A 922,746-nucleotide genomic window follows, 5' to 3' on the forward strand; every position below is an offset into this window, starting at 1 on the left:
TTGCCGGACGGGTACGCTTGTTCCAAATAGTCTGCAACCAATTTCCGATTCTGCTCATCTGTAGCCAGACTGTGACTGCGAAGCCAGTTCATCATTTCCTCTAACGCCGCTTTTCTTGTAACTTCCGTCGTTTTCGTTTCCCGTGTTATAAGAGACTCATAGGAATAGCCTTTGAGATACAGCAGATGAAGCAAATATCCGAACTCCAAGTGCTTCGATTGGAAGGGCTGACCGGTGATGAGCGGCCAGATTTCATTCACCAAACTGATTTCCATGGAGCCTGCCGGCATACTGATATAACAATAATCCCGGGCGCATTGTAGAATCTTTTCGACGCTATCCCAATCCAGAATGACCGGACACATCGAGACAAAAACCAGATCAAAGGCATTACTCCAGTCTCTAGCCAGCACGTCAATATCTTCAAAAGGTTCGGGCACAATCTTTACCTGGTCATCGGCGAATTTTGTGATATTTTCCTTCAGCAGTTCGATCAAGGGTAGAGAGGATTCTACAGCAGTAACGCGGGCCCCCCGCTCTGCAAACGGCACCGAGAATACTCCCGAAGCGGCGCCAATGTCCAGCACAGACGCGTTGTTGAATTGAACTCCTTGTCCTTCAATCCAATTCATGATCCGTGTGGTCCGTTTTCTTCCCTCTTCATTAAACGATTGCTCATTGAAAGTCTTCGCCTTGTGATCAAAGGCACGGGTCGGGTCGGTTCCGGCCTTTTTCATCTTGTTCACAACACGTTCGCCATGTTCTTTCCAAGCCTTTTCCCAAATAGCCTCATTAAAAAAATCATTCATAACTTCCATCTCTCTTTCCGTTATAGTTTCTGGTTGCGGTTGTGAAACCCGTCGACGCTTCCAATGATCACCACATCGAAAGTTGGTTGATTCATTGGTTTTTTTCATTAATGGATCTACATTATCCATAATTATGATGCAAAACATGTATCCCTTATTGTTTAGTATACGCTCACTTCCCGAATGTTCCTGAGCCTGCTGTACTTCTGGAGAACAGCATGTCCCCTCCCCTCTTCCTAGCTCTTCTTCTTAAGATCGCTATTATTATGGATGTATAATATCCATGATAAACGAGTCAACTTCAATATGCAATACCATTTATTAGCCATAGTCTGCTTCTGCCTTATGCTGACATTGAACATTTAACAATCTAACTTTCGATGTACCCATCAAAAACGTAACGTTTACTTCGGGGGCTGAATGGTATAACCGATTGTTAGACCATAGCAAAAGCAGCCGATCATTCAGATCGGCTGCTTTATGCTCAGATGTCACATGAACCTATACTTTGGTCGCCCCTTTAAGATTGTCTATTGTTAAACACAGATACCATAAAATATAAGTAGGCGGCATGTAACAGCAATCCGACCGAAAAGAAAACGATTGCCAACATAGGTTCATTCTGCGTGATCAGATAGGGCACTTTTGCAGGCCAATACGTTGGGAGCCAAGCGCCTAACACCTGCCAAGCTCCTGGAACGAAGTTGGCCACCACAGGTCCGGCTATGAACAGCCCTCCTATTTTAGATAAGGCTAATCCTTCTACCTTGTTCGCTGAGAAAGCGGCAAGGAACAACGAGAATATTGGAGCTTCCGATGCCAGCAACAGCAAAACACCCAATTTAGCCCAGTGAATATCCGATAAAGTCGAAAAGGACAGATATAGAATGGATAATACGGTGCATAACAGAAAAGGAAGCGTCACTCTATATAGCAAATAACCTTTACGCATTAGTGGGGTAACCGCATAATATGCAATCACATTCTCGTCGCGTTCATCGAGAATAAGGAGACCGGTGAGCATTCCTGTCAGCATGGGGATCGTAACAATTAATAACGATGCCGCAAAGCCGCGATACGGCTCCAAATGAAACGAATAGTTTACATCGAGCCAATTAACGGCAACCGGGAATCCAAACCTCGATAGAAACAAAAGCAGCAGCGGACCGAACATAGCTGCCATCAGAACGGGATCCTTCCACGCATGCCGTAGATCCATGATCATGAGGGCTTTATATCTCTCCATTAATGCCCCCTCCTTCACCTACGCGCATCAACACATGTCGAGTATAGGATCGCTGCGCCCAGATGTAAGCCGCAAAGTTCCAAATCAACAGAATACATACGGAATATAGAACGCTGCCAATAGATAAGCCGTCACTGGGAGACACAAGTAACCGGAGAGTTCCTTCGGTTGGAAGGACGAGAAACAGGTCTTCATGCCACAATTGAAGAAAACTTAACAATGGAAGGATGAATGGCAGCGCGTAGACCTGCACCATCAGAATAAAACCGTTAATTGTCCGTTGGCGTGCCGCCACGCCAATCGACAGCAAGGTCATGAAGGTTGATGTTAATACAATACCGGCAGAAAAAGCAAGCGGATATTCCGGGAGGCTGCCGGTCGCCATATGAATCACCCAGCCTGCCGCAAGGGATAACACCGACAGGGACGCAGCCTTCGCCAGCAAATATTCCCGAATGTGTACCGGCGCTACAAACAACGGATCGTGGACGCCCTGGTCCCTCTCCAGCAGGACCATACCGCCTGCCATGATAAGCCCAAGGGCTGCGGGATCGCTGAATGTCAACACAATCGCTGTTGTCTCCTGGTAGGCCTCGGGTACGAATCGGAGCAAAATCCAATAACAGGTACAGACAAACATATAAACCCAATAGAATCCGTGGCGCCACTGGAAACGCAGATCGAATACAAATAAGCTTAGGCCCTTCATACAAGCTGCCTCCCGGTTACCTCAATAAAAATTTGTTCGAGCGACGCCTCTTGCGAATGAATGGTATCGAGGGGATAATCCTGTATCAGCTTAAGAAATTGGTTATTCTCACCGATGCCATCCAGAGAAAATACCGCTCCCTTTAATTCGCCATCCCTACTGTATTCGACTCGGACCTCCTTTCTTCCCTTACGAAGTTTCAACTCTCTGGGTGAATCGATTAATTTGATTTCACCGTCGACGATAAAGGCTACCCGATCGCAAAGTTCTTCTGCCGCTTGCATATTATGCGTTGTTATTAGAACCGTCTTGCCGGCAGCCTTTTTAGCAAGTATCAATTCCTTCATTCGGTGGGCATTGACCGGGTCTAATCCGGAAGTAGGTTCATCCAGAAATAGGATTTCTGGATCATGCTGTAACGCCCGACAGAAATTCAACCTCATCTTCATGCCCTTGGATAGCTGGGAAACCTTCATATTTGCGGCATCTGTTAGATCGACTTGTTCCAGCAATTTCATGGGATCCTCCGTCTCCCCCTTGTAAAGGGAACGAAAGAGCTTTAAATTGTCAAGAACCGAAAATTTACTGTAGAAGTTCGGGAATTCAAAAGCTACTCCAATTCGCTCATAATAATCGGGACCAGTATCCCTGATTTCGTTGCCCATGACTTTTATACTTCCTTGATAACCTTTCAGAACACCGATCAGCAGTTTTTGCGTCGTGCTTTTACCAGCGCCGGACGGGCCGAGAAAGCCAAAGATTTCGCCAGGCGGGATGACAAAATCAAGCCCATGCAGGGTGGGCTCTTTTCGATTCGGATACGTGTAATGAAGCCCTCTTACTTCGATCACAACGCTCCATCTCCCTTCAGCGCATTAGACACCGCAAGCATGCCGGCAGATAATAACTCGACTAGCAATTCGATCGTAGATGTAAATTGCTCCTCTCCAATCTCTTTTTGGTGCAGCGTAAGCAGTGCCAAGGATCTGATCATGCCCACGATGGATTCGGGTGCCGTACCAGGTAAAATGCCAGCCTTCTGCCAAGCCGTAATCACAGGCAAGAGCGCGTCTTGATCCTCCGTAAAGTTACGCTCCAGCAAGTCTTTCGGCAATTTCCTGAACAACAACTCCATCTCCCCGCGATCCATCATCTGGCGAAGCATTGGGCTCTCGTCCATCATCCTCAGTGAATATAAGAGAAACCGTTTAATGCTTTCCTTACTGCAAACCTCTTCAGGAGGGAATAAATCAAGAACGGCATTGCGAATTCGCTGCTCCTCCTCCAGAATCAGTTCATAATATAATTCCTCTTTCGATCCGAAAAACATGTAGAACGAGCCTTGGGCAATGCCGGCGGCCTTTGTCAGATCTTCAACACTCGTTTTGCGAAGGCCCGCCGTTTCGAAATGATGGCGTGCCTCCGTCAGCAGTTTTTGGCGTATCCATTCACGTTCTTCATCCGAGAATTTTTTGGGCATGTTGCATATCACATCCTTAATCAGGCCGTTTGTGATCCTGTGAATAATTTTATTTTATATTCATAAAAGTACTCCCTAAATCCCCATATGTCAATATATTTGGTGTTAGGGAGTCTTTAGGTTACAATAAATGGAGATTTAATCCTTTGATGAGGGGTGCCGTATGCATCATTTTAATGAGGTTTTCGTGCAGTTGCTGATTTTGCTTGCGATATCGATGGGTGTTATCTCGATAGCCAAAAAAATGAATCAGCCCTACTCTATTGCACTTGTTATTGTAGGCCTGCTGCTTGGTTTGATCCATGTGCCTGTGTTGGATGAAGCCGAATCGTTTATAACCCAATCGAATGTGTTTCAGGCAATCATTATCTCCCTGTTCCTTCCTATCCTTCTTGGAGATGCAACATTAAAGCTTCCGTTCTCGCATCTTCGTAAACAAGGAAAGCCGGTGATTGCCCTCGCGTTTGGCGGCACCTTGCTCTCTTTCCTTCTTATAGCTCTAGCCATGTATGGGTTTATGGGATTGCCTTTGATTGTTGCATTTACCTTTGCAGCATTGATGAGTGCCACGGACCCGATCAGTGTCATCTCCATCTTCAAATCATTAGGCGTACCGAAGAAAATTGTAACCATCATCGAAGGGGAGTCGCTGTTTAATGACGGAATTGCCGTTGTGTTATTTCAGATCTCCTCTGTTTATTTGCTCACGTACATGGAAATGGGTTGGGCGGGAATAGGCAGCGGTGTATTGCTCTTTTTGAAGTTTAGTATTGGCGGTATCGCTGTTGGAGGCGTGTTAGGATATCTGTTCTCACAGCTCATTCGCTTCTATGATGATTATCCGCTGGAGATAGCTTTCTCTATGCTCCTGTTCTTCGGAAGTTTCTTTATTGCCGAACATTTCCATGTATCTGGCGTCATTGCCGTTGTCGTGGGCGGCTTGATTTTTGGCAGTTACGGAGCGCGCATCGGGATGTCGGATACAACCAAGATGAATATTAATTCGTTCTGGGACGTCATCACGTTAATCGCAAATTCATTGATTTTTTTAATGATCGGTCTAGAAATCAAGCATATTAACTTCGCGGACAAGTGGGCGTTAATCGGAGCAGCCATTCTTATCGTTCTACTCGGAAGAACATTGGCCGTCTACGTAAGCTTGTACTTCCTGAAATCCTTCCCATCTTCATGGAAGGTGGTTTTGAATTGGGGAGGGTTAAAGGGCAGCTTGTCGATCGCTCTCGCCTTAAGCTTGCCCCCAACCTTCGACGGACGCGATGATATACTCGTTCTCACCTTTAGCGTTGTCCTTTTCTCACTTCTCGTTCAGGGGTTAACCATCAAACCTTTGGTTAAGAAGTTTGGATTAGCCAGCCCCGTGAAGGAAAAAGACGGGGCAGATATGTAAGAACCCTCCGTATAAGCAAAACAGAACATAAAACGAGTATAAGGTTCAGCCCCGGAGATCGAATTAAACGACTCCAGCTGAACCTTATTTTTTCGTATCCCGATTTGCAGATCGACCACTCTTAACCAATAAGCACTTTCTCTTCAGGCAACCGGTACTTTTGTTTGACTACTCTTTGCGACAGCGCGAAGGCCAGCGTTAAGGGGCCGAGTCTGCCGATGTACATGGTCAAAATGATGACTCCTTTACCAAAAGGAGACAGCTCAGGCGTCAATCCCATCGATAGGCCAACGGTGCCGAAGGCTGAGGTCACTTCGAACAGAACTTCCATAAAGTCCTTTTGCAAGCTATGCTCGCTTATGGTTAACAAGAATGTAGCGACAATCACAACGCTCACTGAGATCACCATGACGGCTATGGATCGGAGGATAATCGATTGGGGGATGCGTCGATTTAACAACTGCACGTCCTGCTTCCCCTTAATAATACTAATCAATGTGAATAACAGTACGGCAAATGTATTGGTTTTGATCCCGCCTCCCGTGGATCCGGAGGAAGCACCGATAAACATGAGGAAAATCATGAAAAACTGAGAAGTCGTCATCATCGCGGCTATGTCGATGGTATTAAACCCGGCCGTACGAGTCACCACGCCTTGAAAATAAGCCGCCCATACTCGCTCTCCCCAGCTCAAAGAGCCGAACGTACGGGAGTTGAACAACTCAATAATGAAAATTACGATAAACCCGGCTAAACATAGACATGCTGAAGTCGACAAAACGATTCTTGAATGAAGGGACAGCTTATTCCACCTTCTATGCTTCCATAAGTCCAGAACAACAGTAAATCCAAGCCCACCAATGATAAAAAGCAGGGTGATGACGATGTTGACCAGCGGGTCTCCCACATACCGGCTCAAACTGTCTGACCAAAGACTGAAGCCAGCGTTATTAAATGATGAGATGGAGTGGAACACCCCATAATAAATAGCTTGCCCCAAGCCCAGTTCCTCCTCCCAACGAACAATTAACAAGGCTGCTCCGACGAACTCGATAATGAGCGCAATCAGAAAAATACCTAGCGATAGCCTCACTACGCCTTGCGTTGATAATGCGTTAGTGGATTCTTGGAGGAGCAGTCGATTTTTCAGTCCAATTTTCTTTCCAAGCACAACGGCGATCAAAACTCCGAAGGTCATGAAACCAAGACCGCCGACTTGAATCAGGCACATGATCATGATTTGACCAAAAAGGGAAAAGTCGGTTCCTGTATCCACTACGGCCAATCCGGTTACGCACACTGCAGATGTTGAGGTGAACAAAGCGTTTAACCAACCTACACCTTCACCTGATGACGATGATATGGGCAAGGCTAACAAGATCGCGCCGATTACAATCGGTGCGGCGAAACCAAGAAGGATCAGTCGTGAAGATGATAGGTTAAACTGTTTTAATGATTTTAGCGGCTCCGATTTGCCTTTAGCCATCCTATTTTCCCCTTTCAGATACGACAGACCATGAAACCCCGTAGACTTCTTTGCGTAGTATATACCATAGTAAAGCATAATTTTTGCTGCAATCCAATGATATGATGTTGTTGACTGATCGCTAACTGTTTACTTTCAGCATGTTTTAGCATAATATTTATTACGATAAATTTCATACGCATGAATGCTTAATCCTCTATGAGGAACGGGGGAACCAACAAAGCGACTAAGCTTTAGGGGTGAATTCTTTCTGGATAAGAAGGAACGGGAACTCTCAATCCCGAATCCGACAGCTAACCTCGTCAGCGTCTTGGGAAAGAACACTCTTACTACTTTGACTTGTCCATGATCCGTACAGCCAAGGCCTAGAAGCAGATTTTTCTCTGCCTCCAGGCCTTTTTTGTTAAAGCTGTTGTGTTTAGAAAAGAAAGGAATGATTATTCTGCTTAACAATGAAAAGATACTGGTATGCGTGTATTACGGTCCAAACGGAGAACGTCTCATCCGTCGAGGCGGCGAATTAGCCAGACTTCTTCAGTGTCCCCTGTTTGTGTTGAGCGTTATACCCTTGCGTGAAGATGAGTTAGATCAGGCACAAGAAAGGTATATGGCTGAGTGGCAAATGAAATGCGACGAGTATGGGGCAACCTTCATTGTCAAAACGAATGAAGATCGCAAAGCTTCGGAAATCATAGCGGAAACCGCCAAGAATCATCAAATTACCCAGCTAATCATCGGACAATCCGGTCAAACGCGGTGGCAAGAAATTACGCGTGGTTCGTTTGTCAACGAACTCCTTAACCAGATCGGCGAAACGGATTTGCACATTGTAGCGGTTCAAAGGATGGATGATCAAATGGCTGACACCCATGAACGGGGAATTCGAGTCACTGTGTTCAGGGAGGGTTCTCATTATCTGCTTGGCGGTAAGGAATCCGGGGGCGATCCAATAGCCGAGGGTCTATTTTTCAAAGAGTTAAATACCGATTTTGACACCGGCTTGCTGAAAATAAAAACAGACCACGAGATCCAATATTTGAAAATAAGTCACGGAAAAGTGGTAGAGTCGTCTTTTTTCCAAAACAGAAAATTCTTTGATAAACCCGGCGATCAATAAAGAATGAGGGTGGAACTTGTGAGAAGAACATTTATGAATTCAAAAGATCGATATACACAACATTCCGCTCCTGACACAATGGAGTTGTTTATCAACAAGCTTAAAAAAAATATGAGTCCCCCTCAACTCGTCATGCTTGTCTTTTTCACTTTAATAATAATCGGGACCACATTGCTCGCGCTGCCCTACTCTTCCTCCACCGGGAGGTCAATTGGTCTGCTGGATGCTTTATTTACAGCCACCTCAGCAATATGCGTAAACGGGCTCGTTGTCTTGGATACCGGTAGTGTTTTTTCAACTTTTGGACAAGTCATTATCATGATCTTGATTCAAATTGGCGGGCTCGGCTTTATGACCTTTGGCGTTATGGTTGCCATTGTTCTGGGGAAAAGGATTGGCTTGAAGCAACGAATGATTATTCAGCAAACCACGCATTCGACCTCGGCACAAGGTTTGGTTAAATTATCCATGTATATGGTACTCATTGCATTCGCGTTTGAAGCCTTGGCTACGATTGTCCTTACGCTCCGTTGGCAACAGGACGTCGGGTGGGGACAGGCAGCCTACTACGCACTTTTCCATTCCGTTTCGGCATTCAACAATGCCGGATTTGCCCTGTGGTCTGACAGCCTTTCTCCCTTTGTCGGCGATCCGATCGTCAATATTACGATTGTCCTGCTATTTATCATTGGAGGCCTCGGCTATATCGTCATTGTGGATGTATTCCAAAAACGTTCATGGAAGAAGCTTTCGCTTCACTCCAAGGTTGTCCTAGTCGGAACAGGAACGCTGTCCCTGCTCGGTTTTCTATTTATATACTTTTTAGAGAGCTGGAATCCGTCAACCTTTGGCCAATTGAGCGAAAGCGAACAAGTGCTGGCTGCTTTTTTCCAAGGCATAACGCCTCGAAGCTCGGGGTTTAACACGATAGATATCGGTAGCATGCTGGCGGCTTCTCAGTTTTTCATTATTATTCTGATGTTCATCGGTGCTGCTTCCGGAGGAACAGGCGGCGGTATTAAGATCAATACCCTTGTTGTACTCATCCTAGCTACGATCCAAACCTTTCGCGGGGGCGGTCAAATCCATGCCTTCAAACGCAAAATAGCAGGAGAAACCGTCATGCGCGCCCTGGCGGTTGTCATGAGTTCTTTGGTGGTCGTGCTGGGCGTTTCCCTGTTGCTGACCATCTCCGAAGGTATGCTCGAAGAACACTTCTTGGAAGTGTTGTTTGAAGCGACATCAGCATTTAGCACCACCGGTTTGTCGATGGGATTGACAAGTGAATTGTCCCCCGTAGGGAAAGTCATTGTAACGATAACGATGTTTGCCGGTCGTCTGGGGCCCTTAACGCTGGCTTACGCATTGGCTCAGAAAAAACGCACATCCAAAATTGGTTATGCGGAAGATCATATCTTGATTGGCTAACTCAGGGTTCCCAATCAAGAATTTTCTTGTCCAATAACACCTTAACTTTTGGACACATATCCCTTGTTAAAGGAATTCTCTCAAAAGTGATGGTGTAGCCGTCTCTCAATAAATTCTACAGTTCGATCAACACCTCTCTCCTCTGAAATTTTATCTGACAGTGCCATTACATTGGCTGTCAATGTTGAATGACTGGTTAGCTCCGCTATTCGCTCAGCCAAACTGGCTACTGACATTGATTTTTCAGGAATCGGCTTTGTCGATACACCTAGCTCATACATACGCTTGGCCCAGAAGGGTTGATCCGCATTGAACGGGGATATGGTCATCGGCTTACCTGCTCTCAAAACGGCCGCTGTCGTCCCTGCTCCACCATGATGAATAACGCCTGCAGCTCGCGGAAACAGCCATGCATGCGGTGCTTCCTGTATACACAGGATGTTCTCGGCCCCATTACCGGATACTTGCATTCCACTCCAGCCAACCAGAATGATGCCGCGTTGCCCCGTTTGTCGTAAAGCCTGCATAGTCATCTCGAGCACATGATCCGGATGCTTTAGAGGCATGCTGCTATAACTGATAACGATTAGCGGGGATCCTGACGCGATAAAAGACTCCAACTCCCTTGGTGGGTCCCAATCGGTATCTTCCAGAAACCAAACCCCCTCCATACAGACGCGATCCTTCCATTTCGGATCAAATGGAATAATCGAAGGACTGCAACCGTAAAGCACCGGAATATCGCGTCCATTTACGTGCAGATCATCGGAGAATAGACTTCGTGGAGGTAAATGTAACGTATCTCTTCTCCATGTATTCAACAATTTTTTGAAGGATAACAGCATGAAACGGTTGAGATGATAGCTTTTTTCATTTAACCATCGATTCCTGAAGGTGAAAGGTAAAATGGGATTGGTGAAAGCGCCTGTCGGTGCAATGATCGGAATTGGATGGGCTGCAAATACGGGAATATTCAGCTTTTGGGCAATATCATATCCAGCGAATGCTTTGGGATGGTAGATGAGGCAGTCCGCATCTTGAGAAGCGGTCCACAGGTCATCGAGCATTTGCTGCATCATAGGATATATAAGCTTTTTCATCTGCTTCATAATCTCGAAGGGATTGCTGCCCAGCATGCGTTTCCCTTCTGCAGATTGGGCTAGTTTCATAATATTTGCCTGTATTGGCGCGAAACCGACACCATGCCCTCGAACGAAGCCTTCGAAATCCTGCGATGTGCATATAACCACGTCATGTCCGTTGTTCTGGAGACCTCGGGCAAGGGCAATGAACGGCTGTACATCTCCCCTTGTTCCGATGGTGAGCAACTTTATTTTCACTCTTTTCCCTCCTTACGATAAATGCCGTACCTTAATATGTCCAAATAGGGTTTCGTGTCTAAAGCCGCACTTGCCTCGAGTTCTCCTATAGATTTCTCGTCGTACCGTTTGGTCATTTGCTTCGTAATTAGAGATTCAAGGGAAAGCAATACGAATTCGATTGCTTGCTTGGGATCGATTCCTTCCCTAAAACGGCTCTGATCGATCCTGCTTGCCAGGAGGTGTATGGAATCCTTGTTCATCTGTTGTTGTTTGAGCAGAAGATCCGCTTTCAGCTCTTCCGGCATAATCAGAAATGTTTTAGCCATAAATCCAAACCTGATGGGGTCACTTTTAAATACATCCATCTTTTTTTGAGATAATTGCTCTATCGCCTGAAACAGATCCTCGGAGAGATCCATAGGTGACGAAGTCAGTGAATGGTAGTAATGCTTTAAGCATTCATCCACCACCGTTAAATACAACGTTCTTTTATCCGAAAAATAATGAAACAAAATTCCCTTGGATACGCCAGCTGCTTTGGTAATTTGATTGGTTGAAGCTCCTTCATAGCCCTTGTGATAAAACTCCACTAAAGCTGCTTGCAAAATGGTTTGTTTTTTATCTGGCTCCATTGGTTTGTACGCCACCCCACCGATTGACCACCTGGTCAATATCATTTTGACCAAATTGTATTACACATCGACCACCTGGTCAATAGTGTGATGACTTGCTTGCATCAAGCCAGGAAATCAGCGGCCACCTTGCGGTAAGACTCACGGATAAACACCAACTTCACAAACTAAGTCCGGAATAAAAAAAGAAACATGACAACATAATGTCATATTTCTCCGCGAACGACACGAAAACCTTGATCGGGGCCAAAGCCATTGGGATCGAACTTCCCTCGGAAGGATATCTCGTTGTTGGTAACGTCGCCGATCCAACCGCCGCCCTTCACTACCCGGAAGGAACCGCTTGGACTATCCAATTCGCCGTGCCAGTCCCAGCACCATTCCCTTACGTTTCCAGACATATCGTAAATTCCTAACTCGTTGGGTTTCTGGGTACCGATCGATTTTGTTTGATTCTGATTGCTCTCTATGATAGGCCAGTTCCAATCCCCAGATAGGTATTTGTCTCCGGCGTTTTTCCAATACCATGCGACCTCATCGGCATTATTGCTTCCGCTATACATGTAACCCTTGCTATTCTGACCTCCGCCCGCAGCGTATTCCCATTCCGCTTCTGTAGGCAACCGATAACCGTTAGCTCCCTCATTGATCGTGACGGTCCATTTGATATCATCGTTATCGTTCTTATTATTCGCATCCTTTTTCACCTTGTCTATGTTGTAATACGGATTCAAGCCCTCCTGGATACTTCTTTGATTACAATACTCCACAACGTCATACCAGCTCACCATTTCTACCGGCAAATGATCGCCTTTGAATGCAGATGGATTACTGCCCATTACTTCCACCCACTCTTTTTGGGTGACCTCATATTTGCCGATGTAAAAGTTCGATAAGGCTTCTTTTTTATCAGCATAGTTAGACTGGTTGTTCTTAAAGGTCCCGCCTTTCACCAATACCAAATCATCCTTCTTTTCAGGCTGATCTTGCGAACAAGCGCTGATCACAGCCATTGCTGCTATTAAAAGGAACATTATTAGCTTTCTCATTGATAATTTCTCCTTTAAGCTAATAAAAAAATGAGAGCCCATGTTGCCCGCAACTTGCCTGCCCGTTACGTCGAAGGCCGTTCGTCTCCGCGAAAAACGACCCGCAACGTATCCGGATTTAGGGCTAAACGAAGGGAACGGTCAATCGGATAGCCGAACTCCGTTTTCCTAAGAGATGCTCCCCTCCGTGTCCGTTAGTTGAGTTTACGGATGGCGATTGGCTACCATACCGTTACGTTAGAGCTTCCGCTGCTTTGATAACCCTCTGTTGCTAACACCTGATAAGACCAGCTGCTCCCCAGATTCATTCCTTTACTTGCCCATGCGTTCACGTGGTTGCTGAAAGTGATGGAGGAGTTGACCCCCGTAGCTCTTTTCGATTGTCGAACGCTCCAGTACTGGGCAAACGTTTGTGTTCCGTCAATGGAAGGTGCATTGTATCGCATGGTCGTATAGATGTCGTATGTGCCTCCATCACTTGTGACTGTCCCTTTATGTGTTCCGGTAGGTCGATAAGTACCCCAGCTATCTACGACGTAGTACTCAATGAGTGCGTTTCTCGTCCATCCGTAGAGTGTCAAATACCCATTGCCGGACGGTGACCAGACGCCGGCATTGTAGTTAATCGTTCGGTTAGGCGATCCGGTATTCCAGCCTTTGCCGACAACGAAATTTCCGGTATTTTGCCATGTCACGCTGTAATTACCGCCGGAGCCGTTAACAGCATTCACGGTTCCGCCCCCATCGGTCCAATTTTGCCAGTAGTCGGTCGCTGCACTTGAGGTTGTCGCAAACATACCAAAACTCATGGTTGCTGCAAAAATAACCGTCATCATTTTCTTTCTAAACTTAAACATAATCTACCTCCTCATATTGTCGAATTGTGCCTTGCGTTGATTTTCTTGGCTGTGCTTAGCATGCGATTTCCCTTGTATTTTTCCTTTTACCTCCTTTCCAAGTAAATTATAGAATGATAGCGGTTTCAAAACACTTAGCAAATTAAATATGATATCTAGATTATTTTACAATTTTAGGAACTTGCGAGGGCGGATAGATCATAAAAAAGACTGCCGGAATATTACCGACAGTCCTTCTATTTCACAAAAGTAGTATCCCCCTTATCCTTTTCCCTTGTTCCACCCGATGAATGGACAGTCTTTTCATGAATAGTCGCTCATCTGACCTCCGAACCCCTTCGGCTTTCTTCTTATGCCCATTATGATGAAGATGAGATAGATTACGATCGCAATCGAATCGATTAACGTATCCATAAGCGCCGATATGTCTTGTAATGCCGTTATACCAAGAATGACCAGCAGCCGGACGATCAGAAGCGATACGATGGTCCAGGCGGCGAAGTGGGTCTTTGATCGTTCACTTTGGAATGACATAAGAATGAACACAAAGCCGAAAATCAGATTTTCCGCCGTGATGATGTGCCATACATACATGAATACTGTTTGGGTGTCCATCGCTATCGCACTCACATGGAGCACTGGCAGCACAATGGATTGCCCGTTCCATGCGTGCGTAAAGGCGAACAGTATCGCCAGAAGGCCGGCAGTCAAAAAATAAAAATTCCTAACCTTAATGCCCATGACATCCCTCCTCAGATATTTCCGGTTCCTTCTTGTGAATAGAGCGGTAAAGCTCGCGAACGATTTCTGCCAGTTGTTGGTCGCTTTCATGATTAAAGTCCCTTAGCGTTTCGGCTGCTACGTCAAGCAACTGACTGACCTTTTCCAGATGGGCCATTTTCGTGCGCGTTTCTGCATTCTTGGCATCGAGGAACGAAGCAACCTCACGGCAATAAGCAGGGTCTACCTTCTCCTTCCTGTGGAATCCAAACGTTCCCTTCATCTCGTCAAGCGTGAAGTCCGCATACTGCATGATTTGGATATTCATCAATTCGATGAGGTCGTTCTTCGAATACCTGCGGTACCGATTGTCTTCACGGGACGGTGATACGATTCCTATCCGGTCATAGTACCGAAGCGTATCCTTTGGAATCCCAAGCAGCTGCGAAACTTCTTGTATAGAATAAAGTTTTTCCATGAATTCAAAATAACATCGGAGTAAGCTCCAATGTCAAGTCATAATGTATTTTCATTATCAGAACAATCAAGCAATCGTTGACATGAAGGCATATGATATCCAGGAGGGTAGTCTCAATTTTTTCGCCCACCTTTGCTGCCCTTTTCGCGCCCGCGTCAACGAGATCATCAGCCCTGTCCACGGCAAACGAATTAGGGGCTGATATCTTACATTCAGATAGGATGTGCTTCTTCCCCCACTCATCGAATCCAGAAGTTCAATCATGGTTCGACCCTTCGGTGTCAGCGTATATTCTACTCTAGGCCGAGGCTCCGGATACGATGTTCTATCGATGATTCCATCACGCTCAAGCTCACGAAGCTGTTCAGTTAATATTTTTTTCGAAATGGATGGTAAATGTCGCAGCAATTCGCTATACCGAACGGGGATTGAGTTTTTATACAAAAATCGATAGATTGGAATTTTCCATCTCCCGCTTAACATGGAAAACACGATCTCAACGGGACATTCATTTCGTTGAACAGGCATTACTTCGCCCCCCATTTTTATCCATAAGGTCAGGGTTCTTCTTAACGATCTCGGTTGGTCAACGGTCGTTGATTTAGGTGATATTCGGCAAAGCTTACTACAAGAATCAATCATGCTTGCATGTGTGATTAGTGAAATTCAACTGCAATCGCCAGGGTCATCCTTTGCCCTTTTAAGACATTAAGTGTAAAACAACTGACTGGACTATGACCTTAACTTAGCAAGTACTAGTGATTTTCACTTTCCGCTTGTTTTTTGATTGAATCCACAGTGAGAGTGAATGCTTCCGCTGCTTTATATGCATCTAATGCATTTTGAAGGCGTTTTACTTGCTGATTCAACTCGTTTCGATTGTCTTTGACCTTTATCATTGCACGTGCCACGTGAATCAGCTCTTCTTTTGCTGCGTTTATCGCACGATGATGAGCTTTTTCAATCATCTGTACGGCCATATGAGTGTAGATCGCCTCAAATTCCTTATCATCAATCCGCTGCTCACGGGCAGCCAAATCGCTCTCGCTAATTACCCAATCTCCAGAGTCGTTCTTCGAAGCGGCTAAGCGCCCATCATTTATCATGTTAAGAATCGTTTTGTAATGAACCCCAAGTAATAACGCTGCTTCTTTAGCATTCATTTTAAACACCTTCCCTTATCTCTTGTTATCCATATATTAAGTGATAATTAGAGGTAAGTAAACCGAGATATCTAATGAATGATACAAGAAAGAAGACTGCCGGCATTAGAGGCCGACAGTCTTTCTCTCTTCCAAGCAGTATACTCTTCATCCTATTCGCTGGACAATTCCTTAAGCGATTTGATTTTACCATGGGGATGCTGTTCTTGCTTTCGCGACTTCCAGGCAGCTTCTTTCCTTCTCTTCTGGTGAGCCATGACAGATATCCTCCTTTGGAAACTGAATTGTATACCACTTACTTATATTGTCATTCCTCAGCTCGGTTCATTCATGGAAATCATATAGAGTCAATTGTTTTAAAAACAGTTATGTACTCGATGGCTTCTCTCTTATACAGGTCATGATCGGAGAAGGTGTGCGGCCTATGATTTCCTTAACAGCCCATTTAGCTTCACTAATCGGTTGGGGAAAGCGTCCGGAAGACCACCCGGAGTCACGTTTGAGGTCTAGAGTGTGGGTGATCTTGCTTACCGGGTTGGCGACTTATATCCGCATTGCCGTCCGTTCGCCTCTATTCTTACTGGGCCGTTAATATCAGCGGTCCGTCCGACATGATTGCGATTGTATGCTCATATTGCGCCGACAGCTTGCCGTCAGCCGTTCTCGCCGTCCACTGATCGTCGTCGATCGTGATACGGAACGTACCTTCGTTGAGCATCGGTTCAATCGTAAACACCATGCCTTCCTTTAATCGAATGCCTTTGCCAGCTACGCCGATATGCTCGTAGTTCGGCTCCTCGTGCAGGCTCCGCCCGATCCCGTGCGCCAGCAGATCGCGTACGAGGGAGTACCCGTTCGATTCCGCATGCTGTTGAATCGCCGACGTAATGTCGCCGAGCCGGCCTCCAGGGATTGCCCGGGAGATCCCCAGATCCAAGCATTCCTTTGTCACCTTCATTAATTTCTGTGCTTCCGGCCGGATATTGCCCACCGCATAGCACCAGCATGAATCGCCGAACCAACCGCCGTATTCCACGACGATGTCGAGCTTCAACAAATCGCCGTCCATAAGCGCACGATTCGAAGGAATGCCGTGGGCCACCACATCGTTAACCGAAGTGCAGGTTTCTGCGGGGAAACCGTTATACCCTTTCGTAAACTGCTTGCCGCCGAGTTTGGTGATGTGTCTGGCAACAAAGTCATTGATTTCGCGGGTGGTGATCCCAGGCTCGATCAGTTTGGCAACCTCACGGTAGCAGTCCGCAACGATTTGGCCCGCCGGCTTCATCTCCTCGATTTCCCTAGGTGATTTTAAGATGATCATCTATGTTTATTCACTCCTTATACTATAATTTTAAAAACATGACGATATCCTTGGCCTCTTCGTGCAGCTTACCGCGGCGAAGCGAAAGCGAGGCGCAGCCGACCAAGGCGGCCAACAGCATTTCCGCGCGCTGTAGCCGATACAGCGGCTCTGCCGCGTTTCCGCCGGAAGCCGCAGCCCCGTCCTCCGCGCGCCCGGTTTCTAGCAGCTCGGCAAGAGGCGTGAGCACCTCCCGGCGAAAGGCGGCCAGGAGCGGGGCCGAGCGCGCTTCTGGCAGCGAGGCAAAGCTCTCACCGGCCAGCTTATGCAGCAGGTACAGGGCATGGTCCTCCGCCCAAAGCTGCAGCAGCCGGACGCCGGCTACCGCGACGGGGCCAAGCTCAGCGGCAGCGGCCGTTTCGCGGCTTCTCATACGGGAATCCGCGGCAGCCGACTTTCCGGTGTCCGGCGCAGCAGCCAAGCCGAAATGCCCGCCCGATGGCACCTCCCCCGAAGCCGATGCAAGCGGGACCTTCGACGGATTCTTCACCAAGGCTTCTAACGCAGCATCTAGCGGAGCCTTCAGCCATCCACCGTCCCGCTCCAACGCATCCCATAGCAGATCGTGGAGTAAATCGCCTTTATTGCTGTAATAATGATATACCGTGCCATAGCCGAGTCCCGCCTGCGCGGCCACATCCCGGATTTCCAGTAAAGGACCTTTATCCAAAAACACATCGGCAGCGGCTTTCCGGATTTGCGCCAGACGCCGCAGCCGGATCTCTTCGTTTTGTTCCTTCGTGCGTGGAGTCATCTAGTCTCGTCACCTCATTTATTTTTGACCTACTCTTATGTCAATATAAAACATCAGCTTGCGAATAACAAGAGATTAGTGGAAGATATTCAGCTCAACCTAGATATCGGTGCTTGACCATCGGGTTAACCTCGAACAAGCGACCTGGTTCAACATTGCTACACTAACGGTTGTCATAGTGTTTAATCGGCCCAAAAACGAAGCAAGCTTCAAACCTTAAAAGGCAGCCGGTCATACTGGTCGGCTGCCTTCAACGCATTATTCAGCTATCGTTCCAGCTCGCTTAGGATAGCTTAGCAATAGATTAGAGTTGTTCCTTTTCCTTCATCCATTCTTTGTATTCCGGTAAAGTATATTCATCCGTTTTTACCACAGCCCAATGATTGTTCTTATGTTCTAAGTAGAGCTTAATTAAATGCTCTCCTCCAGACTCATCAAAATCATCGCTCATATAAACTATACTTGCATGAATGAGAACTTCCACTTCATGATCACTTATCGTTTTCACTTTCATTCGTTCATAACCTTCAATGTTGTAATTGGCATCCAACAAATGAACATGTTGATTTAAGGATTCAACCTCATTTTTCTCTGTATTGATTCCTAGTTTGAGGTCAACATTCTCTTTAAGATCCGGGTAATGGTCCCATAAAATATGTATATCCTTGTTAACCACGGCTTGCGTTCTATAATACATGTACTCTCTGACTGGCGTTATATATTTTACCCAATCCGATGGTTCTGGCTCTACAAAACCTGCTAGATCTGATTCAGCAGTGAGGTTTTCTGTTGAACTCGTATTTTGCTGACACCCGATTAAAGATACGAATAGTACAATTATTATAGTTCTTAATAGTAAAATCATGTTCTCCTCCTTCATTATATGACGATCTTAATATGACTCCCCGAATCAAAATTCCAACCCCTCTTCTATGGTTCTTGACAACCATTTTACCACGTATTAGGAAACACGAGCATAACCTGCTTCACGACAATCCTGACCGTCCATTTATGATTCGATTCTGTTTCACGTCAGACAATCATCAAGATTGCTTATGAAACACAAAAAAATCGCCGAAATGGCGACTTTTTAGATCCCTGCTTTATGATTCTTGCGTGTTCTCGTCACTTTTGTATTCTAAAATATCTCCAGGCTGGCATTCCAGCGCTTTGCAAATAGCTTCCAACGTTGAAAGCCTAATGGCTTTGGCCTTTCCGTTTTTCAATATAGACAGATTGGCCATGGTTATTCCAACCCTCTCCGAAAGCTCGGTTACGCTCATTTTTCGTTTAGCCAGCATCACATCAATATTGATAATAATCGCCATAGTTATCACCTCAGACCGTCAAATCATTCTCAGATTTTATATCAATTGCCTCTTTTAAAAGCTTTTGAAGAACAGCAGCAAAAACGGCAATCACCATGGACGCAAAAATCAGTGCCATTCCGATGATTATGATGCCTGGGGCATCGTCTTTCTCCGCTATCAGATAGAAGAGCGGCATGCCTACCACAAACAAGCTGCTGATTATGGTTGCACAGTTTTTTATATTCTTTAGAACGCGTACGGATAATTCCGAGAAAGCTTTGTTCTTGTCAATATAGCCTAGAAGCTTATACGCCTGATACAAAGCAAAGTAAAACGGTATCGCGGTTGCATACAAATCGATGAAAACAAGATATCTCAAATAAGTATGATCTGGATACAATTCTGCAATAAATTCCGCTATCTCTGGTACCACAAATATGCACAGAGCTAGAACTGGAATTCCAATAAGAATTACAGCAATCCTTAAAAATAATGTGGACCCTCGTTTCATAAAAAAGCACCTCACTTCATGATTATGAAATTGATTTTAGCAATTTATTTATCGTTTTGCAATAAATAATTAATGTTTATGATTATATTTATATTGTTATACTGATATCTCCAAGGAAATACTTACATTGAAACGAAATCAATCTGAATCACCTCACTTACTGCCCCCCCTTACTACCACCTAAAAAATACACCCTAAATACGTGGGTGTATTTTTATGATTATTCAGTTCATTTTTCTATATAAGTTCATGGATGCCTTTAGTTATTTAAAATGGGTATTTCTCCAAGGAGTTTCTTCAGGTTGATGGAGTCCCACGGCAAATGCTCTGTTATACCTAACCCAACGACATCGGTTTCTTCTGATAGTTCTTTAATCAAACGCAGTAGTTGAGGCAATTGCATGGTTCCCTTAGGAGATAAATTAAAGGGTTCTTCCGGGTTGGCGAATAATACCGAACGAAAAGCCTTTGGATCAAGCACGTCTAAATCAAGATGAATAGCCAGGTGTTTAATGCCGCTTTCTTTGATCCATTCTTTTATAGAATCAGTGCTGCTCGCTAACTCCTTCGTTCCGGCCGTTCGAATACCAAGCCTTTGAATCAATTCCGTGTCCGGTTCTGTAGGTGCAACACCTAATCTTTGAAACGCTTCAGAAATTACAGCAACTTCTTCTTCTGTAGGAGCCGCTAATCCCGCAATAAAGACATTTTCAGGTTTTAGCGGGGTTTTCACATGTTTTGCGAACTCCTCATCTCCTTCTCCCAAAAGATTCCCGAGAGGTACTGCGTGCCCGTTATCATAGCCGACATAATTGACCAAATCAGAGTGAGCATCGATCCATACCAAACCTAATTCCCCACCGTACCGTTCGTTTAAATAGGCAAATGGAGCTTGTTCAACTAGGCAATCACCACCAAACATGATAACGCGATCCGGCTGATGAGCCTCAATAAGATGATGAGCGGCCTTTAGCTGTTCAAGCAGCTGTTGTCTTCCATTCATACCGTTCTCGTTTTCGAGCGGAGTTCCATCATAAGCTTGAACAGGTACACGGATAAGGGGTTGATCATTGTCCGGAGCCAGCCAAGCAAGCAGCTCGGCTCCAAAAGAGTAGTTCGGGTTGTTTCCTCCTTGCCATTGTGGCATTAACAGACGTATTGTTTTTTTAGTCATTTGTTTCTCTCCTTTACATCAAAGTAAGGTTAGTATAGACTGAGCACAAATATAAAAGTAGTACGCACATTTATGATAGGTACTACCCGAAAGGATAGTGTATCAGTATGAGTATGGAGGAATTTAAAGGTAAAGTTAAGAATGTCCAAGACACACCTTTTGGTTATACCATTTCGATTATTGGCGGCAAATGGAAAATGGTGATTATGTACCTCTTGGCTGAAAACCAAACGGTTCGCTTTAATGATCTGAAAAGACAAATAGGAGCGATCACTTACAAAACATTGAGCTCACAGCTCAAAGAACTGGAAGCGGATGGTCTGGTGACACGCAAAGAATATCCTCAAGTTCCGCCAAAAGTCGAGTACAGTCTTACAGATAAAGCGGAAACTCTATTACCCATTTTGGAACAGTTATGTGAGTGGGGAGTAAAGAACCAACATCATTGAGCCCTATTTTCTAGTTGCAAAAAAGCCGCATAAAATGCGGCTTTCAAGGGTTGATCCGTTGAAGCAGAGAATTAAAGTCGTAAAACGGTTATTAGCTCGTCGTTTTCGATTTCGCCGTTGTCACGGAAGCCGTAGCTTTCATAAAGCTTTTTGGCGGCTGCGTTATCAGCCTTATAAGAAATCCAGCAGTAATGTGCAGGCCCCGCAGGAAAGGTACGGACAAATCCCAAGATTTTTTTCATGGCTTCCCGACCATAGCCTCTGTTCTGGAATTGCTTGTCAATCATCAGCCGCAGGATGCAATAGCTGTCGTCTGCGATTGTCGGAAGTTCATATCCGGTGATTCTGTAGGTAATCATAACAAAACCAACCGGCTGCTCATCCGCGTAAATGGCAAATGGAAATGGCTGCCCCCCATTGGTTGCAAGGACATAACACGAAGCCACGCTCGATAAATTGGACGCTACGAAGCGCCGTTGATCTTCTGAGACCTCCAGATTAAATATGGCACGTCGGTTTTCCAACGTAATTTTCCTGAGTGTTATCATGCAAGGTTTCTCCCTTCATTATCTTGGGTTGATCGTTGCGCCGCGGTCGCTTGTATAACATACAATTTATCCAAAAAAAGTAATAGACTTATATTGAAATTTTTTATATACTATTATGTATCCATGCCTTTTTTAGGTTAGTATGAATTAACCGGCACATTATTGCGCCGGTTTTATTTTTTTGCTCATATAAGCTGCGTTTTAGCATTCCTGTTGATGGATCAACCAGATGAACGGTATCCCATTTTCATCGTTGCCGCTTATACATCTGTTACACCGCTTTCTGCTGACGGATATATAGAGGCAGAGGCTGAAGATACATTTAATTAAGTGAATCCCCTTAAAGCAGACATTGTTGAAAACCCATAAGGGAAACTAATCATCTTTAGGGGGTTATGAGGAAGAAGCTATTTAACCAACTCCGTATAGACCGTGGTTCCGCTATTTGTAAGAAAAGGTGCTGAACATAGGGTTAGGCGGACACAGGTTCCGCTATTGCCTGCAAATCACAGCAAAAAATAAGAAAAATCCGAGAATAACGGATTCTGTGTCCGCGAATCGGTGATTTTGGTACAGTTGTTGGGAAATAGCGGATCTCCTGTCCGCATACAGCTATGCACACCGTATATAGCTCTGTGCAGACCAACACATCAGACGCACGCGACATACAGCTATGAACACGGACACAATAGTGCACTCGCATATAGGTGTGCACATCAACACATCAGATGCACGACACATGCTGTCCACACCACATGCAGCTATGCACACCGTCACATCAGTGCACTCCACATACAGTTGCACATCAACACATCAGACGCACGCCACATACAGCTATGAACACGGACACATCAGTGCACTCCACATACAGCTGCACACTAACTCATCAGACGCACGCCACAAACAGCTGTCCACACGGACACAATAGCGCACTCGCATATAGGTGTGCACACATCACATCAGATGCAATCCCATACAGCAGTGAATACCGACACTTCAGATGCACACCACATACAGCTATGCACCAATACATCCTTGCACACTGTCCATCAATTGTCCGACGCGTTCACATTAATGAATCGGATTCCAGCTCTTTCGGGAAAATGGGGCTCCGCGCTTATCCATTATGTCCGCTTAGCCATTGTATTAGCGGAGAGGCTTTTGAAATTATAGAATCTGGATCATGCGTCGGTTCAAATTGCGGAAAGAAGTCAGGAAACATGGCAAGGTATTCGCTTACACACCATCGAACCGTCCAATTGATATCCGTTGACAATGGAATCCACTTGGAACCTTCATTTTTCCTTGCGACTTGCAATAATGCATAGGCATACCAACCACGGACGCCGCCTTCCGATTCCTGAGCTAATCGCTCCCAGAAAACCTCTCGCTCATATTCGTTTATGGGCTTTTCCAAAGCACAAACAGCGATTTTTCTTACGATTGGCGAGCGATCGAATGAATATTGCCATAAAAGGTTCCGTGAGCAAAGCTGCCTTTCCACGAGAGTAGATAGGGATATCGCCCTTTTGATGTCATCTTGGGAATGTAGTGCGATATGTGTGTCCCTGATCCGCAGGGACTGTAAAGCTACTTGGGGTTGATTCGTTATCTGACCCAATTCAATTGCGGTTTTTGTTTTGGCGACGTTAACCCTGGGGGCTAGATTATCGTAGCCATGTATACGATCACCGTATGTCGTCAACGCAGTGCGTAGAGTTGCTGCATCTAAACCTTGAAATGTAGACATTAGGTATGCTGCGACTCCGGTTACGAGTGTTGCTGCGCCTGATGTTCCCTCATAATAGGAAACGACATCTGCTTTTTTAATGAATTCACAAAAAGGAACGGTCAAGTATACTCGTGGTGCTAGAACGTCAGGCCTGAAGTGCCCCTCGGCATTTCGTCCATACGGTTCATCGGGAAATGGTACATGGATGTGGCGCTCTGCGTGGCCTCGGTCATTGTATCCCCCCACGGCTAGATATTCGCGAGGCGGCAACATATTCGCTGTTCTCGTTCTCGTATTCCCATTTGCACAGACCACAAGAACCCCACTTCTAACGGCTGAAGCTAGTGCCTGAACCGTGCTGTTTTTGCTTGTGCTTTTTAGATATACCTGATGATCTAGTGCATGCCATCCCGTACTTAATATGATTCGAATATTCCATTCTTTCTGCTTATTCAATATCCACTCGATCCCGGCTTTTAATCGTTCTCCTTCCCCAGTCTTGAACGCCCCGTGATTAAGCACGATATAATGTGCCGCCGGTGCAATGCCTATATGCGTTTTTCCTTGGAAAACAAAAGGTTTATGAGATAGTGCCAATAGTGTCATCAACCCATGCTCACCACTAGCGTCTTCATGTTCAACGGACTCTTCTAAAGCAATATTTCGGCATGTAATGGAGAAGTCGTCATGAACGGTGACGTATTGTAATCGATCGCCTAAATGCTGAAGTGCAGGATGAGGGGTAATTGTATCAATGATGACGATACCCATGTTTTTCCCGGATTCCGTAAAATCCGGAGCTTCTGAAAAGCCTAGTCGTGCCCACGTAGGTTCAGGTAATACTCTCATGGATTCATGCTCCTTCTAAAGCAATATACATCTTTAGCTTATTGCTTGATCATTCATTTGGCTAGTTGAATGAAGTAACAAAAAACAACCCCGAACCTAATATATCTTCGGGGTTGCAGTCTATAATAACATGTTTATATGTCGCTGATACGATTAAGCGCTATCTATTCTTTTAGCCTGATCCTCTCCATAAGTAAATGGATAACTTTCACTTCCTAGCAGCATTCTATAAGCGGTCCGAAGCCATTTTTGAAAATATATACTTTTATGGAGCAGCATCGCTTACCCGAGTGACATCATGACCATGAGCGGAACGCTGACCGCGCTGAAGTAAAACGTGTTAAATGCCGCCTTGTGGAAGGAAGACTTCCCAGCAGCTCTACGTAATTATCGAAACCCACAAAATAGCCGTCTACCGTTTAGGGAAGATAATTTAAGTAAAAAGTGGAGAAATATTAAAATATCTTAAATAGTGAACGCGGCCAAAAAATCCAATCCCTTCACCCCTCAAATCACATCAATTATGTTCCAATTGTAGCACTCATGTTTATACTCGGAGCACTTTTACGAATAGTCGTTTGACTACGCCTAAAATCCGAGGTTTCGCCCATGAAGAAGATATGAAAATCGTGTACATCCCCAGACGGTTTCCTCCCCATAGATCGGTAATGATGCCGTTTCCGATAACGGCTGTCTCGTTACTGCGCGTTCCGAGTAGATTCAATGCAGCTAAAAACGCTTTTTTCTTCGGTTTACCGGCTTCGAACAATGCTGGAATCTCATGGATCTGTCCGTGACCATGCATCGGTGGTTTGCTGTTAGAGACGATGATCACCTTAATTCCGTATCGGGACTGCATGTTATTCAGCCAATCTTTCATCAAATCGGTTAAGGATTCAGCATTTTTCGTCGTTATGGTATTGGTCCAGTCAAGGATGATCCCTTTAATACCTGCCTGCTGGAGTGTTTCTCCGTCAATCTCATATATCGAGCGCGCAATTTTCGATGGTTTAAAAATAGACATACATATCCTCCACTACCTTGATATAAGTGAGCCAATCGTGTATAGATTGCCTTCATTCTGTTAAAATCATACTTTTGAACAATCATTTCTCTTGGATGGTCTGTATGTTTAGTTTCACCTAAACAAAAAAGCCGCGATTTCCGCGACTTCATAAGCATGTTTGTTTTTTCCTTCCGACAGGTAAGGATACTCGCTGCCTGAACGACGTAATGTTCCGAATCGATATCGCACTACACATGACGTGTTCCAACGAATCGTCTACAAGGCACGACGTCGATCATGCAGAACGAGCAGAATGATCATAATCATCATTACACCTAAGATGATACCGGCCTCTGTGGTCAGCATCCGCAGCAGCGGGTACTCTGGCGAGAACTGCGAATCGGTACGAATAGCGGAAAAGAGATTATAAGAGAACAGCATGCCCGACGAAATCCAAGCCAATGCCATCGGGTACAGAAAACGCTGCGACCCACGCCGGGAAGTTAGCACCAGCAATCCCCACGCCCCCGCGATGGACCACGCTCCGGTACTAAACGTCAGCAGATGCCACCACACATCACGATCGTCCAATCTGGCCGGATCCATGCCGAGGGTGCCTCCGGCAGCCCAGAACACCTTAATGGTACCTAGCAGGATACAGCCTGCTCCAACCAGCCTGGACAATGTATGCTGCAGTACCCAAGTATTACCGGGCAACCTGCTATAGTCAATCGAATCACCGAACGCCTCCGGCCACCGTGTCTTCGCATACCCTGCGAAGGCGAGAGGCAGACAAATGCCGATGCCAACAAGCGAGACCATGACAAAGAATTGTTCGTACACCCAAACATCGGCTGCCCCTGCTTCCTGATCCCGAGTCATAGCTGCCGGTCCTAGCACCGGTGCCAAGACCAGCATGGGAACGAGCAGACCCGTGCCAACCCATACGGGGAAGGCAATTAGCCATGCAGGCAGGCGTTCACCCCACGGCCTGGTGAACGCCACTGCCAGTAGAATTCCGATCGCCGCAAGCACTGCGGTAGCTGCGTTGATCGCACGCCAACTAACGTCTCCCATTTGCTCGGTTGGTATGAAGTAACCGAGGCTCCATGCCAGTTTAATCAATAAATACGGCGTCACCGCTAGGGCAGCGCCATAACCACAAATTCTACGCATCTTTATCCATCGCGCTGTCTGGAGCTCTGCTGAAACTTTTTTATGCTCAATCTTCATGTTGGTTAACTTACCTCCTTAATAACTCAGCCTTCACTTTACACCCCATTCTACCTCCCTTATCGAAAGGCAAAGTGACCTCAAGTTTAAGTTTGGGTTAATTTCGTTTACGTGAAGCTGTAAACTCTCTATCCTGGATAGGTAAGCCAACGCTCAAAAAAAGAAGCTGCGTATAAGTCACTCTGAGCGACTTGTACGCAGCTTCTTCCCTGGTCTTCCAAAGAAAACGATACATGTATTCCAATAACAAACATAAAATCGATAACTAGCTCACATTCGTTTCAGCTACTGTTACCTTCTCATAGCTTAATCTGTCGCGTGAGTTATAACACTGCAACTGTTATCAATCCAAATATAAAACGCACTTCCGTCTGCGTCGGATTTCATTTCCCATTGCATCCCCATCTCCTTGGCCATCATCGATACAATGGACAAACCGATCCCTGCGCCTTTTTCAGGCGACTCGTTGCAGAAGCCCGGGCCCTTGTCGTTGATGACCAGCATCAGCTGCTTCTCACGATCAATCATTTGAATGCCGATGTAGCGACCCGCTCCCGCATGGCGTACTACATTCTGAAACACATTGTCCAGGATCCGGTTAAACCACAATGGATCCACATCCCATAATAACGTCTCATCAGGAAGCTCGACAAAGACATCAAATCCCTTAGCCTCGAATACTGGATACCACTGAGCCACTCGATTCCGGACTTCTTCTACAATATCAATCGGCTGTTTGTGCAGCGGATACTTCCCCGCCGATAACAACGTGTATGACAGAAGATTATCCATCAGATTACTGATGTCGTCCAGCTTATGCTCGATGACAGAAAGTGAAACCTGTCCTTGGGGAGAAGCAGGGTTATTGCGAACGGTATGGACATGTTGCCTGATGACAGTCAACGGGGTTCGAAGATCGTGGGAAATCGTTGAAATGAATTGCTTGCGCAGTTCCTCCTCCTCCCGCTCCCGTTGTTGACTTTCTTTGAGCTCCTTCACCATCCGATTAAACGAGCCTTCGAGTTCTCCGATCTCGTCGTTCTTCATAATCGTGACTTCGTCGGGAATTTCTTTCAATCCATTTACGGTCATCGCGGATTGGAGCCTGATCAGTCTTTTGCGAAGCTTAATGAAGAACAGCCATGACAGCATAAAGAAGCATACACAAATCATTAGAAACAGAAAGATGAGCGGCAGGTTTCCCGATAGCGACATCTCTGCATCAAGGATATGGGAATCCGGGAGCCGCATCACCATAAAGCCTTGCTTCGGATCGTTTCCGATGAGGGAGGTTAAGACCAGCGTTTCTTGATAACGGTCTTGCGCTCGAATCGAGAGAATATCCTCATAAGTCCATTGCTCAGGTATATCTTCCGAGAGGTCTCTGACTGCATTCGTCCTCCCTGACGGGTCCACCCAAAATATTTCAGCATCCGGATAGTCCTCGTTCAACTCTCCCAGTCTAGAAATAATCCTATCCCTACCTGCACCGTCCAGGTTGTCTGCCTCCTGCTGCCACATGCGGGTTATCTCTTCCGGACGATATACTGGATGATCGCTAAACATATAACCAGGTAAATAAAACAGGGCTGGAATGATCGGCCATAGCAGTAAGGCGGTCAAAATAAGGATCAGATATTTGCTCATTAACGAGCCGCGGATCTTCATGATCGCACCCGGTATCCTACGCCGCGGATGGTCTCGATAATTTGGGGGGAGCCGGAATCCAGCTCGATCTTCTCTCGCAGATGCCGGATATGCACATTCAACGTCTTGTCTCCGTTCAGATGCGGCTCGCCCCATACGGCTTCATAAATCTGCTTCTGGGTCAAAATATGATTCAGATGGTCCAGGAAATACATGAATATGTGAAACTGCTTACCTGTAAGCACAATCTCTTCCCCGGTTACGGAATTCCAAATACGGCTTCCTGTTCGGTCGATGATTAAATGCCGGATCAGAAGCTGTTCCGGTTCCGCAGTGACGGAGCGCCTGAGCAGGACTTGAATCCGGGCGGCCAACTCATCCGGATGAAACGGCTTTGTCATATAATCATCGGCAAAAGACAAGCCGGTAAGCTTATCCTCGATTGCGGTTCTGGCCGTAAGCATCAGGATAGGTACAGCGGGATTGATTCGTTTTAGCCGCTGACCGACCGTGAATCCGTCCAGACCCGGAAGCATAATGTCCAAAATGACAAGATCGCAATGTTCCATTGCTGCTTCCACATCATAGCCTGAACTCTTCCATATCACCTCATAGCCCTGGCTGATTAAAAACTCCTTGGACCAGGAACCGATTTCCTGATCGTCTTCAATGTACAAAATAGTAAATGTCTTCATCGTATGATGGACTCCTAAAAGTAATATATAGGTAGTCTAGCATATTATGGCTGTCAGGAGATCGGGAAATCCATCGGAAAAATTCACGTAAATCACCAAGCATCGTCATAAGTTCACAACATGGATTTGTTATTGTTATCAACAGCCGGGAAAATCAATGCAGGCACTGGCAATATTCATACAAGTTGGAGGATGAATCGGACGGGGTCTTATCGACTTCATCAGGCGACAGATTAACACATACATGGGAAAGGAACGGATTGGATATGAAAACAATCGATATCGTAAAAGAAAACCTGCTTTTCATTCTCGGTCTGGGCGCTTTAGCGCTTGTCAGACCCATCATGAAGATGACCGGGATCATGGAGCTGATCGGCCAAGCATTCGGCAGCATTCTGATGACGGTTCTCATCTCTTTGGCCTGGCTCATGCTCGTTCTATTCAAAAGAACGGCTTATCCCGTTGTCATTCTTGTTTTTGCGGGTTTGAGTTATGCCTTATTTGCTATCATTATCAGCGGGATTACCTCTCCCCTTATCGATGGAACATTGCAAGGTCCATTAACGAATCCGCTGGCAATGATAAGTGTCTTTGCAATAAATGCGGTTTGGGGCTTAATCGTTGGCGTAATTGCCAATGTACTGCGTCGTAAAGGGTAAATAGTCGATAACAAAGAAATGGCGGCATAGGGGAAACCCCCTGCACCGCCATTTCTTTATATGCAGCAGCTATTTGACCCCAACTACGATCACGCATACGGGTATGCCACTTCTGAGAACCCCCAACACCTGCTATGTTGGACAAGTCATGTGAATCCGTAATCTATACCACTGCCTGTTTCACGTGATGAAATTCCGCCAGCGCTTGACGTACGGCTTGAGGCGTATCGAGACGAAGTATGCGCTTCGCCAGCTCGCGGCATTCCTGACGATCCAGAGTAGCGAGCCTTTCCTTCATCCGGCTGAGACCACTTGCCTCCATGCTCCATTCGTCGAGCCCGAGTCCGAGTAAGAGCGGTGCCGCGAGCGGATCACCCGCCATACTTCCGCACATGCCGGTCCATTTACCGGCCGTGTGGGATGCCTCAATGACCGTGCGGATTAGATGAAGCACGGCTGGATGATAATAATCGTACAGGTGCGCGACATGTTCATTCATGCGGTCCGCCGCGACCGTGTACTGCACAAGGTCGTTCGTACCGATGCTGAAGAAATCGACTTCGCTCGCGAATCGTTCCGCCAACACGGCCGTTGAGGGAATCTCAACCATGATGCCAACTTCCATCTGCTCGTCGAACCGGATGCCGTCCTGCCTCAATTCCGCCTGCACTTCCGTCAGGATGGCTTTTGCCTGCCTCCATTCCTGCAGGCCGGAGATCATCGGGAACATCACCTTTACCGTTCCGAAGGCGCTGGCCCGCAGCACCGCCCTCAGCTGCGTGCGAAGCAGCTCCTGGCGTACAAGCCCTACCCGTATCGCACGGTAGCCCAGGAACGGGTTCGTTTCCTTGGGCAGCTGCAGATACGGAAGCTCCTTATCTCCGCCGATGTCCATCGTGCGGATGATTACGGGGCGGCCCTCCATCGTCCGGGCCGCTTCCTGATACGCACGGAACTGCTCCTCCTCGCCCGGCATGGCCTGGGCGTTCATGAACAGGAACTCCGTGCGAAACAGCCCTACGCCGTCCGCGCCCTGCAGGACGGCGGTCGAGGCTTCCGCGGCGCTGCCGATGTTCGCCGCGAGTTCCACGCGCACGCCGTCGGCGGTCACTGCCGGGCGCGCCGCGTACGCCTCGAGCGACTGCCTGCGCTCGAGGTCCTGCAGCATGCGGAGCCGATACTGCTCCGCTTCTGCCTTGTCCGGCCGGGCAACGCACAGCCCGGCGGATCCGTCGAGGACGAGCGTGTCGCCGTCCTCAATGCCGTCGACGCCGACCCCAGCGCCGACAATAGCCGCAATCCCGAGCGACCGTGCGAGAATAGCGGTATGCGAGGTCGCTCCTCCAGTGCGAGTAATAAAACCGATCACCAAGTCAGGGTCCAGCTGAACCGTATCCGATGGCGCCAAATCGTCGGCAACCAAAATTACCTGTTCGGTGATACCCGTAAAGCCGCGCGAATGCCCTGGCGACAGACAAGCGAGAAGACGATTGCCGATATCACGTATGTCTGCGGCGCGTTCCTTCATATAATCATTGTTCATGCCTTCCAACATGGAAGCGACCTGACTCACAATTTCGGCAACGGCCTTTGGCGCGGGCTCCAGTTTCTCTCGAACCCGCGTCTCCATCTTCGGATAGAAGGCAGGATCCTCCAGAAGCTTCCGCTGCCCCGCAAGAATACCGGCTTGCTCTTCGCCCACGGCTTCCTTCGCTTTTTCCGTCAGCGCATCCAATTGCTCCGCACAGCTGGCTTTGGCTTCACGGAGCTTGATAAGCTCGGCATCGATAGCGGCCGGTGTATCGGGAATATCCTTCTCATCGGGGCTGCTGTCGCTGCTTGCCCCCTGCGAAGGCTTGTAGATGTATGCCTTTGCGATCCGGATTCCCTCCGATACGCCGATTCCTTGAATATGCAGCTTCTTCATCAGGCTTCACCAAACTTGCTTTCGACTAGCTGTACCAGTGCTTCGACTACCTCTTGTTCTCCATCTCCATTAGCTTCGATGGTCACGACAGCCCCTTGTTCAATGCCGAGCGTCATCAGCTCCAGCATGCTTTTGCAATCCGCGGAGCGTCCTTCGCTAGTTCTCAGATGAACCTCTCCTCCAAACTGTCCCGCTTTTTCCGAGAAAAGCTGAGCCGGACGGACATGAAAGCCCTGCTCATTCTGTATGGTTACGGTTTGTGTGAACATGTCTTTCCTCCTCATCCTGTAACGGCCTGCCGAGACAATTTTCTTGCAGAAATCGCAGTTACGGCTTCACTCTTCCGTATCCCTGACGTTCGCGTGCTTGATCTTTGCCAGGCGGCCTGCTTTATTTATTGTTCAAGATCCTGCTCATGGGCAATTCGTATATATGCTAATAATGACTGCTTCCCGTTTAGGTAGGATGATTTTCGTTTTCGGACTTACGTTCATTTCGGAAGCTAAGCTATTTCTCGCTAAGCACATTCTTATCATGCCAGTAAAGCGATCCGTCCTTTATAAGCCTCAACCAGCGCTCTGTTGTGTTCATCGGAACCATCGATATTTCCGCTGAGAAATACGGGAGGATTGAAGCCTTTTTCAATCATAATCTCAATAGATTCGGCGAACAGGGAGTTCAAAATGAGGGCCCCGATCACCGTCGAGCTCGGCGTAAAGGGTACCTGGAGGCCCGGATGGCTCAATACGGCATCGCCCTTGACCGAGAAATTGTCGATCACCAGATCAACGGCATCCGCCAGATGCTTGCCGCTGCTGTGTCGGGAGGGCATGCTTTTGGAATATTCCAGAGAGGTAATGCCTACAGTAAAGGCCCCCTTCTCCTTCGCCATCAAAGCGACATCTACAGGAACGGGATTTCGCCCCGAAGTGGACAATACGAATACAATCTCGCCTTCGCGAATATCCTGCTTCTCCATAAACTCAACGGCAAGATCGTTTTGTCTTTCCAGCTCGGACGACCGGACCGCACCTTCATGAAGCATCAGCTTCTCAACCAGAATCGGACGAATCGGTACAAGTCCGCCTGCTCGGTAAAAGACTTCTTCGGTCAATATATGTGAATGTCCGCAGCCGAACAAGTGAATAATCCCGCCCTGCTGAATACAGGTCGCTACCTTCTCCGCCGCTTCACGGATCGGCTTGGCCTGCTCGGTTCGAACTTTGTTCAACAACCCGCCAATCACATCAAAATAGGTGTTCATCATCGTCTTTTTCACCTCGTTGTTCCTGTAATTGCAATGCTATCTGTTCTCTTCCGGTTGATCATCGGTTGACAATGCTCTTTTAGCCCGGAGAACCATCCCGGCCATCACTTCCAAACTGCGCTCGATGATTTTCTCCCCCTTCTCCCTCGTTGCCAGCGTTGCATCCCCAAGCACAGCAGTGGAAGTCATTTCCTCCCACGGCGTTGGCGTGCAATCCGCTTCGATCGGGATCTGCGGGGCACCATCGATCGCCTTGCTCATGTCCACATATTCGCCCGCGAGATAGAGCATATAGGATGTCTCGATTTCATCAGCATGCATATAGCTCGCGTGCGCAGCCGAAGCTTCTCGTACCAAAGCCGTTACTTCCTTCGTGCCAGGGTAAAAGAAATAGAACACTCTTAGTGCGGGCACCCGTTCGTATAACACTCTCGCAGCTTCCTTCAGTGCAACCGCATTGCCGAGATGGCCGTTCACCATGACGAAAATGCGGAATCCTTGCTGGTACAAGCTTTCGCCGATATCTGCTAACAGCCGGATGAGTGCTTCATTTGAGACGTTGATGCTCCCCGGGAAATTGCGCAAGCTCCACACCTGGCCATAGGGGAGGGTCGGCAGAACGAAGCTCTCTGTCCGTTCGGCTAATTTGTCCGCGAGTCTGGTCGCGAGCAGGTTATCCGTGCCCAGCGGCAGATGGGGACCATGCGCTTCAACGGCACCAATAGGAAGGATGGCAGCACGGAATTGGCGTATTTTATCCTTCACCTCATCCGAATTTTCGAGTTCGAATTTCATAGTGGCACCCCCCTTACTTTTTAAATGAAAAGCAGTTGGCCGGGTTGCTTACGAAAAATTTCTTCACCAGCTTTGGTCCGTCAAAGCCGTTTCGGTTCGCCTCGTCCACAAAGCGCGGTACCCATTTGGAAATAATGTACTCCAGACCGAGACCCTGATCGTAATGCTTGTAGTAGGTTTTCCGGGCGGTATCTCCGCTGATGAGGATTTGATCTTCGAAGCCTTTGCGGACAAGCTCCAGAATAAGCGAGATTCGGGTGCTTTCCGGTGCATACTTGATCTTGCCGATACCGTCGAAGCTCATAAAGGCCCCCGTTGCGGCGATCTGCTCGTGATAGTACGGGTCGGGATTGCGGTCCATATGCCCCAGACTCAAAAAAGACAGATCCACACCTTCGCTCTTCAGGAGCTCGATTTGCTCCAGCGCCATGGTGCCAACCTCGGTATGGGAATGAATGGGCGCCTTTGTCTCATGATGAGCGCGCGCTACAGCACGCAGCGTCTTCTCCTCCAGAGGCGTAATACGGTTATAGCCTGTCCCGAATTTAACCTGGCCTGCTTTGAAAGACGTTCCCTCCAGCCCTTCTTCAACCTCCCGGATGACGAAATCCGCCAGCTCGTTGATGCTTTTTGCTTCAATCCACTGGGCGTAGGTTTCATAGTGGCCGATCAGCGGTTTAAGCTCCTCTTTGATTTTGGCGTCCCACAGAAAGCTTTTGTTGAAGCCCGCCGTTCCTACAATATGAATGCCGGTTTCAACTGCGATTTCCTGTACCGCTTGAACATCTCGTCCATAATCGATGGCTGTAGCGTCCACGATCGAGCGTCCGCCGTGTTGTTTGAAGTCAAGAACGTCGAGCTTGGACTTCTCTTTATCGTCCAGGAGCAAATCGTCCTCGCCCCGTTCCTGCCAGTAGGCCGGACGGCATACGATATGTTCGTGGGAATACGTAAAGCCCAGTTTCTCTTTGCTGATATCTCCATGTAAAGTACGAATAAAGCCCATATCGTTTCTCCTCCACTCTCTATAAAATTGGAACCTGGCCAGATCTCTAAAAATGCGTGTTCAACATTCAATATTCAAAAGGTCAGCTGCTTTTTGAATAACCTCTAAAAGAACAGCTTCGCCAGGAAGTGCAAAATCGGCCCAATGATGAACATATCGGAATCGGCTGCCCACATGGCCGTATCCGGTACCGTCGAGGCGATAAAGAAGCGAACCATCAGAAACTGTCCCCAAGCAACCACGGTCGAAGTGATGAAGCCGCCAATAACAGCTCCGCGGACACCGCCTGTCGAATTCCCGAATACCCCCGCCGTAGCGCCGTGGAAGAATAAGACGATCATCGTTGGCACGAAAATGTATGAAACGGTGTTGCCAAGTACAAGCAGCCAGATAATCGCTCCGGCGAAAGCTCCCAGGAAGCCAAGAACCACCGCATTCGGCGCGTAAGGGTATACAACCGGCGCATCCAGTGCCGGTTTAGCGCCTGGTACCAGTTTAGTAGCGATCCCGTTGAAGGCCGGAACCAGCTCGCCGACAAACATCCGGACCCCCATCAGAACGATGGCGATTCCGCCTGCGAATGTAAAGGATTGGATAATGGAGTAGATAATAAAGTTCTGGTCACCCGATTGTTTCATCAGCTCCGCAGCCGCCGGTGTGCCCTTCGTCGACAGAATAATGGCCCCGATCAGGAACAAAACCCCCATGCTGAGTGCAGTGATGACGTTGGAATCGCGAAGAAACTCGAAGCCTTTGGGTACTTTGATTTTCTCGGAATCGTTGTTTTTGTTGCCGAATAATTTACCGAACAAGGCAGCTAGCAAGGCAACCGAGGCCGAGGTGTGACCAAGCGCAATGTTATCGTTGCCCGTAATTTTACGCAGGAACGGCTGAACCAGCGCCGGCTGGAATGTCCAATACACGCCAAGGACGACAGCGACCATAAGTACCAGCTTCCAGATCGGGATGCCGCTGGCCGCATGAACGATCACGCCCGCAAAAACGGTCGACGTCCAGAACATCATGTGTCCGGTCAGGTAAATAAATTTAAACCGGGTGAAGCGTGCCAGCAGAACGTTGATCAGAAAGCCGATGAGCATGGCGAGCGTAACGGCGCTGCCGAATTTGGAATTGAATGCCTCCTGCCCCATGAAGGTACCGAGGGTTCCGCTCTCCAATCCGAAGACTTCCTTCCACATCGGCTCGAATACATTCAAGGCTTTCACGATAACATCAGAGCCTGCACCGATGATGAGGAAGCCGATAATCGCTTTAAAGGTGCCGCTTACAAGCTGGCTCGTTGATTTCTTCTGAAGCAGAAGGCCGACCAGAACGATGAATCCGAGCAGAATGGCGGGCGTTCCAAAAATGTTGGTGGCAATCCAAAAAAGTACGTCCATATGCCCTCTCCCTTTCTAATGGTTTACAGCACTTCTTCCAGCTTCTGTTTGATTTCGTTAGTGTCGAAATAGTTGTTGACGATCACAATTTGGGCCGCATGCCCTTGAAGGCTTTGGGCCAGCTCGTTGCTTGTAATGATATAGTCGGCTGCGGTTCCGGATGCCGTTGACACGTCCGTGTGCTCCACGTCGGCACTTACTCCCATACCGCTCAGGACGTTCTCCACATTCATTCTCAGAATCAAACTCGTTCCTTGTCCAAGACCGCATACGCATAAAATTTTCATTGTTCGTTCCCCCTAATGAGTTGTTGGATTGTCTCAACATCCGTTGCATGCATGAATTGTTCAATGCTGCCCGGGCTGCTCAGCAAGGTGGTCAGCTTGCGCAGCATGGCGATATGCTCCGAACTTGAGGAGCCGCCAAGCGCAAATACAAGCTGTACCGGGTCGTTGGCCGCATGGCCGAATACGACCGGTTTCTTCAATCTAATCAGCGAGACGGACGCTTCCTTCACCCCATCCTCCGCACGGGCATGCGGAAGTGCGATATGGGGTGCAAGAACAAAGTACGGACCTCTTTCACGATAAGATTTCACCATGGCGTCGGCATAACGTTCTTCCGCCGCACCCGCTTTCGCCAGCAGTTCTCCCGCTAAGCGGATCGCTTCTTCGGCCGTCTCGGCCTCAACATCCAAGGCAATTAGCGACGGTTCCAAAAATTTCATTCTCATCTCTCCCAAATCCGGTATTCTAATCGATGCTAAAGACCGGTGTGTAATTGCTGCAGTATCTCTTCTTTCGTCTTGGCCTCTTTCAGACGGATCAGGCTCTCCTTCTCCCTGAGCAGGATGGTCAGCTCCGACAGCGCTTTGAGGTGGGATTCGCCGTCAATCGCAGCCAGTACCAGAATGACCTGAACTTGATGCCTTGCTTCTTCTGAGAAGGCGACAGGTTCCTCCAGCCGCAGCAGACTGATGCCCAGCCGCCGGACACCATCCTGCGGCTTGCCATGCGCAATCGCGATACCCGGAGCAACGACGATATAAGGGCCTAGCGCCTCGACTTTGGAGATCATCGCATCAATATAGGCTTCATCGATGCGCCCATCCTTCAGCAGGGGCTCGGAGGCATCGCGTACAGCGCTCCGCCAGTCGGCAGCTTTTCTTTTCATTTGGATCATCTGTCCGGTGAGCAGATCCGATAGAGATGGCTTGCGTGCTTCACTCAGCCATGTTTTCCCAACGGACAAGTAATGGTTCAGCTCCTCCGTAAGACCTGCTTCGTCCCTAACCACGGCGTATTTATGGACGATATCGAGCAGTGCTTGAACCGAGTACGCCGGGGTCTTAGAATTACGGCCGGCAACCATGTTGACCTGGTTCAGCAGGTGCTCCTTATCCTTATCGCTGAGAATCGGATTCACTAAGAGAACGGGCACTTTGCTATCCGGCAATGGGACCGTTGAGAAAATAAAATCAACATGGTCTTCATCAAAGGACTCGTAATTCCGCAGTGAGAGCACGGCCGTAATATCCACTGCCGAGAAAAGGTTCTCCAGCTGCGATTTCAGCATTCGCGAAGCGGAAATGCCGTTGACGCAAACGATGGCTGCCTGTCGCCGTACGGCCGGCTTCGTGTTCTCTCTGCGCAGCCAGCCGCCGAAATGCATCGCGAGATATCCGATTTCGTTGTCGTCAAGTTGACGCCCAACCAATTGTTCGAACGGAGCCGCGGATCGGCGGGTCAGCTCGAACACTTCCCTGTACTTGGATAGGATATTTTCGAGCAGCGGATTTTCAAGACCGAGTCCGTATACGATCCGATAATAAGCCGGCTTCAAATGAACAAGCAGATTCTCTTCCATCGTTTCTCTGTTCGGCAGGAATACGCAGGCGTAACGCTGAAAATCATCCGTCATCTGTCTGGTCACTTGCCGAAGCTGCTTAAGCACCTCTTCGGATCCGGTCATCTGTTCCATCCGGTTAACCCTGGCTCCCAGTAAATGCATCGTAAAGTAGCAAATCTCTTCGTCCGGGATGGAGACGCCGAACATTTGGCCAAGACCTTCGGCAAGCCCTGCGGCAACTTCGTACTCCGGTTTCCTCCGCAGCACGTTTCGTTCATCTTCATCTATCGAGATAAACTGTCCGGTCTGAATCCGCCTTACATATAACAGGAACCGTGCCGTCAAATGAAATAACATCTCATCCGTCAAATCTACGCCCAGCGTTATTTCGCTATCCGAAATCAGGCGATACACCCGCTTCAGGTGACCTGACTTCATAGGGGGAAATAAGACTTGGGCGAGATCCGGACTTTCCGATTCCGGATTCCGGTTAAATATCTGTTCCCAGCCGGCATGACCGAAAATCTGTCCGAAGTATTGGCTCAGGGCCTTCCGCTTGTCACGTTCCTCCCCATGTACGCCATAGCCCCGCTTGCGGTCGTAGGTTACTTTAAGTTTCGAGATCTTCATGTCCGACCGAACCATATTCAAATCCTTGAGTACGGTCCCTCGGCTAACCTGCAAAAGGTCCGTAAAATGATGAACAAAGAGCGGAGCCTCCGCCGATAACAGATAAAGCGACATCCAGGCCATTCTTTCCCGTGGGGACAAATAATACTGCTGTGTTTGAGGCTTCCCGGTAGACTGCGGAAGACCGGACCGGCTTTCATCCGGCAAATAATAGCCGACTGTCCTGACGTATTTGACCGGCGGAAGATGAACCGCTTTCAAGTAGTCGTTTATTTTTTCCATATCATAATAGACGGTTCGTCTGGAGATACCGACCTTCTGCATCAGTTCTTCCAGCGACACATAATCGGCTGCTTCATGAAGCAGCGTCAAAATCCGGGTACTTCTTTCGTCCAGAATACGGCATCAACTCCTTTGCCGTTTAGTGTGGTACCTTTTGCAATTCGATTATACCCACAGGCATTTCATGAAAGACAGTTCAATTCATGGAGACCCTTTTGTGCAAAAATGAACTCAAGTGGTTAAAGTTATGTAGACCGTCAACATACTTTTCATTAAATAACTCCGCGAACTTTTCAATTAAGTAGGTTATATGCACAAAAAAAAGCACAGGCGAAAAGGGCCCATGCAAGATTTTGTTTGCTTCCCGATTGCTATGTTAAATCAATGCCTCTGCATTCTGAAGTAAGTAACGTGCAGCATCGCTATGGACATGTTTGCCGCTCTGTGCTTGAATTTCGTGAATAAAACTGTTCAGTTCACCCTGGTCGAGCTTTGTCCTCAAGCTGTTCGCGATGCCGTTGTTGTCAATCCATCCGCCCTTCTCAAACCTTGCGACCAGCGCTTTGAGCGATTCTGTAGTCGCCGTCGTTTGGAAATCCACACTGGCTCTCCCCATATTTCCTGCTGAATCGTAAACTGTAAGTTCTAATGAATGACTGCCCACTGGCAATGTAAACAGTGGAATCGTTGCGCCTTGTTCCAGAGGCCGACCGTCAAGCAACAAAGTTATCTTCTTAGAATCGACGCCGGACAAATCATCGCTTACATCAAATTGCGGCAATAAGTCCTGATCAATACCGTAGCTTTCTGCTGCCGGATCGCCAAACGTAATAAGAGGGGCCTTTGTATCCAGATTAAATTCAATCATCTTCGCGGGCTCTAGGTTACCCGCATCATCCTTTGATCGATAGCTTATTGTATATTTGTCGTCTTCACTGAATGTAACAGGTTCAGTGTACGGCTGCCATGAACTTCCACCGTCCAGACTGTATACCGATGCGGTTACTTCTGATAATGAATCCTCCGCGGCCAACGATAGCGTTACAGGCTGGACATACCAACCGTTATCGCCGTCCGGCTTCTCCGGGGATAATGTCGCCAGCGTGTTTGGCGGAACCGTATCCTGCGGCTCGAACAGAAGCAAGGGCCGGTAAGCTGCATTCGTATGCTCCTTAGAGCCGTACATCACCCAGCCGGTCGAGCCATAGTTGGTCGTTTGAGCCAGCTGAACGGCGATTGTACGATCACCAGCCATGGCCGCATTCACTTGTGCCGTTACATCCAAGGTTGCCGGCGTCCCCGCTGCCGGGACGGTCCAGCTTCCGATTAGGCTGCCGGCGGCAGGCTTGTTGTTCCATGTCATGCTGCTTTCGGTCCATGCATGATTGCTAACTTCAAAAGCGACGCCTTGTGTGTTGGCAAGTCCGGCACTTGTCGGAACCAGGCGGATTTGCGCGCTTTTGACCTGATCCGGCAGATGAGATAAATCAAATTTCAAATAGGAGTACCTGTGATAACCTGCGTTGGGATCGTTTTTGATAACCAATTGATCGGAAGATCCGAAGTTCGTGTTTGCATAAGACCCGCTGCGTACGTAGACATCGTCGGAAGGCAAGATTGCGTATCCAAGCGTTACGAATAATTCATTGGATGCGGCGCTTTCGTTACCGGCGCCATTAAGTGCTTTTATCGTAAAATAATACGTTGCCCCGTCGGCTAGCCCTGTGACGGTATACTGGTTATTTCCGCTGACTGCGGATATATCCACAGTATTCGTATAGTTGCCGGGCGCTGTCCCGTAATCAATTCGGTATCCTGTTGCTCCTGCGCTTGCGGACCATTTCAGCGCAGCTGAACCGGGTCCTGGCAAGGCTTCGATCAATTGTGGCGCCACTGGCGGCGTCGTTGACCCTGTGCTCAGCTTAGCCAGGAACGTTTTCCCGATCGCTCCCGCCGTATTGACTTCCAATACCGTCGTCGGTGCAAACTGCTTCACTGTAACCCCCGGGTCGAGCCGCAACGCGCCGGTTGTCGCACGGTGAATTTCGACTTCAATAGTCCCTCCGTTTGCTTGGGTCGGATCTGAAACCCCGATTTGCAGCTCATCTCCGCTCTCAACGATGGTGACGGATGATTTCTTATTGCTAGTTAAGTAATCGGCTCCGTTCACTTGAACGGTTTCAACCGCATCCTTCCAAAAGTTGGCTCCGACCGCCATTTGATCGGTGGTCTCCATCACCGCCTGTACGTTTCCCGTGTTTTTCAAAACCGTAAAGCCCGGGTTCGCCGCATAACCGGCCGCCTCACTCGTTGTCGCCCCCGGATAAACGGCATAGGCATAGGAAGCTTGCACCGGATCGATACCGTGATTTAGCGCAAGGCTGGCGTATTGCGCGGATAGAAGCTTATCGCTTCCATCGGTGTTGATATCCTTCCAGGAGCCGGATCTCGTTTCTCGAAGACCATGGACCGTCGCCCCTCCAGGGAATACGTACGCGATATCCGCTCCGGGCTCGCTTCCAGACAGATGCGCCCACTGTACGCCTGTCATCGCCTCCGTCCACCCCGTCGCCGCAGGCTTAACCGTTCCATCAACCGTCAACGTATTTGAACCGTTCTCGTTCAGCTTGCGATTTTCAACGATCGTCTCTACTGATCGACCTCCGGTGCTCGAAATGTCGGATCCGAGCGCTATATATTTGTCGCCGAATAGAAACCATGACTTTTTGCCGGATAACGGAGTACCCGTGTTTTTCGACATCGAAAATTGCATGCCGACCGTACCGTAAGGGCCATCAATCGATGAACCGCCTACCCAATTCGAAGTATTGAATTTGAAGCTGAACGAGCCCACGCTCCCCGTAGAGCCGTCCGTAGTCGTTCCCGGTAATCTCACCGGATCAATCGTTGGCCAATAGGCCCCCGAAAACTGCGTCTGGTCCGCATTGTACATGTAGGCTGCGCCTGCGCCTTGCCACCATGGCTTGGTATTTTCGCCGTTGCCGTATTCAAAAGCCGAAATCCGCGTCGAGAACATACCAAGCGCCAGGCCGAAATCAGGCCTTAAGTGTACGGCGCGATCCATCCCTGCGAATACATGGGTATCGATCATATCGCCTGCGGGTTCAACGGATGGATCGCCAAGCAGTGCTTTGATTTTGCCGATGCTGAAAATGGACAGCCCCTCCGTATAACTCGGGAACGTTGTATCCGACATCATTTGGCCTTTGGCAATTTGGCGAACCGTTGCGGCATCCCGAGCGTTCAGGCCGTCGGCGAGCATGACGAGTGAAGCCAGGATTTTCCGTCCCGCCTGGTGATCCTGTGAACTTTCGCGCGATATCGCACGCCCTCGCACCGTATCCATCATCGCGCCTTTATACAGAAAAGGGCGGTAAGCCTCCGTTACCCAACGAATGACATTCGCGATATTCGGGTCCGTCACATCCCAACTCGAACCGCCTAGAAGATACAGCAGCTTCGCCATATCTTCGAGCAGAACGGCACCGTAGCTTCCTGTATACGCGACATAGTCATGCTGGATAAATGAACCGTCCTCGTAAAAGCCGTCCCTGCTCTGTACATACAACAACACCTGGCTGATCGCGTCACGGCCTTGCGCAATCTTGGCATCCGATTTATTCAGCACGCCGCGCAAAGAGACAATTAGCGCTTTATCAAGCCGATTCGCACCGGTCTCCCGGAGTGAAGGAGAATTTGTGCGATAGGTTGGATCCGGAACGAATTTGTCCAAAGCCTTCGTGTAGTTAGCTTTTTGCGTTGCGGACATTTGATCATAAATCAAGACCATCGCATCCGTCAGATTCATCGGCACGCCGATTTCCCAATCCCACCAATTTCCTGTCTCGCTCTTCGTTTCGTTATATTTGTTCGCATACATCCAGTCCAGGCCACTTAGGATGTCTGCAGCCAGCTGCTTATCCCCTTTGAGGGAAGACCCTGTTGTGGAATAGGCCAGAGCCATTTCCTTCAGCCTTACATAGTTGGATGAGATCGTGCTGGAGACACTCCAATTCGCCAGATCGCTCCACAGATAAGTTCGTCCGGCGTTTGTGTTCATCGCTGACCAGTGCTTGTTCGCGTTGGTTTCGATTTGGCTGATTTTCGCTGCAATTTCCGGGTCCGACGTGTCGATTGCCGTCCCCCCGGTCAAATATACATGCCACCTCTCCCTCAGCAAATCGAACTCGTCTGCAGCGCTTGATGCTTGTATCGGTCCGGTAAACAACAAAATGGGATACAGCATGAAACTGGTGAGAAGAGAAACCACCATGCATTTCCGCCAACGTAAATTCATCACAATACCACCTTCCATCATTCAAATTAGACTGCCAATGGTTAGCCCCAGCATCCTTTTGCATGAATTCCGTCTGTTTCATCACCCCCCTCCCGGCTTTAACGCCATCCGAATGATCCACTTCAGGCTTTAATAACAACGACAATCCTTGTTTTGTTATAAAATATCAACTTGCAAAATACGAGATCGAGAAAAAGCCACATTCAAATCCCCAGGTTGCATGGTGCATCACAACAACATTCTCAAAGAACGAGGTAGATTGAATATGGCTCAGTTTGAACGGAAGAATATTCGCAGCTTATTCAGAACATTTTTGGAATTCTATATTGGTGAAGAGAAATTGCGTGGGAAAGGGTAACTTACCGAGCATCCGGCTCATGCAGCGGCATTTCCGCGACAAGCCCGTCGCTTTGGCGGATCCATGTCTCAAACTGTCGCTCATGTTCTCTTAATCGAATGACTCTTGCGCCCGTCGGAAATTTGTCTTTGCGCACACCGTCTACATAACTAACGTAACGAGTAGACCTCCCATAACAAAGACGAATGCCTTGCAGTGTCCCGCAGTAATCATTCGAGTGATCATGTCCGACAAACGTGCCCATAACATCGCCCATCTCCACCATGGCGGCGAACAAGCCGGAGTTCAGTTCAGGCGAGCTGATCCATTCGCTACAGTGGCCCTCGCACACCTTCGTCTTCCACACCTCTTTGTATTCCGGGAGCGGAATATGGAAAAAAGCCAGTGCAGGCAAAGGCTCTCCACCATTTCGATCGGCTAATTGCCGAGATTCAGATGCATACCATTCGATTTGATCCCGGCGTATCCAATCGTATCCGCCCACCGCATCCATCGGTGAGTAATCACCGCTGTCTAGGAAGAACAACGAAGCTGCCGGCCTTCCCTTGGAATCGTCAACCGTCAGCACATAATTTCCGGCTCCGCTTACGCCCGGTGGATCCGGTTTGGCTACGCAATATTCATGCAGGAGCTGCTCCTCATGCATCCTTTTACGCGGTACGCTTCCTTCCGAGTCATGATTGCCAAACACAGCCGCCCATGCTACGCGGTTTTCCTCAGCGACAGCGACAGCGCTGCGGAACGATTGCAGCGGATCTTTACTTCTAGCGCTTGCCGTCAAGTCGCCTGCAAACACAACAAGATCCGGCTGCTCAATCGCAATGATTCTCTCCATCGTCGCCTTCGTCATCGAGTCGAGAAGCGGCGTCTCCGGATCGTGATCCTCAGCGTCAATAAACTCTACATCAGAAAACTGTACAATGACAAACGTTCCATCCTCACGAAACTTCAGCTTTTTCTCCAAGATATACCCGCCCCTTTGTCACATATTCCTTCCAATACCATAACCCGATCAAAACGAATACAGCAGCGCACGCCAAATACATCGATGTCACGCCATACTGCGAGCCGACCACCCAATAAATTAACGTCGGGCCGATCGCCGCCCCTAAATCGGTAGATACGGAATAAGCAGTCATGACTGTAATAACGGAAGTACTCTTCGCAGCGTCAGAAGCCATGGCGTCCATAATGGTGCCAAGCGCAGTGCTTGTGATCATGACAAAAATAACGATAACAATCCATATACCGAGCGGCAGCTGCCACGGAAGTAACGCATAACCCGCTGCCGCACCCGCAAGCGAGAGCATGAATAAAGGCAGCCTTCCTCTCGGCCCATCCGTACGCTGTCCGAACCATCGGGCCAAGAACGGCTCCCAAGCACAGCGAAGCGCTGTCAATACGCCGCCCAACACCGTGCTGCCGATGATCAGACCGAACCACGGGATTCCCTTTGGATAACTCGTATCAATGAGATACGTAAGCGTCGCGCCGAACACGGCGTGCAGCAAGGATATAATTAGTCCGCTTATCACGATTTTCTTTACCTGCAGCGACCATACCGTTTTTGTCTTACCGGGAGGTAATTCCAGTTGATGTGAGCTGGACGCTTTTCCCGGACTTATGGATGCCGCGATCAACGGAAGTCCGGCCAATGCCATCAAACCAAAGATGATCGAGACGGACTGCAGTCCGAGCATGGGTACGAGAAACCCTCCGAACAGCACGCCAACCAGGCTGCCCAGGCGCCACAATCCGTTATACGTTCCCATAAATCGCCCTCGATTGGTATCGTCCGAGTAACGAATGACGGTCAAATATCCGCCCATTCGCATCAAGGACCATGCAATTCCCCACACCGCCCGCAAAGCTATCCAAAGCACGAACCCTTTGAAGACGCCGTATCCTACTGTGGTAAGCGCCGCTAACAACACAGAGATGAATAGACCGGTTCGAAGCGACATGCGATGATACAGCCAGCCAATGACAGGATTAAGGGGCAGCCTTACTAGTCGGTTTACGGACAACAGCACGCCTACCTGCCAAAGGGCGTCCAGTCCCGCTTCCTTCCAATACACGGGGAGGACAATGTACAGCATCGAGTCGCCGAAGAGGGTTAGCGCCGTTACGATACCGACAATCCTAATCTGGCGCTGTTCTATCGCGTTGCTGCTGTCACTCGTCATAGGTCGACGATCAGGCCATCGTAAGCCACCTTAATGCCCGCGGGCTCGAAAGCGCGATCAAAATCATCATGCAGAAAATCGGAATTGTGTGTAAAGTGAGTCACGTATATAAGAGCGTCACGCCCAAGCGTACCTTCGTCCCGCCATACGCGCTGAACCTCCAGCACACTCTCAATCCCCATATGATTTGGATTTCGCTTATTGTTCGTATAGCTATGCGTACAATCAAGGATCGCCATATCGATCCTTTTGCGTTGAAGCCATTCCCAAGTATCGTCATGCGGCCATCCGGTGTCATTGCCGTAAAATAGCGTTTTGCCCCCTTTTTCTATGTAAAACAGCAAACAAGTTTCCATGGGGTCATGATTCGCAAGCAAAGGGGTGACTCGTGTATCGCCCAATGAAATCGTCTCGAACGGGCGCAATAAATGGAAGGCAAACCTGCCTCCAGCGTCCGGCCCCAGTGCAGTAACGGTCTGGCTAATGGCAACATCGTTGCCATAGATATGTAAGGGATGATCGATACCGTGCGCAAATCCTTCAACTCGGTTGTACAGATCCGACGGCTGAAAATGGTCGTAATGCGTATGCGTAAACAACAGGTGCTCAACCGCACCCAAGTCGATCCGATCACGGAGCGCCTGCATATGGGAATCTGCAGAATAATCGACCTTGATCAAATCGTCGATCAAAATAGAGCTTCTTGTTCGAATATTTTTTCCTCCAAGCGACCTCGCCTTGCTGCAGGCATCGCAGCGGCAGAACGGGTTTGGAAATCCTTCGGCTGCGGCTGTGCCTAGAAAATGAATCTTCACTGGTTTCTCCTCCTTTTGAAAAGCAATGGTTCATTTCTCGGTTCCTTGATTTGATACAAATAATACCACATATACACAATCAATCACATACATTATTTAATTAGGTGCAACTCTTTTTCTGCCGGAATCTGTTGAGTATAAATACTCTAGTTAATCGATAAACTGCCTGGTCGGAAGAACAGTAGAACTGTGTGAGCCATGTCGGAATATTAGAAACATACAAACACACACAAATACAACTCCATAACAAGCACTTTCAAAATATATAAAAAAAGATTCCTGGTTCGTGGAAACCAAGAATCGTTCATAGGATTTTTATTATTTGTATACGATTTCGATGCCGTTCTTGCGAAATTGTTCAACGATATCCCGGTCGATTTTGGAATCCGTCACAAACCGTTCGACTTCCGCTGCCCCGCATACTTTGATAAATGAATTTTGCCCGAACTTGCTGCTGTCTGCGAGGGCGATGCAGCGCTTTGCGTTCGCGAGCATTATTTTTTTCACTTGAATTTCGCCGACTCCGTAATCTGTAATCCCTGCTTCCAACGTAACCCCGCTCATACTCATAAAGAACAGATCCGCATGGAAGCGTGATGAAAACTCCTCCGCCAAATCTCCGATGATGCTTTGCTCTTCATGACGAATTACGCCCCCGGTCATAATCACCGTATATCCTGGCATCGAAACCAGTTCGTTGACGATCGGAAGCGAGTTCGTAATCACGGTTAATCGATCGAACTTGGCTTTCAGCGCCTTCGCAATCTGGGTGTTTGTCGTACTGGGATCAAGCGCGATGGACATCCCTTCGGTCACATAACGTACCGCGATTTGAGAAAGCTCCGCCTTCTCTTCCATATATATCGATTCGCGGATCGGCAGCGGGATTTCCCGGCTATAGTCGGGCTCCTTCAGAATCGCCCCGCCGTGCACCCGCCGCAGGTAGCCTTCGCTTTCTAAATATTCCAGATCACGTCTGATCGTCTCAAACGAAACTCCGAAATGCTCCATGAGCTCCGACGCTCGAATCGATTTGTCCTGATTCAGTTTCTGAATAATGATTTGATGCCGCTGCTCAGCAAACAACTGCTCCACTCCTTACTTGCCTAAACTTCTTAATTAGAAGTTTACCATAAAAAGCATGTAATCCTCCTGTTCTACCTGATTGTGCTATTTCGTTTAAGATCCAGCCCACACTTATTTTACAAATAGCTTCATCAACCGTATGTAAATCGGACTTATCATGTAGCCAGTCGGGTTAACTGAATATCTTTTACCCGTGTTCAGCTGCCGGATTCGGTCCATTTCTTCCTCGCTTAGGTCAAAATCAAAAATTTCGCTGTTTTCCTTTATCCTAATCAAATTTGACGATTTAGGGATGATAATAATTCCACGGTTTATATGCCAGCGTAATACGACTTGTGCAACTGACTTTTGATGATTACGGGCAATCTCAACGAGAACCGGATGCTCCAGCAAGGCCTTGTTTCCTTGTCCCAGTGGTCCCCATGCTTCATGCAGTATCCGATCACGATTCATATAATCATGCACATCGTGTTGTTGAAACTCTGGGTGCGTTTCGATCTGATTGATCATCGGTGATATCCGAGATTGCTTTTTGAGATGCTCCAAATGCTCGATTTCGAAATTTGCTACGCCGATAACTTTAATTCTCCCTTCCATGTACAAATCCTCCATCGCCGCCCATGCCTTCTCGTAATGAGGGCCAGCAAAATGAATCAAATACATATCGAGATACGTAACATTCAGTTTCCGACAGGTCTCCTCAAACGCCTTCTTCGTTGCGCGATATTCAAGATCGGTTGTCCATACCTTTGAAGTAATGAACAACTCTTCGCGTGGAAGACCGCATTGAGATCCATATTTTCCCTTGTTGACATAGCCGCGAATTTACGCGGCTATGTCAAACATAAACACCGATATATTCACACGTACTCAACTAGAGCCATTTAAAAAATCAATGTCGCATTCACGAAAGGCTTGACCATCATTCATCTCATATCGCCGTGAGCCCCTCTTTTTTCCGTAAAAAAGTACAGTAATGCCAGGATCGGAAATAGAACGCCAACCCACATCGCCGCTTTCCAGCCGCCCATGGCGTACGCCCAACCCCCGGCTGCGGAGCCAATGGCTCCACCCGCAAAAAAGATCGCCATATACATGCCGTTCAGCCGACTGCGCACCTCAGCTCCCAAAGCGAAAATCGCTCGCTGTCCCAACACCAAATTGGCGGACACACCCATGTCGAGCAGAATAGCAGCAATTACGAGGATAACGATAGAAAATATAGAACCTCCAGGAAACATAATCGGCAAAAGACCCGATAGAATCACCAGCGCGATGGACAATCCCGTTGCCGAACGTATCAGGCCTTTATCTGCAAAGCGGCCAGCAATAGGAGCCGCCGCCGCACCAGAAACCCCTGCCAAAGCGAAAAGTGCTACACCTGTTGAAGAAAAATGAAACACCGGACTCGTTAAAACGAGCGGAACCGTTGTCCAGAACAGACTAAACATGCCGAACAAAAACGCGTGATACAGTGCGCGGCGCCGCAGAATCGGCGTTGTCTTGAGCAGATGCAGCATGGATGAGATGATAACCGGATATTTGTCCTTCGTTTGCGGCTGCCTTGCCGGAAGGACTTTTGCCAATACAAGAGCCAGTACCAAGAGCATAGCGGAGGAAATCATAAAGATGGCATGCCAGCCGAAATATGTATCTACCATACTCGAAACCGGACGGGCCAACATAATACCCAATAACAAACCGCTCATTACGTTGCCTACATTACGTCCACGCGTCTCCTCAGGGGAAAGATGCGCCGCATATGGAACTAGGATCTGGGCCGCAACGGCCCCGACACCTATAAACAAGGAAGCGGCAAGAAACAGAGCCGCACTTCGGGCTTCAGCCGCGATGATCAAAACAATAGACGTCAGAATCAGCAGCATAACCACCAATTTGCGGTTTTCAAGCAAATCCCCCAAAGGGACGATAAATAACAAGCCGATCCCGTAACCGATTTGGGTCAGCGTCACGATCAGACCTGCGGCTTCCGAAGATAACCCGATGGCCGAGCTGATCGATTCAATTAAAGGTTGAGTATAGTAAAGATTTGCAACGATCAACCCACAGGCAACTGCAAGAATCAGCGTGATCCATGTTGATACGGATTTCTCCGGCATTTCCTTTTCGTTTTCAGACATTGATAAACACTCCTTTTTTATGAATTATTGCGTTATATTACAGGAACGTTCATTCCAGAATAGAGACAATTCCCCCCTCCTATGCTCATAAGCAAGGGGAAATCCTTTCAGGAATGATCATTCCAGTTTCCTAAAAAAATAGGTTTACAGCATCTCGAAGACCGCATCCATCATACCATGGACTTTATTAATATCGCTTTTGATTCTGGCCATTACGTTAATGCTATGGTTGAGGTTCAGGAGCAGGTACGATAACATTTTAATATCTTTCTCCGGGGCTATTTCTCCCGTTTCTTGCCCTTTCTTTAACGTCTCATAAAACAGCTGCTCCAATTCCGTAAAGCTTTGGCGAATCGTATTCTGCAAAGGCTCATCCACCGTATCCAAACCAACGGAAGCATTCGTAATCAGACATCCATTAGGGAAAGCTTCGCCGTGCGTGGCAAAAGCGTTCATGATATGCAGCTCGAAATACTGGCGGATTCCCGCGATCGCAGAAGTTGCATGTATCATTTGATCACGTTTTTTTTGCGACATTTTTTTATAATATTGGATGGCTTCGTAATACAGCGTCTGTTTATCCTGAAACGTTTCGTACATACTGGATCTGCTCAACTCCATGGATTCCAATAAATCCGGTATGCTTGCAGCCTCATATCCTTTTTCCCAAAAAACGATCATGGCTTTGCGCAGCACTTGCTCCCGGTCAAATTCTTTGGTCCGTCCCATCGATACTCCCTCCTTTTCTACATGAGTATATACCAATCGGAACGAACATTCCAGTATTTATTTTTAAACAGCAGAGGACGATCAAAATGATACGGACTGAGATGATCTTCAAACGGCCTTGGTTTTCCACAATGAAAAACATTCGTCTATTTAAATAGATTTTCGATGACCCCACGATCGAAGTCGTTTACAATTTTATATTCCTTGCCATACCTTTTGTGATTGCTCGAACCGTTATGGATTCGAACGTGGTCAGGGCTAAAGAAGTACATAGAGAAGGTCGGGCCATTTCGACCCTGAAACCAAACTTCATATTCTTCGCTACCGTAATCCACTCTGCTGGTTTTACGCAGTTTGACTTCGGAAAAGCTGTTCATAATCCGCTCAATCTCCGCAGGATCTGTAATTTGTATCTCTTGCTCGTTCGAACGGAACCGATTTTTCCTGACGCTCATATGGTTTATGGTCTTAGGCTCAATCAATTGATCGAGCACCATCTCCTTAAACGATGTTCTGTTTTGAGACGCCGAATATATCGTTGCGCTGATTAGAATCAGGACACAAATTGCCAGAAAGATATACCATGTACGCTTGTTCAGCCGCCATCTCCTCCCTCGTCTCGAAATAAAGCGTCCACTTTGATTATAACATCAATCACAGCCCAGAATTATCCAATATCCCAACCACATGTAAACAACATATAACCATGCTTGTTCTATCCTACCCTCCCATTTAGGATGACTGGAATTCGTCGATCAACGAAATCCCATGTATAATCCGCATCCTGCTATCCCTTAAAAAGTCGCGAGTCCAATCGTCTGGTTGACTTAAATCCCAGCTTCGGTGCATGCCGACGACTACGATAATTTCACGCAGCCTCAGGAAAAGCCCCAACTGATCCCTCCAGCCCTCAGGCATTTGACGGTTATCCTCTGTATAGCCTCGCTCAAAATGTTTCATGAAAAGCTCGTACTGCGCCTTTCGTTCAACTTTGGAATCTTCCCCAAATACATACAGCAGGTAATATAACTGGATCGCAATGTCTTCGACATACCAACTATACTGACATTCGTCAAAGTCGAAAAGCGTTAATTCCCCTGATTCATCAACCATAAAATTTCCTACATTGATATCTCCGTGTATCAAACCGAAATTATCAGTAGTAATACGGAGACTGGACAACTGTCTCTTAAGATCATCAAGCGCAAGAAGCATGGGTAGGTGCTCTTCCGGTATATATTTTTGGGCCTGTAAGAGGTATTCATTGTTTTCCCAAGTGTGCCTTTTTACCTTTTGTTTGTAACGCTTCGACAGTTCATGGAGACGGCCAGTCACGCGTCCACATTGCTCGTAAAGTAAGGGATTGCCTAGGCATTCCGGATATCCGATTTTACGACCAGGCGCATATCTGAAAGAGGTCACGTAGAAATCAATATGAGTTCCTCGGATTCGTTCGAAGTCGTTTCCATTCATCGAAGATAACGAGTCTGAGACCGCCAGCCCATTCTTTGATAGATAACGAATCCATTCTATTTCAGCTGCAAGTTCTTCTCCTGTGCGATGAGTGCTCGCTGTGAAACGGAGGATATATTTTATATCATTGCGATCATAGGAATATATAAAGTTTTGAAATCCTCCAAGGAAGGTCAGCTCCTTGGAGCTGACTCCGAACCGCGCTGCACCTTCATTGGCATGTTCGTCCAAGAACATTAATTTTACGTTTTGGTCCATACGCCCTCCTGTATGCGAATCCATATTCATATGCTCCATAACGGCGCGATATACGTATATAAAATATTGTGAGCCAGCATCCATGTCAATACCACCATAAGAATCGGACGGATGCCGGGCATGACAAACACCTGACGGATGGTCATTCTTTGATTTGCAGGCTGCCCGGGATAGTCCGGCACCTGCCACAGAACCCATCCAATTAATACGAGAGTCAGCAGAGACATGAGTCCGAATACAAGGCGCCAACCAATGAGGTCACCGAGCAAGGTGCCCACCGGCACACCGAGTGTAAGAGCTATCGGAGTGCCAACCATCGCGACTGCTAAGGCACGGCCTCTTAAAGCATCCGAAACCATACGCCGTGCGTACCCGGCAATCATCCCCCATGCGGCACCCGCAGATACGCCGGCAAAAAATAGAGCGACCAAAGTCAATACATAGCTGCTAGACAATGCGGTCATCGAGTTGAAGATCAAAAAACCTACAATAATGGCTAGCAGAAGCGAACGTCGTCTCATCCCTCCGGTAAACATCGCAAACGGGATTGCCGCCACAATGGAACCCAAAGCATAGGAAGTGACGAGTTGCCCGGCCATCCCTGTCGCAATATTCAAACCTCCCGCAATATGCGGCAGTAAACCCGCCGGAATGGTTTCTGTAAAAATACAAATAAATCCAGTCATCGCAAGCGCGAGCAGTGCTAACCAAGGAAGCCTGGCGACGGGCATGTTGCCCGTTTGTGCCGTACCCTTAGAAGATGATAATTGTGGCAAAATAGTTTCCTCCTCAAGAGCAAATTATTTATGGATCGATCATTCCACATATTAGATTGACCCTTCTCTCTTGTCAAGGACTTCTGGATCGATTAGTATAGAATTAGATAAAGGAGGGGCATTTATATGGCACGAACGGGACGTCCACGCGCTTTTAACCGTGACGAGGCAGTTGCTGCCGCCATGCTTCTGTTCTGGGAACACGGCTACGAATCCACTTCGCTAGCTCAGTTGCGTGCTGCCATGGGCGATATTTCTGCAGCGAGTTTTTATGCCGCTTTCGAATCAAAAGAATCCCTGTTCCGAGAAGTGATGGATCAATATATCTCTACTTATGGACAAGTCTCTGAAAGTTTCAGGGATACAAACCTGACATCAAAAGCGGCCATCGAACAAGGACTGCGACGATCGGCTCGAATGCAGACAGAAAGTTCCCATCCTCCCGGTTGTCTGTTGGTTTTGTCCGCCGTGAACTGTTCACCCGAGCAACAACATATCCGCGAGATGCTTGCCAAGGAACGGGCCAGAGTCCATGGTTGGCTAAAAGATTGTATCGAGCGGGCCGTAGCCAATGGAGAGTTGCCGGATTCAACGGATATCCCCATGCTGGTAACCTTATTTGAAACATTTCTGCAAGGAATATCAACGCAAGCCCGGGACGGTATTTCATACGAAGCAATGGATGCTGCCATCACTCAACTGATGAGCGTATGGGATGCCTTATCGACGCAGTCAGGCTAACGAGAGCATCATTTAACCATTAATGAACAATAAACCTGCTAGCCATAGCTAGCAGGTTTTGTTTTCTAACCATGCTTAATCTGTTGCTGAAAACCCGGTCTTTTCAGTAAGCATCGTATTTTTTCAGCCATCAAGCAGTGTAATGAGCTTTTGCAGGAGAACAGGCTCTTCGTTTTGGAATTCATCGAACCGAAGCCTCAGCCGATCAAACATTTCGTGGTCTTCGCGAAGTTCATGACGAATGTACTGATCTCTCAGCTTCATCGCCCTTTTGGTGATATCCTTGTAGCCAGCCACCAGCTCCTCGTCATACGGGATGATCGCCTCGTCCACCAAGTATCCGATCCGCTCGCTCATCATTTTTTTATGTTCCCAGAGCACATGAAGGTGTCTTACATCGTTACGGTCACCGAGCCGGGAATCGTTGCCCTCTGCGGCATCATAGTACAGCCGTAAATAGTCGTATACCTTGATTCCGAATGCTTCTTCGTTGTCCGAATTGTAATTGATCCGGTTGAGACGGGTCTCTCCGTTTAGATAATCGCGAAGTTGGTCAATCGCGGCAGTTCTATCAAAAGGATATGGAGAATGCGGCTCGTATTTATAAAAGTAAGTATGATGATCGGCCGTGAGCTTCTCCTTTAGAAGATGCCTCATGGACTGAACGGCGTCCTGAAACTCCCGGAACGGGATCTGCAAATTGCGGTATACTCCCGTACGATCGAACATCGACGCATTGAAGATCCTTTCGTCCCAATCGTAACCATATAGAAAAAGATGATGCGGGAACGGCTCTCTCTGATAGGAGGCCGCAGGCGATAATCTGGCTTCATCCAAAAACACAACGCAATAATAGCCGTTTCGGATCTGATCCGCGAAAAATTTCGGCCAAGCGTCCAATGCCAAACTCTCCAGAATCGTATAATTGACGGAGCAGGTGAGAAGAAACGGGTTGTTGAAATTCAGTTCGTTGGGCTTGCCCCGAAAAAAATCAAAGTAGTACTGCCTGCCGTCCTCCAGAAAGTTTTTTTTGCAGAACAGCTGGATAAAATTGCTGTAAAACCAAGGCTTCGTTTCTTCATGGATGCTGGTGATGGAAAGTGTGTAGGCCCACCGCAAAAATCCTTTAAGCGGCGGATTCACCACCGGTAGCTGAAACGCGTTCATCTGATTCTCCTCCTTTCTTACAAGTGATCCGGAATCGTGATAGCAGTCTTCCGACGATTTAACCCGACACGTCTACTTCCTTCTCTGATGCGAGAATGCAAGCTCAGCTTTTTCGCCCCACCAAACTGCCGGATTAACTGCTCGCGCTGCTGTAACCTTTCACTGTCTGTTTCCAGAGCAGCCGAACAGCTGCAAAGAGCAGAAGCGAAGCGATCAGCGCCAAGCCCGCATGGAGCCAGTTAATCTGCCCAAGCAGAAACATTGGTCCGAAATTGGTAATAAGGAACAGAGGAATAACAAAAGTCCCGACCCGCCGGACCCAGGCCGGGTATATAGCCATAGGGAAATTGTTGGCGTCCCAAACGGAATGCGCGATCTCCGACACAGAGCCCGTCTGGACGAACCAGAATGAAAGCAGCGCCGGGATAATCATCAGGCAGTAAGTGATGACAACGGAGACGAGCAGCAGCAGGGCAAACCCCGCTAGCTGCAGGAACGTCAGCGGAATATCCATCGCATGCCAGCCGATGCCGATCATGACGAACCCAACCAGAATATCAGGGATCGGCAGCGCCAAATCGACGTAACGCAAGGAAGCCATGAACTGAAGGGATACCGGCTTCGTCAGCATGAAATCAAGCGAGCCGTCTTTAACATATTCCGGAATTTTCATGAAATTTGTAAAAAACAGGCCGACATAAATTCCGGTCACCACCGTGTGCATGCCTATAAATAGAAGCAGCCCTTCGGGCGGTATGCCATCAACATGAAGATCGGTACGGAACACGACCAGCACATATAGCAGCTTGGCAAGCAGGTAGACGGATTCGACCAGCAGGCTCATCATAAAATTGCCCCGAAACTCCATTTGGGCGATGAGACAATTTTTGATGAATAAACCGTACAGACGCATGTATTTCCTCGTGATTTTAAACATATGCAACGTCCGCTACCCCCCTGCTGCCGAATATTTCTTCATGGAAATGCGCCACGTCAGACGGGATAACCAGAAGAACATCAGAATCCACCCACACTGGATGAGCAGCCCTTGGTACATAGCCGCCGCTTCCGCTTTGCCGCTGAGGATATTGACCGGAAAATAAATCGTGTACGGGAATGGCGTGTACTGAAGTGCCTTCACTACCGACTCCCCGAAGATCTCGAGCGGAAACATGCCTCCGCTTAAAATATTGACAAGTAAACTTGTAATGACAAAAAAATAAGAGATCTCATGCAGATAAAATGCACTCGCGCAGATGCAGTAAGCGATCAGAAAATTGAGCAAAAGCGCCCCCGACAGCGTAACCGCGAACAAGATCAGGCGTATGGCCTGGAGCTCCAGCACGCCACCTGCAGATGCGAACCCAATAATTCCGAAGAGCAGCAAAGCCGTAATCCCGTAGTAGATCGCCTTCTGACCGAAAAAAGATACCAGCCGATATCCGAAATAGCTGACCGGTTTGATCAAATACTTGTTAAGACCGCCGTTTTTGATATCGTCGGCAATCTGGTGCTCGAACTGAGTCGCGATCAGCTTGGACACCAATCCCGCCAAGATCGTATACAAAATAATTTGACCGTACGAATACGAGAACAGCGCAGCCTGACCGGAATGCCGGTACACCGCCGTCCAGATGAAATACTGGACAAGAATCGGAAACGCGGCCCCCACTAGACCAAGAAAAAAATGAAAACGGTACTCCATCGAATGCTGGACGCCCATTGAAAACACAGCCTTATACAATTTGCGTCTGTTCATCCGACGGATTCCTTGCGGTAGAGCATCGATATGCTCTCCTCGATCGCCACGTCCTCGATCGTCCAGTCAACGATCGGAAAGGAATCGAGCACGGCACGCGACACTTCCTTCAACCTGTACTTTGGCAGCTCCAAAACAGCGTTGTAGTCGTCTGCGCTGACGATTTTCCCGAATTTGGCCAACCGCTGCTCGGCAACGGGTTCGGAGAAATGCAGCCTTATAATTTTCTGCTCGTCAAAAAGATCGTTGATTTTGTGAAGATCACCGTCATACAGAATACTGCCTTCATTAATAATGATCGTCCGCTTGCACAGGTCCTCCACATCCTTCATGTAGTGGCTCGTCAGCAGGATCGACGCACCGAACTGTTCATTGTAGTATTTCAGAAACTCCCTGACCTTCTTCTGCGAGGGGAAATCGAGGCCGATCGTCGGCTCATCGAGATAAAGCAGCTTAGGGCGGTGAATCAGAGCGGCGATGAGCTCCATTTTCATCCGCTCCCCAAGGGACAGCCGGCGCACCTGCACATCCAGAAGGTCCTGCACATCGAGCATTTCCGATAGCTCGGCAAGACTCCGACGGTAGAGATCATCGTCCACGTCATAAATACATTTGTTCAAATAAATCGACTCGCTGGCGGGAAGGTCCCACCAAAGCTGGTTTTTCTGGCCCATCACAATGGAGAATAGCCGTTTGAACTCGTTCTTTCGCTCCCACGGCACATAGCCGAGTACAACGGCTTCCCCGCTCGTGGGATATAGAATGCCCGATAACATTTTAAGCGTTGTGGTCTTGCCCGCCCCATTGGGCCCGAGAAATCCGACACACTCGCCGGGACCGATATCGAAGGAAACGGATTTAACCGCTTCCTTCACCAGTGACTTGCGGGCAAATAAATTTTTTAATGAATGTTTGAGCCCGGCTTGTTTCCGGTAATACACAAACGATTTGTGCAGCTCCCGCACACGGATAAAATCCATCTCCGATCCTCCCAAACGTTTGCCTGATTTGCCTGATTGAACGGCATAAAGTTTAAACGCTTAAACTCCATTGTTATAAAGAAGTACGCATTTTGAGCAAATCGGCATCAGACCGCAGGCCAGCACCTCGCGCTGTTTCCGAAGATCTTCACCATGAAAAATATCCGCTACGCTATCTTCATACAGATTGCCGACGCTGAATTCCGGGAAAAACTTGCACGGATTCACCTTGCCGTCCGGCATTACGTCCATCCGGTTCGAGATCGAGAAGCACTTCGTGCGGTTCATGGCCGGTTTCTCGCTTCCCCGGATAAACCCTTCCACCTCTTCGGGCTCCAGTGCGGGCTGATAGCGTATCCGTACATTCCATACACGCGAATTGACACGTTTCAGCTCTTCGATCAGCGTGTCGAAATGGTCCGGCGAGATATGGAACTTGAAGGAGTGCCAGCTGTTCTTGTGGTCGTCCGCGAAGCGGGAGGCAAGGTGCGGGAAATGAGCATCGAAGTAGGCGTCCATTTTCTCCGCCGTCCCGGAAGGGATGTACCAAGGGAAGCAGAAATATACCGAATCTACGCCCATCTCTTCGAAGAATTCCATAAAGCTGTATAGCTGGCCGACCATCTGGTCATTTACCGTCAGAGCTACGGACACTTTGCCTTTGTACAGTCCCTGCTTTTGTAAATCCAGCAGCAGCTCTATGGCGTGGATCACTTTCTTGAACGTGCCTTTGCCTCTGATCGCGTCATTCTCTTTCTCGAAGCCTTCCAGGCTGACCAGCATGACCAGATTTTCTGACATTTTCAAGATGGAATCCAGCTTCTTTTCAATGAGGATCGCGTTCGTACAAATCGTTGTGTAACGGTCTTCTTTGGCCAGCAGCTCCGCCAGTTCATCAAACTTGGAGTAGAACAGCGGCTCCCCGCCCCACAGGAATACGCGCGATTTGCGTTCTCTCGTTTCGGCCAACAGCTTCTCCACGACAGGAATCTCGATTTCGTCGTTCTTTACTTCTTTGGCAAAGCCGTGATGGAAGCCTTCCGGATTCCATTCGAAGCAGTGCTTGCAGCGCAGGTTGCAGCCGTTATTAAGCTTGATCCCGATCTCATAAGGCACGGGGGCCGCATATGTCGGATCCTCCTTGAGCTTCCTTCCCGTTTCCGCGAGCGGCACCAGGGTTCTTTTCATATTGCGGAATGTTAGTTTATCAAACGTAACTGCTGTTTTCGGCTGCATAGATGTTCCTCCCATAATGGTTGATTTTGGATCGCTGCTCCAGCAAACATCTGCAAATCTCCTGCAGTTTAGGTTTTGAAAAATCCCGGGCTTTCCACTCCGCAAAACGGATACCGAAACCACGGGATTCCCAATAGGCTGAATTGTGAAGCTCATGGTCGCCGAACGGTTCCAGCATAACAAAAGGGATTCCGAATGCCAGCGAGTCGTTCAGGGTCGCTCCCCCCGGTTTGCTGATGATTGCGGCGCAATTACGCATCAGGTCCGTGTAAGCGGAATAACTCCCGAGCGGAAACTCCCGAAGAACACCATCTTGCCGGACATAACGAACCATCGGCGGAAACGTGTGACACCCCTGCGCATCCTTGCTCCACGGATCCCAGGAGGCCTCCGTTCCGAAATAGCGCGTAACCCCGTCGTCCTCCTTCACCTCGGAGGGATCATATACGATCACATCAAGGCTGTGGCCGAGCTTTTGAAGTTCTGAGATCGTCCCGGCATAGGTCCCGATCCCCCAGCCACCGCCATGGATCAGAATGCGTCCGGTACGCTGCGCATAAGGCAGAGGTGCTTCTTCGTCCGTAGCAAGGTAGCTGCCCGGCGAGAGCTTTGAAGGATCGTAGAACCAGACGTTGTCGTAGCTTAGGTATAATTGCTTGTGCACCTTATAAGACGGTGTATCAATCGCATCCAGCCGAATCAGTCGGATGTCCAGGGGGATCTCCGCAGCTTCCTTATAACGCTCCAGAATCGGCAGCCAGAAGCCGGTAAAGACCACAAAGCGGGTGACACCGGCCTGTTTCCAGCCTTCCAGCATCCTCCGAACCGTCTCCTCGTCCAGAGAAGAGTCAACGGGCTTGGCCAGCTTATGCCCCATACGGGCAACGGAGAAATCCGCGTGGAATGCTTTTTTGGTGGACCGAATCTTGTGCCGGACCTCTTCGTGATACAAGTTCTCCAGAACTTGAACGTCTGTTCCGACACCTCTGCTCTGCAGGAACATGTGCAGATGCATAGCCGGAATGTATGCGCCAAGAGAATTCCCGGACGCCAGCAAGGTAACCGAAGATGAATTCATGGGCAGCCTCCAAGTTCCAGATTTAGTTGTACACTTTAACGGACAAGTCGGCGAGCACCTGCCGCAGGCTTTCGACCAGTTGGCTGCGGTGTCTGTCGTCACGACCCACCACCGATACATACAGCCGCCCCTTCGGTACGCCTCGGTTGTTCTGTGCTCCTTCGGCGATACGGCGCCGGTTCAGAATCTCGTTCACCATGACGGTATTGGATGATAGCGGTACGATCCCGTAATCCCCGGGCGTTGTCAACAAAAGACCGGATTCGCGTAGAGCCTGCAGGAGTTTCCCGAATGTGAAGCCTTCCGGAAGACCGAGAGAGAAAAACGTAAGCCAGCCGGTATGGTGGTATGGTTCCGACCATTTATCGAGATAGGCGTTAATCAGTCCCATGGACTTGCGGGCATTGATCTCCACAAAGGAAACGACTTCTCCGTCTTCCAGTATCATGGAGTCAAAGCAGACGAAGCCGTGATAGCCGTCCTCGACCAAAGCCCGGAGCGCTTTCTCCATCACGGTAAAATAACCGGCGTTCTCAAGCATGCCGATAAAAGCTTCATCGGCTTTGATAGACCCGCTGTAGTTTTGCTGGTGATTCATCATCCGCTGTACGGAGATGAACTCCGTCTTTCCATTCTCCCGGATGAACCAGTGGGAACTGAAGTCGGTCACCTTTGGCAGCAAGGGCTCCTGCAGGAATTGAACCCGCAATCCGCTCCCCTCCTGTTTATGCAGATGCTCCGCGATCCTTCGCTGCATGGCTTCGCTGTCGATGAGCAGGTTGCCCTTGCCCGAAACACCGAAAGGGTCTTTCAGTAAATATGGCCCTCGTTTCAGAAGGGCAGTTCCAATTACCTCTATTTCCGCAGCGCTGTTTGCCTCCACGCCGCAGCTTTTCTCGCCAATTCTAGTCAGAAGTCTGCTCGAGTATATTTTGGAGTTCACACGCACAACCGTCTCCATGTCCGGTAATGAATTAAACGGTTCGGCAGCATGAAGGTAAGCTTCCGTTTCTGCTGTAATAGCGTAGGGCGATAAAATGTGTGCGGCGTTGGAGAACAAAGTCTCATCCGGTGATTGCCTTTGCCGTAAATCGTTAGCGGCATATATGGAAGGGATAGATTCCGGCAAGACCACCCCCTTTGAATAACCGGCAGCGGCAGTCTGCAGCATCCTGTTTGCCGGAAAAATGTCCTGAGTTTGTTCGGCTGCAAGGCTGAACAAACACTGTTTGAACACGTCCGATCCTGGTAAAGGTTTATCCTCTTCGTTCAAATCAAAGTGATAACGGGTCCGAAAAGAAAAACCCAGTCCGTTCAGGTATTCGTGCAGCGCAGGATCGATTTTGCAACGCGTGTAAAGGACGTCGTCCGGCCCGCAAAATGGAAAAAGCAGCTCGTCCATACATAGGACAATCGATTCTCGGTCCTTATCGGGCATCGCGGGCAGCCGGGCCAGCACCGGATCCCTCCACCGCGTTTCGGGATCGAAGGTACCCATCACGATTTTCGGAATCACACCAGGTTCATGGTTTGACATCTTCGTACAGAGGCTGCTCCTGCGATTGGCAGCTTTTCAGGAAAGTGATAAATGTGTCGATCGACTGGAGGTGTTCGTAATCGAATTGGTCATAGTCAATGACCACGTTTAACTGATCTTCGACTTTGAGCATAAACTGGATCATTTGCAGAGAATCGAGGCCTATATCGTTGTTTAGATCCGTTTCGGGGGACAGGCTTTGGCGGAGTTCCGGTTGGTCTTCCTTGATAGAGCACAAAATGTCTACGATTTTATCGTACATGACTACACTCCTTTAAAGGGTTGATATACGAGGTACAACCGAATCCTTACGATTAGAGATTCCATATGAATACAAACTCCTTAGATGATTCCCTCCTTTTTCCATAGTTACAATTATTATCTTCCCGGTGTTAAAATCTGTCAACCAAAAATATAACTGGATTCGATAGAGTAAACATGGCCGAATGCTGTGCCCGATCTCACGATAAAAAGGAGCTGTAACCTCAAAAGGTCACTAGCTCCTTCTACTTATGACGTAGCATATGCGTTACAGTGCCTTGGCAACAGGAAACCAGCCTGGGACACTATTTTAATGTTTCGTTTTGGTATGTCCATTTTCTGTCCAGGCATTGTAGCTTTAATCCGTCGCGGCCTCTTGCTCTTTCGGAAGCGGCATGCCCGCTTCAACCAAGCGTTTGTTGCGTGCGAAGAACACAGTAAGCACGAGCATAAACAGTCCGGTACCGACCAGCAGCCATTCAATTTTGACCACGTCGGCAAGCGGTCCGAATATCAGCATCCCGATGGGCATCATGGAAGTCGAGATCATCCCGAAGACACCGAATATTCGTCCCAAATAATTTTCGTCCACCTTCTCCTGCAGCATGACGGTGGTCGGCGTATTAAATATGGGCATCGCTCCTCCGAACACGGCCATGATGGCTAAGTAAATCCAGAATACAGGGACAATGCCGAGCGCAAAGGTGGATACCGCCATGATGAGGCTGGCAATCGCCATCGTATACACTTTATTTTTGAAGCCGCCCCATGACGCGATGATCCCTCCTCCTGCCATCATGCCGACGGAAAACGCGATCTCGATTGCCGTCAAGCGCCATACGTCGTCACCGAAGCTGCGGGTAACCTGCAGCGGAGTCAGAAAGGCAGCTGGTGCCATAAGCACAAAGAAAATAGCGAAGAAGATAAAAAAGGATTTTAAAAAGGCATGCTGTTTAATATATGCCAAGCCCTCCTTGAAGTCGTCCAGGTAGCCTGTGCTTTGCGTATCAGAAGCCTTTTTGTGCAGCGGAATTTTGAGAAAGACAAACAAGGTGAATATCGCGATCGCAGCCGTAACGACGTCGATAAAAAAGATCACCTCGATCGTTGCCATGGTGAGCAAAGCCGCGCTGACGATGGGCGCTACGAACATGGTCAGCGCTTGTAAGCTGCCGTTGATGCCGTTAACTTTGGTTAGCTTCTCTTGCGGCACGATTTGAGGCAATATCGCTCCGACCGCCGGTGTCTGAATGCCTGCCCCGAGTGCGCGTACGGCAGAAATGACAAACAGCAGCCAAACCGCTTGGTAGCCAAGCATAAACGTAATGGCCAATATCAGCGTAACCACCGCGATCATAGCATCCGCAATCATAATGAGTGATTTACGGTTGTAGCGGTCCGCCCAAACGCCTGCAAACGGCGACAGCAAAAACGTCGGAATGAATCCGCAAATAATATACAGCGTCATCATGAGGCCTGACTGCGTAGTCAGTGTAATGTACCACATAATGGCATATTGCACCAAGGCAGAACCAAACAGCGACAGTGTCTGGCTGCTTAAGAAGAGAATGATGTTTCTCTTCCAATGGATTTTCTTGTCATCTACGATTTCTGACATCGTCCCACCCTTTCGTGTATGATCTTAGGCGAATTATACTCATTTTAACTTAAAATGAAATGCGATATTTCTTCTTAATTGCTCATTTTATCGATTTATAATTCGCCTCAATGGATCGGCACGATTGGACAATGGCTTCAGACGGACTGAAACATGCTGTAACCCTCGTGATTCGATGATCGCGTATCTTCTTTTGAAGCAAAATAAATGGGGTTTGTCAGTGCCGCCATCGACAAGCCGTCGGCCAGATCGAGATTCCGCCAAATTTCAGCCCGCAAAAATCTCCTATGCATGGCGTTAACCATCAGTGTAACGCCTCCTTCCGAGTCAACAGAAGTTTCCTCCTCGAGACCGCGCTCGCTGTACAGACGAATCCGATCGCCCGGAATCAAATCATCCAGTTGAACGACCACCTCATGATCGGCGTGACCATAGGGCACTTCATCACCAATCCCGTATTCACCGCACTGAAGGGTGGCAAAAGGGCCATCTGGCGAATAAGTGATAACGACATGGCCTTCCGCAATACCGTTCAGCACGCCTTCCACCGTTTTTTCATCGGTCCAGACCCATACGCATGGCATCGCATGCTTCACATATGAGTCCGGTCGATGCACATCGCTTCCCCCTACGGCTACCAGACGTCTTCCGGTAACGAGCTGCTCCTGCCACCAAGAAAGCGCGCGTCTGTTGTGCTCTCTCCAAGGGCCGTTCCAAATTTCTACCCAATCGTAATCCACATCGAAATCCCATTCCCACGGGCAGTTATCGCAGTGCGTATGGTTGAGCACAATCTTAGCTCCCCGTTCGCGGGCGACTCGAAACTTCTCGTGCACATCGGATATTCCCGATACGCGAAAATCATCCATGGGGTTCGTCACGCCGAGAAAATTACTATGACCATAATTCGTCGTAAACTCCGTACCCGGTATCATCAGTACCGAGGTCCCGCGGGGATACGCAAGGTTTTGGCTGTTCGTATTGTGATCGGTCATGGCTATAAAATCGCAGCCCAAACTCTCCATCATGGCCGCATTCTCTTCGAGGGTATAAGTGCCGTCGCTATGAACGCTATGCGTGTGAAGATCTCCCTTCAGCCAGCGCGATGTCCTGAAGGTAAACTCGATTTCGATCGTGACCGTACAACCCTGAGCGGGAACCTTGTATGCGTTATGGAGAATAGCCCAATCTCCTGGGGCGAACCGTCCATGCAGGTATCCTGGAGTCGCTTGATTCAGACCGATGCTAAATTCATGACGTGCCCCTCCGCTCCAGCCTCTTACTCTCTCGGCGTCCCGGATCCCTAAATCAATGACGGCTTTTGGGGCTTCATCGCCGTGGGATTCCACCTGATAGCTCACGTGGATTTCTTCGACACGCTCCGGCATTTGAAACGGTACTTCGATGTATGTACTTAGTTCCGAATGCTCAATATATCGTTTGAAAGCTAATGTGTTCGTCCGCTCGATTCGTTTAGTCATACGACTGCCTCCTCAATTCTGCTTATTCTTTATTTGCGCCGACAAACATTCCTTTAACAAAATACTTTTGCACATACGGATAGATGATGATTAGCGGAAGAAGCGCAATGACGATCCCTGCCATTCTGACATTGGTCGTGATAAGAAAATTGCTCGAGGTCGAATCGGTATCGACAATGAGCGATTTCAACGCGATCTGCAGCGTATATTTGGACGAGTCATTTATATACAGGAGGGCTGGCGTGAATTGGTTCCAGCGGCTGACAAATTCAAACAGCGTAACTGTTGCCAGCCCTGCGCTCGCAAGCGGCAAGTACATCGTAAAGAAAATCCGAAGATCCCCGGCTCCGTCGATCCGCGCCGATTCCGACATCTCGTAAGGGACGCTCAAAAAGAAATTTCGCATGAGCATGACGCTGAAGCCGGATACGAAGCCGGAAAGTATGAGTGAGGACAACGTGTTCAGGAGTCCTAAATCCTGATTCACGATATACAGCGGGATCATGATCGCCTCGCTCGGAATCATCATCGTTAACAGGATCGCAGATAACATCCACTTTTTTCCGGGAAGCCCTTTTTGAATCAGCACATAGCCTGCCATAGAACTTAGGAACACATGACCTACGGTACCGACAACGGTCACAATGACATTGTTCGTAAATGGCAAATAAAGCTTCATGCGGTTCCATACCGTGGAGAATCCCTCCAGGCTGAATTCCTTGGGCCACAGTACGATCCCGGGCTGCATGGAAGCAAAATTCGATGAAAATGCAAGCGCAAGCGTATTTAAAAAAGGGATAACCATGGTTGAAACGAGCAGAAGGAGGAACAGAATATTGACCGCATCAAACACACGGCCCGGCAAGCTGATTTTATTCGTTGGTTTCATATACCGACTCACCCTTCATCGTAGCGGATCACCGCTCTTGTTACGTACGTTAGCGCGAATGTTGCCATAATCACCAGGAAGCCGGCCGCCGTAGCAGGTCCAACGCTAAATTCCAATATCCCCTTTTGGTAGGTGTACATCATAATGACATCGACTTTATTGGCAATGGCGCCGTTACTCATCACGAATATTTGATCAAACAAACGCAGGATTCCCAAAACGTTCAACATAATGACCACTTTCATGGTGGAGCGAAGCATCGGAATCGTTACATATCGTATCCTTTGCCAGCGACTGGCTCCGTCCATGCTCGCAGCCTCATACAGCGATGGATTGATGTTTACGATGGCGGCCAGGTACATAATGCAGGTATACCCCATTTCCTTCCAGCCAGAAGTCAGGATCATGACGGAGCGGGCATAACGGTCCGAGGACAGGAACCCGACCGGCTGACCGCCAAAGAGCTGGATGATTTGGTTCACGATGCCCGTATCCGGAGACAGCAGTAGAATCCACATCCCGCCTACGACAACCCAAGAGAATAAATGAGGTAAATAGACGATCATCTGGGTCATTTTTTTGAACCAGGCGGAAGCCACTTCATTTAAGGAGAGCGCAAGAATCAGCGGCAACAAGAAGTTGATGATAAAACTTCCGGCGCCGATCACGATCGTATTCTGAAAAACTTCCCAAAAAGCCGGATCCTTTAGCACACTCAGATAGTTATCGATGCCGATGAACGGACGATCTCCGATAAGCCGGTAATCTTGAATGCTGATAACAAGTCCCCGGGCAAGCGGATAAAAGGAAAAAATGAGGAAGTAGGCCAGGATAGGAAGCATCATAAAATATAGGGTTTTGTATTTGAATATGGCTTTCACGGAATTTCGCCCCCTTATTAAAAAAATAAAGAAGGGCGCGGCGTCATCACCGCCCCTCCTCTTCATGCTTTAATCGATATGTCCGCCTGCTTTAAGCTCTTCTCGCATTTTCTTTACGGCGTCGGCAGCCGGCATCTCGCCCATGATCGCTTTGAAGGAATATTCATTGATAATCTTCTCGGCATTCGCCCAGTTCGGAGGCGTTAATTCCAAGGAAGCGTATTGATCGACGAGATCCTGCGCTTCCTGGACGCCCGGCAGTTTACCGAAAGGCGGTTCGACGTTGCGGTTATACCAGAAAGGAACGCCATGGTCGGAAGCATGCTCTTTACCGGTTTGGGTCAGTTCGTATTTGCCGTTGGCAACCGTGTAATCCACATCCTTTATGCCTAAACTGCCCAGCGTAATACCTTCCTCGGAATGCCACCATTCAATGAATTCAAAGGCTGTTTTCGGATGCTCCGCATTGACGGGAATAACCCATACATCCGGATCGCCTCTGCGCAGCATGTGGTTGCCGTTCACGTCGGCTGCACCAGGCAAGCCCTTCGCTTCGAATTTCGTATTGGAATCTTGCTCGTGGCGCGTATTGTTCAGCATGCCTACCCAAGCATCCCAGTACGTAATCATGCCGACACGGTCGGTCAGGAACAGGTCTCGCATTTTACCGGTGTCGTTCGTGGTAAAGTTCGGATCCAGAATGCCTTCCTCAAAAAGCTTGTTCAGCCATTCATAAACCGGGATGGCCGCATCTGTAGAATATGGAACGTCCAGCTTGCCATCCGCCGTTTCCACATATCGTTGTTTCAAGCCCGCTGCGCTGAAGAATCCTTGCAGCTCATACATGCCGGCCGTGCTGAGTCCATACGTATCTTTTTTCCCGTTCCCGTCCGGATCTTGTTCGGTGAACGCTTTGAGGACGTTATAATAATCGTCCAGCGTTGCAGGCTCCGGCAGGTTTAATTCGTCCAGCCAGTCCTTGCGAACGATCGGCATCGTTCCTCCCTGATACTTGGTGAACACGCCGTAGATCTGGCCATCCTTCGTCTTTACTTGTTCCCACTCATTCGCGGGAATGACGTTTGGATCCGACAGTACCTTGGAGCCGTTCACTTGATCGGTCAGCGGCGTAAGAATTCCTTGTTCAACGAAGGTGGACATCTTCTCTTTGCTGATTTGCAGCAGATCGAACTTTTCACCTGAGGCGATTGCTGCAAGCAGCTTCTGGTCATAGTCAGCAGCCGGCTTGTTCATCGTTACCTTGATGCCGGTTAGACGTTCGATTTCTTGCTCGAACTGCGTATTCTCTTCAGGCGTTTTGCCGCCGATGACCCCCGTCATGATTTTGAGTGTGCGTTCTTCTTTCGATGCAGCTTGCGATGCGGCATTGCTGCCCTCCTGATTACTGCTGCCTGGACTCGGGGAACAGCCAGCAAGCATCCCACCGAACAGAGATACAGCCATGATCGCGATCATGAATTTGTTTTGTTTTACCAAGCTAACCACTCCTTATTCGTCATTAGGAAAGAACTTTGCAGGAATCCCTCACTACCAGCTGTGCGGGGATGATGATTTGCCTGTGGACACGTTTATCGCTTATTTTCTCGATCAACAGCTTGGCTGCTTCGGCCCCAAGCGTCTCTGCCGACAACTCCACGGATGTCAGCTTTGGATTCATATCTTGAGCTAAAATCGCATCATTGCTGAGGGCGATGACCGATAGCTGTTCCGGCACCTCAATATCCAGCTCCCTGGCTGCCCTCAGCACTCCAAGAGCTACTCTGTCCGTATCGGTAATGATTGCCGTATAATTCATGTTTCCATAGGTATTCATGATGGACATGTATCCGTATTCCGTACCGTTGGCATGCAGCCTGTGGTTGTAGTACAGCACGTACTCTTCGCGCATCGGCAGACCGTACTGGCGATAAGCTTCCAATAAGCCATGTTTTCGATCATAGGACACGGTCATATCGGAGGCTGCATTCAGAAAGAGGATGGATTGATGTCCTCCTTGAAGCAAATAATCTCCTACCTGATGAGCCACGTTCGAGTTGTTATTATCCACGTAGCTGATCGAATCGTCATATGGATCCGACCGACCCACCAGCACAAGGGGTGTGCCCATCATCAGATACCGTTGGATACGTAAATCATTCTTTCGCGGGTTTAGCAGAATGACGCCATCGACAGGATCCTGCGAATACATCGTAGGATCATCCTGCTCGGGTAAAGTGTCGAGCACTAAGCGGTAGCCCTGCTTGGAGCATTCCTTGATGACACCGTTAATCAACTGAGTATCGAAGGCCGTCATCGTCCCATCAGGCGGGAGAGGGATCTTGAGGCCGATGCTCATCGTCCTCTTGATCGCGAGGCTTCGGGCCAGATGATTCGGGAAATATCCCAGCTCTTGGGCTACCTTTAGTACCCGCTCCGTCACTTGCTGGCTGATCGGCCTTTTTTTGCTGAACACACTGGATACGGTCCCCTTGGATACACCAGCCCTCTTGGCAACGTCATCAATGGTAGCCATCTATGGTTGTTCCTTTCTCTAGCAAATTCTCATTGCCTGCCGGATCATTAAACCGGTTTAATAACCCTACGCCATTGATTGTAAAAAAGAATAATTTAATAGAATGCAGGTTTTTGTTAATTAAAAATTAAAATCTCTGCACCAGCTCGATGAAGGATGCTGCTCTCGTTTTTCCCGACAAACCAAAAAAAGTCGCCAACTAGGCGACTTAGTATACATGTAATTGATGAGACCCAACGCTATCGAGTGCGGGTTGAGCGTCATGATGAATACCCCAGCCATAACGCTTGCCCAAGGGACGAGGTTCGGAATCAAGGCTGCCCTTTGGAGAAAAACTTCTCGCGTGCGGTTGCTCTTTCCTTCTTCGAGATTTGACTGCGCTCCGCAAACACTTCGAATAACACATCCTCTTGCGTGTATCGGTAAGGGTGATTCGACAGCATCTCATACTGAACTATCGGTATGGTCTTAGACAGGTCTTGAAGACCGTTGACTTTATCATGATAAGTTTCCTTATGTCCCGAAATTAATAACAGCCTCAATCTGTCCTACCGGAGAAATCGAGACTGTTATGTTCTATTGCGACTTTTCGTACCCGTTTGTTCTTTGGCATCATGCGCATGTTATGGTCCTTTAAGGACTTAGATCAGTAAAAGGAATCTGAATCTCACTCACTCGTATAATACCTAATCAAAGCCTGCGTGCCTTTATCCTCAAATCCCTTCTCTGCCAGCTGGCGGTACAGCGATTCGGCGAGGCATAAGCCCGGCGTAACCAAGTTCATTCCCTTAGCGGATTCCAGCGCGATTCCCATATCCTTGATGAAATGCTTGATATAGAATCCCGGCTCCAGATTCCCGGCAATCATGCGCGGAGCCAGATTGCTAAGCGACCAGCTGCCCGCCGCTCCGCCCTCGATGCTCTTGAGCACGGTTTCGGGATCAAGCCCGGCGCTCTCCGCATAGGCCAGCGCCTCGCAGACTCCTATCATGTTAGAGGCAATGGCGATCTGGTTGCACATCTTCGTATGCTGGCCAGCGCCGGCTTGTCCTTGATGAACGATATTGCTTCCCATCGTTGACAGCAGCGGCTGCACCGCCTTGAAGTCTCCCTCTTCCCCGCCGATCATAATGGACAGCCTCGCTTCACGTGCACCCACGTCACCGCCGGAGACCGGAGCATCGATAGCATGGAGCCCTTTCGACGAGGCGGCTTCATAAATGCGGCGGGCAAGCAGCGGACTGGACGTCGTCATATCGATCAGATATGCCCCTTCCCTGGCATGCGCCACCAGCCCTTCCGGCTCTAAATAGAGTTCCTCGACATCCTTCGGGTAGCCCACCATCGTAATGATTACGTCGCAGGCCTGCGCCAGCTTTGCCGGGGTATCGTGCCAAGCCGCGCCGTCCGACACCAGCCGCTCCGCCTTGGAGGCGGTTCGCGTGTAAACGTGCAGCGCGTAGCCGGCTTTCTGAATATGCCCTGCCATACTGTGGCCCATTACGCCCAAGCCGATAAACCCTACGGTCGTTTGTTTCGGTGCGATTGTCATTATGTGATCCTCTCCTTTTTCTGTATAAGCCTAAGCCTGTATAATTGGTTTTCCTATCTTACCGACAGTCGATACTGCCGCGGAGACATCTGCAGAAAACGCTGAAAGGCCCGGTTCAGGTTCCGTTCGGAATAACCGACGATTTCGGCAATCTCCATGACCGTGTAATCCGTGTCCTTGAGCAGTTGCTTCGCCTTCTGCACTTTGGAGTTCATGACGTATTCGACAAAGGATACGCCCATCTCCTTCTTGAACAGCCGGCTGAGGTACGACGGGCTCACCCCCACCAGCTCGGCACAGTCCGCCAGTGAATGAGCACCATCGGGATGACGGCTGATATGGCCGCATACCCGCTGAACGATCAGGCGGGTGGAGCGGGTACGCAGGTCATGACTTATTTCCTGGTATAGCGGGAACAGGGCGCCGATGAACCAGTCATGCATTTCGCGTGAGGTCTGGTTCTCCTTCAGTTGGTCGAACAGATTACCTCCCAGCAACTCCAGCACGCCGGGACCTTTCTCCTCCATCGACTGGACAATGGCCGAGAGCAGCACGTAATAGCTCTGGAAGGTCACGTTGTACGACTCCGACACCCGAATCCGCCGGGAAAATTCATGCAGCGACGCCTCAGCCTGCGGCAGATCCCCATTCCACAAATATTCGATCATCTCCGATTCGATGTCTTTCGGATACATGAACACGGGATTACGCTCGATACGGATCATGTCTTCATAGAACAATACGGTATCCGCATCATGGAACAGACGATATTGCAGAGCAAGCTGCGCCTCCTTATAGGATTCTGCCGCCCGACTCAATGTTCCAGTATTGCCGATGCCGATGGACGCGGAAAAAGAAAGATAGCGCGCCAGCGACTGACTGACGGATTCCGCATAACATGCGAGGAGGCTGCGGAGCTCCTGGGAGGAAACCCCGGGCTCTCCCGGCCTCAGGAGCGCCACAGCTTCCCGGTCCTCCCGGTCCACCACGTAACCCTCCAACTGCCGGTTGTTTGCCAGCAGCTCGGACATGACGTTTTTGACCGCAAACACGATGACCGGGCCTTCGTTAGGCAAAAATCGCTTTTTTACCGGATTCTCGACTTTCACCACTATCGTGGCATATGGTCCGCTCATCGGAATCATGTGCTTCACGCAGCCCTCCTCCAGCGTGCCGGACCGCCACGAGCTTCCGGACAGCAGCAAACGCTGCAGGAACCGTTCCCGTAAATCGGGTTGAATTTTTCGAATGTAGCTGTTCAGGGATTCCGCCTGCTCGTTCAAGTAGCTAAGGGAGGAGCGGATGTACTCGATTTCATTCTCTTTGACGGAGCTATCCGCCCCGCTCCTGCCGTTTCTTCTCAAATGCTCCCCGTAACGAAGGAGCTGCTGGATCGGATTGTACGCTATTTTGGACGAGAACCAGGTGAGCAATACCGCGATCAGCATGAAGACGGACACCGACATGACGATCAGCACGCGGATCCACCTCAATTGCTCGATCATCTCCCGCTCCGGCATCCGGGACACATATAGACGGCCCATGGAGGTCTTGTAAAAGGCGACCAGTTCCTTGCCGTCCTCCCCGGTCAGCACGTCATGGCCGGACGTTTCCCCGCTCTCTACCAGAGATACCAAAATGGGGTCTTCTTCCGCGGCTTTTCCGATCTCGCTGCGTCCATCCGTATGCAGCAGGACCCGGTGATCGGAGTCCAGAATGGCCAGCGACTGCTCCTCCAGGGAAAGGGTATAGTTGTTCAAAAGGCTGCGAAGCGATTCCTCTTTCACTTGTATCAAGATGGTGCCTCTCGGTTGCCCCAGCACCATAACGGGAAGATGGCGGACGTAAGAGACGTGTCCGTTCTCCGTCGACTTCGGGAGGTGCATCCACCTCGCTCCGCCTTCCCTCGCCACGGCTTGCTCGATATCTTCTTTTCCCTTGTACCCGTCCAGGTGGACCAGGCCATAGGAATGCGACAGCAGCAGCCGGTGCCGAACATCGTAAAACAGGATGTCTTCGATCAGGTTATTCGTATTTTTGTGCAGCTGAAACAGCTTGAGCATATCCAATTGCTGCATGTAGTCCGTCTCATATTCGGGATTTTCCAGCGCGCTGCGAATCAGCGGACCGCTGGCAAGCTGAAGCGATTCATGCTCGATGCTTGTTATGATATTTTCGACGCGGTCCTTCAGCTGCATCAAGGACGCCATATTATTTTCCTGGAACTGGACCGTCAGCTTTTTCATGGAGAAATGGTAGTAGGCGCTTCCGGCTAGGATCACCGGAATTATAGCCGACAGGCATCCGAGCCAAATCAGACGCTTCAGATAGCGGTTCGCGGAGAACCAGCGGAGGAACGAGGTCTGAATATGCTGCCAAAGAGACTTCACGAATTTTCACCTCCGGTTCCCGCGGCAGGAACTGCCCTGCGGATCACTGTGCCATCCGCAACTCTCTACGGATGATCCTACACCTGTTATACTTCGTCCTCCCGCTTCCTCTATCCTTCCCCAACAGCGGTAACGGTGGGATTCAGCGGGATCCGAATGCACTCCCAAACCTCCAGCCGCGGCAGGGTGAAGTTCAATACGTCGTTCACTGCGAATCCTTCTATGCAGCCTCCGCCGATCAACATCTCCAGTTTAAAGCCGCTCCCTGTAGGCCATCTAGTCCCCGGTCTCAACCGGACCTCGATATTATGCAGAGGAATCGTCGCTGCAAGCGGCCTGCGGCCGGCTCCGTTCACGAAGTGGAGCAGCAGATCGCTGCCGCTTCGGAAGAGGGTCGCCTGCAGTCCAGGATACGGCGTTACCGACAGCTGCGGCTTCCCATCGAGCAAATGATCGATCGCGTTAGCCAGCAGCATCTCGTGTTCAGGCAGCTTGAATTCGCGAAGAAGCACACCCAGTGAGAACGTGAAATACATAGCGCGGCCGGCACCCCACGAATGCTCCAAAGCCAGCGGCAGATCGGTGCGGGAAACGGGCAGCGAAGCCCGCTCCGGCGGCGCTCCCACGCTTTCCGGTGGAGAAAACGGCGGCACCAGCGTCGCCAGTACCCGAACCGCTTCACTGTACGGCTGAACATAAGCGACATGGCCGCGGTGAGCGATCAGCGCGGTCCGTTCCATTCCCTGCTGCAGCGGATTGCCCTTCCCCCGCAGTTCCTCAAACCGCAAATACGAGGCCGTCAGGTATTCGCTTGTGAAGACTTCGGCCGAAATGCCGAGCAGATCATGGAGCGGCTTGACGCCGGCATCGGCGGCATCGGCGACAACGGAAGGAAGGGGACCTTCCGCAAGCAGCTGTCCGCCGCCATACACATAGCTACGCAAGTCATGGAGCAACAAAGGGGTGAATTCCGTTCCTTCAGGGGCCAACACCACCCGGTACCGGCTCAGATCCCAATCGTGCAGGCTCTGCGGGAGCAGTACGTCAAAGGGGATTTGCCGGTTGATCAGCGTTTCGGCCCAGCTCTGCGCCTCGCCGCGCTCGTTCCAGAGCAGGGCGGTTTCCGCAGCCGATACGGCCCCGTCCATATAGGCATCCAGCTTGGCGGCATGATGATTCAGCTCGGCTACGGTTTTCAAAATCCGCTGGTCTTCGATCGTATCGGGTATGCCCGTGACGGAGTGCCAGATCTGACCGCCGTTGGCCGGAATTTGAGCCAGCCAGAAGCGGTATTCCGCTACCGGAAGCCCGGTATGGCGCCAGTCCATGCCCGGGCAGGAATGCACGATGCCAAACGGAGCCGGCCTGCCCGGAACCGACCGCCCCACCTTGATGCTGAGAGCCGGCTTCCAGAATTCAGGGATCCGGGCATGGCCGAGCGAGAGTACGTCCTGCGGCTCCGTGCACAGCATGTCAGTGATCTGAACGCGCTTCGACAGATTGTCGCGGTGGAGGTTGTAGTATAGAATCATGGGCACCTCCGGCCTCTCCCGCTTGATCAGGTCATACATCGCTTCCATATTGTCATCGAAGCATCTCGCCGCGAAATCCGGCTCCAGCTCCCGCGAGGAATCCGGCAATTCCTTGCCGTACTGCTCCGCGTATTTACGCCTGCATCGCTCGCATCGGCAGAACACATAACCGGGGTTGTTAAAAAAAATGCCATCGATCGGATACCGCGACAACGCTTCGCGGAGCACCGGAGCGGCGACATCCGCATTGCGGTAGCCGCCGTTGATGCAGGTGGACATCAAGAGCGGCCACGGTCCGGGCCGTTCAGCCCCGATGATCTCCGGGCGGCCGCCCTCCTTGCGGACGAACCATTCCGGCCTTCGGAGATACGCACTGTCACCCGCTTTGCTGAAGTCGAACCTGGCGATAAAGCGAAGGTCCTCACGGTGACAGGCTGTGATCAGCTCCCCGAGCAAATCGCGCCCCTCAGGGAGATATCCGTTCACGGTATGGTACGGAACCTGCGTGTCATACCAGGCATATATGCCGCCTGTATTGAAGACCATCGCATTCGCCCCCATCTCCTTCAGCTGCGCGGCAAGCCGGGGGGGGTCGATGCAGTCGGTATCCTGGACCTGCATATTGGGCTGGATGACGCGCAGCGGTTTGTGCCACCAGAAGCGTTCCTCATTAACCTTCGTCATTGCCTTACCTCCTTCCTCATTTCAAACTGGCAACAAACGGTCGATTCACAAGGCGGAGACAGCCGGTTTGAACAGAGACTTCAACGATGCTGTCTCCTCCCGTTCTCCAACATATCCGCTCCAAAATGCGAGACCGTCCGAGCCGACTGTCCGTTACTCCCCGTTGAACTGCTTGTATGCTTCGGCCATTTGTTGGTACGCTTCCTGAATGTCCGGCTGGTTGTTCAGCTGATCAACGTATGCGCGAAACTCCTCCATTGGAATATGCCCGACAATCGCCTTTGTCACCATGGAAGCATATTCGTCGCTGTATTTAGGCCAGGTGCTGCGCCAGCCATCGGACGTGATGACGCGATAGTGGTCGATTTTTCCGATCTCGTCGTAATTTTCCACCTCTTTGATTTTGGCATCGTTAAAGGCTTTATCGCCGGAAGCGCTGATCACCTTGCCCCACTTGGCATAAGCCAGTACGCCCGCTCCCTTGCTCGTCGTATTGACTTCTTTGACCCCTTGTTCCGTCAGCACCTTCTGCCCGTCCTTTTCGGTGTAATGGACGCCTTCAATGCCGTAATAGGCAAAATCGGTCATTTCCTGGGACGCCGTCTGGTCGAAATATTTGAGCAGCTGCTTCACCTTCTCCTCAGGCACCTTCTTGGAGATGTAGAACCCGCCGGCTACGCCGGTTTCCAGACCGACCGCATAATCCCCTTTCGGTCCCTTCAAGGTCACGTTCAGGATTTTGGCATCCGGCTGACCGGACTTCTTCATCGCCTGCTCCCATTCATGATCCCACCAGATCGGACGGCCATAGGAAGCAGCTCGGTTCGTCTTGAAGAGCTCCTCCGCCTGGCTTTCCTTCATGACCGCATATTCCTTGGACATCAGGCCATCTTCGTACAGACCGCGCAGCCATTCCACCATCTCGACGTACTGAGGCGTAAGGGACGGACTCATCAGCCCTCCGTCATCGGTATAGGTCGGATTGTATACGCCGAAACCAGCCTGGAATGATGCGGGCGGGTTATTGATATATAGGAGACCTACCGTATCCTTCTTCCCGTTGCCGTCCATATCGGCATCGACGATCTTCTTCAATGCTTCCTTGTATTCTTCGAAATCGGTCGGAACCTTGATGTTCAGCTGCTTCAGCCAGTCCTCTCGTATTTTCAACCCGCCGTCGATCCTAGATCGGGACCGCGGCACCGCATAGATACTTCCCTCCACCGACAAATATTTCAGTGCATCTGGCGCAAGGTTACTTTTCAAGTTCGGATATTCGCTTAGATCCCCGAGGAAAGGGGTCAAATCCCAAAACGCGCCGTTCTGAATCGCCGTAATCAGCGTGGGACGGATCGGGTTCTGATAAGCCACGACCTCGGGCAAATCGCCGGAGGCCAGCAGTAAATCCAGCTTTGTGTCCAAATCGCCCGACGGCACCCATTCCACGTCCAGCTTGACGTTGGTGCGGCGCTCCCATTCCTTCCAATAGTCATTGTTCATGTCGGGGATTTCGTTATAGAGACCGGCAAACATTTTGATCGTCATCGGCTTGCCGCCCGTGTCTTCCGATTCCGGTCCCCCAGCCGTCTGCGGCTTCTCACCCGCCTGTTCGCCGCATCCGGCCAGCATGACGACAGTAATGAGGGCTGCGAGCCAGAACGTCCAGCATTTGTACGAGCTTCCCTTACTTGATGTAATTTTCATGTAAACCCCTCCTTATGGATGCTCATCATCCATCTATTGTTCTTGAAACAGAGTCCTGTCTCCTTCCCGCCTTTGCGGTAGGATAACGCTTTCAATCCAACCAGCCGCATATCCGATGCAGAGGGCATCCATGTGCCGTTTCCTTCATCAGCCTTTGATGGAACCCAGCATCACTCCTTTGGCAAAATGCTTTTGCAGAAACGGGTAGACAACCAGGATCGGTACCATCGCGAGTACGATTGAGGCCATCCGGATGGTCTCCTGCGGCACCACATTTTCGTCGCTTGCCCCGGCCTGGGCCACCGCCACCGAATTGGAATCGATGACCAGTGTTTTAATCAACAGCTGTAGCGTCCACTTGCTAGAATCCGATAAGTAAATCAAGGCGTTAAAATAGGCGTTCCAATGCCCGACCGCAAAGAACAGGGTGAAGGTGGCGATCGCCGGCATCGACAGCGGAATAATCATCCGCAAAAACACGCCCATATCCGAGCAGCCGTCCATCTTCGCGGAATCCTCCAATTCGGATGGAAGCGAATCCAGGAAGCTTTTGATAACGATCAAGCTCCAGGCGTTGGTCAGGCTCGGCCAGATCATCGACCAGTAAGAATTCAACAGGCCTAGTTCCTTGACCAGCAGGTAGTTAGGCACGATGCCCGGACTGAACACCAACGTGAAGATGACGAGCCCCATTACCCAGCGGTTGCCAGGCATGGACCGTTTCGTCAGCGCGTAGGCCATCGTAAAGGACACGACGATGTTGAGCACGGTACCGACGACCGTAATGAAAACGGTGCTCTTAAACGCATTCATAAAGCTATTGGTAGATAGAATGTACTTGTAGGACTCCAAGGACCACTGCTCGGGGAACAAATAAAATTTAAGCGGAACATAGACCTCGGGATCCGTAAAGGAAACGCTGAACACGTATAGAAACGGAAACAAGCATGCGACCGAGAACAAGGTGATTAGACTGTAGTTGACCCAATCGAACAAGCTTAGCCCTTTTTTTCGGATAACGAAGCTCACGCGGAATTCCCCCTTTCGTTTAGCATAATGGGTATACTGCAGACGCGGTGCAATCGGGTAATTGGAGGCTTAGTAAATCCCTTCATGGCCGAGCCGCTTTACGATTTTGTCGGCGGCCACGATCAGGACGAGCCCCACCAGCCCCTTGAACATGCCGACCGTCACCCCGATGCTTATCTTCCCTTGAAGAATGCCGTGTGTGTAGGAGTACGTATCGAACACCTCCGCCACCGAACGCACCAGCGGATTCATCATCAGCAAAATCTGCTCGAAGCCGGTGTCCGCCATGCTGCCCAGCCGAAGAATGAGCAAAATGATGATCGTTGGCCGGATTGCCGGAAGCGTGATATGCCAGATCTGTCGGAATCGGCCCGCCCCGTCTACGACGGCAGCTTCGTAGCGCTGGGGATCCACGCCCGCCATGGCCGCCAGGAAGATAATCGTTCCCCATCCGGCCTCCTTCCACATGCTTTGCGCCGTCAGCAGTCCCCAGAAGTAATTCGGATTGGACAGAAAGGAAACGGTATCCCTGCCGCTTTCGGCGATGAGTTTATTGATGATCCCCACGTCCGTCGACAACAGGAAGAACGTCATGCTGGCCACGACGACCCACGACAGGAAATGCGGCAGGTAAACTATGGACTGGTTCAGACGCTTGAAGCTCTCATGTCGGATTTCGTTCAGCATCAGGGCCAGCAGGATCGGCAGCGGAAAATGGAAGATCAGCGCAATCATATTGATCGCAAACGTGTTCCGCAGCATGATATAGAAGTTGGAGCTCGAGAACAGATCCGCAAAGTGCTTAAATCCCGCCCATTCGCTTCCAGCAAAGCCGAGAAACGGATTATAATCCTTAAAGGCCAGGAGCAGCCCCCACATCGGCGCGACTTTGAACAGCAAGAAGAAGAGCAGCCCGGGCAGCAGTAGCAAATAAATGACGCGGTGCTTGACGATGCGGGATGCGAGACTGCCCGGGCGAAGCGTTAGGCCCGGCTTCATGACCCCGCCCGCCCCTTGTCCGGCTCCTTGGGCAGGTTTAACAGATTTAAGCTTTGGCATCGCGGGAGATCAGCTCCTTTCGATCGCCGACAGGCACGGCCTGAAGCCAAATCGCTTCATAACGGCCGAGTTGCGGCAGCGTCACCGCCACGCGGTCTTGCGAGGTTTCCACCAGCGCATCGGAATCGGCACGGAGCAGCCTGCCCCTCGCTTCCGTGTTTCTTGGCAGCCGCAACTTTTGCGGCCAAGACCACGAAGCATTCGCTGCAGCGGTTTCGTCCACACGATCAACGGTCAGTTCCACCTGAACATCATATAACGGGAGCGGATTCATAAAGGTCGTCCCGTTATATCCGGAGAGATTCAGCAGCTGAACTAGGCATCCGCCCTCCTTCAAACGGTGAATGAACAACTCTAGACATGGAGGCGCGTTCGTAGTAGCAACCCGATTCGGCAAGATATCATGTAGCACGTCCGCCATTACCTGCCTGTAGTCCTCAAACCCGTGACGATAGTAGAGCTCGCCGGGATTCCAAGGCATATACACGCCGACTCGGACCGTTCCCTGCTTGCCGACCCGCCTGTGCAGCGCCAAACCGTAATCTGTTCCGGTGCGGTGGCCGTAAGCACGCTCCGGCGGTCCGAACGTGGACGGCTCGATGAATGGCAATCGGCACTCGGTCGTATCCGGGTCAAAGGCAACGCGGGCAAAGCTTCCTCCGGCGGCGATCCAGTCCCTGCCATGGGCAAATCCGGGGAAATGTGACTTGTCCGAAACGTCCAGATAAGCGCCCGGCTCCGATTGTTTCACGCCGGTGAACGAGGCCGCGAACCATTCCTTAAGCAGCTCCGGCTGCCGCTCCAGCGCCGTTCCCGATGCGACCAGCACCGCGCCGGCATCCATTGCCCGATTCAGCGCTCGCGCCGCCGCCACCGACAATTCCTGAACGCCGGGAAGAATAATTGCTCGCATATGCATTAGTTTGGACTCCATGGCCACCAGTTGTTCTTCCATCACCACGTCGAAGAGGACGTGCTCTTCCTTTAACATTTTAAACATACCTTGATACTCCGCTGCCGCTTCGGGGGCCGCTGGCTTGACGAGCACCGCTTCAGCCATGGAGCCGAGCTGTCCGAACAGCTCCTCGTGCTCCGCATGGTATCGGAAAATATCCTTCACCGTTTCGAAGCTTGCCTTGTCCGGGTATCCTTCGAATGCCCCGATGATGCAGAAATCCAGCCCCGATCCGCTTCCGATGCTTTGATATAAACGGATTGCATTTTCATTCTCGGATACTCCTGTGAACCGGTAGGTCAGGTCGATGGCGTTAATGCTGCAGTTGCTGATCAGCTTGTCATCCCAGCTGTCTTGTATAGACGCGACATTCTCCGAGGCTGAATACAGCCAAGGCGGGCCGCTCCTTGTCAGCGACGTATTCGATTCCTTGCGGACGATATCGACCCGGTGCGGGTGATACGTGCTGATGGCCACATTGGGCCGGAGCGACTTCACGAATCCGTGGATGCGCTCCAGTACTTCCCTTGCCGTCCGTTCCTGGAAGGAACGGTACAGCTCGTGCATCGGATGTTCGGGCCCGGTATACGCCAGCAAATCTTCGCCGGTCACTTCTCGAAACCGCAAGCGGCAGTTTGGGCAATAGCAAGGCCCATAGAAATTTCCGCTGTAATCCCAATGCTGGTAGCCGAACATATTGAAGAATATCCCGTCCACCGGATAACGCTCCAACACTTCTTGAATGCTCTCCAGCGACTTCACCTGCTGGTATTCTCCATTCAGACACGTATGAACGATGCCGTGATAATTGACCTCCCGCCCTTGCCGGTCCCGGTAAAACCATTCCGGATACCGCAACCACAACGATTCGTGCGCTTTACTGAAATCGAACCGCGCAATAAATCGCAATCCGTTAGCATGGGCTTTTTCCACCGCTTCCCCCAAAAGGTCCTTGGTTAAATAAGGCGTTACATATTGATGCATAAGCGATGATGGATAAAACGCAAATATGCCCCCGGCATTCATCATGAGCACATTCGCTTGAAACGACTTGAGTTCCCGAATCAAAAGATCCACATCCATATTGGCGTCCGTCTCGCGAAGATTATTTTGAATCAATCGGAGACGGTTCGTTGACCACCATTTCATCAGCATTCCCTCCTTTGCTTATGGTGTACGTCTACCATAATGGTGCTGAAGGCAGCAGAACAGGGACAATTCTTGCATGAACACGTAAGGAAAAATATGTCCGATTCGCGCATGGGGCGTAATCCAACGCGAGTTCCCTTATACCTGACAGTGCCGCGAAGTAAGGAGCAGGAGCTTATTGGTCATTTCTTGTTTTGCAGGAAAACCGCAATAAATGTCCCGTTCCAACATTTTCTGTATGGCGTATTATGCTTGCATGATCGATCGAGTTTACGGTTAAACATCCAAACGCTGAGTATGTTTTTCCTTTATACTCGTAACGAAAAAAAACTCACCCTAGGGTGAGTTCAGATTGTCGAGAAACCCTGCACTTTTTTCAAAGTACAGGGTTTCTCCCTTTTTAAGTGGTCAATTCAAGAGGGGAAATGGGGGATTACCCCCTGTTTTCCAGGCGATCCAAGTGGATCGCCATCTTCTTCATATTCTGCACGGTTGCTGTCATCAGAGCTTGTTCCCTGACGTTTTGCAACCCGCGCAACCGGCAATAGCGAAACCCATGGAGCTCTTTGGCATCCGCGAAGCTTCGCTCAATCGTTTCTTTTCGTTTTCGGTATAAATACTTGCCGGATCGACTGAGCCGGTTGTTTCGCACCCATTCCTTGCTGTCTTCCCAGACATGGCGCGTGACGACCTTGCGGTGATTCCGTGAACGGGTACATTGCTCCAGCATCGGGCAAGTCTTGCAGTGCTTCGGATCGGAGGCATATTGCCGGTATCCTTCTCGATTCGTGGTGCGATACAACAATTCATGCTGGAGCGGACAAATATAACGGTTACGCTCGGCATCATAGGTAAACTTCCACTTCGGAAATAAGCCTTGGGTCGGATGAAATCTCCGGTGAGCAATCACTCCAAAGATCCCCCGTTCCTGCAATCCTTTGCAGATGGGGGTTGTTAAATAGCCTGAATCCAGGGCAACGGCTTCAACTTCAAAACCAAATCGCTCTCGTTGGCGATCCAAACGCGACAAATACGGTACAGAATCATGGACGTTTCCCGGCGTGACGTGGACATCGGTAATCAGATTGTACTTCAAATCAACGGTCCGGTGATCTAAATAAAAGAATCCTTCCGGTTTCCCGTCGCGAATCATATAACCGCTATCCGGGTCGGTTTTGCTCACCTTGATTTCTTTCTTCTCGACCACATCCTCTCTGGGTTTTAAAGCTTTTTTCCATGCGCCTTCCGGTCGGCTTCTACTGCGCCATTGAGTTCGTCCATGTAATCTCGTGTGTTTTGTAGAACCTGCTGCTTGGTGTACTGGTGTTTGTTCGCATTGGCCTTCACATGCGTGGAATCCGAAACCAGGACTCGTCCGCCGACCATGCGATGCTCGATTGCCTGCAGCACAATCTCATCGAAGATATCTTGAAAGATATTAGTGTCTTTGAAACGAGTCCGTCGGTTCCAGCTAATGGTGGTATGGTCCGGAACTTTGTCTGTCAATCCCAAACCAAGAAACCAACGGTATGCCAGATTCGTCTGAATCTCGCGTTCCAGTTGACGCTCTGAACGGATGCCGTAAAAATAACCGAGGAAAATCATCTTAAATAACACGACAGGATCGATGGCTGGTCGCCCATTATCAGCACAGTAAAGCGGACGGACCTTTTCGTCGATGAAAGAGAAATCGATATACTTGTCCACTTTACGGAGCAGATGATCTTGAGGAACCAATTCTTCAATCGAAACAAACTCGTAAGCCTGCTGTTTTTCTCGGTTAGAACGCAACATATTTAACACCCTTCCGAACGGTTTATTTACTAATATTATATAGTATTAACGCGGTGTCGTGTTGAACTAAATACACAAAAAATAGCTGTCGAGACTTTCTCGACAGCCTGAACTCACCCTAGGGTGAGTTTTTTTTCAATCATGCGTGAATAGCCGAAATACGTCTCCGACTTCGATTACGCCAGGTTAATGCTTCGAATCGCTTCCATATTCACTTTCGGTTTGCGCTCGATCGTCAGCAAGCCGTTCACTTCCTGCTGAACGTCCGTAATTTGCGTATAGCAGAATCCGCTCACGTATGGCAAATTTTTAATCGCTTGCGTAATTCCTTCGTATCGCTTCAAAAATTCGTCCTCGTTACGAACTTGATTGCCGTAGCCCCAGCCCTCTTCGCTTGTAAAGGCGATGCCGCCGTATTCGCTGATGATCACAGGCTGGCCTCGATAGCCATACCCCTGCGCGAATGGATAACGATGCGTGTTATGCGCGAATTTATTGCCCAACAGCGCGTCTTTGTCCCGATATCGCTCTTCCAGCATAGCGCCTATCTCTTCATAATCGTGGAGTGTAATGATATCCGAAATCGTATGTTCCCAGCCGTCGTTCACGATGACCGGCCGCATCTGGTCGAATGCCTTGGTCAAATGATAGATCGACTCCGTAAATTGCTGCTGCTTGCGGTCGGTGGCGATGTCAGTTATCCCCCAGGACTCGTTGAACGGTACCCATGCAATGATGGAAGGATGATTGTAATGCTGTCGGACGACAGCCATCCATTCATTCGTGAATCGCTCAACCGCATCGTCCCCGAATTCGTAGGTTGACGGCATCTCCGACCATACCAGCAGCCCTTTGCGATCGCACCAATATAAGTACCGGGGATCCTCCAGCTTCTGATGCTTGCGCACACCGTTAAAGCCGAGGGCCAGCGTTTTGTCGATGTCTTCCAGCAGCGCTTCCTCCGATGGAGGCGTCAAATGCGTATCGTTCCAATAGCCCTGGTCCAGCAGCAGTCTCTGATAGATCGGCGTATGATTCAGTATGACCTGATCGCCTACGATCCGGATGCTCCGCATGCCGAAATAAGAATAGGCCGTGTCGACCGGCTTTCCGTTTTGCTTCAGAATCATCTCGACGTCGTATAAATTCGGATGGTTCGGATGCCACGGCTTGATCTTCCACTCGCCCACGGCCTCGTTAACAACGCTCACGTCAACTGCTACGGTGCCGCGCTCTACGCTCGTTTCCGTCGACCGGATCAGCTTACCGTCAAACCGGATGATGGTCTGCAGGGTCAATCCGTTGTAGTCCTGCCCAGCGTTACCCAGTTCGTAACAGAAGTTTGCCGACCCGCGTTCCAGCTCCGGCGTTATTTTTACCCGGTTGATATGAATCGGATTCACATACTCCATCCATACCGTCTGCCATATCCCTGTCGTCTGCACGTACCAGCAGCCGAAGTTGTCCTGCATCCACCGCTGCTTGCCTCGCGGTTGGGTACAGCTGTTGCTGTCCACGGCTCGAACGGTAATCCGGTTCTCCCGGCCGACCTCAACCGCTTCGGTAATGTCAAAGGAAAAGGCTGCGTATCCGCCCTCATGCGTGCCGACTTTGTGTCCGTTGACCCACAGGGTCGCCGAGTAATCGACCGCTTGAAAATGCAGCAGGATACGTTTGCCTGCTTCCTTGGCAGGTATGGCAACCATCCGCTCATACCATACGCAGGGATGGAATGATTCATCCGCAATGCCGCTTGCTTTCGTCTCGAACGCGAAGGGGACCGTAATTTTGCGGTCGGCTTCAAGACGGTCGTACCACTTGCCGCTCTCCCCTTCCCATGCATCGTCAAAACGGAAATCCCATTCCCCGTTCAGATTTTCCCAGTTTTCACGCACCAATTGCGGTCTAGGATAGTCTTTAATATATTTGTGCGAGCTAGACATTATGTTCCACTCTCCATCTTCTGTTAGTTTATCGTTTCTATTTCGTACCCATGGATTCCACCGTTAAGTCGCCGAGCTCGATCTGCTCTGCATGAACCGATCGCAGGCCTAATCTCCCCTGCATGAATGCCCGGGGATCATCATATGTCAGGATCGGCTCTTCCCCGTCCTGCACATATACGCGAATCGTGCCTCGTACCGCTTCAATTCGCAAGCTTGCCGGCTCGTTCGCTTTCAGCGAAACCTTGACGCTATGCAGTAATTCGGAATCGTAATTATGTTTGTACAGCTCAAGCTTCGTAGCGCTGACCGCAAGGAAATATCCCATTAGCGAATCACTCACTTGATCCCGGAAATCCGACTCGTTAGTCACTCGAAAGAGTACACCCGCCTGACCGGACGGATCGTCGCCCAGCTTCACGGTCGTTCGGATGCGATAATCGGTCCAAAGGGGGCTTCCGCCATACATCTTGGCATCGGAATTGGCCGCGCCGGCATACCCACCGTCCGTTTCGATCCATTGGCCGTGAACATCCTCGGAGCTTGTTTGTTCCAGAAGATTCTCCAATTTGAACGTTTGCATGTCGACCAGCTCGAAGTCCATCGTTTTCCATTCCATCGTATGGTCGCTGTCCAATTGAATGGCAAGGCTATGTAATCCCTTTTCGAGCTTTAGAGACCCAACCCGAATTTTAACCCAAGGTTCGCTACCGCTACCCGAGTAATGGCTGCCGTCAACTTTATAGTTTTCGACCTTCTTATCGTCCACGAGCAGCTTGAAGGATGTCGGCCCCATTCTGGCCTTGACCGTCAGGTCCAGCGCATACGTTCCGGATTCCGACACGTTCACGGCATAACGCAACCAGTCGCCTTTATCCGTCAGCGAAGCAGAATAGCTTCCATCCTCAGCCATCTTAATCGCCGTACCGTCCGAACCGCGCCATGCGCCTGCTTCCGATGGGTGGCGGACCGAGAAGCCTCTGCCTTCACCGCTTAAGTAGTGCACGGCTTCCATGCTGCCGGGAAGCGGCTTGGCCGTTTCGAAGTCGCTGCTGCCGGAGGCGTGATTCGAGAATGCCGTATACGAAAAGCTCGGCTCGCCGGTTTGGTATCGATAACCGATTTTACCTGGTCCGAACGGTACCGCCGATTGATCCAGCTTCAGAACGCCGTCCAGATAAACGCGCAGCCGATCTTCTCCGCGCTCGACGCGAATCGTGTGCAGCTTGGACCAATCCGTATCTGCGGGAAGCTCCACCGTGGCAAGCACCTTGCGGCTGCCGTCCTGCATTCTGCCTAAGGATAACCCGTTTTGCTCCGGATCGATTTCGGCGAACCCGTATTGATTCGCGTCCTGATACGCAAACAACGCGGCAACGGGGGCCTTCGATGGAACCAAGTTATATTCGGCAGTAAAGACTCCATCCGTGCTCACCTTGCTAATGATTTGTGCACTTCCTCCTGAATCCGCTGCTTCCCAGAGGCTTTGATCGATGGCTTCTGCGTCCAGCCTATCAGCAAAGACCGGCCCTCCCGGGACGGGCTGATCGTAATTCGTAGGCCCCAGAATCTCCATCTTGTCTCCGTTGAATACAAGCCGGTCGATGTTCATCCGACGTACGGGCGGGCCCTCCTGGGATCTTCCCGTCAAGTTATGATAGACGAGATAATAGGAATCCAGATCGGGCCCCATTACCGTCGAGCTGTGGCCAAGCCCGTAAAAGTCCGGCTTAGTGCTGATGACGAGCGGGTTGTTGGCCGGAATGGTGTACGGACCTAGCGCCGAATCATGCGACACGGCATAATGAATGCGGTAGCCTTTGCTGAATACATGATTCCCGGTATAGGTCATGTAATAGGTTCCGTTCCGTTTGATGATCATGGACCCTTCCGTCCAATGCCCCAGATAGGGCCCTGGGATCGTCTGGCCCACCCCGAATTCGGCGGGACCATCCATCGGAACGCCGACAATGCCCGACGAACCAGCATGGGTGAACAGCCAGGAGCCGTCATCGTCGATAAATACCGAGCCGTCAATGCTCATCCCAACGTTGTCGGAGATCCGTTCGAACGGGCCTGTCGGCGATTCGCTGCGAAACACATAATGCCCCTTTCCTGCCGGAGACGTATAGAGATAGAACCAGCCGTTCCAGTAAATCACTTCAGGTGCGTAGGCGCCGGTCGATACGGAATCCTCCGTCACCAGACCCGCATACCTCCAATCAACCAGATTGTCCGATATCCACGCCTTGATGCCCGTCCGGTGATCCTTTGTACTTACATACAGATAATAGCGGCCGTCATGCCGCAGTATATACGGGTCACCATTGCCGTAATCCTCCCATTCTTCCTCTAGGGAAGGAAAAGGATTGGCGTACATCTTTTCGTTGTAAATGTCCAAATCGACCGCCTCCGGTTTCGTTCTTGAATCGCATCCCGACAATGCCAATCCGGCCGCTAATCCTAACATGCCAAGACAACAAACGATCTTCGACAGGCGCGGCATACTTATTGGCATGTGTCTCACCCCTTGATTCCGCTGATTGCCATCGACTCGATAAAGTATCGTTGGCAAAAAAAGAACACGATGATCACCGGCACCATGGCGATGATGGCGGCGGCCATGATCATCGGATAATCCGACTGGCCAATGTACATCGCCTGCATGGAAGCGATCAGCACTTGAATCGTTTGCTTCTCGGGCGTATGCAGGTAAATCAGCGGACCGAGAAAATCGTTCCAGATGCCCATAAAGCCGAGGGCAGCTTGGGCGGCGAGCGCGGGCTTCATGATCGGCAGCGCGATCTTGAAGAAAATGCCCGGAAAGCTGCAGCCGTCGATCTTCGCCGCTTCAATCAATTCCGTTGGCATCGCGCTTTGCAAATATTGGCGGATGAAAAAGATGACAACGATGTTGCCGAACAGGCCAGGTATGATGAGCGGCAGCAGTGTATCCACCCAATCCAGCCTGGAGAATCCGATATACTGCGGTATCATAACGACCGAATACGGAATCATCATCGTCCCGAGCAAACCCATGAACAGCATGCCTTTGTAAGGAAATTCGAATTTGCCAAAGGCATAGGCCGACATCGCGGATATCAGCATCCCGATCGTCAGGACGATCACCACGATGATCAAGCTGTTCATAAATCCATGCAGCAAGGGCGACTCCAGCCAAACCTTCGCATAGTTGTCGAACGTAAACGGATCGGGAATCCATTGTGGAGGAATTTCAAATACGTTTCGCCGATCCTTTAACGAGGTCGATATGGTCCATATGAACGGTGCGACCATAAAGATCGAACCGCATAACAACAGCAGCAGCGACCAGAGGTCCGTCATTTTTTCCCGTTTCACAGATTTCCCCCCTAGTCTTGGTAAACCCAACGATTGGAAAGCTTAAATTGAATGAGCGTGACGATAAAGATGAGAATGCCCAGTACCCAGGCCACCGCGCTGGCATAGCCCATGTTGAAGTACTCGAACGCATGCTGGAAAATGTAGTAGACGACCGTAGCGCCGCTGTATTCCGGTCCGCCATCCACCGCAAGCACGTAAATCTGGCTGAATGACTGGAACGCACCGATGATGCCCATAACGATGACAAAAAAATGAATCGGCGTGAGCAGCGGGATCGTAATTCGCGTCAGCTTGTGCCATGCACCAGCGCCATCGATTTCCGCAGCCTCATAATACGTCGAGGAGATCGATTGCAATCCTGCAAGATACAGCACCATGTTCCCGCCGATGCCGCTCCACAGCCCGATCAGGATGAGCGAAGGCTTCACCCACTCCGGCTTGCCCAGCCAGTTAGGCCCCGTGATGCCGAATGTTTCCCACAGAAAGTTGTTGAGCAATCCGTAATCCTGATTCAAAATCCACTGCCACAGCAGGGATACCGCGATAATCGGCGATATGACCGGAAGGTAATAGATCGTTCGCATGAACGAGATGCCGGCGAATTTGCGGTTCATCAATATGGCCAGCAGCATCGACAGTATCATGCCGAGCGGAATGCCGATCATCAAATAGACTGTATTGTACAACGATTTGAACACTTTCTCGTCTTTCAATAGATCCTTATAGTTTGCGAGCCCCGTCCACTGCGGATCGGTAAGCATATCCCATTTGTGAAAACTGATATAGATCGAGAACAAGATCGGCACAAGGCCGAACAAAAGAAACCCGAGAACTGGCGGAGCGACAAACAGATACAACCACGCCAGCTCTCTTCTGCGATACCCGCCAAGCTTGGTACCCATATTTCATTCCACCTTCGCCTGTATTTCGTTATGACATGACAGGATATCCGTACGGCGGGGGGCGCCGATATGAATAATTGACGCCACCTGCCCTGACGGCATTATTTATTGCCTTTGTCGTACAGCTCCTGCATCTTCGGCTGGATCTGGGCCGTAAAGTCTTTCGCCGACATCTCACCGTTCCATACTTTGCTCGCGTTCTGGTTGAACATATCCATCCATTGCGTATCCTTAGAGAAAGCTACCACGTCCGGACGTCCGTAATCTTGGATAATATCGAGGAATACTTGACGTGTCTGAGGTCCTTTGTCCATTTCCTTAAATTCGCCTTCCGCCATGTCGATCAGATTAGGAACCGCTTGACCGAGCTGGTAATTTTCGCGCTGCCCTTGCTCATCCAGGGACAGGAAGGCCGCCAAGTCGAACGCTTCCTGCGGGTGTTTGGATTTCGCCGAAACGGCAAATCCCATCGAGCCGAGCCAGGTCGCCGTTTCTCCCGTATTCGGGCTTGCCGGCCACGCCGCAATGTCCCAACCGAAAGGCAGCTCCCAGAATGCAGGTTGATCCCAAGGGCCCATCGCAAACATCGCCAGTTGGCCGTTAATAAAGCGGGTATAAGCATTCATCGCTTGCTCGGCTTCCTGATTCGGGCTGACCTTATGCTTCAGGTTCAGGTCAGCAACAAATTGCATCGCCTCATAAAATTCGGGCTCGTTCACCTTGACCGTGCCGGTGGCGTAATCGATATATTCACCGCCGTTGCCCCACACCGCCGATTCCAGGCTGTAAGCGCCTACACCATATTGATCGGGCTTTCCGTCGCCGTTATCGTCGACCGTCAGCTTTTGGGCTGCTTCCAGCATGTCGTCCCAGGTCCATTCCCCTGCCGTTGCGGAAGGGTAAGGCACCCCCGCTTCGTCAAACAAATCCTTGTTATAGACAAATGACCATGGTCCTACGTCCTTCGGCAGTCCGTACACATCTCCGGCGCCAACCTTACTGCCGTCAAAGCGGTAGCGGTCCATCGCCTGCTTCCATACGTTATCGGGATTAAACAACGAGGTCTTATCCAGATAGGACTGAATGTTGAGAAGCGTTCCGGCTTCCGCGAAGCGGTAAAACTCGGGGCCCCCGACGTAGAATACGTCCGGAACCTTGCCGGAGCTGATCAGCGTCGTCATCTTCTGCGAGTATTCGCCTGGCGGTACCGAAGTGTATTTAACGGTGACGTGCGGGTTCTTCTCCTCGAAGGAAGCGATCAGCTTTTCGAAAATCTTTTTTTCGTTCGGATTGCCGTGGCCCATAAACTCAATCGTTACAGGTTCTTTAGGGTCCTTCCCGGCGGAAGCTTCATTGCCTGGTGATGAAGTGTCCGGGGTGGTTGGTGCAGCCCCGTCATTTGGTCCATTGCCGCCGCTGCAAGCGGTTAACGCGAACATCAGCAGCAGCATGATCATGCCTGCGAATTTGTTCTTCGATTTCATGCGATTCCCCTCTTCTTTAAAAGATGTGGTGTAAGCGCTTTACGAAATCATAGTAACTTATAATAATATAATTTTATATACTATATTTAGTATAAAATTTGTTTTTCGATCTTTCCCCTTATTCTTTCACCAGCATGACCGGCACCACGATTCTTCTCGCCTCAAAAGCCCCTTCGATCTGCTCAATTAGCAGCTCTACGGTCAACCGGCACATCTCCTCCTCGTTTTGGCGGATGTACGGCACATTCGGCAGATCCGGCGGATCGAACGTGATCAGCTCCAGTTCGTCCGGCACCTGCCTACGCGATGCAACTGCCGCTTTATAGGCATTTCTGCACAGCTCCGTATTGGCCGTAATGATGCCGGTAATATGGGGATTGTCATCTATAAACACTCTGATGTGTTCGACGGATTGACCCGATGCGATCTCATCCAGCGGGAGGAGACACCATAAGCTTTTGTCGATCGACAATCCATGCTCCAGAAATGCCTGCTCAAACCCTTGGGCCCTCTCGTCCGTCACCGTATTCGTAATTTCGGGAGAGATGAACGCGATAGACGAATGGCCTTTGTTAAGCAAATATTCAACGGCTTCCCTTGTGCCGTTTACGTTATCCGAGCTTACACTGTACGTCTTGATCTCCTTCAAGAACCGGTCGATCAGAACGAAGGGGAAACGGTCCAGCGAGAGCCTCAGAATCGAATCGTTGTAGGTCTCGTTTTCAACCGGAAAAATGATCATGCCGTCCACCCCTTGCTTGAGAAAGGACGAGATGACCTTGGATTCCTCGAGCTGGGATTCGCGCGTAATTCTCAGCATCACTTCATAGCCTGCGGCAGACGCATATTTCTCGATGTTATCCAAAAAACGCTGGTCCACTTTCGTTTTCATCGTCGGCAGCACTAACCCGATCCGCCCGCTTTTGCCCGGACCTGCCGTCCATTCTCCCAACTGATCAATCGCCGTGGCGTGCTCCGGCTTGCTCATGACAAAGGTGCCCTTGCCTTGAATCCGGACGAGCAAGCCTTCCTCCATCAGTCCAACCAGCGCATTTTTGCTTGTAATTTGACTGACGCGGTAACGTTCGGACAGTTCCTTCTCCGAAGGGACCCGGTCGCCTTCCCGCAGCTTGCCGATGGCGATCAGCCGCTTGATATCTTCCTGTATTTTTTTGTATAGCGGCAGAGATTTCAATGCCCATCACAACCTTTATAATTTAAATAGTATATTTAGTATATTATTATAATATAACTTCGCTTTTGTAAATGACTAAAACATCAATCGAGAGGATTCGTAAAGGAGTCTGACTGCCTTTATAGGATCTTTTTCTTGCGATATCGGGAAATGCCCAAGCTTCGAAATTTATACTTTCTGATATCTTCAAAAAAAGAAACGGTCTGAACTTAGTTCAGACCGTTTCTTGGCGGGCTATTTCATTGATTCTTAAATTGTACTAGGTGAAGTCGAGATCATTCCGGCCTTATCCACTGGACTGGTACGACTTCACGCCTTGGCTCGTGCGTACCGGACAATTGTTCCGACAGCAAATCGACGACACGCCGACTTACTTCATCCAATCGCTGACGGATGAAAGGAATGCCATCAAGATCCGGATCGTCAAACGCGGCCAGCTGAGGTTCGTTCCCCGCCCCCTTCCAAATCTCCCGAATGGCATAATGGGCATAGCGGGCCAATTCCGCGTTAACGGCAAAGACGGCAGTGATATCGCGCTGTTCGCTCAGGAAACGAACGACCTCCCGTTGTCCGTTCCCCTCTGCTATGGTCTCCAAATCCAGCATGCACCACAGTGTCTTATCTATAGGCAAGCCTTGTTCCATGAAAGCGGCCTCGAAGCCTTTGGCTCTTTCGTCCGTAACCGAATTTGTAATTTCCGGTGACAGGAAGGCAATGCGCATGTGCCCAGCAGCAAGCAGACTGGATATAGCTTCCCGAACGCCTGCATAATTGTCCGAACTGACGCTGTACGCCTTGATCTCTTTCAAGAAACGGTCAACAAGCACCAAGGGAACCCGGTCGAGCGACAAGCGCAGAATCGCGTTATTGTAGCTTTCCTGCTCGACAGGGAAAATGATGAACCCGTCGACTCCTCGTTCCTGGAACTGCTTGATCGCTCGGTATTCTTCCTCTTGTGACTCGCGTGTAATGCGAATCACAAGATCGTATCCCCTATCCGTACAATAGCGTTCCAGACCGTCCAGCAGCTGCTGGTCGATCTTGGTTTTCATCGTCGGCATAATAATCGCGATCGTCTTTTTCGTACCCGACTGTAGATGCGGCTCTTCCGGAATGACCAGCTCCCGAACGAAGGTGCCCTTTCCCCGATATCGCACTAACAAGCCTTCCTCCACCAAACCGTTGAGCGCGTTTTTGGATGTAATCTGGCTTACACCGTACCGCTGGGCCAAGTCCTTCTCCGAAGGTATCAAGGCTCCTGCTTGCAACTCGCCGCTCTGAATGCGCTGGCGTATATCGTTCTGAATACGTTTATATAACGGTTGCTCCATGTCTGACCTCTCTTTTTATGTCAGTCCCGAATGAAAAATAATATATATTTAGTATATCTTAAATGATATTAATTACGATACAATCCATTTTAGAAAGCGCTTTCTAATTCGGGTTGGGAGGTTAATTGCATATGAAACGGAACACAGGCTTCTGGAAGAAACCACTTTCGTTCATTGTTATGCTTGCACTTGCTCTAACGGCAATTCCATTGTCGCCGGTTCATGCCGCTTCATCAGGCATGGCATGGGCTTCGCAGCAGATTGCCATCTATACGCCGCCATCGGGAGGTGTATGGTACCCAAGGCTGCTCAAGCTTACGCCAAGCGAGTGGCTCGTATCCTTCGACACCAACGCTGGCGGTGGCAACACGCGCATTGTGGTCTCCAGAACGCAGGACGGTGGCTATACATGGAGCACTCCGGTCACAGCTGTCTCAAGCACCGCGGGCAATGTGGGGAACGGTCAAATGTTAAGGCTGCCGAGCGGGGAAATCTGGTTAGCCTATCGGCAGGTCGTTCAGAATGGCTCCACCTATGAGATCCAGCTTAATGTCCGGCGAAGTCTCGACGGTGGTCACACCTGGAGCGATTTACCGGGCGGATTGATCGGGAGTTCAACCGCCTCCAGCTTTAAAGGTTTGTGGGAGCCGCATTTGGATATGATCAACGGCACGATTGCCGTGCTTTATGCGGACGACAGTCCGGCAGCGGTCGGAACGACCGGCCTGCAAAATTTGTATATGAAGACCTGGAACGGAAGCGGCTGGGGCAGCCGGATCACGGTCAGTGACGGAGTTGCCGCCGGCTCCCGCGACGGCATGCCGGTCATCACGCAAATGAACGACGGGCGGTATATAACCGTTTTCGAAGCCTCGGACGTTGCCGGCCACCCTTTTGTCATCAAATATAAAATTTCGCCGGACGGCTTCAATTGGTCGGTTCCCCGTCAAACGATGTACGTGCCCAGCGGCAATGGCAAAAAAGCGGGCGCTCCGTTCGTCGTTAAGCTCGCCGACGGTCGTCTTATGGCTGCATTCCAAACAGATGAAAGCAGCGCCAACACGGGGGATCCTTACTCATCGATGTTTACGATGATCAGCTCCGATAACGGCGCGTCATGGCAGTACAAAACCAACGTGTTTCCGGTATCTGATACGAAATCCTCCAACTGGAATGCGCTAATGGCCGTTGATTCCACTCGTGTTGCTGCCGTCACCAGCGCAACTTATCCGTCAAACGGCATCTATCTGCGCTTCGGGCATACCGTAACACCGCCGCAAACCAATCTGGTTAACAATCCCGGCTTTGAAACAGCCAATGTGGCGGGCTGGACTACGTACGGCGATGATTACCCGAATCGGATTCTTATTCATGGAGCCAATGACGGCGTTGGACTTCCCGCTGCCGAAGGCTCATACTTTGTCGGTCTCGCAGGCACAAGCGGACCTTCGACCGCATATGTCGGACAGACGATTAGCGGTCTCGATAACGGCACGTATACGATGCGAGCACGCATGCGCAGCAGCGGGGGCCAGAACAGCTGTGTCATGGAAGTGAAGGAGTATGGAGGCAGCATGCTTCAAACCGGGTGTCCGGTGACGACGGCGTGGACACCTGTCACGATATCCAATATTCAAGTGACGAGCGGAAAGGCAACGATCGGATTTTACGTATCCAATTCGTCCTCTTCCCAATGGGCGGATATCGATCAGGTCGAGTTCTTCCGAAACTGACAGGAATATAACTTCCGGCTAAAATCAATCGTCTAAATGAAATGAATCCATTCAACGATGGAAGCAGTTAAGGATGCATTAAAGTTGGTTTTACTTTAGTTCCAGGGTCGTCCATAAGTCATCATAGATGACATAGGACGGCCCCTTCTCATTATAGTCAGCTAATATATCTACTTCATGCCCTATGTCAATATTCGTTGTATGAATGATCATCCCTTGATCTCGCCGGCTTACATCTCTCCATACATGGCTTCCGACACAAGAAACGCTGTACCGTCGTATTCGTACCGCAGCCGGACCGCGACCGGGAATTCGCCAGGCGAAACCTGTATCGGCACCGATGCATATAAGATGCCTCCCTCAACGTAATACCTAACCATGTTGCCAAGCGCGGGCTGATCCAGCCAATATCCCGCGTCTTCCTCCATATATTCAAATGTGCGAGTTACCCCGTCCAGCGTGAATTGAAAGATCCGTTTTCCCGCTTCTGCTGTCGCACTATAGCTAAGTCTGGATTTTACCGCAAGCACCGGATCGGCTGACATCACTTGTCTAAAATTTTCTGTCAGAAGTTTCAACTCCGATTCTCTAATGCTGGTACCGTAACCGGTTGTCAAAATGATTGCAAGGACATCCTCCTTGTTGTTTTTTGCAGGCAGCAACGCAACGTCCGGATAGTAGGTTTCGTTGCTCACATTCTTCCAATCATGAAAGGTGTGTTCCATGTCGCCATACTGAACGTGGATGGAGCGGATCATCCCTTCTTTTTGAACCAGAGTTCCTGTAATCTTCAGGCCAATCTCCGCATCCTCCTTTAATATCACGGTATTCCCCTGTTCGTCTCCAGCCTTGATTTCATTCATAGGCGCTCCCGTTTCGTCTATGTCTATTTGCTCAATAAGCGAGATTTTGTGCGAATCGTTACGGATGGTAACGTCTATCGTTTCCTCATACGTCATCGGAATCGAATCCCGCAGCAGCAGACGAAGTTGATATACAGTTTGTGCTTCTTCTGCGTTTATCTCCTTTACGTGCACTTCATACACCCAAGGGCTGGACACATCATAGCGGTCAAGCGGCCATTTCACCTCGGAATGCTCCCATATGTCAGGCGATGGGCCTCCCCAGATGCCCAGCTCTCGCTGTAAGAGTGCTGCGGCCAGTGTCACAATCGTACGGTCGTTAGCCTGTTTGACTTCATTTTTCGCAAGGTTCCACCAATCGAAGTCGCCTCCACCCCCAAGTAAGAAGCTGGATTCAAACGTTCCTCCTCCCTGTATAACTGGATTACCTGGACTTGGAGCTACCGGTTGGGGAATAGATGGGGCCTGGTTTCCGAACCAGACCCCAACGCCGAGCACAAGCAGCAAAGCTGGAACGATAACCACAGCGGCTCGGCTCCATCCAAAGCGGGATCGATTTTTTTCAACAACTTTAAGCTGTTTCTCCACGGCCTCCATCATGTCAGCCCCAAAGCGCCGATTCTTAAAAGGGGGGCTGGCCAGTCTCCGGTTCCAATCCGGCTTCCATTCATTCATCGTCGTTCGCTCCTTCCGAATCTGGCTGCAACCTTCTGTTTGGCTCTGTAAATTCTAGACTTTACCGTCCCTGGCGAAAGACCGGTAATGCCGGATATTTCCTCTATGGATAGCTGATGATGCACACTCAACACGAGGGGGTCTCGAAATTTACCGGGCAGCTTTAGAACCTCCTGCCACAGCTCATCCGCTTCCTCCTGTTTCAAATACTCCGACTCGGCAGATGGCGAAGACGTCGTCCCGTTCAGTCCATCACCCGGCGATCGCCCGCCGATCAGCACCACTCTGCGCAAAAACGCTCGTTTCATATAGGAAAGCGCTGTGTTTCGGGTGATTTTGAGCAGCCAGGTTTTGATGGAAGCCTCCCCGCGAAAGAAGGCAACCTTTTGATAAGCTTTAATAAACACATCCTGCGCGATATCATCCGCTGTATGTGAATTTCTGGTGATCACGTAAGCATAATTCCAGACATCCTCACCGTAGGATTCCATCAGCATCCCGTATGTCCGATATATTCAGTTCCGCAGAATGCTGTATCTGCATCTCCCTCAAGCTGTTCGCCCCCCTTACCAAAACAGACTCCATAAGGTCGATGAAAGTTCCCGAAATCAAATGAATATTATCCGGCAGTTTAATATGGAATGGTCGTCACCTTTACCGATTCTCCTATGAACGAAAAAGGACACCTGTTTAGGTGTCCCTCCGTTTGTTTTGTGCAAGCTGTTCAGACCTGCTTATCTGCGGCGATCAATAAGAAAATGGGGCGCCTTAATGCGTCATGCCATTCCGGATCCTCAATCTGCTCGCGTTCTGGTTTAAGTTCAGACATTTCCCTAAACTGGAATCCGGTTTTCACTAACGCATTTATCTGTGTGGCTATATTCCGATGGTACTTGGTAACATCATGATCAAGAAATCTAGATTGACGTCCTCCTTCCTCATGGTAGTGATCCAAAGGCCAATGCAGCTTCTTCCCGTCCGGGCTATAATACCAATCTTGTTCGGCCACAGCAGTAAACACTGGGTGTTCAACTGAAAAGACGAACGAACCTCCAACCGTTAGACTCTGATATACCTTTTTACAGATATCCTCGAAATCACGAATGTAATGAAGTGCAAGCGAACTAATCACGACATCAAACTCGTTAGCAGGGTAGTCATAGTCCTCTATTGCGGACTGCACATATTCTATATTCGTGTCATCGGTCATCAATCTTGCCCTCTCCAGCATGTTCCTTGAGATATCCACCCCGACCACAGACCTCGCATGCTGCTCTCTTACGTACCTGCAGTGCCACCCGAATCCGCAGCCGAGATCAAGCACCTTTTTATCACTAAGATCCGGAAACATCGATCGAAAGGCACGCCATTCTCCTGCACCTTCTAATCCTTTGATGGAACGGGGGAGTTGATTGTAATTTTCAAAAAATCCCTGATCGTCATACTTGTTTTGCTTCAACTTAAATCTCCCCTTCACGTTTTTGTAATTCCACCCCATTATATTGAGCCTATTTACATTTCTCAACGCCAGACTTTTTTCTGCTTTAAACGTGATCTTGGATCAATCATTCTAACTCAAACCGTTTATTCCATATCTTCATTCAGACGCAAGGTGAACACAAGTGCCCACTCCGTTTTTCTTAACGAATCCGTTGTAAGGTCCGCTGTATGTATTTCATTAGAACTTGTAGCATGCATGCCAAATACATGTACCGGCTGATCGATCGTAAACGAACGTGGGCGCGTATCCTGAATCAATCCTTGTGCCATCAACGTTTTGTCCCAAGGAATGGTAAAGGTAGTCAGGCTTGATCCCGAATGGGAATTGGTGTTGACTTTAATCTTTCTGAACTCCTCGAGACCTTCTTTGGATTCCGTGTCCACGGATATGATTAGTTCTACTTCGTTGCTGTCCTTTTGCTCGTCCGAACTGTAAAACAAATCTCCGATCGACCCTGCCGAATCTACCTTCTGCCCGTTCTTCCAAATATCAATATCCAAGCTGACATTAGGTTTATTTCCCTCATACTTTAATGTAAATGCACCCGTCATCGGACCGAGGAATAACTTAAACTTTGCTGCGTCCCCTTGGAACAAATCCACGGGTGTCAATTGGATCTCGGCAGCTGCCGAATTGTTCTCAGGTGAGATCTGCTCTTTGGTTCCTGCAAAGCACCCCGTTAGAATCATGAAGACAATCAAAATACACGCTTTAAATCTCAATGCACTACCTCCTTTAATCTATGCTATCGACGGTGCTACACTTGAATATCGCAGCCATCAAAAGGCAAACCTCTCTCAATCAGCTTAACAGCGTAGTCTATTGCATTCCGTTGGTCCTCTGTAAAGCTGCTCTCATCACCATTCCATTCACTTAACCACCAGAAGTAAGAACAAATATTTCTATACTCCATAAACAAGGGGATTGTTCGTTTCCAGTATTCGGAGAGCTGGTGTTCCTTCTCGTAACCCATGAGGAATTCATGCAAGAACTGTTGGGCAAACCTGCTTTTGGTGACACGATCTTCTGCATGCACTCCCCACCAAACGGCATGAGTGGCTGCTATTGCAATGTCTAACGAAAACCAGCCATAGATACTATCGTCAAAGTCAAAGACCGTTATTTCACTGTTGTTGATAAAAAAATTATACGGATGAAAGTCATGATGTATCAGTCCAAACGAATCGCTCCCCCTCGGCAGTGAATCAATCGTACTTTCCATGGAAATCAATTTTTCAAGAAGCATATAGAAATGGCCTCGCTGCAGATGAGGATTATTCATACTTCTTCTACTCCAGGTGTCTCTCTTCCCAAGGATGTCAGGTGGTTCATATGATGTCGACAGTCTATGCATCCTTCCCATGGTTTCTCCCCAATTCCTGAATATCTTCGGGCCCCATAACTGCTCATTGTGTTTATCAAAAAAACGACCTGCTGCCTCGTGAAAAGCAGTTGCGATATACCACTTATCTTCATCATAGAACACGGCCATTGATTCATGATTACATGTATGAATGGGTAATGAAGCACGTACACCGTTCTTTACTAAGTAATAAAGCCAATCCATCTCCGCCCTGATCTTCGGTGCATACTCGTGTGATTTCTGAGATAACCGCAAGATATAGGATTGATCACCCTTAGTAAAACGATATACTTCATTGGTCGAGTTGCTCAGGAAGATTAACGTCCTTATATTAAATTCAAAAGATTCCGCGGCTTGAAGCAATATCTTCGAGCTTGCCATTCATAATGCCTCCATTCTTATTAAGATCCTTATGATTTCGGAAGATACCCTTCGCGAACGCACGCAAACAGCCGTATAAGTTCGATTCGTTTGGTGCATTGTAGTAATGCAGAGATTACAAAGTTATCACAACATGGAGGGATCGTTTTGGCGAAGAGTAAACAGCATCAAGAAGCGCACGGGATTGGACAAGTAGAACAACAGCTGAATAATCAAATGGAGGCTGCCGAAGACATTCAAGGACAATCGAAACTGGATCAAGACATAAAAAAAGCCTCTCAACGCCGGGTTGATCCATTGAAAGACCCTTCAAAATAAGGAGCTATGTCATGAACAAACAAAGAGCGATTGAAATTTCGAAATCGGCCATTATGAAAAATGTAACTTATCAGGATACCCCTATCTTTATCCAGCATGTCAATGAGGATGAAACTGCCCGCGTCTATCCGATCGGAAACTCGGAGCAGGAAATGACCGTCCCTTTATCCAGTCTCACCGAGCATCCATAAGTATAGAAGACATTCACCCTAATATAATCAAACCCGAAATAACAAAATCCCATCCAGACTCGTCGGTGGGATTTTGTTATGATTCAAGTAGCACACAAGCTATTCCTTTATTTCAACGATGCCGGTACCTTTACTCCGAGGAGCTTCCCCTCTGCTTGGATGATGATCATACCGTTCGTCTTTAGGGTCGACTCGTGTAAATCTGATCCAGTCGTTACTTTAAAGACTGGCCGGGATGTCATCAAGTTGATGCCGAGTAGTGTACCGTTACGCTGTGCCCGGTATAATCCTTTCCCATACACATCAATCTGCGCAGCAGGTGCATCGCCGTTCCATCCGATCCGTTGACCATTTGCAAGTTTGGTACCGGCCAGCTCACCAGTCGATCTGTTATTGAAAATCAGCCGTTCCTGAACCAGTCCGATCAACTCCCAGTCGCCCCCATAAGGGCGAGGAAAAGTTCGCAGAGGAACCTCACCTTTCTTATAGGTGTCAAATTTGTATTCGGCCACCTTATTGCCCTGATCCATGTATAACTTCCCTTAGTTCATAAATAAGCCGCCCCCGCCGTACTCATATGGCGGCTCCCCCGTCATCTTCCAGCTATACTCTCGGCTGCTCTTCTTTACGCCTGTCTTAAGATTATATACATTTACGATCCATTTGCGGTCCGGAAGCGACTGATAATCAGCCAGCAATGGAGAATAATAGTCAACCGAATACACGAGATTGTCTTTGATATGAAGCGCTTCTCCCTGACCAAAATGGTCCCATAACTTCTTGCCCGTCTTTTTGTCATAAGCATTCAGTTGAATGGATGTTAGTGCTCCTTGTACATAGAACGTCCGAAGGATGACTCCATCCGCCTCCTGAAGGTAATCCGTGCCGTTTCCTTCTCCTGACGGCTCATTCATTTTCCATCGCAGCTTTCCTGTTGCCTTATCAAAAGCGAAAGTTGCGCTCCCTTTGATTGCATAGAGCGTATCATTAGTCGGCACCAGCGCTTCCGTTCGCAGGTGCGCATCCATAAAGATGGATGTGTTCGACTGCCATTTCAATTTTCCTGTCTTTGCATTCAGCGCGTATGGCTTCTGACCTGCCGATAGGCCGTAAATAACGCCATTATCATAAACAATATAAGGTTTCAGGTCTTTACCGTAGCTCCACAACCGCTTGCCTGTGCTCGCATCCATGACGATGAGTTTGTTTCCCGCGAATGCAAATACCTTCCCCTCTTCAGCAATGGCCTGGTGACCTGAAACATCGTTCTCGCCCATATTCAGATAATTGTCCACCTTTACCGTCCAGGAAGGCTTCAGTTCGGGTACCTCGATTGTTGATGAATTATGCCAGTTGCGTACCGAAACATCGGCCGTTTCTGCATTCACTTGCGAAGGTGGTACTACCAATACGCCCTGGACAGTAAGTATGCCTGCAGCGATGCTTGCAATGAGACGCCGTCGTAATCGAGCTTTGAGGCTTATACTTGATTGTTTCTTCTTGATGTTAAGCATGAATTCCCCTCCCATTTGTTATGGCTTCTTGCTTACGACCAATATAACGCTCAAAGAAGGGATAAAGTTCCAAGCGAGCTCTAAATAATCTTTAATGATCTAAAACGAGCTTCGCAAGGAGTTTGTCGGGATGGATGGCATATTCTCCCCAGCCGCTACCATCGAAGCTTGTTTCTAGCATTTTGTAATACAAGTCCTAATTATGGTGACTACGCCATTTTGAATACTAAAAAAGCTTGGGATCCTGAACAGGATCCCAAGCTTTTATGAGGGATATTATATTGTCTTACATGTTAACGCGTCGCTCATAAACTCTTCTTATAAGTTCTTCAATGATCTCATCAGGTGACCGGTCACCCAACCAAGTTTGGCCATACATTTGCAATATTTTAATGAGTGGGCCATCTTCCCAAAATCCGACGAATTCATCATTGAGATAAATCTTTTCTACGACATGCTGGTTCATCTCGTCCAGACATTCTTCCAGTACCGATTTCGCAATCGGATCGCTAATCCAATCGCTAATCAGGCTGAATTTATGAAATGATACTTCTTCCTTCCCAAATTCACAATACAATCGCTCGGTAATTCTTATATCGCGAGAAGAGCTGCCAAGTGCAATTTGGAAATAACCGCTCTCCGCTACCCAGCGGTTATATTTGGTATTGTAATAGGCAAAGTCTCTCTCTTCAAGTTCAAAGACGATCTGTTGTTTCTCCCCAGGAGCCAACTCGATTTTAGAAAATGCCTTCAATTCTTTCTCCGGACGCGTCCAGGTGCATTCTTCGTCATGCACGTAAAGCTGAACGACCTCTTTCCCTGTTCGGTTCCCGATATTCTCCAGCCAGAAAGAGACCGTGATCCCTGTCTCCGTTTGAGTTGTCTTCATATCCTTATAGGCAAACGAAGTGTAGGATAAGCCATGGCCAAACGGAAACTGCGGAGCGAGTTCCTTTCGATCGTAGTATCGATAGCCGATGAACAGCCCTTCACGATAATACAGCTTGCCGTTTTCACCGCGAATCCTCATATGTGAAGGATTGTCTGAAAGCTTAACCGGAAACGTCTCGGACAATTTACCGGAGGGACTCACCTGTCCAAACAAGATTTCAGCAATCGCTTTGCCCATGCCTTGTCCGGAAAGCCATGAGTGAATGACAGCGGGAACATGCTGAACCCAAGGACGCATCGCCAAGGCTGTTCCACTGCTGGTCACCACAATGCACTTCGGTTGTACGGCTGCAATCGCTTGAATAAGCAGGATCTGCTGTTCCGGCAAATCAATGCCCTTCAAATCACGCATCTCGGATTCTGCGTATTCAGGCTGGCCAACGAATATGACTGCGACATCAGATTTTGCCGCCAATGCGACACTTTCCTTGATCATTTCCTCATGGACGGAGTCATCTTCAGGGTAACCCTCAGCATAACTCAACTCAACGGAAGCTCCAGCCAACGCCTTCATTTCTTCAAATGGAATATCCACGCGTGTAGGCGTTACTTTTGCGCTGCCGGCTCCTTGAATTCTAGGTTTTTTGGCAAAACAGCCGATAACCGCAATGGAATGGGTTGACTCCGCATGAATCGGAAGGATGCCATTCTCATTCTTAAGAAGCACAATGCTTTCTGCTGCAGCTTTTCTCGCAAGATTGTGGTACTCCATATCGGATGCCGGAACAGCTTCCTCCATACCCGTTACACGTTCTACGAGTTTTAGAATACGGGCAACGCTTTTATTGAGCTGCTCTTCTGCAAGAGCTCCGCTCTCAACGGCTTTGATAATCGCTTTCGTGTTATAACCGGCAGGTCCCGGCATTTCGAGATCAAGTCCTGCTTTCAGTCCACGAATCCGATCATTCACGGCCGTCCAGTCTGAGATGACAACCCCCTCGTATCCCCATTCTTCTCTCAAGATATCATGCAATAGGTGTTCATTCTCGCTGGTATACGAGCCATTGAGCAAATTATAGGAGCACATGACGGTCCAGGGATCCGATTTCTTAATAATTCGTTCAAAGGCGCTTAAATAAATTTCGCGCAGCGTCCGTTCGTCTACTTCTGAACTCGTCACCATTTTCTCGAATTCCTGGTTGTTGCAAGCAAAGTGTTTAAGTGACGCCCCGACGCCTTTGCTCTGGAGGCCATTGATGAAAGCAGCGCCCAGTTCCCCTGTCAGGCAAGGATCTTCGGAGTAATATTCGAAATTTCTTCCCCCAAGCGGAGTCCGTTTCATGTTGATTCCTGGGCCGAGCAGCAATTCTACGCCCATCTCTTTGGATTCATTGCCAAGTGCTTCCCCGACTTCGTGCAGCAGTTCCGTATTCCACGAAGAACCGATAGCTGCGCCCGTGGGATAACAAGTTGCCGGAACATTCTCTGTCGTAATCCCCATTTCATCGTCACTGTTCGTTTTGCGGATCCCATTCGTTCCGTCATACATATGAACCGGCGGAATGTTGAGTCTCTCGATCCCCTTGGTCATCCACATATTTAATCCCGCACAGAGGGATGCTTTCTCAGTAAGTGACATTTCCTTTATCAATTCATTAATCGATGCCTTCATTTGTATTCATCCTTTCATATCAAGCTTCTTCTTGTAACTCCCGCTCTTTCTTCAATTCCTGCGCATCGTACAGTTTAAAAAACGGAAACCATACGGCGAACACAATCAGCAGGACAACGGCGAGCAGAATAAGTCCATTGAATCCGGACATGAGGTAAGTCGATACACCGATCGGCGTATACCACAGCTGGAAGATTTTACTCGGAATTTGTGCAAACCCCATATCAAGAGCTAGGTAGACGATGATGGGTGTAATAAGAGCATTGATCCACATAGGCACCATCAACAGCGGATTGAAAGCAACTGGCGCTCCATACACTACAGGCTCGTTAATATTAAATAGAGAAGGTATCAAAGTTGCTTTACCAATGGTTTTCAGTTTCTTGGATCTGGCAAACAGGAACCAGATCACAAGCGGTAAGGTTGCACCCATCCCTCCGATTCCAAGCCATCCGGAGAAGAAAGTTTCAAAGGTATTTATGTTGACGGGATCCAGTCCCTGCGCCACCAATGCGGCATTTTCTTCAATTGCCGGAATCCATATAGCATACCAGATGGGCATTAGAACCCATGGGCTGACTCCGAAGGAGTACAGCACAACTCCAATAAAGTTGAACAGAACAAACCCGAACAAGCTTTGCCCCATTGCATTAATAGGCTCAAATACGCTCACAATCAGTCCAAAGATATCAAAATGGAGCTGATACACAAGAACCCAGCCTAAACCCATAATCACGGCAATCGGAACTAGGAAGTCAAACCAATCCATAATAAACTCTGGCATGGAAGACCCTTTTTTAAAGAATGAGAACTTACCGCAGACATTCATGATGACGGCGATGAACACGCCGACAATAAGTGCCGTTACCATGCCCGCAGGACCGAAACGCTCAAGAACGAACTGAACGGTTCCGTCCTCGTTTACGACGGGATTAAGCAGCATGAGGAATAAGGATATGCCAGTCATTCCCGCCAGCAGCTTGATCTTGTGTCTCTCCTTTTTCTCCATGACCGTATACGGCGTTAGAAATGCAATAAACAAACCGAGAAGACCGAAGCTGAATGTTGTAATTGGCGTTAAATCCGGCATTCCAGGAATGAAGTCTTGCAAAATTGAAATCAAAGTAATAATGGAACCAATAAAGATCATCGGGATGGCGACCATAATGGCTTCTTGAATCGATGCTATCCAAATGTTATTTGTAATCGCATCCAATCTTGGCGCAAAGGATTCCGTCATCCATTTCATGAAACGCTTCATCTGTGTATTCCCTCCTGTGTTTCTGTTGTGGACATAGCTATAGTATAGATTCAATTGTTAACGCTTACTCGTTGTAAATTGCCTCGTCTATGGTCGTTTTTTGTTCATTTCTCGTCTTGGGAGCCGGCAAATCGAAGCTGCCTGGAATGGACAGCAAAAAACACCCCTCTCTTATAGAGCGGTGGTGTTCTTGAAGGTTCTAGTGTTTAAAACTGTTTCTCTAAAGTGAGCAATAGGACACCATGAGGTGGAAGAATGAGCTCTTTATACCACCCCTGATTCTCTAATATCTCTGTCCGGATGACCGGGCCGCTTCTTCCGCGAAGATACGCAAGTTCCTCCTCCGTCAAGATTTCGGGTGCCCCCATGCGAACCCACTCGTCAAAAACGGAGCCATGTTCCCGGTCCATCTGATAAGTTGTGCATTTATAGGCTCCTGAAAGATGAGGAATGTTGACTTGGAACACCTTGCTTCCCTTCTCTTCGAACACGCCGTAACGGTTAAGATTGGACATCTCCGACCAGTCCCCGCTTGAAAACATATGATCCATATGGACGTAATGATACAGCAGAAGCTGCATGCTCCCATCTTGATTCTGAGTGCCCACATAACCATCACCCTTAACGGTGATCTCTTCACCCAGCCTCTGAAGAAGCTCAAAGGCGTAATAGCTCGGCTTCTTAAGGCCATCCCGATTCATTAAACCAAAACCTCCGTAAAACGGAGAGGAGGGAACAAGACTTTCCTCAAACACATCCGTAAAACACCAGAAAGCCATGGCCTTTACGTCTCCCAATGTATTCATCGCATGATACATCACAAACGGGGCCATAAACATGGTATCATGCAGCAGATGCCGGTCATAGAGCGAAAAGTTCCATTCGGTAATATGCAGCTCCATATCGCGGAAAGACGCAAGCGCCATTTTGTCCTGCAATCGACGGATACTCTCCTTATAAAAGGTTGGTGGCATCATCTTCGTTAATATGTTCTGCTCTGCTTTAAGCTGAGGATATTCCGAATAGATATGAAAGGAAAAGAAGTCGAGGGGCACCTGACGTTTATTGCAATATGCCATAAATTCCTCGGCCCAGCTGTCGTTCCATATCGAACCATAACCTAAAGCAGGGCCTCCTGTTTTTAGTTCGGGAAGGACCGACTTGATCACTCGAACGGTAGATTCATAAAAAGAGAAGTATTCCTCTTTGCTACCTGCCCAGCAAACGCCTGATAAATCCGGTTCATTCCAGACTTCAAAGTACCATTGTTTTACTTCCCGAGCCCCATAGCGATTTAAGCAATGCCGAACGAACGCACGAACAAGCGCCTCCCATTTTGCCTGATCGGCTGGAGGGGAGATATTCCCTTTCCACCAGAATACCGTTTCGTTGGAACGGCTAAGCAGGGTCGGCATGAAACCAAGCTCCACGAACGGCCTGATGCCCAGCCCAATAAGAAAGTCATACAGCTTGTCAACATATGCCCAGTTATAGATGGGAGTACCGTCATCCTCTTCATTATATACCATCATCTCATCATTAAAGATGCCATGGAAACGTATGTATTCAAAAGGAATTCGTCCTTTAAGCTCGGCGAGCTGCCGACGCCAGTCATCGCGCAGTCCTTCAATTGCCCTGCCCGCTGTTGTGGTAACGTTCCAGTGCTTTTTGTACCCTGCTGACGACATTCCCGGCTGAATCTGAATTTGCACATGATCCGTAACAACCGCCGTTAACGGGTTTGCCCTGTCCTGTTCCTGAACCGACTTCTCTTCCAGATATCGATATAACGCCCCCATCGCATTGATCGTATCTAATTCATAATAGTCACCACTCGAGGACTCTTCATAGGTAAGCGGTTTTCGATTAGGCTTATCCTGAAGCGAGGCAGCGGCTTCACGATACGATCCTGGTGTGCAGCCGTACTTTTCTTTAAAGTACTTATTGAATAACTTCACGTTCGCAAAACCGCAATCCATGGCAATTTCGGTAATGCTCTTCTCAGTTCCTGATAACTCCGACTGGGCTTTCTCCAAACGGATCAGCGTTAAATACTTTTGGAAAGGAATACCGATTTTATCGGTGAAAAAGTGAGAAAAATAATGCAAACTTAAGTGCTCCTGTTCGGCCATCGTCTGCAGCGTTATTTTCTCTTTGTAATTTTGATCGATATAGGTAAGAACCCGATTCAACCTTTTATAGTCATAGCTCTTGCCGCCATCTTCAGCTTCCGGGTTGATTCCTTCCGCAAAATATCGCAATAAATGACCACATAATGTATGCAACCTTCCCACGGTAAAGCTTCGATAGCCTGGAGACTTCTTGTTCATTTCCCATACCATCTTGGCAAGCTCTTGCTTAATCGTGTCAAATCGGAAGCCGATCGGCTCAGCCTCAGTCGCTGAGTTACAAGAAATAAAAACGTTATTATGCAGCCATTCCGGACCAAACTGAAGCGTTAATAATATATTGTCATGGTTATTCTGCTCAAACTTATGGATCGACATGCTGTTCACCACAATGACATCGTCCTGATGCAGGGTATACTCCTTCTGATCAAGATGCATGATAACCGAACCTTGGAGCACATAGACAATCTCCACCTCTTTATGCCAGTGAAATGGAACCTGCTTCACGCTGTTGACAAACAGCTTAAAAGGCATATCCTCTTGGTGCTCGATAAATTCATATAGGTAACGCATCATTTGCCCTCATTTCAAATGAACTGCAAACGATATATCCTGATTCAACATATCGAATGCATTATAAAGTGACTCATAGATTACAAGTATGTTCTTAAATTATAGAAGCTTATCATTATAGCATGTATAGTTTACGACTTTTACATACATTAGAAAACAGGATATCCAGTACTAGATTCGTTGCATTGTAATAAAAATGCCTGCGGAGAAGTTTTTAAATGCTAGAATCACACCGTACATCGGGACATAGTTGTTGATGAACAAGTAGACGATTCCCGGCAGTGTCATTAGCAGCAGCCACTTATACTTCTTCAGCCTCTTCCTTAAATGAGACGAACCCCTCTGTTCCAGCCCCTTCTTCTGATAACACAATGGTGACTTCTTCTCATCCTGTTACACCTATTCCAAAACCACAGAAATACTATTGAAGTTTTTCATTGCAAAAAAAGGGTGCCCCAAGAGGTCCATTGACCTGGGGCACCCCACTGTCTGTGGTATGATGCTGTTCGTATGAATCCTTCCTCCACTCGCTGTTAGCCCAGCAAAGTCATGCATGATTAATATAAAACAAAACGTTTTCATAGTATCTTATAAACCTTTTATAATCCGATGTTTCTTTCAGTATAATTATGGTTGGATAAGCATTTACTTTGCGTTGTTTTAGTGCAGCTAATACGTTCTTCTGTTCAATGCAATAAAATTTGCCTTCTTTATACTGAATAAGAAGCGGTGGATCTTCATCGGTACCGTCATTCCCAGGCATGCTTCCATCAAGTTCGATGAGACGCAAGGGAAACTTAACGACACCGAAGTACAAACACTCTTTACTCATAAAATCATGTAAATCAGGAACTGCATTTTGGGTATGGAGCATATAACAATAAATCCATTCTTCGAGCATTCCGATATTCGCATACTGTACAGCGGATCGCACAGTTGGAGCATAAGTGAATTGTCGGTCATCTTTCTTCGAATAAATGATTTTCTTTATGGAATCCAAAGATAAAAAGTACTCGTCCGCAAGTTCCGAAACCGTTACTCCATTGGCATACTTGTTGCGAATCATAATGTTACGCCTCTGTAATTGATTTCGGTAACCCGACTTCTCCCCCCAGCCCCTTTTTTCCTCTCCAGTAGGGATATAAAGAAGTTTTCCTGCAGCGTATTTCTGAATTTCTTTCAATAAATTCTCAGGTATGATATCGCTGGCATTTTCATAATTCATAGGATCACCCTTTATAAGGCGTATATTCGATCCTTCAGTTGGCCGATAGATTTCATAATAGAATTGCAAGATTCTATATCATCGATTGATGCATGCCACCGCAAAACATCGATTCCCTTATAATAAGCCATGCATAAAAATCTTTCTTTAAAATCCGGTATGACAATGTTCCTTTTTTTGCAATACTCGAATAACAATTCAGGTATGTGCAAGTAAGGCTTATTTAAGTCCATAATGGCAAAATCTAAAAGGAAATCGCATATTCCCGATCTGCTCCAATCTGGGAAACCAACCGTCGTTTTTCCATCTGTGATCATGATTTCAAAAAACGTGTTATTGTTTACCAAATAACGTTTTCCTTCGCAATAATCAATTCTGGCGTCCATTTCCATCCAGTATTTTTCGACAAAGTCACGGTCTAAAATCGTTGTATCATAGAGTTCCTTCCAATTAAACCAATATCCTTCTTTATCTTCTGCAAATGTGTCGATTAGAAATTGCCTGCAGGTACTATACTCCGTTTTACAATCCTCGTTGAACTCACCATAGCCTTCTACTCCCGCTATGTCCGATGCACTAATTTCCAAGACTTTGTCAAAAAACAACTCGTAACAATCTGCAAACTGATCGGGGCTTATTTCATCAGCGACAAATCCATTGGGTGTCATGTTTACCTGATCCGAAAGCAGGGACTTGATTTTACTGTCTTTACTCATGCTCGTATCTCCTTTACACCAACAATTGTTATACACACATCAGCTGCGCACCTGATATGGGGTAATGATAACATTGGCCATGGATCGGATATAGGTAACGAATAGGTTTAGTCAACTTTACACCCGCCCCTTGTGATCACTTCAAATACTAACAAAAAAGTTTACCCTCAATCATCGTCCATTGCACTTGATACCTTTCATCCATCAGCACGAGATCCGCATCGTATCCTACCTCGATTTTTCCTTTGTGAGATAAACCTAGAATACGGGCCGGCGTAGTTGAAGCCATGTGCACCGCATCCTCCATTGAAATTCCGGTAGCTTCGGTCAGACGTAACGCTTCATTCATAGTCACGGTACTCGATGCTAAGGTGCCATCCGCAAGCCTTGCAATCCCCTCGGATACGGTGACGTGATGACCACCAAATATATAATTACCATCGCCTAATCCCATCGCCTGAAGCGCATCGGTAATAAGCACCATGCCTTCGGGCCCTTTGAGACGATGCATTAATCTGACAATGGCTGGATGTAGATGGACTTGATCAACAATCGCTTGCAGGCTTACATGCGGTTCTTCGAACGCGGCTACAATCAGTCCGGGATCTCGATGGTGAATCGGTCTCATGCCGTTAAAACAATGGGTTACATGACTCGCACCGGCTGCAAAAGCCAGCTTCGCTTCCTCGTAGGTGGCATCGGAATGAGCCACGGCAATCACAACACCCTGCTCTTTCAGAAAGGATATGAGCTCCAAGCCTCCAGGCAATTCGGGTGCGATCGTTACCATTTTAATGAGCGATCCCGCTTCCTGAAAAACACACTTCATTTCTTCCAGATTCGGGTGGCGAAGATATTTCTCATTTTGCATCCCTTTACGCTTCGGATTCAAATAGGGTCCTTCCAGATGAATGCCGGCGATCCTTGCTCCTTGTTCTCGTCCGATTACAGATTTGACACTGCGAATCATGTTCAGCAGGTCCTCTATCGTCGAACTCACAGAAGTCGCCAGAAACGAGGTGCATCCGGTTGCCGCGCAAGCGCGTGATACTTCTTGAATGCTGTCCTCGGTTCCATCCATCATGTCATAGCCATTGGCCCCATGAATATGAACATCGATCATTCCTGGTATGAGCCACATTCCATTCCCATCAATCAGTTCAGCATCACTTTCGATTTTATCAATTACTTGCGACGGTTCTATTCTCTTCAGCTTTCCGTTTGAAATCCAGACCGTTGCAGAAGGAAGTATTTGATGAGGTAGGTGGACTTTGACATGTCGAATGATTTTGTTATTCATTACTATAAGGCTCCTTCCTATTGGTTATGAGTTTGACATTCTATAAGCGTAATATTTTTGTTGTCTATTATTTCTTGTATGTCAATGGGAATCGATTGATCGGTTACAATAATATCCACATGATCAAAGTCTAACTTGAACCTCGATTTCACCGCGAATTTGGTATGATCCGCAACAAGTATGACCTGATCTGAGCGCCGAGCCATTTCTCTTTTCACCCGGACATCTTCTTCATATGGATAATAGATTCCGTCTGGCTGGATTGCCGTCGCGCCGATGAACGCCTTGTCGGCACGGATTTCACTGATTTTATCGATGACGGAAGGACCGTATAATAATCGATTATGGGTATGCAGATAACCGCCGAGCACGTAGATGCTCAGATCTTCTCTTTTGGAGAGTATCCCTACATTATCGATGGAATGCGTAACTGCTGTTATCTGTTTCGCTTGAATATGTTCCGCAACGAATTGTACGGTCGTAGATACGTCCAAGAAGACCGTTTCGTGGTCCCGAATCAGTTTAGCGCCATACTCGCCGATCACGTTCTTGCTCGTCGGCTCATCTATAAGCCGTTCCTGGTAAGAAGTCAGTTCCTTTTGCAGTTCAGGCAAGGCTACCCCTCCGTGCGTTCGAACAACTACTCCTTCCTGAACTAATCTGACAATGTCCCTGCGCGCGGTATCCCGCGACACTTGAAAGAACGAGCATATCTCTCCTACACTCATCGTTTTATGTTGTTTTAAGTAATCAAGAATTTTTACTAATCGTTCCTCTTGGAACATATCCAATCCCTCCTTGCCTAAGCATTTACATCTTATTTTTAAGTATATATAAGTAAATATTTACAATCAATAAGTGTATGTAAGTTATTATTGTATTACAAGTAAACATATGCAGCCCATTGACCTTTCTATTCCGACTATCATACCGTGAGGCTAATATTCGCTATTAGATAGAAAACAGGCAGGCCGCTTCTTGCATAGAAGCAGCCTGCCCTTACAATCGATGCATGAGAGCCAACTTAATAAGTAAACGACTGTTGTACCGTGCCAATTCGTGCGTTTGCATACTGAATATTATTACGTCTCATACTTTCAAACGCTTGTACTGCTGCATTGGCAACGTCAATATCTTGTGCGCTTGTTCCTCCGCTAACGCCAATGCCACCGACAACCCTTCCTTCATGAACCAGGGGGATTCCGCCGCCAAGGATCACGATTCTCCCCTGATTCGTCGTGTTAATGCCAAATGTAGCCCCGCCCGGAAGCGCGGATTGCGCTAAATTCGCTGTCGGCATTTGCATCGCTACGCTGGTCCAAGCCTTGCCGATGGCAATATCGATACCTGCTATTCTGGCATTGTCCATTCGATGAAAGGCAATGAGGTTCCCCCCTTCATCGACGATCGCTACATCAGAATTCAGACCCATTTGTCGAGCCTGATGTTCAGTAGTTTCCAATAACTTCTTAGCCGCAGTTAAAGTGAGTTGGTACATGGTAGCTCTCCTTTGCATAAAAGAAATACTACATTATATTGCCATTGCCTATATAGGTGAATTGCCCAATATCAAATTGCGGATAATGCACAGATTGATCAAACGCGATAAACTCCTTCTGTTTGGCTTCAAGCTGATCGAAAAATTCTCTTGCTGCATGGGAAAACGTCATATAGTCATAATCGCCCATGATAAAGTAGCACGATAATTCAAGTTTCGTTACAAGCGCTGGCAACGGATGTTCTATGACTTCCTGCAGCAAAACCTTTTGTGAAATTCGAACAAAGCTACCACAAAAAAACCGCTGATCTGGATACAGATCGGCGGCGTAGAAACTACCAGGAGGATAGTTCGGTCCTTTTCCAATTGTTTTGAGCAACGCAAACATATACATATTGATCGTCCCAAGAGATCTGTCCCTGGCTGCAGGCAGCAGTGGACGAAGCAGGTGTATGCTTTTCGCGAAGACGCAGCTTATCCCCGTTTACATCGAGCTTGGTGTCGGGTTCGCTCGTGCCAATCCCGATACTACCGTCGCTGCGCTGCATGGTGAGCGGGGAATCGAGCACTTCGCCGTCATCTCCATATCGTACGAACTGAAGGTTGGCTCCCGTATTGCCGCCCGCTTCCTCTAAACTGTCGGCCCGGACGGCCCACCTCGGTGTCGTCTCATTATCCTTGCCGACTGCACTTAACTGAATGTCCCGGTTCGTCCCGCTTTCGCCGGCTACCCGCAAAATACCGCTCATTACATTGAAATTGGATGAATGGGTTCGGATCTCGCTTATATCGGTGTCGAATGGAATTTCTAACCGGGTAAACAGCTGGTTGGGGTATTGACCTGTCGGGGACATGGTCGTCTCGAACGAGATATGCTTATGATCCTGCTGCTCCGGATTGTTTGCCTTATCATGGGAAATGATCGCCGTCTTGTCCTTTCCATTCTCGTCCATCCAGACGATCGCCGGCTTGGCCCTTTCCGCCGTCCATTGCAATCGAATCAGATCAGACTGATGTCCTTCTTGCTCGATCCATTTCTTGTCGGTGGACAAATGAAGGCGTTCATTGTGCGGAACGCGTATATCGTCGCCGACTTGCGCGGATTGTCCAAGCTTTGTTGTCACTCCCTGTTTCTGATCCGTACATCCTATGCCGAGCAAGAAGAAGCTCCCCATTATAATCATCATCGTCCTTAATAATTTCACGTTGTTTCCCTCCATTTATCGGTATGATTCGAGTTCATTCGTGTTCAAGAGCTAAAAACACTTTGTCTGATCGTATTATATCCAACACGCAGCGTACACCCATTTCACCAAACTTCCCGGAAAAATGATGCTTTTCGTCTATAAAGTTTTGACGTAGCTCGTCCGAAAGGTGTGCTTCGGTTGGTCATATAATACAGCCCAAACGATCAGGTTTTTATGGGCACAGGAAGAGGGACTTTTGGGTCACTTGGCAGTGACTCATCCTCAACAAAAAAGGATTTAATCATATCATCTCGAACATGATATTTCGGTGCATGGATTGCTAGGTTACATTGGTTACCGTCCCCTATACTCAATCTTGAAAGGATGGTCTGAATGGAATGGCTGGATCGTATGAGCAACGCTATGGAATATGTAGAAACACACCTGTCTGATACGATTGATTACGATATCGTGGCTAGAATTGCCTGCTGCTCGACATACCATTTTCAACGAATGTTTCCGTTCATAACGAATGTGTCGCTTTCAGAGTATATTAGGCGCAGGCGGCTGACCCTTGCCGCATTTGAACTGCAGCAGAGCGGTACAAAGGTCATCGATATCGCTTTTAAGTATGGTTACGAATCGCCTGAGGCATTTTCTAGAGCGTTTAAAAAAATGCACGGTGTGATGCCAATGTCAGCGCGCGACAAAGGCGTTACCCTGAAGGCTTATCCTCGGTTATCCTTTCATATTTCGATTCGAGGAGATGTTGAGATGAATTACAGAATGGAGGAAAAACAAGCTTTTGAGATGTTCGGTGTAACGACTGTTGTCAATAACGATGGCGATCATCCATTTATTGATATACCCGCTTTTTGGACTACGTGTGTAGCCGACGGTACCGTTGATCGAATCCGTACAGCTGCAGGTTTGGGGGAAAATGCTCAGATCCATGGGATGCTATACAACAAGCAAGGTGGGGAATTTTCCTACATGATCGGTTATTTATGCCCCAGAACGGCATGCCCGAAGGGTTTGAAAGGCTCTCTATCCCACCTCAAACCTACGCGATATTCTCAACCGGCCTCTACCCCGACGGGCAAAGCGGGATCCATGCATTGTGGAAGCGCATCTGGGCAGAGTGGTTTCCCACCTGCCATTACGAACCGGCAAATGGTCCTGAGTTTGAAATGACCTACGATAGAGGCAACAGCATGTATGAAATGGAAGTTTGGATCCCTGTCATTAAGAAGCCTGGATCTTAGGACGGAAAAGCAGCACGAGGGTCAATCACTCGTGCTGCTTTCATCATTCACTTGCGTGATTGAGCGCCTGTAAAAAAGCCGCCATGATAGGCGACTCTAACTCTTTATCGTTAAGCAAAAACGGGATACTTCCGGGCATATTGTTTGGACACCCGGTACAATTGCTCGACCTCCAACCGGTTGGTGGCACTGAACTCCTCATGATTTTTCGAACGGCAGCGATAGTTCGTCAGTACGCCCTCCAGCATGAGATAATACTTGGCGTTCACCGGGTAGAGCTGCCTTTCAAGAAATGACGACACACTTAGAAAATCGGACAGTTCCCCTGCCGCTTCCGGTTGACTTTCCCAATTCCGGAACAGCCACGTATACAACTCAGGGTGGAAGTTGGCCATCACGCCGCTGAAGCCGAAAGCGCCGATCCGGTAGCTGTCCAGAAGCGTAGCCGTGTTGGCGTTGAAGATTTTCAGACTCCCGCCTTGGACCGCCTCGAGTTTATCCCCGATCAGCCGCAGGTCGCAGCTCACGTCCTTGATAAACCGAAAGCGTCCGGTATCCGAGCATGTCTTCAGCATTTCGGGTGTCAGAAGGCGCCTATACGGGACTGGACACTCATACAATCCGAGAGGTACGTGTTCCGGAATGCGCGCGAGCAGCTTATCGAGATTCGCCAGCCACACATCATCGGATTCCTCAGCAGCGGCGAGCCGGTTCGTGATTAGGACCACGGCGTCGACGCCGGTTTCCGCGATTGCGTTCAGCTCCGCTACTTGATCATCAAACGCATCCGATACATGACCCGATGCAATGACCGGTACCCTGCCGGCCGCCTTCGCTTTGACGAAGGCGGCGATCAAAACGCGCTCCTTCAGGGTCAATGTATACATTTCGCTGGATTGACATACGGCAAACAGGCCGTCGGCCCCCCGCTCGATATACCAGTCGATAAGCCGCTCCAAGGCCTCGTAATCCACTTCGTTCTGCTCCGTAAACGGCGTTAGCATAACCGGCCAGTTGCCGTCGGTAATGATCTGATACATATGCGTCCCCTCCCGAATGGTTCGTATCAATGGTTGAACATTATTCTTTTGCTGTGAGTATATTTTGCGGTTCCCTTCCTTCGAATATATCCAGCAATGCCTGAGCGGTTATCATGCTGACCCGCGTATACGTCTCTAAAGTTTCGGCTGCGGTGTGCGGCGTCGCAATCAGGTTCCTGCTCTGCAGGATCGGATGGTCGGCGGATACGGGCTCGGACTCGTAGACATCGATTGCCGCTCCAGCAATGACTCCGGAAGAAAGCGCCCGCGACAGCGCCTGTTCATCGACGACGGCTCCTCTCGCGGTGTTAATGAAAATGGCGGATGATTTCATCCTCTCAAAAGCCTTGTCATTCATAATATGGCGCGTCTCTTTCAGGCTGGGTAGATGCATACTAACGATGTCGCTATGCGCCAGCACATGCTCGAAGGTTGTCATTGTTACGCCGTATTCCGACGCTTTGGCTGTATCTGGATACTTATCATAAGCGATAATCTCGACATCAAAACCCTTCAACTTCTTCGCGGTGAGCTGGGCGATATTACCGAACCCTAGAAGGCCGATCGTTCCCCCAGCAAGCTCGGAGCCGACAATGCGCTCCCATCCGCCGTTCTTCGTCGACCGATCCAGCGCCGGAATGTGCCGGCGGACCGAGATCATCAATCCGATCGTCAGCTCGGCCACCGCATTGGCATTGCCCCTTGGTACATTGGTCACTCGTATTCCATATTTCCTTGCAGCCACTAAATCGATATTGTCCACACCGACGCCGAAACGGGCAATGCCTTGAAGCTGCGGCGCAAGCTTGAATACCGCCTCATTCCATGTGTCCACGCCGGCAATGACGCCGTCGACCGATCCTACCACTTCCTTCAGCTCCTCGAACGTCAGCGGACGTCCGAAATGATTCTCGATAATCTCGCATCCATAGCTCTCGAGCAGCCGTTTCGCATCCGCACACAGTTTGGAATAATTCGTAGCCGTTACTAATACCCTTTTCGCCTTCATTATTTAACACCTCCTACCGTCATTCCGCTTACCATATATTTCGATGTGAACAAATACATTACGATGACCGGAATTGATGCAATGATGGAGCCGCCCATCAGGGGTCCCCATGCGAATACGTCGCCGACAATCATATCCGACAGTCCCAGCGTGATCGTCTTGTCTGCGCCTTTAGTGACAACGACCAAAGCGTACAAATATTCGCTCCAGCATAAAGTGAACGAAAAAATGAAGGTAGCCGCAATGCCTGGCGCCGATAATGGAAAAATGATGTGGGTCATCGTACGGATTCGCGAACATCCATCGATCATGGCTGCTTCCTCGATTTCATCCGGGATGGATTTGAAATAGGAAATGAGCATCCACGTAGCATACGGAATCGTGATCGTCGGATAAATCAGCATGAGGCCGTAAATGGAATTGTTAATGCCGATTGCCGTCACCAGCATGTACAGCGGGATAAACAGAACGGCTCTCGGCATCAGGTATGCATAGAGAATGCTCTTGGAGATGAAGCTTCTCCCCCTAAACTTGAGCTTGGAGATCGCATACGCTGCCAGCATGCTGACCGTGATCGAGAACAAGGATACGATCAATGAGACGAACAAGCTGTTTTTGATATTCGTCATGAAGCCCTTTTCGTTGATCAGCTTATCGTAGGCAGTGCCGAGAAATTCCTTCGGCCAAAACGAAGGCCTCATGGAATAAATCTCCCCGTTGGATTTGAAGGAGGTAATCACCATCCAATATAAGGGAAAGAGCGCGAATATTAGCAGCAGCGCGAGCGTCGAGTATACCGTAATTTGTTTGCCGAGCGAATTCTTCATCAAGATCACTCCTTACTTGTCGGACGCTAGCGAACGCTTGGTCACATAATGGATCAGCATGATCAGCGGCGGCAGCGTAATGAGGGATATCGCAATGGCTTTACCGAGACTCATGTTCAGAAAGCCGACGGTATAGCTAAGCGTGGACAGCACCTGCGTGCCGTTGTCCGGGCCGCCGCGTGTCAGAAGCCAGATGATCTCGAAATCGTTCAGCGTCCAGATGGTGGTGATGACGGAAGATAGAATGGTCACTTCTTTTACCGAGGGGAGCGTCATGTAGAAAAACCGCTTGACTGCTCCCGCTCCATCCAGCATGGCGGCTTCATACATCTCTTTGGACACCGTCTGCAGGCCGGCCAGAATGGCAATGCCCATGAACGGAATGCCGCGCCACACGTTGACGAGAATGACGGAGAACATGGCCAGGTCCGGTGTGGCCAGCCAGCCGACGGGACTGTCGATGAGCCCTGTTTTGAGGAGAATGGCATTCAGCACGCCTCCGACGTCGGAATAAATCCACTGCCAGGTAAATACGGAAACAATGGTCGGAATGGTCCATGGAAGAAACAGCATCACCCTAAAAAAGTTTCTGGCAACGATATTCTCGTTGAGCACGAGAGCCATAATCATCCCAAACACCGCTTTCAGAATAACCGCCACCATCGTAAAGACAGCCGTGTTCCATACCGCCTTCCAAAACACGGAATCGGTAAACAACTCCACATAGTTCCGCAGCCCGATGAATGTTTCGGGAACACCGACCACTTTATTCGTCAAGCTAAGATAGACCGCCCAGCAAAAAGGGAGCGCCATAACAGCCAGCAAATAAATTAGCACCGGACTCATGAGGAGGTAGGCCAGCCTGCTGCTTGTACCGCCTTGTTCCCGCCTAGGCGCCGGGGTATTCCCCGGTGTTGTTTGGACTTCCAAGCTTTTCATTGAGAGCACCTTCTTTCTGTTGCTTCAGGCTCGTCCGCAGCCACGGACCTTGCATCGATGCCTTGTATTCGGACTGCGGTAGCCTGATGCGCGGTTAAGTCATAACCCTACTTAACGTATACCGCCTCGATCTTACTCTGTAATTCGTCCACTGCTTGCTGGGCCGTGAAGCCTGAATCCAGCAGCATTTTTTGGAAGACGTCGTTGACATATCGAAGGTTATAAATCTCTCCAGCTTTCGGATTATACTCCCCAGGGTATCCAAGGAAAGCGAAATGTGCGATGGAGTCGACGAATCCTTTATTCTTCTCCTCCTGCCAGACGGATTCGTTTGCCAGATCCGTGTAGATCGGACCGGTCAATGGAGCCCCGTTCTGCACCCACTGGCCGTACCACGTTTTGTCCGTCATATATTCGATGAAGGATTTGGCGAGCTCCTTGTTCCGGGATGCCTTGAATATGCCCAGATTGTTGCTAATGCCAGGAACTACAGCTCCCTTCGGTCCTGCGGGCAGCATGGCGATCCCTGTATTCTCGTACAATTCGGGATTATCGTTCTTGATCGTCGCAGCCAAGCTGCCGACGTTGAAGATCATGGCCGATTGGCCGCTTAAATACGATTTGTTATTGCCGCTGTCATCCCATCCGATAGAGCTTGGAGGCGTAACTTTATCTTCGATGAAAATGTCCCTGATCAGCTGAATCGCCTGAAGTGTTTCGGGCGACTTCACCGCCACGTTCTTGCCGTCCTCGGTATCGAGAGAACCTCCGTAGGACCAGATGATCGCCCGGGTCAGCCATTCGGCATCCGAATTGCCTTTCCCGTAACCGAGCCCTGCACCGTATATCCCTTTGGAAGAATCCGTGAGTGCCCTCGCCATTTCACGGAACTCCTCCCAGGTTCCAGGCGGCTCGCTGTACCCGGCAGCCTGAAGCATGTCCTTACGGTAATATAAAGCCGTGGACTCGGTCCAGAACGGCACTCCGTATAACTTGTCCTCGAACGTTACGGAGGTTTTCAAGCTGTCCTGTATTTCCCCGTTTCCGTTCTCCACGCTACCCACAACGTCGGAAACATCCTCTAGAACGTCCTTGGCATAGAATTGTCCGACTTCCTGGTAGCCGAAGAAGGAGACGTCCGGCGTTGTACCCGATTCGATGGCTGCCGACCATTTCGGATAAAAATCCTCGTACGCGATAAACTCCACGTTGACATTCACGTCATGCTCTTCCCCGAACTGCTTTGCCCTCTCTTGGATCATCTGGTTCTGCTCTTCGAACATCTGCTTCTTCATCCAGAATGTCAGGGTTTCCTTGCCAGGCTCGGCATTCCCTGATCCGCTGCCTCCCGTTCCCCCTACGCTGCATCCTGCCATCAATATCATGACTAAAGCTGCCGTTACCCATCGTATGGAGTTTTTCTTCCTCTTCATCATGTTCACCCCTCAGCATATAGTGGAATGTCCTTACACCATTCATTGTAAGGGCTTCATAAACTGGGTTAAATGATATAGGCTTAACATCCGCTCTCCTTACTTAACATGATGACGCTATCGAAAGCAGCGGCCGAATTACACAAAAAAAAGCCCGCTTCCAGCGCAAACGCATGGCTGGAAACGGACGGCATACAGGCTTTATTAGGGCTTTCCGGCTTCCAAGCTGTTTCGGTATTCTTGGGGCGTCACGGAATAATACTTTTTGAACACCCGAATAAAATAGTTCGGGTTGTGGTATCCCAGCTTCAGGGCAACTTCGAAGCTCTTCAAGGAGTGGTCGGCCAGCAGTTCGGCCGCTTGCTCCATCTTCAACCGGAGCACATAATCACTTAAGTTCGATCCGGTCTCCATTTTAAAGAGGCGGGACACGTGAACCGGATGCATATACATATGATCCGCAATGGCTTGAAGGGAAATATCCTGAGACAGATGGTCCCGTATGAACCGTTTCATCCGGGACACGGAAGCGCTCCGGTCGCTGCGGGTTGCCTGTTCGGCGCTAGACTCCAGTAGAGGCAGCACTTGACCCACCCATTTGCCGAGCGTGGCCGCGGTTGTGCATTGCGACAGTCCCGTTACGTCCGCAAGGGACGCTCCGACGATATCGGCCAGACTGCGTCCGTTCTTGTGCGCATAGGCACTTAACGAGGAGTATATAAAGAAAAAGGCTTCGATTACATGCTCCTGCGATTGGCTGTGCGCGAGCGACAATTCCTTGAGGATCTGCTCAAGCTTCTCTTTGATCTGCTTCCAACTGCCGGATTCCAGCAAATGAGGGAGAAGCGGGGGCTCATAACACTTTTGCAAGGAACGGACCGGATGAAGCTCCTCTTCATCTTCTGCGTAAACGAACATATCACTGTGACTGCCGATATGGCGGCGCAAAGCGAAAAGACTGTCCTGGTACAGCTTTCGGACATCTTCCGGAAAGAAACCTCGTTTTCCTATCAGGACGGAGATCGTTCCTTTCAGGTAACGGCTGACGTTCATCTGTAACTGCGCCGCGAGATGCTTGAGTTCATTTTCCTGTGCATGCCCATGGGGGTGCATCCTGTCCGCCGATTCATCGCTTACAAAAACAAAAAAGACGAGATATCCGTGTATGTCCCTGCATCGCCACAACCGAAACCGTTCCCCGAAGATCTCGTCCGCCATGTTACCGATCGCGTACTCCATGATGGAGGAGTCATAAGGACTCATTTCCGTCAAGCGGTCCTCCATCCGTACGAGCATCAAGGCCGCTTGATTGCCGATGGCGGATTTCATTTCAAGCAGCTCCAGTTTTTCGGCCCAAACGTTCTTCGGTGATTTCATGCCTTGAAGCAGCTGATTCAGAAATTCGCCTCGAATTTGAGGCAGATTAGCTCGAAAAGCCTGAACCGCACGGTTGTAGGTTTCGCTGGACTCACGCTCCTGCCGCAGCGATTCCACAGCTCCGCCTACTTTTTCAAGCACGACTTCGTCGCTGACGGGTTTAAGCAGGTATTCGTAAGTGCCAAGCGTTATAGCTTCTTTCGCGTAAGCAAACTCGGCATAACCGGACAGCAGGATCGTTTTGATCTTCTTCCATCTCGATCTCGTAATCTCGATAAGCTCGAGCCCGTTCATCCGTGGCATCGTGATGTCGGAAATCATAATGTCGACCGGCTGCGTCTGCAGTATTTCCAGCGCTTCGAAAGCGGAGTATGCCTTGCGCACCTCATCAATCCCGATTGTCTGCCAAGGTATCGTATGCGCCAGCCCCTCTACTACGCTTGCTTCATCATCAACAATCAGCAATGTATACAACATCATCCCCCCCTTGCCCTACTTGGATCTTCCCAGCATAATTCTACGCGAAGCCCTCCTGACGGCGATTCCGAGAAGGTCAAACCCGCATGTTTGCCGTACCGGGTGATCAGTCTCTGATGAATGTTCCACAGACCGAATCCCCCGCTTTCGTTCAAAGGCTCCTCGACCTGCCGCTTCAGCTTGTCGATGATGCCAACGTCCATGCCCTGGCCGTTGTTGTCAATTCTGATTCTGCATCGACTCCCTTCGGTTTCTCCGGAAATATGAATCATCGCAAAATCCAATTGATCCTCAACGCCATGAATGACGGCATTCTCCACGATAGGCTGGAGCAATAAACGCGGAATCTCCAGCTGCATCATGCTTTCGGGAACCTCGATCTCGAAGGTTAGGCGCTGAAGTCGCAGCATCTGAATCGTTAAATAATTGTCCACCAGCTTCACTTCCTCTTCAAGCGGCGCGGTCGGATTTTCCAGTCGAGTCGTGTACCGGTAATACTCCCCCAAGTTCAGAGCCATGGCTACGACAGCTTCCTTCTCACCGAGATTTGCCATGTTCTTGATGTAAAACAGGCAGTTATACAGGAAGTGAGGGTTAATTTGCGATTGGAGCTGCTTAAGCGTGGCTTCCTTGGATCGCAAAGACTCTTTGTATACCCGTTCGATGAGCTCCTCGATCTGCTCCGCCATATTATTGAAGGAATGGAACAGATACATGAATTCGTTCTTCGGCACATCCTTCAGACGCGTCATATATTGACCGTCCCTGATCCTTCTTACCGCATGAAGCAGGCGGGAAATCGGACGCTGAACATTGCGGTACAACAACAATGTCAGCAGTAAGACGAGAACAAGCAGGAGCGATACGGAAATGTAAAAGAGGGTGCTGCTTAAAGTGATCGGAGAATAAACGCTGTCCAGTCGGACGAAATCCACCAGATACCAGCCCAAACTGCTGGACAAGACATAATTCATTACATATTTGCCCTGCCCGGATTGCACGATTCGGCTGCCCTCTTCCCCAAGCTGCATCTCGTTCAGGATGCCGGCCGCCATTTGTATCGTCTCCTCGACCGATGTACTGTTGGCAATAACAGTTCCGTCAGGTGCATACAGGAAGGGCTCGCTGTCCCCATCCTGTTTCAACCGATTCAGCATATTGACCAGATTCTGGTCGGTGAAACGGACCTCCACGATCAGATCCTGTGAAGAAGCGGACGTTCTCATCCAGCTGAAAAAAGCTTGTCCTCGCGAATCCCGATGATAAGACCAGTTCTGCTCATGGGCATGAGCCAAGTATTCGGCATCATACCTTGCCGACAAGTCGGTAGTCAGCAATTCTTGATACTGCATTACGTACATTAGGATTTGGCTGTCCCAGCTGCTCGTTGCAATCTGCATATTCAACATATCCGTGATCCGCTGCTGGCTGTCGATTCGTTCCATGAGAGTGCTTCGTGAGCGCTCCGCCAGATAACTCTTGATCCCGTCATCATTGCTCGCAATCACCGAATATTTGGTTAGCTGATCGATCATGTTGTCCATCTGACTCATGAAAAACGTCAGTCGGTTCCGCTGGCCCTCCTCCACAGCCGAACGAACGACGTTGATGCTGACCTGATGGGAGTAGGCATACAGCAAAATAATCGGAATAACCAAGACCGCCAGCAGTGTTGTTAGCTTCGCAAACGTACTTGTTCTTAACCGCTTCATCAAAAAACATACCCCCGTGTCAGAGCGATTCGCTCTACTTCTCGCTGTCGATAAGTTCTTGCAATTGAACGTTTGCCGACTCCGCAGCAACCCCAACATCTTCGCCGATGAGTCCCTTCACTACGATGCTGCCGATAATGTCCCGTGCTTCCTTCACGTGAATGACTTTTGGACGATCATAGCTCATTCCGATCGGGATGGATTCATTGATCACCGGAATCAGCTCCTCCGGAAAGCCGGAGATGCCTTCCTTGTCATGCCACAGCGAGCTCCGGGCTCCCGGGTTACCAATCCTCTGGGCTTGCAGCACCATGTCCCGGCCCGAGGCCCACTCGATGAAAGCCCAGGCCGCATCCTTGCGGGCCGATTTCGCATTGATCGCGATGCCCCAAGCGGTAGTGCTGTAGGGCTTGCGGCCGGCATCGCCTGCCGGAAACAGCGCATACCCAATCTTCTCCTTCGCCAGTCCTGATTGCGTGAGCATGGGGTAGATCGCGCTGGCATCGGTGAAAAACGCCGCCTTTCCTTGAGCGAATAACTCCGCGGACTGAGTCCAACTGTAGTTCAGCACATCCGGTGGACCATATTTTCCGAGGAGCCTTACATACCGTTCAATACCCTTGACCGCTTCCTTTGAGTTCAGTACCGCCTGATCCTCATTCGTAAAATTTCCGCCTTCGGAGTATACGAAGGACGAGAGCTGGGTGACGAGAGCGCTTCGCTGCCCTCTTGCAACAAAACCGTAGACGCCACGCTCGGGATCGTGCACCTGCTTGACCGCCCCTTCCAGCTCGTCCAAAGTCTGCGGCACTTCGATTTCTTTTTTCTCCAGCAAATCCTTGCGATAAAATAGAATCTGCTGCTCGGTTGAAAGCGGGACGGCAAGCAGCTTTCCGTTCACCGTTACCGATTCCAGCGCCGTTGACGAAAAATCGGCAAAGTCGTAACGTGGATCCGATTCGGCATACGATTCCAAGGGCGTTAGCCAGCCATTGTTCTCATACAAACTCAGCTCTTCCAAAGGCCGGATCATGAACACGTCGGGACTTTCGCTACCTACGGTCATCTGAACGAACATCTTTTGGCTGAGCTGCTCATTGGTCAACGCTTGAAAATCAACCTTGATGCCCGTCTCCTTCTCGAATTCGGGAAGATGGGCGCGAAGGATATCCGCAACTGGGTTTTTGGCCATATATGCGGTAATCCGCACGTTGTCAAACGGTCGTTCCGATTCGGACATGCTGCTGTCAGCTCCGTTCCTCCCCGCCATGCATCCAGCTGCCGACACCATCATGACGACAATCCATAACACCCTACAGAAACGTCCTGCAGCCTTCATAACTCCCCCTCCTGTTCAGTCGGTCATAAATCGATATTAAAGCGTTTACAATGAAGAAGACACTGAAAAAATTTAACATATGGTACACATATTTAGCATCAAGTATAGTCCTGATTCTCATACGGCTTTTCGGCAGACGAAATACCCCTATTTATCAAAGACTTTATTTAAACAAAAAAGCCGCTGATCACACTCCAAATCAGCGGCAAAGAAATTCACCTATTCTGCTTCCTCTTCATAAACAACAACGGTCTGACTTTCTGATTCCCACTTGACGGTTGCATTCAATGCCTCACTTATAAAGCGTACGGGTACATACGTATTGCCCTTGGTAACGGTAGCCGGAGCATCCAACGAGACCTTCTTGCCATTAACGGTTGCTGTTTTACTGCCGATGAGGAGTTGAATGCTCACCCCGTCCTTCGTGACGGTGATGGAACGCTTTTCAGGATCCCATATTACCTCTGCTTCCAAAGCCTCGGCAATAGCGCGAAAAGGAACATAGGTATTGCCTTTTTTGACAAAAGGCTCGGTGTCAGAAGCTTCGCCGTTCACATACAGCTGAACCCCATTCTTTTTACCTGCCTTTTTGTTGAGCTTATCCAAGGTTTTGTATAGATCCAGATTTTTAAAATTTGCTTGAATGGCTTCTTCTTGCAAATACACAGCGTCAGTTACGTTACCGTTTGTTTCAAGCATGCCCGCAGCCGCTTCTAACGCCTTGTCCTTTTCAATAATGGCTTCCAGCTGTTGTTGTTGCTCGTCCGTCAGCTTGGCCGCATATTCGGTAAGCAAAATATTCGCTAAAACGGCGCCTGCCGGTTTATCCTTAACATTTTGAATCGCATTTAGCAAACCTTTGTATCCTTGGTGCCCTTTGTTCTTGGCGTCCGCTTTATCGGTGGAGCTGTCGTTTGTGCTCTCTGTTTCTGAAGGTGCGGAATCATCCACTTGGTCTTCTTCTTTGCTGGTCGTAACCGATGCCTCGACTTCATCGATTTGATGCTCTTCATTTCGAGTTTCTTTTTCTTTAGGTCCTTTTGACGATGCCACGTTACTTGTCTTGCCAGGTGGGGTGTTACCCGGTTTGGCTGAGATCGTGCCTGCGGCGGTCGCAAACATCAGTGCCGCAATGGTGAGCAGGATGACTGTTTTTTTCATGATAATTCCTCCTGAATGATCAAAAATATACGCACCTTCATTATCGGCAGAATAAATAGACTTCAATAGATATACGTTAAATTGAAGATTCGCAGTTAAAATGAAAAAGTCGCCCTAATGGCGACTTTTCTGCACTTATATCATATTGTCATTTGCATTCATATTTATAATAATTTTGTACATGCACTGCCTCAAATCCAACCGACTCATATAATCTCAAAGCATGGTCGTTTCTCGTTTCGACTTCTAAGTGTACCGTATAACCGGCAGAGCTTTGCTCTTTAATGACTTGGCGAAGCGCTTTTCTGCCTATGCCTCTGCCCTGATATTCCGGCAAAATGGAGAAACCATAAATCCACGCCTGCCCCTCTTCACGGCTCACCCGAAGTTTTCCAACCGTTTCTTCGTTCACGTCAATCATGAGCATATCCACATGATCCGCAAAACGGTGGTTTTCCATCGCTCTGGCGTCATCCTCGTCCAATCCGAACGCCGTTACGGATAAATGAACGCTCATTTCGAAATCCTCTTCAGTTGCCTGTCTCAGAAGAATATCGTCCGTGTCCTCCAGAGGTGTATGCCGCCATTCCATTTGATGCTCCGAGAATGCATATTCAGCACCTTGTTTATTCAAAAAGAATACTGCCGCATCGGATCCCGCAGGCGCGTTCAGCAAGATTTTCTTGTATCCATTTGATTTTACATATTCCATTGCCAGGTGAAACAACCGCCCAAAATGTCCTTTTCGACGTTCACTTGGCTTTACCATGCCGCATACCTCGACAGTAGAACCAAACGCATACAGACCTAAAAATGCTATAAGTTCGCCATTCTCATTATAATGAAAATAATCGAACGGCTCCGTTTTGCGTTCTCTAAGCATGTCCCAGTTAAGCTTCAGTTGTACATGATCATGAATTTCACACTCTTTTTGCAATTGTTCAATCTCTTGTAGTTGCTGTGTCGTTAACATATTTCCTCCTTTCACCTGTCGCATCAATAAACTCAGTTATATATATTCGAACACTAGCCGGGAGACAACATATTTGTCTGCTGAGTTCTACTTTATCATACTTACATGATGAGGGGGCGTTGACACCCACAGAAAAAAGAACTTGTGGCTAAATGCCAACAAGTCCTTCTTTTATTCAACACTCGTTAATCCACGCCTTTTTATTTTACCTCGATGGCGCGCCAAATCACGGTAATCGCTTCAGCACGGCTAGCATGAGATTGGGGTTTCAACATGTTGTTGGGATAACCCTTCATGATTCCATAATCTACTGCAATCATCATCGCTTTCCGTGCCCAAGGTCAATGTGTAATTCGCCGACAGATCCATTGCCATCAGTTGCAGCTGATGCGAGTTCCCAATGGCGGCCGCCCATTCGGAGCGAAGGAATGTTGATAAAACCCGAAATTCGGGTTTTTGTCAACGGGTTAAGTGCGCTGTGTTGGCAAAATCGATTAATGTAAAACGACCATTACAACACCTGATATGAGTTATAGAACATTCTGGGACCAGATTACTTTGTGAAATGATAAAGTTCGGGTGTTTATGGTTCAACTCTTCCTCGGTAAACTCGTTTACCATAAAGTCTGTGATCAAACCGCCATGAGTCACAATAACAATGGTTTCGTATGGATGTTGATGGGACAGCTCTAATAAGCAGGAAGTCAACCGCTCACCGGCTCTTTTTGCGGAATCTCCAACTGGAGGCATATAGTCTCGTTCCTTGGTGCAGCGATTCCACATCTCAACAAACTCCTCAAACGTTTGACCAGGCGAGTCTCCCCAATTCGCACGTTCCCGTAAGCGACTGTCCTCTGATACGGTTATATGAATTGCTTCAGCCACAATCTGAGCGGTCTGCGTTGCTCTATTCAGCGGGCTGCTAATCATTTTTTCAATGGACATTTTACTAAAATGTTTTGCCGTTTTACGAGCCTGCTTTATTCCTTTGGGTGAAATGGAAACATCTCCAACTCGCTTTTCTTTCTCAGCATGTCTGACAAGGAAAAACTCTGTGCTCATATCTTCATTCCTTTCATACATCCATCAATTAGATAATCGTTAAATTAAACGAATATCTAATTAGATATTACATCGTTTTGGATTATATGGAAAGACACAACGCCGCAGTTAACGGATAATAAACAAAAAAAACCGCCAAATTGGCGGCTCGGCCTTGCTGCATGTGTTTTTGTTATTGACTTTGATTCGTTTCGTTTGGCCAGATCTCAGCTGCTTGTTTACGTCCATGCTAACGCATTCTGTGCAGCTTGTTCTCCATCATATTATAGAGTCATGGCGTGTCCATACTTCGCCAGGAACGCTTCCTTCGCTTTGTAATCCTTCATTACGCTGCCAACAAGTCGCCAGAAAGAGCGATCATGATTCATGTGAATGAGATGGCAGAGCTCATGAATGACCACATAGTCAATGACCTCACGGGGCGCCATCGCAAGACGGTAATTGAAGGTGAGATGTTTGGAAGAGCTGCAGCTGCCCCACTTCGTTCGCGACTCCTCAATGGTGAAGGATTTAGGCGAGACTTTCAGCTGCTTCTGATAGATCTTAATCCTCTCCCCGATCACCTTCTTGCAGCTGGCAAAGTAGAACTTCTTCAGCTCATGTTGGAGCGCATCTTCCGTCAGCCCATGGGTCTCAATTAACTCATCAAGCGAATAATATTGGCCAAGATGCAGAAACTTGCCACTCTCTTCGTATGCTTTCACCTTCGGAGCATTTCGAGCGGACTCAATCGCTTGCAGTTGTTTCAAAATTTTATCCCCATACTGCCTTACGGCCTTTATCACGACATCATCACCTGTATGATTCGGCGCCTTCACCGTAACCAGACCTGAAGGATCGATATGGATGGACATCTTTTGGCGGGGGCCGTATTCTACATGACATTCTATTTGTTGTTGTCCTAGTTCAATTTTCATATATTCAGCTTCGTTTCTATAAGGATGTATCTCCATTGTATCAGAATAGAACCGAATCCTCCTCTATTGGGTGGTAGGATTTACGGAAAATTCCGCTGGAGAAAATCGATCTGATCGGATATGATCCGCTCCATTCAAGATATGGGATAGTGTTGCGGTTGGTTTCCGGCCTATGATCAGCTGCTGCCCATCCGTATACCCCTCCTCACGTCCATCGAGCTCTTGTATGAGCACAGAGCGCCAATATCTGATGCGATCTTGACGATCTTCATCCGCAATCGCATTATGCAGTTCTAGCGGATCAAGAACCAGGTCAAAAAATTGCTCCTCACCCGTCTGGGAGAACCAAATGTACTTTTCCTTCCCATCGGTCACCCAGTGATTGGACTGCACCCCTTGTGCATGCTCGCCATGCAGATGATGACGCCAAGTCTGAGTGCTTAGCCCTTCTTCCTTTCCTGCTGAGGCAAGTCTCCAGATACTTTCTCCTTCGACCGTATCCGGTATAGGCACGCCAGCCGCCTCCAGCAGCGAAGGCATAATATCCCGCATTTCCACCACTTGATCCGCCACCATGCCGCGCTGCAAGCCTAATCGGTTGCCCGGATCGTTGACGATAAACGGCACATGGGTGCTTCCTTCATACGGAAGAGACTTCCGGAATAAATGGTGGTCTCCAAGCAGCTCACCATGGTCCGATGTAAACAGAATCACGGTATTCTGCAGCTCGCCATATTCATTCAACGATTGCAAGAAGCGGCCAATTTGGTGATCAAGATGCGTAATGAGGGCGTAATAGGCAGCCATCGCTTTACGCAAGCGGCGTTTCGGTACCAGTCCCCGCCCTGTGATAGGGGAGTACCCTTCCAGATTGGGGTCCTCCGTCTGCGCCCAATCACCAACCGGCGGCTCCGGAATATCGGCATCCTCATACAGATCCAGATACGCCTGTGGGGGATCGAACGGTGGATGGGGCCTGACGAAAGACATCCACAGGAAGAATGGCTTTCCGGGATCCCTGCGACGCAGAAAATCAATAGACTGTGTTACCACCCAATTCGTCGGATGCTGCATTTCTGCCAAATGCCAAGGACGGGCGACGGTCGATGCGTTGCAATCCAAACCGAGATCAAGCATATCCGCGCCGGGCACTCTCTCACGAAGCCATGGCAAATAATCATCGACTTGATCGTAATGCTCCTGCATCGGAATGCTGTGGTAATTACGGTTGTGATGCAGATAACCGTCGTGGAGCATGACATTGTGGAACCCCATCAGATTTCGTGCGGGGTAGACGTGCATTTTTCCGATACACTGTGTATGATAACCGGCACCGGCCAGTTCCCCCGGCAGCGTTCTCTTGTACTCCCATGGCACACAGTCCTGGTAGCCGACCCGGCCATGTGCCCGCTGTGATTGCCCGGTGAATATGGCTGCCCTTGCAGGCACACAGGTCGGTGTGGCTGAATATGCACGGCTAAACCGCACACCAGTCCTCGCAAGCTCGTCCAGATTAGGCGTCTCGACGACAGGATGACCCGCTATGCTGAGACAATCAAAGCGCATCTGATCGACTGTAATGAGCAGAACATTCGGCCTTCCCAGATTTTGACTCGATTTCATCACTTTTCCCCCTTCAACTACACCCCGCGCTTTCTTGGTTTTGGTCAACTCCACTTTATCGGGACGGCACCCACTGACTAATAACGCATTGCAGTTTCCCATCAACGAGATGATCTATTGAAAGTATTCGTCCGAATTCATTCAATTCCTTTTATTAAATTCCTATGTCCCTGTTGAAGAAATTGTTGATGAGGATCACCTTATAAGTGAAAAAGAGCCGCAATTTTGCGGCTCCTTTCATTTTGATGCTGGCAAACTGCTCCAAAATCCATTGAAACTATCGCATCTTATTGCGGCGTACTGGGGGCGTCCGATTATCTTCATAGTTCGCGGGCTGCCCTGCTTAGTTCCTGAGGCACCTCATTAGCATGCATTGCTAGACAAGCTTTCGATCAGATGCATGGCTTACGTTACTATTCTTCAACCCGTGACTCTCGGCTTTGTCGGATCGCAGTTCGGATTCTGTATTTCACCCAGGGCAGCCAACTTGGACAAATAGTAGCACTCTTCACGATACATATGATCTGGCATCAGCGGATTAATCCGGTCCAGCACCTCCCCGCGCAGTTCAAATTCTTCGAGTTCTGCCAAAAAGTGCATGAACACCCTCATTTCCAGATCTATATCAGCGTGGAATTTACGCATAGCAGGAAAATCCTTTAAATGGGTCCTTAAATAACCCGTCATTTCTACCGCCTTTAGATAAAAGCCTTCAAAATCTTTTTGAAACGCCATGCTTTTTGCAATTAACGGCTTTTCAGCAAAATCAAGATCGGCCGCCAGGCTTGCTGCATGACCAAATGCATCCTGGAGCCAAACCATATCATAGTGCAAGGGATGAAACAGAGGTACACCCTTACCTTCTTGTAACGCCTGTAATATCCGCAGGTATTCCTCCAATTCATTTACCATATGATTGACAAAGGAAGGTGTCAGAAGAAAATCAATTTTGCCTGCAAGCTGTCGTTCCAGCAATTTCAGCTTGAACTCGCGCAGTTCATAAGTGGCTTTATAGGCATCCTTCGTCAGTTTCTCGATGAATGTGGAGGCATCGGGTCGCCGCGACTCCCCAAGCAGCATATCAAATCTAGCCATTAAGGACTCTGCTGTAGCGATATCCCCTTTTTCCTTGGGGGAAAGTGCGGTAAAAATAAAACGACAGTGGTCGCCAAGAATCTGTAGCCAAAACCGGTGCTCATACAAGGGATCACTCATTGATCTTGCCCCTCCCAATAGCGTTATTCTCAGAAAATATATGCTGCTGACAGCGGAGTAGAACGCGGAAGGGATAATCAAACCATAATCGCGGCTCGAGCATCATTGACGACAAAATACGGGATTGAACGTTTCAGTTGTTTGTGTCTAGCGCCACTTTACGACTGCATTTCGTTTTCGATCCGTTTCATAAAGTCTTCAGCCGCGCTGTATCCGAGTTGTTTCAGATACCAATTGTTGGCCGCCGCCTCGATCAGACTGGCGACGTCGCGTCCCGGCTGAAGTTGAACCTCGATATGCGGAATTTGAATGCCTAAATACTCTGTAAACTGAGGCACCGCCTCCAGCTCGTTGTTTAGGGAATTTTCACGCCAAGGCGACAGCTCAATATCGAGCACGATTCGCGTTTCGTCCTGAAATGCCGTGCGCCCGTATTGACGAACGACATTGATCAGACCGATGCTTCGCAGCGCCAGAAACTCGCGGGTCGTCTCATTGTGTGTGCCAAGAAGAGTCGAAGGCCCCAGCTTTTTAAGCACAACTATATCGTCTGCCACAAACCGGTGACCTCGTCTGATCAAGGTGTGAGCTGTCTCGCTTTTGCCAATCCCGGATTTACCCCGAAGCAGGATTCCTATGCCCGATACATTCACACATACTGCATGGATTGACATCTCCGGTGCCAATGTCTTCACCAAATAACTGTCCAACTTGGCGATAAATTCCGTAGTCGTCTCTGTTGTCCGCAATAACGGTATGCCCTCTTGGTTACAGAAAAGGGTCAGATAAGGAATCTCTTGCTGTCCTGACGTGACAATAAAGCACGGCGGATGATATTTGACGATATTCCCGATATGTAACTTGCGTTCTTCTATGGTAAGCGTCAGTAAATAGTTGATTTCCTTGCGACCGAGCACCTGCACGCGCTCCATAGGAAAAAAATCGAAATACCCGACAAACTCCAGCCCCGGCCTGTGCGTCTGTGGACGAGTAATCATACGATCCATGCGATTGGCTCCTGCCAATACTTCCAAATGGAAAATTTCCGTAATACTTTGAACGGTGATCGACTTCATGTTGTTCTCCTCCTGCGATTGCAGTATGTATTCGGATATATTCAACGAACAACAAGTACTTTCCTGCCTATTTGCTTCCATACTATGAGACAGCGTCAATCTTCCCAGATCATCATCGATCAATAGCAGCTACGACTGTCTATATTCATGCGCCGTTAGTGATACATAAAAATACGAAAAGCCGCCTATTTGGCGACTCTTGTGAGTATATCATGTGATCCTTATCGTAGGCTTGCAGGGCATCATCTACAACAACTCAAAGGTAAGGTCAGGTGTGTCCTCTACCCCTACCTTCACAGGCTCTATGGATTGTCCACCATATCCCATTTCCAGCACGGCAACGATCCGTTCACCATCATGAACACCAAATCGACGGGTGCATGCTCTATCATAAATCCAGTCATTCATCGTCATTCGTACATGGAGCATGCGATCCTGAGCAAGCAGACGGAAATTTTGCATGAGGCAGCTTGCCGCTGCGTAATCCTCTTCTCTTTTATGCGGATCCTGATCTTCCTTAATGACCAATATCAGATACGCCGGAGCCTGATCCTGTAAATTAGATAGCACGTTTGTGTTGTCAGAACCGATAAATATAAACCGCCAAGGTTCCCGCATTCCGTCATTAGGAGCCCATACAGCAACATTCAACAATTCCAAAATATGATTCTCGGAAACGGGTCTAGCGCTATAACTCATCCAATGCCCCCTCCTCCGCTCGTTAATATCGTCCATTTCTTTTCTGCTTGTGTTCGTGCTCTGCCTCTTGGAGCCTTATCGAAATAACCCAGATGAAAAATACCAACCAGTCTCTCATTGGGCTGCAGTTTCAACAGATCGAATAATTCCTTGCTCTGCATCATCGGTTCGGTGTCCCACAATGTACCGAGCCGACGCTGCCAGGCAAGAAGCTGAAAATTTTGCATGATCCCGCAGACCGCTGCATAATTCATGTCACTTTTCCTTCTGTCCGCATCAGTAGAGGCAATAATAATGAGGTGGCCAGGTATATCGGTGACCCTCTTCCGAACGAAATCCCGAACCTTCTCCGGCAGCCATTTGACCAGCCTGTTCTTCACCAAGGGTTCCAGCATACTGGAAGCCAAACGTTCCTTCGCATCCGCCGTCCCCGCATAAACGCTTCGGAAGGCCACTTCCTCTCTGGAAGGGTAAAGCTGCCGTGCAGCGTAGAGTAAATCTATCACCAGCTCCTGGTCCACGGGGATGGAGTTAAACTTGCGGATGCTTCTTCGTTCTCTGATCGTCTTCATGAAATTCATGTTTTCACTCCCCAGCCATTGTACGCTTGAATCCCCCTCCAACTCTCCTCAAGGATCGCAACAGCGAACATATTCTTAATGATAAAAGTCAGCCAAATCTCCAAATAACCGCTTAATGAAGTCAAGCTCGGAATCGCTATATCTTTCCAAAAACTCGTTCATCCTCTCCTGCTCCTTGATATGGAACTCATCATGGATGGCAAAAAGCCTTTTTCCGGCCGCTGTTAACCGAAAGTACACTTCTTTTTTGTTATCATTGAGCTGGGCTTTGCGCACCCACCCCGCCTTCAATAATTTATTGGTTATCTTCGAGGTGTTCCCTTTGCTTAAGTTCATGGTCTCGGCAATGGAAGTGACATTAATCGGTTCTTGCTCCCCAATACACGCGATCGTATGCAGTTCCGTTATGTTTAAGGTGGATTCTATCTCTATTATTTTCCGGAGTTCTTCGATAAAAGAGCTGCTTAACCGGTTCTCATATTGTTCTTTTTGTTGCAGAAATTGAATGAAATTTTCATGGATAGCGTTTTTTATCATTTTGTTCGTACTCATGATTATGCAAGCTCCTCGACTCATTGTTTTTTTCATTATAACCAAAGTTCGTTTCGCAAGAAACAATATGAGTATACAATAGAAGTTACACCCCGGAAAGAAAAGATATTTTTAGTCATCCAGCCATACTACGCCTCCTTCACTTTGGATTATTGTTTCACGAGAATAAATATAAACCCATAAATTAAGGTTGTATTCAAATGAACTATCCAAATATTCATTCATTGGAAACAATTTAATATTAAGGTTATTTTGATTCGGTGTCAATTCCACCCATTCTCCATAACTGCTTGAAACGCAACCGTATCTTTGCCTGCAGCTCAGTTTATCCCTTATGCTTCCAATGAAGAAAAAAAGGCAGCTGCGCGGTCGCAGCTGCCTTTTGATTTGCAGAAATGGACTATTTGCTTGTTTTCAACGAGAGCGCAGGTCTCGTTAAGGAATACACGGCGCAAATTAGCGACACCATGACGATTCCTCCGCCTACCCAAGACGTACTCGCTACGGTACCTCCCTGCTCTAACACAAGGCCACCGATAGCAGATCCTAGTGCAATACCGATTTGCAGCGCGGAATTGTTAAAACTCTGCTGGATATCGGACGAGCCCGGATCCACTTGAATCAAATAATTCTGCAGCGGAGGAGCCAGACTCCAGCTTAATGCACCCCATACCATCATCACGACTAAAAATACGCCGATTGAGAATGTAGAGAACGGGAGTAGAAACAGCACCAGCATGAATGACGTAATGATGATTACAATGCTCTTGTTCGAGCCCAGCCGGTCGGCGAGGGCGCCTCCAAACGCCCCACCGCCGACTGCGGATAGTCCGAACAGGAAGTAACAGATGCTGATCCAGTATGGACTCAGCCCAAGCTCCGATTCAAGAAACGGCGTGAAGTATGCATAAATGGTGTAGTGCCCTGCAAGCATGAACAAGGTGGCGAGATGCGCTCCAGCGATTTTCGATTTGCCGAGCGCCTTGAGCTGAACGGATAACGGTGGCTTGATCCGATCCAGGAACATATAGATCAAGATCATGGAGCCAATCGACAGAATGCCGATACCGAGGAATAATATCCTCCATCCAAAAGCTTCACTGATCAAAATGCCGAGCGGTACGCCAAGCACCAATGACGAGCTGATCCCCATATAAATCACGCCTAATGCTTTCGCCCGATGTGCAGGCTCAACCACCTTGGCGGTAATGGTCAACGATAACACGATAATCAGCGCTGTGCTCATGGCGGTTAATATTCTGGCAGCCATTAACAGCGGAAAACTTGGACTTAGATAAGCCAGCAAGTTACCGATGAAGAAAACGAATAAAGAAATCATATAGAGCCGTTTCCGCTCCACTCTTGCCGTCAGCGCAAGGAGAACCGGTCCAGCTACGGCATAGACCAGGGCGAACACGGTAATGAGCTGACCAGCCGCACCGAGTGAAATATGCAAGTCGTCCGCGATAAGCGGGAGTATTCCGCCAACAATAAGTTCAACCAGCCCGACGGATATCGTTGATATCGCTAGAATTAATACTTTTAGATTCATCTGGAATGGAATCCCCTTTCTTCGATGTCATATTTGCTTATAAACAACAAAAAATCCTGATTACAAAAAATGAGAAACATTTTCTGTAATCAGGATTTTACGGTTCCTGGTAGAGACCCTCAGACCATATTAATGAGGTTATACATGTAAATATGTTTATTCAGTTGCACAACAATCGTTGATTAATTTATCACATCCGTTACGAAATATCAAGATGCCAGGCAGGATTCCAGCAAATCTCCCATAAGTGCCCGTCCGGATCGAGAAAGTGGCCGGAGTAGCCCCCCCAGAATGTGTCTTGTGCCGGCACGGTTACCGTCGCACCCGCCCTGCTGGCTTGCTCCATCACCTCATCCACTTCTTCCTTGCTGCCGACGTTGTGACCGATGGTAAACTCCGAGGAACTCGGAGGAGATAGAGGAACATTCGCCTCAACTGACAGATCCTTGCGATTCCATATCGCCAGTTTCACACCTGCTTGCAAGTCAAAAAATGCTACAGCCCCATGTTCAAATTCCGTACCAATAATCCCTTCGGTCGATAGGCCGAGTCCATCACGGTAAAACTTCAATGACCGCTCCAGGTCATCAACGCCGATTGTAAGAACGGATATACGTGCCTTCATAATCGCATTACCTCCTATGCATCATCATCGTTACCTCTTTTACATTTTCGCCGATGGCTCTATCAAAAGATTGTAAAAAACGGACAACGTGCGCCTACACGGCGAGAGTTCCATCATCGATCACTTCAAAGCCTGTTTTGGTGACATGCCATATAAACGCCTGAAGTTGTTAATAAAATGAGGTTGATCATAGTACCCGTAGCGGGCAGCGATATCAGTAAACCTTGTCGGCTTGGCCTGATGCAATTCCTGCAGCATGTTTTGAAAACGAATAATCTCCGTCATGACCTTCGGGCTGACGCCCAATTCCTTCTGAAATGTTCTTCTTATGTTTCTCTCACTATAATTAAGTTTTTCCGCCATGGCGCGAACCGTAATTCTCCCTTTAGCAGCGTACAGATACTGCATGCTGTTCTCTAGCAGCGGCTCGGAACGGACGTTGCTCCGGCCTAAGACGCCCATTAAGAATCTTTCAACCAATTCCATTCGGTGAGCGGAATCCAGAGCCGCGACCATTTCCTCGTTCAGCTGATTCACTTCCAGCCCCCATGCTTCCTCCAAGAATACAGGACCCTCACGGAAATCGGAAGCTGGATAATGTATGAATGGGCGGACGGTTTCCGCAAAAAAACGAATACCGAACAGTGACTGATCCTGCGTGAGTCTCATGGCTTCGTAAGATGACATCAGTCCGGTAATGAAGCCGGAGGTTGAAGCATCCCGTGCCTTCAGATTAAATATAATATCGACGCAACCGTCAGGAAGAATGCGATGAAGCGGCTGCTGAAGAGACGAAGCTTGATAATCCAAGGTCCAATAACAGGCCACATAAGGTGTTAATGGCGGGCTTGGCAGATATTCTTGATAAGCATAAGAAGAATCCGAAGCAGGCTTCTCTATCGTTGGTGCTTGTATAGGGACATAGTTCCGCAAGTGTGCTCACCCTTATTTACATTGGATATGCAAATGACTCGAACGAACAATTCAATTATAGCAACTAGATTAATGCTCCCTGCTTGTATCAGTAGGTTCATAACATGGCCGTCACGCGTCGTAATGTAAAGCTTCCAATCCAATCCCCCGTTACTCCGCTCCCGTCTTTCATGACAAAGGTTCGGATGCCCTCGGTGCCGGAGACTTACTCCCCTGAATAAACGTTCCTATTCGCAACGCCGCTTCGCGCAGGGCCGCCTCTTCCTGAACTAACGCGATTCGCACGTAGCCTTCTCCTTCGGAGCCGAAAGCATCTCCAGGAATAACCGCAACGCCGGTTTCCAGCAGTAATTCGCGGGCGAAACGGCGCGAGCTCCATTGAAGATCACGAAATGCTTCAGGAATCCGTGCCCATAGGAACATCGTGGCCTGTGGCTTAGGAACAACCCATCCCGCTTCGGCAAGTGATGCCACGAGGACATCACGCCGTTGTTCATATAGCGAAGCGACACCCTGTCCCTCATCGGCAGATGCCATAGCTTGACGCAGTGCATGGACAGCCGCAATCTGTACAGGCTTGAATACGCCGAAATCAATGTTGCTTTTGTACTCCCGCAGCGCGCTCACTGCTTCCTCATGACCGGCAAGAAAACCGATTCGACACCCTGCCATGTTAAAGCTCTTGGAGAAGGAGTGGAATTCTACCGCGATGTCGATGGCACCGGGGACCTGCAGAATACTCATGGGGCGGTAGCCGTCAAAACCCATTTCAGAATAGGCAAGGTCATGGACGATCAGCACGTCCCATTTTTTCGCCAAACCAACCAACTTTTCAAAAAAAGCAAGATCTGCCCGGACCGCAATCGGATTCCCCGGAAAATTCAGCAGGATGAAGGTCGCTTTCGCCCAAATCTCTTCCGGAATGCTGTCCAGATCCGGCACGAATCCAAACTCCTCCTTCAGTGGAAGATACCATGGTGTTACGCCTGCAATCGCAAGCGCTCCCGCATAAATCGGATACCCCGGATTCGGCACAATGGCCACATCCCCCGGATTACATATGGCCTGAGCCAGATGCGACAGTCCATCCTGGGAGCCCATCAAAGCCAGGATTTCGGTATCCGGATTAACATTTACGCCAAATCGATGCTGCATCCAAGCCGCCGACTGCTCCCGGAACTCCATGGTTCCTCTTGTGCCTGGATATGTATAATTATCTGCTTTCAGCGCTTCTTGGCTCAGCACCCCACGGATATCCTCGGAAGGGCCACGGTCAGGGCTGCCGATGCTTAAGTCGATAATATGTCTTCCTGCTTGAAAAGCCTCTTGTTTCCACTCGCCGACCTCGGCAAATATGGAAGAACCGATCTGCGATAGTTTGTCCGCACGCCATGAGCGTTTGGAAGTTTGATTCGGCAAGATATCCACCCACTCCACTTTTTTTTCCTACATTATAGCATGAAGGTGGAGGAGCATCTCTGTGAAATCCTCATTTCAGGCTTGACTTGAAAAGCCTTTCATAACGTAAGATCGAAGCATACAAAAAGAGAAATCAGGAGAAGAGACAACCATGACCAGAACACGAGAGACCATCTTTATTATCGCCTTTACGTTTGCCGCCTTTGTACTAGGTACTACCGAATATGTCATTGTTGGATTGTTAAAAGACATTAGCGTAAGTCTCAGCATTTCGCTTGCCGCAGCCGGCGTCCTCGTATCCAGCTTCGCCATTGCATATGCCCTCGGAACGCCGTTTGCCGTTACGCTGCTCGGACGCATACCACGGCATGTTACCATTCTGACAGCGTATATAGCAGTGTTAGTGTTTAATTATTTGACCATCTTTGCCACTACGTACCCCGTCATGTTATTCATTCGCGTCATGACCGCGATGCTGTGCGGACTAACCTTATCGCTGGCGATTGCCGCGACCAGCGAGCATATGAGCGCTTCCCGCAGAGCCGGTGCGGTTGCCTGGATCATCGGAGGTTTCTCGATTGCCAATGTCCTTGGCGTTCCCGTCGGAACGCAGATCGGCCAGATGGCAGGATGGCAAACGGCTTTCATTGTTACATCATTGGTTGGGATCATCCCGCTAGCTTTGATGCTGGCCGTCATGCCTAAGAGCAATACGATTAGCGTAAGCTCCATGAAACAGCAGTTTGCCTTGTTCAAGAACAAGCGAATACGACTTGCCTTCTTCATTCCAGTCCTTGGCGTAGGCTCCGTTTTTATTGTATACACGTACATAACGCCGCTATTGGAAAATGTGATGGGAATTCCGCAGCAATGGATCAGCACTGTTCTGCTCGCTTACGGCGCTTTCACGATTCTTAGCAATTGGCTCGGGGCCAAGGTAGCACAAGGCAATTCAAGGGTTAAATTGAAAGTGATTTTCACCATCCAAGCGATGATTATGATGGCTCTTGCCCTTACCCTATCACTCCCCTGGATGGCCTTAGTGTCGTTAATGCTGGTCGCCTGCTTTTCCTTTGCGCTCAGTACCGCTGTTCAGCTATACCTGATTGACCTGGCGGATGAATCTTCCCCCGGCTCCAAGGACTTCGCTTCCACGCTCATGCCGGTTGCATCCAATTTGGGTATCGCCATCGGTTCCCTGCTGGGAAGCCTTGTCGTGGATAACGTCGGTCTTGAATACCTGCCTTGGGCTGCAGTAGTGTTCGCCATCGGAGCATTTGCCGTTACTTCCCGCTGCCATCAGCTGGATCAAGAACAACTGGACTTAACGCTGCTGACATCAGCTAAAGCATCATAGATCGCTATTCTTCAATCCTTCTCATTTTCTGGTGAGAGGGATTTTTGGGTACCGGCCGGAAATCGGTCACTCACGTATGAACAGATATCATTTCGGAGGAATCCCACAGTAATTAAGAACAGATACCTTATCGGAAGAATGACACAGTAATGAGAACAGACACCTTTTCGGAAAAATGCCACAGTAATTAAGAACAGTAACCTTATCGGAAGAATGTCACAGTGATGAGAACAGATACCTTATCGGAGAATGTCACAGTAATAAGAACAGTAACTTCATCGGAAGAATGTCACAGTAATTAAGAACAGTAACCTTATCGGAAGAATGTCACAGTAATTAAGAACAGTAACCTTATCGGAAGAATGTCACAGTAATAAGAACAGTAACCTTATCGGAAGAATGTCACAGTAATTAAGAACAGATATCTTATCGGAAGAATGTCACAGTAATTAAGAACAGTAACCTTTATCGGAAGAATGTCACAGTAATTAAGAACAGTAACCTTATCGGAAGAATGTCACAGTAATTAAGAACAGTAACCTTATCGGAAGAATGTCACAGTGATGAGAACAGATACCGTATCGGAAGAATGTCACAGTAATTAAGAACAGTACCTTATCGGAAGAATGTCACAGTAATGAGAACAGATACCGTATCGGAAGAATGTCACAGTAATGAGAACAGATACCGTATCGGAAGAATGTCACAGTGATGAGAACAGATACCGTATCGGAAGAATGTCACAGTAATTAAGAACAGTAACCTTATCGGAAGAATGTCACAGTAATAACGTTTTGTTTCAACGGAAAACTAATGAGAAGAAAGGAGGAACATTCAAAAAGCTTACCTGTTATGTTACGGCGTAAGTTTTTGCCTACCTCTTCTGCCTTCTGTCCGCATGTGTCACAAAAAGGCCGAGCCCCGCGTTCAACAAACAGTAATTAAGCTCAGCAGCGATTAGCCGCGTTCAGCCCCCTCGTTAGGATACGGCTACCCGGCATTGTTAACATCCACCGAGTTACGATATTTGAGGACACTGATTCCGCTATTTCCTTGTTTCTACCCATTTCACAACAATATGCGGTCAAGAGATCCGCTATTGCGAGATTTTTGGGGATTAGTCCGTCATTATGGTGCAATAGCGGATCCTGTGTCCGCATAAACTCCATAATCGGCCGATTTCAGTGAAATAACGGATCTTCTGTCCTCCCGGACTCCATATCGAGCGAATTTCAGCACATAGCGGGTCCTCTTCTCTCCACATGTGCCCAAAAATAGACCGATTTCCCCGTGAACAACTGTTATTCAATTCAGCGCGAATACAGATCCTCATTTCGGTAACGCCATTCGGTATCGTTAACATCCATTGAGTTGCGATATTTGAGGACACTGGTTCCGCTATTTCCTTGTTTTTTACCCATTTCACAACAATTTGCGGACAAGAGATCCGCTATTGTGAGATTTTTGAGGGATTAGTCCGTGATTATGGTGTAATAGCGGATCCTGTGTCCGCGTAAACTCCATTATCGGCCGATTTCCGCGAAATAACGGACCCTCTGTCCTCTTGATCCCCATTATGGGCGAATTCCGGTATATATAGCGTGACCTCTTCTCTCCATATGTGCCTAGAACATGCCGATTTCGGCATAATATCGATCCTCTAGCCTCATGATTCCCTTATAAGCGAATCGCAGCATGTGACGGATTCTCTTCTGCCTTCTGTCCGTATGTGTCACAAAAAGGCCGAGCCCCGCGTTCAACTATAATTCAGCTCAGCCGCGATTAGCCGCGTACAGACCCCACGTTAGGATACCGCCACCCGGTATCGTTAACATCCATTGAGTTGCGTTATTTTAGGACACTGGTTCCGCTATTTCCTTATTTCTACCCATTTCACAACAATATGCGGACAAGAGATCCGCTATTGCGAGATTTTTTTGGGATTAGTCCGTGATTATGGTGCAATAGCGGATCCTGTGTCCGCATAAACTCCATAATCGGCCGATTTCAGTGAAATAACGGATCCTCTGTCCTCTTGATCCCCATTATGGGCGAATTCCGGTATATGTAGCTTGACCTCTTCTCTCCATATGTTCCTAGAACATGCCGATTTCGGCATAATATCGATCCTCTGGCCTTTTGATCCCCTTTGGGCGAATCGCAGCATGTGACGGATTCTCTTCTGCCTTCTGTCCGCATGTGTCACAAAAAGGCCGAGCCCCGCGTTCAACTATAATTCAGCTCAGCAGCGATTAGCCGTGTACACACCCCTCATTACGATACCGCCACCCGGCATAGTTAACATCCATCGAGTTGCGATATTTGAGGACACTGGTTCCGCTATTTCCTTGTTTCTACCCATTTCACAACAATTTGCGGACAAGAGATCCGCTATTGTGAGATTTTTGAGGGATTAGTCCGTGATTATGGTGTAATAGCGGATCCTGTGTCCGCGTAAACTCCATTATCGGCCGATTTCCGCGAAATAACGGACCCTCTGTCCTCATGAACTCCATAATGTGCCGACTTTGGGCCCTCTGTCCTCCTCCACTCCATATCGATCGAATTTCAGCACATAGCGGGCCCCCTTCTGTCCACATGTGCCCAAAAATCGACCGATTCCTGCAATAACGGATCCTCTGTCCTCTTGATCTTCTTAATAGGCGCATATAGAATCGGCCCTCCACACGAACTCCATAACGAGCGAATCTCTGCATATAGCATAGCCTCTTCTCCCCGCATGTGCCCAAAATAGGCCGATTCCCGCCTATAGCGATTCTTCCCGCATCGTCCTACTGTTCAATGGATGCCCTGCTTAAGCAGCCATCTCCCGGCATGCTTTCGCACATCGAAAGCATGCTTCAGCACATTCCTGACAGTGCTTCATATCATGCTTCTTGCACTCGTTACCGCACGCTTCGCAGACATCGGCGCATATAGTGTTCGTGGACATCGCTTGAGCTGCAAACGCGCAAATATCCGCACACTGCCGATCCAAGCGAATGCACTCTTTCATCATCGCCACATCATGTTCATCCAAACATGCGGTGTAACAATGGTTACAGGCTACCATACAGCGCAAGCATTCCTCGATACATTGTTGAAATTGTTCATGTGACATCATACATTCTCCTTTCGGTTTTAGCGATCATAGGGATTACCTTTTTTCAAGGTTGTATGTAATTAACCAAAACTTGTGAAGATTATATGAGGATGTTGTATTATTTCGATTCAATTGGCAAACAGAAAAGACGACTGCATCGCAGTCGTCTTTTCTTGCTCATGTGGATCATGAATCTTGCTCATGTTGGTCATGAATCTTGTTCATTTTGATCATGAATCTTGCTCATTTTGATCATGAATCTTGTTCATTTTGATCATGAATCTTGCTCATTTTGAGCATGTATTATGTTAACCAATCGTCAAAAGAATCCGCCAACCTTTGCAACTCCTGAAAGAACATGCTGGCATGATAACCATCACACACAGCATGGTGCACCTGCAATGAGACTGGAAGCAGAATACGGCCTCCCTGCTTGGTATATTTTCCGCCGGTTATGATGGGAAGAAGATAGTCTGCTTCATTGACAATGTTTAGATTAAATCCGCTAAAGCTTATCCAGGGTATCATGGATATGGGAAACGTGTTCGGAGGTGGGTTCTCTTTAACGAACAGTCCCTTTGTATCCCGATATTGCTCCATGTCCTGCTCGTAATGATCATGGAATCGATAGAAATCATTCGAAAATGCTGTCCATAAACAGGAGAACGTATGGTCATCGTTATGGAAAAAGGTATAACTCGGCGTCATTCGATCCCAGTAACCCAATTCCCCTTCGGGACTATAGGAAGTTTTGAATTCAACCCGGTCATTGACAACTCTTGTAACCAAATAAATAAAAGCTGGATAAAGCTTGAATCCATTAGCTTTTAAAGAATACAGCAAGCGAGTAATGTCGATATCCACGGTGATACTGAAGGTACATTTATTCGATCGAAGATAATGCTCGTAATAAGACTTTCTCGTCCACTCTTCAACATTAATAATGTGAAACTTCATCGTTTTTGCCCTCCTAAAATAATTTCGTTCTATTTCAGGAGGGTATATCCACTGATCTAATCACACGCCATCACTCCAAAGTTTCCGTAGTAGTAGAACTATTACATATTTTAACTTTTACAGCAATTCCTTTAAATTAACAATCTGTTATATCTTCGAATTTATCCGATTCTGCCCAGCTTCATTATTATAAATGATACAGCCATCAAAAAAAATAGGTGTCTTGTTTATGCGCCCACTGGGTACTTGTGCACTCAACACATGCACAGGATACGTATGATATACCAATTCAAGGGGAGGTGTTCGCGGATGGGGTGTCCATCTAGGAAGGCCAAACGCTGTCGGAAGAAAAAAATGATTCTCATACGTAAACCGAAAAAGAAAAAACGTCGATGTATTATTATCAGAAGGAAAGTGATCCGGGTAAAATGTCCTCCACCTACGATCATAAACGGAACCGCAGGCATACAAGGTCCACAGGGTACTACAGGATTACCTGGATCTCAGGGTATTCCAGGTCCGCCTGGACCACCAGGTCCTCAAGGTGCTCAGGGAGTACCAGGCCCTCAAGGCGCTCAGGGAGTACCAGGCCCTCAAGGTGCCCAGGGTCCTCAAGGTCCTGCGGGTGAAAGCCCCAATGAACCCTGCTTTGAAGAATTGAGAGATACTTTACTGCAATTAGACAATCAATACATTTCGGTTTCGACTTCGGGCTTCACCGATAGTATCGAGGGTCGGATTTTGCGAACCGGAGAAGGAACGGTTATTCTTACCGGCGTATTCGGAACGCGAATCATTCCGGTATGCTCTATCAATTCCGTGGACCACGGTCCCTTCGCTTATGCTTTATTTGCTTTCAACGATGTCATCACCGTCATTAATACGGCTACAAATACCATAATGGGCTTCATACCAGTCGGAGATAGTCCAAACGATATTGTCTTCACCCCTGACGGAACTCGTGCCTATGTAACTAATTTTAACGATGATAATGTCCAAGTGATTGATACCGCCTCCAACACCATCATCGGTCTTCCGATTCCCGTTGGAGATGGTGCCAATCGAAATGCCATCACGCCGGATGGTTCGCGGGTATACGTCACGAATTTTGTTGACAGTACGGTCTCTGTCATCGAAACGACCATAAATACGGTCATTGGAGCTCCAATACCCGTAGGGGCCGGTCCTAACGGAATTGCCATTACGCCGAACGGCTTGCGAGTCTATGTCGCCAACTCAACGGATGGAACCGTCTCGGTTATCGACACCGCTTCGAATACGGTGCTCGGGTTGCCTATACCGGTTGGTTTGTCCCCTGGGGAGGTGGCGATTACTCCGGATAGTACGCGAGTGTATGTCACCAATTTCTCAAGCGCCTCCGTCTCCGTCATCGATACCGCCTCCAACCTGGTCATTGCGACCATCCCTGTTGGAATTAACCCTACCGGAATCGCGATTACCCCTGATGGATCTCGGGCCTATGTCACGAACGCCGGCTCTAATACGGTGTCCATCATTCACATTGCCGCCAACACGGTTATTGCTCCAACGATCACCGTTGGTCTAGGTCCGAGCGGCATTGCGATTACCCCAGATGGCACCCGTGCGTATATAACTAATTTTCAGATTCCCGAGATTTCAATCATTAATACATCATCCAACACGGTTACCTCAATACCATTAACCAATACGGGATACACAGGGATTGGCATAACGCCTATAACGATCTAGATGGTTCATAGAAATCAATTCGATGAGAGAAGGTGCAATATGCGAAAAAATGATATCCGTGCTTGGATTCAAAAAGAACTGAATGAGCATCCGGACATCACAAGCATTCAGCTTGCGGAGAAATATCGTATTCCAATCCACATCGTCCAAATGACTAAAGATAAATTACTAAAGGGGGTCGATCGTCCACCCATTAAAGAGCATGAGTAATACAGTGATTCCCGCTTCCCGTACGATGATTGAAAACAGGTTGTAATATGTAACATTAGCTGGGCACTAGCGCACGATTTCCTCGTCCTCCAATTAAATCGGAGGCTCCATATGAGGAAATACACCTAAACGTCCCACTCAGGAAAAAGAAGACACAGTGCCCAGCAGAAGGAAACGATCAAGACCATGCATTCACACCACGCGCCTTACCTCTTGTTATTCTCCTAACAACAATAAAGGCTTCACTCCTCAAGCGGATGCTCAAGTCGTGAAGCCTAATTGTAATCAGTTCTTAATGATGTGCTTCAGGCATTTGGGTAAACAGCAGGTTTACTGGCAAATTGCTCCCTGGCGCAGCCGTCAGCATGATTTCAACCTTTTGTTCGTAATCGCCTGTACGATAGAGAACCGCTTGCTCGCCAGGAGCTACCTGTCCAAGGGAATAGATCGGTACAATCGTTCCATTTACCATAGCATACCCCGAGTACTTACCGCCCCGCGGGTTAAACGAGATCAGAGTATCCGGCGCTACGCGATCCAATGTTATTTTATACAGAACACCAAAGTTACCCGTGTTGTGCGTAATGTCCCCAACCATAGGGTCCATACCTTCCAGGTTAGGGTCATCCTGATTGTCTCCAAGTACGAGACGCTCGGAATTTGCACCCACCAGTTCGGAATAATGGATGACTCGTGTTGAATCCGGATAGGTTCCACGGTTGTGAACCCCATCGCGATTCAGGATGGGCAGCGTGCTTAAAACCTTCAATGGATCCGATTTCTCATCAATCATCACGACATCGAACTGAATTGGCAGGTCGCTGTACATATCCGAGTATAGGGAAATGACATGTCCTTGCTTCATTCTCACATCGCTCAGTTCCGTCATAACCAGTTTCTGTTCGCCTGGTGCAAGCGTCACTGAAGCCCGCTTCGAATCGTCCTGCATCGATTGGAAGTAGTTCAGCACAGACTTCTTGCCTGCTGCCGTAGCGATCGGCGATGGACCAGCAAATCCCAAGTAATCTTGTCTAAGCGTTACCGGAGTGCTGTTTTTGTTCGTTGCAATAACGTACATTTTCACATTTTTATTCAAATTGTTCACATGGTGAATCATAAAGCGCATATCGCCAACCGCCGTCTCTTGGTACACAATACCTTCGCTGTTGACGGTTTCCGGGCTGTTACTGCGAATCAACGTGCTTGGCTCATCGTAAAAATCGTAATTAATCTTCGGACGCGAAGTCACATTGCCGAGGAACGTGAATTTTTCCCCTTCCGGGATAAAGAGCATATTGAAATCCTCTTCTTGATATAAGGTCTCGTTCGTCACGTTAATCGTCGTCTCGTAGGTAGAGCTAAGTCCCTTCTTGTCCGTGGCCGTTAACTTGATCGTATAAACGCCCGGTGTGAAGAATGCATACTGTTTATTCTCCCACTTGTACGTCAGATCCTCAGGCTTGTCCTGGTCATCTGTAGTTTGATTCGTATAGGTAATCAACTCACCCATTTTATACTCGGACTTATCGGTCTCGAACATGGCAACAGGCGGAAGATTCGGCTGAATGACCGTAATCGTTTGGCTATAAGGCTCGCTCCACGCCCCTGTAGAATCTTGAACCGAGTAAGTGACTATGTATTCGCCTGGTGCATCGAAGATATCCTGTTTGCCTTCCCAGCGTTCATTGATGATTTCACCTTGTACATTCTCCAGCTGCGGTGTATAGGTCACCGTGGTTTGTCCTGCATAAATCTCCTTAGGCCCCACCGTAAACTTGGCTACTGGCTTGGTTTCCAGATTCATAATGACACGTTTGCCTACATTATCCACTTTATATTGAATATCAAGCGCTTGGGTTATAGCTGTCAGCGGAACCATGAAGGTGCTTTTCGTCTGGTAGGAGGTTCCTTTCATCTCTTTGGTTACGCCATTCACGGTATACTTGCTGCTGTCTGTTTTGAAGCGAAGCTCATTGGTTCCTTTGGTTATAACGGTTTCTTTGGTCTTCTTATCGTAAGTGACCTTGAAGCCTACACGGTCCACAAGGGCACGAATGGGAACATAGGATACTCCCTTTTTGACTTGCATCGGCTGCGGTGCATTGTAGGTAACGCCGTCTTGTACCATTTTTGTACTATTGAAATATAAAATAAGTTCTTTCCCCGTCACGGTTTGCTGGTTATTCTGGTTGCCCTGCTCTCCCGTAGTTGTTTCCGGATCTTGCACTTCGCCGGTTTCCTCTACCGGTCCTTCGGTTGTTCCTGTTTCATTAGGCTCTTGAGAGCCTTCTGTCTCTGTCGTAGTAGTTGTTTCCGTTGTTTCTGTTGTTTCTGTTGTCTCTGTTATCTCTGTTGTTTCTTGAGCAGCGTCTGTACCCCCAGATGTTACTGCTTTGGTTGCCGCAGCGTTTTGCTCGTACACTTCTTGGGTGACTGACTGTTGTGGTTTGTCTGCGGTATTTGCATCCGCGCTCGCCGGATAAACTGCCGCTAATTGGGCAACAGCCAATACGGTTAGCAATGATCGTTTCTTCAGTTTCATTCCATAACTCCTTCTAATCCTTTTTTGATATTTATTTAGGTCATACTATTAGACGCAAATTTTGGTAAAAAAGTTTCTCTGATCTGTTAATAATATTTACGATAAAATAGATTAATGTAAAACCTATGAAAAATCCCTCAACAGCACGATGGCTATTGCGGGATTATGATGTTGCATAATATTTCAGGATAGATGCCCCTGCAAATTCGTAGCCGCGATTATCTTTTTCCCGCTCCGATCATATCTCCATAGATGAACGCCTGTATCGCCTGTCGGAATATGAATATCCGTATGATAAGGAAGATTCAAAAAACTTCGGAATAACATCGTGATCATCCCTCCGTGGGAGACAATACAAACCCTTTTCAGATCAGGCTCGCTATGAATTGTAGTAAACAGCTTGGATATGAATTGTTCGGCTCTTGCTCTGAACTGTACTTCAGATTCTCCGCCTTCGATTGCATCGTGCCGTTTTCTTCCTCCATCAGGCAGGGGATATTTAAGTAAAGCCTCTTCTCTTAGCATACCGGCGATGACCCCATTATTTTGCTCCATTAAATCATCATCATAGGTAACGGGGACTTTTGTCGTTTCAGCAATGGCTGCCGCGGTCTGCTTGGCCCGGTTTAACGTACTGGAGAATATGGCATCCAAAGTATATTCACGATGAATCCACTCTGCCAGGAGCCGTGCCTGCTGCTGGCCAAGATCCGTCAGTGCAAAGTCAGCCCGTCCTTCACATCGATTCATAATATCCGCTTCCGATTGTCCATGTCTGACGACCAGAATTTCAACCATGTCACATCCCCCTGTTCTCCTATACTCTCTATAACTTATTACCAATCGCGATCCATCGCCCGTCCACATCCTCAAACACAAACTCATGATTGTTATAATCCGTTGTCGATAAAGCCCTGACAATCTTCACGCCCAAATCGATAAGTTCTTGCTGGATTTCCCGTTGTCCGTAAGTAATAAAATAAGCATCGTACCCATATCCGTAACGGATTCGATTCGGAACAACCTCAATCTCCGTCTTCGTTAATACAATCTCAACAGAGTCCTTGTAGAGGCATACATGCGGTTCTGCTGCATCAAAATAGTTCACGGCACGGAACCCGATTCGCTCATAAAACTCGCTGGTTTTCTCGAAGTTAGAGGTCGGGAAAATCTGCAAACAATGCGAAAACCCTTTATTCATCGCTCTTTCTCCTGTATAAGCTTATTTATGATCCTTCTCATTGCCACGCTTAAAATTACCGGTCACTTTAGCCATCATCAGTTGGGCTTCTTTGAAGTCTGCCCCGGTTACCCTGGACAGAAATTTATCACTTTCTTTACCCGACAGGATCTTGACTTGTTTCCCCATCCAATAAATGAATACTTTATGATCTTTGGTAACCGAATAAGTAAACACTTCTTCATCCAGTCGATTGCGTTTATCCACATTGCCCATTTTTACTACCTCCTGAGGATAGTAACTCTATTGCTTATTCTTAATTTCCCGTATATCTTTGATCATCATGTCGAGTCTCTCAATGATTCTCTCGTCATTGTCCAGTTTCTTTTTGAGTCTAACCTCAATCACAATGAGTTCAATAATAAGCAACACGATAAGAACACCGATAATCATAGTCCGCTCCTTTCTGAACCTGATACCTTCACCATGTTATACATGAAGCTCAAGTCATCCGATCTTCCTTCATCCTCTCGGTAATCGGAGCCGTTCCAAACAGATGAAGGATAGCCAGGTAGAGTGGGTACAACGCCAAAGCAACGATGGCCATGAGTCCTGTTACAGGATTCGGTTTGTCTGCCGGATGGGTGATCGGAAACCATGCAGCCACAATATAGGTCAATATAATGAAATAGGGGATCCACAAAATTAGCGAAAAGAAAGACGCTTTACGGCCACCTAACCAATGCCTGATCAGCTTCGGAAATCCGAAACCCGATAGAAGCAGGCCAACAAAGAAGAAAACCAAAATCACAATATTCACGTGATCCAGCCCCCAGCCTGTCACTCGACTGATTCGGTAAACGTTGGCCATGAGCTCAATCCCGACAAAAGGGAACCAGGCATACAAAAAACTCGACATATTTAATCGAATGACGAAGCTCATGTTTCACTCTCCTGAAACTTATATAGCTGAAGCCGATGATTAGCAGAACGATTTATTAAACCAGCTCTTTAATCAGATACAGGTTCAGATCGTCATCCGCACATACCATGTCACCGGGCACCACAGATTCGTTGTTGTACATAATTCCGTTGCCGTCCGGAATATAGCCGCGCCGGACATATATTCTTTGAGCCGCACCGTAGTCCCTGTACAATCCAACTCCGATACCGATACGCGGCATTTTTTTGCGGACGATGTTCTCGAATTCTTCCATGATGCTGTTAGCTATGCCGTTTCTCCGGTACTCCGGGAACACATTCAGATCATTGATTTCCGGAATGCTCTGCTCTCGAAAATAGGGATAACTCGATTCGTATTTCAAGTGGGAAACACCGGTCAGCTCCTCATGAACAAAAGCCAACAAGGTGACACGCTTGCCGATTTGGTTCTCATATTCGCATAAATCGTAATACTCATCCGGGCGCATTATATTTTGCTGCTGAAACGCTTCCTTCCAGATGCTTTTAAGCTCCGTGTTATCTAACACCATTAATGTAACGTTCATTGGTTTACCTCGCTGTTATGTATTTTGTTGGTAGGATTCAGCTCAAGATATAAGATGTTACGTTGGATTTCTTTCAACATTTTAGCGTGCGACCTGCTTCAATACCCGCTGGATAAAGTCGGATTTGCCTTCCGAATAGGCTTTTCGATCATTACGAAAAGTTATGGCTAGTTCTTTCTTTAATGAGGCGTATTCTTTGACAAGCTCCGGGTTATTGATGAGAGCATCCCGAAAAGTAATATGCCTGTATAGTTCTTGGTTGTCCCGATGGCAGACATATAAATGCTGGGTCATTCTCAAACTAATCTCCTCGCTGTAGGGAACATACTCATCTTTCCTATCAAAAGCTTCCCTGCCCTCGACCCCTAAATCCCCCTGATGGCTATAGCCAAGGGTTTCTAATTTCGCAATGACCGCCGGAAGCGATTTCATGGATTCGATCACAACATCGATATCCAATATTGGCTTCGCGGCAAGCTTTGGTACGGAGGTGCTTCCCACATGCTCGATACTCAGCGCATCAGCACCAAGAGTAAGTGCCAATATGGATTGAATCTCCTGAAACATTTTTGGCCATTCGGGATTATATTCCTCGATGATGACGGGTTTAGGTGTCATTTATGCGGCTCCTCCAGCAGATTATATCATGTAAAAATCCATGATTATGTTTCATCTAAAATCTCGTATGCCTGCCTCAAACGCCTCAGCGTCTTGATGAATGACTCCATGCAGCGCCTCTTGCAAGGCAAACGTGCTTCTATAAAAATGAACGCGCTCCGCGATGGGGTCTCCATTCGGATACATGGCGATACACTTTTCGAAAAACTCTTGACCATACCCCGCTAGGATTCCCGCTAAATCATATGCCGGGTCTCCAATCCCTGAACCCCCAAAATCAATGATGCCCGTCATTCGACCTTTCTCCGGACTCCAAAGTATGTTGGACGTGCCAAAATCACCGTGAATGCAGGTTGGACGAATGTCACGATTCGCAGGGTTGTTCAGAAATCTTGTGAAGTTGCTTGAGATTTCCTCTTGTGCATCGGGCCTGATGAAACGAAACAACTGGTCTTGAATTTGTGTGTACAATCCGGATATCTCTTCGTGGACATTTACAACATTTCTATCGTCAGCGATCCATTCATTGATCTCCACAGTATGAAGCTGAACGAGAAATTCGACCATCTGTTCTGCTACCCTATCCTCGATGTCCGAATTCCTGTGTGAAAGCAGATCTTCTGACCATAACGGCTGACCCTCGATTAACGGATAGCCCATGAACATTTTACCCACCTGCAGATCGTCAAATGAAACATACATCGGATTCGGTATAAGCAGCGTTACCTTGTTCTTGATCCTATTCAGTAATTGAGTTTCTCTGATCATCGCTTGGAGACTTTCTGCATACTTAGGAAATCTGAAGACCAGCGTCTGATTCACAATCAACACATCGTTGTTCTGACCTATGTTGTTCATCTCAACGTCTTGAAGATCCAGGTGCGGATAAACTTCTTGGATGCGCTGGGTATATGACGGTATCGGGTTCATTGCATAAACTCCTTCTACTTGCGAATGTCGTTAACCTCTATTTTAATGCTTTTCCTTAACCTGGTAAATCATGACGGAGCAATATTGGCGACTTCGTTGGAAATTTTCTGCATGACAAGCTACAAAATATCAGAAGTTCGTTCCCAAATTTCTGACAGGTAATTCTCCTTAATTGAAAGGGCCAGGACACGTGTCCTGGCCGCTCTTTCCTGATGATAACAATGCTATATAACGGTTTCACGAAAAGGATATCCGATCTCGCCTATTCTTTCATTCGTTCTGCCCGAATAATTCTACGGATCGATTGCTCCGTTAAATAATATCGTTCTGACAATGTACGGATGGAGTCGCCATGCAAATAACTTTTGAGAATGCTCCGATTCCGAATATCCAGGTCCTTCTTGACCCCGGTTTGTTCACCCCAGGACTTCCGGTTCTCCGACTTTCTCGGAATATAAATATAACTTCCATCAATATATTGTTGAATGGTTTTGACTACATGTTCAGGTAAAATATCAAGTGCTTTCTCGTATTTCATTTTCTCTGCTCCTATCTACATAAAATCGTGTAAATAGTGAGCAAAGCCGGCACATGAAATATTGCGGTTCTAATTCATGTTGAAGAAGGCTCCGAACAAATTATCTGCCCGATATTTCCGTGCGACTTTGCCCGGAGCCTGATTTAACGACTTGAACGGTTGTGCTTCTAACGTGAGCCATCATGATTTTCACCTCGCCAGATTGGATATTTCAAAGTTTACTCGGTTCTACTTGTTATTCTAACAAATTTGTTCCCCTTTTTAACCATCAATCCGGATAGGACTCACTCCACATGGTATACTTTTCCCATAAACCAGTTAATGAGGAGCCTGTTTCCGTGGGGCCGATTGGTTGAATATAGACAAATGAAAAAGGACCTGATTCAGGTCCTTTTGTCATGCGCTCGCAGCTTCCCGCAATTTCTCATTCAACAATTGAAAAGCTTGCTGAATGCTTTCTCTTGGCGTCTTGCTGTACCGCTCCCCAATGTGAACTTCCGTATAACATTGGCTTCCCCCTGCTTCGTTTAGATAACTGATCAATCCGACGCCCGTCGCGCGGTAAACCTCAATAAGAATCGGTTCAAGCTGTTCTTTGTCCCATTCAAAATGTACATGAAACATATTCGATACGGGCACGGCAGGCTTCGTATTCACGCCCTTGCACTGATTAAACAGCGCTGCGAGCTCTTTAGCTTCCTCGTAATACCGGCCCATATTACCTATTCTTTCCTTGTAATAATAACTTGAACTGATGATATACGGGTAAAGACTGACCAGATCCCCGCCATGACGCCTTTTCCATACTTTGGATTTCTCCACAAAGTCGGTGCCGCCAGCCAGAATAGCGCCGGCAATCCCGCCTATACCTTTATAGAAGGACACATATACACTGTCAAATAGAGCACAGATTTCGGCCGCCGTTTTTTGATAATACGGAGTGATCTCGAACAATCTTGCCCCGTCCAGATGCAGCTTTATGCCTTGAGAACGACAATACGCCGATATGGCCTCCAACTCTTCGTATTCGGGCAGCTGCCCTCCGATTTCACGCTGCGGCAGCTCCAGCAGCAAACATGCAATTTCGCGATTCAGATTCTGCACGTCTTCAAGCGTAATCAAACGCTCTTTATCAGCAAGAAGAATCGGTTCGATATGATGCAGCTCCTTAAGCCCGTCCTCTTCGTGAATCTCCAGATGACAGAGGGGATGATAAGCCACTTGTTTCAGCCCAGCATCATCGCACCAGATCCGCAAAGCAATCTGCTGCGCCATGGTTCCGCTCGGAAAAAAGACAGCCGATTCCTTGCCCAGAACGTCTGCCATGCGCGCCTGAAACTCCTCAATGATGGCACCTTTGCCGTATGTATCCCCCATCTGCGACCCATCCACATCCCGAAATGCCTCCAGCAGCACCTCGAGATTCCTGCGGCTATGTCCAATCAATGGATAGGCTGTTTCGCTATAAGCTTCGCTAATCGATTTACGTTGTTCTCCCATGTCGCATATCACTCCTTCTCTTTAACCGATAATAAGAACTCATCATCAGACGTAAAAATTTAATTTCTTCGCTTATCAAGCATACTAGATAAATGAATAAGTGGAAAATCATATTCGCTTTCGTAATACCTTCGGAAAAACTTGACAAAAGTAAACCGAAGGATTACATTGTATATGAGCATATGTTCATATTATAAATAACGCAAATGGTTCCATGATTATTGATTTATTCCACAGTTGGATTCGAAGGGAGTTTTCGATTATGCATCATCATAACCACCATCATGGGCATGACCACAGCCACCATGATCATGCCCGCTCAGGAAACAAAAAAGGACTTGCCATTGCCCTCATCATCACACTTGGCATCATGATTCTAGAGTTTATAGGGGGCTTGCTGACCAACAGTCTGGCTCTGTTATCCGATTCCGGGCATATGTTAAGTGATGCCAGCGCTTTGCTGCTCAGTCTGATCGCATTATGGTTTGCCACAAAGCCCTCATCGCCGAATAAAACCTATGGCTTTTACCGTTTTGAAATATTGGCAGCACTACTAAATGGCGTCGCCTTGTTTGTCATCGCCGGCTTTATCGTATGGGAAGCGATTCAGCGCTTTGACGACCCGCCAACCGTCGCCAGCGGAAGCATGATGCTCATTGCAGCCATCGGCTTGTTGGCTAACCTTCTCAGTGCCTGGTTCTTGATGCGAACGGGAGATGTAAAGAACAATGTGAATCTCCGCAGCGCATACCTCCACGTTATCGGCGATGCGCTCGGCTCGGTAGGAGCCATCATCGCCGGGATCGTGATGATGGCCTTCGGATGGTATATTGCGGATCCTATCATATCCATCCTTGTGTCGATCTTGATTCTGAAGAGCGCTTGGAGAATCATACAGAATACCGTTCATATTCTGATGGAGGGAGCACCGGCAGCGATAAACCCTGAAGAGGTAAAGAAATCCCTGCTGTCTATACCTGGGGTCACCGGCATCCATGATCTTCATATTTGGACGATTACGTCCAATTTCGATTCCTTAAGCTGCCATCTCGTCGCCGAGGATGAAGCGAGCAGTTATGAGATTCTGCAACAAGCGATCGATCTTCTGGACAGCCGATTCCACATCGAGCATTCAACGATCCAGATTGAGAACTCCACTATCACGCATCGTGATAATAAAGTCTAATCTCTTCTCTGCGGTAGTCCTTTAGTTCATGAAAAGGGGAAAAAAAGCTGCCGAGGTTTACACTTTTTACAAGCTCGGTTGACCTCCATAATGAGAGTATCAAGACATTCTACCGGCGTTACAGCAAACTCCGAATGTCTGATAGGGAGGTTAACATGAGCAACGATTTTTATACACTGGAAAAACTGAACGAATACCAGCAAGCAAAATGGGACGAACTTGATCGTCAAGGAAGATTCATTATTCATGACGAGATCGCATGTGAATCGCAGCATACCTCAAACAATACTCGAATTATCGATAAACTTTATGGCTTCTTTCGAAAGCGGAGATCCCGAAGAAGCCGCACAAAATCCTTATAAGAAATAAAGAGCAAGCGCGGTTGTTCGCGCTTGCTCTTTTTATGAGAAGAAATCATACACGCCAAATCTGCTTGAAATCCAGCCATCCCAGATTATTGATGACAACCCCTTTATAAGAAGGATCCAAGCTTGCGTAAAATCTCGTATGAACCAAGAATGATACATGCGCTTCCTCCCGAAGCCTCTCTTCAATATGGGACAACAAACTCAAACGCTCCTCATACCACTCGCTGGCAAGCGCATCATCCACGCAATCCTTCACCCAATGATGCAGCGATGGATCCATGAACTCTTTAACCACGCTTCCCTTCTGCTCGTAATTCTCGATTAAACATACTTCTTCACCTGGAAGAACAAGGCCGTGCAAGACACAATCCATGGTGTTCATCACATCCGATTGGTGTATGGTATCCATCCTCTCCTCCCGGATGATCAATGGTATCCCGATGGAAGCGCACTGCTTCTGAACCCATTCGGCGTCTTTGATATGATTTGCGAGCGTAGCCATGGTAATGGGAGAGCCGTCATAACCCGACTGTTTCAGCAGTGACTTTGCGAGCTCGGGATCATGTCGGTCTTTACGGTAAGGCGCTTGCTCATCCATGATGAATCCTTTGGCCGGGTATAGCCGGTTGCCGCCAAGTTCGCGTATCATCTCGGCACGGTTCAGAATCAAGCTGAATGCCCGGCGAAATTCGATGGACTGATAGGGCCCCGGCTTCTTCATATTCCACGTAATCAAAGTCGTACAGCCTTCGGAAGATTCTATGATATCCACAGCATGCTTCTCGCCTTTATGCTCGATACGCTCCGGATTTTGCAGCAGCCGCTCCCAGCTGACCTCGCAGTGCTCCGCATCTTCGGGCATCATGATAATGTGGATGTTGTCCAAATGCGGCCGTCCCTGATAATAATGGGGATTCGCACGTATGGTCAGCCGTTCATCGGTCCATTCTTCCACCTGAAAAGGGCCCGTTCCGACAGGAAGCTTCCAGAACTGTTCTTCATTAAGACTCACCAAATGTTTGGGCACGATGGACATGCAAATGGAGCTAACAAACCGGATAAAAATTCGATTCGGCTTGTTAAGAATAAAACGAACCTCCCGAGGCGATACCGCCTCTACTCGCTGCAGTTCACGCACGATCCAAGCATTTCGTTTATCCCGTCCCAGGCGTTCTACCGTGAATTTCACGTCCTCCGCCGATAACTCTCTACCGTCATGGAACCGGATTCCTTTACGCAGGTGAAAAGTCCAGACCGTTCCATCCTCATTGCTGTTCCAATAATGCGCGATAACGGGAAGATATTGATCGTTGGCATTATCGTATATCACCAGCCGGTCAAATATCTGCTGGATCATATGCGCTTGAAAACTGTAGTAGCATTCGGCCGGATCCAACGTTTCAATCAAGCGGTACACGGGAAGCCGCAGCGAATCCCTTGCTTCCGCTTCCCCTTCTCTCATCTCCTTGCTAAAGCCAAAATGCCCGTTCATCCATTCCACGTAAGAATCGTTGGTGTGAATACCTTGACCATAGGTTCGCAGCAGTTCGAAGGCCTGCCGATATTCCCCTTTTAACGCGAGCTGCTGCGCAGCTTCCTGAAGCAGATCAGCTTGATCGGCTAGAAAGGTAAGCTTGGAACGATTTCCTCGCCCGCGTCCTGCCTTCCACATAATCCAACCCTTCTCCTCGAGCTTGCGTATAACGAGCTTGGCATTCCGCGTTGTGCAATATAGCGTTTCGGCGATCTGCTCAAGCGTCACTTCCGTAGCCGTGTTGGCCGGAGCGTTAACAGCAAGCTTTTGGTGCAGCATGAAGAATTGTTCGTACAGCATTGCAATCCGCTCCCCCCTGGTAACATCTATACGATTTATTCTACTTGGAGATCGTTTCGAGCGCGAGTCCCTTTTCGGTAGAAAACCATTATATTCGAAAAAGAACAAAGGCATTCCATATGTCGGCCTACACAAGTTGTTAGTCATGAGTTTACACGCCATGATGGATAAGCGCTGCTTCCTTCATGTCATCATTCACAGGATTGAATGATAAGCTCAACCGCCTTCTGCAGTGTCAATGCAAGCTCCTTGCCCTCGGTCATATTCTTCAATCGAACCATGCCCGCCGCCGCTTCTTCTTCGCCGATTAGGATGGCATATGGAATACCCTCAGCTGAAACAGAAGCTAATGTTTTCTTTAATTTGCGGCGGTTGTCCGCCAATCGCGTATGAATCCCGCGATTCCGGAGTGCCGCTGCAGCCGTCAATCCTTCGGGTATGGTTTCTCCTATAGGGATAACCACAACGAGCGGCTTGTTTGTTTCAATCGGACGGTTTCGGATCATCTCCATGATGGATTCCATGCCGAACGAAAGACCCACCGTAGGATAAACAATGTCCTCGCGTCCAACGAGCTGCCCGATAATCGCGTCATACCTGCCGCCTCCACCCAAGCTTGAACGAAAGCCCTGAGATGCGTCAAAGATTTCGTAAACGGTTCCTGTGTAGAAGGACAATCCTCGGGAAAGAAACGGATCAAATACGCAGATGTTTTGCAGCCCGACGCGCTGCAGCATATTTTGCAGGATCTGGACTTCTCGTGCTCCGCGCTCGTTGTCCAGGTTGTATGTGCTTGTTATTTGCGCTAATGTCGGCTCCTTGAGATCAACAAAATCAAGAATTTGACGACAAATCTCCGATGCGAGCTCCTTACCCGCAAGCTCTTGTCGAACCCCCTCCTTACCCATCTTGTCGAGCTTATCCAGCGTCAGCATGACGGTTGGTTTCATCTCTTCCGGTACGCCCAAAGCTCCAAGAATTTCACCAAGGAAGCTTCGGTTGTTCCACCGGAGCATGATCGGGATTTCAAGTCTCCGAAACACTTCGGCTGCAAGCTGCATTAGCTCAACCTCCGCTTCCGGTCCCGAGATCCCCACCACATCAACGTCGCACTGCAGAAACTCCCGCATTCTTCCCCGTTTGACGGGACCATCGCGGAATACCTTCCCCATCTCATAACGTTTGAAGGGCTGGCTGATGGCGGGATTCAGCGCGATTACCTTGGCGAATGGAATCGTCAAGTCGTACCGGAGGCCCAGACGTCGCGTTCCCTGATCTGTCAGCTGGTACATTTCCTTCAGAATTTCTTCCCCTCCTGCGTATTTGGAAGACAATAACTCGGATTCATTCAGAATGGTTGTCTCCATTTCAGCATAGTCATAACATTCAAACACTTCACGCAGCGTCGATTGCACCTTTCTTCGGATCGCCTGTTCTTGGCCAAAATAATCATACGTTCCTTTTACGTTCTGCATCGTAATCATCCTTTCGTTCTAAATGAAAATCAAAACCACCCGTGTGAACGGGTGGTTTGCTCTGCGGCTGAAAGCCTTTGTTACTGGCCAGCCCTAAAGGGCATTGAATCGTTCGCCAACCGCACTACTTTTTCGGCTACCCCTTAAGGGGTCTTCTAGTTCTTCTTCTTTCGTTTGCTTCCTGTTTCTTCTCCTGTGAATGGATCTATATACTCTTCCAGCGTCATTTGCTCTGCAACCACGTCTTCTTGTAACTGATTTCGTATATACTCTTCAATCACTTTCTTGTTCCTTCCTACCGTGTCCACATAAAACCCTTTACACCAGAATTTTCGATTCCCATACTTATATTTTAAATTTGCATGGCGATCAAATATCATTAAGCTACTCTTCCCTTTTAGATACCCTATAAATGATGACACACTTATTTTCGGCGGTATACTTACCAGCATGTGTATATGATCTTTACATGCCTCTGCTTCTATAATTTCTACACCTTTTCTTTCACACAATTGTCTTAGTATTTTTCCTATATCTCTTTTCAATTTCCCATAGATCACTTGTCTTCTGTACTTTGGTGCAAACACTATGTGATACTTACAATTCCATTTTGTATGTGCTAAACTGTTCACATCAGATGCCATCTGATCTCCTCCTCGTGTTTTAAATTTGGTTGGCGAACCGAATTTATCTTAACACTTCGGAGGATTTTTTTTATACAACGCTTAAGCTATCCTGAACCATACGCATAGCGTATGGTTTTCTTTTTACAATAAAAAACGCGCCGGACCTCATGGTCCCGCGCGCTGAATATGCGGCAGGGAGGCCAACGCGAACAGCGTTAGCCCACCCTGTAGAATGACAGGCGTGCTAACGCTGCTTGTGATGATGAAGTTGATTGAATTTGATGTTGATCATGGTATAATCCCCTTCACTTTTTAGCCAAATGATTAAGGGGAATTATAGCGCAATCGTGTTATATATTCAAGGGCAATCCATTCTTAGATCGTACGCGACCAATGGCGATGTGCCGCGATGGCATGAATGAAGGCCTCGCCGAAAGGCTTCAAATCCTCATTCTCTTGCGCAACCACCACCCCTTCACCACTGGATGATGGAAGCAAATTTGCCCCTTCGGCTATGGCTGCGATCGGCTTGAAATGCTGATACGCTTCCTTGACAAAATCCAGCACCTTCGGCTCCACCAGGAGCTCCGATACGCTTAACGCGCCGCCTGCGACAAGCACCGCATCGAACAAGACGGAATCTGCCCCAAGCAGCGAATGGTTCACTTCCAGTTCCGCGCCGGCTTTGCCTCGAATGACGCCGAGCTTTGCGCTAACCACTTCGGTGATGACGCCCGCTTGCTGCAGCTGCGTAAGCACAAACGGGAGTTCATCCGTGAATCCGTTGCCTGCCAGCACCGCCACTTTACGGGTTAACGGGAGCTTCACGGTATTCATCATGCTCAGTGCCGGAGAAGACTCGCTGGAAGCGGAGAAGCTGGTTTGCGGTGGCATGGTTCCGATGCCCTCCGAAATCCGGGTGGCAAGTTCGCTATCAACGTTCGCGAACAGGTCAACGACTTGCTGGCGAATTTCCTTTCGCTGTACTTTACCCAGCTCGAACTGGAATGCGGATACGATATGCTGCTTCTCGACCTCGGACATGCTGTTCCAGAACAGGGCCGCTTGGCTGAAATGATCCTTAAAGCTGTCACTGCGTGCCTGCACCTTACGCCCTTCCACCTTCTCGGTGTAATGCTCATAACCCCCGCGCTCCGCTGGAACCGGCTTCGGCGTGTTACCGGCAATACCGTTCTTATGATAGCTGACAGGGCCCTTATTGATGGTCATACGATGCATCCCGTCACGCTGATTGTTATGAACCGGTGCGATTGGACGGTTGATCGGAATTTCGTGGAAATTGGGTCCGCCGAGCCGTGAAAGCTGGGTGTCTGTATAGGAGAATAAGCGGCCTTGCAGTAGCGGGTCATTAGTAAAATCGATTCCCGGTACGACATGTCCCGGATGGAAAGCAATCTGTTCCGTCTCCGCAAAGAAATTATCTGTATTGCGATTGAGTGTCATTTTGCCAATGATTCTGACGGGAATGAGCTCTTCGGGCCAAATCTTGGTCGGATCAAGGATATCAAAACCAAAATTGAATTCCTCATCCTCCCGAATCATTTGAACGCCAAACTCAAATTCCGGATAATTTCCTGATTCGATCGCATCCCACAGATCACGCCGGTTAAAGTCGGGATCCTTGCCTGCCAGCTTCTGCGTTTCATCCCATACGAGGGAATGCGTGCCGAGCACAGGCTTCCAGTGAAACTTCACAAAATGTGCATGTCCTTCTTCATTCACGAAACGGAAGGTATGGACGCCGAAGCCCTCCATCATTCGGAAGCTTCGCGGAAGCGAGCGGTCGGACATCGCCCACATGATCATGTGCGCGCTTTCCGAATTGTTCGCCACAAAATCCCAGAACGTATCATGGGCGGATTGGGCTTGCGGAATCTCGTTATGCGGCTCAGGCTTGACAGCATGAACGAAATCGGGAAACTTCATCGCATCCTGTATGAAAAAGACCGGCATATTGTTGCCCACAAGATCATAATTCCCTTCTTCCGTATAAAACTTGGTTGCGAAGCCGCGTACGTCCCTGACGGTGTCGGCTGATCCCCTGGAGCCAGCCACCGTGGAGAATCGGACAAACACCGGCGTGACGACGGAAGGGTCCTGCAGAAATTTGGCTTTTGTATAATCTTTCATGGATTCATATAGCTGAAAATAGCCGTGAGCCCCAAAACCGCGGGCATGCACGATCCGTTCCGGAATCCGCTCATGGTCGAAATGCGTCATCTTCTCTCTGAAATGGAAATCCTCCATCAAGGTTGGACCGCGCTCGCCCGCTTTAAGCGAATGTTCATCTTCAGCGACTTTAAGTCCATGATTGGTTGTCAAGTCTTTGCCGTCATTGTCTACCGTAAATTGTTCCAGCTGTTGGTTCTTGCTTGTCTTGCCCCGGCTGTTGTTAGCATTCGAATGGGTGTTGGATTTGTCCATTTGTCGGAACCTCCTGGTATGTAGGTAGTAGATGCGTGTCTGACGTAAATGCACTTGGTAACAGATCCGCTTGCGAACCCGAAATGTATTTACCCTGCATACTGGAATACGAATCCAGAATCAAACTTCCTTCATGAAAAGCTCATCTAACCGTCCGATTAGGTTTCGCGCCTGCACCTCCGGTTTCCAGCAAAAAAAGCAGCCCCCTCCCTAGAGGCGGACTGCTCTGAATGTACTTCGTCGATGTTCCTAGCCTAAACTTAAATCCCCTCAAGTTTATCCGGATTCCTCACAATATAAATATTTTGCAGCAATCCGTTCCGAATATTGACAAAGATAACGCCGGTAACACTTCCTCCCTGGCGGAATATAACAGCGGTTTGATGGTTCAGTTCCTTTACCTCGATCTCCGGCGCTACTCCATCCTCCAGCTGCGCTTGGTGAAGAATGCCGATGAGGAAACGGGCAACCCGCTCCTTTCTCTCGACCGGTCTCGCAGCTGCGATCACTTTACCGCCGCCATCGGACAACAATACAGCATCATCCGCTAGCAGGGATAGGACATGTTCGGCATCTCCTTCGGATAGGGCCGTGAAGAACCGGCTCACCCATTCCTCTGCCATGGACCCCACGCCAATCAGATCGTCCTCCGTGATCCCCATCTTTCCTCTCGCCCTGCTCATAAGCTTGCGGCAGTTCGCCTCGGTTTTATCGATCAGTCCGGCGATTTCCGGATAATCGAATCCAAGCGCTTCCCGCAGAACAAACACGGCCCGCTCCGAAGGAGACAGCCGCTCCAGCAGAACCAGCATGGCATAGGAAAGCAGTTCATGATTTTCGACGGCTTCATAGGACTCGCTATAGGCTTCCGGGATCGGTTCCGGAAGCCAGGGCCCGTAGTACTGCTCTCTTCGATTTCGAGCTGACTTGATTTCGTCGATGCAGCGATTCGTCACCATTTTGCACAGATAAGCTTTTGGCTCCTCCAGCTTCTCCAGGGGAAGACTGTGAACTTTCACGAACACATCCTGTACCGCGTCCTCTGCGTCCGACACCGTTCCGGTCATTTGATAAGCAAGATGAAACAGGAGCCCCTTATACTGCTCATACAGCTCTAACATGCCGTTTCTTCATTCCTTTCAAGCAGGATTGCTGCTAATTTATCGAACCATGCTGGAATAATTCCACATGAACGATTTGACCTTGTAAGCCAGCTTTCCTGTGATCATAATATCCATTCCCCAGGTACGCGACCAGACTAACCCATGTCCTGGCCCCAGACCGACCGTGTAACCCTCCGGTACACTCTTATGCTTGGCTGCAGGCGCATCGATCAAATCCGCATGCACAATGCCGCCAAGTCGCGTCGCTTGGGGGATCGCTTCCTTGCATGTCATCCGGTCGGCAGCACCGTTAGCGGGATCAACCACATGCGCGCAATCGCCGATGCCATATACTCCCGGGGCATCTTTGACACGATAGCTTTCATCTACAACGATTTGACCGTCCATCGTAACCGGCAGTCCGAGGCTGAGGAGCGCGGGGTTAGGAGTGAGGCCAAGCGTCCATACCGTTAGGCCCACAGGGATCGGAGATCCATCGTTGACATGAACCAGCCCCAGCTCCTCTTTGATCACTCTTCTTCCATGATGAAGGACTACGCCAAGATCGGTTAGATATCGTTCAAGCCGATGCGCCACCTTCGCAGGTCCTTCCAGGAACAACCGTTCCTGAGAATTGAATAGGTGCACACGGATTAACTTCGGATCTAAACCAAGCTTAACCGCCTCTGTCCGCATGGCGTGGACCATCTCGGCTGACGTTTCGATGCCCGTTATGCCGGCGCCAGCGACGGCTGCACTCATCAGCCGCTGCTTCTCCTGCGCATTCGTTTCCTTTACTGCCAACTTAAGGTTTGCGTGCCACCGTTCCCGGATCCGCTCCGCCGCTTCCAAGCCTGTCAGCGATATTCCGCCTTGTTCCGGTGCTGCCTGCCGCACGATGCTTCCTATGGCCACCACAAGGACATCATATTCCAGCTTATGTTCCAGACCTGTGCTGTCTTCCAAAGTCAGCTGCTTGCTCTCCTTATCCATGCCGATCACCCTGCCCTGTATGAAACGGGTACCTTCCGGCATGACCTGTTCCCAAGGAACGGTAATCCCCTCTTCACTCACTGCAGGACGGAACAGCAGCACTTTCCGCACATGGGCGGAACCCATATCGATCAGGATCAGGCGCAGCTTCCTTCCGCCTATTCCTTTATGACAAGCTTTATGAATCGCTTTTAGAGCATGTATACCTGCAAAGCCTCCACCAACGACAATACATGTTAGATCCTTCATGAGACAACCCATCTCCTTTTGTTTTATGCGATTTTGCACATAACACGAGAAAAGGGCAGTTTTTGTGACATTCAATCAGACCGTTTTTTTAAAATATTCCGTATTTATCGGCAGACATGATCTCTACATGACTTCGAGAAGAAATTCATTACTCACGTAATTGTTCATGCCAACGAGCCATGCTTCAACTGCTCCGAAATCTCGACGAGACGACGAATTCCCTCTTCCAGCTGAACTTCGCTGATATAGGAGTAGCTGAGTCTGATCCACGAATCCATCTGATCCAGCGGGTCGCATATACGCCCCGGCACAAAAGCTACGGATTCCGCCAGGCATTGCCGCAACAACGCATCCACGTTGATGTTTTCCGGCAGCTGTATCCATAGATTCAAGCCGCCGCCGGGGCTGTTCCATCGCCATTCTGTAGGCTCAAGCAGCTTCTCCATCTTATCCTTACGAAGCTCCAGGGCAATCCGCAGCTTGGCCACATGCTCCTGAAGTCTGCTCGAGAAGAAATAGTGCTGGAAAATCTTTTGCGTCAGCAGCGGCGTCCCGTTGTCCGACAGCGCCTTGGTCGGCAGGATGACATTCATCAGCTCCGGACGTGCCGCCAGCACCGATATCCGCAAGCCAGGGGCCACATATTTGCTGAAGCTTCGAATGTGAATGACATAGCCCTCGGTATCATAATAAAAAAAGGGCAGCGGCGGCGGATCTCCAAAATAAATGTCGTGATAGACCTCATCCTCCACCAGAATGCATTGATATCGTTCCGCCAGTTCAACCAGCGCCTTGCGCTGCGTAATCGGCACCGTGTAGCCTGTCGGATTCTGAAAGGTCGGGTTCATATAGAACAGCTTCGGCTTCTCCGTCCGCATAAGACATTCAATCTGCTCCAGGTCATATCCTTCCGGCATAATCTCAATGGGAAGCAGCTTGACATTTTGCTGCACAAAAACATCGATCGCCGGACTATACGTCGGCCGCTCAATCAACACCGAATCTCCGCTTTTGACAAGCGAACGCGAGATCAGGTCGATCGCTTGCTGGGATCCCGTCGTAATGAGCAGCTCATCCGGATGGACCGATATGCCTTGTTTGTCCATAAAGTACCGGGCCATCTCCTCGCGCAGCTCCAAATCTCCGGACACGGAAGAATACGTGCTTAATACCTTCGGATACATGTCAAACACTTGTTTCACGTGATTGGACAGGAACGCGTTCGGCAGCAGCGCAGGATCAATCAGCGCTTCCGACATCTGGTAATCGACCTGATGTCTGTGAATGTCGGACAAGCGGCTGCGATTGACATATATCGATTTCGCCTGATATTCCCAAGACCGGCTGGATGTATAGAGTTCCGGCAATGTCGCAGGCGCCTTAGCCGCTACGAAATATCCTGATTTATATTTCACTTCCACGATCCCGTCTTCAAGCAGCCGCTGATAAGCCTTGAGCACCGTTAACCGGTGAACGTTCAAACGCTCGGCCATCGCTCTCACGGACGGGATTCTTTCAGTCTCCTTCCACTCTCCCTGAGCAATTCCTTCTCGAATGGTGTCATAGACCGACTGCTGCAATGTCCGCTTACCTTGATGTTTGTCGTCCAGCGTTGATAGTTCCATCTGTTTTTCCCCCGATCCGATATAGAACATATCTGTTCTACCAACCACCAATCTGTTCTATTAACTACCTATTATAGTATAGAAAAAGGAGGATGCTACATGATTATTTTTAACTACTTGCTTATGTGCGCCATATTCAGCACGACCTTTCTCGCCATCAAGATTGGCGTTGAAGCAGGACTGCCGCCGTTTCTCTCGGCGGGACTCCGGTTTCTTCTCGCGGGCGCCATCATCTTCCTGTGGATGGTATTGCAGCGGAAGGCAAAACCAAGCCTTCTCCTGCGCAAGGAATTCCTTCTAATCGGGATGACCAGTACATTCTTGACGTTTGCAACGCTATATTGGGCCGAGCAGCACGTGTCCTCAGGGATCGCTGCCATCCTATCGGCAACAGGCCCCATGATGATTCTGATGATTCAATCGGTTGTAATGCGAAAGAATGCCCGGCGCAGTGATTATTGGGGGTGCGGGGTCGGTTTTGCGGGAGTATGTTTGCTTATCATGCCCGAGATAGCCATGGGGAGCGACCTCATCTGGATTCTGAGCTGCATCGCCATTCTTATAGGCGAAATCGGTTATAGCGTGGGCTCCCTCGCTACCCGAAAATTATCCTTTGACATGCCGGATATCTCGCCAATTATGATCAATGCGGTGCAGATGATGTATGGCGGCTCTGCCCTATTGCTGTTATCCCTTTTCAGTGAACAGGTACAATGGAATGGTATTCTAACGCTGCCAGCCCTCGGTTCTGTCTTGTATTTAACGATAGTCGGCTCGATGCTGGGGCATAGTCTGTATGCTTGGCTGCTAAAAGCAACAAATGCCTTTTTTCCGTCTACCTGGCTCTTTGTTTCTCCGATCATCGCGTTAGGATTAGGCGCATTTCTGTACGGCGAAGCGATTTCTCTTTATTCCATCGTTGGCAGCTTGCTCATCATCGGCGGAATACTGATCTTGAATCTGCCTGAGCTTCGAGCACGCCGGATCGCGCGCCGTGTGGCTTCAAGCACTTGATATCGAACCCTTCAAGGTTCCAAGGATTAGCACCATCATTTAAAACGGCTGCCACTCGTAAACCTCATTACGAGTAGCAGCCGTTATGTTTCATTATGCAATGTTATGATTCAATCCTTAATCCACTTTGGCACGATATGCCTCTGCAGTCAGCAGCTTTCCGAGTGCTTCCTCCAGGTCACCTTCCACCTCAACCTCAATGATCCAACCGCCTTCGTACGGCTCTTCGTTCACAAGCTCCGGCTGGTCTTCCAGAGAAGCATTCACTTTCGTGATGGTACCTGAAACAGGGGAATACAGTTCCGATACGGTTTTGACCGACTCAATGGTACCGATGCTGTCACCTGCGGCAACGACAGCGCCGGTCTCGGGGAGTTCAACGAATACGATATCGCCCAGCTGACATTGCGCATGATCGGAAATACCGACGCGCACCACATTACCATCTACCTTCAATGCCCATTCATGATCGTCGCTGTAGACCAAATTCTCTCTGATTTCGCTCATTTACGGATACTCCTCTTTTCTTAAAGAAATGAAATTAAGGTAAATAAATGAAAAAAAAGGACGCGAAAAAAGGCATTTGCCTTCTCTCTGTCCTCGGTACCTGAGAGTTTATGATCGACCGCTTCTTATGGTCCGATCTTTCCCCTTGGGTGGCTTGCGCACTCTCCAGAGCTGCGTCAGATGGCGGTTCGTTTACCTGAGAGATTACTCGTCAGCCTGGCGGGCGTAACGGTTTGCTCCTTCGGTGCCGCCAAGGTTTCACCCTTCGCGAGGCGGTCTCTCCCATCCATCGTCATCCGCATATTCGGTTGGCTTATTCTCCCACAGAATAAAACAGGGACGAAGTGATGTCAAGATATCTGACAAAAATTTTAAGATTGAAAATATTTTAGTGAAATAAAGGTTGACACTTTATGGCGAGACACGTTTATAATAATCACAAGAACGCAAGGAAGATGATGACAACTCAATAATTTTCACGCGGATGATGGTAGCGGGAGAGATTACCGACAGGATTGACAGGTAGCGCCGAAGGAGTAAGCCGTAACACGGTGAATCTCTCAGGCAAAAGGACCTTTACCGGACGCACCTCTGGAGAGAATTCTGAATGTAGAATCACCCACGGGGAAACTCACACACGCTTGACATTATACTTACATGACATGTGGGGTAACTCTCAGGTACAAAGGACAGAGCAGAAGGATTACGCAACGAGCGGGCTTTTTTCAGCACGACTTGTTATCCTTCTGTCTGTCCTTTTTTGGTGTTTCCCCGATTGATCATGCCAATTCGAAGAGGTGAAGAGATGAGTTCATTACAACGTACACCGCTTTACCCGCTTTATGCCGATTTTCCTTCTGCCCGCTGCATCGACTTTGGCGGCTGGGAACTGCCCGTGCAATTTTCAGGCATTGTGCAAGAGCATGAAGCCGTACGCAAGCACGCCGGCCTGTTCGACGTCTCCCACATGGGTGAATTTATCGTCACCGGACAAGACGCTGAAGCATTTATCCAGAAGATGACCACGAATGACGTAACCCGCATATCGATGGGTCAGGCCCAATACACGTTGATGTGTTACGACAACGGCGGTACGGTAGATGACCTGCTTGTGTATAAACTGTCGGCTGACCGATTTATGCTGGTTGTTAACGCATCCAACATCGACAAAGACCTCCAGTGGCTTCAAGACCATCTTGCAGGTGATGTCACCATCCGTAATGTGTCCGCTGAGACGGCTCTGATTGCACTTCAGGGACCTGCGGCCGTGAACATCATGTCACAGGCCACGACTGAGGTCTTAGACGAACTCCCCTCCTTCCATTTTATCCAGAACGCACAGGTTTGCGGCTGCTCCGCCCTACTGTCCCGTACCGGTTATACCGGAGAAGACGGCTTTGAAATTTATTGCTCCGCTGAGGATGCTCCCGCAATTTGGAGAGAGCTCTTAACCGCCGGAGAACCACATGGCCTTGTTCCAACCGGACTGGGCGCACGTGATACACTCCGTTTCGAAGCGAAACTGCCATTGTACGGCCAAGAGCTTTCGAGCACGATCTCTCCGCTTGAAGCCAGTCTCGGGTTCTTTGTGAAGCTGGACAGCGGCGATTTCATCGGTCGGGAAGCGCTTCAACAGCAAAAACAAGACGGTGTGCCGCGTAAGCTGGTCGGCATTGAACTCATCGATCGCGGTATCCCGCGCTCCCACTATCCCGTATACAACCATGAAGGAGAACCCATCGGTGAAGTGACCAGCGGTACCCAATCCCCTTCACTCAAGCGAAATCTCGGATTGGCCTTGATCGAAACGCCATATACGAGCCTCGATACCGAGGTATGGGTTGAGATCCGCGGTAAGAAGTTAAAAGCCAAAGTAGTAAAGACACCATTCTACAAAAGAGGAGCTGCCTTAACATGAAGCATCGTTACTTGCCTATGACGGATCAGGATCAAGCCGATATGCTTGCTGCGGTCGGCGCGGAAACGATCGAAGATCTGTTTGCCGATATCCCCCAAGCGGTCCGTTACAACGGCGTCCTCCCCATGTCAAACCGGCTGGGTGAGCCTGAACTTCTGAAGCATATGCGTGACCTATCGGACCGAAATGCCGATTTTGACCGTTATACAAGCTTTCTCGGGGCCGGTTTGTACGACCACCATATTCCGGTTGTGCTCAATCATGTGATTTCCCGCTCTGAATTCTACACGGCGTATACGCCATACCAACCGGAGATCAGCCAAGGCGAGCTGCAAGCGATTTTTGAATTTCAATCCTATATCTGTGAATTGACCGGCATGAAAGTGGCCAATGCCAGCATGTATGACGGTTCCACGGCGCTTGCTGAGGCTGCGGCTCTCGCCAGCGGTGCAACCAAACGGAAGAAAATCGTCATATCGCGTGCCGTCCATCCCGAAGCCCGGGAAATCGTTTTGACTTCGGCTCGCGGCCTCGATCTGGAAGTCGTGGAAGTCGGCATCGTCAATGGTGCTACCGACCAGGATGCGCTCGCCGCTGCCATAACGGAAGATACCGCCGCCGTCCTTCTGCAATCACCGAACTTCTTCGGCTGCATTGAAGACGTGAAATCGATCGAACCGCTGGTTCATGAGAAAAAAGCATTGCTTGTCCTGAGCGTAAACCCGCTGTCCCTCGGTTTACTGGAATCCCCTGGCGTGCTTGGAGCCGACATCGTTGTCGGCGATGCCCAGCCGCTCGGCATTCCAGCTTCTCTTGGCGGACCGACGTGCGGATTCTTCGCGGTATCCGAGCCGCTGATGCGCCGTATTCCCGGACGTATTGTGGGTCAAACCGTCGATCAGGACGGCAAACGCGGTTTTGTACTGACGCTGCAGGCACGTGAACAACATATTCGCCGCGAAAAAGCAACGTCGAACATCTGCTCGAACCAGGCGCTGCTCGCGCTGTGTGCATCCGTTTATATGTCCACCCTGGGTAAAGCAGGCATGCAAGAGGCAGCGCTTCTGAATGTGCGCAAATCCCATTATGCTGCCGACCGTGTCGCCAAAGGCTCCCTCTCCCTTCCATTCAGCTCGCCGTTCTTCAATGAGTTTGTGGTAAAGCTGCCTGAAGGAACGAACGTGAAGGAGATCAACTCGAAGCTTCTGCGTGCAGGTTACATCGGAGGTTATGATCTTGGCGCTGCGTACCCTGAGCTTCGAGGATGTATGCTAATCGCTGTGACCGAACGGCGGACGAAGGAAGAAATCGACCAATTTATTGGTGAATTGGAGGCGATCGTATGAAACCGGAAAAAGCATTGATATTCGAACTCAGCAAGCCCGGCCGTGTCGCCTATTCCCTTCCCGAATGCGACGTACCGGAGATCGACGCCGCATCATTAATACCAGAGGGCTTGCTGCGCAGCAAACCGGCCGAACTGCCGGAAGTTTATGAAGTGGATGTCATTCGTCACTATACGGAGCTGTCGCGGCGTAATTTCGGCATCGATAACGGCTTCTACCCGCTCGGCTCATGCACGATGAAATACAACCCGAAGATCAATGAGGACGTTGCCCGTTTTGCCGGCTTTGCCAAGATTCATCCGTACCAGCCAGAAGAAAGCATTCAAGGCGCTCTGGAGCTGCTTTACACCCTGCAGAATGATCTGGCGGCACTTACCGGGATGGATCAAGTAACGCTGCAGCCCGCTGCGGGTGCGCATGGGGAGTGGACGGGACTCATGCTGATCCGTGCTTACCATGAAAGCCGCGGCGAGAAACGAACCAAGGTCATTGTTCCTGACTCCTCGCACGGCACCAACCCAGCCAGCGCAACGGTTGCCGGTTATGACACGATCACGATTAAATCCAATGAGCGCGGCATGGTTGATCTGGAGGCTCTGCGCGCCGTCGTTGGTGATGATACGGCCGCACTGATGCTGACGAACCCGAGCACGCTCGGACTATTTGAAGAGCAAATCGTGGAAATCGCCGAAATCGTACACGAGGCAGGCGGTCTTCTCTACTATGATGGAGCCAATTCCAACGCCATCATGGGCATTACCCGCCCAGGCGACATGGGCTTCGACGTGGTCCATCTCAACCTGCACAAAACGATGAGCACGCCGCATGGCGGCGGTGGCCCCGGTGCAGGCCCTGTCGGCGTAAAGAGTTTGTTGATCCCGTTCCTGCCAAAACCGATCGTGTCCAAACGCGTGGATGGCACCTATTATTGGGATTACGATCGTCCGCAATCCATCGGCCGCGTGAAGGCATTCTATGGCAACTTTGGCATCCTGGTCCGGGCCTACACGTATATTCGCACCTATGGACCGGAAGGACTTCGCCGTGTCTCGGAGCTTGCAGTGCTGAATGCCAACTATATGATGCACCGTCTGTCTCCATATTACGAAGTTGCCTACCCGGGCCTGTGCAAGCACGAATTCGTGCTATCCGGCAAAAAACTAAAAGAGTTTGGCGTGCGGACCCTGGATGTTGCCAAGCGGCTGCTTGATTTTGGCTATCATCCGCCAACCATCTACTTCCCGCTCAACGTAGAGGAATGCATTATGATTGAGCCGACCGAGACGGAGAGTAAAGAAACACTGGACGGTTTCATTGACACGATGATCCAGATTGCCAAAGAAGCCGAAACCACGCCGGAGGTTGTCGTAGGCGCCCCTTATACCACGGTCGTGAAACGACTTGACGAAACGACGGCGGCACGTAAACCGGTTCTGAACTGCACGTGTGGTTAATATTGAATTGATCTATATTCCGTAAGAAAGGGTGTCCCTCGCCGCCGACGGCGAGGGACACCCTTTTATGTGCTGTACAACATAGGGATTAATACACCTGTTAAATGATGCCTATACAGCTGCAGCCAACTTGCCACTCTAACTCCTTGGTAAGAAATTGGTGGGCATTTCTTCGGAGACCAATAAACCTACTGTCATTCCCTGATACTATACGATTCTGCATCACTCGTTGGCTCAGGTTTTGGACCATATTAGCTCTCCGCTCATGGCATCAATGAAATCTAATACATACTGCGTATGGTTTCCTTCCGCTTCAACTCTCCTCTTGCATACGGGATCATAGATTAACTGGTAGTGAACTGTGTTGTCATCATAATAATCAAACCATTTGAGCGATACATCAAACTGTTCTACGTAACGGGCAAGCGCTGATTCCGGAGAAACTCCAGCCTCAAACTTACACGCCTCCAATTCACGGATTTTCTTCATAGACACACCGCGGTAGAGAAGCACTTCACCCGTAATCGTGCTTACACTGATATTTACCCGCTCCAGCCGTACGCGGTATTGATCAATATATAGCGGCATGTGGAAGAACTCACGATCAAGCGGTTCAGCTTCACCCTCATCTCCCCCTGGCTCACTGTCCGTTCCTCCGTCTTCCCCATCCCATTTCACTTCCAATTGCAGGTACTTTGCGTACGAAGGAAAGAATCTTCGCAAGAAAAGCTCTGCTCTTTCCCAGCATTGCTCGCGTGTGAATCTGACTTCTTCATTCCGGCTGTCCTGTTTTTGATGGTATGCTTCCAGGGAAGCTGTCGATTTATCAATATGTATCATAAACGCTGCTTGAAGATTACGAAGTGCGGTTCCCCAACGTCTTTCAAAATATACATCTACCGATAACGGATCGGTCGCAGAACGATCCTCTTCATCCTCATTAATATCGCTTGTATCGAAGTATAATAAAATCAGGTTTTGATCGTCTCCCCTAGGCTTATCAAGCACATATCGCTCCGTATCAATGCCTAGCTGCGCTTCCCAGAATTGAATCAAACTTGAATCTTCATCTGAGCTTGCATCCGCAAGTCCATGGCTTGGTGGAAGAATAGGGTTGATGGCATGGAGATTCTCCCTATTCAATTCTCCATGTTCCGCTTGGATGATTGGAACACTCGGCGGCAGCAAATCATGCTGCAGACTATGCAAAGGTTCACCTGTAATTGCATCGATCTTACGACGGCCTTGAATCGCTTCATAGACCAGGCGATGCTGATCTTCATCCCCTTCCATGTCATACACAGAAGGATACAATGTCGTTATGATTGGCTGCATATGCAGATCTTGAACAATCCTTTGCTTGGCAGCCTCGGCGCTGATAATCTTGGCCGGCCAAACCGGAAGCTCTTCTCCCAAAAATAATTCTGCCTTGTAATGAACGATATTTAAATTAGGGTCTAACCGAATATCGCAACCGGAGCTCGGTAACGGCAATCCGCCGACCTCGGCTCTAAACTCAATATCATAATAATTTCTTTTGATCACTGAATGGATATAAGTCAGCACTTCGCAATCAGGATGATGCTGAATCATGAACCTTTTTGCTGCTTCAGTTGCCTGCTCAATCGGATAAACTCCCTCTATAACATGATCCCGCTCTCGATCGATCTGAAGTCTCATCAGCTGTCCAGATCCCAGACTTAATGAGACCTCTATTCGTCTATCCTCGTGTGTAGGGTCTTCCCAGATAAACGTTCTTTCTTTCTCGTCGAATCCCTTGGGGGTGTTGTCCTCCATAACAAGTTCATAATGTTCAGGTATGAAAGTGATCGCTCTTGCAGCTGTCCGTAGCACCGAAATATCCATTCGCATAGTCCCGCTTCTCCTCCTTCTTGTTCTCTATTAGTACGCCCGAATATATGATATAAAGTATATAATTATATACGGCTTACTTCTACCAAGCTGACAAAAGACGAAAGATGCGGTGATCAAATGAGTAACCCGATACATGGCCTGGATGTAAACCCATATCTTGAGCGTATTGGATACACGGGCCCGATTGTAAACAGCGCTTATATGCTCGCCAGATTGCAGGAACAGCATGTGCATACCGTACCCTATGAAAATCTCGATATCCTTGATCGAATTCCACTGTCCCTGGATATCCCCGATCTTTACGATAAAATCGTAACTCGGCATCGCGGCGGCTATTGCTTCGAGCTCAATGCGTTGTTTGGCTGGCTGCTGCAGAAACTGGGATTCAAGGTCACTCATTACTTCGGACGCTTCTGGCGGGATGAAACCGATACGCCTGCTAAACGTCGGCATCATATTCTGCAGGTGGATATTGAAGAACAACGATATATTGCCGATGTCGGCGTCGGAGGAGCCGGACCTCGCCATCCTCTGGAATTGGTGGATGGCCTTGTGCAGACCCAGGGGAACGAGACCTATCGGCTCGTCCAAACTGAAGCGTATGGCTGGATGCTCGAAGAGTGGAAAAAAGAAGCCTGGGATCCCGTCTTCTCCTTTACGGAAGAACCTAACCTGCCGAGAGATTTCATCACCACTTCATTCTGGTGCGAGTATGCCCCCGATTCGCCTTTTAACAAAACGGCTCGCGTATCCATTCGTACGGCAGAAGGCAGAAACACCGTGGATGATGACGAATTCAGAATTTACAAAGCCGGCGGCGTCCACACCTTTAAACCGGGCAATGCACGGGAATATGCCGAAGCACTCTATACATATTTCGGCATTCCTATCCATAAATAAGAATAAACCGGGCTTTCCCATGCAGGGAGCCCGGTTTTATTGTTAATATTCGATTTTGCGCTCGGCTGCGCTCCACGCTTGAAATGGCAGCAAATAATCCGCTGTTTGAACCTGCTTCATAGGGATGGAGCGCTGGTCCATCGGCATCGCGATTTCATCGTATATGAAATGATCGTCGAATCCGATCTCAGCCGCATCCTTCTTCGTGCTTGCATAATAAACGGCATCAGGTCTGGACCAGTAGATGGCCCCCAGACACATCGGACAAGGCTCGCAGCTGGTATAAATCGTACAGCCTTTTAATTGGAAATCCTCCAGGTGTTGACATGCTTCCCTTATGGCTTGCACCTCGGCATGAGCCGTCGGGTCGTTCAGCGCGGTAACCAAATTACGGCCCCTGCCGATCACTTGACCATCCTTCACCACAATCGCTCCAAAAGGACCACCCTCCACATGTTGAACGTTTCGATGGGCCTCTGCAATCGCTTGACGCATCCAGTACTCATGATTATGTTCGCTCATTGTGTACAGCTCCCTTCCCATGTTCATCCTGATCCCGGTGCTGTTTTCCATCCATGCCAATCACCTGGGACAGCTATTTAACAGCATAGCATATCTTCCTTTGATCTCCTCCATTTTTCCAGTCGAAAGGAGAAAAATGGATTGACGAAGTGTATACAAACGTATACAATCACTTTAATGGTATACAAATGTATACGTGATTATTGATAAGGAGGTTGATGTTATATGCGCCAAGAGGATCAGGACTCATCGAGTCAAAAACGGGCGGAGCCCCGCGAGCGTGATAGCAGCCACCGGCACGGCGGGCGGCACGGAAGACGGCGAGAGGAAGGCTACGGCGGCAGGGAAGGCGGTAAGATGGCGCAGACGTTCCGCCGGGGGCGCGCGCTTTCTTTTCTGGACAATTTGATTGTGAAACGGGAGACTTTGAAGAAACAAGTGAATGATCCGGACTTTGAAGCCATCAGAGAAGTGGTCAGCGGAGAGCTGAAAGCGGTAGACCAGATCATTCAGGAGTACATTCAGGCTTTTGAGCTGTATGACACGAAACCATCGCAAGACACCCCATAATGGCTGTCCGCTAATCTTAAACCAATAACCCTAAAAGAGGTAGAACTTGGAGTGTGATAATTCTTGATCAGAAAGTTTTTTTCGTACTATCGGCCCTATAAGGGATTGTTTATTTTGGATTTTACGTGCGCCGTTATTGCCGGACTGCTGGAGCTTGTTTTCCCGCTTGCCGTCAGCAAATTCATTGACGATCTGCTGCCCAGCCAGGATTGGCCGCTTATCCTGATTGCCTGCATCGTCCTTCTCTCCATCTATGCGCTGAATACCGCACTGCAATACATCGTGACTTACTGGGGGCATATGCTCGGCATTAATATCGAGACGGATCTGCGGGAGAAAATGTTTTCCCACATTCAGAAGTTATCCTTCCGTTTCTTTGATAACAACAAAACCGGCCATCTCATGGGACGCATCACAAATGATCTTAATGACGTCGGAGAAGTAGCCCACCATGGACCGGAAGACGTGTTCATTGCCGTTATGACACTGCTCGGTTCCTTCTCCTTAATGGCTTACATCAACTTAGAGCTAGCGCTTCTGACTTTTATCATTGTGCCGTTGATGGCATGGCTGATCATTAAGTTCGGAGGCAGAATGACTACGACCTATCGTCAACTGTTCCGTAATGTAGGGAATTTCAACGCCCGCATCGAGGACAATGTCGGCGGTATCCGTGTGGTTCAATCGTTTGCGAATGAGGAGCATGAGAATAAACTGTTTCAGGAAGAGAACAAGCAATTTCGGGCGACCAAACTGCTGGCTTATAAAACGATGGCAAAAAGCATGTCCATCAGCTATATGCTGATGCGTCTGATCACGGTATTTGTCATGATCTGCGGTGCCTGGTTCTTCATCCAAGGCAAAATTGAGATGGGTGAATTCATGGCCTTCCTTCTGCTCTCCAACATCTTCTTCCGTCCGATCGAGAAGATCAATGCCGTTATTGAGAGCTATCCCAAAGGGATTGCCGGCTTTAAACGTTACCTGGAAATCATGGATACCGAGCCGGAGATCGCCGATGTGCCTGATGCCGTATCCCTTTCATCTGTACGGGGAGATATCCGCTTTGAAGGCGTTACCTTCGGATACGAACCATCGCGGACGATACTGAATAACATCCATCTGACGATCCGTGCCGGAGAAACGGTTGCGTTTGTAGGACCGTCCGGTGCGGGAAAGACCACCATCTGCAGCCTTCTCCCCCGTTTCTATGACGTGGATCAGGGGACGATTACGGTGGATGGGATCGACATCCGGAATATCAAATTGCAAAATCTTCGCAAGCATATCGGCATCGTGCAGCAGGATGTTTTCCTCTTCTCCGGTACGATCCGTGACAATATCGCTTATGGCGACTTACATGCCACGGACCAGCAAATCTGGGAAGCTGCACGGCGTGCTTCGCTCGATGAACTGATCCGAAGCCTGCCGGACGGTATGGAAACGGTGATTGGGGAACGCGGCGTCAAGTTGTCCGGCGGTCAGAAGCAGCGCTTGTCCATTGCGAGAATGTTCCTTAAGAACCCGCCGATTCTTATACTGGACGAAGCCACCTCGGCACTCGACACGGAAACGGAAGCGCAAATCCAGAAGTCCCTGGCTGAGCTGTCCGTCGGCAGAACAACGCTGGTGATCGCTCACCGGCTCACCACCATTCAGAGCGCGGACCGGATTATCGTTGTCAATTCCGAAGGCATTGCCGAACAGGGGACGCATCAGGAATTGATTCATTCCGGCGGCGTGTACAGCAGGCTTCACCAAGTTCATTAATGAACCTATGATCCGTAGTTTTACATGAATACTGAACTGATCGTCTTGAAATCCCTCAAATATATAAAGGATGCCTCCGCTTAGAAGCGGGGGCATCCTTTTTTTCGAGAATATTTATGAATTGAATCATTAGACAATCTATCAAGATATCACGCAACAGAATTTTCGCCTCATTGTCCTTGGATAAAAAAGTTGCTGCATGGAAACATTAATGGCGTACTACAAAGACATCAATTTCAGGAGGCCCTTTATGTTTTATATCTACAGTGTCGGTCTACTCTTCGGCGGACTGTCGATGATCAACCTTGTTTTCTCGTACCAAACCAAGCATATCCAGCACCTGTTCTGGCCTACGCTGCAGTTTCAGTTATTCATGCTTCCTCTGTTCCTCATCGCCAACATGTGCATCGGATACGGGATCCGTTATGGATATAAAGCCACCGATCAGTTAGGCTATACGTTGATCTTCTCCAAATGCCTGGAAATCCTGATTTCGTTAGGGGTGGCATACTTGTTCCTGAAGGAAGTCCCTACATGGAAAAATTGGGCCGGCATCGGTATCATTGCGCTGGGCATATTCCTTGTTAAACAGAAATGAGCGTATCTAGTGCACGGATGCTTTTTTCGCCTGATCCCCATCTCTGCCAACATCCTTTCGGACGTCAGATCCCCGTTGTTAAGTTATCTCTTCCCCATCCAACCTTGTTCGTAGGCGTAACGAGTCAGCTGGACCCGATTATCCAAATGCAGCTTTTGCAAAATGTTCTTCAGATGGTTCTTGACCGTATTCTCTGATATGCACAAGTCAACCGAAATATCGCGGTTGGACAACCCCTCGGCGACGAGCCCCAATATTTCTTTTTCCCGTGCCGTTAATGGACTATTGCTTGGATCCGGCTTGTCATGCTGCGAAAATTCCTTCAATATACGGAAAGCAAGCTCCCTGCTCATCGGCGCTTCGTCTACGGCAATAGCCTTGAGGTACTCGTGCCATGATTCGGGATTCAGATTCTTTAGCAGATAGCCTTGCGCTCCACGTTTCAGGGCGTCAAACAAGTGAGCAATGTCGTCGGACACCGTGACCATGACAATCTTAACGTAAGGAAATTTGTCCTTCACTCGCTTGGTCGCTTCCAATCCGTCCATCCCAGACATCTGAATATCCATGAGAATAATATCAGGCATCCATATTTCGGTCAGTTCCAGCGCTTCCTCGCCGCTTTGTCCTTCGGCCACGACTTCAAAGGTCGGGTCACCGCTTAGAATGGTGCGAATTCCTTCTCTGGCAAGATCGCTGTCATCGATGATTAACACGCGAAACGGCTGCTCGTTCATGCGGTATTCTCCTTCCGAATGCTGATGATCGTCTTGTTGTTGCGTCTTTCCACCATGAACTTCCAGCCCATGGCCTCAGCCCGATCCTTCATGATTTTGATTCCATACCGGTTGCTGCCGAGCGGCTTGTCCAACTCAAACCCTTTGCCATCATCGCTGACGGAGCAATGCCAGCTTGAGTCCGCCGCTGTCGCCGTTATTATGACGTGCTTCGCTTCGGCATGCTTATGGATATTCAATAAGGCTTCCCTGATCGAAGCCAGCAGCTCCACCTTTTCTTTGGCAGATAGCATCTCATCCGGAATTTCCCACTGCACGTCGAAGTGCAGATTCGTCTCCTCCTTAATTTCCTTAATCAAGCTGTCCATGCTATGCATCCACGGAATAGCTTGCGGATCTGCCGGATATCGGAGATTAGCGATAGCTTCTCGTACATAGGCATTGGTTCGGTGGACACTTTCCTTAATATCCTGATATGGAATTTCTCCGGTTAGCCCCGATTTCTCAATTCGGTCAATCTGTGCGTTCAGCAAGAACAAGGATTGGGCGATTCCGTCATGGAGCTCTCGGCCAATCTTCTCCCTTTCATGCATGGCCGCTTGCAGTGCTCTGGATTGGTTCAGTTCCTCCTGGTTCCGTTCAATCAATGAGAACAACTGGGTAAGAAACAGAATGGAAACCAAGAACACGATTACAGGCGCAAGCAGATTGCCAAGATCCATCGATATATAAGGCAGCAGAAACTCATGCCGAACATACTCCCATATGCCAATCGTCAAAGTGGGAATGATCAGAATCAACCATTTCATTTGTTTATAGGACATACCCTGCCTCCTATTTCATTTCAAAACATAAATGCACCCGTCGCTTTATCTATCATATAGCAACTGGCTATCCCTTCATTGTAATCAAGATTGACCATAAACGGAATGACTCTAAAGAGCTACTGACCTTACCAGTTTCACCCGTACTGAAATAACCTATTTACAATTCGAGTACAAATCGCGTATAAAGAGTAAAAGATATCCATTCATTCCATTTCCGATGAAGGGAGCTGCAGTTAGATGAAGCAAAAAATTGCAGTGATCATTGTACACGGATTGGGAACACAAAAGAAAGACTATGCGGATAAATTTATGAAAAAATTGAGAGGAACCTTCTCTCAAACATCTGGCATTCCGCATGAGCAACTGGCCATGGAGGCCGTGCATTGGGCCGATGTATTCGCAGGACGCGAGTCCGAATTAATCAGCAGCAGCATTAAACCTTACCGTTTACGTTATCAGCACCTTCGGCAGTACGTGATCCACAATCTGGCGGATGCCGTAGCTTACCAACCCGTGGAAGCCGAGGATCAGAATTATGAGGCCATTCATCGGACCATCAGTGAAGCGCTGCACCGACTTGCCCTCGCAGCGGGCCCCCAGGCTCCATTATGCGTGATTTCTCATAGCCTGGGATCCGTAATCGCCAGCAATTTCTTCTATGATCTGCAATTCTCCTCCCGCGGGCATCGTCTTGTCGTTGACCCGGAAGCTCCGTTGGAGCGGGGAGAGCTCCTGACCTTATTCTATACGCTGGGAACCACCTTGCCGCTGTGGAGCATGCGGTACCGCGATTTTGATAGGCCGATCGAAGTCCCTTCCATAAAGCTGAAGCACTATCATGATCGGCTGCTGGGAGAATGGGTTAATTTCTACGATAAAGACGACATCCTTGCTTACCCTCTCAAAGGCATAAATGAAGAATATGACCGCACGGTTCGTAACGATATATCCGTTAATGTGGGAAACTGGCTAACCAGCTGGAATCCCCTGTCACACAGCGGTTATTTCTACAGCAAACCGATCCTGGAGTATATTGCTTCAAGTTTGGAAGCTACCTGGCGGAGTGTCAACCAAGTTAAATAAAGTTATGCCGCAAAGACCAGACGTCTTTGCGGCATTGTTCATCATAGGGTTATATTCATCACCCATTGTTCTCCGATCGGCCCCATTCTTCTCCTGCCCGTATCTTGGAAACCAACCCGTTCATAAAGCTGTTGGGCCGGAACATTCTTATGGTTTACGGCCAATACCACCTCATTGCAGGTAGGAAACTGACTCCGAATGAAGGATGACAGCGCAAGCATCCCTCTCCTGGCATATCCCTTACGCTGCTGCCGATGGTCAATGGATAAGGTGGTTAGCAGCATCGCATGAGGATTGCTTGTGTACTCTTTGACGCGTTCCGTCGCGTGCAGGATAAAGAAGCCAACCGGATGACCATCCGCTAAAATAACGATAGGATGCTGACCCTCAACTGCGTTAAGTGCTTCTTTCGGATGAGCGGTAAATTGGACTTGCTCATCCGGAAGCTCGAATTCTTTCAAGATGGGCAGGTGTTCAGCCGAACGGAAATCCAGCTGAATATGTTCTGCTTTTTGCATGGGTACATCTCCTCTGTATATGGTGAAATGGATACATAACTTACTCTATCCACTGCAATCCTAATCAACTTGATTATCCTGTTTCTTCGCCATACCACAGCTGTCGGAAGCTATCGCTTGAAGCCAGCAGCTGTTCCGCCGTGCCTTCGGCTTCAATCTCTCCTCCGTTCAACACGATAATATGGTCAGCATGGTTAAGCGCGGCTTTTCGATGGGATACCACGAGACAAGTCGCTCCTCCTCGCTCGCTGAACAATCTCTCCCATAACTTGCGCTCCGTCTCAACATCCAATGCACTTGATAAATCGTCAAACACATACAGCTCCGCGTCCCGTACGAGCATCCGTGCAGCTGCAGTCCGCTGAGCTTGACCACCGGACAGCTTGACTCCGCGTGGTCCTACCATCGTCTCCAGGCCATGCTGCAGATGCTTGATATCTTCTTCCATTACAGCAGCATGAAGTGCGCGTTCCAAGCTCCCCGGCTCTTCGGTTATGCCTAGCAGGATATTGTTTCGCAGTTTATCGCTGTACAGCCTGGGGATCTGTGCCGTATATGCACTTTGAGGCGGGATGAAGAAATCAGCTGGCTCCGTCACCCTTTCACCGTTCCACCGGATTTCGCCCTTTTCGGCAGGAAGTAAGCCCAGCAATGTGCGAACTAACGTCGTTTTGCCGCTGCCAATCATCCCCGTAACGACAGTAAAAGTACCCCTCTTTAGGGTCAGATTAATATTCGAAATGCCGCGCCCGGTTTCGGGATATCGATACGACAGTCCTTGCGCTTCAAGCAACGAGAGGGGCGGTGCCTTGATAATAGCCGTTTCCATGCCGTCTTCGGCAGCGGAAATAGCGGAAGGATTGAATCTTCCTTGGGTCAACGAATTCATCTGTGCCCTGCGATCAGGATGAGCTTCCTTCTCTTGATTCCGTTTGTTCTTAAACTTACCGATACCGATATAATTGGCAGCCGTAAGCAGCGAAGCAGGTGCCCCTTGAAGCATGGATTTGATGCGCTGAAAGCTGACGCCCATCTGCTTGTAGTAAGTCATGAAGTTGCCTACGTTCGATATAAGCTGTGTGACAAAAGTTAAATAATATACAAAGAGCGACAAGTCCCCAACCGTAAAATCGCCACTTCGCATCTTAAGACTCGCAAGCACAAGGATCAATCCTGTACCGAGATTCACGGAGTTGGTGAACACGGAAGACAAGGTTTCCGTTAACAGTTTATCCTTCACCACGGACTGGCGCCGCTTCTCACTAAGGCTTACAAACCGTTCCACTACGCGTTTCTCAGCCCCTGCGACTTGAATGGCTTGCACATTGGCAAACATTTCGCTAATCGCACCGGTTACCTTTGCCGTCGATTCCCGACTTGCGGCCCTGTATTTCTGAATCCGTGCGGTCGCAATCTGGGCAGCAGTAACCACCAATATCAAAGGAACGAATACGAGAATCGTCAGCTGCAGATCAATGGATATGAGAATCCAGCTGGCAACGATTACGAATCCGACCAGTCCTAGAGTGTCCACGGACCAGCTTGTCGCTTCTTCGGCCTGATCGACGTCATCCCGGAAATTGCTGATGGCTTCTCCCGGAGAGCAGGGTATTGCCCGTGCTCCAGGCTCTTTCATGACATGGGACAGCATATTTCGGCGAAGCAAGGTGCTGATTCGGAAGCGAAAATGCACGTCTGTCATGAAACCGCCGAAGATCAGCGCAATTCGGGCTAATGCAGCGCCAATGAGCAGCACGGCAATTGCCCAAACGCCGTAGGGAAAAGTATATGTACCTTCCAAATGGTCGAAGAAAGCCTTAGTTAACAGTCCGGGAACAAGCGGTGCCATATGGATAAGGGACCACGCGAACAGGTTGATTAGGTACAACCCCGGGCGGTACATAATCAACCGCCAGAAAAAATGCCTTGTTTTCATGCCAGCACCTCCTCCATTCCAACGGCAAGCATGCGGCTAAACCGTGATTGCGGGTTTGAGGCAAGCTCTTCCCGGCGTCCGCTTTCGAGCATTCTACCATTCTCCAGTATGAGAATTCGGTCGGCACGCTGAACCGTAGCCAAGCGGTGGGCAATGATAATACAGGTCTTCTCCTGAAGCAGGCGCGTAATGGCTGCTTCAATCCGGTACTCCGTTAACGGATCGAGGCGGGACGATGCTTCATCAAGGATGACGAGACCCGGATCCGTCAAGAAGACGCGGGCAAACGCCAACAGCTGGGCCTCACCGGCCGACAGGCTTCCGCCGCCTGAGGCAAGGCTCGTACCGAGTCCTTCGGGAAGCGAAGCATACCAGTCTCCAAGCCCAAGCTCCTCTAGCACGGATATAATTCGGCGATCCTCGATGCCTTCATCAAACAAGGTCAGATTATCACGAACTGTCCCTTCCAAAATCTCAATATTCTGCGTAACCATCGCGACCTTGCGCCTCAGTTCATGAAGCTTGCAGTCCCGGATATCCGTTCCTGCCAGCTCGATGCTTCCCTCCTGCGGATCATAGAAACGCAGCAGCAGGCGGGCGATCGTCGTTTTTCCGCTGCCTGTACGCCCGAGCAGCCCCAGAGTCTGGCCCGGCTCGAGCCGCAGCTGCAGATTTTCGAGCGTAGCCTGCCCGCCCTCTTCATAGGAGAAGTTTAGGTTGCGGAATTCCACCGACAACGGGCCTGCCGGAAGCGGAGCTCCGGGCCCGTCTTTGATCTGGGGCTCGGTTGCAAGCAATTCCCGGACTCGCATCAAGCTGGCATCCGCCTTTTGCAGGTCCTCCAATTGGGTGCGGATCTTCTCGATCGGTTTGGCTAGCAGCTCGGTATAATAAAACACTAAATATATGGAGCCGATCGTCAAACCGCCCTGTCCGTTCTTCCACAGTATGGCGCAGACGATAAATGCGGCCGCATTGCCAAGCGCAAACACCAATATCGTTGTGCTCCACATGAGGAAAAATCCGATGAATGCACGTACTCGAACCGGCAGCATGCGTCTGGCCATCTCGTAGAATCGATTCATGACATATCCTGCCGCCCCGTTAGCACGCGTATCTTCAGTGCCTTCGAGGTGTTCGCCAATGAATCCGTAGAAATCCGCATTCAGCTCGCGCCAGCGCTTCCATACCGGTATGGCAAATCGACGGATATGTTGAATGACGTAAATGCTGCCGACAACAAACACGGTCATGACAAATCCAATCCAGAAGTTCTCCCGATACAGGAGAGCCAGAATTCCGATCATAAGGAGCAGATTGCCGAACAGATGGATAATAAAGCTGGAGAAGAAATTGGCAAGCGCATTCACATCGCCATCGACTCGTTCGATTAAAGAGCCCGACGTTTGGGTTTTGTGAAAGCTCATATCCAGCGACAGGCAGTGCTCCGCCAATTCTGCTCGAAGCTTGTTGGTTGTCGTCCAGCCCAGATTCTCGCTATAGTAAGCAGCCGCAATGGAAACGCCTTGTTGGAGCAATGAAAATACGATAAAAAAACCTGCCGCATAATAAAGGGATGTCAGACTTCCCTCTCCTTGAGCCGTATCGATAAAATACCGGATGATCTGCGGATTAATCAGTTGCAGCCCGATTGAAAATAACAGTAGCACGCTCAAAGCTACCAGCAATTTCTTATGCGGGAATACGTATCGGAATAACATTTCCCTATACATGCCAATCCCCGTGGTCCTTCGCTTGCTGTTTAACATGCGATCGCTTTGCATTCGTCTATAATCCCCCCGCTTCAGGTTAACCCTCTTGATAATAATAAGCTTCCTGGGTAGATATGACAAGAACATGGGTTCTTGTTTTCGAAAAAATTTACAGCCGATTGATTAAAGACACATCTGCCGCAATATCGGTAATATCAAAGTGACCCTTTTGAGCATACGCCAAAAAGACCAGCCCCCTCAGCATGGAGACTGGTCTTCAAAACCGTTACGTATAGAGAATCAATCACATCTTATGTTTCTGCCACTAATTTCAAGAATTGATTAATCATTTCGGGGGTTATTTCCTGGTTCTCTGGCATACTGACAGCCGGGCTCTTATCAACGGATTGGATGGCCACATTGGATCTGGCCGCACTTGAAGCGATACCCGATCGGGCTTGTCCATCATGCACATTGTCATGATTAGCTAGCATCATCATCAGAAAAGCACTCCCAAGTCCTAACGACCACATACTCATTTTGTTTTTCTTATTCATTTGCGTTGCTCCTTCCATCACTTGTAGTGACATACCTAGTATAAGGTCCAAACCTTAACGAGAGATGAAGGCAGCCTAAAATCCAGTTAAGCAAAGTGAAGAAACGATTATTTGCATGAATTCCATCACTGCTATAAAACAAGCCACATTTTATGATTATCAGACGCTATTTCTCAGTTTACATAACATTAATTATGTAGTAATCCTTGTAGATTACTTCCAAATCTGATCGAGCTTATCCGAATAGAAAGCAATCGCCTTCTGGTAGCTTTTGATTCCCTCGTCATTACTGGTTTCGCCTATTTCTTTAAGCAGAAGTGCCATCGCCTTATCGTATTGTCCCAAATTGTACAAGGTCATCGCATAAAATACGTTAAACTCCCTCGCCTCGGGATATTCCTGCAAGCCCTGCTCCAAAATCCCCTTGGATTTGTCGTACATTCCCAACGTACGATAGGTGCTTCCAAGTCCAAGCAATGCACCGCATCGCTCAGGATTTTTCAGGCCAGAAGAGATCGCCTTCTCATAATAAGGAACCGCCTCACCCTCAAGCCCCATCAGATCATGCACCCAGGCCAGCTGATACAGGATTTCGGGATCGTCTGGGGATTGGGCTAACAGCCCGAGGAGAATTTCTTTGGCTTCCTCCGGTAGACCTGCAGTGCGGAGTTCAATAGCCTCTTGCATCGTTGCCATAAGTCACATCCCTTTTGATTGATAACGCCGCCCTCTCCCTTATCTTACCAGCTCCCATTCATGCTCGTCAAAATCGTCAACAACCACCTTCATCTCTTACTTAACCTTAAGATGAGGTGGTTGTCACAAGAATTACTGATTGATTTACGCTTTATTCTCAATACTTAAGCGTTGATTGTCCTCTTCGGTAACCAACTCGGGATTGCCTGGCCAGAAAGCCCACTTGCCCAAGAGTGCTGTGATCGCGGGTACCAGGAAATGTCTTACGATGAACGTATCCAGCATAACACCGATGACCGTGATGATCCCAAACTGTACCAATACTTGAATCGGAAGCGTATATTTATTTTGAAAAAGCGACCGGCATGTCTTACACTATAGGCAGGAGGTCATCATGACAAAAATACGCAACCCCCGAAATCCCGGGCGTCCCAAAGCAGCTGCCGATCAGGCTCCTATCCAGGAAACCATCCTCTGGACCGCCTCCAAGTTATTCATGGAGAATGGCTATGAGTCCGTATCCTTACAGCAGATCGCTAAGGCTTGCCAAGTGACCAAGGCTTCCATCTACTATCATTTCACAAACAAACCCGAGCTGTTTAAAATAGCGGTGACCACGATTCTCGATAAAGCGTATGCTTCCACTCATCGCTTTCTGCAAGAGGCCGATACGCTGGAGTCCGGATTAATCCGGGTGGCTGAAGCGAAGATCGCCCGTCCGCATGCCGAGATGGAGACGATGATGCGGGAAGCGGAGCCTTTTTTATCCCAGGAGCAGATGTCCGCGATCCGTGAGGCGGAACAGCGAATTCATGGAGTCATTGCCGATCGGTTTGATCAAGCGATGCGTTCCGGCGAGCTTCGGGAAGGCAATCCTCTGCTTATGGCGCAGGCTTTCTCGGCGATGCTGATGCTGGGCAATCGTGAAGATACCCGGAGCGGTTATGCCAGCGCTCGTGATATGGCTGTTGAGATCGTGGATCTATTCTTGCATGGAGCAGTGAACCTTCCAAAGTAACACTGGGCTCTATAACTGCATCCTTCAATCATGAATCGGCGAGAATTAGTTCTTCGAATCAGGGGCATCGATCAGTGTTTTAGATTTTATTCCAGAAAGCAACGTCTTCAAGCGGCAATCTTATCGTTGGCCGACCTGGAGCGGCTGCTTTCCCGATAGCAATCAACATCACGCTGCGGTAATGGGCAGGAATATTGAACTCTTCCACGAATTGCACTTTGTTATATCCGCCCATCGGCACGGTATCATAACCCCTTGCGCGTGCACTCAGCATCAGTTGCATGGAGATCAGTCCAGCATCCACGTCCACGATGCTTTCTTTCACGGATTGATCCATATTCGCATAAAGATTTTCGGCCGTATGGATAAAGTATTGCTTCACCTCTTCGGTCATATATCCCGCTTCTTCAGACATCGAATAAATCTTCTCGCCCTTCTCATACCATTTCATATCACCCAGCACAGCTATGACGGCCGAGGCTTGAAGTACATGCTCCTGATTGTTTGCAATCGGATGCAGCTTCTTCAAAAGCTCAGCATCATCAATCACAAGAAAGCGCCATGGCTGCAGATTGCTTGAGGAAGGTGCCAGTGTAGCATCCTTCAGAATCGCTTCCATCTCTTCTCTTGGAATCTTTACCGACGGGTCGTACTGACGGACCGAGTGGCGTTCCTGAATCACGGTTTGAAAATCGGGTTTTGTTATGGTAGACATGGTTTTTCCCCTCCAAAATTATATTGTGCATTTTTCTGCACAGTTTAAATCGCAAGTTAACTGTGTTGTTTAATGCACAGTATATAGCAGGCTGGATTTCTTTGTCAATCACTTTCTGAAAAGTTCACTGAGCGATGTCCGCAATCGTCCGGGATTCCAGTATTTTCAGGGTACTGTCCTCAATCTCGGATAAAATGCCGACAAAGGATTCCTTGATTTCCTCGGCAAAACAATGTCCGGAAGCCGCATCCAGCATACTGTCGCTGATGGAGCTGTGGACTTGAAGAATCGAGTAAACTTCAGCCAGTGTAATGTCGCAGGCATTCTTCTTCAGCCGGTATCCGCCGTCTCTTCCTTCACGCGACTCAATCATATCGGCTTGCGCAAGTGTTTTCAGCACGCGTCGAATCAAAGTTGATTCCGAGTGCAAATACGAGGCGATATCGCCGCTCGAGCATTTACCGGAGTGACGTTCAAGCGTAACCAGCGCTTGTACAGCCAGACTGAAGGTTTTATAAGTGGACGGGCAGGCCATTGTCGATTTTTTGGAGGCCGCTTCTTTATGGATGCTCATGTTCCTACCCCCTTTTTCAAGTTTAGATTTTCCTTAAATAGGCATTCTGCAGCTTTAGCTGTCGTTCCCAACAAGCTTTTCATTATTGTAACGTAAACCTGACACTCCATCAAGCGCAACAAAGGACCATCGTCTAATGGCCCTCATCTTCAACCAGTGCTTGAGACTCATACAAATTCGCCTCTCGGTAATTCACATCCATTCTCAGATGGCTCGCCAATGACCTGTCAATATCGCCCTGTTCGAACATGCTTTGAATCTCGTTACGCTCGGATTGAATGGCTTTAAGTTCCAGTTCCCGGCGTTCACTGCTAAGCTTCTGCTTTCTTCGACTCCACACACGATCATTCTGAAGAAAATGCTCCATTGCACGATAGTCTGCAATAACGGCTTGCAGGATTTCCTGCCTCTGTGCCGGTTTCACCGTTTGGATCTCATGTATTGCAGCACGAATCGCCTCCAGCTTTAGTGCCTTATACATATCCCAATCCGGATGGTCCGGAGACATGCGCGTTTCATGGGACTCGTTTTTTTTCAGCAAGTTCTTCAAGTTCCGCCATAAATTCCTCATGAGCAGCTTGAACTTATATCGGCTGGTAAGCAGCATCTCGACTTTGTTCAGCGAGGATAGGAACAGCTCCGCGACCCTTGCGGATGCTTTATGTTCCTTAAGCCACGTTTCCGCAACGTTCCGTTCCGCTGCGAGTCCGATTTTTCTTACTGCGATGGTGGCTTTCCAGAACTCCCGCATGTCGCTCTTATCCGTTATTTGTGATTGCTGAAGCCGCTTCGTATACGCATAGATAAGCTGAACTGCCTCTTCCTTATTTTCATCCGTCATTTCTTCACGCACGGTACGTATACCCGCTTGCAGCATATGAAGCCGTGCTTCTTTCTCGCGATTGATCACCGCGGACGAATCCACATGTTTCTCCCGTGTCAAAAGCGGAAGCAGAACACTCGCGATCACCAGCGTTAACAAAATCACGCCCGCACAGATGAATAACATTAAGCTTCGTTCTGGGAAAGGACGATTGTCCGAGAGGGTGAGCGGGATAGAGAAAGCCGCAGCCAGCGTCAATGCTCCCCGTACGCCCGATAGTGCAGTCAACAGGGAAGATTTATACTGACGGTTCGTAGATGCCCAGACCCATGCGAAACGCAGCAATATCAATACAGCCGTTATAAGAAAAATATAGCCGAGAACTTGTCCATTGTTATAGGCAGGGTCACTCCATATTTGATTAACGACTCCTGGGATTTCATGCCCGAGCAGAATGAACACCAGCCCATTTAGCGTGAAGAGAATGACCGACCAGGTGCTGTCCGATACCACTCTGAGCTTTATGGACGCCGATCGCATGCGATCCCTCTCAACCGCATGGGTGACACCCGCCGCAACGACAGCCAGAATCCCGGATAGATGAAATTCCTCGGCGATAAGGTAGATGATGAATGGCGTCAGAATGATGATCAGCATATGAAGCGTGACGTCCTCCATACCGAGACGGCGAAGCAGCATTCGGAACCAGATCACAAGAAATCCTAGAAGTGCGCCGATCACGATGCCTCCAACCGCAATGACAAAAAAACTGCCGATGGCATTCGTTAACGAAAAATAACCCGTTACGGTAGCTGCAATCGCAAAATTAAATGCAACGAGACCGGATGCATCATTCATCAGCGCTTCGCCTTCAAGCAAATGCATGATTTTTCCCGGCAGCTTCACCCTGCCTGACAGGGAGCCCACCGCAACCGCATCGGTAGGCGAGAGTATCGCCGCCAGCGCAAATGCAGCCGATAACGGTATGGTCGGAATAAGCCAATGAATGAAAGGGCCCGCGATCAGTACCGTTGCAAATACGAGACCTAGCGCCAGCAGCAGGATACTGGACCTGAGCTTCCATAACTCTTCGCGCGGGGTAAGCTTCCCGTCATTGAACAAGAGCGGTGCGATAAACAGAACCATGAACAATTCCGGGTTCAGCGGAACGTGATGGAACCCGCGAATATAGGCGGCCCCGATCCCAAGCGCAATCTGAATCAACGGGACAGGTATGAACGGCAGAAATCGATTAATAATGTTTGAAATACCGACAAGGACCAGAAACATAAGTACCATAAGAAATATTTCCACAACCCTGCTCCCTCCTCGAAGAATTATCTATGTAACATTAGGATATCCATCAATAGACTGGTATAGGTTGTGTAGAATATTAAAGGTTTATTTATGAGTTGGAGAAGTTTCAACCTTTATACCACCGCAAAAAAACAAGGCTTCCTAAAGGAGGTATCCTTTAGAAAGCCCTTGCGCTTGCTCTTGCTTATTAATATGCAGTCCAGCCTGCATCGGCTGTTACAACAGTACCATTGACGAAGCTAGCTTCATCTGAAGCCAGGAACAGTACGACTTTCGCGATCTCTTCCGGTTCGCCTGCCCGCGGGTTCAGGTTGATACCAGCCATCGCTCTTTCCATGCCGAACGAATTCGGCGCGTTGAGGGTGGTGCTGATATTCGTGATGACACCTCCTGGAGCAACCGCATTACAGCGGATTCCCTGCGTTGCATATTGGAAACCGACATTCTTCGTTAATCCGACAACGGCATGCTTAGCGGCCGTATATGCTGCACCCGCTCTGGACCCCATTAGACCTCCAGCAGATGCAATGTTGACAATGACTCCGCTTTTCTTCTCCAGGAAGATTGGCAATGATTTACGAATGGTCCTCATCGGTCCCGTCGTGTTGATGGCAAATACGCGATCCCACAACTCATCCGTTAGATCGCCAGCCGGTACGAAGTTGTCCATAATGCCAGCGTTGTTGATCAAAATATCAAGCGTTCCATATTCATTAACAGTAGCATCTACCAGTTGCTGAACATCTTCTTCCTTGGCCACATTCGCTACCAATGCTAGGGCCGTGCCGCCTTTTGCTGTAATTCCGTCAACAACGGCTTGCGCTGCCTCAAGACGCAGGTCAGACACGACAACCTTTGCGCCTTCGGCGGCAAACAGTTCCGCTGTCGCTTTTCCCATACCGGAAGCAGCACCCGTAACTATCGCAACTTTACCAGCTAATCTCATGTTCCATCCCCCCATTATTGGTTTGATATCATTTCGAAATTCAGTGACAACATTCAACAACTGTACAATACATGACATATGTCTATTCTAGTATAATTGTAGTATGATTTAGGTCACAATCATTAAAAAACGTGGAAATGTACGATACCGAACAAAAAACATAAATTTGTTTATATTTTAATAATTAAATTCGTTATATTTGTAACCGAAAGGACTCGAATCTATGCAAACGAGAAATAAAAGTACCGACCGTCGCGTCGTCCGCAGCCAAGAGGCTTTAAAGCAAGCGCTTCTATCACTCCTCTCGCAGAAGAGCTTCTCCAGCATTTCCATTACGGAAATCGTAGAGTTAGCGAATTACAATCGAGGAACCTTCTATACCCACTACGACAACAAAGAGTCTCTACTTGATGATATCCTGACCCCTTTAATGGAGGAACTGATTGCTTCCTTCAGGGCTCCCTACGGGGAAGTCGACGTATTTCATATCGATGAGCTGCCTGCTAATGCGGTAAAAATATTTGATCATATTCATCAAAATGCAGACGTATATACAGCCTTATTCAAAAGCGATGTTCTGCCGCTGGTCCGGGATAAAATGTTCTCGGCATTAAAGCAAATCGCCATGGAGGATCTGGACTATCCCGGTGAAGAGCTCAACCATGAACTTCTCATTATCTACAACATGCACGCCTTAATCGGCCTGGTATTCCACTGGATCGAGAACAATTTCCACTATTCCGTCCCTTATATGAGGGATCAGTTGGTTCTCATGATCAACTGGAGGCCGAGAAGCGTTAGAACACAAGTCAAGCGCACGGATCCTACATGAAATCAGAGCTGATAACATAGAAAAAAGCACAAAAAACCATCAACCCGATCAAATAGCAAATCGAACGGATAATGGTTTTGGTTGTTTAGATAAGCCAAAGGCCGCTTCCAAAGGTAGTTCTGAACTACCCATGGGTACGGCCTTTTCTTTAATACCGATCAGTTATATCTATACTCTAAAGAAAATAGCGTCGAGTGTACTTTCGACGATTCGATCGGCTAACTCCCGATTCATCGTAGCGGAGTTCATCACCCGCAGTCCGTAATAGCTGCTTAAGAATAAACTAGCCAGCTGCTTCGCAGAGCGTTCACCTCGTATCTCCCCCGAATGAATCGCCTCTTCCATCACGCGGACCAAGTCTTCCTCGAGATCATAAATATATTGCCCGAATATCCGTTCAACCATCGGGTCCCGCCCAGCTCGTTCCATACTAATATTAACCGCCATGCAGCCGCGATGATTCGGATCCGAAAAATCCATGCCGATCGCCCATTCAAACAAGGCGTGCAGCCTTTCCTTAACCGGGACGGACCGACCCAGAATCTCTCTGGATATCTCCAGGCCTTCATCATTGTAACGCTGGAGCACCTGCTCGAATAACTCATTCTTGCTGCCAAACGCATTGTACAGGCTCCCTTTACCAAGCCCTGTCTTCTCGCACAGCTCTTGCGTGGAACTCGCTTCATAACCCTTGGACCAGAATACGTCCATGGCTGCATCAATGACAGCTTCTTTCTTGAACTCACGCGGTCTACCGTTCGTGGTCATTCCCCTCATCCCTTTTAAACATGATCTTTGTTATCTAAAAGTATAGGGTTTATGTACCACTCAGTCAAATATTATGATTCTCCCATAAAAAGTCTTCGAACGGTTTCATACGCCAGCTTCGGACGCCGATATTCATCCACGATGCCTTTGCTGTTCCGCGTGCATGAACGATTCAGCAGCCAACCAAGCCCTTCCGTCACGCGGCAATCGCTAAATTGCCATATGAACATCCCGGAAATGTATTCGCGCTCCATGTATGCCTTCAGATTACTCGCGATAATATCGGCCTGGCGCTCCTCGGAGCCTTTCTCCCGATTCGGACTACGGAATCCGTAGAACCCGTCCCCTCCGAATTCACTCATAATCATCGGTTTACCTTCTCCGCCGAGCGCATCTGCCCAGCTTCTGGCCAGATCCGCCAGTTCCCCAGGATTCTCGTCGGTATACCAGCCTGGATAGAGATTGAATGACACGATCTCCGCCAAATCAAAACATTTCTCCTGATCCCGGTGATGGGAAGCGAAGGACCGGGGCCTACTTGGATCAAGCTCCCGAATAATGGTTAGCTGCTTCGCGTAGTGAGCTCTCCCCTCCTCCGTATTACTGGCGCATTCATTCAGAATGGCCCATATCAGGATGGACGGATGGTTAAAATGCTGCTGCACCATTTCACGAGTCACCTGCTCGCTCTGCCAACCGAAATTCGGGTGCAGCATCTGCTCCAGACTCAAACCGCGGGCGTGATTTTCTTCCCACACCGCAATCCCTCGTTCATCGCATAGATCGAGAAATCGCTCATCGTTCGGATAATGGCTCGTCCGAACGGAATTACTACCAAGCTCTATTATGAGGTCCACATCTTTTACCATGAGGGGCAGCGGAAGTGCGGAACCGGCCATGGGATGGTCCTCATGCCGGTTAACGCCTTTGAGCACGAGATTCTGGCCGTTCAATTGGATTTTTCCGTGATGCGTTGTTATCTCGCGAAAGCCTATCCGGTCCAGCCAATCATCGCAATCCGTACCATCAACGGCAAGGACCGCTCGCAGCACATACAAATTCGGGTCGTCCAGCGACCATTCCAACACACCTGGATACGATACGGTGGCTATTCGTTCGACCCGCTCCCCTGGCTTCACTTCAAAGCTTCCAAGCACCCCCTCCACCTCAGCCAGCGAACCGCGGAGTGATCCTTTCTTCACAAGGCTTCCAAGGTTTCGGATCACTACCTTCCAAGAACCGTGCCAAACCCCGCCCTGTTTATATGGAGTGAACATGACGTGTTCAATGTATAAATCGCTTATCTCCTCCAGGGCAACCGGCCGAATAATGCCGCCATACGTGTAGTAATCGTTAGGAACATGAAGGGCCGATTCCTCGTTGAAGGAATTATCCACGTACACCAGCAGTTCATGTTCACCGGCTTGAACTTCCGGGATGATCATATCAAAGGAGGTATATGCGTTATAATGACGGACTGCCAATTCTCCGTTGAAATAAACATGTGCCGTGTGGCTGACCCCTTTGAATTCGATTCGCAAATTGGTTTTTCGAGACAGCGAGATGATCTTGCGGTATACCCCAACTCCCCTATAGTTTCCGAAGCGTGGGTGCATCTCCCAGCAACCGGGAACAGGCAGCTTGTCAGTGTAACCGGCTGGTCGCTCCCCTATGCCGGCTACTGGAGCAAACTCCCACATTCCCTCCAGTTCCTTGCACTTTCGAATATGGTGGGTATCAAATAATCGCAGCATTTCTTCTCCTCCTATCCATCATGCGGCTTTGAGGATCCCCTCAAAAATCCGATAAGTAAACACTAGATTATTGATGCAGCGTACTCCATAGAAAAGCCGATACAAAACATGTAAAAATCGCTCCTTGCATCCCTGGCGATTGTTGCGATCCTGAGTTATTCTTTTCATATATCACCTATCAGGATGGAGGCTGGACTGCCGTGTATGATGCTCGAGATTTGGTTGTGCGGATCAACTGGACCTTCCGAAAGACAACCTCTTCCGATTGGTCTGATATCCGTAATAATACGTCAGTGCACAGTTTCTACTGGATCCATGAAGGCAGCGGAATCTTCTATGCGGATCAAGCATATCCGGTAAGTCAAGGCATGCTGTTTTATATGGAACCAGGCTTGCAGATGCGTATGAAAAACGCTCCGGAAGCCCCTCTTACCATAAGCATGGTGCTATTTGAATGCTGCTGTCTTCAACATTCCCGGTCTGAATGGCAGCTCCCTCAAAGCGTTCAGCGGCTTGATATCCCATTTATGGCCCATTATCTAGGCGAGCAAGCCATCGGGATGGACCATGGTTTCAGCGAGTTGACAAGGGCTTGGGTTCCCGGGAATACGGATAGTGAATTGGAAAGCAGCGCCCTGCTTCTAAGGATGATCGCCAAATTACATCAGGAGAACAAGCCGTCTCTAATAGAGCCCGCATATGAGGCATATCACAGGATAAAATCAGACATCGAAGACCATTACGCCGATCCGCTTCATATTGGATCCTTAGCAAAGAAACATGCCATTTCAGAGTCATATTTGCGAAAGCTGTTTATGAAGCATCTGCATGTTTCTCCCAAGGACTACCTGACCGACATCCGTATGCGGCATGCAGAGCGTTACTTGGCATACACGTCGTATACATTGAGGGTTATCGCCAACGCATGCGGATATCATGATGAATTTCATTTCAGTAAAGCATTTCATAAGTACAAAGGGATGGCTCCCGCAGCGTTTCGAAAAAGCTCAAAACATGCGAATCATTCTACCCTGTAACTGTTGCTGATTGGTGTATCGGCGTATACTCTCGAATCTAAGAAAACCTTATGTAAGCGAAATAAAATTGTATACCAAAAAACGGACTTTAGAGACGTTATTCAACACTAGCAGCAAATCAACTGCCATTGCCCATAATACGACTCTGTCGTCCGTTTTAACTGGAACATGATTCTTGGTGTAACCGATTGTCTCTAGAAGATTTTATCCCGGCGGCGGGGCCGTGGATCGGCGGATGACCAGCTCTGGGGGGAGCACAATCCGCTGTGGAGGTTCTCCCTGGCTGGACAGATTCCTGACTACAAGGTCTACCGCCAGGCGGCCCATCTGTTCCATCGGCTGGGCAATAACGGTGAGCGGCGGATCGGTTACCCGGGCGAGAATCGTATCGTCAAAGCTGACGACCGAACAGTCCTCCGGAACGCGCAGCCCGAGCTCGCGGATCGCCTGAAGGGCGCCGATCGCCAGCAGGTCGTTGCAGCAAAACAGCGCCGTGGGCGGTTCCTCCAGCTCCAGAATAGCTTTGGCTCGGCGGTATCCGTCCTCGATCTTATGGTCACAGGCCGCCATATAGTCGGGAGACGGCTCCAAACCGAGCAAGGCGGCAGCCTCGACAAAACCCCTTACCCGCTCATTGCTGCTCGTCACCCGTTCATGCTCGGCGAGTACCGCCAGCCTGCGGTGACCGAGACGAAGCAGATGCTCAGCAGCCAGACGGCCCCCTTCCAAGTCATGAACCCGAACGCTGCTTGCGCCAAGTGCCGGATTGTCGCGAGCGATAAGCGCTATAGCCAGCGAATGCTCCTGAAGCGGCTTAAGCAGCTCGCCATGGGATACGCCCGTACCGATAATAACGCCGTCCACCTGCTTTTGTCTCAGCAGGCTGACATAGCGCTTTACCTTCTCTTCCTGGTTGTCCGTGCTGCAGATGATCACGCTGTATCCAAGCTGATGCCCGTGATCCTCGACCGATCGTGCAATCTCGGCAAAAAAGGGGTTCGAGATGTCAGGGACGAGCAATCCCAGGGTATAGGTTTTTTTGCCGGCGAGGGCTGAGGCAATCGCATTCGGCCGATAATTCAGGCGTTGCATGATATCGAGAATCTCCTCACGCCGTTCGCGACTGATCTTGCCCTTGCCGTTCATGACGTGAGAGACGGTGGCAATGGAGACGCCGGCTTCGCGCGCAACGTCATAAATAGTCGCTCTTATCATCCCTTGAACTCCATTTGTTTAAATTTGGCATTTCAATTTATTATGAGCTTTCATCTCGTTTAGCGCAAGACCGTTTAGTCGTTATTACTGCCTGCAGACATGCACACCTTAGGATCCTGGTCCATAACACGTCCCATGATTTCCAGCTTTATCTCATAAGCCAATCATGATCCGGATCATTGCGGAATTTCCATATTCGCTTCGGCCCCGCCATGACGTTCAGATAGTACACATCATATCCGGGAGGCGCGGATACCGGATGGTAGCCCTCAGGCACCATAACGGCCTCGCCGTCTTTGACCGCCATTGTTTCGTCCAGCGAACGGTCATCGGTGTAGACCCGCTGAACGGCAAAACCGCATTCCGGCTGAACCCGGAAGTAGTAGGTTTCCTCCAGCAGCGATTCCTCCGGCAGCTCGTCGCGGTCATGCTTGTGCGGCGGGTAGCTGGACCAGTTGCCCCCGTCCGTAAACACCTCGACCACCAATAGACTGTCTGCAAGCTTTTGCTCCGGCAAAATATTATGCACCAGACGCGACATGCTCCCGCTCCCGCGGTTCTCCACGCCGACCTCTTCCGGCGCGATGAGACGGGCCTGATGCGTGCCTTTCCCCGGGGCAAGGCACACCGCCAGCTCCATTTCAGTTAGTGCTGTGACCTCGAACTCTTCTTGTGAGGGCACATAAACCGTATAGGGAGGCGTCTTTTCAAACACGCTCATGCGTTTGCCAATGTTGTGCCAGCTCTCTCCCCCGGCCCTCACGTCGGCTCGCCCAGTTAACAGAACAACAGCCGCTTCCTGATCTCCCGTGACTCGTCTCAGCGTCTGTCCTTCCCGTAAACGGAATACTTCAAATCCCACATATGTCCAGCCTGCGCTTTGCGGCGTTATAGACAGCACGCGCCCGTCCAGGTCCGGCGTCGTTAGGGGTACAATTAAGTTCGGCATGATATTCCTCCTTTTTGTTTCTGTCTCTGCAAATGAGGAAGCTCCAACAGATAGTTTTCCCGTTTGAGTAAGATCTTCCAGCGCTTGGGCGACAGCTTCTCATATATCGATTTCAAGCAGATATTGAGGCTAGCGAACACAAACGATGATGTCTTCTTGTTCAGCCAGCTTAGCCATCCCCTCTCGACAGCCCGCTGCCAATTACAGCCTCTTCTGATTTCAGGTTTAGCCTGCGGAGGATATGCCGGTGGTGAGCTCGGCAAGCCTCACCGGGCGGCCCTGCTGGAGCGAACGCTTGGCCGCAAAGGCGATCAGCTCTGCCTGAAGGGCGTCATGGCCGCTGACTGGCACCGCGGTACCGTTTTGCAAGCTATCGATAAATTGCCGCGTCTCGTTCATGTACGCTTCCTTGTACCGCTCCAGAAAGAAATACAGTGGTTTGTCGCGGGTAACGCCATCCGGACCGCTGACAATGGCGGTGCTTGGATAGTCGTTGTCAGCGGAGACACAGCCGCCGGAGCCGAACACCTCGATCCGCTGATCATAACCGTAGACGGCCTTGCGGCTGTTGTCGATGACGCCGAGCGCTCCGTTTTCAAACCGCAGCGTTGTGAGGGCGGTGTCGATGTCGCCCAGCTCTCCGATGGCAGGGTCCACGAGTACCGCTCCCTGGGCATACACTTCGACCACCTCGCTGCCCGATAAAAAACGGGCGATGTCGAAATCATGAATAGCCATATCCATAAACAGCCCGCCGGACACTTTAATGTAATCCGGATGCGGCGGACTCGGATCACGCGAGGTAATCTTGATCAGATGCGTATCCCCGATTCTCCCCGCGGACACAATCTCCCGAACCCGGCTGAAGTTATGGTCAAACCGGCGGTTGAAGCCGATCTGCAGACTTACGCCTGCCGCTTCCACGGCCGCCAGCGCCTCGCGGGTCTGATCCACGCTCATGCTGACCGGTTTCTCGCAGAAAATATGCTTGCCGTTCGCCGCGGCCTGCTTGATCAGCGGGACATGCGTATCCGTCGAGGAGCAGATCAGCACGGCATCGATATCCGGATGTTCCAAGATATCGTTACTATTAGTCGTAACCACAGGAATGCCGCGCTCCGCGGCCCAGGACCTCAGCTTGTCGTCGGCGAACAAATCGCCGATGGCCGCAATTTTTGCACCAGGCATGCGCAGCAGATGATCCGCATGGATTTTGCCGATTCGTCCGGCACCGATAATGCCGATATTAATGGTTTTCATATGAACGTCTCCTCTGCTTAAAGGCTACCAGCGCGCCGTTACCATTTTCTTGCGGGTATAGAACTCCACGCCGTCCGTTCCATTCGCATGCAGATCCCCATAGAAAGAATTTTTCCAGCCGGAGAACGGAAAGAACGCCATCGGTGCTGGAACGCCGAGGTTGACGCCAAGCATACCGGCATCGATATGCTCACGGAACTGGCGCACGTCGCTGCCATCCTGCGTGAACAGGCAGGCCCCGTTGGCAAAGTCCGAGCGGTTGGAAATTTCAATCGCTTCTTCCAGCGATTCCGCACGCATGACAGACAGCACGGGGGCAAAAATTTCGTCCTTCCAAATTCTCATCTCGCTGGTCACCTCATCAAAAATCGTCGGTCCGACAAAATATCCGTCCCCCCTCACGGCCTCATCGCTCCGTCCATCGCGCACCAGCTTGGCGCCTTCTTGCTCGCCGACCTCGATATAAGAGAGCGTGCGCTCCTTGTGAGCTCGCCTGATAACCGGCCCGAGGAAGACGCCTTCGTCCGCTCCGTTGCCGATGGTAATCTCATCGGCCGCTTGCTTCAGCTTCTCCAGCAGCGGCTCCGCCACGTCGCCCACGGCCACGACGACGGAGCAGGCCATGCAGCGCTCGCCGGCAGAACCAAAGGCCGCGCTGACGATCTGGGTCACGGCCCCATCCAAGTCGGCAGTCGGCATCACGATGCTGTGATTCTTCGCTCCGGCCAAGGCCTGCACACGCTTGCCGTGGGAAGAAGCGGTTTTGTACACATACTCCGCCACCGGCTGGGAGCCGACGAAGGACACAGCGGCAATGCCGGGATGTTCCAAGATGCCGTTGACTACATCATGAGCGCCGTGGACGATATTCAGAACGCCGTCCGGCAGACCGGCATCGGCGAACAGCTCTGCCAGACGCTGAGCCAGGAGCGGCGTGCGCTCCGACGGCTTCAGCACGAACGCATTGCCGCAAGCGATGGCGAGCGGGAACATCCAGCACGGCACCATCATCGGGAAGTTGAACGGCGTGATACCCGCTACAACGCCGATCGGATATCGGTACATGCCGGACTCCAGGTTGGTGGCGATGTCAGGAAGCTGCTTGCCCATCATCAGCGTAGGCGCACCGGCCGCAAACTCCACGCATTCGATGCCGCGCTGCACCTCGCCGTAGGCTTCGGCATAGCTTTTGCCGTTCTCCGCCGTAATCAGGCGTGCCAGCTCCTCCCAGTGCTCCACGAGCAGCTGTTGATACTTGAACAGAATGCGAGCGCGGCGAGGAACAGCTGTCTTGGCCCAGGCACGACCCGCTTTGGCGGCTGCCTGTACGGCCTGATCCACCTCCTCTTTGGTGGAAAGCGGAACGTAAGCAAGGATCTCTTCCGTCGCCGGGTTGTATACGGGATCGGTGGTTTCGGATCGGGAAGGAACGAATTGTCCCCCGATATAATTGCTCAGGGTTTGCGTCATGGCTGGTTGGCCCCTTTCGATTGGATCAGTAAAATAGAACACAACAAAACATCAGTGGTGACAGATCTCCAATATAGCTACTGACCATGAACTAAACTCAGGAATTGGAGGTGATTTCGCCTCGCTTGCAGCGCTCAATATAATCGTGAACCGCCGCGCTCGTCGGCATCGCATCGGAGCAGCTGTGGCTGGAGATGACAATGCTTGCCGCCGCGCTGCCGAACTCCATGCAGCGCTCGATGGGCCAGCCCTGCATCAGGCCGTACAGAAAACCGGCGGCGTATGAATCTCCCGCTCCGAACGTCTTGATGACCTTTGCCGGAAAGCTTTGTGCCGTATGGCTGGCACCGCCAGGGGTATACGCGATGGAACCTTCCTTGCCGTGCTTGATAATCACGATCTTGGCGTTGTAATCAAACCACTTGGCGGCCGTGATGCGGTCGCTTCGTTCCGGGTTGCCCCCGAACTGCTCCATCATGTCGAATTCCTCGCGCGTGCCGAGGATAATATCGCATGTCTCCGCCGCTAAATTGTAGTAGATCGCCGTCTCCTGCGGAGATTTCCATGTGTACGGACGGTAGTCGAGGTCAAACGCGATCACGGCCCCGTGGCGCTTGGCATAGTCCAGAGCCAGAAACACGGCTTCCCGGGAAGGACTGGCCGAGAGCGCGGTTCCGGAGATCAGCACCATTTTGGCGGAGGCGATCAGCTCTTCGTTCACGTCCCCTGTCTCCAGCAGCAAGTCCGCGGCGTTGTCGCGGTACATCAGAATGCTGCAGTCGGTGGGACTCTTGATCTCAGTAAAAGCCAGACCCGTCACGGCTCCCGTGTAGTCGGTGGACACGCCTTTAGTCGCAATCCCGTTATTCTCAAGGTATTTTGTAATAAAACGTCCCATCTGATCGTCCGCAACCTTGCCGATAAAACCCGTGATCAGCCCCAGACGTGCCATCCCGATGCAGATGTTGGCGGGTGATCCGCCCACGTACTTGGTAAACGTGCTCGTTTCCTCCATCGGCCGGTTAATTTCATTGGCGTTCAGGTCGATGCAGAGCCTCCCTACAGCCACGAAATCCAACGGTTTTTCGTTATTGAACGTGATTTCACTCATGGATTAACCTCCTTCTCCTTGATCAGATCGGCCCAAGCTGCGAGCACCAAGAAACGCATGGCCCCCGCTATCCAATGGCCGTAATCACCTGCAGTTCTTTATCCTTTGACACCTGATCAGCTGCAGCTCTTAACCATCGAAGCCCGAATGAGAGCCACTGGTTGTCTGCTATGCATGCTTTTATCTGTGTTCTCGAGCGATGTCGAATCGCCATGAGCCTGGTTTCAACGATCATGCCGCATAACTTCAGCCCTATCGTTTCTGCTGGCCTTCCAGCCGTTCCAGGTATTCGATGGCCTGCTGAGCGTACTCCTTTGCAGGATGCAGCGCAGGGTCCTGTTCACCCTCCAGCATCGCCCAACCGTCATAGCCGCGCTTGACGAGCTCGCCGATAATCGGCGCAAAGTCAATGCAGCCGTCTCCTGGAACCGTGAACACGCCTCTGCGAATGCAGCTCACAAAATCGCACCGAGCCTGTCGTGCCTGCTCCAAAACATCAAGCCGGACATCCTTCAGATGGATGTACGCAATCCGCTCATAATGCATGCGGAGCAGTTCAAGCGGATCTGCTCCCCCGTAATAGGCATGACCGGTATCGTACAGGAGAAACACCAGCGAAGGATCGGTCATGGCCATCAGGCGGTCGATTTCGTCGGGCTGCTCCACGACCGTGCCGCCATGGTGATGGTAAGCCAGTTTCATGCCATAACTAACCGCAATCTCGCCAGCCTGGTTCAGTCCTTCCGCCAGGCTTTCCCATCCGGCGTCATCCAGACGGAGAACGATACTCTCATTCGGCGTCCGTCGGGGATCGAAGTGAAGTGATCCCCCAACCTCCGCCGTGCTGATGACTTTGCTGCCGAACCCGGCCAGAAACTCCGCGTGCCGCCGGTAATCCTCCAGCTCCTGCTTCCGGTAATCGGGATCAGAGAACAGCACCGACTTCCACTGGGAAACCAGTTGAATGCCGCGCGCATCCAGCTCCCGTTTCAGCACAGTCCGATCCTTGGGGAATTTTCTTCCCATCTCCGTACCTGTCAGTCCCAAAGCCGCAATATCATCTACAATCATCTCAAAGGTCGTGTCGTCCCCATGCTCCCTAACGTCCTCGCCGACCCAGTTAATAGGATGGATCCCAAGCTTGAAGTGCCTGTTGCTCATAACCAGCGCTCCTTTGTTTTGTTTAGTAGGGTCTTGCTTCCTTGCTTCGGGCAGCCATTTGGCGCTGCGCTTCGGTTACCTTGCTTGAGGCCGACACCTCCGGCACCTCTACGCGCCACCAGGACTCATAACCATCGGTGTTCGTCCCCGGAACGACCGGAATCTCGATCAGCGTCGTGACGATTTCCTTCTGCGCCAGGAGAAGTGCTTCGTGCAGTGCTTCCGGCGAGTTGGCCTTGTAGGCTTTAGCGCCAAGCGCACGAGCGTGTGCCGCGAAATCAATCGGGAGGTATTCACCTGTCAAGCGACCCGTCCCCACTTCGCGGCGTCGGAACTCATTGCCAAACCCGTCGCTGCCGTTGCTCCGCTGCAGATTATGAATACATTGGAATCCGTGGTTGTCGAACAACAATATCGTAATCTTGCGGCCTTCCTGCAAGCTGGTGATCAGCTCCGAGTGCAGCATAAGGTAACTGCCGTCGCCGACCAGCGCATAGACTTCACGGTCCGGCTCCGCGAGAGCGGCTCCCAAGGCGCCGCTCACCTCATACCCCATGCAGGAGAAGCCATACTCCATGTGGTACGTCTTCGGTTCGGAAGGTCTCCATAACCGGTGCAAGTCTCCCGGAAGGCTGCCTGCGGCACAGACGATGATGGAAGATGGGGAGATGACCTCATTGATGACGCCAAGGGCTCTTGTCTGAGACAAGCCGTCCGGATGCTCGGCAGCGTACAAGCGGTCCACCTCGCAGTCCCACGCTGCTTTCAAATCGGCAAGCTCTCGATCTTCGTAACCCGCTTGATAGCCAACCCGAGACAGCTCCTGGTGCAGCGCTTTCAACCCTTCCTTCGCATCGGCAATCAGCGCTTCGCCGCCGAGCTTGGCGCCATCCGCACCGTTGACATTCAGGTTCAGGAACGATACATCCTCCCTTTGAAACGCCCATTTGGAGGACGTGGTAAAGTCCGAATATCGGGTGCCGATACCGATAATCAGATCGGCCTTAGCGGCAGCGCGATTTGCCGCCAACGAGCCCGTTACGCCCATGGCGCCCAGGTTCAGGGGGTGGTTCCAGGGAAGCGCACTTTTGCCGGCCTGCGTTTCTGCGACCGGGATGCCGAAAGCTTCCGCAAATGCAGCCAGGTCGGTGGCTGCATCACTGTAGTGCACGCCTCCACCGGCAATGATGAGCGGACGCTTGCTGGCTGCAATCCGTCCCGCCGCACGCTTCAGTCGCTCCGCCGACGGCGGGCGGCGGTCGATGACGTGTACCGTTTTCTCAAACAGCGAATCCGGATAATCGTACGCCTCAGCCTGCACGTCCTGAGGCAGCGCCAGCGTAACCGCTCCCGTCTCCGCCGGATCAGTAAGCACACGGATCGCCTGGCGGGCGGCCGCGATAAGCTGCTCCGGCCGGGATATCCGATCCCAGTACCGGCTCACCGGCTTGAAAGCATCTGCGGCCGATACCGTATAATCCGACGGGGCCTCTATCTGCTGCAGCACCGGATCAGGCTGGCGGCAGGCGAAGTTATCACCAGGCAGCAGCAGCACCGGGATGCGATTCACCGTTGCCGTAGCTGCCGCGGTGACCATATTGAGCGCACCGGGTCCGATGGACGAGGTGCAGGCCCAGATCTGCCGCCGGTTCTTTTGCTTCGCGTATGCCGCAGCGGTATGCACCATGCCCTGCTCATTTTTGCCCTGAACATAAACCAGGTCACCCGCGCTTCGTTCCAAGGCCTCGCCAAGACCGGTTACATTGCCGTGTCCGAATATTCCCATTACCCCATGCACGAATTTCGTCTCCACTCCATCGACGGAAACGTACTGTGCATCCAAAAACTTCAGCAGCGCCTGTGCCATCGTTAATCGTGTCGTCGTCAACCGGTTCATCTCCTTTTCAACTTTTCATCTTCATTGCAGCCTAAGAAAGAAACATTATGTGAATTAAGCGCTTAACCTATTAGATCTATGCGCCTAACCAACTAAGGGTTAAGCGCTTTAAAGAAAGTGTATGCCTTACTTGCCGCCCAGCATGCCTTTCAATTTTATGATTTCCGCGCCCGCCAGCATCATGATGCCGGTCCCGTGATTGTCATTCACCACGGTGAGTAGGTCATGCTTGTAATAATCCCCGGTAAAGGAATAACGGGACCCGCTGCATACCCCGTGCACGCTGCCGCGGCGATCGATGACTTTTCCGGTCAGCCCCTGCCATGCCCGAATGGCGGCATCGGCGAACGGTGCGGGATTCTCCAGCCAGCCGAACCGCACGCCTCTGGCAAAGGCATAGGCGAACATGGCTGTACAGGATGCTTCCTCATATGCTTCCGGATCGGTAATGACTTGTCTCCAGAGCCCTGACTCTCCCTGGTAGGAAGCGATCCCGGCACACAGCTCACGGTAGAATTCAAGCAGGGCCGGTCGATCCTTATGCTCCCCCGGCAGGCGTTCAAGCAGCTCGGACAAGGAGAACAGGCTCCAGCCATTTCCACGCCCCCAAGGAATTCGGGTCGCCTTCCCGTATTTGAAGTCAAACACGTGGCTCATCACGCCTTCCTCCGGCATAAACAGATACTCCCGATACCTCAAAAACTGATGGGCCGCGTCATCCAGATAAGAGGAATCGCCTGTAATTTCGGCGTACCGCGACAAGAAAGGCGTGCTCATGTACAGATCATCCGCCCACATCGTATCCGCAGAGTACTCCGAGATGCAGAGACGGTAGAAGGCGCCGTCTTCCCGACGTTCCAGGCGGTTCGTCATAAAGTCCGCAATCACTTCCGCCACATTCAAATAGTCCGGATTACCGCTTTCCGTGTATGCTTCCAGCATCGCAGAGCCGAAGGAACCACAGTTGTCCAGCATTTTGATCAGCACCAACTGATGGTTAATCGACGGAAATCCATACGTATCCCGATCCCAAACGGCGTATTCATACCATGAAGTACAGATGTCGATGTGCGCGTGAGCAAATTTCGCAATATCCGGCCGCTTCAGGATTCGCGACGTCTGAAGCAGGCCGTACATCGTCACCCCAAGCGGATAGTCCCAGCGCCCGAAATTGGTGGCAGAACCGGAGGTCCATTTGTTGCTCAGCATTGCGTTCTCATAGAACGGCCTGACCCGGCGGCCCGGCGCATCCAGGGACCAGCCGGTCAAACCGCCGCTATCCGCGCGAGGGAACAGCCGTCGTACCGAACACACCTCCTTCTGTATTTCCTCCTTCTCTGCAGCCAGCGGCCCGGCAAATAGCCACGGAGAAGGTGCGCCCTGGACTTGAACCGGAAGCACAAAGTCCAGCTCTTTCTCTGAACCATAGGCCTCAAGCTCAAATCCCCATCCGGATGGCCCGCTAGAGCATCGTACGAGAAGATCCCCTCGGCTGGCCGCAGCAGGAATCTCGCAGCCAAAATTGCCGCACCCTTGAGTATCCAATACGGCTTTCCCGTCGATCCATACTTCCGTCCGCCCCAGAGCGCGGCCTCTAAGCACAACACAGTCAACGCCTGCCGGCACATGCAATCGGCTCCAGGCATAACCCGATACCGGGAGCTTCGGCAAGCCAAACATACGCTCAAAATTCGGCTTCTCCGCTTCTTCCTCGCTCCAGCCTGTGACCGGGAGCCAGCTAACACCGGTCTCGCCTTCAGTTCCGTGGGCATTCGGAAAGATACCGCTTTCTCCGAACATGCCGGCGGTCAACGGCCCGGCATACGCCCAACCGGCAGCTTCCTTCCGATCAGCAAACGGGGATAACACCTGCAAAATTCTGACCTTGCCCTCCTGGGAGCCAAATCGGCAGCCGAAGCCAGCTTCGGTCCTGCACGCCTCAATCAGCAGCGTATTCCAGCCGGGTTTCAGAACAAGCGGAACAACGATTTTTGCATCCGGCTTCATCTCGTCCTCGGCTCCCGAGCGGTACATCAGCTGATCGTTCAGATAGAACCGTACAGGGCTGAACGGCATAATCCCGGCGTCAAGCGAACGCTCATCGTCGCTCCAGACCAAGCCAAGCGCATAGGCGGCGTCCCCCGGCCTCGCATCCCGGAACCGGTCGCCGAAGTTGAAATTATAGAACCCTTCCTCGGTCTGAAGAATACCTGTTTCAGCGAACGAGCGCAGCGAGAACGGAATTTCCGGGTTCGCTCCGATGTAGCGGTCGGCAATGGTCTTCAGCACTCCGGCATCATCATCGCCCAACCAATACCGGATGCTCTCACGAGCTTCGATATAGCTTGTCATGAAGCTCCACTTCCTTCCGTTTGAGCTTGCTCTGCCGGAGAAAGCTTGATGTGAATCTCCTTCTCGAACGGAGTTACCACGTTCAGCAGCAGCGTTCGGCACCCAAGCGGATAAACCGCTTCCCGGACGCCCGCCGCTGTGTGCTGAAATTCGCCGCCGCTAATTTCCATCCACTCGCCGTCCATCTCGTAGCGAATGCTCCCTTCCATCCAGAACTGAGCATCCACGCCGGCGGGAGCAAGCTCTCCACCGCTAAGGGCTCCAGCTGCCGGAAATATGAGCGAGATCTGCGATACGACTTCCTCCGGCTCCGTCGAGGAAATGACCAGCTTCCAGCCATCAACGGTTTCCAGCACGTCCACCCTCACCTTATGCTGCTGCACATGCGTCTGGGGACGGCGGTGATGCGGCAGCAGATACCAAGGGCTGATGTCTGCCTCGGTGCTTGCAGGCAGATCGGCTTCCGGCACCGGCCCGTTGTAGCCCTTCTCCTGTTCGCCGGATAACCGATACCCATCCTCCAACGTCGCCATCCGGCTCATCTTGACAAAGCCGGGGTCGAAGTAGGAGGCGAACTGCACACCCAGCAAACGAGCCGCTCCATGACGAATAGAAAAGAAGGAGGACATTTCCGTGCTGACGGTCACGCTGGTATGTCCTTCACGGATTCGGGCGACCGGAGCGCCAAAATCCGTATGCATCCGGCTGTAACGGATGACACCGTGATGACCGGCACCTGCAAACCCGGACAGGTAGCGCTCCCTTGGAAATTCTCCGTTCAGCACGACGCGATAATGCTCCGGCATCGGCGTTATCTCCGCACCCTGGCGCTTTAGCCCCGGATCCAAGAGCAGCCGAACGGCTGCGTTGGTCGGTGCTCCGCCGGGATGCTTCAGCAGAGACAGCGACTGTTCCGCCATCCCCTGAAATACCGGATCACGGTCCAGCGAGGCCATCATCAGACACGGCAGAAAATATCCCGACATATCGAAGCTTTGACCAAAATCCTGCCGCCCGGAATATTCGGTAACGATCTCCCCATCCGGGTGAACCAGATAGGACATCATCTTCAAATTGGCACGGACCGGGATCAGAAGCTCCGGACGCTTCAGCAACCTGGCCGCATGAATCAGCATGACGTCGCTGACGACGTTGTAGATCCCGTTGCTGCGCTCGGTCCACTCCCCGTCCGCCGTGGCGTCCATGCCTTCGGCGAGCCACTCCTCCGCCCGCTTCAAGGCATCGTGCGAATCAAAGAGCTCATTCAAGAAGCCCAGCGCCGCGCAGATGACCCACCGATGATTCGGCGTATGGCAGCCTCCGGTAATCAGCGCGGGCAAGGTCCGTTCCAGAAACAGCAGCATATCCGCCGCTGCTCCCTTCAGCTCTTCCCAACCGTCGGCCAGAAGCAGCTGCGCTGCTTGCGCGTAACCAACCACGACGAACGCCGTATCCGGAGGAGAATGAAAATTCGTCCAGCCCGGCGAGATCGTACCGTCGCTATGCTGAGTCTCCAGCATATAACGCGCCGCAAGCGTTAATCTGTTCGCCAGCTCCCTGCTGTGGTAGTATTCGGATGCCGGATTGCAAAGCGCGGCGGCCCAGATCGCCATGGCGGTCGGTGTCCCGCTGTTATGGTTGGGTGAGGGCAAACCGTTCTCCAAGGTACGAACCCCGCCATACCAGCGATGTGCCTGCTCCATAATCTGGCGGTCCGTCCCCTCCCGAACCCAGCCGTCATTGACTTCAAAAACTTTGCTATACATATACGATCCTCCTGATATCCGTCGTCCTTAACCCTTCACGGCTCCCAGCATCACGCCGCTGACGAAGTAACGCTGCAGCCATGGATACACGATTAGAATCGGCACCGTGGCAAATACGACGCTGGCCGCTTTCAAGCTTTCCGTGGTTGCTCTGACACCCGCTGCAGGTCCCTCGTTACGGGTCAGATCCGTTATCATATTGTTCTGTACCAATTGATACAGCTTCAGCTGGAGCGGATACAGCTCTTCGCTTGTAATGTACAACAGCGTGTCCTGAAATCCGTTCCAGCGCCCGACCGCATAGAACAGGCTTAGCGTTGCTATGACCGGCAATGACAGCGGCAGAATAATCCGAAGCATCGTTCCGATCTGGCTTGTGCCGTCAATTTCGGCCGCTTCCTCAAGACTTTCCGGAATTCCGTTAAAGAAGGAGATCAGGATAATCAGATAGAACGGACTGATCAGTCCCGGAAGAACCAGGGCCCAAATCGTATCCAGCAAATTCAGGTCTTTCACGAGAATGTATTCCGGGATAATGCCCCCGCTGAAGAACATGGTCACAATGATGATAAACATGAAGATTTTGCGGCCTTTCAGCTTCTTTTTTGTCAGTGGATAAGCGGCAATCATCGTCATGATCATGCACAGCACCGTCGTCAGCAATGTGAGCATGACCGTAAAGCCGAGAGACCGGATCATGCTGGAATCCGAGAATACGGATTTATAAGCCTGAAGGCTGAACTCTACCGGCAACAAAGTCACGTCACCTGACGTTACTGCACGATTTGAGCTGAAGGAGATGGCGATAATATGGAAAAAGGGTGCCAGGCAAATAAGTACAAAAAGTGCAAGCAGGATGATGTTTACGGTATCAAAAACGCGGTTCGACACACGCTCGCTCATGAGTGATACTCCTTTCTGCAAAAACGTTAAATGATGGACTCGTCCGTCAGTTTTTTGGATGCATAGTTGGCTCCAAGGATAAAGACCAAGCCAACGACAGCCTGGAACAGGCCGACCACCGTCGCCAGCGTATACTGCCCGGATTCCAGACCGGTCCGGTACACATAGGTACTCAGCACGTCGGAGTAATCCATGACCGCTTTATTGCCGATGACAAACGGACGGTCAAAACCGATCGAGATCATATTCCCGAGGTTGATGATGAGGAGCGTTACAATCGTCGTCTTCAAGCCCGGCAGCGTGATATACCAGATTCGTTTGAACCTGCCTGCCCCGTCCACTTCCGCCGCTTCAAACAGCTCCTTGTTGATCCCGGTTAAGGCAGCCAGATAGAGGATGGTTCCCCAGCCTGCGCTCTGCCATACACCCGTCGCCAGGTAGGTGATGAGCCATGTATTTTTTTCGGTTAGAAAAGGCACCGAATCAAAGCCGAGCGCCATCAGCATATTGTTGATCATGCCGGATTGCGTGCCAAACACCTGGTATACAATGCCGCCTATAATAACCCATGAAATAAAATGGGGAATATACAATATCGTTTGGGATAAACGTTTGAACCATCGGATTCGGAGTTCATGCAGCATAATGGCCAGAATCAATGGGGCCGGAAATGAAACCAAGAGATCCAGCAGATTGAGCATCAGTGTGTTGCGCAGTGTTTTATAAAAGTCCTGAGTCTGGAAGACTTCTCGGAAGGCATCCAGTCCAATCCATTCGCTTCCGGTGATGCCCTGGAAGAAATTGAAATCCTTAAAAGCAATCTGAACGCCCCACATCGGGCCGTATTTGAAAATGATAAAGTAGACCAAAGGCAGAACAAGCAGTGCATATAATTGCCAGTACCGGCGCAGGTAAACGGTTCCTCTCATCTGAATCATCCTCTCCTTGCTCATGACGCCGGGAGCGAAGGGACGGCCTCTTGTATATAGCCGTCCTTTCCCTTGTCCCGCTGCGGAGTATCTTTATTTGGATTGCATCTCCTGATAAACCTTGGTCCGCTCATCAAGAATCGCCTGGCCGCCGCTGACCATGTAATCCTTCATCGTAGCTTCGAACACTTTCTCGAAGTCTTCCGGTTTGGCCATCGCCGTCTTTACGATCATCTCTTCGTATTTGGCTTGGAGGTTCGTGCCGTATTTCGCTTCGGCTTCGATCGGTCGGTCAAAGTTGACCGGCTTAAACGTATCCGTTGCCGCTATTTCGACGGCCTTGCGGTGCAGATCCTGGAACTTCTCCGGGAAGTTGGTCGTCAGCTTCTCCCGGTTCTGTGCCTCGTCGCCAACAAAGTTACCGTTAGCGATAATGGCAATGTCGCCGGAGTTGTAAAGACGATCAATCACATCTTGAGGAGCGTCGGTCTTCATGACGGGAATGCCGTCCACCATTTCATAATTTTCGCCTTCCACGCCGTTTTGCAGAGCCAGCAGATTGGCAGGATCGGCCATCCAATTCAGGTATTTAATCGCTTCCACAGCATGGCTGCTTGTTTTCGGAATCATGATATACATGCCGTTTGGCGCATATTCGGGCTTCGCGCGCTTGCCTTCGGAGTTGGTGAATGGATCGATCGGTTCCAGTTTGGCATCCGGCTGGTTTTTCAGCAGCGTATCATAGGTGCCGTCCGCATAGTACAAGTTCGGATAATCCTCTGTCAGGAAGCCAGTGAGGCCATTCGTTACATCCTGGGTCAACTGCTTCTTGTCTTCGTCCAAACTGAAGTCACGGCTGATCAGCCCCTCATTGTACAGCTTGTTGAAGAATTGAAGCGCATCCTTGAAGCCCGGAAGCAGGGTCGGGTAGTCATTCGCTCCGAGCTTTTGGAGCTGCGTGTACTTCTGTTCATCCGTGGTCGGCTGGATAAAGGACCAGATTAACGGATCGTATTGAGCCGGTTCGATTGTCATGCCGAAAGGAATGACCTTGCCGCCGGTTTCGCCCGGATCCTTTTCTTTGAAAGCTTTCAAGACCTCGTACAGCTCATCCGTGGTTTGTGGCACGTCCATGCCGAGCTTCTCTAACCAGTCGGTACGGATAAAGGAAGAATACTTACCCAGGAAAGCCCGCTTTCCAGGAACGGCAAACTGTTTGCCCATGTACTGGCCGTAACTCATCGCGTCCTCATCGAGGAATTCCTTCAGGTTCGGACCGTGCTCGTTGATCAGATCGGTCAGTTCCGTCAGTCCGCCCTGCTCCGCGTAGCGATTGAAGGTAGGGGTGTCGTACGTAAAAACAATATCCGGCACGTTGCCGCCGCTGGCCATCAGAACGTTCAGCTTCTTGATCTCCTCCGAACGGGGTACCGGTACAAATTCCATCTTAATGTTGTTAGGAGTTCCAAAGTTGTCCTGGATGTATCTCGTTAGGTAGCTGTCGGTTATGGTGTATGGCTTCGGTGTATTGCCGCGATCAAATATTTCGACCTTCAGCGTGACCTGCTTACCATCCTTAGAGCCGGAATCTCCGCTTCCGCTTGAAGTATTGGTGCTGCCGCCCGAGTCTGATGAACACCCGGATAATACGACCGTTCCAGCCAATAGCATGACGAGCGAGAGCTTTGCGAGCTTGCCCCATTTTTTCTTGCTTGCCGCCATAGTTACATCCCCTTTTCTTATTTTGATATTGCCCTACCGTTCGCGCCGTTCTCTTAATTGAATATATCCTGCGGATACATCCCTGCGCTGCTTTGGGATCCATTCATGTAAGCGCTTAACCCGTGGGGTGTCCTCAGTATGCCTCAGAGGCCCGGGTATGACAATAAACCAAATTCCAAACCCCAGAATGCGCATGGTTACACGGTTTCTCGGTTTAGCAATGACTATTTTCGCATCATAAACTGTTTTCATACGATCGCCTTAAACCTTGCTGCATCCACGGTTTGTTCCGTATGTTGAACGTCCCGCTAAATGAAGCCCCAGGCTTGAAATTTGCCGTGCATATGCAAAAATACGAAACGGGTGCTGCTCCCAATCGGAAACTTCTGCACCCGCTTCTTGATAAACTATAGTCATAAACTGCTTTCGCAATCCAAGCCGCTCGTTTATGATCCCGGCTCCATACCAGGAGACGGCTTCATCTTCAGCTTGCGGTAATCTCCCGGCGTCACACCGGCCGTCCGTTTGAACACCCGCCCGAACGTAATGGCGTTTGCATACCCGATTTTCTCCGCAATTTCCTGTATGGAGAACTCGGTCTCCGCCAGCAGCTCCTCCGCCCGCTTCATCCGCAGCTGAACCAGGAAATCAACGAACTTCATATCGTATTCCATTTTAAACAGATAGCTTGCGTATTTGCCTGAAATCTGAAAACGGTCGCTAAGATGCTTTAGGGATAAATCCGGATCTTCAAAATGCTCTTCGATATAGTGCTTCATCTCGCTGATCATCGCCCGGTAGCTTTTGGTTTCACTGAGCGCAACGTAAGTACGGTAAGTTTCCGTTAACTCATCGCTGATCCTGCTCTGCAGCTCCTCCAGGGTCGCTGCTCCCGCCAGCATATGGTCCTTGCTCTCCGAAAGCTGATTCCGCAGCTCGCCGGATAACACCCCAACCTCCCGGGACAGCAGCTGAAGCATGCTGTTGACCAGAGAACGGATGATATCGTCCTTCAACCGCTCCTCCTTGAACGAAACGAACATATCCTGCAGACGGGTTCTCCAGCCATCGTTATTTAAGCGAAAGTCCTTGACCAGCTCCGAAATTTCCGTCAGATAAGGAAGCAGGTGGCTTAAATCCTCCTTGGACAGCTCATCGCCAACCAGGACGCCATGATCCCCCATTACCAGTCTATGGCCGAGCGCCTCCGAGGCGGAGCGGTACGAGGCCCCGATCTCGTGAAGCCCGGTGACCGTACTGCCCAGCCCGAAGCTCAAAGGCAGGCGAAGCTTTTCCTCAACCCAGCCGCGGCATTCCTCGGCAGCATGGATCAGGGCCGGACGAGTCTCGTCCTTTACCTCCGGCAGCGCGATCAGAATACCGACGCGGCTGCCGGAGATCCACTCGAGCCAGCTGTTGAAGCCGGCATTGCGTGAAAGCTCCTGGAACACGTTCATCAAGGCAAACTTCAACACATTCTGGTCCCGAGCGGTATGAACATCCTGAAAGCCGCTGTAATCATTGATTTCACCGAGCATCATAACGTAGCCAACCGGTTGTTCCGTCAAGGTCATCGGGGTCAGCTCGCTCATCCTCGATTGCAGCTCCTCCTCGTGCTTGTGCCCGCCGATCAGGTCCATAAACAGCTGACTGCGCTGAAGCTGGAGATTCTCGTCGTGCTTTTTGTCATAATCCATGGACCTGTTGATCAGGCTTTCAAGCGCGCTGTCGATCACGGATAATTCATCCTTAGCCACCTGCGGCATGTTCAGCTGAATGGATTCTATGCGGTTCATCATGGCTTTGATCGGCTGATAATTCCGCCTGCTAATATAAACGATGTAAATAACGGCAAGCACCACGGTCACGAACCCGATGACGACCCAGATATAGGATACGACCGACACCCAAGCATAGAGCTGGCCCGCACGGAGGCCGCTTTCAAAAGTCCAACCCAGCTGTTCCGATTGCAGCATTGTCAGCACCTTGCCTTCTTTGGCCCGGTTATCCTCTCCCGTCTGGGATGCTTCGAAGATCAGCTCCCCGCTGGAATCCAGAATATTCAAAAAGGAAACGCTGTCATTTATCATCGGATTGATCATCTGCTCCAACCGATACATGCTGACGTTTATCACCAGCAGTCCCTGGCTTCCGAAGGGGAGCGGCAAATTTTTGTACATGGAGATGACCTGCTTCGGTTCGTTCTCCCCGAGACCCGTCATGGAGCGTACGGCCGACCAGCCCCGATAATCGTGCTCCTTCACGGCGTGCTCGATAAATGAACGGTCCGGAAACGACGAGAGGGAGCTCTGTCCGCTGGTAGTCAGCACGGACTGATCCGAATGACGGTACAAATAGACCGATTCAATCATGTCGCTGTCCGTTTGCAGCACGCGAAGTCGTTTCACCAGCGAATACATCAAATTTTGGTCGGATGACGGGGTACTGAACAGATAGCTCGAGTATAGGGAACTCGTCTCCACTTCGTTCAGCACGTTCATCTCAATTGCATGGATGGAGCGGTCGAGGTCTTCCATAATAAATCTCGTGGATATCCCGTTTGCCTTGGCCGCTTCTTCGCGTGAAGCCTCATTAAACATAATGAAAGAAAGAAATACGATAATGGTAATGGTGATAAGGAAAATGGGAAAATAGGAAAGAAGCAGCTTGCGATACCAGTTTTGCTGCAAAGAGGTCATTCCTTTCTCTTCCAGGTTAAGCGTTTTACTTATGCTTGTCCTTTATTGTAGCACGGCTTTGTCCCCCACTGGAAGAGGGATGTCTTTAAAGGAAGGACTCCTGCAACGCAAAACCAAAAAGCCGCGAATCCCCGCGGCTCCTTGTACCCTATATGTTTTTGTTCCCCAGACAACACATTCCTGTGCAAGCCATCCTCCAGCCAAGGCTAGAGTTGTATGAAAATGCCGCCGAAACTACTCACTTGTTCCCTTCATGAACTCCGATATCATGACTTTCTGTCCCGTCTTGGCACTCTCCAAGGCAGCCAGCACCATCGCCATGCTGTAGACGTTGTCGCTGCAATCCGTCTCCGGCTTGATGCCCGCTTCGAGGGCATAAAACATATGTTCCAGGCAGCCATGATGTCCGGTCTTCTCCATGACGGGCAGCGTTCCTTCCGTCCGTTCATACCTCCGTATGAAATTTCCTGATTGATCCCCTTCCGCCACGAACTCCGCATAAATCTCATCATGACCGTCCCAGATTGCCGTTCCTCTCTCTCCCGTTACGCGCCATGCGGCCTCCCAGGAGGTCTGAGCACCTTCGGCACACCAGGAACCGCGGTAATTGAACACGGAGCCGTCCGACATTTCATAGATGCATATCGCCATCGCGTTACCGGCATACCAGGACCCCGGCGGGTTAAACTCCTGACAGTACACGGATACCGGATTGGCTCCGCTGATCATTCGGGCCTGGTCGAAGGTGTGAATGGCCATGTCGAGCAGCAATGGACTGTCCATCAGGTCCCGAAACCCGCCGAAATGGGCGCCCAGAAAAAAATCCGCCCCTATAAAACCGGGCTTTCCAATCGCGCCGCTATCGATCAAATCCTTGAACGCTCTAATTCGCGGGTCAAATCGGCGGTTTTGCATGACGGCATGCGTTCTGCCCACAGACTCGGCCAGCTTCACGATATCCAGGCATTCCGTCATCGATTCCGCTAACGGTTTTTCGCTGAATACATGGCACCCGTGCTTAAGCGCTGCCGTGCTAATCCCATAGTGGCTGGCCGGAATGGTCACATCAAATACGATATTCGCTCCGCTTGAAGTAAGAGCCTCCGTAATATTTGTATAGATGGGACAAGAAAGCCCATGTCGGTCAGCAAATGCCTGTGCAAACTTTTCCTGGATATCCACGAGGCCCACGATTTCAACGTCCTCACGCCCTTTTGCATATTCCGCCCATGTATTCGCCATACTGCCGCATCCTGCTATCACAACTTTAAATGTCGTGTTCATGCTTGTTAACTCCCCCTGAATACGTCATATTGTCGTAAACCGCTTACAAATCTTTTTCCTAACCCGTTGTCATCATTCCGATATTGGCTTATTGTAAGTGAAGCAACTTCATTATAATGGCGGAACTCAACATTTTCTCTATACAACCTTGTGCATTACCACTCTAATCTTGCGGTTCGAGGTGAATTCGCTTGTCCAATCCAAGAGAGCTTCATGAGAATACGAGACTTGACTACAAAGCTTATCCCGTGCAGGTATTTCATAACTTCTGCTCCCATGCCAAAATGAAAGACTGTATCCTGTATCTCCACTGGCATGAGCACTTTGAGATCATTAGCATGCGCCAAGGACACGCGGTATTCCATATTGATACAACTCCGTATGACGTAAAGGCCGGGGAAGTCATTATCATCCCCGGCGGCAGCCTTCACGTGGGATATGCGCTTGAAGATGGCGACGTACGATTTGATTGTGTCGTGGTGAATGCATCCCTCTTTAACGATTTCCTTCATGATCCGATTCATGCGCGTTATGTCGCTCCCTATATGGAAGGCCGGCTCCGTTTCCCCGTCAAGCCTGCCGAGAGCCACCCAGCTGGCGCAGACTGCTATCCGCTGCTGGATGAAGTCATTGAAGAGCTTGTAACGCGTCGTCCAGCCTATGAGCTTGTAGCCAAGTCCAAGCTGTACACCCTGTTCGTTCTGCTGGCGCGCACATTCATGCCCGCACCGTTCACGGAGAAGACGGCCGAGCCGTATTTTGCGAATCGGGACCGTTATAAAACACTCATTCAACACATCGAGAGCAACATCGGCGAGAAATTGTCGGTTGAGGCCGCCGCGGCGGCGGTCGGTTTGAATCCGTTTCATTTTTGCAAAATGTTCAAGCGTTTAACAGGGCGCACTTTCGTGGATTACGTCAATCTAACCCGAATGAATGAAGCGGAGAAGTTGCTTCGTGAAGGGACTTTAACCATCACCGAGATTGCCGGCATCGTCGGCTGCAGCAACCCGAATTATTTTACCAAGCTGTACAAACAGTACAAGGGCATGACACCTTCCCAGGCTAGACTGTTATAAACCCTGATTTCAGAATCAATCCTTTGCGAACTATATCCCGGCCCATGATCTCTACGAGAACGGTAACTGTATCCATCAGCATTGTGAATATGCATAAAAAAAGACTCAACATCCAGCTGCTTGCGCTGAAGTTGAGTCTATTTTCTAAATCGAAACAGCACCTCTAAGAGTTAATATGCCTTAGGCACCTCGACCTTTCTTGTGTTCCCATCCTCATTCGTGAAATAGATATGAACTCCATGGTCCTGATCATCCAGGAAATATGAGACATATTTACTCTCATCCGCCTTCATGGGAACCAGGAGGGTCGCGATGCGATGGCTTGCCGCAGATTTCGTTTCAGCATGCAGATGCCACTGGTTATCCAGCCCATCGATTTCATCGGGATCGACATCGGTGAACTGATTATGCTGATTCAGCGACAAGTCGCCGGATGAACTGTACACGAATCGCCCTTCCATTTCCGCTTTGCTGCCCAACACTCGAAACGTCTGCCCCGACAGCTTCATCACGTTCAGAGTATGAAACAGCCACTCGATGCTGGCTGGCTTGGCGAGATCCACCGTATCCACTATGACAAAATATGATTCGTCAAAAAAATAGATCTCGCGCACATACCGCTCAAGATAAGGGACATTCTCCAGGTAGGCCTGCGTAGCGTTCATACGGGTATACCCGTACCCTGGTGACGCGTCAACTTGCTCCACCTTCCCGCTGGCCTCGATGCAGAGCACCTTGTCTTTTCCCGCATACTGCCCATGGCCATCGATGAGAATATTGTTCGTGGAACGCGTCTGCCTCCGCCAATTCATATGCATCGTGCTTCCGAAAGCGATATAATATCCACTCTCGATAGCGAGAGGTTCGCCGAATGCGTGCAGCAGGAATCCGTTCTGGTCACCGTGACTGTGGCTCATGGAGCCGTAACGGCTGCTCTTTGCCAGCAGCATGATATGTTCATCCGGATCATCCATCCGGTGATGCATCGCCACCCAGTCAATATCCCGGAACCATTTGACGGATTGGATGGTCCCCTCCTTCGCTTCCGAAGCGTTATCGGAAGAAAACGGAACGGTAACAGAAGGAGCAACAGCCTCCACTTGAGGGTAATCATGCCGGTACAGCATATCGTCAAATCGGAAATCCCACCAGCCGTAATTGTAAAACTTGGTGTCGGCGTCCGTATCCGCTTTGGCTACTTGTTCATAATACCACTGATATAATCCGTTGCCTGTAATGCCTGCAAACTGGCGAATATTGAAAGCCGTCTTCAGACTAACGGGCTCGCCTAGATAGGACTGGTCTCCGAAGCTGGCCCGTATCGTGTCCGGGCTGCTGCAGTAGAGCGGAAAGTCGCCCGTGCGCCCAAAGAACGGCCGTTTAAAGAAATCAATCGATACGTAGCTGCGAATGAGATTAAGCGCATCTATCACAAACGCCATGCCGGTTGTCCAATAGAGCGGCCCCTCGGCCCAGCCTCCATCTTCTCCGCCCCAAGGCGAATAGAGGCAGGCGTAGTATTCCAGCGTGTAATCCAGCCATGTCTGTGCCTCGGCCTCTTCATGCAGCATGGCAATGCAGGCTGGGACAAGCACGGAGGACAACGAACGAACAGCATGGCTGTCATAGGGGACATGATGGATTTTCGAGCGCTCCATCACATGGAAGGCCACCTGCTCCGTACGTCGCAGAAGAGCTCCCCTGACGAGATCCATCTCCTCTGCGGTGAGGTAATCGTGGAGCCAGTCGTATCCCCATGCGAGTGCACCAACCATCCGAAACGCAGCTTCATCGTTATAATCCCTGGACGTTGTACCTTCCGTATCCCACCGGGCCGCGTGAAGCAGCCACGACTTCGCTTTGGCTATCAAAGCATCATCCTGCAAAATGACCCCTGCCACGCTTAAGTGCCGGATGACATACAGCGTTTCTTGGCAATCCATGTACATTTTTCTCCACAGCTTCGCGACACGCTTATTGCCGGGATAACGTTCCGGTTCCGGAATTAACGGCTTATCCAGCCACGGAATGACCGATTTCTCGTAAAAAGCGCGCCAGCCGCAGTAATCATCATCCTGACGTAAATGTTCACGGAACGCCGCCACTCCCTTCTCATCCAGCCATAACCGCGGATGCCCGGTATTCGTGCGTTCATAGCGATCCCCCCGGTCAGGCAGGGGAGTCTCAGGGAGGCCCTCCGGAACATGAAACATTCGGGATTGGCTCCATGAAGAACGGTTAAGGGCAGCGTCCGTCGTATCCTCCCCTTGTTCCCCGGTCAGCAAGGCATAGCGCCAATAATAAGTACCTGCCTCCAGAGCGTGATCCGGAGTGTATAAGTTATAGGGAATCGGCGAAATTGACGTTGTCGCCTCCGTTTCATACGAGGGTGAGGTCGAAATCTGCAGCATATAACGGTCGTTCTCCAGCTGTCCTGGCATCCAGGTGAAACGGGGAGGATTCTCAAGCAGCTTACTCTCTTCATCCGGTTGATATGGCACGGACAACAATCCGTTTTTCGGTTCAAACAAGGTTTTCATCGAGTACCCTCTCCTTCAACCCGTTGTTGGTCATCGTGAAGCTTCTCGCGGTCCTGCCATCGGACAAGCTGAGCCAGTCCCCATTCTCCGCCCGGTTCCATTCCAATGTCAGCGGCTCCGTACCGCTACGGTAGACGGCAATGAAGCGGGCTTGCGAATCTGTCCGATGAAGCCGGATTCCCTCCATCCTTCGGCTGGGATCGTCCGCAATTCCAGGTGACTCCACCTGTGTGCATCCCATCCCCTCAAAGGACATAAATGAAGCTACCGCCAGCGGCCCTGATGCATTGGCAATATGGAGATTGAATTGCATGCCATCCTGGGACAAGGCGTGGGCGCAGCTTTCTTTTACATATGCGTATCCATCTTCATTTCCTAGATTCGTTACAACGTGGCCCTGATCAGCATTGGGAAGCCCGCTAAGCTCTCCTTGGCCAACATAATGAAACCACCAATCCACAGCTGCCGGCTCTTCCAATTCCACTTCGAACCAATCCAGAAGCCAGTCATCCGTCAATATCAGATGCCGGTCCAGAACGCCCTGTTCATAAGCCTGATCGGACCGCACCCAGAGATAAGTAAAATTCGAACCGGATTCATACCGAATGCATTTCCCTTCGGTCGGATTCTGGGAACGCCGCCCAACCGAGACGGTGTTGTGGCAGGCTGTATGGGGATACCATTCGTTCTTCAGGATTGAACCGTACGGTACGGTACCACGGTCTGGCGATAGTGGCTGGTTCCCGACATGAATCATCAGATTCAGTTTATCGAAGTGACCATGTGATCCACCATGAGGGCCAAAATCGACCAACGCCTGAAGCCCATTCGAATGATTCGACTTCAACAGGGCAAATCCGCTGTGAGGAAGAAAGACCGAAGGAGCGGAAAGATCGGGCAAGTCATTCTGGTTTCTGCCTTCATTGTCCCTTGCTTTCCTTGCTACCCTTGCTTCCTTTCCTTCAGTTTCATTACCTGCTTGGTTCGCATGTTCTGCATCGCCTGCTCCTTGCACTTCTCGTGTCACTCGTACTTCGATGACATCCCCGACTTCCCATACTCCTTCCGATGATGTCTTCCGATGAGAAGCCTTCGCCGCAGAAGCAGCCATTCCGTATCTCCCATCCCAATGGCCCGTACCGTACAACAGAGCTTCCAGCATGCCAATCCGGCCTTCTTCACCATTCAATTCACGATATACATTGTCTAACAATCGTCGATAGCTCTTATCCCCATAAACGGATAAACCGATTTCCACAATCTCGGCGATTTCTCGCGCATACGGAGCCCTGCGATAAGGACCGTCGTGAAGTGCAGGCAGGGAGCCATTTTGGTCTGATAATTGAACCAGTACCGCCAGCATTCCCTGCATGGATTGGCCTTGCTCTCCCCTCAGGGAAAAAAGCTCTTCACCAACCCGGCTCCCCATTTCCGCTGCAATCAGGTAAGCACGGAGTACGAATACGTGGTAATACACGCTGCCTTCAAATTCAAGCTGATCCGGCCTGATGGCAATGCTGAGATGATGCCGCAGGCCGCCTTCCTTCACGACCAGCTGCCGCAGCTTCTCCGCTTCGCCTTGTACCGCATAGATACTAAACAGCGCGGCAATCAGCCAGGCGGTATAGTTGTTCTCGGGATTTCCGCGCTCCTGGGTCAACATATGATGATATTCCGTCATGCTGCTCTCGAGCATATGCAGGAAATGATCAATCTTCCGGCGTTCAGCCTCGTGAAACGACACCTGCAAATCCTCCAAAAGGAGATAACCGCGAAGCAAGGTCGTTGCCCAGATGGCCTCGGTTAAAGCCTGATGGAATGCGCGCCCTTTCAGCATCCAGGGCTGGGCATCCGGATGGACAGGATAAAGCGGAAACTGCTCCGCGTAGCGGACGATCAGCTTTTTTCCAAGATCGGCGTAGACCTGCTCTCCCGTACCGGCATAAACGGCGGCAGATTGCAGAACGTATCGGGCCATAGCCTGATGCTTGAATACCAGCCAAGCTCCCCTGTACGGTTCCCCCTCCACTTCGCAGCCATACGGACAACGATAGGAGCTGCAATCGGCTTCCAGCGAATCATACATCAGTTCCGTATGATGTTCGGGACACACGTATTGGTGCCACCAGCCGCCGGGCTCGACAGGAACATCCAGCTTCCGTTCGATGACCTGGTCAAGCTCGGCTTTCAGGATATCGACTGTACGTTCGCTCCACGGATAGAATATCGACTTCGATTTGACCTTCATCCAATCCCTCATCGCATGAACATGCCGCCGTTAATTTCGATCGTCTCCCCCGTTAGATACGAGGACATCTCCGAGACGAGGAACAGAACGGAGCCGGCGACATCGTCCGGGGTACCCTCCCGCCCCAGCGGAATGCCCTTGATCGTTGCTATTCGCGCTTCATCCGGGGTAAAGGTGGCGTGAAACGCCGTCTGTCCGATAAATCCCGGCGATACGGCATTCACGTTAACTCCGCTTGAAGCGAGCTCCTTCGCCAGCCCTTTGGTATAGCTCAGGACGGCCGCTTTGCTGGCAGCATAAATGCTTGCGCCGGGTCCGCCGCCGTTATGTGCCGCAACGGAGGTCATGTTAACTATGCGACCTTGACCGGCGGCTTTCATGCCCGGAATGACGGCTTTGCTCATGAATACCGTGCTTTTCATATTCACATCCATGACCTTGTTGTAGAGCTCCTCGGTCATTTCCGCATTCGCCAGACGCTCGACCAAATGCCCCGCATTATTAACCAGGATCGTAACCGGTCCGCCAAATGCCTTCTCCACATCAGCTACAAGCGCCTCTGCCTGCTCCACATGCGTAACGTCTGCACGAAAAGCATACGCCTCGCCGCCAAAACTTTGAATCTCCGCCACGGCTTCTTCGGCGGCTTCCTTGCTGTTCAGATAGTTCAGCGCGACCTTGGCTCCGCTTCTTGCCAGCCTTAATGCTACCGCACGACCGATCCCTCCACTCGAACCTGTGACTAAAGCGATGTTACCCGATAAGTTAATATGCATATTAATCCCTCCTGATTAGGTTTGCAGCTGTTTCAGTCTGCTCTCTTGGTCACTCACTCTTTCCATTCGCGGCATTGTCATGATGATTTTTGTACCTTGATCCGGCGAACTATGAACTGTAATTCCGTACTCTTCGCCGTAAACCATCTGAATTCGCCGATGGACATTGACGATGCCGATTCCGCCCTTGCGCCGGACATGCATTCCGTCGTCATCGTCCACCAGACGGTTTTCCTCGAGCCTCTTGCGCAGCTTAAGAAGCTCATGGTCCGCTATGCCTGCGCCGTTGTCCTCTACCATAACCAGCAAATTGTCCTGTTCTATTCTCGTGTCAATCCGAATGTAATGCCAAACTTCGATCCCTTCCGGAAAAGCATGCTGAAAAATATTCTCGACAATCGGCTGCAAGGAGAGCCTGACCATCTTCTCCAATAGGAGCTCGGGCGGCGTCGCCACCTCGATCTCGAAATCGCGCCCGATGCGATGCTTCAATATCATCATGTAATGCCGCACATGATTAAGCTCGTTGGCAATGGTGATCTCCTCCAGGTTCGTCTGGATGGAGTATCGAAGCATGAAAGCCATCGCCTCCACCATGTCCGAGATCTCGTCGGAATCCTGAACGATCGCATAACAATTGATCGTTTCCAGCGTGTTGTACAGAAAATGCGGATTGATCTGTAATTGGAGCGCCTGGAACTCTGCCCGCTGGCGCTCCAGCTGGATGTCCTGCAGCTCCAGCTGCGTTTTCTGATTGTGGAGCTCCGTGTCATAAACCTGCTCGATCATATCGGACAAACGGCTGACCATAAGATTGTAGCTATGGATCAATCCCCCGATCTCGTCCTCCCTCGGTTTCACATCGGTGATATGCGTCCAGTTCCCCTTCTCCGTCTGCCTCATGCCGTTCTTCAGATTGCGGATCGGATTGACAATCGATTTGCCGAATCGATAGGCGAGAATGAGCGCAATGATTAGCGTTACGAAGCCTACGATAATCGTAGTGGACCGAATACCCGAAATCGGTGCCCGGAGTTCATCCAGCGGCATCATAATGACGAGGCTCCAACCCGAATACTCCGACTGACGCGTAATGATCATCGTTTTGTCGCCAAGCACCGGTTCTATGAATCGATGATCGCCTTTGGCGATAATACGCTCCGGCAGGTCGGTGGAAGTAATCGCATCCATATCCACGTGCTCAGGGGCATAGACAACTTCGCCTTCGCGATCCAGGATAATGAAGAAGCCCTGCTCCCCGAGATCAACGCCGTTCCATAAACTCGACAGCTGGTCTTCATTGAACTCAACCGCCAGCACGCCTTTCACGTCGTACGAGCTCATTCCCCGGATTTTGCGCGCTACCGTAATGACATTGTCCCGATCCTTCTCCAGCAAGCTGGTCTTCAAAATGACAATCTCCCCGTTCTCCGGCGTCTTCTCCGTGAGTTCGCGAAGGCGGCCTGACGGATCAATCGACATGGCAGAGAAGCTCTGATTCTGATCAAAAATCGCTCTTCCATGAAACCCGAGAATATACATCATGTGAGTCTGGGTCGGATATTGTATAAAGATCTTCTGAAAGACATCCTTGCGGATAAGATTGGTAAATCGATAATGTTCATAGCTGTCGCTTGGGTCCATATCCAAAAAGCGTTTGACCGAATCCTGAAGTAAAATCGTATTGCTGATCCGTTCGAATATCTGCAGCTGGTTATCCGTTTGCCTTGCCGCGTTTGTGATAACAGTGGTCATATACTTCTCGACCTGTTCATCAATCGCTTCGGATGATTTGATATAGAAGAAAACGCCAACCGTAGAAAGCGAGAACAATATAACGATAAAGAAGTACAAGAAGATTTGACGAGACAGGCTCTTGCGCATCATTCGATCCCCAGCAGCTCCCGGTATTCGGAAGGGGTGTAACCGGTGACCTTCTTGAAGGTCTTTGTAAAATGGGGATGATCCGCGTACCCTACTTCGAACGAAATATCCGTAATTTTATAATGTGGAAGGGCGAGGAGCTTCTTCGCTTTCTCCATTCTTTTCTTGATCCGGTAATGGACAAAGGTCTCATCCGTCATCTGTTTAAACAACTGACTGAAATAGGACGGGTTGAGCCCAAGCATATCGGCAACCTCATCGAGTGAGAGATCACGGGATAAGTTGCGCTCGATATATGCCTTCGCTTCTTCTACAGGCTCTTTGGCATTTCCTTTCCGCTTGTCGCGTATGAGCTTCACCGTCTGATCCACAGCTTGACGAAATCTCTCGAAATAATGATGGTTCCCTCCGGGCGCAGACCCCGTGATGCCTGTCATACGTTCGAACGAATACACATCCCGGCCGTTTAACTGCTTGATCAGTTTCGCATACAGTTCATCCAGCAGTTCCTGAAGCTGAATCGATTCAAGCCTGCGCTCGTTGCAGTAATCCTCGATTTCTTGCAGCTTGTGCTGGATATCGTTCATTTGTAAATGCCATACGGCCAGTTCCAGCTGCTCCAGCCAATCCTCCAGCTTGGAGAGTGGAAAATAAATCCGCTGCTTCTCCTGCATGGACTTTCGATCCGCCATCAATTTATTCATGGTGTTGTGTACCACCGATTTGGTCACAGGCTTGAGCAGATACTCCTTAACTCCATACGACATGCATTTCTGGGCGTATTCGAAATCACCGTAACCGGAGATGACAACGACCGTGATATCGCCGTATGCTTCATAAAGCTGCTTGCTTAGCTCCAGGCCGTCCATCTTGGGCATTTTAATATCCGTAAAAATGAAGTCCGGTCGTGCCGTCTGAATCGCTTCCAATGCTTCCATGCCGTTGCCGGCCGTTGCCGCTTGAATCATGGCTGGATCCGTCTGCGTGATCAGTTTCGCCAAGCCCATCCTTATCATAGGTTCATCATCAACGACCAGAATGCGGTACATTACCCATTCCCCTTTCAAGACAGCGAGAGTAGTCTAGCTTTAGCAAGATACTCCTCTGCTTAGGCAAGCAGAGGAGTCATTCTTCAACACTATACTAAAACATGCTCTGCCTATTCGAAAGCGTTTTCTTTCTCGTTATATCGTTTCGTAGCCTCCTCAATAATCTCGTTGCCCCCTTTGGACAGATACTCCTCGAGCACCTTGCCGTAGTTATCAATAGGCTCCCTGCCGTATACCATGCGGAGCACATGCTCCAGAATCAGCGGCGGCAGTTCATCCGACTTCGGATTCAGCTCCGGATATTTCACCATCGCCTCCAGTCGCGGATCGAATTCAATGCCGCGGCGACCCTCGTTCGAAAGCATGTTATCAAAAGCATCTATCAGCTCTTTGCCGGAATCGGACAACTCGGATACGCGTTTGTTATAGGTTGTATCCTGCACCAGCCACAGCCAGTAGTTCAGATAACGCATCTTATCCGCACCTGCCGCGTCCGTCGGAACCTCGAAGACCGGCTTGCCGTCGGTTACCTGGTAATCCTCGCCTTCAATGCCGAAGCTGAAGAACAATTCTGCATCTTCGCTGACCATCCAATTGAAGAACTTCACGATATCCTCGGCTTTATCCTTCGCCTTCGCATTGATGAAGAAGGAGCGCGTCACCGGATTGTAATGAGCATATCCCCCTTTGCCGTCAGGCCCTACCGGCGAAGGAATCAACGCTACTGTCGCGTCCGGGACATTCTCCTTCAGCTGGGTGCCCCAAATCGGAAGCTCATTCGCGTTCATGGACCACATGCCGGCTTTGCCGCTCGTGACGATGGATTTGAAGTCCGCGCTTTCAATCGTCGCGAATTCCTTGCTGATCAATCCTTCCTCGTGCATCGTCTTATAAATCTGAATAGCTTGCTTCATATTTTCTTCATCGAAGAAGGTTGGCTTTACTTTGCCGTCCGGGAACACCTTGAATTGGTTCAGGTAACCCAGCACGTCATAGGCACCGAAGAAGGTATCCGCGTATTTGAAATTCTGGCGTCCGGCATAAGGCTGCTCCACCCCGGCTTCTTTGAACGCGCGCAGCACATCCATCGTCTCTTCCACCGTTGTCGGGATCTCCTTGCCTACTTTCTCCAGCAGGTCGGTCCGAATCCATGTGGCTCGTCTGGACGGATTGGACAAGATTTCGGGAATCCCGTAGATATTGCCTGTCTTGGAATCCGTCATCCGCTTCCAGGCTTCCTCGGGTATAAACTTGAGCAGGTTCTGCCCATGCTCCTGCAGGAGGTCGTTCAGCGGGAGAAAGACTCCGTTCTCCACGGCACCCGCCAGCTCGGGACCGCTGATTCCGCCAGTGCCCTGCACCACATCCGGAATGTCGTTTGTCGCAAACATTTGCACCATTTTATCCTGATATTCGTTATGCGGAATCAGGCGGATATCCAGGTCCGTGTTCGTCTTTTTCTCTAGCTCCAGCACGTACTTATCCTTGTTGATATCCGGATTCTTCTCGACGTAGGATACGTTAAGCGTCCGCATCGAAATGGAGAATTTCGTTGGCCCTGCTTCACTTCCGCCTTGCCCGTTGCTGTCACCTCCGCCGGCATTGGCTCCCCCGCCTCCGCCATTATTGCCCGAACAGCCAACGAGCATGGCCAGTACGAGACCTGACGTAAGCATACGTGTCCAACTTTTCCTCATGAATACCCCTCTTTTCAAGCTAATATAGTCGCTCATAATAGCGCTTTCAAACTTAATATCAGTATAGAGAACCGTCTGGGCGGGAACAAGGAATGTCTTTGGCTCGGTTTGTCGTTTTTTTAGGATTACTCTTTGATCGATCCAATCATCATCCCATGAATGAAGAAGCGCTGCAGAAACGGATACAAGAGAATGATGGGCACTGTGGCTACCAGAATAACCGCCATTTGTATGCCTTGTACGGACTGGGAACTTGCCTCGAATGCAAGGTTCCCCGTATCGGTCAGGCCCTCGTTCACCAGAAGCTCCCTTAATTTTACCTGCAGCGGATACTTGGCGCGATCATTGATATAGTAGAGGGCGTCCATGTATTTGTTCCAATTGGTTACGGAGTAGAATATCCCTACTGTCGCCAGCGCCGGTTTGGATAACGGAAGCACGATGCTCCATAGCGTACGGACCTCGCTGCACCCGTCAATTCGGGACGAATCGATCAATTCGCTCGGAATTTGGGTGAAGAAGGTTCGAAGCACAAACAGATTGAATGCGCTGATCGCCGATGGCAGCATCAAAGACCATAACGTGTTGACGAGATTCAGCTCGCGCATCAGAATGAATTGCGGGATCAGCGGTGCCGTGAAAATCATGGTCATCAGGATGATAATCATGATCGTTTTTCTGCCCACGTATTCGGGCCTGGAGAGCGGATACGCCAGCGAAGCGGTTGCTGCCAGATTGATGAAGGTTCCGAATAGCGTAATGTAGACGCTGATCCCGAATGCCCTCCAAATGGAGATATCGTTGAACACATGCTGGTAGTAGGCAAAGGTAAACTCCACCGGCCAGAACATCACTTCTCCGCGATCGATAGCGCCCGGGCTGCTGAACGACTGGGCAATGACATTAAGAAAAGGGAGCAGCATGGTGAGTGCAAGAAAGGTAAGGATGATATAGTTCACGACGAGAAACAGTTTTCTGCCTGCACTGTCATATTTCACGTTGGTTGTCACTCCCCTCTAATACAGCGACTCGCCGGTCGCTTTCTTGCTGATGGTGTTTGCAATGGAAATCAGGAACAAGCCGACAACCGATTTGAACACCCCGATGGCGGTTGCATAACTGTACTGAAGCTGCTGCAAGCCGGCTTTGTATATGTACGTGTCCAAGATTTCGCTGGACTGAATGTTGAGCGGGTTCTGAAACACGAATACGCGTTCAAACCCATAATCCATGAAGTCCCCGATTTTGAGCAGAAACAGGATCGTTATCACGGGAAGCAGCGCCGGCAGGGTGATGCTGAGCGTCTGGCGCCATCTCCCCGCTCCATCGATTTCGGAGGCTTCGTAGAGGTCCGGATTAATGCCTGCGAGCGCCGCCAGATAAATGATGGTCCCCCATCCGACATCTCTCCATAGTCCTGAGCCCACCAATACCGTTCGAATGTAAGAATCTTCGCCTAGGAAATAGATTGGATCGATACCGAACCAACCGAGCATTACGTTCACGATCCCCGATGATGGAGAAAGGATCCCCACAAAGATACCGCTTACAATGACCCACGACAGAAAATGCGGCGCATAGAAAATCGTCTGGACAATTTTCTTGTAAACGACCTGGCGCACCTCATTGAGTAATAAGGCCAAAACAATGGGGGCAGTAAAAGCAAACAGAATGTCATATGTACCCAGCAGAAGCGTATTCCGCAGAATTTTCAAAAAATCATAGTGCTGGAACATTCGCCCAAAGTGCTCAAGCCCCACCCAGGGACTTCCCGTCACGCCTGCAAACAGATTGTAGTTCTGAAATGCGATCACGGAGCCCATTAACGGAACATACTTGAATAATCCGAAGAACAGCAGTCCCGGCAGCGATATGAAATACAGCGCTCTGTATTTCCACATGAAGCCGAGTATTCTTCTGCGATTATCGATCTTTCCCTCCAGCCTTGGGCTAACTGCTGCCGCTTTGCTTGGCTCGGCCATCTGTCTTCACCTCTTGTTTCTCAAATTGGCCGGTGCGTTGTCATCAATCGGAATTTCGTCAAACTGAATGCTGATAAATTCAGGCTCACGATCAATGATCCGTGACAGCTCCTTTGTAAAAACATCAACGATTTCGTTCTTCTGCTCATCCGTGCGTCCTTCATACAATTTAATCGTAATTTGCGGCATCGGCTTTCGCCTCCTTAGGAATGATGATGTGATGAATATCCTTATCCTATAAGTTTTCATGACCGGGCAGCAATGGAAGAAGATCGGTTCCTTTGTGTTTTTTTTAGGTGGATCGGCCGCTTGTGTTTTTTTAAGATCGACTTGTTATTTCAATAGTTCTTAAGCTGTATATGTAGAATTTGCCAGCATTCTATGGAACAATGGATCAAAGCAGTTGCGACAATGAGCCAAATGATGACATCAGTTTTGGGAGGTTAGCGATGAACGGACAACAACAGGAAACGATATCGCCCTATTCGCTATTATGGGGGCAATTGGAAAGGAAACTGTCGCGAATGACCGGACAGCTTCAAGGCAAAGTTCCTCATGCAACAAAGAACGGAATCTATGATTCCACCCGGATCGACTGGTGGACCTCCGGTTTTTGGCCGGGAATGCTCTGGATCATGTATGAGATGACCAAACAGCCGCAGTATAAGGAGTGGGCTTGGGAATGGGATATTCGGCTTGAACACGCGCTTATCGGAGACAGTAATTTCCACCACGATGTCGGCTTTCAATTTCTGCCGACTGCCGTCATCAAATATAAGCTGACCGGCGATGCGGATGCCAGGCGGAGAGGATTGTTGGCCGCTACCCTGCTGGCAGGGAGGTATAACCCGGTCGGGAGATTCATACGTGCTTGGAATCAGGTGAAACCCACTTCATGGAACCATGGGAATGAAGGCTGGTCCATTATCGACTCCACCATGAACCTCTCCCTCCTATTCTGGGCTTCCGAGGAGAGCGGTGACCCGAGATTCGCTCATATCGCCAGAGCCCAAGCGAATACGGTTGCCGAGTTTTTCATAAGACCGGACGGCTCCGTTCGGCACATCTGCCGATTTGATCCGTTAACGGGAGAATTTATCGAAGCGTTGGGAGGACAAGGCTATGGTCCGGAATCTGCTTGGAGCCGGGGAGCGGCTTGGGCATTGCATGGCATGGCTAACACCTATCGCTATACCCGCGATATTCAGTACCTTGAAGCCGCCAAGCGGGTTGCCCATTTCTTCATAGCTTCTCTTGAGGAGGATTCCATACCCCGCTGGGATTTCCGTGCGGAGCGCAAGGAGATGAAACCATCCGCTCATGAAGAGACGGAAGCATCCCCGAAGACTACCGAGCCCCGGGATACGTCAGCAGCATCCTGCGCCGCTTCCGGTCTACTTGAACTCGCGGACCTGGTGCCTATAACCGAAAGTTCTCTGTACCGTGAAAGTGCCTTGCGTATCATCAACTCCTTAACGACCCATTACGCCGAATGGGATGACCCCGCTTATGAAGGCCTACTGAAGGAAGCCACGGGACATCTGCCTGCCGGACAAAATATAAACGTTTCGCTGATCTATGGAGATTACTATTATGTTGAGACCGCTGCCAAGTTAATGGGATGGAAAAACCGGATCTTCTGATCCGGTTTTTTGCGTGTCAATCCATCTACTCTTCTTTAGGTATCCGGATATAGAAGCAGCTGCCGCCCGCATGCTTCCCTCCGCTCTCAGCCCATACCTGACCGCCATGTGCAGATACCAGCTGCTTGACGATGGCAAGCCCCATACCGCTCCCGCCACTTGACCGATTCCTTGATTTATCGCCCCGATACAGCCTTTCGAAAATATACGGCAGATCGGAGGAAGAGATCCCCTGACCTGAATCCTGTATTCGAATCAGGGCATGTGCCCCTTCGTCCACGAGCTCGGCTTGTACCGTTCCTCCAGCTGGCGTGTAGTGCAAGGCATTGCTTAACATGTTGATCAGAACCTGGAGCATTCGGTCGGCATCCACCTCGGCTAGAATCGGCGAACCGCCGACATATTGCAGGTCCACCTTTTTTTCATAATACATTGCAGTCGCCAAGGTGATGGCCCTCTCCATAATATAGCCAAGATCCTGCTTGGATCGGGATAGCTGAAACTCGGGTGATTCCATGTCATGCAGATCCTCAAGCTCCGTTACAAGCTGAATCAATCGATCAATCTCTTCAAGACACGTTTGAAACCGATCTGCGGTCGGCTCCCAGATCCCATCCTCAAGTGCACGGGTGTGACTCTTTAATGTGGTTAACGGCGTTCGCAATTCATGTGCGATATCTTGGGTCATATTCCTGCGCAGCAGCTCCTGCTTCTGTAACTGCACAGCCAGTTCGTTCAGTGAAGAACCAAGTCCCGCGATTTCATCGTACCCTTTGGTTGTCACACGGATGTCCCAATTCCCCCGCGTCATCATCTCAGCCGCTCGTTTCATCTGGACGAGGGGAGCCGATATTCTCTTCGCAACGTATATGCCGATCACGGAAGCAATGGCAATCGATAGGAGACATGTCAATATGATGGATTGCATCTGCGCTTGCTCCAAATGGTAATTCAGCTCAGCCATTCCATCATGCACGGATGATTGCTGCTGGAACATGGCGATATGATAATGGTTGGTCACAATATTGATTACGGTAAACACGATCAATATCCCTGCCGTGATACTGATGATGATAGCGGCAAGCCTCAGGTCCAGACGATGCTTCAAGCCCTATCACCTCCAAAGCGGTATCCGAATCCGTATACGGTGATGATATATTGGGGCTGCCTAGGGTCGGATTCAATCTTTTGCCTCAGATTCTTGATATGCTGATCAATAATTCGGATGTCGCCGATAAAGTCATAGCCTAACACGCGATCAACCAGTTCTTCGCGCGAGAAATTGCGCTGGGGGTACTTGGCCAACAGAAGCAGCAATTTGTATTCGCTTGGCGTCAAGTTTACAACCTGTCCATGGCAGGTAACTTCGTGTTTCATCGAATGAATGGCCAGCGCGCCTTGGTGATACACAATTACGTCCGCCAGGAGCTTGCTGTCATCTCCTCTTCTCAGAACGGCCTTGACTCTTGCTACAACTTCCCGAGGGTCGAACGGCTTCACGATATAATCATCGGCTCCGATGGCAAACCCGCCAATCCGGCTGCTCTGGGCCACCTTTGCCGTTAACATGATAATGGGTACCGGGCTGAACGTTCGAATCTCCTGGCATATCCGCTCGCCATCCATATCCGGGAGCATGAGGTCCAATATAACAAGATCCACGGATTGCTCTCGCAGGAAATCGAACGCTTCGGCACCGTTGGCCGCTTCCAGCGTCAGATAATGTTCTTTGTTCAGGTAGGATACAAGAACTTCTCGAATATTCGGTTCATCATCCACGATTAATATGGTCTTCATTCCGGTTTCTCCTTATAGTATCCTTCATCAATACAAGTCAACTTTAACATAAGACTCCATTGTAACTGAAACTTGTGAAGATTCGATGAGGATGAACAAAGAAACCCCTAGCCCATGACATTCATAGGTGCAGCTGTTGTCTATAGGTCTGAAGCTCGTCATAACTTGGCTGCTTCGATCCGGGACTTCAAATAAGAGATGCTTTGCGGCACTTCACGTTCATGCAGGCCATGAAGAATCAGCGGTCCACTGAAATGGGAAGCGTGCAGGAGCTTCATATATGCTTCGTAGTCCAGTTCACCGGTTCCGGCTGCCCTATACTGTAATCCTTCCATAGTCGAATAATCTTTGGCATGGGCTATAATGACATGTTCACTGAGCAGCAACAGCGCTTGTTCAATTACCTCTGTTAAAGGCATCCCTTCGTTCGGGTGGAACAAATTCGCTGCGTCCAGAACTATTTTTAACCGGGGAGAATCCATCGTATCCAGCAGCCTTCTGGCTTTGACCGCATCGCTGATCACATTGGCGGGCTCAGGTTCGACAGCCAGCTCCAGCTCGTACTCGGCAGCGATATTCACTAATTCACGCATGGACGTAAGCAGGTCATCCCATGCTTCCGGTGAATTGTTGTCCGGATGTGCCCTCCACATATTGTCCTTATCCCTTGTGCCGGTACACAGGGTAATGACCGACGTTCCCATCGAATGGCACATGGCTGCCAAGTGGCGAAATCGTCGGATGTCATCCCGCAATCGCTGACGGTCCGGGTGAATCACATTGAAGGTCCCGGATACTGCGGCTATATGTAGATGCCGTTTCTCACATTCTTCTCTTATATACACCGCGGTTTCCAGATCGATCTCGTGCGGCAGTGATGGGAGACCCGCGCAGGAAAGATTGAATTGAATGACACTCAGCCCGGTTGCTTTCACTGCGTCCAAATTCCCCTCCAGTGTCGGCCTCTCAAACGTCTTGGAGAAAATGCCAAGTCTCATGCTTCATACACCTCCCGTTACGTCAGCCAGCCTCACCGTATCCCCGCTTTCCACCGATCGTGCAATCGCCGCCATGGCACGCATAGCAGCCACTCCATCCTCCAGATTGGCCCCTCTCATGGCAACCTGATTCAAAACCGTATCCGCAAAGCCTTCAACCTGCAGCTTGAAGAAATGGGCATCTTCCCCGAGCGGTCGATGATAACAACCATCCCGTGCCGAGAAGACCTCTACGTCGCTGGACTTAAAAAGCCAAGGATTATAGGTCTTGCCAATAACGCTTCCGTGTTCGCCGTAGATCTGAAAGCCCTCGTGCCAGTCCATCCGCACGGCAACCGTAAGATCCAGATGTCCTACAGCGCCCGAGGCATACTGCACCGTGACAAACCAGTTGTACGCTCCGAACTTCTGCGTGTTCCACGCCGTAACGCTTTCCATCTCTCCGCCTAAAAAACGAGCCGTATCCACCAGATGACTGCCATGCGTCAGCATGAAGTAACGCAGCTTATCCAGCTTCGGATTGCCTTCCGGCTTTAAAGCATTCGGACTATGCTGCACCATCGGCTGCACGTTGTCGGTGACCGTATATCGATAAGTTGAGTCGCAGTACCATGCTTTCAGCGCCAGCATCTCACCCATTTCTTGATCAATAAACTGCTTGGCATACGCGATGCCGGGGTCAAAGCGCTTCATATTTCCGATTTGGACAATACATCCGGTAGCCTCGGCCTTCTGCTGCAATTCCTCACACTCTTCGACGCTGACGCCCAGAGGCTTTTCCACTAGGACGTGCTTGCCCGCTGCAATGGCTTTAAGGGCAGCTTCCACATGAAATTGATCCGCGATGCCAATGATAACAGCCTCCACATCGGGATCGGCAAGCATTTTATCATAATCGCTGTAGATCTTGGCTGGCTGGTGGATTTCGGCCATGCGGCTCAGCAAATCCTCCGCGACATCGCATATCGCGTATAGCCTGGCATTGCGCGCTCTCCGGCAAGCCTCGAAATGTCCGTACTGCGATATGGGGCCACAGCCAAGAACCCCGATATTTAATTCCATCTTATCCATCATCAAATCAGCACCTCCTGTAATGGATGATTAAAAGAAAAACGTCTATCGACGTACTTTCTCAGAAGACAGACCGCGTTTAGAGGATGTTTTTCTTGCGATATCAGGAATGCCCGTGCTTCGTAGTTTATACTTCCTGATATCTTTACAAAAGCCGCAGGATATATTCCAGCGACTTCTTTTGCTATTATTTTTTTGCCATGTATTTGCGAATATCAAATGCGACCGCTGCTACGATAATAAGCCCTTTAATGATCAATTGCCAGTATGGGCTGACGCCGATAAAGGTTAATCCGTAATTGATGACGCCGAAGATAAGAACCCCGGCCATCACGCCCGGCACCGTGCCGATGCCTCCTGCAGTGGATACTCCTCCAACCACGCATGCGGCAATCGCATCCAGTTCATACATATTGCCGTAGTTATTCGTCGCGCCCCCGGTTCTCGCAGCCTCCAGTACGCCGGCGATGCCGTACAACGCACCGGAAATAGCGTAGATCGCTATCAGATTACGGGCTACATTGATCCCCGATACATGCGCCGCTTGCACGTTGCCGCCGATCGCATACATATTTTTGCCGAGACGGGTCTTGTTGAATATGACCCAGCAGATAAGTGCAACGAAGACGGCGATAATGACGATGTAAGGGAGAGAATATCCACCCCCGAAGTCGATGTAGCCGCTGCCCCACACGGTAAAGTCCGGTCTTAAGCCGCCGATCGGCTGGGATTGGTTCGGCTCCATATCAAAATAGATGGAGTTGACGCCATATATGCCGACCATCGTACCGAGTGTCGCTATGAACGGCGGCACATGCAGTTTAGCTACGATGAAACCATTGATGAACCCAACGATAAGTCCCGCTGCAATACCGATAAGGATCGGCAATACAACCGATACTTGAGGCAGGTCCGGGAAGAAGCGATTTGCGTATACATCCGTTTGCAGCATGGAAGCCGATACGACCGCCGTTAATCCGACAACGCGTCCTGCGGAGAGGTCAACCCCGCCGGTGATCAGAATGAACGCCGCGCCAAGCGCGATAATTAATCGGGTGGAGGATTGCTGCAAAATATCCCGGAGCGTGGAGAAGGCCAGAAAGTTGGGATCTGCAACGGCAATCCCGATAACAAGCAATATTAATACTACGAATATGGCACGCTGCGCCAAATAATCTTTAACCTTACCGATGGTTTGCGTATTCATCGACTTCCCCTCCCGAATCGGCTGACCGCTGCTGTGCGGCAAGCCGCATGATTTCCTCTTCGCTTGCTTCCTGCCCTGCCAGAATTCCCGTCAACCGCCCTTCACTCATCACCATGATGCGGTCGGACATTCCGAGCAGTTCGGGCATTTCGGAGGAAATCATAATAATACTCTTTCCTTGCTTGGCTAGCTGCGTAATGATGGAATAAATCTCGAACTTCGCGCCAACATCAATGCCACGAGTCGGCTCATCCAGCAGAAGGATCTCAGGCTCGGTCAGAAGCCATCTTGCCAGCAGCACCTTCTGCTGGTTCCCGCCCGACAGATTCCGAATCTGGGTATGGACCGAGGGCGTTTTCGTTCTAAGCTGCTCCACGTTCATTCGCGCATCCTGGATTCCTCTGCGTTCATTTAACAGAAACGCCCAATTCTGATACCTGCGAAGATTGGCAATGACGGTATTCTCATAGACCGAGAGCACCGGGAATATGCCGGTAACCCTGCGCTCTTCCGTCAGCAGCGCCATGTTATTTTTCTTGGCGTCCGATGGTGATTTGATCTTTACCGGCTTCCCGTTGATCGATATAGTTCCGGAAGCCACCGGACGAAGTCCGAATATTGCTTCAATTAATTCCGTTCGCTGTGCGCCGACAAGGCCTCCGATGCCCAATATCTCCCCCCGTCTTAGCTCGAAGGATACATTCTGAAACGATTTCGGATTCGTGGAGCTTAATTGGCGAACCTGCATCCGGGTTTCGCCGGGAACGTTCACCCGTTCCGGATAGCGCTCCGTCAAATCCCGTCCCACCATGCGGGTGATAATCAAATCGGTTGTCAGCTCGCCGGCTTGCCAAGTCCCCACATATTTACCATCGCGCATAATCGTCACGTCATCGGATATGCGCAGGATTTCTTCCATTTTGTGCGAAATGTAGACGATCGACACCCCTTGCGAACGGAGCCTGTTCATGATGTTGAACAGATGCTCCACTTCATTTCCGGTGAGCGATGAGGTCGGTTCATCCATTACAATCACCTTGGAGTGAAAAGACACCGCTTTGACAATCTCAAGCGATTGGATCTTGGATACAGACAGCGCTCCTGTTCTTGCCCTGGGATCGATATCGATATCGAGCTCGCGGAACAGGCGGAGCGTATCTTCTGCCATCTGTTTCTCGTTCACGAATTTCAAAGGCCAGAAACCCGTCATCGGAAATCTTCCCAGCCATATATTCTCCATCACGTTGCGGTGCGGCACGGGATGAAGCTCCTGATGAATCATGGATATTCCGTGATTCAATGCGTCCCTGGAGCTGTTGATGGTTACCTTGCTGCCGTTTAAATAAATGTCGCCTTCATCAGGCTTGTAGATGCCGAATAAACATTTCATCAGCGTTGATTTGCCGGCCCCGTTCTCGCCCATAAGCGCATGCACGGTTCCGGGTCTCACCTTGAACGTTACGTCGCTTAATGCCTGAACGCCTGGAAACGCCTTCGATATATTCCGCATCTCCAGCACATACGATTCCGCCACCTTGAATACCTCCTTCGCAGGCCGGGTGAAAAGAACCCAATATAAAGGGACAACGCTACGAATAGCTGCTGCCCCTTCCCATAACCCTGCTATTATTTCGCGTCGGCGATATTGTCTTTCGTTATTTTTTTGTAAGCGATCCATACATATTTGCCGTCGGTAATATCAAATCCGGTGTTGTCCTTGTTCGGCGTTTCTCCTTTGGATAGCGCTGCGGCAATCGCAACGGAAGCTTTACCCTGGCTCTTGGCGTCATTAAGCACGGTGCCGAGAAGCGTGCCGTCTTCCAGCGCCTGAATGGCCGGAGCTGTCGCATCTACACCCACGACCGGCATATACTTGTCGCCGCTGAAGTAACCCGCCGCTTTCAATGCTTCAATGGCACCGAGCGCCATATCGTCATTGTTGGCCAGAACCGCTTCAATCTTGTCGCCATGGGATGCAAGGAAGGCTTGCATCTTTTCCTGTCCCTTCACGCGGTCCCACATGGCGGTATCCACCGCTAGCGCTTCGACTTCGATCCCGGCATCTTGAATCGCCTGAACGGAGAATTTGGTCCTCAGCTCGGCATCCTGATGCCCCGGCTCACCCTGCAGCAATACATACTGCAGCTTGCCATCCCCGTTCTTGTCCGCCTTGGGATTGGCCTTCCAATAATCGACGATAAGCTGACCCGAAATCGTTCCGGATTCCTCCGCTTTTGCCCCTACGTAATACACCTTATCCCACTTGTTCATGTCTTCCGCGATCGGCTCCCGGTTCAAGAATACCACTGGCGTATTCGCAGTTTTTGCCTTATCGATAATGACGCCGGCGGCCGTCCGATCCACCGGGTTGATGATCATGGAGCTGTATTTCTTCGAAATGAACAGATCGATTTTCTCATTTTGGGTTGGCTGCGCATTTTGGCTATCCACGATATCCAGTTTGGCTACGCCATTCGCTGCATCGGACATCGCGTTCCGAACGCCTGTCATGAACGTGTCGTCGAACTTGTAAATTGCCACCCCGACTTGAGGTGTGCTGCCGCCTGCCGCCTCATCTTGCTTGCTTTCGCTGCCGGTTGAACTGCTCCCGCCGTTATTGCATGCCGCCGTGGTCAGCATCATGCCGGCTATAAGGATTAACAGCCATTTTTTCTTCACCTGGGTTGACCTCCCTGTTTCATTCGAATTTTCAGTGACGGATACGGCGTTCCTGCGCCATATCTCACTGTCTACCGCCATTATGCCGCAATGCTCCTGACATTCGAATTCAAAATCCTCATGCTTTCTAGCAAAATTCTCATCACTTTGCCTCTAATTTTCGCGATTTCTTTACTTCACAAATGGAAACAGAACCTTCTGATTATCCATCCAGAACATGTTGTCCGCATCAATCACCTTGGTCTCAAGCACAATCGGCTTATCATATTTCGAACCATCCAATACCTTCACAGCCTGTTCTACTCCCAGATATCCCGTGCTGAACCCGTTCTGCACAATGAGTTTATGAAGGATGCCATCCTGCAGAAGCTGAAGCTGCTCCAGGTCGCTTCCGAAGGTGACAATCTTGATCTTCCCCTGAACGTTCCGTCTTGCGACTTCTTTTGCCGCTCCCAAGGAGGCCTGAATATCGAGTGCCAGTATCCCGTCAACCGATTCCCGGTCCAGCAGCTGCTTGGCCGCCTGCCAGCATGCATCTTCACGTTTGCCGCATGCTGCCCCGTCCGCTATCTGAATCCCGCTAATTCCCGACAATACGCTTTTGGCTCCCTCTTCGCGGGCAATGAGGTCGGGATCCTCCCTGTCGGATCGAAGTATGGCGACAACTCCCCGATCGCCAAGTAAGTCGGCCAGCTGTTCACCCGCCTTGCGTCCGGCCGCCTCATTATGGATTGCGATGGCGGACAGGACACCTGTGGTCATTCGCTCATCATTCAAAGCAATGATGGGGACATCAGCTGCTGATGCCTGATCACCTAATTTCAACAGTACGGCTTCGGATGCCGGATCGATCAGAATCGCGGAGGAACCTTTCTCCAGCACCTTCAATGCAGCTTGCAGCTGCTCCGCTTCATCGTCACTAGGCTCCAGCGGGATATAATCAAGCACCATTCCGTATACCTTGGCAGCCGCCTCGGCGCCTAATCGGATGGCATCCCCCTGCTCTTCGGCGTGTATGGGCGCCACGAGTGCAATGTGCCGGAGTTTGGGCTCATTCTCATCTATGGTTGCGTCTGATGAACACGATGTTAAGAAGATCAAGGATAGAATGAGTACAACAAGACGGCCTTTCTGTACAATCGGTATCCATAACACACGCTGCATGCTAATCATGCTCCCCCTCCTCCCCTGGCTCGTGAATAATCGGTATCCGTATGCGAACGGTCGTGCCCTCTTCAAGCTCGCTCTCATATTCCAGACCGTAACGGTGCCCATAATATAATTGGATCCGGTCATGAACATTTCGAACGGCCACGCCGGAGCCTGCCGTATTGATAAATGGAGCCGGATGTTGTCGCAGCGTTTCAACCTCTAATATCCTTTCAAGCATCTCGGGAGACATTCCGACCCCATTGTCCCTAACCGTCATCTCCAATAGATCGCCTTGTATAGCAGCCGTTATGTGAATATGTCCTTGATCCACCATATATTCAATGCCATGTACGATGGCATTCTCGATTAAGGGCTGAAGCACAAGCTTTAGCGTGTAGCAGGACTGCGCTGCCTCATCCGCTTCGATCAAAAAATCGAATTTCTGTTTATATCTCATCTGTTGGATGGTCAAATAATGCCTTGCATGCTCCAGCTCCTCACGGACGCTTATGGAGGTCTTCCCTTTGCTCAAGCTCAAACGAAACAGCTTCGACAAGGAAGTGATCATCGTAATGACTTCCTCCTTCTTGCTCATGCCCACCATGCGGACAACCGAATTCAAGGTGTTATATAAAAAATGCGGGTTGATCTGAGCCTGCAAGGCTTCCAGCTCGTATCTGCGCTTCGATTCCTGCTCTTTCACAATCTGTTTCATGAGCTGCCTGATCTTATCCAGCATCAGATTGAACCGGCTGGACAGCTGTACCACTTCCAGTGGCCCCTGCATCGGGAGCTCCACGTTGAAATCGCCACGTTCCACCGCCTTCATCGTTCTGCCCATCCGGCGGATGGGGCGGGTCAGCATAGCCGAGAGAATCAGGGAAACTGCGATGGCAAGCACCAGAACCATCGCCACAACCTGAACCAGATAACGATTGACCTCTTCTCTTGTGGTCATGATTTCATCCAAATAGGAAACCCCAACGATTTTCCATCCTATATTAACGACTGATTTCACCGTGTTCAGCCGCTTGACTCCATCCGATTCATCAATGTAGCTGTCAGAGGAAGTAAGTGCCCGCTCAACACTCTCATTTCGAAGCCCCATGTAAATTAATTGCTGCTGGGGATGATACACGATGTTTCCCGCTCCTTCATCGATGATGTACGCATACCCCCGCTTACCCAAGCTAATGCGGCTGCTTAGCTCATCGATTTTCTTGAAGTTGATATCTACCAGCAGAATGACATATGTTGGCTCCCCGTTATGAACAACCGTAATTCCTTTGCTCATCGTGACAACCCATTTAAATGTATGGTCGTACAAATTCTGCACATGCGGCAGTGAGAAGCTCAGATGGTTAGAGACTCTCATGGCCGAGTGAAACCAGCTTTGTTCCGTCACCCGCGCGCTGGCCTTAACCGGCATAGCCGGATGGTTCCTCAGCATATCGCCCTGTTCATTAAATAACGCGATGGAGACGATGTCATCCCGGCTTCGCATGATGGTGTTCAGCTGTTGAGTAACCTGCTCATCGTCCCATTGCCCGTCAGCTAGCATGTTTTCCTCAATGGCCCGATACAGCTGTGCCATCCCGTCCACATAATCCTCGAGATTATAGCTTACTTGATCCACGATTTGCTGGGCATTCAGAAACACGCTTTGCTCCGCCGATCGGGAGAATTTATTGAACAACAGAACGGCTACCACGATCACGATCAGCAGAATAAATGCCGAAAAGGACCACATGATGATCGATTGAATGCTGTGTGCGCAAAATCGCCTAATCCATCGCTGAATGGTTGGTTTAATCGAGTTCCGCTTGGCATACGCGATTTTCACCAGATCTACCCCCTCGCTTGTGTCCGGTATTCCTTGGGCGAGATGCCGACCAACTTCTTGAAGCAGAAGCTGAAATAATTCGGATCGGCAAATCCGACACGCTCCGCGATTTCGAAGGCTCTAAGATCCGATGATCGAAGAAGCTCCTTAGCCGTTTCCATCCGAAGCTGCATCAAATACTGCACGTAGGTCATTTTGACTTCTCTTTTAAACACAGCGCTAAAATAGCCTGTACTAATATGAAGCTGCATGCACAGCTTCTGCAGAGATAATTCCGAATCAACGTATTGCTCCCGTGTATATTGGAGTGCCTTCTCCACAATGTCTTTGTACGCATGCTGCCTGGAGCTGGCAATATGCTTTCGTATGGTCAAACTAATGTCCTGCAGCCAGGCTTTAGCCTCCTGTAAGCCGGAAAACTTAAAGATCTCCGCATGCAGCTGAAATCCTGCGCCGAACAACGCCTCGATCTCAACCCCGGATTCTTTGGCCGATCGCAAGACGGCCGTTACAACCTCCAGAAGGTATACCTGAACGTCCTGAATGGTACATGAGGCGCCAATGAGTTCATCGAATATATGCGAAATGGCTTCGGTCAATTCCTCTTCGGTTCCGAGCTTTAGACTGCGGATCAGCGCTTGCTCCTTTAATTCATCCAGACGAACCCCCTCCGGTCTCGGACGCTCGACATCATCGATGAAAATGACTTTCTCGGCACCCAGAATCAACCGGTAGTCGAGCGCCAGCAGCGCACCCTGATAAGAAAGCTTCAGGTCTGTTAGATTCCCCACCTGTGAGCCCACTCCAATCGTAACCGGCAGCTTCAAATAATGAAGAATGCTTTTTAATAAACGGTCAAGTGTCAACTGCATCTCGCTAAACCACGCTTCTTCCTCCCTCTCATCATTCGCAATCAGCAGCACAATGCTGTCCTGATATATGAATGCGCTTACAAGAGATGAGGGATCCAGAAGCTCCTTAGCGATGTTCAGCATGGCATGCAGCATTAAATCCAAGTCTCCAGAATGGCGTAGGGAGGCTGAGGACGTTTGCTCCTTATCAACAGAAGCGGGATATAAGGCCATAACCGCAGCAAGGTAACAACCTCCATTCAAAGATAATTCGTAATTTCGAATCTTCTCCTCAACAATCGAGCGGGGTAATTTCCGGGTGAGCAGCGACGCAAGAAACGATTCCCGAAGCAATGGCAGGCTCGTGCGGTAATGCTCCTTCAACTGACGCACATCCTCGCGCTCTGCAACCTCCAAATCGATCTTGTCCTTGATCTTCCTCAATAGCTCCATAAAGCTTTCGGCTGAGAAAGGTTTAAGCAAATACTCGTCCACGCTGAGCGTAATCGCTTGACGGGCATAATCAAATTCATCGTATCCGGTTAAGATCACGATTTTGCACAGCGGCTGAAACTCTCTGAGCCATGAGGCCAGCTGGAGCCCATCCTGAAACGGCATACTGATATCGGTAATGACAACTTCCGGCTCCAATCGCTCCGCAAGCTCCACAGCCTCTCTCCCGTTCTCCGCCGTTCCCTCGATCGTGAATCCGCAGGCTTCCCACTGGATTTCCTGCACGAGTCCCTCTCTTACGTCGGCTTCATCGTCCACTAACAGCACTTTGTACAAGCCAAGCCCTCCTGTTCTAATCTGTCAAATTAGTTAAAAGAATCTAATGTGATCTTACCGCGGCCCATCCAAATTTGGAATGCATCATTTTCACGCTGCTTTGAGGCAAAAAAAAGAACGAATGCATGGCTCTTGAACGACAGAGTGATTTCTGTTCGTTAAGTCATGATTCGTTCCGAACTCGATTGTATAAAATCCTTACGCCTGGGCCGGTATGGAGACGGGATTAGCAGGCGTGCCTAACCTTTTAATGCTCAGGTAGTAGGCAATGCCGAGCGGGATGACGGCTCCGAGCCAAGCCAGCGGGTTCGCCAGGCTTGCGCCGAGGAACCCGATCTGCGCGGTCAGGAAGATGGCAGCCAATACCCGCATGATCAGTTCCATGATGCCGGCTACGGTTGGGATAAAGCTCTGTCCCAGTCCCTGCAGCGTGAAGCGGTAGATGAACAACAGCGACAGAAGCAAATAGGTGCTTCCGTTCGATAAGAAATACAACCTGCTAAGGGACAGCAATTCTTCCTGTCCATGACCGACAAAGAGGCTGACGGCTGCAGGACCCGCGAATATAACCAGCAACCCCACGGCGATGCTGAAAGATCCCGAGACCCATATACATTGTTTAACTCCAAGCTTGATTCGGTCTATGCGATTCGCACCGAAGTTCTGGGCCGCAAAAGTCGCCATCGTAATGCCAAAGGAACTCATGGGCTGCGTAGCGAGCATGTCAATCTTCTGAGCCGCAGTATATGCGGCTACGGCTGTTGCCCCAAGACCGTTAAGCGTAATCTGAAGAATGATGGCACCGATTGCAATGATGGAGGCTTGGAAGCCCATCGGGAAACCGACCCACATATGCCGGCGTATAAACGTCCAATCGATGGACCAATCAGCATTCTTGAATTGCAGAAGCGGAACCTTTTTATGAATGTATAACAAGCAGAGCAGGCAGGAGAACAGCTGCGATACCACCGTGGCAAGCCCTGCTCCGGCTACTCCCATCTTGAATACGAGAATAAATAACAGATCGAGTACGATATTCAGAATGCTTGCGACCACCAAGAATAGAAGCGGTGTCCGGCTGTCCCCAAGCGCTCTGAGCAGGTTCGCCAGCAGGTTGAACAGGACGGCTGCCCCAACACCCCAATTTATGACGATTAAGTACGAATAAGCATCATCCAGGATTTCTGCCGGCGTGTTCATCATGACGAGGACAGGCCTCGTGAATATGACACTCACAATGGTCAGGAAAACCGTGAATACAAGGCTAATCCATATACTCGTTCCCACGCTTTTGCGAACGCCCGCGATATCCTTGGCGCCAAAACGCTGCGCCGTTATGATGGATAAACCTGCCGTCAAGCCTTGGGCAAAGCCAATGACAAAAAACAAAATACTGCCGGTCGAGCCAACGGCCGCAAGTGCGTTCACACCAATGGTGCGCCCAACGATCAGGGTATCCGCCATATTATAAAATTGTTGAAAAATATTTCCGATTAAAAGCGGGATCGTAAACATGATGATCAGCTTGATCGGACTTCCTTGCGTCATGTCTCTCATGTAGATTCTCCTATGCCGTCACTAAACGTTCCTCTATATATTTATTAGATAATATAACGCTATAAAGCCTATAGAGCAGCGCCTTGAAAACATTATAATGGGTGAGGGTCGTTTGTATTCTTGTGTATCTTATCATGAAAGAACATAAATTTCTGCATATTTATCATCAAACCACTAACAAAACTAAGTCACTATGGTCAGAACGGTTCATACCGGGTTTTGATCCGCGAAATCATTTCAATGAAAAAAAGATCAACCGGTAAATCGGTTGACCTTTTTTCAGAAGATTATGGATGCACCACCCTAAGAATCGGTAATGATTAGGCTTCCTCAATAGCAAGTTCATCCAAAGCCTGCTTCGCACGCGAACGCGCTTCCTCTAATGTGCCGCCGGTTGACAACGCAACTGCGACCCGTCTTCCAACCTTGGTCACCGGTTTCCCAAAAATGCGCAGCTGCGTATTCGGAACAGCCAGTGCTTGCTCAGCACCGGTAATTGTGTAGTTCTCCAGCTCTCGCGCAGCTTTCAGCGGACGGCTGGCTCCCGGCGTTATCAATTCGATCTCCGGGATCGGAAAACCAAGAATGGCACGGACGTGAAGCGCGAACTCAGATAAATTTTGCGTCACCAGCGTAACCAAGCCGGTATCATGCGGTCGCGGAGACACCTCGCTAAAATACACTTTATCCGCAGCAAGAAACAATTCAACACCAAACAATCCATATCCGCCAAGCTCGTCGGTAATCGTCCTTGCAATATATTTAGCTTCCTCCATTTGCTCATCGGACATGTTGTGCGGCTGCCAGGATTCGATATAGTCCCCGCTCTCCTGAATATGACCGATTGGCGCACAGAAGCTTGTTCCATTGACGGAGCGAACGGTCAAAAGCGTGATCTCTGACTGGAACGTAATGAATTCCTCAATGATCACTCTGCCGTTCTGCACGCGGCCGCCTTCCATCGCGATGTTCCAGCAGGACTCGATATCCCCTTCGCAGCGGCATACACTCTGGCCTTTGCCTGAGGAACTCATCAGCGGTTTAATTACGCACGGAAAGCCCATATCCAGGACAGCCTGTTTAAATTCCTCATAAGTATCGGCAAATCGATAGCCTGCAGTAGGCAGTCCCAACTCCTCGGAAGCCAACCGGCGAATCCCTTCACGATCCATCGTAAGCTTCGCAGCTCTGGCAGTAGGAATAACCCGGTACCCCTCTTCCTCCAGTCTAACCAGCTCCGAAGTAGCGAGCGCCTCGATTTCGGGTACGATCAGGTCCGGCTTCTCCAGCTCGATGATTGCGCGTAATTTCTCCCCATCCAGCATATCGAGGACATGGCTGTGATCGGCAACATGCATGGCAGGAGCGTCAGCATAACGATCGACCGCTACGGTTTCAACACCCAGTCTCTGGGCCTCAATCACGACTTCTTTTCCGAGTTCTCCCGAACCTAGCAGCAGTATTTTCTTCGTTTTTAACATCGTTGTTTTATCCCCTTCTCGTAGTTTCAGAGACTTATAAAAAAGCAGAAAATAATAAAGAGGTAAGGGAAATAAGCTTCCCTTACCTCTGCCCAGGCGTACGGCCGTCGTCATCTATGTGCTCCCTCATGGTCCCCCATGCTACGCCAGTTACACATAAACCTATACATTGTTATTTAAATCATACTTAATCTTCCCGTTAATTGCAATATCACCGTAAGGCGACATTAGGATTTAGACTTCAGCATATCGATGGCATCCTTCAGCGATTGCGAAAGCCACTTCTTAGGGTGGATTTATCGCCAAAACGAGAAATTTCGTTATTGATCTATCGCTTTAAAGGATTGATGAATGATAGGGTCCAACATATAATATGGATAAATTCATTCCTGTCAGATATTTGAAAGGAGACTTGCTGTGCTGCCCTATTCCAACCCCAATCATGATTTTGCCTTTGAACAAGCCGTAATCGGAATGGCAATGATATCGCTTGATGGTTCGATTCTTAAGGTCAATTCGGCACTAAGTGATCTATTGGGATATTCACAGCAGGAGTTAACTGCCGGGGCGCCACAAGAAGATAGCAGCATTCGCGCCTTATTGAATCAAGTGGTTTGGAACGCAAGAGCCACTCAAGATCAACAGCAATCCATAACCCAGTTTGAATATGTTTACCACCATCCATCCGATCGTGAAGTATACCTCAGTGTACGTATCAGCGTTAAGGAGGAGCTGGCGCAGAATTTCCGTGGCTGCTTGGTACAGTTTGAAGATCGAACCTTGCTGAGACAACTTATGAAGCAGCTGGAGCTGAAGGAACAGAAGCTAAACGAGAAGGAAAATTCGTTTTTGCAGCTGTTGGAAGGACTCCCCTTATCCGTACTCATAACAAAAAAAGGCATTGTCCACTATGTTAATCCTGCCGCGCTCAGACTTGTTAATGCTGCGCATCCCCGTGACGTCCTCGGGATTTCAACCGACGTGGTAGTCGACGCATCGTACCATAACAAACTGATGAAACGCAGGGCAAAATATGCCGAGAGCGGAGAGATCGGAAGCGTCGATTATCGGATACGCTGTCTGGACGGGCAGGAGAAAATGGTCACGGGATTCACGTTGATCATAAATTATGAAGGCGAGAAAGCGGCCGTCGGAATCTTCAAGGACATCACAGAGCAGCAGATGGAAGAAGATCGCGTGATGCAATCCGAGAAGCTGACCACCGCCGGCCAGTTGGCCGCCGGCATTGCCCATGAAATTCGGAATCCCTTAACTTCGATTAACGGATTTGTAAAATTGCTGCGATCTGCGGAACGAAGCAACGAGCTCTATTTTGAAATCATTGAATCGGAGCTCAAACGCATCGAACTCATTGTCAATGAACTCCTGGTGCTCTCGAAACCGCAGAGCGTTCATGTCAGCGGACCCATCGACGTGTTTGCCATTATGGAACAGATCATTACCCTTATGAAGGTTCAAGCAGCCCTCAAAAATATCGAGATCATCCCTCATTATCCGATGGCACCGGTCTTCGTTCAGGGTGAAGTAAACCAGCTCAAGCAAGTGTTCATCAATCTGCTGAAAAATGCCATGGAAGCGATGAATCAAGGGGGAACCATTACCTTGGACATTTTGCACAACGCTCAAGAGGTTCGAATCATCGTGCAGGACGAAGGGATTGGCATGACGCAGGAACAAATCCAATCCCTGGGACAGCCCTTTGTTACGACCAAAGACACCGGGACGGGACTCGGACTGATGATTACCAAGAACATTATTCATAATCATGGCGGTACGATGAATGTAGAGAGCATACCCAATCATGGGACAACCTTTACGATCCATTTACCGGCTTTATAACGCATACATATTATCGGAATGGTGATGCCAGTTGATAACCGATGTAATAAAAGACTTCTCTGATTAGAAAAGGAACTTTGCTTCTCAGGCTCTGATACGCGCTCCGGGCTGCGGGCGAAGGATTGGCTTCCAATCCCATATCTTCCGCCATCATCATCGCCCGCTTCATATGCAGCGGGTCACTTACAATGAGGTAAGAGGACAGTCCTGCTGAATCTCCTACCTTATTGGCAAAGTGCAGATTCTGCTCCGTGATCGTCGAAGCCGTCTCGACAAGGATGTCACTCTCCGGAACACCATGCTCGATGGCATACTGCCTGGCAACTTCCGATTCGGCAAGTTCATCCTCCGAACTGCGTCCCCCTGTAAATATCAGCTTGTCTACGTACTGCCGGTCATACAGCCATAGCGCATGATCAATGCGTCCCTGAAAAACAGGCGAGGGCTTCCCTTCCCATACAGCAGCCCCCAGCACGATGGCTGCATCAGACGGGATATTGGCTGTTCTTTGCGCATAATTCCAAATGGCGATGCCCACATACAGCGTATAAATTAACAGGATTCCAATGAATACCCCCAACACATAGATCACGGTACGCTTTCTTCTGCCCCGAGCTTCCCTTGCCGGCATATTTCGTGTCATGCTGCACCCCCAGCGCCCAATCTTAATCTACCCTTAGTGTCCATTCTATCATTTTCAGCAAAAAAAGCCTGCTGCTCCCTTACTGAGAGCGTCAGGCTTTCTTTGCAGTCAACTATCGTTTTTTCATTCTAGCACTACCGAGAGTAACACAAACTCGAATCTACCGTTTAATCCGCATCATATCCATACAGCGTGACTCTGTTCTTCCCTTTGCTCTTGGCAATATGCATCGCTTTCTCCGTCTCCGCGATCAAATCCGTGAACTTTAACATGGATGCTGGTGTAAGGCATGCCGCCCCCACGCTAACGGTCATAAACCCATCCTCTGCCGAGCGATCCTTGGGAATGCTGAGTGCAAGCACGCCAAGGCGTATCTTCTCGGCCAATTCATAGGTACGTTCGGGGCTTTCGTTTTTCAGCTTCAGGATAAAGGTCCCGCCACCGTAGCGTGATATGGACGCTCCGTAGGGTTCGCCAATAATTTTCAGGGCATCGGCTATCCATTGCAAACATAAATCACCGCCATATAAACCATGAAGGGTATTATATACCCGGAAGTCGTCAATATCGACCATCATCAAGGCTAAAGGCAGCTTATTCTGAACACATTCCTCCCAGTCCATCGACAGTTCTTTTTCAAAAGTCAGCGGATTGGGCAGTTCGGTCAGCGGGTCTGTTGTCACATAATTTTGAAGCTGATCCAGCACATCGGAGTATACCCGATCCGGGCCATCTTCCGCCGTACCTTCTCTCAGAATCACCATAATGGAGGATTTACGCCCTTGATGAATAGCAGCCAGCATAAATTCAAGCTCGATCCCGTTGCCCTCCAGCGTAACAAACCTGCCGCTGCCGGATACTAACTGGGTTTGATTCTGCTCCATCCGTTTGATCTGCTCTCTCAGATCAACTCGCGAATCTTCTCTAGCCAACTTATATATCTCAAGCTGCAGCAGCTCTTCGGGTTTCTTTGCACCGAACAGCGATTCGGCCTGCACATTGCAATACATAATGGTACCTGCCGTTGTTAGTGACAAGAAAGCGACAGGCGACAGGCCCATGAGCTGCAGGTACCGTTCTTCGTTCTCTCTGAAAATTCTCGCATTCTGTATGGCCTGTTCTTTTGCTTGCCTTAATTGATCATCCGTCTGCTTGCGAACGATCGACTTCAATTGCGGGAGAACGCTTAACTCCTGTGACTTCCAAGAATATGAGGTCCCCTCAACCACTTGTCTCCATTTTTCGAAAGATTTACGCGGAGATAAACGGACCTTATCCTCCTCTTGGATAACGGCTTTGGCCGGATCGCCGGCCCAATCCACAATTTGAACAACCTCGGGCCTGAACCACATGACATAATTTTGTTGGCCTGGTGACAAAGCGAGATACAATACACCTGATGCGATATCCTTATAAGCTTTAGCGGGTTCATATTCGGCACTGAGTTCAGAACTGTGGTACGTATAATCTTCGGCCTGGGCAGATAACCAGCCGGCAAGCTCCATGACTTGCTTCGAAGTTGGTGTCGTACCGTACAGCATCAAATTATCTTGATAATAAACGACAGCCCCGGTAGCTCTCATTAAATCGAGCAAGGTCTGCTCCTCGTTGTCAAGCTGTTCGATAACATGGAATACATCGGTTTGGCCGATGAAAATTTCGGTAATGCGGGCGGATAAAATTCTGAGCCTCAACTCGGTTTGATAATCGTCGAGCTGCTGTCGTTGATACAGCTCGTTGGAGAAAAAGGAGCCCAGAAAGTTGCACAGGTTGCGGGTCCGGTGGGATACATATTTTCTACTATAGTGATGACAAGTAATCAAACCCCACAATTGGTTGTCATGGATAAGGGAAATCGTGGTTGTCGCGCCAACCCCCATATTATGAAGGTATTCGATATGAAGCGGAGATACACTCCGCAGCGCGGATAAACTGAGATTCAATGGCTTGCCAGTCAATGGTTGTACCGTAGGAATAATCTCGACCGGCGTATAACTCACATCAACAATCGTCCGCAGCCAATTTCTTAGATACAGTTCACGGGCTTGCCTAGGAATATCCGATGCCGGATAATGGTGTCCCAAAAAAGGCTCCAGCTCCTGCTCTTTAGCTTCGGCAACCACTTTTCCGTTCCAGTGATCATCAAACTCATAGAGCATTACGCGGTCATATCCGAGAATATCCTTCACGAGCTCGCAAGCCACTTGACTCGCCTCCACACGATTCTCGGTTCGTTTCATGCGACTGAAGAACGTCTGTATCCTTTCAAAATCATCTGTAAAGGCTACGGTATCTTCCGATACCAGCTCCAATTCAAGCAGTATCAACCCTTCGCTTTCGTGGACAATTCCGAAAAACGCAACCGGATCATCCCCAACCGGAATCGTTAAATTGATATACTGTAAATCGGGCGTGGCGATCGCCTGAAGATCCCGATGAATCATCAGCTCAAATTGGGCCTTTCCAATAAGCGCTTCCAAATGCTGTCCCAGAAGTGCTTCTGCGCTAATGCCTAAGAACTGATTGGTATTTCGGCTGCATTGGGCGATCCTATAGTCATCAATAGGGTTAATGGCAAGCAGTACGCCATGGGGCTGAATAAATCCTGGAATGTGAATAGGTTCTTTCTCGCAATTCGTCAGGTCGATCGGTCCATCCGTTACATAATCGCCCTCCGTCAGCAGCTCTCGATTTAGTGGATCCTGTTCCGTCATTGCCTATCATCTTCCCTTATTCACAGATTTAATAACAAATAAGCCCAATGCATCTCATTGTTATAAGAGATACATTGGGCACAGCATATTATAACAATAGAACTATGAGATTGTACGCCATTCAGTCTTCAGCATAGCATAGTAATACTCATCCCACCAAATATCGCCACGAGGAATACACTGTTGAAAATAGCCTTCTCTCCTCATACCCAGCTTCTCCATCACCCGATACGAAGGTGTATTCTCAGGCTGGCATGTCGCAATGATCCGATGCAACCCCATTACTTCGAAACCGTGCTGAAGCAAAGCTCTGGCAGCTTCCGTGGCGTACCCCCTACGGTGATAGGTTGAATTAAACACCCAGCCGATTTCATAGGTATGTTCGCCGAACCATGGATGAAACACCACATGTCCTATCACCCGTTGTTCCTTTTGCAGGCAGACGGCATAATGATGAGCTTTATCGCCCTTGTTCTGAGTAAGAAATTGTTTTACTGTTTCTTCCGTATGCACAGGCTCAGGCATGTAATGCATCACCACCGGATCGGATGTATATTGCAGAACATCCTGCCAGTCTTCTGGTTCAAACTCGCGAATTATTAATCTTTCCGTTACGATATCCATTTGCCCGACTCCTCTTCAAAATGTATTCAAGTGTCCTCTTCATACCGCACACTTCAATACAGAGGCAAATGCGATTCGCCGTATATACAGATCTTTCTTAATTACGCCGGGTCACCCTCTTTCACTTTTCAACTTACTCTCATTAAAGATTCGATCAAAAGAGTGACATTCCTTCATAATATGTCAAATTTCTGGTTATTTTTCCGCTTATCGCTCTCAGCTCGAATTGTTCTTTGTGTTTCATTACAACTTAGACTTGGCTGAGAATCGATTTCATTTTATCAAAATGCATGCCTTCATGATACAAGCAAAAGCTTAAGAATTCTTCGACCCGGGTTAACTTTAAACCTTTGGAGGTTGTATAGGGGGATAAAACCGTATCGTGCAAATGCCCGTTGTACCTGCGTTCGATTCGGTGGACCTGACCCTCAAGCAGTTCGACAAGCTCGTGTATGGATGGCCATGCTTCGCTAATCTCCCTTGGCTTAGAACCCGATCGGAACAGCTCGGTATATTCAGAGGGAAGGGTTATAGGTTCTCCGTTCACGCCGAACGCAAACCTTTCCGCTATGAATAAAACATGTCCCATATTCCATTTCACGTGGTTATTCATTCCACTCGGAATCAACTCCGCTATATCATCCGGGAGATCCCTTACAAGATTCAACGTTTGTGCACGCACAAATTCCAAATGTTCAAACAGGTATGCTCTCATGCAGCCCACTCCTTCTCATTAATGTCCAGCGTCCGCTTTAACCGAGTGTACTCCATATGCGGATAAAGAAATAATATTGTTTTCACTCCGTTTCATAAAAAAAAAATGGATGAATCAAGGGCAAGCCTTCATCATCCATGGATATACTGGTTTTTTTCGCGGATATCCGCTTGAATATAAGAAATAAACGAATGGACTTGCGCAGGTCTCGCTTCTTGTCTCTTGATGCATACCCGAATAGGGTGCGGGAAAGTTACGCCAGACACTTTAACCTTGCCAAGTTCGCCCGAAACCAGTTCTTTCTTGATAGAAAGAGCAGGAACTAACGCAGCCCCGTATCCCGCTTTTACCGCTTCAATGGATTCCTTCAACCCCTCTATCGTTATGGAACAGCGAGGTTCGCGTGCATCCGATGACTCTATCAACGACCATAACCGTTTTCGCGTGTAACTTCCTTCTTCCCTCAACACAAAGGGTTCCTCCATAAGCTCAAGGAATGTCACTTCTTTATCGGCTAGTCGATGAAGGGCAGGCACAGCAAAAATTAATTCATCTTCCATTATTGTAAAGGACTCGATATCTTCCGCTTCAATGGACCAGCTGCCGCATACGATGGAGATATGCACCGAATCGTCCTGTAACCGCTGCAGCGCAGTTCGGGAATTTCCTTTCAGCAGCTGCACCTCCATCCTTGGATGCTCCTGCTTATACCCAACCAGCCATCCGGGCAGCAAAGCGCTCTCGGGCAGCTCGGTTGCAGATATTCGCAAACTTCCCTGCTGACCGGATTTGATGGCCTCCATCATCTCTTCCATCTCGGCTTCCATCGCAAATAACCGTTGGGAATGCCTGGCCAAGGCAATGCCTGCTTCAGTCAATTGAATATTGCGTCCGTTAGCCTCAATCAATTTCATGCCGAGCTCCCGCTCCAAATTGCGGATTTGGGCCGTAACGGCTGGTTGACTTAACAGCAAATTGCCGGCCGATCTCGTAATGCTTCCCGTCTTGGAGACATCATTAAAAATGCGTAGTGCATGAAGATTCATAGGTCATCCCTCGATTCTTGATCTATTCACCTGGTCAATCTGTTGCGATCATTTAGATCGTTTATATCCTAAATGAAGTCCATTTGTAAACTGCTGAATCAAATATAGGACACATTGAGGGAAGTGCTCTGAATATAAGGAGCTCTGACTTCTTGGTGATCCGAGTTCGTAATCAGCATGATGATCCGTTTTCATGATTTTTCATGGTCCTGCAACCTTTTAACAATTCTCCCGTCTATAGTGGTGCAGCAAGTACATTTTACCAATTCATGATACGACTTGGCTGAATCCTAGCGTTCTAGGATAATCTACATTTGGAGGATACCTACCATGAAAAAAATCTACAAAGTACTAGCAACCGCTACGGTTCTCGCGATGGCCGCACTGCCAATAGCAGCGAATGCACAGGCCGTCCCTCCTGCTGCAGCCCATAAGGGACAAGGCAACATCACAAATCAGGTGAAGAAAAGCGTTCCTGGAACGATGGGTTACATAACGGACTTCGTCAATGACAAATCAGGCACATGGATTACCGTAACCGGCCGCGGCTTGGCAGCAACCGATCAACAAGAAATCAAGCTCTCGATATCCAAAGATACTAAAATCATTGATGCCAAAGGCAACCAAGTCCAGCTCCAAACGATCGTGGATAAAAACAAAGCGATAAAAGCTTTCTATAACCCAAACATAACGAAGAGCCTACCCGCTCAAGGTTCGGCTCTTACGATCATTGTACAGGATAACGACCTCGCCGGTATTGATGGAACCATCTCGGAGGTAACCAAACAAGGCATTCTGGTGGAAGGAACCAATCTGTACAACGACAGTGAAGAAACCATGCTGCTTCATCTGGATCCAAAAGCAAAAATCTTCGATCAAAACGGCAGCGCACTGAAAGCAAGCGACCTGGAAGCCGGCATGAGTATTCGCGCTTTCTATGGACCTTACGTGGCGTTAAGCATGCCGCCTCAATCCTCAACGAATTATATACGGGTCAACACGAATGCCGAGAATAACGATCAGGAGCAAGCTGCCGGCATTGACGGCATCCTTACAGAAATGAAGGATGGAAGAATAAGCGTTTCCGGTAAACCAGCTAAAGCAGGTGACCTCGAATACGTTGTGCTCGCTGTTGATGGCGACACAAAGATTGTAGATGCCGGGGGCAAATCGTTAACGGCTGAAGTCTTAAAATCGGGTCTGCGAATCGAAGCTGAATACGTGTCCGTGATTTACCCTGCCCTGCCGCATGCAGATAAGATCGTGGTCTCCGACACCTCAGCGCCCAAAGTCGAGGGCACGATAACTACATCCGAACGCACGTCAAAGGATCAACTGTATATCAATGTAGGTTCAGATCAATCCACCGACAACGACATCATCATCAACATCTCCAAGGATACTCAAGTGATTGGACTGAATCCCGACGAGAAGCTGGAACCCGGCATGAACATCGTGGTCTTCCACTCGCCTATCATGACCATGTCCATTCCAGCAATCACATCCGCTGAAGTGATTATGGTTCAAGCCGACAACTAAGCTGTAAAATAAATCACAAAAAAACACCATCGTACTCAGGATTCCTGAATACGATGGTGTTTTAATGTAGTAAGATATTAATCGTTACGAACTATTCCTCAAATTCCACGTTGTGATATACCTGCTGAACATCCTCGAGATCTTCAAGAGCATCGATCAGCTTCTCAAACTGGGCAACGCCATCTTCCGGTAAGGTGACAAAATTCTGAGCCAGCATGGTAAGCTCGGCAACGGTAAATTCCGTAATACCAGCGGCTTTGAATGCTTCCTGAACCGCATGGAACTGGTCGGGTTCAGCATAGACGATCACAGCTTCTTCCTCTTCCAGGATGTCACGGACATCCAGGTCGGCTTCGAGCAGCAGATCCATGACTTCCTCAGCCGACTTACCTTCGACGCCGATGACTGCGGTTGGATCAAACATATAAGACACTGAACCGCTGACGCCCATATTGCCGCCGTTCTTATTAAAGGCAGAACGTACAGCAGGCGCCGTACGATTGACGTTGTTGGTTAAAGCGTCAACAATGATCATCGAACCGTTCGGACCAAAACCTTCATAGCGAAGCTCTTCATAATTCTCATCCCCGCTGCCCTTGGCTTTATCCAAGGCGCGGTCAATAATGGCTTTCGGCACATTGTATGTTTTGGCGCGCTCAAGAACAACCTTCAGCGCACGGTTGGACTCGGGATCCGGTTCCCCCTTCTTGGCTGCCACATAAATTTCGACACCAAATTTCGCATATACGCGACTTGTATTTGCATCCTTGGATGCTTTTTTCTCTTTAATATTATTCCATTTACGGCCCATATATTTCCGCTCACTTTCATTATTGAATCTGTAGCCGGTATTCAATAAATACCCTCGTCCATTATATATCTATTAAGTCCCTTGAACAAGGTTAAGAGCTTATATCCGGAAAATAGACAAATACCCGTAACCATCAATCAGCGCTGTTCACCGACAAGTAAGATCACCTTCCCCCTGCCATGACCCGTTTCAACAATGCGATGCGCTTCCGGCGCCTCGTGCAGCGGAAACACCTCTCGAATATGAATGCGAATATAACTCTCCATATATAAATCCACCAGCTCCTGCAGTCTAGCTGCCGTTCTCGTGCCGCTTAGCACGGGTATACCCAACTCCACAGCAGTCTCGTCCGACACCATCGTGCGGATACGCTCCTTGTTGTGCACAAGCTGGGCAGAAGCCCTTAATGCCTCGGGGCCGGCAGCATCAACTGCAGCATCGATTCCTTGCGGCGCGATTCTGCGGACCCTTTCCACAAGCCCAGCGCCATATGCAACCGGTATAACGCCGATGGACCGCAAATATTCATGATTGCGCTCACTTGCGGTTCCAATGACAGCTGCTGCGCCCCAGGCTTTTGCCAACTGGCATGCAAAGGTACCAAACCCGCCTGCCGCGGCATGGATGAGCACGGTGTCTCCTTCCTCAATTCCAACAGATTTCAATGCCATATGTGCCCCCTGGCCATTACCGGAGAAACCTCCAGCTATTTCCCATGGCATGCGCTCGGGTTTGATTACAATCTGATCCGCATCCACCACGACATATTCAGCGTAACAATGGAGCAGTGAGAACCCAAGTACCTCCATGCCCACTGCGAATTGATCGACGCCTTCCCCGACCTGATCGATCACGCCAGCGAACTCATTGCCCGGTATCATCGGGAAACGCTGTTGACGGACATAGCCTATGGTTCCGTTGCGAACCCCGCAATCAAAGGGCAGCACGCCAGCTGCCTTCACGCGGACTCGCACAGTACCCGGTCCTGCCTGCGGCTGCTTCATTTCCGTTAATTTTAAGACCTCAGGTGGACCGAATGAAGTAATGGCCATAGCTTTCATCTGCAACATCTCCTCTTTTCGTAATGCTTATTAAAAAATGAAATAAAAAGCGCCGCTACAACTGCAATCATGATCATCAGCATGAAGTATATATTGCTAAAGACATACGCGCTCAGATCGTGGATCAACGGGTTCCAAGCCTTAGCGGCTTCCAGATCCACCATGGTTCCGTAAAGGCTGGCAAATATCGCTCCTGCCATGAAATTCAACATCGACAATATGCCCATTCCCACTCCACTTTGTTCATGCGGCAGCGTCAATGAAATGGATTTGGACAGCGCAATCGACATAAAGGCTTGCCCGACACCACCGAGAATCAGGAACAAGGCAATCCATACAGGCGAGGCCCCCGTAAATGACGATAATAATAGAAAACAGAACAGAAATAAGCTTACGGCGATGTGGAACAGATATGAAGTGCCTTTACGGTCCGCCATCGTGCCTCCGAATTTGCTGAGTAATGCGGTAGCGATTGCTGCTGGCACCATAACATATCCCGTCAAACCCAGCCTCAATTGGTGAACTTGCGTTAACAGCGTCGGCGTCAGGAACACAAGAGAATATCCTATTCCTGTTACTGCGAAAGCAATTACCAAGCCAAGCGTGTAACGAACGTTTTTGAATACCCCCGGGTTTATAAAAGGAGCTGCCGCTTTCCGGATTCTCCAGATGAAACAAGTCAATAGCAGGACAAAACTGATCAGGGTCAATGCTGTTGGATTCGTAATAGAGAGCAGCAGGCTAGCTACAGCTCCTGCTAGCAGACCGCAACCGGGCCAATCCATTTGGGCTGTGCCAACTCTTTCATCATGTAAATATTTGTAGTAGAAAGGCAATGTCAACAGAATGAGTAACGGCATGCAAAATAACACGCGCCAATGGACAATGCTTACAAGCATTGCCGCTACGGCTGGACCAGCTGCACTGCCGATAGCGCCGCCTGTCATCGATATCCCTAAAGCTCTTCCCCTTTGCTTCGGAGGAAAATAGCGCACGGGGATGATGCCGGATATCGCCGGTATGACGGCTGATCCTGCAGCCTGCAGCATCCTTCCGAAGATGAGCATTCCGTAAACCTGAGACAGCATCCCGATAACCGAACCGACTATAAAGGTGATAAACCCGATGGAAATCAAGATTTTCAGCTTGTAACGATCGGCAAGCTTTCCGTAGATAACACTTCCCATAGCAAATACAAGCAAATACGATGTCGTTACCCAGCTGACTTCGGCCATCCTCAGCCCAAACTCTCGCCTGATTTCTGGGAGCACGATATTAAACATCGTTGCATTCATAACCGATATGGCAAGAGTAAGTGCCAGAACGCTGATTAATGCTTCGCTTGATGACTTTCTTTTCCCGATTCCCATAAAAGCCCCTTCCTTCCGAATTTTAAAAGGGATACCCTATTACGTTTGTGTACCGATGTACAAATCTTAAAAGGGATTGTTTTCCTCTCGTTGTTTATTTTATAATGGGTTCGAAATAAACAAAAATATATAATGTGCTATATAGATCATATACTGGAGTGTATAGGGGGATGAAGGATGGAACTTCTGCAGCTGCGTTATTTTCAAACCGTAGCCCGAACGGAACACATGACGAAAGCAGCTCAAGAGCTTCATATTGCACAGCCTGCTTTAAGCAAAACCATATCCAGGCTGGAAGCGGATGTCGGAGTTCCGTTGTTTGATCGTCATGGCGGGAGAATCCGATTGAATACATTTGGGAAGCTCTATTTGGATAAAGTTGAACGTGCACTTCATTTGCTGGAGGAGGGCCAGAAAGAAATCAATGAACTTGCAGGACTTCAGCATGGCAGTATTCATCTGGCAACCTCAACCCTGGATCCGTTATCCGAACCGCTGAGTCAGTTTCTGGCGGAGCACCCTGACGTTAATTTTCAAATATCCCAGGTCGGAACGGATGACATGATGAAGATGATGGAAATGGGGCAGGTCGATTTATGCTTTACTTCGATGGCGATGGAGCAACCCCTGTTATCTCAAGTGACCGTGCTTCGCGAGGATGTGTATTTGGCTGTACCCCAAGCGCACAGGCTCGCTGACCGTACGTCCATTAACTTGGATGAATTGAAGGAGGAAGCTTTTATCGGCTACAAGGAAGATTTTATATTCCAGCAAATGAACGATAAATTCTTTCAGGAGGCTGGAATTACGCCCAGATATGTATGCCGGGTTGACGAACCTCCGGCTATTGCAAGTCTGGTTCGTGCCGGTCTTGGTGTTGCCCTCTTCGGATGTTCTCATGTCCAAGACGCCAAGCTTAAGCTTCTGCCCATTGCGAAGCCCGAATGCAAACGGCACTATCGGCTTATCTGGCATGAGAAGCACTATTTATCCTTAGCGGCTCGTCAGTTCCGTGATGACGTCATTCATTACTTTTCGGAAAAATCGTAATACACAGCAAGATTCCAATCATATACAATTTCGATTATTGAAGGCACTTCCTGCTCATGAACAAATGCAGGAGGTGTTTTTTTGCGAGAGAAATGTAGATGAAACAAAAAAATGATTGATTATTAATAGACAAAATATCATTATGTCTATGTATAAAACAACGAAATGCGCATTCGTTTGTTTTTACGCTATCCGATCTGTAAAGTACAGACCTCGAAAGGAGACTCTTTTATTTTGCTTAACAACCCCTATGTTCGAACGATTGTCTTGTCACGCGTTCTCTTGAATCTTGGCATTTGGGTTCGTAACTTTGCCATTCTTCTATACGTTACCGACTTGACGGACAATAATCCTATGTATGTATCCCTCATATCCGTAGCCGAATTTGCGCCGATTTTCTTGTTTGCCTTCATCGGAGGTACTTTCGCGGACCGCTGGCGGCCTAAGCGTACCATGGTCAGTTCTGATGCATTGTCTGCGATATCGGTATTTCTCGTGCTGATCGCCGTTCATAACGGGTCGTGGCAGGCATTACTGGTACTTACGTTCTTCTCAGCCGTCCTGTCCCAATTCTCTCAGCCTTCAGCGATGAAGCTGTTTAAACAGCATGTCCCCGCTGAACAGCTGCAATCCGTGATGGCCATGTTTCAATCGATGGTTGCCTTCTTTACGGTGATCGGCCCGATCGCCGGTGCATTTGTATATCAAACGTTCGGCATTGAAGTATCGCTGGTCGCAACAGGAGCGTTATTCCTGGGCTCTGGATTGATTCTGACTTTGCTGCCCCGTGATATGCAGAAAGAGACACAATCCAAGCAGCAGAACCTGAAACAAGAGCTTATCGAAGGCCTTCGCTATGTATGGAATAATCATACGCTCCGAACCCTTGCCGCGACCTTCGCCGCGGCTGGCTTGGCAGCGGGACTTATTCAGCCGCTCGCGATATTTGTGACGATTGAGAACCTCGGTCGGGATAAGTCATTCTTGCAATGGCTGTTAACGGTCAATGGAGCGGCGATGCTCGTCGGAGGAGGCTTCGTCATGGCATTTGCCAAGAAAATCCCCCCTCAAACCTTACTAGCACTCGGTCTGAGCGTTAGTGCCGTCGGGACCCTTGGTATTGGCTGGTCAACCAGCGTCATCTTTACGATGCTCCTTCTAGTGATTAACGGATTCTTTTATCCCACCATACACATTGGAATCAACACCATGATCCTAAACAATACGGAAGGGCCATATATTGGTCGGGTCGGCGGCGCCCTAACCCCGATTTATATGGGAATGATGGTGCTGGGCATGTCGATCGGGGGATTGCTCAAAGACCAGCTGTCCCTGTTCGTCGTTTATGCGGCTAGCACACTCTTGTTCCTGACTGGTTCGGCTCTGCTGCTTCCATTATTTAAAAAGAGAAAGAGCACGGCCGGCGTATTGGAGCAATGAACAACAAAAAAGAGCCGCCTCACATTTCAAGAGGCGGCTCTTACTTAACTAGAGACCGTGTAGCAACTGGCGGTCATGTCGTCTTATTGTTTCAGGCTCGGATGATCCAGGCTTTGAATGCCTTCCCTTCTTTTAGCGTTGAACGCTTGACCCATGCTCTGCACGTCATCTCCTGAACCGCTTCCAGCGCATCATATCGGTTCCGCAAGTAACTGTAAGCTATATGGATCAGTGTTTCCTTGTGTTCCATAATGGCCTGGTAAAAATCGGTCTCATCATCCGTTTTCGTCAGTGCCACCTTTTTCATCTCTGCTTGGGAGCCCATCATGATCTCCTAAAGTGCTATAAACAATAAAACCGAAGCTCTTCTCAAGAAGAACTCCGGTTTGTTGATAATTGAGTATCATTATGCGTGAAATTGTTGTCCGTCCAACACTTCCTTCACATAGCCGGCCCGGATCACAAAGTCACCGAAATGCTCGCCCTGCTCGCGTTCTTGTGCATATTGCTTCATGAGGGGACGAAGGGAATCCAAAATCTCGGCCTCTCCGATGTTTTCCTTATACAGCTTGTTCAGCCGGTGTCCGGAGAAACCGCCACCCAGGTACATGTTATATTTGCCAGGCGCCTTTCCGATAAATGCGATTTCAGCCAGCATCGGTCTGGCGCACCCATTCGGGCACCCAGTCATTCGAATGACGATATCCTCTTCGCGAAGTCCGTTCTCTTCCAGGATCACATCGATTTTATCCAATAACGTCGGCAGATATCGCTCGGATTCGGCCATAGCCAATCCACATGTCGGTAAAGCTACGCATGCCATGGAATTTCGTCTCAGGGCAGAATAATGATTACCGTCCGTAAGTCCGTAACGCTTGATGAGGTCTTCAATCTTTTTCTTCTTATGGCTGCTGACATTGGCGATGATCAGATTCTGATTGGCCGTCAGACGGAAGTCTCCATTATGGATTTGAGCGATTTCGCGCAGCCCTGTCATCAGCAGGTAATCGGATTCGTCTTTCACACGTCCGTTTTGGATGAACAGTGTAAAATGCCATTTGCCATTGCTGCCTTTAACCCAGCCGTAGCGGTCTCCGTTATGATCAAAATGATACGGTTTTGCCTCCTCCAGCTTCCAGCCCAGACGGCTGGTCAGCTCGTTGACAAACCAGTCGATACCGCGATCATCAATCGTATATTTGAAACGAGCATGCTTGCGCACCGCGCGGTCTCCGTAATCACGTTGAATCATTACCGTCTTCTCGGCCAAGTCAACGATCTGCTCGGGTTTGCAGAAACCAATGACTTTCGCCACTTGAGGATAGGTTAACGAATCACCATGCGTCATCCCCATGCCACCGCCTACCGAAACGTTAAAGCCTTTCAATTGTCCATCCTCAATGATGGCAATGAAGCCAAGATCTTGGGAAAATACATCAACATCATTGGATGGCGGCACGGCCATACCGATCTTAAATTTCCGCGGCAGGTACACCGGGCCATAGATCGGCTCCTGCTCCTCTCCCTCTTGCAGGCTGTCTACAATCTTCTCGCCGTCCAGCCAAATCTCATGATACGCACGCGAGCGCGGATCGAGATGACTGCTAAGCATTCGTGCCCATTCGTATACCTCCGAATGAATTTCGGATTGATAGGGGTTCGGGTTGCACATCACGTTCCGGTTGACGTCGCCGCAAGCAGCCAATGTGCTAAGCATGGCTTCATTCACTTCTTGAATGGTGCTCTTCATATTCCACTTCAATACGCCATGAAGCTGAAAGGATTGGCGGGTGGTCAAACGAATCGTCCCGTTGGCATACTTTTGGGCTACACGGTCCATCATCAGCCATTGCTCCGGAGTCACGACGCCGCCAGCGGCGCGAACACGCAGCATGAACTGGTATGCGGGTTCCAGCTTTTGCTTATGCCGTTCGTTACGCAAATCCCGGTCATCCTGCATATAACTGCCGTGAAATTTCATCAGCCGGTTATCGTCTTCCGGAATCGACCCCGTTATGCGATCCTCTAAGGTCTCTACAAGACTGCCACGCAGATAGTTGCTTCGACGCTTGATGTCCTCAACATCACTATGCGGCGCACTATGGGGTGATACTAGATTATTATCAGACATGTTCCTTTTTCTCCTCTCGCAACCACAGGGGTGATCTTAATACACATCCCGCTGATAACGTTTCTGTTGCTGCATGAGCGTCAAATATTCCGCAGCTTCTTCCGGACTCATCCGGCCTTCTTGTTCGAGAATAGACCCCAACGCAGAATGCACATCATGAGCCATCTTCTTCTCATCGCCGCAGACATAGACGCAAGCTCCTTCTTGGAGCCACTGATATAGATCCTTGCTCTTCTCCAGCATGCGGTGCTGTACGTATACTTTTTTGTCCGTATCCCGTGAGAAAGCAACATCCATGCGCGTCAATACTCCATCCTTCAACCAACGCTGCCATTCAATCTGATAGAGGAAGTCCGTCGAGAAATGCTGGTCTCCGTAGAACAGCCATGATTTTCCTTCTGCCCCCGTCTCTTCCCGTTCTTCCAGAAAGGCTCTGAAAGGTGCCACGCCTGTACCGGGTCCGATCATAATGATCGGGGTGTCCGGATTCTCGGGCAGCTTAAAGTTCGGATTATGCTGAATGTATACAGGCAGCGTATCGCCCGCTTTCAGACGTTCCGCCAATTGCACGGAGCATACGCCGTAGCGGCGGCGGCCATGTGCTTCATAACGCACCGTTCGAACGGTAACATGAACTTCATCAGGGAAGGCTTTGGAGCTGCTGGCAATCGAGTACAATCGAGCAGGAATTTTGCGCAGTATGGATACAAAATCGCTTGCCGCCACTTGCTGCAGGCCATAATCCTGTACCAGATCAAGCAAATCCCGTTCCTCGATATAAGTGCGCAATTCTTGCTCATGACCTGGCTCCAGCAATGTCCGAAGACCTTCATTCCCTGACATTTTAACCACTTGCTCGATCAGTGGTTTCGTGAGAACGGTAATCTCGTAGTGACGGAGCAAGGCATCCCGAAGAGCTCGCGCTTCACCTTGTTTATTAATAACGACCACTTCATCCGCATTCCATCCCATTGCAGCGATGAGGTCATCCACCAGCTGCGGATGGTTTTCCGGATAGACTCCTAAGCTGTCGCCCGGCTCATACTGCAGATTCGATCCTTCAAGAGAAATTTCGATATGACGAGTTTCACGGTCGGATCCTCTTCCGTTCAAATTCAGGTTCTCGAGAATTTCCGCTTGAAATGGATTGCTTCTCGAAAATTCCGATTCCGTACTATCGCTCAGGGCTACCGCACTCCCATTTTCGACAACGGATGATCCCGCTCCAGCTTCATTCAACGATAGAAGAACCTGATTCATCCATTCTGCAGCCGACTCATCAAAGTCCACATCGCAATCGACTCTTGGCGTCAGCCGCTTGCCGCCCAATTCCTCGAGCCGTTTGTCGAAATCTTTACCCGTTTGGCAGAAAAATTCATACGAGGTATCCCCCAGCGCCAGTACGGAATATTGAAGATGGTCTACCTGAGGTGCCCGCTTGCTGTGCAGAAATTCATAGAATGGTATAGCATTATCCGGCGGCTCTCCCTCTCCATGCGTACTGACGATTATCAGGAGATTCTGCAACTTCTTCAGATTATTGGGTTTAAAATCGCTCATAGAAGACATCGTGACCTGCAGGCCAACCTCTTCGAGCTTCTTGGATAGCTTTTTCGATAATCCATGACCATTGCCTGTCTGTGATCCGTACAGGACTGTGACTTCTTTAGTAGCCGTCGCCACCGGTGCCGATACAGCAGCTAACGTGTTCGCCTGTGGTGCTGCCGCAACTGCTGCTGCGGCTTCCGTTCCCTGTAACGCAGCGATGAATCCGCTGAGCCAGGTCCGCTGGGATTCCGTCAGTGTAGGCAGTAGGCGGTTCAGCAGTTCCACCTGCTCCTGATTAAAAGGACTGTTCATTACTTGAAGTTCCAACAATATCCACCTCTCAAAAGCGCACATTATTAATTCCTACTATTACGATACAATTAATTTTATTACTCCTCTGAACCTATCACAGCTTACCTGAACCGGTCAATTACAATGTTCTTATAGCATTTATCAGTTTTACTAATAAATCGATTTTCCGGGCTTTACTACAAGCGAAACCCGACCCTGTTTACGATAGAGAATATCGATATCTCCGAATGGCAATGATACCAATCATAAGGAGGAAGATTTCGGATGTTAAATCATGATTGCAATTTTACGCCGCTGAAAAACAAATTGAAGGAACAGCTCACAGATATCACAAGACAATTACAGCATATCATTCTCAATTTGGACCAGGACAGTTCATGTCTGCTGGGTGAGCTGGATCATGTCAGAACAAAATTTTTAGAAGCCGAATCGATTTCTTCTACGTATTATCTCAATTGTTTTCTCTTCCCCTTCACCAGCAAATATCAAGAAATCGCGAAATCCATATATCATCTCAGTCAAAAAAAACGGGGTGCGCTCATTGTGATTCAACGGGAAGATGGACTTGATTCGTTAATGACGCCAGGGATTCCCTTGTCTGCAGAAATCACAAGTCCCCTGCTTGAATCCATATTCGTTCCAGACAGCCCGCTGCACGATGGAGCCGTGCTCGTACGTAAAGAGATGATTATTTCCGCCGCGAACGTGTTGCCTTTAACAGCCAAAACGTATGGGGATCGTAAGCTCGGCACGCGTCACCGTGCAGCCATTGGCTTGTCCGAGATCAGCGATGCCTTGGTCCTCGTTGTATCGGAGGAGACGGGCAAGACCTCCTTCTGCATGAAGGGCACCCTCTATCCTTTATCCATCAGCAGCCCCTAATATCTAATGCTTAATCGTAGAGCCTCCTAGATAGCAAATGAAGTAAAATCTTCCCTGAAGGCTGTCATCTTCAAACAAAGCACTCGATTCCAAACCATGCAAAAGAGCCGCAGATGCTGATTCTGCGGCTCTTTTTATGGATCATCCCATGGTGGGGATTTTATGCAAATGTATAGGTCCAGAAACGTTCCGTACCGAAGCGCTGCTCCACTTCCTTGGCCTTCATCTGTTTCTTGCCCAGCAGCTCTGCTGCTTGGAATTGAGAGCGATGGGCTTGAATGGAGTTCAGCTTCTGTACCATGAACATGGATACATCTTGATAAACATCCGGTTTACCCAATTCTTGCTCACAATTGTTGGAGAATGCCAGACATTGAACGACAGGTCTATCTCCTGCCGGCATCCGCTGAATCGTGCGGATTACGGCCGCGCCCGTTGCGTCATGGTCAGGGTGGACGCTATATCCAGGGTAAAACGTGAACACCAGCGATGGCTTTATCTCCTGAAGCAGAGAGGCAATCACGCTATCCAGCTTATTTTGATCCTCGAATTCAATCGTTTTATCATGGAAACCAAGCAATCTCAAATCCTGTATGCCTATAGCTTTGCAGGATTCCTCCAGCTCTGCTTTGCGAATGGTTGGAAGGGTGATACGGTTCGCAAACGGTGGAATGCCCATATTACGGCCCATCTCCCCAAGCGTTAAGCAGGCATAGGTAACATGAGCGCCTTCCATAATATATTTAGCCAGCGTACCGGACAAACCAAATGCTTCATCATCCGGGTGCGGCAATACGACCAGTATGTTTTGCTCCATCAATCCTCGTCTCCTCTCTCTATTAAAAAGGCTCCCGGCTCAACTGCAAAGCGACAACCAGTTTGCCCTGACTGTCATGACCTGCCATAATCAGCCGATCGGTATCCGTCTGTTCGAAATGGGTGAGTCCTTCGGTATATACCCAGCCCTGACTCATTTTCAATCCAACCCGATAGGGTCCATTGCCGGATATCGAACCGTGGCTGTAACGAATGATTGCATTCGTAATAAAGTTAGCCGCGGGATGCTTCGTGCTGTCATAATGGGCAGCATAAGCGCCTGTCGTCATCTCAAGATGAATATATAAATCCTGGTCCTTCAATTTATCAATCATTTGTTGTACTTCGGTTTGATTTATGAGTTCCATAGTTCCCTCCAATATAAAGAATCACAACATGCAAGCAGTCGATAGGATCATTCTATCATAATTTTAGAGCAGGACGAAAATACATAAACCAAGACGCATGATTTATCTCGCAGTAAAAAGCGTGGCGTATTCCGGTTGTACTGCATATGCATTAAGCTCATGCTCCGAAATAACCGTATAGCCTTCCTTGCGCAGCAGAGCCGTTGTCACGCCATAACCGGCTGTTTTCTCATTGGCAAATTCTCCATTATAAATCATGGAGCTTCCGCAGGAAGGACTGCTCTCTTTTAATACGATCAGCAAAGCTCCGAGCTCTTGCGCCATTCGAAGCGTTTGGTATGCACCTTTTATATACATCTCGGTCACGTCTTTCCCGGATAGCTCAACCACTCTAGCATGCCCTGCCAATACATCATCTCCGTTTCCTCCAACGATCTCCGCCGGCTCCCGTGGAGTTGAGAATCCGCCAAGCAGTTCGGGACATACGGCCACGGCTTTCTTTGCTTCAACCAGCTGCTGAATATTCGTATCCAGGCTGTCCGTAGCGTTATAACGAACCTTCAAACCGGCTAAACATGAGCTTACAACAATCACAAAGGCCACCTCAAATCTCTCGTTCTTACCTTTTTACTACCTACTACTGTCTAAGCCGTTTGCACATATTTTAGTATCAGGAATCGGAACTCAAATGTCAACGAAATGCATAGGGTACCGATCATATCCCTCATCTAACGCATCATGGGAGCAACCCTTTTGAGGAAGTGATTCATTAATAATGGCAAAGAAATCAATATCGGCGGATCATCCAGCCGGGGAACATGCAAAGTTACATGAAGATGCGGAGTCTTAGCGTTTGGGGTAACGATAATAGGTTCCTTCGAACGGGTACGCAGTGTGGTAGACTTTGGAAGCAAAAAATCGACCGCCTGCATGCCCCATGGTACCGAAGTAGCCATCAGATAATACGTTCCGGGACTGACGTCGCCGAACCGAAACGAGCCGACGGAAGATAACAAAGTTCCGTATAACGGAAGCCCTTCGGGAATCGGCTTGGCAAACAGCCCGATCAAGATCACGCCCTGAAATGGAGCCATTGCCTCTATCGTGCCTTCTACTGTCAGATTGGGATTCTCGACCGGTATGGAGTCACGCCAGCTGTTCAGTTTCTGCAGGGATGACAAATGCTCGTCCGCCTCTTCCTTCGAGTTTCGAAACTGGGAAGGGGTCACGCCTACTCTTTCCGTGAAGCGTGTCGTAAATGTGCCCAGACTCTGCTGACCGATCTCCATGGCGATATCCCGGATACTCAGATGTGTATGTAATAGCAAATCCTTCGCCTTCTCCAAACGAAGCGAGGACACGTAATATAATGGTGGCAGTCCGATTCGATCCTTAAATATACGTGAAAAATGATATGGGCTGTATCCTATGTAATTCGCCAGTGTTGATAACGGAAGGGGCTCATAGATATTGTTGTGAATATACGCGATTACCTCATCGATTTCAGCATATCGATCAGTCATCAGGTCTGCACCATCCTTCATTCCGGATATTATGTATGGGGCCATTCCAAAACGTTCGAGGAACAATTGTTCGCATTCATACTATCATATCCATCTAAAAAATGGAAGCTTTATATGTTAAAAATATCACCTCGCATGTATAATCATGCACATAAAAAAGCCGCGCTGCAAGCGCGGCTTTCTCACTATCAATCCAAGTCCGGAATATGAATCTCAACCTCTTTTTTGCTCTGGGAAGAACGCAAAATACCGTCCAGAATCGCTTGATTCCGAAGCACCTGCTCTCCCGGGATCGGCGCCGGCTTGCCTTCACGCACAGCGCTTACGAAATCCTTGATTTTCTCCTGGAATACGTTAAGCTCATGATGGACCAGCGGTATGGCGCTCTCGGTATGATGACCTTGGATATCATGGAACATGGAGATTGATCCTACCTTCCCGTCCCACACACCGCTCCAAGGGCCTGAACCTGCCGGGGTAATCTTCATGCCCGCATCCGTGCCCAGGAACATCGTCGCCCCCAGGGTATCCATATGCATAGCCCATGACGTTTTGAAGTTAAGCACAAGGTCTCCTTCGAATCGAATCATCGCTACGCCGAAATCCTCAACATTAAACGCACTGGATTCGGAGTGGTATTTGGGATTTGTTCCAAAATAATTCGATGTATACGCGGATACCGTTAACGGCTTGGGATATCCAAGCGCGTTCAGGGCCATGTCCAAGGAATAACAGCCAATGTCCGCCATGGCGCCTGCCCCTGAAATCTCCTGCCGGACAAACGTTCCACCCGGCATTCCACGGCGGCGGCCGCCTCCGGTTTCCACATAATACACTTTTCCTAGCTCGCCCTTTTGAATCAGATTCTTAATGATGCCCATATTCGGATCATAACGCGGCTGGAAGCCGACGTTGAGCATATTTCCGGTTTTTTTCGAAATCTGAACCATCTCGATGGCTTCATCCAACGTGACCGACATCGGTTTCTCGAGCATTACGTGTTTGCCCGCTGACAGCGCATCAACCGTGGTGCTATAATGCGCAACGTTTGGCGTACAGATGCTCACGCCATCCAGGTCGAGATCCAACAATCTGCGGTGATCATCAAATCCGATCGCTCCCTGAAGCCCCCAGCGCTCAATAAATTGATCGGCTCTGCCGGGTAAAATATCAGCTACAGCGACAATCTGCACATCGTCGATTTGTTTATAGTATTTTGCATGCTCCCCCGCAATGCCGCCGCTTCCAATAATTCCAATTCGAATGGTTTTGCTCATGGCTGATACTCCCCCTACAATTTCACATTCATTGCCCGATATGTTGATGGCGTATATCCATATCTCTTTCGAAATACGGTATGCAAATAACTTCCGCTTGAGAAGCCTTCGTGCATTGCGATTTTATCAATCGACCAATTGGTATCGATCAGCTTCCTGCATACGGCTTCAAGGCGGACATGCTCCAGTATTTCGCTGAAGGACTGCCCTTCCGCTTGCTCCTTGAATATTCGCTGCAGCTGTCTTGAGCTGATATGCAGCTTCTCCGCGACGTCATCCAATACAACCTCTCCCGAAGAGTTCGCATGAATATACTCCAGTGCCAATTGATAGCGGTAAGCCTTCATATCCCGTGAAGGCAGTTCCGCTTCCGATGGCTCGGATTCATATGCGCGTACAGCGCGCAGCAGTATCTGAATAATGCACTGTTTAATCGTTGTATACAGACCCGAATACTTCTCTTGAGAAGCCTGATAAGCCTCAAGGAAATAAGGCATCGCACGATGGATATCCATCGTTGGCTTCAGCGGTAATCCTCTCAGCTTCTCCATACAGTCATCGGCTTCCGCCATTTCCCATGGATCCGAAGGAGGCAGTGCCGGACTCTCATGTTCGGACACCTCATCGCGCGGAATAATGTCCACGTGCAGACATAATTCATCCATCGGCTCCGCTGCATCCGCCTCCTGATAATGAAGCACATTCGGACCTGTTAGATAAAACATGCCTTCCCGCAGCGCATAAGGCTCTTCTTCCATAATAACGCTCCCCTTGCCGCGGGGTATGAAATGAAATTCATACTCCGCATGCTTATGGAAAGAGACAATCTTTCCTGGCGGAAAGGTGGTGAGATGAAACCGAAGAACACGGATTTCATAACGTCCCCAATAAACTCTCAGGTCAAGTCGCTCCAAGGCATCCTGCCGATCTTTCATCAATTCGTATGGAAAATGGTTATTCATCCTGATGCATCATCCCTGTATCTTATGCTCTTATGCTTGCAGTTCATCCAAACGAATGGCGCGATGCTCATTGGCCGAACGGTTGGAGGCTTCCATCAGTTTGGTTAATTCAACCGCATATGCGATATTTTCCTCTGCAATGGTATCTTCTTGAATATGGGAAATCCATTGCTCAAATGCACTTGCACGATTCGCAGGCACCGGCAGCTCTACCCAGGCATCCTTGTACTCTTCTTTTTTCGTTGAACGAATCAGAAGTTTGTCGTCAGGCGTTCCGTACAGAATCGTTCCGTCCGTACCATGAATTTCAATTGTAAATGGCGAGAAGTTGTTTACAAATCCGGCTTCAACCACACCGACAGCTCCCGTAGCCGTAGAAAGCGTAGCAACGGCGTTGTCTTCCACCTCTTTACCCGTGATGTATCCGAAATTCGCATGGACATCAACCGCTTCTTCACCGAGGAACAAGCGTGTCAAATACATCGGATGGCATCCCAGATCGATTAATGCGCCTCCACGGCACTCCTCCAGGCTGTAGAAATGCTCAGGCAGCCAACCGGCAGTCGCGCCATTATGAGACAAGCGTACACGAACGAGTGTTACGGTGCCAAGCAGCTCTTGCTGCAATACCTCGCGGATCGCCAAGGTATAGCCGTCATTCAGCCGCGGTAGCGATACCGTTAATTTGACCTGGTGCTCATTCACGGCATTGATGATATCGTTGACCTCTTGCAGGGTGGCCGCAATTACTTTTTCCGTGAATATGTGTTTGCCTGCCGCCGCAGCTTTCAACATGACTTCTCTGTGCATGGATGTCGGAGCATCCACGATCACGGCATCGATATCGTCACTTTGCAGCATGTCGTCCAGGGACTCATAAAAAGGTACGCCTTGCTTCTCTGCAGCTTCTCTTCCGCGCCCCGGGTTCTCATCCCATACCGCTACGATTTGAGCATCCGGATGCTCCTGCGCTTGTTTCGTATAATCCCACGCGTGTACATGCCAATAACTAATTTTTCCGATTCTAATCATTCTCGTCACCTCAGTATCTAATATTAAGACATCATGCCATTAATCTATCACACGAACCGCCCGATTCACAGTGTAAAATTGCGACAATCAAGTTAGATATCACGACATGATGGCAAACAAAAACTCCGCCAGTTGACGGAGCAGAATCATCTGAAAACTCACAGTATCAAGCGTTCTCTTGCAGTTGTGATATGTGCAGTATGATGTTTACCGTGCCAGGCGTACATGCCCGTTGCGTATTCCAGGCTCGTTTTTCGCTGGTTCTCGGGGTGATAGAACGTTCTGAGATAGTCCTCGGTATTCATGATGTTTAATAAAGCGACCCATCTGGCGTGTATGCCATCAATCAAAACGAGTGAAGCATCAACATCCGCCGTCATTGAATCCTCAAGGGCTGCCCACTTCTGCTCGTCATAAGGCTTAACCGTTGGGTTGTCTTCCGTCAAAGCAAGTTTGAACCGGATATAGCTGTTCATATGACTGTCGGCCAGATGGTGAACGACCTGTCGGATGCTCCAGCCTCCATCTCGATATGATAAATCCAGCTGTTCCTGGCTTAGCCCCTGCACGGCAGCCCTCAGTTTCTCCGGCAGGCTCTTAATCTCTTCAATCCAGAGCTCCCTCTGTTCAGGCGTCGATGGCCCTTCCCATTCAAATTGTCCTATCGGGTATCTCAAGTCCATGTTCCCTCACTCCTTGACCATCATTTTTTGAATCATTCGTATAGTAATGATAATAGCATTTTACAACGAGCCCATTATATCTTCAATTTCGTTTATTTGACCGTCCGATAGTGGTCCGAAAAGAGCGGCCCCAGTCAATTCCTCCACTTGCTTCCTCGTTTTAAAACCCGGAATCGGGATCGCGACGTGGCTTCTCCCCCAAATCCATGCCAGCGCCCCTTGCACCAAAGTCCGATCTTCACTGGTTAAAATCTCTCGAACCGCCTCAAGTTTAGCCAGAAACGATGGTACCGGTTTACCATCCTTGAAATAGGAAACCCAATCGTGACCGCTCCCCCTTACATCTTGATCACTGAACCTGGAGTCATGGTTGAATTTCCCGCTTAAGAGCCCCATAGCCAAAGGTGTATTATTGATGCTTGCTAAACCGTAACGCTCACAGAGGGCAAGCATCTCCTTGTCGTCACTGAGAACATTCAGCACATGTTGAATTGCCGCGGCTTCCGATTTTCGAGCAAACCATTCTGCATTGGCCACATCCCATGTACTCCAGCCATATGTTCGGATCAGCCCATCTTGACGAAGACCGTTCAAGGTATCAATCACCGACTCCACCTCGCCAAGACTTAATCCGCCTACATGAATTTGATAGACATCGATATAATCAGTGTCCAGGCGTTGAAGTGATCGCTCGCAAGCGCTGCGGACATAATCCGCTGAAACATTGTGACGAGTGAAAACCTCCTTTGTTGACTCATCATACGTAAAACCGAATTTGGTGGCAATCACCGCTTCCTGCCGCCTTCCCTTTAACGCTTGGCCCAGGACCCGTTCACTATGGCCCGTTCCGTATACATCTGCAGTATCAAAAAAGTTAACGCCCCGTTCCAACGCAGCGTGAATCCCCGCTATGGATTCGCGTTCATTCACCTCTCCCCATCCATCCGCCAAGCCGTCCAATGTAAATTTCCCGCCTATGGCCCAGCAGCCCAGACCGAGCGGACTTACCGATATTTGCGATCTGCCTAACATTCGTTTCATTGTTATATTTCCTCCCTTTTCGAATCAGTTCGTCATCATTATAATAAGGAGAATGGTCTCTGATGAGATCCAATGATAAGGAATTTGGAGGAACCAATTAGAGGAGGGATACGGTGTACGGCATTCAGATCGACCGTGAATCTAAACTGACGGTAACCCGTCAGATATGTCAGCAGTTGCGAAGGATCATCGAATCGGGACAACTGACAGCCGGAACTCGTCTGCTTCCTACGCGCGTTCTGGCAAAAGAATGGGGGATTGCGCGCAATGTCGTCATTGAGGTATATGAGCAGCTGACGGCTGAAGGATATCTGGAGGGGCGTGTAGGCTCCGGCACCTATGTAGCGGAAGGTATCATCCCCGTTCCCAATCCGCGTACCGCTCCCTCTTCGAGCAAGCAGCCGTTCCAGAGGCAGACAACCACTCAGCATGAACACGTCATTGATTTTGCCACGGGCGTTCCCGATCGGAACATGTTTCCACGACACATCTGGGCCAAGTATTTGAAAGCAGCCTCTGAATCTTCCGAATATGAAGACCATGATTACGGTCACATCAAAGGGGATTCGACGCTGCGCTCTGCCATCTGCGACTATGTATTCCGGGCTAAAGGCATCCAATGCTCACCCGAACAAATTGTGATTGTGTCCGGTGCCACTGAAGGGTTCCTTCTCCTTGCCAAATCGTTATCTTCCAAGTTTCATTCCATCTATATCGAAGACCCGACAATCGATATTACCCGGGATATTTTTCAGACGATGAACTATAATCTTGTTCCGGTCGAGGTTGATCATAGCGGAATGCGCGTCGACGCCTTGTCGAGTATCGCTCCAGGTCATCTGGTTTTATTAACGCCATCACATCAGTTTCCAACCGGCAGCGTATTATCCATTCAGCGGAGACATCAGATCATAGGGATGCTGGAGGAAGCCGACTCTTTCGCTATCGAGGATGACTATGACAGCGAGTTCCGGCTTCGAGGGATCCCTGTGCCTCCTCTACAGACGCTGTCACCTTCAAGGGTTATCTATGTAGGAACATTCAGCAAAACGCTGTCGCCCAGCCTTCGGATCGGATTTATGATTGTACCACCGAGTCTAACCGATACCATTGCCGAAATGAAAGATAAATTGAATTTACATACTCCGTACATCATTCAAAAAGCATTAAGCCAATTCATGTTGGATGGGTATCTGGAACGGCATATCCATACGATGAAGAAAATGTACAAGAAACGGCGCAATGTCATGACGGAGCAGCTTCAGCACTTATTCGGAGCAGATATTTCCGTTCTCGGCGATGATGCGGGAATGCATCTACAGATTATTTTCCATCCACAGCCCTACGCCCTTCTTCCATGGAATGACACGGCTTCTTACGGGTTCCGTGTTGAGCCTGTATCGAATTACAGAATCTCATCCTCTAGCCCCCTGCGTACAACCGGTATCGTGTTAGGATATGGAAACCTGTCATCCGAAGAAATCGAGGAAGGATTACGCCGACTTTACTTGTTTGCTTCCTCTTGCAAGATACTCACTTGAATATTTGACATGATATGGATTTTAGATGGATTCATGCTTTCAACAACTATATTAAAAAAATGGCTCGTCCGCTGTATGGGAACCGAGCCATTTCTGTTTTATCCAGGGATTCGATGTCAAACTCCCTCAATCCGTTCAAAATTACGCAGCGTCCGAAGTGCATTCCATGTCAGAACGCCCTTCCATTCCTCCTTGGCCAACGGCCATACCTCTTCGTACTGGTACCAGCTCCAATTGGGCTCCCAGGCACCATCTTCCCCTTGATTCCCTATAAGCTCATCCAGTTCCAGCGGAAGAAGCTCGCGGTATTTGGCAAAATAGGGCGAATCCGGCGAATCCATAATACTGAGGGGCGTTGCTCCGTATCCCTCGCGGCTGCCAGGATCCCTGCTTATGCAATGATCCATGAAGACCTCAAGTGTTTCTCCGATCTCGGACGCCTGTTCTGTTGACAATCTTTCGTTCAAACGCAAATAACAAAACAATTCATGCATTTCATGAAGATCGCTGGATTGTTTCAGGTAGTTCACAGCATAATCAATCCTTGATTCCAAAAACTCCAAAGGGTATAACTCCCGCTCGTCGATAAAATAGGCGATAATATCCGCATTCGGATTTCCCCAATGATCTTTGAAGGCACCATACTGCCACCATATCGCCCTTGGAGACTGCTCGGCTTCCTTAGGGATGATATCCCACCCTGACCGTTCTGGCACATAGGAATGCTCGAGATACTTTAAAGCGGATATTACCCGTTCGTTCCGCTCCGGATGATCTGGATTCAAGCGAAGAATCTCCAGCGCTCTGGTTGTTGCCAGAGCAGATGACTCTCTGCACCGAAGATCAGGCTCAAGTCCATGACCATATCCACCGTCCTCATTCTGATAGCTATCCAACTCAGTCAACACGTCCGTAAACGACTCGTTCTCGAAATCATACCGGAACAATGACCGTTCAAGATCCCTGGCCCGGTGCAGCATATATTGCCTGGCTTGTTCAAATCGCATCCTGTTTAGCTTCTTCACTTGGGTTCCAACTCCTCGTAGAAAGTGATTCGGTTGCCGAATGGATCTGTGACACATAGCTCTTTGCTGTTCCATGGCGCAATCTCTATCCCGGGTCTGGAATACGGATAGTTCTGGTTTAACAGCTGTTCGTGAAACCCCTCAATCCCCGCCATCTCCACGCGAATAGCTGCTCCCGGGGAACAGTCACCGTAATGCTCCGTCAAATGAATCGTTACCGATTCCTTTGATATTTGCATGTAAAGCGGTGCCGTTTCATCAAAGCGGTGTTCCCAATCCAAAGTAAAACCAAGATAGTGAATATAGAATTCCCTTGCCTTCGGTTCATCAAACACTCTGAATAAAGGTATGACTTTGCTCATGGTCTGCCCCTAACTACACCCGTATTTTTTCGAACTCGTTATGTATGCGCTGCCGTTGACTTATTTAGAATATATCATAAATTCCGCCAGGCTCGTCCTAAATCTAAAAACCCAGCACAGATCCATGCATCCACATTGCTGGGCCATCTTTTGCAAGTATTCATTTTAATTATATCATTATTCATTCCTGGTCACTTTGGCCAACTTCTTGGCCTTCTCGCGTTTTATACGACTCCACACCAGCAAAACGACAAATGAACTGGCCAGGCAAATGAAGATCACTTTCAAATAATGCTCCACCACGTTCAGAATGTACTGCCACTGCTCGCCGAATATAAAACCAATGCTGAAAAAAGCCAATACCCATGCAGCCACGCCCGTATATCCATACAGCCACACCGTCCGATAGGGAACCCGAATCATGCCGATAAAATACCCGATAAACTGCCTGACCCCGGGTATGAAAAAACAAATAATGAGCAGCTTATTTCCATATTTGTTGTAATAGGCCTGCGTCTTCTCTACAAGGGACGGCTTGATAAACAGCCATTTTCCATATCGCTCGATAAGCGGCATCCCGAGTTTGTATCCCAGGATATAGGTAATGGTTAACCCCATGGCCGCTCCCATAAAAGCAGATCCAACTGCAGGTGCCATATCGATAATTCCTTTATAGGTTAAAAAACCGGTATAGGTCAATGTGCTGTTTCCAGGAGGAATTGGAAGAGCAATAAAATCAAGGGGGAGCCCAATCAATAACACTAGATAACCATATTGTTCAAATAACTGCTCAACCAATTCAAACAAATTCATGGGGAAAACTCCTTCATCTTACCGATAACTGTCATAGTAGTGTTGTAGCGTTTCATTCACATAAACTTCTCTGTTCAGGACCTCGTAGGGCACCGGATTCACCTCTTCAGACCATTCACGGGAAAAGCGCTGATTCTGCTGTATATCCATCAGTCTTGTCAGGACCAGCAAAGCCGAATCTTTATGCGTGTTCAAGGCGGCCTGTCGTTTCATCTCTCGCAACAAGGACGGACTCTTAATTAATGTCAGCAGTTGATGCTTCAATTCACCGGCCATGGCCTGCCGTGCCACGCCTATTCCAACCAGATAATCCGCATTATCCTGCTCTTGGCCTGGCAAGGGTTTTACTAACAGCATCGGCCGCTCCATCGTTAACGCCTCGGAAATCGTGAGTCCTCCCGGTTTTGTCACCATCAGGTCCGCTATCGCCATCAATTCATGCATGCGATCCACATAACCCATAACAGTGATTTGCGGATGACCAGCAAACTCCTCCAGCAAAGCTTGATACAACTTCATATTACGGCCGCACACGACCATAAACCGAACATCCTCCGGGTATGACCTTGATTTCAAGAGCTCGATAATTTCTTTATCGATCATCCCTTCTCCGCCGCCCATGATCAACACAACCTGCTCGGATGGACGCAAGCCATAATGAGCTCGGAGCCGTCCGGGATCCATTGGCTGACTATACAGCGGATTGACGGGGATGCCGGTTACGGAAATCTTTTCGCTTGGCACGCCTTTGCGCTCCAACGCAACCTGCACCACATCGGAACCAACCATGTAATAATCCGTATGAGCGTGTATCCAGTAGCTGTGATCCGTATGGTCCGTCATGACGGTTGCCGTCGGTACATTGGTAAAGCCCATCCCTTTCAGCAGAGACATCCCTGCTGCTGCCGGCGGAAACGTGCTGACCACGATAGCCGGATTTTCCGTTTCCAGCATCGTGCTGAGCTTGTGAAGACTGAAGGTGCTGAAGCGTTTCAGCATATGGATGAGCGTGTTTTCCTCGCGCGTTTTTTGAAATAAATAGCCGTAAACGGATGGGAAATGCTTCATCCACTGCATAAAGAAAAACTGACCGGCCACATGCAGCCGCGGATGGGTTAACTCCATATAATCAATGACTTTAACGCGCAGATGAGGGTAGTTTCTTTTTGCTGATTCCACAATGGCCTTTGATGCCTGGTTGTGACCCTCTCCCAGACTTCCGGTTAATATGATGATTTTTTGCTCATATATGGATCTCATGAATATTACTCCTTATCTAACGTTATGTGATTCCAATGACATGCATCAGGTAAACGACCAGCCATCCTGAACCGAATCCAATCAGACTGCCTGCGAGACAATCCGTCGGGTAATGATATCCCCAATAAATACGGGATAGACCGACCAGCACAGCCAGGATAAGCAGCAGTATCGTCGGCAGCGGTGATACCAGAAAGAGCAGTGGTGTAATCACGGCAAAGATCGCTGTGGTATGTCCTGACGGGAATGAATAGTCCTTCAATGGGAAATTTCCAATCTTCACCTGCTCCAGAACCCGGAATGGGCGATCTCTTCTGACGATCTTCTTGATGAGGACAACAATCAGATGGCTAACGGTTAAGGCAATGGCACTCTGATATGCCGTTATGTCCCATGCTTCAAACGCTACCCAGGCGATGAGCAGTGCACTCAGGATCGTGAAGGTGGCTCCACCGAGATGGGTGATACCTCCGAACAACCGATCAAAAGCTCTGTTGCTGATGGTCTGGTTGCACCAGACGAATACCCGATGATCGAATCTCCGCAATCGTTCTATCATTACTCTTCACCTGCCGTTACATCCGTCGATTCTGGTGGACCCTGCACAACAGGGACCTCCGCACGTTTCTTCTTGCGGTTCTTGACAAGACGCACTGTCAGCCAGATCCCTCCTATCAGAGCACCTACAGACAGTAGAATGATCGTAAGTACACCGTCCACCATATGCTCTGCAGCACGCCCGTACACGTAGAACAGGATACCTACGGTATAGAACTTCACGGCACGCCCGAGGGCTGCGTAACTGAGTAGTTTCCATAAAGGATAACTCATACAACCGGAGAGGATGGTGAAGATTTTGAACGGAATCGGCGTAAACGCACCGACAAGAATAGCGGCTTCCCCATGCTTGGTGAACAAAGTGGTGGCCGAATCGTACCATTTTTTCTTCATGATCTTGGTTAAGACCAAATTTCCGGAAACCTTGCCGATTCCATAACCAATCGGCGTTCCGATCAGGCAGCCGACAAATCCGATCGTGGCAAGCCAGATCGCACGATCTGGACTCAATGCACTTAAAGACAATTGCGAGAAAAGAGCCGGAATCGGAAAAATAATCGCATCGATCATAGCATGAATAAATAATCCGATATCGCCTAAATTACGTAAAAAATCCATCTGGCCTTGTCTCCTCTGCTAGGCTTTCTACTTGGCAGCCCGTATGCTGTGCGATATCGTTGGTTACATTTAAAATCAAATTCATCCGTTCACATTCCTCTCCGAAATCATGTTAATGAAAGGATATCATGATTGGGAAAGGATGACTTCCGTCTTCAGACGATAATGAACCTAGACTTAGGTCTAGATACTAATAGTAGATATAATATAGTAGATATAGTATAAACGAGTTTTATGATCAATAAGTTGAGTTTATAACCATTTGGACCAAAAACAAAAAAACAGCTTAGCCGCAATGCGCGGCCAGGCTGCCAAGTTCTAAGACCATGTGCTATTCAAATTGACAAATTTGCGGGACTTCTCGGACCGAGTTCACCACATGATCGGCCTGCGATAAGTCCTGATTCCCCGAATTCGGGTTCACGAAGCCGATGCATTTCATGCCAGCCGCCTTCGCTGCAGCAACGCCGTGCCTTGCATCCTCAAGCACCATGCAATGCTCCGGATCCACACCGAGCAATTCAGCCGCCTTCAGATATACATCCGGCGCCGGTTTTCCCTTCTCCACTTCTTCACCGCTCACAACGCATTGAAAATGATCCAGGAGATCAAACTTACGCAAAACGGCTGAAATAAATACAGGTGGCGATGAAGATGCTATAGCCGCCGGTATGTTTCGTGCTTTAAGCTCCGCAAGGAGCTCCCGTATGCCATCAATAGGCTCCATTTCCCGGGAAGTAAGCATTTCAATTTTATTGGACAATTGGTATTCAATGATTTCCGAAACGGATTGGGTAAGCTGATGTTCATCCTTAATGGCTGCCCACATCTCCGGATTGGTCATACCTACATACTGCTCCAGCTGTTCATGGGTTATCGCCGATCCGTAGTCGTTCATCACCTGAATATCGACTTCAAAGTGAAGCGGTTCACTGTCAATAATAACCCCATCCATGTCAAAAATAAATGCCTGTATCATGTTCAAACTCCTTTGATAAAATGTTTTTAGTTAACGCCAGATTATATCGAGTACCATTCCCAGCACTCCGGATTTATGGCCTCTGAGGACATCGGGATTGAATACTTCGACGAAGCCGCAGCGGGTGCAGGATACAAAGACATCACTCAAATGAAATGATATCGTGCAGCTCCATAAGGGAATGAATCTCATATTTAGGTTGAATGGCTGTCGGGTTTGCCTTGCGCAGCGGGTTATACCAGCAGGTGTCGATCCCGTAACGAATACCTCCTTGTATATCGGAAGTTAGTGAATCACCAACAATAAGAACCTCGCTCTTGTCGGGATGGTTCAACTTATCAAAGGCATAATCGAATATGCCTTCATGAGGCTTTTGGGACCCTGCATCCTCTGAAACAATGATGCATTCAAAGGAATCGCATAACAACGATCGGCTAATACGGTTAAACTGCACCTCCTTAATTCCGTTCGTAATGATCGCCATTCGTTGACCGCGCTCGGTCAGTTGTCTGCACAGCTCTTCCGCCCCCTCCATTAGGAAGGAGCCTTGCCCTAAATATTTTATGTAAACATCGCTAAAGGCATCGGCATCCAAGGCGCACGTAATGCCGTGTTCTGCCAACAAACGCTCAAATCTGGCTGTACGCAATTCACGCTGTGTAACCTTCCCCTGCTCAAAATCACTCCACAACTGCTGATTAATGCGTCTGTAGCTGTCTACGATGGCATCCGTGCACTCCTGACCAATCTCGCCAAATACGCCGGATAACGCAAAAGCCTCCGACTTGGCATAGTCGTATAAGGTTTCATCTGCATCAAATAAAATTACGTTGTAACGCACGGCTGCCCTCCTTACATGCTCACCCTTATTCCAATCTGGATTGTTGATTTAATTCCCGAATCTTCTGCCTTTGTTGGTGCTTTAGACGATCCCTGTTACTCTTTACCAGCTCCGTTAGACGAACAAGTATTAACAATAACAATGTAATGATTACCCCTACTGCCAGTATTATCATGACCCATTCGTCTACTCCGAAGAGCATAAATAGAAGCAATTCGATCAAAATAAAGAACCCTGCACCCAAAGCAAGCTGTTTCATAATACCTCCTTAACTCTCTCTTCGGAGTTTATAGAGATGATGCCGCTCCTGCTCAAGCTCAATTTCGCCCACATACTTAAACCCGCATTTTTGGATCACTTTATTGGAGGCATGATTATGAAGAACGGCTAATGCACTCAGCTCGCGCTCGCTTGTATTTTGGAACAAAAACTGGATTAATGCCCTTACAGCTTGGGTGGTATATCCCTTATTGTAATGCTGATTCGAGATTCCGTACATAATTTCTCGATTGGGCTGGGGCAGCTCCTCTTTAGGACCTGTATTGCACCAGCCGATACATTCGTCTGTTGCTTTCAAGACCATGGCTAGTCGCAGACGAAGCTGTCCCACATCCCCGCCGTTTTGAACAGCCTGCAAGAACTGCCGATTCTCCACAATTTCATAGTTGGTTAACCATTCAAGCCGCTGTTCCCTGGGTACATCCCAACCGGGCAGGAACTGTCTGATCTCCGGTTCATGCGTGATCTTAAAGATCGCATCAACATCTTTCACCATATATTCCCTGAGCAGGATGTCCTCACATTCAATTGTAAAGGGTATTTCTTGAGCATCGATATTTATCTTGTGGTTCAATTTAGCCTCCTGTATTGATTTGCTTATGTTCCCTGGCCCATGACGATGGCATCAATTGACCGGCCCGAGTATAAGCATCATCAGGCTCAACAATTGAGAGGCTTTGAATATTTCCTTCCAGCTCAGACCAAATTCAGCCTCATCTGAATGGTAATCATCTTCCGGTCATCATCTAGCGTCGTAATACAGACATCGTAGGGCTCAAAACCAAGTTTATGATAAAAAACAAGCCCTCTGGAATTGGTATTATGGCAGCTAAGATAAAAGCGAGTCATTCCATATTTCTCTTTGGCTATATCCATCATGGTCTGTAACAGCTTCTGTGCGGCTCCCATTCCCCTATGCGACGGAGCAACAATAACATTGCCAAGCCACAGAGATTGATCAATATCCTCATAAAAATTTGCGTAAGCCACTACCTGCCCACTAGATTCTTCAACAATAACCGTGGGATCATATCGATTTTCCAGCAAACTCAAGACTTGCTCCGGCGTCCAAGGGAACTCTGATCTGGGACTAACATAAAACAGCTCCTCCGGCGTCTGAGGAAAGCTGCATATCGTTGATAGATCCTCGTCTGCCAGCGGCCTATGGATGTACATAATACAAGGTCCTCCTTACTTCACATTTTGTGCAATATACATGCCTCTTCCAATCATGCCTTCCGGATCGTGCTCCACGCGAAGGCCCGCTTCCTGGAATGCCTCGATCATCTCTTTCACGGTAAAGAGCCCCAAGCGATGCTCCTCCGTATAATGCTCGATACCATGCTCGCTTCCAAACAAATACTCCATTTTCATGATCGAAATATCGCCTTCGCGGTCCGAATGGGACATCCTGCTCATATGGATCCCGCGATGCTCGGTCATGATCGTGTCCACTCTTCCGGTGGTCCAGACATCCGGTGTCAGCCACGGCTCAACCAGAATGACACCCTCTTCGTTCAGATGCTCCTTAAACTGCGTTAGGGTCTGCACCAACATTTCCAACGTTTTCACGTATCCGATGGAGCTGAACAGACAGAGGATCACATCATATTTCCGGTCCAAGCGAAAACGGGTCATGTCGGCAACCGAATAATGACCATCCGGATTTTTCGACTTCGCGATCGAAACGAATTCCGGATTTAAATCGATACCATCGATCGTATAGTGCTGCTTTAAGAAAAAGGCGTGTTCCGCGGTTCCACAGGCAACGTCGAGTACGGTCCGGTAATCCTTACCCTGTCTTCTAATATATTGCCGGACCTGCTGCGCCTCCTGCTCATAATCCTTAAAGCTGTAAATCACGTCATAATATTTCGACGATAAATCAAACATGGATACACCAACTTTTCGCATAATAAGTAACCTTCATGTCTTTATCTGCAGCCAAATAAGAGTTCGTAAGCTATAAAGACCCCTACTTAGATAACATCATCTAAAGTCGGGGCATCCGCTCAGTCATCTTCCATGATTATACAACCGTTCCTCAGATTGAGTAACCCTTTGTTCAAGTAAGCAGCAGACTTATGAACATCCATGATTATGGTTGTGCTTACCCTTCGATATGCTTGTGCCTATACCAATAGGAATAGATCTCTTTATACTGAAGATGATCATACAATCGGCTTGCGGCAAAATTATTCTGTACCACCTGTAAATAGCTGCTTGTAGCCCCATGTTTCTTGGCCCAATGCAGAATATGTAACATTAACTGTTTGCCGTACCCACGATTTCGACAGGCCGGAGCGGTAACCAAATCATATATTCCTACATAGCCCTGCTCCAATGCACCAATTCCGCATGCTACAGGTTCAGTACGATCATATAGGATGAAGAATCCATATTGTATCACGGAATAGTTAAACAGCTTTCTTTTTACAGCCTTGTTCTTCTCGGATATTCCGGTTATGTCCGCAAGCACATCCAGCCATTCATCGGTCAGCTTGTCTTCGATCTGAACTTCCTTATGGGATGGCGACTCCATATCATCCAGGTGAGCCAATACTCGGAGACTGGTAGGATCCAATAGGGTATAACCCCTGGATTCTAAAATAGGATCGAGTTCCTGCGGATTGAATGGTGTGATTTTAAATACGACGTCAAGTCCGGCCTTAACATATAAACGCTCACATTGTTCAATCTGGCTATTAAGGTCGATCGAAGACTCCGTATAGAGAGCTTGAATTGAGTTGGATCTCTTGGTATAGCCGTCTGCAAATCGTAACAACCATCCCTGTTGTGTCAAGGTTTGGAGCGCTGGCCAAGCGTTTAAGGTAAGCTCCTCGATTCTCTTATGCACGTAAATCACTCCTACAATATGTTAGGAATAAATATACGTTAATATGAATTTTTATTCAATAAATAAAATGTATTATTCCTTACTCTGAACCAGACCGTTCACCCGGTTTCGTTAGTGGAATTAACCGCCTTATAAACTGAATATAACTGGAACATCTGCAAGTCTTCGTTTCCATATCATATGATCTGCTCCACTCCCCCAATGGTCCTGTAGGACATAATCGGGTTCACCCAGCTTCTTCTTCCATATCTTCTGTGCACGAGAGTATCCGCTATCCAAACAAAATTCCGTTAATCCTTTATTGAGAAGCGTAAGATACATGATATTTAACATTAGATTTCCGATCCCTTGCTGTTGGCAATCCGGATGAACAAATACCGTTCCGATTTCAACCACATCACGCAATCTCCCATCGGTAGCTTCCCGGATCAATGCATTAGATGGTCCATACTCGATGCAGCTCACAATGCTGTTATCTAGCAGTCCGATGAGAAAATATCTCTGCTCTCCGTTCGTTTCAAAATCTGCGTTCAGGTACCTATTTTTGCTGTCAATCTCCTGTTCAATATCCTCCAGTAAATCTGCCAAGCCTTCTTTGGCAAAAGTATCGGTAATTACGAACCTGAAAAAATGCTCCATAGCTTTTATATCGCCGCGATTTGGTCGCCTGACTTCTACTTGAAGCATGTTAGGCCTCCTTGTAGCTTCAATTACAATAGTCTCACAGATCTTTGGTGTGTTTCAAAACATGGGCTTTAACCTCATCCTTTTGTTCATCGGTTAACTGGACAGGTTTCCAAGCATGATCATCAAGGATGTGGAGGGTTAGAGGTTGATCAAGCTCCTGCTCGAGATTGTTTGTATCCTCCGTCTGTAGATTTTTTAATCGTTTATGACTCTGATCGTACACCTTTGTTAGAATAAAGTTTCCGTCGCTATCATAATAGTCTTCAATCGCCCGTACTCGCGACAGCGTTGCTCCTCGATTATCTTCATGGTTGGTAATGGAATTCACTTTTTTATAACCTGCAGGCACATAGAATCCACCAGCATTCATTATTGTATTTTCAACGATATAAGCCTCAACATGCTCTACCTTTTCCCCTTCGCTCTGACAGGAGGACAATACCAATACCATCCATAGGATGCAGATCCATGAACCAACTCGACGTCTACTCTTCAGAGCTACACCCCCCTATATCCGTAATCAATTGCCAAAAGTGCCTGATACTATTGTTGATCACCTTGTTTTCTCCAGACCGGATCTCCAAAATGATCTTTGCCGCCGTTTCTTTAGCCAGCTTATAATCTTGAAACTCAATATGCCCTTGGCGTAAGGCTTCCTCTAGCTCATCTTCATCTTGAATGAAGAGGCTTCCGTCTGGAAGCACAATAACATCCAGATAGAGATCATCCCAATAAGGGATCCCTTCGTCACTAACTCCATTCACCCTAGAAATATCGTTCTCATGCGTTATTCCATGCGTTCATTGCGGATTACCATATGTAGGTGGTCTTCCCAGACGCCGTTAATATTCAAATATTTGACGGCCAGTCCTTCTTCGTAGAAGCCTAATCTTCTCACTACATTCAACGAAGCTATGTTTCTTGGCATAATGTTAGCTTCCAGCCGGTGCAGCCCCATCGTATCAAAGCAATAGTCGACCACGGCCCTTAGCGCTTCGGTCATATACCCTTGCCCCGTATGAGCCTTTGCCAGCTTGTATCCCACATGGGCCGATTGAAAGACGCCCCGAACGATATTGCTGATCGCAATCGAACCGATAATTTCATCATCTTTATGCAGCCACACTTTAAACAGAGATCCGTCTGCTATGCTTCGGCTCTCCGCTTCCAGAATCTCCTCCTGCTTATCGATGGTATAAAACTCAGCTTCTCTAGCTGGCTCCCATACCTTCCAATGCTCATCGTTCTTAACGATAACATCCACCACATCCGCTGCCCGATCCCGATCAATCGTCTTCAATTGCAGACGAGAAGTTTGTATCGTTATGGTCATGCGACGCCCCCCTTGAACTACTTTAACTAAAATCTAGACAATAACCTATCCGTCCCTGGGAATATAATTTTTTAGCTCCGAACGGGTAATTCCACGGGCTTCCCCCTCTGAAGTCAATCGGCAAGCACGAACACCAACAAAACCAAAATTGTAATTTTGAGTTTCTTCATTTTATTTCCCTAATATTTTCACAGATTAAAATGCCGCTTAACCTCTTCGTAGTTCTCCTGAATGCTTTTGCTTCCGTCCACGAATATAACCTTGAATCCCCGATTCATGGCGTCCTTGGCCACATATGCCGCAAAACCGATATCTCGTCCCATCCAATTCTGAAACGCGATATCGGGATCATCGCATTGATTCAGAATATCATGGATCCATGCGCGCTTCGCATAATGCTCCTTCTGGAAATCCGGAACCGGTACGATCCATATTGCCTGACGGGGGCTGGATACCAGCTGTGCTACTTTTTCAGGTAAAAGCGCTGCTCCCTCCACAATGATGGGGGGTGAAGCCGGCAAAGCCGATACATCATCCACGATCATCGGAAACTCCTCGCGATAAAACTCCAGCTCCTCATCAATCTGCTGCTGAACCGGTCGTGACCATAATGTATTCCAGTTCATATCCTTCAAACGGAACATGGTGGGATGCTCCGACGGATTGCATGAGTGTACATGCTTCTCGTTGAACAGGTCACATTGATAATAGGTGTAGCCGTAATCTTTCGTGATCATTTCGGCAATCGTGGATTTGCCTGAACATGGGGAACCTCCGATCCAGTATACGTGGGAGTAGTCTTTTTTCTCGTTCATCATCTAATCATGCCCCTCTGTCGTTAACTTTTCTTAACTCGTTTCGAATGTCCAGCAATACGTTCCAAATCGCCCGCAAATATACCACAATGAATAAAAAGCCTACAATCAATATCAATGCGATCATACCCATAATCTCTCCACCTTTGCTGCTCTGACTGGAGACCTCCAATCGACCATAACTCTTCTACGTGTAATCCCTCTTACCCTCAGCGCTTTTTCGAATCCGGCTGAAAATTCTCGTCCCTTCACAATGGAAAGCATGTAACAGCCTCCTTCGGATCTATTCATCGGAAAATGATGGTTATCGGTTATCTGACTTCGTTTCCTCTCTAATTATAACTATTCTTTCAGCTAAAAAGTTACGCTAACCTTACATTCACACCATTGTCCTACATAACGAAAAGAACCGCCATTAACCCCCGGTTCTCAGTAAAATTTATGGTAGTCATACGCTCTTGTACCTTGATCTTAGCCTACCACGGCATCCAGTTCCGTCTCACGCTGTTCATGTTCGGGAACTAACACCTCAACCACGACTCTAGTCGGTACGCAGATGATCTGCTGATAGGGTTCCGAGATAAATCCCATATCCAGTGCAATTCGCTTCGGGGCATCCGAGTATATCATCTGGATCCCGTAGTTATACACTTTCAGCGTGTTGTGTCCAAACTTGGTTTTAATATCAATGATACGTTCGTCCGCGGTCAGCGGGACAGTCTCGTATTCTTTGCCGTTCACCGTAATCAAAGCCTTGAGTTCTCCCTGCTGGTAATCTGCATGGCTATGCTTCCACCACTGCAGTCCCGTGAAGGAGCCAAGGATCAGGATCAAGGCAAACAGGATCATATCTCCGCGTCTTATTCTGGACAACATGCTCCCTCCTCCCAAGCACAGTCTTTGGAAACCCAGTATGAACGATGTGCAAAACCACCGAAATGAATTTTGTCACATTCGATATCCATGTGAACAGCTTGTACAACCGAAGGAGCAAGCCGCGAAAGCCTTGATGCAGCTCTCGCTATGGGGCAACCTGCCGGCTGCCCGGAAATGACTCGATCATGTGTTGGAGGCAGTGATTTCACCATGAATGGCTTGAATCACTTCCCTCTTTTCTATCAATACAACTCCGTTGACCTGCATGCACAGATTACATACCGCCCATAGATCCGTGCTCCCTGATAGCACCAATTCCTTCCGACATACGGATGTACATAACGCGAGATGCAATCCTGACACTTGGCCCGTTGTCCCGCAGGATCACTCGTATACCACCAGCCGGAAGGATAAGGGCATAAACCTTTACAATCGTCGATCACCGTCTTGGGGGTGCAAATAATATAATCCGACGGACAGGAGGCATCTGCGCCGCAGCCTGAGCAATATTGTCCATGCGGAGGCCGGCAGGGCCCCGCAGCAAACGAGATTTTAACGATATCGTTATCATCGGGACGAACTAATACTTTGGCAAGCGTCTCGGCCGTTTTTTGGGCAAATTTATTCAGCAGCGACTTCCGATTCATCTTCCGGGTAACCCGGCTGATCATCACCTGCGTCTCTTCGTCCTTGTTCTCCGGCTTCCGCCACATACTCTCACCTCATCTTAAGAAGCCCGTGATGCTTTCGCGTACGCTTCAAGCTGTTCCCGACTGTTGACCAATCCCTTATGCCTGATGACACCGTCCATATCCACCGCGTAGGCATAAGGGGTGACCTGCACATCGAGATGATTCGCAAACTCCGAACTTACGATCAGCACCTCATCGTCATAACCTATTTTTCGGACATACTCCGATGCCAAATCCACGGACGAGAATAGCAAAAGGATGGGTCTCACGTTATTCATCCTGGTGATCCGCTTAAAATCCGGCAAAATATCAGCGCATTCCTTACACGTCGGCGATCCAAACAGCATGATGGAAGGTGTGCCAATCAGCTCGCTTGTGGACCACTCGGCCCCCCGCAGGGTTGTCGTTGTGGCCCCGGGGATTTTATGGCCGACCGGAATGCCGGACTGATTCACGCCTCTCGCGGTACCCATCACCATAATCCCCAACTGCCGAAACAGGACCAGGTTCAGAATGACCAACGGTACAACCAGAATCCACAGTATGGCATATGAGATCCAGAAGAACGTGTTCATCGCAGCCCCCTTACAACCTTTTTATTTTGGAAATATGAGTTGCGGCAATCTCGCGGTATATTCGGATCGCATGCAGGGCATCCGGGACCCCTATGATGATAAAGAGCGATAGCAGCAGCATCATCCCCTCCATAAGCAGACCGGTTACATCAAAAGAGTGGCGATGCGCAAACCAGTCAGAATGGCTGTAGATCAACCCCATAAGTCCCATCGTCAGATTGAACCCAATTAATGGAAATCCAAGCTTGGAGCTGATCTGAGGCCCGAGACAGCCGCAGTCCACCCTCCCTTTTTTTCGGATGAAATAAGCGACGCCCACACCCTGAACAAAATAAAGAAAAGAGATGCCCAGGAAACTGTACCGCGATGGAAAACCATATACCATGGTCACTGACAAGACCTGCAGGAGGATGAGCAGAGCATGCAATTGGGCACTTCCAGGGAACCGATCCGGATCACCGAATGCACGGCTCCAGCCAAAGCTCACCACGGACAACAGCATGGGCAGCGTAACGGATATTGCGAGCAAATCGTACATGGGCCCATATGCTCCTTTCTCTTCAGTAGCTGATGATCCAGATGATGGAACCGATGATCAGCAGCATGGAGACCGTTTGCCGCACCGCCGAGAGCAGCGTGAGATTGCGCACCCTTTTTTCAAGCATACGGTACACGATGGATCGGATCAGCGGGAGACTGAACACGGTGCCGCGAACGACTCCAAACGTTGCCCCTGCCAGCAAGCTAAGCCACCATGGAGCAGCGAACAAGGAGACCAGGATATAAGCGTGAAAGAGGACGCCCACCTGCAATGTGATGAAACCCAAGCCCAGAATCTGGCCCCATAATGCCGCCGAACGGTACCCTGCATGCTTGATCCATTCGGAGGGAACGATGAAATTGCCGGATGGAAGAATCCCCGTTTTATGAATGAGCTCCAAGCCCAGGAGTATCGCAAACAGCACCACAATAATAGAGTTTTGATATAAACCAACAGGGGTTAATTCCAGCAAAAAATTGATGAATCCGATCGCCAGTCCGGTCATAGCGCCGCCCAGGGTACAAGACACGATGTACACCAGCGCATATTTGGATTTACTGACCTTCGTGCCCTCCAGACTGCCTAACACATTCAGCCCACAGGTGGTGTCGACACTGGCTACCGCGGCACAGACGGCAAATATAAAGAGCAACATCGACAGCAAGTCATGCCACCTCCCCATCATCCCTAGACATGAACCCTTCTTCATCTTATGTGTGACAGCCTGTCGATTATTTATACAAATATCCGATCCGCTGGGTATGCCGCTACATCGCTATCTCATTGAGAATAAAAGAAACCGTCCAAGGATAATCTCCAAAGACGGTTTTGATTTATGGAAGCATGCTCGATGATTTGGTTATGCGACTTTATGATAATCCGAGATATCAACCTCAAGCGGCATTTCGGCTGCGCGCGCTTTTTGGGCCGCTTTAAAAAATACGATAACCAAGATAACACTGATGACAGCACCCACGATATATGAAACATTCATGGACTGCCTGAACCCGATCTGCGCATTCAGAATATACACTGTCGTTGTGTAGAGCATGAAAGCACCCGGAATGAGGGCTACCCAGTAATTTTTTCGGGCAATGAACAGGTACATCGCACCGACAAACAGGGCAATCACTGCGGTGGCCTGATTGGCCCAGGAGAAATATCTCCAGAGAATATTGAAATCAATTTGCGTTAAGGCAATGGAAATGACAAACAAAGGAATGGCAATGACAAGGCGCCGCTTCATGCTGAATTGCGGCAGCTTGATATAATCGGCAATGATCATGCGCGCGCTCCGGAATGCGGTATCCCCCGACGTAATCGGCAGCACGATCACGCCCAGCACAGCCAATGTGCCTATAACGGCCCCTAACGTCACCTTCGCAACCTCGCTTACGACAAGACCCGTTCCGCCGGTTGCCAGAAGCTCGTTCAAGCCGTTGGACCCCTGGAACAAACTCATCGCCGCTGCGGCCCATACCATGGCAATAATCCCCTCGGCAATCATCATCCCATAGAAAATTTTACGTCCCTGCTTCTCGGTCTGTGTAGTCCGGGAAATAATCGGTGTCTGGGTAGCATGGAATCCGGATAAAGCACCGCACGTAATGGTTAAAAACAACAGTGGAAATATTGGCATGTTATCCGGATGCAAATTGGCTAATGTCAATTCCGGTATCGGTACCTGCTGTACAATTAGCATCCCGCCGACACCAAGAGATGCTATGAGTAACAGCGCGCCGAATATCGGATAGAAGCGGCCAATGATTTTATCGATAGGCAGCAGTGTAGCCAGAATGTAATAGCCGAAAATAAACAGGGTGATGATCCACAAACTGACTTTGCCGTTCATCAGATTGTGAAGCAGGCTGGCCGGTGAGGTCACAAAGACGGTACCTACCAAGACCAGCAGCAGAATCGCGAAAGCGTTCACAACATGCTTCATCACTTTGCCCAGAAACTTGCCGGCAAGCTCCGGCAGATGTGCTCCTCGATTGCGGATAGAAATCATACCTGTCAGGTAATCATGGACAGCCCCGGCAAAAATACACCCCAGGACAATCCAAATAAAAGCAACCGGTCCATAGAGCGCGCCCATAATGGGTCCGAAGATGGGGCCCACACCGGCTATATTGAGTAGCTGAATCAGCGAGTTTTTGTTCGAACCCATGGGTAGATAATCAACGCCGTCCTGATTGACATAAGCAGGTGTTGCCCGTTCTTCTTTAACTCCGAACATTTTTTCAATGTATTTTCCATAAGTGAAATATCCAATAACCAGCAGAATGATCGATATGATGAAGGTATACATGCCTTCGCCCCCTTTTACTGAAATCGCTTACATTGATTATAAGAAATTATCGAGATCAGAGGGCGATTTTGAAATAACATGTCGTCTAGACGCATTAAGATGTTCAAATTTAAGGTTATTATGCACATTAAAGGGCTCTCATGCAGTCTTCATTCACAACATGAGCGTTCCATCCTTAACACATCCACGTTTCATTAAAGCTCCAAAGCCTCTCGAAATGCCTTGGCATAATTACGGCTTACGGCTAGTTTGTCGCTGCACCCCTTCAGCTCAAGCTGGAATGCGCCGTTAAACCAAGGAACCAGGCTTTTAACATAATCAAGATGTACCACATAGCTTTTATGAATCCGGAAGAACGGATACTGCCGAAGCTTCGTTTCCAGCTCCTTGAGTGGCGTTTTAACATGATATTGCTTATCGACTGTGACGATCTTGGAGTATGCCTCCTCCCGTGAGATATAAATAATATCTTTCGGGTCTATGAACATAATTTCCCCATCCACATCCAACGACAGCTTGCCCGATGATTTGGAATGAGCGGGTGCTGTCGGGTCTTCCCTTCGTAATGATTGCTCAAGGCGCCTTACCGTCTCCGCCAGTCTTTCTTCGTCTATAGGCTTTAACAAATAGTCCAGCGCTTCGAACCTGAAGGCCTCTACACCGAATTGAGGGTACGCCGTGGCAAATACGATTTTTGGAGGGAGCTTCAATTCGTTCAAGGCTCTAGCCGTTTCAAGCCCGTTCATTAAGGGCATTTCAATATCCAGAAACACGGCTTCCGGCTTCAACTGCATGGTCTTTAACACCGCCTGTTCCCCGGAATCCGCTTCTCCAACGATCTCGAGTGTAGGATGCTGCTTCAGTAAATAGTTCAGTTCTTCACGGCTGTACCGTTCATCATCCACGATGAGTGTTCGAATGCGTTCGATCATGTGTAAGAAATCCCTGCCTTCATGAGTAGAGTTATACGTTAGCGGCTGCGGGAATCTGGAATTGAATTTCAGTCCCGACCGCTTCATCACTTTGGATGTTTAATGATGCATGGGGCCCATACATCAAGCCCAATCTTCTGTTCACGTTATACACAGCCATTCCCGTACCCGATGAAGAATCGAGCATTTGGCGCCCCAATAACCGAAGCCGTTCCGGCGTAATCCCCGTTCCATTGTCCTTGATCGTAACGAATACACCGTTAGCCGGATCACCCTGAATGCGGATAAGTATGACACAATCGTCTGTTTTGTTCCTGAAACCGTGGCGTATGCTGTTCTCTATTAATGGCTGCAAGGTCAGCGGCGGTACAAGCGCCTGCAACGCGGAATCCTCTACTTCATATTGAATTTGCAGCTTATCCTCGAATCTGGTTTGTTCAATGCTCATATAAGATCGTATATGCTGCAGTTCATCCTGAAGCGTGGCCTTCTCGGTGGTTGCGGCGGTCAAATTCTGGCGGATATAGTCCGATAGACTCCGCAGCAGCTTTCTTGCTTTCTCCGCATCAATCCGTGTTAGAGAGAGTATCGTGTTTAATGCATTAAACAAAAAGTGCGGATGAATTTGTGCTTGAAGCGTCTTGATCTCAGCTTCTCTGGCAAGTTCCTTGGTTTCCTCCAATTGAGCAGCCTCCAACTGGTAGCTTAACAGCATCGTAAGACCTGACATCAATTCTGTTGTAACGTGGGTAATATCCTTCGGACTTCGAAAATAGAACTTTAGTGTGCCCACGGTCTGACCGCCCTGTTTCAAAGGTCCGATGACAGCGGCTCCCAGCGGACAATCCGGCTTCTGGCACTGAATATGCGCCCGATCCGCGATCAGCTGCTCCCCTTGTTCAATGACCCGGCGCGTCACTTCCGTCTGCAGCGGACGACCTGCCGCATGATGATCATCCCCCGTTCCGACATGGGCCAGAATCATCCGATCATTCGTAATCGCAATCGCACTGGCATTGACTTCCTCGTAAAGAATCTGGCATACCGCTTCCGCGGATTGCGCATTCATCCCCTGACGCATATACCCAATGGTTCTGCGGGCAATCCGAAGAGAAGCTTGTGCCTGCTGAGCCGCTACCTTCTCCTCTTCATTCAATACGGATCGGATAATGAGCAGAAACAATGCACAACCGATTCCGTTTGCAACAATCATTGGTACTCCAATATAACCGACCAAGGACATCGCTTGTTCGAATGGTCTGGACAAAAGCAGGATGATCAGCATCTGAAGGGACTCTGCCAATGCCCCCATTAGAAGCGCAGCTGAGAAACGAACCAGCTCATTCTTTTTATGAAACAGGCTGGCCAGAAGACCTGCAAGTATGGTCGCGAGCCCACAGGCCAAACTCGTAAACCCACCTAATGTAAAACGGTGAAGCCCTGCAATCAGTCCTGCACCAAGCCCGATTCTGTAGCCTCCGAACAATCCGGCCATAACAACACCGACAACCCTTGAATTCGCAATCGCTTCGTCTCCGGAAACTTGCATCATCCATTTGTTGACTTCAAGGGATTCGGTGTTCACCGTAATTCCGGTATACGTCCCGATAATCCCTAAAATCCCGAAGACCAATATTGCCTGAATCTGTTGTACTGACGTCAGCTTGTCCTGACTTATCATCGATCGGAAGAACCTCAACCGGGTTACGATAAATGCAATCGTCACAATAATTCCAATCCGCTCGGTCATTGTAATCAGCAGTTCAAACATGGCGTCACCCCGCAATCTGACTTTGAATCACTAAATCGTCACGAATAGATTCCTTAAGAAGTTTACCGTAAACCTGGCAATACATACTAAATTATCATGGCAGAGGCTCAAAAAACAACAAAAAACCTCCCGCTTCAATTCGTTCTAAAGCGGAGGTTGTTAAACTCCATACCATCCTATTCGTTTGAGCGTCTCTCGTTTATATGGATATCACCTGAAGACCGGCTTTCTCCATTCCATGTAAATACGATCGCTGAACCCTTTTTCCTCTGCATTTATCTCGGATTTGCGTTCAATCTCCACGAATCCTAATTTCTGATATAACGATAGCGCGACCTGGTTGCTGTCGGTCACTTCCAGAACATAACGCTTGTATGGCAGCTCCTCTTTGACATGCTTTATTAAAGCGGTGGAAACGCCTTTGCCGCGTGCTTTCGTAGTAGTTGCCACACATTCGATATAACCCGTTTCCTCATCATAAGGCAGTGCCGGGTTAAATTCGTTCTTCATGACGTTATATGCAAGCTCCCCTGTCTTATCTCCAAAAGCCTCCTGAAGCGGAGCTAACTCGACCGGCATGGCCCGCTGCCTATGATGGGAACAGGCTAAAATCCCGATAATGACGCCCTGGACCTCAGCCACATAAAACACCTCAGGACTGAACAGACTCCGGAAGGCTTTCTTTAACGTGCTTCGATCCTCGGTGAAATAGGACAGTTCGTTATAATACCCATCAACAAACACTTCCGCCACTTCCTCGCGAACGTCTCGTTCATAATCTGCCATTCTTCTAATCGTAATGGAGTACATCATGTTCTCCTCCTGTCAAAAATGTAATCTGCGCTTCATATCCTTTCGGAATCCCTTATCTGCAATCAGACACATCCCGCCGAACGTTAATAAGGCATATACGGCCGTCGCAACGGCTGTCCATAATACGTGCGACATGCCGACGGCATATAGTAATAAGGGCACAAACCCAAGCAAGATCAGGGTTAACAAGTAACCTGCGAACTCACGCCAGCGCATTTTTCTGGTGCAGCATATAACGGTAATCAGAAGGGTTGCCGCCATCATCAGGAACGGAATGACGTAACCGGTCGACCAGTAATTCGTACCCGCTGCCACGTTAAGCCATAGCAGCATGCCGGACAGCCCGAGCAGTTGTACGACGATTTTGCCGCCGAGGTGCGACTTGGACATCAAGGTATGTCTGATGAACAGCCATGCATAGAGCATGCAGGGCATGAGGTACAGACTCCACCATACTTCGTGATCTCCCAGAATATTTATAAGTAAAGATAAACCGATGACAGACACTGCAATGAAGGTAAGCCACTTGGATAACAGACTGCTCGCACGCTGCTCCTCTACAGCCTCATAGATGGGGTACCAGGAATTCCCTGTTGATGGTGCATCGCCCTTACCATGTAAATTTCTCCGGCATAAGGGACATGCTGCGTGCGCCGGGTCTACGGATACCCCACAGCTCTTGCATCTCATGCGCCCATCCCCCAATCATTGCTGACAATCCTTATATCCAACCCGCTTAGGCTGGCAAGCTGGCGAAAAAAGTGCCTGATCACATCGCTCTCGACGATATTCCTGGCAAAGGTGATGGTAAGCTGGTCATTGATCGAACTGACGGCACAGTTCATTGGACTCTTGGCCGTAGGATACATCGTAGTTTCCATTGATTCGATATGCGCAGCCATACTCGCTGGGATATCGACTCGGCCCAGATTGGTAAGCGTAAGCGTTTTGGCTTCTTCACCGTAAAGGTCGAACCCATAACGAATCGCCAGATCCTTCAATTTCAGCGGCGTGAATCGGGATATCAGGTTTTTCTCGTATTTCATGCTGCCGGCCATCGCTTGGGTTAGATAAGACTTCGTCGTTTTCTCTTTCATCTGTGCATGCACCAAACCTTGTACCTCATCTAATGTCATGCCTTCCTTCATCTGTACGCCTATGTTAATGACCGCAAAAAAGTTGCGCAGGCTGCTCGAAGGAAATATTTTACGCAGGTTCACCGGCATGCTGATCACAATCGGCCGGTTATCGTTGTTGAAGGGCAACGTCGTCTCATAAACCGCCATAATCAAAATCGCTGTCAGGTAAGCGGTGAGCGTTACTCCCTTCTGCTTGGCCGCCCCATTCAGCCACGAGGCGTGAATCATGCCGTGGATGACGTTGTGTCCATACGGCGAGAATCGGGTACCGGGAATTTGCAGGGCCTCCGGCATTCTGGAATCGGCCGTGGCCGATGTATAATGAGCTTTAAAGCTGTCCTGTGCCTCGGCATAGCGAGCAAATGAAGCTGGCGGCAAAATCAGACCTTCCTTGTCCTCTACGTTTTCGCCGAGCAGATATAAATACTGGAACACCAAGGTTTTGAGAAACTCCAGTGCCCCCCCCCCGTCTGTTAGCGCATGAAAAATCTCCACGCTAATCTTGTTGCCATGATATAAAACCCTCACCAAGCTTCCGCCCTCAGTCGAGAGAGCTGCAGGTGCACAAGGATAGGTGGATTCCGGTTCCACCATCAAACGCGTCTCCTTCTCCCGCAGAAATTTCCAGAACAGGCCATTTCTAAGCTCGACGTTTAATAGAGGGAATCTCTTCATTACGCTATCGAGCGCCTGCTGCAACACCGATGGCTCCACATCACTTGTCAGCATCATGGACAACCGGTAGGTTGATGAATTCTCCCTTCCTGCAACGGCGGGAAACAGCTTCCCGGCGTGGTCAAGTTTATACCATTCTTCCATCTGTTGCTCTCCTCATTTCTATTAGAACTCCCACTCAGCTGCAATTAACAGGTTTACCTTATGTACGTGGCAATGCCACTTTCACTCAAGCTTCAACCGCAGCCGATACCAAGATGGCATGCCCCTCTTCATGTAAAGGCCGCTTATCCGCCATTGAAAATCGCTTCATCAGCGATGAGCGGGTATGTATTAACATCATGGGAACGAGTAATTCCGTTCTTCGATCAATCCGGTTCTTGCCATCCGGGTGCATCACGGATAACAGCATTCGCAGATAGGACGTGGTCAGCTTCTGGAACAAGTCCGGTTTCATCGCTTGATGCTCAAAACCAAGACCGTGCGTTAATCCACGGTGCAGCAAAGTAATCCCAACCAATGCGCTGACCTCGCTGAACTCGGACCGATCTTCATATGCACGGCTAATCTGCAGCATGGACTTTCTTGCAAGTCTTGCTATTTTCAAAGCCGCACGATCCGGCCCTTCCGATCGGATTAATTTGAGAATCGTTTCATTGTCCAAATGCAGCTCGCCTACCAAATCTCCATTCTGAATGACCGTTGAGTCCTCGCAGACGATGCGCTCTCCTCGATGCTTCTTAATCATGACTGTGCATATGCCAAATCGCGAGATATGCGAGCTGCGGAACCTGGAAATGAAGCTGAAGATACGTTCCCACATCATCCAGGAGCTTTGCATGACGGTTTTAAGTAATTTTCGCAGCAGATGGAACACCTCACTATTTTTTAGTTTGAAAATGTCATTCCATGATTCTCCAAGAGTTATCCGTTAATTTCATCATAAAGAAGATCTGCACAAGTTCACACCGTCTCAGGTACAGAGTTGCTCTCGGTCTCAAGACGGAGATGCGGGTCAAAACAGTTGCTGGCTAGTGACTTTGTATGCAAATCAAAACAACCTTTGGTCTGCACCAAAGGTTGTTCTGCCTTAACGCTTATATCATCAACTCATTAGCCTCTCTCTGTCCCAGAGTGCTCCGCTTTCCCTATCAATCCATAATAAAACAAGCGATCGATATCACGAAGCATGGTAGGACTCGCTTGTGTAATGAATCCCGGTCGTGCCAGCGCCTCCTTAAACACTTGAATATAAAACAATGCCGCATCTATCGAAATTTCTGGATCAATAAAACCCTCCTGCTTGCCTTGCTCAATCAATTTCACAAAAAAGGGAATCGTTCTCTCCTTGTAAAATGCCTCGATATACTCTTGAACAGACGGTTCATTGCTGATTTGAATAAAATCCGAGTTAATCTGATCCATGCTATTCATTCGTCCCCTCAGCAACAACTCCAATTTCTCCTGAAAAGGGATGGGCTTATCGAGCAGCTGCTCATACTCGTTCATGATATTACTCATATAATCGATATACGTCATCCGGATAAGCTCTTCCTTGCTGCCAAAATAATTATATATGGAGACGGGGGACACGCGGGCGTGTTTGGAGATTTCTGCAATGCTTGTCTTTTCAGCTCCGTATTTCCTGATCAAATCGAAAGTTGCCTTCATAATCTGTTCTTTTTTCTTCACTGTGCGGAGTTGATAACCGTTCATATACTCACCTCTCGGATAAAACTATACGGAATGTTTTGTAATAATGCAATTCATATATTTCAAAAATATCTTGATCATTTCTTCTTGAAGGAATATTATGAAATATATGAGTGATTTTATTACAAATCATACAAAGGAAGTGTGATTATGAACCGTATTCCTGGACCCGACTCCGCCCTTGGCTGGAGGATCAATATGTTTCATTTCATCCGCAGTCCGTTCGAATTTCAGCAAACATTATTTGAACAGTATGGTAAGCTCGCTGCCCTGGGGAAAAGCCACAAGCCTTCATCTGTCTTTGCGTTTGGACCCGATCTGAACCGTCAAATCCTATCCAATCCGAACTTTTTCGAGATGAGCACGGCTCTTGTCAAAATACCCAAAGACACCGTAATGGGGGATTTATTCTATCATAATCTTCTATTGATGAGCGGCGAAAAGCACAAACAGCACCGTCGCCTGATCCAGCCCGCCTTTCTGCATGGGCAAATTGAAAAATACGGTCAGGACATGGCATCCATAACGGAACTATTGGCAGACGAATGGAGAGGACGTACCCGGATTGACATCAACACCGAAATGAAAAAGTTAACGCAGCGCATCGCCCTTAAGACATTATTCGGTGTTCATCATACTGAAATGATGGACTCCATGGGGATGCTGATCAATCGGTTTACGAAGTCTTTTTTGCTTACCACCCTCGCTCCCATTAATCTTCCCTTCACACCATATCGTCGATCTCTTCGTATTGCACAACAGCTTAATACTCAAATTCGGTCCATGATCCATGAGAAGCGGCAGGAGTCAGATGCAACGGATGTGCTAGCCGCACTAATTAGAGGACATGATGAGGATGATTTTGCATTATCGGATAAGGAATTAGTCGGGCATGCATTCTCAATCTATACAGCTGGTCATGAAACCACTGCAAATGCGTTGACTTGGACATTTTTTCTGCTGATACAGCACCCGGGCATTTATGCGAACGTAATGGAGGAATTAAACGCCGTGATGAGTGGAAACCATCCGACTCGGGAGGAACTGAGCCGACTCTCCCTGCTGGACCATGTGGTTAAAGAGAGTCTTCGTTTACTTCCTCCAGCAAGCATCGGCACCCGCATTACGGCTGCGCCTTGTGAGTTGAATGGTTATGCCCTTCCGGCGGGAACGAATATCTTTTTTAGCCAATTCATTACCCATCGTCTCCCGGAGCTTTACGAGAGTCCGAATCAATTCAAACCGCATCGATGGGAGACCATTAAACCTTCCGCATACGAATTCTTACCATTCAGCGCAGGGCCTCATATGTGTATAGGCTGGCACTTCGCCATGCAAGAACTTAAGATTGTCCTTGCTGTTCTTCTTCAACGATATCAATTTTCATTAGTCCATAATGCCAAAATCACACCGAATCTGATGATGCGACCCGTTCACGGCATGCCTCTACGTATAACTTTGAAGAACGGCAAATTTGAACGGGTTGACGTACGTGGTACCATTCATCGGCTTATCGAATTTGGAGTAGATCCTGCTCCCCTTCAAAAATAATAACCTGCCACGTCTCTGACATCGGTTCTAATCGATTTTTTTCGTAATATTAAAAAGTAAGCGCTTCATATTGACGCAAAATGTTTGCTCACAGGATAAGCAAGCCATTGTAACTGCCGTAGAGTCCATTAGGTTTACATCATACTGACAAGGATGTGACTACAAAAATGCTTTCACATTTACGTAGGTGCGGGCTTTTGTTGCTGGCGGCAGTTCTGATTTCTACAATCTGTATCCCGCCTCCCCACGTTAAGGCAGCAGCGTTAATTACTATTGATTCTCATCAGGACGGACAAACGCTTCAACCGGGTGTGGCTGAGTTATCCGGAACCTACTCCGGCGTGTATGAACTTCAGCTCATCGTTAACGGTGCATTTGTGACGGATGTTCAGATGGATGACCCGAATGGCGATGACAGTGGATCTTGGTCCTACAAACTGGATACAAGTCAGTTGGACGGTCCCGTCGAAATGGTCCTTAAAGGAAATGATGCGGTTACGCGTTATGGTATCTGGTCCCCTTGGATTCACCTTAATATCGATAATCCTGCAGCTCATATCCCGGAAGTGCAGATTACCAGCCCAAGCGAGCATACGTTGCAGCGCAACAAAATGGATATTCACATATCTGCAGCGGGTAAAAATCCGATAGCCCAAGTTGAGCTCCGCATCAACGGAGGCGATTGGCTGCAGGTCTCCCCTGCCAAAAACGGATATAAATATACATTCGATTCGCGTCAATCCCCTCACCAGGTTCACAGCCTGGAGGCAAGAGCAACCGATTCTTACGGCAATACAGGCTATAGCCTTACGGTCTATGCAAGAACAGGGGGGATGCCTCCGGCTAACCAAGGCAAACATCCCGCGACGGTTACGGATGCTGTCTATATGGATCTTGCCAACTCAACTCCCGTTAACGTAATAAATGATGTATACGATCCCTCCGCGACGAATCCTGAAACGGTGACCAGCAACGCCTATGACCCGGACCCGCTGCCGGATCAGGATCGTGCGATCTGGATCTGGGAAAATGCTTCCTACCCACTAGTACTGAATCCAAATTCCCGAGCGACCCTCTCTTCCATGGCAAAGGATACAACCACCTTTAATCAACGTCCGATTACAACGCTTTATTTGGCTGTAGGGCAATATGACGGAGCAAAAATGCTGGAGGATCATCGAAGTGAGGTTCAACAATTCATCGAGTGGGCTCACTCTCAAGGTTTCTATGTTCAAGCGTTGATCGCCGGCGGCACCTCCCCACCTTACTTCGGAGCCTATAGTCGGTATCAGACTCAAGCCGTAAGAGAATTTGAGCAAATCTTGAATTACAATTTGGCTTCCGGCGAAACGGCTCGCTTTGATGGCGTGAACCTGGATACCGAACCGTATATCCTGCCGGATTTCAAAACAGCAAAGCCTTCTGTTCAGATTCAGTACCTGGATATGCTGCAGCTTCTGATGGAACGTAAACAGGCATCGGGCCTTACCTTGTCCGTCGGCGCGGCAATTCCAAGATGGTACGATACTTCTGCTGACGCCAGCAATATCTCATGGAACGGAAAGACGAAATGGCTGTCTGAGCATATTCAGGACACGGCCGATTATATCTCGATCATGAATTACCGCGATCAAGCCGATGGCAGCGCCGGCATTATCGCACAAGCGCTAAACGAGCTGGCTTATGCAAATACGATCGGCAAACCGAAGTCGGTTGTGATCGGAGTCGAGACGAAAGACATCGCCGATGGCGGGGATCCGGAAACCATCAGCTTCCATGAAGAAGGTCGAACTTATATGGAGCAGGAGTTAAACAAGGTTTATGATGCTTTTCTGAACGATTCAGCGTTTGGAGGCATTGCTCTCCATCACTACTCCTCGATCGTTGATTTTCCAAGCGAATGGGGACCTGGCGGATACGCTTGGCAGCCTCCTGCTGACCATGAACCACCAAGCACGGTCAGTGGAGCAACAGCGGCCACGTTTGATTTTCAACGGATTAATATTACTTACAATATGGCGATGGACAACACCGCAGTAAATGCATATCGGATCTACCGCGGTACCGAAGCCGACTTTGAGATCGGGCCCGCTACTTACGCCGGAATCTCTAAAGGACTTTCATATAAAGATACCGGGCTGCTGCCGAACACCACCTATTATTATAAAATCACGGCGGTCGATATCAGCGGCAATGAAGGAGCTCCCAGCGCGGCTGCCTCAGCAACAACAGCGCCATCCACAATGAAACCGATGGTCATTGATCAGATGACCATCACCTATTCTGCCGGTATCGCCAGAGTAACCATGCAGATGGTCGATAAGGAAACAAGGCTGCCTGTTTTAGCCAAAATCAGCGGACGGTTCACCCATATGGCAGGCAAATATGTTAATGCCGCGACAACTGCGGACGGCGTGTTCCAATCGCAGTCTGAGCTCATCTCCGTATCCAGAGGCGAGATCGGCTTCCTGCCACGGCGCATCATGGCCGACTCCTATTACTGGGCCAGTGCTTATGACCAACTCCCGTACCCGACGGTGATATGGGAGCCTTGAGACTCAGATATGCAGCGATTCAGAATACAGCAACACGTATGCAGATCATGCCTCCGAGATCCCTGTTGCCCCCAGATTTCTTAAGATCCTATGACAAGGTTGAAATCAGGGGACAAAGGGGACCGCTTTGCTTCTACAGCATGATTCCGCCTTCTCCGTTGGAGAAAGGAAACCAGACAAAAACCTCTCTTGATAATGAAGGTGTATACAGCCACATATCAAAGAGAGGTTTTCTTGTTTTATAAAAAATCTACTTAAGTTGTACAAATATCATTCATGTTAAGGCAGCGTGTTCAAGAATGGTTTCACTGTTTTGGCAAGCGTGTAATTCGTGGTCGTATCCCAGTTAATGGACCAAGTCATCGCTCCCCGTATATCGGGGTATTTAGCAACGGGTTTATAACTTCCACAGCTGTTTCCGGTTGCCAGACAATTTAGGGCATTATTTACGACGGTTGGAGAAACATATCCGCCTCCAGCTGCTGCTGAGGTAGCAGGCACTCCTAATCCCAATTGGGAAGGTGATACCCACTGCAGCGTTAAGTCCGAAAGAGCCGTCAGGAAATCAACCGTGCCTTGGGAATAGCATTTACCGTCACGGCCAAGCATGCATCCAGAATTATAATACTGGACGTTAATTACCGTTGTCATATCCTTCAGATTGTTATAAAGCTGCATATAGGAGGTGTTTGGATTCTGCATGTCTATCGTTTGGGGAGCCATCGTCAGAACAAAATCATTTCCTACTTTTTGCTTCAGTTGGCGGATCGCATTGGTTAAATTAGGTACATTCATGCCATGCTCCAGATCGATGTCTATCCCATCAAGCCCAAATTGAGTGATGATGCCGTGCATGCTGTTCACAAAGTTCGTTACATTCGGGGATGGATTATTCAAATTAATGTTCCCCAATTCCCCTCCAATGGATATGATGACCTTCTTGCCTTGAGCGCGTTTGGCCTGAATATCCGCGATCAGTTCGGCATTCGTGTACCCGCCAAGGGCTGCGGATAGCGCAGAATCTACAGTGAAAGTGACACCACCAGGGTTAGCAGGATCCATCTCGGCAAACGCTAACACAATGATGTCGTACTGATCCGGTATATCTCTCACTTTTAACTTGCTCGCACCATTAACAAAGTTCTGCCAGTACCCTGTCAATATATGCTTCGTCGGCTGGGGGGCTCCTGTTCCTTCTGAAGTGGTTGCATTCACGATCGCACTGGCAGGAGAAAGGTTGCCGGCAGCATCCTTAGCAATGACCTTAAAAGAATATGTCGTGTTCGGTGAAAGACCCGTTATTGTCGCTGTCGTACCAGCAACAGAGACCGCAAGGGACGTGCCTTGGTATACATCATATCCAGTCACGCCTACATTGTCTGTAGATGCCTGCCAGGATAAAGTAACGCTTGAAGAAGTGACTGCGCTTACAATTACATTCGTAGGCGTTGTCGGGGCTGCAGTATCATTACCTCCACCACCTTGAACAAACTGCCACAATGCAGGCACATTGGGCGGTTCCCATCCGGGTAATGAGGTATGAGCTTGAATAGCCTTATATGCTTTCCCATCGTACGTTACGTTGTCGTTAACGGCATAAGATACATTGGGTGCCCAAGCACCCCGATCTGCTGCAGACACCTCAAGTGGAAAAAAGTTCAACACCAAAGACACGACAACCAATAAAGGCAACATCATCACTCTCGATTTGTCCAGCACTCTAAATAAACCCTTTTTCATCCATTAATCCCTCCTCAAAAAATAAATTGATCATTCAGCTTCAGCCTAACTTGCGTAAGACGACATCACCTCCTTTATGAAATTTCCTTGTTAATTCTCTGATTCCAGATCGATGTATTTCACTTACTCAATTATGATTCATTCTTATATGTAAAAAATTTACTTTATATGTTAATTATTATCAATAGCTCGGAAGGATCAATCTGTGTATGTAAGAAGATTTTCAAACAAGATATGCCTAAGACTAGGCAACACAAAAACAACCGTCCTCCTTGTAATGTGTTCAGGAGAACGGCCGCTTTGATCATTGTATGTAATGTTGTACTGACCCAACTCCTCGAGAAGCTGCACTACGCATGCGATCATGCTTCCGCCTTCTCCGTTGGGGTTTGTAAAGCATGTGCCACGCGCCAGCATTTGGTCTATTCGCCATTAGGTAAACACCCAGCTCGTGAGTTGAGTTCACAGTGTAATGCATGCCTTACGATTTATTTTCAAATTTTCAATATCCGCATCAACAAAATATCGCCCCTTTACCGCATGTTCATCAAAACCCAAGCAATGCCTGGCGACTTCATATCGATAAAACTGCAATAGCTTTGCAGCGTCTGGAGTTCTCCATGTGAACGGGAGCAACACTTCATCTCATTCCATAATATTATTCAAAAAAAGACCAATCACACGATCGTCCCATACCTGTACTTCTATATATCGTTCTGGTCCTTGATCCCCGTCTTTATTCCATTCTTGCGGCCAACCATATTCGTCTACCAATCGGAGAATTTCGTTCTTTAAGTAGACCTTCCCTCTGTAAGGCTTGTCGTCTTTAAAGCGCATCGTGGGAAATAAGTCACCATAAGTAAAACTAATCATCTCGGGATCAACATCATCGAGGGGAATCTTAACTTCCCTCCCGCTCTGATACCACTGCTTAATCCATTCGCAAGGGCCAAGTGTCATGTAATGTGGATATTTATTTGTCGGCCGTCCACCCTTGGCTATAAATAGATCTCTGGCACGCGATTCTAATCCGCGTCGGATTACGATATAATCATCCCCGCGTTTACTCGCAAACATATTATTATTTTGTTGGAGCCTTCTCTGTACTTGCTTCGCTTCTTCGATAGATAGTGCAGACAGATTTCGAAAGGGACCGGTTGCTGCATCATAATAATGATATAAGAATAATTCCACGGCTTCTTCCTTTCCTCGATTACAGCGATATTATTTCGCTCGTAGATTTAAAACCCACTTATGTTTCTCCGAAGTCTCCGAGACTTCAAATATCAGCCCGTCCATGGTCAACTTACCCTGATTCCATTTTAATCTGGATACTTGTACTTGTTGATCTGTTGACTGCAAATTTATAGAATGATCTGGAATCTCCATCTCAATCTCAACATCATTTATTATTCTGACCTTGGATTTATGAGAAGAAATAACAGGAACTCCACTTCCATAAATCATGTAGAGACCATATTTTTGATTGTTTTCTTCATAAAAATACACCCCCGTACCCCTTGCCTCCCACTCCCGATTTTCAATAGCCGTCCATATTACATATTCATTCTTCATCCATTGATTAACATGAAATAATAAAAACACGGAAAGGACGACAACAAGGATAAGTAATAATTGTTTTTTCATAGGCTACTCCACATTATTAAATAGGGAACTTCTTTCGTATATCACGACTTGTGATTTAACGATTTTCACTCGCGATTCTCTCCTTTTCACCCTCGATGTAGTCATATACTTTTGAAATCTCATCTTCGTAGTTTTCTTTAATCTCAAAATACGGGACATCTGATGCTAAACACTTTTCACGGAATGCATCATGCTCCAGTATATAATCAGAAATGGTTCTTTCTTCAGGATAGGTACGTGTTTCGATTGCATTGCGATGTTGAATGATGTTGGATTGGAAGTTTTGCTGGATGTAGGTGGTTGAAAAACCCAAGAATACCGGTATGATGTGGGCTGAGTAGGATGGCTCGATATCTTGAAGATGGTGAGGCAGGATGTAGCAGCCTTCAATGATTAGATTCTGGTTATTCTCTATGTTCGTCTTGATGATCTCTTTGAGGATCGGCCATAATTTTTCACCGATAAACTCTGCTGAATCCAGGGGGGTGAAACCGCAGTTCATATCCGCTCTGTATAAGCCCATTTTCAAATGATCGATCGAAAGATATGGAACGTGATACCTCTCGAGCAATTGTTGAGCCATATAAGTCTTACCCGTGCAGCTGTTCCCGCTGATTAATATGATCATATTCGTTATAGTTCTCCTTTAAAGGCATTGGCATTGACTCGTTAGGCAAGTCAGCCCCGTAATGGCCAAGATACAGCAGGGATATTTCTAAGCCATGAATGCAGTTGTTAAATCCCCTATAGTCTGTTGGCATTATTAAATCTGTGTATTCCAAATTCCTTAAAATCTGAAGAAACTATTGATTCCCGAAGAGGACATAAATTCGGTGTAAACCTTAATTCAATCCCCTTGCTTATAAGTCTCTCAACCAGTCTATCAACCTTCTCTATCCCCACTGGCTTTACGGTTTGATAAGAAATATAATAGCCTGCAGTCTTATCGAAAACTTCAAACCCCTCGTCTTCAAATTGGTACTTGTACAACGTTTGTTGATCGATTCTTGCGTACCAATCATTTTCTACAGTTACGATAATGTCAGCCAACGTGTCGTTAAAAAACAACTCCCGGTTTCTGTCACTGATATCCTCTGTTCTTCTACATACAATTCGCGGACAATCCCTTGGGAAGTAATATGAGAATTCATGTTCCGCATCTATTGCCCAAACCACTGCCGGAAAGTTCGGTCGGTTCTGTTTTTCTCGTGGGATGAAGATTTCAATATCCGCCTCTTCGCTAAAATGAAAAAGCACTCATGCACCTCATTTTATATATGTATTTCAGTAATTTCGTATACTTTAATCACTTACTAAACGCGTAACAGTTTCACTGACTCAGGTCTTCTGGCAATCCGCCTAGATACATCTCCATAGCATTCGAATAGGTTTCTAGTGTTTGAATAATGACTGGATGGGGCTGTGCGTAATTAATCTTATAATCCTTCTCACCATATTCTTCCCTAACAGGAAAGGCTAATTTCTCCTTATCTATTGAAAACTGCGCATTAATGCCTTCCTTATTTCCTCTTGCGTCTAAACGTATCCACCTGTCATGCTCCCTCAAATACACAGTATTCAAAGCATGCAAACAGTACCCATCCTCGGGTTTATCGAATAAGGTTAACCTTTGATAACAAATGCCTGAAGGTATACCCATTCCTCGCAGTATTCCTGTCAACAAATGAGATTTCGCATAGCATATGCCATGTCCTTTGTTCAATACTTCAGAGGCCTTCCTTGTTACTTCTTCGTTTTTAATATCAAAAGAATGATCAATCTGATCGCGCACAAATTCAAATGCTGCCTGTATTCTTTCGATTTCAGTCTCTTCTGTAAAAGATAGGATCACAGCTTGTATTTGAGCATCAAAATAATCAATATACTCAGATGCCTGCAAATAGGCTTCCAATTGTGCTAACTGCTTCATTATTTCTCCCCCTAGTCGTATAACAGAAATTCCCCGCCTAACTTCTATCGTATTCACGACGTTCAAGAAGCTCAAACTTCGTATCGACAGGCATTCCTTTTTATTACAGATATTTTTTGAATGCTCTACTTGAATTACCGTCATATCCCAACCTATCGTAAAATTCATGAGCCTCAGTCCTTGAACTTCCACTTGTAAGAAATATCTTTAAACAGTTCTTCTCGGCGCATAAACCTTCGATATATTTCATTAATTCTGAACCATATCCCTTTCCTTGTTGTGCTCTTGAAATAATAACTCTTTCTACAACACCAAACGGCCTGGACCCCACTAATGCGTCCAAGCAGAGATGCAAATGAGCAGTTCCCACAATCTTTTGCTCTAGCTCGTAGACGAATAAGAAGCTATTCGGATTATTTTGGACTTCACTTATTCTTTCATTTGACACATATATTTCAGTGTTGCTAGGTAATAACTCCTTATATAATTCCTCGATTTGTTCTGCATCTTTTGGTTCCGCTTCTCGAATCATTGTTTTTCTCCTTTCCTTTCTTAAGCTGATTTCATATAAAGTTTCCATGTTTACGACGTCAACCCAACTTTAAGCGAACGTAAGTGAGCGGCCGTGATGGGTTGGATGGTACGGGCGTGTCCGCTCAGATTATTACCTGAACGATCCATATCTTGAAGCGGACCAAGAGGTGAACCTTGTGTTATGTGTAGCCAGTAACCTCATTAAACTCTCCACACATTGCTCTTAACAGTTTTATTTAGGATTAGTCTAACAACTTCTTCTGTTCCTATATGGTCCGTTTCAATATGTTCTAGAAATCTGCTATCCCTAAATGCAAGTAAACCAGCTTCTGTATGTGTCTGATACCACGTTCCAAATTGGTCACCACGCTCTTCAATTCGCTTTTTGATTGTGTCTTCAGACGCAATGAGACAAAAATGAAAAACATCATCAAAACTTTTAAATCCATTTAATATGTATTCGAAATGATCAGCTTTATAAATCGTCATCGGAACAATAAGATGTTTCTTATACTTATTCATTAATTCATGAGCTGTCTTAACCGTGAGGATTCTCCATAATTCCAGATCCTGGAAATCATCAGTTCGTTCTTCTTCAAATCTAGTTTCTTCGTTAATGATATTTCTTAACATGTATCCTATTTCTTCAGGATCATAAATCATGCTATTTGAGATTAAGGATTGAAGCATGTTAGCTGCCGAAGTCTTGCCAGAGCCGAATGTACCATTAATCATGATAATCACATAATCACCCCCATAGGTATGGATTTATATCTACGAATGGATAAGTTGCTAGCTGCTCCCCCCTTTACCCCAAAAACCTATTAATCTTCATTTTAATACCATCCGGTCTTTGTCTCTCCATGTTTATAAATTCTTACTACATCCGGGTCGTAATTAACTGGAGTATCTGAAAAACAAAACCATATTGGAGCTTTTGATGTTGGAAATATAGTCGCATCTCTTACTGCCTGACCCTTTTATTGGATTTTTAAATTTTCAATATCCCTATCATTTATTACACCAAACGTTAGCGAAACAAGTTCTTCATTTCCTGATATCTCAGTTGGTAAGTTTGTGAATGCTCTTGTAAGGATATGCTCGGTTTCATTAAAATGTTTACTACCAAACCCATAAATCCACTGATATTTTGATCTTTTCTTGGTTGCTATGCCAACCGACAAAATATCTTCTTCACCGTAAAAAACAATGCTGTATCCTCTATTCTCAGTAATATAATATATTTCATCATACACAATGTTTGAATTAACCATCGCTACTTCTATTGATGCGTAGTCATTTGGTCTATCCTTTTGAAAAAGAAATATCAATGCTATCAATAAAATAAGAATTATAAATATACTTACCTTAATCTTCAGATCGTTCACCTCTTTATGGCGTACACAACTTCTCGGAGATCTATAATCCAACTAAGTACCCACTCGACTAGTCATAATGTGATCAAAATTTTCTTGTAGTTAATCGGAATCTTTGAAGCTGTTAAGTTGTGGGATGATATACACTCATGGTCTTCCGGGAATAGATTGTATTTTCCTGATTCTGTTTTCAGACCAGTAGCCCCCTAGCGGTCAAAGCTCGGCCCTCAGCCGAGGCCAGCGTGAATATTACGTTATCGGAAGTCTATGTCCTCATCGAAATTTCAACACATTCCTTTACTGTTCTTTCAAGAATATCAATGACTTCTTCAAATTCAAGAATTTCCAACTCTTGTTCTTTCGCCTCATCTTTCATTGCAAAGTCATTTTCTAATTCCTTTACTAATTCTGGCAGGTATCTATAATCAATCTCTTCTATCTCGATGGACTTGACTTCCATCGGTCTATATTCAATGGAATAATAATCAATCAATTTTCCATTGAGTCTCCAAAAATCTCTATAATACTTTAACTGCGCTTCTTTCTTATCCGGTTGAGGCAACCACTTTATTTTCTTGTAATAAATTTCTTCAACCCATATAACATCAGATATTAAATGAAAAAAGTAACCTAGATAAAATGGTTCTCTCATATATCTCAGATATTTCTCATGAAATCCCAAATAATCGGCAAATATTTGTCCTTCATTATTGGTCCTTACGAAATGAGAAATAGTTTTAGGGGTTTTCATATTTTTATTCACATCAGGAGCAATGCCACCTAAGAAAAATTGATCATCATCAACCTTTAATTCTTTAGCAAGACGGGCAGAAATACAATAATGCATGATTCTAGATCCCATGTTATTCTCCTTTGCATAGAGTTCTCATTACGTTCTTGTATCTAAAGAATGTCACATTCATAAGCTACTCTCAAAATCATTTCCTTATTACTCTTTACTACAATCAGTTTTTCTTTATGTTTTTCCAGCATCTCAAGTATCTTTTTCTTATTATCCGCATCAAATTTGCTATTCCATTTCAACATTTCGATTAACCCTTTTAAGGTTTGTTGGTATTTAGATCTCTCCAGTTTTGTTCTCTGTTTGATAAATCTAGTTATAATTCTAAATGCTCTATTCATTGGTCTAGGTGATAAAAAGATAATTACATCTGCTTCTTCGAAGCTTCGTCCCAACCACTTGTGATATACCCCTTCAATTCCACTGTTCTTTATTTATAATGTCTTCAAGTATTTTATACCGGACCTCCGGCGAATTTTTCCCACTCAATTCGACTGCACCATTCCACATAACATCATCTAATTCAAAGAAAGGAATATGTAATCGTTTGGAAATCTCTCTAGCTAAATATGTCTTTCCACTTCCTGTCGATCCAATAATATGGATCTTCATATGAGTGAACTTCATAATTCCCTCCCTTATACTTAATAGAGTTTCTCTTATCTAAGCCTCCCAGATCTTCCGACCGCAATGCGGTTAGATGCTGCAAGGTTGTCAGCATGGTTCTTCTTCTAGAAAATCTTCGGGCGGACCAAAGGACTCGACAGCAGCCCGCAGCGTGAATGCTGTGTTAACTGATGCGTGTACTTCTTCGAGATACCTAAAAATAGTACGTATATAAACCTTAGACAATATCGTAGGTTTTCAACATGATCATTGGTCGATTTATATCACTTTTGAAATACTGCGAGCAATTCTCCTAGCTTTAGCTACAATTTAAACCTTTGCTTAATCATACTTGCGACTTCCTCTGGCTTCAAAGCTGCATTGTTTATTTTCATGTAATTTTCTCTTTTGATTTCACCATCAAGAGTGTTCAACCGGTGCTGGGCCATTGAATTTAATAAATTACCTTCAGAGAAATCAATATCTCTTTTTGTAGGTTTATGTTCAAGTCTATTCGGACTTTTATTACGCTCTAGTCTTATGTCATTGTCCGCCTCAAGTTCAACAAAACAAACTACTCCACCTTTTGATTCAAAAATATGACAAACTTCATCTACATACTCCCAATCTGCAAGGCTGTCAAATGACCAAAGGAAAGTAAAAATCAATCCGTTTAAGTCACTATTAGCTACTTCTTCAAATATGGCTTTACGGATTAACCTCACCAACCTCTTTCCAGGTGCAGTACTATAACTAAAAAAAGGGGTAACGAACTCAATACTCATATGGTTATGAAAAAGCTTCAAACCTGTAATTTTTTCAAGTTCCTGACCTACTGTCATTTTACCAACTGCTTGTGGTCCAAAGATTAAAACGAATATCATAGTAAGCAACAACTCCATCCGTTTTACTTTTTAGAATCGTCAATTGAAATAGCCTCACCAATTGTCATTTCCCCAGTTTCAACTAACGTTCTCGAATTCACGACGTCCGACGAAGTCGGATATGTCCGGCTGCCACTACTCCTTGCAAGTATCATCTGTTGGAATGAGGGCGAATGTACCGATGCTTGAAAATGATGTTAGACTAACGCTTCGCTGTTCTACTCACGAATGATCTTATGTCTATTAATACGTGTTTAATACGCTATTTATATTGGTTTTCAAATACCCAAAATACTCTTTCCAGGTTCACTTCTTTTTCCAATTGTGTTATCATAATTTACAAAGAAGACGAGTGCGGGAACACTCGGCTGAACAATTGGCTTGGATGGTTTATTCCCTTCTAAGCGATCAGAATAAAGACCCACCTTCGGCGCTAACCTTGGGGTGGGTTTTTACTTTCTCTTGTTGTTCGAATTGATGTATGTTAAAAGTGCAAGGATAAACGATCCAAACAGAAACATGATCGTCAACGCATCTTTAATTTCCATGGCTTCACCTCCTTTCGAAGGGAAACCATGCCCACCCAAGATTCAATTGTCTTTCCTTATTATACCATCATCTACTAATGAGATGAAGAACGATTGTTCGGTTTTTTTACTCAATCTTACATCCGTTGATTTCATCTAACGTTGTAAGTATTCACGAACCCGAAAGGCTTAAAGGAGCGAATGCGACTATTGTGCGGCATGAATTTCCGATTACTCCATATCCACGAACTTCGCAAATCCCCATCGCAATGAGAATCCACGAAGTTCATAGACACTACTGAGCTCACTCCATTTACCGAAACTCTAGATTCCCACCATCACATTCCCGCCACACACTGGAATATATGCCCCGGTAATAAATGACGACAAGTCCGAAGCCAGGAATGCCACGGCATTGGCAATCTCCTGGTCCGTTCCGCGGCGCTTCAATGGAACGGAGGCCTCATAGGAGGCGCTGTGCTCGGTTCCGTTCTCCCGATCGCGGTCGCTGATCGTCCAGCCCGGCGCGACCTGGTTGACGGTGATCCCGTGCTCGCCGATCTCTTTGGCGAGCACGCGGTAGACACCGTCCATGCCGCGTTTTCCCGCAACATAAGCCGATTGGCTCGGGAAGTTTTGGATCGAACATTCGGTATTGATCCCGATGAACCGGCCGCCTTGACGCTCGATCATGGCAGGAACAAAAGCTTTCGCCAGGTAGACGCTTTGCATGACGCAGGATTGGAACTGACTCTCATAATCTTCCGGCGCTTGCTGCAAGACGGATGTCCATTGATAGGATTCGACGGCATTGGCAACAATGATATGGGGCAGCACGCCGAAGTGTGCAAGCACCGCATCCCGCATGGCATTCACGGAAGCTTGATCCGTCACATCGGCTTGCACCGGGAAAGCCCGTCTTCCCATCGACTCTACTTCGCGCTGAAGCTCTTCTGCCTTGGCTTGGCTCCCCCGGTAATGGATAACCACATCCGCGCCGCATTCCGCCAAGGTTCTGACCATGACACGCCCTAATTGGCCTGCGGCTCCTGTAATTAACGCAATTTTATCCGTCAAATCCATCTTCATTGTTCATTCGCTCCTCTACCGTTTGACTGGTTATTTTCGCCTATCATACCATAATCACCTACCGCCAGACATGACAAAATAAGACCAGAATCGAACTCCTGGTCCTCTGCCTAAACCTATCATAATCTATCTAATCCACGGATCACGGATCCTCTTCTAAACTTGCCAACCTAAACCTTAAGGTTCAAAACCCTTCTGGCTCACAAACAACTGCTCCTCCGGAAACTCCCGGCTAAATCGATCGTAGACCGTTCGATAAGCAGCGGGGTCGTACCATTCCTGCTCCCCAAGCTCCTCGTACAGAGCCTGAACAGGCAGTCTTTTCGTACGTTTCCCGCCACTGCCATCCCCCATGAAATAATCGTCGATGCACACGCGATGAACGAGCGGCCGCAGGATCTGCGGGAAAGCCTCCGTGCTCGGAAGCACGGGGGCAATAGCTGCCTGAGCGGGAATCCCCGCGTCCCTCAGCAGCTCGAGGGTTTTCAGTCTCGCTTGGATCGGCGGCGCTGACGGCGTAAAATGCTTGCGTATCTCCTCGCGGTCCGTCTCGACCGTCATGCTTACCCGCACGCGTTCTCCTAACTGCTGCAGCAGATCAACATCCCGCCGGACCAACGGACTGCGCGTCTGTACGAGCAGAAAATCCGGCGGTTCGCTGACCATCACCTCAAGCAAAGCGCGAGTCACTTCTTCCTTGGCCTCAACCGGCTGGTAAGGATCGGTGCTGGAAGACATGAAAATCGTGACAGGTCCCTTGGACTTGGCACGCTTCAGTTCTTTTCGGAGGATAGCAGCAGATTCAACCTTAACGTCAACCCAGCTTCCCCATTCCTGATTCCGGAATATCGATACCGGCATTTGCCGGACATAGCAATAAGAACAAGCGAAGGTGCAGCCCGTATACGGATTCAAGGTATGGCTGTATCCATTCAGGAATCCCGTTCCTTTATTGAGCAGGGTCTTCGGCGTTTTGTAGAGCACTTCTTGTTTCACCTGGGACACCCCATTCCTACACTTTCTTCTATTATACTATTTCTCTCCTCACATCCCATAATGAATGAGTGGACACACGCGCCCCTCTACTTGGCATCATGAAAAATAATCCCGAGGCTGTATCGGGTCCCCGACGTAATCGTACCGACGCCATGCCGGAGCGTGGTCCGGTAATACCCTCGCGTTCCCTGAACAGGACGATGGTTGGTCGGAAAGATTAGACCCGCTCCTTGTTCCAACGTGATCACATGTCCCCGGCTCTGTGCCCGCGGCCGCTGCTCGATGAGCAGAAACTCTCCTCCCGTGTAATCGACTTCCTTCTCATTCAGAACAAACACTACTTGAAATGGGAAAAATTCATCTCCGTACAAATCCTGATGCAAGCAATTATAGCCGCCCTCTTCATATTTCAAAATCAACGGCGTCGAACGCTCTTGCCCCTGCGCATGGCACATGCCAAGAAACTCATCCAAGCTCACCGGATACCTCTCCTCATGTCCAAGCTGCGTCAACCAGCGGTTAGCGGTCAACGCAAGCTCAGGATAAAAGCCTTCCCGAAGCTGCTGCAGCGGTTCTGGCAGCGGAGCTTGATAATACTTGTACTCTCCTAGCCCAAACCGGTGCCTAGCCATATTGATCGTGCTTCGAAACCGCTCCTCTTCCGGATACGTGTTGATAATCTCCGCACACTCGTCAGGCAGCAGCACCTTTGGAACAACCGCATATCCCTGCTCATCCAAAGCTCCTTGTATCCCCGTCCAATCGAGCCCTGCTATTCGTTGCGGCAATGAATTAGGCATTATTCACCTTCTCCCTCATCCTGGCTCGCTCACCCTCAAGCTCCAGCAGCCGGGTCTTCATGGCAAGCCCACCGCGATACCCCGTCAATGCACCGCTTTTTCCAATTACCCGATGACAAGGCACGGTTATCAGCAGCGGATTAGCACCTATAGCCGCTCCTACAGCTCGAACAGCTGCCGGCTTTCCAATCTGGTTGGCGATGTCCGAATACGTGAAGGTTTGGCCATACGGGATCTGGCACAGCGCATTCCATACCGCCATTTGAAACGCGGTCCCCTTATAATCCATAGCCACCTCAAACCGAGCGCGTTTCCCCTGAAAATACTCCACCAACTCGGCAGCATACGGCTGCATGGCTTCATCGTTCTGCACGAGTTCACAGCCAGGGAATTTCGCCTGTACCCAGTTCTCCAGCTCTGTTAAAGGTTTATCCGGTGATCCGACGTAACATAAGCCTTGCTCCGTCGCCGCGATGTATACGTTCCAGTTATCATGACGCAGTTGGGTCCAGTTAATGGTAATCGAATGATTGGATTTCATGATCTTGCACCTCCGCATTTGTATTTTTTAAATATTGCGCGCGATAACTAAGGGGCGTCATCCCCGTCTTCTTCTTAAACAACGTGATAAAATAAGCCGTATTCTCCATGCCCACCTTATGGCCGATATCCGAAATGGCCAAGCTGGAATTTGTCAGGAGCTCCTTGGCCTTGCTGATCCGGTAATCCTGAATGTATTCCATCGGGGTCTGACCTTTGACGCGCTTAAATATCCGGTGCAGATGGTACGGACTGCCGTGGCTCACATCGGCCAAGACATCAAGCGACAAATGATCCATATAGTGTTTATCGATATACTCGGTGACAAGTTCAATCCATTCATGGTCCGGTAAACGCTCGCCCGTCGGCTTGCACCTTTTGCATGGCCGGAAGCGCTCGGCTTTTGCTTCATCCGCCGATTGAAACACGCGCACATTTTCAAACTTCGGGGGTCTGGATTTACAGGATGGCCTGCAGAAAATTTTCGTTGTCTGCACTGCATAGAAAAACTTGCCGTCACTATCCTTGTCGTTGTTGATAATGGCCTTCCACTGGGCTTCGGTCGGTTGTATTCGGTTTGCCACGTTTCCTCACCTCCGCTAACATTATAACCACAGGATAATCCTGTTGTACGCTTTTTGGAATAGAAGAGCAAGATAACAAAATTATACGGTCTGCGTTTATGGTACAACTAGTATAGAAGAGTTCAAGCGCGAAAGGAAACGATGACGATGCAGGAACCAAACCACAACCATGACGATAAGCCATATACAATGGAGAATCATCTCTCCCGGGCCAGCTGGGAAGATCATGCCGAAGCCATCAGGCTGTTCGTACCGAAGGAGTTCAGTTTTACGGAGAACCTCAGTTATTTGCAAAGATCGCCGAACGAATGTCTTTATCATATCCGGAATGACAGCATCTACCGGGCTATCCCACTTGAGGGTGACATCGCTGTGATTGAAGTCAGCGCGGAGCCTAAGGCGCAAGCCATCCTTGTTCGGTTTTTGGGGAATACGGCCCCCTCCGATCCCTGCAAGCGAGCGGAAGTAGCGGGTTATGTCCGGGACTGGTTCGATCTGAATACCGATCTCGTACCGTTCTATAACATGGCGGAAGCAGATCCATTGCTCAGTCAAGCCGTTCAATTCTTCTATGGACTTCGCAATATGGGCATTCCCGATCTATTCGAGGCTTTGTGCTGGGGCATTCTGGGACAGCAGATTAACCTGGCCTATGCCTATACGTTAAAAAGACGTTTCGTTGAAGCTTTCGGCCGCCGCGTGGAGTGTGAAGGAGAGGTTTATTGGATCTTCCCAAGACCTGAGGATATAGCACATCTGCTTGTTGAAGACCTGGACGGGCTTCGTATGACCGTAAAAAAAGGCGAGTATCTTATTGGAGTCGCTCAGCTTATGGTCGAAGGGAAATTGACGAAGGAGCAGCTGCTTGAAGCAGGCGGCTTGAAACAAGCGGAGAAACAATTAGTCAGCATCCGCGGGATCGGACCGTGGACGGCCAACTATGTGCTGATGCGCTGTTTGCGAATGCCGGCTGCATTTCCTATCGATGATGTCGGTCTGCACAATGCCATCAAACATCTGCTCGGCTTGGAGGCGAAACCGACGAAGAAGGAAATACTGCAGCTGTCGGCAGCATGGGCGAACTGGGAATCCTACGCCACCTTTTATCTGTGGAGATTTCTTTATTAATAGTCCAAACGCAATAAAGAGGAGGTCTCCCACTTCTGCCATGACAGACAGCAGGAAGACCTCCTCTGATTAGCACATCGCTGATTCGAGAATCAACTACTCGATGAAATACAATTTGCCGTCAACCTCGAGTGAGATCGCGGATTGCGACAAATCGTCCTTAAGCTTCTTCGCATAGTCCACCACTTGATTAAGCGAGTCCTTATCAAGTTTCTCGGCAAACGCGTACACGATCGTTACTTTTTCCTTGATCAGGGTTTTGTTATTGTCCACCCATGCCCCTTCGCCCGGAATCGCAGTTGCCCCGCCAAACCAGCCGGACAGCTTCGTCAGCGTTTGGTCGACAAACTTCTGATGGGCTGCATCCGTAATCGGAATGTCACCCTTTACCGTTGAAGGCACGTAAATCTTAACGACATGATCCAAGTGGAACTGATCGTTCAGCGCGCTCTGTGTAATGGCGGTTGCCGTTGGATTGCCCTCTGCGCTGAAAGACTGCTGAACCGGTACTACGATAAGTGTTAACAATAATGCCGCTGCGAATGCGATAAGCCAACCTTTTCTCTTCATGCCCATTTCTCCTTTATGTAGGGTCTCGTGTCCCGTACAAGCATGGCATTTCTGTTGTCCAGTGCAACCTTCCTGCCATCCGCACGATACAGACTAGCACATATTATATACTGGCCTTTTCTTATCAGCTATGGGACATACGGATTATATTATGCGGAATCATGCAAAAAAGCCGATATTCCCGATAAACAAACTACGAGAATTCGACTTTTAATGAATACATCGCTATTTTAGCGTCCCGATCCAGGATAAACTCTCCACTGATCGATGATCCATGCTGCCATTCAAAATAGCTTGAACATCATGCAGCGTATCCTGCAAATGCACCCGCTCGCCCGGTAAACCGGTATAAGCCTCCGCAACGTAAAAAGGCTGCGTCAGATACGCCTCAAGCCGTGCTCCCCGCTCATAAACCTCTGTCTCGGATGCCGGAATGGCCTGCAATCCTCGTACTTGAACCAGTGAACGCAGCTCGCGATAACGGCGCAGCAGCTTCTGGGCCCGCTGTTGGACCGCTAAATGAACCTGATCCAGGTGCACGCCTTCCGATACGGAAGAGGTAGAGTATAACGGGTTTACGGCAGGAAACATATGTCTTGCCGCCAGATCGGCATCGAAATACCACAGCGTCTCCAGCGGGCCGTAAGGCATGTCTTCATCCACAGCCGCACCTTTGAGGTCCACAAGAAACGTCGTGATGTGCTGTATGCCCTCTTCTTGAAAACGTTCCTGAAGATCATAGATTTTGCCGGTCAAGACGTGCTCCCTGTCCGCTGCAAACACAATCTCATGATCGGTATTCGCATTCGCCACAATGGAATAGGTTTCTTCTATAGAATAAGCTACCCGTTCTACGTCATTCAGCATGTCCTGCAGCTCTGGATATTCGCCTTCCGGCTTTAGCAAAATCGTCATATACCCTTCCTGCTTGAAGTGATGAAACAACTCACCAAGCAGCACCAGTTGGCCCATTCCGGGACGGGCGACCAGACCTACGGTACCCCCTTTTGCCAAAGGAGCAAATAGATCAAGCGGTTTGATGCCGGTTTCAATCATCTCCACACTTTCTCCACGCAGAATCAGTTCATCCAGACTGCATTTTGCCAGAGATGCCAATGCGGCAATGGTGCGGACTTCCGCCCGACCAACGGGAATTTTCCCTGTACATAGGTTGGAGACCGTGGCCGGCCGTAATCCCACGGATTTGGCTGCGCTGGTCAGGTTCGGAACTCTTTGTCGTAAAAGTGATACATTCAGCTTCAGATTGTCCAAGTGCGTACACCCTTTTTAAGTGATTGATTGATGGTTCTTCCTAATCTTTTTCAGAAAAGAGTCTGCGGTGCGGACAAACACATCCACATCCGGTTCAAAAATATTGTGATCGTGCTCCTCGAACGCTACAATGATTGCCTGAGGCAGCGCCAGCTTATATTGTTCCACTGCTTCTAATGATAACCCGGGATGTGGTTTTACGCCACGGATAATAAGGACCGGGCAAGTCAGTCTAGTTAGGTCGTTCCACATTTCGACCTTAGCCGATTCCTGCTGCAGTGCCTGTAAAGCCGATATTTTCATTCGGTCAGACAGCTTCTTTCCTCTCCAAGGGGGCAGTGACGTGAAGAACTCCACCCATCCCGCAGGCAGCTCGGTATGAACCGCAGGATAGTCCCCGATGATCAAACCTTGAATGCGTTCCGGATTCTGAACGGCGTAGCCTAATTGATAGGACACCCCTCGAGAATATCCCATGAGTACAAAATGCTCAAGTTCAAGATGACGAATCGCCGCATCAATGTCGCTGATATGGTCTTCGAGCGTATAACCCGAAGCAGGCGAGTCACTTCGGCCCCGGCCGCGAAGCGTGATGATAACAATATGCCTGGGCGACAGCTTTTCCATAATGGCGATATAATCCTCAGCCGACTCGGACAGTCCCGGGATGACGACCAGTGAGGTTTGTTCGTTCCTAAGATCCCGATGTACCTCCGTCACATGAATATGTACCCCTTGGTTATTGACCATGGTCTCGTATAGCTGCATGCATTAGACCTCCTTAAAAATTTACATTTATCTATGAAGTGTTACCTCAATGCCCCAAAAGGTAAAAATGCGTGCACGCCCTTACATGTGTTCACGATCTGGGTTACCCTTAGATCGACCGTCAAGGTGGCATAGGCATACGCCTCCGTTCTTGAAATAGAGTAAAGCTCGGTCATGAGATCAAGCATCCCGCTTAATGCCATCCACATGGCTTCGTCCAGGTCCTCGTGAAACCCCATCGTAAGCCAGCCGGTACTTGTCTTGGCCCTGGGCATCGTTATGGGCATGTCGTCTCGGACATGAAAGGTTAGACTCGCCTTCTCCATGGGGCATTCCAGGGCGGGACCGCTAACTTCGCCGTCTCCCTGAGCCGCATGTCCATCCCCTGTTGAGAACAGCCCGCCATCCACCGGGATCGGCAGATACAAGGTGCTGCCGGCCGTTAATTCTTTGCAATCAAGATTTCCTCCATAAGGGCGCGGTGCAAAAGTCGTATGCTGACCTTTTTCATTCGGCGGCATGCCCATGATTCCCATAAACGGCTTCAGGCCGACGCTATACTTGAAATTTCCGAACTGGCTTCTGCCTGTCATGGTCTTGAGATCCAATTCAAAGTCCAGCGTCAATTCCTTGGCATGGGCCATGCCCAGCTTCTCGTTCCAATAGCTCGGATAACCTCCGGCAGAGGTCCATCCCCATGATCCGGGAACGATCTCGTTGATCTGAATCTCCAATGTAAGCCCGGGTTTAGCCCCTTGAATATGGACGGGACCCAATAACGCATGCCCGAATTGCTTCTCCTGCCGTTCCGGCTTGCGCTTCGTAAACTTCATTCTCGCCGCGCCTGGGGCAGCACGTTTCTCCAGTCCCCAACCCGCATCTAAGGTTTGATACATGACAGTATCCCCAGATTGTATGTATAGGGCGGGTTCCAATTCCCTGCTGAAAAATCCATGAAGCGTATGAATATCCGGTTGTAACATATGAACCTGTGACATCCAACTTTCTCCCTTCACAGCCGTAATCAGAGTGGCCATTCCATGTCTCATATTCACTCTGTTACTTTATAAGGTATTTCAAATTACTCTTAGAGTCAATAAAAATATACTCCTAAACGTAATAATAATTACTCCAAAAACAAACCATTGCCCAATTCCGGTTGTACCATGGTTGTTCGTCGAAACACAAAAAACCGTCCACTGCGCAGATTCACTGCGAGGGACGGTTCATCTCCATGTCAGTTCAATTTTATATCAGCTAACGATGAGCGTTCATGGGAATGGTAACGGTTACTATGTGCACGGCCATTCTCACTACACACGATTCTTTATTCAAATCCTTACGCTGGAATCCCGCACGACGATCTGCGGCATCAATTTCACGGCCCGCTCTTCCCTCGGTATTCCCAACATGCGATCCATCAGGATTTGGGCTGCCTTGCGGCCGATTTCCTCCTGCTGCAAGGCAACGGACGTCAGCTTGGGATATACGCGGGAGGCAAGGTCCAGATTATCCATGCCCACAACGGCAACGTCATGGGGAATGCGAAGACCGGCTTCTTCGCAGGCCTTCATAACCCCGATTGCCATTAAATCGTTTGCGGCGACAATGCCCTCCGGATGGTCGGGCCCTTGAAGCCACGCTTTTGCCATCGCATAACCGCCGCTTTCAGTATAATCGGACTCGGCGATAAAACGCGGCAGCAAGGGGAGCCCCGCTTGTAGCATGGCATCCCGATACCCGCAGAACCGCTCATGGCCGGTCTGCTCGCTCAGATTGCCGCCCATATAGGCGATGCAACGCAGGCCTTGACGGATCAGATGCTCCGTGCTTTGCTTGATCCCGTCATATGTGTCCACATACACATAATCGAAGCGGTCATTCCCTTCCGGCGAGACATATTTATTCGTGAGCACGACCGGTGCCTGCAGCGCATTGATGGCCCCGATATTCTCTTCACCGAAATGAAAAGACACCATGATCATGCCATCGGCCACATTTTCCCGCAGGGTTTGAATTGCCTTCATCTCCTCCTGGAGCCTATGCTTGGTGTAAAACAGAATCATCAGGTAATCATGCTCTTCCAGCACCTGATTGATTCCGTTGATCATATCGAAATAAAAAGGGTTGCATATATCGGGCACGGCAAAAATAATTTTGTTGGTTTGTCTCATTTTCAGCATCTTCGCTGCATGATCGGGCGCATAGTTCATTTCCTTCGCAGCCGCCAGAATTTTGCTCTTCGTCTTGGGACTGCAGTAACCTCTTCCCGACAAGGCTCTGGACACCGTAGAAGGGGATACGCCTACCCGTTCAGCAATCGTATAAATCGTATGTTTGTCCATCCTATCCTCCATTAACAACCATGGATACGCCCTATGCTCCCGCAAAAGGGTCCATGGATTCACACTATCACCTTACCGGCAGGTAAGCAATAGCTCCTCCTTTATATAACCTCCCGCTCATCATTACCCGGAAGCTCTGGAAATGGCGCATGGGGCTCGGCCTGATACCAGAACGCCGTCGATGCAATATCGCTCTGCTGCGGAAGATACCTTCCTCCGGACCTCCAGCCAAGATCCTGAATGGTTACGCGAAGATCGCTTTGAAAGCGGATTGGATCCATGACATGCCATCGATACATGCCAAAACGCTGCTGACTTCGATACAATCCGTCCGGCTTCAGCACTTGGTGCATCCCCAAATATGGCGTCGAGTAGGTTCGGTAGGTACCAATCGGCTGCTCCCAATTCCAGGCCCCGCCAAAATAATCTTCCGTTCCCGTACCGCATATGGTCGGATAATCCTGATCCCCGTCCATATAGAACTTGATCTCGCCTTCGCCCCACCAGCCGTTATTGTTCACCTGCCAGGCGAGGTAAGTCCCTACATAGTGCCCGTGTCCAGTCACCCCATCCAGAATGGTATAAACCTCTTTATAAGGAACGGGATTCGTTCTCCGCCACTGCGCGTGAAAATATGCCTCATCTTCCGGGATGTCCGTCAGTGTATAGTCAATTTGATAGTAAAGGACTGCCTTTTCCGGCGCACGGTTCTCCATTGTCAATCGGGCATGCTTGCGGAAGGGCATCTGCCAGTAGCTGTTCATGCCGCCGGCCGGATTCACGGCAACCGGAATTGAATTGACATCGCTGCGCTCGCCCCATCCGTTACAGAACAAATCACCGACGGGCACCTCAACTGAAGGTTCCTGCTCATCGTCCCAATACATGCGGATAATCAGATTGCGCCACAGCGTCGGATGACAAGTAAGCCAGATATGCTGAATCGCCCCGGGACCCTGAATGTCACCCATCGTAAACGTTTCTCCCGGTAAAATCTCCACGGAAGGGGAGACCTTCCAGCCTACGCCCAAATCACTGGAAGCCGCTGCGCCCGTGCCGTCGGTGGCCATGCCGCCCTTTCCTTTTTCACCGGTAAAATTCTCCGCGCTGATGGATCTTGTCTGCGCATTGGACAGCCGAGATAAATTTCCGAGGTGCATATTAAGTCCATTAAAGTTCATCATCTGTTATCGCTCCTTTTAGTATGTGATATCGTATCCGTACCGCTCTTTCAACGTTTGACCCAGACGGTCCTTAATCCGCAGGTAAGCCTCAGCTGCCGCACCGTTCCCCCAATCGAAGATGGTGAATGTCCCCATGCCTCGCCCCTCCTCGTCCACAACACCATCATGACCGTAATTCTCCATCATGAAGCCGTAATCCTTCTCGTTAAAGAAAGGATACGCCCGCTCCCACTGCTCTTTTGTTTTTTCGTTTTCGGGACAATACATCATGACGAACGAGGCCTGCAAAGCGGCTAACCCGCGCTCAATATATTCTTTTCGGTCCAACTCCACGCCATATTGCAGAATCAGCTCAGCAAACAGGCTTTGCCGGGCATCATTCCATTCCCCGTCGCAGTTCATGACGCCGAATCCGCCCACTACGTCGACGTACAGATAGGGCGGCTGCCAGGAAGCCTGCGTCATCAGCATTTCATCCAGCACACGTTGACCAACGATCATATATCGTTTGTCACCGTTTGTTTTATACATATGGTATAACGCTTCCGCCGTCCAAAACATGGAGAAATTGCACTGCTTGAACATGTTATTCCTAGCCACTTTGTTGCCTGGAAGCTCATCGCGCCCATAACCGCAGCAGGACCAATACGTCTCGAAATCCTCCCACCTGCCGGTCGGCACGATCTCCTGGATAACAACCTTAAGCGCCTGCTCTGCCGCTTCCATGTATTTGGAATCCGGGCGCAATTGGTGCAGCTTAAGCAAAAACGTGACGGAGAGCGACGTTTCCGGGGACTCCCGAAGGATATCCAGCGGTGCTAACGTATCCTGATCCAGCCAGGCTGGAAAATATCCCTTCTCGTCCTGGAGGGCCACGAGCGCATCCGCATAGCGCGCGGCATATTCCAACAGCCTTGGATCCGGCTCAAGCTCATCATGCCATCGAAGCATGAGCAGCGCCGTCCAGCTCATATCCAGCACATGATAAGGCGCTGCAGCGATCGCCCCCCAAGGATCGACCGGGTTGCGATTGGAATTTCCCCAGAAGGCTAACGCCCAGCTCCCGGACCGATTGACCTGCTGTCCATCTACCATCACCCGCTTCATCTCCGTCGCGATGACGGCGGGAAAGAACCCGCCTCGCTGCGGGGCCGCCAGCGCAAGCTCCTTCATAAGCATTGCCTTGCGAACCAGCTCCGGATCGTTCTGTTCCTTACCGTATCGGTAGATGCCTTGAGCCGAGCGAAGGGAGCTGAACCAGGCCTGATTCCAGATCGATCGGCTCTCCCTTTCGTTGGGCACGCCCGGATAATTCGGACTTTGACTCACATCGGCAATGAATACCGGTGCCCCTATGTTCCGTCCGTCCCATTCGAATTCCTGCCATACCGTGTCTTTCCAATGCCGAAAAGCCCATTCATAAGCATGCTTTACATAGCTATCTAGGCGGACCTCTCCATCGATCGATTGACTGAATTGGGCATGGCCCCATCGATCCCATAAAAACTGCAGCAACGGTCGCCAGGGGTTCAATCCGGCCTGATCATGATCCGCCATTTTCAAATAGAAACCGAAGCGTATCGTTCCTGAAGAATATGAGGCCCCATTCACCTTCTCAAACAGCACATGCTCGCTTACCCGAGTTCGGCTCATTCCCAAGACAAGCAGGTTATTAGGGGCATCCAGGTCCATGTACCAACGAGCGTCTGCATCCTTCGTGATCAGATCCAGATCCGGTATGAGCATGAGCGTCCTTGTATCGTCATGAACGATGAGCGCGGGCGAACGAAAGCAATGCTGGTCCATCACATGACGGGAAGTCGGCGTTAAATGAGGCGCCCAGTGAAAATGAGGCAGGAATGCCGGCTCCAAACGCATCTGCCAGTCATCCTGTTGAATCGTCTGCTCCAGCTCGAATGTCAGCACGCAGTGGATCGTCTCTTCATCCAGCTGATACAGACTTACCTCTGGCGCCGTTTGCCCGATATCGTCGTAAACCCATTGCTTCACAAAAGAATCCGGTAATCGTTTCATGGATGTCTCCCTTCTCCCCGTTATCCGACTATTTGGTTTACCGTCAAATCTTATCACGCCAAAATTCATCCATTATCTATATTCTCGAGTTCAAGGCTAGGTCAACTCCAGCATCGCGATGCTTCGGGCTGGAAGCGAGAGCAAGCGCCGATCATCTTGCTGCGGATCGCAATCTACGGTCTGCTCTCCCGTAAGCATGTACAGCCGCCCGCTCACTGCCGTTTTCCCGTAGTCTTCCGGTCGTAGATCTATACGTATCGTTTGCTCCGCTTCGCTCACATTCGCAAAGAACAAGCCAACATCGCCTTGCTCATTCTGCCATGCCGCATGGATAACGGAATCGGTCAGCAATACTCCTGCATTGTTATATTCCGGCGTTTCCTTGCCATGGTTATAGTGAAACCATTTCATAGAAGCCTGCGGGCTGTCGAAGGAGAGGGGCCGAAGCATGGTCCCATACGACCAGTACGTCTTCGCCGCTCCGGTCCGAAGCCGTGCATACAGCGCCAAATACTCGGCCCGCTTCGTCGAAAAGGCATACCCGCGAGGATCAAACGGGTAGTAATGCTCCTCCGCCGTATTTTCGATCCCGTCCAGCGCCTCCATCGGACTGTATTCGTAATTCAATTCGTATACACCGCCCCAGAGATACGTGCGTGCCACCGTAAAATAGTACAGCTCCCCAATTTCCTCTGTCAGCTTGCCCCAGCCGTCCAATCTCAGCGCTCCGTACTCATGATACACGTATGTGAACATCGGGATCAGGCGGGCATCGCCTGACTTAAGCAGCTCCCGGATCGGCCAGCCTTCAAGCGGCGCTGCGGGCTGCCCTCCGGCCCGCGCCTGATAGTAGTCGATCAGATCGAGCATCGTCTCATTGATCATCTCGGTGCCCATAGGGATGTAACGTTCCGCGATTTCGCACATGGCCGCCTTCGTATCCGCATAGTTCCGCCGGTAGGCCTCCTCGATGATCCTGCCGGCTCCCACCGGATGACCATGGTTTTCATCCATGCAGATCTTTAAAATGTTGTTGGCGGAGATATCATAGTAAATCGCATCGATATCGTCGCTTCGCTGCAGTGCCGCATCCCGTTTCACATGAAAATCATGGGTATACGGATGTGCCGGACAGAGGAACGGGAAGCGGTAGGCATCCACGCTTTTTTTCAACTCGGGAAATTTCTGCTCGGCTTCCTTGCCAAGCTCTCCGTCGGCTCCGTCAAAATGGTACAGGTAATCGAACTCGAACGGGGCGAAGCGATGGCCCAGCTTTCGAATCAGAGCGATGTTCTCCGGGTTGAACCGGGTCGGGAACCAATCGTCATATCCTCCCGGCACGCCGCTGCCGAACGTCTGCGGCCGATGCGTCCAGTCGGGGCCTAGAATGTGAAACATCGGCGTTCCGATGCTGTCATGATATTTCTGAATCCAGGCCGTGCGGTCCGATCCCGCATTGATTCCGAAGGTTGCTGCTCCCATGTCCTCATGCAGCCATTGACTGCCCTCCTTCGCAGCCCTGCCCGAAAGCTTGCCGCGTGAACACCACTTCTGCCTTACGGCCCAGCTCTTGTATCGGTCAGCAGCTTCGTACCACCCACCTCCAGACAGAAGCGACACCTGTACCGGGTAATGAGGCCGTATCCCTTTGCCGGGTCCCATATCGCTGCAGCCATGGATCACGGAGGCTTCCAGCATGCCATTCCCGTTCTTGTAGAAATTCAGCCATTTCGGATGGCCTTCACCGTCCAGCGCCGCGAAATACAGCCCGCCCCTGCCCTTGCCGTAGTAGGTAAAGAACTGCATCGTCGCCCCCGAGAAGCTTTCCGGGTACGGCATAAAACGAAACCCGATCCCATCCGTTTCAAAAACCTTCATCGGGTTGTTAACTTCAAATCCGGTCGCGAAGGGATGGGCGATATAATCCTCTTCGCCATCCTCCGTAATCGTGGCCATGTTCGGGACAATCGGATATTCCAGGCTTAGCACCCTGTCTTCCGAGTGGTTATCAACCCCGCATTTGAATTCAATACCGTTCTCTTCCGCCGTGAGAGTTACGGACGAGGTTACGATCATGCCTTCCTGCGTGTGCCAGCATAATCGAACTTGATTATGCCCGGATGCGGCACGTTCCCGGCTCCATTCAAACTTTTGAAAAGAACTGCTAAACCCCGCGTCTGTCTCAAGTCGAAACGGATCCGTACGGCCACGGCCCGAGTCCGCGATGTAATCGATCCCCTTTAAGCGATCGCGAACGGCTTGGATCGTTCCGTTATGCTCGCTGATCTCAACCCGAATGTGTCCGTTCTCAATGATAATCATGCGCCACCTCCACTTTTTGGCATTGAAACGCTATTTCAATCCGGAGATTTTGATTCCTGAAATGATGTGCTTCTGGAAGAAGAGGAACAGGACAATGGTCGGCAAACAGGAAAGCGCCGATCCGGCCATCAACATGCCCATTTCCGTTGCACGCTCGGAACGGAAGGTGTACAAATACTGCATAATCTGAAACAGCTCCGGGTTGGTAATCGTCATCGTCGGCCATACGAAGGAATTCCAATAGGCCAAATAGGAGCCGATGCCTACAATGACAAAGACCGGGAACGACATGGGAATGAAAATATGGGTAAATATCTTGGTCCTGCCCGCTCCGTCGATCAGCGCCGCCTCTTCCAGCGCCATAGGGATATTCAGATAGAATTGGCGGATGAAGAACATATGTCCCGCAGAAGCGATCCCGGGCAATACGAGCACAGCAAGCGTATCGAGCATGCCCATCTCATTCACCACGATGAAAGAGGTCAGCAGGATCGCCATGCCGGGAATGAACATGGTGATGATGACGTAGACCCACAGAAACGTCTTGAACCGAAATTCGAGCCTGGCGAAGACGTATGCCGCCGTAGCATTAACGGCCAAGCTCAGCGCTGCAAATAATACCGCCCCCCCGAATGTGACGAGCATCGACTGAATGAAGGCCGAATCGCCGAGAATGTCCGTATAATTCTGAACCATCCACTTCTTGGGGAAGAATCGGAACGGCGTGGCAAGCACCTCCGCCTTGTCTTTGAACCCGGCGATGATGACCCACAGCAGCGGGAACAGAGCCATAATTGTCACCAGACCGGTCAAAAGTGTCATCAATGTTTTTTGAACTCCGTTGAACGTTTTCATCAAGTTATCCTCCTGTCTTCCCTAACCGTCGATCGCTTTTTCCGAATTCAATACTCTGAAGATGATGGCCGAGATGCTGCCCAGAACCACGAACAACAGCAGCGATGCCGCGATGGAATTGCCGACCATAACGTCGTTGCGGAAATGGTTCAAGATATACAGGTTCGGCGTTGTGGTCTCGCTGAGCGGTCCGCCACCCGTCATTACGAGGGACAGCTCGAACTGTGAGATTTGCGCCGTAAATCCGGTTACGAGCAGATACAGAATCACATTGCGCATGAGCGGAATCGTGATGTACCACATGCGGACAAAGGTGCCCGCTCCCTCCAGTTCCGCAGCCTCATAGTAGCTCTTCGGAATATCGTGAAGACCTGCCAGCATGATCAGCGTTGTGAGACCGAAGCCCAGCCATACGGCAGGAGCGGCGATGCTGGGCAGCGCCGTAGCCACATCCGCAAGCCAAGCTTTCGGCTCATATCCGAACAGTCCGATGATATAATTGGCTAAGCCGCCGGCATAATCGAAGATAAAGACGAAGATGACCGATGCCACGATCCCGGAAATGATGGTTGGGATGTACACGGAGGTCTTCACGACGCTTGCGAAGCCGGAGCCCAGGTTCTTAATGATGTTGGCGAACAGAAATGAGAGAATCAGCATCGTCGGAACGACCATAAGGGCAAACTTGAGCCCTACCCAGATGGACTGGAGAAAGAGGTCATCCGTCAGCACCATATAGAAATTCTGTAAGCCCACAAAGGTGGAATCCTGGTAGAAGCTCCAATTATAGAAGCTCACTCGCAGGGCATAGAAGAAAGGTATGATGACAAAGATCGTTAGCAGGATGACGATGGGTGCGAGAAGCAAATAAGCCACTCCGTTATCCTGCCGGAAATTTTTCTTAAACATGTAGAGTCACCACCATGACCTAAGGATGAGGCAGCCATCCGAAATCGGATATCCGTATTTGAAGGGTTGATCCCCGATGGCCGCCTAAGCGCTAATTTTTCGGATTTGTGCCGGCAAGCTTGTTTTTGGTAATGAAATCGTTAATATCCTTCTCCGCTTTCTCCAGTGCTTTGTCCACTGACGTTCCTTTCATGGCGGACTCAATGGAGGTGGCGAGCGCGAAGCTGATGTCCCATGGATAGATCGGCTCCGCTTGGGAGTATGGTATGATCTGTTCGGAGACCAGCGAACGCCATGCATCCTTCGATGCATCCGGATCGGACTTCATCGCTTCGTCCACCGATTTGCGCGGGGAGAACTTGGAGAATTGAGACGTCTTGAAAAAGTCGATCATGATGTTCGGATCACCCGCGAGGAGGTATGAAATGAAATCGGCCGATTCCTGCGGATGCTTGGATTTCCCGTCAACTGCCAGCGACCAGCCGCCGAGCGTTGCCGTCGGTTTCGTCAAATCGCCGTCCATCGATGCCATTGGTGCGATCCCTACTTTACCAACCATATCTTTATAGGTGTTGCGAAGCTGCCCGATTGCCCAGGATCCGCAAATCTGGATGGCAATCTTGCCCTCGCCGAAAGGCTTGATATCCGCATATCCGGCCAGAGCCTGCTTCGGCATGACGCCGGACTGGTAGGCTTTTTGGTAAAAATCCAGGAGCGCCTTGTATCCTTCATTATTCACGTCCGCTTTGGACCAGTCCTCCGTCACCGCAAGATGTCCTGCCGCGTTGTACTGCAGTCCCCAGCTCGACCAGCCCAGATCCGGAGCCGTTTGCGCGATCGATAATCCGAACACGCCTTTCTTGGTCAGCTTCTGAGCCGTCTCCAGAAGCTCCGTCCACGTGGTCGGCGGCTGATTCGGATCAAGCCCGGCTGCCTCAAACATGTCTTTCCGATAGAACATCACGGCTGACGGTTCAACGAGCTTCGGGTAAGCGTAGTACTGACCGTTGACGGCTACAAAATCCTTCATGTTGTCGTACAAATCATCGAATGCCGCAGAATCCATCAAATCGTTCAGCGCCATAAGCTGACCCGTATTTGCCGCGTTGGCCACATTGCCGTAGTTGATCGTTCGGATATCCGGCGCTTTCCCCGCGGCTTGCGCTGCCTTCATCTTCTGGTCCCAAACGTCAGCCGGAACAATCGTCAGCTTCACTTCGACTTCGCTTTGGGATTTGTTAAATTCGCCGACCCATTTCTTGAACCAGGCATCGGTGGTATCCTCGAATTTTTGCGCCCAGAAATCAATCACTACTTTGTCGCCGGCGCCGCCTCCGTTGTTTACGCTTTCATTTTCCGGTGGATTGCTTAATGCTCCCCCTCCGGGACCGCCGGATCGTCCGCCGCAGCCTGTAATGAACAGTACGAGAACCAGAATTACGGAGAACAGAACACGCCAGGATTTGAAGCTGATGGTTGTTTTCTGCATCATGAACCCTCCTTATAATGGATCAAACTATTTAAATGCGATTCGCATTTAAACCGAACATGAATTGAATCCGTTTTCATTTTTCCAGCGAGGCTTTAAACCAGAAGACGTTGTATGGATCCCATAAAGACAAGGTAAAGTAGATCGTTTGCCCGTCATTCTCGGTATACCGCTCATTCATATAGGGACCGTACAGTCCCGGATAATCCTCGGCTCGGACCAAATCCAGAGGCTTGCCCCATGGTCCCCATGGCGTTATGCCTTCACGTATGACAACACCCCTACCTTCCTTCAGATATGTCATCAGCCAGCGTTCCAGATAAGCATTCCATACAACCGAAAGCTCGCCTGCCGTGTCATCCACCACTTCTATTGCATCCTCCATATCGGTGCTCCACTGGGGATTGCCGTCAGCATCCACGCCGCTAAAATACTCGTACTTGGACTGCTTCTCGATGTGCTCCTCCCCCACCTTCATAAGCTGAACGCCGCCAAAGCGCCCGGCTGGAATACCCCAGAAATAAATGTTCGAGCCGCCTGCGTCATTCTCCACCTTATAGGAGCTTACCTGAATGAAATTGCCATCCCCCGGCCAACGGAGCTGGTCCTGCAGCTCCCAGGTTTCTCCGTTATCAACCGATTTGGCGACGCTGCTGTAATTGGCGTCCCACTTCCCCGGATCTCCCCAATGTTTGACCGACATGTAGTACAAATACAACGCACCTCCTGCCGCAATGCCGTGGGTCGGGATTTTCGTCATTTCTTCGTAGTCGATTTTGGCGGAGGGCAGCAGTTCCTTGGCCGTTCCGAATTCATCCGTCACCATGCCTTCAAATGTGATGCCGTCAGCCGCCTCCGCATCCGTTGTATAGGCCATCGTATTGGAGCGCCAGTAGCTGCCTCCTCCGCCAGTCTGTCCTGGCTCCCTCTCGCCGAACGTATCCCCGAACACGAAGTAAGTTCGTTCCCCGTCGTTCATCATGGAACCGAGGTCGGTCCCGTACACCGCGTAACGATCCGTGCGATTAGGCGATGGTTCGCCGGTCAATTGCGTAATTTGTTCCAGGCCGGTTATGCCTTTTAATAAAAACTCCTTATCTGCTCCATCAAGCTGGGGATTCACCTTGCTGCCGTTCGTGCAGCCGCAGAGCAGCAAGAATAGGCCGGCAAGCAAAGCCGTTTTCACCCTCAAGCTCATCTCCCCTTTCGATTCGATATCCCACCCTTGATATCAAGGGTTAGAATGGCCGAAGATCTGTTTCATGCTGGCAGGGTTAAGCGGCTTGATATGCGGCAGAGGCAATCGGTTATCGACCTTCGGCAGTTCCGGGAAAGGGCGATGCGGTTCTGCCTGATACCAATACGCCGTTGAGGAAACATCGTCGCTACGATGATTGTTATGGCCGTGCTCAATCGTAACCTTGATGCTGCTCTCGAACATGATCGGGTCCAGGATATGATAACGGTACGTGGAGATTTTGCCGCTCCAGTTCGGTCCCCCTCCCAAAATAATGCCATGATACGGGGTGCACACCTCCTGCTGCGGACACCAAGCCGTGTTGAAATAATCCTCCATGCCCGTTCCGTGCAAGGTCGGAGGCCACGGTTCCCCATCGATGAAGATCATGTCGTCGCCTTCGCCGTACCAGTTCCATTCCCGCGTATCGCGCAGGTTGTGGACATTGAAGTTGCAGCCGATGTAATGGCCCTTTCCGACCGCGTCCAAAATGACATAGTTGCCGCTGCCGGTCGTATTCTTGCCGCCGAATTCGTAGAAGGCGTTGTCCACCCCGGTGTCCGGAATACCTTCGGTCGGATTTTCCCGGTGCCACTGGGCATGGAATCTCAGCTCCTCCTCAGGCAGCTTATCGTAGGACTCATAATCCACATAGAAATAAAATTTGATTGGATGCTCCGCCTCGCTCTCAATCGTAATGTGGGCTCCATCCGCATACGGCATACGGAAGAAGCTGTTGAATGCCTTGCCGTCCTCGGGACTCATCATCAATGCCGCTGACGTATAATTTTTGGTGAGCCCGTGCCCCATTCCGAAAAAATCGCCAATCGGCGCTTCCACGCTGGGCTCCGTCTCTTGGTCCCAGTACATGCGGAGAACGATTTTTCGCGGCAAATACAATTCCTCCGCAGGGACGTCGCTGGCCATTGTCATCCAGATGTGAGTGATGGCGCCAGCGCCCGGAATGCTGCAAATTTCGGTCAGATCGCCTGGGTTGATGGAGAAGTAGTCTTTATTGCCTCCAGAACGGTCGTAGCTGGATTCCCGTTTTCTTTTTCCGGTTCGGGTAAGGCTGAGTGAAGATAATGCTGCTTGATGGTCCATGAATGATTCGCTCCTTTTTGGCTTGCGGATGATAGTTGAACGTACTTCGTAATGTCGTTTCACAAATTGTGACATCGATTGCAGAATTAGTTAATACGGAATGCAGATCTTTCCAGAACCTGCATTCCCAGTTTATGAGTCCAATGCTACCCGGCGATATTTCGTCGTGGCCAGACGTTTATTTAGGCGTTTTTTTAGGCGTTCAATCTTTCATTCATTCCGGTAATTTTCCGCTCTTTAATGCTTTCAAGCGTTTCAACACCCCGTTTTCGCCTCTTCCCAAATAATCATGAAGTCCTTTATATTCCTTGTATAATTGATCATATACACGCACGTTGGCCTCAATCGGCTTAAAGGTCTCTTCACGAACACGAGCTATGGCTTCTGCTGCCTCTACGATGCTCTCAAAGCCTCCCCGCTCTTTGCCTGCCGCAACGGCACCGAACATAGCTGCACCAAAGGCAGCCGTCTGGACGGTATCCGCTACTTTGATTTCCTTGCCGGTAACGTCGGCATAGATTTGCATCAGCAGCCGGTTTCGCTGCGGCAATCCGCCGCAAGCATAGAGCTCCTGGACTTCAACGCCGCTTTCGGTAAAGGCTTCGATGATCGCTCGCGTTCCGAAGGCGGTAGCCTCCAGAAGCGCCCGGTATATTTCCTCTGGCTTGGTCTGCAGGGTCAATCCAAGGATGACACCGCTCAGATCGGCATCCATCAGTACGGAACGGCTTCCATTCCACCAGTCGAGAGCCAGCAGGCCGGTTTGGCCAGGCTCATATTGTGATGCTCCCCTCTCAAGCCACTCATGAATGCCGAGACGATCTTCGGCAGCCTTGCGTCTTACATATTCCGGCACTGCCTCTTCCACATACCAGGCAAATATATCGCCAACGGCCGATTGTCCTGCCTCATACCCGTAATAACCGGGGATGATCCCGTCCTCGACGACACCGCAAATCCCTTCTCCCGTCACTTCCTTGTCGCTTAATATCAAATGACAGGTAGAGGTTCCCATGGCGAGCACCAGTTTACCCGGAGTTACGACACTGACGGCCGGCACCATGGCATGGGCATCGATGATGGCTACGGCTACCGCGGTTCCTGGCAGAAGCCCGGTTATAGCTGCCATCGAGTCGGTTAATTCGCCAGCTTTTGAACCCAGTGGCTTGATCGGGCCTCGCAACTTCGCCTCCACAAGGGTCCCGAACCTCGGATCAAGCGACTGGAGGAACTCCTTGGACGGATATCCATCCCGTTTATGCCAATTGGCTTTATAACCTGCGGTGCAGCTGCTCCGTGCGAGCTGACCGGTCAATTCCATGACCACCCAATCGGCAGCCTCCATAAACAGTACAGCGTGCTCATACAACTCGGGAGCTTCATTCAGAATCTGTAAAGACTTCGCAAGCATCCACTCCGAGGACAGCTTCCCTCCGTAGCGTGCAAGAAATTTTTCCCCTCGCCGCTTAGCGGCCTCATTAATCAGGTTCGCTTCATCCTGAGCCGCGTGATGCTTCCACAGCTTTACCCAGCTATGCGGATTGTCCCTCCATTCCTCGAGCATGCACAGCGGAGTCCCCCCGGCATCCAGCGGCATCATCGTGCATGCCGTGAAGTCGATGCCGATCCCGATGACTTGATCCGGAGATACGTTAGCCTCCGAGAGCACGCGCGGGATGGATTGCCGAAGCACCTCTATGTAATCATCTGGATGCTGCAGCGCCCAATCCTGCCCCAGCTTCAAACCCGAGTGGACCAGCACCTCGTCCATGACTCCATGCGTGTATGGCGTCACATGGGTAGCAACTTCTCGCCCGGTCGTGATATCAACCAACAGAGCTCTGCCCGATTCCGTACCAAAATCCACGCCAATGGTGTATAACTGCTTCATGTTATCTGCCTCCTATTTGTACAAAGGACCGTAAGCTGCGCATGCCCGGTAATCGGCCGAGACCGGTTCCAGTCCGCCAAAGGCGGTCCAGGCGCTTGGCCGGAATATCCGTTCCTCCGGAACGTTGTGCATGCATACCGGAATGCGGATCATTGATGCCAAGGTGATCAATTCCCCGCCGATATGCCCATAACTCATAGCGGCATGGTTGGATCCCCAATTGCTCATCACGGTATATACATCCCTGAACAGCCCTTGACCGGTCAGATTCGGTACGAACCAGGTCGTCGGCCATGTAGGATCACTTCGCTGATCCAATATATCGTGTACCGCGTCCGGCAGCTCAACGGTCATCCCCTCGGCAATATGAAGGACCGGTCCAACACCCGCAACCCTATTTATTCTCGCGATCGTTACCGGCATACCTTCCCGGGTCGTAAAGTCGGTTGAGAAGCCACCCCCGCGGAAGAAATCAATAGCCGGACACCATTTGACCGCATCGAGGCAGTCCTGAACTTCCTCCTGCGTGATTTCCCAGAACGGCTTCATCGCCGGTCTGCCGTCCTTTGTCTGCCTTCCCGTCCCGTCAAGGGCAGCAGGCCCGGAATTGATCAGGTGGATCACGCCCTGCGCCGCAATTCCCTCAAGCTGATACCCGGTTACACGCTTTACGGCTTCCGGGCTCCAGTATGTACGAACATCCGCAAATACCTGCGCTGCATCCGTGAGAAGATGTCCGAACAGCATCGTAATCCCATTCAGATTGTCGTTCTCCGTTGCGACCATGTAGGGCTCTCTCAGACCATTCCAATCAAAGGATGAGTTCAGTATAGCCTCCATGAAATCCCCGGTCGGAAAATAATCCGTCCAGGCACGTTGTCCTTGAAAACCTGCAGCCAGCGCATTTCGCCCGAGCGCTTCCTCTCCGTATCCCATTTCCGCCAGCTTCGGATTACCCACCATCAAATCGCGCGCGATCAACGCCATCTTCGCGACGGTCTCCCAATCCTGCTGCTTCTGCTCATCGGTTCGCTTCAAATGCTCCGGATTGACGTCCGCCCCAGGCTTGCAGTTTTCTTTAATCCAGGAAAGCGCCCGCTCATATTCGTCATGATCGTAAATTTCCAGCTCGATTCGTCTTACGAATTCCGTCATATCCACATATTCATTGCGCATCCCAAGATACTTCTGGAAAAAATCCTCGTCGACGATACAGCCCGCGATTCCCATAGATACTGTGCCCATCGACAGATACGAAGTCCCCTTCATGGTCGCTACGGCAAGGCCAGCCTTTGCAAATTGCAAAAGTTTCTCCTCTACGTCAGCCGTAATTTCGGTATCGCCGATATCCTGCACATCCCGACCATAGATAGAGAAAGCCGGAAGTCCCTTCTGATTATGCGCGCCAAGAGCTGCTGCCAGATACACGGCACCGGGGCGCTCCGTTCCGTTAAATCCCCAAATGGCTTTCGGCCTTGTCGGATGCGTATCCATCGTTTCCGTTGGATAACACCAGGAGGGAGTCACCGAAATGGAAAGACCGACATTCTCCCTGGCAAATTTCTCCTCCGTACGTGCGGCTTCGGCTACGCCTCCAATGCAGGTGTCAGCCATCACGCATTCTACCGGCAGCCCGTTGCTATGCCTTAGCCGTTCGGTAAGCAGACGCGCCGTTCGCTTCGCCATATCCATCGTTACGTCCTCCAGTGATTCCCGAATGCCTCCCCTCCGACCATCTACAACAGGTCGTATACCAATCTTCGGCAGCTGATTCTGCAATCGATTGCAGTTGTGAGTTTGATATTGCATCGTCCTCATCCTCTCTGTTTTTAGAGCGGCAGCATATGAATCAATCCAACTGTTTCACTTCATTGCTGTAAATCGCTATTTCAGGTTTAGACAGCGGGGCCTCATCGCGAATTCGACGCAGAAGAATCTCGCCGGCTTTGATCCCCATGTCATAGGGATGCTGCTCCATATAATAGAGTCCCGATTCCTTGAGTAATGGACCAGCCTCTACTTCACCGAAAGAAGCTACGGCCATATCGGCCGGAATCTTTAGACCGCAACGCACAATCTCAAGCAAAACACCGAGACTCATGCGGTTATTCAGGGATATAACCGCAGTTGGCCTTCTTTCGGCTGCCAGAAAATGCTGTATCGCGCGGATTCCATCCTCCGTAGAAAAGTCTCCATTATACACCATGGGTTCCTCGTTCAAACCGTATTCCTTCATTGCTTTCCGGACACCTTCAAGACGTTCCCTTCCTGTGCTGGATCTCGTCGGTCCATTTACTACACCAATAACCGTATGACCATCCTCAAGCAGCTTCCGGGTCAGGCGGGATGCGCCCTCGGTGTTGTCCTCGGCTACCAGATCGAGAGTCAAACCCGCTTCCGGCGAGTCCGGCTTCCGGTCTACGAGAACAATCGGCATTTTGGAATCCGCCAGCTGCTTGATCGCCGGATCATTGCCGCCCGACGTCGCCAGTACGACGGCGTCCACGCGCTTTTCCTGCATAAGCTTAAGCAGTCGTCGTTCCTTGTCCGGATTCTCATCCGAGCTGCAGAATATAAGCTGAAAGCCTTCTTTGCCTACAATGTCCTCAATACCTCTGGAGATCCCCATAAAATAAGGGTTGGAAATATCAGGAACAATAACCCCGATCATATAGGTCCGGTCCTGCTTCAGACTGCGGGCGATGGCGCTTGGACGGTAATTCAATTGGTTCACCGCCGCCATCACTCGCTCTTTAATTTCATCGCTTACATAATCGCTGTCGTTCAGCACTCTTGAAACGGTTGCCGTGGATACTTCTGCTGCCGCTGCTACTTGTTTAATCGTTGCTTTTGCCAAACATTGTTCACCTCAAAACGTCATGATTCCGCTATGTAATCGATTACGTAAACGATTACAATCACAGATTACAAGAAGGTACATGCTTATGTCAACCCTCATTTTTATAAAACTTCAGAAGAGAATTGTACTCGACTTTTTGCATAACTCTAACTTATCTCATTCTTGGGCGATTGGCTGGCTTAATCACGCTGCTTCTAATATAGAAAAAAGCCCCTTACCATTATGCAAGGTGGCTTCAGGGGGCTCCGTGTACAGCTGTAATATTTCACGAATCTATCTCCGTCTTGTATTTGGGAAACTGGCTGGTCATTTGGGATCAGACTTAAAGAGCCCTGATATTTAAATACGTGTTGCTCGTCAATATCGACCTTACCCTAGCGATCGTATCCTTTCTAATGGGAGGGTGGTCCACTCTGCTAAGCAAAACCCAGCGCAGACACGCAATGGCTTCAAACAGCTCAAGCTCATCGGCTTCGTAACGGTTCTCGGCACAAAATGCAACACGGTAAAAGGACGCTTGCTTCTCGCTTACATATATCCACATTAAGATAATCGACCATGCGATATCATATCGGGGATCGCCCATTTGGACATTCGTCCAATCGATCACGGTCAGTTTGTTTTCATGCTCAAGAATATTGCCAAGGTGATAATCGCCATGGATGATACATTCTTGTTTCATATGTGCAAACTCAACAAGCTCCATCAATGGATGTTGGATATCCGGGAACTCATCCATTCGAGGATAAAAATAAGAGACGAAATCATACCTCGGCAGCCCGAAGCCGTTCAGGCTATCCAGGGGCAGCTTATGTATATCCATTAGCGTTTTCGCAAGCTTTACTAGTTTAGACTGATTGACTATTTGTACGGGCGTGCCGTCGTAACTGGTCAGCATTACTGGATTGCTATTCCGGTCTGTCCCCCAGCCCACAGGCTTCGATACGGCCCTTCCATGCGAATACAATGCATTCAATATTCGATACTGCATTTGAACGTCGGGTTTGGACGTTTTATTCCAAACCTTTAGTACGTAGTCTGCCGATGGCGTGACGATCTTCGCCACCTCTGCTTCCAGACCGGACTCTAACGGGATGACTTGAATTGCAGGTTCATGTTCCAACAATAGCTCAAGCGTCTCGCTTTTCTCCAACCAAATGATTTCTCGCAAATTACCTTCCTCCGTCATGATGCAACGACTCGATCGTTGCGAAAATATGAGAATAAACAGCCTGGACATTGGTCTCATTCATTACACCGTTGTATAAACCGTAACCCCAATGCTCCGCATCCTTGCCGTAATAACCGGTTGCATACATATCCGTTGAAAGATCCGGAACCTCATCGTAAGACAATTCTTCGACCGTGAAGGGGACATGAGATTTTTTAGACTCAATATAGAAAAAGGGAACTTCAGCCTTATTATACACTTCTGTATACTTAGGCTCAGAAGCTTCCATCAAATGTTCTTTTGTTATGAATATGGCGTCCAGCTCCGCGGAAAGGTCTAGATCCTCTAGCTGCTGAAACGTAACTTCTTTAAAACCCACATGCCCCTTCTCCCTGACTTGCGGTGTTTCTCCGATCACACCAATGACGAGGCTTCTGCCCTCATATAGGGGCGTATCCGTCGAATCTCGTTGAGCAATGCCATTTATCAGAATAACAAATACGAGTAATAGGACCACTATTATTCTTCTTTTCATGAAAATCTCCATCGGTAAATTTCCCTTTCTCATCAGCGCATTCCATATCGCTTATCCCATTACTCTTTCTTTTTTATACTTTTTCCTAGCGACAACAACATGTGCAGTATCCAATAAATCACCATTACATTGAAAAAATAAGACAGCAGTTGAATGTGAACGCCCTTAATAAACCAGGGACTGCTATCTATGTAATCCGGATAATACTTGATAAAGAATCTAAACGGAAATCCATATTCGATTCGGGGTGCACCCTCACCCTCCGCCCATATTTTACCTGGGAACACAAGGATGGTAAACAGAGCCAGCCATGCCGAGATATTAAATATGCTCTTGTCTATTCTCATACGATCACCTCCATATTCCAATAACTCCATATTATGTGTTTTCCAAAGCTTGGTAAACACTTATCTTAACCTTGAACACATAGCTGTACAACAAAAAAACCGCGATCAACGCGGTTTTCATGAGTTTCGTTTATCTATTTCTCTGCTGAGAAACTTGCTTTTCCTAAAGGAGTCCGATGCATTCTCCTAGATGCTCCCCAATCATGTATCACATTTAGGACCTCTTCAAATTCTCTACCTTGGTCTGTCAATGAATACTCCACGGTAACCGGCATAGTCGGCAATACCTGACGGCTAATGATGCCGTTTTGCTCCAGATGCCTCAGAATCACTGTCAATGATTGCGTGCTGATATTGCCCAAACTCCGACGCAAGCGGTTAAACCGCTGGGGACCATCATGCAGTTCACCGATTACGTGAACCGCGCGTTTCACTGCCACTATTTTTAAAACCTCGCCGATAACCTCCGTACATGCCTCATAATCCTCACGATGCTCTGAACGATCGCTCAAGTCATCACCACCCTAACGTAAAGTAAGTTGGTCTATATTAAATGATCTAATCAATAAATATTGCCTACTGTTATTGTTGATTTAGAGTCATTATAATTTGGCACATAGCTGTGATCAAGGTGCAAACTGGAATACTGCATCACGTATCACCTGGAATCGCGCGATTCTCTTTCTGAATGGGGTCACATATCCGGAGATGTGACTTCGAACAAAAAAATATAACAGGAGGAGACAATACATGTCGACCACCATTACTACCATAAAAGAAATTCGCGCACCCTTATTCGCTATCATCATTGGCATGTTTATGGTCCTACTTAATATGACAGCCATGAATGTAGCCATTCCTAATCTAATGAATTCCTTTCAAAGCTCGTTATCTTTCATGCAATGGGCGACCACGGGTTATATTCTTGCCGAAGCGGCCATCATTCCGGTAGCCGGCTGGCTGGCTGATCGTTTTGGCAGCAGGCGCATGTTTATCCTGGCAATCTTCATTTTTACAATCTGCTCTATTCTGTGCGCACTCTCGGTCAACGCAGAGCAATTTATACTATTTCGTGTACTTCAAGGTTTAGGAGGAGGTATAGTCATGCCCATTGGTTATGCCATTGTCTTTCAGATCAGTCCTCCTGATAAGGTAGGAACCGTAATGGGATCGTACTTGGGCGTTCCCATTCTTATTGCACCAGCCATCGGACCCGTGTTTGCCGGGTGGTTGGTGGATAACGTTAGCTGGCCCTTTTTATTCTGGGTGAATGTACCTGTAGGCTTATTAGGAATCTGGTTTGGACTACGCTATCTTCCTAAACTGAAGAGTCAGACTCAAGCTAAGCTGGATAAACTCGGAATGATTTTTGGTCCAATCGCTTTTGCCGCCCTCGTCTATGGCGTGAATCAAGCGGGCGATGCCGGATGGGGCTCCATACAGACCATTATCGGCCTTGCGGTTGGTGTTGCGGCTCTTCTACTATTCATCCTGATTGAACTTGGAAATAGCGAGCCGCTCCTTGAGTTGCGAGTGTTCCGCTCCAAGTCTTTTACAAGTGCTATGTTAATTCTATGGATAACAGCCGCTGCATTCTATGGAAACTTCTTTCTGGTTCCCGTTTATCTCCAGCAGGTGAAAGGACTTAATGCTTTTGATACTGGGCTTCTCATGATATCACCTGCTATTGCCAGTATCGTACTCATGCAGATTGGTGGACGTATGTATGATCGGTTTCGTAGTGTAAAGCTGCTTGTTATTATCGGTACTGCACTTCTTGGTCTGGGAGCATTCTTGCTCTTTACGGATTCATTTGGCAGAGGAACGGGAATCATCCTTGTCGCCATGACCTTAGCCGGATCCGGCCATGCATTATATGCTATGTCTTTGAACGCCTTCGTTATAAACGCTGCACCGCAAGGATTAATCAACCGTGTGACATCCCTAAACAATGCTTCACAGCAAGTTGTGGGCTCCTTTGCCGTGGCTGTCTTCTCAACATTGTTGACAACCCGTATTTCGGCCTCTTCTCATTCCGTACCGAAAGTCGATGCTTGGGCTGATGCGTTCTCGTTTACATTCCTTGTTGTGATGACTGTGGCCGCTCTTGGGGTCGTCATGGGGTTATTGCTCCTTAAGCCGTGGGAACAAGTGGATAAACCCATCGATCAGCAACAGCATAATAAGATGACGGGCGGATAAACAAGAATAAGAATCCCCCTCAATAGGGGGATTCTACATTATAAAACGATTATAGCGTGCTTACTTTCACTTATTTCTTGGCGGCTCTTTTCCGCTCTCCAATCAGAGGGAACTCACCGATCCGAAGCCTGGCGCTTCCGTATGGAACCAACTCCAATTCCGTAATGGGCTGTCCGTCCGTGTTCGGATGCAGCGGAGGGTTTCCGGCGTTGTTGCCTTCCATCTTCCAATCCCGAATCAGCTGGCCTTTCACCTTCACCCTGACAGGTGCATCCTTTGCCAGGAACGGCTGGCGGACCATATCCTGCTCAAGCACCTCGAATGACGTATCGGCGACCAAGCCGTATTTCCATGGAGATGCAGGGTAAATCTCCCAATCGTGGAACATGTCGCGCTGCCGGATCATCTGCCAGTTCTCCTTCACGGGCAGCACATACACCAGCGGCCCTCTTTCAATGCTGGTAGCGTACATGCTGCGCGTAACAGTCTTCACTTCCATCGGCAAATGAATATCCAATCGGTCGCCGTTCTGCCAGTTCTGTACGATTCGTGCATAACCGGACTGCACCTGGAATGGCAAATCGCGCCCATTCAGAGTTATGACAGGATCGTCGCACCAGGCCGGGATGCGCAGCGATAGAGGAAACGATGCCTCGTATTCCAGCGACAAATGGATCTGAACGCGATCCTTGAACGGATATTCCCCGGTTACCTCGACGACAGCCGGAACGCCTTGACGACCGACCGTCGTTCTCACCGTGCATGGGGCATAGGAAATGGCAACAAGCCCGTCCTCCTGATCCTTCATCCATAGGTGCGACGTTAGCTTTGGCCAGCCCTGATGCATATTGGCCGTGCAGCATCCGAAATTCGGCTCCAGACCGAAGACATTGGCATCCGGACTGTTGCTCCATGCCCGCGGAGCGACATTGCAGATCATCTGGTTGACTTGCTGATCATACTGATGCGAGGTCCAATCCGGGGAGATGGCGGCGGGCAGCGCATTAAATGCGACCTTCTCCAAAATATCCCCGAAACGTCCATCCCCGAAAATACGCGTCAGCTGCTCCATCGAGAACATATACTCCACGACGGCACATAATTCTACGCCTTGACTCGGATGGGTGCCGGATAACCATTCGTCTCCGGAGAACATGCCATGCGCTTGACCGTGATACGTCATTAGGGAATCGATGCCCCGATGCACGCTTTCCCGCTCCACCGGATTGCCACTCAATTCAAACAATACGCCCGGCGTTTTAATTCCCATCGCTACATTCACGACATGGGTTGTCCAATCCCACTCTTCGACCTTTCGCCAGAACGGAAAATCATGAAAGATATCGCTCCAGTCCGTTGTTTGTCCGGCAACGATATCGGCAAGCTCTAACAGAAAAGGCTGCTTCGTACGTCGATATAACCACACGATGCACAGCAGCATCTCCGCACCCCTGGTTTGGGCCCAGCCCCGCAGCGGCTGTTCCTCCATAACCGAATGGACATAAGTAAAAAACTTCGTCAGAAAAGGAATGATCCGTTCATCGCCCGTTGCTTCTTCATGCTGCATCATCACTTTCAGCATGATCATGTAATGCCACCAGTCCTGCTTCTTGTCGATATCCTGATTGACGGAGGTTATGCGAGTCGGACCGAACATGCCATTCTCCTGCTGGCTCGCAAGCGACCACTCGATCCAGCGATTCGCTTTGGCAATCAAAGTTTCGTCTTCGAGCAAATAAGCTAGCGGAAGCAAACCGTCAACATAATAAGGTCCCCGTTCCCAGCTCTCTCCCTGGCCGCCCAGCCACCCGTTCTCATCCCCTACGTCTTTCCACTGTTCTTCCAAATGTCCGGTAAAACCGCTTGCTTGAATCTCCAACTGACTCTTTAGCCATCCGGCCGGTTTAATCGCTCGAAGCGGCAAACTGTTAAACGCAGTCTCATGCAGCATCAACTTCCACACTCCTTGTTTCTGTTCTTGTAGGTGCACACTCTGGTAGAAATATACCATCTTACCCGGGCGGTGCCCTATACACAGAAACAACATCTTTTTATCCGATTGCAACATGCTGGCGTATTGAATCCGGACCGGCAAAGCGATTATCATAGAGAAAAGTCCGTTTTGAGGAGGAGGCCTGGTCGCAGATGATCTTCCAGTTGATTGCGCCGCCGTTGCCCCACTATATCATTTGTGGAGAAGATACCTATCAGGTAGGAGACAAACATCCGGATCGCTATAACATTGGGGTCTTTGATCTGATTCTGGTGACAAAAGGGGCGCTTTTCCTGGAGGAGAACGGTGCTGCTTACAGGGTGAAGGCCGGCTGCTACTTTATTCTTAGACCGGATGCAGCCCACCGGACATTTGAGCCCTGTCAGGAGGAAACCCACTTTTATTGGCTGCATTTTCAGACGCTAGGGTCTTGGATTGAAACAGAGGAGCTGACCCTTTTTGCCTTATCGCAAACCGATCAGCCTTATGTGCAGATCGAGCGTTTCTCTTTTTATATGCCCAAGTATGGAGAGCTGCCTTCGATAGAGCAGGCGAAACTCCTGTTAGAGCAATTGCAGAACCTTCAGTCATCGTCTACTTCCGCGGCACGCTGGAAACAGGAGCAGCTGCTGCATGAGCTGCTCCTGCTGCTTCAAGCCGAAGAGGACGGGATCCAGCATCAGAATCCTCAATATGCCATAGCCGAACGAACCGCCAACTATTTGAGACAACATTACAAAGAACCGGTTAGCTATCAGAGATTATCCGAGGCCATGCACTTCCACCAGAACTATCTGTCGATCTGCATGAAAAAAACGTTCGGCTGTACGCCCCTGGAATTTCTAACACGGCATCGGATCGAACAAGCCAAGCGACTATTGATCCACACCAACGATCCGATCGGACGCATTGCCGAAGAATCCGGATTCGGTTCTTTTCCGTATTTCATTCGCAGCTTTATTCGGTATACAGGCTTCAAACCCAAATCCTTTAGGCAGAAATACCGTTCCTAACAAAGCGTTCACAACACCTCGGTTGCTTAGAATACGCTTCGTACCAAGCCCCCGTCGATTCGAAGCGCTGAACCGTTAATCGCCGAGGATTTGGGACTGCTGAGATACGTAACAAAATCCGCAATCTCCTCCGGTCGAATCAATCGCTGAATGATGGAAGTCGGCCGATTCTCCTTCATAAACCGCTGCTCTGCTTCTTCGATCGAAAGATCCTCATCCGGATATAGCGTATTCAGCATCGTTTCAACGCCTTCCGTAAGCGTGGAGCCAGGCATGACGGTATTCACCGTGACGCGGGTCCCTGTCGTCAGCTCAGCCAAGCTTCGGGAAAGGGACAGCTGCATCGTCTTGGTTGCGCTGTAATGTGCCATCTCCTGGGACGGCATGATGGCCGCTTCACTCGCGATAAATATAATTCGACCTTCATTGCGATTGATCATATTCTTCAAATAGTGCCGGGTTAACCGAACTCCGCTCATGATATTGGTCTCGAAGAACCTGAACCAATCCGCATCAGGGATATCGAAAAATTCGGCAGGCTCAAAAATCCCCAAATTATTGATCAGAATATCAACGACCGGAGCAGCTTCCCTGACCTGATGACAACCCTCCTCCGTTCCGAGATCCGCCACGGCAATACGCAGTTCCGCATCAGGATGCACAGCGTGAATATCATGGATCGTCTGTTTTACTTTGTCCTCATGTCTTCCATTTATAATGACGGACGCTCCCTCGGCTGCAAGCGACATGGCAATCGCTTTGCCAATGCCGGACGTCGAACCTGTTACCAATGCGACTTTTCCCTTCAGATCCAAATTCATTAAACATCTCTCCTTCCGTTATGTAGGAATGACCCTCCCGATTCCCGTCGTTACCGCCCGAGGTTCAGGAGAGCCACAATATTCATTAAACTTCTGTCCTTACTTAAACGCAGATTCCTTAGAAATCAAAATTGTCCGGATCCGGTCCCACTCTGTGATTTTGATTCAAGCTATCGATGCGCTGCATATCCTCAGCGGACAATTCAAAATCAAAGATATCCGCATTCTCGGCGATCCGATGTTCTTTGGTCGATTTCGGAATCGTGACAACGCCGTTTTGTAAATCCCAACGAAGAATAATCTGCGCGATCGATTTATGATGCTTCTCTGCCATGTGCTGAAGATCCTCTTGATCCAGCAGCTGTCCTTGCATTAATGGAGACCATGCTTCAAGCTGAATTCCATGCGCCTGGCAGTACGCCTGCAGTTCTTTTTGCGTTAGTCTTGGATGATATTCCACCTGGTTCACCATCGGTTTAATTTCCGTTTCCTTCATTAAATGCTCCAGATGATGGATCTGAAAATTGCTCACGCCAATGGCTTTAACGCGTCCTTCTTTGTACAACGTTTCTAACGCCTTCCACGCATCTATATATTTCCCTTCAACCGGCCAGTGTATAAGGTACAAATCCAAATATTCCAGACCCAGCTTTCGCAGACTTTCATCGTATGCCTTCAATGTCGATTCATAACCGAGATCGGCATTCCATACTTTAGATGTGACAAACAGATCTTCCCGTTTAATTCCGGCAGCTTCCAAGCCCTCGCGAATGCCTTGTCCAACGCCTTCTTCATTGCCGTATATGGCGGCAGTGTCTATGCTCCGATATCCATGCTGGATGGCCGTGCGAACGGCATTCACCAGCTCCGGTCCTTCTTCTACTTTAAATACGCCAAGTCCAAACCAAGGCATGTTAACTCCATTATATAAAGTGGTTGTATCTTGTAAGTGTTGTGCTGTCATGTTGATAAACCTCCGAACATTTTTTTGTTTTTGTTGTAAAAAAGTTAGCCTATACTGCAGTATCCCCGATAATACGCTTAGACATCACCTCCCTACATAAAATGATCATTTAGGCCGCTTGCTTACTCGCCTTATCCGTCTCCTTCCGTTCCAGCTTCAAGCTCCATCCGGTGAGAACCACCGCGCCGAGCACCATCAGCGCCCCGATCCATGCCGTATGAATCAGGCCCATGGAATTCGTGATTAAGCCGCCCAGAAAAGCGCCAATGGCGATGCCGGCATTAAATGCGGCAATGTTCAGCGCGGAAGCCATATTCACAGCCCCCGGTGCAAACCGTTCAGCCAGCATGACGACATAAACCTGTAGTCCCGGCACATTCATGAAAGCCAAAAATCCCATGAGAAAAATCGTGATCAGTCCGGCCACTTGAAACGGTGCGGTAAACGTAAGCGTGATCAGCACCAGTGCTTGGGCGATGAACATATAGAATAATGCTCGAAGCGGGTTGCGATTGGCTGCCTTTCCACCGATCACATTACCGACTGCAATGGCGATCCCGTATACCAGCAGGATGATGGCCACCGTATTTTCCTTGAAGCCTGTTATATCCTGCAGCAATGGGGATAAATAAGTGAAGACGACAAAGGTCCCGCCATAACCGAGGGCCGTAATCAGGAGCATAAGCAGCAGTCTTCCATTCGTCAGCAATTTAGCCTGGGCACGGAATGAAGTGCGTTCTCCCTTAGGCAAGTCGGAAGGGACCAGGATACTGTTCGCGATCAGCGCAACAATACCGACCACGACAATGGCGACAAAAGCAAGTCTCCAGCCCCACTGTTGACCTATAAATGTACCAAGCGGAACGCCGGTAACCGTCGCTACCGTCAGCCCCGTAAACATAATGGAGATCGCGGATGCCCTACGATTCTCAGGCACCACGCTTGCGGCAATGATCGAGCCGATCGACATAAATACGCCATGCGAAAAGGCCGAAAATACACGTGCTGCAAGCAGGATACCAATGGAAGATGCGCCCGCTGCCAAGCTGTTACCAATAATAAAAATGATCATAATCCAGAGCAGCAAAGTCTTCCTGGACATCCTTGATGTCAGCGACGTTAGGATCGGCGCACCGAAAGTAACGCCAAGCGCATACATCGAAACGGTCAATCCGGCGGTCGTGACGGATATGTTCATATCCTCCGCAATCAACGGCAGCAGCCCTACGCTGATAAATTCCGTAGTTCCGATGGCGAAGGCACTGACGGCAAGCGCCAGCAGCGCCAGCATACTTCTTTTTTTATCGATCATCATGATGTTGATATTTCCCCCTATCCTATTCTCTTGCTTATATATTGTAAAAATATTGAGTATGGTGTAATCCAGCTGGCAAATGCTATTATGATCTATATCATTTCTTGTGTGAAGAACGTACTTTTTTGTAATGTAGGTACCTGACAGTACCCTAGGTACTTTTTAGTGCCTATGAAGAATAGGAGGATGAATATGCAAACGAAGAAATACAACATCGCCGTCGAAGCGACATTGGAAGTGATCGGGGGCAAATGGAAATGCGTGATCCTCTGCCATCTGACCCATGGCCGTAAAAGAACCAATGAGCTGAAGCGTCTCATGCCGCACATCACCCAAAAAATGTTGACGCAGCAGCTGCGGGAGCTGGAGGACGATGGAGTGATCAATCGGATTATTCATAATCAAGTACCGCCTAAAGTGGAATATGAGCTGAGCGAGTACGGCATGAGTTTGAGCGGAATTCTGGATATGCTCTGTGCATGGGGCGAAAATCATATTACGAAGGTATACGGGGACAAATTCAGCGTGCTTGAGGACAGTATCCTGAATGATAAACTGAAAGTCTCGGACGAGCCCACAGCCAGAGATGCACGCTAGACATGATTTATAAGCACTCTTGATACAAATAGCAAGGGCAAGGTCCGTGATCACGGACCTTGCCCTTTTCATATTCTCTCTATGTTATCAAACCATAAGATCAATTCAGGGAATGAAAGAAATGTAATGCCCTCCTGCCCATTCCATGAGTAAGCACCGAGACCGCTGACTATTTCGCGTTCTCTTTCTCTTTTTGGCTGACGATCATTTCCGTCACTTCCTCAGCCTGGGCCAGGACAGCAATGGGATCGAACGGCCAGAACCGTTTGGCATCGAGATAAAACACGCGATCCTGTTTGACGGCCTCAATCGAAGTCCACACCTTGTCCTTCTTATCCAACTCGGCACCGTTAGACTCATCAAAGAAGATATAATCGCCTGCGTAATCATTCAGAACTTCCAGGGAAACCTCTTTGTAAGTCACGTTGGCATCAATCAATTCTTTTTGAATCGTTGCCGGAGGGGTTAATTGAAGCTCCTTGTATATTGCCAATCCTCCCCGATAAATGCCGTCGCCGTACAGGTAGAAGGTTTTGCCGAAAGCGCCAAAGATGGAAAAAGTTTCACCCTCTTTAATAACGCCATTCACTTTCGCGCGCAGTTCTTCTATTTTCTTATCAAATTCAGCGAGCCATTCCTTCGCTTCTACTTCTTTGCCAAGAATAGCACCCAATCCCTCTACTTCTTCGTGCACGCTTCGATAGGTTTCATAAGGCAAAATGACCGTCGGCGCGATTTTAGACAGCTTCTCGAAAACTTCCGGATCGGAGTTAGCGCTGATAATCAGGTCAGGGTTCAGTTCCACTATCTTTTCCGGAGCGCTTTCCCCCGTATTTTCTATGCCCTCAATCTTGTCTTGGATATGGACGTTCTCGAGATCCGTCGCTGTCGCGCCGACCGGCTTTTCTCCGAGCAGCAATAAGGTAGGTAAATATGCATCGACTACAATTCGCTGTGGATCGGCGGGATACTCGATCGGACCATGAATCGTATCCACCTTTCTAGTCGTAGGAGCTGCGGCTTCAGTCTGGGGCTTGTCCGCGCCTGCAGCTGTTTCGCCTGAAGAACCCGCTTCGTTGGTGGTATTTCCATTCCCGCCACATGCGGAAATCAAGAACGAACATAGGATGAGCATGGAGAGAGTTACCCGAAATTTAGATGTGAACATAGTTTCATCCTCCTCATAAAGTTTAAGCTTGGATCAAGCACCGAATTGAGCCCGATGCAATCGGCTGTATATACCATGCGCTGCGAGCAGATCTTCATGGATACCTTGTTCGGCGATACCTTTGTCTGCAACAACCACAATGCGGTCTGCATTCTTGATCGTTGCTAGTCGGTGTGCAATCACCAGGGTCGTACGTCCCTCCGACAGTTCGGCCAGCGCCTGCTGAATCGCCGCTTCGGTCTCCGCATCCAATGCAGACGTTGCTTCGTCCAGAATAAGAATCGGCGGATTCTTGAGGAACATCCGGGCGATCGACAGGCGCTGTTTCTGTCCGCCGGACAGCTTAACGCCTCTCTCGCCAATTAAGGTGTCCAGCCCATCCGGAAGCGAAGCGACCAGATCCTCGAGCTGGGCACGGCTCACGGCTTTCATAATGTCGCTATCTGCAGCATCCAGTCGGCCATAAGCAATGTTTTCGCGAATGCTGCCATCAAACAGGAATACATCCTGCTGCACGATGCCAATATGGGAACGAAGGGATTGCAGCGTCATGTCCCGGATATCGATTCCGTCAATCGTAATCCGGCCAGCAGCAATATCATAGAAACGCGGCAGCAGAGAACACAGGGTGGTCTTGCCCGCTCCGGACGGACCCACAAGCGCAACAGTTTCACCAGCTCGAATCGATAAATTAACATCCTGCAGCACTTGATCTTTGTTCTCGTAACCGAAGGATATCCCGTGAAAGGCAATGTCTCCCCGCAAATGGTTAACTGGCTTGGCACCCGGCGAATCCGCAACGTCCGGTTCACTCTCAAGCAGCTCCAAATACCGCTTAAAACCGGCGATTCCCTTCGGATACATCTCAATCACCGCATTGATCTGTTTAATCGGACCAAGGAACACGTTGGACAGCATGACAAAAGCGATAAACTCCCCGTTGGTCATCCGCCCTTCGATCACGAACCAAGTTCCGCACACCAAAACGAACAGGGAGATGAATTTCATCAGGATAAAGCTGATCGAAGAGTTCCAAGCCATGATGCGGTAAGCAACCAGCTTCGTTAAGCGGAAGCGGTTGTTGTTCTCCGCGAAACGAGCCATTTCATGCTCCTCATTCGAGAAGGCTTGTACCACTCGGATACCGCTGACGTTGTTCTCCACCCGTGCGTTGTAATCGGCAATATCGGAGAACATGCGCTTGAACGCAGCCGACATTTTCCCACTGAAATACAGCGATAGATAGACCATCAATGGAACAATCACAAACGTCATCACCGCGAGCTCCCAGTTAAGTCCGAGCATGATGCCCAAAGCTCCGGCAAGCGTCATGACGGCGATGAACAGATCTTCCGGACCGTGGTGGGCAATTTCTCCGATATCCATCAAATCGTTTGTCATCCGCGAGACTAGATGTCCCGTCTTGTTGTTGTCAAAAAAACGGAAGGATTGCTTCTGAACCCGATCAAACAGTTTTTTGCGCATATCCGTCTCAATGTTGATGCCGAGTTTATGCCCCCAATAGGTGACAACGTAATGCAAGAAGGAACTGACAACATAAATGCCGAGTAGACCCAGACAAGCGTATAAGATCCACTTCCAGTTGCCGCTTGGCAGCAAGTCGTCAATCACGCGGTTGACGGCAACCGGGAATATCAATTCAAGTAAAGCCGCAAAGATAGCGCAGCAAAAATCCAGGATGAACAGCCCTTTATAAGGCTTGTAATAGGAAAAAAATCGACGCAGCATAAGGACCTCCTTAATCCGATATTCCGCTATAGAAATGAGCAAGTCCTTTCTTTTTAACAATTGCCCCATTTAGATCCGTGACGAACTTATCCTTTTATGCCCTCGATCTGGATAACAGGTACAGGAAATAAGGAGCACCGATCACCGCAACCACAATCCCCGTCGGAATCTCAGATGGTTGGATGATCCAACGCCCAAGGGTATCGGCCGTGATAACCAGCAGTGCACCAACCAGTGCCGTTACCGGCAGCAGCAGCTGATGCTTCGCACCGACCAAGCGTCTGGACAGGTGGGGTGCGATAAGTCCGACAAATCCAATTCCGCCGCTTACTGCAACGCACGAGGCTGCCAAGCCAACCGCCGCTGCCAACAGCTTCAGCTGCTCCTTCGTGACGGAAGCACCGAGTCCGGTCGCCATCGGTTCTCCAAGATTGAGAACGTTCATCACCTGCGCTTTATACATGACGAAGGGCAGAAGCACAAGGATCCATGGGAGCAATGCCAATACAAACTTCCAGCTCGAACCCCAAATGCTGCCCGCCAGCCAAGTGGCAACAAACTGATATTTTTCAGGACTCAAGCGCAGCGTTAGCACAATCATTGCCGCACTGATGCCAGCCGCAACGGCAATCCCTGTTAAGAGCAGCCCCGTCGGCTTAAAGCCCTGATTCTTCTTATAGGCCAGCACGCATATTAATGCAGCGGTTAAACTTGCCCCAATCAATGCAAGCACCGGCAATAGATAGACAGGAGCCGCCGTCGTACTTGGAAAAAATGAAATGAACAGCATCACCATCAACCCTGCACCTGCATTAATCCCCAAGATACCCGGATCCGCCAGCTCATTACGGGATATTCCCTGCATCACACATCCCGATATCGCTAAGCCTGCCCCAATCAGCAGCGAGATGACGATACGCGGCAAGCGGAATTCGAACAGCACCAGCTCCTGCTTATCCGTCCCGCCGCCAAACAGTGTTTTTATGACCTCAAGCGGCGACAAACGAATGACCCCCGTGTTCATACTGATTAGGAATACTAGAACGATCAGGGCAGCCAGCACAGACAGGGTGATGATTTTGCGCTTCTTGTCTTTTCGCCCATGCATGGTATTCGTGATGGTCTCCATTACAGCTCCCTCCTTTCTTTGCGTGCCAAGTAGAGGAAGAAGGGCACCCCGATCAGTGCGATGATCGCACCCACCGGTGTCTCGTAAGGAGGGTTCACCATTCTTGCTGCTAAGTCGGCAATGACGACCAGCAAGCTCCCCAGAACGGCCGAGCAAGGAATGATGAGGCGGTAATCCACACCAACCAGCTTGCGGGTGACGTGCGGAATCATGAGACCGACAAAGCCTACCGCACCAACAACCGAGACGGCAGCCCCTGCCAGCACCAGCACGATCACCGTTCCGGCCAGCTTGACGAGACCCGTTCGCTGCCCGAGCCCGCGGGCGATCTCATCGCCGAGGCTGAGCATGGTAATAGAGCGTGACAATGCAATAGCTCCCAATATAGCAGCGACGATCCACGGCAGCATAATCTTTAGGTGGACCCACTTAATCCCCGCGGTTCCGCCGGCATACCAGAACGCCATGTCCTGTCCGACCTGAAAATACAATGCGATGCCTTCGCTAAGCGCACTTAACAAAGCACTAAGGGCAGCACCCGCAAGAACGACACGTACCGGCGTTAGGCCTCCTTTTGCCATGGAACTGACCCCATACACGAGAACCGCACCTAATCCTGCTCCAAGGAATGAAAACAGAATCAGGTACATATAAGGCAGCCCCGGAAAAAAGGAAAAACAGAGGGCAATGGCAAAACCCGCTCCCGCATTTAATCCGAGCAAACCGGAATCAGCGAGCGGATTGCGGGTCATCCCCTGCATGATCGCGCCGGATACGGCAAAGCAGGCGCCCACCATCGCCCCGCCGAGGACTCTCGGCAAGCGCAGTTCCTGTATGATCTGATGCTCCGTCACGTCGGGATTAAAGAAGAACACCGCTTCCCAAACATTTCGCAGATCAATATCGGCCGCTCCGAGCGATATCGATAAAGCTATGCCAAGCACCAGCGCTGCAACGCCGCCCGTAAGAATCAGGGTCGCAGCCCATGGTCGCCCCTTGAGTGTAACGTCGGTCTTGGAATCTGTAAGACTTGGATTGGACGTGTTTGCTGACATCATTTTCCCCTCAATAATATGATATTGATTCTCATTATCAACTGTAACTATAAAATATATGTCTTTCCTGCGTCCATGGACATCTTGAATTTCTCACCTGAAAAAAGTCCATGCCCAAGTCAAGCGTTTTTTTCCAAATATAAGCGATACTGCTTTGGGCTTAACTAAAAGCCCCGCTCCTAATGGATTGTGCCATTGACACGGAAACCTCTATTCCATTACAATAAATGCTAATTGAATGAGGCGATGGAGTTCGCCATAACCGCTTCGATAGCTAATGACTCCTACCAGAGGTCGCTTTCCTGGTAGGAGTCTGTTTGTGTATTGAAGGGTTAGCGGCGAATATATAGAAACGGGTGAAACTGCATGATTAAAAAATGGTTTAACACTGCCGAAAAATGGCCATACGCCTTGTTGTCCGGTTACTTCATCAAATGGATCGTTCTGGGAAGTTTTGTAGGATTGATGACGGGCAGCGCCTCCGCCTTCTTTCTTTACAGTCTGGACTATGTAACCTCCCTTCGCATGGAGAATCCTTGGCTGCTGTTCTTCCTTCCCTTGGGAGGGGCCGGGGTCAGCTTCCTATATTACAAGTTTGGCAAGAGTTGCACCAAAGGGAATAATCTCATCCTTGAACAAATCCATGGCGGTACAGAATCCGTACCATTGCGCATGGCGCCATTAGTGCTAATCGGGACATTGATCACGCATCTGTTTGGGGGATCTGCAGGACGTGAGGGCACTGCCGTTCAGATGGGAGGAAGTTTATCGGAGGGGTTCGGCAAGCTTATCCGCGTAACGCCGGCGGATCGAAAAATACTGCTAATCTGCGGAATTAGCGGCGGCTTCGGATCCATCTTCGGCACACCGCTGGCGGGAACCCTATTTGGACTTGAAGTGCTTGCCATCGGACTGATCTCGCATCAAGCCCTATTCCCTGCATTCGTAGCCAGCTTGGTCGGGAATCTGATCGCCACCTCCCTATGGGGCGTCAGCCATCTGCATTATCCAATCGGAGAAATTCCGGCTTTGAGTTTCCTCGTAATCCTAAAGGTGATTTTCGCCTCGATTCTCTTTGGTCTGACAAGCCGGCTGTTCAGTGAGCTAACCCATTCCTTGAAGCAGTGGTACGGTTATTTCTTCCACAATCCGATGATCAAAAGCGCTGTCGGGGGCATCATCATCATTGCGCTGGTTTATCTGCTTGGGACACGCGAATATTTGGGGCTGGGACTCCCCCTGATTGAAGCCTCCTTCACAGACGAGGTATCGCCTCTCGCCTTTCTCGGCAAAATCCTCTTTACCTCGCTGACGCTCGGAGCAGGGTTCCAAGGAGGGGAAGTAACCCCGCTGTTTGCCATCGGTGCAACGCTGGGCAACGCGTTATCCGAATGGATCGGATTATACGCTCCGTTCCTGGCTGCATTAGGATTTATTGCCGTCTTCTGCGGAGCGACGAACACCCCGATTGCTTGCTTTATTATGGGAATCGAACTGTTCGGCGGGGAAGGCGCCGTGTATATGTTGATGGCCTGCGTTATCAGCTACCTGTTCTCCGGGCACTCCGGCATCTATACCTCTCAACAAATCGGCATATCCAAACACCCGCTCCTCTCGTTTCCGCTGGGCACAACGCTTGCGGGTGCAAAGACGTTAAATAAACAGAAGCACAAACAAAAGACGTCCAAGTAATCGGACGTCTTTTGCCTTTACACCGAGCTTTTGCGAATCGAACGGTAACTAAAAAGAGCAAGGATGAGCGTGATCGGAATGAACCACAGGGACAATTCAAAGGCAGTATGTTTGACAAGCCAGTCAAACACTTGCCCCCACCAGCCGTATTGGGTGACCAGAACGCTGGCCCCCGACAATAGAATGAAATAGGCCGCAAGCATGACAAAGGTTTTAATACCACGATGCCGAAGATAGAAAACACCGATTCCCATCCCGATAAAGGCAAATGAAACAAGTACTATGAAATAGATCATAAATTGTTCTAGCAACGTGCCGTCATTTAAATACGGCAGTTTAAAGAAAGATACCCGATTTCCCCAAGAACCCGTTGACCGTTCAACTTCAGCTAATATCAATAAAATGATTGACGTAAAGATGCTGTACGAAACCAACATAAGAACAGATCCTGCAAAGAAGTCCGTTCTTCGAATACTGAACCCTAGGGCGAATGGAAACAGCTGCAGCACCGAAACCAAAGCCCCGACAAAGACATAGATAAAAATCGTAGCCAAGCCACCGGCATAGAATGAATCTCCATTAACCATTAGGCTGATAAAATAGTTAGTCAGAAAACTGAATGCCGTGATTGCCCAAGGCAAGTAAATCCAGGATAATTTCTGTTTCGTATAAATACGCAGTACGCCAGGAATTCCGTTCATAGTTGGCCCCCCACCTTTTCACGCTTAGTCAGATATACGATTAACTGCTGAAGGGAGACGGGGGCTGTTTCCAAACCCAATTCTTCCGCCTCTTTTTTTAACTTCGTTGATGCGCTTCCCATTAACGTAACGGACAACATGGAAGCGAAAGACTCCCGATGGATCACTTCCTGCCCCTGGATGAACGATTCGACCATCCCGGAGGGACCGACGATCGTATAAGCGCGTCCCCGCAAATCATCCGTGGCGTCGTCCAGCAATATTTTCCCGCCATCAATGACAATGATATGCTCCAGCAGTCTGCTAACCTCGTCGATCAAATGAGTGGACAGAATTATCGTACGCGGATGATCGGTGTAATCCTCGATCAATTGATCATAGAACAGCTCTCTGGCCACGGCATCCAGACCCAGATAAGGCTCATCAAAGATCGTAATGGGTGCGCGGCTGGCGAGTCCGACAATGATGCCAACCGACGATAGCATACCGCGGGACAATCTTTTCACGAGTCGCTTCATGGGCAATCGAAATACCTCGATCAGTTCCTTGGCATATTCCGCATCCCAGTTCGGATATACGCTCGCTGCAGTTTCCATCACATCCCTGACCGTGAACAGATCCGGATACTTCTGACCTTCCTTAATAAAGCATACCTGCTGGATGACCTTTAGATTTTCATAAGGATGCTCACCAAATACGCGGATCTCACCCTGGGTTGCGAATAGTTGCGCTGTGATCATCTGCATGATGGTCGTTTTGCCGGCTCCGTTCCTTCCCAGCAATCCGTAGATCTTGTTGGCTTCTACCGTAAAGCTCACATTATCGACGGCCATAGTATCCTTATATTTCTTACTCAAATTCTTGACTTCAATCACGGTTTGGCTCATCAGTCTTGCTCCCCTCTGCGGATCATTTCCGATAATTGATCTTTGGTAATCCCAAGCTTCGCCGCTTCCTTAACCATGGCGACAACGTACTGCTCATAAAACTCCGTCTTGCGCTTCTCCATCAGCAATTCACGAGCCCCTGAGGCTACAAACATGCCAATCCCCCGTTTCTTGTACAAAATCCCTTGATCCACCAGCAGATTTACGCCTTTGGCAGCCGTTGCCGGATTGATCTGGTAAAAGGCTGCAAACTGATTCGTTGACGGAACCTGTGTCTCCTCAGGCAGTCGTGCTTCGATGATGTCGTCTTCGATTTTGTCGGCAATTTGCATGAATATCGGTCTGCTGTCATCAATCTGAAATGCCATTTACCTCACCAACTTTCGTTTATAACCTTCATTGCATCATTGGTTAGTTACTCATGTAATTAACCATATAAGAGACGAAGCCCCTTGTCAATGGGTTGTCGGAATATATTTACAAAAATCAAGCAAACACAAGACTTTTGTCCTAAACAAATAGTCCTTACCTTCCGATAAAGTATAGGCGCAAATCCAGCGTTGCCCACTACAGATAAAGAGAAGAAGGAGCTTGAGAGGAACATGAAAAGAATCATTGCAATCGTTGTACTAGCCATGCTGACGGTAATAACGCCGCTGTATGCCGCATCCGCCGCCAAGAATTTGGCTTATGTAGACAAGAACGGCCAGTCCTATATTTCGGTCGGGGTCCTCAAGACCTATGATGGTGTAAAAGTGGCGTATGCAGCCGCTGAAAAAAAACTCCATATTACTCGCGAAGATACTGCTCTCACCCTATACCTGGGCAGTCGGAATGCCTACGTAAATGGCAAGAAGGTTCAGTCTAAAGCAATTCCGTTCTCCGAAAACGGCTCTACCTATGTACCCCTGCAATTTGTCAGTCAACACCTGGGCTTAAAGCTATCCTGGGGCCATAATAGATCCACCCTGAAAATTACGGACGGGAATGTAGCACACACGCTTCCTGTTCTATCTGGAACATTCATATCCAGCCAAACCAAGCCCGTGACGTCGACTAGAAAAACCTTTAAGGTTGGCTCCCGTTCCTTCAGCGCACAGGTGGTCACCGTTTCACTTCTCCATCCGAAGGTGGAACTGGACGTTGTTCTGGCAGGCAATAAAGCAGGGAAAGTCGAGGATTTGCGCAGTATAGCCAAGCGCAGCAAAGCCGTAGTAGCTATTAACGGCACATTCTTTGATGCCTACACTTCCGGTGCATACAAAGCGCCTTACGGCTATTTGGTCAGCAAAGGCAATATTTTGCACAAGGCCTCGGGGGATAATCGAACGATCTTCACCTATGACAGCAACAGTCTGGCCGCCATGATTCCAGGACTTGATTTCAAATCCGTATATGATGCCGGACATATGGAAGGAGCCCTTCAAGCTGGCCCGCGTCTGCTGACTGACGGCAAGGTGACCCTGGACGTCAAGAAGGAAGGCTTCAAAGATCCGAAGATTCTAACAGGCGGCGGCGCACGGAGTGCGTTAGGTATCACGAAGGATCATAAACTGATCATGTTAACGACTGGCGGAGCAACCATTCCACAGCTTGCGGAAATCATGAGGCAAGCCGGGGCATACCAAGCGATGAACCTGGATGGCGGTGCCTCCAGCGGCTTGTATTATAATGGATCGTACTTAACGACGCCTGGGCGGCAGATTAGTAATGCCATTGTCGTAAAATATAAATAGTTACCTACTCTCCCCTGTTTATCCGGTTCTTCTGCCGGCTGATCAGGGGTTTTCTTTATAAGCAGCACTACCTCCGCTTCGAGCTGCATATGCTGATCAAGAAAATGTTTCACCATGAGCACCTATTGTGTAAATATATAGCAAACTGTCTTTTGTGAACGATTCGTAGGCTGTGGTTCATTCAGCGGGGGGTGGATTCCATTACATCGTCTATTGCGGTCATACGGACGAAAATCAGGGACACGATCGAGGGGATATATCGGGTTTGGAGGGAATGGATTGGGAAATACCCTTTCATTGCCAAGTTGTATCACTTATTTTCCTGGCTTTCCCTACTTGTGCTCGTTATTAGTCTGGTACTGATCGAAGAATCACGGACCATGCTAGTTCAATATTTATGGTCTTTCTACGTATTGCTGCAATTTTGGCTGCTAAGCCGAAGCAAAACCGTTGCCTGGAAGCAGGTCAGCTTGTTTGTTCTCTCAGGGGTTCTTATGGTCATTCCCTTGACCAATGGGACCATGCAGGGACTTCATTTGATTTTTGGAGGACGGACTACCGATACATGGTCATTTGCCGTCATGACCCCGGTTGTTGAGGAAATTTACAAGCTATTGCCGCTGGGACTGTATTTGTTTTTTTCAAGAAGAGCCACGACGTTAAGCCTTAGCGATTATGTATTGTTAGGGGCTGCTCCCGGCATTGGCTTTCAATTTATGGAGGAGCTGTCGAGGCGCCTGGTCCAAAGCAATTACGGGGTGTCGTTTCTCGGCGGCAAAACGCTGCATTGGGAGTTCTTTGATTTATTTCCGGGCTACTTCGAGGAAAGTTTTATTCCGACCATGATGAATGTTACGCATCCTGTACATAGTGCCATGATCGCCCTTGGAATCGGCATCGCTTTCCGGTACGCCAAGCGTCTCTCTCGCTGGACCTATGCTTTTCCGGCTGTCCTTCTCCTCTGGGCGATCCTGAACCATGCGGCTTGGAATGGGCAGAATCGGCTGCCGGAGTGGATACTGACTCTTCATGAGTGGACCGGTGAAGGCTACCGAACCGAAGGCTTCTTCCTGCTCCTGTTGGTTGCAGGTTTGTTCATCGACTACTTTGATTTGCATCGAATCCGTGACCGTCTCCCGGTTCTGAAGGGTGAGGGCCTTATCAATCCATTAACGGAGTGTTGGCAGATGGCGCGGGCTCTCTTGACAGACCGGAAACGCCTAGGTTACCTGATGGCATTCTACCGAGAACGGCGCGAGCTCGGATATTCGTTATTATATGGCAATCTTGAAGCAGCAAACCAAAGGGATCAGATTCAGGAAAAGGTTAGACAGTATACTGCCGTTCTGGGAGCTATCGGCATCCTCATGCTTGCTGCAGGGATTCTCTCCGGTATCGGCACTTCGATGATCGCTGCTGACTCCTCCTGTTTCGCATGCTTGTTCGAATCACTCCAGAACTGGTGGGACCGGCTTAGCGGCTGGGAGCAAGCGGGTATCATACTGGGAGCCTTTGCCCTTTCGCTGCTGTTTGTCAGCTTCTGGCCTGCTCTTGGCATTGCCTTGACCGGCGCAGGCATTGCGGGTGGCGGACACGAGATTGCCGGATACATCCGCGACCCGAAAAAGCTGCTGTCCCCACAAAATGCGGCAGCTGCCGTGTTAGCCGTCATCCTCAGCCGCATTCCGATAGGTAAAGGGGTATCTTGGCTGTCCAATAAGCTGGGTCCCACTGCGAGAAGGTGGCTGGATACGCTTTCCGAGAAGCTAGGTTTGAAAACGCGCAATGAGCCGGATGTTCCCACTGGCGGAACTCGGAATCCGAAGCCGGACACTACGAATGAACAGCCGGAAGAGGCTCCGAGGAAGCCGGAGGAAGATAAGCCTGACAACGAAAAGCCGGATGAAAATAAGCCGAATGATAAACCGGATGAAGAAAAACCTGACGAAACGGAAGGAACCCCGCAAGAGGTACCGAGATATTCCGGAGAGCTGCAGAAGGTTAACAAGCCGGATGCTGCCGCGGATGCGCTTGCGGAGCGACTTGGCGGCGAATCGAGAATGAAGTTTGATTCCGACCCGATCGGCAGGGAATTCGACGCCATTAGCGATGAGTATGTTGCCCAGACCAAGCCTGCCCTGCAGCAGGTTAACAAAAAGGTCCGCGATCAAATGAAAGCGACCTTCGAAGCTGCGGAGCAGACCGGCAGAAAGGTCTATTATCATTTTGAAGGGGAGCCCGCCCAATCGGTTATTGACAAATTACATGAATACAGCCAAAGATATGGAATAGAAGTCCACATTGATACCGATCCATTATAACGACAAGGAGTGAGCATTCATGTATGAATTTCACGGCTGGGCTGCCATTCAGGAGAATCCTGCGGAGGCAGATGCCGGGCAGCTCGACATGATCATTCAGAAAATACAGCTTAAGATAACCGAATTTGCATGGGGAAGCGGCTTGTTATCCTTAAATGCGGCTAACGGCTCCTATTACCTTCATGTCGGAGGTTTTACGAACCGCAAGGGAGCCGAGGCTGCCGAGATCGAGGCGCTGTACCAATTGATCGGCGAAATCGCGCCCGGTTCATACGGTCTTCTGTATACCAGAGACGATGAGAATCTGGAAGGCTATGATAACGAATTCCGGGTTCAGGTGCTGGCACGCGGGCAGTTGAAGGAACAAAGCGATCCGTTTCTCTCCCCTTGCGTCCCGGTGATCGAAGACGAAGTCGATTAATGACATGATAACTAAAGTTAGATAATAAAAGAAATCCCGTTACTCGCTACGTCATGATGTTCTCATGGATGGCGGGTTACGGGATTTATGGTTTATCTGGATATGGATCATCTATTCAATGATGTAACTACATACTCTTTGCACAAATAGATTGTGATTGCCACTGTGACTTAAGCTCGTCCGTTCAATTCATCCATCGTTGCCTGTATGATGATCCGCAGGCCATTCAACATCGTTTCATGGGATAAAGTCGGCAATGACGGCTTCTCCACGGCCATCTCCGTCGATGCCGGAAAATGTACAAAACCGCCAATGGCAGACTTTTGCTTTAGGCGAATATCGTTCAAAATCGCATACATCGTATTATTGCAAATATACGTTCCGGCTGTATTAGATACCGCAGCTGGAATTCCCGCTTCCTTCAGCCTGTTGATCATCAAACGGATGGGAAGGGTTGAAAACAGTCCGTCCGGTCCATCGGCGTCTATCGGCTCATCTTGAGGTCTTGCCCCCCGATTATCCGAAATCGTCGATTCCGGCGGTATGTCCTTGATATTGATGGCGATGCGTTCCGGGGTAATGGCGGTCCGCCCACCCGCTACGCCGCAGGCAATGACCGCATCGGGCTCGTATGCCTTCATCTCTTGCAGCAGAATCTCCGCACACTCATCGTAATGTACGGGAAGAAGCAGCGTTCTGATCTCTGCGCCGGGGAAGGAAACGTGCTTGATGTCCTCAACCAGTCTCTCCGTTGGATTAACTGAGCTGCCGCCAAAAGGTTCAAAGCCTGAAATTAATATTTTTAGCATGTATCATATCTCCTGTACTCGTTTATGTAAACTGCCGGGTCACGAAAATCGTACCAGCTTTTATTATAGCAGTGCTTGAACGCTTACGCCTTCAGCTTCAAGCCGTGATCGCAAGGCGCTCGCGAATAGCGTTGCATGCGGTCCATCTCCATGAATGCAGACGGTATCTGCCGCAATGGGGATCACCTTGCCGCTCAGGGTAACTACCACTTTGTTTTTCACCATTCGGACTACTTGCGTGACCGCAGCTCCGGGATCGGTTATGATGGCATCCGGCAGATGTCTCGGCGTGAGTGTGCCGTCATCCTGGTAGGTACGATCCGCAAACACTTCACTTGCTGTGCGAAGCCCTGCCTTCTCCCCCGCTGCGATTAACTCGCTGCCTGCCAACCCATACAGAATGAGAGTTGGATCGATATCCTTGATTGCCGATGCAATCGCATCCGCAAGGGCTCTGGATGTCGCTGCCATATTATACAGGGCACCGTGAGGTTTTACATGCTGCAGCCCGGACCCTTCCTGTATCGCAAAAGCCATCAAAGCTCCAATCTGATAGGTTACCATATCATAAGCTTCGGCAGGCGTAATCTCCATTCTTCTTCTTCCGAAGCCGGCCAGATCGGGCAAGCCCGGGTGCGCGCCGATTGCGGCACCACTCTCGATCGCTTGACGGACCGTTGCCCGCATGACCGCCGGATCGCCTGCATGAAATCCGCAAGCGATGTTGGCCGAAGTTATACTGCGAAGAAGCTCCGTATCATTGCCTAACCTGTAAGCACCGTAGCTCTCTCCCATATCACAGTTCAGGTCCACTCGAACCATGCTGACTCACCACTCCTTTAATTTAAGCTTGATCATGGACTCCAACATTCGAAACTCCCGAACATGAGCCGTATAGAGCTGTTCTGCTTCAGCCAACGAAATACCCGCAAAGCGAATCGCTGCTCCAGGCGACAGCTGAGCGATCAGCGAAATATCGACGGTTGCCACTTGCGCAATTTTGGGGTACCCTCCAAGCGTCTGCCGATCCGCCATTAGAATGATGGGCTGGCCATCTGCAGGTACCTGTACCGTTCCAAGGGCCACCGGCTCGGATATATATTCCTTTTCATGGGTCAATTGAAGCAGCGGACCGGACAACCTGTAGCCCATACGGTCCGATTGCGGAGTTACGGTGAACCGTTCTCCGAACAGCGCCTGCTTGCTGCCGTCGTCAAAGTCATCATATTGACGCCCTTTCAGCACACGTATCAACGTCTCCTGTCCTGGACCAGGATACCTTTCAGCAGAGACGGCCCATTTTGCGGTGAGGAAACCGCCATAATCATCAAGGTATCGTTCAGACGAGACCACAGGAAGCATAGAAAGATGGGCATGCAGCGTATCCCCCGTCTTCAACGGCCTCCCTTCATACCCGCCGATTCCGGCCCTTAAATAGGTGCTGCTGCTGCCCATTACCTGGTTGACATCAAATCCGCCCGACACCGCCATATAAGCACGGCAACCCGATACCGGCTGTTGAAACCTCAGAACACGGCCTGCTTTGATCAACACGGGACGCCACATCGGAACCTTCACTCCTTCTATCGAGGGTGATAAATCCCCGCCGGTAATGGCAACCCACCGATCGCTATGAAATTCAACCGCAAATCCTGACCATGTAATTTCCAGAACGGCCTGATCATCCTCATTGCCAACTAGTCGATTGGCGATCCGATAAGCAGAGGTATCCATTGCTCCAGCCGTGATAATGCCGTATCTGCCGTAACCCCGTCTTCCCGCATCCTGAAGAGTCACAAGAAGTCCCGGCTTTATAACGGTTATACTCATAGACCCACTTCCCTTAACTGTTCGTATTCCTCCGCTTGAATAGGCCGAAACCGGATATATTGCCCGCTCTTCAACAGCGTTGGAGGCTCCGCTTCGGGACGAAATAAACCGAGCGGCGTCCGGCCGATAATCTGCCACCCACCCGGCGTTTCAATCGGATATATGCCGGTTTGCGTGCCGGCAATTCCTACGGATCCAGCCGGAATTTGCAGCCGGGGAGTCTGTTTCCTCGGTGTCGCAATCTGCTCCGGAACACCTCCAACATAGGGGAAGCCGGGCGCGAATCCAATGGCGTATACCAAGTAATCCTGCCCGGAATGAATACGAATGACATCCCTGGGGGTAAGGTGGTTCTGCTGAGCTACTTCATCCAGATCCGGCCCATAGTCGCCCCCATAACAAACCGGTATTTCAACAACCTCACATTTCGTGATGTTCTTCTCTTCAGCTCCCGCCTCCATCCGCTGCTCGAGCATCGAACAGACGTAAGCAAACACGGTATTGAATCCGTCCGGTTTGCCGATCTTATCATAATCATAGTAAACCGCTACGCTCGTATACGAAGGGATGCATTCGATCCAGCCTGGAAAAGGGTTCTGCTCTATTCGTCTCGTCATAGCCGTGACCTGGCGATGCACCTTCTCACTCACGATATTTTCGAATTGTATGTGAACAGCCGAATCCCCTAAAGGGAAGAACGAATAAGACTTGCTCATAGGACATTCTCCATTCCATATGTACTGCTGATTATCGTCAATATTGAATGATTATTCCTATGATAGCAGAGAAACAGGCATCCGTTGAATATGCAATTTTATTATTTGTCGATGGAATCAGGAACAGTTGACTCTGACGGATCAGGCCAAGCGTCCAATGCTGTATATCTGTATAATTTTAGGGAATGGTTGGCAAAATACTGAAGACGTACTTTGATAAGGAGGTGCCACCAACATGAGCCCACAAAGCCAGAACAGTAACGAACCGACAAAAGCAGAAGTTCAAACCACGAAATTGAACAAAATGCCGATTCCAGGTGAATTCGACACTGAGATTTCTGCCGAAGAAGCAGCCGAGGTGTTTCAACAGCAGCAGCCAAACGCTGGTCATAGCTCCGAGAACCAGCAATAATACAAGTAGAAGACCTCACGGAAGATCCGTTGTTCACAGGATCGTCCGTGAGGTCTTTTTAGGTGTCGGGTTTGTGGTTTAAATGAACCAACCACGAGACTTCATTTATGAGAGAAGAACACCCAGCCGAGCCCCGTATTCTTCCGTTTATATCCCCTTGGTGCCTAACCCCTTCGCTAGTTCGGCCAGATCATGCCCTTTCAGTGCGCCTTCCACCAGCTGCGGGAGAAGAGCAGGGGTGCATGCAAAGCAAGGTGTTCCGTCCCTGGACAGCAGCTTGGCTACCTGCTCATCATAGAACGGTTTTCCCTCGTCGGATAATGCGAGGAGGCACATCGTCTTGACTCCCGCTTCCCGCAGTTCACGCATTCGCCGGATCAGCCCGGCTTGATTGCCGCCTTCATACAGATCCGAAATGATAATAAACAGCGTTTTTTTCGGTTCTTCAATAAACTGCTCGCAATAAGCGACCGATTTATGAATATCCGTTCCGCCGCCAAGCTGGATGCCGAATAACATATCCACCGGATCATTGGCACACTGCTCCGTCAGGTCAACGACCTCCGTATCGAATACGACCACACGGGTGTCTAGCGAGGGGATGCTTGCAAATATGGATCCGATAACGGAAGCCCAGATCACGGATTCCGCCATGGAACCGCTCTGGTCGATATCCACAATAACGGTCCATTCTTTGCTCCGTCTTGCCCTGTCAAAATAATAAAAACGCTCCGGCACGATCTGCTTGCGGTCCGCATCATAATTTTTCAGATTTCGCTGTATCGTCCGCTTCCAGTCAATACCGCTGAGCGAAGGAAGCGGTGTATGCTGTCTGCGGTTTAAGGCCCCTGTCACAGCCCGGCGAATATCCTCCTGCAGACGCTGGACAAGCTCATCCACAACCGCCTTTACCAGCAGGCGCGCCGTATCCTTGGTTTTCTCGGGAATCTTCCCTTTCAGCGACAGCAGCGTGCCAACCAGCTGTATATCCGGCTTGACCGTAGCCAGAACCTCCGGTTCAAACAGCAGCTGCTTCCAGCCCTTTCGTTCCATGGCATCATTCTGGATAATGGACACCACGTCTTCGGGGAAAAAGGAGCGGACATCCCCCAGCCACTGCGCAAGCCGGGGAGCGGACTTTCCTTGCCCGGCTGCCCGCTGCCCCGCGGCCGCACTTCCGGCTTCCGCCCCGCCGTCCGTATTATCATAAATCGCGGCCAGCGCACGGTCCATAATCATCTCTTCCTCCGACAGCTGTATGCTTCCCCCGGGGTTATAGCCCGCTAGCTGAGGTTCGGCCGACTGGCCCAGAATGAGCCGCCAACGCGATATTTGGTTGGGTTCCGGTATGCAGCTCATCGCCTAAAAGTCCTCAAATTCAAAATCATTCAAGTCGTCAATCATCTTCGCTTCTTCCTCCTTCAGATCGCCGGTCAAAATCTCGGCAGCCTGCTCTGCATTCACACCCCATAGCTCGCCAAGCAGCTCGGCAATCATCGTCTTCTCCTTCGCCGAAAAGCTGCTGAACGCCCGGCGCAGAAAAACAAGCGCACGAGTGAATTCATCATCCTCCAGGGACTGGATGTATTCATTCAGCTGCTCCCACAGACTTAACCGCGAGAGAAGAGCATACCGGTTCCGCATCGATAAGCCTTCAAACCATCCTGCCCCCAAATCGGCCGGAATGCCGGGGGATAATCTCCGCGACACTTCTTCGGCACACTGCCGGGCGGAAATCGCATTCCGCTCCATCAATACCGCACATGCATATCCCGACAAACGGGCGTTCAGGTCATCTCTTTCGGACAAATGCCCGAGCTCTTGCAGCCAAAGTTCCTGGTCCACCTGCTCCGCATGCTCCAAGGCGACGCTGTTCAGCTCATTCATGGCGGTTATCATTGAGCCTGATACCTCGTCGCTGCACTGGCTGCCATCGAGCAGAAACAAGCAAGCGCGCATAAAGAGCTGCTGCAGCAGCGGTACAAGGGGCTCTGCATCCATCCGCCTGATCCCGCCATAACGGATCAGCACGGATAACTCCCGGGAAGCTGCCGCAATCTGAACGACATCGCGGCTGTCCACAGCAAGCTTTTGCAGGGTCTGCCGACCCGCTTCCATCTGATGAATCATCCCGCATTCATACGCGATACGAATCAGCGCAGAGGCTTCGGCAATCGAACTGCAGCCCGCCAGTTTTTGCTGGAGCCTATAAGCGGCAGCCACCTCTACCGTCTCACCCAGCAGCGTCGATTCAACGACCTGAATTTCAACCTCCGGCGTCCATTGCACAACCCAGTGCTCCGCCCATGCTCCTTGCTCCTGCCCGCTGGGTCTGGACTTAACAAATTCAATCCCCAGCAGCTTCAGGCGATGAAACAAAAAGGACCGGTTCAAATCGAGATACGCGGACTCTTTTGAAGCTACCCTCCGGTTCTCGCGCAAATCCAATATTAAATCGTTGGCTACAACCGATTTATACTTCTCCAGCTTCAGCCTCTTCAGCTGGCGGTTCAGGTCGTCCTGGATCGGGGTCTGGCTGACGCCTTCCGCCAGCTCGCCGATCGCCGTGCCGATCTCCACACGTGCAAGCTCCTCAGCCACGACCGCAAGCTCGCCGCGCCCTAGCAGTGTCTGGGCCGCATCCCGCATATCCCGAAGTGTCGGGAGACTGCCCCCGTGGAGCGCTGCCAGCGACTCCGCCAGCCGGACGGCTTCGATCACCTCCGCCGTGGAGCGGTGGGTGCCGTTCTTTCTCATCGAGCCCGCCACCATGGATAAATAATGATGCGGCAATTCCGCCAGAGAACCCTCCTGCATTCGTTCCCACATCATCTCAAAATAATGGGGAGCGATATTCCCGGCACCATAACCGGAAATGGACGACAGCTTATAATAGGAATATGGCATAAGCGTCAGCTTGGTTATCCGGGAAGGAAGCTGATTCAATTCCTCGTCGCTCATCGGGCTGGACAAATCGCGAAGGGCCGAGACATGATAAGCCCCGCACACGACTACGATGCGCTCGGGGTCATGCCCGGCCGCAATCGCTTCAACAATCTGGCGGCGCATATACGACTCCCGGACGGCATTGTAGGCGTATTCCACAGTATCCTCCCGCCGCTCTTTCTCCTCCGACAGCTCTCGCATCTCCATGGAAAAAGCCGATATGGATTGCCGGTAAGATCCTTCGCTCAAATTATGCTCGTAGCTCCGCTCCCAGTACATATCGTAATCGTATTCACCGGCAAGCTCGGCAATCCGCTCATATAGGGATTTTTCGTCCGGCCGACTTTCGTCCATCGGTCCAGCTGGTACCGAGTCGGAACCAAGTTCCTCGCCTTCAAGTTCTTTCACGCGCGTTTCGTCATCCGAGCTGCGGCGCAGATCCTGCAGACAGACGGCAGCAGATGAGGGCAGGTCGATAAATGCGGCATAAGCTCCGTGCTTCTGCGCCCATCTCATGGCCTGATATTCCGGGGAGTATACCGCAAAAGGCCACAGAATCGTTCGTACGGGCAGTTCTTCGGTAAACGCCAATATGGCTACCGGCGGCTTGGTTGTTGCCTGAGTCAGATTCCGTATTTCCCCGCTTGCATCCGACGGCCCTTCGATGAGCACGGCCGTGGGATTAATCTCATCCAGAAAGTCCAGTACATGCTTCGCACCGGCGGGCGACAAATGCCGAACTCCAAAAACATGTATGCCGGCAGCATTCACTGGTTGATCTCCTTGCATGCGTTATATAAGCCCCGCCACTCCGCTCCGCGTTTTTTCATAATGTTATCAAGATATTCCTTCCATACGAGCCGGTCTTTATCATCGTCCTTCACAATCGCCCCTTGAAGTCCCGCTGCCAAGTCCTCGTCCGTCAGCTCACCGCTGCCAAAGCTCGCTGCCAGCGCCATGCTGTTCGTCAGGAGCGATATCGCTTCAGCCGTCGAGATCACTCCGGCCGGGGACTTCACCTTTTCCTTTTTATCCAGCGTCATGCCGCTGCGCAGCTCACGAAAGATCGTCACGACCTTAAGCAGTGCTTCATCTGCGGGAGCAGCAGCCTGCAGATCATAAGAGGAGGCAATCTCCGACACCCGTTTCTTTACGATTTCAATTTCGGTATTCAGATCCGCTGGAGCGGGAAGAACGATAATATTGAAACGGCGCTTGAGCGCAGTGGACATCTCATTGACCCCGCGGTCTCTTGTATTTGCAGTGGCGATAATAGAGAATCCTTTCCGCGCGTTCATTTCTTTACCGAGCTCAAGCACCGATATCGTCTTTTCCGACAAAATGGAGATCAGTGCATCCTGTACCTCGGAGGCGCAGCGGGAAATCTCTTCGAAGCGGGCTATCCCTCCCGCTTCCATCGCCCGCATGATCGGACTCTGCACCAACGCTTCGGGAGTCGGGCCTTGAGCGAGCAGCATGGCATAGTTCCAGGAATAACGGACATGCTCTTCACTCGTTCCTGCCGTTCCCTGAACGACGAGACCGGAATTCCCGTAGATCGCTGCGGCCAAATTTTCGGACAGCCAGGATTTGGCTGTACCTGGTTCCCCGATCAATAATAGAGCACGGTCGGTGACCAAGGTAGCGACCGCCATCTCGATCAGCCGCTTGTTCCCGATATATTTAGGCGTGATTTCCGTTTTGCCTGCCTTGCCGCCAACAATGAATTTGAGTACGGATTGAGGCGACATCTGCCATCCGGCTGGAATGTTTCCCGAATCCTCCTTACGCAATGCTTCCAGCTCGTGACGGAACAGTAATTCCGCGGGCTGCCGCATGATATCTTGTAATTGCTCTTGTCCAGCTGCCATGGGCTATTCACTCCTTTAATTTTCTTGCTCCTTCATCATCCGGAGGATGTAACGAAGCTGATCCTCGGCGTTGTCCCGAAAGTTGCCTTGCACCGCAAGAACGCGATCATAATACATTGCCGGTAATCGGCAAAGCTGCTTGAATATAAAAGGTTCAATCATGTAGCAGTCCTGATTGCGCTTATCCTCCAGTGCGACCACGATCGCTTCAAATAACGCCTCATCCTTCATGCCGGAGCGAACAAGCCCCATAATGATCAAATTGGCAAAACGGTTGCGGAATTCCGGCGAGTTCTTCAGTTTCGCCAGTAAATACGACTCGGCTCCGTGATGTCCCCGGCGGGCGAACGCGCTTACCAGCGCAAGCTCATCCTGCTCGATAAACAGCTCAAGCCATCTGTCATCCCAGCTTGCTTGCAGCTGCTCCTGCGGAAGCATTTCCACGTAATACGTGTAACTTTCCTTCCCCGTAAACGGCATAACTTCCTCATACGGTTTATACTGCCTATGGATAACCATATCTGACAGGGTGTCCAGAAGCCTTTTTCGTTCCTTGGCCGCGTTGCCAAGCGACGAAGAGCCGAAACCTTGCAGCAGAACGTCCTTGTATTGTTCATATACGCGGTCCGGCGGCAGCACGCGCGCGGCTTTTTGGAATACCTCGCGGACATATGAGCTGCTATGTCTGTATTGCTCCAAATCGTTCTCCGCGTTTTGGCGAAGCAGTTCCCTGGCTTCCTCGGAATCTACACGATTCATGTAAATGACCGCTTCATTCATAAGGTATGCCCAGCCCAAAGACTTGATATATAAGGAATACTGCTGAAGCACGTTCCGGTACAGGTCTTCGAGAGCAGAACTTTGTTTATCGTGCAGTGCCCACAAGCAGCGCTTCACCTTGCTCCAGCTCTCCTCCAGCTTTGACTTGTCATCCTGAAATTCGGAAACCGCTTGAAGCTCGGCGGACATGTCTCGTACAAGCCAATCCGTCAACAAGGCGGAGCGGCATTTGCCAAGGGCAGGGTTAACCAGCTCTTGGTCTTTTCCTTGAGCGGCTTCATACAATCGCTCCACAGCCTGCTCCGAACCGTTCTCTGCAAGCGCGTCGTATGCGGCTTCGCGGATAACTTTCTTCTTACTATTACTCCATTCCATCAGATCAGCTTCATACTCTTCGTAGCGGGCAAGCAATTTGATCGCCATGCACCTCACCTCATCGCTGCCGATCTCGGCTGCTTGTCGGATCAGCTCCGCTATTTCCCTGCCGCCAGTTTGGGCCATCACCTTCAGCTTGCGCGACTCCGACTTTCCGCCCGCGGGATTAAAGCTTTCCATTAGAAATGGAAGGATTTCCGGTCCATACGACGGCAAGATCTCATTGGCCGCTAGCTCGCCAATCTCCACATAAGGGTCATTCAACGCTTCAATCGCAAGGTATACCAGCCGGAAATCACGGAACAAGCCCTCCTTCCATGCTTCTTCTATGATCTCGTAACGGCCGCCGCCCGTTGTAGTCAGCGCTGTCTGTACAGCGGAAAGCTTGCGGAAGGATAAATTAGATGACAGTGAAACCGAATGATGGTCTACCGGATGGAGCTCTCCTTCAGGGGCTGTTGTTCCTTGTGTATGCAGCACGGAGCTCAGCAGCTGGTTCAAATCCTGAAGCAGCTGAGCCGATGAAGTCTCCTTCCCGGATTCCGGTTCGATTAAAGCGCTGATCCCTTCACCCAATCTCTTGAACACGGGAGCGCGCTCTCCCAGCTGCTGAAACTGCGGCAGCAGCCTCTTGAGGCGAAAGTCGCCGGCTGCGAGTTCGCTGCCGGCAATATATAAACGCCTAACCTCCTGGTTAAGCTCCTGCAGTAATGCCGTACTCATGGTCGTTCCTCCTTCGTTATCCCTGCTCAGTACAACAGCCGGATGATTTCGTTATTCGTAACAAGGGTCAGCGGCTGCGCCAAGAGTCGGCCCGTCGTCAGGCTGTGCTCAAACATAACCAGCATGGAGACGCCGCTCAGCTTCTCCTCCGGCAAATACCGCAGCATCGGGACCGTCGACTGTAAAAATACGTCGCCAAGGGCAATCGACTGTCCGGCTTCATCCGTGATGGCGTACTGACCTTCGTCGTTCCGGCTGATCCGGGAAACATGTAGCAGCATCACGGGATGGCTGTCAGCCAGCGGATTTTTCAGCTGGTTCTTCACCTTTTTAACTGCGTCAGCATAAGAGTTCGCCGCATATTCGTGAATCCAAACGAAATCCTCCGCTGTCAACGGAATTGAAGCCATCTCTTCAAAGCGGACTCGTCGGTTCATATCCCCCGGATAACGATAAAGCACTGGGACTCGGGCTTTTTCGAAAAAGCTGTCTTCCTCACGCATAAGCTTGGCGGCCTTATAGGGACGGTACTGAATCGTTCGGTGAATTTCGCCGCTGTCCTTCTGAATCCAGTATCCGATATCCACATGCTCCAGCCGTGCATCGTCGGCATAACTCAGAAAGGAAAGCTGTATCAACTCCGCCTCTTCACTTGCGAGTCCGAAGCTTTGCAGCTCCGTCAGCTGCCAGGCGTGCCCCAGCCATTCCTCAATCGTCGACTCATGGTCCAGCGCCATATCCGGATCCTCAAGCTTTGAAGTCAGGTATTGTCTGCCTTTTTTAATGATTGCGTTCATAACAGCAAGCTGCCCCACCGCATATGTATAAGCTTTCTCCTGGTCTTTGTCTGACAGCACCAACGCCAGGCGGCGAAGTTCCGACTGAGCACCCGATAAATAATAGTTGCCCATCTGCTTTACATGTTCCTGGATCAGCTTTTGTTCCTTTTTATCCAATGTTCCTAATCCGTTCCGGATCAACGAGTGGATCAGCCTCTCTAATACGTCCAGGCCCTCCAGCTGCGCATTGATTTTCTTTTTTAATGCCGATTTGTTGACCTTCTTCGGTTTGGGCGCTGCCCCTTCGGTTGTTTCTTTGAGCTTACGCTCTTCCCGCTTCTCCGCTTTCTCCCGTTTGGCGGCCAAATCCTCCGGCACCTCAGCGGGTGTAAACGATGCTCCGCCTGCATACGCATAGAGCAGACCAAGCACATGCTTGCACGGAAACTGCCGACTCGGGCAAGTACACCGCATAACCGGCTTATCCGGTACCGCAAAATCAGCGGACGGCTGGTAATCGGAACTTCCGCTGCCAGCACATGTGCCGAAAAGTACGGCATGATCCACCGTATGATGGAGCTGCAGAAACCGTCCTTTTTTGACAAGACCCTGCCCATTCTTTATGGCCGCGCTATTCGGTGCTTGCGAATCGATCCATGACTCTGTAATCTCAACCAAACTCATACCCTCCTAAATCAAGTCGCTGCCGGTCATGCACAGCAAAATTATCCACTACTTTTAATCATATCGAATCTGGGCCTCCCTCCCTACCCTTCTTAAGACCTATTTAAGAACACTCATTCCTATTTACTCAATCATCCTCATCCTTTATTGGATGATAAAGGAAACTGCATTAAGCGGAAGTTTTTCTTGCGAGATAAGGATGCTACGCCTTGGAAGTTTATGCTTTCTTATCTCTAAAAAAAAGAGCCGGCATAACCGGCTCTTCAGAAATCGATATCGTCATTAATCTTTTCTTACTTGATACCGCCCTGTTCTAACCTCGAGAATATATTCTTCAGGGAAAGGCATGCCGGATTCCAGGGCATCCTGTACGGCTTGTTCAATAGGGTAAGGCACGCGAATAAATTGAATGTTGAGAGGAGCCGGATCTTCGCTGTCATAGATTCCATCCAAAATGACATAGGAGGCCTCAGGCATTTCAAGGGGATTGCCAACGCTGCCGGTATTAAATAGCGTTCTCCCGTCCAGATGCTGGTGATATGCATTATGAATATCCCCGTAACCAGCAACGTCCGCGATTCTCGGATCCCCGCCCAGCGGGGAACTGTGAAACAAGGTTTCAAGCTTCTCCTGGCCATCCCATGGTTGTATTCGCTCGTACACGCTGCGGGGCGATGCATGAAACAACCGGATCCATTTACCGCTCATCATGAACTCAAGGATATACGGAAGATCGGCAAGATATTGAAGCCTCTCGCTTCCGAGTCTATGCTGATGCCATAGGAGGACCGGATCATCGGTTTCCTTACCTATAAAGTCGTCCCAATTCCCCTTGATGACATGCTGGCAATGGGTTCTCACCATATCAACCGCGATATCTCCGTGCGGGCCCTTGCCAATCAAGTCGCCCAGGCAGTAGATGGTTTCGATTCTGCGCTGTCTGATATCCTTCAGAACGGCTTCCAGCGCAGGGATGTTTCCGTGAATGTCGGAGATCAATGCAATTTGCGTCAATGAACCCGCCTCCAAGCTTCGTTTATTTCGAATTGCTGTGGTTATGGCTAAGTGAATCCCTTAATTCATCATATGCGTCTCGAAGCCAGGGATGGACTACCTTCAGCAATTCACGTCGATTCCATAAGTATTGAATATATTCGAATGCCGCATGATCCAGCGAGATTTGCAGCTGGTCCGTAACCTCCTCTGAATACGGGGGGATTCCCGTTTGATCCCATTCCAATTTGTCAGCGACGAACAGTACCTTGTCTAGCAAAGAAGCCTTGGATCTCAACGTCGTATGGCAACCAACAGCGTTCAATATTTCCGGTTCTGTAATCTTGAACAAATCCTCAGCCATATATGCCGATATTTTCTGATGGACGATCATGGGAAATAACTCTTCTTCGGGCAATACTTCCAAACCGATCTCACGGGATACTTGAATGCGGACATGATTCGGAAAAACGGCACTAATATCATGCAGATACCCGGCATATTCAGCAGCGTTCGGATCGGCACCATAGAGAATTGCAATTCTGCGGGCTTCCTCCCCCACTTTAAGCACATGCTCTGCTGTTTTTAGGCATTGGTGTTTCTGCAGAAAGCGGACCACGTCATTTCTAAGATTTCCGGTGAGATCGTGTCCCCCAAGCTCACGGTAGGAGCTGATCATCAAGCGATGCTTACGCGGGTCATTCACTCTTTTCACCTCACCCAATTCCTTGAATTTACCAATCTAGCACTTCATTTTCCATACAATATTAACTTATACTGAGAATAGTTTGAAGCTATTATACAAGAAAGTCAAAGAAAGGAGGTCATCCGATTCTACGCATCATCGACCAAACCCATTCGTGCAGATGATGCGGGATATCAACGTTGAGTAAGACATAACGAACCTATTGGAAGGAGGAAGCAATGATATATTAGGAAAGAATTGATCGATCCGTGATATGGCCCCCGGTTTGTCCATTTATTATTCCTTAATATGGAATGTTTCGATTTTTAGTCTAATGTTTATTAACGTAATCATATATTTTACTCACGCGAGCTTGGTAACTGAATAAGATTTAAGCATCACCGACTTCACCACGTTAGGAGGCTGACGATAGTGAATACACGCAGGATGGTTAGCTTGGGGTTACTGATTCTTGTTATGATCATCAGTGGTTGCACGGGAAATGCTTCCACTGAAAAAACGAAAACGCTTACACTCTGGTACTGGAACCGAAGCCTGGACGATGAGCTGATTAAGTCTGTTGAAAAGGAATTCCCGGGGATTCGAATCGATGCGCAAAAAATCGGTGGCGACTTCAAATCGAAGCTAAAGACAACGCTGGCGGCCGGTTCCGGAGGACCGGACATCGTCGCTTTTAACGACTGGGTGGCAGAGCTGTTTACGAGCTCGGACCGTTTCTACGATCTGTATGAGCTGGGCGCCAAGGATATTGAGCCGGATTTCCTTGATTGGAAATGGAAGCTTGGCGTTACCCCGGAAGGCACCATGATTGCCCTTCCGATCGATACGGGGCCAACGGCCCTATATTACAGGGCCGATTTGTTCGGGGAAGCCGGGCTGCCAACCGAACCGGAAGAGGTACACGCGCAGCTTGGCACGTGGGATCAATACTTCGAAGCCGGGCAGAAGCTGCAGGAGCATTTTGATCAAAAAGTGAAAATGCTCGACAACATCACCAACATTTACACGCAAATGAATGCTCAGTCTGAACGCATATATTTTGCCGAGGACAATACGTTTATCGGCGAAACTCCCAAGTCCTCCATGAAAACGGCGTGGGATACGGCGGTGAAGGCTTCCCAGATGAAGCTAAGCGCCAACGCCAATACGTCTTCCTCCGAATGGAATGCCGCCATGAACAATGGACGGGTCGCTTCCTTTGTCGGTGCGGTGTGGATGAAGGAAATATTGATGCAGGCGGCGCCGGATACCAGCGGCAAGTGGAGAGTAGCACGCGCCCCTGGCGGGGACGGCAACAATGGCGGCTCCTTCCTGGCCATTATGAAGACGAGTAAATATCCGCAAGAAGCATTTGAAGTGATGAAATATATTCAGAGTCCGGAAAATCAGGTTCACTCCTTTAAGAAAATCAACCTCTTCCCTTCCGCCAAAGACGCGCTGGATGCCCCCGTGATGAAGGAGCCCGAGGAATTTTTCGGGAATCAGGCAACTGGCGAGGTGTTCTCAGAATCTGCGCGTAACGTCAAACCTGCTTATTTCGGTGGTAAATTCGCTAATGTAAACGGCATTGTCAATCGAGAGCTGTCATCCGTTGCGCTCCAGGGCAAAAATCCTGATAAAGCCTGGGCAGACGCGCTGGCCAGAGTCAAAAAAGAACTCCTGCGCTGACCAAGGTTCTTGTTTTGCGAGGTATGGCTTTCCGATTGTTAGGAGTACTTAAATACCAACCGCTACAGGAGGTACAGTACGATGGATAATCCAATGCTGAATCGCACGCCCGTGGAACAGAAGCCTGTTCCTAAACATCCGAAATCTCAAGACCGACTGTCTGCACAGATATGGAAACACCGCAAAGAATATTTGGCGATCTCCCCATTTTACATTCTATTTGCCATATTCGGCCTTTTCCCGATTGCCTTCTCGATGTTCCTGTCCTTTCAGAAATGGGACGGCATCGGGGAGATGACCTATAACGGGCTGGGCAACTACCAATTCATGCTCACCGATCCGGAATTCTGGAGAGCCGTCGGCAACACGCTGCTCATCTGGATTTACTCCACGATACCGATGCTGTTTATCGCGCTGGTCGTTGCCTTCCTGCTTAATGCATCATTTGTCCGGTTCCGCACGTTCTTCCGGATCGGCTATTTCCTGCCGAACGTCACCTCACTCGTGGCGGTTGCCATCGTGTTCGGCACCGTATTCTCGAACAATTACGGCCTTCTCAACTATATGCTGTCCCTGCTCGGCCTGAACTCCATCGAGTGGTTGAATAAGACATGGGGCATACAGCTCGCCATTTCGGTCATGGTCATATGGAGATGGGCAGGGTATAACGCCATTATCTATCTTGCCGGGCTTCAGAGCATCCCGACCGTCCTGTACGAAGCAGCCAAGATCGACGGAGCCTCCGGCATTCAATCCTTTTTCAAAATCACCATTCCCAATCTTAGGCCCATCATTCTCTTCACGGTCATTACCTCGACCATCGGCGGCATGCAGATCTTCACCGAACCGCAGGTGCTTGTTGGCAATGATGGTGGCGTCAGCGGCGGCGGTATGACCATCGTCCTCTACCTGTACCGTGAAGCCTTCGTGAATAACTATTTCGGATATGGCGCTGCCGTCGGCTGGGGAATGTTCCTGCTCATAGCGATCTTTTCCATCGTGAACTGGAAAATGGTGCAGGGCAGTCCGTCCAATGACTGAAATGGGGGTGAATCGTATGTTCAAATGGAAATCCATATTCCTTCACATCGGGTTAATCGCCGGACTGCTGCTGTCGATTTTCCCCTTCTATTGGCTGCTTGTCATGGCAACCCGAACCACTTCGGATATTTACAGCTTTCCTCCGAAACTATGGTTCGGTCCTCACTTGCTTGATAACGTGTCGAGGGTGCTGAGCAGCATTGATTTCTTCGGCGCCTTCTGGAATACTCTGTTCGTGGCTTCCGCTTGTACGCTGTTAGTCTTATTCTTTGATTCCCTGGCCGGATTCACGTTCGCCAAATTCCATTTCCCGGGCAAAAAATGGCTGTTTGTGCTGCTGCTGGCTACCATGATGGCGCCGGCCCAGCTGTCCCTGGTACCCTCCTTTGTCATTATGGCAGAGTTCGGATGGGTAGGAACTTATAAGGCGCTGATCATTCCCGGAATGGTAAACGCCTTCGGGATCTTCTGGATCAGGCAATATGCACAGGAGTCGGTGCCCTCGGAGCTGCTGGATGCAGGCAAAATCGACGGCTGCGGATTCTTCCGCCTCTACTGGAATATATCGCTGCCGATTCTGCGTCCCGCCCTATCGTTCCTGGCTGCCTTCACGTTCATCGGCGTATGGAATGACTACCTGTGGCCGCTAATTATTCTAAATGATGAGAACAAATTCACCCTGCAGGTTGCGCTTTCCTCATTGAACGGAATATACACGACCGACTATTCGATGGTCATTGCCGGTACGCTGCTCGCCGTCATTCCGCTGATCGTTTTGTTCCTGTTCATCAGCAAGCAATTCATTTCCGATATTGCAGCAGGTGCCATTAAGAGTTAACGGCAAAAGGGTATCCCAAAAGATCTTAGATCTATTGGGATACCCTCTTATTTGTTAAAAGCAGCCTTTTCTTTTTATTTTACCCCAGATCATACAGCCATACCGCAACCATTACGGCACCATCGCCAGCTTCTCATTGTCCGGAGTTTCACTCTCCTCTTCTGAACCAACGACCGTCTCCCGCTTTAACTCCGCTGTTTCATCCAACTTTTTGCGCCCCATTAACGTGGCTGCCGCAAGCGCTAACGCTGCAGGAACGATAGCCCAAGCAAACGTAGCCGCAATGGAGGAAGCAAGCGAGTCCGAGATCGGCTTGAGCAGCTCGGCCGGAATCAGCGACCTCGTCTCCGGCGCCAATAAGATGTGAGGGTCCTTGAGATCGAATCCTTCAGGCAGCGACTCGGTGTTCATCACGCTCGATCCCGAGGATAAGGAACCGGCAAAGGATCGGCTCTGTATCAACCCGAACACCGTAATCCCAATCGTCAGCCCAAGCGACCGCGTAAAGTTAAAAGGTAGAACTCGCCATTCCACGCTGCTTATAGGATAAACCATGCATCACGGCAGTACTCAGCACGGAGAACGAGCCGCCGATGCCAAGCCCGATCAGCACCATGTACAGGGTTACGATGAACCTACTGGATTCCGCCGTTAGTGTCGAAGCAAGCACCATCCCTCCCGTGAACAGGACAAGCGTCGGGATCATGATGTTACGATACGATATTTTACTCATCAGAAAACCGCTCACCGTAGCCGTGATGACCGAACCCACCATCATTGGCAGCAGGACGAGCCCCGAGTTCGTTGCGCTTCCGCCAAGTACGCCTTGAATGAAGATTGGAATATACACGGAAGCCACGATGAAGGATCCTCCGCTGAATAAGCCGCACAGCACACTGGAGGTATAGAGTTTATTCTTGAACAAACGAAACGAAATGATCGGTTCTTCCGCCCTTCTCTCCGCAAGCACGAAGAGGACCAGCATGACAAACGCCGCAGCAAACAACGTCAGGATAATCCAGGAATTCCACGCCAACTGCTTGCCGCCAAGCTCTAAAGCAAACATGAAACAGATCACGCCTGTCAGGAGCGTAGTGGCGCCCATCCAATCAATCGGCTGTTTGGAGCGTTCATGCGATTCTTTATAGAACAGCGTTACCATCATGAAAGCCACGATGCCGATTGGCAAATTAATATAGAATATCCACTGCCATGTAATCTGATCGGTAATATACGCACCTGCGAGCGGTCCGAATATGCTGGATAATCCGAACACGGCTCCGAATAACCCGGTAAGCTTACCCCGCTTTCTCGAGGGGAACCGTATCGAACATAATCGCGAATGCAATCGGGATGAGCGCACCGCCACCAATACCTTGCACGGCACGATATAGCGCCAGTTCCGTAATGGAGTTCGCCGTACCGCACATTACGGAACCCAGCATAAATACAATCATCCCGAATACAAAAAACTTTTTGCGCCCATACATGTCGGACAGCTTGCCGAAGATCGGCATTCCCGCAAGCTCAGCGACCATATAAGCGGAGGTCACCCATACAAAATGATCAAGTCCTCCTAGCTCCCCGACGATATTCCCCATAGCGGTCGCTACGATCGTATTGTCCATGGAGGCCATTAATATGCCGAGCAGCAGGCCGGCAAGCACGATGGGTAATTTGTTGGTTGATTGTGTCTTCAAGTTCTCATACACTCCTTCTAAGTGGGTTTCCTTCTTCTTTACTGTCGTCATTGTAATTCAGAAAGTATGACAGGTGACTGTCACACTTTTATCCCCGATTCCTCTTTTTTTCAAAATACATATAAATACAGCCCAGAGACTTTATGCACTCATCCCTGGTAGCGTATAATCGGGATATCCAACTCATGAAGGAGGTTCATGTGGAATGAAGATCAGTGAATTATCACAAATCAGTCAGGTCAGTGCACGCTCCATCCGGCATTATGAACAAAAAGGCCTGCTTGAAGCCCACAGGCTTGAGAACGATTACCGTCATTTCGACAGATCTGCCATCGAGCGGGTTAAAATGATTCAATTGTATTTGAAGCTGGGATTAACGACGGATCAAATCAGAGCTTTATTCAAAGGGGAAATCTCTTCTCCAGATGATTACGAGTACTGCGAGGAAATGCTGTCCATTTACCAAGAGAAGTTAAGTCATGTGGATGGTCAGATCGCTGCTCTCCATGAGTTGAAAAGGCTGCTTGAGCGGCAAATTTCCCTTACGATGAAGAAAAAGAACCAGGTCCCCGTCTAACGACATACGCGGCCCCGAGCGTCATGATGCTCGGGGCCGTTCTTTTCGATGATGAGATCCGTTATCTGCATACCTCCTTAACGTGTTAAAATAAAGGTGTACATCTGAAATGGAGGAAATCTACATATGGACAATTTCGAGAAAAATTTGGAGAAATACGCGGAGCTGGTCGTTAAGGTAGGCGTAAACATTCAGCCAGGCCAAGTGCTGATCGTCAATGCTCCAATCGAAACCGTAGAGTTGACACGCCGCATCGTGGCCAAGGCATACGATGCAGGTGCCAAATATGTGCAAGTCGACTGGGAAGATGAGAGAATCACTCGCATTCGCTACGAGAAAGCACCCGCTGACTCCTTCGGTTATTATCCGCAGTGGCAGGCCGACGCCATGCAGCAGCTAGCCGAAGGCGGAGGAGCCATTCTGCGCATTAAGGTCCCGGATCCGGAGCTGTTCCGCGGCATTGATTCGACCAAAGTATCTACAGCCGTAAAAGCCGCTGCCGTAGCCAACGAGAAATACCAGGTTTACGTGCGCAACAATAAAATCAGCTGGTCGCTCATTAAAGCCCCTACCCGTGCCTGGGCCGATAAGGTATTCGCGGATCTTCCCGAAGAGGATCGGATTCAAGCCATGTGGGATGCGGTATTCCAGATGAACCGGGTGGGCAGTGAAGATCCGGTTGCCGCTTGGCGGGATCATATAGCTCAGCTGAAGCTGCGCCAGAACCACATGAATGCCAAACGCTATAAAGGCTTCCACTATCGTGCGCCTGGAACGGATCTGCGCGTGGACATGCCGGAAGGGTATCTCTGGCTCGGCGGCGGCGACGAGAATGAAGCCGGCGTATATTTCGTGGCGAACATGCCGACCGAAGAAATCTACACGATGCCTCACCGTACAGGCGTGAACGGAACCGTAACGAGTACGCTGCCGCTTAATCTAAACGGCCGCCTGGTGGAGGGCATGAAGCTCACGTTCAAGGACGGCAAGGTTGTCGAGTATGAAGCCGAATCCGGGCGGGAGCATCTCACAACACTGCTGGAAACGGACGAAGGCGCGTCTTATCTGGGAGAAATGGCACTCGTACCGCATGATTCGCCAATTTCCCAGCTGAACCGTGTCTTCTATAACACCGGTATCGATGAGAATGCATCGTGCCATTTTGCGCTGGGCAGCGCCTACCCTGTCAATATCGAGGGCGGTACCAAAATGAGCAAGGAAGAACTTATAGCTCGCGGAGCCAATGTCAGTCTGACGCATGTTGATTTCATGATCGGATCGGCCGAGCTGGACATTGATGGCGTGCTGGCTGACGGCACGATTGAACCTGTATTTCGCGGTGGACGATGGGTTTAACTACACTCTAGATCCGTGTTCAGATTCACAGCTGTATACTTGAAACAAAGCCCTGCGGGAATTCGCGGGGCTTTACTAATATCCGTAACTCTTTGTGCTGATTTAAAAAGAAATAAACGAAGTCGATTTTTTTTACTTTACTTATATTGGAAGCGCTTTTATAATTTAATATAACATAAAACATTTCACATAATTATGAATTAATATCGCAAGATGTTGGAGGTGATCCGGGAAAAGATAGGCGCTGCACGGATTAGCAATGCCCATTTCACAATGAAGGGAAGAGAACAATGATGAAACAAAAAGGGAAATGGCTTATCTCGCTTTTGCTTGCCATCAGTTTATGCACAGCAGGCACGCAGTCCGCTTTTGGTGCATTCTGGAACCTGAGCGGCGATATTGTTGTACATGACCCAACCATCATCAAGGAAGGAAACACATGGTACACTTTCTCTACCGGTCAGGGCATCCAACTGCTGAAATCGACCAACGGCACGAACTGGTCCAGATCGAACCAGGTATTTGCTTCCCCGCTGTCCTGGTGGAAAACCTATGTACCAAACCAAAGCACCAACGATCTATGGGCGCCCGATATTGAATATTTCAACGGCCGCTACTGGCTCTATTATTCGATCTCCTCCTTCGGCTCCAACACATCCGCTATCGGCCTGGCTTCCACGACCAGCATCTCCTCCGGCAATTGGCGAGATGACGGTCTCGTCACGCGTACGACCTCCTCCAATAATTACAATGCGATTGATCCGACGCTGACAATCGATAAGGACGGCAATCCGTGGCTGGCCTACGGCTCATTCTGGAGCGGACTCAAGCTGACCAGGCTTGATGCAAATACAATGAAACCGACCGGAAACCTGTATTCCATTGCCTCACGCCCGAACAACGGAGGTGCCGTTGAAGCGCCTACCATCGTATATAGAAACGGTTACTATTATCTGTTCGCCTCCTTCGATTCCTGCTGCCAAGGGGTCAACAGCACCTACAAAATCGCTTACGGCCGTTCCACCAGCATAACAGGTCCATACGTGGACAAGAACGGTACCAGCATGTTGAATGGCGGCGGCACGATTATGGACAGCGGGAATGCAGTGTGGAAAGGTCCCGGACATCAGGATGTCTATAATAACCTCATTATTAGACATGCGTATGACGCAACCGATAACGGCACGCCGAAGCTGCTCATCAATGATTTGAACTGGGATTCCCAGGGCTGGCCCACTTATTGACTGCTCCATACCCATAATATGAATCTTCCTTAGACATCCACCCGAAAAAGGCTGACACTAAAGCTCCAGCTCTAGTGTCAGCCTCTCTTCCGTTCTTATTTCTTACTTCTTCTCCATGATATCCAGCATACGAAGAATCATCATGACGGCTTCCGCCCGGGTCGCGGATTCCCGTGGGGCGAACCGGTTACCTAAGCGCCCATTCACGATGCCAGCCGCGGTGGCGGCAGCGATTTCCTTCTCTGCCCAAGCCGGAATGGCTTTCTGATCAAGGAATTCCGTTTCTGCTTCTGGTAAGGAAAGGCCCAAATAACGTGTGATCAGGACCGCCATTTCAGAACGGTTGACAGGTTGATTCGGTCTGAATGTGCCATCTTGATATCCCTTCACAATACCTTCGGATAAAGCCCATTGAATCGCTTTAAGCGCCCAGGTTCCGATGAGGGAACTGTCTTTGAAATTCAGCTTCCCAGCATCCCCTTGTCCATTCAATGCTTTGAACATCATCACCATAAATTCAGCGCGTGTTACTTGCCGGTCCGGCTTAAAGGTATGATCCGGATAGCCGTCAACGATACCGAGCTGAACGGCTTCCTCTATCGCCGACGAAGCCCAATGTCCCGCGATGTCGGTTAACATCACTGGCTTTGGCTCCGGCTTCGGTTCTTCGGTCCCCGGCTTCGCCTTACGATGAATGGTTAACTGGTAAGTTCGGGTCGTTCCGTTCTCAGCCCGAATCACCAGCTTCAACAGGTTATCCCCTTCCTTCAGCTCGATAACCTGATCCTTCTTCAGGGATTCTTCCCCCAGAAGGACTGTTGCCTTGTTATGCGCCGCATCCACACGGAGCTGCACGGATTCGGCTTCCGTCTCAAGTCGGTACTCTGTCGTATTCTCATTAAATGCAGGGGTGAGTTCCGCTGCTTTGCCGCCGATGATCACTTCGAGTCCTTTTAAACGGTTGTCTCCAGATAATACATGGTCTCCAGAGGATCCCGATCCCGACTCTGATCCCGATGATGGCGGGTTCTCCGTTGAAGGTACCACCGAAGCGTTATAGGTACGGATCGCGGCTTGCAGAACGCTGATCGCAGCTTGTACTTCCTTGGCTGTTGCCTGATCCTGCTGCGCTATGGCGCTGGCTCTTTCAATGGCAGCACGGAGTGCAGACCTTGCTTCTGCCGGATACTGCCCCGGCGATGTGCCTTCCTTTGTTTCGTCAAGCCTTTGCTGTGCCGATGCGATTAATCCGATTAACTCGCTCTTGTCTACTGCTGCTGCCGGCGTTGTAACCGACTTATGAAGTCCGGCGCTCTCTCCCGCAGCGTTATAGGCTTTCACGGTAAAATGATATCGGGTGTCAGGAACCAAACCGGAAGCGGTATGCGAATACACATCATTTGTCACGGTAACAACCGGTTCACTCTGCCCTTTCAGATATACACGATATCCATCCACGCCATCATCTGCGGTCGCTTCCGGCCAGCTCATGGATACAGCGTCTGATGTGATGTTCGAAAATTCAAGCTCCCCGGCTGTCCACACTGGCGCTCCCGGAATGTCTACGGCTTGAGTGACGACCGTTAATATCTCACTCGGAGCCGATTCCGTGCCTTGCTTGTCCACGGCGGTTACTTTGAATTCATACAGCGTGTCCGGGGTCAGTCCCGTCGCTTCATATACGCTATCCGTGACCGTTGCTACGCGCTCTCCGTCCTGATATACATTATAATTCATCGCTTGTTGGTCTGGACTGCTCACGGGATCCCAACCGATTTGAACCGTTGACGATGTCACATTCAGTGCTTTCAGGTTGGTCGGAGCGCCTGGATTCCCGCCATCTGTCGTGAATGTCCACACATCCGAAAGGGTTCTCCCCCCGAATTTGTCTTGTGCGACGACATACCACGAATAAGTTCCATCGGATTGCAGTCCTGCCCATTGCTGAACAACCTCAGTGCCGCTAGCTACGTTCTGCGGCGTACCGATGGACTCTCCTCTCAGATGATTCACTTGGATCGAATCCGTTGCTACCCGCTTTAATTTCGGTTCAAGATCCAGATTCATCTTGAACTCATCCGAGCCATTCGTATAATAATTGTACTTGTCCAGATAAGGAGAGTACGTATTCACGTAAATCTGATTGCTATCCTTATCAAAATGCAGCAGTCTCAAGTAACCACTCCCGCCATCGGCATGTCCTTGATAGTCTGCCAGCATCTGATATACGGTTCTGTCTGCAGTACCGTCACCATTATCATCCAATTCATTTTTAAGCAGACTGGCTCCCGTGTAATGGCCGCTTAGAACGGCAACCACGTTGGGATTCGGTACGACAACTTCCTTGTACAATTTGTTGCCTATACCGGAACGAGTTCCGTTCGCGAGCATGTAATCGTGGAAATTCAGAAATGCGATACGGTCCGGATATTCTGCGAGAACCTCGTTCATCCACTTTATGTCCTCGTCTTCAACGCCCCATCCCATATACATCATGATAAAGTCGTTGCCTTCAACGGATACAAGGTCATAATGTCCGCGATTGTCCTTGTAGGAACCTCCGTAATATGGCTGATTCTTGTAACGGTTCTCCCCGAAATATTGACTGTAGGTCGTGTAGTCCCAATCGTAGCTTCCCACATCATGATTTCCGGCGAGCACGCCATGCGGCAGATTTGCATCCTCCAGCATCTTCATGTAATCATCGGCACGTTTCCATTGATACTCAGCTGTCGGGTCGTTCACGATATCACCGGTATGGAACAAATATTTGATGTTCATATCATCGATGGAATCGACAATCCATTTGAATTGCTTCTGCTGAATATGCGGGTACAGCTCCGTTAAGAATTGGGTATCCGATACCCAAACAAAAGTGTAGTCATAATCTCCACGTGAAGGGATTTCATCCTGTACAATGACATCCACTTTGCTGTTTTGTACGTAGTCTGCTGCCGACAGTTCGCCTCGAAGGGTAAAATCATCTTCAGACTGGGCAATATGTTTGGTGATCTCTGTCCACTTGTTCAGGTTGTGGTTCCACGCATACATCGTGACCTTGCGGCCCGACACCGTATGTCCTTCCCAAGTAACTTCAACGCGGTCACCCGGCTCCACGGCATGCTCCAGCTCTACCTCAAACCGGATATAAGGGAACTGGGACGTGGAATCCACCGTGACATATTGATCGTTGGATTCAGCTACCAGCTTCAATTCCTCTTCGGTCAGCGCGGTTTCGCCAGCCGGGAACCTATCCTTAGGAGGCTCTTCATCCGAGGCGTTCTTGGATAACTTTACCCGATCGCCACTTAATGCATGATACGGATATGCCTGGTGGAAGGAGACCTCAAGCTCGTCATCCGATGGATCGCTGACTTGAACCTTAAGCTCCGGCGATAACCCGGTTCCGCTCTCCATATCTGCTGGTGAGACCAATTCGGGTGCATTCGGATGCTCCGGTGCGGTGTTAAACGTTACCGTACGTTCCGAGATGTTGCCAATCTTGTCCACTGCCCGAATGTCCAGCTTATGGACGCCTGGTTCAAGCTCGGACGATGAAGTATCGTATGGCACCTGGATGGCTCGACCATCTAGCAGTACCTCCACCTGTTCAACGCCGGATACGCTATCCTGTGCAGTCACATCAATGGGAATGCTTCCCTTATAACTCTTGCCCTCTTCAACAGTCACGTTAATTTCGGGTCCATTGTTATCTACCTGAATGTTGGCCATTGCTTCAGACTTACCCTTTACATGCAAATCAACCTTGTGCTGCCCGTCTGTAACCGTCGTGGTATCCCATGCGTAAGAGAGGGCTTTTACCTTATCGGCAGAAATATCAAATTGAAACGTTACAAATGGCAGAAACCGTCCATCGTCCCCTAGGTCATGAATAAGCGCAGGATCGCTAAATTGCGGATCCCGGATTTCTGTTCCGTCTCCTAACAACAGCCGTACGTTGCGGACATTAAAATCATCCATATTCCCCGTCGGCTTGTCATCCTCGAAATAGGTCTTCTCATTATCGCCGGCCCGCAGGGTAATTTCGTTTGTGCCGCTTGTCAGCCATTGCGGTTCGACGGGGACAACGATGGTTTGATAACCGTCAATATTCGGCTCGGTCTTGAACAGAACGTTCTTGCCTACGGTCACCGTGTTGATCCCATCGTCAATACCATCGCCTTCAAAAACAAAATAAGCGGAATGCTCCATAACGGCTGAACCTTGAACCGGCTGCCCGTCGATATGAAGCTCGAGATCCGCAGGCTCTGCCCCGTCTGCCGCACCCCGAATATACGTTATCCCGGTGACGGTCTGTTGATCGTCAACATTCAGGCTGGCGCTGGCCCCGTTCCCCGTGAGGTCGACTTCATATTTAGGACTCTCTACTTTCTTAAAGGTATTGGATACCGTGAAAAAGTACTCCAGCTTGTTGTGTCCCAACAGCTCCAGATAAGAAATCGTATGACGAAGGCCTTGCTTCCCTTCCTGAAGCTGTACAACCTTGTAATCGTTCTGTCCATCGACACGATAAGATAGCGCAAGTGAAGTAACCATACGATCATCGTGCGCTTCTGCCGTAATCTCCAGATTTTCGCCCGGCTCCACATTGGTCGTTGTCGTCCGGTTGGTGACCGATGGTTCCTTGGTCACATCAATATGTACCGGCACCGCAGGCACCTCGGAATGCTGCAGCGAACCCGGCGTAGCCTTATGCTCCAGCTGGGAGATCCGCTGCATCTTCAGGCTGCCATCTTCGGGATACTTATAGAAAATCCCCTGATCGGCTTTGTTATGAACCTCCCCGTCATTGTAAAATGCGGACACGATCGGACGGCCGGTATTTGTTACAACCACGAGCTCCCGCATGCGTGAATTGGACATGCCGCCTGAGAATATTTTGACAACATCGGTGTTTTCAATCAGGTTGGTGCCGTAGTTTTTATTAAAATCAGCAATCGTGGATTTGCTGTTCTGAGCATTAATGATCCAGAACACCAGCGTGCCTCTGGATGGAATCTTCACCTCATCGGGTACATGAGCCCAAAGGGTATCACTCTCCAAGTAACGATAACGAATTTTGTAATGGCTGAAATCGATGTCTTGATCGGTATTGTTATATACTTCAATAAATTCATATCCGTCGGCGGTTCCTACATTCGTGGAATCAGGAACAAGCTCGGTGATCAGGAGTTCAGGCACGTTGGTAGACGCGGTGGATGACTGGGCTGAAGCCTGTCCTGCGAAACCGGTAAACGAGGCCGTCAACACGATACAGAGGATCAAGAAGCAGGATATACATCGATTCAGGACGATCTTAGACAATGGAAAACCTCCTAGAAATGATTTTTTGAACAATCAATTCAGTTTCCCAATTCTCCAGGTCTCCATGGGATCTCCAAATTTTAATTAAAGCGCTTTCAATATCAAATCCCTCACTCTATCAGATTTAGGCTATTCCCTTGAGAGATCCATTTAGCACGTCACCTCCTAAGATCAATAATTGCATATTCCCTTCGTTTTTTAAACCACTTTATGTAAAATCTGATAAATGATACGCAAGTCCCGGAAATCAGCTAGCCTTCTAGTAAAATAGGATAATATCCGAACAGACCTTCATCACTATATCTTAAGTAAGCATCCATATCTCAAGATCCACAAACGAAACCGGCATGGCGTTTAAAGATCATTGCTTCCGATCTATTCATTTCTTATCCGTTTCATCTTTGAGCAAGCATTGTTCATCATCCTTTCTCATAGGATGCAGTTTGTGCTTATTCTGCACAAAAAAAAAAGACCCCGCGAATATTATCGCAGGATCCTTATCAGTGGGAAGCGATTTTGTTACTCATTATGCAGCAATTTTCCAATTGCTAGGGTGCCTTACCAGAAAAGAATCGAAGAAACTTCGCTCTCCTTCTCCTTTTACGAGTGTTCATGGCGAATCAACTGCCTTTCGGAATGACATGATGTTCTTCCGTCCGTCGATTGACAATACCACTTCCCACTTGTTCTATATTTACCCGGTTCTCGGGAAGTGAAACGCTTTTGACCCGAACTTTCTTTCGAATATGGAGATCAGCTATGTACCCCTTTATTTGTTTAAATGATTGCGGCTGCTCACACACTCTTCATCGTCTGGGACAGTTGTACCAGCTTGTTCATCGTTTTCCAATTCCGCATCGTCATCGGCACGCCGAGCTTCGACAACTGAACCGCCAGCTTGGAATTCCGAACGCTTTCCTTGAACAGCAAGTAAACCTCTTCACCGATCACCTCGAAGATTTCCTTTTCGTTCACATAAAGCTTTAATTTCTCCACATCTTCAACAGCAGGCGCTTCCGTCAGCATGGCAACATAAAGACTCTCAAACTCCGATGCTGCCTCCGCTTGACGCAGCGTTTCTTCCGAAAATGGACAGTTCCGAACGATCCCCTCGATTTCCTCGGAGGTTCTAATGATCACCGATATCGGGAAGCCGAACGTTTCAAATATGCCCTGCTCGATTTGAACGCGCAGCGTTTCCTTGGATTCCCCGGATTCAAAGAGCACGTTTCCGCTCTGGATGTAGGTCTGCACGCGAGTTAGTCCCCTAGATTCAAGCATCTTTCTTAAATCGGCCATCTTGATTTTATTGTGTCCGCCTACGTTAATCCCTCTAAGCAACGCAATATAGATTGTCATTAGGGCATCCTTTCCAGAATCAGACCTGCCGTCTTCTCCCCGTTCGCAATGCAATCCGGTATCCCCACTCCATAATAGGAGCATCCCGCCAAAATAACGTTAGGATACTGGTCATCCATTTTCTGTTCTAATGATTCCACGATTTGCCGGTGCTTCAAATGATAATTCGGCATATTGTCATGCCATTTGGTGACTTCACAAGAGATCGGCTCAGCCTTAATGCCAAGGCTTTGGCTGATATCCCCCATCCCGATCTGTTTCAATTCTTGATCGGATAACTGGATCAGCTCCTCATAATGCGGATTGGAGCTCTTGTAGAATAATCGCATCAATAACCGCTTGTTCTCGGAGGTATGCTCCCATTTCCGGCTCGTCCAGGTGCAAGCATCACACTTCAATCGGGTTCCCTTGGCCGTAATGAATCCCGTTCCATCATAGGGAAGCTCTTCGTCTTGAATATCATAGGCAAGATACACGCTGATGAGCGATTTGGTATACATCTGGTCAAAGTCCTCATTAAGCAGCGGATCTTGCAGCAAATCCTTCGCGGCGGATCCCAGCGTGCTTAAAACAACAAAATCAGCTTCAAGCTTTTCGCCATTTGCCAACGTCACCCCGTAGCCGCTGGCTGCTTTCTCCAGCTTCTCTGCGGCAACGCCTTTGTATATTTTCGCGCCTGCTTGGATCACGGTCCGTTCCAATGCATCAATCAATACGGAGACTCCGTCTTTGAAGGAAAGAAATTTCTTATTGCCTGAGCCAAGGAATTTCTGTTTATTCTCGGCCAAACCGCCCATGATGCTGCCGTACGTATTTTTGTACTCCAGCAAATAGGGAAACGTTGACGCAATTGTCAGGTCATGAAGCTCCCCGGAATAGACGCCCGATATGACCGGAGCGATCTGATTCTGAACGATTTCCTTGCCAAGGAAGGCTTCAAGGAACTCCCCCAAAGAATCGTCCTTGGTATACGTTTCATTCGGCGTGTAATAGTCCTTGAGCGCCTCCACCTTCCCCTCGGCAGACACAAGCTCGCTTTCGGCCAAGGATTTCAGGCTAAGCGGTATGCCGAATACGCTCTCATCCGGGATTCTTTTCAGACCTGCAGTCGTATATATGAAAGAAGTCCCCGTGGCATTATACACAACCTGGTCTGTTAACTGAAGCTCCTCCAGAAGTGGTGCCACATTCGTTTTCCGGGATACGATCGAATCCGCTCCGGTTTCCATAATAAATTCACCGTTCTGAACGGTGCGGATTTTGCCTCCGAGCGTTTCACTTGCCTCGATAAGCACCAGTTCCATATTCTGTTGAAGGTGCTTCAACTCTTTTTGCAGATAGTATAAGGTCGAAAGTCCGGTAATGCCGCCGCCGATAACTACGGTAGTTGTCACTGTACATACACCTCTATTATGTAGGTTCATAACATCTTAATCATGATTGTTACCATTGTATCCAATTTCTAAGTATATCATAGAGCCCGTGCTTCCGAGGGACGCCATTCCCTCAATATTGTGAACAGAACCGTTCACTACTACGACTTCCCGCCCGCCCCGCGAGAAAACCCACCATTAGTACAGGCGTATTGCTCCTTAGTGCACGTACGGGGTCCAAGAGCATGCTTGGAGGGTTGTTGACAGCAAAAAACCCCGCGAGATCACTCGCAGAGTTTTTTTCGTGGGAAGCGGTCTTTTCTATTCTAACGCAATCGTTCCATTGCTTAAGGTGTACTTTGGAATCATTCAGATTGTGTCGTCCTTATTCCTCGTCATGTTGTACATGGGTATCAAATCCTTTCGGTAATTCCGACTTAACGTCTTGTTATCCGTCTGGTGTTGATGTGTGTTTCCACTTCCCACTTAGGATATATATACCCGGTGCATGGATGGTGAAACAGTTTTATCATCTTTTTCGCTTCGCCAGGAACTTTATTTGTCCTCGGTCAATACTTCAAGCAAGCCCGCCGGAAGCTCATACTTGCGGTTGTTGATCTGAATGCTCTTCAGTTCCTCCAGCAGCGAATCATCGCTTTCCGAGTCCTTAATGGCCTGCACCTCGTGGTGCAATTGCTCCATCTGACGGTCCAGCGCGTTAGCCGTATCCGCAGCCTTCTTAAGCTCTTCCAGCAGATGCTGTGGAACGGACTTATTATATTTGTAGAAAATTTTATGCTCCAAACTCGCCCAGAAATCCATGGCAATGGTTCGAATTTGGACTTCAACGCATACCTTCTCCACCCGGTCGGAGAAAAACACAGGCACTTCCACTAACAGATGCAGGCTTTGGTATCCGTTCGGCTTCGGATTCTTGATATAATCCTTGACGTTTAACACCGTTAAATCGCTCTGCTTCTGCAGCATGTCGCTAATTTTGTAAATGTCGGTTATGAATGAGCAGGTGATTCTTAGACCCGCAATGTCTTTGATATTATCTTCTATGGAGCTAAGAGAGATGTTTCCGCCTTTTCGGAGCAGCTTCTTCATGATGCTCTCCGGCGATTTCAGGCGGGATTTCGTATGTTCGATCGGACTATAATCATGAAGAGCCTGGAACTCCTCTTTTAATATCTCCATTTTGGTTTCAATCTCATCTAAGGCGAATTTGTATTTCATCATGAATCGGGTAATTTCATTCCGAATGATTTTGAGCTGTTCGATTTGCAAAGAATTCATGGGATACTTCCTTTCGATTGTGTGATTCAGAGCCGTGATGACTCATGTAGTAAATAAAAACAAAACACGCTGCTAACATTCCAGAAGTTCTGTTCCCTCTTTAAATAGTAGTTGATATTGAGGTGCAACTGCAACTTTAGTGTTGTAACGTCAAAAAGACGCTGCAACCGGAAGGTCGCAACGTCTTTTATCTTATGCCAACATCGTGCTGCTTGATATCTCTGTGCCACCTATCTTTGTACCGCTGGCACCCCGCTCCGCTTCTGAGCCGCTATCTGCGGATACGCTATGCCCAGCAGGATCACGATAACCCCGATCCATTGAAGCGCAGTCACCTGCTCGCTCAGCACCAGCACCGATGCAATAACGGCAACGGGCAGCTCTCCGGCACCAAGGATGGTTGCCAATCCCGTACTGATTTTGGGCGCACCGAGTGCGAATAGCAGTACTGGAAGAACAACGCCGAATACGCCTAAGATTAAGCCGAACAGCCATAACCCGTTGTCAAACAGGGATATCTCCGTGTACGCTTTCGGCGTGAACAGGATCGTCAGCAGAATAAGCCCACCCGTTGAGGTATAAAAGCTCCGGGTAATGGGTGACATCTGCGTCTCGACCCGGCCGCTGAAGAAGACAAACAAAGCCATCATCAAAGCCGCGGTCAGTCCCAATATTGCCCCTTTCCAATTCAATTGAATCTCGCCTGCACCCAACATCCCCCCAGCCATCATCGTCCCGACGAACAGGATGATAACGGAGATGACGGTGGATTTATCCGGCCATTGCCGTTTTACAACAGCTTCGATAATGACACCGATCCAGGTGAATTGAAATAGAAGCACGACGGCGATCGATGCCGGAATGCTCTGAAGGGCAAGGTAATACGTGACGCCTGTAAGGCATGTACATAACCCAACCCCGGCTAGCCTTAGGAATTGCTTGCCCGTGACCTTATGTCGTCCAAAAAACAGCATCAGCAACAGCAGAATGAGCCAGCCTGTCCCGAATTGGCTGATCATCACCTCCTGAAATAGGAACCCTTCCTGGTAAGCAAGCTTTACAACCGTTGACAGAATTCCGAAACAGCAGGCTCCCAAAAATACGAAGAATGAATTTTTCAACAAATGCAACAACGTGAAACTCCCCCTTACGCAACAAAAAACCCCACTTTCACTGTTTTGGAATCCAGAAAACAGTAAAAAGTGGGGTTGACTCTGTTTGATATTGAATTATGGTCTTATCTTAAGACAAAACCTCAACATTGTAAATACCAACCACTAATTAAGAAGACAACTTTGCGTAGATCTCTTTCAATTTAGCAACGGCTTCGATCTCCAGAGCTTTAATATCCTCTACCAGCGTTATCGCCGTCATAGCTTGATCCTCCGAATTAGGCTCTCCGCCTACCGGAAATGGGAACATCTGATGCAGGACACTGAATTTCTCGCACATTCCCGTATATAACACGCTGGCTTCTTTAAACTGCTGCGTGAGCTCCGGTCCTTCGGTATTCGCATCCGGCCATGCTGCTATCAGTTCCTTGAAGAACTCAGCAGCGTAATACCGGGCATCTCTTAATACCTCGATGTTGTATGCATGGCCGTTCGGTTCGATCTTCCGCCCCTGCAGCGATTCGATCCAAGCATCGTATGCCGCAATCCCCTTCACTGCCGTCGGAACCACGCTTTCTTTCCCCTCATATTGTTCGATGGCAGTTTCAAGCGCAAGTCGAAGCTGCTGTTGAAGCGTTAAATCGACCGATCCCTCAATGGCCAGAACGAACAGCTCTTCCATTACACTCCTTCCGAGATTCTCATAAGGGAGCGTATCCGCTTTTCCGCATACTTCCCCATAGAGGGTTCTGGTCTCATCGTCATAGCCATACAGCGTACCAAATTCAGGGAAGAAAATATCCCATGCCAGCACAGGGTATCCGCGGTCCAGCGAGCTATGAATCAAATCAAGGGCCCTTGGCAGCTCCTGATGAATGCTGCGCTTGCCCATGGCACTCTTCTCCAAGGCAGATGGATCCAGCAGATTGGCATTGGTACCGATGCCGCCCGACATGCCGTCGATGAATTTGGAATGGAAGCCGATATTATGAAGACCCCGGGATAATACTTCACCAAAAAAATACGCGGTCGGACCTGCAATGTGAACCTGATCCGGAATGATGTTAATTCGGAATGCATGACCTGTCAGCCCCATAACCATCGGCAGGGATAGCTTCCGATCTGTAAATTGCAGCATTTTATACGTGGCATCCGCAGCAGTTGTCCAAGTTTTGATTTCTTTCAACGATCCTTCGTACTGTAGAATCTTCTTATTCATAATTCCCAAGTCCCTTCTCGTCTTAATATAAGAGTCAACGGTTACGCGAATTTTTTCTTGGATCACTTTCTTCCGCGATCTCGAAATAATCTGATACACATTGGCTGAAGAGAGCTGAAACAAGTCAGCAATTTCTTGCGGGGACAGCTGATCGAAAAAATGAGATTCGAAAATAAGCCGTTCGCGTGGCTTCAGGCGTTGAATGATGTTCGTTAAAACACGCAGCGTCTCTTGCTGGACGATTCGTTCCTCCGGTACGTTGAATCCTGCGGCCGCTTCGGCTGAAGAATGATGGAGCCTTCCCAGAATGCTGTCCAGACTATTCCACTGATCTGCACTCCCGGCACTATCATACCTTCCCCTGCCTTCAAGCTCGGTGAATGTCTGCTCTTTCATCGCGGAGCTTCCCTTAAGCCGGGTATAGGCCTGATTCCGTACGATCCGCTGCACCCAGGGCAGGAAACGCCGGGTATCGACCAGTTTGCCCAAGTGCAAAAATGCCCGGACCAATGCATCCTGTACAACGTCCTCTGCCAGGTAGGACTCCCGGGTTATAGCTCTGGCATAGCCATAAACCTTGGACCGATGACGCCGAACAAGCTCACCGAAAGCTTCCCGCTCCCCTGCCTGCGCATGTTTCACCAACTCCTGATCTTCCATCTCATCCCACTGGACCGTTCTGTCTGCTGTCGTATCCAATTGCTCAAACCCTCTTTCGTATCGTTGACTACTTATATGACCAGAGAAGTTCGTTATTTCTGACAACGTAATTGAAAAATATTATACCTTTTTTTGATTAAGCCTGGTGCCATGATACAAAGATAACCTCGCCATATTGCGCGGCGAAGTCCTGTTCCTTTTTTTCATTCCGCGATTAAGTTAAATATGTCAGAATATAGTCCTTACAGGCAATGGACAAAAGATGCCCAATAATGCGACAATATACTCTGCATGTCATATCTTATATCGTAAGAATAACGAAATTTGTATCACTACACTAAAAGAAGCAACATTGTACTTATAGGAAGGGAACGAAAGCATGGCTCAATTATTTTTTAAGTACGGCTCCATGAACAGTGGTAAATCCATCGAAATTTTGAAAGTCGCCCATAACTACGAAGAACAGAACAAACCGGTGCTCCTTTTTACATCCGCTATTGATGACCGGGATGCCGTTGGGTATGTGTCCTCACGAATCGGCCTGCGACGCGAAGCGATACCTATAACCGATACGACCGATATCTATGGGATTGTGAAGGAGCATCAGCCTAAGCCATACTGCGTTCTCGTTGACGAATGCCAGTTCCTCTCCAAGGACAGCATCCTGCAGCTCGTTCGGATCGTAGATGAGCTTAACGTGCCTGTCATGGGCTTCGGCTTGAAGAATGATTTCCGGAACGAGCTGTTTGAAGGCAGCCGCTGGATGCTGATTTACGCCGATAAAATCGAGGAAATGAAAACGATCTGCTGGTTCTGCGAACGTAAAGCGATCATGAACCTTCGCGTCATTGACGGTAAACCCGTATATGCCGGCGAGCAGATCCTGATCGGAGGGAATGATACCTACTTCCCTGTTTGCCGCAAATGTCATACCAATCCCCCTTTATCATAGGACTTTTACGAACAATCCACCATTCAAAACGTAAGGAGTAGGATGACCCATGCCGATAGTCAGACCGCTATTAACCGACCAGGACTTTCAGGAAGTTATGGAGCAGCAGACCCGTATACGCATCTTCAAGGATAATCATCTGATTGACTCCGGCAGTATCGTCATCCGATTCACCGACGAAACCGTCATTACGCAATCCAGCGTCAGCTCGCTCGGCTATCATAAGCGGGATGAATGCGAATTTTTTGAAGTACGGAAATGACATATGGATGGCCTGAGCGCTTTTAGATTGACGGCTTTCATGGAGCTTCGATCAGACACTCAGGCAATCCCCTCTCTTCGATCAGTGCTTTTTCAGTATACAGTCCGCATATAGCCGAAGTTTCTTGCGAGATAAGGATGGTAAGACTTTAATGGTTTACTTGTTTTTATCTCCTAAATAAACAGGCGGCCTTCTGCAGAAGAGGATCTGCAAAAAACCGCCGTTCGTTAATCAACCTATTACATCAATAGCATGTACGTGCTCCTAGTGAATATCTGACTTCGCCATACTCCCACCCAGCACATCCGCGACATTTTGAATCGAAATAAATGCGTTCTTATCTATCTCCTGCACAACCGTCTTCAGCTTCGCAATCTCCAGCCGGGTGATGACGCAATAAATCATCTGCGTATCCTCTTTCGAATATCCGCCCTTGGCATAAATCATCGTTGTGCTGCGGCCCAGACGCTGCATGATGGCACTTGAGATTTCTTCATATTCATTGGATATAATCGTAACGGATTTGGACTCGTCCAAGCCCTCTACCACAATATCCATCACTTTTGCCGCTATGTAGTATGAAAAAATCGAATACATGGCCGAATCTGCACCGAATACAAACCCTGCCGTAATAAAAATAAACACGTTGATAATCATGATGATCTGCCCGACCGGCATGCGCAGCTTTTTGGACAGCAGGATAGCAACGATCTCCGTACCATCAAGAGCTCCGCCGTAACGGATAACAAGACCTACCCCCAGACCAAGGACCAAACCACCAAACAGCACCGCCAAAATTTTCTCGTTCGTAAACGGGTCTACATGATGCAGGAAGGTTGTCGCCACCGACAATACCACGATCCCGTACAGTGTGGAAAATGCGAACGTTTTGCCGATCTGCTTATAACCGATGAACAGAAACGGCAAGTTGATAATGAAGAGGAACACACCCAGTTTGATGGGCGTAATCGATGATAATACGATGGAAATACCGGTAATACCCCCGTCGATAATTTCGTTGGGCACCAGGAATATTTCTAGCGCCACGGCCATCAGAACTGCACCGATGGTAATAAAGATGAACCGTTTCAGAATTTCGCCGACTGTCAGATTTTTGTGTTTTTTGACCATGCCATTCTCCTTTTGTATCTTTTTTCACACGAAGTGCCTGTCGAAGAACCATTGTATTAAAAAAAGGAATGGCATGTCAATGTTGACACGCTAAGTGACATGGGTCTTTTAGTCCATTGCCTTGTCATCCAGACATAAGGAACGCAGATGCTGCTCGAGAATCCTTTCGATCTTTTCTTTGGCAAGTTGCTGTGGCCTCATGATATGATGAATCGCTAATCCATCCACCAATGCGTATATGCGCTCCTTCTCATAATCAAGATCCAGCTCCGGTTTAGCCAGCTTATGTGCGACCAGGGTATCCACCGCATACTGGCACGCCTTGGTTAATCCATCATACATATGATCGGTCATTATTCTTAACTCGGGATAGACAAGTGCTTTGGCAACAAACGACATCCACACCTCCATTTCCATCGTCCTATCCTCATCCATCGGCAGAAATTGCATCAATACTTGTTTTACATCCTCAAACACGGGTCCCTTCAAGGACAAAGTCAAAAAGCGTTCTTCAATCCTCTCGATCATCAGGTTCATACAAAAAGCCAACAACTCAGCTTGGCTGGTAAAATAGTGTCTCAGCGAACCTACGGATAACTCCGCCTCTTCGGCGATATTGCGTACCGTCGCTTTTTCGAGTCCACCCCTCTGAATCACCCGCAGGGCAGCCTCAGCGACCCGTTGTCTTTGTTTATCATGATCTACGATTTTCGGCATAATCCCATTATACACTTCCGGTTTTTTTTAATACAACGTACCATAAACAACATTTCAGCATCTTTATTTGCTTCTTTAATGCCTACCTTCGTAAAAATAGGTTCTTTCTATGGAACACCTTGATAGAAGCAATACTATATATATTAATGTCAAAAAGAATAGGAACACGGGCAGCGTGTTCTTAAGAGAGGGGCGAGTTCATCATTCGCACATTAACTGAATCGAAGGCTAAACACGGTGTTTCTCGGGCATTCCGTGATCGGGAGGGCCGTTTAAACCTGTTCTGGCGTGTCGTCCTTGGGTGGCTGGCTTTTGTTACAGGGCTCGGACTAGCAGTTGTGATAGCCACGGTAGCGGGTTCATACCAGATCCCTACCCTCGGGCTCCAAATCCTCCTTGCCGTCGTAACAACAAGCATATCCGTGCCGCTGATTTATCTGCTTAGGCGTTATGTCGACCAGCGGCCCTGGAGCGGACTTGGTCTTAGCTCTGTTCCTTCCGGTTTTCGTTATTTCCTTCTCGGCATCGGTTTCCTTGCCCTGGTCACGGCAGCAGCCTTGCTGATCGGCAGCGCCGCCGGATGGCTCCGGATCGTGGATTTCCACTTCCCAATCGTTACGATGCTCGTTATCCTCATCAACGTCCCGATTGCATTTTTTTATGAAGCCTTTCCAGAAGAGATCACCTTCCGCGGTTATGTGTACCGGAACTTAAACACCCGTTTTCCGCGCTGGCTTGCTTTGGTCCTTCAGGTCGTAATGTTCGTGCTTGCGCCTATCGCTGTAACGGCATTCATGGTGGCCATAGGAATAGGGACATGGGATTTGATTACGGTGGAGTATATCATCAATTTAGTTGCTTTTGGTACGGTATTGCAGCTGTCCCGCATCGTATCCCACAATCTGTGGATGAGCATCGGCTTTCACCTGGCCTGGCTGGAGATGGTCCGGTACGCCGTGGTACCCTCCCAATATGCATTCATCGAGATTGAATACCTTTCGGTCTGGGGCAATTATATGGTAACGATTGGTTCGGTCATTATTGGGATCATCCTATTGATCGTCTGGTCGCTGCGGAGCAAGAACCGAATCGATTGGAACGGGATCGAGCCGGATCTCCCGCCGGATTCGAATCCTGAAACCAAGGAAGTGCTGCCCGCCCAATCTGTATAAGAACCGATAAAGGATATAGCTCAAACTCACCATGGCTTTAGGAGAGTTTGAGCTTTTCCCGTATCCCTCCTCCCGGTTCAATACTTGCAATTTATAATATTGATTCTGGTTATGCTATAATATATTTCATCCGTGATCGACCGGAAAATACATAATTTTACCCTAGGCAGGGAGAGGATTTACTCATCATGTTGGAATGGCTTCAGAACTTGTGGACCCATATGAAAGAAATTGACATGGATCAAGTGCAGGAATGGCTTCAGCAGTACTCGCAGCTGGGTCCCATCCCGGGTATTTTGCTTCCATTTATAGAGGCGTTCCTTCCCTTTCTGCCCCTTATCGTACTGGTGATGGGGAACTCCGCGGCCTATGGATTATGGTGGGGATTCCTGCTGTCGTGGATCGGCGTTTGCCTTGGATCCGTTACGGTGTTCTGGATTGTTCGTAAGCTGGGAGGCAAGCTTGGATTGCTTATCCAAAAAAGAATGCCGGGATCCCAGCGCTTCTTCCATTGGATCGAAGAAAAGGGCTTTACGCCGATCTTCATCCTGTACTGCTTCCCCTTCACGCCTTCCTCACTGATCAATATCGCATCCGGCATCAGCACGATATCGGCAACGACGTTCACGATAGCCGTTATGGCAGGTAAATCCGTGATGATTTTTATGGTGGCATTCATTGGACATGACTGGCAAGCCTTTGTCCAACAGCCTTGGCGCATTCTTATCGCGGCCATCGTCCTCTGGCTGCTGTGGCTTGCCGGCAAAAAGATGGAAAACCGTTACCATCATGAAGATCAGCCGGGAAGTGTCGTGATCAGCAGCAAAAAGACGAAGCGTTAGATGCATAACAAGACAACAAGACCCGCCGGTCCCGGTTGCTGGGATGGGCGGGTCTTGTTATGCATGGACGGGTCGTGATGGAAACCATTATGTTCACTCCAATACGTAAGCCGCCAGTTTATGCACCGTCTCAAAGCCCGCACGATGATACAGCTGGAGCGCCCCTGCATTGTCTTGGTCCACGCATAACGAGATTTCTTCCAGCTGCAGGACTTGGAATAAATAATGAAGAGCTTGATCAAGCAGGAGCCCGCCATAGCCTTTGCGCCGGAATTGTTCGGATACCGCGATGTATTCAATATTTCCTTCCTGGAAATCCGGGTCTCCCTCCACATAAACATACCCGACGAAACGGCCTTCTTCCGTAAATATGAAGAGCCGGTGATACTCATCCAGCTTCTGCAAAATAGACTCCGAGCTGAGATAGGTATTCGGGAAGGCGGTGCCATGCAGATTCTCGAACTCATCCCAATATTCGGGCGTGATATCCTGCAATCCAGGCGCGGTATTCGCTAACAAGGTGGATTTTTGGATTTTCAGCACATGATGCACACCTGTCTTTCTTCCCCCTTTGTCCTCCATAAATCTCGCAGCGGACGGATGAGCTACATTATAAAATCCGAAATAGCGTGTTACGCTGCCATTCAGCTTCATTGTTCCATCAACCCATAGCTCCTTCGCCAATCGATGCCAAAGCTCGCCTTCCGCATCGATAAAAGGTCCCCATATTTCAGCAGTTCCCTCTTCTTCGTCCACATCGAATCCCAATGCGCCCACCATCTGATCTTGATCATAGATCACGGTAAATCGCTGGTCGCTCAGCCGGCCATTTTCCGAAAAATCTTCCAGCAGCGTGCTGTAGACCTCCCCTTCCTGTTCGCCGCAATATCCGACATGATGATGACGATCCCCATTCATTCGGGCAAGAAAGGAAGACAGCTCTCTTAATTTCGTTTGATCTGTATCCAATACCATCTGTACACATTCTCCTTGTTCAGGATCAGCTTTCCCAGCGTGATTTCCGAGGGCTCCTCGAACCTGTTTTGGTCAATTTTACCACGAGATGATACCCGTGAGCCAAACATGAAACAAGAAATGGGCTTCCCATATGCTTGGAAAGCCCATCTCATCTTCTCGATCATTCAATCGGGACCTTGTTTACGGTTGACGGTCATCCCTTCTCGGAATGCTCCCCTTTCCGGGAAGCTCGCATCCGCTCACGTTCGCGCTTCAGCTCAGGCTTGAGGTCATCGTGAACGCTGTTCTCCCACATGGACACGCCTGATCGATACGCCGCTCTCCCGTTCAAGTGACCGGCTACCGGCCCCGTAATAAATACGAATACGATTCCCAGCAGCAGTTTGGCACTGACATGCTCCAGGTAGAAGGTGAAATACAGAAATGCGCCGGCAAGGATCAAGAGGACGCCCAGCGTGGCACTTTTCGTAGCTGCATGGGACCTCATGTAAACATCCGGCAGACGAATAAGGCCGAATGCACTCAATGCACCCAGCAAAGCGCCGAGCAGCACCATCAGCGCGATCAGAAACTCACCGATCTGACTCATCGTTTGTGCGTTCAATGACATCACCCCTCTCAATATATCTGGCAAGCGCGGTTGTTCCGATGAACGTAAGAATTCCGATCAGCAGAATGATATCAAAATACACGGATGTCCGGAACAGCATGCATAGGACAGCGATCATGGACAACAGGATAATTCCGATCGTATCCAGCGACATGATCCGGTCGTTCATGGAAGGTCCCTTGATTAATCGGTACAGGCAGCCCAGAATAGCAAGCGACAAAATCACCAATGAGGCTATCAGCATGCCATGGATCATGTGCGGGTCACCTCCTTGATCGCGCGTTCAAAGGTACCGCGGATCTGATTCGACAGCTCTTCGACATCTTCGATATCCATCGCATGGATATACAGCGTCTGACCATCGCGAGAGACTTCCAGGGTAAGCGTTCCTGGCGTCAAGCAGATCAGGCACGATAAGACCGTAATCTCCCAGTCGGACTTAAGCTCCGTATCGTAGGCGAAGATTCCGGGGCGGACATTCAGCTTCGGTCTTATAATCTGACCGATGACGGTGATACTTGATTTAAACAGCTCTCTTAGAAACAAAAGCAGCAGCATCAGAATAGACCACAGCTTACGCAAATAGAAATCGTTTGGCCAAAAGCGGCGCAACAGATAAATCAGCAACATACCGATCAGATAGCCGACTATCAAGTGCTGAGGGGACCAGTTATTGTTCAGGAACATCCAGACAACGGCAATGATGATATTTAACAGGATTTGATGGCCCATATCCACTACTCCTTTAGTACAGCGTTAATGTATAGTGATGGATCGGATAATACGGCGCCTGCTTGAGAGGTGTAGGAATAAATCCACTCCGAACCCACCCCAAGGACAATCACCATAACCGTTAGTCCAATAGCTGCCACATAAGCTGTCCGATGGATTCTGACTGGCTGCGATTCCGTATGCCCGGGTGATTCGCCCCAGAATGCCCCCATAAATACCTTGATCAGGGAATACAATACCGCCAGGCTTGATGCCAGTGCCAGTCCCGTCAACCAATAATGCCCTTCGCTCAAACCACCGCGGATGATAAGAACCTTGCCAAGGAATCCGCTAAGGGGCGGGATGCCGACCAGAGCCAATGCAACGATAAAGAACATCCATCCCACCAAGGGATGGCGCTTCATCAAGCCGCCCATATCACTCAGCTTGTTAGCACCCGCACTGGCAATGATGATTCCGCCGAGAATAAAGAGCAGCGCCTTTGCAATCATGTCATGCATCAAGTAGAATACAGCACCGTTCAAGGAATCTGAAGATGCCGACGCTATGCCGAAGGCGATAAAGCCGACGCTGATAATAATGTTATAATTCAGGATTCGTCCAAGATCCTTATACGCAACCGCGCCCAAACTTCCCAAAATCATCGTTGCCGCGGCCATCCAGCCAATGACGGCGTGGATGCCGCCGGTATCGTGATGGAAGATCAGCGTAAAGGTACGGATAATCGCATATAATCCAACCTTCGTAAGCAGCGCCCCGAACAAAGCTGAAACTGCCGCCGGAGGTGCACTGTAGGAACCGGGCAGCCAGAAGAACAGGAACAAGCCCGCCTTCAGAGCGAATACAATCAGGAACAACAGGCCGATGACCGACAAGATTCCGTCCTGCTGTACTTCTGCCACGCGCAGGGACAGGTGCGCCATATTCAGCGTGCCGACCGTGCCGTACAAATAAGCAACGGCTGCAACAAACAAGGTGGATGAAATAATATTAATCAGCATGTACTTCAGGGTTTCTCTCAGCTGCCGCTTGGTGCCCCCCAGCACAATCAGCGCATAGGAAGCGATCAGCATGACCTCAAAGCAGACAAACAGGTTAAACAGATCCCCTGTCAGGAACGATCCGATCACACCGGCCAGCAAAAATTGAAAAAAGGCATAGAAGTAATGCTTCTCTCTCTCTTCCCCGATGCTCCGAAAGGAATAGAACAGACAGGCAGCTGCCACAATCAACGTCGTGAGCACCAGCAGTGCCGCGAGCATATCGGCTACAAACACGATCCCATAAGGCGGCAGCCATCCGCCCATATGAAGCGTTTGGATGCCTTCGTTGTTTACCTGATTCACGATGAACAACGCCACAAGCAGGTTCAGTATGACACTGACCACACTGATCCAGCGCTGAACACGAACGTATTTGGAGCAAAAAATAAGAATTACGGCAGTAACTAACGGAATAAGGAGAGGCAGAACAATTACATTATTCATCATCCATCCCCCTTAGCTCCTCCATGTTGTCCGTGCCCAAGCGTTGATACGCTTTGTACGCCAATACGAAGAAGAACGATGTGACGCCAAAACTGATAACAATGGATGTCAGGATCAATGCTTGCGGAACGGGGTCAACATAGGATGAAGCCTTCTCGCCAAGCAGCGGAGCAGCACCGGTCTTCAGCCTAGACATGGTGAGCAGCAGCAGATGGACACCATGGGTTAACAGTGATGTACCGAGAATGATCCGCAGCAAGCTTTTGGATAGGATCTGGTAAATCCCAACCGCGAATATAATTCCGATGGCAAGTGACATATATAGTTCCATGGTCAGTTATCCCTCCCAATCGAATTGATGATGGTCATCGTCACGCCAACGACGGCTAAATAGACGCCGAGGTCGAAGAGAACCGCTGTAGCCAGCTCGGTTTCTCCGAGCAATGGCAGGGTGAAATAATCGAAGGAATGACTTAAGAACGGTGCGTCAAAGGCAAAGGAACCGATCCCTGTAAGCAGGGCGATGGCGAGTCCTGCAGCCGTAACCTTTCGGAATTCGAAAGGCACGATTTTGCGGGTCATGTCCATGCCAAAAGCCATTGATAACAGAACCAGTGCGGCTGAAGTCATCAGCCCCCCGATAAATCCTCCACCCGGCTCATGGTGTCCCGAGTTGAACAGGAACCACGAGAACGTCACGACGATAAAGACGACCACCTTGGATATGGTTCGCAGGATAACATCATTGCTATTAGGCAAATACGCACCTTCATAACGATCCCGTTCACCGATAACCCCTTCACCCAAATCAACTTTTATCAAGGCATAGATTCCGAGGGACGCAATGCCGAGAACCATAATTTCCAGCAAGGTATCAAATCCGCGGAAGTCCACCAGTATGACATTGACGATATTTTTACCGCCAGCCGAGTTGTAGCTCTCTTTAATGAAGTAATCCGCAATGGAGTCGAAGGTTCTGCCGCTGCTTGCGGCCAGCGCGATCAAGGTTACGACAGCACCGACGCCTATAGATATCAGCAGATTTTTCCACTTCAGGCTCATTGACACCTTCTCCCGCTTCAGCTTCGGCAGATGATAGAAACAGAGCAGGAACAGCATGACGGAAACGGTCTCGACAACCATCTGGGTCAACGCCAAATCCGGAGCCCGGAACAGGACGAAGAACAAGGTCACCATATAACCCGCAGCCCCGGTTAATATGATCGCCATCAATCGTGTCCGTACGAACGGAAGCACAATGACCGGAATGACCAGGCCGAGTATGGCAACGGCCTCATAGAAGGACATCGGTGCGTAGTCCGTCATATCGAATCCGATATGATCGACCAGCAGGAGACCTCCGCCAAGAACGGCTATGAAAAACACAAAGATATAAATCACATAGTGACGCAGCGAACCTGTCATGTAGGTTGAGGTCAGCGATTTGGCGCCTTTTTCGAGAACGCGCAATCCCCCGTCATACAGATTGTTCAGTGTAAATCGCTTGATAAGCGTTGTGTTCAAGATACGCGCTCTGCCATGAAGCTTGTACAGAACGGTACCGAGAACAATGATTCCGATGGTCATGTAAATTTCCATTGTCCAGCCGTGCCACATCTCGATATGCACGTGGAACCGATCCTCTGCCACGAGCAGCCCCGGATGAATGGCGGCCAGCGCCGGTTCAATCAGTGCATGAGACAGCAGGTTCGGAAACAGTCCGAACACGATGGCCAGCGATGCCAGAATAACCGGGGGAATCAGCATCCCCAGCGGTGCTTCGTGCGGCTTCTTCTCCAGCTTTTCAGGCTGGTAGCGGCCGGTGAAGGTTTTGAAAACCAGGATCATGCTGTACAGGAACGTAAATACGCTGGCGATCCAGGCAACGACCGGTATCAGCACACCCCAGGTCTCGGCATTCCAGAAGTTCATCTGAGACGCTTGAAGGACCGCCGTAAAGAACATCTCTTTACTCAGGAATCCGTTAAACGGAGGCAGACCGGCCATGGAAAATGCGCCTATGACGGCCACGGTGAATGTGATCGGCATGAGCGACATTAAACCTCCGAGTTTCCGCAGGTCGCGGGTGCCCGTCTCATGATCCACGATGCCGACGACCATAAACAAAGCGCCCTTAAATATCGCATGATTCATCAGATGAAAGATGGCCGCTGTCGTTGCTTTCGTATAGAGCAGTGTGTCCACGCCGCCCCCATAATAAGCTGCGGCAGAGCCAAGACCGAGCAAGCTCATAATCAGCCCCAGTTGGCTGATCGTGGAGAATGCCAGCAGCGCTTTCAGGTCCGTCTGCTTGATCGCTCGGATCGAAGCATAGATCAGCGTGGTCAAGCCCGTAATCGCAATGATCCAGAACCAGGAGGCTTGACCGGCAAACACCGGACTAAAACGTGCCACAAGATAAATACCGGCCTTAACCATGGTAGCGGAGTGCAGATAAGCACTAACCGGAGTCGGTGCCTCCATCGCATCCGGCAGCCAAATATGGAACGGGAACTGAGCGGATTTGGTGAATGCCCCCAGCAGAATCAGAATCATGGCCGGAATGAACAGCGCGTCTCCCGCAATGCTTCCCACATTAGCTACGATCTCCCGCACGCTAAAGGAGCCTGTCATGATATATAGGAGAATAAATCCTGCAAACATGGCAAGTCCGCCGAATACGGTGATCAGCATCGATTTTAAAGCTCCGTATCTGGAGCGGTCGCGATGATGCCAGAATGCAATCAGCAGGAATGACGAGATGCTTGTCAGTTCCCAGAAACCGTACAGCACCATCAGGTTATCGGAGAGTACGACACCAAGCATGGCTCCCATGAACAGAAGCAGATAAATGTAAAATTTGTGGACTGCTTCCTTGTTCTTATCCATATAGAAGATGGAGTACAGTACAACAAGTGAACCAATACCGGATATTAAAAGTGCAAAAATCAAACTTAATCCATCCAAATAAACGGTAAAGTTTATTCCCACGCTTGGAATCCATTCCAGGACCGCTTGAAGCTGTTCACCTCCCTGAATGGTTGGGATAAGTCCTAAAAAATAGGCGAACAGGACAACCGGTACCGGCAAAATGACCCATCCGGTGTGGACACGGCCAATGAGCTTGTAGGTCAACATAACCACAAGCGCTACAATAAAAGGTGCCATGACGGCGATGTGCAGCAAAGACAAAGTCTACTCCTCCTATAGTCCGATTTTTCCTTCATTAGTAGTATTTCCCCATTATTTAGGTATAACTCCAAAAAAACACAAAAAGAGCCCGTTGATGGCAGGCTCCTCCAGGTAAAACCATATGGTATTTTTTCGAATCACACTGAAAATCAGTATATCTTGAGATCAAAGCTTTGTCAAAGGTATCTTGGAATGAAAAGAGGACCTTTGGGAAATCACTGTATGTAAAGGAGTGATTCCCATGATGATCAAAAAAGCGGCTGTTTGCGCTTTCATCTTTCTTGCAATTTTGGCAGCCGCCATCTTAACGAATATACGTACGCATCCCGGCTATCAACAAGACAACTCGTCAACCAGAGTTTATCAAATTCAAGAAACCCCATGGTTCTTACCCCGAGAATACGTAAAAATCATTCGAACGTCACCCGAGCCCCTGCCGGAAGAGCCCTAATGAAACAGGCATACGGCATTTATCCGTGAAACTGAATTTCTTTATTCCCCTTGCTTCGTTTATTTCTTCGAATTACCCATGAAATGATCAGAATGATGGCCAGCACCGCGACAATTCCCGCCGCATAATATCCATACCGGTCAATCAGAGCCCCAATATGATCGACGACCTGATCTCCGACAAACATGCCCAAAGAGAAATAACCGATGGTCCATACAAAGGACGCGGAATACGAATACACCGCAAATCTGCGATACGGCATCCCCTTCATGCCAACCGCATAAGGAGTGACGTTGCGCAGAATGGGCAAAAAAGCGCTGATGCATATGGCGTAATTGCCATATTGACGGGTCAACCGTTCGGATACATCGAGAAACTGGCGTATCTTCGACTTTTCCTGGGCGCGGTTTAACAGCTTGCTCGCGGTAAAGCGGCTAAGCATGTAACCTACCGTCGATCCCGAACACACGCCAAGAAAGGTCATGATAAAAGACGGAACCGGCGTTAAAATCTCGGATGCCGCTAACGCTCCGCCCGTCATTGCCACAACTTCATTAGGCACAGGAAGACCGACCAAGCCAAGGCACAATACGAGGAATAATGCATAGTGCCCGATCTGTTCAATAAAATCTAATAGCGTATCCACTCCTGTCCCCCTAATCCGTCCCTAGAATATAGTATCAGCTTATATGACAACGTGGCTTTCGCAAACGTGCTGTAGGCGAGGAGATGAACTGGACCTGAGACCAGTTTTATTTATGGATCATGCCATTAGAGATTTTTAAATGCCGATATGAAAGAACCTGGATCATCCTTTACCGTGTACGAATACACGCCTTGCTGGGTGTGCAAATATAAGAAACCACCGCCGTCTCCCAAAGGCCGATACGACAGATCAAAGACCTGCTTGATCGGGAACTCCCGGTATTTCGTTACGATTCGATCCTCATACAGGAACATCTCCCGCCCCTGCTCTTCCGTCCGTTGTTCGATACCATCCACCACTCGGTTGATTTTGTAGTACGGCTGTACAGCTACCCAATTCACAAGCTCCCTCCTTGCTGTCTGTGCATTTTTATTTGGAAGATCGCACTTCCCCCTTCTTCTTTCTGCGGCTCTTGATTCGTTCCAGCAGCTCCAGCGCCCCTATAAATAGTACGAATACAACGAAAAGCGCTATCGCCCGGCCGGGCTCGATCAGACCGGTAACAGACGCAACGATACCGGTAATGCCTACAACAAGAATACCTAATACGGATAGTTTCCATCCTGTTAACATATGTATGCTCCTAAAGTAAATGTAATTGCCATCCTTCGAGATCATGGCTCCATGATCAAACACTCGCTTGACACACACGGAATGTATCATAAAGAAGCCCCTAAATTCAAGTTATGATCTTCTCCAATTTCAATTGCCAACACGCATCACATTTGCCATAATTTACTCAGGAGAGAAATCATAAGCCGACCTCCGAACACTATAAAGACAGGAGGAACATGTAATGAACTCAACAACCTGGATACTGATTATTTTATTTGTTGCGGTGGATGTATGGATTATTTCTTATTTCGTGAAACGCTCGTTACGCAAACACAGCAGTCAGCAGCTCGCCAAAGGGAATAAGCTCCGACGCGGGAAAATACCCGAGTTGCCGCCGATCGTCAAGGCAGGAAGCCCGGCGAGTGAGCTTGTCGGCAGACTCGAGGCTGCGCTGCCCTACACCTATCAGAACATGCTGAAGCAACGAGTGATGAGTGACCATCCGAATCTGTCCGAACAGGAGTATGAATGGAGATGGCATGAGCTTAAACGGTTCTTTATCATGTGCGCCGTGCTGGATCGTGTCCCGATGTTCAGCAAAGATGTGGATGAAGTATGGCATGAAATGCTGATGTATACATACGAGTACCAACAATTCTCGGAACGCTTTCTTGGCAAAATGCTTCACCACGCTCCAAACACCGGAAGCGAGCATGTGCCTATTCCGGATGAACGTGCGTGGTTTGATACGGTATATGTACAATTATTCGGCTGGCATGAATACAGCGCCAAGCTATGGGGGGCTTTCTTCCGCGTCCCGCTGCCGCGCGAAGAACTGGAGGCCGTCACTTCCCGCCACTTCACCGTGAATCATGGCCAGAAGCGCTTTAATGCCTGGACCTATGAGAAGATTCCTGCAGCCCGCACGGCGATTGATGCGATCATCCAGGATCTGCAGGATCGGGTTCGAACCGCCCAAGAGAAGCCGGCGCGACAAGAGAAGTCGGTCAATTTCCAAAATAGCGATATGCTCCTGGCAGCGGCCGTCTTTTTTGCCTGGAACACACCGGAACAATTTGGTGACCACATGATCCCTGATGAGCGTGAGCTTCATAAAAATAACAGCAGCTCCTCATGCACCTACGCCTCGGCATGCGGGTCCGGCGGATCCGATTCGGGTGATGGATCCTCAGGCGACGGATCTGGATCCTCTTGCAGCAGCGGTTCATCCTGCAGCAGCGGATCCTCTTGCGGGAGTGGCTGTGGCGGCGGCTGCAGCAGCTAAGTTACAAACTTTACGAGAACGCCTGCTGATTAATGAATCAAACAACAGTATGGACCTGAGAATTCAGGCCCATGCTTTTTGTTTTATCCAGCATTCAAACAGGATCTTAACATGGGTTAAAATTTTCAGTTCCTATAGGTACAAATGCCCGGCCCCCCTTTCCTCTACAACTACAACAAAAAAGCACCTGAACCCATTCTTCAAGGTTCAGATGCTTCTATTCATAATATAATTTAGGCTAACTAGTGGTTTGATGTGAGTACCAACCCGGAACGGGTTTGCGGTCCTACCTTACGCACGGAAATCTGGTTCTGCTCGGCCCAACGCGTAAGACTCCGAATCCCTTCACAATTCTTCTCTTCAAATTTAAAGCAGCAATACATCGGATTCACGTTCTTGTTCTTAAGGTTTATCTGGAATGCGGCTTTATGGCATCCGGAAACTTTGATCTCACGAATCTGATCAGCATGAATCTCCACGCCATTGATGGTAATCGTATCCGAATTCTCCTGTATATTCACTTCCCGTTTCACCAATCGGGCATACCCTTCAATTGCTAGTGCCGCAACAACAACGACATTCACCGCCATCTGCATATAGAATAGGACAGGATAGGAATATTGGGTCAAGGTAGCTACCTGAAACAGGATAATGCTAATGACAAAGGAAAATAAAATAACGTCTTTCATTCTCGTAGAGTAGTGGATTGCGTATTTCATCATAATCAGCTCCGTTCATTCTGTAAGGGTTTTCATTTAACTCTTACCTTATTATAACACCATTGTACATAATTTTGACACATATCATTCACATTTTTGTCAAAAAAATTATTTGCTTCGTTCCTTATCCTATGCTTATCCAACAAACGCGTGTCGTTCCTGGAACGATTCGTATACGGATTGTCTCCTAATATCAAAAAAAAGAGCCTCCCGCCAGATCCAAGATCTTTTGGGACACCCTCTACTTCAACACTTATGTCTTTATTTGGTTAACGCTGTATTTCCTTCCTTCCGCCGAAACCTCTTCATCAGAACGGACACGGTATCAATAAGGGTAATGATCACGATGACGTAAATAAGACCATCTCTGGATCGATCCCAAATTGATTTTACAATGTCGTACGATTCACTTCCCGGTGTTACGAAACCCGTCTGTGCTAGTTGCTCCATGAAAGTCGGATTCCAAATCGCCATATCGGAGAACAGAATCACCGCAACGATAACGGAAGCAACGTTAAATATGACATGCATGACGGCAATCTGCGGCGTCCACTTTCTTGTGATTAATTTCCTTGCTTCATTGAATATGCTGAAGGCGGTAAGAAGCCATATCAGCGGCAAATACTTGGCAAAGGCAGCCTGTTCAAACACCGGAATGGCGATCGAGTTTTCATCAAATCGATGAACACCGATCAGATTAAGGGAAAACGTGAACAGGACGAAGAACAGCACGGAAAATAGAATGCCCAGCACCGGCTCGATCGGTTTGATCCGAACAGCTGGTTCAGGAATTACAGGCAAATCCGATGGTTTCCAAGCATCCTTAGATACTTGCCGAGCACCGCGATATTCGATATAGGCAAAAATAACGGTAACCCATGCGAACCCGTGAATAGCGACACTCAGCAAGGAGACAAAGTACTCCAGAAGCTTCTCGGCGTTAGGGTCCGAGCTTGTAAAGAAATCAACCATATACGCGATGCCAAGAGCGACGACGACCGAGTACAATACAATCCGCAGGACAGACCAATAACTGTCAATTAAACCGGGTCCAATGAGATACCGTTCTCTTCCTCTATATCTAGCTGCCATGTCCCCGGGTGGCCCGAGCTCGAGCAGCACCTGTTCCACATCTTCAGTGCTTGCAATCCCGACGCCTGCTCCCCTGTCTTCCAGCATATCTTCGATGAGTCCGTGCAGTTCCTTTTCAATATCGGCTCTTTGTGATTCGGGCAGCTTCTGCGTCACTGCATAAATATACCTGCTAATCAGATCCATTACTATACGTCCCCCTTGTCATCAACAAGCCCTTCAAGACTTGTCATCATAGACTTCCATTCATGGTAAAGCTGGCGATATATTTCTTTCCCTGTCTGACTTATGATGTAATATTTCCTCGGACGAGCTTCATTCGTATCCCACTCGCTATCCAGCAAGCCTTGTTTTTCCAACCGCCGCAGCAAGGGATACAGGGTACCCGCTTCCACGCTGACCCCCTTCTCCTGCAATATGGTCACCAATGAGTATCCATACTGAGGTTCCGACAATTGGCTGAGGACACCAAGTATGATGGTTCCTCGTCGAAGCTCCTGCACCAAACTGTTCAAAATATCTTGATCCTCTGACATATCATCAACTCCTGTAATGATTATACTGTATGACACACACTAATGTATATAGACAATTAATAATTATTAACAATTATTTTTTGATTATACTTGCTGTAAGTCTGCCAACCCAGGAAGCAAGCCGCGTGAAGACCTGCACTTCCATCTAAAAAAGGTTATCCTACGGCCGGGATTGTCCCAGGTCATAAGATAACCTTCTTAAATGCTCTCATCTCACAGCGATGTTGTTCCTTTGTTCCATCGTTAAAACTGCGCTTCTCGAAATGCACTTCAAACCGAAAACATGTCAGTCCTTATCGTCCCTCAGGAACGGAGACTGACACGCTCATGACTTTTTATCGTAAAATAACTACACGATTTCCTGCGGTTCCTTGCCCAGTAGACCCAACAGACGGAGGCCGTACTGTATACCGTCTTGATCAACATCCCTGGTTATATGCCTGGCCGCCTTCTTGACGATTTCCGGCGCATTGCCCATCGCCACACCGTGGCCCACGTACGACAGCATCTCCAGATCATTCAGATAATCGCCAAAAGCAATAGTATCTTCCAGATCGATGTGCAGCAGCTGAATCAATTGTTTGATCCCTTCGGCTTTGGATCCCCCGGACGGCAACACATCGATTCCATAAGGACCCCATCGAACGAAATCGAACCGGCCTGCGAAATTGTTCACGTAAGCCGCTTCCTCATCCTCCGTGCAGAATACAATGGCCTGATAAATATCTCTGCCCAAGTAATATTCCGGATCATATTCAGGGATCGTGAGTTTCAGTTCCCCCCAGCTGGAATCGATATGAACATGCTCGGTTACGTTCATCTTCATGGCTACACTGCCGGCATATATGATCGGATGATCAAACTCAACGGCCTGCTCCGTCAGCTTCTGCAAGGCATCTTGCGCCAATGGATAACCATAGATCGGTTTGCCTTCATGAACCACATACTGACCGTTCATACAAACATAGGAATTGATACCGAGCTCCTCCCGCAGCTCTTCAAAATGATAGGGAGCGCGCCCTGTCGCTATAGCGACGATGTGCCCGGCATCCTTTAACTCCCGAATGGACTCCTTCGTTGTAGCCGGAACTTTCTTGTCATGATCCAGCAGCGTCCCGTCAATATCAAAAAATATGATTTTCTTATTCAATGAAACTCGCCCCTCTTCCGTATATTCTAGCCAGTAACCATATTGTAAATGATGAAAAGCATTTCAGAGCAAGCCATAATTTCAGCAAGGTCGCTTCGGACACTTCCCGATCATACATAAAAAACCGCGCAGGAGCACGGTTTCTATGGTATTTAATATCGTTGAATTCAAGATAACCATTTACATACACATTAGAGCAATTTGCCGTAATTTTCTTATCTAACGACAACAAAAGAGTCCGCCTTGTGCAGACGGACTTCTTCTGAGGGCTTATTTCGCTTCCGATCGAACCTCATCGAGCATTTTATCATTGAATCCGAACAGCCAAGTCAGTACAAAAGTTAGAGCCATCGCGGTCAGATTGCACAAAATGTAAAGAGGAAGCTGGCTGTTCAAGTATAACAGCGTACCTGGGATCACCGTAATCGCCATGCCCGTTGCCTCCAGTTGGAAGAGGGAAGCCATGAAACCGCCCACGCCACCGCCGATCAAGGCGATCACGAACGGTCTGACGTACCGGAGGTTGACCCCGAAGATCGCCGGCTCCGAAATTCCCAGCATGGCCGAGAATGCGGACGGCAGCGATAAAGCCTTTAGTTTTTTGTTTCTCGTCTTGAGTCCGACAGCCAGACAAGCTGCCCCTTGCGCTGCCATGGCGCTAGTCACGATCGCATTAAACGGATTGCTTCCCGTCTTCTCAAGAAGCTGAATTTCAAGGAAATTGAAAATATGATGCACGCCTGTGACCACAATAATCTGATTGAAGAAGCCGATCATAAGACCTGCAATGCCAAACGGCAGCTCCAGCAAGAAAGTCGTCGCGTTCAGAACCACCTCTTCCAGGGAGTGGAACACGGGGCCGATGGCGAACAGCCCGAGCGTAATCATTACAAGCAAGGTTAGAAACGGCGTAACGATCAAATCAATCGCTTCAGGAATGCGTTTTCGCAAAAATCTCTCGAATTTCGCGCCCAGCAGTCCAATGAAGAATGCCGGCAGAACCGAGCCCTGATACCCTACGACCGGAATGAAATCAAAAATCATGAGTGCCTCAGCCGAGCCGTTCGCCACGCTGTACGCGTTGGGAAGAGCCGGGTTCACCAGCATCAGACCAAGGACGATACCCAGCACGGGACTGCCCCCGAACACCCTGAACGCGGACCAGGCGACCAAAGCCGGCAAGAAAGCGAAAGCCGTATCCGTCAGCACCTGGGTGAAGAGCAGAAAATTAGCCGAGATATCATCCGGTGTCGCACCAAACCAGGCAAGCACGGTGTCCTGGGTCAGCAATCCCCGTAATCCCATGAACAAGCCAGTGGCGACTAGTACCGGGATAATCGGCACAAACACGTCACCGAACGTACGAATCGCCCGCTGGAACGGATTCCCTGATTTTTTCACTTCGGATTTCAACTCATCCTTGCTTGTGCTCTCCATTCCCAGGGATTCAACCGCTTCAAAAATCTGATTGACGGTTCCTGTTCCGAAAATGATCTGATATTGGCCGGAGTTGAAAAAAGCGCCTTTGACCTTATCAATATTTTCGACCTTCTTCTGGTCAATCTTCTTCTGATCGTGAACCATAATTCGCAGTCTCGTAGCACAGTGAGCAAAGGAAGCGATGTTCTCCCTGCCGCCGATGGCTTCCACTACCTGCCTTGCAATTTTCCGATTATCCGCTGCCATGTTCATTCATCCCCTTCTATATCTTTTACGGCTTGGGCAAGATCCCACTTCTTGACCTTCAAGCCGGCGCTGCCGTTTGTTGCGAAAAATCGTATATGACGGCTGTCCCGTTTTGGAAATATCCGACTCGTAAATACCTCTTCGCCATCATTAACGAACACCTCTGCCGAAGAAATATCCACAAAAAGATGAAATTTAATCGAGTTTGCTTTGGCATGCAGCATGCAGGTTCGTGTCGTTCCGTAATCACTTACAATCGTTGCACCCGATGATGAGCGATCCAGTGTAACCTTTTGCCTGAGAGCGTCATACCAGATGACCGTCCGCTCCGTTTCGCTTGCTCGAAATTCAATGCCAACGGCGTCCGCTTCGATCGCATGGAACTCGCATATCATCTCGAATACGGTCCCCTCAACTCCTGCATAACTCTTCACTTCGCTGTAAAGTGTATCCGCTGCTTCCATGGCCTTATCGCGGAGCACTTCCAACTCGGGGACCGGCTGCTGAATCAGCTTGCCCTCACGGAACGAGAGCGAACGCGGAAGAGTCAAACAATGCGCCCAGCCATGCGAGTCGGTTGGATAGACGACCTCCGGCATACCCATCCAGCCTACCATGATGCGCCGGTCTTGCTCGTCCAGCATGGTCTGCGGTGCGTAAAAATCAAAACCTCTGTCCAGCTCGTAAAAGGAGCAGTGTTCAAACTCCAGCGTACCCCGATCCAGCGGCTTGCCCGAGATGTAGCCGGATTGGTAAATGTTCCGGTATTCGTCGTCTTGCGGACTCAGCCCCTGCGGCGAAAACAGCAGCACGCCCCGTCCTTCCAGCTCAAAATAATCGGGGCACTCCCACATATAGCCGAAATGTTCAAGACGGGTTTGGATTTCCCCTTTGCAGGTCCAATCCAGCAAATCCGGTGATTCATATACGACAGCCGTTCCTGTCTGATCGCCCCTTTGGGCGCCGATAACGAACCGGTACATGTCTTCGTCTTTCCATACCTTCGGATCCCGAAAATGCTCGGTATATCCGTCCGGCACATGGTCGATCAGCGGCTTATCGAGCTTCGTGACCGATCCATCGCGGTTCATCACGGCCATGCATTGATAAGATTGCCTGTTCCATTCCTCATCCCGGGCATTTCCGGTATACATCAGATACAGTTTGTCGTCTTTCACGATTCCGCTGCCCGAGTAAGCGCCATAAGCATCCTGCGGGTGGCCAGGTTCAATGGCGATGCCTTGGTTTTGCCAATGCACGAGGTCTTTCGAGGATGTATGGTACCAGTATTTCAAGCCGTGATACGTACCCAGCGGAAACCATTGATAAAATAAGTGATATTCCCCGTTATAATAAGAAAACCCGTTAGGGTCATTCAGCAAGCCCATGATGGGCTGTATGTGAAACCTCTGCCTCCATTCGCTTAATTTCACTTTCTCCTTTAAGGAGGAAAGCTCTTCGGGAGAAGCCTGATCCAGGCGTCGGTATTTCAGTTCTCTGTCCATATCTCTTCTCCTTATAAATGGGCTTACTAAAAAAATCTAACTGATCATGCTATGCGTGAACATCAGCCTAACTCACCTGTAGTGGAACCGGTTCCAATCAGGAGTAAAAATAATGAACTCAGCTCCAATACCAGGCAAAAGCAGTATTGGAACCGGTTCCGTTATTTTCAGTATAAAATACCTATTTTAGATTGTCAACGCTTTCGCGATGAATCATATCGCAGCTCATAACCGTCAGGAAATCCACAGGCTCGTCGTTGACCAGCTTCATTATATGCTGTGCGGCGAGATGGCCCGCTTGGGAATATCCATATTTAACCGTTGTCAATCCAGGATGAATCACCTCGGTTACGTCGTATCCGCCAAATCCGGTAACGGAGAGTTCGTTCGGAATTTGAATGCCCTTCATATGAGCCGCTTTCATAACGCCTAACGCGATATTGTCAGTAGCGCAAACCACGGCAGTTGGCAGCGTTCGGTTCGACTCAAAAATGGACCATGCGGTCTTTACACCATCCGACATCTTAAATCCACTCTCATAGAGATCCGCTTTCGCCTCACTATCCTCGCTTACCGCTTTCAGAAACCCTTCCTTCCGCTGAACTCCGACAGCAACGTCTTGTTCCGTCACCCCGATATAGGCAATATGGCGATGTCCCTTGGACAGCACATACCGGCCCATGTCATAACCCGCGGCATAGTCGTTATAAATCATGCTGTGAACATCCTTATGCTGCTGTCCTAACAGGATGACAGGGATGCCGATCTCTTGAATCGCGGCAAGATGGGTATCCGTCACTTGAGTCGCAAATAAAATAATGCCAGATATTTTTTGCCTGGCGAGATCATACAGCGCTTCAATCTCCCTGGTTAAGTCCTGGCTTGCATTGATAATAAGAAGCTGATAACCGTGTTTCCTTAATTCTTCGTCCATGCCGGCAACGGTCTGCGATGCTGAGAATGAATCCAGACGCGGTACAATGGTGCCGATCATGCTGGTTTTCTTCGCTTTCAAGCTCTGTGCAAACGAATTCGGAATATAACCGGTTTCCTGAATGACCAGCTCAATTTTTTGGCGTGTTGCATTGCTGACGGAACCTCCGTTCAAGAAACGGGAGACCGTGCTTTTGGCAACCCCGGCTTTTTTGGCAATATCTGCAATCGTGTTCTTCATTCGGTGCTCCCGGGAGCCGCTTGCGGCGCTGCAACGAACAGTTGTTCCTCCACAGCTCCTAGTTGGGCAGCACAATGGATCATGTTTCGTTTGTGCATGAATCTCTCCCCTTCGTTTTCGCTTTTTCCTAACTATACCATGACGTCCAGGCATCCGTGAAATGGAGACTCCAAGCCTATTATGGCAGGAGCCATATCTTTTCCAAGCTCCAGACTCTTACTAGGAATGAACCGATTCGAAGGGGATTTATTCATGGGCGCATCTTAATTCATATGCAAATTGTCTGTGGTTTTCCTTCAGGCTTGCACGGTTCGCTCGGCCGATTCGACGGTATGCTTCAGCAATGTAGCAATCGTAACGGGGCCGACACCTGCCGGTACCGGTGTAATCGCAGATGCCACCTTCGCGCAGGCTTCATAATCGCAGTCGCCGATATTCCCTTTATTGTAGCCGGCATCCAATACAACGGCACCCGGCTTAATCCAGCTCCCTTGAATGAAATTAGGTTTGCCTACGGCCGCAACCACGATATCCGCCTGGGACACAAGCTCCCCGAGGTTCCTCGTTCTCGAGTGGCAGATCGTAACGGTAGCATTGCGATTGAGCAGCATCATCGATACCGGCTTACCCAGAATCGGACTGCGTCCGACCACCACGGCATGCTTCCCTTCGATCGGCAGATCATAATAATCCATAATCGCAATAATCGCGGCAGGCGTACAAGACGGATAATCGGCAAAACCAAACGCATTTTGCGAGAAACCGAGCGTGGTTACTCCATCCACGTCTTTTTCAATGGCTATGGCATCAAAAGCCGCCCGTTCATCGATATGATGCGGCACCGGATGCTGCAGCAGAATACCGTGGACATTCGGATCCTCGTTCAGCTCTTGTATCGCGGCGATCAGATCCTCAGTCGAGGTCGAGGTCTCCAGCACCACTTTCTTGGATATGATGCCAAGCCGCTCGCAAGCATTTCCCTTCATCCGTACATAGGTCGCCGAAGCAGGATCATCGCCAACCAGAATCGTTGCCAGACAAGGCGTTATCCCGTGCTGCTTCAATTCCTGTACCTTCACCGCCAGCTTTGCCTTAATATCATCGGATACCTTTTTTCCATCCAAAATTACGGGTTCCTTACTCATGCTAATCCGCTCCTTCGCCATTGTATTAAAAACATAAAGAGGCAAGGCGACTAATCGTCTCCTTACCTCTTGCCCAGGCGTACGGCATATGATCCTATGTGCTCCCTCTTGGTACCCCAAGCTACGCCAGTAACACACAGATAACTTTTTTAAATATACCACGACTTTGGACTTCGCGCTACCGGTCATGAAGTTCACCTATTAAATCGTAATCTTTTTGATTAATTTGCAAGAATCGAGTATGTTGCCGATGGTACAAGCATAGAATGTCCTAAGAACAATTCGCTCCAGGAGGCCTTGAATGAAATATCCGGTAATCTTCAAAATGCTGCCCTTCATGATTCCGCTTGTCTTCGTGATACCGGTCTTGACGATATGGCTGCAGAACGATTCAAGTCTAATATCAAGCCGTGACATACAGCAGGTAAAAACGGTTTTTACGGGCATTTTCCTTGAGGCGCTTCCTTTTGTGCTGCTTGGAGTGCTGCTGTCGTCCCTTCTTCAGCTGTTCGTTAAAGAACAGTGGGTGCGTCGGATCACGCCCAAAAACCCGGTCATCGGCGTCCTGTTCGCTTCCATGCTGGGGATCGTGTTTCCCATCTGTGAATGCGGGATGATCCCGGTCGTCCGAAGGCTGATGCTTAAGGGGATGCCTGCCTACATCGCTGTAACCTTTATTCTCAGCGGACCTATCCTGAACCCCATTGTGTTCGCTGCGACGTTCATGGCCTTCCGTTCGCATCCCGAAGTGACGATCGGCCGGATGGGACTGGCTTTTACAGTCGCGATAACGGTAGGTTTGCTTGTCTATGTTTTTTCAAGGAACAACCCGCTCAAGCGTTCCTTACAAGAGTTTTCCGAACAAGATTCCGCCGTTGGTGAACGCAAGCTGCACGAGCATCCCAAAACCTGGAGAAGCCTGTTTGTCCACGCCGGAGACGAATTGATCGAAATGGGCAAATACCTGGTTCTTGGCGCATTCCTGACAGCCTGCATCCAATCCTTCATTCCTAGAGAAGAGCTGCTGGCATTGGGGAACGGTCCCACCGCTTCTTACCTGTTCATGATGGGGTTTGCTTTCATCCTGTCCCTCTGCTCGACTTCGGATGCCTTTGTAGCATCGGCGTTCACGCACACCTTTACCGTAGGTCCGCTCGTATCCTTCCTCGTGCTCGGCCCGATGCTGGATTTCAAAAGCTTACTCATGCTGTCGACTACCTTCAAGACTAAATTCGTGATCGGTTTAAGCCTGCTGGTAATGACCCTTGTCTTTATCGGCTCTGTAGCCGTCAACGCTCTTTTGGGTGGATAGCTGCCTAAGGATGAAAGATTGACGAAAAACCAAACGAGATTACCGGGACCGTTTAGGATCATCAGGTATCCGCTTGAGATTGGAGGTGATTGGGAGGATGAAGTCCAGTTTGAGGATACGGATTCACTATACGCTCCGGTCGCTGCTTGTTGCGGCTCTCGCCGCTTATATCATGCATCTGAATGCTTCAGATGCGCTCGAATATTACCTAGCGCCACATATGCAGACCCTGCTGCTTCTCTGCCCGGTTCCGTTGTTGTTCATTGCATTCGGGATGATGTGGCATTCCCTTGCGGGCGATTCCGGAGAGGTATGTGATTGCGAGCATCCCCTGCCTGCCGGCCTTGTCAAAAACGTAACGGTATACGGGTTATTCACGGTGCCGCTGCTGTTTGGCCTGCTCCTGCCGGACCAAGCCCTGGGCAGCGATATGGCAGCCAAAAAAGGAATGATCTACACCTATCCGAATCCCGATGTACGGCGTAAGACCGATGACCGCAACACCGCCGCCTTTTCAGGCACGGATAAGCGATTACCCGGCATGGATCAAGAAGCAGAAGAAAATATCGCATTGAACGAACGATTCGTTGCCAAGGACATCTATAGTGTGGAGTTTGCAGAGCTTGCCAAGCGCTTATATACGCTGCCCGTCATTAAGGTGGAACCGGACATTTTCTCGGAAACCGTCGGGGCCATGGATATGTACAAAGAGCATTTTCAAGGAAAAACCATCTCGGTGCAAGGGTTCGTCTTCCGCGACGGACAGATGAATGAGGATACCTTTGCCGTTAGCCGATTCCTCGTGATGTGCTGCACGGCAGACGCCGTACCGTTCGGGGTTCTTGTGCGCGGCACGAATGCTGCGTCGTTCCCTGATGATACGTGGGTCCAGATTGATGGCACGATCCAGGTCGCCACCTTGAATGGTAAAGAGACGCTGCAAATTCAAGCGAAGCGGATTCAGCCGATCGAGCAGCCGGCATCCCCGTACATTTTCACGAATCCGGACTCCGTCGCGGAGTTTGACGAGCTGTATTCGAATGATAACGAGACCAAGGAGGAAATCAATTAATGAACAAGATACCCGTTGTATTGATTAGCGGATTTTTGGGAAGCGGCAAAACCACGCTGCTGCTCAGACTGCTGGAATATGCCGCCAAGCGGCAGTGGAGAACCGCCGTGCTTATGAATGAGATGGGCGAACAAGATGTGGATGGCGATACGGTCTCCGGCGAAATCCCCGATCTTCCGATTGAGAAGCTGCTCGACGGATGCATCTGCTGCACCAGACGAGAAGAGCTGGGTCAAGCATTACAAACCCTGTTAGATCAGAAGCCGGATCTCATATTCATCGAAACGACCGGCGTGGCGAATCCTGAACAGATTCTTGAGGATCTGCAGGATCCGTCCCTGGCTGACCGAATCTCAATCCAGCGCAAAATTGCCTTGGCCGACTGCAGGAAATTTCTCGAGTACAACAGCTTCTTTGCATCCAGTCGTGAACTGGTGCGTACCCTGCGGGGACAAATCAGCTTCGCGGATATGATCATCCTTAACAAGGCGGGGGACTGCGACGATAAACAGATCAACAAAGTCACGACCTCCATTAGAAAAATAAACACGACGGCAAGTCTGTCCGTAACCGACTACAGCCGTTTGGATGAAAATGAAGTGTTTTCGACGCTTCAGCTTCAGCCTCAGCTTGAGCCCTCTAATGACCCGAGCCATTCGTTTCCAACTTCGCAATGGAAGCCAGGAGATCTTGCGGATCTTACGCAAGACCAACCGTTGACTAATGATCACAGCAAGCATGCGCACCACCAGCCAGAGAGATCTGCCAATGACCATTCTAGCCATCTGCACGGAGAAGAGTCCGGACACAGCATCACATCCTTCACGGGCATGGATACCTTGACCTTATCTGCTCCATCCCCCTTCCCGCTTCAGTTGAGCGCGATCGAGACGTTTCTCGCTGCACTTGGCTCCAGCCTGATTCGGGCCAAAGGTTACATCCATCTCTCGACGGGGCCCTCTCTAGTTCAGTGGGCGGGTTCAGAGCTTGAATGTAAGCCAAGCACGCTGCAGCTGCAACGCGGATATCTTACGCTGATTGGCCATCGTCTGGATAAAAAACGCATGGTTCAAGAGTGGGAAGGCTTGCTCAGTGGCGTGGTGCAATGACAGCTGGATGGTTTGACAGACAGAGATATAGAAAAGGAGATCCTCGCAGGATCTCCTTTTTCGTTATCATTCTGATTAGTCCCTGGGATAATTCACTTCCATAATGTCCATAAAGGGAACCTTCGTAATGACGCCATTCTCTTTCATGTGCACCTTCCCTGTGCGGGAGTCCATTTGATCGATTTGTCCGCGGACTGCCTCTTCCCATCCCCAGACCGTCAGTACGATGACCGATTCTTCCTGGTAAGCTTCCGTAAGCTGATTTCCGAGCTCTTCCAGTACAAACTCATCTCTCGTGGGTCTCTTTGGAACTTTTGCTTTTGCCATAACCTCGCCCTCCTGATTTATGTTGTTCATGCATTAGCATTACATTCTCCATGAAAACAAATCTTTCCTCAAACCTATGAATTAGGAATCTACTTCCTATTATACATGAAATCCGATTCAGTTTTTTATGCAAAAGACTTGATTTTCAGAAAACAAAGGTATATGATTGACCCATCAAACATTGATGAGTCAATGAATTGAAGGGGGTCTTTATAATCGCTACGTGCCATACGGAAGACCTGCTGTACTTGCTGATGCATTTAAACAAGCATATTTCGACCCGGTTTGAACGCTGTGCTGGAGTTAGTCCCAATCGGCTCGAACTCCTATGCAAACTGACGGGGGGCCAAATTAGCCAATCGGATTTGCAGAAGGCCGTGTCTATTGATCCAGCTGCGGTGACCCGTCATGTTCAGCAGTTGGAAGCGGAAGGAATACTTCTCCGAACCAGATGTGAGAATGACAACCGGATTACGTTGGTTCAGCTAACTGAAGTGGGCAAAAGTAAAGTAGCAGCGTTTAAGGCGGAGAAAGATCGCTTTATGGAGGAACTGCAGGCAGACCTCACGGAATCAGAACGACTTGCGTTTGTTCAAACTCTACAGAAGCTGAACAGCCAGATTCAACTAATGAAAGAACCAAGTAAGACCAATTAACTTATAGAGATTAAAGGAGAGAATATCATGACTGTAACTTCCCTAAACAATAATTATAAAGAAATTATTACTTCCCGTCGCTCTGTGCGGGTATACGACCCATCGGTCAAAATCAGCCGTGAAGAAATGACTGAAATTTTGGAAGAAGCGACTTTGGCTCCGTCATCCGTTAACCTTCAGCCTTGGAGATTTCTTGTCGTTGATAGCCCCGAAGGTAAAGCGACGCTTGAAGAGCTTGCACCAGGGAACAAAACGCAAGTTTCAACTTCCTCCGCTGTCATTGCTGTATTTGGAGATATGAACGCATTCGACAATGCAGATGAAATTATGGGTAGCGCCGTGGAACGCGGTTATCTGCCACAAGAGATTAAAGATCAGATGATGGCAAACTATACCGATCTCTTCGCACGTATTCCGGCACAGTCTTTCCGTGAAATGATCCTTATAGATAGCGGCTTGGTTTCCATGCAGCTTATGCTTTCTGCTCGTGCCCGTGGATATGACACGAACCCCATTGGCGGATACGACAAATCCCGAATTGCAGAGGCATTTGGTATGGAGAAAGAACGTTATGTGCCGGTAATGCTCATCTCTGTAGGTAAAGCTGCCAAAGAAGCGCGTTTGACGACCCGTCTTCCTATTGATCGTATTGCAGAGTGGAAGTGAGGTCATAGCGATGATTATTATTCATGCAGAAATGAAAGTAAACCGTGAACTAGAGGCGGAATTTCTGGAATCCGTAAAAGAACTTATTGAGGCATCCCGCGCGGAACAAGGAAATGAATCGTACAAGCTGCTTAAAGATACGGAGCAGGATAACACGTATCTCATGGTTGAGCAGTGGAAAGACCAGGAAGCTGTGGGGCTCCACAATGCAAGCAGCCATTTTCAGGCATTTGTAGCTAAAGCTCCAAAATACCTGACAGCTCCGCTAAATGTCCAAGCATATGCTGGCCAACCGATAAACAAATAATGAACAGACTGCAGTCACGTTTAAAAAGCCAACTCGTTCAGACGAGTTTGGCTTTTTTTATTAAATGGATATATCCCTATTTTCCTCGGATTCTATCTTATAAACTCTCCCATAAAAAAGTCCCCTTTAAGTAAACTGTATCGTCTGTAGCGTCTTCTTCTGCACAGTCTACTCAAAGGAGAACGTATCCTAAAACTTACAGCGATAGCTCTTCGATAGCCATCCATGGCAGCGGATTGTTAAAGGTCGACCAATCCAGCTGCATTTCCTGATCAGTCAACAAACATTCGTCCAGCTCCCGCTCGATTCGTGACTGCTCCATCCGTATCCCGATCATCACAAGCTCGGTCATCCGATCCCCCCAGACGCCATCCCATTTTCGCTGCACATCCGGCTCACTCTGAAGCAGCTCCCGCTGCTCCTGCTCGGTTAAAGCAGCCACCCAATAACCTGCAGGCCCAAACTGAATGGAAGGTCCCGCCTGACTTAGACTTGCCGCAACATCCTCACGCACAGCCAGCCAAGCGATCCCTTTCGCGCGTACGACCTCTTCCGGCCAATCACTCATGAAATCAGCCAGCCGCTCCGGATGGAACGGTCTTCTTCTCCGATAAACAAAAGAGCTGATGCCGTATTCATCCGTTTCCGGCACATGCTCTTCCTTCTGAAGCTCCTGAATCCAGCCGGGGGACTGACTGGCTTTTTCAAAATCGAATAAACCGGTATTCAGAATTTCCGCAGGGGCGACTTGTCCCTTCACAGTACGTATGATTTTTGCGCTGGGCTGAAGCTTACGAAGTATGCCTTCCACCTTGGCCAATTCGTCTTCGCTTACCAAATCGCATTTGTTCAATAGGAGTACATCACACATTTCGATCTGGTCAATCAACAGATCCACGACTTCCCGTGTATCCTCTTCGCCCAGCGCTTCCTTCCGATCTAGCAGGCTTTGACCCGAAGAGAAATCTTTCCAGAAACGGTTCGCATCCACAACCGTCACCATACAATCCAGCCGGGCTAGGTCGGACAACTGGACGCCGGACACCTCATCCGGATAGACAAAGGTCTGCGCAACGGGCACGGGCTCGCTAATCCCCGTCGATTCAATGAGAATATAATCAAACCGGTTCTCCTGTACCAGCTTCTGAACTTCCTGTACCAGATCTTCCCGGAGCGTGCAGCAGATGCAGCCGTTAGACATTTCAACCAGCTTCTCATCCGTTCGGGACAGGCTTCCTTCCCCTCGAACCAAATCCGCATCAATATTCACTTCGCTCATGTCATTTACAATGACCGCAACCTTCAATCCATCACGATTATGAAGCACATGATTTAGGACCGTCGTCTTGCCTGATCCGAGGTACCCGCTGAGCACTGTGACAGGAATCCTATTGTTACTATTCATCTATTGAACTTCCTCCATTCCTTAATCGTAATAATTACGATTTATACGGTATGATATTATCTCTCCTCACTTAAATTGTCAATGCTTCCATTCAAAATTATCTGATAAACATAATAATCCCCCAGCATTCATTCACCGGAGTTTCTCTTATGATCTAAGATCACAGCGAATGCATTCTACAGGTGCAGCATGGGATTAAGCTTCAATTTGCCTTGTTATACGCAGTTTCGAATGCCGCATTCATGAAATCATCTCATAAATATCCCTTTACAGGAATATTCCCATGGTGGTATATTGTAATCAATCGTTGGTTAATCTTTACAAATAAGGAGGGATACGATATGAGCCAAGAAGTAATTTCGTTCATCGAAAACCTTAGTCTGCCTTGGCAAGTAGAAGTCAGCAAAAAGCTTCGACTCATGGTCCTTGAAGCCATTCCGGAGGTAGAAGAACGGATTCAGTACAAAAAACCGCATTTTCTAAAAAACGGACATTATGCGGCCGTGATTTCGCCATCCAAAGATGCAATTGCCTTTATGATCATGAACACAACTAATCTAGACGTCCCGAAACATTTCGAAGGTCCGCCCGAACGGAAATGGCTTAAAATTCGAAAAGATGATACTCCGGACTTTGAACTGCTAGCCGATCTATTAGTTCAAGCATCAAGTTCGTTGTAGTAACAAGATCGGGGGTAAGGTCATATGAAACAGACAACGTTGAACGCACTAGCCGAGCCTAACCGATTACAGATTGTCGAACTGTTACGAGAAGGTCCTTTAACCGTTAATCAGATTGCTGAACGTCTTCATATCCGGCAACCTCAGACTTCCAAACATTTGAAAATATTGCATGAAGCAGGTCTGGTCGAAGTTCAGGCGGAGGCTAATCGACGAATCTATAGACTACGATCTGAACCGCTTCAAGAAATGGACGAATGGTTGGATACGTTCCGCGGTATTTGGGAAAAGCGCTTTGATCAGCTCGAGGATTATTTGGAAAAATTACAAAAGAAAAGGTAGCAGCCGCTACCCTTCTTTTTAGGAGGAATTCAAATGACCGAGCAAAGCAAACAAGGTTTACTTCTGTCACGTGTTTTCAATGCCCCCAGGGAACTGGTTTTTAAAGTTTGGACCGACCCTGAACACTTCGGCAAATGGTGGGGGCCTCAAGGATACTCCTTAGAAGTTATCACAATGGATGTACGTCCTGGTGGCATGTTCTTAGGTTGTCAGAAGTCTCCGGATGGAAACCAAACCATGTGGGGGAAATTTGTATATCAGGAAGTTATCGTTCCTGAGAAACTGGTATTCATTCAATCATTCTCTGATGAGGAAGGCAACACTATACGTGCACCTTTTAACGCAAACTGGCCGCTTGAAATTATGAATATCATCACGCTTGAAGAAATCGATGGAAAAACCACGCTTACCATGCAGGGAGGCCCTGTCAATGCAACTGCAGAAGAACAAGCAGCATTTGATGGAATGGCTCCGATGGTGAAACAAGGATTTGGCGGAACTTTTGATCAACTCGCGCAATACCTTGAAAGCCAGCAATAATTACATGAATCAAGGAAGCGCAAACCAGCGGCGGCGAACCTATTGGCTCGCCGTTTTTTTAATGCTTCAGAACTCCTGCACCTTTACTCGAAAAACCCCCTGCCCGATCGCCTTGCTAATGCATTCGCATGCATGTTCGAGAAATTACAGCTTCTGTGCGACTGGTTGCTCCGCTGCCTGTCCATCATCTTTATGCTCAGGCAGCTCGCCGTCTTTCCAGACGACCTGTTCGCCGTAATCTTTTCCCCAATCGTACATCAGCTTCAAGATCGGCATTAGGCTCTCCCCGTAAGGCGTGAGCGAATATTCGACTCGAGGCGGAACCTCGGGGTAAACCACACGATGAACGAGCTGATCCTCCTCCAATTCCCGGAGCTGGTTGGTCAGCATTTTTTGCGTGATATGAGGAATCATTCGATTCAGCTCACCGAAGCGCTTTACGCCCTCTAAACCAAGATGCCATAGGATGATCAGCTTCCATTTGCCGCCGATGACCGCCAGGGTTAACTCCTTATGGCAGTTTATTTCCTTCAGATTGATTCGCTGCTTGACTTCACTTGCCATAATGCATCACCCCTTCTTCCCTACAGTATACAACGGTCGCGGTTATATCATCAAAGCGGCAACTTTACCCACACCTTGACCTCTTATTCCAAATTGGCGTGCAGCCCAAACATATTTTCCGAGTGAAGTTCCTTCATCTCCATCAATCTCAAGATAACGGCATCCAAGGCGATCAGCATCGTTTGCTCAAATAAAGAGGCCATCGGTTGAACGGTGACAAGAGATCCTTGATTCTGCTCCTTCGTTGTGCCCGGTAGCCGAACGATCGCATCCGAAAGCTTACCGATACGTGATTCGGGATTCACGGTGACCACCGCTACGGCAGAGCCTATACCCTTGGCCTTCTGAGCCATAGACACCAAGCTCTGCGTTTCTCCGGAGCCTGAACCGATAAGTAGCATATCCCGCGCGCCGATGGCCGGAGTTACCGTATCGCCCACGACATGAACCTTATACCCCATCTGCATTAATCGCATGGCAAAAGCTCGGATCATTAGACCGGATCTGCCGCCCCCCGCTAAGAAAATGGCATCGGATTGCACGATCCGTGTAATCAATTCCTCAATCTGATCAGCATTGATCTGCTGCACGGATGCTGATATCTCCTTGGCAATGTCCGCTGCATGTTGAAATATCTTTTGACTCATCGTAACTTAGACCTGCTTAACAAGCTGGTTCATCTGGGCCGCAACCGCTTTTTTATCGGATTGACCTGTGATTCCCCCTCCGACAATCACGAGATCAGGATTCGCTTGGATCACCTCAGGGAGCGTCTCCATTTTGATTCCTCCCGCAACCGCCGTCTTGGCGTGCTTCACGACACGTTTGATCGCAGCCAATTCCTCGAATGAATTCTTGCCTTCCGCTTGGTGGTCGTAGCCGGAATGAACGCAAATGTAATCCACGCCCAAAGCGTCAATCTCCACTGCTCTACTCTCAATGTCCTTCACATTGATCATATCGACCATCACTTGCTTACCTTGCTTAAGGGCTTCCGCTACCGCGCCTTTGATCGTAGCATCGTCGGATACACCTAACACCGTAATAATGTCCGCGCCGGCTTCGGATGCCTTCGCCACTTCATAACCGCCCGCATCCATAATTTTCAGATCGGCCAGCACACGCAGCTGCGGGAAAGCCTCTTTAATTGCTTTTACGGCATGAAGTCCTTCGTTAATGACAACCGGTGTTCCGATCTCCACGATGTCGATAAACTCGGCTACCTCAGCCACCACTTGTTTTGCTTCAGGAATATTTACTAAATCCAATGCCAATTGAAGTTCCATATTGTTATTCTCTCCTTATGAACGTATTGGTTAATGACTACGCCCATTGTAGAGCAGATAGTTTACTTTCCGGAAGTACGTACTTAGAAGTGAGATACTTACGTGGAAGTAAGTAATACGGCGGGACAAGGGTTTATGGGCTCCGTTTAATTAGCAATGCATACTGCTCCAAGACGCTGGTAAAAAACAATTAAGCCCATTTATTCACTTTTCGGCTCGCATTCGGCTGTGGTTTAATATAGTTGTCAGGCCGGACAAAATGATCGGAAAGGAGGCTGAACGAATTGATTCAGAATATGGAGGTGGCATCCGCATAAGCGGGTGTCACGTTTAGGGGAGCCCGTTATAGGGCTCCCTTTCATTTACAATCCGATAGCATTGGAGAAATGATTATGTCACATACATCTGAACCAGCCGTTATTATTGTCACTGGTGTCATGGCTTCCGGTAAATCGACGGTAGCCCAGCTGCTGGCCGAGAAATTTGAACGCGGAGTCCACTTGAGGGGAGACGCGTTTCGGAGAATGATTATCAAGGGCAGGGAAGAAATGCTTCCGGATGCTTCAGACGAAGCAAAACGGCAGCTTGCCCTGCGCTACAGATTATCGGCCTCCACTGCCAGAACCTATGCTGAAGCGGGTTTTCATGTCGTCCTCCAGGACGTCATTCTCGGCCCCGCGCTGCTGCAAATAACCGAAATGCTAAACGGCCTTCCCGTTTACGTCGTTGTGCTGAACCCATCTGAGAATGCCATCAGCGCACGCGAGCAGATTCGTAACAAAAAAGGCTACGGGGTATGGACCATCCATGAGCTGAACCGGCGTTTGAACGACGAAACGCCGAGAATCGGCATGTGGCTGGATACCTCCGATTTATCTCCGGAAGAGACCGCCCAAGAGATTTGGAAGCGGATATGGAACGAGGGGCAGATCCGTTAACATAAACCCGGTATCATTCATGACAAGAATTCCTGGTAAAAAACAATTATGCCTGTTTATTCACTTTAGTCCTGCAGTCGGCCGTGGTTTAATATAGATGTCCGGCTGGACCAAATGATCGGAAAGGAGGCTGAACGAATTGATTCAGAATATGGAGGTGACATCTGCGTAAGCGGATGTCACGTTAAGGGGAGCCCTCTATAGGGCTCCCCTTCATTTCATTTTACTCATAGATCACAGCTTTGATCTCGTCGCTATCGATATTATTTTTGTCATACCAGTAAAATCCCGTATCGATCTGCGGTTCAACCTTCTCCCCTTTGATGGCCGCCACGGCGGCTTTTACCGTCTCATATCCGATGCCGACCGGATTCTGCGTGATGGCTCCCGCCATCGTTCCATTCTTGATTGCGTCAATCTGCGCTTTTCCGGAATCGAACCCGACCACGATAATCTGACCTTCCTTCTTCATCTCCGTTACCGCATTAATGACCCCGACGGCCGAACCCTCATTCGCCCCGAATATCCCTTTCAAATCCGGATGCGCCTGCATCATCGCTTTGGCCAAGTCCGTCGACTTCAAGTGATCCCCGCCTCCGTACTGGATGTCAACGATTTCGATATTCGGGTACTTCTCTTCGATCTGCTTCTTGAAGCCGTCACGGCGGCTAACCCCGGTCACGCTGGTCTGGTCATGGACCACCATGGCGATTTTGCCTTCATTCCCGATGAGCTCAGCCATTTTATCCGCCGCAAGCGCGGATGCAGCCATATTGTCCGTCGATGCCGTCGTTACCGGAATGTCGCTTTCCACGCCCGAATCGAAGGCGATGATCGGAATGTTGTTTTCCTGGGCTTTTTTCAGATAAGGAATGGAGGCCTGGCTATCCAGTGCAGCAAAACCGATCGCGCTTGGTTTCTTATCGAGTGCTGCTTGCAGCATTTCGATCTGCTTATCCACCTGGGATTCCGTCTCTGGTCCTTCAAAGGTAATCTTTACGCCAAGCTCTTCCCCTGCCTGCTCGGCACCGGTTTTTACCGCCTGCCAGAACTGATGCTGAAAGCCTTTGGAAATGATCGGAATATAGATTTCCCCTTCGGCAGCCGAACCGGAGCCTGAGCCGGATCCGCCCTCGCTTGGACTGTCGGTTCCTGAAGCGCTCTTGCCCGATGAACCGCAAGCCGCCAGCATGCTTGCAGTCAGCATGAGAATCAGAGCCAATACGGAAAGCTTTTTCATAATCTCCATCTCCCCTTGTTTATCAAAATAGTACATCTATAGAACTTCCATCCAAGGAAGCTTCTATCCAGATTAAGCTAGCACACGGCTAACCGAGCGCGGATCGCAGTTCTAGCAGAGGACTTACGCTTTGCGTCTGCGCAAAATATCCGCATACACCGCGAGTATAATGACAAATCCTACGACAACGGTTTGCCACTCCTGCGGCACGGACAGAATACGTAATCCATTCGTCAGCACGCTCATGATCAATGCGCCGATGACCGTGCCGATGATGGTACCCTTCCCGCCGCTGAGCGAAGTCCCCCCGATTACGACCGCCGCGATGGCTTCCAGCTCATAACCGGCCCCCAGCGCCGGGTTCGCCGAGTTCAGCCTCGATGCCATCATGACACCCGCCAAACCGGTAAAGGCGCCGGTTAAGGTGTAAATGACGATTTTCCAGAATCCCACATTAACACCCGACAATCGGGTCGCCTCTTCGTTGCTGCCTAGCGCAAAGTTATACCGGCCGATGATGGTCTTCGATAAGATGAGGTAGCCCACAACCGCCGCGATGAAGAAAATAACGACCGCATTCGGAATATCGAGGCCCGGTATCAGCCAGCCCAGCACGCTGCCTTGGGACACCTCGGCAAAGCTTTCGGCGTCGTTGAAATAGACCGGCTTGGCTCCGGAGATAATCAGTGCCAGTCCTTTAGCGATCATCATCATCGCCAGCGTTGCGATGAAAGGCGGGATCTTCATCTTCGCCACCGCCGTACCGGATAGAAGCCCGCATAGCGCGCCCGTCAATATCCCCCCAAGAATGCCGACCGGAACCGGCAATCCCCAGAAGGTGATGCAGACGCCGGTCATAACGCCGCTTAGTGTCATGACCGTTCCGACAGACAGATCAATGCCGCCGGTAATGATGACAAAGGTAGATCCTAAGGCAAGAACGCCGATCACCGCGGTCGAGAGAAGAATGCCCACGATATTGGAGAATTGAAAGAAATTGCTGGATGAGAATGTAAAGAATAGTATGAGAACAACCAAGCTGGCTAAGGCCAGCACTTGCTGAAGTGCGCCCGATTTGATTTGAATGTTCATCTGTTTACTCCTCCTAACGTGTATGGATAACGGCTTACATCCTTGCTGTAGCCAGATGCATAATGCTTTCTTGGGTCGCCTCTGCTTGATCCAGCTCGCCCGTAATCCGGCCTTCACACATCACGAGAACCCGATGACTCATCCGTAAAATTTCAGGCAGCTCTGAGGAGATCATGATGATCGATTTACCCTGTGCCGTAAGATCGTTCAGCAGGCGATAGATTTCGCTCTTGGCCCCTACATCGATCCCGCGCGTCGGTTCATCGAAGATCAGAATGTCGCAATCGCGGGTCAGCCATTTGCCGATAACGACTTTCTGCTGATTACCGCCGGAGAGGAATTTGACCTCTTGGTCTACATGCGGTGTTTTGACCTTCAATCGTTCGACCATATCCTCCGCCTGCTTGCGAATCCTGGTCGTATTCATCCAGCCGGCTGGGCCCAGGAAGTTACGGTATGAGGCGATAGCCACATTGCTCTTCACATCCAGATCGACGACACATCCATAGCGCTTGCGATCCTCGGATAAATAACCGATCCCTTGGCGCACCGCATCATGGGGGCCCTTGATCGTTATCTTGCGGCCATGAACATGGATCTCGCCGGATTGTATGCGGTCGGCACCGAAGATCGCTCGGGCAAGCTCTGTCCGCCCCGCACCAACCAGGCCTGCAATGCCAAGGATTTCTCCCTTTTTCAGAGTGAAGTTAATGTCCTTCAAAGTTCGGCCTTGATTCAGTCCTTTAACCTCCAATACCGTCTCACGTTCACCTACGCTCTTCTTCGGTTTCGAGGTCTCGTAGATCTGACGGCCAACCATTTTGGAAATAATATCCTGTGTGGTGACTTCATCCGTTGAAACCGTATCGATATACTGTCCGTCACGCATCACCGTAATGCGATCCGTAATTCGCTTGATCTCATCCATCCGATGGGAAATGTAAACGATTCCAACTCCGCCTTCTCGAAGCTGACGAATGATGCGGAACAAATCCTCAATCTCGGTTTCGCTTAAAGCTGCAGTAGGCTCATCCATGACCAGCACGTCGGCGTTATAAGACAATGCCTTGGCAATCTCCACCATCTGCTGCTTGGCAACCGTTAGTTCCGAAACCTTGATGGATGGATCCATGTCCAGCCCCATCCGCTCGAACAGTTCCTTCACCTGCCGATTTAGCGCCTGATTGTCCAGAAACAACTTGAGCTTTCTGCGCGGCTCCCGCCCGATGAATATATTCTGGGCAACCGTCAGATCAGGCGCCAAGTTCAGTTCCTGATGGATCATGCTGATCCCGGCGTCTTGAGCCGCTTTCGGATTCGTTAACTCTACGGGCTGCCCTTTGTACCTGATCGTACCTTCGTCCTTCTGGTATACGCCGGTCAATATTTTCATCATCGTTGACTTGCCGGCGCCGTTCTCACCCATTAGCGCATGGACTTCACCGCGCAGCAGCTCGAATCGGCAATGATTTAATGCAAGCACGCCCGGAAATTCCTTCGTGATTCCTTCCATTTGTATCAATACTTCGCTCAAAGCCCCTCACCTCTCTAGCTGGCACCATTTATGAATCATTGTACAAATCGGTCTCCGATGGAGGAATGGAATATTCTCTGATCCATGTTGAATAATCTATGATCTGTTAACAGGCTCCCCCCATAAAGGAAGAAGCTACTCTTCCACAAAGGGAAAGAGCAGCTTCTGGTTCTCCTCGGTATACATATTGTCTTTGTTGATGACAACGGAATCGGTGTACACGTTGCGTAACACCTTGTCTCCTTCGATGATGGATATGGCTGTTTTGATGCCCAAATAGCCGATGTTGAAGGGCTTCTGAACAATGGTGGATTGAAGAACCCCCTCTTCGAGCAGCTTGACTTCCTTCACCGAGCTGTCGAATCCGACCAGCTTAACCTTGCCCGCCAGCCCCAGTTCTCGGATCGCTCTTCCTGCCCCGACTGTAGAAGGCTCATTCAGCCCCACGATTCCATTCAGGTCAGGCCTTTCCAACAGCAGTTTCTTCGTGATGTCATAGGCACGCTCCTCCTTGCCCTCGCTGTAGTAAGTGCCCACGATTTCCGTGCCGCTGCGCTGCTCCAGAATGCTTCGAACCCCTTGTTCCCTTTCGATCTGCGTCGAGGCCCCCCGTACGAAACTGATAATGGCGACCTCCGCATTTGCGGAGAGCAACGAAGAAAGCTCCTTGCCCGCCTTCTGTCCGGCATTCACATTGTCGGTCGCGATCAAGCTCTGAGCGTAATCGCCGTTCACCGCGGAATCAATCATGATAAGCGGAATGTCAGCCTTGCGAATGGACTCCGCTACAGGAACTAGGCGGTTATAATCACCTGCTGCCATAACAATCGCATCCGGCTTCTGCTTGATGGCTTCCTCCAGCAATTGAATCTGCAAGTCTACTTCGATTTCCTGAGTCGGTCCTACCACCGAGACATCCACACCGAATTCACGAGAAGCCGTGTTCACCCCTTCAATCAGTACACGCCAGAATTCAATCTCATCCAGCGCTTTAACACCCACGATGATCCTCTTGGGTCCGGGTTCTTCCTTGGACCACTGAAGGGCGATATAACCCAGGATGAATACCGGAATCAGCAGCAGTAAAACATATCGCAGTCTCATGTACGACTTCATGGCACATCCCCCTCCATGCTCCGCCATTCATCCGGATGAACGGCCGGAATAAGCACCGTGACGTTTGTCCCCGCTCCGGGCTCGCTCGTATAGCGAAGACCATATTCCGCTCCAAAATATAACTGAATCCGCTGATGGACATTCGCTATCCCAACGCTGTTTCTCGAATGTTGGCTCCCTGTAGAGATTAATAATGTCTCAACCTTGGACCGATCCATGCCGATGCCGTCATCCATGACTTGAAACCGAATCCGATCATCCTGAAGTCTCCCCGTAATCGTGATCGTGCCCGGCCCTTCCTTGTTCTTGATGCCATGATAAATGGCATTCTCCACCAGAGGCTGCAGCAGCACCTTCAACGTCAGATAAGGATAAAGCTCGCGGTCCATATCCAGAGTAAACCGGATTTTATCCTGGTATCGCATTTGTTGTATTTTTAAATAATTCGTTATATGTTCCACCTCGGTAGCAATCGGGATCATTTCCCTCCCTTTGCTGAGCGAAGCTCGAAACAGCCTTGCTAGAGCCGATGTCATCAGAATCACCTCATCATGCTTTTTGCTCTCGGCCATCCATATAATGGAATCCAGCGTATTGTAGAGGAAATGGGGATTGATTTGGGCTTGCAGGGCATTCAATTCGCTTTTCCTCTTAATTTCCTGTTCTATCACGATCTGGTCCATCAATTCCTTGACCTTCAGCACCATCACATTGAAGCTGCGGGCCAAGCCGGAGATTTCCCTGGAATGCCCCACAGGAACCCGGATATCGAAATTTCCCTTCTCCACTTCCATCATCTTTTCCTGGAGCTTCTTGATGGGACGCGTGAGGTTGCGGGAGATAACGACGGAGAACAGCACGCCGACGCCAAGACATAACAACCCCGCTATAGCAAAAGAAAGCTGCATCTGCTTCTTATTGTCCACCAGCTCATTCTCGTAAAAAACGCCGACGATTTTCCAGCCGAAATCCGTGTCCTTGATGCTGTAAATCCGGCTTGCTCCGCCCTCCTTCACGACAAAACCTCCTTGCTTGTCCTGAAGCACCTGCTCTAATCTCTCCGTCTTCAAATTGCTGTAGAGCAGCTGCTGCTGCGGGTGATACACAATCCGGCCTTGACGGTCAATCACGAACACGTAACCCCGGTTCCCCAGATCGAGCTTGCTGAGCATATCGTTAATCACCTTGAAGTTGAGATCGATCAACAGGATGCCGAGCCCGTTAGAAGAGTTCACGCCGCTAAGCTCGCGGCTTAGTGATACAACCCAGCGGTACTCTCCCTTGATAACCGGCTGTACATGCGACGAGGAGATCACTGTCTGTCCCTTGTTTTCCTTCGCCTGCCGATACCAGGGCTGCTCCGATAACACAATATAAGGATTCAGTTCGGCGTCCGCACGATCGGAGATAAAGGTACCGCCTGCTCCAAAAATGTTAATCGACGCAATATCTTTGCGCGAAACCCGAATCGAGTGGAAATATTCCGATATCTTCGCTTTCAACATAGCCAGTTCCGCAGGCTGCAGTTCATCTGCCGAGGCGAGGTATTCCCTCACGTTCGGGTTGTTCATCGTCGCCAGCGAGATGTCCTTCATCCCGGTGATGTAAGTTTGGATATTCGCATTCACTTGATTGATCAGCTCGGAGGTATAACTCTCCGCCGTTTCGCGAACAGCCGATTCGGACAGCCGGTAGGAGATGAAGATCAACAGCAGCGCCGTAAACAATACAAGCATCACGAATGAGCTGGCAATGCGGGACTGAATGCTTTTGATCCGCTGCGGAGGCATCATGGCCTTACCTCGCCTGACGTCATTTTATTCCGGTACTCCGTCGGGGTATCTCCGGTATGTTTTTTAAACAGCACGCTAAAATATTGAGGATCCTGATAACCGGTTTTCGCCGCTATTTCATAAGTTTTCAACAAGGAATGCTTCAGAAGTTCCTTCGCTTTCTCCATGCGGACTTCCGTTACGTATTCAACGAAGGTCTTCCCGGTATGCGACTTGAACAAGGCGCTGAAATAACTCGTGCTCATGAAGATCCGGCTGCATACGGTCTTAATCGATAACTCGGCATCCTCATAATGCTGCTGGATGAAATCGACCGCCTCCAGCATCTGGGTGCGGGTAATATCCTTTCTCGCCTTGGCAACGTCCCTTAACGCCTGCTCGCACACCTCGTTTAACCAGCGTTCGATCTCCTCCAAGGACCGAAAAGAATACAGATCGGACAGCAGCCTCTTCTCCTTGCCGATCAGCTCGTTTCCATTGCTGCCGATTTCCATCAAAGTTTGAAGCACGGCAAGCATGACCCGAAGAACCCGCATGTAACAGAGCTCGATTGAAATTGAAGCGCTTCCAAGTTCACTGATCAGCCGCCGGATGCACGCCCTTACCTCTAAGTCCGTACCGGCCCGAATTGCGGAGATTAGCGCTGACTCGGTTTCAATCCCATCCTGGAGAGGAGCGTCCCCCCGCTTTTCAAGATCCGTGATATGAACCACCTGATCGCGGCCGATCAGGAGCCGGTATTCCAGTGCAGCTTCCGAAGCCCTGCAGGAATAACGGATATCCTGAAGCTCGCGGCAAATCGTTCCGATGCCGAGCGTGACCGTGAATTTCATGAACTGCTTTGTAGATCCGCGAATGTCCTCCGCCAGCTCCTGCGCCCGAGCGTGCAGCTCCTCCTCGCCGGAGCCCGACAGGATGGTCATAACTTTGTTCTCCTTGTACCTAAAAATAGCTGTACCGGGCTCACCTGCCAAAATCTCCTGCATGATATTGTATAAAGCAAATGCATACAGCTCATTATCGACTTGCTGTTCATCCGTACGAAGCTCATCCATATCCGCTGCCATCGCGATATAAAGCGGCCCCGGAAGCCGGATATCAAAATATGCAAGCTTGCTCTCGATCTCGGATCGCTTCATCGGTGACGACGCCAGACGTTCAAGAAATCGTTCCTTAAGCAGAACCAAACTCTCATTCAACTGTTGCTTGAGCCTTTTCAGGTGCTCCGTATGTCCGCGCTCCTCATCCATTTCCAGCTTGAGTTTACCAAGCATCTCCCTTAACTCCGCTGACGTAACCGGTTTCAAAATAAAATCCGTGACTTGCAGCTTCACCGCCTGCTGGGCATATTCGAAATCGTCAAACCCGGTAAGGATGATGATCTTTGTCTTGGGAAAACGTTCCGTAATATGGCGTGACAACTCCAGGCCATCCATGTACGGCATGTTGATATCCGTTAACACCACATCGGGTTGATGGCGGGTTACAGCCTCCAGTGCATCCCTGCCGTTCTCACAATCCCCGATGCACTCAAAGCCATGATCTGCCCACTGAATCCGGTTTCGGATTCCTTCTCTTACAATCGGTTCGTCGTCCACAATAAGAATCGTATACAATCAAAGCCTCCCCCGTTCAAAAGCAATTCCCATTTGCTTAGGTTATATCGTGTTACGAGGTCAATATACAGGAAAAGCCCTTTGGCAGGCAACTGCCAAAGGGCTCCATGAGTTTATATTTAATTACGGGTGTTCATCCACGTAATGAAATTGTTCACCACGATATCAAGAAAACCGATTGTCGGCTCATGAATCAGCTTGCCGGACTCATCCAGCTTCTCATGTACCGCCCCGATGTATACCTCATTGTTAGGGAGCAGCGGCGAAGTAATACCGACAGAAAACAGAATATCCCGGAGATGCTCCTGAGCTCTCACCGTTCCAAGCTGTCCCATCGACGCCCCCATGATCCATGAAGGCTTCCCGTTCATAACCTTATCAACGCGCGATAACCAATCAAGCGCGTTCTTGAGCACGCCCGGTATAGAGTAATTATACTCCGGCGTGATCCACAACACCGCATCAGCGGCAGCAATCCGCTCCTTGAAATCCTTGACGGCCGCAGGAGGGTCCAGCTCAATGTCTTGATCGTAAAACGGAAGATCGCGCAGCCCCAAAATTTCAAACGTGATCTGATCCGAGTAGCGCTGCTTCAAATATTCCGCCAGTTTCATATTGTACGACTCTTTTCTAATGCTTCCTACTACGATTGCAACGTTCATAATACCCTCCAGTTCTATGCTTTCTGCGCACATTTCATTCCATTTTTTACAACTAATATACAGCCTAGCACCATATTTTACCAATGTCAAAATATCGTTTGTTCTACTTCATCAACGAGAGCAGTTTACACACATTGCGCTCCATGTCTTCTCTCTGTTCAGGCGGTACATATTGGAGCAGAGCCAGTGCGGCATAAGGCACTTTGATGGCATGCGGATCTTCATACCGTTTGCTCCAATAGGCTGAACCCGTAATCGACGCACCTTCGGCAGCTTCAACTCCCTGAGTCGAAAGCGCTTGTGGCTTTAAACGGTTGAGTTTCATTTGCAGCCGGTGATTGCTTTGACCAAGCTTGGCAAGTTGAGCGTATCCGAGCCGCTCCAGCTCAATAAGCGCGTGTGCGTGGGTAACGCCATGCTCAAGCTCACCGGCAAAAAAATAATATTTGCCATCAACGTGCTGATCCGGCAGCACGAGCTCCAGCTCGGAAAGTGCACGACGTGCCAAATCGGATGCATTCCGGTACGGCGGTATTTGCGAAAGTGAGATTTCCTCGAGATCCAGCTGCGTATAATCCTCAATGCCATAATACCTAGCAAGCTTGTGTTCTACTGCTGCATCTTCCATCAGCTTAAGAATGCCTCGCACGATAGACGGCGTCAGTAAGTCCGGACGGTCCCGTAATGCTTTCAGTCCCAAGACGGCCAGGGTTACCCCGTGTCCGGAGGTACTCAGATTCGTCAGGTTAGGCAGCAGTCCTTCAATGAGTTGATTCATTAATTCAGGCTGCGCAGGCTCGGGAGGGTAGGGTTCAAACCAATCTTCATGCTGACTACGCAAATGCAGGCAATTGGCGGCCAGGCCCTGCAGTACATCTTGCGGCAAATCAAACTCCTTCTGCATGTAATAAGCCGCCAAATACGCACCGCCAACATGTCCTTCAAACCAGCCAACCTCGCCGCCGCGGCTCAAGGCCGTAAGACCATCCTCCAAATACCGGTCACTAATGACCGAATTCACCTCCTTCCCTTCGATTGCACTCGGCAGATTCAGCCTGGCTGCAATGTCTTTGGGCAAGCTTGTTATTTTCATTCGGATGCTGTAACCATACATTCTAAAATGCAAACCATCCTCGTTATCCGAAACCATCATCCGCCGATCCAGAGTGGAGCGAACCCGGTCCAGAAACCGTTCGTCCGTTACTCCGTAAGTGATCTCCAAGGATGGTGCCAGCGCATTCATGGCGATCGGAATCCATTTGCGCTTTGTTGATACAACAACGGCATGAGCCGTTCCTCCAATGGCAAAAGCGAATTGCTCCGACTCCTTGGCGATCGTTAATCCGAGCGTCCGCTTCATCCATAATCTTGCGGCTACCGGATCCTCCACAGGCAATCCCACCTCCCGCAAGTACAGGATGCCATAGGTGCCGTTCGGCGCAAGCACCCCTTCCTTCAGATCTTCATGCGCGATAAACTCAAGCAAATTCCCATCGCCATCCTTGAAGTATACGTTCATGCCGGAATCAAAGCGCTCAACCACTTCACCGTCAGGCCATTTCAACAAAGGTAGCTGCTCTGCAAGCTTCTGGACCATGGATTCAAACTGCGAATAAGGCACTTCAAACGCGATATGAGCAGGAGCTATAGGTTCATACGCTTCTTCAAAAGCGAGCGTGAAATCCGGTGTAGGCTGAAATACGATCTCCACCTCGCTTTCACTGGCTACCGGGAAATGAAGTAACCCGTGGTAGAATTGTTTCACACCCTGAATGGATACCGTCTTTAATTTCAGACCGGTAAAATGAGTGATCATGAGATCTCAACCTCCTCTTTACCGCTGATCTTCTTGACCAGTTCCATAAAGATGGACAGCGCCTCTTTAGCCCGATAATCCAGTACAATCGTGCCTTTTGCCGCTTCGGATTCGTATATGGTTCGCTGAGAACCTCCAATGGATATCCATTCCGGACTATTGATCCCGTGCAAATTACGGATGGTTGCCTGCATTTGCTGTAGTGAACTCACGCCGACCGCTCCTCCCGCAGAGCTTACCGAAAGAACCGGTTTACCTGAGAAATGCATCTGTCCCAAATGATCCAATGCGTTCTTCAAGACTCCGCTCATCCCTCCGTGGTACTCTGGTGTCGTCAAAATAATGCCATCCGCCTCCATCAACAGACGCTGCAGCTCGCGCACGCCATCATGGCGGTTGAATATCTCGTCTGGTGAATAGAACGGAAGCGGTGTTTCATACAGATTAAACAGCTTCACTTCCACGAACAACGTATTCATTTGCGCTTCCAGGGCTTTGGCCAGAACGGTACTTGTGGCTTCCTTGCGATTGCTGCCAGCTATAATCACGATTTTCATAGTACTTCCTCCCTTATGGGTATCTAAGGTTTTGTTAAGTACATTGTAGAGGAGGCAAGCAATGGAAATCGTCAACATTTAGAGTGATTTTACAAGCAAAAGCTCTCATGCCTTCGGCTGAGAGCTTCTACAACTATAGTCTTAGATATGATCATTATGTACGGCAAATACAGCAATCCTTATACGATGCCATGCTTGAGCGCATAAATGGCCGCCTGAGTCCGGTCCGCAACCCCCAGCTTATCGAGCAGATGGCTGACATGGGTTTTAACTGTCTTCTCGGTAATATAAAGCGCTTCACTGATTTCCCTGTTGTTCATGCCCGATGCAATCAGCTGTAATACTTCCTGCTCCCGGCGGGTAAGTTTATCCACCTGCGCAGTCTCTTCCTGATGGCCGGACCCACCGGTCTCATCCGTCCCCGCCGGTGAAGTAACATGCGTCATGAGCAGGCCTGCCGCATCCGGATGCAGTTCAACTTGGCCTTCATACACGCGTCTGATCGCAGCCACCAGATCCTCAGGCTCAATATCCTTAAGGAGATAGCCGCGTGCGCCCGCCCGAATGGCTGGCAGCACATGGTCATAATCGATAAACGAGGTCAGCACGATGACTTTAATATGAGGCTGTTCTTTTTTTAACCGTGCGGTCGTATCGATTCCATTGAGAATCGGCATATTCAGATCCATTAACACGACATCGGGATTCAGCTGATTGGCCTTCTCTAACGTTTCCTCGCCATTCGCGGCTTCGCCAACCATCTCGATATCCGGCTGCGTAGCCAGAAAAACCTGCAATCCCCGTCGTACCATGGCATGATCGTCAGCGATCAACAATCGGATCATCGGTGATCCCCCCATTCTCTATTGATCTCACCCTTAAGGGCAGCGAAACCTCAATAATGGTTCCCTCTCTGTACACACTGTATAGACGGAATTGTCCTCCGAGCGATTCCGCCCGTTCCCGCATGCTGGACAACCCAATCGAATGTCTTGTCAGCTCGTTCAATCGTTGCTTGGAAATCCCGCGGCCATGATCTTCGATCCTGAGTTCAACTTCATTTTCCCGCGGGGTTAATACGACCGTTACTTCCTTCGTATCCGCATGCTTGCTTACATTATTCAGCGCCTCTTGACCGATCCTCCACAATGTTTCTTCCACGATCCGGGGCAGGTCCCGTATCCCGTTGATATGTGAGCTTACATGAAGTTTCAATCGTTCGCCGTATTGTTTCAGGCCTGTCATAAGCCCTTCTTCAAGTCCGGGTGGGCGAAGCTGCATGATCAGCTCCCGCATTTCCTTAAGCGCGCTTTGCGACAGGACCTGTATATCATGGATGGTGTCCTGCAGCATACTTGTCTGCTCATGCGGCTCTGCGGCAAGCATTCCCCGCACTCCCTTGGACATCATGACCAGCGAGAACAGGGTTTGGCTTACCGAGTCGTGCAGGTCACGGGCGAGACGATTTCGTTCATCCATTCTTGCGAGCTCCCGCCGGTTTTCCTCCAGACGGATGCGTTGAAGGGTCATGCCGATATGTTCAGCCAGTGCCTCGATCACCTCGATATCTGCCCGGTACGAATCGCCGTAATGATCGAACCCTACTAAAAGCAGTCCAAATGAGGTGTCCCCGGCAGCCGCCAGCGGAACCGCAACCGCTCGGGAGATGGAGGATATCCATCCCTGTTCAACCAAAAGATCTGCAAGCCGCTGTGCGTCTTCTGCACTGACCGGGCTCGGATTGACCTCTCCCTTGCCAGAACGGGTTCGTGCGGCTTCAGCCAGCGGAAATTTGGCATGGGGCAGCGTCGTCTGCCCTCTGCTGTAGAGGGCACGCAGCGTCACTTCGCTGCCGATAGGCTCCAGCAATGCGGCAACCGGCCAGTCAAAGTAACGGCCCATTAAACTCATGACTTGCTTCGTTAATTCAGCCCGGTTAACCGCTTGGGAAGCATAAGCACCGAGTGCGCTGCTATATTCCCCAAGCCGGGCAAACAAATCCGCTCGGCGCTGCTCGGCTGCGTATAGCCGCATGCGCTCAATGGCGCTGCCGATTTGGTAGGCAACCGATTCCAGCAGCGCCAGTTCCTCTTTGGTGAAATGCAGTTTCCCGGGTGCAGCCACATTTAGTACGCCGAACCTGCGGCTGCCGGATCGCAGCGGAACGGTTGCATGGTGGGTTATGCCTTCCGTATCCCCCCACTGGTAACGAACGGCGTTATCCAGACGTTTGCAATTCAATATGTTCACGGCATTTTTCAGACGTCCGTCATCGTAACGCTCCAGGCACCAGCAGCTGCCGCATCTCATAGGTTCGTTGTCGTTCCGGCTCAGGGCAGGCGGCAAATTCCGGCTGGCTACGAATTCATGCGTTCCCCGATCTTCCACCAGGAACAGCCAACCGGTCGTAAGTCCGGTCAGCTCCAGCAGCTTGGTAATAACAACGTCCAGCATGGGGCCAAGCTCATTGGACTCGTTCAATGTTTCTGCGATCGTCTTCAGCGTAATTAACTCCTGAATATGCGGATCGTGATTGGACATACACGAAAGCTCCTTCTTTTTTTGCATTCTGAAGTAACTATATTATATAATCCTGTCACGTACCATCAAAATGCCTATGGAACCCTTCGGACGTTTCTCAATTCATTCACCCCATGAATTTTGGTAAAAAACAATTAATATTGTTTTATCTCTTGCAAATTCCCACCTACATATGGCTTAATATAGAAGTCGGGGCCGACGAAATGAGCTGAAAGGAGGCTGATTGCAATGATTCAGATCCGTGAGGTGGTATTCGCGTAAAGCGAATATCCGTTAAAATAGGAGCCCGCTGCGGGCTCCCTATATCTATTTTTAAATCCAACAACTCAAAAAATCCAAAAAAAACCAATATCACGAAAGGAGGAGGGCAAGCATGATCAATACAATTGTTTTGAAACTCAGCGATAGCTTAAATATGTATACAGAAAGAGGAGGGCGTCGATGGGCCATTACAAAAACGGAAGAGAAGTGCTTCCCCCCGAGCTGCTGCAGCAAATTCAACAGTATATAGATGGAGAATTACTCTACATACCGAAACAGAGCGAGCAAAGAGCCGGCTGGGGAGAGTTAAGCGGTTCCAAACAACGCATCGAAAGTCGAAATAAAGAAATGTATCGCGCTTATTGCAAAGGACGGTCCATTGAGGAATTGGAACGGACCTACTTCCTGTCTGGAGAAAGCGTGCGCAAGATCATAAGTAAACTTACCCGCGTAGGGACCTGAATCGATGAGATTTAACGGTCTGCTCACGGATTAACATAGGACTGTTCCCTTGGGGCGCAGTCCTTTCCATTTTATATGAACGATACTGCATAACAGAAAATGCCCGACTGCAGGCGAATCTACAGTCGGGCATTTGTTATACCCTAACGATTTTCCGGCTTCTCCCCTGCGACATCCCAACGATGTCGAAATTTCTCCAATCGCGGGTGCAGATACGGCGGCTCCGACAAGAGGATTAGCCTCAGCTTCACAATCCATTCTTCGAAGGAGGAAAAGGAGGCAAACGCATTTGCCATCTCAGGTGTCAGAACAAGAAAATGGGGACTTCCGTATTTCTCTGCCAGATGACGAAGCGCGGTATCGATCGGCGTGTATTTTTTTCGTTTCGACTCGAAGGGTTCAATCACAACCGATGCTCCTGCATGATCTTCGATCCATTCCTGAAGCTGTTTCTCCCGTTTGTAATAAGGGCTGACCGGTTCCTTGAACATCCGCTTCGCTGTCTCTTCATGCAGCGGATACAACACCAATTTTACAAATGACCGTTCTTCTAAAATGGCAGCGGCCTGCTCCAAATCCTCCTGAACCTGCTCGAAGAGGTCGTAGAATATTAAGGTTCCTTTGGTTGTCGGCTTTGGGGGCTCGTAACCGTAAGGAACATACTCCAAATTGCGCGGCATGATGGAACTTCACCTCTCTTTTACTCTGATGACGGGGATGAAAGTCTCGGTGGTACGCGATGCTGGGTAGCCTGCTCAAAGCCGTAGGCTAATTGGATCAGGACGGGCTCGCTATATGCCGTCCCGATGAACGTAATGCCCTGTGGCCCCTTCGTAATATATCCTCCCGGCGCAATGACGCCATTCTCGGCATAGCCGCCGGGAACGGTTACCGATGGATACCCTGCCCGGGCAGCCAAATCCGGTCCATATTCATTACCCAGAAACAGCAGGGCGTCCAGCTGATACGCCTGCAAAACATGGTCAATCCCTCTCGCTCCCGCCATTTCTTTATTCTTCTGCTTGCTCTTAAGATACTCTGTTTCGGTCAGCGTGCCGCTCGTTTCCTCGGCCCAGATCAATGTGCCCTGTCCATATTTCAAGGCAATCTCAGCGTGTGCCTCATTATAAGCGATAACCTCGGCCAACGAATGAACAGGCAGAGACGCATCTACGTTCGCCAAATAATCATTGACATATTTTTTGAACTCATAGCGAAGGACATTGGCGTCCCACTTGGTATCCTGGCAAGGCAGCTCCACTGGATCAATTATGGTAGCTCCTTGATTCCGCAGCACTTCAATGGCGGATTCTACAATATCTAGTCTATCCCGATCCAAGTGCTTATAGTAGTATCGGGGAATCCCGATTCGTGCTTTCTTCAAATACCTCGAATCCAGATACTCCGTGTAGTCCTCCACCCTTTTTTGAGGATCGATCTGGGTCACTTCGTCCAGATCATCAGCTCCCGCGATCGCGCTAAGCAGAATCGCTGCATCTTCCACCGTTCTGGTCATTGGACCTGCCGTATCCTGTGTGTGAGTGATAGGGATGATACCTGAACGGCTTACCAGTCCAATCGTCGGCTTAATGCCAACCAGGCTGTTCTGGCTGGAAGGACTGATAATCGAACCTGATGTTTCCGTCCCGATGGCCGCTGCGGCCAAATTCGCCGCCACCGCAGCACCGGAGCCTGAGCTTGAACCTCCAACAAACATTTCCCCTGGACCGTATGGGTTTAATGTAAGTCCGTTTCTTGATGAATATCCTGCCCACATGGTCGGGGACATAAAGTTCGCCCATTCGGTCATGTTGCTCTTGCCCAAAATAACAGCACCCGCCTTACGCAGCTTCGCAGCAACAAAGGAATCTTTGGTGGCAAACGAATCCGCAAGGGTGATGGAGCCGGCACTCGTATGCAGCCGATCCCCGGTGGCGATATTGTCCTTAAGCAGGATGGGAATCCCATGAAGCAATCCTCTTGCACCCTGGTCCTTGCGCTCCAGGTCCAGCTCCTCGGCAATTTGCAGCGCTTCAGGATTTACCTCAAGAACCGAGCGGAGAATTCCATCGTATAACCCGATCCGCTCCAAATATAATTGAACCAGGTCTACTGAAGTCATCCAACCCTCAGTCATCGCATGCTGCATATCCGAAATGGTTGCTTCCACAATCCATGCTTTTTTATCCATGATCATATATAGTCCCCCAGACTTATCTTTCTGAACTTGCGGTAGATGGTGGGGATTAATGTTTCATATTTTAGCCTCCAAACGTTTCAGGTTCCTATATGTAATTCGGGATATAGGAACAAAATCCCTCTTATTGGCATAAACCCGCTCGGCACCTGAATGGCTCATTTCGCCTGATTCTGTTTGCACTCATCTAATCGCAAACAAAAACGCAAAAGCAGATCAAGAATGACCTCTTGATCCGCTCTTTAAATGAAAAAGATTGCCCTAATCTTATTGATCAGGGCAACCCCTTTCCTTAACTGATGATCGTAATGACCGGAGCCGATATTGTCGGCTGTGTCGTGATCGCAGAAGCTGTGTTCGTAAAACTAGCGATTTCTAGTAAAACAGGTATCCCCGCCGGAACATCCGTCGTATCGAGTACCAAGCTGGCGGTTGTTAATGTCGACAAGGCAAGTTGTTGAAGCATGCCGTTTATATACACATTAAAGTATTCTGAACCTGTCAACGCGGGGAATGCTGTCACGGCTGCTTCGGCATCATCGACAAAACTCGTTGCCGGCATGGTAATGGAGTCTGCTCCGATCATAGCTTCGGTAATCAGCGCAAAGTAACGGGTTACCGTTGGCGTTACCGTTGTGGTGATCGTTCCCCCGGTTGCAACGGGGGGCGTTGCGACAGCAGTAATAATAGGTTTGATAACTGGCATGTAATCACTCCTCTCTGCAGCAAGATAACAAAAAGTATGGCTGAGCCATAATATCATTAAATGATAGATTTCTAGTTTTGACCCTGGCATCCTCCCAATTATAGTAAAAACTTAACAGAAAACTACCAGCGTACCGGTCAATATATCATTGAAGAAAGGACAAATGTCCACTCCACTCCCCTTCCGATGACATAATCTAAATACATACATTCATCCGGGGCGGTGATAAGACTGAAAACTCCCGTGATTAAACGGAAGCGGTATCCAATAATAAAATCCCCTAGGCATCACAGACGCAGAAACCTCAAGAAGCGCAAATGTAAACGTGTCGTATCACCTATCAATAGAAAAAGGATCCGACCGCGCAAGACCAGATCCGATTATCCGGCCATCATCCCATCTGAATGGTCGGAAACACAACTGATAAGGAGCTCTAAGGGATTACCTGAATTACCTGGATTGCCTGGTCAGCCAGGCAATCCAGGTCTCCAAGGTGATCAAGGCATTCAAGGGCCTCCAGGCGTGCCAGGTCTTCCGGGCTCCGACGGAGCATCCGGCATTCCGGGTCAGACGGGCGTCCAAGGGCTGCCAGGTATTCAAGGCATTCCCGGTGAGCAAGGCATCCCAGGCCCTCAAGGTCCTCCGGGCCTTCCCGGGCCCCCTGGTCCACAGGGCATCCAAGGATTACCGGGAAGCGTGATAGTGCCGGAGATCATTGTACTGCCAACCACGCTTCGTTATTTTTATGTATTGTTGTCCGAGGTTAATCTGGATGCTCCCTTCGCCATATCTGCCCAGCAATTTACGGATGATGACGGAAATCCATTTCAGAGCATCGAGGTCGGTCCGAACACCACCTCAACGGTTTATATCAACGGCATGATTCAGGAAGGCCGAATATATACCCTCACGCCGGACGCTCTAACCCTGTATTCCCCCGGCGATGTGCTCCTGGCCGGCACCCCGATCTTGCTGGAGGTTTTATATCTCACCGTTCAGGTGGTGCCTTGAACGGTGAGCAAAGAACCTTGCTATTCGCTGCGGCGGGTAGCAAGGTTCACGAAAAAGACATCTGCCGCAAGGGAGATGTCTCTTTCTCAGCATCTTAATCTTCGGACCGGCTCATGCCAAGCATCTTAATGTCTGCACTTCAACAAGCAACAGATTCTGCGGTGATTTAATGAAGTGTTTGAGTAATCAAAACCACCCGTATAACGGGTGGTTTACTCTGCGGCTGAAAGCCTTTGTTGCTGGCCAGCCCTAAAAGGGCATTGAATGGTTCGCTAACTGCACTACTTTTTCGGCTACCCCTAAGGGGTCTATTTCTTCTTTCGATTAAGCATCGGAACAGCGATACGAGCTGATCGACGGCGTCGTGTACAACTTGGCCTCCCCTTCGTACAAGCACCAGCATGCGGTACATGAACTGATTGGCACATTTTACAACTGGTTTAAGGGGAAATCCTGCATACCGCTAACTTCTCCATTCGATATTACTTTGAAGAAGGAGGAGGACAATATCTGTGTTGTGCAGCCGGATCTGGTTGTCATTTGTGATAAAGATCAAATCGATGAGAAGGGGAAATACAAGGGTACACCAGACCTGGCCATCGAGGTGCTGTCCCCGTCCTCGCGAAGCAAGGATATGATCCCAAAGCTTGATCTATACCGGCAATGCGGCGTGAAAGAGTATTGGATCGTCGATCCGATGAAAGCACAAGTCACGGTGTATTCCTTCTTGGACGGCGAGATCGCCGATGTGAGCTATTACGCTCAAGGCCGTGACCCTTTTGCGGAATCCCCACTGTATCCGGGTTTGCAAGTTTCAACGCAAGACCTGTTCGTGTGAGAGTAGACCCTGCGAACAGCCGCCCCTCACGAGGAGCTGGCGTACTGGGCAGTTATCTGGCGCATGTGCTGGTGCGGGGCGGCAATGACGTCACCGCGCTGGCACGAGGCAGGCGGACCGAGGAGCTGGAGAGAGACGGAATCGTCATCCGTCATCATATACAGCGAAAAACAACGGTGGATCGAACGCATGTGATTGAATCGCTGGCGGAGAATGATACCTATGATCTCATTTTTGTAGTGATGAAATATACCGATTTCCCGGCAATCCTGCCGATTTTGGCAAAGAACCGCAGCCGCAATATCCTACTGGTGGGCAATAATACGGATGCAGATCAGATGGAATAATACCTTCAAGCGCATAACGACACGCCCAAGCATATCGCCTTCGGATTCCAAGTAAGTGCCGGACAACGTTAGGAAGACCGAATGGTTGCTGTACGCTTGGCTAAAGAACCATATCATCCCGATAGTAGGGCTCAATATGGCCACCCGCATTCATGGTGGACAGATGAATAAGGTCGCTCGCGACACCAAGCGAACATTCCCACTCCCTGCTTCAGCAGTTGCTAAAGGACAAGTCGGGGACGATGTAAGCACTACAAAAGGAGGCTGTTCCATAAGGACAGCCTCCCGGGCTGTTCTGCGGTGGGCAGAATGCAGCGGAGGTGGAGAGCAGCTTGTTGCCGGAAGAATGAAACCGAAGTGCAGTTGATGGACGGATGCAGCAGATCAATTCATAATCGTAAACTTGCTAAAGCTAAGCATTCGCGATTGTAGGGTTGCCTTCTTTGCGCTGCTTCGCTCGCTCTTCTGTCGCTGTAAACAGTACATCAGAGGAAGAGTTGAGCGCCGTCTCGCAAGAATCCTGCAACACACCGATGATAAAGCCCACGCCCACGACCTGCATGGCAATATCATTGGAGATGCCGAACAGGCTGCACGCCAGAGGGATAATGAGCAGCGACCCGCCGGCCACGCCTGAGGCGCCTACGGCCGACACAGCGGATACTACGCTGAGAATAAGCGCCGTTCCGAAATCCACCTGAACCCCAAGCGTATGCACAGCCGCCAGCGTCAAGACCGAGATGGTCACTGCCGCTCCCGACATATTGATGGTAGCCCCGAGCGGAATGGATACGGAGTACGTATCCGGGTTGAGCTTTAACTTTTCACATAAGCGCATATTAATCGGAATGTTGGCAGCCGAGCTACGGGTGAAGAACGCCGTAATACCGCTTTCTCTCAAGCAGGTAAACACCAGCGGATACGGATTCTCGCGCAGCCTTGCATAGACGATGAGCGGGTTAACGACAAGCGCTACCAACAGCATGCATCCGATCAGCACGAGCAGCAGCCTTCCGTAATCCAGCAGGCTTTCAAGTCCGTTGGTTGTAATGGAATCAAACACCAGGCCCATGATCCCGAACGGCGCAAACTGGATCACCCATTTTACGATTTGGGATATAGCATCCGCACCGCTTGTGAGCAGGCTTTTGGTGCCCTCCTTGGCATTACGCAAAGCGATGCCCAGCAGGATCGCCCAAGCGAGAATACCGATATAGTTGGCGTTCATCAATGCATTGACCGGATTATCCACCACATTAAACAACAGGGTCTTGAGAACTTCAACAATACCCTCCGGCGGAGTCAGGTTTGTTGAGCTTGTGACCAGTGACAGGCTTGCCGGGAATATGAAGCTGGCGATAACCGCTACCAACCCTGCGAGAAATGTGCTTATGGCATACAGGACAAGAATGGACTTCATATTCGTCTTGCGGCCTTTTTGATGGTTAGAGATGGCCGACATGACCAGCAATAGTACCAGTACGGGTGCAACCGCTTTTAATGCGGATACGAATAAAGAGCCGAACAGGCTGATCCCCGTCGCACCGGGAACGATCAGCGCCAGAATAACCCCCACGATAATCCCGGCTAATATCCGCTTTACCAGGCTCACTCGGTTCCACTTGAGCATCAATTCTTTCATATTATTCCTCCGAATCTATAAAATTTCACTAAGCACCGCCTCGACGCTGTAATGAACTATAGCGTTAGTTTATCACGTAAAGGGTCTGTTGTGTTAGACTGGAAATATATGTGTACCTGACAATAAATTCTACTACAACTCATCGGAATCCGTCTATCCGTGCAACCAATCTCTCTGTGTCGCGTAATAAGAGGGAACACACACCGGAAAAGGCTGAGCCGACATTCTTCCTGAAGCCATGCCCATGCTATCCCAATCATAGGGCGCCCTTCACTTAGCGGTCAATGGACTGGTACCGTCCTCCGACATGGTCGTTCCCTTAACTCGGACTTTTTTATTCGGAATGTGGTTACACTTGAATCAAGATCATAAAAATTATATGAAAGAAGGAAAATGGTATGATAATTACAACTACATCCATCATTGAAGGCTACCCGGTTAAAAGATACATCGGCGTTGTGACCGGCGAAGTGATTATGGGCGCTAACGTAGTTAGGGACTTTCTGGCTTCCATTACCGATATTGTCGGCGGACGCTCGGGTGCCTATGAGAACAAGCTGCAGGAAGCAAGGGACGCGGCGTTTGTCGAGATGGAGGATAAGGCCTCGCGTATGGGGGCCAACGCGATTATAGCGGTAGATATTGATTATGAAGTTATCCGTGAAGGAATGCTGATGGTAGCCGTCAGCGGAACAGCAGTCGTCGTATAACATAGGACCTACAGCGCATTCATAAACAAACATCGTCATGCACCAGCCAGCTCTGCCCGATCAACAAATTCCGGGTTGAGCTGGCTTTTTCATCGGTATCAAAAATGTCCATTCGAACGCGCTCGCAGGTTCCCAGCTTTTACCCGGCGTCACCGGATTGGGGAAACAGCCGTTGCCCGCTCCGTTATTGACCGGAGCGGTTTTAATTATAAATTTATTAATTCATCCGCTGGGCCTCATACCACTTCAGGAAAGCTTCAGCCACCGCTGCTCCCGCCAGACCGTTCGGATGCGGATCATCGGAATTGCTCATATACTTCGGCTGAATCCGATGCTCCTCCGGAGCCGGACAGGACAGAACCGCCGCGATATCAAATACGGCATCCACACCTTCAGGAGGACGGGTTCGAATCGCTTCATTAACGGTGCGCCATACCTCTTCTCTGTCTCCGGTAAAATTGAATGGAGGCACGGTGAAGAGAAGGATCCGCGCTCCCGTTCCGTCCTCCCTCTGCTTTAGCCGCCTTACTATGGTGGATAAATCATTGAGCAGCTCCCTGGAGCTTCTTGCCCCGATATCGATGTCGTTAACACCGAGCACAAGCGCAACAACATCCCCTTCGGCCGCCTTTGCGAGCCAAGGGCCGTCTGCCGAGGCGTCATAGGCTCTCGCCCAGCCGGAACCGATATTCCATACACTGTAGTCTGTTCCGAGGCCATCCGCTATGCGAGATACGCAGTATTCATACTCGTCTTGGGCCGTTCTTACACCTTGAGTAATCGAGTCTCCCAGGAAGACCATCCGCTGCTGAACCGTTCGGGCATACCCTATAAATGCAGGCATGACCAAGCGGCTCACTGCCGGCACGAACGCTGCTCCCAACTCGTCATCCGCCTTATTCCCTTCAGCTTCATAAGCCGTTACAAGCAGCCCCTCCGTATTGTATGGCACCGTTTTCCCTGAAGAAAGCGTCGTTATGGTCCACGTGAACGCCAGTTCATGTCCATCGGGCAGTTCGACCAGTACCGGATCGCTCCAGAACGTCTCGCCGGGAGCCACCGCCTTACCGGATTTCCCGTCAAACGTAATCTGCACGCTCGTTCCAGGTACAACCTGCCCATCCCGTCCCGTGCCCCCATCGGCAGCATAAGCCGCTTCAATACGCCACGCTCCCCCCGGCATGCTCCCTTTTGCCACCGAGCCGACATCCCAAGTAGAATCGACCGAGTTGCTATGCCAAAATCTCAGCTTTAGCTGCCCGGACTCTCTCGGTTTGATATAGGTACGATAGGTACAGGTAATTACATTGTCTTGCTCCATAACATAATTGGTTGCCGTTGATACAACCGATAGAGATACGTATTTTCCTCTCACAATGTCTCACCTTCATTTTTATGATGTTATGTACTTGCCAGAATCATCTTGGCGTCTTTCTTTCTCGCTCTGCTCCAGCGTTGCCCGTTCTCCTCCAAATTCGACTTGATCATCCAAAAGGCCGACATTCTTCCGCCAGCTACTGTTATCTGGGCTAATGCTCATTGTAGATCAATCCGGCAGAGTTGTGTTCATTTTTTACGCATGATGATGATAATCACTTGGACAATTATTTGCTTTAGCTTTTGGTTGGATTAGTAGAAAAAAAGACCGCCGCAGCGATCTCTTCTTTAACATTGCACCAGTTAGTCTAAACGACTACACCCTTTTTAAGGATAATATTTGCGTACAGCGCTTTTTCGCCGGTCGACACGACGACATAAGCATTCTTCGCCCGCTCATAGAACGAGAATCGCTCTACCTCATCAAATTGGACGGGAACGGCATGAAACTGCTTTACGATCTCACGGTATTCATTCCAGATCGGAGTTGCTACGGTATCCCCCGGCGTCACAGCCATCAGCGCTACCGGGGACTCAACATACGTATCGAGCGGAAATAACGGCAATATCGCGTTTAATAACGCAGGAATTCCGTGTCCGTCTGCCCGGACCAACCGCTGGGCATGACTGGCTGCCGGAAAATTGGCATCGCCGAGCACAATTTCATCCGCGTGCCCCATCTCCATCAGAATCTTCAGCAGCTCAGGCGAGAGCACATGTGATATGCCTTTTAGCATGATATGACATCCTTCTCTATCGAATTTAGATGTAAGGCTTGGAATATTAGGAGACCGCCATTCGCTATGAATCCCTTAAACTTACTGTTGTACCTGCTGTTGTTCGACAATGGACTTGTAATGCTGGAATGCTGCCTCCCAATCCTCGTTGGACTCAGGCCCGTACCAGGCAAGCGGAAAAGACCGCTTGACGAGTTCCACTCCCTCTTCCCGATTGCGCAATGTGCCATTCGCCACAAATTGAACCAGCATGTTCCCGATGGCACTTGCCTCAATCGGTCCGGCCCACACTGTTCGGCCCATGGCATTGGCCGTATAACGGCACAACAACTCGTTTTGAATGCCGCCGCCAACCATATGAAGCCCATCGTAGTGGTGCCCTGTCAGAACCTCCATTCGCTCAAGCACTTCCCGGTATCTCATAGCCAAGCTCTGCAGTATGCACTGGACATACTCTCCGGTGCTATGAGGAATGGGCTGCCCTGTCTCCCGGCAATAATCCCGGATTTCAGCCGGCATATCCGCCGGATTCATGAAGCGCAGGTCATCCGGGTTTATGAAGCTGCGGAACGATTCCGCGTCCTGAGCAAGTTCGACCAGCTCTGCAAATGAATACGTCAATCCTTGATTCTCCCATTGACGCTTGCACTCCTGAAGAATCCAAAGGCCCATAATATTCTTCAGTAATTGAAAGGTTTGATAGGCTCCACCCTCATTGGAGAAGTCTTCCTCCAGCACGTCCGTATGGACAAGCGGCTCCGGAAGCTCGGTTCCTAGAAGCGACCAGGTACCGCATACTAGATAGGCAAATCGGGAGGTGTTCGCAGGAACGGCTACCACGGCGGATTCCGTATCATGCGATGCCACGGCAATCGCTTTAATCGCCGGAACGCCCAGCTCTTGCGCCACGGCATCCTGCAGCCTTCCAATCACGGTTCCCGGCTGTACGGGTTCAATGAACAGGGATGCGGAAAGCCCCAGCTCCTCCATTAAGGGTTCATTCCACTTGCCTTCTGTAACATGATAGAGCTGAGTCGTGGTGGCCATAGTGAACTCGCACGCCTGGACCCCCGTCAGATAATAGTTCAGTAGATCCGGAGTGAGTAGGAACTTATCTGCAATATCAAGCATCGGAGATTTTGACTTTAGCATCGCATTTAACTGGAAAATCGTGTTAAACGGCATGAATTGCAGACCGCTTTCTTGAAACAGTCGTTCTCTCCCGACCTGCTCGCAGGTTTCCTCCACCATGCCTTCCGTCCGCAGATCCCGGTAATGATAAGGAACTCCGATGAGCTCCCCGTTACGGTCAATCAGTCCATAATCGACGCCCCATGAATCGATGCCATAGCTGACCGGTTGATAGCCGGCTTGGAACGCTTTGCGGATGCCATGCTTAACCTCCTGCAGCAGCATCGGGAAATTCCAGTGCAAATGCTGTCCCATCTGGACGGGTATATTGGCAAAGCGGTGAATCTCGGTAATCTTCAGCATGCCGGGCGATTCATGATCAGAAGAGGTGATCTCGCCCAGCAGCGCCCGGCCGCTGCTGGCCCCCAAGTCAAACGCAAGCACCGCGGATGAATTGCTCATAAGCCGCATCCTTTCTCACCTTAGTACTTTACCGATCCGAGTTTCAACAACCGGATCTGACCCACAATCTTTTATTTCATCTTCTGCAGGAGCTGAATACGATAATCTTCGCTCTCCAGCGCAGCGATATCATCCACTTCCTGATCTGTCAGCGGCACCGGTGTGCCGGCAGCCTTGGCGCTCAGATAAATTTTGGCGCTCTCTTCAACTACCTGGGTTCGGTAATACGCTTCACGCAGATTCCGGCCGGTTGTAACCAGTCCATGGTTACCGAGCAGGATGGAACTGGCCGTCGTTACTTTCTCCGCGACGGCATCTGCCAGCAAATCTGTCGTAGGAATGATGTAAGGGATGTATGCCGTACGTCCAACCAATGCCGCCTGGTCCGGAAACATCACCGGCAGCTCCCTCTCAACCAACGTAAAGGCAATGCAGTGGGATGGATGTGTATGCACCATCGCCCCGATATCGGGGTTGCTCCGGTATCCATACAGGTGCATCAGCACTTCGGACGAAGGCCGTAATCCTATATCGGTAATATCGCCGGTCGGGATATCGACTTCGATCCATTGCTCCGGTTCAATCTCCTCCAGCGCAAAACCGCTCGGGGACAAATACATTTTGTCCCCGGCTCTCGCGCTGATGTTTCCTCCCGGTCCTACAACGAGTCCGCTGTCGACGATTTTTTTGGCATACTTGCAGAGTTCATTTCTCGTTTCCATGTTCAGCATGTTCTCCTACTCCTCTCGTTAACCTTATTTATATAGAGGACCGAAGTTCTGACAAGCGCGGAAGTCTGCGCTCTCCGGATCGGTCGTTCCGAACATTCCCCATGCACGTGGGCGGAACACCTCTTCGGCTGGCACATTATGCATGTTGACCGGAATGCGCAGGACCGAGGCCAGGGTAATGAGATCCGCTCCGATATGTCCGTAACTGATTACGCCATGGTTAGCGCCCCACTGGTTCATGACCTCATAAACGCTTGAGAACGCACCCTGTCCCGTAAGGTTCGGCACAAACCAGGTCGTTGGCCATGTCGGGTCTGTACGCTTATCGAGCGTGTCGTGTACCTCCGCCGGCAGATCCACAGAATAGCCTTCGGCAATTTGCAGCACGGGACCAAGACCTTTTACCAGGTTAAGACGGAACATCGTCATCGGCATGCCGCCGCGCGTCAGGTAGTCGGTCGAGTAACCGCCGCCCCGGAAATACTCCAAGTTAGCCGGTCTCCACTGCGTGGCCTTCAGCGTGCGTTCAACCTCTTCCTCCGTGATCTCCCAGAACGGCTTCATAGCCGGTTTGCCATCTATCTCCTGCTCGCCCGTTCCATCCAATGCAGCCGAGCCGGAATTGATCAGATGCAGGATGCCATTCTCTGCTTTTCCTTCAAGCTTATAGCCGGTAACCCGTTCTACCGAAGCCGGACTCCAGTAAGTACGCACATCCGCGAAAATCTGTGCCGTATTGGTTAACAGGTATCCGAACAGCATGCCGACTCCGTTCAGGCTGTCATTCTCGGTTGCCACGATATACGGCGAACGCCTGCCGTTCCAATCGAAGGAGGAGTTGAGGATGGTCTCCAGGAAATCACCGTTAGGGGAATGATCCGTCCACTGCCGCTGACCTTGGAATCCGGAAGCGATAGCGCTGTGACCCTGAGCCTCCTCTTCAAAGCCAAGCTCCTTCAGGCGCGGATTACCGATCATCAAATCGCGGGTGATCAGCGTCATTTTGACGACGGTTTCCCACTCCAGATCCTTGCGCTCCCGACTGTTCTGGAGATGATCCGGATTGTTATCCGGTCCTTCCGTACAATTCTCCTTCACCCAAGCAAGCGCCTGTTCATATTCTTCAGGATCATAGATGCCTTCTTCCAAGCGGCGCGTAAACTCGCTCATATCTACATATTCGTTCCGCATGCCCAGATACTCCTGGAAGAAGCTGTCGTCCACGATCGAGCCGGCGATGCCCATCGACACCGAGCCCATGGACAAATACGATTGTCCGCGCATGTACGCTGCAGCCAAGCCGCTCCGTGCAAAACGCAGAAGCTTCTCTTGAACGTCGTCCGGAATACGGGTATCCCCTTCATCCTGAACGTCTTCGCCATAGATGCCGAATGCAGGAAGCCCCTTCTGGGCATGGGCCGACAGTACCGCGGCTAGGTAAACCGCGCCTGGACGTCCTGTTCCGTTAAAGCCCCATACCGCCTTCGGACGCGAAGGATCGACATCCATCGTCTCGGTGCCGTAACACCAGCAAGGCGTAACGGTTATGGTTAGGCCGACTTCGGCATTTTTGAATTTTTTGGCGGCTGCAGTTGCTTCAGCCACTCCGCCAATGCACGTATCCGCAATCACGCATTCAACTGGCTCGCCGTTCGGATATTTGAGCTCCTTCGTCAACATCTCGGCGACGGCCTTGGCCAGATTCATGGTCTGTTCCTCGAGTGATTCGCGAACCCCTCTCCGTCTTCCATCTATCGTAGGGCGAATCCCGATTCTCGGAAAACCGTCTCGCCATCTGTAATCGTTTTCAATTGTCATGTATGTCACGCCTTCCTATAAGGATTATGACATCATTGTAAGATGATTCGGTGCAAGAGATAACCCACTATTTTGTTATATCGGCTCCTAATTTCAGCAAGACAGTGAACCATCCCGATTAGCAGATGTAAACGATTTCCGCACTGAAAGGGCGTTTTGCATTATAATAGGTAGAGGATGTTGCTTTCCAGGAGGGACAAGACCGTGCCAAAGATCGAAATCTCGCATAGCAAAAGCGATCACTTCCGCTTCATCAAAAATCCGCAGCTGCTCTTTGCCGGGCAGGTCGTGGACGAGGACTTCTTTTATGGACCGCCACAAATTCATGATTTCTGCGAGATCATCTATGTTGTAGAAGGACGCGGAGAATTCACGATTGCAGGAAAAATATACGAACTCCACAAGGGCGATGTCGCGATTTATAACCCCGGCATTCCTCACGAGGAGAGATCCATCACGGACGGACCCTTCAAGGTGATCTACTGCGGCGTGGATTCGCTTCACATTGAAGGGGTTCCCCAGGGGATGCTGCTCCCGGCCTATGTGGAGCCAGTCATATCCTGTGAGAAATACGCCTATAAAGTGGAAAGCTATCTTTCCGAGATCCTCCGTGAATGCGATTCGCAGGTGCTGGGGTATGAAACGTTGAGCACCAACTTGCTGATGTCATTGATTACCGTCATCTATCGCATTGTGGACGTTAAACACCAATTCCAGTCCTTGAAGGGCAAGAACGAAATCGCACTGCGGACCAAACACTTTATCGACACTAACTATACCCAGAGCATCAGTCTCAAGGACATTGCCGATACGATGTATGTTAGTCAGCATTATTTATCCCATCTGTTCAAAAAAGAAGTCGGCGATTCCCCCTTCAATTACTTGATATCCCGCCGAATTGAAGAGGCCAAGCGCCTGCTGGCGGATTCCGAAATGCCGGTACATGAGGTTGCTTCCCAAGTCGGTTACGGCAATGATAAGTACTTCTCGATGTTATTCAAAAAAATTACCGGTCAAACACCGAGCTCGTTCCGGGAACAGAGCAAAATGGGGATTGAGTAAAGGATTGCAGTATTATCTTTCCAGCAAAGCAGGCAGCCGTTGTGGTACGGCTGCCTGCTTTTTAAATATGAACGGCAATCTGCCTTCAATGTCTTCAAAAGTATGGGGCATGCTTGATTTTGATGGGACCGACCGCTTCGATCTTGCTCTGGCATCCCAGTCGATAGCCTTCTTCGATTTCTTCTGGATCGAGGCGCCGCTCTTCGGCCAAATTGGGCTCGGACAAATACTCGATTCCCTCCACCACCATGCAGCGGCAGCGCGCACAAGTTCCTCTTTTGCAAAAAGAGTTCCAGTCCACCTCATTCCGCTCGGCCAGATCAAGCACCGTCATGCCAAGAACAGGCGCCACGCTGCGGCGAACCTCGCGGCCTGCAAGCTCAATGATCGGATCCGGTACGGCTTCCATTATCTCTTCTGCTGGAGGGATCGAGGCTTTGTCTCCGCTATCCCCGCCCTTTTTCTTCTTCCAGAATTTAAACACCCGTATTATCCCCCTATGCATGTCATCATCAGGTTATGTATCAAATCCTTCATTTATTATACTGGAAAGTTTAAAAAATCAATATGCTTACTCATATCTATTCTATGACATTGACATCATGGAATTGGAACTCTATGAAAATTTTGCTATACTAGCGTATGCTAGACCCAATTCCATATTCTATGAAATCATTCTATTATTTTAATGGATCGGAGGAAATACATAAGCATGCTGCACAAACAAATAGGAAAAACAGCTGTTGCTGCCGTTCTTGCCTTATCCCTGCTCGGCACCACCTCCCATGTTAGCCAGGTACATGCAGAGCCTGCCATATCGGTAAAGCTGGATGACGTTACGCTAACCTTCGATGCGGCTCCGCGGGTTGACAAAGGGGTCACCTACGTTCCATTCCGGACGGTTGGAGAAGCACTGGGCATTCAAATCACATGGAATAGCAAGACGCAAACCGTGAAGGCCATTGGCAGCGTGAAAGGCCAATCGACTGAAGTATTACTTCAAGTGGGGAGCACGAACGCAACCGTCAATGGAAAAAAAGTGAAGCTTGCAGCTCCGCCGGTGGAGCGGGAAGGCCGTGTGCTGATCACGCTCAGCTCGTTCAGCAGCCAATTCGGCGTTGATGTCGGCTGGAACCAGGCGACTCGTACAGTCTCCCTCGTATCGCCACAGCGCGACATGCATTTGAGAGCTTTCTATGCATTACAATCTTTCCAAGAACGGGATCTTGTGGGATCCATGAATTCAGTTGCCTTTGGCTGGAGCCGCATCGATCGCGAGGGTCAGTTCACGCTTCAAGGGGATGAGTACCGCCTCCCCGCTGCGGCTGGCGACGTTACGCCGCAATCGATTGTAGCAGATGCTGCAAATCAGAATATTAAACCATATCTCATGGTTTATGCCTTGGATGGGAACGGCGAGTTAACCAAGGTCCTAAGCGATAGCAACCTGCGCCAAAAGTCTATTGAAGGCATCACATCCGCGGTAGCGGAGAACGGATTCGGCGGTGTTGTGCTTGACTTTGAAGGGCTCGGATTTAAACTGGATGCCGTGAAGCAGCAGAAGCTGCTCAATGATTACGTCAAGCAATTGAAAGCCGCATTGCCGAATGACGTTGCCCTGTCTTTAGCCGTGCCGCCATTGAACAGCGCCTATAAAGGTTATGATTACAAGACACTGGCCTCTATCGCTGATGACCTGATTGTTATGGCCTATCAGTACAATCCGGTTGGAACCAAATCTCAGGTTCCCGAACCGAACAGTCTGGTGGACCAAGCGATCCAGCTGGCACTCCAAGCAGGCGTCCCGAAGCAGAAGCTCCTGCTTGGCATCAGTTTAAGCAGCGAAACCTCCACTTCCGTGGACGATAAACTCGGCTTGGCCAAACGTTATGACCTGAAGGGAGCCGCCTTCTGGCGTCTGGGCTTGTTCCGTCTCTATAATAATGGAATGGAAGCTGCCGTGAATGCCTCTGTTGTTAAGGAGTAACCGAACACCCCCTTGTGGGATGATAGACTTATAGTAACAAAAACGTCTATCGACGTACTTTCACAGATGACAGACAGTTAGTAGAAGTTTTTCTTGCGATATCAGGAAGTCACAAGCTTCGAAGTTTATACTCTCTCATATCTAAAAAAAGAAAGCCTGACAAGGTCATCCCTTTGTCAGGCTTTCTGATTATGTATCGTACTCTAAATGGCTGCGTAATCCAACTAGCTTGCGCTTCCTACCAGCTTTGCATAGTTTTCTTGACTCAAAACACGACGTGCCGTGACATAACGCGGCTCGTAATAGGAATCGCTAAGCTTGCTGATTCTGACTCCCTTGCTGCTGGAAGCATGTGCAAATTGTCCGTCACCAATGTAAACGCCTGCATGAGAAATTCCGCTACCGCTCGTATTGAAGAATACCAAATCTCCAACCCGCAGATCTTGGCGATCCACATGTTCACCGGCTTGAGCCTGGCTTTGGGAAGTGCGCGGAAGATCAATGTCGAAATTTCTAAACATGTACAGTATAAATCCGGAGCAATCAAACCCGCTGGTAGTCGTTCCGCCCCATTTGTATGGAGTTCCTACCAATTGCTTCACTTGATACTGAAAATTCGGTTGTTGATCAGCAAATGCTGAAACGGCACCAGAAGAAAAAATAATTGCAGACCCTAGCAAAGTGATGACAAACTTCTTCAAAATATGTTCTCTCCTTCGATGCCTACGGAGTTAGCTAAGGGTTCGGTTGAAGGTTCCCTATACTCTCTATACAAGAGTAATTCACCCAAGACGGTTCCCCCGTTTTCACAAACGAAATTCGGCAAAATTCATTAACGTTTTGTAACCTTCTCTTAATATAGTATACAAGCAAGGATGCTGTCAATGATATCCTAAAAATCTATCGTTTTATGTTTGGAGCTGTCGTAAAGATGAAGAATTTCGGCAGGAGATTGGTTAACCGTCTCACTCAGTCATGACAATTATGTAACTCTGTTCTCCTTTCCGCGCTGCTTTTTTAATTAATCTAGCAACTATTTACAAATCTATGCGTTTACATATCAGAAATGAAATTAAAGAGGTGATCCATCACTTATGAGTCAAATAACGATGGCAGAAGCACTAGCTGTTCGGGCAGCAATTAACCGTCTCATCAATCAGTTGATGTCGGAACGCTTGAACAACAGCAGCACGATTATTGAAAAAGGGGAGACGGCGGAATACCCTACGCGCAGCGTAGATGCCATTACGGAAGAAATCGAAGCGGCCGCGGCGGATTATAGGAAGCTGGATTTGCTGATGGCAATCTCCAATACCACGCAGACTATTCCCTGGAACGGCTCCGACATTACGATCATGGAAGCGATCGAGCTGGCCAAACAAATACGCAGCGATATCGGACAGCTTGCCCATCTCGGTTCCCGCAAGAAGCTGGAGCGCCAGAGCAGCCGTGGCAGCGGAGACGGTGCCATAACGCTGTTCAACGTCGCCTTATATGATCCAGAGGCTTATCAGGCGCTAGCCCGCAAGAAGGAACGCGAGGTAACCAAGCTCTCTTCGCTGATTGAGCATGCCAATCATACGTCTTTGATTACGTTTGACGCATCCAAGTACATGGAATAGCGACAGCCGCCGGCTCCAAGCCTGCAGGTCACCCCACGTGCGGGTTTGGAGCCGGCGGTTTCCGCCGGCGGGCGGGAAAGTGCGAGCAACCGTTTATTGTTTGTCGGATACAAACAAACCTAACCAGAAACCAAAAAAATCGACTCCAGCGCAAACGGATGACGGTTTACGGTTCACGCCTATCACTTGTTACTTGTTACGGACTTATGACGCAAATAAATGATCGCTCCGTTTCCCGCTCTCTCTATGAATAATTGGAAAGCCGCCCTTCTGAGGGCGGCTTTTGTTGATTTCTCTTTAGCTAGGTAACTGGATACTACGTCGTCATTCCGAGCGCTCTTTCTGGTATCTATTTATCATTGATCCTATTCGTATCATTCTCTTCAGGCCTATGCTACTGGAACAAAGCCGCAGCTCCAACCAGACCAACATCGTCCCGAAGTCCTGCAGGAACGATCTCGTACGTCCCTAAATAGGACGGCATGACCAGCTTATCCGTCATTTCCCGCAGCTGCGGGAACAACAGCTCACCTGCTCTGCTCACACCCCCGCCAATGACGATGCGATCGGGGTTAAAGCTGTGAATGACGTTAACCAGTCCAAGCGCCATGTAATAGATGGCACGATCAATGACCTCCATTGCAACGGGGTCTTGAAGACGTTTGGCCTCGAATACATGCTTGGCGTTCACTCCCGCATCAGCTGCCGCCAGTTCTGATATGACACTTGGCTGGGTAAGCATTCGCTGGGATGCTGCGAGTCCGATGGCTGTTCCAGAAGCAAATACCTCCCAACAGCCGTGGCTGCCGCAATTGCACTGCGGACCGCTGGGATCAATGATATGGTGTCCCAGTTCCCCAGCAAAGGAACTGCTGCCCAGGAACAGCTTCCCATCCAGCACGATGCCTGAGCCGATACCGGTGCTCAGCGTCACGTACACCATGTTCGTCGCCCCTCTTCCGGCACCTCTTACATACTCTCCCCATGCGGCTGCATTAGCATCATTCAGCACCTGAACCTCCGTATGCAGCTCACGTTCCATCCATGCTTTGAGGGGAACATTCGTCCATTGCGGCAGATTCGTCCCATGGATGACAATGCCCTCCCGGCTGTTAACCGTTCCCGGCGAAGCCATGCCAACCCCTCGGAGCGATTGGCCGCCCGAGACGCTGCGAATCATATTCGTAATTCTCGTAACCACTTCTTCGGCCGTACGCGCGCCTGCCGTCTCCATTTGCTCCCGGTTCAGCAGCTGTCCTTCGGAATCAAAGAGCGCTGCCGCGATCTTCGTACCCCCAAGGTCAACGCCAACCACAAATTCTTGCTGTTTATTCAATACGGTTTGCAATTTTTGTTCACCTGTTTCCGATAGGTTTGCTACTTCTAATGATGTAAGCTGTCAGCCAATGATCGCAGCTCAACCGGATCAATGGGCTTCAGCCCTGATCGGCCATACCGGACAGCGGAGCCGAAATGCACCTCGCTCACGCCGGTCTGGTCGATAAAATCATGTATGATTTCCCACTTCAGGCCATTGCCTGCCAATATTTTAAGCTCGCTTCCTGCCGTATGTTCTACCAGCTCCCGAATTCTCGGGATGGCTTGCGGTGCAGGCTGCGGCCCGCCAGACGTTAAGACGCGGGTAACCGACCGGTATTTCTGCAATGTACGAAGCCCTTCGAACTGATCCTCCAATTCATCAAAAGCCCGGTGGAACGTGACCTGCATATCCCCTGTCCATTCCAGCATTTTGACTAAGGAGACCTCGTCAATCTTTCCTTCCGGAGTCAGCATGCCGATTACTACGCCAGCTGCGCCTGCCTTGCGGATCGCCTTCACCTCCGCAATCATGGTAGCTATATCATGTTCGTTGTACACAAAGGATCTGCTATGAGGTCTGACCATGACATGAACAGGAATCTGAACGGCTTTCACAACCTCTTCTACAAGCCCGATTCCCGGCGTAAGCCCGCCTTCGGTGATCGCCGTGATCAATTCCAGGCGGTCCGCGCCATTCTGCTCTGCTGTGATGGCATCATCCACGCATGTTGCGATTATTTCAAGCAGCATCATCGTCACTCCTTATTGAAGTTGATTCTTTATGCATGGGAAAACTGCTTCTCCACATAATCCGCGAGCAATCTAGCGCCATATCCAGTAGCCCCCGCTGCAGAATGAGGAAAATCCCGTTTATACTGGACCGTGCCCGCCATATCGATGTGAACCCATTCCATGGAATCCGCCACAAAATGACGGATAAACAGCGCAGCCGTTATAGCGCCAGCCAAAGTGGACGTACCGACATTTTTCAGATCGGCATAATCGCTTCTAAGCTCTGATTCGTACTCGTCCATCAGCGGCATAGGCCATACGCGCTCACCGTTACGCTCACCGAGCTCAACCAAATCGGCCGTAATCTGTGGGTCGCCCCAGATACCCGCAATCTCCAAGCCCAATGCCGCTCCGACATTACCGGTGAGGGTTGCGATATCAATCACTTTATCTGCGCCAAGATTCGCTGCATGCAGCAGCGCATCGGCAATGATCAATCTGCCCTCCCCATCCGTATTGGCGATCTGAACGCTTAATCCATTCGGATAATGAACGACGGAAGATGGTAGCATCGCATCCGGTCCCGATAAATTATCCGCAACGGCGATCAGCGCCGTTACGCGTACCGGAGCTTTTTGCGATACCAGAATATCCATGGCACCCACGACCGCTGCAGCGCCTCCCATATCCATACGAGCATCGCTGATGTCCCGGCCGATTTTAACGTTCATGCCGCCCATATCAAAGGTTACGCCTTTGCCGATGAGTACAATATGAGGGCTCTCCTTATCGGAACCCACCCCATTATAGGCAATCTCAATCATGGCAGGCTCATATTTGCTGCCGGCTCCCACGGCGATCAGACCGTTCATCTGCCGATCATGGAGCTCTTCTCCGCGATACACATGTAGCTGAACGGGTGCCTTCTTGAAACGGTCCTTAACAACCGCTACGAACGCTTCCGGATTTAACGTTTCCGGAGACTCATTCACCAGGTCTCGGGTGAACTGCGTCCCTTCGATCCGGATTTTTGCCGTCTGTATAATGGCTTCCAGATCTTCACGGGAAAGCCCCTCCCAGTCTTCTAGTCGAAGATGAAGAGACAGGGATTGCAGATTGGCCGTGACCCCGCGATGCTTATTGAATTGATATAGTCCATACATCCAGCCTTCAACCCACGCCTGAAGTTCTTCCTCTATCGAAATCCGGGAAGATGCCCCGACGCCGCGGACTGAGGGGCGAATCAGCGCTGCGCTTGTTTTATTCTCCTTGAGCAATGCTCTCGCGGCTGATGCGCCTGTTCTGCGCACTTGCTCCAACGTCAGGTTTGAACGCTGCCCCATGCCGACAACGAGATCATCCGCTTCTTGATCGGAGCGGCCATAGAACCACGTCAGCGTCATGCGCTGCTTTCGAGATTCCGTTAAACGAAAATGAGACTCCGCCCCCTCATAAACCACATAAATCGAAGTATCTGCCAGGTGAGCTTCATCTATTGTGATGTTCATCGAGCCTTCCCTCCTCTATAAGAGAATCATCGCTGTTAAGCGTTTGTTAAGCGTTTTTCATGATTTCTTCGTCATATAAATGGCATGCCACCTGATGGCCCGGCTCAACCTCACGATATACCGGCGTAATCTGTTTGCACACTTCCATGCAGGAAGGACAGCGTGTATGGAAGCGGCAGCCTGTCGGAGGATTCACCGGACTAGGCAGATCACCCTTCAGAATGATCCGTTCCTTCTTCTGCTTCGGATCCGGAACGGGTACCGAGGATAGCAGCGCTTGAGTGTAAGGATGCAGCGGGCGATCATACAGCGTATCTTTGTCGGCGGTCTCCACGAGCGCTCCCAAATACATGACGCCGATCCGGTCGCTGATATGCTCAACCACGCTGAGATCATGGGAGATGAACAGATAAGTCAGGCCGTATTCCTCTTGAAGATCCTGCAGCAGGTTCAGCACCTGCGATTGGATGGAAACATCCAGCGCGGACACAGGCTCGTCGGCAACAATTAGATTTGGACGCACGGACAGCGCTCTGGCAATGCCGATCCGCTGCCGCTGACCGCCGCTGAACTCATGAGCAAAGCGTTCGGCATGAAAGCTGTTCAATCCGACCGTTTCCAGAAGCTCGCAGGCCAGTTTGTCCCGCTCTTTGGTGCTCAGCTTGGTATGAATCAGCAAGGGCTCCGCGACCAGCTCTTTGACCTTCATCCTTGGATTAAGAGAGGCGTATGGATCCTGAAATACCATCTGCATGTCTTTGCGCAGCGGGCGCATCTGATTCTCGTTGTATCCGCTAATATCCGTTCCGTTAAACAGCACCTCGCCGCTATTCGGCGTCAGCAGTCGGGTCACCAGGCGGCCTGTCGTCGATTTGCCGCAGCCGCTTTCGCCTACCAGACTGAAGGTCTCGCCCTTATGGATCGCGAAGGAGATTCCATCCACGGCACGAAGCTGCTTGGATGTGCCGAAGAATCCTTTTTTCACCGTGAATGATTTCTGCAAATTCTTTACTTCTAATAGAGGTGTTTCTTTCATGCGGTTTCTCCTCCCTTCGTGTGACCTTCCTGTGTCAGCCAGCAGCGGCTCTTACGATTTTCTTCATGTGCGACAGGGAGAAGCTCCGGCTCCTGGGAGAGGCACTGCTCCATTACGAACGGGCATCGCGGAGCAAACTTGCAGCCTTTCGGCATGTTCCGCAGATCCGGCACATTCCCTGGAATGGATTCCAAACGGCGTACCTTTTGTCTAAGCTTGGGCACTGAATGAATGAGCCCTTTGGTGTATGGATGCTGAGGATTCTCGAACAGTTCTTCAACCGTTGCCTCTTCCACGACTCTGCCTGCATACATGACAACCACCCGGTCGCACATTTCGGCCACGACGCCAAGGTCATGGGTAATGAGCAGCATGCCCATTTCCTGCTCGGTCTTGAGTCGGTTCATCAGATCCAGGATCTGAGCTTGAATCGTGACGTCAAGAGCCGTGGTCGGCTCATCGGCAATCAACAGCTTCGGATTGCAGGACATCGCCATCGCAATCATGACCCGCTGCCGCATGCCGCCGGACAATTGGTGTGGATAGTCATCCACGACCTCGTCCGCCCGCGGAATGCCGACAAGTTTGAGCGAGTCGATGGCATGCTGCCGCGCTTTCTTGCGGCTATAACCCAGGTGCAGCATGATGGATTCCTCCAGCTGTTTCCCGATACGAAGGACGGGATTCAGGGATGTCATTGGTTCCTGGAAGATCATGGCAAGCTCGTTACCCCGATAGCGGCGCATTTCTTTTTCCGACATTTGTACGAGATCCTTGCCCTCAAAACTTACCGAGCCCCCGGATATTCGGCCGGGCGTATCCTTAAGAAGTCTCATGATGGACAGGGAGGTCACGCTTTTGCCGCATCCGGATTCACCCACGAGTCCAAGTACTTCGCCTTTATTGATGTGAAAATCGACCCCTGCTACGGCAAGCACCGATGAGCCATCGCGTTTGAATTCGGTTTTGAGACCCTTTACTTCAAGCAATGTTTGCGTCACGATCTATCCCCCCTATTAGTTTTTGGTCTTCGGATCAAGGGCATCATTCAGTCCGTCACCGATCAGATTGAATGCAAGCACAGTCAGGAATATCAGAAGTCCCGGGTAGTACACGATATGCGGTGCAATGCTTAAGTAATCGCGTCCCATACTGAGCATAGCGCCCCAGTCCGGTTCTGTCGGTTTGGCCCCGAGTCCGAGGAAGCTTAACGAAGAAGCTGCCAGAATGGCGCCGCCGATTCGCATCGACACGTTGACGATGATGCTGGGAACCGTCTCGGGAAAAATATGCTTCCATATAATCCGGTTATGCTTGGCCCCCATCGATCTTGCCGCCTCTACATATAAAGACTCCTTCGCGGAGAGTGTTACACTTCGGATGATTCTGGCAAACGACGGTGTGCCAAAGACCGCCACCGCGATCACCACATTCGATAATCCCGGCCCCAAAATCGCTACGATTCCAATGGCAAGCAGCAGGTCAGGAAAGGAGAACATGACGTCACTGCCCCGCATAATGAGACGGTCGATCCAGCCGCCATAGTAGCCGCTGATCAAGCCGAGAATCGTACCGAGAACTGCGGATATAAATACCGCGCTTAAGCTGACCGCCATGGTTAACCGTGTTCCGTCAATCAAGCGGCTCAGGATATCGCGGCCATACTCATCCGTACCCGCCCAGTGGGCAGCCGACGGGCCTTGCATCATTGCATCGTAGTTGGGCTCATTCGGAGGATACGGAACGATATGCGGACCGATCACCGCGAGCACAAGGAGTAACAAGATAAATCCGCTTGATATTACGGCAAGCTTTTGCTTCATGAATTTAGATGTAAACGCTCTGAATTTGCCAGTTGCCTGGCTCTTTGCAAGCATATCCTCCGGCGCGGAGGAATGGACCGTCACTGTTGAATTGTTGCTCATGAGTTCCCCCTCCTATTTCGATGCATACCGGATTTTTGGATTCAGTACACCGTACAATAAATCGACAATCAGGTTAATCAGGATAAATTCGGCTGCAAACAGCAGTAAAAGCGCTTGAATGACGGTATAATCCCGGAATGCGATCGAGTCGACCAAGAGACGCCCCATGCCCGGAATACTGAATACGGTCTCAACCATAACCGAACCGCCCAGCAAAAATCCGAACTGCAGCCCTGCAACGGTTACGACCTGAATCAAGGAATTGCGCAGCGCATGCCTTCCGACAACGACGAATTCCCGCAGACCCTTCGCGCGTCCGGTCCGCACATAATCCTCGCGCATCGTTTCGAGCATCGACGTACGTGAGTATCTTGCCAGCATGGACATAATCCCGGCCCCTAGCGTAAAAGAAGGCAGAATATAGGATTGCCAGCTGTCGACACCGCCTGTTGGGAACCAACCAAGCTCAACAGAGAAAATTTGAATCAGTACAAGACCAAGCCAGAATCCTGGCAAGGAAATACCGGATATTGCAGTCAACATTCCGATATAGTCCGGCCATTTTCCGCGATTAACGGCAGATATGATACCAATGATCAGACCAATAACCAATGCCCAGCCAAGGCTGGTAAAGGTCAGGACAATGGTCGGGAAAAACCGGCTCTCCAACATGTCCGTTACCGGCAGATTGGAAGTAACAGATACACCCAAGTCACCCTTCAACAGATCACTCATGTAGTTCACATACTGCTGCCATAGCGGCAAGTTTAAGCCTAGCTGCTCTCGAATCCCGTTGATCTCCTCAAGGGTGGCATCCTTACCTGCAACAAGTCGTGCCGGATCTCCAGGAATAAGGTGAATGAACATAAATACAAGAATGGATACAACGAACAACAGCGGGATAACACCCAGCAGCCTCTGAATTGCATATCTTCCCAAAGGATGTGCCTCCTTTCAACATGCCTGCTTTTAAAATACGATGGGCCGCTTCCTTATTGATTCAAGAGGCGGCCCACCACAAGGTATACGTTTAGCAAGCTCTTCGCTGCCTAATTATTTGACTTCTGCGTTGATCACACTGATCGATCCGTCCGGAAGGGCTTTAACGCCTTCAAGATAAGCTCTCTTGCCGGTAATGACCTGATCGACCCCAAGGAATGCCCACGGAGCATCTTCCCAGATTTGCTTTTGGATGTTGGCATAGATTTCTTTTGCATCCTCAGCTTTGACGGATGCGTTGGCATCCTTGATCCATTGGTCTACATTGTCGTTCTTATAGTATGCGGTATTGGAACCAGCCGGCGGGAAGAACTCGCTGCTGAACAGACCTTTGGTTGCGCCGTCAGCATCACCGGACGATGGTGACCAGCTTACATACCACATTTGAATTTTTGCGTTTTCCGGCGTAGCCGAGTTAATCTGATCGGACAGGGTTGCACCTTCCATCGATTTCACGTCGACTTTGATTCCGACAAGAGCCAGCTGCTGCTGAATGAACTGCATGCCTTTCATCGTTTCGGAATCATTCTCTCCCCAGAGCTCTGCTTCGAATCCGTCCGGATAGCCTGCTTCCGCCAAGAGGGATTTTGCTTTCTCCAGATCGTAATCATATCCGGATTGCTCGGAATAGTGCTGTGTCATGGATGACATGGAAGACTTCAACTTCGAGCCCAGTCCGGATTTAACTACTTTAATATAAGCATCTTTATCGATGGCATAGTTGATGGCTTGACGAACCTTCAGATCGTCATAAGGCTTCTTCATGGTGTTGAGCGTAATATAACGAACGATCGTGGAATCGATCTTGTCAATGACGATATTGGAATCGCCTTCTACTTCGGACACCTGCTCAGTCGGCATAGGATAAATGAAGTCCGCTTCGCCCGTTTTCAGCATCGCGATCCGGGAACCGTTCTCCGGTACCGGTTTGAACGTAATGCTGTCGACCTTCGGAAGACCTTCTTGCCAGTAATCCTCATTCTTTACAACAACAAGGCGGTCACCTTGAATCCATTCCTTGAACTTGTATGCTGCCGTACCTACAGGATTCTTCGTGATGTCAGCACTTTCTTTGAGCGCTTTCGGGCTGATCATCAGCGCCATCGCGGTCTTGTTCAAGAAAGCGTTGTACGGCTGGCTAAGGGTGATGACAACCGTGTGGTCATCCGGAGTTTGAACATCGGCGACGGCAGAGAAGCTTTTACGCATTCTAAGGTTGTTCTTTTCATCCATAATGCGATCCAGGTTGGCTTTTACGGCTTCTGCGTTGAAATCCGTTCCATCATGGAACTTCACGTTCTGGCGCAAATTGAATGTGTACGTCAGGCCGTCTTCACTGATCTTGTAGTCTTCAGCCAGTACAGGAACGAGTTCCATCTTCTCGTTGAAGCCCATCAAACCTTCGTACATCGTGCGTGCACCGGAAATGGAGTGCGTGTCTCCAGCATTGTGAGGGTCAAGCGTAATGAAGTTGGCGTTAATCGCAATGACAACATCTTTGTTATCTTTTGTCACCGGCTTGGTCTCGCCGCCGCCTTCACTTGCCCCTTTGCCGCTTCCGCTGTTTCCGCCGCAGCCTGCCGCAACAATCGTAAATGCGAGCAGCAGCATGAGCAGTGACCATGTTCTACCTTTGAATCTCATTGTTTTACTCCCCCTTTGATGTAGTGAATATCTATAGATTCACTCGCCGCTTCAGCATAGAACATCCTGCCGATCGCCTTGAGTTCCTCACAGCTTAAACATTCCATTCGTACACCGCGCGTCGTTTCCCAACCAGCGTGCCGCCATCATTGAAAATCTCATTCGGAACCAGCGCATACAAGCGGTCGATCGTAGACCGATCGCTGTAACCCAGGCGCTCCAGAATAGAAGCGATGATGCATGGCCAGACTTGCTCGGAGCCATCGGACACTTTAAGCGAGATCGCCAAGCGTTCTTTCCGAAGACCGATGCCGTACACGCCCTTGGCGCCGCCCTTGGCAGTCAGATTGTGGTCCCGGAGCAAGGCTGAGCACACAAACTTGGTGTCTGCAATGATATCCGGATACTCATTCATCCGTTTTGCCATTCTGGCAGCTGCTTCCGCCGTCTCTGCGTCCTCGATCAAATCCGGGCAAGCCAGCTTAAGGAAGCTGTATCCGATACGGTCCAGCGGAAGCGCGAAGATGGGAAGGCCACAGCCGTCAATGCCTTGCGGGATCGAGGAAACTGGAACCTCGGCAAAATAAGCCAGCGTCTCAATGATTTCTTGTTGAACCGGATGCTCCTGCTTGTAATACGTGCTCTCATCCCAGCCCATATGCTTACATAGGGCAATCAAGCCGCTGTGCTTGCCCGAGCAGTTATGGAAGATCCGACGCTTGTCCTCATGATCCCGATGGCGCTGCGCCTTGGCATCCTCGTTCAGTGGATAAGTTGCGCAGCAGTGAAGCGCTTCTTCCTGAATCCCGGTTTTCTTCAAAATAGATTCCAGTGCATCAATGTGGAAGCTTTCACCACGGTGGGAAGCGGCAAACAACGCCGTTTCTTCCCCTGTTAGTCCGTACACTTCGTCAATCCGGCGTTTCATCACAGGTATGGCTTGGAACGGCTTAGCCGCCGATCTCAGAAAAGTCATATGATGCGGATCACCCGCTGCGTAAACCACATTACCGTTCTCGTCTACAACACTGATCGCTCCGTAGTGGATGTTCTCCAGTACATTCCCGCGATATTCCTCTACTAATGGCACAAATCCCATGATGTTGCTCCCCCGATCTCCAGATGAATTAATTCAGTTGAAAATAACGATCCTGCGCGACAAGTCCCGATCCGATGATGACCCCATGCTCGTGAAGCTCGGAGCGGACAATCGTAAAGGAATCCTGAAGCGGTTCCCAGATATACTGTGAGTAGCACAGATCGGTGATCTCTTCGTAAACTTCAGGGAACTTGTCCAGGATCTCGCCGCTCAATATGACGCTGTCCGGATTATACATGCTGACGACGTTATTAATCGTAATCGCCATATACGCAAGGGCTCTATCGATTAAATAGGTCGCCCATCGTGTTCCAGCCCGTCTTTCCGCGAACAGTTCCTCAATCGTACGAACGGGTTTAATCTTGCTGGCTTCCGACAACAAGGACGGTATATTGATATAGGTTTGGAGGCAACCGGCTTTTCCGCAGTCGCACATCATACCTTCAGGGTCCACCGTCGTGTGTCCGATTTCCCCTGCGCTGTTGGTCACCCCGCGGTAAATCTCCCCTTCCAGGATCAGTGCTGAGCCTACGCCATTACCGAACCCAAGGAGGACCGTCCGGTTGGAGCCGTATGCCGATCCCTTAAGCTGCTCCGCCAATGCCTTTACCTTCAGCTCATTGTCTACGACCGATTGAAGCCCGGTTAATTCCTTGAGCCTCTCGGCAAGCCTCACATTCTTCCAACCAAGCTGTACCGAGAAATTGACCACGCCGGCATCAACATCGATGATGCCCGGCAGTCCCACGCCAATCCCTACCACCCGTCTGCGATCGATATCGCATTCCGAGATGAGTTCTTCAATGGTGTCCGCAATTCGGGCTACCGTGGCTTCTGCCGTATCCTCCGGCGATCTCGGAAAACTGCCGCTGCACAATACGCTTCCCTGAACATCGATGAATCCAATATTGGCTTGATGGCGATCAAGCTCAACGCCGATCGAGATAACCGCCGTATCCAGCAGTCTTATTAAGGAGGACTTTCTTCCGCGTCCGGCCGAGGCTTGTTCTTCTGTTTCGTGAACGTACCCTTCTTCCGTCAGCTCCGATACGATCCGGCTGACCGTTGTCGGACTCATTCCCGTCTGTTTGGCAATAGCTGCTCTTGAAATCGGCTGTTCGTTCTTGATGATTTGGAATACTGTGAGTCTGTTCTGCCGCTTCATAAAGTCTTGATCATGCTTTTTCATGAAGACATCCCCTATTTAATTTCACCAGTAGATTAATAAGATCATTTTTTCAAATAAAACGATCCGAAATCATCAAAAAACCGTGATTATTATCAAATTTATTATTTTTATTCTCCAGTGATATTAATAATAAAACGTATTTTGTAAATGTGTCAATATATATGACACATTTAAATTATTATTTTTTTATTCCTGGAAATGTAAGTGTTTCACTATTTTGCAAAAGAAATTCAATCTCGTGTATGCATACAAATGACCACGCTACGCGCACAATATGACATCAACTTGACGCAGAATCTTCTAAAATGTAGATAACACCGCCCTTTCAACCCATGAATAAAGCCACCCAAGAAAAGAATGATTGGAACATTCTTCATCCCGGATGGCTTCAAAAGGAGGAAATATGTCATATTTCGGTAGGGTTCTAGGTTTCGGGTGCTTCCTTGGCATGATCCCCCCATAACGAATTAAACCACCCGAGAAATTAATTCGAGGGGGCCTCGAATATCCCGGATGGCTTATGTATAGAGAACACGTATTTTGATTAACACATGAGCGCAGCTTGAACATCGCTCTATTTTCCAACTATTAATGGTAGCCGCTTTTAATTGATCGCATCACATATAGATTTAATTGCTCGTAAGCCTTAAAAATTCTAATTTTTCTTTAAATCTCTTATCTTTAATCTTTTGAACTTTACCACCCAGCGGAGGTTTGAGGATAGCCGATCCTTTGGGAGTCCGTTTCTACCTCGCCTATTTCCATTCCCGAAACGGACGGACAACAGAGCGGATAGACTCAAACCGGAGCGCACGGATCCTTTGGGAGTCCGTTTCTACCTTGCCCATTCCATTCCCGAAACGGACGGACAACAGAGCGGATAGACTCAAACCGGAGCGCACGCTAGACTCAAACCGGAGCGCCCGAGCGCCCTACTTGTTCTTGTAATATTCAACCGCTTTATCGAAATAATGCTTCTGGTCTTCCGGCAGATCCTCAAAATAGAAAATGGCCGCCACTGGACAAGCCGCTTCGCAAGCCCCGCAGGAGATACAAATATCGGTATCGATGTAGAACTGGTCATCTCCTTCTTCAATACAATCCACAGGGCAAACGTCAACGCATTCTCCCGCTTTCTCTTCGATACAAGCTGACCCAATAACATACATCCGTCATTCCACCTTCCCGAGTGTAATAATTAATTCTTTCAATCTTTCGACTGGCTATCATTGCAAAGTCTCGATCTTCATCCATTCCTTGTTTTCTATACTTTTTATACTAAAATATATCGTAATTATGTGGTTAATCATGCCAATTGTCAATAAACCGCGTGATGATCGCCTCAAAAACTGCCATTCCGGTTGACTTATAGAAGGTAAAGACATAAGATGAGACATATTGCTTTTTAACCTTTTTAGTTGAAAAAGAAAGCATTCATCGAGAAACAAGGCGGTGATTATAGTGGATCAAGAAGTCGCATACAGTACCCGCGAGTATATCATGCAAATGTTAAAAATAAATGGTGAACTCAGCACAAAATCCATAACCGAGGCACTGGGAATAACAGGCATGGCCGTCCGGCGCCATCTGGAAAGCTTGAAGAGTGAGGGTTACATCACCTATCGAACCGTGAAACAGCCGATGGGAAGACCCGTCTCCTTATACAGCCTTACGGAATCCGCAGAGGATTTTTTCCCTAAGAACTATCATGCGCTTGCACTCGATCTGCTGAACGAGCTGCAGGATGAGGCCGGTGACGAAATGATTTCACGGCTGTTCGACAAGCGTAAGGATACATTGCTGAACAAGTATACGCCTACGGTGAAAGCCGATGCTCTAGAAGATCGGGTTGCTGCCCTTGCTCAGATTCAGAATGACAACGGATATATGGTGGATTACAAAAAAGTCACCGAGGAAGAATATCTCCTCGAGGAATTGAATTGCCCTATATCCCAGGTAGCCAACCGGTTCCAACACGCATGCCGCTGTGAACTTGACCTGTTTCAATCCTTGCTGGAAGCGGATGTGGAACGCACCGAGTGCCTTGCCAAGGGCGACAAAAAGTGTGTATACCGTATTCGAAAACAAACCGAAGCCAAGCAAACATAATATCTGTTATTGCCACATCAGGCTCCTTCCATACGGGAAGGGGCCTTTTTTGTTAAGAGATGAGAAAGTATAGACTTCGGAGGCTTACCCACCTTATCTCGCAAGAAAAACTTCCGCTATATGCGGTCTGTCTTCTGAGAAAGTACGTCGATAGACGTTTTTCTTAGTGTACTTGTCCTATATCTATTCTCTTAAATCGCAAGACATGTACAATTCTTTGAATTATTTCAGCACCAGCAGTCGATCATCCTGATCGGAAGGCACACCCCGGCCATCCGTATTGTTGGTAATGACATAGGTTTTGCCGTCATGGACTTTGACGTCCCTTAATCTGCCTTCACCTTCCAATACGACCTCAAGCGAGGCGTTCTCCGGCCGAAATTGGTACAACATCTGGCCGCGAAGAGTCGCCACGTACAAACGGTCCTGCTCATCAAAAGCGATGCCGGAAGGTGCGATTGCCGTTTCCCCGCTATGGTAAATCGGGAGCTTCATGCCTTCTAACCTATCATCGCCATAGATCTCGGGCCAGCCGTAATTGCTGCCAGCCGTGATCTCATTAATCTCATCGTGTCCGCCAGGCGTACCTGACGGTCCATGCTCTGAGCTGTACAATTCACCTTCCGAATTCCAGGCCAAGCCCTGCGAATTCCGATGACCTAGCGTATAGACATAAGAGCCTGCAGTCGGATTATCCGGCGGGACCTTGCCATCCAGCGTCAATCGCAAGATTTTGCCTGCTAGACTTTCCTGGTTTTGCGCAAGCTCTCCCTCTCCCGAATCTCCAGTCGTTACGTAGAGCATATCGTCGGGTCCGATTGCAATTCTGCCTCCGTTATGCACATTAGAGCCGGGAATACGCTCCAGGAAGACTTGCGACTCTGTCCATTGATTCCCGTCCTGCTTCAAAAGGACCAACCGGTTCATAACCTTTCCATCCTGATCATAGGTGTGGTAGGCATAGGCCTTGCCGGAATCCTGAAAATCCGGGGCTAACGCAAAGCCCAGGAATCCGCCTTCTCCTTGATGGGCAACCGGCTTCTCCGTTTGTACCGACTGCCTGGTTAATGTGCCATCCTTGATCTGAGCGATGTTTCCTTCCCGCTCGCTGACATATATCGTATCGCCGTCAAAATCGATCGACCAAGGTGTCCTCAACTGCTCTGCAAGCACATGGTACGAGGAATCGATTTTCTCTTCCCGGTGGTCTTCCTGCCTCCCTTCTTCCTTAGCAGGCGGAGACTGTGTACAAGCAGCGAGAAGCAGTATAATCGCGGTTAACGCAGCGCCAAGTCCCTTTCGTTTCATAATCCAGCACCTCCCGGGTAATTTTATAGCTCCGGTGTCATCATCTGGATGCCGTGCTCCATGTCCTGTAATGAACGCATCACAATATCCTCATCGCTAAACGATTCGATCTGGCTGCCTGCTACATAACGGGTCTCATGGCCTCGTCCGGTAATAATGATCCTGTCCTCGTCACCAGCCAATTCCACAGCTCGTTGAATGGCTTCTTTACGGTTCAGGATAACCTCCCAATTCCCTGCCTCATGCGAGGTTAGGCCTCCCAGCATCTCAGCCATAATCTGCTCAGGATCCTCCGAGAACGGATTGTCCGTCGTGAACAACACATAATCCGCATATGAAGCTGCAATGTCCGCCATGATCGGACGTTTTAACCGATCTCTTTCGCCCCGGCAGCCCATCACGCATATCATTTTGCCTGGCGTAATTTCCTTGGCCGATTGCAAAGTTGCCTTAAGTCCATCCGGATTATGCGCATAATCTACAACCACGCGAAATCTTCGTCCCGTTTCTATTTCTTGAAATCGTCCATGAACCCCTGCAAATTGTTGTAGACTTCTGCAGATTTCTTCAAGCGGTATCCCTTCCAGCAAGCAAGTGGTCATGGCGGCAAGCGCGTTATACACGTTGTGAACTCCATGCACCTTCAGACTGAAGTCGCCGTGTCCCCATGGCGTTTCTACATGAAACTTGCAGCCGTCCGGCATATTTTGAATATGCGTTGCCCGAACATCAGCCTCGTTACGAATGCCATAGGTTACGATCTGTGCGGATGTACGTTTTGCATAATAGGATGATGCTTCATCGTCCGCATTCAGGATCGCCTTCTTCAGCATGTCACGATTACTGTTGCCCAGCTGGGTGAACAACAGCTCCTTCGTATTGCGATAGCTCTCCATATTCTGATGAAAGTCCAGATGATCATGCGACAAATTCGTAAAAACCACGGTTTGAAAATCGCATCCGCGCACTCTCCCCATATCCAATCCGTGCGAGGACACCTCCAATACGGCATAGGTTCCGCCATGGGTGACCATCGTGTGAAAATAACGCTGCAGCTGGATCGTATCCGGCGTGGTATTCAGCGTTTTCTCCATATGATCTCCGATCTTCATATACAGTGTGCCAATGATGCCCGTTTTGCGGTGAGCGTCGTTCAGTATCTTTTCTACCATGTGGGTTGTCGTTGTCTTGCCGTTTGTCCCGGTAATTCCGATCAGTTTCAATTGCTGCGTGGGATCTCCGAAAAAGGCGTTTGCGAGAATCGGCAGAATTCTTCTGGTATCCGGTACCGTTATATGTGTAATATTTCCTGGTAGTCCCGGCAGCTCCCGTTCAGCCACAATGGCAACAGCGCCGTTACGTATCGCCTGACGGGCATAGTCATGACCGTCCACGTGAAAGCCTGGAACACAGACGAACAGGCCGCCAGGCCGAATCTCTCTTGAATCTGTATCCAGGTTCGTGATATCCACAGAAGTACTGCCCGTTATCGTCTTAAGAATCAGCCGCTCCGTCAGTGATTTCAGAATCATGTCAGGTTCCTCATCTCGTGATGTAATCAAAATCCCAGGGTCAGGTGGCAGTGTGATATATAAGATGTAGAATTGACGACTATGTATCGTTTTAACCAGCATTTCTTATTAACCTAACCAAGCAAGGGCATTCTGAAACAAGAATGTGATGACTGGAAGTGTTAACCATGTTACGCTGGAAGTAAGCGGTTGCAATTTTTGAAATGGTTGATGCAGCCTGCTGAATATAGGACTCGGGACGAGAACCCGCTCCGTTATTCCATATCTGCTTGAAAGGAGAACCATCGATGGGACCGTTCACGGACGATTTGCTTCAAAATAAAGTTGTATTGATCACAGGAGGCGCCACGGGCCTTGGTCGGGCCATGGGAGAGAAGTTCGCGCAGCTTGGCGCTAAACTCGTCATATGCGGACGCCGGGAGGAAGTTCTTCAGCAGACCGTTGAAGAATTAAAACAGCTAGGCCGCGAGGTATGGTACAAAAGCTGCGACGTACGAGACCCTGCGCAGATATCGGCTCTTGTTGATGCGGCAGAGCAGCATTATGGAGGTATTGACGTACTTGTCAACAACGCAGCCGGGAACTTCATCAGCCCCACCGAGCGCCTCTCTCCTCGGGCTGTAGATGCCGTGCTGAACATCGTGCTGCACGGCACCTTCTACGCAACACTTGAAGTCGGTAAACGCTGGATTGAGCAGGGCAAAAGCGGAACGATGCTCAACATCGTCACAACATATGCTTCAACAGGCTCTGGCTATGTGGTCCCATCTGCAGCCGCAAAAGCGGGCGTGCTTGCGCTGACACGTTCCCTCGCGGTGGAGTGGGCCCCTTACGGGATCCGACAAGTCGCGATCGCCCCGGGTCCATTCCCGACTGAAGGCGCATGGTCAAGATTATCGCCCACGCCGGACTTGGAGCAAAAGATGATCGACCGCATCCCCTTAAAGCGCGTAGGGGATGCAGAGGAATTAGCTAACCTCGCCGCGTTTCTCATCTCCGATTATGCCGGTTATATTAATGGTGACGTGATCACCATCGATGGCGGCGAATGGCTTCAAGGTGCGGGACAATTCAACGACCTGGCGGAAGTGACCCATGAGCAATGGGATCGGCTGGCCGAACTGACACGCAGGGGCAAATAACCCCATACTTAAGAAAACCATTTATCGACGTGCTTCCACAGTTGACAGACTGCATCAGAGGAAACATATCGATTATCAGTTTCACTGCAAACTTATATATTCCCTTATCTAAAATTAGCCCCAAGCCAGTGAGCATGCCGTAACTGCTCTTGCTTGGGGCTAATCCTGTAACCTGTGTTATTCGTTAATTCTCATAGGAATCGACCAGCAGGGCGTACACGATGCCTGGCCCGTGAACGCCAATCGTAAGATCGTTCTCGATATCGGCGGAACGGCTCGGGCCCGAGATGAAATGGATTCCCGCTGGCAGCTGCTCGCGTCCGGCCTGATCAAACTGAACCAGAATCTCGCCTAGTCGGGTAACCATTCGCTCTATTGGAATGATGGCTATCAACACGGTCGGCAGCAGGCTGACCGAACGTCCTTTATGCGGGGCTGATTTCACCGTAATCGAACCGGTGTAAGCCGCAGCATAATCCGCCATGACGACACCAAAATCAGCTCTGGCAGCGACTGCCCTCCAGTTCGTGTCCGCTGCCTCATTCCAGGAGAGAACAAGCGCCTCCGGCAAGCTCTCTTCCAGCCCCAGGCGGTCCAGCGCGTCTTCCTGCTGACGAAGAATCGTAGCCGCACTCATCTCCATCGCTTTGTCCCTAATAAACCGGCTGACCTCTTCGCGGTGGCTCAGCCTTACCACATGGCCTCCTGCCGCTTCAAAGTTGGCGGTAAACTGCGTAATCCTCTTCTCAAGCGGCCACTCAAACTCATTCCAGAAATCGGGGGCACCGCGGAAAGGATGCTCCGGAGCGGTGCGAACCCGGTTTCTGCCCAGCTTCGCGGCAATTCCATCCATGAACTGCTCCTGCTTCTTGCGAGACTGTTCTTCAAGACGGTCCAGCCAGCTGCGATCGTTTTCGTTAGTCATGGGCCTTCTCCCCCTTTCCGAACTTCTGCTGCTGAAGCCGCTCCTTCAATCGGTTGGCGATTTCAGGGTCCATTGTCCCGGAGGTTCCGCGAATATCCTGCTCCATCTCCGGCCATCGGTCACGGAAGGATTGCTTGGGGAGACTTGGGGTTACCCTGTATGAATTCCACCCCTTCAAAGGTCCGATCCGCGTTCGAATCTCCCCGCCTCGAACCACCAATTTCTGGCCCCACTTTCCGAGGGATACCACGCTGCGATAACGCTTGGCATTCCCCATAATCGCCGAGAAGCCCTTCATTCCCATCGCTTCCAGCTTGTCGCCGCGCCCGGCTTCAATCTTCCGGCGGCGCAGGGATACCAGCATATCATGCAGCGGAATCTTCACGGGGCATGCTTCATAACAGGCGCCGCACAGGCTGGATGCGTTGGCAATATCGTCCCATTCCGCGACGTTCTTGTTCAAGGCAGGCGTTAATACGGCACCGATTGGGCCGCTATACGTGCCCCCATAAGCGTGCCCGCCAATATGGCGATATACGGGACAGGCATTCAGGCAGGCGCCGCAGCGTATACAGTTAAGCAGCTCCTGAAATTCGGGGTCCCCGAGCTGAAGAGAACGGCCGTTATCAATGATGATAATATGCATCTCGTCCGGTCCATCGGCATCCAGTTCTCTCTTCGGACCACTGATACCGGACATGTATACTGTCAGCTTCTGACCGGTCGCTGAACGCGGCAGCAAGGTAGCCATGACTTCGAGATCCGCCCATGACGGAATAATCCGCTCCATGCCCATCAGGGTAATCTGTGTCTTTGGCACCGTCGTCACCATGCGGGCATTGCCTTCATTCTCGAACAAAACCATCGAGCCCGTCTCGGCGATCGCAAAATTACACCCCGTCATGCCAATGTCCGCTTCAAGGAATTTCTCTCGCAGCTTCATGCGGACAAAACCTGCCATAATCGCCGTATCGGGCGGCAGTGTTTCGCCTGCCTCTGCGGACAACAGCTCCGCAATTTGGTAACGGTTCTTATGAATGGCCGGAATGATGATATGAGAAGGCGTTTCATCCGCCAGCTGAATAATATACTCCCCGAGATCCGTTTCGACGGCCTCCACTCCGATCGAGTCGAGCGCCTTGTTCAGATGCAGCTCCTCGGACACCATTGATTTTGATTTCACGACGGACTTGGCCGACTTATGCTCTGCGATCTGCAGAGAGATCGCGACCGCCTCTTCCGCCGTCTCCGCAAAATGGACATGGGCTCCGTTCGCCCTGGCCTGCTCAGCAAATTCATTCAAATAATAATCCAGGTGAGCGATAGTATGGAGCCGGATTTGGCGTCCCCGTTCCCTCCACGCATCCCAGTTGCCATGCTCCTCAGACGCAAGCTTTTTGCCGAGCCGCAGCCGCTCTGTCGTAAACTTCACCGCATTGCGCAGAAAATCATTATTGAGAGCGTAACCTGCACGTTCCTTAACCGTTTGCGCTTTCGATTCAGCTGTGCTCATGTACGCTCACCCCCTCATACAACAGCTCGGCCAAATGCTTGACCTGAACCTTCTCGCCCCGGTGTCGCAGATTGCCGGCAATATTCATAAGGCAGGCCATATCGAGACCGACAAGCACGGACGCCTCGGTCTCCAGCACATGATCGCTTTTCTCTGTGACCATCGCCCCCGAAATGTCCGCCATTTTCACGGCAAACGTTCCGCCGAACCCGCAGCAATCCTCGGCGAATGGCAAGGGAACCAGTTCCAGTCCCTTGACTTGGCTAAGCAGTTTCATTGGCTGCTCCTTCACCCCGAGAAGGCGGCTTCCGTGGCAGGATGGATGATAGGTTACCTTGTGCGGATAGACGGCGCCAACATCGGACACGCCCAGCACGTCGACGAGGAATTGCGTAAACTCATAGCATTTGGATTGAAGCGCTTTCGCTTTATCCAAGTATAAGGGATCGTCCTTGAACAAATCCGGATAATGATGAATCATATACGTGCAGGAGCCGGAAGGAGACACAACAAAGTCGCTATCGTCAAAAGCGTCCAGAATCGTCTTGGCACTGATGCGAGCATCATCCCAATAACCACTGTTGTAGGCCGGTTGGCCGCAGCAGGTCTGGATTTCCGGAAATTCAAGCTGCACGCCGTACCTTGCCAGCAATCTTGCCATCGATTCAGCTACCCGCGGGAACAAGGCATCGCTGAGACAAGTGACAAATAATGAAATCTTCAACATTTTCACCCCGCTAATCATCAGGATATGGACCGAAGAATCGGCCTCTAGCAAGAACCCCCCGGAACGGGGGGATTCCATGTTGATATGTTATAGAAACTTGCTCTATACAGATTCGATCTTGATGCCCAATGCTCGATAAGGTGCCGCTTCCTCTTCCGTCAATCTCCGATCGGTAATGATCAGATTCACTTGGGACAGATCGGCAACCTGCGCAAAAGCCTGCGTGCCGAATTTGCTGGCATCGGCGAGCAGAATGGTCTCATCTGTCATTCCGATCATTTTATGCTTGATTCGCGCCTGAAGCTCATTGGATTCGCTAAGGCCCCGCTCGATATGCACACCCTTGCAGGATAGAAAGGCTTTATCCACGTAGTAAGCATCCAGCGAGCGTTCCGCAAGCGGACCTACAAAGGACAGGGAACGATGAGCCAGAATGCCGCCTGTGGAGATCACCTGAACCCTCTCCTTGGTGCTCAGCTCAGCAGCCACCTTAATCGAATTCGTCAGCACGGTAATCGGAATATCCGGTATGATTTTTGCCATGTACCAAGCCGTAGAGCTTGCATCCAGCAGGATGCGATCATTCGGATGGATTCGCTTGACCGCTTCCTCCGCGATCCGCTGCTTCTCCAGCGCATGCATGATTTCCCGCTCAGCATACGGTATTTCCGGCTGCGACCGCTGAATTTCCGGTTGATCCTTCACGCTAACCGCCCCGCCATGGGAACGGCGCAGGCGCCCTGCTTGCTCCAGCCTGTCAAGATCGCGGCGAATCGTTTCTTCCGTTACACCGCAGAGCTGACTCAGCTCAGAGACTCGGATGCTCCCTCTTTCGTTGACCAACTGTACTATTTTCTCATATCGTTCTGCAACCAGCATCATACCGCCCATCCTTACTGTTCGTATATTCTATCTCTTCCCGGTCCGCTGACCGAACACCCCGTAAGCCTCCTCCCATAAGGAAGTTTCCTTCGGCTCGTAGGTCTTGACCGGGAAGGACTCTCTAATGACTGCGCGTGCTTCCCATATATCGGACAGCTCACCTTGCGCGATCCACTGCACGGCCATATTGCCGATGGCACTGCCCTCCGCAGGTCCAGCCCATACGGGTTTCCCTATCGCATTCGCGGTCCACTGGCATAATGTTTCATTATGAATGCCACCGCCCACCATATGCAAGCCCTGAAATTTTTGCCCCGACAATTCCTCGGTCAACTCCAGCACATAACGGTACTGCATGGCCAGGCTCTCCATAATGCAGCGTACAAGAGCGCCTGCATCCTGCGGAACGCTCTGGTTTGTGCGCGCCGCATATTCCACTACACGCTTCGGCATATCTCCGGCTGGGAGGAATATGGGATCATCGGGATCAATAAAACAAGCAAATGCCGGCGCCGCATCCGCCATCTTAACCAATTCGGGATAGGAGTACGTTAACCCTTCTCGTCCCCAGGTCCGCTGACATTCCTGCAGAATCCAAAGTCCCATAATATTCTTGAGCAGTCGGTACGTGTCGTAGGCTCCTCCCTCATTCGTGAAGTTCAGCTCTCTGGCCCGTTCATGAATGACAGGCTGATCGACTTCAGTTCCCATCAGCGACCAGGTACCGCAGCTCAAGTAAGCAAACGAAGGCTCTATAGCCGGAACCGCGACCACGGCGGAAGCCGTATCATGCTCTGCAACCGTATAGAGCGGAATCGGCGGGATCCCCAGCTCCTCCGTGACGGATGATCTCAAAGCCCCAACATGCGTACCGGGTTGAGCCACAGGATGAAATAACTTATGAGGAATATTCAATGATTTCAAGAGATGATCATCCCAGCTTGCCGAAAGCGGGTTATACAGCTGCGTTGTAGTAGCGTTCGTAAATTCATTCGCCATCTCGCCGGTCAAGAAGTAGCGCAGCAAATCGGGAATCATAAGAAAACGCTCGGCTTCTTGAAGCAAGTAGGGCTTCTGACGCTGCAAGGAAGCCAGCTGATAGATCGTGTTGAATGAGAGGAACTGGATCCCCGTCCGATCAAAAATCTCGGCAGGCGGCACATCCCGGAAGACCTGCTCCATCACGCCATCCGTGTGCGTGTCCCGATAATGATACGGATTCATGAGCAGCTCCCCGCTTCGATCCAGAAGTCCGAAATCCACGGCCCAGGAATCAATACCGATGCTCGTCGGCAGGCTATGCTGTCCCTTCAATCGGAGCAAGCCCTGCTTCATCTCGTGGTAGATCCGCAGTATATCCCATTGGAAACGGTCGCCGATTCGAACCGGATCGTTCGGGAACCGGTGAATTTCCGTTACGTCGATGGTTCGGCCGTTCCATTGGCCCAGCATGGCCCTGCCACTGCTTGCGCCCAAATCAAATGCAAGAACGTTCAAGGCTTCCAGCCTCCTTGTCAGATCATAATCAACGATTCAGGCACGAGCCCGAGTGATACCCCGTCTCTTCTCATGCTTGCGTACGTTTCAGCAATACATCCCGTTCATACTGTTTCACTTCGGACAGCCACTCTTCTCTTACAGGTACGCCCATACGTTCGCAGTAATAATCCCACACCGCTCCAAACGGATAGGATTTAAACTCTTCCGTTAACGCCAGGCGGGTCGTGTAATCGCCTTCAAGTTCGGCCTGCTTCAGCCGATCGACAGGTTCCAGCTTGGCACGCAGCAGCGCCTTTATCGTATTTCGGGTACCGATAACCCACGCGGCGATGCGGTTAATGCTGGCATCAAAGAAGTCCAGTCCAATATGGGTAACATCCAGCAGGTTATTGCGCACCAGCTCGCGTCCAATCTCGGTCAGTTCATCATCCATGATGACGACATGGTCGCTGTCCCAGCGCATCGGCCGGCTGACATGAAGGAGAAGTCCATCGGCGAAAAGGGCAAGCGATGACAGTTTGCCGGCAATGCTCTCGGTTGGATGGAAGTGACCCGCATCCAGGCAGATCAGCTTGTTGTTCTGTATGCCGTATCCCATGTAGAACTCGTGCGAACCCACAACGTAAGCCTCTGAGCCCAGTCCGAACAGTTTACTCTCGACGGCATCGAGGTTCCATTGCGGATTAATATCTTCAGCAAAAATCTCATCCAGCGCTTCCTTCAGCCGCTGCCTCGGCGCCATTCGGTCTACCGGCATATCCTTATAACCGTCCGGAACCCAGATATTCGTCACGCAGGTTTGACCCAGCTGTTCGCCGAAGTAAGCCCCGATTCTTCGTGATGCCTTGCAATGCTCAATCCAGAATTGACGGATTGCCGGATCGGGATGACTCAGCGTAAACCCATCCTTCGATTTGTCATGGGAGAAGCAGGTCGGATTAAAATCGAGTCCGATTCCTTGCTCTTTGGCCCAATCCACCCAAGATTGGAAGTGCCTCGGCTCCAGCTGATCCAGATCAACGGTCTCATAGGTATCCGCGTAGATCGCGTGGAGGTTCACCTTGTGGGATCCCGGAATGAGCGACATCGCTTTTTCCAGATCGGCCCGCAACTGTTCCGGCGTTCCTGCAGCGCCTGGATATTCCCCGGTCACGGAGATGCCCCCGGACAGCTCCTGGTCGCGGAACAGGAATCCCCGGACATCGTCTCCTTGCCAGCAGTGAATGGAGATTTTGATGCGTTCAAGTTCCGTCAAAATTTCGTCCACGTTGATGCCATGCTGCCCATAGAGCTTTTTCGCTTCTTCAAAGTTCCTTGCAACATCCTGCCTCATCCCATAACCTCCCATATGATATGGATAGCTAGGTCATCTCTGACCCAGCTTCCCATCTTAATAAGAAATCTTGATTTCTTGCGGTAGATGCGTCATATCTTCATTCGATTAACGAGTAAACGCAGCAGGCACTCCGCCGTCAATTGTCAGCATGCAGCCCGTTGTCTTCGAAGATCTTGATGATGCAAAGTAAGCGATGCCTTCGGCAATATCCTGCGGATAGATGTTGACAAGAAGCGTCGTGCGTTTACGATAGTGCTCTTCAAGCTGATCCGGCTCAATCCCGTAAGCTGCTGCCCGCTCGTTTCTCCAGTTTGAATTCCAGATCGCGGAGCCTTGCAGAATGGCATCCGGAAGAATGGTATTGACTCGAATGCCGTATTCTCCGCCTTCCGCAGCAATGCAGCGAGCCAGGTGAGCCTCCAGTGCTTTTGCGGAGCTGTATGCAGTCACGTTCTTGCCGGCATAGACCGAATTTTTCGATCCCACAAACACCATGCTTCCGCCAACGCCCTGTGTCTTCATCAACGAGAAGGCTTCCCGCGCAACCAGGAAATAACCTGTGCCCAGCACGTTCATGTTCAGATTCCATTCCTTCAGCGATGTCTCGTCAAACGGGCTGGATGTCGCAAGGCCCGCATTGTTGACGATAATGTCAACACCGCCATAAGTGATGGAGGTTTCTCGATAGGCGTGTTTCACGGCCTCTTCGTCGGTTACATCCATTTTAACGGCAAAAGCCCGATTCTCCCCGTATTTTGCATTGATCTCCTCGGCTACCTGCTGCGCGCCTTCCAGGTTCAAATCCGCCAAAACGACATGTGCGCCTTCAGCTACCAGCCTGCGGGCCGTGGCACTTCCGATACCGCCTGCTCCTCCGGTGATAAAAGCGATCTGGCGCGAAAACTCCGCTTCTGCCGGTGCGAGGCTCAATTTATACAGCTCCAGCGGCCAATACTCCACGTTGTAGGATTCATTTTCACTCAGGGATACAAAATCGCCCAAGGCCGTCGCGCCGCGCATGACCGCAATCGCCCGATGATACAGGGCGCCGCTGACTTGCGACATCGCCCAGCTCTTGCCCGTGTTGATCATGCCGATGCCCGGAATAAGAATGACGCGCGGAGCCGCCTCGAACATGATGTCGCCTTCATGATGGTTGCGTTCAAAATAAGCTTGATACTGCTCTTTGTATGCTGCAATGCCTTCGATCAGCTTTGCCTTAAGGCCTTCGACATCTTCAGCATCAGGTGTCCAGTCGATGAAGAGAGGAACTACCTTGGTATGAACCAGATGATCGGGGCAAGCTGCGCCTACTTGGGACAGCTTCGGCGAATCGATACCCCCGACAAAGTCCAGCACATCCTCTTGATCGTCGAAGGACAGGATCATCTTCTTCACATCGCTGACGGCACCGCGGATCGCGGGCATCACTTCGGCGGCAATGCTGCGGCGCACTTCCGAGGCCAGTGGCGCGAACTTCCGGCCACCGAACAGCTTGTCGTTATTCACTCGCGCTTCGATGTAGGCTTCCGCTTCACTAATGATTCGAATCGTTTGTGCGTAACAGGCTTCCGATGTATCGCCCCAAGTGACAAGCCCGTGCTTCTCCATAAGTACAAGCTCGGCTTTCGGATTAGCCAACACCCCTTCGGCAATCATTTTAGACAGCATAAATCCAGGGCGAACGTATGGTACCCACACAAATCGGTCGCCAAAGATCTCCCGGGCTAATTCTTTGCCGTTATGGGCGCAGCATAAGCTGATAATGGCATCCGGATGTGTATGGTCCACATGCCGAAACGGCAAGAACGCGTGCAGCAGCGTTTCAATGGATGCGCGCGGGTGCTTCGCATCGACCATGCAGTGACCCAGGTAAGCCACCATCTCTTCATCCGACATCGAATCCCTTTCGAATAATGGCCGGATGTCCTCCATCCGCAAACCTGTGAAATTGCCCGCTTTCATGGTAGCCAGATCCGATCCGCTGCCTTTTACGTACATAACCTCTATGTCCTTGCCGCGAAAATCCTGAATCGTTGTTTTGCTGGATGTATTGCCGCCGCCCCAGTTGCACACACGCCGGTCGGACCCGATTAAATTTGAACGGTAGACCAGCTCATCCAATGTATTTTGTGCCTGCTGCGCCTTTGACTGTTCCCATAAGCTTTGAACCATGAAGTTTCCCCTCCGATTGACCATATGAATTTGCTTTCATTTGTTTCTCATAATATCACGCCCGTTTATCTTTGAATAGTATATTTTCAAAAATAAACACAGATTTAAATATGTTTATTTAGGATTACGCACTGTGAATCTGTTGCAAACAAAAAAGCAGCCCTGCCAGAGTTGCCTCTGAACAGAGCTGCTATGCTGCTGTGCTGCTATATGATGAAACTATGATTTGTCCGAGCCTGCGGCTGCCATTTGATCCGCCTTCGCAATTCCTTCGATCAATGCATCACGAAACGCAATTTCGTCCTCATTGACGTAACCCATAAATACAATTTCCGAAATGTCTTTATGGTTGAAAAAGATATTGGAATCCGCGGTCAGATTCCCGTGAGGGTAGAAGCAGGCCACGTAATCCCAACGCTTCAACGTCTTGGAGTCGTTCTGCATCCGACCATAGATCATCAGCGTCTGGTCCCATTCCTTGAACTTGACTACGGATCCGATTGGCAGTAGCTTCTGTTCCGTTTGCTCATGCTGTTCCATGTTGATCAACCCTTCAATATTTTTTTACCGATCCAATATACAATCGACACAACGAGCGGTACTCCAATGAGAAAGGATAGGCAAATGACTGCTTTTTCCGCAGCTGCGTAACTTGTGTCAAGCAGGTTGGGAATCACGGTGCCCAGCACACCGACAACAGCAATGATCACCATTATGTATTTGAACCGTTTTTGTTTATCGCTCATCGGCGGTGCTCCCCCTTCTATTTTACCGTAATCGCTCCTCCGAGCCCGACAAGGCTTGCACCAGGTCCTAACGGCACGTGGAACTTTAAACCGCTTTTCCCCACCTCAGCGGATGCGCCGAGTACGCCGAGTGAAGCGGAACCTCCGATATGCAGCTCCTTATCCGTCCATGGAAGCGGAATATTCACGCCGCCTTCATACTTGTTTAATGTAGCTTCAGCCCCGACACTGAGCGTGCCATCCTTAACGGCCGCCTCAACCTCGGCCTTAACCAGGCTAACCGAACCTTCGACATGATCATTAGCATAGCCTGCTTCTACAACTGCGCCGCTGGCATGCGCTCCTTCAGTAAGGCTGGCCCCTGCGCTGCCTGTAATGGCTTTGGCAAATAACCCATTCTCTTCATGCTTGATTACGCTGCCTTCCACATTTACACCTTTAAGTGCTGCATCCAGCGGGTTACTTGAAGATTTAGCAGAAACACCGGAAGCCATAGTTGCAGAGCCTGCTGCAGCTGCCGTAGGAATTCCGGCTCCGGAGGCTGCTCCAGCCAGAATACCTGCTCCGGCAACTGCTCCACCAGCGGAAGCACCGTTCACCATCTCATCCGTGGAACGGAATTTGACGGAAATTTGCTTCAGTTCGGTGGATATCGATTGTAAGCACTCTACGAACTTGATCATGGTTGCCCTGGCTTGCTGGTAATCCCCGAAAAACCGCTCACGGGTCATCCCCTGCCACTGGCCTTCCATTTCATGAATGCTTCGCTGGAGCCGTTCCACCATATCGCTGCTAAGTTGCCCTGACTGCGCAAATTGCGTGGATACCTGCTCCAACTGCTCGGGTGTAACTAAAATTCGATTGGACATAAATACGGACGCCCCTTCTGTCTTTTTTGCCTCTGCTCTTCAGGCAGTCTAAATGCAAATTTCAATTCCATAAACCTATTAACCGGTCGATCTCGTGAATAACCACATTTTTCAATTTTAGTAGGTATACAGGAAAGGAGCAATCAAGCGAGAGGTTCATTTCTTAATGCCTAATCTAGTAAAAAAGAACTGGCTCCGTTTCTCTTCCGTCCTGATTAACACTCGCTACATCCCCGGCTTTAGTCCAGCCTTGAAATCATTCCGGCGTACAGGGTCCCCTTACATCCCCAGCCCGTTAAAGTCACCCCCATTCTCCTGTAAATTATAAACAATTCATCATTACGGAGAGGGTGTCATTTCATATGAATCAACTTGCACGTGAAGCGACGAACCGGGCGATCAAGCTGTATAAGCAGGAGACTTGGCTCTTGCTGACGGGGCTGCTCGGGTTTTTGTTAGCCGGAATATGCGGGATATGGGTATTGCTGAATGGAGGACCTGTCTCGCCTGATGGAGATATCTCCAAAGCGTTTTCCTTCAACGCGGCCCTGGGGATATTCATCATATCAACCGCCATCATTTTACCGGTTTCCGGTATGAGGCCTCGAAGCAAATCGATCTACCGCTGGTGTTATATTCCGCTCGTTCTGTTCTCCTACTTCGCCGAAACCGTTCAAAACTTCCGCGGTGTCGATCCGCGATTCGTCCAGAACGGCACGACCTTTGATCATGTCATCTCGGTTATTTTTCCTGCTGTTGCGATTCTGCTTATCATATTCTACCTGATCCTTGGCGCCCAGTACTTCCGCAAGCGTGTAATGCAAGCCCATCCGGAACTCGGACTCGGCATTCGTTATGCCATGATTGCGGTGCTGCTATCTTTTGCAGCCGGCATATGGATCTCCATCAACGCGGGACGCTATACCGGGATCGACGGCAATATCATCTGGCTGCACGGACTAGGGTTCCATGCTCTGCAAGCGATCCCTTTTATGGCGTGGCTGTCCATCAGAAAATCCGTCAATCCTGCGGTTAAACCGATACTGATCCATATTAGCGGCTTGGCGTATTTGCTCGGATTAATCGCCATCGGATGGCAGACGTTTCTTGGATACTCCATCGCCGAATGGTCCTTGCTTCCGATTCTGGCGGGCAGCTGTTTTCTTGTCTCATTCACGCCGGTTATATGGCTGCTCAGTCAATCGAATACATCCGTTGAACCCATCCACAATGCCCACTCCACTCGTAATATATAAGACTTGCACAAGAAAGAAAACGTCTATCGACGTACTTTCTCAGAAGACAGACCGCGCTTATAGGATGTTTTTCTTGCGATATCAGGAAGGCCCATGCTTCGAAGTTTATACTTTCTGATATCTAAAAAAAAGAGACAGTACCGGGGAAATCCCCGCCTGTCTCTTCTATAAAAACACTGCGCCCGTAATCTAAAGCCTGTGACCGCTTAGATAAACAAAAACGGAATGAGAAACAACAGCGCTATGGCTTCCCAAGCTAGCACATTGGCTCCCCAGCCGTATCCGCCGTAACCGTAAGGTCCGAATGCGGACGTGTGCGCACCGCCTTTAGTAGACTTCGAAGATTTTTTGCCCTTCTTGCCTTTTGTGGACAATATATATGCGGATGGGTTCGCAAATTCGAGTTCAAGGCCTCGATCATGTACACCGCGTATGGTCCCCACGACTTCCGTTCCATCACGCATGACAGCGCAAACGGTTTTGCCGACGTAACCTTTGCATCCTTCTGCCGAAATTGGTATTGGCTGCACTCTATCTCCCCCTCCCCAGCGTTTGTGTATTATATTCCCCCTGGAGAGAAGGCGGCAGAGATAGATGTCCACGTCACCAAAAATCCGCAATTGAACCTTACTTATCACTAGCCTTACGGTAGGCCCTAACCATTAAATCTTCGTCGATAGCGCCTTGGAACCGCTCTGATATCACACCATCCGGCTTAATGACGTAGGTGGTCGGATAGGCCACCACCTCGTATCGTCTCGTGCTTGCTCCGCTCTGGTCGTATAGGACAGGGAAGGTTAAGCCATTTTTCTCGACGAAGGTTTGTACCTCACTCATACTATTTTCCAAATGCGTCATATTGACAGCCAGAATGATTACATTCTCATCCTGATATTTGTCGTAAAAATCCTGCATATAGGGCATTTCTACCTTGCATGGCGGGCACCAGGAGGCCCAGAAGTTCAGAAGAACGGTTTTCCCCCGATAATCGGACAGTTTGACCTCCTGCCCTTCCCGATTCATCAGCGAAAAATCCGGTGCGCGAAGTCCGGGCTTCAGCCCTTCAGCAATGGTATCCGAATTGCTTTCCACATTCGGAGATACGTTCGCTTCTCGCTCGCTGCCCGCGGTCAAAGCAAAGTCATAGATTACCCACACGAAGAGAGCCCCCATGATGAGCAGCACCGCTCCATTTCTGCCTAATCCCAGGGTAAGAAAGCGGGACAGCGGAGAATGGAATTGAAGCCAGCTCATCGTCAGCAGTATGCCGAATATTAGCATATAGAATAATGAAGAGTTTACACCGGCCCCGTCCGCCCACAACCACTGAAATACATACCCGGCCCATCCGCCTGCAAATGCCGACAACAGTGCGGACTTCAGCAGCAGACCTGAATTCTTCCTTTTTTTGTTCCAGCGCAGAGCTGCGTAGACCAGGGCTAGAACGGCCCCAAGCCATATCCCCTTCGTTCCGCCGGTCATGTAAATAAGCGAGGTGGGATGCTGAACGGTGCGGATCGGATCGAACACCAGCATCCCGAATTTCCATGAAATAAAACCGATGATAAGTACAGATAAATAAGTGTCCAGGATCCATTCCCGCTGCGGCGTCTGACGCAAACGAATTCGAAGCGCAGCAAATCCGGCTGCCGCACAGATCAGAAAAATCACGATGTCGGCCCTCATCATAAAAGGTCCTATCGGAATTATACTCAAATGCAAACCTCCTCAGGTCGGCAAAATAATTACCCGCCGGGGTATATCATCATCATAGTAGATTCCCTCTCTAATGTAAACTCAAGCGGGGCACTTTTCAGGAGAAGGACCCAATCCGGTCAATGGAACTCCATAGCAGAGCCACTTCCGTATGCGTTTTTCCGCCGATTACAATTTCTTTTCGTCTCCGTTCCTGGCCGCCCATATGTTTATAAAAATGCTCAGCCGAATTACCTTCCAGCACCCAGACCAGTAAAGAACGATACCCTTTCTTTTGCAGAAACTCCTTCAGCCTCGCAAACAGCTCCCGTCCCCAGCCCATCCCCTGAATCTCTTTCAGGAGATAGATCGCGTAGAGTTCTCCTTCATCAGAAATCTTCTGCTCTCGCTCCGTGCCGTAAGACATGAACCCGTATACCTTGCCATCTTCATCGGCAATGACCAGAAGTTGTTCGTCCTCCGGCATATTGGCAAGCTTACGGCGCCAGCCTTCAATCCGATCCGCAGCAGACAATTTTTCTAAAAAGCGATCATCCACGATCCCCTTATACGTCGTTTTCCAGCTGTTCACATGGACGTTAGCAATGCCTGCTGCATCCTGTTCATTTGCGTGTCTAATCTGCATGAACTTCCTCTTCCTCCTGCCCATATCTTAATCCCTATGTATTCGCGGACACGCTCCGCGATCCTCTTTTTTCTTCGTGAACGCTTCATCCCCGATGACGAAATGCCCATTCCCGGCATAAATATATCGGGATATCGCGATCTCGAAAACAGCTGGCATTGGAAGGAGCGCATCTTGGTTGAATAAGGCATTGATACGGCTTGAAGATATCGGTCCGGGCGGCTGGTATGAGACGGAAGAACAACAGGCGAAGCTGCTGGTAATCGCACAGTTGCTGCATCAGCTGCAGATTCCCTTTCATCTGGCCGTCATTCCGCGGTATGTGAATCCGGCACATCATGTGGATCGGTCGATAGATGATCAGCATGATGGAGCTTCCCTTCGATTTGTCCGGCTGCTACAAAAGATGGTAGACCTTGGCGCCTCGATTGGTATTCATGGATATACGCATCAGTACGGGGGATCGGTAAGCGGCGACGGATTTGAATTTGCTTATTCCGAATGCAGCGCCGACTGTCATCCAGATGATCCGCCCGAAACGGTCCATTCGCTCCGTCAGCTGCAGCAATCTTATGCTTATCAGCGGGTACAGCAGGCTCATAAGATGTTTCAAAGAGCTGGTCTTCCGGCGGTTTGGTATGAAACTCCTCATTATACCGCTTCATCTGTCCAGCGACACATTATCGAGATCTGTAACGGCATCCTCTATGAATCACCGCCTTCCAGCCCGGTTGCAAGGACAGCAGAACTACAGCACATCCCGGACGATCCGTTAACGAACGGGACGATCTACGTTCCCACTCCGCTTTATTATGTGGCTGGTGATAAGATCGAGGAAGAAGTCACTCGGATAGAACGGACATTGCAGGATTTCACAGGAGCACGGGAACTGGCTTCATTCTTTTACCACCCCTATCTCGAATTTCCCTATATCCGCTTCCTTGCTGACGGCAATGTGCATTATGACGAGCATTCACCGCTAAGAAGAATCATTCAAGCCTTCAAGAGGGAGCTTAAATCGTTTGTGTCCATAACCTCGATCATGCCCTTTATACCGGATTTCAGGGAAACCCGATTGCTGGACAGGATGACCATGAAACACCCTAAGTTTCTGCACGCCAAGAGACAAGCGCTGCCGGATCGATGGATCGTCCGGGACGAGACCAACAACCTATGGTACGACGCTGCTCTTGAGGTCGGGTTCCCCATGAAAATCCATAATGGCATACGATATATACGCCCCATGTTGGCAGATTGGCCACTATACCCGGGTGGGACTGCGATGGCTGGCGATTACGATGGGGATGGCAGCATCGATGCGGCTGTATGGAATGCGGAGCTTGGGATATGTGAGGTTGCCTTGGGCTCAGGCAGCCGTTTAGTACCTTCGGGTCATTGGCTCTGTGAATCTGGAGCCGTGGACTGGAAAGCTCTTACGGGAGATTTTGACGGAGACGGCAGACATGATTTATTTTTATGGGACCCTGTCACAGGGAAAGCCGCCATTGCTTTTAGCTCCGGGCGTGATTTTTATTCTCCCCTAATTCAGCATGAGGTTTCCGTACGGGGTGAAGGCATGATACCCTCCATAGGAGATGTGAATGGCGATGGGCTGGATGACCTGGTTGTGTGGAATTCCGACTCAGGCACATGCCAGGTCTGGTTAAGCACCGGGAAACAGCTCGTGGATGCGGGAGATTGGTATTCCGCCAAGAGTCCAATGGGTTCTTCCATATCCATGATGCTTGGCGACGTGGATGGCGATGGGCTGAAAGATTTGATTCTTGTTGAACATACCGCAGGGAACTGGTTCGTTCTATATGGCTCGGGGACCGCCTTCGGGCGGCAGGAAGAACGGTTTGGGCCCTGGGTTGCCGGAGAACGCATGACACCTTTCATTGCCGACCTGACGGGCAATGGCCGTGTCAGTCTGCTGGCATGGTCTCCGAATCGGCTTGGCGGCACCTTGGACGCCGCCATCAATTCCAGAGACCGGACAATCGGATAAGGACATGATATACTTCTATACAACGAAACCGGGTCATTTCAAAACTCCCGCTATACGCGGTCTGTCATCGGAGAAAGAACGTCGATAGATCTATAGGATCATCTCTATACTTATTTCTATATTTGGAGGAGAATTCATGTCATCCAATAGCAAGAGCAATTCTAAGAACAATACAGCCGGTCCATCATCCCCAGTCAAAATCGTGAAACCCAAGCTCCCTAAGCAGCTTGAGCCTATGATTCTATCCTATACTGGCGTTGACGATGAATCCTCATTTATTCAATCCACTTGTCAGGACGAGACCCTGTCTTATATTTCAGCCGACAAGGTTCAATTCGATCAAATGATATTCCATAATGTTACGTTCCAGCACGTCACGCTCCACCATGCCGAACTAACGGATCTTGTGTTTAACCACTGCGATTTGTCCAACGTCGACCTCAGTGAGGCCATTATGTACCGCGTACAATTCAATCATTGCAAAATTCTGGGGCTCGACTTGACGGCAGCCACCATCCGAAATGTCGTATTCGATCATTGTACGGGCGACTACGCTACGTTCCGTTTTGCTAACATGAAGCAAGTGTCCTTCCAATCCACCTCGCTCGTAAAATCGGATTTTTATCATTCCGAATTAAGTAAGGTGGAATTTGTGGATTGCCAGATCGACCAGTCGCAGTTCTCCGGCACGAAGCTTGCGGGAATCGACTTAAGCCGAACGGACTTTCATAACATCGGCGTGACCCTGGAAGATCTTCAAGGATGCATCATATCGCCGCATCAAGCCATCCCGTTAACCAAAATATTCGGTCTTGTCGTAAAAGATTGAGCGTGAGCTTAGGCTTGGCCCATATAATCAAAATCGTTTGTTTACAGGGGAACGTATACACGTGCACAGCATAAAGCGGCTTACTCCGTGGTCCGCTTGGACCTTTCGGGTTAAGCCGCTTTCTTAAATCATCCTATTATTGATCAAGGGTGTATTTCTGCAAATCAAGTGGGAGCGGGGCCGGGATGTCACAGGTGCTGACCATCTCATAGCGCTTGCCTTCATCGGAAGCATCATGGAAGCCCCACATGGCTTCAAGCACATGATAGGCAAGCTCGCCGCTCGCACGATGAGCTCTTCCGCTGCGGATGGCGTAGGCCATATCCGCCGGGCCGATCCCTCTTGTATTCTCGTTATACCCGGGAAGCAGCGGCTCTTCCGTCCACTCGGTTTCTCCGGTCAATCGATATTGTACGGAGCCGCCAAAGCCGTTGGGATCCGGGACGAGCATCGTGCCCTTGGTGCCGTAGATTTCAATATTAGGCAGCGTGCTGCCTCCAAATACATCAAAACTCGTAATCAGCGTGCCAATCGCACCGTTATGAAACTCCATAAGTCCAGCCACATGAGTAGGAATGTCCACTTGAATTTTTTGACCCTGTTTTTTCTCACTGGTAATCGTCCGCTCCGCAAGGGCCGTCCCGGTCATGCCGCTAATACGGCGGATCGGTCCCAGCAGCTGAACCAGCGCCGTCAGGTAGTAAGGCCCCATATCGAACATCGGACCTCCGCCGGCGGCATAATAAAATTCCGGATCGGGATGCCAATGCTCATGACCGCGGCTCATCATAAATGCGGTCGCTGCTATCGGCTTGCCGATGCGCCCGTCTTCAATCAGCTTCAGTGCCGTTTGGATTCCTGCTCCAAGAAATGTCTCAGGAGCACATCCAACGAGCAGACCTTTGGACGCAGCCATATCCAGCACCGCCTTACCCTCTTCACGGGTTACGCCAAGGGGCTTTTCCACATACACGTGCTTGCCGGCTTGCAGCGCATCCAGCATAATTTGCGCGTGTAATGCAGGTATCGTCAGATTAATGACCAGCTCAATCTCCGGATCTGCAAGCAGCTCCTCGGTAGTGTATACATTCGGAATATGATACTTGGCAGCCTGTTCCTCGGCACGGGCACGATCGATATCCGCACACGCCGTCAGCTCCAGAATATCGAACTTATGACAGTTTTCCATATAGATGCCGCTGATTTTTCCGCAGCCAATGATGCCAACCTTTACTTTCTTCATGATCCAAGTCTCCTTCTGCCTTATTGGCTGTCTCCCATGCCTGTGTAGCCTTGACCTTCCGTAAACACACTCATGTCCGAACCCGAATATAATGCTTTTCCTTCAGCAGCCCAGAGCAGTCCCCTGCGCATCATTTCCTTCACCTGCGGCATATCGACGATATCGGCATGATGGCCGAGGGAATTGTAATAGACCCGTCCATATCCCCAGCGCTTCGTCCATACTACCGGCATATCAACCGCTTGGTTCAGCAGATGCGGTCCGGCCACAACCGGAAAGCGAGTGGTTGCCAGCACTTCAACGGCCGGATCGACATGCAGATAATACTGCTCGGAGACCACCGTAAAATCCTGCATCCCTTCCACCAGCGGGCTGGAGCTCGATTTAATCTCTACCTGGTACTTCACGCCATCGTTGCCCGGATGCGCAACCCATTGACCTCCGGTCATGAACTGCCAATCCACATTGTTGCGAAACGAATCGCACATCCCGCCGTGACAGCCCGCCAAGCCGGTTCCCTTCTGCACGGCAAGCGATACGTTGCTCACCTGCTCCTTCGATATTTCTCCCATCGTCCATACCGGCACGATCAGATCCAGGGCCTGAAGTTTCTCTGCATCATTAAAAGCATCCAGCGTGTCGGATACCTCAACCTCATATTGCTCAGCCCGAAGCAATTCCGCGAAAATGCCGGCAACCTGCTCAGGTTCATGTCCGTCCCAGCCGCCCCATACGATCAAAGCCTTTTTCATGCGTAGCACTCCTTTTTTTATGTGTCCGGCCAGAATTGGCCGAAGTGACTAGATTACATTTCCGACAACCGCACCCAGCGGCGTTCTTCAATGGATTTATCCACGGCTTCCAGCACAGCCTGACATTTCACGCCATCCTCGAAATTCGGCACAGGCTGCCTTCCCTCGGAAATAGCCGTCGATAGCTCCAGGATTTCATGCGTAAAGGTGTGCTCGAAACCAATCGTATGTCCCGGCGGCCACCATGCCTCCATATAATCGTGAACGGGATCGGTTGCCAGTACGCGGCGGAAGCCCTGAACATCCTCATCGTCGGACGTAAAGTAAACCTCCAGCTCATTCATTCGTTCAAAATCGAATTTGACGCTGCCCAAGCTGCCGTTGATCTCAAAGGAATTGGTGCTGCGGTGCCCTGCGGCAAAGCGCGTCGCCTCAAAGCTGCCCAGCGCCCCGTTCTCGAAGCGGGTCATGAACAACGTGGCGTCATCTACCGTCACTTTCCCCATGGGACCGCCTGTGCTTCCTTTTGCACTTAACCCGGTCATCTCGCTGGCAATAGGACGCTCCTTGATAAAGGTCTCGCTCATTCCGATCACTTCCTGCATATCACCGACCAGATAATGCGCGAGATCGATCAGGTGGGCACCAAGATCCCCATGCGATCCGGATCCGGCCACTTCCTTCTGCAATCTCCATACCAGCGGGAATTGCGGGTCCATGATCCAATCCTGCAAAAACCAAGCGCGGAAATGATAAATCTGACCCAATCTTCCACTCTCAACCAGCTTCTTGGCCAGTCTTACAGCTGGCGAAAATCTATAATTAAACCCAACCATATGGGTAACTCCCGCTTCTTCCGCCGCCTGCAGCATCTCTCTGGCATCCGCCAAGGTCAAGGCAAGCGGCTTCTCGCAAAATATATGCTTCCCCGCCTTCGCCGCGGCAATGGCAATCTCCTTATGGGCATCGCTTGGCGCGTTGATATCGATCAGATCGATATCTTCCCGATTGACAAGCTCCTTCCAATCGGTAACGCTTTCACTCCAGCCCAATTGATCCGCAGCTGCTTGCACGGCCGACACATTGCGGCCGCAGATCGCCACCATTTCAGGCTTCAACGCCTCCGGGAAAAACATCGGCAGGCTCCGGTAAGCATTGCTGTGGGCTTTGCCCATAAATTTATAACCAATCATGCCTACACGTAATTGTTTCATCCTTCATTCCTCCTTAAATAAGAGTTATTCATTTCGATGAAGCGAAGATGCACGGATTACCAGGCGAGTTGGCAGCTGGCGATGGAGCACTGCGTTCGTTTCGCTGCCTTCTGGCAGATCGGAGGCGTCCAGCATACGAAGCACATGATCCGCTGCAAGGCATCCCAGTTCATAGAACGGAACCCTCACGCTGGTAAGCGGCGGCGTGCACAGCTCGGCGGCTTCCGAATCGTCATACCCGACAAAAGCAGGCATTCGCTCCTCTGAAATGCCTAGCGCACGCAGCCCCTGCTGAAGTCCAATCGCCATGCGGTCATTGGCGGCAAATACGGCTTCAATCCGGTCCAGCTTCCCGGCGACTTTCTCGGCAGCAGCATAACCGCTTTTACGGCTGAAGTTACCTTCGAACAGCAAAGTTTCATCCAGTACGATTCCCGCTTCATTCAGTGCCCGGCTGTACCCCTTCAACCGATCGCGACTGTTGGAATACTGAGGCGGCCCATTAAGAAAAGCAATGTTCCGAAATCCCTGCTGCGTCAAGTGATGAACGGCTTGATAGCTGCCATCCACATGATCGGCATCCATAACGTGAAAGGCCTCGCCGTCAAAGTATTGATTAATCAGGCAATAAGGGTGATCCGCTTCGCTCAGCTGTTTGATGGCCGCACGTTCGCCTTCATCATCCCGGGCACCAAGAATAATGCAAGCGTCTACCTTCTGGGTGCGGAACAGATTCAAGTAGTCCATTGAACCGCCGGGCTCACGGAACAGCATCAATAGGTCATACTGGCTTTCCAGCGCCTTACTGCCAATACCGCTTAATATTTCGGAAAAATAATAAGCGGAGAAGATGCGGGCTTTCGGCAGGTAGGGCATGACAACGCCCAGGTTACCGCTTCTTCGGCGGGCAAAACTTCGGGCAAGCGCACTTGGGGTATACCCAAGCCGATCCGCCGCTTCCAGCACCCGCTGCTTGGTCTCTTCCTTGATAGGTCCGACCCCGTTCAGTACACGGGATACCGTCGCTTCCGAAACGCCGGCAAGCTGTGCTACCTCTTTACGACTAGCGATATTCATCAAGCCTCCTGCAATTTATGTACGCGCGTACATTTTCTCATGGAGCCTCGCTGTTGTCAACCGTCTTAACCTGCAAAATTGTTCTTGCACCCTTATTTCAGATGTGCAATAATCTTCTCCAGATACTTATTAAACCTGTTTAAAAAGAAAGGGGGGTGGTGATGGATACGCGCAAAGAACCTTTACCCACACCGCAATCCATGAAATACGCCGTACGGCGCGCGCTCCGCGCTTCCCTGCTGGAGCTCGGTAGCGGAACCAAAGCGGAGCTGAGTGACAGGCTCGGCATCAGCTTTCCAACGGTGAGCAAAGTGCTGGAACAGATGGCGCAGGAGGGCGAAGTTACCCTGCTCGGACTGGATGAGTCCAGCGGCGGGAGACGTGCAAACCGCTACGCTTTTAACCCGGACTATATGCTGGGTCTCGCCGTTTATTATGAGAAGGAGCGGAGCGTATACACCATTTTTAACTGGAACGGCGATCTGGTCGAACGACAAACTGAAGACGGCATACTCCAGCTTGGACCGGAAGCGCTGGCTTCCCAGCTAAGAAGCTGGATCCACCGTTATCCGAAAATCCGCTCGATTGCGGTCGGCATGCCGGCTGCGGTTCGTGATGGCGTCGTTTTTCACGTGCCGTTGTACGGGACATTCCAAGATTACGACCTCAAATCTTACCTGGAGAACCTGTTCTCCATTCCTGTCATCGTGGAGAATGACATGAATGCGGCCGTGCTTGGCTATCAGAATCTGAGCCGTACGGAGGAGGCTTCTCTTGTATACGTGTATTTCGGACACAATGGACCGGGGGCGGGGCTGCTGATCAATGGAAACGTCGTTCGGGGCAAGTCGTTCTTTACGGGTGAGATCGGTTATGTACCGATGAGCAAAGACAACAATTTTCAAGATGTATTGGAGCGTAAAAGTGCCGTCATGAGCAGTCTCATCGAGCCGGATGAGGAGCAAATCGATGCGTTAAGCCGATTAAGCGCCGCCTTCACCGCGATTCTCAATCCGGATGCCATTCTGTGGTGTGAGCATAACCTCCTGCCCTCCACCCTGCTCTCCATTAAAGACCGGGCTTCCGCCTACGTACCGGAGCGCCATCTGCCCGAAATGCTGCTTCGCGAGTGGGAGCATGACTATATAGCCGGCCTGCAGCGGCTTGCTCTGGATATGATGATATCCGATACAAGTGCAATGTAAAATTCAACGATGACGATTGGGGAATAACCGTGAATACAGACCTTCAAACGAAAGCAAAACCTAAATTCAGCAAAGACTACACCCTTCATCTGGCAACCATCTTTCTGGGCTTTATCATATTTGGAATATCGGAAAACATTAAGGGACCCGCCATTCCAAGGATTCAATTCGATTTCCACCTGGATGAAATGCAGATCGGCACCTTGCTATCCCTGAACGCGCTCGGGTACTTGATTGCCTGCTCATTCACTGCGTTGTTAACGCGGAAGATCGGGATCAAGTGGGTCAGTATGGCCGCCTTCGGTTCGATGGCTATCTCTGGTGTGTTGATCTTCCTGTCGCACAACTACCCGATGTTTACCGCATCCTATTTCTTTATGTACATTGGAAACGGTATGCTGGAGATCGGTCTTGCCATATTAGCTGCCCGGATCTTTGTGCGAAACACAGGCACGATGATGAACCTGTCCCATTTCTTCTACGGAATCAGCTCAACCGTGGCACCGATGATTGCATCCGGACTTATGACCGTAACCGTGTTTAACTACACGCTGGACTGGCGGGGCATGTATCTGGCCATGCTGATGTTATCCGTGCTGCCAATGATCCCGGCACTCATGAGCAAGTTTCCCGGGGACGATCTATCCGAAACGGAACGAACCCCGCTTAAGTTGTTAGTTAAAGATCCTGCACTGTGGCTGGTCGTCATGATTCTATCCTTCGGTGTCGTATCGGAGATGGCAGTTGGCGGTTGGCTCGTAAACTTTCTTGAAAAATCGTACAAATGGGAACCTACGGCTGCTGCCGGGATGCTGTCCGCCTTCTTCCTCTGCTTCTCGGCAGCACGCCTGCTGCTTGGCCCGATAACGGACCGGATCGGCTTCACGCTGTCCATCATCATCCTGTCCGCGTTGACCGGAGTATGCACGTTTATTGCAATCTTTGGCGGAGAATCCTATGCGTTCCTGTTCGCGGCAGCAGGCATTGGAATTGCTCCGATTTATCCGACGGTCATGGCGCTCATTGCCAAAAGATATCCGAAAGAGAGCGACACCGCGATTACGTTCATCGTCACCATGATGGGAATCGGCAGCGTTATCGGCAATTACGCGATCGGGGCGATCACAAACGGCTTCAAGCAAATGTACGGCAGCGGAACAGAGCTCGGGCTGCTGCGCGGGCTTCAGGCGGGCTATGGCTTCATCGGATTGTGTGCCATCCTATGCTCGCTTTTTGGCATCCTTCTGTACCGTTATTTAAAAGTCCGTAAGCAATTGGTCTAATCCTATGATTCCTTGAACACTAAGGGAGCCCTCTTATAAGTACAAGAGGGCTCCCTTTTATTGATGATGATCGTTTGCCTACCCACACCCTAATTAACCCAAGTCGGGTTGATCAACAAGTTCGATGCTTGCTGTTTCGGTATGGTGCAGCTCAAACACCAAAATTTCATTGCGGCCCTGCTTCAGCAGGGGTCCAGGCAGGTAAAGCGCTGCTTGCGGTCCTTGTTCCCAGTAACGCCCCAGGTTGAAGCCATTGACCCATACAACCCCTTTTCCCCATCCGTCCAAGCGGATAAACGTATCTCCAATGTCATCCACCGAGAATTCACCTCGATAAAAGGTAGGGCGGTCCTGCTGTTCAAACGGACCCGTAAGCGGTTGAAACGATGTCGCATTCGGATTCTCAAGCGGCACAGGATAGATGCTCCAGTCATACAGGAACTGGTTGTTCATCCGGACTCCCTCAGTGATTCCTTTATAGTCCTTCAGCTTCGGGCCGTAATTGATACGCCCCATATTCTCGACAACGATCTCCAGCTTGGCGCCGGCTGCCGGAACATCGAGCTGGAGGGCTTGGGGATTCCAGCGTTCAACCGTCCCCTGATACTTACCGTCCAGGAATACCTGTGCCCGGTCATGCACCTCTTGCAGATGCAACGACTCTCCCTGGCGAGGTCCGGAAATATCCGTTGCATAAACGATGAAGCCATAGCTTTGACCCAGCAGTTCCATCGGTACAGGTGTTGTGCGTTGCACCGCCTCGGATAGCTTCGGCAGATGCTCCAGCAAGTCGGCATAATGCGTCATGCGAACCGAGCCATAGCTTTTTTTCTTGACGGGCTGAGGCAAACTCGGAAAATCAGAGAGCTCTTTTCCCTGATGCTTCGCAATCATGCTGCGAATAACCTCGTACTTGGCTGTTACATCCCCGCACTCCGAGAGTGGGGCATCATAATCATAGCTGGTGATCGTCGGCTCATACTTCTCGTGAAAATTCGCCCCGTTATAAAATCCGAAATTGGTTCCCCCATGAAACATGTAGAAATTCACGGATGCATGCAAGTCCAGCATCTCTTTGAACACCGCAGCGGCATCTTCCGCGTCCCGGGTATGATGCGGTTTCAGCCAATGATCAAACCATCCGTTCCAGTATTCCATGCACATGAGAGGGTCTTCCGCTCGATATTCCCGCAGTTTGGCAAAAGCCTCTTCCGTTCTCGAACCAAAGTTGACGGTGGCAAGCACGCCTGGAACGGTTCCCCCTTGCAGCATTCCGTCGGTGGGACCATCCGAAGTGAACAGCAATACATCTACGCCCCGCTTGATCAAGCCATCCTTCAAGTATTCCAGATATGCCGTATCATTTCCGTAGCTCCCGTACTCGTTCTCGATTTGCATTGCAATCACCGGGCCTCCATTGGAGGTTAATAACGGAACCAGCCGCGGAATCAGTTCATCATAATAATGGTCAACCTTCTCCAGATACAACGGATCCATGCATCGAAGTTGGATATCCGGATACTGCAGCAGCCAGGACGGCAGCCCGCCAAATTCCCATTCTGCGCATATGTATGGGCTTGGCCGAAGGATCACATGCAGCCCGAGGTCACCGGCGATTTGGACGAATCTCTCTAAGTCGGCGATGCCTTCAAACGTAAATTGTCCTTCCTTGGGTTCATGCAAATTCCAGGGAATATAGGTTTCCACGGTGTTTAATCCACAGCTTTGCAGCTTCATTAGTCTGTCTTCCCAATACTCCGGCACGATCCGAAAATAATGTACGGCACCCGACAAAATCTGGATCGGCTCATCGCCGAGCACGAACTGTTGATTAACCGCTTTCAATTGAGCTTTCATTTTCTGTTTCCTCCCTGCTCGTATCATTTTGCTTGCTATTGTCATCATCTATCAAAAGCTCGTGCTGCTCAATCTCCAAATGGAGCATTCTTTATACCTTTTGTGCCGAATATTCAGAATCGAGAAGAACCTATTATGATACAATATATGGCATAATCACTGGAATTTTCGAAGCTAAAGGAGCATGGCCATTATGGATATCGCTTTTCGCTTTCCCAATATGATTCACACGCTTCAAGTAACGGGATGCCATTTCGATTCCCAGCCGCCCGGCTGGAGTTATCCGAGGCATCATCATCACCTGTTTGAGCTGCTGTACTGTCTGGAAGGCGAGGTTCTCCAGGAAATTCATCGGGAGTCTTTTACGCTGCGGCAAGGAGAATGGCTTCTGATCAAATCCGGAGTCCCCCATCAAACCACGAATCTGGCCAACAGGCCATATGGATACTTTAATGTTCATTTTGATCTCGATGATCAGGAAATTCGAAGCTCATTATCGGCTGCCCCTTACCGTCACATTCGCCAGCAGGAAAGTGCGCACAGCAATCTGAAGGCATACGTTCAAGAGCTGGAGGGAATCGTTCGACGCAGTCAGCCGGCAGCCCATTCGCTTCAACCGGAGAACCCGAGGGCTGAATACAATCTCACTTTTGAAGACAGACTGCTGCTCCAATCCTATACATTGCTCATCATCCACGATGTGCTCTCCCTCCTGAAGGTGCAGGATGAGGTCCATCTGTCTTCGTCGACACAGGCAGTATCAGGCTCCCATAAGCCGTCTTCCTTGCTTGCAGCCGATGCGGCGCATGCCATTGAAGAGAAGCTGTCATCAGGGCTTACAGAAGAGATCTCTGTCACAGCCGTATCCAAAGAGCTGAATTTAAGCCGCAGCCAATGCAGCAAGTTGTTTCGCCAAGTTTACGGAATATCGCCAAGACAATATATCAGCCGACAAAAGCTCACCCTGGCCAAAGAGCTGCTGGTCACGACCCATCTGCCAATGACGGCGATTGCCGACAAACTCGGCTTTCGCTCAGCCAGCCATTTTTCAAGGCAATTCCGCCGCTGGACCGGGCAGTCGCCGACTGAATACCGTCCCAGACACTAAGTCGTGAAACCTGATTATTTTTAGTAAGTTACTTGACAATCAATAGCATAATTGAGTATGATACAATCTATAGTTTCAGCTATACAAAAGTTAGTTGATAACCACTTAAAAATAAGGAGCTGTTACCATTCATGCGTAGCTATTCTTCTATGGGTACTTTCATTATTCGGGTTATTCTGGGCGTTATCTTTTTGGCTCACGGTTTGGATAAATTCCAGAGCGGCATCGGCAACATCGAGGGCTTTTTCGCCAGTTTGGGAATCCCCGCATTCATGGCGACCGTTGTGGCCATTATCGAAATTGTGGGTGGTATTGCATTGATTATCGGTTTGGGAACGAGAATTGCCTCCCTTGTTCTTGGCGTTGTGCTTGTCGTAGCTATTTTTCAGGCCAAGCTCGGCATGGGCTTCCTGGGTGGCTATGAATTGGATATTGCCTTGCTGGCCATGGCCGTTCATCTTGCCCTTAGCGGCAGCAGCCTGCTCTCGGTCGATTCGTTGTTTGGCAAGAAAAACAAAGCCTAAGCGACGACCTTATGTAAGAAAAACGTCCATCGACGTACTCTCGAAGAAGACAGACCGCGTTTAATGGTAGTTTTTCTTGCGATATCAGGCAGCACATCCTCCGAAGTTTATACTTTCTGATATCTTAGAACATAGAAAGAGAGCCGCACCTGACGATCAGTCTCCCAAGATCCTGATCCAGTGGTACGGCTCTTTTTTTACATGTTATGAAAAGCTGCTACCGCCCTTTTCGGCCGCTATAGCCGATTTCCTCTGCAGTCTCAGAAGCGCGAACGATAACCCTGCGGATATCGCAATACAGATGGAGCCTGCAATGTACACCATGCGAATGCCGAGTGTATCCGCAATCAGACCCATGACCGCAATCGATAAACTCGTTACCGTGGACAGCAAGATATCACGCGAAGCGTAGATTTTCGGCAGCAGCTCTTGATCCACGCTGGATTGGAGCGCGGTTTGCTGCGCCACATCCCGCAGCTGATAGGCCGGTCCCATTGCAATACATAGGATTAATGCCATGATCGGGATACTGTTTAGGCCATACCACAGGGTAAGCAAACTGAACACCGCTGATCCTACGGCCATGCATGGAATCAGATTTTTCTGGATAAAGGAAGACAGGAGCAGCATCAGCAGCCCACCCGCAATGGCGCCTATATAATAACTGGCATTAATGAATCCCCACCAAGCTTCGCCTTGATGCAGCACTTCCTTGACATACACCAGCGTGATCGCTCCCACCCAGATGGTTCCCGCGATCCCTTCAATCATATCCATCATCGTCACGATTCTTAATGTCGGATTTCTCCACAGGTAGAACCAGCCTTCACGAATCACTTCCCAGCCTGTTTTCGCTCCTCCCGCCGCAGCCGGTTCCTTCTCCTTCATAGAGCGTGCTGCGATCCAAAGGCACAACACGGATACCCAGATGAGTACGCAGCTCATGATTAACGTCGGCATATGTCCAAACCGTACAACGAGAAAGCCCGTGAAGGTATATCCTGCAATCTGCAAGGATTGACTAGTCACGGACAGAGAGCTGTTAGCCTTAACCAGCCGGTCAGGTGCAACTACTCTCGGAACCATGGACTGAATGAGCGGGTTTCCCCATCCTTCGGTAAAAGCAATGAACAAGATAAACATACACAGCACGGAAACCTGAGATGATATGTAGGGAAATGCGATAACCAATGCGGTTAACAACAGGGCTTTCATGACTTGAAGCCGCACCAGAAGCTTGGAGAAGCCGAATTTCTCCATCACAAGCGGAGCCGTAAGGCCGGCGACTAACCGTGCGACTGCGTTAAACAGCGGGAATAACGCGGCAATAAAGGCCGATCCGGATTCTTGATACATAAAGGTAGTCAATACCATGATGTAGACAACGCCTGCAAGCGAAATGCTTGAATGCGCGGTCCAGTAGTATAGAAAGCCTCCTCGTTTCATGTCCACACCCTGTTCTGCTGATCTTTTTTCTAATAGTCATAACATAGGTTGAAAGTTTCTGTAAAGATAACGGAAGTTCCCCCATACTAAAAAAAGCCTGCTCCCATGATCCATCCATGAGAGCAGACTTACTATAACTCGGCTATGAAGCGCTATGGGCAACCGACCAACGGTCCTGCCCCGGATAAGGACATCGCTTGTCTTTAAGCTTTGCGGTGATCTGTACGATGCAGCCGCACAGCGTGCATGTCGTGTTCCCTTGCAGCTTTGGACAAGTGAAGCACGCACGCAGACGGGCATCATACTCACCATCCGGCACGCAACGGTCAGACGTAAACATTGGAGATGATAGGACGCGCGTAATTTGTTCCTCGTTAACCCGGTAATCGTCATGACAACCTTTACACCGATTATCCGCCATCCTCTTCGTTTATCCTGCCGTGATCTCGAGAACGGTAACAGACATCGGTGCCAGCTTGGCACGCAGAACGTCGCCTTCCTGTTCAAAAGCATGGAATGCAGCCGGCTTCAGAGTCTCCGGCGATTCAAAGGTGTTGTGAGCGTCCAGCGAATCGGAGGCTAGCTGCCGGCCTACGATCTTGGACACCGCTCCGCTTAATCCCCGAAGCTGAATCGTCACGTCACTTTGCTCCGCATGACTCACATTACACAGACTCACATGGATTTTGCCGGCTTGATCCTTCGAGGCCGTTACGGATACTTGCGGAATCTTCTCGCCGTCCATCTCATAATCAGCGCCGCTGTAGTTGGTAGCCAAACGCTCTGCATCCTGATGCACTTTATACATATCGAACACATGATAAGTCGGAGTAAGAATCATCTTCTCGCCTTCGGTTAAAATGACGGACTGCAGCACATTGACAATCTGCGCAATGTTCGCCATGACCACCCGATCATTATGCTCGTGGAAGATATTCAGCGTTAAACCCGCCACCAGAGCATCACGGATCGTATTCTGCTGATACAGGAAGCCCGGATTGGTGCCAGGCTCTACGTCAAACCAGGTTCCCCACTCGTCTACAATGAGGCCGATCCGCTTGTTAGGATCATACTGGTCCATGATTGCCGAATGTCTCGTAATCAATTCATCCATATGAAGCGCCTTCTTCATCGTGGTGAACCATTCCTGTTCGCTGAATCCGGTAGCAGCGCCTTTGCCTGTCCAGAATTCGCCAGGAATCGTGTAATAGTGAAGACTGATGGCATCCATGAACGGATGCGCTTCTCTCATCACGGTTTCCATCCAGCGGTAATCATCCACGTTCGGGCCGCAGGCAATCTTGTAGATCTTGTTATCGCCATAGTTGCGAACATAAGTCTGATAGCGTCTGTACAGATCCGCATAATACTCCGGCCGCATATTGCCGCCGCAGCCCCAGTTCTCGTTCCCGACGCCAAAATATTTAACATTCCATGGCTTCTCGCGGCCATTCTCCTGGCGCCATGCGGCCATCGGCGACACGCCATCAAAGGTCATGTATTCAACCCATTCCGACATTTCCTGCACGGTGCCGCTGCCGACATTGCCCGATATGTATGGTTCACAACCCAGAAGCTCGCAAAGACGGAGGAATTCGTGGGTGCCAAAATGGTTGTTCTCCACAACGCCGCCCCAGTGCGTATTGACCATTTGCTTCCGATTCTCTCGTGGACCGACGCCGTCCTTCCAGTGGTACTCGTCGGCAAAACAACCGCCTGGCCAGCGCAGCACCGGTATGTTAAGCTGTTTCAGCGCCTCCAGTACATCATTGCGGATCCCCTCCGTATTCGGAATCGGTGAATCCTCACCCACCCATATGCCCTCATAAATGCAGCGACCCAGATGTTCGGAAAAATGACCATAAATATTGCGGTTGATCTTGCCTTTGGATAAATCCGAATGAATGGTAATAACATGACTCATGACTTATTCCGCTCCTCACCGTTGTTTTATAGATGTTTATATGAAATAGTTTAACAATCTTTAAAACAATGATATCGACCAAACCGGATTCCGTCAACCCGTAATTTAAACGCTTTCACGAAATAGCCTTATTTTTCACCAAAAAAAGACCGGCCCAAGCCGATCTTCCAATCGGGCTCTGAGCCAGTCTCTCTTCAACGCGTCGCCCGGATTAAAAATTCCCGGGTCCGCTCTGCCTTCGGTTGGTTAAATATTTGATCCGGCGTGCCCGATTCGACGACCTGTCCGTTATCCATGAAGATCATTCGGTCCGCCACTTCTTTGGCAAAACTCATCTCATGCGTGACGATCACCATCGTCATATGCTCCTCGGCCAGCTGCTTGATAACCGCCAGCACCTCGCCGGTCAGCTCGGGGTCCAGCGCCGATGTCGGTTCGTCAAACAGCATGATGTCCGGATTCATCATCAGTGCTCTCGCAATGGCCACACGCTGTTTCTGTCCGCCCGACAGATTCCCGGGGTATACATCTGCTTTATCAGATAAACCGACCTTCTTCAGCAGAGCGGCGCTGTTTAACCTGACTTCTTCCTTTGATTGTTTCTTCACATGTTTAGGTGCCAGTTCCAGATTCTCCTGTACCGTGAGATGAGGAAACAGGTTGAAATGCTGGAATACCATGCCCATCCGGGATGTGATCGCTTTGATCCCCGGCGGGCTGGCATATACGCCATCCTTCACGAGATATTGATCCTGCAGCTTGATCGATCCGCCATTAATCTCCTCCAGATGCACCAGGCTCCGGAGCATGGTGCTCTTCCCCGATCCGGAAGGTCCGATGACGGCAATCACTTCATTCTTCTGAATCTCAAAGCTGACGTCCTTCAGCACGTCCAGCTGGCCGAAGGATTTTTTTACATGGGTTACTTCGATAATTGCCATTACACGACAGTCCTTCTATTCATATTTAAATCGGCGTTCCAGAAACTTAAACAACATGGTTAACACGAGCGTCATTAGCAGATATATGACGCCTGCAATGAAAAACGGCATAATCGTAACATCGCGATTGACCGCCGTATAGGCGAAGTGCAGTAACTCCGGAACCGCTACGGCATACAGCAGCGCCGTATCTTTTACCAGTGTAATGGATTCATTGGATACCGCCGGCAGGGCTACGCGAAACATTTGGGGCAGAATCACTTTCGTGGTCGTTTGCCAGCGGTTCAGGCCCAGCACCTTGGACGCTTCATATTGACCCTTGTCAATCGCCAAGAGGCCTCCCCGAAAGATCTCCGCAAAATAAGCGGCATAGTTTAGCACAAATGCCAAACATGCGGCTACAAAACGGTCCAGAACGAGATACTCTCCGATCACGGGCAGCACTGGCAGCCCAAAACAAAAGAACAACAGCTGCAGCAGCAGCGGGGTACCACGAAACACATAAATATAGGCATTGGCCAACCAAGCCAGCGGCTTGATTGCGCTTCGAACCATTAACGTGAACACAAACCCGAGCGGGATGGAAACCAGGATAGCAATTAAAAACAACAGTATCGTTGTCTGTGCGCCCTCCAGCATCGGTTTGCCGATTTGAACAATGTAATCCATACTCATATACGCTTAACTCCTAATGGAAAAACTTCTTGAGATGCTTGAAGTTCTTCAAAAATATCGTAGACCCATGGAAGGAACACAAAACCGGAGCCTTTGGTCAAAGTCCGGTTTTTTGGAATACCTATGGAAGGATGAATAACCATCCTTGTGGAACGTCTTACTTCAACACTTTGTTTTCGCCAAACCATTTCTCGGAAATCTTGGCTGCCGTACCATCGGCATTCATTTCGTCCAGTGCTTTTTGCAGGCTTTGAAGCAGCTCCTCGTTGCCCTTTTTAACCCCGATCCCGTACTGCTCCGGTGCCAGAGATTCCTCGAGAATCTTGTATATTCCCTCTTCCTTGGACATGAAGTATTTCATCACCACTTCGTCTATGACCACAGCCTCTACGCGTCCATTCTTCAAATCGCTCAGAGCCAGCATATTGTCAGGGAATTCGTTGATCTTCTTCACTTGCGTGTGAATCTCGTTGGCGCTTAACGCGTCAGCTGCCGAGGACAGCGACTGCAAACCGATCTCTTTGCCTGCCAAATCGCTGATCGAAGTTATATCCGAATCAGCCAGCACGGCGACGACCTGACTGTTCTCCAGATAAGGCTTGGTGAACAACACTTTCTCCTTGCGCTCATCGGTGATGGTATAGCCGTTCCATATCAAGTCAATGCGGCCGCTGCTAAGTTCGGACTCCTTCGATTTCCAGTCAATCGGCTGGAACTTGACTTCCTTGCCCATCTTCTCAGCGGCTGCACGGGCATAATCGATATCAAAGCCGACAATTTCATTGCTCTCGTCGCGAAAGCCCATGGGCGCAAACTTGTCGTCGATCCCGACAACCAGCTCATTGCCGCCGCTTGCGGAGCTTGAACAGCCGACTACGGTTAATAACAGCATGAAGCCTGCTAATACTGATGCTATCTTTTTCACCAAAAAATCCCCCTCGTAGACATTAAACGCAGCTATATTCTGGATGCATAGGAATTCGCATCAGATGCAAAGACTGCTTTTTCGCTTTAGTACGTTATCAAGACTCCATGATACCATATTAGCAGAGAAGAGTCGATAGTTTCATAGAATGGTCAATTTTCACTGCCTGATATGAAATTTATGTATTTTCATCCTATTTTAAGGTTATTTTAAGGATGAATTCAGTTTAGCGGGAAAGAATGATGGACTGTAAGACCAACATCAAGAAAGGCGGTAAACAACAATGACAACCCACTTGAAGTCAATGAAGCGGCTGGTGCTTGTCGCCATCGCTGTAGTCATGGGCCTCGCTTATCTTCCCGTCTCGGTCTCGGCGGAACCGGTCGGACAGCAAACAGAATCACCGGCTGTTCCTTCTTCCCAAGACGAACGCGGGCAACATAAACCCGGTCATATGTTCAAGGCCATCTCCGAATTTCTGAAGCTGGAACCGAAAGTTCTTCGAGATAAACTCAAAACCTCGACACTCGCGGAAATAGCCAAGGAACAAGGTGTATCCAGAGAGGCCGTAAAAGCCAAGATCGTTGAGCTGTTGAAGGATAAAATCTCCTCGCATCCGAAGCAGTTGGGCAAATCCATCGATTACTCCGCTGCCGCGGACAGGCTGCTTGACGCCAAAGGCGGGTGGCAGAAGCAGCGGATGCATCAGCGCCATGGCCGGTTGATCTCGGATAGCGACGAGCTGGCCAAACTTCTGAAGACGACGCCGGAAGCACTCAAGCAGTCGCTCCAATCTGGAAAATCGCTGGCACAGATCGCGAAGGAGCAAGACGTGCCCGTCCAGTCCGTCATTGATCAACAAGTCCAGGCACTCACGAAGCGCCTGGATCAGAAGTTGACCGAAGGCAAACTGACGAAGGAAGAATACGAGGAGCGCAAATCCAGAATTGCTCCGTTCGTGAGCGATGTGGTGAATGGTAAACTCAAACCGATGAAACATAGCCGGTAATGTACCCGCTTAACGCATAACCTTTTGTCATTGAATAAGAAAAACGTCTATCGACGTACTTTCCCAAATAGACAGACCGCATTTAGCGGAAGTTTTTGTTGCGAGATAAGGATGCTAAGCCTCGGATGTTTATACTTTCTTATCTCTTAACACAAGAGCCGCTCCATCGGTTAGGAATAACCCATGAAGCGGCTCTTTATCGTCCGTTTATTCTATTTAACATCCATTTAAGGCACATATTGCTGGATCATCTTCACTACGACGCCATCTTCGACGGTGATATGAAATGGAAACCATTTCATGTCTACGATATCATCCTTTTCGTAGATATTCGTGAATTTGTCCAGGCTCACCATCTGGTTCCAGGAAATCTGAGCATCCTCATACCGTCCGGTATGATCGTACAACTGAAGCAGCACTTCGGCATCATCAGCCACAGGAAGTTCAATCTGTTCTTCCGTATCATTTACGATATAATAACCATCCGGTGCTTCCGTCATCTCAGGGTCCTGCTCCCGTTCGCGGAATACCTGATTCGCTTCCTCACCCTCGTACCATTCAATCGGATCTACTTGCAGATAGACCTTGCCGTCTCTAATCTCAAGCCCGTTAATATAGACAGCTTCCTGATTCGAAGCTTTCGGAACCGGCTCATAATTGTTGCCTGAGGCTACACCAACGGTTGTCATCATGATCAGTACCAGCAGCATCATTGCTCCCAATTTCCAAGCCGACTTCTTCATCTTCTCATCGCTCCCTCTTCATCTTCTATTAAATGGATTCAACTCGTGAACCCTACCCGACTTATCACGCATTAAATATTAGTAACCCAATTCCTGGATATTTGAAACGTATATGTATTTTATCATTCATAACTTTATTATAAGGACCCACTTGGTAAAATGGATGTCAATTTGATGTAAATTCATTACAATATTTCAATCTTCGGAAGCGCTTAAATACGGGACGATGAAGGATCGTCCGCTATGTCGAACCGGGAAACATCCCAAATAAAAAAACAAGCCTTCCCCGCTGATTCCTCAGTCGATGGTCAGGCTTGTTTAGGTTCACACAAATATTATTGATTGAATGCTTCGGTCAGGACAGGAACAATCTGCGATTTGCGGGAAACCACGCCTTTAAGAAGAGCCTTGTTCTCCGACAGGGACACATTGTAGGCTTTCTCAACGGCCTTGGACTCTTTACCGAGTGCAAGAGCGATCGAATCGTTGTTCAGAATATCTGTCACTACGAAGACGAACAGGTCCAGGTTTTTGTCGGCAATAATCGCTTGAATCGCATCTTCGAGTTCGGCTTGACGGGACAATACATCATTGGTATCCACCGCGTTAACCTGTGCGATTTCCACTTTGGCTCCGCCCATTTGGAATTCCTTGGCGTCCAGGGAGATCAATTGCGCGATGGTTTTGTCGCTCAGATCGGCGCCTGCCTTGAGCATCTCCAACCCATAGCTGTCTGCATCCACGCCAGCGATCTCAGCCAGCTCGCGAGCTGCTGCGATATCTTCGTCTGTGCAGGTTGGGGATTTGAACAACAGGGAGTCCGAGATGATGGCGGACAGCATCAGGCCAGCAATTTCTTTGCGAACGGCGATACCTTTTTCCTTGTAGATCTTGTTCAGAATGGTAGCTGTGCAGCCGACAGGCTCCGCACGGTAGTATAATGGGTGGCTTGTCTCAAAATTCGCGATGCGGTGATGATCGATAACCTCAATCACGCGAACCTGATCAATGTCGCTTGCGCTTTGCTGACGCTCGTTATGGTCCACGAGGATAACGTCTTGGGCTTCGTTTGCAACCGTCTCAACGAAACGAGGAGCTTCGACCTTAAAATAATCGAGCGCATATTGCGTTTCACCGTTAACGTCTCCAAGACGCACGGGCTCGGCAGAAAGGCCGAGCTGGTTCTTCAAATCAGCATAAGCAATAGCAGAGCAGATTGTGTCCGTATCCGGATTTTTGTGTCCAAAAATTAATGTCTTTGCCATATATAATGCCCCTCTCGCAACATAAATTTCATCGTTTATATCAATAAACAGATGATCACCTATCTGATTATATCGTTAAATTCTACTTATTCCAATTCCTTTACAGAGATTATTTTCAGACCGTGTTTATACCAATACAATTTCCGGCTCCGGAACGAATCCAAAATGGTTGTTAATCGATTCCGAGATCAGATTCATCAAGTAGAGGATATCGGTTGCCTTCGCATGCTTCTGGTTCAGAATCATGTTGCCGTGATGCGGAGAGATGATCGCGCCGCCATATTCGGTTCCCTTCATATTCAGCTGATCCACGAGCGAGCCGACGGCTACTCCATAATCATAATTATTTTTGAATACGGAACCGCAGGACGGGTAGTCGAAATGGCGTTTACTCGTCCGGTACTTGATGATATCAAGCATCGACTGAGGCGTCTCTATTCCCTTTCCTGCCAGCGCGTGCACTTCACCCAGAAAGAATGAGAAAAACGATGGCAATGAGGATGGATGGCTGCCGCGAGTCTTCCACTCTGTGAGAACTTCAGATGTCATGCTGATCTGTTCCTCCGAGCTGACCGGAATATTAAGATCGGCCCCTACTATCATCCACGGATGCTGCTGGAAGATGGATTGCTTGTATGCAAATAAACAGTCCGCTACGGGAATGGACCGTACCTTTAAGCTCGGATCCGTCGTATCGATATAATAGACCGTGTCCAGAATATCGCAGATTTGACGAGCATTATATTTAGCGTTCATATAGATGCCGGCCCCTACGCAGCCAGGCAGCAAAAAAGTAAAATCAAGCAAATCCGTTCCACCCATTAACCCCATCAAGGACAATAACGACATCGGCGCGCCGGATGAAACGTACCATTTATCAGCCGACACCCGCAGCTCCACCAGGTTTTTGAGCGATATAAACACCAGGTCATGTTTCGGTTCATCCGGAAACAGAATGTTGGAGCCCATTCCAAAGATGTACCATGGTATCCCGCGTTTCCTGCAGTCCTGCAGGAGATCCGCCAGGTCATTTGCCGTTTCAGGCATGGCCAGATAATTGGCTGAACCGCCGATCCCATACGTCGAAAAAGCAGACAGCTCCACATTGCGCTTGCACAATCGGTCGATTGCAGATGTATGTAAAGTCATCGTAGACATGTCACTCCCTATTCTTCACATTAGGCACATTCCTTACTAAATGTGGGGATGTTACATCATTATGATCCAACTGCTTAGGTGGTGTCAATCTGGAGTGGAATCCTGGCGAAATAGCAAAAAATCCCTGGATTACAGCCCGTAGACCGTAACCAAGGATTCATTCATCATCTCTTTATTTGTCCCCCAGAATTTATTCAAGGAAATCCTTGAGTCGTTTGCTGCGGCTCGGATGACGCAATTTACGAAGCGCCTTCGCCTCGATCTGCCGAATGCGTTCACGCGTAACGCCGAATACCTGGCCTACTTCCTCCAGGGTGCGGGTCCGTCCATCCTCAAGTCCAAAGCGCAGTCGGAGCACATTCTCTTCACGCTCGGTGAGCGTATCCAGCACTTCCTCCAGCTGTTCCTTCAGCAGCTCAAACGCTGCGGCATCTGCCGGCGCCAATGCGTCCTGATCCTCAATGAAATCGCCCAGGTTGGAGTCGCTTTCCTCCCCGACCGGTGTTTCCAGAGACACAGGTTCTTGGGATACCTTCTGGATCTCACGTACTTTTTCCGGCGAGATATCCATCTCTTTACCGATTTCTTCCGGTGTCGGTTCGCGTCCCAGCTCCTGAAGGAGCTGCCTGGAGACACGTACGAGCTTATTAATCGTCTCTACCATATGCACCGGAATCCGGATAGTTCTTGCTTGGTCAGCAATCGAGCGGGTAATCGCCTGGCGAATCCACCAAGTGGCATACGTACTAAACTTAAAGCCCTTGGAGTAGTCGAACTTCTCCACCGCTTTGATCAGGCCCATGTTGCCTTCCTGTATCAGATCCAGGAACTGCATTCCCCGGCCAGCATAGCGTCTTGCTATACTTACAACGAGACGAAGATTCGCTTCAGCCAAACGGCGTTTCGCTTCTTCATCTCCCTCCTCTATTCGTTTGGACAGTTCCACTTCTTCATCGGCTGTAAGGAGGGGAACACGACCGATTTCTTTCAGGTACATGCGAACCGGATCGCTAATCTTGATGCCTGGTGGAAGTGAGAGATCGTCATGAACCGAAAAATCCTCTGTCGGAGAATTAGCCGCTTTCTCTGTTTCCGTAACCTCTCGTTCCAATGCAAAATCCGCACTTTGACGGTTCTCCATTCTATGCCCCCCTGTTGACAATCCCATATTTTCATGCTAATCTAGCATTAGGTTATTATGACATTAAGCCAATAGTTATTTATCCTTCATTCTAGCATATTTTTCACACTATATCAACTTCTAATATATTCTAGTTCTGTTCACCCGATCTCAGGCTGAGATCGGGTTTTTATATGCTTCATCTTCTTACACTACATATGCTACGTTTACTTAAGCTGATCTAGTACCGCTTTCGTTTCTTGATTCAACGATTTCACATCGGGAGCCTTCACGGGCTCATCGCTCAGCTGATATTTGTGCTTTAGTTCAAGCGTTGCCCTCACCCGGTCGTTCAGCATCTCCTCCGGGATCACGCCGCTATGGGCAGCCTCGGTTAATGCCTGAATGACGGCTTCTTCCAATGCATATTCATGTCCGATCAGAATCATGTTGCTCCCTGCGACGACGGACTTCACGGAAGCCTCTCCTACGTCTGTGCTGCCGGAAATCGCCCCCATGGTCATATCATCCGTTATAACGACACCCTTAAACCCCATTTCTTCCCTTAACAAATCGTTGATAACGGGTTTCGAATAGGAGGATGGCGTATCCGGATCGATGCTCTTCATCAGTAGATGCGCAACCATGACCACATCGGCTCCTTCATCAATCGCTTGTTGAAACGGTACCAGCTCCAATTCATGCAGACGCTTCAGATCATGGTCAACAACGGGCAGCCCGAGATGGGAATCGACCGAAGTATCGCCATGCCCAGGGAAATGCTTCACTACAGGTACGACACCATTCTCCTGTATCCCCTTCATCGAGGCGATTCCCTGCGTGCTTACGGTTTCTGCCGTTGTGCCAAAGGATCGATCGCCGATGACCGGATTGTTCGGGTTGCTATCAATGTCCAGCACCGGGGCAAAAACCATATTGATTCCGACTCCCGACACCTTCTGCGCGATAAGTCCACCAACTTGCTTGGTCAGCGTAAGATCATCGCTCCTCCCAATTTTACCGCTTGACGGCAGCTTCACGTATTCATCAGGAAAACGGGTAACCCGTCCGCCCTCCTCATCAATGCTCAGCCAGAGCGGTACCGGATTCGCAGCATTTGCTTTTTTCAGCTCATTCAGCAGGTCTGCCGACTGCCTGGCGTTCTCGATATTATCCTTAAAAAGGATAATACCGCCTACATGGTAATCCTCCAGCAATCTGCGCGTCGTATCATCCATCGTAGTCCCTTCGATTCCAACCAGCACCAGCTGACCGATCTTCTCCTTGACGGTCATGCTATTCAGAAGCTCCGTTACCGCATCCTCAGTCCCGTTCTCGGGCAGATTCCCTTCCTCGCCATTGTTGTCCGAGCTGCCAGATGGACCCGGGGTCCCGTCTTCATCAGCTTGAGACGGGGTCTGCGGCTCCTGTATTTCCTCCGACGGCGAAGCTCCTTGTCCGTTGTTCCCGGGGTTGCCCGGTTCGGCTCCGCCCCGACAACCTGCCGCAGCCAATAGCAAGATGACAACCAGCATTGTTAAGCACATCCATTTTGTCTTACGCCTCAACATTGTCACCTTCCTTCAAATTCACACTACTATATTCGTCCTCTGTTCCACAGAGTCCTTCCATCATAACATGATTTCCATACAGTCCAAACCAGTTGAAGCTGCCCGCTAGAAGTAGAAAAGAGCCGCGTCAACAGCGACCCTTCTTCGCCTATTTAAGCAGGCCGAGCTTACGGGCCTGCTCCTCTGTTAATATAAACTGCTCTGTGTCCCACACTTCATCCTCATCCGTTCTTCCGAACATCAGCATAATATCATCCCATATATTCTTTTGCATCGCTTCAGCTTGCGTGATAATCACCTTCATGTTCACGTCATTCCTTTCCTTGGAATCATCTCCTACTACATATACAACCATCAAAGGTCATATAGAATCGAATCACAAGCAAAAGCCTGCAGATAGTATCTGCAGGCAGGATCTGTACTATAACTAGGAATATGCAGGATGATATTTAATCCACGACATGGCAATGGTGCCTTCGCCGGCATGGATGCCCGCAACGGGAATAAAGGTCATAATTTCGGTTTTCAACGCCGGATGGGCTCCGCTGATTTCCTTCTGGATCTCCTCGGCCTCTTCTACGTTGTTTGCGTGCATGATGCAGACCTTTTTAATTTTCTGCAAATCCATTTTCATAAGCTCCAGCATTCGTGACTTGGCCTTCTTGAACGTCCGGATCTTCTCTTCCACAATGACCTTGCCTTCATCAAAACGGAGCAGCAGATGAATGCGGAGCAGGTTGCTGAGAAGAAGCTGGGTGCCGGATACCCGGCCGCTGCTATGAAGCCGGTGCAGGCTTGCCGGAATAAGGTAGAATGACATGTTTTGCACCATGGACTGAATTTTCTCTTTAATCACCTGCACGGTATCCCCCTGGCTATGCCAGTGAATCCCGGACATGATCATTTCGCGTACCGGGAACGCTCCCGCTTGGGAATCGATGCCAACCACGGGTACCTCGGCAATCTCTGCCGCCTGCATAGATGAATTCAAGGTTCCGCTAAGCTCGGATGAACAGTGAATGGCGATGATATCATCATACTTCTCTTTCAAGGATTCATATAATTCGATGAATTCACCGATTGGAGGCTGTGAACTGCTTACTTTCGGTTCATCTTTCATTCTTTCATAAAAGACTTCAGCCGAAATATCAATTCCTTCCCTGTACTCCTCCTGTCCAAGTATCAACCTCAAAGGTACAATATAAATATGATTTTCCTTGGCGAAGTCAGGATCGATCGTACTCGTGCTGTCGGTTACCCATGCTATGGATCTCATTATCGTATTCACGTCTCGCTTTCGTGTAGTAAGAAGTAGGAAAGGAAGCGATTAAAGCCGCTAAATTCATCATATCTTACCCTTACAGCGTATTGCAAACGAAAGGAATGTGATTTCTTGGCTGCACATTGGTTCGCCACAGAAAAGCCTTATTTTCGCTCTGCGTTATACCCCTTTTCTCCAAAAGGTTCCAGCTGTTCAATCCAATATGCCTCCCGTTTGCTGACCGCGCCCTTCAGATCAAAGAACGGATCCTCCTTCGGTTCTATGGTTTCCAGAATCTCGAAGACAAAAGCATCCTCGCCATACTCATTCCATTCCCGCTGAAGCGTCTTATTGTAGCTCGTTCCCATCTGCAGCTCGAATCGTTTGCCGTTCATGGTCTTCAAGTTATTCGTTCCGGCCACAAACACTTTGCCGTTCTTTGTGTTCCGAATTTGATACACGCCTGCTTCGATCTTGATTTCCTTATACATTTGATTTAGTTCCTGTCTGCGATTCATCGCGTTAAACCCTCCTAATCTTAGCGTTTACGTCGTTAACCAGTACTCGCTTCCATCATCCTTGCGATCCAAAAAACCATATTCAATCAAATACCGGCGAATCGTCACATAATCGGGATGGTCCCTCCCGATCGTATCGTTGATTTCTTGCTCCGTATATTTGACGTCCGGTTGAAAACGAGCTGCGATTTCTCGCAACACGACGTACTTCTGCTTCTCTTTGAGCTTAAATGTCTTCAGCGGACCATCGGTCCCTTCAGGAAACACCTTGGCCAGGATCGCTTGCCGCTCTTCTTCGGTGACATTGTAGCGCTCATCCACCATCTTGGCGCGCTTGGGAATCTCCACGAATGCCGGTGCATGGTCATCCTTTTCCTTCAGCAGCTCCATTAAAGTCAGCAGTACCTTGGACTGTCTTTCCTTCTCCTTCAAGGCAAACCGGTGATTGCGAATCGTCGAAGCACTGCCTATGCCGAGCTCCTGTTGCACCTCTTTATCGTTCATGCCTTGATAGAAGAGCTGCAGCAATCGATTCTGATGCTCGGTTAATCCAGTCAGCTTCTTATCGAGCCCTGACAAATACTGAAATACGGAGCCATGCTCCCGGCGGATATGAATGGTCATGTATCGTTCTGACTCATATAACACATCCTGGTCCGGATAGATGATCCCTTTCTCGATCGTCTTGCCGCACAAGAGACATACCCATACGGGACCTTCGTCGATATAGCCTTGCTTAAGTTCATCTATAGAAGCATTCCAGAAACGCTCGTTCGGATCCAATGCAAACACCACTTTTCAATTAGTAATTTATATAGACATTTTATATTTTTGTCTATAACATGTCAATCACACTTCATTTCGATATAATATTTCTTCCTCCCTTCTGTGGAACCTGCTAGAATAGAGGTTGCTGCTGTAAAATTTAGGGGGTATCATCATGAGTTTCATCCAACAGTCGGCAAAAGAAATGCGTTCTTGGCCGCGCAACATCAAGCTGTTTTTTCTAGCCAACGTGCTGTATCAGATCGGTACAGGCATGTTTAGCGTGCTCTACAATTTGTACATACAAGGTCTTGGGTATAATGACTCCATGAATGGAACAGTGGTCAGTATTCAATCCCTGGCAACGGCATTGATGTTCATTCCGATTGGCCTGATCGGAGACCGCGGCAGCCGTAAGCGAATCCTCGTCCTGGGGGCATTGTTAAGCGGTGCGGGTCTGATCGCGCGCTCTTTTCTGGAGAGCGAGTTCAGCTTGCTTGGTCTTGCGGTATATACCGGTCTGTTCGCATCCTTTTTTCAGGTGCTGGCTATCCCCTTTCTAGCGGAAAACACGGCGAAATCGGCTCGCATGCGGATCTTTAGCATTCACGCCTCGCTTGTCCTTGCTTCTCAAGTGCTCGGCAGCATGGGAGGCGGATTCTTGGCGGATGCCCTGCAGGCCGTTGGTATGAACAAGGTCGGCAGCTTGAAAACCGCGCTATTCATAGGCGGACTGGCTACCTTGGCGGCATTCATCCCGCTCTTGTTCACAGCCGATCAGAAGGCCGAAGACATACAGGCATTGGATGCACCGCTTCCTGATCATCAACCGGCACAGGCAGGAAGAGCAGTAAACGCCTCCGGTTTGGGGGATTACAAAGTCATCGGGCAGTTCGCGCTTGCCCAATTGTTAATCGGCCTGGGCTCGGGACTTGTCGTGCCTTATTTGAATTTGTACTTTACCAACCGCTTCTCGGTATCTTTATCGGCCGTCGGCATTCTGATATCACTTGGACAAGTCATGACCATTGTATCGATGCTGATCGGACCTACGCTGGTGAATCGGGTGGGAGCCGTTAAGTCCGTGGTGCTCTTTCAAGTTCTATCCTTGCCCTTCCTGCTGTTAACCGGATTCACGAACGTACTTCTCATTGCATCGGTCGGTTTCCTGTTCCGCCAAGCCCTGATGAATGCCGCCAATCCGATACAATCCTCGATTCTAATCGACCGTGTACCGGATCACCGAAGAGGAATCGCCAATTCGGTTACGCAAACGGCCTTCATGCTGGGCTGGGCCACCATGGGACCCGTACAATCCAAGCTCGTCACCACTTACGGCAGCTATTGGGGATATGCGATCACATTTTGCATTACCGGAACGCTATATGTCGTATCTTCGTTTCTATACTACCGAATGTTCCGTGAGCGCAAGAGCAGCAGCCTCTCCTCCTCCGATACCGCCGCTACTCTCTAGCCTCAACTCGCAGAGGTTTTACATGTTTCGGAACGAATCCATCGGCCACAGCAATGGTCCGGGCCTGGAAGCTTCCCTTGTACCGGAAGACAGGCCCCCATATCGGATTGCGCACCTCAACGGATATCCGGTATCGTTGATTCCCGTCATCATACCATTCGTTTACATCGGCTGTTCCGGTGAACCACCGGGGAAATCGAAACTGCAAAAGCCCCTCATAAAATCTCTGCTCCCCCGATTGAATGCAAATGCCGCCGCTCTCCCCCGCGGCTATCCGGAGATCGACCGCCAAGTGCTGTTTATTCCCTAAATAATCCACGATACGGCGGCGCTGTGCGCTATAGATCATTGTGGCATCAAACCGCCTTTGGACACCCGGAAAATCAAAGCTGCGACACCACGTCACCGTTTCTCTTCCCCATTCGTCACGATAAGCATAATTCTCAATCCGAAACGGGATCCCTTTCCCTCGATTCGGAAACATAATATGCCGCATCGTGCCTATATAGAGAGGCAGTGCAGCCCAAGGCGCGTACCAGATCTCTTCCATGACGCCTTCGCCAATCGAAGCGATGTGATCCTTGCTGTCAAACCCGAAGCGCTCCCGAATTTTGGGATGGAGCATTTGAAATTGCGAGCCTAGCGCTTGTTCATAGATCGAGGTCACGACTCACCCCTCCTTTGCGGGATTTATCCCCGGGGACGGGTTTTCGTGCCGGGCGGTAGGCGCTTGGTAAATCTGCAGCGGACAGTGAAGCCATCAAGCAAAACCCCATCATGGATCCACTAAGCGTTAACGGATTGAACGGGGCCTTCATTAACTGAGGGTCTGTTATCCATGCTCCAAGCATCAAGATCGCAAGCAAGCTCATCAGCAGCCTGTACCACAACCGACTCTTGTGAAAGAGAAGCGTCAATAAGCCGACGCCGATCTCGGCAATGCCGAGTAAGGTTAACACCAACCCCTCCTGCTCTCCAGCCAAGCCCGACTGCCTCAACAGATCAAGCTCCCCGGCTTCCGGGAACAACAGCTTCGGTACCAGCCCCTCATAACACCATAGAACGACCAGCATCATCACGCTCAAGGCATGGATGAATGCCTTCCGGATCGTTGCCAAGGGCGGAATATCCTTCTCTGCCCACAATCGCAGCACATCAAAGCTCCAAGCCGTCGCCAGGCCGAATAAAGGCCGGAACAACAAACGGTCAAACCAGGCGCCCGCCAGGCCGAACCGCGTTTTGTAATCGTATTGGGTAGAGAAACGTATGCCCCCGCTCCCCTTGTCCTGATACTTCCAATAGCCGCTTCCCTCCCGAATGAGGGAGCTGCGCTGATCCGAGCCGAATCGCAGCACCGAGATTCGTTTCCCCGTCTTCGGGTGAACAGCCGTTTTCGTGGCTCCCGACCCTGTCACTTCCAGTCCAAACCCAATGCGGGTTTTATATAAAAACCGCTGGATATCCGAATCAGCCTCCGGTACATAATGAATCTCGGAAAATCGCAGATCCCACTGTTGATGCAGCTCAGGCTTTTGCGTCAACGTCCACAGCTTATCCATATCCGACTGGATATCGAGTTCAACATAGATCGGATTTCTCTTCATGCGCTTTAGCTCCCCTCGGGATGTCCTCTAGTTTCTTAAGCCGGACACCTCTCTATTTACAAGTCATTTTACAGCCGCCGGGGACTCGCCGTTAGACCTCACTTTTGTAGAACATACCAAGAAGAGGTACTACGTTTCGTAGTACCTCTTCCGATCCTTCGATATGATCCAGTCTTAATCCGCACCGGTGCTAGTTGTCGTTCTCTTTTACAATCCCTTTCCGGCGGACCTTCTCCACGGCTTCCTTGCTGCTTCTTACCCCGAGCTTTTTTAATATTTTATTGATCTGGTTCTTGAGCGTGCTCTCGGTTTTGAACAGTTTCTGCTCCATCTGGGAATGGGTGTACCCTTCATCCAACAGATCAAAAACCTCACGCTCCGCAGGCGTTAAGCCGCGAAGCTGCTCTTCGCGCTTGAGGCGGGCAAATTCCTTGAGCAGCACCTCCATCGATCCCGAATGAAGCACGGCGCTTCGGATCGCTGCCGGAAGCTCCTTAAACCTCGGCTTCTCAATATAATTGACGGCTCCAGCCGTAAAGGATTGCATGATCACCAGCTCGTCACCCAGCGAGGTCAGCATGATGACCTTGGCCTGCGGTTTACGCTCAAGAATTTCGGCGGCCGTGTATATCCCGTCAAGTCGACCTGCAGTGAGCTGAATATCCATAAGCACGATGTCAAAGGAGAGGATATGCGCCATCGCCATCGCTTGTTCGGGCGACTCGGCCGTGCCGACAACGATCATGTCTTCCTGCGCATTCAGAAAAACGGTCATCGATTTAACCCAATCCGGATCATCCTCTACCAAGAAGATTTGTATGCGGTTCAAGCTTCTTCCCTCCCGGATAAACGAATGATTTTACTGCGCGGAAAATATAACGAAATCTCCGTACCAACCGATTCGCGGCTCTCCAGACTAACGGAACCACCGCTTTTCTTCATCACGTTATAAACATACGACAAACCAAGCCCGAAGTTATCTTTCTTGTGGCCCTTGGTACTGTAAAAAGGTTCAAACACAAGCTCCTGCTGCGCGCTTGGAATGCCGGTCCCGTTATCTTTAACGGTAATCGCCGCCCCTTTGCGGCCAGCCGTTACCGTTATCGTAATCAGCCCTCCCTCAGGCATCGCCTCCACGCTGTTGCGAATGAGATTGCTGATCGTTTCCTTCAAATGGACGGCATCCGCGAACAGCCACGGTCGCTGCCTGCAGATTACGTTCATTTCGACCTCATGCCTGCGCAGCAGATCCTGTTCGCGGAGCTGCAGTTCAGCAAGCAGCTGATCCATGCGGACTGGCTGTTCCACCAGCTTAAACGCCTTCATCTGCTGCTGCATGCGTCCCGCCATGGCAAGCAGATGCTCCGATGAATTCGCTATGACCTCAAGCTGTTCGATGGCAACGCCGTTGTCTTGTGGCAGCAGCCGCTTTACGTTTTCCGCGCTCATCGCAATCTTCCCGATCTCGTTCTTAATGCTATGATTCAGCATCGATGTCCCCGAGCTGACCGCCTGCATCGTGCGATCCAGCGGATCGCGCTCAAACTTCAGGCGTACACCCAGGACGCCGTACACAAAGGTACAGATGACGGCAACGCCCAGCGAATACAGAATGAACAGGGACACGTACCGGAATGAATCATAACCGGGCGAGATCAGATTTCCCACATTAATCAGCAGCATCACGCCGAGCAAGGTAGGCACCATAATCCAGGTGGTGATCCACATGCCTTTGCGTTTTTGCGGATTCATCTCATGCGACAACGCGCGAATAAGCAAGGCGCATGCGGCCACATAATACGGAACCGTCCACACGAATAACCAGCCATAATGAATTCGGTAAGCTTCCGTCAAAAGCACCTGGGCCAGCATCGCGAGCACCGGCAGAAACAAGCCTATTTTGAAATCGCGCATTCTCTTATGATTCTCGGGCTTGCGGGTATACACCATGCAAAATATTAACACGCCGTACGGTGTCAACGTATGGTTGAGATATTGAATCCACGGCTCGTACCGCGCCGCGATAAAACCCGCAGGCACAAGCAAATCTGTCAAGCCGCCGATTCCTGCGCTCCACAGAAAAAAAGCCGCCCAGCGGTTCACCTCGCTCCGAGGCTGATTGAACAGCAGCACAGCCGCCGCGCTCCAAAGCGCTACAACATAATAGATCATGACGCATCGTCCATTCTCTTCGCGAATATAGTATCATCCTACCACAATTGTTACAGCAGCGGGACCTCTTAGCTAGCCTCCACGAACAATTCGGATCCATTGAATCATGAATTTTGTCCTGCTTCGATCCTTCGATTTTTACATAGCGAAAACATTCAGTTTACATTCAGCCGCAATTAAGAAAGATATCAGGAACGATTGATAGGATAAATTTCGTAAGCAATCAAGCACACGAATGCTAGAGAGAAACGAGGTGGAATCATGACAACCCAATTGAAATACCGGAACGAGCTTAAATTTTTTGTGAATGTTCACCAGTACCGAATCATCCGTCAACGATTAAAAAATCTGGTGACCTACGATCAGCATGCAGGCCCCGGCGGGGAATATCACATTCGAAGCTTGTACTTTGACGATATCAACAACAAAGCCTTATACGAGAAGCTGGCTGGGGTTCGGGACCGGGTGAAATACCGCATCCGTATCTACAACGTAACCGACAACACCATTCATTTTGAGAAAAAAATCAAATTCCGGGATTACATTGCCAAGCTGAAGGAGCCGCTCACAAGGGAGATGGCCGATCAGATCATGGCCGGTCAATACGAATGCCTCTATCAGCCGGACAAGCCATTGATGATGGAGCTGTATCACGAGATGAAGCATAAGCTGCTGCGCCCCAAGGTCATTGTCGATTATGTCCGCGAGCCGTATGTGTGCGCCAACGGAAATGTCCGAATTACGTTTGACAAGGAGCTTCGAACCGGCCTGCACTCCACGGATCTGTTCAATCGGAATCTGCTGCCCATCCGGGCGATCGATGAGAATCTGATTATACTCGAGGTCAAATATGACGAATACATCCCGGATTACATCAAAATCGCGCTGCAGCTGGAAGGACTAGGCCGTCAATCGGCCTCCAAATACGTGATGTGCCGTAAATTTCTGAAATATAACACATGGGAGGATCAATAAATTCATGAACACCACATCGACTTCAAGCAATACGAGCACCACCAATTTTTCGGATATCGTCAAAAAATCCGTGATGGAAAACTTCGTATCCGATATCAGTTTCGCTAAAATTCTGATTACGCTGGCCGTTGCCTTTGTGATCGGGTTATTCATTTATCTGCTCTATAAAAGAGTCTTCAGCGGCGTGCTGTATTCCAAAAGCTTTAACGTGTCTCTGATCGGGATGACCATGATCACGGCCGTTGTCATCATAGCCATTAACTCCAATCTCGTGCTCTCGCTCGGTATGGTCGGCGCACTCTCCATCGTCCGTTTCCGTACGCCCATCAAGGACCCAACCGATCTGATTTTCCTGTTCTGGGCCGCGGTTGCCGGGATCGTAACCGGGGCCGGGTTCTACACGCTGGCTGCCATCGGCTCCATCGTAGTCGGTCTGATCCTGTTCTTCTTCATTAAAAAAGCAACGGTGGATACGCCTTATCTGCTCGTGATTCATTGCGAGAATGAACAGAGCGAGCAAGCCGTAAAAGAACAAATGGGTCAAGCCGTGAAGCGTTATAATCTGAAGCAAAAAACCGTGACCCCAGGCAGCATTGAGCTGACACTGGAAGTAAGGCTGCGCGACGCCGAAGGCCAGTTCGTGAACAAGCTGTCCCAGCTGCCAGGTGTTCATAACGCGGTTCTGATCAGTTACAGTGGCGACTATGTATCCTAAGTCAGGCGGTGGCCAGAGATGATAAAAAAAAGAATGACGGTCCAACTGTTCCTCGTGATGGCCATAGTCCTCCTAATGTCAGGCTGCCAATGGACACCCACGGCTGCCGGGACGGTAAGCAGCACGAAGAGCGATGCTCAGCAGGAGCAAATGGATTCGACGGTTTTTCCGAAAGATAAGGTTGTTGATGTAAAACTCACGATGGACGAAGCAGATTTTCAGGATATGCTGAACAACGCCAGCGCTGAAGAATATAAAGAAGCATCCGTCAATTACAACGGCATGCAATTTGATCATGTCGGCATTCGCACCAAAGGCAATTTAAGCCTGCGCAGCGTGGTCAATTCGGACTCCGACCGCTACAGCTTCAAAATATCCTTTGACGAATACCTTAATCAAACCTTGAATGGGATCAGTAAAATTAATCTGAACAACAACTACAGCGACGCCTCGTATATGCGGGAATTCCTGACCTACGAGCTGGCAGAATCCGTAGGATTGCCGACGCCCGGCTTCTCCTATGTCAATGTATATGTAAACGATGAATTATGGGGGTTCTACCTCGCGATCGAACAGATTGGCGATTCCTATCTGGAGCGTCATTTCGATAACTCCTACGGCGCGTTGTACAAGGCTGAGATGACCGGGGCAGGCAGCGATCTGACGTGGCTTGGCAATGATCCCGATTCCTACACCGGGCTTGTCATGAAATCCAAATCATCCAATGACGATATATTGTTCGACATGCTGGATGAGCTTAATAACGGCACCGATTATGAGAAGGTGCTGGATGTCGATAATGTGCTCAAGTACGTTGCCTTGAACGTGGTTGCCTCCAATATGGACAGTTATCTGGGATCGAACAAACAGAACTATTATTTATATGAGAACAACGGCATTTTCTCCGTCCTGCCCTGGGATTATAATATGGCATTCGGGGGACTTGGGGGCTCCAGCATCCTCATTGACGAGCCAACCCAGGGAGCTTTGGCGGAAAGGCCCCTGATTGCCAAGCTGCTCGCGATTGACGAATATAAGGAACGCTATCACGCCATCCTCTCGGAGATGCTGGAGGGCTACATGCAGCAGGAAACATTCAATGAGCGAGTTGCGCAATTGCAAGACTTAATTTCCGAGCACGTAAAGCAAGACCCAAGACCTTTCTATTCCTATGAGGTGTACGAGCAATCCATCCCGACGCTCACCTCATACGTTCAAGAATCAATGGATTCCATCCAGCAACAGCTGGATGGAACGCTCCCCTCCGCTGGCGATGGAAGCGGTAGCGGAGGCGGTATGGGTCCCGGCGGTGGTCGTGGCATGCGACCTGGCGGCGAGACGAATGGAGCCGGATCGTTTCCCCCTAACGATGCCCCTGCCGGAGGCATCTCTGGCGGGAACAGGCCTGCCAACAACGACAGTGCTGCTCCTGATTCTTCTGACGATGCTTCGGGAAGCAGCGCCGACGTTAACTCCGGCAAAGCTGAGGGAGATCGTGACACCGCGCTTGAAGGGGACGAACCTTCCTTGTCCGTCGTATCGTCTGTCGGATCGAGCACAAGCAGTTCCAACGAAAAAACAACGGTTGATGCTGCTCCAGCCGTAACTACGGAACCATCACCAAATGCAGCGGAGCTCCCTGAAGATCAAACCCAATCGTCGGAGCAGCCCCCTTCCGATGACAATCAACCAACCATGCCTCAGACTCCCGGCCAGAGTGGGCAAAGCCAGATGCAGGATTTCCCTCAGGGGCAGATGGGGAACGGATTTGGCGGCGAGTTTGGCGGTCAAATGCAGGGAGGCCGGGGAATGGGCAGGCCGGGCGATAGGTCAAACGGGGCTGCCGAGGAACAAGGAAGTGCCAAGGAAGCCTTGTACGCCGGCGTATCAATCGTCCTTCTGCTTCTCTCATGTCTCCTCGTAACATTGTATAAACGAAAAAGACTGTAATTATCAAACAAGGGCAGTTCCAAAGGTCGATACACCTTTGGAACTGCCCCTTTATATCCGAACGTTTTAACCTATGACCAATGGATTAACCTATTTCAATGAACCACGTGATCATTATGGGCGCTCCGATAAGGACCATGCCCAGCGCCATGACAATCCTTGTCGTATTTCTAGACAGCTTGTGCTGGGTCGCGGCTGAACGATACCAGCCGCTGAACTGCAGGCGATTCCGGTAGAGTACAAGAAACCACAATACATTCCCTGCGAACAGGAACAGCCAATATAGTCCATTCCAGGGTATCCAGCTCTTCAGCATTTGATGTTCTATGTTGCCCAGAACCATGACAAAGATCATCATAATGATCATCATTCGAATCATTTCCAGAATCGATGAGGCCAATTTGGTCATAACGCTTGCTCCTTTTCAATCATGCTATTCAACTGGACTCAAGCTCTGCTTGTTGATCGTGTACCGATTGTTTTCTTATAAAGTATGAATCCAGCTTCCGGCTGACCCATAAGGACAGTACGATAAAGGCAAGGACTCCGAACAATTTAAAAGGTTCCGCAATAAAATCGGACAGGTTGGCACCGATGTAAGAGACACAGAACACCATAATGCCCTTGCCCAAGGTGACAGCCATCAGATAGGACATCAGGTTCATTCTGGCCAGCCCGGCGGCCACATTGACCGCGACAAACGGCCCAACGGGAAGTATGCCAAGCAGGAAAACGTAACTGAAACCGTTGCGCTGAATCCAGCGCATACCACGCTGAACTTTAGGCTTTTTTGCCCAGCGTTCGATCAGGGGTGTACCGGATATTTTGCGCACGATGAGAAAGGTCGTTAAACATCCTGCCACCATACCGATCCAGGAGTAAAGAAACCCTGCCCAAAGCCCATACACCGCCGCATTCACACCCACGATCACGATCGTGGGCATCGGTGGAATGAAGGACTTTAGGAACGTCAGAAGGATGCCCGGCAGCGGGCCTAATGCTCTAAATTGGTCCAATAACCACTCCAGGTTGCTCTCTGTAAAGTAAGACATGATGTCCAAGTAGCCAATCAATGACTTCACCCATTTCTGCTAAGTATTGCCGACTAGCCGACTTGAAGCACCTGATTCAGCTGAGCCAGATGGTGGTTGTCGTGCCAGATGAAATCCCGCATAAATTGCGCCACCTCAAAAAGGTGCCCGTCCGCGTCCGTGTACCGCAACTCATATGCCGTTTCAGGCAAGGCTTCGATCGCCCGGATCAGTTTCTCCCTAGCGCTTATCGTCTGATCCACCAGCGTTTCCGTTGATAACGTCGTGGCATATTGCCTCGACTCTTCATTGAAAGTGTCATAATCTATATGACGGACAGTCAAAACATCCCCTGTGGAAATTTTGGAAATGGCTTCATTGTAAAAATACTCATCCCACCGCATGATATGGCACACCACATCACGTACGGTCCATTTCCCCTCTGCCATCGGGGTGTTCCAGAATCCCTCTTCCTGTACCGCGAACCCTCTCACTTTGCCGATCCACGCGGAATACTCATTCAGCAGCTGCTGTTTGTCACTCATATCCATTCTCCTTGTCCATATAAGATTTAATATAGGCGTCAAGTCGATCCTCCGGCCAATGATATATCTGGAGCAGCTCCTCATAAGGATCGCCCGTGATACGCAACAGCTTCGCAAAGGCAGGCTCCGTCTTATAACCCGACCTCTTCAGCTCGATAATCCCTTGTCTTGCAGTTTCACCGAGCCGCTTCAAAAGCTTGTATTCGACAATCATATGACGGTAACCATTCTGACTCGTTGAAGGTAATGGCTGTGCAAAAACCTCGAATTCCCATCCTTTGTACCGAAATCGCGCTACCGATCGATCCACGTTGTTGACGGTACGGGATGAGCACGTGAAATTCGCAACATCTTCGCTATAACGCGTCTTGAGCTCTCGTTCAAAGCAGGCAAAATCCGTCACATGGCATATGATATCGAGATCGCTTGATTCGATGTCAATCCCGATAGGAATCGTGCCCACCAATATCGGGTTATAGGGTTTCAGATGATCCCATAGTCTAAGCTCGTCTATAACCATGGCTGCTTGCTTCTGTTTATCGGAGCCCAGACGTAAGTATTCCAAGTTAAGAAAATCCATGTTTTCTTGCATGGCTGCTCCACCTGCCTTACTCCTCTGAACTTACAGGTCAGCGTTCGGTCCACGTCGTCCGAACATAGCCCAGCTTCATGCCGACCGATTCCATGTTGCGATGGCTCTGTGATAAGAAGGCACATTGCCCGACAACCAGACTGCAACCTTCAAGCTTCGCGTCCCGTATTCTCCTGCGAAGCAGCTCCAACTGCAAGCCTTGTCTGCGGTACTCCGGGAGTGTCGCCGCAAATGTTAGTGACGCTGTCGATTGATTTACGTACATAACGCCAGCTGCGGCCGGCTCATCTTCTACATAAGCCATATAGAATTTCCATCCCGGCCGTGAATACAATACACGGTTATTCGAGGCTACAGATGGAATTCCTTGATCAGGCAATCCTGTTCCACGGCAATGAACTTTAGCATAATCCTCAAATTCATCTTTGTCTATTGCTCTGATCACAATTCCATTACCTTGCACCCCCTCCAGCTCCTGCGGGTTCATATACATGGAATTATGAAAAGCAGATTGATAGAATCCGCGTTCGGCAAGCGCAGCCAGGAATTCCTGATTTACCAAGCCGGGCACGATTTCGAACTGGAATTTGCGCTCCCTCGATTGATAAAAGTCGATGATTTCGTCCACGTTATTCAGATCCTCTGAACGCAGTCCTTTCACCGTGTTAAAAGAAAGCCAAGGCATCGTCTTGCTGTACAAGCACAGCGCATGGCCGAAGCGTTTCATTTCGACCCCTTCGGGATTTCCGGTCCGACCTTCGATTGCTTTCATTCGATCCAACATATAATCGTTTTCTGAATCTTGAATTCGTTGGATAAGTTCCTCAGATGGAAGATGCCGCATATTGCCTCCTATGTATTATAACTAGTGATTCTAACTGGATAAATAGAGCCCGAAGATCGCTTGTTGATGCTTCGGGCTCTTACTTGCTGTGTATGTTTTATTTCGCGCTGCCCGGCAGATCGCAAGATCCGTCGGCGCACATGCCGTCGCTGCTGTCGGAATCATTCACCATCACTAGCGGATTCGCTTCACGATAAGCCTTATCCAAAGCGTCCGTGAACACTTCCAGTGACTGCGCACCGGACACGGCGTATTTGCCTCCCAGCACGAAGAACGGCACTCCCCGAATTCCCAAATTTGCTGCAGCTGCTTCGTCTGCCCTTACTTCGGACTGGAAATCGTCACTCTCGAGCGCGGCCGCAGCCAAATCGCGGTCCAGGCCGACTTGAGCCGCCAGATCGGCCAATCGATTCTTATCGCCAAGATTCTCGCCGTCTGTAAAGTGTGCACGGAACAACCGCTCCGTCATTTCTTTCATTTTACCATGCCCGGATGCAAAATGAACCAGGCGGTGAGCATCAAATGAATTGGCCGGGATGACGCGATCCATGTGATACGTAAGCCCGACGCTTGCCGCTTGCTGGGTCACGTTGGCGTTCGCAGCCTTGGCCTGTTCGATACTCATGCCGTATTTGGATGCCAATATCTCGTCCATGGAAACCCCGGCTTGATACGATGCACCGGGATCAAGCTCAAAGCTGCGGTAAACCACTTCAACTTGATCTTTATTAGGGAATTGCTCCAAAGCCGATTCGAAACGGCGTTTACCAATATAACAGAACGGACACATAAAATCCGACCATATTTCCACTTTCATTCTTTTCGCCTCCTAGCGAGCATTAATACTAACTTACTTATTGTAACCCGCTTTCAGCATGACATCAACACCTCACATGAATATGGAAAGGTCTTGCAAGAATGCTCAGGATACCGAGTACAAATACGCCGGTTATCTAAGCGGGGTTGTTCTCCTCTAATCTGGCAAGAACCCAATCCGTCACAACCTTGAAGCCTTGATTTCCCTTCAGGGAACTATTGATCACCAGATCCGCATGCCAGCGGGTAGGCTCAACATATTCATCGTGCCTGTATCTTACAAGCTGCAAATATTCCTGAAGCACACTTTCCTCGCTATGCCCCTTTTCTATAAACCACCGGTTTCTGCGAAGCATTCTTTCATCCGCGGGGCAATCTACGAACAGCTTCAAATGAAGCGAGTTCCGAAGGGATTCGAATTGATACAATAGAAATCCTTCAATGACAATTATGTCGTATTTGCCATTATGGACGGCGTGATCATAATCCGCGGTCAGACGCTCGATATCGACGGCATCCGGATGGTTAAAATCCTCAAACATTTGATTGGTGAAGGGCGCTTTGGCCAAGGGTCTAATGGACTTATAATATTTATCCATATGGAAGATCGCCACCCGGTACTCGCTTAACCTCTCCTTGAGCTTAAGACTTAGCGTTGTCTTGCCGCTCCCCGAACCTCCGCCAATCCCGATCATTAAAGTCTGCCTATGCTCCATATCCTTTCATCTTCCTCCATATGTATGTCCAAGGTATAGGTTCCATTATTATACAACCGATCCAAGTAAGTTGAAAGATCCTCGTTACAAGAAAACATCTCCCGGTCCCGGTGTACGATCACAGAAGACAGACCGTTTTTAAAGGAAGTTTTTCTTCCGATATCAGGAAGGCTCACGCTTCGACGTTTACTGTCTGATATCAAAAATAAAAAACAGACAGCATAACGCTGCCTGTCACTTATATTTTTTCCAATCCATTTCGCTATGTTCCAGTAAATATTCAAAATCATTGTCGCGCCGCTTCTGTTCTGCCTTGCGAACAGCTTCCCGTTCCTGCCTTTCCTTCTCAAGCCGCTCGGCTTCATTGGCTTTCAAGGATTCGGTTGTTGCCTTCAACTTCGCCAGAACTTGAGGGTCCAGCATATCCTTTAACGTCGCGGGTTTATCGGCAGCCTCGGTTCGCGGCAAAGGGGACTTTTGTTTCTTTTTTGCCATGTTCATTCACCTCGATTTCCACATTATTATATCATCTTATGAAGGACCTGGCATCTATATCTGCTTGGTTATAACCACGAAAAAAGAGAGCCTCTCGGCTCTCCTTCTCCTTATGTATACTTACTTTGAGGGCGATCGATGGGACTTGAACCCACGAATGCCGGAGCCACAATCCGGTGCGTTAACCCCTTCGCCACGACCGCCATGATATTGGGCATTTCATATGCCCGAGATAATAATTTATCAGATATTTAGCTATTTGGCAAATTGTAATTTCTTACATCCCATTCTTGATTTCAACGGAAAGAACATACTATACTTACTTGATTCCAACTATCAGATAATAGCGCCCTTATTCGATACAACATGATGATATAAGGCACGGGAGGAAGCACAGCGATGATCTATCATATTGACTATGTCTCGGAGGGATTGCATATCAAGGGGTATCTTGGTCTGCCGCCGCAACTGCCCCGTTCGGTCGCCCATGAGATGTCCAAAGCGTTCAACGCAATTCACGGCGTTACAATAACCGGCACGCTGGCATGCTCCTTAAACTTGGATCCTGTTTCACACGAACCACCTAAGCCAGTGACTGAGCCTAAGCTTCCTTTGGTCCTGTATTGCCGCGGCGGCATTGGACGGGTTGGCGCTGTAAGGTTGAAGTGGGTTGAAGAATTCGCTGCGCAAGGATATGCCGTGTTTGCTCCGGCCTATCGCGGAAATGAAGGCAGCGAGGGCAGGGATGAATTCGGCGGTGCCGATACGATGGATGTGATCTCCGCAATTGAATGGCTATCGAGCATTTCCTGGATAGATAACCGTCGTATTCATCTGTTGGGCTTTTCCCGCGGTGCGATCAATGCTGCCGTGGCAGCCGCTCTGTCACCACATGTATCCAAAATGATTCTCTGGAGCGGCGTCTCCGATCTGGCACAAACCTACGAAGAACGGATAGATCTGCGCAGAATGATGAAACGCGTCATTGGCGGAACGCCTGCCAAAGTACCTGAGCAGTATCTTCTTCGATCGCCGATCCATTATGCAGACCGTATCCGATGTCCCGTCCTGCTTGTCCATGGGACGCGGGACGAGCAAGTCCTGGTGGAGCATAGTTACCGGATGCTGGACAAGCTTCAAGAACAGGGGCACCAGCCGGAAGCGCATCTGTACGAAGGGCTTGGACATCATTTCCCGCCACCGCAGCATGCAGCGTCGATCAACCGAATGTTCGACTGGTTGAAGAAATAAGAAGAAGTTGAGGAGCGCTCCTCAACTTCTTCTTGTCTCTCTCCAAGCACATGATTTGTTTGGCATTTCTTCCTCCTAGTTGTGCCCAGCAGCCGTCTCAATCCAGTATTTACACGTCCCGTTCGTAATGGAACTTAACTCACCGTGATTCGATTCAATGATGCAGCGGGAAGCCAGATTGGATTCATCGCAGGTCAGAAGGACCCGGCTTATGTTCTTCTCATTGGCCTTCTTGACCAATTCCGCCAACAGCCGCTTGCCATATCCTTTCCTACGCTCCGACGGCCGGATGACATACCCGATATGTCCCCCTAGCTCTTGCAGATTGTCATTCAAGCGATGTCTCAGCTTACCATATCCTATGGGCTTGTCGTTATCGTATAACCAATATATCGTCTGGGGAACATACTGCTCCGGCAGATCGATGCCTCTCGCCATTTCGTAATTGCGCTGCACCTTGGAAGCGAACTCTTCCATGCTCCCGCTTTTTAGACCATTAACGAATCCGTTCCCGCCCTGGCCGATTTCCTGGACCATGAACAGCAGACTTTCATCCTCCAGCACCTGCAGCTCCCTTAATACGAGTCCCATGCCTATTCCTCCACTTGAAAGATCGAATCTACAATGACGGGCAGCTGATCCCGTAAGGATACGGCTCCGAATACGGATCTGGCGTGAATTCCTTGATCCCCGAACACCTCAAGCATCAAGTCCGAGAATCCATTCAACACCTTATGATGCTCCTCATAGTCGGTTGTTGCGTTAACGAAGCCTTGCACCTTGACCACGCGCTTCACTTTATCAAGTGATCCCAGCCCTTCCCTTAATACGGCCAGAACTTCAATCCCGGTCAGACGGGCATATTCATACCCCTGCTCTGTTGTGTAATGCTCTCCGAGCTTCCCTCTCGGCTGTCCTGAGGGACCCTTGCCTGAAACATACATCAACCCGTTAACGATGACATAGTTGGCATACTTGGCTGCTGGCGAGCCTGCTTTAGGCAGGCTGATACCCAGCTGCTCCAGACGTTCCTCGGCATGAACGGTCATGTGATCACTCCTACAGGAAAAATATTCTATCTAAATTTCAACTATTGTATCACGGAATGGCCCATTTACAAGTAAAAAAAGACCAACCACACGCATCGAGGCTGGTCTTGAATTCAACAACATGTCTGATGTTTAGATCCGGAACGAATAAGATGCATAACGCTCCGCGTTATGAATGGCCTGCCATACGTCCGTCGTCTCGGCGCCCGGATACCAGTAGGCATAACCGGCAATCTGATATTTGGCGGCCATGAGATGTTTCATCGATAAAGAACGGGATTCCTCGGTCCATATGCGATGCGGAATGCCGCCGCTGTTATAAGCTGCTTCATACTGCGCCACGCTCTTATTCCATGTGAATGAAGCTTTGTTCAGGCGTATGCGATGTCCCTGCTCAGCCAATGTAATGTCTTGCGAGGACACCGAGGAAGCGATCTTCCAATCCCTCGTGTACAGCGGATACGCGATGATGCTCTTCTTCGCCGGAACTTGGGTCAGCAGCTTGCTCAGTCCAGATTCGCTCCAAGGGAGCGAGGAAACGGAGCCCGCTTTGGGTGAACCGCCCCAGTGCTGGTCATAACTCATGAGTACCATATAGTCCACTTGTGTGCCAAGAGCTGCGTAATCGAATGCAGCCGTCCAATCCGTATTCAGATCAGGTGAAACATCGATGGATAGCTTGGCTCCGAGCCGCCTCATCTCTATGGATAATTGCGTGATAAAGGCCGTCAGATTCTGGCGATCCTGCGGCATGACGTTCTCAAAATCAATATTGATCCCGTCCAATCGATACCGGGATACATTCGCTGCAATACGGTCAACGACAGACTTCCGGGACTGAGCGCTGCTCAGTACTTGGTGAGTTCCTTCCGCATTCCCGCGGTTTCCCACCATAGCCCACACCTGCCGACTGTTGTTGTGAGCCCAATTCAACAGCTCCTTGTCGGTATGGTCCGTCACCTTGCCGTTTGCCTCCATGTAGTACCAGCGCGGTACCAGAACATTCAAGCCGGCCCGTTTGGCATAGGTGATGTATTGCTGGGTCGTACCATTATACAACCAGCCCATATGAACATTTGCAGGAGTTTGAAGGTTAATCTGGGTCAGCACATTTCCTGACTGCAAGACCCGGTCCAGCAGCATTGCCGTCTCTTCCCGGGTGATTGCGTCCTGGGGTCTGAACTGTCCCTTGCTTCCCTGCAGCCAGCCTGTATCCGTCGCTTTACCCACCGCATTCCAAGCCCATTCCGCGATGGAAGCAGAATCCGTATAGTAGTTGGTCGTATTTCCGTTATAGTATCCATTTTCTTTCATAGCACGAATCACCATCACGGCAGCCTCTTGCCTTGTTATGGAAGCATTCGGGTAGAACCGGTAACCATTCCCCTCAACAATGGATAAATTAAGTCCCGCGTGAACCCAGCCATAATACCATGCGGATTTGGAAACATCCCGAAACGCGGACAAATCGTTTGGAACAGGCTCCAGCTTGAGCATTCTGGCAATCATGGCAATGAATTCGGCCCGGGTAACCGGATTTCGCGGCAAAAAAGCTCCTGTGCCATCCCCGCTTACGATACCTCTCTTGGCCAGACGCTGGATCGCGTCTTTGGCAAAGCTTGCCGAGATATCGTGAAAACCGGTCGGACTAGGAGCTTGAGCCGCGGATGCCTGTAGATGGCCAAAAAGCGATGAAAATGACAGCAGCAAACAAAGTGACAGGAAATATTTTTTCAAAGGGACGCCTCGATTCTATTCTATCATCTGATACCATCAGCATATCAGATGATCATAGAATCAGGCATTATTCATTTCTTGGTAATATTCGCTGCCGGTATAGATTTAACAGGATAAGATAACCGCACCGATCCCTTCTACAACAAGGGAATCCCGGGTTAAACGCGTAATATGCTCTTCGCCAAGCAGAATCTTCCATTCGCCCAGCTCAGGCAAAGCAAGGGAGGACTCTTTCCGTCCGGCATAATAGAGCACATAGATATGTTTCTCTGGATCGCCGCCCGCATGATCACGAAGCGTGAAAGCGACAGCATGCTCAGGACATGGTTCAAACCGAAGATGCTTACGAATCGACGCGGCATCCCTCAATCTGAATGCCGGATGATTCTTCCGGAGCTGAACGAGCCGTTGAATGTATTTCACTCCATCCTGGTGCTCCGATGCCATACCCCAGTCCAGCCGATTCACTTCATCACTAGCGTTATAACTGTTCTCCACTCCGTTCTTGGAGCGGTAATACTCTTGGCCGGCGTGCAGGAAAGGGATTCCTTGACTGGTTAGGATCATGGCCGATGACAGCCGGTGCATATCGCGACGTGTCGCATCATTTTCCACTTTGGTCGACAGCATAATTTTGTCCCATAGGGTATGGTTATCATGACATTCCACGTAATTTACGCACTGATCCGGTTCAGTAGCAAACGCCTTAATATCTTTGGAATACGGAATGCCGCCCACGATGCCTTGCTTCACTTTATGAAGTATTCCACTGCCGCCGCTCACAAAGCCCTTATATTCAAAATGAAAAATATCTCCTTTAACGGCATCGCGGAATCCGTCGTTAAAGTGAGCGATACGCGGCATCACGGCTGCTTGCTGCTGATTCGCTCGCTTCTTCTCTTCCAGCTCGGTATTCATGACCCAGCCTTCGCCGATCGTGATGATCGACGGATCAATCTCGTCCAGGCGCGTCCGGATTTCATTCATCGTCTCCACATCCAGCAATCCCATCAGGTCAAAACGGAAACCGTCAACCCGGTACTCCTCCACCCAATGCAGAACGGATTCCACAATGAATTTCCGCATCATCGGACGCTCGGATGCCGTATCGTTACCGCACCCGGATCCGTTGGAAAATTTGCCGTCCTTCGTATAACGCAGGTAATATCCGGGGACCAGCTTCGTGAAATTGATTAGATACCCGTCATATACATGGTTATACACCACATCCATGATGACCCGTAGGCCTTGATCGTGGAATGTCTGAATCAACTCCTTCAATTCACGAATCCGAACCTCCGGCACATACGGATCCGTAGAATACGAGCCCTCGGGAGCATTGTAGTTCTTCGGGTCGTATCCCCAATTGTACTGCGGCTCATGAAGCCTGGTTTCATCTACGCTTTCCGTCGCAAAATCGTAGATCGGGAGCAGCTCTACATGCGTAGCCCCAAGCTCAACAATATGATCAAGCCCTGTACGAATCCCTCCGGGACCTCGGGTACCTGTCTCCGCCAGACCTTTAAACTTGGCTTTATGTTTCACTCCGCTGCCTTGATGAATGGTGTAATCACGAACATGCAGCTCATAGATCACGGCATCTAGAGGACTATGAAGCGGCGGTTTGTCTTCTGTCCAGTGCTTAGGATCGGTCGAGGCCATGTCCAAGATGTAAGCACGATCCCCGTTGACGCCTACGGCGCCAGCATAAGGGTCGACAGCTTCGTTCCATTGATCCCCGATAAGGACCTGGTAGGTGTAGAACATGCCTTGAAGATTCTCTCCTACTTTCAGCAGCCAAGTTCCCTTCACATCACGCGTCATCGCGAAACGCCGGGCTTCTGCTGCCTGCCAATCCGGATACAGCAGGACGTATGCCTCGCTAGCCGTCGGTGCCCACAGTCGAAACGTGGACTCTTCAGGTTGGTAGGTTAAACCTAGATCCGTTCCATCATAATAAAATAGCTTGTCAAATTCCTTATCAAAGACGGAGACTCCCCCGGTGACCGCGGGATCTCCGTAGTGAATAACAGCGTTGCTTTCTTTTTGTACCGACAAGATGTTCACTCCTCATGTATGCTTCCTATCCAATTGTATCCGTTCAACTTCTTCCTCCGTAATGGTACGGGTACCATATCGGGCTTCCTCGTAAAGCTCAATCAAGGATTGTGGAATACGATCCTTCCTTCCATTCCATTCCTTAAGATCGCTTTCGGTTTCCCGCGGCGTTAGCGATGCTTTCCAATTATAGCCTTCCCTGATACTTCGGGAAAGTATCATCCGATACATTCGGCGAATTTTCTCGTTCAAATGCTCCGATCCTTCTCCCGCCCGAAACTTTCCGCCGATACGAATACCGGACAACATCCGTTTTAGTCGTTTGGATGCGGGGTCATGTTCAATATTCTCCACTTCATCCTCATAACCTAACGAGGGCTGAACGTTCTGTCTGTTCATCATCCTGTTCATCCATGCAGAGAATCTTCTATATAGTTTAGGCAGGACTTTGCCAAACCTGAACAGAACATACATCATCCCGATCCCTATAACGGTGAACACGCCATAGATCAGCACTTGCTCCAATACTTTCATCCATGGGCTCGGCGGCTTGGTTTCTTCATCAAGAAACGACATTTCGGGAGGAGGCTCCGACGACGAAGGCGGTTCCGGAGTCTGCTCCGCACCGGAGCTGAACCATCCGGAGTTCCATGCAGCGATCCCTCTCGCCATATCAGAGACCCATTGCTGCAGCTGCGGCAAGAAGGCGACCACCGCAACCAGAAGCAGCAATACGAGGATAAACCAGCGATTGTAACGCAGAACCCGACGTTCCAACACGGGCTGATCATTGCCTGGCAGTGTTTCATCCAACACCAACTGCCGATTGACAAGCAACAGGGTTAATCCTAACGCCGCTGCCCCCATCCAGGTCAGAGAGGATATACCACCCTGGAATGAATCCATAAAACTTAATATAAAACTGCTGACCCCGAACAAAATCAATCCTATTAAGAAATACGTCCCCGGAAACATCAGATTCCAGCTTGCCTGCTCCATTCGGCTGCCGCGATAACTGGCAATAAATATAAGGGGGATGAAATAAGCAAGGGTGATATCTACGCCTACAAAGGCGATGGCTGCCGTAATGGAAACCAGGCACGCCCATAAGGTTGCCTTAAACTGTCGATCCAGCTTGAACCATCGCGCACCTGTGTAGCCAAGTAAGTACCCGCCTAATACTAGGGCAGGCCATACCCATCGGTGCGATTCAGGCAGCAGATAGAACGCCGGAATAAAGAGTACCGGAAAATAGAGCACGCATTCCACGAATCCCTGCAAGAACGTTTTTATAAATCCAGTGTCTCGAGAGGTCATGCAGACACCTCCTTCGCAGGAGACGGCGCTTCACCGAGAGGAAATACCTGAATCGTGTGCCCATGGTCCCGAAAACGCTGAAACATCTCTTCCAGCCTGGGACTGACGTAAGTGCTTAAAATGAGGATATCTCTAGCCTCTTCATGCCGGGACAGTTCAGAGGCCAGATAATCATGAAAAGAAGCCTTTCGGGTCAGCTCCAGTCTCGCCAGCATTTCAAATATCAGATGCTGCTGTGTCATGCCGCCTGCAACCGGGACGAATGCTTCATCGGTTGAATCCTCGCCAAGCGTTCCGTTTGTTCCCATTCCGATCTCCATGCCCTGCGATAATAAATGAGCTGTAATGCCCGCTGCCAGTCGGATGCCATACTCGATCGGCTCGGGCCGCGTCGCTTTGCTCCACATCTGCTCATGATCCTCTATATTCAGATAGATCAAGAGTCGGCTGTCCGCTGTGGTATCCCGCCTGTGGACCTGCAAGATGCCCGTCCGTGCGGTCGCTTTCCATTGAATATCCTTCAGCGGATCGCCGTCCCGATATTCGCGTACGCCTGATATCAGGAAAGGATCCTCCAAGATCCATCTTCGCACCAGCATTTCGCCCATCCAGGTCTGGACCGGGAGGGCCATGTCCGACACATCCATCGGCATCGGGTACACGATAATGCCACCGGACAACGTCTTGCTCTGGACAATCGACTCCATTCCGACCAGATCCCCCGTCGTCATCGATACCGTACCCAGCTTGTACAGACCTCTGCGCTTAGCGGTAATCCGATGTCTGCGAAGGATCTTGGTCCATGGCAGAAGACTGAAGAAGCTCTTGTGGTTCTGATTGAATTGCCCCTCACTGATATCCAGGTTCAATTGATTATCAAATGCCAGCCCCGAGCGGAATTGGGATTCTACTCTTAACCAGGGCACAGGCAGCGCTTTGCGGTTCTCAATGATTTCGATCAATTCCACGGAATCTCCCTCATAGCAGGTCGAAACCTTGAAGGAACGGCTGTAGTTCAGCTTTTTGAGTGCCGTCCGTTTGAAAATCTTGCCCTGCACAACGATGACCACAGCGGCGATTAACAATATCCAATAGGCTCCCATCGCCATCCGCCCCCTACGACGAAATGCCTTCTTCTGTCGGTACGGGAACCTGCTGCAGCAGCCGTTCGATCACTTCTTCCGCCGCGGCCGCACCGCCGCGGCTGTGAAGCGTCCCTCGAAGCTTCAGCCGATGCGCCCATGTCGGCACAGCCAATTCCTTCACATCATCAGGGGTAACAAACTCCCTGCCCTTCAGGACGGCTTGTACTTGCACCGCCTTCAATAAGGCTTGGCAGCCCCTTGGGCTTACGCCCGAGGCAACCGCCTCATCCCGTCTTGAATGCTCGGAAAGCGCAACGATATAGGATAACATCACATCACTGACATGTACTTTGCTGACGATATGTCTGGCTTGTACGATCCGCTCAGACGTTGCAATCGCCATTAGGGACTCCAAGGGTTGATCATCTTTAAATCGCTTCAGAATATTCACGCTTTCCTCTGAGGTAGGGTATCCCATATTCAGTTTGAACAGAAAGCGGTCCAGCTGTGCCTCCGGCAGCGGAAACGTTCCTTGCTGTTCCAGCGGATTTTGCGTCGCGATCACCAAAAACGGCTCTTTCAGCTGATGGGTTACACCGTCAATGCTGATCTGGCGTTCCTCCATGCACTCCAATAAACTGGACTGCGTACGTGGTGTCGCCCGGTTGATTTCATCGGCTAGAAGGATATTCGTGAACAGAGGACCCGGACGGAATTCAAACGTCGCGGATTGTTGATTATAGAAGTAGATGCCGCTCAGATCCGACGGCAGCAAATCCGGCGTGAACTGTACTCTCTTAAACGTGCAATCAATCGACTTCGAGATGGATTTGGCCAGCAATGTCTTGCCTGTACCCGGCACATCCTCCAACAGAACATGACCAGAAGTGACCATAGCAATGAATAGTCTGTCAATCAGCTGCTCTTTACCTACCATAACTTTGGAAACGTTTGCTCGAATGTCGTCGGCAAGACGGCGAACGCCATGATAATCTATAGTAATTGTAACCACTCCTTATGTAGTTTAACTTTACAACAAAGTTCGTCATCACAACCCATAATTCCTGTTACTCGGGGCAAAATAAGAGCGATTGCCGGATATTCGGCTCCCCCGTCCTTTCAAATGCGGCAAGAAGCTGTCCAAGGACAGCTTCCGAAAGTGCACCCTATGGACGGATCATCCGATATTTAAAAATCTGATTATTCTGCCGTCCTTTCTTCCTGTGAAGAAGTCGAACCCGTCCTGCTTTCTGGAATCAATAGTTTGGTCAGCTCCGCTTCAGCCTGCTCGCGACGATCGATCCGGATATCGATATAATGCTTAACCTCAGGCGGCCGGGCATAAAACGGCTCCAGGGACGCATTCCACAGCTTATAGTCCGGATGCCCGCGGAAGCCGATCAGATGATCCTTAATGCCGCTCCAGCGGACAAGGAATATATATTCATCCCGGTTCTCCACGCACTTGTTAAGCTCATGGCTTACGTATCCCTTTTTCGATAACAGAACGCCGGAAGTTTCCCGAAAGGCACTTTCAAACTCGCTTGCCAGCCCCGGTTTGATATAAAGTATCGCTGATTCTAGTATCATATCGTATCCCCCTCTTCGATATCCATCCGATCAACGGTAAAATGTAACGCTTGTATATAGCAGCGTCATCCTAGGAAAACAAACAAGTAGGTGCAGTCAAGTATATGCTGATATAATGAGAAGCATGAATACACTTATAAGGATGAGACAAACATGGCATTCGGCATCTCGAGACAGGAATTGCAGCAATGGAAGCAGAAGGTTGCACAAGGAGACATCGCTTTTTTGACCCATTATTGGTTCGACAAACGGTTTCCGGAGTTTAATACCGTAACCAAAGTAGGATGCTCGAACATCCAGCGCCTGGAAGACTGGTGTGTATCCAACGGACTTAATCCGGAATATATCCATTACCGTCTGCCTTACCCGCATTTTGATCTGATCGGTCCCAAGCAAACCGAATTACTGCAAAAGTATAACCTCGAAGATCATATCACCCGCTTCGGTCTGTAAACGCGGATCGGTTTATTTTCTCAGAAGACAACAAAACCCGCCTTGATCCACGGCCATTCTCACTACTTGCCGTAATTGAACAGGCGGGTTTTTTAATATTACTGCATCGACTGGTTCGTACCGAGATTTTCGGATTGTTCTGATCTATTTCTATAACATCCTCATGTAACGGCTCCGCTAGTCATCTTCTTCAGAGTCTTGTTAATCCAGATCGCAGCCATTGCGCCTTCCCCCATCGCCACGGTGGTTAATTCGGAATGGACGCCCAGGTCACCCGCGGCCCAAAGTGACTCGACACTCGTCATTTTGGACCTTGGATCGGTCTTGACATGACGGTTGTGCTCCAGCTCTGCCCCCAACTGCTCGGCCAATTCGGAATGGATCATATTCCCGCCAAAAGATAGGAACCCCCGTTCCGCAGGCACGATGCTCCCATCCTCCAACACAACGGCCGATAGGATGCCGCCTTCCTCATGAATTTCCGACACCTTTTTCTCTATATACGGAATCCCGAGCTCCGCCAATTGGGACATATGCTCGGAAGAAGCCGGCTCCCCCTCATGATTGATGTAGATGATATCCTGGGTTCGCTCCGATAGCAGCACAGCCATACTGGCACCGGGATCACCTGATCCCATTACGACGGTCTTGCGATCCTGAATTTCATAACCATCGCAATCAGGACATACAAAGACGGATGTGCCCAGCGTGGGCATCAGGCCTGGCAGCTGGGGAAAACGGTCCATCACGCCTGTTGCGAGCAGCAAGGTTTTGGCCCTGTAATGAACCCCATCTTTACCAGTTAACACAAAATACTCCGATTCATCCCGTTCCGCCTTCCGGATATCATCGGCTGCAAACGTAACGCCGACAGATTCCGCCTGCAGGCGCCCCCGCCCCCTGAGCTCTTCACCAGAGACCCCATCTGGCCATCCAAGGATATTGCGGTAACTCTTGCAGATGGTGGACCGCCCCGTTCCCCGGTCGATCACCAGGACATCATAGGCAGAATACCGCCCCAGCTGTATAGCCGCCTGCAGACCTGCAATTCCGCCGCCAATGATAATGCAATCCTTCACTTCGGTATCCAACATGTAGGTTTATCCACTCATTTCTATATCGAATTAAGCGCAAGAACTCTTTGCTTCAAGATATACTTCAAGAAGAGAGGTACACCCTAAATATTTAACCAATCTGCCGTGATTTACTCCTGAAAAATCAAATAGACCCCGGCACACAGCGCCGAGGTCCAAACCAATGAATTACAGGAGAAGCTGTCCGGCTAATGCACCGGCAATCACAACAAGCCACGGAGGGCTCTTCCAGAACATCAGCATCCCGAACAGCCCCGCGCCGATCACAAATTCAAGCGGACTGTGGATGGAGGATGTCCATATGGGATGGTATAGAGCAGCCAGCAGAATCCCGACCACTGCCGCATTCATGCCCGTCAGCAAGCCTTGCAGCTTAGGGTTTCTGCGGATGCTGTTCCAGAAAGGCATGGCCCCTACGATAAGCAGAAATCCAGGCAAAAAGATAGCCAGTGTAGCCACGATACCTCCAGGAATCCCCTGAATCAAGACCCCGAGGTAAGCGGCAAAAGTAAATAACGGACCGGGTACTGCCTGTGTTGCTCCGTAACCCGTCAGGAAATCCTCTTTAGACATCCACCCGTTCAGCACCGTCTCATTCTCCAGCAGCGGGAGAACGACGTGCCCTCCGCCGAATACTAGCGATCCGGCTCGGTAGAAGCTGTCCACCATGGCTACCCAACCGTTATCGGTCAACCCTTTAAGGAGCGGCAGACCCACTAATAACACAACAAACAGGCCCAAGCAAAAGAGTCCGGCTCTCCGTCCGATCGGCATCTTTATCTCGGGTGCTGCTTCTTCGTTCGCTTGACGCTTGAACAACCACAGTCCCGATAAGCCGGCAAGAGCGATGACCGTCACTTGAGAAATGGGACTCTGCCACAGCAGAACGACTGCCATGGCTATTAACGCTATAGCCGCCCTTACAGGGCCTGAGGCCAGCTTTCCTGCCATACCCAGAACCGCCTGCGCCACGATGGCCACTGCGACAATTTTCAGCCCTTGAATCCAGCCTGCCGAGCCGGGATCGAAGGTTTGCATCAAATAGGCGAAGATCATAAGCATGAGCACGGACGGTAATGTGAAGCCAAGCCAGGCGACGATGCCGCCCCAGATGCCCGCTCGCATCATCCCAACTCCAATACCCACCTGGCTGCTGGCGGGTCCGGGAAGAAATTGGGCCAGGGCCACCAGATCCGCATAGCTTTTTTCGTCCAACCATTGCTTGCGGCGCACATAAGTCTGGTGGAAGTATCCAAGATGTGCGATCGGTCCGCCAAACGATGTGAGCCCCAGCTGCAGAGCGGTCCACCAGGTTTCGCCGAGGGCTCGCCACCTGCCAGAGGGCTGCCTATTGCCAACTTGAGCTTGAACTTGTTCTTTGTCTGTCTCCGGATTCAATATTCATCGCTCCCCATATGCTTGGTGTCTTGTAATAGAAATCGTAAACCCGTTAACCGTTAAGTATACAGGTCATCTTTATCAAATTTCAGAGTATACCAAACTCTCATGATCAATCTACCCATTTATGTAAACGCTATGTAAAATCTAAAGAATTTTGAGTGATATCGTGTGAAATTCCGCTATATGTACTAAAAAAAGAACGACCCAGCTGAACTTATGTCCATGGATCGCTCTTCTGTTCCTATTCAATGTATGCGCCACTATTATGTGACTTGTATAACGTTAAGCCTCCGGCTTCGTTTCGTTCGGCACGGACAGATACCCTGGTTTCGCAGCGCCAAAACCAAAAATGAACAATACAACGACAATGGCGGATAATACCGCCAGAGGCACCTTCCATCCGCCTGTCGCATCATGCAGGAAACCGATGAGCAGCGGACCTACAGCAGCCAATAAATAACCCAGCGACTGGGCCATACCGGATAAAGCGGCAGCTTCTTGAGCCGATTTCGTACGAAGGGTAAAGAACATCAGGGATAAACTGAAATTGGCCCCGCCTGAAATACCTACCAGCATCACCCATAGCAGATTTAATGAAGTCAGGCCAGAAAACAAGCCTGCATATCCGGTCAGCATAGACAAGGCAGAGATCGTCACCAGCATGCGCTGATTGGGATTCCTCCCAGCCAGAACAGGAATAATAAAGGAGAATGGCAGGCTGACAAATTGGAGAATCGAGAGCATCCAGCCCGCGGCACTATAATCCATGCCTTGGCTTCTCAGAATCTCGGGCAGCCATGAGATGTTCACGTAGAACGTAAACGATTGAAGACCCATGAATAAAGTAATGTACCAAGCAAGCGGTGACCTCAGCACACTCTGATGTTTGGTAGCAGCCGAACTTACCTCAGCGGTTCTTCCGGAGCTCCGGCGCTGAATGATCCATACGATGAGAGCCAAGACGGATAACGAACCCCAGATTAATAGGGACCCTTGCCAACCAAGCCCAGCTTGGGTAGCCAGCGGAACGCTGATCCCGGATGCGATCGCGGCGAGCAGGTTCATCGAAGCAGAGTACGTCCCCGTCATCAATCCGATATGCCGGGGGAAATCCCGCTTGACCAGACTTGGAAGCAGCACGTTCCCAACGGCTATAGCCATTCCGAGAAATGCGGTACCGATTAACAGCGTATAAGGGGATGATATCGAGCGGATGCCGATGCCGAATGTCAGCACCACCATACTTAGTAAAAGAGTAGTCTCCAGCCCCCATTTTTTAGCCATGGCCGGTGCCATTGGCGACAATAAAGCAAAGGCTAGTAGCGGCAGCGTAGTGAGCATACCCGCCAACGTGTTCGAGATTCCCGTATCGTCGCGGATGATCCCGATCAGCGGGCCAACCGATGTAATCGCCGCTCTCAGGTTAATGGCAATCAGGATAATACCTGCAAACATCATCCATGTGCGCCCGGCGGAAGTTGTGTTTTGATCTATTGATGTTCTTGATGTCATGACATGAACTCCTTACTTTCAAGCGATATGTAAAAATAAACTTATCCGAGTTTATCACAAACCCGGATATTAGGCTATAGCCTCGGGAAGCTTCATGGCAGCTTATAGGGCCAGTCTGTCGCCTATTCAGCGTTGTACATTAACCTGTAGACGCACGTATAGAGCCCTACACAAGTGGGCTCCAAGCATACACGGATAACTTTTGGACATCACGAATGAATTCATTATACCGTTTCTGTATTTCCTCGGATGCGTACTGACGGAACTGCTCGAAGATCCCCATGCACCGCAGCATCCCGTTATCACTTTTGGTTCTTATCGAATACTCGAGGCTGTCCAGGATATAGGATAACCCCCGATCATACTGTTTAGCATTTAAATAGTATATCCCTAACTCGGCGAGGAGGCGGGTGTACCGGTTTAATGTGACCTGATCGCTAACCTTTCCAAGTTGATTTTGCTGCGATCTATAATGCAGATGCTCTTTAAAGCGTTCCAAAATTGGATCAACCTGAAGTTGATAACGATTAGCTGCGACCATGATATTGCATAGAGCTAGAAAAATCTCATCATTTCTTGATTCAACATAATCTACATACTGATTCAGAGAACCTGGCTGCCCACTCATTAAACCATACATATATCGATTAGCCTCAGCCCATTCGCTGAACTGCTCCAAAATCAGAGATTCCTCTTGGCTCGGATTTATTACCCAATCTGGTTTATCATACAATGATACATAGTGGAGAGCATGATCGTAATCACCTCGTTCTTGATACACAAATGCCTGAATTAGGTACGAATATAGTAAATAAAAAAGAAGAGGTCTCTTTGGAAATTCAAGCGATTCAAACGTATCTCTATTTTGCTGATAATGAATTCTGGCTTGATGTTCCATTCTTTTGGCTAGAGCTTCGATTTTATCCATTCGCTGCAAAGATATATTTAAATTAATAAGCTTAACTAACGCATCCAATTGATAGATTTCATCTAACCTATCAATATAAGGCTCAAAGTATACAGCTGCTTGTAAATTTTCCTCTTGGTTCTCACCTAACCTGATTAAGAATAGTCGATACTGGCAAAGAGCTAACCGTTCGGAATACTGAAATTTTTCGCACTCGGCAACGCACTCGTATAACAAAGCTGCGGCTTCACGCTTCTCCTCGTTGAATAAGGTCTCCGCCATATCAAAAAGCATCGGTGCGTAGTTAATGTTTTCCATCGTCATTCGTGCAGCTCTATGCAAACAATCCAATTTATCCAGTTCTGCACATCGCTCAAGAAAAGGTCCAAGCCTTCGCCAATCCGGAGTCGTATGAAAAATGCTTTCCGTTATGTAAAGTTCGTAGAAATGCCCCTCTTCCAGACCCATCCCTTCGGTTATCCGGTCTAACTGGTGCATGGACATGGGACGATTCCCATTCAGGATATTACTAAGTGTCCCGCTGTTAATACCCGATATCCTGGCAAATTGGTTGATTGTCATACGATGATTCTGCAAATATCTAACTATTTCTCCGCGAATCGTGGCTGTCGTCTCCAAGTAACAACACCCCCAGATGGAAAACCAAGTATTAGTATAGTAAATAATTACATGCTATTATTTTACATTCGTTTGGTCAATAGTGATAATGAATTGCTCTTTTTTTATAATTCGAAAAATACATTAATAAAAAGAAGATAGTCCCTCGTTTTTCAGGAACTATCTTCTTTAAGATATCTTTAGTACCAGTATTATCACTGTATCCTAACTTATTAGCTTCCGACACCATGATCATGTGATAATGTTGCCCGATGTGTCGGATCTAACAGATCCGCATTGTTTGAAATAACGGGTAATGTTATTAGCATTACAATACTAAATGTAGCTAGTAGACATGCCAATTTTCTTTTCATTTAAATCCTGCACCTCACTTACTAAAGTTTTATAGCGTTTCTGACATTCATACGAAGAAAAATCGCGAAACTGTTCAAATAATCCCATACATCTTAGCATACCCCTGTTACTATTTATTGTAATAGATCTGTCTAAACTTTCCAATATAAATTGTAAACCTTTGTCGTAATTTTTTGAATTCAAATAATATATTCCTAATTCAGACAAAAGTCGGGTATATCTTTCAGTATTAACTTGTCGATTAATGGTGCCTATATTACTTGATTGATCTTTAAGTATTAAATACACCTCAAAACGTTCCAATATTTGTTCTACGTTCAAGTCAAAACGATTGGCAGCGATCATTATATTACACAGTGCAGTGAAAATTTCATTCTCTCTAGTCGAAATGTATTCTACGTAATCAGTTAAAACCTCAACTTGTCCAACCATAAGCTGGTAGAGATATTTATTAGCCTCTCCCCAGTCCTTAAACTGATTGATAACCCGAAGTTCATCTATAGAAGGCTCAGTAACCCAGTCAGGATTCATATATAATGATACATAGTATAATCCTTGCTCATAATTTCCTCTTTCTCGACAAACATTTGCTTGAATTAATTGAGCGTACAAAATATAGAATATTAAAGGTTTCACCTCTCCTGCCTCTAGATCATACATTTTCACATCATTCTGATACTGAATCTTTGCTTTGCTACCCATTTTTTTAGCTAATTCTTCAACTTTATCCCATCGATTTAGCGATACATTTATATTGATCAATTGTCTTAATGCATCCAACTGATACATTTCATCTAAACGATCCACAAACGGCTCAAAATAAACGGCTGCCTGCAAATTTGCATCCTGATCATCCGTTAGTTCTAAAACAAACAACCGATACTGACAAAGGGCCAACCGCTCCGAATGCTGAAATCGTTCACTCTCCGCCACACTTTTATACAGCAGTACAGCCGCCTCATGTTTTCCCTCTTTGAAAAAAAGCTCTGCCGTTTCAAAGAGCAAGGGGGAGTAAGAGATATTATCCATCGTCATCCGGACAGCCTTGTCCAGACAATTCAGCTTCCCCAGCTCCGCGCATCGGTGAAGAAACGGACCCAGCCGACGCCAATCCGGCGTAGCATGAAAGATGCATTCATCTATATACAGCTCGTAAAAATAACCCTCTTCCAGACCCATACCTAACGTAATCCGGTCCAACTGCTGCATGGAAATCGGACGGTTCCCATTCAGAATGTTGCTGAGTGTGCCGCTATTGACCCCCGATATCTCAGCAAATCGATTAATCGTCATTTCGTGCTTATGTAGAAACTCTTCCATTTGTTCGCGAATCGTGGCTGTCCTTTCCAAGCTAACACCACCCTCTAGGATCGAACCCAAATATTAGTATATTTCTCTATACAGTAATCATATTGATTAATATTCCAGCGGTCAATACTTATTTACGTCATTTTTTTACAAAAAATAACCAATACAATTTAAAAATGCCAAATTCAGCACTTTTCTTTACTATTTATATTTCGTCATATGGATCACTACGATGAGAAAAAGCGCTCCGAAATTTTCGGAAGCGCTTTGAAAGTTGGATTACACCTTAACGGCCCTAACTTCAATCAAGTCAGGGCCGCTACTTACTATATCCTCTCTAGCTCCTTCTTGCCTGAATTAAGGTGAACCAATCCGAATCCCCATTAAATACACCGTGTACTCTGTATACAGGCTGATAGAAGCCCTTCGTGTCATATATAAACGTAAGCTCGATTCCTGTTATATCTAGTTGATCACCTTTTTTAATGACGAGTTGATCAGGCTTTAATATTGCATTTCTTTTGATTTGAGGAAATTCTCCATCCTTGATACGCTCATATACCTCTGCAGGAGACAGGATATCTACTTCCTTAATGAATCGATTCTCTTGGATCCCGTTATTTATCGAATAGATACTGCCATCTTGTTTAAGACCGAGTAACAATTCGCCAGTCCAGTAACTTTCGGTTAACCCCGCTTTATCCGTGAGGGTCCATTGAAATTCTCCGTCCTCCAACGCTGTAACATCAGCCTCTTGGGGGAGTATGCCAAGATCGGCCATCATGATTTTGGCTTTTGAGAGCAGCGGTTCTTGGTCAGCGAATGAAGCCCGATCTGGTATATAATTGTTCTCGGTTAACGACCAGTTCCCCTCTTGGGATTGATAGAATGTATATGATGTTCCTGATTTGTCTTCCATTAGAACCTCACGATCGCCGCCTCGCTCCTTAAGTTTCAACACAGATAATCCTAACTTTTGCTGCAGCAGGGCTTCTACACTATCCCGCTGAGTGATTTTCTTGTATACGGGGGCGACCACAGGTGCCGAGCTTAGCTGAAGGGATGTTGTCACTTCAACATCTGTCATATTCCATTGGGTATATGAGTTTATGGCCAGATTGCCGAACTCCTGTTGGGAATACACAATATGCATACCGACAAAAAACAAACCCATGAATAGAGGTATCGCCAGATTTCCCAACAGACTTTTCATTTTTACTCTTTTATTATTAATAATGGAAGCAGCAAGTCTGTATAACTGATATCCAAAAATACCACCAAGCGTGTTGTTCATAATATCAGCAAGCTCAAACAGCCCTGCACCTGACAGCGTCTGATAGGTTTCAATAAAGAGCGTGGAACCTACCACGACTAGAAGAAGCCACTTAAACGCTTTAAATTTCCGGCTGATGAAGGGCAGCAATATTCCCATCGGGATAAACATGATGATATTAAATATGCCGTTCTGAAGATCACGTAAGGAATATTTGTTCCACGCTTCGATATAATCGCTGAATGGATGGAGATTCATCTGCAAGAAATGAGAATGGCCGCGCCCGAGCATGGTTAGCTCAAGCACAAATACAACATATCCGATGAACAAGGCGCCAAGAAAAAGCTTTTTCATATGAATCCTTGGCTTTCCCTCTGATTGTTGTTTTCTATAATAAAGATAATAATATAACCCGATTAGAACGAATTCGATCCCGATAATTAATATGACCGGCAGCATTAAAATACGTAGATTCGTATAGATTGCATCGATCCCCAAGACGAGGTCCCCCTTATGACTTTATTCTAATGATGGTTGACGCTGTCTTTCCTTGCAGTTTCAAGTCAGAGTCGGTCATTTTTATATACTCTCCTGCTTTAACGCGTCGATAATGTTTTCCTTTTTTACTTTCGCGCTGGAATATAGCATGGCAGAACCGACAATGACAAAAACGGCGGCAATGACAGACAGAATACTCATCCAGGGAAGGACGAATCCGTAGCTAAATTTGTTCGCAAATGCCTTATAGATCCCATACATCACGATGAAGCTGATAGGAAGCCCGAACAGCAGTGATTTGGCCCCATAAACTACACTTTCGTAGTTCATCATTTTCGCAAAGCCTTTTGGTGTCATTCCAACGGATTTCAGCATCGCAAATTCCCGCTTTCGAAGAGCGATGCTCGTTGAGATCGTATTAAAAATATTCGCAATCGAAATCACGGAAATTAATACGATAAAGCCATAAGAAAAGACGGACATCAATAGTATCATCTGTTCATCCTGTTTTCTGGATTGGTACAAATTGTACGCATACAGATTAGGCTCTTTCATATCTTCGATTTCCTGCTGCGTTTTCAGCGGGTCCGCACTTTTCAGATAGAGAAAGGTTTGAACGAACTCCCCGCTCTTATCGTCTGCCAGTTGATTCAGGACCTGTTCCGAGACGACAATATTTAGCCCGCCTGTTCCGACTAAGCTCATACCCATCGGAGATCGATCCGTCAACGCCGCAATGTACACTTTACTTACATCCGTCTCTTGCTCCGTTTCCTCATGGATCGTTGTCAAATCGAGACTTTGCCCAACACTCGCATGAATAGCCTTCGTTTGGACGTATTTTCCCGTATCCATATCTTTATAATCGATCGTATCGATCACGATGGCGGCGGGATGATCCGGATCCGTCAGTGACTCGTAATCTGCGCCGACTGCTTTGGCATAAGCCCGCAGGTTCGAATCATTTAGTGCAGCGATTTTAATATCATAAGGATATTTTCCGTCCTTCAGCATGCTCTTATCCTTCTTGACCGCCTCCTGCAATTCATCGGCGATGGACGCTTCTTCGATCCAAGCGTTCCTGTACAACTCATGAATCACGCTGTATTCCGACACATCCGAAAGGGATGCAATGGATTGAACCAACCGATCGTCTATTCTTTTTTCATTGCCATAGGATAGCTCAATATCATAATTGACGCCTTCCTGCGACATGGCCAAGGATTGTTTCAGATTGCTGGTAAAAAATGATACCGTTAAAAACAGAACGATGCTGATCACGAGCGAGAATACGGTGGCATGGTACCTCCGCTTGTTCCTTTTTAAGTTTTTCAATCCGATCTCCGCTTCGATTCCGAAGAGCTTTCGAATCCATTTCGATGTTTTCACGGTTTTGCTCGTAAGCTTCACATCGGTTGTTTGGCGTATCGCATCCATGCCGGAAATCCGGGATGCTTTGACGGCCGGGTAATACGTCGAAATGAAAATCGTCAACATCGAAACAGCGCAGGTAATCAAAAGCGATAACGGCGTGACGATTACCGTTAGCTTTTCAGTAATGCCTAAAGCTCCTTGTATTGTAGCGTTAATAAACTGAAAAGTAATGCCGATCCCGGCAAGACCGCATAAGATTCCAGCGGGAATGCTGATCAAGCCAATAATGACACCTTCAAAAAACACCGAATTTCTCTTCTGCCTTTTTGTAGCCCCCACGCTTGCCAGCATCCCTAAATGGCGGGAACGTTCCGAGACGGAAATCGCAAAAGCATTATAGATGAGCGAAACCGAGCCGATCATAATAACCGCGATCAGGATCACCGATAATGAGAACATCGTGCTGTACGAAGCTTCGCTTTTGGAGACGCCATAATAATGAAGCAAATCGTGATGATATTGGACCGTTTCGATATGGTTGTCCTTTGCCAAATTTGCCGCATGAGCGAATAAGGACTGATTGACTTTTTTCAAGACCACCGCCGCATGGACTCGATCGTTTGCCCCCATGAGGTTTTCATCGACATAGCTAATGGTCGTATACCCCGGGGCCCACGCCGGTTCCCATACGGGATGCTTGATGAAGCCTACCACCGTGTAAGCCCTTGTCGTTATATTTTGCAGCGTTTCGTTCTTTTCGTTATCTACGAAACGCAGCGATTCGGTTTGATCCAGCGGTTGATCGTTCCCTACTTCGAATCGTTTGCCGATGCGAAGGGTGAGACGATCTCCGAGTTCGTATTTCACCTTGGCATTCGTCGCAACGGCTTCAGAAATCACAACTTCCTTGTCTGTTTGCGGTAGACTCCCCTTACTCAATTCAATCGGAAATTGCGCCAGCCCCTGTGCATCGTACGCCTTGATGAACAAATACGGCTTATTTGTATTTTGTCCCCCTTCTAATGGGGCATAGCCAATATCCTTGGTGACTGCAAGGGTCTTGGTTGCATCATCGTTTTTTATCGCTGCAAGCTGTTCCTTGTTGACATCTTGGTACAGGACATGCCATTCCCCTTCATCCGCGATGGTTTGCCTTTTCATTAAATCCAAGTAAGAAAAACCAAGCGTTGCAACAGCCGTCACCATGGCAACTGACAACATGACACCCAGAATGGTTACAAGCGTTCGTCTCTTGTTTTGCCTCAAATGTCTGACGGTGAGTTTATTGACAATATTCAAGGGCGAATCACCTCGTCTTTGGCCATTCTTCCGTCCTCAATCGAAATGACCCTGTCCGCTTGCAAAGCGATTCGTTCGTCATGCGTGATCACGATCAATGTCTGGCGATAGGTTTTATTCAACATTTGTAATAAGTCGATGATCTCGCTGCTATTCTTGCTGTCCAAATTCCCGGTGGGTTCGTCCGCCAGCATAATGGCAGGATTACTAATGACCGCTCTTCCGATCGACACCCTTTGCTGTTGTCCGCCTGATAATTGATTGGGCAGATGGTTTAAACGATGTTGCAGATTCAGAGTCTTCACCAGACCATCCAACTGCTTCTGATCTACCTTTTGGTTATCAAGCAAGAGCGGGAGCGTAATATTCTCTTCCACCGTCAGGACGGGAATCAGATTAAAAAACTGGTAGATCAGTCCGATTTGTCTCCGCCTGAAGATGGCCAGCTGCGTTTCGTCCAAGTTATACATGTCCGTACCCTCTACGAGGACTTTGCCGCTAGTCGGCCGATCCACACCGCCCAGCATATGCAGCAGCGTGGATTTCCCCGATCCGGACGGGCCGATAATCGCGACGAATTCGCCTTTTTGAACCGAAAATGAAATATCGTCAAGCGCCTTTACCGCCGATTCGCCTGTGCCGTATATTTTAGACAAATGCTCGATTTTTAAAATTTCCATTGCCATATCTCCTAAAAGTTTTGTGGGCGTTACTTCTTGAATCGACTTCGTACAAAACTCACTTCGGAAGCATGGGCGCCCCTTCATGCTCAATTCCAGCTATAAACCATCTCTTTATATCCAACATCCCACAGGGTTACAATTCCCTCAATGGTTATCGTAAGCTCATTGGCCTGAGGGAGATAAATGGAGCTCATATCCGGCTCATGGCATCCGGCTTCTACAGATACAGTCAGGAACTCATGTCCATCGGCGGTAACCCTAATGCTGCCTCGGGAATCCTCCTGATCGGGAATCCCATAATTCAAAAAGAGGTACACCTCCTTCTTATTGCCAAACGTATACGTGTACGTTTCCTTGCTTTTGCCTTCGATGCTGTACACATTATATTGGGGTTCCACGTCTTGACCGCTTATCTTAAGAGTGTTCAGTTTGGTTCCCGTTGAAAGATTCCCCGTACTATCCCTTAAATCGTTTATCGCTACAAAGGGGCTCATCTCTTTGGTCAACACTTGGTCAACGATCCCAAAGACACCCCACACCCCGAGCATAAGGATTAAACCAGAAAAACCGGCATAAACAATATTTTTCCAGTTACTGTTCGTGCGAAAGCCAAGTTTGTACGCCCCGAAGCCTATGGCTGCCCCCAATGAGTTCTGTATGACATCGTTCATGTCGAAGCTGCCGAGGAATGTTAGCGCCTGAATCGTCTCCAGCACGAGAATGGATAGGATGAACAAGGTCATAAAGCGAACAAAGCTAGTCTGATATAACAACGGAATCAATATGCCAAAAGGAATGAACGCGGCGATGTTCCCGAAACCCACAAGATCCATCAGCGTAGGATGTAGAAGATCTAGTCTTGGCAACCTGAAGAAACTGTCAGGCAAAAATATAAAGGTGTACTCGGAGATTTGATCTACCTTACCTACTCTGCCGAAAGCGAAAAACAAAAAATAAAGAATAAACAGGGTGTAGAAAATCGTGATAGCAAAAATAATCTGGCGTTGTTGCTTCAAATGCATGGTCGTACCTCCATCGTTCATCTGTTGACTATCATTTTATCTGTCTAAAATGACTTTTCAGTGACGATGAAGGTGACAATTCAGTCACTTACGATTAAATCACTTGTTTATAGAACTTAATTCGAAATTGCGTACCCTTGTCGCTGCTGCTTGTCACATCGATCACTCCGTTCTGGCTTGCAATGATGCTATAAGCCATCGCAAGACCAATGCCGATGCTCCCCTCACTCGCATTTTTCCCTTTATAAAAACGCTTAAATATATAAGGTAAATCTTCTTTTGGAATTCCTTTACCGTTATCGGCAATGATAATTTCCGTAAATAGCGCATTTTCGGAAAAAGAAATGGCTATGCTTCCGCCTTCATGCGTGTGCTCGACGCCATTTTTCAATATATTAATGAGCGCTTCGGCCGTCCATTTGAAATCACCGACAAATGAGACGTTGTCATCACCCTTGATGGTTACCGTTTGGTCCTTGATTTCCAACGGAATCCACACCGGTTCTAATGCCTTTTGTATAAGCTTATTTACGAGTACCTGGTCTTCTTTGAACTGGATTGTCTTTTCCTCTATTTTCGATAGCTTTAACAAGGAAGAAACAAGCCAATCGATTCGTTCAAGCTGAATACGGATATTGCGAGTGAACTCTGTTCTTTTCGCTGGAGGCAGGTGGGGTTTGCTTAATAAATCCGCCATCACCGTCATGGAGGTAAGCGGCGTTTTAAGCTGATGCGAGATATCGGAAATGGCATCCGTTAGCCCCGTTTTGTCTCGCTGCAGAAGCGACCGCTGCTCTGATAGCATAAGCGTCACTTTATAAATATCATTCTTTAAAATGCTAAGCTCGCCTTCTTGATTATCGCGAGCGTCAAGTGAATAATTACCGCTGCTAATTTCACGCAAATAGACGGACAGCTTTTCAAGTTCGCGGTATCTCCATCTCGTGAATAACAGACTGCTTCCCATAAGTAAAATAGACATGATGAAAACGAGCGCCGCAGCTACAGACGAAATAAAAGCAGCCGCAACGCCCCCCGCTAAACTGATGGAACCCATGATCAACAATAAAATCCGAACCTCTCGATTACGCAGCATCTAATCACCAACCTTATATCCTAAACCGCGTACCGTTTTGATCATCGTGGGATGCTGCGGATCATCCTCCAGCTTTTCCCGCAGCCTTTTGATATATACCGTTAGCGTATTGTCGTTCACGAAGTCGCCTGCCACGTCCCAAATCTGCTCCAAAAGCTGATTTCTTGATAGAACTTGCCCAATATGGTTACCAAAAATCAACAATAAGCGATACTCCAAAGCGGTCAATGAAATTTCGGCGCCGTTTTTATACACTTTTCCTTCCAGCGTATTCATGCGAACCTGGTTCAGGTTAATGATCCCTTGGGTCTGAGGCGACTTATGGTATCTCCGCAGGACGGACTTGATCCGCGAAAGAAGCTCGCGAATACGAAAAGGCTTTGTAATATAATCATCGGCTCCCATATCAAGCCCCATCACGACATTGACCTCATCGTCGATCGCCGTTAAAAAGATGACCGGAATATCTCGTTGGTCTTTCACCATTCTGCACAATTCATAACCGCTTCCATCCGGAAGCGATAAATCAAATAAACATAGAGCGAATTGATCTATATCTTCAGTGAGCACCTTTTTTGCAGATTCAACATCATAGCAAAGAACGGTAGAAAAGCGATCTTGCTGCAGCGAATATTCCAGCCCGGACGCAATTGTTTTATCATCTTCCACTAATAATATTTTCATCTGCAGATCATCTTTACGAACGACCATGAAGGAATAAGCCTCCTATATTCAAATGTCCGCTAGTTCAAGTTTAGCGGTCGTCAGGCATTTTCAAAGCACACTCTTGATGTTATTCCCGATTAAAGATGTGACTCACCCAACATTAACACGTTATCAGGAATCCTTGCAAAAAGCGATGGAACTGAAACCAGTCATATTATTAACCGGCCTTGATAGATAACTGGCCAGGAAAAAATTAGCGTACAAAAAAACGCTAAGCCTGTCAAGATTGAAGGCTTAGCGTTATATTCATAAAATGATTCCCGTCTCAACGCAAGATGCTTACCCAAGAACCAAACGATCATCCGACAGCTTATGACCGCTAATCTGCTCAAATTCCCCGAGCAGCTGCTCCACCGTCAGAGATTTCTTGCGCTCTTCGTTCACATCCAGAATGATACGTCCTTTGTCCATCATAATGAGGCGATTGCCTAGACGGATGGCTTGCTCCATGTTATGTGTGACCATGAGCGTGGTCAGCTTCATGTCGCGTACGATGTCATCGGTTATTCGGGTGATCAGCTCCGCACGTGCGGGATCAAGCGCTGCCGTATGTTCATCCAGCAGCAGGATTTGCGGCTGAGTGAAGGTCGCCATCAGCAAGCTTAGCGCTTGACGTTCCCCTCCGGAAAGCATCCCTACTTTGGCTCGGAGCCGATCCTCGAGACCAATGCCGAGCCGCTCTAAATGCTTGCGGAAGCCCGCGCGCTTGGAAGCTGTAACGCCAATGCTTAGCCCGCGGGACTGGCCGCGGCGATGAGCCATCGCGAGATTCTCTTCAATGGTCATATGCGGCGCAGTGCCCGCCATCGGATCCTGAAATACCCGGCCGATCCAGCGGCTGCGACGATATTCCGGCAGATGGCCAATTGAAGTGCCGTCAATGCGTACTTCGCCCGCATCGGGCTTCATTACCCCGGAAATAATATTCATCAGCGTGGATTTGCCTGCACCATTACTTCCGATAACCGTTACGAAATCCCCCGGCTTCAAGTGAAGATTGATATCCATCAAGGCAATCTTCTCGTCCACGGTTCCCGGATTAAACAGCTTGGACACACGGTTCATTTCCAGCATCAGAGCGCACCTCCTTTGGTCTTCCCTTGCGTAGCTAACAGCTCGGTTGAGCGCCTCCGTGCCTGTGAACGCTGCTTCATCGCCCGATTGATGGTCGGAACCACGAGAGCAATAATGACAATGATCGCGGTGATCAATTTTAAATCCGACGCTTCGAGCCATTCAATCTCATACGCAGCAGCAACGACAATCCGATAGATAATCGAACCGCAGACTACAGCCAGCGTCGTCCGGAATACCGAACCGGTCCCCAGCACGGCTTCGCCAATAATGACGGATGCCAGACCGATCACAATCATTCCGATACCGGAACTGATGTCGGCAAAACTGGACTGCTGAGCAACTACGGCCCCGGATAAGGCCACCAGACCGTTTGAAATGCTAAGCCCCAAAATGGTTGTTGTGTCCGTGTTCGCTCCAAAGCTGCGGATCATTCGCTTGTTATCTCCTGTCGCGCGCAGCGCAAGACCAAGATCCGTGCGGAAGAATGCATCCAGCAGCAGTTTTCCGATAATTACGATCACCAACATTATATAGATCGGATCGATCGATCCGAAGATATTCGCTTCCTGGCTTAACGAAATATTAGGCTTACCCATAATCCTCATATTGATCGAATACAAGGCAATCATCATAATAATGCCGGAGAGCAAACCGTTGATCTTGCCCTTGGTATGCAGCAGGCCTGTACAGATACCGGCTAACATGCCTCCGGCAAATGCAGCCAGCGTCGCAAGCCATGGATTCACACCGTTGGTAATCAGAATCGCCGCAATCGCTGCACCTGTTGTAAAACTTCCATCTACCGTCAGATCCGGAAAATCCAGAATCCGGAACGTAATATATACGCCAAGTGCCATCAGCGCATACAACAGCCCCAATTCAATCGGACCATCCAGCCTCATCACGAAATCCAGCATGTCATTGACCTCCTTAAGGATTCAGAAGTAAGGCGCGGGCTGTTATCTCCGCGCCTTACAGTTACTCGATGATGTTGTTGTCCGGGTCCTTGACTTCCTGTTTCATGGCGTCGGTCACTTCAATACCATAGTCAGCCGCAACCTTCGTGTTCAGAATCAGATCCAGCTTATCCGGCTTCGTCACTTCCATGTCCGCCGGATTTTTGCCGTTTTTCAGGATCTCTACAGCCATTTGTCCAACTTGATAGCCGTGGTCGTAATACTTAAATCCGACGGTTGCAAAAGCCCCCTTCTCCACCGTATCGCGGTCGCTCGAGAAGAACGGAATTTTATTCTTTTGTGCCGTTTGGATAATCGCGTCAACGCCGCTGACCACGACATTATCCAACGTGATATAGTAAGCATCTACCTTGCCGACTAACGACTCCGCGGCCTGCTTCACTTCCGAAGTGTTTGTGACAGCTGCCTTAACCAGCTCGATGCCGTGCTCGGCAAGCGCCTCTTCAGCCGTCTTTGCCATCACCACTGCATTGGCTTCCCCTTCGTTAATGACAAGGCCGATTTTCTTCACGTCCGGGAAGTTAGTGCTGATGAAATCCATCAGCTGTTTAGCTGCCTCCGGATTCGTATCCGATGCCCCGGTGACGTTGCCACCCGGCTTCTGCAGGTCGCTCACCAGCTTCGCGTCAACCGGATCCGTCACCGCTGCAAACAGCACCGGCTTCTCCTTTACGTTCTCAGCCACGGCCTGTGCGGACGGGGTTGCGATAGCGACCACCAGATCCGACTTCGTATCCTTCAGCTTCTGACCGATCGACAGGTTGTTCGCTTGATCGCCTTGCGCATTGTTGTAATCGATTTTCAGCGTATTGTCATCCTCGGAAATTCCGGCATCCTTTAATGCTGCCAGAATGCCTTCACGCGTTGCATCCAAAGATGGATGTTCTACGATCTGCGAAATAGCGATGCTATAGGATTTCTTCTCCGCTTCTCCGCCGCTTCCCGTTTGAGTCGTACCGCCGCCTTCCGGCTTGTCCCCGCATCCTACCGCCGTAACCAGCAGTGCGGAGAGTGTTAGTGATAACCACATTTTTCTCTTCATCATGATTCCCCTCTCATTGGTTAACCGCTTCGTTCTTAAACCATAATTTTCTACATAAAGCGACAACGCTTCCCCGCTTTCATCGACGAAAGCATTAAAGTCAAAAAATAGGTCGTTCCAATTGAACAACGGTCTATTATGAACATTTTATATGTACCCAATTGTTTTCGTCAATCAAGATTTTATAAAGCGTATGATGGTTTACATAAAGAACATCCCCGGATGTCACATGCTTCCGGGGATGTCAGCCAAATGAAGTATTATTTATATAGTAGAAAAAAAATCAATGTCTACAAAATCGATCGGCCATGCATCGTTGCTAACCACGCTTCGGCCATGAGCGCATGACCTGCCGGTGAAGGATGAACACCGTCAGCTGCCCAATAACTCATCTCTATCTTGGAGCTGGCTGCAGCAAAAATGCCGTCGAGCGGAACGTACAACGTCTCAAATTCTCGCGACAATTCCCGAACGGCCTGAATCTTGGGATCCAGATCCTCCCGCCACTCCTTCTTCGCTTCCGTAACAGGCAGCAAGAACGGCTCCATGAGAATAAAGTTTGCACCGGTTAACTCGCGGGTTTGGATAAGAAGCTCACGATACCCTTCATAGTAGGCTTCCACCGATGTTGCTTCACCCCGGTTATACTTCCTGCCGGTCTCATTAATACCGACCAGGATGGATACCCATGTCGGATCCAGATCAATACAGTCTTCCTCCCAACGCCCCCGCAAATCGACGACCCGGTTACCGCTGATTCCGCGGTTTACAAAACGCAGCCTTTTCAAAGGCAGCTCCATGCTTAGCCGGGCAGCAGCCATCAGCGCATATCCGTTCCCCAAACTGTCCGACTCCTCGTAATTTCGACCGCAATCGGTAATACTGTCGCCCTGAAACAATACGAGTGCATTCTGTTCGATATGTACCATGCTGTTCAACGCCTCCAATAATGAAAGTGTTCTCCTGCTCACCCCTTCATCATAACCGCTTTCAGGCGTTCATGAAACCCTTTAATTTCACATATCATGCCAAACTTTCTATACATTTAAGTTGACTATGTGGAGTGAATTCACTACAATTCTATAGGTACACGTATGGCTGAATATATAAAAAGAACAGGTGATTAAATCATGTCAGAGCAACAGAACTATCAGATCCTTCTCTATTATAAATTTGTTCAAATCCCGGACCCTGAAGCGTTCAAAGACGAGCATCTGCAATACTGCAAAGATCTCGGACTCAAAGGACGGATTCTGATTGCCTCCGAAGGCATCAATGGCACGGTATCCGGCACGATTGAACAAACTGAACAATATATGCAGGATATGCACGCTAATCCGCTATTTGCGGACATGGTATTTAAGATTGACCCTTCCGAAGGGCACGCATTCAAAAAGATGTTTGTCCGTCACCGCGAAGAACTCGTTACCTTCCGGGTGGAAGATGAGCTCGACCCTAACGAGATTAGCGGAAAACGCTTGTCGCCTCAGGAATTCTTTGAACATTTGCAGCGTGATGATGTCATCGTCATCGACGGGCGGAATGACTACGAATACGATATCGGCCACTTCCGCAATGCGATACGTCCAGAGGTGCAATCGTTCCGTGAGTTTCCGGAGTGGATTCGCGAGAACCTGAGCGAGCACAAGGATAAAACCATCCTGACTTACTGCACAGGGGGCATTCGCTGTGAGAAGCTGACCGGCTTCATGCTTAAGGAAGGCTTCAAAGACGTTGCCCAGCTTGAGGGCGGCATTGTCACCTACGGTAAAGACCCTGAAGTCCAAGGCCGTCTGTTCGACGGGAAATGTTATGTATTTGATGAGCGTATTGCCGTGCCGATCAATCAAACGGACGAGGATGTCATCGTTGGTAAATGCCACCATTGCGGAAAGCCTGAAGATCGGTATATCAATTGCGATAATGACGCTTGCCACCTGCAGCATGTATGCTGCGAAGAGTGTGAGGAGCTTCATCATAGCTGCTGCTCTGCGGAGTGTGAAGAGATTGTTGCTGCAAGCCACAATGCTTCCTGAGCCAACCCAGCCATAAATGCTATAACCAAACGAAAGGGCAAGGTGCGAATCACTCGCACCTTGCCCTTTTACTATACGATCTCGTCTACATTCAGACGTATTAAATATCATGGAAAACAGCCAGTTCAGCTTCGATAGCAGCTTTGATCTTCTCGACGCATTCTTCCGTCGTTGCCGCGAATACACGTTTACCATTCACCAGTGCATATGGCCGCAGCTTGCACAGACCGCAAAGATTCATGCAATCAGCCCGCAGGACAGCGATTTCGGGATACAATTCCTCAAGATGCTCAAGTTCCAAAGCACTCATCAAGTTGCTGTCGCATATTTCCACAACAACAATCCCCATCCCCATCTTCATCACCACTATTCAATTTGACAATACGTTCATTCATTATGAGGAAAACGTCCGGTTTTGTCAAATCGGTCTTTGTAGATGATCAATGAATGAGGGATTCCGCCCCATCAATATAGATTTCAGTGCCGGTAATATGGGAAGCATCATCGGATGCAAGAAATGCTACGAGCTGGGCAACCTGTGAAGGCTGTCCCGGTCCATCCGCCAAGGGCTGGTCTCCTTCCGGATATTCAATCGGGATCGTCACCTCGTCCAGCTCTGGCTTCGCAATGGTGCTCTCATCAATGTTGGTGGCAATCGCGCCGGGACAAATGGCATTCACCCGGATTTTATAACGTGCAAGCTCCAGAGCCGCCATCTTCATGAAAGCCACCTGCCCGGCCTTCGTGGTGCTGTAGGCTGAGAAACCAAAGCCGGTAAATACCCGGTTACCGTTAATGGAGCTCGTAATGATGATACTTCCTCCGTGCTCCTTCAAATAGGGAATCGCGTATTTAACCGTGGCAAACGTTCCTCTTAGATTGGTATTGATCGTAGCATCCCATTCATCCAGCTCCATGATCTCGATCGGGGCCTTGGTCCCGTTGATCCCGGCGTTGGCAAACACGATATCAATCTTTCCCCACTTCTCGGCAGCCTGGCTAAAGCAATCCTTCAGCGATTCCGCTTTGGAAATGTCGCAGTTGCCGGTTAGCGCTTCGCCCCCGCCTTGTTCAATCGTTTGTTTAACCTTCTCCACACGTTCACGATCAATGTCGATCAACAGCAGTTTAGCTCCTTGCTCCGCCAAAAGAAGGGCTGCGGCCTGGCCGATTCCGGAACCAGCACCGGTAACGATGGCTACTTTACCATCCAAACGTTGATTAGTTGACATTGCCACAACCTCCTCGTTTAAGTTTTCCTGATTATAGATAACCCAACGAGTCCGTGTCTGAATCTTGGTGCCTCGAGCTGTTATGTTGCGTGTACGTAATCAATCTCCTCTCTGCCCAAAAACTCCAGTCAGTAAAAAAGAAATCGCTCCCCGACTCATCATGGTAAACAGCTTACCACTTGAGCCGTAAGAACGATCTCTAAGTTCATTCGCTATGCGATTACTTGTTCTTTCGAACCTAAAGCTGGAATACCGCTGGTTTTACGCATACCGGTTTGGACTGCGAAACCGTATATCCTGTAAAGGCAAGCTTGCCATCTTCCGGATTCACCTTAAATAATACAAGATTATTCCCGTCTCTATTGGCAACAACCAAGAACTTGCCCCCAGGCATGAGTGTAAAATGACGCGGGTGCCCGCCTTCTGTCGAAATATACTGGACCGGGCTTAAGCGACCGGTATCTTCATGCACGTTGAATACAACAAGGCTGTCATGTCCGCGGTTAGATCCATATACCGTTTTGCCATCCGCAGACACGGCGATTTCGGCGCAGTAACTCTCTCCGTCAAAATCCGCAGGCAGTGTCGATATCGTCTCCAGGACCTCAAAACGACCTTCGTCTTGGATATAGCGAAGCACCGTGACACTGGAATTCAGCTCGTTGATGACATATGCGTAAACACCGCTTGGGTGGAACGCCAGATGACGAGGGCCTACGCCCGCTTCCAGCTGGGTTTCGCCATGAAAGCTCAATTCTTGGGCATTCTCATTTACCGTGTAAGCGAGAATTTTGTCCAGTCCCAAATCCTGTACGAACACGTATTGACCATCCGGACTATAAAACGCCGAATGTGCTCTGGATTGCTGATCTTCCCGCACAGTCACGAGATCGGCATGTCTCTTCTCATCCAGCAGATCACCGACTTGTCCATCCTTCCCGATCGGATGAAGACCTACCAAGCCTCCATGATAACTCGAAACAATCAGATACTTACTCGCTTCATCACGCTGGATATGGCAAGTAGAGCTGCTCACACTGCGAACACGGCTCCGTTCGGTCAGCTTGCCGGCAACAGGGTCAATCTCAAAGCTGATGATCTCGCCAGCCTTACCGCCATCCTCTGAAATTTCGCCAATGGCATATAAACGTCTGGCTTCCGGGTCCACGTTCAGGAAGGTCGGATTCTTAATGCCGGACACCTCATCAAGCAGCTTCAATTCGCCGCTATCCTCATTAAATTCATATACGCATACTCCGCTTTGGTTGTCTTCCGCATACGCACCTGTAAACAGCAGCGTACGCTGGGATGGATTCGCCATAATGCCTATCTCTCCTCTCGTTTATCTATAATGATCATGATTTATGTAATGGACTATCAGTTACCATGTTAACTTCAACCCCAATGAAAATCAAATGACTTGATGTCCGAGGCCTGTTTGTCTTTTGCCATACCGGGTATGTATGTATTATATCGACTGAAGGAGGTATTCCCATGAAACAACCCAACAGCGAGGAAGTACGCAATCAGCAGAATGCGGAGAATGACTCTCAGGAACAAAGAGACAAGGTAAAGAAACATCAGGATGTGGAGCCTCAGGCTGAAAATTGGAACCCTCGGGATCTCCCCGATCCGAACGATAACGATAAATCAAAATCATAATCGCTAATGTAAGAAGGCCGCATGGCAATGTCCATGCGGCCTTCTTATTATGATTGTGTCGCAAAGCTTGGAGAGTTAGCCTTCCAGAAGCAGCGACTCTGGATCTTCAAGGAGCTCTTTAACCGTTACCAGGAAGCGAACCGCTTCGGAACCATCAACGATCCGATGATCATAAGACAATGCGATGTACATCATAGGACGATTCTCCATACGCTCAGCATCAATCGCTACCGGGCGAAGCTGGATTTTGTGCATGCCGAGGATACCCACCTGCGGCGTATTCAGGATCGGCGTAGACAACAGCGAGCCGAAGACGCCGCCATTCGTAATCGTAAATGTACCGCCTTGCAGTTCAGACAAGGACAGCGCATTATTACGAGCCTTCGCAGCCAGATTGCCGATTTCCTTCTCAATCTCGGCAAAGCCAAGACGATCTGCATCGCGCACGACCGGAACAACAAGTCCTTCTTTCGCGGACACCGCTATACCGATATCATAGAATTTCTTCACAACAATATCATCGCCATCGATCTCGGCATTCAGATGCGGGAATCTCTTCAACGCACCTACAACCGCCTTGGTGAAGAAGGACATGAAACCTAGGCCTACGTCATGCTTCTCTTGAAAAGCTTGCTTACGGCGCTTGCGCACATCCAGGATCGCTGTCATATCCACTTCGTTGAAGGTAGTCAGCATGGCAGCCGTATGCTGCGCTTCGACCAAACGATTCGCAATCGTTTGACGACGACGGGACATGCGAGTGCGTTCTACCGGCTTGCCATACTCAGCGGCCGGCGCTTGTGCTGCCGGTGCAGCAGTGGTAGCTGCAGGCTTGCTCGGTGCAGCAGGCTGCTTGGCTTCATTATGATTCTTCACATCATCATGGTAAATCCGACCGATTGGGTCGCGGCCCTGTACCTGGTCCAGATCAATCCCGCGTTCACGAGCCAGTTTGCGTGCGGATGGCGATGCAGTCAGACCCGCTCCTTCCTCGTTCTGAGCCGGTACCGGAGCTTGCGGCTTCGGTGCTTCTGCTGCGGGTGCCGGAGCAGCCTCCGTTTGTGCGGATGCTGGTGCTTCAGCCGCCTTCGCTGCCGGAGCGCTTGCAACGCCTTCCTGCGGAGAAATTTGACCGATAACTTCACCGATCGTTACATTCTCCCCTTCTTGACGAAGGATTTTTTCCACAACGCCTTCTGACTCTGCGCTAATTTCAAGATTAACCTTATCCGTTTCTAACTCGAGCAGCACATCACCGATGTTAACGCTATCCCCTTCTTTAACGTGCCATTTGAATATCGTTCCTTCGGTGATGGATTCGCCCATAGCTGGTACAGTAATTTCGCTCACAGCCGCTACCTCCCCAATGAGATCTCTTGATTTATAGTTTTACGATTAAGGGCAAAAGAAATGATGGTCTGTTGCTCATAAGCATGAACATCCTGATAGCCGCTAGCAGGGCTCGAACGCTCAGGACGTCCGCTGTAACGGACCTCTGTGCCTTTAGGTGCAATTTCACGAATTCTTGGTTCCATGAAGCTCCAGCTGCCCATGTTCTGAGGTTCTTCCTGAACCCACAGAATCTCTTTCAGGTTCGGATACTTCTGCAGCACACGGGAAATTTCTTCTTTAGGGAACGGATACAGCTGTTCCACACGAAGAATATGAATCCAGGACTGATCCTGATCCTTCTGCTTATCCAGCGCATCCTCCAAATCGATTGCAACTTTCCCCGAGCACAGAACAAGGCGCTCCACCTTCTTCGGTGATTGGCCAAGACCCGGCTGCTCCATCACTTTCTGGAAACCGCCCTCACTGAACGCGTTCACAGGCGATGCCACGCGCGGATTACGAATCAAGCTCTTCGGAGCCATAATCACCAGCGGTCTGGCATCTTCCGTTTCGGTCAAGGAAGCCTGTTTGCGCAGCAGATGGAAATACTGAGCAGCGGAAGTCAGATTTGCAACCGTCCAGTTGTCTTCTCCACTCAGCTGGAGGAAGCGTTCCAATCTTGCACTGGAGTGCTCAGGACCATTTCCTTCATACCCGTGAGGAAGCAGCATAACCAAGCTGGACTTCTGTCTCCACTTCGAGCGGCCGGCTGTGATGAACTGGTCAATGATAACCTGGGCACAGTTAACGAAATCACCATACTGCGCTTCCCAGATCACCAAAGTCTCAGGAGAGTACACATTGTAGCCATATTCAAATCCAACGACGGCTGCTTCGGTCAACGGGCTGTTGTGGATCGCAAACGATGCTTTAGCTTGCGGCAACCGGTGCAGCGGGCAGAAGGTCTCCCCATTAACCGCATCGTGAAGCACGAGGTTACGATGGGCAAACGTTGCACGTTCGGCATCCTGCCCCGTAATCCGGATCGGCTTGCCGTCGGCAAGAATCGTAGCGAAAGCCAGCGTTTCGGCATGGCCCCAGTCCACCTTCTCGCCCTCGTCGAGCGAATTGCTGCGGCGCTCGAGAATACGTTGAAGCTTCGGATATACCGTAAAGCCTTCTGGCCACTGCAGAAGTTCGCGATTAATCCCGCGCAACACTTCTGCAGACACATTCGTAGCTACTTCCGTCTTGGATTTACCGTCAGTAGCGTTCAGCCCCAGCAGGATCTGATCAACAGGATCCTTCGACTTCACGCTCTCGTAAGAATTCTTCAGGACCTCTAGAACGCTATTCTTCAGACCGTCCACTTGTTCTTGGGTCAGAATGTTTCCATCCACCAGTTTCTTCATATAAATCGCGCTGACGGTTGGATGGTTCTTCACCTTCTGGTAGATCAGCGGCTGGGTTGTTTCCGGATCATCGGTTTCGTTATGGCCATATTTCCGGTAACCGACAAGATCAATCAGAATGCTCTTCTTGAACTTGTTGCGATAATCACTGGCTAGACGAGCAACCGCGATACATGCTTCCGGATCATCCGCGTTCACGTGGATAATCGGAATCTCATATCCTTTCGCCAAATCACTCGCATAATGAGTGGATCTGGAATCCTTGCCTTCTGTCGTAAATCCGATACGGTTATTCACGATAATGTGAATCGATCCGCCCGTACGAAATGCCGGCAGTTTATTAAAGTTCAAGGTTTCCGGCACGATCCCTTCGCCAGGGAACGCGGAATCACCATGAATTTGAATGCTCAGCGCTTTGTTTACATCCTGCTTCGGATAACCCGCTTCACTGCGATCCTCCTGAGCAGCACGAGCAAAGCCCTCTACTACCGGATTGACGTATTCCAGGTGACTCGGGTTGTTTGCAAGGGTAATCCGAACCTGCCGTGCTTCATCCTTCTTCAGATAACGGTCCGCGCCCAAATGATATTTCACGTCACCTGTCCAGCCATAGTTAATGCCCATGGAGCCTTCGGATGGAACGAGATGTTTATTCGGAGAGTGCATGAACTCCGAGAAAATCTTGCTGTAATCCTTGCCCAGTACATGAGCCAGGACGTTCAAGCGACCGCGGTGTGCCATCCCCACGAGGATGGAATTGACATCCACTTCGGCCATTTGGCGAACGATCTCGTCAAGCAGCGGTACGAGTGCTTCGTTGCCCTCAACCGAGAAACGTTTCGCACCTACGAACGTGCGGTGCAGGAATTCCTCGAATTGCTCGGCCTCAAGCAGCTTTTTCAAAAGCCCCTTGCGCTCTTCTACGCTCATGGCGGACAAATAACGTCCCGATTCGGCCTGCTGGTTGAGCCATTTGCGTTCTTCTTCATCGTGAACATGGCTAAATTCATAGGCAATGGAGCCTGTATATAGTTGTAACAGCCGCTGGATTGCCTCTAAGCCATTCTTGACATCGCTAGGAGCCTCCTCCCAGACGATCTCTGCAGGCAGGGCTGCCAAATCCGCTTGGCTGAGTTGGTAGCTTTCTGGTTGAAGCAGACGCGTATCAGCTTCGTTTCCAATTCCAATCGGATCAATGTCGGCGGCCAGATGACCGTAGGTTCTAATGTTCCATACCAGTTTGCCGGCAGCTACCCCTTTTTTCAGTAATTGCGGGTCGTAGCTAACACCTTGTCCCTGCGAATCCGCTTTCTTTTCATTGTTTTCCAAAGATGGAGGCGGTCCCCAGCTGGCGAACAGCTCACGGTATCCTGGCTCCACAGATTGCGGGTCTTGCAAAAACTTCTCATACTGATCTTGAATGTACCCCAAGTTCGGACCGTGATATTTCTGCCAAGGTCCATCTGTCATTCTGTCAAGGGTCTTCATCGCTGACTCCCTCCGTCAGATTATTTTGATTGCTCAAGGACGGAATTTCTAATTTTACATTTTACGTACTGCATTTTACATTAAATAAACGTTTTCTTACGATTACATTATAATACACTTGGCCTCAATACCGAAAATACCCTTTATATATAATAATGATCTCAGAAACAGATGAATTTGCGTCAATTTATTGACGATTTGTCCACGAACCACCCAATTCTCTGTATAGGGTTCCAATTAAAGTCATTAATCAGAAAAAATATCCACTTCCAGCCAGTCCATCTGCCGCAGAGGTTCAGCTCCGGTATCCATCCCCATCAGCTGGAGAAGCTGTTTGGCGTTATCGGAAGCATCGCCTCCCGAATTGTTATTGAATATAATCCAGCACTGCTTCGACTTCTCAAGCAATTGCTCGATCCATACCTTCCACTGCTCCAATTCCTCTAAGCTGTAACGGTATAAATATCGCACTTCGCGCCAATTGGGCTGACCGCTGGAGTGCCACCCTTCGGCATTACGTCCATGCATCCGGACCATCACAGCCTCCGTACTGGTTGTCTCAAGCACGACCGGTACGGATCCTATGCCTGCTTGCGGCTCGTCGGCTATGCTGTGAATCCAGCCCTCGCTTCGCATAAACTCAAGCGTCTTCTCCCGAAACTCCGGCGCATACCAGCTCTGATGCCGAAATTCCAGGGCTACGGGCACATCCTTCATCCACTCCCGCGTACGCTTCAGAATGTCCACGTGTTTGCGTTCGCACCCGAACCAGGGCGGGTATTGAAACAGAACGGTCCTTAATTTGTCCGCAGCCCGCAATTCCTCAACTGACGTGAGCAAATGATCAAACATCGATTTGACGCTGGGATATCTGTCCTTGCCCTGGCCGCGTGCATGACCTGTCATGCCTTGATAGGCTTTTACAATAAAACCAAAGTGGTCTGGTACGGCAGCTGCCCACTTATTCATTTGTTCCGGTGACGGTATGGCATAGAACGAATTGTCCATCTCCACGAGGGGAAAATGCCGGCTGTACATTTCCAGCCTGTCCGAAGGCCTCGCCCCTTCATCATACAGCTTGTCATGATCTCCCCATCCGGACAGGCCCACCTGAATTACACGCTCATGCTTTTCTTCCTTTAACATAACAATCCTCTCATCCACATGATTTACCATATCGGGGACTTCTATTAATTAACCTCAAGCGGGATATTTCAAAAGCAGGCAACCCCTTACTGATTTTGCCAATGCCTTCATATACACTTACTTCTGATCGTAAAAAACATGATGCGCCTCCAGTATTCCGTTCTCGATGAGCATCCTTCCATAGGAGTACCGGGGCTGCCGCCTTTTATCCGTGGCGGAACCGGGATTGAAGAGCAGCACCCCTTGCACATGTTCTTTAAACGGGATATGGGAGTGACCGAACAAGATACAATCCACCTCCGTGTCCGCAAAAGCCCTCCTTGCGCGGGAGGGCGTTGTTCCTCCTTGTCCGTGCCCATGCACCATACCGATGCGTTTCCCTCCGATTTCGACCAGCTTCTTGTAACCTAAACGTTCGATGATCCGCTCATCGTCCACATTTCCGGCTACGCCTTCCACCGTGGCATATTGACTAAGCTGTTCATAGAGCTCCCAATTGGACCAGTCACCGGCATGAAGGATAAGATCCGAATGCCTTATATCTTCAAGTAGCGAGGCTGGGAGCTCTTTCGCTTTTCTTGGCATATGGGTGTCTGACAATACCGTAATCCGAAATGGATGACTCATCTTGATGGCCCCCTTCTTCATGATATGAAATGCTGAGAAATCTGCTTTCTAATACCAATCTATATCCTACCAAATAATCGAATCCAAACAAAACCGCGCAGAGTGAGCTGCGCGGTTTGTTAGTCGGTTACCTGACAGAAAAAAATTCCAATTCTAAGTTTTAGTTTGTCCACGTGCTGAATACAATGTATGAGCATGAGAGTACAAGCTTTCTTACTTATCCATGTTCATGACGAGAGGTGGAAGTCAATGAGTATTTTTATTAGCTACATGATTCTGGGACTTTCTCTATCAGCCCCCGTAGGCCCGGTCAATGCAGCGCAGCTCGACAAAGGGATCAAGAAAGGTTTTTGGCATGCATGGTTATTCGGCATCGGTGCGGTCCTGGCGGACATCCTTTATATGATCCTTGTGTACCTGGGCGTTGTGCACTTTCTGAATACGCCTTTCATGCAGACCTTCCTGTGGCTGTTCGGTGCCTTTGTACTTATCTATTCCGGGCTGGAAAGCATCCTAAATGCCAATAAAGTGACGATCAGCCAAGAAAGTAATGAGGATTCATTATGGAGAAGTATGCTCTCCGGGTTTCTCATGTCCGTATCCAATCCGATGACAATCCTATTCTGGCTCGGTATCTACGGCTCCATTCTCGTCAAAACTGCGGCGGACGAGGGATCCGGAAATCTGTTTCTTTACAGCGTGGCCGTGATCGCGGGAGTCGTGATATGGGATTTGTTTATGGCAGCCCTCGGCAGTGTATTCCGCCGATATCTGAGCAATAGAGCCCTCTCCCTGGTCTCCATTCTTTCCGGACTCTCGTTGATTATCTTCGGCGTTTATTTTGGAATTCGGGCTCTTGCCCTGCTATATCCGCTCATATTCTAACGGGCCGGCTTGGGACGGAACTTGGGCTTGTCCGCCTCTCTCGCGCGGCCTTGCCCGGATTTCTTCCACACGGAGCGCATGAATAGCACGACCAGGCCGATTACCAGGATAAATCCGAGACTGATCCAGAGCCCCGGGCGGCTTGTGGGATGCAGCGCGGTCCCACTGACAGCAGCCGCAATCAATAGCATCCCGATATACCTTTTGATTTTGCCCCAAACCGTAAGCTCTATAAGCCGGCCCGCCGATATGAGGATGAAGAACCAATTATACAGCAGCATAAGTCCCGCACCGGTCGTTAAATATTCATAAATCTTGCCTGGCATGAGCAAAGACAACACAATGGATACAATCAATCCGATAGCTGTAAGGGAAAGTGCATATATGGGCGTATCCCGCTTAAACTTTTTCCTGGAAAAAAGCTTGGGAGCGTCCTTATCTTCGGATAACGTAACGAGCATCGTGGTCACTGCATACAGCGAGGCAACCATGGTCGAGAAACCGGCTATAATCAATACAGCATTAAAGATATGCGGAATAAAAGGAAGCTGGTAAGAGCTTAACGCGACAACAAAGGGACTTTTCGTCGTTGAGAATTGATTCCAGGCTACCATGATCACCGCCATGCCAATAGAAAGAACGTATACGATGGATAGCAGCAGTATCATCACTCTACCCGCTATGGGTGCTTCCTTCGGATTCTTCAAGCGAATCGCCATGACCCCCATGACTTCAATTCCGCCAAAGGCATAAAACGCAAAAATCAAGGACGACCACATGCCCATGCCGCCTGCCGGAAAAACTGCGTTCAGGCTGCCAGGAACGTGCAGCTTCGATCCTCCTTTTAACCACCCCATCAAGGCGGCGGCTGCAATGACGAGAAACATAACAATCGCGGCGACCTTAATTACAGCCAATACATTCTCCAGCCGGTCGAAGCCTTTGTTCCCGATCCATATGACAAACAGTCCCAATACGGCATAACCTGACGCAAATATCCACATCGGAACGCCGGGAAACCAAAACCGCGAGAAAATCGCAAGCGCCGTCATCTGGCTCCCCATGATCAACACTTCGGAGCACCAGTACATCCATCCTGTTGAGAAGCCTGCCCACCGGCCGTAGGCTTTTTTGGCATAGGTTCGGAACGAGCCCTTCTGCGGGTCCTCGGCCGTCATCCGCGACAGCACATCGAATACGAAGAAGGTGGCTGTCGCCGCCAGTATTATCGATAGAAGAAAAGCCGGTCCTCCCAGCCGGATACCTAATGCAGATCCGAGAAAATACCCTGTGCCGATCGTTGATGCAACCCCCAGCAGCGATAGCTGCCACCATTTCAAGTTCCCTGCCTCCGTCTTCGCCCCTTTGTTCACGGCTCAATCCTCCAGAATATTGTTATGGTTCGTTCAAAACTTTCCTTATTATGAAGGGAACGTCCGTGCTTTATGTACAAGGCGGCCGACCTAAAAATACCTTTTTGGAAAAACAGAATGCTATGTCCTAACCTCTTGCTGGGTTCTCTCGCATATTTTGGTTGTTCTCCGTGAACCATAAACGGGAAGAAAGCTGAATTGGGGGATCACACATGTCAGGAGCTCGCGGTATTCCAACGAATCAGGCGTTTATGATTATGATGCTTACGGCCGGCTTGACCAATCATGTCATGATCATACCCGTGCTTCTGGAGAAATCAGGACGGGATGCCTGGATCACCATTATGGTGTCCGCCGTATTATTCTTGCCCTGGGTTCTGCTTATTTACGGGATCATCAATAAGATCGGCAATCGTTCCATTATGCAGGCGTTAGACGAAAGCAGCGGCAGAGGGTTCCGCTTGCTGGTGATGAGTATGTCAGGTTTGTATTTTTTCGCCTTTGCCTTCTATACCTTGAAGGAAGTTATCGATTGGACAAAGTCCTCCTATATGATCCAAACTCCCGTCATTGCAACGGCATTGATACTCATGGTGTTATGTCTTGTCACTATGAATCACGGCATAAAGACCATCGGCGTATCCGCCGGCATATTGCTTCCTTTTGTTGTATTGCTGGGGATCTTCGTATCCTTATCCAACGTTAAAGTAAAAAACTATAACTATCTGCTGCCCGTGCTGGAGGACGGCTTCCTGCCGGTGATAAGCGGGATCCCCGTTATGTTCGGAGGGCTATCCCAGTTTATATTGATATTATTCTTGCGTCCCCATCTTCAGAAAAAGCCTAGTTTTCTTACGATCCTACTCATCCATGTCGTCCTCATATTCCTGACGTTCGGACCCACCGTCGGAGGCCTTGCCGAATTTGGTCCGGAAGAAATGAAGCTTCAGCGGTATCCTGCCTATGAACAGTGGCGTCTCGTTAAGTTAGGCAAATTCGTGGAGCATGTCGATTTTTTATCCATTTTTCAATGGCTTAGCGGTGCTTACATCTCGATATCGATTTCGATTTTTATGCTCTGCGAAACCCTGCTTCCCAAGTCCAAACAAAGTGTCGGCATATTAGCCGTTTCCACGCTGCTCATTATTTTGTGCGCCTCCCCGATCAGCAATCTCAAAATGTATTATGCGATGGCCGACTATTTTTTGCCGGCATCCGCTATCTATAACACCGTCTTAAGTTTGCTGCTGTTCTTCCTGATCCGCAAGCCCGAGCAACAACAGCAATCACAGAAATCCACTTCAGCGAAAGGAGATCCTCAATCATGACCTTGACAGAACAACAACTTCGAGACCGTTATACCGATTCCGATGACGTATACATTACGTCTTATCCGGGTGAGGAAGGCGATTTATTGCCATGGGCGATCCTAGTTTACAGTCCGTTAATGTGCGATTCACAACTGCTGTCCAAAATTCTGCTGCCTGTTATCAGTAAAGAATGGAATATGGCAGTTTCCCAAAGACAACCGTTCGATCCAAAACATCTGGAATATCATCTTACCCTTGACATATACGAGTCCAACATGGAGTCGGTCGATGACATTGTTTACTCTGGTTATGTTGCGTTGTATTTTCCAAAGGGCAACATGCTCTATTCTTACAGCGCAAGTAAAAGTATTGGACGTGCACCTGAAGAAAGTACTACAGAAACCTCTGTCAAAGGACCTCGTGACGGTTTTGTCGAGGATCTGGATATCAATGTATCGCTTATTCGCAAACGGCTGAAATCTCCCGGCCTTGTCTATTCCTCCTTTAAGCTGGGCGATAAGAGTAAAACCTCTGTCGGCATCATGTACTTAAAGGACAAGGTGATACCGGAGACTGTCAAGGCAATCGTAGATAAACTCAATGATTTCTCCGGGGATCCTCCCGTGGGCATCGGCGAGCTTGCCGAGCATTTGTCGCCATATCGCTTCACGGTGCTCCCGATGTTCGATTATACGGGGAGAACGGATCTAGCTTACGACTCTTTAACTCGCGGCCGATTAATCATCATTATGCAGGGAAGCCCCGTGCTATTGATTGCGCCTGCCAGCTTCATGCAGCTCCTGTTTGCTGCAGAGGATCCGCAAATGCCGTTTTATTTCGTCATGCCCTGGAGAATTCTGAGAATGGTTGGATTCATAATCTCCATTTTCCTTCCAGGATTCTATATAACGCTGTTGTCCTTTCATCAGGATCAAATCCCCTTTCCGCTGCTGGCAACCGTGGCAAACACCAGGCTCGGGCTTCCTATTCCAACAGGGTTTGAGATGCTCATCATCCTGTTTCTGCTCAGCCTGCTGCGAGAAGCCGGCATGCAGATGCCGTCTCCCATCGCGTCAACCATTACGGTTGTATCCGGTATCATTATCGGCGACGCCGCCATTCGGGGCGGTTTCTTTTCCCCGACGATGACGGTGATTGGTGCACTATCCTTCGTTGCGGGCTCCACCCACTCCAACCAGGATTTTGTTGTCACGCAGACGATCCTTCGCTTTTTTGTCCTAACCCTTTCCTCGATGTTCGGGTTATTCGGCTTCTTCATTTCGCTCTTCTTAATCGTTCAGTATGCAGCCAACCATAATCCCTTCGGACAGCCGTACCTTGCCCCCTTCTCCCCGTTCTCCATTTCCAAAATCATTGGAAACCTCATGCGATTTCCGGGTAAGCGAAAAAAGGGTGGCGCGCTATGAAACGGGTATTGATGCTCCTGAGTATGCTGTCTTTGCTGCTCTCCGGCTGCTGGGACAACAAAGAAGTACAGGATATCAACTATATCACCGCTTTGGGTATCGATTATAAGGACAATAAGTATATCATCTATGTGCAGATGCTCGACTTTGCCACGATTGCCAAGCAAGAAAGCAGCAAGCCAACTGAAAAAGCGCCCATTTGGGTCGGCCGAGGAACCGGCACCACATTGACTGAGGCCCTTATTGATTTGTATACATCGAGTCAGCAGCGGGTCTCTTGGGGCCATGTCACGGCCTTGGTTCTTACGGAATCCGTATTACAACCTAAGCAGTTGTCCCAAGTGTTCGACCTGACCAACCGTTCGCAGGAAATCCGGTATACGAAATGGCTTTACGGCACCAAGGATAAAATGGAGGATCTCTTTACGGTGTCTCCGTTCTTTCAGCTCTCCCCCCTGCATTCGCTCCTTCATGAACCCAGGGAAAGCTATGTCCAATTCTCGTTTATTCGTCCGATTCAATTCGTGAACTTTATTCGTCTCTACCGGGAAAAAGCCGCCACCGTTATACTGCCTTCCCTTCATATTTCATCGCAGAACTGGTCGGAAAATCTGAAGCAGCATCCGATTCTGGAAGTCAACGGCGGATTTCTGATCAAGAACAAGGAATTGATGGGCTGGCTCAAACGTTCCGATCTGCTGGGGACCCGCTGGTTAGCATCGGCTAATACTCACGCTGCCGTCATCGTTAAGACGGATGGCGAAGCCATCGGGAGTATAAGACTGGAGAACCCGCACTCTTCGATTGAAGTTATCCGCAGACCCAACGATGCTTCATATCGAATCAAGCTCAACGTAACCGGGACGGTACAGACAATGTACAAGAAGGTTGGAATTAATGAAATGAAGCGCTTAACAGAAGAGACCCTGCGAAAAGAAATGCATAATACCTTCCATAAAGCAGCATTGATACAAGCGGATCCGTACGAGTTATGTCTCCAATTGTACCGAACGGATCCGAAGCTCTGGAAGAAACTAGTGGATCAGAAAAAGGAAATTAATGATGAAACGCCTCTTGAGCTTGAAGTTGACGTCAACCTCCGATATTGGGGACAGCGCAAAAGCTTGAACCGATGAACGCGGGTGTATGAACTGCTGCATATACCTGAAGTGTGAAAACAACAAAAAGAAGCAGACCTTTATCGGCCTGCTTCTTTTTGTCGTTTCTTTATTTCTTCATAATTTCCTTGATGTCGTCCTTAATGGATTCCGCCTGCGGTCCGAATACGATCTGAACCGCACCTTGACCCAGACGCATGACACCGGATGCTCCTAACTTTTTGAGCTCCGAATCCTTCACGGCCTTCTCGTCCTTAACAACCAGACGAAGGCGTGTGATACAAGCATCGACGCTGACGATGTTATCTTCTCCGCCGATGTTTTGCAGCACCTTGGCCGCCTTGGACTCATTGGATGCTGCGCCGGATGGGGACGGGGCATCTGTATCAGCATCGGCATCGTCAGAAATCGTATCCACGTCGTCGTCTTCCTCGCGTCCAGGCGTTTTTAAGTTCAGCTTGACGATGAGGATTCTGAACAGCAGATAGTAAACGACTCCGAAAGCCAAACCAACCGGGAGAAGCAGCCAAGCATTGGTAGACAGCTTCAGATTCACCAGGTAGTCGATCAGGCCCGCCGAGAACGAGAAGCCCAAATGCACATCCAGCACATACATGATCAATCCGGAAAGCCCTGTTAAAATCGCATGCACCACATACAATACAGGTGCTATGAACATGAACGCGAATTCAAGCGGTTCGGTGATTCCCGTCAGGAACGATGCCACTGCCGAACCGATAAAGATGGAGCCGACGAGCTTGCGTTTGGACGGCTTGGCGGTATGCATAAAGGCCAGCGCCGCAGCCGGCATCGCAAACATCATGATCGGGAAGAAACCGGACATGAACATACCAGCCGTCGGGTCTCCAGCAAAGAAACGCCATAGGTCACCGTGCACGACTTCGCCCGCGGCATTCGTGTAATCGCCGATCTGAAACCATGCGATGGAGTTTAATACGTGGTGAAGACCCAGAGGGATCAGCAAGCGGTTGGCGGTACCGAAAATGAAGGATCCGATGCCTCCAAGGCCGACAACCCAGTTGCCGAAGACGGAAATGCCATCCTGAATTGGGCTCCAAATCATACCGATCAGAACCGCAAGCACCATGGTGGAGGCTGCTGTGATAATCGGAACGAAGCGTTTACCCGCAAAGAAGCCCAGCCAATCCGGCATTTTAATCTTGTGGAATTTATTATACAGGTATGCGGACCACATACCGACAAAGAGACCGCCAAGAACGCCCATGTTCAGCTTCACGTCATCTGGTATAAACGGCATTTGCAGCGGTACTTGTTCCAGCACTCTTGTGAGCACCATGTACCCAATAAGAGCAGATAGAGCCGCAACGGCGTCTCCGGCGAACCCGATTGCAACGCCGATCGCAAAGATAAACGGCAGATTATCCAGAATCGCAAGGGCACCAGAGGTCATGAACGGAGTTACATATTGATTTAGAAAAGCGCCTAGGGCACCCAAAGGTATATCTTTTTGATAGTCGATCATTCCAAGCCCCTGCAAGATCCCTGCAGCAGGCAAGGTGGCCACCGGCAGCATAAGGGACTTACCCAGCTTTTGCAATTTAGCCAGCATGTCAATCATCCTTTCAACTTCAATAATTTAGCTTTTTACTGAAACCGTTTACATAATGCGTCGAATGGATAACCATTTATTCCCTTCCATTCAAGGAACAAAAAGACTCAGAAAATCCTCCTCCTTGGTCGTACATATATTCATCATTTTAAGGCGGCATGGATGCCATCATGATTACAATCCAACAAAAAAAGCCAAGAAGAACGGTGACTATAAAAGTTATAGTCTGATTCTTCTTGGCTCATGCCCATGTTTATGGTAACACGCCTTAAAACGTATTCATTTGATGTTGTTATCTTAATTCACGACTTCCTGTTTTGTCAATAACCAATGTTTAAATCATTCGCCTAGCGAATTGAATTATTTCAATTCAATGGTCATGACAGGATCCTGGCCGATCACGACACTGCCGGTCTGACCGTCAACCTTGGAAGCCACCTCATCCGCATTGGTCACGATGATCGGGGTAATCGTCGGATAACCTGCGGCTTGGATTGCGGCCATGTCGAATTCGATGAGCGTCTGACCCGACTTCACCTGATCGCCTGCTTGAACATGGCTTGTGAAACCTTCGCCTTTCAAACCGACTGTATTAATCCCGATATGGAACAAATACTGCAGACCGGTCGCCGGATCCTCCAGCATCACGGCGTGCTTGGATTTGATGACATGCGCAACCGTCCCGTCAAAAGGCGCAATTAATTTGCCCTCGGAAGGCTCGATGGCTATGCCTTTGCCCATATGACCAGCAGCAAATGCCTCATCCGGCACTTGCGATAAAGGCACGGCTTTACCCGACAATGGTGCTGTGAGTTGAATAGCAGTAGCAGTTTTTTTCTTTTTCCAACGATCAAACATGTTAAGATTCCTCCCTGGGTTGATTCTTTTGTTGTAGCCGGCCTGTGAAGAGCCGATATAGATGCATCGCTAGAAAGCAGACCTCCGCTTCAGGTACTTTCTTGCCGAGTTCTTTCTCCATCATGCCTGCGAGACGTGTAGCCAGACCATATTCATTCGTGAACTTGGAGCGGATCTGGTCCGCGAACGGATTATCCACTTGGATGTCTTGATTCAGCATCCGGTCTACCGAGAACCTCAAATGCATCAGAAGACGGACATAATCCATGCTTCCCCGGTCAAAAGCGACCTGCCGATCCTCCTCAATATACCTTACCAGGTTTCCCACCACATTCGATGCCTTCACCAGATGGCCTACGGGCACATGGCTGACGGCGGAATACACATGATAGGTCAAGAAGCCGATCTCATCCTCCGGAACTTCGATATCGAAGGTCTGGCCGATCAATTCCGCTGCTTTGGCTGCGATATCATATTCTTTTGGGAAGCTGATCCGGGTCTCTTCAAGGAAAGGATTAATAATATCCATGCCTTTGCGGATTCTGTATATCGTAAACTGGATATGGCTTGGAAGCGCCAGATACACCTTATCATTTAATGTGCCCGGAAATTCTTGTCCAATGAGATTGAGTATCTGATCCGTGATCTCCATCACCAGTGGATCAAATTCTTCCAGCAGATGGTGAGCTTGACTCCACTGCTCCCGATCCTCAAGCCTGAAGAGCTTCTCAATCCGCTTATCGTCCGAAGCGATCGTTCCGCCTGCTTTGACGCCAAAGCCAATCCCTTTGCCCAGGATGACATATTCCGATTCTTTCTTACCGCCTGTGACCATCACGACATTGTTACCAATAACACGTACGACTGTAAACAACTCGATCCCGCTCATTAACTTCCCCCTTTCCTTTAAGTTTAATCAGAGAAACGGCGAAGGATTCATATACGAAGAAATGCTGCTTACCGATTCCTCCAAAACATTAAAAAAGCCAAGAAAAGACCCCATGTGAAAGCTGTCTCTTCTTGGCTCATGCCCTGTTAAGGTAACACGCCGTCATATGTTCCTGCTATGAATCCATCATAAAACAATTGGCTTGCATTCGTCAACATACGACATTACGACAATATGCTAAGCTGCCGCAACGGGTAAAAAAATCTCCTCAAGCCCCAATCCATTGTTGTAACGCATGGATCACTTCTTGGATATGAATGGGCTTGTGCAGATATCCATTCGCGCCGTCTGCTATAAACTGATCCGTATCTCTCATTGTGTTGGAGCTCATCACGATGATGGGGAGTTCCGCCCATTCCGGGTTCTCGCGAATCCGCTTCATCGTTTCGACTCCGTCCATTTCCGGCATTACCATATCCAGCAGCACCGCATCGATGCTTTGATGCTTGTATAACAGCTCCAAGCATTCGAACCCGTTCTGGGCTGTATGCACGGTCATCTGAAGTTTCTCCAGCACGTTGGTCAAACCGTATACGTTCCGGATATCATCATCCACGATCAATACGGTTTTGTGCTCCAATCGGCTGGTTACTTCCATGTCGAATGCCTCCATTGGGAGATCACTCCAACCGGCGCTGCTTGAGGTGGCAGCCACTTCAGGCAGCATAAACAAACTTTCATTGGTGCCATATTCCGTTAGCAACGGTAAATATAAAACAAACGTGCTGCCGATTCCTTCCTCGCTCTCCACGGTAATATACCCGCCAAGCAGCTTCGCCAAATGCAGCGATATGGATAAGCCGAGACCAGTCCCCCCGAATCTTCTGGCTGTAGTCTCTTCGCCTTGCTGGAACGCTTCGAAGATCGGTTGAAGATGCTCTGCAGCAATCCCGATGCCAGTATCCTCAACGGAAAATGCAATGACGTCTCCACTGATCGCGAAATCCGAGGTTACAATGGAATTCATCTTTTTCACCCGTAGTTTAACGCTGCCGCTCTCCGTAAACTTAATTGCATTCGAGAGCAGATTACGCAGAATTTGGTGAAGCCGCATTCCATCGCTGTATATCATGTCAGGCAAGTCGTCGGCCATCTCAATTTCAAATTCCAGATTTTTGGATTCCGCGCTTTTAGAGAAATAGCCTTCCATCAGTTCTGGAAGCTCAGTCAAATTAACCAAGTCCATTTCGATCTGCATCTTACCGGCCTCAACCTTAGACAGATCGAGAATATCGTTGATTAAATTCAGCAATTCACTGCCTGAATTATGAATGACAGAAGCGTAATGCTGCTCTTCCTCCGTCAGGTTCCCTTGCTTGTTCTCAGCTAAAATCTGGGAAAGAATTAACATGCTGTTCAGCGGTGTCCGCAGTTCATGGGACATATTGGCCAGAAATTGAGACTTGTACTTCGAACTCTTCTCCAGCTCTTTCGCGTATTTTTCCAATTCGCTGGCCGCGATTAATGCGGCTTCCTTCTGGGCTCCTAATCGTTCGTTCAGCATATACATTTCCGCAGAATGGGTTTGCAGCTCCTCGGTCTGCGCCTGCAGCTCTTCGGTCTGACTCTGAAGCTCCTCATTCAGCGTTTGGGATTCATGGTACAATTGCTGGATTTCCATCTTGCTTTGAATCGAGTTCAATGTTACCCCAAGCTGAAAATTCAGTTGTTCGATCAGCTGAATTTCCAGCTCGTCAAATGGTTTGAACTTGGCCAATTCAATCACACCCAGAACTTGTCCTTCAAACATAACGGGCGCCAGAAGCAGCGTGGTAGGCTCAGCATCACCCAGCCCCGACTCAATTCGCACATAGTTAGGTGGTATATCGTCCAGAATAATCATGCGCTGTTCCAGCATGCATTGTCCCACCAAACCTTCTCCTGGCAAAAAACGATCTCTGACCTTATTCCAAGGCTCACCGTCCGGATCAGCAAAAGCAGCTGCCTTTACCAGTTCCGATCCGCCCCGGTTTATAAAAACGGCACCGTACGGCAGCTTCATGATCAAAGCCAGCTTATGAATGAAAAACTGTACGGCCGTCTCCACGCGATCGGATGATTGGAGAAGCGTCGACATAACCGAAATATGATCCTTGGCCCAGTTCTGCCTGCCGACCTGTGCAAGAAGTTCATTGGTTGTGTCCGCCAACTGGCGGACCTCATCATTGGATCGCACATGAATCCGCTGGGAGAGGTTCCCGCCTTTGACAATATCGGAGATGATATGAGTTACCTGCGTGATCGGCCTTACAATGCTCTTCGATATCACCAAAGCTGCACATATGGTAATCAGCGCTGCTCCCGCCCACAGGAGATACATCGTATACAATAAATGGGTATTGCTCTCCTTCATCTCTTCGATCCTGCTGGTTGTCAGTTCTCTCTCCTTGCTTCGAAACGAGAGGAACAGCTCATGAATCGAGTTCATGGCCTGCTGACCGGGATCGTTAATAAAGAAATGAAGAGCCTCCTCATCCTGACCAAGCTGCTTCAATTGGACAGCAGGCTGACCGGCGTTGGTAATCCACTCCTTGATATTCTCCTTAATATTTTCAAGATGATTGGCTTGCTCCGAATTATCGCTAACAAGCTTGTACAGCTTGTTATAGTTAATCTGCCAAGACGACAGCGCTTGATTGAAAGGCTCCAGATAGGTATCATCCCCTGTTATGACATACCCCCTCTGACCGGTTTCCATTTCAAGTAAATTCTTCTCGATTTCGTGCGTGAGATTATGTACTTCGATATCATGCTTCTCTATAAAATCCGCCTCTTGCTGTAGTGAAGAGATGCGGTCTGATACAATCCAGAGAAAAGCTCCAAGACATAATAATATCATTAAATATCCGACTACGATCTTGCTGCGGATGTTGAATTTCAGGTTGTTAGACAAATGGCTAACCTCCCTTGTCATCTATCAGTCTAAGTCTGCTCCTATCCTCATAGTAATTGTTATGAAAATGGTTTACAAGCAAAACCAGTTTTGAAGCCATCAATGATTCTTTAGTCGTAGGCAGTCAGATTTATAAACGTTTGGGCATATATTATAAAGGAACACGCTTGTACAACATCCTTCGTTCTTATTCTTAAAAAAAGGAGAGTACCTCATATGATGACCTTAAGAGCGCTTGCGGGGATACTGCATTGACAAGGCATGTTTATCATTCCAGGAAACAGGCAGAGCGTTTAGGCGGCCTCGGAGTTGCGAATGTGTCGTCACTGGAGCTGCCCCTTCTGCAAGGTATGATGATGTCAGAAACCCATCTTGAACGCGGGAAGGGTCTCTCTCCCCATTGCCACCCGGACACGGACGAATTGTGTTATGTCATTCACGGAGAAATCAGTTATTCCCTAATTGATCCGGACACTCATCAGAATCTTGTATATCAGGTAATACCCGGTCAGGTGGTTCACGCCCCAATTGGTTGGTGTCACTGGGTAACTGCGCTAACCCCTGGAACGATCTTGCTGTTGATCTATAACACCGAGTGCCCACACCAAATGGACATTGCGCCAATCTGGGCTAATACGCTCATGGATGCTGAAGCGCTGCAATGCAATAGCGTGAACATGAAACCTCATTCGAAGGCGCTTATAACACCTGTCCCGATACATAAAAAGACGGAGAGCGACGTTTCAAGCCGACCTCTGCCGGCCCCACCCTTACTCATAAACGGGCGTCCAAACAACAAAACCACACGCAGCCGGTGATCGGCCATGTGTGGTTATTGTTGTAGAGACGCTTTTTATGTAATGATTTCGCTCGCAACGTATAACATCAATCAATATAAAATCTTTGTTCAGGGCGGATCTGCTTCTTAAGGGTACGCAGGTCGGCTTCCAGTTTCGCCACCGTTTCTTCAATCTCTTCCGGGTTCAGCGCCGGACGTTCTGCCTCTGGCTTAACGCCAGCCCTGAGATCGCGAATGGTAATCTGCTGCTCCTGCCATTTATCCATAAGATCGGAGATGGTGGCATAAAACCGCTCATAATCTTGAATCACTTCGTCCAGAAAGGAATCCACTTCCTCCTGATCATAACCCCGCAGTTTATTCGAAAAATTCTTTTCATGGATAGACAAAGCGTCCAGTTGAATGCCTAGTTGCCGAAATAGCTTTTTCTGTTTATCCAATCGGCGTTTCATGTGTTCATCCATAATGATTTACCTCCAAATATTGGTGCAGCCCTACTTTTTAACCTTCTCTCTCTATCTTTGTTTATATCATATTAAGCACTGGGATTAAAACACTCCGGGGCTTTTTTGGAGAATGTTCCAAAAACGAGAGGCTGCCGTTCCCATGGTTCATGTGATTGTTACCAATCCATTTCGGGTATTGATTGTACATAAGGAGCTATATTACGTACTTCAACCCAGAGAGGAGCGACTTTTCTATGACAACGATGACAAAACAACAATACAACGGCCTTAAACAGCGGTTGCTCAGTGATAAAGAACGATTGGAAGAGCAATTGGAGTCCCGCGATGAAACCAACAGGGATTACTCTCTCCGGGAGTCTACAGGTGAGCTGAGTGCAGCCGATAACCATCCTGCAGATGTAGGGACTGAGGTATTCGAACGAGAGCGTGATCTGGCCATTCAGGGAACGCTAGAGCATGAATTGGAGCAGATCCATTCTGCCTTGCAGCGAATGGACCAGGGCGAATACGGAACCTGTGCCGTGTGCGGCCTGGAAATTCCGTATGAGCGGCTGGAAGCTTTGCCTTATACGGCCCATTGTCTCGAACATGCGCCACGGAGAGTTATCAACGACAACCGGCCGGTAGAAGAGGATGTCATGACACCGCCCCCTTCCGGAGCTGGCGTCAACCGCCAAGCGGCCGACGGTAAATTTGATGATGCAGGCGCGTGGGATGCCGTTGAAGATTACGGAACATCGACGTCGCCCGGCATGTCCATTAAACCCGGGCAAGACGATTATAAGAAGAATGTATGAACCGGTACAGCAAAATAGAAGGGAAAGCTGGTACCTGCACGTTAGGTACCAGCTTGTTTTCCGTGATCAGGATTCTTTACGAGTCCGAACATTGGAAGCAAAAAACTCATATTCGTCGTAACCTTCCCCGCGTTTCTTTTTATAAGGGGTCAGCATTTTATCCAGCTCAACAAAAAACTCGCGCGCTTCATCTTCGCTCATATACAAGGTGGTATTGGTCAACATGGAGGTCGTTTCGCCCTCTTGACTCATATTTTTGAAGAAACGGTCTCTATTCTGATCAAACAACTCGGATAATAATTTGTTCGTTTCGGATCGAATTAATTCCTTGATGACCGGCTCGTCGGAATCTGCCCCTCGTTTGATCTTTACCGTACCGACAAAAGGTTCATAATATTTAGCGATAATACCGTTGATCTCTTTCGTGGATACGATCTTGACCAGTCCGATTCGCTCCAGCTTCTTCATATGATAATGAACTTTAGCCGGCACATCCCCGATCTTGTCTGCGACTTCCTTTACCGTTGCCGGACGGTCCATCTTATTCAATACATTCAATATCTGGAGCCGATATGGATCTGAATATATTTTGATCTCTTCCAGTGTAGTCAGTTCCTTCGTTTCCACACCGTACACCTCAGCTTCATGTTATTTTTCACTTCTTTTCATTATAGGCCGAGAATGTCGAAATTACAAAACGCTGAGGATTTAAATGGCACGGAAACTCTTCTTCCGAATGAGGAATATCACGGGCAGCATCATGATGAATCCCATGATCGAATACAGAATGGGAGGGGAGTGATGCTCCGCTACAAATCCAGTAATCAAGCTTCCCACAGGAATGGCAGCCGTGCACGCTACCGTCATAAGGGCACCTATTCTGCCGAGCATATGCCTCGGCGTTACTTCCATCAGATACGTGGAAATAGGGGCATTCAACATCGAGACGGCAAAACCGGCAACGAACATGCAGACCGCTGCGGACTCCACCCGCCATGCCGGCAGATGTCCTGGAATCCCTAACGCAAAATAACCGATTCCGAGCAGGATAGATCCTGACATGATCAAGGTGCTCTTTTTGAAGCTCTTCCCGTAACGTCCAATCCATAGCCCGCTGCAAATCATGCCGATCAGGAGGGCCGTTCCCAGTACGCTCAGACCTCCGGCTCCGGCACCCAGGGTCTCTTTGACGTAGACCGGCTGCAGTACATTCAGCGGTGCCAAACAGAAATTATTAATCATGGCGAGCACCGTTGTTATGAGGAGAAGCGTATGCTGCTTCACAAAAAGAAGAGCCTCTTTAATATCGCCGAACACCGTTTTCGTCATCTCTGTCGTAGGCCGTGCGGAGGCTTCCTTGGCTTCAGCCTGTTCGGCTGCCTCCGGATTCGGCATAAACGCGATAATGGTGGCGGCAGTGAGAAACGTTACGGCATCGATCAGGATCGTCCCCGAAATTCCGACCAAAGCGATGAGAGCACCAGCGATAGATAAACCGATTAATTCAGCGCTCCGACTTACGGAAGTTGAGAAGGAATTGCCTGCGAGCAGTTTATCCTTGGGAAGCAACCGCGGGACGATGGAAGTCTCGGCGGGTCTGGAGAAACATTCCAGGGTGGAATTTAGAAACGTGAACAGGAACAAATGCCAGACTTCAAGAGACCCCACAGCATACAGAAAGGCCGTTAGCGAAACCACAATGCCGCGGCTGAGATAGGTTAAGGCAAGCACCAGTTTCTTCGGCCAGCGATCTACATAGGTCCCGGTAAACAAACTGAACAGCAATCCAGGCAGAAAGTTAAAGGCGAACAATGTACCCATTAATAGTTCAGAACCTGTGAGCATGTAGACCATCCAGCTGTAAGCGATGGAGTCCAGGGAATCCCCGAATCGGGTAATGACCTGGGCAGATAAATAAATCAGATAGGGGCGGATTTTCAAGAGCTGACCAAAGCCTTGCTTTTCCAAAACAGCGGCATTTTGCATGGTTTCCTTCTCCTCTTCGTTAAATGGATAACAACATTAAACTTTTTCAATCCATTAAAATAATATTTACGTTAAAATTATTTTATCGTTAAGTTTATTTTAACGATTTCGAAGAGGAATGCAATAGGCAAAAAAAATAAATCGCCAACATGGCGATTTATTCGATCTCACGGATGACAACGATTCTTCTTTATTTAATGATCACTCGCGATGAGGATCTGGCTGCTCGAAGACATGCTTCAATGGCCCTGATGTTGCTGATGGCATCTTCCGGACCATAGGGCAGCGGCGTGCCGTCCATTACGGCCGCCGCCATAGCATCCGCTTGCAGTGCAAAGTGGTTGTAAATCCCTACCTTCTCCTCGCGGGAGCCCTTGGCCGTATGAACGCAGATCTGGGCCATGTCCTCCATCCTCTCCCATCCAAAAGCTGAGGGAAGCTCAATCCTGCCATCGGTACCTGCAATTTCTAAAGAGCATTTGGAATAGGTCCACATCCCGCACTCAAACGTAAGCCCCAATCCATCTTCAAATTCCACCATCCCGTGGACCATCATGTCCACGCCGTCATGCTCCTCAGAGAAAAAAGCATGGGCCGTTACTGCCTTGGGCTCCTGCCCATAAATCATTCGCGCTGCCGAGATGGGATAGCATCCCACGTCATAGATTGAGCCTCCGCCCATATCCTTGCTGTAACGGACATTGCTTTTATCCTCCGCATTGTTGAAGGTGAACGATCCGTGAATCCCGCGAAGCTGCCCGATTTCGCCGCTTTCGATGATTTCGCGTACACGCGCGTGTTTCGGATGATATCGGTACATAAAGGCTTCCGCAAAAAGCACGTTGTGTGCTTTAGCAGCCTCAGCCATTTCTCGGACATCCGCTTCGGTCAGGGCTGCCGGTTTCTCGCATAAGATATGCTTGCCGGCCTGTGCGGCTTTGATGGTCCAAGGTTTATGAAGGTGATTCGGCAAAGGAATATATACCGCATCAATGTCGGGATCCTCCAGAAGCTCGTCATAAGAACCATAGTATTTCCCGATATGATATCGCTCGGCGAGCTCACTTGCTTTTTCTGCGTTGCGGCTAGCAACCGCCCCGACCTCACAGCGTTCCGATTTCAATATGCCTGGTATCATTGAATTTCTTGCAATCCGAGCAGTACTCATAATTCCAAAGCGCAGTTTCTTGCTCACGAGGTCATTCCTCCTTTGGCTGCATTCCATTCAGATTATTTTTTTAAAAATTATCGTTTACCGCTTTATGAAGGATCCCTAAACACCGATCCAAATCTGTTTTAACCTGTTTTTTGTAGAGTTTGGCTTTCTCCGCACCGTCATCGGTAAAATGGTAAAGAACGATTTCTTGAAAATCGACCCGCGGATCATTCCCTTTCAGCTGCTTGGTACGATATAACACACCCTCCTGCACCAACTCATGCAGAGCCCGGTAAATTTCGCTTTGCGGCGGTGAGTACCCATGGCTCTTGAATTCTTGCCGTAGTTCTTCCAGCATCTGATATCCATATCCTCGCTGCTGCTCCACCATGGTAATGAGATATACTTTGATAAAAGCACGCTGGGCGATCATAAATGCCATCTGGACGCCTCCTCCTTCACGAGCTACTTGTCCCATAATATACCTAATTATAACCCACAGTTTCCCAGTTTGCACAATAGCAAGCATCCCCCTCTTTTTAAACCAAGAAGGTGTAGATTGAAACGTGGTGGGGTGTTAGTTGAATAAATGTGATGCAATAACACCAGCTTTTATTCTATTATGAATTTTTCATATACTGAAATTATATAGTGTATTATTTTTCACCTGTTGTTTTATGGGTTGTTGGCGTGGCTCGTTCGATTGGTTTCAAACAAAAAAACCACCCTGAAGGGTGGGTTTAATTTCTTCACATTCCGGCGGACGTGCCTGTGCTTGGTCGCGATTTGCCGTATGGGCGAACCCCGCGGCTTTTTCTTGCTCCCGCGATTCCGACAAGCCACTTCCCGAACGGCAGCTTGGCTAGCATGCAAGTGGCACCATAAGCCACGGCCACGCTGATAATCCATGATGAGAGAATCCGGACCAGAGGGTGCATGCTGATCAGCAAAGATTCATCGACTGCATAGCTTATACGCAGTGTCAATAGATGCATCAGGTAAGCACCATACGAATAGAGCCCAATGGAGGTCAGAAGCGCATTCGCAACCGCTCCGGCATGACGACATATCCAGCCGGCCACATCGTACATGACCAATATAGAGCTCATCAGGAAAAGTGCCATCATCGGGCGGAGCAGCGACAAGGAATAGAACGTAATCGCGCCATTCGCAGCAGAACGGATTTCATGGACGGCTTGCATGAGCATCCATCCGAACAAAAAAGCGAAGACCAGCCATATGACCGGCCGTGCCTTATGAATCCATTTTTTCCAAGAGTCATGGTATAAACCGGCTGCCGCCCCCAGCGCAAAATAGAAGAAATAATAAAGTGCGTTCCGATCTGCGTAGGTTGTGAACAGCTCACTCCATACCGGGACATTTAGGCTCCCCATCCATTGGCCAATATCGTTAATCATTCCTGTCAAACCCACGTACAATAGTCCGGATAAAATCAATATCGTAAGCTGCGTCTGCCAGCCCCATCTTTCTTTGATTCCTAGTATAGCGGAGCGGAACAACGGGTACAGCAGATAGAATTGAAACAGCATAATGATGTACCAAAAATGCGAGCTCGATTTCCCGGTTAGCCATACTTCTCCAAGATATTTCCAATCCTCAATGACAGCAGGATTAAACCTATGATTGATTAATAAAGTAATCAAGGTCCATACAGCAAACGGAACGTAGATGTCGCCAAAACGCCTCTTGATGAACCTTCCGTAAAACAGCTGACCTTTATCGTTATAAAACAGCACCATGCCTGTAATAAAAATAAAGACGGGTACAGCAAATTTCGTCGCCATCAGAAGAACTGCCATCATTAAACCATCACCTGTCGTCATTCCCGGCGCGACCGAATAATGTGCGATGGAGTGCTGTAAGACCACAGCTAGAAAAGCAATTCCCCGTAAGCGCTCGATTTCCGGTATTCTTTCTTTGGGCATACTGCTCCCCCCTTCGTCTGACTTCGTGTGCACACCTCATTGTAAGGGACACTGCCCCTGATCGGGTAATCCAATTATTTACTGATTCTGATGTTATCAGCACTATTAAGTACGTTCTATTGGGCTATGTATCAAGAAAAACTTCTATCGATCGTACCTTTACAGAAGACAGAATGCGGTTGATCTCTATAACAAAACCCGGTTCCCATCGGAACCGGGTTTTGTTTTCCTTACAGCAGCGTAGTGCCACGCGGCGGAAGCGCGTCGTCCCGTTCCAGATCAACCGCTCCCGCACGGCCCTCGTTTCTGTAATCATAATCGCGGAATATATCGTAGATGCCTGTATTTTCTTGATCGGCGTCCACCAGCACCAGAATCCGTCCTTGCTCTATATAGGATTCGTATTCTTTTGCCTCATCTTCCGGGATCCCAAGGCCGATAAAACCACCGACCAGCCCCCCGGCTCCCGCACCGACTGCTGCGCCGGCGAGCGTCGCCGCTATAGGTCCTGCAGCAAGTATCGGGCCGATGCCGGGAATAGCCAAAGCCCCGAGTCCTCCCAGCAAACCTGCCGTACCACCAAGAATGCCGCCTGTTGCCGCGCCTGCAGCTACCCCTTCAGGCGCCATCGTCCCCGTCTGCTCGGCTATCATGTCTGCTTCGCGTTGATCCTTCGCTATAATGGAAATGGCCTCGTTCGGAATCCCATGCCGCTGAAGCTGCTCGATTGCTTGGGCTGCTTCCTGTTCCGAACGGAATACTCCAACAATTTTCTTCTCCATGATAAACCCTCCTCATCGGTGGTCGTTCATAAATAACATTACCCGACGGAGGGGGAAATTAAACGTGACGCTGCCGTGTTAAGCCTTGGGCCGAGTCCGATGGGTTGCAGTCGCCTCCATGGGATCATCAGGCCAATAATGTTTAGGATATCTTCCCTTTAAGTCTTTTTTCACCTCGTAATAGCCGCTGCGCCAGAAACTGGACAGATCCGAGGTAACCTGAACGGGCCTTTGAGCCGGTGACAGCAAATGCAAGGTCAACGCAACCCGTCCGCCAGCAATTCGCGGCGTATCCTGAAGTCCGAACATCTCCTGCAGTCGAACGGCCAGGAACGGTTGTTCAGGGTCATTGTAGTTAACTGGGATCAAGGACCCGCTTGGGACCCTAATATGAGTCGGCGCTTCCTTCTGAAGCTGCTGCTTTTGCTCCCAGCTCAGCATATGCTCCAAGAGCGTTCCCGGAGAGAGACGTCTCATATCATTGCGATTCCGCAGCCCTTCCAAATATGGGAGCAGCCACTCCTCCGCCTGATTCAGCAAGCCTTCGTCCGAAACATCAGGCCATTTCCCCTCGGGATCATGCCGGAACATGAAGGCCAGCCGTTCTCTCAGCTGCAATGCCGCCTTGCTCCACTGCAACAATCCAAGACCCTCCAGCCTGATCCCTTGCAGCATGGCTTCCGCTATTTCCTCTCCTGTCGGATTCGAATAGGCTTGTTCCTTGATAACGAGGGCTCCAAGCATCAGCTTCTGTCTCGCCCTAATGCTGCCGGATGCTGAATCCCATACAACCTCTTTATGCTGTTCCATCTCGTCATGGTAATACTTTTCGAGCCATAATTCATCTATTTCAGAAGCAAGCTGAATATTCCCGTCCGGGCCTTGATCATCAACGGCAGCGACCACAATATACGGTGCGCGGCTCATAGGCTGAACCGACACCAATTTCACGCCTCTGCCGCTGCGCATCAAAAAACCGGTTCCTCCCCTGTTCTTCGCGATCCGATCCGGATAGGCGAACGACAGCAAAAGGCCGCAGAAATTCAAGTCCCCGCTAGTCGTATATGCAATATTCAGCTGTGTATGCAGTTTTCTGATCTCTTGTTTCATCCGCTGCAGCACGGCTTCATTAGTCACGTCTTGTTCAGCCGATCGCTGACCTTGTCGTTCAAACAAGAGAAGCCGCTCCACACGTGAGCGCAAATCCTGATCCCTGATGGCTTCACCTCTGCTCAACATGTCACGCTCTTGAAGCAGTACAGCAATTCGGATAGCCAGCGATGTTTCTCCTATTTCTTGTGCTTTCAGCAGCATGTGAGCGAGCCTCGGATGAAGCCCAAGAAGCGCCATCGCTCGGCCATGCTGTGTGATACTGCCTGAATCGTCCAGAGCCGACAGCTGCTTCAATAACGCTTGTCCTTGTGCAAGAGCTAGTCGGGGCGGCGTATCAAGCCAAGCAAGCTCCTCCGGGTCACGCGTTCCCCATACCGCCAATTCCAAGGCCAGCGGCGTCAAATCGGATTCACGGATCGCCGGAATGGTGCTTTCCGACAGATGACGATGCTCTTCCTCGCTCCATAAGCGATAACATACACCAGCCGATACGCGCCCAGCCCTTCCCCTTCTCTGATCCGCGGATGCCCTGGATAACCGTCTCGTAATCAATTGCGGCAGTCCCGTTCTGGGCGAGAACACCTCCGTGCGCATATAACCGCTGTCAACAACCGTCTTGATCCCCTCAATGGTAATACTGCTCTCGGCAATGCTTGTGGAGAGTACAATTTTACGCCTGCCGCTCGAATCGCGTCTGATCGCTTCGTCCTGCTTGTCTGCCGGAAGCGCGCTGTACAATTCCCGAATGACGACATTTTGGCTTAAACCTATTCTTAATAATTCATTAGCGGTTCTCCTGATTTCGCGGGCACCCGGCAAGAATACAAGGATATCGCCTTCCTGTTCGGAGAGCGCTCGCATGATGGCATTCGCCGCACCTTTATGCAACTCGTCGAGAGAGAATGAGCGCAAATAGTGAGTAGACACTGGAAAAGCACGACCTTCACTAACGATGACCGGTGCGTCGCCAAGAAGCTTCGCGACTGGCTCAGCCACTAGGGTAGCAGACATGACGAGCAGCCTTAAATCTTCCCGCAGCACCGACTGGGATTCCATCGCAAAAGCCAGGCCGGTATCAGCCTGCAAATTTCGTTCATGAAATTCGTCGAATATAATCATACCGATGCCGGTTAATTCCGGATCATCCTGCAGCATACGCGTCATGATGCCTTCCGTCACAACTTCGATCCGAGTGTTCTGACCGATCTTGCTGTCCATTCGGACGCGATATCCGATCGTCTCACCAACTGCCTCTCCCAAAGAGGACGCCATATAACTCGCAGCCGAGCGAGCTGCAATTCTTCTAGGTTCCAGCATGATGATCCGCTTGTCTTCCAGCCACGGTTCATTCAGAAATGCCAAGGGCACCTGGGTTGTCTTGCCCGCACCCGGTTCAGCGATCAAAACCGCATGGGTTCCAGCAGATAAAGCCATTTTCAATTGTGGAAGTATTCGGTGAATCGGTAATTCAGTCATGGATACATCTCCGTTATCCTATCAAATATCAATATAATCCCTTAATTATATAAAACAGCCGATGTACGTCAAGGGGAGCTGCTTGTCGCCACGGCTGGAAAGTATCGATATAATTGCGATACAATATGAATATCATTCCCATGTCAACATCAAGATTCATGTAGTCGGAAGGTGAAATGTATGGAGCAGCATGCCACATTTCGCGGCCGCTTTGCCCCTACGCCATCAGGAAAGATGCACATCGGCAATGCGTTGACCGCTTTACTTGGATGGCTGCAAATGAGGAGTATGAACGGACAATATATACTCCGTATAGAAGATATCGATGTCCAGCGTTCCCGCCAGGAGCTTGCCGTCGAGATGATGAGAGATCTGGAATGGCTCGGTTTGGATTGGGATGAAGGTCCCGGTGTTGCCGGAGACTACGGACCCTATCATCAGGCGGCGCGCCAAGCGCTATATGAGCGGGAAATCACCAAGCTGCAGGAAACCAATAACCTGTACCCCTGCTATTGCAGTCGGGCCGATATTACGGCCGCAGCCAGCGCACCGCACGGCATTGCATCGGAAGGCCTCCGTTATCCGGGAACTTGTAGAGACTTGACTCGAGAGGAAGCGGCGCTTCGCGTGCTTCATAAGAAGCCTTCGCTGCGGATGAAGGTACCGGAAGACATCGTTTCCTTCGTCGACGGCATCGCCGGGGAGCAGTCCCATCGACTATCTGACGGAGGAGACTTTGTGGTTCGCAGGGCTGACGATATCATCTCATATCAACTCGCGGTGGTTGTGGATGATGCTTTAATGGGCATAACCCACGTACTCCGAGGAGCCGACCTACTGGACTCCACGCCACGTCAGCTGCTCTTATACCATGCGTTAGGCTATCAGCCGCCACAGTTTGCACATACCCCGCTAATGGTCGATGCGGAAGGCAGAAGGCTCGCCAAGAGGACCCGCGGGCTTAGCCTCTCATTTCTTCGCGGCCAGGGCATCATGCCCGAGCGCATCATCGGCTGGCTGGCTTGGACCGCCGGTCTCCTGGACTATCCGGAACCCGTTCGACCTGTGGATCTAATTCCTGTGTTTGACTTATCGAAAGTATCTTCTGCCCCGATCAAAATAACGGATCATGTCAAAAATCAGCTCTTTGAATCCTAGATGCAACTCATCGAAATAAGGGATTCGCAGGAGTTATTAAACTACATCTTCTTATCCAGATAAACAAGCAGCGCCAGCACGTTCATCCTCGCAAAGAGAAGAAAGGCTGGCGCTGTTCTGTTATTCCTCATGGGTTAATCGTTCCCTAACTTTGGACTCATACTGCGTAAACGCGCTATTGCCGCTAAGCCCGCGCTGTTCCATCAGCAATTGCAGTCTTAGACGCTTTTCATTGAGCTTGCGCTGAAGCTGCTCCTGCTCACCGTCGCTGCAGGCAGCACCGAGCAAGTCATACAGCTGAACGCATTCCTTGCGAAGCGTAACCTCTTCAGGGACATAACCCGCATTTTTCATGATGCGATAAGACATTCTCAGATCCTCCGGAATGTGCGAAAGATCGTCGATCGGAAGTTTCTTTCCGGCAAATGGCAAATCATCGAGCTCCCCATTGCGGATCGCTTCTTCGATCTTCTCCTCAGCCAATCTGGAAAAGATGCTCATGATTACACAGCCTCCTCCTTTTTTCCTTTGTCCTCTTCATCATATAGCAGCGCAGTTTATATTCCAAGTTCTGAATGCAGGGAACCCTCGAGATGTCTCCTATCTCATTTACAACAGGGATTCGGCTCCATCTATGAAGATTTGTGCCCCTGTAATATGTCTTGATTGGTCGGAAGCGAGAAACGCCACCAAATCCGCGACCTCTTCAGGCGTACCCGGTCCATCAGACAGCGGCTGGCTCCCTTCCGGATATTCAACCGGAATCACGATCTCTTCCAGATCTCCCTGCTTCTTCGTGCTTTGGTCAATGTTCGTGGATATCGCGCCGGGGCAGATGACATTCACCCTAATCTTGAATTTCGCCAGCTCGAGCGCAGCCATCTTCGCAAAAGCCACCTGTCCCGCTTTGGTTGTGCTGTATGCGCTCATCCCAAAGTTGGAGAAGGTTCGGGTACCATTGACGGAGCTGGTAATGATTATACTGCCCTGCCCCCTTTTCTTAAGGTGCGGAATCGCATATTTGACCGTCAGAAACGTCCCGTTCAAATTTACGTTCAGCGTCTTGGTCCATTCCTCCAGCTTCATTTCATCAATTGGCGTCATCACGCCGTTAATCCCTGCATTGGCGAATACAATATCAACACCGCCAAAAATCTCGACCGTTTCGAGAACCGCCTTCTCCACCCGGTCAGGATCTGTAGTATCTACGTCAAAGGCTCTGGCGGAACCCTCGCGAATAGAGTTGATCTCCGATTCCGCTTTATTCGTTCGGTCATCTAACAGATCGAATAAAGCAACATTTGCGCCTTCCTTCGCCAGCTGAATGGCGGCTGCCTTCCCTATGCCTGATCCGGCTCCGGTAATGATCGCTGTTCTCCCATGAAAACGTCCGTGTCCTTCATTCATCCTCAACACGCTCCTTATTATCGTAATCCGTTATGCATTCATCTGTCACAAGATTACCCAAAAGGAGTTGTTTTATAATCATGATTTCTAATTTTTTGCACAAAAAAGCCGGACCCTTGGGTCCGACCATTGTTTATCATCATCTAACATTCTTAGAAACCTACCATACAATCTCCAAAAACGAAGCGTCATCTTCCAGACCGTCTGTATGGCGAGCATTCATTAATACTTGCACTTGCTCATCAGGAATCGGCTCCTTCAGCGGATCCAGATCGTTGAGCCCATCGCTGTATAACTGAAGCCGATATTCGGTCTCCGGGTCTAATTTGCACGAAAACACGTGAGGACTGCCTCCGATCGGACCACTACGGGAAGACCATCGTTCCGAGGTCCGGAAACGATCTCCGAATACCGAGGTGATCTCGTCTTCCTTGCGCCACAAGCGTACCCTGGAGTCACCCTGCCAGGCGAGCCACAATCTTCCTTTGCGGCGAAAACCCGAGGAGAGCTCTATGCGGCCGCAAATATACATAGCTTCGCTTCCCTTGCGCTGCTTCTCTTCCAGTACTTCGCGAAGCAGCTTGGGCGTTTCGGAACTCAGGGAATGAGTCCGCATTTCCCGATCAGCTTCCTGCGTAAGCTCCTTCAGTCTGCGTTCAAGCGATGCGGTCGTGAGTTCCTCAACCGTCTCCAGCCAATTCATTAACCCTTGGCCTAGCAGACGCGAGGCCACATCGCCCCGATAACTCAATCCGACACCATCGCACAATACAAAATGGCACACATCTTCCTTCATCTTCAAAGCAATGAAATCCTGACCCATCTCGGAGAGCATGACAGATTCTGCCGCTCTGCCATACGCATAACGACATGTGAACAAATCTTTAATCTTCGTAATCGGTTCTTCCACGGTCTGCTTGCTCTCGTAATAAAACGATGCTGCTTGAGCCTTCCGTTTACGAATTCCCAACGATTCCATGCTTCTTGCGTATGATCGCTTCATCTTTGTGACCCTCTTACCTTACCGGCGTGGCAGCTGACATCTGAAACCCGATGGACACCAGCTCAGAGCAAGTGCCTGGAAGCATCATCAAAGCTCCCGGGCTCAGTTGATAATCCGCCTCAACCAGCATTTCTCGATAACTTTCGGGAAGAACGGAAGACATCATTTTAAGTTTGCGCGCGTGTTCATCCTCAAGCGAAGTATCGGCCAAAATCCCTTTCCAGCGGCGCGGTTCGGATATCGGCTGGTTCATCAGATGATCGGATATGAATATGTTCTCCACAAGCACGTTGCCGTCCGGAACGCTCATGTTCATGATGCGGCGGGCAATCGGTTCCGGATCCTCTCCCGTAGCCACGCCATCCGTCATATGGCACACAAGCGGGGCGGGGCAATCCTGCATGTTCGGAATCTCCGACTGCAGGATTTTCTCGGCCTGCAGGAACGCTTTCGCCGAATCGGAGAAACGCTTCGGCGTTAAATCCGGAAGCGATCCGATCGCCGCAATTTCGTCAATGCCCTTAATCCCGTTTAACAAATCATAGACATCATCGCTGTATGCAAGGATGGCAATCCGGTATCTAGGCGTCAGCCGATTGCCCTTCGTGGACCGAAATACCATTTGCCGAATGGCTAGGGACAAGGCCTCGTATACGACATCGATCCGCCTCCGGTCCTCCATCAGCATGTTCATGGACGCGCTGATATCAATCAGATATATAATGAGCGCTGGCGTGCGCTGTGATGCTTGAATGGTATAGTTCATCGTGAATAACATTCACCCCTGCATTTTCGTCATGTTTACTTCCTTACAGTTTTGGTATCCAGTGGCTGTCGTCACTTATGAATTTCTGCAGATTGCTAAGGCGGCTGCTCATTTTACCAACGGTTTTATAATAGGCCTTATCCTTGTTATATAACTGTATGAATTCACGTGCGGCATTCTTAGCACGGTCTTTGTTCCCGGCCACCTGCGCATTATACGCTTTATTATATAAAGCAACCAGTTCTACAACGTTTTGGGAACGCTGTTTCTGAAGTGCTGCGGCTTGGGCTTGTTCGGCAGCTCTGGCTCGCGCCTGGCGCTCCGCTTCCGCCTTGGCAGCTTCCTTAGCTGCCGCCTCTTCCTGTGCCTGTCTTTTCTTCTTCTCTTCGAGCTGAGCTAAGTACGCCTCATACTTGGCCTGATTATCATATTTCTCTTGCAATGCCTGCTTCTTTTTCTTCTCTTCAAGTGATGCCAGATAAGCTTCATACTTCGCCTGCTTCTCATACTTGGCCTGAAGCTCAGCTTTCTCCTGTTCCTTCAGTGCCTGCTCAGCTTCTTGAGCCTTCTTGGCCTCCTCAGCCTTTTTGCGCTCCTCTTCCGCTTTCTTAGCCTCTGCCTCTTTCTGGGCAGCCTCTTCCTGCTGCCTCCGTGCTTCTTCCTCTTGTTTACGCGCTGCTTCTTCCTTCTCCTGCGCTTGCTGCTCGGCTAATCGCTGAGCAGTAAGCTGACGGCTCTCTGCCTTCTCCGCCAGAATCTGATTCACCGTAATCGCAGAACCTGCCAATATGACGATAGCCGCAGCGGTTGAGAGCATGAATTTACGGGATAACAACAGTGCTTTAATGCCTTTGTTGGATGATTCTTCAGCCGGACGCAGCTGCTCTTCGAGCCCCTGTATAGCGGCGGCAAGCTCCACTTCAAGCGGACTGTCCTTCTTTACGAAATGATACGCGGAGCGGAATATTTCCAACGCGCCGGAAAGATTACCCGCATCCTCCAGATCACGGGCTTGATGAAACAAGCGTCCAACCACATTGTCGTTGACCTCTCGGGTGCCTGGCTCTATGCCAAGCGATGCCATAATTTCAGCCGGCACCTCTTGGTCGGTTTCAGAACGGGCTTCATCCGCCTTGTCGTCATGAGCAGCAGCAGCGGCTACAGGAGCTTGCGCTTCCTCGACTACTTCTTCTTCACTCAAGGATGATAAAGCAATCAGCCACTCACCAAAGGTAGGGCAGCTGCTCAAATCCTGACTGTCCCAGGTTCTGCCGAACAGATCCGCAATCCGTGTACCCCAACGCTGACCCAGCGATTTTTTCAGTAAAAAATAACGCTCGCACGGGGTCTGCATTTCATGCTGATCAAAATAGCTTTCGCCCCATGCCCGATTCACGATAGCCGGATCGCTCCATCCCAGCATTTCCGCAATGATAACAGCACCTGCGAAACGATCGGCATATGAACTCCATAACCCGCTATGCACCGTACGGTGAGCCGCATATCCAGGAGAGCCAGCAAGCAAAACATCAGGTCGATCCATTTTGGGACTGTACATCTGCTCCACATCGACAAGCTCAACGGCGGCAGCGCCTTCCGGCAGCTTCACTTCCGAAAAAAACGGAAGCATGACATTAGGCGCAGACAGGTCACAGTGGGCTAAACCGCGCTGCTCCATGCTTGAGCCGATAGCTGCCAATGCCTTGGCAAGCATCAGGCTATCAGAACGTCCCAGATTACGCTGATCGCTTATAACGTCAAACCAAGTACATCCATGAATCCATGGCATGATGACCGCGTAGAGCAAATCCGGATATTCCGCTATCAAATCTCCGTTTCTTTCGGGAGTGAGCACCTCTCGACTGCTTACCTGCAAACCCGGTATCTCGCGATAATTCCCCATATGTTCGGATTGATACACCATAGCCGGAATTCTGAACTTAGGAAAAAATACCTTTAGTGCTTTGGCTTCATGCAGTTCCCCGTCCACAGGAATCAACTGGTATACGATTCCCTGACGCCCAGCTTGGGCATAGGCTACGCCTGGCGCTGCGGGATGCTGCCCTACTGTATAAGCCGTTCCATTTACAACAATCCCATCGCCCGGGTTTGGCTGAAATGTCATGAACGTCATCCTCTCTTAACTCCGTTACCTAACTATATAACTCTATTAACCACATGGTTATATTCTAAACATCCAAAATTGCAAGAAAACCGGGTTGTCTACCACCCGGTTTATTCTGCCTATTAAACTATTATAAAGCAAAAGTCTCCGAATGGATATTAACGGGATTCGTCAGCCATACGGAATTTCTGAGCGATCGCTTTCAGCTCATTGCTGATGCTGTCAAGCGTTTGAACGAAGGAGTTCATCAAACGGCTTGCTTCCTGGAATTCCTGGAAAAAGCGCTGCTTCGTCATACCATCCCATTGACCTTCCATGCCGTTGATCGATTGAGTCAGGCTGTTAACGATTTGCTGACTTTGATCACCGCTTTGTTTAAATTGGTTTGCTACTTGTTCAACTTGTTCTGGCGTAATTAAAATACGTCCTGCCATTTATGTAACCTCCTAGAAATTCGTTTTCTGGTGACACTTGACATCTTAGCCCATGAGCCTCAGTTTATCAAAGCGTCCTCAGACCTAATTTCCAGTTACCCTATACGTCCCAATTTGAAACATTTACCATCCCGATTTTCCCGAAAGGAATAGGAGTTTAGTTGGCAATGCCAAACGAAGACGGATCGGTAAAGGTCCAGCTTTGCCCGGCTAACGCGGCTTGTTTAGCCGAATCTCCGTTGTCTCCACTGGTCATGCCCACGGCAGCTGCTACCGAACTCGGGTTCGATATAACCGTCGAGGAATTGCCATATTCCGGTAATATGGATGAGCGCCCCTCCATGCCGGAAGCGGCAAACAGAGCCGTCGGTGATACTGTACTTACGATGGCATGCTCCAAAATCGTATGGTACTGATGATCCGTTTCTTGAAATTGATCGGCTTTGCTTTGAAGATGCTTGCCCAACTGAGCAAGAAGAGCTCCCAGATGCTCTCCAAGACTCCGGGCAGACTGCCACTCATCAATAACCGCCGCTTTGAGAGACGTCTCCCAAACGAGTGATTCCATAGCTTGGTTGAGCGTTCTCGTAATCGCTAAATATTCATCGCCACTATGCTGCAGCTGACGGCTTAACGTCCGGAGAGACTCCGGCTCGACAGAAATACGCATTGGTCCTCACCTTTCATACAGGCTCTGTTACTGTTTCAGCCACATGAGTAGCATATGACGAAACTGCTCTTTGGTCGCTGGTGCTGCGGTTAACCAGTCCTGGTCTCCCTCCAGGCTCATACGCAGCAGCCAATTCATGGACTCGTTCACTATAAATGCTGCATTTTGACTTTCCCAGCTGTTTCCGTTCCAAATCGACAGCTGGAGTTCCCCCGAAGACACCTTGTTTTTCATACATTTCGCTAAAGCGATGGAACCTTCCGCATCATCGGTCAACCTGGCCAAGCGATCGCCGATATCATCGCTGTTCTGTTCGGAAACGGAGGTGTAAATATCTCCGAATTCCTTCCGGCTAAGGAGAAGTGCCGGAATATCCCCCCAGTTTTGGTCGCTTAGGGCCAGATCCTGCACCAGTTGATCGCAGGTTTGTTCGATCGTGCCAAGTTCGCTTAGCAGGTAACATCGATTGTCTTCGCCGCTTCTGCATACTTGTATTACCCGTTCATCCGTAACATGCAGATATCCTTCAAACGCCGAATCCTGATTTTCATATTTCAACCAGCACGCACGTTCCGCAAGTCCGGCAATAGCCACTCTTGAGAAGACCTCGGGTGGAATCGACAATTCCCCGCCTTCCTCTTGAATCAAATATTGCTTGCTTAGGAGCGATTGTTTGGTTTTCTCCCACTCAACCGCGATTTCTTCCGTTAAGTATCCTACAAATGGATCTTCAACACCAAGTAATCGGTCCGATCCGATAATTCCAGCCAAGAAGAAAAATTCCTTGTCATTCAGCGTGATCGTTTCTTGTTTGGAAGCATGAATTGTCAACATTATGAGCCACCTCCCCTCAAACTACAACATGCCATCGGTCGCGAATTTCTGTGACCCATCTTTGGGCGTTCCATTCGTCATCAAACGGAACTGCGCCTTTTATTCTGGAAAATTTGCGTTTTACGTAGTACCCCTGTCCTGGCGGGAGTATTTTTAGTCCTCCAGGACTATTAGCGGATTCGGAAAAAGGAATTCTGAAGAACGATAAATCGTTGGAATCCAATGTTCCGAATAAAAATCCGTTTTGTGCAGCCTTAATATCAGTAAACCAATCGACGCCATACGTCGGGAAATCGGCCGGCACACCGGCAACGATAACATGTACCCGGCGGTCCCTCCCCTGTCTGACGATGGCTGACAGCTGGTCTTTCAAAGTAAAATCGGAAAGCTGCTTGCTGAGCACGTCAGCGTCATCAATCATAAGCAGGATCGTCGGGTCTTCACTGTCTTTCGACCGGGTTTGAACCCGTTCATAAAGACCTGAAATGAGCGGAGCCAGGTCTTCCTCATTCTCCGCATGTCCACGGACATGCGGAAGATGATTCATCCGACTCAGACCGCTGCTACCATAGCGCGTATCTACCGTATAGATTTCCAGCTCATCCGGCGATGTATGATATGCAAGTGATAACATCCAGCTAAGAAGGAATGACGTTTTACCGCCTTCCATCGGACTCGCCACAATAAAATGCGGCCCATCCTCCAGATTGATAGCAAAAGGAGTCAAATCATCCGTAGCCACTCCGACAGGAACCCGGTACTTCGCCATACCTGCTGTTTCGTAAGGCTTTTGTACCTTCAGCAGTTGATGAAGCGGAATCTTGTCCGGCAGTGACTCAATCCGCGGCGCTTCCTCCCCGTGCCACGCTGCCCGGTGAGTGCGAATCATATCGCGGAGCGCTGCGGAGCGGTCCCCCTCTTCCTGGCCTGAAGCCGGCAAGGCCGTCTGAAATTCAAGCGGCGGCACCTGCCCCTTGACCAGACCTCTTCCCGGTGGAAGCTGGCTGGGGGCTCTTGTTGGACGCCCCACCGCATAATAGTAATCAGCAGGATCGGCCAGTTCGTACGACACTGCTTGCGAGATGTTGCTTCGAACCTTCTCAAACATATCCGAAATTCGGTTCGCCGTAATGACAAACGTTATTCCCAGACTGCCGCCTTCTCGCAGCAGGTATTCAAGCATATCATTCTCATCCGGATACGAGTTCCGGAAATTCAGATAACCGTCAATAACCACGACCAGCTGCGGAACGGGTCCTGTGTTGCCCCGGCGATAGGATGCAACAGTCTTCACACCCGCTTCGGCAATCATGTCCTTGCGAGTCGCCGCCGTTTTCGTCAGAAAACGGAACAGGCGCTTGATGCGATCCTCTTCCTCCGCCGTCATGACTCCTCCGATATGTGGAAGCCCTGTAAAGTCCCGCATCATTCGGCCCATATCCACGATATACCCATGCCAAAAGTCCGGGGTGTACCGACTGGCTAACGACATCAGCATCGTTTGAATAAAGGTGGTCTTTCCAAGTCCAGGCATGCCGTACACGGCCCAGTGGCCTTGCTCGAGATTGAGCATCAACGGCTTCTGGCATTGGTTTGGCAGATCATCAACCATCCCGACGTAGGACACAAGCGCCGAATCACCGAACAGCTCCTGCTTCTGCAGCTCGGTCCCGGACTGAATGCTCTCCAGATCCAAGCTCTCCGGAAGCGGTGGAAGCCAAGGCCCCTGTAGCCGTTCGATTCCTTGCTCTTCGGCAACTTCCGCTACATGGTCGATAAACACCTGGAGCTGTTTGGGTACCTCCAGATGCGCTCCCAGGGAAGGATTAGATGCAAGCAGAGGCTCACTCTTCCCGTTGATTCGCACCTCCCGAATAACCACTGCGCCAGGCGTATCCTTCTCTTCAATGTAAGGAGCACCGCTCCAGGCAAATTGCATTTCTTCAAACACTTCATCGCTGCCCACCTGAAAATAGCCTCGTCCGGGCTTGTTAATCCAGGCTGCATTCGGAATCTTCAGCATATCACGGCTATCGCCCTCGCTTTGTACCCGAAGGCAGATCCGAAAGCGCGAATTACTCCAAATTTTATCGTCCACGACGCCCGCCGGCTTCTGAGTCGCAAGAATCAGATGGACTCCGAGTGTTCGTCCAATAGCGGCGATGCTGATCAATTCATCCATGAATTCCGGTTGGTCTTTCTTCAGCTGTGCAAATTCATCAATGATAATAACGAGATGCGGAAGCGGTTCGCCATGCCGATTGCGCAGCAGCTTGTAGTACTCGTCGATATGCTGCAGATTTCCCGCATCGTTCAATATTTTCTGGCGGCGAACCAGCTCGGCTTTCAGCGACACCTTCGCGCGCTCGATTAGATTGTTATCCAGATTCGTTATGGTTCCTACAACGTGCGGCAAGTTAACAAACGTGTTCGACATGCCGCCGCCCTTGTAATCAATAAGCATAAATGCCAGGTCATGAGGGTGGAATTCGGATGCCAGGGAGGCAACAATGGATTGAATAACCTCACTTTTCCCGGAACCGGTCGTTCCCGCAATCAGACCGTGCGGTCCATGACCTTGACGCTCTATTTTATCATGAAGATTCAAATTAATCTTCTTTCCGCCCGCCCGGACTCCCATCGGAACGGGTAATGAATCCGGATATCGGTTCTGCTGCCAGCGTCTGTGTACATCCAAATCGTTGATTTTTTGAATATCCATCATCTCGAAGAGTGCCAAAACGCTTGGGATATCCGACGCAGAGGATCGTTTCAGCCGGATCGGCGCCATGTATCGGGCCAAGGCTTCGATTTGCTCCCTGCTAATATGATGGGATTGGAAAGTTTGCTTGGAGACCGTACCATCTGCTTTCTTAATCGTATACGCCGCCTGCTCCCGGTCAACCTCTACAATAAGCTGGCAGTGCATCGGCAAGCTTTCCTTGCGGTCGGACAAGATGATGGTAACCGCATCGGTCGCTTCGGCATCTTCCATCAACAGAGGCAGCAGCGGTTCTTCCTCGATTAATTGGGTAGCGGATAAAATCACCACGTATGCCGGTGTCTCAATCGTTTTCTTCCCATGCTCGGCACGATTATTTTTACGCCGGTATAAGTGAGTAAATATTTCATCCGCAAGCTGATGGGCATTGCTCCGTCGATCCGCAAGATAGCGGCTGGATCGATCATCATCCCACGTATGTGGGAGCCAGCGCAGCCATTGCCACTCGCTCGCTTCTTTCTCTTCGTAGAACGCGGCGATCTTCACTTCATCGGGTGAGTGCCGCACAGCCGTTTGGGCCATCATCACGCGCAGCATATTTAATACGCGCTCTCTTCCGCCTACGATCCCTATGACCTTGGATTCGAATAACGGCAGCGCAATCGATGCATCGTCGACGGACTGAAATTCGGAAGACAGCAATTCAGCTGCTTCGATCAAAGGGTCCTTGTCATACCCATCCGCGCGGGGAGGCTTTACGTTAATGTAAAACGGAACCTCTCCCTTGCCCACGCAAATCTCCAGAAAGTCCTTATCTTCCGGGGAGCGTTCCCATAAGCTGCTGCTCCGGTTCTTTACGACGTTGTAACACACGTCCGGATCGCCATGGATTTCAAACAGAATGTGTACCTGATCCTCCTGCCGCTCCTTGAGCTCTTCGCGGTGCAGATCAAGCTGTGCCCGGTACTTCTGATTTCGTTCAGCCAGCTTCTTCTGATAGGTCTTCTTGTTGCTTAAATACATGAAGAACGGCAGCGTGTAGGATGTCAGCATCATAAAGATGGAGAGCATCTGGAACATCATGTAGTTGGTATTCCCCATTTTGCCGCTCACGTTCATATAAACATAGAAACCGACCGTCGCAGCCGTCATAATAATCGGGATAATGATGGCAATCATCGAAAACGACGGTTTGCTCGGCTCGGACGGCGGTCTCAGAATCTCCATGTCTTCATTCGGTAAAGCCGGTCTAATACGCGGCGAACGTTGGTACAACACGTTCATAAGTCACTTCCTCCTAATCCAGAGCATCTGAAATGTACAATTATGTATGTGGCTGTTTCATTCAAAACCAATGGGTTACTTACCCAATCTCAGCTTTCTTGAAACAACGATCTTCTGCCATAGACAGGAGCTTCCTCGGTGGTTGTTGAGAATGCCCGTTGCAAACGAATATAGGAGCCTTCCCTAAGTCCCGCTTCAACGAGGTTAGAATGGCCGCCTACCGTAAACCACAAGCCTTCCGGGAACTTTGCTTCTAATATATATTGAATCCCTTCACCCGAGGGTTCACGAAAAAGACGTAGCCCCAGCAGCTCATTCAACCGTTCAATGGAGCACTCATCGGGTACGTCGATATCAAACCAATCATCTTCATTTCGACCGCTGATCACGGTGAGTATCATCTAGCCAACCTGCCTTCCCAAACATGGTAATCCTTATGTTTATTCCATATGCAAAGTCCAATCACCTATTTCAATAGTTACAAAAAATAGTTACATTATTGTAATAATATCATCCCAGGGTCAGTTCTGTCAATTTGTGTCATATTTCCTATTTCCTATTTTTCATGCGGGTTTATTAGTCCTGAGGGACTATTTATATATTGATTATAGGGTAAACCCGGGTTTTTCGTCGGTAAAACAGCGTCGTTCACAAAAATGTCACGCTCTGAAAAATGATGCTGATTAATTCTATGAATTTAAGGTTATTTTAAGATTGGCAATTTATAATGCAAATATCATGAAAAATCTTTCGTGAGGTGATTGATATGAAAACACTTATCATGTTCCAAAATAAGCCGGTTCCCGTATACTTTACAACGGATAGCAAGCAGCCGGTACAGAAAGTATTAAAACTGCTAACCAGCGCGCTTGACCATAAAATTCAAACCGGCAAAAAGGCGCTGCAAAAATGCCTCAACTCCCTGATCAGCATTGAAATCGAGGGATCCGAGGCAATTCTTCACAGCAAAAGCGAAAACGACTCTCTTGCGCTATCTCTCTTTTAAAAAAGAGGGATAGCCCTTTTTTTGTTTAACTCCATTATAACCCGTAATGACGATCCTCGGCTATCTGCGCTCTCTGAATTCGGATTTGAAACAATTTCACGAGATTTCTCCGCGTTGTCATCTCCTGGCAACTGTCCAATTTTTTTAATATAAACCGATCGATGGACATACTGTTCATCCCTCCATTCTTATCTTGGAAAAACGACCCTATGTTCTGATAACTTCTATTAACCGTGCCTTTTCAAGATTAAACGAGACTTTCTTACGTTCAACAAAGCTTCTTATGATTCGACGATGTTTTGGTAATAACCCATTTTATAATCAGTACCTTGCATTGATCAGTACTTAGTGATATCTTATTGTAGAACCACTACTGAATATTAATCACTACCTCATGTTTACATCATGAACATGGACTTATGAAAGGAGGTATTTGCCGTATGAATGTCAGTATTCAATTCAAAAAAGGCGTTCTTGAACTCTGCGTGCTTGTGTTAATCCATCGCAAGGACCAGTATGGCTACGAGTTGGCCCAAGCGGTATCGAGGCATATTGAGGTAGCCGAAGGGGCGTTGTACCCTCTCCTTCGCCGACTTGTTAATGAAGGCTATTGTACGACGTACCTCCAGGAATCGACCGAGGGTCCGCCCCGTAAATATTATAAGCTGACGCCCAGCGGAGTGATTTATATGAGAGCCTTGGTAAAGGAATGGCAAGCTTTTGTGGGCAATGTGACCAATCTGATAGAGGAAGGAAATTTGTATGACTAAAAAACAGTTTATTGCAATTTTGGAATCGCGTCTTGCCGCGCTTCCTCCCGACGAACGGCGGGAATTCATTCATGATGTGGCGTCCCATTTTGTCATTGGCATGCAGAATGGACGAACTGAAGAGGAAATCGCCCGTGAACTGGGAGATCCTTTTGAGATGGCTAAGGAAGCGTTAGGCGACCGGTATGTGGATATGGATATGCCTGCTCCGGCAGCGATCCGAAGACCGTCTTCTTTTGGAAAATATGCAGTAGGAGTCGGTTTGTTCTTCTGTGCATTGGTGGCAGTCCCCTTCCTTGCGGCATTATGGTCCGGAGGCGTCGCTATTGCTCTGGGAGCCCTGGCAACCTTGCTGAGCCCGGTGCTCGTTCTGCTTGACTATATCGTAAACGGAACGTTTTATCCGGCCAAATTATTCTTATCTATCTCTTTGATCGGAATCGGCATCTTCCTCGGATATGCCACACGCTCAGCCATGGTTGGGTTGTTATCGTTAACCTTGAGGTACTCCAGATGGAATACGCGTTTATTGAAGGGACGTGACGCACAGTGAACAGAAAATGGTTGTTCAGTTTAGCAATCGCACTTATATTGGTAGGAATCGTCGGCATGGCTGCGAACAAGTTTAAATTCGGAGAAGATCTTGTCAGCTATCAGAATCGATGGGATCTGCAGGATGCCGAAAATTTGAAGAAATTAACGATTGCCAGCAATATTAATATCAGCTTCGCATTTGAGGACAGCGGCGATTCGAACGGATATATCGCGTTTGACGGCAAACTAAAACCGGAGCATGTCGATATTCTTAAAAACTTTAATCCATCAGGCTCTGAGGTGAAATTGGATCTGACTACTCCTTCCACTTTTCAGTTGATGAGTGTGGACTTTCGTTCACCGAAAGGAACACTGACCATCGTACTTCCATCAACCACGCAACTGGACGAACTCGATTTGTCGACCATCTCCGATAATATCCAGGTAAGCGGAGCTTCCTCCAAGGTGGTTGACATCTCCGTGAAGTCAGGCAGTATTAACTTGAGCGGAATACAAGCCGAGCAGTTAAGCGTTGAGAACATTTCGGGAAGCATTCGCGGTTCTGACATTCGGGCATCCACCCGGCTCGTCAATCATTCGGGAAATGTCGTGCTGAAAAATATGGAAGGTCCCTTGGACATCGAGGTCACTTCCGGTAACGTAAACGCAGGATTGCTTGGCGTTTCATCGGTTAATATCCTGTGCAGATCCGGCAACGTGAAAGTACAGCCTGACCCGTCATTCCGCGGTTTCTATGACCTTAAGACACTGTCGGGATCCGTCTCGGCGCCGGAGTCATTGAAAGAAACAACCGATACCATCCAAGTGGAAACGTACTCCGGTAATATCGATATCGTACATTGAGACGTTGTTGACAAACAATAAAAATGAAATATACTATACTTTATAAAGTAAACCTAACAACAAGGAGTGTTTTCATACATGTCTAATGTACTATTCATCAAAGCAAACAACAGAGCTATCGAACAATCGGTAAGCGTAAAAATGTACCATGCGTTTTTGGAGTCCTTCAAAGCAAGCCATCCGGAAGACCACATCACGGAGCTTGACCTTTTTGCAGAGAATCTTCCTTATTATGATAGCACTGCCATCAACGGTATGTTTAAAGCTGCCCAAGGATTGGAAGCTACACCGGAAGAGCAGGCGGCTGCATCGAATGTGAGCAAATATCTTGACCAGTTTCTTGCTGCAGACAAAATCGTGCTTGCTTTCCCATTGTGGAACATGACCGTACCTGCCGTTCTTCATACCTATATCGACTACCTGAACCAAGCAGGCAAAACGTTCAAATATACCCCTCAAGGCGTTGTAGGTCTCGTGACTGGCAAAAAAGTCGTCATCCTGAATGCGCGCGGCGGCAACTATTCCGAAGGACCTATGGCTGCAGCTGAGATGGCTGTTAACTTCGTAATGGGCAATCTTCGTCAATGGGGCGTACAGGATATCGAAACCCTGATCATCGAAGGCCACAACCAATTCCCTAATGAAGCAGAAATGATCGTTCAGAACGGTCTTGAGCTCGTTAAAAAGGCTGCTGCCGGTTTCTAATCGAACTTATACGGAATAATGACACGGATCGTTATATACAATAGCCACCTTCAACTGCTTAGGCAGTGAAAGGTGGCTTTTTGTGATAATCCCATTTAAACCTTTTCCCATTGGGTCCATAACTCGCGCGGGTTACGTATATAGATTTCATGATCACGGCTCATATATTGATGAATGATAAATTCCCGCCGAATGGTCGCATAATCGGCATAATAACGCTTGATAAACGCATTGATATCCTTTTCCGGATATTCCTTCCCCGCTTCAAGTTGCTCTACCAGGTATTCCAATATGACGAGTTTCTTCTTGTACTGGGCCGGAATGGAACGCAGCGTTCCGTCTTTCGCTATAAAATTCCGGAGAACGGTTGTTTTATAGGCTTCGCTAGCAGTCGTTTCCATCTTTTTTTCCTCCCTCCTAATAACAAGTTTCATAACCATCTAATTTAATGTTAATCTAATTAGATGGTAATCAAATTGATGGTATTTGTCAAATCCTTTATGCTTGAAGTCAATTCAGCCAGGCTCCATACCGCCCAATCTGGATTTATCCTCTTATTTGCTGTAGGATTATAATGCTGATCTAAACGCAAGGCTAATACATAAGGAGGTTCACCATGCTCGACGTCTTAATTATCGGCGCAGGCCCATGCGGTCTCTCAGCTGCCATTGAATGCCGCAACCAGGGCCTCAGCTGCGAGATCATCGATAAACACAATGTAGTTCATTCCATTTATCTCTATCCAACACATATGCAGTTTTTCAGTACGGCCGAAATGCTTGAAATCGGAGATGTTCCGTTCGCCATATCGAATGATAAACCGTTTCGGCACGAGGCGCTGGCCTATTATCGCAGAGTTGCCAGACACTTTAATCTAAAAATCTCCCCATACGAAGAAGCACTCACCATAACCAAGCAGCCCGACGGGAGCTTCCAGGTGAAGACCCAGCGCCGCGGTGGTGTAGAGTCCATACGAGAAGCTAAACACGTAGTCATTGCTACGGGTTATTTTGATCATCCGAATTATATTGGCATTCCCGGAGAAGACTTGGAGAAAGTAACCCATTATTTCCGGGAAGCCCATCCATATGCAGGAATGAAAACCGCGATCATCGGCGGCAGCAATTCCGCCGTAGATGCTGCCATGGAGCTTATCCGTGTCGGAGCCGAGGTGACGATGGTATACCGGGGTGAGGAAGTTTCACAAAACATCAAACCTTGGGTACGTCCTCTGTTTGACAGCATGGTGCAAAAAGGTCATATCCAGCTTCACCTGAACTCGCGTGTCGTACAAATCGCGGAATCTTCCATTACCGTTCTATCGAATCAAGGCCAGGAAACAATCATTGAGAATGATTTTGTACTGGCCTTGACCGGATTCCGTCCTGACCGCAAGCTGCTTGCCTCCTCCGGCGTTGAACTGAACGAAGACATGGAGAAGCCGCTTTATAATCCGGATACGATGGAGACCAACGTTCCGGGACTCTATGTCGCAGGCGTCATTGCATCCGGCCGCAACGCCAATGAGGTGTTCATTGAGACAGGCAGATTACACGGTCGCCTGATTGCTGAGCATCTGGCTTCGAACGCTTAAACGATAAACGTCGTGCATTCCCTGAGGACAGGCCGGTTTTTATGATGTTTTTCTTACGATATCAGGAAGGTATACGCTTCGTAGTCTAACTTTCTGATATCTTAAACATAAGGAGTGATTCCCCATGGACGTAACTTCACTCATCCTGCTGGCTATGGCGGGACTTGGTATTATTAGCAGCAATTCTGCCGTGACCATTGCGATGCTGGCATTGCTTCTCATCCGCGTAACCGGTTTTCAGCAAGCATTCCCATGGCTGGAGAAATACGGACTGACACTCGGCATTATCATTCTCACCATAGGTGTCATGTCACCGCTGGCCAGCGGAAAGATGAGTCTGCAAACGATCGGCGAATCATTCCTGAACTGGAAATCGCTGTTGGCCATCGCCGTCGGCATGCTTGTCGCATACCTGGGCGGCCGGGGTGCCACGCTGATGGGTACCAATCCCACCGTGGTTGCGGGTCTTCTCGTTGGCACGGTGCTTGGGGTAGCCCTGTTCCGAGGCGTACCCGTCGGGCCGCTCATTGCGGCCGGTCTGCTGTCCCTGTTGATCGGCAAATCATGAGGAACCGAATGCAGCCTTCTCTTTTTACAATTAATAAGCAGAACAATAACCTCCCTGCCAACTCGTGAACGCTTGGGGAGGTTTATTTGTTCTATATGTAAGCTTCGCAACCAACGGATCATTACCATATATAGTCTATTTTATGGTATGATAGCTATCGTGTTTTAGCGCTATTTCTCGTAAATCCTTATGAAATATGATGTATCAGGAGGTAACACCATTGTCTTCAACGAATACCGAATCGGTCGCTGCTCCGCTTAAACAGCTTCCCATGCTGCTCTTCAGGCAGCTGAGGCCTAAGCAATGGACCAAAAACTTGCTCATATTTGCAGCTCCCCTCTTCTCCTTTGAAGGGGTAAATCCCGGCGTGCTATTCGACACCCTGATCGGTTTTTTTCTGTTGTCCTTCGTGTCCGGCTGCGTCTACATTGTGAACGATTATGCCGATCGCGAAGCGGATCGCAACCATCCGGTGAAAAAATACCGTCCCATGGCCTCGGGTGCATTGCCGCCTAAGCTGGCTATTGGATTCGGCGCGCTGCTGCTGATCGCTTCGCTGGTCATATCTTATTTGCTCAATCCGCTGTTTACCGTATTATTGGTGCTCTATTTTGCCATGAACGTAGCTTATTCCTTCCGGCTGAAGCATGTTGTCATCATTGACATCATGATTATCGCGGCCGGGTTTGTGCTGCGTGCCATCGCAGGCGGACTGGTCATCCACGTCCCGTTCACGCCATGGTTTCTTCTCTGTACGATGCTGTTATCGCTCTTCCTGGCGATTGGCAAGAGACGACATGAACTTCATCTGCTGCAGCATGACAAGGGCTCTCACCGCAAGGTGCTCGATCAATATTCGTTCGATCTGCTGGATCAGATGAGCAGCATTGTCACCACAGCAACCATCATCAGTTATTCGCTGTTTACCTTTACGTCCGGCAGAACCGTTCATCTTATGTGGACCATACCACTCGTTATCTACGGGATGTTCCGCTATCTTTATCTGATTCACATCGAGAAAAAAGGCGGGGCTCCGGACCGGGTGCTCCTGGAGGACGCTCACATCCTGGTCACCGTGATCCTTTATGTCATCAGCGTCATCGGAATTTTGGTATACTTTGAATAATACAGAATCGGTAAATTGAGGGAAATGATATGAATCAGAAATTCGCAATCTTTGACATCGACAAAACGGTCATCCATTCGGACTCCATGTTTCAATTTTTAAAGTATGGCATACGAAAAAAACCGTCCACGGCCCCCGTTATACTGAAAGTCCTGCTTCACTCCGTACTGTACAAGCTCCGTCTTCTGGGAGCTGAAAAAGCAAAGAGCGCTTATTTTCATGCGATGCGCCATATGGATGATGCCGACCTGAAACATTTTTACGAAACGGAATTGAAACCTGCGATCTTCCCGGCTGCGCTGGAGGAAATGCAGCGAAAAAAAAGCGAGGGCTATCATGTGCTCCTTGTAACGGCGTCCCCCGATGCTTACATGAGATACTTTGCAGAGCTTCCTTGTGTCGACACGGTGATCGCTACCAAGCTTTCCGTACGGGACGGACGCTTTACATCGATGATCGAAGGGAACAATTGTAAGGGGGAGGAAAAAGTGAACCGGATTCAGCAGTACTTGAACGAGCGGCAGCTGACCATTGACTATGCAGCTTCCTGCGCTTATTCCGACTCCTTGTCCGACCTCCCGATGTTCGGGCTCGTCAAACACAAGTATTTGATCAATCACAAATCCGCTCAGGGATGCGAGGGATTAACATGGAACAGATAAAAGCGCAGAGCTCCCCGCGCCATTTGGGCAAGCTGCTCATGGTCTTATCGGCATTCTTGACGGCTACCGGCCAGCTGTTCTGGAAATGGGGACACGCCAACTTGCTGTATATGGGAATCGGCTTTATCTGTTACGGCCTCGGAGCCATACTCATGATCAAATCGTTTTCAATGGAGAAGCTGTCCGTTGCTTATCCCCTAATGTGCATCAGCTATATTGTGGCTCTGTTTTATGGTGACTTTTTTCTGGATGAACCGTTAACCCTGCAAAAACTGGCAGCCGTAGCCCTGCTCGGAATCGGGGTGACATTAACGTCCTATGAAAAATGACGGATTCCTATACTTGCTCCTGCTTCTGATGACTTTGCTTGGCTCGCTGGGGAGCGTATTCTTCAAGGGGTATACCGCAAACAAACAAATCAAGCTGCTGCTAGTCGGTTTTCTTAGTTACGGATTGGGAGCCTTGTTAAACATATACCTTCTGGGTGAGCTTCCCTATACGCTGGTTATGCCTGCCAACGCACTGACGTTCCTGTGGGCCTTGTTGTTTGCCAAATGGGTATTCAAGGAAACCATCGGGATCCGCAAGATCGCCGGCGTCGCTTTTATTATTTCCGGATTGCTTCTGCTGATCTGGTAAGCGAACGCAGCTTAAAGCCTCTTCACAGTACATATATAATGGAAAGATTGGTGGAGCGTAAAACATGACTTTTTTCAGTTATTTATTCCGACATAAAAAAGATAATTACACGGCGATCGGCCTAAGTATCTGTCTTGTCCTATGGTATGTTTTCATGAACCTTCCGTTCGTGACCTACATTAAGGATCATGCAGCCGAGTTGATGCCGCACAGCCCGTTCTATGGTGCGCCATTCACATTGAATCTGTTCAACTTCGATCCTTCCATGGAATATGGACCGGAGAATATCTCGATCATCCATCCATTCATTAATTTCCTGACCAGTCCGTTAACGACGATGATCGGGAGTGCGAACCTCCCTTATCTTCTGATTCAATCGGTATTGAATGCCTTAAGCGCTGCGCTGGTCTACTATATCGTCCGAAGAAGCGGAGCCGGCTGGTTGTTGTCCTTCGTAACTGCGGCTTTCTTCGGTATCAGCTCGTATACGCTGTTCACGGCGTTCATACCGGATTCCTATGCTTATGCGCAGTTCATGATCATCTTATCAGCCGCCTACTTACACTATTGCCGGCTTACGAATCGATATGCCGTCATGCCGAATGCTTCCCTGGCCCTGATTAATTTCGGCATCACCTCTACGAATGTGGCAACGTTCGCAGGTGCGCTCCTGATCAGTCTGTTCGATCGACGCTGGAAGGATGCCTTTAAACGCTTCATCCTCATTATGCTGGCTTTTCTGGGAATGGTGATTATCGTAACCGTGCTTCAACACTTGCTGTTCTCAGGTAAGTCCTGGATCGCCAACGTGTTTTCAAGCGTACAAAACGGTGCGCTCAGCTATGTTTCTCCTTTTTCATTCGAGCACCATTCCCGGGTCTTCTACATGCTGTTTGTAAGCCCGATCCTGTCGCCGGAGCTTGCCATGATTGATCCGGGGATCGCGGCATTCGTGACGAATTTGGCCAAGCCGTATCCGATTCATGTCCATATCGTCGGGATCGGAATGCTTATTCTTGCGATTCTGTCCTTCATGAAAGGCATCCGCTCCCGCGACACCTGGGCATTTGCCATCTATATCCTGTTCGCGATTCTGCTGCACATCATCGTTGGGTTCGGTTTGGCCACTTATGCTTACGATCTGTACTTGTACGCAGGACATTATCTGTTTGCCGTGTTTGTGCTTGCAGCGCTGTTTATTGCCAAAACGAAGAATTTCCGGATTCAACAAGCTCTGACCGGCATCATGATTCTGTTCCTGCTGATCACCTTAGTGAACAATATGGTATTACACGGGCAGACGCTAGAATATATTCAGATGACCTATGATACGGTATTCAAGAATATCGAGAAATAAGCCTTTACTCAAAAATAAAGACCCGTTCCCTGAAGCATGGCCCAACACCATGCCTCAGAAGGACGGGTCTTTCGTATTAACTCTCTAGATGCTGCACGTTATATAGTCTGGCATAACTTCCATCCAGGTTCATCAGCTCGCCGTGCGTTCCCTGCTCTGTAATTCTGCCATTCTCCAGCACAACGATTTGATCGGCGTGCGTAATCGTTGACAGGCGATGGGCCACGATCAATGTGGTGCGGTTGTTGGACAGGGATTGCAGCGCCTGCTGTATCAGATGCTCGGACTCCAAGTCCAGCGCCGACGTCGCTTCATCCAGCACCAGAATGTCCGGATCCTTGAGGAAGACACGAGCGATCGCTAATCTCTGCTTCTGTCCGCCAGAGAGCTTGACGCCGCGTTCACCCACTTCCGTCTCATAGCCTTGCGGCAGCTGGGTAATGAAATCATGCGCATTGGCAGCTTTGGCAGCGGCGACGATTCTCTCTTCATCCGCCTCCGGATTGCCGAACAGAATATTCTCACGGACAGTGCCGCTGAATAGGAAGTTGTCCTGCAGGACCATGCCCACCGATCCGCGCAGGCTGTCCAGCGTCAGATCCCTGACGTCGTGACCGTTAATCTTCACCGCGCCCTGCTGTACATCGTAGAATCTCGGAATCAGTCCGATCAGAGACGATTTACCGCCGCCGCTCATGCCGACAAACGCAACCGTCTGCCCCTGCCGAATGGTTAAGTTTATATCTTGAAGCACCCAACCGGCAGCGTCGTTGTATTTGAAGGAGACACGGTCGAATTCGATCTGTCCCGCTGTTTTAAGCGTTTTGGCATCCGGACGGTCCACAATGTCATACGGCTCGTCCATGAGCTCCTTGACCCGCTCCAGCGACGCTGAAGCCTGCGTTAGCACCGTTGACGAATTGATCAGACGGCGAAGGGGCGCATACAGCCTGTCGAGATAACCAAAGAAGGCAACAAACGTACCTAATGTCAGATCTCCCTGGATCACCCGGTATCCCCCATAACCGATAACCAGAATAGGCGCAATATCGGTGAGCGTGTTGATAATGGAAAAGGTGAGCGCATTCCAGCGGGTCTGGGCCATCGCTTTTTTCAGGAAATTGCCGTTGATCCCTTCGAATTTCTTCTGGTCGTAACGCTCCAGGGTAAAACTGCGGATAACCGAGATCCCCTGAATCCGTTCATGCAGATACGCTTGGATGCCGGCGAGAGCCTGCGACCGGTCCTTAGTCAGACGTTTAAGCCGCTTATACAACAAATTCACCGCTAGTCCATATAGAGGAAGAATCGAGATGGCAACCAGCGTCAATACGGGATTCATGAAGAACATGACAATTAACACGAACAGCAGTGTAAACATATCCAGCCAGATGTTCATCATACCGACTTCCACCAGGTTCTTGGATTGTTCCACATCATTGATAAAACGTGATATCGCCTCGCCTACCTTGGTATTCTGATAGTAACGGAGGGATAACCGCTGCAGATGGGCATATAACCGGTTACGCATATCGAATAAAATACGGCTGGTAATGAATTGGGCAAAATACTGCCGCAAGTATTCCACCGGACCACGCACCACGACAAACAGCACCAGTGTCCCGGCAAGAATCCACATCAGATCCTGAATTTTCTGTTCGATCGTCATCTGCTGGTTGATCAGCAAATCATCCACGACATATTTCATGATCATGGGCAGTAATAACGGAATTGCAAATTTGATCATGCCAATAATAAGGGTCAGAATGATCCACTTCATGTATGGCTTAACAAACGGATAATAGATTTTCCATGATTTCAATGGTGATCAAAGCCCCTTTCTTTAGATTATAGAATTTACGAGTTTTCTGCGAAGCTGAATCCATTCAATAATCGCAAGAAAAGCACCTTTAACCCGCGGTCTGTCTTCTGCGAAAGTAAGTCGATGGACGTTATTGTTAAGTAGGATCCACGCGCTTGTTAGGCGAAGAGCAGTTGACATTTATGAACTTCAATGCTTTATTAGTTCTAAACTTATGAATTGTATCATGTCTTGCAGGAGGATTTAGTCATGACCAGAATTTTCGTGACGGAGGCCGTCATGCTGGCTATTTACGGTCAGCTGTTAGTACCACCGAAACCCGTCGAGTATATCATTCCGTACACAACCATTTTGGAATTATATGAGCTTCATACCACCGAAGAGCATCTCATGAATAGCAGTGCTGATGACCAGCACGTCAAGATAAAGATCGGCGAATTGATTTCCTATTTTGAAGAGCCGCTGAACAAAAAGAAAATTGAGCGTGCCCTGCAGGTTCCCTGGTCCAAGAGCCCTACCATTCCCGTTAGTGAAACTACTCGGGTCTCGGTCATGAACACCATGGACACCGCACCTTATGGGGAATCCTTTGATCCTGTTGAAACTGAGCTGCTGCTGGCATCCCAAAGAACCGAGGCTCCCATACTGACTGATCAATACGAATTGATTCAGCGTATCGTCGAAAGCGCTCTTCCCGTTCAGGTATATGATATCGACGATTTTGACTTTGCATTGGAGGTCCCGCTGTCCGGGCAGCCCTAATGATCATATGTGCACACCTTCGCATGGCAAAAGGAGTCCCTTCCCCCCGGTTTGAATGGGGCAGGGACTCCTCATGTTGACCGAAAAAAATTCCCCATGCGGGGAATTTAAAGCGTATAAAACTGCCACCACTAACTAAGCCTCAGCTGTTCTTTTTAATCTTGTCCAGCAAGCGGACCGTGATCGCATCCATTGCGGGCAATGCTTGAAAATCAAAATATTTAAGAGATACTTCCGTATTAGGGGACAAATGAATGGCACTGTGCAGACCAGTTGCCTCATACACACCTATCACATAATACACTTCATCTCCACCAATTTGCTTCTTCATATACTCCGGACCAGATACAAGATCCAAGAGTCGCATATCATCCGCTGTCAGGCCGCTCTCCTCCCACAGCTCTCTGGACGCTGTGTCTTCAAGAGCTTCGCCGGGCTTCAGGGTTCCGATTGGAAGTCCCCACTCGTCCTTGTTCTGCCGTTTCAGGAGCAGAATCTCTCCATTATCGTTCAGCACAAGCACCGCCGCTTTCACACGAACCACCGAACGTTTGCCGATGTATTGGCGAATATCACGGTGATATACGCTCATCTTGGGAACCTCCTTTCCCTAGATGGCGCTGCAGTCTCTCATCAGGTTAATTCACTGCGCCCTCTTCTTCATAAATATACGAAATGTCATCCAAGGATTCCTCATATTTCACGCGTAGCGTATATCCCTTCAAATACCACAGATCCTGTTCTTCCATAAAGAATGTTACCTCTTCGGAACGCTCCGTCAGTCCCGCTTCTCTTGGTTCTTCTACCGAAATACCGAGCGAAAAGCCGGGATGGAGGCCTCCGCCTGAGCTATATCGTGGAAAGAAGCGAACGAACGTGCCTGCCTGAAGGTCTAGTTCCTTCTTGTACCATCGTGCCGCCTGATCGCTGACTTGAATTTGCATGTGTCGTACACCCTCCTTAGACGTCATAATATGTTGACCCCTATCTATTAGCAGACCGGAGATCTTAGGGACGGTATCCATATTTAGTTGCAATATTATCATAACGCATACGTAGGTTAGGATACAAATCATTTTGATAATAAAATAGTGACATAAGGTTCTAACCTACCTTCACTATCGAATATCTTGCGAGTGATCCTGAAAAATAAGTTTGACACATTCCAGTTCATGGTGATAAAATTCAGTCCATACGAGATCGATTTGAATAAAATGTAAATTACGAAGAAAGGGTGAGTGACATGTTGAAACTGTTTGCAATGGATCAAGATCATCTTGATCATCATTTCCTACAATTAAATATGGATCGACTCCCCAATGGTGCTGTCTCATCATCATCAAGCCTCGTTCATTCGTTGCCAGAATGATCTGAACGAAGCTGCTAACCGTTGCACGGAAGTCAGGATCACCGTGCGTATGATAAGTTCAAAATTAATGAAGCATATCGTCCGTCGTCGGATGATGTGCTTTTTTTGGTTTTTGTGGATGATATGATGTCAGAACGACCTACGAGAGGAAGGGATAATGTGTTTGCCGTACTTAAAAATTTAGGCTGGTTTTTCAAGCAAGAAAAAAAGCGTTACTTGATCGGCCTTGCGCTTCTCATCTTTTGCGGACTGGTTGAGCTACTGCCGCCGCTTCTGCTCGGAAACGCCATTGACGATATCGTCAGCAGTTCCATAACGTGGGCTTCCCTCGTTCAATATCTGCTCATGATTCTCGGCATCGTTGCTGTCGTATACTGCGCCACTTACATATGGATGCACCGTTTGTTCGGAGGAGCGAACCTCGTGGAACGCCTGCTCCGTACCCGGTACATGAACCATTTGCTGCGGATGCTTCCGCCGTTTTTCGAACGCAACCGTACCGGAGACCTCATGGCAAAAGCCACGAATGATCTTCGCTCCGTGGCAGCAACTGCCGGCTTCGGAATGCTCGTCATGACCGACTCCACCATATACTTGATTGTCGTCCTCTTCGCCATGGGCTTCATTGTCAGCTGGCAGCTGACGCTGGCCGCTATACTGCCCATGCCGATCATTGCCATTGGCATGGTCATCTACGGAAGAGCCATTCATAAGCGCTACACACTGGCGCAGGATGCCTTCGGTGACATGAACGATCAGGTTCTGGAGTCGGTAGCCGGTGTGCGCGTCGTCCGAGCATATGTACAAGAACGCGCCGATCAGCAGCGATTCCAGGACATTACGGATGATGTATATCGTAAAAATCTGGCGGTAGCCAAAGTAGACGCCTTATTCGAACCGACCATCAATTTCTCCATTGGTCTCAGTTACGTCATCGGTTTAGCCTACGGCGTGTACCTCGTGTTCCAGAATCAAATCACACTCGGAGATCTCGTATCGTTCAACATGTACCTCGGGATGATGATTTGGCCGATGTTCGCCATCGGGGAATTGATCAACATTATGCAGCGCGGAAACGCTTCACTGGATCGGGTCAACGAAACCTTAAAGACCCCGCCGGATGTTACCGACGCCGCGAGCCCTGTAGACGTGAAGGTTCCGGATACAATTCAATTCAAGGATGTCACTTTCCGTTACCCGACCTCTACGATAGATAATTTGAAAAATATTAACTTCACACTGGAAAAAGGCCAGACGCTCGGCGTCGTAGGACGCACGGGCAGCGGCAAATCAACGCTGCTGAAGCAGCTTCTCCATGAGTACCCTACCGGAACCGGCGAAATCCTCATTTCCGACATCCCCATGGAGATGCTGGCGACCGATCAGCTCCACAGCTGGATCGGATACGTTCCCCAGGAGCAGATTTTGTTCTCCAAGACGGTGCGCCAGAACATCCAATTCGGCAAAAAGGATGCCAGCGACGAACTCATTATGGATGCCATTACAACTGCCGCTTTTGACCGCGATCTGGTTACCCTGTCCGATGGCCTTGACACCATTGTCGGCGAAAAAGGGGTGGCGTTATCCGGCGGACAAAAACAAAGGGTCTCACTGGCCCGAGCTTTTATCAGCGACCCTGACATCTTAATTTTGGACGATTCCTTGTCCGCTGTGGATGCCCGGACGGAAGCCAGAATCATCGATAATATCCGGAGCAAACGCGCCGGCAAAACGACGCTGATCTCCACGCACCGACTCTCGGCCGTTCAGCATGCCGATATCATCGTGGTGCTGGAGGACGGTCGAATCACGGAGCAGGGAACCCACGATGAACTGCTGGAGCTCGGCGGCTGGTACCGTGAGCAATTCGAACGCCAGCAGGTAGAAAACAATCTGACCTCCGAGGAGGTGTCTTAATTGACTCCTAACGATACAACCATCTCGAATGAATCCGGAATTGCCAAACGGCTGTTCCGCTATGCCTTAACGGCCAAGGGCACCTTCATTACCGCCTTGATTCTGCTGGCCATCGGTGTTGCCGCAGAGCTTGCTGGGCCCTTCATCGCAAAAACGATGATCGACGAGCATATTCTGGGCATCGAGCGTCCCTATTATGAGACGACGCAAGCCCAAGGTGCTGCATCCTATAATGGAACCTATTATAAACGTGAGGATCGCTTTCAAGAAGGAGAAACGCGAGGACAGGAAGTACGCCTCGTTCAGGCTGGCCGCAGCTTCTATTTCATTGATGAGCCGGTAGCCCGAACGGAAGGAAACCGTTCCTTCCAGGATGGTGTTTTGACGATTTCCTATGCCTCGGAAGAATTGCAATATCCAGCCGTCAAATTAACCAAAGAACAGCTGTTTGAATTTTATAAACCCGAGCTGCCCAGCATTTACAAGCTCGTCGGCCTGTTCCTGATCTGTCTGCTGATCTCCATGATTACGGTATTCGGCAGAACCTACTGGCTGCAATCGGCAGCCAACCGGGTCATTCAGAAGCTGCGTACCGATGTATATGCCCATATTCAGCGGCTGCCCGTCAACTTCTTTGATAATTTACCGGCGGGCAAAGTCGTTTCCCGGGTAACCAATGATACCGAAGCGGTAAAGGACCTGTTTGTTGCGGTATTATCCAACTTCAGCTCTGGCGCCGTTTATATCACGGGTGTCTATGTTGCCTTGTTCCTTCTGGACGTTCGATTGGGCTTAATCAGTTTGTTTGTTATTCCAATGCTGATTGTATGGACCATCCTGTACCGTAAATTCGCAACCAAATACAATACGGTCATCCGCTCCCGGCTGAGCGAGATCAACGCCATCATTAATGAATCCATTCAGGGCATGGCCATCATTCGTGTATTCCGCCGTCAAAAAGCGACCCAAGAAGAGTTCGAGTCCCTGAATGCGGACTATATGGCCCATCAGAACAAAATGCTCAATCTGAACTCCTTCACCACGCACAATCTGGTAAATGTGCTGCGTAACGTATCCTTTGTGGTCGTTCTTTGGTATTTCGGTTCGGCATCATTGAACGGTGCCGGCATCGTATCGATCGGCGTCCTCTACGCCTTCGTTGATCTGCTTGGCCGCATGTTCCAGCCGATTACGGGCATGGTCAACCAGCTGGCCGCGCTCGATACCTCCATCGTCTCCGCCAAACGGGTATTCGAGCTGATGGATGAAACGGGCGAAAAAGTAACGGACGGCAGCATGCCGCGGTATTTAGGAAATGTGGAGTTTCAGAATGTCTCCTTCGCATACAAGAAAGACTATGTGCTAAAAGACATTACATTTGAAGCGAAGCAGGGCCAAACCGTGGCGCTTGTCGGTCATACCGGCTCCGGCAAAAGTTCCATCATCAATCTGTTGTTCCGTTTCTATGACCCGCAGAAAGGCACGATTACCATTGATGGGCAGCCCGTTACCGATATTCCGAAGCAATGGCTCCGCAAGCATATGGGCATCGTGCTGCAAGACCCGTACCTGTTCACCGGCACGATTGCTTCGAATGTCAGCCTCGGTGATCCTGGGATCACGCGGGAACAGGTGGAGCAGGCGCTTCGCGACGTCGGGGCCGACCGGCTGCTCGCTCATCTTCCGCAAGGCTTTGATGAGCCGGTTCTCGAGAAAGGCAGCACGCTGTCCGCCGGACAGCGCCAGTTAATCTCCTTTGCCCGTGCATTGGCGTTCAACCCGGCCATACTGATTCTCGACGAAGCCACCGCTAACATCGATACGGAGACGGAAGCCTTAATCCAGGAAGCTCTGGAGGTACTGAAGCGTGGGCGCACGACCTTTATCATCGCTCACCGCTTATCCACGATTCGCAGCGCCGATCAGATTTTGGTCCTTCACCGTGGAGAAATTGTGGAGCAGGGTTCCCATGACGAGTTGATGGCCCTGGGCGGAAGGTACTTTAAAATGTACCAGCTCCAGCAGGGCAGCACGGCTTCGATTCCAGAGACTAAGGAAACGGTGCTTGCCACCTCCACCAGCAAGCTGGCCGGTGGCCATGTGTAGTAGTTCCAGCTGCGTTATATCAATGTAGGATTAAACAAGAAGGCTGTCCCCTGTCGAATGTAACATTCGCTTGGGAACAGCCTTCTTTTTAACATGGAATGCTGGCAGTATATTGCATGTATTACTTTGTCGAATCAAGAGTTCCCTCTGTAGCTTCTGCTTTGACCGTGATTTTGGTGTACTTGGAAGGCACGAGCACGTCATCGGAAGATTTCGAGATGACTTGCGGGTACATTTTGTCCGGATCGGGTTGAAGAACTTTGTAGTGGATCACGGCTTCGGTATCGCTAACATAGTCGACCGACGTAATTTTAATGCCGTACCCCGGATTCGGTAGGTCTTCCTTGGTTACCGTAACTTTGTTCTGCGATTCATCCACCTTAACAACTTTTGTACTTACATCCGGTTCAGATTGTCCCGGCTCCTGGGGTATCATGTTCTTCTGATGCTCCTCAATGAATCGGATCGAATGGTACGCAAGCTCTGCCGCTTCTATTCGCGTTAAATTCTTCGTTGGATGGAACTTGGCGTTAGCGTCGAGCTCAGCGATCTTGGTTAACAGCAGGAACTGCACCGCTCCCCGGCTCTCCTCTTTCATCAGATCCTCGTCGGCTACATGCAAATACATCATAACCACGGGATAATTCCCGGTCTTCTGAATCGCTTCCGAGAGCAATGTCGCGAACCCTTCACGCGTTATCGGCTCATTCCATTTCATGTCTGCGGATACGGACAATCCGTTCTGAGCCGCTATATTCACAGCATCAGCAAACCAGGCATCCTTCGGCACACTGTCAAACGAACGGCCCGTAAAGTTCGGTTGTACCTTCAGGTCGGCGACATTCACAATCATCTGTACCGCCTGGGCGGTCGTTATTGTTTTGGCCGGAGCGAATTTGTCGGCGCTAACCCCTTGGATTATACCTTTCGCTTGCAGCTCCTTCACCATTTGTAAAGGCTTCCCCTCTTGAACATCCTGGAAAGCAGAGGCGGCGCCGGCACCGAGCAATGACGAAGTGACAAGCATTGCAGTTAACAATTTCGTAGTTTTTTTCATAATTACACCTCCTATTCTTTCTGACGCAGAGGTGCTGGAATATGTTTCATCTCAGCCCTAATTTCTTTTACACGCTTTTTTCGCTGTCCAGGCCAAGCTTCACATACATTTCGCGGGAATAGCCCTGCAGCTTCTGCTCCAGCGCTTGGGCCTGGTCCTTAAAAGCGGTCAGCTCCCGAATCATTCGGGATCGGCCGGCCGGGCTGAATGTCTCATGAATCCGCTCTTTGAAATAATCATGAACGATATAGTTGCGCTGCTTCCAGACCTCTTTTAATTGAAGTGTTTCTTCTTCGGAGAATGGAAAGTAATGCTGGATCTCGTGTACCAATTGGCCCAGAGAGCTGCTTAATTTCCGCTGATATAATTGGGTGAAATCTTCTTCTGAAGGCACATTCCCCTGGGAAAGCTTGATCAGCATCAACAGATTCGCCAGCTGCTGCTCAAGCGCCTGTGAATAATACACCGCTAATCCGAAATAGGCAAACAGCTCTTTGGAGTGGTCGCTGTCCATCAGTCGAGATTGTTTCATGGTATCCTCCTCTAGTATTGGCTGTCTTTACCGTTTCTATTTGTGTATATCCCTATGGTAAAGGAAGATACCTCCTACTTCAACCTACTTTTCGGATCATGGTTGCCGCATCCTTGCGGCATGCCGTCCATAGATAAACAGCCAGCAAAATGAAGCTGTATATGAACGTATATGTAAGGGTCATGAATAACATGGCCCGGGAACGCTCGTCAGCATGAATGAGCATATCGATCATCACAGAGACGGGAGGCAGCACATAAGGAATCATTCTCAAATAAGCAAGATCATCCTGAACGATGGATTGTCCGGCTAAGGAAATAACGATAACGATTAACAGCAAACCAGCCGCCCTTCCCTGATTCTCCATAAAGCCAAACTGAAAAAATACCGAAATTGAAATGCCGAGCAAGGACAAAGCAGCATGTCCCAGATAACCCAAAACAAACTGGGATAATGTAATCGGCTTATCAAACATTCCAAACGCGATTGGGTAAAGGACAGCAAATAAGCTGAACAGGATAGATAGAAGCGTTACGGTTAAATACTGGGCGGCATAATATCGTATGGCCTTCCCGCTATGAACAATCAGGAGCATCGTTTGACGCCCTTGATCATGATTGAGAAAGTTCAAACCAAGCCAAGCGGAGCCGACAAACAGAAATGCAGCGGTTACGGCATAGCTGTCCATGATGGGGTTAGGCCGGTAAGAGTAGATAAACACTACCGATATCAGCATAAAGGCAATCGGCGCGAAATACCGATAGGATCTCGTATAACTGGCAAGCATGTAATGAATCAATGATCCCATTATGCTCCCTCCCCTTCCATGGATTGACCAAGGTTAGGCTTCACTTGCTCTGCCTTCTCCATGCTCCAAGGCTCCAGCCGTGTCAGCGATCCGCCTGACTGTAGAATATCCAGCAGCATTTCATCCGCGACCTTCCGCGAGACTACCATCGATGCAGGATTACCTCTCGATATCCAATAATGGAACCCTGAACGGCGTTCCAGTTCCAGCATTTTGTCTTGAGTAACATGCGTGAATTCCAGCTTCATCCGTCCCATCTCCGTATCGGTTTCCAGCATGCCGTCCCGCTCGATCCGCCCCTCGCGGAGTTGCGTCTCCCGGTCGGCCAGCGAAGCAATAAGCAGCGGCTCGTGAACGGACATCACGATCGCTGTTCCTTGTCTTTTGATTTCACTTAGAATGCCGATCATCTCCATTTGAGAGGGCTCGTCCAATCCCGACAGAGGTTCATCCAGAACCAATAAATCGGGCTGACGAAGCAGGGCCTGCATGATATTGACCTTTTGCAGCATCCCCTTGGAGCATAGCGTCATCTTCATGTCCTGCAATCGAAACACATTCAGCATGGCATCGATCCGTTTCGCTGCTTCTTGTTTGTCCATGCCCTGAATGCCAGCCATGTGGCGCAAATATTCGGAAGGGCGAAACCGCAGCGTAGGAAAACGTTCCGGTACATAGCCGACACGCAGCGATGTTCCATGTTCGATCCGTGACCCTACCGACGGGTTAGCAAGCCCTGCTATCACATGCAGCATGGTGCTCTTTCCTGCGCCATTGCTTCCTGTTATCGCAACGCACTCAGCGCGGGAAATGCTCCAATGAATGTTATGTAAGACGGCGAATTTACCAAAACGCTTGTTTATTCCGATCAATTCCAACAGCTCCTGCAAATCTGTTCAACTCCTGTTCATGGATTCCGGTGCGGCCCGTTTGAGGGTGTCCTTCCCCCTCTAATCGCTTATGTCACCCAAGTATTTTTCAAACACAATCGTCCCTGCGCCTATGATGCACGCATCTTCTCCCAGCTGGGAGGGCTGCAGCACCATTTTATTATGGAGGCTGGATAGGCTTCTGTTAACGGATGTTTCTTTAACATGATTGAAGAAATCCGGGTAACGGTTAGCCAGTACTCCGCCCAGGATGATGATCTCGGGTGTAAGCAGATTCATGATGTTGGCCAGTGATACACCAACATATCGTGCCGATTCGTGCAGTACATTGGCAGCCAATGGATCTCCAGCCAGCCCGGCATGGATTACATCGACTACATCCATACCCTGATCATCGCTATTAAAATAAGATGTAAGAGAACTTGCTGCCCCGCGACCCAACTCCTCATACACTCTGCGGACGATGGCATTTCCCGATGCCATCGCTTCAAGGCAGCCGTCATTACCGCAATGGCAGCGCGGACCGTTGATATCTATCGTACAGTGCCCAATCTCACCGGCACCAAAAGGGTAACCCTGATATATTTTCTGGTTGAAGATCAGTCCGCACCCAATCCCGATATCTGCATCCATGTACACCAGATTGTTAAAATGCCGACCGTTTCCATACCATAGCTCACCGAGAGCCATTACGTTAGCGTCCTTCTCTACATGGGTCGGAAGCTCCGTGTTCTCCTCGATCAGATCCTTTAATCGTACTTGATGCAGACCGGTTAAGTTGGGCGGAGACAGAATTTTGCCTTGAACCGGATCAAGCGGTCCGGGCGCTCCTACGCCGATGCCGATAATTTCGGACTCCAGGCCTGACTCGTCCAGTACGGCTTGTATCGTGGATATAATCATATTCACTACGCTGCCGCGATTGGCGCCATCTTCAAAAGAGCAACGGTTCTCCAATAACACATTCCCCTGTAAATTAATGACTGCCGCCTGCACGGAGGATGCGCTAATATGAACGCCGACTGTATACTTATCGGCGGGATTCAACGAGATGAGCTTGGGCTTCCTGCCGCGGCTGGAATCATCATATAACCCGGCATCAATGATCACTCGCTCCTTCATCAGCTCTTCCACCAGATTGTTAACCGCCGTAAACGTCAAGTTCATCTTGGCTGCGATTTCCGCTTTCGTTAAACTGCCATAGTCGCGAAGCAGTCCGACGATGCCGATCCGATTCATATTACGGACATACCGATTGTTTTTTCCAACTGAATTGTTCATGTTACAACCTCATTCTTTACCATTCATTGTACTACCTTCCTAGCACATCTATCATAGGGGAAAATACGATGTTAGTAAAATTCCTCCGGGTGGTCTCGCGGAGTACGGTCAGCGCACCGGTCCAGAAGACATTATACTTATAACTAAAAAGCCCGATCTCCCGCTTCGGAAATCAGGCTTTGTTATATCGAAGGATGGTGCCGGTTGACTTAAACGTGGCTCAGCATTTCGCGGCATGCTTCGGCACATTTCCGGCATGCATCTGCACATTGTTTGCAATGCTCATGATCATGCTTCCCGCACTCTTCCGCGCAAGCGAGGCATGCCTTGATGCACAGTTCGCAAATCTCCTTCACGTAAGGGCTTTTGCGTGACATGGCTTGAGCCGCAAACGCGCAAATATCCGCACACTCCCTGTCGAGTGTAATACAATCGCGAAGCATGGCCAGTTCGTATTCTTTCAGGCAGGATACATAACATACATTGCAAGCGTTCATACATTGGAGACATGCTTCGATGCATTCTTTATATTTGAGTTCATTTAACATTGGATAGATCCTCCTTGTAGTTATTACGCTATGCCTTTGTATTAAACGTTCGACTGCCCTCTGAATCAAACACCGGCCAGAAGACCCAAGGTATAATTGCCCAAGTTAACTAGGCAAATCGTTGACTTATGCCCGACTTGTCTTCCCTTCCAGTGTTTCAAGCTGCTCTCGCAGCAGCGATTTCTGAAAGTGCTCCCCGATAAATACCACCACATCCGGGACTTGACCCTGGGGTGTAATTTTCATAAAATCGGATTCCCGGAACGCGTACTGGAACAAAAAACGGCTGTTCGTATCGCTGAAGGTGAGAATGCCCTTCGCCCGGTACACATCCCTTGGCAGCCCGGCTATCAATCGCTCAAATTCCACACTGTTTACTGCATGGCTGAAATAGTAGGTGTAGGACATTACATGATCATGAGATCCATGATCATGTGTTTGGCCGTGGTTGTGTGTATGATGCTCATGGCTGTGGTCATGCTCATGGCTGTTGGCTTGCTTGTTCTTGTCTGTATGCTCATAGGCATCCCTGCCCTCTCGATTATGTACAATCGAATGCTCAACCCGGTCCTTGGGATCGCTCTGAAGCAGATCTTCAAGTTTTATGTCGCAGCGCACCGCAGGCATGATCGGAGCATACGGATTCCAGCGCTCGACCAGCTGCTGAACCGTCTCTTTGCCCTGATCCGTTACTTGGTCCATCTTATTGAGGACAAGCGCCGAGGCTGCACGAATCTGCTCCTGCATCAAACGATAGGTTTTCCCCTTCTGCTCTATATTCAAATGCAGCAGATGCGCGGCATCCACGACAGTGATCAGTTTTTTCACATCGATTCTCATGTATAAAGAAGCTTCCGCCGCCGCGTCCAGGATTTCCATCGGATTGGCGATCCCCGTCGCTTCAATGACGATGACATCCGGCTGCTCCCGCTGGATTAGCATTGCGATTTCAGATGATAAATCGGATCGAATGGTACAACAAATACAGCCGCTTAGCATCTCTGCCGTCGGTACTTCTTCACCGGCGACAAGCCCTTCGATGTTGACCTCGCCGATCTCATTCATGACAATAGCCGGCCGCAATCCCTGCTGCTTGAAGGAGGTAATAAGACGGCTAAGCAATGTCGTTTTTCCACTGCCAAGAAAACCTGATAAAATATAAATGGGTGTTACGTGCTCCACGTTCCATACTCCTTTGCGTGCATCATGATTATGCTAGCGAGTGTACTACATTTCATCCATCTACTGCAAGCGCGCCGCCACTAACTATAACAGGAGATGTCATTTCTATGAATTCATCGCAAGAGCATAAACAGCAATCCCCCGCTTCCGTGAACTGCAAGGTGATTACGGTCTCGGATACGCGGACCAAGGACACGGACAAGAGCGGCAAACTGATGATGAGCTTGCTTGAAGAAGCCGGGCATGTCGTTGTATCTTACAGCATTGTTCAGGACGACTACGAAACGATCCGCGAAACGATCTATACTGCGGTTAGCAATCCGGACATTGATGTCGTCCTACTAACAGGCGGAACAGGCATATCGAGCCGGGATACCACCTACGAAGCCGTATCCTCATTGCTTGATAAGGAACTCCCCGGATTCGGCGAAATCTTCCGCTTCCTAAGCTTTACGGAGGATATTGGGTCTGCGGCCATATTGAGCCGCGCGATCGGCGGCACGCTAAGCCACACGGCCGTCTTCTCCATGCCGGGTTCTAGCGGAGCCGTCAAGCTTGCGATGAACCGGATTCTGCTGCCTGAGCTGCGGCACATCAAATATGAGCTGGATAAACACAGATCATAACCAACGCCGGGCAACAAACAAAAGGCCGGATGCATATGGGCATCCGGCCTTAGCTGTATCCTAACTGCTGGCACGTCGTTGATGTTTGGCAAGCAGGGAGGGCGCTATTTTTTTGACCTGGTCATAATAGTTATCCGTTTTGTCGCCCGTTGACGTATATACGATGGATGTTTCTTTGTCGCTCACGATCAGGTTATGTCCGCCGGCCGCATTGGCATCCCCTTCTGTAACGCCGTATATCTCCTTGATCCCTTTTTCCCTGGCCGCTTGATCCTGATAGACATATACGGTGATAAACTGGCTTGCATCATAATTGATCCGGTATTGATACGTAATATTGCCGACGTTGTCCTCCGCATAGGTTTCATTGGTCAACGGCATGCCCACCTGGTTAAACGAGGCTTGGAGATCCTCAAGGAATTTTCCGTTCAAACCCCGTCCCGATATCCGGGCCTCCCTGGACCCTTCCTCGTAAGCCCTCATGTTATATAGGCGCATCTCGTCCCTGGCTATCTGCCTGGAACAACCGACCGATATGGCAAGAATGGAACAAAGCAATAAAACGGTAACGATTCTGCGATAATTCATGTTCACTCACCCTTCCTTAGGTGTCAGAGGTTGCCTTCCCTTAGAATGCCTGAGGATGAGGAACATTATGCGTATGAGAAATCAAGGTAATATTATAGAGCGATGACGCTTCTTCCAACTGCTCTGCCCTGCAGAATGGTGTTCAGCACTTCAGGCAGATCGTGTAGACCGTATTCCGTAATTCCTTCTTGTAGCACGGATGCCGGCTTCCATTCATCCGCCAGTTTCGACCATACCGATCGGCGGTAGGCCATAGGGCAGTATACCGAATCGATTCCGAGGAGATTGATGCCTCTAAGGATAAACGGAAACACCGTCGAATCAAAAGCACCGCCACCCGTCATACCGGAAACAGCGACGCTTCCGCCATATTTTACGCTTTTCAGAAGTGAACCCAGTTGGTTTCCTCCGACCGGATCTACTATCGCTGCCCAGCGCTCGGCAGAGATGGCCCCCTTGGAGGATGCCGCAGCCTCTTCTCTGGATATCACTTCATGAGCTCCCAGCTTTAAGAGCCAGTCCCTCTGACTTGATTTGCCTGTGGATGTCGTTACGCTATAGCCTAATTGACTGAGGATGGAGACCGCGAAGCTGCCCACGCCCCCAGTTGCCCCCGTAACTAGAACGGCCCCCTGTTCCTGTCGCAGTCCATTCCGTATCAAGGCCTCTATCGATAATGCAGCCGTAAAACCTGCGGTTCCGATAGCCATCGCATCACGCGGAGACAAGCCCTGCGGCAGCGGGACAAGCCATTCTCCCTTAACCCGTGCATACTGGCTGAACCCGCCTTCATGAGATACGCCTAATTCATAACCGGTACAGAGAACGTCATCGCCTTCCTTGTAATCAGCATGAGCGGAATGCACAACCGTTCCTGCCAGATCAATGCCCGGAATGAACGGGTATCGGCGGACAATTTTCCCTTCCGGTATGCTGGCCAGCCCGTCTTTATAGTTAACCCCGCTGTATAATACCCGCACAATAACGTCACCTTCGGGCAGCTGCTTCAAACACAGGTTCTCCACGCTGCCGCGAACCCCTTGTTCATCTTGACGCAGCACGTAGGCCTGAAAATTGGTTTCGTTGTCCACACATATCACTCCTTGGGTTAGTTTAGGTGCTGTAAAGCAATCCGGATTTGCACTATGAATATGTCGAAGCTTTATACATGCTCTCGGAATATGGCGACTTATGCGCTTTCCCAAGAAATGATTCAGTATCGTCATTTATAATCAGAATTGTGTTATTATGGAAAAAGAATACTTTTATAAAAGATTATCAGCAGGAGTTGAAATCCACGTTATGACTCATTTCGATCATGGATCTACACGTAGATCCTTCCGCTTCTCGTACTTGCTCACGCTGGTAACACTACTTCTGTTACCGCTCGTCCATAAGCCGATCAGCCAGGTTTTTGGATTCCTTGGTATTCATACACAATCAGGCGGCATTGCCGGCTCGTTTCTCGTTTTCTTTTTGAGTTTGGGTCTCATTCTTACGCTGTTTAGACTAGTCTTCAGGGCTTTCCCTTTAATTACCTGGCCTGGTCTCAAAGTGTACGTACTAATCGGCCTCCTCTTCATTTTAATGACAGGGATCTACGAATACACAAACACACACCGCTCGGTTGAAGCGGCGGTATTCAACGAGAAACATGCTTTTCTTGAAGCACCTTTCAGCATAGATCATGCTGAAATCATACAATCCGAATTAACCTCTGAGAATGTTTATGCTTTCGTGGGTACACCTGGACTGGGACTGCAATTATCCACCTATACCAAAGGATGGTTCGGATGGAATATGTCCGCCGTAACTACATTATACCTTTCTCCTGAGAATCCCGCTTCTCCGTCCGTATTCTCGGAGACAAACCTGGATTCATCACTCGTGTTTGGCCTGTATAGAAGCACAGAACCCATTCAGATTCATGTAAATGGTCAGCCGGCACATACCATACCCTACCAACAACTGAGGCCTGATGTCAGTGAAGATTTGTACATGTGGTATTACGAACGCCAGCCCGACACGATAGAGAACAAGGACAAGGTTCACCTCACCGCGCGTGACGTCAACGGAAGTATAGTGGATCGACTTGAGTTATAGCCGAGTACAAAAAGACGCCCCTTCTCCTGCCAAGCGGCAAGATTGGGAAAGCGTCTTTTTCATTTCTGTATTTTATAACCTAATCTTCATGCTGTTCCATGAACTCGGCCATCATCCGCTGTTTCACTTCCCAGACCTCTTCACTCAAATTCACGCGGTAAATTTCCGGATTCAGCTTCCGCAGATACTCCGGCCAGAACTGATCCAGCTGAGCATCATGATAGCTGCGAATCTCTTCGAGCTTCGGCAGCTCATACACCAGTTCGCCATTCACAAACACCGGTTCAAGCATGGACACCGCTTCAAAGTTCTTTACATTTTTGCGCATATAAGGATGCAGTGGATTAAACAGCTTTAATTTCCCGTTCTCCGGCGGCATCTCTTCTTCCGGGAAGCAGATGTAATCGGCGATCGCTTTGCCGCTGCCCTTGGATATGATGCGGTATACCTCTTTTTTGCCTGGGGTAGATACTTTTTCGGGGTTGCCCGAGATTTTGATGGTCGGTACCATCTTCCCGTCAACCTCCCGCTCCACCAGCTTATAAACGCCCCCAAGCGCAGGCTGGTCGGCTGCCGTAATCAATTGGGTACCGACGCCCCAAGTATCTACTTTGGCCCCTTGCGCCTTGAGATCCAGAATGGTGCCTTCATCCAGATCGTTTGATGCCACGATACCGACGTAATGAAGACCGGCCTCATCCAGCATCTTTCGTGCCTGAATCGACAGGTAAGCCAAATCCCCGCTATCTAAACGAATGGCATTCATCCGTTTCCCTTGGGCCTCCAGCTTCTTCGCCGTTACGATGGCATGGGGAATCCCGCTCTTTAACGTATCAAAGGTATCCACCAGCAGCGTCACTTGATCCGGCATAACCTCGGCAAATATATCAAAGGCCTCCTGCTCGCTCCGGAAGGTCTGCACCCAGGAATGCGCATGCGTGCCTTTTGTCGGGATGCCGAATTTCTCGCCAGCCAGCATATTCGACGTGGCATGGAAACCGGCCAGATACGCAGCACGCGCCCCCCAAACCGCCGCATCCGCTTCCTGTGCACGTCTTGTACCAAACTCCAGCAAGGTATCGCCGCTGGCAACCTGCCGGATACGGGACGCTTTGGTAGCGATCAAGGTTTGAAAGTTCATAAAGTTCAAGAGTGCCGTTTCGACCAGCTGTGTCTCGAAAATGGTGCCTTCCACTCGAATGAGCGGCTCGTTCGGGAATACCAGCGCCCCCTCCTTCATGGAATGAATATTCCCTTGAAAACGGAATCGGCGAAGCTCTTCCAGAAATTCAGGTTTATACTTCTCTTCCTGTTTGGCCAAATACGCGATATCCTCATCCGAGAAACGCAAGGACTCAATATAATGTACAATCCGCTCAAGACCGGCAAAAACGGCATATCCGTTACCGAATGGCAGCTTACGGAAATACGCCTCAAACACCGCACGCGTACGATGAGAGCCATTAATCCAGTGAGCGTACATCATGTTAATCTGGTATTTGTCCGTGTGTAGTGCTAATCCTGCTGTCAGCATCACGATCATCCTCCACTGTTACCCGGTTCATCTAGGCTTCCGGGTGGTTCAAGCTGTCTATTGATTAAGAAGTTCCTTACTTCGCACTACCGATGCCCCGAGGCTGCCTTGAAAGTGACTTAAAGCCCACTTATGTCCTTCCGGATTAAAGCTTGCGACGGCATCTTCATAAACGGTAATACGATATCCGTAATTATAAGCATCCACTGCGGTATGCAGCACGCAGATGTCGGTACAAACTCCGATGAGATCGACTTCGGTAATCCCGCGTTCCCGCAGCTTCTGGTTCAGATCCGTACCGCAAAATGCGCTGTATCTCGTTTTGTCCATCCAATAGATGGCGTCTTCTCGTTCCTCATACACCCGCTGAAGTTCACCGTATAATTCCCGACCCCGGGTTCCCCGAATGTTATGCGGAGGGAACAGCTTCGTTTCGGGATGATAAGCGTCATTGCTCTCATGCAGGTCCACGGCCATTACAACAAAATCACCACGATCGCTGTACAACTTGGTCAGCTCCGCGATGGTGTTCTGAATGTCAATGGCGGGCTTCCCTACCGGCAGATTGCCATCCACGAAATCATTCGTGAAATCTATCACGATCAAGGCTTTCATCTGACACACTCCTCTACGACATGATTAATGTGATCGATAAAATAACAGCTTGTGAATCCCATCCTACGTATAAATTGATAGCAACGGTGCATGATCCGTAAACCGATACAATTGGGCCGGCCGCTGGGAATATTGATTGGAGTTTAGCGGCTTGCCGTTCTCATCCCGTGCTTCTTCCAGTATCCCCTGTCTGCTGCGGGTTGACGTGATTTTACGGATAAAATTGGGCTCGTTGAACTCGGGCACAACCGTCTGGATGACCTGATATAACTCGCTCAGTGTAAAATGCTCCGGTAAAAACTGCCGCGCAATCGTCGTCTGCAGCATTTGCTGCTGAATCTTGCGGTACGCATCCATTATGATATCTCTGTGGTCAAAAGCCAGCTCCAGCTCTTCCAAAGCTTCCGCGACCGTAAACAGACCTACCTCTTCCGCATCATCGGCAGCCTGGCGATGCTCCAGCATCCATTCTTCTACGAGCGCGTAGAATGCATGGCTGATAATCCAGCCCCTTGGATCCCGTCCCGGTGCGCTGTACACGCCCAAGTACTCCAAATGGCCGCCATCCACCCCGGTCTCTTCTTTCAGCTCCCGTTTGGCGGCATCGTAAATAGACTCACTCTCACGGCAAAATCCGCCGGGGAGTGCCCACATACCCGCACATGGCCATGATCTGCGCCTGATCAGCATCACCTTAAGCTCGCGTATCGGCAATGTCTTGGTGAAGGTTTTCCGTTCCCGCTTCGTTAAGGTAAACATCACGATATCAGCGGGCACACCATCCGGTGTTCTGTATTTCTTGGCACTGCTCTTTGGAGCCTGTTCGCGATCCGTCATTTCCATCACCATAACTATTATTTTGATAATTTCATTATGACATATTTAAAAATGATGTCAAGGATTTCCTGACCCCATCCTTTATAATAAGTTTACTATGCCCTATTCATTCTCATTCTGTACATGAAATAACAAGAATAGAAAAGGTGCGGAACCATTCCGCACCTCGTTTCATCTATCCGCAGCTGCTTGGCGGCGTATCTTTTCCTGTTTCCACATTCACTTTTTCCGAAACCGTATCATGAATCACGGATACGACCAGTTGAAGAAGATAATTAATGTCGCTTTGACTTTGCTGGAACTCCATCACGAGCGGAATACCGTCAATCTCCTCTTGCAGTTCTTCGATCTCCCGTTCGATTTTGGCGACCATATCCTTGTTCTGGAACGTTTCAAAAGCCACGATTTCCTTTTGCTTTTTCTTAATGGTTTTTATCAGGTTTTGAACCCGTTCGTGGTTCTGGATCTTCTCTTCGGCCTGCTTAAACATCTGAACTTCTTCACTGGTGGATATTAATTCCGCCAGCTCGCCGGCTTTTGCCAAAATATCGTCACGTATAATCAATTCACGCGTGTTGTAAGTTGACATACCGTATGTGTTCGTACGAACATGATCATGTGCCAAGGTTCATCGCTCCAATTCTTCATCATCTATATGGGAATATGCAGCACCGGCCGGTTTTTTGTTCGCGGCCCTATGCTGCATTTGAATGCTGCCTGCTCCTCTATTATACCGCATCCGAGGCAGGAATCGTGTCCGGGATTCTATCCCCTTTGATATACCAGGTCTTCGTATCCGTAATCCGGACATTTACGAAGCTGCCTATGAGGTCCGTCGAGCCTTCGAAATGCACCAGCTTGTTCGTGCGCGTGCGTCCCGACAGCATGGAATCATTGTTCTTGCTGACTCCTTCTACCAGCACCTCCACCGTAGATCCAAGCAGCCTGTCGTTGCTCTTGCGGCTGTACTCATTGATGGCGGCATTCAATCGCTGAAGACGCTCGCTCTTGACCTCCATCGGTACATTATCCTCCATCACCGCCGCTGGCGTTCCTTCACGAGGAGAATAAATGAACGTGTAAGCGGAGTCGTAGCCGACCTCCCGAACCAGGGACAGCGTCTCCTCAAACTGCTCATCGGTCTCACCAGGGAATCCGACAATGATGTCGGTGGTGAATGCTACATTGGGAATCGCCTTCTTAATTTTATGGGCGAGCTCCAAGTACGTCTCACGCGTATATTTTCGGCTCATTTTTTTGAGCACTTGCGTGCTTCCCGACTGTACCGGCAGGTGAATATGCTCGACCAGGTTACCACCCTTCGCCAGCACCTCAATCAGGTGATCATCGAAATCCCTTGGATGGGATGTAGTGAAGCGAACACGCGGGATATCGATCTTGTGAATATCATCCATCAGATCGCCGAAACGGTATTCGATATCTTCAAAGTCTTTGCCATATGCGTTCACGTTCTGACCGAGCAGCGTAATTTCCTTATACCCTTGCCGGGCTAATTCACGAACCTCAGCAATGACATCCTCCGGACGCCGGCTGCGCTCCTTGCCGCGGGTATATGGGACGATGCAGTATGTACAGAATTTATCACAGCCGTACATAATGTTGACCCAGCCGCGGAGACCTTCTCTCTTTTTCGGTAGATTCTCAACAATGTCGCCCTCTTTGGACCACACTTCAACCACCATTTCCTTGCTGAAGAGCGCTTCCTGAATAAGATGAGGCAGACGATGCACGTTATGCGTACCAAAAATCAAATCCACAAAGCCATGCTTTTGGAGAATCCGATTAACAACCGATTCTTCCTGCGACATGCAGCCGCAAACGCCAAGCAGCATATCCGGCTTTTCCGTCTTCAAATGCTTCAGATGGCCGAGTTCGCCAAACACTTTATCCTCCGCGTTTTCACGAATGGCGCACGTATTGAGCAAGATGATGTCCGCCTGCTTCCGATCCTCGGTTGCCTGGTAGCCCATCTGCTCCAGCAATCCCTTGATCGTTTCGGAATCATGCTCATTCATCTGACATCCGTACGTATACACGATATAATGCTTGCCAGCCCCGAGGGTTCGAAACGCTTCCGGCAGCTCGGTATCGTACAAAACTTCGACACTTTGTTTGCCGCGCTGTTTTTCCTGTCTATGATTAGGCTCCGATAGGATGTTGATTTCCCGGCCATTGATGCGAATTCTCTTCCCGTGTTCATCTTCGGAGAGAACTTTGGCTCCTGAAAAATCAAAATACTTGGAGTAGTCCTTACTTTCTTTGGACATGCTAGGTCACCCCTTAGATCCGCAAAATCTCTGGTTTACATGACAATATTGCTTAAATAGGCACTGTTTTAAATTATATCATGATCTTATTGCCTAAGCTACCACCTTGGGCGTTAATGAGTCCAAACCTTATCAAACGCTTTCCTTCAAAATAGGCCACCGAAACATGGAACCCGTAGAAAATTTCAAAAAAGAGCCTGAAATCGAAATGAATCGACTCAGGCTCTTCCAGCTGTGAACGCTAAGCTAAAAACGCTTAACAGCAGCAGATCCGTGACACATACAGTATGTTCATGAAGTTTACTGAAGCTATAGATTAATCAATAATTTCAGCAGTGTCTCCGTTTTTGGCGCCGGCAGCGTTAGCTTCATCGGTATCGATATGCATGTCGAGCGCAAAATTGTCGGATACGCGGGCAATGACGTTCTCCAGAACAAGACCGCGTTCGCCGCCTAAGCGTACCTTCAGCAGGTCCTTGTCTTTAATACCCCATTGATCCGCATCGGATGTATGGAAGTGGATATGACGAGCGGCTACGATGACACCTTCATCCACCGTTACTTCACCAGCCGGACCTTTAATCGTAATTCCCGGGGTTCCAGCGATGTTTCCGGATTCGCGTACAGGTGCTTTCACACCGATGGCAAAGGAATCCGTGCGGGAAATCTCCAGCTGGGTTGCAGGACGTGCAGGTCCCAAAATTCTTACTTTATCGAATTGTCCCTTCGTTCCAATAACCGCTACCGTTTCGTTGGCTGCGAATTGTCCTGGCTGGGACAATGGTTTGAACTCTGTCAGCTGATATCCAGGGCCGAACAATGCCTCAATATGCTCTTGGGTTAAATGAATATGGCGGGCGGATACACCCACAGGTACAGTTTTACTCATCTGTCTCACTCCTTGTTTTTCTCTATATGCTGTACATGCCATCACCTATTATACTCTCTATTACCCAAAAATAAAAAGGCAACCCGGGTGATTCAGGCCGCCTTCTTCCGATTCACGAGCAATCTGCTACAGGATTGTCAAAGTTATCCTCGAATCATGGTCGTTATGCGAAAGGTTGCTATGCTTGGCCTGACAATGAAGGTAAATTCTGCTCAAGAAAATGGAGGGCATACTCCGACATCCAGCCCTTTACCATCGATTCCGGGTAATGTTTAAGCAGCAGCTCCTGAAATTCAGGATACCGGCCCGGATGCTCAAGCCCGGCAACCCATTGATCAATCCCGTCGAAGTCCGAACCGAACATGATGTGCTCTTCACCGCCCAGCTCACAAATCTTCTCGATATGCGGCAATATGTCCTCCGGCTTCACACGATCTACTCCGCTGCGGATAAACCAGGGCACAAACGTGATTCCAATCATTCCGTTTAGCGCGATTAGTGCCCTTATCTGCTCATCATTCAAATTCCGGGGATGCTGGCAGACGGAGTACGCATTGGAATGCGAGGCGATGATGGGCCCTTTGGTCAGCTCCGCGAGCTCCCAGAAACCAGCTTGGGACAGGTGAGACACATCCAGAATGATGCCCGTCGAATGGGATAGCTCTACCAGCTGCCGTCCCCGTTCCGTGAATCCCCCATTTCGCTGCTCCAGTACTCCATCCGCAGCCCAGTTGGCATAATTCCAGGTAACCCCCATCAAACGCACGCCCATCTCAAACAAGAGCTGGACGTAATACAAATTCCCCTCCAGCCCGTCAACGCCTTCCAAGGACAGAACGCCGAACCGTCCATGCTGACCTTGTCTGGTCTCTTGAAGTTGCTCCCGCCAAAGCAGGGGCTTAAGATATCCCGGTTTAACGATGCGGCTGCGATATGTATCGAGTTGCGCCAGCACCCGTTCAAAGGATGGTCTCCCCCATTTCTCCGATAAAAAAACAGCGAACACCTGAAGGGCCAGGTCGCCCTCCTCCATGCGCTGCAGCGTTACATCCAAATGCGGGTCGTCCGCAAAGGAGGCTTGGGGGGCTTCCCACATTTTGCTCAAAACATCACAGTGAAAATCAACCGTCCGCATCGCGCCGTTCATCTCCCTTCTGAACTTGTCACAGCAAAAAGCCTGTTTACACCAAGAGAGTAAACAGGCTAATACCTCAACATTCGAAATTTATCTAGGTTCTACGATCAATTTAATTGCCGTCCGGTCTTCGCCATCAATCACAATATCCGTAAAAGCAGGGATGCAAATCAAATCCACCCCGCTCGGTGCTACAAATCCCCGGGCAATCGCTACCGCTTTAATGGCCTGGTTCAGTGCTCCCGCCCCAATCGCTTGCAGTTCCGCTCCGCCCCGCTCCCTAAGAACTCCAGCGAGCGCCCCTGCAACTGAATTAGGATTGGATTTTGCTGAAACTTTTAATACTTCCATGGTAAGTACCTCCCCTGGGAATGTTGAGTGATGGTTTGCTTCCGCTTACTAGATGTTATTCGTGAGAGGGGAAAAAATTCCTGCTTTTTACCATCCGTTCCTAATTTAATTAAACGGATTCCGCCTTTTTTAATCCATCCGCCATTCGTCTTCGTACATGCGGATTTTCTGTATCTTCCGGGCTCTTCCCGTGTCCTCATCCATATCCACGCATACGGCATGGAACTGCCATTTGCCTTCGTCGACCTGGAAACGGGCAGGAAGCTGGGTCTTGAACTTATACATCACCGCATCGCGCTGCATGCCGAGGATGCCTTCCTTGGAGCCCACCATGCCGGTATCCGTAATATAAGCTGTTCCTCCCGGCAGTATGGTATCGTCATTGCTTTGCACGTGGGTGTGCGTTCCGACCACCATCGAGGCGCGGCCTTCCAGATGCCATCCCATCGCAATCTTCTCCGACGTCGCCTCAGCATGGAAGTCCACCAGAATGCACTTCGTCTTCTGGCGAAGCTCATCCACAATGTCATCGGCTGCGCGAAACGGGCAATCGATGGCTGGCAGGAAGGTTCGTCCTTGTAGATTCACGATCGCCAGCTGTTTGCCGTTCGCTTTGATGATTGTGTATCCACGCCCCGGTGTGCCGGGCGGAAAATTTGCCGGACGAATCATGCGCGGCTCATCATCAATAAACTCAAAAATGTCCTTGTTATCCCAGGTGTGGTTACCCAAGGTGATGCCATGAATGCCCCAATTGAAAAATTCATTGGCGATGGCCGAGGTAATGCCGCGTCCTGAAGCAGCATTCTCCCCATTGGCAATAATGATGTGCGGATTATATTTGGACTTCAGCTCCGGAAGAGAAGCCTTCAAAGCTTTACGCCCTGTACTGCCGACAATGTCTCCGATGAATAATACTTTGATGTCAATCACTCCTTCAGGGATGCTTGTCCTGATTCCCGGCAGGACCGTTCCCGATTCATAAATGTCCGAAACTGTATTTTTGGTACTTGAAAGATAAAAAGTGGCCGGATTGCGGCCACTTTTTAAGGTCCAAACTCTATTTCGCGTAATCCACCGCTCGGGTTTCCCGGATGACGGTGACTTTGATATGACCCGGATAATCCAGTTCATTCTCAATGGTTTTGGTAATGTCACGTGCCAAGCGGAATGCTTCGGCATCGTCGATTTTCTCAGGCTGTACCATGACGCGAACTTCACGTCCCGCTTGAATGGCATAGGATTTCTCAACGCCTTCAAAGGATTCGGAAATTTCTTCGAGCTTCTCAAGACGGCGGATATACGTCTCAAGCGTCTCTCTGCGTGCTCCCGGTCTTGCAGCAGACAATGCGTCAGCTGCGCCAACCAGCATGGCAATAACCGAAGTTGCTTCACAATCACCGTGATGAGAGGCAATGCTGTTGATAACCACCGGATGTTCCTTGTACTTCTTCGCCAGCTCCACGCCGATTTCAACGTGCGATCCTTCCACTTCATGATCCAGCGCTTTCCCGATGTCATGCAACAGTCCTGCCCGTTTCGCAAGCACGATGTCTTCGCCCAGTTCGCCGGCCATCAGGCCAGTCAAATAGGCCACTTCCATGGAGTGTTTCAACACATTTTGTCCATAGCTTGTACGGAATTTCAGTCGGCCCAGAATTTTGATCAAATCTGGGTGCAAACCGTGAACGCCAACCTCGAAAGTCGCTTGTTCTCCGTATTCGCGAATGCGTTCGTCCACTTCCTTGCGGGATTTCTCCACCATTTCTTCGATACGAGCCGGATGAATCCGTCCGTCCGCCACGAGCTTTTCCAAAGCTGTACGGGCAATTTCACGGCGAATCGGATCAAAACCGGAGAGAATAACAGCTTCCGGAGTATCATCGATAATAAGGTCAATCCCTGTAAGGGTCTCAAGCGCACGAATATTCCGGCCTTCACGTCCGATAATCCGGCCCTTCATTTCTTCATTCGGCAAAGTGACAACAGATACCGTGGTCTCCGCGACGTGATCAGCCGCACAGCGCTGAATAGCCAGCGTGATGATCTCGCGTGATTTCTTATCTGCCTCTTCCTTCGCCTGCTGCTCGATTTCTTTAATCATCTGAGCGGTTTCATGACGAACTTCCTGTTCAACATTACTGAGAATAATGCTGCGGGCATCCTCCATCGTGAGGTTGGAGATGCGCTCCAGTTCCGTCGTTTGTTTCTTGTAAATGGCATCGATTTGCTGCTGGGTCTCTTCTATTCGTTTCTCTTTGTTCGCCACTTGTTCTTCTTTACGTTCCAAAGATTCTATTTTTTTATCCAGCGACTCTTCCTTTTGCAACAATCTGCGCTCCTGCCGTTGAATTTCATTCCGGCGCTCACGAGTGTCTTTTTCAGCTTCGGCTCTGATTTTATGAACTTCGTCTTTAGCTTCGAGAACCGTTTCTTTCTTCAATGCTTCTGCTTCCTTCTTCGCACTTTCTACGATCTGCAAAGCGGCATGCTCGGCACTGGAAATTTTAGCTTCTGCAAGGGATTTGCGAATAAAATAACCGAACCCAAAGAATATAGCGGCTACAGCGAGAACGATTATGATCCACCAAATTGGATGCATCTGATCACCTCCTCGTTGTTTCCTCCAAGGCATTCCTTGGGAAATGTTCAATTGTCAGGTTACTCATTCATACATAAAATTTTCCGGCAGTGGAAGCTGCCGTCCATACTGCGCACGCCGTATCACGTACGCAAATCCCGCCTTAGCCAGCGGAATACATTTCACTATGAATTGGCGATTAAAAGAATCTTTCACAAAGTAGTCACTTTTTTGGAAGGAAAAAGGATTCTAATTTATGATAAAAAGATTCATATTTATTTTAGTATTTATAAAAAGATATTGTCAAGGGAAAGCAATGGGTAAACGTCAGTTTCATCCAATGAAACCATTTCTTTCACGAAAAAGTATCCAAACTGCCCTTTATTCGAAATCTTCCAGCTCGTCGTCCCACTCACCCTTTTCCTGATCCTCGTCAACCAGACGCTTGAGCACCTGACGCACCTGATCCCCGCCGAAGCCCCTACGCATTAAATATGCTCCCGTTTTACGTTTGCGATCCAGCAACTCTCCATGGGTTTGCTGCCATTTTTTCCGTCCCACGGCAAGCGCGCTCTCCAATTCGGCATCTGCACTGATCTCGCCCAAAGCCTCGGAGATCAGCTCCGTGCCGATTCCCTTCTGTCTCAGCTCCTGTTTGACCCACAGCCTCCCCTTCTTATGGCTTGTCATTCGCTGCTCTGTCCACATCTTGGCGTATAACGCGTCATCAATCAGCTTGTCCTTCTCCAATCGCTCCAGCGTCGTCTCTATGCAACTCGGCTCGAAACTTTTTTGCTGCAGACGCTGGGTGATCTCCTTGGCTGTTCTGGGTTTCCTGGACAGATGATTCAGTGCCTCTACATAAGCCCTCTGTCGTTCATCGGCCACGATAATTTCCTCAAGCTCTTCCTTGCGAAAAACATTCCCCTTGAACATCCGGTATTTCAGCATCACATCTTCATGAACGGTCATAAGGTACGGACCAAACGCGATTTGGTATCGGTGCTTGGGCTTTTTCAGCATTTCGACTGACGTTACAATCAAATCCTCATGGTCCGGAAAATGCCCTATACCTGATGCTTCTGCCTGCTCCGACATTTCCTTATTCTCTTCTTCCATATGTCGCTCCTCTCACTACCGCACCATTTCTGAGTAAAATAACCAAGACTGCATCTGGAAGTCTGAATAAATGCAAAGAAGACCGTCTGGCGTTACAAACACCGGACGGTCCTCAACACTGTAATCGATAACCAGCAATGAACTACTCTACTTTAAACAACTCTTGCTCTTCTAATTCCTCTTGTTCCTTATCCTTCTCGGAAGGCTCAGGAACAGCCGTGGTCAGATTGCTCGCTTCACGAATTTTGTTCTCGATAACACTAGCGATCTCCGGATTCTCTTTCAAGAATTGCTTCGCATTCTCCCGTCCTTGGCCAAGACGGTCACCTGAATAAGAATACCATGCGCCGCTCTTATCCACGATATCGAGTTCCGTTCCGATATCGATCAGGCTTCCCTCTCTAGAGATGCCTTCACCGTACATAATATCAAGCTCAGCCTGTTTGAAAGGTGGCGCTACCTTGTTCTTAACAACCTTAATCCGTGTGCGGTTACCCACCACATCGTTGCCCATCTTGATGCTCTCAATTCGACGCACGTCCAAACGAACCGTCGAGTAGAACTTCAGAGCACGTCCACCTGGAGTCGTCTCAGGGTTACCGAACATAACACCAACCTTCTCACGAAGCTGGTTGATAAAGATGGCAATTGTTTTCGATTTATTAATAGCACCCGACAATTTCCGAAGAGCCTGGGACATCAGACGAGCTTGCAGACCTACGTGGGAGTCACCCATGTCGCCTTCAATTTCAGCTTTTGGTACCAGTGCAGCAACCGAGTCAATAACGATGATATCAACTGCACCACTGCGTACCAGAGCTTCCGCAATTTCCAGCGCCTGCTCACCCGTGTCCGGTTGGGAGAGCAGCAATTCATCAATGTTAACGCCCAATTTGCTTGCATACGATGGATCCAGAGCATGCTCGGCATCGATAAATGCAGCCTGTCCACCAGCCTTCTGAACTTCCGCAATCGCATGGAGGGCTACTGTTGTTTTACCGGAGGATTCCGGTCCATATACTTCAATAATCCGGCCTCTAGGCAAGCCGCCGGTTCCTAAAGCTATATCCAATGCCAACGATCCGCTCGGCACAATCTCTACTTGCATGTGGGTGGATTCACCCAGTTTCATGATGGAACCTTTTCCGAACTGTTTCTCTATCTGACGAAGCGCCATTTCCAGCGCAGCACGACGATCTGACAATTGTTCCACAACCCTTCACTGTTGATAGTCATATCATACCTTGTTTTGACACGTTTGCCAAGCTTTTTTTCGAACATACATTCGTTTTTTTTATTCCGCACCCCTTCCCGTATATGCTCCATGCCTTATGTATAAACAACAAGAACCGTGGCAACATCATACGATATGCCACGGTTCTTCCGTATTTCCCATTATACTTGGAACCGTTCGTAAATACAAGAAGAGCTGCCAAGCAAGGTGTAAATTATTTACTTTTTTTGAATAGCGGATATCCCTATTCTGCAACCCTAAACCTTTTGGAGGCAACAAGACGCTGCCAAAGCCGGTAGAGCAGCGCCTTCGTAGCTCGGAGCCGGATCGTTTCACGGTTACCCTGAAGGTGCAGCTCGTGCACTTCCGTTTCTTTTCCCCGTTGAGACAATCCAATGTAAACCAGACCTATAGGCTTGCGTTCAGCATACCCTGGACCTGCCACGCCCGTTACCGATAAACCAAAGTCGCTGTCGGTTACCATCCGGACATGATCCGCAAGCGCTTCGGCAACCTCTGCACTGACGGCTCCCGGCGCATCATCCCCCTCAAGCAGCGCATGCGGGATATGCACAAGCTTCTCCTTGATCTGATTGGTATAACAGATGATCCCGCCAAGGAACATGGACGCGCTCCCGGGGATAGAGGTCAGCGTCTCCGCTACAAGGCCTCCCGTGCAGCTCTCCGCAGCGCTCAGCGTCCAGCTATGATCCGCCATCATATCGACGATGACCTTCTCAATGGGCACATCCTCGTTAGCATACATAAATTCCGGGCCTCTCTCCTGGATCCGGGCTTCCAGTTCATTCAGCCGCACCATGGCCTCAGCCTCGCTGGCTGCCTTCGTGGAGATCCGGACGGTGACCTCCCCCTCCTTGGCATACAACGCAATCGTCGGATCGGTCTGGGCCGTAATCAGGTCCTCCAGGCGCTTATCAAGCGCGGACTCCCCGATGCCTGCGAATTTGAGCATCTTTGAATAGATGGGAAGCTCTTCCGTAAGCACATGCTGCAGAAGCCAAGGCTTGGCCTCCTGCTCAAACATCGGCATCAGCTCTTTCGGCGGACCCGGCAACACAATGTAATGAGTCCCTTCATAGGATACCGCATTCCCGACGGCGAGGCCTGTTTCGTTCGGAAGCGGAGTCCCGCCCTCGATGGCCAGAGCCTGGCGCCGATTGTTCTCGGTCATTACGGATCCTCGTTCATGGAAAAAGCGTTCAATCCGATCCATGGCCATCCGATCAATATGCAATGAACGATTTAGAAAAGATGCGAGCGCATCCTTTGTCAGGTCATCCTGTGTGGGGCCCAGACCACCGGACAGAAGAACGATATCGGCTCTGCTGCTGGACAGCCGCAAGGCCTCCTTGAGCCTCTCCATGTTATCCCCGACAACGGTTTGATAGTATACATCGATTCCCATTGAAGCAAGCTGCCTGGACAAATACTGTGCATTGGTATTCACAATCTGTCCAAGAAGAAGTTCGGTTCCAACTGCAATGATTTCTGCTTTCATGATTCGTCCATCCTCCTGTGTCTGCTATCTCTTCACAAATACCCGCTTTCATAAAGTTCTTACCCTGCGGAAGAAAAAAGCAATAGGATTGCTCCTATTGCCGTTACGCCCCGGCACCTTTGAGAAGATGCCTGTTCTGGACAAAATATTCGATTCCCGAATAGATCGTAATCATCGCGGCAGCCCAGATTGCAATGACATCAAACGGAATTCCCAAGAATACAAACGGGAAATTATTGATCAGAAGCGCGACAATCGCCACAATCTGAATCACCGTCTTGATTTTCCCCGATTGACCTGCTGCAACGACGGAACCTTCCAGGAGTGCAATTTGTCTCAAGCCAGTAACCGCGAATTCTCTGCTGATGATGACTACAGCAATCCAGGATTCGCATTTGCCCATCTCCACAAGCGATATGAGGATGGCTGCCACCAGCAGTTTGTCCGCAAGCGGATCCAGAAGTTTACCCAGGTTCGTCACCATATTGTTTTTCCGGGCTAAATACCCGTCAATCCCATCCGTACTTGCTGCAAGTATGAATATCAATGCTGCAATCAATTGGTTGTAGGGAAGGACGAAATCATTCCACACAATAGGAGCCGGATAAAAATCAAAATCCACCAGCAGGAAAATCATCATGACAGGGATCAAGCAAATGCGGGCCAACGTGATACGATTGGGTAAATTCATGGGGCAACCTCCCTTGCAACGGGTTGTCTTGAAATTTTCGCAGACCCCGCGACTGTTATCCATCTGTACTTCAATAGGGTCGCTCTTCCCAAGAGCCTAAAGGGTTCGAAGCGTGAAGCGCTGTCTGTCATATTCATCCCCCAGTAATCTATGTATACGTTAATCCTTATATATCGTTTTTTAGTATAATATTTCCGCTCACGCCCTGTCAAAAGAAACAAACCTGTCCATCCCATCCTATATGAGCCTGTGGCGGCGTTTATTTAAAATTCGTGAACTGCAGGTCCAGAGAAAGATCCGCTTTGCGAAGCAGCTGCATGATCTGCTGAAGATCATCCTTGCTTTTTCCGGTTACCCGAATTTGGTCACCTTGAATCTGACTCTTGACCTTCAGCTTGGAATCACGGATCAATATGTTGATCTTTTTCGAATTTTCCTGATCGATTCCTTGCTTTAAGGTCAGGCGCTGGCGAACGGTACCCATGGAAGCCGGCTCGATCTTGCCGTACTCCACATTTTTCAGCGACAAGCCCCGTTTCACCATCTTGGTTTGCAAAATATCAATAACGGCGTTGAGTTTGTACTCGTCATCGGATGCAATGACCAGTGCGTCCTTGTCCAGCTTCAAGCTGCTCTTGCTGCCCTTGAAGTCAAAACGGTTCTCGATCTCCCGCTCCGCCTGATTAACCGCATTGTTAAGTTCCTGCATATCCATTTTGGATACGATATCAAATGAGTTTTCTGAAGCCATGGTGAATCCTTCCTTTCATTTGGCGATAATGCTTCTATTATAGGTAAAACCGTGAGCCAAGTCTAATCCTCTACGAGATCAGCGGGATAAATGTGAACGAAAAAGACTCCGCTTATCGCCAACATCCGGCGAAAACGAAGCCTGCTCCGTCAACTGCTAGCTTTCTCATCATGCACCGGACGGCGAAACATGCTCAGTATACCGAGCAAAATATGTGCCAGTCCAAAGCCTAATATGCCATATCCCCAGTCACTTGGAATCAAATAGTAGCCCAAGAGGCTGACGATAACGCCTAATCCGAATATAATCCAGTTGACCGTCACGAGAGCATCACCTCTTCCAGGAAGTGCAATAACAGCATGCAGCTGCATGCTGTTATGATGGCCTGGAGGACAGGCAATTATTCGATATCTGTCGTATCCGATGTACCTGTAGTATCTGTGGTGGTACCTGTGGCATCCGTACCCGTGTTGTCCATCGTGCCTGCGGAACCATCAGCCGGCTCCAGCAAGATACGCGACGTTGATTTTCCATCCGTTACGGGCTGGCCGCCAACCGTAATGGTGGTTGCAGCGGAGTTCCCTGACTTCACGTAAAGTCCCTGGCTATCCAGGTCAAAGCTGAGAGAATCACCATTCTCAAGCATTTGGAAAGCCAGCTTCTCTCCAGAGGTATTGTAGCCACGATACACTTCTACCCAGCTCTTACCTTCGCTCGTTGCCACAATCTCAACCTTCACGGACGAGCCTGTTACCTTAAATACGGTGTTCTTGCCTTCCGTCCGGTCCTGCGTCACCGTCGTTTCTCCAGGCGTTGTATTTCCCGGTTCGTCGATGTCCGTGCCATCTGTTCCGTCCGTTGCGTCTGTTGCGTCTGTTCCTTCACCGTCTGTACCTTCGTTACCATTACCGGTATCGTCCGTGGTGTTGTCGCCGCCCTGCGCTCCGTCACCTGGCGTGGCGGGATCCGTATTGCCCGTGTCTTCCGGCTTTTGCGCTTGATCCGTCTGCGTCTGATCATTATTGCTTACGGGAGGTTCTTCCTTAGGCTCATTCGAATTGATGGCCACCAAGTAAATGACAACAACGATCAAAATCGGGAATGTCCACATCAGCAGTGTAGGCAGCCATTTCATGTTCCGTTCGGCTGAAGGTCTGGCGGCACGTTTTTGAATAACCGGTTCCATCGTCGCTTCCGGTTCGGATTTAGGCACATCCTGTTTATGGCCTTCAAGCAGTTCGTCCGGGTCAATCCCCACCGCTTCCGCATAGGTTTTGATGAATGCCCGCACGTAAAAACTGCCGGGAAGTACTTTGTAATCCCCTGCCTCGATGGCTTCCAAGTATCGCTTGCGTATTTTTGTCATTTCCTGCACATCATCAAGGCTCATCCCTTTTTGTAGACGCGCCTCCCTTAATTGCTGTCCCAGTTCGGACATGCCATCACCTCCTACTTTAGAAATTCGTGGTCAAAGTCAAAACAATATTATAAATCGTCACTATAAGAGCCCGTGAACGTATCATAAACGATTTCCTCTTCCGGATTGTTTCGCAATTCGATTATAATATCGAAATCCTCATAGGAATATTCGGATTCGCGAACAAAAATATCCGGATGCTCGATCACCTTCGTGCTCTCCATCCCCATGATATCCTGCAGGAGCTGATAATGACGTTCGTTGGATCGGATCGTGCTCACAATGCCGTCAATGATGAAAACATTGTTCGAATTCATCTCGTCCTCAGAGAGTTGACTGCGAATGGTTTGACGGAGCAGCGTCGAGGAAACAAAGGTCCAGCGCTTCATCGCGCAGACGCTGCCGGCGATAATGGACTCGGTTTTGCCGACGCGAGGCATTCCGCGAAGACCGATAACCTGATTACCTTCCCTTTTGAACAATTCACCCAAAAAATCAACAAGTAAACCGAGCTCATCACGCGTAAAACGGAACGTTTTACGATCATCCGAGTCCCGGTCAATATATCGTCCATGTCGGACAGCCAAAATATCGACCAGTTTCGGGGGTCTCAAGGCTGTTACCGTAATATTTTTCATTTTGTTTAACATTTTGCCCATCAGGATAATTTTTTCTTCATCATCCGTTTCCAGCAGCATTCCGCGAGTTTGGCCTTCAACACCGTTAATGGTCAGGATGTTTACTTCGAGCATACCTAATACGGAAGCAATATCGCCGAGCAAACCAGGCCGGTTCTTATGTATCTTGTATTCCATGTACCATTGATTCGATTCCACAAAGACACCTCTTTGCACTTCTTTTCCATCAATATTCGACAAATTCCAGCGAAAATTGCACGCAAAAACAGGTCAAATGAAAAATGGGTCACGTTAATGATATATAAAATAAAAATGAAAGGCAAGTATTAACGATGACATGAAAATTACATTCTTTTTTCTTGACAAAAAGCCCCCGTTGGCGGGGGGCTTTTTGCAAGAGGGTTATGCGTTGTTCTTGGCCAGTTTCACCATCAGACGCGCGATAACGTGGCGTTCTTCCTCGTTACCTACATCCCACAATTCTTTCAGTGCCCGGTTAGATGAGTTTTGCGGGTCAACCTTCTCATCGAGGAAATCACCGATCTCATAAGCCAGCTGAGAAATGGTGTCTTCACTCATACCCGCTTTCTCGGCTTGAACGACGCGCTCGCCCAGAAATTTCTTCCAGGAATCAAAGTTTTTGATTACGGATGACATGAATTAAATCCTCCTTTTGCGTGGTGGCAATTCAGATTTAAAGTAACAATAGTAATATGTCCCCGTAACCAATCCCTTATGAGTGGTGAATTGCACCACGAATGACGATCAGGTCACCCAACCTCCATTCGGGCTGATCACTTGCCCGGTAATGTAGCCCGACTCGGGCAGCGCTAGAAAATACACCAGTGATGAGATCTCATCCGGCTGCGCCAATCTGCCGACCGGAATTTCATCCTCCAGCATGCGGATCTCATCCGATTCCAAATGCCCCAGCATGGACGTATCCACCGCGCCGGGGGCAACGGCGTTCACCGTCACGCCTGATGGGGCAAGCTCCTTCGCAAGGGCCTTCGTAAAAGCGTTAACGCCGCCTTTGCTTGTTGAATACAATACCTCGCAGGAGGCACCCGACAATCCCCAGATCGAGGACACATTGATAATCCTGCCAAATCGCTGGGAGATCATACGCCCCATAAACGCCTGGGAACACAGGAACATCCCTCTCAGGTTAATGGACATCAAAGTGTCCCACTCTTCCTCGGTCACGTCAGACAGAAGCCCGTAATGGGATACCCCGGCGTTGTTGACCAGGATATCCGGCTCCATATCATGACTCTGAAGCTTCTCTTGCATGCGCAATATTTGCTCTTTGTCGCGAAGATCCGCGGACACGGTTAATACCTTAGCACCATAGGCCATACAGCGGCGGGCAACTTCATTGGCCGCTTCATGCGAATTCATGTAATGGATAACGACATTCATGCGTACCGAAGCAAAACGCTCGGCAACAGCCGCTCCAATACCTCTGCTGGCACCCGTGATCAGGACCGTCATTTCCCCGATCGGTTTCAATTCTCTTCCCATGTCTTGCTTCATTACGGACTCACAACGATCGATACGGCCAATTGATCCCAATCGATATGCTCCTGCAGACGGCGGTTTACATCATCTATGGTAATGGATTCATAAACCGGTAGAACCTTAAAGAAATCCGCCCCGCGGAACTGATAGCGAGTGAATTCATGAGCAATATTTTCAGGGGAATTGAGCATGCGCAAGTATCCGCCCATTTTCTTCTTGCGGGCACGTTCAAAGTCGGATGCCTGAAATCCGGTTGCCTTTAGCTTATCCACCTCAGTGCGGATACGCTCCAGAAGTTGGTCCGGATCCTTCGTATCTCCGCCCACCGCAGAGAACGCATATTGGGGTGAACTGTTATATTCATGGCCGAAGCTGTCGGATATCAAATCCTCGTCATACAGCTGCTGATACAATTCCGTACTGGATCCAAACAGGAGGTCCATCATCAGCTTCGTTGTCAAATCTCGGCGCAGCTGCTCCTCAGCCGTTAAACCGACCTGCTTCTCCTTGAAGCCGAACAGGCATTTCGGCAGGGATACGGCCAGCCGGCTCTCTCGCCGCTTCTCTTCAACTCCCTTCGGCTCCGGATCGAATATGCGCTCGATGGAGCCTTGCTTCTCATACGATTTTCCGGCTTGATTCGAACGGATCAGGTTCATCGTTTCAACTGGATCTACGCCGCCCACCACGAACAGCAGCATGTTGCTCGGATGATAAAAGGCATTGTAGCACGTATACAGATCTTCCTTTGTAATTGTTCCGATGGATTCCACCGTACCGGCAATATCGATGTGCACCGGATGCACCTTGTACATCGCTTCGATAAGACCGAAGTATACGCGCCAGTCCGGATTGTCCTGATACATGTTGATTTCCTGCCCGATAATCCCTTTTTCCTTCTCCACGTTCTGATCGGTAAAGTAAGGGTTCTGCACGAAATTAATCAGCGTCTCCAAATTTTCATGGATGTTCTCCGTCGCAGAAAAGAGATACACCGTTTGGTCAAAACTAGTAAAGGCATTCGCCGAGGCGCCGTTCGAGGCAAACTTGGCAAAAATATCGCCTTCCGGCTCCTCAAACATTTTGTGCTCAAGAAAATGCGCAATGCCATCAGGAACGCGAGTTTCAGATTCGCCTTCAACCTTGAAATGGTTATCCACCGAACCATATTTGGTTGCAAAGGTCGCATAGGTTTTCTGGAAGCCGGGTTTAGGCAGCACATACACGTGCAGACCGTTATCCATCACTTCGTAATACAGCGTTTCCTGCAGGTTGTCATAATGAATGCTCTCCACCGGCTATTCCTCCTTTTGACCTTTCAGGAAATAGATCGTATCCAGCGAAAATGCCGAAGCTGCTTGCTTCACATCATCCACTGTAATGCCTTCCACCTGCTGCAGCAGCTCATCCGGCGTACGTTCTCGCCCCGACAGCGTGCGGTTGAAATCATACGCAATCATCTCAAAGGCCGAATCCTGCATTTCCTTAATGACGTTGCGGATCATGGCTTTCGTTTGGGTCATTTCGATATCCGTAATGGCACCGTTGGCCATGTCATCGAGCTGCTGTTGAATAATTTGGACAGCCTTCTCGAAATTTTGAACCTCGATGCCGGACTGGATGGTTGCAATTCCTTTATGACCGTCATATCGGGACGACGCGTAATACGCCAGGCTTTCCTTCTCCCTCACGTTAACGAACAGCTTTGAATGCGGGTAACCGCCTAAAATCCCGTTATACAATAGCGCGGCGGCATACTCATCATCTCCGTAAGTAATGGTGCTTCTCAGACCCATGTTGAGTTTGCCTTGATTAATGTCCAGCTTCTCCACGACCGTCTGCGTCCCGCTTGCTGCCGTTCGCGTGGAGGAAGGAACATAATCCTTGCTTGCTGTTCTGTTCAGTTTAAAATGCTCCTCTACGAGCTTCTTCACCTCATCCAAACTCGTATCGCCAACCACATACAGATCCAGAACGGATTCATTAAGCCAGTTCTGATAGGACTCATATAAGCCTTCCGGCGTGATACCGTCAAGATCCTTCCGTTCTCCTAACGGATGCAGCCGATACGGTTCGTTCTTGCACATAACCTCGATGCAGCGCTCCGCAGCGTAACGAATCTTATCATTGACGATGGACTCCAGCTTCTTGCGAACCGTGTCTCTCTCGGTCTGTACATAAGATTTGCGGAATGCTCCATTCTCTAACACGGGCTGGGTGAAAGCTTCGCCCAAAAAAGCAAATGAAGAGCGCAGCAGGCTCTCCGGACTCTTAACAAAAGAGTCATTGATCGTATCCATGCGAAAGTGCACGATCTGATAATCGCCACGCTTATACACATCAAATCCAAATCCAGCGCCGTACAGCTGCTCCAGCTGTTCTCGGAAAGCTCGCGTTTCCGGATAGGAAACGGTCCCTCTGCGCAGCACAAAAGGTGTAAGCGCGGTCGAGGTCACGGTTTCTTCTGCTAACGGACTTCCGGCGTAAAGCGATATCGCAAATGTCTTGAATCGGTTGGTCGGTAATACGTGAATCCGAATTCCTCCGACTGTACCGTGTTCAAATTCCGTTTTCGTCAAGGTCCATATCCCCTTACATCATGGATTGTCGTTGCCAAAATTTACTTCATAGATAACTTTCATTCTAACCCATTGCAAAGTGAAGAAGCAACCGAAGACAGGCCCCGGTTGCTGTTGTTTACGGCTTACATACAGAAGATATGTTGACCGATGGTTTTGACTTGAGGGCGGGTCCAAATCCATGGCGAGGTGGCCGTTTTCGGATTGAAATAGTACAGGCAGCCTCCTGTCGGATCCCAGCCGCTCAGCGCCTGCTGTACTGCTTTCTTCGCCTGCTCGTTCGGCTCAAGCCATATTTGACCGTCGGCTACCGCGGTAAAGGCTCTCGGCTCAAATATAACCCCATGCGGCGTATTCGGGAAGCTTGGTGATTTTACCCGGTTGAGAATAACCGCCGCTACGGCGACCTGGCCTTCGAACGGCTCTCCTCGCGCTTCGCCATATACGGCATTTGCCATGATTCTCAAATCGTTCTCTGAAAGGCCCATTGAATCAGATGAGGCTAAGTTGTTATTGCCGCTTTCTTTGTTGGCTGAACCTCCGCCACCACCGGCCGCTGCACCGCCTCCACCTTCATGAGCCTTAGGAGCGGTCGGACGGAAATCCTTGGTTGCATTATACAGTTTAAGCTTGACCTTCGGTCCTACGATACCGTCTACCTTCATGCCAAACTCCGATTGGAACCATTTAACGGCTCCTTGGGTTTTGGAGCCAAATACGCTGTCAATTTTCCCATGATAAAAGCCCAGGTGTTTCAGACGGCCTTGCAGCTCATACACATCTTCGCCGGTAGAACCAAATTTGATGGTCTGCTGGCTAAAGGTTGGCAAAGCTTCCTGAAGATTCGAATGATCTGTTTCCAGGCCTCCCTGAGCGAAGACAACGGCAGACAACAGAATCGCAATGCTTATTAGAATCCAGATTCTTGAGTTTTTCATGCTGCGCTCTACCTTTCTCTTGTGGTTTAACAAGCCTCGCTACCGTTATTATGACAAGCCTGCCAGTTTCCTATGCACCTGTTCCCGAGTGGACTGAACGAAGACAGCACATCATCGCAGCACAAAGAGAGCTGTTCCTCAGAGGAACAGCTCATTGATATTCGGAATAGATTTAACGCTCATCCACGGATTTATCCATATATCCTGCCAAGCTCTACGCACGCCATGACTAACGCCCCAACACCATGGAGGTCATTCTCGCATTGCTGCCTTTCCACATAATGCTTATAATCGCCGACACCTGTACCGATACAGATCTTGGGCATGACCAGATGCCCCTGACCATCCACATATACGGATTGAGCCAGGCCGTTATATCCATGTCTTGCATGGGAGATCAAGGATGAATCCAGATAACCGAGTCGAATCCCTTTGGCCAAGGTATATATGAAGAGGCTGGAGCAAGAGGTTTCCAGCCAATTGTCCTCCCGGTCCCCTTTATCTAGAACTTGATACCACAGCCCTGTAAGCGGATCCTGATAACGCACCAGCGCCTCACTTAATTCACGGAGCACAACAGCCAGCTCTTCCCTCGCCGGATGATCCTCAGGCAGTAAATCAAGGAACTCCACGATCGACAGCGCATACCAGCCTAAGGCGCGTCCCCAAAATTCCGGAGATTGCCCGCTAACCGGATCAGCCCAAGGCATCGTCCTGCTCTCGTCCCAGGCATGATAAAATAACCCGGTTGCCTGATCCTTGGTATGAGAGCGCATCAACCTCTCCTGGAACAGCACTTCATCAAATAAATGCGGCTTATTATACTGCTGGGCATATTTCATCGTGAACACGCCACCCATATACAAGCCGTCCAACCACATCTGGTAAGGGTAGCGATCCTTATGCCAGTATCCTCCATCCGTGGTCCGATTCAAAGTAGATAACAGACGGAGCAGTTTATCCGCGGCAGCCTTGTACCGATGTTCGGGACATACAGAATCCAGCTCCATTAGGAGCAGGCCCGCTTGAACGGAATCCAGCTCCCCCCGCTCCAGCAGCAGATTCCCGTTGGAATCCACCAGATGATCGACATAACCCTTAACGTAATCCAAAAACTTTGTTTCACCGCTAAATTTCCATAATTGAGACATTCCAACCAGAAATACACCCTGGTGGTAATGCCACCAACCTGCGGGCGGCAGCTGCTCCGGCGAATACATTTCCATGATCGATTGGCAAGCCTTGGTGCCGAGTTCTAGGGGTGACAAGGTCAACTGTTCTTGCTGCTGAATAGGATTGGACATACAGGCTCCTCCTCTTTTTTTAAATCATGTTCCAACAGCTCACGCTATAAAATGACGCCATCCTTAAAAATGGATATTTCCCGGAAGCCATTGCGTTCATTTCTCGTCTGTTCAACGCCGGAGGCTAATTGGACAATACGATGCATGAGTTCCTCATGAAGCTCATCCATGGTTTTACCTTCCAGCAAAGCACCTGCATTAAAATCAACCCAATGCTTTTTACGAGCGGCCAGTTCGGAATTTGTCGCGATTTTGACGGTGGGAACCGGACCGCCAAACGGCGTCCCTCTCCCCGTCGTGAACAGCACAAGGTGGGCCCCCGCTGCAGCCAGGGCCGTGACCGATACAAGGTCGTTGCCTGGCGCCTCGATCAGGTTTAACCCCGGCTTCGTTGATCTTACGCCGTAACGGAGTACATCGGATACGGTGGCATTTCCTCCTTTTTGAGTGCACCCCAGCGATTTCTCCTCCAGGGTTGTGATGCCGCCGTCTTTATTACCGGGAGAAGGATTTTCATAGATTTCCTGTCCGTGCGATACGAAATATTGCTTGAAATTGTTAATCAGCAACGTAATATCCTGGAACACCTGCTCGTCGGCGGCCCGGTCCATCAGGATCGTTTCGGCTCCGAACATCTCCGGTACCTCTGTCAGAAGAGCAGTACCACCGTGAGCGGTGATGGTATCCGCAATTCGGCCCGCCAGCGGATTGGCTGTAATGCCCGACAGACCATCCGACCCGCCGCATTTCAGTCCGATCTTCAGCTTGGACAGAGGAACCGCAGACCGTTTGAAAGTCTCGGCATATTCCACGAGCTCCGAGATGAGGGACAAGCCCTCCTCCAATTCATCCTCCATGTCCTGAGCACGCATATATTGGATTCGTTTCCCGTCCTGCTCGCCTATCATGGCCTGCATTTGATCGATCTGGTTGTTCTCGCAGCCGAGCCCGATAATAAGCACGCCTGCCGCATTGCCGTGCTGCGCCAGGGACGAGAGCAGACGCTGGGTATAGCTTAGATCATCTCCGAGCTGCGAGCAGCCGTAGGGATGCGGGAAGTGATAAACCCCATCAATGCCTCTCCCCTGAAACTGCTGGCCAGCCATGCGCGCTAACAGCTCGCAGGTTTTGTTAATGCAGCCGACGGTGTTGATGATCCAAATTTCGTTGCGGATCCCAACCTGACCGCTGGGTCTGATATACCCCTGGAACGTTGGGGACTCCATAACCGTCGGTGATTCCTGAGCCGCTGCTTCTGCACCAGGCTTATACTGATACTCCACTTCACCGGATAGTCCGGTTTTCAAATTGTGGGTATGGATCCATCTCCCCGGCAAAATGACTTCCTTCGCCAATCCGATCGAATAGCCGAATTTCAAAACATGGCTGTCCGGCTCTATCAATCGAAGAGCTACCTTGTGACCTTTTGGCACATTCTCAGTTACCTCGATCGCATGCTCCTTCCCGTTCAGAAGCCCGATGGCATGTTCTCCTGCCGACAAAGGACGAAGCGCGATACCGACGTCGTCCTTGTGATGAAGTATGACGATGTCGCTCATGTCTCGATCAGCTCCATTTCTTCGATATAACGGCTTACCGCTTCATGAAGATTGGGTATCCGGTTCAAATCCTCGCCCCATAAAGCCTGATCGCCAAGAATGGATGCCACATGCTGACGTATGCTCCATTCGCCGTCTTCTACCTTTTGCCACGCTTGATAGAATGTCATCAGACTGTCCGGATCATCTCTTAACAGCATCCGTTCACCATCAAGACGCGTTCCGTACCACTGCCCTTCTACTTGTTTGGCATGATACAGACGGATCAAAGAGGCCAATCCCACAGTTATGAGGCTTGGGGGCGTATTGTGCGAACTGACATATTCCTTTAAGCTTGGCAAAAGCCTTACCTTGAACTTGGAGATGCTGTTCATGGCAATATCCTGGAGCTTATGCCGAAGAAAAGGATTGCGGAATCGCTCCCACACCGTTTCTGCATAAGCCGTAACCTCTTCCGGCGGGAGAGGCACCAGGGGGACGATTTCTTGCAGCATTGCGCTGCGAATATCTTCTCCCCATTCCATACTCTCTGCGATTTCTTTCACTTCAGTGAAACCGTGAAGCAAGCCGATGGAAGCCATCAGCGTATGCGTTCCATTCAAGATTCTTACCTTTCTTACCTGGTACGGAGTCAGATCGGGCACCCACCTTACCTGTAGACCCGCTGACTGGAGGGGAAGCCTGGACTCCAATGAGGGGTCGCCCTCAATAGCCCAGAAATAATAGGGCTCCGCCGTGTTCAACAATCGGTCTTCATAACCCCATTTGTCAAAATAGCGCTCGGCCTCTTCCGGATATCCGGTTACGATCCGATCCACTAGCGAGTTAAGAAACAGGTTGCATTCCTCAACCCAGCTCCTAAAAGCCGGCGAAAGTCCCCAATCCTCCGCATGCCGCAGCACAATCGATCGCAAGATATCCCCGTTTCGTTCCAGCAGCTCGCATGGGAGGATCAACAGGCCCTTGTCCGGCGAGCCTTCATAACGCTCATAACGCCGATGTAAAAGCATGGTCAGCTTAGCGGGGAATGACATCGGCGCTTCCGACGGATTCCAGTCAATAATCTGATAAACGAGACCCGCTTCCGTTGTATTGGAGACTATGATCTCCAGGGAATCCAACTCGGCCACACTCAAGAAATGCCCCCATTCCGCATAGGGGTCAATCATCTCCGAGAACACCGGGATCCATAACTCCTCCTCGATCTTCCGGCCATCCTGCAGGCCTCGGGTCAGCAAGCCGTATATCCCGTCCTGTTCCCGAAGCTGCTCCAGCTTGCGTGCTCCACCAGGTCTTGGCTGACTGACGGCCACGCTTCCCTGGAACAGACCCTGCCGGTTGCATTCATATATCATCCAATCGAAGAACCCTCTTAGAAAATTTCCCTCGCCTATTTGCAGCACTTTAACGGGAAGGTTCAACATATCTTGGTCATGCCGCTGTTGTATTTGTAAAGAATCGCGTCCTACCAACCTCATTACCCGGCCACGATCTGTCTTCGCATCCATGTCTTATCTCCCTTCCGTCCGGCCAAATCGAAAATAGCTCTCGGCGTTGTTGTAACAAATATCCTGGACGATTCCCCCGAGCCATGGAAGATCATCCGGTGCTTCTCCCCGTGTAACCCACTCTCCGAGGAGATTGCAAAGAATCCGCCGGAAATACTCATGACGGGTATAAGACAAGAAACTTCTGGAGTCGGTCAGCATGCCGACAAATCGGCTTAATAATCCCATATTGCCGAGTTTGCTCATCTGGTCGACCATACCGTCTTTGGTATCGTTGAACCACCACGCGGAACCGAACTGGATTTTGCCCGGAATACCGTCGCCTTGAAAACTGCCGATAAGTGCTGCAAGAATATCGTTATCGCTTGGGTTAAGCGAATACAGAATCGTTCTTGGAAGTGACCGCTCTTGATCGAGCCGATCCATCAGCTTTACAAGCGGTACGGCGATTGGACTATCGTGAATGGAATCATAACCGGTATCCGGACCCAATTGTCGGAACATCCGGGTGTTATTGTTGCGCTGGGCGTTAATATGAAATTGCATGACCCAGCCGAGTCTTGCGTAGATTTGGCCCAGAAAAAGCAGCGTATACGTTTTGAATTGTTCCTCTTCCAGACGGGAAACCCGCTCCCCATTAAGCGCTTTCAGGAAGATGTCAGCCGCTTGAGTCTCGGTAACCTCTTGATAAGGCACGTAATCCAGCGCATGATCGGATACAAGGCCGCCAACCGAATGGAAAAACTCTGCCCGCTGCTCAAGTGCCTTCAGGAATGCCGAATACTCCGTAATCTCCATCCGGCTTCGGTCCGCCAACAATTTCACCCACGGAAGGAACGTCTCCCGGTTAATCTCCAGTCCCTTGTCCGGACGGAATGATGGAAGCATCTGAAAACCGGCATCGCCTTCCTCCGCCAGCTTGATGTGATATTCCAAGCTATCCGTCGGATCATCGGTCGTGCAGACCACTTTCACGCGGCTTGATAGGATCAATCCCCGTGTGGTCAAATCATTATCCTGCAGTCGCTTGTTTGCTGCTTCCCATATCTGCGGAGCATTCTGTTCATTAATGATATCCTGAATGCCGAATAGTCTTTGCAGCTCCAGATGAGACCAATGGAATAACGGATTGCCAATCGTCATCGGAACGGTGCGCGTCCAAGCCAAGAAGCGATCATAATCACTCACACCCGGGCCGCCCGTGATGTATGCCTCTTCTACTCCAGCGGCTCGCATTGCCCGCCATTTGTAGTGATCGCCGTTAATCCACGCTTCGGTCAAGTTCTCAAACCTGTGATTGTCAACGATCATCTGCGGACTCAGATGACAGTGGTAGTCGATGATTGGCATGTCTTTTGCATAATCATGGTATAAGGTGCGTGCAGTCTCGTTATTGAGCAAAAAATGTTCATCCATAAAAGGTCTCATGATAACACCGTCCATTTCTGTAGATTTACCTACTATGCTACAGCATCATCAGTTGGATTTCTTCACTTTTATTGCGAAATTGAAGGCTCATTCAACATATCTTGCTTTGTTTTGCTTAATAGAAGTTGGTACAATATAACTGAAGTATTAGAATAAACCTGATCATGAATGAATCGAAACGAAGGGGGGCAGATTATGATATCCAGCGATACCCATACCGTAACCTACGGGGAAGAAGAAGGGGAATTTTACTACCATCGCATTCATCGCACCAAGCCCTTTGAACGAAATAACCATTATCACGGAACCTATGAAATCTACTATTTGGTTACAGGCGAGCGTCATTATTTTATAAAAGAAAAATTGTACACCATCCAGGCGGGAGACCTCATTCTCATCAATAAATTCGACGTTCATAAAACCTCGGGACAAGGCGATCCGGAGCATGAACGTATCGTCATTAATTTTAGCGATTCTTTTCTGGGAAAAGGCCATCCCTTGCTGGCATCCGGATTGCTGGGCATGTTTAATCAGGATAGACCCCTGCTGCGTTTAACCGTTCCAGAGCAAGCAATCATCATGCAAATTTTGAATAAAATGGCCGATGAAATACGAGAAAGCTCCGCTTCGTACGAGTATATGCTGCAGGTGCTGCTTACGGAGTTACTCATTAAAACCTCTCGGTTATCCCATTCCGCCTCGCTGCCTGCTCACACGTCCATGAATCCGCTCCATCAGAAAATCACGGACGTCGTTAAATATATTCACGTCCATTATGCAGACAAAATCACGCTGCAGCAATTAGCCGAAACCTTCTACATCAGCCCGTTCTACCTGTCCCGGATATTCAAAGAAATTACAGGCTTTACGATCATTAATTATTTGAACCTCACCCGTATTCGCGAAGCGCAGCGCCTTCTAACGGATACGGACCTGAAAATCGTGGACATCGCCGAATCCATCGGCTTTGAAAGCCTGACGCATTTTGACCGAACCTTTAAGAAAATTATGAAAATGACGGCAAGCAAATACCGCAAAATGAATAGCACCACGTAAACCAAAAAAAAGGAAGCGATCAACCCAACAGTCTGGTTGTTCGCTTCCTTTGTTTGAAGTTGTGGGATCGGCTCCCTTAACTGATTCGATTCTGCTGTTGTTGATATTGCTCCATGGACATTAGCACTTCCCGCGGTTTGCTTCCCTCATAAGGTCCGATAACCCCGCGTGCCTCCATCGAATCGATGAGACGTGCTGCACGGGTATAACCTACGCGCATTCTCCGCTGCAGCAGCGATACGGACGCTTGCTTAGCTTCCAGTACGATAGTCACCGCCTGCTCATACAACTCATCCAATTCTTCTTCGTCTGCGCCGGCGGATTCCTCTATCTCAGGCACCAGCGACTCGTCATACTCCGCCTGTCCTTGGTCCCGGACAAAATCCACGATATTCTCGACTTCATGATCACTCATGAAAGCACCCTGGACGCGGATCGGCTTGGAGGAGCCCATCGGCATAAACAGCATATCCCCGCGGCCGAGCAGCTTCTCCGCCCCCGCCATGTCCAGAATCGTTCGGGAATCGACCTGAGATGACACACCAAAGGCAATGCGCGACGGAATGTTCGCTTTAATGACCCCGGTAATAACGTCGACTGATGGACGCTGCGTCGCGATGATCAAGTGGATCCCCGCAGCACGGGCCATTTGGGCCAGTCGTGTGATCGCGTCTTCCACATCGTTGGCTGCAACCATCATCAAATCGGCCAGCTCGTCCACGATAACGACGATATACGGCAACACTGCCGGCAAATTATCCTTCATCAGATTGTTGTAGCCCTCAATATTTCGCGTTCCCGATTTGGAGAACAGCTCATACCGCTTCTCCATCTCTACCACGATTTTCTTAAGTGCCAAGGATGCCCGCTTCGGATCGGTTACCACCGGTGCCATCAAATGCGGAATCCCGTTGTAGACATTAAGCTCGACCATCTTCGGATCGACCATCAGGAATTTAACCTCATCCGGCTTCGCTTTATACAGAATGCTGGTAATAATGCCGTTGATACATACGGATTTACCCGAACCCGTTGCACCTGCAACAAGAAGATGGGGCATCCGTGCCAAGTTACCGACAATGGTCTGGCCGGAAATATCACGGCCAAATGCAATCGAAAGCTTCGATTCCGCGTCCTGGAACGTCGGCGTCTCCATAACCTCTCTCATCGTAACTAGTGAAACTTCGTTGTTCGGCACTTCGATCCCGATGGCTGATTTGCCGGGAATCGGCGCTTCCATCCGAATATCCTTGGCCGCAAGCGCAAGTGCAATATCATCGGTCAGATTGACGATCCGACTGACTTTAACCCCGATGTCCGGCTGAATTTCATAGCGGGTTACCGATGGCCCCCGAACAACCTCCAGCACCTTGGCTCGAACGCCGAAACTTTCCAGCGTCGCTTCCAGCTTGCGCGCTGTCTGCATATAATCGTTCTGGTCTCCACCCTTACCGCCGTTATTGGGTTTGGATAGCAGCCGGAATGGAGGCAGCTTGTACGGCTTGGGTGGGGGAGCCGGCGGCGCTGCCGGTGCTGTTCCCTCCTGCCCTCCGTTATCCGTAGTAGCTGGTGTAGCTCCGCTCAACTCGCCATTTGAAGCTTCAAGGCTGCCAACGGTGGCCTCAGGACTCGCTGCGGTATCCCCCGGAGATTCCTCTTGCACAGGAGGTATCACCGCTTCGTGATCATCGTACTCGTCATCCAGGCGTCCTTCTTGTTTCACTTGCTCGAAGAAATCGCGAATAATCGGCGATGAAGGCACGGATTCCACTGCAGGAGAAATCACGTCCGCTTCTTCCTCCGGTTGGACCTGACTGTTGAAGAGGACGACCTCCTCTTTCTCCTTAGCACCATGTCCGTTACCAACCGTAAATACCGGGGACGCTTCATCCGCAGCATCCCGGGCCTCTTCTACTGCTTCGTCCCGTTTGCCCCCTTTGGAACCGAACAGCTGGAAGAACTGCGGCGCTTTGCGGCGCGGTAACCTCATGCCCTCCATATCATCCAGATCATCGTCCTCATCCAGATCCTCCGGCAGCTGCATGCGTTGTTCCTTCGCGCTTGATTTTGCTGCCGCTCTTGATTTGGTCTGGTGGCTGTTCACTTTTTTCTGAATCCGTTCTCCGGCCTTTACAACCCTCACGCGGAACATCCGCATTAAATCAACATAGGACAGGTTGGTGATCAGCATGAAGCTGATAACCAGCATGACAATCACAATCAACTTGGCCCCTATGCTGCCAAACAGCATTAACAGAAAGGCAAACTGCAACGCTCCAATGTAACCGCCGCTGATGTCTCTGCCCATGACGGGATGATGTCCATCATCTGCCCCGGCATGAAGGAGCTCGCCTTGCAAATCACTATGTATCTGGCTCATCGCATTTGACGCATTCAATTGTCCAATCGGGGCCAGCTTCGACTCCAAACCTGCAATACTGCTCATTAAAGTTAGCGATAACACCAAGAGAAGGACACCGGTGCGTCTGCTGTTCCAGCGTTTGGGCCATTTCCGGTGAATCATCACCATTAACCCGTAATAAATGCCGATTAGGGGGATGATAAAATAATACTTGCCCAGCAGATATCCCGACATCTTGGACAGGGAACGCCCCACCGGTGCTTCTCCGGATAATGCAATGACCGAAAGTGTCATCAATACAATCCCATAAATTTCATACTTCAAAACGGCTGCAAAGGCTGCCTTCTTCTTTCTTTTCCGTTTTGCCAAAAGTGTCACCCCCGAATCCATATTATAGCATAATATTCGGTGGCGTACCTATGTTCTGTTTTCAGCCTTTAGCCTCATTTTCTACCGTCGGAATATAGCGAATCATTGCCCCCGGAGAATAGCGTGGATTCAAGTAATCTTGAAGCCCGCAGTCGAGTAAACGGACAATTTTCGCCTGGTCCTCTGACATCGGTTCAACTTCCATCAGTATTCCTTCAACCCGAATTTCCCTGGACGTAACGGCTGCCTGCTCTCCTTGCAGCAGCCCGGCCGAATCCAAAGGGATGACGCTGTACCATATCATTGCGTGATCCCCCCAGGGCTTATCGTTTTACGTTCTGCAATCATACTGTTCAACCGGCTTAAGGCCTGCCCGATTCCCCCCACTTCGTTCATGAGGCCATATTTGACGGCGTCTGTACCCGAAACCGCGGTACCGATATCCCTGTTCAATTCACCGGTTTTAAACATCAGATCCTTAAACTGTTCCTCTGTTATCCTCGAATGGCTCGTCACAAAACGAACGACACGCTCCTGCATTTTCTCCATGTATTCAAAGGTTTGCGGCACGCCAATGACTAACCCGCTCATGCGTATCGGGTGAATGGTCATCGTCGCGCTCTCCGCGATGATCGAGTGGTCCGCCGCTACAGCGATCGGGACGCCGATACTATGCCCGCCGCCAATGACTACCGTTACGGTCGGTTTGCTGAGCGATGCAATCATCTCGGCAATGGCAAGTCCGGCTTCCACGTCACCGCCAACGGTATTGAGAATGATCAAGAGGCCTTCGATCCGCGGGTTTTGTTCAGCTGCCACGAGCTGTGGAATCATATGCTCGTATTTGGTCGTTTTATTTTGCGGCGGCAGCACGATATGGCCCTCGATTTGTCCAATTATCGTCATGCAAAATATGTTCGATTCCCCGCCGGTCGGAAGGCCCGTCTGTCCCAGCTGCTGTATGGTTTCCGTCACGGCCGCTTTCTTGGCTTCCTCGGTGGGGACGACCTGAGGAGCCTCCGTTTCACCAGTCCATTCTCCTTTTCTGCTGCCGGTCATCCATTGATCGTTGTCCACTTCGCATCCCTGCCTTTATCTTAATGTCTAGCTGCTGCAACCAACACATAGCTAAACCTTAGTATGGCAAATGACGGGACTATTTTATGCTTATCCGATGTTTTGAGCATGAGGTCGTCATTGCAGAAACCACAAAAAAACTTCTGCCGAAATGACTCGGAGAAGTTTTAGGATTAACCTATAAAAAGCCCCTCTTTCGCGGGAACCGTCCAATTATTACCTGCGAAAAAGGGGCGACTGTGTGCCTGATTTATGTTGTTATCTTGTATCAGACTTCCATAATGATCGGCAAGATCATCGGTCTGCGACGTGTTTGTTCATACAAGAAGCGTCCCAAAGCGTCTTTTACGCTGGTCTTCAGTGACGCCCATTCATTCACGTTTTCACTCATCAGCTTCTGAAGCGTGCTGGAAACGATACGATTGGCTTCATCCAGAAGCCCTTCGGATTCCCGTACGTATACGAATCCACGCGAAATAATATCAGGACCGGATACGATGGAACCGTTTTGCTTGCTCAAGGTAACGACAACGACCAGAATTCCGTCCTGGGACAGAAGCTTGCGGTCGCGCAGTACGATGTTTCCTACGTCACCAACGCCAAGTCCGTCTATCAGAACATTGCCAGCGGTTACTTTGCCGGCTTTGCGGGCCGAGCCGCCTTGAATTTCCACAATTTCACCGATATCGGTAATAAAGATGTTATCGGGATCAACACCAACGGACTCTGCTAGCAGAGCGTGACGGCGCTGCATCCGGTATTCGCCATGGACAGGGATGAAAAATTGCGGTTTCATCAGATTCAGCATCAGCTTAAGTTCTTCCTGGCTGCCGTGACCCGAGACGTGGACACCCGAATTGGATCCACTATAAATCACGTCTGCTCCAAGACGGAACAACTCATCAATCGTACGGCCGACATATTTTTCATTACCTGGAACCGGTGTTGCTGCAATGATAACCGTATCCCCTGGCAGAATATCCACCTTGCGGTGAGTGGAGCGTGCCATGCGTGTGAGCGCTGACATCGGCTCTCCTTGACTGCCTGTACACAATACGACAACGCGGTCGGCCGCCATTTTGTTAACCTCTTCAGGTTCGATCAGCATGCCGTCCGGAATATACAAGTATCCAAGCTCAGCCGCAATGGACACCACGTTGACCATGCTTCTTCCGATAACCGTAATTTTACGGCCCGTGGATTCGGCTGCGTTGACAACCTGTTGGATGCGGTGCACATTGGATGCAAACGTTGCAACAACCACCCGCTGCTCGGCCTTGCGGAAAATATCTTCCAGCACGATGCCCACGTTTTTCTCGGAAGGTGTGAAGCCTGGTCTTTCTGCGTTCGTGCTGTCTGACAGAAGAGCCAATACTCCCTTGCTTCCGATCTCAGCCATACGCTGCAGATCCGCATATTGGTCATTTACCGGAGTATGGTCGAACTTAAAGTCTCCCGTATGCACTACATTGCCTTCCGGTGTTTCGATACAGATTCCGACGGAATCCGGAATACTGTGATTGGTCTTGAAGAAGGTCGCTTTCAATGTGTTTCCGAGTTGTACTTCCGAATCCGCATGGATCAGCATCCGTTTCGTCTCACCAAGCAAATTCGCTTCTCTGAGCTTGTTTTCCACGAGTCCGAGCGTCAATTTCGTTCCGTATACAGGAACATTCAAGTGTTTCAATACGTAAGGGAGGCCGCCGATATGGTCCTCGTGACCGTGAGTCAGCAAAATCCCTCTCACTTTGTCTCGATTCTCCGTTAAATAGCTAATATCAGGAATAACAATATCAATCCCAAGCATATCTTCTTCTGGGAACTTCAATCCCGCATCCACGACAACGATGTCATTGGCATATTGAATGACATACATGTTCTTCCCGATCTCACCGACGCCGCCCAAGGCAAAAATCGATAGTTTATCGTTGCTTATTTTCTTAGACAAATGTATCTAACCCTCCTATAGTTTTGGACGTCGTACCATTGTTATATTAAATTTCAAAAAAATACCGCACCCAGTCACTTGAATTCATTATACATGATGAAAAAGTGAAAACACAAGTCAACCACCTTCGTGAGCCATAGGATACCCAGAAACAGAAGGGTTTAAAACGAAGAAAGCCACGGCCTTCGTGGAAGGCAGTGGCTTGAGTATGGCGGGTGCGCAGGTTACAAGGATGACAGCATCTTACGGATAAATGCAGCCTCATTCTCGCTAGGAGAAACGAGCGGCAGGCGAACGCCGCCGACCTGATAGCCCCGCTCATTCAGAGCGAATTTAACCGCCGCCGGGTTCGGAAGCGGGTCAGGACATTCAAACAGGCCCTTGAACAGCGGAAACAAGGATTGATGCAGCTTGGCAGCTTCCTTCACGTTTCCTTCCACATAAGCTTGGATCATATCCTTCATACGGGCACCAGCGATATGGCTGGCCACGCTTACGATTCCGTAAGCACCAACGGCCAGGGCAGGCAGTGCTGCGGAATCGTCGCCGGAATATACGATGAACCCGTCCGGAGCCCCTGCGGCAATGCCCGTAACCTGGTCAATCGAAGCACATTCCTTGGTTGCAACGATGTTCGGTATTTCAGCCAGACGCAGGGTGGTGGCCGTGCTTAGGCTGATGCCCGTCCGCCCCGGTACGTTGTACAGCATGACAGGCAAGGAAGTTGCCTCAGCGATCACCTTAAAGTGCTGGTAGAGCCCTTCCTGGTTCGGCTTATTATAATACGGAGCGACAAGCAAAATACCGTCGACGCCGCAGCTTTCCGCTTTTTTCGTCAATTCTGCAGAATGTGCCGTATCGTTGCTGCCGGTACCTGCAATGATCTTGCTCCGTCCATCCGCCTGCTTCACTGCGAACTTAAACAATTCTAGCTTTTCGTCTTCGCGAAGCGTTGGCGATTCGCCCGTCGTCCCTGCAATGACCAGGGAGTCCGATTTCTGTTCCACAATCAGGTGCTCAATCAATCTCGCAGTCTCGTCCCAATTGATCTCGCCATTCTGATCAAATGGGGTTACCATAGCCGTAATCAATCTTCCGAAATCCACAATGATTCCTCCTTAAAGCTGTCCCCAGCGGGCAAGCTTCCTTCGTAAGTAATCTTATATATAGTATTTCCTATCAAACGTTTAACGAACAGATCATCCCGGGTCCTTATCGGTGAAGTTCGAATTTATGATGCAACGCGCGCAGCGCTTGAGCCATATCTTCCTTCTTCACAAGCACCCAGATCGTTGTGTTCGAATCTGCCGATTGCAGAATCGGAATATCGTGCTCGCTCAAGGATTCCACGATTTTGGCCATGATGCCCGGAACTCCGTTGATACCCCCACCAATAACGGATACCTTCGCACAGCCGGACAAGCTTTTTGGTTTCAAATCCAGGCTCTGCAGCACTTCAATCGCCTTCTCCGAATCGCTGTCAAATACCGTATAAAGGACTCCTGTAGGGGTAACATTAATAAAGTCCACGCTGATGGAATGTTCCGCCATCGATTTGAAAACCTTCAGCTGAAGACCTTCCATGCGATCGCACTCCACTGAGATTTGCGTAATATTGCTTACATAAGCAACTCCCGTCACAAAGCGGTCCACGATTCCGGATTGTATATCTCTGAAACCTTCCGGCTGGGTAACCAGTGTTCCCTCATTATCCGAGAAGGTCGACCGCACTCTGACCGGAATTTGGGATTGCATGGCAATCTCAACTGCTCTAGGGTGAATCACCTTGGCACCTTGATGAGCCATATTGCAAATCTCCGTATAACTTACATAGCTGAGCGGCTTCGCATCTTCCACGATGCGGGGATCCGCCGTAAGAATACCGTTGACGTCCGTGTAGATATCAACCATTTCGGCGCGAAGCGCGGCTCCAAGCGCGGTAGCCGACGTATCGCTTCCGCCCCTCCCCAGCGTCGTAAAGTCACCCGAATCGGTCTGTCCTTGGAAACCGGTCACGATCACGACCTGATGAGACTCCAGCTCTTTCAAAACCCGTTCAGGTTTTACGTCCTTAATGCGTGCATTTCCGAAGTGATCGTCTGTAAGAAACCCGGCTTGGGCACCCGTCAGCACCGTCGCGGTTATCCCTTCATGCTGAAGCAGACTGCACAGCGTTGTAGCTGAGATAATCTCACCGCAGCAGAGCAGCAAATCCCGCTCTCTGTCTGGAAGCGCGTTTCCATTATGATCGATCCAGTCCAGAAGAGTATCTGTTGCGTAAGGCTCCCCGCGTCGTCCCATAGCCGATACGACTACGACCAATTGGTAGTGATTAGCCAGTTCGCGCTGGATGTGCCCAATAACATGGGTTCTTGCTTGCGGTGTGGATAAAGAGGTGCCGCCGAATTTTTGAACTAAGATGCGCATAAAATATTCCTCCGTTTGTATATGCCCAGGAGACGTGAATTTCGGGCCGACCGACTGAAACGGCCGGCTACTAAGCCTGGCCGTTCCGTTTGTTGACGATGATTTCTGCGATTTGCACGGCATTCCATGCTGCACCCTTCAGAAGATTATCTGAAACGATCCACATGTTAAGTCCACGCTTATGTCCCAGATCGCGGCGAAGCCTTCCTACGAATACATCCGGTTTCCCCACGGCTTCCGTAGCAAGCGGATACGATTGTGCAGCTGGATCGTCAACCAGCGTAACACCGGGTGCATTCGACAGAAGTCGATGAACTTCTTCCAGATCATAGTCATTCTTGAATTCAACGTACACGGATTCCGAATGCCCGCTAACGACTGGAATACGAACACAGGTAGCCGTCACTTCGATGGATTCGTCGCCCATAATTTTTTTGGTCTCACGGACCATCTTCATTTCTTCCATGGTATAACCATTCTCTGTAAATTTATCGATCTGCGGAATCGCGTTAAAGGCGATTTGATGCTTCACAGGCAGCGATCCAACAGGTAAAATATCAGGCTGCACCTTTTGGCCGTCAAGAATCTCTTTGCTCTGGCGCAGCATTTCATCAATGGCTTGATGCCCTGCGCCAGAAACGGCTTGATAGGTTGAAACGATAATGCGGGATATGCCGTATGCGTCATGAAGCGGCTTCAGCGCTGCTACCATCTGAATCGTTGAGCAATTCGGATTCGCAATAATACCGTTATGTTCATCAATCTTCTCAGGGTTAACCTCAGGCACGACCAGCACTTTATCCGGATCCATGCGGAATGCGTTGGTGTTATCGATGCATACCGCTCCATGGCGTACCGCATGTGGCGCAAGTGCCTTGCTCACATCGCCGCCCGCACTGAACAGCGCGATATCGATTCCTGCAAAACTGTCGGGGGTTGCTTCTTCCACAAGGATCGCTTGGCCTTTGAAGTTCAATGCTTTACCGGCAGATCTTGCAGAGGACAACAGCTTTAACTCAGCAATCGGAAAATGACGCGACTCCAACAGCTTGAGAATCTGTTGCCCGACTGCGCCGGTTGCTCCAACAACAGCCACATTATAAAGATGCTCGGTCATCTGTCTAAACTCCCCTTCATGAATGAAACCGCGGCTGTCGCTCTTCTATGATGCCTTGTTGTTCAACAGGCTGAATCGCGGTTAATGCGAATATTCTACGATCATCGGCTGCAGCTGTTTCCCTTCCAGAGCCGCATAACACGCTTCCGGAATCAAATCCATTTTGGCGACAAGCGAATTAGGCTTCTGCTGTGGATTATCCTGTCCGTAAGGAACAAAATAAATGTTTTTCGTTACAAGCAGCTTAGCGATATTCGCCGCATTCAGCCCAAGGCCATCATTCGTAGAAATCGCCAGAACCAGCGGTCTGCAATTTCTCATCTGCGCCTTGGCTGCCATTAAAACAGGGCTGTCAGTCATCGCATTGGCCAGCTTGCTGGTCGTGTTTCCCGTGCATGGGGCGATAACCAGAACGTCAAGGAGCTTGGATGGACCTAGCGGTTCCGCCTCCACAATTGTAGAAATAATATCATTCCCGGTTATATCTTTCAACTGTTTCTGCCAATTCTCCGATGTGCCGAATCGGGTATCGGTTGTCATGATGGTGCTGGACACAATCGGCACCACATTTGCTCCACCATCTTTGAACCGCTGGATCTGCGGCATCACTTCTTCAAGCGTGCAGTGCGATCCTGTCAGGGCATAACCCACTGTTATTCCATTCCAATTCATCTACGCATCCCCCCGAATCTTGATTTCTTCAGAAATCAGCTCCACCAGCGTGTTGGCCATAATAATGCCGGCTGTTTTTGGAGCCACGATTCCGGGTAGTCCGGGTGCGAGCATGGCTTTGATACCCCGTTTTTCAGCATAGCGAAAATCGCATCCGCCAGGTGCGGAGGCAAGGTCGATGATGACAGCCTCCCGAGGCATTTTCGAGATGATTTGTGCTGTGACTATCATAGTTGGAATCGTGTTAAAAAGCAAGTCAATATCCGACACATAAGAACCCAGATCCCTTACCAGGAAGGGCTTCCAGCCCATTTCCTCCGCTCTGGCATAGTGCTCCGATTTGCGTACGCCCATCCGGATTTTGGCACCCAGCCCTTGCAGGCTGCGAGCCATGGTGAACCCCGTCCGTCCCATGCCAAGCACCATGCTGGTTGATCCATGAATCGTAAAATCCGTGTTTTGGATCGCCATCATCAGCGCACCTTCCGCTGTCGGAATGGAATTATAGATGGCCACATCGTCCCTCTCCAAAATCTCTACCAGCTTGATCTTATATTTGTCACATAGCGAGCGTAAATAGGGTTTCGCCATGCCTGTATAGATCACTCCATGTCCGGGCATCGCTGCGATATGTTCATCCTGCAATCGCAATGGCCCTTCTGAGAACAGCGCGCTGACACGTCCCTCGTCATCACATCCCACGACAGGCAGGATCAGAGCATCGGCATTCGATAACAGCTCTGGCGTGAGCGGCTCGCGAGTCACTCCCTGAAAAGAATCCTGCAATTTCTCAAACCCGGCGATCATGACGGAGGCATCCATCTCAGCGCATTTTCGTATGACCTCAATTTGCCTTGCGTCTCCTCCAACAAAGACGGTCCGGACTCCAGTCAGCATGGAAGGCCTCGCTCCTTTCTTCTAACCAACGTATAAACCATCTTATGCCGCCGCCTATAGGGTGGTGAGCGCATTTCAATTAAACTACCGCCTTAACGCAATAAATACCGCTATGAAGGGCGAAGCCGGATCTGGATCCATTTTGCGTGAACGCTGACGAATCAAAACCACCCGTGTGAACGGGTGGTTTGCTCTGCGGCTGAAAGCCTTTGTTACTGGCCAGCCCTAAAGGGCATTGAATCGTTCGCCAACCGCACTACTTTTTCGGCTACCCCTTAAGGGGTCTTCTAGTTCTTCTTCTTTCGTTTGCTTCCTGTTTCTTCTCCTGTGAATGGATCTATATACTCTTCCAGCGTCATTTGCTCTGCAACCACGTCTTCTTGTAACTGATTTCGTATATACTCTTCAATCACTTTCTTGTTCCTTCCTACCGTGTCCACATAAAACCCTTTACACCAGAATTTTCGATTCCCATACTTATATTTTAAATTTGCATGGCGATCAAATATCATTAAGCTACTCTTCCCTTTTAGATACCCTATAAATGATGACACACTTATTTTCGGCGGTATACTTACCAGCATGTGTATATGATCTTTACATGCCTCTGCTTCTATAATTTCTACACCTTTTCTTTCACACAATTGTCTTAGTATTTTTCCTATATCTCTTTTCAATTTCCCATAGATCACTTGTCTTCTGTACTTTGGTGCAAACACTATGTGATACTTACAATTCCATTTTGTATGTGCTAAACTGTTCACATCAGATGCCATCTGATCTCCTCCTCGTGTTTTAAATTTGGTTGGCGAACCGAATTTATCTTAACACTTCGGAGGATTTTTTTTATACAACGCTTAAGCTATCCTGAACCATACGCATAGCGTATGGTTTTCTTTTTACAAAAAAACACCGCCCGGCTAGGCCGGAGCGGTGTGCTTTGTAAAATACGATGATGGATACCGATAACGGATCATGAATGGGTTTACTTGCCGGTATGACCGAATCCACCTGCACCCCGTACGGTGTCGGACAACTCGTCAACTTCCATGAATTCTACTGCCGGAACGGTTTTGAACACCATCTGGGCAATACGTTCATTGCGCTCAATCGCAAATGGCTCTTGTCCCAAATTCACCAGCAGCACCTTCACTTCCCCGCGATAATCGGCATCAATCGTACCTGGAGAATTCAGGCAGGTAATACCATGCTTGTAAGCCAGTCCGCTGCGCGGGCGGATTTGAGCTTCAAGCTCAGCCGGCATGGCAATCGCAAAACCGGTCGGGATTAATTGGCGTTCGCCTGGATTCAAAACCACCGGCTCCGCAACTGCTGCGTGCAGGTCAAAGCCTGCCGCCAGCTCGGACATTTTCACGGGAAGTTTGACATCTTCATTACCTGGCAATCTATTGATTTGAACGTAGTGCAACAAATTCATTCCTCCTAAGTACATTCAGTGCTTTATCTGAAGTTCCTACCATCGCTAGTGCATATGGAGTCCCAAACATACGGTCAAGAACCGCGTCGACATCCTTCATGTCCACCTGTTCAATCCGCTTAATGATTTCATCCAGACTGAAATGGCGGCCCAGCATCAATTCGTTCTTGCCCAAGCGGTTCATGCGGCTGCTCGTGCTCTCCAAGCTTAGAATGAGACTGCCCTTCAGTTGTTCCTTCCCTTTGCGCAGCTCTTCCTCCGTCATCCCGTTCTGTGCCAGATCATGCAGCATTTCCGTCGTCAGCTGAAGGACTTCCTTTGTCTGCTTGGGCGCTGTACCAGCATAAATGGTGAACATCCCGTTATCTGCGTGTGAACTATGATATGAATATACCGAGTATGCCAGTCCGCGCTTCTCCCGGATTTCCTGAAACAAGCGTGAACTCATGCCGCCGCCAATGGCGTTATTCAACAGGACCATTGCATACTGTAGCTCGTCTCCGATGGAGCAGCCGGGAAACGACATGCAGATATGATTCTGCTCTGTTTTCTTCTTGCGGAACTGAACGCCGTCCAAAAAGGCGGGCACGGCCAGCGGCTCGGAGCTGCCGTGATTGTTAAATCCGCCAAAATGACGTTCCAATATTTCAATCACATCATCATTGATGTTGCCTGCCAGAGCGATTACCGTATTCTCAATGGTATAGTGTTTATCCATGTAAGCTCTAAGCGCTTGTGAATCCATTGATTCAAGCCGTTCCTTCGTACCCAGAATCGGATAAGCCAGCGGGTGATCGCCGTACGCCGATAACGACATCAGGTCATGCACCAGATCATCCGGCGTATCCTCATACATCGCGATCTCTTCCAGAATGACGTTCTTCTCCTTGGCTAACTCGCCCGCATCCAGCTTCGAGTTGAAAAACATGTCGGACAGCACGTCAACCGCAATCGGAAAATGCTCATCCAGCACCTTGGCGTAATAACACGTATATTCCTTAGACGTAAAAGCATTGACGTTACCGCCGATGGCATCAAATTCCTCAGCAATGGCACGGGCGTCAAAACGCTCCGTCCCTTTGAACATCATGTGCTCTATAAAATGCGTAATCCCGTTGATGTCCTCCGATTCATTGCGGGATCCGGTCTTCACCCAAATACCGAATGAAACCGAACGACTTGTCGGGATTTGCTCCATAACCACTCTTAGGCCGTTAGACAATTGTATTTTTTTCACGAGGGCCCCCCTAACTGTTCCATCCAGGCTTACATAAGCTGATTACCAGCCTCATGCCATCCATTCATTCTATCAAACTTTACCATGCGGCTCAACTTCCTTTCGGCATGATTCGCTCAGGAGAAAGCGTCTGGCTAACGGTTCCTATTTCCAGCCCTTTGGCACGTATTCCGTCAATCATTCCCTTTAACGCCTGGGACGAGGAATCGGTGGGGTGCATCAAAATCAGGAAACCCGGCTCCACCTTCGTGGATATCTTCTGAACGACTGCATCCGGCGCAGGATGCTTCCAATCAACCGTATCGAGCGTCCATAGGACCGTCTTCAATCCCCTTGCTTTAGCAATGGATACGGTCTGTTGATTAAAATCGCCGGAAGGCGGAGCAAACCATTTGTTCTCTACGCCCAAACTTTCTTTGAGCAGATCCTGCGTCTTCGCAATTTCCAGCTCCGCCCGATCCCTGCTGAGACGGCTCATGTTCGGATGCGTATAGGCATGATTCTCCACCTCATGACCTCGTTTCAGAATTTCGCCGGCAAGCTCAGGGTTCTTCTTCAACCAGCTCCCATCCAGGAAAAAGGTTGTCTTCACCTTCTCCGCATCCAGCGTGTCCAGCATTGGCACCAGAAATTCATTCCCCCAGGCCACGTTAATCATCAGCGATACCATCGGCTTGTCGGGGTTGCCCCGATAGATTGGTTGATCTCCAAGATCATTCAGCGTTACTTTGGCCGGAATTTGCCGGTACACGTAAGGGATGGCTTCTCCGGCTTTTCGCTTTTTTGACGATGCAGCTTGGTATGTAGCCTCTATATCGATTTCGAGTCCATTATAACCGGGGATCGCTTTCCACACGGAGTCCACCCTGGCATCCACCGGCTCAATTCGCGACTTCGCCGCAGCGGCTTCGATTTGACTCAATAAATCCAGGTCTACCGCCCTCTCTGAACCGCTTGCGAACTGTGCCTCCGGTTTATTATTCTGCAGTCCCGAAACATATCCCCAGGCCCCGCTGAACACAGCAACAGCCGACACCATTGCGGCACCGGTTAGCAGCACGACCATCTTTTTTCCATTCATGGGCATATCCACCCTCCCCTTGAGAAGCTTTGTCCCATTTTATGTAGGTTCAGGAGGAAATATGTGCCGCAAAGTGATGCCCGAATGATTAAAAAAAAGAGCCAGAATAATAGGTTCTGCCTCTTTTCCTTCTATCTATATGCTGTTAAACAAACAAAGCGCGGATTACGATCCGCTCTTGTTTGTTTCCGCAGTCAAAACCGCTTTGCGAGACAGGTTAATCCGTCCCTGCTGGTCGATTTCGGTAACCTTCACGGTAATGACGTCACCGATTGCAACCACGTCCTCTACCTTCGCTACGCGCTCGGTCGAGAGCTGGGAGATATGAACAAGCCCGTCTTTGTTAGGCAGGATTTCAACGAATGCACCGAATTTCTCAATCCGTTTTACAGTACCTGTATAGATTTCGCCAACAGCTACCTCACGCACTATGCCTTCGATAATCGAAAGAGCTTTTTTGTTCATCTCATCGTTGGAAGATGCAATAAACACGCGGCCGTCTTGCTCGATATCGATTTTCACGCCGGTTTCTTCGATGATTTTGTTGATGATCTTGCCGCCGGCACCGATTACATCACGGATTTTGTCCGGATTGATCTGCATCGTAATAATCTTAGGCGCATATTGGGATAACGTTTCTCTTGGCTTTTGAATGGCTTCTGCCATTTTTCCAAGGATATGCATCCGTCCTTCTTTGGCCTGCTGCAGTGCTTCCTGCAAAATCGCGCGGTCGATACCGTCGATCTTGATATCCATCTGAATGGCGGTAACCCCGTCAGGTGTCCCTGCAACCTTGAAGTCCATGTCTCCGAGATGGTCTTCCATCCCTTGAATATCGGTCAAGATGGAAACATGATCTCCGTCTTTAATCAAGCCCATCGCCACGCCGGCTACAGGTGCTTTGATCGGTACCCCTGCATCCATCATAGCAAGCGTGCTCGCACAAATACTCGCTTGGGAAGTCGAACCATTCGATTCAATAACTTCAGACACGAGGCGAATCGTGTACGGGAATTCCACTTCATTCGGAATGACCTTCGACAATGCACGTTCACCGAGTGCGCCGTGACCAATTTCACGACGGCCTGGAGCGCGAAGCGGACGAGCTTCCCCTACGCTGAACGGCGGGAAGTTGTAATGGTGCATGAAACGCTTGGTCTCTTCCAGATCGATTCCATCGAGAATCTGTACATCACCTAGAGCACCTAGTGTACATACGCTTAGAGCCTGGGTTTGTCCACGTGTAAACAGACCGGAACCATGCGTTCTAGGCAGCAAGCTGGTATCGCAATCGATAGGACGGATCTCGGACAGACCACGACCATCCGGACGAACCTTGTCATGCGTGATCAAACGTCGAACTTCTTCCTTCACGATATCGTGAAGCACTTCTTTAACATCCTTCAACAACTCAGGCGTCTCGATATACTTCTCTTCAAATACGGTGTACGCTTCATCATTGATAGCGTCAATCGCATCCTGGCGAGCATGTTTCTCCTCAATGCGAACCGCTTCAACAAGACGAGCTTCGGCGAAATCGCGCACTTCACGATTCACCGTTTCATTTACCGCATGAAGTTTAACCGCCATTTTCTCTTTACCGCAAGCGGCTACGAGTTCTTCGATCTTGGCTACGATTTTCTTGATTTCCTCATGCCCGAACATGATTGCTTCCAGCATGACTTCCTCAGGAACTTCGTTCGCTTCGGCTTCAACCATCATGATCGCATCTTTGGTGCCAGCAACGACCAGATAGATATCACTCGCTTCCTGCTCGGCAATATTCGGGTTCACCACGAATTTGCCGTCAACGCGACCGACCGCTACGCCGCCGATCGGGCCGTTAAAAGGCACATCCGAGATGCTCAAGGCAGCGGAAGTACCGATCATTGCCGCGATTTCCGGCTCGCAATCCTGATCTACGCTCATCACGAGGTTCAGAACCTGTACATCATTACGGAAGCCTTCAGGGAACAACGGACGAATCGGACGGTCTGTCAGACGACTGGCAAGAATCGCTTTCTCGCTTGGTCTGCCTTCCCGTTTGATGAATCCACCCGGAATTTTACCGACGGCGTACAAACGCTCCTCATAGTTGACCGTCAATGGAAAGAAATCCAAATCCTTCGGTTCACTGGAAGCTGTCACTGTACACAGGACTGCCGTTTCGCCGTAACGAACCATCACAGCCGCATTTGCCTGCTTCGCAAGGCGCCCTGTTTCGAACACGAGGGGTCTTCCGCCAAGCTGCATTTCAACACGTGTTTCCATGTAATCCCTCCTCATGGGGATAAATTTTTTTTGAAATCTGCTTCTACCATCAGCATGTCTTTTGCAAAACACTGTCCACATTTCCTAACCAGAGCCATCCAAACGGTCGAAATCGCAAACCTATGTACAGGAACAACCCGAACCGTATAGAACATTCTCCGTATAGATTGCCCCTGGTTATACCATTAAGCGAAATTCAGCGAACAGACCACGCCTACAATCTATAAAGAATCTATATTAAGATAACCCCACAAAGTGGAGTTTAGGCTATGAAGCGTACGCAGTACTTTGTGGGGAAGCTCGAAAACGGTAAATTGTACAATACTTAGAAAAGAGCCCGGCTGTGCCGCTGTCGTTCCAAGAAGGACAGTGGACAACCAGGCTGTTTTCGGCACATCTTATGGATGATTAGCGACGCAATCCAAGCTTCTCGATCAAAGCACTGTAACGTTTAACATCCTTGTTTTTCAAGTATGCAAGCAACTTACGGCGTTGGCCGACCATTTTCAACAATCCACGACGGGAATGATGATCCTTCTTGTGAGTACGCAAGTGGTCAGTCAAGTTCGTAATGTTTTCCGTTAGGATAGCGATTTGCACCTCTGGAGATCCTGTATCGGACTCATGAGTTTTGTGCTCGTCAATCAGTTGTTGTTTACGTTCTTGAGTTAATGCCATCCTGTTCACCTCCCTCATTATAATCGCCATTGGCCCAGGTACCGACGGTGAGATCGAACATCCAAGCCAAGGTTAAATCGCCCTATCTTCAGGCGACCTCTAAGAGTATAGCATACTTTACCTGAAAAAGAAAATCCGTTTGCGAACAATTTGTCCCAAACCGTTTATTCACTGACTTTCAATATTTTGCGGGCCTCGACGGCATCTCGCTGAATCCATTCCACAAGCTCCTGAACCGATTCGAATTTATGCTCCTTGCGGATATATTGAACAATATCCACCGTCATGATCTGGTCATACAGATCCCCTTCAAAATCGAACAGATGGACCTCGAAGATCGGTTCTGTAATCCCTTCGTGGAACGTCGGCTTCACGCCGATGTTCATGACGCCCGGAATCCAGTCGTGATGCTTATCCGTGCGAGCACGGACGGCATAGACGCCTAATGCAGGTGCCACGAACGGATCGGTTAATTCCAAGTTGGCAGTAGGAAAACCGATCTTTCTTCCCCGCTTCTCCCCATGAATAACCGTGCCGCGGATATGGTAATTCCGTCCGAGCCAGCGGTTTGCATCCGACAGCTGTCCTGTTTTCAAGGCAATCCGTATGGATGAACTTCCCACCTTCTCGCCATCGACCAGGAACGGCGGAACCGTAACGACAGACATCCTGCCTTCGCCGAGTTCCTGAAGCTTGACCGCGTCACCGGCGCCCTTATGGCCGAATCGGAAATCAAATCCGACAACCGCCGTTTGCAGATTCAAGGGAAACAGCATTTCTTCAACAAACGTTTCCGGACTCACCTGGGAGAACTCCTTATTGAACTCGACAACGTACAAAATATCGATCCCCATTGCCTCAAGCAGCTGCTGCTTGTCAGGCTGAGGTGTCAGATATCCCTCATAGCTCCCTTTACCAATGACGTCTTTCGGATGAGGATAAAAGGTAATGAGTGCAGCCGGCACTCCATTCTCCCGCGCAATATTAACAGCCGTCGAAAGCACGCTGGCATGTCCCAGATGAAGACCGTCGAACTGGCCGATTGCAGCTACCTTCGGCTCGGCAGCTTCTCGTACAATATCAGAAGATACAGGATAGGATAAAGAAACAACCCTCATGCTTACTCACCTCCACTCACTAAATCCAGTCGTGCTTAGGAAAATACTTTCACAGGAACGATAGCCCCTGTCTCCTCTTGCCGCTTATAGATTCCCAGAAAGTTTTCCTTTATATCATACAAACGAATAGGCTCCGAGCTGTCAACCGGCGGCTCCACCGCTCTTGAGGACAAGCGCTGTCCTTGCAGGGCAGCATCGGTTTTCTCTTCAGAAACCGTATGCTTCGGCAGATAATCAATCGCTTGATCCACGGGAATGAGCCGGGTGTGCAGCGTATCATCCTTCATGAACTGCTCAATTTGCTCCAGGGTTAAGCACTGCTCCTCCGTGATTCCCGCTGATACTGTGCGTACCAGCTTAACCATGACAGATGGCACGCCGAGCTTCTTCCCGATATCCACGCAAAGGGTGCGGATGTATGTACCTTTGGAGCATAATACGCGGAAAGAAATTTCCGTATAATCCCCTTCAGCATCAAAATCCGTCATTTCGATTTCATGAATCGTTACCGTCCGGCTCTTGCGTTCCACCGTCTTCCCTTCTCTGGCAAGCTCGTATAATCGTTTACCATTGATTTTGACAGCGGAAAACATGGGCGGGATCTGCGAGATCTGGCCTGTAAAAGATTGCAGCGCTTCAAGCGCTTCCTCCCTTGTCACATGGACATCATCTGCCGTCTCCACTACATTCCCGGTAATATCTTCGGTATCCGTCGAATATCCGAGGCGGAGAACCGCATGATATTCTTTAGGCAGTTCCTGCAGGTATTCCACAACTCGTGTGGCTCTCCCCAAGCATAACGGAAGCACACCCGTTACTTCGGGGTCCAGCGTGCCCGTATGTCCGATTCGCTTCAAACGAACCATTCCCCGAACTTTCGCGACCACATCGTGGGATGTCCAGCCTGCCGGCTTGTGAACGGCCAAGATGCCTTCTAATTGTGTCATAGCTTTAATCTCACCTGCTCTATTACTCTAGGAATGATGTCATGAAGCGAGCCTTCAATGCTGCAACCGGCTGCCCGCACATGGCCGCCTCCGCCAAATATTTGGGCTAATGCCGCCACATCCACTTTTCCGGCTGAACGTAAACTCGCCTTGACCATTCCGGACTTCAGCGATTTGAACAGAATGCCGACTTCAACTCCCTGAATGTTGCGGGGGTAATTGACAATTCCCTCCAGATCCTCGCTAACGGCGCCGCATAATTCCATAAACTCAGGCGTTACGTATACCCAGGCTATTTTGCCGTCATCCGACAGACTTAACGTGTTTAACGCCTGAACCAGCACCTTCATCTGTGGAAGCGTCATTTCCTCCAGTAACGTTTCCGCAATCTCGGGACCGTTGACGCCATAGGACAACAGATCCGAAGCAATACTCATGACCTTGGGCGATGTATTCGAATAGCGAAAACCGCCGGTATCGGTTAACAATCCCGTATATATCGCTGTTGCAATATCGGCATCCCAGTTCACTTCAAACAAATTCAGCAAATCATAAAGGATTTCAGCGGTTGCTGCCGCGTCCGGCACGACCAGGTTGACGGCTCCATAACGATCGTTTGTTGGATGATGGTCAATATTAACGATGCTTGCATGATCGGCAAATACTTGTTTCGTATAGCCTACTCTAGCAAAATCCGCACAATCCACACAAATGACGTGTGAGAACGTTCTTCCAGGATGCTGTTCTGACAGATTGAGAATGTCTTCTGCATGCCACAACATTTTCATGCGTTTTGGAATGGGCCCCTCATTGATCATCGTGAATTTCTTGCCCAGACATGAGAGAAGCCAGCCCACCGCTAGGGTGGAACTGACTGCATCTCCATCGGGCTGAACATGCGACACAACCAAATAATCATCGTGCTCCAGCAGGAATGACTTCACCTGCTGCAGCTCTTGTTCATAGGTCTGCATTCGCCCTCTCCTTTATAAAAACGAACTACTCTATTTCTCTTCGCGATCCACGATTTCGGTCAACAGCTTCTCAATATGGCTGCCGTACGCAATGGAATCATCGAATTTGAAGATCAGCTCCGGCACATGCCGGAGTCGAATCCGCTTGCCCAGCTCGGAGCGGAGAAAGCCGCTTGCCTTCTCCAACCCTTTTAAAGAAGCTGCCTTCTGCTCGTCGTCGCCGAGCACGCTCAGGTATACCTTCGCTTGAGACAGGTCGTTTGTAACATCAACACCGGTCACTGTAATGAAACCGATTCTTGGGTCTTTCATCTCCGTTTGGATCAGTTGGCTGAGCTCTTTTTTAATCTGCTCGCCTACGCGCCCAGTTCTGATTTTTGCCATGGTCTGATCACCTCATTCGTTAGCGCTCTACCGTCTCCATGATGAAGGCTTCGATTACGTCTCCTTCTTTGACGTCGCTATAGCTTGCCAAGGTAATACCGCACTCATAACCCTGTGCCACTTCTTTAGCGTCATCTTTAAAGCGCTTGAGGGAATCGATCTTGCCTTCATGAACGACAATGCCGTCACGGATCAAGCGAACTTCTGCGTTACGCGCAATTTTACCGGATGTCACCATACATCCTGCAATCGTACCCACTTTGCTCACTTTAAAGGTGTTGCGGACTTCCGCATGACCGATCACGGTTTCTTTGTACTCCGGATCGAGCATCCCCTTCATAGCTTGCTCAATTTCCTCGATTACATTATATATTACACGGTGCAGACGAATATCAACCTTTTCCTGCTCGGCGGTTTGCTTCGCTTGAACGTCCGGACGAACGTTAAAGCCGATAACAATCGCGTTGGAAGCAGCGGCCAAAATAATATCGGATTCCGTGATTGCCCCGGCACCGCTGTGGATAATTTTGACGCGAACGCCTTCCACCTCGATTTTGTTCAAGGAACCTTTCAGCGCCTCAACAGAACCTTGTACGTCACCTTTGATAATCACGTTAAGATCTTTGATCTCACCGTCTTTAATGTGTTGGAACAGATCATCCAGCGTCACGCGGGTATTCGTGTTCAACTCGGATTGACGATGGGTAATCGCACGCTTATCAGCGATATTACGCGCTTTACGCTCATCTTCAAACACCATAAACGGATCGCCGGCGCCTGGAACTTCAGTCAAACCGGTAATTTCAACCGGCGTTGAAGGACCCGCTTCTTTTAATCGACGTCCTTTATCGTTCACCATTGCACGAATACGACCAAAGCAGTTGCCCGCTACGAAGGCGTCGCCCACTTTCAATGTACCATGCTGAACGAGAATGCGTGCTACCGGACCTCTGCCTTTATCGAGCTCAGCCTCAATAACAGTACCGCGTGCGCGTTTGTCAGGGTTTGCTTTATATTCATTCACTTCTGCTACCAGAAGAATCATTTCAAGCAAGTCTTCCAGACCCATCCGCTGTTTCGCCGAAACGTTAACGAAGATGGTGTCTCCGCCCCACTCTTCAGGCACTAACTCGTATTCCGTCAATTCTTGTTTGACTTTATCCGGGTTAGCATCAGGTTTATCGATTTTGTTTACGGCAACGATGATCGGCAAGCCTGCAGCTTTCGCATGGTTAATCGCTTCGACCGTCTGTGGCATCACGCCGTCGTCAGCCGCAACCACGATGATCGTCATATCCGTTACTTGCGCACCACGGGCACGCATAGCCGTAAACGCTTCGTGGCCTGGTGTATCCAGGAACGTAATCTTCTTGTTATTGATCTCGACTTGATAAGCACCGATATGCTGCGTAATACCGCCAGCCTCTCCACTCGATACATTCGTGGAACGGATCGCATCAAGCAGCGTCGTTTTACCGTGGTCGACGTGACCCATGATGGTAACGACCGGTGGACGCTCTTTCAGTTCTTCCGGAGCATCGTTTTCTTCAACGGTCTCAAAACGATCTTCCTCAACCGGAATTTTCACTTCGACTTCTACACCGAATTCGCCAGCGAGCAATAGAATCGTATCGATATCCAGCTCCTGGTTGATGGTGGCCATCACGCCGAGGAAAATCAGCTTCTTGATGACTTCGGAAGCGTCCTTGTGAAGCAGCTTCGCCGTTTCACCGACGGTCATGTTGCCACGGACGATAATTTTCTTCGGCGTGTTGTCGATTTTCTCACGAGGCGGCTGCTGATTATGTTGATTCCGGCCACGGTTGTTCTTTCCACCGCGATTGTTGCCACGGAATCCACCTTGACGGTTGTTGTCATCAAAACGCTTGGAGTCTGAACGATTGTTATTGTTGTTTCTGGAACCGCGGTTCTGGCTGTTACTGTTGTTGTTAGAGCTTGTGAATCCGCCTCCGGTTCCACCCGGCTTGCTCTGTGGACGTGCTCCGCCTTGGTTGTTGCTGCCCTGCGGACGCGATCCACCTTGATTACTGCCTTGCGGACGTGCGCCGCCTTGACCTCCGCCCTGAGGACGTGATCCGGTCTGCGTGCTGCCGCCTGGTCTGGATGCTTGGCTACGATTGTTCTGCTGACTTCCTTGTGCGGAGCCAGACTGATTTCTTCGGGTATCCTGTCCTCCTTGGGGACGCTGGGAACCTGAAGCATTCTGAGTGTTTTGATTCGTTCTACTATTCATACCTACCTGCTTTTCCTGTTGTTTTTTGGGCTGGCTTTGACCTTGTTGTCCTGTTGCTCTCTGTCCTGAATTACGCATACCGTCCTGCCCATTACGGTTGCCTTCTGCACTTCCGCTAGCGGAAGTGCCTTCTGTTCTTGCATTGGATACAGTTGCAGCCGCATTGGCTCCGGAAACCGCCGGTTTACGATTCTCGGTTCGGGAAGCGTCGCCACTATCCCGCTTGGCTGCTGCATTCGATTTGATATCTTTAAAGAACTGCTCGACCTTGGACACCGTATCGTTTTCCATTACGCTCATATGGTTATTGACCGGAACGTTCAAACGTTTAAGGATCGTGATGATTTCTTTACTGCTCATGTTCAACGATTTAGCATATTCGTATACTCGAAGTTTATTGTCTTTGTTTTCCTGTTTACTCAATATACTCCACCTCCGACATTGTCTCCAGTTTCTTGGAGATCATTTCTGCGAATCCTTGATCCGTAACTGCCAGCACAACCCGCTCGGGTTTACCTACACTTGTGCCCAGACTTTCCCGGTCAAATCCGATTACCAGAGGGATATTGTAAGAACCGCATTTATCGCGGATCTTCTTTGTTGTATTCACTGAGGCGTCACCCGCCAGAATAACCAATTTTGCTTCAGAAGACCGGATGGCTTTGAGCACGATCTCATCCCCGGTAACCACCTTACCTGCCCTCATGGCCAGGCCGAGCTGAGAAAGCGCCCTATTCATCATCGGCAGCACTCTCTTTTGCAGCCAGGAATTCATCTTCCACCTTGATGAAATCCTGTGCCAACTGTTCATAGATCTCTGGCTTCACATGTTGTTTCAACGCGCGATCCAGTGCTTTATTTTTGTGCGCCAGCTTGAAGCAGGAAACTTTGCCGCATAAATACGCTCCCCGTCCCGACTTTTTGCCGGTGAGATCGATCAGGACAGCATCCTCGGGAGTCCTAACAATCCGGATAAGCTCTTTCTTCGGCATCATTTCCTGACACGCTACACATTTACGCAGCGGTATCTTTCTCTGTTTCAAGACGACAACCCCCTGTCATTTGGAATTAATCGACAGAGACAGAATCCTGGTGCATTTCACCTGATTGGGACTTCGGTCTGCCAAATTCCTGCTCCGCCTGACTTTCGCTCTTAATATCAATCTTCCAGCCTGTCAGCTTCGCCGCGAGACGAGCATTCTGGCCTTTGATCCCAATCGCAAGCGAGAGTTGATAATCCGGAACAATTACACGCGCCATCTTCTCATCTTCAAACACTTGAACTTCAAGTACTTTGGATGGGCTTAGCGCATTGGCCACGTATTCTTCAACCTGTTCGGAATAACGCACGATGTCAATCTTTTCGCCGCGAAGCTCATTGACAATCGTCTGTACGCGCATACCTTTAGGTCCTACGCAAGAGCCAACCGGATCGACTTCATCGTTACGGGAAAATACCGCAATTTTGGAGCGGAATCCAGCTTCGCGCGCAACCGAGCGAATTTCAACAACGCCGTCAAAGATTTCCGGCACTTCAAGCTCGAACAGGCGCTTCAAGAGGCCCGGATGCGTACGGGACAGCATAATCTGCGGCCCTTTGGTGGTATTCTCAACCTTGGTAATGTACGCTTTGATCCGGTCGCCATGCTTGAACTTCTCGTTAGGCATAAGCTCGGTAAGCGGCAGAGCCGCTTCGATCTTGCCAAGGTCGATATAGATGTTACGTAAATCTTGACGCTGCAGCGTACCCGTTACGATATCATCTTCCTTGTCAATAAAAGCGCTGTAGATCAGGCCGCGTTCGGCTTCTCTAATGCGCTGGGTAACAACTTGCTTTGCCGTTTGAGCTGCAATCCGTCCAAAATCACGTGGCGTAACCTCGATTTCCGCTATATCTTCAATCTGAAAATGCGGATTGATTTCCCGGGCTGCATGCAGCGAAATTTCAGTCCGCGGATCCAGCACCTCTTCCACAATCAGCTTCCGCGCGAACACCTTGATAACACCCGTATTGCGATTCATGTCTACCCGTACATTTTGCGCCGTGTTGAAATTGCGCTTGTAACTCGAGATCAGTGCCGCTTCAATGGCTTCAAACAGCACATCCTTACTGATGCCCTTTTCTCTTTCCAACTCATTCATCGCTTCAATAAAATCCATACTCATTGAAAATCGGTTCCCCCTTTCAAAACTTCCGTTTAAAAAATGATGGCCAATCTGGCACTGGCTACTTTTGCATATGGAATCACGTACTGTTTCTTGACGGTTTGAATGACTAGCTCCTCGTTATCAAAGGATTCCAGCTTGCCTTCAAACTCTTTCAACCCGTTAATCGGCTCGTATACCGTTACAAACACGTCCTTGCCGACTGACTTCGCAACATCCTCTTTTTTCTTCAGGGGACGTTCCGCGCCAGGAGAAGAGACTTCAAGAAAATAAGCTGTCGGGATCGGATCGTTCTCGTCCAGCTTCTGGCTCAGGTATTCACTGATTAAACCGCAATCGTCAATGTCAATGCCGCCGTCTTTATCAACAAACACGCGCAAGAACCAGTTGCTTCCTTCCTTCACGTATTCCACATCTACCAGTTCAAAGCCGTGTTCGTCCAAATACGGCTGCACCATTTCTTCCACAGTCGTTTTAATCTTTGATGTGCTCAAAGAACATAACCTCCAAGTTGATTTCCTATATACCAAAGAGTAAAGAGTGGGTTGCCCCACTCTTTACACAACGGTTTTATCTCCATGATTACCAAAAAAATTATAACATAGTCTGGTAATAGTGACAAGTATGACTCCTTGACTGTCAAGGCGTCACGGCCATGAAAGAATGACAAGAATCAGAACAATGACAACTGGTTGCTCTCCGGCAGACCGCGGAAGCATCCCATTTGGGTTAACAGCTCCACGGCGGTTTTGCTTGCCTTCGATTTTTGCTGGAAATCCTCGATGGAGAGGAATTCTCCAAATTCACGCGCGGCAGCAATGTTGCGGGCGGCGTTATCGCCGATTCCCGCAAGCGCAGAGAACGGCGGTATGAGCGAGTTTCCATCCACCTTAAATCGGAGCGCATCCGATTCATACAGATCGATGTTCTTGAACGTGAAGCCCCTCGCTGTCATTTCCAGCGCCATCTCCAAAATCGGCAGCATACCCTTTTCTTTCGGGCTTGCTCCGAAGCCGAGCTGCTCAATCTCTTCAATCCGGCGATAAATCGCCTCATAACCCTGACAGCATAGTTCGATATCGAAATCCTCGGCACGCACCGAGAAATACGTTGCATAATATTCGATCGGATAATAAAGCTTGAAGTAAGCCGTCCGCACCGCTGAGATAACATACGCGGCGGCGTGGGCTTTCGGGAACATGTACTGGATTTTGAGACAGGAATCAATGTACCACTGCGGCACTTTGCATTTCTTCATCTCGTCAATCCATTCCTGTGACAATCCCCGGCCTTTACGTACGCTTTCCGTAATTTTAAACGCGAGGCTCGCGTCCATTCCAGCCTTATAAATCAGGAACAACATGATATCATCGCGGCAACCAATAACGGTTTTGATGTTGCATGTACCATTCTTGATAAGCTCTTGCGCGTTGCCGAGCCAAACGCCGGTTCCGTGTGACAGACCCGAGATTTGCAACAAGTCGGCAAAACTCGACGGCTGCGATTCCACCAGCATCTGACGTACGAATTTGGTACCCATCTCCGGCACGCCGAAGGTGGCCACCGGCGAGCGTATTTGCTCCGGCCTGACGCCAAGCGCTTCCGTCGAGTTAAACATGCTCATTACTTTCGGATCGTTCATCGGTATGGTCGTTGGATCCACGCCGGTCAAATCCTGGAGCATCCTCATCATCGTCGGATCATCATGTCCGAGAATATCCAGCTTGAGCAGATTCGCTTCAAAGGCGTGATAATCAAAATGCGTCGTTTTCCACTCTGCATTGACATCGTCCGCGGGGAATTGCACCGGCGTAATCTCTTCCACTTCGATGTAATCCGGCACAACGACAATACCGCCGGGATGCTGGCCTGTGCTCCGCTTGACGCCGGTACAGCCTGATGCCAGCCGGTTCAATTCCGCGCCCCGCCAGCGCTTGTTGTTGTGTTCCTCATATTTTTTGGCAAAGCCAAACGCCGTCTTCTCTGCCACGGTGCCGATGGTACCGGCACGGAATACGTTCTCCTCGCCAAACATCTCTTTGGTGAAATTATGGGCATGCGGCTGATATTCACCGGAGAAGTTCAAGTCAATATCGGGAACCTTATCCCCTTTAAAACCCAGGAAGGTTTCGAATGGTATATCCTGTCCCTCGCCTTTCATCATGTTTCCGCATTCCGGACAAGCTTTGTCCGGCAAGTCAAATCCACTCGGCACGCTGCCGTCCAGGAACCATTCGCTGTGTTTGCAGTCGCCGTTCAAGCAAATGTAATGGGCGGGAAGCGGGTTAACCTCGGATATGCCGAGGAATGTGGCAACGACGGATGAACCTACGGAACCCCGTGAACCAACCAAATAGCCGTCCCGGTTCGATTTCTTAACCAGTTTCTCGGAAATCAAATAGTTCGCTGAGAAACCGTATTTAATGATCGGCTCAAGCTCTTTCTCCAACCGGGCCACTACGACTTCCGGCAAGTTCTCGCCATAAATGGACTTGGCCGTGTCGTAGCAGGTGTTGCGGATTTCCTCATCCGCGCCATCCAGAATCGGCGTAAACAGCTTGTCCGGGAACAATTCCAACTCTTCAAAGCGGTCGGCCAGCTCGCTAGTGTTCGTTACAACAACTTCATAACATTTACTCTGTCCCAAAAACTCGAATTCTTCGAGCATTTCTTCGGTAGTCCGAAAATGCGCGTCAGGCTTGCGCATATCCTTGAGCGGGCTGAAACCGGTAATTCCATGGATGGTAATGTCCCGGAACAGCTTATCCCGCGGTTCAAGATAGTGCACGTTTCCTGTGGCGATGACCGGCTTGTTCAGTTTTTCGCCGATGCGCACGACTTTGGAAATTGCGGTTTTGATCTCTTCGGGACTGCCTACCAAGCCTTTGTCCACCAAATGCATATACATCGTCAACGGCTGAATCTCCAAAACATCGTAGAAGTCCGCAATCTCTTCGGCTTCCTCCTCCGTTTTGTTCAGCACCGTTTCGAAGAACTCCCCTTTTTCGCAGCCGGAAAGCACCAGTAACCCATCTCGCATCTCTTGAAGCTTGGATTTAGGAATACACGGCACTCGCTTGAAATATTCGGTATGCGACATGGAGATCAGCTTGTACAGGTTTTTCTTGCCCGTCATATTCAAAGCATAAATACCGCAGTGGAAAGGACGGGTATTGGACAGATCCGTACCGACATAATCATTGAGGCGGTCCAGCATCTTAACGCCTTTGGTTTTGTCCACATCGCTAAGGAGCCCGTTCAGGATTCCTGCCAGCGCAATCGTATCGTCAATCGCTCGGTGATGGCTTTCGAGCAGTACCTTATACTTGTCAGCCAACGTGTTAAGACGATGATTCTTAAGTCCTGGATGTACCAGACGTGCCAGCTCCAGCGTATCCAGGTAGGGATTGTCGAGCGTATCCATCCCGGCATTTTTGAGCGCTGCCTGAATGAATCCCATGTCAAATCGAGCGTTGTGAGCCACAAGCACGGCATCCCCGACGAATTCAACAAACTCTTTCAATACCGGCTCCAGTTCAGGAGCATCCTTAACCATATCATCATTGATATTGGTCAATTGCTGAATATGGTATGGAATACGCTCATGCGGGTTGACAAAAGTGGCGTATCGGCCAATTTCCTTGCCCTCGTTCATCTTAACTGCGGCCAGCTCGATAATCTTGTTCGCGGTGATGGACAAACCTGTGGTTTCAATATCGAACACCACGTAAGTCGCGCTGCTCAGTTCAATCGGCTGTGCCTGTTCCACGATATTGACGGCATCATTCACAACGTTGGCCTCGACGCCGTACAACATTTTAATCCCGTGTTTCTTTGCGTTCTTGGCTGCTTCAGGGTAACATTGCACCCCGCCATGATCACTAACGGCAATCGCTTTATGGCCCCAGGCAGCCGCGGTCTTGATGTATCGGTCGATCGGCGTGACTGCGTCCATCGTGCTCATCGTTGTATGCAGATGGAATTCTACCCGTTTCTCGGCTGCATTATCCTTACGAGATGGCGGTGCCGGCACTTCATTAAGATCGGACGGAATCATCACCAGCTCCGGCACCTGCATAAACCGATCATATTCCACGCGCCCGCGTGCCTTCACCCATTTGCCGTTCTCAAGCAGGCTCAGGACCTTCAAGTCCTCCTTGGTCTTACCAAACATTTTCATTTGCAAGGAATCGCTGAAATCCGTCAGATAGAACGTGAATAACGTACTTCCGTTACGAAGCTCCTTACGATCCAATCCGAAGATGGTTCCCTGAATCGTAATTTTCTTCTCTTCGTCTTGGATCTCCTGAAGCGGAACCGGCGGTTCCTTGATATCATACCCAACCTGCAGCCGAACCGCGCCCTCTTCCTCATCCTCGGCATCCAGCTCAGCTTCCATGCTGCTCATGATCTGCTCGATGACCTCGCGTTCTTCTTCCCGCTTCCTCTGCTCGAACTCCTCGTAAGCCGCCTGACCATTATCGCCGACCTGCATTTTCACGCGCAGCGTCAGATCGAAATATTGCCCGAAAAAGCGGGTAATGGCGGAATCGATCTGTTTCTTGCGGGCAAGCTCCAGCGACATGCCATCCGACATGGAGAGAAGGACTTGCCCATCTTCCACCTCGTATTTAGCCCTTGTCATCCATCCATTAACCGAAGGGATCTCACGATGTGCCCATTCTAGAAACAAACCCCAGTATTCTTGCACGATATCTGCTTCGGGAACGCTGCTTCCATATCGGAACACAAATTTGATCTTCGCGATATGCCCCATCTTCTCCTGAATTCTCAGACAAAATGTGCGATAGACCTCAGCTGGAACCAAGGTCTCCTTCAGGACGGTTATTCTCCAGTCCTTGCTGGCCTTGCTTGTCTCTACCTGCTCGATCACACCATCCAAAAAATAGGGTTCCACCAGATTGGCCGGAACTTCTCCCTGCTTGATCAGCAGTTCAAATCGCTTCCTTTTATCTTCTGTTGTGCCCATGGTTCCCTCCCCCTGCATTACATAAAGCTATAAGAAAAACTTCTATCGACGTACGTCCACAGAAATCAAACCGCGTTAAAGCGGATGTGAGAAATAGAATAAAGCTTCCGTCGGCAGCACCCATTCGTCCTGCCCCAATAAGTAAGAGCGTCCGCCATACTGCCATCCGGAAGCTTACTCCAGATGATGAATCCCGGTTCTTGACGAAGGATTCCTCCCTCACCCAAACTTGCCGGACATTCATATTATCGATTTACTAGTACGCTCTCGCGAACAGCACGGTATGTTTCGCATCTTCACCACATACGAGACACTTGGTTTTCTTCTCGGCCGGTTCGAACGGAATGTTTCTGCTCGTAGCACCGGTTTCTTGCTTGACGGTATCTTCGCAAGCTTCCGAACCGCACCATCCAGCCAAGGTAAACCCGCGTTTTTCCTCCATGCTGTCCTTCATTTCATCCAGTGTCTCCACCGAATAGAAATGATCCTCACGGAACTGCTTCGCGCGCTCGAACATTTCCTGGTGCACCTGCTCCAGCATATTCTGTACTTCCTGGGTCAGATTCGCTTGCTCTACGATTTTCTTCTCGCCTGTAATACGGGAGACAAGCACGCACACACCATTCTCCATGTCACGCGGTCCGATCTCCAGACGCACCGGTACTCCGCGCATTTCATACTCATTGAATTTCCAGCCTGGACGCACATCCGGATTGTCGTCAACGCGTACGCGGATGCCTGCGGATTTCAGTTCACGGAACAGTTCGTCCGTACGGCCCACAACCGCGTCTCTCGTCTTCGGCGGACCAATTGGAATCATGATCACTTGCGTTGGCGCGACTTTAGGAGGAAGCACCAATCCGCGGTCATCCCCATGGACCATAATCAACGAACCAATGAGACGTGTGCTGACGCCCCAGGATGTCGTGTGAGCATATTCCAGCGTATTTTCACGATTCAAATATTGGATGTCAAAAGCTTGCGAGAAGTTGGTCCCCATATAATGCGAAGTACCAGCCTGTACAGCGCGTCCGTCTTTCATCATGGCTTCGATCGAGAACGTATCCACGGCGCCAGCGAATTTCTCCGAAGGTGTCTTCTGCCCTTTGATTACCGGAATCGCGAGGTAGTCCTCTACGAATTGCTGATAGATATCCAGCATTTGCATGGTTTCCCCTCTAGCCTCAACTTCCGTTTCGTGCGCGGTATGGCCTTCTTGCCATAGAAACTCACTCGTGCGAAGGAACGGCAGCGTGCGTTTTTCCCAGCGGACCACGTTAGCCCACTGGTTAATCAGCACAGGGAGATCACGATAGGATTGAATCCATTTGGAATACATGTGCCCGAACATCGTTTCGGAAGTCGGACGGATCGCCAGACGTTCCTCCAGCTTCTCTCCAGCTGCTTCCGTGACCCATGGCAGCTCGGGATTAAATCCTTCGACATGCTCCTTCTCCTTTTGGAAAAAGCTCTCGGGAATGAACAGCGGGAAATACGCATTCCGATGGCCCGTTGCCTTAAAGCGTCGATCCAACTCTTCCTGGATATGCTCCCAAATTTCATAACCGTCCGGTTTGAAGACGATGCAGCCTCTGACTGGAGAGTAATCCATCAGGTCCGCTTTTTTGATGACATCGATATACCAGCGCGAGAAATCTTCCGCTTGCGGCGTAATCTCTGTCACGAATTGTTTATCCTTCGATTCCTTAGACATATAAATCGTGTGCCTCCCATTAATAAAACGCATGGTCTAAACCCTGTTTAACGGCTTGACTGGCGTTATTGGCGATATGTGTGAACGAGCTGCGGCTGTATAGCCCGCCCTGTATTTATAGCAACTCCATTTGCTAGATATCGTTAGACATGAACATCTGCTAACAATAGAAAAGGTACGGCTTTTTCGTTGCGGCTGGCGCACCGAGCCGTACCCTAGGTTTTTATCCGTTGATCAAACGCAAAATATCGTTATAGGTTACGGCTATCATTAACAGGAACAGCATCGCAAACCCGACAAAATGAACCATGCCTTCTCTGTTCGGGTCAACTGGCTTGCCCCTTAAAGCTTCGATCCCTAAGAATACAAGCCGGCTTCCATCGAGTGCCGGAATCGGCAGCAGATTGAATATGCCCAGATACAAGCTTAGAATGGCCGCCCAATAGGTCAGCTGTTCGATACCCTGCTTGGCGATTTGCCCCGTCACTTCGAACGTCCGTACAGGACCGCCAAGATCATCCATGGAGAACTTCTGAATCAACTGTCTGAAGCCCTGGAAGATAATATTCGTTGTATCTACCATTGCGGTTCCGGACCCGGTAATTGTCTCCCCAATCCCTGCGGATCGGGTAGGAAGCTCAGGAACAATCCCGACCTTGCCGCCTTCCTGTCCCTCCATCGTCCGCGGAGTTAAGGTCAGATCAAATGATTCCTCACCCCGGCGCACAGTCCATTCCATCGGCTTGTCCTTGGACGCCGCAATCAATTCGATCATCTTCTGATAATCGGCACCAATGGCGGTTCCGTTAATGCTCTCGATGATGTCTCCCTCTTTCAGATCGGCTTCATCTGCAGGCATGCCTTTAGTAATCTCGCCAATCTGCACATAGGTTGGATTCTCAACCGGTATGCCGGCCATTTGAATGTGAAGGGCAAACAGCACGAAGGCCAGTATGAAGTTCATGACAGGACCGGCAAAAATCGCAAGCGCTCTTTGGCCAACGGTTTTGCTGCCGAATTGACGGTCTCTCGGTGCGATCTGCGTCTCGACACCTTTGGCTACCGTCAAGGCTTGCGGATGGATTTCAAATTGCTGGAACTCACCATCCACATCAAGCCTAACCGACAAACGATCCACCATATCCATAAACTGGACTTCGCCGCGAATGACATTTTTACGGTTGTCGAGTTGATCCAGATAAATCTTTTTCACTTGATTCTCTGCATTCAATCGAACCGCAATCGTCTGACCGGGCTGAATCTCGACAAGTTCCGGATCTTCCCCGGCCATGCGGGCATATCCGCCGAATGGAAGAAGACGTAGCGTAAACTGCGTTTCATGGCGTTTATATGAGAACAGCTTTGGACCAAATCCAATCGCGAACTCGCGTACCAAGATTCCGGCACGCCGGGCAAAATAATAGTGACCCCATTCGTGCACGGTAACGATCACAAAAAACATGAGCACCGTTAAAAAAACGACCCGAACCATTTCCAATTCTTTACATCCCCCTTTTCCTCTGAGAACGCAGTATGTCCCTATAGATTATCATTATTCTCCTGTCGTCCACAAGAGAATCACAAGCTGTCCGCTTTTTTTCAAGGGAGATTTCAAAAACACTTCAAATCCTATAGTCGGGAAGCTAATTCACGTGAGATCCGATCGCTCTCTTCAATCGTTTCCAGTGCCGGTTCCGGCGCAACATGATGGCTTTGCAGCACTTCCTCAATGATCTCTTCAATTCGCAGAAAAGAGATTTCGCCGCGGAGAAACCGGGCGACCGCAATTTCATTAGCTGCGTTGAATACCGTTGGCGCTGTCCCACCCATTTTACCACATTCATAAGCAAGCCTTAAACAAGGAAAACGTTCAAGGTCCATCTCCCGGAAATGCAGCTTGCCCGCTTCCGCTAAAGATAGCCTTGGTGCAGGGGAAGTCCACCGTTCCGGATAGGTCAGCGCATATTGAATCGGAACGCGCATATCCGGGTTGCCGAGCTGGGCAATGATACTCGAATCACGGAATTCCACAAAAGAGTGAATGATGCTTTCCGGGTGAAGCAGTACAGAAATGTTGTCGTAAGGAATACCATACAACCAATGGGCCTCGATCACCTCAAGCCCTTTATTGACCATGGTGGCCGAATCAATCGTGATCTTGGCACCCATGGACCAGTTCGGATGTTTAAGCGCATCCTCCACCGTAACGTTGACCAGCTGTTCCCGGGTGTAATCCCGGAATGAGCCTCCGGAAGCCGTCAGCGTGATCCGTTCAATATCTTCATGCCGCTCTCCATTCAGGCATTGGAATATGGCGGAATGCTCGCTATCGATCGGCAAGAGTTTTACCCCTTTGGCAGCCGCCCGGGCCGTAACCAGATGACCTGCCGTTACCAACGTCTCCTTATTGGCGAGCCCAATGGTCTTCCCCCCATCAATCGCTGCAAGTGTAGAGGACAGACCCAAACTTCCAACGACCGCTGTAACCACCATTTCCGCATCTGTCGCTGCCGCAATCTCGATCAAGCCTTCATGACCATGGAACACTTCGGTTCCGGCAGGAAGATCATGCCTTATGCTGTCAGCAAGCTCTCTTGTAGCAACGGACACTTTGCGAGGAGAAAACTCCTTGACCTGCTGAAGCAGCAGGTCCTTATTACTCCCTGCAGCGAGGCCCTCAATCTGAAAATGTTCCCGGTGTTTCCTTACAACATCCAAAGTCTGGGTACCTATGGAGCCAGTGGAGCCGAGTACGCTGATCTTCTTCATGCAACATCTTTCCTTTCATCAGTAAGGCAGGAGACTCAATATATGTACAAACGGAAATACGACGATCCAACTGTCACATCGATCCAGTATCCCTCCATGACCCGGCAGCAGTTTGCCCGAATCCTTGATGTCATACACCCGTTTATAGGCGGATTGCACCAAATCCCCGAGTTGACCGATAACAGCGCATGAAAGTCCGATCAGAATCGCTTGTCCAGCCGTCAGGAATCCATCTGAGAAGAATGAAAAGAGCAGAGATGTGAACACGGCGATGACCACACCGCCGAGCGCACCCTCAACCGTTTTGTTCGGACTTATGGAAGGCCACAGTTTATGGCGCCCCATGGCGCGTCCGACAAAATACGCTCCCGCATCACTTGCCCAGATCGAGGCCAGAAGCAGAAAAGTCCAGAATACGCCATGGCCGTCAGGAGCATGTCGTGATTCGGCAATAAAGGAAAATCCGATTCCGATATACGCTGATGCCATAAACAATAAGGAAACCCGTTTGATATCAATTACATTCTTCGTCGTCACGGTCGCCAGTAAAAATAAAAGCAGCAGGAGCCAAAGTACATGTTCCCACGGGATCTGAATATTCAAATCAAGCGGACCCCATGGAAATACAAGCAACAGCACCCCCGCATATCCAATCCACGCCGTTCCCCCGAACGGTGCCGTATTGGTCATGCGCACAAACTCATAATAACCGATTAGCGCCATCGCCAGAATCAGAAGATGGTACCACAGACCGCCTATGAAACATAATCCTAAAAAGACCGCTCCCGCTATAATTCCGGTAATCAATCGCTGTTTCAAAACGTTCCATCCTCCATCGGCTACGAAAGTCCACCGTAGCGCCTTGTTCTTTGTTGATAATCGGCTACGGCCTCCACCAAATGGTCTTTGGTAAATTCCGGCCAATAGGCATCCGTAAACCATAGCTCACTGTACGCGAGCTGCCACAGCATAAAATTACTTAGCCGCAGCTCGCCGCTTGTGCGGATCAGTAAATCCGGATCCGGCAATTCGCCTGTGAGGAGCCGCTGGCCAATCAGTTCCTCTGTAATATCCTCAGGACGAAGAATCCCGTCGCGAACTTCTCGTCCGAGCGCCTTGACACTTTCGGTGATCTCTTTCCGGCTACCGTAATTGAGCGCAAAGTTAAGCACAAGTCCGTCATTGCCGGCTGTCTTCGCAACTGCTTCTTCCATCGCAGACACGGTATGGGACGGAAGGTCTTCCGGATGTCCCATCATGCGGACCTGGACATTTTTTTCGATCAGCTCTTCCAGCTCAATAGCCAGGAACTCTTGCGGAAGCTTCATCAGAAAATCGACCTCATCCTTCGGACGCGTCCAATTTTCTGTCGAAAAAGCGTACATCGTCAATATTTTGATTCCCAAATCATCGGCGGCAATGGCCGCTCTTTTGACAGCCTTCATGCCATTCTGATGTCCAACGATTCGCGGCATACCGCGCCGTTTTGCCCAGCGTCCATTACCATCCATGATGATGGCGACATGATGTGGGATGTTGTCCGGAGAGAGCTGATGCGTCTGCTGACTGTCCTCCTGATTCAACCACGATCGAACCCGTTTGATCATTCCATTTCCTCCAGGCATCTTTCTGCAAAAAAAGAGACAAACCCCACCATTGACAGGAGGGGCCACAAGTCTCTTATACTTCCATGATCTCTTTTTCTTTAGCAACGAGGACTTTGTCGACTTCTGCGATAAATTTATCCGTCGCTTTTTGGATATCTTCCTGATGTCTCCGGGACTCGTCCTCGGAAATATCTGTTTTCTCCAATTTTTTGATGTCGTCGTTGGCATCACGGCGAATGTTGCGGATGGCCACTTTCGCTTCCTCGCCGAATTTCTTCGTCATTTTCACCAGTTCGGTTCTGCGTTCTTCCGTCAGTGCAGGTACGACGAGACGAATTTGATTACCATCATTCGCCGGCGTCAATCCGATATCCGATTTCATGATCGCTTTCTCGATATCGGCCAAGGACGACTTGTCCCAAGGCTGGATCATGAGCGTTCTTGAATCCGGCGTGCTGATGTTAGCCAGCTGATTCAGCGGGGTTGGTGCTCCGTAGTATTCAACCGTGATCCGGTCGAGCAGTGCTGGCGCTGCCCGTCCTGCGCGCAGCGTTGCCAGGTCACGCTTCAAAGACAAGATCGCTTTTTCCATGCGTTCTTCTGCATTCTTTTTCACCGATTGCGGCATTAATCTACACTCCCTTTGACGATCGTTCCGATTTTCTCGCCCAGAACGACGCGCTTGATATTACCTTGCTCCGTAATAGCGAAGACGATGAGCGGGATGTTGTTGTCCATACATAACGATGAAGCTGTAGAGTCCATTACCCCAAGGTTTTTGTTCAATACGTCTAGATACGTAAGCTGCTCGTACTTCTCGGCAGTTTCATCCTTAAATGGATCAGCGGAGTACACTCCGTCCACCTTGTTCTTCGCCATGAGAATCACTTCTGCTTCGATTTCCGCTGCGCGAAGCGCTGCAGTCGTATCGGTGGAGAAGTATGGGTTACCCGTTCCTGCCGCAAAAATAACGACACGACCTTTTTCCAAATGCCGAATGGCTCTGCGGCGAATATACGGCTCCGCAATTTGCTGCATTGAGATAGAGGTTTGCACCCGAGTCGGCACATCGATCTGCTCCAAAGCATCCTGAAGAGCCAAAGAGTTCATCACCGTAGCCAGCATTCCCATATAATCTGCTGTCGCACGGTCGATTCCGTTCGCGCTGCCGGCGATACCGCGCCAGATGTTTCCGCCGCCGCACACGATGGCAACCTCCACACCAAGCTCAACCACCTCGCGAACCTGCTCAGCGATCGATGAGATCGTCTCAGCATCAATACCATATCCATTCTGCCCTGAAAGGGATTCCCCACTGACTTTCAATATCACTCGTTTATATACTGGCTGTTCCAAATGATAACCCTCCACTTTAAGACGGCGCCTAAGTATACGACGCCCGTTTGAAAAACGACAGACAGACACACCGGCACTGCTTGACGGTTTATAAAAATCGGGTAAAAACATCCGTCTCAAGTAGAAACTTCTGGTCGTCTAATCCAGACTAAAGTCCATTCTTTCTTGTGAGATAAGGGTGCCTTACTCCGAATTTATAACAATCTTATCTCTCTTATGCCTTTATATCTCTTAAAAAAGAAGGAACACAGGTGTGTTCCACTCTTTTCTATAACTTATATTAGCCCATTCGGCTTATTTATTCACCTGGGACATAACTTCTTCAACGAAGTTGTCTTGTTTTTTCTCCAAGCCTTCGCCAAGTTCAAAACGGGCAAAACGACGGATGGAGATGTTCTCACCGATCGTGCTGATTTTTTCGTTAAGCAGCGTGTTGATCGTTTTGTCAGGATCTTTGATGAAGGATTGCTCAAGCAAGCAATATTCTTCATAGTATTTGTTGATGCGGCCTTCAACCATTTTCTCAACGATTTTTTCAGGCTTGCCTTCGTTCAGGGCTTGGTTTTTCAAAATTTCTTTTTCTTTCTCAAGATCTTCAGTCGGCACTTCTTCACGACGAACATATTTAGGGTTAGCAGCCGCAATATGCATAGCGATATCGCGAGCAAACTCTTTAAATTGATCTGTTTTACCTACGAAGTCGGTTTCACAGTTGATTTCAACGAGAACGCCGATTCGTCCGCCACCGTGAATATAAGACTCTACAACGCCTTCAGTTGCAATACGCCCAGCTTTGTTAGCTGCTGCAGACAAACCTTTTTCGCGAAGCACTGCGATCGCTTTGTCGATATCACCATTTGTTTCATCCAGCGCTTTTTTGCAATCCAGCATGCCCGCGCCTGTTCTTTCGCGAAGTTCTTTTACCGCACTAGCTGTTACTGCCATTAGAATTCCCTCCAAATTGGTATGATGAAGTTTTGCGTTTGGACCTCAAGAAAACGATCATTCTTTTGTTCTCTCCAAGATTCCAGATCGCATTAAGTAGTTGTTCTTCCCCTGGGATGCCAGGCTCCGGATTTCACACGTTATTCGCACGTCATCCGTTCTAACATCTTAAAAAAAGGGCAGTGAGAGGTTATACACCTACCAACCACCCTTTTCATTTAATTCATAGTTTATACGTTTAATCCCGATTAAGCAGTTGTTTCTTCGCCTTGGTGAGCTTCAACAACGGCATCGGCCATTTTACCAGTCAACAATTTGACAGCGCGGATCGCGTCATCGTTACCTGGAATTACATAGTCGATTTCATCCGGATCACAGTTCGTATCAACGATACCAACGATTGGGATACCCAATTTGCGAGCTTCCGCTACTGCGATGCGCTCTTTGCGAGGATCGATAACGAACAATGCGCTTGGAAGACCCTTCATGTTCTTGATACCGCCCAAGAATTTTTCAAGACGATCTTTCTCTTTGCGGAGAAGGATAACCTCTTTCTTAGGCAATACTTGGAACGTGCCGTCCTCTTCCCAAGTTTCGAGCTGCTTCAAGCGGTTGATACGCTTTTGGATCGTTTCGAAGTTAGTCAAAGTTCCGCCGAGCCAACGTTGGTTGATGTAGAACATACCGCAACGCTCTGCTTCTTCCTTCACGGAATCTTGAGCTTGTTTTTTCGTGCCGACGAACAGGATTGTACCGTTCTCTCCAGCTACGCTTTTTACGAAGTTGAATGCTTCTTCAACTTTCTTGACCGTTTTTTGCAGGTCGATAATGTAGATACCGTTTCTTTCAGTGAAGATAAATTTATCCATTTTCGGGTTCCAGCGACGAGTCTGGTGACCGAAGTGAACGCCAGCTTCCAAAAGCTGTTTCATGGAGATTACTGCCATCTTCACGCACCTCCTAAGTTTGGTTTTTGTGTGTCCCTCCGCCGAGATCATTTTTCATTAAGACTCCCAATCCTGGAAGCACCCTCAACGAAATCACTCTGGCGTGTGTTTTAACACCGTCAATTACTATAACATAACCATGGGCAGGTTGCAATGTCTTTTGTGTACTTCATCAGGTCCGGCCAATCAGGAGCTTGAAGAGCTCCTATAAAGAAAAAAACCTCTCTCAACCGGAGTGCTAGTTGGAGGGTTTTGTCGTGATTTTCGTGAAGATCGAATTGTAGCTCTCGCCTGCCGTAAACGAGTATGTACCGCTCAGGATCTTGGTGTTGATTTTATTCTCGGTAGCTTGAGTGATGAATGCCTGTTTATTGTCAATGACGCCGGCATTCATAAGGCTGTTTGCTACATCGCTGAGATTGTTTCCGGATGGAATGTTTACTTTAATCTGCGCTTCCGCTTTGGCCGGCGTTTTCGGCTTCGCCGGATTCGTTACCCGAGGGGATTCCTGTTTCTTCTCCTCGCCCGGCTCAGGCTTCTTCGGCTGCTCCGGTGCTTCCGGCTTTTCCGTTCCCGTCTTCTGTGCAGGATCGGCTCCTTCGGACTCGCCGCCCTCGCCAAGCTTCTTCTCTTCCCACTGCTCCGCCGTCAACAGCTCGTCTGAACCTTCGACGACCTGCATATCCAAAGCTTCCGCTGCAGCCACAAGCTGCTCCTTCGTTAATTCCTGCGTCTGTGATGCAATTGTGCCTTGACCAATCCACATCAGCTGAAGCAGCACTGCACCGATTACGAGACCGCTCCCCAGGCCCATCATAAATGTACGGTTCTTGATCACACGGATTCCTCCTGTTTGGCCAACTGAATAATAAGTTGAACTTCGCCTCGCTGAAGACCCGTGGTCTTGGCAATCATATCGATGGACTTTCCTTGTTCATATAGATCAAACAGCTCCGCGTATCTGGATTTGATGGAATGGACAGCAGGTGCAGATTCAGCTTCGGACGTCGCTGCAGCTGCTCCTGCAGACAAAGAAACGGCCGCAGCGGCTTGCGCCAGCTTCTCTTCCGCCAGTCGAAGACGCGTTTGCGAATCGGTCATCTTCTCCTCCATGGCCAGCATGCGGTGCCGCAAATCACTGACCTGCTCTTGATGTGCTTGCTGCTTGGCATCCAGTTCTTTTTTCATCTGACGAACCAGTTCCACCAGCTGTTCGTTCTCATTTTGGATTTCCGCCATGTATCCTTCAAGCGTGTTCTCCACTTCTTTTACAACCCGCTCGCTGGACACGGTCTCTTCACGGCGTTTCGGCAGCATAAAAGCGTACAGCACGGCGGCAATGCCAAGCAGCACGATATATATCCATGGTTTCAAATCCATTAACTCCTTTATGCCTATAAATTATCTAGAGCGAAACATCGAAATTTTTGCCTTTATAAGGATGCTCTGCCGGCAGCTCCACCGTCTCGCTTGATTCTGCCGCTCCCCGGCCTTGTTGCTGCCCAGAGGATTGACGGCTACCGTCATCGCGCACGGCTGTCTCCGCCGTCTCACTCACTTCCGTGCTTCGCTGGGCTTCCGCACGGCTGTTCTTCGTTAATTCACCCGCAAGCAGCGTCTGATCATTCATCGGGCGCTGCTGGGTTTCATTATGCATCTTGCCCGCTTCATTGGTTCTGGGGACCGCAATTTGCATCTCAACCGATTTCAAACTCAATGGAATCACCTCATGGTATAGGATCATGTCCACAAGCATTTAAAACGTATGTTTTGACCTACAAGAGCGGCACCATGGTGATATCCCCTTCATGATAGTAAAAAGAAACCCGCTGCGTGGGATCCTTAACAAAGCGGGTATACCGCCCTATGACAATTTTGGCTCCGCCGTAGATCGTCTTTACCACATTCACTCTTGCTTTGCCGGTATCCTCCAGCATCTTTTCGATTTCCAGCATACGGTCCTTGATATCGGATTGTTCTGCCATGTTGGATTTCTTGGTCGCATTCAGCTTAATCCGCAGCGCTAGCTTGTCTGGCGACAATTGACCCGAGGAAGCTAACTGATTCAGAAGATAAAGCGCTTTATCGGTTTTATCCATACTTTCTATAGATTGCTTCAATTGGGCTCTGAGATCCGCCAGTTCATTCCGCAGCTCAGGCAGCACGCCTACTTCAACTACGGTAGCCGTCGACATGCTGTTTCCGATCGTTCGCGCAACAACCTTTTCCCCGGCCTGCAGAATACCGCCCACCACGAGCCCTTTCATCCCGTTGCATTCGATATTCTGAACCGCGCGGATATTGGAATGCATGATGCTCTGCGAGACGAATACGCTAGCGCCGGCAATGACGTTTCCATCCTGGATGAACGAGCTTTTGACATCCTGGCCCGCCTTTACATAGCCCTTGTTGTAACCGATGATTCCGCCGGATATATCGATCGAACCTTCAGCCTCCAGCTCGGCTCCTTCCACAAAGCCGGTAACTCGAATATCCCCTGCTGCCTTGATTCTGAATCCGGTTAGCACATTGCCGCGAATGACCACCGTACCGACAAAATCGATATTGCCAATGCTGTAATCAACATCCCCGTTAATCTCATATACCGGAAACACATTGATTTTTCCTTTTTCGGTTTTGGTGAGGAGTCCGTCAAGGGCAGCGTACATTGCAGTTTTCTCGGCGTTAACAACGACGTTCTTCCCCACCTTGAAATGAGCTTCCTTACCCGGTTTGCTCGGAATCTCCTCTCCGGTCACCGCAGTTCCGGGGACTCCTGTTGTTGGCGGGATTCGGGTTGCCAGCAGCTGGCCTTTCTTTACATTATTTAAACGAATCACTTCTTTATAATCCACTTTGCCATCTTCGATCTCCAGCGGCTTCAGGTTCGTCTCATTCCCAAAATTAACGGTAAATTCGATTCTGCCGTTCTGTCCGTGCATAGGTTCCGTTCCCATGGCAATCGGCGTTCTACTATATTGATATTCCTCCGCATGATCTGCGATTCGCCGCAACGTATCATGTTGAAGTCCATATCGTACCTGGTGACTTCTCAGAAATTGTTCAAGAGCTTCTACAGAGCAAGAGAAATCCTTCTCCCACTTGGTGAACTGTATATAGGCGACGACCTTGTCATCCGATAGCGTAACGCTAAAGTACTGATCCAATGCATAATCTACAGACAATCCAGGAACCCCCTTCATAAATGGCAAGCGTCAATCGTTTTGCATCAGCAAATCCCGATCTTTATCGAGCGCGCCCCGAAGTCTCAATATCGCTTTGGAATGAAGCTGAGATATTCGTGAAGGTGATAGCGACATCACCTCAGCAATTTCGCTGAGTGATAAATCCTCATAATATAATAAGGAAACTACGGTCCGCTCTTTCGGGGTTAATTTACCGATACCCTTCATCAGGGCTTCTCGCAGATAAAATTCATGGACCTTGTGATCCGGATTTTTCGCTTTCTCATCAACCAGGAGCGACATTCGGGTCTCAGACTCCTCCTCGCGGATCGGATCCTCCAGAGATGTCAATGTCATGACCGCTACTTCCTGCAGCATGTGCCGGAACTCCTTCTCAGTCACGTCAAGGTAATCACTCATCTCGGAATCACTGACGCTGCGTAAATACTTCTGTTCCAACTGCTGATATGCAGTTTCAATCTTCTTCGCTTTCTCGCGGACGGAACGCGGCACCCAGTCTCCTTGGCGCAGCGAGTCCAGAATAGCCCCACGCACGCGCCAAGAAGCATAGGTTTCGAACTGCAGCCCTCGTTTGTAATCAAACTTTTCGATGGCATCAATCAGACCCATTACCCCATTGCTGGCCAAATCTCCCTTAGAAACGTTCTTCGGAAGACCGATAGCCAAGCGGCTTGAAACATAGTCAACGATGTGCAAATGATATTCGATTAGTTTCTTCTTCGCTTCATGGTCTCCATCTTCCTTCCATGCGCTCCACAAATCCGCATGGTTTAGCACAGAAGCTTTACGTTCGTCCAATTGCCTTCACCCTCCTTATTTTTCCGTAAGGTGACGAACGGCCTTGGCCAGTTCTTCGGGTTCTTTCGTTGAAACCAGCTTAGGAGGATTTAGCGGTACAAAGTCTCCATTCTCTTTGCTGCTGGATTCGGAATGGATTAAATCCATCAATTCCCGATCCTCATCAGGCGTGGATAAATCAAGAACAGTCCCTCGGTCTTGCTCCCGCTGCGTATCGACGTCCCCTTGAACAGCGGCTCGCGGACCCGTAATGGCAGCAAACATCCAATTCAGCAGGAACGCCAGAAGAAACCAAATCGCACATGCAAGGAGAGCCCGATACATGCTAGTCATCCACAGATTGTTACGTATGGAGAATATAAACGTGAACACAAAACCGGCAATTCCAGTCATCAGATAAAAACGGAGTTTTCCCATTAGCTACAATTCCTTTATGCCCTTTTGTACGCTTCGTATTGTAAACTTACCCGTTGCACAGTCCAACTCAACGGTTCTTCCATAATTTCCCCCGGTATCCTCGGCGATTAGCGTTATCCCCATCTGCTCGAGCCCAGCCTTGCAAGACTCTACATTACGAGGACCAATGCGCATGGTGTCACCCGAGCCGGCAAAAGCAAACATTTGGGCTCCCCCGGCCATTTTGGCTACCATACGTGCCGGAGCCGCACCCAAATTCCTCATCTGATTCAACAGGATCGGAAGAGCCGTATCGGCGTATTTGGCCAGGTTTAGCTGCCCTTCTCTGGCAATCGCTGAAGATGGAAGCATTACATGCGCCATTCCACCAATCTTCGTCACCGGATCATACAACGTCAGTCCGACGCACGAGCCGAGCCCCGTTGTACGCAAAATACCGTTTGGACCTGCGACGTTCAGATCCGCCATGGCTACTTTCACTATGCTTTGTTCTTCAATCATGCTCTAAAGGCACTCCTAAAGCTTCAAAAATCTGAGCAAATGATTGTGGATCAGGTATCAGGAAGAACTGGCCTTCCACCTCGTTTTGCCCTTCTAGGAACGTCGTGTTGATTAAGAGGGCATCGTCTCCCATTTCTCCGAACTGGAGCAATCCATAACTTAAGATGGCCCCTGCCATATCCATCGCAAGTGCCGGCACCGTAGGTGTCATGGACAGATTGGTCAGATCAGCAAGCGACGATAGGTACGAGCCTGACAATATGTTTCCGATCTCGCATAATGCGGACTGCTCCATCTCGGAGAATTGCTCCTCATCCGACACTTCAAAGCCCGCTAAATTATGCAGCAAATTCTTCCCGGCTTCCGGACTCATAATAAAGAAGAGATTGCCCGGCGCACTGCCTTCCACCCGTAAAAATACGGCAAGAACGAGCTGTTCGCTTCCTCCTACACTTTCGGCAATCTGCTCAAAAGGCAGGAGTTGAACTTTGGGTACAGCCATATCAATAGGTTTGTTAAGCAAGCGGGAGAGGGCGGTTGCCGCATTGCCCGCTCCGATGTTTCCTACTTCCTTCAAAACATCCATTTTGATTTCCTTGCCATGCTTAAACAGCTCCACTGTCTACTCCTCAAGGCCTTCCAGCTGAATAATCTCACTCTTGTTCAGCACTTCGGACAGATTCAGCATGACGAGAAGGCGCTCCTCTCCTATCTTCGCGACCCCACGAAGATATTTCGCTTTAATTCCGCCGACCACCTCAGGCGGAGAGTCAATGCTGTCCGTATTCAGATCGATGACATCACTTGCGGAATCCACGATAAAGCCTACCTGCATGTCATTGACAGCTACGATGATAACCCGTGTTTGATCGGTTGCTTCCACCTCGTCCAATCCAAAACGGCCGCGCAGATTGATTACAGGAATGACGACGCCTCGAAGATTAATAACACCTTTTACGAAAGCATAAGTCTTCGGAACACGCGTAATGGGCATCATTCGCTCAATGGTTTGAACCTTGTCTACCTCGATGCCGTATTCTTCCTCGCCAAGTTTAAAGACAATAACCTTGATTTCTTCTCCCATGAATAAGTCCTCCTTCAAAATGTGTGGCCTGCCGTGCTTCATAGCAACGATTTATTTGATAAATGCATTTGCGTCGATGATAAGAGCGACTTGTCCATCCCCCAGGATGGTTGCTCCGGATACTCCCTGAATGGCAGGCAGATATTTACCGAGATTTTTAATGACGATTTCACTCTGACCGATAAAATCATCGATGGTGAGTGCCGCCAAACGATCCCCCTTGCGGATCACAACGATCTCCGTTTCTTCTTCCAGCTCTTCATCAAAATCTGGAACTTCAAACAAACGGCTAAGCGAGATGACCGGTATCAGCGATTCACGGAACTGGATCATGCGGCTGCCGTGAACATGTTTGATTTGCCCGCGCTTGATGATGCCCGTTTCAACAATGGAGGAAAGCGGAATCGCGTATTTTTCGGATCCCATCCGAATCAGCATAGCTGCTATGATAGACAGCGTTAATGGAAGCTGAACGGAGAAGTTCGTGCCTTTTCCCGGCGTCGAGTAGATGGTGACGTTACCGCCCAGCGCAACGATTTTGGATTTAACAACGTCGAGCCCAACGCCTCGGCCGGATACGTCTGAAATTTTCTCAGCGGTGCTGAATCCCGGTGCGAATAGCAGTTGATTGACCTCGTCATCGGTCATAGTCGCTGCTTCGGTCTCCGTCACAACGCCTTTTGCCAGCGCGTTCTTCAGAATTTTGTCACGGTAGATACCGCGTCCATCATCCTCAATCTCAATGAAGACATTGTTGCCGCTGTGGAACGCACGCAGATGAACGGTACCGGTCTCCGGTTTACCGGCAGCGATACGGTCGGCAACAGGTTCGACGCCATGGTCTGCCGAGTTTCGCAGCAAATGGACAAGCGGGTCACCGATCTCATCAATAACCGTACGATCCAGCTCCGTTTCAGCTCCGGTAATAATCAAATCAATTTTTTTGTCCAAGGTTTTGGCAAGGTCCCGCACCATCCTAGGAAAACGGTTGAACACTGTGTCCACAGGCACCATGCGCAGTTTCAAGACGATATTCTGCAAATCGCTGCTTACGCGGCTCATGTGCTCAACCGTGTCTGTCAGCTCCTGGTTCTTGGACTCGCTGGCCAGCTGCTCAAGGCGTACCCGGTCAATCAGAAGCTCGCTGAACAGATTCATTAGAACATCGAGCCGTTCAATATCAACCCGGATCGTTCTTGAAGGATTACCTCCCCCAGCATTTCGGGCGGGTGCCTTGGATTCTTTGACAGGCGCTGAAGTTCCTTTGGCTTCCGGTGAAGCTGCAGCTGCTTGGGATGCTTCTGAAACTTGCGGTTTGACAGCTTCTGCTGTAGCCGCGCTCTCCTGTACCATTTGCTGCAAAGTTTCATGATCAAGCGCCACAACCGTGGTTGTCTCGATCTCCGAAACGCCCAGAATCTGGCTTTCAATATCTTGCGTTTCTCTTTGCGTTATGTAATACAACGAAAATACGCGATCGAATTCACCTTGTTCAATCTCTTGAACGTCCGGATATGTCTTGACGATTTCCCCGGATCTTTCCAGCGTTTCGAATACCATGTAGGCACGAACCGCCTTGAGTTGGCAATCCTCTCGCAATGTCACTTGTATATATAAAACCTTATGTCCTTCCGAAATCGATTGATCAAGCACGGAGAATTGAAACTCATCCAATTCAATTCCCTGAACGGCCGCAACGGAGCTATCCCCTTCGGCAGCTTCCCCAGCAGGTGTTGCCCCTTCTCCACGCACAATCGCCTGCAAGGATGCCACGATGGAGGAAACATCCGCTTTCCCGTCTCCGCCGTTGGTGATATCCTGCACCATCGATTCAAGAGCGTCCAAGCTTTTGAAGAGCGTGTCAAAGATAAAATCCTGCATCTTTAACTTTTCGTTCCGGACAAGATCCAGCACGTTTTCCATCTGGTGGGTAAGCGAAGCCAGATCTTCGTATCCCATCGTTGCTGCCATACCCTTCAATGTATGAGCCGATCGGAAAATAATCTGTACGATCCCGATATCGTCCGGGTTGCTTTCTAATTGAAGCATGTTTTCATTTAATGATTGCAGATGATCATTTGACTCATCAATAAACATTGTCAAATATTGATTCATGTCCATTGAGAGACACCTCCTCTTCAAGTTCACTTTCCGTTATTTACAGCTTGAACCATTCTAGGTGCGATATCATGTAGTGGCAGAACGTGGCTTACACATCCGAGCTCAACAGCTGATCTCGGCATCCCGTATACGACGCAGGTTTGCTCGCTCTCCGCGTAGGTGGATGTCACTCCTGTATCATAAAGCTTCTTCATCATTCTCGCTCCATCGCTTCCCATGCCGGTCATCAGTACCGCATGGCGCTTAATCATGGTCAATGGAAGTAAGGATTCGAACAGCACATCTACAGATGGACGGTGACCGTTGCGGGCCTCATCCTCACTGATCCTGATTTGGTAAGCGCCGCTGTCCGAGCGGCAAACCCTCATATGGCTGCCTCCCGGAGCAATGTAGGCTTTGCCCGGTTCCAATACCATCCCTTGTTCAGCTTCCATGACCTCCAGCTGACTGAATGAATTCAGGCGCTGTGCAAGCGATTTGGTAAAACTCGGCGGCATATGTTGAACGATGACAATCGGGGCACGGAAGTCACCGGGGATGGGCTCGAGAAGAGCTTTCAATGCTCTTGGCCCGCCGGTCGAACAGCCCACCGCAACCAAATCCGTCAATTCCGTTGATTGCGGTATTTTTGCTTCACGGAGCTGACGACTCTCGTTCTCTGGAAGCGCGACTGGAACAAAGTCTGTAACCGGCTTACGATCTGCTTGTTTTCGCTTTGGTCCAGCATGCTCTGCTCCTTCCGCAGCAGTAGACACCTTCTTTTCCACAGTTCGAGATGGCGGGATAAGGGGCGATTCCTTTAGCTTGCTCCGTTGGTCTGTCTGGCGGACCGTTGTTCTTTTCTCAATCACCTGCGGCTTCTTGATCAGCGTTTTGTCAGAAGGCTTTGGCGAAAGAGGAACCGTTATGTCCGCACTCCGTCGTCTCTGCTCTTCTTCTTCCCACAATGCCCTCCGCTGTTTAGCCTGCATCGCCGCATTCAGTTGCTTCATTAGTTCTGAACGCACCTGCTCAATATCAAGCGCATTCGAAATGGAAGGCTTTCGTATAAAATCAAATGCTCCTGCCTCAAGGGCAAGAATGGTCTCTTTCATGCCTTGCTCATTAATGCCGGACAACATAATGACCGGACGGGGACCCGATTCCATAATCAGCTTCAGAGCATCAAGGCCGTTCATTTCCGGCATTTCTACATCCAATGTAATGACATCCGGATTCAATTCCTTTACTTTCCGAACGGCATCAAGACCGTTATCAGCTGTTCCTACAACTTGAAAAGATGGGTCACGCTCGATGAAATCGGAAAAGATCTTCCTCATAAATGCTGAATCGTCAACGACAAGCACACGAAAAGGCTTCATAGATGTCCACCTCAGTTTCCATTAATCCAAACAAAGAATCATTTCGTACGTTTGAGCCACCGATGCATAAATCCTTTGATTCCCTTCGGAGCTTCAGGCTCTGTGGCAGCAGGGACGGTCATGTAGCGAAGCGCGATCCGTCTGATATCACCAGAGGCGTTACATCGCGGATAAGCTGCTGTAAATGGGACCTGCCGCTTAACCGCCTGGACAACATGCGTATCATCGGCAATCGAACCCAGCAGCTTGATGTCGATATCCAGAAAACGCTGGGCCGTCAAAATAATTTTGCCCGCTGCTTCACGTGCCTCCTCTTCATCTCCCGCACGATTGACAATCAGGCTGAACGGAACCTGACATTCCGTGCCGTGCACCACCTTGATTAACGCATAGGCATCTGTGATGGACGTCGGTTCCGGCGTCGTGACGACTAGGCATTCATCAGCGGAAGTAATAAACCTCATGTTTTCCTTGGACAAGCCAGCTCCCGTGTCAAAAATGATATAGTCCATTTCCGAGGAAATAATTTCGATCTGTGAAATAAAATAATTCATTTCCTCTTCAGACAGGGACATCATGTCAGCCAAACCGGAACCTCCGGCAATGTAAGGAAGCTTGTCTGGTCCGTATTGAATTACTTCTTCAATGCTCTTCTCCCGGCGAATGAGATGATACAAGCTGTACCGGGAGCTCACGCCCATAAGAACGTCAATGTTTGCCATCCCGATGTCGGCATCAAACACCAATACCTTTTTGCCCATCGACTGTAAAGTCAGCGCAAAATTCAGTGTGAAATTGGATTTCCCAACCCCGCCTTTACCGCTGCTGACCGTAATAATCTTGGCGGTTCTTGGGGATGTTGGTTTAACGCTGTTCCCTGATTGCTGAGAAGAAACCAGCTGGCGGAGCGATTGAGCTTGATCCGTCATGTGCGAATCTCTCCCAGCAGCAGATGGCATAACCGCTCGCTATCGGCCATCAGCAGATCATCCGGCACATTTTGACCATTGGTCATATAGGACAAGCGAAGGTTATGGGCATCAATCAGATTAAACAAGGAGCCGTAGCTGCCGGTCTCATCCATCTTCGTGAAGATGACCTTATCGAGTTCGTATTTGCTGAAATGATCCGCGATTTCGATCATATCGCTGCTCTTGGAGGTCAGGCTGAGCACAAGATAGGTTTCGCTTTGATCGGAATGGGAGAACAGGCTTTGAAGCTCGGAAACGAGCAGCTCATTCCGATAGTTCCGACCTGCAGTATCCATCAACACCAAATCACAATCCTGCAGCTTCTGAAGGGCTCGCTGCATATCACCGGGCGATTGCACGACTTCCATCGGCACATTGAGAATGGAGGCATAGGTGCGCAGCTGTTCAACGGCAGATATCCGATACGTATCGGAAGTGATAAAACCTACCTTGCGTTGGTTACGGAACAGCTGCTCCGCTGCGATCTTCGCAATCGTGGTTGTCTTGCCGACCCCTGTCGGTCCGGCAATATATACAATCCGGGTCTCGGGCTGAACACCGCCGCCAATACGCCCCTCAAGGAACGCCTCGGCTTGCTTGTAAATCACGTTCTGCAGTTCGGCCTCGCTCATCTGCATTTGACTGGCTTGCCAGGCTTCTTCTGCGGCAGTGAGCCACTCTTCCGTCAGCTTGGCCGAAAGATCCTGCTTAAGCAGCTGATCCCGAATGAAATGCAGCGGCTCGGGTAGCTGCTGCGCTTCGAGATTTTGCCTGGACAATCGCGCGATCCATTCCTTCATTTCCTTAAGCTCTTCAAGGACTCTTTGTTCGGATTCACTAATTCCCAAACGGGAACTTAATGGCTCCTCCTGTCCTCCACGAGATGACTTATCAGACTTCACAGATCCAACGGATGCAGCCGTTTCCGCTTGATCGCTTCGCATCGCAGCTTGTTCAGGTGCTGCAGGCTGTTGCCCATGACCCACTTCATCCTTGTCCCTGTTAACGGCCTCCTCGGAAGCAGCAACCTGGCTAAGAATCTCTGCAAAACGACTATAGTCATCCTCCTGCTGTACGCCGGAGGCTGAATCCGTGTTATTCACGGAATTCATGGAGGCTTGTGAACCGGGCTTCGAAATTTCAGCCGTTCGTTGATAGGCCTTGGGTACGGCACCAGAAGGTACTGCAGGCGTAACTTTGGACTTCATCGGAGCAGAGCCTTTGGATTTCTCCGCTTGCTCTACTGCCGCGATTACCTCGATCTTCTTGCGGGTAAACATACCCAGGAATCCGCCCACCTTGGTTTCCTTCGTACTCAGTATGACGGCATCCGCACCTAAATCCGTACGAATGTGCTGCATCGCCTCAGGCATCGTGTCGACGATATACCTCTTCACTCTCATAAGTTCACCACTCCGACACTTTGAATTTCGACGTTCGGCTCCAGCTCACTATAAGACAACACCGGAATATCCTGCATGCTTCGTTCAATGACCTGCCTTAAATACATTCTTATGGCCGGTGAGGTAAGCAGAACAGGCTGCTGCCCCATCTGAATGATCCGGTTAACCTGTTCACTGAGCTTCTGAAACACGCTCTGTGTCGATGCCGGGTCCATGGCAAGATAACTTCCTTGGTCGCTCTGCTGGACGCTTTCGGCGATCTTCTTCTCAAGCTGCGGTCCAACCGTGATGACCCGCATAGCCTCTCCCTCTTGAGCATATTGCTGGGTAATCTGCCGCGAGAGAGCTTGTCTTACATATTCGGTAAGGACATCGGGATCTTTCGAGTAATGTCCATAATCCGCAAGGGTCTCGAGAATCGTGACCATGTCCCGGATCGAGATTTTTTCGCGGAGAAGCTTAGCTAATACCTTCTGCACCTCTCCAATGGTCAGCACGGAAGGAATGAGCTCGTCCACAAGGACCGGATAGCTTTCTCTGATGTTATCAACCAATGCCTTGGTCTCCTGGCGTCCAATCAGCTCATGGGCATGTCTCTTAATCAACTCGGTCAAATGGGTAGCCACAACGGACGGTGGATCGACTACGGTATATCCGGCAAGATCCGCCCGCTCTTTCATGGCTTCATCTATCCAAAGCGCAGGGAGCCCGAAGGCCGGTTCGGTCGTTTCGATGCCCGTTACGGAATCATCCTCGTACCCAGGGCTCATGGCGAGGTAGTGATTTAATAATAATTCACCGCCGCCGACAGCATTCCCTTTTATTTTTATGACATATTCATTCGGTTTTAGTTGAATATTGTCGCGAATTCGGATAACCGGTACGACAAGTCCCAGCTCAAGTGCGCATTGTCTCCGAATCATAATGATCCGGTCCAATAAATCTCCGCCCTGCTGCGCATCTGCGAGCGGAATCAACCCATACCCGAATTCGAATTCGATCGGGTCAACCTGAAGCAGGTTGATCACACTTTCCGGACTTCGAACCTCTTCGATTTGCTGTTCCTCCTCCATCTGCTCCACCTCGACCTGCTTGCGATCCAGATTGTTCTGCATCCTCCGTGCCGCAATAAGTAAGATGAGTGCAATCGGTGCGGTCGTAATCAGGTGAATGGGTGTGAAAATCCCTAGCAACAGAACGGTACCTGAAACAATGTACAATAGATGAGGGTATGAGAAGAGCTGCCCTGTCAGATCCTCCGCCAGGTTCCCTTCCGAAGAAGCTCTTGTAACAATCAGCCCCGCTGCAGTGGAAATCAAAAGCGCCGGAATCTGACTGACCAATCCGTCCCCGATCGTCAGGATGGAGTATGTGCTCATCGCGTCTCCGAATGACATTCCGTGAATCGAGATCCCGATGATAAATCCGCCGATCAGGTTGATCAGCATGATGACAATCGTAGCGATGGCGTCACCCTTAACGAATTTACTTGCACCATCCATAGCCCCGTAAAAGTCGGCTTCCCGCTCAATTTTTCTTCTCCGCTCCCTGGCTTGCTGCTCATTGATCAAACCTGCGTTCAGATCCGCATCAATACTCATCTGTTTACCAGGCATCGCATCGAGCGTAAATCTTGCCGCAACCTCTGCTACCCGCTCCGAGCCTTTGGTAATGACGATGAACTGTACGACAACGAGGATCAAAAAGACGATGAATCCAACCGCAATTTCGCCATTCGCTATCCACTTACCAAACGTGGCTACAACCTCGCCCGCACTAGCTTCCGACAGGATCAGCTTCGTTGTCGAAATGTTAAGCGCTACACGAAAGAGTGTCGTGATGAGCAATAAGGAAGGGAAGATGGAGAAGTCCAAGGCTTCCTTCGTATTCATGGCCACCAGCAAAATAATAAGCGCCAGCGAGACATTGATAATCAGGAGTACATCGAGCAGCCATGCCGGGATCGGAAGAATCATCATGAGTACGATGCCAATGACACCCGCAAGGACAGATAGATCTTTTATTTTCACTGCAATGACGCCTCCGGTCCCTAATTATTTCACTTTACCTTTTAGTTTATATACATAGGCCAGCACTTCCGCTACGGCCTGGAACAGGTCTCCCGGAATCGAATCCCCGATTTCCGACCGTTGGTACAAAGCGCGTGCCAGCGGCTTATTTTCCATCGTTATAATTCCGTGTTCCTTCGCTATTTCTTTAATCCGCAAGGCCATGAAATCCTGACCCTTCGCAATGATCTGCGGAGCTTCCATCATGGACCCGTCATACTTGATCGCCACTGCAAAGTGGGTCGGGTTCGTGATGATAACGTCGGCATTCGGGACTTCCTGCATCATCCTCTGCAGTGCCATCCGACGCTGGCGTTCCCTGATCTTCCCTTTGATCAGCGGATCGCCCTCCATCTTCTTGTACTCGTCTTTGATGTCCTGTTTGGACATTCGAATGTTTTTTTCATAATCATATTTCTGATACATGTAATCCAAAACGGCCAGAATGATCAGCCCGATGGCAATCTTAAAACCAAGTGACATGGTGATATCCGCCACGAAATGAAAAATGGTGTCGGGTCCCATTGTCGACAAGGACGATAATCCTTCCCTGGCAGCCCACAAGGTGGTGTACACGAGGTAGCCGATGATGGTCAGTTTGATGACCGATTTCAAAAACTCGACCAAGGAACGCATCGAGAATATGTTCTTGAACCCTTTGATGGGATCGATTTTACTGAACTTCATTTTCAAAGTCTCGCCCGTCAGCATAAACCCGACCTGCAAGTAATTGGCGATCAGCGCAACAACGAACACCGAGATAAACAACGGAGCCAGCAGAAGCAATATTTGAACACCGTACTCCCCGAATAACTGCATCACATTGTCTTTCGTTACGTCCATGGAGAGCCGATTAATATAAATGTCAGTAAACAGTCGAACGGTGCGGTCTCTCATATACCCGCCGAAAATTAACAAGCAAAAGAATGCGGCCAGCAAAACCGATGCACCCGATACCTCCATACTTTTGGCAACTTGGCCTTTCTTACGTGTATCCTGGCGTTTCTTCGGTGTGGCTTTCTCCGTCTTTTCGCCAGCGAACAGCTGTAAGTCGACCGGATACCGGTATGACATCCGCTTCACCTCCATCCTCCTTAAGTCGGCCCGTCGCCAAGAACGCCGAGTAGCTGCCGGAGTGCTTCAAACATTTTGGCAAACAGATGATCAAATAGTGACACCAGCATTGGCATGAGCAGCATCAGCAGCACGAGTCCAACGATGATTTTGACGATTATACCGATAACAAATACATTGAACTGCGGCGCCGTCCTTGCCAGAAAGCCAAGCCCGACATCGGTCAGGAACAAAGCGGCTACCAGCGGAGCGGCCATTTGAAGTGCCAATACAAAGGAGTGCGAGAATGTCCGTACGAGAAAATCCGTCACATTACCGTCATGAATCTTCCCAAACACATCCCCCGTAATCGGAATCCAATCATAGCTGTACATAATCGCATCAAACAGGTAGTGATGGCCATTCATGCTCAGAAATACCAGTAGAGCAAGATAATACTTGAAGTTACCGATTAATGGGCTGGAAGTCCCTGTAAAAGGATCGATGACATTTGCCATGCTGAACCCGATCTGAATGTCAATTAATGCACCTGCCGTTTGAACGACGGTCATAATAAGATAAGCAGTGAAACCAAGCAGCAGTCCAACCAATACTTCCTGGACAATTAATATGACGTAAGACAGATCTTGCGGAACCACTTCTCCGAGCCCGAACGAAAAATATACGATCAGGGCGATGATGGCCGAAAGGCCTATTTTGTAAGAAGGGGGTATACCGCGTGAAGTAAACACTGGCGATATTACAAAAAAAGCTGTTATTCGACAAAATATAAGCATAAAAACAGGTAAACTTTGCTGCAACCATTCCATGGACACTCAGCCTATCCGATATATTTGTAGAGATTGTCCAAAATTCCGTGGGTAAAATCCACTAACGTCGTTAATATCCAAGGACCAAACAGCAATAATGATATAAGTACGATAATAATTTTTGGTACGAAAGCCAGCGTCTGTTCCTGGATTTGTGTTGTCGCTTGAAAAATACTGATGATAAGTCCGACAACCAGTGCGAGAACCAGCATCGGTGCGCTCACCTGGAGCACAATATAAACCGCTTGTCCTGCCAGACCGATAATAAATTCAGCGCTCACGGCTAAGTCCCCCTGTATTCGAATTACTTGCCGCTTATTGCTACGTGTTAAAGCTCATCAGCATGGATTTCACTACCAAATACCAGCCGTCTACCAGAACAAAGAGCAAAATCTTGAATGGCAGCGAGATCATGACCGGCGGCAGCATCATCATACCCATCGCCATCAGCACACTGGCAACCACGATATCGATGACCAGAAACGGAATGAAAATCATAAAGCCCATTTGAAAGCCCGTCTTCAGCTCACTAATGGCAAATGCCGGTACCAAAACCGTTAATGGAATATCCTCATAAGATTCGGGTTTCTCTGCGCCTGTGTAATTCATGAACAACAATAGATCCTTTTCCCGTGTGTGCGCGAACATGAACTTTTTCATAGGATCTTGAGCCTTATCCAGCGCTTCTGCTTGGGTGATCTCACCTTTCAGATAGGGCTGCAGCGCTACATCATTCATTGAAGACAACGTCGGAGCCATTACGAATAAGGTAAGAAACAGAGCCAGGCCGATCAACACTTGGTTTGGCGGTGTTTGCTGTGTGCCGAGCGAAGTACGGACAAAGCCAAGCACGATAACAATCCTTGTAAAACTAGTCATCAGCACCAGTATCGCCGGTGCAATGCTAAGAATGGTGATCAGGAGTATCAAGGACAAGGAGCTTGTCCCCGGTGTATCTCCCTCGTTGCCGATTTGAATATCGATGTTTGGAATCGGATCCGCAAATGCCGTATGGGAAAACAGAAATCCAAACAATATGAAAATCGCGATAGCGTACGAGATCTTTTTATTCATGAATCTTTATGATCCTCCCGCAGCAATTCTTCGACCTTTTCTTTCCGGTTCGGTACGCTGCGCAGCTTGGACTCGAACACTTCATGGAAAGAAGATGTATCGTCCAATTCCATTTCTTCCGGTGGTTTGTCTTTACGGAGTTTTGCCGCCAGTTTCGTTATAAAAGGCGGCAGTGCCCCATTATGTATTCCAGAATCCTGTTCAAATGCAGCTTGGATAAGCGCAACTTCAGCTGGATCAGAAATTTTGTCCACCAACCGGACGTCTTCGCCAACTCCGATCACATAGATGCTGCCCCCAATTTCGACGAGCTGAAGGGATTTGTTAGGGCCCATCCCAACCGCACCCAAAGTACGAATGGAGCGGCCCTGCATCCAGCTCTGATTCTTTCTGCTGAGAAAGCGAATCAGGAACACGATCAACGCAACGATGATGGCAAGTACGATAAAGACATAAAATAACTGTAAATAATACCCGGTAGTACTACTTGAGCCTAATCCATCAGAAGCTGCCATCATCATAAGAAGAACCCTTATACGCCAAGCGTCTTATTGATGGCTTCAATGACTCTGTCCGATTGGAACGGTTTAACGATAAAGTCCTTGGCTCCAGCTTGGATCGCATCAATAACCATCGCCTGTTGGCCCATGGCAGAGCACATAATCACTTTTGCATTCGCATCGACTTTTTTAATCTCTTTCAGCGCTGCGATACCATCCATTTCCGGCATCGTAATATCCATCGTAATCAGATCTGGACGAAGTTCTTTAAATTTCTCGATTGCTTGCGCACCGTCCTGTGCTTCTCCCACAACCTCGAATCCGTTTTTGACCAATATGTCACGGATCATCATTCTCATAAATGCAGCATCGTCCACAATCAGAATTCGGTTAGCCATTGATAAAAATCCTCCCTAAAATGTTTGTGCTATTGTAATTTTTGAATCCGGTCCCATTGGCTCACGATATCCGTCACGCGTACACCAAAGTTCTCATCGATGACAACGACCTCGCCCTTGGCAATCAGCTTATGATTGACAAGGATGTCTACAGGCTCACCGGCAAGCTTGTCCAGCTCGATGATCGAACCTTGCGACATTTCCAGGATATCCTTAATTTGCTTTTGAGTCCTCCCTAATTCTACGGTGACTTTAAGGGGAATGTCCATCAGTAAGTTCAGATTGTTTTCATCCACCTGGGTGTACGGCGCAGATTGCAGATTAGCAAACTGTACGGGCTGTACATTCACATTGCGATTCGGCATGCCGCCATATTGCTGCGGCTGCGCTTGGTAAGGCATCTGCGGCTGTCCATATGGCATGGATTGCGGGATCGGCCCTCCCTGTCCCTGCATTGGCTGGCCGTAGCCTTGTCCGTAGTCGTATCCTTGGCCCATATCATTGCCATTCACAGGGTTAGCCGGTGCTTGAGCCGGTTCCTGGGTACTGACAGGTGCTTCCACCGCCGGCGCGGCTTCCTGCTTCGCAGGCTGAGGCTCTTCCGTTCCGTTGATAAGCATGTGAACCATATCCTTGGAAAAATGAACGGGAAGCAGCTGCATAATGGTTGAATCAATAAGGTCACCGATAATTAATCGGAATGAAATCTTAATCAGTGTTTCATCCGGCGGAAGGTTGTTAACCCCTTCACCTTTTGCCATGTTCAGAATGTCAATGCCTGGCGGCGATATATTGACAAACCGGTTAAAAATCGTCGACATGCTCGTTGCGGAAGAGCCCATCATCTGGTTCATCGCTTCCTGAACGGCACTGATATGAATCTCGTTCAGTTCCTCTTCCACGGGGTTGCCTTCCCCGCCTAACATCAGATCAGCAATGACCTGAGCATCGCGTGTTTTAATGACTAGAGAGTTAATTCCTTCAAAACCATCTACATAAGTAACATGTACCGCTACATGCGGCTTCGGAAATTCTTCCTCAAACTCGCTTCGCTTAATGATCGACACTTTGGGTGTTGTTATATCCACTTTTTTGCCCAGCAAGGTAGACAGGGCGGTTGCAGCACTGCCAAAGGTAATGTTACCAATCTCGCCGAGCGCGTCCTGCTCTAAAGGTGTTAATACATCATCGACAGTCGCCGCCGAAGGAATTGATGCTGGTGATGCCATTTCCGACTGTTTTAACAAAGCGTCGATTTCTTCCTGGGATAAATAGTCTTTACTCGTCAAATTCTTCAGCTCCTTCGATGACAATTTCATCGATTTGTACAGCAACCCGGTCTTTTATCGTTCCGGGACTGCCAATAAACTTTAATCTGTCCCCAACCTTAATGGAAAGTCCATCATGCATCGGCTTGTTTAATGAGATGACGTCGCCGACGCTCAGTCCTAAAAATTCGGACACGGTGAGCTGTGAAACGCCCAGCTCGGCAACAATCGGAAGCTTGGCCTTACTTACACGCTGCTTAAGAGCATCTACTTCCTCTGGAACACTCGCTTTTTTCTCCGAGATAAACCATTGATGCGCCGATAGCTTGGACATGATCGGTTCCAGCACCACGTGCGGGATACACAGATTAATCATCCCCGTGGTATCGCCGATTTTGGTGCTAAGGGAAATTAGCGCAATGGTTTCGTTTGGAGAAACAATCTGCATAAATTGCGGATTCGTTTCCAATGCTTCAAGCCGCGGTGAGATGTCCAGCACCGTTTTCCATGCTTCCTGCAGACTGTCGAATGCCCGGCTGAAAATGCGTTCCATGATGATCGTCTCGATTTCGGTCATCGAGCTGATGGAAGTAGGAGCAATGCCTGTTCCTCCCAGCAAACGGTCCAGCATCGCGTAAGCAATGTTTGGATGGACCTCGAGCACCATGCGCCCGACAAGCGGTTCCGCCTCGAATATATTGAGAACTGTCATTTTGGGTATGGAGCGAATAAATTCATCATATGGAAGCTGTTCAACCTGCACCACGTTAATTTGCACAAAAGTGCGTAATTGCGCTGAGAAATATGTGGTCAAATATCGTGCAAAGTTCTCGTGAATGCGGGTTAAGCTCCGAATATGATCCTTGGAAAACCGGAGTGCCCTCTTAAAATCATAAGAACGAATTTTCTTTTGCGTTTCCTCTTTTTTCAGTTCTTCAGCATCCATTTCCCCTGAAGAGAGAGCGGCCAATAAGGCGTCGATCTCATTCTGCGATAAAACATCAACCATCTACTCACCCCCTTACAGGTCGTCCGACGAACAGTCTAGATTTCAGTGACGATAACATCTGTCATTTCAATTTGAATTAAACGTCCAGACGTTAACGACTTATTAACCAGATTCACCAGCTTAGCGTTAAATTGTTCGCGCCCCTTCGAATCATTCAGTAATTCGGGCTTCGTATCGGCCAACGTCTTGATAATAATCGGTTTAATCTTGATATTCTTGATTTTTTCGAATTCTTCCTTTGCTTTTTTGTCATTCAGCTGAAAAGCAAAGGACATCTGGGCGATATAGTTTGGTTCGGCTAAATTCGTCTTGATCCCGGCGATTTCCGATGTCATCGCCACGATCTCATCGGCAGAAAACTTAGGTAAAGCCGCTGCATTGGCTGAAGCCTGACTTTTACCGTTATCGCCAAGCAATTTATCCGACAATAGGAAGATCGCCAGAACAATCAGCGTAATGGATAACAGGATCGTAATTAACCAGGGGAGCATCTTTTTCATGAAGGTTCCTCCAATTGCTGCACTTTAATGGTAGCTTGATGAATGCCTACCTCGTGATGATACGCCTTAACGGAAGCGATGATTTCATTTGCACTTTCAAGCACAATCATGCGTTTTCCATTAATCAAAGTAATGTAGGTGTCAGGAGTCTCCTCAACCATTTCTATCAACAGCGCGTTAAGCCACAGCTGCGAACCGTTTAACCTCGTTACCGATATCATGGACAGCCTCCTTGTTTAATCAGGGAGGGGATTGCCCCTCCCTATCCATCCTTATCGTTTCAGATTGACAACTTCTTGAAGCACTTCGTCCGAAGTCGTGATAATCCGGGAGTTGGCTTGGAAGCCGCGCTGAGCGACGATCATTTCCGAAAATTCACCTGTCAGATCAACGTTGGACATTTCGAGCTGACCGGCAATAATCGCACCGGTTCCTTCTTCAGCATTGTTCCCTTCGAACATGACAGCATCCAGATCACCATCAGGGACTGCATTAAGCGTAACGCGATACATATTGCCGCCGATTTTCTCAAGACCTTCCGGATTCGGTACTTTCGCAATGCCGATGATGGCTCCCTCTTCCGTTGATCCGTCACTCATCTTCTGAATAATGGCGCCGTTTTGCGCAATCGTGAATGCTGTTACATCATCGCCCAACTGGATAGGATCACCATTTGCATCAAGAACGAGCATACCATCCGAAGTTACCAGGTTACGCGCTACGTCTATATGGAAGTCTCCAGCTCGGGTCAAGAAAGGCACATCTTGATCCTCGCTAAGCTTCACCATGAAAAAACCGTCTCCGTCGATTCTCAAGTCCGTTGGATTCGGAGACATCATCGCGCTGCCTGGGGTATGCATGGTATCAATCGAACCGATCGATACACCAAGACCGACCTGCTTCGCGTTTACACCACCGGATGGATCGTCGGTTCCCGGGGTAACACCGGACATCGTTTGACTTAGTACGTCTTTAAACATCACACGTCCCGCTTTAAACCCAACTGTATTTACGTTGGCAATGTTATTACCAATAACATCAAGCTTGGTTTGGAAACCTCTCATTCCGGAAATACCGGAATACATGGATCTTAACATCGATTTTCCTCCTTCAGTTATGGACCGCTTCTGTCGATCAGCGGCCGCCTGGCTTCCTCGCGGGCCAGCCAGATTTATGAAATAATTACTGCACTATCTATTTGCGTAAATACGTTATCCTTCATCGCGTTGCCATCCATTGCAGTGACTACGGTCCGATTCGGAATATTCACGATGAGAGCCATATCCTTCATCAGAATGAGTGACTCCTTGCTCCCCTTCGCCGCAGCTTTATCCACCGCGCTCTGGATCTGCGCAAGCTGATCACCCTTTAATTCAATGCCGCGCTGCTGAAGTCTCTTTGCCGCATGATTGCTGATTTTAAGCAGATTCTCATTTAAAAGTTCCTGAAACGTCCCAGCTGGCGGGTTAGCTTGAGCTTGCGTTTTACGCTCATTATGAAGTGCCGCGGGATGTATTTTTCCAGGGTATAAATGCCCTATCATCATGCGGTCACTCATGGCGCTACTCCCCCAGGCTCTTCTCCCCCTTGTCCAGGATCTACGGCCTCAGGAGCTGACGGCTCGGGATTGCCTGTTTCGGGTACGGAAGGATCGGGATTTGTTATTTCAGGTTCTGTCGGACCTGGACTGCTTGCGTCAGGTACGGAAGGACCCGGATTCGTTGTGTCAGGATCAATCGGACTTCGATTATTTGTATCAGGTACTGCAGGACCAGAAATCAACGCTTCTGGATCATTCTCGGTTACGGCGTTCTCGATTTTCACGATCTGGTCAAGCGATACTTCACTGTCGCCGACTTTGGCATAATGTACGCCTTCACGAACAATGATGGAATCTACGATACCGCTCTTCATGACGGAATCCGAACCATCCTCGAGCTTGAACATCCAGCTGATCTGTTTACCGATCAAACTTGAAGCAGCACCTAAAGACTGACTCATTGCCGTTAATTGAGTATTGATATTCATCAGCTGCTCCAGGGAAGTAAACTGGGCCATTTGGGCAATAAATTCCCGGTCCTGCATTGGCTGAAGCGGATCCTGATGCCTTAATTGCGTAATCAGGATGCTCAAGAACTGATCCTTTCCAAGCTCCTGGCCATTCCCGCTTTTACTGCTGACATTCCCTTTAGCATAATTGGGCCACATATTATTCGTAGACACCGGATTTGTTGCCATCCAAGCTCACCTCCTCACTGTTAGGCTTTAGCGGTAAATGTTCCTGCTTGTACCCGTTCATCGTCGGCTTGGTGCTCGGCAATCCAATCGTTTAGTTCTTCTGTCAGATTTGCTGCCAGCACGGCATCATCGGATGGTCTGTCCTTCTCCTTCGAGCGATGCTGTGACTGCTGCTGGCCTGATCCAGGCTGACGGCCGTCTTGATAAAGATTCGCATTGGAAGGCTGGCTGCTCTGTGTAACTTCAATTTTCTCGATCTGCAGTCCTTGTGCAATCAATGCGCTGCGAAGCTGTGCCATTTGCTGGTCAATCAGCTCTTTAGCATCTGTCGACCGCGTCATGAACTGGGCGATTAATTGGCCATTCTGCATCGTAAGTTTGATATCTACTTGACCCAGATGTTCCGGATTCAAGGAGATTCTCGCTTCCGTAAAACCGGTTTGTTTCACGATTTCAAGCTTATTAATAATGAAAGAAGTCATTTCGCTTGAGAAATTCTCAACAGGTACCGGCGGAGCTGCAGGTTTTACTGCAACTTGCGTTCCTGAACGCAGGGCTAGTTGTCCGGCCGTGACCGTTCCTTGCTCCAACAGCGAAACTCCTTCATTCATCATGAACTCAGATGCTGTACCCTCTACTTGAGTGCTCGTCGTCAGCGATGACCACTTGGCATTCGCCTGTCCCGTTGTTTGAGATGAAGCCGACTGTCCTGAAGTATTCGTGGATACAGTAGGCTGAGCGGCATCCGGCTGTTTTTGAGCAAGGATATGATCAAAGCTGCCGCTTGCTTTAGTCTCGCCAGTCCCAGTTCCTTGAACAAGCAAACCATGGAATGATTGGACAAGCTGTTTTACAGCAGCTTCGGTATTTAGATCCACCTGACCAGATTTGGAAAGCATCGATGCCAGCTGACTGATCGTATCCTGTACCGCGAATCGAATAGTCTCCGGTCTGGAAGCCAATGGAGACATCTCATTCCCACCCGCGTTCTCTTGTGCCTGGGAAGCAGCTCCGCTCAGCATAACATTCGCTTGCGTGAGCCAGTTCTGCAGCTCTTGCAATAGGGCTGGATCCTCCATCAATGCCTGGTCCATGGTGTCCAGCTCCTGCAGCAAACCTTGAAGCAATTCCATCAAGCCTTCAAGCGATCCATCGGTTTCCGAAGAATACTGCGTTAGCAAGGATTCCAGCTTGGCAGCGACTTCCGTCGATGTTGTTGAAGCGCTGTTCCCGCTGCTATTCATCTGGTAAGCCAGTGTCGCATCAAAGGAAACACCCGCTGTCGACTGACCCGCCGCGCTTGCCTTTCCGCTTCCCGAGGGACTGCTTACGGATGAAGACATATTTTGTACCGTTATTGTCATCGTCTTATTTCACCTCCCTTCCTGGGGATGGAGATTCATTTCAGAGCTTATTTAGAGCCCATCAGGCGATTCAATATCTTTGCTGCCAGCTCCGCATCTTTCGAGGACATCGCATTTAAAATCCGTGAACGCGTTGCATCATCCACTGTATTTAGAATGGTCATGGTCTTAGCAGGGCTGATCTTATACGTTTGCATCAGCAGTTCGGCAGCGTTGGCGGGTGTCATTCCGGCAAAGGTCTGATTCAACTGGTTTTTATCCAGATTGTCGGATGTCTTCTTCTGGGCCGCCTCTGTATCATTCTTCTTGAGCCTGGATTGCAGTGCCGCGATGGCCATATCTTCAGAAGTCTCGGCATCTTTAAGCATCATGGTTGCATCCGCGGCCGTTTTGGGATCCATTTTTTGCAGAATGGCAACCCGATTGCTGCTCTTCATCTGACTAAGCATAAGCACCATTTCTTCCAGCGTAAGGTTTTGCATGATCGGTGCCGCTTTGCTTGGACTCATGTCTGCGTAGAGCTTGGACAGTTCGCGAATTTGCTTGGTATACGCGTCTTCCTCTTCGGTCTCACCGCTTGTCGATGTACTCTGCATCGAATCAATTTGGGTTTCCAGCTCTTTCACCTTGTTTTCCTGCGCTGTTTTTTGCTCCGTTACTTCATTTAATGTTTCTTCGCGTTCGGCAAGCTGCTTCTTAAGTTCAACAATCGTTGCTTCCGCGCTTTCTTCCTGCTGCTTCGCTTCTTTGAGTTTCTGTTCTTCCGGGGTCAGCACCGGATCCGGGACCCAGTTCTTGACGACCGGAATTTTATTGGCTACATCGATGAGTCCATCCCGCACATCGGCTCTAAAAAATACGGCAAGCGCCCCGAGCAGTACAATCGTGAATATAGCAGGTACCAAAATCAACAGTATCCGTTCAAATCCTCCGCCTGATTCTTCCTTATCAAGCGGCATGTCTTTTCGTGCCACTCTCATTCCTCCTTCGCGGTCATAACCCTTCGGTGTTTGCAAACCTTATCGGGCTTTGATCGCAAAACGTACCGTCGCCATTTCGTCCAGCTCGTTTTGTTCCCGAAGGAGACTTTCATGCCGGAACTTTTCTTGGGATTTATCTCTTGCTTTCAGCCACACTTTTTCGTCTAGCATTTTGTCGGACAATACCTTCTGTTTCTTGGTTACATTGACATGAGCGATCCGTATGTCATCCCGCTTACGCTCAATGCATTCTTCCAAGTGCTCTGCGTATACCTGAATGTTTCGGATCTCAGCGACCGGCACGCACCGTGATGCAGCCTCCTGCTGAGCGTGATACATTTGATCCCGCATCTCATACAGCTCATTCAGACTTTTCTCCTCCGCCTGCAGCTTCCCGATGGCGCTTGACAGCATCCATTCGGCTTGCGTTTTCTCGTTGCTTTTCAGGTCTACGATTTTCTGGAATGCATAATGAAATTTCATTCTTCAAGTCATCTCCTTGAAAACTCGGAAATCAAACGTTCCTGAACCTCATTCAATGTTGTCTTCTCATTCACTTTTTGCTTCGTGAAATCCCATATTCGCCCGATATATTCAATCGATTCATCGATATCGGCATTCGAGCCCTGTTGATACGCCCCGATATTGATCAAATCCTCCGAGTCCTTATATATCGCCATCAGTCGCTTTACGTTCTCGGAAGCATCGATTTGTTCTTCTGGAGATATATCTTTCATCACCCGGCTAATGCTAGCCAGCACATCGATGGCCGGAAAATGCCCTTTATTTGCGATATTCCGGTTTAGAACGATGTGACCATCAAGTATGCCTCTGACCGCATCCGCGATCGGTTCGTTCATATCATCACCATCTACCAACACCGTATAAAAGGCTGTAATCGAGCCCGTTGGCCCTGTGCCTGCTCGTTCCAGAAGCTTCGGCAGACTGGCAAATACAGACGGAGTATAACCGCGCATGGCCGGCGGCTCTCCTACGGCTAGTCCTACTTCTCGCTGTGCCATCGCATAGCGGGTAACGGAATCCATCATCAGCATCACATTCAGGCCGCGATCCCTGAAATACTCGGCGATCGTTGTAGCGATCAAGGCCCCTTTAATGCGGATGAGTGCCGGTTGATCCGAGGTCGCAACAATTACGACGGACCGTTTTAACCCTTCGGGACCCAAATCCCGTTCTATGAAATCCAGCACTTCGCGTCCACGTTCCCCGATCAAAGCTATGACATTGACATCGGCAGAAGTGTTTCTCGCGATCATTCCCATCAGGGTACTCTTCCCGACACCGGATCCGGCGAATATACCGACCCGCTGGCCTTTGCCGATGGAGAGCAATCCGTCAATCGCGCGGACGCCGATGCTGATCGGCTCCTGAACCCTCGGCCTATTAAGCGGGTTCTGTGGAACGTTATGGGTTGAATAGTGCGGCATGCGCGCCGGAATGATAGATCCGTCCAGCGGTTGTCCCAATCCGTCGAGCACTTTGCCAAGCAGTTCCGAACCCACTTGCACGCTCAGTGGTTTGCCGGTACCGACTACATCACAGCCAGGACCAATGGAGTGAAGCTCGCCGAGAGGCATCAGCAACACCTTATTGTCTCTGAAACCCACGACCTCCGCCTTGAGCGGCTTGGTTTGCTTCGTGGGATAGATATAACAAACATCGCCGATGCTTGCATCCGGCCCTTCGGACTCCACCATCAGTCCGATTACCTGTGTAACTTTACCATTGATGCGAACGGGGTCCAGATGCTTCAGATGATCCATGTACCGCGCGCTATTCAGCTTCTTCATCTTGATTTCTCCGTTCCTCGTCATCAAGAGCGAACCGCACGAGCTCTTTTTTGATCTCGGATAGCTGTGTATCGATCCGGGCATCCACGCTTCCGAAAGAAGACCTGATCACGCAGCCGCGATCCTTAACCGTGGAATCCGGCAAAATTTGAAGTTCTGCCTGAGAGTCGATCGATAATCCGAGCTCTTCCCGTGCCGCGTATACAAATTCGAATTGTTCAGGAGCTACGCAGAGGGAGATGACTCCTTTTTCCCGCTTGCGTGCCAGATTCTTTCGAATCAGCTCCAGCGTGAAATCAGGTTCGATCGTCAGCTGACGATCCAGTACTTTCTCCGCGATGCTGCAGCTGAGCTCCACCAAAAAAGGCTCCGCTTCCTGAATTAGATCATCCTTGGCTTGATGGGCAAGCTGAAGCAATTCACTCGCCTGTAATGTCGCTTGCTCCATCAATTCCTTCATCTCAAGCTCTGCCTTGGCTGAACCTTCGGCATATCCTTGATTAAAGCCTTCCATCTTCAGCGTTTCGGACAAATCCTCGTCCTGAAGCCTTCTGTCGGTCCACCACGCTTCAATCTGCTGCTGCGCTTCGGCCAACAGCCGTTCCGCCTCTTCCGAAGCTTCGCGGATTTGTCGTTCGGCAAACTCCTGAGCATCTTTTAGCATCTCATGCTTTAAACGTTCGGCTTCAGCCAGTGTTTGTACGGCAGCCGGCTCGGCAGTCGGTGGAGTATATTCCTCTACCGTTTCCTCGGTTGGCGAAGCGTAACGACGAGCAAGATCCAACTCTTTCAACACATCCATCGGTTTATAGTGGGACGATTTGATCAAGTTAGACAATGATGTCATCTCCTCCACCACGGGCAATAATGACCTCGCCCGCTTCTTCGAGTCTTCGGATCGTGCTTACAATCCGAGTCTGAGCTTCCTCCACATCACGCAGCCGCACCGGTCCCATGTATTCCATCTCTTCGCGGAAGGTTTCGGCCATGCGCTTGGACATGTTGCGGAAAATGACGTCCCGTACTTCTTCGCTTGCCACCTTGAGTGCAAGCTGAAGATCGGCGTTCTCGACATCGCGGATAATACGCTGGATCGAACGGTTGTCCACGTTGACGATATCCTCGAATACGAACATCCGCTTCTTGATTTCTTCGGCGAGCTCGGGATCCTGGATTTCCAGGGAATCGAGGATCGTTCGTTCCGTACCGCGATCCACACCGTTCAGAATTTGAACGATGGATTCAATGCCACCCGCACTCGTGTAATCCTGAGTAACCGTCGCCGACAGCTTCTGTTCCAGCACGCGTTCAACCTGGGCGATGACTTCTGGTGAAGTACTGTCCATGACTGCAACCCTACGCGCTACTTCGGCCTGCTTCTCTTGCGGAAGTGAAGATAGGATTGCGGATGCCTGCTCGTATTGAAGATACGACAAGACGAGTGCAATGGTCTGTGCATTTTCGTTCTGGATAAAGTTCAGAATTTGGCTTGGGTCCGCTTTGCGGGCAAAGTCAAACGGTCTTACTTGAAGCGTTGCTGTCAGTCTGTTGATCACTTCCATCGCTTTTTGCTGTCCAAGCGCCTTCTCCAAAATCTCTTTAGCGTAATTAATACCGCCTTGCGAGATGTATTCCTGGGCCAGGCAAATTTGATGGAATTCCTGAATAATGCTATCTTTTTCATCACTGTCGACTTTACGAACATTCGCAATCTCCAGCGTCAATTGTTCAATTTCTTCATCTCGAAGATGTTTAAATATTTGAGCAGACACTTCCGGGCCAAGTGTAATGAGCAGTATAGCCGCTTTTTGACGTCCGCTTAACATTTGGTTATTTCCCTTAGCCAATGCTTCCACCTCTATTCCTCAGCTAGCCATGTGCGAAGTAAATTCACGAATTCATCTGGCTTCTTCTTCGCCAAGGTTTCGAGCTGTTTACGAACCTGGCTTTCATTGGTTATACTTTCGAGATTAATCGATGGGAATTCCGTAACTGGGGGAAGCTGAATATCATCTTCAAATTCTTCCTGCTGCTTTCTGCGTCTGCGGATTATGAAATAGGTTCCTCCAGCAATTAACGCCAACGCAGCGATACCAATCCCCCATAATACAGGCTGTGAAAGAACGGTTTTCGGATTTTCATCCGCATTTACATTAAATACCTGTGAAATAACCGAAACTTTTTTGGACAAATCAGCGTCTGTATAAGTAGAGCCTGTATCCGAGAGCGATGCACGCACGATATTAACCAGAATGTTCTGTATTGCCGTTCTTGTCGCGTCATCCAAAGTTTGTTGACCGGCAGGTGGTTCAACCGAGACATTAATGGTTAAATCTTTAACAGTATATGGACTTGCTATGATATCCTTCGTAATCCGGTTAACTTCATAGTTAACGGTTTTGGAGAGCTCTTCCGAGTTCGTTTCCCCGCTTCCAGAATCGCTTGGATATCCCGGAACAGCTTCTTCGCCTACGCCGGCTACTCCGCCGGTTGGACTACTGGTTCCCGAATAGTTCTTCTGGATCTCCTGAACACTGAGCTCAATCCCCTTCATTTCTTCTTCATCAACAGGGGTTACGATGTTTTCCTTGCTCTGCACCTGATCAAAGTTCAGTTTGGAAGCGACCAGAACATTGACTTTATTCGATCCCATGTACTGCGAGAGAAACTGCTGAACATTTTGCCTAACGTCGCTTTCGAATTTTTTCTGAAGCGCGAAGTTTTCTTCCACCTTACCCATCAATCCACCTTGACCGCCTTTAGCTGTTGCGAGCAGCTCGACTTCGTCATTGGTGATTGTAATGTTCTCAACCGGTAAGTTCGGAATGGCCGTCTTCACGAGGTTATAATACCCGTCTATGACTTCTTGATTAGGCCGATAGCCTGGTTTGAATTGCACAACTACGGAGGCGCTGGCTTGATCTTCGTTTCCGTTTTTTGCAAATACACTTTCTTTTGGCAAATTCAACAATACCGTTGCATCCTGGACGCCCTGCATCTTCTCAAGCAGTCGTTCCACTTCGCCATTCAGTGCATTTACATATTTCACTTCGAATTCGTTATCTGTCATCCCGATGGCTGATGCGTTCTTCTCGAAGGTTTCGAATCCGATCGTACCATTCTGTACAAGTCCTTGCGACCCTACATCAATCTGGACTTTAGCTGCGCTCGTACTCGGAACCAGGATGCTTCTGCCATCCTCGCTCAGCTTGTAGGAAATCCCTTGGGTCTCCAGGTGGCTGATGATTCCTGCAGCGTCGCTGGAATTTAAATCCCGGAATGCTACTTCGTACTTCGTCTTGGAGAACTGCATCGTTAGTACGATTAGAGCAATCAAAACAAATGCTATTGTAGCGATTAACATTATTTTTTGTTTGTTGCTGAATTGGTTCCAATACTGGGTCATTCTCTCCCGATACTGGGTAATTCTCTCGTTCACATTGTCACCCCATCCGAAACTTTGCTAGAAACATTTAGATTTGCGTGCGCATGATCTCTTGATAGGCTTCTACCACTTTGTTTCGGACCTGTGTTGTGAGCTGAATGCTCAACAGAGCCTGTTGGGCGGATATCATCGCCTGATCTACGTTTACTTGTCCAATCATTAATTTATCGCTCATAACATGTGCATTTTGTTCCTGTGATGCCACAGAGTTCAGTGCTTCATTCAGGTAAGAGCCAAAATCGCGAATCGATTCGGATGGAGTCGCTCCATTTTTCACTTGCTCCTGCAGTTGAAGCGGCTGCACGCCCTGAACACTGAACATTGCATTTTGAATCATTTCTCTCTCTCCTCCTACAATATGGGCTTATGTATTTTTCACTTGTTATCTACCGATCTCCAGCGCCTTCATAATCATCGCTTTCGAAGCATTGATCGCCGTAACATTAGCTTCGTACGAACGGGTAGCTGCTATCATATCCACCATTTCCTTCGTAATGTCCACGTTAGGCATAAAGACATAGCCTTCCGCATTCGCATCAGGATGTGTAGGGTTATATACCTGTTTCAGCGGGGTTTGATCTTCCCGTACCTGCGCAACCTTTACCCCTTGTCCCGCATTCTGACCATTCATCTGAGCTCTAAGAAGTCCTTCAAATGATTCCTGCTGCGGTTGTAAAACAACCGTTTTTCGACGATACGGAACGGCTTGGCCGTTCTCGATTCGCGCGCGAGTGGTTTCCGCATTGGCTATGTTGGAGGAGATGACATCCATTCGAAGCCGTTGTGCTGTTAGAGCTGATGCATTAATACCGAAGCTATTGCTAATATTCATGAACCCTATCTCCCTTCAATAGCTGTACGCATCATTCGAATCTGCTCATTTACAGCTTGTATGTATGAATTATAACGGAGCTGATTCTCTGCAAGCAGCGACATTTCTCTGTCTGCATCGACATTATTCTGGTTGTTATTCATGGAGCTGCTGCCATCCTTCATGACCGAAGCCTCAGGAATCCCCCCGGTTGAACCAATGACAAAATGTCTGGGATCTGTTCTTCTGCCCTGTAATGACAATTGGGCCCCATCCATTTCTTTTTTCAGAAGACTCTCAAAGGATACCTCGGATCTCTTAAAATGAGGAGTATCCACGTTGGCGATGTTGTTTGCAATCACATTGTTTCTGAGATTAGCTGCATCCAAACCGCTTTGAAGCCGTTGAAAAGAACTATTATTCAACAGATTCACTAGCTCATTCCTCCTGACTGGACTTTGCAGAAAGGTATTCCACTCTTCCTAGCTAAATCCTCTTTTTTCGACAAATCATATAATCCGTATGAACTAACCTAGGTCTTAAGTAGAAAAAGACAACATGATGTCACATAAACTAAGTTTCTTAAAGTTTGGGACTTTTTACAATAAGAAAAAAGCCCTATCTTTTACCAAAAAGAAGGGCTTTGTGTTCATTTTTATCCGGTTTTTTTCTATATTATTGCAAATCGTATCACTAAATCTGTAAAATTTAAGCGATTTTTCCCGAAGGGTAGGTCCTGATGGGGACCATAAAATTCACAAAAAATTACGAAATCCGTCCCGATCCCTTCCAACATGCGAAAGCGCTTCGACAACTTGCTGCAAGGGTCGGGATGAATATCGACAATTATTTACTTTCGCATACCCGGCAAATAGACCTATATGCATGCAACTACAGAATATACTGGCTCAGGTCCCGGTCCTGGGCAATGCCGGCAAGTTTCTCCCGGACATACTGCGGCGTGATCACCATGCGGTCCAGCGTCAACTCAGGCGCTTCAAATGACAGGTCTTCAAGGAGCTTCTCCAATATCGTATGAAGTCTCCGCGCGCCTATATTCTCCGTGTTCTGGTTAACCGAAGCCGCAATTTGGGCGATCTCCCGTATCGCTTCTGGAGAAAACTCAACCTCAAGATCCTCAGTACGCAGCAGATTTACGTATTGCTTGGTTAGTGCATTTTTCGGCTCGGTCAAAATGGATACAAAATCGTCGAGTGACAAGCTGCTGAGCTCCACCCGAATCGGAAAACGCCCCTGAAGCTCGGGAATCAAATCCGATGGCTTCGCAATATGAAAAGCACCTGCCGCGATGAAGAGGACAAAGTCCGTTTTTACCGGTCCGTATTTCGTCATAATCGTCGAGCCTTCCACGATAGGCAGAATGTCGCGCTGCACACCTTCTCTGGACACATCCGGACCCGATTGGCGGCCCTGGCTGGCAACCTTGTCGATCTCATCGATAAATATAATGCCGGATTGCTCTGCCCGACGAATGGATTCCTGGATGACATCATCCATATCAATGAGCTTGCCTGCTTCTTCTTGCGTCAGTACTTTCCTGGCTTCTTTCACTGACAGCTTGCGGCGCTTTGTGCGCTTTGGCATCAGGTTGCCGAACATTTCCTGCATGTTCATGCCCATCTGATCATTGCCCTGCCCCGCAAACATATCGAACATGTTTGGAGCAGCATCCTCGACATCAATCTCAATCGTTTCGTCTTCAAGCTTACCGGACAGCAGGTTAAAGCGCACCTGTCTCCGCTTCTCTTTGAGACTAACGTCCTTATCGTCCGCATCCTCATCTTCGGTCTGGGTATCGTTATTCGCACCGCCAAACAGCATCTCAAAGGGATTTCGCTGACTCTTCTGCCCTTTGGTTGAAGGCGCCAACAGCTGAACGATCCGCTCGTTCGCCATTTCCTCGGCTTTGTCCTTAACCTTCTCGGTGCGTTCCAGCTTCACCATCCGGATCGCGGTTTCCACAAGATCCCGTACCATGGATTCCACATCACGGCCGACATATCCAACCTCGGTAAACTTTGTCGCCTCGACCTTAACGAACGGTGCATGAACCAGCTTGGCAAGCCTTCTTGCAATCTCCGTTTTGCCGACGCCGGTGGGACCGATCATCAGTATGTTCTTCGGTACGATTTCATCCCGCTCGTCATCCGTAAGCAAGCTCCGGCGATAGCGGTTCCGAAGTGCTACAGCGACCGATTTTTTAGCTTCCTTTTGGCCTACAATGTATTTATCCAGCTCGGATACAATCTGTCTTGGCGTCATCGATTCTTTACTCATCGCGAATACCTCCACCCCTGATATGGCTATATGTTGCTGTATGGCATCCTTACAGCTCTTCGACAATAATATTGCTGTTGGTATAGACACACACCTCAGAAGCGATCTGAAGCGCTTCTCTGGCTATATCCTTCGCTTCCATATGTCCGGCATGACGCTTAAGCGCCCGTCCTGCCGACAAGGCAAAATTGCCGCCTGACCCAATGGCCAGCACATCATCATCAGGCTCGATGATTTCGCCGCCACCTGAAATCAGCAGCATCCCGGTTTTATCCATAACAATCATCAAAGCTTCAAGCTTGCGAAGCACACGGTCTTGACGCCAATCCTTCGCGAGTTCAACAGCGGCGCGCTGCAGATTTCCATGGTGCTCTTCCAGCTTGCCTTCGAATTTCTCAAATAACGTGATAGCATCCGCCACAGAACCGGCAAAACCGGCGACAACTTGTCCCCGGTAAAGACGGCGCACTTTCTTGGCGGTCTGCTTCATGACTACACTTTCACCAAATGTAACTTGGCCATCGCCGGCAATAGCTGCTGTGCCATTATGCCGTACTGCACAAATTGTAGTGGCGTGAAAAGTCATTTCCATGATGGCAAGACCTCCCTAAGAAAATAAGATTAGATTGTATTTAGTTCGTTAGCATTAATAAATACGCGTACTCCGTCAAGAGCTCTGCTTGCAAGCGCTTCGTTTTTTTCCTTTTTGTTGCGAATGCGCTTCTCGAGACTCGGAAGAAGGCCGAAGTTCGCATTCATCGGCTGGAAGTTATCTGGATCTGCATGGGTTATGTAATAGGCCATGCTCCCGATAGTTGATTCCTGAGGGAATACGATCCCCTCCTGCCCCTGAGCGGCTCTTGCTGCATTGATCCCGGCAATCAATCCGGATGCCGCCGATTCAACATATCCTTCTACGCCCGTCATTTGTCCCGCCAGATACAGATTTGGCCGTGTTTTCACCTGATAGGTTTGTTCCAGCAGTCTAGGCGAATTGACAAACGTATTGCGGTGCATGACACCGTAACGCACAATTTCGGCGTTCTCAAGTCCCGGAATCATGGAAATGATCCGCTTCTGTTCACCCCACTTCAGATGAGTCTGGAAACCGACAAGATTGTAGAGGGTACCTGCGGCATTATCCTGACGGAGCTGCACCACAGCGTGCGGCAGCTTGCCTGTATGCGGGTTCACCAATCCAACAGGCTTCATCGGGCCAAACAAGGCGGTTTGTTTACCACGCTTCATCATGACCTCGATCGGCATGCAGCCCTCGAAATAAATCTCCTTCTCAAACTCTTTCAATTGAGCGACTTCGGCATTGATAAGAGCGTCATAGAAAGCGTCGAACTCTTCTTCTGTCATGGGACAATTCAGATAAGCCGCTTCGCCTTTATCATAACGGGATGCCAGATAAACCTTGCTCATATCAATTGAATCTTTTTCCACGATCGGAGCAGCCGCATCGTAAAAATAGAAATAGTCCTCACCCATCAGCTCACGAATCTGTGATGACAACGCGGGCGAGGTCAGCGGCCCAGTTGCAATAACAACGATGCCTTCTTCAGGTATATGCTGAATTTCTTCATTTACAACCTCAATTAAAGGATGCTGATGCAGAGTTTCCGTAATTTCTCCCGAAAAACCGTCACGGTCAACGGCCAATGCGCCGCCAGCCGGGACGGAATTGCGGTCTGCCGAACCGATGACAAGCGAGTTCAGCATCCGCATTTCTTCCTTCAATACCCCTACTGCGTTGGTTAAACCGTTCGCCCGAAGCGAATTACTGCATACAAGCTCAGCGAACTTGTCCGTATGATGAGCCGGCGTCTTAACGACCGGCCGCATCTCATATAATGTAACGGGTATGCCCCGGCTAGCGATCTGCCAGGCAGCTTCACTGCCGGCAAGCCCTGCACCGATAACCGTAACCCTCTGTGAATCTGTCAACGTCATTACCCCCTGTATGCCTTACAAATCTGCTGCGTCGTCTTGTTCCTCGACCATTTCGGAATAATCACAAGAAGTACATTGAAGCTTGATGCCTTGCTTGCTTTTCTTCTCTACCATTAAGCTGCTGCAATTCGGACACGGCTTCGTTGACGGTTTATCCCATGATACGAAATCACATTCGGGATAACGATCACATCCAAAGAAGACGCGCCCCTTCTTGCTTCGTCGTTCCACGACATGGCCTTCCTTGCATTTCGGGCACGCCACGCCGATATCTTTCACGATCGGCTTGGTATTCCGGCAATCCGGGAAGCCTGAGCATGCAAGAAACTTGCCAAACCTGCCCAGCTTATAGACCAACGGCTTTCCGCACTTTTCGCAGATCTCGTCGGAAACCTCATCTTCGATTTCGATTTCCTTCATTTCTTCCTCTGCTACTTCAAGGCGCTTTTCGAAGGATTCATAGAACTCTGCCAATACTTTGACCCAATCTTCGGAGCCCTCCTCCACATGGTCGAGGTCCTCTTCCATGTTAGCCGTAAACTCCACATTGAGAATTTCCGGGAAGAACTGCTCCATCTGCTCGATGACAAGTTCACCGAGCTCGGTTGGCATGAATTTCTTCTCTTCGATGGCAACGTAGCCTCTCTTCTGGATCGTCTCCAGTGTCGGTGCATACGTACTAGGTCGCCCTATGCCGAGCTCTTCCAGCGTCCGGACAAGACGTGCTTCCGTATAACGCGGAGGTGGCTGCGTGAAGTGCTGCTTCGGCTCAATGTCCTGCTTCTCCAGAATGTCGCCACTATGAAGCTCCGGCAGGTATTTATCTTCTTCTGTCGTCCCGTCGTCGTTGCCTTCGACGTAAACCTTCATGAATCCAGGGAAACGAACCTTCGAACCTGTTGCGCGGAAGACGGCCTTGCCCGCGGCAATATCAACAGAAAGCGTATCCAGCACTGCAGAAGACATCTGACTTGCCACAAAACGCTCCCAGACCAGTTTGTACAAGCGGAGCTGATCACGGCTCATAAACGGCTTCATGGATTCAGGATCCCGCAGCACCGATGTAGGACGAATCGCTTCATGCGCATCCTGAGCGTTGGCTGCTTTTTTCGAGTATTGTCTCGGGCTCTCCGGAACGAACGGATCACCATACTTCTCGGTGATGTATTCTTTTGCTTCTTCTTGAGCCGTCCCTGAGATGCGCGTGGAGTCCGTACGCATGTAGGTAATCAAACCGACGGTGCCTTCCTTGCCAAGCTCGACGCCCTCGTACAGCTGCTGGGCAACGGACATGGTCTTAGCCGCCCGGAAACCAAGTTTACGTGCAGCTTCCTGCTGCAAGGAACTCGTTGTAAACGGTGGAGACGGATGGCGCTGACGCTCTCGCTCTTTTACTTCGCTGACTTGGAAGGAAGCATCCCGAATCGCTTGAAGAATTTCATTTACTTCCTGTTCATTGGTGAGCTCTTTCTTTGCGCCATTAAGCTGCGTGAATTTGGCTTCGAATGCAGAACCTTTAATGGCCAGTTTGGCCGTAATGGTCCAATATTCTTCCGGCACGAAAGCGCTGATCTCATTCTCGCGGTCGAGAATGATTTTGACAGCTACCGATTGAACACGGCCGGCAGAGAGTCCCTTTTTCACTTTCTTCCATAGAATAGGGCTGATCTTATAACCAACCAATCGGTCCAGGATACGTCTTGCCTGCTGCGCGTTGACCAGATCCATGTTAATTTTGCGCGGCGTCTTGAAGGCATCCTTCACGGCTGTTTTTGTTATTTCATTAAATACAACCCGCAGGCTTTGAGTATCATCCAGCTCCAATGCATGCGCAAGATGCCATGCAATGGCCTCCCCTTCGCGATCGGGGTCAGCTGCGAGGTACACTTTTTTCACCTTTTTGCTAGCATCCTTAAGTTCCTTTAAGACAGAACCTTTTCCGCGGATCGTAATGTATTTCGGATTGAAGTCGTTTTCTACTTCAACCCCGATCTGGCTCTTCGGCAAATCGCGAACATGACCCATCGAAGCCTTCACGATATACTTGCTGCCGAGATATTTGCCAATCGTTTTCGCCTTAGCAGGCGACTCTACGATGACGAGTGAATCCGCCACAGGTTCATCCTCCTCTCCAACATTCAAACTTTCCCATTAAATGATCTTATATATAGCACCGGGTAATTGGGTAATCTGCTTTTTTATGATTAAAGATAACAGAACTGAATGCAAATGTCCAAAATCCCACCGGGTTAACTCGATCATTTCATCCAGCGACCCGGGACCCTGTTCGAGCATATGGTATATTTGTCGTTCGTCATTTGTCAACCCGGCTAGTTCATCGGGCTGCTCCTGACGAGGGGCCCGCCGCTCCTTATTGTATGTACCGGAGGCCACTTTTGGCAACAAGGAATCATATTCTTCTATTATATCCCTTGCTTCCGTGACCATCTTGGCTCCTTGCTTGATCAAATCCAAAGTCCCTCTGCTCTTGGGTGAAGTAACAGGACCCGGAACGGAGAACACGTCCCTTCCCGCCTCCAGGGCTAAATCCGCCGTAATCAACGATCCGCTGCGGGCATCCGCCTCCACCACCACGGTACCTAACGTGAGTCCCGCGATAATCCGGTTACGCTGAGGGAAGAACCCCGGTAGCGCCTTGGTGCCTGGCGGGTATTCGGAAATGATAAGCCCCTTAGCCGCAATCTCTTCATACAGCGATCGGTTCTCCGGTGGATATATAACGTCAACGCCGGCTCCGAGAACCGCCACTGTCGGTCCCCCGCTTCGCAAAGCCGCATCGTGGACTACGCTATCAATGCCTCTGGCCATGCCGCTGACAACCATGAACCCTGATCGTACCAACTCCTCGGATAGCATCGTTGCAATTTTGCGCCCATATGCCGTAGGCATTCTTGTACCTATCATCGCAATCCCAGGCCTCGACAGCAGATGTAGATCGCCGATGCAATACAACACCCAAGGAGCCTGTGGCGAAGATCGTAATCTGTCCGGATAGATATCATCGAGGGCTGTTATAATACGTATTTTTGAACGGTTTGTCAAATTCCATACCCCGGCTTCATGTTGCCGATACCCGGCATCATTCGCATTCGACAGATCGATCTGCTTTCTTTCGACAGCGGAAGGGAAGTCCTTGGCCAGTTTATTCGCTTTTTCGACAGACAAACCACAGGCCCTCCAATCATTCGCATCATAAGACAGCAACCCCTCATGCAGCTCACCGTTCGATATGATTCGGTTAATGGTCTTCCATCCGACACCTTCGCTTTCATGCAATGCGATCAGCAGCAAGCTGTCTACCTTCATAATGGGACCTCCTTAAAATATAAAATCAAAAACAAAAAAGCAACCCTTCATTTCCTGTTTAGGAAATAAAAGGTTGCTTACCTTAAGTTACGCCTTAGCTAGAATTGCATAAAAATCTAGATCTAGTGAGTCGTGCAAGACTCCAGGAGCCCCTTCTCCTCAAGCACGCTAACCAGGGTTGAGCCCATTTCAGCAGGTGTAGGAGCTACCTTGATACCGCACGCTTCAAGTACAGAGATTTTCTCCTTGGCTGTCCCTTTACCGCCAGAAATAATCGCGCCTGCGTGGCCCATGCGTTTTCCTGGAGGCGCCGTTGCGCCGCCAATGAAGCCTACCACTGGTTTAGTCATGTTCGCTTTAATCCATTCAGCCGCTTCTTCCTCCGCTGTACCGCCGATCTCACCGATCATAATAACCGCTTTGGTGTTAGGATCTTCATTAAAGAGTCTCAATACATCGATAAACTCCGTCCCTTTAACCGGGTCGCCGCCAATCCCTACGGCGGAGGATTGTCCGATGCCGCGAGCAGTCAGCTGATGAACGGCTTCATATGTCAGGGTACCGCTGCGCGATACAACTCCGACATGTCCTGGCGTGTGGATGTAACCAGGCATGATGCCGATTTTGCATTCACCCGGCGTAATAACACCCGGACAGTTAGGTCCGATCAAACGAGTCTTCTTGCCTTCCATATAGCGGGATACTTTGACCATATCCAGCACCGGAATGCCTTCTGTAATACAGATAACCAGATCCATCTCGGCATCAACAGCTTCCAGAATGGAATCGGCTGCAAAAGCCGGGGGTACATAAATTACGCTAGCGGTTGCGCCTGTTTTGGCTTTGGCTTCCTCAACGGTGTTGTAAACCGGCAATTTGACGGTTTCACCGTTCTCAAGCGTAATTTCGACTTCGGTTCCACCTTTGCCGGGTGAAGTTCCCCCGACCATCTGTGTACCGTAATCCAGGGCGCCTTTTGCATGGAAAAGGGCTGTTTTACCTGTAATCCCTTGCGTGATAACTTTTGTATTTTTATCGATCAAAATACTCACGATTGATTCACATCCCCTATTGTTATTTGAAAATGAAAGCAACCGCACGGCAGGGCTTTCGAAGCCCATCGTGCCATGCCCCTTCAGGAATGAAATATTACTGAACGAGGGAGACGATCTTCTGTGCTCCGTCGGCCATGGAATCAGCAGGTACGATGTTAAGACCGGACTCAGCCAAAATTTGCTTGCCGAGGTCTACGTTCGTTCCTTCCAAGCGTACAACCAGCGGACGAGTTAAGCCCAGCTGTTTAGCAGCTTCGACAACACCGGTAGCGATAACGTCGCAGCGCATAATACCACCGAAAATGTTGACAAAGATTCCTTTTACTTGAGGATCGGATAAAATGATCTTGAAGGCTTCCGTTACCTTCTCCGTTGTTGCACCGCCCCCAACATCAAGGAAGTTTGCAGGGTCCCCGCCATAGTACTTAATGATGTCCATCGTAGCCATGGCAAGACCGGCGCCATTAACCATACAGCCGATGTTGCCATCCAGAGCTATGTAACTCAAGTCGTATTTGGATGCTTCAATTTCCTTCTCGTCTTCTTCGTCCAGGTCGCGCAGCTCAAGGATGTCTTTATGACGGAACAACGCATTGGAGTCAAAGTTGAGTTTGGCATCTAGAGCCATGACGTTTCCGTCCCCGGTTACGACAAGCGGATTGATTTCAGCGATAGAGCAATCCTTCTCTACAAATGCCTTATACAAGGCCAGCATGAACTGAACGGCTTTTCCTACCAGTTCATTCGGAATATTAATGGAATACGCTAATTTCCGTGCTTGGAATGTTTGAAGTCCGATCGCTGGATCTACGACCTCTTTGAAAATCTTCTCGGGAGTTGCTGCGGCAACCTCTTCGATCTCGGTACCGCCTTCTTCGGACGCCATCAAAACGACACGGCCGGTAGCACGGTCAACGACCACACCGATATAATACTCTTTGCGAATATCGCAGCCCTCTTCAATGAGGAGACGCTTGACTTCCTTGCCTTCCGGACCCGTTTGGTGAGTCACCAACACCTTGCCCAGAATTTCTTCAGCATAAGCACGAACCTCGTCCAGGTTCTTCGCCACTTTAACGCCGCCGGCTTTACCCCGACCGCCTGCGTGGATCTGTGCTTTGACAACGGTTACGGGACTTCCCAAAGATTGTGCAGCTTCAACTGCCTCTTCTACCGTAAACGCTACCTTGCCGTTCGGAACAGCTACTCCATATTGCTTCAGTACTTGTTTTCCTTGATATTCATGGATATTCATTCTCGAATCCTCCTATCAACATGACTGGAACAAGGCTGGCTAACACGGAACTAATCTATGAAAGATTACCCTGTCAACCTTTATATATTAAACCCAAGCTATTGTAACATGTTTTTAAAACGCTTACCTTAAAAAGTTCACAGTTTATCCACTCGATTTGGCATGGGTATGATTCCTTCCAGATATAAATTGGAGAAATATGTAAAATTCATTTATTTTTTCGTGCAAAGCTTATCAATCCGACAATCCCCAATACGACAACGGCAATGCCTAACAATCCTGCAACTAGTGTAAGGATGATATTTTCCCATAAAATTGTCATACCGAATCCCTCTCCCCTCCCCGTAATAATTAGTGTATTGATTACTATTATACCATTAAATCCCTTTTTGTTCGCGTTAAACTGTGACGCAAAATAAAACTCTTTATCCTTTTTCTGCTATCCGGTAGAATGATTGAAAGATTAGTGAACGCAATTATAAGGAGATTCAGCATGAGTTGGTTGAAGTCATTTTTTCCGCTGCATTCATTATTTGTCAAAATGCTCGTGTATTTTCTCGTCGTGATTTTCCTGCTCTCCTCCTATAATCTATGGTCGATGACATTCTACTCCCGCAATGTTAACAATGAAATTGTCAAATATAATCTGACCCTGATTCGAAACACCGTCGATCATTTTGAGAAGCAGTACTCCACATGGAAAAATCTCCTCCTCAACCTTCAGCACGATGAATTTGTCGGCAATATCAGCAGGCAGGCCGATTCCGGGGGAAAGAAAGGCATCAATTATCTGCAGGTTGATACGGTCATGGATCAGATTCGGACCCTGGTAAGCCAGCCCTACTACCACTTAAATAATGTCATGATTTACTACCAAAATCATTCCTTCCTGCTTGAGCGGGATGGCATCGTCGATGATGACCGCATGTTTAAGCATTACTACAAAAGCGACTCCTATTCATACGAATTCTGGAAGCGTAGAGATCACGCAAACGGTTTTCTGCACATGCTTCCCAGCCGCACGTTCACCATCGGAACCGAGAAGAGTGACTTGCAGCTGATGCCTTTAATTACGAACGTACAAGGCAGCCCCTGGAAGATCATCGCTTTCGTAAATATGAAAAGCTGGTATGAATCATATAATGGAATGGCCGATTCCCGTTTTCTGCTGGTGGACTCGGAGGGAACAACCCTGTATGAATCCGCCCCGGATGCTAAATCCCTGCCACTGCCGGAATGGGACGGCCAATCGGAATGGATGATGGAGAAGGGAACCTATTACTTTTTCGAAAAAGGCGCCCGCTCCGGTCTTACCTACGTTTCTATTATTCCCCATAAGGAACTCAATCAAAGCATCAGCCGCATGAACTGGATGGCTGTACTCTTATTTGCAGCTACCCTGCTTATTGGTATTCTGGCATCATGGGTTTTCTCCCGAAAAATCAACCTGCCGCTCAAGAGAATGGTTACGGGCCTGGGCCAAGCGGAGATGGAGCTATATCAAGGGAGTATCTCCGAATTCAGCGCCATTTCCAACCATCTGAAGGGTTTGCAGCATGAACGTAAGATCATCAAGGAATGGATGGACCATACCAAACCGCTGCTGACAAGCTACCATTATTTGGCCCAGTTCAAAAACATTGCCCTTGATACCAACGCTTCCAACGAACTTTGGGTCGGCGAGGGTGAATTTATGGTTATCCTTTATCAGTTGAGATACCGGCACGTCCCTTCGCGTCAGCTTGATGCCTTAATGACAAGGGCAACCGGCAAGATCAAAGACATGATCACGCTGCAGATCCAAGAATCGTTTCCCATATCCCATACCCTTCAGATGGAGGGCAAGCAGATTTTAACCATTGTGTATACACAAGAAAAATCCGACATGCTGCAGCAGTGTCTCAATCAGCTCAAACAGATTTTTGATCAAGATCAAAGCACCTATCTCGTGAATATTGCGGTTTCGTCCGTGTTCCAGCAAACCTCTGATTTTGACCGGGCTTATGCAGAAGCCATGTCGCTCCTGCAACAAGCCATGCCGATTGAGGAAACCCAGATCATCTGGGAGAAGGAACGCCGAGAAGATGTAACAGGATTCACTGCCGAGCAGGAACACGAATTTTACGTGAACTTACAGGCTGGCAACGAGAGCAGCTGCCAATCGCTCATTGAGCGCGCCCTGGATCGATTGCAGCGGCAAGAGGCCACGGCCGATCAACTAAGCCACTTTGCCAAATCGGTCTCGGTCCGCATGAGAAGGACAGTAGAACTGCTGAAAATCAATATCGACGCCCTTCCGGATTACGCACAAAAGCTTGCTTATAGCGTAACCCCCGAGCAATACCGGGAAATCCTGCTCGACGAGCTTGCCCATGCAGCCCATGCGATCCGTCTGAAACGTGAAGAACATTACGATATCATTCAATATGTCATTCATTATTTGGAGTCCCATTACGCTGAAGATATATCACTCGAGCAGCTTGCCTTTAAACTCAACATGTCGCCAACTTATCTATCCGGGTATATTAAAGAGAAGACGGGGAGCAACTTTAGCGACCAATTGAATGCGATTCGAATAACAAAAGCGAAAGAACTACTGCAGACGACAAATATGCCGATTCAGGAAGTTGGCAACCGGATCGGCTACCGTAATGTCACTTCCTTTATCCGCATGTTCAAAAAAATAACCGGCCAAACACCGGGTGATTACCGGAAAACCAACTGGATCCGATAACACACAGGTGAGCGGCCGACCGCTTTACCTTTAACGCTAACCCTTAACCGAGCCTATCAAAGCCCCTTTTACAAAATACTTCTGTATAAACGGATAGACAAGCAGGATCGGCAAGGTAGACACCATAATGGTAGCGAATTTCAAGCCATCCTCCACCACCACGATATCGCCCACAACCGGACCATCCGTCCCCGTCAATTGCCCCGACAGCACGATGTTTCTTAAAATGACCTGGAGGGGCTGCATATCGGCATCCCGCAGATACAGCAGCGGCCCCATAAAGTTATTCCACATCCCGACGGCATAATACAAGCCGATGGTGGCCAGCACCGGCTTGGATAGCGGGAGCACAATCCGGAAGAAAATCCCGATTTCGGACAGTCCATCTATTTTTCCGGATTCCTCGAGCTCTTGAGGCATGCCCATGAAGAAAGTCCGCATGATGAGCAGATTCCAGGTACCTACCGCTCCGGGCAGTACCATGCCCCATATCGTGTTGACAAAGCCCAGCTCCTTCACGACCAGAAACGTCGGAATCATCCCGCCGTTAAAAAACATCGTAAAGACGATCAGCATCAGGATCGGTTTGCCCATGACCATCTTGGTCTTGGACAGTGCATAAGCCCCTAGTGCCGTTACAATCAAAGAAATGGCGGTCCCTGAAATCACGTAAATCAGCGTGTTCTTATATCCTTTCAGCACCCGACCGTCCTCGAACACATACTGATACATATCCAGATTGAAGCCCTTCGGCCATAGCCACACTTCCCCTGAGGCGATCGATGCGGAATCGCTCAGGGACACGGCCAGCATATAAACAAACGGATATAGACACGCGAGCACGATCCCGGAAAGGATCAAGGCATTGAGCGCGTCAAACCAATTCCATTTCGGTTTCATCACGTTCCTCCTTTACCAGATGCTGCTTCCGCTAACCCGCCGGCTGAACGAATTCGCCGCGATAATGAAGATGAAGCTGATGATGCCGGTAAACAGATCAATCGCCGTGGCATAACTGTAGTTGCCTTGCGTTAAGCCGACCCTGTACACGTAGGTGGATATAATATCAGCTGTCTCATAAGTGGCGGGAGTTGCGAGCAGGTATACTTTCTCAAAGCCAATTTCCAGTATTTTTCCGATATCAAGTATCAGGATAATCACGATTGCAGGCGCGATGCCGGGAAGCGTAATGTTCAGCGCCTGCTTCCACCGGTTAGCCCCATCCATCCGTGCCGCTTCATATAACTGCGGATCGATTGCCGTCAAAGCAGCCAAATAGATGATGGTCCCCCATCCGATATGCTGCCATACGTCGGTCGTTACATAGATCGACCTGAACCAGGAGGCCTCAACCAAAAAGTTGATTCGTTCGAGTCCGACGGCACTCAGCAGCTGGTTGACTACCCCGCCTGTCGGGGACAGGAACATAACCGCGATCCCCGCTACAACGACATTGGATATGAAGTGCGGGAGATAACTGACCGTTTGGACAAACCGTTTCAAAAACGACTTGCTCACTTCATTAATGAGTAAAGCAAGGATGATAGGTGCCGGAAAGCCGAAGATCAGCTTGTATAACCCCAGCAGGAATGTATTTCTGAGAACAGGCCAGAAATCAGGCGTATTAAAAAACATGCTGAAATATTTGAAACCCACCCAGTCACTCTCCGTGATCCCCTTAAATAGGTTGTAGTCCATAAAGGCGATCGAAATGCCGAATATGGGAACGTACTTAAAGATGATGTAATACAGAGCACAGGGCAGAAGCAGCAGCAGCAGGTATTTGTCCCGCTTCACTTTCGTCAAGAAACCCGGATTCTTCTGTGGTTGCAAAAAAACGCATCCTCCTTTACCCGTTAGTTCAAAACTCATCCATCAGGCCGCTTCCCCCATAAGGACCGGGACCAGCCATTACTTAGCCGAGAGCCGGTCCGGGAAAAGAAAGCAGTGCGCTCATCTTGCCGTATGCCGCGCAGATATCCATTACTTGGCTTCGTTTAAGAACTTTTGCGTCCGCTCATAAGCACTTTTATGCACATCCAGCACCTGCTGCACGCCAAGCTTGTTCACTTCATTCACGTAAGCATCCCAATCATCCATCGGTTTCTGTCCTAGAATGAACTTGGCGATCTGCTCCTCATGGAATTTTTTCACCGTTTCGCCGACCATGCTGAGCACTTCATTTTCTTCATTCGTATACGCAAGCCTTGGCTGGGGTCTCGTTTCATGGTCTGGCGCGATTTTCATCGCTTCCCGCATTTTTGGGGAATACATGGACTCGTATGCCGTCATATCCAATACCGTATGCGCTCCGATTGTTGCGATGCCCGTCTTGGTTCTCAAGTCGCCGAACTCTTTGTAATCCGGGTTGAATTTGCGAGCCCCGTTCTCGGTTGTGAACGTCTCGCCTTCCCTACCCCAGGTTGCCAGCTCAATACCTTCGGGGGAGAACAAGAAATCAAGGTACTTCAGCAGCCGATCCCGCTCCTTGGAATTTGCCGCCACCGCAAACCCGTCGGACTGCAATCCGGCAAATACATTGTGGGACTTGCCATCCGGCGTTCCAACAGGAGGAACCATATAATCAAGACTAAACTCGGCTGCTTTATCCCCAAGCATTAACGGAAGTTCATCCATGATGCCGATATAATCGCTGGCGATAAACGATTTGTTCTGAAGCAGCAGATCGTTAAATTGCTTGCGTTTATGAGCCATGAAGTCAGGCGCAACCAAGCCTTCCGTGTAAAATTTATTCATATACTCAACCATTTTCTTGTAGTTGGCCTCTGTCGGACCATAGCGCCATTCATTCTTCTCGAAATCGTAATAGTAGCTGCTGTTTGTATTAAACGCAGGTGCCATATTGACCAGCGGACTCAAACCGTTGAAAACGGCAATCGGGAAGCTGTCAGGGTACAATTCCTTTAATTTTTTCGCGACGGTGTACAGTTCGTCGTATGTCGTCGGCGGCGTCAGATTGTGTTTTTTGAATATATCGTCTCTGTATAGCCATGACCGCCTGGACTGCTGCTCAAGTCCATACAACGGCATAAAATAGTTCCTTCCCTCTGGAGACAGAATAGCTGCCTTCACTTCGGGATGGTCTTCGAGAAACTTCTTATAGTTCGGCATCTGTTCCAAATGCTCGAAATAGTCGACAAACGCTCCGCTCTCCCCGTGCGTATTGGCGGCGTTCAAGCTGTTGACCATCATAAGATCCGGTATTTCGCCCGAGGATATCGCCAGGTTCATCGTTGTGGTGTAATCGCTCATCACGGGTTGTACCTTGAAGGAGATGCCGGTTTCTTCTTTTAAGTACTGGTAAATCGGCCAGTTTTCCTTATAGGGCCAATTCGTATGAGAGAAGGTCATCATTTCTAGTGTGACTTCTTTGCCTAAGGCGGCGTTTTCAGGATTCTCCTCTTTTGCCACGTTTTCTTTTGTGCATCCGCTCAATAATGTGCCGGTTATAACGGCGGCCAATGCCACCAACCCGAGCTTTCGGTTCCAAATGTTCACGCAACCCTCTCCCTTATGTATGATGATGTAACGCCAGCTACTGTTTACAGCAGCATGTCGTTTATGATTTTGATTCTACTTGCCGGAACCATGGATTGACTATTCACATTCCTTCCCGTTATTGACTGTAGCTACGATTCTGAAGAAGTGACAACTTTCTGAATTATGGTACATTCACGACTCAGATCCCGCACCGCGGTTGGGTCCTTGTCTCTTGGATGGAGTATCTTGAAGAGGAGTGCGAATTGACAGCCAAGAGGTAAACTTTTACAATACGGACTAGAGTCACCCAGCGAAAATGAGGAAGCACCCATTTCGAATCTTGGATGTTCTTTTGCGATTCAATCCACTGATATCAGAAATGAGGTGCTTTCATTTATGTACGGAAAACTTCATAGCGCTTGCTTGCACGGCATTGACGGCGTTGTCATCCAGGTCGAGGTAGACCTGGCGAACGGACTGCCCCAAACCTCCATCATCGGTCTGCCCGATTCCTCCATTCGCGAATCCATTGAGCGGGTTCGGGCAGCGATTAAAAACTGCGGTTTTATCTATCCCTTAAAACGGGTAACCGTCAATCTCGCACCGGCAGATCTGCGCAAAGAAGGCTCTTCCTTCGATCTGGCAATCGCCGTTGGCATATTGCTAACAAGCGAGCAATGGACCTTTTCGAATGCCGGGCAAATATTGATCCTTGGCGAACTTGCACTGGATGGTACGCTAAGACCCATCACCGGGGTGTTACCGATGGTGGAGCAAGCGAAAAAGGAAGGATATGCCGGAGTACTTCTTCCGAGCGAAAATGCCCCGGAAGCTGCATTGATCGGGGGGATCGAAGTTTATGGGCTCAGGCACTTGAATGAGCTCGTCCAGGATGGATCAGATGGAGTTATCGATAACCGTGAAACTGGAGGAGCAACCATCGCTTCCGTTTCGCTGGCAAAGCTCAGATATGATCGGGCCACGCATCCAAGCAGAATACAAGCGGACGGCCTCCAGGACAAGCAGCTGGAAGACTATAGAGATGTAATTGGCCAGCAGCATATCAAACGCGCTCTGACCATTGCTGCCGCAGGCATGCACAATATTCTGCTCATTGGGCCCCCGGGTACGGGTAAAACGATGCTCATGAAGCGCCTCCCCACCATACTGCCGCCGCTGGCGGACCAAGAAGCGTTGACCACAACGAAAATCTTCAGTGCTGCCGGAAAGCTAAAGCCATCCGATGGGTTAATGACCAGACGTCCTTTTCGGTCCCCTCACCATACCATATCGGCCGGCGGGCTCATCGGAGGCGGTACCATTCCAAAGCCGGGAGAAGTCAGTCTGGCCCATAAAGGCATTCTCTTCCTGGATGAGCTCCCTGAGTTCTCAAGGCATGTGCTGGAGGTGCTGCGACAGCCCTTGGAGGATCGCGAAGTAACCATCAGCCGGGCACGAGCGGTATTTACCTTCCCTGCGCATTTCATGCTCGCTTGTTCGATGAATCCCTGTCCGTGCAGAGAACACCTCTGGCATTTATATAATGAAGAAGAAAAGTCTCCCGTCACAAAATACTCCTTCTGACCTCAATACTCCTGGATCAAGAATTCGGGCAGCACGAAGCGAAGCCAATTTATCGATCAGGGAGCTTGCCGCATTATCCGGACTGACACCAGAAGCTATATCGATGATTGAAAATGGCATTCATCCGCCTTCTTTAAAAAGTCTGAGGAAAATATCAACTCGTCTTAACCGGCCTATTTATTACTTGGGATGTTTTGAAGCTCTTCCGGAGAAAACATTCGGTGAACGTTTTCGGAAGGCACGTCTTTTTCGAGGACTCACTAAGGACGAAGCAGCAAACAAACTGGGAGTTGACCCGAAATCAATACTGAACTGGGAAACGGATAAGGTAAGTCCAGCGAAAAAGCATCTTTCTAAAGTGAACCAATTTCTAATTATTATAGATAATTGAATTGTACACCCGCATTTTAATAAGCGCGGGTTGTTGCGTTGAGTAAAATTCCATTAATAATTTCACAAAAAAAGGGGCCCGTGTTAGGGCCCCTTAAGGAAGTGCATTGCTCGTTCTTTAATCAGTATACACAAAAAGTCTATATGATGCCTGGGCAAAAATCAGAACTTATTAAAATACACAATTGCCTTTACATTAAGCGCCTGTTTTCAATGAAAACAGACTAGAGTCTATTAAGTGTTAGGTGTACATCCATGCGTTTACAGGCATTTCAACATACCCTGCATTAAACCATAAGGAGGTGCCTCTATTGCATCGATCTATAAGTAAATTAAAGAAAAAACCACTAAAAAGAAATCTCTCGTGTTGCCCCGGGAAAAAGAAAAAAGAAATTGTGGTTAAAAAAAGAAAGGTAATAAACGTAAGTTGCCCTAGACCGAAAATAAATGTCACACCTGTGCCTGGACCACAAGGACCGCAAGGACCGCAAGGTGTTCCGGGACCTCAAGGCATTCCAGGTCCGCAAGGACTCGCTGGGGCGCAAGGCATTCCGGGTCCCGTTGGTCCTGCCGGACCTGCTGGAGCCCCTGGACCTGCTGGACCCACAGGACCAGCAGGCGGCCTTGCTGCATTTGCCTTTGTATGTAGCACGGAAGCACAGACCGTGGCCGCTGCTCCAGCACCAGGTGCTCAAGGTGGCGCTGTGACGTTTAACAACCCTCCAGTTATTGGTGGGACGTCCGTTACTTTCACCGCACCATCAACCTTCACCATTAACGAGACAGGTGTCTATCATATTAGTTGGGAGGTATTCCCAGTCGCAGGCAACAGTGCTTTTGGATTGTTCTTTGACCCTGACGGAGTCGGTCCTGCTGCTCCGGCACTGGTGCCGTGCAGCAACTATGGTTCAGGCGCTGGTAATCAGCCTTATCAAGGTCAGGTTGTTGCATCCTTAACAGCTGGTGGGGTATTGACACTTAACCGTATTGATAACATGGGAGCTCAGACTTTACTAAATGCAATCGGTGGAGGTACGCCGACAGTAAGTGCATCCATCGTTATTGAACGACTGGCATAATAATCGAATTTCAAAAACAGAGAAACCCGACTTTCGTTGAGAAATGTCGGGTTTCTTTATGATTTTCAACACTCAGTTTACTAGTACTCCGTCCAATACTGTGCACTCACCTTTGGTGCAGGTCGTTTATTTGCTTCCGTCCCCCGTTCCCAGCCTTCTATTATCCTAATGGTTTCTAGGCTGGACTTGTCTTCCCAATCAATGTACCTTTCTTTTTCCAGCATTAATAACGCGTTCTTTATTTGCTGACTCTTTCGTCCAGTCATGATTTCTAATCCGTGCATAGTGGGCATTTTATGGTGTTGGCTTGCAAAATTGTACAAGACCCTAAGAATCTTTCGTTCTAAATCAGGAAGCATCTTTTCCAGCCCCCTTTGCCAGCCCCCAGGATAAGACATTATCCATTCTGAAAACTCTTGGCTGATTGGTATTTAAACAAGTCGCACGAATCAAGTTATTTCGGATCCCCTGCAGCCTTATCTTACGCTGTGTGATCTTTCCTTTACGATCCACGTAGATGAGCTCAATAACCTCGCCAATGTAATTTCTCATCATGTACACCTCCGAAATAGAACACTTGTTTGTATTATATGCGAACGTATGTTTTTTTATCAATGTAAAAAAAAGCCACTTTTATTTACTCAGTGGCTTTTCATCCTTAACTATATTGGGAATTTTACACAATTGCCAATTGACAAAAATTAATAATAAGGTTAAGCTATATTTAGCTCATCTACCTAGATGTAGAAGGAGAATCCGGTTTTCGCATAGCGATTACCGGTTTTTATTTTTCACCAACTGTTTCTCCAACATTGAAATTTGCATAATCTTCATCATAAGTCCTTTTTTTGTTCAAATAAAAAATGGGAAACGCCGTTACAAAGTGATAATTAATTAGCTTACCGTGCTTGTCTTGTTTTTCAGCGAGAACTATCAAATAATCTGCTGTCTCATGTTTAAAGCGAATGTATGTCTTCTCATCCACTTGCTTTGATCTCTTGTTATATTCCTTTTTCCTCCAGAGTTGAATATTCCGATCCCGTTTATTTGCCAGCTCTAAAACTTCGTTTATCCAATTTAACCTTGCACCTCTATAAAAGCAAATATCACGCCTTTTATCGCTGAGTTCGATGCTGAAAACCTTGTTAATGCAATTATCAGGACATTTTTGTCCTGCAATATCATTATTACACGGAAGTATGTTAAACGAGTCAGACTCCCCCTCATCAAAGGCCACAAGGTGCCAAAAAGCCTCGGATTTATAATTAATCCAGTTATTACAATTTACATATATAAATTTTCCGAACAACTTGGGGCGAGCCTGTTTATTCATAAAGCCATTTTTAAAAACTTCATAAAAACTATCTAATGTTGAATCAAAATCTTCACCGATCGGTAATGGAGGAGGGAGTTTACTCGAATGCATAGTTATGCCCTCCTTGGATTCCATATAAAAATATTGAATTTTTTTTCGCTTAAACTTGAAATTACATTAAAATTAATTGGATATAAAGTCTGAATGTAATCGATTAGCTCATTCTTTGCAGAACTACTTCCTTTGCTATAAAATAAGCCCCTATGATAAAAAGACAATGCACCGATAAAAATATCGGTAATTTGCATCAGTTCTGATTCATGCGATCGAATCTGTTTAATATCCTTGATGATTTCGTTACCAAAATCCCATTTACTATTGGACAATACTTCCTGTAGCTTTCTTACCTTTTGACCCCCACAAGTATCTTTAATGTCTATAAAGATTCTAAATTGGCCATTCTTTGTAATTGGATTTAATAACCTGTAATATATCTTATAATACCAGTTATTATAATCACCATTATTATAAACCGAATGGTCTAACAAAGATTTTTCCTTAGCGACTATGGCGCGGAATTTAAGTGCCGGGTTATCAAAGAAATACTTAACCAAAGCTTTATAGACTGCTAATTTGGCTGGAGACACTTTTGTCCATTTTAGTTCATTCCATGTGCTGACTCCGTGTTCTAACTTAATATCTCTAATATCATTAAAAAATTTATCCTTCAGCTCTGAGGGGCAAGTAATAGCCCCAAGGACCATAACGTCAGATATATCATTCTCTAAATGACAGCTTTCATCGCAGTAAATATTAAACATTACTAAAACCCTCTCAAATTTCAATGGTAATTTAGGCCTATTGCTCTATATTATACTATTCTTTTAAATAAAATCACATCATTTTCCAAATAAAATCATCAGTAATATGTATGATATTCATTACGTCTCATTCCAATCTCAACAAAAAAACCACCAGCATAAGCCAGCAGTTTTTTAATCCATAGGATTAACCAAGATAATTCTGAATATCAACGATCTCACTATATTCCTTAAACTTATTCAGTTGGTCATCAATATAAAATATACCTTCTGCCTTTAGATTCTTTCCATCAAATATAAGTTTCGTCAGTTGAATGCTTGTATCATGATAAGTAATTCGCTTCATTTGATTCTTGTCCAAAAAATACAAGTACACATTCCCACCAATCTGTATTGTCCCGTCCCCAAAACCAATAATTATAGCTAATGTATTATCATCTATCCAGGCCACATCTTTCGGTATATTCCTTCTTTCTTCGTCCGGAGATACGAGTAACTCTTTAGCGCCAGTGGTTAAATCGTATAAATAAACACTTCCATAGCACTCCCATTCAAGAGGCGAAATATATACTGCAAATTTTTTGTTTGGAGAAAGCTTGGGTTCTGATGGAAAGTCATTGGATACAATTCTTTTCTCTCCATCCTTATCTACTGAGTATATAATTTTCTCATCATAGTCATATTCCAGATTTAGCATATTCATTCACTCCCCCCACATTTGGTAATTCTCCCGTTTCCAATACTTGCAATAAATCCGGGTATTTATATAACATTTCTTCCAGTTTCACAAGTGGAATCAATACTACTTTAAAACCAAAGGATTCTCCAAGATTCTTAAAATAGTCAATCATATTTGCAGAAGCATCAACCGGGATTGCCATAACCCAAAAATCGGGATTATGAATTTTGGCCTTAGCACATTCATTATAGATATCGCCTTGGGAAGGCATTCTGGACCATTTTTTACACTGAAAAACCCATTTTCGTTCATAACCTAACCCGAATGGTAATTCTTCGTATGTAGTACAAGTTACATCTCTGCCTTGATCTCCGCCTCCCCGACCATACCAATCTATATTCCGAAACCCTTCGAACCCTAACATATGGTAAATGAATTTTTCAAAATAACGAGCATTAATTTTTTTCCAATTGATCATTTCCAAATGTTCTCCTTACCTTATTAGGCTTTGTCTTTATATTACACTTGTGGTGAAGAGGTAGTCAAAGGACAAAGGAAGTATAACTATGAAAAAGGACCCACCAGCAATAACTAGCAGGACACAGTAATTTGCTGACCAGGAAGACTTTAGAGTGACCCTTTCCGCATACCATTACTTACCGCCCCTTTACCTCATAGCAAAGCGCTATAATTCGGTTAAGGGGTGTTTTTATGTTTATTGAACCGACGTTACTTGCAACAGCACCTGGCCCGTTCTCGGACTCGCGTTTTATTTTTGAGCCGAAGATCGACGGCCATCGCTTGATATTTTCGCAACAGAACGGCATCGTCCGCCTATACACGCGTCATATCAACGACTGTACGCGCCAGTACCCGGAGATTAACGGCTCAACCGGCGCCTTATTTCCTCACGATATCGTTTTAGACGGCGAGATTGCATGCGTCGATCCAGTGACCGGCAACTCGGATTTTGAGGCGGTTATGACGCGATTCCAAGCGAAGAAAGCCGATAAGATTGCGGCATTAGCCGTTAGGCAACCGGCCACCTACGTCATTTTCGACGTACTGCAGTATAACGGCCGGGACTTTCGTAGATTGCCGCTGATGGAACGCAAAGAAATCCTAGCGCAGATCCCGCTGCCGTCCGGAAGCTTCGGTTTTGTTCCTTATGTTGAAGGCGCAGGGGAGGCGCTATTCGAGCAGATCGAAGCTCGCGGCATGGAGGGCGTAGTAGGTAAGCGGAAGAATAGCGTATATGAAACGGGACGGCGATCGGATAATTGGCGAAAGGTGATTAACTGGTCGTACGCGGACGTTTTTATAACTGGATATCGGAAAGAGGAATTCGGGTGGCTCGCGAGCATTTACGATAACGCAAAAATGCGCCCAGCCGGTATTATCGAGCTAGGCGCAAGTCCTACGCACAAAAAGGCGTTTTATAACGTTGTAAAGCCGCTTATTACCGGGGAGGACCGCAGTTTCGTGTATGTAGAACCGCGGATCCGGGCGCGAGTGAAAATGCGGAACTGGACGAGGTCAGGCTTGCTTCGGAGTCCGGTGTTTTGTGATTTTGTCATCTAATCGTATTTTATTTTGACCAGTTCCCGTCCATTAGATACCTTAAGATACGTGCTTCGAACCTTAAAATAGAAGTAGGCGAAGTTTACTGCTTTTCTTTTTTTATAATATTCTAGAATTTCTTGAAATAATGTAAAAGTCCAAGTGAACGCCCATGTACTTACTGTTTTCAATGACTCAGGGTGACGGAGCATTTTAAACCCACCTGTTTCTATTGCACTATTGAATGCAGCGTTAGCGTGTGATTTTGCTGACCATGTTCTGTAGAGAAACTCATAGTCAACTTCCTTATTTAAGTAGGCGGCAAAATCAAAAAAGGTTTTAGGTCCATTATACAGAGAATACCAATTAACTTGTTTTTTTCCGTACTTCATGCGAGTATTCTCCCACTCATCATTAATTATTTTATACTTCCCCTTTAAGAGTAAGTGCTCAAGGCGTTCTATATCTTCTGAGGTATCGATATCGGGCAAAGGGAAATTATACTCACTATTATCTAACATCTTAGTCAATTGTCCGACTTCACCTGAGCTAAATTTCTTGTAAACTTTGAGCCTAGACCGTATGTGAGCGACTTGATATGCGGTGGCGCGATTTGATTGATGTTTTTCTAGGATAAAGAGTATAGCCAGATAGTGCTCAAACATGGAACGTAGTACTGGAATTGCAGCCTCAATGCAACTATTTCTAATAAGAACAGAGATGCCGTCCAAAAATTCAAGGAAATCCCTAAGAAGCAGGGCCAGAGAGGCATCCACATACTCGTCCCTTGGGTATTTGCCAAGAATGTTAAATACAGTGTCTCCGTAATCAACACATCGATCAATTGCATCGCTGATTTCATCTAGTAATTTCCGATATTCTTCGTTTTCGATAACTCGATTAATTATTCTCTCCATTTAACCTCCTGGACATTAGTCCGCAAATTTAAACGTACAGCTCTGACGAAGATACCGAGCTCCTCCAACCTTGATACTATTCTCCGTAATCTCCTCTATCCGACCACAACCGACCAGCTCGTCCCCAATAAATACGGCAACCGGCTTCTGATCGAGCATAGCGGTATAAAAATGTATGTCCGCAGTCAGCGGCTTCATAAATCGTCCCATAACCTAGATATTACCATAAGGCGCTTGCCTTTTGTGGGTTTTAAACGCAAAAAAAGACCCTGCCAGCTCGTAAAAGGCCAGCAGGGTCTTCAATTAGAGGAACCTTGTCTTATTGTTTTGACTCTTTGTATTCTCGTCCATATACCCTATTCCTTCTTTAGGGTTTGAAACAATGCCGAGCACGACCAATACACCCAGCAACGCATTTACAGCAGTCATGATTTCATCGTACTTTTCCGGAGCGATCTGGAAATTGAAAATTACCCCGAATGCTTGTACAGCCAGCAAAATCGCTGATACCAACGACACCCACATACCGTAATTTCTCCACTTGCTATTGCTCATAATTAAACGTCTCCCTTCTTAATCATGCCGGCACGATAAAGCACGGCAATGAGTCGATAGAAGTCGTAGCTGCTGCCGCTCGGCGTATCAATCAAGCCGGCTGCCAGCGCTTCGTTCACCGCCGTCTTAGCCCAGGAAGGGACCTCCATGTAATGCAGCCGCTCAAGCTCAGCAATGCGAGCTGACTGCTTTTTGATAGTGGCCCCTTGTTCCTGAAGCCCTTTTTTCAATACGTTTTTGCTGTTCTCCAGACTGGCCACTTTCCGCTCCAGCGATTCAAATGCGGCTTTTTCTGATGCATTCATACCCTCATCCCTTTCTCGTATTTGATCCAAATCATCGCGGAATGTATTCATGTTGATCACCGGACAAGCTTTCCAGCTATACCCCGGATACTCGCTGTGGCCCTTAACCTGCTGCGCTGTTGGAATCACTTTGCGGAGTTGTCGAACAAGCTCAATCGTTGCCTGGTACTGCTGCGCCGTTGGCTGCTGACTCCGGAAGTCTCCGACCAAACAGATACCCAGGGAGTGCTTATTGCTGTTGCCTACGTGATACGTGACAATCTCTGGATCCCAGCACTTGTATACTGTGCCGTCACGCTGGACCACGAAGGCATAGGCAATCCCTGGCCAGCCGTTCGTGCTGACGTGATAATTTGCGAAGGCTTCAGGTGATCCGGTTAAGGTCAACGAGTGATGAATCGCGATCGAACGAATATCGGTTAACCGGCGCGTTTTATACCGCTTTGTCTTGTGGATCGGGAGCTTCCCCCGAAGATCGACGAGCTTCATCTCCTTTGACCTCCCCTCCTGCTTTTTCTTCCAATACAGCCACAGCTCTGATTAAGGCGTCAGGAACTTTGAACCCCATCTTCCCGTAATTTTCGATGATGCTCAGCAGCTCGTTTATGATATAAAAGAAAACGACAGCATCCCGGAGATAGTGCATATCCCCTAAGACGCTGTCGATCAAATGTGCCACCGTAACCAGTAGGAATATCCCTACCTTTTTGGCGATTCCAATGTAACCTTTCATTGACCGAAGCTCTCCACGCATCCAGGCAACGGCCCAGCCGGTCACAAAATCGATGATAACCAGTACCAGCAGTGCATTCATCGCTACCGTCCACCCCCCGAAGAAGTAGCCTGTTACGGCTCCGAAAAATGCTGCAAATCCCCCGTAAAATTTCTCACTCATGGCCATCCCCCTGCCTCTCTACCCTTTTTCTTTCTCATCTTCATCGGACGCTTGCAACATGGCGAGAGCCTCGTCGATATCATGATCAACCGCTTGTAAGATTTCGAGCTGCTTGTCCGGATATGCTTGAAGCATGATGTTTATTACTGCAGCTATTTCTTCCACCGGGGTCGTCAGATCGATAAGCAGTTCCACCTTTGTCATCCTTGCCATAGGGCACCTCCTTTCAAGACAAAATAAAAGAGCCTGCGGATATCGCAGACTCATGTTATAATTTGGCTTGTACAACTGAACTTGGGTGGGAAAGTATCGCCTCCAGATCGGAGGTGATGCGCATGAAATTTTCGTTCTCAGAAGTGCTAATGTTCGGGATGTTTATCCTTGCATTGCTCACTTACCTGAATAAACGAAAATAACCCGCCCAGGTTAGCAGCCAGGGGACGGGTTATTTTCCTCAAATCTCGGGGGTTTCCCACCCAAGTGTTGTACAGGGAACCGGCGGCTACCGGTTCCTTATTTCTATTGTTATCTTAGCACATTGCGGTCTATACCTCAATGTATGATGAGGCAGCTAATGGAATAACAAAAGAGCCTCACCATAATCTGATGAGACCCCAGTAAATCATTTATTTAGTGTTGCTAGTTGTGCGTCTACTTCCTTTAACTCTTCGGTTCTTTCTGATAATTGTTGGACTATACCATCTAACGCCTGCTTAAATATCTCTTTTGGAAGACCCTCTGATTTCTCGTACTGATCTTCATGATATTCTTTAGATATTGTTAGGCGTTCGATCTCTGTCTCCAAAAATTCTTTATGCTTAATTAATGACGACGCTTGAGTATCTTCCACTTCGGTAACTGTGTTTCCACTCCCCTCTGAATGTGTTTCATTTGTAGTAATCGTAATGGTCTTAGTTTTATTATCCACTTTAAGATCAGCCCCTAAAGATTCGGAAATAGCACGGACAGGTGCATTGGTTCTTCCACTAATCACAGCCCCCTTATCCTGAAGCTCTTTACCGTTTACGACAACCTTGTACTCACCAGTTACTTTCTGGCCTACTAAACTCTTTACTTGCGCTGCAATTGCATTGCCTGACGTAGCAATCAGTGCTCCTATTACTACGCCGCCAAGTACATAAGCCCATTTTTTCATTTTGCAAATACCTCCGTAGGAATAATTATCCTCTTCATAGTAGCACTACGGAGTAGACGTCGTAAACGTTCTGTCACCCCAGTTCTGGTTCTGTGGGTTACCGTGATTGTGGCTCGGGAGGTACACTGTATGATTATGTGCGTTGAACGCATTGCGCAAAGAAGTAATTTGTGATTGCAATGAGTATAGTTCGGACTGAAGCCCAGATATTTGTCCTATACCTATACTTAAACCCGAGACAGACGATCCATTTGTAAAATGCACAGAACCCTGTAGATAGGTTGTGCCGAAGTTGGTTCCGATTCGCAATCCATTATTCCCGATCACGTGGAGTTCATTATCAATGGCATAGACGAGACCTTGCGACTGGCTGTATGAGTTGTAGTAAGTATGCCCTGAAATATTCGCTGAAGGATTGGTTCCGAGGGTTACACGTCTAGCATTATAAATATCGTAAAAAACAAAACCATACGGGTCTAATTCGATTCTTTCGCCCGATAAAGCCGTTTTTATCGAAGCACCGATTATAGTGGAGCCGTTTATGGTTCCTCCATCAATAGTCGATGCAGATATTCTCCCTCTGAACTCCCCACTCTGCGCGACCATATGACCACCAGAGCTTACTGTAAACATACCGTTCCCAACATTAATGGAAGAGCCAACAATGGCACCATTCATGAAATTCGAGGAGTAGATGTTTGCCGAGTTTGCCGTCAAGCGGTTGGCCACCACATTACCCTGCATGTCGACGCGAAACGGAGCGCTACCGAAGTTCGCATGCCCCGCGGCAATCCCGTTCGTGTTAATCTGGGTGACGTTATTCCCGCTGCCGATCAGCATCGATACGAAGCTGCCTAGTTGGCCGACTATCGTCTCGGCAACGACTCCACGGGCAGTAATCGCTGACCGAACCGTTCGCCAGCCGTCCGTGGAGATTCCAAGCCCCTTCGATGTAAGGCGGACCTGCTCCAAAGGGTTCGTCTTCTCTTGGGCAAGAATGCCGCCTTCAGGCGGGTAAATCAGCTCTGTCTTGCTATTGTTAATGTCAACGATCGCCTGTTTCGCTGCAACTTCGAACACCTCCGTCCGGATCCGGCCGCCGGATAGTAGATTGTCCATCACCTTCCGGGACCTCTCCAGGTCGGCGAGCAGATCGATGTCGTCCTTCAACGCAAAGTTGGCCAGGGTCACCCGCGAATGCTGATCGTTGGAATATGGATACTCCGTCAGCTCCACGATCCGGACGGCAATCCGCCGCAGACCCATTTGCGGATCATATACAGTGGCTGCGTCTCCAAGGTCCGGCGGATGTTCCTCCCGGTCGATCTTGTAGAGATCCGCAGCGGTCACTGTCACCTCAAGCTCCGGCATCTCCTTCTTTCTCAGTTCTTCCCGGGTAGACTTCAGCAGCTCCACGGGATCCTCGATGTCCTGCTGAATGTTCTCCCCGTCGAAAAACGGGACGCTGTCGCTGCCCCAGTAATTGACGTACGGAGAAAGCAAGTAGTTGACCATGACCTTCCCGTTCTGGATAGCTCCCGGGACAGATTGCAGCAGGCTCCTCTCCTCCGCCGTCAGGTTATCTGCAGACATTCCGACCCAAGTCCGGCCGTCTTTCATCTGGGCATACATACGGGTCACAAGGCCGGTGCCGTCGTCTTTGAACGAGTCGGAAATGATGTTCTTTTTCGTTCGGTACTCGTACCTGTCCGTCTGGGATCCGATTTTTTTAAAGATATGAATCACAAAGTTGTCCGGACGGATCTCTGCTCCATACAGGTTCACGACCTGGTTAAGCGCGGCTAGCGCAGTCGTTCTGCCGAAGTCTTTGATATCCCAAAGGTCGAAAGTGTCATGTACCTGGAACGTAAAACGGCCTCCGGTCCACGCGCTGATCTTGTTCAGCAGCGTCGAGATGTGGATCCCGTAAGCTTCATCGATGTATTCGTCATACGGCACCTTGTAATCATTCAGCTTGAACATGACATGCGTGCATGTGATCTGCGCTGTCAGCTTCTTCTTATCCCGCTGCCGCTGCCGGGTATTGATCACGTAATATTGCCCGCGGTCATCCCGGACATGGCCCTTGATCTGGATCTTTTCGAGATAGTCCTCGCTGGTCATAGGGACTAAAAAAGACAGCTCATAATCAGAATTGAGCCGTCTGCGTCGTTCGATACCATATGCATCAATCAGCGTGCCGGTACGCTTCAGGTTCTTGTCAAAAACCTGCAGTGTTGGATTAGGCAATATATCACCTCCCTAATACAAAAACTTGTCGCGGTGAGTGATCCGGAAGAGGATCGTCCGCCCGCTCGCCGGATCAGTCCAGGTGAGATTGTTCGTTCCCAAATTAAGGTCAAAGAAATCCCCGTTATATAAATGGGAGACGTTTTCCCCGTTCCGCGTAATCTTAAATTTCTCACTGTCGATCACGATAATATCTCCGGGAACGAACGGTCCGGTGAATTCAATCTCGTCGACATGGTACCGGCTTGCCTTGCCCTGCAGGGAGGAAATGCCGTGCATAATGGCGGACTGCAGACGCTCCCGGATAAAATCCACAGACATACCGCTATCCGCATCCATCTGAGCGGCAAAGGAGATCTCCCGGATAAAGTCAGCCTCCAGACCGCCCTCGCCGGCCAGAATGGCCTGGCCTGCCAGCTCGATCGTCGATGCAGCCACAAGCTCGGCGCAACCGCTGAGGACGGCCCGGCCGAATACAAACATGGTTACGGGACGGTTAAATGGCAGCCAGTTAAATGGTCCTCCGAACATGCTCCATCTCCTCTCAGGTCAGGAATTAAGCCTTGTATTCCTTCCCGGTGATCACCTTAAACTCCGACGCTGAAATAACGCCGAACTGGACGTAGAGTCGAAGCTGCACGTCCGACACCCATTTTTTCTCGTAGTAGTAAGACAATCTTTCAAAATCACTGTTGAACATTCGATTCTCCCCCTGTTCCGTTGGCTAATAGTTTCAATTCAAGCGCGGCCAGCATTTGACCTAGCGCCTGATTTTGCGACTGCAAATCAAGGATAGCGATATCCTTTTTTACAAGTTCAGCGCCTAGAACAGCGTTTTGCTGCTTTAGATCAAGCGTCGAAAGATCTAGTTTTATCTGCTCAGTCCCTATGGTTCCGATCGTCTGCTGCTGTTCGGCGTTTGATGCCTTTACTTCGGCCAGTTCCATTCCGGACGAATCAATTGCTTCCTGCTGCTGGGCCGTTTGCTGCCGGATTACCTCGACTTCCTCCGAAAGCAATTCCAGCTCAGTCGGCTCCTGGGGCTGCGGCCGTGTGATCTCTTCGATCTCTTCAAGTGTTAAACCTTCGATCCAGAGAGTCGGCATCTCTGGAGGTACGTACACCGGCGGCTCTCCGCGTTCGTCCTCCGGCTGCGCTTGCCATTCCTCGTAGGCTTCGCGATAAGCCGATTCCGCGGCCTGCAGCTCGTCCTGGTAGGTTTCCCACGCTGAAATATCGAAGCGCGGTCGGAATAGACCGGGCGTAATCGGCACGCCGACGATGTAACCGGCGATCTCCGGTTGTGGTTCTTCGGGCTGCGCGTCTTCGTCCGGATTGGTGGGCGGCTGCGGCACAATCTCCGCATAAAAAGGGACGACACCGGAAAAGGCATCGTCCACTAACGTATCCTCTAAATAGAGGCCGTCTGTATTCACTTTAGGTACGGCTTTCATGTGATCCTCCTTTACCGTTCGGCTGGAAATGGTGTTATTGTATCAAGAGTCATCCAAGTTGGAGCAATCGTACCGTAAGGGATGACTTTGCCATCAGCTGCTATTTCGTAAGTTGGGGCTGAAACGACCCCATCCTTAACTGCGATTGATACGCATTGCCGTGTTCTCTTAGGCCGGAATCCTACTGGAAGTATAAACATAGGCTGCTCGCCAGCTCCACCGCCAGCCATACCTTGGATATGCACATTCCCAATAGCATCTTTGCGGTATTGGACTGTATTGCTTCCAAAGGATGTCCACCCATTAAGCAATGTCGGCGTAATCCAGGCAATGGTTTGATCTTTATCCGCCTTTTTATTCATCAGCACTGAAACAGCGGTCGCATTCTGCTGCACGGTTTCAGTCAACTCCTGGAGCATCGCCTTTTCATTGATTGCGTACGATCCGGTGAATGGTACTATTGGTGAATTGTCCAGCATAAGGTACGTGACGGAATAGGTTGCTGATGAGTCGTATAGACTTTTCTTAATACGGTACCACGGATCGGAGCCAGGCGGCGGCGGATCAAAACTACCGTCCGCTAAACTGTTTCGATAAAACGATAAGACCTTCATCGGCTTATATTTCCACTTCGACCCACCGCCTATTGTCGCATGATTCGTATAGTAATAAGCTCCGTATCCCGGCTGCTCGCCGTCATAAAGCCTTATCGCCTCCCGAACTACAATTCCCGTTCCAACCTCTACCTGATTATCGCCTTCGTTAAACGTCAGCATGCCTTCGGAAACGATAGGTTCGACCGTTGGCGTGGCGAGTTGGTATACGAGTTGATATGGTTGCCAATATGCGTTGATGGGAGCAGGACTTGTTGGTAATGTAGTTCCAACATCCTGCCAACCATCTAAACCTGAAGGTGTACGGTATACCCACGCTTTTGTTCCCGAACCCGTGTAAATAGCGCTACCACTTCCGCCAGCAGGATACATCTTGTATCCCATAAAATACGCCTTAATCTCGTCGGCTGTCGGCGTGTAGTTGTCGCCCCATCCGCTGTCTGCGTTGGAGATAGACAACAACCAGCCATGAGTATCTGAATAGTCCACTGCATCTACCCTCGTCGACGTATCAATCAGACTCAGTAAACTTCCTTGATACTTAGTAGCCCAATACTTTTGTGGGGTTAGCGGTAAAGGCAGTTGTCCGACCGGAACAGCCACACGTTTAAACCCGGTATAGTTGTTAAGAACTACATACGTCAATGCACCATCTAATGCGTTTCCCTTCCACTTCGCCAGCTTAAAATACTGCCCATCCTTCTCGAACACATCGTCAGCATTCGAACCTGTCAGCGGATCTGCGTATAAGTCCGTTTGTAACGCTAGCATAGAGTCCTCCCGTGGTTCGAACGGTTTGGCACCGGTGCCGATGTTCAGCATCGGGTTCTTAAAAGTGAACGTTCCGATCTGTCCACCGCTCGACACGAATATCTGCATAATTTCGCTGCCAGTAGGCGCTTCAAGCGTTATCAAATCTTGGTCTACCCAACCAGACGAGAGGAGGATGTTACCTCCCGCGTCTCTAAAGTCTAACCCGATCCGGCCGCCGCCCCTCGACCCGATTGAATATGTGTACGATTGGCCGACAACTGGCTTCATCTTGTAGACAGCGCTAACTGATGTTGAAGAGGTAGCCGTTATAGTATGGGCATAAGGCGCATCGCTAGCCCCGGTTGTCGTTTCCCACTCATAAAACGGCGGCAGCAGATTTTCCCCGTACCGGATCGCATACGGATTCCGCACAGGCTGAACGCTGTCGACGTATGGATACTTGGCGGCGACTTGTTCTGGCGTCATGGTGTCGAGTGCGGCGTATTCGGTTGCGCTGATTTCGTATACGCGTACGGCATCGTAATAACCGTAAGTATTGACGTCACCCAATACGGCTAAGTCAATATTTCCCGACGACGAATTGGGCCTGTTCTTTCTCCAGATAGTTGTAAATTTATCTTTTGCAGTAACAGGTCCGGCATAACTGCCTGTAATTGCTCCACCCCATCCCGCAAATAACTCTTTCGCATTTCCGTTCTTGACGTCTGCAATTAGGACATAGTATCCGTCGACCTTTAATCCCGATATAGGGATATACGCTATCCCGCTGTTAGTAGCGGAGGATACCGTCGTGGTGACTCTTAACCCATTAATCCCTTGCGTCTTGTTCGTAGAGTCCAGCGCTGCTGTTGCGTTGCTTAGACCGATACCTGTTAAACTCTCCATACCACCATTACGCCCCAGCAGATTCACCAACGTCCGCCCCTTGATTCCGCCTAAGGAAAAGGCAGCGTTACGCTGTGCGTTGAGGATCTGCATCCCAGCGTTTAGAACGACGTCCTCGCGCTGTTCGATATCGAACCGGTCCTTGGTCTCATCGCCAAGCGCGTTCAAGCCGGCGGAAAGCTCACTAATGTTACCGATCGCGGCGTCGTGATCATATGCGGTAAAATAACGAGCCACCTTCGTTCCCATGGCCCAGGACTGGGCAGTCCCTTGAAATCCCCTGGTTACTCCGCTGAGCTCATCCCCGGTCTTTTCGGTATACAGGATCGTCTCGGCAGCTTCATCTGTCCCAATAGTGAGTAGGTTTGGGGCATCCGGAAGAACCGAGCCGTCCACGACCTGGATCGTATCCTGTGTCGCATCGATCGCGGCAGCCAGCTCGGTCCCCGGGCTATTGACTTGCGCCGGATACATTGTCTTCATCACAACACCCTCCTTACGCCAATGTCAGCACAATTTGACCGGTCAGCATCTTATAGATGTCGTTAGTCAAAATGCTGCGCGGTGTCTCCAATGCTCCGAAGTAGAGCAGGTTCCCGCCGGTCGCCGCATCCCGGATCCCGATGTGGGATACCTGCCCCCAGTCCGCTGTGGCCGTCGGCATGACGACGTCAGCGCTGTTTTTCATGGTCGGCTTCAACACCGTAACCCGTTGACCAGTCGTCGGGTGATAGATGTTGTATGTCTCTATGGTCGGCGCGCCGAACGTAATTTCTTGGCGGACGTACCCTCCACCAGAAACCTCTTGGCCAGTATCAGCTGCCGTCGGGTTGCTGGTGTATAGAGCCAAATAGACCTTGGCCGGCCGGGCGTACGCAGTGTTCCGGAATACCTGGTTCAGCAAAGCTGTGGCCAAATAATTGGACATGTTCATGCATCATTCATCCTTCCATGAGGTATTCGTTTCGAATCTTAAAGCTATGCAGCGTGGTCATTCCGATGTTGGTCAGTACAATAACAGGGCTAGCCCGCTCATCCCCGATCGACTGAACATTTACAACCTGGGGCGACTGAGTGATGGTCAATTCCGTGATCCGCTCGTCGCTCTCCGGGAACGGATCGTACATTTTCAGCGGAATATCGATGACCCGGTTCCCGGTCGACTCATCCCAGCTCATCGTGCCGCGGTACTGAGCGAAATAATGCTTGCCCGGCCGATCGGAGAATACGAGGTCCAGAACGCCGCGCCGGGTGTTGAATTGTCGCATTAGCAGCGAAACCGTGGTGTCATAGTCGCCGGTAATAAAAAAAGCCAGGCCAATTGGCCGGGCTCCATACTTGCTTCCAAAATCAACCTCACCGTCCCGCTCGGCGATCTCCACGGTGTTCTCCGTCGCTTCCGGCAGGCCGGGGATACTCCGGCGGACCAGCACCGCCCCCGTCTCGGAAATCCACTCTCCATTCACGGATACATCCATCTATTTCCCACCCCCTGTCATGGCGAGACGTCGGTAAGTCCGCTCGCGTTCGGTGTAAAGGATCTCTGCATCCGTTGGATCCTGCACCTCAACTCTTTCGATCGACATATCGATGTGATTGACCGTCTGCATGACCACGGGTTCGGATTTACTGGCCATCGGCGCTGCAGCCTGCCCGCTGACCAACTTCCAAAGCGTGTTTTGTTGTTCCGGGTTCAAGTACATCTCGCCAGCATGGGCGATTACCGGTACCGCCTCCCCGCGGCGTCCCTGCACAACTCCTCCTTCTTTGAAAGTCTGCAGCTTGCCGGTATCCTTATTAATGCCGTACAACTGCCGGAGTTCCTCGTTTCGAGCAGTAAGACGCGCCATTTCCGCCGTATCCCCGCGCGCCTTGGCTGCGGCCCAGGCATCCTTATTCGCATTGTATTCCTGTAGGTCCAGTTCGGCCTGGCTCGTCTTACTTTGACCAGAAACCTCGGCCATCCGGGACAGTTTGGCATTATACTCCGAAACGAACTGATCGAGGTCTGCAAGGATCTGCTGGTTGGCTGATTCATTGGCACCGATCCGAAAATCCTTGATCGCATTCTCGATAAATTGCACGTCATTCTGGTGATTCTCGAAAGCATTCTTCAGCGCTTCATATCGAGCCTCGGTTTCCTGCCTTTCGTCGTCGAAAGCTTTCTCCCGCTCGCCCTTCTCATCCACCAGCTTCTGTTTCTGGTCTTCCAAGTCTCGCTTGCGGAGCTCCCGGCTACGCTCTAGCTGCATCCGCTCGATTTCCTCGGTAATGTCAGCGAGCGCTTTTCTCCCCTCGGGGGATACAGCGGTGCTCAATTCCTGCTGACGGGCTAACTTCTTGGCAAGTTCAGTCTCATAGTCCTCGTCGACATTGAGCTCCTGCTCCTTTGCGATCAAGTCGTCGATTGCCTTAATCTTCTCATTCTGAGCATCGACATAGGCCTTCTTGCGCTTTTCGATCGCATCTAGCTCGGCTCTCAATGAATCATCCAGACTTTTCTTTTGTGCATTGAAAAAGTCGTCCGTCTCTTTCTTGAGGTCCTGCATCAGCGCTTTTCGCGCCCTGTAAACTTCCTCATCTGCACGTTTGTACTCTTCCGAGTTTTTATTGTACCGATCTCGGACTCGAGTCCAAGCAGCCAGCTTCATCTGCTCGATCTCTTTTTCCGTTTTTCCGGCCTCTTCCATCCGACGCTCTTCCTTCGCGATCCATTCCTCCGAGTTAGCGAATTGGGCTTGCCAAAGCTCCTTCCGAGCGCGATACAGCTCCTCATCAGCTTTCTTGTACTCTTCACTGCCCTTTTTATACCGGTCCCTAACCCGAGTCCACGAATCGACTTTCATCTGTGCAATCTGCACCTCGGTCTTATAGGAATCCTGCATGCGTCGTTCTTCTTTGCTAATCCATTCCGAGGAAGCCTCGTACTGTGCTTTGGCCAATTCTTTCCGGGCTCGATATAACTCCTCGTCGGCTGACTTATAAAACTCGCTGTCTTTCTTGTAGCGATCACGGACTTTCGTCCAGGTATCTACCTTCATCTGCGCAATTTGGACCTCGCTTTTATACGATTCCTCCATCTTGCGCTCTTGGCGATCGATCCAAGTGGCCGACGCTTCATAATTCGACTTGGCGCTATCCTCCTGCAGGCGTTTCATCTGCAGGTTAAGCTCACGCTGATCCTCAATGGTTTCCTTCAAATGCTGTTTATGATTCGCTTGGATTTTCTTGAGGGCCTTGAGCTGCTGCTCGGCTGTCTGATCGTAAAATTCCGCGTTGTACCTTGCCGTGGACATCGCCGCGTCAAAAGCAGCCTGACGTTGTTCCTTCGCAAGCTCGGCTGCTGACTTGCCTTCTTTCTCTTTCGATTTCTTCTCCTTCTTCTTTTTCTTTTTATCGTCATCGGCCTCTCCGCCGCCTCCATAATTCGGCGGTTTGTAGGCGAAAGCGTCCAGGTTTCCGGTGGTCAAATTATTCAGCGCCCGCTCAGCCTCCAGCTCAGCGTTAGCGTATTTATTTTGCTCCTCCGCCATCTTCGCTGCAGCCGCATTCGCTTGAGCTTGTACGCCGGCGGCCACGATGCCCCCAAGCATCCCACCGACCCGAGTGAGAGAGCTCTTACCTTCGGTCATCCCAATATCCAGGGCTTTGCCAGAGATCGAACTCATCACCCGGGCAAGAGCCTGGTAGTTCTTGATTTGCGCTTCGACAGCTGCCTTTTGAGCAGCAGCAGTCTCCTTCAGATTGGAGATCTGCGCCTTGGCGCTCTCAACGGAGGCCGATACGAGATTCTTCTCAATGTCGATCTGTTGAGAGACCAGATCCACATTGGTGATCCGGATCCTCCCCTCCTCATCCATAAGAGCATGTAAGCCTGGATACTGTTTCTTCAGCGTGTTGGTGATCGCCACAAGCTCCTGTTTCTGAGCTTCGTCCACCTTCTGCACCGCATCCAGTTCCTTGTAACGCTTCAGCGTTTTCTCCATCTCAAGGATTTTGCTGTTCTTGGCCGCAACATCCTGCATTTCTGCCTTGGCCATATCAAGAAGGGCCGGCGTTGATTTCTCTGCTTGTTCCCTCATTTTTTTAAGGGCCTCAGCGGCTTCTTCCGCATTGCTGAAATCCATATCTCGGAGCTGCTTGTCGATTTCCTCCAGCGCCTTCCTCGCCTCATTCATCTCTTTGATCGTTTCGGGAGGGATGCTGATTCGGGTTCCGGCAGCAACGTCTGTCGGCATTGCCTTTTGAGCTTCGTTCAGACGTTCCTGGGCTTTGGCCCGCTCTTCCAATAATGCATTCAGAGTCTCCGTATCACTCTGTAATTTCTTTAAATCTTCCGCCGTTCGGTTGGCCGGGGATTCGGCGAGCTTCTTGTTCAACTCTTCCTGGTTCTGCGCAAACGTCAAAACCGACTCCGCTGCCGCATCAGCAGCCAATTTATACGCCCCGACGCCGGCGGCAGCCACTGACAATATCGTTACTACCCAGCCAACTGGCCCCATCGCGATGTTCATAGCTCGTAGCGCCGCCGTAACGGCCCCGATTGCGACCGTCAAGGTTCCCAAAACCGTGACCAGACCCAATACCGTCACCGAACCGGCAGCGATGCCAGCAACTACCTCTTTATTTGCCTCGGCCCACGTCACAAATTCCTTGATCATCGGTGTAAGCTTCTGCATGATCTGTTCCAAAATCGGAAGAAATGCTTCACCAAGCTCCACCCGAGCCATTTCGACCGTTTGGTTAAAGGTAGCCTGCGTTCCCGTATAACCGGTCATAGCCGAGTCCGCATTGCCGGCGAACATCGCCGATTCCTGCATAATGCCGTTGTAAGCCGCTTGGATCTTCTGCGCCTCGGTCAGCTTAGCCGCTGTTGTGCCAATGGATTTAGCATATCGGTCATACATCACGGACAGGTTCGTCGTAATGCCTGCCGCGTCGGTCAGATCGGAGTTCCCCATCTTAATCCCCTGGGCAACCTGGCGGATCGCTTCGTCCCAAGTCAGATGCGCTTCCCGGTTATATACGGCAGCGTCAGCGGTGGCGGTCATGATCTCCTTGGTTTGTTCTAGCGTTAATCCGGCAGTAAGGTACGTCTTTACGGTATCCGCCATGGCCGTTCGGCTCAGTCCCCAGCGATCCGACAGCTCCTCGGCCAGACCGATCGACTGCTCTGTATCGAGATTAAGCGACTTGGACACTTCTGTTAGTCCTTGGTAAGATTGTGCCAGCTTATGCGCCTCGTCAGACAATACCTTCATGGTCTGTGCGAGCTTCATAGTGGTCATGCCAGTTCCAAGGGATGTTAAGCCGGTTGCTAAACCGTCGAGCCCCCGCTGAGTCTCTTTCGCTTCACGGGTCGTTTCCTTCAGCTCCTGTTCAATCTTATCGATATGCTTGGCATCCAGGCCGATCATGCGAAGCTGCTCCCGGACCTGCTCTAATTGCTCCTCGAGCAATTCCGGATTGGTGCTTTGGATGGCCTTATTGATCTTGTCGATCTGGCCAGAGCTAAGACCGATTTCTTTCAAGACCTGATTCAATCCTTCCAAGCCATCCCCGGCCTTCTGCGCCTGATCTTCAAGATCCCATATTTTCTGCGCAGTCTGGTCTGATTTTTGGGTCAGCTTCAATAGCGCCGCTTCCGTGCTCAGGATCTGCTCCTGCAGCTTGTTCTTCCGCTGTTCGTTAAACGTATTATCATACGATTCTTTGAGCTCGCTGAGCTTTTTCCGCTGGAGATCAATTTTGGCGTTGGTATTATCCAGTTCCGCCGTGAGCCGGGTGATTTGGTCCTTAGAAGAGCCGATCTTACTGAAAGCTGTGTCCATGCTTTTAATATCCGTCGCCGTCTTCTTCCCTTGATCACCGAGCCCGGCAATCTCGTTTTTCACGGCTTTAATCTCGGCCTTGAGCCCCTGTGCTTCCGCGGTCATGCGAGCTCGCAGTTCTCCGATCTCCACAGCCATCCTACACGCCTCCCTTCATCCGCGCCAGCTGCGCTTGATATTGTTCCTCCGCCGATTTTGGCGACTCTGCCGGCGGCTTCGGCAGCATGCTGGTGATCCGCTTAACGATCGTTTCCCTTGCCTTTTTGTCTACCAGATGAGGGTACGATACGATGTCTATCTGCATCAGCAGTTCTTCCCCCCGGGTCTGATCCTTCATAATCAGCATCTTAGGAAGGTCGACGAAATAGTACTCGTTCTCGACCTCGTACTGGGTCTTTCCAAGCACCGCGCAGCAGCGCAAAACAAAATCATCGTAGGTAATTAAACGTCGGCCCGATCCATCCGCTTGACGATGCTCTGAATGAACTGCTGCGCTATCGGAGGAATCAGGCCGTTCAAGTTTTTTAGAGCTTCGTTCATGTCGTTCTTTTCCCAAGTCAGCCGGAGAAACTCGGTGCATTCCCCTAAGGCGGCATGCTCATCCAGGTACTCGAGGGGAAGATCACTGAGGAGCGAAGTCAATTCGTAAATTTCATCTATGGTAACGTCCGCGGCGGCCACAATGAACACCGCTCGATCATTTTCGGGAGTCAGGAAAAGCTTAACGAGGTAATCACCAATGGTACCAATATGGTCCGTCAGCTTCTTAAGTCGATTTCGGGTTAACTTGGGGATCATAACCCGCTTGCTGCCAAGCATGACGTGCTCTTTTTTTCCAAGGTTAAACATCCTTGATCATTCCTCTCTCAGGAAATAAGAAAAAAGGAGAAGGCCTGATGATCAGCCCCCTCCTTGCGTAAGAATCGATTATGCCGTTGCTGTAATGTCGCCCCATGTATAGAGCAGACCTTTCGGCGTTGCCGTAAGCGACGGGTAAGCCATTGCCGAAACGGTCAAGCGCAGGTTGTTGTCCAGGACAAAGGCCGCGTTCATGTCGAATTTAATGCCAACAGATTCAATATAAATATACCGTGCTGGATCCAAAACCCCCTGCGGCTTGATCACGGCGCGGCGACGAGGAAGTTCCTTGCCCGCTAATCCGGTGACCTGGTACTTAACCTTATCCGGATCGGTAGCGTCAACAACCTTCGAAGAGTTGGGGTTGTATTTGATGACTTTTTCGAAGTCCATGTCTGGCGTCTCAAAGTCAATGGACCCGGTCGTTCCCGTCGAAATAGATTTGACCGGAGCCGTACCAGTCTGGTCCGTGGTCGGCTCGAAATAGGTTGTCGTCGTGGCGAACGTGATGCCGCCTTGGGTCAAATCGATGACGATGCCGTCGGGTTCAAGCAAGCCGTCTTCGCCCACGCCCCATTCGAAAATACCAGGGCCTGCGTAAATCTGATTTACATCACTCATGGTTATTGCTCCTCCTTAACATAAAATACAAAATTGGTTGAATACATCGGCCGGTCCTGGTCGTCGAGTCCGAGCGGTATCGGACTCGACTGAACGGCTGTACTGGAATAGACATGCGCGTTACCGGCCATGTAATTGCTCCGTCGATGCAGCAGCTTGATCAGCTGCTTGGCAAGCGACTCTGCGCCCGCCATGTTTTCCGGCAACGCTTTGTACGACTTTCCCTTCACAATAATCTGAAAGGTCGGCCGCTCGGTTGGTACATACTCATGCGGAGCGTAGCCTCCGGTACCGAAAATGAACAGGCAGGGAAGTTTGGTTTCGGGCAGTTCTGCCGGAATGAAGTTAGGGTCCGGAAATACGGAAAAACCGGCATCTGTCAGATACGTAATCAAGTCATTTGCGAGCATGTTTATTCACCCTCCAGGACGCTCTTCAGCTCCTGCAGAATGATGTCTTCATTCATCTTCAGGGCGTTCTCCAGGAACTTCTTCCCCGGCATATAACCTCCATGAGACGGTTTGCTCCTTGTCTTCTCGCCAGGCTTCATTTCCACGACCGTTCCACTCTTCGTACGACGGAAGCCTTCATGCTGGACCACTGCGTATCCATCGACTTCAGGGCTTGTCCCCATGTCAATGTACATCCCCGTAATCGCTCGCTTGACCTCACCTATGACGAGAGCAGCCTCTAGATCGCCTTCATCGATCGGGGCCAGTCGCTTCGCATCATGGATTACTTTTAAGGCCAGTCGGGTCAGCACGGTCTCCAAGCGGCGATCCAAATCGTCCTCCATCCGCTCCAACCGATCGACCATTGCCTCAATCCCCTCGAGGCTGAAGCTAAACAATTTATGGTCGGCCATAAACAATCACCTTCTTCACGTCGTCGGTACCAAGATACTTCCTGACTTCAAAATGAGCGACATTGCAGCGGATCTTCATGCCGAGTTCATTCTCATATTCAAAATAATCGTCGAAGGTGACGGCTTGCGGGCCTTCCAAATGGATTTCGTATCCGATCATAATCTCCTCGCCGCGGGCATTCCGGATCAAACGCTGCTCCTCGACGACCTTCGCCGCCTTGACGGCACTGGTAGGCGGCTGCGGCCTGCCCCAGTCGTCTTTACCTCCAACGTGCCAATGCGTGACCGTGGCTGGGTATCCAAACAGGCTCATATCAAGGCACCGCCATATTGCCGCTGGGACGCTTCTTCGGCTGCCTCCTCGGCCAGTTCGTCTGCGGTAGGCCCGAGCAAGGCGCGAACGTCTGGGGCAACGTCAGGACGCTCACCATCCTTGTAGCTGATCGACTCACCATTATCCGTCACCGTCTTGACGTTATGCTTCTGGTACTTGAGCGCTGGGTCGATCCCCTGCAGCTCCCATACCGTTTGAAACGCAACGATCGAAACGGCCATCGGGCTAATGTCGGGATACCAGCGAGCCAGATTCCGCTCAGCCTGAACGACAGCCACAGACTGCTTCTTCTCCGTGGCTCGATCCCAGGCTTCTGTATCCAGGATGTTGGCCGAGATCCAGGCGCCAACCTCTTGAGGATCCATACCTATCACCTACTTCTGCTCGGCTGCTTCGATTTCTTTGGCGAGCGTCGCAGCATCCTTTTCATAAGCATCCGCGATACCAAGCTCAAACGCTTTTTCCTGCAGCTCCTTGAGCTTGAGCTCAGCCTCCTTCTCGGCGATGCCTTCCTTCAGCTTGGCCTCACCAAGACGGCCGGCGTTTTGTACGCCCAACGTTTTGGCCCGCTCTCGCAGTTCCTGCAGCACCTGGTCGCCGTCGCCGTCAAGAGGATCTATCTCCACGGCAACCTCCGCCGAAACAAGCGACTTGCCGATTTCGTCTTCGACCTTGCGGAGTTCATCACCGGGCTTTTTCCAGTCGCCCTTGTACTTCGCCACTCCTGTGATTTTCAAATCCACTGACTTCACCCTTTCCCCTATTTTTATCAAAAGAAAAAGAGCCCTCGAAAGAGCTCTTACAGAACTTTTGCCGATACGACCGAATCAGCCCACGCAAACGCTGGGAAGTTCAAAGCGACGCCTGCCGTCCGGAGTCGGATCGGATTCTTCGTTACATCGCGGAATACAAAAAGGCCCATGTCGCCGGTTTGCTCCGCTTCGATCTCGGCCATCATTTCCTCGGTTGTCTTCGCCCATAGGTAGTTCCCCAGCGGACCATCCGGCAGCAAAATGAAGCGATCTTCAGGGACCATTCGGACCGTTGTGAAGGACAGTTTGCCACCAGTCAAAGCCCGGTCCTCTGTACGTGCTTGTGTGTCGTAAGCTGCCAAGACCGGGAATTCCATCGATTCAAAGACAGTATCCAGTTGAGCCTTCGTGAGCTGCGGAGGCTGAGCGCTACCGCTCGGGTCGCCGTGGTAAGCCTTACGGACCGACAGGTTGCGGCGCAGGAGGGTGATGATTTTCTGAGAGGTCAACGCCCGACGGAGTCGGATGCCTTTAGCTCTCCATTGGTCAACCCAAAGCTGGATGTCATCCAGCGGCGTGGAGTTTACGATGTCACTCCAAAGGTCCGTGCCGCTAAGGACCGGCTTTTGCTCTGCGGTATAACCGAAGTCAACGTCAACCTTCACGTTACCTTCGGTATAAACCACCTTACCGCTCCAAATGCTTGTCATGGCGATCCACTCACGGCGAGCGCGGATGGCATCAACAGCATATTGAGCATCGTTCAGCTGCCGGTTACGGAGCTGATTGCGCTCTTCGCTTCGAAGGCCGTAGCTTTGAGACGCTTGGAGTGCCATGCGGACGAGCTTCTCATCCATGTATCGGCCGCGCTGGATCTTCGGAATCTCAATACGCGACCCCTTCAAACCTTCCCGAGAGCCGTATTCTACTTCGGTACCGAGTTCGGCGATTTGGGCCATTACCGGCAGCCGCGGCGATTCTTCTTGAATAACATCTACCGTCAGTTCCGCAGTTTCCCGTGGAGGAAACAACAGCGGATGCAAATATTCATTCGACACCTCAAGGTTCCGGGAATAAACGAGCAGGTCTTCCCCGGTTAAAGCCTCTTCCAGTGTCAGATCGATCGGATCATCGCCAGCGAAGGTCTGCAGATCCAGTTTGTAGCGCAATTTATACGACTTTCTCATATGTGTTCAATCCTTTCCGTGTATGGATATTAGTCAAAAACGATATGCGGCATCTTCTGGCGCAGCGTGTCATCTACAGTAACCGGGATGCGGTCTGCGATTACCTTTGCAACCTCGTAACCGCCAACAACATGGTCGCCGTCCTTGACGTTGACTGTACGCTTTAGGATCACCGTCGGGTTCTGGCTGCCGTCGGTTCCGGCTGGATCATAAGGAACGAATTTGCCCGATGCAGTGAGCTTCGCCATCGGCATGCCTTTCTTGATGATTTTGTCGCCATTGGCATCCGCAGTAACGGCTGCCGAATCAATAGTGATACCGTTAGTCACTTCCCGGATCACCTCAAAGGATGCCAGGATTTCATACTCATCCTGGACAGTTACACGTGGTCTAGGTTGCAATCTCATATTGATAGTCCCTCCTTATTTTCTTGCCCACGGGTCATTCACGGCTTGCCCGCCGATCGTCCCTCGGCTTTTTGCTAAATTGATGATTTCTTCCTGTCGTTTCTTCTTGTCGTCGGGGCTTCCGCCGCCGATATCGGCGCCGATCCGGCCACCCCCCTGCTTCGATTTGAGCAAATGCGGCTTCTTCTTGGCCAGCGCTTCGAGTGCTTCCTTCACGCCCTCCAGCTCGCCCTTGTCGTTCTCTTTCACAGCTGAAAGATCGGCGAGTGCCGCAGCGTCCTCCCAATCGGCGAACCCGAGTTCATTCGCCAGCACCTTAACCTCGGCGTTGAGCAAGCGCTTGAATGTCTTGTCATTCTGTTCCTTCTCGCGCGCCTTGATCTTCTCATCAACCAAACGGTCGATTTCCTCGGGGTCAAGTTTCCCGGATTCCTTCTCCTGCTCTTTGTCTTTCGGCTTCAGGGCGGCTTGCATGGCTTCCACTGAGTCGAAACCCAGTTGCTTAGCTAGAGTTTTCTGAGCAGCCTTTTCTGCACGCGATAGACGTTGCTGCACGAGCTGGTCGAGTTCCGCCTGTGTGAACGTCTTCTCGCCGTTACCGGCGCCGCCATCACCACCGTTCCCTCCAGCTCCATCTCCGCCACCACTCTCACCGCCGCCCCCTCCGCTGGCACCGCCATCAGCTGCAAAGAGCTGCAGGTTCAATTTCAAAGGAAAACGTTTTGCGATATATTCGTACATCTTTTCATCCTCCTGTTTTATGCCCGGGTAGGCTTCCTCGAATAGCAGTTTTACGTCATGCCACGGTTTGGACAAAAGAAAAAGCCGCTCGTTTGAGCGACTCAAATAAAAAACCACCTTCGCCTAATGCGTGGTGGTCGTCATTTCAGATACTTTTCGTAAAGAGGGCTATTTTTCAATCGTTCAACCAAAACCGAATAAACACCATGTTCTCCAAGCTCATTAAGCTTATCAAGTGAGCGCACATTCTTACGAACGACATCGTCATTAAGTATGTCACCCTCGACAATCGGTTGAATAATATCGGTGATTACCGACCAATTGTCTGGATTCTTCATTTTGGCCATGTATTCATACATGTCACTTCACCCCCACGTCGTTCATTGCAATGATCAGCGAGTCCGTAAAACCTGGCTGTGAGAAATCGTAATTCTTCCACCCAGCATTAAGACTGTTTTTGATAGCAGTAATATAGTTCTCTCGATTAAATTGCTTCGTCGAGTCACTGATGTTATCAAAAATCTTCTTGACAATCTCATCCTCATGTTCAAATACATAAGATTTGTAATACTGGGCGTAGTCTCCCATCTCAATTGTAATTTTATCGATTTGATCTTTCAATGGTCTCCACTCAGCCGTTTTAAAATCATTGTCAAATCGATACTTCATAAACTTCCTGCCGAAATCTTTTACAGTGACGGCATCGCTAAACTCGTCCAGTCGCTTAAGCTTTGGCAGCGTCTCGACCAGGTATCCGGAATAAGAGTACGCCAGATTTTCTGATACGCCAACCAAATCGGCCATAAAGTGTGCAGCCGTTTCTGTCGCGGTCTCCTCGAGTTTGAGCCACTCTTTCATGCCTAAATCATAAACGTCATGCTTTAACCCATGCATGTTCGCGTGATAAAACTCATGCAGCGCCGTCTTAGTTTGATAGTCGAAAGGGCGGCCATCGTCACGTAACAATCGATACGCAGACACGTCTGCACGCTCTCCACCGAAATTGATCATGCACGCGCCATTCGCATTCAAGTTTTGATCGATCGAGACAGAGATATGTCCGAGACCTGCTTTATTCAGCAACAATTCAGCAAAGTCTTTTCGATAGAACGTGTCCGCTCCTTGAATATACGACTCGAACCGCTGAATAGATGCACTTTCTGCAGAACGAAAAGGATTGTTTCGCTCGTTAATAATTCGGTTTGCCTGGCGATAGCTCCCCTGCAGTTCACGATATGTTTCAGCGTTGCGTGCCTTAAGTCTTGCAAATGTCCTCAGATCCGGCGTGTCCTTTGGCAACACAGCCTTGTACCGCAACCACTGCTTTCGCGTTTCATTCTTCCGGGCCTTGTCCCGCTGGATCTCGTTGTACCGCCGGATGTTCGATTCGGTGCGGTTATCGGTGAAAGGCCGGTTCGATGCGGCCAGCATCCGCTCCACCTCATCCGGCGACTGATACTCCTCGATCCAGGCACTAATAGAATGGACGCAATGAGCATGGTATGGCGGCCGGATCTCCAGTTTTGGGAAGCGCGAATCGTTTCCGCTGATGCTGTACACGCGGCCCTGATATTTTGCACAATATTCACAGGTTATCCCTACGTAGTTCACATAGACCAAGTCAAGACCGTTTTGAACAATCGTGTTCTCGGCTCCAGTGACATGGGCCTTGCGGAGATTGTACTGAACGACGCCGTTCATGTACTTATCCGCCGGGATCCGCGCACCGTTCTTGGCTACAATGCCCGTGATGCCTTGCTCAGTCATCTTGGCAACGGCTTCATTGGTCGCCTCTCGCCGGCTAACGCCTTCGGTCAGCATACGCTCCGTCGCGGTCCTCACAATCTCCTCCACGCGGCGCTTCGCGTCCTGGGACATATTGTCGGTCGCCTCGAGGATCCGGAAGAAGGCATCGTCCATGATCGCCTGCACGGCCTGCTGATGGATGATCGGTTCAAGGGCGGTGTTGACTTGGTTCTCCGGCATTCCCTGAGCGATCAAGTTGCTGGCCGCCTCCTGGGATCCGGCTTTATACGACTCTGCCAACAGTTCGGACATGCTTTGCGCAGCACCGTCCGTCAGCTCGGCAAGGATCTCGTCGATCTGCTTCAGGATTCGCTCCTTCCGCCGTCGGGTATAACTTCCGGATTCAAGAGTACGGATTAGCTCAAGTAGCCGTTCGCCAGTATGGCTGTAAAGTGCGATCAGCTTGTCCGTGTCAGCCATCAGCTACCACCTAGATTCACTCGCGGCGGCTGAGTAAAGGTCGGGTTCATCGAGTCGGCCGCCTGCTCGTCCTGAATCTTCTGGATCTCGGCCATGATTGCCTCCTCGGACCAGTCCGGATGCATACGGCGAACCGTCGTCTCCAGCGACTGCACACCGCCGGCATACTTCTCAATTTCTTCTGTGTCCTTCTCGCTGTCCGCCTTCGGCAGCAGTTCGCCCCATTCGACCACCGGATCGGTTATCTGAAGGTTCTGCCCGCCGATCGCATTTTCGAGGATCATACATTTCCGGATGGCTGCCTTGATCGCAGCGTCAAACTTGTCTTTGATTGCCTCGGCCTTGATCACCGATTGAATCCAAAGATAAAGGAGCGCGACTCCGGATTCACCTTTGCCTTCCTCGAGGCCAGCAGCCTGCGGTGACGTTTTGCTGATGGCTAGCATGTATTTGATCAGCCGAGTGACATGTTCGAAGCTCTGCTGCGTCTTGGCGTCCCAAGTAATATACATAGGGACCGCCCCCGTCTTGTCGTCATAGGATACGACCTCTAGGTCGGCGTTCCGTACGAAACGCCCGCCATAGTCCCGCTGATTCTGAGATGCAACCGAGTCCCACAGTGCTCGGGGAATAGCAAGTTTCGGCTTACCATGCTTATCAAACACGATGCTGTCCCGGGTTATGGTCCAGTTGATCTCCTCCTGGAGACCGTCGATATTCCGGAGTGCGGACCGGCCCCGGGGATACGTGAGCATCTCATCATTTGTTACCATCCCACATAGCAGCTCGTTTACGCCTGGGAGCTCAACGTCCTCCGGGATATCCAACTCGTAATCCGAAGCGTACTGGTCAATTTCGAGTTGGTCGCCCACATTATCGCCATCCATTTTGAAGACCAGTTGCTGAATGGTGAGTCCCTTGGCCTCCAGTCGTTGTCGCTCAACACGAAGGAACCGGTCCTTGCGATTTTCGTTGCCCCACTCTTCAATCCACACGATATCTGCGCCGCGGCCGTCATCATGCGGAAGATACTGGTCCCCCAGGAGCCATTCAAACCAAACCGCCCCAGACTCGTTCCTTCTAATGCGGTAGGCCACCCTGCCGTCAACCTGGTGCTGGGTAACTGCAGACCAAATCTTTTCATTCGGCGTGCTGGCCATCACCACAGAAGACACGAAGTCCAACTCTGGGCCTTCCTCCGTATCCGCCGAGATGTTTCCAAGCGACCGGTTCAGCAGGTCGGCCGGCACCTCGGCAACGAGACTACTGAAGTTGGCTACGATGTATTGATGATCCGCGCTGAACACCTTTTCCACCTTACGCCAGGAACGAACGCCGACACGGCGGTGAACGGAACGCTTTTCTGTAACAACAGAGCGCGCTCTCGGGAAGATCTCGGCGTGCTCGCCTTCATACAGTAGTCGGTAATACAACATCATGCCGATCTCTTGATCAAATGGCGGCGGCGGGAAACTCTTTTTGGTATATATGATTGTCAGGTTCATCACCTACTTTCAAGGCAAAATAAAAAGCCGCTCTACTGAGCAGCTCACTCTAATGTATATTGTCTATTATCCTCATCCACTCTGATGTGACTAATCTCTTCGCCGTTTTGGCTGCCATCGTCATAGAAAATTTCCCAATCCGGTTCCAAGGTTTGGAGCCAGTCAATTAACTCTGAAACTTTCACAGCAAGCACCTCCATTCACCATAATTCCAAATTACCAGCCTGCAGGCCGTTGATTGGTGTAATGGACTGTCTTCTCGGTGATGAACGAAAGCACGACTGCATCAGCCCGGTCAGGGGAATCAAGCCCGCGTTTTTTCATGTCCTCTTTACGCTCGAGCGCCAGCTTCCCTTTGCTGGTCATTCTGTATTTGCGTTGCGTCAGCTGGGTGATTAGTCGTTCGTCGTTGGGCAGTTCAATGCTGACCGGTTCGCCCTGCAGATGCTTCGAAAAGCATTCCTGAAGGACATCCCGAACAACGGCCCAGGCTTCCGTTCCGCGATTTTCATAATGCTCGATTTCATCGTCAGTAGGTTTGCTCCCGTTGTTCACCGGAATGACCCGCCACCCATACAACCCCTCTTCTCTGATGACCTCATTCAGCCGGTCTGTGACACCGCCGCCGACCCCGCTGTCATCGACCTTGATTTCGACGAATTGTAACTGCTGAAAGGAACTCAGCATCTCCTTAGCGATATTCAGAACCCGGCCAGCGGTCTCCATTGTGTCCTGTTTGTTGTAACACCTTAGTGTAAAGACCTTCATCCCAATCCGCGGCGCTATTACTGTCTCGTCATCACCGAATCGCGCTACGTCCACACCCAAATGCAATGTTTCACCGACAGGGTCAACGGTCGCGTTGGCGGCCAGCTCGGCAAGCTCGAGGGCTATGAATGCATCCGCCTCCGCTTTAGGGAACTCTCCATAAACCCTGACCCGTACGACGTCGCTTTCTGCGCCATACTTGTCGATCAGCATCTGGATGTTCTCTTTGCTGGCCCGCTTGCTGCTCCGGCTATCCACCTTGTGCGTCCGGAACCGGCTGCGGTCTCGATTATGAGAATCATAAAAAACCCCACTCGTACGAGTCGGGTTTCCGCACATTAATAATTTGTTCTCCTCGCCGGACAAGGTACCGAGGATCGCTTCCATGATCGGATCCGCAACACCAGAAGCCTCATCGACAACGAACAACATGTAGTCTTCGTGAAACCCCTGCATGTTTTCCGGCTTATTCGCCGTCCGAGCCGTCGCAAACCATCGCTGTTCATGGCCAATCATATAAACTTTCGTCTTAGTCCACTTCAGGAGGTTCTTAACCATAGAGTTCTCAAGCCATTTGGCAACCTCGGCCCATAGCACATCATGCAGTTGCTGCTTCGTTGGCGCAGTACACACAACCTTTGGATTGGGACGACAACAGAGGAACCAAATGACCAATGCAGCCTCCAGCCCCGTTTTCCCTACGCCTTGGCCGGATCTGACACTAGTCCTTGGATGTTCGGCAACGTCCATCATCACATCGCGCTGCCAATCGTCAGGATCAAAACTGAGCATATCTTCTGCAAATGACACAGGATCATCCCAGTAAAGGTCGAGCAGTTGCTCGATTCCTGCAATCACATTGAATGGCTTACTCATCTGCTTTCACCTTTGCTCTTCGCCGCTCGGCGATGACCTGAAGGGCCTCCGTCCAGCTTTGAGTTGCGCCGGCCCCTCCTTGGAGTTGCTGCAGCTCGATCTGTAGGATAGCTGTACGGACTTGCTTCTCCTCATCGACAGCGATCAGCCTGTTCATCAGCTCAACAGCCTTTAACTTCTTGTCCGTCACTCGAGTCAGGGCTTCCTCGATCTTAAGGATGTCATCGACAGCACGGTATTCTGTTTCTTCGACTTCGGATTCAACCATTTCGGTTCTAGTAACTGGGATCGTCTTGGTGAGTCCGGACTTTTCGTCATGAACCGTCATTACATCCTTAATTGCTTTCAGTTCATTCAGGACTCGCCGTTGCTTCTCGGTCAGGCCATTCATTAGCTTGCCGATACGCTGAAGCATCCGTCGCTCGCGGATAGCCAGCAACTTTATGGACTCGGCTGCCTGTTGGATTGGATCTGTGTCCACCAGATCAATGAGTTCCTGCTCATCCTCTTCCAGTGCGTCCATCCATATTGTTTCATATTCGCCGGTCGTGACTGCCTTTTTATTTCGGACAGGACCACCCGGCCCGCCGCGGTTGCCCTTGGCATTCTGATTTCCGGGGGGAGCGCCGCCGCGATTTCCGCTTGCGTTTTTGTTCCCTTTGGGAGCGCCGCGTTTAGTAACGTTACCTTTCGATTCATTGGTAACGTTACCTTTCAAATCGGCAGCCCACTTATCTTGAGACTTCCACTTCCGGACCTGAGTCTCCCCAATAGAAAGAGCGGCGGCGATGTCCTTAAGCTTCATCTTCCCGCCGCTCTCAAGCCACATTTGTTTTGCCTTGTCCCGGTCGGGGCTTCTCTCCCTAGCCATTACATGAATCACCACCCCCAACAAGAAAAGACGAGTCCAAATTGACCCGCCTATCCCTTCTGTGTTCAACTCCTGTTGACTATAACTTATACTTCATTTAGGGCACCTCGAAGTAATAAAGCTCCTTCCGTTTTGTCTCCTTGATTTTGGTCAATGCACTGGGATTGTCAGCTTCAAGGTCTTTCAGCCTTTCCTTAAATGCCTGCCCTTTGTGGCGTTCGATTACCTCTTGAATTCTCGTGCCTGTACAACCTGATTTTTTAATGGTGTCTAGAACTGTCATTGTTAGCCCTCCTTTATAATAGGTGTCTTCTCCTATTCAAGGATCAGACAACCTCATTATAAGAGCGGAGACGCCATTTTTAACACATTGCAGGAACTACAAGTGATCATCTCTCTGAAGCTTGATATCCAGCTCAATTAGCCGTTCCAAATCGGCGACTGTCTTCATCATTATATGTCCAGCCTGCAGGTCCTTAACCCATTGGGCGATAGCTACCTTTACGATCTTGCGGTATTGTTCCTTACTCTCGAGGATTCCTTCCATGACTTGAAGCTCGTGCTGCAAAAGCAAATCTTTATTCTCAGGTGTTCCCATTGTCGTTCCCCTCGGCTTTCCGTTATGATGGAATGCGAGATAGCGGATGTCTGCAAAATGCCGCGCGCGGCGGGCCGCTATCTCAGCCGGGGGGAGCCCTGGATTAAGGGGAGGACGTGTCAGCGTCCTCCTTTTTATGTTGCCATCGGAACAACACGATCGATCAGTACCGGCTTAATGCCGGTTGCCTCCTGATACCGCCGTTTGATCACATCGCAGAAGACCGGATCAAGTTCCAATGTCCGACACTTGCGCCCCATTTGATCGCAGGTCATGAGCGTGGATCCGGATCCACCGAAGAAGTCGACCACATCATCCCCCTTCTGGCTGCTGTTACCTATCGGTATGGCCAGCAGCTCCAGCGGCTTCTGTGTGGGATGAACGTATTTGCCAACATCTCCTCTGGAGACCTCCCAGACCGTCCTAGGTTCAGCGGGCTCACCAGGAAGGCCGGCGCGCCATACCGTCGATTGGCGGCGGTCGCCATACCAAGCAGGAGCCTTGCCGCGCAGATGGGCATAAAAGACCGGCTCATGCTGCCAGCGATACTGCGACCAGCCAAACGAAGCTGCATTCTTCACCCAAATACACTGGCTTCGGACGACAATACCGGCAGCGTTCATTGCATCCTCGAACTCTCGCTGGTACGAAGACGGGTGAAATACATAAATAGCCGCCGTCGCCTCCATGATCGACGAGTACCGTTCAAAGACAGCATGCAAAAAGCCCGCAAATTCCTCTGCGGGCATATCGTCGTTCATTATGCTGCTTCGGCCGTCAGCGGCCAGGCGCTCCGAATCGCTCTCTACGGCCACATTGTACGGCGGATCCGTTACAACTAGAGCCGCCTTGGCTCCTTCCATCAATCGTGCGACGTCTGCCGGATCCGTAGCATCTCCACAGACCAACCGATGGGGGCCGAGCTGCCAGACATCACCGCGCTGCGTCTCCGGTTCTTTGATGTCATCCAATGCCTTCCCTACGTCGAAGTCATCCTCAACGACCGGATCTTCAATATCTGGGACTTCAGGCAGAGCGCTGACAAGGTCCTCGATCTCCTCCTGGTCGAATCCGGACAAATAGAGATCCGTGCCTGACTCCTGCAGTTCGTCCAACAACCTGCCCAGCGCTTCCTCATCCCATCTTCCAGATACCTTATTCAGCGCCAAATTAAGCAGCCGTTCCTGCTGATCGTCCAGGTCAACGACTGAAACCAAGAGCTCGGTCCTTCCCAGCTCATGAACCATGATCTTATATCGTTGATGCCCGCCGACCATGTTGCCGGTACGTTCATTCCAGACGATTGGCTCCACATAGCCGAATTCCTCAATACTACGCTTTAGCTTTTCATATTCTGGATCCCCCGGCTGCAGATCGATCCTCGGATTGTAAGCAGCTGCGTTAATCTGGTCTATCGGGATGACTCTGATATCCATGCCTTCACCATCCTATTTGAGTTGAGTTGGTTTCACATATACACGCACACAAAATAGGGACACACGCCAACGCTATGCCCCTTCTCTGCTGTTTTCATCCCTCGTGCCGACATTCGCCTGCATCTGATAGAAGACCTCTTAAATCGACGTATATTTCGCCGCCTAATCCAATAGAAAAAGCACCCCCATGGATGCTATTTTTCCAATACAGGCCCCATGTATTCCGCTTTACATGAACCGCAGGTCCAACAAGATGGATTAGGTTGATTTTGCGTGACTTCACCATCACATTTATGACATCTAAATATACTTTCTGACACCTGAGTTAGTTTAAGGAGAGTCTGTGAAAGCCCCTGTCTTAAAGTAAAATGTCGTTGATGAGGTAGTGCTCGATTCAGACGTTGCACCAATTCCGCCCAAGCATCGTTTATTGCGGCAACTGCCTCTTCTTTGCTTCCACACATCTTAGTTACATGTTCCCCGAATCCCTCTGATCCAGTCGCTTCTCCTACAACTGATGCAAGGTATTGACCATTTGGCAATTCTGTGAAAAACGCGGTATACATCTTGCCATTAATAACGCCGGTTCTAACTGCTTCTGAATGTAACTTCATACTTACCCCTCCTGAGTCGTTAATATTGATACGGAATAATTCGACATCAGGAAGTATTTTCCTTTGCTGTCATCCGAAAATCCAATCTGAAATTTGTTCAAAAACTTCATGAAAGAACACTCGAATAATACCCCATATAATGCCAAGGATCCCCATGCGCCACAAAATAAAAATAAGCACCACAAATACAATGAACGAAACACATCCGCATCCTTGGCCACTCTTTGCAGCGCCTATTATGAGGATCAATAACACAAGTCCTAAAATAATATACAACAATAAATATCCCCCCTAGGATGCCATATTTCGACATTAGGAAGGTTTTTCCTTCTTTACACAGGTTCGTCTGCTGCAGAACTGCTTCATTCCAGTCCACTCACCCCATACACATCGCTTACACTTATCTGGCTGCTTTGGCTTATAACGAGGTCGCTGCAGCTTAGCAGTGGCGCCCGTGCCGGCCGCAGCAAAAACGCTGCGCTCTTTGCTATTAAAAGAATCTGTACTTAGTAACTAGATACGTATGACAAGACCATTTTAACGAGCTGCTGAAAACCGAGTCAAAATATCAAAATGTTATATTCACGAATTATCCCCACTTAATCCCGGATGATCTTCAAGTTGCTCACTCTTTTGATATTCTTCTCAGAAAGGTTTATTCTGGAAGAAACCAAAAAGGAGGATATCGCTTGAGGATTTTTGAGATTCTATGGAATGAGGTTATTGTAAAGCGAGTACTCATGGTCGTTCTGGCATTTGGATTGCTCGCAGCATTCGTTAAAGCTATTTCATAAACAGAAAAAGCGAGAAGAGGTACGCCCCGGTTACAATTGCCGCATTCATGCGGCTCGTGCGTGTCATTCTCGCCTTTTTCTATGCTTACATCCTATCATGGGAAAACCGTCACGTGGTGCTCAACTTAGGGTCGATCTACGTTCAGCTTGTGTTCACTTTAGGGTCAAAAATCGCTTTACGTACGAACTGCACATTAATCATTACTTGGATACCCTTCCGAATCAACCCGCATCTTGTATCTGATACCACCGAGTTGAATCTCACTATTATTCAATTTCTCAATCTCAGCTGGGGTCAGCGGTCGACAATCATTTTTCCTAAACTCAACATCAGCAAATCCGAATCCTTCAACAAAATTTCCAATGAAGTGATCCTGTGTTTCCGACTTTACAAAGATAAGATCATCTTTATCACGGCCGATATCTCCTAGTTTGTGAATGGCTGGGCTTCCGCCCTTCAAAATCATGTAACGTTGTTTACTCATGGTTTTCTGTCCTTCCTTTGCAATATATAGTCTATACGTTAAAACTCCGCGTCATCCTGTTCAAAAAAACCCATAAGCTTCAAACTATTGGCAATGCTTTCGGTTCCCTCAAGTATCTTCCTCCGGATCGTGCTGTCAGACAATCCATGTCGGAAAAACAACAACGTCTCTTTGTAAGAGTAACCCTGCATGAACCTGTAATCGACTGCCTTCCTTGCCTCGTCGTCCTGGATTAATCCAATGGCCCTCTCGAGCTGCCTAGTGTAAAACTGATATTTCTGATATACCCAGCGCTGCTTTTCAATCAGAATCGTAGCGTTGGCCGTCTTATCAGCATGAAGGTCCTCCTGATCGATCCGGCGGGCTGCTTCGCCATCAATGGCCACTTGCTTTAAATCTTCTTCGAATTTCTCAAAATCCTGCATGAGCATCGTCATCTCTTTATATTTTCCGAGCAGGAATTTTGTACGCTGGATCTCCGCTTCATTTGCCTTTGGAAAGAGTTCCCCTTGTGTCCATGCCATCGCCATTCCCCTCAATCCCCTTTATGTTATAATCATTGAGAGGAATATATTACCGATTGACCCCCGCCCGGCCAAGGATTAGGGGGTCTTTCATTTATAAGCCTTAATACTCGCCTCCACGCTTTAGATACTTGTTCCGGTACCCTTTCCGGGGTGCGGTGATCTTATATTTTAAACCGCTGTTTCTGGGTTCAGGCGGCTTGTCTGCTCCGATCGCCTTGAGGTGAGCAGCAATCTTTTCTGGCGGCCAGAACTCACTTTTCCCTTTATCCAGCATCGGACTCACCTCGACCCTCAAACCGATATATGATTTCTTCCACGACTTCGCCGATCCCCAGCTCAAAGTTCCATTCCTCTTCGAACCTTTGCTTCAACCAATCCAGTGAGGACTGAAAATGTGCCAACTGCCGGCCCCGGTCATGGAATCGCTGCCTGTCCGCGTAATATTTGCTATTGATCCGGGCGATTTCTTCTTGAGCTGTTAGCAGCTCCTTGTCACCAAGCTTAATGGTGGGTGCGGGTGGGGTACCGGATATTTCCCTCCTCTTAATCAGCACTTCAACACTAACCTTGCATTCTTCAGCGTAGAGGTCATCACCGTTTGCTGTATCCTCCACGTCCGTAAACATAGAGTGAGAGAGATCGTAGAACAGTTCGAACCTACTCAAACCTTCCCGCTTGTAAATTTTGATTCTATTCTTGTACTTATAGATTTCTTTGATCCCGGTAGCGGCCCACATTTTTAAAAGCGCCAACTCTAGATCTATTAGTTTTTCTTGAATATTCACTGGACCCGACCGCCCCTCTTATTCTCAGCATGCATTTCCGCTAAGCCGTGCCAGGTGTCGCTGTGCTTCGTGGACCAGCTGCGGGTTTCAAACTGCTTCTCGCCGAGGGCGATCAGCGTCGCCCAAGGCTGGATAATTGTTTTGGCCTTCATATCCGATCACCCTCATCTCCAGAAACCTTCGAACACTCGTCGCATACAGGTTCATAATCAAATTGATCTGGATAAAATTCTGTGCCGCATTTAGTACAATGTTCTGGCCTCTGATCCAAAGGCAGGTTGTTATAGTCATCTTGCATTGTTACCTCTCCTTAATGGGCCGTAGCCCCTGTATTATCGAACCCAATTGAATCCTCTGTAGTGGTCCTCGACAAGATAAGCCCGCCCACGCGGAACAAAGTTGTTAGGCTCCACTTTCAGCACGCCGGCTTTCGTTTGAATATATCCGCGATCGGCAATCTCAGCACCTGCAGCAACGACCATCTTGATCTGCTCAATGCGGCAGCCGGATTCGATCAGCGGATCCAGCGCCTGGTCAATCAACTGAATTGCCTTAGGGGAAATAGCCATTTCATCATCTCCAATTATTTTTTGGGGGGAGAGGAGCCCCCCTCCCGGATCAATCAACCAGTGTCTGGTCACAATCTTCAGGCATTTCGCATTTTGTACTTTGGTACCAAACCTCTAACTTCAAACCGTTTTGGCCAAACTCACCGATATAAAATTCATACTCTTTCTCGGTAGTAGCAACTTTTAGAGTCTCGCCTGAAGCACCAACAACACGTCCTTCAATATCAATAAAATCCCCTTCGCTATCAATACCGCTTACCTTAACGAACTTCCATTCCAATTCAGGGTTAATAATCCATCCTCTAACCGCAATTTGCATGTCTACGTCTCCTTTTCAAAATAACTCCATTTGGCCAAGCTCCAGATCCTTCAGCTGGACATAATTCGGTGCCTGCTCCCAGGCATCACCGCCATTACCACGAAACTCGTATTGCCACGCTCCTGCGCCGCCCGAGTGGCGGAAGTACACGATCTCCAAACCGTCCTGGGCCATTACCCGGGTGACAAACCTTGCCGGGCCGCTGCGGATGGTGTTCAAGTCATGCGTCCAGATTCCGGGCGGAGACCTACGGATCTCTTCGCAAAGAGCCGCCCCTTCCTTCCAAGTTATTCTTCGAATCACGACGACCCCACGCTTTGCACCACTCGGATCGTCCTCGGCCCCCGGTTCTTTCTGACACATCCCTTTTTAACAAGCGCCTCGACAATACTAAACGCTGTAGAAGCTGAACTGTATCCCATATGTTCGCTGATCTCTCTCACGGTAGGAGAGTATCCGTTCTTTGAAATAAATGCTTTGATGAATTCAAGAACCTCGTACTGACGCCGTGTCAATGGCTTGTTGTTCAAAATGAGCCCCCCTAGTAATTATGATGTTCTCTTACCGCTTCGCTTTCTTTCGCTAATTTTTCGATATATATCAGCCATGATTATGCCAGTCTTCGTTAGCTCGGCATCGTTATGAAGCAACCCTTTCCTATTAAGAACTGATAACTGACTTTGCTTGATCAGTATCAAATTATCCAGATCGATATTGCGCTTGTTCTGGTCTGCAAAGAGAATTACATGTCCTTTTGGAATAGGACCATACTTCTCTTCCCAAACAACCTTGTGTTTATGCCTCCACCGTTTATGCCAAGGGCCCTCATCCGAAACTTTGATCAGCGTATATCCATCCCGATCAATGCGCTCAGTGCCTATGGGTTTGTAATTCAGCGAACGCTGCCCTTTCTTAAACGATGTGCGGTTGCCTCCGACATTGTACAATCCCTTCGTACCTTTGTTTGGAGGCGATTTCCCCTCAGAGCCTCTTAATCCACTAGACAAACCATGGTTTTTCTTCCATGTCTTCATTTGCCTGATTGTGAGGGTTATCTTAAATGTTTCGTTCACAATATTGGTCAATTGGAGGTTAGACAAGCCCTTAACGTTTCTGATAACAAATTCCGCTTGCTCAGTAGTTAAAAGTCCTTGTGGTATTGATTTTCTTTTTTTAGGAACGCCACTTCTTATCTTGTGATTAGCCTTAAAGCTTTTAACCTGACTCTCCGTAATTTTTATGCCGAACTTGGCATAGAACAGCTCCGCGATTTCTGAATTGTATTTGCCTGGTGCGTTCTCTCGTATAAATTCTTTTTGCTCAGACGTATAACGAAGCATCAGCTGCCACCTTCAAGCATTTTAGGAATTTTTGTGTCTGCGTTCATTCGATCATCAGCGAGCTTTCTGGCTTCCAAAACAAGGGTTCCATTCGCAATGATCTGCGATGCTACACTTGTTACAGCCTTAGCTCTGTTGATCTCATCCGCAAGTTTTTCTCCGGTCAACTCCTCATCGCTTAACCGTTCTAATTGAGCAAATAAATGGTTGTTCAAATCTCCTAATGTGTTCCGCATACTTCACACCCCCAACGAATGGAACTCTGCACCCTCGGTATCGTCAATCGTGATCGTAGACATCCCGTCCCAATTCTCACGGATCTCCTTGGCTTTTGATTTAACAGCGGCTGCTTGTTTCGGCTGCAGAACAATCTCCATAGCTTCCTCGTAATGCTGTGCTGCCTTTGCATATGCTCTGCTATGCATGTAATTCATCCAGTTCCAGAATTTTTGATTACTGAAGGTTTTCACCTTCTGAAATACTCGTCTGCGAGTCTGTTCATCCACCGTTAATTCCTCCCGGATCGTTTCTTCTGATAAACGTGTGCGAATATATTGCCGTGCTTTCTTCTGACGGCACGTGCCCATTTTGATGCGCGTTCTGTAGGCGTGTAAAGCGGTCTTGTCTTCGCTTCCTCTACTGTCCACCCGCAATCCCTGACTCTCTTTCGGAATGTCTCGTACGAGATCCCGTTGCGAGCGGCTTCCTGGATGTCCTCGGGTTCAAAAAGCCTGATTCTGTAGTTGTCTAGATTTTTGATAATTTCCTTCGTATTCATAATTGGTTTCGTCGCTGCGTCTTGCTTTGACCAGCCACGGTAAACTCTTTTGAAATAGAGCCTTTTAGATATCCCGTTCTCTTCAGCAATATCCAACCATTTACGATGGATGGTCGTCTTCCTCGGCGAGGTGATGACCGCTCTATCCTTGTCCCATCCGAGTCCGCGGACTCGATGATTCACTAGTTCTCTTGAAACACCATTTCGGGCAGCCAGTTCATATTTAGCCGGCGTGATGTAGTAGTCATAAACCTTCACAGGTTCTCCCCTCCATTCTAGGAACTGACGTTCTGTAAGAAGCATGTATTTAGGTACCCCGGTCAGCTTCGACCGGGGCTCGCTTGCATCTATCCTCAGGCCACGCCGTGGCTCATCATTACCTTTTTGACTTCTTCCTTGTACTTGGAAATTTTGCCGCTCAATTGCCCAGAGGTCATCCCCACTTCTTTAGCGATCTCCCTCCAAGTCACTCCATCCTTCCGTTTACGCTCGAACAACTTTGGGAAGTCGAGCTGAAGGTCCGGGAAAGATGGGCGCTGCGAGAGGATGTATTGTTCCAACTCTTCCGGGCTGATCTCGACGTCGCCAGCCGTCTGGTTTTCCTCGGCAGCAGCTGCAGTGCCATCCTCCCCCGATTCCTGATCAGTATCCTCGAAGCTCATTTCCCGATCGCTTGGGGGATGTTCGCCTTCCGGTTCCTTCATCCATTCCGGAAGATCGGATCCTTCCTCACCCATAATTCCCTTCTCATAGTCACTCAACTCGTCGCTTTCTTCTGCCGACGGCTCCTCTTCCCGCTCTCCTGCTTGATCCTCTTCACGATCCGATTCTTCTCCTGTGCCCGGTTCATCAAGCGGCAGCTCTGCCTGATTCTCATCCGTTTCAGGCTGCTCGACCGATGTCACCACTCCAGAAGCATCCGCTGTCACGCGTCGGCCGCCTTGGTAAAGTTTGTAGGCATCGTCTTCGTCCTCGTCAAAATCGAATGACATTTGCGGATCCCCTACAAAGATATTTACTTCATTACCTTGGCTATTGCTTAGAAAATTCAGATATGGTTGAGCAGCCTTCAACGGAATTAGTATTTTCATTTCTACATCTGAACCTTTGATGTTGATCCCTTTTTGAATTTCAGCTGTGAACTTTGCATAACTTTTATCCATCCCTATCACTTTCCCCTCGTAAAATATTTAGGATAACTCTTTGATTTTGAGCTCAATTCGCGGCCGGCTGCTGTATCTCTTTTGAACAAACACCTCGACCACTTGGCTGTCATCCTTCCAGATGATCCCTTTCAAGGCGTCCTTTACACCCTTCAGGTAGTTGTCCACATCAGGCTTCGTAGTTGGCCGCAGCTCCCCGGCCTCCGCTGCCTCTGCCTTCCGCTTGCTAAAGCTCTTGGGCATTGATCGGTAAATAGTGAGCATCATCCCGATCGGCCCTTCCAGAAGTCTTGCAGGCGCGTGCTCTGAAGCTGCAAGCCTGACATAATCTTTATAATCCCGGGACTTCGCCGGGTCATATGCCTTAACGAACCCGCCGGCGGTGCTGAACTTTGGCCTTCCCTGAGCGACCGGCTCGCCGTATACGGTGAACTGGATCATATGGCGTCGCCTCCCTTCTCGATTCCCCTGTCAGTACAAACACTTCGCCTATCAAGCAACCGGAATCGTCGAAAATGATGTCGTATGGCGTATCTTGAAAAAATGGGTCCAATCTCTTGCTACTTCGCAATGGATACGCCCCCGATCGACATGGCCAGATTAAATTCCTTCATGCCTTCTTCGATAAGAGCAGGCTCCATGTCAGCAAATTCGGCGAGCAGCTCCTGTTGATCCGGTACCTGACCGGTATGAATCATCCGTTGTCGCATGTACTCGTAGACGTGCCAGTGACTCCACCTACTCATCACGCACCCCGCCGAATCGTCCGCGAGCTGCCACTGTACCGATGAATCAAGACCATAGCTGCAGGTGTATCTCGCTCTACGAGCCAGTTTCCGGGGTTGAGTCCCCGATCTTTGATTTCAATTCTCTGCCGCCTCGTTGGCCGCTTTCCGTTCTTCATCTCCCATTAGCCTCCTTGCTTACGCCCATTGGCGCTTATCCATATTGACCACCTTGTTTTGGCGTGGTGGTTGCGGACCAGGATCCGCATGAACCCGATCGTAATTGACGAATTTATTAAACTGCTTTAAGAACACCAGCTCGACCGTGCCGACCGGGCCGTTACGCTGCTTTGCAATAATGATCTCGATGATGTTCTTCTTCTCGGATTCCTTGTCGTAGTAGTCATCCCGGTACAGAAAAGCAACGATATCCGCATCCTGTTCAATCGATCCGGATTCCCGAAGGTCGCTCATCATCGGGCGCTTGTCCTGACGCTGCTCCACGCCGCGACTGAGCTGGGACAGGGCGATAATCGGAACATCCATTTCCCGGGCCAAGTGCTTCAGCGTCCGGGAGATCTCTGATACCTCCTGCTGCCGGTTCTCCGGTCCCCGGCCCTTGCTGGCGCCTGCGATCAGCTGCAGGTAATCGATCACGATCAGACCGAGGCCTTCCTGTTTCTTGAGGCGCCGACATTTCGAGCGGATATCATGGACCGTAATGCCTGGTGAGTCGTCGATTACGATATTGGTCCCGCCGAGGACGCCGGCAGCATTCGCCATCTTTGTCCAATCCTCAGCCCCCATATCCCCGATCCGGAGTTTGCTCGCCTCGAGTATGCCCTCCGCACTGACCATCCGAGTGACCAACTGCTCTGCGGACATTTCCAGACTGAAAATAGCAACTGGCTCCTGGACACGAGTGGCCACGTTCTGAGCAATATTCAGCGCGAAGGCCGTTTTTCCGACGGAAGGCCGCGCTGCCACAATGATCAGATCACTATTTTGTAAGCCGCCAAGGATGGCATCGAGGTCCGTGTATCCTGTTTCGATCCCCGTGACCTTACCTGTTTTGTAGACTTCGGCTTTATTCTCGGTCGACTCGATAACATCAACCAAAACATTGCTGATTCGCTTGAAATCCTGTTTTGGAGCTACTTGATCTGCCAACGTTGTCGCAACCTGTTGGGCTGATGCGACCAGGCGCTGTATGTCTTCACCCGCTGCGGCAGCCTGTATCCCGGCCATACTCGACCGGATATACTCACGCACCATGAACTTGTTTTGTACGGATGTGACGTAGGATTCTATATTCGCTGTCGTCGGCACCGAATGGGCTAGTTTGGATAAGTAGCTGACGCCGCCAATATCCTCAAGCTCTCTCTGATCCTGTAGTCGCGAAGACAAAGTCACCAGGTCAATTGGCTGCCCTTCCTCCACCAGCTCCACCATCCTGCTAAAGATGATTCGATGCTCTGCACGATAAAATGCGTTCGGAACCAGTGATTCAACGTACTCGTACACTTCCGGATTGATCAGGATAGCGCCTAGCACTGAGCACTCAGCAGCCAAATCATGCGGCATTTCGGGCAAAATCATGTCAGGCACGTCCAAGTTTTGCATAGATGGACTCCTTCCAACCTGGCGGTGGTGGGCACGCTTCCTGTTTCGCGCGGGCTCTCTCGGCAAAATAATCTTCGGTCAACGACTTCATGCGGTCACGCTCGATCTGTTCCCCCAGAGCCCCCCGGATCTCCGCAATGTTGGGCGGATACTTGCTCGTTCGAATATGTTCGTCCACATTTTCTTGAGCTACCTCAAAGGGGAAGTCCTGGAGATACTTATGGTCTGCCTTTACTCGATCTACCGAAGCGTCAAAGGCTGGATAGTATTTCGCTATGTGTTTGTAAAGCTGGGCAACCTCAACGATTTCCACGCTTCTTCTCCTCCTCGATAAAGCGGTCTAGTTCGTCCATTTGTGCTTGTTTTTTATTTCGATAGCCTCGTTGTGGAGATTGTCCAAGGGCGACTGGCACGTGCGGCACCGCACCAGTTATGGAGTCATCCACCTGCATTTTTGCCCACTCGTCTAGGCAGCGAGGGATGCAGTAGGCCATGTTTCGAATCTTGTCCCAAGCATGTTTTGGCTTGTACTCAGCAAATGATTTGTCAATGCTTTGCTTCACGATCTCTAACGGGATCCCCGTAGCAACCATCTTTTTGATTTCTTCGAAGTCGGTAGCGCTGACGCTAAGCCCCTGCCCTCTACGCATGCAAAAATGTCTCTCGACCTCATAGGCAAGTTTTAAAATGGTTTCAGGATCCGTAATAACAGCAACAGCATTGTGTATCTCTGTAATATCTTTATTAGATCGGAAGTTTTCTTCCGGGTGATCGGAAGATTCCTGCCGATCTCTGTCATTCAGATCGGAAGAATGTTGCCGATCTCCTGAGTCAGAGTGGAAACTTTCTTCCGGTCTGTTTTTGAATTTTTTGGAGTTTCGGACCGTAAAAACGAGTCCGTATGGCGCTCTGGTGACTTTTATGTATTGGTTATCTTCGAGCGTCTTGATCCACGACCGGATCGTCCGGTCCGATACCCCAAATTCATCTTCAAGGTCGCTAATTTTAACTGGCTTGTTCCCAAGGACGATTCCCCAGACAATTCCGTCCCTTTCGACTTCCTTCGTCGTGGAGCTGATGCACCAAAGGAACAGCCAAATTGCTGATCCTATTTTTTTGTAATGTCTATGTTCCAACAATCCGGAGTACATCGGAAAAGGGTAACTGCCTTCGGGCATTCGCTCATCCCCTAACTAGGATTCAATCTCTTACGACTTTGATGAAGGTTCCACTTGCTCCTTTCCCTTGGGCGCCTGTCTGCAGCCCGTCCGTGAGGGACTCGAGCATTGTTCCGAGCATTGGTCCGTACCCTTTAGGTTTAAAGTCAAATCCGATCAAAGAGCCGAGTGTAAAGGCGACAGAAGTATAGAAATGACCGTGCTGCTCAATCCCCGCCTTCTTCGCTTCCTCGTTTTTATCAGTAAGGAAATCTACGATCTCCTTTGTACGCTGCTGCAGCTCCTCATTTGTCATTTCTTTCATTTGGTTCATATCGCACGCTCCTTCTTGATTCGTTCTTTCCATTCCTTGTCGCCCAGGCATTCGCTGGGTGTTACCTCAAAGTGCCGGCGCCCGAGAACATAGGAGACAAACTTCCCAGTCGCCCGTTCGTAATACATTCCGTTTAAAGCAGGTTGTTCGGGCTTTTCTTCGTAATCTCCGAAGAGATCTAACTGAACGGGTTCATTCATCCTTGATTCCCCCTGTCGTCCCGAAGGTACACGATCGGATATTTGACTTTAACAACCGTCCACCCGGGATAGCCTCGAGCGAAATACTCGCGGGTCTCCCGCTTAAACTTTTCCGGGTCAGATTGCATTAAGCTCCAGATCCGCTTGCCCATCATGCTGCGCATTAAAGGTTTGCCGTCGATCATCGCCCGGCCACCCGGACCATCTTTCCGGTCACTTCCTGAATCTCCCGCTTGAATCGCTCCTCATCGCTGTTACCATCCGATAAGTGCAGCAGCCAAATCTCTTGGACTTTGCGGGTATCATTGGCTTTCAAGAAATCTTTTACATGTTCCAAGCCAAAGTGCGACTTCAGCAGCCGCTTCATTTGTCCTGGATGCAGGTGGCCAGACGCCACCCGTTCCCTTACGATGTCCATCGAATAATTGCATTCCACCATGATGTGGGTTAGATCCCGGAATCGATGCCGGCAATAATAGGTGTCCGTCAAAAAGACCAGCTTGTCCCCAGCCGTATTGGCCAGAAGGAACCCCAGCGGCTCCTCAACGTCGTGCTGTATGTCAAAGGGGAGAATCGACCAGGTGCCAACTTGAAACGGCTCCATGGCCTTGATGACCTTCAGACGATGCCCGGAGAGCCCCTTGGCATCAGCTGTCCCCTGACTGGTATAAACGTCCACTCCGGCCTTCATGATGTCCTTAGCGGCCTTACTATGGTCTATGTGTTCATGGGTGATAAGGCAGCCGGCAATCTCAGTCATGCGAAACTTCAACGCTCGCTGCAGAGATTTGAAAGGAAAACCGGCCTCCAGCAGGAGAGCGGTATGCCCGTCCGAGATCCGGTAGGCATTGCCCGCGCTGCTGGAGCCGAGGCATTGAATATCGATCATCAGAAATCAGGCCCCTCAGTGCCGATCGGAGGAATATCGTCCGGATGGATCTCGAAATCCATTTCTCCTTGACCAGCCGGTTCTACATTGCTCTTAGATGAACGAGCTGTTTCCTTTGGCTGTTCCGGCTCCGGTTCGGGCTTAGCAGCCGTAGGAGGTGTAATGTCGATAACTTCACCATTTGCATTGGCTGTTATCTCAGCCTCAACCTCAGCTTCTGCAAGCACCTCGTCCTGACGCTGGAAGTGCTTCATTATCAGGCTGCCATCATCAGAAGTGTTCATATATGTTTTGCAAGTTCGATTGATAACAGTTCGTTTTGCCATTTCACCCGGAAACTCATTGTGGGTGCTGTTTTCCTTATCCGGATTCTGCTTTGATTTCTTCCAGGCTTGACGGATCTCTTTCATCGTCATCACCTCGGTGTATTCTCGACCATCGGGCCAGTAAATCGTGCAATAAGCCCCCGCAATCTTGCTGTCGTCCATATTGGAAAAGCTCGGCTTATGTTTTGTGATTTTTTTTCGGCCGCGAACAATTTCAAATTCAAACTCGTCGCCTTCATAAATAATTTGTGCATCGATATCTTCGGCCCCGGTTACTCGTTTAGTCACGGCCATCGTGCCAAAATAACTGCGCTGAAAGGTTAGAGTCTTACCGTAAACAATGAAGTAGCCTTGTTTCTTAGCAGGGTTCAGACCCTGCACAACCATATCCAATAAGGCATTGGCGATACTGTCCCGACTGCAAACTTCCAAGGCTGGTTTATAATCCTTGGTCTGCACTGTCTGGAGAAGCAGCCACGCCGATTTCATAGCATTCTCTGGACTATAGTTTGCGGGGAAGTGTATCTCCCCGCGCTCTTGGAATTGCCGAACCTTATCTGCTACTACATCAACTGTGTCGCGCTTTACGAGAGCCAATTGTTGAGAGCTCATTTTTAGATCGCCTCCTGCATGTTGTTGTGGGTTACGACGCGCAGCTTCTTATCATTCTCGGATACGACCAAACGGATCAGCTGGGCCTCGGTGTCGATCAGTTGCGTAACCGATTCAGCGTTGTCAATGAAGATTGGTGCGATGAAACCATAGTGTTCGCTGAGGGTGTTGATAATGTCCAGACCGACATTGATCTGAGCGGCATTGTTAAGTCCGCCGTCATATGGAACACCGTTATAAAGCGTTTTGCATACATCGTTCAGGCCGCCATTGAGTTGTTCTTCAAACAGCCGGAACCGGGCGTATTTGAATTTGCTGTTGATTTTAGACTCGAGTGCGGAAACCTTGGTTCGCGTAAACTCCTCCGTCAAGTAGAGCTCATGCTGCAGCCGCTCGTATTCGGCAGCCAGTTTGCGCTCCTGTTCAGTCAACTCAGCGATTCGTTTCTCAATTGAGGCTGCTGCTGCAATTTTTAACTTATCCGATTCGAGCTCGTTAACCTGATCCCTGAGCAAACTGATTTCGGCTTGAACCTTGCTTGCAGCGTCGGATGTGGAGGACCGAAGCTGCTCAATTTCAGAGCGTACGGCCTCGGCCTCCATCTGTTTGGCCCGGTACTCTGGATCGTCGGCCGGATCGGAGACGGCTGCCTGTAGGTCGGCTAGCTTTGCTTCAGCTGCGGATACCTCTTCTTGCTTCACCGCCAGTTTCGTCTCTAATGCGGACAAGCTCTCTTCCAAATCAAACATGGAATGCTTGAGCTTTCTAACCTCTTCTGCAATGGCCTTACCTTCGGCAGAGATACGTTCAAGCCGCTGGGATTTGGAAATATTGAAGTCAGCCAGTGCCTTGTCCTTCGCAGCCTGTACTTGATCAGCTGGGAGAGCTTGTCCGCATGTCGGGCAATTATCGTCATGCTGATGTTCATGGGCGGGGAACTCCAACCCATTAGCAGCATGCCATTCCTCCCGCAGCCGTTCCGCTTGGCTCTCAGCTCTTGCGATTTGCCGCTTGTACTGTTCAATCTCACGCTGCCCGGCAGAAATTCGCGCTTGCAACTCGGATGCTTCGCCGCGCAGTTGCATCAATCGTTCTCTTTGCTCGTTCACGGCTTGCAAGCCATCTGCTTGGACTCTGTGTTTGATGTCCGTCAGTTCAGCGTTGATCTCGCGTAGAAGAATCTCCTTGGCCGACAGCTCGCCCCCGGACTGGATACGCTGCAGCTCCGCGGTCTTGGCGTCTATCCTGCCGCGCAAGGTGTCGATGTCTTCCTGCAGCAGTTCAGCGTCCAGATCGGAGACATCCGGCATGTCACGGTATTTCTCGTCGATCCTTGTCGGGATCTCTTTTATTTCCTTATTGATCTCCGCAAGCGATGATTTAATCGACTGCTTGTGCTTTTCAACGGTTCGCTCCTCCAAGATTGCTGCCAATGGAGTTAGCTCCTTGTTGCTGGCGATAATCTCCGCATCCGTCATATCTCCGCAGACCTCTAGCAGTACTTTTCGGCGGGCTTCCGGCTTCAGCACCTCGTTGAAATAAGAAGGGCTGGTCAGAAGCTTGAAAACATCCTCGCTGATCAATGCATCAACTTCGGCCCTGTACTCTTTTTCCTTAACAGGAACCCCGTCGACGAAATAATTGGTTGTATGGCCGTCGAATACAGATGTGGCTGATCCCCGTTTCTGTGTCCATTTTTCACTGAACACTCTCCGGAATGTTCGGCGTCGCTGGTTAACCAGAAGGACTCCCTCAACTTCATGATCAAGGCCATGCCGTACAACTTTGCCGGCCTTGTCCAGTTCTTTTATTTCAAACTTCTGTTCGGACCGATTGGCACTATCCTTTCCGAACAAAAGCCAAGTGAAGCCATCAAACAATGTCGTTTTGCCAGTTGCATTATCACCAAAGGCATCCACATTCCCGCCGTTGGCGTCGAGAACGAATTCACGGAATCCCTTAAAATTACGGAACGTCAGACGCTCCAGGACAATCTTCTTCAAGCGATTTCCTCCTTAACGGAATACTCGAGGCCGACGTCTTGAACTGTTGGCTCGGGTGATTCCGGATATTTTATTTTTTCGAAATGCTGACGAATCGCGAATTCGATCTCAGCCAGCTGTTCGTCATTGCAGTGGACCTCCACTATGCCGCTTTTTGCCCGGATCGACAGGATCGTCGGCGTGTACATTCTTTGAGGCTGTACCGTGGCTTCAACGCGTTCGCCAGTAATATCAAGGGACATCGCTGCTCCCATGCTGGATCACTCCCTCTTGTGTGATTCGCCCCCATCTGCTAATATGAGGGCATCGAAAATTAATTTTTGGCACCAGATATGACCCGTTGCTGCGGGTCATTTTCTGTATGATCATGTACGGCGATTGTCTGCCATTCTACGATCACCGGGCAGTTTTCGATGCTGGCGATCAGGCCGCCATCTTCATCCAAAACGTGAAGCTCTGAATATATTCCAGTTTCAAATTCATATCCCACCTGCTTGATTTCGATGACCTCCCGGCCGTTTATCTCAGTTCCGACTTCAAAGATCCGAGTCGGGTTACTGACAACCGTCAACTTCTGAATCACATTCACGGCATTTCCTCCTTTCATATGTATTGCGAGGCGGTCCAGGGGGTAGGCACCGCCTCGGATGCGTCAGCCGCATCTCTCGGCGCCAGACAAGGAGTAGGTTATGATACTGTCCGACGCCGGGAGACAGGGCCGAAGCTCTGTCATTTGTATCCGAGTACTGTTTCGATATGGATCATTGCTGCAGACATCTCGGAAACAGGTAAGGTTTTCAACATGGAAGCGGCATTACTCCAGTTCAGATAAGCCTCTTCTCGCTGTTTCAGTAGCTCCTTCAATAGTTGAAGGTTATCCGGATCCTCTTGGATGAATTTTGCGATGGTATCTGTGCTGGCCCGAAGTGCCAGTGTCGAGGATATATACGCTGCTGCAGGTGATACGGGGGCCGTCATAGTTCAACCCCCTTGCGCTTCTGGCGTTCAACGATTAAAATAGACGACAAGAGACTCTTAAGACGTGTTCTCAACCGAGACTGCCCCGCCAGGCGGTCTTTTTTCATTTCCATTTCTTTTTCAGCGAATCTAATCATGTTGTTCAGATAGGTGATTCCATTTACAAGTTTGTTGGAATCGATCATCTTTTCTGGGTTACGAACGATGACCTGCAGGTTATGATCCGCGTTTCTCCCAGCTTGCAGAGCTTCCATTACCAATGTTTCTCTCAACAAGTTAAACCCTCATTTCATATATTTTTTGGCCTTCAGCATTGACCGGTGCTCTTTCCAAGTCGCTAGCCAACTGAAGGAATATTCCTTGCAGAGCACCGCAGCCAAGTGAGTCAGCGCTGTTATCGCCTCGACCGTCTCCATGAGTAGCCGCTTTATTTGCTGTCGTTCAGACTCGTCGATCTGCTCGTTGGTCTTGCTAATTGGGGCTTGTCCAGATATAGCGAGCACTTCCTTTATCTCCTCAATGCTCTTGATCAGAACACTCGCCCTATGTAGATCCACATTGTTGAGCCAGGGAGCAAAGGCACCGCCAGTTACCTCCCCAGCTGCCGCAATGTAGAGTTGACCGTCATCGTAATGAGTGGTTGTGGATGCCATCACTTCTTCAGAGGGCTTTCTTGTGCCTTTTATGATCTTGCCGATCAGAGAAGCATCAACGTGCGCTGCCGCACCGGCCGCCCCCCGTGTCTCCCCTTTTCGTTTCAGCACCTCCTCGAGTGCTGGTCCAAACTGTCCGATTGCCATTGTTTAATCAATCTCCTTTGTCCGATTTAATAGGAGATGACGGACAAGGATCTGATGTATTATGAAATTGTGAGTAAAACCTTCCCCTCTCGTCATCCCCTCCGCCGCTGGTAGCTGGTACCGCTCCGGCGGCTTTCTTCTATCCTCTTCAAATTTTCCGACGCTTCCTTCAGCACCCGTTTTCGCTCAAGCTTTGATAAGCTTTCAGGATTTACGGCATAATGCGGAAGCGACATGTCCAATGCAATCTCAACGTCCATGTTTTTTAGCAAGCTTCTGGTTACAATCGCTGATACACAGGCAGATCGAGATGTTTGACGCATCCATCTAAATCGCATCCTAGGCTCCTTCCTCGAGATCGACATTTTCCTTTTTCTCTGGATCAGGAGCCTCATGTACGATTCTGAGGGCCTCGACCATCCTCTCCATGTCTGGTACATATTCCGGTTTATAGGTGATGCCTGAAGGTGTTTTCATCGAGTCATCACTCCTTTATTCAAATTTCTGGGGCACATTGCGGCTCCTGACTAGTTCATAAGTTTTAATTTGCCATTTCGGTAATATCGTCGACAAAAAAAAGTTCATCAATTGGTACTCCAAACCTATCTGCCACTTTAGCAAGGGCTTCTGCCGTAAACTTTCCTCTGCCAGTTTCAAGATAATAGTAACCATTAGCGCTCTCATAACCAAGCAATTTGGACATATCCTCAAGAGACAGTTCGTTTGCTTTTCGATGAGCTTTTATCTTCTCAAGATTAACCTTTTTCATTGTGTCACCCCAATCTTGTTACCGTTTTGGTAATTTTATGTCTTGATTATATGTTACCATTTCGGTAATGTCAACAACTTAATTTACCTTTTTGGCAATTTTGTTTATTTACCAAATTGGTAATGTTATTATTTCTTCATATACGCTGTAGAGTGAGGAATGTGTTATGGAGATTCTCGGAGATCGAATAAAGTATCTAAGAGAGAAAATGAACTATACTCAAAAAGATCTGGCCAAGAAGGCTGGGCTTACAGTTGTTCAATTGTCTCGGTATGAGACGAATGACAGAAAACCCGATCCCGACTCTCTGAGAAGAATTGCTGATGTCCTGGAAACATCGGCAGATTACCTACTTGGCCGTATAGACACCCCAACAAATATGTCATTCTATGGTGGTCCAGAGCAGTATACGCAAGATGAGATCGAGGAGATGGAAGCTGCATTGCAACGATACCGTGCAATGAAACGGCGTGCAGCAGAGCAAGCAGAAAAAAACTCAAAAAATTAGCAAGTACCCCAGCCGATGGGGATTGTATTGGGTGAAGGTAGAATGGAATTTGCTGATCAGATTAGGTCGTTAGCTAAGAGGGTCCAAAAAATGAAGGATAGTATCTTGACAGAGGAGGCTACTAAAACATCTGTAATTATGCCTTTCTTTCAATCTCTTAATTACGATGTTTTTAATCCAGAGGAATTTCTCCCTGAATTTGTTGCCGATGTAGGTATCAAAAAAGGTGAGAAAGTTGATTACGCGATCATGCATGATCGTAAGCCAATAATTCTAATAGAAGCCAAGTCTATCCAAGAACAACTTACTAAACATGACTCTCAACTATTCAGATATTTCGGTACCACTTCTGCTAAGTTTGCAATACTAACAAATGGAATTGTCTATAAGTTCTACACTGATTTAGAAGAACAAAATAAAATGGATACAACACCTTTTTTTGAATTTAATCTTTTCGATATCCGAGATCACCAGATTGCTGAGTTAAGTAAATTCAAAAAGGACAATTTTGATGTTGAGAGTATCAATACAACAGCTGCTGAATTAAAGTATACAAATGAAATCAAGAGGTTCCTTAAAACTCAGTGGGATACCCCTAGCGACGATTTTATTTCTGTTATCCTTTCTGATGTTTACCCTGGAAAAAAGACCAGACAGGTAATTGAGAAGTTTAATGGTATTGTGAAACGATCCCTGAAAGAGTTTGTTAATGACATTTTAAATGATAAACTTCAGACTGCACTCGCCAATACCAACTCAGAACAGGTTTCTAAAAACGAAGTTGCCACTACCATAGAGAAGATTGTGGACGAAGGACCTGAAATCGTTACAACACAAGAAGAGCTAGAAGGATATATTACAATCCGCATCCTCTTAAAAGATATTATTTCACCTGATCGAGTAAACTATCGTGACAATCTGAGTTATTTTAATATCTTAGTAGATAATAATATTCGTAAATGGATTTGTAGGTTGCACTTTAATAGCGCCAACAAGATGATCCAGTTTAATGATGAGGATAAAACTACACTCCCACTTGATGATGTTGCCGATCTAATTTCTCATAAAGAAAAGATAATTGCAACTGCTGAACGTTTTATGTAAAAGCTCATATAGCCCATAATAATGGGCTTTTCTTTTTAATCAAAAAGCGAACATATATTCCTAATGTGAGGTGTACTTCATGAAATTTCCTAGCTACTACGAAACCACACTGGAACAGTGGATATCTGATCGTTATCGTTTGCATCATATCCTTCAGCCTGATGACCTAGATTTAGATCGGATAAGTGAGGCATTTCTTGTTGATCTTCAATATGATCTATGCCCGCCGTTTTCTGATAATGAAGAACGAGTTATCTTCTTAAACAAGAAAGATCCCTATCCTATCGCACGGATGGTATTCTTCCATGAGCTTTGCCACGTGCTCAGGCATGCTGGCGATCAACGAAGGATGAACAAACTCTTTAGAGATGGCCAGGAGGCTGATGCAAAAGCCTTCATGTTGTACGCATCCATGCCTTACTACATGATCTCTCGACTTGACATTCCTGAAAACCAAAGTGACGCAATATATTATCTGGCAAAGACGTTTCGTGTACCTCCAAAACTAGCTAAGCAGCGACTCCTTCAAATTCAAAGAAGAGAGCTCCAAAGTACATTGATGTTGTCTCAGACACCTATCGCAGGTGAGGTGCTGATTGACGTGCCGGCAGAAACACAAATCTATGCATATTACGATCCAGCGGGCAATCTCGAATACCCATCACAATTGATACTACATATTGACGAACAAACCTTACATACATGTGATGAGCTTCAGTTTTCTATAGACGATTCCCTTGCCCACATTGATGAGAGCGAACTACAGGCTTTTGCTAATTGTCAACCTGTGTTAAGTGATGACCTAGATTACAAAGACGGCAAATTCAGCTTAAAACTTGGTCAGCTCACAAGCAGATATCGTTACGCTGCACAGAGTTTTGTAATCCAGATGAAAGAACTCAAAACTGTAATGGAATTTCACGGAGCATATTGCACATAAGGAGGATTTCCTATGATAAACTTCACTTCAGATAACGAAATTAAAGATGTTGCCATTTATCCTCGGGTCTCCAGTGACGATCAACAAGAACGTGAAACTATCCAAAGCCAGATTGAGTTTGCAATCAAATATTGCGAGCTTCATGGGTTAAATATTGTTGATTGGTATAAGGATGATGGAGTCTCTGGGACCATCCCTCTTGATGAGAGGCCGGAGGGCAAACGACTTTTAGAAGATGCCAAGGCGGGTAAATTCAAAAGCGTCCTTATCTATAATATGAAACGTCTTGGCCGGAAGGCCCGAGTGACGCTTGATGCCATCTATCAGCTCGAAGAGTACGGAGTTACCATCAAATCCATGACGGAGCCTTTTGATACCAGTACGCCAATGGGCAGATTCGTCATCACCGTCCTCGCTGGCCAAGCGGAGTTTGACCGCGACACCCTCCTTGAAACATTTTGGCACGGAGCAAATCGCGTTGCCCGTCAAGGCCAATGGCTCGGGGGAATCGTACCGTATGGATATGTGGTTGTAGATAAATTTCTCCAAGTAAACGAGGATCCGCTCCCGGGGAAGGAAGATCTATCAGAAGCCGGCGTTATTCGGCTAATGTATCACCTTGTTGGAAACGAAAGATGGTCGACAGTACAAGTGGCGGATTACTTTAACTCATTAAAGATCCCACCCTCCTATGTAAAAGACGGGCGGAAACTAAAAAAAGGGAAACGAAAGGAGAACACAGCTGGAGTTTGGACCCCTGGACGAATCAGGAACATGGTTGTAAACACTACCTATAAAGGACTCCACGTATACGGTAAACGTTCAAAAAAGGAACGAGAGCTCATTGAACGAGTAGTCCCATCGATCATATCAACGGATTTATGGGATAAAGCTCAGGAAGCGCTTCGCGATAATCAAATTGAGGCTTTTAGAAATCAAACTCGAGACAATCTCCTCCGAAGTCTTATCAAATGTGGATCCTGCGGATTAACTTATCACGGTGCAGCGTTCGCTGGGGTAGGACGAAAACCTCAGGCTTACTATATTTGCGGTGGTAAGAATGCATACAGGGGGCCTGCTCAAGGAAAGTGCCGATCCAAAAACATTCCGGCGGAGTGGATAGAAAAACATGTATGGGATGAATGTGTTCAATTTATTAAGAACCCAGGAGAAGCCCTCGAGCAATTAAATGACGGAATGGAAATCAGAAAATCAAAAATTGGAGAGTATCTATCGGAGAAAGAAATTGTACAAAAGAGCATTGCTGATAAGCAAAACGAGCGACAAGGTATTCTCACCCTATATCGTCAGAAAATGATTACCGCCTTGGATGTTGAAAAACAGCTGCAGGAAATCATGTCGGAGACCGCTTCATTGGAACAGCGGTTACGCGAAATCGATTTATTGATTCATTCTGAGAACAATCTGAGCGTTGAATTCAGCTCGGCCGAGAATTTACTTGCGACTCTCAGAATGAAGATCGAGGATGATCCTTCGTTCGAAACCCGTCGACAAATTGTTAAAGCGCTTGTTGACGAAATAATCGTTGAAACAATCCCTTCACCAATCGGGGGCAGACCAAAAGCGGACATTAAAGTTCGTTATTTATTTAAGCATTCCAAAGCTCATACTCACACGGGTGTCCGTGCGGTTATTACGGCAGTGATCACCCTCATCAACGCTGCACGTGCAGCGTTACACGAATTGCTCAATATCGCGCTAGAATATCGGGGCCCTTGATGGATCGGATCGACCTTCAGGTGGACGTGCCTCGGCCGAAGGAATGGCCTGGAGGCGCAACACCTATATCCTCCAAGCAAATGCGGGATCAAGTTTATGCGGCACAAAGGATTCAATTGGAACGTTACAGCAAGTTACCGTTCAGCTGGAACAGCGAACTGTTCGGCAGCTTCCTGAGGAAACATGCGGTGCTGGACAAGGACTCGGCTGAGCTTCTGCAAGCGACAATCGATACGCTGGGCCTGAGCATGCGCGCTTATGACCGAATCCTGAAGCTGGCCAGAACCATCGCCGATTTGGAAGCATCCGATAGGATACAGAGCCGGCATGTCGCAGAAGCGATTCAATACCGTCAGCTGGATCGCCAATATATCACCGCCGATGAAACCACTCATTTGTGAAATGGAGCTGGAGAGTGATATGATTTGGATAACAACGGTATGGAAGTTCGCTCCTATTGAATAAATAATCTGTACTGCGCAAAGAAGGTGATGGAGCTCGGCTCCTATCACCTTCTTTTTGGTATCCTTATAGATGCTTTGGATCGTATCCATCTAAAATGCATTCTCGATATGATCCATCGAGACGGGCGTCAGATCTGGGCGAAGAATAATGGAGATAACATCAAACCGGACCGGCCGTTCATAATAACGCTTTTGATGAACGTACTGCTGGGCTGTGTTTCGGACCTGCATCATTTTGCGGGCGTTCACGGACTCGGAAGGCGTGCCGAAGCTGACTGTTCCGCTTCGGCTTCTGACCTCAATCACCACAAGGGTCTCCCCTGTTTCGGCAACGATGTCCAGTTCTCCAAAGCGGCAGCGCCAATTCCGTTCCAAAACCCGGTATCCTTTTTCAATTAGGGCAGCGGCCGCCAGCTCTTCGGCAGCGGCTCCTTTTTGCTTGCGGCTGTCCTTTTTGCCGGAAGGCGAGTTCATTATGGCATCATCCCTCCATCTTTCGCTTGACGATCCGCACGATAAACAAATGTCAGCACTTCCGCTACAAGCTGGTACAGCTCCTCGGGAATCTGCTGATCCAGATCCAGCTTGGAGAGAATCTCCACCAAAGCTGCATCTTCCTGGACAGGGACGCCATGCTCTTTAGCTTTGTCTAATATAGACTCCGCCAATTTCCCTTTCCCTTTGGCAACCACAACCGGCGCTTCGCTCTCGCCAGGCGTATATTTCAGGGCAACTGCCTTTTTCATGGCTGTTATTTGCCCTTGCTCTTTCTCTTGCTTGGTCATATGCGCATGTCCACCCCTTTATAGGTTTGCGGGGTGTATTCTGCTGCCGTTCCCTGTACGGACATGTCTGAATTAGGCGGGGCAACTAGGGGCAGCGGTTCTGTTTTTACGCTGAGCAATTGGTAGCCGATAGACGAAACAGCTTGAGCCAACTCTTCTTTTTTTCCCTCAAACAGCTCCGCGGCGTAACTTTGATCATTTCGAAAGCTGAGGCTGACGATCCGGTCAACAACCTGCACATCGATCAAGGTCGGGCCCAGAAATTTCATGTCCAAGTCAAACAAAAGCCTGCAGTTGGTTGCATCCAGCTCGCCTTTGCGGCCTCTGCGGGATTGAATATGTACGGATGCCGTCTGTTCCCCATCGACCCCATGCAGAGGGATGAACATCGTGACCTGCGCAAACGGTGCCGTGCGATCCGTGTTTAGCAAGAGCTGCTGGCCTGTTAAATGCTGAACGAGTTGCTGTGCCGCTTCCTTTAGCGCAGGCGGCGTTTCTTGGCTGGATAGCACCTGAAGCAATACTCCCTTCAGTGTGTCTTGCAGGGCAAGCGCCGATTCACCCGTTTGTGTTGAGGCCATGACAGCCTGTTGTACGCCTTGGACAGAATTCTGCTGGCCGGATGGCACAACCGGCTGCGTCAAGCCCTGTTGATTCACGGCACCAGCCTGAGCATTCGGAACAGCTTGCTGATTCGCATTCGCCGCATTCGCCGCATTCCCCGCATTCCCTGGCGTGGCGGAGGCTCCTGGCGTACTCGCTGCTGCGCCACCGCTGCCAGGGGCAGGAGTGGCGGGCAGGGATGCTTGGGCTGCCGCAGCAGCGGTTGGCTGCGCTGCAGCAGGAGGCGGGGCAGCCGCGCCTGCTGCCGTTGGAGCAGCTGCCGATGCGGGCACAGCCGCACTCGCTCCGGGCGCGGCGGCCGTGCTGCTGCCGTGCGCCGCCGCAGGCTGCCCGGCTGGTGCTGCGGCGCCGCCACTGCGCGCCGCTTCGCCCGCGGGGCCCGTACCGGCCCCGCGCAGGGCTTGCTGCTCGTGCTCCGCACCGAGCAGCTTCAAGAGCCGCCCCACCCACGGCTCCGCGCCAGGGGTGGGCGGCTTTGGCGAAGGGCCTGCGGCCCCTTCGCCTGAACCCGCCGCCGGCCCCATTGGCACGGCGGCGGGTTGGCCGGCGGCAGGCGTTGCCGTGCCGCCGCTGGCCCATGGCTGCGCCAGCTCGCCGCGCAGCTGCTGCAGCAGGCCCTGCAGCTTGGTCAGCAGTGCCTGCTGACCTGAGCCGGCCTGTGCGGCACCTCCAGCAGCATTGTTCGCCGCTGCTGCTTGCTGCTGCGCGGCAGCGATCCCCTCTGCGCCAGCTGCTGTCGAAGGCACAGCGGACGCTGCATTTTTTCCGGCAGCCGCAGCGCCTCCGTTACCGTTGCTTAAAGCAGACGCTAGCTGCTGCTCCAACGATTGCAGCAGTTGATGAAGCTGGGGTCCAAACACAGCCTGATGCAGTCCCTTTACACTTTCGGGGGTAATCGGCAGGCCGCGGTGAAACGCGATTGCAGCCGACTCCGCCCATTCCGCCGCGGGAATCTGCGGAGGCTTCACGGCCAATGCCTCACGGAACATGGCGATATTATCCTTCGTCAGCGGGACTCCTGCATTCTGCATACCCTTGATCATTTCACGGTTTTCCTTCGTATCCGGAAGACCGGCAAGATCCAGCACCTCAGCCATCGAAGACGGGGACAGCGGCTGTCCTGGCGTTTGACTAAGCGGCTTGAGTACGGCCGTCCCTCCCTCTCCCGGCGGCTGAACCTCCAGAAGAGCGGTTTCCCCGGCTCGAAGCGGCGTTTCCAGCTTCGCCTTCACTTGAACGCCCTGGATCTGCACCACAGCTTCCTGCCCGTCCTCGGATACGTTCATAACGACACCGCGAACGACCTGACCCGGCTTTAATTCCAACGTCTTGGCGTCTCCCGGCTTTTGCTCTCCCAGGAGTCCGCGAATCAACGATCCGATGTTCACGATAGTTCCTCCCACACCTTCTGTATACCTTATATATCGGCAGCAGCCCGCCTTTTGACGAGGGCGGGCTGCATCGAAATCTAGAATAGCGACAATTGCTCAATCTCCATATTTTTCAGAAAACTTCTTCTATGCATCGCGGTAGGTCCGTGCAGCTGCAGCTGTTCACGGTGAAACTTGGTAGCGTAGCCTTTATGTACGGCAATTCCATATTCCGGATAACGCGTCTCCCATTCCCCTTCGCACAATCTGTCGCGAGTCACCTTGGCAATAATGGAGGCCGCGGCAATGGACTGACTGTTAGCATCGCCTTTGATGATGGCACGCTGGGGAATATCGCATTCCACCTTCTCGGCATCAACAAGCAGAAACTGGGGAGTAACAGCCAATTGCTCGATCGCCATCTTCATGGCAAGTCTTGCGGCTTGTTTGATGTTAATGCGGTCAATCGTTTCCGCGTCCACCAAACCAACGCCGACCGCCAGTGCTTGTTCCATAATGAGGTCATAGAGGGTCTCCCGCTTCTTGGCACTGAGTTTCTTCGAATCGTTGATCCCCTCAATCACTAACCCCTCCGGCAAAATGACTGCTGCTGCGACCACATCGCCGAACAAACAGCCTCGGCCGACCTCGTCGATGCCTGCAATATGTATATAACGGCTCCAATACTCTCGCTCATACATTAATAAATCTGTCATAGGTTTAACCCCTTTGGTTCCGAATTACCGTTTGTTACCTATACGTGCACACGGTGTTTCCCATCTGTTCTATCAATCTAGTAACTCTTCTAGAGTATCATACTCGCCACGTAGCGTCACCCTTTTATCCGTCCCCGCATCCCGGCAGGAATTGGTTCGTCCATCGCCGAACCATCGGTTATAAACCCCGAAAAAAAGAGCCGCCGGCAACGGCAGCTCTCCCCTTATTCGATTATCGCTCCCTTGGCTTCAGGGCCAAGCCGCCATCGCTGACGATCCGAACCGGCATCCGGCTCATTCATTTCAAGCCCCGAACCGTCAGCCCTTACGGCAATCGCCCGGCCATCGTGCACGGATCGGATGGTTACCGTATCATCTTCCTGACGTTCCACTCGCCATCGCTGATTGTTATAACCGAGATATGTGTATAACTGAATCCGGTTCTGCCCGGTATCCACATCCAAAGCCTTGCCTTCCGGTGTACGAATGGAATACGTATCGTCCTCTCCTGTTGGTACCAATACCCATAACGGGTTCCCCGTACCCGTTGATTCCTTCACGGTAACGGGTTCGCCGTTTACGGATTTCTCGGTATAGATCACCTGGTTCATGGCTTCGTTCATGAAGCTGGTTTTCCTCAGACGAGCTTCAGACGAATGACGGACGTAGACATTTTGATAGGAAGCCTGCCCGCCGAACACATTGACGCCAAAATGCCCTTCGGCAAATGTCCCGTCCATCACATCGATTACCGTCTTCCCGTCCACGTCGACTTGAATATGCGGACCTTTCGCTTCAATCCTCAGGTGATAGGTTCTTCCCCCTTGGATAAAACCGGGGACTCTGGCCAGGACCTGACGTTCCTCGAATCGACCTTCGACCATGTAGAAGAGCCGAATCGCCTTCATACCAGGATCCAGATTCAGATAATATCCACTGCGTCCGTCCCCGCTTGCCCGAAACAGCATGGACCCGGCACCGCCTGCTTCCCCAAGCCGCATGTCTCCTTCGAACGTGAAGTCTCCTGCCTTCTCTTGCGCCATATAATTGGCATCGCTTGAATGGCTGCCCCGGATTCCATGCTCGGTAAGAACCCATTTCGAGGCCTTGAGGTCCGGTTTCCATCCCGTCAGATTTGTTTTGAACGTTCCGCTCGTGACCAACACGCGGGTGCTCGCCGATATTTTTCCGTTTGGCGTTGAGGCCATAATCACGGCTTCTCCCGCATTCAAAGCTTTCAATACGGCATGGGTCTCATCGGATGAAACAATCCGGACCGTATCGGGATGACTGGATGTCCATACCAAAGGTTTCTTCCCGTTGCCCTGGACACGATCCAATGCTGCGTACAACGATTCGGTCTCTCCCTGGGACAGGTCCAGCTCGTATGAATCCAACAGGATTCGGGAAGCAGGTTCTGATAGATCAAGATGCCTCCACACGGAATCCAGCTCATGCACCTGAAGGGATTTCAGCTTTACTTGGCCGCCTTGGGTGTAAAAGCTCATCCCCCGTCTGGCCCGATCCGGAAAAATAACGTCCGAGAACACAACGTTTCCGTCATTGCCGAACACCTCGACGGAAGATTCATCGACATAAATACGCAGCTTGACCACTCCATCTATGGGGTGCAGCAAAGCTTTGTGTTCGGTCGAGAACAGGCTGGAAAAATCCGTGGTTCCCGATGCCGAACGGTCAATGAACATGTGATGCGCGGCATTATTATAACCGACCACCGTCTGTTGTCCGCCGCCTTCCCGCAGCCGGAAGCCGAATTCCAGCTCGCTGCTGTCTGTCGGAATCTCGACTTCCGCCTCGATTTCAAACGCGCCGGCCTGAATTCCCTTTAACACATTCTGCGAGGTCTCCGTCACTTCCCTGTTGTTCACATGGATGACCGTATTCCGGAGGGTCTCAAGCTCAGAGATTGGAGACTGGTGCAGACGTATCCCCTCACTCGTCGTTCTGAGCGACAGCTCTCTAGGTATGGTCAGCTGGCCCTTCCAGCCCGAAGTCGGAAAACTGAAGGGATAATCCCAGTTCGTCATCCATGCCAGCATGATCCTACGATTGTCCGGCAGGTCGGAGAAGGACATGGAGGCATAGAATTCCTTGCCCCAATCCGTTCTCAGCACGGTCCCCGCCGTATGATCATTCATAAATTTGCCGTCTGGCGTCACATCGCCGATAAAATATTCCGCATCGGAGCCTTGGGTGTTCGGATTAGCGCCGCTGCTGATCATCAACACCCATTTGCGCTGACCCGAGCCGTCCACGGCAAGCTGAAACAGATCCGGACATTCCCACACGCCTCCACGGATATATTCCCCATACCCGAAACGGTCCGTTAAGGACCAATCGACCAGATTGTCGGAGGTATAGAAGCGAATATGATCTCCCCCTGATACCACCATGATCCAGCGGTTGTTGGCTTCATCCCGAACCACTTTGGGATCGCGAAAATCCCATCCTCCGGGATCCTCGCCCTGTTTGCCCGGGTTCTCGATGAGGATCGGCCGTTCTTTCGAATACGTCCAGGTCCGTCCGTGATCGGTGCTGTAAGCAAGTCCGATCTTCTGATTCCCGCCCGGCCGATCAGGATTAAAGGATGTATAGTAGGCAATGAGTCCTTTGCCTCCAGAATCCCCGAACAGACCTGAAGCGTTCGTTGTATCGGCTACGGCGGAACCCGACCAGACATGTCCGAGATCGTTCCAAGGCAGTGCGATCGGCAGCCGGTTCCAATGCAGCAGATCCCGGCTGACCGCATGCGCCCACTGGCCTGCGTCCTGATGGAAAAGATGATACTCCCCTTCGAAATAGACCAATCCGTTCGGATCGCTTACCGAGCCTCGGATTGGGCTATAGTGATACTGCGGGCGGTATTCCTCCGTATAATAATCTTCCATCGGAGTTACGTACACGTCCTGAAAGTAAGCCGTTCCGGACTTTACCTTCATCCCGATCGATCCGTCCGCGTAACTTCCGTCGGAAATGCGGATCGCAGCGGGTTCGTAACCATCTACAGTGACTTGAGTTCTGTCTCCGGAGACGTGGATCTCTACATGATGCACACTTGTGGGCAGGCTTGGGTATGTACGGCTCGATGCGCCAATCACCTTTCCATCCGAGGTTTCCAGCGTTACCCGAACCTGATCATCCTCTCTCCTGAATATGGCTTCGTATCCCTCCGTTCCTTGATCGTTCCCTCTCCAATAGAACCCGGCTTCAGCCTGTCCCCCTAAGGTGATATTTCCTTCCAGCACATAATCCGCAGCCGCATTCTTATAGATTCTGTAGGCTTCGAGCCCTTCCGATGCCGATCCCTTAAGCCCTTTGATGTCAGGCTGCCAGTCCCCGCTCGTATTTACCGGTCCGAACAAGTTGCCTTTCCACTCGCTCACCTTGATATTTTGAAACAGGGCGGAACCATCCCACACATGTAGACCCAGCTGTCCTGTGGAATAAGCCGTATCATCGACTTCCATTATCGGTTCATATTGGTTTCCCCAAAACACCTTGATATTGCTGCCTACCACCTTGACCTTAAGGTGAACGATTTCCCCTTGACTCAACGAGAGCGCTTTTTCAACCTTCAATCTTCCGTTCCCTTCGCGGGCATCCTTGAGGCGAACCAAGCCTGCACTGGGTACGATTTGCAGCATATACGATGACCAGCCGTCAACGCTTGAACGAAAGACCAGCGAAGCATCTGCTTGCATATCCGTAATCATCACATCGGCTTCATAGACAAAATCATCCGCTCTGGTTGCTGAGATCGCCGCTGCATTCTCACTTGAATCGGAACTAAGCCGTAAACCTTCTGCCGTTTGTTCCATATTGCCACTGCCCTTCAACTGCCACCCTTCGAGGTTGGTCTTTACATTGGATACGCTTTCAAAAATGTCGTTTTCTCCTTTCCCTTTCAAAGCTGCATTCGCTTCTTGGATCGCTGACGCAGCCCATGCCGAATCCGGAATGACGCTTGTCGCCAGCAATAAGGTCATCGTGATGGCAGACATCGTGCGCAGCAACATGGTATGTACATCCTGCGGTAATTTCATATAACCACCTCGTTTCGATTCTTTACCACACGTTATATAGGAAGGAACAGCCCGAACACTCGGGCTGATCTCCCAATTGTTTATCGTTGCGAATCTTGCCATGCCCGGATTCCCAGAGCCAATGCGCCGCATAAACCGGACTGGGTGCCTAATACCGGAGGAACTATATAATTCTCGATATCGTGTACAATTTCGTCGGCAAGCACATATCCGTTCAAATTGCGCTTCACCTCTGCACGAATGAGGGAATACAGCTGAGCTTGCTGCATAACCCCGCCGCCCAGTATGATCTTCTCCGGGGAATTCGTCAGGATCAGTCCGGTTATGGATTGCGCTATATAATAGGCTTCTATTTCCCAAGCGGGATGGTCGGCCGGCAGCAGATGTCCTTTCAACCCCCATCGGGCTTCAAGCGCCGGCCCTGCTGCCAATCCTTCCAAGCAATCGCCATGGTAAGGACAGGTTCCTCCAAAGCCATCTTCCGGATGGCGTTTAACGGGAACATGGCCTCCTTCCGGATGAACCAATCCATGAACCAGTCGTCCTTCGGCATAAAGGCCGATCCCAAGACCTGTACCCACCGTATAATAAGCGCAGCTGCTCAGCCCCCTCGCTGCTCCCCAAGTCGCTTCTCCATAAGCAGCTGCATTGACATCCGTATCCCAGCCATAGGGAATGTTCATATGCGACTTCATCTTACCAAGGACATCTGTATGCGACCATCCAGGTTTCGGTGTTGACGTTACATATCCGTATGTCGGGCTCTCCTGTTTCAGATCGATGGGGCCAAATGACCCGATGCCAATGGCTTCTACCTCATGATCCTTGAAGTAGGAAATGGCTCTGGATAATGTCCCTTCCGGCTGTCCTGTCGGAAAGCTGATGCTGTCCTTGACGATTCCGTCTTCACTTCCAATACCGCAGACAAATTTGGTGCCGCCCGCTTCCATTGCTCCAATATGCATACTGCCGGATCTCCTTATGTCTTATCGATTCATATTACTTTAACTGGCCACCAGATGAAGAAACCTCATAGATATGGAGGGATTCTATGACCTTCCGGTTATCATCAGCAAACACGGTTATGCCCGTTGATGCGGGATCAGGATAAATTAAATCCGTGATCACCGCCTGCCCGCGATCCGCGAACAGCTCCACGGACGAACGGTCCACGAAGATCCGCAGTTCCAGCATAGAGCCCGGTGTCTTTAACGGTGCCGCATGCTTGCCGGGGAAATCTTTGTGGAAATCCGCCTGCCCTGAACGGCTGCGATCCACGTATACTTCGGCTAACCTTGCATCCCAACCGACCAACGTTTCTTGTCCTAATCCTGCCCTTACCTTCAAACCAAGCGAAGATGCTGGATCAAAGCGGACAAGGATCTCGAAGTTCTCCAGCCGTACAGCCGCTAATCGGACAGCAGCTTCATCCACGGCTATATCACGCAAGGAAAGCACCTCATGACGATACTCTTCGATTTCACGAATCGGCTGCTGCGTTACCATGACTTCACCTTGCAGCGTCTCCAGCTTGAGTTCCCGCACCAAGGTCATGGCCCCCCTCCAACCATCCGTCGGTGTCAGGTTTGCGTATTTCCAATTGCTCATCCAGCCAATGAACAGCCTTCTGCCATCCGGTGCAGGAATATCGGACCAGCTGACTCCGGCATAATTGTCCCTGCCGTAATCCAGCCACCGCACATCACACTTGGAGCGCTCATCCGGAATAAACGCTGTTCCGTCAAAATCTCCAATAAAATATTGCGTTCTGGAGCCCTCGACGTAGGCCGGATCATCGCCAATGCTGACAAGCATGACCCATCGTATTCCATTGTCCTCCGTAGTAAGAGGGAACAGATCGGGGCATTCCCATACTCCGTCATGAGATCCGATGCCCTCTCCAAACTCGCTGGCAAATACCCATTCCTTTAAATTGGAAGATCGATAAAGACATACCGTCTGTCCGCACGCCACAATCATCACCCACTGCGATGACGGCTCATGCCAGAACACTTTGGGATCCCGAAAATCAACATAGCTGTCATGGCGAAGGACCGGATTTCCTTCATACTTTCTCCAGGTTCTTCCTTCGTCCTTACTGTACGCCAGACTTTGATACTGAATCATTTGCTGCGCGCTCGGCGCATCATGATGGTGAGTGAAAATCGCCACAAGCCCGGGCCCTTCGTCGAAAAATCCGCTGGAATTGTTCCAATCTACAACGGCACTCCCCGAAAAAATCGTGCCACGTTCATCCGGCGCTAATGCAATGGGAAGCTCTTCCCAGGAAACCAGATCCTTGCTGACCGCATGCCCCCAGTGCATGGGTCCCCATGTGGTGCCAAAGGGATGATGCTGATAAAACAAATGGTATTCCCCTTTAAAATAAACCATGCCATTGGGATCATTCATCCAGTACTTCTGTGGTGAAAAATGATAGGCATTTCGATAGTTTTGTTGTTTTGTCTTAGACATTCGGTGATCTCCTTCATTATCGTTATCATGGGTTTACGACCGTACTTCAACCATATGCATCAACGGCGGCCGCATTCCACACGGTTACTTCATGTTCCTGTCGTATCCCGTTTGTTTAATCGTCAGCCACTCCTGAAGTCCAAGTCGATCCAATTCCTTCAGATAAGCGTCCCATTCCTGATCTACTTTTCCATTCTGGTACCATTCGGTGCGCATTCTTTCCAGGTAAGGGAACAAGTCCGCTTCAATCGTGGATAAGCGATCCAACTCGTCGATGGAGAAGAACACTTTCGGATACGTATTCTCCGCTTTCATATGCGGTACCATGACGTCTTTCATGAGTTTGAGCCTCCACGCAGCATCATCCGGCATCGTGGTGTATTTGCCATAATACTCGTCCAGGATCGCAAGCGGCCCCGCGATGCTTGTTTTTTGTCTTAGCTCTACCGGAGCCGTGCCTTCAAGCGGAAGATGCTTCAGCATCCCTTTGGCTTCGTCCAGCTCAAAAATATTCTGCTGGGTATCGTCACCGTAGGTTCCCCAGTTGTTCTGAACCGATTGGAGCGGTTCATACATCGCATCGATCCATTTGGCCGTTTCTTCCAGCTTCTTGTTGCTGCTGGTAATGACCAATCTTCCCCGGTCAAGACCGATCCCGTTCGTTCTCGCCACATTGATCTCACCGGATGGTCCTGCAAGCGGCGGCATCAGGTCATACGTATCATTCATGCCCGTGATGTTGGCTTTATCCCACGTAAAATACATGCCGTACCGGTGGTCCTTTCCCTTAGCCAGGTAGGTATTCCAATCCTGCTGGAAGGCTTCAATGTCGATTAATCCCTCTTCATATAATTCGTGAATGAATGCTATGGCTTCCTTATACCCCTCCTCTGCTGCGGTAAACACCACCTTGCCATCATCCGTAACAACGGTATGATCCCAGTTCTCGCCCAAGCCGAATGAAGCAAACAGGAATGTCAGATCCTCGCCGCCCGGCTTATTAATGAAGGAAAGCGGTATTTCGTCCGCCTGTCCGTTGCCGTTCGGATCTTGGGTTTTGAACGCTTTCAATACCGTTTTTAGCTCTTCCGTGGTGGTTGGCATCTCAAGCCCCAAGGCGTCGAGCCACTCCACGTTAATCCAGGGGAAGTTATCCACCGATTGAATCCGCTCTTTCCCTGAACCCAACTCCTCGATCCATGGGAAGGAATAAATATGCCCATCCGGCGCCGTAATCATGTTGACGTATTCCGGTGCTTCCTCAAGTACCTTTTTGAGATTGGGCATATGCTGTTCGATCAAATCCTCCACGGGAATGATAACCCCGTCCTTCGCCAATTTCAGTAGATCATAGTCTCCGTATCCGGCATCGAAAATGGCATCCGGCAAATCGCCGCTCGCCACGGCCAGATTGCGTTTTTCCGCAAATACATCGCTGGTGTAGTTCTTCCACTTGATGTGAATGCCGGTTTTCTCCTCCAACCGCTTGTTGATCAGCTTCTCGTTAGGGTCGGCAGGAGCCAGCGGAGAGCTTTGCGTCAGGACGTTCAGGGTGACCTTACCGTCCGGCGACTCGCTTTGTGCCTCACCGCCACTGCCGCATCCGGCCAAGAGCAGCACGGCTGCCAGAGCTGTCAGCGTTACCGTTTTTTTACGGTTATGTTTCTTGAATCCCTTCTTATTCATATCAATGACCTCCCGAATCATATATTTGGATTACTATGTTGAGGGCGGGCCACTATTTGAGCGAGCCTACCATAACACCTTTTTCAAAGTACTTTTGGAAGAACGGATACATAATCAGCAGCGGAAGGCTGGATATCACGATCGCCGAATATTTAATCATTTCCGAGAGCCGTTTCAGCTCCGCCATCGCAAGCTGGTCGCTGATCATGCCCGGCGCAGCCTGGTTTTGTATCAGAATCGATCTAAGAACGAGCTGCAGCGGGTGCAGCTTGGGATCGTCCAGATAGATCATGGCATCGAAGAATGCGTTCCACTGGCCAACGAAGGCATACAGCGCGAGCACAAAGATAATGGGCTTGGATAGCGGCAGAACGATCCGGACAAAGATTTTCATATCGGAAGCCCCGTCCACATTAGCAGCCTCCTTCAATTCATTCGGTACCCCTTTGAAGAAGGTTCTGGACAAAATGATATTCCACACATTGACCGCACCCGGGATGATCACGGCCCATACCGTATTGAGCATGCCAAGCTCCCTCACGAGCAAGTACGTAGGAATCAGTCCGCCTCCGAAAAATATGGTGATAATGAACAGCGTCATGAAAAAGTGTCGTCCGGCCAGCCGGTTCTCCGAAAGGGCGTATCCCGCACAGACCGAAACCGTTACCGTGAGAAGCGCAAATGCTGTTGAATAGAACACCGCATTGCCAAATCCGCGAAGCATCGCAGGATTGGACAGGATCATCTGATATCCTTCCAGGCTCCAATCGGAAATTTTAAAAGATAGTCCTTGATTCAGCAGCACGGTGGGATCCATGAACGAAGCAACGACAATGTAAACCAATGGAACGACCACGACCAGTACGGCAAGCGTTAAAAAGATTGCATTTAATGACAACAGAAAGCGGTCGAAGCGTGAATGTTTAACGGCCATGAATATGTCTCCTTTCCTAGTAGAGGCCTTCGCCTTCATTGAGTTTTCGGACAATAAAGTTCACCGTCACGAGCAAAATGACATTGATGACGGAATTGAATAAACCAACCGCTGCCGAGTACGCGTAATCGCCTGACTGTAAGCCGACCTTGTATACATAGGTAGCGATAATTTCAGAAGTGGGAAGATTCATGGAGGTCTGCATCAGATAAGCCTTTTCAAAGCCAATAGACATAATGCCCCCTGCCGCAAGTATGAAGACGATCGCCATAATCGGCCTAATCGTGGGCAGATCGATATTTCGAATGCGCTGGAGCAGGTTAGCTCCGTCCAGGCTGGCCGCGTTATGCAGCTCCGGGTCCACATTCGCAAGAGCAGCCACATAGATGATGGAGGCCCATCCGGCACTCTGCCATATATCCGATAGGATATAAATCCACCTGAAATATTCCGGCTGCGACATAAACATAAGCGGATTACCCGTCATCCAAATGACCAATTGATTAATCGGCCCCGTTGGCGACAAGAAGATAAACAGCATTCCGACAATGACGACCACCGAGATGAAATTGGGTGCGTACAGGAACAACTGAATATTCTTCTTGACTGCCGCTCTGCGAACCTGGTTTAACATGAGCGCAAGCAGGATCGGCACCGGAAAGCTAAAGATCAGACCAAAAAAACTCAATTTAAGCGTATTCATAAAAATGACGTCAAAATTCGGCGAGGCGATAAACTTTTCAAAATGCTTGAGCCCAACCCACTCGCTGCCCAGAATCCCTTTAATGGGACTGAAATCCTTAAATGCGATTACGGCACCGTACATCGGGACGTATTTGAAAATAAGGGTCAATATAAGCGCCGGAGCTAGCAGTATGTACAGAAAATAGTTTTTCTTGATGAAAGCGAGCATTCGCCCCGCAGAACTCCGTTCTCTGATTATCCCTGCCCCCTGGTTGGCTGGTTCCATTGAATTTTCCAAACCTGTTCCCCCGTTCTTTCTAGAGAAGTTTACATATTGCTTACAGAAAAGGCTTTCATTTTTCACTTTTGTTGAATGTCGCTTTTACAATTTATCAAATGATGTAACTTCAGTCAATCGTTTTTGTAAAAATTTATTTGTGCAATTGACAATATACATCGTTCGTTTACTTCATCCATTTGTCATAAACACGGGTAATTCATGTCGTTTATTACGTAGAATTACGGATTTCCACCCTTTCCATCCTTGTTAGATGATGTTTTAACAAATGTAATGGAATAACGAAGTCAATTCCAACTAAATCCCTGTTGTTTAAATGTTAAATTGACTGTGCATTTGTAAAGTTGAGGTTGCTATTTTAGCTAATCTATTATACATTTGATTTAAGATATTCAGGTCAATAGCGCCTGGGAGAAACAACGAGACTGGTATAAAGTTGATCATTTGAGGTGAAATCAGATACATGACGAAAGAAAAAGTCACAATTCAAGATATTGCGGATGCACTGGGGATCTCCAGAAATACGGCATCCAAAGCTTTGAACGGCAGCGAAAGTATTCCGGACGAGACGCGCAGCAGGGTCATCAAAAAAGCAATCGAATTGAAATACAAACAATTTGCCTTCATGGAGACGGACAACCTGCTGACCAAAACCCCGGGAAACATCGCTCTTCTCACGGCGAATCTTCCGAGCACCTCCCATTTTGGCTCGCGCTTAATCAGCGGGCTTGAGAAACGAATCAGCGCGGAAGGCTATAACCTGTCCATTCATATCGTCCGGGACATCGATCGAAATTCTCGGACGCTGCCTAACAATTTTGAATCCTCCAAAGTGGATGGAATCATCTGTATTGAGTTATTTGATATGGAATACAGCAAGGAGCTCACAAGCCTCGGCCTTCCTACCGTATTTATCGATTGTGCCGCTGACATGTTCTACCCGGACTTGCAAGCGGATTTACTACTGATGGAGAATGAACACAGCACCTTCCACATGACCAGGCGGCTCATAGAGCAGGGCAACATGTCTTTGGGATTTATCGGGGACATCCATCATTGCAAGAGCTTTAATGAACGCTGGGTGGGATTTAATCGGGCCTTGACCGAAATGGGGATCCGGCTGGATCTGGAACAATGTGTTCTAAACCCGGACCGTGAGTTTTTCTCCGAGTCCGACTGGATGGAGAAGCGGCTGAAACAGATGAAACAGATGCCGTCCGCTTTTGTATGCGCCAATGATTTTATTGCGGTCAATGTGATGAAAGCCTTGAAGAATAACCATATCGCCATCCCGGGCGACATTGCCGTATGCGGCTTCGATAATGCGCCTGAATCGCGCATCGTTGAACCCCATTTATCAACGGTACATATCTATAGCGATGAAATGGGAATTGCCGCGGCCAACATGCTGTTGTCCCGGGTGAAAGAACCGGCGTTACCCTATCAAGTCACGCATATCCAAACAAAACCGCTCTTCAGGGCATCGACTGAAAAAATAGACTAGGGGATTGCAGAAGGAGCTGAGACTCCACCATGGACCTCCAGCTGATCCACAAGAAAGACGCTGATCGACATACTTGGACAGAAGGTCGGAACACGAGGAAAGAAAGTTTTTCTTACGATAGTGTGTGTGGGCATGCCTCTGATGTTTATCCCTTTATTGAAAAAAAAAAGAACCGTTCTCCCGGTATTCGGGCAGAACGGTTCTTTTGGGTTGAGCTGGAGTGAGAGGCAGTTCATCCTCCCATTCTCCGTTAACGATTCAATAAGGCGATTCCATGGAATATCGCCCTAGTTTACCTGCGCGAAGCTCACGCAGGTAAATGCTTGAGGCTTTTTCCAGATCGACTCTTCCGCCGCTTACGATACAGCCGCGTTTTTTTCCGATCGCTTCCATGACCGCGACAATTTCATCCGGGTTATCCAGATCCGTGGGGCGCTCCTTAAGATCAAAGCGCTCGCTCATCGATTCCCAATAATAGTTGGAGAAATATTTGATCGCAAAAAAAGCAATATCCTCTACGTTCAATATTTCCTCTTTAATGGCGCCGGTGACCGCCAGGCGGTACCCTACATTCTGATCCTCGAACTTTGGCCACAGGATACCGGGTGTATCCAGTAATTCCATCTCACCGCCGGCAACCTTAATCCACTGCTGCCCTTTGGTGACACCCGGACGGTCTCCCGTCTCGGCGATGTTCCGGCCAGCAAGCCGGTTAATCAGCGTGGATTTGCCTACATTCGGAATCCCCACGATCAACACCCGCATAGCTCGCGGGTTCATGCCCTTGGCGATTTGTTTGTCAATCTTCTCTTTCAGCAGCAGCTTGATCTGATTCGGAATATCCTTAACACCTGTCCCCGTGGATGCATCTACAGGGAAGGCGGTTAAGCCGTTTTCTTTGAAATGGGCTTGCCATTGCCTTGTTACCTCAGGATCTGCCAAATCGGCTTTGTTCATAATAATGAGCCGCGGCTTGCCCTGCAAAATCTCGTCAATCATGGGATTTCGGCTTGAGAGCGGAAGCCTCGCATCGATCAGTTCAATTACAGCATCGATCAGCTTCAGCTTCTCCTGAATTTGGCGGCGCGCTTTGGTCATATGTCCGGGAAACCATTGTATTGTCAACGTCGTCACCTCTACTTTGCTCTGCAAACTTTCATCGTTTCTATAGCGCCATGGCTAATGGTTGATGAGCCCTATGTCTTTAATCGGCCAGAAGATCAAGTCTGCTCGCCCGATAATATCCCCCAAAGGAACATATCCTATCATACGGCTGTCCGTGCTGTTGGAGCGGTTATCCCCCATCACAAACACATGGCCTTCTGGCACAACGCCGTCCTGAACGAACGAGTTCGGAAAGTCCGTGTTATTGTATAATCTGTTTTCAGCATGAGCTTGATCAATTGCTTCCTGTATGTAGGTTTCATTCACAGGTTCCCCGTTGACAAGCACTTTATCGCCTTCAACTTTAACCGTATCACCAGCAACTGCAATTACGCGTTTAATGAAATCCCTGCCCTCATCAGGAACATGGAACACGATAACTTCTCCACGCTCGGGTTTGCGGATATCATATAAAATCTCGTTGACGATCAGCTTCTGATTGGATACAAAGTTAGGTTCCATGGATGGACCCTGCACAATAAACGGTTTAAAGAGAAGCCAGCGAATGAGAACGACGAGAACCAGAGCAATGAGAAGAGCCTTCAGCCATTCTACAAGCTCGTTCTTAGCCTTTTTGGCCGGTTTCCCCACGTTGGTTTCAATGGCCTCCTGGTGTTGATCTTTCTCCATAACCCACCGTCCTTCCCTATAGATCGCTTTCGCATGATAACGATTTTTGGATATACAAAAGGGGCTTGTATATACGCACAAGCCCCTTTCTACCGCCTTGTAATTAACGACGAATTTCTTTAATTCTCGCTGCTTTACCGCGCAGTTCACGAAGATAATAAAGCTTCGCACGACGCACTTTACCACGGCGAGCCACTTCGATTTTATCGATTTTAGGCGAGTTGATTGGGAAAGTTCTTTCCACACCAACACCGTAAGAAATTTTACGAACGGTAAAAGTCTCACTGATTCCGCCACCGCGACGTTTAATTACTACACCTTCAAACAACTGGATACGCTCACGAGTTCCCTCGATAACCTTAACGTGTACTTTTAAAGTATCACCAGGACGAAAGCTCGGAATATCTTTACGAAGTTGTTCTTGAGTAATCGCTTGAACGATATTCATCTATGACTCCCTCCTCTCACACAGGTGTTCTTGCATCTTCCGGAAACTCTATGTATTTCCTTCATTATCCGCAGCGGACCACCGTATTCACAACAAAAGAAATAATAACATATTTCGCAGTCCGAATCAAGTGTTTTATCTTTACACCCTGATGGTTAGGCCAGTTTTTTCACCGAGCTTTCGTTCATAAAAAAACCACTTCCAGCATGAAAAATCATGCGAGGAAGCGGTTAGGCTGAACTTAATTTACGCTTTCTTTCGAGTCGTGCAGTCCTTTGTGGCGCTTGCCATAGTATTCAAGAATGTCGTCTACCGTTTGAAATTGGACTTCTTTATTGTTTGTATCTTCTATTTTCGCTTCCTGTTGTTGTCGATGTTCTGTCATGACTAGATGCCTCCCCGTCTCTCAAGTGTTTCTCCAGATACATATTACCCACCAATGAAGGGGCTGTATCAGTCATTATTAAAAAAATGCCCCTGAAGTATACAATGCTGGGTTATGAGCCAATTCTAAAGATAGTAATTCTGGCACCGGTTTGAGGAGCTGTAATCGATTTGGCCACTGGCGATAAATTATAGAGCCCTACAGTGTTACCTGCGCTTAAATTGATGACGGCAGATCCTGAGACTTCGGCGTTGGTTGAAATGGAGTTCATGTTCGCCGTACTCGTGGTATTTCCATTCACAACGATCCCAAACGTGTTGGGAGCTGCCTGACCATTAGCAATAGAAACATGCCAATCAAAGTAGTAAAAACCAGCTGTCACGATAGTCAACGTTGTTGTACCATTAAAGGTTACGCCTTGAAGCATACTGGATGAAAAAGAAACCGGTGAATTGGTAGCCACATTTTGAGTGGCACCGTTGCTGGCATAGATGACACTACCTCCCACAAGGGTAGTGGAGCCGGTTGGACCCGTCGGGCCTGCCGGGCCTGTTGCACCGGTCGCTCCTGTGACTCCCGTTGGACCTATACCACCAGTTGCTCCTGCTACTCTTGTGGCTCCTGTTACCCCAGTTGCACCCGTGACTCCTGCTGCTCCTGCTGCTCCCGTTGACCCTGTTGCACCCGTTACACCCGTCGATCCCGTTACTCCGATTGCACCCGTTGTTCCAGTTACCCCAGTTGCTCCGATTGCACCCGTGGTCCCTGCTACTCCTGTTGCCCCAGTTGCTCCTGTCGCTCCCGTAACTCCTGCTGCTCCGGTCTCTCCAGTTGCTCCGGTTATTTCTGTTACTCCTATCGCTCCCGTGACACCAGTTTTACCAGATGCTCCTGTCAGGCCTGTCGCCACCGTGACTCCGGTTGCTCCAGTTGCTCCTGCTGCTTCTGCTGCTCCTGCTGCTCCTGCTGCTCCCGTTGACCCTGTTGCACCCGTTGACCCTGTTGCTCCACTTGCTCCAGTTTCTCCAGTCGCTCCCGTGACACCAGTTTCACCAGTTGCTCCCGTCACCCCAGTTGCCCCTGTAGCTCCAGTCTCTCCTGTAGCTCCAGTCTCTCCTGTAGCCCCTACTTCACCAGTTGCCACCGTTGCTCCGGTTGCTCCCGTTAGCCCTATAACACCCGCATCTCCGGTAGCCCCGGTAGCTCCCGTTGGTCCTGTTCCACCGGTTGCACCAGCGAGACCTGCTGTCCCCGTGGCTCCCGTCACGCCTGCAGCTCCTGTAGCCCCTACTGACCCTGTTGCTCCGGCTACCCCAGTTGCTCCCGTAGCGCCAGTTTCTCCGGTAGCTCCCGTGGCGCCTGCCGGGCCTGTTGCCCCCGTTGCCCCGGTTGCCCCTGTCACTCCTGCTGCTCCTGTTGCCCCCGTTGCTCCAGTCACGCCCGGCCGAGCGTTACTCGGTACGCTTCCTAGGGTTTCCTGGATTGTGAGACCCTGAACGCTCACAGCGCTCGTCCTTGCTACAACTGCCAGAGATTGAACGGCAGCTTGTTGGACAGTCACTGGAATGTTTAACGTCGCTACCGCTCCTGAAAGAGCATTCGTATAATTAGTCAACTGTTCATTCAAAAATTCAGGCGAAGCTCCATTCAAAAGCGAAGCTTGAATTCCATCCGCTGCTGCTTGCAGCCTACTTAACTGTGGTCCGGAACTCCCTAATCTCGCAGCCTGCCGGTTAATTCCTTGGAGTACATCTGCAAGCTGATGGCGCGACGATGCCCCTGGATTCGTCGTTGCATTCATAATATATAAAGGCAGATTGTTCATTAAATTGACCAACGGCACAGCATCCGCACTCGGAAACGCATACTCCAGCCTAGATTGAATACCTTGTTGTGAAGCCTCGATATCCGTTCCGATCTCGCCGCCGACTCCGAGTCGTTCTCCATATGATTGAAACAACGTCATGACTTCGTTCAATCTTGTTAGGATCCCTTCCAGATTGTCCGCATTGGAAATCCTTGCAATTTGCTGCACGGCCTGGCTAAGCCCCCGCCGTTCTCGCAGCGAAAACCTCATTCCCGAGACCAGGTCGTTAAGGCTCTGCAATTGTATTTTGATAAGCGTGAAATTCTCGTTAACCGGCTGTTCCACAAATGCGCGTAACAGTGACGTTAATTGACAGATCAATGTAACGAATCGAGTGGCTTGGTTCCTTCCTACACGGATTCGTCCAGATGTAAGTCCTTGAATGACAGCCTTGCTGTCCCTACGCTTCCTTCTTTCTTGCCTCAATCGATTTCACCCCTTACGATCTCATACATCCGCAATCGCCTATTTATCACACTATTCAATTCATACGAATTTTGTTCTGGGGTGCAAGCTTGAAACCGGTTCGTTTAAGGAATAAAAAAAAGAACAGACCTGTGCTCACAGATCTGTTCTTCGATTGAGCAAAAAAGCTTATGAGGATCCCGCTTCTCGCTGTAGCTTGTCTATATACGCTCGATCCTGTTTCGACAATTCCAGCTTGTCTAACAATTCCGGGCGACGCTCCCATGTCCGCTTAAGCGCTTGTTCCCGACGCCACACGTCGATATTCGCATGATGACCGCTTAGCAGGATATCCGGCACTTTCCAGCCGCGAAACTCAGCAGGACGTGTATAGTGCGGATATTCAAGCAGGCCTGTACTGAATGAATCCGTCACCGCTGAGGTTTCATTGCCAAGTACACCCGGAAGTAATCGGACTACAGAATCGATGGCAACCATCGCCGGCAGCTCTCCACCGGTGAGCACATAATCTCCGATGGACAACTCATCGGTAACAAGAAACTCACGAATTCGTTCATCGTAACCTTCGTAATGCCCGCATATAAACACCAGATGGTCTTCCTGTGATAATTCTTCCGCCTTCTTCTGCGTAAAAGTCTCTCCTTGCGGACACATCAGAATGACTCGCGGAGGCTTGACTGTTCCGGAGACTTCCGCTGGAATCTCCTCGGCAGGATTAGCCCCATCATCATGATTCGCGACCTCATTCCCATTGGAAGCAAGAATATCCTCCACCGCAGCAAAAATCGGGTCCGGCTTTAACACCATCCCTCCGCCGCCGCCATATGGAGTGTCATCGACCTGACCGTGCTTGTTTCCCGCATACTGGCGGAAGTTGATGGCATTCAAGCTCACAATTTGTTTTTCGGCCGCTTTCCCCAGAATGCTGGAATGAAACACACCATCGAACATCTCGGGGAACAGCGTCAGCACATCAATCCGCATGGACTATAACAACCCTTCCATGAGATGCACGCGGACAAGCTTCGCTTCCTTGTCTACATCAAGTACGACATCCGGTATGGCCGGAAGAAGAATTTCTTTTCCCTGAGGCGTCTTGACAACCCACACATCGTTAGCGCCCGGCGTCAAAATTTCGGAGATCGTGCCGAGCTCCTCAGCAGGGTCTTCATCGGTCATCACCTTGCAGCCAATAATCTCATGGAAGTAGTACTCGTTCTCCGGAAGCTCCTCTTGAAGATCCGCTGAGATCTTCAGCAGCGAGCCTTTATATTTCTCGGCATCATTGATGCCATGCAGCTCCTTGAATTTAAGGATGTACATGTTTTTATGAAAACGGGATGTATCCACCGTTGCTTCAATCTTGCTCCCCTTGTCCGGGACAATATACAACTGGCTCTTTGGAGCAAATCGCTGGTCGGCAAAATCCGTATGCGGCATGACTTTAACTTCCCCGCGGATGCCGTGCGTATTCACGATTTTCCCTACAGTAAACAACTTTTCAGACATGGTCTTCCTCCTGCATCACTTAATGAACGTTCACGCTAGTATGACCGGCTGATTTCTTCAGCATGTACGAAAAAGGGCTAGGACATGCATCCTAACCCCCTTTCGTATATTTTAAGAAATGATATCAACGGTCACCCGTTTATCCATTTTAACCGCCGCCGATGTTACGACTGTACGCAATGATTTGGCGATACGCCCTTGTTTGCCTATGACCTTCCCGACATCGTCAGGATGCACGTACAGCTCATATACAATCAAGTGCTCCTTCTCAACGGTCTTCACAGTCACATCTTCTGGATGATCCACTAAAGCCTTAGCAATAACGCGAACTAATTCTTCCATAGATAACCCTCGCGATCAGTCTTATTTCTGATGCTTCAGCTCATGAAACTTCTTCATTACGCCCGCTTTGCTAAGCAAGTTGCGAACCGTGTCAGATGCTTGCGCACCATTTTGAAGCCAGTTCAGTGCTTTCTCTTCATCGATCTTAACTTCAGCCGGTTGAGCAACCGGATTGTAATAACCGATTTCCTCGATAAAACGGCCATCACGCGGGGAACGGGAATCAGAAACCACCACGCGGTAGAAAGGAGCCTTGTGAGCACCCATGCGTTTCAGACGAATACGTACTGCCATTTGAAAATTCACCTCCTTCAAAAAATGTCCATTCGATATCACCGTAACTTAACGGAACGGGAATTTCATGCCTTTTCCGCCAGTCAAGCCTTTCAGTTGTTTCATGGCCTTGTTCTTGCCGCCTTTAGGACCCATCATATCCGAGAACTGTTTCATCACGCGGCGCATTTCGTCAAACTGCTTGATAAGCCGGTTCACTTCAGCCAGCGAGGTTCCACTTCCCGCCGCAATCCGTTTACGACGGTTATGATTGATAATGTCAGGCTGCTGCTTCTCCGCTGTCGTCATGGAGTGAACAATAGCCTCAATGCGTCCCATCTGCTTCTCGTCCACCTTGAGATCCTTGGCTTGCTTCATCTTGCCCATGCCGGGAATCATATCCATCAGCTGATCCAGAGGACCGAGCTTCTTGACCTGATCCATCTGCTCCAGGAAATCCTCGAACGTAAATTCGGCATTGCGCATTTTACGTTCCATTTCCTTGGCCTTGTCTGCATCAATGTTCGATTGTGCTTTCTCGATAAGAGACAGCATATCGCCCATACCGAGGATCCGCGATGCCATCCGTTCCGGATGGAACGGTTCGAGCGCATCAATCTTCTCGCCAAGTGCGGCGAATTTGATCGGACATCCGGTAACGGCCTTAACCGAGAGGGCGGCACCGCCTCGGGTATCGCCGTCCAGCTTCGTCAGTACGACGCCCGTGAGCGTCAATTGCTGATTGAAGCTTTCCGCGACATTCACCGCATCCTGACCTGTCATCGCATCAACGACAAGCAGGACTTCATCAGGATTCACTACGCTGTGAATCTGCTTCAACTCTTCCATCAGCTCTTCATCGACATGAAGACGGCCAGCGGTATCGATAATGACATAATCGTGACCGTTATCTTTGGCATGCTGGAGGCCCTGTTTTGCGATTTCAACCGGGCTTGTCTTGTCTCCTAGCGAGAACACCGGTACGTTGATCTGACTGCCGAGTACTTCGAGCTGTTTGATCGCCGCTGGACGATAAATATCGCCGGCAACGAGCAGCGGTCGGCTGTTCTGCTTCTGAAGCAACTTGGCCAGCTTACCCGAAGTCGTTGTCTTACCGGCACCTTGCAAACCGGCCATCATAATAACTGTTGGCGGCTTGTTGCTCTTCGCCAGTTTGGCTTGGCTTCCTCCCATCAACTCCGTCAGTTCTTTATTAACGATGTCAATGATCACCATGCCGGGCGTAAAGCTGTCCATCACTTCCTTGCCGATGGCCTTCTCTTTTACTTTGGATACGAAATCCTTAACCACTTTGAAGTTAACGTCGGCTTCGAGAAGCGCGAGTCTGACTTCACGCATGGCGGCTGTTACATCTTCCTCGGACACCTTGCCTTTACCACGAAGCTTGCTAAACACATTCTGTAGTCTGCTGGTCAATCCTTCAAACGCCATATCCGCCACCTCCGTTCATACTTAATCCCATACTTTTAATCGTTCGACCATATCGGTCATTACATTCTTATCATGTTCACCCAGGTCGCTACGCTCCACCATTACCCGAAACTTATCCAGCTCCCGGATGCGCGTTTCATGCTTGCTCAAGAGGCCCAACTTCTCTTCATAGGACTCGAGCACCTGTTCTGCGCGCTTAATATGCTCATAGACGGCCTGACGACTAATCTCAAATTCACCAGCGATTTCTCCAAGGGAAAAATCATCATGGAAATAATATTTCAAAAAGGTCTGCTGTTTCTCTGTCAGCAGCTGCTCATAGAAATCGAACAGCAAATTGATCCGGTTCGTCTTCTCGAGCCGATTCTCCTGACTCATTTAAGGGCACCCCCTCGTCAAGGAAAAACACTTTACAGTTCGCTTAACGAACCTTATCATACAAAAAACAAAGAAGGATGTCAAGCCATTTCCCTTGTCATCCTTCTTCATGTGCAGGAAGCCTTCTTCCTACCGGTCAACCGATAGGAAGAAGGTATATCAGTATCGCAAAAAAGTGAAGAATCGAACCCGCCAGAACAAACAAATGCCAGATGGCATGATGGTAAGGAAACCCCCGCCATACATAGAATATGGTACCCAGCGTGTACAGTACGCCCCCAAGGGCAAGCAAATTCATGCCTTGCGGCGCAACAACCGCCGTTAACGGATTCCAGGCAATGACAATCAGCCAGCCCATCGCAATATAGAATATCGTGGAGAGGAACAGAAACTTCTTGACGAAAAATGCTTTGAACACGACACCGAACAGCGCAATGCCCCATACGATCCCAAAGAGACTCCAGCCCAGCGATCCCCGGATGGCAACCAGCAGGAATGGCGTATACGTCCCTGCGATGAACAAGTAAATGGAAGAATGATCCATAAACTCAAAGAAATCCTTGGCTTTCCCGTCTCTCAAACCGTGTACGAGCGTGGAGCTCAAATATAGCAGGAGCATCGTTGATCCGTAGATCGTGAAGCTCACCACATGCCAGGCATTGCCTTTCAAACTTGAAAATACGATCAGCAGCACCAGCGCAGCAACGCTCAGTGCCGCTCCTATGCCATGTGTTATTGCATTCGCTATCTCTTCTCTGCGTGGATAAGTGTAAGTATTGGCCATAACAGGTATCCTTTCGCTTGAAATCTTATAGAGGTTATTCAAAAAACTGACTTTTTGAACCCGACTTATACTTCATTATACGCCCTTCGGGCATGCAAAATCAAAGCCGTCCCCTATATCAACCCCTCTGCGATTGGAAGAATCGCTGGATGGCGCTGACGATTTGGCGGGACGCGGTGCCGTCGCCAAACGGATTATGGGCTCTGGCCATGCTGTGGTACGCTTCCTTATCCGTCAGCAGTCGCTCTATTTCTGCCTGAACCGCCTCACACTCCGTACCAACGCATTTTAGAGTGCCTGCTGTAACCCCTTCGGGGCGTTCGGTTTTATCCCTCAGCACCAGAACCGGCTTCCCCAGTGACGGCGCTTCCTCCTGTATGCCGCCGGAGTCCGTCAAGACCAGATAGGAACGCTGCATGATATGATGGAGATCAACGACATCGAGCGGTTCGGTCAAGTGGATTCGCTCGTGCCCCTCAAGCTCTTGCGCGACCGCCTCTTGCAGTACGGGGTTCGGATGGACCGGATATATCACTTCAATGTCAGGGTGCTTCTGGATCACCCGCTTCACAGCCTCAAATACCCCTTTCATCGGTTCTCCCCAATTCTCCCGCCGATGCATGGTCATCAGTATTAAGCGGCTATCTTGCCGTAATTTGTGCTGTATCGGATGTTTAAAGGGAGCCTTTAGCGTCCACTTCATTGCATCGATTCCCGTGTTTCCCGTTACATACACGTGAGCCGATCGATTCTCGGCTTTGAGATTTGCTGCCGACAGCGCCGTCGGAGCAAAATGCATATCCGCCACCCTGCCGATCCACTCGCGATTCATCTCCTCTGGAAACGGCGCGTATTTGTCATACGTCCGCAGCCCTGCTTCCACATGTCCCACCGGAACCTTCGCGTAATAAGCTGCCAAAGCACCAATGAATGCCGTTGTGGTATCTCCATGGACCAGCACTAGATCATATTTTCTAGCTTGGAATACCTTCTCCATCCCTTTTAGCAGGTCAGCGCTCAAATTGTATAAGGATTGCCCTTCCTTCATGATATTCAGATCCGTTTGCGTCTGGATTTCAAAAAAACGAAGCACCTGGTCCAGCATCTCCCGGTGCTGGGCGGTTACGCATACGATTGGAGTTAATCCCGGGGCTGACTCCAATTCCTTGACCAAAGGTGCCATTTTAATCGCTTCCGGACGCGTTCCGAATATAACCAGAACATTTTTATGTTTCACGAACCTTCACTCCCCCTCGTTTTATATGAAAAGATAGATCTGAAACCTCATATCTTAAGCATTATATGGAAAGTTGATAGATTCGTTCCGGTCATGAGCAAGCTTGTAGAAATCAACCATTTTTCTGCGATTCGGCTTATTCGTCCAATTCTATGAAGCTAGCAACGCATATATTATCCCGAGTACAAAGAAAGGAGGAAACCTCTTGGCTGTTATCATTTATCCGAGAACGATGAACTGGTCGTATATGAAACAGAGACCGCAGCAGCTTATGGCTCAATTGGGCGCGCTTGGTCATCAGGTTTTCTTCGAAAACCTGGCACCGCTGGATAAGGAATTCAAAGAAATTGAACCGAATGTGTTCCTGTTCACAGATACCAAAACCTTTTTGCACAAAAAGCTGCCTGCTCTTCGCAAAGAACATCCGATTGTCGTCTGGACGACCTGGTCTAAGCTCCGTACGCGCATTTCCACACTCTTCAAACCCGACGTCACCATCTACGACTGCTGTGATGAATTTCCGCATTGGGCAAAATATGAACCTAAAATGATTGATGAAGCGGACCATGTCGTATGTACCGCAGAGGTGATTCACACCCGGTTGTCCCTGGCATATCCGGATAAACCGCTTACCCTGATCCCGAATGGCGCAGACTCTTCATTTTTCCATATTCCATTCAGTGAAAGACCCACCGATCTCCCTCCGGGTCCTGTTGTCGCTTATATCGGCGCCTGGGCTTATTGGGTAGATCATGAGCTGTTCGCTAAGGCGGCCCTCCGTTTTCCAAACGTCCAATTCGTTTCCATTGGAGCTCCTTACGGCAGCTCCGGCGATTATTCGAAGCTCCCCAATGTGCATATACTCGGTGAAAAGCCGCACCAGGAGCTCAAGCGTTATCTGACTCATATAGACGTTGCATTGATCCCCTTCCAATATCATCCGATTACGCTGGCAACCAATCCAGTCAAAGCATACGAGTATCTGGCATCCGGTGTCAGGGTATTGTCGACGGCTCTGCCGGAATGCATCGCCATGGAGCCGCATGTTACTACAGCGACCACCCATGATGATTTCTTGGGCAAGCTGTCCTCCATGCTCCATCACCCGGACACGGAAGAGCATAAACTGGGCCGCATTGCCTACGCCAGAGAGAATCGCTGGGTTGAACGCGGATTGAAAGCCGATCAAGTGATCCGTCAGGCCATCCTGGACAAAGGCATGAACCCCCATTGAAACCTTATGCCAGAATCCGTACCCAGCCATTCGGCTACAGGGCCATCGATACGACAGCCTATCGTGAACAAATCATTCAGGAAGTCTCACAAATAGAGCATGAGTGGATTCTATGGAGCGGTACCTTGTCTTTTTCCCATAAAAGCGCACAGCATTCCATTCCGATACCACCCCATATTCCAGATCGTGTTGTCTGTATATGCATGAACGGTGCCCCTCTATATTGGAGAAAAACCTGGCTGCTTGCTGCTCTCACCCGCTGGGATAACAGGCTTCCGGCTGCTAAATTTCTGTCTTACGATCTGCTGCCCGCCGATCCAAGCCTTACGATGCATTTGGACCCGACGCAAAATCCTCCGTATCAAAAAGATCTGGAGTATATTCTCCCTATTCTGTCGGCAACAAGGATACGAGAGAATACCGCCAGCTCGAAAGGGGCCTTATCCCCTGAAATTCCTCCGCAACCTGTCGTCTCCATTCTGATGAGCATTCATAATATGAAGGACTCTTTAGGCTGGAGCATCCGTTCCGTATTGGCTCAATCAAGCGATAGTTGGGAGCTGCTAATAGGCGATGACGGCTCGGAGGACGGCAGTCTCGAGGAAGCCTGTGCTTATCTTGACAGCAGAATTCGGGTCCTGTCCCAATCGCGTAACCGCGGAAAGGCGATCATGATGAATCGGCTGCTCTTTGAAGCAAAGGGGCGATATATTCTGGAATTGGATGGAGATGACTGGCTGGCACCGGATGCGATCGAACTCCTGTCCGACGCGCTTGACCAGAATCCGGACGGCAGAATGGCCACGGGGCGGTATGGATGCTGGGAACGAACCCGGCAGTTCGGTCCTCTATGGAGAAAAAATGTTGATTCGGGCCATCTTTATTCGTCTTGGTCTGCTTCCTTAAATCGAACGACTCGACATGGGCACCCGCTTGTCCCTCGAATGTATCGCAAGTCATCCCTAATCGCCATTGGGGGCTGGTGGAATCGGGAGGATCGTCTCGGGCGTATCTTCGAAGATATCGATGTCACCGCCAGGCTTCTTAAGCACAGCTCACCGGTTCAGGTCGATGCCGTCTTGTATCATCGCGTCCTTTATGGCAGCAGCACCAGCCAACGTAACCGCAGCCTCTTCGAAGCCTGGTGTCAGCAAACAGGCAAGAGCTAGACAACGCTTGAAAAGGAGGTGATACGTAAATGCATATTGCCGCTTCCGGGTACTATGGAATGGGAAACTTCGGTGATGATTTATTTCTTCACACCCTTCGCCAGGTATTCCACGATCATCACGTCTATCCATGGAACTCCCGATTGGATCCCCGCCAGACGGATGCCTTCATCATCGGTGGTGGCGATTTAATTACACCCTACTCATTCAATTCGTATTACTTCCCTCCGCAGCTCAAAGGACAGCCTACCTGGGTCTACGGTGTCGGCATCGTGGACGCCTACCCGGAACACACCTGGCCTGAGGAGCAGGTATCCGCCTACCGGGAGATGATCTCCAAGGCAAACCGCGCAGTGTTCAGGGATGAGCGATCGTCGGCCATCGCCAGGCGGGCAGGCTTCCACCGAAATGTTGAAACCGCCCCTGATATGGTATTCGGCTACCGTCAACCCGATATCCCGGTGAAACGATTCTCTAAGCGCCCCACCGTTGGCGTTGTTGTGTTTTCCTATGAATCGTTCCCGATGGAGAACATGACCAAACTGCTGGGGCATCTTATCGCCAAAGGTTATCATACCGTCCTTATTCCTGTTATTCATCATCCGGGCAACGCGTACTCCGATTACAACACATGTCTGCAATTGCAGCAGAAGGTAAGGGAGCTAACCCCCGGCGCTTCCATTGAAACACTGCCGTTTCTCATGGATATCGAGCTCACCTACAGCTTCATACAATCCGTGGACTATCTGATATCATTCAAGCTTCACCCGACGCTAGCCGCTTTACGCGGCGGCAAGCCTGTGCTGGCGCTTAGCACCATGAGCAAAGTGCATAGCCTGCTGAGCTCTTTTCGTCTCGGTCAGTACTTTACGGATTATCGTCAGCCGCTTGATGTGCTGGTCGATAAAACCGAAACCTTCCTTAAATACGGCCCTGGTCATGTGCAGCGAGTTATGCCCATGATCCGCGCAGCGGAGGAAGAAAGCACCGCTTCACTTCTGGATTTAAAGAACCATATCGAGGAGCACAACCGTTGGTAATACAGAAAGGAGAATGACTATGTGTTGCTTCCTGTTCTGCAGAAGACTTGCCGGCAGAGTCAAAATGTTAACACGGCAGGTCGAACTTCTAAGCCAGGAAACCAGTCAACTAACCGAACGGGTAGAGTCACTGGAGAGTCAGGTTCTCACGGGTTTAACGATTAATCCGGAGCTGATTCAATTTTTCGAAGTCCGTACCGGCCAACAAGTACGGGTCAGCACAACGTTTGTTACGCTGGAAGGAGTCGTTCTGGCTACTGCTGAAGATGGTGTTCAGCTCCGTGAAGCATCGGGTGACCTTGTGCTGATTCCATTTGCCAATATTACTTCCGTTCAGTAATACCTTCAGATGATACGGAATGTCAGCTTCAAACTTTCATTACGGCAAGGAGGTTAACCGATATGCGCTACGTGGATTGGCTGCAAGGATTTATCGGCTCGGAAACCGAAGTAACGGTGTCGGGAGATGTGATCATCGGCACGCTGACCGAAGTGGGCGAGGGAACCATCACCTTAAAAGTACCACCCATCATCTATGGTCCTCCTACAGATACTGCCATCATCCCGCTTCGTTCGATTGAGTTCGTTCGAATCGTCTCTTCATAAAAATGCATGTGCCCGTAGATTGAACCGAACATGGAAAAGGACCGAAAGTTATACTTTCGGTCCTTTTGTATACATAGCGACTAGACAAGTGCCTAGCCTTGTTGTTCTGCGGCATTCTCTTCTTCTTTAATCAAACCCGCAAAGAGGGCATGAACGAACTGCTCCGAGTCAAAGGTCTGGAGATCGCCCATTTTCTCTCCCAAGCCTACCAGCTTCACCGGAAGATTCAACTCCTGCCGAATCGCGATAACGATGCCACCCTTAGCCGTACCATCCAGCTTGGTTAATACGAGGCCGGTCACACCACTCTTCTCTCCGAACAGCTTCGCCTGGCTTAGCGCATTCTGTCCTGTCGTCGCATCAAGGACCATCAGCACCTCATGCGGAGCGCTCGGGATTTCGCGTTGAATAACGCGGAAGATTTTATTCAACTCTTCCATCAGATTCGTTTTGTTCTGAAGACGTCCCGCCGTGTCGCAGAGCAGAACATCCGCTTGCCGCTGCTTGGCTGCTTGAACCGCATCGAACATAACAGCTGCCGGGTCTGAGCCGGGCTGCTGTTTAATGACTTCAACGCCAACCCGTTCTCCCCATACCTCCAGCTGTTCAATCGCACCTGCACGGAATGTGTCGCCAGCGGCGAGCAAAACCTTCTTGCCCTCCTGCTTGTAACGATGTGCCAGCTTACCAATCGTGGTGGTTTTGCCGACTCCGTTAACGCCTACAAACAGAATGACCGTAATTCCATCCGGATTCTCCCTCAGCTCATTGCTGCTGTCATCACGAAGGAGTCCCATCAGCTTCTCGGACAAGACCGGCTGCAGATCGGCAGCGTCCTCGATCCGCCGTTTCTTCACTTCGGCACGAAGATCGTCCATCAGATCCATCACCGTATTGACGCCGACGTCAGCGCCAATCAGAATCTCTTCCAACTCCTCGTAAAATTCTTCATCGATCTTTTTCCGGCGAATGACCAGGTCCGACACTTTCTCGATAAATCCCTTCCGAGTTTTCTCGAGTCCGTCCCGGAACTGTTTTGTTACGTTTTCCGTTTTGCTGGAAATGCTCTCTTTTAACTTCTTAAAAAAGCTCATACGTACCCTCCATGTCGTTATGTTAAATTAGGCAATCTCCGCTTCCTCATTCTCAAGCTTGACGGACACCAGCTTCGACACGCCGCCTTCTTCCATCGTGACGCCGTACAGCACGTCAGCCTCTTCCATCGTTCCTTTGCGGTGGGTGACCACGATAAACTGCGTTTGCTCAGAGAACTCCCGCAGATACTGGGCAAACCGCACCACATTCGCTTCATCAAGCGCAGCTTCGACCTCATCCAGTACGCAGAACGGAACCGGCTTCACCTGCAAAATGGCAAACAACAGCGCCATAGCGGTTAATGCACGCTCACCACCGGAGAGAAGCTGCAGATTCTGCAGCTTCTTGCCAGGAGGCTGCGCAACGATATCGATCCCCGTCTCAAGCAATCGGTCCGGATCGATCAGGACCAGGTCGGCACGTCCACCTCCGAACAACTTCGTAAATACCGTGCCGAACTCGCGCCGGATCGCATCAAACGTCAGCTTGAAACGCTTGGACATTTCATCGTCCATTTCCTTAATGACCTGGTACAGGGTTGTCTTCGCTTCAACCAGATCCGCCTTTTGCTCACTTAAGAACAGGTATCTCTCATTAACGCGCTGATACTCTTCGATGGCCCCAAGATTGACATCTCCCAGGGAAGTTATCGACCTCTTCAAGTCACGCACTTCGTTCTGAGCGGCAGTGATGTCTTCCGGAATCGGATACCGCTGCTTGGCAAGCTCATAACTCAGCTCGTAGTCCTCGCTTAATTTCTTCAATATATTCTCAAGCTCAACGTCGAGCCGGTTTACCCCAATCTCGGTCTGGCGAAGCTGATCATCCACGGCCCGCAGCTGCGTGCGCTGTTCCTTGGTTTCGCTCTCTTCCAGCTCCAGCTTCCGGCTAAGCGCGGTGCGTGCAGCCCGCTTGAATTCCAGCTGCTGCGTAGCCTCTTCCTTCTTCAGCTTGTACTGGTTCAGATCCTCGATCTGCTTTACGCTTTCGCTTTCGTTCTGATTCAGGTCGGCTTGAACGGAGGCCAGCATCGTACGGTTTTGTTTCTGCTCCTTCTCGTGGTTGTCGACATCCGACTGAAGGCGCTTGAGCTGCTCCTCCAGCGAGAAGGTTTCCTGATCCAGCTTTCCTTCGCGAACCTTAAGGTTTGTCAGCTGACTCTGAAGCTCTTCCTTCGCCGACTCATTAGCTTTACGGGCAAATTCTGCAGCTTGGATCGCCAGATGGGTTGATTTCTCTTCCTCCTCCAGCTCAGACAACAGCTTCTGCGCGCGTTCACGGCTTGCCTGAATCTCTTTGGCTTCCTTCTCTTGACTGCTCTTCTCCTCGCCTGCCAGCTCGGCTTGTTCGAGGACGTGGCGCAGCTCATGCTCAAGCTGCTTGCGGTCCCCTGCAGCCTGCTGTTCCTCGATTCGCTTGTCGTCTCCGGCTTTACGAAGCTCGTCCAGCTTATCCTGAGATTCGATCATTTGATTCCGGACGCCTTCAATGCCCTGCTGCAGCTTCTCCAGCTGCTTCTCGGTCTCCGTGATTTCCTGATCCAGCTGCTCCAACTGACGCTTGCGTCCCAGCAGGCTGTTCGTTTTCTTGTGCTGACTGCCGCCTGTCATGGATCCGCCTGCATTGACCACGTCGCCCTCGAGTGTGACGACACGGAAGCGATAGGAGAATCTTGCAGCAATTTTGTTCGCTTGCTCCAAGGTCTCGGCGATCACGACATTGCCCAGAAGGCTGCCGACGATGTTGCTGTATCTTGAATCATACTTCACCAGCTCGGAGCCAAAGCCTACAAACCCGGCTTCTCCTTCTGCCAAGTGCCGATCCGAAGCGGATACGTTCCGTGGACGAATGACGTCCAAAGGCAGGAAGGTTGCCCGTCCTAACTGGCGCTGCTTCAGGAAGGCAATCGCCTGCCTGGATACGGATTCGTTCTCCATGACGATATGCTGAACCGATGCGCCAAGGGCTGTCTCCATCGCAAGCTCCAACTTTTCCGGTACACGAATCAGTTCGGCCACCGCACCATGGACCCCATGGAGCACGGATTTGCGGGAAGCCTTCAGTACTTCCTTAACCCCCAGCATAAATCCGTCAAAATCGTCCTGAAGCTCTTTCATGGTATCGCGGCGGGAAATCTGCGCCTCCCGCTTCTGCTCCCATTTCCGAAGCGCTCCCTGCGTCTCTTCCTGCAATTTCTGCAGGGATTGATATCGCTCACTCTCGCTGATATAACCGCTGCGGAGTTCTGCAATCTCTTTACCGAAGCGTTCAATACTTCGATCGATGCTATCTTTGCGGCGGAGCAGATCCTCTTTCAGGGCTTCCCATTTACCCGACTCCTCTTGCGCCCGATTCATCCGCCGATCCAGCGCTTCCTGCTGCTGGTCGGCGTAACGGATTTCATTCCGGGCTTGAGCCATTTGGTTCATAAGCTCCAGTAAATTCCCCTTCAAGCTCTCTTCCTGCTGTTGGCTGATTCCGCCGGTTACGCCCACCAGCTTCGCTTCTTCCGCTGACAGCTGGTCCCGCACTTGGGTTAATTCCTGCTGTAGCTCCTGCAGCTTGCTCTTCATGCTCGCAAGCTCGCCTACGCGCGCTCCTAGACGTTGATCGCCTGACTGCAAACTTTCTTCCAGCTGCTCGCGCGTACGTTCCAGGTTGCGGCGGCGTTCCTTGAGCACCTCGCCATAGCCTTCGCTCTTCTCGAACAGCTCACTGAATTGAAGCAGCTGGCTCTGCAGATCCTCAACTTCCTGCTCCAGCTGGCGCAGCGCTGATCTGTCACTTTCCAGCTTGGCATCGTGCGCGGATACAACGGTGGACAGCGCGAGCTGTTCTTCCTTCAGCTGTTCAAGCTTGGCATTGGCCTCGCTCCATGAGGTATGTATCTGTTCGATCTGATACACATACAGCGAGATTTCCTTGTGCTTCAGCTTCTCCCGAAGCTCCTTGTAGCGAATGGCCTTCTCGGACTGCTCTTTGAGTGGTCCGATCTGATCCTCAAGCTCCGTGACCAAGTCGTGGATGCGAAGCAGATTTTGCTCTGTTTCATCCAGCTTGCGTACAGACTCTTTTTTACGGGATTTATATTTAACGATCCCGGATGCTTCCTCAAAAATCCCCCGGCGATCTTCTGAACGTGTACTCAATATTTCCTCGATCCGGCCTTGTCCAATGATGGAATAGGCTTCTTTACCAATTCCGGTGTCCATGAACAGCTCCGTAATATCCTTGAGTCGGCATGATTGCCTATTAATGAAATACTCGCTGTCCCCGCTGCGGTGCACCCTCCTAGTTACGGTTACCTCATTAAAATCCAGCGGTAGTACATGATCCTCATTATCCAGAGTAAGGGAGACCTCTCCATAATTAACCGCTTTACGCGCATCGCTTCCGGCAAAGATAATGTCCTCCATCTTGCCGCCGCGAAGCGATTTGGCGCTCTGCTCGCCAAGCACCCAGCGGATCCCATCGGAAATGTTGCTCTTTCCGCTGCCATTCGGACCTACAACGGCTGTAATTCCCCGGACAAATTCCATCTCCGTCTTGTCGGCAAACGATTTAAATCCTGCTAACTCGATCCGTTTCAAAAACATATTCGAACTATCACCTCTCCTGCTATTGTAACATAAGTAGAATCGGCTTCACCGCCGTCTTTGGACGAGGTCCATCAACGTTATAAGCAGCTGTCCCTTGATCAAAAGACAGACAACGAAAAGAGCAAAAAACAGTCATCCTATCCGGGTCCGGTTATCCGCTTGACTGCTCTTTGCTCTTTGTTTGTCATCACATCAGCGAAGCTTTAGGCATCCGCACGTTTCAGCTGCTTTAAGGCTACTGCCGCTGCCTGCTGCTCGGCTTCTTTCTTGGATCTGCCGCTTCCGCGTCCAAGACATTCGCTTCCCATGTATACCTCCGAGACAAACTCCCGCTCATGTGCCGGTCCTCGCTCTTCTACGATACGATATTCCAGTGCGCCCATGCCGTGATGCTGGGTCAGTTCCTGAAGCTCAGTCTTATAATCGCTCATCTGCGGACGACCGTTGACGGTCACCGTGGGAAAGACATGGTCGCTTAAAAACCGGCGAACCGCTTCCAATCCCTGATCCAGATAAAGCGCCCCCACAAATGACTCAAATACGTCTGCCAGAAGAGCCGGGCGGGTTCGGCCGCCCGTCATTTCCTCTCCTTTGCCTAGCAGAACGTAACGACCAAAGTCCAGACCTACAGCGAATTGCACCAGGGAGGGCTCACATACGATAGCGGCCCGCAGCTTGGTTAACTCGCCTTCCGGACGGTCCGGAAAAAGGTTGTATAAGAATTCGCTCACCGTCAGCTCCAGAACAGCATCCCCTAGAAATTCAAGACGCTCGTTGTCCTGGCTCTGACTGAAGCGATGTTCGTTTACATAAGATGCGTGGGTAAAGGCCTGCTTCAGCAGCATTGCATTGCGAAACTGGATTTGAAGTTTATGCTGTAACTGCTTCAGATCTCCACTCAACACACTGTCCCCTTACTCGGCGTATTTTTTCAGGATAATCGTGGCATTATGCCCGCCAAATCCGAACGAATTGGACATGACGATATCCAAATCGGCTTTACGCGGGTGATTCGGTACGTAGTCAAGATCGCACTCCGGATCTTGATCCTCCAGGTTAATCGTTGGTGCAATGGTTTGGTTCTTCAAGCTCAGTCCGCAGATAACCGCTTCAACGCCGCCGGCAGCGCCTAGCAAATGCCCCGTCATCGACTTGGTTGAACTAACGGCTACTTTATAGGCATGGTCACCGAGAGCCATCTTAACGGCCTTGGTTTCCGAGCGGTCTCCCACCGGCGTTGAAGTCCCGTGAGCATTAATATAATCCACATCCTCCGGCGCAATGCCTGCGTCACGGATCGCCATCTTCATGCAGCGAGCTGCTCCATCCGGATCCGGCTCGGTAATATGATGGGCATCGGCACTAAGGCCATAGCCAACCACCTCGGCATAAATTTTGGCACCGCGTTTCAACGCATGCTCCAGGGATTCGATCACAAGCACGCCCGCGCCTTCACCCATAACAAAACCGTCGCGGCCGGTATCGAATGGCCGACTGGCTTTTTCCGGCTCGTCATTGCGGGTTGACATTGCACGCATAGCGCAGAAACCAGCCATCCCTGTTGGACGAATGGTTGCCTCCGCCCCGCCGCAGATCATGACATCGGCATCACCACGCTGTATCAGACGGTATGAATCGCCGATCGAATGCGTTCCGGTAGCACAAGCCGTAACCTGTGTAGTGTTCGGACCCTTGGCTCCCAGATTGATCGACATCTGGCCTGAGGCCATGTTAGCGATCATCATTGGAATAAAGAAGGGACTTACACGTTTCGGGCCTTTTTCGAGCAAGATATTATGCTGATCTTCCCAAGTTCCCAAACCGCCGATACCCGATCCGATCGAAACGCCAACCCGTTCTGCATCGGCATTCACGCCAATTTCAAGGCCACTGTCCTCCAGCGCCTTCGCACCGGCTGCAACCGCAAGCTGTACAAAACGGTCCATCTTGCGGGCTTCTTTGCGATCCATGTAATCCTCCGGATTAAAATCCTTCATGGATGCTGCAATCTGTGTTGTGTAATCACTCACATCAAATGCTTCGATGCGGGATACGCCGGACTTGCCTTCCATCAAACTGTTCCAGAATGTATCCAGGTCTTGACCAATCGAGGTCATGACGCCCATTCCTGTTACAACGACTCTATGTTTCAAACAGTTTCACCTCTATATGGACTGCCCGTCCATCTATGAAGCCGCACATGCAGACTCATGATAACGAAGGCAGTAATAATCTATCACTTGTTTTGCTAAAAAAGCTTCGATTGAATGTGGAGAAGTCCCGTCTTGCTAAAGAACGGGACTTAACTGTAATGACTTAGGTATGAGATTGTATGTAGTTTACAACTTCACCTACGGTCGTAATTTTCTCCGCATCTTCATCAGAGATCTCCATATCAAACTCATCTTCCAACTCCATCACCAATTCAACTACATCGAGAGAATCAGCTCCAAGGTCGTCTTTGAAAGATGCTTCTAATGTTACGTCGGCTTCGTCAACACCCAGGCGGTCGATAACGATGCGTTTCACGCGTTCCAATACATCGGACATCCGGCTCACCTCCTCTTGGTAATTATACGAGATATGACTTCAAATTGCCATAGAAGGCATTTGAAAACGATTTAATGCCCAGCGGCCAGCGCCGGAACATTGGCGGCGCCTACATATACATGCCGCCATCCACATGCAGCACTTGTCCAGTCATATAGGATGCACTGGAAGATGCTAGAAAAGCAACCACGCCGGCAATTTCCTCCGGCTGCCCCAGACGGGCGAGCGGAATTCCGCCAAGCAGGCCTTCCCGCATGTCCTCAGGAAGTTCCCGGGTCATATCGGTATCGATAAAACCAGGTGCCACGGCGTTCACCGTAATTCCACGGGAAGCGAGCTCCCGAGCGGCTGATTTGGTCAGACCGATGACTCCGGCTTTGGCCGCAACATAGTTGGCCTGCCCCGGATTGCCAAGCGCTCCGACAACGGAGGATATATTGATAATGCGCCCATAACGTTGTTTCATCATAGGACGCGTCACCGCCTTAAGGCAATTGAATACCCCTTTCAGATTCGTTTCGATTACCTGATCGAACTCCTCTTCCTTCATCCGCATGATTAGATTGTCTCTAGTGATCCCTGCATTATTCACCAGGATATCAATTCGACCAAAAGTCTCCAACACCTGCTTTACCATGGCATCGGCTTCTTCGGTCCGTCCAACGTTGGATTTAACCGCGATGGCCGATACGCCTTTTGCGCGAATCGCTTCCACAACCTCGGCTGCAGCTGCTTCGCTGCCTGCATAATTGACAGCAACGTTAGCGCCCAGATCGGCAAGTCCGAGAGCAATGCTCCGGCCAATGCCGCGGGAAGCACCCGTAACAAGCGCAGTCTGTCCTTTTAGAGCTTCACTCATACCTATTCCTCCTTTCCGAAAGTGATCTGGTTTTTATCCATCGTTATTTATACGACCGTCTCCAAACTGCTGACGCTGTCCAGACTATTTACATTAATGACTTTGACGGATTTGTCAATCTTCTTGATCAAACCGCTGAGAACACTGCCCGGACCAATCTCGACGAAGGTGTCCACTCCTTGAGCGATCATCCATTCCACGCTGTCATGCCATAGCACAGGGGAGTAAACCTGCTCCACCAGCAGACCGCGGATGGCAGCGGCATCTTCCACCGGACGCGCCGTCACATTGGCAACTACCGGAACGGATGGGATATTAAACGCAGCCTGCTCCAGTTTATCAGCCAGTCGGTTAGCCGCCTCCTTCATCAAGGTCGAATGGAAGGGTCCGCTTACCTCCAGAGGGATAGCCCGCTTGCCGCCTGCTTCCTTGACTCTTTCTGCGGCAGCTGCGACGCCCTGTGCGGAACCCGAGATGACGATTTGTCCCGGACAGTTCATGTTCGCAAGTTCTACAACATGTCCCTCTGCCGTAATGCTCTTGCACAGCTCGGACAAAGCCTCACGGTCTGCGCCAAGCACGGCTGCCATGGCGCCTTGACCTCCGGGTACGGCTGCCTCCATGTATTCTCCGCGGGCTCTAACGGTCGATATCGCTTCTTCGAAAGAAAGCACGCCTGCACAAACAAGTGCGCTGTATTCGCCAAGGGAATGTCCCGCAACGTAATCCGGTTCGACCCCCTTGCCGCGAATGGCTTCCAGATAAGCCATGCTGGTTGCGAGGAGAGCTGGCTGCGTATTTACCGTTTGTTTCAAATCTTCATCAGGACCATTAAAAATAATGGAGCTGAGCGGAAATCCAAGCTGTTCATCCGCGGTAAGAAACAAATCCCTTGCGGCAGGAACCGCATCATAGGCATCCTTTCCCATTCCGACGGACTGAGCGCCCTGACCTGGAAATATAAATGCTGTTTTACCCAAAATCGTTAGCTCCCTTCTTTTATTTCACTAGGTCTAAATCCTATTCTGTTACCAGATGAGTACGGAGGAACCCCATGTTAATCCTCCGCCAAAACCAACCATCAACACCTTGTCTCCTTCTTTCAGGCGACCGGATTCCTGTGCTTCGACAAGAGCCAGCGGCACGGAAGCGGCTGAGGTATTGGCGTATTTATCAACATTGATTACGACCTTCTCTTCCGGAAGCTCCAAGCGCTCCATGGCAGACTTAATGATCCGGATGTTGGCTTGATGAGGAATGAATAAGTCGATATCCTTTTTGTCGATGCCTGCTTTGGACAATACGGCTTCCGTGGCAGATCCCATCACCCGTACCGCAAATTTGAACACTTCGCGGCCGTTCATATAAATAAAGTGTTTATTCGTATTAATCGTTTCGGCGGAAGCCGGCAATCTCGAACCGCCTGCCTCAATGTACAGATGTGCTCCGCCCGCACCTTCAGCACCCAGATCAAAGGCCTGGAACCCGCGGCCTTCCGGCACTTCACCGACAATCGCCGCGCCGGCACCGTCGCCGAACAGGACGCAGGTATTGCGGTCGGTGTAGTCCGTAATGCGGGACAGGCAGTCTACCCCGATCACCAATGCGTTGTTGTACATGCCCGTCTTCACGAAATTTGTAGCTGTTGCCAGACCGTATACAAATCCCGAGCAAGCCGCCGACAGGTCAAATGCCGCCGCTTTTTTGGCACCAAGCCGATCCTGGAGCAAACATGCGGTGGAGGGAAAGAACATATCCGGCGTAATCGTCGCCACAATAATCAATTCCAGATCCTCGGCGTTCATTCCGGCGGATTTCAACGCGTTCACAGCAGCATGATAAGCTAAATCCGACGTCGCTTCGTTCGGAGCGGCAATATGTCGTTCCCGGATTCCCGTCATCGAGACAATCCATTCATCGCTTGTATCTACCATTTTCTCCAAATCATGATTTGACAATATTTTCTCAGGTACGTATTTGCCTGTGCCAATAATACCGACCGGACGCAAATTGTTCATTTCCTCACTCACTTCCCGCTGATTTCATTCGAAATACTTTCTACCAATCGGTTCTGCAGCGCCGTCCGCGCTTGGCGAACCCCATTCTTGATGGCGTTCGCATCCGACGAACCATGGCTCTTAACGACCAGACCGCTCAGACCAAGCAAAGGTGCTCCGCCATGCTCCTTATAATCGAGCGTTGATTTCAGGCTGCGAAGCTCCGGCATCATCAAGGCGGCGGCCATCTTGGTCTTAAGCGACTTGCTGAACTGCTCCTTCAACAGCGAAAAGAGCGCACCAGCCGTTCCTTCAATCGATTTCAACAAAATATTGCCCGAGAACCCGTCACATACGAGCACATCGCAAACCCCGTTCATGACATCGCGGGACTCGACGTTTCCAACAAAATGGATAGGCAGCTCCTCCAGTAACGGATAAGCATGCTTCGTCAATTCATTCCCCTTGCCCGGCTCGGTACCGACATTTAACAGCCCGACCCGCGGTTTGGTGATTCCGTGCACCTTCTCGCGATACAGACTACCCATTAGTGCGTACTGCTGCAGATGCTCAGGCTTCGAATCCATGTTCGCTCCGAGATCCAAGGCGAGCATCCCCTTGCCGTCGAGCGTAGGAATCATAGGCGCAAGCGCAGGACGCTCAATCCCCTTCATCCTGCCAACGACCAGCAACCCGGTCGTCATGAGGGCTCCTGTATTGCCAGCCGAGATCATGGCATCGGCTTCACCTTCACGAATCATCCGTCCCGCCACAACCATCGAAGCATCCTTCTTCCGGCGGACCGCCTTAACCGGCTCATCCTCCGCTTCAATGACTTCACTTGCATGAACCACCTTCAGATTGGACGGCTTGTCCTTCAGCAGCGCTCCAATCTGCGCTTCATCCCCAACGAGAATGATCTCGGTATCGCTCCATTCCCGTGCGGCAATGAGAGCGCCCTCGACGTTACTCTGGGGGGCATTGTCGCCGCCCATTGCATCAATCGCAATTCTCATGCCAAACTTCCTCCTTTACTTATGTCATTCTCCTGCAGATCGGTAGATTACGAAATTCCCCTGAAACACCATTTCATCAGCGACATAAGTAAACACTTCCACCTTGGCCTTCCCCTTCTGGCCGGCAATGGACCTAACGTAGGCTTTGGCAATGCATTTCTCGCCGAGACGAACCTGTCTCAAAAACCGTATATCCGCTGAAGACGTCAATGCGATTTCTTCATTGATTACGGCGATGGCAAGTGAATTGGCTTGAGCGAACACATAATGCCCACGGGCAATCCGCGTTTTGCTGAATACATGTTCCTCACGGATTTCAAATATCGATATTCCGCTCTTGTCCAACTGCAAGTCAACGACATCCCCGATTACCTCTTCGAGCGACAAGGAACGAACCTGGTCATAGGAATGCTCCGCCATCTGCTTCATTCGCTCACGAAGCTCCGGGATGCCAAGTTCCATACGGTCAAGGCGTATCGTCTGAATGCTCACTTTAAGCTGGCGAGTCAACTCGCGGTCTGTAACAAAGGGATTCTCGTCGATCAGCTGAATCAGCCGCTGGTGACGGTCTTTCTTGGATAAACGATCGATGACGAAACAACTCCTTCTGCCGCTATGAAAGCCGCCATTCTTCAAACATATATATGTAAATTAGTCGCAAATATTAGAACCTGGTACTAATGTTAAGTATAAATCATGTCACGTCAAAAAGAAAGGGGGGCTTCAGACAAAAAAAATAGCACCTCACCAAAGATGAAGTACTACTTATTTAAAAACTATTGTTTGATGATCTCTCTTGCCTTATACGTTCCGCATACTTTACATACGCGATGAGCAAGCTTCAATTCTCCACATTGCTCGCATTTCACCATGCCTGGCACAGCCAGCTTAAAATGAGTACGACGCTTGTCACGACGTGTTTTGGACGTTCTACGTTGAGGTACTGCCATGTTCCCACCTCCTTATCAGTTCAACCCGCTGAACGGGTGCCATATCCATCATCATTTAAAGAAGTCCTTCAGACCGGCTAGCCTAGGATCGATCACTTCCGTATCGCAGTCGCACGTGCCTTCATTCAGGTCCTTGCCGCAATTCGGGCAGAGTCCCTTGCAGTCGGCTTTACATACCGGAGCTAGCGGCAGGTGGAGCAAAAATGCTTCTTCTACATAGGGAGTGAGATCCACACTCTCACCTTGCACGTATGTAGTGTCATCATTCTCATCCTGAATGGATTCAGGATCTTCCACCGGCTGGAATACTTCATGAAAAGGGATGTGCACATGTTCGCTGATCGGCTTCAGGCAGCGGGAGCAATTCATCTCCAGCTCGCCTTGCAATCGTCCACGAACATCCACCGTACCAGAAACCGATGGGATTGCTGTCAAATCCACGTCTAATGGCTGAACAGCAATGATATCCTTGCGGTCCTTAACGGCATTGCTTACATCCACGGTTTGATGGAACTGTAACGGTTGATCGCTGGTTGTCAATTTACGAAATTGAATTAGCATATCCATCACTCCAAACAAACAAAGATTATTATACCGATTCCCAAAGAGTTTTGTCAACAGGATAACCCTAACAACCTCTTTATTGTTACCCGATATTTCTCTTCATACTACCAGAATTACAACTCTCCCGGGGGATGCGCTTATTGTTGCAGGATCGTCATGTAATTATGTTATATTCTAATCAAGGAGTTGAAACGAATGAAGACGGTTGGCATTGTCGTTGAATATAATCCCTTACATAACGGTCATGTATTGCATTATCGCAAATCCAAAGAAGTCACGGGGGCAGATGCCGTCGTTGCGGTGATGAGCGGTCCGTTTCTCCAGCGCGGCGAGCCTGCCATCGCAAGCAAGCGTGCACGGGCGGAAATGGCCCTTGCCATGGGAGTTGACCTGTGTCTCGAGCTGCCGGTAACCTATGCCGTGCAGCCTGCGGAATGGTTCGCGTACGGTGCGATTGCCATTCTGGAGGCTACGGGCGTAGTGGATTGCCTTTCCTTCGGATCCGAAAGCGGTACGCTGGAGCAGATTCTGCCGTTGTCCCGTTCGCTCGCCAACGAATCCGGCGAGCTTCAATCCGAAATCGAAAAGCGCCTCCGGGAAGGCATGAACTTCCCATCCGCTTACGGCGCTGCCGCTGCTGCCCTATTCGGTGAGTCCGAACCGGCGATTGCCCATTTGCAAGAGCTGCTCACGCAGCCGAACAATTCCTTGGGCCTGCACTATCTAATCGCTCTAGAGCGCCTGGGAAGCCGCATTACACCCTACACCATACCAAGGGAAAACGCACAGTACCATGATCCCTTGCCGGGAGCGTCGTCCATTGCCAGCGCAACCGCCATCCGCAACATCATACTTTCACAGGGACTGGAAGCCGCCAGACCCTATATGCCGGAATTCACGCACAGCATCATGGAGCGGGAAATCAAGAGCGGACGAGCTCCCGTCCATTGGGAGCAGTTTCGCCAGCCGCTGTTTCAAACCCTGCTCACGCATACGCCCGCGCAGCTTGAAGGCCTTCTCGAAGTGACCGAAGGCTTGGAGCACCGTGTTCAGCGCTCGCTATTTCAGCTGGAGCAGCCGACGGTTGACGCCCTCCTGGAAGCGTTGAAGACCAAGCGCTATACGCGAACCAAGCTTCAGCGCATGCTGCTGCACATCATGCTGAATCATGACAAGGCATCGATGAATCGCGAAGAGCTGGCGAAAGGTCCGGGATATATCCGGGTCCTCGGCTTCAGCGAGACAGGGCGTTCTCTGCTGAAACGAATGAAACACAGCGCCTCCCTCCCCGTCATTCACAAGCCGGCCAAGCTGGAGCATCCTCAGCTGGAGAGGGACCTGATGGCAGCCGCCGTTTATGCCAACGGGCAACCTATGCCTGATATGCGCCACTACTACGGCGATTACCTGCTGCCGCCGCTCACCCCTTAGGCGGCAGCTCCTCCAGATACTCCACTGCGTCTTGCAGGTCCTCGACCGGGATCAGCTTCATGTCCGTTTTGATCCGGTCCGCACGCTTCTTGGCTTCATCATAATTTTTTTGCGGCACAAAAAAGATATCCGCTTCCTTCCGATCAGCAGCCACGATCTTGTGCTTCACGCCGCCGATGGGGCCTACGGCGCCTGATTTATCAATAGTACCCGTTCCGGCGACCCGGTAACCTTTGCTCAAATCACCATCGGTGAGTTGGTTATATATTTCAAGAGTAAAGATCAGTCCGGCTGACGGCCCACCGATATTGGTATCCGCAAAATGAATGGTGTGATCGGGATCGGCCGGTTCCACGCTTTGCATCGTGGCAATCATGACGCCTAATCCCGGACGCTCCGCTCCTGTCTTCTCATCCTTAATGCTCACAAGCTGAACCTGTTCCTTAACGGTTTTCCCTTTGCGTTCAAGCTCCACGGATACCACTTCCCCGATGCTTTTCCCGCCTAACAGGCTGGCAATTTTCTCATTATCCTCTGCCGGCTGCCCATCGATCTTGATCAATTTATCGCCAGGCCGGAAATGCTCGGCATTAACAGAATTCTCGGAGATCGACATCACGAATACATAAGCAGGCTCGATGCTGTAGTCAATTCCTGCTTCCTGATAGGCGGCTTCCATTGCAGACGACTGGGAAGAGTTCATGTAATACACTTGTGTGGCTGCATACTCATCCTTGCTCTGATCGCCCATTTTCTCAGCTTTTTTCACAACCTCCGCATTCGGGTTAAACGCAGACATCATCAACAACGCCATATTGGCATAGCTTGCCGACACGGTTGTCATCATAAAAGTGCCCTCTTCCGCCGGATCGCCCTTCTCGACATTGATCATGGGACGAACCTCTTCGGCACTCCCCGGCTGGTATACGAGATAAGGGGTCGGCATATAAACGACAACGTACAGCATGACCCCGACCATTAACAAATACAGCGCAATTTTTAAGCCATTCGGTTTTACAGACTTCTTCATGTGGTTCCCTTCCCTCCGCCTTATATATCCAGCCTTCCACCAAGTTTGGTCTGACGGTTGTCTCCTTTGCATAAAGTTGTACTAGCCATGTTTACGCTGAAAGGAGATTCCTTATGAATAAAGACAACGCCGTCAAGTCATCAAACGGGCTGTGGAACACCATCCTGCTGGGTGCCGCCGCTTTCCTGCTTGTACTGGCTGTCGTCAGCGCGCCCGAACCTGCCTTCCAAGCCACCCTGCAAGCACTTAAGCTATGGTGGAATATCGTATTTCCCGCTTTGCTGCCTTTTCTCGTACTGGTGGAAATACTCATCGCCTATGGCTGGGCCCATGGAGTTGGCATACTGCTGGACCCTTTGATGAAAAAAATATTCAAACTTCCCGGTGCTGGCGGCTGGGTTCTTATAACAGGAATGACGGCCGGGTTTCCGGCAGGAGCGCAGGCCGCCTCCCGAATGTATACACAAGGCGAGCTTCGCGCCATGGATGCCGGAAGGCTCGCCGCTATATCCCATTTCTGTAATCCAATGACCATTCTCGTTGTCATCGGAACCGGCCTCCTTCATAAACCGGAGGCTGGGTATCTGCTGCTGATCGTTCATTGGATTTCCGGACTGCTAGCCGCTTGGATATTCGGACTCTTCCATAAACCGGTTTCATCAGAAGACACACGACGATTTAATTCAACTCTACACACAGTACGGACAAGGGAAAGCGCCCAACGCCCCCTTCTTAAAAGGGCAGCGACTGCGGCGCTGGAGGCCCATCAACGGGATGGGCGGAGCTTTGGCAAATTACTGGGCGATTCCGTTACCCGTTCAGTTCAAACTTTAATGATGACAGGCGGCTTTATCTTGTTCTTCGCCGTCCTGACCAGAGTATTGACCGGTCACCTGCTGCCGCAGCTTCCACCCTATCTTGTATCCGGAATATTGGAGGCCCATCTGGCAGCCCAGTCCATCAGCTCCTCGGCATTCCAAGCTGGAATTTTACAGCTGGCCATACTGTCCGCCGCACTTGCGTGGAGCGGAATCAGCGCTCAGCTGCAAAGCCTGTCGCTCATGCGGGAAACCGGTCTCTCTTGGCGTTACTTTATGATGAAGCGAGCCCTGCATTCCATGCTCGCCTTTGCGATTACACTGGCAATGTGGAAGCCGGTCAGCGCCCTTTCAGCAGGCATCGTACCGGCTTTCCGAACAGAACCGCTGGATCACGCCAATACGGATCAGCACTTCAACTTTTGGAGCGGATTGCCTTCATTCTTGCAGGTTCAAGGCGCGATCTGCTTATTATTGATAGCGGCGTTCTGGCTGTGTTCCCGTCTTATTGACCGTTATCGCCGCTAAATTTACGGCGCATCGCGGCATGGACCTCGGGGCTAACCAGATCCGTGGTGTCTCCATTAAAATGAGCGATTTCCTTAACAAGACTTGAGCTAAGGAACGAATATTTCGGGTGCGTCATCATGAAGATCGTCTCGGCATCCGGATTCAGCTTGTGATTGGTGGATGCCAGCTGAAGTTCATATTCAAAGTCGGTCACCGTGCGGATCCCCCGTACGATGACCTGGGCATTCTTCTGACGGATATAATTCGCCAGAAGGTCACGAAAGCTGTCGATTTCCACATTCGGAAGATGTGCGGTTTCCTGTTTTAAGAGATCCTTGCGCTCTTCAATCGTGAACAGCGGGTTCTTGCTTAAGTTATTCAACACGGCCACAATCAGCAGATCAAACTGCTTGGAAGCGCGTGTAATGATATCCATATGTCCCATGGTGACCGGATCAAAGCTTCCCGGATATACGGCAACTCGGTATGTACTAGTATTCTCATTTGTCATCTTGTAATTCCTCCTCATCAAGCTCTGGCGCTTGATCTTGTGCTGTGTCGTAACGATATATCGATATGGCGGTTTCTCCGTATTTCGCCGTCCGGAAACAACAAAAATCACCAAACTTCTCAGGATAATTGTAACTTGATTCGTATTCCAATACCACCACAGCTGAATCCTGCAGCAAACCTCGCTCTGCCATATCCAGCATCAGCTCGTCACCATTCTTAAACCTGTATGGCGGGTCCAAAAAGACCAGATCGAACTTGTAGCCGCGCTTTTCAAGCGCTTTAAGCGCTCGTCCCGCATCGTTGCGGTACACCTCAGCGCTATCTTCAAGTCTGGCCGCCTTCAAATTATCCTTGATCGTACTGATGCTCTTCGGTTCAACATCAATAAAAACAGCACGATCCATCCCCCTGCTTAAAGCCTCAATGCCAAGGCCTCCCGTGCCTGCGAACAGGTCTAGCAGGGCGCCCCCCTCAAAGTAAGGGCCGATCATACTGAATATGGATTCTTTCACTTTATCCGTCGTCGGACGGGTGCTTGTACCAGGCACACTTTTGAGCGGCCGGCCCTTTGCACTTCCGGATACTACTCTCACTGCTTCATTCACCCGTTTCATTATCTATAAATTAATTGCCAAGACAACGCCATTGACAGTGATTATCGTAACACAATCATCCCATATATGAAAAACGAAACATAATGTCTCGCCATTTTTTTTCAAAGCCATGTATATTTCTACCACAGCCGGGCATCCTTGAAATATCGACATCAATGAATGTCGTAGACAACCGCGGAGAAGACTTACGTTTCCCCATAAGCTCTTCGTCCGGTTTCTCCTCTCCCATGAGGGAATCTCTTCGGAGGTTCCCGAACTAAATCCCTGTAACGGCAACGTTTATTACAGGGATTTAGTTCTTTTTTTATGTTGAGCCGCTAAACGAGATGAGCGGCTTTTTGTCATATCAATTGCTGCTTCTAGTCAGACGATGCACTTACCTGTGTAAAAATGCATAACCATTCCCTCTCAGCAAACGTTCTAACAATAAAGGGCATGATGGGGGGGAACAAGTGATGAACTTGTTTTTATATGCAGGATTGGCTTGCCTCTTGGTCACAGGGCTTCTATCCGGAATGTTTACTACGGGATACCAACAAAGAGGCAACTTCTATGCTGATTCCAAGGAAGACCGCGCATCTAAAAGGAAAGTAGCCAACGGTTTCTTTTTAGCCGGTTTCGTATTTCTTGCGGTCGCCGGCATTGTGTATTTGTTCCGCTAGGGTTGACACTGTGAACATTTGCTCGCGACCCGGCGCACGAATAGTGGGACAAAGACACCCATTTCAAGGGGAGGAACTGATTCATGAATCGTTTCATTAGCCATGAAGATACAGAAATAGAACGAACGAGAATGAAATATGCCTGGATCGCTTTAATCTCTTTTCTTACGTTCAGGAAATTCGCCATAATCGAAACAGTGAAGAATGATTTATACGCGGCTTTATTGCTGTTGAGAGGAACTGATATTACATAATCAAGTTTCTGCCACCTATATTCCCCTCCGTAGTTCCTTAACTAAACACCATTAGGTCGAGACAGTTCATCGAACTATCGCGAGTTCAACCGGACCAGACGTCCCCGGATATCGGAGGGCGTTTTTAATTGCAGGAATAACTCCGATTTTGTCGAATCAATATAGCTGTTTGAAAAATATTCCTAATTGTAGAGTGAAGAGAGGTCATGTAAGTGAGAAGAACGTTGTATGTTCTCGCATTGTTTACCATGCTGGCGGGACTTGGTTTTGCAGGCAGCACGACGCACGGGATCGCTTCTGCCGAAGAGTCCAGGCTCCAGATCAGCGACATTGCGGGAAGGAACACCTACCTGATGAGCGATGGCTCCATGTGGTCCCTGATCGACGGACGACATGCCATACGGACGCCGGGTAAAGTTGCAGCCATCAGCGGTTATGAATACGGAGGCATCGGTATGACGCAGGATGGACGATTAGTGGAATGGGATATCGGCAAGGGACCCGAGGTCGTTCCGGGAACAAGCGGAGTGAAGCAGATAGCGGGTTCCTACTGGCTGAAGTCGGACGGCACCGTATGGGGCGGCTCGGAAAAAGCAAAAAACCTCAGCGTCATTTTGCTTATCGCCAATGCGGATCAAGAATTTGCCGCCTTGTCCTCAAACGGGGAGCTGCTATTAGAGGATAACTACAAAAAGGGACATTTCAAGAAGCTCGGTATCGTGGAAAACCCGGTCGGGGTCAAATCCATGACGGTTCACAGCGGGCGTGTTGCCCTATTGCGTGACAACGGTGACGTGGTGGTATACGAAACGTCCAACTTTGATGATAACGGGCGCATCATCCCGGTTACCGTCGCCCAGAACGCAGCACATATCGTTTATGCATCCAATGAGCCGACGGATCTTCTGATTGTGACGCTCCAAGATGGAACCGTATGGACAACCGGAGTGTATAAAGACCGCTGGAAGCTCAAGGAGCAGGTCTCCGGACTAAGCGGGATCGTAAGAACCTCAATTTACGGAAATGCCGAGGATCTGTCGGAGGGGTTCTATGCTCAGCGTTCTGACGGAAGCTGGATACATCACACGAACGGGCAGAACAAATCGGTTGATGTGCCTGTCGTTAAGGCCTTATCAGTTTCGATATCCGATGCCAAGCCTTATGTAGGGGATACCCTTGAAGTCAGTGTCCAGGAGACTTACACGAACGGGGCCAAGATCAAAGTGCCGGTTAAAGATGCCTTGATCGATATAGAGAAGCCTTATCTGATGAACATACAGAAGAACGGAATACTGAAGTCTGCGGGCGTTGGCAAGACACAGATTACGGTAACCTCGGGCGGTTTGTCCAAATCGATAACGGTATCGTCCAGCCTGCGCAACAATTTGAAATATGCGAAACAAGTTAACGAGAATATTATGGTGCCGGCCAAATCCGTCATCCAGGCACTGGGCGGCACCTATTCGGCCAAAAACGGATCCGTGGAGGCCAAGTTTGGAGAGACCGTGCTCTTGCTCACGGCAGGCAGCAACCAGGCCAAGCTGAATGGCAGCCCGCTGCGCTTGAAGGCAGCTCCGATGACCGACAAAGGCGAACTGCTAATTCCAGCTTCCGTGTTATCCGATGTTCTGGGCGCGAAAATCGGCTGGGAAGCCAAGTGGAAACAAGCGAATATCTCCTTCGGGAGCGATGCAGTCATGACCGTTGTTTCCAATGAGACGGCTGGCTTGATTAAAAAAGCGATGCAGGGCAGCTTGGTTAAATTTATTGGTCGAACGTATTGGGTGAATGATTTCGAAGACTTGGAACGCTTCTCGAAATTGACGGTAACCGACATTTTGCCGGATGACAAAGGCGAATTCAATGTGATTTTCAAAACGGCTTCTGGAAAAACAGTGAAAAGCTATCCTATGCGGTCTTCGGAAGTAATGCAGCTGTTTGCGGACCGATCTTCCCTATTAAATTACGACCCTTACCAAAAATACAAATGGTCCGCATCGGTCTGGAAACAGATTAAAGCAGGCCAGGTTTCCCTCGGGATGACCAAAGAACAGGTGCAGCTGTCATGGGGAAATCCGGCGGCCAAGGACATTACCACCGGCGGCGGGAAAACCATTGAAACCTGGGGGTACTCGAATTTTGATATCGTATCTTTCGTTAACGGTAAGGTTATATTGATTATGATGTAGCATGAGTAGCACACCGGGGACAGAGGATGGACCCGGGTCCATATTCGTTCTCCCAAAAACAGACCACTCTTCTCGAGCGGTCTGTTTTTTTGGAGATTATTCTCATATGAGGTTAAACGTTAAACGATATTCATGACAAATCATTCACGCCGATACTCCCTTCATCATGAACAAGACCGCCCTAAGAAGAGGCCATGCCTCTTTTGGACGGTCTGTCGTTGTGACTGCTCAAGGTGCTCGGTAATTACTTATTGATTCAATTGGTTTGTTCGCTCAAAAGACGGATTAGATAAATGCGCGAGTAATGATCACCAACAAGATGAATAATACCAAAATAGCACCTACAGAAGAGCCATATCCATAGCCGCCGTAACCTTCTCCTACTCCGCTCACATGAATCCCTCCTTTTTTGAACATACCACATGTTATGTCGGTTCCGCTCAAATGAACTGGGCTGCCGCCTGTTCGGGATAAGATTAATGAATTGGCCCATGCATTCGAAAATCCCGGATACGACTATAGAGCATCACCCTTGATTCCCATATGAAAGAGGCATGGTGTAACGGTCGTTTACCACACCTCATGCGATCACTTATTGTCTATACCTGCGAAAGCTGTTCTTTTTCATCCCGCTCGGTGTCAGGATCTGAATATACAATTCTCCTGCGGCGATCGACCAAACCTTCTTCGCCCAACTCACGGTATTTGCGCATCCACACTTTCAGCCGTCCGATATCAGATATTTGTAAGGCCGATGCCACTTCTTTCTTAGTCATGCCCTCCAGCCGCATGGCGACTGCCTTTTTCTTCGTTTCAAAACTGTAATGATGGAATATTTGTCCCTTTTTCGCCATGATTATCACCTCTTTACTACCTTTATCGGCTATCATCGACCTTCTTTCAATACCTATGGCCTATTCCGACATGCGCATGTATTCAAGGTCTATGGAACCGATCGTATTTCCACCTAAATAAATCCATGTTATGGTATAATTTGTGTTACAACTTCACATAGAAATTGAGGGATCCCTTTTGTTTAAACTCATCATTTTTGGATTTCTGTTCTACATCTTCGGTAATCCGATTACGGCGATCCTGGTGCTGCTGCTCATCGTGTATGTGCTGGACCGCCGCTTCGTCGGGGTATTTCCCAGCGTGACAAAGCCAATTAAGCGCGCACGTAATATTTCCAAGCTGCGCAGACAGATTGCAGTTAGCCCCAGCGACGTTTCATCAAGGCACGAGCTTGCCAGATTGCTTCTGGAGCGACGTAAGTATGGGGAAGCCTTGAAGCTCCTTGAATCCATTGAATCCAGCTTGGAGGACTCCGCCGAGTTCTGGGACGATATCGGAAACGCACGGCTGCATACCGGCAGCATACCGCAAGGGGAGTCGGATATTATCCGGGCCCTGGAGATCAACCCGAGGGTCAAATACGGCCGGCCTTATCTTAGGCTTGCCGATGCATTTCGGGATTCGGATCGGGAGAAGGCGCTCCATTATTTAGAGCAGTTCCATTCCATTCACTCTTCTTCAAGCGAAGCCTTTTATTTGCTGGGATATATGTATCAATCGCTGGGAAGGACCGAGGATGCCAAGAAGTCTTATCAGGAATCTATGGATGTATACCGGTCACTGCCGAAATACAAAAAACGGCAAGAACGCAAATGGGCCGTACGAAGCTTTTTCAGGAAATTATTATAATTAATAAGGATTACATAAATCAAAGGGCGTCCCATGGTCGAGAGACCAGGGGACACCCTTTTTTTCTTAATCATTCGATTGGTTATGCAAGCGGCTTGTACCCAAGCCGGTTTAATTGTTCCGCGATCACCCGGTACCCTCGGCCATTCGGGTGTAAACCGTCCACCGACATCAGTTCTTTCTCTCGGCCTGAAAATTGTGCGTAAATATCAGCTACTCGAAAATAACCGTCACTTAGCCCCATCAAGTGCCGATTGAACCGAATCACGTATTCCGTTGCCTCCGTCCAGGCCGGGTATGGATTATACAGACCGATAGCGCGAATAAAATAAGGTTTGCTGACCGGAGTCTTTATTTTACGGATATGTCTAATGGTATTAGCCACATGATTCTGACATCGATACAAGGCAGCATCCAGCACCTCCCGATTCGGTCGGCCTCCCGTGGACTTTACCGCACGTATCAAGTCATTCCCTCCGATCGATATCGTGATGATCTGAGCCTGCTGCAGGTGAAAGCGATACGTAGGAAGCTGAACGACCCGATCGTATAACTCATCCGAGGTTAATCCATTGACCCCGAGATTCTCATGGGCCACGAACTGGCGAAGCTTCTCCTCCGCCATCCGGCGGTATAACGGAACAAAACCGCTGCCAGGCATCGCCCCAAACCCGAAGGTCAAGGAATCGCCGACAGCGGTATAATGGTACACCAACATGTTCACCCCCTGCCCGCTCGTTACGACATTATATGAGGAGTACCCCCATTGCGAAACGGGTCTATTGTCTTGAATGGCAATTTTAATTCCACTCGAAGACGGCAAACATGCTTTGGATAAGAATAGCCTATTCTTCGGATTCCTCCACCTCGTAAATACAGCGGAATCTTTCAACACCCGGATACTTTTCTCCCAGGCTGTACACCTCAAAGCCGATACTGCGGTAGAAGTTTACGGCATCTTCGTCCGTTTCGGCAATAACTCGGGCCGGCTTAGGCTGGACCTCAAGGAGCAACTCCAAAATCAATCCTCGTCCATATCCCTTTCCCCGATTCTCCGGAAGAACGGCAAGATGCCGAATGGTAAGCTCGTCCTGGTCGACATCAAAACCGATGACTCCTAAGAGAAGACCGTCCTCTTCAAATCCAAACAACCGGCTTGGGCCCGTCTCATAAGCAGCAGCCGCCTGATCCACGGCTTCCGGATCCGGAAATACCGAGTAACTGAGCAGTTCCTTTACTTCGGGTTGCATCGCTTGCATCGTTATATCTTTAAGCATACATATCTCCAATCTAAAACTTCTATAGGTCTATAACATCTTCTCCGCACTGATCCCAAGCTTACGCAGCAGCATCGCCGCCTGCGCTCTCTCGTCTTCCGACAAGCCGCTAAGCACCTTAACCATCAATTCCTGATGCTGAGGAAAGATGGCTTCAAAGAATTCCTTTCCCTCTGCGGTAAGCTCAGCATAAATGACGCGGCGATCCTCAGCGGAAGCCCGGCGAACCAGCAGGTTTTTCTTTTGAAGCTTGTCCACCACGTATGTAATGTTACCACTGGAAATGAGCACCTTTTCGCCTATTTTTTGCAGCGGCTGCGGTCCTTTGTGATAGAGCACATCCAATACGCCGAATTCGGTGGAGTTCAATCCGTGACTATTGATGCTGCGATGCGAATGTGTCATCACTGCGTTATAAGCTCTGGCAAGGACAACCAGCAAATGTAACGGGGTATCCTCGTGTTCTTGAATATCCGACATATTTCACCCTCCGAAAGATATCATGTTATTAAGGTTAATGAACGCCGGATCAACTGTCAAATGTATTCTTTGCTTCTATGCTCCCGGAATGTAATATCCGTACCGTTCCATCCTGGCAGCCGATGATCGCTTGGTCAGCTATACCGATAAACAGCCCATGTTCAACCACGCCAGGAATGGCGTCTAGCCGAGAGCTCAATTCCTCAGGACGGGCAATATGCTGAAACCGGCAATCAGCTATATAATTCCCGTTATCCGTAACATAAAATCCCTCATCTTGCTTACGGCGGATCTCCACCGAACAACCAAGCTGGGCTAGTGACCGAACCGTCCACTCAAAAGCAAAAGGGACAATCTCAACCGGCAGCGGGAAAGTGCCGAGTTGAGCTACGGTTTTCGCTTCATCCGCTACAATCACGAGCCGTTCACTGTGAAAAGCCGTGATCTTCTCGCGGAGAAGCGCTCCGCCCCCTCCCTTGATTAAACGGAGCTGGTCATCCAACTCATCCGCCCCGTCAATCGTCAGATCCAAGCGAGCGATCTGATGGATAGGCGTCAAGGATATCCCTTGTTCCATCGCCAGCTTCTCCGAAGCTTCAGAGGTAGCCACGGCCTGAATCGAGAGTCCGGATCGGACCATCTCACCGATTTTGAGAATCGCGTAATAAGCGGTTGAGCCTGTGCCCAGCCCAATCTTCATCCCATCCTGAACATACTTGGCGGCATGCTCCGCCGCGATTTTCTTCATATTATATTCACTTTCCATGTGAATCCGCTCCTTCGTCTTAAGCTGAATCAAATGCTATAATATGGGGTAAACAGATGGATTTCATACAAACGAAAGGATTATACTTATGCGAACCGAGAACCAAATCAAATCCAAGATCAATGAACTTACGATGCAGAAGAAAAAGCTGCACACTCGCTTGACTGCTCTTGAGGAGAACAGTCCGGAGCGAGCCTCCCTTCTCAATCAGGAAACCCGCCTCGACGATATGATCACGATGCTGGAATGGGTGCTGTTTGAGCCAAGCGGTTCCTATCATATGTAAAGTCGACTGACAAAACGTCAGGGGCGCTAACTGCGCCCCTGATTTTTATTAATGAATCGCGGTCTGTCTTCTGAGAATGTGCGTCGATAAGGTTTTTCTTATACTTGCGCCTCCTTCTCCTGTGTGTACTGCTCAAGCCAATGGATATAAAGCTCTTCATTATCAGGAGAAAAACAAACGAAGTCAATCCGATCCAGGCGGTTATCCGGCAGATCCTCCTCAAGCAGCTCCGTAACCGCCTTTAACGCAACGTCACATGCCGGAGCCTTAGGATACTCATAGATACCCGTGCTTATATTAGGAAAGGCGATGCTTCTGGCACCCACCTCGATTGCAAGCAGGAGACTGTTGCGGTAGCATTCCGCCAGCGTATGCTCCTCACGCCGTCCGCCGCCCTCCCAGATCGGGCCGACCGTATGAATGATATGCTGGGCAGGCAGCCGGCCTGCACCGGTAATCACAGCATTGCCTGGCGGGCAGCCGCCTTGCTGCTTGCGAATTTCCATGCACTGCTCCATGATTTCCGGCCCGCCGGCGCTATGAATTGCGCCGTCCACGCCTTTTCCACCCAGCAGTCCCGAATTTGCAGCATTGACGATAATGTCGCCCGTCCATGTCGTAATATCGCCTATAAAGACGGAGACCGATGTCCTTCCGATTTTAAATGTTTTCATTTCGGAAAATCTCCTTTCGGTCTTTTATTTCTTTATTACCCCGCTAGTGGGTGGATTGACCCTGTTTGCCTATTCTGTTCTCGGCTTTTTTTTGGCAGCTGCAGACAGTCGGTCGGTCAAACTCTTCTCTTCCGGTCCTTGCAGCGCCTCCTCCAACGTGCGGTAAAACATCAGCGTGCCAGTGTCCCTGGACTTCGTCAAATGATGAAGAAACACATTGCCGGCTTGCTCCAGCTTCAGATCCTCGGATGCATTCCTGACCCGGCAAAGATATACCTTCATCATCCCTTGCGGGTCGCGAAATTCCATGACGCCGATCGGACTCATCGATCTTTTGTCCTCCTCCGTGAACTGAGGCGTCATATAAACGGTATATTCCGAAGCAGGCGGAGGAATGTATGCTTCCCGTTTTTTATCCGCAATTAATTTGGAATTCATGAATGCGATGTAACCCGCCGCTGCGAACAATAGGATGCAGGCAGCCATTGCGATATTCAACATGTATGTCTCTCCTTGTATATAATCAATCCATCAACCGGTAACCTAAAGAGTGCATCTCTATACAATCACCCGTAATAACGCAATAATCATTAAATGCAGAGGATAAAATGAACGCCATACCCAGCGACTCACCCGGATAGACTCCAGTTTCCTCCATGCATGCGGGCCATAAGCTATCACAGCCGTCGGGATGACGCTCCACATCTGCAGCTCCCAGTTATTAAGGAACCAGAATACCAGGTTCAGCACCATATGAAGCGGAACAAGCCAGCTGGCCTGAGCATAGCGGAAAATCAAAATCAACAGCAGTCCGTAAGCTCCGTAATCAAACGGAAATTCACTCATTAGGGCACAGGCGGCAACAACAACCATCCACGATAACAGCTGGGATTCCGAACGTTCCAGCACATATAAAACGATAGCTCCAGCAACCAGGGTAATGACCACATTCAACCCTTCAGGATCCAGCGCAAGCTGATAAGGAATTTGGGAGATCACCGCAATAACGGCCAGCCGAATGATATACTTGGTTCTCGAAGAAGTGTAGCGGTGCCCCTGAACGAGAGCATAGACGTAGATTGGGAAAGCAATGCGGCCGATGATTCTCCAAATCTCCTGATGCGGAAAAAACACAAGCCCTACATGATCGATCAGCATCGTCAGCATGGCGATCCACTGCATGACAACCCCCTCCTCGCACTCGAAGATGTTGAATTCATATGTATTTCAAATCGATATATCTATTATGGGTTGCAACACTGGGACTTGCAAGCGAAGAAAACATGAAGCAGCGGATATCCGGCATCCACGTCCAATATCCTCTATAATAAAAACAATAGCAGATAGAGGTGACGGTCGTATGGAAAAGAAAAAGAACAACATGGCCCTTGGGATAAGCATGGGGGTCGGCGTTGGGGTAGCCATTGGTGTTGCCATGGATAATATCGCTATCGGCATAGCGATCGGTGCCGCCATTGGCATTACGTTTGGCTCGGCCATGTCAAGCAATAACAAAAAGCCCCCTAATGAATAAACAGAACTTCAAATAACAGTGAATAGACCACCCGATTCATCTCGGGTGGCCTGTTTGCTTGCGTTTTCCTCTATTTCATTACAGCGTGAATGGACCGGATGTTCCCGTTACGGACTTCATGAGCCAACTCACCTGTAATATGAGGCCCATCGACCTCGATCGAATCTCCTCCCACCGTAGTGAGAGTTAAACGCTGAATCGTAACGCCGTCCTGACCGTACGTATTGGCTGCGCGCTCGCTGCGATACGTCACCTTGACGGTCCCAAGGAAGGTGAACGACACTTCTTGATTCTCGTCAAACAGCCACGCTGGGAGAACGGGGTTCAGATGAAGCTGCAGCTGGCTGCCTTCGTATCGGAATACCTTTTTTCCTGCCATCATCGTAATCCACATGCTTAGGAATTCGGCCGTCGATCCGCTCAGCCTTGCCACAAAACCTCGTCCATGCACGTGGGGATCCGGATTCACGCTGCTGGCAATAAACGAGGAGTTCTCCAGCGTGCTGCGTCCATAAACAGCCGGCTCCAGAAAAGGGATGAGGGACGTTTTGATCTCCGAGAAAAACTCGTCATACAATCCGGCTTTTAATAATGAAAGCAAGTATTTATAGGTCATATGCAAAAATACGGATTCCCGCTCCAGCCAGCCGGCTGTAAATGCACGGATGCGTCCGATCTCATCGGTTTCTCCCTCCAGGCTGACGGACGTTTTATACATTCCGAGCGCGGAATCATACAGATCGGATGCCTTGATCCGGTCATACATCGTTCTCGCCCGGCCTTCATCGGCGAGCTTCATGCCGCGAGCCGGTGCCTCCAGAAAATGCGGGAGCGCATAAGCCTTGAATTCAAGCACTTTTGCGGCAGGCAAACCATAGCGGGTAATCACCGGGTTTCCCGCTGCATCCCGAACCTTTTCAAATCGCTCGGCTTCAAAACGGAAATACGTTGGCACGATTCCGCCACCCATCTGCTCGGCACGCTGGATTCCTTCTTCGATTTTATCCAGGAAGGCTTCGTACATGCTCTTCACGTTCTTCACCGAAATTTCAACCTCCCGGCCGCTAATCCCGTACCGAACCGATGCACGATAGGATTCACGCTGCCCCGCTACCAAGTCCCAATAACCGAATGAGTCCAGTGAGCCGGACTGGTATAGCTGTACGGCTTCGTATACGCTCTCTAAATAAGACGCAATCTCCTCCGGTAGCAGAATCACTCGATGGCCGAACCGCTCGGCCGCATCCACGATAAATGCGACCATTCGCTTCAATTCCATTGTTTCGCTCATGCCCGACCCAAAAAGGCCCGGCAAACCATTCATCGCGTCATTCCAGCCCGGCTTGTTCGCCTCCATCTCTACCCCCATCCCGTAAGGGTCGAGTGTTGCCAATTTATTGAGGGATAATGAGATCATTTTGACAAACAGATTCGTGCGGTAAATGTCGCCTAGTCCGCCATCTACACGCAGCCATTCCGCAGCGTTCCTTTTTCTGCCGAGCTTGTTCAGTTTCTCCTCGTCCTCCAACAGCGCACCATATTGCCGTACCTTGCCCCGGCTGATCACTACCTTCTCACTCCGCGGAAGGACGAACACCGGGCTGTCAAAGAACGTATACGCATTCTCGCCAAACAACAGTTCCTCATAACGGTCGGGATATATATCCAAGTAGGTATCAACCAGGTCCATATTATAAGTCCAATGATCCGACCAGAACCCTTCGCCGAACGAAGCGGCAAAATGTTGATCGGATATCGTCAACAGCCCGGACAGGAACCGTTCCTCACTGATCTCCAGCCTGATGCCTTGATCCGAAATCGCGTTGATGATTTTACCCGGCGTATAATCCCCGTCGCATGCTTTGGCCAGCTTCTCATAATCTTCCTGAGCCGCGGAGGCCCGCAGCAGCTTCTCCAGTTCCTGTTTCTTCCCTTCACTCACGCGGAATTTCGTTCCTTCTACGCTAAGCGGGTTATATCCGTCGGCTTGAATGAGACTGAAGAACATCCGGATGTTGAATGTACCTACCTTCGGGTGGAAAAACACGTCATTTCGGCGGTTCTGATTCATATCCCGGAAATTTCCATTCCCCTGTGAATAGTACTCCGGCGCAAGAGAAAAGAAGTTATAATCCCGCTCCAGATCCCCATGCTTGCGGGAGTATAGATGGACAACGGCCCCTTCCTTCCCATTATCGAATAGGAACGGATATCCGCCCCGCAGAAAATTGTCCAAATAGGACTGACGGCTATATTCATCAAATAGCGGTAATCCCGTTTTGGTTGCAACATCCTCGGTTAATTCCCGTGTCAACGCCGAGGCCTCCTCGCGTTTACGGAGGATATAGGCAGGCGAACACAAATCTTTGGAGCGCTTATTGATTTTGCCGATATCGTTCACATGGCCTACCAGCGTATAAACCGTCACCGTCTCCCCAGGTTCAAGCGTAGCCGACACCCCGCTGAATCCGCAGGGCACTTTGTTGACGGCATACGGCTTGGCGTTCATCAAAGCTTCCACCGAGCTCACGGCAAATCGATCTGGGTGGATTAATGAAGTGTTTTCGCCAAAGATCAATTCAAAGTCTACAAAGGGTTGGATCAACTTCCCGTGCTGATCAAACGACAGATAGAAGTGACCGCTCGTAACTTCGCTGACTTCCGCCTCATCGTGCGTACTGGAGCGAACTTTATAGAACGGGATCCCCAGTTCAAGGTTCTCTACTTCCATCCAGCTACGCAGGAGATTGCCGACCTCCTTGTACCCGCTATTCTCGACACCGTAAGGCAGAATCTCCGGCATGCCGTCCAGCAGTTCAAGCGATACAGGCTGAGTTCCGATATTCGTTACGCTGACTTCGCGGACAAGGGCGGCAAAATCTTCACCGGGCAGCTGAAAATACGACACCGACGTGCGTAATCCGTTACCAGCATGCTCCTCCTCAATGAACAGCTCATTCTGACGGATCAACATCGTTCTCTTTGCTTTGGAATCCGGCTGAAAGGATTGGAACGGCTCATAGACTACCGGTGCCCCCGCCATCTTGATAAACGTACGGAAACCGGTTGTCGACACATTCTTATACGAGATATTTGCCGGGGAAAATTCCATGATCGGCGAGTTCTTATCCCGTATGCCGAAGCTGCAAATCCCCTGACCCCGATTCACATAAAAGGTCCACATCGGGATCCCCTTCAAGCCAGCGATCCCCGGCAGGAAGCTGGAAAACGGTTTGGCGTGATCATACTGCTCGATCACAAAGGTATCCTTCTCAAAACGATAATTTGACATGCTCATATCCTCCTTAAATGGGTTCATACTTTGATTCAAAATTCAGCGTTCGCCACTTTTCGAAACCGGTTTCGAAAAGTGGCGAACATGAGTCCTGCCTTTATATTTCACCTAAGTGACCGGGCGGCAGGATTCCCGGATAATCAATTGAACCGGCAGCATAACCGACTGTACTGGTGCGTCTTGTTCTTCGATCGAAGTAAGAAGGATCTCTGCCGCAACGGTGCCCAGCTGCTCCGTATCCTGGCGTATGGTCGTTAACGCAGGGGTAATATAACGGGACATTTCTATATCATCAAAACCGATGATGGACACATCTCCCGGTACATTCAAGCCATGATCCTGCACGGCACGGATAGCTCCAAGCGCAAGCAGATCTCCAGCGGCATAAACAGCTGTCGGCCGATCCTCCAGCCCCAGCAGCCTCTTCATGGCTTCATATCCGCTCTCGATGGAGAAAAAATCGCTGCCTGTTATGTACTCTTCCCTTCGTTCCAGATCAAGCTCCCGTAGGGCTTGCTCATAGCCCTGCTGACGCTGCTCGCCTGCAAACGTATTCAATCCGCCCGATATATGGGCAATGCTGCGATGTCCAAGCGAATGCAAATACCGAAGTGCCAGCATGCTCCCCCCAATATTGTCGGAGTAAACCGAATGCACATGCTCCGGTGACGAGTCCAGAATGACGCACGGTATGCCGCTATCCAGCAGCTCCTGGAAATCGGGGTCCTCGCTGCTCGACAGAATGACGACCACGCCGTCGACGCCCCGGATTTTGCAATGCTCCACATAACTGCTTCTTCGGCCGCCGACATCCTTGGAGATGAACATCAGATCATACCCTTTGGATACGGCAATTTTCTTAAAACTTTCGATGACGGCTCCAAAATAAGGATGACGAATCCCTGCTCCTGTAGCTTCCACAAAGAGAATGCCAATGGTCCAGGATCTCTTCGTCGTAAGCGATCTGGCGTTTGCGTTAGGAAGATAGCCCATTTCCTTCGCGGTTGCCAGAATCTTGGCTCTTGTCTTCTCCCGGACATCCGGATAATTGTTGAAGACTTTCGACACCGTCGTAGGCGAATAGCCTGTTTTCTTGGCAATATCATAAATCGTTGTCAACCTTGGAATCAGCTCCTGCACCTTTGCCGGCATATTCTAATTCAAATCTATCTGATATTAGATTCTACCTGTGCCGGCAAGCTCTCGTCAATGTTATTCCGTACACACTGACCAGCAGGAGCCGAACCTTCGGATATCAAAAAATCAAATCGGCTAGGACAAGCTGGCGGAAGCGGTCTGCGAGTTTGCAGGGCTTTCCGTTTCCTGATGCCGGATCATCAGCACGCAGATCAGCGCGAGCAGCATGCTGCCTGCGGCGCAATAAAACAGAATCGAATACCCCATGCCATCAATAAGCTTGCCCAGAAGAGGCGGTGACGAGATTGCCGCAAGTGAGGATACCAAATAGTACATTCCCGTCCGTGTCCCAATGCTGTCCTCCGATCCTGTAGATACGATAAATGGATAGGAGTTGATATTGATGCAAGCCCAGAATAATCCGCCAACGGTCAGCAATATGCGAAGCAATAGCAGTGACTCAACCCATAGTACGAGCGCAAAGACAACCAACAGCCCGCTGACGCCGATCAGAATCATCCGTTTCTTGCCGAATTTACCGCCAAGCCATCCGCTTGGAATGGCGAACACAACAAAGGCGAGCGAAAAAAACGTCAGGGAAAAGGAAGCCTGCGATTCCGTTAGCCCCATCTCGTTTTTCCCGTACAAAGTAAACAGCGTCTCAACCCCTTGATATGCGACAAACCAGAAAAATATCGCCGCCAAGAGCAGCACCGTCGTCCGATTGATCTGACTCTTAAAGGAAACTTTAGATTTGGCGGCCGTCTGAGCCTGATAGCCTGGAGCGTCACGCTTCTCCTGGATAAACGTTCTCAAAATGAACAACGACACCAGCGTTATGCCCGCTGCGGCAATAAAAGGCAGGGACTGATGAGCACTGTACAGCACCGAACCCACGCCAAAAGCCAATATGGACCCTATGCCCCCCATAAAGTTAATGATGCCGTTGGCTCTCGTGCGGCGTTTCTCCTCCGTAATATCCGGCATTAATGAAACGGTAGGCGAACGATACAGACTCATGGCCAGGTTCATGAGGACCATGAACAGTATCAATGTCGCCATCCCGTTGTGAAACGGAATGATTGCGGTAAACAGAGCGCCAAGCGGCATACCGATGAGCAGGTAAGGCATTCTTCTGCCGTACCGGGTGTGGGTCCTGTCGCTGCGACTTCCGATCCATGGCTGCAAGAACAAGGCAAAGTAATTGTCGATCGTCATAAAGAAACCGATCAGGGCAACACTAGATATGTAATCCTCCAGAAAATAGGGCACAAACGCATTGTACAGCGCCCAGGTAATGCTAATGCTGAAAAAGCCAAAGCCCAGCAGCCATGTTTTCTTCACAAAGTCACGCTCCCTTAATTTGTAGCAATCCCCCGAGTACATCCGGATAATCCGTAATAATGCCCGCCACGCCGGCATCGATCAAGGCTTTCATCTGCTCCTCGTCATTGACGGTCCAAGGGTGATAGACTACGCCATGCTGTTTCGCTTCCTCTACCCATTCCGGCAGAACTGCGCGATGGTATGCATGAAGAGCATCCGCTTTAGCCAATTTGGCATACTCCCACGGTTTGTATAACCCTTCGCCATACAACAGGCCAGTTCGTATTTCAGGATCAATATGTTTGCACTCCACCAGGGAATAATGATTAAAGCTTGAGATGACGATTTGCTCTGACATATTGTAATGTCTTACGGTCTCGATCACGCGCTTTTCCAGCTCGGGATATTGAATCGATCCGTTCTTCAGCTCGATATTAACAATCGTGCCGTGATTTTTCGTTAATTCCAGCAGTTCTTCCAGCAGCGGTATCCGTTCCCCTTGAAAAACCGCTCCAAACCATGAGCCTGCATCCAGCTTGGCCAGCTCATCGTATGTATAATCCTTGACTAGCCCCTCGGCCCCCGTGGTACGGGCGACACTCTCATCATGGATCAGAACCAGCCTTCCATCCTTCGTCATCTGAACATCGGTTTCAATCCCGGTAGCTCCCTGTTCCAAGCCTTTGGCAAAAGCAGCCATCGTATTCTCGGGACATATGGCCGATGACCCGCGGTGTGCAAAATTAATCAATTGTGACATTTGTACTTCCTCCTGAGTGGTTAGATATTGGTTTGTACTATAAATATAGCTCGCAATTGTTAGAGCTATGTTATCATTCCATTTTTCATATTCCACATCGTTGAACGAAACCCTGTCATGCAGATAATTAATTTTTTGAATGGTTTGACTGATTTGCATGTCAGGCATATAATTGTTTAGACAACTATTTTTGAAAACTTGAAATGAAAGGTGTGACTTGTTTCTTGAAAGTGCCTAAACGCAACCCCTCCATCGGTTTTCATCTGGGTTACACCTATCGCCGCGCATCGCATTTGTTTGCCAATGCCCTGAAGCCCTATGATATCACCCCCGAGCAATGGCTGGTTCTATACCACATCGGAGAGCACGAAGGGTTAAATCAAAAGGAAGTTGCCGCCAAAGCGGATAAGGACCAACCAACCACTACCCGTATTTTGGATCTGCTCGAGAAAAAAGGGTATACTCGCAAATCCGTTTCGGTTAACGACCGGAGAGCTTTCCAGCTCTTTTTGACGGATACAGGCAAAGAATTGATCGAGGCAACCACAACCATCGAAAGTCAATGCGGAAGCCAGTTAATCGAAGGCATTGACGATCATCAATTAGAGATGTTCTGGGACACGCTCTCGCGCATCAATGCCAACATACACAACTTAGACAAACAGGAGTGATGTTTCACATGAATGAAATGAATACAAAACAACGATTATGGACCAAAGAATTCATCACCTTGATGGTCAGCAACCTTTTTCTGTTTCTGACCCTGCAGATGATGCTGACCACGCTGCCCGCATATGCCAAGGAGGCGTTTATGGCAAGCCCGCTGCAGGTCAGCCTGATAACCAGCGTGTTCGCCTTCAGCGCGATCGCTTCCCGCTTCGTGTCAAGTAAAGCGCTGGAAAAAGGGAAGCTGCGCCTGCTCCTGTACGTCGGGCTGTTCATTTCACTGGCAGCTACGCTCGGTTATTACTGGGCATCCGGCATTGCCTTTCTGCTGCTGATGCGCGTTTTGTTTGGCATCGGCTTTGGCATGACCAGCACCTCGTTTCCTACGATGGCATCGGACGTCATCCCGATCAAACGGCTGGGCGAGGGCATGGGGTACTTCGGTTTATCCACTACGCTCGCTATGTCGATCGGACCGATGATCGGCTTGACGCTCCTGCAAGACGGGGGGTTCACACCGCTTGTGATCATCACCGTCATGATCAATGTACTTATCTTCCCGCTCGCCTACGTTTTGACGTCAAGATCAGCAAAACGAAATATGGAGCTCCCCGCAGCGGTTCAACCTCGAGTTGAGGAGCAACCTAAAGGTTCATTCAATAAAAAGCTGATTCTGCCCAGCGTCCTTAACTTTTTGATGTCCATTACGTACGGCGGACTGTTGAGCTTCATGGCGTTGTTCGGCACCGAGGCTCACCTCCGGAATCCCCAGTATTTCTTCTTGTTCAATGCCATTGCCATTATTTTGGTGCGGCCGTTCTCCGGCAGAATCTATGACCGGTATGGACACAAGGCACTGGTTATACCCGCTGCTATTCTAATGGTCGCCGGTTTGTTGTTACTGACCTTCGCCACATCGACGGGAACTATGCTGTTATCGGCATTATGTTATGGCCTTGGCTTCGGTGCAATGCAGCCATCCATCCAGACCTGGATGATTCAGGAGGTTCATCCGCTGCAGCGCGGCATGGCCAACGGCATGTTCTTTAACTCTCTGGATTTCGGTGTCGCTATCGGCTCGATCGCGCTCGGTTCCATCGCCAAATCCACTTCCTACGCGATCATGTACCGTTATTCAGCCATTGCGCTTGTGATGTTAATCCTGATTTATATCATCATGCAGGTAACCGGTCAATCACGCATCAAAGGAACGTCACAGCTTGAGGATACCGAACCCACTGCTGCTGGTTAACAGAGTTAGCAATGGGTGCAAATCCAAGAAAATATCCAGATATGAGAAAGGTCTTGTCCATTATTTATGGACAAGACCTTTCTTTTTCAAGCCCTGGGGTTTCTTGAAGTCGACTCGGTATGAATTCCCTCCGGTATCGTCTTCCTTTGCCTCCGGCTTCACGGCGAATAAGGTGAGCAGACTGCCTACAGCCGCGACGGCTGCCAAAGTGCCGAACAGCACCCAATGATTCGCCCCGAGGAGCAGCGAGACAACTGGAGGTCCGAGCGATACGCCGATAAAACGCATACTGCTGTATAGCGAGGTAATGGTACCTCGCTGCTCCTTCTCTATGCCTTCCGTCAGCAGCGTGTCCATGCATGGCAGTACCATCCCGATCCCGATGCCGCCAAGTGTCATCATACCGACGACAAAATAAATCTGCGAACTAAATCCGGTGACGATCAGAGAAGCCGTCAAAATGGCCATACCCGCGAAACCGGTCCACTTTTTAGCCGCTTTATTTTTGCCCGTGAATTTACCGGCTAAATAGGAAGACAGGCATAACAAAGCCAGCGGAATCGCAAGCACCAGCCCTTTTATCACACCATGCAAATTGTAAGTGCTCTCGAGCGTCTCCGACAAATAGAAAAGCACGCCGAACACGCCAAACATCGCAATGCCGCCGATGGCGAATATCGCATACAGCCATCTTCCCTTCTCGTGCAAAACCTGCCTGGTTGTTTTCAAAAACTCGCGTATGGATTGTTTATCGTCGTTGTTCGACTTGGGTGTCTTCACAAGAAAAATGACAAGCACGATAGAGATCAGGCAAAGAACCGGAATCGCTATAAAAGGCAAAAACCAGATAAAACTTCCGAGCAGGGCGCCCAGTATTGGACTGACTACCTTGCCAAACGTATTGGAGGTTTCGATAATGCCCAAACTCTTACTGACCTTTTCTTCCTCTTTAAACATGTCGCCGACAAGCGGAATGACAATGGGGAATGCCCCGGCAGCACCAATTCCCTGTAGAAACCGTCCTGCCAAAATAACGTAATATGCCGCCGTCCCACTCAGCATCCAGGCAGCCACAGCCGAGACAGCTCCGCCTAATGCCGCAATAATCAAGCTAGGGATGATGATCTTCTTTCGTCCATACCGATCCGATAAATAACCGGCAATCGGGATCAGTAAGATGGCTACAACAGCATACACCGTTATAAGCATACTAACTTTGAAGGAACTGATCCCTAGAGCTTTGGAGATCTGCGGCAAAATGGGAATCAGCATGGAATTGCCTAACGTCATGATGAGTGGTATGGATGCAAGGGCAACCAGATCCCATTTCTTGTTTTCCATGAGAGAAGACCACCTTTGCGTTATCTGTCATCCATATTGTAGGTTCTTTTCCCCGGAATATGCATGATTGCAAGGTGGCCGTTTTTTCCCATATACATTTTTTCCTTATTTATACTTTAAAGCCGGACATCAACTGCCGAAGCTTGCTGGACATGACATTCAAATCTTCAACGGAATTGGTAATTTCCTCCATCGAGGCCAGTTGCTCTTCCGTGGCGGCACTGACGCTTTGAGTTCCCCCTGCCGTCGTCTCGGTGACCTCCTGGATTCGGCGGATGGCGTGAACAAGCTCTCCCGCTCCGGAGTTCATCTGCTCTGTTGCAGCGGTGACACTCTGAATTTGTTCATTCAATTCACCGACGGATTGCTCAATGTCCTTAAAGGCCCTCTCGGCTCCTTGTGCCACATTCATGCCCTCGGTCACTTCGCGGGTCCCCTGCTCCATAACACCGGCCAGATCAACAATATCCTGCTGAAGTTCATGGACGAATTGTCTGATTTCGACGGAGGAGTTCGATGCCTGATCAGCCAATTTCCGGACCTCAGCCGCTACAACCGCAAAACCTCTGCCATGCTCGCCCGCCCGAGCGGCCTCAATTGAGGCATTCAAGGCAAGCAATGATGTTTGCTCCGCAATTTCGATAATGATCTGACCCATCGCTCCGATGTTGGAGGCCTTTTCGCCGAGCGCACGCACCGATTGCGCGGATTGATCCACACTGGTGCGTATGCCTTCCATTTGTGACAGTGTATGGATAAGTGCCTGTTCCCCTTCAGCCGCAAGCTGGTTCGTCGTTGCTGCCAAGCCGGAGACGTCTTGGGCGGCATGCGCGATGTGTTTCATTCCTTCCGCCATGTCCGTTACCGTAGCCGTCGTTTCCTCCGTATCCTGAAGCTGGTTCTCTACGCCGGCCGCCAGCTCTTCCATAATACCTGAGGTTTGCTGGGAAGCTTGACGAATCTCCTCGGTTGTGGAATGCAGTGTCGAAGCTGCGATACCGACTTTGCCGGCCGTATCCTGCACCTGTACGACGAGTTCCCTGAAGCCATCGACCAATTTATTATATGCGTCAGCTACATCCCTGATTTCGTCTTTCGTATTGATCTGTAATCGGGTAACCAGATCCCCTCCGCCTTCGGCAATCTTCAATAGCTGATCGCTCATCTGATTCAAAGGACGAATCGAACGGGTAAGAAGATATCCTTGTATGGCAAAATAAACAACGGCTGCAACTCCGATCAACATAATGATCGAATTCTGAAATCGGCTGCTGGCCGCAATCTGATCAGCCTGCTTAGCCAAGGCTTCATTTTTATGTACTGTAAATTGTGCGATAAGCGTACTGAAGGACTTGCGCACTTCGCGTTCCTGGTTAAAAGCAGCTTCATATACCCGGAACGGCACAGCCTTGTAAAAACCGGTGTCATACCCTAATTTGTTTAACACCTCATTCACGGCTTCGGTGTATATGACATACCCGGTTTCGATCTCGTTAAAAACGTTGCGGTCTTCCTCAGCCGTCATCAAGCCTTTGGTTTCGGCCATGAGTTTGGCGACGGACTCCTGCTTCGCTTTCAATGAATCTGCAAAGGTCGAATCACCGGTCAATAGGTACCCCCGTTCATCATTAGAGACGCCCGTCAATAGAGTCTCCAATTGCGTCAGGTTATAAATGACCTTCTGATCCACTTCAATAATCTTGCTGAACCTCTTCTCCGTCATATTCGAAGTGATAAACGCGATAATTACGATTACCGACGTTACCACTGCAAGAATCGTAGACGAAAGAATTAATTTTGTTTTTATCTTCATCCGCAAGCACCCGACCTTTGATAAGTAGTATACCCCCAAACCTTTTTTCGTCAAATTTATGTCAAAAATGAATAGACTCGGCGATCGAGAAAGCGCTTTTCCCGAAAATAATTGAAAAATATTATTAATCACCGGTCAAATCATGATAAATATTGGATAACTCCCTCCTTATGGTATAAAGCTTGCTCCTTACCGCTTCCTAATTTCGCTTCCGTTTTTTTCCTCTTCTATGAAACATGCTTGGTTTTCATATATCATTCATGAAAAAAAAAGGCCTGCCTGAGATGTTGCGCAGACAGACCTTAAATCATTTAGTTTTGATCCGGTATAAAGTGGCTTTTTTCCCCGATATGATATACATGAAGTTTGTGCATGGCACGCGTACACGCGGTGTAGAACAACTTGCGGTCGCTTTCGCGATGGTACACATCCTCGGAGCCGTTGTATATGATCACCGCGTCGAATTCCACCCCTTTGGCCAGATAGGCAGGAACGACAAGCGTTCCCTTCTCAAATGCAGGAGTGGTTTTGGTAATTAATCGCGTTGGTATATCTGCCGACAGCTGCTCGTGTACACGTCTGCTCTCCTCTTCTGTCCGGCAGATCACCGCCACGTACTGGAATCCCTGTTCGTGAAGCTCACGGATATCAGAGACTATCGCTTCATGCAGACGTTCTGTATCGTTCACCGCAACCACCTGTGGAGCTTCGCCCCTCCGGTTAAATGGAACAATCCGTTCCCCGCCTGGTATCATCTGCCGCGTGAAATCAACGATTTCATACGTGGACCGGTAGCTTTGCGTCAGATTGATGACCTCCGTATCCTCCTCGCCGTACAGACTCACCAGATTTTCCAGATTGCCAAGCGCCTCTCCATGTGCGTAAATCGCTTGATTGAGATCGCCCAGCACCGTCATTTTCGCTCGCGGGAACAATCGCTTCAGGAATTCCAGCTGAAATCCCGAATAGTCCTGTACCTCATCGACAATCACATGACGAATCGACGTGTTCGTGCGGAAACCTTGAAGCAGCTCCTTTAGATAGAGGAACGGAGTCGCATCCTCATACAGCAGCGATTTGTTGTCCAGTGACGCAGCGGTGAGACTGCAGATTTCCTCCCAATAGTCCGGGAGCGTCTCCAAATTTCCGGCCGCCCGGCGAAATAGCGATTCATCGGTATATAATTTTCGGTACATGCCCTTTACATCCACATATCGAAACCGCTTGATCCAGCGTCTAACCGGCTTGAGCCGATTGCTGATGACCATTTTGGCAAGGACATCCCTTTCTTTATCGAAATCGTCAAACGTGTCCGACTTCCGGTTCTGCTTACGTCTCATCGTTTGAAAGGCCCGCTGGTAATCTTCCGTATCCAGGAGCTGGATTTGCTCCTCCACCCACGGGGCGTCTTTTTCGCTCTGGGCGAACTCCGACAGACGTTTCAGCATCCACTCTTTCATCAGGTCGATCCGGCCAGCGAGTTTAACCGCCGAATCATAACTATAGAACTGCGCGGACATTTCGTCGGCGCTGACGATCACCTTACCTTGGAATACGACAGGCTTAAAGAGCATCCCGCCCTTCTCCAGCAATTCCTTGTATCGTCTGATGGTGTCCAGATAAGCTCCCGAGGATTTAAAGGATATGCTCTCAAGTCGCGCACGGTAATGCGGCGAATCGTCCGCATTCAGCAAGGATTCTGTCTGCGTAAACACATCTTCAAGCTCAAACTCCTTGCCCAGCCGGTGTTCCAGATAGGACTGGAAGGTCGTCTGCTGCATATTGTCCTCGCCAAGCTCCGGAAGCACCGTGGATACATAACTATTGAACAGGGGGTTCGGAGAGAACAGAATCATCTGGTCGGCCCGAAGCGTCTCCCGATACTTATACAACAGATAAGCTACCCGCTGCAGTGCCGCTGAGGTTTTGCCGCTGCCGGCAGCCCCCTGAACGATCAGCATGCGGGTTTTGTCGTTTCGGATGACGGCATTCTGTTCCTTCTGAATCGTAGCTACGATGCTCTTCATCCGATCATCCGCGCTATGGCTGAGCACCTGCTGCAGCAGCTCATCTCCAATGGTTACGCCGGTATCAAACAACACCTTGATCTCGCCGTTATGGATGACGAATTGGCGCTTAAGCAGCATTTCGCCTTTAACCGTGCCCGAGGGCGTTTCGTATTGGGCCGGGCCGGGCGCCCCATCATAATACAAGCTCGAGATTGGAGCCCGCCAATCGTAAACCAGAAACGTCTCCATATGTTCATCCAAAAAAGATCCTGTTCCCAAATAAATAGTGTCCGTCTCCGCGGTTCCCTCCTCCTGAAAATCAATGCGTCCGAAGTAAGGGGATTCCACAAGTTTTCTATATTTCTTAAGCAGCTTGCTGGATTGCAGATGAGCATGCTCACGTTCCGCCAGCACCTGCGACTGCTGCCTCAGGTTGGTGGACGTTTCACCCAAATCATCCGGGTTGCTGAAGTTGACCGTTACTTCGTCCCAGAAGTCTTTCCGCATATCAATAACGACTTCACGGATATCCCCGACGCTCGCTTCCAGCTGAGATATTTTATTACCGATTTTCGTTGTCACTTCCGTTACCCGTGCCTGTTCTTCTTGCCAATCCTGTTCGCTGATAGCCATTTGTTCATCCCCCTAATATACTGGTTGACAGCGTAATATGTCTGTGATATAATACAATTGTGATATTCTAACCAAATCATCGTTATTTAATGACAAACCATTGCTAATTATAGCAATGTAACCCGCATAATTCAACATCGAATTTCAGACAACCGACCCACCGGGGCGGTTTTTTTGCGTCTATATACAATACCATTCCCAAGGCTCACTGCCAAGAGGAGTCCTATAATCCCGGTGCAAAAAACAGCCGATCAAATATGGCATCTTGATCGGCTCCCTCATGATGACTTCTCTTATTTACGCAGCCACGAGAACAAGGCTTCCTCCTGCTCTTTATCATCCACGACACGGCTGATTTGATCCGCGACCCGGTTCAGCCGGTCAAGCTGATACCCGTAATCATACATGGAGGCGGCCACCACCGACAGTCGAAGCCCCCCTGGATTTGCGCCTGGTCCGCACATCACCTGCTCCATGAACGTTTCATTGTTCTCCGCCATGGTCTCGGCCTCGTCTTCATTCGGTTTCAATTTATCTTCGAATTTCCACAAAATATGCTCATGGTACTTCATTAACCGCTCCAGATTGTGATCAAACTGCTCGTCGATTTCTTCGGATCGTTCCGCCTGGAAATAGTGGTTCTCGACCGCATCCAGCACTTCATACCCTTTACGAAGGGATTGAAGCAGTTGTTTATACACCACCAGCTGTCTTGCTTGACTGTACTTCGCCCGCTTCAGCTTCTTCTGCTCTTCCTCAAACAAATTGTATTTATCGGACAATGATTTGATCGCCGATTCCAGTTCCTTCTTCTCCGCGCGGTATACCGAATCCTTCATTTCGTGGGAGATGGCCGTGCGCAGCAGCAGCGACATTTTGCCAAATACAATATGAATCCGCGTGATGTACTGTTCCTTGGGTTTCGGGGGAAACACAAGAATATTGATAAGAAATGCAGATATGATACCGATAATCGTCAGAATAAAGCGATTGAGTGCAAAATCCCATTGACCGGAAGCTTCCATCACGGAGATAACCGTAACTAGCGTAAGTCCGATGGTCTCGCCCATTTTCAGCTTCATGCAAATCATAATTACTAGAATACATACCAAACCGACGGAAATCGGCTGATTCGATAAAAAGTATCCTCCTAGCATCGCCAGAATCGCACCGAGCGTACTGGTCTGCAGCTGGTCCAGGAAATATCTCCACGACCTGTATATGGATGGCTGCATCGCAAAAATCGCTGCTATGGCGGCAACGACAGGGGATTTAAAATCAAACAGCATGGCTAAATAAAGAGCCAGCGTTACGGCTAAGCCGGTTTTGAACATTCTTGCTCCAAACGCCACAGACAGCCCTCCTTACCTAACCCATTTTCACATCTATGGATACACACCATGATACATACTCCTCCGTTTGAACCGCTATTACATGAATTACCCTTACGCTTCCAATGTTATGCAGTTTCTGATTCATTCACATCTTCCGAATTGGCCCGCTTTCCCATCCTCTTCTCGTAAGATCGGACCAGAAATGCAAGCCAAGCACAAGCAGCTAGATATCCCCCAACAATATCGCTTGGATAGTGGACCCCGAGATAGACCCTGCTTAATCCGATGCCGAGAATCATGGTGACGGAGATGGATATTAATATTCCTCTCCCCGCCCTGCTGTCAATATGTCTCCACAACAAGTAAGCGAGCACGCTGTAGAATGAGAAGGCGGCCATGGAATGTCCGCTGGGATAGCTGTATCCCGTAATTTCAATTAAGCGGTGGATGTCGGGCCTTGCCCGTTGAAAGACCCATTTTAATAATAAATTCAGAATAGATGAACCGAAGACGACTACAATAAGGAGAAGAATCTCCATGCGGTGCCCCAGTACCCAATATAGCACGGCGATTACAATCAGACATAACACAATCACCGGTCCGATGGAGCCTATAAACGACAGCCCGATGGCAATATCCGTGATAAGCGGATGCTCCCAGGCTTGTACCGTTGTTAGGATCGCCCAATCAAACGTTGCCAGGCTTTGCCGCTTTACCAAAGCAGCCAGCGTGGCAAATCCGATCAAGCTGATTATCGATATGAGGAAAATCCAGCGTTGTCTTCCTGAAGTCGTGTGTAGCTTCTGTCCGCTCAACTCTCTTTTCTCCTTTGCCTTTTGTTTCGAATCCGTGCGAGTTGGTGAAAACAAGATAATATCATTTTCCTGAGATAAAGAAAAGTCCATATGGGATATGCATGAAATATCCCGTAGTCTATGTCAAAATCGCAATGATTACTCTTTCAAGAGAATTTTTACCATAAGGAGTTGTCCACATGAAGGTTCTCGTTGTCGGTGCCAACGGCCAAATAGGCAAACAGCTTACCCATCTGTTGCAAGAGCATGAAGGTTATACCGTAAGAGCAATGGTACGAAAGGAGAAGCAAGCAGCCCCATATCAAGCTGCCGGAATAGAGTGTGTTCTTGCGAACCTGGAAGGGTCGGTCGAGGAGCTTGCGGATGCAGCGAAGAATTGCCAGGCGGTGGTATTCGCTGCCGGCTCGGGCGGAGCTACCGGATACGACAAGACTCTGTTAATCGATCTAGACGGAGCCGTCAAAATGATGGAAGCCGCCGAGCAGGCGTCTGTTAGGCGCTTTGTGATGGTGAGTGCAATTGGGGCCCATCATCGGGAATATTGGAGTGAGGAGATCAAACCGTATTATGCCGCCAAACATTACGCGGATCGCATGCTTCGTCAGAGCAGCCTCACGTACACCATCATTCGTCCTGGAGGACTTACGAATAACCCTGGTACCGGACACATCGCCGCTGTGGAGAATATCCGGGGCGGTTCGATTCCGCGCGAGGATGTAGCGCGAACGATTCTGTTATCACTGGATGAAGAAAATACCTTCCGTCGTTCCTTCGACTTAATTTCAGGGGATACTCCCATATCCAAAGCTTTAGCCTCCATTTGAAAAGAGTCCTTTATCAAAAAAGATCGCCCCGAAGTATAAGCGGTACGCTATTATCCGCTCTACTTCAGGGGCGATCTTTTCGTACTATTAACCAGCTCAAAATAAAAGCAGTCCCGCTTTGTCAATTAGCGTTTGTAATGCATTCTTACGTTTGTAATGCATTCTTACGCGCCGGTCTTCTGCTGCATTTGAGTCCGCAATATGTCTTTAACCGCATCCACTGCTTCTTCCACCCGGTCTACCGCCACAACGATGGGCGTGCTGCCCTCGTATTGACTGAAGGAGTGATTGTACTTGGGATCGTAATAATGCTCAAGGAGCAGCTGTATTCCTTGGGCAAACAGCCCCTCTTCCAAAGACTTGCCAATTTCCGCGGCGATAGGCGTATGGATCCTGTTTTTGATTAATTGAAAGGCCGCCAAATATTGCTCTTTATAAGCCGCAGGGTTGTAATCCTCCAGGATCTGGCGAACACGCTCCCCCATCGGCAGTTCCAACACGATGGCTACCCCCGACTCCTTCTTTTGCATAAGGAAATCGGGAACGGCGATTTTGCCGATCCGTTTGCTCTCCGCTTCAAATAACAAATACGGCGAGGATTCCAGTTGCTTCAGCCGCTCAAACAATTCCGAATCGAATGTCTTCTGATTATTCGCCTGTAGACCGATATGGCCAAAGATCGAGCCGCGATGTCCTGCCAGCCCTTCCAGGTCCACGACAGGGTAGCCTTCCTGCTGAAGCTGTCTAAGCACTGCCGTCTTGCCTGTGCCTGTCAAGCCGTGAAGGACGAATGCTTCCGCGTCCAGACTCTTATGCTCCAGCGTATCCAGCACATACTTCCGGTAAGCCTTAATCCCGCCCGTAATCCGGTTAACATGGATATCCATCAATGAGAGAACGGTTGCGGCCGTCCTGCTGCGCATGCCGCCACGCCAGCAATAGACCGCCTTATCTCCCTTGATCTCCTTGAATTGCTTCACAAAGCTCGGGAGTTTGGCCGACATAATGGCAAGTCCACGCTCTTTAGCCGCATCCACGCTCACCTGCTTATAAATCGTCCCGATCTCCGCCCGTTCTTCATCATTGAAGACCGGAATGTTCAGACTTCCCGGAATCGTGGAATCCCTGTACTCTGAAGGGGAACGGACATCAATCAAAGTAATCTTCTTGCTGCTTTGCAGTTCCATTAATTCTTTTACGGTGATGTCTTGAAACATGTCTGCTCGCTCCTTTATTGATACAAAACCCGATTCACTTTATAACTCAACGACAATGCGATTCGGATGGTCATGCACGACCTGGCCGATTCTCCCGGCTTCCAGCCCGGCTTCGCGAAGCTCTGCCAGAAGCTGATCGGCCTGCGAGCCATCAACCGCAATGAGGAGTCCTCCTGAAGTAACGGCATCGCACAAAATCCACTTATCGATCTGATCCATGTCATTCGGGAAATCCACATCGTCCTTCACGTGTTCATAATTGTTTTTCGTACCGCCTGGTATAACACCGCCATCAGCCATCTCTCGAACCCGCTCCAAAATGGGAATGGAAGGTTTGGAAATACGGATCCCCGTGCCGCTTCCCTTGGCCATTTCGAGCGCATGTCCAAGGAGACCGAAACCAGTTACATCGGTGCAAGCATGCACCTCATACGGTTCCATGAGCTCGGCAGCCGTTTTGTTCAATGCGGCCATGACCGCGGTAACTCGGCGAATCTCCTCATCGCTTAACAGATCTTTCTTGATGGAACTCGTAAGGATACCCACGCCGATCGGCTTCGTCAGAATCAAGGCATCGCCTGGCTTAGCGCCGGCATTGGTTCTTATTCTGTCCGGATGGACAGTACCTGTAACGGCAAGGCCGAACTTCGGTTCTTTATCATCGATGGAGTGCCCGCCAACCAGGGTAACCCCCGCTTCCTTCAATTTATCTCCTGCACCTCTCAAAATATCCGTCAATACCTGCTTGTCCAGCGTTGAGATCGGGAATGCCACGATATTCAAAGCAGTCAGCGGCTTGCCTCCCATGGCGTAAATATCGCTGATAGCATTCGCAGCAGCCACTTGTCCGAAATCATAGGGATCATCCACAATCGGCGTAAAGAAATCGACGGTCTGAACCATAGCCAAATCATCCGTGAGACGGTATACGCCTGCATCATCACTTGTATCTAAACCGACCAATAAATTAGGATTCGGCTCGGCTTGCGGGAGCTTGCGAATGACCTGCGCCAGGTCCGCAGGTCCGATCTTGCAGCCGCATCCTCCTTTAGAAGAATACGAGGTTAATTTTATTTTTTCCGATTGACTCATCACAGGTCTTCCCTTCGCTTAAGAGTTGAATTTATAAAGCACATGCAACAAACCCGGCGTGGATGCATAAAAACGTCTCATCTACCCCGGGGATAATCTGATATTCGTCCGTTTACTAACACTTGTGATCACACACAATATCTATATTATAAGAAATTGGCTGCTCCAAGTCTAATGGTCTTCCTATATCTTGCAATTACCGGGAATATCTTTCTTCTTTCTGCTCACAATGTGATATACTAATTGATTGGATATGTAAATCATTTCACACCGCATCGGGGGAATATAGATCATGAATCACTCAAGCGACGGCAGAATGGCCTTCGATCATTCGGATCGCAGAAGAACCATCTGGTTTATCACCGTCTTCATCATCATTGCAGCAACAGGGCTAACCTACGTAAAGTGGTGGCCTTATTATGATAAAGCGCTCAAAGCTATTATGGAGCACAGCATCGGCTCCTCCATATTAGGCATGGAGCCCGGCAATGTCGTGCCTTCTTGGCAAGCGGCTTGGGACTATGCGGTCACGTATTTTAAAGCAGTATGGAAAGCGGCGGTGCTCGGTATTCTGCTCGGGACCTTGATCCAGTCGCTGTTGCCCTCCCAATGGCTGCTCCGCGTTCTCGGCAAAACCACCTTCGGCAGCACGGCGATTGGAGGAATTGCCTCCATTCCGGGGATGATGTGCTCCTGCTGCGCGGCACCGATCGCGATCGGTCTACGTAAGAAAAAGGTGTCCGTGGGCTCCGCCCTCGCGTTCTGGATCGGCAATCCGACCATCAATCCGGCAACCCTCGTCTTTATGACGTTTGTTTTATCCTGGAAATTTACCGCGCTGCGTTTAGTCTTCGGCCTCATTCTGACCTTTGGCGTCAGTTACCTGGCTAACCGCTTCGCCAAAGAGGTGGATCCGGTAGAGATTGACGCGCCGGAGAGCACCGATCAAACCGATGAACGTCCGCTGTGGAAACGCTGGCTCGCCAGCATCGGTCATATGCTGATTCGCGTGGTTCCGGCGTATTTGATAGCCGTGCTTCTCCTTGGCGCACTGCAAGTGTGGATGTTTCCGCATCTGGGAGCTGCTGCAGGAAACACGCTGCTGGCCGTCATCTTCTTCTCCGTGATGGGAATGCTGTTTGTCATTCCAACCGCAGCGGAAATCCCGATCATTCAGGCCTTTATGGCAGCGGGTCTCGGAGCGGGCCCGGCCGCAGCGCTGCTTCTGACGCTGCCGGCCATCAGTCTTCCGTCCCTGCTCATGGTACGACGCTCATTCCCGAGGAATGTCATGTGGTTTGTTGTTGCTTCTGTAGTGCTGCTCGGAATCGTATGCGGTATAGCGGGCATGCTGATCCTGTAGACCCAGCTCCACCTTTTTCGCTTATCTTTTCAATTTTTATTTTTTCTTAAGGTAAACCCTTGGCTTATCTGGTAAAGTGATTAAAGAATGAACCAACTCATTATTACATGCAGTCGAAGGGAGTCAATCATTAAATGAAAGATAACGATTTGCAGCCAAACCATCCGGGGCAACCCGAGGATGAACAAGGACAAGCCCAAGAGAAAGAGAATAACCAACAAGATCCGGGCAGCTTGTCTCATGAAGAAGAAAGAATAGATTCAACCTATCCGGAGCCTATCGAGCTTCACAAGGATGAGAACGAACAGCCTGCACTCATGCATCCGGCAGGGGATCAACCGCATTTCGATGAACAGTCTCCTGCAGGTGGCGGCGGTAACGGAAGCAAAGGTTGGATGATCGCTTCGCTCGTATTGGCGGCAGCGTTAATCGTCGTCCTGATTGTCCCTCCGTTTGCCAAAGGATCCGGCAATGAAGCTATAGCTAAAGTCAATGACGTTAACATTACCAAGGATAATCTGTATGATGAGCTTGTCAGCGCAGGCGGTAAACAAACACTCAATTCCATGATCACAGAGGAATTGATCCAGCAGGAGCTGAAGAAGAAATCCATTACGGTGACCGACGCTGATGTAAGTAAAGAAGTGGATGCCTTGAAGGCGACCTTCCCATCCGAGGACCAATTCAATATGCAGCTCCAGCAAGCCGGCATGACGCTCGACGATCTTAAAGAACAGACCAAAACCCAGGTCGAGCTCAAAAAGCTGATGGCCGACAAAATCAAAGTAACCGATGATGAGATTAAACAAATCTACGACCAATACAAAGACAGTTTCGCTACGCCTGAGCAAGTTCGCGCATCCCACATCCTGGTCGAGACCAAGGAAGAAGCCGAAGCCATCGTGAAGCAGCTGAAGGAAGGCGCTGACTTTGCAGCGATTGCAAAAGAGAAGAACCAAGATGCTACGAAGGAGACCGGCGGCGACCTGGACTTCTTCGGACGCGGCCAGATGGACCCTGCATTTGAAGAAGCAGCGTTCAAATTGAAGAAGGGCGAAATCAGCGACCCGGTGAAGAGTTCTTTCGGTTACCACATCATCAAGGTTACCGATCATAAAGAAGCTACGAACCCTACCCTTGAAGATAAGAAGGAAGAAATCCGCAGTCAGCTTGAGAACCAGAAGGTTTATTCCGAATCCACAGCCTATATTCAGGAGCTGAAGGATAAAGCAACCATCACCAATACGCTGGACGAAACTGCGGCTGAAACGCCAGCAGATCCTGCAACAGAAGCACCTGAAGCACCTGCTGCACCTTAAATGTTAGTCCAAGCCCCTACCCTTGCGGTATGGGCTTTTTTTAATGCGAAATAAAAAGTTCTTTCAACACCAGGGAAAACATGTTAGAATGTAAGCGTTATCAAATGTTGATCTTGGAAAAGGGGGAAGCAGAATGATGAAGCACGTATCGGAATCCCGCAACATGTATGAGGACTTCGTGGTGGAGACAGACATTCTGTTCTTTAAAACCGGATCGCACGGTTTGGTCAGCTTTCACGGCAGAAACTACAATATTAAAAAGAGAATGACTGCCGAAAAAATCGCATCCCTGCTCTCCGGTAAACAGTTCTATCATGTCGGCGGCAACTGCTACGTCAACGTTGACAAAATCACGACGGTAGAACAAGGCATCGTTTACTTTGGGGAGAAGGCACCTTCTGCTAAACATCTTCGGATTCCGAGATGGAAGCAAGAATCGCTCAAGCGCCTTGTCGCAGAAGTAAAACAGCCTGTTTAAGAGCAGCGCTCTTCTTATGAATCAGGCGCACAAAACAGAAGATCCCGTATCCGGTCAAACGGAGGCGGGATCTTTTAATTTACAGGCTATAACTTCAGTTTCCTAGCATTAACGATGTATAGATGCTTCAGCGGCAATGCACCGTTTCTGTACTTGCGGGCACCGGATTCAAACAGAACGTACAGGTCATGGCCCCGCATCGCAATATTCTCGGACATCGGAGGCATCGTCAACGGCGTGGCCGCAGCCTTTCCCTTTGTTCCACGAGTATATATGAGCAATTTGCTTGCATTGTTGCGTCCGCAGGATTGACTGTATACAACGCGAGTTTTCGTCACGACCGCCCCTTGGATACGGTCAGGTGTGCTCCAGGTATAGGCGGCTTTCCGATTCGGCGGCAAAGCGTCGCTGGACGTTAATGGATAGCCTCGCAGCTTGCCCTTAGGTCCCGGCGCACACTGCTTGCCCCCTTGATCCTCGCCATCCATATATTCGCCGATCCATAAAATGCCGTCGGAATACGTGGCATAGGATGCTTTATGACCGAGCGCATAAGGTGTCATGACAATATTGCCATAATCTTTCTTGCTGCTAATTGTACTCAGCGGAATTTTATACACCTTTTTGCCGGACGCCACCCACAGATGTTTTTTGCTGACCGCAAGCCCTCCGACATGCCCGGTATGTTTTTTGCTCCCGCTCTCATACAAATACAAGGTTTTGATACGTTTGTTGGTTTTGCTGCTTGTAATCGAAATGCTGCTGGCTTGATTGCTGTCCTTATTTCCCCAATAATGCGATATAATGATCCAATTCTTGCTCGGAACAAGAGCCAGCCCTTGTGGAATCCACTCTTTGGTTCCGGAGTAACCGGGAATGGCGGCTCCCTTTTTGCTGATATCGAAAAACTTTTTGTACTTGGAGCTGGCTGCTTCGGCTTCCCCTGGAGGAGCAAGTCCGCTTAAGCTGAGGATCAGAGCTAAGCTAAGCAGGAGACTTGCATAACGTTTGATTCCCTGTCGTTTGCTCGCCATAAATGTACCTCTCTTCCATCGTCATAATTTATAACGGCAGGTTATTGGGGCCTTGCACACCCACATAAATGTAATGTATTCTGGTCTGGTTGTACCTGATGATACATAAGGATGCGAGATATGATCCTATTCCTAACCCATTCCACACTATGGTAATATCAAATCTAAGGCTTATGAACATAGAGAGGATGATCACGAATCGATCCCTATTTTGATCCGAGATATCCGGAAGTTTTTACTGCTTTCTCCATCGAACATTGGATGGCCATTATGGTGTTTATCGCTCTTGGCTTACTATTGTACTTGTTTAGAACCGTAATCGCCTCCAATGCTTCTCTGCAAAAGACCGTGAGATGGGGACTGCTTGCTGCGCTTTCGTTACCGGAAGCCTCCCTTCATATCTGGTATGCGTCAACGGGAATATGGGACCCTGCCACTTCGCTTCCATTGGAATTGTGCAGTCTGACCCTGTTTCTCTCCATCGCCATCCTGCTTACGGATGAACGCCGCCTATATCCGTTGGTTTACTTTGCCGGAATCGGAGGGGCCTTACAGGCTATATTAACACCGAATCTGGGCTATCCTTTCCCACACTTCCGGTTCTTTCATTTCTTCGTCGTCCATATCGCGATCATATTGACGGCTTTGTACATGACATGGGTTCGAGGATACCGTCCAACCTGGAAATCCATCGGCTGGACGATGGTCTTCCTAAACGTATCCGCATTCGTTGTCGGGCTGGTCAACCTCGCTGTCGGCTCGAATTATATGTTCCTGATGCGCAAGCCGGACACGGCTTCGCTGCTGGACCTGCTTGGACCGCATCCCGTATACATTTTCGTTGAGGAACTCATCGCACTCACGCTGTTTATCCTTATGTATATCGTCTTTTTTGTCATGCCGGATCGCATTAAACGCAGTCGCCGCCGTAAACAGGAACAAACTTTTTCTTCGTCCGGCAGTTGAAGAAGGAATCAAATAAACATAAAGCGTATGGATGGTAAACGCCCTGTGTAGCCGGGTGCCAGAATCCATACGCTTTTTTTTGGGGGAAAGGGTCTGACTACTAATCCTTAAGATACAGCCTTGAGGTTGCTTCCCAAATTTCTCCCGGAGCCAAACCGAACAGACCGATATCGTCAGCAGGCAAGTCTACGTTCGGTGCGTTGACCAGGTTGATCTGCGGCTCCGGACAGAAGAACTTCCGGGAGGCCTTGTTGTTCCATACCATCCACTGCTTATACGAATTGCCGACATCGTAAACGAATGTTTTGTCAAGCTTGGTATCTGTCAATTCCATACGGTTTCTGCCGTTCTGCGGGACGGCCGTGTAATGGTTGTCCATCGAATCAAAATAGGGAGTTACACCGCTTGTCCGAAGCAGCTCCTCTTCTGTCGTCAGAGTCTGGAACTTGCCGGTCGGCAGCATCCGGTCACTCATTTCCCACCGTTCGCCGATCGTTATTCTTACGACACAATCATCCGCCGTGCTCTCCGGGGCAAACGGAGCATTGATCGCCGTATGAAAGGCTAGCAGGCACGGCATGCTGCGGGTACCCTGATTACGTATAAACACATGCTGGGCCAAGCCATCCTGATTCAGCGTGTAGCGAAGCCGGAAAGTGAACTGGTGCGGGAGCATCGCATACACCGGATGATTCTCATCAATGGTGACCGAAACCACCACGTAACTTTCAGACTCGCTGCTGCCAAAATCCTCGACGCTCCAAGGAATCGTATGTAAAAAACCATGGAGGTGATTGCCCGTCGCTTCCTCATTGATCGGGAACTGATAGGTTTGTTCATTCCATGGAAACCGCCCGTCCTCATAACGATTAGGCGGAAAGAGAACAGGAATGCCGTGTACGCCCGGATTGGATTTGAATGCTTCCATTTCGTCTTCTTCCGGTTCGCGAAGGAACCGGTAACCGCTTTCGTTATCCCTAAAAGCAATGAGATTGCCTCCGATTTCGGGCAATATCGCCGCCTCGTAAGGGCCGTGCTGGAGCCAAACCGCGCGCTCTCCGTGATATGATCCTTCATACGCTTTATGGTTCATCGGGTGATCTCTCCTCTCAAGTGTGAACGTATATAGATTATCATATCAGTGCCCTTACTTCTATATTTGAGAGGGGATCGTCAACCCTTGTCATCCCCTCCGCCCTCCGTCCGTTTAAAATTGCATGCCGGTTAAGATGAAAGTTTCGTTGTAGAAGGGTTTTGCGGAATTGAAGCCGGGGCCGATTGATCGCTTACTGCCGGCTGTGTGGCCGAAACCAGCTCCTCATCCAGTTCCTTCGTGTATTCGCGGGTCTGCTGCTCGCTCCAACCCAGTACCCTAGCCATATAATCAATCACGGGCATCTTCCATTTTCTCGTCCAATCGATATGAAATAACAGGGAACCCGTGCGACGGATGAAAAAGTCGGCCGGCTTCGCTGCCATCTCATGCTGAATCGCATACATCAGCGGAACCAGCACCGATACCGGAAGCGCCGCTGCCTCCGCTTGGTCGGAGCCCTCTTTGGCCAGGCGGAACAATTCCGACACGTTAGATCCGTACATTCGCGCCCACTGTTCAGCGAGCTTACGGTCAATTCCTTGCGCGGCGCCAATCTCCGCCTGCTTGCGGACAAAATCAGGGAAATGGCCGGATCCGCCAACCTGACCGCCGGAAATCGGCAGATTCTTCGTTACGCAGGCACCATATGCTTTCCTGCCGTTCTCTTGGATCCGTTTTGCAACCAGATCGACAACGGTGTCGGCCATTTTGCGATAGCCCGTAAGCTTGCCACCGGCAATGGTGATCAGACCGGACGGGGACTCCCATATTTCATCCTTGCGTGAAATTTCAGACGGGCTTTTGCCTTCCTCCAGTATAAGGGGCCGGACTCCCGCCCATCCCGATTCCACGTCTGCCGGACTTAGCTTCACACCAGGGAACATGTAATGTATAGCTTTCAATATATAATCCCGGTCCTCCACCGTAATCAAGGGACGTACAGGATCGGCCTTATAGACCGTATCGGTGGTTCCGACATAGGTCTTCCCGTCACGGGGAATGGCAAAGACCATTCTGCCGTCAGGTGTATCGAAGTACACCGCTTGACGAAGCGGGAATTTGGATTGATCGATGACCAGATGAACCCCTTTGGTCAGCTGAAGCATTTTCCCCTTCTTGGACTTATCCATTTCGCGCACCTGATCCACCCACGGCCCTGCTGCGTTTACAATCTTGGTTCCGGATACGGACTTGACCCCGCCACCCAGCATATCCCGTACGGTGATACCGGTAATTTGTCCATTTGCATCATAATTCAACGATTCGGCCTTTGCGTAATTAAACAGGACCGCCCCTCTGGCGGCGGCCTCCTTCATGACCTCCAGCGTCAGCCTGGCATCGTCCGTCCGGTATTCCACATAATAGCCGCCGCCTTTAAGGCCCTCCTGCTTCAGAAGCGGCTCCCGCTTCAGCGTCTCGGATGCGGACAGCATGGAACGCCGTTCTCCCCGCTTTACGCCAGCCAGAAAGTCATACACCATCAACCCGATGGAGGTGCTGAATTTCCCAAAGGTGCCACCCTGGTGTATCGGCAGGAGCATCCATTCCGGCGTGGTTACATGCGGTCCGTTCTCATACACAACGGCCCGTTCTTTGCCAACCTCGGCCACCATGCCGACTTCAAACTGCTTCAGGTACCTCAGTCCGCCATGCACCAGCTTGGTCGAACGACTGCTCGTTCCTGCGGCAAAGTCCTGCATCTCAACCAACAAAACCGACATCCCGCGCGTGACCGCATCCAGCGCAATTCCTGCACCCGTTATGCCGCCGCCGATGACAATCAGATCGAAGGTTCCCTCTGCCATTTCTTGAAATCGACGCCTGCGGTCCAAACTTGAAAACGTCTGTGCCTGCTTCACAATGAATCCCTCCCAGTATGATTTACCCTGTTTTTATCTCTCGTTACCCTTCCAATGAAAAAAGACAGCAAAAAAGAGACCACGAAACACGCAGTAACAAACCCCATAACATGAGGTATTCCGCGCCTAGTGGTCTCTCCAAGTCTCCAGACAAATATTCACTTATTGATCATTATACCACAGAAAATGCTAATGAAAAGCCATTGCCGCATAAACGGCTTTTTTCCAGCCGCTGTATAATTGCTCCCTTACGTCTTCCTCCATGGTTGGCTTAAAGCTTTGTCCCATGCTCCATTTGCTGCAGATTTCCTCCTGATCCTTCCAGAAGCCGACAGCGAGCCCCGCCAGATAGGCGGCACCGAGTGCCGTTGTCTCCGTAATGTTCGGCCGCTCGACCGGCACATTCAGGATGTCGCTTTGGAATTCCATGAGAAACATGTTGGATACGGCCCCTCCATCCACACGCAGGGATGTGATATTATAGCCGGAATCCTCTTCCATCACGGATAGAACATCCCGCGTCTGGTATGCAAGTGACTCCAGGGTTGCACGGATGAAATGCTCTTTCGACGTGCCTCGTGTCAGGCCGAAGACTGCCCCTCGGACATCGCTGTTCCAGTATGGGCTGCCAAGTCCAACAAAAGCCGGCACCACGTACACGCCCTCCGTGAAATTGACCCGGCGCGCATAAGGCTCGCTGTCCTTCGCTTCGCGGAACATCCGCAGCCCGTCGCGCAGCCACTGGATCGCCGAGCCGGCCACGAACACGCTGCCCTCGAGTGCATACTGTACGCCATCTTCCAGTCCCCAGGCGATCGTAGTGATCAGCCCATGCTCGGATTTTACGGGCTTGTCGCCGGTGTTCATCAGCATAAAGCTGCCGGTTCCGTAAGTTGTCTTCACCATGCCTTTCGAGAAGCAGGTCTGCCCGAACAGCGCCGCCTGCTGATCGCCGGCTGCTCCGGCAATGGGAACCTCGCGCCCAAAGAAATGATAGGAAACGGTATTGGAATAAATCTCGGAAGAAGGCCTGACTTCAGGCAGCATCGCCATCGGAATATCTAGGAGCTGCAGGAGCTCCTCATCCCATTTTAATTCATGAATGTTATAGAGCATCGTACGCGATGCGTTGGAATAATCGGTCACGTGCGCCTGGCCTCCGGACAGCTTCCAGATCAGCCAGGTATCGATGGTCCCGAATATAACGTCTCCGCGCTCGGCCCGCTCACGGGCACCATCTACATGATCAAGGATCCATTTGATCTTCGTTCCCGAGAAATAAGGATCAATCAACAGTCCGGTCTTCTCCCGAACCGTCCCGTCATGTCCGGCGGCAATCAGCTCCTCGCAGATGCCCGCCGTCTGGCGGGACTGCCAGACAATGGCGTGGTAAATCGGTTCGCCGCTCTTGCGATCCCATACCACGGCTGTTTCCCGCTGATTCGTAATTCCGATTCCGGCAATCTGATCCGCCTTTACGCCCGCTTCGGATAAGCAGGTTGCAATGACCGCAAGAATGGAACCCCATATTTCATTGGCATTCTGCTCCACCCAGCCCGGCTTGGGAAAATATTGCGGAAACTCCTTATGAGCTGAGTGTACGATTTCTCCTTCCTTGTTAAACAGGATCGCGCGCGAGCTTGTCGTTCCTTGGTCAAGTGCCAGAATGTACTGCTCCAATCAACTTCTCCCCTTCCGCATATGCATTTAACCAAAGATAACGTGCAGGTGGAAACGTTGTCAAATCCATTATTCCGTCAGGGAGAAACCTAGCAAGTCCTGCAGCAGGACCGAAGCCGCACCCATTAGCTTGTCTTCCTCGCCAAGGGAGGCCAGGCCAAATACCATGTCCTCCTTCAGAATCGGCAGCGCATGCCGGTCAATATAGCTGCGAACCATGTCCAGCAATTCCGGGTTTCCATGTGCCATGTCCCCGCCCAGGATCAGAGCTTCGGGATTAAACATGTTGATCAGATTGACGATGGCCGCTCCCAGAAGCTCCGCCACTTCCTCATTCAGATCCTTTGCCAGCTTGTCCCCTCTGCGAAGAGCTTCCTTGAATACGGACGGAACAATTTTACTGTAATCTCCCCCGCTCAGCTCCTGGATCAGCGTCGGTCTCCCTGTCGCGATCGCCGTAATGATTCGCGAATACACGGCAATCCAGCTGATGTAACTGTCCAAGCAGCCTACATTGCCGCATTCACAGCGGATGCCGCTGCGGTTTACGCTCGTATGACCGAATTCGCCGGCACCGCCATGCTTGCCCCTTAGGAGATGATCGTTAATCAAAATACCGGAACCAAGCCCGTCGCCAATGGAAATATAAATCAGGTTCGCATATGCGTAATCGCCAAATCGGCGTTCAGCCAGCACAACGGAATTCATGTCGTTCTCTACCCACGTCCGCAGCCCGTAGCGTTCTTCCATAATCCGTTTCAACGGAACATCGGTCATGCGAAGTTTCGTGTTATAACGCACCATGCCCTGACTATCACTCACAATGCCCGGCACGTTAATGGATATCCCGACACACCGCCCCAGGTCCACTTGTCCTGACATGAAATCGTCCATCAAGCTCAGCAGCCGCTCGATAACGGCTTCTCCTTGGAGCCCGGCTAGAGGATGCGTTTCCTTCCGGAGCACCTTCGCCTCCAGATTCATGCGGGCCAGCATCATGACCGAATTCGTAATCGCTACGGCAAACAAATAATGATTATCCGGATTGAATTTGAGCAGAATGGGCTTTCTTCCACCGCTGGAGGAGCCTGTTCCAATCTCGGAAACGTAGCCTTCCTTGATAAGCTCCTGTACGGCAGAGGCGACCGTGGAGGGACTCAGCTTGTTTTTTTTGGCCAGATCGATTCTCGATATGGGTCCCTCTGTACGGATCTTGTTCAGCACCTTGGACCGGTTTAATGCCTGAATCAGCTTGTGATCACCTTTTTTCATATTGTTCAAGCGAGCTCAACCTTTCTTTAATTTCTTCATATAGTAGGACTTTCTGTATCGGAAAAATGAGGATAGAACCACTATAACATGTTCCAGAACGGAACAAAAACTTATTCCATCAATCGAAATAAGAAGTCTCGTTAGGTCCCATAACGATTCGCTCATATTGTGAAAAAAAGAATTTAAATCGATTTGTAATCGCTATCTTGAAAAATAATAAAGGGAATTATATAATCTTTCGCAATAGAGGCTGGTTGTTCGGTCAAGAAAGATAGCATCTTGATGTTAACTTTTTTCGACTTATGGAATAACTATCGCTTTTTACATCACTTACATAAAGGAGGCGCTTAAGGGGTCCGATTCACTTCGAACAAGCCGTACGACCAACCACGCTTGATCAAAAATCATGTGAATTCAAGGAGGGTTATCTGATGAAAAAAAGAATTGCTGTCCTGATTTCGATATTATTTGTGTTCACCGCGTTACTGTCCGCTTGCGGAGGCGGCAATGCTTCTGGCGGAGATAACGGCAAGAAGGTCATCAACGTCGCTCTATGGGACGAAAATGTGCGGGACACGCTGGACAAGTCCATTAAAATTTTCAATGAGAAGCACCCGAATGTTGAAGTGAAAGTGACTTACACCCCATGGGCCGATTATTGGACCAAGCTGAAAACCAGCCTCGCCGGCAACAGCGGCCCTGACGTCTACTGGATGAACGGCCCTAACTTTCATTCCTATGCCTCCTCCGGTCTAATTAAAGACCTGTCTCCCCTAATTGAGCAAAGCGGTCTGGATACCTCGGTTTATACCGAAGCGCTCGTCGATATGTACACCTATCAGGGTAAACTTCACGGACTTCCTTATTTCCAGGATTCCGTCGGACTTTTTTACAATAAAGAATTGTTTGACAAAGCAGGTCTGCCTTATCCCGACAAAACCTGGACCTGGCAAACTGTCGAGGAGAACGCAGCCAAGCTGACGGATAAATCAAACGGCATTTACGGCTTCATAGCCCCGATCGACAGCCAAATCGGATATTACAACTTCATTGCCCAAGCGGGCGGATACGTCATCTCGGACGATAAGAAATCATCCGGATTTGATACACCCGAAGCACTATCGGCGTTCCAGTGGGAACAGAGCTTGATTGAAAAAGGCTATTCCCCAAGCGCGCAGCAGCAGCTTGAAACGAAGTCCCGCCAATTGTTCGGCTCCGGCAAGGCGGCCATGTTCCCGGGGATATCGGTGAACTCGCCTGAGTTGTATAAGCTTCTCGGCGACAAACTCGGTGTCGCTGAACTTCCTGCCGGCAAGGAAAAGGCATCGATCGTTCATGGACTCAGCTGGGCCATCAACGGCAAAACGAAAGTCGAGCAGGAATCCTGGGAGCTGATTCAAGTTCTTTCCGGTAAGGAAGGGCAGGAATTACTCGCGGAATCGGGATTCTCGATGCCTGCTTACAAAGGCACGGAGGGCGGCTGGCTGAAGTCCATTCCTTCTCTTGATCTGCAGGTGTTCGTGGACAGCCTGGAGTTCGCCGTACCTTATCCGGTATCCCAGAAAACCGCAGAATGGCAGGACGCTGAAGTGAAGGAAATTCAGGCGGCTTTCCTCGGAAAGAAATCGTTTGAAGAAGCTTTAAAAAATGCCGGCGAACAGATGAATGCCATCCTTGCGACAGAAACGAAATGACGAGCCGCTCCCAATACGGAAATTAAGAAAGGACGGTGCAGCCTGTGAGCTCTCCCATCACTGTGACCACAGAACCTCCTAAAACGACAACCAAGCGAAAAGCAGGGAAACTCGCCGTACACGAAGCTGTCTGGGGGTACATCTTCATTCTGCCTGTCGTGCTGGGCCTCGGTCTGTTCTATATGGCACCTTCCGCAGCATCCCTGTTCCTGTCGTTTACGTCGTGGGATGGACTAACCTCCCCCCAATTCATCGGATTCGATAACTTCGCAAATTTGATGAAGGACGACAAATTCACCGGTTCCATGCTGAACACGATGCTGTACACCGTCGGTACGGTGCCGTTATCCGTCGCACTCGCAACGGTGCTGGCCGTGCTCCTGAACCAGAAGATCAAAGGCATGGTCTTTTACCGCACCTTCTATTTCATTCCCGTGATCACCATGCCGATCGCGGTCGGCATGGTGTGGAAATGGTTATACAACTCCGAATTCGGATTGATCAACCACGTGCTGGGTGTCATGAACTTGCCGCAGCCCAACTGGCTGTTCGATGAAAAATTCGCCTTGTTCTCCATCGTGCTCGTCAGTGTCTGGAGCAGCATTGGATATAATGCCGTCATTCTGCTGTCCGGTCTGCAGGGCATCTCCGGCAGCTATTATGAGGCCGCTTCGCTTGACGGAGCGGGAACGCTGTACAAGTTCTTCCGGATTACGCTTCCTCTGCTGACACCCAGCCTGTTCTTTGTCTTGGTCATGTCCTTCATCAATTCGTTCCAGGTGTTTGACCTGATCTTCATCATGATGGATCAACAGACCACGATGCTGGAATCCACCCGAACGGTTGTGTACAGCATCTGGGAAGACGGCTTCAAATACTTCAATATGGGTTACGCTTCAGCGCAGGCCTTCATTCTGTTTATCGTTATTCTGATCATCACCATGGTTCAGATGTATATTCAGAAGCGCTGGGTCCACTACCAATAACAGGAGGTGCGTAGACGTGAATACTTCAACCGATGCGGGAAAAGCAAGCCGTCTGGCGGTCCACATCCTCTTAGCTGTCGGGGCGCTGCTCATGATTATGCCGTTTCTGTGGATGATATCCACATCCTTCAAGTCCTTTGCGGATTCCATGTCCGTTCCGCCCAAATGGCTCCCTGTGGAATGGCACCCGGACAACTACCTGCGGGTCATCCAAACCATTGATTTCGGAACCTATTATTTGAACACCGTTATCGTAACGGTGGGACGGACGGCTGGACAGCTCATTCTGTGCTCCCTTGCAGCCTATGCATTTGCCAGTCTGAGATTCCCTTTCAAGAACGCCATCTTTCTCGCGCTCCTGGCCGTATTGATGGTCCCATCCCAGGTTGTTATGATTCCGAGCTTTGTCATCATGCGCGAGTTCAATTGGCTGGACACGTTCTACGTATTGATCGTACCCGGCATATTCAGCGCCTTCGGTACATTCTTATTGAGACAGTTCTTTATGACGCTGCCGAAGGACCTGGAGGAAGCGGCCAAAATCGATGGCTGCAGTTATTTCCGGATTTACTGGAATATTTACTTGCCTTTATCCAAGGCAGCTCTCGTCTCCCTGGCGATCTTCACCATATTAGCCTCATGGAACGATCTGCTGTGGCCGCTCATCATGACGAGCTCCGAGGAGATGCGAGTCCTTTCCATCGGGATATCCAGCTTCCAGGGACAGCATTCCACCGATTACCCGCTGCTGATGGCAGGGGCCTTAATGGCTACCCTCCCCATCATCATCCTGTTTATCTTCCTTCAGCGATACTTTATTGAAGGGATCGCCATGAACGGGATTAAAGGATAGCGCACGGATCGCTCGAACCATGCAGAAAAAAAGGAGTGTACGGAAATGTTACAGGTGTTAGTGATTGGTGCAGGCACCATGGGTAGGACCCATGCCGCCGCTTATGCTTCGATGCCAGGCGTTAAGCTTGCGGGGATTGCCGATATCCAGACGGAAAAAGCACATCAGCTGGCGGATAGATACGGCGCACAGGCCTACGCTTCATTCGAAGCAGCCGTTGCAGGTTTGGGCGCGGCTCGCATGGATGTGATTGACGTCTGCCTGCCAACCCCGCTTCATAAGGACTATGTTGTCAAAGCCGCGGACATCGGCAAGCATGTCATATGCGAGAAACCGCTCGCCAGAAGCGAAGCGGATGCACGCTTCATGATCAACTACTGCCAGGATAAAGGCGTGCGTTTATTCGTGGGTCACGTCCTCCGCTTCTTTCCGGAATATGTGAAGGCCAAGTCGCTTCTGGATCAGGGCAGCATCGGCAAACCCGCTGTCATCCGGGCAGGCAGGGGCGGCGGTTATCCGATCGGCTGGAACCATTGGTACAGTGACTTCGGAGCGAGCGGCGGAATTACGCTGGACGCAATGATTCATGATTTTGATTACCTGCGCTGGTGCTTTGGCGAGGTTGAGCGCGTATATGCCAAAGGGCTTCATGGCCGTCATCAGGCCCAGCTCGATTATTCGCTGGTAACCCTACGTTTTCGTAATGGTATCATCGCGCATGTGGAAGGAACCTGGGCTCACGAGGGTTTCTCCATGAATTTAGAGATGGCGGGCACAAGCGGCGTTATCGATTATGACAGCGCGAAGGACAACCCTCTCCTCTTCAAAACGCGGAGCAGTGCCGCTACCGTCCCCGGCGTCGTCGTGCCGGAAAGCCCGCTTGAACGGAGTCCCTATTACCGGGAACTGGAGCACTTCATGTCGTGTATCCGTGATGGCAGCGAGCCGCTCGTCTCGGCAGAAGACGCATACGAAGCGCTTCGTATCGCGCTTGCCGCCCTTGCCTCCATGGCCTCCGGCGAGCCGGTGGTTATCGAGAATGATGCGCTCACACTCGCCTCAACATGAGAAAAAGGCGATCGACGTATTTACAAAAGTCAGACCGCATGCAGCGGATCATTTTCTTAGGGGATAAGGAGGATACACCTCTGGTGGTTATCCGTTCTCATCTTTTTTAGAAGGAGAGAAAGCTATGAAATTGGGAGTAATCAGCTTTGCGCATATGCATGCGTTCAGTTATGCCAAAGCGTTGCAGGGGATCGAAGGCGTAGAGATTGTCGGCATCGCCGATCCTGTAGAGGAGCGCGGACGGAAATACGCCGAGTATTTCGGGACAGCCTATTATCAGGATTATCACGAGCTTCTTAGTCAAGGCCTGGATGGCGTCATTGTCACCTCCGAGAATGTCCATCATAAGGAGCACGTGCTTGCCGCGGCTGCAGCCGGGGTGCATGTGCTCTGCGAAAAACCGCTTTCGACCAATATACAGGATGCACAGGATATGATTGATGCGTGCAAAGCAAGCGGGGTGCTGCTGCAAACGGCATTCCCCGTGCGTTACAATGCCACGGTCGTTCGAGCCAAACAGATGGTCGATGAGGGAAAATTAGGCCGTATTCTGGCCATGAAGGGGACCAACCGCGGGCGAAATCCCGGCGGTTGGTTCATCGATCCCAAGCTGTCCGGCGGAGGTGCCGTCATGGATCATACGGTGCATGTCGCCGATATCATGCGCTGGATTACAGGTGCCGAGGTGAAAGACGTGTATGCCGAAGTCGACCATCTCATCTCGGAATCCCCTATCGATGATTGCGGCATTCTGACTATGGAGTTCCATAATGGTGTGTTTGCCACGCTGGATTGCAGCTGGTCCCGCAACAAGGAGTTTCCGACATGGGGCGACGTGACCTTAGAGATTGTAGGCTCTGCCGGGACCCTTAGCGTTAATGCCACCAGCCAGAAACTTCACGTATACACCGATGATTCCGGATACCGCCATCATGCATGGGGGGATAGCATGGATGCCAGCCTGATCAGGGATTTCGTATCTTCGATTTCCTCCGGCGCAGCGGAAGCATCCGTCACTGGTGAAGATGGGCTCAAGGCACTTGCCGTGGCCGTAGCCGCCTACCGGTCATCCGCGAGCCATCGGACAATCGCGTTGTCGGAGCTGTAATCATTAACCGGCACAGAAGTCGTACTCGTGGTATTCGAGAAGGTCTTCTGTGCTTTTTTTCATAGCGGATCCGTTAATCTAAGTTCAAATGAAGCTTGAATAATATGGATAGCGGGGCTATAATCACGTGTGAGTAATCGAGTTACCGGAACATGAAACCAACATCCTATACGATCAGGAGTGAGGCAACCTATGATAAAAGCAGGCGTGCTTGGAGCGGGAGGCATGGGCGCGGTCCATATCAAAAACCTGCACGGGAACGAACACGTTCAGCTGGCTGCAATATGCGACACCAATGAAGCGTTAGCGCAGCAGCAGGCCGAACTGTACGGCACAGCTTATTATACGGACGGCAGCACGATGCTGGAGCAAGAGCAGCTGGATGTGCTGTATGTATGCATTCCGCCATTTTGCCATGGTGATATCGAAGAACAGGCAGCCGCAAAGGGCATTCACCTGATGGTGGAGAAGCCGCTGGGGCTGGACGCCCAGTCTGTCCGACACAAAGCCAAAGTCATAACTGAAAGCGGAATCATAGCAGCTTCCGGCTACTGTCTGCGCTATCTGGACACCGTTGCGATCGCCAAAGATTTTCTAAAGGACAAAAAAATCGGTATGGTTCGCGCCCACTACATAACAACACCTGTACCGACTCCTTGGTGGCGCAAGAAGGCATTATCCGGCGGGCAGCTGGTTGAGCAGTCCACGCATACCATGGACTTGGTTCGCTATCTGTGCGGCGATATCACCCGCCTGTATGCCGATATGAAGCTGCTGCTGGTGAATGACATTCCGGACCTCGACATTCCGGATGTAGGCGCCATCCAGTTCGTGTTAGATTCTGGAGCCGTCGGCCATATGCAAACTGGATTTATCCAGTTCGATCACCGCAGCGGAATCGAGATCATGGGGCGCGACTTCCGGGTAGTGCTGGACGGAACCACGCTCTCCATTGTAGACAAGGAGAAAGAAATCGTGTACCGCAGCAAATCGGACTTTTACAAAAACTTAACCAACGCCTTGATTGACGCCATTCGTAACAACGATCCGAGCCTCGTGCTGGCATCTTATGAAGACGGCTTCAAGACGCTGGAAGTGACGCTGGCCGCCAATGAATCCGCGGAAACCGGCCAACCGGTCATCCTGCAATCATAATAAAAAAGGGGCATGCTCGTGGTCTGTAGACCTTGAGCATGCCCCTTGATTTTGGGTTCGTATGGTGTGACGTAGTCTGATAACTGCTCAACAGCTCACCCGTTTCGCACTATAGCGTAATGATGTACTCGCCCCGCTCTTATAAACCAAGCGAAATGTACTTCACCTCCAGGAACTCATCCATTCCGTAGTGCCCGCCTTCCCGGCCTAGTCCACTCTCTTTGAATCCGCCGAACGGCGCTTGCGCCGTCGAAGGAACGGGATCATTCACACCCACAATCCCGTAGTCCAGCGATTCCGCAATGCTCACCGCTTCGCCCAGATTCTGCGTAAACACATAGGCAGCTAATCCATAGGGACTGTTGTTGGCACGCTGCACCGCTTCGTCTATCGTTTTGAACGTGGTAATCGGGGCAAGGGGGCCGAAGGTTTCCTCGTTCATGCATTCCATGTCGTCGGTTGCGTTCATAATGACCGTCGGCTCAATATAATTGCGGCCCAGCTCCGGTAATGCCTGACCTCCTGCCAATATGAGGCCGCCCTTCTCTTCCGCGTCCTTGATCTGCCTCACGACTTTATCCACAGCGTCCCGGTTAATCAAAGGGCCGATATCGACGCCGTTATCCAGTCCATTCCCTACCTTCAATTGCTTCACTAGCTCAGCAAACTTCGCGGCAAACTCCTGCGCAATCCCTTCCTGCACATAAACCCGGTTAGCGCATACGCAGGTCTGTCCCCCATTGCGGAATTTGGAGGAGATTAATCCGGCAGCCGCTTGATCCAGATCAGCCTGGTCCGTTACGATAAACGGCGCATGGCCGCCAAGCTCCAGCGATATTTTCTTCACGTTAGCCGCAGCTCCGGCCATCAGCTGTTTCCCCACTTCGGTTGATCCTGTAAAAGACAGCTTTCTTACGCGGCTGTCTGCCTGCCACACACCGGAAATGTCGCTTGAAGCTCCGGTTACGATGTTAATGACCCCGGCTGGAATACCGGCCTGATCGGCAAGCTCCACCAGCTTGATGGCCGTGAACGGCGTCTCGCTGGATGGCTTGATCACCACGGTGCAGCCGGCGGCTAGAGCAGGCGCCACTTTGCGGGTAATCATGGATGCGGGGAAGTTCCACGGCGTAATCGCTGCTACGACGCCTACGGGTTGCTTCGTTACAATGATGCGCTGCCGGCTGGATGATCCGGGTATAGTCTCGCCGTAGATTCGTTTGCCTTCCTCCGCATACCAGGACACAAAGCTGTTGGCATATTGTATCTCGCCCGCTGCTTCCTTAAGCGGTTTCCCCTGCTCTGTGGTCATAATCCGCGCCAAATCATCCGTGTGTTCCGCTATGAGCTGATGCCAGCGGCGCAGCAGTTCTCCCCGCTCATTCGCCGTTCTGCGGGACCATGCGCAAAACGCATCGGCTGCCGCATCAACGGCAAGCCCGGCTTCCTTCTTGCCGGCCTTGGACACGGTACCTATTACCTTCCCATCCGCCGGATTATATACGTCCATCTGTTCTTCGGTCTGAATCCATTGTCCAGCAATATAGATTTGATTACGAAACATAGTAAAGACCTCCTCATCGTCTCATCATGGCTGTGAATGCTTGTTGATCATCAACTGCTGCGGTCATGATCCGTCCTTCTTATTATCCGTTACCCACTTACCCTAATGCAAAAAAATAAAACACTGGAGCTTTATACGAAAGCTCCAGTGTTTCCTATATTCATAACAATTCGCTAAACTTATTTAATAGCTGCGTCTACTTCCGTGATCATTTCGGATACCGACGTCAGGCCGCCGCCGGAAAGATACCAGAAATCCGGGTTCAAGTAAACGATGTTACCCTCTTTTGCCGCGTTCGTTGTATTCACAAGCTCGTTCTCAACAACCGCTTTAGCACCTGAAGCTCCTTCGCCCGTGGCAACCGCTGCACCGCGGTCGACAACAAAGAGATAATCCGGGTTCATCTCAACGATGTACTCATTCGAAATGTCTTTACCATGTGTGCTGACTTCGATGTTAGGATCTACAGCTCCGAAACCGAACACGTCATGCAGAATGCCGAAGCGGGAACCCGGTCCGTATGCACTGATTTTGCCTTCGTTAGCCAAGATGATCAATGCTTTCTTACCGGTAGCTGTAGCTTTCTCATTCAATGCTTTGATGTTCTCGTCAATCGTAGCAAGCTCTTTTTCAACTTCTGCTTCTTTACCAAAGATTTGACCCAGCGTGTTCATGTTTGCTTTAAAGGATTCCATGTATTTGCTTGTATCAACACCCAGGAAGATGGTTGGAGCAATTTTGCTGAGCTCCTCATACGCATCTTGCTGTCTGCCGGAAATGATGATCAGATCCGGGTTAATGCTGTTGATTTTCTCAAAGTCAGGCTCCTTCAGACTGCCCACATTCTCGTATTTCTTGTCTTCGAATTTGGACAGGTAGGCCGGGATGTTCGCTTGTGGAACGCCCAGAACCTCAATACCTAATTTATCGACAGAGTCCAGGATACCAAAATCGAAAACAACAACGCGGGAAGGATTCTTCTTAACAGGCGTTTCACCCAGTTGATGGGTAATCGTGATTTCTTCAGTGGCAGCCGGTGGATCTCCAGCTGCATCTCCGCCATCCGTGCCGCTTGTTTTATCGTCTTGACCACAAGCCGCGAGTACGAGCGTGAACATTGCTACCATAAATAAAGCCAACCATTTTTTCATTATTTACACCCCATTTTTTATATTTAAAAGCTTCTATAATTCAACATATATTTGAATCTATGGTTGAATATGTAATTCAATCTGAACAGATTAAATCATGCCGTCCTATATCCAAGGCAGCCCTGTCCTTGTATTGGATAAGGATTCCGTGCTGTTATCTTCCAGAATCCTTATCCTCCACTCTCTCATATCATGTCACTTAGCCGTAGTATACGCACACCCGATTGTCATTAATCTCTTCGATCTCAATGTCCATGTCATAGATCCCGCGAAGCACATTGCTCTGAATGATATTCTCGGTCTTCCCTTCGCTTTCAATGGCTCCATCCTTCAATGCCACGATGTAATCCGAATAGAACGAAGCGAAATTGATGTCATGAATAACAATGACAATCGTCTTGTTCAGATCAGCGACAAGCTTTCTGAGAATCTTCATAATCTGTACGGAGTGTTTCATGTCCAGATTGTTTAGTGGCTCATCCAACAGGATATACTCAGTATTCTGGGCGATGACCATCGCTATGTAAGCACGCTGGGTCTGGCCGCCGCTGAGCTGATGAAGATATTTATGCTGCATATCCCCAAGCTCCATATAAGAGATAGCCTCATCTACGTATTTCTCGTCTTCCGCGTTCAATCTGCCCTGAGAGTAAGGAAAACGACCAAAGGATACAAGCTCACGCACCGTCAGACGGAGGCTGATATGGTTGGATTGTTTCAGAATCGAAACCTTCTTCGCCAGATCGCCGCTCTTCCATTGGCTAACCTCTTTACCGTCCACCGTAATTTGTCCGCTGTCCTTGCCTGTTAATCTGCTAATCATGGACAGCAACGTACTCTTGCCGGCACCGTTCGGACCGATAAAGGAAGTGATTTGACCTTTCGGGATCGTAACGGACACGTTATCAACGACTTTTTTGCCGCCATAGACTTTCGATACGTTCGTAACCTGGATCATGCTTTACTCTCCTTTAGTAGCAGGTATATGAAGTAGACACCGCCGATGAAGTTGATAATGACGCTGAGCGTTGTAGAGAACGTGAACACCCGCTCTACAACCAATTGACCGCCGACCAGCGCAATAATGCTAATCAGTATGGATGCTGCTATTAAATATGAATGCCTGTATGTCTTCATCACTTCGTAGGCAACATTGACCACCAGGAGCCCGAGGAATGTAATCGGACCTACCAAAGCGGTAGCCACCGAGATCAGAACGGCAACCACAATCAGAAGCCGCTTCACTACATAATCATAATTCACGCCGAGGTTGATCGCCTGCTCACGACCTAGTGCCAGCACGTTCAGGTACTTGGCAAATCGGGCAAAGTACAGCAAGGTCAGCGCTACGACAATGACGGAAAGGACCAGAAGCTCGGTCTTCACATTGTTAAAGCTGGCAAACATTTTGTCGGCTACAAACTGGAACTCGTTCGGGTCAATCAGCACTTCCATAAAGGAAGACATGCTGGAGAACAGGGTTCCGAAGATCATGCCAATCAGCAGCAGGAAGTAAATGTTATTCCCTTCCCTTTTGAACAGAATCTTATATAAGACTCCGGCAAACAGGATCATCGCGCCGACGTTGATCAGAAAGTTAACGTTGCTGCCCAGTTTGTACAGCGTGAAGGATCCGAAGACAAAGATGACGGTGGTCTGGATCAGTATATATAAGGAATCTAATCCCATAACGCTAGGCGTCAGTATCCGGTTATTCGTGACCGTTTGAAACACCGTGGTAGACAGAGCAATCGCTCCGCCGGTCAGAATAATGGCAAGCACCTTCTTGATTCTCCTCGGAAGCGCGTAATCCCAATTGCCGCCAAGATCAATGAACAGAAAGACTGCCACCAGGATGATTGCCGCTGCGGCCAACAGGCCGAGTTTGGCTTTATAAGTCATAAGCCTTTCTCCTCATCAGTAAGAAAATGAATATACCGCTTCCGAGTACGCCCACGGTTAGACTAATCGGAATTTCATAGGGATAAATAATGATCCGGCCCAGGATGTCACAGAACAGTACGAAACCGGCCCCCAGCAGCGCGGTATGCGAAAGGCTTTTTTTCAAATGGTCTCCTAAGTACAAACTAACAATATTAGGTATGATCAGACCAAGAAACGGAATCACGCCGACCGTCAGCACGACGGAAGCCGTAACCAGCGCCACGATGACCAGTCCCAGATTCACAACTCTCCGGTAGTGAAGGCCCAGGTTGGTAGCAAACTCCTCTCCCATTCCGGCCACCGTAAACTTGTTGGCGAACAGATACGCCAGAATCACAAGCGGGATACTAAGATAGAGCATTTCATACTGGCCCTTCATGATCATGGAAAAATCACCCTGGAGCCATGCGGACATATTCTGAATAAGATCATATTTGTATGCAAAGAAGGTGGCGATCGAACTGACGATATTACCGAACATCAGCCCTACGAGCGGGATGAAGATCGCATCCTTGAACTTAATCCGATCCAGTATCTTCATGAAGATAA

Annotated in this window: 875 protein-coding genes, 1 tRNA gene, 8 pseudogenes and 8 riboswitches (2 of these 892 running past the window's edge); of the genes and pseudogenes, 156 read left to right on the plus strand and 728 right to left on the minus strand. The window is 49.4% G+C overall.

Features of this window, described 5'->3' with window-relative positions; all coding sequences use genetic code 11:
• The 5 genes from MKY82_RS18375 to MKY82_RS18395 form a co-directional block, all read right to left on the minus strand.
• Positions 1 to 809, minus strand: partial view of a class I SAM-dependent methyltransferase gene (locus MKY82_RS18375; protein ID WP_339294045.1) — the 5' portion only. Its footprint begins 82 nt before the window's first position; the window shows 809 of its 891 coding nt (coding positions 1-809); it begins with the start codon at positions 807 to 809; the stop codon falls past the left edge of the window.
• A 520-nt stretch (positions 810 to 1,329) separates the two neighbouring features.
• Positions 1,330 to 2,055, minus strand: coding sequence for a hypothetical protein (locus tag MKY82_RS18380; RefSeq protein ID WP_194543057.1), 726 nt, complete (start codon positions 2,053 to 2,055; stop codon positions 1,330 to 1,332).
• Positions 2,042 to 2,764, minus strand: coding sequence for an ABC transporter permease (locus MKY82_RS18385; RefSeq protein ID WP_220684978.1), 723 nt, complete (start codon positions 2,762 to 2,764; stop codon positions 2,042 to 2,044). The genes MKY82_RS18380 and MKY82_RS18385 overlap by 14 nt, the downstream gene beginning before the upstream one ends.
• Positions 2,761 to 3,615, minus strand: a complete 855-nt coding sequence (locus MKY82_RS18390) for an ABC transporter ATP-binding protein (RefSeq protein WP_220684977.1) — start codon at positions 3,613 to 3,615, stop codon at positions 2,761 to 2,763. Before MKY82_RS18390 ends, MKY82_RS18385 begins: the two co-directional genes overlap by 4 nt.
• A complete protein-coding gene (locus MKY82_RS18395; protein ID WP_194543060.1) occupies positions 3,612 to 4,244 on the minus strand; it encodes a TetR/AcrR family transcriptional regulator in 633 nt (210 codons plus the stop codon). Before MKY82_RS18395 ends, MKY82_RS18390 begins: the two co-directional genes overlap by 4 nt.
• A gap of 163 nt (positions 4,245 to 4,407) precedes the next feature.
• Between MKY82_RS18395 and MKY82_RS18400 the strand changes: the two genes are divergently transcribed.
• Positions 4,408 to 5,652 carry a sodium:proton antiporter gene (locus MKY82_RS18400; RefSeq protein WP_194543061.1) on the plus strand — a complete coding sequence of 415 codons (1,245 nt, stop codon included), beginning with the start codon at positions 4,408 to 4,410 and terminating at the stop codon, positions 5,650 to 5,652.
• A gap of 121 nt (positions 5,653 to 5,773) precedes the next feature.
• Here the strand turns inward: MKY82_RS18400 and MKY82_RS18405 are convergent, their stop codons facing one another.
• Positions 5,774 to 7,138: a TrkH family potassium uptake protein gene (locus MKY82_RS18405; RefSeq protein WP_194543062.1), complete on the minus strand. Its 1,365-nt coding sequence runs from the start codon at positions 7,136 to 7,138 to the stop codon at positions 5,774 to 5,776.
• 175 nt (positions 7,139 to 7,313) lie between these two features.
• A riboswitch (cyclic di-AMP (ydaO/yuaA leader) is annotated at positions 7,314 to 7,461 on the plus strand.
• Positions 7,462 to 7,571: 110 nt separating this feature from the next.
• Here MKY82_RS18405 and MKY82_RS18410 point away from each other — a divergent pair.
• On the plus strand, positions 7,572 to 8,255 hold the full coding sequence (locus MKY82_RS18410) for a universal stress protein (RefSeq protein WP_194544833.1): 684 nt from the start codon (positions 7,572 to 7,574) through the stop codon (positions 8,253 to 8,255).
• A 132-nt stretch (positions 8,256 to 8,387) separates the two neighbouring features.
• Entirely contained in the window at positions 8,388 to 9,683 is a 1,296-nt protein-coding gene (locus tag MKY82_RS18415; protein WP_336245463.1) for a TrkH family potassium uptake protein, read from the plus strand.
• Positions 9,684 to 9,763: 80 nt separating this feature from the next.
• On the opposite strand, the gene MKY82_RS18420 is transcribed toward MKY82_RS18415, so the two are convergent.
• The 14 genes from MKY82_RS18420 to MKY82_RS18485 all read right to left on the minus strand — a co-directional run bounded on the left by MKY82_RS18420 (position 9,764) and on the right by MKY82_RS18485 (position 21,016).
• Positions 9,764 to 11,023, minus strand: coding sequence for a glycosyltransferase (locus MKY82_RS18420; protein WP_339294046.1), 1,260 nt, complete (start codon positions 11,021 to 11,023; stop codon positions 9,764 to 9,766).
• Positions 11,020 to 11,682, minus strand: coding sequence for a TetR/AcrR family transcriptional regulator (locus tag MKY82_RS18425; protein WP_339296696.1), 663 nt, complete (start codon positions 11,680 to 11,682; stop codon positions 11,020 to 11,022). The genes MKY82_RS18420 and MKY82_RS18425 overlap by 4 nt, the downstream gene beginning before the upstream one ends.
• Before the next feature lie 161 nt (positions 11,683 to 11,843).
• Positions 11,844 to 12,686, minus strand: coding sequence for an SUMF1/EgtB/PvdO family nonheme iron enzyme (locus tag MKY82_RS18430; protein WP_194543066.1), 843 nt, complete (start codon positions 12,684 to 12,686; stop codon positions 11,844 to 11,846).
• Positions 12,687 to 12,907: 221 nt separating this feature from the next.
• Positions 12,908 to 13,543: a glycoside hydrolase family 11 protein gene (locus MKY82_RS18435; protein WP_220684972.1), complete on the minus strand. Its 636-nt coding sequence runs from the start codon at positions 13,541 to 13,543 to the stop codon at positions 12,908 to 12,910.
• Between the two features lie 303 nt (positions 13,544 to 13,846).
• A complete protein-coding gene (locus tag MKY82_RS18440; RefSeq protein WP_339294047.1) occupies positions 13,847 to 14,284 on the minus strand; it encodes a hypothetical protein in 438 nt (145 codons plus the stop codon).
• The gene (locus MKY82_RS18445) at positions 14,274 to 14,741 is read right to left on the minus strand and encodes a MerR family transcriptional regulator (protein ID WP_339294048.1); all 468 of its coding nucleotides are present in this window, start codon (positions 14,739 to 14,741) and stop codon (positions 14,274 to 14,276) included. The genes MKY82_RS18440 and MKY82_RS18445 overlap by 11 nt, the downstream gene beginning before the upstream one ends.
• Before the next feature lie 755 nt (positions 14,742 to 15,496).
• On the minus strand, positions 15,497 to 15,904 hold the full coding sequence (locus tag MKY82_RS18450) for a helix-turn-helix domain-containing protein (RefSeq protein WP_220684968.1): 408 nt from the start codon (positions 15,902 to 15,904) through the stop codon (positions 15,497 to 15,499).
• A gap of 152 nt (positions 15,905 to 16,056) precedes the next feature.
• Entirely contained in the window at positions 16,057 to 16,161 is a 105-nt protein-coding gene (locus tag MKY82_RS18455; RefSeq protein WP_015735743.1) for a DUF6254 family protein, read from the minus strand.
• A gap of 320 nt (positions 16,162 to 16,481) precedes the next feature.
• Positions 16,482 to 17,228, minus strand: a complete 747-nt coding sequence (gene map / locus MKY82_RS18460; RefSeq protein ID WP_339294049.1) for a type I methionyl aminopeptidase — start codon at positions 17,226 to 17,228, stop codon at positions 16,482 to 16,484.
• Positions 17,229 to 17,250: 22 nt separating this feature from the next.
• Positions 17,251 to 18,021, minus strand: a complete 771-nt coding sequence (locus MKY82_RS18465) for a helix-turn-helix domain-containing protein (protein WP_339294050.1) — start codon at positions 18,019 to 18,021, stop codon at positions 17,251 to 17,253.
• A 304-nt stretch (positions 18,022 to 18,325) separates the two neighbouring features.
• The gene (locus MKY82_RS18470) at positions 18,326 to 18,886 is read right to left on the minus strand and encodes a hypothetical protein (protein ID WP_339294051.1); all 561 of its coding nucleotides are present in this window, start codon (positions 18,884 to 18,886) and stop codon (positions 18,326 to 18,328) included.
• A 238-nt stretch (positions 18,887 to 19,124) separates the two neighbouring features.
• Complete coding sequence (locus MKY82_RS18475; RefSeq protein ID WP_071220789.1) at positions 19,125 to 19,349, minus strand: helix-turn-helix transcriptional regulator; 225 nt, start codon at positions 19,347 to 19,349, stop codon at positions 19,125 to 19,127.
• 10 nt (positions 19,350 to 19,359) lie between these two features.
• The gene (locus MKY82_RS18480) at positions 19,360 to 19,842 is read right to left on the minus strand and encodes a DUF2975 domain-containing protein (RefSeq protein WP_194543076.1); all 483 of its coding nucleotides are present in this window, start codon (positions 19,840 to 19,842) and stop codon (positions 19,360 to 19,362) included.
• 259 nt (positions 19,843 to 20,101) lie between these two features.
• The gene (locus tag MKY82_RS18485) at positions 20,102 to 21,016 is read right to left on the minus strand and encodes an arginase family protein (protein WP_339294052.1); all 915 of its coding nucleotides are present in this window, start codon (positions 21,014 to 21,016) and stop codon (positions 20,102 to 20,104) included.
• A gap of 107 nt (positions 21,017 to 21,123) precedes the next feature.
• Between MKY82_RS18485 and MKY82_RS18490 the strand changes: the two genes are divergently transcribed.
• A complete protein-coding gene (locus MKY82_RS18490; protein ID WP_071220787.1) occupies positions 21,124 to 21,465 on the plus strand; it encodes a helix-turn-helix domain-containing protein in 342 nt (113 codons plus the stop codon).
• 71 nt (positions 21,466 to 21,536) lie between these two features.
• Here the strand turns inward: MKY82_RS18490 and MKY82_RS18495 are convergent, their stop codons facing one another.
• From MKY82_RS18495 to MKY82_RS18520, 6 genes are all read right to left on the minus strand, one after another.
• The gene (locus MKY82_RS18495) at positions 21,537 to 22,013 is read right to left on the minus strand and encodes a GNAT family N-acetyltransferase (RefSeq protein WP_339294053.1); all 477 of its coding nucleotides are present in this window, start codon (positions 22,011 to 22,013) and stop codon (positions 21,537 to 21,539) included.
• Between the two features lie 1,117 nt (positions 22,014 to 23,130).
• Positions 23,131 to 24,594 (minus strand): S8 family serine peptidase, encoded by a 1,464-nt coding sequence (locus MKY82_RS18500; RefSeq protein ID WP_339294054.1) that lies wholly within the window; start codon positions 24,592 to 24,594, stop codon positions 23,131 to 23,133.
• A gap of 547 nt (positions 24,595 to 25,141) precedes the next feature.
• Positions 25,142 to 25,618, minus strand: coding sequence for a YqeG family HAD IIIA-type phosphatase (locus MKY82_RS18505; RefSeq protein WP_339294055.1), 477 nt, complete (start codon positions 25,616 to 25,618; stop codon positions 25,142 to 25,144).
• Positions 25,619 to 25,876: 258 nt separating this feature from the next.
• Positions 25,877 to 26,833, minus strand: coding sequence for a hypothetical protein (locus MKY82_RS18510; RefSeq protein WP_339294056.1), 957 nt, complete (start codon positions 26,831 to 26,833; stop codon positions 25,877 to 25,879).
• Positions 26,834 to 27,139: 306 nt separating this feature from the next.
• Entirely contained in the window at positions 27,140 to 28,501 is a 1,362-nt protein-coding gene (locus MKY82_RS18515) for a HAMP domain-containing sensor histidine kinase (protein WP_339294057.1), read from the minus strand.
• Positions 28,498 to 29,175 carry a response regulator transcription factor gene (locus MKY82_RS18520; protein WP_220684958.1) on the minus strand — a complete coding sequence of 226 codons (678 nt, stop codon included), beginning with the start codon at positions 29,173 to 29,175 and terminating at the stop codon, positions 28,498 to 28,500. The genes MKY82_RS18515 and MKY82_RS18520 overlap by 4 nt, the downstream gene beginning before the upstream one ends.
• A 266-nt stretch (positions 29,176 to 29,441) precedes the next feature.
• Between MKY82_RS18520 and MKY82_RS18525 the strand changes: the two genes are divergently transcribed.
• Entirely contained in the window at positions 29,442 to 29,834 is a 393-nt protein-coding gene (locus MKY82_RS18525; RefSeq protein ID WP_194543085.1) for a hypothetical protein, read from the plus strand.
• Between the two features lie 163 nt (positions 29,835 to 29,997).
• Here MKY82_RS18525 and ptsP read toward each other — a convergent pair whose 3' ends face one another.
• From ptsP to MKY82_RS18625, 20 genes and pseudogenes are all read right to left on the minus strand, one after another.
• Positions 29,998 to 31,761: a phosphoenolpyruvate--protein phosphotransferase gene (ptsP, locus tag MKY82_RS18530; protein ID WP_339294058.1), complete on the minus strand. Its 1,764-nt coding sequence runs from the start codon at positions 31,759 to 31,761 to the stop codon at positions 29,998 to 30,000.
• Entirely contained in the window at positions 31,761 to 32,030 is a 270-nt protein-coding gene (locus tag MKY82_RS18535; RefSeq protein WP_260068352.1) for an HPr family phosphocarrier protein, read from the minus strand. Before MKY82_RS18535 ends, ptsP begins: the two co-directional genes overlap by 1 nt.
• 263 nt (positions 32,031 to 32,293) lie before the next feature.
• On the minus strand, positions 32,294 to 33,028 hold the full coding sequence (locus tag MKY82_RS18540) for an SIS domain-containing protein (protein ID WP_194544834.1): 735 nt from the start codon (positions 33,026 to 33,028) through the stop codon (positions 32,294 to 32,296).
• 36 nt (positions 33,029 to 33,064) lie between these two features.
• The gene (locus tag MKY82_RS18545) at positions 33,065 to 33,823 is read right to left on the minus strand and encodes a creatininase family protein (RefSeq protein ID WP_339294059.1); all 759 of its coding nucleotides are present in this window, start codon (positions 33,821 to 33,823) and stop codon (positions 33,065 to 33,067) included.
• A 13-nt stretch (positions 33,824 to 33,836) separates the two neighbouring features.
• Positions 33,837 to 34,829, minus strand: a complete 993-nt coding sequence (locus MKY82_RS18550; RefSeq protein ID WP_194543089.1) for a phosphotriesterase — start codon at positions 34,827 to 34,829, stop codon at positions 33,837 to 33,839.
• A 104-nt stretch (positions 34,830 to 34,933) separates the two neighbouring features.
• On the minus strand, positions 34,934 to 36,229 hold the full coding sequence (locus MKY82_RS18555) for a PTS ascorbate transporter subunit IIC (protein ID WP_113058963.1): 1,296 nt from the start codon (positions 36,227 to 36,229) through the stop codon (positions 34,934 to 34,936).
• 23 nt (positions 36,230 to 36,252) lie between these two features.
• Positions 36,253 to 36,516, minus strand: coding sequence for a PTS sugar transporter subunit IIB (locus MKY82_RS18560; RefSeq protein ID WP_113058962.1), 264 nt, complete (start codon positions 36,514 to 36,516; stop codon positions 36,253 to 36,255).
• Entirely contained in the window at positions 36,513 to 36,956 is a 444-nt protein-coding gene (locus tag MKY82_RS18565) for a PTS sugar transporter subunit IIA (protein ID WP_194543090.1), read from the minus strand. The genes MKY82_RS18560 and MKY82_RS18565 overlap by 4 nt, the downstream gene beginning before the upstream one ends.
• A 35-nt stretch (positions 36,957 to 36,991) precedes the next feature.
• Positions 36,992 to 39,079 (minus strand): BglG family transcription antiterminator, encoded by a 2,088-nt coding sequence (locus tag MKY82_RS18570; RefSeq protein ID WP_194543091.1) that lies wholly within the window; start codon positions 39,077 to 39,079, stop codon positions 36,992 to 36,994.
• 286 nt (positions 39,080 to 39,365) lie between these two features.
• Complete coding sequence (locus tag MKY82_RS18575; protein WP_339294060.1) at positions 39,366 to 43,307, minus strand: polysaccharide lyase family 8 super-sandwich domain-containing protein; 3,942 nt, start codon at positions 43,305 to 43,307, stop codon at positions 39,366 to 39,368.
• 359 nt (positions 43,308 to 43,666) lie between these two features.
• On the minus strand, positions 43,667 to 44,629 hold the full coding sequence (locus MKY82_RS18580; protein ID WP_339294061.1) for a metallophosphoesterase family protein: 963 nt from the start codon (positions 44,627 to 44,629) through the stop codon (positions 43,667 to 43,669).
• Entirely contained in the window at positions 44,604 to 45,851 is a 1,248-nt protein-coding gene (locus MKY82_RS18585; RefSeq protein WP_339294062.1) for an MFS transporter, read from the minus strand. Before MKY82_RS18585 ends, MKY82_RS18580 begins: the two co-directional genes overlap by 26 nt.
• Positions 45,848 to 46,666, minus strand: a complete 819-nt coding sequence (locus MKY82_RS18590) for an MBL fold metallo-hydrolase (protein ID WP_339294063.1) — start codon at positions 46,664 to 46,666, stop codon at positions 45,848 to 45,850. The genes MKY82_RS18585 and MKY82_RS18590 overlap by 4 nt, the downstream gene beginning before the upstream one ends.
• A gap of 318 nt (positions 46,667 to 46,984) precedes the next feature.
• The gene (locus tag MKY82_RS18595; protein ID WP_194544835.1) at positions 46,985 to 47,752 is read right to left on the minus strand and encodes a DeoR/GlpR family DNA-binding transcription regulator; all 768 of its coding nucleotides are present in this window, start codon (positions 47,750 to 47,752) and stop codon (positions 46,985 to 46,987) included.
• A 111-nt stretch (positions 47,753 to 47,863) separates the two neighbouring features.
• A complete protein-coding gene (locus MKY82_RS18600) occupies positions 47,864 to 48,517 on the minus strand; it encodes an aldo/keto reductase (RefSeq protein ID WP_339294064.1) in 654 nt (217 codons plus the stop codon).
• A 161-nt stretch (positions 48,518 to 48,678) separates the two neighbouring features.
• Positions 48,679 to 49,893, minus strand: a complete 1,215-nt coding sequence (locus MKY82_RS18605) for an MFS transporter (protein WP_339294065.1) — start codon at positions 49,891 to 49,893, stop codon at positions 48,679 to 48,681.
• 144 nt (positions 49,894 to 50,037) lie between these two features.
• Positions 50,038 to 50,622 (minus strand): TetR family transcriptional regulator, encoded by a 585-nt coding sequence (locus tag MKY82_RS18610; RefSeq protein WP_194543100.1) that lies wholly within the window; start codon positions 50,620 to 50,622, stop codon positions 50,038 to 50,040.
• Between the two features lie 146 nt (positions 50,623 to 50,768).
• Positions 50,769 to 51,104 carry a hypothetical protein gene (locus MKY82_RS18615; protein WP_339294066.1) on the minus strand — a complete coding sequence of 112 codons (336 nt, stop codon included), beginning with the start codon at positions 51,102 to 51,104 and terminating at the stop codon, positions 50,769 to 50,771.
• A gap of 250 nt (positions 51,105 to 51,354) precedes the next feature.
• Complete coding sequence (locus MKY82_RS18620) at positions 51,355 to 52,353, minus strand: phosphotransferase (protein WP_339294067.1); 999 nt, start codon at positions 52,351 to 52,353, stop codon at positions 51,355 to 51,357.
• A gap of 41 nt (positions 52,354 to 52,394) precedes the next feature.
• A pseudogene (locus MKY82_RS18625) lies at positions 52,395 to 53,084 on the minus strand (MFS transporter); the annotation flags it as partial.
• A gap of 171 nt (positions 53,085 to 53,255) precedes the next feature.
• On the opposite strand from MKY82_RS18625, the gene MKY82_RS18630 reads away from it, so the two are divergent.
• Positions 53,256 to 53,870: a TetR/AcrR family transcriptional regulator gene (locus MKY82_RS18630; RefSeq protein ID WP_339217765.1), complete on the plus strand. Its 615-nt coding sequence runs from the start codon at positions 53,256 to 53,258 to the stop codon at positions 53,868 to 53,870.
• Between the two features lie 123 nt (positions 53,871 to 53,993).
• On the opposite strand, the gene MKY82_RS18635 is transcribed toward MKY82_RS18630, so the two are convergent.
• From MKY82_RS18635 to MKY82_RS18780, 30 genes are all read right to left on the minus strand, one after another.
• On the minus strand, positions 53,994 to 55,037 hold the full coding sequence (locus MKY82_RS18635; RefSeq protein WP_339294068.1) for a hypothetical protein: 1,044 nt from the start codon (positions 55,035 to 55,037) through the stop codon (positions 53,994 to 53,996).
• A 133-nt stretch (positions 55,038 to 55,170) separates the two neighbouring features.
• The gene (locus tag MKY82_RS18640) at positions 55,171 to 55,974 is read right to left on the minus strand and encodes an ABC-2 family transporter protein (protein WP_220687388.1); all 804 of its coding nucleotides are present in this window, start codon (positions 55,972 to 55,974) and stop codon (positions 55,171 to 55,173) included.
• A 12-nt stretch (positions 55,975 to 55,986) separates the two neighbouring features.
• Complete coding sequence (locus MKY82_RS18645; protein WP_220684945.1) at positions 55,987 to 56,796, minus strand: ABC-2 family transporter protein; 810 nt, start codon at positions 56,794 to 56,796, stop codon at positions 55,987 to 55,989.
• Positions 56,793 to 57,776 carry an ATP-binding cassette domain-containing protein gene (locus MKY82_RS18650; RefSeq protein ID WP_339294069.1) on the minus strand — a complete coding sequence of 328 codons (984 nt, stop codon included), beginning with the start codon at positions 57,774 to 57,776 and terminating at the stop codon, positions 56,793 to 56,795. The genes MKY82_RS18645 and MKY82_RS18650 overlap by 4 nt, the downstream gene beginning before the upstream one ends.
• 60 nt (positions 57,777 to 57,836) lie before the next feature.
• On the minus strand, positions 57,837 to 59,012 hold the full coding sequence (locus tag MKY82_RS18655; RefSeq protein ID WP_339294070.1) for a radical SAM protein: 1,176 nt from the start codon (positions 59,010 to 59,012) through the stop codon (positions 57,837 to 57,839).
• Positions 58,984 to 60,090 (minus strand): hypothetical protein, encoded by a 1,107-nt coding sequence (locus MKY82_RS18660; RefSeq protein ID WP_339294071.1) that lies wholly within the window; start codon positions 60,088 to 60,090, stop codon positions 58,984 to 58,986. Before MKY82_RS18660 ends, MKY82_RS18655 begins: the two co-directional genes overlap by 29 nt.
• 22 nt (positions 60,091 to 60,112) lie before the next feature.
• A complete protein-coding gene (locus MKY82_RS18665) occupies positions 60,113 to 61,627 on the minus strand; it encodes a hypothetical protein (RefSeq protein ID WP_339294072.1) in 1,515 nt (504 codons plus the stop codon).
• The gene (locus tag MKY82_RS18670) at positions 61,614 to 61,889 is read right to left on the minus strand and encodes an acyl carrier protein (RefSeq protein WP_071220754.1); all 276 of its coding nucleotides are present in this window, start codon (positions 61,887 to 61,889) and stop codon (positions 61,614 to 61,616) included. The genes MKY82_RS18665 and MKY82_RS18670 overlap by 14 nt, the downstream gene beginning before the upstream one ends.
• 357 nt (positions 61,890 to 62,246) lie before the next feature.
• Positions 62,247 to 63,506 (minus strand): MFS transporter, encoded by a 1,260-nt coding sequence (locus tag MKY82_RS18675; RefSeq protein ID WP_339294073.1) that lies wholly within the window; start codon positions 63,504 to 63,506, stop codon positions 62,247 to 62,249.
• Positions 63,507 to 63,643: 137 nt separating this feature from the next.
• Entirely contained in the window at positions 63,644 to 64,987 is a 1,344-nt protein-coding gene (locus MKY82_RS18680) for a CehA/McbA family metallohydrolase (RefSeq protein WP_339294074.1), read from the minus strand.
• A 22-nt stretch (positions 64,988 to 65,009) separates the two neighbouring features.
• A complete protein-coding gene (locus MKY82_RS18685) occupies positions 65,010 to 65,876 on the minus strand; it encodes a carbohydrate ABC transporter permease (protein WP_220684939.1) in 867 nt (288 codons plus the stop codon).
• 8 nt (positions 65,877 to 65,884) lie between these two features.
• Positions 65,885 to 66,757, minus strand: coding sequence for an ABC transporter permease subunit (locus MKY82_RS18690; RefSeq protein WP_220684938.1), 873 nt, complete (start codon positions 66,755 to 66,757; stop codon positions 65,885 to 65,887).
• A 69-nt stretch (positions 66,758 to 66,826) separates the two neighbouring features.
• Positions 66,827 to 68,254, minus strand: coding sequence for an extracellular solute-binding protein (locus MKY82_RS18695; RefSeq protein WP_339294075.1), 1,428 nt, complete (start codon positions 68,252 to 68,254; stop codon positions 66,827 to 66,829).
• Positions 68,255 to 68,276: 22 nt separating this feature from the next.
• Positions 68,277 to 69,290: a LacI family DNA-binding transcriptional regulator gene (locus tag MKY82_RS18700; RefSeq protein WP_339294076.1), complete on the minus strand. Its 1,014-nt coding sequence runs from the start codon at positions 69,288 to 69,290 to the stop codon at positions 68,277 to 68,279.
• A 311-nt stretch (positions 69,291 to 69,601) separates the two neighbouring features.
• Positions 69,602 to 69,832 (minus strand): DUF6157 family protein, encoded by a 231-nt coding sequence (locus tag MKY82_RS18705; protein ID WP_339294077.1) that lies wholly within the window; start codon positions 69,830 to 69,832, stop codon positions 69,602 to 69,604.
• Positions 69,833 to 69,957: 125 nt separating this feature from the next.
• Positions 69,958 to 70,842 (minus strand): NAD(P)-dependent oxidoreductase, encoded by an 885-nt coding sequence (locus tag MKY82_RS18710; protein WP_339294078.1) that lies wholly within the window; start codon positions 70,840 to 70,842, stop codon positions 69,958 to 69,960.
• Positions 70,843 to 70,895: 53 nt separating this feature from the next.
• Entirely contained in the window at positions 70,896 to 73,232 is a 2,337-nt protein-coding gene (locus MKY82_RS18715) for a helix-turn-helix domain-containing protein (RefSeq protein WP_339294079.1), read from the minus strand.
• Between the two features lie 110 nt (positions 73,233 to 73,342).
• A complete protein-coding gene (locus tag MKY82_RS18720; protein WP_339294080.1) occupies positions 73,343 to 75,448 on the minus strand; it encodes a hypothetical protein in 2,106 nt (701 codons plus the stop codon).
• A 153-nt stretch (positions 75,449 to 75,601) separates the two neighbouring features.
• Positions 75,602 to 77,152: an extracellular solute-binding protein gene (locus MKY82_RS18725; RefSeq protein WP_339294081.1), complete on the minus strand. Its 1,551-nt coding sequence runs from the start codon at positions 77,150 to 77,152 to the stop codon at positions 75,602 to 75,604.
• Positions 77,153 to 77,299: 147 nt separating this feature from the next.
• Positions 77,300 to 78,181, minus strand: coding sequence for a carbohydrate ABC transporter permease (locus MKY82_RS18730; protein ID WP_194543120.1), 882 nt, complete (start codon positions 78,179 to 78,181; stop codon positions 77,300 to 77,302).
• 69 nt (positions 78,182 to 78,250) lie between these two features.
• Complete coding sequence (locus MKY82_RS18735) at positions 78,251 to 79,240, minus strand: ABC transporter permease subunit (RefSeq protein ID WP_220684931.1); 990 nt, start codon at positions 79,238 to 79,240, stop codon at positions 78,251 to 78,253.
• Positions 79,227 to 81,344 carry a family 10 glycosylhydrolase gene (locus MKY82_RS18740; RefSeq protein WP_339294082.1) on the minus strand — a complete coding sequence of 706 codons (2,118 nt, stop codon included), beginning with the start codon at positions 81,342 to 81,344 and terminating at the stop codon, positions 79,227 to 79,229. Before MKY82_RS18740 ends, MKY82_RS18735 begins: the two co-directional genes overlap by 14 nt.
• Before the next feature lie 433 nt (positions 81,345 to 81,777).
• Positions 81,778 to 83,138 (minus strand): IS1182 family transposase gene (locus MKY82_RS18745; protein WP_339219424.1). Its coding sequence is split into 2 segments (ribosomal slippage): positions 81,778 to 82,571 and positions 82,571 to 83,138, totalling 1,362 coding nucleotides; the frame shifts between segments, so codons are not numbered across the junction.
• 176 nt (positions 83,139 to 83,314) lie between these two features.
• Positions 83,315 to 85,081 (minus strand): sugar-binding domain-containing protein, encoded by a 1,767-nt coding sequence (locus tag MKY82_RS18750; protein ID WP_220684929.1) that lies wholly within the window; start codon positions 85,079 to 85,081, stop codon positions 83,315 to 83,317.
• Positions 85,082 to 85,118: 37 nt separating this feature from the next.
• A complete protein-coding gene (locus tag MKY82_RS18755) occupies positions 85,119 to 87,599 on the minus strand; it encodes a family 43 glycosylhydrolase (protein ID WP_339294083.1) in 2,481 nt (826 codons plus the stop codon).
• Positions 87,600 to 87,604: 5 nt separating this feature from the next.
• On the minus strand, positions 87,605 to 88,441 hold the full coding sequence (locus MKY82_RS18760; RefSeq protein WP_113058931.1) for a carbohydrate ABC transporter permease: 837 nt from the start codon (positions 88,439 to 88,441) through the stop codon (positions 87,605 to 87,607).
• An 11-nt stretch (positions 88,442 to 88,452) separates the two neighbouring features.
• Positions 88,453 to 89,346, minus strand: a complete 894-nt coding sequence (locus tag MKY82_RS18765) for a sugar ABC transporter permease (RefSeq protein ID WP_071218449.1) — start codon at positions 89,344 to 89,346, stop codon at positions 88,453 to 88,455.
• 101 nt (positions 89,347 to 89,447) lie between these two features.
• A complete protein-coding gene (locus MKY82_RS18770) occupies positions 89,448 to 90,830 on the minus strand; it encodes a sugar ABC transporter substrate-binding protein (protein WP_194543125.1) in 1,383 nt (460 codons plus the stop codon).
• Positions 90,831 to 90,948: 118 nt separating this feature from the next.
• Entirely contained in the window at positions 90,949 to 92,025 is a 1,077-nt protein-coding gene (locus MKY82_RS18775; RefSeq protein WP_339217803.1) for a GntR family transcriptional regulator, read from the minus strand.
• 275 nt (positions 92,026 to 92,300) lie between these two features.
• On the minus strand, positions 92,301 to 93,356 hold the full coding sequence (locus MKY82_RS18780) for a GntR family transcriptional regulator (RefSeq protein WP_339217805.1): 1,056 nt from the start codon (positions 93,354 to 93,356) through the stop codon (positions 92,301 to 92,303).
• A 131-nt stretch (positions 93,357 to 93,487) separates the two neighbouring features.
• Here MKY82_RS18780 and MKY82_RS18785 point away from each other — a divergent pair, with 131 nt between their 5' ends.
• Positions 93,488 to 95,089: a sialidase family protein gene (locus MKY82_RS18785; RefSeq protein ID WP_220684926.1), complete on the plus strand. Its 1,602-nt coding sequence runs from the start codon at positions 93,488 to 93,490 to the stop codon at positions 95,087 to 95,089.
• A 230-nt stretch (positions 95,090 to 95,319) separates the two neighbouring features.
• Here MKY82_RS18785 and MKY82_RS18790 read toward each other — a convergent pair whose 3' ends face one another.
• The 5 genes from MKY82_RS18790 to MKY82_RS18810 form a co-directional block, all read right to left on the minus strand.
• A complete protein-coding gene (locus MKY82_RS18790) occupies positions 95,320 to 96,627 on the minus strand; it encodes a hypothetical protein (protein ID WP_339294084.1) in 1,308 nt (435 codons plus the stop codon).
• On the minus strand, positions 96,624 to 97,118 hold the full coding sequence (locus MKY82_RS18795; protein WP_339294085.1) for an RNA polymerase sigma factor: 495 nt from the start codon (positions 97,116 to 97,118) through the stop codon (positions 96,624 to 96,626). The genes MKY82_RS18790 and MKY82_RS18795 overlap by 4 nt, the downstream gene beginning before the upstream one ends.
• 233 nt (positions 97,119 to 97,351) lie before the next feature.
• Positions 97,352 to 98,086 (minus strand): class I SAM-dependent methyltransferase, encoded by a 735-nt coding sequence (locus tag MKY82_RS18800; RefSeq protein ID WP_339294086.1) that lies wholly within the window; start codon positions 98,084 to 98,086, stop codon positions 97,352 to 97,354.
• A gap of 125 nt (positions 98,087 to 98,211) precedes the next feature.
• Positions 98,212 to 98,850 (minus strand): hypothetical protein, encoded by a 639-nt coding sequence (locus MKY82_RS18805; RefSeq protein ID WP_194543131.1) that lies wholly within the window; start codon positions 98,848 to 98,850, stop codon positions 98,212 to 98,214.
• Between the two features lie 35 nt (positions 98,851 to 98,885).
• Entirely contained in the window at positions 98,886 to 99,872 is a 987-nt protein-coding gene (locus MKY82_RS18810) for a phosphotransferase (protein WP_339294087.1), read from the minus strand.
• A 147-nt stretch (positions 99,873 to 100,019) separates the two neighbouring features.
• Here MKY82_RS18810 and MKY82_RS18815 point away from each other — a divergent pair, with 147 nt between their 5' ends.
• Positions 100,020 to 100,190, plus strand: coding sequence for a hypothetical protein (locus tag MKY82_RS18815; RefSeq protein ID WP_194543133.1), 171 nt, complete (start codon positions 100,020 to 100,022; stop codon positions 100,188 to 100,190).
• 11 nt (positions 100,191 to 100,201) lie between these two features.
• The gene (locus MKY82_RS18820) at positions 100,202 to 100,381 is read left to right on the plus strand and encodes an H-type small acid-soluble spore protein (RefSeq protein ID WP_194543134.1); all 180 of its coding nucleotides are present in this window, start codon (positions 100,202 to 100,204) and stop codon (positions 100,379 to 100,381) included.
• 107 nt (positions 100,382 to 100,488) lie between these two features.
• Here MKY82_RS18820 and MKY82_RS18825 read toward each other — a convergent pair whose 3' ends face one another.
• The 12 genes from MKY82_RS18825 to MKY82_RS18880 form a co-directional block, all read right to left on the minus strand.
• Positions 100,489 to 100,911: a hypothetical protein gene (locus MKY82_RS18825; protein ID WP_339294088.1), complete on the minus strand. Its 423-nt coding sequence runs from the start codon at positions 100,909 to 100,911 to the stop codon at positions 100,489 to 100,491.
• 12 nt (positions 100,912 to 100,923) lie between these two features.
• Positions 100,924 to 101,895 carry a PQQ-binding-like beta-propeller repeat protein gene (locus MKY82_RS18830; protein WP_339294089.1) on the minus strand — a complete coding sequence of 324 codons (972 nt, stop codon included), beginning with the start codon at positions 101,893 to 101,895 and terminating at the stop codon, positions 100,924 to 100,926.
• Positions 101,896 to 102,181: 286 nt separating this feature from the next.
• Positions 102,182 to 104,458, minus strand: a complete 2,277-nt coding sequence (locus MKY82_RS18835; protein ID WP_339294090.1) for a glycoside hydrolase family 3 C-terminal domain-containing protein — start codon at positions 104,456 to 104,458, stop codon at positions 102,182 to 102,184.
• Positions 104,459 to 104,477: 19 nt separating this feature from the next.
• Entirely contained in the window at positions 104,478 to 105,719 is a 1,242-nt protein-coding gene (locus tag MKY82_RS18840) for a PTS transporter subunit EIIC (protein ID WP_194543137.1), read from the minus strand.
• Between the two features lie 206 nt (positions 105,720 to 105,925).
• A complete protein-coding gene (locus tag MKY82_RS18845) occupies positions 105,926 to 108,424 on the minus strand; it encodes a helix-turn-helix domain-containing protein (protein ID WP_339294091.1) in 2,499 nt (832 codons plus the stop codon).
• A gap of 544 nt (positions 108,425 to 108,968) precedes the next feature.
• Complete coding sequence (locus MKY82_RS18850) at positions 108,969 to 109,646, minus strand: CD3324 family protein (protein WP_308116298.1); 678 nt, start codon at positions 109,644 to 109,646, stop codon at positions 108,969 to 108,971.
• Between the two features lie 11 nt (positions 109,647 to 109,657).
• Entirely contained in the window at positions 109,658 to 110,362 is a 705-nt protein-coding gene (locus tag MKY82_RS18855) for a hypothetical protein (RefSeq protein ID WP_220684919.1), read from the minus strand.
• A 148-nt stretch (positions 110,363 to 110,510) separates the two neighbouring features.
• The gene (nagA, locus tag MKY82_RS18860) at positions 110,511 to 111,662 is read right to left on the minus strand and encodes an N-acetylglucosamine-6-phosphate deacetylase (RefSeq protein WP_339294092.1); all 1,152 of its coding nucleotides are present in this window, start codon (positions 111,660 to 111,662) and stop codon (positions 110,511 to 110,513) included.
• Between the two features lie 17 nt (positions 111,663 to 111,679).
• The gene (locus tag MKY82_RS18865; RefSeq protein ID WP_339294093.1) at positions 111,680 to 112,447 is read right to left on the minus strand and encodes a DeoR/GlpR family DNA-binding transcription regulator; all 768 of its coding nucleotides are present in this window, start codon (positions 112,445 to 112,447) and stop codon (positions 111,680 to 111,682) included.
• Positions 112,448 to 112,686: 239 nt separating this feature from the next.
• Positions 112,687 to 113,160, minus strand: coding sequence for a heme-binding protein (locus MKY82_RS18870; RefSeq protein ID WP_339294094.1), 474 nt, complete (start codon positions 113,158 to 113,160; stop codon positions 112,687 to 112,689).
• Positions 113,161 to 113,188: 28 nt separating this feature from the next.
• Entirely contained in the window at positions 113,189 to 113,554 is a 366-nt protein-coding gene (locus MKY82_RS18875) for a hypothetical protein (RefSeq protein ID WP_339294095.1), read from the minus strand.
• Positions 113,496 to 114,365 (minus strand): hypothetical protein, encoded by an 870-nt coding sequence (locus tag MKY82_RS18880; protein ID WP_339294096.1) that lies wholly within the window; start codon positions 114,363 to 114,365, stop codon positions 113,496 to 113,498. The genes MKY82_RS18875 and MKY82_RS18880 overlap by 59 nt, the downstream gene beginning before the upstream one ends.
• A gap of 495 nt (positions 114,366 to 114,860) precedes the next feature.
• Here MKY82_RS18880 and MKY82_RS18885 point away from each other — a divergent pair.
• Both MKY82_RS18885 and MKY82_RS18890 read left to right on the plus strand, forming a co-directional pair.
• Positions 114,861 to 114,992: pseudogene (locus MKY82_RS18885) on the plus strand (AraC family transcriptional regulator); the annotation flags it as partial.
• A 377-nt stretch (positions 114,993 to 115,369) separates the two neighbouring features.
• The gene (locus MKY82_RS18890) at positions 115,370 to 115,612 is read left to right on the plus strand and encodes an effector binding domain-containing protein (RefSeq protein WP_339294097.1); all 243 of its coding nucleotides are present in this window, start codon (positions 115,370 to 115,372) and stop codon (positions 115,610 to 115,612) included.
• Positions 115,613 to 115,722: 110 nt separating this feature from the next.
• Here MKY82_RS18890 and MKY82_RS18895 read toward each other — a convergent pair whose 3' ends face one another.
• The 22 genes from MKY82_RS18895 to MKY82_RS19000 all read right to left on the minus strand — a co-directional run bounded on the left by MKY82_RS18895 (position 115,723) and on the right by MKY82_RS19000 (position 140,171).
• Complete coding sequence (locus tag MKY82_RS18895; RefSeq protein WP_339294098.1) at positions 115,723 to 116,652, minus strand: dihydrodipicolinate synthase family protein; 930 nt, start codon at positions 116,650 to 116,652, stop codon at positions 115,723 to 115,725.
• A gap of 40 nt (positions 116,653 to 116,692) precedes the next feature.
• Positions 116,693 to 117,661: a phosphoglycerate dehydrogenase gene (locus tag MKY82_RS18900; protein ID WP_339294099.1), complete on the minus strand. Its 969-nt coding sequence runs from the start codon at positions 117,659 to 117,661 to the stop codon at positions 116,693 to 116,695.
• Positions 117,661 to 118,488 (minus strand): carbohydrate ABC transporter permease, encoded by an 828-nt coding sequence (locus MKY82_RS18905; RefSeq protein ID WP_194543146.1) that lies wholly within the window; start codon positions 118,486 to 118,488, stop codon positions 117,661 to 117,663. The genes MKY82_RS18900 and MKY82_RS18905 overlap by 1 nt, the downstream gene beginning before the upstream one ends.
• Positions 118,489 to 118,500: 12 nt before the next feature.
• Positions 118,501 to 119,427, minus strand: coding sequence for a sugar ABC transporter permease (locus tag MKY82_RS18910; protein WP_220684914.1), 927 nt, complete (start codon positions 119,425 to 119,427; stop codon positions 118,501 to 118,503).
• A gap of 107 nt (positions 119,428 to 119,534) precedes the next feature.
• Positions 119,535 to 120,863, minus strand: coding sequence for a sugar ABC transporter substrate-binding protein (locus tag MKY82_RS18915; RefSeq protein ID WP_339294100.1), 1,329 nt, complete (start codon positions 120,861 to 120,863; stop codon positions 119,535 to 119,537).
• A gap of 201 nt (positions 120,864 to 121,064) precedes the next feature.
• Entirely contained in the window at positions 121,065 to 122,717 is a 1,653-nt protein-coding gene (locus MKY82_RS18920; protein ID WP_233354975.1) for a response regulator, read from the minus strand.
• Complete coding sequence (locus MKY82_RS18925) at positions 122,714 to 124,426, minus strand: histidine kinase (RefSeq protein WP_233354976.1); 1,713 nt, start codon at positions 124,424 to 124,426, stop codon at positions 122,714 to 122,716. The genes MKY82_RS18920 and MKY82_RS18925 overlap by 4 nt, the downstream gene beginning before the upstream one ends.
• Before the next feature lie 34 nt (positions 124,427 to 124,460).
• Positions 124,461 to 125,765, minus strand: coding sequence for a sugar ABC transporter substrate-binding protein (locus MKY82_RS18930; RefSeq protein WP_194543148.1), 1,305 nt, complete (start codon positions 125,763 to 125,765; stop codon positions 124,461 to 124,463).
• Between the two features lie 219 nt (positions 125,766 to 125,984).
• Positions 125,985 to 126,926 carry a copper amine oxidase N-terminal domain-containing protein gene (locus MKY82_RS18935; RefSeq protein ID WP_339294101.1) on the minus strand — a complete coding sequence of 314 codons (942 nt, stop codon included), beginning with the start codon at positions 126,924 to 126,926 and terminating at the stop codon, positions 125,985 to 125,987.
• Between the two features lie 148 nt (positions 126,927 to 127,074).
• Positions 127,075 to 127,899, minus strand: coding sequence for a GNAT family N-acetyltransferase (locus MKY82_RS18940; RefSeq protein ID WP_339294102.1), 825 nt, complete (start codon positions 127,897 to 127,899; stop codon positions 127,075 to 127,077).
• Between the two features lie 459 nt (positions 127,900 to 128,358).
• On the minus strand, positions 128,359 to 128,961 hold the full coding sequence (locus tag MKY82_RS18945) for a histidine phosphatase family protein (protein ID WP_339294103.1): 603 nt from the start codon (positions 128,959 to 128,961) through the stop codon (positions 128,359 to 128,361).
• Positions 128,962 to 129,224: 263 nt separating this feature from the next.
• Positions 129,225 to 129,878, minus strand: coding sequence for a SprT family zinc-dependent metalloprotease (locus tag MKY82_RS18950; protein WP_339217855.1), 654 nt, complete (start codon positions 129,876 to 129,878; stop codon positions 129,225 to 129,227).
• 63 nt (positions 129,879 to 129,941) lie between these two features.
• Positions 129,942 to 131,501: an arylsulfatase gene (locus tag MKY82_RS18955; protein WP_339294104.1), complete on the minus strand. Its 1,560-nt coding sequence runs from the start codon at positions 131,499 to 131,501 to the stop codon at positions 129,942 to 129,944.
• Between the two features lie 420 nt (positions 131,502 to 131,921).
• Positions 131,922 to 132,716, minus strand: coding sequence for a DUF2935 domain-containing protein (locus tag MKY82_RS18960; protein ID WP_194543156.1), 795 nt, complete (start codon positions 132,714 to 132,716; stop codon positions 131,922 to 131,924).
• Positions 132,717 to 132,874: 158 nt separating this feature from the next.
• Positions 132,875 to 133,792 (minus strand): HPr(Ser) kinase/phosphatase, encoded by a 918-nt coding sequence (gene hprK, locus MKY82_RS18965; protein ID WP_071218491.1) that lies wholly within the window; start codon positions 133,790 to 133,792, stop codon positions 132,875 to 132,877.
• Between the two features lie 246 nt (positions 133,793 to 134,038).
• Complete coding sequence (locus tag MKY82_RS18970; protein WP_220684907.1) at positions 134,039 to 134,491, minus strand: nitroreductase family protein; 453 nt, start codon at positions 134,489 to 134,491, stop codon at positions 134,039 to 134,041.
• On the minus strand, positions 134,488 to 135,072 hold the full coding sequence (locus MKY82_RS18975) for a nitroreductase family protein (protein ID WP_339294105.1): 585 nt from the start codon (positions 135,070 to 135,072) through the stop codon (positions 134,488 to 134,490). Before MKY82_RS18975 ends, MKY82_RS18970 begins: the two co-directional genes overlap by 4 nt.
• Positions 135,073 to 135,147: 75 nt before the next feature.
• A complete protein-coding gene (locus tag MKY82_RS18980; protein ID WP_220684906.1) occupies positions 135,148 to 135,624 on the minus strand; it encodes a MarR family transcriptional regulator in 477 nt (158 codons plus the stop codon).
• A gap of 400 nt (positions 135,625 to 136,024) precedes the next feature.
• The gene (locus tag MKY82_RS18985) at positions 136,025 to 137,176 is read right to left on the minus strand and encodes an MFS transporter (RefSeq protein WP_339294106.1); all 1,152 of its coding nucleotides are present in this window, start codon (positions 137,174 to 137,176) and stop codon (positions 136,025 to 136,027) included.
• 66 nt (positions 137,177 to 137,242) lie between these two features.
• A riboswitch (purine riboswitch) is annotated at positions 137,243 to 137,342 on the minus strand.
• Positions 137,343 to 137,375: 33 nt separating this feature from the next.
• On the minus strand, positions 137,376 to 137,801 hold the full coding sequence (locus MKY82_RS18990) for a VOC family protein (RefSeq protein WP_194543159.1): 426 nt from the start codon (positions 137,799 to 137,801) through the stop codon (positions 137,376 to 137,378).
• 120 nt (positions 137,802 to 137,921) lie between these two features.
• A complete protein-coding gene (locus MKY82_RS18995) occupies positions 137,922 to 138,734 on the minus strand; it encodes a helix-turn-helix transcriptional regulator (RefSeq protein WP_339217869.1) in 813 nt (270 codons plus the stop codon).
• Between the two features lie 168 nt (positions 138,735 to 138,902).
• Positions 138,903 to 140,171, minus strand: coding sequence for an aminotransferase class I/II-fold pyridoxal phosphate-dependent enzyme (locus tag MKY82_RS19000; RefSeq protein ID WP_339294107.1), 1,269 nt, complete (start codon positions 140,169 to 140,171; stop codon positions 138,903 to 138,905).
• Positions 140,172 to 140,304: 133 nt separating this feature from the next.
• Between MKY82_RS19000 and MKY82_RS19005 the strand changes: the two genes are divergently transcribed.
• A complete protein-coding gene (locus MKY82_RS19005) occupies positions 140,305 to 141,510 on the plus strand; it encodes an MFS transporter (protein WP_216532273.1) in 1,206 nt (401 codons plus the stop codon).
• A gap of 2,815 nt (positions 141,511 to 144,325) precedes the next feature.
• Here the strand turns inward: MKY82_RS19005 and MKY82_RS19010 are convergent.
• Complete coding sequence (locus MKY82_RS19010; RefSeq protein ID WP_339296697.1) at positions 144,326 to 144,631, minus strand: four-helix bundle copper-binding protein; 306 nt, start codon at positions 144,629 to 144,631, stop codon at positions 144,326 to 144,328.
• A gap of 285 nt (positions 144,632 to 144,916) precedes the next feature.
• Entirely contained in the window at positions 144,917 to 145,570 is a 654-nt protein-coding gene (gene catA, locus MKY82_RS19015) for a type A chloramphenicol O-acetyltransferase (RefSeq protein WP_339294108.1), read from the minus strand.
• A gap of 741 nt (positions 145,571 to 146,311) precedes the next feature.
• Here catA and MKY82_RS19020 point away from each other — a divergent pair.
• Together MKY82_RS19020 and MKY82_RS19025 are read left to right on the plus strand one after the other, a co-directional pair.
• Positions 146,312 to 147,301 (plus strand): beta-propeller fold lactonase family protein, encoded by a 990-nt coding sequence (locus MKY82_RS19020; protein ID WP_339294109.1) that lies wholly within the window; start codon positions 146,312 to 146,314, stop codon positions 147,299 to 147,301.
• A gap of 39 nt (positions 147,302 to 147,340) precedes the next feature.
• The gene (locus MKY82_RS19025; RefSeq protein ID WP_339294110.1) at positions 147,341 to 147,511 is read left to right on the plus strand and encodes a hypothetical protein; all 171 of its coding nucleotides are present in this window, start codon (positions 147,341 to 147,343) and stop codon (positions 147,509 to 147,511) included.
• 292 nt (positions 147,512 to 147,803) lie between these two features.
• Here the strand turns inward: MKY82_RS19025 and MKY82_RS19030 are convergent, their stop codons facing one another.
• The 10 genes from MKY82_RS19030 to MKY82_RS19075 form a co-directional block, all read right to left on the minus strand.
• A complete protein-coding gene (locus MKY82_RS19030; RefSeq protein ID WP_339294111.1) occupies positions 147,804 to 150,053 on the minus strand; it encodes a stalk domain-containing protein in 2,250 nt (749 codons plus the stop codon).
• A 183-nt stretch (positions 150,054 to 150,236) separates the two neighbouring features.
• Positions 150,237 to 150,851, minus strand: a complete 615-nt coding sequence (locus MKY82_RS19035) for a histidine phosphatase family protein (protein ID WP_194543166.1) — start codon at positions 150,849 to 150,851, stop codon at positions 150,237 to 150,239.
• A gap of 28 nt (positions 150,852 to 150,879) precedes the next feature.
• Positions 150,880 to 151,254: a VOC family protein gene (locus MKY82_RS19040; protein ID WP_071218503.1), complete on the minus strand. Its 375-nt coding sequence runs from the start codon at positions 151,252 to 151,254 to the stop codon at positions 150,880 to 150,882.
• 21 nt (positions 151,255 to 151,275) lie between these two features.
• Positions 151,276 to 151,509, minus strand: coding sequence for a hypothetical protein (locus MKY82_RS19045; protein ID WP_194543168.1), 234 nt, complete (start codon positions 151,507 to 151,509; stop codon positions 151,276 to 151,278).
• Positions 151,510 to 151,735: 226 nt separating this feature from the next.
• Positions 151,736 to 152,176, minus strand: a complete 441-nt coding sequence (locus MKY82_RS19050; RefSeq protein WP_220684896.1) for a hypothetical protein — start codon at positions 152,174 to 152,176, stop codon at positions 151,736 to 151,738.
• A gap of 55 nt (positions 152,177 to 152,231) precedes the next feature.
• Complete coding sequence (locus tag MKY82_RS19055) at positions 152,232 to 152,741, minus strand: GNAT family N-acetyltransferase (RefSeq protein WP_339294112.1); 510 nt, start codon at positions 152,739 to 152,741, stop codon at positions 152,232 to 152,234.
• A gap of 81 nt (positions 152,742 to 152,822) precedes the next feature.
• Positions 152,823 to 153,359, minus strand: a complete 537-nt coding sequence (locus MKY82_RS19060; RefSeq protein WP_339294113.1) for a GrpB family protein — start codon at positions 153,357 to 153,359, stop codon at positions 152,823 to 152,825.
• Between the two features lie 51 nt (positions 153,360 to 153,410).
• Positions 153,411 to 154,289: an aminoglycoside phosphotransferase family protein gene (locus tag MKY82_RS19065; RefSeq protein WP_339294114.1), complete on the minus strand. Its 879-nt coding sequence runs from the start codon at positions 154,287 to 154,289 to the stop codon at positions 153,411 to 153,413.
• A 262-nt stretch (positions 154,290 to 154,551) separates the two neighbouring features.
• A complete protein-coding gene (locus tag MKY82_RS19070; RefSeq protein ID WP_071218508.1) occupies positions 154,552 to 154,827 on the minus strand; it encodes a CD3324 family protein in 276 nt (91 codons plus the stop codon).
• Between the two features lie 396 nt (positions 154,828 to 155,223).
• Positions 155,224 to 156,327: a beta-eliminating lyase-related protein gene (locus MKY82_RS19075; protein WP_194543173.1), complete on the minus strand. Its 1,104-nt coding sequence runs from the start codon at positions 156,325 to 156,327 to the stop codon at positions 155,224 to 155,226.
• 262 nt (positions 156,328 to 156,589) lie between these two features.
• Between MKY82_RS19075 and MKY82_RS19080 the strand changes: the two genes are divergently transcribed.
• Positions 156,590 to 157,513: a cation diffusion facilitator family transporter gene (locus MKY82_RS19080; RefSeq protein WP_339294115.1), complete on the plus strand. Its 924-nt coding sequence runs from the start codon at positions 156,590 to 156,592 to the stop codon at positions 157,511 to 157,513.
• Between the two features lie 414 nt (positions 157,514 to 157,927).
• Here MKY82_RS19080 and MKY82_RS19085 read toward each other — a convergent pair whose 3' ends face one another.
• The 7 genes from MKY82_RS19085 to MKY82_RS19115 all read right to left on the minus strand — a co-directional run bounded on the left by MKY82_RS19085 (position 157,928) and on the right by MKY82_RS19115 (position 168,231).
• Positions 157,928 to 159,715 (minus strand): ABC transporter substrate-binding protein, encoded by a 1,788-nt coding sequence (locus tag MKY82_RS19085; RefSeq protein WP_339294116.1) that lies wholly within the window; start codon positions 159,713 to 159,715, stop codon positions 157,928 to 157,930.
• Positions 159,716 to 159,906: 191 nt separating this feature from the next.
• Positions 159,907 to 161,190: a histidine--tRNA ligase gene (locus MKY82_RS19090; protein ID WP_339294117.1), complete on the minus strand. Its 1,284-nt coding sequence runs from the start codon at positions 161,188 to 161,190 to the stop codon at positions 159,907 to 159,909.
• Between the two features lie 155 nt (positions 161,191 to 161,345).
• Positions 161,346 to 161,834: an IS200/IS605 family transposase gene (gene tnpA / locus MKY82_RS19095; RefSeq protein WP_071223663.1), complete on the minus strand. Its 489-nt coding sequence runs from the start codon at positions 161,832 to 161,834 to the stop codon at positions 161,346 to 161,348.
• A gap of 357 nt (positions 161,835 to 162,191) precedes the next feature.
• Positions 162,192 to 164,261, minus strand: a complete 2,070-nt coding sequence (locus MKY82_RS19100) for a catalase (RefSeq protein ID WP_339294118.1) — start codon at positions 164,259 to 164,261, stop codon at positions 162,192 to 162,194.
• Positions 164,262 to 164,521: 260 nt separating this feature from the next.
• The gene (sigJ, locus tag MKY82_RS19105) at positions 164,522 to 165,382 is read right to left on the minus strand and encodes an RNA polymerase sigma factor SigJ (RefSeq protein WP_339294119.1); all 861 of its coding nucleotides are present in this window, start codon (positions 165,380 to 165,382) and stop codon (positions 164,522 to 164,524) included.
• Positions 165,383 to 165,421: 39 nt separating this feature from the next.
• Positions 165,422 to 166,606 (minus strand): FAD-dependent oxidoreductase, encoded by a 1,185-nt coding sequence (locus MKY82_RS19110; protein WP_220684889.1) that lies wholly within the window; start codon positions 166,604 to 166,606, stop codon positions 165,422 to 165,424.
• Between the two features lie 164 nt (positions 166,607 to 166,770).
• Positions 166,771 to 168,231, minus strand: a complete 1,461-nt coding sequence (locus tag MKY82_RS19115; RefSeq protein WP_339294120.1) for a PLP-dependent aminotransferase family protein — start codon at positions 168,229 to 168,231, stop codon at positions 166,771 to 166,773.
• 99 nt (positions 168,232 to 168,330) lie between these two features.
• Here MKY82_RS19115 and MKY82_RS19120 point away from each other — a divergent pair, with 99 nt between their 5' ends.
• Positions 168,331 to 169,245: an EamA family transporter gene (locus MKY82_RS19120; protein ID WP_339294121.1), complete on the plus strand. Its 915-nt coding sequence runs from the start codon at positions 168,331 to 168,333 to the stop codon at positions 169,243 to 169,245.
• A 117-nt stretch (positions 169,246 to 169,362) separates the two neighbouring features.
• On the opposite strand, the gene gcvH is transcribed toward MKY82_RS19120, so the two are convergent.
• Positions 169,363 to 169,752: a glycine cleavage system protein GcvH gene (gcvH, locus tag MKY82_RS19125; protein WP_071218519.1), complete on the minus strand. Its 390-nt coding sequence runs from the start codon at positions 169,750 to 169,752 to the stop codon at positions 169,363 to 169,365.
• A gap of 175 nt (positions 169,753 to 169,927) precedes the next feature.
• A riboswitch (glycine riboswitch) is annotated at positions 169,928 to 170,047 on the minus strand.
• Positions 170,048 to 170,236: 189 nt separating this feature from the next.
• Positions 170,237 to 170,338, plus strand: a riboswitch (glycine riboswitch).
• 219 nt (positions 170,339 to 170,557) lie between these two features.
• Here gcvH and gcvT point away from each other — a divergent pair.
• From gcvT to gcvPB, 3 genes are read left to right on the plus strand one after another with little or no spacing between them, the layout of a single operon-like run.
• Positions 170,558 to 171,670, plus strand: a complete 1,113-nt coding sequence (gene gcvT, locus MKY82_RS19130; protein ID WP_339294122.1) for a glycine cleavage system aminomethyltransferase GcvT — start codon at positions 170,558 to 170,560, stop codon at positions 171,668 to 171,670.
• Positions 171,667 to 173,016 carry an aminomethyl-transferring glycine dehydrogenase subunit GcvPA gene (gcvPA, locus tag MKY82_RS19135; protein ID WP_339294123.1) on the plus strand — a complete coding sequence of 450 codons (1,350 nt, stop codon included), beginning with the start codon at positions 171,667 to 171,669 and terminating at the stop codon, positions 173,014 to 173,016. Before gcvT ends, gcvPA begins: the two co-directional genes overlap by 4 nt.
• A complete protein-coding gene (gcvPB, locus tag MKY82_RS19140; protein WP_220684885.1) occupies positions 173,013 to 174,470 on the plus strand; it encodes an aminomethyl-transferring glycine dehydrogenase subunit GcvPB in 1,458 nt (485 codons plus the stop codon). The genes gcvPA and gcvPB overlap by 4 nt, the downstream gene beginning before the upstream one ends.
• Before the next feature lie 234 nt (positions 174,471 to 174,704).
• On the opposite strand, the gene MKY82_RS19145 is transcribed toward gcvPB, so the two are convergent.
• Positions 174,705 to 176,342 carry a YcdB/YcdC domain-containing protein gene (locus MKY82_RS19145; protein ID WP_339294124.1) on the minus strand — a complete coding sequence of 546 codons (1,638 nt, stop codon included), beginning with the start codon at positions 176,340 to 176,342 and terminating at the stop codon, positions 174,705 to 174,707.
• Between the two features lie 120 nt (positions 176,343 to 176,462).
• Here MKY82_RS19145 and MKY82_RS19150 point away from each other — a divergent pair, with 120 nt between their 5' ends.
• A complete protein-coding gene (locus MKY82_RS19150) occupies positions 176,463 to 177,245 on the plus strand; it encodes an arylamine N-acetyltransferase (RefSeq protein ID WP_220684883.1) in 783 nt (260 codons plus the stop codon).
• Positions 177,246 to 177,287: 42 nt separating this feature from the next.
• Here MKY82_RS19150 and MKY82_RS19155 read toward each other — a convergent pair whose 3' ends face one another.
• Positions 177,288 to 177,767 carry a nucleoside deaminase gene (locus tag MKY82_RS19155; protein WP_071218682.1) on the minus strand — a complete coding sequence of 160 codons (480 nt, stop codon included), beginning with the start codon at positions 177,765 to 177,767 and terminating at the stop codon, positions 177,288 to 177,290.
• Between the two features lie 225 nt (positions 177,768 to 177,992).
• Between MKY82_RS19155 and MKY82_RS19160 the strand changes: the two genes are divergently transcribed.
• The 3 genes from MKY82_RS19160 to MKY82_RS19170 all read left to right on the plus strand — a co-directional run bounded on the left by MKY82_RS19160 (position 177,993) and on the right by MKY82_RS19170 (position 180,705).
• A complete protein-coding gene (locus MKY82_RS19160; RefSeq protein ID WP_260069585.1) occupies positions 177,993 to 178,337 on the plus strand; it encodes a hypothetical protein in 345 nt (114 codons plus the stop codon).
• 63 nt (positions 178,338 to 178,400) lie between these two features.
• Positions 178,401 to 180,107 (plus strand): ABC transporter ATP-binding protein, encoded by a 1,707-nt coding sequence (locus tag MKY82_RS19165; RefSeq protein ID WP_339294125.1) that lies wholly within the window; start codon positions 178,401 to 178,403, stop codon positions 180,105 to 180,107.
• A 250-nt stretch (positions 180,108 to 180,357) separates the two neighbouring features.
• Positions 180,358 to 180,705: a hypothetical protein gene (locus MKY82_RS19170; protein ID WP_113056665.1), complete on the plus strand. Its 348-nt coding sequence runs from the start codon at positions 180,358 to 180,360 to the stop codon at positions 180,703 to 180,705.
• Positions 180,706 to 180,788: 83 nt separating this feature from the next.
• Here the strand turns inward: MKY82_RS19170 and MKY82_RS19175 are convergent, their stop codons facing one another.
• Both MKY82_RS19175 and MKY82_RS19180 read right to left on the minus strand, forming a co-directional pair.
• Entirely contained in the window at positions 180,789 to 181,442 is a 654-nt protein-coding gene (locus tag MKY82_RS19175; protein ID WP_220684882.1) for a response regulator transcription factor, read from the minus strand.
• Entirely contained in the window at positions 181,439 to 182,266 is an 828-nt protein-coding gene (locus MKY82_RS19180; protein ID WP_071218528.1) for a histidine kinase, read from the minus strand. Before MKY82_RS19180 ends, MKY82_RS19175 begins: the two co-directional genes overlap by 4 nt.
• Positions 182,267 to 182,506: 240 nt before the next feature.
• Between MKY82_RS19180 and MKY82_RS19185 the strand changes: the two genes are divergently transcribed.
• On the plus strand, positions 182,507 to 183,352 hold the full coding sequence (locus MKY82_RS19185; RefSeq protein WP_194543189.1) for a chemotaxis protein: 846 nt from the start codon (positions 182,507 to 182,509) through the stop codon (positions 183,350 to 183,352).
• A 41-nt stretch (positions 183,353 to 183,393) separates the two neighbouring features.
• Here MKY82_RS19185 and MKY82_RS19190 read toward each other — a convergent pair whose 3' ends face one another.
• The 6 genes and pseudogenes from MKY82_RS19190 to MKY82_RS19215 all read right to left on the minus strand — a co-directional run.
• A complete protein-coding gene (locus MKY82_RS19190; RefSeq protein WP_339217928.1) occupies positions 183,394 to 183,870 on the minus strand; it encodes a GNAT family N-acetyltransferase in 477 nt (158 codons plus the stop codon).
• Between the two features lie 73 nt (positions 183,871 to 183,943).
• Entirely contained in the window at positions 183,944 to 185,806 is a 1,863-nt protein-coding gene (locus tag MKY82_RS19195; protein ID WP_339294126.1) for an ABC transporter ATP-binding protein, read from the minus strand.
• Positions 185,803 to 187,590 (minus strand): ABC transporter ATP-binding protein, encoded by a 1,788-nt coding sequence (locus MKY82_RS19200; RefSeq protein ID WP_339217931.1) that lies wholly within the window; start codon positions 187,588 to 187,590, stop codon positions 185,803 to 185,805. Before MKY82_RS19200 ends, MKY82_RS19195 begins: the two co-directional genes overlap by 4 nt.
• Before the next feature lie 239 nt (positions 187,591 to 187,829).
• A complete protein-coding gene (locus tag MKY82_RS19205; protein ID WP_194543191.1) occupies positions 187,830 to 188,075 on the minus strand; it encodes a hypothetical protein in 246 nt (81 codons plus the stop codon).
• 213 nt (positions 188,076 to 188,288) lie between these two features.
• Entirely contained in the window at positions 188,289 to 188,771 is a 483-nt protein-coding gene (locus MKY82_RS19210; protein ID WP_339217933.1) for a tetratricopeptide repeat protein, read from the minus strand.
• 144 nt (positions 188,772 to 188,915) lie between these two features.
• Positions 188,916 to 189,110 (minus strand): annotated as a pseudogene (locus tag MKY82_RS19215) (MMPL family transporter); the annotation flags it as partial.
• Between the two features lie 55 nt (positions 189,111 to 189,165).
• Here MKY82_RS19215 and MKY82_RS19220 point away from each other — a divergent pair.
• The gene (locus tag MKY82_RS19220) at positions 189,166 to 189,789 is read left to right on the plus strand and encodes a TetR/AcrR family transcriptional regulator (protein WP_339217935.1); all 624 of its coding nucleotides are present in this window, start codon (positions 189,166 to 189,168) and stop codon (positions 189,787 to 189,789) included.
• Positions 189,790 to 189,868: 79 nt separating this feature from the next.
• Here MKY82_RS19220 and MKY82_RS19225 read toward each other — a convergent pair whose 3' ends face one another.
• The 4 genes from MKY82_RS19225 to MKY82_RS19240 all read right to left on the minus strand — a co-directional run bounded on the left by MKY82_RS19225 (position 189,869) and on the right by MKY82_RS19240 (position 194,164).
• Positions 189,869 to 190,504, minus strand: coding sequence for a nitroreductase family protein (locus MKY82_RS19225; protein WP_194543193.1), 636 nt, complete (start codon positions 190,502 to 190,504; stop codon positions 189,869 to 189,871).
• Between the two features lie 124 nt (positions 190,505 to 190,628).
• Positions 190,629 to 191,078: an Rrf2 family transcriptional regulator gene (locus MKY82_RS19230; RefSeq protein WP_194543194.1), complete on the minus strand. Its 450-nt coding sequence runs from the start codon at positions 191,076 to 191,078 to the stop codon at positions 190,629 to 190,631.
• 133 nt (positions 191,079 to 191,211) lie between these two features.
• Positions 191,212 to 193,215, minus strand: coding sequence for a Na+/H+ antiporter (locus MKY82_RS19235; protein WP_339294127.1), 2,004 nt, complete (start codon positions 193,213 to 193,215; stop codon positions 191,212 to 191,214).
• Positions 193,216 to 193,405: 190 nt separating this feature from the next.
• Entirely contained in the window at positions 193,406 to 194,164 is a 759-nt protein-coding gene (locus MKY82_RS19240) for an SDR family oxidoreductase (RefSeq protein WP_339294128.1), read from the minus strand.
• Positions 194,165 to 194,387: 223 nt separating this feature from the next.
• Here MKY82_RS19240 and MKY82_RS19245 point away from each other — a divergent pair, with 223 nt between their 5' ends.
• Positions 194,388 to 194,996, plus strand: a complete 609-nt coding sequence (locus MKY82_RS19245; protein ID WP_220684873.1) for a TetR/AcrR family transcriptional regulator — start codon at positions 194,388 to 194,390, stop codon at positions 194,994 to 194,996.
• Positions 194,997 to 195,164: 168 nt separating this feature from the next.
• Here the strand turns inward: MKY82_RS19245 and MKY82_RS19250 are convergent, their stop codons facing one another.
• Both MKY82_RS19250 and MKY82_RS19255 read right to left on the minus strand, forming a co-directional pair.
• A complete protein-coding gene (locus MKY82_RS19250) occupies positions 195,165 to 195,764 on the minus strand; it encodes a TetR/AcrR family transcriptional regulator (RefSeq protein WP_220684872.1) in 600 nt (199 codons plus the stop codon).
• A gap of 71 nt (positions 195,765 to 195,835) precedes the next feature.
• Positions 195,836 to 197,518, minus strand: a complete 1,683-nt coding sequence (locus tag MKY82_RS19255; RefSeq protein ID WP_339294129.1) for a glycoside hydrolase family 2 TIM barrel-domain containing protein — start codon at positions 197,516 to 197,518, stop codon at positions 195,836 to 195,838.
• 200 nt (positions 197,519 to 197,718) lie between these two features.
• On the opposite strand from MKY82_RS19255, the gene MKY82_RS19260 reads away from it, so the two are divergent.
• A complete protein-coding gene (locus tag MKY82_RS19260; protein ID WP_339217947.1) occupies positions 197,719 to 198,555 on the plus strand; it encodes an AraC family transcriptional regulator in 837 nt (278 codons plus the stop codon).
• Positions 198,556 to 198,759: 204 nt separating this feature from the next.
• Here the strand turns inward: MKY82_RS19260 and MKY82_RS19265 are convergent, their stop codons facing one another.
• From MKY82_RS19265 to MKY82_RS19330, 14 genes are all read right to left on the minus strand, one after another.
• Positions 198,760 to 199,770 carry a LacI family DNA-binding transcriptional regulator gene (locus MKY82_RS19265; RefSeq protein ID WP_339217949.1) on the minus strand — a complete coding sequence of 337 codons (1,011 nt, stop codon included), beginning with the start codon at positions 199,768 to 199,770 and terminating at the stop codon, positions 198,760 to 198,762.
• A gap of 148 nt (positions 199,771 to 199,918) precedes the next feature.
• Positions 199,919 to 200,719, minus strand: coding sequence for a 5-deoxy-glucuronate isomerase (gene iolB / locus MKY82_RS19270; RefSeq protein WP_339294130.1), 801 nt, complete (start codon positions 200,717 to 200,719; stop codon positions 199,919 to 199,921).
• A gap of 225 nt (positions 200,720 to 200,944) precedes the next feature.
• The gene (gene iolG / locus MKY82_RS19275; RefSeq protein ID WP_339294131.1) at positions 200,945 to 201,979 is read right to left on the minus strand and encodes an inositol 2-dehydrogenase; all 1,035 of its coding nucleotides are present in this window, start codon (positions 201,977 to 201,979) and stop codon (positions 200,945 to 200,947) included.
• Between the two features lie 24 nt (positions 201,980 to 202,003).
• Positions 202,004 to 203,449, minus strand: a complete 1,446-nt coding sequence (locus MKY82_RS19280) for a CoA-acylating methylmalonate-semialdehyde dehydrogenase (RefSeq protein WP_339294132.1) — start codon at positions 203,447 to 203,449, stop codon at positions 202,004 to 202,006.
• 97 nt (positions 203,450 to 203,546) lie between these two features.
• The gene (gene iolC / locus MKY82_RS19285; protein ID WP_339294133.1) at positions 203,547 to 204,560 is read right to left on the minus strand and encodes a 5-dehydro-2-deoxygluconokinase; all 1,014 of its coding nucleotides are present in this window, start codon (positions 204,558 to 204,560) and stop codon (positions 203,547 to 203,549) included.
• A gap of 252 nt (positions 204,561 to 204,812) precedes the next feature.
• Positions 204,813 to 205,721 (minus strand): myo-inosose-2 dehydratase, encoded by a 909-nt coding sequence (iolE, locus tag MKY82_RS19290; protein ID WP_339294134.1) that lies wholly within the window; start codon positions 205,719 to 205,721, stop codon positions 204,813 to 204,815.
• A gap of 22 nt (positions 205,722 to 205,743) precedes the next feature.
• On the minus strand, positions 205,744 to 207,609 hold the full coding sequence (gene iolD, locus MKY82_RS19295) for a 3D-(3,5/4)-trihydroxycyclohexane-1,2-dione acylhydrolase (decyclizing) (protein WP_339294135.1): 1,866 nt from the start codon (positions 207,607 to 207,609) through the stop codon (positions 205,744 to 205,746).
• A 135-nt stretch (positions 207,610 to 207,744) separates the two neighbouring features.
• Complete coding sequence (locus MKY82_RS19300; protein WP_339294136.1) at positions 207,745 to 209,970, minus strand: glycoside hydrolase family 88 protein; 2,226 nt, start codon at positions 209,968 to 209,970, stop codon at positions 207,745 to 207,747.
• Positions 209,967 to 211,736 carry a hypothetical protein gene (locus MKY82_RS19305; protein WP_339294137.1) on the minus strand — a complete coding sequence of 590 codons (1,770 nt, stop codon included), beginning with the start codon at positions 211,734 to 211,736 and terminating at the stop codon, positions 209,967 to 209,969. Before MKY82_RS19305 ends, MKY82_RS19300 begins: the two co-directional genes overlap by 4 nt.
• 27 nt (positions 211,737 to 211,763) lie before the next feature.
• Positions 211,764 to 212,639 (minus strand): carbohydrate ABC transporter permease, encoded by an 876-nt coding sequence (locus MKY82_RS19310; RefSeq protein WP_339294138.1) that lies wholly within the window; start codon positions 212,637 to 212,639, stop codon positions 211,764 to 211,766.
• Positions 212,640 to 212,665: 26 nt separating this feature from the next.
• A complete protein-coding gene (locus tag MKY82_RS19315) occupies positions 212,666 to 213,568 on the minus strand; it encodes an ABC transporter permease subunit (RefSeq protein ID WP_220687382.1) in 903 nt (300 codons plus the stop codon).
• Between the two features lie 93 nt (positions 213,569 to 213,661).
• Positions 213,662 to 215,290 carry an extracellular solute-binding protein gene (locus tag MKY82_RS19320; protein ID WP_220684863.1) on the minus strand — a complete coding sequence of 543 codons (1,629 nt, stop codon included), beginning with the start codon at positions 215,288 to 215,290 and terminating at the stop codon, positions 213,662 to 213,664.
• Between the two features lie 446 nt (positions 215,291 to 215,736).
• Positions 215,737 to 217,989, minus strand: coding sequence for a helix-turn-helix domain-containing protein (locus MKY82_RS19325; protein ID WP_339294139.1), 2,253 nt, complete (start codon positions 217,987 to 217,989; stop codon positions 215,737 to 215,739).
• 234 nt (positions 217,990 to 218,223) lie between these two features.
• Positions 218,224 to 219,273, minus strand: coding sequence for a Gfo/Idh/MocA family oxidoreductase (locus MKY82_RS19330; protein ID WP_339294140.1), 1,050 nt, complete (start codon positions 219,271 to 219,273; stop codon positions 218,224 to 218,226).
• Positions 219,274 to 219,464: 191 nt separating this feature from the next.
• Here MKY82_RS19330 and MKY82_RS19335 point away from each other — a divergent pair, with 191 nt between their 5' ends.
• Positions 219,465 to 220,352 carry an AraC family transcriptional regulator gene (locus tag MKY82_RS19335; protein WP_194543212.1) on the plus strand — a complete coding sequence of 296 codons (888 nt, stop codon included), beginning with the start codon at positions 219,465 to 219,467 and terminating at the stop codon, positions 220,350 to 220,352.
• 170 nt (positions 220,353 to 220,522) lie between these two features.
• Here the strand turns inward: MKY82_RS19335 and MKY82_RS19340 are convergent, their stop codons facing one another.
• The 9 genes from MKY82_RS19340 to MKY82_RS19380 form a co-directional block, all read right to left on the minus strand.
• Positions 220,523 to 222,892, minus strand: a complete 2,370-nt coding sequence (locus tag MKY82_RS19340; RefSeq protein ID WP_339294141.1) for a DUF4962 domain-containing protein — start codon at positions 222,890 to 222,892, stop codon at positions 220,523 to 220,525.
• On the minus strand, positions 222,876 to 225,140 hold the full coding sequence (locus tag MKY82_RS19345; protein WP_339294142.1) for a heparinase II/III family protein: 2,265 nt from the start codon (positions 225,138 to 225,140) through the stop codon (positions 222,876 to 222,878). The genes MKY82_RS19340 and MKY82_RS19345 overlap by 17 nt, the downstream gene beginning before the upstream one ends.
• A gap of 8 nt (positions 225,141 to 225,148) precedes the next feature.
• Positions 225,149 to 225,916 (minus strand): 3-oxoacyl-ACP reductase family protein, encoded by a 768-nt coding sequence (locus MKY82_RS19350; protein ID WP_339294143.1) that lies wholly within the window; start codon positions 225,914 to 225,916, stop codon positions 225,149 to 225,151.
• A gap of 15 nt (positions 225,917 to 225,931) precedes the next feature.
• On the minus strand, positions 225,932 to 227,803 hold the full coding sequence (locus MKY82_RS19355) for a histidine kinase (protein ID WP_339294144.1): 1,872 nt from the start codon (positions 227,801 to 227,803) through the stop codon (positions 225,932 to 225,934).
• Positions 227,800 to 228,849, minus strand: coding sequence for a response regulator (locus MKY82_RS19360; RefSeq protein ID WP_339217979.1), 1,050 nt, complete (start codon positions 228,847 to 228,849; stop codon positions 227,800 to 227,802). Before MKY82_RS19360 ends, MKY82_RS19355 begins: the two co-directional genes overlap by 4 nt.
• A 110-nt stretch (positions 228,850 to 228,959) precedes the next feature.
• Entirely contained in the window at positions 228,960 to 230,546 is a 1,587-nt protein-coding gene (locus MKY82_RS19365) for an extracellular solute-binding protein (protein WP_339294145.1), read from the minus strand.
• Positions 230,547 to 230,671: 125 nt separating this feature from the next.
• Entirely contained in the window at positions 230,672 to 231,544 is an 873-nt protein-coding gene (locus tag MKY82_RS19370; RefSeq protein WP_098746103.1) for a carbohydrate ABC transporter permease, read from the minus strand.
• Positions 231,545 to 231,562: 18 nt separating this feature from the next.
• Positions 231,563 to 232,528, minus strand: coding sequence for an ABC transporter permease subunit (locus MKY82_RS19375; RefSeq protein ID WP_339217983.1), 966 nt, complete (start codon positions 232,526 to 232,528; stop codon positions 231,563 to 231,565).
• Positions 232,529 to 232,534: 6 nt separating this feature from the next.
• A complete protein-coding gene (locus MKY82_RS19380; RefSeq protein WP_071218573.1) occupies positions 232,535 to 232,717 on the minus strand; it encodes a tautomerase family protein in 183 nt (60 codons plus the stop codon).
• A gap of 260 nt (positions 232,718 to 232,977) precedes the next feature.
• Here MKY82_RS19380 and MKY82_RS19385 point away from each other — a divergent pair, with 260 nt between their 5' ends.
• The gene (locus MKY82_RS19385; protein WP_220684855.1) at positions 232,978 to 234,171 is read left to right on the plus strand and encodes a glycoside hydrolase family 88 protein; all 1,194 of its coding nucleotides are present in this window, start codon (positions 232,978 to 232,980) and stop codon (positions 234,169 to 234,171) included.
• Between the two features lie 25 nt (positions 234,172 to 234,196).
• On the opposite strand, the gene MKY82_RS19390 is transcribed toward MKY82_RS19385, so the two are convergent.
• From MKY82_RS19390 to purT, 12 genes are all read right to left on the minus strand, one after another.
• Positions 234,197 to 235,279, minus strand: a complete 1,083-nt coding sequence (locus tag MKY82_RS19390; protein WP_339294146.1) for an ATP-binding protein — start codon at positions 235,277 to 235,279, stop codon at positions 234,197 to 234,199.
• Positions 235,276 to 235,968, minus strand: coding sequence for a response regulator transcription factor (locus tag MKY82_RS19395; RefSeq protein WP_113056624.1), 693 nt, complete (start codon positions 235,966 to 235,968; stop codon positions 235,276 to 235,278). The genes MKY82_RS19390 and MKY82_RS19395 overlap by 4 nt, the downstream gene beginning before the upstream one ends.
• A gap of 158 nt (positions 235,969 to 236,126) precedes the next feature.
• Positions 236,127 to 236,966, minus strand: coding sequence for a sugar phosphate isomerase/epimerase (locus MKY82_RS19400; RefSeq protein WP_339294147.1), 840 nt, complete (start codon positions 236,964 to 236,966; stop codon positions 236,127 to 236,129).
• A 3-nt stretch (positions 236,967 to 236,969) separates the two neighbouring features.
• Positions 236,970 to 238,040, minus strand: a complete 1,071-nt coding sequence (locus tag MKY82_RS19405) for a Gfo/Idh/MocA family oxidoreductase (RefSeq protein WP_339294148.1) — start codon at positions 238,038 to 238,040, stop codon at positions 236,970 to 236,972.
• 184 nt (positions 238,041 to 238,224) lie between these two features.
• Positions 238,225 to 239,244, minus strand: coding sequence for a galactose/methyl galactoside ABC transporter permease MglC (gene mglC, locus MKY82_RS19410; protein WP_194543223.1), 1,020 nt, complete (start codon positions 239,242 to 239,244; stop codon positions 238,225 to 238,227).
• On the minus strand, positions 239,222 to 240,778 hold the full coding sequence (locus MKY82_RS19415; RefSeq protein WP_199341201.1) for a sugar ABC transporter ATP-binding protein: 1,557 nt from the start codon (positions 240,776 to 240,778) through the stop codon (positions 239,222 to 239,224). The genes mglC and MKY82_RS19415 overlap by 23 nt, the downstream gene beginning before the upstream one ends.
• 92 nt (positions 240,779 to 240,870) lie before the next feature.
• A complete protein-coding gene (locus MKY82_RS19420) occupies positions 240,871 to 241,923 on the minus strand; it encodes a galactose ABC transporter substrate-binding protein (RefSeq protein ID WP_071218587.1) in 1,053 nt (350 codons plus the stop codon).
• A gap of 171 nt (positions 241,924 to 242,094) precedes the next feature.
• Entirely contained in the window at positions 242,095 to 243,096 is a 1,002-nt protein-coding gene (locus tag MKY82_RS19425; RefSeq protein ID WP_339217995.1) for a substrate-binding domain-containing protein, read from the minus strand.
• Complete coding sequence (locus tag MKY82_RS19430; RefSeq protein WP_339294149.1) at positions 243,089 to 244,918, minus strand: sensor histidine kinase; 1,830 nt, start codon at positions 244,916 to 244,918, stop codon at positions 243,089 to 243,091. The genes MKY82_RS19425 and MKY82_RS19430 overlap by 8 nt, the downstream gene beginning before the upstream one ends.
• Before the next feature lie 5 nt (positions 244,919 to 244,923).
• Positions 244,924 to 246,558 carry a response regulator gene (locus MKY82_RS19435; protein ID WP_339294150.1) on the minus strand — a complete coding sequence of 545 codons (1,635 nt, stop codon included), beginning with the start codon at positions 246,556 to 246,558 and terminating at the stop codon, positions 244,924 to 244,926.
• Between the two features lie 198 nt (positions 246,559 to 246,756).
• Positions 246,757 to 248,115, minus strand: coding sequence for an MATE family efflux transporter (locus tag MKY82_RS19440; RefSeq protein WP_339294151.1), 1,359 nt, complete (start codon positions 248,113 to 248,115; stop codon positions 246,757 to 246,759).
• Between the two features lie 320 nt (positions 248,116 to 248,435).
• The gene (gene purT, locus MKY82_RS19445; protein ID WP_339294152.1) at positions 248,436 to 249,596 is read right to left on the minus strand and encodes a phosphoribosylglycinamide formyltransferase 2; all 1,161 of its coding nucleotides are present in this window, start codon (positions 249,594 to 249,596) and stop codon (positions 248,436 to 248,438) included.
• Between the two features lie 83 nt (positions 249,597 to 249,679).
• Positions 249,680 to 249,760: riboswitch (ZMP/ZTP riboswitch) on the minus strand.
• A gap of 253 nt (positions 249,761 to 250,013) precedes the next feature.
• On the opposite strand from purT, the gene MKY82_RS19450 reads away from it, so the two are divergent.
• Positions 250,014 to 251,456: an ATP-binding protein gene (locus MKY82_RS19450; RefSeq protein ID WP_339294153.1), complete on the plus strand. Its 1,443-nt coding sequence runs from the start codon at positions 250,014 to 250,016 to the stop codon at positions 251,454 to 251,456.
• Positions 251,457 to 251,466: 10 nt separating this feature from the next.
• Here MKY82_RS19450 and MKY82_RS19455 read toward each other — a convergent pair whose 3' ends face one another.
• From MKY82_RS19455 to MKY82_RS19475, 5 genes are all read right to left on the minus strand, one after another.
• Entirely contained in the window at positions 251,467 to 252,099 is a 633-nt protein-coding gene (locus tag MKY82_RS19455) for a YdcF family protein (protein ID WP_339294154.1), read from the minus strand.
• A 167-nt stretch (positions 252,100 to 252,266) separates the two neighbouring features.
• Positions 252,267 to 254,813, minus strand: a complete 2,547-nt coding sequence (locus MKY82_RS19460) for a diguanylate cyclase (protein ID WP_339294155.1) — start codon at positions 254,811 to 254,813, stop codon at positions 252,267 to 252,269.
• A gap of 102 nt (positions 254,814 to 254,915) precedes the next feature.
• Complete coding sequence (locus MKY82_RS19465; RefSeq protein ID WP_339294156.1) at positions 254,916 to 255,437, minus strand: GNAT family protein; 522 nt, start codon at positions 255,435 to 255,437, stop codon at positions 254,916 to 254,918.
• 250 nt (positions 255,438 to 255,687) lie between these two features.
• The gene (locus MKY82_RS19470) at positions 255,688 to 256,152 is read right to left on the minus strand and encodes a DinB family protein (RefSeq protein WP_194543233.1); all 465 of its coding nucleotides are present in this window, start codon (positions 256,150 to 256,152) and stop codon (positions 255,688 to 255,690) included.
• Between the two features lie 131 nt (positions 256,153 to 256,283).
• On the minus strand, positions 256,284 to 257,198 hold the full coding sequence (locus MKY82_RS19475; protein ID WP_339294157.1) for a LysR family transcriptional regulator: 915 nt from the start codon (positions 257,196 to 257,198) through the stop codon (positions 256,284 to 256,286).
• A 330-nt stretch (positions 257,199 to 257,528) separates the two neighbouring features.
• Between MKY82_RS19475 and MKY82_RS19480 the strand changes: the two genes are divergently transcribed.
• A complete protein-coding gene (locus MKY82_RS19480; protein ID WP_339294158.1) occupies positions 257,529 to 258,737 on the plus strand; it encodes a peptidase in 1,209 nt (402 codons plus the stop codon).
• Between the two features lie 91 nt (positions 258,738 to 258,828).
• Here MKY82_RS19480 and MKY82_RS19485 read toward each other — a convergent pair whose 3' ends face one another.
• From MKY82_RS19485 to MKY82_RS19495, 3 genes are all read right to left on the minus strand, one after another.
• On the minus strand, positions 258,829 to 259,548 hold the full coding sequence (locus tag MKY82_RS19485; RefSeq protein ID WP_071218688.1) for a YebC/PmpR family DNA-binding transcriptional regulator: 720 nt from the start codon (positions 259,546 to 259,548) through the stop codon (positions 258,829 to 258,831).
• Between the two features lie 137 nt (positions 259,549 to 259,685).
• Positions 259,686 to 260,609 carry an NADP-dependent oxidoreductase gene (locus MKY82_RS19490; protein WP_339294159.1) on the minus strand — a complete coding sequence of 308 codons (924 nt, stop codon included), beginning with the start codon at positions 260,607 to 260,609 and terminating at the stop codon, positions 259,686 to 259,688.
• Entirely contained in the window at positions 260,606 to 261,979 is a 1,374-nt protein-coding gene (locus MKY82_RS19495) for an MFS transporter (RefSeq protein ID WP_339294160.1), read from the minus strand. The genes MKY82_RS19490 and MKY82_RS19495 overlap by 4 nt, the downstream gene beginning before the upstream one ends.
• 177 nt (positions 261,980 to 262,156) lie before the next feature.
• Between MKY82_RS19495 and MKY82_RS19500 the strand changes: the two genes are divergently transcribed.
• Together MKY82_RS19500 and MKY82_RS19505 are read left to right on the plus strand one after the other, a co-directional pair.
• On the plus strand, positions 262,157 to 263,029 hold the full coding sequence (locus MKY82_RS19500; RefSeq protein ID WP_339294161.1) for a LysR family transcriptional regulator: 873 nt from the start codon (positions 262,157 to 262,159) through the stop codon (positions 263,027 to 263,029).
• Between the two features lie 234 nt (positions 263,030 to 263,263).
• Positions 263,264 to 264,469, plus strand: a complete 1,206-nt coding sequence (locus MKY82_RS19505; RefSeq protein WP_339294162.1) for an MFS transporter — start codon at positions 263,264 to 263,266, stop codon at positions 264,467 to 264,469.
• Between the two features lie 91 nt (positions 264,470 to 264,560).
• Here MKY82_RS19505 and MKY82_RS19510 read toward each other — a convergent pair whose 3' ends face one another.
• The 3 genes from MKY82_RS19510 to MKY82_RS19520 all read right to left on the minus strand — a co-directional run bounded on the left by MKY82_RS19510 (position 264,561) and on the right by MKY82_RS19520 (position 268,475).
• Positions 264,561 to 264,797 (minus strand): sigma factor, encoded by a 237-nt coding sequence (locus tag MKY82_RS19510; protein ID WP_233354984.1) that lies wholly within the window; start codon positions 264,795 to 264,797, stop codon positions 264,561 to 264,563.
• 78 nt (positions 264,798 to 264,875) lie between these two features.
• Positions 264,876 to 266,600, minus strand: a complete 1,725-nt coding sequence (gene cysI, locus MKY82_RS19515) for an assimilatory sulfite reductase (NADPH) hemoprotein subunit (protein WP_194543240.1) — start codon at positions 266,598 to 266,600, stop codon at positions 264,876 to 264,878.
• A gap of 36 nt (positions 266,601 to 266,636) precedes the next feature.
• Positions 266,637 to 268,475 (minus strand): assimilatory sulfite reductase (NADPH) flavoprotein subunit, encoded by a 1,839-nt coding sequence (locus tag MKY82_RS19520; RefSeq protein ID WP_339294163.1) that lies wholly within the window; start codon positions 268,473 to 268,475, stop codon positions 266,637 to 266,639.
• Positions 268,476 to 268,724: 249 nt separating this feature from the next.
• On the opposite strand from MKY82_RS19520, the gene cdaS reads away from it, so the two are divergent.
• Positions 268,725 to 269,342 carry a sporulation-specific diadenylate cyclase CdaS gene (cdaS, locus tag MKY82_RS19525; protein WP_194543242.1) on the plus strand — a complete coding sequence of 206 codons (618 nt, stop codon included), beginning with the start codon at positions 268,725 to 268,727 and terminating at the stop codon, positions 269,340 to 269,342.
• A gap of 160 nt (positions 269,343 to 269,502) precedes the next feature.
• On the opposite strand, the gene bshB2 is transcribed toward cdaS, so the two are convergent.
• The 9 genes from bshB2 to MKY82_RS19570 all read right to left on the minus strand — a co-directional run bounded on the left by bshB2 (position 269,503) and on the right by MKY82_RS19570 (position 277,044).
• A complete protein-coding gene (gene bshB2, locus MKY82_RS19530; RefSeq protein ID WP_113061801.1) occupies positions 269,503 to 270,159 on the minus strand; it encodes a bacillithiol biosynthesis deacetylase BshB2 in 657 nt (218 codons plus the stop codon).
• A 22-nt stretch (positions 270,160 to 270,181) separates the two neighbouring features.
• Positions 270,182 to 270,526, minus strand: coding sequence for a YojF family protein (locus tag MKY82_RS19535; protein WP_071218620.1), 345 nt, complete (start codon positions 270,524 to 270,526; stop codon positions 270,182 to 270,184).
• Between the two features lie 102 nt (positions 270,527 to 270,628).
• Complete coding sequence (locus MKY82_RS19540; protein ID WP_194543243.1) at positions 270,629 to 271,120, minus strand: DUF523 domain-containing protein; 492 nt, start codon at positions 271,118 to 271,120, stop codon at positions 270,629 to 270,631.
• Between the two features lie 134 nt (positions 271,121 to 271,254).
• On the minus strand, positions 271,255 to 272,049 hold the full coding sequence (locus MKY82_RS19545; RefSeq protein WP_220687379.1) for an AraC family transcriptional regulator: 795 nt from the start codon (positions 272,047 to 272,049) through the stop codon (positions 271,255 to 271,257).
• A 188-nt stretch (positions 272,050 to 272,237) separates the two neighbouring features.
• Positions 272,238 to 273,326 carry a Gfo/Idh/MocA family oxidoreductase gene (locus MKY82_RS19550; RefSeq protein WP_071218625.1) on the minus strand — a complete coding sequence of 363 codons (1,089 nt, stop codon included), beginning with the start codon at positions 273,324 to 273,326 and terminating at the stop codon, positions 272,238 to 272,240.
• Between the two features lie 14 nt (positions 273,327 to 273,340).
• Positions 273,341 to 274,288, minus strand: a complete 948-nt coding sequence (locus MKY82_RS19555; protein WP_339294164.1) for an AraC family transcriptional regulator — start codon at positions 274,286 to 274,288, stop codon at positions 273,341 to 273,343.
• 30 nt (positions 274,289 to 274,318) lie between these two features.
• Positions 274,319 to 275,320 carry a Gfo/Idh/MocA family oxidoreductase gene (locus MKY82_RS19560; protein WP_339294165.1) on the minus strand — a complete coding sequence of 334 codons (1,002 nt, stop codon included), beginning with the start codon at positions 275,318 to 275,320 and terminating at the stop codon, positions 274,319 to 274,321.
• A gap of 158 nt (positions 275,321 to 275,478) precedes the next feature.
• A complete protein-coding gene (locus tag MKY82_RS19565) occupies positions 275,479 to 276,003 on the minus strand; it encodes a YfiT family bacillithiol transferase (RefSeq protein ID WP_339294166.1) in 525 nt (174 codons plus the stop codon).
• Positions 276,004 to 276,063: 60 nt separating this feature from the next.
• Entirely contained in the window at positions 276,064 to 277,044 is a 981-nt protein-coding gene (locus MKY82_RS19570; protein ID WP_339294167.1) for an aldo/keto reductase, read from the minus strand.
• Positions 277,045 to 277,157: 113 nt separating this feature from the next.
• Between MKY82_RS19570 and MKY82_RS19575 the strand changes: the two genes are divergently transcribed.
• Positions 277,158 to 278,585: a PLP-dependent aminotransferase family protein gene (locus MKY82_RS19575; RefSeq protein WP_339294168.1), complete on the plus strand. Its 1,428-nt coding sequence runs from the start codon at positions 277,158 to 277,160 to the stop codon at positions 278,583 to 278,585.
• 116 nt (positions 278,586 to 278,701) lie between these two features.
• Here MKY82_RS19575 and MKY82_RS19580 read toward each other — a convergent pair whose 3' ends face one another.
• The 33 genes from MKY82_RS19580 to MKY82_RS19740 form a co-directional block, all read right to left on the minus strand.
• On the minus strand, positions 278,702 to 279,610 hold the full coding sequence (locus MKY82_RS19580) for a hypothetical protein (protein ID WP_339294169.1): 909 nt from the start codon (positions 279,608 to 279,610) through the stop codon (positions 278,702 to 278,704).
• A complete protein-coding gene (locus tag MKY82_RS19585; RefSeq protein ID WP_194543251.1) occupies positions 279,607 to 279,972 on the minus strand; it encodes a glyoxalase superfamily protein in 366 nt (121 codons plus the stop codon). Before MKY82_RS19585 ends, MKY82_RS19580 begins: the two co-directional genes overlap by 4 nt.
• 177 nt (positions 279,973 to 280,149) lie before the next feature.
• Complete coding sequence (locus MKY82_RS19590) at positions 280,150 to 280,785, minus strand: DedA family protein (RefSeq protein WP_339294170.1); 636 nt, start codon at positions 280,783 to 280,785, stop codon at positions 280,150 to 280,152.
• Positions 280,786 to 280,803: 18 nt separating this feature from the next.
• Positions 280,804 to 282,045, minus strand: coding sequence for a glycosyltransferase (locus MKY82_RS19595; protein ID WP_220684827.1), 1,242 nt, complete (start codon positions 282,043 to 282,045; stop codon positions 280,804 to 280,806).
• Positions 282,046 to 282,067: 22 nt separating this feature from the next.
• On the minus strand, positions 282,068 to 282,604 hold the full coding sequence (locus MKY82_RS19600) for a phosphatase PAP2 family protein (RefSeq protein ID WP_339294171.1): 537 nt from the start codon (positions 282,602 to 282,604) through the stop codon (positions 282,068 to 282,070).
• Positions 282,604 to 283,221 carry a VTT domain-containing protein gene (locus tag MKY82_RS19605; protein WP_339294172.1) on the minus strand — a complete coding sequence of 206 codons (618 nt, stop codon included), beginning with the start codon at positions 283,219 to 283,221 and terminating at the stop codon, positions 282,604 to 282,606. Before MKY82_RS19605 ends, MKY82_RS19600 begins: the two co-directional genes overlap by 1 nt.
• Positions 283,222 to 283,552: 331 nt before the next feature.
• On the minus strand, positions 283,553 to 284,200 hold the full coding sequence (locus MKY82_RS19610) for an HAD family phosphatase (RefSeq protein WP_339294173.1): 648 nt from the start codon (positions 284,198 to 284,200) through the stop codon (positions 283,553 to 283,555).
• Between the two features lie 30 nt (positions 284,201 to 284,230).
• Positions 284,231 to 284,392: a zinc ribbon domain-containing protein gene (locus tag MKY82_RS19615; protein WP_339294174.1), complete on the minus strand. Its 162-nt coding sequence runs from the start codon at positions 284,390 to 284,392 to the stop codon at positions 284,231 to 284,233.
• Positions 284,343 to 285,041, minus strand: a complete 699-nt coding sequence (locus MKY82_RS19620) for a YjjG family noncanonical pyrimidine nucleotidase (protein WP_339294175.1) — start codon at positions 285,039 to 285,041, stop codon at positions 284,343 to 284,345. Before MKY82_RS19620 ends, MKY82_RS19615 begins: the two co-directional genes overlap by 50 nt.
• Before the next feature lie 25 nt (positions 285,042 to 285,066).
• A complete protein-coding gene (locus MKY82_RS19625) occupies positions 285,067 to 285,300 on the minus strand; it encodes a hypothetical protein (RefSeq protein WP_339218017.1) in 234 nt (77 codons plus the stop codon).
• A gap of 9 nt (positions 285,301 to 285,309) precedes the next feature.
• Positions 285,310 to 285,894 (minus strand): GNAT family N-acetyltransferase, encoded by a 585-nt coding sequence (locus tag MKY82_RS19630; protein WP_339294176.1) that lies wholly within the window; start codon positions 285,892 to 285,894, stop codon positions 285,310 to 285,312.
• 122 nt (positions 285,895 to 286,016) lie between these two features.
• Positions 286,017 to 286,496, minus strand: coding sequence for a GNAT family N-acetyltransferase (locus tag MKY82_RS19635; RefSeq protein ID WP_339294177.1), 480 nt, complete (start codon positions 286,494 to 286,496; stop codon positions 286,017 to 286,019).
• Positions 286,497 to 286,511: 15 nt separating this feature from the next.
• Complete coding sequence (locus MKY82_RS19640) at positions 286,512 to 287,234, minus strand: class I SAM-dependent methyltransferase (RefSeq protein WP_194543259.1); 723 nt, start codon at positions 287,232 to 287,234, stop codon at positions 286,512 to 286,514.
• Between the two features lie 196 nt (positions 287,235 to 287,430).
• Complete coding sequence (locus MKY82_RS19645) at positions 287,431 to 288,177, minus strand: GNAT family N-acetyltransferase (protein ID WP_339294178.1); 747 nt, start codon at positions 288,175 to 288,177, stop codon at positions 287,431 to 287,433.
• Between the two features lie 129 nt (positions 288,178 to 288,306).
• Positions 288,307 to 288,864, minus strand: coding sequence for a GNAT family N-acetyltransferase (locus tag MKY82_RS19650; RefSeq protein WP_339294179.1), 558 nt, complete (start codon positions 288,862 to 288,864; stop codon positions 288,307 to 288,309).
• 34 nt (positions 288,865 to 288,898) lie between these two features.
• Complete coding sequence (locus MKY82_RS19655; RefSeq protein ID WP_339294180.1) at positions 288,899 to 289,303, minus strand: hypothetical protein; 405 nt, start codon at positions 289,301 to 289,303, stop codon at positions 288,899 to 288,901.
• Positions 289,304 to 289,349: 46 nt separating this feature from the next.
• A complete protein-coding gene (locus MKY82_RS19660; protein WP_339218024.1) occupies positions 289,350 to 289,628 on the minus strand; it encodes a DUF402 domain-containing protein in 279 nt (92 codons plus the stop codon).
• 23 nt (positions 289,629 to 289,651) lie between these two features.
• Entirely contained in the window at positions 289,652 to 290,197 is a 546-nt protein-coding gene (locus MKY82_RS19665; protein WP_339294181.1) for a GNAT family protein, read from the minus strand.
• Between the two features lie 188 nt (positions 290,198 to 290,385).
• Entirely contained in the window at positions 290,386 to 291,015 is a 630-nt protein-coding gene (locus MKY82_RS19670; RefSeq protein WP_339294182.1) for a hypothetical protein, read from the minus strand.
• Positions 291,016 to 291,019: 4 nt separating this feature from the next.
• The gene (locus MKY82_RS19675; protein WP_339294184.1) at positions 291,020 to 291,145 is read right to left on the minus strand and encodes a hypothetical protein; all 126 of its coding nucleotides are present in this window, start codon (positions 291,143 to 291,145) and stop codon (positions 291,020 to 291,022) included.
• 338 nt (positions 291,146 to 291,483) lie between these two features.
• Positions 291,484 to 291,888 (minus strand): NusG domain II-containing protein, encoded by a 405-nt coding sequence (locus MKY82_RS19680; RefSeq protein WP_339294185.1) that lies wholly within the window; start codon positions 291,886 to 291,888, stop codon positions 291,484 to 291,486.
• A gap of 242 nt (positions 291,889 to 292,130) precedes the next feature.
• Entirely contained in the window at positions 292,131 to 292,601 is a 471-nt protein-coding gene (locus MKY82_RS19685) for a hypothetical protein (RefSeq protein ID WP_339294186.1), read from the minus strand.
• Between the two features lie 14 nt (positions 292,602 to 292,615).
• A complete protein-coding gene (locus MKY82_RS19690) occupies positions 292,616 to 293,155 on the minus strand; it encodes a thioredoxin fold domain-containing protein (protein ID WP_220684816.1) in 540 nt (179 codons plus the stop codon).
• Between the two features lie 10 nt (positions 293,156 to 293,165).
• Positions 293,166 to 293,693, minus strand: a complete 528-nt coding sequence (locus tag MKY82_RS19695) for a MauE/DoxX family redox-associated membrane protein (RefSeq protein ID WP_220684815.1) — start codon at positions 293,691 to 293,693, stop codon at positions 293,166 to 293,168.
• A gap of 22 nt (positions 293,694 to 293,715) precedes the next feature.
• Positions 293,716 to 294,351, minus strand: a complete 636-nt coding sequence (locus MKY82_RS19700; protein ID WP_339296698.1) for a hypothetical protein — start codon at positions 294,349 to 294,351, stop codon at positions 293,716 to 293,718.
• Between the two features lie 204 nt (positions 294,352 to 294,555).
• Positions 294,556 to 296,007, minus strand: coding sequence for a carbon starvation protein A (locus MKY82_RS19705; protein WP_194543271.1), 1,452 nt, complete (start codon positions 296,005 to 296,007; stop codon positions 294,556 to 294,558).
• A 194-nt stretch (positions 296,008 to 296,201) separates the two neighbouring features.
• Positions 296,202 to 296,939, minus strand: a complete 738-nt coding sequence (locus MKY82_RS19710; RefSeq protein ID WP_194543272.1) for a LytTR family DNA-binding domain-containing protein — start codon at positions 296,937 to 296,939, stop codon at positions 296,202 to 296,204.
• A 31-nt stretch (positions 296,940 to 296,970) separates the two neighbouring features.
• On the minus strand, positions 296,971 to 298,710 hold the full coding sequence (locus MKY82_RS19715) for a sensor histidine kinase (protein WP_339294187.1): 1,740 nt from the start codon (positions 298,708 to 298,710) through the stop codon (positions 296,971 to 296,973).
• A 210-nt stretch (positions 298,711 to 298,920) separates the two neighbouring features.
• Complete coding sequence (locus MKY82_RS19720) at positions 298,921 to 299,523, minus strand: GNAT family N-acetyltransferase (RefSeq protein WP_339294188.1); 603 nt, start codon at positions 299,521 to 299,523, stop codon at positions 298,921 to 298,923.
• Positions 299,524 to 299,535: 12 nt separating this feature from the next.
• A complete protein-coding gene (locus MKY82_RS19725) occupies positions 299,536 to 300,213 on the minus strand; it encodes a DUF6320 domain-containing protein (RefSeq protein WP_339294189.1) in 678 nt (225 codons plus the stop codon).
• Positions 300,210 to 301,481 (minus strand): alcohol acetyltransferase, encoded by a 1,272-nt coding sequence (locus MKY82_RS19730; RefSeq protein ID WP_339294190.1) that lies wholly within the window; start codon positions 301,479 to 301,481, stop codon positions 300,210 to 300,212. Before MKY82_RS19730 ends, MKY82_RS19725 begins: the two co-directional genes overlap by 4 nt.
• Positions 301,482 to 301,566: 85 nt before the next feature.
• On the minus strand, positions 301,567 to 302,163 hold the full coding sequence (locus MKY82_RS19735) for a polysaccharide deacetylase (RefSeq protein WP_233354987.1): 597 nt from the start codon (positions 302,161 to 302,163) through the stop codon (positions 301,567 to 301,569).
• Positions 302,164 to 302,450: 287 nt separating this feature from the next.
• Positions 302,451 to 303,053 (minus strand): TetR/AcrR family transcriptional regulator, encoded by a 603-nt coding sequence (locus MKY82_RS19740; protein WP_194543276.1) that lies wholly within the window; start codon positions 303,051 to 303,053, stop codon positions 302,451 to 302,453.
• 147 nt (positions 303,054 to 303,200) lie between these two features.
• Here MKY82_RS19740 and MKY82_RS19745 point away from each other — a divergent pair, with 147 nt between their 5' ends.
• Positions 303,201 to 304,601 carry a cytochrome P450 gene (locus tag MKY82_RS19745; protein ID WP_339294191.1) on the plus strand — a complete coding sequence of 467 codons (1,401 nt, stop codon included), beginning with the start codon at positions 303,201 to 303,203 and terminating at the stop codon, positions 304,599 to 304,601.
• 197 nt (positions 304,602 to 304,798) lie between these two features.
• Positions 304,799 to 307,156: an Ig-like domain-containing protein gene (locus MKY82_RS19750; protein WP_339294192.1), complete on the plus strand. Its 2,358-nt coding sequence runs from the start codon at positions 304,799 to 304,801 to the stop codon at positions 307,154 to 307,156.
• A gap of 279 nt (positions 307,157 to 307,435) precedes the next feature.
• Here MKY82_RS19750 and MKY82_RS19755 read toward each other — a convergent pair whose 3' ends face one another.
• The 18 genes from MKY82_RS19755 to MKY82_RS19840 form a co-directional block, all read right to left on the minus strand.
• A complete protein-coding gene (locus tag MKY82_RS19755) occupies positions 307,436 to 308,896 on the minus strand; it encodes a glycosyl hydrolase family 18 protein (RefSeq protein WP_339294193.1) in 1,461 nt (486 codons plus the stop codon).
• Positions 308,897 to 309,541: 645 nt separating this feature from the next.
• The gene (locus tag MKY82_RS19760) at positions 309,542 to 310,090 is read right to left on the minus strand and encodes a hypothetical protein (protein WP_339294194.1); all 549 of its coding nucleotides are present in this window, start codon (positions 310,088 to 310,090) and stop codon (positions 309,542 to 309,544) included.
• Positions 310,091 to 310,120: 30 nt separating this feature from the next.
• The gene (locus tag MKY82_RS19765; protein WP_339294195.1) at positions 310,121 to 310,543 is read right to left on the minus strand and encodes a hypothetical protein; all 423 of its coding nucleotides are present in this window, start codon (positions 310,541 to 310,543) and stop codon (positions 310,121 to 310,123) included.
• Between the two features lie 55 nt (positions 310,544 to 310,598).
• Complete coding sequence (locus MKY82_RS19770) at positions 310,599 to 311,171, minus strand: 2-phosphoglycerate kinase (protein ID WP_220684805.1); 573 nt, start codon at positions 311,169 to 311,171, stop codon at positions 310,599 to 310,601.
• 116 nt (positions 311,172 to 311,287) lie between these two features.
• The gene (locus MKY82_RS19775; RefSeq protein ID WP_339218036.1) at positions 311,288 to 311,800 is read right to left on the minus strand and encodes a DUF6886 family protein; all 513 of its coding nucleotides are present in this window, start codon (positions 311,798 to 311,800) and stop codon (positions 311,288 to 311,290) included.
• A 73-nt stretch (positions 311,801 to 311,873) separates the two neighbouring features.
• On the minus strand, positions 311,874 to 312,473 hold the full coding sequence (locus MKY82_RS19780) for a transglutaminase family protein (RefSeq protein WP_339218037.1): 600 nt from the start codon (positions 312,471 to 312,473) through the stop codon (positions 311,874 to 311,876).
• Between the two features lie 103 nt (positions 312,474 to 312,576).
• Positions 312,577 to 313,005, minus strand: coding sequence for a GNAT family N-acetyltransferase (locus MKY82_RS19785; RefSeq protein WP_339294196.1), 429 nt, complete (start codon positions 313,003 to 313,005; stop codon positions 312,577 to 312,579).
• Positions 313,006 to 313,208: 203 nt separating this feature from the next.
• On the minus strand, positions 313,209 to 313,742 hold the full coding sequence (locus tag MKY82_RS19790) for an AAA family ATPase (RefSeq protein WP_339224527.1): 534 nt from the start codon (positions 313,740 to 313,742) through the stop codon (positions 313,209 to 313,211).
• Between the two features lie 245 nt (positions 313,743 to 313,987).
• Positions 313,988 to 314,437 carry a hypothetical protein gene (locus MKY82_RS19795; protein WP_339294197.1) on the minus strand — a complete coding sequence of 150 codons (450 nt, stop codon included), beginning with the start codon at positions 314,435 to 314,437 and terminating at the stop codon, positions 313,988 to 313,990.
• Between the two features lie 211 nt (positions 314,438 to 314,648).
• Complete coding sequence (locus MKY82_RS19800) at positions 314,649 to 315,245, minus strand: hypothetical protein (RefSeq protein ID WP_339294198.1); 597 nt, start codon at positions 315,243 to 315,245, stop codon at positions 314,649 to 314,651.
• A 41-nt stretch (positions 315,246 to 315,286) separates the two neighbouring features.
• Positions 315,287 to 315,580 carry a hypothetical protein gene (locus MKY82_RS19805; protein WP_339294199.1) on the minus strand — a complete coding sequence of 98 codons (294 nt, stop codon included), beginning with the start codon at positions 315,578 to 315,580 and terminating at the stop codon, positions 315,287 to 315,289.
• Positions 315,581 to 316,114: 534 nt separating this feature from the next.
• Positions 316,115 to 316,675 (minus strand): AAA family ATPase, encoded by a 561-nt coding sequence (locus tag MKY82_RS19810; RefSeq protein WP_339218041.1) that lies wholly within the window; start codon positions 316,673 to 316,675, stop codon positions 316,115 to 316,117.
• 452 nt (positions 316,676 to 317,127) lie between these two features.
• Positions 317,128 to 317,223 (minus strand): putative holin-like toxin, encoded by a 96-nt coding sequence (locus tag MKY82_RS19815; RefSeq protein WP_220091170.1) that lies wholly within the window; start codon positions 317,221 to 317,223, stop codon positions 317,128 to 317,130.
• A gap of 303 nt (positions 317,224 to 317,526) precedes the next feature.
• On the minus strand, positions 317,527 to 318,291 hold the full coding sequence (locus MKY82_RS19820; protein ID WP_194543289.1) for an SDR family oxidoreductase: 765 nt from the start codon (positions 318,289 to 318,291) through the stop codon (positions 317,527 to 317,529).
• Between the two features lie 177 nt (positions 318,292 to 318,468).
• A complete protein-coding gene (locus MKY82_RS19825; RefSeq protein WP_339294200.1) occupies positions 318,469 to 319,287 on the minus strand; it encodes a radical SAM protein in 819 nt (272 codons plus the stop codon).
• A gap of 86 nt (positions 319,288 to 319,373) precedes the next feature.
• Positions 319,374 to 320,087: a 2OG-Fe(II) oxygenase gene (locus MKY82_RS19830; RefSeq protein ID WP_339294201.1), complete on the minus strand. Its 714-nt coding sequence runs from the start codon at positions 320,085 to 320,087 to the stop codon at positions 319,374 to 319,376.
• Positions 320,080 to 320,628 (minus strand): methylated-DNA--[protein]-cysteine S-methyltransferase, encoded by a 549-nt coding sequence (locus tag MKY82_RS19835; RefSeq protein ID WP_260065549.1) that lies wholly within the window; start codon positions 320,626 to 320,628, stop codon positions 320,080 to 320,082. Before MKY82_RS19835 ends, MKY82_RS19830 begins: the two co-directional genes overlap by 8 nt.
• Complete coding sequence (locus MKY82_RS19840; protein WP_339294202.1) at positions 320,600 to 321,211, minus strand: bifunctional transcriptional activator/DNA repair enzyme AdaA; 612 nt, start codon at positions 321,209 to 321,211, stop codon at positions 320,600 to 320,602. Before MKY82_RS19840 ends, MKY82_RS19835 begins: the two co-directional genes overlap by 29 nt.
• Positions 321,212 to 321,400: 189 nt before the next feature.
• Here MKY82_RS19840 and MKY82_RS19845 point away from each other — a divergent pair, with 189 nt between their 5' ends.
• Positions 321,401 to 322,339: a DNA-3-methyladenine glycosylase gene (locus tag MKY82_RS19845; RefSeq protein ID WP_339296699.1), complete on the plus strand. Its 939-nt coding sequence runs from the start codon at positions 321,401 to 321,403 to the stop codon at positions 322,337 to 322,339.
• 96 nt (positions 322,340 to 322,435) lie between these two features.
• On the opposite strand, the gene MKY82_RS19850 is transcribed toward MKY82_RS19845, so the two are convergent.
• The 20 genes from MKY82_RS19850 to MKY82_RS19945 all read right to left on the minus strand — a co-directional run bounded on the left by MKY82_RS19850 (position 322,436) and on the right by MKY82_RS19945 (position 345,744).
• Positions 322,436 to 322,909 (minus strand): DUF3574 domain-containing protein, encoded by a 474-nt coding sequence (locus tag MKY82_RS19850; protein ID WP_071220445.1) that lies wholly within the window; start codon positions 322,907 to 322,909, stop codon positions 322,436 to 322,438.
• Between the two features lie 225 nt (positions 322,910 to 323,134).
• Positions 323,135 to 324,181 (minus strand): hypothetical protein, encoded by a 1,047-nt coding sequence (locus tag MKY82_RS19855; RefSeq protein ID WP_220684798.1) that lies wholly within the window; start codon positions 324,179 to 324,181, stop codon positions 323,135 to 323,137.
• 15 nt (positions 324,182 to 324,196) lie between these two features.
• Positions 324,197 to 324,949 carry an alpha/beta hydrolase gene (locus MKY82_RS19860; RefSeq protein ID WP_339294203.1) on the minus strand — a complete coding sequence of 251 codons (753 nt, stop codon included), beginning with the start codon at positions 324,947 to 324,949 and terminating at the stop codon, positions 324,197 to 324,199.
• A gap of 41 nt (positions 324,950 to 324,990) precedes the next feature.
• A complete protein-coding gene (locus tag MKY82_RS19865; protein ID WP_339294204.1) occupies positions 324,991 to 325,947 on the minus strand; it encodes an acetamidase/formamidase family protein in 957 nt (318 codons plus the stop codon).
• A 333-nt stretch (positions 325,948 to 326,280) separates the two neighbouring features.
• Entirely contained in the window at positions 326,281 to 327,294 is a 1,014-nt protein-coding gene (locus MKY82_RS19870) for a LacI family DNA-binding transcriptional regulator (RefSeq protein WP_071220441.1), read from the minus strand.
• A gap of 101 nt (positions 327,295 to 327,395) precedes the next feature.
• On the minus strand, positions 327,396 to 328,478 hold the full coding sequence (locus MKY82_RS19875) for a glycoside hydrolase family 172 protein (RefSeq protein WP_339218048.1): 1,083 nt from the start codon (positions 328,476 to 328,478) through the stop codon (positions 327,396 to 327,398).
• A gap of 15 nt (positions 328,479 to 328,493) precedes the next feature.
• The gene (locus MKY82_RS19880; RefSeq protein WP_339218049.1) at positions 328,494 to 330,512 is read right to left on the minus strand and encodes a hypothetical protein; all 2,019 of its coding nucleotides are present in this window, start codon (positions 330,510 to 330,512) and stop codon (positions 328,494 to 328,496) included.
• Between the two features lie 96 nt (positions 330,513 to 330,608).
• The gene (locus MKY82_RS19885) at positions 330,609 to 332,834 is read right to left on the minus strand and encodes a DUF6259 domain-containing protein (RefSeq protein WP_339294205.1); all 2,226 of its coding nucleotides are present in this window, start codon (positions 332,832 to 332,834) and stop codon (positions 330,609 to 330,611) included.
• Positions 332,835 to 332,864: 30 nt separating this feature from the next.
• The gene (locus tag MKY82_RS19890; RefSeq protein WP_259445214.1) at positions 332,865 to 333,689 is read right to left on the minus strand and encodes a carbohydrate ABC transporter permease; all 825 of its coding nucleotides are present in this window, start codon (positions 333,687 to 333,689) and stop codon (positions 332,865 to 332,867) included.
• A gap of 21 nt (positions 333,690 to 333,710) precedes the next feature.
• Positions 333,711 to 334,598, minus strand: coding sequence for a sugar ABC transporter permease (locus MKY82_RS19895; protein WP_071220435.1), 888 nt, complete (start codon positions 334,596 to 334,598; stop codon positions 333,711 to 333,713).
• A gap of 91 nt (positions 334,599 to 334,689) precedes the next feature.
• Positions 334,690 to 336,090: a sugar ABC transporter substrate-binding protein gene (locus MKY82_RS19900; RefSeq protein ID WP_339294206.1), complete on the minus strand. Its 1,401-nt coding sequence runs from the start codon at positions 336,088 to 336,090 to the stop codon at positions 334,690 to 334,692.
• 73 nt (positions 336,091 to 336,163) lie between these two features.
• Positions 336,164 to 337,273, minus strand: coding sequence for a DUF4185 domain-containing protein (locus tag MKY82_RS19905; RefSeq protein ID WP_339296700.1), 1,110 nt, complete (start codon positions 337,271 to 337,273; stop codon positions 336,164 to 336,166).
• A 45-nt stretch (positions 337,274 to 337,318) separates the two neighbouring features.
• Positions 337,319 to 338,428: a glycoside hydrolase family 172 protein gene (locus MKY82_RS19910; protein ID WP_339294207.1), complete on the minus strand. Its 1,110-nt coding sequence runs from the start codon at positions 338,426 to 338,428 to the stop codon at positions 337,319 to 337,321.
• A 214-nt stretch (positions 338,429 to 338,642) separates the two neighbouring features.
• Positions 338,643 to 340,319 (minus strand): ribulokinase, encoded by a 1,677-nt coding sequence (locus MKY82_RS19915; RefSeq protein ID WP_339294208.1) that lies wholly within the window; start codon positions 340,317 to 340,319, stop codon positions 338,643 to 338,645.
• Between the two features lie 12 nt (positions 340,320 to 340,331).
• Entirely contained in the window at positions 340,332 to 342,128 is a 1,797-nt protein-coding gene (locus MKY82_RS19920) for an L-fucose isomerase (RefSeq protein ID WP_339294209.1), read from the minus strand.
• Positions 342,129 to 342,168: 40 nt separating this feature from the next.
• Entirely contained in the window at positions 342,169 to 343,176 is a 1,008-nt protein-coding gene (locus tag MKY82_RS19925; RefSeq protein ID WP_339294210.1) for a LacI family DNA-binding transcriptional regulator, read from the minus strand.
• Positions 343,177 to 343,501: 325 nt separating this feature from the next.
• On the minus strand, positions 343,502 to 344,350 hold the full coding sequence (locus MKY82_RS19930; protein ID WP_233354994.1) for an aminoglycoside phosphotransferase family protein: 849 nt from the start codon (positions 344,348 to 344,350) through the stop codon (positions 343,502 to 343,504).
• A 1-nt stretch (position 344,351) separates the two neighbouring features.
• A complete protein-coding gene (locus MKY82_RS19935) occupies positions 344,352 to 344,885 on the minus strand; it encodes a hypothetical protein (RefSeq protein ID WP_339294211.1) in 534 nt (177 codons plus the stop codon).
• Between the two features lie 59 nt (positions 344,886 to 344,944).
• On the minus strand, positions 344,945 to 345,232 hold the full coding sequence (locus MKY82_RS19940; RefSeq protein ID WP_339294212.1) for a hypothetical protein: 288 nt from the start codon (positions 345,230 to 345,232) through the stop codon (positions 344,945 to 344,947).
• A 134-nt stretch (positions 345,233 to 345,366) separates the two neighbouring features.
• The gene (locus tag MKY82_RS19945) at positions 345,367 to 345,744 is read right to left on the minus strand and encodes a helix-turn-helix domain-containing protein (RefSeq protein WP_194543308.1); all 378 of its coding nucleotides are present in this window, start codon (positions 345,742 to 345,744) and stop codon (positions 345,367 to 345,369) included.
• Positions 345,745 to 345,982: 238 nt separating this feature from the next.
• Here MKY82_RS19945 and MKY82_RS19950 point away from each other — a divergent pair, with 238 nt between their 5' ends.
• Positions 345,983 to 347,434 (plus strand): DHA2 family efflux MFS transporter permease subunit, encoded by a 1,452-nt coding sequence (locus MKY82_RS19950; protein WP_339294213.1) that lies wholly within the window; start codon positions 345,983 to 345,985, stop codon positions 347,432 to 347,434.
• Between the two features lie 70 nt (positions 347,435 to 347,504).
• Here the strand turns inward: MKY82_RS19950 and MKY82_RS19955 are convergent, their stop codons facing one another.
• Complete coding sequence (locus MKY82_RS19955; RefSeq protein ID WP_339294214.1) at positions 347,505 to 349,385, minus strand: beta-L-arabinofuranosidase domain-containing protein; 1,881 nt, start codon at positions 349,383 to 349,385, stop codon at positions 347,505 to 347,507.
• Between the two features lie 194 nt (positions 349,386 to 349,579).
• Between MKY82_RS19955 and MKY82_RS19960 the strand changes: the two genes are divergently transcribed.
• The gene (locus MKY82_RS19960; protein ID WP_339294215.1) at positions 349,580 to 350,440 is read left to right on the plus strand and encodes an AraC family transcriptional regulator; all 861 of its coding nucleotides are present in this window, start codon (positions 349,580 to 349,582) and stop codon (positions 350,438 to 350,440) included.
• A 26-nt stretch (positions 350,441 to 350,466) separates the two neighbouring features.
• Here MKY82_RS19960 and MKY82_RS19965 read toward each other — a convergent pair whose 3' ends face one another.
• The 3 genes from MKY82_RS19965 to MKY82_RS19975 form a co-directional block, all read right to left on the minus strand.
• Positions 350,467 to 351,261 carry an SDR family oxidoreductase gene (locus MKY82_RS19965; RefSeq protein ID WP_071220423.1) on the minus strand — a complete coding sequence of 265 codons (795 nt, stop codon included), beginning with the start codon at positions 351,259 to 351,261 and terminating at the stop codon, positions 350,467 to 350,469.
• A gap of 118 nt (positions 351,262 to 351,379) precedes the next feature.
• Positions 351,380 to 352,225: an aldo/keto reductase gene (locus MKY82_RS19970; protein WP_339294216.1), complete on the minus strand. Its 846-nt coding sequence runs from the start codon at positions 352,223 to 352,225 to the stop codon at positions 351,380 to 351,382.
• Between the two features lie 109 nt (positions 352,226 to 352,334).
• Complete coding sequence (locus MKY82_RS19975; protein ID WP_339294217.1) at positions 352,335 to 353,540, minus strand: MFS transporter; 1,206 nt, start codon at positions 353,538 to 353,540, stop codon at positions 352,335 to 352,337.
• Between the two features lie 192 nt (positions 353,541 to 353,732).
• On the opposite strand from MKY82_RS19975, the gene MKY82_RS19980 reads away from it, so the two are divergent.
• The gene (locus MKY82_RS19980) at positions 353,733 to 354,137 is read left to right on the plus strand and encodes a helix-turn-helix domain-containing protein (protein ID WP_339294218.1); all 405 of its coding nucleotides are present in this window, start codon (positions 353,733 to 353,735) and stop codon (positions 354,135 to 354,137) included.
• A 169-nt stretch (positions 354,138 to 354,306) separates the two neighbouring features.
• On the opposite strand, the gene MKY82_RS19985 is transcribed toward MKY82_RS19980, so the two are convergent.
• The 4 genes from MKY82_RS19985 to MKY82_RS20000 all read right to left on the minus strand — a co-directional run bounded on the left by MKY82_RS19985 (position 354,307) and on the right by MKY82_RS20000 (position 359,238).
• Positions 354,307 to 355,305, minus strand: coding sequence for an ABC transporter substrate-binding protein (locus MKY82_RS19985; protein WP_339294219.1), 999 nt, complete (start codon positions 355,303 to 355,305; stop codon positions 354,307 to 354,309).
• Positions 355,306 to 355,338: 33 nt separating this feature from the next.
• A complete protein-coding gene (locus tag MKY82_RS19990; protein ID WP_339294220.1) occupies positions 355,339 to 357,054 on the minus strand; it encodes an ABC transporter ATP-binding protein in 1,716 nt (571 codons plus the stop codon).
• A 94-nt stretch (positions 357,055 to 357,148) separates the two neighbouring features.
• Positions 357,149 to 358,183 (minus strand): iron ABC transporter permease, encoded by a 1,035-nt coding sequence (locus tag MKY82_RS19995; RefSeq protein ID WP_339218064.1) that lies wholly within the window; start codon positions 358,181 to 358,183, stop codon positions 357,149 to 357,151.
• Positions 358,183 to 359,238, minus strand: a complete 1,056-nt coding sequence (locus MKY82_RS20000) for an iron ABC transporter permease (RefSeq protein WP_339296701.1) — start codon at positions 359,236 to 359,238, stop codon at positions 358,183 to 358,185. Before MKY82_RS20000 ends, MKY82_RS19995 begins: the two co-directional genes overlap by 1 nt.
• A gap of 233 nt (positions 359,239 to 359,471) precedes the next feature.
• A riboswitch (Fluoride riboswitch) is annotated at positions 359,472 to 359,532 on the plus strand.
• Positions 359,533 to 359,604: 72 nt separating this feature from the next.
• Here MKY82_RS20000 and MKY82_RS20005 point away from each other — a divergent pair.
• The gene (locus tag MKY82_RS20005; protein ID WP_220684771.1) at positions 359,605 to 360,930 is read left to right on the plus strand and encodes a voltage-gated chloride channel family protein; all 1,326 of its coding nucleotides are present in this window, start codon (positions 359,605 to 359,607) and stop codon (positions 360,928 to 360,930) included.
• Between the two features lie 17 nt (positions 360,931 to 360,947).
• Here MKY82_RS20005 and MKY82_RS20010 read toward each other — a convergent pair whose 3' ends face one another.
• From MKY82_RS20010 to MKY82_RS20020, 3 genes are read right to left on the minus strand one after another with little or no spacing between them, the layout of a single operon-like run.
• Positions 360,948 to 361,631: a hypothetical protein gene (locus MKY82_RS20010; RefSeq protein ID WP_220684770.1), complete on the minus strand. Its 684-nt coding sequence runs from the start codon at positions 361,629 to 361,631 to the stop codon at positions 360,948 to 360,950.
• Entirely contained in the window at positions 361,628 to 362,518 is an 891-nt protein-coding gene (locus MKY82_RS20015) for an ABC transporter ATP-binding protein (protein WP_194543321.1), read from the minus strand. Before MKY82_RS20015 ends, MKY82_RS20010 begins: the two co-directional genes overlap by 4 nt.
• On the minus strand, positions 362,518 to 362,886 hold the full coding sequence (locus MKY82_RS20020; RefSeq protein WP_009591066.1) for a GntR family transcriptional regulator: 369 nt from the start codon (positions 362,884 to 362,886) through the stop codon (positions 362,518 to 362,520). Before MKY82_RS20020 ends, MKY82_RS20015 begins: the two co-directional genes overlap by 1 nt.
• A gap of 234 nt (positions 362,887 to 363,120) precedes the next feature.
• On the opposite strand from MKY82_RS20020, the gene MKY82_RS20025 reads away from it, so the two are divergent.
• The 3 genes from MKY82_RS20025 to MKY82_RS20035 all read left to right on the plus strand — a co-directional run bounded on the left by MKY82_RS20025 (position 363,121) and on the right by MKY82_RS20035 (position 366,996).
• Positions 363,121 to 364,254, plus strand: coding sequence for a phosphodiester glycosidase family protein (locus MKY82_RS20025; RefSeq protein ID WP_339294221.1), 1,134 nt, complete (start codon positions 363,121 to 363,123; stop codon positions 364,252 to 364,254).
• Between the two features lie 191 nt (positions 364,255 to 364,445).
• On the plus strand, positions 364,446 to 366,575 hold the full coding sequence (locus MKY82_RS20030) for a restriction endonuclease fold toxin (protein WP_339294222.1): 2,130 nt from the start codon (positions 364,446 to 364,448) through the stop codon (positions 366,573 to 366,575).
• A 19-nt stretch (positions 366,576 to 366,594) separates the two neighbouring features.
• Entirely contained in the window at positions 366,595 to 366,996 is a 402-nt protein-coding gene (locus MKY82_RS20035) for an immunity 7 family protein (protein WP_339294223.1), read from the plus strand.
• Between the two features lie 170 nt (positions 366,997 to 367,166).
• On the opposite strand, the gene MKY82_RS20040 is transcribed toward MKY82_RS20035, so the two are convergent.
• The 4 genes from MKY82_RS20040 to pxpB all read right to left on the minus strand — a co-directional run bounded on the left by MKY82_RS20040 (position 367,167) and on the right by pxpB (position 370,351).
• A complete protein-coding gene (locus MKY82_RS20040) occupies positions 367,167 to 367,805 on the minus strand; it encodes a pyroglutamyl-peptidase I (protein WP_339294224.1) in 639 nt (212 codons plus the stop codon).
• Positions 367,806 to 367,868: 63 nt separating this feature from the next.
• Entirely contained in the window at positions 367,869 to 368,627 is a 759-nt protein-coding gene (locus tag MKY82_RS20045; RefSeq protein WP_194543324.1) for a 5-oxoprolinase subunit PxpA, read from the minus strand.
• Between the two features lie 6 nt (positions 368,628 to 368,633).
• Positions 368,634 to 369,635, minus strand: a complete 1,002-nt coding sequence (locus MKY82_RS20050) for a biotin-dependent carboxyltransferase family protein (RefSeq protein WP_339294225.1) — start codon at positions 369,633 to 369,635, stop codon at positions 368,634 to 368,636.
• Positions 369,632 to 370,351, minus strand: a complete 720-nt coding sequence (gene pxpB / locus MKY82_RS20055; RefSeq protein ID WP_339294226.1) for a 5-oxoprolinase subunit PxpB — start codon at positions 370,349 to 370,351, stop codon at positions 369,632 to 369,634. Before pxpB ends, MKY82_RS20050 begins: the two co-directional genes overlap by 4 nt.
• Before the next feature lie 235 nt (positions 370,352 to 370,586).
• Here pxpB and MKY82_RS20060 point away from each other — a divergent pair, with 235 nt between their 5' ends.
• Positions 370,587 to 370,763, plus strand: coding sequence for a hypothetical protein (locus MKY82_RS20060; protein ID WP_339294227.1), 177 nt, complete (start codon positions 370,587 to 370,589; stop codon positions 370,761 to 370,763).
• Positions 370,764 to 370,910: 147 nt separating this feature from the next.
• Here MKY82_RS20060 and MKY82_RS20065 read toward each other — a convergent pair whose 3' ends face one another.
• The 7 genes from MKY82_RS20065 to yqeK all read right to left on the minus strand — a co-directional run bounded on the left by MKY82_RS20065 (position 370,911) and on the right by yqeK (position 380,593).
• Complete coding sequence (locus MKY82_RS20065; RefSeq protein WP_339294228.1) at positions 370,911 to 372,122, minus strand: VWA domain-containing protein; 1,212 nt, start codon at positions 372,120 to 372,122, stop codon at positions 370,911 to 370,913.
• Between the two features lie 3 nt (positions 372,123 to 372,125).
• Positions 372,126 to 374,480: a DUF5682 family protein gene (locus MKY82_RS20070; protein WP_339294229.1), complete on the minus strand. Its 2,355-nt coding sequence runs from the start codon at positions 374,478 to 374,480 to the stop codon at positions 372,126 to 372,128.
• Positions 374,477 to 375,580, minus strand: a complete 1,104-nt coding sequence (locus tag MKY82_RS20075; RefSeq protein ID WP_339294230.1) for an AAA family ATPase — start codon at positions 375,578 to 375,580, stop codon at positions 374,477 to 374,479. Before MKY82_RS20075 ends, MKY82_RS20070 begins: the two co-directional genes overlap by 4 nt.
• A gap of 15 nt (positions 375,581 to 375,595) precedes the next feature.
• Complete coding sequence (locus tag MKY82_RS20080; protein ID WP_339294231.1) at positions 375,596 to 377,458, minus strand: HEAT repeat domain-containing protein; 1,863 nt, start codon at positions 377,456 to 377,458, stop codon at positions 375,596 to 375,598.
• A gap of 26 nt (positions 377,459 to 377,484) precedes the next feature.
• Entirely contained in the window at positions 377,485 to 378,915 is a 1,431-nt protein-coding gene (locus MKY82_RS20085; RefSeq protein WP_339294232.1) for an SWIM zinc finger family protein, read from the minus strand.
• 288 nt (positions 378,916 to 379,203) lie between these two features.
• Positions 379,204 to 379,935, minus strand: coding sequence for a metallophosphoesterase family protein (locus MKY82_RS20090; protein WP_194543332.1), 732 nt, complete (start codon positions 379,933 to 379,935; stop codon positions 379,204 to 379,206).
• 22 nt (positions 379,936 to 379,957) lie between these two features.
• Positions 379,958 to 380,593 (minus strand): bis(5'-nucleosyl)-tetraphosphatase (symmetrical) YqeK, encoded by a 636-nt coding sequence (gene yqeK, locus MKY82_RS20095; protein ID WP_339296702.1) that lies wholly within the window; start codon positions 380,591 to 380,593, stop codon positions 379,958 to 379,960.
• Positions 380,594 to 381,031: 438 nt separating this feature from the next.
• Between yqeK and MKY82_RS20100 the strand changes: the two genes are divergently transcribed.
• The 3 genes from MKY82_RS20100 to MKY82_RS20110 all read left to right on the plus strand — a co-directional run bounded on the left by MKY82_RS20100 (position 381,032) and on the right by MKY82_RS20110 (position 384,167).
• The gene (locus tag MKY82_RS20100) at positions 381,032 to 382,288 is read left to right on the plus strand and encodes an extracellular solute-binding protein (protein WP_339294233.1); all 1,257 of its coding nucleotides are present in this window, start codon (positions 381,032 to 381,034) and stop codon (positions 382,286 to 382,288) included.
• Positions 382,289 to 382,369: 81 nt separating this feature from the next.
• Positions 382,370 to 383,329 (plus strand): sugar ABC transporter permease, encoded by a 960-nt coding sequence (locus MKY82_RS20105; protein WP_071220399.1) that lies wholly within the window; start codon positions 382,370 to 382,372, stop codon positions 383,327 to 383,329.
• Positions 383,330 to 383,345: 16 nt separating this feature from the next.
• A complete protein-coding gene (locus tag MKY82_RS20110) occupies positions 383,346 to 384,167 on the plus strand; it encodes a carbohydrate ABC transporter permease (RefSeq protein WP_113061135.1) in 822 nt (273 codons plus the stop codon).
• A gap of 111 nt (positions 384,168 to 384,278) precedes the next feature.
• Here MKY82_RS20110 and MKY82_RS20115 read toward each other — a convergent pair.
• Positions 384,279 to 385,867: pseudogene (locus MKY82_RS20115) on the minus strand (MDR family MFS transporter).
• A 205-nt stretch (positions 385,868 to 386,072) separates the two neighbouring features.
• Between MKY82_RS20115 and MKY82_RS20120 the strand changes: the two are divergent.
• The 3 genes from MKY82_RS20120 to MKY82_RS20130 all read left to right on the plus strand — a co-directional run bounded on the left by MKY82_RS20120 (position 386,073) and on the right by MKY82_RS20130 (position 389,044).
• The gene (locus tag MKY82_RS20120; protein WP_194543336.1) at positions 386,073 to 386,444 is read left to right on the plus strand and encodes a MerR family transcriptional regulator; all 372 of its coding nucleotides are present in this window, start codon (positions 386,073 to 386,075) and stop codon (positions 386,442 to 386,444) included.
• A 126-nt stretch (positions 386,445 to 386,570) separates the two neighbouring features.
• Positions 386,571 to 387,800 carry an aminopeptidase gene (locus tag MKY82_RS20125; protein ID WP_339218077.1) on the plus strand — a complete coding sequence of 410 codons (1,230 nt, stop codon included), beginning with the start codon at positions 386,571 to 386,573 and terminating at the stop codon, positions 387,798 to 387,800.
• A 290-nt stretch (positions 387,801 to 388,090) separates the two neighbouring features.
• A complete protein-coding gene (locus tag MKY82_RS20130) occupies positions 388,091 to 389,044 on the plus strand; it encodes a glycoside hydrolase family 43 protein (RefSeq protein WP_339218078.1) in 954 nt (317 codons plus the stop codon).
• A 102-nt stretch (positions 389,045 to 389,146) separates the two neighbouring features.
• Here the strand turns inward: MKY82_RS20130 and MKY82_RS20135 are convergent, their stop codons facing one another.
• The 6 genes from MKY82_RS20135 to MKY82_RS20160 form a co-directional block, all read right to left on the minus strand.
• Positions 389,147 to 394,369 carry an S-layer homology domain-containing protein gene (locus MKY82_RS20135; RefSeq protein ID WP_339294234.1) on the minus strand — a complete coding sequence of 1,741 codons (5,223 nt, stop codon included), beginning with the start codon at positions 394,367 to 394,369 and terminating at the stop codon, positions 389,147 to 389,149.
• A gap of 795 nt (positions 394,370 to 395,164) precedes the next feature.
• A complete protein-coding gene (locus MKY82_RS20140; RefSeq protein WP_339294235.1) occupies positions 395,165 to 395,728 on the minus strand; it encodes a DUF1697 domain-containing protein in 564 nt (187 codons plus the stop codon).
• The gene (locus tag MKY82_RS20145) at positions 395,728 to 397,122 is read right to left on the minus strand and encodes a protoporphyrinogen oxidase (protein ID WP_339294236.1); all 1,395 of its coding nucleotides are present in this window, start codon (positions 397,120 to 397,122) and stop codon (positions 395,728 to 395,730) included. Before MKY82_RS20145 ends, MKY82_RS20140 begins: the two co-directional genes overlap by 1 nt.
• Positions 397,123 to 397,656: 534 nt before the next feature.
• A complete protein-coding gene (locus MKY82_RS20150; protein WP_100537787.1) occupies positions 397,657 to 398,400 on the minus strand; it encodes a GTP pyrophosphokinase family protein in 744 nt (247 codons plus the stop codon).
• Between the two features lie 230 nt (positions 398,401 to 398,630).
• Complete coding sequence (locus MKY82_RS20155) at positions 398,631 to 399,533, minus strand: DMT family transporter (RefSeq protein WP_339294237.1); 903 nt, start codon at positions 399,531 to 399,533, stop codon at positions 398,631 to 398,633.
• Between the two features lie 148 nt (positions 399,534 to 399,681).
• A complete protein-coding gene (locus MKY82_RS20160; RefSeq protein WP_220684756.1) occupies positions 399,682 to 401,430 on the minus strand; it encodes a sigma-70 family RNA polymerase sigma factor in 1,749 nt (582 codons plus the stop codon).
• Positions 401,431 to 401,770: 340 nt separating this feature from the next.
• Between MKY82_RS20160 and MKY82_RS20165 the strand changes: the two genes are divergently transcribed.
• Both MKY82_RS20165 and MKY82_RS20170 read left to right on the plus strand, forming a co-directional pair.
• On the plus strand, positions 401,771 to 402,343 hold the full coding sequence (locus tag MKY82_RS20165) for a thymidine kinase (RefSeq protein WP_194543344.1): 573 nt from the start codon (positions 401,771 to 401,773) through the stop codon (positions 402,341 to 402,343).
• Positions 402,344 to 402,392: 49 nt separating this feature from the next.
• Positions 402,393 to 402,605: a hypothetical protein gene (locus MKY82_RS20170; RefSeq protein WP_194543345.1), complete on the plus strand. Its 213-nt coding sequence runs from the start codon at positions 402,393 to 402,395 to the stop codon at positions 402,603 to 402,605.
• Between the two features lie 264 nt (positions 402,606 to 402,869).
• On the opposite strand, the gene MKY82_RS20175 is transcribed toward MKY82_RS20170, so the two are convergent.
• Together MKY82_RS20175 and MKY82_RS20180 are read right to left on the minus strand one after the other, a co-directional pair.
• Positions 402,870 to 403,736, minus strand: coding sequence for a YitT family protein (locus MKY82_RS20175; RefSeq protein ID WP_100537804.1), 867 nt, complete (start codon positions 403,734 to 403,736; stop codon positions 402,870 to 402,872).
• A 108-nt stretch (positions 403,737 to 403,844) separates the two neighbouring features.
• Complete coding sequence (locus tag MKY82_RS20180) at positions 403,845 to 404,453, minus strand: TetR family transcriptional regulator C-terminal domain-containing protein (protein WP_339294238.1); 609 nt, start codon at positions 404,451 to 404,453, stop codon at positions 403,845 to 403,847.
• A 338-nt stretch (positions 404,454 to 404,791) separates the two neighbouring features.
• On the opposite strand from MKY82_RS20180, the gene MKY82_RS20185 reads away from it, so the two are divergent.
• Both MKY82_RS20185 and MKY82_RS20190 read left to right on the plus strand, forming a co-directional pair.
• A complete protein-coding gene (locus MKY82_RS20185) occupies positions 404,792 to 405,625 on the plus strand; it encodes a CPBP family intramembrane glutamic endopeptidase (RefSeq protein ID WP_339294239.1) in 834 nt (277 codons plus the stop codon).
• Positions 405,626 to 405,813: 188 nt separating this feature from the next.
• Entirely contained in the window at positions 405,814 to 406,467 is a 654-nt protein-coding gene (locus MKY82_RS20190) for a TVP38/TMEM64 family protein (protein ID WP_194543347.1), read from the plus strand.
• Positions 406,468 to 406,560: 93 nt separating this feature from the next.
• On the opposite strand, the gene MKY82_RS20195 is transcribed toward MKY82_RS20190, so the two are convergent.
• The 7 genes from MKY82_RS20195 to MKY82_RS20225 form a co-directional block, all read right to left on the minus strand.
• The gene (locus MKY82_RS20195) at positions 406,561 to 407,442 is read right to left on the minus strand and encodes a GNAT family N-acetyltransferase (RefSeq protein ID WP_339294240.1); all 882 of its coding nucleotides are present in this window, start codon (positions 407,440 to 407,442) and stop codon (positions 406,561 to 406,563) included.
• Between the two features lie 196 nt (positions 407,443 to 407,638).
• A complete protein-coding gene (gene mnhG / locus MKY82_RS20200) occupies positions 407,639 to 408,034 on the minus strand; it encodes a monovalent cation/H(+) antiporter subunit G (protein WP_071220373.1) in 396 nt (131 codons plus the stop codon).
• The gene (locus MKY82_RS20205) at positions 408,018 to 408,311 is read right to left on the minus strand and encodes a Na(+)/H(+) antiporter subunit F1 (RefSeq protein ID WP_071220372.1); all 294 of its coding nucleotides are present in this window, start codon (positions 408,309 to 408,311) and stop codon (positions 408,018 to 408,020) included. Before MKY82_RS20205 ends, mnhG begins: the two co-directional genes overlap by 17 nt.
• Positions 408,308 to 408,787 (minus strand): Na+/H+ antiporter subunit E, encoded by a 480-nt coding sequence (locus MKY82_RS20210; RefSeq protein ID WP_071220371.1) that lies wholly within the window; start codon positions 408,785 to 408,787, stop codon positions 408,308 to 408,310. Before MKY82_RS20210 ends, MKY82_RS20205 begins: the two co-directional genes overlap by 4 nt.
• Before the next feature lie 5 nt (positions 408,788 to 408,792).
• Positions 408,793 to 410,274 (minus strand): Na+/H+ antiporter subunit D, encoded by a 1,482-nt coding sequence (locus MKY82_RS20215; RefSeq protein WP_194544859.1) that lies wholly within the window; start codon positions 410,272 to 410,274, stop codon positions 408,793 to 408,795.
• Positions 410,267 to 410,605, minus strand: a complete 339-nt coding sequence (locus MKY82_RS20220) for a Na(+)/H(+) antiporter subunit C (RefSeq protein WP_071220369.1) — start codon at positions 410,603 to 410,605, stop codon at positions 410,267 to 410,269. The genes MKY82_RS20215 and MKY82_RS20220 overlap by 8 nt, the downstream gene beginning before the upstream one ends.
• Before the next feature lie 2 nt (positions 410,606 to 410,607).
• On the minus strand, positions 410,608 to 413,466 hold the full coding sequence (locus MKY82_RS20225; protein WP_339294241.1) for a Na+/H+ antiporter subunit A: 2,859 nt from the start codon (positions 413,464 to 413,466) through the stop codon (positions 410,608 to 410,610).
• A 241-nt stretch (positions 413,467 to 413,707) separates the two neighbouring features.
• Between MKY82_RS20225 and MKY82_RS20230 the strand changes: the two genes are divergently transcribed.
• The gene (locus MKY82_RS20230; protein WP_194543350.1) at positions 413,708 to 413,917 is read left to right on the plus strand and encodes a hypothetical protein; all 210 of its coding nucleotides are present in this window, start codon (positions 413,708 to 413,710) and stop codon (positions 413,915 to 413,917) included.
• Between the two features lie 19 nt (positions 413,918 to 413,936).
• Here the strand turns inward: MKY82_RS20230 and MKY82_RS20235 are convergent, their stop codons facing one another.
• From MKY82_RS20235 to MKY82_RS20245, 3 genes are all read right to left on the minus strand, one after another.
• Positions 413,937 to 414,563: a DedA family protein gene (locus MKY82_RS20235; RefSeq protein ID WP_339294242.1), complete on the minus strand. Its 627-nt coding sequence runs from the start codon at positions 414,561 to 414,563 to the stop codon at positions 413,937 to 413,939.
• A gap of 125 nt (positions 414,564 to 414,688) precedes the next feature.
• Entirely contained in the window at positions 414,689 to 414,964 is a 276-nt protein-coding gene (locus tag MKY82_RS20240) for a hypothetical protein (RefSeq protein ID WP_194543352.1), read from the minus strand.
• 28 nt (positions 414,965 to 414,992) lie between these two features.
• The gene (locus MKY82_RS20245; protein WP_194543353.1) at positions 414,993 to 415,196 is read right to left on the minus strand and encodes a hypothetical protein; all 204 of its coding nucleotides are present in this window, start codon (positions 415,194 to 415,196) and stop codon (positions 414,993 to 414,995) included.
• A gap of 223 nt (positions 415,197 to 415,419) precedes the next feature.
• Here MKY82_RS20245 and MKY82_RS20250 point away from each other — a divergent pair, with 223 nt between their 5' ends.
• A complete protein-coding gene (locus tag MKY82_RS20250; protein ID WP_339294243.1) occupies positions 415,420 to 416,463 on the plus strand; it encodes a hypothetical protein in 1,044 nt (347 codons plus the stop codon).
• 242 nt (positions 416,464 to 416,705) lie between these two features.
• Here MKY82_RS20250 and MKY82_RS20255 read toward each other — a convergent pair whose 3' ends face one another.
• From MKY82_RS20255 to MKY82_RS20290, 8 genes are all read right to left on the minus strand, one after another.
• Entirely contained in the window at positions 416,706 to 417,185 is a 480-nt protein-coding gene (locus MKY82_RS20255) for a hypothetical protein (protein WP_233354996.1), read from the minus strand.
• A 258-nt stretch (positions 417,186 to 417,443) separates the two neighbouring features.
• The gene (locus MKY82_RS20260; RefSeq protein WP_194543355.1) at positions 417,444 to 418,460 is read right to left on the minus strand and encodes a hypothetical protein; all 1,017 of its coding nucleotides are present in this window, start codon (positions 418,458 to 418,460) and stop codon (positions 417,444 to 417,446) included.
• A gap of 2 nt (positions 418,461 to 418,462) precedes the next feature.
• Positions 418,463 to 418,810 carry a PadR family transcriptional regulator gene (locus MKY82_RS20265; protein WP_194543356.1) on the minus strand — a complete coding sequence of 116 codons (348 nt, stop codon included), beginning with the start codon at positions 418,808 to 418,810 and terminating at the stop codon, positions 418,463 to 418,465.
• Positions 418,811 to 419,159: 349 nt separating this feature from the next.
• On the minus strand, positions 419,160 to 419,960 hold the full coding sequence (locus tag MKY82_RS20270; protein ID WP_194543357.1) for a Cof-type HAD-IIB family hydrolase: 801 nt from the start codon (positions 419,958 to 419,960) through the stop codon (positions 419,160 to 419,162).
• Positions 419,961 to 420,230: 270 nt separating this feature from the next.
• Entirely contained in the window at positions 420,231 to 421,652 is a 1,422-nt protein-coding gene (locus MKY82_RS20275; protein ID WP_339294244.1) for a sucrose-specific PTS transporter subunit IIBC, read from the minus strand.
• Positions 421,649 to 423,151, minus strand: a complete 1,503-nt coding sequence (locus MKY82_RS20280) for a sucrose-6-phosphate hydrolase (protein ID WP_339294245.1) — start codon at positions 423,149 to 423,151, stop codon at positions 421,649 to 421,651. The genes MKY82_RS20275 and MKY82_RS20280 overlap by 4 nt, the downstream gene beginning before the upstream one ends.
• Before the next feature lie 181 nt (positions 423,152 to 423,332).
• Complete coding sequence (locus MKY82_RS20285) at positions 423,333 to 424,325, minus strand: LacI family DNA-binding transcriptional regulator (RefSeq protein ID WP_339218090.1); 993 nt, start codon at positions 424,323 to 424,325, stop codon at positions 423,333 to 423,335.
• Between the two features lie 296 nt (positions 424,326 to 424,621).
• Positions 424,622 to 425,470, minus strand: coding sequence for a tetrahydrofolate dehydrogenase/cyclohydrolase catalytic domain-containing protein (locus MKY82_RS20290; RefSeq protein WP_339294246.1), 849 nt, complete (start codon positions 425,468 to 425,470; stop codon positions 424,622 to 424,624).
• Positions 425,471 to 425,534: 64 nt separating this feature from the next.
• Positions 425,535 to 425,614, minus strand: a riboswitch (ZMP/ZTP riboswitch).
• A gap of 157 nt (positions 425,615 to 425,771) precedes the next feature.
• Here MKY82_RS20290 and MKY82_RS20295 point away from each other — a divergent pair.
• The 3 genes from MKY82_RS20295 to MKY82_RS20305 all read left to right on the plus strand — a co-directional run bounded on the left by MKY82_RS20295 (position 425,772) and on the right by MKY82_RS20305 (position 428,963).
• On the plus strand, positions 425,772 to 426,782 hold the full coding sequence (locus MKY82_RS20295) for a permease (protein ID WP_194543362.1): 1,011 nt from the start codon (positions 425,772 to 425,774) through the stop codon (positions 426,780 to 426,782).
• 97 nt (positions 426,783 to 426,879) lie between these two features.
• Positions 426,880 to 427,854, plus strand: a complete 975-nt coding sequence (locus tag MKY82_RS20300) for a TIGR03943 family protein (protein ID WP_339294247.1) — start codon at positions 426,880 to 426,882, stop codon at positions 427,852 to 427,854.
• Positions 427,854 to 428,963 carry a GTP-binding protein gene (locus tag MKY82_RS20305; RefSeq protein WP_339294248.1) on the plus strand — a complete coding sequence of 370 codons (1,110 nt, stop codon included), beginning with the start codon at positions 427,854 to 427,856 and terminating at the stop codon, positions 428,961 to 428,963. The genes MKY82_RS20300 and MKY82_RS20305 overlap by 1 nt, the downstream gene beginning before the upstream one ends.
• Positions 428,964 to 429,038: 75 nt before the next feature.
• Here the strand turns inward: MKY82_RS20305 and MKY82_RS20310 are convergent, their stop codons facing one another.
• Positions 429,039 to 429,290: a YolD-like family protein gene (locus MKY82_RS20310; RefSeq protein ID WP_113061102.1), complete on the minus strand. Its 252-nt coding sequence runs from the start codon at positions 429,288 to 429,290 to the stop codon at positions 429,039 to 429,041.
• Between the two features lie 197 nt (positions 429,291 to 429,487).
• On the opposite strand from MKY82_RS20310, the gene MKY82_RS20315 reads away from it, so the two are divergent.
• The 3 genes from MKY82_RS20315 to MKY82_RS20325 are packed head-to-tail and all read left to right on the plus strand — an operon-like array spanning position 429,488 to position 430,919.
• The gene (locus MKY82_RS20315; RefSeq protein ID WP_194543365.1) at positions 429,488 to 429,946 is read left to right on the plus strand and encodes a MarR family transcriptional regulator; all 459 of its coding nucleotides are present in this window, start codon (positions 429,488 to 429,490) and stop codon (positions 429,944 to 429,946) included.
• A gap of 27 nt (positions 429,947 to 429,973) precedes the next feature.
• Positions 429,974 to 430,612 (plus strand): nitroreductase family protein, encoded by a 639-nt coding sequence (locus tag MKY82_RS20320; RefSeq protein ID WP_071220352.1) that lies wholly within the window; start codon positions 429,974 to 429,976, stop codon positions 430,610 to 430,612.
• 10 nt (positions 430,613 to 430,622) lie between these two features.
• The gene (locus MKY82_RS20325; RefSeq protein ID WP_339218094.1) at positions 430,623 to 430,919 is read left to right on the plus strand and encodes a putative quinol monooxygenase; all 297 of its coding nucleotides are present in this window, start codon (positions 430,623 to 430,625) and stop codon (positions 430,917 to 430,919) included.
• Positions 430,920 to 431,115: 196 nt separating this feature from the next.
• Here the strand turns inward: MKY82_RS20325 and MKY82_RS20330 are convergent, their stop codons facing one another.
• Positions 431,116 to 432,324: a GTP-binding protein gene (locus MKY82_RS20330; RefSeq protein WP_339294249.1), complete on the minus strand. Its 1,209-nt coding sequence runs from the start codon at positions 432,322 to 432,324 to the stop codon at positions 431,116 to 431,118.
• A 341-nt stretch (positions 432,325 to 432,665) separates the two neighbouring features.
• On the opposite strand from MKY82_RS20330, the gene MKY82_RS20335 reads away from it, so the two are divergent.
• From MKY82_RS20335 to MKY82_RS20345, 3 genes are read left to right on the plus strand one after another with little or no spacing between them, the layout of a single operon-like run.
• Positions 432,666 to 433,004, plus strand: coding sequence for a DUF1801 domain-containing protein (locus tag MKY82_RS20335; protein ID WP_194543368.1), 339 nt, complete (start codon positions 432,666 to 432,668; stop codon positions 433,002 to 433,004).
• Between the two features lie 24 nt (positions 433,005 to 433,028).
• On the plus strand, positions 433,029 to 433,346 hold the full coding sequence (locus MKY82_RS20340) for a metalloregulator ArsR/SmtB family transcription factor (protein ID WP_339294250.1): 318 nt from the start codon (positions 433,029 to 433,031) through the stop codon (positions 433,344 to 433,346).
• Positions 433,347 to 433,379: 33 nt separating this feature from the next.
• Positions 433,380 to 433,886, plus strand: coding sequence for an SRPBCC domain-containing protein (locus tag MKY82_RS20345; RefSeq protein WP_339294251.1), 507 nt, complete (start codon positions 433,380 to 433,382; stop codon positions 433,884 to 433,886).
• A 144-nt stretch (positions 433,887 to 434,030) separates the two neighbouring features.
• Here MKY82_RS20345 and MKY82_RS20350 read toward each other — a convergent pair whose 3' ends face one another.
• The 3 genes from MKY82_RS20350 to hxlA form a co-directional block, all read right to left on the minus strand.
• The gene (locus tag MKY82_RS20350) at positions 434,031 to 434,450 is read right to left on the minus strand and encodes a helix-turn-helix domain-containing protein (RefSeq protein ID WP_194543371.1); all 420 of its coding nucleotides are present in this window, start codon (positions 434,448 to 434,450) and stop codon (positions 434,031 to 434,033) included.
• Positions 434,451 to 434,533: 83 nt separating this feature from the next.
• Positions 434,534 to 435,097, minus strand: a complete 564-nt coding sequence (gene hxlB, locus MKY82_RS20355; RefSeq protein ID WP_220684740.1) for a 6-phospho-3-hexuloisomerase — start codon at positions 435,095 to 435,097, stop codon at positions 434,534 to 434,536.
• Between the two features lie 6 nt (positions 435,098 to 435,103).
• Positions 435,104 to 435,736 carry a 3-hexulose-6-phosphate synthase gene (gene hxlA / locus MKY82_RS20360; protein ID WP_071220348.1) on the minus strand — a complete coding sequence of 211 codons (633 nt, stop codon included), beginning with the start codon at positions 435,734 to 435,736 and terminating at the stop codon, positions 435,104 to 435,106.
• Positions 435,737 to 436,128: 392 nt separating this feature from the next.
• On the opposite strand from hxlA, the gene MKY82_RS20365 reads away from it, so the two are divergent.
• Complete coding sequence (locus MKY82_RS20365) at positions 436,129 to 436,674, plus strand: AAA family ATPase (RefSeq protein WP_194543374.1); 546 nt, start codon at positions 436,129 to 436,131, stop codon at positions 436,672 to 436,674.
• 223 nt (positions 436,675 to 436,897) lie between these two features.
• Here MKY82_RS20365 and MKY82_RS20370 read toward each other — a convergent pair whose 3' ends face one another.
• From MKY82_RS20370 to MKY82_RS20420, 11 genes are all read right to left on the minus strand, one after another.
• Positions 436,898 to 437,923, minus strand: coding sequence for an ABC transporter substrate-binding protein (locus tag MKY82_RS20370; protein ID WP_216532472.1), 1,026 nt, complete (start codon positions 437,921 to 437,923; stop codon positions 436,898 to 436,900).
• Between the two features lie 114 nt (positions 437,924 to 438,037).
• Entirely contained in the window at positions 438,038 to 439,006 is a 969-nt protein-coding gene (locus MKY82_RS20375; RefSeq protein ID WP_071220346.1) for an ABC transporter permease, read from the minus strand.
• Positions 439,007 to 439,040: 34 nt separating this feature from the next.
• Positions 439,041 to 440,540, minus strand: coding sequence for a sugar ABC transporter ATP-binding protein (locus MKY82_RS20380; RefSeq protein ID WP_339294252.1), 1,500 nt, complete (start codon positions 440,538 to 440,540; stop codon positions 439,041 to 439,043).
• Positions 440,541 to 440,675: 135 nt separating this feature from the next.
• A complete protein-coding gene (locus tag MKY82_RS20385; RefSeq protein ID WP_194543376.1) occupies positions 440,676 to 441,656 on the minus strand; it encodes a substrate-binding domain-containing protein in 981 nt (326 codons plus the stop codon).
• Positions 441,653 to 443,449, minus strand: coding sequence for a sensor histidine kinase (locus tag MKY82_RS20390; protein ID WP_339294253.1), 1,797 nt, complete (start codon positions 443,447 to 443,449; stop codon positions 441,653 to 441,655). Before MKY82_RS20390 ends, MKY82_RS20385 begins: the two co-directional genes overlap by 4 nt.
• The gene (locus MKY82_RS20395; RefSeq protein ID WP_339294254.1) at positions 443,446 to 445,065 is read right to left on the minus strand and encodes a response regulator; all 1,620 of its coding nucleotides are present in this window, start codon (positions 445,063 to 445,065) and stop codon (positions 443,446 to 443,448) included. Before MKY82_RS20395 ends, MKY82_RS20390 begins: the two co-directional genes overlap by 4 nt.
• A 119-nt stretch (positions 445,066 to 445,184) precedes the next feature.
• Positions 445,185 to 445,727 carry an NAD(P)H-dependent oxidoreductase gene (locus MKY82_RS20400; RefSeq protein ID WP_194543379.1) on the minus strand — a complete coding sequence of 181 codons (543 nt, stop codon included), beginning with the start codon at positions 445,725 to 445,727 and terminating at the stop codon, positions 445,185 to 445,187.
• A 103-nt stretch (positions 445,728 to 445,830) separates the two neighbouring features.
• Positions 445,831 to 447,543: a VOC family protein gene (locus tag MKY82_RS20405; protein WP_339218103.1), complete on the minus strand. Its 1,713-nt coding sequence runs from the start codon at positions 447,541 to 447,543 to the stop codon at positions 445,831 to 445,833.
• Entirely contained in the window at positions 447,540 to 448,100 is a 561-nt protein-coding gene (locus MKY82_RS20410) for an NAD(P)H-dependent oxidoreductase (RefSeq protein WP_220684734.1), read from the minus strand. Before MKY82_RS20410 ends, MKY82_RS20405 begins: the two co-directional genes overlap by 4 nt.
• 179 nt (positions 448,101 to 448,279) lie before the next feature.
• Positions 448,280 to 448,945 (minus strand): response regulator transcription factor, encoded by a 666-nt coding sequence (locus MKY82_RS20415; protein ID WP_071220338.1) that lies wholly within the window; start codon positions 448,943 to 448,945, stop codon positions 448,280 to 448,282.
• Positions 448,923 to 450,641 (minus strand): GAF domain-containing sensor histidine kinase, encoded by a 1,719-nt coding sequence (locus tag MKY82_RS20420; RefSeq protein WP_339218107.1) that lies wholly within the window; start codon positions 450,639 to 450,641, stop codon positions 448,923 to 448,925. The genes MKY82_RS20415 and MKY82_RS20420 overlap by 23 nt, the downstream gene beginning before the upstream one ends.
• 441 nt (positions 450,642 to 451,082) lie before the next feature.
• On the opposite strand from MKY82_RS20420, the gene MKY82_RS20425 reads away from it, so the two are divergent.
• Positions 451,083 to 451,364: a CD3324 family protein gene (locus tag MKY82_RS20425; protein ID WP_006211013.1), complete on the plus strand. Its 282-nt coding sequence runs from the start codon at positions 451,083 to 451,085 to the stop codon at positions 451,362 to 451,364.
• Positions 451,365 to 451,507: 143 nt separating this feature from the next.
• Here the strand turns inward: MKY82_RS20425 and MKY82_RS20430 are convergent, their stop codons facing one another.
• The 3 genes from MKY82_RS20430 to MKY82_RS20440 form a co-directional block, all read right to left on the minus strand.
• Positions 451,508 to 452,044 carry a hypothetical protein gene (locus MKY82_RS20430; protein WP_194543383.1) on the minus strand — a complete coding sequence of 179 codons (537 nt, stop codon included), beginning with the start codon at positions 452,042 to 452,044 and terminating at the stop codon, positions 451,508 to 451,510.
• Positions 452,045 to 452,064: 20 nt separating this feature from the next.
• The gene (locus MKY82_RS20435; RefSeq protein ID WP_339218111.1) at positions 452,065 to 453,561 is read right to left on the minus strand and encodes an amidase family protein; all 1,497 of its coding nucleotides are present in this window, start codon (positions 453,559 to 453,561) and stop codon (positions 452,065 to 452,067) included.
• 292 nt (positions 453,562 to 453,853) lie between these two features.
• Positions 453,854 to 454,267 (minus strand): DUF4183 domain-containing protein, encoded by a 414-nt coding sequence (locus tag MKY82_RS20440; RefSeq protein ID WP_194543385.1) that lies wholly within the window; start codon positions 454,265 to 454,267, stop codon positions 453,854 to 453,856.
• Positions 454,268 to 454,789: 522 nt separating this feature from the next.
• Here MKY82_RS20440 and MKY82_RS20445 point away from each other — a divergent pair.
• The 3 genes from MKY82_RS20445 to MKY82_RS20455 all read left to right on the plus strand — a co-directional run bounded on the left by MKY82_RS20445 (position 454,790) and on the right by MKY82_RS20455 (position 456,463).
• Positions 454,790 to 455,278 carry a DUF4183 domain-containing protein gene (locus MKY82_RS20445; protein WP_339294255.1) on the plus strand — a complete coding sequence of 163 codons (489 nt, stop codon included), beginning with the start codon at positions 454,790 to 454,792 and terminating at the stop codon, positions 455,276 to 455,278.
• 364 nt (positions 455,279 to 455,642) lie between these two features.
• Positions 455,643 to 456,116 carry a Uma2 family endonuclease gene (locus MKY82_RS20450; protein WP_233354997.1) on the plus strand — a complete coding sequence of 158 codons (474 nt, stop codon included), beginning with the start codon at positions 455,643 to 455,645 and terminating at the stop codon, positions 456,114 to 456,116.
• Positions 456,113 to 456,463, plus strand: coding sequence for a 2-dehydropantoate 2-reductase N-terminal domain-containing protein (locus MKY82_RS20455; protein WP_339294256.1), 351 nt, complete (start codon positions 456,113 to 456,115; stop codon positions 456,461 to 456,463). The genes MKY82_RS20450 and MKY82_RS20455 overlap by 4 nt, the downstream gene beginning before the upstream one ends.
• A gap of 412 nt (positions 456,464 to 456,875) precedes the next feature.
• On the opposite strand, the gene sstT is transcribed toward MKY82_RS20455, so the two are convergent.
• Positions 456,876 to 458,105 carry a serine/threonine transporter SstT gene (gene sstT / locus MKY82_RS20460; protein WP_339294257.1) on the minus strand — a complete coding sequence of 410 codons (1,230 nt, stop codon included), beginning with the start codon at positions 458,103 to 458,105 and terminating at the stop codon, positions 456,876 to 456,878.
• Positions 458,106 to 458,503: 398 nt separating this feature from the next.
• Between sstT and MKY82_RS20465 the strand changes: the two genes are divergently transcribed.
• Positions 458,504 to 458,815: a YbjQ family protein gene (locus tag MKY82_RS20465; RefSeq protein ID WP_194543389.1), complete on the plus strand. Its 312-nt coding sequence runs from the start codon at positions 458,504 to 458,506 to the stop codon at positions 458,813 to 458,815.
• A gap of 217 nt (positions 458,816 to 459,032) precedes the next feature.
• Here the strand turns inward: MKY82_RS20465 and MKY82_RS20470 are convergent, their stop codons facing one another.
• The 5 genes from MKY82_RS20470 to MKY82_RS20490 form a co-directional block, all read right to left on the minus strand.
• Entirely contained in the window at positions 459,033 to 460,190 is a 1,158-nt protein-coding gene (locus tag MKY82_RS20470) for an SGNH/GDSL hydrolase family protein (RefSeq protein WP_339294258.1), read from the minus strand.
• Positions 460,191 to 460,500: 310 nt separating this feature from the next.
• The gene (gene fucU / locus MKY82_RS20475; RefSeq protein WP_194543391.1) at positions 460,501 to 460,929 is read right to left on the minus strand and encodes an L-fucose mutarotase; all 429 of its coding nucleotides are present in this window, start codon (positions 460,927 to 460,929) and stop codon (positions 460,501 to 460,503) included.
• A gap of 81 nt (positions 460,930 to 461,010) precedes the next feature.
• On the minus strand, positions 461,011 to 462,522 hold the full coding sequence (locus tag MKY82_RS20480) for a rhamnulokinase family protein (RefSeq protein WP_194543392.1): 1,512 nt from the start codon (positions 462,520 to 462,522) through the stop codon (positions 461,011 to 461,013).
• Positions 462,523 to 462,593: 71 nt separating this feature from the next.
• The gene (locus MKY82_RS20485; protein ID WP_071220327.1) at positions 462,594 to 463,253 is read right to left on the minus strand and encodes a class II aldolase/adducin family protein; all 660 of its coding nucleotides are present in this window, start codon (positions 463,251 to 463,253) and stop codon (positions 462,594 to 462,596) included.
• Between the two features lie 24 nt (positions 463,254 to 463,277).
• Positions 463,278 to 465,071, minus strand: coding sequence for an L-fucose isomerase (locus MKY82_RS20490; protein ID WP_194543393.1), 1,794 nt, complete (start codon positions 465,069 to 465,071; stop codon positions 463,278 to 463,280).
• Between the two features lie 204 nt (positions 465,072 to 465,275).
• On the opposite strand from MKY82_RS20490, the gene MKY82_RS20495 reads away from it, so the two are divergent.
• Positions 465,276 to 466,133: an AraC family transcriptional regulator gene (locus tag MKY82_RS20495; RefSeq protein ID WP_194543394.1), complete on the plus strand. Its 858-nt coding sequence runs from the start codon at positions 465,276 to 465,278 to the stop codon at positions 466,131 to 466,133.
• Positions 466,134 to 466,227: 94 nt separating this feature from the next.
• On the opposite strand, the gene MKY82_RS20500 is transcribed toward MKY82_RS20495, so the two are convergent.
• Positions 466,228 to 466,617: a 2Fe-2S iron-sulfur cluster-binding protein gene (locus MKY82_RS20500; protein WP_220684717.1), complete on the minus strand. Its 390-nt coding sequence runs from the start codon at positions 466,615 to 466,617 to the stop codon at positions 466,228 to 466,230.
• A gap of 228 nt (positions 466,618 to 466,845) precedes the next feature.
• Here MKY82_RS20500 and MKY82_RS20505 point away from each other — a divergent pair, with 228 nt between their 5' ends.
• Positions 466,846 to 468,120 (plus strand): stalk domain-containing protein, encoded by a 1,275-nt coding sequence (locus MKY82_RS20505; protein ID WP_339294259.1) that lies wholly within the window; start codon positions 466,846 to 466,848, stop codon positions 468,118 to 468,120.
• Positions 468,121 to 468,344: 224 nt separating this feature from the next.
• Here the strand turns inward: MKY82_RS20505 and MKY82_RS20510 are convergent, their stop codons facing one another.
• Complete coding sequence (locus tag MKY82_RS20510; protein WP_113058838.1) at positions 468,345 to 468,821, minus strand: C40 family peptidase; 477 nt, start codon at positions 468,819 to 468,821, stop codon at positions 468,345 to 468,347.
• Positions 468,822 to 468,824: 3 nt separating this feature from the next.
• Positions 468,825 to 468,955: riboswitch (cyclic di-AMP (ydaO/yuaA leader) on the minus strand.
• 259 nt (positions 468,956 to 469,214) lie between these two features.
• On the opposite strand from MKY82_RS20510, the gene MKY82_RS20515 reads away from it, so the two are divergent.
• A complete protein-coding gene (locus tag MKY82_RS20515) occupies positions 469,215 to 469,742 on the plus strand; it encodes a hypothetical protein (RefSeq protein ID WP_113058837.1) in 528 nt (175 codons plus the stop codon).
• A gap of 394 nt (positions 469,743 to 470,136) precedes the next feature.
• Here the strand turns inward: MKY82_RS20515 and MKY82_RS20520 are convergent, their stop codons facing one another.
• From MKY82_RS20520 to MKY82_RS20570, 11 genes are all read right to left on the minus strand, one after another.
• Complete coding sequence (locus tag MKY82_RS20520) at positions 470,137 to 471,090, minus strand: ROK family protein (protein ID WP_194543397.1); 954 nt, start codon at positions 471,088 to 471,090, stop codon at positions 470,137 to 470,139.
• A gap of 35 nt (positions 471,091 to 471,125) precedes the next feature.
• Positions 471,126 to 471,812, minus strand: a complete 687-nt coding sequence (locus MKY82_RS20525; protein WP_113058835.1) for a copper homeostasis protein CutC — start codon at positions 471,810 to 471,812, stop codon at positions 471,126 to 471,128.
• A gap of 29 nt (positions 471,813 to 471,841) precedes the next feature.
• Positions 471,842 to 473,302, minus strand: a complete 1,461-nt coding sequence (locus MKY82_RS20530; protein WP_339218130.1) for a leucyl aminopeptidase family protein — start codon at positions 473,300 to 473,302, stop codon at positions 471,842 to 471,844.
• Between the two features lie 46 nt (positions 473,303 to 473,348).
• On the minus strand, positions 473,349 to 474,338 hold the full coding sequence (locus tag MKY82_RS20535; RefSeq protein WP_194543399.1) for a dipeptide ABC transporter ATP-binding protein: 990 nt from the start codon (positions 474,336 to 474,338) through the stop codon (positions 473,349 to 473,351).
• Entirely contained in the window at positions 474,335 to 475,339 is a 1,005-nt protein-coding gene (locus MKY82_RS20540) for an ABC transporter ATP-binding protein (protein WP_194543400.1), read from the minus strand. Before MKY82_RS20540 ends, MKY82_RS20535 begins: the two co-directional genes overlap by 4 nt.
• Positions 475,340 to 475,354: 15 nt before the next feature.
• Positions 475,355 to 476,215 (minus strand): ABC transporter permease subunit, encoded by an 861-nt coding sequence (locus MKY82_RS20545; RefSeq protein WP_233355118.1) that lies wholly within the window; start codon positions 476,213 to 476,215, stop codon positions 475,355 to 475,357.
• A 60-nt stretch (positions 476,216 to 476,275) separates the two neighbouring features.
• Positions 476,276 to 477,202, minus strand: coding sequence for an ABC transporter permease subunit (locus MKY82_RS20550; RefSeq protein ID WP_071220315.1), 927 nt, complete (start codon positions 477,200 to 477,202; stop codon positions 476,276 to 476,278).
• A gap of 114 nt (positions 477,203 to 477,316) precedes the next feature.
• A complete protein-coding gene (locus tag MKY82_RS20555) occupies positions 477,317 to 478,906 on the minus strand; it encodes a glutathione ABC transporter substrate-binding protein (RefSeq protein WP_113058830.1) in 1,590 nt (529 codons plus the stop codon).
• 94 nt (positions 478,907 to 479,000) lie between these two features.
• Entirely contained in the window at positions 479,001 to 480,005 is a 1,005-nt protein-coding gene (locus tag MKY82_RS20560) for an asparaginase (RefSeq protein ID WP_339294260.1), read from the minus strand.
• A gap of 28 nt (positions 480,006 to 480,033) precedes the next feature.
• Positions 480,034 to 481,194, minus strand: a complete 1,161-nt coding sequence (locus tag MKY82_RS20565) for an ROK family transcriptional regulator (protein ID WP_220684710.1) — start codon at positions 481,192 to 481,194, stop codon at positions 480,034 to 480,036.
• 932 nt (positions 481,195 to 482,126) lie between these two features.
• Positions 482,127 to 482,363, minus strand: a complete 237-nt coding sequence (locus MKY82_RS20570; protein WP_015736133.1) for a 4Fe-4S binding protein — start codon at positions 482,361 to 482,363, stop codon at positions 482,127 to 482,129.
• 292 nt (positions 482,364 to 482,655) lie between these two features.
• Between MKY82_RS20570 and MKY82_RS20575 the strand changes: the two genes are divergently transcribed.
• Entirely contained in the window at positions 482,656 to 483,303 is a 648-nt protein-coding gene (locus tag MKY82_RS20575) for a metalloregulator ArsR/SmtB family transcription factor (RefSeq protein ID WP_071220311.1), read from the plus strand.
• A gap of 222 nt (positions 483,304 to 483,525) precedes the next feature.
• Here MKY82_RS20575 and MKY82_RS20580 read toward each other — a convergent pair whose 3' ends face one another.
• Both MKY82_RS20580 and MKY82_RS20585 read right to left on the minus strand, forming a co-directional pair.
• On the minus strand, positions 483,526 to 484,611 hold the full coding sequence (locus MKY82_RS20580) for a PQQ-dependent sugar dehydrogenase (protein ID WP_194543405.1): 1,086 nt from the start codon (positions 484,609 to 484,611) through the stop codon (positions 483,526 to 483,528).
• 23 nt (positions 484,612 to 484,634) lie between these two features.
• Positions 484,635 to 486,143 (minus strand): UDP-N-acetylmuramoyl-L-alanyl-D-glutamate--2,6-diaminopimelate ligase, encoded by a 1,509-nt coding sequence (locus MKY82_RS20585; protein ID WP_339218138.1) that lies wholly within the window; start codon positions 486,141 to 486,143, stop codon positions 484,635 to 484,637.
• Between the two features lie 287 nt (positions 486,144 to 486,430).
• On the opposite strand from MKY82_RS20585, the gene MKY82_RS20590 reads away from it, so the two are divergent.
• Positions 486,431 to 487,285, plus strand: coding sequence for an SDR family oxidoreductase (locus MKY82_RS20590; RefSeq protein ID WP_339294261.1), 855 nt, complete (start codon positions 486,431 to 486,433; stop codon positions 487,283 to 487,285).
• 184 nt (positions 487,286 to 487,469) lie between these two features.
• On the opposite strand, the gene MKY82_RS20595 is transcribed toward MKY82_RS20590, so the two are convergent.
• The 10 genes from MKY82_RS20595 to MKY82_RS20640 all read right to left on the minus strand — a co-directional run bounded on the left by MKY82_RS20595 (position 487,470) and on the right by MKY82_RS20640 (position 497,958).
• Entirely contained in the window at positions 487,470 to 488,210 is a 741-nt protein-coding gene (locus MKY82_RS20595; RefSeq protein WP_339294262.1) for an LUD domain-containing protein, read from the minus strand.
• Positions 488,203 to 489,723: a LutB/LldF family L-lactate oxidation iron-sulfur protein gene (locus MKY82_RS20600; protein ID WP_339294263.1), complete on the minus strand. Its 1,521-nt coding sequence runs from the start codon at positions 489,721 to 489,723 to the stop codon at positions 488,203 to 488,205. Before MKY82_RS20600 ends, MKY82_RS20595 begins: the two co-directional genes overlap by 8 nt.
• The gene (locus MKY82_RS20605; RefSeq protein ID WP_194544862.1) at positions 489,710 to 490,447 is read right to left on the minus strand and encodes a (Fe-S)-binding protein; all 738 of its coding nucleotides are present in this window, start codon (positions 490,445 to 490,447) and stop codon (positions 489,710 to 489,712) included. The genes MKY82_RS20600 and MKY82_RS20605 overlap by 14 nt, the downstream gene beginning before the upstream one ends.
• A gap of 105 nt (positions 490,448 to 490,552) precedes the next feature.
• Complete coding sequence (locus tag MKY82_RS20610; RefSeq protein WP_071220495.1) at positions 490,553 to 491,329, minus strand: DeoR/GlpR family DNA-binding transcription regulator; 777 nt, start codon at positions 491,327 to 491,329, stop codon at positions 490,553 to 490,555.
• Positions 491,330 to 491,359: 30 nt separating this feature from the next.
• Positions 491,360 to 492,829, minus strand: coding sequence for a rhamnulokinase family protein (locus MKY82_RS20615; protein ID WP_339294264.1), 1,470 nt, complete (start codon positions 492,827 to 492,829; stop codon positions 491,360 to 491,362).
• Between the two features lie 70 nt (positions 492,830 to 492,899).
• Positions 492,900 to 494,165, minus strand: coding sequence for an L-rhamnose isomerase (gene rhaA / locus MKY82_RS20620; RefSeq protein ID WP_339218143.1), 1,266 nt, complete (start codon positions 494,163 to 494,165; stop codon positions 492,900 to 492,902).
• Between the two features lie 108 nt (positions 494,166 to 494,273).
• On the minus strand, positions 494,274 to 496,343 hold the full coding sequence (locus MKY82_RS20625; RefSeq protein ID WP_339294265.1) for a bifunctional aldolase/short-chain dehydrogenase: 2,070 nt from the start codon (positions 496,341 to 496,343) through the stop codon (positions 494,274 to 494,276).
• Positions 496,344 to 496,562: 219 nt separating this feature from the next.
• A complete protein-coding gene (locus MKY82_RS20630) occupies positions 496,563 to 496,883 on the minus strand; it encodes a DUF4176 domain-containing protein (RefSeq protein WP_194543413.1) in 321 nt (106 codons plus the stop codon).
• 5 nt (positions 496,884 to 496,888) lie between these two features.
• Positions 496,889 to 497,089, minus strand: a complete 201-nt coding sequence (locus tag MKY82_RS20635) for a hypothetical protein (RefSeq protein ID WP_071220301.1) — start codon at positions 497,087 to 497,089, stop codon at positions 496,889 to 496,891.
• Between the two features lie 17 nt (positions 497,090 to 497,106).
• Positions 497,107 to 497,958, minus strand: a complete 852-nt coding sequence (locus MKY82_RS20640) for a WXG100 family type VII secretion target (RefSeq protein WP_339294266.1) — start codon at positions 497,956 to 497,958, stop codon at positions 497,107 to 497,109.
• Positions 497,959 to 498,320: 362 nt separating this feature from the next.
• On the opposite strand from MKY82_RS20640, the gene MKY82_RS20645 reads away from it, so the two are divergent.
• The gene (locus MKY82_RS20645) at positions 498,321 to 499,214 is read left to right on the plus strand and encodes a hypothetical protein (RefSeq protein ID WP_339294267.1); all 894 of its coding nucleotides are present in this window, start codon (positions 498,321 to 498,323) and stop codon (positions 499,212 to 499,214) included.
• Positions 499,215 to 499,420: 206 nt separating this feature from the next.
• Here MKY82_RS20645 and MKY82_RS20650 read toward each other — a convergent pair whose 3' ends face one another.
• The 3 genes from MKY82_RS20650 to MKY82_RS20660 all read right to left on the minus strand — a co-directional run bounded on the left by MKY82_RS20650 (position 499,421) and on the right by MKY82_RS20660 (position 501,555).
• The gene (locus MKY82_RS20650; protein ID WP_339294268.1) at positions 499,421 to 499,744 is read right to left on the minus strand and encodes a hypothetical protein; all 324 of its coding nucleotides are present in this window, start codon (positions 499,742 to 499,744) and stop codon (positions 499,421 to 499,423) included.
• Between the two features lie 97 nt (positions 499,745 to 499,841).
• Entirely contained in the window at positions 499,842 to 500,930 is a 1,089-nt protein-coding gene (locus MKY82_RS20655) for a redoxin domain-containing protein (RefSeq protein WP_339294269.1), read from the minus strand.
• 97 nt (positions 500,931 to 501,027) lie between these two features.
• Entirely contained in the window at positions 501,028 to 501,555 is a 528-nt protein-coding gene (locus MKY82_RS20660) for a GNAT family N-acetyltransferase (protein WP_194543418.1), read from the minus strand.
• Positions 501,556 to 501,733: 178 nt separating this feature from the next.
• Between MKY82_RS20660 and MKY82_RS20665 the strand changes: the two genes are divergently transcribed.
• Together MKY82_RS20665 and MKY82_RS20670 are read left to right on the plus strand one after the other, a co-directional pair.
• The gene (locus tag MKY82_RS20665; RefSeq protein ID WP_339294270.1) at positions 501,734 to 503,563 is read left to right on the plus strand and encodes a DUF2334 domain-containing protein; all 1,830 of its coding nucleotides are present in this window, start codon (positions 501,734 to 501,736) and stop codon (positions 503,561 to 503,563) included.
• 136 nt (positions 503,564 to 503,699) lie between these two features.
• The gene (locus MKY82_RS20670; protein ID WP_339294271.1) at positions 503,700 to 504,392 is read left to right on the plus strand and encodes a pentapeptide repeat-containing protein; all 693 of its coding nucleotides are present in this window, start codon (positions 503,700 to 503,702) and stop codon (positions 504,390 to 504,392) included.
• Between the two features lie 136 nt (positions 504,393 to 504,528).
• On the opposite strand, the gene MKY82_RS20675 is transcribed toward MKY82_RS20670, so the two are convergent.
• The 4 genes from MKY82_RS20675 to MKY82_RS20690 are packed head-to-tail and all read right to left on the minus strand — an operon-like array spanning position 504,529 to position 508,678.
• Positions 504,529 to 505,635 carry a Gfo/Idh/MocA family oxidoreductase gene (locus tag MKY82_RS20675; RefSeq protein ID WP_194543421.1) on the minus strand — a complete coding sequence of 369 codons (1,107 nt, stop codon included), beginning with the start codon at positions 505,633 to 505,635 and terminating at the stop codon, positions 504,529 to 504,531.
• Positions 505,636 to 505,655: 20 nt separating this feature from the next.
• Positions 505,656 to 506,387, minus strand: coding sequence for a ThuA domain-containing protein (locus MKY82_RS20680; RefSeq protein WP_194543422.1), 732 nt, complete (start codon positions 506,385 to 506,387; stop codon positions 505,656 to 505,658).
• 53 nt (positions 506,388 to 506,440) lie between these two features.
• Positions 506,441 to 507,601 carry a Gfo/Idh/MocA family oxidoreductase gene (locus MKY82_RS20685; RefSeq protein WP_071220291.1) on the minus strand — a complete coding sequence of 387 codons (1,161 nt, stop codon included), beginning with the start codon at positions 507,599 to 507,601 and terminating at the stop codon, positions 506,441 to 506,443.
• A 24-nt stretch (positions 507,602 to 507,625) separates the two neighbouring features.
• Entirely contained in the window at positions 507,626 to 508,678 is a 1,053-nt protein-coding gene (locus MKY82_RS20690; RefSeq protein WP_194543423.1) for a LacI family DNA-binding transcriptional regulator, read from the minus strand.
• A 161-nt stretch (positions 508,679 to 508,839) separates the two neighbouring features.
• Between MKY82_RS20690 and MKY82_RS20695 the strand changes: the two genes are divergently transcribed.
• Together MKY82_RS20695 and MKY82_RS20700 are read left to right on the plus strand one after the other, a co-directional pair.
• Positions 508,840 to 509,883, plus strand: a complete 1,044-nt coding sequence (locus MKY82_RS20695; RefSeq protein WP_071220289.1) for an ROK family protein — start codon at positions 508,840 to 508,842, stop codon at positions 509,881 to 509,883.
• 29 nt (positions 509,884 to 509,912) lie between these two features.
• Positions 509,913 to 511,166 carry an MFS transporter gene (locus tag MKY82_RS20700; protein WP_339218162.1) on the plus strand — a complete coding sequence of 418 codons (1,254 nt, stop codon included), beginning with the start codon at positions 509,913 to 509,915 and terminating at the stop codon, positions 511,164 to 511,166.
• A 93-nt stretch (positions 511,167 to 511,259) separates the two neighbouring features.
• Here the strand turns inward: MKY82_RS20700 and MKY82_RS20705 are convergent, their stop codons facing one another.
• On the minus strand, positions 511,260 to 513,023 hold the full coding sequence (locus tag MKY82_RS20705; RefSeq protein WP_339294272.1) for a beta-galactosidase family protein: 1,764 nt from the start codon (positions 513,021 to 513,023) through the stop codon (positions 511,260 to 511,262).
• A gap of 193 nt (positions 513,024 to 513,216) precedes the next feature.
• Between MKY82_RS20705 and MKY82_RS20710 the strand changes: the two genes are divergently transcribed.
• Together MKY82_RS20710 and MKY82_RS20715 are read left to right on the plus strand one after the other, a co-directional pair.
• Positions 513,217 to 514,131, plus strand: coding sequence for a helix-turn-helix domain-containing protein (locus tag MKY82_RS20710; RefSeq protein ID WP_339294273.1), 915 nt, complete (start codon positions 513,217 to 513,219; stop codon positions 514,129 to 514,131).
• A gap of 131 nt (positions 514,132 to 514,262) precedes the next feature.
• Positions 514,263 to 514,655, plus strand: coding sequence for a DoxX family protein (locus tag MKY82_RS20715; protein WP_194543428.1), 393 nt, complete (start codon positions 514,263 to 514,265; stop codon positions 514,653 to 514,655).
• Between the two features lie 204 nt (positions 514,656 to 514,859).
• Here the strand turns inward: MKY82_RS20715 and MKY82_RS20720 are convergent, their stop codons facing one another.
• The 6 genes from MKY82_RS20720 to MKY82_RS20745 form a co-directional block, all read right to left on the minus strand.
• The gene (locus MKY82_RS20720; RefSeq protein WP_220684694.1) at positions 514,860 to 516,101 is read right to left on the minus strand and encodes an MFS transporter; all 1,242 of its coding nucleotides are present in this window, start codon (positions 516,099 to 516,101) and stop codon (positions 514,860 to 514,862) included.
• 142 nt (positions 516,102 to 516,243) lie between these two features.
• Positions 516,244 to 516,522: a hypothetical protein gene (locus tag MKY82_RS20725; RefSeq protein ID WP_339294274.1), complete on the minus strand. Its 279-nt coding sequence runs from the start codon at positions 516,520 to 516,522 to the stop codon at positions 516,244 to 516,246.
• Between the two features lie 9 nt (positions 516,523 to 516,531).
• Entirely contained in the window at positions 516,532 to 518,025 is a 1,494-nt protein-coding gene (locus MKY82_RS20730) for an alpha-N-arabinofuranosidase (RefSeq protein ID WP_194543430.1), read from the minus strand.
• Between the two features lie 194 nt (positions 518,026 to 518,219).
• Positions 518,220 to 518,966, minus strand: coding sequence for an amino acid ABC transporter ATP-binding protein (locus MKY82_RS20735; protein WP_308116290.1), 747 nt, complete (start codon positions 518,964 to 518,966; stop codon positions 518,220 to 518,222).
• Between the two features lie 15 nt (positions 518,967 to 518,981).
• Complete coding sequence (locus MKY82_RS20740; RefSeq protein ID WP_113058793.1) at positions 518,982 to 519,641, minus strand: amino acid ABC transporter permease; 660 nt, start codon at positions 519,639 to 519,641, stop codon at positions 518,982 to 518,984.
• Between the two features lie 157 nt (positions 519,642 to 519,798).
• Positions 519,799 to 520,566, minus strand: coding sequence for an amino acid ABC transporter substrate-binding protein (locus MKY82_RS20745; protein WP_127592358.1), 768 nt, complete (start codon positions 520,564 to 520,566; stop codon positions 519,799 to 519,801).
• A gap of 283 nt (positions 520,567 to 520,849) precedes the next feature.
• On the opposite strand from MKY82_RS20745, the gene MKY82_RS20750 reads away from it, so the two are divergent.
• Positions 520,850 to 521,575 carry a hypothetical protein gene (locus MKY82_RS20750; protein WP_339294275.1) on the plus strand — a complete coding sequence of 242 codons (726 nt, stop codon included), beginning with the start codon at positions 520,850 to 520,852 and terminating at the stop codon, positions 521,573 to 521,575.
• A 227-nt stretch (positions 521,576 to 521,802) separates the two neighbouring features.
• Here the strand turns inward: MKY82_RS20750 and MKY82_RS20755 are convergent, their stop codons facing one another.
• The 9 genes and pseudogenes from MKY82_RS20755 to MKY82_RS20795 all read right to left on the minus strand — a co-directional run bounded on the left by MKY82_RS20755 (position 521,803) and on the right by MKY82_RS20795 (position 529,994).
• Entirely contained in the window at positions 521,803 to 522,318 is a 516-nt protein-coding gene (locus MKY82_RS20755; protein ID WP_113058790.1) for a hypothetical protein, read from the minus strand.
• Between the two features lie 335 nt (positions 522,319 to 522,653).
• Positions 522,654 to 523,583 carry a manganese-dependent inorganic pyrophosphatase gene (locus MKY82_RS20760; protein ID WP_339218179.1) on the minus strand — a complete coding sequence of 310 codons (930 nt, stop codon included), beginning with the start codon at positions 523,581 to 523,583 and terminating at the stop codon, positions 522,654 to 522,656.
• A gap of 126 nt (positions 523,584 to 523,709) precedes the next feature.
• Positions 523,710 to 524,732 carry an FAD-binding protein gene (locus MKY82_RS20765; RefSeq protein WP_339294276.1) on the minus strand — a complete coding sequence of 341 codons (1,023 nt, stop codon included), beginning with the start codon at positions 524,730 to 524,732 and terminating at the stop codon, positions 523,710 to 523,712.
• 199 nt (positions 524,733 to 524,931) lie between these two features.
• Positions 524,932 to 525,804 (minus strand): annotated as a pseudogene (gene rpoD, locus MKY82_RS20770) (RNA polymerase sigma factor RpoD); the annotation flags it as partial.
• A 284-nt stretch (positions 525,805 to 526,088) separates the two neighbouring features.
• Positions 526,089 to 527,396 carry a beta-N-acetylhexosaminidase gene (gene nagZ / locus MKY82_RS20775; RefSeq protein ID WP_339294277.1) on the minus strand — a complete coding sequence of 436 codons (1,308 nt, stop codon included), beginning with the start codon at positions 527,394 to 527,396 and terminating at the stop codon, positions 526,089 to 526,091.
• 184 nt (positions 527,397 to 527,580) lie between these two features.
• Positions 527,581 to 527,736: a hypothetical protein gene (locus tag MKY82_RS20780; protein ID WP_165593394.1), complete on the minus strand. Its 156-nt coding sequence runs from the start codon at positions 527,734 to 527,736 to the stop codon at positions 527,581 to 527,583.
• Positions 527,737 to 527,859: 123 nt separating this feature from the next.
• Positions 527,860 to 528,708: a DegV family protein gene (locus MKY82_RS20785; protein ID WP_220684690.1), complete on the minus strand. Its 849-nt coding sequence runs from the start codon at positions 528,706 to 528,708 to the stop codon at positions 527,860 to 527,862.
• A gap of 149 nt (positions 528,709 to 528,857) precedes the next feature.
• Positions 528,858 to 529,211 (minus strand): GIY-YIG nuclease family protein, encoded by a 354-nt coding sequence (locus MKY82_RS20790; protein ID WP_220684689.1) that lies wholly within the window; start codon positions 529,209 to 529,211, stop codon positions 528,858 to 528,860.
• Positions 529,212 to 529,238: 27 nt separating this feature from the next.
• On the minus strand, positions 529,239 to 529,994 hold the full coding sequence (locus MKY82_RS20795) for a DUF2087 domain-containing protein (protein WP_071220271.1): 756 nt from the start codon (positions 529,992 to 529,994) through the stop codon (positions 529,239 to 529,241).
• A gap of 157 nt (positions 529,995 to 530,151) precedes the next feature.
• Between MKY82_RS20795 and MKY82_RS20800 the strand changes: the two genes are divergently transcribed.
• The gene (locus MKY82_RS20800; RefSeq protein WP_339294278.1) at positions 530,152 to 531,450 is read left to right on the plus strand and encodes an MFS transporter; all 1,299 of its coding nucleotides are present in this window, start codon (positions 530,152 to 530,154) and stop codon (positions 531,448 to 531,450) included.
• On the opposite strand, the gene MKY82_RS20805 is transcribed toward MKY82_RS20800, so the two are convergent.
• The 4 genes from MKY82_RS20805 to MKY82_RS20820 all read right to left on the minus strand — a co-directional run bounded on the left by MKY82_RS20805 (position 531,440) and on the right by MKY82_RS20820 (position 535,226).
• Positions 531,440 to 532,117 (minus strand): DUF4166 domain-containing protein, encoded by a 678-nt coding sequence (locus tag MKY82_RS20805; RefSeq protein WP_339294279.1) that lies wholly within the window; start codon positions 532,115 to 532,117, stop codon positions 531,440 to 531,442. The genes MKY82_RS20800 and MKY82_RS20805 overlap by 11 nt on opposite strands.
• Entirely contained in the window at positions 532,101 to 533,054 is a 954-nt protein-coding gene (locus MKY82_RS20810) for a DoxX-like family protein (RefSeq protein WP_339294280.1), read from the minus strand. Before MKY82_RS20810 ends, MKY82_RS20805 begins: the two co-directional genes overlap by 17 nt.
• A gap of 190 nt (positions 533,055 to 533,244) precedes the next feature.
• Entirely contained in the window at positions 533,245 to 533,883 is a 639-nt protein-coding gene (locus MKY82_RS20815; RefSeq protein WP_194543442.1) for a response regulator transcription factor, read from the minus strand.
• Positions 533,880 to 535,226 carry an ATP-binding protein gene (locus MKY82_RS20820; RefSeq protein ID WP_339294281.1) on the minus strand — a complete coding sequence of 449 codons (1,347 nt, stop codon included), beginning with the start codon at positions 535,224 to 535,226 and terminating at the stop codon, positions 533,880 to 533,882. The genes MKY82_RS20815 and MKY82_RS20820 overlap by 4 nt, the downstream gene beginning before the upstream one ends.
• A gap of 261 nt (positions 535,227 to 535,487) precedes the next feature.
• Here MKY82_RS20820 and MKY82_RS20825 point away from each other — a divergent pair, with 261 nt between their 5' ends.
• The 3 genes from MKY82_RS20825 to MKY82_RS20835 are packed head-to-tail and all read left to right on the plus strand — an operon-like array spanning position 535,488 to position 538,866.
• Entirely contained in the window at positions 535,488 to 536,201 is a 714-nt protein-coding gene (locus MKY82_RS20825) for a polyphosphate polymerase domain-containing protein (RefSeq protein ID WP_339218191.1), read from the plus strand.
• A gap of 4 nt (positions 536,202 to 536,205) precedes the next feature.
• Positions 536,206 to 536,916 carry a DUF4956 domain-containing protein gene (locus MKY82_RS20830; RefSeq protein WP_339218193.1) on the plus strand — a complete coding sequence of 237 codons (711 nt, stop codon included), beginning with the start codon at positions 536,206 to 536,208 and terminating at the stop codon, positions 536,914 to 536,916.
• 18 nt (positions 536,917 to 536,934) lie between these two features.
• Positions 536,935 to 538,866 (plus strand): CotH kinase family protein, encoded by a 1,932-nt coding sequence (locus MKY82_RS20835; RefSeq protein ID WP_339294282.1) that lies wholly within the window; start codon positions 536,935 to 536,937, stop codon positions 538,864 to 538,866.
• Positions 538,867 to 538,951: 85 nt separating this feature from the next.
• On the opposite strand, the gene MKY82_RS20840 is transcribed toward MKY82_RS20835, so the two are convergent.
• The 9 genes from MKY82_RS20840 to MKY82_RS20880 all read right to left on the minus strand — a co-directional run bounded on the left by MKY82_RS20840 (position 538,952) and on the right by MKY82_RS20880 (position 544,108).
• Positions 538,952 to 539,275 (minus strand): hypothetical protein, encoded by a 324-nt coding sequence (locus MKY82_RS20840; RefSeq protein WP_339218197.1) that lies wholly within the window; start codon positions 539,273 to 539,275, stop codon positions 538,952 to 538,954.
• 28 nt (positions 539,276 to 539,303) lie between these two features.
• The gene (locus tag MKY82_RS20845) at positions 539,304 to 539,918 is read right to left on the minus strand and encodes a TVP38/TMEM64 family protein (RefSeq protein ID WP_194543447.1); all 615 of its coding nucleotides are present in this window, start codon (positions 539,916 to 539,918) and stop codon (positions 539,304 to 539,306) included.
• 53 nt (positions 539,919 to 539,971) lie between these two features.
• Entirely contained in the window at positions 539,972 to 540,442 is a 471-nt protein-coding gene (locus tag MKY82_RS20850) for a DinB family protein (protein WP_339218199.1), read from the minus strand.
• Complete coding sequence (locus tag MKY82_RS20855; RefSeq protein WP_194543449.1) at positions 540,435 to 541,034, minus strand: DUF4269 domain-containing protein; 600 nt, start codon at positions 541,032 to 541,034, stop codon at positions 540,435 to 540,437. The genes MKY82_RS20850 and MKY82_RS20855 overlap by 8 nt, the downstream gene beginning before the upstream one ends.
• 37 nt (positions 541,035 to 541,071) lie before the next feature.
• Positions 541,072 to 541,878 (minus strand): GNAT family N-acetyltransferase, encoded by an 807-nt coding sequence (locus MKY82_RS20860; protein WP_339218202.1) that lies wholly within the window; start codon positions 541,876 to 541,878, stop codon positions 541,072 to 541,074.
• 97 nt (positions 541,879 to 541,975) lie between these two features.
• On the minus strand, positions 541,976 to 542,695 hold the full coding sequence (locus MKY82_RS20865) for a DsbA family oxidoreductase (RefSeq protein ID WP_339294283.1): 720 nt from the start codon (positions 542,693 to 542,695) through the stop codon (positions 541,976 to 541,978).
• Between the two features lie 136 nt (positions 542,696 to 542,831).
• Positions 542,832 to 543,410: an AAA family ATPase gene (locus MKY82_RS20870; RefSeq protein ID WP_194543452.1), complete on the minus strand. Its 579-nt coding sequence runs from the start codon at positions 543,408 to 543,410 to the stop codon at positions 542,832 to 542,834.
• A 234-nt stretch (positions 543,411 to 543,644) separates the two neighbouring features.
• The gene (locus tag MKY82_RS20875; RefSeq protein ID WP_071220257.1) at positions 543,645 to 543,905 is read right to left on the minus strand and encodes a YqkE family protein; all 261 of its coding nucleotides are present in this window, start codon (positions 543,903 to 543,905) and stop codon (positions 543,645 to 543,647) included.
• A gap of 130 nt (positions 543,906 to 544,035) precedes the next feature.
• Positions 544,036 to 544,108: transfer RNA gene (locus tag MKY82_RS20880), tRNA-His, on the minus strand.
• 196 nt (positions 544,109 to 544,304) lie between these two features.
• Between MKY82_RS20880 and MKY82_RS20885 the strand changes: the two genes are divergently transcribed.
• On the plus strand, positions 544,305 to 545,156 hold the full coding sequence (locus tag MKY82_RS20885; RefSeq protein WP_194543453.1) for an alpha/beta fold hydrolase: 852 nt from the start codon (positions 544,305 to 544,307) through the stop codon (positions 545,154 to 545,156).
• Between the two features lie 75 nt (positions 545,157 to 545,231).
• Here MKY82_RS20885 and MKY82_RS20890 read toward each other — a convergent pair whose 3' ends face one another.
• The 8 genes from MKY82_RS20890 to MKY82_RS20925 form a co-directional block, all read right to left on the minus strand.
• Entirely contained in the window at positions 545,232 to 545,747 is a 516-nt protein-coding gene (locus MKY82_RS20890; protein WP_339218208.1) for a GNAT family N-acetyltransferase, read from the minus strand.
• A 2-nt stretch (positions 545,748 to 545,749) separates the two neighbouring features.
• Entirely contained in the window at positions 545,750 to 546,205 is a 456-nt protein-coding gene (locus MKY82_RS20895; protein ID WP_127592381.1) for a RidA family protein, read from the minus strand.
• Positions 546,206 to 546,337: 132 nt separating this feature from the next.
• The gene (locus tag MKY82_RS20900; protein WP_339218210.1) at positions 546,338 to 547,942 is read right to left on the minus strand and encodes an S-layer homology domain-containing protein; all 1,605 of its coding nucleotides are present in this window, start codon (positions 547,940 to 547,942) and stop codon (positions 546,338 to 546,340) included.
• Positions 547,943 to 548,047: 105 nt separating this feature from the next.
• Complete coding sequence (gene pulA / locus MKY82_RS20905; RefSeq protein WP_339294284.1) at positions 548,048 to 550,000, minus strand: type I pullulanase; 1,953 nt, start codon at positions 549,998 to 550,000, stop codon at positions 548,048 to 548,050.
• Between the two features lie 12 nt (positions 550,001 to 550,012).
• The gene (locus MKY82_RS20910; RefSeq protein WP_339294285.1) at positions 550,013 to 551,317 is read right to left on the minus strand and encodes a DUF4129 domain-containing protein; all 1,305 of its coding nucleotides are present in this window, start codon (positions 551,315 to 551,317) and stop codon (positions 550,013 to 550,015) included.
• Positions 551,314 to 552,420: a DUF58 domain-containing protein gene (locus MKY82_RS20915; RefSeq protein ID WP_194543458.1), complete on the minus strand. Its 1,107-nt coding sequence runs from the start codon at positions 552,418 to 552,420 to the stop codon at positions 551,314 to 551,316. Before MKY82_RS20915 ends, MKY82_RS20910 begins: the two co-directional genes overlap by 4 nt.
• 13 nt (positions 552,421 to 552,433) lie before the next feature.
• Positions 552,434 to 553,414 carry a MoxR family ATPase gene (locus MKY82_RS20920; protein ID WP_194543459.1) on the minus strand — a complete coding sequence of 327 codons (981 nt, stop codon included), beginning with the start codon at positions 553,412 to 553,414 and terminating at the stop codon, positions 552,434 to 552,436.
• 188 nt (positions 553,415 to 553,602) lie between these two features.
• Positions 553,603 to 553,992 carry an antibiotic biosynthesis monooxygenase gene (locus tag MKY82_RS20925; RefSeq protein WP_339294286.1) on the minus strand — a complete coding sequence of 130 codons (390 nt, stop codon included), beginning with the start codon at positions 553,990 to 553,992 and terminating at the stop codon, positions 553,603 to 553,605.
• A 153-nt stretch (positions 553,993 to 554,145) separates the two neighbouring features.
• Here MKY82_RS20925 and MKY82_RS20930 point away from each other — a divergent pair, with 153 nt between their 5' ends.
• On the plus strand, positions 554,146 to 554,445 hold the full coding sequence (locus tag MKY82_RS20930) for a hypothetical protein (RefSeq protein ID WP_194543461.1): 300 nt from the start codon (positions 554,146 to 554,148) through the stop codon (positions 554,443 to 554,445).
• A 161-nt stretch (positions 554,446 to 554,606) separates the two neighbouring features.
• On the opposite strand, the gene MKY82_RS20935 is transcribed toward MKY82_RS20930, so the two are convergent.
• From MKY82_RS20935 to MKY82_RS21005, 15 genes are all read right to left on the minus strand, one after another.
• Positions 554,607 to 555,539: an NAD(P)/FAD-dependent oxidoreductase gene (locus tag MKY82_RS20935; RefSeq protein WP_339218216.1), complete on the minus strand. Its 933-nt coding sequence runs from the start codon at positions 555,537 to 555,539 to the stop codon at positions 554,607 to 554,609.
• Positions 555,540 to 555,707: 168 nt separating this feature from the next.
• Positions 555,708 to 556,937, minus strand: a complete 1,230-nt coding sequence (locus MKY82_RS20940) for a chromate transporter (RefSeq protein WP_220684665.1) — start codon at positions 556,935 to 556,937, stop codon at positions 555,708 to 555,710.
• Between the two features lie 285 nt (positions 556,938 to 557,222).
• A complete protein-coding gene (locus MKY82_RS20945) occupies positions 557,223 to 558,452 on the minus strand; it encodes an MFS transporter (RefSeq protein ID WP_194543464.1) in 1,230 nt (409 codons plus the stop codon).
• 166 nt (positions 558,453 to 558,618) lie between these two features.
• Complete coding sequence (locus tag MKY82_RS20950) at positions 558,619 to 559,998, minus strand: helix-turn-helix transcriptional regulator (protein ID WP_339294287.1); 1,380 nt, start codon at positions 559,996 to 559,998, stop codon at positions 558,619 to 558,621.
• Positions 559,999 to 560,313: 315 nt separating this feature from the next.
• Entirely contained in the window at positions 560,314 to 561,702 is a 1,389-nt protein-coding gene (locus MKY82_RS20955) for a helix-turn-helix transcriptional regulator (protein ID WP_339294288.1), read from the minus strand.
• Between the two features lie 295 nt (positions 561,703 to 561,997).
• Complete coding sequence (locus tag MKY82_RS20960; RefSeq protein ID WP_339294289.1) at positions 561,998 to 563,431, minus strand: VanZ family protein; 1,434 nt, start codon at positions 563,429 to 563,431, stop codon at positions 561,998 to 562,000.
• An 81-nt stretch (positions 563,432 to 563,512) separates the two neighbouring features.
• Positions 563,513 to 566,104, minus strand: a complete 2,592-nt coding sequence (locus MKY82_RS20965) for an FtsX-like permease family protein (protein ID WP_339294290.1) — start codon at positions 566,102 to 566,104, stop codon at positions 563,513 to 563,515.
• Complete coding sequence (locus MKY82_RS20970) at positions 566,101 to 566,784, minus strand: ABC transporter ATP-binding protein (RefSeq protein ID WP_194543468.1); 684 nt, start codon at positions 566,782 to 566,784, stop codon at positions 566,101 to 566,103. Before MKY82_RS20970 ends, MKY82_RS20965 begins: the two co-directional genes overlap by 4 nt.
• Before the next feature lie 89 nt (positions 566,785 to 566,873).
• Positions 566,874 to 567,809, minus strand: coding sequence for a VanZ family protein (locus tag MKY82_RS20975; RefSeq protein ID WP_339294291.1), 936 nt, complete (start codon positions 567,807 to 567,809; stop codon positions 566,874 to 566,876).
• Positions 567,810 to 567,903: 94 nt separating this feature from the next.
• Positions 567,904 to 568,905 (minus strand): HAMP domain-containing sensor histidine kinase, encoded by a 1,002-nt coding sequence (locus tag MKY82_RS20980; RefSeq protein ID WP_339294292.1) that lies wholly within the window; start codon positions 568,903 to 568,905, stop codon positions 567,904 to 567,906.
• The gene (locus MKY82_RS20985; RefSeq protein WP_194544864.1) at positions 568,906 to 569,589 is read right to left on the minus strand and encodes a response regulator transcription factor; all 684 of its coding nucleotides are present in this window, start codon (positions 569,587 to 569,589) and stop codon (positions 568,906 to 568,908) included.
• A 321-nt stretch (positions 569,590 to 569,910) separates the two neighbouring features.
• The gene (locus MKY82_RS20990) at positions 569,911 to 570,705 is read right to left on the minus strand and encodes an ABC transporter ATP-binding protein (protein ID WP_339294293.1); all 795 of its coding nucleotides are present in this window, start codon (positions 570,703 to 570,705) and stop codon (positions 569,911 to 569,913) included.
• Positions 570,705 to 571,625 carry an ABC transporter permease gene (locus tag MKY82_RS20995; protein ID WP_100537945.1) on the minus strand — a complete coding sequence of 307 codons (921 nt, stop codon included), beginning with the start codon at positions 571,623 to 571,625 and terminating at the stop codon, positions 570,705 to 570,707. The genes MKY82_RS20990 and MKY82_RS20995 overlap by 1 nt, the downstream gene beginning before the upstream one ends.
• 61 nt (positions 571,626 to 571,686) lie before the next feature.
• Entirely contained in the window at positions 571,687 to 572,727 is a 1,041-nt protein-coding gene (locus MKY82_RS21000; protein ID WP_220687367.1) for an ABC transporter substrate-binding protein, read from the minus strand.
• Positions 572,728 to 573,017: 290 nt separating this feature from the next.
• Positions 573,018 to 573,656 (minus strand): SGNH/GDSL hydrolase family protein, encoded by a 639-nt coding sequence (locus tag MKY82_RS21005; protein WP_113058746.1) that lies wholly within the window; start codon positions 573,654 to 573,656, stop codon positions 573,018 to 573,020.
• Between the two features lie 201 nt (positions 573,657 to 573,857).
• Here MKY82_RS21005 and MKY82_RS21010 point away from each other — a divergent pair, with 201 nt between their 5' ends.
• The gene (locus MKY82_RS21010) at positions 573,858 to 574,763 is read left to right on the plus strand and encodes a rhodanese-related sulfurtransferase (RefSeq protein WP_194543473.1); all 906 of its coding nucleotides are present in this window, start codon (positions 573,858 to 573,860) and stop codon (positions 574,761 to 574,763) included.
• Between the two features lie 100 nt (positions 574,764 to 574,863).
• On the opposite strand, the gene MKY82_RS21015 is transcribed toward MKY82_RS21010, so the two are convergent.
• From MKY82_RS21015 to MKY82_RS21025, 3 genes are all read right to left on the minus strand, one after another.
• The gene (locus MKY82_RS21015; RefSeq protein ID WP_015736210.1) at positions 574,864 to 575,112 is read right to left on the minus strand and encodes a DUF1450 domain-containing protein; all 249 of its coding nucleotides are present in this window, start codon (positions 575,110 to 575,112) and stop codon (positions 574,864 to 574,866) included.
• Positions 575,113 to 575,203: 91 nt separating this feature from the next.
• A complete protein-coding gene (locus tag MKY82_RS21020; protein ID WP_194543474.1) occupies positions 575,204 to 575,995 on the minus strand; it encodes an SDR family NAD(P)-dependent oxidoreductase in 792 nt (263 codons plus the stop codon).
• Positions 575,996 to 576,233: 238 nt separating this feature from the next.
• The gene (locus MKY82_RS21025; RefSeq protein ID WP_194543475.1) at positions 576,234 to 577,316 is read right to left on the minus strand and encodes a lactonase family protein; all 1,083 of its coding nucleotides are present in this window, start codon (positions 577,314 to 577,316) and stop codon (positions 576,234 to 576,236) included.
• A gap of 173 nt (positions 577,317 to 577,489) precedes the next feature.
• On the opposite strand from MKY82_RS21025, the gene MKY82_RS21030 reads away from it, so the two are divergent.
• Positions 577,490 to 577,657 (plus strand): hypothetical protein, encoded by a 168-nt coding sequence (locus MKY82_RS21030; protein ID WP_181469796.1) that lies wholly within the window; start codon positions 577,490 to 577,492, stop codon positions 577,655 to 577,657.
• Positions 577,658 to 577,732: 75 nt separating this feature from the next.
• On the opposite strand, the gene odhB is transcribed toward MKY82_RS21030, so the two are convergent.
• From odhB to MKY82_RS21050, 4 genes are all read right to left on the minus strand, one after another.
• Positions 577,733 to 579,007 (minus strand): 2-oxoglutarate dehydrogenase complex dihydrolipoyllysine-residue succinyltransferase, encoded by a 1,275-nt coding sequence (gene odhB / locus MKY82_RS21035; protein ID WP_339218231.1) that lies wholly within the window; start codon positions 579,005 to 579,007, stop codon positions 577,733 to 577,735.
• 5 nt (positions 579,008 to 579,012) lie between these two features.
• The gene (locus MKY82_RS21040; protein WP_194543477.1) at positions 579,013 to 581,889 is read right to left on the minus strand and encodes a 2-oxoglutarate dehydrogenase E1 component; all 2,877 of its coding nucleotides are present in this window, start codon (positions 581,887 to 581,889) and stop codon (positions 579,013 to 579,015) included.
• Between the two features lie 246 nt (positions 581,890 to 582,135).
• On the minus strand, positions 582,136 to 583,035 hold the full coding sequence (locus tag MKY82_RS21045; protein ID WP_339294294.1) for a DUF72 domain-containing protein: 900 nt from the start codon (positions 583,033 to 583,035) through the stop codon (positions 582,136 to 582,138).
• A 117-nt stretch (positions 583,036 to 583,152) separates the two neighbouring features.
• On the minus strand, positions 583,153 to 583,662 hold the full coding sequence (locus tag MKY82_RS21050) for a metallophosphoesterase family protein (RefSeq protein ID WP_220684658.1): 510 nt from the start codon (positions 583,660 to 583,662) through the stop codon (positions 583,153 to 583,155).
• A gap of 249 nt (positions 583,663 to 583,911) precedes the next feature.
• Here MKY82_RS21050 and MKY82_RS21055 point away from each other — a divergent pair, with 249 nt between their 5' ends.
• The gene (locus tag MKY82_RS21055) at positions 583,912 to 584,547 is read left to right on the plus strand and encodes a LysE family transporter (protein ID WP_216531952.1); all 636 of its coding nucleotides are present in this window, start codon (positions 583,912 to 583,914) and stop codon (positions 584,545 to 584,547) included.
• On the opposite strand, the gene MKY82_RS21060 is transcribed toward MKY82_RS21055, so the two are convergent.
• Positions 584,544 to 585,920: an amino acid permease gene (locus MKY82_RS21060; RefSeq protein ID WP_339218236.1), complete on the minus strand. Its 1,377-nt coding sequence runs from the start codon at positions 585,918 to 585,920 to the stop codon at positions 584,544 to 584,546. The two genes, MKY82_RS21055 and MKY82_RS21060, sit on opposite strands and share 4 nt — an antisense overlap.
• 212 nt (positions 585,921 to 586,132) lie before the next feature.
• Between MKY82_RS21060 and MKY82_RS21065 the strand changes: the two genes are divergently transcribed.
• Genes MKY82_RS21065 through MKY82_RS21075 form a run of 3 tightly spaced genes read left to right on the plus strand, consistent with a single transcriptional unit; the run spans position 586,133 to position 589,793 of the window.
• Positions 586,133 to 587,248 carry an endospore germination permease gene (locus tag MKY82_RS21065; protein WP_220684656.1) on the plus strand — a complete coding sequence of 372 codons (1,116 nt, stop codon included), beginning with the start codon at positions 586,133 to 586,135 and terminating at the stop codon, positions 587,246 to 587,248.
• Positions 587,245 to 588,657, plus strand: a complete 1,413-nt coding sequence (locus MKY82_RS21070; protein WP_220684655.1) for a spore germination protein — start codon at positions 587,245 to 587,247, stop codon at positions 588,655 to 588,657. Before MKY82_RS21065 ends, MKY82_RS21070 begins: the two co-directional genes overlap by 4 nt.
• Entirely contained in the window at positions 588,654 to 589,793 is a 1,140-nt protein-coding gene (locus MKY82_RS21075) for a Ger(x)C family spore germination protein (protein WP_220684654.1), read from the plus strand. Before MKY82_RS21070 ends, MKY82_RS21075 begins: the two co-directional genes overlap by 4 nt.
• A gap of 91 nt (positions 589,794 to 589,884) precedes the next feature.
• On the opposite strand, the gene nagE is transcribed toward MKY82_RS21075, so the two are convergent.
• The 4 genes from nagE to MKY82_RS21095 all read right to left on the minus strand — a co-directional run bounded on the left by nagE (position 589,885) and on the right by MKY82_RS21095 (position 596,066).
• On the minus strand, positions 589,885 to 591,366 hold the full coding sequence (gene nagE, locus MKY82_RS21080; RefSeq protein WP_220684653.1) for an N-acetylglucosamine-specific PTS transporter subunit IIBC: 1,482 nt from the start codon (positions 591,364 to 591,366) through the stop codon (positions 589,885 to 589,887).
• Between the two features lie 360 nt (positions 591,367 to 591,726).
• Positions 591,727 to 592,224 (minus strand): PTS glucose transporter subunit IIA, encoded by a 498-nt coding sequence (locus tag MKY82_RS21085; protein ID WP_071220222.1) that lies wholly within the window; start codon positions 592,222 to 592,224, stop codon positions 591,727 to 591,729.
• Position 592,225: 1 nt separating this feature from the next.
• The gene (locus MKY82_RS21090; RefSeq protein WP_220684651.1) at positions 592,226 to 593,113 is read right to left on the minus strand and encodes a transcription antiterminator; all 888 of its coding nucleotides are present in this window, start codon (positions 593,111 to 593,113) and stop codon (positions 592,226 to 592,228) included.
• 268 nt (positions 593,114 to 593,381) lie between these two features.
• The gene (locus tag MKY82_RS21095) at positions 593,382 to 596,066 is read right to left on the minus strand and encodes a CHASE3 domain-containing protein (protein ID WP_339294295.1); all 2,685 of its coding nucleotides are present in this window, start codon (positions 596,064 to 596,066) and stop codon (positions 593,382 to 593,384) included.
• A gap of 251 nt (positions 596,067 to 596,317) precedes the next feature.
• Here MKY82_RS21095 and MKY82_RS21100 point away from each other — a divergent pair, with 251 nt between their 5' ends.
• Positions 596,318 to 596,884, plus strand: a complete 567-nt coding sequence (locus MKY82_RS21100; protein WP_259445207.1) for a cupin domain-containing protein — start codon at positions 596,318 to 596,320, stop codon at positions 596,882 to 596,884.
• A 67-nt stretch (positions 596,885 to 596,951) separates the two neighbouring features.
• On the opposite strand, the gene MKY82_RS21105 is transcribed toward MKY82_RS21100, so the two are convergent.
• Complete coding sequence (locus tag MKY82_RS21105) at positions 596,952 to 597,329, minus strand: DivIVA domain-containing protein (protein WP_071220219.1); 378 nt, start codon at positions 597,327 to 597,329, stop codon at positions 596,952 to 596,954.
• Between the two features lie 236 nt (positions 597,330 to 597,565).
• Between MKY82_RS21105 and MKY82_RS21110 the strand changes: the two genes are divergently transcribed.
• Positions 597,566 to 598,129 (plus strand): TraR/DksA C4-type zinc finger protein, encoded by a 564-nt coding sequence (locus MKY82_RS21110; RefSeq protein ID WP_339218249.1) that lies wholly within the window; start codon positions 597,566 to 597,568, stop codon positions 598,127 to 598,129.
• 66 nt (positions 598,130 to 598,195) lie between these two features.
• On the opposite strand, the gene MKY82_RS21115 is transcribed toward MKY82_RS21110, so the two are convergent.
• From MKY82_RS21115 to hrpB, 7 genes are all read right to left on the minus strand, one after another.
• The gene (locus MKY82_RS21115; protein ID WP_071220217.1) at positions 598,196 to 598,756 is read right to left on the minus strand and encodes a helix-turn-helix domain-containing protein; all 561 of its coding nucleotides are present in this window, start codon (positions 598,754 to 598,756) and stop codon (positions 598,196 to 598,198) included.
• A gap of 81 nt (positions 598,757 to 598,837) precedes the next feature.
• Complete coding sequence (locus MKY82_RS21120; protein WP_339294296.1) at positions 598,838 to 600,115, minus strand: MFS transporter; 1,278 nt, start codon at positions 600,113 to 600,115, stop codon at positions 598,838 to 598,840.
• A gap of 190 nt (positions 600,116 to 600,305) precedes the next feature.
• Positions 600,306 to 601,310, minus strand: a complete 1,005-nt coding sequence (locus tag MKY82_RS21125; protein WP_339294297.1) for a Gfo/Idh/MocA family oxidoreductase — start codon at positions 601,308 to 601,310, stop codon at positions 600,306 to 600,308.
• 43 nt (positions 601,311 to 601,353) lie between these two features.
• Positions 601,354 to 601,713 carry a helix-turn-helix transcriptional regulator gene (locus MKY82_RS21130; protein WP_071220214.1) on the minus strand — a complete coding sequence of 120 codons (360 nt, stop codon included), beginning with the start codon at positions 601,711 to 601,713 and terminating at the stop codon, positions 601,354 to 601,356.
• A gap of 307 nt (positions 601,714 to 602,020) precedes the next feature.
• The gene (locus MKY82_RS21135) at positions 602,021 to 603,217 is read right to left on the minus strand and encodes an acyltransferase (RefSeq protein WP_339294298.1); all 1,197 of its coding nucleotides are present in this window, start codon (positions 603,215 to 603,217) and stop codon (positions 602,021 to 602,023) included.
• Between the two features lie 230 nt (positions 603,218 to 603,447).
• On the minus strand, positions 603,448 to 603,999 hold the full coding sequence (locus MKY82_RS21140; protein ID WP_339294299.1) for a general stress protein: 552 nt from the start codon (positions 603,997 to 603,999) through the stop codon (positions 603,448 to 603,450).
• 78 nt (positions 604,000 to 604,077) lie between these two features.
• Positions 604,078 to 606,588: an ATP-dependent helicase HrpB gene (gene hrpB / locus MKY82_RS21145; protein ID WP_339294300.1), complete on the minus strand. Its 2,511-nt coding sequence runs from the start codon at positions 606,586 to 606,588 to the stop codon at positions 604,078 to 604,080.
• Positions 606,589 to 606,768: 180 nt separating this feature from the next.
• Between hrpB and gluQRS the strand changes: the two genes are divergently transcribed.
• Positions 606,769 to 607,746 carry a tRNA glutamyl-Q(34) synthetase GluQRS gene (gene gluQRS, locus MKY82_RS21150; RefSeq protein WP_194543494.1) on the plus strand — a complete coding sequence of 326 codons (978 nt, stop codon included), beginning with the start codon at positions 606,769 to 606,771 and terminating at the stop codon, positions 607,744 to 607,746.
• Positions 607,747 to 607,866: 120 nt separating this feature from the next.
• Here the strand turns inward: gluQRS and MKY82_RS21155 are convergent, their stop codons facing one another.
• The 10 genes from MKY82_RS21155 to MKY82_RS21200 all read right to left on the minus strand — a co-directional run bounded on the left by MKY82_RS21155 (position 607,867) and on the right by MKY82_RS21200 (position 619,392).
• The gene (locus tag MKY82_RS21155) at positions 607,867 to 608,247 is read right to left on the minus strand and encodes a DnaJ family domain-containing protein (protein WP_194543495.1); all 381 of its coding nucleotides are present in this window, start codon (positions 608,245 to 608,247) and stop codon (positions 607,867 to 607,869) included.
• 108 nt (positions 608,248 to 608,355) lie between these two features.
• Entirely contained in the window at positions 608,356 to 609,153 is a 798-nt protein-coding gene (locus MKY82_RS21160; protein WP_113058720.1) for an SDR family NAD(P)-dependent oxidoreductase, read from the minus strand.
• A gap of 160 nt (positions 609,154 to 609,313) precedes the next feature.
• Positions 609,314 to 610,156 carry a hypothetical protein gene (locus MKY82_RS21165; RefSeq protein WP_220684641.1) on the minus strand — a complete coding sequence of 281 codons (843 nt, stop codon included), beginning with the start codon at positions 610,154 to 610,156 and terminating at the stop codon, positions 609,314 to 609,316.
• Between the two features lie 13 nt (positions 610,157 to 610,169).
• Positions 610,170 to 610,922 (minus strand): vWA domain-containing protein, encoded by a 753-nt coding sequence (locus tag MKY82_RS21170; RefSeq protein WP_071220489.1) that lies wholly within the window; start codon positions 610,920 to 610,922, stop codon positions 610,170 to 610,172.
• 43 nt (positions 610,923 to 610,965) lie between these two features.
• Positions 610,966 to 613,047, minus strand: a complete 2,082-nt coding sequence (locus MKY82_RS21175; RefSeq protein WP_339294301.1) for a hypothetical protein — start codon at positions 613,045 to 613,047, stop codon at positions 610,966 to 610,968.
• A 158-nt stretch (positions 613,048 to 613,205) separates the two neighbouring features.
• Positions 613,206 to 613,481 (minus strand): WXG100 family type VII secretion target, encoded by a 276-nt coding sequence (locus tag MKY82_RS21180; RefSeq protein ID WP_006211202.1) that lies wholly within the window; start codon positions 613,479 to 613,481, stop codon positions 613,206 to 613,208.
• Between the two features lie 157 nt (positions 613,482 to 613,638).
• Positions 613,639 to 614,151, minus strand: coding sequence for a hypothetical protein (locus MKY82_RS21185; protein WP_071220206.1), 513 nt, complete (start codon positions 614,149 to 614,151; stop codon positions 613,639 to 613,641).
• Positions 614,152 to 614,178: 27 nt separating this feature from the next.
• Positions 614,179 to 614,985: a hypothetical protein gene (locus MKY82_RS21190; RefSeq protein ID WP_071220205.1), complete on the minus strand. Its 807-nt coding sequence runs from the start codon at positions 614,983 to 614,985 to the stop codon at positions 614,179 to 614,181.
• Positions 614,986 to 615,001: 16 nt separating this feature from the next.
• Complete coding sequence (essC, locus tag MKY82_RS21195) at positions 615,002 to 618,991, minus strand: type VII secretion protein EssC (protein ID WP_339218264.1); 3,990 nt, start codon at positions 618,989 to 618,991, stop codon at positions 615,002 to 615,004.
• 89 nt (positions 618,992 to 619,080) lie between these two features.
• Positions 619,081 to 619,392 carry a hypothetical protein gene (locus MKY82_RS21200; RefSeq protein WP_071220203.1) on the minus strand — a complete coding sequence of 104 codons (312 nt, stop codon included), beginning with the start codon at positions 619,390 to 619,392 and terminating at the stop codon, positions 619,081 to 619,083.
• 365 nt (positions 619,393 to 619,757) lie between these two features.
• Between MKY82_RS21200 and MKY82_RS21205 the strand changes: the two genes are divergently transcribed.
• The 5 genes from MKY82_RS21205 (at position 619,758) to MKY82_RS21225 (ending at position 622,870) form a co-directional block, all read left to right on the plus strand.
• Positions 619,758 to 619,997, plus strand: coding sequence for a hypothetical protein (locus tag MKY82_RS21205; RefSeq protein WP_006211206.1), 240 nt, complete (start codon positions 619,758 to 619,760; stop codon positions 619,995 to 619,997).
• 440 nt (positions 619,998 to 620,437) lie between these two features.
• Positions 620,438 to 620,767 (plus strand): PadR family transcriptional regulator, encoded by a 330-nt coding sequence (locus tag MKY82_RS21210; RefSeq protein WP_071220202.1) that lies wholly within the window; start codon positions 620,438 to 620,440, stop codon positions 620,765 to 620,767.
• Positions 620,760 to 621,320 carry a DUF1700 domain-containing protein gene (locus tag MKY82_RS21215; protein ID WP_071220201.1) on the plus strand — a complete coding sequence of 187 codons (561 nt, stop codon included), beginning with the start codon at positions 620,760 to 620,762 and terminating at the stop codon, positions 621,318 to 621,320. The genes MKY82_RS21210 and MKY82_RS21215 overlap by 8 nt, the downstream gene beginning before the upstream one ends.
• Complete coding sequence (locus MKY82_RS21220; RefSeq protein WP_194543500.1) at positions 621,317 to 622,165, plus strand: DUF4097 family beta strand repeat-containing protein; 849 nt, start codon at positions 621,317 to 621,319, stop codon at positions 622,163 to 622,165. Before MKY82_RS21215 ends, MKY82_RS21220 begins: the two co-directional genes overlap by 4 nt.
• 78 nt (positions 622,166 to 622,243) lie before the next feature.
• A complete protein-coding gene (locus MKY82_RS21225) occupies positions 622,244 to 622,870 on the plus strand; it encodes an FMN-dependent NADH-azoreductase (protein WP_194543501.1) in 627 nt (208 codons plus the stop codon).
• 95 nt (positions 622,871 to 622,965) lie between these two features.
• Here the strand turns inward: MKY82_RS21225 and MKY82_RS21230 are convergent, their stop codons facing one another.
• The gene (locus tag MKY82_RS21230; RefSeq protein ID WP_071220198.1) at positions 622,966 to 623,271 is read right to left on the minus strand and encodes a DUF2087 domain-containing protein; all 306 of its coding nucleotides are present in this window, start codon (positions 623,269 to 623,271) and stop codon (positions 622,966 to 622,968) included.
• A gap of 215 nt (positions 623,272 to 623,486) precedes the next feature.
• Between MKY82_RS21230 and MKY82_RS21235 the strand changes: the two genes are divergently transcribed.
• The 7 genes from MKY82_RS21235 to MKY82_RS21265 all read left to right on the plus strand — a co-directional run bounded on the left by MKY82_RS21235 (position 623,487) and on the right by MKY82_RS21265 (position 628,816).
• A complete protein-coding gene (locus tag MKY82_RS21235; protein WP_220684636.1) occupies positions 623,487 to 624,464 on the plus strand; it encodes a YpdA family putative bacillithiol disulfide reductase in 978 nt (325 codons plus the stop codon).
• A gap of 124 nt (positions 624,465 to 624,588) precedes the next feature.
• Complete coding sequence (locus MKY82_RS21240) at positions 624,589 to 625,032, plus strand: DUF441 domain-containing protein (RefSeq protein WP_071220196.1); 444 nt, start codon at positions 624,589 to 624,591, stop codon at positions 625,030 to 625,032.
• Positions 625,033 to 625,303: 271 nt separating this feature from the next.
• Entirely contained in the window at positions 625,304 to 626,158 is an 855-nt protein-coding gene (locus MKY82_RS21245; RefSeq protein WP_233355120.1) for a decaprenyl-phosphate phosphoribosyltransferase, read from the plus strand.
• A 29-nt stretch (positions 626,159 to 626,187) separates the two neighbouring features.
• A complete protein-coding gene (locus MKY82_RS21250; RefSeq protein WP_194543503.1) occupies positions 626,188 to 626,820 on the plus strand; it encodes an HAD family hydrolase in 633 nt (210 codons plus the stop codon).
• Positions 626,808 to 627,149 (plus strand): EamA family transporter, encoded by a 342-nt coding sequence (locus tag MKY82_RS21255; protein ID WP_194543504.1) that lies wholly within the window; start codon positions 626,808 to 626,810, stop codon positions 627,147 to 627,149. Before MKY82_RS21250 ends, MKY82_RS21255 begins: the two co-directional genes overlap by 13 nt.
• A complete protein-coding gene (locus MKY82_RS21260) occupies positions 627,139 to 627,459 on the plus strand; it encodes an EamA family transporter (protein ID WP_194543505.1) in 321 nt (106 codons plus the stop codon). Before MKY82_RS21255 ends, MKY82_RS21260 begins: the two co-directional genes overlap by 11 nt.
• A 64-nt stretch (positions 627,460 to 627,523) precedes the next feature.
• A complete protein-coding gene (locus MKY82_RS21265; RefSeq protein WP_339294302.1) occupies positions 627,524 to 628,816 on the plus strand; it encodes a DUF6080 domain-containing protein in 1,293 nt (430 codons plus the stop codon).
• A gap of 76 nt (positions 628,817 to 628,892) precedes the next feature.
• Here the strand turns inward: MKY82_RS21265 and MKY82_RS21270 are convergent, their stop codons facing one another.
• Positions 628,893 to 630,638 (minus strand): ABC transporter ATP-binding protein, encoded by a 1,746-nt coding sequence (locus MKY82_RS21270; protein ID WP_269468913.1) that lies wholly within the window; start codon positions 630,636 to 630,638, stop codon positions 628,893 to 628,895.
• Positions 630,639 to 630,887: 249 nt separating this feature from the next.
• On the opposite strand from MKY82_RS21270, the gene MKY82_RS21275 reads away from it, so the two are divergent.
• A complete protein-coding gene (locus tag MKY82_RS21275; RefSeq protein WP_194543507.1) occupies positions 630,888 to 631,400 on the plus strand; it encodes an ADP-heptose synthase in 513 nt (170 codons plus the stop codon).
• A 142-nt stretch (positions 631,401 to 631,542) separates the two neighbouring features.
• On the opposite strand, the gene MKY82_RS21280 is transcribed toward MKY82_RS21275, so the two are convergent.
• Both MKY82_RS21280 and MKY82_RS21285 read right to left on the minus strand, forming a co-directional pair.
• Positions 631,543 to 631,992, minus strand: a complete 450-nt coding sequence (locus tag MKY82_RS21280) for an NUDIX domain-containing protein (protein ID WP_113058703.1) — start codon at positions 631,990 to 631,992, stop codon at positions 631,543 to 631,545.
• A 46-nt stretch (positions 631,993 to 632,038) separates the two neighbouring features.
• Positions 632,039 to 632,344: a HesB/YadR/YfhF family protein gene (locus MKY82_RS21285; RefSeq protein ID WP_100537990.1), complete on the minus strand. Its 306-nt coding sequence runs from the start codon at positions 632,342 to 632,344 to the stop codon at positions 632,039 to 632,041.
• A 584-nt stretch (positions 632,345 to 632,928) separates the two neighbouring features.
• On the opposite strand from MKY82_RS21285, the gene MKY82_RS21290 reads away from it, so the two are divergent.
• Entirely contained in the window at positions 632,929 to 634,686 is a 1,758-nt protein-coding gene (locus MKY82_RS21290) for an ABC transporter transmembrane domain-containing protein (RefSeq protein WP_194544869.1), read from the plus strand.
• On the plus strand, positions 634,687 to 636,792 hold the full coding sequence (locus MKY82_RS21295; RefSeq protein ID WP_339294303.1) for an ABC transporter ATP-binding protein: 2,106 nt from the start codon (positions 634,687 to 634,689) through the stop codon (positions 636,790 to 636,792).
• Positions 636,793 to 636,913: 121 nt separating this feature from the next.
• Here the strand turns inward: MKY82_RS21295 and MKY82_RS21300 are convergent, their stop codons facing one another.
• From MKY82_RS21300 to MKY82_RS21330, 7 genes are all read right to left on the minus strand, one after another.
• Positions 636,914 to 637,849 carry an S-layer homology domain-containing protein gene (locus tag MKY82_RS21300; protein WP_194543509.1) on the minus strand — a complete coding sequence of 312 codons (936 nt, stop codon included), beginning with the start codon at positions 637,847 to 637,849 and terminating at the stop codon, positions 636,914 to 636,916.
• A gap of 67 nt (positions 637,850 to 637,916) precedes the next feature.
• The gene (locus MKY82_RS21305; RefSeq protein WP_071220184.1) at positions 637,917 to 638,381 is read right to left on the minus strand and encodes a hypothetical protein; all 465 of its coding nucleotides are present in this window, start codon (positions 638,379 to 638,381) and stop codon (positions 637,917 to 637,919) included.
• Positions 638,382 to 638,460: 79 nt separating this feature from the next.
• Entirely contained in the window at positions 638,461 to 639,189 is a 729-nt protein-coding gene (locus MKY82_RS21310; protein ID WP_233355003.1) for a hypothetical protein, read from the minus strand.
• Entirely contained in the window at positions 639,189 to 640,079 is an 891-nt protein-coding gene (locus tag MKY82_RS21315; RefSeq protein ID WP_339294304.1) for an ABC transporter ATP-binding protein, read from the minus strand. Before MKY82_RS21315 ends, MKY82_RS21310 begins: the two co-directional genes overlap by 1 nt.
• Before the next feature lie 60 nt (positions 640,080 to 640,139).
• A complete protein-coding gene (locus tag MKY82_RS21320) occupies positions 640,140 to 641,360 on the minus strand; it encodes an ROK family protein (protein WP_339294305.1) in 1,221 nt (406 codons plus the stop codon).
• A gap of 209 nt (positions 641,361 to 641,569) precedes the next feature.
• On the minus strand, positions 641,570 to 641,908 hold the full coding sequence (locus MKY82_RS21325; protein ID WP_339294306.1) for a four-helix bundle copper-binding protein: 339 nt from the start codon (positions 641,906 to 641,908) through the stop codon (positions 641,570 to 641,572).
• Positions 641,909 to 642,034: 126 nt separating this feature from the next.
• A complete protein-coding gene (locus MKY82_RS21330; protein ID WP_194543513.1) occupies positions 642,035 to 643,090 on the minus strand; it encodes a GTP-binding protein in 1,056 nt (351 codons plus the stop codon).
• Between the two features lie 107 nt (positions 643,091 to 643,197).
• On the opposite strand from MKY82_RS21330, the gene MKY82_RS21335 reads away from it, so the two are divergent.
• Positions 643,198 to 643,716: a MogA/MoaB family molybdenum cofactor biosynthesis protein gene (locus MKY82_RS21335; RefSeq protein ID WP_339294307.1), complete on the plus strand. Its 519-nt coding sequence runs from the start codon at positions 643,198 to 643,200 to the stop codon at positions 643,714 to 643,716.
• 60 nt (positions 643,717 to 643,776) lie between these two features.
• Here MKY82_RS21335 and MKY82_RS21340 read toward each other — a convergent pair whose 3' ends face one another.
• Entirely contained in the window at positions 643,777 to 644,304 is a 528-nt protein-coding gene (locus tag MKY82_RS21340) for a hypothetical protein (RefSeq protein WP_194543515.1), read from the minus strand.
• 92 nt (positions 644,305 to 644,396) lie between these two features.
• Positions 644,397 to 645,395, minus strand: coding sequence for an acryloyl-CoA reductase (locus MKY82_RS21345; protein ID WP_339218283.1), 999 nt, complete (start codon positions 645,393 to 645,395; stop codon positions 644,397 to 644,399).
• Between the two features lie 211 nt (positions 645,396 to 645,606).
• On the opposite strand from MKY82_RS21345, the gene MKY82_RS21350 reads away from it, so the two are divergent.
• Positions 645,607 to 646,407, plus strand: coding sequence for a hypothetical protein (locus MKY82_RS21350; protein WP_194543517.1), 801 nt, complete (start codon positions 645,607 to 645,609; stop codon positions 646,405 to 646,407).
• A gap of 79 nt (positions 646,408 to 646,486) precedes the next feature.
• On the opposite strand, the gene MKY82_RS21355 is transcribed toward MKY82_RS21350, so the two are convergent.
• The 27 genes from MKY82_RS21355 to uxaC form a co-directional block, all read right to left on the minus strand.
• Positions 646,487 to 647,941 carry a nicotinate phosphoribosyltransferase gene (locus tag MKY82_RS21355; RefSeq protein WP_194544871.1) on the minus strand — a complete coding sequence of 485 codons (1,455 nt, stop codon included), beginning with the start codon at positions 647,939 to 647,941 and terminating at the stop codon, positions 646,487 to 646,489.
• Positions 647,942 to 647,998: 57 nt separating this feature from the next.
• Complete coding sequence (locus MKY82_RS21360) at positions 647,999 to 648,556, minus strand: isochorismatase family cysteine hydrolase (RefSeq protein ID WP_194543518.1); 558 nt, start codon at positions 648,554 to 648,556, stop codon at positions 647,999 to 648,001.
• 63 nt (positions 648,557 to 648,619) lie between these two features.
• Entirely contained in the window at positions 648,620 to 649,405 is a 786-nt protein-coding gene (locus MKY82_RS21365) for an NUDIX domain-containing protein (protein WP_071220157.1), read from the minus strand.
• A gap of 163 nt (positions 649,406 to 649,568) precedes the next feature.
• The gene (locus tag MKY82_RS21370) at positions 649,569 to 650,018 is read right to left on the minus strand and encodes a YlbF family regulator (protein WP_071220156.1); all 450 of its coding nucleotides are present in this window, start codon (positions 650,016 to 650,018) and stop codon (positions 649,569 to 649,571) included.
• A gap of 103 nt (positions 650,019 to 650,121) precedes the next feature.
• Entirely contained in the window at positions 650,122 to 651,681 is a 1,560-nt protein-coding gene (gene miaB / locus MKY82_RS21375; protein ID WP_194543519.1) for a tRNA (N6-isopentenyl adenosine(37)-C2)-methylthiotransferase MiaB, read from the minus strand.
• A 316-nt stretch (positions 651,682 to 651,997) separates the two neighbouring features.
• Entirely contained in the window at positions 651,998 to 652,570 is a 573-nt protein-coding gene (locus MKY82_RS21380; protein ID WP_071220154.1) for a phosphate propanoyltransferase, read from the minus strand.
• 178 nt (positions 652,571 to 652,748) lie between these two features.
• Positions 652,749 to 653,705 (minus strand): membrane dipeptidase, encoded by a 957-nt coding sequence (locus MKY82_RS21385; protein WP_194543520.1) that lies wholly within the window; start codon positions 653,703 to 653,705, stop codon positions 652,749 to 652,751.
• A gap of 90 nt (positions 653,706 to 653,795) precedes the next feature.
• Positions 653,796 to 654,056, minus strand: coding sequence for a stage V sporulation protein S (locus MKY82_RS21390; RefSeq protein WP_006211249.1), 261 nt, complete (start codon positions 654,054 to 654,056; stop codon positions 653,796 to 653,798).
• 129 nt (positions 654,057 to 654,185) lie between these two features.
• Positions 654,186 to 654,989, minus strand: a complete 804-nt coding sequence (locus MKY82_RS21395; RefSeq protein ID WP_113058861.1) for a TIGR00282 family metallophosphoesterase — start codon at positions 654,987 to 654,989, stop codon at positions 654,186 to 654,188.
• A 127-nt stretch (positions 654,990 to 655,116) separates the two neighbouring features.
• Positions 655,117 to 656,658 carry a ribonuclease Y gene (gene rny, locus MKY82_RS21400; RefSeq protein WP_194543521.1) on the minus strand — a complete coding sequence of 514 codons (1,542 nt, stop codon included), beginning with the start codon at positions 656,656 to 656,658 and terminating at the stop codon, positions 655,117 to 655,119.
• A 360-nt stretch (positions 656,659 to 657,018) separates the two neighbouring features.
• A complete protein-coding gene (locus MKY82_RS21405) occupies positions 657,019 to 657,756 on the minus strand; it encodes a RecX family transcriptional regulator (protein ID WP_194543522.1) in 738 nt (245 codons plus the stop codon).
• Positions 657,757 to 657,898: 142 nt separating this feature from the next.
• Entirely contained in the window at positions 657,899 to 658,960 is a 1,062-nt protein-coding gene (recA, locus tag MKY82_RS21410) for a recombinase RecA (protein ID WP_194544872.1), read from the minus strand.
• Positions 658,961 to 659,234: 274 nt separating this feature from the next.
• Entirely contained in the window at positions 659,235 to 660,509 is a 1,275-nt protein-coding gene (locus MKY82_RS21415) for a competence/damage-inducible protein A (RefSeq protein WP_194543523.1), read from the minus strand.
• A 103-nt stretch (positions 660,510 to 660,612) separates the two neighbouring features.
• Positions 660,613 to 661,200 carry a CDP-diacylglycerol--glycerol-3-phosphate 3-phosphatidyltransferase gene (pgsA, locus tag MKY82_RS21420; RefSeq protein WP_194543524.1) on the minus strand — a complete coding sequence of 196 codons (588 nt, stop codon included), beginning with the start codon at positions 661,198 to 661,200 and terminating at the stop codon, positions 660,613 to 660,615.
• Positions 661,201 to 661,459: 259 nt separating this feature from the next.
• A complete protein-coding gene (locus tag MKY82_RS21425) occupies positions 661,460 to 661,951 on the minus strand; it encodes a YajQ family cyclic di-GMP-binding protein (RefSeq protein ID WP_194543525.1) in 492 nt (163 codons plus the stop codon).
• 149 nt (positions 661,952 to 662,100) lie between these two features.
• Positions 662,101 to 662,274, minus strand: coding sequence for a DUF4175 domain-containing protein (locus tag MKY82_RS21430; RefSeq protein WP_146746999.1), 174 nt, complete (start codon positions 662,272 to 662,274; stop codon positions 662,101 to 662,103).
• A 77-nt stretch (positions 662,275 to 662,351) separates the two neighbouring features.
• Positions 662,352 to 663,389 carry a helix-turn-helix domain-containing protein gene (locus tag MKY82_RS21435; protein ID WP_194543526.1) on the minus strand — a complete coding sequence of 346 codons (1,038 nt, stop codon included), beginning with the start codon at positions 663,387 to 663,389 and terminating at the stop codon, positions 662,352 to 662,354.
• 47 nt (positions 663,390 to 663,436) lie between these two features.
• The gene (locus MKY82_RS21440; RefSeq protein WP_113058682.1) at positions 663,437 to 664,204 is read right to left on the minus strand and encodes a DUF3388 domain-containing protein; all 768 of its coding nucleotides are present in this window, start codon (positions 664,202 to 664,204) and stop codon (positions 663,437 to 663,439) included.
• Between the two features lie 204 nt (positions 664,205 to 664,408).
• A complete protein-coding gene (locus MKY82_RS21445) occupies positions 664,409 to 664,663 on the minus strand; it encodes a DUF3243 domain-containing protein (protein ID WP_009589302.1) in 255 nt (84 codons plus the stop codon).
• A 108-nt stretch (positions 664,664 to 664,771) separates the two neighbouring features.
• Positions 664,772 to 665,542, minus strand: a complete 771-nt coding sequence (gene fabG, locus MKY82_RS21450) for a 3-oxoacyl-ACP reductase FabG (protein WP_194543527.1) — start codon at positions 665,540 to 665,542, stop codon at positions 664,772 to 664,774.
• On the minus strand, positions 665,542 to 666,822 hold the full coding sequence (locus tag MKY82_RS21455) for a pitrilysin family protein (RefSeq protein ID WP_194543528.1): 1,281 nt from the start codon (positions 666,820 to 666,822) through the stop codon (positions 665,542 to 665,544). The genes fabG (MKY82_RS21450) and MKY82_RS21455 overlap by 1 nt, the downstream gene beginning before the upstream one ends.
• Positions 666,823 to 666,825: 3 nt before the next feature.
• On the minus strand, positions 666,826 to 668,106 hold the full coding sequence (locus MKY82_RS21460; RefSeq protein WP_194543529.1) for a pitrilysin family protein: 1,281 nt from the start codon (positions 668,104 to 668,106) through the stop codon (positions 666,826 to 666,828).
• Between the two features lie 125 nt (positions 668,107 to 668,231).
• Entirely contained in the window at positions 668,232 to 669,044 is an 813-nt protein-coding gene (gene sleB / locus MKY82_RS21465) for a spore cortex-lytic enzyme (RefSeq protein WP_194543530.1), read from the minus strand.
• Positions 669,045 to 669,235: 191 nt separating this feature from the next.
• A complete protein-coding gene (locus tag MKY82_RS21470; RefSeq protein WP_339294308.1) occupies positions 669,236 to 670,348 on the minus strand; it encodes a glycoside hydrolase family 88 protein in 1,113 nt (370 codons plus the stop codon).
• 44 nt (positions 670,349 to 670,392) lie between these two features.
• Positions 670,393 to 671,907, minus strand: a complete 1,515-nt coding sequence (locus MKY82_RS21475) for an altronate dehydratase family protein (protein WP_194543532.1) — start codon at positions 671,905 to 671,907, stop codon at positions 670,393 to 670,395.
• Complete coding sequence (locus tag MKY82_RS21480) at positions 671,904 to 673,415, minus strand: tagaturonate reductase (RefSeq protein ID WP_339294309.1); 1,512 nt, start codon at positions 673,413 to 673,415, stop codon at positions 671,904 to 671,906. Before MKY82_RS21480 ends, MKY82_RS21475 begins: the two co-directional genes overlap by 4 nt.
• Before the next feature lie 3 nt (positions 673,416 to 673,418).
• Complete coding sequence (gene uxaC / locus MKY82_RS21485; RefSeq protein WP_339294310.1) at positions 673,419 to 674,843, minus strand: glucuronate isomerase; 1,425 nt, start codon at positions 674,841 to 674,843, stop codon at positions 673,419 to 673,421.
• A gap of 195 nt (positions 674,844 to 675,038) precedes the next feature.
• Here uxaC and MKY82_RS21490 point away from each other — a divergent pair, with 195 nt between their 5' ends.
• On the plus strand, positions 675,039 to 675,899 hold the full coding sequence (locus tag MKY82_RS21490; protein WP_194543535.1) for an AraC family transcriptional regulator: 861 nt from the start codon (positions 675,039 to 675,041) through the stop codon (positions 675,897 to 675,899).
• Between the two features lie 76 nt (positions 675,900 to 675,975).
• Here MKY82_RS21490 and MKY82_RS21495 read toward each other — a convergent pair whose 3' ends face one another.
• The 78 genes from MKY82_RS21495 to sucC all read right to left on the minus strand — a co-directional run bounded on the left by MKY82_RS21495 (position 675,976) and on the right by sucC (position 756,747).
• A complete protein-coding gene (locus MKY82_RS21495) occupies positions 675,976 to 678,651 on the minus strand; it encodes a DNA translocase FtsK (protein WP_194543536.1) in 2,676 nt (891 codons plus the stop codon).
• A gap of 40 nt (positions 678,652 to 678,691) precedes the next feature.
• Entirely contained in the window at positions 678,692 to 678,934 is a 243-nt protein-coding gene (locus MKY82_RS21500) for a YlzJ-like family protein (protein WP_194543537.1), read from the minus strand.
• Positions 678,931 to 679,707, minus strand: a complete 777-nt coding sequence (locus MKY82_RS21505) for an ATP-dependent Clp protease proteolytic subunit (protein WP_339294311.1) — start codon at positions 679,705 to 679,707, stop codon at positions 678,931 to 678,933. The genes MKY82_RS21500 and MKY82_RS21505 overlap by 4 nt, the downstream gene beginning before the upstream one ends.
• A 268-nt stretch (positions 679,708 to 679,975) precedes the next feature.
• A complete protein-coding gene (locus MKY82_RS21510) occupies positions 679,976 to 681,655 on the minus strand; it encodes a ribonuclease J (protein ID WP_339294312.1) in 1,680 nt (559 codons plus the stop codon).
• Positions 681,656 to 681,879: 224 nt separating this feature from the next.
• Entirely contained in the window at positions 681,880 to 682,761 is an 882-nt protein-coding gene (gene dapA / locus MKY82_RS21515; protein WP_194543539.1) for a 4-hydroxy-tetrahydrodipicolinate synthase, read from the minus strand.
• A 106-nt stretch (positions 682,762 to 682,867) separates the two neighbouring features.
• Positions 682,868 to 684,082, minus strand: a complete 1,215-nt coding sequence (dapG, locus tag MKY82_RS21520) for an aspartate kinase (protein ID WP_194543540.1) — start codon at positions 684,080 to 684,082, stop codon at positions 682,868 to 682,870.
• A 70-nt stretch (positions 684,083 to 684,152) separates the two neighbouring features.
• Positions 684,153 to 685,199: an aspartate-semialdehyde dehydrogenase gene (locus tag MKY82_RS21525; protein WP_339294313.1), complete on the minus strand. Its 1,047-nt coding sequence runs from the start codon at positions 685,197 to 685,199 to the stop codon at positions 684,153 to 684,155.
• 81 nt (positions 685,200 to 685,280) lie between these two features.
• A complete protein-coding gene (locus MKY82_RS21530; RefSeq protein WP_071220129.1) occupies positions 685,281 to 685,871 on the minus strand; it encodes a dipicolinate synthase subunit B in 591 nt (196 codons plus the stop codon).
• A complete protein-coding gene (gene dpsA, locus MKY82_RS21535) occupies positions 685,872 to 686,768 on the minus strand; it encodes a dipicolinate synthase subunit DpsA (protein ID WP_194543543.1) in 897 nt (298 codons plus the stop codon).
• 287 nt (positions 686,769 to 687,055) lie between these two features.
• The gene (tnpA, locus tag MKY82_RS21540; protein ID WP_071223663.1) at positions 687,056 to 687,544 is read right to left on the minus strand and encodes an IS200/IS605 family transposase; all 489 of its coding nucleotides are present in this window, start codon (positions 687,542 to 687,544) and stop codon (positions 687,056 to 687,058) included.
• A 209-nt stretch (positions 687,545 to 687,753) separates the two neighbouring features.
• Positions 687,754 to 688,200, minus strand: a complete 447-nt coding sequence (gene dut / locus MKY82_RS21545; protein ID WP_181469793.1) for a dUTP diphosphatase — start codon at positions 688,198 to 688,200, stop codon at positions 687,754 to 687,756.
• A complete protein-coding gene (locus MKY82_RS21550; RefSeq protein ID WP_339218308.1) occupies positions 688,175 to 689,443 on the minus strand; it encodes a pitrilysin family protein in 1,269 nt (422 codons plus the stop codon). Before MKY82_RS21550 ends, dut begins: the two co-directional genes overlap by 26 nt.
• Positions 689,444 to 689,534: 91 nt before the next feature.
• Positions 689,535 to 690,530, minus strand: coding sequence for a polysaccharide deacetylase family protein (locus tag MKY82_RS21555; protein WP_339218309.1), 996 nt, complete (start codon positions 690,528 to 690,530; stop codon positions 689,535 to 689,537).
• A 159-nt stretch (positions 690,531 to 690,689) separates the two neighbouring features.
• Positions 690,690 to 692,795 (minus strand): polyribonucleotide nucleotidyltransferase, encoded by a 2,106-nt coding sequence (pnp, locus tag MKY82_RS21560; RefSeq protein ID WP_113058664.1) that lies wholly within the window; start codon positions 692,793 to 692,795, stop codon positions 690,690 to 690,692.
• Between the two features lie 408 nt (positions 692,796 to 693,203).
• Positions 693,204 to 693,473: a 30S ribosomal protein S15 gene (gene rpsO / locus MKY82_RS21565; protein ID WP_006211281.1), complete on the minus strand. Its 270-nt coding sequence runs from the start codon at positions 693,471 to 693,473 to the stop codon at positions 693,204 to 693,206.
• A 164-nt stretch (positions 693,474 to 693,637) separates the two neighbouring features.
• Positions 693,638 to 694,591, minus strand: a complete 954-nt coding sequence (locus tag MKY82_RS21570) for a bifunctional riboflavin kinase/FAD synthetase (protein ID WP_071220124.1) — start codon at positions 694,589 to 694,591, stop codon at positions 693,638 to 693,640.
• A gap of 35 nt (positions 694,592 to 694,626) precedes the next feature.
• A complete protein-coding gene (truB, locus tag MKY82_RS21575; protein ID WP_220684616.1) occupies positions 694,627 to 695,538 on the minus strand; it encodes a tRNA pseudouridine(55) synthase TruB in 912 nt (303 codons plus the stop codon).
• Positions 695,535 to 696,512: a bifunctional oligoribonuclease/PAP phosphatase NrnA gene (locus MKY82_RS21580; protein ID WP_194543548.1), complete on the minus strand. Its 978-nt coding sequence runs from the start codon at positions 696,510 to 696,512 to the stop codon at positions 695,535 to 695,537. Before MKY82_RS21580 ends, truB begins: the two co-directional genes overlap by 4 nt.
• A gap of 30 nt (positions 696,513 to 696,542) precedes the next feature.
• Complete coding sequence (gene rbfA / locus MKY82_RS21585; protein ID WP_071220121.1) at positions 696,543 to 696,896, minus strand: 30S ribosome-binding factor RbfA; 354 nt, start codon at positions 696,894 to 696,896, stop codon at positions 696,543 to 696,545.
• A 19-nt stretch (positions 696,897 to 696,915) separates the two neighbouring features.
• Complete coding sequence (gene infB / locus MKY82_RS21590) at positions 696,916 to 699,573, minus strand: translation initiation factor IF-2 (protein ID WP_339294314.1); 2,658 nt, start codon at positions 699,571 to 699,573, stop codon at positions 696,916 to 696,918.
• Entirely contained in the window at positions 699,566 to 699,889 is a 324-nt protein-coding gene (locus tag MKY82_RS21595) for a YlxQ family RNA-binding protein (RefSeq protein ID WP_181469797.1), read from the minus strand. The genes infB and MKY82_RS21595 overlap by 8 nt, the downstream gene beginning before the upstream one ends.
• On the minus strand, positions 699,882 to 700,193 hold the full coding sequence (locus MKY82_RS21600) for a YlxR family protein (protein ID WP_053492673.1): 312 nt from the start codon (positions 700,191 to 700,193) through the stop codon (positions 699,882 to 699,884). Before MKY82_RS21600 ends, MKY82_RS21595 begins: the two co-directional genes overlap by 8 nt.
• 25 nt (positions 700,194 to 700,218) lie before the next feature.
• Positions 700,219 to 701,316, minus strand: coding sequence for a transcription termination factor NusA (gene nusA / locus MKY82_RS21605; RefSeq protein WP_194543550.1), 1,098 nt, complete (start codon positions 701,314 to 701,316; stop codon positions 700,219 to 700,221).
• A gap of 32 nt (positions 701,317 to 701,348) precedes the next feature.
• Complete coding sequence (gene rimP, locus MKY82_RS21610; RefSeq protein WP_194543551.1) at positions 701,349 to 701,810, minus strand: ribosome maturation factor RimP; 462 nt, start codon at positions 701,808 to 701,810, stop codon at positions 701,349 to 701,351.
• 179 nt (positions 701,811 to 701,989) lie between these two features.
• On the minus strand, positions 701,990 to 706,306 hold the full coding sequence (locus MKY82_RS21615; RefSeq protein WP_339218312.1) for a PolC-type DNA polymerase III: 4,317 nt from the start codon (positions 706,304 to 706,306) through the stop codon (positions 701,990 to 701,992).
• A gap of 256 nt (positions 706,307 to 706,562) precedes the next feature.
• Complete coding sequence (proS, locus tag MKY82_RS21620) at positions 706,563 to 708,020, minus strand: proline--tRNA ligase (protein WP_071220115.1); 1,458 nt, start codon at positions 708,018 to 708,020, stop codon at positions 706,563 to 706,565.
• 223 nt (positions 708,021 to 708,243) lie between these two features.
• The gene (rseP, locus tag MKY82_RS21625; RefSeq protein WP_194543553.1) at positions 708,244 to 709,518 is read right to left on the minus strand and encodes an RIP metalloprotease RseP; all 1,275 of its coding nucleotides are present in this window, start codon (positions 709,516 to 709,518) and stop codon (positions 708,244 to 708,246) included.
• A gap of 131 nt (positions 709,519 to 709,649) precedes the next feature.
• Complete coding sequence (locus tag MKY82_RS21630; protein WP_339218315.1) at positions 709,650 to 710,789, minus strand: 1-deoxy-D-xylulose-5-phosphate reductoisomerase; 1,140 nt, start codon at positions 710,787 to 710,789, stop codon at positions 709,650 to 709,652.
• Positions 710,790 to 710,807: 18 nt separating this feature from the next.
• On the minus strand, positions 710,808 to 711,608 hold the full coding sequence (locus MKY82_RS21635) for a phosphatidate cytidylyltransferase (RefSeq protein ID WP_071220112.1): 801 nt from the start codon (positions 711,606 to 711,608) through the stop codon (positions 710,808 to 710,810).
• Positions 711,609 to 711,628: 20 nt separating this feature from the next.
• A complete protein-coding gene (locus tag MKY82_RS21640; RefSeq protein WP_071220111.1) occupies positions 711,629 to 712,396 on the minus strand; it encodes an isoprenyl transferase in 768 nt (255 codons plus the stop codon).
• A gap of 73 nt (positions 712,397 to 712,469) precedes the next feature.
• Positions 712,470 to 713,024: a ribosome recycling factor gene (frr, locus tag MKY82_RS21645; RefSeq protein WP_006211296.1), complete on the minus strand. Its 555-nt coding sequence runs from the start codon at positions 713,022 to 713,024 to the stop codon at positions 712,470 to 712,472.
• Positions 713,024 to 713,752: a UMP kinase gene (pyrH, locus tag MKY82_RS21650; protein WP_006211297.1), complete on the minus strand. Its 729-nt coding sequence runs from the start codon at positions 713,750 to 713,752 to the stop codon at positions 713,024 to 713,026. The genes frr and pyrH overlap by 1 nt, the downstream gene beginning before the upstream one ends.
• A gap of 294 nt (positions 713,753 to 714,046) precedes the next feature.
• Complete coding sequence (gene tsf / locus MKY82_RS21655) at positions 714,047 to 714,697, minus strand: translation elongation factor Ts (protein ID WP_127592501.1); 651 nt, start codon at positions 714,695 to 714,697, stop codon at positions 714,047 to 714,049.
• A gap of 248 nt (positions 714,698 to 714,945) precedes the next feature.
• Entirely contained in the window at positions 714,946 to 715,644 is a 699-nt protein-coding gene (gene rpsB / locus MKY82_RS21660) for a 30S ribosomal protein S2 (RefSeq protein WP_009594753.1), read from the minus strand.
• 238 nt (positions 715,645 to 715,882) lie between these two features.
• Positions 715,883 to 716,482, minus strand: coding sequence for a hypothetical protein (locus MKY82_RS21665; protein WP_220684609.1), 600 nt, complete (start codon positions 716,480 to 716,482; stop codon positions 715,883 to 715,885).
• Positions 716,479 to 717,024 carry a hypothetical protein gene (locus MKY82_RS21670; RefSeq protein WP_339218318.1) on the minus strand — a complete coding sequence of 182 codons (546 nt, stop codon included), beginning with the start codon at positions 717,022 to 717,024 and terminating at the stop codon, positions 716,479 to 716,481. The genes MKY82_RS21665 and MKY82_RS21670 overlap by 4 nt, the downstream gene beginning before the upstream one ends.
• A gap of 25 nt (positions 717,025 to 717,049) precedes the next feature.
• Positions 717,050 to 717,361, minus strand: a complete 312-nt coding sequence (locus tag MKY82_RS21675) for a hypothetical protein (protein ID WP_194543557.1) — start codon at positions 717,359 to 717,361, stop codon at positions 717,050 to 717,052.
• Between the two features lie 58 nt (positions 717,362 to 717,419).
• On the minus strand, positions 717,420 to 718,829 hold the full coding sequence (locus MKY82_RS21680; protein ID WP_194543558.1) for a FapA family protein: 1,410 nt from the start codon (positions 718,827 to 718,829) through the stop codon (positions 717,420 to 717,422).
• A gap of 30 nt (positions 718,830 to 718,859) precedes the next feature.
• Positions 718,860 to 719,648 (minus strand): FliA/WhiG family RNA polymerase sigma factor, encoded by a 789-nt coding sequence (locus MKY82_RS21685; protein ID WP_071220103.1) that lies wholly within the window; start codon positions 719,646 to 719,648, stop codon positions 718,860 to 718,862.
• 15 nt (positions 719,649 to 719,663) lie between these two features.
• Positions 719,664 to 720,065 (minus strand): hypothetical protein, encoded by a 402-nt coding sequence (locus tag MKY82_RS21690; protein WP_194543559.1) that lies wholly within the window; start codon positions 720,063 to 720,065, stop codon positions 719,664 to 719,666.
• A 3-nt stretch (positions 720,066 to 720,068) separates the two neighbouring features.
• Positions 720,069 to 720,566 (minus strand): chemotaxis protein CheD, encoded by a 498-nt coding sequence (locus MKY82_RS21695; protein WP_194543560.1) that lies wholly within the window; start codon positions 720,564 to 720,566, stop codon positions 720,069 to 720,071.
• Positions 720,559 to 721,185: a chemotaxis protein CheC gene (locus tag MKY82_RS21700; RefSeq protein ID WP_113058647.1), complete on the minus strand. Its 627-nt coding sequence runs from the start codon at positions 721,183 to 721,185 to the stop codon at positions 720,559 to 720,561. Before MKY82_RS21700 ends, MKY82_RS21695 begins: the two co-directional genes overlap by 8 nt.
• Before the next feature lie 3 nt (positions 721,186 to 721,188).
• A complete protein-coding gene (locus MKY82_RS21705) occupies positions 721,189 to 721,650 on the minus strand; it encodes a chemotaxis protein CheW (RefSeq protein ID WP_194543561.1) in 462 nt (153 codons plus the stop codon).
• A 51-nt stretch (positions 721,651 to 721,701) separates the two neighbouring features.
• Positions 721,702 to 723,771 (minus strand): chemotaxis protein CheA, encoded by a 2,070-nt coding sequence (locus tag MKY82_RS21710; RefSeq protein ID WP_194543562.1) that lies wholly within the window; start codon positions 723,769 to 723,771, stop codon positions 721,702 to 721,704.
• 23 nt (positions 723,772 to 723,794) lie between these two features.
• Positions 723,795 to 725,132 carry a chemotaxis response regulator protein-glutamate methylesterase gene (locus tag MKY82_RS21715; RefSeq protein WP_220684606.1) on the minus strand — a complete coding sequence of 446 codons (1,338 nt, stop codon included), beginning with the start codon at positions 725,130 to 725,132 and terminating at the stop codon, positions 723,795 to 723,797.
• 38 nt (positions 725,133 to 725,170) lie between these two features.
• Positions 725,171 to 726,061: a MinD/ParA family protein gene (locus MKY82_RS21720; protein ID WP_220684605.1), complete on the minus strand. Its 891-nt coding sequence runs from the start codon at positions 726,059 to 726,061 to the stop codon at positions 725,171 to 725,173.
• Complete coding sequence (gene flhF, locus MKY82_RS21725) at positions 726,058 to 727,506, minus strand: flagellar biosynthesis protein FlhF (RefSeq protein WP_194543565.1); 1,449 nt, start codon at positions 727,504 to 727,506, stop codon at positions 726,058 to 726,060. Before flhF ends, MKY82_RS21720 begins: the two co-directional genes overlap by 4 nt.
• Positions 727,503 to 729,536: a flagellar biosynthesis protein FlhA gene (flhA, locus tag MKY82_RS21730; protein ID WP_194543566.1), complete on the minus strand. Its 2,034-nt coding sequence runs from the start codon at positions 729,534 to 729,536 to the stop codon at positions 727,503 to 727,505. Before flhA ends, flhF begins: the two co-directional genes overlap by 4 nt.
• Positions 729,537 to 729,560: 24 nt before the next feature.
• Positions 729,561 to 730,649: a flagellar biosynthesis protein FlhB gene (flhB, locus tag MKY82_RS21735; protein ID WP_194544873.1), complete on the minus strand. Its 1,089-nt coding sequence runs from the start codon at positions 730,647 to 730,649 to the stop codon at positions 729,561 to 729,563.
• Positions 730,650 to 730,669: 20 nt separating this feature from the next.
• Positions 730,670 to 731,458 carry a flagellar biosynthetic protein FliR gene (fliR, locus tag MKY82_RS21740; protein WP_194543567.1) on the minus strand — a complete coding sequence of 263 codons (789 nt, stop codon included), beginning with the start codon at positions 731,456 to 731,458 and terminating at the stop codon, positions 730,670 to 730,672.
• An 11-nt stretch (positions 731,459 to 731,469) separates the two neighbouring features.
• Positions 731,470 to 731,739 (minus strand): flagellar biosynthesis protein FliQ, encoded by a 270-nt coding sequence (fliQ, locus tag MKY82_RS21745; protein WP_071220092.1) that lies wholly within the window; start codon positions 731,737 to 731,739, stop codon positions 731,470 to 731,472.
• A 40-nt stretch (positions 731,740 to 731,779) separates the two neighbouring features.
• Positions 731,780 to 732,532 carry a flagellar type III secretion system pore protein FliP gene (gene fliP, locus MKY82_RS21750; RefSeq protein ID WP_076324981.1) on the minus strand — a complete coding sequence of 251 codons (753 nt, stop codon included), beginning with the start codon at positions 732,530 to 732,532 and terminating at the stop codon, positions 731,780 to 731,782.
• Positions 732,529 to 733,053: a flagellar biosynthetic protein FliO gene (locus tag MKY82_RS21755; RefSeq protein ID WP_071220090.1), complete on the minus strand. Its 525-nt coding sequence runs from the start codon at positions 733,051 to 733,053 to the stop codon at positions 732,529 to 732,531. Before MKY82_RS21755 ends, fliP begins: the two co-directional genes overlap by 4 nt.
• Positions 733,054 to 733,064: 11 nt before the next feature.
• The gene (locus MKY82_RS21760) at positions 733,065 to 733,430 is read right to left on the minus strand and encodes a response regulator (RefSeq protein WP_006211317.1); all 366 of its coding nucleotides are present in this window, start codon (positions 733,428 to 733,430) and stop codon (positions 733,065 to 733,067) included.
• Positions 733,431 to 733,459: 29 nt separating this feature from the next.
• A complete protein-coding gene (gene fliY, locus MKY82_RS21765; RefSeq protein ID WP_194543568.1) occupies positions 733,460 to 734,719 on the minus strand; it encodes a flagellar motor switch phosphatase FliY in 1,260 nt (419 codons plus the stop codon).
• Entirely contained in the window at positions 734,709 to 735,707 is a 999-nt protein-coding gene (gene fliM, locus MKY82_RS21770) for a flagellar motor switch protein FliM (RefSeq protein WP_071220088.1), read from the minus strand. The genes fliY and fliM overlap by 11 nt, the downstream gene beginning before the upstream one ends.
• Before the next feature lie 35 nt (positions 735,708 to 735,742).
• Entirely contained in the window at positions 735,743 to 736,207 is a 465-nt protein-coding gene (locus MKY82_RS21775) for a flagellar basal body-associated FliL family protein (protein WP_194543569.1), read from the minus strand.
• Entirely contained in the window at positions 736,204 to 736,428 is a 225-nt protein-coding gene (locus MKY82_RS21780; protein WP_009594749.1) for a flagellar FlbD family protein, read from the minus strand. Before MKY82_RS21780 ends, MKY82_RS21775 begins: the two co-directional genes overlap by 4 nt.
• A gap of 51 nt (positions 736,429 to 736,479) precedes the next feature.
• Positions 736,480 to 737,304 (minus strand): flagellar hook-basal body complex protein, encoded by an 825-nt coding sequence (locus MKY82_RS21785; protein WP_339218331.1) that lies wholly within the window; start codon positions 737,302 to 737,304, stop codon positions 736,480 to 736,482.
• 74 nt (positions 737,305 to 737,378) lie between these two features.
• On the minus strand, positions 737,379 to 737,765 hold the full coding sequence (locus MKY82_RS21790; RefSeq protein WP_339218332.1) for a TIGR02530 family flagellar biosynthesis protein: 387 nt from the start codon (positions 737,763 to 737,765) through the stop codon (positions 737,379 to 737,381).
• The gene (locus MKY82_RS21795; RefSeq protein ID WP_339294315.1) at positions 737,762 to 738,445 is read right to left on the minus strand and encodes a flagellar hook capping FlgD N-terminal domain-containing protein; all 684 of its coding nucleotides are present in this window, start codon (positions 738,443 to 738,445) and stop codon (positions 737,762 to 737,764) included. Before MKY82_RS21795 ends, MKY82_RS21790 begins: the two co-directional genes overlap by 4 nt.
• Positions 738,446 to 738,465: 20 nt before the next feature.
• Complete coding sequence (locus MKY82_RS21800; protein WP_339294316.1) at positions 738,466 to 739,809, minus strand: flagellar hook-length control protein FliK; 1,344 nt, start codon at positions 739,807 to 739,809, stop codon at positions 738,466 to 738,468.
• Between the two features lie 47 nt (positions 739,810 to 739,856).
• A complete protein-coding gene (locus tag MKY82_RS21805; protein WP_194543573.1) occupies positions 739,857 to 740,789 on the minus strand; it encodes a kinesin in 933 nt (310 codons plus the stop codon).
• A 39-nt stretch (positions 740,790 to 740,828) separates the two neighbouring features.
• Positions 740,829 to 741,272 carry a flagellar export protein FliJ gene (gene fliJ, locus MKY82_RS21810; protein WP_100538075.1) on the minus strand — a complete coding sequence of 148 codons (444 nt, stop codon included), beginning with the start codon at positions 741,270 to 741,272 and terminating at the stop codon, positions 740,829 to 740,831.
• A gap of 8 nt (positions 741,273 to 741,280) precedes the next feature.
• Positions 741,281 to 742,600 carry a flagellar protein export ATPase FliI gene (gene fliI, locus MKY82_RS21815; protein WP_194543574.1) on the minus strand — a complete coding sequence of 440 codons (1,320 nt, stop codon included), beginning with the start codon at positions 742,598 to 742,600 and terminating at the stop codon, positions 741,281 to 741,283.
• Positions 742,584 to 743,438: a FliH/SctL family protein gene (locus MKY82_RS21820; protein ID WP_194543575.1), complete on the minus strand. Its 855-nt coding sequence runs from the start codon at positions 743,436 to 743,438 to the stop codon at positions 742,584 to 742,586. Before MKY82_RS21820 ends, fliI begins: the two co-directional genes overlap by 17 nt.
• Positions 743,431 to 744,447: a flagellar motor switch protein FliG gene (gene fliG, locus MKY82_RS21825; protein ID WP_071220479.1), complete on the minus strand. Its 1,017-nt coding sequence runs from the start codon at positions 744,445 to 744,447 to the stop codon at positions 743,431 to 743,433. Before fliG ends, MKY82_RS21820 begins: the two co-directional genes overlap by 8 nt.
• Before the next feature lie 11 nt (positions 744,448 to 744,458).
• On the minus strand, positions 744,459 to 746,039 hold the full coding sequence (gene fliF / locus MKY82_RS21830; protein ID WP_194543576.1) for a flagellar basal-body MS-ring/collar protein FliF: 1,581 nt from the start codon (positions 746,037 to 746,039) through the stop codon (positions 744,459 to 744,461).
• Positions 746,040 to 746,073: 34 nt separating this feature from the next.
• Complete coding sequence (fliE, locus tag MKY82_RS21835) at positions 746,074 to 746,382, minus strand: flagellar hook-basal body complex protein FliE (RefSeq protein WP_071220077.1); 309 nt, start codon at positions 746,380 to 746,382, stop codon at positions 746,074 to 746,076.
• 45 nt (positions 746,383 to 746,427) lie between these two features.
• Entirely contained in the window at positions 746,428 to 746,877 is a 450-nt protein-coding gene (gene flgC / locus MKY82_RS21840; protein ID WP_194543577.1) for a flagellar basal body rod protein FlgC, read from the minus strand.
• 5 nt (positions 746,878 to 746,882) lie between these two features.
• Positions 746,883 to 747,290: a flagellar basal body rod protein FlgB gene (flgB, locus tag MKY82_RS21845; protein ID WP_071220075.1), complete on the minus strand. Its 408-nt coding sequence runs from the start codon at positions 747,288 to 747,290 to the stop codon at positions 746,883 to 746,885.
• Between the two features lie 457 nt (positions 747,291 to 747,747).
• Entirely contained in the window at positions 747,748 to 749,154 is a 1,407-nt protein-coding gene (gene hslU, locus MKY82_RS21850; protein ID WP_194543578.1) for an ATP-dependent protease ATPase subunit HslU, read from the minus strand.
• A 49-nt stretch (positions 749,155 to 749,203) separates the two neighbouring features.
• Positions 749,204 to 749,746, minus strand: a complete 543-nt coding sequence (hslV, locus tag MKY82_RS21855; protein ID WP_006211334.1) for an ATP-dependent protease subunit HslV — start codon at positions 749,744 to 749,746, stop codon at positions 749,204 to 749,206.
• Positions 749,747 to 749,775: 29 nt separating this feature from the next.
• Positions 749,776 to 751,104, minus strand: coding sequence for an FADH(2)-oxidizing methylenetetrahydrofolate--tRNA-(uracil(54)-C(5))-methyltransferase TrmFO (gene trmFO / locus MKY82_RS21860; protein ID WP_194543579.1), 1,329 nt, complete (start codon positions 751,102 to 751,104; stop codon positions 749,776 to 749,778).
• Positions 751,105 to 751,125: 21 nt separating this feature from the next.
• Entirely contained in the window at positions 751,126 to 753,225 is a 2,100-nt protein-coding gene (gene topA / locus MKY82_RS21865; protein WP_220684602.1) for a type I DNA topoisomerase, read from the minus strand.
• A gap of 36 nt (positions 753,226 to 753,261) precedes the next feature.
• A complete protein-coding gene (gene dprA, locus MKY82_RS21870; protein ID WP_339294317.1) occupies positions 753,262 to 754,437 on the minus strand; it encodes a DNA-processing protein DprA in 1,176 nt (391 codons plus the stop codon).
• Between the two features lie 122 nt (positions 754,438 to 754,559).
• A complete protein-coding gene (gene sucD, locus MKY82_RS21875) occupies positions 754,560 to 755,489 on the minus strand; it encodes a succinate--CoA ligase subunit alpha (protein WP_071220478.1) in 930 nt (309 codons plus the stop codon).
• A 97-nt stretch (positions 755,490 to 755,586) separates the two neighbouring features.
• Positions 755,587 to 756,747, minus strand: coding sequence for an ADP-forming succinate--CoA ligase subunit beta (gene sucC / locus MKY82_RS21880; protein WP_006211339.1), 1,161 nt, complete (start codon positions 756,745 to 756,747; stop codon positions 755,587 to 755,589).
• A gap of 493 nt (positions 756,748 to 757,240) precedes the next feature.
• Between sucC and MKY82_RS21885 the strand changes: the two genes are divergently transcribed.
• Positions 757,241 to 759,481, plus strand: a complete 2,241-nt coding sequence (locus tag MKY82_RS21885; protein ID WP_339294318.1) for an AraC family transcriptional regulator — start codon at positions 757,241 to 757,243, stop codon at positions 759,479 to 759,481.
• Between the two features lie 36 nt (positions 759,482 to 759,517).
• On the opposite strand, the gene MKY82_RS21890 is transcribed toward MKY82_RS21885, so the two are convergent.
• From MKY82_RS21890 to MKY82_RS21900, 3 genes are all read right to left on the minus strand, one after another.
• On the minus strand, positions 759,518 to 760,381 hold the full coding sequence (locus MKY82_RS21890) for a carbohydrate ABC transporter permease (protein WP_071220069.1): 864 nt from the start codon (positions 760,379 to 760,381) through the stop codon (positions 759,518 to 759,520).
• 12 nt (positions 760,382 to 760,393) lie between these two features.
• Positions 760,394 to 761,314, minus strand: coding sequence for an ABC transporter permease subunit (locus MKY82_RS21895; protein ID WP_162487568.1), 921 nt, complete (start codon positions 761,312 to 761,314; stop codon positions 760,394 to 760,396).
• Positions 761,315 to 761,464: 150 nt separating this feature from the next.
• On the minus strand, positions 761,465 to 763,000 hold the full coding sequence (locus tag MKY82_RS21900; RefSeq protein WP_233355004.1) for an extracellular solute-binding protein: 1,536 nt from the start codon (positions 762,998 to 763,000) through the stop codon (positions 761,465 to 761,467).
• Between the two features lie 378 nt (positions 763,001 to 763,378).
• Here MKY82_RS21900 and MKY82_RS21905 point away from each other — a divergent pair.
• The 3 genes and pseudogenes from MKY82_RS21905 to MKY82_RS21915 all read left to right on the plus strand — a co-directional run.
• Positions 763,379 to 764,500: pseudogene (locus MKY82_RS21905) on the plus strand (YifB family Mg chelatase-like AAA ATPase); the annotation flags it as partial.
• A 25-nt stretch (positions 764,501 to 764,525) separates the two neighbouring features.
• Positions 764,526 to 764,957 carry a helix-turn-helix transcriptional regulator gene (locus MKY82_RS21910; RefSeq protein ID WP_186332828.1) on the plus strand — a complete coding sequence of 144 codons (432 nt, stop codon included), beginning with the start codon at positions 764,526 to 764,528 and terminating at the stop codon, positions 764,955 to 764,957.
• A gap of 457 nt (positions 764,958 to 765,414) precedes the next feature.
• On the plus strand, positions 765,415 to 766,035 hold the full coding sequence (locus tag MKY82_RS21915) for a collagen-like protein (RefSeq protein WP_339294319.1): 621 nt from the start codon (positions 765,415 to 765,417) through the stop codon (positions 766,033 to 766,035).
• Positions 766,036 to 766,115: 80 nt separating this feature from the next.
• Here MKY82_RS21915 and MKY82_RS21920 read toward each other — a convergent pair whose 3' ends face one another.
• The 6 genes from MKY82_RS21920 to MKY82_RS21945 form a co-directional block, all read right to left on the minus strand.
• Complete coding sequence (locus MKY82_RS21920; protein ID WP_339294320.1) at positions 766,116 to 766,394, minus strand: hypothetical protein; 279 nt, start codon at positions 766,392 to 766,394, stop codon at positions 766,116 to 766,118.
• Positions 766,384 to 766,590, minus strand: coding sequence for a hypothetical protein (locus MKY82_RS21925; RefSeq protein WP_339294321.1), 207 nt, complete (start codon positions 766,588 to 766,590; stop codon positions 766,384 to 766,386). The genes MKY82_RS21920 and MKY82_RS21925 overlap by 11 nt, the downstream gene beginning before the upstream one ends.
• A 229-nt stretch (positions 766,591 to 766,819) precedes the next feature.
• Positions 766,820 to 767,461, minus strand: coding sequence for a hypothetical protein (locus MKY82_RS21930; protein WP_339294322.1), 642 nt, complete (start codon positions 767,459 to 767,461; stop codon positions 766,820 to 766,822).
• A gap of 2 nt (positions 767,462 to 767,463) precedes the next feature.
• Positions 767,464 to 768,171, minus strand: a complete 708-nt coding sequence (locus MKY82_RS21935; RefSeq protein WP_339294323.1) for a DUF3800 domain-containing protein — start codon at positions 768,169 to 768,171, stop codon at positions 767,464 to 767,466.
• 187 nt (positions 768,172 to 768,358) lie between these two features.
• Complete coding sequence (locus MKY82_RS21940; RefSeq protein ID WP_339294324.1) at positions 768,359 to 768,868, minus strand: DUF4652 domain-containing protein; 510 nt, start codon at positions 768,866 to 768,868, stop codon at positions 768,359 to 768,361.
• Positions 768,849 to 769,328 carry a restriction endonuclease gene (locus MKY82_RS21945; protein ID WP_339294325.1) on the minus strand — a complete coding sequence of 160 codons (480 nt, stop codon included), beginning with the start codon at positions 769,326 to 769,328 and terminating at the stop codon, positions 768,849 to 768,851. The genes MKY82_RS21940 and MKY82_RS21945 overlap by 20 nt, the downstream gene beginning before the upstream one ends.
• A 233-nt stretch (positions 769,329 to 769,561) precedes the next feature.
• Here MKY82_RS21945 and MKY82_RS21950 point away from each other — a divergent pair, with 233 nt between their 5' ends.
• Positions 769,562 to 770,431, plus strand: a complete 870-nt coding sequence (locus tag MKY82_RS21950) for an ATP-dependent DNA ligase (protein ID WP_339294326.1) — start codon at positions 769,562 to 769,564, stop codon at positions 770,429 to 770,431.
• Here the strand turns inward: MKY82_RS21950 and MKY82_RS21955 are convergent.
• The 68 genes and pseudogenes from MKY82_RS21955 to MKY82_RS22290 all read right to left on the minus strand — a co-directional run bounded on the left by MKY82_RS21955 (position 770,428) and on the right by MKY82_RS22290 (position 817,881).
• The gene (locus MKY82_RS21955; RefSeq protein ID WP_339294327.1) at positions 770,428 to 771,327 is read right to left on the minus strand and encodes a DUF5677 domain-containing protein; all 900 of its coding nucleotides are present in this window, start codon (positions 771,325 to 771,327) and stop codon (positions 770,428 to 770,430) included. The genes MKY82_RS21950 and MKY82_RS21955 overlap by 4 nt on opposite strands.
• 15 nt (positions 771,328 to 771,342) lie before the next feature.
• On the minus strand, positions 771,343 to 771,525 hold the full coding sequence (locus MKY82_RS21960) for a hypothetical protein (RefSeq protein ID WP_339294328.1): 183 nt from the start codon (positions 771,523 to 771,525) through the stop codon (positions 771,343 to 771,345).
• A 105-nt stretch (positions 771,526 to 771,630) separates the two neighbouring features.
• Positions 771,631 to 771,882: a phage holin gene (locus tag MKY82_RS21965; RefSeq protein ID WP_339294329.1), complete on the minus strand. Its 252-nt coding sequence runs from the start codon at positions 771,880 to 771,882 to the stop codon at positions 771,631 to 771,633.
• Positions 771,883 to 771,884: 2 nt separating this feature from the next.
• Positions 771,885 to 772,676 carry a peptidoglycan recognition family protein gene (locus MKY82_RS21970; RefSeq protein WP_339294330.1) on the minus strand — a complete coding sequence of 264 codons (792 nt, stop codon included), beginning with the start codon at positions 772,674 to 772,676 and terminating at the stop codon, positions 771,885 to 771,887.
• Positions 772,621 to 773,082, minus strand: a complete 462-nt coding sequence (locus MKY82_RS21975) for a phage holin family protein (protein ID WP_339294331.1) — start codon at positions 773,080 to 773,082, stop codon at positions 772,621 to 772,623. Before MKY82_RS21975 ends, MKY82_RS21970 begins: the two co-directional genes overlap by 56 nt.
• Before the next feature lie 18 nt (positions 773,083 to 773,100).
• Complete coding sequence (locus MKY82_RS21980) at positions 773,101 to 773,295, minus strand: hypothetical protein (protein WP_339294332.1); 195 nt, start codon at positions 773,293 to 773,295, stop codon at positions 773,101 to 773,103.
• Positions 773,296 to 773,704: 409 nt separating this feature from the next.
• Entirely contained in the window at positions 773,705 to 774,238 is a 534-nt protein-coding gene (locus MKY82_RS21985) for a stalk domain-containing protein (protein ID WP_144866281.1), read from the minus strand.
• Between the two features lie 45 nt (positions 774,239 to 774,283).
• Complete coding sequence (locus MKY82_RS21990) at positions 774,284 to 776,488, minus strand: phage tail protein (RefSeq protein WP_339294333.1); 2,205 nt, start codon at positions 776,486 to 776,488, stop codon at positions 774,284 to 774,286.
• A 12-nt stretch (positions 776,489 to 776,500) separates the two neighbouring features.
• A complete protein-coding gene (locus MKY82_RS21995) occupies positions 776,501 to 777,019 on the minus strand; it encodes a hypothetical protein (protein WP_339294334.1) in 519 nt (172 codons plus the stop codon).
• Between the two features lie 25 nt (positions 777,020 to 777,044).
• Entirely contained in the window at positions 777,045 to 777,188 is a 144-nt protein-coding gene (locus MKY82_RS22000) for an XkdX family protein (protein WP_007132826.1), read from the minus strand.
• Positions 777,175 to 777,942 (minus strand): hypothetical protein, encoded by a 768-nt coding sequence (locus MKY82_RS22005; protein WP_339294335.1) that lies wholly within the window; start codon positions 777,940 to 777,942, stop codon positions 777,175 to 777,177. The genes MKY82_RS22000 and MKY82_RS22005 overlap by 14 nt, the downstream gene beginning before the upstream one ends.
• Before the next feature lie 11 nt (positions 777,943 to 777,953).
• Positions 777,954 to 780,698, minus strand: coding sequence for a hypothetical protein (locus MKY82_RS22010; protein WP_339294336.1), 2,745 nt, complete (start codon positions 780,696 to 780,698; stop codon positions 777,954 to 777,956).
• A 13-nt stretch (positions 780,699 to 780,711) separates the two neighbouring features.
• Entirely contained in the window at positions 780,712 to 781,149 is a 438-nt protein-coding gene (locus MKY82_RS22015; protein ID WP_339294337.1) for a hypothetical protein, read from the minus strand.
• A 7-nt stretch (positions 781,150 to 781,156) separates the two neighbouring features.
• Positions 781,157 to 781,693: a phage tail domain-containing protein gene (locus MKY82_RS22020; RefSeq protein ID WP_339294338.1), complete on the minus strand. Its 537-nt coding sequence runs from the start codon at positions 781,691 to 781,693 to the stop codon at positions 781,157 to 781,159.
• Entirely contained in the window at positions 781,694 to 786,184 is a 4,491-nt protein-coding gene (locus tag MKY82_RS22025) for a hypothetical protein (protein ID WP_339294339.1), read from the minus strand.
• A 1-nt stretch (position 786,185) separates the two neighbouring features.
• On the minus strand, positions 786,186 to 786,467 hold the full coding sequence (locus tag MKY82_RS22030) for a hypothetical protein (RefSeq protein WP_339294340.1): 282 nt from the start codon (positions 786,465 to 786,467) through the stop codon (positions 786,186 to 786,188).
• Between the two features lie 20 nt (positions 786,468 to 786,487).
• The gene (locus MKY82_RS22035) at positions 786,488 to 786,895 is read right to left on the minus strand and encodes a hypothetical protein (protein ID WP_210094638.1); all 408 of its coding nucleotides are present in this window, start codon (positions 786,893 to 786,895) and stop codon (positions 786,488 to 786,490) included.
• A 78-nt stretch (positions 786,896 to 786,973) separates the two neighbouring features.
• Entirely contained in the window at positions 786,974 to 787,525 is a 552-nt protein-coding gene (locus MKY82_RS22040) for a hypothetical protein (protein ID WP_210094639.1), read from the minus strand.
• A 2-nt stretch (positions 787,526 to 787,527) separates the two neighbouring features.
• On the minus strand, positions 787,528 to 787,935 hold the full coding sequence (locus tag MKY82_RS22045; protein WP_339294341.1) for a minor capsid protein: 408 nt from the start codon (positions 787,933 to 787,935) through the stop codon (positions 787,528 to 787,530).
• Positions 787,936 to 787,937: 2 nt separating this feature from the next.
• Positions 787,938 to 788,390, minus strand: coding sequence for an HK97 gp10 family phage protein (locus MKY82_RS22050; RefSeq protein WP_339294342.1), 453 nt, complete (start codon positions 788,388 to 788,390; stop codon positions 787,938 to 787,940).
• Entirely contained in the window at positions 788,377 to 788,703 is a 327-nt protein-coding gene (locus MKY82_RS22055; RefSeq protein ID WP_339294343.1) for a hypothetical protein, read from the minus strand. The genes MKY82_RS22050 and MKY82_RS22055 overlap by 14 nt, the downstream gene beginning before the upstream one ends.
• A complete protein-coding gene (locus tag MKY82_RS22060) occupies positions 788,700 to 789,089 on the minus strand; it encodes a hypothetical protein (RefSeq protein WP_339294344.1) in 390 nt (129 codons plus the stop codon). The genes MKY82_RS22055 and MKY82_RS22060 overlap by 4 nt, the downstream gene beginning before the upstream one ends.
• A gap of 9 nt (positions 789,090 to 789,098) precedes the next feature.
• Positions 789,099 to 789,476 (minus strand): hypothetical protein, encoded by a 378-nt coding sequence (locus MKY82_RS22065; RefSeq protein ID WP_339294345.1) that lies wholly within the window; start codon positions 789,474 to 789,476, stop codon positions 789,099 to 789,101.
• A 47-nt stretch (positions 789,477 to 789,523) separates the two neighbouring features.
• The gene (locus tag MKY82_RS22070; protein ID WP_339294346.1) at positions 789,524 to 790,663 is read right to left on the minus strand and encodes a major capsid protein; all 1,140 of its coding nucleotides are present in this window, start codon (positions 790,661 to 790,663) and stop codon (positions 789,524 to 789,526) included.
• A gap of 29 nt (positions 790,664 to 790,692) precedes the next feature.
• Entirely contained in the window at positions 790,693 to 791,070 is a 378-nt protein-coding gene (locus MKY82_RS22075; RefSeq protein WP_339294347.1) for a head decoration protein, read from the minus strand.
• Positions 791,071 to 791,085: 15 nt separating this feature from the next.
• Positions 791,086 to 791,916, minus strand: coding sequence for a scaffolding protein (locus tag MKY82_RS22080; RefSeq protein WP_339294348.1), 831 nt, complete (start codon positions 791,914 to 791,916; stop codon positions 791,086 to 791,088).
• Between the two features lie 35 nt (positions 791,917 to 791,951).
• Complete coding sequence (locus MKY82_RS22085; RefSeq protein ID WP_339294349.1) at positions 791,952 to 792,170, minus strand: hypothetical protein; 219 nt, start codon at positions 792,168 to 792,170, stop codon at positions 791,952 to 791,954.
• Between the two features lies 1 nt (position 792,171).
• Positions 792,172 to 794,037, minus strand: a complete 1,866-nt coding sequence (locus MKY82_RS22090) for a phage minor capsid protein (protein ID WP_339294350.1) — start codon at positions 794,035 to 794,037, stop codon at positions 792,172 to 792,174.
• Positions 794,037 to 795,542 carry a hypothetical protein gene (locus MKY82_RS22095; protein ID WP_339294351.1) on the minus strand — a complete coding sequence of 502 codons (1,506 nt, stop codon included), beginning with the start codon at positions 795,540 to 795,542 and terminating at the stop codon, positions 794,037 to 794,039. Before MKY82_RS22095 ends, MKY82_RS22090 begins: the two co-directional genes overlap by 1 nt.
• 44 nt (positions 795,543 to 795,586) lie before the next feature.
• Entirely contained in the window at positions 795,587 to 795,727 is a 141-nt protein-coding gene (locus MKY82_RS22100) for a hypothetical protein (protein ID WP_210094649.1), read from the minus strand.
• 31 nt (positions 795,728 to 795,758) lie between these two features.
• The gene (locus tag MKY82_RS22105) at positions 795,759 to 797,186 is read right to left on the minus strand and encodes a DEAD/DEAH box helicase family protein (RefSeq protein ID WP_339294352.1); all 1,428 of its coding nucleotides are present in this window, start codon (positions 797,184 to 797,186) and stop codon (positions 795,759 to 795,761) included.
• Positions 797,179 to 798,057 (minus strand): phage terminase small subunit, encoded by an 879-nt coding sequence (gene terS, locus MKY82_RS22110; protein ID WP_339294353.1) that lies wholly within the window; start codon positions 798,055 to 798,057, stop codon positions 797,179 to 797,181. The genes MKY82_RS22105 and terS overlap by 8 nt, the downstream gene beginning before the upstream one ends.
• A gap of 97 nt (positions 798,058 to 798,154) precedes the next feature.
• Positions 798,155 to 798,340, minus strand: coding sequence for a hypothetical protein (locus MKY82_RS22115; protein ID WP_339294354.1), 186 nt, complete (start codon positions 798,338 to 798,340; stop codon positions 798,155 to 798,157).
• A 96-nt stretch (positions 798,341 to 798,436) separates the two neighbouring features.
• Positions 798,437 to 798,655, minus strand: a complete 219-nt coding sequence (locus MKY82_RS22120; RefSeq protein ID WP_339294355.1) for a hypothetical protein — start codon at positions 798,653 to 798,655, stop codon at positions 798,437 to 798,439.
• A gap of 134 nt (positions 798,656 to 798,789) precedes the next feature.
• The gene (locus tag MKY82_RS22125; RefSeq protein WP_339294356.1) at positions 798,790 to 800,091 is read right to left on the minus strand and encodes a site-specific DNA-methyltransferase; all 1,302 of its coding nucleotides are present in this window, start codon (positions 800,089 to 800,091) and stop codon (positions 798,790 to 798,792) included.
• A 194-nt stretch (positions 800,092 to 800,285) separates the two neighbouring features.
• Positions 800,286 to 800,705, minus strand: a complete 420-nt coding sequence (locus MKY82_RS22130; protein WP_339294357.1) for a hypothetical protein — start codon at positions 800,703 to 800,705, stop codon at positions 800,286 to 800,288.
• Positions 800,706 to 801,693: 988 nt separating this feature from the next.
• Positions 801,694 to 801,984 carry a hypothetical protein gene (locus MKY82_RS22135; RefSeq protein ID WP_339294358.1) on the minus strand — a complete coding sequence of 97 codons (291 nt, stop codon included), beginning with the start codon at positions 801,982 to 801,984 and terminating at the stop codon, positions 801,694 to 801,696.
• 38 nt (positions 801,985 to 802,022) lie between these two features.
• A complete protein-coding gene (locus tag MKY82_RS22140; RefSeq protein ID WP_339294359.1) occupies positions 802,023 to 802,508 on the minus strand; it encodes a hypothetical protein in 486 nt (161 codons plus the stop codon).
• 266 nt (positions 802,509 to 802,774) lie between these two features.
• Positions 802,775 to 803,296 carry a hypothetical protein gene (locus MKY82_RS22145; protein WP_186332825.1) on the minus strand — a complete coding sequence of 174 codons (522 nt, stop codon included), beginning with the start codon at positions 803,294 to 803,296 and terminating at the stop codon, positions 802,775 to 802,777.
• Between the two features lie 65 nt (positions 803,297 to 803,361).
• Positions 803,362 to 803,448, minus strand: a pseudogene (locus MKY82_RS22150) (2-oxoglutarate dehydrogenase E1); the annotation flags it as partial.
• Between the two features lie 180 nt (positions 803,449 to 803,628).
• A complete protein-coding gene (locus tag MKY82_RS22155) occupies positions 803,629 to 803,865 on the minus strand; it encodes a hypothetical protein (RefSeq protein WP_144866234.1) in 237 nt (78 codons plus the stop codon).
• 49 nt (positions 803,866 to 803,914) lie between these two features.
• Positions 803,915 to 804,184 carry a hypothetical protein gene (locus MKY82_RS22160; RefSeq protein WP_339294360.1) on the minus strand — a complete coding sequence of 90 codons (270 nt, stop codon included), beginning with the start codon at positions 804,182 to 804,184 and terminating at the stop codon, positions 803,915 to 803,917.
• A gap of 15 nt (positions 804,185 to 804,199) precedes the next feature.
• Entirely contained in the window at positions 804,200 to 804,547 is a 348-nt protein-coding gene (locus MKY82_RS22165) for a hypothetical protein (protein ID WP_339294361.1), read from the minus strand.
• Positions 804,548 to 804,732: 185 nt separating this feature from the next.
• Complete coding sequence (locus tag MKY82_RS22170) at positions 804,733 to 805,524, minus strand: HNH endonuclease signature motif containing protein (RefSeq protein ID WP_339294362.1); 792 nt, start codon at positions 805,522 to 805,524, stop codon at positions 804,733 to 804,735.
• Positions 805,524 to 805,760 (minus strand): hypothetical protein, encoded by a 237-nt coding sequence (locus tag MKY82_RS22175; protein ID WP_339294363.1) that lies wholly within the window; start codon positions 805,758 to 805,760, stop codon positions 805,524 to 805,526. The genes MKY82_RS22170 and MKY82_RS22175 overlap by 1 nt, the downstream gene beginning before the upstream one ends.
• A 3-nt stretch (positions 805,761 to 805,763) precedes the next feature.
• A complete protein-coding gene (locus MKY82_RS22180) occupies positions 805,764 to 806,030 on the minus strand; it encodes a hypothetical protein (protein WP_339294364.1) in 267 nt (88 codons plus the stop codon).
• 2 nt (positions 806,031 to 806,032) lie between these two features.
• Positions 806,033 to 806,560, minus strand: coding sequence for a hypothetical protein (locus tag MKY82_RS22185; RefSeq protein ID WP_339294365.1), 528 nt, complete (start codon positions 806,558 to 806,560; stop codon positions 806,033 to 806,035).
• Positions 806,561 to 806,655: 95 nt separating this feature from the next.
• On the minus strand, positions 806,656 to 807,465 hold the full coding sequence (locus tag MKY82_RS22190; protein ID WP_339294366.1) for a hypothetical protein: 810 nt from the start codon (positions 807,463 to 807,465) through the stop codon (positions 806,656 to 806,658).
• A 27-nt stretch (positions 807,466 to 807,492) separates the two neighbouring features.
• Positions 807,493 to 807,906 carry a RusA family crossover junction endodeoxyribonuclease gene (locus MKY82_RS22195; protein WP_339294367.1) on the minus strand — a complete coding sequence of 138 codons (414 nt, stop codon included), beginning with the start codon at positions 807,904 to 807,906 and terminating at the stop codon, positions 807,493 to 807,495.
• A gap of 119 nt (positions 807,907 to 808,025) precedes the next feature.
• On the minus strand, positions 808,026 to 808,211 hold the full coding sequence (locus tag MKY82_RS22200) for a hypothetical protein (protein WP_339294368.1): 186 nt from the start codon (positions 808,209 to 808,211) through the stop codon (positions 808,026 to 808,028).
• Positions 808,211 to 808,369 (minus strand): hypothetical protein, encoded by a 159-nt coding sequence (locus MKY82_RS22205; RefSeq protein ID WP_339294369.1) that lies wholly within the window; start codon positions 808,367 to 808,369, stop codon positions 808,211 to 808,213. Before MKY82_RS22205 ends, MKY82_RS22200 begins: the two co-directional genes overlap by 1 nt.
• Positions 808,370 to 808,388: 19 nt before the next feature.
• Positions 808,389 to 809,813, minus strand: coding sequence for a replicative DNA helicase (gene dnaB, locus MKY82_RS22210; protein WP_339294370.1), 1,425 nt, complete (start codon positions 809,811 to 809,813; stop codon positions 808,389 to 808,391).
• Entirely contained in the window at positions 809,791 to 810,126 is a 336-nt protein-coding gene (locus MKY82_RS22215; RefSeq protein ID WP_339294371.1) for a hypothetical protein, read from the minus strand. Before MKY82_RS22215 ends, dnaB begins: the two co-directional genes overlap by 23 nt.
• Positions 810,113 to 810,991, minus strand: coding sequence for a hypothetical protein (locus MKY82_RS22220; RefSeq protein WP_339294372.1), 879 nt, complete (start codon positions 810,989 to 810,991; stop codon positions 810,113 to 810,115). The genes MKY82_RS22215 and MKY82_RS22220 overlap by 14 nt, the downstream gene beginning before the upstream one ends.
• Positions 810,992 to 811,013: 22 nt before the next feature.
• Entirely contained in the window at positions 811,014 to 811,304 is a 291-nt protein-coding gene (locus MKY82_RS22225) for a hypothetical protein (RefSeq protein WP_339294373.1), read from the minus strand.
• Positions 811,301 to 811,504, minus strand: a complete 204-nt coding sequence (locus MKY82_RS22230; RefSeq protein ID WP_339294374.1) for a hypothetical protein — start codon at positions 811,502 to 811,504, stop codon at positions 811,301 to 811,303. The genes MKY82_RS22225 and MKY82_RS22230 overlap by 4 nt, the downstream gene beginning before the upstream one ends.
• Positions 811,501 to 811,689, minus strand: a complete 189-nt coding sequence (locus MKY82_RS22235) for a hypothetical protein (RefSeq protein WP_339294375.1) — start codon at positions 811,687 to 811,689, stop codon at positions 811,501 to 811,503. The genes MKY82_RS22230 and MKY82_RS22235 overlap by 4 nt, the downstream gene beginning before the upstream one ends.
• Complete coding sequence (locus MKY82_RS22240) at positions 811,686 to 812,393, minus strand: MBL fold metallo-hydrolase (RefSeq protein ID WP_339294376.1); 708 nt, start codon at positions 812,391 to 812,393, stop codon at positions 811,686 to 811,688. The genes MKY82_RS22235 and MKY82_RS22240 overlap by 4 nt, the downstream gene beginning before the upstream one ends.
• Entirely contained in the window at positions 812,393 to 813,331 is a 939-nt protein-coding gene (locus MKY82_RS22245; RefSeq protein ID WP_339294377.1) for a recombinase RecT, read from the minus strand. The genes MKY82_RS22240 and MKY82_RS22245 overlap by 1 nt, the downstream gene beginning before the upstream one ends.
• 2 nt (positions 813,332 to 813,333) lie before the next feature.
• Complete coding sequence (locus MKY82_RS22250; RefSeq protein ID WP_339294378.1) at positions 813,334 to 815,334, minus strand: hypothetical protein; 2,001 nt, start codon at positions 815,332 to 815,334, stop codon at positions 813,334 to 813,336.
• The gene (locus tag MKY82_RS22255) at positions 815,331 to 815,588 is read right to left on the minus strand and encodes a hypothetical protein (protein WP_007132781.1); all 258 of its coding nucleotides are present in this window, start codon (positions 815,586 to 815,588) and stop codon (positions 815,331 to 815,333) included. Before MKY82_RS22255 ends, MKY82_RS22250 begins: the two co-directional genes overlap by 4 nt.
• Positions 815,589 to 815,647: 59 nt before the next feature.
• Positions 815,648 to 815,923: a hypothetical protein gene (locus MKY82_RS22260; protein ID WP_339294379.1), complete on the minus strand. Its 276-nt coding sequence runs from the start codon at positions 815,921 to 815,923 to the stop codon at positions 815,648 to 815,650.
• 140 nt (positions 815,924 to 816,063) lie between these two features.
• Positions 816,064 to 816,312, minus strand: coding sequence for a hypothetical protein (locus MKY82_RS22265; RefSeq protein WP_007132779.1), 249 nt, complete (start codon positions 816,310 to 816,312; stop codon positions 816,064 to 816,066).
• Positions 816,309 to 816,587, minus strand: coding sequence for a hypothetical protein (locus MKY82_RS22270; protein ID WP_339294380.1), 279 nt, complete (start codon positions 816,585 to 816,587; stop codon positions 816,309 to 816,311). Before MKY82_RS22270 ends, MKY82_RS22265 begins: the two co-directional genes overlap by 4 nt.
• Positions 816,588 to 816,596: 9 nt before the next feature.
• Positions 816,597 to 817,112, minus strand: coding sequence for a hypothetical protein (locus MKY82_RS22275; protein WP_007132777.1), 516 nt, complete (start codon positions 817,110 to 817,112; stop codon positions 816,597 to 816,599).
• Between the two features lie 92 nt (positions 817,113 to 817,204).
• Positions 817,205 to 817,372 carry a hypothetical protein gene (locus MKY82_RS22280; RefSeq protein WP_339294381.1) on the minus strand — a complete coding sequence of 56 codons (168 nt, stop codon included), beginning with the start codon at positions 817,370 to 817,372 and terminating at the stop codon, positions 817,205 to 817,207.
• Between the two features lie 79 nt (positions 817,373 to 817,451).
• Complete coding sequence (locus MKY82_RS22285; RefSeq protein ID WP_339294382.1) at positions 817,452 to 817,589, minus strand: hypothetical protein; 138 nt, start codon at positions 817,587 to 817,589, stop codon at positions 817,452 to 817,454.
• Between the two features lie 64 nt (positions 817,590 to 817,653).
• Positions 817,654 to 817,881, minus strand: coding sequence for a helix-turn-helix transcriptional regulator (locus MKY82_RS22290; protein WP_339294383.1), 228 nt, complete (start codon positions 817,879 to 817,881; stop codon positions 817,654 to 817,656).
• A 166-nt stretch (positions 817,882 to 818,047) separates the two neighbouring features.
• Between MKY82_RS22290 and MKY82_RS22295 the strand changes: the two genes are divergently transcribed.
• The 5 genes and pseudogenes from MKY82_RS22295 to MKY82_RS22315 form a co-directional block, all read left to right on the plus strand.
• A complete protein-coding gene (locus MKY82_RS22295) occupies positions 818,048 to 818,389 on the plus strand; it encodes a helix-turn-helix transcriptional regulator (RefSeq protein ID WP_339294384.1) in 342 nt (113 codons plus the stop codon).
• Positions 818,390 to 818,431: 42 nt separating this feature from the next.
• Positions 818,432 to 819,493 carry a type I restriction endonuclease gene (locus MKY82_RS22300; RefSeq protein ID WP_339294385.1) on the plus strand — a complete coding sequence of 354 codons (1,062 nt, stop codon included), beginning with the start codon at positions 818,432 to 818,434 and terminating at the stop codon, positions 819,491 to 819,493.
• A gap of 79 nt (positions 819,494 to 819,572) precedes the next feature.
• Positions 819,573 to 820,433, plus strand: a complete 861-nt coding sequence (locus MKY82_RS22305; protein ID WP_339294386.1) for an ImmA/IrrE family metallo-endopeptidase — start codon at positions 819,573 to 819,575, stop codon at positions 820,431 to 820,433.
• Positions 820,434 to 820,445: 12 nt separating this feature from the next.
• Entirely contained in the window at positions 820,446 to 822,173 is a 1,728-nt protein-coding gene (locus MKY82_RS22310) for a recombinase family protein (protein ID WP_339294387.1), read from the plus strand.
• Positions 822,068 to 822,574, plus strand: a pseudogene (locus MKY82_RS22315) (ATP-binding protein); the annotation flags it as partial. The gene MKY82_RS22310 and the pseudogene MKY82_RS22315, both read left to right, overlap by 106 nt.
• Before the next feature lie 153 nt (positions 822,575 to 822,727).
• On the opposite strand, the gene MKY82_RS22320 reads toward MKY82_RS22315, so the two are convergent.
• From MKY82_RS22320 to MKY82_RS22365, 10 genes are all read right to left on the minus strand, one after another.
• Positions 822,728 to 823,111: a YraN family protein gene (locus MKY82_RS22320; RefSeq protein WP_194543584.1), complete on the minus strand. Its 384-nt coding sequence runs from the start codon at positions 823,109 to 823,111 to the stop codon at positions 822,728 to 822,730.
• Complete coding sequence (locus MKY82_RS22325) at positions 823,111 to 823,422, minus strand: EscU/YscU/HrcU family type III secretion system export apparatus switch protein (protein WP_194543585.1); 312 nt, start codon at positions 823,420 to 823,422, stop codon at positions 823,111 to 823,113. The genes MKY82_RS22320 and MKY82_RS22325 overlap by 1 nt, the downstream gene beginning before the upstream one ends.
• Complete coding sequence (locus MKY82_RS22330; RefSeq protein WP_339294388.1) at positions 823,419 to 825,434, minus strand: hypothetical protein; 2,016 nt, start codon at positions 825,432 to 825,434, stop codon at positions 823,419 to 823,421. The genes MKY82_RS22325 and MKY82_RS22330 overlap by 4 nt, the downstream gene beginning before the upstream one ends.
• Positions 825,435 to 825,514: 80 nt before the next feature.
• Positions 825,515 to 826,132, minus strand: a complete 618-nt coding sequence (locus MKY82_RS22335; RefSeq protein ID WP_194543587.1) for a ribonuclease HII — start codon at positions 826,130 to 826,132, stop codon at positions 825,515 to 825,517.
• Between the two features lie 224 nt (positions 826,133 to 826,356).
• Positions 826,357 to 830,196 carry a GH32 C-terminal domain-containing protein gene (locus MKY82_RS22340; RefSeq protein ID WP_339294389.1) on the minus strand — a complete coding sequence of 1,280 codons (3,840 nt, stop codon included), beginning with the start codon at positions 830,194 to 830,196 and terminating at the stop codon, positions 826,357 to 826,359.
• A gap of 80 nt (positions 830,197 to 830,276) precedes the next feature.
• Entirely contained in the window at positions 830,277 to 831,161 is an 885-nt protein-coding gene (locus tag MKY82_RS22345) for an ROK family protein (protein WP_194543589.1), read from the minus strand.
• A 34-nt stretch (positions 831,162 to 831,195) separates the two neighbouring features.
• Positions 831,196 to 832,671 carry a glycoside hydrolase family 32 protein gene (locus MKY82_RS22350; RefSeq protein ID WP_194543590.1) on the minus strand — a complete coding sequence of 492 codons (1,476 nt, stop codon included), beginning with the start codon at positions 832,669 to 832,671 and terminating at the stop codon, positions 831,196 to 831,198.
• An 84-nt stretch (positions 832,672 to 832,755) separates the two neighbouring features.
• Complete coding sequence (locus MKY82_RS22355) at positions 832,756 to 834,357, minus strand: ABC transporter substrate-binding protein (protein WP_339294390.1); 1,602 nt, start codon at positions 834,355 to 834,357, stop codon at positions 832,756 to 832,758.
• Positions 834,358 to 834,409: 52 nt separating this feature from the next.
• Positions 834,410 to 835,291 (minus strand): carbohydrate ABC transporter permease, encoded by an 882-nt coding sequence (locus MKY82_RS22360; RefSeq protein ID WP_194543592.1) that lies wholly within the window; start codon positions 835,289 to 835,291, stop codon positions 834,410 to 834,412.
• Positions 835,292 to 835,307: 16 nt separating this feature from the next.
• Entirely contained in the window at positions 835,308 to 836,204 is an 897-nt protein-coding gene (locus tag MKY82_RS22365; protein ID WP_339296703.1) for an ABC transporter permease subunit, read from the minus strand.
• Between the two features lie 532 nt (positions 836,205 to 836,736).
• Between MKY82_RS22365 and MKY82_RS22370 the strand changes: the two genes are divergently transcribed.
• Positions 836,737 to 837,777 carry a LacI family DNA-binding transcriptional regulator gene (locus MKY82_RS22370; RefSeq protein ID WP_194543594.1) on the plus strand — a complete coding sequence of 347 codons (1,041 nt, stop codon included), beginning with the start codon at positions 836,737 to 836,739 and terminating at the stop codon, positions 837,775 to 837,777.
• A 258-nt stretch (positions 837,778 to 838,035) separates the two neighbouring features.
• On the opposite strand, the gene ylqF is transcribed toward MKY82_RS22370, so the two are convergent.
• The 13 genes from ylqF to wecB all read right to left on the minus strand — a co-directional run bounded on the left by ylqF (position 838,036) and on the right by wecB (position 848,618).
• Positions 838,036 to 838,902, minus strand: a complete 867-nt coding sequence (gene ylqF / locus MKY82_RS22375; protein WP_339294391.1) for a ribosome biogenesis GTPase YlqF — start codon at positions 838,900 to 838,902, stop codon at positions 838,036 to 838,038.
• Positions 838,903 to 838,956: 54 nt separating this feature from the next.
• Positions 838,957 to 839,571: a signal peptidase I gene (lepB, locus tag MKY82_RS22380; RefSeq protein ID WP_036663956.1), complete on the minus strand. Its 615-nt coding sequence runs from the start codon at positions 839,569 to 839,571 to the stop codon at positions 838,957 to 838,959.
• Between the two features lie 103 nt (positions 839,572 to 839,674).
• Positions 839,675 to 840,019: a 50S ribosomal protein L19 gene (gene rplS, locus MKY82_RS22385; protein WP_015736355.1), complete on the minus strand. Its 345-nt coding sequence runs from the start codon at positions 840,017 to 840,019 to the stop codon at positions 839,675 to 839,677.
• 241 nt (positions 840,020 to 840,260) lie between these two features.
• Positions 840,261 to 840,404 (minus strand): hypothetical protein, encoded by a 144-nt coding sequence (locus MKY82_RS22390; RefSeq protein ID WP_339294392.1) that lies wholly within the window; start codon positions 840,402 to 840,404, stop codon positions 840,261 to 840,263.
• 112 nt (positions 840,405 to 840,516) lie between these two features.
• Entirely contained in the window at positions 840,517 to 842,697 is a 2,181-nt protein-coding gene (locus MKY82_RS22395; protein ID WP_339294393.1) for a collagen-like repeat preface domain-containing protein, read from the minus strand.
• Between the two features lie 168 nt (positions 842,698 to 842,865).
• Positions 842,866 to 843,681 carry a tRNA (guanosine(37)-N1)-methyltransferase TrmD gene (trmD, locus tag MKY82_RS22400; protein WP_339294394.1) on the minus strand — a complete coding sequence of 272 codons (816 nt, stop codon included), beginning with the start codon at positions 843,679 to 843,681 and terminating at the stop codon, positions 842,866 to 842,868.
• Between the two features lie 3 nt (positions 843,682 to 843,684).
• Entirely contained in the window at positions 843,685 to 844,206 is a 522-nt protein-coding gene (gene rimM, locus MKY82_RS22405) for a ribosome maturation factor RimM (protein WP_216531843.1), read from the minus strand.
• A 111-nt stretch (positions 844,207 to 844,317) separates the two neighbouring features.
• Complete coding sequence (locus tag MKY82_RS22410; protein WP_006211360.1) at positions 844,318 to 844,548, minus strand: KH domain-containing protein; 231 nt, start codon at positions 844,546 to 844,548, stop codon at positions 844,318 to 844,320.
• Between the two features lie 21 nt (positions 844,549 to 844,569).
• Positions 844,570 to 844,842 (minus strand): 30S ribosomal protein S16, encoded by a 273-nt coding sequence (gene rpsP / locus MKY82_RS22415; RefSeq protein ID WP_006211361.1) that lies wholly within the window; start codon positions 844,840 to 844,842, stop codon positions 844,570 to 844,572.
• A gap of 48 nt (positions 844,843 to 844,890) precedes the next feature.
• Positions 844,891 to 846,273, minus strand: a complete 1,383-nt coding sequence (gene ffh, locus MKY82_RS22420) for a signal recognition particle protein (RefSeq protein ID WP_071220054.1) — start codon at positions 846,271 to 846,273, stop codon at positions 844,891 to 844,893.
• A gap of 21 nt (positions 846,274 to 846,294) precedes the next feature.
• A complete protein-coding gene (locus MKY82_RS22425; RefSeq protein ID WP_071220053.1) occupies positions 846,295 to 846,651 on the minus strand; it encodes a putative DNA-binding protein in 357 nt (118 codons plus the stop codon).
• 136 nt (positions 846,652 to 846,787) lie between these two features.
• Complete coding sequence (locus MKY82_RS22430; RefSeq protein ID WP_339294395.1) at positions 846,788 to 847,435, minus strand: hemolysin III family protein; 648 nt, start codon at positions 847,433 to 847,435, stop codon at positions 846,788 to 846,790.
• A 118-nt stretch (positions 847,436 to 847,553) separates the two neighbouring features.
• The gene (gene wecB / locus MKY82_RS22435; RefSeq protein WP_194544875.1) at positions 847,554 to 848,618 is read right to left on the minus strand and encodes a UDP-N-acetylglucosamine 2-epimerase (non-hydrolyzing); all 1,065 of its coding nucleotides are present in this window, start codon (positions 848,616 to 848,618) and stop codon (positions 847,554 to 847,556) included.
• Positions 848,619 to 848,877: 259 nt separating this feature from the next.
• On the opposite strand from wecB, the gene MKY82_RS22440 reads away from it, so the two are divergent.
• The 5 genes from MKY82_RS22440 to MKY82_RS22460 all read left to right on the plus strand — a co-directional run bounded on the left by MKY82_RS22440 (position 848,878) and on the right by MKY82_RS22460 (position 852,721).
• A complete protein-coding gene (locus tag MKY82_RS22440) occupies positions 848,878 to 849,906 on the plus strand; it encodes a glycosyl transferase family 1 (protein ID WP_194543599.1) in 1,029 nt (342 codons plus the stop codon).
• Entirely contained in the window at positions 849,903 to 851,075 is a 1,173-nt protein-coding gene (locus MKY82_RS22445; RefSeq protein ID WP_339218381.1) for a glycosyltransferase family 2 protein, read from the plus strand. Before MKY82_RS22440 ends, MKY82_RS22445 begins: the two co-directional genes overlap by 4 nt.
• Before the next feature lie 29 nt (positions 851,076 to 851,104).
• Positions 851,105 to 852,115, plus strand: a complete 1,011-nt coding sequence (locus MKY82_RS22450) for a polysaccharide pyruvyl transferase family protein (protein WP_220684576.1) — start codon at positions 851,105 to 851,107, stop codon at positions 852,113 to 852,115.
• 19 nt (positions 852,116 to 852,134) lie between these two features.
• Positions 852,135 to 852,455 (plus strand): hypothetical protein, encoded by a 321-nt coding sequence (locus MKY82_RS22455; protein WP_071220048.1) that lies wholly within the window; start codon positions 852,135 to 852,137, stop codon positions 852,453 to 852,455.
• Positions 852,456 to 852,517: 62 nt separating this feature from the next.
• Positions 852,518 to 852,721 carry a hypothetical protein gene (locus MKY82_RS22460; protein WP_071220047.1) on the plus strand — a complete coding sequence of 68 codons (204 nt, stop codon included), beginning with the start codon at positions 852,518 to 852,520 and terminating at the stop codon, positions 852,719 to 852,721.
• Positions 852,722 to 852,813: 92 nt separating this feature from the next.
• Here the strand turns inward: MKY82_RS22460 and ftsY are convergent, their stop codons facing one another.
• From ftsY to MKY82_RS22520, 12 genes are all read right to left on the minus strand, one after another.
• The gene (ftsY, locus tag MKY82_RS22465) at positions 852,814 to 853,815 is read right to left on the minus strand and encodes a signal recognition particle-docking protein FtsY (RefSeq protein ID WP_071220046.1); all 1,002 of its coding nucleotides are present in this window, start codon (positions 853,813 to 853,815) and stop codon (positions 852,814 to 852,816) included.
• 27 nt (positions 853,816 to 853,842) lie between these two features.
• Entirely contained in the window at positions 853,843 to 857,412 is a 3,570-nt protein-coding gene (gene smc / locus MKY82_RS22470; RefSeq protein ID WP_194543602.1) for a chromosome segregation protein SMC, read from the minus strand.
• A gap of 206 nt (positions 857,413 to 857,618) precedes the next feature.
• Positions 857,619 to 858,317: a ribonuclease III gene (gene rnc, locus MKY82_RS22475; protein ID WP_071220044.1), complete on the minus strand. Its 699-nt coding sequence runs from the start codon at positions 858,315 to 858,317 to the stop codon at positions 857,619 to 857,621.
• 12 nt (positions 858,318 to 858,329) lie between these two features.
• Positions 858,330 to 859,568, minus strand: coding sequence for a beta-ketoacyl-ACP synthase II (gene fabF / locus MKY82_RS22480; protein WP_194543603.1), 1,239 nt, complete (start codon positions 859,566 to 859,568; stop codon positions 858,330 to 858,332).
• Positions 859,569 to 859,731: 163 nt separating this feature from the next.
• A complete protein-coding gene (acpP, locus tag MKY82_RS22485; RefSeq protein ID WP_006211375.1) occupies positions 859,732 to 859,965 on the minus strand; it encodes an acyl carrier protein in 234 nt (77 codons plus the stop codon).
• A 109-nt stretch (positions 859,966 to 860,074) separates the two neighbouring features.
• A complete protein-coding gene (gene fabG, locus MKY82_RS22490; RefSeq protein WP_071220042.1) occupies positions 860,075 to 860,824 on the minus strand; it encodes a 3-oxoacyl-[acyl-carrier-protein] reductase in 750 nt (249 codons plus the stop codon).
• Positions 860,825 to 860,871: 47 nt separating this feature from the next.
• Complete coding sequence (fabD, locus tag MKY82_RS22495) at positions 860,872 to 861,804, minus strand: ACP S-malonyltransferase (protein ID WP_339294396.1); 933 nt, start codon at positions 861,802 to 861,804, stop codon at positions 860,872 to 860,874.
• Between the two features lie 48 nt (positions 861,805 to 861,852).
• Positions 861,853 to 862,842, minus strand: a complete 990-nt coding sequence (locus tag MKY82_RS22500) for a beta-ketoacyl-ACP synthase III (protein WP_071220040.1) — start codon at positions 862,840 to 862,842, stop codon at positions 861,853 to 861,855.
• Between the two features lie 8 nt (positions 862,843 to 862,850).
• Entirely contained in the window at positions 862,851 to 863,837 is a 987-nt protein-coding gene (gene plsX, locus MKY82_RS22505) for a phosphate acyltransferase PlsX (RefSeq protein WP_071220039.1), read from the minus strand.
• 24 nt (positions 863,838 to 863,861) lie between these two features.
• On the minus strand, positions 863,862 to 864,473 hold the full coding sequence (gene fapR / locus MKY82_RS22510) for a transcription factor FapR (protein WP_179090709.1): 612 nt from the start codon (positions 864,471 to 864,473) through the stop codon (positions 863,862 to 863,864).
• 140 nt (positions 864,474 to 864,613) lie between these two features.
• On the minus strand, positions 864,614 to 864,787 hold the full coding sequence (rpmF, locus tag MKY82_RS22515) for a 50S ribosomal protein L32 (RefSeq protein ID WP_006211382.1): 174 nt from the start codon (positions 864,785 to 864,787) through the stop codon (positions 864,614 to 864,616).
• Positions 864,788 to 864,838: 51 nt separating this feature from the next.
• Positions 864,839 to 865,348, minus strand: coding sequence for a DUF177 domain-containing protein (locus MKY82_RS22520; protein ID WP_071220038.1), 510 nt, complete (start codon positions 865,346 to 865,348; stop codon positions 864,839 to 864,841).
• 198 nt (positions 865,349 to 865,546) lie between these two features.
• Here MKY82_RS22520 and MKY82_RS22525 point away from each other — a divergent pair, with 198 nt between their 5' ends.
• Positions 865,547 to 866,782, plus strand: a complete 1,236-nt coding sequence (locus MKY82_RS22525; protein WP_339218392.1) for a nucleotidyltransferase — start codon at positions 865,547 to 865,549, stop codon at positions 866,780 to 866,782.
• On the opposite strand, the gene MKY82_RS22530 is transcribed toward MKY82_RS22525, so the two are convergent.
• Entirely contained in the window at positions 866,772 to 867,812 is a 1,041-nt protein-coding gene (locus tag MKY82_RS22530) for a SepM family pheromone-processing serine protease (RefSeq protein ID WP_194543607.1), read from the minus strand. The two genes, MKY82_RS22525 and MKY82_RS22530, sit on opposite strands and share 11 nt — an antisense overlap.
• A gap of 113 nt (positions 867,813 to 867,925) precedes the next feature.
• On the opposite strand from MKY82_RS22530, the gene MKY82_RS22535 reads away from it, so the two are divergent.
• Positions 867,926 to 869,158 carry a nucleoside recognition domain-containing protein gene (locus MKY82_RS22535; protein ID WP_339218395.1) on the plus strand — a complete coding sequence of 411 codons (1,233 nt, stop codon included), beginning with the start codon at positions 867,926 to 867,928 and terminating at the stop codon, positions 869,156 to 869,158.
• On the opposite strand, the gene coaD is transcribed toward MKY82_RS22535, so the two are convergent.
• Both coaD and rsmD read right to left on the minus strand, forming a co-directional pair.
• The gene (coaD, locus tag MKY82_RS22540) at positions 869,136 to 869,651 is read right to left on the minus strand and encodes a pantetheine-phosphate adenylyltransferase (RefSeq protein WP_071220034.1); all 516 of its coding nucleotides are present in this window, start codon (positions 869,649 to 869,651) and stop codon (positions 869,136 to 869,138) included. The two genes, MKY82_RS22535 and coaD, sit on opposite strands and share 23 nt — an antisense overlap.
• Positions 869,641 to 870,246 carry a 16S rRNA (guanine(966)-N(2))-methyltransferase RsmD gene (gene rsmD, locus MKY82_RS22545; RefSeq protein WP_194544876.1) on the minus strand — a complete coding sequence of 202 codons (606 nt, stop codon included), beginning with the start codon at positions 870,244 to 870,246 and terminating at the stop codon, positions 869,641 to 869,643. Before rsmD ends, coaD begins: the two co-directional genes overlap by 11 nt.
• A gap of 476 nt (positions 870,247 to 870,722) precedes the next feature.
• Between rsmD and MKY82_RS22550 the strand changes: the two genes are divergently transcribed.
• The 3 genes from MKY82_RS22550 to MKY82_RS22560 all read left to right on the plus strand — a co-directional run bounded on the left by MKY82_RS22550 (position 870,723) and on the right by MKY82_RS22560 (position 873,372).
• Positions 870,723 to 870,929: a DUF5316 family protein gene (locus MKY82_RS22550; protein ID WP_339218398.1), complete on the plus strand. Its 207-nt coding sequence runs from the start codon at positions 870,723 to 870,725 to the stop codon at positions 870,927 to 870,929.
• A gap of 83 nt (positions 870,930 to 871,012) precedes the next feature.
• Positions 871,013 to 871,183 carry a hypothetical protein gene (locus MKY82_RS22555; protein WP_194543610.1) on the plus strand — a complete coding sequence of 57 codons (171 nt, stop codon included), beginning with the start codon at positions 871,013 to 871,015 and terminating at the stop codon, positions 871,181 to 871,183.
• 212 nt (positions 871,184 to 871,395) lie between these two features.
• Entirely contained in the window at positions 871,396 to 873,372 is a 1,977-nt protein-coding gene (locus MKY82_RS22560; protein ID WP_339218400.1) for a stalk domain-containing protein, read from the plus strand.
• Between the two features lie 285 nt (positions 873,373 to 873,657).
• Here MKY82_RS22560 and MKY82_RS22565 read toward each other — a convergent pair whose 3' ends face one another.
• The gene (locus MKY82_RS22565; RefSeq protein WP_233355008.1) at positions 873,658 to 873,765 is read right to left on the minus strand and encodes a YjcZ family sporulation protein; all 108 of its coding nucleotides are present in this window, start codon (positions 873,763 to 873,765) and stop codon (positions 873,658 to 873,660) included.
• 206 nt (positions 873,766 to 873,971) lie between these two features.
• The gene (locus MKY82_RS22570; protein WP_071220029.1) at positions 873,972 to 874,226 is read right to left on the minus strand and encodes a helix-turn-helix domain-containing protein; all 255 of its coding nucleotides are present in this window, start codon (positions 874,224 to 874,226) and stop codon (positions 873,972 to 873,974) included.
• Between the two features lie 178 nt (positions 874,227 to 874,404).
• Between MKY82_RS22570 and MKY82_RS22575 the strand changes: the two genes are divergently transcribed.
• Positions 874,405 to 875,076, plus strand: coding sequence for a tetratricopeptide repeat protein (locus MKY82_RS22575; RefSeq protein ID WP_071220028.1), 672 nt, complete (start codon positions 874,405 to 874,407; stop codon positions 875,074 to 875,076).
• Between the two features lie 82 nt (positions 875,077 to 875,158).
• On the opposite strand, the gene MKY82_RS22580 is transcribed toward MKY82_RS22575, so the two are convergent.
• The 4 genes from MKY82_RS22580 to rpiA form a co-directional block, all read right to left on the minus strand.
• Positions 875,159 to 875,794, minus strand: coding sequence for a GDSL-type esterase/lipase family protein (locus MKY82_RS22580; protein ID WP_071220027.1), 636 nt, complete (start codon positions 875,792 to 875,794; stop codon positions 875,159 to 875,161).
• A 127-nt stretch (positions 875,795 to 875,921) separates the two neighbouring features.
• Positions 875,922 to 876,353, minus strand: a complete 432-nt coding sequence (locus MKY82_RS22585; RefSeq protein ID WP_071220026.1) for a GNAT family N-acetyltransferase — start codon at positions 876,351 to 876,353, stop codon at positions 875,922 to 875,924.
• 30 nt (positions 876,354 to 876,383) lie between these two features.
• Positions 876,384 to 876,833 (minus strand): MarR family transcriptional regulator, encoded by a 450-nt coding sequence (locus tag MKY82_RS22590; protein ID WP_071220025.1) that lies wholly within the window; start codon positions 876,831 to 876,833, stop codon positions 876,384 to 876,386.
• A 49-nt stretch (positions 876,834 to 876,882) separates the two neighbouring features.
• Positions 876,883 to 877,599, minus strand: coding sequence for a ribose-5-phosphate isomerase RpiA (rpiA, locus tag MKY82_RS22595; RefSeq protein ID WP_339218407.1), 717 nt, complete (start codon positions 877,597 to 877,599; stop codon positions 876,883 to 876,885).
• A gap of 88 nt (positions 877,600 to 877,687) precedes the next feature.
• On the opposite strand from rpiA, the gene MKY82_RS22600 reads away from it, so the two are divergent.
• Positions 877,688 to 877,885: a hypothetical protein gene (locus MKY82_RS22600; protein ID WP_220684566.1), complete on the plus strand. Its 198-nt coding sequence runs from the start codon at positions 877,688 to 877,690 to the stop codon at positions 877,883 to 877,885.
• A 98-nt stretch (positions 877,886 to 877,983) separates the two neighbouring features.
• Here the strand turns inward: MKY82_RS22600 and MKY82_RS22605 are convergent, their stop codons facing one another.
• From MKY82_RS22605 to MKY82_RS22615, 3 genes are all read right to left on the minus strand, one after another.
• Positions 877,984 to 878,559 (minus strand): macro domain-containing protein, encoded by a 576-nt coding sequence (locus MKY82_RS22605; RefSeq protein ID WP_071220022.1) that lies wholly within the window; start codon positions 878,557 to 878,559, stop codon positions 877,984 to 877,986.
• A gap of 69 nt (positions 878,560 to 878,628) precedes the next feature.
• The gene (locus tag MKY82_RS22610) at positions 878,629 to 879,060 is read right to left on the minus strand and encodes a hypothetical protein (RefSeq protein ID WP_339218410.1); all 432 of its coding nucleotides are present in this window, start codon (positions 879,058 to 879,060) and stop codon (positions 878,629 to 878,631) included.
• A 57-nt stretch (positions 879,061 to 879,117) separates the two neighbouring features.
• Positions 879,118 to 879,741: a TraX family protein gene (locus MKY82_RS22615; RefSeq protein ID WP_339218412.1), complete on the minus strand. Its 624-nt coding sequence runs from the start codon at positions 879,739 to 879,741 to the stop codon at positions 879,118 to 879,120.
• A gap of 178 nt (positions 879,742 to 879,919) precedes the next feature.
• Between MKY82_RS22615 and MKY82_RS22620 the strand changes: the two genes are divergently transcribed.
• The gene (locus MKY82_RS22620; protein WP_194543616.1) at positions 879,920 to 880,093 is read left to right on the plus strand and encodes a hypothetical protein; all 174 of its coding nucleotides are present in this window, start codon (positions 879,920 to 879,922) and stop codon (positions 880,091 to 880,093) included.
• Between the two features lie 70 nt (positions 880,094 to 880,163).
• On the opposite strand, the gene MKY82_RS22625 is transcribed toward MKY82_RS22620, so the two are convergent.
• The 4 genes from MKY82_RS22625 to MKY82_RS22640 form a co-directional block, all read right to left on the minus strand.
• Complete coding sequence (locus MKY82_RS22625; protein ID WP_339294397.1) at positions 880,164 to 883,385, minus strand: cellobiose phosphorylase; 3,222 nt, start codon at positions 883,383 to 883,385, stop codon at positions 880,164 to 880,166.
• Between the two features lie 111 nt (positions 883,386 to 883,496).
• Positions 883,497 to 884,507, minus strand: coding sequence for a LacI family DNA-binding transcriptional regulator (locus MKY82_RS22630; protein ID WP_339294398.1), 1,011 nt, complete (start codon positions 884,505 to 884,507; stop codon positions 883,497 to 883,499).
• 153 nt (positions 884,508 to 884,660) lie between these two features.
• Positions 884,661 to 885,869, minus strand: coding sequence for an SLC45 family MFS transporter (locus MKY82_RS22635; RefSeq protein WP_339294399.1), 1,209 nt, complete (start codon positions 885,867 to 885,869; stop codon positions 884,661 to 884,663).
• Positions 885,870 to 885,873: 4 nt separating this feature from the next.
• Entirely contained in the window at positions 885,874 to 886,611 is a 738-nt protein-coding gene (locus MKY82_RS22640) for a glycerophosphodiester phosphodiesterase (RefSeq protein ID WP_194543622.1), read from the minus strand.
• 230 nt (positions 886,612 to 886,841) lie between these two features.
• Between MKY82_RS22640 and MKY82_RS22645 the strand changes: the two genes are divergently transcribed.
• Entirely contained in the window at positions 886,842 to 887,282 is a 441-nt protein-coding gene (locus MKY82_RS22645) for a MarR family transcriptional regulator (RefSeq protein ID WP_308116327.1), read from the plus strand.
• 8 nt (positions 887,283 to 887,290) lie between these two features.
• Complete coding sequence (locus tag MKY82_RS22650; protein ID WP_220684559.1) at positions 887,291 to 888,529, plus strand: MFS transporter; 1,239 nt, start codon at positions 887,291 to 887,293, stop codon at positions 888,527 to 888,529.
• Between the two features lie 60 nt (positions 888,530 to 888,589).
• Here the strand turns inward: MKY82_RS22650 and MKY82_RS22655 are convergent, their stop codons facing one another.
• From MKY82_RS22655 to MKY82_RS22675, 5 genes are all read right to left on the minus strand, one after another.
• Positions 888,590 to 889,870, minus strand: a complete 1,281-nt coding sequence (locus tag MKY82_RS22655) for an MFS transporter (RefSeq protein ID WP_194543624.1) — start codon at positions 889,868 to 889,870, stop codon at positions 888,590 to 888,592.
• A 109-nt stretch (positions 889,871 to 889,979) separates the two neighbouring features.
• Positions 889,980 to 891,683 (minus strand): methyl-accepting chemotaxis protein, encoded by a 1,704-nt coding sequence (locus tag MKY82_RS22660; RefSeq protein WP_339294400.1) that lies wholly within the window; start codon positions 891,681 to 891,683, stop codon positions 889,980 to 889,982.
• A 311-nt stretch (positions 891,684 to 891,994) separates the two neighbouring features.
• On the minus strand, positions 891,995 to 894,325 hold the full coding sequence (helD, locus tag MKY82_RS22665; RefSeq protein ID WP_339294401.1) for an RNA polymerase recycling motor HelD: 2,331 nt from the start codon (positions 894,323 to 894,325) through the stop codon (positions 891,995 to 891,997).
• A 293-nt stretch (positions 894,326 to 894,618) separates the two neighbouring features.
• The gene (locus MKY82_RS22670; protein ID WP_071220011.1) at positions 894,619 to 895,677 is read right to left on the minus strand and encodes an aromatic acid exporter family protein; all 1,059 of its coding nucleotides are present in this window, start codon (positions 895,675 to 895,677) and stop codon (positions 894,619 to 894,621) included.
• Positions 895,678 to 895,784: 107 nt separating this feature from the next.
• Positions 895,785 to 896,474: a phosphatase PAP2 family protein gene (locus tag MKY82_RS22675; RefSeq protein ID WP_220684556.1), complete on the minus strand. Its 690-nt coding sequence runs from the start codon at positions 896,472 to 896,474 to the stop codon at positions 895,785 to 895,787.
• A gap of 179 nt (positions 896,475 to 896,653) precedes the next feature.
• Between MKY82_RS22675 and MKY82_RS22680 the strand changes: the two genes are divergently transcribed.
• Positions 896,654 to 897,298: an SDR family oxidoreductase gene (locus MKY82_RS22680; protein ID WP_339218427.1), complete on the plus strand. Its 645-nt coding sequence runs from the start codon at positions 896,654 to 896,656 to the stop codon at positions 897,296 to 897,298.
• Positions 897,299 to 897,462: 164 nt separating this feature from the next.
• On the opposite strand, the gene mnmH is transcribed toward MKY82_RS22680, so the two are convergent.
• Positions 897,463 to 898,515 (minus strand): tRNA 2-selenouridine(34) synthase MnmH, encoded by a 1,053-nt coding sequence (gene mnmH, locus MKY82_RS22685; RefSeq protein ID WP_194543629.1) that lies wholly within the window; start codon positions 898,513 to 898,515, stop codon positions 897,463 to 897,465.
• 39 nt (positions 898,516 to 898,554) lie between these two features.
• Positions 898,555 to 899,607 carry a selenide, water dikinase SelD gene (selD, locus tag MKY82_RS22690; protein WP_339294402.1) on the minus strand — a complete coding sequence of 351 codons (1,053 nt, stop codon included), beginning with the start codon at positions 899,605 to 899,607 and terminating at the stop codon, positions 898,555 to 898,557.
• Positions 899,608 to 899,899: 292 nt separating this feature from the next.
• On the opposite strand from selD, the gene MKY82_RS22695 reads away from it, so the two are divergent.
• From MKY82_RS22695 to MKY82_RS22705, 3 genes are all read left to right on the plus strand, one after another.
• Positions 899,900 to 900,970, plus strand: a complete 1,071-nt coding sequence (locus tag MKY82_RS22695) for a permease (protein WP_194543631.1) — start codon at positions 899,900 to 899,902, stop codon at positions 900,968 to 900,970.
• A 134-nt stretch (positions 900,971 to 901,104) separates the two neighbouring features.
• Positions 901,105 to 902,289 carry a peptidylprolyl isomerase gene (locus tag MKY82_RS22700; RefSeq protein WP_339294403.1) on the plus strand — a complete coding sequence of 395 codons (1,185 nt, stop codon included), beginning with the start codon at positions 901,105 to 901,107 and terminating at the stop codon, positions 902,287 to 902,289.
• 133 nt (positions 902,290 to 902,422) lie between these two features.
• A complete protein-coding gene (locus tag MKY82_RS22705) occupies positions 902,423 to 902,767 on the plus strand; it encodes a LytTR family transcriptional regulator DNA-binding domain-containing protein (protein WP_009590070.1) in 345 nt (114 codons plus the stop codon).
• Positions 902,768 to 902,853: 86 nt separating this feature from the next.
• Here MKY82_RS22705 and MKY82_RS22710 read toward each other — a convergent pair whose 3' ends face one another.
• On the minus strand, positions 902,854 to 903,801 hold the full coding sequence (locus MKY82_RS22710; RefSeq protein ID WP_339218435.1) for a hypothetical protein: 948 nt from the start codon (positions 903,799 to 903,801) through the stop codon (positions 902,854 to 902,856).
• 270 nt (positions 903,802 to 904,071) lie between these two features.
• Here MKY82_RS22710 and MKY82_RS22715 point away from each other — a divergent pair, with 270 nt between their 5' ends.
• Positions 904,072 to 904,767, plus strand: coding sequence for a TIGR02206 family membrane protein (locus tag MKY82_RS22715; protein WP_339294404.1), 696 nt, complete (start codon positions 904,072 to 904,074; stop codon positions 904,765 to 904,767).
• A gap of 100 nt (positions 904,768 to 904,867) precedes the next feature.
• Here the strand turns inward: MKY82_RS22715 and MKY82_RS22720 are convergent, their stop codons facing one another.
• From MKY82_RS22720 to MKY82_RS22735, 4 genes are all read right to left on the minus strand, one after another.
• On the minus strand, positions 904,868 to 905,860 hold the full coding sequence (locus MKY82_RS22720; RefSeq protein ID WP_339294405.1) for an aldose 1-epimerase: 993 nt from the start codon (positions 905,858 to 905,860) through the stop codon (positions 904,868 to 904,870).
• A 131-nt stretch (positions 905,861 to 905,991) separates the two neighbouring features.
• Positions 905,992 to 907,722, minus strand: coding sequence for a glycerol-3-phosphate dehydrogenase/oxidase (locus MKY82_RS22725; protein WP_339218439.1), 1,731 nt, complete (start codon positions 907,720 to 907,722; stop codon positions 905,992 to 905,994).
• Positions 907,723 to 907,911: 189 nt separating this feature from the next.
• Entirely contained in the window at positions 907,912 to 909,402 is a 1,491-nt protein-coding gene (gene glpK / locus MKY82_RS22730; protein WP_339294406.1) for a glycerol kinase GlpK, read from the minus strand.
• A gap of 69 nt (positions 909,403 to 909,471) precedes the next feature.
• Complete coding sequence (locus tag MKY82_RS22735) at positions 909,472 to 910,674, minus strand: ROK family transcriptional regulator (protein ID WP_233355011.1); 1,203 nt, start codon at positions 910,672 to 910,674, stop codon at positions 909,472 to 909,474.
• Positions 910,675 to 911,105: 431 nt separating this feature from the next.
• On the opposite strand from MKY82_RS22735, the gene MKY82_RS22740 reads away from it, so the two are divergent.
• The 6 genes from MKY82_RS22740 (at position 911,106) to MKY82_RS22765 (ending at position 917,538) form a co-directional block, all read left to right on the plus strand.
• Positions 911,106 to 912,368 (plus strand): sugar ABC transporter substrate-binding protein, encoded by a 1,263-nt coding sequence (locus MKY82_RS22740; RefSeq protein ID WP_194543638.1) that lies wholly within the window; start codon positions 911,106 to 911,108, stop codon positions 912,366 to 912,368.
• Between the two features lie 44 nt (positions 912,369 to 912,412).
• Entirely contained in the window at positions 912,413 to 913,354 is a 942-nt protein-coding gene (locus MKY82_RS22745) for a sugar ABC transporter permease (protein WP_194543639.1), read from the plus strand.
• Between the two features lie 16 nt (positions 913,355 to 913,370).
• Entirely contained in the window at positions 913,371 to 914,207 is an 837-nt protein-coding gene (locus MKY82_RS22750; RefSeq protein ID WP_113057310.1) for a carbohydrate ABC transporter permease, read from the plus strand.
• A 45-nt stretch (positions 914,208 to 914,252) separates the two neighbouring features.
• Positions 914,253 to 915,275: a Gfo/Idh/MocA family oxidoreductase gene (locus MKY82_RS22755; RefSeq protein WP_339294407.1), complete on the plus strand. Its 1,023-nt coding sequence runs from the start codon at positions 914,253 to 914,255 to the stop codon at positions 915,273 to 915,275.
• A 124-nt stretch (positions 915,276 to 915,399) separates the two neighbouring features.
• The gene (locus MKY82_RS22760) at positions 915,400 to 916,383 is read left to right on the plus strand and encodes a Gfo/Idh/MocA family oxidoreductase (protein WP_339294408.1); all 984 of its coding nucleotides are present in this window, start codon (positions 915,400 to 915,402) and stop codon (positions 916,381 to 916,383) included.
• A 192-nt stretch (positions 916,384 to 916,575) separates the two neighbouring features.
• Positions 916,576 to 917,538 (plus strand): Gfo/Idh/MocA family oxidoreductase, encoded by a 963-nt coding sequence (locus MKY82_RS22765; RefSeq protein ID WP_339218448.1) that lies wholly within the window; start codon positions 916,576 to 916,578, stop codon positions 917,536 to 917,538.
• A gap of 139 nt (positions 917,539 to 917,677) precedes the next feature.
• On the opposite strand, the gene MKY82_RS22770 is transcribed toward MKY82_RS22765, so the two are convergent.
• The 5 genes from MKY82_RS22770 to MKY82_RS22790 all read right to left on the minus strand — a co-directional run.
• Entirely contained in the window at positions 917,678 to 919,102 is a 1,425-nt protein-coding gene (locus MKY82_RS22770) for an NAD-dependent succinate-semialdehyde dehydrogenase (RefSeq protein WP_339294409.1), read from the minus strand.
• Between the two features lie 179 nt (positions 919,103 to 919,281).
• On the minus strand, positions 919,282 to 920,253 hold the full coding sequence (locus MKY82_RS22775) for a siderophore ABC transporter substrate-binding protein (protein ID WP_339294410.1): 972 nt from the start codon (positions 920,251 to 920,253) through the stop codon (positions 919,282 to 919,284).
• 199 nt (positions 920,254 to 920,452) lie between these two features.
• Positions 920,453 to 921,211 (minus strand): ABC transporter ATP-binding protein, encoded by a 759-nt coding sequence (locus tag MKY82_RS22780; protein ID WP_076325073.1) that lies wholly within the window; start codon positions 921,209 to 921,211, stop codon positions 920,453 to 920,455.
• Entirely contained in the window at positions 921,208 to 922,155 is a 948-nt protein-coding gene (locus tag MKY82_RS22785; protein ID WP_071219986.1) for an iron chelate uptake ABC transporter family permease subunit, read from the minus strand. The genes MKY82_RS22780 and MKY82_RS22785 overlap by 4 nt, the downstream gene beginning before the upstream one ends.
• A protein-coding gene (locus MKY82_RS22790; protein ID WP_071219984.1) for an ABC transporter permease crosses the window boundary here: on the minus strand, positions 922,145 to 922,746 show its 3' portion. 352 nt of this gene lie beyond the right edge of the window; 602 of the gene's 954 nt are visible here — the last part of the coding sequence; the start codon falls outside the window, past its right edge; its stop codon occupies positions 922,145 to 922,147. The genes MKY82_RS22785 and MKY82_RS22790 overlap by 11 nt, the downstream gene beginning before the upstream one ends.

Source organism: Paenibacillus sp. FSL W7-1279 (assembly GCF_037969845.1).
Taxonomy (GTDB): domain Bacteria; phylum Bacillota; class Bacilli; order Paenibacillales; family Paenibacillaceae; genus Paenibacillus_AQ.

Excerpts from the sequence above, each read along its gene's own strand:
- MKY82_RS18380 (WP_194543057.1), bottom strand. The coding sequence starts at position 2,055 with ATGGAGAGATATAAAGCCCTCATGATCATGGATCTACGGCATGCGTGG.
- MKY82_RS18385 (WP_220684978.1), bottom strand. The coding sequence starts at position 2,764 with ATGAAGGGCCTAAGCTTATTTGTATTCGATCTGCGTTTCCAGTGGCGC.
- MKY82_RS18395 (WP_194543060.1), bottom strand. The coding sequence starts at position 4,244 with ATGCCCAAAAAATTCTCGGATGAAGAACGTGAATGGATACGCCAAAAA.
- MKY82_RS18400 (WP_194543061.1), top strand. The coding sequence starts at position 4,408 with ATGCATCATTTTAATGAGGTTTTCGTGCAGTTGCTGATTTTGCTTGCG.
- MKY82_RS18405 (WP_194543062.1), bottom strand. The coding sequence starts at position 7,138 with ATGGCTAAAGGCAAATCGGAGCCGCTAAAATCATTAAAACAGTTTAAC.
- MKY82_RS18410 (WP_194544833.1), top strand. The coding sequence starts at position 7,572 with ATGATTATTCTGCTTAACAATGAAAAGATACTGGTATGCGTGTATTAC.
- MKY82_RS18415 (WP_336245463.1), top strand. The coding sequence starts at position 8,388 with ATGCTTGTCTTTTTCACTTTAATAATAATCGGGACCACATTGCTCGCG.
- MKY82_RS18425 (WP_339296696.1), bottom strand. The coding sequence starts at position 11,682 with ATGATATTGACCAGGTGGTCAATCGGTGGGGTGGCGTACAAACCAATG.
- MKY82_RS18430 (WP_194543066.1), bottom strand. The coding sequence starts at position 12,686 with ATGAGAAAGCTAATAATGTTCCTTTTAATAGCAGCAATGGCTGTGATC.
- MKY82_RS18435 (WP_220684972.1), bottom strand. The coding sequence starts at position 13,543 with ATGTTTAAGTTTAGAAAGAAAATGATGACGGTTATTTTTGCAGCAACC.
- MKY82_RS18440 (WP_339294047.1), bottom strand. The coding sequence starts at position 14,284 with ATGGGCATTAAGGTTAGGAATTTTTATTTTTTGACTGCCGGCCTTCTG.
- MKY82_RS18445 (WP_339294048.1), bottom strand. The coding sequence starts at position 14,741 with ATGGAAAAACTTTATTCTATACAAGAAGTTTCGCAGCTGCTTGGGATT.
- MKY82_RS18450 (WP_220684968.1), bottom strand. The coding sequence starts at position 15,904 with ATGAATGCTAAAGAAGCAGCGTTATTACTTGGGGTTCATTACAAAACG.
- MKY82_RS18455 (WP_015735743.1), bottom strand. The coding sequence starts at position 16,161 with ATGGCTCACCAGAAGAGAAGGAAAGAAGCTGCCTGGAAGTCGCGAAAG.
- map (WP_339294049.1), bottom strand. The coding sequence starts at position 17,228 with ATGATCATCTTAAAATCACCTAGGGAAATCGAGGAGATGAAGCCGGCG.
- MKY82_RS18465 (WP_339294050.1), bottom strand. The coding sequence starts at position 18,021 with ATGACTCCACGCACGAAGGAACAAAACGAAGAGATCCGGCTGCGGCGT.
- MKY82_RS18470 (WP_339294051.1), bottom strand. The coding sequence starts at position 18,886 with ATGATTTTACTATTAAGAACTATAATAATTGTACTATTCGTATCTTTA.
- MKY82_RS18475 (WP_071220789.1), bottom strand. The coding sequence starts at position 19,349 with ATGGCGATTATTATCAATATTGATGTGATGCTGGCTAAACGAAAAATG.
- MKY82_RS18480 (WP_194543076.1), bottom strand. The coding sequence starts at position 19,842 with ATGAAACGAGGGTCCACATTATTTTTAAGGATTGCTGTAATTCTTATT.
- MKY82_RS18485 (WP_339294052.1), bottom strand. The coding sequence starts at position 21,016 with ATGACTAAAAAAACAATACGTCTGTTAATGCCACAATGGCAAGGAGGA.
- MKY82_RS18490 (WP_071220787.1), top strand. The coding sequence starts at position 21,124 with ATGAGTATGGAGGAATTTAAAGGTAAAGTTAAGAATGTCCAAGACACA.
- MKY82_RS18495 (WP_339294053.1), bottom strand. The coding sequence starts at position 22,013 with ATGATAACACTCAGGAAAATTACGTTGGAAAACCGACGTGCCATATTT.
- MKY82_RS18500 (WP_339294054.1), bottom strand. The coding sequence starts at position 24,594 with ATGAGAGTATTACCTGAACCTACGTGGGCACGACTAGGCTTTTCAGAA.
- MKY82_RS18505 (WP_339294055.1), bottom strand. The coding sequence starts at position 25,618 with ATGTCTATTTTTAAACCATCGAAAATTGCGCGCTCGATATATGAGATT.
- MKY82_RS18510 (WP_339294056.1), bottom strand. The coding sequence starts at position 26,833 with ATGAAGATTGAGCATAAAAAAGTTTCAGCAGAGCTCCAGACAGCGCGA.
- MKY82_RS18515 (WP_339294057.1), bottom strand. The coding sequence starts at position 28,501 with ATGAAGATCCGCGGCTCGTTAATGAGCAAATATCTGATCCTTATTTTG.
- MKY82_RS18520 (WP_220684958.1), bottom strand. The coding sequence starts at position 29,175 with ATGAAGACATTTACTATTTTGTACATTGAAGACGATCAGGAAATCGGT.
- MKY82_RS18525 (WP_194543085.1), top strand. The coding sequence starts at position 29,442 with ATGAAAACAATCGATATCGTAAAAGAAAACCTGCTTTTCATTCTCGGT.
- ptsP (WP_339294058.1), bottom strand. The coding sequence starts at position 31,761 with ATGAAGAAGCTGCATATTCAAGGAATCGGCGTATCGGAGGGAATCCGG.
- MKY82_RS18535 (WP_260068352.1), bottom strand. The coding sequence starts at position 32,030 with ATGTTCACACAAACCGTAACCATACAGAATGAGCAGGGCTTTCATGTC.
- MKY82_RS18540 (WP_194544834.1), bottom strand. The coding sequence starts at position 33,028 with ATGATGAACACCTATTTTGATGTGATTGGCGGGTTGTTGAACAAAGTT.
- MKY82_RS18545 (WP_339294059.1), bottom strand. The coding sequence starts at position 33,823 with ATGAAATTCGAACTCGAAAATTCGGATGAGGTGAAGGATAAAATACGC.
- MKY82_RS18550 (WP_194543089.1), bottom strand. The coding sequence starts at position 34,829 with ATGGGCTTTATTCGTACTTTACATGGAGATATCAGCAAAGAGAAACTG.
- MKY82_RS18555 (WP_113058963.1), bottom strand. The coding sequence starts at position 36,229 with ATGGACGTACTTTTTTGGATTGCCACCAACATTTTTGGAACGCCCGCC.
- MKY82_RS18560 (WP_113058962.1), bottom strand. The coding sequence starts at position 36,516 with ATGAAAATTTTATGCGTATGCGGTCTTGGACAAGGAACGAGTTTGATT.
- MKY82_RS18565 (WP_194543090.1), bottom strand. The coding sequence starts at position 36,956 with ATGAAATTTTTGGAACCGTCGCTAATTGCCTTGGATGTTGAGGCCGAG.
- MKY82_RS18575 (WP_339294060.1), bottom strand. The coding sequence starts at position 43,307 with ATGAATTTACGTTGGCGGAAATGCATGGTGGTTTCTCTTCTCACCAGT.
- MKY82_RS18585 (WP_339294062.1), bottom strand. The coding sequence starts at position 45,851 with ATGACGAGTGACAGCAGCAACGCGATAGAACAGCGCCAGATTAGGATT.
- MKY82_RS18605 (WP_339294065.1), bottom strand. The coding sequence starts at position 49,893 with ATGTCTGAAAACGAAAAGGAAATGCCGGAGAAATCCGTATCAACATGG.
- MKY82_RS18610 (WP_194543100.1), bottom strand. The coding sequence starts at position 50,622 with ATGGGACGGACCAAAGAATTTGACCGGGAGCAAGTGCTGCGCAAAGCC.
- MKY82_RS18620 (WP_339294067.1), bottom strand. The coding sequence starts at position 52,353 with ATGGACCAAAACGTAAAATTAATGTTCTTGGACGAACATGCCAATGAA.
- MKY82_RS18630 (WP_339217765.1), top strand. The coding sequence starts at position 53,256 with ATGGCACGAACGGGACGTCCACGCGCTTTTAACCGTGACGAGGCAGTT.
- MKY82_RS18635 (WP_339294068.1), bottom strand. The coding sequence starts at position 55,037 with ATGAACGCGTTTCAGCTACCGGTGGTGAATCCGCCGCTTAAAGGATTT.
- MKY82_RS18640 (WP_220687388.1), bottom strand. The coding sequence starts at position 55,974 with ATGTTTAAAATCACGAGGAAATACATGCGTCTGTACGGTTTATTCATC.
- MKY82_RS18645 (WP_220684945.1), bottom strand. The coding sequence starts at position 56,796 with ATGAACAGACGCAAATTGTATAAGGCTGTGTTTTCAATGGGCGTCCAG.
- MKY82_RS18650 (WP_339294069.1), bottom strand. The coding sequence starts at position 57,776 with ATGGATTTTATCCGTGTGCGGGAGCTGCACAAATCGTTTGTGTATTAC.
- MKY82_RS18655 (WP_339294070.1), bottom strand. The coding sequence starts at position 59,012 with ATGCAGCCGAAAACAGCAGTTACGTTTGATAAACTAACATTCCGCAAT.
- MKY82_RS18660 (WP_339294071.1), bottom strand. The coding sequence starts at position 60,090 with ATGAATTCATCTTCGGTTACCTTGCTGGCGTCCGGGAATTCTCTTGGC.
- MKY82_RS18665 (WP_339294072.1), bottom strand. The coding sequence starts at position 61,627 with ATGTCAAACCATGAACCTGGTGTGATTCCGAAAATCGTGATGGGTACC.
- MKY82_RS18670 (WP_071220754.1), bottom strand. The coding sequence starts at position 61,889 with ATGTACGATAAAATCGTAGACATTTTGTGCTCTATCAAGGAAGACCAA.
- MKY82_RS18675 (WP_339294073.1), bottom strand. The coding sequence starts at position 63,506 with ATGTCAGAAATCGTAGATGACAAGAAAATCCATTGGAAGAGAAACATC.
- MKY82_RS18680 (WP_339294074.1), bottom strand. The coding sequence starts at position 64,987 with ATGACTAAACGAATCGAGCGGACGAACACATTAGCTTTCAAACGATAT.
- MKY82_RS18685 (WP_220684939.1), bottom strand. The coding sequence starts at position 65,876 with ATGAAACCAACGAATAAAATCAGCTTGCCGGGCCGTGTGTTTGATGCG.
- MKY82_RS18700 (WP_339294076.1), bottom strand. The coding sequence starts at position 69,290 with ATGGCTACCATTGATGACGTTGCCAAGAGGGCTGGTGTATCCAAGGGG.
- MKY82_RS18710 (WP_339294078.1), bottom strand. The coding sequence starts at position 70,842 with ATGACAATCGCACCGAAACAAACGACCGTAGGGTTTATCGGCTTGGGC.
- MKY82_RS18720 (WP_339294080.1), bottom strand. The coding sequence starts at position 75,448 with ATGACGAAGGTTAATGAGGAACGCTTCTGGTGGCACAAACCGCTGCGC.
- MKY82_RS18725 (WP_339294081.1), bottom strand. The coding sequence starts at position 77,152 with ATGAAAATTACATCAAGTAAGGGAAGCTCGTACAAATGCTGGACGTTC.
- MKY82_RS18735 (WP_220684931.1), bottom strand. The coding sequence starts at position 79,240 with ATGCCAAAGCTTAAATCTGTTAAACCTGCCCAAGGAGCCGGACAAGGG.
- MKY82_RS18740 (WP_339294082.1), bottom strand. The coding sequence starts at position 81,344 with ATGAAATGGTGGTCAACGAACCGTCTCCGATTGATTCAAAATAATCTT.
- MKY82_RS18750 (WP_220684929.1), bottom strand. The coding sequence starts at position 85,081 with ATGTCTAGCTCGCACAAATATATTAAAGACTATCCTAGACCGCAATTG.
- MKY82_RS18755 (WP_339294083.1), bottom strand. The coding sequence starts at position 87,599 with ATGCCAATAAGTATGCCGCGCCTGTCGAAGATCGTTTGTTGTCTTGGC.
- MKY82_RS18765 (WP_071218449.1), bottom strand. The coding sequence starts at position 89,346 with ATGGGTACCAAGCTTGGCGGGTATCGCAGAAGAGAGCTGGCGTGGTTG.
- MKY82_RS18770 (WP_194543125.1), bottom strand. The coding sequence starts at position 90,830 with ATGAAATCGAAGAACAAATTCGCAGGCATGATCATGCTGCTGCTGATG.
- MKY82_RS18780 (WP_339217805.1), bottom strand. The coding sequence starts at position 93,356 with ATGGAGCAACCGTTATATAAACGTATTCAGAACGATATACGCCAGCGC.
- MKY82_RS18785 (WP_220684926.1), top strand. The coding sequence starts at position 93,488 with ATGAAACGGAACACAGGCTTCTGGAAGAAACCACTTTCGTTCATTGTT.
- MKY82_RS18790 (WP_339294084.1), bottom strand. The coding sequence starts at position 96,627 with ATGAATGAATGGAAGCCGGATTGGAACCGGAGACTGGCCAGCCCCCCT.
- MKY82_RS18795 (WP_339294085.1), bottom strand. The coding sequence starts at position 97,118 with ATGGAATCCTACGGTGAGGATGTCTGGAATTATGCTTACGTGATCACC.
- MKY82_RS18810 (WP_339294087.1), bottom strand. The coding sequence starts at position 99,872 with ATGGCAAGCTCGAAGATATTGCTTCAAGCCGCGGAATCTTTTGAATTT.
- MKY82_RS18820 (WP_194543134.1), top strand. The coding sequence starts at position 100,202 with ATGAACAAACAAAGAGCGATTGAAATTTCGAAATCGGCCATTATGAAA.
- MKY82_RS18825 (WP_339294088.1), bottom strand. The coding sequence starts at position 100,911 with ATGGATCAGGGCAATAAGGTGGCCGAATACAAATTTGACACCTATAAG.
- MKY82_RS18830 (WP_339294089.1), bottom strand. The coding sequence starts at position 101,895 with ATGCTTAACATCAAGAAGAAACAATCAAGTATAAGCCTCAAAGCTCGA.
- MKY82_RS18835 (WP_339294090.1), bottom strand. The coding sequence starts at position 104,458 with ATGAAGGCATCGATTAATGAATTGATAAAGGAAATGTCACTTACTGAG.
- MKY82_RS18840 (WP_194543137.1), bottom strand. The coding sequence starts at position 105,719 with ATGAAGCGTTTCATGAAATGGATGACGGAATCCTTTGCGCCAAGATTG.
- MKY82_RS18845 (WP_339294091.1), bottom strand. The coding sequence starts at position 108,424 with ATGATGCGTTACCTATATGAATTTATCGAGCACCAAGAGGATATGCCT.
- MKY82_RS18850 (WP_308116298.1), bottom strand. The coding sequence starts at position 109,646 with ATGAATTATGAAAATGCCAGCGATATCATACCTGAGAATTTATTGAAA.
- MKY82_RS18855 (WP_220684919.1), bottom strand. The coding sequence starts at position 110,362 with ATGAGTAAAGACAGTAAAATCAAGTCCCTGCTTTCGGATCAGGTAAAC.
- nagA (WP_339294092.1), bottom strand. The coding sequence starts at position 111,662 with ATGAATAACAAAATCATTCGACATGTCAAAGTCCACCTACCTCATCAA.
- MKY82_RS18865 (WP_339294093.1), bottom strand. The coding sequence starts at position 112,447 with ATGTTCCAAGAGGAACGATTAGTAAAAATTCTTGATTACTTAAAACAA.
- MKY82_RS18870 (WP_339294094.1), bottom strand. The coding sequence starts at position 113,160 with ATGTACCAACTCACTTTAACTGCGGCTAAGAAGTTATTGGAAACTACT.
- MKY82_RS18875 (WP_339294095.1), bottom strand. The coding sequence starts at position 113,554 with ATGTATATGTTTGCGTTGCTCAAAACAATTGGAAAAGGACCGAACTAT.
- MKY82_RS18890 (WP_339294097.1), top strand. The coding sequence starts at position 115,370 with ATGCCCGAAGGGTTTGAAAGGCTCTCTATCCCACCTCAAACCTACGCG.
- MKY82_RS18895 (WP_339294098.1), bottom strand. The coding sequence starts at position 116,652 with ATGTATCAGATCATTACCGACGGCAACTGGCCGGTTATGCTAACGCCG.
- MKY82_RS18900 (WP_339294099.1), bottom strand. The coding sequence starts at position 117,661 with ATGAAGGCGAAAAGGGTATTAGTAACGGCTACGAATTATTCCAAACTG.
- MKY82_RS18905 (WP_194543146.1), bottom strand. The coding sequence starts at position 118,488 with ATGAAGAATTCGCTCGGCAAACAAATTACGGTATACTCGACGCTCGCG.
- MKY82_RS18910 (WP_220684914.1), bottom strand. The coding sequence starts at position 119,427 with ATGAAAAGCTTGGAAGTCCAAACAACACCGGGGAATACCCCGGCGCCT.
- MKY82_RS18915 (WP_339294100.1), bottom strand. The coding sequence starts at position 120,863 with ATGATGAAGAGGAAGAAAAACTCCATACGATGGGTAACGGCAGCTTTA.
- MKY82_RS18920 (WP_233354975.1), bottom strand. The coding sequence starts at position 122,717 with ATGATGTTGTATACATTGCTGATTGTTGATGATGAAGCAAGCGTAGTA.
- MKY82_RS18925 (WP_233354976.1), bottom strand. The coding sequence starts at position 124,426 with ATGAAGCGGTTAAGAACAAGTACGTTTGCGAAGCTAACAACACTGCTG.
- MKY82_RS18930 (WP_194543148.1), bottom strand. The coding sequence starts at position 125,765 with ATGAAGGCTGCAGGACGTTTCTGTAGGGTGTTATGGATTGTCGTCATG.
- MKY82_RS18935 (WP_339294101.1), bottom strand. The coding sequence starts at position 126,926 with ATGAAAAAAACAGTCATCCTGCTCACCATTGCGGCACTGATGTTTGCG.
- MKY82_RS18940 (WP_339294102.1), bottom strand. The coding sequence starts at position 127,899 with ATGTTAACGACACAGCAACTACAAGAGATTGAACAATTGCAAAAAGAG.
- MKY82_RS18945 (WP_339294103.1), bottom strand. The coding sequence starts at position 128,961 with ATGAGCACAGAGTTTTTCCTTGTCAGACATGCTGAGAAAGAAAAGCGA.
- MKY82_RS18950 (WP_339217855.1), bottom strand. The coding sequence starts at position 129,878 with ATGAAAATTGAACTAGGACAACAACAAATAGAATGTCATGTAGAATAC.
- MKY82_RS18955 (WP_339294104.1), bottom strand. The coding sequence starts at position 131,501 with ATGAAATCGAGTCAAAATCTGGGAAGGCCGAATGTTCTGCTCATTACA.
- MKY82_RS18960 (WP_194543156.1), bottom strand. The coding sequence starts at position 132,716 with ATGAGTGATCCCTTGTATGAGCACCGGTTTTGGCTACAGATTCTTGGC.
- hprK (WP_071218491.1), bottom strand. The coding sequence starts at position 133,792 with ATGAAGTCGATCACCGTTCAAAGTATTACGGAAATTTTCCATTTGGAA.
- MKY82_RS18970 (WP_220684907.1), bottom strand. The coding sequence starts at position 134,491 with ATGAGTTATAGCGCTAGACCCGTTTCCGAGAATCATATTTTGGAATTG.
- MKY82_RS18975 (WP_339294105.1), bottom strand. The coding sequence starts at position 135,072 with ATGAATTTCATGAAGACGATCAGAGAACGAAGAAGCATCCGCAAGTTT.
- MKY82_RS18980 (WP_220684906.1), bottom strand. The coding sequence starts at position 135,624 with ATGAGTACGAACAAAATGATAAAAAACGCTATCCATGAAAATTTCATT.
- MKY82_RS18985 (WP_339294106.1), bottom strand. The coding sequence starts at position 137,176 with ATGAATCTAAAAGTATTAATTCTAGCGATATCAACGATATCCGTCGGG.
- MKY82_RS18990 (WP_194543159.1), bottom strand. The coding sequence starts at position 137,801 with ATGAAGGCACGTATATCCGTTCTTACAATCGGCGTTGATGACCTGGAG.
- MKY82_RS19005 (WP_216532273.1), top strand. The coding sequence starts at position 140,305 with ATGACCAGAACACGAGAGACCATCTTTATTATCGCCTTTACGTTTGCC.
- MKY82_RS19010 (WP_339296697.1), bottom strand. The coding sequence starts at position 144,631 with ATGTCACATGAACAATTTCAACAATGTATCGAGGAATGCTTGCGCTGT.
- catA (WP_339294108.1), bottom strand. The coding sequence starts at position 145,570 with ATGAAGTTTCACATTATTAATGTTGAAGAGTGGACGAGAAAGTCTTAT.
- MKY82_RS19025 (WP_339294110.1), top strand. The coding sequence starts at position 147,341 with ATGCGAAAAAATGATATCCGTGCTTGGATTCAAAAAGAACTGAATGAG.
- MKY82_RS19030 (WP_339294111.1), bottom strand. The coding sequence starts at position 150,053 with ATGAAACTGAAGAAACGATCATTGCTAACCGTATTGGCTGTTGCCCAA.
- MKY82_RS19035 (WP_194543166.1), bottom strand. The coding sequence starts at position 150,851 with ATGGTTGAAATTCTGGTCGTCAGACATGGACAATCGGAAGCGGATATT.
- MKY82_RS19040 (WP_071218503.1), bottom strand. The coding sequence starts at position 151,254 with ATGAATAAAGGGTTTTCGCATTGTTTGCAGATTTTCCCGACCTCTAAC.
- MKY82_RS19045 (WP_194543168.1), bottom strand. The coding sequence starts at position 151,509 with ATGGGCAATGTGGATAAACGCAATCGACTGGATGAAGAAGTGTTTACT.
- MKY82_RS19050 (WP_220684896.1), bottom strand. The coding sequence starts at position 152,176 with ATGAGCTTCGTCATTCGATTAAATATGTCGAGTTTTTTGTATGCCTGG.
- MKY82_RS19055 (WP_339294112.1), bottom strand. The coding sequence starts at position 152,741 with ATGAACGTTACATTAATGGTGTTAGATAACACGGAGCTTAAAAGCATC.
- MKY82_RS19060 (WP_339294113.1), bottom strand. The coding sequence starts at position 153,359 with ATGACACCTAAACCCGTCATCATCGAGGAATATAATCCCGAATGGCCA.
- MKY82_RS19065 (WP_339294114.1), bottom strand. The coding sequence starts at position 154,289 with ATGAACCCGATACCGTCATATACCCAGCGCATCCAAGAAGTTTATCCG.
- MKY82_RS19070 (WP_071218508.1), bottom strand. The coding sequence starts at position 154,827 with ATGAAATACGAGAAAGCACTTGATATTTTACCTGAACATGTAGTCAAA.
- MKY82_RS19075 (WP_194543173.1), bottom strand. The coding sequence starts at position 156,327 with ATGGGAGAACAACGTAAATCGATTAGCGAAGCTTATAGCGAAACAGCC.
- MKY82_RS19080 (WP_339294115.1), top strand. The coding sequence starts at position 156,590 with ATGCATCATCATAACCACCATCATGGGCATGACCACAGCCACCATGAT.
- MKY82_RS19085 (WP_339294116.1), bottom strand. The coding sequence starts at position 159,715 with ATGCTGTACGAACAATTCTTCATGCTGCACCAAAAGCTTGCTGTTAAC.
- MKY82_RS19090 (WP_339294117.1), bottom strand. The coding sequence starts at position 161,190 with ATGCAGAACGTAAAAGGAACGTATGATTATTTTGGCCAAGAACAGGCG.
- tnpA (WP_071223663.1), bottom strand. The coding sequence starts at position 161,834 with ATGGCATCTGATGTGAACAGTTTAGCACATACAAAATGGAATTGTAAG.
- MKY82_RS19100 (WP_339294118.1), bottom strand. The coding sequence starts at position 164,261 with ATGGACAAATCCAACACCCATTCGAATGCTAACAACAGCCGGGGCAAG.
- sigJ (WP_339294119.1), bottom strand. The coding sequence starts at position 165,382 with ATGTTAGAGCTGTATGAGCAGTATAAGGGGCTCCTGTTTCATCTTGCT.
- MKY82_RS19110 (WP_220684889.1), bottom strand. The coding sequence starts at position 166,606 with ATGAAGGATCTAACATGTATTGTCGTTGGTGGAGGCTTTGCAGGTATA.
- MKY82_RS19115 (WP_339294120.1), bottom strand. The coding sequence starts at position 168,231 with ATGGAACTATCAACGCTGGACGACAAACATCAAGGTAAGCGGACATTG.
- MKY82_RS19120 (WP_339294121.1), top strand. The coding sequence starts at position 168,331 with ATGATTATTTTTAACTACTTGCTTATGTGCGCCATATTCAGCACGACC.
- gcvH (WP_071218519.1), bottom strand. The coding sequence starts at position 169,752 with ATGAGCGAAATCAGAGAGAATTTGGTCTACAGCGACGATCATGAATGG.
- gcvT (WP_339294122.1), top strand. The coding sequence starts at position 170,558 with ATGAGTTCATTACAACGTACACCGCTTTACCCGCTTTATGCCGATTTT.
- gcvPA (WP_339294123.1), top strand. The coding sequence starts at position 171,667 with ATGAAGCATCGTTACTTGCCTATGACGGATCAGGATCAAGCCGATATG.
- gcvPB (WP_220684885.1), top strand. The coding sequence starts at position 173,013 with ATGAAACCGGAAAAAGCATTGATATTCGAACTCAGCAAGCCCGGCCGT.
- MKY82_RS19145 (WP_339294124.1), bottom strand. The coding sequence starts at position 176,342 with ATGCGAATGGATATTTCGGTGCTACGGACAGCTGCAAGAGCGATCACT.
- MKY82_RS19150 (WP_220684883.1), top strand. The coding sequence starts at position 176,463 with ATGAGTAACCCGATACATGGCCTGGATGTAAACCCATATCTTGAGCGT.
- MKY82_RS19155 (WP_071218682.1), bottom strand. The coding sequence starts at position 177,767 with ATGAGCGAACATAATCATGAGTACTGGATGCGTCAAGCGATTGCAGAG.
- MKY82_RS19160 (WP_260069585.1), top strand. The coding sequence starts at position 177,993 with ATGCGCCAAGAGGATCAGGACTCATCGAGTCAAAAACGGGCGGAGCCC.
- MKY82_RS19170 (WP_113056665.1), top strand. The coding sequence starts at position 180,358 with ATGTTTTATATCTACAGTGTCGGTCTACTCTTCGGCGGACTGTCGATG.
- MKY82_RS19175 (WP_220684882.1), bottom strand. The coding sequence starts at position 181,442 with ATGAACGAGCAGCCGTTTCGCGTGTTAATCATCGATGACAGCGATCTT.
- MKY82_RS19180 (WP_071218528.1), bottom strand. The coding sequence starts at position 182,266 with ATGTCCTATAAACAAATGAAATGGTTGATTCTGATCATTCCCACTTTG.
- MKY82_RS19185 (WP_194543189.1), top strand. The coding sequence starts at position 182,507 with ATGAAGCAAAAAATTGCAGTGATCATTGTACACGGATTGGGAACACAA.
- MKY82_RS19190 (WP_339217928.1), bottom strand. The coding sequence starts at position 183,870 with ATGCAAAAAGCAGAACATATTCAGCTGGATTTCCGTTCGGCTGAACAC.
- MKY82_RS19195 (WP_339294126.1), bottom strand. The coding sequence starts at position 185,806 with ATGAAAACAAGGCATTTTTTCTGGCGGTTGATTATGTACCGCCCGGGG.
- MKY82_RS19200 (WP_339217931.1), bottom strand. The coding sequence starts at position 187,590 with ATGCAAAGCGATCGCATGTTAAACAGCAAGCGAAGGACCACGGGGATT.
- MKY82_RS19205 (WP_194543191.1), bottom strand. The coding sequence starts at position 188,075 with ATGAATAAGAAAAACAAAATGAGTATGTGGTCGTTAGGACTTGGGAGT.
- MKY82_RS19210 (WP_339217933.1), bottom strand. The coding sequence starts at position 188,771 with ATGGCAACGATGCAAGAGGCTATTGAACTCCGCACTGCAGGTCTACCG.
- MKY82_RS19220 (WP_339217935.1), top strand. The coding sequence starts at position 189,166 with ATGACAAAAATACGCAACCCCCGAAATCCCGGGCGTCCCAAAGCAGCT.
- MKY82_RS19225 (WP_194543193.1), bottom strand. The coding sequence starts at position 190,504 with ATGTCTACCATAACAAAACCCGATTTTCAAACCGTGATTCAGGAACGC.
- MKY82_RS19230 (WP_194543194.1), bottom strand. The coding sequence starts at position 191,078 with ATGAGCATCCATAAAGAAGCGGCCTCCAAAAAATCGACAATGGCCTGC.
- MKY82_RS19240 (WP_339294128.1), bottom strand. The coding sequence starts at position 194,164 with ATGAGATTAGCTGGTAAAGTTGCGATAGTTACGGGTGCTGCTTCCGGT.
- MKY82_RS19245 (WP_220684873.1), top strand. The coding sequence starts at position 194,388 with ATGCAAACGAGAAATAAAAGTACCGACCGTCGCGTCGTCCGCAGCCAA.
- MKY82_RS19250 (WP_220684872.1), bottom strand. The coding sequence starts at position 195,764 with ATGACCACGAACGGTAGACCGCGTGAGTTCAAGAAAGAAGCTGTCATT.
- MKY82_RS19255 (WP_339294129.1), bottom strand. The coding sequence starts at position 197,518 with ATGCTGCGATTATTTGATACCCACCATATTCGAAAGTGCAAGGAACTG.
- MKY82_RS19265 (WP_339217949.1), bottom strand. The coding sequence starts at position 199,770 with ATGATAAGAGCGACTATTTATGACGTTGCGCGCGAAGCCGGCGTCTCC.
- iolB (WP_339294130.1), bottom strand. The coding sequence starts at position 200,719 with ATGCCGAACTTAATTGTACCCCTAACGACGCCGGACCTGGACGGGCGC.
- iolG (WP_339294131.1), bottom strand. The coding sequence starts at position 201,979 with ATGAAAACCATTAATATCGGCATTATCGGTGCCGGACGAATCGGCAAA.
- MKY82_RS19280 (WP_339294132.1), bottom strand. The coding sequence starts at position 203,449 with ATGACGCAAACCCTGAGCAATTATATCGGGGGACAATTCGTTCCTTCC.
- iolC (WP_339294133.1), bottom strand. The coding sequence starts at position 204,560 with ATGAGTGAAATCACGTTCAATAACGAAAAACCGTTGGATTTCGTGGCT.
- iolE (WP_339294134.1), bottom strand. The coding sequence starts at position 205,721 with ATGAGCAACAGGCACTTCAAGCTTGGGATCCATCCTATTAACTGGGTC.
- MKY82_RS19300 (WP_339294136.1), bottom strand. The coding sequence starts at position 209,970 with ATGACAAGCTATATCGAAGCTCGTGAGAGCATCCGGTATTGGTTGGGC.
- MKY82_RS19305 (WP_339294137.1), bottom strand. The coding sequence starts at position 211,736 with ATGTATAGCAAAGTTTTTGAAGTCAATGACGGCTGGGTTCGGGAGGGG.
- MKY82_RS19310 (WP_339294138.1), bottom strand. The coding sequence starts at position 212,639 with ATGAGCGAGCGTGTGTCGAACCGCGTTTTTGATACCGTAAACATCATC.
- MKY82_RS19315 (WP_220687382.1), bottom strand. The coding sequence starts at position 213,568 with ATGAGAGGAACCGTTTACCTGCGCCGGTACTGGCAATTATATGCACTG.
- MKY82_RS19320 (WP_220684863.1), bottom strand. The coding sequence starts at position 215,290 with ATGGCGGCAAGCAAGAAAAAATGGGGCAAGCTCGCAAAGCTCTCGCTC.
- MKY82_RS19325 (WP_339294139.1), bottom strand. The coding sequence starts at position 217,989 with ATGACCTCTTTGCAGCAAAACTGGTATCGCAAGCTGCTTCTTTCCTAT.
- MKY82_RS19330 (WP_339294140.1), bottom strand. The coding sequence starts at position 219,273 with ATGAACACGACATTTAAAGTTGTGATAGCAGGATGCGGCAGTATGGCG.
- MKY82_RS19340 (WP_339294141.1), bottom strand. The coding sequence starts at position 222,892 with ATGAAAACCTTGTTTGAACCGAAAAACGGATTGTTGTCCGTGCCATAT.
- MKY82_RS19345 (WP_339294142.1), bottom strand. The coding sequence starts at position 225,140 with ATGAAGGTCAAATCGAAGTCGATATTCTATCCGTGGAGCGAACGTACA.
- MKY82_RS19350 (WP_339294143.1), bottom strand. The coding sequence starts at position 225,916 with ATGCATATTAACTTATCGGGTAACATCGCTTTAGTCACAGGTTCGAGT.
- MKY82_RS19355 (WP_339294144.1), bottom strand. The coding sequence starts at position 227,803 with ATGATGCGCAAGAGCCTGTCTCGTCAAATCTTCTTGTACTTCTTTATC.
- MKY82_RS19360 (WP_339217979.1), bottom strand. The coding sequence starts at position 228,849 with ATGTACCGCATTCTGGTCGTTGATGATGAACCTATGATAAGGATGGGC.
- MKY82_RS19365 (WP_339294145.1), bottom strand. The coding sequence starts at position 230,546 with ATGAGGAAAAGTTGGACACGTATGCTTACGTCAGGTCTCGTACTGGCC.
- MKY82_RS19375 (WP_339217983.1), bottom strand. The coding sequence starts at position 232,528 with ATGGCCGAGCCAAGCAAAGCGGCAGCAGTTAGCCCAAGGCTGGAGGGA.
- MKY82_RS19380 (WP_071218573.1), bottom strand. The coding sequence starts at position 232,717 with ATGCCGCAAATTACGATTAAATTGTATGAAGGACGCACGGATGAGCAG.
- MKY82_RS19385 (WP_220684855.1), top strand. The coding sequence starts at position 232,978 with ATGAACGGACAACAACAGGAAACGATATCGCCCTATTCGCTATTATGG.
- MKY82_RS19395 (WP_113056624.1), bottom strand. The coding sequence starts at position 235,968 with ATGAAGACCATATTAATCGTGGATGATGAACCGAATATTCGAGAAGTT.
- MKY82_RS19400 (WP_339294147.1), bottom strand. The coding sequence starts at position 236,966 with ATGAGACTTGGCATTTTCTCCAAGACGTTTGAGAGGCCGACACTGGAG.
- MKY82_RS19405 (WP_339294148.1), bottom strand. The coding sequence starts at position 238,040 with ATGATGGATAAGATGGAATTAAATATCGGGGTTCTTGGCTGTGGCCCC.
- mglC (WP_194543223.1), bottom strand. The coding sequence starts at position 239,244 with ATGAATACGCAAACCATCGGTAAGGTTAAAGATTATTTGGCGCAGCGT.
- MKY82_RS19425 (WP_339217995.1), bottom strand. The coding sequence starts at position 243,096 with ATGATTAGCATGCAGCGTGTGTTATGGATACCGATTGTACAGAAAGGC.
- MKY82_RS19440 (WP_339294151.1), bottom strand. The coding sequence starts at position 248,115 with ATGAGAGACATGACGCAAGGAAGTCCGATCAAGCTGATCATCATGTTT.
- purT (WP_339294152.1), bottom strand. The coding sequence starts at position 249,596 with ATGTTAAAAACGAAGAAAATACTGCTGCTAGGTTCGGGAGAACTCGGA.
- MKY82_RS19455 (WP_339294154.1), bottom strand. The coding sequence starts at position 252,099 with ATGACACGAAATATGCCGGCAAGGGAAGCTCGGGGCAGAAGAAAGCGT.
- MKY82_RS19460 (WP_339294155.1), bottom strand. The coding sequence starts at position 254,813 with ATGACGGAACAGGATCCACTAAATCGAGAGCTGCTGACGGAGGGCGAT.
- MKY82_RS19465 (WP_339294156.1), bottom strand. The coding sequence starts at position 255,437 with ATGGATATCGTAACGGAAAGATTAATAATTCGCGAGTTTGAACCAGAA.
- MKY82_RS19470 (WP_194543233.1), bottom strand. The coding sequence starts at position 256,152 with ATGAGAGCATACCTGTTTGAACATTTGGAATTTGTGCGTGCACAAACG.
- MKY82_RS19475 (WP_339294157.1), bottom strand. The coding sequence starts at position 257,198 with ATGAATCTTCATGCACTACGCATTTTTAATGATGTCTCCAAGACGGGA.
- MKY82_RS19480 (WP_339294158.1), top strand. The coding sequence starts at position 257,529 with ATGAAAAAAATCTACAAAGTACTAGCAACCGCTACGGTTCTCGCGATG.
- MKY82_RS19485 (WP_071218688.1), bottom strand. The coding sequence starts at position 259,548 with ATGGGCCGTAAATGGAATAATATTAAAGAGAAAAAAGCATCCAAGGAT.
- MKY82_RS19490 (WP_339294159.1), bottom strand. The coding sequence starts at position 260,609 with ATGAAAGCTATGGCCATTACTTCATTCGGTCCACCTGAGGTCTTAAAA.
- MKY82_RS19495 (WP_339294160.1), bottom strand. The coding sequence starts at position 261,979 with ATGGGAATCGGGAAAAGAAAGTCATCAAGCGAAGCATTAATCAGCGTT.
- MKY82_RS19500 (WP_339294161.1), top strand. The coding sequence starts at position 262,157 with ATGGAACTTCTGCAGCTGCGTTATTTTCAAACCGTAGCCCGAACGGAA.
- MKY82_RS19510 (WP_233354984.1), bottom strand. The coding sequence starts at position 264,797 with ATGATGGGCTCCCAAGCAGAGATGAAAAAGGTGGCACTGACGAAAACG.
- cysI (WP_194543240.1), bottom strand. The coding sequence starts at position 266,600 with ATGTCTGATAATAATCTAGTATCACCCCATAGTGCGCCGCATAGTGAT.
- cdaS (WP_194543242.1), top strand. The coding sequence starts at position 268,725 with ATGTTAAATCATGATTGCAATTTTACGCCGCTGAAAAACAAATTGAAG.
- bshB2 (WP_113061801.1), bottom strand. The coding sequence starts at position 270,159 with ATGGAGCAAAACATACTGGTCGTATTGCCGCACCCGGATGATGAAGCA.
- MKY82_RS19535 (WP_071218620.1), bottom strand. The coding sequence starts at position 270,526 with ATGGAACTCATAAATCAAACCGAAGTACAACAAATGATTGATAAATTG.
- MKY82_RS19545 (WP_220687379.1), bottom strand. The coding sequence starts at position 272,049 with ATGACTGATCGATATGCTGAAATCGATGAGGTAATCGCGTATATTCAC.
- MKY82_RS19550 (WP_071218625.1), bottom strand. The coding sequence starts at position 273,326 with ATGAGCAAAACCATTCGAATTGGAATTATTGGAAGCGGCGGCATTGCG.
- MKY82_RS19555 (WP_339294164.1), bottom strand. The coding sequence starts at position 274,288 with ATGAATAACCATTTTCCATACGAATTGATGAAAGATCGGCAGGATGCC.
- MKY82_RS19560 (WP_339294165.1), bottom strand. The coding sequence starts at position 275,320 with ATGATTAGAATCGGAAAAATTAGTTATTGGCATGTACACGCGTGGGAT.
- MKY82_RS19565 (WP_339294166.1), bottom strand. The coding sequence starts at position 276,003 with ATGGACTTGAGATACCCGATAGGACAATTTGAATGGGAAGGGCCATCG.
- MKY82_RS19570 (WP_339294167.1), bottom strand. The coding sequence starts at position 277,044 with ATGAAACGAATGTTAGGCAGATCGCAAATATCGGTAAGTCCGCTCGGT.
- MKY82_RS19585 (WP_194543251.1), bottom strand. The coding sequence starts at position 279,972 with ATGAGCAAAGTCATACCTTTATTCAGAGTGTTTGATGAACCGAAGGCA.
- MKY82_RS19590 (WP_339294170.1), bottom strand. The coding sequence starts at position 280,785 with ATGAATTTGTTTGAATTGGTTGAGCAGTTATTTGAACAATATGGTTAT.
- MKY82_RS19595 (WP_220684827.1), bottom strand. The coding sequence starts at position 282,045 with ATGAGATCCATATATGAGCAAAAAATCATCATATTAACCGGAAGTCTG.
- MKY82_RS19600 (WP_339294171.1), bottom strand. The coding sequence starts at position 282,604 with ATGATAGAACGATTGCGGAGATTCGATCATCGGGTATTCGTCTGGTGC.
- MKY82_RS19605 (WP_339294172.1), bottom strand. The coding sequence starts at position 283,221 with ATGGATTTTTTACGTAATTTAGGCGATATCGGATTATTTATTCATGCT.
- MKY82_RS19610 (WP_339294173.1), bottom strand. The coding sequence starts at position 284,200 with ATGATACAGGCATTTATTTTTGACATGGATGGGGTTATTATTGACAGT.
- MKY82_RS19615 (WP_339294174.1), bottom strand. The coding sequence starts at position 284,392 with ATGAGATTCATTCCCTTATGGAGCTGCACGATATCATTTCATTTGAGT.
- MKY82_RS19625 (WP_339218017.1), bottom strand. The coding sequence starts at position 285,300 with ATGAAACAGCTTGCTTTGGGTGCAGGGTTCTTTATTTTGATCGAATTG.
- MKY82_RS19635 (WP_339294177.1), bottom strand. The coding sequence starts at position 286,496 with ATGTACATCCATAGGCCGCTGGCAGACGAGGATCTATCAACGATATGC.
- MKY82_RS19640 (WP_194543259.1), bottom strand. The coding sequence starts at position 287,234 with ATGCGAAAAGTTGGTGTATCCATGTTTGATTTATCGTCGAAATATTAT.
- MKY82_RS19650 (WP_339294179.1), bottom strand. The coding sequence starts at position 288,864 with ATGCTTCAAGTAGAAGTCAGGCGACCAAATCGCGGCGATATAAAAGCT.
- MKY82_RS19665 (WP_339294181.1), bottom strand. The coding sequence starts at position 290,197 with ATGACCATAACGATACAAACTTCTCGTCTGCAATTGAAGACGATTGAT.
- MKY82_RS19670 (WP_339294182.1), bottom strand. The coding sequence starts at position 291,015 with ATGATGAACGAGAAAAAAGACTACTCCCACGTATACTGGATCGGAGGT.
- MKY82_RS19675 (WP_339294184.1), bottom strand. The coding sequence starts at position 291,145 with ATGGGTATGATCGCATTGATATTGATTGTAGGCTTTTTATTCATTGTG.
- MKY82_RS19680 (WP_339294185.1), bottom strand. The coding sequence starts at position 291,888 with ATGTTGTCCAGAATAAGACGCGGAGATATGATCCTGTTTGCCTTGATC.
- MKY82_RS19685 (WP_339294186.1), bottom strand. The coding sequence starts at position 292,601 with ATGTGGCGGAAGCCGGAGAACAAGGACGAAGAGACGCAGGTGATGATC.
- MKY82_RS19690 (WP_220684816.1), bottom strand. The coding sequence starts at position 293,155 with ATGAACACGTTCTTCTGGATCTCATATGCCATACTGTGGATTCTGGTT.
- MKY82_RS19695 (WP_220684815.1), bottom strand. The coding sequence starts at position 293,693 with ATGTACGATTTGCTCGCAATATCCGTTACGCTGCCCATGCTGTTGTCC.
- MKY82_RS19700 (WP_339296698.1), bottom strand. The coding sequence starts at position 294,351 with ATGTTGCTCTTTATATTTGCCGTCTGTGCCGCGGTAGCCAGTGTCGAC.
- MKY82_RS19705 (WP_194543271.1), bottom strand. The coding sequence starts at position 296,007 with ATGTATACCTTCATCATATCGATCATTCTGCTGGTTATTGGATATTTC.
- MKY82_RS19710 (WP_194543272.1), bottom strand. The coding sequence starts at position 296,939 with ATGATCGAACGCATTCGAACACTCATCGTGGATGATGAACGGTACAGC.
- MKY82_RS19715 (WP_339294187.1), bottom strand. The coding sequence starts at position 298,710 with ATGTTTGAACTGCTGATTACAATGACCGAGCGGATTGGAATTATTGTG.
- MKY82_RS19720 (WP_339294188.1), bottom strand. The coding sequence starts at position 299,523 with ATGATGTACTCCATTACGATTAGAAGAATGGCAGATTATGAACGAGAC.
- MKY82_RS19725 (WP_339294189.1), bottom strand. The coding sequence starts at position 300,213 with ATGAGATGCAAGAGCTGTGGGGTATCCGTAGACCCGGCGCACGCAGCA.
- MKY82_RS19730 (WP_339294190.1), bottom strand. The coding sequence starts at position 301,481 with ATGGAAGAATGGTATAAACTTGACCACGCCGGGAAGCTGTTTCCCGCC.
- MKY82_RS19735 (WP_233354987.1), bottom strand. The coding sequence starts at position 302,163 with ATGATGTGGGAACGTATCTTCAGCTTCATTTCCAGGTTCCGCAGCTCG.
- MKY82_RS19740 (WP_194543276.1), bottom strand. The coding sequence starts at position 303,053 with ATGAACGGTTATCAACTCCGCACAGTGAAGAAAAAAGAACAGATTATG.
- MKY82_RS19745 (WP_339294191.1), top strand. The coding sequence starts at position 303,201 with ATGAACCGTATTCCTGGACCCGACTCCGCCCTTGGCTGGAGGATCAAT.
- MKY82_RS19755 (WP_339294193.1), bottom strand. The coding sequence starts at position 308,896 with ATGAAAAAGGGTTTATTTAGAGTGCTGGACAAATCGAGAGTGATGATG.
- MKY82_RS19765 (WP_339294195.1), bottom strand. The coding sequence starts at position 310,543 with ATGAAAAAACAATTATTACTTATCCTTGTTGTCGTCCTTTCCGTGTTT.
- MKY82_RS19770 (WP_220684805.1), bottom strand. The coding sequence starts at position 311,171 with ATGATCATATTAATCAGCGGGAACAGCTGCACGGGTAAGACTTATATG.
- MKY82_RS19780 (WP_339218037.1), bottom strand. The coding sequence starts at position 312,473 with ATGAAGCAGTTAGCACAATTGGAAGCCTATTTGCAGGCATCTGAGTAT.
- MKY82_RS19785 (WP_339294196.1), bottom strand. The coding sequence starts at position 313,005 with ATGATTCGAGAAGCGGAACCAAAAGATGCAGAACAAATCGAGGAATTA.
- MKY82_RS19790 (WP_339224527.1), bottom strand. The coding sequence starts at position 313,742 with ATGATTAATGGTACATTCGGCTCTGGCAAGACTTCGGCAGCTAACATG.
- MKY82_RS19800 (WP_339294198.1), bottom strand. The coding sequence starts at position 315,245 with ATGGGATCTAGAATCATGCATTATTGTATTTCTGCCCGTCTTGCTAAA.
- MKY82_RS19810 (WP_339218041.1), bottom strand. The coding sequence starts at position 316,675 with ATGATATTCGTTTTAATCTTTGGACCACAAGCAGTTGGTAAAATGACA.
- MKY82_RS19815 (WP_220091170.1), bottom strand. The coding sequence starts at position 317,223 with ATGGAAATTAAAGATGCGTTGACGATCATGTTTCTGTTTGGATCGTTT.
- MKY82_RS19820 (WP_194543289.1), bottom strand. The coding sequence starts at position 318,291 with ATGAAGATGGATTTGACGGATAAAATTGCGTTAATTACAGGAGCCGCA.
- MKY82_RS19830 (WP_339294201.1), bottom strand. The coding sequence starts at position 320,087 with ATGCCTAATTCATTGCCGCAACGAATAGCAGGGCTCGATTGGACGGGG.
- MKY82_RS19835 (WP_260065549.1), bottom strand. The coding sequence starts at position 320,628 with ATGAAATCCAATCATTCGATTACCATTAACTGGACCCAACTGCGTCAT.
- MKY82_RS19845 (WP_339296699.1), top strand. The coding sequence starts at position 321,401 with ATGGAGAATCATCTCTCCCGGGCCAGCTGGGAAGATCATGCCGAAGCC.
- MKY82_RS19850 (WP_071220445.1), bottom strand. The coding sequence starts at position 322,909 with ATGAAGAGAAAAGGTTGGCTTATCGCATTCGCAGCGGCATTATTGTTA.
- MKY82_RS19860 (WP_339294203.1), bottom strand. The coding sequence starts at position 324,949 with ATGCAGCTATACGAGACCATGGTCAATAACCAAGGGGTACATATTCAT.
- MKY82_RS19865 (WP_339294204.1), bottom strand. The coding sequence starts at position 325,947 with ATGTCACAGGTTCATATGTTACAACCGGATATTCATACGCTTCATGGA.
- MKY82_RS19870 (WP_071220441.1), bottom strand. The coding sequence starts at position 327,294 with ATGGACAAACATACGATTTATACGATTGCTGAACGGGTAGGCGTATCC.
- MKY82_RS19875 (WP_339218048.1), bottom strand. The coding sequence starts at position 328,478 with ATGATGAACTTTAATGGACTTAATATGCACCTCGGAAATTTATCTCGG.
- MKY82_RS19880 (WP_339218049.1), bottom strand. The coding sequence starts at position 330,512 with ATGAAACGATTACCGGATTCTTTTGTGAAGCAATGGGTTTACGACGAT.
- MKY82_RS19885 (WP_339294205.1), bottom strand. The coding sequence starts at position 332,834 with ATGATTATCATTGAGAACGGACACATTCGGGTTGAGATCAGCGAGCAT.
- MKY82_RS19890 (WP_259445214.1), bottom strand. The coding sequence starts at position 333,689 with ATGAAAACGTTCAACGGAGTTCAAAAAACATTGATGACACTTTTGACC.
- MKY82_RS19895 (WP_071220435.1), bottom strand. The coding sequence starts at position 334,598 with ATGTTTAAGAAAAATTTCCGGCAGGATAACGGAGTGGCTTATTTGCTT.
- MKY82_RS19900 (WP_339294206.1), bottom strand. The coding sequence starts at position 336,090 with ATGATGCAGAAAACAACCATCAGCTTCAAATCCTGGCGTGTTCTGTTC.
- MKY82_RS19910 (WP_339294207.1), bottom strand. The coding sequence starts at position 338,428 with ATGGACCATCAAGCAGCATTATCTTCACTCAGCCTTACCCGAACCGGA.
- MKY82_RS19915 (WP_339294208.1), bottom strand. The coding sequence starts at position 340,319 with ATGAAGCAGTTATACACCATTGGCGTGGATTTTGGTACGGAATCGGGC.
- MKY82_RS19920 (WP_339294209.1), bottom strand. The coding sequence starts at position 342,128 with ATGCAATATCAAACTCACAACTGCAATCGATTGCAGAATCAGCTGCCG.
- MKY82_RS19935 (WP_339294211.1), bottom strand. The coding sequence starts at position 344,885 with ATGAAAAGAAGAATAATAGTGGTCCTATTACTCGTATTTGTTATTCTG.
- MKY82_RS19940 (WP_339294212.1), bottom strand. The coding sequence starts at position 345,232 with ATGAGAATAGACAAGAGCATATTTAATATCTCGGCATGGCTGGCTCTG.
- MKY82_RS19950 (WP_339294213.1), top strand. The coding sequence starts at position 345,983 with ATGTCGACCACCATTACTACCATAAAAGAAATTCGCGCACCCTTATTC.
- MKY82_RS19955 (WP_339294214.1), bottom strand. The coding sequence starts at position 349,385 with ATGCTGCATGAGACTGCGTTTAACAGTTTGCCGCTTCGAGCGATTAAA.
- MKY82_RS19960 (WP_339294215.1), top strand. The coding sequence starts at position 349,580 with ATGATCTTCCAGTTGATTGCGCCGCCGTTGCCCCACTATATCATTTGT.
- MKY82_RS19965 (WP_071220423.1), bottom strand. The coding sequence starts at position 351,261 with ATGAATTTGGATCTGAAGGGAAAAGTCGCATTGGTAACAGGTTCGACG.
- MKY82_RS19970 (WP_339294216.1), bottom strand. The coding sequence starts at position 352,225 with ATGACAGCACAACACTTACAAGATACAACCACTTTATATAATGGAGTT.
- MKY82_RS19975 (WP_339294217.1), bottom strand. The coding sequence starts at position 353,540 with ATGATGATCGATAAAAAAAGAAGTATGCTGGCGCTGCTGGCGCTTGCC.
- MKY82_RS19980 (WP_339294218.1), top strand. The coding sequence starts at position 353,733 with ATGCAAACGAAGAAATACAACATCGCCGTCGAAGCGACATTGGAAGTG.
- MKY82_RS19985 (WP_339294219.1), bottom strand. The coding sequence starts at position 355,305 with ATGTTCACATCTAAATTTCGGGTAACTCTCTCCATGCTCATCCTATGT.
- MKY82_RS19990 (WP_339294220.1), bottom strand. The coding sequence starts at position 357,054 with ATGCTGCGTCGATTTTTTTCCTATTACAAGCCTTATAAAGGGCTGTTC.
- MKY82_RS19995 (WP_339218064.1), bottom strand. The coding sequence starts at position 358,183 with ATGGAGACCATCACGAATACCATGCATGGGCGAAAAGACAAGAAGCGC.
- MKY82_RS20000 (WP_339296701.1), bottom strand. The coding sequence starts at position 359,238 with ATGTCAGCAAACACGTCCAATCCAAGTCTTACAGATTCCAAGACCGAC.
- MKY82_RS20005 (WP_220684771.1), top strand. The coding sequence starts at position 359,605 with ATGATTAAAAAATGGTTTAACACTGCCGAAAAATGGCCATACGCCTTG.
- MKY82_RS20010 (WP_220684770.1), bottom strand. The coding sequence starts at position 361,631 with ATGAACGGAATTCCTGGCGTACTGCGTATTTATACGAAACAGAAATTA.
- MKY82_RS20015 (WP_194543321.1), bottom strand. The coding sequence starts at position 362,518 with ATGAGCCAAACCGTGATTGAAGTCAAGAATTTGAGTAAGAAATATAAG.
- MKY82_RS20020 (WP_009591066.1), bottom strand. The coding sequence starts at position 362,886 with ATGGCATTTCAGATTGATGACAGCAGACCGATATTCATGCAAATTGCC.
- MKY82_RS20025 (WP_339294221.1), top strand. The coding sequence starts at position 363,121 with ATGAAAAGAATCATTGCAATCGTTGTACTAGCCATGCTGACGGTAATA.
- MKY82_RS20035 (WP_339294223.1), top strand. The coding sequence starts at position 366,595 with ATGTATGAATTTCACGGCTGGGCTGCCATTCAGGAGAATCCTGCGGAG.
- MKY82_RS20040 (WP_339294224.1), bottom strand. The coding sequence starts at position 367,805 with ATGCTAAAAATATTAATTTCAGGCTTTGAACCTTTTGGCGGCAGCTCA.
- MKY82_RS20045 (WP_194543324.1), bottom strand. The coding sequence starts at position 368,627 with ATGGTTCGAGTGGACCTGAACTGTGATATGGGAGAGAGCTACGGTGCT.
- MKY82_RS20050 (WP_339294225.1), bottom strand. The coding sequence starts at position 369,635 with ATGAGTATAACCGTTATAAAGCCGGGACTTCTTGTGACTCTTCAGGAT.
- pxpB (WP_339294226.1), bottom strand. The coding sequence starts at position 370,351 with ATGAGCAAGTCTTATTCGTTCTTCCCTTTAGGGGATTCGGCTGTTCAC.
- MKY82_RS20060 (WP_339294227.1), top strand. The coding sequence starts at position 370,587 with ATGAGCCCACAAAGCCAGAACAGTAACGAACCGACAAAAGCAGAAGTT.
- MKY82_RS20065 (WP_339294228.1), bottom strand. The coding sequence starts at position 372,122 with ATGAGCTGCATACCGGAACCCAACCAAATATCGCGTTGGCGGCTCATT.
- MKY82_RS20075 (WP_339294230.1), bottom strand. The coding sequence starts at position 375,580 with ATGGCAGCTGGACAAGAGCAATTACAAGATATCATGCGGCAGCCCGCG.
- MKY82_RS20080 (WP_339294231.1), bottom strand. The coding sequence starts at position 377,458 with ATGAGTACGGCATTACTGCAGGAGCTTAACCAGGAGGTTAGGCGTTTA.
- yqeK (WP_339296702.1), bottom strand. The coding sequence starts at position 380,593 with ATGATCAGCTCCTACCGTGAGCTTGGGGGACACGATCTCACCGGAAAT.
- MKY82_RS20105 (WP_071220399.1), top strand. The coding sequence starts at position 382,370 with ATGGATAATCCAATGCTGAATCGCACGCCCGTGGAACAGAAGCCTGTT.
- MKY82_RS20110 (WP_113061135.1), top strand. The coding sequence starts at position 383,346 with ATGTTCAAATGGAAATCCATATTCCTTCACATCGGGTTAATCGCCGGA.
- MKY82_RS20120 (WP_194543336.1), top strand. The coding sequence starts at position 386,073 with ATGAAGATCAGTGAATTATCACAAATCAGTCAGGTCAGTGCACGCTCC.
- MKY82_RS20125 (WP_339218077.1), top strand. The coding sequence starts at position 386,571 with ATGGACAATTTCGAGAAAAATTTGGAGAAATACGCGGAGCTGGTCGTT.
- MKY82_RS20130 (WP_339218078.1), top strand. The coding sequence starts at position 388,091 with ATGATGAAACAAAAAGGGAAATGGCTTATCTCGCTTTTGCTTGCCATC.
- MKY82_RS20140 (WP_339294235.1), bottom strand. The coding sequence starts at position 395,728 with ATGACAATCTATATTGCGTTGCTTAGAGGGATTAACGTAGGCGGACAC.
- MKY82_RS20150 (WP_100537787.1), bottom strand. The coding sequence starts at position 398,400 with ATGAATTCTTTGCAAATCGAACAGCTCAAAATCATTCGGAATGAAATT.
- MKY82_RS20165 (WP_194543344.1), top strand. The coding sequence starts at position 401,771 with ATGGCTCAATTATTTTTTAAGTACGGCTCCATGAACAGTGGTAAATCC.
- MKY82_RS20170 (WP_194543345.1), top strand. The coding sequence starts at position 402,393 with ATGCCGATAGTCAGACCGCTATTAACCGACCAGGACTTTCAGGAAGTT.
- MKY82_RS20175 (WP_100537804.1), bottom strand. The coding sequence starts at position 403,736 with ATGGTCAAAAAACACAAAAATCTGACAGTCGGCGAAATTCTGAAACGG.
- MKY82_RS20180 (WP_339294238.1), bottom strand. The coding sequence starts at position 404,453 with ATGCCGAAAATCGTAGATCATGATAAACAAAGACAACGGGTCGCTGAG.
- MKY82_RS20190 (WP_194543347.1), top strand. The coding sequence starts at position 405,814 with ATGTTGGAATGGCTTCAGAACTTGTGGACCCATATGAAAGAAATTGAC.
- MKY82_RS20195 (WP_339294240.1), bottom strand. The coding sequence starts at position 407,442 with ATGGTATTGGATACAGATCAAACGAAATTAAGAGAGCTGTCTTCCTTT.
- mnhG (WP_071220373.1), bottom strand. The coding sequence starts at position 408,034 with ATGAGTCAGATCGGTGAGTTTCTGATCGCGCTGATGGTGCTGCTCGGC.
- MKY82_RS20205 (WP_071220372.1), bottom strand. The coding sequence starts at position 408,311 with ATGATCCATGGCATGCTGATAGCCTCATTGGTGATTTTGTCGCTTGCT.
- MKY82_RS20210 (WP_071220371.1), bottom strand. The coding sequence starts at position 408,787 with ATGGGCCATCAAATCCTGTTAAATATCATCATTGCCGTTGTCTGGATG.
- MKY82_RS20215 (WP_194544859.1), bottom strand. The coding sequence starts at position 410,274 with ATGAATAATGTAATTGTTCTGCCTCTCCTTATTCCGTTAGTTACTGCC.
- MKY82_RS20220 (WP_071220369.1), bottom strand. The coding sequence starts at position 410,605 with ATGGAACTATATATGTCACTTGCCATCGGAATTATATTCGCGGTTGGG.
- MKY82_RS20230 (WP_194543350.1), top strand. The coding sequence starts at position 413,708 with ATGATGATCAAAAAAGCGGCTGTTTGCGCTTTCATCTTTCTTGCAATT.
- MKY82_RS20245 (WP_194543353.1), bottom strand. The coding sequence starts at position 415,196 with ATGTTAACAGGATGGAAACTATCCGTATTAGGTATTCTTGTTGTAGGC.
- MKY82_RS20250 (WP_339294243.1), top strand. The coding sequence starts at position 415,420 with ATGAACTCAACAACCTGGATACTGATTATTTTATTTGTTGCGGTGGAT.
- MKY82_RS20255 (WP_233354996.1), bottom strand. The coding sequence starts at position 417,185 with ATGATGAAATACGCAATCCACTACTCTACGAGAATGAAAGACGTTATT.
- MKY82_RS20260 (WP_194543355.1), bottom strand. The coding sequence starts at position 418,460 with ATGGATCTGATTAGCAGGTATATTTATGCAGTGACGCAGAAGCTGCCC.
- MKY82_RS20265 (WP_194543356.1), bottom strand. The coding sequence starts at position 418,810 with ATGTCAGAGGATCAAGATATTTTGAACAGTTTGGTGCAGGAGCTTCGA.
- MKY82_RS20275 (WP_339294244.1), bottom strand. The coding sequence starts at position 421,652 with ATGAACATGGCAGCGGATAATCGGAAAATTGCAAGGCAGGTAGTGGAA.
- MKY82_RS20280 (WP_339294245.1), bottom strand. The coding sequence starts at position 423,151 with ATGGACAGAGAACTGAAATACCGACGCCTGGATCAGGCTTCTCCCGAA.
- MKY82_RS20285 (WP_339218090.1), bottom strand. The coding sequence starts at position 424,325 with ATGAAGAACACGATTGCAGATATTGCCAAAAAAGCCGGGGTTGCCAAA.
- MKY82_RS20290 (WP_339294246.1), bottom strand. The coding sequence starts at position 425,470 with ATGAGTAAGGAACCCGTAATTTTGGATGGAAAAAAGGTATCCGATGAT.
- MKY82_RS20295 (WP_194543362.1), top strand. The coding sequence starts at position 425,772 with ATGAAATATCCGGTAATCTTCAAAATGCTGCCCTTCATGATTCCGCTT.
- MKY82_RS20300 (WP_339294247.1), top strand. The coding sequence starts at position 426,880 with ATGAAGTCCAGTTTGAGGATACGGATTCACTATACGCTCCGGTCGCTG.
- MKY82_RS20305 (WP_339294248.1), top strand. The coding sequence starts at position 427,854 with ATGAACAAGATACCCGTTGTATTGATTAGCGGATTTTTGGGAAGCGGC.
- MKY82_RS20310 (WP_113061102.1), bottom strand. The coding sequence starts at position 429,290 with ATGGCAAAAGCAAAAGTTCCAAAGAGACCCACGAGAGATGAGTTTGTA.
- MKY82_RS20320 (WP_071220352.1), top strand. The coding sequence starts at position 429,974 with ATGACTGTAACTTCCCTAAACAATAATTATAAAGAAATTATTACTTCC.
- MKY82_RS20325 (WP_339218094.1), top strand. The coding sequence starts at position 430,623 with ATGATTATTATTCATGCAGAAATGAAAGTAAACCGTGAACTAGAGGCG.
- MKY82_RS20330 (WP_339294249.1), bottom strand. The coding sequence starts at position 432,324 with ATGAATAGTAACAATAGGATTCCTGTCACAGTGCTCAGCGGGTACCTC.
- MKY82_RS20335 (WP_194543368.1), top strand. The coding sequence starts at position 432,666 with ATGAGCCAAGAAGTAATTTCGTTCATCGAAAACCTTAGTCTGCCTTGG.
- MKY82_RS20340 (WP_339294250.1), top strand. The coding sequence starts at position 433,029 with ATGAAACAGACAACGTTGAACGCACTAGCCGAGCCTAACCGATTACAG.
- MKY82_RS20345 (WP_339294251.1), top strand. The coding sequence starts at position 433,380 with ATGACCGAGCAAAGCAAACAAGGTTTACTTCTGTCACGTGTTTTCAAT.
- MKY82_RS20350 (WP_194543371.1), bottom strand. The coding sequence starts at position 434,450 with ATGGCAAGTGAAGTCAAGCAGCGAATCAATCTGAAGGAAATAAACTGC.
- hxlB (WP_220684740.1), bottom strand. The coding sequence starts at position 435,097 with ATGAGTCAAAAGATATTTCAACATGCAGCGGACATTGCCAAGGAGATA.
- hxlA (WP_071220348.1), bottom strand. The coding sequence starts at position 435,736 with ATGGAACTTCAATTGGCATTGGATTTAGTAAATATTCCTGAAGCAAAA.
- MKY82_RS20365 (WP_194543374.1), top strand. The coding sequence starts at position 436,129 with ATGTCACATACATCTGAACCAGCCGTTATTATTGTCACTGGTGTCATG.
- MKY82_RS20370 (WP_216532472.1), bottom strand. The coding sequence starts at position 437,923 with ATGGAGATTATGAAAAAGCTTTCCGTATTGGCTCTGATTCTCATGCTG.
- MKY82_RS20375 (WP_071220346.1), bottom strand. The coding sequence starts at position 439,006 with ATGAACATTCAAATCAAATCGGGCGCACTTCAGCAAGTGCTGGCCTTA.
- MKY82_RS20385 (WP_194543376.1), bottom strand. The coding sequence starts at position 441,656 with ATGAAGTCGTACATGAGACTGCGATATGTTTTACTGCTGCTGATTCCG.
- MKY82_RS20390 (WP_339294253.1), bottom strand. The coding sequence starts at position 443,449 with ATGATGCCTCCGCAGCGGATCAAAAGCATTCAGTCCCGCATTGCCAGC.
- MKY82_RS20400 (WP_194543379.1), bottom strand. The coding sequence starts at position 445,727 with ATGAACGTTGCAATCGTAGTAGGAAGCATTAGAAAAGAGTCGTACAAT.
- MKY82_RS20405 (WP_339218103.1), bottom strand. The coding sequence starts at position 447,543 with ATGATCACTCATTTTACCGGTCTGAAATTAAAGACGGTATCCATTCAG.
- MKY82_RS20410 (WP_220684734.1), bottom strand. The coding sequence starts at position 448,100 with ATGAAAATCGTGATTATAGCTGGCAGCAATCGCAAGGAAGCCACAAGT.
- MKY82_RS20415 (WP_071220338.1), bottom strand. The coding sequence starts at position 448,945 with ATGATCCGATTGTTGATCGCTGACGATCATGCCATGGTACGACGGGGA.
- MKY82_RS20420 (WP_339218107.1), bottom strand. The coding sequence starts at position 450,641 with ATGTCCAATCACGATCCGCATATTCAGGAGTTAATTACGCTGAAGACG.
- MKY82_RS20425 (WP_006211013.1), top strand. The coding sequence starts at position 451,083 with ATGGGCCATTACAAAAACGGAAGAGAAGTGCTTCCCCCCGAGCTGCTG.
- MKY82_RS20430 (WP_194543383.1), bottom strand. The coding sequence starts at position 452,044 with ATGCCGCGCAATTTGGAGTATGTTCCTTACGGTTACGAGCCCCCAAAG.
- MKY82_RS20435 (WP_339218111.1), bottom strand. The coding sequence starts at position 453,561 with ATGATCATGGATAAAAAAGCATGGATTGTGGAAGCAACCATTTCGGAT.
- MKY82_RS20440 (WP_194543385.1), bottom strand. The coding sequence starts at position 454,267 with ATGCCAGTTATCAAACCTATTATTACTGCTGTCGCAACGCCCCCCGTT.
- sstT (WP_339294257.1), bottom strand. The coding sequence starts at position 458,105 with ATGAAAGAATTGATGCTCAAGTGGAACCGAGTGAGCCTGGTAAAGCGG.
- MKY82_RS20465 (WP_194543389.1), top strand. The coding sequence starts at position 458,504 with ATGATAATTACAACTACATCCATCATTGAAGGCTACCCGGTTAAAAGA.
- fucU (WP_194543391.1), bottom strand. The coding sequence starts at position 460,929 with ATGCTAAAAGGCATATCACATGTGCTCTCGCCTGAGCTGCTGAAGATT.
- MKY82_RS20480 (WP_194543392.1), bottom strand. The coding sequence starts at position 462,522 with ATGAGCAATTCATCCGCGGTGCTTGCGTTTGACTTGGGGGCCAGCAGC.
- MKY82_RS20485 (WP_071220327.1), bottom strand. The coding sequence starts at position 463,253 with ATGCTGAACATGGAAACGAGAAATGAACTCTGCAAGTATGCCAAAAAA.
- MKY82_RS20490 (WP_194543393.1), bottom strand. The coding sequence starts at position 465,071 with ATGACAATTGAAAACGATTACAGATGGCGAGACGGTTTTCCGAGAATC.
- MKY82_RS20505 (WP_339294259.1), top strand. The coding sequence starts at position 466,846 with ATGCTGCACAAACAAATAGGAAAAACAGCTGTTGCTGCCGTTCTTGCC.
- MKY82_RS20515 (WP_113058837.1), top strand. The coding sequence starts at position 469,215 with ATGAGTCAAATAACGATGGCAGAAGCACTAGCTGTTCGGGCAGCAATT.
- MKY82_RS20525 (WP_113058835.1), bottom strand. The coding sequence starts at position 471,812 with ATGCTGCTTGAAATAATCGCAACATGCGTGGATGATGCCATCACAGCA.
- MKY82_RS20530 (WP_339218130.1), bottom strand. The coding sequence starts at position 473,302 with ATGAACATCACAATAGATGAAGCTCACCTGGCAGATACTTCGATTTAT.
- MKY82_RS20535 (WP_194543399.1), bottom strand. The coding sequence starts at position 474,338 with ATGAAAGAAACACCTCTATTAGAAGTAAAGAATTTGCAGAAATCATTC.
- MKY82_RS20545 (WP_233355118.1), bottom strand. The coding sequence starts at position 476,215 with ATGCTTGCAAAGAGCCAGGCAACTGGCAAATTCAGAGCGTTTACATCT.
- MKY82_RS20555 (WP_113058830.1), bottom strand. The coding sequence starts at position 478,906 with ATGAGATTCAAAGGTAGAACATGGTCACTGCTCATGCTGCTGCTCGCA.
- MKY82_RS20560 (WP_339294260.1), bottom strand. The coding sequence starts at position 480,005 with ATGGGATTTGTGCCATTAGTAGAGGAATATCGCGGGAATGTACTGGAG.
- MKY82_RS20565 (WP_220684710.1), bottom strand. The coding sequence starts at position 481,194 with ATGAAAAAGCATGATCAAGACTTTATGAAGCGGCAGAACAGACTCACA.
- MKY82_RS20570 (WP_015736133.1), bottom strand. The coding sequence starts at position 482,363 with ATGTATGTTATTGGGTCAGCTTGTATCGAAGAGAAAGCGGGAGAATGC.
- MKY82_RS20580 (WP_194543405.1), bottom strand. The coding sequence starts at position 484,611 with ATGAAACGAAAGGGACTTGGCGCTGCGTTAACCGCGATTATACTGCTT.
- MKY82_RS20585 (WP_339218138.1), bottom strand. The coding sequence starts at position 486,143 with ATGATTCTGAAATCACTGACGGAGCGGCTGATTCTTAAGACGATAACG.
- MKY82_RS20590 (WP_339294261.1), top strand. The coding sequence starts at position 486,431 with ATGGGACCGTTCACGGACGATTTGCTTCAAAATAAAGTTGTATTGATC.
- MKY82_RS20595 (WP_339294262.1), bottom strand. The coding sequence starts at position 488,210 with ATGACTAACGAAAACGATCGCAGCTGGCTGGACCGTCTTGAAGAACAG.
- MKY82_RS20600 (WP_339294263.1), bottom strand. The coding sequence starts at position 489,723 with ATGAGCACAGCTGAATCGAAAGCGCAAACGGTTAAGGAACGTGCAGGT.
- MKY82_RS20610 (WP_071220495.1), bottom strand. The coding sequence starts at position 491,329 with ATGCTGGTTGCAGAACGATATGAGAAAATAGTACAGTTGGTCAACGAA.
- rhaA (WP_339218143.1), bottom strand. The coding sequence starts at position 494,165 with ATGAGGCAGGATGTTGCAAGGAACTTTGAAGAAGCGAAAAAGCTCTAT.
- MKY82_RS20625 (WP_339294265.1), bottom strand. The coding sequence starts at position 496,343 with ATGGTTCAAAGCTTATGGGAACAGTCAAAGGCGCAGCAGGCACAAAAT.
- MKY82_RS20630 (WP_194543413.1), bottom strand. The coding sequence starts at position 496,883 with ATGGAACAGCATGAGCAAACGGAACAGAAGCTACTGCCAATCGGATCC.
- MKY82_RS20635 (WP_071220301.1), bottom strand. The coding sequence starts at position 497,089 with ATGAGCGATAAACAAAAACGGTTCAAATACATAATGGTGATCATTGCT.
- MKY82_RS20640 (WP_339294266.1), bottom strand. The coding sequence starts at position 497,958 with ATGTCCAATCGAATTTTAGTTACACCCGAGCAGTTGGAGCAGGTATCC.
- MKY82_RS20645 (WP_339294267.1), top strand. The coding sequence starts at position 498,321 with ATGAATCAACTTGCACGTGAAGCGACGAACCGGGCGATCAAGCTGTAT.
- MKY82_RS20660 (WP_194543418.1), bottom strand. The coding sequence starts at position 501,555 with ATGCAGATTAGACACGCAAATGAACAGGATGCAGCAGGCATTGCTAAC.
- MKY82_RS20670 (WP_339294271.1), top strand. The coding sequence starts at position 503,700 with ATGTCATCCAATAGCAAGAGCAATTCTAAGAACAATACAGCCGGTCCA.
- MKY82_RS20675 (WP_194543421.1), bottom strand. The coding sequence starts at position 505,635 with ATGAAGAAAGTAAAGGTTGGCATCATTGGCTGCGGAAAAATCAGCGGC.
- MKY82_RS20680 (WP_194543422.1), bottom strand. The coding sequence starts at position 506,387 with ATGAAAAAGGCTTTGATCGTATGGGGCGGCTGGGACGGACATGAACCT.
- MKY82_RS20685 (WP_071220291.1), bottom strand. The coding sequence starts at position 507,601 with ATGAAACAATTACGTGTAGGCATGATTGGTTATAAATTTATGGGCAAA.
- MKY82_RS20690 (WP_194543423.1), bottom strand. The coding sequence starts at position 508,678 with ATGAATATCGCTAGTCGTAAAGAGGTAGCACAGCTTGCCGGCGTTTCG.
- MKY82_RS20695 (WP_071220289.1), top strand. The coding sequence starts at position 508,840 with ATGGATACGCGCAAAGAACCTTTACCCACACCGCAATCCATGAAATAC.
- MKY82_RS20705 (WP_339294272.1), bottom strand. The coding sequence starts at position 513,023 with ATGAAAGCTCAATTGAAAGCGGTTAATCAACAGTTCGTGCTCGGCGAT.
- MKY82_RS20710 (WP_339294273.1), top strand. The coding sequence starts at position 513,217 with ATGGATATCGCTTTTCGCTTTCCCAATATGATTCACACGCTTCAAGTA.
- MKY82_RS20715 (WP_194543428.1), top strand. The coding sequence starts at position 514,263 with ATGCGTAGCTATTCTTCTATGGGTACTTTCATTATTCGGGTTATTCTG.
- MKY82_RS20720 (WP_220684694.1), bottom strand. The coding sequence starts at position 516,101 with ATGAAACGAGGAGGCTTTCTATACTACTGGACCGCGCATTCAAGCATT.
- MKY82_RS20725 (WP_339294274.1), bottom strand. The coding sequence starts at position 516,522 with ATGGCGGATAATCGGTGTAAAGGTTGTCATGACGATTACCGGGTTAAC.
- MKY82_RS20730 (WP_194543430.1), bottom strand. The coding sequence starts at position 518,025 with ATGAGTCATGTTATTACCATTCATTCGGATTTATCCAAAGGCAAGATC.
- MKY82_RS20735 (WP_308116290.1), bottom strand. The coding sequence starts at position 518,966 with ATGGCAATTATCGAAGTAACCCATGTAAAAAAATCCTTCGGCCAGCTG.
- MKY82_RS20740 (WP_113058793.1), bottom strand. The coding sequence starts at position 519,641 with ATGAGTATGGATTACATTGTTCAAATCGGCAAACCGATGCTGGAGGGC.
- MKY82_RS20750 (WP_339294275.1), top strand. The coding sequence starts at position 520,850 with ATGACAACCCACTTGAAGTCAATGAAGCGGCTGGTGCTTGTCGCCATC.
- MKY82_RS20755 (WP_113058790.1), bottom strand. The coding sequence starts at position 522,318 with ATGAAGAAGTCGGCTTGGAAATTGGGAGCAATGATGCTGCTGGTACTG.
- MKY82_RS20760 (WP_339218179.1), bottom strand. The coding sequence starts at position 523,583 with ATGGCAAAGACATTAATTTTTGGACACAAAAATCCGGATACGGACACA.
- MKY82_RS20765 (WP_339294276.1), bottom strand. The coding sequence starts at position 524,732 with ATGACTTTACATACATCTGCAATCGACCGATTGTGCAAGCGCAATGTG.
- nagZ (WP_339294277.1), bottom strand. The coding sequence starts at position 527,396 with ATGCTGGTTGTCATCTTGCTATTGGCTGCGGCAGGTTGTCGGGGCGGA.
- MKY82_RS20780 (WP_165593394.1), bottom strand. The coding sequence starts at position 527,736 with ATGAAGGTGATTATCACGCAAGCTGAAGCGATGCAAAAGAATATATGG.
- MKY82_RS20785 (WP_220684690.1), bottom strand. The coding sequence starts at position 528,708 with ATGAGATCCATAGCATGGGTAACCGACAGCACGAGTACGATCGATCCT.
- MKY82_RS20790 (WP_220684689.1), bottom strand. The coding sequence starts at position 529,211 with ATGAATCGCAGACAGGAACTAAATCAAATGTATAAGGAAATCAAGATC.
- MKY82_RS20800 (WP_339294278.1), top strand. The coding sequence starts at position 530,152 with ATGAGTTTCATCCAACAGTCGGCAAAAGAAATGCGTTCTTGGCCGCGC.
- MKY82_RS20810 (WP_339294280.1), bottom strand. The coding sequence starts at position 533,054 with ATGAAGAGAAATCCGATCTATGTTGAACTCGATATCCAGTCGGATATG.
- MKY82_RS20820 (WP_339294281.1), bottom strand. The coding sequence starts at position 535,226 with ATGATCTATTATGTTGTAGCGCTTTGGAGCGCGGCGGCTGTGCTGCTG.
- MKY82_RS20825 (WP_339218191.1), top strand. The coding sequence starts at position 535,488 with ATGACAACCCAATTGAAATACCGGAACGAGCTTAAATTTTTTGTGAAT.
- MKY82_RS20830 (WP_339218193.1), top strand. The coding sequence starts at position 536,206 with ATGAACACCACATCGACTTCAAGCAATACGAGCACCACCAATTTTTCG.
- MKY82_RS20835 (WP_339294282.1), top strand. The coding sequence starts at position 536,935 with ATGATAAAAAAAAGAATGACGGTCCAACTGTTCCTCGTGATGGCCATA.
- MKY82_RS20840 (WP_339218197.1), bottom strand. The coding sequence starts at position 539,275 with ATGACCAAATTGGCCTCATCGATTCTGGAAATGATTCGAATGATGATC.
- MKY82_RS20845 (WP_194543447.1), bottom strand. The coding sequence starts at position 539,918 with ATGTCTTACTTTACAGAGAGCAACCTGGAGTGGTTATTGGACCAATTT.
- MKY82_RS20850 (WP_339218199.1), bottom strand. The coding sequence starts at position 540,442 with ATGAGTGACAAACAGCAGCTGCTGAATGAGTATTCCGCGTGGATCGGC.
- MKY82_RS20855 (WP_194543449.1), bottom strand. The coding sequence starts at position 541,034 with ATGCAAGAAAACATGGATTTTCTTAACTTGGAATACTTACGTCTGGGC.
- MKY82_RS20860 (WP_339218202.1), bottom strand. The coding sequence starts at position 541,878 with ATGCGGCATCTTCCATCTGAGGAACTTATCCAACGAATTCAAGATTCA.
- MKY82_RS20865 (WP_339294283.1), bottom strand. The coding sequence starts at position 542,695 with ATGAAAGTGGAAATATGGTCGGATTTTATGTGTCCGTTCTGTTATATT.
- MKY82_RS20870 (WP_194543452.1), bottom strand. The coding sequence starts at position 543,410 with ATGGAGCATAGGCAGACTTTAATGATCGGGATTGGCGGAGGTTCGGGG.
- MKY82_RS20875 (WP_071220257.1), bottom strand. The coding sequence starts at position 543,905 with ATGGCAAAAAAGAAACAAAAGTCCCCTTTGCCGCGAACCGAGGCTGCC.
- MKY82_RS20885 (WP_194543453.1), top strand. The coding sequence starts at position 544,305 with ATGATCTATCATATTGACTATGTCTCGGAGGGATTGCATATCAAGGGG.
- MKY82_RS20890 (WP_339218208.1), bottom strand. The coding sequence starts at position 545,747 with ATGGGACTCGTATTAAGGGAGCTGCAGGTGCTGGAGGATGAAAGTCTG.
- MKY82_RS20895 (WP_127592381.1), bottom strand. The coding sequence starts at position 546,205 with ATGACCGTTCATGCCGAGGAACGTCTGGAGCAGCTGGGTATCAGCCTG.
- MKY82_RS20910 (WP_339294285.1), bottom strand. The coding sequence starts at position 551,317 with ATGACCTCTCGAGACACTGGATTTATAAAAACGTTCTTGCAGGGATTC.
- MKY82_RS20915 (WP_194543458.1), bottom strand. The coding sequence starts at position 552,420 with ATGGGAGCCTATTGGATATTGTTAATCGCCGCTGTGGTCATCGTTGTG.
- MKY82_RS20925 (WP_339294286.1), bottom strand. The coding sequence starts at position 553,992 with ATGATACTAGAATCAGCGATACTTTATATCAAACCGGGGCTGGCAAGC.
- MKY82_RS20930 (WP_194543461.1), top strand. The coding sequence starts at position 554,146 with ATGGCATTCGGCATCTCGAGACAGGAATTGCAGCAATGGAAGCAGAAG.
- MKY82_RS20935 (WP_339218216.1), bottom strand. The coding sequence starts at position 555,539 with ATGTTGGATACCGAAGTGAAGGATTGCATTATCATTGGCGGCGGAATT.
- MKY82_RS20945 (WP_194543464.1), bottom strand. The coding sequence starts at position 558,452 with ATGACATCAAGAACATCAATAGATCAAAACACAACTTCCGCCGGGCGC.
- MKY82_RS20970 (WP_194543468.1), bottom strand. The coding sequence starts at position 566,784 with ATGGAAATTTTAAAAATCGAGCATTTGTCTAAAATATACGGCACAGGC.
- MKY82_RS20975 (WP_339294291.1), bottom strand. The coding sequence starts at position 567,809 with ATGCATTTGAAGCAACAACGCCAGATTATTTTTGCTATCACGATTTTC.
- MKY82_RS20980 (WP_339294292.1), bottom strand. The coding sequence starts at position 568,905 with ATGCTGCGTAATCGAGAGGTTCGGATTTTATTGTTGATCATGGGTTCC.
- MKY82_RS20985 (WP_194544864.1), bottom strand. The coding sequence starts at position 569,589 with ATGAAAATATTATTAGTGGAAGATGATAAAACAATTGCGTCCGGGCTG.
- MKY82_RS20990 (WP_339294293.1), bottom strand. The coding sequence starts at position 570,705 with ATGCTGGAAATGAACCGTGTGTCCAAGCTGTTTAATCCGGGAACCGTG.
- MKY82_RS20995 (WP_100537945.1), bottom strand. The coding sequence starts at position 571,625 with ATGCTGGATTTCGTGATGAGGCTGGATGGTCCGATTGAATTGGGGCTG.
- MKY82_RS21000 (WP_220687367.1), bottom strand. The coding sequence starts at position 572,727 with ATGAAGAGAAAAATGTGGTTATCACTAACACTCTCCGCACTGCTGGTT.
- MKY82_RS21005 (WP_113058746.1), bottom strand. The coding sequence starts at position 573,656 with ATGGTACATATCGAACAGAATGCACTCGTATTGTTTCAGGGCGACAGT.
- MKY82_RS21010 (WP_194543473.1), top strand. The coding sequence starts at position 573,858 with ATGTCAGAGCAACAGAACTATCAGATCCTTCTCTATTATAAATTTGTT.
- MKY82_RS21015 (WP_015736210.1), bottom strand. The coding sequence starts at position 575,112 with ATGGGGATTGTTGTTGTGGAAATATGCGACAGCAACTTGATGAGTGCT.
- MKY82_RS21020 (WP_194543474.1), bottom strand. The coding sequence starts at position 575,995 with ATGTCAACTAATCAACGTTTGGATGGTAAAGTAGCCATCGTTACCGGT.
- MKY82_RS21025 (WP_194543475.1), bottom strand. The coding sequence starts at position 577,316 with ATGGCGAATCCATCCCAGCGTACGCTGCTGTTTACAGGTGCGTATGCG.
- MKY82_RS21030 (WP_181469796.1), top strand. The coding sequence starts at position 577,490 with ATGAAACAACCCAACAGCGAGGAAGTACGCAATCAGCAGAATGCGGAG.
- MKY82_RS21040 (WP_194543477.1), bottom strand. The coding sequence starts at position 581,889 with ATGAAGACCCTTGACAGAATGACAGATGGACCTTGGCAGAAATATCAC.
- MKY82_RS21045 (WP_339294294.1), bottom strand. The coding sequence starts at position 583,035 with ATGTTAAAGGAAGAAAAGCATGAGCGTGTAATTCAGGTGGGCCTGTCC.
- MKY82_RS21050 (WP_220684658.1), bottom strand. The coding sequence starts at position 583,662 with ATGAGTCATCCATTTCGGATTACGGTATTGTCAGACACCCATATGCCA.
- MKY82_RS21055 (WP_216531952.1), top strand. The coding sequence starts at position 583,912 with ATGAGTATTTTTATTAGCTACATGATTCTGGGACTTTCTCTATCAGCC.
- MKY82_RS21065 (WP_220684656.1), top strand. The coding sequence starts at position 586,133 with ATGTCAGGAGCTCGCGGTATTCCAACGAATCAGGCGTTTATGATTATG.
- MKY82_RS21070 (WP_220684655.1), top strand. The coding sequence starts at position 587,245 with ATGACCTTGACAGAACAACAACTTCGAGACCGTTATACCGATTCCGAT.
- MKY82_RS21075 (WP_220684654.1), top strand. The coding sequence starts at position 588,654 with ATGAAACGGGTATTGATGCTCCTGAGTATGCTGTCTTTGCTGCTCTCC.
- nagE (WP_220684653.1), bottom strand. The coding sequence starts at position 591,366 with ATGCTGGCTAAATTGCAAAAGCTGGGTAAGTCCCTTATGCTGCCGGTG.
- MKY82_RS21085 (WP_071220222.1), bottom strand. The coding sequence starts at position 592,224 with ATGTTTGATCGTTGGAAAAAGAAAAAAACTGCTACTGCTATTCAACTC.
- MKY82_RS21090 (WP_220684651.1), bottom strand. The coding sequence starts at position 593,113 with ATGAGCGGGATCGAGTTGTTTACAGTCGTACGTGTTATTGGTAACAAT.
- MKY82_RS21105 (WP_071220219.1), bottom strand. The coding sequence starts at position 597,329 with ATGGATGAACACATGAAACGCCGATTGGATAAACAGAAAAAGCTATTT.
- MKY82_RS21110 (WP_339218249.1), top strand. The coding sequence starts at position 597,566 with ATGACAACGATGACAAAACAACAATACAACGGCCTTAAACAGCGGTTG.
- MKY82_RS21120 (WP_339294296.1), bottom strand. The coding sequence starts at position 600,115 with ATGCAAAATGCCGCTGTTTTGGAAAAGCAAGGCTTTGGTCAGCTCTTG.
- MKY82_RS21130 (WP_071220214.1), bottom strand. The coding sequence starts at position 601,713 with ATGGCATTTATGATCGCCCAGCGTGCTTTTATCAAAGTATATCTCATT.
- MKY82_RS21135 (WP_339294298.1), bottom strand. The coding sequence starts at position 603,217 with ATGCCCAAAGAAAGAATACCGGAAATCGAGCGCTTACGGGGAATTGCT.
- MKY82_RS21140 (WP_339294299.1), bottom strand. The coding sequence starts at position 603,999 with ATGGAGAAGAAAATTGTTGGAGTATTCCGTTCGGAACAGGAAGCAGCC.
- hrpB (WP_339294300.1), bottom strand. The coding sequence starts at position 606,588 with ATGACTGAATTACCGATTCACCGAATACTTCCACAATTGAAAATGGCT.
- gluQRS (WP_194543494.1), top strand. The coding sequence starts at position 606,769 with ATGGAGCAGCATGCCACATTTCGCGGCCGCTTTGCCCCTACGCCATCA.
- MKY82_RS21155 (WP_194543495.1), bottom strand. The coding sequence starts at position 608,247 with ATGAGCATCTTTTCCAGATTGGCTGAGGAGAAGATCGAAGAAGCGATC.
- MKY82_RS21160 (WP_113058720.1), bottom strand. The coding sequence starts at position 609,153 with ATGAATGAAGGACACGGACGTTTTCATGGGAGAACAGCGATCATTACC.
- MKY82_RS21165 (WP_220684641.1), bottom strand. The coding sequence starts at position 610,156 with ATGAAGCGATCATACGCAAGAAGCATGGAATCGTTGGGAATTCGTAAA.
- MKY82_RS21170 (WP_071220489.1), bottom strand. The coding sequence starts at position 610,922 with ATGAACTATACCATTCAAGCATCACAGCGCACGCCAGCGCTCATTATA.
- MKY82_RS21175 (WP_339294301.1), bottom strand. The coding sequence starts at position 613,047 with ATGACATTTCAGCCAAACCCGGGCGATGGGATTGTTGTAAATGGAACG.
- MKY82_RS21180 (WP_006211202.1), bottom strand. The coding sequence starts at position 613,481 with ATGGCAGGACGTATTTTAATTACGCCAGAACAAGTTGAACAAGTAGCA.
- MKY82_RS21185 (WP_071220206.1), bottom strand. The coding sequence starts at position 614,151 with ATGCGTATTTCTGTCGAGCCGGAGTCTCTCCGGACGTTAAGCCGTCAG.
- MKY82_RS21190 (WP_071220205.1), bottom strand. The coding sequence starts at position 614,985 with ATGTTGACAATTCATGCTTCCAAACAAGAAACGATCACGCTGAATGAC.
- essC (WP_339218264.1), bottom strand. The coding sequence starts at position 618,991 with ATGAACGTGTTGTACCAACGTTCGCCGCGTATTAGACCGGCTTTACCG.
- MKY82_RS21200 (WP_071220203.1), bottom strand. The coding sequence starts at position 619,392 with ATGATACTCACCGTGATCAGCGGTCGAAATGAAGATGATTGGTTTGAT.
- MKY82_RS21205 (WP_006211206.1), top strand. The coding sequence starts at position 619,758 with ATGAAAACACTTATCATGTTCCAAAATAAGCCGGTTCCCGTATACTTT.
- MKY82_RS21210 (WP_071220202.1), top strand. The coding sequence starts at position 620,438 with ATGAATGTCAGTATTCAATTCAAAAAAGGCGTTCTTGAACTCTGCGTG.
- MKY82_RS21215 (WP_071220201.1), top strand. The coding sequence starts at position 620,760 with ATGACTAAAAAACAGTTTATTGCAATTTTGGAATCGCGTCTTGCCGCG.
- MKY82_RS21225 (WP_194543501.1), top strand. The coding sequence starts at position 622,244 with ATGTCTAATGTACTATTCATCAAAGCAAACAACAGAGCTATCGAACAA.
- MKY82_RS21230 (WP_071220198.1), bottom strand. The coding sequence starts at position 623,271 with ATGGAAACGACTGCTAGCGAAGCCTATAAAACAACCGTTCTCCGGAAT.
- MKY82_RS21235 (WP_220684636.1), top strand. The coding sequence starts at position 623,487 with ATGCTCGACGTCTTAATTATCGGCGCAGGCCCATGCGGTCTCTCAGCT.
- MKY82_RS21240 (WP_071220196.1), top strand. The coding sequence starts at position 624,589 with ATGGACGTAACTTCACTCATCCTGCTGGCTATGGCGGGACTTGGTATT.
- MKY82_RS21245 (WP_233355120.1), top strand. The coding sequence starts at position 625,304 with ATGCTGCTCTTCAGGCAGCTGAGGCCTAAGCAATGGACCAAAAACTTG.
- MKY82_RS21250 (WP_194543503.1), top strand. The coding sequence starts at position 626,188 with ATGAATCAGAAATTCGCAATCTTTGACATCGACAAAACGGTCATCCAT.
- MKY82_RS21255 (WP_194543504.1), top strand. The coding sequence starts at position 626,808 with ATGGAACAGATAAAAGCGCAGAGCTCCCCGCGCCATTTGGGCAAGCTG.
- MKY82_RS21260 (WP_194543505.1), top strand. The coding sequence starts at position 627,139 with ATGAAAAATGACGGATTCCTATACTTGCTCCTGCTTCTGATGACTTTG.
- MKY82_RS21265 (WP_339294302.1), top strand. The coding sequence starts at position 627,524 with ATGACTTTTTTCAGTTATTTATTCCGACATAAAAAAGATAATTACACG.
- MKY82_RS21275 (WP_194543507.1), top strand. The coding sequence starts at position 630,888 with ATGACCAGAATTTTCGTGACGGAGGCCGTCATGCTGGCTATTTACGGT.
- MKY82_RS21280 (WP_113058703.1), bottom strand. The coding sequence starts at position 631,992 with ATGAGCGTATATCACCGTGATATTCGCCAATACATCGGCAAACGTTCG.
- MKY82_RS21285 (WP_100537990.1), bottom strand. The coding sequence starts at position 632,344 with ATGCAAATTCAAGTCAGCGATCAGGCGGCACGATGGTACAAGAAGGAA.
- MKY82_RS21300 (WP_194543509.1), bottom strand. The coding sequence starts at position 637,849 with ATGAAAAAAACTACGAAATTGTTAACTGCAATGCTTGTCACTTCGTCA.
- MKY82_RS21305 (WP_071220184.1), bottom strand. The coding sequence starts at position 638,381 with ATGAAACAATCTCGACTGATGGACAGCGACCACTCCAAAGAGCTGTTT.
- MKY82_RS21310 (WP_233355003.1), bottom strand. The coding sequence starts at position 639,189 with ATGGGATCATTGATTCATTACATGCTTGCCAGTTATACGAGATCCTAT.
- MKY82_RS21320 (WP_339294305.1), bottom strand. The coding sequence starts at position 641,360 with ATGAACAATTCAGTTGGAAAAAACAATCGGTATGTCCGTAATATGAAT.
- MKY82_RS21325 (WP_339294306.1), bottom strand. The coding sequence starts at position 641,908 with ATGTTAAATGAACTCAAATATAAAGAATGCATCGAAGCATGTCTCCAA.
- MKY82_RS21335 (WP_339294307.1), top strand. The coding sequence starts at position 643,198 with ATGAATTCATCGCAAGAGCATAAACAGCAATCCCCCGCTTCCGTGAAC.
- MKY82_RS21340 (WP_194543515.1), bottom strand. The coding sequence starts at position 644,304 with ATGAATTATCGCAGAATCGTTACCGTTTTATTGCTTTGTTCCATTCTT.
- MKY82_RS21350 (WP_194543517.1), top strand. The coding sequence starts at position 645,607 with ATGACTCATTTCGATCATGGATCTACACGTAGATCCTTCCGCTTCTCG.
- MKY82_RS21355 (WP_194544871.1), bottom strand. The coding sequence starts at position 647,941 with ATGCTGACAGCAGGATTAGCACTACACACGGACAAATACCAGATTAAC.
- MKY82_RS21360 (WP_194543518.1), bottom strand. The coding sequence starts at position 648,556 with ATGAAAGCCTTGATCGTGATAGATTTCACGAATGATTTCGTGGATGGC.
- MKY82_RS21365 (WP_071220157.1), bottom strand. The coding sequence starts at position 649,405 with ATGGTGATGGAAATGACGGATCGCGAACAGGCTCCAAAGAGCAGTGCC.
- miaB (WP_194543519.1), bottom strand. The coding sequence starts at position 651,681 with ATGTCCAAAGAAAGTAAGGACTACTCCAAGTATTTTGATTTTTCAGGA.
- MKY82_RS21380 (WP_071220154.1), bottom strand. The coding sequence starts at position 652,570 with ATGAGTAAAACTGTACCTGTGGGTGTATCCGCCCGCCATATTCATTTA.
- MKY82_RS21385 (WP_194543520.1), bottom strand. The coding sequence starts at position 653,705 with ATGCGGACGGTTGATTTTCACTGTGATGTTTTGAGCAAAATGTGGGAA.
- MKY82_RS21390 (WP_006211249.1), bottom strand. The coding sequence starts at position 654,056 with ATGGAAGTATTAAAAGTTTCAGCAAAATCCAATCCTAATTCAGTTGCA.
- rny (WP_194543521.1), bottom strand. The coding sequence starts at position 656,658 with ATGCATCCAATTTGGTGGATCATAATCGTTCTCGCTGTAGCCGCTATA.
- MKY82_RS21405 (WP_194543522.1), bottom strand. The coding sequence starts at position 657,756 with ATGGAAGAAGAGAATAAGGAAATGTCGGAGCAGGCAGAAGCATCAGGT.
- MKY82_RS21415 (WP_194543523.1), bottom strand. The coding sequence starts at position 660,509 with ATGAAAGCAGAAATCATTGCAGTTGGAACCGAACTTCTTCTTGGACAG.
- pgsA (WP_194543524.1), bottom strand. The coding sequence starts at position 661,200 with ATGAATTTACCCAATCGTATCACGTTGGCCCGCATTTGCTTGATCCCT.
- MKY82_RS21425 (WP_194543525.1), bottom strand. The coding sequence starts at position 661,951 with ATGGCTTCAGAAAACTCATTTGATATCGTATCCAAAATGGATATGCAG.
- MKY82_RS21435 (WP_194543526.1), bottom strand. The coding sequence starts at position 663,389 with ATGTCCGAACTGGGACAGCAATTAAGGGAGGCGCGTCTACAAAAAGGG.
- MKY82_RS21445 (WP_009589302.1), bottom strand. The coding sequence starts at position 664,663 with ATGTCATCCGTAATCAAAAACTTTGATTCCTGGAAGAAATTTCTGGGC.
- fabG (WP_194543527.1), bottom strand. The coding sequence starts at position 665,542 with ATGAAGCAAGACATGGGAAGAGAATTGAAACCGATCGGGGAAATGACG.
- sleB (WP_194543530.1), bottom strand. The coding sequence starts at position 669,044 with ATGAAAAACTCAAGAATCTGGATTCTAATAAGCATTGCGATTCTGTTG.
- MKY82_RS21470 (WP_339294308.1), bottom strand. The coding sequence starts at position 670,348 with ATGTCCAATCCTATTCAGCAGCAAGAACAGTTGACCTTGTCACCCCTA.
- MKY82_RS21475 (WP_194543532.1), bottom strand. The coding sequence starts at position 671,907 with ATGAGCGACATCGTCATACTTCATCACAAGGACGACGTCGGTATCGCG.
- MKY82_RS21480 (WP_339294309.1), bottom strand. The coding sequence starts at position 673,415 with ATGGATGCGAAGACAGATCGTGGCCGGGTAATGAGGTTGGTAGGACGC.
- uxaC (WP_339294310.1), bottom strand. The coding sequence starts at position 674,843 with ATGAGACCTTTTATGGATGAACATTTTTTGCTCAATAACGAGACTGCA.
- MKY82_RS21490 (WP_194543535.1), top strand. The coding sequence starts at position 675,039 with ATGATATCCAGCGATACCCATACCGTAACCTACGGGGAAGAAGAAGGG.
- MKY82_RS21495 (WP_194543536.1), bottom strand. The coding sequence starts at position 678,651 with ATGGATTCGGGGGTGACACTTTTGGCAAAACGGAAAAGAAAGAAGAAG.
- MKY82_RS21500 (WP_194543537.1), bottom strand. The coding sequence starts at position 678,934 with ATGATATGGTACAGCGTCATCCCTTTGGATTCGGCCGGGCTGCTGCAA.
- dapG (WP_194543540.1), bottom strand. The coding sequence starts at position 684,082 with ATGCGCATCTTAGTTCAAAAATTCGGCGGCACCTCTTTATCCACACCG.
- MKY82_RS21525 (WP_339294313.1), bottom strand. The coding sequence starts at position 685,199 with ATGACCGAGCATCTTTATAATGTGGCTGTTGTTGGAGCAACCGGCGCA.
- MKY82_RS21530 (WP_071220129.1), bottom strand. The coding sequence starts at position 685,871 with ATGAATTGGAATGGAATAACAGTGGGTTATGCCCTGACAGGATCGCAC.
- dpsA (WP_194543543.1), bottom strand. The coding sequence starts at position 686,768 with ATGCTGACTGGAGTCCGGACCGTCTTTGTTGGAGGAGACGCAAGGCAA.
- tnpA (WP_071223663.1), bottom strand. The coding sequence starts at position 687,544 with ATGGCATCTGATGTGAACAGTTTAGCACATACAAAATGGAATTGTAAG.
- MKY82_RS21555 (WP_339218309.1), bottom strand. The coding sequence starts at position 690,530 with ATGCCCATGAATGGAAAAAAGATGGTCGTGCTGCTAACCGGTGCCGCA.
- pnp (WP_113058664.1), bottom strand. The coding sequence starts at position 692,795 with ATGGAAACACGTGTTGAAATGCAGCTTGGCGGAAGACCCCTCGTGTTC.
- rpsO (WP_006211281.1), bottom strand. The coding sequence starts at position 693,473 with ATGGCATTAACTCAAGAACGTAAACAACAACTGATTGACGAGCACAAA.
- MKY82_RS21570 (WP_071220124.1), bottom strand. The coding sequence starts at position 694,591 with ATGAGGGTTGTTTCTTTATCCTATCCTGTATCTTCTGATATTGTACGA.
- truB (WP_220684616.1), bottom strand. The coding sequence starts at position 695,538 with ATGACACAATTAGAAGGCATCTTGGCCGTTCACAAGCCGGCAGGCTGG.
- MKY82_RS21580 (WP_194543548.1), bottom strand. The coding sequence starts at position 696,512 with ATGCAGACCTATGAACAAGAGCTGCAGCAGGTGAAGTCATTCCTGCTG.
- rbfA (WP_071220121.1), bottom strand. The coding sequence starts at position 696,896 with ATGGCAAAAATCAGAACTGGGCGCGTAGGCGAGCAGATTAAAAAAGAG.
- MKY82_RS21595 (WP_181469797.1), bottom strand. The coding sequence starts at position 699,889 with ATGAATAGGGCGCTTTCTCAGCTCGGCCTGGCCATGAGGGCAGGTAAG.
- nusA (WP_194543550.1), bottom strand. The coding sequence starts at position 701,316 with ATGAGTATGGATTTTATTGAAGCGATGAATGAGTTGGAAAGAGAAAAG.
- MKY82_RS21615 (WP_339218312.1), bottom strand. The coding sequence starts at position 706,306 with ATGGGCACAACAGAAGATAAAAGGAAGCGATTTGAACTGCTGATCAAG.
- proS (WP_071220115.1), bottom strand. The coding sequence starts at position 708,020 with ATGTCTAAGGAATCGAAGGATAAACAATTCGTGACAGAGATTACGCCG.
- MKY82_RS21630 (WP_339218315.1), bottom strand. The coding sequence starts at position 710,789 with ATGAAGAAGATCAGCGTACTCGGCTCCACTGGCTCCATAGGTACCCAG.
- MKY82_RS21640 (WP_071220111.1), bottom strand. The coding sequence starts at position 712,396 with ATGATCAAACGGGTTCGATCGTGGTTGAATCAGGAGGACAGTCAGCAG.
- frr (WP_006211296.1), bottom strand. The coding sequence starts at position 713,024 with ATGCCGCAATCGGTGAAAAAGAATGCAGAAGAACGCATGGAAAAAGCG.
- tsf (WP_127592501.1), bottom strand. The coding sequence starts at position 714,697 with ATGGCAGTAACAGCTAGTGCGGTAAAAGAACTTCGCGAAAGAACAGGC.
- rpsB (WP_009594753.1), bottom strand. The coding sequence starts at position 715,644 with ATGGCAGTAATCTCCATGAAACAGCTTTTGGAAGCTGGCGTTCACTTC.
- MKY82_RS21670 (WP_339218318.1), bottom strand. The coding sequence starts at position 717,024 with ATGGATTTGAAACCATGGATATATATCGTGCTGCTTGGCATTGCCGCC.
- MKY82_RS21690 (WP_194543559.1), bottom strand. The coding sequence starts at position 720,065 with ATGGGAAAACTCCGTTTTTATCTGATGACTGGAATTGCCGGTTTTGTG.
- MKY82_RS21695 (WP_194543560.1), bottom strand. The coding sequence starts at position 720,566 with ATGATTGAAGAACAAAGCATAGTGAAAGTAGCCATGGCGGATCTGAAC.
- MKY82_RS21705 (WP_194543561.1), bottom strand. The coding sequence starts at position 721,650 with ATGGGAGAAGAAATCAAGGTTATTGTCTTTAAACTTGGCGAGGAAGAA.
- MKY82_RS21710 (WP_194543562.1), bottom strand. The coding sequence starts at position 723,771 with ATGGACATGAATCAATATTTGACAATGTTTATTGATGAGTCAAATGAT.
- MKY82_RS21715 (WP_220684606.1), bottom strand. The coding sequence starts at position 725,132 with ATGAAGCCTTTTCGTGTGCTTGTCGTTGACGATTCAGCATTTATGAGG.
- MKY82_RS21720 (WP_220684605.1), bottom strand. The coding sequence starts at position 726,061 with ATGACGGATCAAGCTCAATCGCTCCGCCAGCTGGTTTCTTCTCAGCAA.
- flhF (WP_194543565.1), bottom strand. The coding sequence starts at position 727,506 with ATGAGAGTGAAGAGGTATATCGTCGACACGATGCCTGAGGCGATGCAG.
- flhB (WP_194544873.1), bottom strand. The coding sequence starts at position 730,649 with ATGTCATACCGGTATCCGGTCGACTTACAGCTGTTCGCTGGCGAAAAG.
- fliR (WP_194543567.1), bottom strand. The coding sequence starts at position 731,458 with ATGGAATGGTTGCAGCAAAGTTTACCTGTTTTTATGCTTATATTTTGT.
- fliP (WP_076324981.1), bottom strand. The coding sequence starts at position 732,532 with ATGAATAAAAAGATCTCGTACGCTATCGCGATTTTCATATTGTTTGGA.
- MKY82_RS21755 (WP_071220090.1), bottom strand. The coding sequence starts at position 733,053 with ATGATGATGGCAGCTTCTGATGGATTAGGCTCAAGTAGTACTACCGGG.
- MKY82_RS21760 (WP_006211317.1), bottom strand. The coding sequence starts at position 733,430 with ATGGCTAACCGAATTCTGATTGTGGACGATGCTGCATTTATGAGAATG.
- fliM (WP_071220088.1), bottom strand. The coding sequence starts at position 735,707 with ATGGTTGATGTTTTATCGCAGAATGAGATCGACGCCTTATTGGCCGCT.
- MKY82_RS21775 (WP_194543569.1), bottom strand. The coding sequence starts at position 736,207 with ATGAAAAAGATGCTCCCCTGGTTAATTACGATCCTGTTATCCATTACG.
- MKY82_RS21780 (WP_009594749.1), bottom strand. The coding sequence starts at position 736,428 with ATGATATCGGTAACGAGGTTAAACGGTTCGCAGCTGTGGCTTAACGCG.
- MKY82_RS21785 (WP_339218331.1), bottom strand. The coding sequence starts at position 737,304 with ATGTTAAGATCCATGTATTCCGGTATTTCCGGAATGAGAGGTTTCCAA.
- MKY82_RS21790 (WP_339218332.1), bottom strand. The coding sequence starts at position 737,765 with ATGAGTGACCGCATGATGATAGGGCATTTATACCCTGGAAAAATACAT.
- MKY82_RS21795 (WP_339294315.1), bottom strand. The coding sequence starts at position 738,445 with ATGGCAACAAATCCGGTGTCTACGAATAATATGTGGCCCAATTATGCT.
- MKY82_RS21800 (WP_339294316.1), bottom strand. The coding sequence starts at position 739,809 with ATGACAATAACGGTACAAAATATGTCTTCATCCGTAAGCAGTCCCTCG.
- MKY82_RS21805 (WP_194543573.1), bottom strand. The coding sequence starts at position 740,789 with ATGAGAGTGGCACGAAAAGACATGCCGCTTGATAAGGAAGAATCAGGC.
- fliJ (WP_100538075.1), bottom strand. The coding sequence starts at position 741,272 with ATGAAATTTCATTATGCATTCCAGAAAATCGTAGACCTGAAAAGCAAC.
- fliI (WP_194543574.1), bottom strand. The coding sequence starts at position 742,600 with ATGAAGAAGCTGAATAGCGCGCGGTACATGGATCATCTGAAGCATCTG.
- fliE (WP_071220077.1), bottom strand. The coding sequence starts at position 746,382 with ATGATTCAAAATGCAATGTTCAGTGTTCAGGGCGTGCAGCCGCTTCAA.
- flgC (WP_194543577.1), bottom strand. The coding sequence starts at position 746,877 with ATGAATATTAGCAATAGCTTCGGTATTAATGCATCAGCTCTAACAGCA.
- hslU (WP_194543578.1), bottom strand. The coding sequence starts at position 749,154 with ATGAGTAAAGAATCGATGACGCCAAGACAGATTGTATCCGAGCTGGAT.
- hslV (WP_006211334.1), bottom strand. The coding sequence starts at position 749,746 with ATGGAAATGACTTTTCACGCCACTACAATTTGTGCAGTACGGCATAAT.
- dprA (WP_339294317.1), bottom strand. The coding sequence starts at position 754,437 with ATGAAGGTAGACAGCTTGCTGCTGATCGCATTGCATGAAAGCGAAGGT.
- sucC (WP_006211339.1), bottom strand. The coding sequence starts at position 756,747 with ATGAATATCCATGAATATCAAGGAAAACAAGTACTGAAGCAATATGGA.
- MKY82_RS21885 (WP_339294318.1), top strand. The coding sequence starts at position 757,241 with ATGAGTTGGTTGAAGTCATTTTTTCCGCTGCATTCATTATTTGTCAAA.
- MKY82_RS21890 (WP_071220069.1), bottom strand. The coding sequence starts at position 760,381 with ATGAAACCGAAATGGAATTGGTTTGACGCGCTCAATGCCTTGATCCTT.
- MKY82_RS21910 (WP_186332828.1), top strand. The coding sequence starts at position 764,526 with ATGAAGAAGAAAAGTCTCCCGTCACAAAATACTCCTTCTGACCTCAAT.
- MKY82_RS21920 (WP_339294320.1), bottom strand. The coding sequence starts at position 766,394 with ATGCTTCCTGATTTAGAACGAAAGATTCTTAGGGTCTTGTACAATTTT.
- MKY82_RS21925 (WP_339294321.1), bottom strand. The coding sequence starts at position 766,590 with ATGATGAGAAATTACATTGGCGAGGTTATTGAGCTCATCTACGTGGAT.
- MKY82_RS21930 (WP_339294322.1), bottom strand. The coding sequence starts at position 767,461 with ATGCATTCGAGTAAACTCCCTCCTCCATTACCGATCGGTGAAGATTTT.
- MKY82_RS21935 (WP_339294323.1), bottom strand. The coding sequence starts at position 768,171 with ATGTTTAATATTTACTGCGATGAAAGCTGTCATTTAGAGAATGATATA.
- MKY82_RS21940 (WP_339294324.1), bottom strand. The coding sequence starts at position 768,868 with ATGCTAAATCTGGAATATGACTATGATGAGAAAATTATATACTCAGTA.
- MKY82_RS21945 (WP_339294325.1), bottom strand. The coding sequence starts at position 769,328 with ATGATCAATTGGAAAAAAATTAATGCTCGTTATTTTGAAAAATTCATT.
- MKY82_RS21950 (WP_339294326.1), top strand. The coding sequence starts at position 769,562 with ATGTTTATTGAACCGACGTTACTTGCAACAGCACCTGGCCCGTTCTCG.
- MKY82_RS21955 (WP_339294327.1), bottom strand. The coding sequence starts at position 771,327 with ATGGAGAGAATAATTAATCGAGTTATCGAAAACGAAGAATATCGGAAA.
- MKY82_RS21960 (WP_339294328.1), bottom strand. The coding sequence starts at position 771,525 with ATGAAGCCGCTGACTGCGGACATACATTTTTATACCGCTATGCTCGAT.
- MKY82_RS21965 (WP_339294329.1), bottom strand. The coding sequence starts at position 771,882 with ATGAGCAATAGCAAGTGGAGAAATTACGGTATGTGGGTGTCGTTGGTA.
- MKY82_RS21970 (WP_339294330.1), bottom strand. The coding sequence starts at position 772,676 with ATGAAGCTCGTCGATCTTCGGGGGAAGCTCCCGATCCACAAGACAAAG.
- MKY82_RS21975 (WP_339294331.1), bottom strand. The coding sequence starts at position 773,082 with ATGAGTGAGAAATTTTACGGGGGATTTGCAGCATTTTTCGGAGCCGTA.
- MKY82_RS21980 (WP_339294332.1), bottom strand. The coding sequence starts at position 773,295 with ATGGCAAGGATGACAAAGGTGGAACTGCTTATCGATCTGACGACCCCG.
- MKY82_RS21985 (WP_144866281.1), bottom strand. The coding sequence starts at position 774,238 with ATGAAAAAATGGGCTTATGTACTTGGCGGCGTAGTAATAGGAGCACTG.
- MKY82_RS21995 (WP_339294334.1), bottom strand. The coding sequence starts at position 777,019 with ATGTTCGGAGGACCATTTAACTGGCTGCCATTTAACCGTCCCGTAACC.
- MKY82_RS22000 (WP_007132826.1), bottom strand. The coding sequence starts at position 777,188 with ATGTTCAACAGTGATTTTGAAAGATTGTCTTACTACTACGAGAAAAAA.
- MKY82_RS22005 (WP_339294335.1), bottom strand. The coding sequence starts at position 777,942 with ATGAAAGCCGTACCTAAAGTGAATACAGACGGCCTCTATTTAGAGGAT.
- MKY82_RS22010 (WP_339294336.1), bottom strand. The coding sequence starts at position 780,698 with ATGAAGACAATGTATCCGGCGCAAGTCAATAGCCCGGGGACCGAGCTG.
- MKY82_RS22015 (WP_339294337.1), bottom strand. The coding sequence starts at position 781,149 with ATGAACATGTCCAATTATTTGGCCACAGCTTTGCTGAACCAGGTATTC.
- MKY82_RS22020 (WP_339294338.1), bottom strand. The coding sequence starts at position 781,693 with ATGGATGTATCCGTGAATGGAGAGTGGATTTCCGAGACGGGGGCGGTG.
- MKY82_RS22025 (WP_339294339.1), bottom strand. The coding sequence starts at position 786,184 with ATGGCTGTGGAGATCGGAGAACTGCGAGCTCGCATGACCGCGGAAGCA.
- MKY82_RS22035 (WP_210094638.1), bottom strand. The coding sequence starts at position 786,895 with ATGTTTAACCTTGGAAAAAAAGAGCACGTCATGCTTGGCAGCAAGCGG.
- MKY82_RS22040 (WP_210094639.1), bottom strand. The coding sequence starts at position 787,525 with ATGAGTGATGTAAATCAGATTTACGCAGGCCCTGGTATTTTCGAATGG.
- MKY82_RS22045 (WP_339294341.1), bottom strand. The coding sequence starts at position 787,935 with ATGCTCGCAAATGACTTGATTACGTATCTGACAGATGCCGGTTTTTCC.
- MKY82_RS22050 (WP_339294342.1), bottom strand. The coding sequence starts at position 788,390 with ATGGCCGACCATAAATTGTTTAGCTTCAGCCTCGAGGGGATTGAGGCA.
- MKY82_RS22055 (WP_339294343.1), bottom strand. The coding sequence starts at position 788,703 with ATGAGCCTGTTTGGATACCCAGCCACGGTCACGCATTGGCACGTTGGA.
- MKY82_RS22060 (WP_339294344.1), bottom strand. The coding sequence starts at position 789,089 with ATGGATCCTCAAGAGGTTGGCGCCTGGATCTCGGCCAACATCCTGGAT.
- MKY82_RS22070 (WP_339294346.1), bottom strand. The coding sequence starts at position 790,663 with ATGAGAAAGTCGTATAAATTGCGCTACAAACTGGATCTGCAGACCTTC.
- MKY82_RS22075 (WP_339294347.1), bottom strand. The coding sequence starts at position 791,070 with ATGAGATTGCAACCTAGACCACGTGTAACTGTCCAGGATGAGTATGAA.
- MKY82_RS22085 (WP_339294349.1), bottom strand. The coding sequence starts at position 792,170 with ATGTATGAATACATGGCCAAAATGAAGAATCCAGACAATTGGTCGGTA.
- MKY82_RS22090 (WP_339294350.1), bottom strand. The coding sequence starts at position 794,037 with ATGGCTGACACGGACAAGCTGATCGCACTTTACAGCCATACTGGCGAA.
- MKY82_RS22095 (WP_339294351.1), bottom strand. The coding sequence starts at position 795,542 with ATGAACCTGACAATCATATATACCAAAAAGAGTTTCCCGCCGCCGCCA.
- MKY82_RS22105 (WP_339294352.1), bottom strand. The coding sequence starts at position 797,186 with ATGAGTAAGCCATTCAATGTGATTGCAGGAATCGAGCAACTGCTCGAC.
- terS (WP_339294353.1), bottom strand. The coding sequence starts at position 798,057 with ATGGCTAGGGAGAGAAGCCCCGACCGGGACAAGGCAAAACAAATGTGG.
- MKY82_RS22115 (WP_339294354.1), bottom strand. The coding sequence starts at position 798,340 with ATGACAGTTCTAGACACCATTAAAAAATCAGGTTGTACAGGCACGAGA.
- MKY82_RS22120 (WP_339294355.1), bottom strand. The coding sequence starts at position 798,655 with ATGGGAACACCTGAGAATAAAGATTTGCTTTTGCAGCACGAGCTTCAA.
- MKY82_RS22125 (WP_339294356.1), bottom strand. The coding sequence starts at position 800,091 with ATGGATATCAGAGTCATCCCGATAGACCAGATTAACGCAGCTGCTTAC.
- MKY82_RS22130 (WP_339294357.1), bottom strand. The coding sequence starts at position 800,705 with ATGAAGTTACATTCAGAAGCAGTTAGAACCGGCGTTATTAATGGCAAG.
- MKY82_RS22135 (WP_339294358.1), bottom strand. The coding sequence starts at position 801,984 with ATGAGTAAACAACGTTACATGATTTTGAAGGGCGGAAGCCCAGCCATT.
- MKY82_RS22140 (WP_339294359.1), bottom strand. The coding sequence starts at position 802,508 with ATGGCATGGACACAAGGGGAACTCTTTCCAAAGGCAAATGAAGCGGAG.
- MKY82_RS22155 (WP_144866234.1), bottom strand. The coding sequence starts at position 803,865 with ATGGCTATTTCCCCTAAGGCAATTCAGTTGATTGACCAGGCGCTGGAT.
- MKY82_RS22160 (WP_339294360.1), bottom strand. The coding sequence starts at position 804,184 with ATGCAAATTGCGGTTAGAGGATGGATTATTAACCCTGAATTGGAATGG.
- MKY82_RS22165 (WP_339294361.1), bottom strand. The coding sequence starts at position 804,547 with ATGTGTCAGAAAGAACCGGGGGCCGAGGACGATCCGAGTGGTGCAAAG.
- MKY82_RS22170 (WP_339294362.1), bottom strand. The coding sequence starts at position 805,524 with ATGCTTCGTTATACGTCTGAGCAAAAAGAATTTATACGAGAGAACGCA.
- MKY82_RS22175 (WP_339294363.1), bottom strand. The coding sequence starts at position 805,760 with ATGCGGAACACATTAGGAGATTTGAACAACCATTTATTTGCTCAATTA.
- MKY82_RS22190 (WP_339294366.1), bottom strand. The coding sequence starts at position 807,465 with ATGGATAAAAGTTATGCAAAGTTCACAGCTGAAATTCAAAAAGGGATC.
- MKY82_RS22195 (WP_339294367.1), bottom strand. The coding sequence starts at position 807,906 with ATGATCCAGTTCACCGTATACGGCGAGCCGGTCGCTCAGGGAAGGCCA.
- MKY82_RS22200 (WP_339294368.1), bottom strand. The coding sequence starts at position 808,211 with ATGAGTAGGTGGAGTCACTGGCACGTCTACGAGTACATGCGACAACGG.
- MKY82_RS22205 (WP_339294369.1), bottom strand. The coding sequence starts at position 808,369 with ATGAAGAACGGAAAGCGGCCAACGAGGCGGCAGAGAATTGAAATCAAA.
- dnaB (WP_339294370.1), bottom strand. The coding sequence starts at position 809,813 with ATGCAAAACTTGGACGTGCCTGACATGATTTTGCCCGAAATGCCGCAT.
- MKY82_RS22220 (WP_339294372.1), bottom strand. The coding sequence starts at position 810,991 with ATGCCCGAAGGCAGTTACCCTTTTCCGATGTACTCCGGATTGTTGGAA.
- MKY82_RS22225 (WP_339294373.1), bottom strand. The coding sequence starts at position 811,304 with ATGAACCAAATGAAAGAAATGACAAATGAGGAGCTGCAGCAGCGTACA.
- MKY82_RS22230 (WP_339294374.1), bottom strand. The coding sequence starts at position 811,504 with ATGAATGAACCCGTTCAGTTAGATCTCTTCGGAGATTACGAAGAAAAG.
- MKY82_RS22235 (WP_339294375.1), bottom strand. The coding sequence starts at position 811,689 with ATGATCGACGGCAAACCTTTAATGCGCAGCATGATGGGCAAGCGGATC.
- MKY82_RS22240 (WP_339294376.1), bottom strand. The coding sequence starts at position 812,393 with ATGATCGATATTCAATGCCTCGGCTCCAGCAGCGCGGGCAATGCCTAC.
- MKY82_RS22245 (WP_339294377.1), bottom strand. The coding sequence starts at position 813,331 with ATGAGCTCTCAACAATTGGCTCTCGTAAAGCGCGACACAGTTGATGTA.
- MKY82_RS22255 (WP_007132781.1), bottom strand. The coding sequence starts at position 815,588 with ATGGGAGCAGCGATGTCCCTTGATATTACTGGCGAACGCGTTGAAGCC.
- MKY82_RS22265 (WP_007132779.1), bottom strand. The coding sequence starts at position 816,312 with ATGACGGCCCCCGTATCACCTGCAGCAGCGTATATATCCTCGACACTG.
- MKY82_RS22275 (WP_007132777.1), bottom strand. The coding sequence starts at position 817,112 with ATGGCAATCGGACAGTTTGGACCAGCACTCGAGGAGGTGCTGAAACGA.
- MKY82_RS22280 (WP_339294381.1), bottom strand. The coding sequence starts at position 817,372 with ATGGACGTTGAGATTGCATTGGACATGTCGCTTCCGCATTATGCCGTA.
- MKY82_RS22285 (WP_339294382.1), bottom strand. The coding sequence starts at position 817,589 with ATGAAAACACCTTCAGGCATCACCTATAAACCGGAATATGTACCAGAC.
- MKY82_RS22290 (WP_339294383.1), bottom strand. The coding sequence starts at position 817,881 with ATGAAAAAGGTTAATCTTGAGAAGATAAAAGCTCATCGAAAAGCAAAC.
- MKY82_RS22295 (WP_339294384.1), top strand. The coding sequence starts at position 818,048 with ATGGAGATTCTCGGAGATCGAATAAAGTATCTAAGAGAGAAAATGAAC.
- MKY82_RS22300 (WP_339294385.1), top strand. The coding sequence starts at position 818,432 with ATGGAATTTGCTGATCAGATTAGGTCGTTAGCTAAGAGGGTCCAAAAA.
- MKY82_RS22305 (WP_339294386.1), top strand. The coding sequence starts at position 819,573 with ATGAAATTTCCTAGCTACTACGAAACCACACTGGAACAGTGGATATCT.
- MKY82_RS22310 (WP_339294387.1), top strand. The coding sequence starts at position 820,446 with ATGATAAACTTCACTTCAGATAACGAAATTAAAGATGTTGCCATTTAT.
- MKY82_RS22320 (WP_194543584.1), bottom strand. The coding sequence starts at position 823,111 with ATGAACTCGCCTTCCGGCAAAAAGGACAGCCGCAAGCAAAAAGGAGCC.
- MKY82_RS22325 (WP_194543585.1), bottom strand. The coding sequence starts at position 823,422 with ATGACCAAGCAAGAGAAAGAGCAAGGGCAAATAACAGCCATGAAAAAG.
- MKY82_RS22335 (WP_194543587.1), bottom strand. The coding sequence starts at position 826,132 with ATGACAGATTTATTAATGTATGAGCGAGAGTATTGGAGCCGTTATATA.
- MKY82_RS22340 (WP_339294389.1), bottom strand. The coding sequence starts at position 830,196 with ATGAAATTACCGCAGGATGTACATACCATGTTGCTGCGCACGATGTCT.
- MKY82_RS22345 (WP_194543589.1), bottom strand. The coding sequence starts at position 831,161 with ATGCATATTGGAGCAATGGAAGCGGGCGGCACCAAATTTGTCTGCGGT.
- MKY82_RS22350 (WP_194543590.1), bottom strand. The coding sequence starts at position 832,671 with ATGTCTAAGACAAAACAACAAAACTATCGAAATGCCTATCATTTTTCA.
- MKY82_RS22355 (WP_339294390.1), bottom strand. The coding sequence starts at position 834,357 with ATGAATAAGAAGGGATTCAAGAAACATAACCGTAAAAAAACGGTAACG.
- MKY82_RS22360 (WP_194543592.1), bottom strand. The coding sequence starts at position 835,291 with ATGGCCGTTAAACATTCACGCTTCGACCGCTTTCTGTTGTCATTAAAT.
- MKY82_RS22365 (WP_339296703.1), bottom strand. The coding sequence starts at position 836,204 with ATGCTCGCTTTCATCAAGAAAAACTATTTTCTGTACATACTGCTAGCT.
- MKY82_RS22370 (WP_194543594.1), top strand. The coding sequence starts at position 836,737 with ATGACGAAAGAAAAAGTCACAATTCAAGATATTGCGGATGCACTGGGG.
- lepB (WP_036663956.1), bottom strand. The coding sequence starts at position 839,571 with ATGGAGAAAGATCAACACCAGGAGGCCATTGAAACCAACGTGGGGAAA.
- rplS (WP_015736355.1), bottom strand. The coding sequence starts at position 840,019 with ATGAATATCGTTCAAGCGATTACTCAAGAACAACTTCGTAAAGATATT.
- MKY82_RS22390 (WP_339294392.1), bottom strand. The coding sequence starts at position 840,404 with ATGACAGAACATCGACAACAACAGGAAGCGAAAATAGAAGATACAAAC.
- trmD (WP_339294394.1), bottom strand. The coding sequence starts at position 843,681 with ATGCGGATTGATGTGCTGACGCTGTTCCCCGAGATGTTCGATGGTGTG.
- rimM (WP_216531843.1), bottom strand. The coding sequence starts at position 844,206 with ATGTCTGAAAAGTTGTTTACTGTAGGGAAAATCGTGAATACGCACGGC.
- MKY82_RS22410 (WP_006211360.1), bottom strand. The coding sequence starts at position 844,548 with ATGGAAGAATTAGTTCGCGTTATTGCTAAGGCTTTAGTGGATCATCCA.
- rpsP (WP_006211361.1), bottom strand. The coding sequence starts at position 844,842 with ATGGCAGTACGTATTCGTCTGAAACGCATGGGTGCTCACAAGGCTCCT.
- ffh (WP_071220054.1), bottom strand. The coding sequence starts at position 846,273 with ATGGCGTTTGAAGGATTGACCAGCAGACTACAGAATGTGTTTAGCAAG.
- MKY82_RS22425 (WP_071220053.1), bottom strand. The coding sequence starts at position 846,651 with ATGAGTCAGGAGAATCGGCTCGAGAAGACGAACCGGATCAATTTGCTG.
- MKY82_RS22430 (WP_339294395.1), bottom strand. The coding sequence starts at position 847,435 with ATGGCCAATACTTACACTTATCCACGCAGAGAAGAGATAGCGAATGCA.
- wecB (WP_194544875.1), bottom strand. The coding sequence starts at position 848,618 with ATGGCACCTTTGGTCAAGGAATTGGAGTCAGCCCCGGGATTAACTCCA.
- MKY82_RS22450 (WP_220684576.1), top strand. The coding sequence starts at position 851,105 with ATGCATATTGCCGCTTCCGGGTACTATGGAATGGGAAACTTCGGTGAT.
- MKY82_RS22455 (WP_071220048.1), top strand. The coding sequence starts at position 852,135 with ATGTGTTGCTTCCTGTTCTGCAGAAGACTTGCCGGCAGAGTCAAAATG.
- MKY82_RS22460 (WP_071220047.1), top strand. The coding sequence starts at position 852,518 with ATGCGCTACGTGGATTGGCTGCAAGGATTTATCGGCTCGGAAACCGAA.
- ftsY (WP_071220046.1), bottom strand. The coding sequence starts at position 853,815 with ATGAGCTTTTTTAAGAAGTTAAAAGAGAGCATTTCCAGCAAAACGGAA.
- smc (WP_194543602.1), bottom strand. The coding sequence starts at position 857,412 with ATGTTTTTGAAACGGATCGAGTTAGCAGGATTTAAATCGTTTGCCGAC.
- acpP (WP_006211375.1), bottom strand. The coding sequence starts at position 859,965 with ATGTCCGATGTATTGGAACGCGTGAAACGCATCGTTATCGACCGCCTG.
- fabG (WP_071220042.1), bottom strand. The coding sequence starts at position 860,824 with ATGAGTGAAGCTCTAAAAGGACAGACTGCGCTTGTTACGGGTGCTTCC.
- MKY82_RS22500 (WP_071220040.1), bottom strand. The coding sequence starts at position 862,842 with ATGAACAATTTGCGTCCGGTCGGTATTATTGGCACAGGCAAATACGTA.
- plsX (WP_071220039.1), bottom strand. The coding sequence starts at position 863,837 with ATGAGAATTGCGATTGATGCAATGGGCGGCGACAATGCCCCCCAGAGT.
- rpmF (WP_006211382.1), bottom strand. The coding sequence starts at position 864,787 with ATGGCAGTACCTCAACGTAGAACGTCCAAAACACGTCGTGACAAGCGT.
- MKY82_RS22520 (WP_071220038.1), bottom strand. The coding sequence starts at position 865,348 with ATGCTAATTCAATTTCGTAAATTGACAACCAGCGATCAACCGTTACAG.
- MKY82_RS22525 (WP_339218392.1), top strand. The coding sequence starts at position 865,547 with ATGAAGACGGTTGGCATTGTCGTTGAATATAATCCCTTACATAACGGT.
- MKY82_RS22530 (WP_194543607.1), bottom strand. The coding sequence starts at position 867,812 with ATGAAGAAGTCTGTAAAACCGAATGGCTTAAAAATTGCGCTGTATTTG.
- MKY82_RS22535 (WP_339218395.1), top strand. The coding sequence starts at position 867,926 with ATGAATAAAGACAACGCCGTCAAGTCATCAAACGGGCTGTGGAACACC.
- coaD (WP_071220034.1), bottom strand. The coding sequence starts at position 869,651 with ATGACAAATGAGAATACTAGTACATACCGAGTTGCCGTATATCCGGGA.
- MKY82_RS22550 (WP_339218398.1), top strand. The coding sequence starts at position 870,723 with ATGAACTTGTTTTTATATGCAGGATTGGCTTGCCTCTTGGTCACAGGG.
- MKY82_RS22555 (WP_194543610.1), top strand. The coding sequence starts at position 871,013 with ATGAATCGTTTCATTAGCCATGAAGATACAGAAATAGAACGAACGAGA.
- MKY82_RS22570 (WP_071220029.1), bottom strand. The coding sequence starts at position 874,226 with ATGGCGAAAAAGGGACAAATATTCCATCATTACAGTTTTGAAACGAAG.
- MKY82_RS22580 (WP_071220027.1), bottom strand. The coding sequence starts at position 875,794 with ATGTTGGTGTACCATTATACCGCTGTCGGCGATTCCTTGACCTTCGGG.
- MKY82_RS22585 (WP_071220026.1), bottom strand. The coding sequence starts at position 876,353 with ATGCTTAAAGATATAACGATGCAAGCGATGCAACCCGAAGTAAAGGAA.
- MKY82_RS22590 (WP_071220025.1), bottom strand. The coding sequence starts at position 876,833 with ATGTCGGATATTCAAGAACACGAGGATACCCCGTTACATTTGCTGGTT.
- rpiA (WP_339218407.1), bottom strand. The coding sequence starts at position 877,599 with ATGGAAAGTGAATATAATATGAAGAAAATCGCGGCGGAGCATGCCGCC.
- MKY82_RS22600 (WP_220684566.1), top strand. The coding sequence starts at position 877,688 with ATGCGAACCGAGAACCAAATCAAATCCAAGATCAATGAACTTACGATG.
- MKY82_RS22605 (WP_071220022.1), bottom strand. The coding sequence starts at position 878,559 with ATGAAAACATTTAAAATCGGAAGGACATCGGTCTCCGTCTTTATAGGC.
- MKY82_RS22610 (WP_339218410.1), bottom strand. The coding sequence starts at position 879,060 with ATGTTGAATATCGCAATGGCTGCCTGCATCCTATTGTTCGCAGCGGCG.
- MKY82_RS22615 (WP_339218412.1), bottom strand. The coding sequence starts at position 879,741 with ATGCAGTGGATCGCCATGCTGACGATGCTGATCGATCATGTAGGGCTT.
- MKY82_RS22620 (WP_194543616.1), top strand. The coding sequence starts at position 879,920 with ATGGAAAAGAAAAAGAACAACATGGCCCTTGGGATAAGCATGGGGGTC.
- MKY82_RS22625 (WP_339294397.1), bottom strand. The coding sequence starts at position 883,385 with ATGTCAAATTATCGTTTTGAGAAGGATACCTTTGTGATCGAGCAGTAT.
- MKY82_RS22640 (WP_194543622.1), bottom strand. The coding sequence starts at position 886,611 with ATGTCACAATTGATTAATTTTGCACACCGCGGGTCATCGGCCATATGT.
- MKY82_RS22650 (WP_220684559.1), top strand. The coding sequence starts at position 887,291 with ATGAATGAAATGAATACAAAACAACGATTATGGACCAAAGAATTCATC.
- MKY82_RS22655 (WP_194543624.1), bottom strand. The coding sequence starts at position 889,870 with ATGGAAAACAAGAAATGGGATCTGGTTGCCCTTGCATCCATACCACTC.
- MKY82_RS22660 (WP_339294400.1), bottom strand. The coding sequence starts at position 891,683 with ATGAAGATAAAAACAAAATTAATTCTTTCGTCTACGATTCTTGCAGTG.
- helD (WP_339294401.1), bottom strand. The coding sequence starts at position 894,325 with ATGGCTATCAGCGAACAGGATTGGCAAGAAGAACAGGCACGGGTAACG.
- MKY82_RS22680 (WP_339218427.1), top strand. The coding sequence starts at position 896,654 with ATGAAGGTTCTCGTTGTCGGTGCCAACGGCCAAATAGGCAAACAGCTT.
- mnmH (WP_194543629.1), bottom strand. The coding sequence starts at position 898,515 with ATGTTTCAAGACATCACCGTAAAAGAATTAATGGAACTGCAAAGCAGC.
- selD (WP_339294402.1), bottom strand. The coding sequence starts at position 899,607 with ATGAGTCAATCGGAAAAAATAAAATTAACCTCGTATTCTTCTAAAGGA.
- MKY82_RS22695 (WP_194543631.1), top strand. The coding sequence starts at position 899,900 with ATGAATCACTCAAGCGACGGCAGAATGGCCTTCGATCATTCGGATCGC.
- MKY82_RS22700 (WP_339294403.1), top strand. The coding sequence starts at position 901,105 with ATGAAAGATAACGATTTGCAGCCAAACCATCCGGGGCAACCCGAGGAT.
- MKY82_RS22705 (WP_009590070.1), top strand. The coding sequence starts at position 902,423 with ATGATGAAGCACGTATCGGAATCCCGCAACATGTATGAGGACTTCGTG.
- MKY82_RS22710 (WP_339218435.1), bottom strand. The coding sequence starts at position 903,801 with ATGGCGAGCAAACGACAGGGAATCAAACGTTATGCAAGTCTCCTGCTT.
- MKY82_RS22715 (WP_339294404.1), top strand. The coding sequence starts at position 904,072 with ATGGTGTTTATCGCTCTTGGCTTACTATTGTACTTGTTTAGAACCGTA.
- MKY82_RS22720 (WP_339294405.1), bottom strand. The coding sequence starts at position 905,860 with ATGAACCATAAAGCGTATGAAGGATCATATCACGGAGAGCGCGCGGTT.
- MKY82_RS22735 (WP_233355011.1), bottom strand. The coding sequence starts at position 910,674 with ATGAAAAAAGGTGATCACAAGCTGATTCAGGCATTAAACCGGTCCAAG.
- MKY82_RS22740 (WP_194543638.1), top strand. The coding sequence starts at position 911,106 with ATGAAAAAAAGAATTGCTGTCCTGATTTCGATATTATTTGTGTTCACC.
- MKY82_RS22755 (WP_339294407.1), top strand. The coding sequence starts at position 914,253 with ATGTTACAGGTGTTAGTGATTGGTGCAGGCACCATGGGTAGGACCCAT.
- MKY82_RS22760 (WP_339294408.1), top strand. The coding sequence starts at position 915,400 with ATGAAATTGGGAGTAATCAGCTTTGCGCATATGCATGCGTTCAGTTAT.
- MKY82_RS22765 (WP_339218448.1), top strand. The coding sequence starts at position 916,576 with ATGATAAAAGCAGGCGTGCTTGGAGCGGGAGGCATGGGCGCGGTCCAT.
- MKY82_RS22770 (WP_339294409.1), bottom strand. The coding sequence starts at position 919,102 with ATGTTTCGTAATCAAATCTATATTGCTGGACAATGGATTCAGACCGAA.
- MKY82_RS22775 (WP_339294410.1), bottom strand. The coding sequence starts at position 920,253 with ATGAAAAAATGGTTGGCTTTATTTATGGTAGCAATGTTCACGCTCGTA.
- MKY82_RS22780 (WP_076325073.1), bottom strand. The coding sequence starts at position 921,211 with ATGATCCAGGTTACGAACGTATCGAAAGTCTATGGCGGCAAAAAAGTC.
- MKY82_RS22785 (WP_071219986.1), bottom strand. The coding sequence starts at position 922,155 with ATGACTTATAAAGCCAAACTCGGCCTGTTGGCCGCAGCGGCAATCATC.